General features: G+C 38.2%; 784 protein-coding genes, 20 tRNA genes, 11 pseudogenes and 1 riboswitch (2 of these 816 only partly in view). Of the genes and pseudogenes, 386 read left to right on the top strand and 429 right to left on the bottom strand.

The genetic code is table 11. From position 1 onward, the window contains the following. A protein-coding gene (locus IPO46_08385; GenBank protein QQS62149.1) for a rod shape-determining protein crosses the window boundary here: on the bottom strand, positions 1-954 show its 5' portion. It extends 72 nt beyond the left edge of the window; the window shows 954 of its 1,026 coding nt (coding positions 1-954); its start codon is at positions 952-954; the stop codon falls past the left edge of the window. A 168-nt stretch (positions 955-1,122) separates the two neighbouring features. Then, entirely contained in the window at positions 1,123-2,403 is a 1,281-nt protein-coding gene (gene purD, locus IPO46_08380; GenBank protein ID QQS62148.1) for a phosphoribosylamine--glycine ligase, read from the bottom strand. Positions 2,404-2,612: 209 nt separating this feature from the next. Between purD and IPO46_08375 the strand changes: the two genes are divergently transcribed. The 5 genes from IPO46_08375 to IPO46_08355 all read left to right on the top strand — a co-directional run bounded on the left by IPO46_08375 (position 2,613) and on the right by IPO46_08355 (position 10,803). After that, a complete protein-coding gene (locus tag IPO46_08375; GenBank protein QQS62147.1) occupies positions 2,613-4,388 on the top strand; it encodes a peptide MFS transporter in 1,776 nt (591 codons plus the stop codon). A 94-nt stretch (positions 4,389-4,482) separates the two neighbouring features. Next, positions 4,483-6,132, top strand: coding sequence for a peptide MFS transporter (locus IPO46_08370; protein QQS62146.1), 1,650 nt, complete (start codon positions 4,483-4,485; stop codon positions 6,130-6,132). A 90-nt stretch (positions 6,133-6,222) separates the two neighbouring features. Beyond that, on the top strand, positions 6,223-8,268 hold the full coding sequence (locus IPO46_08365; protein ID QQS62145.1) for an OPT/YSL family transporter: 2,046 nt from the start codon (positions 6,223-6,225) through the stop codon (positions 8,266-8,268). 32 nt (positions 8,269-8,300) lie between these two features. Next, positions 8,301-9,428 (top strand): formimidoylglutamase, encoded by a 1,128-nt coding sequence (locus IPO46_08360; GenBank protein QQS62144.1) that lies wholly within the window; start codon positions 8,301-8,303, stop codon positions 9,426-9,428. 64 nt (positions 9,429-9,492) lie between these two features. After that, complete coding sequence (locus tag IPO46_08355; GenBank protein ID QQS62143.1) at positions 9,493-10,803, top strand: D-alanyl-D-alanine carboxypeptidase; 1,311 nt, start codon at positions 9,493-9,495, stop codon at positions 10,801-10,803. On the opposite strand, the gene mutL is transcribed toward IPO46_08355, so the two are convergent. Continuing rightward, positions 10,800-12,614, bottom strand: a complete 1,815-nt coding sequence (gene mutL, locus IPO46_08350; GenBank protein QQS62142.1) for a DNA mismatch repair endonuclease MutL — start codon at positions 12,612-12,614, stop codon at positions 10,800-10,802. The two genes, IPO46_08355 and mutL, sit on opposite strands and share 4 nt — an antisense overlap. Before the next feature lie 259 nt (positions 12,615-12,873). On the opposite strand from mutL, the gene IPO46_08345 reads away from it, so the two are divergent. The 5 genes from IPO46_08345 to IPO46_08325 all read left to right on the top strand — a co-directional run bounded on the left by IPO46_08345 (position 12,874) and on the right by IPO46_08325 (position 17,591). After that, positions 12,874-15,801: a serine hydrolase gene (locus IPO46_08345; GenBank protein ID QQS62141.1), complete on the top strand. Its 2,928-nt coding sequence runs from the start codon at positions 12,874-12,876 to the stop codon at positions 15,799-15,801. An 8-nt stretch (positions 15,802-15,809) separates the two neighbouring features. Beyond that, positions 15,810-16,445 carry a trimeric intracellular cation channel family protein gene (locus IPO46_08340; GenBank protein QQS62140.1) on the top strand — a complete coding sequence of 212 codons (636 nt, stop codon included), beginning with the start codon at positions 15,810-15,812 and terminating at the stop codon, positions 16,443-16,445. A 37-nt stretch (positions 16,446-16,482) separates the two neighbouring features. Continuing rightward, complete coding sequence (locus IPO46_08335; GenBank protein QQS62139.1) at positions 16,483-16,995, top strand: gamma carbonic anhydrase family protein; 513 nt, start codon at positions 16,483-16,485, stop codon at positions 16,993-16,995. A 66-nt stretch (positions 16,996-17,061) separates the two neighbouring features. Then, entirely contained in the window at positions 17,062-17,256 is a 195-nt protein-coding gene (locus tag IPO46_08330) for a hypothetical protein (protein ID QQS62138.1), read from the top strand. A 47-nt stretch (positions 17,257-17,303) separates the two neighbouring features. Beyond that, positions 17,304-17,591: a hypothetical protein gene (locus IPO46_08325; GenBank protein QQS62137.1), complete on the top strand. Its 288-nt coding sequence runs from the start codon at positions 17,304-17,306 to the stop codon at positions 17,589-17,591. A 46-nt stretch (positions 17,592-17,637) separates the two neighbouring features. On the opposite strand, the gene rsgA is transcribed toward IPO46_08325, so the two are convergent. From rsgA to IPO46_08295, 6 genes are all read right to left on the bottom strand, one after another. Continuing rightward, the gene (gene rsgA, locus IPO46_08320) at positions 17,638-18,564 is read right to left on the bottom strand and encodes a ribosome small subunit-dependent GTPase A (protein QQS62136.1); all 927 of its coding nucleotides are present in this window, start codon (positions 18,562-18,564) and stop codon (positions 17,638-17,640) included. A gap of 44 nt (positions 18,565-18,608) precedes the next feature. Next, positions 18,609-19,613 carry a VWA domain-containing protein gene (locus tag IPO46_08315; protein ID QQS62135.1) on the bottom strand — a complete coding sequence of 335 codons (1,005 nt, stop codon included), beginning with the start codon at positions 19,611-19,613 and terminating at the stop codon, positions 18,609-18,611. Between the two features lie 2 nt (positions 19,614-19,615). Then, the gene (locus IPO46_08310) at positions 19,616-20,509 is read right to left on the bottom strand and encodes a hypothetical protein (GenBank protein QQS62134.1); all 894 of its coding nucleotides are present in this window, start codon (positions 20,507-20,509) and stop codon (positions 19,616-19,618) included. Positions 20,510-20,563: 54 nt separating this feature from the next. Further along, positions 20,564-21,433, bottom strand: a complete 870-nt coding sequence (locus IPO46_08305; GenBank protein QQS62133.1) for a DUF58 domain-containing protein — start codon at positions 21,431-21,433, stop codon at positions 20,564-20,566. Between the two features lie 6 nt (positions 21,434-21,439). Next, positions 21,440-22,441: a MoxR family ATPase gene (locus IPO46_08300; GenBank protein QQS62132.1), complete on the bottom strand. Its 1,002-nt coding sequence runs from the start codon at positions 22,439-22,441 to the stop codon at positions 21,440-21,442. A 194-nt stretch (positions 22,442-22,635) separates the two neighbouring features. Then, positions 22,636-24,318 carry an NAD+ synthase gene (locus IPO46_08295; protein QQS62131.1) on the bottom strand — a complete coding sequence of 561 codons (1,683 nt, stop codon included), beginning with the start codon at positions 24,316-24,318 and terminating at the stop codon, positions 22,636-22,638. 124 nt (positions 24,319-24,442) lie between these two features. On the opposite strand from IPO46_08295, the gene IPO46_08290 reads away from it, so the two are divergent. Next, on the top strand, positions 24,443-25,456 hold the full coding sequence (locus IPO46_08290; GenBank protein ID QQS62130.1) for a hypothetical protein: 1,014 nt from the start codon (positions 24,443-24,445) through the stop codon (positions 25,454-25,456). Between the two features lie 53 nt (positions 25,457-25,509). Here the strand turns inward: IPO46_08290 and IPO46_08285 are convergent, their stop codons facing one another. After that, positions 25,510-26,136 carry a response regulator transcription factor gene (locus tag IPO46_08285; protein QQS62129.1) on the bottom strand — a complete coding sequence of 209 codons (627 nt, stop codon included), beginning with the start codon at positions 26,134-26,136 and terminating at the stop codon, positions 25,510-25,512. Positions 26,137-26,266: 130 nt separating this feature from the next. Here IPO46_08285 and IPO46_08280 point away from each other — a divergent pair, with 130 nt between their 5' ends. After that, positions 26,267-27,706 carry a PAS domain-containing protein gene (locus tag IPO46_08280; GenBank protein ID QQS62128.1) on the top strand — a complete coding sequence of 480 codons (1,440 nt, stop codon included), beginning with the start codon at positions 26,267-26,269 and terminating at the stop codon, positions 27,704-27,706. A gap of 49 nt (positions 27,707-27,755) precedes the next feature. Further along, the gene (locus tag IPO46_08275; protein QQS62127.1) at positions 27,756-28,511 is read left to right on the top strand and encodes an FAD-dependent oxidoreductase; all 756 of its coding nucleotides are present in this window, start codon (positions 27,756-27,758) and stop codon (positions 28,509-28,511) included. A 6-nt stretch (positions 28,512-28,517) separates the two neighbouring features. On the opposite strand, the gene IPO46_08270 is transcribed toward IPO46_08275, so the two are convergent. The 3 genes from IPO46_08270 to IPO46_08260 form a co-directional block, all read right to left on the bottom strand. Beyond that, a complete protein-coding gene (locus IPO46_08270; GenBank protein QQS62126.1) occupies positions 28,518-29,699 on the bottom strand; it encodes a hypothetical protein in 1,182 nt (393 codons plus the stop codon). A 10-nt stretch (positions 29,700-29,709) separates the two neighbouring features. Beyond that, entirely contained in the window at positions 29,710-30,810 is a 1,101-nt protein-coding gene (locus IPO46_08265) for a hypothetical protein (GenBank protein ID QQS62125.1), read from the bottom strand. Positions 30,811-31,065: 255 nt separating this feature from the next. Next, positions 31,066-32,538 (bottom strand): glycine--tRNA ligase, encoded by a 1,473-nt coding sequence (locus IPO46_08260; GenBank protein ID QQS62124.1) that lies wholly within the window; start codon positions 32,536-32,538, stop codon positions 31,066-31,068. Between the two features lie 179 nt (positions 32,539-32,717). Between IPO46_08260 and IPO46_08255 the strand changes: the two genes are divergently transcribed. Beyond that, positions 32,718-33,755, top strand: coding sequence for a hypothetical protein (locus tag IPO46_08255; protein QQS62123.1), 1,038 nt, complete (start codon positions 32,718-32,720; stop codon positions 33,753-33,755). Continuing rightward, positions 33,721-36,120, top strand: coding sequence for a hypothetical protein (locus IPO46_08250; GenBank protein QQS62122.1), 2,400 nt, complete (start codon positions 33,721-33,723; stop codon positions 36,118-36,120). The genes IPO46_08255 and IPO46_08250 overlap by 35 nt, the downstream gene beginning before the upstream one ends. 136 nt (positions 36,121-36,256) lie before the next feature. On the opposite strand, the gene IPO46_08245 is transcribed toward IPO46_08250, so the two are convergent. Then, positions 36,257-39,601, bottom strand: a complete 3,345-nt coding sequence (locus IPO46_08245; GenBank protein QQS62121.1) for a vitamin B12-dependent ribonucleotide reductase — start codon at positions 39,599-39,601, stop codon at positions 36,257-36,259. A 347-nt stretch (positions 39,602-39,948) separates the two neighbouring features. On the opposite strand from IPO46_08245, the gene IPO46_08240 reads away from it, so the two are divergent. The 5 genes from IPO46_08240 (at position 39,949) to apaG (ending at position 42,498) form a co-directional block, all read left to right on the top strand. Beyond that, entirely contained in the window at positions 39,949-40,401 is a 453-nt protein-coding gene (locus IPO46_08240; GenBank protein QQS62120.1) for a D-tyrosyl-tRNA(Tyr) deacylase, read from the top strand. A gap of 131 nt (positions 40,402-40,532) precedes the next feature. Further along, complete coding sequence (locus IPO46_08235) at positions 40,533-40,859, top strand: nucleotide pyrophosphohydrolase (GenBank protein ID QQS62119.1); 327 nt, start codon at positions 40,533-40,535, stop codon at positions 40,857-40,859. 17 nt (positions 40,860-40,876) lie between these two features. Continuing rightward, the gene (gene nadC / locus IPO46_08230) at positions 40,877-41,728 is read left to right on the top strand and encodes a carboxylating nicotinate-nucleotide diphosphorylase (GenBank protein ID QQS62118.1); all 852 of its coding nucleotides are present in this window, start codon (positions 40,877-40,879) and stop codon (positions 41,726-41,728) included. 2 nt (positions 41,729-41,730) lie between these two features. Then, the gene (locus IPO46_08225) at positions 41,731-42,072 is read left to right on the top strand and encodes a translation initiation factor (protein QQS62117.1); all 342 of its coding nucleotides are present in this window, start codon (positions 41,731-41,733) and stop codon (positions 42,070-42,072) included. Positions 42,073-42,111: 39 nt separating this feature from the next. After that, a complete protein-coding gene (gene apaG / locus IPO46_08220; protein QQS62116.1) occupies positions 42,112-42,498 on the top strand; it encodes a Co2+/Mg2+ efflux protein ApaG in 387 nt (128 codons plus the stop codon). 8 nt (positions 42,499-42,506) lie between these two features. Here apaG and IPO46_08215 read toward each other — a convergent pair. The 5 genes from IPO46_08215 to IPO46_08195 all read right to left on the bottom strand — a co-directional run bounded on the left by IPO46_08215 (position 42,507) and on the right by IPO46_08195 (position 49,565). After that, positions 42,507-42,578: transfer RNA gene (locus IPO46_08215), tRNA-Arg, on the bottom strand. A gap of 58 nt (positions 42,579-42,636) precedes the next feature. Beyond that, on the bottom strand, positions 42,637-43,227 hold the full coding sequence (locus tag IPO46_08210) for a MarC family protein (protein QQS62115.1): 591 nt from the start codon (positions 43,225-43,227) through the stop codon (positions 42,637-42,639). A gap of 77 nt (positions 43,228-43,304) precedes the next feature. After that, positions 43,305-45,560, bottom strand: a complete 2,256-nt coding sequence (locus tag IPO46_08205) for a TonB-dependent receptor (GenBank protein QQS62114.1) — start codon at positions 45,558-45,560, stop codon at positions 43,305-43,307. Positions 45,561-45,741: 181 nt separating this feature from the next. Next, positions 45,742-47,688: a TonB-dependent receptor gene (locus tag IPO46_08200; GenBank protein QQS62113.1), complete on the bottom strand. Its 1,947-nt coding sequence runs from the start codon at positions 47,686-47,688 to the stop codon at positions 45,742-45,744. Positions 47,689-47,786: 98 nt separating this feature from the next. Further along, positions 47,787-47,982: riboswitch (cobalamin riboswitch) on the bottom strand. A gap of 26 nt (positions 47,983-48,008) precedes the next feature. Next, positions 48,009-49,565, bottom strand: a complete 1,557-nt coding sequence (locus IPO46_08195) for a PglZ domain-containing protein (protein QQS62112.1) — start codon at positions 49,563-49,565, stop codon at positions 48,009-48,011. A 118-nt stretch (positions 49,566-49,683) separates the two neighbouring features. Between IPO46_08195 and IPO46_08190 the strand changes: the two genes are divergently transcribed. The 5 genes from IPO46_08190 (at position 49,684) to IPO46_08170 (ending at position 55,058) form a co-directional block, all read left to right on the top strand. Further along, on the top strand, positions 49,684-50,868 hold the full coding sequence (locus tag IPO46_08190) for an HD domain-containing protein (protein QQS62111.1): 1,185 nt from the start codon (positions 49,684-49,686) through the stop codon (positions 50,866-50,868). A 25-nt stretch (positions 50,869-50,893) separates the two neighbouring features. Then, a complete protein-coding gene (lpxD, locus tag IPO46_08185; GenBank protein QQS62110.1) occupies positions 50,894-51,949 on the top strand; it encodes a UDP-3-O-(3-hydroxymyristoyl)glucosamine N-acyltransferase in 1,056 nt (351 codons plus the stop codon). Positions 51,950-52,070: 121 nt separating this feature from the next. Further along, complete coding sequence (locus IPO46_08180; GenBank protein ID QQS62109.1) at positions 52,071-53,477, top strand: bifunctional UDP-3-O-[3-hydroxymyristoyl] N-acetylglucosamine deacetylase/3-hydroxyacyl-ACP dehydratase; 1,407 nt, start codon at positions 52,071-52,073, stop codon at positions 53,475-53,477. A 116-nt stretch (positions 53,478-53,593) separates the two neighbouring features. Beyond that, on the top strand, positions 53,594-54,391 hold the full coding sequence (gene lpxA, locus IPO46_08175) for an acyl-ACP--UDP-N-acetylglucosamine O-acyltransferase (protein QQS62108.1): 798 nt from the start codon (positions 53,594-53,596) through the stop codon (positions 54,389-54,391). Beyond that, the gene (locus IPO46_08170) at positions 54,381-55,058 is read left to right on the top strand and encodes an ATP-binding cassette domain-containing protein (GenBank protein ID QQS62107.1); all 678 of its coding nucleotides are present in this window, start codon (positions 54,381-54,383) and stop codon (positions 55,056-55,058) included. Before lpxA ends, IPO46_08170 begins: the two co-directional genes overlap by 11 nt. A gap of 83 nt (positions 55,059-55,141) precedes the next feature. Here the strand turns inward: IPO46_08170 and IPO46_08165 are convergent, their stop codons facing one another. Together IPO46_08165 and tsaE are read right to left on the bottom strand one after the other, a co-directional pair. Next, positions 55,142-56,356, bottom strand: coding sequence for an alanine dehydrogenase (locus IPO46_08165; GenBank protein ID QQS62106.1), 1,215 nt, complete (start codon positions 56,354-56,356; stop codon positions 55,142-55,144). A gap of 102 nt (positions 56,357-56,458) precedes the next feature. After that, the gene (gene tsaE, locus IPO46_08160) at positions 56,459-56,872 is read right to left on the bottom strand and encodes a tRNA (adenosine(37)-N6)-threonylcarbamoyltransferase complex ATPase subunit type 1 TsaE (GenBank protein QQS62105.1); all 414 of its coding nucleotides are present in this window, start codon (positions 56,870-56,872) and stop codon (positions 56,459-56,461) included. Between the two features lie 62 nt (positions 56,873-56,934). Between tsaE and cadA the strand changes: the two genes are divergently transcribed. From cadA to IPO46_08145, 3 genes are all read left to right on the top strand, one after another. Next, the gene (gene cadA / locus IPO46_08155; protein QQS62104.1) at positions 56,935-59,073 is read left to right on the top strand and encodes a cadmium-translocating P-type ATPase; all 2,139 of its coding nucleotides are present in this window, start codon (positions 56,935-56,937) and stop codon (positions 59,071-59,073) included. A 233-nt stretch (positions 59,074-59,306) separates the two neighbouring features. Beyond that, entirely contained in the window at positions 59,307-61,127 is a 1,821-nt protein-coding gene (locus IPO46_08150; GenBank protein QQS62103.1) for a hypothetical protein, read from the top strand. Between the two features lie 30 nt (positions 61,128-61,157). Beyond that, the gene (locus IPO46_08145) at positions 61,158-62,066 is read left to right on the top strand and encodes a hypothetical protein (protein ID QQS62102.1); all 909 of its coding nucleotides are present in this window, start codon (positions 61,158-61,160) and stop codon (positions 62,064-62,066) included. A 94-nt stretch (positions 62,067-62,160) separates the two neighbouring features. Here the strand turns inward: IPO46_08145 and IPO46_08140 are convergent, their stop codons facing one another. Next, on the bottom strand, positions 62,161-62,394 hold the full coding sequence (locus tag IPO46_08140; protein QQS62101.1) for a hypothetical protein: 234 nt from the start codon (positions 62,392-62,394) through the stop codon (positions 62,161-62,163). Between the two features lie 224 nt (positions 62,395-62,618). On the opposite strand from IPO46_08140, the gene IPO46_08135 reads away from it, so the two are divergent. From IPO46_08135 to IPO46_08120, 4 genes are all read left to right on the top strand, one after another. After that, positions 62,619-63,038, top strand: a complete 420-nt coding sequence (locus tag IPO46_08135; protein ID QQS62100.1) for a hypothetical protein — start codon at positions 62,619-62,621, stop codon at positions 63,036-63,038. 26 nt (positions 63,039-63,064) lie between these two features. Beyond that, the gene (locus tag IPO46_08130; protein ID QQS62099.1) at positions 63,065-64,027 is read left to right on the top strand and encodes a hypothetical protein; all 963 of its coding nucleotides are present in this window, start codon (positions 63,065-63,067) and stop codon (positions 64,025-64,027) included. Positions 64,028-64,030: 3 nt separating this feature from the next. Beyond that, positions 64,031-64,603 (top strand): hypothetical protein, encoded by a 573-nt coding sequence (locus tag IPO46_08125; protein QQS62098.1) that lies wholly within the window; start codon positions 64,031-64,033, stop codon positions 64,601-64,603. A gap of 629 nt (positions 64,604-65,232) precedes the next feature. After that, entirely contained in the window at positions 65,233-67,152 is a 1,920-nt protein-coding gene (locus tag IPO46_08120) for a RecQ family ATP-dependent DNA helicase (protein QQS62097.1), read from the top strand. A gap of 269 nt (positions 67,153-67,421) precedes the next feature. Here IPO46_08120 and IPO46_08115 read toward each other — a convergent pair whose 3' ends face one another. Next, positions 67,422-68,966 (bottom strand): DUF853 family protein, encoded by a 1,545-nt coding sequence (locus tag IPO46_08115; GenBank protein ID QQS62096.1) that lies wholly within the window; start codon positions 68,964-68,966, stop codon positions 67,422-67,424. Positions 68,967-69,224: 258 nt separating this feature from the next. Here IPO46_08115 and IPO46_08110 point away from each other — a divergent pair, with 258 nt between their 5' ends. The 3 genes from IPO46_08110 to IPO46_08100 all read left to right on the top strand — a co-directional run bounded on the left by IPO46_08110 (position 69,225) and on the right by IPO46_08100 (position 75,387). After that, a complete protein-coding gene (locus IPO46_08110) occupies positions 69,225-70,532 on the top strand; it encodes an insulinase family protein (GenBank protein ID QQS62095.1) in 1,308 nt (435 codons plus the stop codon). A gap of 52 nt (positions 70,533-70,584) precedes the next feature. Next, a complete protein-coding gene (locus IPO46_08105; GenBank protein ID QQS62094.1) occupies positions 70,585-72,735 on the top strand; it encodes an insulinase family protein in 2,151 nt (716 codons plus the stop codon). A 189-nt stretch (positions 72,736-72,924) separates the two neighbouring features. After that, positions 72,925-75,387: a carbohydrate binding family 9 domain-containing protein gene (locus IPO46_08100; GenBank protein ID QQS62093.1), complete on the top strand. Its 2,463-nt coding sequence runs from the start codon at positions 72,925-72,927 to the stop codon at positions 75,385-75,387. Between the two features lie 2 nt (positions 75,388-75,389). On the opposite strand, the gene IPO46_08095 is transcribed toward IPO46_08100, so the two are convergent. From IPO46_08095 to IPO46_08075, 5 genes are all read right to left on the bottom strand, one after another. After that, positions 75,390-78,767: a methylmalonyl-CoA mutase family protein gene (locus tag IPO46_08095; GenBank protein ID QQS62092.1), complete on the bottom strand. Its 3,378-nt coding sequence runs from the start codon at positions 78,765-78,767 to the stop codon at positions 75,390-75,392. A gap of 69 nt (positions 78,768-78,836) precedes the next feature. Continuing rightward, entirely contained in the window at positions 78,837-79,655 is an 819-nt protein-coding gene (locus tag IPO46_08090; protein ID QQS62091.1) for a hypothetical protein, read from the bottom strand. 32 nt (positions 79,656-79,687) lie between these two features. Then, on the bottom strand, positions 79,688-80,446 hold the full coding sequence (gene rsmA, locus IPO46_08085; protein ID QQS62090.1) for a ribosomal RNA small subunit methyltransferase A: 759 nt from the start codon (positions 80,444-80,446) through the stop codon (positions 79,688-79,690). Positions 80,447-80,520: 74 nt separating this feature from the next. Then, on the bottom strand, positions 80,521-83,322 hold the full coding sequence (locus IPO46_08080; protein QQS62089.1) for a T9SS type A sorting domain-containing protein: 2,802 nt from the start codon (positions 83,320-83,322) through the stop codon (positions 80,521-80,523). A 53-nt stretch (positions 83,323-83,375) separates the two neighbouring features. Then, the gene (locus IPO46_08075) at positions 83,376-85,655 is read right to left on the bottom strand and encodes a T9SS type A sorting domain-containing protein (GenBank protein ID QQS62088.1); all 2,280 of its coding nucleotides are present in this window, start codon (positions 85,653-85,655) and stop codon (positions 83,376-83,378) included. Between the two features lie 551 nt (positions 85,656-86,206). Here IPO46_08075 and pdxA point away from each other — a divergent pair. Further along, positions 86,207-87,310: a 4-hydroxythreonine-4-phosphate dehydrogenase PdxA gene (pdxA, locus tag IPO46_08070; protein ID QQS62087.1), complete on the top strand. Its 1,104-nt coding sequence runs from the start codon at positions 86,207-86,209 to the stop codon at positions 87,308-87,310. A 2-nt stretch (positions 87,311-87,312) separates the two neighbouring features. Here the strand turns inward: pdxA and IPO46_08065 are convergent, their stop codons facing one another. The 5 genes from IPO46_08065 to IPO46_08045 form a co-directional block, all read right to left on the bottom strand. Next, positions 87,313-87,612, bottom strand: a complete 300-nt coding sequence (locus IPO46_08065) for a transcriptional regulator (GenBank protein ID QQS62086.1) — start codon at positions 87,610-87,612, stop codon at positions 87,313-87,315. After that, positions 87,605-88,270 (bottom strand): hypothetical protein, encoded by a 666-nt coding sequence (locus tag IPO46_08060; protein ID QQS62085.1) that lies wholly within the window; start codon positions 88,268-88,270, stop codon positions 87,605-87,607. Before IPO46_08060 ends, IPO46_08065 begins: the two co-directional genes overlap by 8 nt. 108 nt (positions 88,271-88,378) lie before the next feature. After that, entirely contained in the window at positions 88,379-89,029 is a 651-nt protein-coding gene (locus IPO46_08055; GenBank protein ID QQS62084.1) for a hypothetical protein, read from the bottom strand. Positions 89,030-89,047: 18 nt separating this feature from the next. Beyond that, positions 89,048-89,293 carry a 2TM domain-containing protein gene (locus IPO46_08050; protein QQS62083.1) on the bottom strand — a complete coding sequence of 82 codons (246 nt, stop codon included), beginning with the start codon at positions 89,291-89,293 and terminating at the stop codon, positions 89,048-89,050. A 63-nt stretch (positions 89,294-89,356) separates the two neighbouring features. Beyond that, on the bottom strand, positions 89,357-91,615 hold the full coding sequence (locus IPO46_08045) for a TonB-dependent receptor (GenBank protein QQS62082.1): 2,259 nt from the start codon (positions 91,613-91,615) through the stop codon (positions 89,357-89,359). Between the two features lie 569 nt (positions 91,616-92,184). On the opposite strand from IPO46_08045, the gene radA reads away from it, so the two are divergent. After that, complete coding sequence (radA, locus tag IPO46_08040; protein ID QQS62081.1) at positions 92,185-93,558, top strand: DNA repair protein RadA; 1,374 nt, start codon at positions 92,185-92,187, stop codon at positions 93,556-93,558. An 84-nt stretch (positions 93,559-93,642) separates the two neighbouring features. Here radA and IPO46_08035 read toward each other — a convergent pair. The 3 genes and pseudogenes from IPO46_08035 to IPO46_08025 form a co-directional block, all read right to left on the bottom strand. Beyond that, positions 93,643-94,862 (bottom strand): annotated as a pseudogene (locus IPO46_08035) (aspartate aminotransferase family protein). A gap of 84 nt (positions 94,863-94,946) precedes the next feature. Next, positions 94,947-96,560, bottom strand: coding sequence for an FMN-binding glutamate synthase family protein (locus IPO46_08030; GenBank protein ID QQS62080.1), 1,614 nt, complete (start codon positions 96,558-96,560; stop codon positions 94,947-94,949). Between the two features lie 9 nt (positions 96,561-96,569). Continuing rightward, positions 96,570-96,944: a GreA/GreB family elongation factor gene (locus IPO46_08025; protein ID QQS62079.1), complete on the bottom strand. Its 375-nt coding sequence runs from the start codon at positions 96,942-96,944 to the stop codon at positions 96,570-96,572. A 456-nt stretch (positions 96,945-97,400) separates the two neighbouring features. Between IPO46_08025 and mfd the strand changes: the two are divergent. Then, positions 97,401-100,831 (top strand): annotated as a pseudogene (mfd, locus tag IPO46_08020) (transcription-repair coupling factor). Between the two features lie 36 nt (positions 100,832-100,867). Here mfd and IPO46_08015 read toward each other — a convergent pair. Beyond that, positions 100,868-101,329 (bottom strand): C40 family peptidase, encoded by a 462-nt coding sequence (locus IPO46_08015; protein ID QQS64357.1) that lies wholly within the window; start codon positions 101,327-101,329, stop codon positions 100,868-100,870. A 302-nt stretch (positions 101,330-101,631) separates the two neighbouring features. Between IPO46_08015 and fumC the strand changes: the two are divergent. Then, positions 101,632-103,030 (top strand): annotated as a pseudogene (fumC, locus tag IPO46_08010) (class II fumarate hydratase). Between the two features lie 52 nt (positions 103,031-103,082). On the opposite strand, the gene IPO46_08005 reads toward fumC, so the two are convergent. From IPO46_08005 to IPO46_07975, 7 genes are all read right to left on the bottom strand, one after another. After that, positions 103,083-103,901: a hypothetical protein gene (locus tag IPO46_08005; GenBank protein QQS62078.1), complete on the bottom strand. Its 819-nt coding sequence runs from the start codon at positions 103,899-103,901 to the stop codon at positions 103,083-103,085. Then, positions 103,825-104,160 (bottom strand): hypothetical protein, encoded by a 336-nt coding sequence (locus tag IPO46_08000; GenBank protein ID QQS62077.1) that lies wholly within the window; start codon positions 104,158-104,160, stop codon positions 103,825-103,827. The genes IPO46_08005 and IPO46_08000 overlap by 77 nt, the downstream gene beginning before the upstream one ends. Positions 104,161-104,195: 35 nt before the next feature. Next, on the bottom strand, positions 104,196-104,894 hold the full coding sequence (locus IPO46_07995; protein ID QQS62076.1) for a lipoprotein signal peptidase: 699 nt from the start codon (positions 104,892-104,894) through the stop codon (positions 104,196-104,198). An 86-nt stretch (positions 104,895-104,980) separates the two neighbouring features. Beyond that, positions 104,981-107,473: a bifunctional UDP-N-acetylmuramoyl-tripeptide:D-alanyl-D-alanine ligase/alanine racemase gene (locus IPO46_07990; protein QQS64356.1), complete on the bottom strand. Its 2,493-nt coding sequence runs from the start codon at positions 107,471-107,473 to the stop codon at positions 104,981-104,983. Next, complete coding sequence (locus IPO46_07985; GenBank protein QQS62075.1) at positions 107,474-108,469, bottom strand: TerC/Alx family metal homeostasis membrane protein; 996 nt, start codon at positions 108,467-108,469, stop codon at positions 107,474-107,476. A 25-nt stretch (positions 108,470-108,494) separates the two neighbouring features. Next, positions 108,495-110,192, bottom strand: a complete 1,698-nt coding sequence (gldG, locus tag IPO46_07980) for a gliding motility-associated ABC transporter substrate-binding protein GldG (protein ID QQS62074.1) — start codon at positions 110,190-110,192, stop codon at positions 108,495-108,497. A 21-nt stretch (positions 110,193-110,213) separates the two neighbouring features. Beyond that, positions 110,214-110,936 (bottom strand): ABC transporter permease subunit, encoded by a 723-nt coding sequence (locus IPO46_07975; protein ID QQS62073.1) that lies wholly within the window; start codon positions 110,934-110,936, stop codon positions 110,214-110,216. A gap of 317 nt (positions 110,937-111,253) precedes the next feature. Between IPO46_07975 and IPO46_07970 the strand changes: the two genes are divergently transcribed. Together IPO46_07970 and IPO46_07965 are read left to right on the top strand one after the other, a co-directional pair. After that, entirely contained in the window at positions 111,254-112,726 is a 1,473-nt protein-coding gene (locus tag IPO46_07970; GenBank protein QQS62072.1) for a VWA domain-containing protein, read from the top strand. Positions 112,727-112,917: 191 nt separating this feature from the next. Continuing rightward, positions 112,918-114,900 (top strand): sulfatase-like hydrolase/transferase, encoded by a 1,983-nt coding sequence (locus tag IPO46_07965; GenBank protein ID QQS62071.1) that lies wholly within the window; start codon positions 112,918-112,920, stop codon positions 114,898-114,900. Between the two features lie 49 nt (positions 114,901-114,949). Here the strand turns inward: IPO46_07965 and IPO46_07960 are convergent, their stop codons facing one another. Genes IPO46_07960 through IPO46_07950 form a run of 3 tightly spaced genes read right to left on the bottom strand, consistent with a single transcriptional unit; the run spans position 114,950 to position 117,002 of the window. Then, the gene (locus tag IPO46_07960) at positions 114,950-115,309 is read right to left on the bottom strand and encodes an iron-sulfur cluster assembly accessory protein (GenBank protein ID QQS62070.1); all 360 of its coding nucleotides are present in this window, start codon (positions 115,307-115,309) and stop codon (positions 114,950-114,952) included. A 12-nt stretch (positions 115,310-115,321) separates the two neighbouring features. Next, positions 115,322-115,741, bottom strand: a complete 420-nt coding sequence (gene iscU / locus IPO46_07955; protein ID QQS62069.1) for a Fe-S cluster assembly scaffold IscU — start codon at positions 115,739-115,741, stop codon at positions 115,322-115,324. A gap of 46 nt (positions 115,742-115,787) precedes the next feature. Then, positions 115,788-117,002: an IscS subfamily cysteine desulfurase gene (locus tag IPO46_07950; GenBank protein QQS64355.1), complete on the bottom strand. Its 1,215-nt coding sequence runs from the start codon at positions 117,000-117,002 to the stop codon at positions 115,788-115,790. A gap of 125 nt (positions 117,003-117,127) precedes the next feature. Between IPO46_07950 and mce the strand changes: the two genes are divergently transcribed. Next, complete coding sequence (gene mce / locus IPO46_07945) at positions 117,128-117,529, top strand: methylmalonyl-CoA epimerase (GenBank protein QQS62068.1); 402 nt, start codon at positions 117,128-117,130, stop codon at positions 117,527-117,529. Between the two features lie 45 nt (positions 117,530-117,574). Here the strand turns inward: mce and IPO46_07940 are convergent, their stop codons facing one another. Further along, complete coding sequence (locus tag IPO46_07940) at positions 117,575-119,842, bottom strand: hypothetical protein (GenBank protein QQS62067.1); 2,268 nt, start codon at positions 119,840-119,842, stop codon at positions 117,575-117,577. Between the two features lie 213 nt (positions 119,843-120,055). Between IPO46_07940 and IPO46_07935 the strand changes: the two genes are divergently transcribed. After that, entirely contained in the window at positions 120,056-121,801 is a 1,746-nt protein-coding gene (locus IPO46_07935; GenBank protein ID QQS62066.1) for a PQQ-dependent sugar dehydrogenase, read from the top strand. Positions 121,802-121,805: 4 nt separating this feature from the next. Here IPO46_07935 and IPO46_07930 read toward each other — a convergent pair whose 3' ends face one another. Then, positions 121,806-122,444 (bottom strand): MBL fold metallo-hydrolase, encoded by a 639-nt coding sequence (locus tag IPO46_07930; protein ID QQS62065.1) that lies wholly within the window; start codon positions 122,442-122,444, stop codon positions 121,806-121,808. 71 nt (positions 122,445-122,515) lie between these two features. Here IPO46_07930 and IPO46_07925 point away from each other — a divergent pair, with 71 nt between their 5' ends. Continuing rightward, a complete protein-coding gene (locus IPO46_07925) occupies positions 122,516-125,989 on the top strand; it encodes a hypothetical protein (protein ID QQS64354.1) in 3,474 nt (1,157 codons plus the stop codon). Between the two features lie 19 nt (positions 125,990-126,008). Here the strand turns inward: IPO46_07925 and IPO46_07920 are convergent, their stop codons facing one another. The 10 genes from IPO46_07920 to IPO46_07875 form a co-directional block, all read right to left on the bottom strand. Continuing rightward, the gene (locus tag IPO46_07920; GenBank protein QQS62064.1) at positions 126,009-126,671 is read right to left on the bottom strand and encodes a DUF1361 domain-containing protein; all 663 of its coding nucleotides are present in this window, start codon (positions 126,669-126,671) and stop codon (positions 126,009-126,011) included. A 1-nt stretch (position 126,672) separates the two neighbouring features. Further along, positions 126,673-127,029 (bottom strand): diacylglycerol kinase family protein, encoded by a 357-nt coding sequence (locus IPO46_07915; protein QQS62063.1) that lies wholly within the window; start codon positions 127,027-127,029, stop codon positions 126,673-126,675. Then, positions 127,026-127,481, bottom strand: coding sequence for a hypothetical protein (locus IPO46_07910; GenBank protein QQS62062.1), 456 nt, complete (start codon positions 127,479-127,481; stop codon positions 127,026-127,028). The genes IPO46_07915 and IPO46_07910 overlap by 4 nt, the downstream gene beginning before the upstream one ends. A 78-nt stretch (positions 127,482-127,559) precedes the next feature. After that, the gene (locus IPO46_07905; GenBank protein ID QQS62061.1) at positions 127,560-127,859 is read right to left on the bottom strand and encodes a transcriptional regulator; all 300 of its coding nucleotides are present in this window, start codon (positions 127,857-127,859) and stop codon (positions 127,560-127,562) included. A 37-nt stretch (positions 127,860-127,896) separates the two neighbouring features. Then, positions 127,897-128,556 carry a hypothetical protein gene (locus IPO46_07900; protein ID QQS62060.1) on the bottom strand — a complete coding sequence of 220 codons (660 nt, stop codon included), beginning with the start codon at positions 128,554-128,556 and terminating at the stop codon, positions 127,897-127,899. Between the two features lie 147 nt (positions 128,557-128,703). Then, positions 128,704-129,639 carry a hypothetical protein gene (locus IPO46_07895; protein QQS62059.1) on the bottom strand — a complete coding sequence of 312 codons (936 nt, stop codon included), beginning with the start codon at positions 129,637-129,639 and terminating at the stop codon, positions 128,704-128,706. Positions 129,640-129,713: 74 nt separating this feature from the next. Next, positions 129,714-130,355: an endonuclease III gene (gene nth, locus IPO46_07890; protein QQS62058.1), complete on the bottom strand. Its 642-nt coding sequence runs from the start codon at positions 130,353-130,355 to the stop codon at positions 129,714-129,716. Positions 130,356-130,410: 55 nt separating this feature from the next. Then, positions 130,411-130,644, bottom strand: coding sequence for a hypothetical protein (locus IPO46_07885; protein QQS62057.1), 234 nt, complete (start codon positions 130,642-130,644; stop codon positions 130,411-130,413). Positions 130,645-130,745: 101 nt separating this feature from the next. Continuing rightward, a complete protein-coding gene (locus IPO46_07880) occupies positions 130,746-131,042 on the bottom strand; it encodes a septum formation initiator family protein (GenBank protein ID QQS62056.1) in 297 nt (98 codons plus the stop codon). 54 nt (positions 131,043-131,096) lie between these two features. Continuing rightward, on the bottom strand, positions 131,097-131,939 hold the full coding sequence (locus IPO46_07875; GenBank protein ID QQS62055.1) for a transketolase: 843 nt from the start codon (positions 131,937-131,939) through the stop codon (positions 131,097-131,099). 258 nt (positions 131,940-132,197) lie between these two features. Here IPO46_07875 and IPO46_07870 point away from each other — a divergent pair, with 258 nt between their 5' ends. From IPO46_07870 to IPO46_07755, 24 genes and pseudogenes are all read left to right on the top strand, one after another. Further along, positions 132,198-133,328 (top strand): undecaprenyl/decaprenyl-phosphate alpha-N-acetylglucosaminyl 1-phosphate transferase, encoded by a 1,131-nt coding sequence (locus IPO46_07870; GenBank protein ID QQS62054.1) that lies wholly within the window; start codon positions 132,198-132,200, stop codon positions 133,326-133,328. 83 nt (positions 133,329-133,411) lie between these two features. Continuing rightward, positions 133,412-133,978, top strand: a complete 567-nt coding sequence (frr, locus tag IPO46_07865; GenBank protein ID QQS62053.1) for a ribosome recycling factor — start codon at positions 133,412-133,414, stop codon at positions 133,976-133,978. Between the two features lie 103 nt (positions 133,979-134,081). Beyond that, positions 134,082-135,251, top strand: coding sequence for a hypothetical protein (locus tag IPO46_07860; GenBank protein QQS62052.1), 1,170 nt, complete (start codon positions 134,082-134,084; stop codon positions 135,249-135,251). 72 nt (positions 135,252-135,323) lie between these two features. Next, the gene (gene dnaX / locus IPO46_07855; protein ID QQS64353.1) at positions 135,324-137,093 is read left to right on the top strand and encodes a DNA polymerase III subunit gamma/tau; all 1,770 of its coding nucleotides are present in this window, start codon (positions 135,324-135,326) and stop codon (positions 137,091-137,093) included. A gap of 86 nt (positions 137,094-137,179) precedes the next feature. After that, positions 137,180-138,781: a pyruvate dehydrogenase complex dihydrolipoamide acetyltransferase gene (locus tag IPO46_07850; protein ID QQS62051.1), complete on the top strand. Its 1,602-nt coding sequence runs from the start codon at positions 137,180-137,182 to the stop codon at positions 138,779-138,781. 134 nt (positions 138,782-138,915) lie between these two features. Further along, positions 138,916-139,410, top strand: a pseudogene (locus tag IPO46_07845) (transcriptional regulator). Between the two features lie 17 nt (positions 139,411-139,427). Further along, on the top strand, positions 139,428-139,838 hold the full coding sequence (locus IPO46_07840; GenBank protein ID QQS62050.1) for a thiol-disulfide oxidoreductase DCC family protein: 411 nt from the start codon (positions 139,428-139,430) through the stop codon (positions 139,836-139,838). Then, on the top strand, positions 139,831-140,199 hold the full coding sequence (locus tag IPO46_07835; protein ID QQS62049.1) for a CoA-binding protein: 369 nt from the start codon (positions 139,831-139,833) through the stop codon (positions 140,197-140,199). Before IPO46_07840 ends, IPO46_07835 begins: the two co-directional genes overlap by 8 nt. Before the next feature lie 80 nt (positions 140,200-140,279). Continuing rightward, positions 140,280-140,726 carry a hypothetical protein gene (locus IPO46_07830; protein QQS62048.1) on the top strand — a complete coding sequence of 149 codons (447 nt, stop codon included), beginning with the start codon at positions 140,280-140,282 and terminating at the stop codon, positions 140,724-140,726. A 32-nt stretch (positions 140,727-140,758) separates the two neighbouring features. Then, the gene (locus tag IPO46_07825; GenBank protein ID QQS62047.1) at positions 140,759-142,327 is read left to right on the top strand and encodes a T9SS type A sorting domain-containing protein; all 1,569 of its coding nucleotides are present in this window, start codon (positions 140,759-140,761) and stop codon (positions 142,325-142,327) included. Between the two features lie 108 nt (positions 142,328-142,435). Further along, positions 142,436-143,227: a copper resistance protein NlpE N-terminal domain-containing protein gene (locus IPO46_07820; GenBank protein QQS62046.1), complete on the top strand. Its 792-nt coding sequence runs from the start codon at positions 142,436-142,438 to the stop codon at positions 143,225-143,227. A gap of 196 nt (positions 143,228-143,423) precedes the next feature. Continuing rightward, entirely contained in the window at positions 143,424-143,897 is a 474-nt protein-coding gene (locus tag IPO46_07815; protein ID QQS62045.1) for a ribonuclease H-like YkuK family protein, read from the top strand. Between the two features lie 32 nt (positions 143,898-143,929). Further along, positions 143,930-145,228, top strand: a complete 1,299-nt coding sequence (locus tag IPO46_07810) for an HlyC/CorC family transporter (protein QQS62044.1) — start codon at positions 143,930-143,932, stop codon at positions 145,226-145,228. 9 nt (positions 145,229-145,237) lie between these two features. Next, positions 145,238-146,314: a hypothetical protein gene (locus IPO46_07805; GenBank protein QQS62043.1), complete on the top strand. Its 1,077-nt coding sequence runs from the start codon at positions 145,238-145,240 to the stop codon at positions 146,312-146,314. Positions 146,315-146,366: 52 nt separating this feature from the next. After that, positions 146,367-146,711: a gliding motility protein GldC gene (gldC, locus tag IPO46_07800; GenBank protein ID QQS62042.1), complete on the top strand. Its 345-nt coding sequence runs from the start codon at positions 146,367-146,369 to the stop codon at positions 146,709-146,711. 45 nt (positions 146,712-146,756) lie between these two features. Then, positions 146,757-147,209: a GatB/YqeY domain-containing protein gene (locus IPO46_07795; GenBank protein ID QQS62041.1), complete on the top strand. Its 453-nt coding sequence runs from the start codon at positions 146,757-146,759 to the stop codon at positions 147,207-147,209. 12 nt (positions 147,210-147,221) lie between these two features. Continuing rightward, on the top strand, positions 147,222-147,749 hold the full coding sequence (locus IPO46_07790; GenBank protein QQS62040.1) for a CvpA family protein: 528 nt from the start codon (positions 147,222-147,224) through the stop codon (positions 147,747-147,749). 159 nt (positions 147,750-147,908) lie between these two features. After that, complete coding sequence (locus tag IPO46_07785; protein ID QQS62039.1) at positions 147,909-149,243, top strand: T9SS type A sorting domain-containing protein; 1,335 nt, start codon at positions 147,909-147,911, stop codon at positions 149,241-149,243. A gap of 269 nt (positions 149,244-149,512) precedes the next feature. Further along, positions 149,513-150,289, top strand: a complete 777-nt coding sequence (locus IPO46_07780) for an alpha/beta hydrolase (GenBank protein QQS62038.1) — start codon at positions 149,513-149,515, stop codon at positions 150,287-150,289. 78 nt (positions 150,290-150,367) lie between these two features. Continuing rightward, the gene (locus IPO46_07775) at positions 150,368-151,030 is read left to right on the top strand and encodes a CBS domain-containing protein (protein ID QQS62037.1); all 663 of its coding nucleotides are present in this window, start codon (positions 150,368-150,370) and stop codon (positions 151,028-151,030) included. A 15-nt stretch (positions 151,031-151,045) separates the two neighbouring features. Next, positions 151,046-152,476, top strand: a complete 1,431-nt coding sequence (locus tag IPO46_07770; protein QQS62036.1) for a hypothetical protein — start codon at positions 151,046-151,048, stop codon at positions 152,474-152,476. 16 nt (positions 152,477-152,492) lie between these two features. Next, complete coding sequence (locus IPO46_07765; protein ID QQS62035.1) at positions 152,493-153,371, top strand: NAD kinase; 879 nt, start codon at positions 152,493-152,495, stop codon at positions 153,369-153,371. 9 nt (positions 153,372-153,380) lie between these two features. Then, positions 153,381-154,355: a GHKL domain-containing protein gene (locus tag IPO46_07760; GenBank protein ID QQS62034.1), complete on the top strand. Its 975-nt coding sequence runs from the start codon at positions 153,381-153,383 to the stop codon at positions 154,353-154,355. A gap of 14 nt (positions 154,356-154,369) precedes the next feature. Next, positions 154,370-155,074: a response regulator transcription factor gene (locus IPO46_07755; protein QQS62033.1), complete on the top strand. Its 705-nt coding sequence runs from the start codon at positions 154,370-154,372 to the stop codon at positions 155,072-155,074. On the opposite strand, the gene IPO46_07750 is transcribed toward IPO46_07755, so the two are convergent. The 5 genes from IPO46_07750 to IPO46_07730 all read right to left on the bottom strand — a co-directional run bounded on the left by IPO46_07750 (position 155,064) and on the right by IPO46_07730 (position 160,199). Next, positions 155,064-156,986: a protein BatD gene (locus IPO46_07750; protein QQS62032.1), complete on the bottom strand. Its 1,923-nt coding sequence runs from the start codon at positions 156,984-156,986 to the stop codon at positions 155,064-155,066. The two genes, IPO46_07755 and IPO46_07750, sit on opposite strands and share 11 nt — an antisense overlap. A gap of 83 nt (positions 156,987-157,069) precedes the next feature. Further along, positions 157,070-157,765 (bottom strand): SDR family NAD(P)-dependent oxidoreductase, encoded by a 696-nt coding sequence (locus tag IPO46_07745; GenBank protein ID QQS62031.1) that lies wholly within the window; start codon positions 157,763-157,765, stop codon positions 157,070-157,072. Positions 157,766-157,779: 14 nt separating this feature from the next. Then, entirely contained in the window at positions 157,780-158,436 is a 657-nt protein-coding gene (locus IPO46_07740) for a phosphatidylserine decarboxylase family protein (GenBank protein QQS62030.1), read from the bottom strand. 54 nt (positions 158,437-158,490) lie between these two features. Beyond that, positions 158,491-159,201, bottom strand: coding sequence for a phosphatidate cytidylyltransferase (locus IPO46_07735; protein QQS62029.1), 711 nt, complete (start codon positions 159,199-159,201; stop codon positions 158,491-158,493). Between the two features lie 2 nt (positions 159,202-159,203). Further along, the gene (locus tag IPO46_07730) at positions 159,204-160,199 is read right to left on the bottom strand and encodes a CPBP family intramembrane metalloprotease (protein ID QQS62028.1); all 996 of its coding nucleotides are present in this window, start codon (positions 160,197-160,199) and stop codon (positions 159,204-159,206) included. An 84-nt stretch (positions 160,200-160,283) separates the two neighbouring features. Here IPO46_07730 and dusB point away from each other — a divergent pair, with 84 nt between their 5' ends. Both dusB and IPO46_07720 read left to right on the top strand, forming a co-directional pair. Next, positions 160,284-161,321 carry a tRNA dihydrouridine synthase DusB gene (gene dusB / locus IPO46_07725; protein QQS62027.1) on the top strand — a complete coding sequence of 346 codons (1,038 nt, stop codon included), beginning with the start codon at positions 160,284-160,286 and terminating at the stop codon, positions 161,319-161,321. A gap of 18 nt (positions 161,322-161,339) precedes the next feature. Further along, entirely contained in the window at positions 161,340-162,566 is a 1,227-nt protein-coding gene (locus IPO46_07720; GenBank protein QQS62026.1) for an S-adenosylmethionine:tRNA ribosyltransferase-isomerase, read from the top strand. A gap of 1 nt (position 162,567) precedes the next feature. Here IPO46_07720 and IPO46_07715 read toward each other — a convergent pair whose 3' ends face one another. After that, on the bottom strand, positions 162,568-163,131 hold the full coding sequence (locus IPO46_07715; protein ID QQS62025.1) for a L,D-transpeptidase: 564 nt from the start codon (positions 163,129-163,131) through the stop codon (positions 162,568-162,570). Between the two features lie 222 nt (positions 163,132-163,353). Between IPO46_07715 and IPO46_07710 the strand changes: the two genes are divergently transcribed. The 3 genes from IPO46_07710 to IPO46_07700 are packed head-to-tail and all read left to right on the top strand — an operon-like array spanning position 163,354 to position 167,927. Beyond that, positions 163,354-165,450, top strand: coding sequence for a ComEC/Rec2 family competence protein (locus IPO46_07710; GenBank protein ID QQS62024.1), 2,097 nt, complete (start codon positions 163,354-163,356; stop codon positions 165,448-165,450). A gap of 9 nt (positions 165,451-165,459) precedes the next feature. Next, complete coding sequence (purH, locus tag IPO46_07705) at positions 165,460-166,974, top strand: bifunctional phosphoribosylaminoimidazolecarboxamide formyltransferase/IMP cyclohydrolase (GenBank protein QQS62023.1); 1,515 nt, start codon at positions 165,460-165,462, stop codon at positions 166,972-166,974. Between the two features lie 8 nt (positions 166,975-166,982). Continuing rightward, positions 166,983-167,927 (top strand): EamA family transporter, encoded by a 945-nt coding sequence (locus IPO46_07700; protein QQS62022.1) that lies wholly within the window; start codon positions 166,983-166,985, stop codon positions 167,925-167,927. Here the strand turns inward: IPO46_07700 and IPO46_07695 are convergent. Beyond that, positions 167,899-169,191 carry a hypothetical protein gene (locus tag IPO46_07695; GenBank protein ID QQS62021.1) on the bottom strand — a complete coding sequence of 431 codons (1,293 nt, stop codon included), beginning with the start codon at positions 169,189-169,191 and terminating at the stop codon, positions 167,899-167,901. The genes IPO46_07700 and IPO46_07695 overlap by 29 nt on opposite strands. A 24-nt stretch (positions 169,192-169,215) precedes the next feature. Further along, positions 169,216-170,595, bottom strand: coding sequence for an iron-sulfur cluster-binding protein (locus IPO46_07690; GenBank protein ID QQS62020.1), 1,380 nt, complete (start codon positions 170,593-170,595; stop codon positions 169,216-169,218). 287 nt (positions 170,596-170,882) lie between these two features. Between IPO46_07690 and IPO46_07685 the strand changes: the two genes are divergently transcribed. Next, positions 170,883-171,152 carry a hypothetical protein gene (locus IPO46_07685; GenBank protein QQS62019.1) on the top strand — a complete coding sequence of 90 codons (270 nt, stop codon included), beginning with the start codon at positions 170,883-170,885 and terminating at the stop codon, positions 171,150-171,152. 84 nt (positions 171,153-171,236) lie between these two features. On the opposite strand, the gene IPO46_07680 is transcribed toward IPO46_07685, so the two are convergent. After that, positions 171,237-173,771, bottom strand: coding sequence for a zinc carboxypeptidase (locus IPO46_07680; protein QQS62018.1), 2,535 nt, complete (start codon positions 173,769-173,771; stop codon positions 171,237-171,239). Positions 173,772-173,891: 120 nt separating this feature from the next. Between IPO46_07680 and IPO46_07675 the strand changes: the two genes are divergently transcribed. Continuing rightward, on the top strand, positions 173,892-174,380 hold the full coding sequence (locus IPO46_07675) for a YcxB family protein (protein QQS62017.1): 489 nt from the start codon (positions 173,892-173,894) through the stop codon (positions 174,378-174,380). Positions 174,381-174,402: 22 nt separating this feature from the next. Here IPO46_07675 and IPO46_07670 read toward each other — a convergent pair whose 3' ends face one another. Next, positions 174,403-174,834 (bottom strand): GNAT family N-acetyltransferase, encoded by a 432-nt coding sequence (locus IPO46_07670; GenBank protein QQS64352.1) that lies wholly within the window; start codon positions 174,832-174,834, stop codon positions 174,403-174,405. 235 nt (positions 174,835-175,069) lie between these two features. Between IPO46_07670 and IPO46_07665 the strand changes: the two genes are divergently transcribed. The 5 genes from IPO46_07665 to ruvB all read left to right on the top strand — a co-directional run bounded on the left by IPO46_07665 (position 175,070) and on the right by ruvB (position 179,652). Then, entirely contained in the window at positions 175,070-175,306 is a 237-nt protein-coding gene (locus tag IPO46_07665) for an acyl carrier protein (GenBank protein ID QQS62016.1), read from the top strand. 30 nt (positions 175,307-175,336) lie between these two features. Further along, positions 175,337-176,590: a beta-ketoacyl-ACP synthase II gene (fabF, locus tag IPO46_07660; GenBank protein QQS62015.1), complete on the top strand. Its 1,254-nt coding sequence runs from the start codon at positions 175,337-175,339 to the stop codon at positions 176,588-176,590. Positions 176,591-176,641: 51 nt separating this feature from the next. Then, the gene (gene rnc, locus IPO46_07655) at positions 176,642-177,376 is read left to right on the top strand and encodes a ribonuclease III (GenBank protein QQS62014.1); all 735 of its coding nucleotides are present in this window, start codon (positions 176,642-176,644) and stop codon (positions 177,374-177,376) included. Positions 177,377-177,527: 151 nt separating this feature from the next. Further along, positions 177,528-178,556, top strand: a complete 1,029-nt coding sequence (locus IPO46_07650; GenBank protein QQS62013.1) for an NAD(P)-binding domain-containing protein — start codon at positions 177,528-177,530, stop codon at positions 178,554-178,556. Between the two features lie 61 nt (positions 178,557-178,617). Further along, entirely contained in the window at positions 178,618-179,652 is a 1,035-nt protein-coding gene (gene ruvB / locus IPO46_07645; protein ID QQS62012.1) for a Holliday junction branch migration DNA helicase RuvB, read from the top strand. 274 nt (positions 179,653-179,926) lie between these two features. On the opposite strand, the gene IPO46_07640 is transcribed toward ruvB, so the two are convergent. Both IPO46_07640 and IPO46_07635 read right to left on the bottom strand, forming a co-directional pair. Then, positions 179,927-181,240: a DNA mismatch repair protein MutS gene (locus tag IPO46_07640; protein QQS62011.1), complete on the bottom strand. Its 1,314-nt coding sequence runs from the start codon at positions 181,238-181,240 to the stop codon at positions 179,927-179,929. A 9-nt stretch (positions 181,241-181,249) separates the two neighbouring features. Next, on the bottom strand, positions 181,250-182,590 hold the full coding sequence (locus IPO46_07635; GenBank protein QQS62010.1) for a dihydroorotase: 1,341 nt from the start codon (positions 182,588-182,590) through the stop codon (positions 181,250-181,252). 44 nt (positions 182,591-182,634) lie between these two features. Here IPO46_07635 and IPO46_07630 point away from each other — a divergent pair, with 44 nt between their 5' ends. Next, positions 182,635-184,350 (top strand): hypothetical protein, encoded by a 1,716-nt coding sequence (locus IPO46_07630; protein ID QQS62009.1) that lies wholly within the window; start codon positions 182,635-182,637, stop codon positions 184,348-184,350. A 4-nt stretch (positions 184,351-184,354) separates the two neighbouring features. Here IPO46_07630 and IPO46_07625 read toward each other — a convergent pair whose 3' ends face one another. Beyond that, complete coding sequence (locus IPO46_07625) at positions 184,355-185,089, bottom strand: PorT family protein (protein ID QQS62008.1); 735 nt, start codon at positions 185,087-185,089, stop codon at positions 184,355-184,357. Further along, the gene (ubiE, locus tag IPO46_07620; protein QQS62007.1) at positions 185,062-185,805 is read right to left on the bottom strand and encodes a bifunctional demethylmenaquinone methyltransferase/2-methoxy-6-polyprenyl-1,4-benzoquinol methylase UbiE; all 744 of its coding nucleotides are present in this window, start codon (positions 185,803-185,805) and stop codon (positions 185,062-185,064) included. Before ubiE ends, IPO46_07625 begins: the two co-directional genes overlap by 28 nt. Positions 185,806-185,902: 97 nt before the next feature. Between ubiE and IPO46_07615 the strand changes: the two genes are divergently transcribed. Beyond that, positions 185,903-186,547 carry a YihA family ribosome biogenesis GTP-binding protein gene (locus tag IPO46_07615; protein ID QQS62006.1) on the top strand — a complete coding sequence of 215 codons (645 nt, stop codon included), beginning with the start codon at positions 185,903-185,905 and terminating at the stop codon, positions 186,545-186,547. Positions 186,548-186,554: 7 nt separating this feature from the next. Here IPO46_07615 and gmk read toward each other — a convergent pair whose 3' ends face one another. Both gmk and IPO46_07605 read right to left on the bottom strand, forming a co-directional pair. Further along, entirely contained in the window at positions 186,555-187,130 is a 576-nt protein-coding gene (gmk, locus tag IPO46_07610; protein QQS62005.1) for a guanylate kinase, read from the bottom strand. Positions 187,131-187,216: 86 nt separating this feature from the next. Continuing rightward, complete coding sequence (locus tag IPO46_07605; GenBank protein ID QQS62004.1) at positions 187,217-187,402, bottom strand: hypothetical protein; 186 nt, start codon at positions 187,400-187,402, stop codon at positions 187,217-187,219. 169 nt (positions 187,403-187,571) lie between these two features. Between IPO46_07605 and IPO46_07600 the strand changes: the two genes are divergently transcribed. Further along, positions 187,572-188,261: a noncanonical pyrimidine nucleotidase, YjjG family gene (locus tag IPO46_07600; GenBank protein QQS64351.1), complete on the top strand. Its 690-nt coding sequence runs from the start codon at positions 187,572-187,574 to the stop codon at positions 188,259-188,261. A gap of 5 nt (positions 188,262-188,266) precedes the next feature. Here IPO46_07600 and murA read toward each other — a convergent pair whose 3' ends face one another. Together murA and IPO46_07590 are read right to left on the bottom strand one after the other, a co-directional pair. After that, positions 188,267-189,574, bottom strand: coding sequence for a UDP-N-acetylglucosamine 1-carboxyvinyltransferase (gene murA, locus IPO46_07595; GenBank protein QQS62003.1), 1,308 nt, complete (start codon positions 189,572-189,574; stop codon positions 188,267-188,269). 123 nt (positions 189,575-189,697) lie between these two features. After that, positions 189,698-191,254 carry a hypothetical protein gene (locus tag IPO46_07590; GenBank protein ID QQS62002.1) on the bottom strand — a complete coding sequence of 519 codons (1,557 nt, stop codon included), beginning with the start codon at positions 191,252-191,254 and terminating at the stop codon, positions 189,698-189,700. A gap of 150 nt (positions 191,255-191,404) precedes the next feature. On the opposite strand from IPO46_07590, the gene eno reads away from it, so the two are divergent. Together eno and IPO46_07580 are read left to right on the top strand one after the other, a co-directional pair. Then, complete coding sequence (eno, locus tag IPO46_07585; protein ID QQS62001.1) at positions 191,405-192,694, top strand: phosphopyruvate hydratase; 1,290 nt, start codon at positions 191,405-191,407, stop codon at positions 192,692-192,694. A 109-nt stretch (positions 192,695-192,803) separates the two neighbouring features. Next, positions 192,804-195,902 carry a T9SS type A sorting domain-containing protein gene (locus IPO46_07580; GenBank protein QQS62000.1) on the top strand — a complete coding sequence of 1,033 codons (3,099 nt, stop codon included), beginning with the start codon at positions 192,804-192,806 and terminating at the stop codon, positions 195,900-195,902. A gap of 48 nt (positions 195,903-195,950) precedes the next feature. Here the strand turns inward: IPO46_07580 and IPO46_07575 are convergent, their stop codons facing one another. Then, positions 195,951-196,199: a hypothetical protein gene (locus IPO46_07575; GenBank protein QQS64428.1), complete on the bottom strand. Its 249-nt coding sequence runs from the start codon at positions 196,197-196,199 to the stop codon at positions 195,951-195,953. Continuing rightward, positions 196,189-198,420, bottom strand: coding sequence for a bifunctional (p)ppGpp synthetase/guanosine-3',5'-bis(diphosphate) 3'-pyrophosphohydrolase (locus IPO46_07570; GenBank protein ID QQS61999.1), 2,232 nt, complete (start codon positions 198,418-198,420; stop codon positions 196,189-196,191). Before IPO46_07570 ends, IPO46_07575 begins: the two co-directional genes overlap by 11 nt. 141 nt (positions 198,421-198,561) lie before the next feature. Here IPO46_07570 and IPO46_07565 point away from each other — a divergent pair. The 3 genes from IPO46_07565 (at position 198,562) to IPO46_07555 (ending at position 202,175) form a co-directional block, all read left to right on the top strand. Next, positions 198,562-198,643, top strand: a tRNA-Leu gene (locus IPO46_07565). A gap of 109 nt (positions 198,644-198,752) precedes the next feature. Further along, positions 198,753-200,120 carry a trigger factor gene (gene tig / locus IPO46_07560; protein QQS61998.1) on the top strand — a complete coding sequence of 456 codons (1,368 nt, stop codon included), beginning with the start codon at positions 198,753-198,755 and terminating at the stop codon, positions 200,118-200,120. Positions 200,121-200,798: 678 nt separating this feature from the next. Then, positions 200,799-202,175: an HAD-IB family phosphatase gene (locus tag IPO46_07555; GenBank protein ID QQS61997.1), complete on the top strand. Its 1,377-nt coding sequence runs from the start codon at positions 200,799-200,801 to the stop codon at positions 202,173-202,175. Positions 202,176-202,191: 16 nt separating this feature from the next. Here the strand turns inward: IPO46_07555 and kbl are convergent, their stop codons facing one another. Further along, positions 202,192-203,379: a glycine C-acetyltransferase gene (gene kbl / locus IPO46_07550; protein ID QQS61996.1), complete on the bottom strand. Its 1,188-nt coding sequence runs from the start codon at positions 203,377-203,379 to the stop codon at positions 202,192-202,194. Between the two features lie 159 nt (positions 203,380-203,538). Here kbl and IPO46_07545 point away from each other — a divergent pair, with 159 nt between their 5' ends. From IPO46_07545 to IPO46_07530, 4 genes are all read left to right on the top strand, one after another. Beyond that, positions 203,539-203,730: a hypothetical protein gene (locus tag IPO46_07545; protein QQS61995.1), complete on the top strand. Its 192-nt coding sequence runs from the start codon at positions 203,539-203,541 to the stop codon at positions 203,728-203,730. Positions 203,731-203,801: 71 nt separating this feature from the next. Next, entirely contained in the window at positions 203,802-204,284 is a 483-nt protein-coding gene (locus IPO46_07540; protein QQS61994.1) for an RNA polymerase sigma factor, read from the top strand. A 4-nt stretch (positions 204,285-204,288) separates the two neighbouring features. Next, positions 204,289-205,437, top strand: coding sequence for a hypothetical protein (locus IPO46_07535; protein QQS61993.1), 1,149 nt, complete (start codon positions 204,289-204,291; stop codon positions 205,435-205,437). A 34-nt stretch (positions 205,438-205,471) separates the two neighbouring features. After that, positions 205,472-206,347 (top strand): outer membrane beta-barrel protein, encoded by an 876-nt coding sequence (locus tag IPO46_07530; protein ID QQS61992.1) that lies wholly within the window; start codon positions 205,472-205,474, stop codon positions 206,345-206,347. A gap of 10 nt (positions 206,348-206,357) precedes the next feature. Here IPO46_07530 and carB read toward each other — a convergent pair whose 3' ends face one another. Next, positions 206,358-209,207: a carbamoyl-phosphate synthase large subunit gene (gene carB / locus IPO46_07525; protein ID QQS61991.1), complete on the bottom strand. Its 2,850-nt coding sequence runs from the start codon at positions 209,205-209,207 to the stop codon at positions 206,358-206,360. A gap of 178 nt (positions 209,208-209,385) precedes the next feature. Between carB and IPO46_07520 the strand changes: the two genes are divergently transcribed. Genes IPO46_07520 through IPO46_07510 form a run of 3 tightly spaced genes read left to right on the top strand, consistent with a single transcriptional unit; the run spans position 209,386 to position 211,901 of the window. After that, positions 209,386-211,107 (top strand): peptidoglycan DD-metalloendopeptidase family protein, encoded by a 1,722-nt coding sequence (locus IPO46_07520; GenBank protein QQS61990.1) that lies wholly within the window; start codon positions 209,386-209,388, stop codon positions 211,105-211,107. A gap of 2 nt (positions 211,108-211,109) precedes the next feature. Continuing rightward, positions 211,110-211,586, top strand: a complete 477-nt coding sequence (bcp, locus tag IPO46_07515) for a thioredoxin-dependent thiol peroxidase (protein QQS61989.1) — start codon at positions 211,110-211,112, stop codon at positions 211,584-211,586. An 18-nt stretch (positions 211,587-211,604) separates the two neighbouring features. Beyond that, the gene (locus IPO46_07510) at positions 211,605-211,901 is read left to right on the top strand and encodes a DUF4157 domain-containing protein (protein ID QQS64350.1); all 297 of its coding nucleotides are present in this window, start codon (positions 211,605-211,607) and stop codon (positions 211,899-211,901) included. 8 nt (positions 211,902-211,909) lie between these two features. On the opposite strand, the gene IPO46_07505 is transcribed toward IPO46_07510, so the two are convergent. After that, on the bottom strand, positions 211,910-212,668 hold the full coding sequence (locus IPO46_07505; protein ID QQS61988.1) for a biotin--[acetyl-CoA-carboxylase] ligase: 759 nt from the start codon (positions 212,666-212,668) through the stop codon (positions 211,910-211,912). Between the two features lie 109 nt (positions 212,669-212,777). Between IPO46_07505 and rsfS the strand changes: the two genes are divergently transcribed. The 7 genes from rsfS to IPO46_07470 all read left to right on the top strand — a co-directional run bounded on the left by rsfS (position 212,778) and on the right by IPO46_07470 (position 219,300). Then, positions 212,778-213,176, top strand: coding sequence for a ribosome silencing factor (gene rsfS / locus IPO46_07500; GenBank protein QQS61987.1), 399 nt, complete (start codon positions 212,778-212,780; stop codon positions 213,174-213,176). A gap of 37 nt (positions 213,177-213,213) precedes the next feature. Next, complete coding sequence (gene ftsH / locus IPO46_07495) at positions 213,214-215,322, top strand: ATP-dependent zinc metalloprotease FtsH (protein QQS61986.1); 2,109 nt, start codon at positions 213,214-213,216, stop codon at positions 215,320-215,322. Between the two features lie 14 nt (positions 215,323-215,336). Beyond that, positions 215,337-215,960, top strand: a complete 624-nt coding sequence (locus IPO46_07490) for an LUD domain-containing protein (GenBank protein ID QQS61985.1) — start codon at positions 215,337-215,339, stop codon at positions 215,958-215,960. Between the two features lie 45 nt (positions 215,961-216,005). Next, positions 216,006-216,434, top strand: a complete 429-nt coding sequence (locus IPO46_07485) for a gamma-glutamylcyclotransferase (GenBank protein QQS61984.1) — start codon at positions 216,006-216,008, stop codon at positions 216,432-216,434. 113 nt (positions 216,435-216,547) lie between these two features. After that, positions 216,548-217,297, top strand: a complete 750-nt coding sequence (locus IPO46_07480; GenBank protein ID QQS61983.1) for a UDP-2,3-diacylglucosamine diphosphatase — start codon at positions 216,548-216,550, stop codon at positions 217,295-217,297. An 8-nt stretch (positions 217,298-217,305) separates the two neighbouring features. Then, entirely contained in the window at positions 217,306-218,166 is an 861-nt protein-coding gene (locus IPO46_07475) for a hypothetical protein (protein QQS61982.1), read from the top strand. A gap of 3 nt (positions 218,167-218,169) precedes the next feature. Next, the gene (locus IPO46_07470; protein ID QQS61981.1) at positions 218,170-219,300 is read left to right on the top strand and encodes a mechanosensitive ion channel; all 1,131 of its coding nucleotides are present in this window, start codon (positions 218,170-218,172) and stop codon (positions 219,298-219,300) included. On the opposite strand, the gene IPO46_07465 is transcribed toward IPO46_07470, so the two are convergent. From IPO46_07465 to IPO46_07430, 8 genes are all read right to left on the bottom strand, one after another. Further along, positions 219,297-220,925 (bottom strand): sodium:solute symporter, encoded by a 1,629-nt coding sequence (locus IPO46_07465; protein QQS61980.1) that lies wholly within the window; start codon positions 220,923-220,925, stop codon positions 219,297-219,299. The genes IPO46_07470 and IPO46_07465 overlap by 4 nt on opposite strands. 39 nt (positions 220,926-220,964) lie before the next feature. Further along, the gene (locus IPO46_07460; GenBank protein ID QQS61979.1) at positions 220,965-223,448 is read right to left on the bottom strand and encodes a PIG-L family deacetylase; all 2,484 of its coding nucleotides are present in this window, start codon (positions 223,446-223,448) and stop codon (positions 220,965-220,967) included. Between the two features lie 152 nt (positions 223,449-223,600). Beyond that, complete coding sequence (locus tag IPO46_07455) at positions 223,601-224,764, bottom strand: cystathionine gamma-synthase (protein ID QQS61978.1); 1,164 nt, start codon at positions 224,762-224,764, stop codon at positions 223,601-223,603. 47 nt (positions 224,765-224,811) lie between these two features. After that, on the bottom strand, positions 224,812-226,677 hold the full coding sequence (gene asnB / locus IPO46_07450) for an asparagine synthase (glutamine-hydrolyzing) (GenBank protein ID QQS61977.1): 1,866 nt from the start codon (positions 226,675-226,677) through the stop codon (positions 224,812-224,814). A 55-nt stretch (positions 226,678-226,732) separates the two neighbouring features. Continuing rightward, on the bottom strand, positions 226,733-227,377 hold the full coding sequence (locus tag IPO46_07445) for a DUF2911 domain-containing protein (protein ID QQS61976.1): 645 nt from the start codon (positions 227,375-227,377) through the stop codon (positions 226,733-226,735). A gap of 53 nt (positions 227,378-227,430) precedes the next feature. Then, on the bottom strand, positions 227,431-228,027 hold the full coding sequence (locus IPO46_07440) for a DUF479 domain-containing protein (protein QQS64349.1): 597 nt from the start codon (positions 228,025-228,027) through the stop codon (positions 227,431-227,433). A gap of 24 nt (positions 228,028-228,051) precedes the next feature. Next, positions 228,052-228,987 carry an alpha/beta hydrolase gene (locus IPO46_07435; protein ID QQS61975.1) on the bottom strand — a complete coding sequence of 312 codons (936 nt, stop codon included), beginning with the start codon at positions 228,985-228,987 and terminating at the stop codon, positions 228,052-228,054. A gap of 32 nt (positions 228,988-229,019) precedes the next feature. Further along, positions 229,020-231,353 carry a UvrD-helicase domain-containing protein gene (locus IPO46_07430; GenBank protein ID QQS61974.1) on the bottom strand — a complete coding sequence of 778 codons (2,334 nt, stop codon included), beginning with the start codon at positions 231,351-231,353 and terminating at the stop codon, positions 229,020-229,022. A 90-nt stretch (positions 231,354-231,443) separates the two neighbouring features. On the opposite strand from IPO46_07430, the gene IPO46_07425 reads away from it, so the two are divergent. Both IPO46_07425 and IPO46_07420 read left to right on the top strand, forming a co-directional pair. Beyond that, on the top strand, positions 231,444-231,806 hold the full coding sequence (locus IPO46_07425) for a hypothetical protein (GenBank protein QQS61973.1): 363 nt from the start codon (positions 231,444-231,446) through the stop codon (positions 231,804-231,806). 43 nt (positions 231,807-231,849) lie between these two features. Beyond that, positions 231,850-233,070: a TCR/Tet family MFS transporter gene (locus IPO46_07420; GenBank protein QQS61972.1), complete on the top strand. Its 1,221-nt coding sequence runs from the start codon at positions 231,850-231,852 to the stop codon at positions 233,068-233,070. Between the two features lie 464 nt (positions 233,071-233,534). Here the strand turns inward: IPO46_07420 and IPO46_07415 are convergent, their stop codons facing one another. The 5 genes from IPO46_07415 to IPO46_07395 all read right to left on the bottom strand — a co-directional run bounded on the left by IPO46_07415 (position 233,535) and on the right by IPO46_07395 (position 239,186). Further along, positions 233,535-234,209, bottom strand: a complete 675-nt coding sequence (locus IPO46_07415; GenBank protein QQS61971.1) for a hypothetical protein — start codon at positions 234,207-234,209, stop codon at positions 233,535-233,537. Positions 234,210-234,213: 4 nt separating this feature from the next. Continuing rightward, positions 234,214-235,698 (bottom strand): RNA polymerase factor sigma-54, encoded by a 1,485-nt coding sequence (rpoN, locus tag IPO46_07410; protein ID QQS61970.1) that lies wholly within the window; start codon positions 235,696-235,698, stop codon positions 234,214-234,216. Positions 235,699-236,068: 370 nt separating this feature from the next. Then, on the bottom strand, positions 236,069-237,109 hold the full coding sequence (locus tag IPO46_07405) for an AI-2E family transporter (protein QQS61969.1): 1,041 nt from the start codon (positions 237,107-237,109) through the stop codon (positions 236,069-236,071). Positions 237,110-237,137: 28 nt separating this feature from the next. Continuing rightward, positions 237,138-238,166, bottom strand: coding sequence for an SPASM domain-containing protein (locus IPO46_07400; protein QQS64348.1), 1,029 nt, complete (start codon positions 238,164-238,166; stop codon positions 237,138-237,140). 129 nt (positions 238,167-238,295) lie between these two features. Beyond that, entirely contained in the window at positions 238,296-239,186 is an 891-nt protein-coding gene (locus tag IPO46_07395; protein QQS61968.1) for a lytic transglycosylase domain-containing protein, read from the bottom strand. A gap of 119 nt (positions 239,187-239,305) precedes the next feature. Between IPO46_07395 and IPO46_07390 the strand changes: the two genes are divergently transcribed. The 3 genes from IPO46_07390 to IPO46_07380 all read left to right on the top strand — a co-directional run bounded on the left by IPO46_07390 (position 239,306) and on the right by IPO46_07380 (position 242,667). Continuing rightward, positions 239,306-241,486, top strand: coding sequence for a M1 family metallopeptidase (locus IPO46_07390; protein ID QQS61967.1), 2,181 nt, complete (start codon positions 239,306-239,308; stop codon positions 241,484-241,486). 106 nt (positions 241,487-241,592) lie between these two features. After that, on the top strand, positions 241,593-242,366 hold the full coding sequence (locus IPO46_07385) for a glycoside hydrolase family 25 protein (GenBank protein ID QQS61966.1): 774 nt from the start codon (positions 241,593-241,595) through the stop codon (positions 242,364-242,366). Between the two features lie 82 nt (positions 242,367-242,448). Next, positions 242,449-242,667, top strand: coding sequence for a hypothetical protein (locus IPO46_07380; protein ID QQS61965.1), 219 nt, complete (start codon positions 242,449-242,451; stop codon positions 242,665-242,667). Between the two features lie 118 nt (positions 242,668-242,785). Here the strand turns inward: IPO46_07380 and IPO46_07375 are convergent, their stop codons facing one another. Further along, positions 242,786-243,058 (bottom strand): hypothetical protein, encoded by a 273-nt coding sequence (locus tag IPO46_07375; GenBank protein ID QQS61964.1) that lies wholly within the window; start codon positions 243,056-243,058, stop codon positions 242,786-242,788. 180 nt (positions 243,059-243,238) lie between these two features. On the opposite strand from IPO46_07375, the gene acs reads away from it, so the two are divergent. Next, positions 243,239-245,164: an acetate--CoA ligase gene (gene acs / locus IPO46_07370; GenBank protein ID QQS61963.1), complete on the top strand. Its 1,926-nt coding sequence runs from the start codon at positions 243,239-243,241 to the stop codon at positions 245,162-245,164. A gap of 789 nt (positions 245,165-245,953) precedes the next feature. Here the strand turns inward: acs and IPO46_07365 are convergent. After that, positions 245,954-246,520, bottom strand: coding sequence for a hypothetical protein (locus IPO46_07365; protein QQS61962.1), 567 nt, complete (start codon positions 246,518-246,520; stop codon positions 245,954-245,956). A 568-nt stretch (positions 246,521-247,088) separates the two neighbouring features. Between IPO46_07365 and IPO46_07360 the strand changes: the two genes are divergently transcribed. The 3 genes from IPO46_07360 (at position 247,089) to pbpC (ending at position 255,955) form a co-directional block, all read left to right on the top strand. Then, positions 247,089-252,773 (top strand): hypothetical protein, encoded by a 5,685-nt coding sequence (locus tag IPO46_07360; protein ID QQS61961.1) that lies wholly within the window; start codon positions 247,089-247,091, stop codon positions 252,771-252,773. Between the two features lie 221 nt (positions 252,774-252,994). Then, a complete protein-coding gene (gene tnpA / locus IPO46_07355; GenBank protein ID QQS61960.1) occupies positions 252,995-253,456 on the top strand; it encodes an IS200/IS605 family transposase in 462 nt (153 codons plus the stop codon). A 132-nt stretch (positions 253,457-253,588) separates the two neighbouring features. After that, the gene (pbpC, locus tag IPO46_07350; GenBank protein ID QQS64347.1) at positions 253,589-255,955 is read left to right on the top strand and encodes a penicillin-binding protein 1C; all 2,367 of its coding nucleotides are present in this window, start codon (positions 253,589-253,591) and stop codon (positions 255,953-255,955) included. A 351-nt stretch (positions 255,956-256,306) separates the two neighbouring features. Here the strand turns inward: pbpC and IPO46_07345 are convergent, their stop codons facing one another. After that, the gene (locus IPO46_07345; protein QQS61959.1) at positions 256,307-258,472 is read right to left on the bottom strand and encodes a S46 family peptidase; all 2,166 of its coding nucleotides are present in this window, start codon (positions 258,470-258,472) and stop codon (positions 256,307-256,309) included. A 190-nt stretch (positions 258,473-258,662) separates the two neighbouring features. Here IPO46_07345 and IPO46_07340 point away from each other — a divergent pair, with 190 nt between their 5' ends. The 7 genes from IPO46_07340 to recA all read left to right on the top strand — a co-directional run bounded on the left by IPO46_07340 (position 258,663) and on the right by recA (position 264,632). Further along, positions 258,663-260,105 (top strand): M48 family metalloprotease, encoded by a 1,443-nt coding sequence (locus IPO46_07340; GenBank protein QQS64346.1) that lies wholly within the window; start codon positions 258,663-258,665, stop codon positions 260,103-260,105. 100 nt (positions 260,106-260,205) lie between these two features. Further along, the gene (locus IPO46_07335) at positions 260,206-260,604 is read left to right on the top strand and encodes a hypothetical protein (protein QQS61958.1); all 399 of its coding nucleotides are present in this window, start codon (positions 260,206-260,208) and stop codon (positions 260,602-260,604) included. 28 nt (positions 260,605-260,632) lie between these two features. Further along, positions 260,633-261,253: a recombination protein RecR gene (gene recR / locus IPO46_07330; GenBank protein QQS61957.1), complete on the top strand. Its 621-nt coding sequence runs from the start codon at positions 260,633-260,635 to the stop codon at positions 261,251-261,253. 122 nt (positions 261,254-261,375) lie between these two features. Then, on the top strand, positions 261,376-261,750 hold the full coding sequence (locus tag IPO46_07325; GenBank protein ID QQS61956.1) for a hypothetical protein: 375 nt from the start codon (positions 261,376-261,378) through the stop codon (positions 261,748-261,750). An 83-nt stretch (positions 261,751-261,833) separates the two neighbouring features. Beyond that, entirely contained in the window at positions 261,834-262,010 is a 177-nt protein-coding gene (locus tag IPO46_07320) for a hypothetical protein (protein ID QQS61955.1), read from the top strand. A gap of 270 nt (positions 262,011-262,280) precedes the next feature. Then, on the top strand, positions 262,281-263,303 hold the full coding sequence (locus IPO46_07315) for a homocysteine S-methyltransferase family protein (protein QQS61954.1): 1,023 nt from the start codon (positions 262,281-262,283) through the stop codon (positions 263,301-263,303). A 327-nt stretch (positions 263,304-263,630) separates the two neighbouring features. Then, positions 263,631-264,632, top strand: a complete 1,002-nt coding sequence (recA, locus tag IPO46_07310; GenBank protein QQS61953.1) for a recombinase RecA — start codon at positions 263,631-263,633, stop codon at positions 264,630-264,632. A gap of 145 nt (positions 264,633-264,777) precedes the next feature. Here the strand turns inward: recA and IPO46_07305 are convergent, their stop codons facing one another. The 5 genes from IPO46_07305 to IPO46_07285 all read right to left on the bottom strand — a co-directional run bounded on the left by IPO46_07305 (position 264,778) and on the right by IPO46_07285 (position 269,497). Further along, positions 264,778-265,164 carry a hypothetical protein gene (locus tag IPO46_07305; GenBank protein QQS61952.1) on the bottom strand — a complete coding sequence of 129 codons (387 nt, stop codon included), beginning with the start codon at positions 265,162-265,164 and terminating at the stop codon, positions 264,778-264,780. Between the two features lie 5 nt (positions 265,165-265,169). Continuing rightward, positions 265,170-265,643: a hypothetical protein gene (locus tag IPO46_07300; GenBank protein QQS61951.1), complete on the bottom strand. Its 474-nt coding sequence runs from the start codon at positions 265,641-265,643 to the stop codon at positions 265,170-265,172. Next, the gene (locus IPO46_07295) at positions 265,643-265,978 is read right to left on the bottom strand and encodes a hypothetical protein (protein QQS61950.1); all 336 of its coding nucleotides are present in this window, start codon (positions 265,976-265,978) and stop codon (positions 265,643-265,645) included. Before IPO46_07295 ends, IPO46_07300 begins: the two co-directional genes overlap by 1 nt. Then, positions 265,978-266,532 carry an RNA polymerase sigma factor gene (locus tag IPO46_07290; protein QQS61949.1) on the bottom strand — a complete coding sequence of 185 codons (555 nt, stop codon included), beginning with the start codon at positions 266,530-266,532 and terminating at the stop codon, positions 265,978-265,980. The genes IPO46_07295 and IPO46_07290 overlap by 1 nt, the downstream gene beginning before the upstream one ends. Positions 266,533-266,632: 100 nt before the next feature. Then, entirely contained in the window at positions 266,633-269,497 is a 2,865-nt protein-coding gene (locus tag IPO46_07285) for a TonB-dependent receptor (protein ID QQS61948.1), read from the bottom strand. A 160-nt stretch (positions 269,498-269,657) separates the two neighbouring features. Between IPO46_07285 and IPO46_07280 the strand changes: the two genes are divergently transcribed. Continuing rightward, entirely contained in the window at positions 269,658-270,176 is a 519-nt protein-coding gene (locus IPO46_07280) for a DUF5606 domain-containing protein (GenBank protein QQS61947.1), read from the top strand. A 55-nt stretch (positions 270,177-270,231) separates the two neighbouring features. Continuing rightward, on the top strand, positions 270,232-271,962 hold the full coding sequence (locus tag IPO46_07275; GenBank protein ID QQS61946.1) for a M3 family oligoendopeptidase: 1,731 nt from the start codon (positions 270,232-270,234) through the stop codon (positions 271,960-271,962). On the opposite strand, the gene IPO46_07270 is transcribed toward IPO46_07275, so the two are convergent. After that, positions 271,959-272,816 (bottom strand): hypothetical protein, encoded by an 858-nt coding sequence (locus IPO46_07270; protein QQS61945.1) that lies wholly within the window; start codon positions 272,814-272,816, stop codon positions 271,959-271,961. The two genes, IPO46_07275 and IPO46_07270, sit on opposite strands and share 4 nt — an antisense overlap. 134 nt (positions 272,817-272,950) lie before the next feature. Between IPO46_07270 and IPO46_07265 the strand changes: the two genes are divergently transcribed. Then, positions 272,951-274,684: a hypothetical protein gene (locus IPO46_07265; GenBank protein QQS61944.1), complete on the top strand. Its 1,734-nt coding sequence runs from the start codon at positions 272,951-272,953 to the stop codon at positions 274,682-274,684. Positions 274,685-274,686: 2 nt separating this feature from the next. Further along, positions 274,687-275,451, top strand: a complete 765-nt coding sequence (locus tag IPO46_07260; protein ID QQS61943.1) for a hypothetical protein — start codon at positions 274,687-274,689, stop codon at positions 275,449-275,451. Positions 275,452-275,500: 49 nt separating this feature from the next. Here IPO46_07260 and IPO46_07255 read toward each other — a convergent pair whose 3' ends face one another. The 4 genes from IPO46_07255 to obgE form a co-directional block, all read right to left on the bottom strand. Continuing rightward, a complete protein-coding gene (locus tag IPO46_07255; GenBank protein QQS61942.1) occupies positions 275,501-276,094 on the bottom strand; it encodes a hypothetical protein in 594 nt (197 codons plus the stop codon). Positions 276,095-276,096: 2 nt separating this feature from the next. Further along, positions 276,097-277,080, bottom strand: coding sequence for a hypothetical protein (locus IPO46_07250; GenBank protein ID QQS61941.1), 984 nt, complete (start codon positions 277,078-277,080; stop codon positions 276,097-276,099). A gap of 75 nt (positions 277,081-277,155) precedes the next feature. Beyond that, complete coding sequence (locus tag IPO46_07245; protein ID QQS61940.1) at positions 277,156-278,205, bottom strand: ketoacyl-ACP synthase III; 1,050 nt, start codon at positions 278,203-278,205, stop codon at positions 277,156-277,158. 91 nt (positions 278,206-278,296) lie between these two features. After that, positions 278,297-279,298: a GTPase ObgE gene (gene obgE, locus IPO46_07240; GenBank protein QQS61939.1), complete on the bottom strand. Its 1,002-nt coding sequence runs from the start codon at positions 279,296-279,298 to the stop codon at positions 278,297-278,299. Positions 279,299-279,465: 167 nt separating this feature from the next. On the opposite strand from obgE, the gene IPO46_07235 reads away from it, so the two are divergent. Next, positions 279,466-279,714 (top strand): hypothetical protein, encoded by a 249-nt coding sequence (locus IPO46_07235; protein ID QQS64345.1) that lies wholly within the window; start codon positions 279,466-279,468, stop codon positions 279,712-279,714. A 39-nt stretch (positions 279,715-279,753) separates the two neighbouring features. On the opposite strand, the gene IPO46_07230 is transcribed toward IPO46_07235, so the two are convergent. From IPO46_07230 to IPO46_07165, 14 genes are all read right to left on the bottom strand, one after another. After that, on the bottom strand, positions 279,754-280,344 hold the full coding sequence (locus IPO46_07230) for a transferase hexapeptide repeat family protein (GenBank protein ID QQS61938.1): 591 nt from the start codon (positions 280,342-280,344) through the stop codon (positions 279,754-279,756). Continuing rightward, positions 280,341-280,721: a hydroxyphenylacetyl-CoA thioesterase PaaI gene (paaI, locus tag IPO46_07225; protein QQS64344.1), complete on the bottom strand. Its 381-nt coding sequence runs from the start codon at positions 280,719-280,721 to the stop codon at positions 280,341-280,343. Before paaI ends, IPO46_07230 begins: the two co-directional genes overlap by 4 nt. Positions 280,722-280,832: 111 nt before the next feature. Then, on the bottom strand, positions 280,833-280,985 hold the full coding sequence (locus tag IPO46_07220; protein QQS61937.1) for a four helix bundle protein: 153 nt from the start codon (positions 280,983-280,985) through the stop codon (positions 280,833-280,835). A 139-nt stretch (positions 280,986-281,124) separates the two neighbouring features. Continuing rightward, on the bottom strand, positions 281,125-281,901 hold the full coding sequence (locus IPO46_07215; GenBank protein ID QQS61936.1) for an enoyl-CoA hydratase/isomerase family protein: 777 nt from the start codon (positions 281,899-281,901) through the stop codon (positions 281,125-281,127). Positions 281,902-281,919: 18 nt separating this feature from the next. Continuing rightward, positions 281,920-282,564: an MgtC/SapB family protein gene (locus IPO46_07210; protein ID QQS61935.1), complete on the bottom strand. Its 645-nt coding sequence runs from the start codon at positions 282,562-282,564 to the stop codon at positions 281,920-281,922. Positions 282,565-282,667: 103 nt separating this feature from the next. Next, positions 282,668-283,180 (bottom strand): phenylacetate-CoA oxygenase subunit PaaJ, encoded by a 513-nt coding sequence (gene paaJ, locus IPO46_07205; GenBank protein QQS61934.1) that lies wholly within the window; start codon positions 283,178-283,180, stop codon positions 282,668-282,670. A gap of 12 nt (positions 283,181-283,192) precedes the next feature. Beyond that, on the bottom strand, positions 283,193-283,945 hold the full coding sequence (gene paaC, locus IPO46_07200; GenBank protein ID QQS64343.1) for a phenylacetate-CoA oxygenase subunit PaaC: 753 nt from the start codon (positions 283,943-283,945) through the stop codon (positions 283,193-283,195). A gap of 35 nt (positions 283,946-283,980) precedes the next feature. After that, entirely contained in the window at positions 283,981-284,346 is a 366-nt protein-coding gene (gene paaB, locus IPO46_07195; protein ID QQS61933.1) for a 1,2-phenylacetyl-CoA epoxidase subunit B, read from the bottom strand. Positions 284,347-284,374: 28 nt separating this feature from the next. Continuing rightward, positions 284,375-285,325, bottom strand: coding sequence for a 1,2-phenylacetyl-CoA epoxidase subunit A (paaA, locus tag IPO46_07190; GenBank protein QQS61932.1), 951 nt, complete (start codon positions 285,323-285,325; stop codon positions 284,375-284,377). Positions 285,326-285,681: 356 nt separating this feature from the next. After that, entirely contained in the window at positions 285,682-286,758 is a 1,077-nt protein-coding gene (locus IPO46_07185; GenBank protein QQS61931.1) for a 2Fe-2S iron-sulfur cluster binding domain-containing protein, read from the bottom strand. Positions 286,759-286,760: 2 nt separating this feature from the next. After that, positions 286,761-287,333, bottom strand: coding sequence for a TetR family transcriptional regulator (locus tag IPO46_07180; GenBank protein ID QQS61930.1), 573 nt, complete (start codon positions 287,331-287,333; stop codon positions 286,761-286,763). Positions 287,334-287,931: 598 nt separating this feature from the next. After that, positions 287,932-288,594: a DUF2461 domain-containing protein gene (locus IPO46_07175; protein ID QQS61929.1), complete on the bottom strand. Its 663-nt coding sequence runs from the start codon at positions 288,592-288,594 to the stop codon at positions 287,932-287,934. Between the two features lie 10 nt (positions 288,595-288,604). Further along, entirely contained in the window at positions 288,605-290,740 is a 2,136-nt protein-coding gene (gene ligA / locus IPO46_07170; GenBank protein ID QQS61928.1) for an NAD-dependent DNA ligase LigA, read from the bottom strand. Between the two features lie 59 nt (positions 290,741-290,799). Further along, positions 290,800-291,723 (bottom strand): bifunctional hydroxymethylpyrimidine kinase/phosphomethylpyrimidine kinase, encoded by a 924-nt coding sequence (locus IPO46_07165; GenBank protein ID QQS61927.1) that lies wholly within the window; start codon positions 291,721-291,723, stop codon positions 290,800-290,802. Between the two features lie 101 nt (positions 291,724-291,824). Between IPO46_07165 and IPO46_07160 the strand changes: the two genes are divergently transcribed. Then, positions 291,825-292,433, top strand: a complete 609-nt coding sequence (locus IPO46_07160) for a threonylcarbamoyl-AMP synthase (protein ID QQS61926.1) — start codon at positions 291,825-291,827, stop codon at positions 292,431-292,433. Positions 292,434-292,441: 8 nt separating this feature from the next. On the opposite strand, the gene IPO46_07155 is transcribed toward IPO46_07160, so the two are convergent. After that, positions 292,442-294,484 carry a dehydrogenase E1 component subunit alpha/beta gene (locus IPO46_07155; protein ID QQS61925.1) on the bottom strand — a complete coding sequence of 681 codons (2,043 nt, stop codon included), beginning with the start codon at positions 294,482-294,484 and terminating at the stop codon, positions 292,442-292,444. A 174-nt stretch (positions 294,485-294,658) separates the two neighbouring features. Here IPO46_07155 and IPO46_07150 point away from each other — a divergent pair, with 174 nt between their 5' ends. Continuing rightward, positions 294,659-295,090, top strand: a complete 432-nt coding sequence (locus IPO46_07150; GenBank protein ID QQS61924.1) for a 6-carboxytetrahydropterin synthase — start codon at positions 294,659-294,661, stop codon at positions 295,088-295,090. Positions 295,091-295,134: 44 nt separating this feature from the next. On the opposite strand, the gene IPO46_07145 is transcribed toward IPO46_07150, so the two are convergent. The 6 genes from IPO46_07145 to IPO46_07120 all read right to left on the bottom strand — a co-directional run bounded on the left by IPO46_07145 (position 295,135) and on the right by IPO46_07120 (position 300,467). Next, positions 295,135-296,496, bottom strand: a complete 1,362-nt coding sequence (locus tag IPO46_07145) for a cbb3-type cytochrome c oxidase subunit I (protein ID QQS61923.1) — start codon at positions 296,494-296,496, stop codon at positions 295,135-295,137. Then, positions 296,477-296,878, bottom strand: a complete 402-nt coding sequence (locus IPO46_07140; GenBank protein QQS61922.1) for a cytochrome c — start codon at positions 296,876-296,878, stop codon at positions 296,477-296,479. The genes IPO46_07145 and IPO46_07140 overlap by 20 nt, the downstream gene beginning before the upstream one ends. Positions 296,879-297,070: 192 nt before the next feature. Continuing rightward, complete coding sequence (locus tag IPO46_07135) at positions 297,071-297,427, bottom strand: hypothetical protein (protein ID QQS64342.1); 357 nt, start codon at positions 297,425-297,427, stop codon at positions 297,071-297,073. Between the two features lie 130 nt (positions 297,428-297,557). Continuing rightward, positions 297,558-297,905, bottom strand: a complete 348-nt coding sequence (locus IPO46_07130) for a phage holin family protein (protein QQS61921.1) — start codon at positions 297,903-297,905, stop codon at positions 297,558-297,560. Between the two features lie 34 nt (positions 297,906-297,939). Then, positions 297,940-299,220 (bottom strand): insulinase family protein, encoded by a 1,281-nt coding sequence (locus IPO46_07125; protein QQS61920.1) that lies wholly within the window; start codon positions 299,218-299,220, stop codon positions 297,940-297,942. Between the two features lie 5 nt (positions 299,221-299,225). Then, entirely contained in the window at positions 299,226-300,467 is a 1,242-nt protein-coding gene (locus tag IPO46_07120) for an insulinase family protein (GenBank protein QQS61919.1), read from the bottom strand. 367 nt (positions 300,468-300,834) lie between these two features. Between IPO46_07120 and IPO46_07115 the strand changes: the two genes are divergently transcribed. The 5 genes from IPO46_07115 (at position 300,835) to IPO46_07095 (ending at position 303,538) form a co-directional block, all read left to right on the top strand. Then, a complete protein-coding gene (locus IPO46_07115; GenBank protein ID QQS61918.1) occupies positions 300,835-301,311 on the top strand; it encodes a hypothetical protein in 477 nt (158 codons plus the stop codon). 227 nt (positions 301,312-301,538) lie between these two features. After that, on the top strand, positions 301,539-301,787 hold the full coding sequence (locus IPO46_07110; GenBank protein ID QQS61917.1) for a YtxH domain-containing protein: 249 nt from the start codon (positions 301,539-301,541) through the stop codon (positions 301,785-301,787). After that, positions 301,738-302,232 carry a hypothetical protein gene (locus tag IPO46_07105; GenBank protein ID QQS61916.1) on the top strand — a complete coding sequence of 165 codons (495 nt, stop codon included), beginning with the start codon at positions 301,738-301,740 and terminating at the stop codon, positions 302,230-302,232. Before IPO46_07110 ends, IPO46_07105 begins: the two co-directional genes overlap by 50 nt. Then, on the top strand, positions 302,210-302,671 hold the full coding sequence (locus tag IPO46_07100; protein ID QQS61915.1) for a hypothetical protein: 462 nt from the start codon (positions 302,210-302,212) through the stop codon (positions 302,669-302,671). The genes IPO46_07105 and IPO46_07100 overlap by 23 nt, the downstream gene beginning before the upstream one ends. Before the next feature lie 390 nt (positions 302,672-303,061). Then, positions 303,062-303,538, top strand: a complete 477-nt coding sequence (locus IPO46_07095; GenBank protein QQS61914.1) for a pyridoxamine 5'-phosphate oxidase family protein — start codon at positions 303,062-303,064, stop codon at positions 303,536-303,538. 57 nt (positions 303,539-303,595) lie between these two features. Here IPO46_07095 and IPO46_07090 read toward each other — a convergent pair whose 3' ends face one another. The 8 genes and pseudogenes from IPO46_07090 to IPO46_07055 form a co-directional block, all read right to left on the bottom strand. Next, positions 303,596-304,366, bottom strand: coding sequence for an enoyl-CoA hydratase/isomerase family protein (locus IPO46_07090; protein ID QQS61913.1), 771 nt, complete (start codon positions 304,364-304,366; stop codon positions 303,596-303,598). A gap of 31 nt (positions 304,367-304,397) precedes the next feature. Beyond that, a pseudogene (gene paaZ / locus IPO46_07085) lies at positions 304,398-306,477 on the bottom strand (phenylacetic acid degradation bifunctional protein PaaZ). A 115-nt stretch (positions 306,478-306,592) separates the two neighbouring features. Then, complete coding sequence (locus tag IPO46_07080) at positions 306,593-308,737, bottom strand: hypothetical protein (GenBank protein ID QQS61912.1); 2,145 nt, start codon at positions 308,735-308,737, stop codon at positions 306,593-306,595. 63 nt (positions 308,738-308,800) lie between these two features. Then, complete coding sequence (locus IPO46_07075; protein QQS61911.1) at positions 308,801-309,160, bottom strand: hypothetical protein; 360 nt, start codon at positions 309,158-309,160, stop codon at positions 308,801-308,803. A gap of 23 nt (positions 309,161-309,183) precedes the next feature. After that, positions 309,184-313,032 carry a tail fiber domain-containing protein gene (locus IPO46_07070; GenBank protein ID QQS61910.1) on the bottom strand — a complete coding sequence of 1,283 codons (3,849 nt, stop codon included), beginning with the start codon at positions 313,030-313,032 and terminating at the stop codon, positions 309,184-309,186. 283 nt (positions 313,033-313,315) lie between these two features. Continuing rightward, positions 313,316-322,492, bottom strand: a complete 9,177-nt coding sequence (locus IPO46_07065; GenBank protein ID QQS61909.1) for a right-handed parallel beta-helix repeat-containing protein — start codon at positions 322,490-322,492, stop codon at positions 313,316-313,318. Between the two features lie 419 nt (positions 322,493-322,911). Continuing rightward, entirely contained in the window at positions 322,912-323,559 is a 648-nt protein-coding gene (locus IPO46_07060; GenBank protein QQS61908.1) for a response regulator transcription factor, read from the bottom strand. 50 nt (positions 323,560-323,609) lie between these two features. Further along, positions 323,610-325,439 (bottom strand): hypothetical protein, encoded by a 1,830-nt coding sequence (locus IPO46_07055; protein ID QQS61907.1) that lies wholly within the window; start codon positions 325,437-325,439, stop codon positions 323,610-323,612. A gap of 180 nt (positions 325,440-325,619) precedes the next feature. On the opposite strand from IPO46_07055, the gene IPO46_07050 reads away from it, so the two are divergent. Further along, entirely contained in the window at positions 325,620-325,844 is a 225-nt protein-coding gene (locus IPO46_07050) for a hypothetical protein (GenBank protein QQS61906.1), read from the top strand. A 27-nt stretch (positions 325,845-325,871) separates the two neighbouring features. Further along, positions 325,872-326,519, top strand: coding sequence for a peptide deformylase (locus IPO46_07045; protein ID QQS61905.1), 648 nt, complete (start codon positions 325,872-325,874; stop codon positions 326,517-326,519). On the opposite strand, the gene IPO46_07040 is transcribed toward IPO46_07045, so the two are convergent. Both IPO46_07040 and IPO46_07035 read right to left on the bottom strand, forming a co-directional pair. Beyond that, complete coding sequence (locus IPO46_07040; protein ID QQS61904.1) at positions 326,516-326,962, bottom strand: DUF1569 domain-containing protein; 447 nt, start codon at positions 326,960-326,962, stop codon at positions 326,516-326,518. The genes IPO46_07045 and IPO46_07040 overlap by 4 nt on opposite strands. Before the next feature lie 44 nt (positions 326,963-327,006). After that, on the bottom strand, positions 327,007-327,582 hold the full coding sequence (locus IPO46_07035) for an adenylate kinase (protein ID QQS61903.1): 576 nt from the start codon (positions 327,580-327,582) through the stop codon (positions 327,007-327,009). A 233-nt stretch (positions 327,583-327,815) separates the two neighbouring features. Here IPO46_07035 and IPO46_07030 point away from each other — a divergent pair, with 233 nt between their 5' ends. The 3 genes from IPO46_07030 to IPO46_07020 all read left to right on the top strand — a co-directional run bounded on the left by IPO46_07030 (position 327,816) and on the right by IPO46_07020 (position 333,083). Further along, the gene (locus IPO46_07030; GenBank protein QQS61902.1) at positions 327,816-329,099 is read left to right on the top strand and encodes an aminotransferase class I/II-fold pyridoxal phosphate-dependent enzyme; all 1,284 of its coding nucleotides are present in this window, start codon (positions 327,816-327,818) and stop codon (positions 329,097-329,099) included. Positions 329,100-329,255: 156 nt separating this feature from the next. Continuing rightward, positions 329,256-330,890 (top strand): amidohydrolase, encoded by a 1,635-nt coding sequence (locus tag IPO46_07025; protein QQS64341.1) that lies wholly within the window; start codon positions 329,256-329,258, stop codon positions 330,888-330,890. An 84-nt stretch (positions 330,891-330,974) separates the two neighbouring features. Then, complete coding sequence (locus IPO46_07020; GenBank protein QQS61901.1) at positions 330,975-333,083, top strand: S9 family peptidase; 2,109 nt, start codon at positions 330,975-330,977, stop codon at positions 333,081-333,083. A 7-nt stretch (positions 333,084-333,090) separates the two neighbouring features. Here the strand turns inward: IPO46_07020 and IPO46_07015 are convergent, their stop codons facing one another. The 4 genes from IPO46_07015 to IPO46_07000 all read right to left on the bottom strand — a co-directional run bounded on the left by IPO46_07015 (position 333,091) and on the right by IPO46_07000 (position 335,523). Then, a complete protein-coding gene (locus tag IPO46_07015; protein QQS61900.1) occupies positions 333,091-333,741 on the bottom strand; it encodes a response regulator transcription factor in 651 nt (216 codons plus the stop codon). A 14-nt stretch (positions 333,742-333,755) separates the two neighbouring features. Then, positions 333,756-334,523: a sensor histidine kinase gene (locus IPO46_07010; GenBank protein QQS61899.1), complete on the bottom strand. Its 768-nt coding sequence runs from the start codon at positions 334,521-334,523 to the stop codon at positions 333,756-333,758. Continuing rightward, positions 334,513-334,851 carry a hypothetical protein gene (locus tag IPO46_07005; GenBank protein QQS61898.1) on the bottom strand — a complete coding sequence of 113 codons (339 nt, stop codon included), beginning with the start codon at positions 334,849-334,851 and terminating at the stop codon, positions 334,513-334,515. The genes IPO46_07010 and IPO46_07005 overlap by 11 nt, the downstream gene beginning before the upstream one ends. Before the next feature lie 315 nt (positions 334,852-335,166). After that, positions 335,167-335,523 carry a hypothetical protein gene (locus tag IPO46_07000; protein QQS61897.1) on the bottom strand — a complete coding sequence of 119 codons (357 nt, stop codon included), beginning with the start codon at positions 335,521-335,523 and terminating at the stop codon, positions 335,167-335,169. Between the two features lie 289 nt (positions 335,524-335,812). Here IPO46_07000 and rplM point away from each other — a divergent pair, with 289 nt between their 5' ends. From rplM to IPO46_06965, 7 genes are all read left to right on the top strand, one after another. Continuing rightward, positions 335,813-336,292 carry a 50S ribosomal protein L13 gene (rplM, locus tag IPO46_06995; protein QQS61896.1) on the top strand — a complete coding sequence of 160 codons (480 nt, stop codon included), beginning with the start codon at positions 335,813-335,815 and terminating at the stop codon, positions 336,290-336,292. A 10-nt stretch (positions 336,293-336,302) separates the two neighbouring features. Further along, positions 336,303-336,692, top strand: a complete 390-nt coding sequence (gene rpsI / locus IPO46_06990; protein ID QQS61895.1) for a 30S ribosomal protein S9 — start codon at positions 336,303-336,305, stop codon at positions 336,690-336,692. A 77-nt stretch (positions 336,693-336,769) separates the two neighbouring features. Further along, a complete protein-coding gene (rpsB, locus tag IPO46_06985; GenBank protein ID QQS61894.1) occupies positions 336,770-337,651 on the top strand; it encodes a 30S ribosomal protein S2 in 882 nt (293 codons plus the stop codon). 67 nt (positions 337,652-337,718) lie between these two features. Continuing rightward, complete coding sequence (locus IPO46_06980) at positions 337,719-338,543, top strand: elongation factor Ts (GenBank protein QQS64340.1); 825 nt, start codon at positions 337,719-337,721, stop codon at positions 338,541-338,543. Positions 338,544-338,915: 372 nt separating this feature from the next. Then, on the top strand, positions 338,916-341,912 hold the full coding sequence (locus IPO46_06975) for a hypothetical protein (GenBank protein QQS61893.1): 2,997 nt from the start codon (positions 338,916-338,918) through the stop codon (positions 341,910-341,912). A 75-nt stretch (positions 341,913-341,987) separates the two neighbouring features. After that, positions 341,988-342,665, top strand: a complete 678-nt coding sequence (locus IPO46_06970) for a response regulator transcription factor (GenBank protein ID QQS61892.1) — start codon at positions 341,988-341,990, stop codon at positions 342,663-342,665. Positions 342,666-342,755: 90 nt separating this feature from the next. Continuing rightward, positions 342,756-344,177, top strand: coding sequence for an Ig-like domain-containing protein (locus IPO46_06965; GenBank protein QQS61891.1), 1,422 nt, complete (start codon positions 342,756-342,758; stop codon positions 344,175-344,177). A gap of 11 nt (positions 344,178-344,188) precedes the next feature. Here the strand turns inward: IPO46_06965 and IPO46_06960 are convergent, their stop codons facing one another. The 6 genes and pseudogenes from IPO46_06960 to IPO46_06935 form a co-directional block, all read right to left on the bottom strand. Next, positions 344,189-344,881 (bottom strand): hypothetical protein, encoded by a 693-nt coding sequence (locus IPO46_06960; protein QQS61890.1) that lies wholly within the window; start codon positions 344,879-344,881, stop codon positions 344,189-344,191. A gap of 132 nt (positions 344,882-345,013) precedes the next feature. After that, on the bottom strand, positions 345,014-345,583 hold the full coding sequence (locus IPO46_06955; protein QQS61889.1) for a glycine zipper 2TM domain-containing protein: 570 nt from the start codon (positions 345,581-345,583) through the stop codon (positions 345,014-345,016). 134 nt (positions 345,584-345,717) lie between these two features. Beyond that, positions 345,718-345,912: a hypothetical protein gene (locus IPO46_06950; GenBank protein QQS61888.1), complete on the bottom strand. Its 195-nt coding sequence runs from the start codon at positions 345,910-345,912 to the stop codon at positions 345,718-345,720. Positions 345,913-346,037: 125 nt separating this feature from the next. Next, on the bottom strand, positions 346,038-346,679 hold the full coding sequence (pdxH, locus tag IPO46_06945) for a pyridoxamine 5'-phosphate oxidase (GenBank protein ID QQS61887.1): 642 nt from the start codon (positions 346,677-346,679) through the stop codon (positions 346,038-346,040). Positions 346,680-346,698: 19 nt separating this feature from the next. Then, the gene (locus tag IPO46_06940) at positions 346,699-348,615 is read right to left on the bottom strand and encodes a TlpA family protein disulfide reductase (protein ID QQS61886.1); all 1,917 of its coding nucleotides are present in this window, start codon (positions 348,613-348,615) and stop codon (positions 346,699-346,701) included. A 142-nt stretch (positions 348,616-348,757) separates the two neighbouring features. Then, a pseudogene (locus IPO46_06935) lies at positions 348,758-349,024 on the bottom strand (hypothetical protein). 251 nt (positions 349,025-349,275) lie between these two features. Here IPO46_06935 and typA point away from each other — a divergent pair. Continuing rightward, complete coding sequence (gene typA / locus IPO46_06930) at positions 349,276-351,099, top strand: translational GTPase TypA (protein ID QQS61885.1); 1,824 nt, start codon at positions 349,276-349,278, stop codon at positions 351,097-351,099. Between the two features lie 68 nt (positions 351,100-351,167). Here typA and IPO46_06925 read toward each other — a convergent pair whose 3' ends face one another. Beyond that, positions 351,168-351,701, bottom strand: coding sequence for a YceI family protein (locus IPO46_06925; GenBank protein QQS61884.1), 534 nt, complete (start codon positions 351,699-351,701; stop codon positions 351,168-351,170). 109 nt (positions 351,702-351,810) lie between these two features. Here IPO46_06925 and fabG point away from each other — a divergent pair, with 109 nt between their 5' ends. The 4 genes from fabG to IPO46_06905 all read left to right on the top strand — a co-directional run bounded on the left by fabG (position 351,811) and on the right by IPO46_06905 (position 358,866). Then, complete coding sequence (gene fabG / locus IPO46_06920) at positions 351,811-352,566, top strand: 3-oxoacyl-[acyl-carrier-protein] reductase (GenBank protein ID QQS61883.1); 756 nt, start codon at positions 351,811-351,813, stop codon at positions 352,564-352,566. Between the two features lie 128 nt (positions 352,567-352,694). Beyond that, positions 352,695-355,361: a methionine synthase gene (gene metH, locus IPO46_06915; GenBank protein QQS61882.1), complete on the top strand. Its 2,667-nt coding sequence runs from the start codon at positions 352,695-352,697 to the stop codon at positions 355,359-355,361. Positions 355,362-355,381: 20 nt separating this feature from the next. After that, a complete protein-coding gene (gene xth / locus IPO46_06910; GenBank protein ID QQS61881.1) occupies positions 355,382-356,149 on the top strand; it encodes an exodeoxyribonuclease III in 768 nt (255 codons plus the stop codon). Positions 356,150-356,259: 110 nt separating this feature from the next. Continuing rightward, on the top strand, positions 356,260-358,866 hold the full coding sequence (locus IPO46_06905) for a lamin tail domain-containing protein (GenBank protein ID QQS61880.1): 2,607 nt from the start codon (positions 356,260-356,262) through the stop codon (positions 358,864-358,866). Between the two features lie 5 nt (positions 358,867-358,871). On the opposite strand, the gene IPO46_06900 is transcribed toward IPO46_06905, so the two are convergent. From IPO46_06900 to IPO46_06875, 6 genes are read right to left on the bottom strand one after another with little or no spacing between them, the layout of a single operon-like run. Further along, positions 358,872-359,660 (bottom strand): amidohydrolase, encoded by a 789-nt coding sequence (locus tag IPO46_06900; protein QQS61879.1) that lies wholly within the window; start codon positions 359,658-359,660, stop codon positions 358,872-358,874. 10 nt (positions 359,661-359,670) lie between these two features. After that, positions 359,671-360,051 carry a hypothetical protein gene (locus IPO46_06895; GenBank protein ID QQS61878.1) on the bottom strand — a complete coding sequence of 127 codons (381 nt, stop codon included), beginning with the start codon at positions 360,049-360,051 and terminating at the stop codon, positions 359,671-359,673. Between the two features lie 23 nt (positions 360,052-360,074). Continuing rightward, positions 360,075-360,932 (bottom strand): SDR family oxidoreductase, encoded by an 858-nt coding sequence (locus IPO46_06890; protein ID QQS61877.1) that lies wholly within the window; start codon positions 360,930-360,932, stop codon positions 360,075-360,077. A 6-nt stretch (positions 360,933-360,938) separates the two neighbouring features. Then, positions 360,939-362,429 carry a hypothetical protein gene (locus IPO46_06885; protein QQS61876.1) on the bottom strand — a complete coding sequence of 497 codons (1,491 nt, stop codon included), beginning with the start codon at positions 362,427-362,429 and terminating at the stop codon, positions 360,939-360,941. Between the two features lie 45 nt (positions 362,430-362,474). Then, entirely contained in the window at positions 362,475-363,506 is a 1,032-nt protein-coding gene (thiL, locus tag IPO46_06880) for a thiamine-phosphate kinase (GenBank protein QQS61875.1), read from the bottom strand. After that, positions 363,507-364,301 (bottom strand): inositol monophosphatase, encoded by a 795-nt coding sequence (locus IPO46_06875; protein QQS61874.1) that lies wholly within the window; start codon positions 364,299-364,301, stop codon positions 363,507-363,509. Positions 364,302-364,385: 84 nt separating this feature from the next. Here IPO46_06875 and IPO46_06870 point away from each other — a divergent pair, with 84 nt between their 5' ends. Beyond that, a complete protein-coding gene (locus tag IPO46_06870) occupies positions 364,386-365,624 on the top strand; it encodes a glycosyltransferase family 2 protein (protein ID QQS61873.1) in 1,239 nt (412 codons plus the stop codon). On the opposite strand, the gene IPO46_06865 is transcribed toward IPO46_06870, so the two are convergent. After that, positions 365,621-366,745 (bottom strand): glycosyl transferase family 28, encoded by a 1,125-nt coding sequence (locus IPO46_06865; protein QQS61872.1) that lies wholly within the window; start codon positions 366,743-366,745, stop codon positions 365,621-365,623. The genes IPO46_06870 and IPO46_06865 overlap by 4 nt on opposite strands. Positions 366,746-367,013: 268 nt before the next feature. On the opposite strand from IPO46_06865, the gene IPO46_06860 reads away from it, so the two are divergent. The 5 genes from IPO46_06860 to IPO46_06840 all read left to right on the top strand — a co-directional run bounded on the left by IPO46_06860 (position 367,014) and on the right by IPO46_06840 (position 369,644). Beyond that, complete coding sequence (locus tag IPO46_06860; protein QQS61871.1) at positions 367,014-367,199, top strand: hypothetical protein; 186 nt, start codon at positions 367,014-367,016, stop codon at positions 367,197-367,199. Positions 367,200-367,286: 87 nt separating this feature from the next. Beyond that, the gene (locus IPO46_06855; GenBank protein ID QQS61870.1) at positions 367,287-367,988 is read left to right on the top strand and encodes a purine-nucleoside phosphorylase; all 702 of its coding nucleotides are present in this window, start codon (positions 367,287-367,289) and stop codon (positions 367,986-367,988) included. A 253-nt stretch (positions 367,989-368,241) separates the two neighbouring features. Further along, positions 368,242-368,586 (top strand): single-stranded DNA-binding protein, encoded by a 345-nt coding sequence (locus tag IPO46_06850; protein ID QQS61869.1) that lies wholly within the window; start codon positions 368,242-368,244, stop codon positions 368,584-368,586. Positions 368,587-368,971: 385 nt separating this feature from the next. Beyond that, entirely contained in the window at positions 368,972-369,403 is a 432-nt protein-coding gene (locus tag IPO46_06845) for a glycine zipper 2TM domain-containing protein (protein QQS64339.1), read from the top strand. Between the two features lie 31 nt (positions 369,404-369,434). After that, entirely contained in the window at positions 369,435-369,644 is a 210-nt protein-coding gene (locus IPO46_06840) for a hypothetical protein (GenBank protein QQS61868.1), read from the top strand. A 46-nt stretch (positions 369,645-369,690) separates the two neighbouring features. On the opposite strand, the gene IPO46_06835 is transcribed toward IPO46_06840, so the two are convergent. From IPO46_06835 to rlmD, 3 genes are all read right to left on the bottom strand, one after another. Continuing rightward, positions 369,691-370,623, bottom strand: coding sequence for a rhomboid family intramembrane serine protease (locus tag IPO46_06835; GenBank protein ID QQS61867.1), 933 nt, complete (start codon positions 370,621-370,623; stop codon positions 369,691-369,693). A 56-nt stretch (positions 370,624-370,679) separates the two neighbouring features. Continuing rightward, a complete protein-coding gene (locus IPO46_06830) occupies positions 370,680-371,243 on the bottom strand; it encodes a rhomboid family intramembrane serine protease (GenBank protein QQS64338.1) in 564 nt (187 codons plus the stop codon). A 62-nt stretch (positions 371,244-371,305) separates the two neighbouring features. After that, positions 371,306-372,730 carry a 23S rRNA (uracil(1939)-C(5))-methyltransferase RlmD gene (gene rlmD / locus IPO46_06825; protein QQS61866.1) on the bottom strand — a complete coding sequence of 475 codons (1,425 nt, stop codon included), beginning with the start codon at positions 372,728-372,730 and terminating at the stop codon, positions 371,306-371,308. A 153-nt stretch (positions 372,731-372,883) separates the two neighbouring features. Between rlmD and IPO46_06820 the strand changes: the two genes are divergently transcribed. Beyond that, the gene (locus IPO46_06820; protein QQS61865.1) at positions 372,884-374,311 is read left to right on the top strand and encodes a redoxin domain-containing protein; all 1,428 of its coding nucleotides are present in this window, start codon (positions 372,884-372,886) and stop codon (positions 374,309-374,311) included. A 61-nt stretch (positions 374,312-374,372) separates the two neighbouring features. Further along, positions 374,373-376,313, top strand: a complete 1,941-nt coding sequence (locus IPO46_06815; GenBank protein QQS61864.1) for a peptidylprolyl isomerase — start codon at positions 374,373-374,375, stop codon at positions 376,311-376,313. A gap of 45 nt (positions 376,314-376,358) precedes the next feature. Here IPO46_06815 and IPO46_06810 read toward each other — a convergent pair whose 3' ends face one another. The 5 genes from IPO46_06810 to IPO46_06790 form a co-directional block, all read right to left on the bottom strand. Continuing rightward, positions 376,359-376,772 carry an OsmC family protein gene (locus IPO46_06810; GenBank protein QQS61863.1) on the bottom strand — a complete coding sequence of 138 codons (414 nt, stop codon included), beginning with the start codon at positions 376,770-376,772 and terminating at the stop codon, positions 376,359-376,361. Between the two features lie 93 nt (positions 376,773-376,865). Further along, positions 376,866-377,495 carry an LPS export ABC transporter periplasmic protein LptC gene (gene lptC, locus IPO46_06805; GenBank protein QQS61862.1) on the bottom strand — a complete coding sequence of 210 codons (630 nt, stop codon included), beginning with the start codon at positions 377,493-377,495 and terminating at the stop codon, positions 376,866-376,868. Beyond that, positions 377,495-378,877, bottom strand: a complete 1,383-nt coding sequence (locus IPO46_06800; protein ID QQS61861.1) for a hypothetical protein — start codon at positions 378,875-378,877, stop codon at positions 377,495-377,497. Before IPO46_06800 ends, lptC begins: the two co-directional genes overlap by 1 nt. Next, complete coding sequence (locus tag IPO46_06795; GenBank protein QQS61860.1) at positions 378,840-379,583, bottom strand: type III pantothenate kinase; 744 nt, start codon at positions 379,581-379,583, stop codon at positions 378,840-378,842. Before IPO46_06795 ends, IPO46_06800 begins: the two co-directional genes overlap by 38 nt. Beyond that, a complete protein-coding gene (locus IPO46_06790; GenBank protein ID QQS64272.1) occupies positions 379,580-380,212 on the bottom strand; it encodes an LON peptidase substrate-binding domain-containing protein in 633 nt (210 codons plus the stop codon). The genes IPO46_06795 and IPO46_06790 overlap by 4 nt, the downstream gene beginning before the upstream one ends. A 90-nt stretch (positions 380,213-380,302) precedes the next feature. On the opposite strand from IPO46_06790, the gene IPO46_06785 reads away from it, so the two are divergent. The 6 genes from IPO46_06785 (at position 380,303) to meaB (ending at position 385,639) form a co-directional block, all read left to right on the top strand. Further along, positions 380,303-381,145: an alpha-1,2-fucosyltransferase gene (locus IPO46_06785; protein QQS64271.1), complete on the top strand. Its 843-nt coding sequence runs from the start codon at positions 380,303-380,305 to the stop codon at positions 381,143-381,145. Positions 381,146-381,218: 73 nt separating this feature from the next. Then, positions 381,219-381,839 (top strand): hypothetical protein, encoded by a 621-nt coding sequence (locus IPO46_06780; protein QQS64270.1) that lies wholly within the window; start codon positions 381,219-381,221, stop codon positions 381,837-381,839. Then, a complete protein-coding gene (locus IPO46_06775) occupies positions 381,826-382,872 on the top strand; it encodes a glycosyltransferase (GenBank protein ID QQS64269.1) in 1,047 nt (348 codons plus the stop codon). Before IPO46_06780 ends, IPO46_06775 begins: the two co-directional genes overlap by 14 nt. Beyond that, on the top strand, positions 382,841-383,674 hold the full coding sequence (locus IPO46_06770; protein ID QQS64268.1) for a glycosyltransferase: 834 nt from the start codon (positions 382,841-382,843) through the stop codon (positions 383,672-383,674). Before IPO46_06775 ends, IPO46_06770 begins: the two co-directional genes overlap by 32 nt. 6 nt (positions 383,675-383,680) lie before the next feature. After that, positions 383,681-384,661: a glycosyltransferase family 1 protein gene (locus tag IPO46_06765; GenBank protein ID QQS64267.1), complete on the top strand. Its 981-nt coding sequence runs from the start codon at positions 383,681-383,683 to the stop codon at positions 384,659-384,661. Between the two features lie 75 nt (positions 384,662-384,736). Next, positions 384,737-385,639 carry a methylmalonyl Co-A mutase-associated GTPase MeaB gene (meaB, locus tag IPO46_06760; GenBank protein ID QQS64266.1) on the top strand — a complete coding sequence of 301 codons (903 nt, stop codon included), beginning with the start codon at positions 384,737-384,739 and terminating at the stop codon, positions 385,637-385,639. Positions 385,640-385,643: 4 nt separating this feature from the next. On the opposite strand, the gene IPO46_06755 is transcribed toward meaB, so the two are convergent. Beyond that, complete coding sequence (locus IPO46_06755; GenBank protein ID QQS64265.1) at positions 385,644-385,868, bottom strand: hypothetical protein; 225 nt, start codon at positions 385,866-385,868, stop codon at positions 385,644-385,646. A 112-nt stretch (positions 385,869-385,980) separates the two neighbouring features. On the opposite strand from IPO46_06755, the gene asnS reads away from it, so the two are divergent. Continuing rightward, positions 385,981-387,423: an asparagine--tRNA ligase gene (gene asnS, locus IPO46_06750; protein QQS64264.1), complete on the top strand. Its 1,443-nt coding sequence runs from the start codon at positions 385,981-385,983 to the stop codon at positions 387,421-387,423. Positions 387,424-387,511: 88 nt separating this feature from the next. After that, complete coding sequence (corA, locus tag IPO46_06745) at positions 387,512-388,603, top strand: magnesium/cobalt transporter CorA (GenBank protein QQS64263.1); 1,092 nt, start codon at positions 387,512-387,514, stop codon at positions 388,601-388,603. Between the two features lie 9 nt (positions 388,604-388,612). On the opposite strand, the gene IPO46_06740 is transcribed toward corA, so the two are convergent. Together IPO46_06740 and IPO46_06735 are read right to left on the bottom strand one after the other, a co-directional pair. Further along, positions 388,613-389,131 (bottom strand): DUF2480 family protein, encoded by a 519-nt coding sequence (locus tag IPO46_06740; protein QQS64262.1) that lies wholly within the window; start codon positions 389,129-389,131, stop codon positions 388,613-388,615. A gap of 71 nt (positions 389,132-389,202) precedes the next feature. Next, positions 389,203-391,320, bottom strand: a complete 2,118-nt coding sequence (locus IPO46_06735; protein ID QQS64261.1) for a peptidylprolyl isomerase — start codon at positions 391,318-391,320, stop codon at positions 389,203-389,205. Between the two features lie 575 nt (positions 391,321-391,895). On the opposite strand from IPO46_06735, the gene nadA reads away from it, so the two are divergent. Both nadA and IPO46_06725 read left to right on the top strand, forming a co-directional pair. After that, positions 391,896-392,897: a quinolinate synthase NadA gene (gene nadA, locus IPO46_06730; GenBank protein ID QQS64260.1), complete on the top strand. Its 1,002-nt coding sequence runs from the start codon at positions 391,896-391,898 to the stop codon at positions 392,895-392,897. Positions 392,898-392,949: 52 nt separating this feature from the next. Continuing rightward, positions 392,950-394,200 carry a chromate transporter gene (locus tag IPO46_06725; protein QQS64259.1) on the top strand — a complete coding sequence of 417 codons (1,251 nt, stop codon included), beginning with the start codon at positions 392,950-392,952 and terminating at the stop codon, positions 394,198-394,200. Here IPO46_06725 and IPO46_06720 read toward each other — a convergent pair. Continuing rightward, on the bottom strand, positions 394,183-394,773 hold the full coding sequence (locus IPO46_06720; GenBank protein QQS64258.1) for a nicotinate-nucleotide adenylyltransferase: 591 nt from the start codon (positions 394,771-394,773) through the stop codon (positions 394,183-394,185). The two genes, IPO46_06725 and IPO46_06720, sit on opposite strands and share 18 nt — an antisense overlap. 30 nt (positions 394,774-394,803) lie before the next feature. Then, complete coding sequence (locus tag IPO46_06715; GenBank protein ID QQS64257.1) at positions 394,804-395,034, bottom strand: ferrous iron transport protein A; 231 nt, start codon at positions 395,032-395,034, stop codon at positions 394,804-394,806. 67 nt (positions 395,035-395,101) lie between these two features. Between IPO46_06715 and ybeY the strand changes: the two genes are divergently transcribed. The 4 genes from ybeY to IPO46_06695 all read left to right on the top strand — a co-directional run bounded on the left by ybeY (position 395,102) and on the right by IPO46_06695 (position 398,640). Then, the gene (gene ybeY / locus IPO46_06710; protein QQS64337.1) at positions 395,102-395,515 is read left to right on the top strand and encodes an rRNA maturation RNase YbeY; all 414 of its coding nucleotides are present in this window, start codon (positions 395,102-395,104) and stop codon (positions 395,513-395,515) included. A 144-nt stretch (positions 395,516-395,659) separates the two neighbouring features. Next, entirely contained in the window at positions 395,660-397,528 is a 1,869-nt protein-coding gene (gene mnmG / locus IPO46_06705) for a tRNA uridine-5-carboxymethylaminomethyl(34) synthesis enzyme MnmG (protein QQS64256.1), read from the top strand. A 47-nt stretch (positions 397,529-397,575) separates the two neighbouring features. Further along, on the top strand, positions 397,576-398,067 hold the full coding sequence (locus tag IPO46_06700) for a phosphoheptose isomerase (GenBank protein ID QQS64255.1): 492 nt from the start codon (positions 397,576-397,578) through the stop codon (positions 398,065-398,067). A 153-nt stretch (positions 398,068-398,220) separates the two neighbouring features. Continuing rightward, positions 398,221-398,640: a hypothetical protein gene (locus IPO46_06695; protein QQS64254.1), complete on the top strand. Its 420-nt coding sequence runs from the start codon at positions 398,221-398,223 to the stop codon at positions 398,638-398,640. A gap of 494 nt (positions 398,641-399,134) precedes the next feature. Here the strand turns inward: IPO46_06695 and IPO46_06690 are convergent, their stop codons facing one another. After that, the gene (locus tag IPO46_06690; protein QQS64253.1) at positions 399,135-399,302 is read right to left on the bottom strand and encodes a hypothetical protein; all 168 of its coding nucleotides are present in this window, start codon (positions 399,300-399,302) and stop codon (positions 399,135-399,137) included. Positions 399,303-399,479: 177 nt separating this feature from the next. Between IPO46_06690 and IPO46_06685 the strand changes: the two genes are divergently transcribed. The 5 genes from IPO46_06685 (at position 399,480) to IPO46_06665 (ending at position 403,666) form a co-directional block, all read left to right on the top strand. Next, positions 399,480-400,397: an amidinotransferase gene (locus IPO46_06685; GenBank protein ID QQS64252.1), complete on the top strand. Its 918-nt coding sequence runs from the start codon at positions 399,480-399,482 to the stop codon at positions 400,395-400,397. A gap of 66 nt (positions 400,398-400,463) precedes the next feature. Beyond that, entirely contained in the window at positions 400,464-400,796 is a 333-nt protein-coding gene (locus IPO46_06680) for a winged helix-turn-helix transcriptional regulator (protein ID QQS64251.1), read from the top strand. A gap of 19 nt (positions 400,797-400,815) precedes the next feature. Beyond that, positions 400,816-401,655, top strand: coding sequence for an arsenite methyltransferase (locus IPO46_06675; GenBank protein QQS64250.1), 840 nt, complete (start codon positions 400,816-400,818; stop codon positions 401,653-401,655). A 213-nt stretch (positions 401,656-401,868) separates the two neighbouring features. After that, complete coding sequence (locus tag IPO46_06670; GenBank protein ID QQS64336.1) at positions 401,869-402,456, top strand: DUF268 domain-containing protein; 588 nt, start codon at positions 401,869-401,871, stop codon at positions 402,454-402,456. Positions 402,457-402,526: 70 nt separating this feature from the next. Continuing rightward, complete coding sequence (locus IPO46_06665) at positions 402,527-403,666, top strand: endonuclease/exonuclease/phosphatase family protein (GenBank protein ID QQS64249.1); 1,140 nt, start codon at positions 402,527-402,529, stop codon at positions 403,664-403,666. On the opposite strand, the gene IPO46_06660 is transcribed toward IPO46_06665, so the two are convergent. The 4 genes and pseudogenes from IPO46_06660 to IPO46_06645 form a co-directional block, all read right to left on the bottom strand. Next, positions 403,667-404,704, bottom strand: a complete 1,038-nt coding sequence (locus IPO46_06660) for a 2-oxoacid:ferredoxin oxidoreductase subunit beta (GenBank protein QQS64248.1) — start codon at positions 404,702-404,704, stop codon at positions 403,667-403,669. It lies immediately after the preceding gene. A gap of 96 nt (positions 404,705-404,800) precedes the next feature. Continuing rightward, positions 404,801-405,072: pseudogene (locus IPO46_06655) on the bottom strand (carboxymuconolactone decarboxylase family protein). A 95-nt stretch (positions 405,073-405,167) separates the two neighbouring features. Continuing rightward, the gene (locus tag IPO46_06650) at positions 405,168-406,487 is read right to left on the bottom strand and encodes a hypothetical protein (GenBank protein QQS64247.1); all 1,320 of its coding nucleotides are present in this window, start codon (positions 406,485-406,487) and stop codon (positions 405,168-405,170) included. 13 nt (positions 406,488-406,500) lie between these two features. Further along, positions 406,501-407,130: a response regulator transcription factor gene (locus IPO46_06645; GenBank protein ID QQS64246.1), complete on the bottom strand. Its 630-nt coding sequence runs from the start codon at positions 407,128-407,130 to the stop codon at positions 406,501-406,503. A 170-nt stretch (positions 407,131-407,300) separates the two neighbouring features. On the opposite strand from IPO46_06645, the gene IPO46_06640 reads away from it, so the two are divergent. Continuing rightward, complete coding sequence (locus IPO46_06640; protein QQS64245.1) at positions 407,301-407,780, top strand: DUF4920 domain-containing protein; 480 nt, start codon at positions 407,301-407,303, stop codon at positions 407,778-407,780. Positions 407,781-407,857: 77 nt separating this feature from the next. Here the strand turns inward: IPO46_06640 and IPO46_06635 are convergent, their stop codons facing one another. From IPO46_06635 to lptB, 3 genes are all read right to left on the bottom strand, one after another. Beyond that, a complete protein-coding gene (locus IPO46_06635; protein QQS64244.1) occupies positions 407,858-408,532 on the bottom strand; it encodes a PorT family protein in 675 nt (224 codons plus the stop codon). A 117-nt stretch (positions 408,533-408,649) separates the two neighbouring features. Continuing rightward, a complete protein-coding gene (locus IPO46_06630; GenBank protein QQS64243.1) occupies positions 408,650-410,155 on the bottom strand; it encodes a GH3 auxin-responsive promoter family protein in 1,506 nt (501 codons plus the stop codon). A 68-nt stretch (positions 410,156-410,223) separates the two neighbouring features. Further along, positions 410,224-411,015 (bottom strand): LPS export ABC transporter ATP-binding protein, encoded by a 792-nt coding sequence (gene lptB, locus IPO46_06625; GenBank protein QQS64242.1) that lies wholly within the window; start codon positions 411,013-411,015, stop codon positions 410,224-410,226. 117 nt (positions 411,016-411,132) lie between these two features. Between lptB and metF the strand changes: the two genes are divergently transcribed. Then, positions 411,133-412,086, top strand: coding sequence for a methylenetetrahydrofolate reductase [NAD(P)H] (gene metF / locus IPO46_06620; GenBank protein ID QQS64241.1), 954 nt, complete (start codon positions 411,133-411,135; stop codon positions 412,084-412,086). Positions 412,087-412,097: 11 nt separating this feature from the next. Next, complete coding sequence (locus tag IPO46_06615; protein ID QQS64240.1) at positions 412,098-412,421, top strand: Rieske (2Fe-2S) protein; 324 nt, start codon at positions 412,098-412,100, stop codon at positions 412,419-412,421. Between the two features lie 3 nt (positions 412,422-412,424). Here IPO46_06615 and IPO46_06610 read toward each other — a convergent pair whose 3' ends face one another. Then, a complete protein-coding gene (locus tag IPO46_06610; GenBank protein ID QQS64239.1) occupies positions 412,425-414,191 on the bottom strand; it encodes a T9SS type A sorting domain-containing protein in 1,767 nt (588 codons plus the stop codon). Between the two features lie 181 nt (positions 414,192-414,372). Here IPO46_06610 and IPO46_06605 point away from each other — a divergent pair. After that, positions 414,373-414,446, top strand: a tRNA-Asn gene (locus IPO46_06605). Between the two features lie 124 nt (positions 414,447-414,570). Here the strand turns inward: IPO46_06605 and IPO46_06600 are convergent. The 7 genes and pseudogenes from IPO46_06600 to recQ form a co-directional block, all read right to left on the bottom strand. Then, positions 414,571-415,704, bottom strand: a pseudogene (locus IPO46_06600) (DUF5009 domain-containing protein). A gap of 145 nt (positions 415,705-415,849) precedes the next feature. Next, the gene (locus tag IPO46_06595) at positions 415,850-416,332 is read right to left on the bottom strand and encodes a YbjN domain-containing protein (protein QQS64238.1); all 483 of its coding nucleotides are present in this window, start codon (positions 416,330-416,332) and stop codon (positions 415,850-415,852) included. 324 nt (positions 416,333-416,656) lie between these two features. After that, positions 416,657-416,721 (bottom strand) — tRNA-Phe (locus IPO46_06590). Continuing rightward, complete coding sequence (locus IPO46_06585; GenBank protein ID QQS64237.1) at positions 416,695-416,982, bottom strand: GIY-YIG nuclease family protein; 288 nt, start codon at positions 416,980-416,982, stop codon at positions 416,695-416,697. The genes IPO46_06590 and IPO46_06585 overlap by 27 nt, the downstream gene beginning before the upstream one ends. A gap of 38 nt (positions 416,983-417,020) precedes the next feature. Continuing rightward, positions 417,021-417,093: transfer RNA gene (locus tag IPO46_06580), tRNA-Phe, on the bottom strand. Continuing rightward, entirely contained in the window at positions 417,084-417,338 is a 255-nt protein-coding gene (locus IPO46_06575) for a hypothetical protein (protein QQS64236.1), read from the bottom strand. Before IPO46_06575 ends, IPO46_06580 begins: the two co-directional genes overlap by 10 nt. A gap of 91 nt (positions 417,339-417,429) precedes the next feature. After that, positions 417,430-419,691: a DNA helicase RecQ gene (gene recQ / locus IPO46_06570; protein ID QQS64235.1), complete on the bottom strand. Its 2,262-nt coding sequence runs from the start codon at positions 419,689-419,691 to the stop codon at positions 417,430-417,432. Positions 419,692-419,949: 258 nt separating this feature from the next. Between recQ and IPO46_06565 the strand changes: the two genes are divergently transcribed. From IPO46_06565 to IPO46_06550, 4 genes are all read left to right on the top strand, one after another. Next, the gene (locus IPO46_06565) at positions 419,950-420,915 is read left to right on the top strand and encodes a KpsF/GutQ family sugar-phosphate isomerase (GenBank protein QQS64234.1); all 966 of its coding nucleotides are present in this window, start codon (positions 419,950-419,952) and stop codon (positions 420,913-420,915) included. A 14-nt stretch (positions 420,916-420,929) separates the two neighbouring features. Next, a complete protein-coding gene (locus IPO46_06560; protein QQS64233.1) occupies positions 420,930-422,012 on the top strand; it encodes a mannose-1-phosphate guanylyltransferase in 1,083 nt (360 codons plus the stop codon). Positions 422,013-422,069: 57 nt separating this feature from the next. Next, positions 422,070-422,453, top strand: a complete 384-nt coding sequence (locus tag IPO46_06555; protein QQS64232.1) for a rhodanese-like domain-containing protein — start codon at positions 422,070-422,072, stop codon at positions 422,451-422,453. 64 nt (positions 422,454-422,517) lie between these two features. Further along, positions 422,518-423,666 carry an aminotransferase class I/II-fold pyridoxal phosphate-dependent enzyme gene (locus IPO46_06550; protein ID QQS64231.1) on the top strand — a complete coding sequence of 383 codons (1,149 nt, stop codon included), beginning with the start codon at positions 422,518-422,520 and terminating at the stop codon, positions 423,664-423,666. Position 423,667: 1 nt separating this feature from the next. Here the strand turns inward: IPO46_06550 and feoB are convergent, their stop codons facing one another. Beyond that, positions 423,668-425,788, bottom strand: a complete 2,121-nt coding sequence (feoB, locus tag IPO46_06545) for a ferrous iron transport protein B (protein QQS64230.1) — start codon at positions 425,786-425,788, stop codon at positions 423,668-423,670. Between the two features lie 139 nt (positions 425,789-425,927). On the opposite strand from feoB, the gene IPO46_06540 reads away from it, so the two are divergent. The 3 genes from IPO46_06540 to IPO46_06530 all read left to right on the top strand — a co-directional run bounded on the left by IPO46_06540 (position 425,928) and on the right by IPO46_06530 (position 429,854). Further along, positions 425,928-427,565: a M20/M25/M40 family metallo-hydrolase gene (locus tag IPO46_06540; protein QQS64229.1), complete on the top strand. Its 1,638-nt coding sequence runs from the start codon at positions 425,928-425,930 to the stop codon at positions 427,563-427,565. A 23-nt stretch (positions 427,566-427,588) separates the two neighbouring features. Beyond that, positions 427,589-428,029 carry an IPExxxVDY family protein gene (locus IPO46_06535; protein ID QQS64228.1) on the top strand — a complete coding sequence of 147 codons (441 nt, stop codon included), beginning with the start codon at positions 427,589-427,591 and terminating at the stop codon, positions 428,027-428,029. Between the two features lie 151 nt (positions 428,030-428,180). Further along, positions 428,181-429,854: a sodium/sugar symporter gene (locus IPO46_06530; GenBank protein QQS64227.1), complete on the top strand. Its 1,674-nt coding sequence runs from the start codon at positions 428,181-428,183 to the stop codon at positions 429,852-429,854. 20 nt (positions 429,855-429,874) lie between these two features. Here the strand turns inward: IPO46_06530 and IPO46_06525 are convergent, their stop codons facing one another. The 5 genes from IPO46_06525 to IPO46_06505 all read right to left on the bottom strand — a co-directional run bounded on the left by IPO46_06525 (position 429,875) and on the right by IPO46_06505 (position 434,498). Next, complete coding sequence (locus IPO46_06525) at positions 429,875-431,137, bottom strand: hypothetical protein (protein ID QQS64226.1); 1,263 nt, start codon at positions 431,135-431,137, stop codon at positions 429,875-429,877. A gap of 124 nt (positions 431,138-431,261) precedes the next feature. Then, positions 431,262-432,887, bottom strand: a complete 1,626-nt coding sequence (gene rho / locus IPO46_06520) for a transcription termination factor Rho (GenBank protein QQS64225.1) — start codon at positions 432,885-432,887, stop codon at positions 431,262-431,264. Positions 432,888-433,419: 532 nt separating this feature from the next. Next, positions 433,420-433,533 carry a 30S ribosomal protein THX gene (locus tag IPO46_06515; GenBank protein ID QQS64335.1) on the bottom strand — a complete coding sequence of 38 codons (114 nt, stop codon included), beginning with the start codon at positions 433,531-433,533 and terminating at the stop codon, positions 433,420-433,422. A 91-nt stretch (positions 433,534-433,624) separates the two neighbouring features. After that, positions 433,625-433,894 (bottom strand): HU family DNA-binding protein, encoded by a 270-nt coding sequence (locus tag IPO46_06510; GenBank protein QQS64224.1) that lies wholly within the window; start codon positions 433,892-433,894, stop codon positions 433,625-433,627. A gap of 286 nt (positions 433,895-434,180) precedes the next feature. Continuing rightward, on the bottom strand, positions 434,181-434,498 hold the full coding sequence (locus tag IPO46_06505) for a DUF4286 family protein (GenBank protein ID QQS64223.1): 318 nt from the start codon (positions 434,496-434,498) through the stop codon (positions 434,181-434,183). A 92-nt stretch (positions 434,499-434,590) separates the two neighbouring features. Here IPO46_06505 and IPO46_06500 point away from each other — a divergent pair, with 92 nt between their 5' ends. Next, entirely contained in the window at positions 434,591-435,583 is a 993-nt protein-coding gene (locus tag IPO46_06500; protein ID QQS64222.1) for an aspartate-semialdehyde dehydrogenase, read from the top strand. Between the two features lie 395 nt (positions 435,584-435,978). On the opposite strand, the gene IPO46_06495 is transcribed toward IPO46_06500, so the two are convergent. Both IPO46_06495 and IPO46_06490 read right to left on the bottom strand, forming a co-directional pair. Further along, positions 435,979-436,149 carry a hypothetical protein gene (locus tag IPO46_06495; GenBank protein QQS64221.1) on the bottom strand — a complete coding sequence of 57 codons (171 nt, stop codon included), beginning with the start codon at positions 436,147-436,149 and terminating at the stop codon, positions 435,979-435,981. A 519-nt stretch (positions 436,150-436,668) separates the two neighbouring features. Then, the gene (locus IPO46_06490) at positions 436,669-437,427 is read right to left on the bottom strand and encodes a hypothetical protein (GenBank protein ID QQS64220.1); all 759 of its coding nucleotides are present in this window, start codon (positions 437,425-437,427) and stop codon (positions 436,669-436,671) included. A 165-nt stretch (positions 437,428-437,592) separates the two neighbouring features. Between IPO46_06490 and IPO46_06485 the strand changes: the two genes are divergently transcribed. Continuing rightward, the gene (locus IPO46_06485) at positions 437,593-437,898 is read left to right on the top strand and encodes a hypothetical protein (GenBank protein QQS64219.1); all 306 of its coding nucleotides are present in this window, start codon (positions 437,593-437,595) and stop codon (positions 437,896-437,898) included. 105 nt (positions 437,899-438,003) lie between these two features. Here the strand turns inward: IPO46_06485 and IPO46_06480 are convergent, their stop codons facing one another. Together IPO46_06480 and IPO46_06475 are read right to left on the bottom strand one after the other, a co-directional pair. After that, entirely contained in the window at positions 438,004-438,465 is a 462-nt protein-coding gene (locus IPO46_06480; GenBank protein QQS64218.1) for a hypothetical protein, read from the bottom strand. 341 nt (positions 438,466-438,806) lie between these two features. Then, complete coding sequence (locus IPO46_06475; protein ID QQS64432.1) at positions 438,807-439,520, bottom strand: hypothetical protein; 714 nt, start codon at positions 439,518-439,520, stop codon at positions 438,807-438,809. A 165-nt stretch (positions 439,521-439,685) separates the two neighbouring features. Here IPO46_06475 and IPO46_06470 point away from each other — a divergent pair, with 165 nt between their 5' ends. Then, positions 439,686-439,991: a hypothetical protein gene (locus IPO46_06470; protein ID QQS64217.1), complete on the top strand. Its 306-nt coding sequence runs from the start codon at positions 439,686-439,688 to the stop codon at positions 439,989-439,991. A 105-nt stretch (positions 439,992-440,096) separates the two neighbouring features. On the opposite strand, the gene IPO46_06465 is transcribed toward IPO46_06470, so the two are convergent. The 7 genes from IPO46_06465 to IPO46_06435 all read right to left on the bottom strand — a co-directional run bounded on the left by IPO46_06465 (position 440,097) and on the right by IPO46_06435 (position 446,282). Beyond that, positions 440,097-440,558, bottom strand: a complete 462-nt coding sequence (locus IPO46_06465; protein QQS64216.1) for a hypothetical protein — start codon at positions 440,556-440,558, stop codon at positions 440,097-440,099. A gap of 626 nt (positions 440,559-441,184) precedes the next feature. Next, positions 441,185-442,024: a hypothetical protein gene (locus tag IPO46_06460; GenBank protein QQS64215.1), complete on the bottom strand. Its 840-nt coding sequence runs from the start codon at positions 442,022-442,024 to the stop codon at positions 441,185-441,187. 275 nt (positions 442,025-442,299) lie between these two features. Beyond that, positions 442,300-442,755: a hypothetical protein gene (locus IPO46_06455; protein QQS64214.1), complete on the bottom strand. Its 456-nt coding sequence runs from the start codon at positions 442,753-442,755 to the stop codon at positions 442,300-442,302. A gap of 711 nt (positions 442,756-443,466) precedes the next feature. Further along, the gene (locus IPO46_06450) at positions 443,467-444,225 is read right to left on the bottom strand and encodes a hypothetical protein (protein ID QQS64213.1); all 759 of its coding nucleotides are present in this window, start codon (positions 444,223-444,225) and stop codon (positions 443,467-443,469) included. A 391-nt stretch (positions 444,226-444,616) separates the two neighbouring features. Further along, positions 444,617-444,955, bottom strand: coding sequence for a hypothetical protein (locus tag IPO46_06445; protein QQS64212.1), 339 nt, complete (start codon positions 444,953-444,955; stop codon positions 444,617-444,619). 166 nt (positions 444,956-445,121) lie between these two features. Next, positions 445,122-445,667, bottom strand: coding sequence for a redoxin family protein (locus IPO46_06440; protein QQS64211.1), 546 nt, complete (start codon positions 445,665-445,667; stop codon positions 445,122-445,124). Between the two features lie 90 nt (positions 445,668-445,757). Continuing rightward, entirely contained in the window at positions 445,758-446,282 is a 525-nt protein-coding gene (locus IPO46_06435) for a hypothetical protein (protein QQS64210.1), read from the bottom strand. Between the two features lie 359 nt (positions 446,283-446,641). On the opposite strand from IPO46_06435, the gene IPO46_06430 reads away from it, so the two are divergent. The 5 genes and pseudogenes from IPO46_06430 (at position 446,642) to IPO46_06410 (ending at position 450,451) form a co-directional block, all read left to right on the top strand. Further along, a complete protein-coding gene (locus tag IPO46_06430; GenBank protein ID QQS64209.1) occupies positions 446,642-446,995 on the top strand; it encodes a helix-turn-helix transcriptional regulator in 354 nt (117 codons plus the stop codon). A gap of 231 nt (positions 446,996-447,226) precedes the next feature. Continuing rightward, positions 447,227-448,722 (top strand): annotated as a pseudogene (locus IPO46_06425) (cysteine--tRNA ligase). Between the two features lie 45 nt (positions 448,723-448,767). Further along, entirely contained in the window at positions 448,768-449,181 is a 414-nt protein-coding gene (locus IPO46_06420) for a DUF2007 domain-containing protein (protein QQS64208.1), read from the top strand. A 47-nt stretch (positions 449,182-449,228) separates the two neighbouring features. Then, a complete protein-coding gene (gene kdsB / locus IPO46_06415) occupies positions 449,229-449,963 on the top strand; it encodes a 3-deoxy-manno-octulosonate cytidylyltransferase (GenBank protein QQS64207.1) in 735 nt (244 codons plus the stop codon). A 38-nt stretch (positions 449,964-450,001) separates the two neighbouring features. Then, complete coding sequence (locus IPO46_06410) at positions 450,002-450,451, top strand: DUF1569 domain-containing protein (GenBank protein ID QQS64206.1); 450 nt, start codon at positions 450,002-450,004, stop codon at positions 450,449-450,451. On the opposite strand, the gene uvrB is transcribed toward IPO46_06410, so the two are convergent. After that, a complete protein-coding gene (gene uvrB / locus IPO46_06405; GenBank protein QQS64205.1) occupies positions 450,448-452,490 on the bottom strand; it encodes an excinuclease ABC subunit UvrB in 2,043 nt (680 codons plus the stop codon). The genes IPO46_06410 and uvrB overlap by 4 nt on opposite strands. Before the next feature lie 17 nt (positions 452,491-452,507). Further along, positions 452,508-453,665 carry a hypothetical protein gene (locus tag IPO46_06400; protein ID QQS64204.1) on the bottom strand — a complete coding sequence of 386 codons (1,158 nt, stop codon included), beginning with the start codon at positions 453,663-453,665 and terminating at the stop codon, positions 452,508-452,510. Positions 453,666-454,100: 435 nt separating this feature from the next. On the opposite strand from IPO46_06400, the gene IPO46_06395 reads away from it, so the two are divergent. The 9 genes from IPO46_06395 (at position 454,101) to IPO46_06355 (ending at position 470,284) form a co-directional block, all read left to right on the top strand. Then, complete coding sequence (locus tag IPO46_06395) at positions 454,101-454,445, top strand: PadR family transcriptional regulator (protein ID QQS64203.1); 345 nt, start codon at positions 454,101-454,103, stop codon at positions 454,443-454,445. A gap of 79 nt (positions 454,446-454,524) precedes the next feature. After that, complete coding sequence (locus IPO46_06390) at positions 454,525-456,729, top strand: PspC domain-containing protein (protein QQS64202.1); 2,205 nt, start codon at positions 454,525-454,527, stop codon at positions 456,727-456,729. Between the two features lie 127 nt (positions 456,730-456,856). After that, on the top strand, positions 456,857-457,093 hold the full coding sequence (locus IPO46_06385; protein QQS64201.1) for a hypothetical protein: 237 nt from the start codon (positions 456,857-456,859) through the stop codon (positions 457,091-457,093). Between the two features lie 48 nt (positions 457,094-457,141). Then, positions 457,142-460,327 (top strand): ATP-dependent helicase, encoded by a 3,186-nt coding sequence (locus IPO46_06380; GenBank protein ID QQS64200.1) that lies wholly within the window; start codon positions 457,142-457,144, stop codon positions 460,325-460,327. A gap of 207 nt (positions 460,328-460,534) precedes the next feature. Further along, positions 460,535-461,488 carry a hypothetical protein gene (locus IPO46_06375; GenBank protein QQS64199.1) on the top strand — a complete coding sequence of 318 codons (954 nt, stop codon included), beginning with the start codon at positions 460,535-460,537 and terminating at the stop codon, positions 461,486-461,488. Next, positions 461,485-468,246 carry a hypothetical protein gene (locus IPO46_06370; protein QQS64198.1) on the top strand — a complete coding sequence of 2,254 codons (6,762 nt, stop codon included), beginning with the start codon at positions 461,485-461,487 and terminating at the stop codon, positions 468,244-468,246. The genes IPO46_06375 and IPO46_06370 overlap by 4 nt, the downstream gene beginning before the upstream one ends. Before the next feature lie 73 nt (positions 468,247-468,319). After that, on the top strand, positions 468,320-469,039 hold the full coding sequence (locus IPO46_06365) for a UMP kinase (GenBank protein QQS64334.1): 720 nt from the start codon (positions 468,320-468,322) through the stop codon (positions 469,037-469,039). A gap of 100 nt (positions 469,040-469,139) precedes the next feature. Then, positions 469,140-469,646, top strand: coding sequence for a hypothetical protein (locus tag IPO46_06360; protein QQS64197.1), 507 nt, complete (start codon positions 469,140-469,142; stop codon positions 469,644-469,646). A gap of 113 nt (positions 469,647-469,759) precedes the next feature. After that, entirely contained in the window at positions 469,760-470,284 is a 525-nt protein-coding gene (locus tag IPO46_06355) for a hypothetical protein (GenBank protein ID QQS64196.1), read from the top strand. A 57-nt stretch (positions 470,285-470,341) separates the two neighbouring features. On the opposite strand, the gene IPO46_06350 is transcribed toward IPO46_06355, so the two are convergent. Together IPO46_06350 and polA are read right to left on the bottom strand one after the other, a co-directional pair. Next, on the bottom strand, positions 470,342-471,160 hold the full coding sequence (locus IPO46_06350) for an NAD(P)-dependent oxidoreductase (GenBank protein QQS64195.1): 819 nt from the start codon (positions 471,158-471,160) through the stop codon (positions 470,342-470,344). A gap of 151 nt (positions 471,161-471,311) precedes the next feature. Continuing rightward, positions 471,312-474,131 carry a DNA polymerase I gene (gene polA / locus IPO46_06345; GenBank protein QQS64194.1) on the bottom strand — a complete coding sequence of 940 codons (2,820 nt, stop codon included), beginning with the start codon at positions 474,129-474,131 and terminating at the stop codon, positions 471,312-471,314. 448 nt (positions 474,132-474,579) lie between these two features. Between polA and IPO46_06340 the strand changes: the two genes are divergently transcribed. Beyond that, positions 474,580-477,975 carry a tandem-95 repeat protein gene (locus IPO46_06340; protein ID QQS64193.1) on the top strand — a complete coding sequence of 1,132 codons (3,396 nt, stop codon included), beginning with the start codon at positions 474,580-474,582 and terminating at the stop codon, positions 477,973-477,975. A gap of 71 nt (positions 477,976-478,046) precedes the next feature. On the opposite strand, the gene IPO46_06335 is transcribed toward IPO46_06340, so the two are convergent. Both IPO46_06335 and IPO46_06330 read right to left on the bottom strand, forming a co-directional pair. Continuing rightward, positions 478,047-478,778, bottom strand: coding sequence for an esterase (locus IPO46_06335; GenBank protein QQS64192.1), 732 nt, complete (start codon positions 478,776-478,778; stop codon positions 478,047-478,049). A 36-nt stretch (positions 478,779-478,814) separates the two neighbouring features. After that, positions 478,815-479,558 carry a ParA family protein gene (locus IPO46_06330; protein ID QQS64191.1) on the bottom strand — a complete coding sequence of 248 codons (744 nt, stop codon included), beginning with the start codon at positions 479,556-479,558 and terminating at the stop codon, positions 478,815-478,817. Between the two features lie 166 nt (positions 479,559-479,724). On the opposite strand from IPO46_06330, the gene IPO46_06325 reads away from it, so the two are divergent. Both IPO46_06325 and IPO46_06320 read left to right on the top strand, forming a co-directional pair. Next, positions 479,725-481,161 carry a phosphotransferase gene (locus tag IPO46_06325; GenBank protein QQS64190.1) on the top strand — a complete coding sequence of 479 codons (1,437 nt, stop codon included), beginning with the start codon at positions 479,725-479,727 and terminating at the stop codon, positions 481,159-481,161. A gap of 2 nt (positions 481,162-481,163) precedes the next feature. After that, positions 481,164-481,874 carry an NTP transferase domain-containing protein gene (locus IPO46_06320; GenBank protein QQS64189.1) on the top strand — a complete coding sequence of 237 codons (711 nt, stop codon included), beginning with the start codon at positions 481,164-481,166 and terminating at the stop codon, positions 481,872-481,874. Positions 481,875-481,889: 15 nt separating this feature from the next. Here the strand turns inward: IPO46_06320 and IPO46_06315 are convergent, their stop codons facing one another. The 7 genes from IPO46_06315 to IPO46_06285 form a co-directional block, all read right to left on the bottom strand. Then, complete coding sequence (locus IPO46_06315) at positions 481,890-483,218, bottom strand: efflux RND transporter periplasmic adaptor subunit (GenBank protein QQS64188.1); 1,329 nt, start codon at positions 483,216-483,218, stop codon at positions 481,890-481,892. 60 nt (positions 483,219-483,278) lie between these two features. Then, the gene (locus tag IPO46_06310) at positions 483,279-484,712 is read right to left on the bottom strand and encodes a TolC family protein (GenBank protein ID QQS64187.1); all 1,434 of its coding nucleotides are present in this window, start codon (positions 484,710-484,712) and stop codon (positions 483,279-483,281) included. A gap of 252 nt (positions 484,713-484,964) precedes the next feature. Then, positions 484,965-486,224, bottom strand: coding sequence for a DUF418 domain-containing protein (locus tag IPO46_06305; protein QQS64186.1), 1,260 nt, complete (start codon positions 486,222-486,224; stop codon positions 484,965-484,967). A gap of 94 nt (positions 486,225-486,318) precedes the next feature. Next, on the bottom strand, positions 486,319-487,578 hold the full coding sequence (locus IPO46_06300; GenBank protein QQS64185.1) for an alkaline phosphatase family protein: 1,260 nt from the start codon (positions 487,576-487,578) through the stop codon (positions 486,319-486,321). A 75-nt stretch (positions 487,579-487,653) separates the two neighbouring features. Further along, entirely contained in the window at positions 487,654-488,313 is a 660-nt protein-coding gene (locus tag IPO46_06295) for a hypothetical protein (protein ID QQS64184.1), read from the bottom strand. Between the two features lie 139 nt (positions 488,314-488,452). Then, positions 488,453-489,037: a phosphoribosylglycinamide formyltransferase gene (locus IPO46_06290; protein ID QQS64183.1), complete on the bottom strand. Its 585-nt coding sequence runs from the start codon at positions 489,035-489,037 to the stop codon at positions 488,453-488,455. Next, a complete protein-coding gene (locus IPO46_06285; GenBank protein QQS64182.1) occupies positions 489,030-489,386 on the bottom strand; it encodes a hypothetical protein in 357 nt (118 codons plus the stop codon). The genes IPO46_06290 and IPO46_06285 overlap by 8 nt, the downstream gene beginning before the upstream one ends. Positions 489,387-489,548: 162 nt before the next feature. Here IPO46_06285 and IPO46_06280 point away from each other — a divergent pair, with 162 nt between their 5' ends. From IPO46_06280 to IPO46_06215, 14 genes are all read left to right on the top strand, one after another. Further along, on the top strand, positions 489,549-490,835 hold the full coding sequence (locus IPO46_06280) for a c-type cytochrome (GenBank protein ID QQS64181.1): 1,287 nt from the start codon (positions 489,549-489,551) through the stop codon (positions 490,833-490,835). 46 nt (positions 490,836-490,881) lie between these two features. Beyond that, entirely contained in the window at positions 490,882-494,157 is a 3,276-nt protein-coding gene (locus IPO46_06275; GenBank protein QQS64180.1) for a TAT-variant-translocated molybdopterin oxidoreductase, read from the top strand. Positions 494,158-494,210: 53 nt separating this feature from the next. Beyond that, entirely contained in the window at positions 494,211-495,662 is a 1,452-nt protein-coding gene (gene nrfD / locus IPO46_06270) for a polysulfide reductase NrfD (GenBank protein QQS64179.1), read from the top strand. Positions 495,663-495,721: 59 nt separating this feature from the next. Further along, positions 495,722-496,309 (top strand): DUF3341 domain-containing protein, encoded by a 588-nt coding sequence (locus IPO46_06265; GenBank protein ID QQS64178.1) that lies wholly within the window; start codon positions 495,722-495,724, stop codon positions 496,307-496,309. Between the two features lie 47 nt (positions 496,310-496,356). Continuing rightward, a complete protein-coding gene (locus tag IPO46_06260) occupies positions 496,357-496,989 on the top strand; it encodes a cytochrome c (GenBank protein ID QQS64177.1) in 633 nt (210 codons plus the stop codon). Positions 496,990-497,009: 20 nt separating this feature from the next. Then, complete coding sequence (locus IPO46_06255) at positions 497,010-498,263, top strand: quinol:cytochrome C oxidoreductase (protein ID QQS64176.1); 1,254 nt, start codon at positions 497,010-497,012, stop codon at positions 498,261-498,263. A gap of 118 nt (positions 498,264-498,381) precedes the next feature. After that, positions 498,382-499,428 carry a cytochrome c oxidase subunit II gene (locus IPO46_06250; GenBank protein QQS64175.1) on the top strand — a complete coding sequence of 349 codons (1,047 nt, stop codon included), beginning with the start codon at positions 498,382-498,384 and terminating at the stop codon, positions 499,426-499,428. Positions 499,429-499,465: 37 nt separating this feature from the next. Beyond that, positions 499,466-501,268, top strand: coding sequence for a cbb3-type cytochrome c oxidase subunit I (locus tag IPO46_06245; GenBank protein ID QQS64174.1), 1,803 nt, complete (start codon positions 499,466-499,468; stop codon positions 501,266-501,268). A 92-nt stretch (positions 501,269-501,360) separates the two neighbouring features. Next, positions 501,361-502,275: a protoheme IX farnesyltransferase gene (cyoE, locus tag IPO46_06240; protein ID QQS64173.1), complete on the top strand. Its 915-nt coding sequence runs from the start codon at positions 501,361-501,363 to the stop codon at positions 502,273-502,275. A gap of 36 nt (positions 502,276-502,311) precedes the next feature. Further along, the gene (locus tag IPO46_06235) at positions 502,312-502,878 is read left to right on the top strand and encodes a heme-copper oxidase subunit III (protein ID QQS64172.1); all 567 of its coding nucleotides are present in this window, start codon (positions 502,312-502,314) and stop codon (positions 502,876-502,878) included. 65 nt (positions 502,879-502,943) lie between these two features. Then, entirely contained in the window at positions 502,944-503,708 is a 765-nt protein-coding gene (locus IPO46_06230; GenBank protein ID QQS64171.1) for a cytochrome c oxidase subunit 3, read from the top strand. A 107-nt stretch (positions 503,709-503,815) separates the two neighbouring features. Continuing rightward, complete coding sequence (locus IPO46_06225) at positions 503,816-504,181, top strand: cytochrome C oxidase subunit IV family protein (GenBank protein ID QQS64333.1); 366 nt, start codon at positions 503,816-503,818, stop codon at positions 504,179-504,181. A gap of 116 nt (positions 504,182-504,297) precedes the next feature. Beyond that, entirely contained in the window at positions 504,298-505,077 is a 780-nt protein-coding gene (locus IPO46_06220) for an SCO family protein (GenBank protein QQS64170.1), read from the top strand. A gap of 1 nt (position 505,078) precedes the next feature. Continuing rightward, the gene (locus IPO46_06215; GenBank protein ID QQS64169.1) at positions 505,079-505,660 is read left to right on the top strand and encodes a DUF420 domain-containing protein; all 582 of its coding nucleotides are present in this window, start codon (positions 505,079-505,081) and stop codon (positions 505,658-505,660) included. 307 nt (positions 505,661-505,967) lie between these two features. Here the strand turns inward: IPO46_06215 and IPO46_06210 are convergent, their stop codons facing one another. From IPO46_06210 to trmB, 4 genes are all read right to left on the bottom strand, one after another. Then, complete coding sequence (locus IPO46_06210) at positions 505,968-506,444, bottom strand: hypothetical protein (protein ID QQS64168.1); 477 nt, start codon at positions 506,442-506,444, stop codon at positions 505,968-505,970. Between the two features lie 236 nt (positions 506,445-506,680). Continuing rightward, positions 506,681-507,133, bottom strand: a complete 453-nt coding sequence (locus tag IPO46_06205) for a hypothetical protein (GenBank protein QQS64167.1) — start codon at positions 507,131-507,133, stop codon at positions 506,681-506,683. 124 nt (positions 507,134-507,257) lie between these two features. Continuing rightward, positions 507,258-507,632, bottom strand: coding sequence for an MGMT family protein (locus tag IPO46_06200; protein ID QQS64166.1), 375 nt, complete (start codon positions 507,630-507,632; stop codon positions 507,258-507,260). A gap of 14 nt (positions 507,633-507,646) precedes the next feature. Beyond that, entirely contained in the window at positions 507,647-508,357 is a 711-nt protein-coding gene (trmB, locus tag IPO46_06195) for a tRNA (guanosine(46)-N7)-methyltransferase TrmB (protein QQS64165.1), read from the bottom strand. Between the two features lie 471 nt (positions 508,358-508,828). On the opposite strand from trmB, the gene IPO46_06190 reads away from it, so the two are divergent. Further along, the gene (locus IPO46_06190) at positions 508,829-509,302 is read left to right on the top strand and encodes an Lrp/AsnC ligand binding domain-containing protein (GenBank protein QQS64164.1); all 474 of its coding nucleotides are present in this window, start codon (positions 508,829-508,831) and stop codon (positions 509,300-509,302) included. 8 nt (positions 509,303-509,310) lie between these two features. Here IPO46_06190 and IPO46_06185 read toward each other — a convergent pair whose 3' ends face one another. Continuing rightward, positions 509,311-510,411, bottom strand: a complete 1,101-nt coding sequence (locus IPO46_06185; protein ID QQS64163.1) for an ABC transporter permease — start codon at positions 510,409-510,411, stop codon at positions 509,311-509,313. Between the two features lie 87 nt (positions 510,412-510,498). On the opposite strand from IPO46_06185, the gene IPO46_06180 reads away from it, so the two are divergent. After that, positions 510,499-511,029: a hypothetical protein gene (locus IPO46_06180; protein ID QQS64162.1), complete on the top strand. Its 531-nt coding sequence runs from the start codon at positions 510,499-510,501 to the stop codon at positions 511,027-511,029. 17 nt (positions 511,030-511,046) lie between these two features. Here IPO46_06180 and IPO46_06175 read toward each other — a convergent pair whose 3' ends face one another. Next, positions 511,047-512,129 (bottom strand): glycosyltransferase, encoded by a 1,083-nt coding sequence (locus IPO46_06175; protein QQS64161.1) that lies wholly within the window; start codon positions 512,127-512,129, stop codon positions 511,047-511,049. A 198-nt stretch (positions 512,130-512,327) separates the two neighbouring features. On the opposite strand from IPO46_06175, the gene IPO46_06170 reads away from it, so the two are divergent. After that, positions 512,328-512,768: a winged helix-turn-helix transcriptional regulator gene (locus IPO46_06170; GenBank protein ID QQS64160.1), complete on the top strand. Its 441-nt coding sequence runs from the start codon at positions 512,328-512,330 to the stop codon at positions 512,766-512,768. 87 nt (positions 512,769-512,855) lie between these two features. Next, entirely contained in the window at positions 512,856-514,649 is a 1,794-nt protein-coding gene (locus IPO46_06165; GenBank protein ID QQS64159.1) for an acyl-CoA dehydrogenase family protein, read from the top strand. Between the two features lie 46 nt (positions 514,650-514,695). On the opposite strand, the gene IPO46_06160 is transcribed toward IPO46_06165, so the two are convergent. After that, positions 514,696-515,880, bottom strand: a complete 1,185-nt coding sequence (locus IPO46_06160; GenBank protein ID QQS64158.1) for an aspartyl protease family protein — start codon at positions 515,878-515,880, stop codon at positions 514,696-514,698. A gap of 92 nt (positions 515,881-515,972) precedes the next feature. Between IPO46_06160 and IPO46_06155 the strand changes: the two genes are divergently transcribed. Beyond that, positions 515,973-517,115, top strand: coding sequence for a CofH family radical SAM protein (locus IPO46_06155; GenBank protein ID QQS64332.1), 1,143 nt, complete (start codon positions 515,973-515,975; stop codon positions 517,113-517,115). 85 nt (positions 517,116-517,200) lie between these two features. Beyond that, positions 517,201-517,359, top strand: coding sequence for a hypothetical protein (locus IPO46_06150; protein ID QQS64157.1), 159 nt, complete (start codon positions 517,201-517,203; stop codon positions 517,357-517,359). Between the two features lie 275 nt (positions 517,360-517,634). Here the strand turns inward: IPO46_06150 and IPO46_06145 are convergent, their stop codons facing one another. The 3 genes from IPO46_06145 to gcvT all read right to left on the bottom strand — a co-directional run bounded on the left by IPO46_06145 (position 517,635) and on the right by gcvT (position 523,554). Further along, on the bottom strand, positions 517,635-521,420 hold the full coding sequence (locus tag IPO46_06145; GenBank protein ID QQS64156.1) for an SNF2 helicase associated domain-containing protein: 3,786 nt from the start codon (positions 521,418-521,420) through the stop codon (positions 517,635-517,637). Between the two features lie 300 nt (positions 521,421-521,720). Further along, positions 521,721-522,440, bottom strand: coding sequence for a 2-phosphosulfolactate phosphatase (locus IPO46_06140; protein ID QQS64155.1), 720 nt, complete (start codon positions 522,438-522,440; stop codon positions 521,721-521,723). A gap of 25 nt (positions 522,441-522,465) precedes the next feature. Next, positions 522,466-523,554 (bottom strand): glycine cleavage system aminomethyltransferase GcvT, encoded by a 1,089-nt coding sequence (gene gcvT / locus IPO46_06135; protein ID QQS64154.1) that lies wholly within the window; start codon positions 523,552-523,554, stop codon positions 522,466-522,468. Positions 523,555-523,835: 281 nt separating this feature from the next. On the opposite strand from gcvT, the gene IPO46_06130 reads away from it, so the two are divergent. From IPO46_06130 to hflX, 5 genes are all read left to right on the top strand, one after another. Further along, positions 523,836-524,300: a ribosome maturation factor gene (locus tag IPO46_06130; GenBank protein QQS64153.1), complete on the top strand. Its 465-nt coding sequence runs from the start codon at positions 523,836-523,838 to the stop codon at positions 524,298-524,300. A gap of 54 nt (positions 524,301-524,354) precedes the next feature. Next, on the top strand, positions 524,355-525,605 hold the full coding sequence (gene nusA, locus IPO46_06125; GenBank protein QQS64152.1) for a transcription termination/antitermination protein NusA: 1,251 nt from the start codon (positions 524,355-524,357) through the stop codon (positions 525,603-525,605). Between the two features lie 87 nt (positions 525,606-525,692). Further along, positions 525,693-528,446 carry a translation initiation factor IF-2 gene (gene infB, locus IPO46_06120; protein QQS64151.1) on the top strand — a complete coding sequence of 918 codons (2,754 nt, stop codon included), beginning with the start codon at positions 525,693-525,695 and terminating at the stop codon, positions 528,444-528,446. 120 nt (positions 528,447-528,566) lie between these two features. Further along, positions 528,567-529,934, top strand: coding sequence for a peptidylprolyl isomerase (locus IPO46_06115; GenBank protein ID QQS64150.1), 1,368 nt, complete (start codon positions 528,567-528,569; stop codon positions 529,932-529,934). A 76-nt stretch (positions 529,935-530,010) separates the two neighbouring features. Then, complete coding sequence (gene hflX, locus IPO46_06110) at positions 530,011-531,204, top strand: GTPase HflX (GenBank protein ID QQS64149.1); 1,194 nt, start codon at positions 530,011-530,013, stop codon at positions 531,202-531,204. Positions 531,205-532,202: 998 nt separating this feature from the next. On the opposite strand, the gene IPO46_06105 is transcribed toward hflX, so the two are convergent. Next, complete coding sequence (locus IPO46_06105) at positions 532,203-532,706, bottom strand: histidine phosphatase family protein (protein QQS64148.1); 504 nt, start codon at positions 532,704-532,706, stop codon at positions 532,203-532,205. 118 nt (positions 532,707-532,824) lie between these two features. On the opposite strand from IPO46_06105, the gene IPO46_06100 reads away from it, so the two are divergent. The 4 genes from IPO46_06100 to mtgA all read left to right on the top strand — a co-directional run bounded on the left by IPO46_06100 (position 532,825) and on the right by mtgA (position 537,287). Further along, the gene (locus IPO46_06100) at positions 532,825-534,084 is read left to right on the top strand and encodes a DNA/RNA non-specific endonuclease (GenBank protein ID QQS64147.1); all 1,260 of its coding nucleotides are present in this window, start codon (positions 532,825-532,827) and stop codon (positions 534,082-534,084) included. A gap of 95 nt (positions 534,085-534,179) precedes the next feature. Then, entirely contained in the window at positions 534,180-535,730 is a 1,551-nt protein-coding gene (locus IPO46_06095; protein QQS64146.1) for a GH3 auxin-responsive promoter family protein, read from the top strand. A 14-nt stretch (positions 535,731-535,744) separates the two neighbouring features. Then, positions 535,745-536,377 carry a LysE family transporter gene (locus IPO46_06090; protein ID QQS64145.1) on the top strand — a complete coding sequence of 211 codons (633 nt, stop codon included), beginning with the start codon at positions 535,745-535,747 and terminating at the stop codon, positions 536,375-536,377. A 73-nt stretch (positions 536,378-536,450) separates the two neighbouring features. Further along, the gene (gene mtgA, locus IPO46_06085; GenBank protein ID QQS64331.1) at positions 536,451-537,287 is read left to right on the top strand and encodes a monofunctional biosynthetic peptidoglycan transglycosylase; all 837 of its coding nucleotides are present in this window, start codon (positions 536,451-536,453) and stop codon (positions 537,285-537,287) included. A 1-nt stretch (position 537,288) separates the two neighbouring features. Here mtgA and IPO46_06080 read toward each other — a convergent pair whose 3' ends face one another. The 5 genes from IPO46_06080 to IPO46_06060 all read right to left on the bottom strand — a co-directional run bounded on the left by IPO46_06080 (position 537,289) and on the right by IPO46_06060 (position 541,324). Next, positions 537,289-537,822 carry an ATP-binding protein gene (locus tag IPO46_06080; GenBank protein QQS64144.1) on the bottom strand — a complete coding sequence of 178 codons (534 nt, stop codon included), beginning with the start codon at positions 537,820-537,822 and terminating at the stop codon, positions 537,289-537,291. Beyond that, positions 537,809-538,438 (bottom strand): nicotinamide mononucleotide transporter, encoded by a 630-nt coding sequence (locus tag IPO46_06075; protein ID QQS64143.1) that lies wholly within the window; start codon positions 538,436-538,438, stop codon positions 537,809-537,811. The genes IPO46_06080 and IPO46_06075 overlap by 14 nt, the downstream gene beginning before the upstream one ends. 936 nt (positions 538,439-539,374) lie before the next feature. After that, positions 539,375-539,839, bottom strand: a complete 465-nt coding sequence (locus tag IPO46_06070) for a hypothetical protein (protein QQS64142.1) — start codon at positions 539,837-539,839, stop codon at positions 539,375-539,377. Positions 539,840-539,869: 30 nt separating this feature from the next. Next, positions 539,870-540,460, bottom strand: coding sequence for a hypothetical protein (locus IPO46_06065; protein ID QQS64141.1), 591 nt, complete (start codon positions 540,458-540,460; stop codon positions 539,870-539,872). A gap of 81 nt (positions 540,461-540,541) precedes the next feature. Then, positions 540,542-541,324, bottom strand: coding sequence for a hypothetical protein (locus IPO46_06060; GenBank protein ID QQS64140.1), 783 nt, complete (start codon positions 541,322-541,324; stop codon positions 540,542-540,544). Positions 541,325-541,606: 282 nt separating this feature from the next. Between IPO46_06060 and IPO46_06055 the strand changes: the two genes are divergently transcribed. Beyond that, the gene (locus tag IPO46_06055) at positions 541,607-541,825 is read left to right on the top strand and encodes a helix-turn-helix transcriptional regulator (protein QQS64139.1); all 219 of its coding nucleotides are present in this window, start codon (positions 541,607-541,609) and stop codon (positions 541,823-541,825) included. A gap of 3 nt (positions 541,826-541,828) precedes the next feature. Here IPO46_06055 and IPO46_06050 read toward each other — a convergent pair whose 3' ends face one another. Continuing rightward, positions 541,829-542,428: a NifU family protein gene (locus IPO46_06050; protein ID QQS64138.1), complete on the bottom strand. Its 600-nt coding sequence runs from the start codon at positions 542,426-542,428 to the stop codon at positions 541,829-541,831. Positions 542,429-542,643: 215 nt separating this feature from the next. On the opposite strand from IPO46_06050, the gene IPO46_06045 reads away from it, so the two are divergent. The 4 genes from IPO46_06045 to IPO46_06030 all read left to right on the top strand — a co-directional run bounded on the left by IPO46_06045 (position 542,644) and on the right by IPO46_06030 (position 545,377). Then, complete coding sequence (locus IPO46_06045; GenBank protein ID QQS64137.1) at positions 542,644-543,618, top strand: deoxyhypusine synthase family protein; 975 nt, start codon at positions 542,644-542,646, stop codon at positions 543,616-543,618. Positions 543,619-543,679: 61 nt separating this feature from the next. Continuing rightward, on the top strand, positions 543,680-544,201 hold the full coding sequence (locus IPO46_06040) for a hypothetical protein (GenBank protein QQS64136.1): 522 nt from the start codon (positions 543,680-543,682) through the stop codon (positions 544,199-544,201). A gap of 71 nt (positions 544,202-544,272) precedes the next feature. Next, a complete protein-coding gene (locus IPO46_06035) occupies positions 544,273-545,046 on the top strand; it encodes a TIGR02757 family protein (protein QQS64135.1) in 774 nt (257 codons plus the stop codon). A 4-nt stretch (positions 545,047-545,050) separates the two neighbouring features. Next, a complete protein-coding gene (locus IPO46_06030) occupies positions 545,051-545,377 on the top strand; it encodes a hypothetical protein (GenBank protein ID QQS64134.1) in 327 nt (108 codons plus the stop codon). A gap of 6 nt (positions 545,378-545,383) precedes the next feature. Here the strand turns inward: IPO46_06030 and IPO46_06025 are convergent, their stop codons facing one another. Beyond that, entirely contained in the window at positions 545,384-546,055 is a 672-nt protein-coding gene (locus IPO46_06025) for a sterol desaturase family protein (protein ID QQS64133.1), read from the bottom strand. A gap of 103 nt (positions 546,056-546,158) precedes the next feature. Here IPO46_06025 and IPO46_06020 point away from each other — a divergent pair, with 103 nt between their 5' ends. Both IPO46_06020 and IPO46_06015 read left to right on the top strand, forming a co-directional pair. Beyond that, positions 546,159-547,172, top strand: coding sequence for a fumarylacetoacetate hydrolase family protein (locus tag IPO46_06020; GenBank protein QQS64132.1), 1,014 nt, complete (start codon positions 546,159-546,161; stop codon positions 547,170-547,172). Continuing rightward, positions 547,169-548,047: a flavin reductase family protein gene (locus IPO46_06015; protein QQS64131.1), complete on the top strand. Its 879-nt coding sequence runs from the start codon at positions 547,169-547,171 to the stop codon at positions 548,045-548,047. Before IPO46_06020 ends, IPO46_06015 begins: the two co-directional genes overlap by 4 nt. A 12-nt stretch (positions 548,048-548,059) precedes the next feature. Here IPO46_06015 and IPO46_06010 read toward each other — a convergent pair whose 3' ends face one another. Then, on the bottom strand, positions 548,060-548,767 hold the full coding sequence (locus IPO46_06010; GenBank protein QQS64130.1) for a DUF4197 domain-containing protein: 708 nt from the start codon (positions 548,765-548,767) through the stop codon (positions 548,060-548,062). Positions 548,768-548,928: 161 nt separating this feature from the next. Between IPO46_06010 and IPO46_06005 the strand changes: the two genes are divergently transcribed. Next, complete coding sequence (locus IPO46_06005) at positions 548,929-549,252, top strand: multidrug efflux SMR transporter (protein ID QQS64129.1); 324 nt, start codon at positions 548,929-548,931, stop codon at positions 549,250-549,252. Between the two features lie 78 nt (positions 549,253-549,330). Continuing rightward, on the top strand, positions 549,331-550,848 hold the full coding sequence (gene lysS, locus IPO46_06000; protein ID QQS64128.1) for a lysine--tRNA ligase: 1,518 nt from the start codon (positions 549,331-549,333) through the stop codon (positions 550,846-550,848). Positions 550,849-550,852: 4 nt separating this feature from the next. On the opposite strand, the gene IPO46_05995 is transcribed toward lysS, so the two are convergent. The 10 genes from IPO46_05995 to IPO46_05950 all read right to left on the bottom strand — a co-directional run bounded on the left by IPO46_05995 (position 550,853) and on the right by IPO46_05950 (position 560,286). Next, positions 550,853-552,694, bottom strand: coding sequence for a gliding motility-associated C-terminal domain-containing protein (locus IPO46_05995; GenBank protein QQS64127.1), 1,842 nt, complete (start codon positions 552,692-552,694; stop codon positions 550,853-550,855). Positions 552,695-552,747: 53 nt separating this feature from the next. Next, positions 552,748-553,065 (bottom strand): lycopene cyclase domain-containing protein, encoded by a 318-nt coding sequence (locus tag IPO46_05990; protein QQS64330.1) that lies wholly within the window; start codon positions 553,063-553,065, stop codon positions 552,748-552,750. Continuing rightward, positions 552,968-553,450, bottom strand: coding sequence for a lycopene cyclase domain-containing protein (locus IPO46_05985; GenBank protein QQS64126.1), 483 nt, complete (start codon positions 553,448-553,450; stop codon positions 552,968-552,970). The genes IPO46_05990 and IPO46_05985 overlap by 98 nt, the downstream gene beginning before the upstream one ends. Positions 553,451-553,452: 2 nt before the next feature. Continuing rightward, positions 553,453-553,920: a beta-carotene hydroxylase gene (locus IPO46_05980; GenBank protein QQS64125.1), complete on the bottom strand. Its 468-nt coding sequence runs from the start codon at positions 553,918-553,920 to the stop codon at positions 553,453-553,455. Next, positions 553,917-554,600, bottom strand: coding sequence for a carotenoid biosynthesis protein (locus IPO46_05975; GenBank protein ID QQS64124.1), 684 nt, complete (start codon positions 554,598-554,600; stop codon positions 553,917-553,919). Before IPO46_05975 ends, IPO46_05980 begins: the two co-directional genes overlap by 4 nt. Continuing rightward, on the bottom strand, positions 554,597-556,045 hold the full coding sequence (gene crtI / locus IPO46_05970; protein ID QQS64329.1) for a phytoene desaturase: 1,449 nt from the start codon (positions 556,043-556,045) through the stop codon (positions 554,597-554,599). The genes IPO46_05975 and crtI (IPO46_05970) overlap by 4 nt, the downstream gene beginning before the upstream one ends. Before the next feature lie 61 nt (positions 556,046-556,106). Continuing rightward, positions 556,107-556,943 carry a phytoene/squalene synthase family protein gene (locus IPO46_05965; GenBank protein QQS64328.1) on the bottom strand — a complete coding sequence of 279 codons (837 nt, stop codon included), beginning with the start codon at positions 556,941-556,943 and terminating at the stop codon, positions 556,107-556,109. Then, the gene (gene crtI / locus IPO46_05960; protein QQS64123.1) at positions 556,940-558,436 is read right to left on the bottom strand and encodes a phytoene desaturase; all 1,497 of its coding nucleotides are present in this window, start codon (positions 558,434-558,436) and stop codon (positions 556,940-556,942) included. Before crtI (IPO46_05960) ends, IPO46_05965 begins: the two co-directional genes overlap by 4 nt. Before the next feature lie 34 nt (positions 558,437-558,470). Continuing rightward, positions 558,471-559,130, bottom strand: a complete 660-nt coding sequence (locus IPO46_05955) for a sugar transferase (GenBank protein ID QQS64122.1) — start codon at positions 559,128-559,130, stop codon at positions 558,471-558,473. A 25-nt stretch (positions 559,131-559,155) separates the two neighbouring features. Continuing rightward, positions 559,156-560,286, bottom strand: coding sequence for a LegC family aminotransferase (locus IPO46_05950; protein ID QQS64121.1), 1,131 nt, complete (start codon positions 560,284-560,286; stop codon positions 559,156-559,158). A 94-nt stretch (positions 560,287-560,380) separates the two neighbouring features. Between IPO46_05950 and IPO46_05945 the strand changes: the two genes are divergently transcribed. Then, entirely contained in the window at positions 560,381-561,487 is a 1,107-nt protein-coding gene (locus IPO46_05945) for a glycosyltransferase family 4 protein (GenBank protein QQS64120.1), read from the top strand. A 3-nt stretch (positions 561,488-561,490) separates the two neighbouring features. On the opposite strand, the gene IPO46_05940 is transcribed toward IPO46_05945, so the two are convergent. The 4 genes from IPO46_05940 to IPO46_05925 all read right to left on the bottom strand — a co-directional run bounded on the left by IPO46_05940 (position 561,491) and on the right by IPO46_05925 (position 565,770). Then, entirely contained in the window at positions 561,491-562,462 is a 972-nt protein-coding gene (locus tag IPO46_05940) for an NAD(P)-dependent oxidoreductase (protein ID QQS64119.1), read from the bottom strand. Between the two features lie 60 nt (positions 562,463-562,522). Next, on the bottom strand, positions 562,523-563,125 hold the full coding sequence (locus IPO46_05935) for an acetyltransferase (protein ID QQS64118.1): 603 nt from the start codon (positions 563,123-563,125) through the stop codon (positions 562,523-562,525). 11 nt (positions 563,126-563,136) lie between these two features. Further along, on the bottom strand, positions 563,137-564,306 hold the full coding sequence (locus IPO46_05930; GenBank protein QQS64117.1) for a glycosyltransferase family 4 protein: 1,170 nt from the start codon (positions 564,304-564,306) through the stop codon (positions 563,137-563,139). Positions 564,307-564,378: 72 nt separating this feature from the next. After that, positions 564,379-565,770, bottom strand: coding sequence for a glycosyltransferase family 4 protein (locus tag IPO46_05925; GenBank protein QQS64116.1), 1,392 nt, complete (start codon positions 565,768-565,770; stop codon positions 564,379-564,381). 286 nt (positions 565,771-566,056) lie between these two features. Here IPO46_05925 and IPO46_05920 point away from each other — a divergent pair, with 286 nt between their 5' ends. After that, entirely contained in the window at positions 566,057-567,358 is a 1,302-nt protein-coding gene (locus IPO46_05920; protein ID QQS64115.1) for a hypothetical protein, read from the top strand. On the opposite strand, the gene IPO46_05915 is transcribed toward IPO46_05920, so the two are convergent. The 8 genes and pseudogenes from IPO46_05915 to rfbB form a co-directional block, all read right to left on the bottom strand. Further along, positions 567,359-568,558, bottom strand: a complete 1,200-nt coding sequence (locus IPO46_05915) for a glycosyltransferase (GenBank protein QQS64114.1) — start codon at positions 568,556-568,558, stop codon at positions 567,359-567,361. It lies immediately after the preceding gene. A 53-nt stretch (positions 568,559-568,611) separates the two neighbouring features. Next, entirely contained in the window at positions 568,612-569,535 is a 924-nt protein-coding gene (locus tag IPO46_05910; protein QQS64113.1) for a hypothetical protein, read from the bottom strand. Continuing rightward, entirely contained in the window at positions 569,535-570,830 is a 1,296-nt protein-coding gene (locus tag IPO46_05905) for an oligosaccharide flippase family protein (GenBank protein QQS64112.1), read from the bottom strand. The genes IPO46_05910 and IPO46_05905 overlap by 1 nt, the downstream gene beginning before the upstream one ends. Then, positions 570,827-572,749, bottom strand: a complete 1,923-nt coding sequence (asnB, locus tag IPO46_05900; GenBank protein QQS64111.1) for an asparagine synthase (glutamine-hydrolyzing) — start codon at positions 572,747-572,749, stop codon at positions 570,827-570,829. Before asnB (IPO46_05900) ends, IPO46_05905 begins: the two co-directional genes overlap by 4 nt. Before the next feature lie 2 nt (positions 572,750-572,751). After that, positions 572,752-573,837, bottom strand: coding sequence for a glycosyltransferase (locus tag IPO46_05895; protein ID QQS64110.1), 1,086 nt, complete (start codon positions 573,835-573,837; stop codon positions 572,752-572,754). A gap of 32 nt (positions 573,838-573,869) precedes the next feature. Then, positions 573,870-574,736, bottom strand: coding sequence for a glucose-1-phosphate thymidylyltransferase RfbA (rfbA, locus tag IPO46_05890; GenBank protein ID QQS64109.1), 867 nt, complete (start codon positions 574,734-574,736; stop codon positions 573,870-573,872). A 53-nt stretch (positions 574,737-574,789) separates the two neighbouring features. Continuing rightward, positions 574,790-575,174 (bottom strand): annotated as a pseudogene (locus IPO46_05885) (four helix bundle protein). 152 nt (positions 575,175-575,326) lie between these two features. Continuing rightward, the gene (gene rfbB / locus IPO46_05880) at positions 575,327-576,382 is read right to left on the bottom strand and encodes a dTDP-glucose 4,6-dehydratase (GenBank protein ID QQS64108.1); all 1,056 of its coding nucleotides are present in this window, start codon (positions 576,380-576,382) and stop codon (positions 575,327-575,329) included. 66 nt (positions 576,383-576,448) lie between these two features. Here rfbB and IPO46_05875 point away from each other — a divergent pair, with 66 nt between their 5' ends. Continuing rightward, entirely contained in the window at positions 576,449-577,789 is a 1,341-nt protein-coding gene (locus tag IPO46_05875) for a hypothetical protein (GenBank protein ID QQS64107.1), read from the top strand. On the opposite strand, the gene IPO46_05870 is transcribed toward IPO46_05875, so the two are convergent. From IPO46_05870 to IPO46_05840, 7 genes are all read right to left on the bottom strand, one after another. Further along, entirely contained in the window at positions 577,766-578,686 is a 921-nt protein-coding gene (locus IPO46_05870; protein QQS64106.1) for a glycosyltransferase family 1 protein, read from the bottom strand. The genes IPO46_05875 and IPO46_05870 overlap by 24 nt on opposite strands. 92 nt (positions 578,687-578,778) lie before the next feature. Continuing rightward, positions 578,779-579,876: a glycosyltransferase gene (locus IPO46_05865; protein ID QQS64105.1), complete on the bottom strand. Its 1,098-nt coding sequence runs from the start codon at positions 579,874-579,876 to the stop codon at positions 578,779-578,781. 8 nt (positions 579,877-579,884) lie between these two features. Then, entirely contained in the window at positions 579,885-581,087 is a 1,203-nt protein-coding gene (locus IPO46_05860; protein ID QQS64104.1) for a glycosyltransferase, read from the bottom strand. 51 nt (positions 581,088-581,138) lie between these two features. Further along, entirely contained in the window at positions 581,139-582,386 is a 1,248-nt protein-coding gene (locus IPO46_05855) for an O-antigen translocase (protein ID QQS64103.1), read from the bottom strand. After that, on the bottom strand, positions 582,383-583,501 hold the full coding sequence (locus IPO46_05850; protein ID QQS64102.1) for a DegT/DnrJ/EryC1/StrS family aminotransferase: 1,119 nt from the start codon (positions 583,499-583,501) through the stop codon (positions 582,383-582,385). The genes IPO46_05855 and IPO46_05850 overlap by 4 nt, the downstream gene beginning before the upstream one ends. Beyond that, entirely contained in the window at positions 583,498-583,974 is a 477-nt protein-coding gene (locus tag IPO46_05845) for an N-acetyltransferase (protein QQS64101.1), read from the bottom strand. The genes IPO46_05850 and IPO46_05845 overlap by 4 nt, the downstream gene beginning before the upstream one ends. Next, a complete protein-coding gene (locus tag IPO46_05840) occupies positions 583,971-584,369 on the bottom strand; it encodes an FdtA/QdtA family cupin domain-containing protein (GenBank protein ID QQS64100.1) in 399 nt (132 codons plus the stop codon). The genes IPO46_05845 and IPO46_05840 overlap by 4 nt, the downstream gene beginning before the upstream one ends. 148 nt (positions 584,370-584,517) lie before the next feature. Here IPO46_05840 and IPO46_05835 point away from each other — a divergent pair, with 148 nt between their 5' ends. Then, a complete protein-coding gene (locus IPO46_05835) occupies positions 584,518-585,840 on the top strand; it encodes a hypothetical protein (GenBank protein QQS64099.1) in 1,323 nt (440 codons plus the stop codon). Here IPO46_05835 and IPO46_05830 read toward each other — a convergent pair whose 3' ends face one another. Further along, positions 585,841-587,019, bottom strand: a complete 1,179-nt coding sequence (locus IPO46_05830) for a glycosyltransferase (protein ID QQS64098.1) — start codon at positions 587,017-587,019, stop codon at positions 585,841-585,843. It lies immediately after the preceding gene. A gap of 37 nt (positions 587,020-587,056) precedes the next feature. Next, positions 587,057-587,629, bottom strand: coding sequence for an N-acetyltransferase (locus IPO46_05825; GenBank protein ID QQS64097.1), 573 nt, complete (start codon positions 587,627-587,629; stop codon positions 587,057-587,059). Between the two features lie 74 nt (positions 587,630-587,703). Here IPO46_05825 and IPO46_05820 point away from each other — a divergent pair, with 74 nt between their 5' ends. Then, the gene (locus IPO46_05820; GenBank protein QQS64327.1) at positions 587,704-589,593 is read left to right on the top strand and encodes an ABC-F family ATP-binding cassette domain-containing protein; all 1,890 of its coding nucleotides are present in this window, start codon (positions 587,704-587,706) and stop codon (positions 589,591-589,593) included. A gap of 1 nt (position 589,594) precedes the next feature. Here IPO46_05820 and IPO46_05815 read toward each other — a convergent pair whose 3' ends face one another. Continuing rightward, entirely contained in the window at positions 589,595-590,542 is a 948-nt protein-coding gene (locus IPO46_05815; protein QQS64096.1) for an aldose 1-epimerase, read from the bottom strand. 12 nt (positions 590,543-590,554) lie between these two features. Next, positions 590,555-591,217: a DsbA family protein gene (locus tag IPO46_05810; protein QQS64095.1), complete on the bottom strand. Its 663-nt coding sequence runs from the start codon at positions 591,215-591,217 to the stop codon at positions 590,555-590,557. Positions 591,218-591,364: 147 nt separating this feature from the next. Here IPO46_05810 and IPO46_05805 point away from each other — a divergent pair, with 147 nt between their 5' ends. Next, entirely contained in the window at positions 591,365-592,282 is a 918-nt protein-coding gene (locus IPO46_05805; GenBank protein QQS64094.1) for an SMP-30/gluconolactonase/LRE family protein, read from the top strand. A gap of 32 nt (positions 592,283-592,314) precedes the next feature. Continuing rightward, positions 592,315-593,433 carry a family 20 glycosylhydrolase gene (locus IPO46_05800; protein ID QQS64093.1) on the top strand — a complete coding sequence of 373 codons (1,119 nt, stop codon included), beginning with the start codon at positions 592,315-592,317 and terminating at the stop codon, positions 593,431-593,433. Positions 593,434-593,469: 36 nt separating this feature from the next. On the opposite strand, the gene IPO46_05795 is transcribed toward IPO46_05800, so the two are convergent. After that, positions 593,470-593,541, bottom strand: a tRNA-Arg gene (locus IPO46_05795). Positions 593,542-593,775: 234 nt separating this feature from the next. Here IPO46_05795 and IPO46_05790 point away from each other — a divergent pair. Continuing rightward, positions 593,776-594,447 carry a tetratricopeptide repeat protein gene (locus tag IPO46_05790; protein ID QQS64092.1) on the top strand — a complete coding sequence of 224 codons (672 nt, stop codon included), beginning with the start codon at positions 593,776-593,778 and terminating at the stop codon, positions 594,445-594,447. Positions 594,448-594,454: 7 nt separating this feature from the next. Here IPO46_05790 and IPO46_05785 read toward each other — a convergent pair whose 3' ends face one another. Then, the gene (locus tag IPO46_05785) at positions 594,455-595,078 is read right to left on the bottom strand and encodes an HAD family phosphatase (protein ID QQS64091.1); all 624 of its coding nucleotides are present in this window, start codon (positions 595,076-595,078) and stop codon (positions 594,455-594,457) included. Between the two features lie 72 nt (positions 595,079-595,150). Between IPO46_05785 and IPO46_05780 the strand changes: the two genes are divergently transcribed. Then, positions 595,151-595,224: transfer RNA gene (locus tag IPO46_05780), tRNA-Ile, on the top strand. A 557-nt stretch (positions 595,225-595,781) separates the two neighbouring features. Here IPO46_05780 and IPO46_05775 read toward each other — a convergent pair. Together IPO46_05775 and IPO46_05770 are read right to left on the bottom strand one after the other, a co-directional pair. Beyond that, a complete protein-coding gene (locus IPO46_05775; protein QQS64090.1) occupies positions 595,782-596,408 on the bottom strand; it encodes a response regulator transcription factor in 627 nt (208 codons plus the stop codon). A gap of 79 nt (positions 596,409-596,487) precedes the next feature. After that, entirely contained in the window at positions 596,488-598,803 is a 2,316-nt protein-coding gene (locus IPO46_05770; protein ID QQS64089.1) for a GAF domain-containing protein, read from the bottom strand. A 172-nt stretch (positions 598,804-598,975) separates the two neighbouring features. Between IPO46_05770 and rpiB the strand changes: the two genes are divergently transcribed. Both rpiB and IPO46_05760 read left to right on the top strand, forming a co-directional pair. Beyond that, positions 598,976-599,425, top strand: a complete 450-nt coding sequence (rpiB, locus tag IPO46_05765; GenBank protein QQS64088.1) for a ribose 5-phosphate isomerase B — start codon at positions 598,976-598,978, stop codon at positions 599,423-599,425. 165 nt (positions 599,426-599,590) lie between these two features. Beyond that, complete coding sequence (locus IPO46_05760; protein QQS64087.1) at positions 599,591-601,174, top strand: M28 family peptidase; 1,584 nt, start codon at positions 599,591-599,593, stop codon at positions 601,172-601,174. A 61-nt stretch (positions 601,175-601,235) separates the two neighbouring features. Here IPO46_05760 and IPO46_05755 read toward each other — a convergent pair whose 3' ends face one another. The 3 genes from IPO46_05755 to dnaN form a co-directional block, all read right to left on the bottom strand. Next, positions 601,236-601,751, bottom strand: a complete 516-nt coding sequence (locus tag IPO46_05755; GenBank protein QQS64086.1) for a thioredoxin family protein — start codon at positions 601,749-601,751, stop codon at positions 601,236-601,238. Positions 601,752-601,753: 2 nt separating this feature from the next. Beyond that, positions 601,754-602,113: a MerR family transcriptional regulator gene (locus tag IPO46_05750; GenBank protein ID QQS64326.1), complete on the bottom strand. Its 360-nt coding sequence runs from the start codon at positions 602,111-602,113 to the stop codon at positions 601,754-601,756. Positions 602,114-602,438: 325 nt separating this feature from the next. Then, on the bottom strand, positions 602,439-603,554 hold the full coding sequence (gene dnaN / locus IPO46_05745; GenBank protein ID QQS64085.1) for a DNA polymerase III subunit beta: 1,116 nt from the start codon (positions 603,552-603,554) through the stop codon (positions 602,439-602,441). 166 nt (positions 603,555-603,720) lie between these two features. On the opposite strand from dnaN, the gene IPO46_05740 reads away from it, so the two are divergent. The 4 genes from IPO46_05740 to IPO46_05725 all read left to right on the top strand — a co-directional run bounded on the left by IPO46_05740 (position 603,721) and on the right by IPO46_05725 (position 605,742). Beyond that, positions 603,721-604,191 (top strand): RecX family transcriptional regulator, encoded by a 471-nt coding sequence (locus tag IPO46_05740; GenBank protein ID QQS64084.1) that lies wholly within the window; start codon positions 603,721-603,723, stop codon positions 604,189-604,191. 9 nt (positions 604,192-604,200) lie between these two features. Beyond that, positions 604,201-604,674 (top strand): GAF domain-containing protein, encoded by a 474-nt coding sequence (locus tag IPO46_05735; GenBank protein ID QQS64083.1) that lies wholly within the window; start codon positions 604,201-604,203, stop codon positions 604,672-604,674. A gap of 137 nt (positions 604,675-604,811) precedes the next feature. Beyond that, on the top strand, positions 604,812-605,516 hold the full coding sequence (locus IPO46_05730; GenBank protein QQS64082.1) for a redoxin family protein: 705 nt from the start codon (positions 604,812-604,814) through the stop codon (positions 605,514-605,516). Beyond that, positions 605,506-605,742 carry a hypothetical protein gene (locus tag IPO46_05725; GenBank protein ID QQS64081.1) on the top strand — a complete coding sequence of 79 codons (237 nt, stop codon included), beginning with the start codon at positions 605,506-605,508 and terminating at the stop codon, positions 605,740-605,742. Before IPO46_05730 ends, IPO46_05725 begins: the two co-directional genes overlap by 11 nt. A 136-nt stretch (positions 605,743-605,878) precedes the next feature. Here the strand turns inward: IPO46_05725 and IPO46_05720 are convergent, their stop codons facing one another. From IPO46_05720 to IPO46_05710, 3 genes are all read right to left on the bottom strand, one after another. Then, the gene (locus IPO46_05720; GenBank protein ID QQS64080.1) at positions 605,879-606,286 is read right to left on the bottom strand and encodes a hypothetical protein; all 408 of its coding nucleotides are present in this window, start codon (positions 606,284-606,286) and stop codon (positions 605,879-605,881) included. A gap of 143 nt (positions 606,287-606,429) precedes the next feature. Next, the gene (locus IPO46_05715; GenBank protein ID QQS64079.1) at positions 606,430-606,960 is read right to left on the bottom strand and encodes a hypothetical protein; all 531 of its coding nucleotides are present in this window, start codon (positions 606,958-606,960) and stop codon (positions 606,430-606,432) included. 36 nt (positions 606,961-606,996) lie between these two features. Further along, on the bottom strand, positions 606,997-607,686 hold the full coding sequence (locus IPO46_05710) for a hypothetical protein (GenBank protein QQS64078.1): 690 nt from the start codon (positions 607,684-607,686) through the stop codon (positions 606,997-606,999). A 444-nt stretch (positions 607,687-608,130) separates the two neighbouring features. On the opposite strand from IPO46_05710, the pseudogene IPO46_05705 reads away from it, so the two are divergent. After that, a pseudogene (locus IPO46_05705) lies at positions 608,131-609,196 on the top strand (IS3 family transposase). 132 nt (positions 609,197-609,328) lie between these two features. Here the strand turns inward: IPO46_05705 and IPO46_05700 are convergent. From IPO46_05700 to prfA, 8 genes are all read right to left on the bottom strand, one after another. Next, positions 609,329-609,733 (bottom strand): hypothetical protein, encoded by a 405-nt coding sequence (locus tag IPO46_05700; GenBank protein QQS64077.1) that lies wholly within the window; start codon positions 609,731-609,733, stop codon positions 609,329-609,331. A 25-nt stretch (positions 609,734-609,758) separates the two neighbouring features. Further along, positions 609,759-610,730: a hypothetical protein gene (locus IPO46_05695; protein QQS64076.1), complete on the bottom strand. Its 972-nt coding sequence runs from the start codon at positions 610,728-610,730 to the stop codon at positions 609,759-609,761. Beyond that, positions 610,694-611,404, bottom strand: coding sequence for a hypothetical protein (locus IPO46_05690; protein QQS64075.1), 711 nt, complete (start codon positions 611,402-611,404; stop codon positions 610,694-610,696). The genes IPO46_05695 and IPO46_05690 overlap by 37 nt, the downstream gene beginning before the upstream one ends. A gap of 134 nt (positions 611,405-611,538) precedes the next feature. Further along, positions 611,539-612,171 carry a DNA-3-methyladenine glycosylase 2 family protein gene (locus IPO46_05685; GenBank protein ID QQS64074.1) on the bottom strand — a complete coding sequence of 211 codons (633 nt, stop codon included), beginning with the start codon at positions 612,169-612,171 and terminating at the stop codon, positions 611,539-611,541. A gap of 31 nt (positions 612,172-612,202) precedes the next feature. Continuing rightward, positions 612,203-614,050: an amidophosphoribosyltransferase gene (locus tag IPO46_05680; protein ID QQS64073.1), complete on the bottom strand. Its 1,848-nt coding sequence runs from the start codon at positions 614,048-614,050 to the stop codon at positions 612,203-612,205. Positions 614,051-614,142: 92 nt separating this feature from the next. Further along, positions 614,143-614,889 (bottom strand): outer membrane beta-barrel protein, encoded by a 747-nt coding sequence (locus IPO46_05675; GenBank protein ID QQS64072.1) that lies wholly within the window; start codon positions 614,887-614,889, stop codon positions 614,143-614,145. A 160-nt stretch (positions 614,890-615,049) separates the two neighbouring features. Continuing rightward, positions 615,050-615,859: a twin-arginine translocase subunit TatC gene (tatC, locus tag IPO46_05670; protein ID QQS64325.1), complete on the bottom strand. Its 810-nt coding sequence runs from the start codon at positions 615,857-615,859 to the stop codon at positions 615,050-615,052. A 393-nt stretch (positions 615,860-616,252) separates the two neighbouring features. Then, positions 616,253-617,314: a peptide chain release factor 1 gene (gene prfA, locus IPO46_05665; GenBank protein QQS64071.1), complete on the bottom strand. Its 1,062-nt coding sequence runs from the start codon at positions 617,312-617,314 to the stop codon at positions 616,253-616,255. Between the two features lie 115 nt (positions 617,315-617,429). Between prfA and IPO46_05660 the strand changes: the two genes are divergently transcribed. After that, a complete protein-coding gene (locus tag IPO46_05660) occupies positions 617,430-618,563 on the top strand; it encodes an amidohydrolase family protein (GenBank protein ID QQS64070.1) in 1,134 nt (377 codons plus the stop codon). Positions 618,564-618,572: 9 nt separating this feature from the next. Here IPO46_05660 and IPO46_05655 read toward each other — a convergent pair whose 3' ends face one another. The 3 genes from IPO46_05655 to recO all read right to left on the bottom strand — a co-directional run bounded on the left by IPO46_05655 (position 618,573) and on the right by recO (position 620,303). Continuing rightward, entirely contained in the window at positions 618,573-618,722 is a 150-nt protein-coding gene (locus tag IPO46_05655) for a helix-turn-helix transcriptional regulator (protein QQS64069.1), read from the bottom strand. Positions 618,723-618,892: 170 nt separating this feature from the next. Beyond that, entirely contained in the window at positions 618,893-619,486 is a 594-nt protein-coding gene (locus tag IPO46_05650; GenBank protein ID QQS64068.1) for a DUF4126 domain-containing protein, read from the bottom strand. A gap of 76 nt (positions 619,487-619,562) precedes the next feature. Further along, positions 619,563-620,303 (bottom strand): DNA repair protein RecO, encoded by a 741-nt coding sequence (gene recO / locus IPO46_05645; GenBank protein QQS64067.1) that lies wholly within the window; start codon positions 620,301-620,303, stop codon positions 619,563-619,565. Positions 620,304-620,494: 191 nt separating this feature from the next. Here recO and IPO46_05640 point away from each other — a divergent pair, with 191 nt between their 5' ends. The 4 genes from IPO46_05640 (at position 620,495) to IPO46_05625 (ending at position 628,301) form a co-directional block, all read left to right on the top strand. Then, on the top strand, positions 620,495-622,813 hold the full coding sequence (locus IPO46_05640; protein ID QQS64066.1) for an MMPL family transporter: 2,319 nt from the start codon (positions 620,495-620,497) through the stop codon (positions 622,811-622,813). Between the two features lie 99 nt (positions 622,814-622,912). After that, on the top strand, positions 622,913-625,936 hold the full coding sequence (locus tag IPO46_05635; GenBank protein QQS64065.1) for a SusC/RagA family TonB-linked outer membrane protein: 3,024 nt from the start codon (positions 622,913-622,915) through the stop codon (positions 625,934-625,936). Positions 625,937-625,979: 43 nt separating this feature from the next. After that, positions 625,980-627,401 (top strand): RagB/SusD family nutrient uptake outer membrane protein, encoded by a 1,422-nt coding sequence (locus tag IPO46_05630; GenBank protein QQS64064.1) that lies wholly within the window; start codon positions 625,980-625,982, stop codon positions 627,399-627,401. A 15-nt stretch (positions 627,402-627,416) separates the two neighbouring features. Beyond that, complete coding sequence (locus IPO46_05625; protein QQS64063.1) at positions 627,417-628,301, top strand: hypothetical protein; 885 nt, start codon at positions 627,417-627,419, stop codon at positions 628,299-628,301. A gap of 63 nt (positions 628,302-628,364) precedes the next feature. Here the strand turns inward: IPO46_05625 and IPO46_05620 are convergent, their stop codons facing one another. The 4 genes from IPO46_05620 to alaS form a co-directional block, all read right to left on the bottom strand. Next, a complete protein-coding gene (locus IPO46_05620; GenBank protein QQS64062.1) occupies positions 628,365-629,519 on the bottom strand; it encodes an AhpC/TSA family protein in 1,155 nt (384 codons plus the stop codon). Between the two features lie 37 nt (positions 629,520-629,556). Further along, positions 629,557-630,993, bottom strand: coding sequence for an Asp-tRNA(Asn)/Glu-tRNA(Gln) amidotransferase subunit GatB (gene gatB, locus IPO46_05615; GenBank protein QQS64061.1), 1,437 nt, complete (start codon positions 630,991-630,993; stop codon positions 629,557-629,559). Between the two features lie 90 nt (positions 630,994-631,083). Next, positions 631,084-632,199: a PDZ domain-containing protein gene (locus IPO46_05610; protein ID QQS64060.1), complete on the bottom strand. Its 1,116-nt coding sequence runs from the start codon at positions 632,197-632,199 to the stop codon at positions 631,084-631,086. Positions 632,200-632,328: 129 nt separating this feature from the next. Next, on the bottom strand, positions 632,329-634,968 hold the full coding sequence (gene alaS / locus IPO46_05605; GenBank protein QQS64059.1) for an alanine--tRNA ligase: 2,640 nt from the start codon (positions 634,966-634,968) through the stop codon (positions 632,329-632,331). Between the two features lie 199 nt (positions 634,969-635,167). On the opposite strand from alaS, the gene IPO46_05600 reads away from it, so the two are divergent. Further along, positions 635,168-636,142: a M23 family metallopeptidase gene (locus tag IPO46_05600; protein QQS64058.1), complete on the top strand. Its 975-nt coding sequence runs from the start codon at positions 635,168-635,170 to the stop codon at positions 636,140-636,142. Positions 636,143-636,268: 126 nt separating this feature from the next. On the opposite strand, the gene IPO46_05595 is transcribed toward IPO46_05600, so the two are convergent. After that, positions 636,269-636,865: a ribonuclease HII gene (locus IPO46_05595; protein QQS64057.1), complete on the bottom strand. Its 597-nt coding sequence runs from the start codon at positions 636,863-636,865 to the stop codon at positions 636,269-636,271. Between the two features lie 54 nt (positions 636,866-636,919). On the opposite strand from IPO46_05595, the gene IPO46_05590 reads away from it, so the two are divergent. Next, complete coding sequence (locus IPO46_05590; protein QQS64056.1) at positions 636,920-637,987, top strand: COX15/CtaA family protein; 1,068 nt, start codon at positions 636,920-636,922, stop codon at positions 637,985-637,987. 131 nt (positions 637,988-638,118) lie between these two features. Continuing rightward, a complete protein-coding gene (locus IPO46_05585) occupies positions 638,119-640,335 on the top strand; it encodes a hypothetical protein (GenBank protein QQS64055.1) in 2,217 nt (738 codons plus the stop codon). A gap of 1 nt (position 640,336) precedes the next feature. On the opposite strand, the gene IPO46_05580 is transcribed toward IPO46_05585, so the two are convergent. From IPO46_05580 to IPO46_05565, 4 genes are all read right to left on the bottom strand, one after another. Further along, a complete protein-coding gene (locus IPO46_05580) occupies positions 640,337-641,233 on the bottom strand; it encodes a YegS/Rv2252/BmrU family lipid kinase (protein ID QQS64054.1) in 897 nt (298 codons plus the stop codon). Between the two features lie 92 nt (positions 641,234-641,325). Then, on the bottom strand, positions 641,326-641,943 hold the full coding sequence (locus IPO46_05575; GenBank protein ID QQS64053.1) for a hypothetical protein: 618 nt from the start codon (positions 641,941-641,943) through the stop codon (positions 641,326-641,328). Positions 641,944-642,012: 69 nt separating this feature from the next. After that, positions 642,013-642,426 carry a transcriptional repressor gene (locus IPO46_05570; GenBank protein ID QQS64052.1) on the bottom strand — a complete coding sequence of 138 codons (414 nt, stop codon included), beginning with the start codon at positions 642,424-642,426 and terminating at the stop codon, positions 642,013-642,015. 10 nt (positions 642,427-642,436) lie between these two features. Then, on the bottom strand, positions 642,437-643,162 hold the full coding sequence (locus IPO46_05565; GenBank protein QQS64051.1) for an SCO family protein: 726 nt from the start codon (positions 643,160-643,162) through the stop codon (positions 642,437-642,439). Positions 643,163-643,303: 141 nt separating this feature from the next. On the opposite strand from IPO46_05565, the gene IPO46_05560 reads away from it, so the two are divergent. The 6 genes from IPO46_05560 to IPO46_05535 all read left to right on the top strand — a co-directional run bounded on the left by IPO46_05560 (position 643,304) and on the right by IPO46_05535 (position 648,072). After that, entirely contained in the window at positions 643,304-643,702 is a 399-nt protein-coding gene (locus IPO46_05560; protein QQS64050.1) for a MerC domain-containing protein, read from the top strand. Between the two features lie 76 nt (positions 643,703-643,778). After that, positions 643,779-644,555 carry an MBL fold metallo-hydrolase gene (locus IPO46_05555; GenBank protein ID QQS64049.1) on the top strand — a complete coding sequence of 259 codons (777 nt, stop codon included), beginning with the start codon at positions 643,779-643,781 and terminating at the stop codon, positions 644,553-644,555. 70 nt (positions 644,556-644,625) lie between these two features. Beyond that, on the top strand, positions 644,626-645,540 hold the full coding sequence (locus IPO46_05550) for a helix-hairpin-helix domain-containing protein (protein QQS64048.1): 915 nt from the start codon (positions 644,626-644,628) through the stop codon (positions 645,538-645,540). Between the two features lie 59 nt (positions 645,541-645,599). Then, on the top strand, positions 645,600-646,739 hold the full coding sequence (locus tag IPO46_05545; GenBank protein QQS64047.1) for an acyl-CoA dehydrogenase family protein: 1,140 nt from the start codon (positions 645,600-645,602) through the stop codon (positions 646,737-646,739). A 150-nt stretch (positions 646,740-646,889) separates the two neighbouring features. Further along, positions 646,890-647,147, top strand: coding sequence for a GlsB/YeaQ/YmgE family stress response membrane protein (locus IPO46_05540; protein ID QQS64046.1), 258 nt, complete (start codon positions 646,890-646,892; stop codon positions 647,145-647,147). Positions 647,148-647,232: 85 nt separating this feature from the next. After that, a complete protein-coding gene (locus tag IPO46_05535) occupies positions 647,233-648,072 on the top strand; it encodes an N-acetylmuramoyl-L-alanine amidase (protein QQS64045.1) in 840 nt (279 codons plus the stop codon). A 14-nt stretch (positions 648,073-648,086) separates the two neighbouring features. Here IPO46_05535 and IPO46_05530 read toward each other — a convergent pair whose 3' ends face one another. The 5 genes from IPO46_05530 to arfB all read right to left on the bottom strand — a co-directional run bounded on the left by IPO46_05530 (position 648,087) and on the right by arfB (position 652,861). Then, positions 648,087-649,103, bottom strand: coding sequence for a metallophosphoesterase (locus tag IPO46_05530; protein ID QQS64044.1), 1,017 nt, complete (start codon positions 649,101-649,103; stop codon positions 648,087-648,089). 8 nt (positions 649,104-649,111) lie between these two features. Then, complete coding sequence (locus IPO46_05525; GenBank protein ID QQS64043.1) at positions 649,112-650,632, bottom strand: polysaccharide biosynthesis protein; 1,521 nt, start codon at positions 650,630-650,632, stop codon at positions 649,112-649,114. A gap of 84 nt (positions 650,633-650,716) precedes the next feature. Beyond that, a complete protein-coding gene (locus tag IPO46_05520; GenBank protein QQS64324.1) occupies positions 650,717-651,691 on the bottom strand; it encodes a cytochrome-c peroxidase in 975 nt (324 codons plus the stop codon). A gap of 80 nt (positions 651,692-651,771) precedes the next feature. Beyond that, on the bottom strand, positions 651,772-652,467 hold the full coding sequence (locus IPO46_05515; protein ID QQS64042.1) for a hypothetical protein: 696 nt from the start codon (positions 652,465-652,467) through the stop codon (positions 651,772-651,774). Further along, positions 652,460-652,861 (bottom strand): aminoacyl-tRNA hydrolase, encoded by a 402-nt coding sequence (gene arfB / locus IPO46_05510; GenBank protein ID QQS64041.1) that lies wholly within the window; start codon positions 652,859-652,861, stop codon positions 652,460-652,462. The genes IPO46_05515 and arfB overlap by 8 nt, the downstream gene beginning before the upstream one ends. A 114-nt stretch (positions 652,862-652,975) precedes the next feature. Between arfB and IPO46_05505 the strand changes: the two genes are divergently transcribed. After that, the gene (locus IPO46_05505) at positions 652,976-653,728 is read left to right on the top strand and encodes a geranylgeranylglyceryl/heptaprenylglyceryl phosphate synthase (GenBank protein QQS64040.1); all 753 of its coding nucleotides are present in this window, start codon (positions 652,976-652,978) and stop codon (positions 653,726-653,728) included. Positions 653,729-653,872: 144 nt separating this feature from the next. Here IPO46_05505 and IPO46_05500 read toward each other — a convergent pair whose 3' ends face one another. Next, positions 653,873-654,601, bottom strand: coding sequence for a response regulator (locus IPO46_05500; protein QQS64039.1), 729 nt, complete (start codon positions 654,599-654,601; stop codon positions 653,873-653,875). A gap of 20 nt (positions 654,602-654,621) precedes the next feature. Beyond that, positions 654,622-655,677: a histidine kinase gene (locus tag IPO46_05495; protein QQS64038.1), complete on the bottom strand. Its 1,056-nt coding sequence runs from the start codon at positions 655,675-655,677 to the stop codon at positions 654,622-654,624. Between the two features lie 190 nt (positions 655,678-655,867). Here IPO46_05495 and IPO46_05490 point away from each other — a divergent pair, with 190 nt between their 5' ends. Continuing rightward, a complete protein-coding gene (locus IPO46_05490) occupies positions 655,868-657,130 on the top strand; it encodes an OmpA family protein (protein QQS64037.1) in 1,263 nt (420 codons plus the stop codon). A gap of 51 nt (positions 657,131-657,181) precedes the next feature. On the opposite strand, the gene hemW is transcribed toward IPO46_05490, so the two are convergent. Further along, a complete protein-coding gene (gene hemW, locus IPO46_05485; protein QQS64036.1) occupies positions 657,182-658,312 on the bottom strand; it encodes a radical SAM family heme chaperone HemW in 1,131 nt (376 codons plus the stop codon). Between the two features lie 26 nt (positions 658,313-658,338). Between hemW and IPO46_05480 the strand changes: the two genes are divergently transcribed. From IPO46_05480 to gldN, 8 genes are all read left to right on the top strand, one after another. Further along, positions 658,339-660,141, top strand: a complete 1,803-nt coding sequence (locus IPO46_05480; protein ID QQS64035.1) for a BamA/TamA family outer membrane protein — start codon at positions 658,339-658,341, stop codon at positions 660,139-660,141. A gap of 37 nt (positions 660,142-660,178) precedes the next feature. Next, entirely contained in the window at positions 660,179-661,096 is a 918-nt protein-coding gene (locus IPO46_05475; GenBank protein QQS64034.1) for a DUF4271 domain-containing protein, read from the top strand. 24 nt (positions 661,097-661,120) lie between these two features. Next, on the top strand, positions 661,121-661,912 hold the full coding sequence (locus IPO46_05470; GenBank protein QQS64033.1) for a uroporphyrinogen-III synthase: 792 nt from the start codon (positions 661,121-661,123) through the stop codon (positions 661,910-661,912). 66 nt (positions 661,913-661,978) lie between these two features. Further along, positions 661,979-664,030 carry a thioredoxin domain-containing protein gene (locus IPO46_05465; protein ID QQS64032.1) on the top strand — a complete coding sequence of 684 codons (2,052 nt, stop codon included), beginning with the start codon at positions 661,979-661,981 and terminating at the stop codon, positions 664,028-664,030. A gap of 152 nt (positions 664,031-664,182) precedes the next feature. Then, positions 664,183-665,478, top strand: coding sequence for an SUMF1/EgtB/PvdO family nonheme iron enzyme (locus IPO46_05460; protein QQS64031.1), 1,296 nt, complete (start codon positions 664,183-664,185; stop codon positions 665,476-665,478). Between the two features lie 153 nt (positions 665,479-665,631). Beyond that, on the top strand, positions 665,632-666,396 hold the full coding sequence (gldL, locus tag IPO46_05455) for a gliding motility protein GldL (GenBank protein ID QQS64030.1): 765 nt from the start codon (positions 665,632-665,634) through the stop codon (positions 666,394-666,396). 49 nt (positions 666,397-666,445) lie between these two features. Beyond that, positions 666,446-667,963: a gliding motility protein GldM gene (gene gldM / locus IPO46_05450; GenBank protein ID QQS64029.1), complete on the top strand. Its 1,518-nt coding sequence runs from the start codon at positions 666,446-666,448 to the stop codon at positions 667,961-667,963. Between the two features lie 17 nt (positions 667,964-667,980). Then, positions 667,981-669,006: a gliding motility protein GldN gene (gene gldN / locus IPO46_05445; GenBank protein QQS64028.1), complete on the top strand. Its 1,026-nt coding sequence runs from the start codon at positions 667,981-667,983 to the stop codon at positions 669,004-669,006. Positions 669,007-669,196: 190 nt separating this feature from the next. On the opposite strand, the gene uvrC is transcribed toward gldN, so the two are convergent. From uvrC to IPO46_05420, 5 genes are all read right to left on the bottom strand, one after another. After that, on the bottom strand, positions 669,197-670,993 hold the full coding sequence (uvrC, locus tag IPO46_05440) for an excinuclease ABC subunit UvrC (protein ID QQS64027.1): 1,797 nt from the start codon (positions 670,991-670,993) through the stop codon (positions 669,197-669,199). Position 670,994: 1 nt separating this feature from the next. Further along, positions 670,995-671,609: a hypothetical protein gene (locus IPO46_05435; GenBank protein ID QQS64026.1), complete on the bottom strand. Its 615-nt coding sequence runs from the start codon at positions 671,607-671,609 to the stop codon at positions 670,995-670,997. A gap of 54 nt (positions 671,610-671,663) precedes the next feature. After that, positions 671,664-673,163 carry a hypothetical protein gene (locus IPO46_05430; GenBank protein ID QQS64025.1) on the bottom strand — a complete coding sequence of 500 codons (1,500 nt, stop codon included), beginning with the start codon at positions 673,161-673,163 and terminating at the stop codon, positions 671,664-671,666. Positions 673,164-673,200: 37 nt separating this feature from the next. Continuing rightward, positions 673,201-673,776 carry a sigma-70 family RNA polymerase sigma factor gene (locus tag IPO46_05425; GenBank protein ID QQS64024.1) on the bottom strand — a complete coding sequence of 192 codons (576 nt, stop codon included), beginning with the start codon at positions 673,774-673,776 and terminating at the stop codon, positions 673,201-673,203. 176 nt (positions 673,777-673,952) lie between these two features. Next, positions 673,953-675,467, bottom strand: coding sequence for a 2,3-bisphosphoglycerate-independent phosphoglycerate mutase (locus IPO46_05420; GenBank protein QQS64023.1), 1,515 nt, complete (start codon positions 675,465-675,467; stop codon positions 673,953-673,955). Positions 675,468-675,620: 153 nt separating this feature from the next. Here IPO46_05420 and IPO46_05415 point away from each other — a divergent pair, with 153 nt between their 5' ends. Next, a complete protein-coding gene (locus tag IPO46_05415) occupies positions 675,621-675,998 on the top strand; it encodes a DUF4783 domain-containing protein (protein ID QQS64022.1) in 378 nt (125 codons plus the stop codon). Between the two features lie 50 nt (positions 675,999-676,048). Here the strand turns inward: IPO46_05415 and IPO46_05410 are convergent, their stop codons facing one another. Together IPO46_05410 and rbfA are read right to left on the bottom strand one after the other, a co-directional pair. After that, the gene (locus IPO46_05410; GenBank protein ID QQS64021.1) at positions 676,049-677,269 is read right to left on the bottom strand and encodes an ABC transporter permease; all 1,221 of its coding nucleotides are present in this window, start codon (positions 677,267-677,269) and stop codon (positions 676,049-676,051) included. A gap of 19 nt (positions 677,270-677,288) precedes the next feature. Continuing rightward, positions 677,289-677,654, bottom strand: coding sequence for a 30S ribosome-binding factor RbfA (rbfA, locus tag IPO46_05405; protein QQS64323.1), 366 nt, complete (start codon positions 677,652-677,654; stop codon positions 677,289-677,291). A gap of 63 nt (positions 677,655-677,717) precedes the next feature. Here rbfA and IPO46_05400 point away from each other — a divergent pair, with 63 nt between their 5' ends. Next, positions 677,718-679,544 (top strand): ABC transporter ATP-binding protein, encoded by a 1,827-nt coding sequence (locus tag IPO46_05400; GenBank protein QQS64020.1) that lies wholly within the window; start codon positions 677,718-677,720, stop codon positions 679,542-679,544. Positions 679,545-679,597: 53 nt separating this feature from the next. Here the strand turns inward: IPO46_05400 and IPO46_05395 are convergent, their stop codons facing one another. Beyond that, positions 679,598-680,470: a TraR/DksA C4-type zinc finger protein gene (locus IPO46_05395; protein ID QQS64019.1), complete on the bottom strand. Its 873-nt coding sequence runs from the start codon at positions 680,468-680,470 to the stop codon at positions 679,598-679,600. A 6-nt stretch (positions 680,471-680,476) separates the two neighbouring features. Then, complete coding sequence (locus IPO46_05390) at positions 680,477-683,824, bottom strand: isoleucine--tRNA ligase (GenBank protein QQS64018.1); 3,348 nt, start codon at positions 683,822-683,824, stop codon at positions 680,477-680,479. 233 nt (positions 683,825-684,057) lie between these two features. Here IPO46_05390 and IPO46_05385 point away from each other — a divergent pair, with 233 nt between their 5' ends. After that, the gene (locus tag IPO46_05385) at positions 684,058-684,537 is read left to right on the top strand and encodes a hypothetical protein (protein ID QQS64017.1); all 480 of its coding nucleotides are present in this window, start codon (positions 684,058-684,060) and stop codon (positions 684,535-684,537) included. A gap of 127 nt (positions 684,538-684,664) precedes the next feature. Here IPO46_05385 and IPO46_05380 read toward each other — a convergent pair whose 3' ends face one another. Further along, positions 684,665-685,612 (bottom strand): helix-turn-helix transcriptional regulator, encoded by a 948-nt coding sequence (locus tag IPO46_05380; GenBank protein ID QQS64016.1) that lies wholly within the window; start codon positions 685,610-685,612, stop codon positions 684,665-684,667. Between the two features lie 236 nt (positions 685,613-685,848). Between IPO46_05380 and gyrB the strand changes: the two genes are divergently transcribed. From gyrB to IPO46_05360, 4 genes are all read left to right on the top strand, one after another. Next, entirely contained in the window at positions 685,849-687,849 is a 2,001-nt protein-coding gene (gene gyrB / locus IPO46_05375) for a DNA topoisomerase (ATP-hydrolyzing) subunit B (protein QQS64015.1), read from the top strand. A 105-nt stretch (positions 687,850-687,954) separates the two neighbouring features. Then, the gene (locus IPO46_05370) at positions 687,955-688,155 is read left to right on the top strand and encodes a hypothetical protein (GenBank protein QQS64014.1); all 201 of its coding nucleotides are present in this window, start codon (positions 687,955-687,957) and stop codon (positions 688,153-688,155) included. 81 nt (positions 688,156-688,236) lie between these two features. Beyond that, the gene (locus IPO46_05365; protein QQS64013.1) at positions 688,237-689,031 is read left to right on the top strand and encodes a patatin-like phospholipase family protein; all 795 of its coding nucleotides are present in this window, start codon (positions 688,237-688,239) and stop codon (positions 689,029-689,031) included. 89 nt (positions 689,032-689,120) lie between these two features. Further along, complete coding sequence (locus IPO46_05360) at positions 689,121-691,811, top strand: PKD domain-containing protein (GenBank protein QQS64012.1); 2,691 nt, start codon at positions 689,121-689,123, stop codon at positions 691,809-691,811. A 23-nt stretch (positions 691,812-691,834) separates the two neighbouring features. On the opposite strand, the gene IPO46_05355 is transcribed toward IPO46_05360, so the two are convergent. From IPO46_05355 to IPO46_05345, 3 genes are all read right to left on the bottom strand, one after another. Then, positions 691,835-691,921: transfer RNA gene (locus tag IPO46_05355), tRNA-Ser, on the bottom strand. A 52-nt stretch (positions 691,922-691,973) separates the two neighbouring features. Continuing rightward, on the bottom strand, positions 691,974-693,251 hold the full coding sequence (locus IPO46_05350; protein QQS64011.1) for a UDP-N-acetylmuramoyl-tripeptide--D-alanyl-D-alanine ligase: 1,278 nt from the start codon (positions 693,249-693,251) through the stop codon (positions 691,974-691,976). Between the two features lie 64 nt (positions 693,252-693,315). Beyond that, on the bottom strand, positions 693,316-694,887 hold the full coding sequence (locus tag IPO46_05345; GenBank protein QQS64010.1) for an SUMF1/EgtB/PvdO family nonheme iron enzyme: 1,572 nt from the start codon (positions 694,885-694,887) through the stop codon (positions 693,316-693,318). A gap of 391 nt (positions 694,888-695,278) precedes the next feature. Here IPO46_05345 and porV point away from each other — a divergent pair, with 391 nt between their 5' ends. The 5 genes from porV to IPO46_05320 all read left to right on the top strand — a co-directional run bounded on the left by porV (position 695,279) and on the right by IPO46_05320 (position 699,610). Next, entirely contained in the window at positions 695,279-696,418 is a 1,140-nt protein-coding gene (porV, locus tag IPO46_05340) for a type IX secretion system outer membrane channel protein PorV (GenBank protein ID QQS64009.1), read from the top strand. 86 nt (positions 696,419-696,504) lie between these two features. Beyond that, a complete protein-coding gene (locus tag IPO46_05335) occupies positions 696,505-696,987 on the top strand; it encodes a 2-C-methyl-D-erythritol 2,4-cyclodiphosphate synthase (GenBank protein ID QQS64008.1) in 483 nt (160 codons plus the stop codon). Next, positions 696,988-697,422: a dUTP diphosphatase gene (gene dut / locus IPO46_05330; GenBank protein ID QQS64007.1), complete on the top strand. Its 435-nt coding sequence runs from the start codon at positions 696,988-696,990 to the stop codon at positions 697,420-697,422. Beyond that, positions 697,376-698,245: a DUF4292 domain-containing protein gene (locus IPO46_05325; protein QQS64006.1), complete on the top strand. Its 870-nt coding sequence runs from the start codon at positions 697,376-697,378 to the stop codon at positions 698,243-698,245. The genes dut and IPO46_05325 overlap by 47 nt, the downstream gene beginning before the upstream one ends. 87 nt (positions 698,246-698,332) lie before the next feature. After that, a complete protein-coding gene (locus tag IPO46_05320; GenBank protein QQS64005.1) occupies positions 698,333-699,610 on the top strand; it encodes a peptidoglycan DD-metalloendopeptidase family protein in 1,278 nt (425 codons plus the stop codon). Here the strand turns inward: IPO46_05320 and bshA are convergent, their stop codons facing one another. After that, positions 699,611-700,729, bottom strand: a complete 1,119-nt coding sequence (gene bshA, locus IPO46_05315) for an N-acetyl-alpha-D-glucosaminyl L-malate synthase BshA (GenBank protein ID QQS64004.1) — start codon at positions 700,727-700,729, stop codon at positions 699,611-699,613. It lies immediately after the preceding gene. Between the two features lie 128 nt (positions 700,730-700,857). Here bshA and IPO46_05310 point away from each other — a divergent pair, with 128 nt between their 5' ends. Together IPO46_05310 and IPO46_05305 are read left to right on the top strand one after the other, a co-directional pair. Then, positions 700,858-702,234: a M20/M25/M40 family metallo-hydrolase gene (locus tag IPO46_05310; GenBank protein QQS64003.1), complete on the top strand. Its 1,377-nt coding sequence runs from the start codon at positions 700,858-700,860 to the stop codon at positions 702,232-702,234. Positions 702,235-702,418: 184 nt separating this feature from the next. Beyond that, complete coding sequence (locus IPO46_05305; protein ID QQS64322.1) at positions 702,419-702,787, top strand: hypothetical protein; 369 nt, start codon at positions 702,419-702,421, stop codon at positions 702,785-702,787. A gap of 1 nt (position 702,788) precedes the next feature. Here the strand turns inward: IPO46_05305 and IPO46_05300 are convergent, their stop codons facing one another. After that, positions 702,789-703,487 carry an SAM-dependent methyltransferase gene (locus IPO46_05300; GenBank protein QQS64002.1) on the bottom strand — a complete coding sequence of 233 codons (699 nt, stop codon included), beginning with the start codon at positions 703,485-703,487 and terminating at the stop codon, positions 702,789-702,791. Then, complete coding sequence (locus tag IPO46_05295; protein ID QQS64001.1) at positions 703,484-704,257, bottom strand: EI24 domain-containing protein; 774 nt, start codon at positions 704,255-704,257, stop codon at positions 703,484-703,486. The genes IPO46_05300 and IPO46_05295 overlap by 4 nt, the downstream gene beginning before the upstream one ends. 130 nt (positions 704,258-704,387) lie before the next feature. On the opposite strand from IPO46_05295, the gene IPO46_05290 reads away from it, so the two are divergent. Beyond that, positions 704,388-704,996, top strand: coding sequence for a DNA-3-methyladenine glycosylase (locus IPO46_05290; protein QQS64000.1), 609 nt, complete (start codon positions 704,388-704,390; stop codon positions 704,994-704,996). A gap of 3 nt (positions 704,997-704,999) precedes the next feature. Here the strand turns inward: IPO46_05290 and IPO46_05285 are convergent, their stop codons facing one another. Both IPO46_05285 and upp read right to left on the bottom strand, forming a co-directional pair. Next, complete coding sequence (locus tag IPO46_05285; protein ID QQS63999.1) at positions 705,000-706,019, bottom strand: PorP/SprF family type IX secretion system membrane protein; 1,020 nt, start codon at positions 706,017-706,019, stop codon at positions 705,000-705,002. Positions 706,020-706,128: 109 nt separating this feature from the next. Beyond that, positions 706,129-706,785: a uracil phosphoribosyltransferase gene (upp, locus tag IPO46_05280; protein ID QQS63998.1), complete on the bottom strand. Its 657-nt coding sequence runs from the start codon at positions 706,783-706,785 to the stop codon at positions 706,129-706,131. A gap of 104 nt (positions 706,786-706,889) precedes the next feature. Here upp and IPO46_05275 point away from each other — a divergent pair, with 104 nt between their 5' ends. Next, on the top strand, positions 706,890-707,306 hold the full coding sequence (locus IPO46_05275; GenBank protein ID QQS63997.1) for a hypothetical protein: 417 nt from the start codon (positions 706,890-706,892) through the stop codon (positions 707,304-707,306). Between the two features lie 126 nt (positions 707,307-707,432). On the opposite strand, the gene IPO46_05270 is transcribed toward IPO46_05275, so the two are convergent. From IPO46_05270 to IPO46_05165, 22 genes are all read right to left on the bottom strand, one after another. Then, complete coding sequence (locus IPO46_05270) at positions 707,433-707,873, bottom strand: carboxymuconolactone decarboxylase family protein (GenBank protein ID QQS63996.1); 441 nt, start codon at positions 707,871-707,873, stop codon at positions 707,433-707,435. A 35-nt stretch (positions 707,874-707,908) separates the two neighbouring features. After that, positions 707,909-710,686 (bottom strand): aconitate hydratase AcnA, encoded by a 2,778-nt coding sequence (gene acnA / locus IPO46_05265; GenBank protein ID QQS63995.1) that lies wholly within the window; start codon positions 710,684-710,686, stop codon positions 707,909-707,911. A 156-nt stretch (positions 710,687-710,842) separates the two neighbouring features. Further along, positions 710,843-711,532 carry an SDR family NAD(P)-dependent oxidoreductase gene (locus tag IPO46_05260; GenBank protein ID QQS63994.1) on the bottom strand — a complete coding sequence of 230 codons (690 nt, stop codon included), beginning with the start codon at positions 711,530-711,532 and terminating at the stop codon, positions 710,843-710,845. A 114-nt stretch (positions 711,533-711,646) separates the two neighbouring features. Beyond that, positions 711,647-712,078: an Rrf2 family transcriptional regulator gene (locus IPO46_05255; protein QQS63993.1), complete on the bottom strand. Its 432-nt coding sequence runs from the start codon at positions 712,076-712,078 to the stop codon at positions 711,647-711,649. A gap of 2 nt (positions 712,079-712,080) precedes the next feature. Beyond that, entirely contained in the window at positions 712,081-712,404 is a 324-nt protein-coding gene (locus tag IPO46_05250; GenBank protein ID QQS63992.1) for a metal-sulfur cluster assembly factor, read from the bottom strand. Next, positions 712,401-713,690 (bottom strand): cytochrome C oxidase subunit I, encoded by a 1,290-nt coding sequence (locus IPO46_05245; protein QQS63991.1) that lies wholly within the window; start codon positions 713,688-713,690, stop codon positions 712,401-712,403. The genes IPO46_05250 and IPO46_05245 overlap by 4 nt, the downstream gene beginning before the upstream one ends. A gap of 1 nt (position 713,691) precedes the next feature. Then, positions 713,692-714,501: a DUF2249 domain-containing protein gene (locus IPO46_05240; protein QQS63990.1), complete on the bottom strand. Its 810-nt coding sequence runs from the start codon at positions 714,499-714,501 to the stop codon at positions 713,692-713,694. Positions 714,502-714,524: 23 nt separating this feature from the next. Further along, entirely contained in the window at positions 714,525-715,025 is a 501-nt protein-coding gene (locus IPO46_05235; protein ID QQS63989.1) for a hemerythrin domain-containing protein, read from the bottom strand. A gap of 146 nt (positions 715,026-715,171) precedes the next feature. Beyond that, positions 715,172-716,125, bottom strand: a complete 954-nt coding sequence (ric, locus tag IPO46_05230; GenBank protein ID QQS63988.1) for an iron-sulfur cluster repair di-iron protein — start codon at positions 716,123-716,125, stop codon at positions 715,172-715,174. A gap of 252 nt (positions 716,126-716,377) precedes the next feature. Beyond that, the gene (locus IPO46_05225; protein QQS63987.1) at positions 716,378-716,878 is read right to left on the bottom strand and encodes a YeeE/YedE family protein; all 501 of its coding nucleotides are present in this window, start codon (positions 716,876-716,878) and stop codon (positions 716,378-716,380) included. An 11-nt stretch (positions 716,879-716,889) separates the two neighbouring features. Further along, positions 716,890-717,453 (bottom strand): YeeE/YedE family protein, encoded by a 564-nt coding sequence (locus IPO46_05220; protein ID QQS63986.1) that lies wholly within the window; start codon positions 717,451-717,453, stop codon positions 716,890-716,892. Positions 717,454-717,472: 19 nt separating this feature from the next. After that, positions 717,473-717,670, bottom strand: coding sequence for a hypothetical protein (locus IPO46_05215; protein QQS63985.1), 198 nt, complete (start codon positions 717,668-717,670; stop codon positions 717,473-717,475). Between the two features lie 39 nt (positions 717,671-717,709). Beyond that, entirely contained in the window at positions 717,710-717,943 is a 234-nt protein-coding gene (locus IPO46_05210; GenBank protein ID QQS63984.1) for a hypothetical protein, read from the bottom strand. Positions 717,944-717,945: 2 nt separating this feature from the next. Beyond that, positions 717,946-718,575, bottom strand: a complete 630-nt coding sequence (locus IPO46_05205; GenBank protein QQS63983.1) for a methyltransferase domain-containing protein — start codon at positions 718,573-718,575, stop codon at positions 717,946-717,948. Then, complete coding sequence (locus tag IPO46_05200; protein ID QQS63982.1) at positions 718,568-718,882, bottom strand: rhodanese-like domain-containing protein; 315 nt, start codon at positions 718,880-718,882, stop codon at positions 718,568-718,570. The genes IPO46_05205 and IPO46_05200 overlap by 8 nt, the downstream gene beginning before the upstream one ends. Positions 718,883-718,892: 10 nt before the next feature. Continuing rightward, positions 718,893-720,311 (bottom strand): MBL fold metallo-hydrolase, encoded by a 1,419-nt coding sequence (locus IPO46_05195; GenBank protein ID QQS63981.1) that lies wholly within the window; start codon positions 720,309-720,311, stop codon positions 718,893-718,895. Between the two features lie 50 nt (positions 720,312-720,361). After that, positions 720,362-720,811 carry an OsmC family protein gene (locus tag IPO46_05190; GenBank protein ID QQS63980.1) on the bottom strand — a complete coding sequence of 150 codons (450 nt, stop codon included), beginning with the start codon at positions 720,809-720,811 and terminating at the stop codon, positions 720,362-720,364. Positions 720,812-721,016: 205 nt separating this feature from the next. Next, positions 721,017-721,814 carry a sulfite exporter TauE/SafE family protein gene (locus IPO46_05185; protein QQS63979.1) on the bottom strand — a complete coding sequence of 266 codons (798 nt, stop codon included), beginning with the start codon at positions 721,812-721,814 and terminating at the stop codon, positions 721,017-721,019. Positions 721,815-721,876: 62 nt separating this feature from the next. Next, complete coding sequence (locus tag IPO46_05180) at positions 721,877-722,500, bottom strand: Crp/Fnr family transcriptional regulator (protein ID QQS63978.1); 624 nt, start codon at positions 722,498-722,500, stop codon at positions 721,877-721,879. Positions 722,501-722,790: 290 nt separating this feature from the next. Continuing rightward, complete coding sequence (locus IPO46_05175; GenBank protein QQS63977.1) at positions 722,791-724,038, bottom strand: cystathionine gamma-synthase family protein; 1,248 nt, start codon at positions 724,036-724,038, stop codon at positions 722,791-722,793. Positions 724,039-724,070: 32 nt separating this feature from the next. Next, entirely contained in the window at positions 724,071-724,712 is a 642-nt protein-coding gene (locus IPO46_05170) for a glycosyltransferase family 2 protein (protein ID QQS63976.1), read from the bottom strand. A gap of 138 nt (positions 724,713-724,850) precedes the next feature. Then, positions 724,851-726,224, bottom strand: a complete 1,374-nt coding sequence (locus tag IPO46_05165) for a tryptophanase (protein ID QQS63975.1) — start codon at positions 726,222-726,224, stop codon at positions 724,851-724,853. 368 nt (positions 726,225-726,592) lie between these two features. Here IPO46_05165 and IPO46_05160 point away from each other — a divergent pair, with 368 nt between their 5' ends. Then, positions 726,593-728,581 (top strand): PQQ-binding-like beta-propeller repeat protein, encoded by a 1,989-nt coding sequence (locus tag IPO46_05160; GenBank protein ID QQS63974.1) that lies wholly within the window; start codon positions 726,593-726,595, stop codon positions 728,579-728,581. Positions 728,582-728,646: 65 nt separating this feature from the next. Here IPO46_05160 and ade read toward each other — a convergent pair whose 3' ends face one another. Then, entirely contained in the window at positions 728,647-730,278 is a 1,632-nt protein-coding gene (gene ade, locus IPO46_05155; protein ID QQS63973.1) for an adenine deaminase, read from the bottom strand. 90 nt (positions 730,279-730,368) lie between these two features. Here ade and IPO46_05150 point away from each other — a divergent pair, with 90 nt between their 5' ends. Then, positions 730,369-731,079 (top strand): hypothetical protein, encoded by a 711-nt coding sequence (locus IPO46_05150; protein ID QQS63972.1) that lies wholly within the window; start codon positions 730,369-730,371, stop codon positions 731,077-731,079. Between the two features lie 5 nt (positions 731,080-731,084). On the opposite strand, the gene trmD is transcribed toward IPO46_05150, so the two are convergent. Both trmD and IPO46_05140 read right to left on the bottom strand, forming a co-directional pair. Beyond that, on the bottom strand, positions 731,085-731,765 hold the full coding sequence (gene trmD / locus IPO46_05145) for a tRNA (guanosine(37)-N1)-methyltransferase TrmD (protein ID QQS63971.1): 681 nt from the start codon (positions 731,763-731,765) through the stop codon (positions 731,085-731,087). 12 nt (positions 731,766-731,777) lie between these two features. Continuing rightward, positions 731,778-732,161, bottom strand: coding sequence for an RNA-binding S4 domain-containing protein (locus tag IPO46_05140; protein QQS63970.1), 384 nt, complete (start codon positions 732,159-732,161; stop codon positions 731,778-731,780). Between the two features lie 84 nt (positions 732,162-732,245). Between IPO46_05140 and IPO46_05135 the strand changes: the two genes are divergently transcribed. Continuing rightward, the gene (locus tag IPO46_05135; protein ID QQS63969.1) at positions 732,246-734,399 is read left to right on the top strand and encodes a DPP IV N-terminal domain-containing protein; all 2,154 of its coding nucleotides are present in this window, start codon (positions 732,246-732,248) and stop codon (positions 734,397-734,399) included. Between the two features lie 94 nt (positions 734,400-734,493). Here the strand turns inward: IPO46_05135 and IPO46_05130 are convergent, their stop codons facing one another. The 9 genes from IPO46_05130 to IPO46_05090 form a co-directional block, all read right to left on the bottom strand. Beyond that, positions 734,494-734,706: a hypothetical protein gene (locus IPO46_05130; GenBank protein QQS63968.1), complete on the bottom strand. Its 213-nt coding sequence runs from the start codon at positions 734,704-734,706 to the stop codon at positions 734,494-734,496. 103 nt (positions 734,707-734,809) lie between these two features. Next, positions 734,810-735,442: a YgjV family protein gene (locus IPO46_05125; protein QQS63967.1), complete on the bottom strand. Its 633-nt coding sequence runs from the start codon at positions 735,440-735,442 to the stop codon at positions 734,810-734,812. A 99-nt stretch (positions 735,443-735,541) separates the two neighbouring features. Continuing rightward, positions 735,542-736,018 carry a hypothetical protein gene (locus IPO46_05120; GenBank protein QQS63966.1) on the bottom strand — a complete coding sequence of 159 codons (477 nt, stop codon included), beginning with the start codon at positions 736,016-736,018 and terminating at the stop codon, positions 735,542-735,544. 125 nt (positions 736,019-736,143) lie between these two features. Continuing rightward, a complete protein-coding gene (locus IPO46_05115; GenBank protein ID QQS63965.1) occupies positions 736,144-738,747 on the bottom strand; it encodes a gliding motility-associated C-terminal domain-containing protein in 2,604 nt (867 codons plus the stop codon). 56 nt (positions 738,748-738,803) lie between these two features. Next, positions 738,804-739,598 (bottom strand): alpha/beta hydrolase, encoded by a 795-nt coding sequence (locus IPO46_05110; GenBank protein ID QQS63964.1) that lies wholly within the window; start codon positions 739,596-739,598, stop codon positions 738,804-738,806. Next, complete coding sequence (locus IPO46_05105; protein ID QQS63963.1) at positions 739,598-740,749, bottom strand: DUF4105 domain-containing protein; 1,152 nt, start codon at positions 740,747-740,749, stop codon at positions 739,598-739,600. Before IPO46_05105 ends, IPO46_05110 begins: the two co-directional genes overlap by 1 nt. Positions 740,750-740,837: 88 nt before the next feature. Continuing rightward, positions 740,838-742,295, bottom strand: coding sequence for an IMP dehydrogenase (gene guaB, locus IPO46_05100; protein QQS64321.1), 1,458 nt, complete (start codon positions 742,293-742,295; stop codon positions 740,838-740,840). A 66-nt stretch (positions 742,296-742,361) separates the two neighbouring features. After that, entirely contained in the window at positions 742,362-743,462 is a 1,101-nt protein-coding gene (gene dprA / locus IPO46_05095) for a DNA-protecting protein DprA (protein QQS63962.1), read from the bottom strand. 116 nt (positions 743,463-743,578) lie between these two features. Beyond that, positions 743,579-743,818, bottom strand: coding sequence for a helix-turn-helix transcriptional regulator (locus tag IPO46_05090; GenBank protein ID QQS63961.1), 240 nt, complete (start codon positions 743,816-743,818; stop codon positions 743,579-743,581). A gap of 155 nt (positions 743,819-743,973) precedes the next feature. On the opposite strand from IPO46_05090, the gene IPO46_05085 reads away from it, so the two are divergent. The 8 genes from IPO46_05085 (at position 743,974) to IPO46_05050 (ending at position 759,178) form a co-directional block, all read left to right on the top strand. Then, positions 743,974-745,641: a hypothetical protein gene (locus tag IPO46_05085; protein QQS63960.1), complete on the top strand. Its 1,668-nt coding sequence runs from the start codon at positions 743,974-743,976 to the stop codon at positions 745,639-745,641. Positions 745,642-745,660: 19 nt separating this feature from the next. Next, entirely contained in the window at positions 745,661-746,173 is a 513-nt protein-coding gene (locus tag IPO46_05080; protein ID QQS63959.1) for a hypothetical protein, read from the top strand. Between the two features lie 170 nt (positions 746,174-746,343). Continuing rightward, positions 746,344-747,087, top strand: a complete 744-nt coding sequence (locus IPO46_05075; protein QQS63958.1) for a hypothetical protein — start codon at positions 746,344-746,346, stop codon at positions 747,085-747,087. Between the two features lie 18 nt (positions 747,088-747,105). After that, positions 747,106-747,642, top strand: a complete 537-nt coding sequence (locus tag IPO46_05070) for a hypothetical protein (protein QQS63957.1) — start codon at positions 747,106-747,108, stop codon at positions 747,640-747,642. A gap of 360 nt (positions 747,643-748,002) precedes the next feature. Next, positions 748,003-752,220, top strand: a complete 4,218-nt coding sequence (locus IPO46_05065; protein ID QQS63956.1) for a M36 family metallopeptidase — start codon at positions 748,003-748,005, stop codon at positions 752,218-752,220. A 251-nt stretch (positions 752,221-752,471) separates the two neighbouring features. After that, positions 752,472-757,376, top strand: a complete 4,905-nt coding sequence (locus IPO46_05060) for a M36 family metallopeptidase (protein ID QQS63955.1) — start codon at positions 752,472-752,474, stop codon at positions 757,374-757,376. A gap of 74 nt (positions 757,377-757,450) precedes the next feature. Further along, a complete protein-coding gene (locus tag IPO46_05055; GenBank protein ID QQS63954.1) occupies positions 757,451-758,419 on the top strand; it encodes a c-type cytochrome in 969 nt (322 codons plus the stop codon). A gap of 60 nt (positions 758,420-758,479) precedes the next feature. Next, entirely contained in the window at positions 758,480-759,178 is a 699-nt protein-coding gene (locus tag IPO46_05050; protein ID QQS63953.1) for a response regulator transcription factor, read from the top strand. A 127-nt stretch (positions 759,179-759,305) separates the two neighbouring features. Here the strand turns inward: IPO46_05050 and IPO46_05045 are convergent, their stop codons facing one another. After that, complete coding sequence (locus IPO46_05045) at positions 759,306-759,581, bottom strand: helix-turn-helix transcriptional regulator (protein QQS63952.1); 276 nt, start codon at positions 759,579-759,581, stop codon at positions 759,306-759,308. A gap of 104 nt (positions 759,582-759,685) precedes the next feature. On the opposite strand from IPO46_05045, the gene IPO46_05040 reads away from it, so the two are divergent. The 6 genes from IPO46_05040 (at position 759,686) to IPO46_05015 (ending at position 764,923) form a co-directional block, all read left to right on the top strand. After that, a complete protein-coding gene (locus tag IPO46_05040) occupies positions 759,686-759,961 on the top strand; it encodes a hypothetical protein (protein QQS63951.1) in 276 nt (91 codons plus the stop codon). A gap of 168 nt (positions 759,962-760,129) precedes the next feature. Further along, positions 760,130-761,356, top strand: a complete 1,227-nt coding sequence (locus IPO46_05035) for a hypothetical protein (GenBank protein ID QQS63950.1) — start codon at positions 760,130-760,132, stop codon at positions 761,354-761,356. 58 nt (positions 761,357-761,414) lie between these two features. Continuing rightward, positions 761,415-761,972, top strand: coding sequence for a hypothetical protein (locus IPO46_05030; protein QQS63949.1), 558 nt, complete (start codon positions 761,415-761,417; stop codon positions 761,970-761,972). A gap of 487 nt (positions 761,973-762,459) precedes the next feature. Further along, complete coding sequence (locus IPO46_05025) at positions 762,460-762,732, top strand: DUF4242 domain-containing protein (GenBank protein ID QQS63948.1); 273 nt, start codon at positions 762,460-762,462, stop codon at positions 762,730-762,732. Positions 762,733-762,888: 156 nt separating this feature from the next. Beyond that, positions 762,889-763,920 carry an alpha/beta hydrolase gene (locus IPO46_05020; GenBank protein QQS63947.1) on the top strand — a complete coding sequence of 344 codons (1,032 nt, stop codon included), beginning with the start codon at positions 762,889-762,891 and terminating at the stop codon, positions 763,918-763,920. Positions 763,921-763,975: 55 nt separating this feature from the next. Next, positions 763,976-764,923 (top strand): alpha/beta hydrolase, encoded by a 948-nt coding sequence (locus tag IPO46_05015; protein QQS63946.1) that lies wholly within the window; start codon positions 763,976-763,978, stop codon positions 764,921-764,923. 25 nt (positions 764,924-764,948) lie between these two features. On the opposite strand, the gene IPO46_05010 is transcribed toward IPO46_05015, so the two are convergent. Further along, the gene (locus IPO46_05010; protein QQS63945.1) at positions 764,949-766,262 is read right to left on the bottom strand and encodes a HAMP domain-containing histidine kinase; all 1,314 of its coding nucleotides are present in this window, start codon (positions 766,260-766,262) and stop codon (positions 764,949-764,951) included. 171 nt (positions 766,263-766,433) lie between these two features. Between IPO46_05010 and IPO46_05005 the strand changes: the two genes are divergently transcribed. From IPO46_05005 to IPO46_04955, 11 genes are all read left to right on the top strand, one after another. Beyond that, positions 766,434-766,988, top strand: a complete 555-nt coding sequence (locus IPO46_05005; protein QQS64320.1) for a YqgE/AlgH family protein — start codon at positions 766,434-766,436, stop codon at positions 766,986-766,988. Between the two features lie 98 nt (positions 766,989-767,086). After that, positions 767,087-769,564, top strand: a complete 2,478-nt coding sequence (locus tag IPO46_05000; protein ID QQS63944.1) for a DNA translocase FtsK — start codon at positions 767,087-767,089, stop codon at positions 769,562-769,564. Positions 769,565-769,634: 70 nt separating this feature from the next. Then, entirely contained in the window at positions 769,635-770,219 is a 585-nt protein-coding gene (locus tag IPO46_04995; GenBank protein ID QQS63943.1) for an aminoacyl-tRNA hydrolase, read from the top strand. An 80-nt stretch (positions 770,220-770,299) separates the two neighbouring features. Next, the gene (locus IPO46_04990; protein QQS63942.1) at positions 770,300-770,911 is read left to right on the top strand and encodes a fumarylacetoacetate hydrolase family protein; all 612 of its coding nucleotides are present in this window, start codon (positions 770,300-770,302) and stop codon (positions 770,909-770,911) included. Positions 770,912-771,102: 191 nt separating this feature from the next. After that, the gene (locus tag IPO46_04985) at positions 771,103-771,795 is read left to right on the top strand and encodes an SMUG2 DNA glycosylase family protein (GenBank protein QQS63941.1); all 693 of its coding nucleotides are present in this window, start codon (positions 771,103-771,105) and stop codon (positions 771,793-771,795) included. Further along, positions 771,792-772,340: a DUF488 domain-containing protein gene (locus tag IPO46_04980; protein ID QQS63940.1), complete on the top strand. Its 549-nt coding sequence runs from the start codon at positions 771,792-771,794 to the stop codon at positions 772,338-772,340. The genes IPO46_04985 and IPO46_04980 overlap by 4 nt, the downstream gene beginning before the upstream one ends. A gap of 10 nt (positions 772,341-772,350) precedes the next feature. Then, a complete protein-coding gene (locus tag IPO46_04975) occupies positions 772,351-772,560 on the top strand; it encodes a DUF2945 domain-containing protein (GenBank protein QQS63939.1) in 210 nt (69 codons plus the stop codon). Between the two features lie 96 nt (positions 772,561-772,656). Then, the gene (locus tag IPO46_04970; protein QQS63938.1) at positions 772,657-772,890 is read left to right on the top strand and encodes a thioredoxin family protein; all 234 of its coding nucleotides are present in this window, start codon (positions 772,657-772,659) and stop codon (positions 772,888-772,890) included. A 64-nt stretch (positions 772,891-772,954) separates the two neighbouring features. After that, entirely contained in the window at positions 772,955-773,218 is a 264-nt protein-coding gene (locus IPO46_04965) for a DUF2024 family protein (protein QQS63937.1), read from the top strand. Between the two features lie 4 nt (positions 773,219-773,222). Further along, entirely contained in the window at positions 773,223-773,825 is a 603-nt protein-coding gene (locus IPO46_04960; protein ID QQS63936.1) for a winged helix-turn-helix transcriptional regulator, read from the top strand. Then, positions 773,822-774,544: a YggS family pyridoxal phosphate-dependent enzyme gene (locus tag IPO46_04955; GenBank protein ID QQS63935.1), complete on the top strand. Its 723-nt coding sequence runs from the start codon at positions 773,822-773,824 to the stop codon at positions 774,542-774,544. Before IPO46_04960 ends, IPO46_04955 begins: the two co-directional genes overlap by 4 nt. Before the next feature lie 6 nt (positions 774,545-774,550). Here the strand turns inward: IPO46_04955 and radC are convergent, their stop codons facing one another. Next, positions 774,551-775,252, bottom strand: a complete 702-nt coding sequence (gene radC, locus IPO46_04950) for a DNA repair protein RadC (protein QQS63934.1) — start codon at positions 775,250-775,252, stop codon at positions 774,551-774,553. A 74-nt stretch (positions 775,253-775,326) separates the two neighbouring features. Here radC and IPO46_04945 point away from each other — a divergent pair, with 74 nt between their 5' ends. The 4 genes from IPO46_04945 (at position 775,327) to IPO46_04930 (ending at position 779,776) form a co-directional block, all read left to right on the top strand. Further along, a complete protein-coding gene (locus IPO46_04945; GenBank protein ID QQS63933.1) occupies positions 775,327-776,280 on the top strand; it encodes a ribose-phosphate pyrophosphokinase in 954 nt (317 codons plus the stop codon). A gap of 103 nt (positions 776,281-776,383) precedes the next feature. Then, positions 776,384-777,022 carry a 50S ribosomal protein L25 gene (locus tag IPO46_04940; GenBank protein QQS63932.1) on the top strand — a complete coding sequence of 213 codons (639 nt, stop codon included), beginning with the start codon at positions 776,384-776,386 and terminating at the stop codon, positions 777,020-777,022. A gap of 121 nt (positions 777,023-777,143) precedes the next feature. Beyond that, on the top strand, positions 777,144-778,994 hold the full coding sequence (yidC, locus tag IPO46_04935) for a membrane protein insertase YidC (GenBank protein QQS63931.1): 1,851 nt from the start codon (positions 777,144-777,146) through the stop codon (positions 778,992-778,994). Between the two features lie 116 nt (positions 778,995-779,110). Beyond that, a complete protein-coding gene (locus tag IPO46_04930; GenBank protein ID QQS63930.1) occupies positions 779,111-779,776 on the top strand; it encodes a hypothetical protein in 666 nt (221 codons plus the stop codon). An 11-nt stretch (positions 779,777-779,787) separates the two neighbouring features. Here the strand turns inward: IPO46_04930 and IPO46_04925 are convergent, their stop codons facing one another. Together IPO46_04925 and IPO46_04920 are read right to left on the bottom strand one after the other, a co-directional pair. After that, complete coding sequence (locus IPO46_04925) at positions 779,788-781,047, bottom strand: NAD(P)/FAD-dependent oxidoreductase (GenBank protein ID QQS63929.1); 1,260 nt, start codon at positions 781,045-781,047, stop codon at positions 779,788-779,790. 244 nt (positions 781,048-781,291) lie between these two features. Further along, positions 781,292-783,889 (bottom strand): T9SS type A sorting domain-containing protein, encoded by a 2,598-nt coding sequence (locus IPO46_04920; GenBank protein ID QQS63928.1) that lies wholly within the window; start codon positions 783,887-783,889, stop codon positions 781,292-781,294. Positions 783,890-784,125: 236 nt separating this feature from the next. Between IPO46_04920 and IPO46_04915 the strand changes: the two genes are divergently transcribed. Continuing rightward, a complete protein-coding gene (locus IPO46_04915) occupies positions 784,126-785,703 on the top strand; it encodes a F0F1 ATP synthase subunit alpha (protein ID QQS63927.1) in 1,578 nt (525 codons plus the stop codon). A gap of 243 nt (positions 785,704-785,946) precedes the next feature. On the opposite strand, the gene IPO46_04910 is transcribed toward IPO46_04915, so the two are convergent. The 4 genes from IPO46_04910 to deoC form a co-directional block, all read right to left on the bottom strand. Then, a complete protein-coding gene (locus IPO46_04910; GenBank protein QQS63926.1) occupies positions 785,947-788,418 on the bottom strand; it encodes a helix-turn-helix domain-containing protein in 2,472 nt (823 codons plus the stop codon). A 256-nt stretch (positions 788,419-788,674) separates the two neighbouring features. Then, positions 788,675-789,559: an aldehyde dehydrogenase family protein gene (locus IPO46_04905; protein ID QQS63925.1), complete on the bottom strand. Its 885-nt coding sequence runs from the start codon at positions 789,557-789,559 to the stop codon at positions 788,675-788,677. A gap of 65 nt (positions 789,560-789,624) precedes the next feature. Next, positions 789,625-791,103 (bottom strand): aldehyde dehydrogenase family protein, encoded by a 1,479-nt coding sequence (locus IPO46_04900; GenBank protein QQS63924.1) that lies wholly within the window; start codon positions 791,101-791,103, stop codon positions 789,625-789,627. 64 nt (positions 791,104-791,167) lie between these two features. Next, positions 791,168-792,085 (bottom strand): deoxyribose-phosphate aldolase, encoded by a 918-nt coding sequence (gene deoC / locus IPO46_04895; GenBank protein ID QQS63923.1) that lies wholly within the window; start codon positions 792,083-792,085, stop codon positions 791,168-791,170. A 162-nt stretch (positions 792,086-792,247) separates the two neighbouring features. Between deoC and IPO46_04890 the strand changes: the two genes are divergently transcribed. Genes IPO46_04890 through IPO46_04880 form a run of 3 tightly spaced genes read left to right on the top strand, consistent with a single transcriptional unit; the run spans position 792,248 to position 794,072 of the window. Next, complete coding sequence (locus IPO46_04890; protein ID QQS63922.1) at positions 792,248-793,126, top strand: nucleoside phosphorylase; 879 nt, start codon at positions 792,248-792,250, stop codon at positions 793,124-793,126. A gap of 27 nt (positions 793,127-793,153) precedes the next feature. After that, the gene (locus IPO46_04885; GenBank protein QQS63921.1) at positions 793,154-793,681 is read left to right on the top strand and encodes a shikimate kinase; all 528 of its coding nucleotides are present in this window, start codon (positions 793,154-793,156) and stop codon (positions 793,679-793,681) included. Continuing rightward, positions 793,674-794,072: a DUF423 domain-containing protein gene (locus IPO46_04880; protein ID QQS63920.1), complete on the top strand. Its 399-nt coding sequence runs from the start codon at positions 793,674-793,676 to the stop codon at positions 794,070-794,072. The genes IPO46_04885 and IPO46_04880 overlap by 8 nt, the downstream gene beginning before the upstream one ends. Here the strand turns inward: IPO46_04880 and IPO46_04875 are convergent. The 6 genes from IPO46_04875 to IPO46_04850 form a co-directional block, all read right to left on the bottom strand. Further along, entirely contained in the window at positions 794,069-794,488 is a 420-nt protein-coding gene (locus tag IPO46_04875; GenBank protein ID QQS63919.1) for a sulfite exporter TauE/SafE family protein, read from the bottom strand. The genes IPO46_04880 and IPO46_04875 overlap by 4 nt on opposite strands. An 8-nt stretch (positions 794,489-794,496) precedes the next feature. Further along, positions 794,497-795,051 carry an inorganic diphosphatase gene (locus IPO46_04870; protein QQS63918.1) on the bottom strand — a complete coding sequence of 185 codons (555 nt, stop codon included), beginning with the start codon at positions 795,049-795,051 and terminating at the stop codon, positions 794,497-794,499. 6 nt (positions 795,052-795,057) lie between these two features. Next, positions 795,058-795,426 carry a fluoride efflux transporter CrcB gene (gene crcB, locus IPO46_04865; GenBank protein QQS63917.1) on the bottom strand — a complete coding sequence of 123 codons (369 nt, stop codon included), beginning with the start codon at positions 795,424-795,426 and terminating at the stop codon, positions 795,058-795,060. After that, the gene (locus IPO46_04860) at positions 795,426-795,839 is read right to left on the bottom strand and encodes a DUF4878 domain-containing protein (GenBank protein ID QQS63916.1); all 414 of its coding nucleotides are present in this window, start codon (positions 795,837-795,839) and stop codon (positions 795,426-795,428) included. Before IPO46_04860 ends, crcB begins: the two co-directional genes overlap by 1 nt. A gap of 128 nt (positions 795,840-795,967) precedes the next feature. Beyond that, the gene (locus IPO46_04855; GenBank protein QQS63915.1) at positions 795,968-796,957 is read right to left on the bottom strand and encodes a PhoH family protein; all 990 of its coding nucleotides are present in this window, start codon (positions 796,955-796,957) and stop codon (positions 795,968-795,970) included. Between the two features lie 209 nt (positions 796,958-797,166). Next, a complete protein-coding gene (locus IPO46_04850) occupies positions 797,167-799,668 on the bottom strand; it encodes a TonB-dependent receptor (GenBank protein ID QQS63914.1) in 2,502 nt (833 codons plus the stop codon). Positions 799,669-799,778: 110 nt separating this feature from the next. Here IPO46_04850 and IPO46_04845 point away from each other — a divergent pair, with 110 nt between their 5' ends. Then, the gene (locus IPO46_04845) at positions 799,779-800,450 is read left to right on the top strand and encodes an ABC transporter ATP-binding protein (GenBank protein QQS63913.1); all 672 of its coding nucleotides are present in this window, start codon (positions 799,779-799,781) and stop codon (positions 800,448-800,450) included. 16 nt (positions 800,451-800,466) lie between these two features. Here IPO46_04845 and IPO46_04840 read toward each other — a convergent pair whose 3' ends face one another. The 7 genes from IPO46_04840 to mutY form a co-directional block, all read right to left on the bottom strand. Then, the gene (locus IPO46_04840; GenBank protein ID QQS64319.1) at positions 800,467-802,494 is read right to left on the bottom strand and encodes a tungsten formylmethanofuran dehydrogenase; all 2,028 of its coding nucleotides are present in this window, start codon (positions 802,492-802,494) and stop codon (positions 800,467-800,469) included. A gap of 108 nt (positions 802,495-802,602) precedes the next feature. Beyond that, positions 802,603-803,325 (bottom strand): pyridoxine 5'-phosphate synthase, encoded by a 723-nt coding sequence (locus tag IPO46_04835; protein ID QQS63912.1) that lies wholly within the window; start codon positions 803,323-803,325, stop codon positions 802,603-802,605. A 15-nt stretch (positions 803,326-803,340) separates the two neighbouring features. Next, entirely contained in the window at positions 803,341-803,985 is a 645-nt protein-coding gene (locus tag IPO46_04830; protein ID QQS63911.1) for a TatD family hydrolase, read from the bottom strand. A gap of 51 nt (positions 803,986-804,036) precedes the next feature. After that, positions 804,037-804,699, bottom strand: coding sequence for a hypothetical protein (locus IPO46_04825; protein QQS63910.1), 663 nt, complete (start codon positions 804,697-804,699; stop codon positions 804,037-804,039). Between the two features lie 10 nt (positions 804,700-804,709). Further along, positions 804,710-806,062, bottom strand: a complete 1,353-nt coding sequence (gene gldE / locus IPO46_04820; protein QQS63909.1) for a gliding motility-associated protein GldE — start codon at positions 806,060-806,062, stop codon at positions 804,710-804,712. Between the two features lie 78 nt (positions 806,063-806,140). Beyond that, a complete protein-coding gene (ssb, locus tag IPO46_04815) occupies positions 806,141-806,560 on the bottom strand; it encodes a single-stranded DNA-binding protein (GenBank protein ID QQS63908.1) in 420 nt (139 codons plus the stop codon). Between the two features lie 112 nt (positions 806,561-806,672). Then, positions 806,673-807,746 (bottom strand): A/G-specific adenine glycosylase, encoded by a 1,074-nt coding sequence (gene mutY, locus IPO46_04810; GenBank protein ID QQS63907.1) that lies wholly within the window; start codon positions 807,744-807,746, stop codon positions 806,673-806,675. Between the two features lie 84 nt (positions 807,747-807,830). Between mutY and IPO46_04805 the strand changes: the two genes are divergently transcribed. The 3 genes from IPO46_04805 to IPO46_04795 all read left to right on the top strand — a co-directional run bounded on the left by IPO46_04805 (position 807,831) and on the right by IPO46_04795 (position 810,867). Continuing rightward, positions 807,831-808,154 carry an integration host factor subunit beta gene (locus tag IPO46_04805; protein ID QQS63906.1) on the top strand — a complete coding sequence of 108 codons (324 nt, stop codon included), beginning with the start codon at positions 807,831-807,833 and terminating at the stop codon, positions 808,152-808,154. A 30-nt stretch (positions 808,155-808,184) separates the two neighbouring features. Continuing rightward, positions 808,185-809,033: a tetratricopeptide repeat protein gene (locus IPO46_04800; protein ID QQS63905.1), complete on the top strand. Its 849-nt coding sequence runs from the start codon at positions 808,185-808,187 to the stop codon at positions 809,031-809,033. Between the two features lie 286 nt (positions 809,034-809,319). Continuing rightward, positions 809,320-810,867: an Rne/Rng family ribonuclease gene (locus tag IPO46_04795; GenBank protein QQS63904.1), complete on the top strand. Its 1,548-nt coding sequence runs from the start codon at positions 809,320-809,322 to the stop codon at positions 810,865-810,867. 15 nt (positions 810,868-810,882) lie between these two features. On the opposite strand, the gene yidD is transcribed toward IPO46_04795, so the two are convergent. The 3 genes from yidD to rpmH form a co-directional block, all read right to left on the bottom strand. Then, entirely contained in the window at positions 810,883-811,113 is a 231-nt protein-coding gene (gene yidD / locus IPO46_04790; GenBank protein QQS63903.1) for a membrane protein insertion efficiency factor YidD, read from the bottom strand. Beyond that, complete coding sequence (gene rnpA, locus IPO46_04785) at positions 811,100-811,498, bottom strand: ribonuclease P protein component (GenBank protein QQS63902.1); 399 nt, start codon at positions 811,496-811,498, stop codon at positions 811,100-811,102. Before rnpA ends, yidD begins: the two co-directional genes overlap by 14 nt. Positions 811,499-811,563: 65 nt before the next feature. After that, complete coding sequence (gene rpmH, locus IPO46_04780; protein QQS63901.1) at positions 811,564-811,731, bottom strand: 50S ribosomal protein L34; 168 nt, start codon at positions 811,729-811,731, stop codon at positions 811,564-811,566. A gap of 321 nt (positions 811,732-812,052) precedes the next feature. Here rpmH and IPO46_04775 point away from each other — a divergent pair, with 321 nt between their 5' ends. Further along, entirely contained in the window at positions 812,053-812,448 is a 396-nt protein-coding gene (locus tag IPO46_04775; protein QQS63900.1) for a DUF2541 family protein, read from the top strand. A 263-nt stretch (positions 812,449-812,711) separates the two neighbouring features. Here IPO46_04775 and murI read toward each other — a convergent pair whose 3' ends face one another. The 9 genes from murI to IPO46_04730 form a co-directional block, all read right to left on the bottom strand. Further along, entirely contained in the window at positions 812,712-813,539 is an 828-nt protein-coding gene (murI, locus tag IPO46_04770) for a glutamate racemase (protein ID QQS63899.1), read from the bottom strand. A 58-nt stretch (positions 813,540-813,597) separates the two neighbouring features. Continuing rightward, positions 813,598-814,122 carry an OmpH family outer membrane protein gene (locus IPO46_04765; GenBank protein ID QQS63898.1) on the bottom strand — a complete coding sequence of 175 codons (525 nt, stop codon included), beginning with the start codon at positions 814,120-814,122 and terminating at the stop codon, positions 813,598-813,600. A gap of 85 nt (positions 814,123-814,207) precedes the next feature. Continuing rightward, positions 814,208-814,720, bottom strand: a complete 513-nt coding sequence (locus tag IPO46_04760) for an OmpH family outer membrane protein (protein ID QQS63897.1) — start codon at positions 814,718-814,720, stop codon at positions 814,208-814,210. Between the two features lie 75 nt (positions 814,721-814,795). Further along, positions 814,796-817,507 (bottom strand): BamA/TamA family outer membrane protein, encoded by a 2,712-nt coding sequence (locus tag IPO46_04755; GenBank protein QQS63896.1) that lies wholly within the window; start codon positions 817,505-817,507, stop codon positions 814,796-814,798. An 86-nt stretch (positions 817,508-817,593) separates the two neighbouring features. Further along, positions 817,594-818,352 carry an isoprenyl transferase gene (locus IPO46_04750; GenBank protein QQS63895.1) on the bottom strand — a complete coding sequence of 253 codons (759 nt, stop codon included), beginning with the start codon at positions 818,350-818,352 and terminating at the stop codon, positions 817,594-817,596. Positions 818,353-818,623: 271 nt separating this feature from the next. Continuing rightward, positions 818,624-819,058: a hypothetical protein gene (locus tag IPO46_04745; protein ID QQS63894.1), complete on the bottom strand. Its 435-nt coding sequence runs from the start codon at positions 819,056-819,058 to the stop codon at positions 818,624-818,626. Between the two features lie 579 nt (positions 819,059-819,637). Next, positions 819,638-820,471, bottom strand: coding sequence for an outer membrane beta-barrel protein (locus IPO46_04740; protein QQS63893.1), 834 nt, complete (start codon positions 820,469-820,471; stop codon positions 819,638-819,640). Positions 820,472-820,591: 120 nt separating this feature from the next. Next, positions 820,592-821,077 (bottom strand): gliding motility lipoprotein GldH, encoded by a 486-nt coding sequence (locus tag IPO46_04735; GenBank protein QQS63892.1) that lies wholly within the window; start codon positions 821,075-821,077, stop codon positions 820,592-820,594. Positions 821,078-821,096: 19 nt separating this feature from the next. Further along, a complete protein-coding gene (locus IPO46_04730; GenBank protein ID QQS63891.1) occupies positions 821,097-821,972 on the bottom strand; it encodes a YicC family protein in 876 nt (291 codons plus the stop codon). Positions 821,973-822,521: 549 nt separating this feature from the next. Between IPO46_04730 and IPO46_04725 the strand changes: the two genes are divergently transcribed. Further along, on the top strand, positions 822,522-823,466 hold the full coding sequence (locus tag IPO46_04725) for a UDP-3-O-(3-hydroxymyristoyl)glucosamine N-acyltransferase (GenBank protein ID QQS63890.1): 945 nt from the start codon (positions 822,522-822,524) through the stop codon (positions 823,464-823,466). A 15-nt stretch (positions 823,467-823,481) separates the two neighbouring features. Here IPO46_04725 and IPO46_04720 read toward each other — a convergent pair whose 3' ends face one another. From IPO46_04720 to pheS, 5 genes are all read right to left on the bottom strand, one after another. Further along, positions 823,482-824,600: a carboxypeptidase-like regulatory domain-containing protein gene (locus IPO46_04720; protein ID QQS63889.1), complete on the bottom strand. Its 1,119-nt coding sequence runs from the start codon at positions 824,598-824,600 to the stop codon at positions 823,482-823,484. 46 nt (positions 824,601-824,646) lie between these two features. Continuing rightward, on the bottom strand, positions 824,647-825,645 hold the full coding sequence (locus IPO46_04715) for an NAD-dependent epimerase/dehydratase family protein (GenBank protein ID QQS63888.1): 999 nt from the start codon (positions 825,643-825,645) through the stop codon (positions 824,647-824,649). 158 nt (positions 825,646-825,803) lie between these two features. Beyond that, the gene (locus IPO46_04710; GenBank protein ID QQS63887.1) at positions 825,804-826,748 is read right to left on the bottom strand and encodes a hypothetical protein; all 945 of its coding nucleotides are present in this window, start codon (positions 826,746-826,748) and stop codon (positions 825,804-825,806) included. Between the two features lie 56 nt (positions 826,749-826,804). Further along, positions 826,805-827,650, bottom strand: coding sequence for a 3-hydroxybutyryl-CoA dehydrogenase (locus IPO46_04705; protein ID QQS63886.1), 846 nt, complete (start codon positions 827,648-827,650; stop codon positions 826,805-826,807). Between the two features lie 26 nt (positions 827,651-827,676). Continuing rightward, a complete protein-coding gene (gene pheS / locus IPO46_04700; GenBank protein QQS63885.1) occupies positions 827,677-828,705 on the bottom strand; it encodes a phenylalanine--tRNA ligase subunit alpha in 1,029 nt (342 codons plus the stop codon). A 94-nt stretch (positions 828,706-828,799) separates the two neighbouring features. Here pheS and IPO46_04695 point away from each other — a divergent pair, with 94 nt between their 5' ends. Continuing rightward, a complete protein-coding gene (locus IPO46_04695; GenBank protein ID QQS63884.1) occupies positions 828,800-829,567 on the top strand; it encodes a Bax inhibitor-1/YccA family protein in 768 nt (255 codons plus the stop codon). Between the two features lie 98 nt (positions 829,568-829,665). On the opposite strand, the gene IPO46_04690 is transcribed toward IPO46_04695, so the two are convergent. The 4 genes from IPO46_04690 to IPO46_04675 form a co-directional block, all read right to left on the bottom strand. After that, complete coding sequence (locus IPO46_04690) at positions 829,666-830,490, bottom strand: hypothetical protein (protein QQS63883.1); 825 nt, start codon at positions 830,488-830,490, stop codon at positions 829,666-829,668. A 97-nt stretch (positions 830,491-830,587) separates the two neighbouring features. After that, positions 830,588-831,253: a YggS family pyridoxal phosphate-dependent enzyme gene (locus IPO46_04685; protein QQS63882.1), complete on the bottom strand. Its 666-nt coding sequence runs from the start codon at positions 831,251-831,253 to the stop codon at positions 830,588-830,590. Positions 831,254-831,329: 76 nt separating this feature from the next. Further along, positions 831,330-832,673 carry a T9SS type A sorting domain-containing protein gene (locus tag IPO46_04680; protein QQS63881.1) on the bottom strand — a complete coding sequence of 448 codons (1,344 nt, stop codon included), beginning with the start codon at positions 832,671-832,673 and terminating at the stop codon, positions 831,330-831,332. 205 nt (positions 832,674-832,878) lie between these two features. Further along, positions 832,879-834,120: a T9SS type A sorting domain-containing protein gene (locus IPO46_04675; GenBank protein QQS63880.1), complete on the bottom strand. Its 1,242-nt coding sequence runs from the start codon at positions 834,118-834,120 to the stop codon at positions 832,879-832,881. A 337-nt stretch (positions 834,121-834,457) separates the two neighbouring features. Between IPO46_04675 and IPO46_04670 the strand changes: the two genes are divergently transcribed. After that, on the top strand, positions 834,458-835,648 hold the full coding sequence (locus IPO46_04670) for a hypothetical protein (GenBank protein ID QQS63879.1): 1,191 nt from the start codon (positions 834,458-834,460) through the stop codon (positions 835,646-835,648). 5 nt (positions 835,649-835,653) lie between these two features. On the opposite strand, the gene IPO46_04665 is transcribed toward IPO46_04670, so the two are convergent. Next, complete coding sequence (locus IPO46_04665) at positions 835,654-836,685, bottom strand: hypothetical protein (protein ID QQS63878.1); 1,032 nt, start codon at positions 836,683-836,685, stop codon at positions 835,654-835,656. Between the two features lie 235 nt (positions 836,686-836,920). Further along, positions 836,921-837,766: a GMP synthase gene (locus tag IPO46_04660; GenBank protein ID QQS63877.1), complete on the bottom strand. Its 846-nt coding sequence runs from the start codon at positions 837,764-837,766 to the stop codon at positions 836,921-836,923. Positions 837,767-837,909: 143 nt separating this feature from the next. Here IPO46_04660 and rimO point away from each other — a divergent pair, with 143 nt between their 5' ends. The 6 genes from rimO to IPO46_04630 all read left to right on the top strand — a co-directional run bounded on the left by rimO (position 837,910) and on the right by IPO46_04630 (position 843,373). Further along, complete coding sequence (gene rimO, locus IPO46_04655; protein QQS63876.1) at positions 837,910-839,217, top strand: 30S ribosomal protein S12 methylthiotransferase RimO; 1,308 nt, start codon at positions 837,910-837,912, stop codon at positions 839,215-839,217. A 57-nt stretch (positions 839,218-839,274) separates the two neighbouring features. Further along, the gene (locus IPO46_04650; protein QQS63875.1) at positions 839,275-839,751 is read left to right on the top strand and encodes a hypothetical protein; all 477 of its coding nucleotides are present in this window, start codon (positions 839,275-839,277) and stop codon (positions 839,749-839,751) included. 17 nt (positions 839,752-839,768) lie between these two features. Next, positions 839,769-841,370 (top strand): bacillithiol biosynthesis cysteine-adding enzyme BshC, encoded by a 1,602-nt coding sequence (gene bshC, locus IPO46_04645; GenBank protein QQS63874.1) that lies wholly within the window; start codon positions 839,769-839,771, stop codon positions 841,368-841,370. Next, complete coding sequence (ruvX, locus tag IPO46_04640; protein QQS63873.1) at positions 841,370-841,783, top strand: Holliday junction resolvase RuvX; 414 nt, start codon at positions 841,370-841,372, stop codon at positions 841,781-841,783. Before bshC ends, ruvX begins: the two co-directional genes overlap by 1 nt. 62 nt (positions 841,784-841,845) lie before the next feature. Then, positions 841,846-842,424 carry a peptide deformylase gene (def, locus tag IPO46_04635; protein ID QQS63872.1) on the top strand — a complete coding sequence of 193 codons (579 nt, stop codon included), beginning with the start codon at positions 841,846-841,848 and terminating at the stop codon, positions 842,422-842,424. A gap of 28 nt (positions 842,425-842,452) precedes the next feature. Next, positions 842,453-843,373: a hypothetical protein gene (locus tag IPO46_04630; GenBank protein ID QQS63871.1), complete on the top strand. Its 921-nt coding sequence runs from the start codon at positions 842,453-842,455 to the stop codon at positions 843,371-843,373. Between the two features lie 9 nt (positions 843,374-843,382). On the opposite strand, the gene IPO46_04625 is transcribed toward IPO46_04630, so the two are convergent. Continuing rightward, entirely contained in the window at positions 843,383-844,420 is a 1,038-nt protein-coding gene (locus tag IPO46_04625; GenBank protein QQS63870.1) for an RluA family pseudouridine synthase, read from the bottom strand. A gap of 43 nt (positions 844,421-844,463) precedes the next feature. Here IPO46_04625 and lipB point away from each other — a divergent pair, with 43 nt between their 5' ends. Continuing rightward, entirely contained in the window at positions 844,464-845,183 is a 720-nt protein-coding gene (lipB, locus tag IPO46_04620; protein QQS64318.1) for a lipoyl(octanoyl) transferase LipB, read from the top strand. A gap of 1 nt (position 845,184) precedes the next feature. Here the strand turns inward: lipB and IPO46_04615 are convergent, their stop codons facing one another. The 6 genes from IPO46_04615 to IPO46_04590 form a co-directional block, all read right to left on the bottom strand. Further along, a complete protein-coding gene (locus IPO46_04615) occupies positions 845,185-845,418 on the bottom strand; it encodes a helix-turn-helix transcriptional regulator (GenBank protein ID QQS63869.1) in 234 nt (77 codons plus the stop codon). Positions 845,419-845,681: 263 nt separating this feature from the next. After that, entirely contained in the window at positions 845,682-846,110 is a 429-nt protein-coding gene (locus IPO46_04610; protein QQS63868.1) for a hypothetical protein, read from the bottom strand. A 741-nt stretch (positions 846,111-846,851) separates the two neighbouring features. Beyond that, complete coding sequence (gene rocD / locus IPO46_04605) at positions 846,852-848,090, bottom strand: ornithine--oxo-acid transaminase (protein ID QQS63867.1); 1,239 nt, start codon at positions 848,088-848,090, stop codon at positions 846,852-846,854. A 156-nt stretch (positions 848,091-848,246) separates the two neighbouring features. Further along, on the bottom strand, positions 848,247-849,065 hold the full coding sequence (locus IPO46_04600) for a 4-(cytidine 5'-diphospho)-2-C-methyl-D-erythritol kinase (protein ID QQS63866.1): 819 nt from the start codon (positions 849,063-849,065) through the stop codon (positions 848,247-848,249). Between the two features lie 44 nt (positions 849,066-849,109). Continuing rightward, a complete protein-coding gene (locus tag IPO46_04595) occupies positions 849,110-849,706 on the bottom strand; it encodes a bifunctional nuclease family protein (protein QQS63865.1) in 597 nt (198 codons plus the stop codon). Positions 849,707-849,824: 118 nt separating this feature from the next. Then, positions 849,825-850,340, bottom strand: coding sequence for a metallophosphoesterase family protein (locus tag IPO46_04590; protein ID QQS63864.1), 516 nt, complete (start codon positions 850,338-850,340; stop codon positions 849,825-849,827). Between the two features lie 191 nt (positions 850,341-850,531). Between IPO46_04590 and IPO46_04585 the strand changes: the two genes are divergently transcribed. From IPO46_04585 to IPO46_04575, 3 genes are all read left to right on the top strand, one after another. Beyond that, on the top strand, positions 850,532-851,689 hold the full coding sequence (locus IPO46_04585) for a homogentisate 1,2-dioxygenase (GenBank protein QQS63863.1): 1,158 nt from the start codon (positions 850,532-850,534) through the stop codon (positions 851,687-851,689). 64 nt (positions 851,690-851,753) lie between these two features. Continuing rightward, on the top strand, positions 851,754-852,161 hold the full coding sequence (locus IPO46_04580) for a hypothetical protein (protein QQS63862.1): 408 nt from the start codon (positions 851,754-851,756) through the stop codon (positions 852,159-852,161). A 198-nt stretch (positions 852,162-852,359) separates the two neighbouring features. Further along, entirely contained in the window at positions 852,360-853,103 is a 744-nt protein-coding gene (locus tag IPO46_04575) for a DUF3575 domain-containing protein (protein QQS63861.1), read from the top strand. 652 nt (positions 853,104-853,755) lie between these two features. On the opposite strand, the gene IPO46_04570 is transcribed toward IPO46_04575, so the two are convergent. Beyond that, positions 853,756-853,828: transfer RNA gene (locus tag IPO46_04570), tRNA-Lys, on the bottom strand. 152 nt (positions 853,829-853,980) lie between these two features. Between IPO46_04570 and IPO46_04565 the strand changes: the two genes are divergently transcribed. From IPO46_04565 to IPO46_04545, 5 genes are all read left to right on the top strand, one after another. After that, positions 853,981-854,790, top strand: coding sequence for an SDR family oxidoreductase (locus IPO46_04565; GenBank protein ID QQS63860.1), 810 nt, complete (start codon positions 853,981-853,983; stop codon positions 854,788-854,790). Between the two features lie 15 nt (positions 854,791-854,805). Next, on the top strand, positions 854,806-855,639 hold the full coding sequence (locus tag IPO46_04560) for an SAM-dependent chlorinase/fluorinase (GenBank protein ID QQS63859.1): 834 nt from the start codon (positions 854,806-854,808) through the stop codon (positions 855,637-855,639). Between the two features lie 20 nt (positions 855,640-855,659). Next, positions 855,660-856,493 (top strand): DUF2911 domain-containing protein, encoded by an 834-nt coding sequence (locus IPO46_04555; protein ID QQS63858.1) that lies wholly within the window; start codon positions 855,660-855,662, stop codon positions 856,491-856,493. Positions 856,494-856,570: 77 nt separating this feature from the next. After that, positions 856,571-858,268, top strand: coding sequence for a gamma-glutamyltransferase (ggt, locus tag IPO46_04550; GenBank protein QQS63857.1), 1,698 nt, complete (start codon positions 856,571-856,573; stop codon positions 858,266-858,268). A 257-nt stretch (positions 858,269-858,525) separates the two neighbouring features. Beyond that, positions 858,526-863,199 (top strand): translocation/assembly module TamB domain-containing protein, encoded by a 4,674-nt coding sequence (locus IPO46_04545; protein ID QQS63856.1) that lies wholly within the window; start codon positions 858,526-858,528, stop codon positions 863,197-863,199. A gap of 117 nt (positions 863,200-863,316) precedes the next feature. Here the strand turns inward: IPO46_04545 and IPO46_04540 are convergent, their stop codons facing one another. After that, positions 863,317-864,528, bottom strand: a complete 1,212-nt coding sequence (locus tag IPO46_04540) for a bifunctional 3,4-dihydroxy-2-butanone-4-phosphate synthase/GTP cyclohydrolase II (GenBank protein QQS63855.1) — start codon at positions 864,526-864,528, stop codon at positions 863,317-863,319. 176 nt (positions 864,529-864,704) lie between these two features. Between IPO46_04540 and IPO46_04535 the strand changes: the two genes are divergently transcribed. Further along, entirely contained in the window at positions 864,705-868,031 is a 3,327-nt protein-coding gene (locus IPO46_04535; protein ID QQS63854.1) for a TonB-dependent receptor, read from the top strand. Between the two features lie 491 nt (positions 868,032-868,522). Here IPO46_04535 and IPO46_04530 read toward each other — a convergent pair whose 3' ends face one another. Continuing rightward, positions 868,523-869,785: a T9SS type A sorting domain-containing protein gene (locus tag IPO46_04530; protein QQS63853.1), complete on the bottom strand. Its 1,263-nt coding sequence runs from the start codon at positions 869,783-869,785 to the stop codon at positions 868,523-868,525. Positions 869,786-870,383: 598 nt separating this feature from the next. Between IPO46_04530 and gndA the strand changes: the two genes are divergently transcribed. The 3 genes from gndA to pgl are packed head-to-tail and all read left to right on the top strand — an operon-like array spanning position 870,384 to position 874,080. Next, positions 870,384-871,799 (top strand): NADP-dependent phosphogluconate dehydrogenase, encoded by a 1,416-nt coding sequence (gndA, locus tag IPO46_04525; GenBank protein QQS63852.1) that lies wholly within the window; start codon positions 870,384-870,386, stop codon positions 871,797-871,799. A 9-nt stretch (positions 871,800-871,808) separates the two neighbouring features. Next, positions 871,809-873,332: a glucose-6-phosphate dehydrogenase gene (zwf, locus tag IPO46_04520; GenBank protein ID QQS63851.1), complete on the top strand. Its 1,524-nt coding sequence runs from the start codon at positions 871,809-871,811 to the stop codon at positions 873,330-873,332. Next, on the top strand, positions 873,325-874,080 hold the full coding sequence (pgl, locus tag IPO46_04515) for a 6-phosphogluconolactonase (protein QQS63850.1): 756 nt from the start codon (positions 873,325-873,327) through the stop codon (positions 874,078-874,080). Before zwf ends, pgl begins: the two co-directional genes overlap by 8 nt. A gap of 28 nt (positions 874,081-874,108) precedes the next feature. On the opposite strand, the gene IPO46_04510 is transcribed toward pgl, so the two are convergent. From IPO46_04510 to cphA, 11 genes are all read right to left on the bottom strand, one after another. Further along, positions 874,109-875,854, bottom strand: coding sequence for a SusE domain-containing protein (locus IPO46_04510; GenBank protein QQS63849.1), 1,746 nt, complete (start codon positions 875,852-875,854; stop codon positions 874,109-874,111). A 24-nt stretch (positions 875,855-875,878) separates the two neighbouring features. Then, a complete protein-coding gene (locus IPO46_04505) occupies positions 875,879-876,727 on the bottom strand; it encodes a SusE domain-containing protein (protein ID QQS63848.1) in 849 nt (282 codons plus the stop codon). Positions 876,728-876,752: 25 nt separating this feature from the next. Then, a complete protein-coding gene (locus IPO46_04500) occupies positions 876,753-878,357 on the bottom strand; it encodes a RagB/SusD family nutrient uptake outer membrane protein (protein QQS63847.1) in 1,605 nt (534 codons plus the stop codon). A gap of 23 nt (positions 878,358-878,380) precedes the next feature. Further along, positions 878,381-881,314, bottom strand: a complete 2,934-nt coding sequence (locus tag IPO46_04495; GenBank protein QQS63846.1) for a SusC/RagA family TonB-linked outer membrane protein — start codon at positions 881,312-881,314, stop codon at positions 878,381-878,383. 258 nt (positions 881,315-881,572) lie between these two features. Beyond that, positions 881,573-882,310 carry an NUDIX domain-containing protein gene (locus tag IPO46_04490; GenBank protein ID QQS63845.1) on the bottom strand — a complete coding sequence of 246 codons (738 nt, stop codon included), beginning with the start codon at positions 882,308-882,310 and terminating at the stop codon, positions 881,573-881,575. Positions 882,311-882,321: 11 nt separating this feature from the next. Continuing rightward, entirely contained in the window at positions 882,322-886,899 is a 4,578-nt protein-coding gene (locus IPO46_04485; GenBank protein ID QQS63844.1) for a fibronectin type III domain-containing protein, read from the bottom strand. A 218-nt stretch (positions 886,900-887,117) separates the two neighbouring features. Beyond that, positions 887,118-888,962, bottom strand: a complete 1,845-nt coding sequence (locus IPO46_04480) for a cyclomaltodextrinase N-terminal domain-containing protein (GenBank protein ID QQS63843.1) — start codon at positions 888,960-888,962, stop codon at positions 887,118-887,120. A 21-nt stretch (positions 888,963-888,983) separates the two neighbouring features. Further along, a complete protein-coding gene (locus IPO46_04475) occupies positions 888,984-890,321 on the bottom strand; it encodes an MFS transporter (protein QQS63842.1) in 1,338 nt (445 codons plus the stop codon). A gap of 142 nt (positions 890,322-890,463) precedes the next feature. Beyond that, a tRNA-Gln gene (locus IPO46_04470) sits at positions 890,464-890,534 on the bottom strand. A gap of 47 nt (positions 890,535-890,581) precedes the next feature. After that, positions 890,582-890,652: transfer RNA gene (locus tag IPO46_04465), tRNA-Gln, on the bottom strand. Positions 890,653-890,767: 115 nt separating this feature from the next. Then, a complete protein-coding gene (gene cphA / locus IPO46_04460; protein QQS63841.1) occupies positions 890,768-893,395 on the bottom strand; it encodes a cyanophycin synthetase in 2,628 nt (875 codons plus the stop codon). Between the two features lie 240 nt (positions 893,396-893,635). Here cphA and IPO46_04455 point away from each other — a divergent pair, with 240 nt between their 5' ends. Further along, the gene (locus IPO46_04455) at positions 893,636-894,532 is read left to right on the top strand and encodes a cyanophycinase (protein QQS63840.1); all 897 of its coding nucleotides are present in this window, start codon (positions 893,636-893,638) and stop codon (positions 894,530-894,532) included. 13 nt (positions 894,533-894,545) lie between these two features. Here IPO46_04455 and IPO46_04450 read toward each other — a convergent pair whose 3' ends face one another. Continuing rightward, positions 894,546-895,826, bottom strand: a complete 1,281-nt coding sequence (locus IPO46_04450; protein ID QQS63839.1) for a tyrosine--tRNA ligase — start codon at positions 895,824-895,826, stop codon at positions 894,546-894,548. A 264-nt stretch (positions 895,827-896,090) separates the two neighbouring features. Here IPO46_04450 and IPO46_04445 point away from each other — a divergent pair, with 264 nt between their 5' ends. From IPO46_04445 to IPO46_04430, 4 genes are all read left to right on the top strand, one after another. Continuing rightward, positions 896,091-897,197, top strand: coding sequence for a PorV/PorQ family protein (locus IPO46_04445; GenBank protein QQS63838.1), 1,107 nt, complete (start codon positions 896,091-896,093; stop codon positions 897,195-897,197). 19 nt (positions 897,198-897,216) lie between these two features. Next, positions 897,217-902,292, top strand: coding sequence for a hypothetical protein (locus IPO46_04440; GenBank protein ID QQS63837.1), 5,076 nt, complete (start codon positions 897,217-897,219; stop codon positions 902,290-902,292). Between the two features lie 78 nt (positions 902,293-902,370). Continuing rightward, positions 902,371-904,230, top strand: a complete 1,860-nt coding sequence (gene hscA, locus IPO46_04435) for a Fe-S protein assembly chaperone HscA (protein QQS63836.1) — start codon at positions 902,371-902,373, stop codon at positions 904,228-904,230. A gap of 9 nt (positions 904,231-904,239) precedes the next feature. Then, complete coding sequence (locus IPO46_04430; protein QQS63835.1) at positions 904,240-905,280, top strand: acyltransferase; 1,041 nt, start codon at positions 904,240-904,242, stop codon at positions 905,278-905,280. Positions 905,281-905,283: 3 nt separating this feature from the next. Here the strand turns inward: IPO46_04430 and IPO46_04425 are convergent, their stop codons facing one another. The 3 genes from IPO46_04425 to IPO46_04415 are packed head-to-tail and all read right to left on the bottom strand — an operon-like array spanning position 905,284 to position 908,700. Next, entirely contained in the window at positions 905,284-906,570 is a 1,287-nt protein-coding gene (locus IPO46_04425) for a DUF2029 domain-containing protein (GenBank protein ID QQS63834.1), read from the bottom strand. After that, the gene (locus tag IPO46_04420; GenBank protein QQS63833.1) at positions 906,563-908,074 is read right to left on the bottom strand and encodes an NAD(P)/FAD-dependent oxidoreductase; all 1,512 of its coding nucleotides are present in this window, start codon (positions 908,072-908,074) and stop codon (positions 906,563-906,565) included. The genes IPO46_04425 and IPO46_04420 overlap by 8 nt, the downstream gene beginning before the upstream one ends. A gap of 38 nt (positions 908,075-908,112) precedes the next feature. Then, positions 908,113-908,700, bottom strand: a complete 588-nt coding sequence (locus tag IPO46_04415; protein ID QQS63832.1) for a riboflavin synthase — start codon at positions 908,698-908,700, stop codon at positions 908,113-908,115. Positions 908,701-908,804: 104 nt separating this feature from the next. Here IPO46_04415 and IPO46_04410 point away from each other — a divergent pair, with 104 nt between their 5' ends. The 18 genes from IPO46_04410 (at position 908,805) to IPO46_04325 (ending at position 917,820) form a co-directional block, all read left to right on the top strand. Then, positions 908,805-908,999, top strand: a complete 195-nt coding sequence (locus tag IPO46_04410; GenBank protein QQS63831.1) for a 30S ribosomal protein S21 — start codon at positions 908,805-908,807, stop codon at positions 908,997-908,999. A gap of 60 nt (positions 909,000-909,059) precedes the next feature. Next, a complete protein-coding gene (locus IPO46_04405) occupies positions 909,060-909,965 on the top strand; it encodes a tyrosine-type recombinase/integrase (protein QQS63830.1) in 906 nt (301 codons plus the stop codon). A gap of 143 nt (positions 909,966-910,108) precedes the next feature. Further along, positions 910,109-910,408 (top strand): ribosome-associated translation inhibitor RaiA, encoded by a 300-nt coding sequence (locus tag IPO46_04400; protein QQS63829.1) that lies wholly within the window; start codon positions 910,109-910,111, stop codon positions 910,406-910,408. A 240-nt stretch (positions 910,409-910,648) separates the two neighbouring features. Then, positions 910,649-910,721, top strand: a tRNA-Thr gene (locus IPO46_04395). A gap of 2 nt (positions 910,722-910,723) precedes the next feature. Next, positions 910,724-910,799, top strand: a tRNA-OTHER gene (locus IPO46_04390). 2 nt (positions 910,800-910,801) lie between these two features. Beyond that, positions 910,802-910,877, top strand: a tRNA-OTHER gene (locus IPO46_04385). 2 nt (positions 910,878-910,879) lie between these two features. Continuing rightward, a tRNA-OTHER gene (locus IPO46_04380) sits at positions 910,880-910,955 on the top strand. A gap of 2 nt (positions 910,956-910,957) precedes the next feature. After that, positions 910,958-911,033, top strand: a tRNA-OTHER gene (locus tag IPO46_04375). Positions 911,034-911,150: 117 nt separating this feature from the next. Then, positions 911,151-911,233: transfer RNA gene (locus IPO46_04370), tRNA-Tyr, on the top strand. A gap of 95 nt (positions 911,234-911,328) precedes the next feature. Beyond that, positions 911,329-911,401 (top strand) — tRNA-Gly (locus IPO46_04365). Positions 911,402-911,446: 45 nt separating this feature from the next. After that, positions 911,447-911,518: transfer RNA gene (locus IPO46_04360), tRNA-Thr, on the top strand. Between the two features lie 286 nt (positions 911,519-911,804). Continuing rightward, positions 911,805-912,992 (top strand): elongation factor Tu, encoded by a 1,188-nt coding sequence (gene tuf / locus IPO46_04355; protein QQS63828.1) that lies wholly within the window; start codon positions 911,805-911,807, stop codon positions 912,990-912,992. A 104-nt stretch (positions 912,993-913,096) separates the two neighbouring features. Next, positions 913,097-913,167: transfer RNA gene (locus IPO46_04350), tRNA-Trp, on the top strand. Positions 913,168-913,296: 129 nt separating this feature from the next. After that, the gene (secE, locus tag IPO46_04345; protein QQS63827.1) at positions 913,297-913,491 is read left to right on the top strand and encodes a preprotein translocase subunit SecE; all 195 of its coding nucleotides are present in this window, start codon (positions 913,297-913,299) and stop codon (positions 913,489-913,491) included. 1 nt (position 913,492) lies between these two features. Then, positions 913,493-914,077, top strand: coding sequence for a transcription termination/antitermination factor NusG (nusG, locus tag IPO46_04340; GenBank protein ID QQS63826.1), 585 nt, complete (start codon positions 913,493-913,495; stop codon positions 914,075-914,077). A 99-nt stretch (positions 914,078-914,176) separates the two neighbouring features. Continuing rightward, entirely contained in the window at positions 914,177-915,250 is a 1,074-nt protein-coding gene (locus IPO46_04335) for an Ldh family oxidoreductase (protein ID QQS63825.1), read from the top strand. 550 nt (positions 915,251-915,800) lie between these two features. Beyond that, positions 915,801-916,871, top strand: a complete 1,071-nt coding sequence (gene gmd / locus IPO46_04330) for a GDP-mannose 4,6-dehydratase (protein ID QQS63824.1) — start codon at positions 915,801-915,803, stop codon at positions 916,869-916,871. 4 nt (positions 916,872-916,875) lie between these two features. Next, entirely contained in the window at positions 916,876-917,820 is a 945-nt protein-coding gene (locus IPO46_04325) for a GDP-L-fucose synthase (GenBank protein ID QQS63823.1), read from the top strand. 52 nt (positions 917,821-917,872) lie between these two features. Here IPO46_04325 and queA read toward each other — a convergent pair whose 3' ends face one another. After that, the gene (gene queA / locus IPO46_04320; protein QQS63822.1) at positions 917,873-918,922 is read right to left on the bottom strand and encodes a tRNA preQ1(34) S-adenosylmethionine ribosyltransferase-isomerase QueA; all 1,050 of its coding nucleotides are present in this window, start codon (positions 918,920-918,922) and stop codon (positions 917,873-917,875) included. 246 nt (positions 918,923-919,168) lie between these two features. Between queA and IPO46_04315 the strand changes: the two genes are divergently transcribed. Then, a protein-coding gene (locus IPO46_04315) for a TraB/GumN family protein (GenBank protein QQS63821.1) crosses the window boundary here: on the top strand, positions 919,169-922,746 show its 5' portion. The gene runs 100 nt beyond the window's last position; 3,578 of the gene's 3,678 nt are visible here — the first part of the coding sequence; its start codon is at positions 919,169-919,171; its stop codon lies beyond the right edge, outside the window.

Raw genomic sequence — 922,746 nt, 5'->3', positions numbered from 1 at the left:
CGGATCGTCTGCCACGTGTACCGGTAATTTTATTTTTGCGGTAAGTCTTTTATCGAGCCCACGCAACAAAGCGCCACCTCCGGTAATATACAATCCACGGCGGTAAATATCGGCAGCCAGCTCCGGCGGTGTTGCTTCCAGCGCTTTTAAAATAGCTTCTTCAATTTTAAAAATACTTTTATCCAATGCTTCTGCAACTTCCTGATAGCTTACCATTACCTGTTTAGGGATACCGGTTACAAGGTCACGACCATTTACGGCTATATCTTCTGGTGGGTTATCTAAGTCTTTAAGTGCAGCGCCTACTTGTATTTTAATTTGCTCTGCCGTACGTTCGCCAATTAATAAACTATGATAGCGGCGCAGGGCTTCCATAATATCTGCAGTAAATTCATCGCCGGCTACACGTATGCTTTGGTCACAAACAATACCCGCCAAAGCAATTACAGTAATACCTGTTGTGCCTCCGCCAATGTCAATAATCATGTTTCCAATAGGTTCTTCCACATCAATACCAATACCCAAAGCAGCAGCCATAGGTTCATGTAAAAGGTATACTTCTTTTGCACCGGCTTGTTCTGCGCTATCTCTTACGGCACGTTTTTCCACTTCGGTAATACTGCTGGGTATGCAAATCATCATTCGCCAGCTTGGGGCAAATAATGGTTTTTTGGGATAAACCAGTTTTATCAATTCCCTAATCATCAATTCGGCAGCATTAAAGTCGGCAATTACGCCATCTCTTAGCGGCCTTACCGTACGGATGCTTTCATGGGTTTTTTCATGCATCATTAATGCTTTTTTACCCACAGCTAGTAAGTTTTTGGGGTTGTTACGGTCCAGGGCCACAATGGAAGGTTCATTTACAACCACTTCGTCATTATGGATGATGAGGGTATTGGCGGTTCCGAGATCTATGGCAATTTCCTGAGTGAAAAAATTAAATAATCCCATGGTATTGATTGAGCAAAATTCTTTATAATTTGATTTGGCGCAAAGTTGATGCAAAATATTGGATTAACAACGGTAAAAATGTTTTTTTTACACATTCTTTTAAAACCCTTTTAATATGCAAAAGCTCTACAAATCTCTCTGTTAAAAGCTAACGATAAAAAGTGAAAATTATTTGAACTCATAACCAATATCCTGCCTAAAAAACATTCCTTCAAAATTTACCTGCTCAAGCAGGTAATTTGAATGTTCCGCAGCATCGGCTATATTGCTGCCAAAAGAGGTAGCAGCTAATACCCTTCCGCCTCTTGTATATGTTTTGCCGTTTTTATCTTCTGTGCCTGCATGAAAAATGATACTGTCGTTTGCATAAATACTATTAAGGCCGGTAATGAGTTTGCCGGTTTCAAAATTGCCGGGGTAACCACCACTTGCGGCTACTACTGTTACTGCAGTCCTTTCATCGGTTTCAATAATAATTTTATCCAGTTTTTGCTGAGCGGTGGCCAGCAAAATAGTGAGCAGGTCATTTTTAAGCCTGGGAACCACTACTTCAGTTTCGGGGTCGCCCATTCGGCAGTTATATTCAATCATGTAAGGGTTACCATTACTGATCATAAGGCCAAGAAATACAAATCCTTTATAATCCAGTTTTTCTTTTTGCAACCCTGCAAGTGTAGGCTCAATAATTTGTTTAATTACTTTTTCTTTTAAAGAGGCATCAAACCCCGGAACAGGGCTTACCGCTCCCATGCCACCGGTATTTAAGCCGGTATCATTTTGCCCTACTCTTTTATAATCTTTTGCCTCGGGCAACAGTACAAAATTTTTACCATCGGTTAAAAAGAAAACACTCATTTCAATGCCCTGCAAAAATTCTTCAATCACTACAATTTTTCCGGCATCGCCAAATTTACTGCGGTGCAACATCAGGTCAAATTCGGCCAGGGCTTCCATATGGCTTTGGCAAATTACCACGCCTTTGCCTGCGGCAAGCCCATCAGCTTTTAAAACAATGGGCAAAGAATGCTGCTTTATATATTCCACGCCATCTTCATAATTTTCAGCAGAAAATTTCTTAAATGCTGCGGTAGGGATTTTATAGTCGTTCATAAAGCGCTTTGCAAATGCTTTACTACCCTCCAATTGGGCAGCATTTTTGGCAGGCCCAATGATGTACATATTTTTAAATTCCTGTTTAGACTGTAGGAAATCAACAATGCCATGTACCAGCGGATCTTCCGGGCCCACTACTACCAAATCTATTTTATGAATGGAGCAGGCCTGGGCTATTTTTTCAAAATCGGTAACCAAAACCGGAAGGTTGATACCGCATTGAGCAGTACCAGCATTGCCCGGTGCAATAAATAATGAAGTACAAAGCGGGCTTTGGGCAATCTTCCAGGCCAGGGTATGTTCTCGGCCACCGGCGCCAATAATCAGGATATTCATTTAGATGTTTTAGATATATAGTAGTAGTGCAATTTACTTAGAGATAATCTTTTGCTCTTTATTTTTTATTCAGAATACTAATTTAAATGGATGAGTGGCATAAGTTTACGCTATAAAATATATAAAGATTACTCTTAGTAACCATAAAATTCATTACTTTGAGCAGATAAATCAATTTAATAAACCTTAATGCATTTAAAAATATATTTATGGCAGATCAAGTAAAAACCGGCAAACATCCCAAGGCATTATATATACTTTTCCTAACAGAAATGTGGGAAAGATTTGCTTATTATTTAATGGTAGGTATTTTATTATTGTATATGACCGACTCTGTTACCGGTGGCAAGGGCTTTTCCGGAAGAGTGGGAGCTGATATTGTGGGCAGTTTTATAGCCCTTGTTTATTTAACGCCTTTTATAGGCGGGTTAATTGCCGACAGGGTTTTGGGCTATACTAAATCTATTTTCCTGGGTGGGTTTTTAATGGCTGCCGGTTATATTGGCCTTTCTTTTCCAGGAGATACGGCCATGTTTATTTCGCTGGGTTTAATAATTGTGGGTAACGGCTTTTTTAAACCCAATATTTCTACATTACTGGGTAATATTTATAATAGGGAAGATTTAAAACCATTAAAAGACAATGCCTATAATATATTTTACATGGGTATTAATATAGGCGCTTTTGTATGCAATTTTGTTGCCGCTTATTTAAGAAATAACTATGGCTGGGGATGGGCTTTTGCCGCTGCCGGTATAGGATTGTTAATTGGCCTTGTGGTATTAGCTTTAAATTTAAAACATGTTAAAGAAGGCGATGTAAAGAAACCGGTTGAAAAAGAAGATATGAGCCTGGGGCAAATTTTTGGCTATGTATTTTTACCAGCTATCATTGCCGCAATTATTGGTTGGTTTATTCCAAATATGATTTTTGGCACTACTATTATGGGAACAAAAGCAAATGATGCTTTTATTTTTGCCTGCCTGCCCATTATCGCATTTTATATTTCACTTTGGGCAAAAGCAACAGGGCAGGATAAAAAAGCTATTGGTTCATTGCTTTTTATTTTTGCCATTGCCATTGCCTTTTGGACCATTTACAACCAAAACTCTACAAGCCTTACGCTTTGGGCAGAAAAGCACACCAACCGGGTTTCCACTTCTGGAGAAGGGGGAACTTTAGCCAAAATGTTTCCCAGGCAAACGGTAAGCGATACTTTGAGGATGGTAACCAAGGTAAACGAGCATTTGGTAGAGGTAAAGGATGCATCCCCGGTTACCAAAATAGAAACCCTGGTTAGCTATAATAATGAAGCAAAGCGCTTTGATACCACGGTATATGGCATAACCGCCAATGGCAATACCATTGACACCGCCAGTAAACTAGTGAAAGTAATGGGCCCCGATCCTTATTTTAATAACGTTCCCAAAGACCAATGGCCCGGAGGTAAAAGCATTAAACTTACTAATACCGAATTATTTCAATCCATAAACCCTTTATTTATTGTATTACTTACTTTGTTTTTTGTGCCTTTCTTTGATTATTTAAGAAGAAGGGGAAAAGAGCCTACTACGGCTTCTAAATTTGCCATGGCCATGTTCCTTTCCGGGCTTTCGGCGCTGGTAATGGTTTTTGCAATTATGTCTGTTCCTTCTATTTACACCCACAAAACCTCTGCAGTTTGGCTTTGGGGAACCTACTTTGTGTTTACCATTAGTGAAATTTTCTTAAGCCCGATTGGGTTATCATTTGTATCAAAACTTGCCCCCGCAAGACTCACCGCTTTAATGATGGGCGGCTGGTTTTTATCTACTTCAATAGGTGGAAAAATTGCCGGGGTAATGACAGGGTTTTGGGACGACTTTACCGACAAGAAAATTTTTTTCCTCATTTTAGTAGTAGCCGCATTTATTGGAGGAATTTTAATATTTACAAGATTAAAATCTTTAAACCAGATTGTGAGGGACAGGACCGGTTCAGCATAAAAATAAAAAATACACTTTTTTAGTAAAAGGAGTTGCAGCAATGTGGTTCCTTTTTATTTTCCTTATCTTACTATGTAACTAAAATAGCATGATTATGTGGAAGAAACATCCTAAAGCATTACCTTTTTTATTTTTCTCCGAAATGTGGGAACGCTTCGGATATTACCTGATGATTGGTATTTTCACGCTCTATCTAAAGGATGCCACAGATGGTTTTAATATGGATGAAAAAGATGCTTCCAGTTTGTACGGCACTTTTATAGCACTTGTCTTTTTTACTCCGTTCTTAGGAGGTTTAATTGCTGACCGTTACCTCGGTTATCGGCGCTCTATTATTCTTGGTGGACTATTAATGGGCATCGGATATTGCACTATGGGTGTTCAAAGCGAAGCAATGTTATATTTATCTATGACTTTAGTAATTATTGGTAACGGATTTTTTAAACCCAATATCTCCACCTTACTGGGAAATGCTTATACCACACCTGAATATATTGACAAGAAAGACGAAGGCTACAATATCTTTTATATGGGTATCAACATTGGAGCATTTGTATGTAATTTTTTTGGCGCTGCTTTATACTCACTTATTGGATGGGGCGCTGCATTTGCAGCTGCCGGTGTGGGTATGTTTATTGGTGTAATTATTTTTATCATTGGCACAAAACATTATAAAAATTTTGACGTAAGAAAACCTCTTCAACCCGGCGATATGCCGCTTTGGCAAATTATGGCATTGGTCATTTTGCCCTCTATCATTTTTGGAGTGATTGGCTGGTTTTTAAAAGGTACTGGAGGATACATTTTTGATTCTAATTCTACCGATGCGTTCATTTTTGCTTGTATTCCGGTTTTAATATTTTATACTGTTTTACTGGTACGAAGCAATAAAGAAGAGCGTCCTTCTATGGCTGCACTTCTTTCCATTTTTGCAGTGGTAATTTTATTTTGGGCCATTTTTAAACAAAACGGTTCTGCACTTAATACCTGGGCGAGCAGATACACTGACAGAGAAGTAAGCAGTACTGCAGGTAACGCCTTGCAGGCTTTAAAACAAACGGATAAGTCTTCTTACACAACATATAAATTGGACAGTGTGGTAAAAATGGATCATCAATTCAGAAAAATAAGAGAAAATGGTAAGGAAATAAAAGAACTGGGATATCCATCATATTTTAAAAATGTTGCACCAGATAAACTACCACCCGAAGGTACATTTGTTAAAACCTGGTTACCCAGCCTTAGTCAATCCATCAATCCCTTTTGGGTTATTGCATTAACGCCATTAATTGTAGCATTTTTTACATGGTTGCGCAATAGAAACAAAGAGCCTTCCACTCCCACCAAGATTGCATTTGGTTTATTAATCTCTGCGTTGTCTGTATTAGTAATGGTAGCAGCAGTAAAAGCAGGAAATAATGGAGCAGAGAAAGTTAGTGTGTGGTGGCTTATTGGCAGTTACGGTGTGGTAACCATTGGTGAATTATTTTTAAGCCCGATGGGGCTGTCATTGGTGTCTAAGCTTAGTCCGGTACGCATCACTTCATTAATGATGGGTGGTTGGTTTCTCTCCACTTCCATTGGCAATAAATTAAGTGGTATATTGGCCAGCCAATGGGATAATTATGAAAATAAAGCAAATTATTTTTGGCTTAATTTTATTTTATTGAGTGCCGCTGCACTATTTCTTTTTCTGTTATTAAAATGGCTGAATAAGATTATGAAATCAAGAGGTGTGCATTAACCTTTTATCAAAAAAAAGTCTAAAAAGCCGTACCAGATTGAGGTACATTTTTTTTATTTACTTATCTTACGGCAATAAAACACTACTCTAATGTCTGAACAAAACAACTTCAAGCCTTTCGTATCTCCCCAAACTAATATGAAAGAGCTCACCCTAAAATCTATTTTAGTAGGTGGAATATTTGGAGTTATTTTCGGTGCCTCTACTGTTTACCTGGCATTAAAAGCCGGGCTTACTGTATCCGCATCTATTCCCATAGCCGTTATCTCTATTTTACTGGGTAAATTATTTTTAAAAACTACCATTCTGGAAAACAATATAATTCAAACCACCGGTTCGGCAGGTGAAAGTATTGCAGCAGGTGTAGTTTTTACCTTGCCCGGTTTTTTATTTTTAAGCAACCCTGACAGCGCCCAGTTTTTTAATTATATCACCATACTTACTCTTTCTATTTTTGGCGGGATATTAGGCACATTAATGATGATACCGCTAAGGCGATCATTAATCGTAAAAGAACATGAAACCTTACCCTATCCTGAAGGCACAGCATGCGCCAGTGTACTTAAGGCAGGAGAAAAGGGTGGCGACCTTGCAAAAACTGCGCTTTACGGGGTAGGATTTGCCTTTATTTATGCCATGTTGCAAAAGATTTTTCATGTAATTGCCGAAACACCTTCGTTTATGACAAGGCAAACGCAAAAGTTTTTTCCTTCAGCAAAACTGAGCTCAGAAATAACCCCAGAATATCTTGGCGTAGGTTATATAATTGGGCCAAAAATAGCAGGCGTATTAGTTGCCGGCGGCGTATTAAGCTGGTTTGTTTTTATTCCATTACTTGCATCCCTTGTACCGGGAGATATTATTGCAGCCCAATTGGTAAAACTGGGTTACCTGGCCGATGTTACAAAAGCCGGCGGACCTGGAGGATGGGATCCGGTAACACAAACTTTTGCTGATTATTCTACTGCAATATACAGGGCATACATCAGGGTTATTGGTGCAGGCGCTGTTGCAGCTGGCGGTTTTATTACCCTTATTAAAACCTTGCCTACCATTATTTCATCTTTCAAAGGCAGCCTTGGTTCATTAAAAAAAGGAGAAGCAGGAGAAAAAATTGAAATCCCAAGAACAGAAAGGGATCTATCTATGAAAATTGTAGGCATTGGAAGTCTTGCACTTATTTTATTAATGACCGTACTGCCACAGGTTCCGGGAGATAATATTGGCAGTAAATTATTACTCGGCATTCTGGTAATAATTTTTGGTGCATTTTTCGTAACCGTTTCTTCCAGGATTGTTGGCCTCATAGGTTCATCCAACAACCCAATAAGCGGTATGACCATTGCTACATTAATGGGAACCTGCCTGGTATTTATTGCCGTAGGCTGGACGGGCAGCCTGTACGAACCAATGGCATTGGTAGTAGGCGGAATGATTTGTATTGCCGCAGCCAATGCAGGCGCTACATCGCAAGATTTAAAAACAGGTTATATAGTTGGCGCCACGCCAAAATACCAGCAAATAGCCCTTTTTGTGGGCGCTATAGTATCCTCGGTTGCCATTGGCTTTACCGTAAAAATTTTAGATACTCCTACGCAGGAAATGCTGGCACAAAATATTCATCACGCCATTGGAACAGACACTTACCCTGCACCACAGGGTACTTTAATGGCTACTTTAATTAAAGGCATTTTATCTTTTAACCTGGACTGGCAATTTGTACTCGTAGGTGCTGCCATTGCTATTGTGGTAGAATTGTGTGGCATTAAAGCTTTGAGTTTTGCCATTGGTATTTATTTACCCTTAAGTACTACCCTACCCATTTTTATAGGCGGCGCCATAAGGGGAATAGCCAACTGGAGAAAGTCCAAAAAACACGATGCAAAAAGTGAAGAAGATGAAGACCTGGGTAAAGGAAATTTATTTGCTACCGGCCTTGTTGCAGGCGGTGCTGTAGCAGGTGTAATTGTAGCCATACTTTCGGTAAATGAAAATATTGCCAATACACTTAAAAACTGGAGCGCCGAACATGGTTTAACACAAATGTTGGGAAGTGAAACAGGATACTTCTTCCTTGGAGTTGCCTTTTTTGCTTTTATGGGATTTGTATTATACAAAATGGCCTTAAAGAAATAATACAGTTTACTTAGATTTGCAAAAAACGCCTCATGCAGGATTTACTGGACTTTTTAGAACCTATTCCCATACATGAAATTAATGCCGATGAAGGTTATTATGAAGGCCAATTGGCACGGCATGTAGCCATATACCAGCAGGAATTGCCTGATATTAATGATGCCTCTATTGTAATTATTGGCGCCAAAGAAACCCGTGGTGAAAGTATTTTGGGTGGCGCAGAAAGCGCAGCTAATGAAATAAGAAAAGAGCTGTACAAACTTCACTATTGGCATACCGATATTAAAATTTGCGATTTAGGTAATGTAAAAAATGGCGCAAATATTTCCGATAGTTATGCTGCGCTAAAAACCGTTATTGCCGCACTTATAGAACAAAAGAAAACCGTAGTAATTATTGGCGGCAGCCACGATGTAACCCTGGCACAATACAATGCATACCGGCATCTGAACCTGCAAATAGAAGCCACCTGCATAGATGCCAAAATAGATTTACAAAGTGAAACGCCCATACGCAGCGATAACTTTCTTATGGAAATGCTCACCGGCGACCCCAGTATGGTGAAACATTATAACCATCTCGGCTTTCAAAGCTACCTTGTTCATCCAAAGCTTTTGGAAACTATGGATAAACTCCGCTTTGATTGTTACCGCCTGGGAACCGTGTTGGAATTAATGGAAGAAATGGAACCGGTTTTACGCAACTCCCACTTAGTAAGCTTTGATATTTGCGCCATTAAAAATGCCGATGCGCCAGCCAACACCGATTTGCCCAATGGCTTTACCGGAGTTGAAGCCTGTATGCTTGCACGTTATGCCGGCATGAGCGATAAACTGCAGAGTTTTGGCATATATGGATACCGGCCCGAGCATGACCGCAATGCATTAACTGCTAAGCAGGTAGCCCAAATGCTCTGGTATTTTATTGATGGTAAAAACAAAAGCCTTAACGAAGCCGCTTATGGAGACAAACATAATTTTATTGAATTCCATACTGCATTTGCCGAAGTGGATACCATGTTTTTACAAAGCAAAAAAACCGGCCGATGGTGGATGCAAATGCCCAACAATAAATTAATTGCCTGCAGTTTTGCCGATTATAAAAAAGCCAGCCAAAACCAAATTCCAGAAAGGTGGTTAAGGGTGCAGGAAAGAAGTTGATATAGTGACGGTGACAATACTGCTTATGGCCTTAATTTAATTGCTTTAATTTTTTTGTTGAACTATGAACCGACTACTATTTATATCCTTCCTGATTTTGTGTTCCTGCTCGGTTCATAAAAAAATTAATGGGCAGCAATTATCGCAACTACTCAATGAAAGCGCAATTGCAACGGGCCATATAGGCATTTGCGTTTATGAACCGGCCACAGGAAAATATTTATATAATCATAATGCCAGTAAATATTTTATACCGGCAAGTAATGTAAAATTATTTACCCTTTATGCAGGATTAAAATACCTGGGAGACAGCTTGCCAGGGTTAAAAATTATTGAAGAAGCAAACCATATTATTATTGCAGCAACAGGCGACCCTACTTTATTGCATCCTTATTTTACCAGCCAGCCCATATTTAATTTTTTATCAAAAATATCAAAGCAGGTTATTGCTACAAAAACTTTATTTGCCACCACTGCTTATGGAAAAGGATGGTCGTGGGACGATTATAACGAAAGCTTCATGAACGAAAAATCGGCGCTGCCGGTATATGGCAATAATATAATTTTTGGCGGAACAAGTAATAAGCTAACCTTTTATCCCAATGCAGCAGAAAAATATATTACTTTTTCTTTTGACTCAACTACGGGAAACAGCGGGTATTTAAATGAGGTACAAAGAGATTATTTCCGCAACCGTTATACTTTTAAATTTAATGGATCAAAAAAAACCGAAAGGGTTATCCCATTTATAACTTCCGACAGCCTTGCCTATTTACTGCTTGAAGATACACTGCATAAAAAAATATATTACCCTAATGTTGCCGTAAACCCGGATGATAGTGCATTGGCCAAAACTCTTTTTTCCCGGCCGGTTGATTCTTTATATATCCCAATGATGTATGAAAGCGATAATTTTTTTGCTGAGCAAACTTTGCTAATGCTGAGCAATAAACTTTGGGGTGCCATGAATGAGGCAACAATAATAGACAGTATATTGTTTAAAGATTTAAAAGACATCCCACAAAAACCCAAATGGGTTGATGGCAGCGGCCTCAGCAGGTATAACCTGTTTACGCCGCAAGCATTTGTGTACCTACTCGGCAAAATGAAAAATGAATTTGGCCTTGAAAGAATGAAAACTATTTTACCCACGGGTGGCCAGGGAACCTTAAAGAATTATTATTTAATTGATTCAGGATATATTTTTGCCAAAACAGGCACGTTGAGCAATACCTGTTCAATAAGCGGTTATTTAATTACAAAAAAAAATAAATTACTTATTTTTTCAATTCTCAACAACAATTATATTTCTACTGCAACACCTGTTAAAAGGGCCGTAGAAAAATTTTTGCACAACTTAAGGCAAAACCATTAGCGGCCAAACATTTTGTTCAGCTCATCTTTTTTAAAGCTAAGGTAAGTGGGTCGGCCGCTGGCTGTAGCACCCGGGGTATTGCAGGCAAATAAATCAGATAGTAAAGAAGCCATTTCTTTGGCAGACAGGGCCACACCAGCTTTAATAGCATGTTGTATTGCCAGTGAACGCAACAATTTTTCCCTTTTGCTGAATTTTATTTCATTACTAAAATGCTTGAATTGTTCCAGTATTTTTTCTATTGCCAATGTTTCGTTGCCCGATAAAACATCTGCCGGAACACCCTGCACCACAAATGTATTGTTGCCAAAAGGCTCAAGGCGGTAACCGAGCAATAGTAAATCGGGCAGCAATTCTGTTAATAAAACGGCATCTGCTGCAGCTAAATTTATGGTTGCCGGAAAAAGACTTTGCTGTGTATGTATAGCTTTGCCATTTACGGCATTTGCATACCGGTCATACAAAACCCTTTCGTGTGCATTTTGCTGATGTATCAATAAATAGCCTTCATGGTTTTGCAGCACAATAAAAGTATGATGCAGTTGCAAGATATGGTCAAAATTATATTGTTTACGCATATCCTCAATACCCTGTAACATTGATATTGCTGCGTCTTTGGGCACTGCTAAAGGTTCATAAAAATCTTTCCAGTGTTTTAAATCACTTGTACTTTCAATAAAATTGGCCTGGTTTTTTTGTGTAAAGGTTTTATATAAAGAAGAAGCCGAAGCCGATGCTTTTTTTTCTTCAGTAAACGGTTTATTAACTGCATCAAGGCTTTGTATACCAGCATCCAATTCAAAATCTAAAGTAGGCGAAATACTAAACTGGGCCAATGCATGTTTTACGGCGCTTTGCACAAAGGCATATACTATTTTCTCATCTTCAAATTTAATTTCCTGCTTTGTTGGGTGCACATTAATATCAACCTGTGCCGGGTTCAGTTCAATAAACAACACATAAAGTGGAAAGCTATCTTTGGTAACCAGTGCGTCAAATGCATTCATTACGGCATGGTTGAGGTAAGCGCTTTTGATAAAGCGGTTATTCACAAAAAAATACTGGTCGCCACGGGTTTTTTTTGCTGTATCCGGTTTTCCCACAAAGCCAAGAATATTTAAGTAATCTGTTTTTTCATCAACGGCTACCAGCCTGGCATTATAATGGTTGCCTAAAAGTTGCACTACACGCTGTTTCAGCGAGCCTTTATCCAAGTGAAAAACTTGCTGACCGTTGGAGCTGAGCGAAAAAAATATTTCTGGGAAACTCATGGCCACTCTTGTAAATTCATCTACAATATGCCTTAGTTCTGCGGCATTGCTTTTAAGAAAATTCCTCCGGGCCGGAACATTAAAAAATAAATTTTTCATAGCAATGGAGGTTCCGTTTTCCATTGCCACGGGTTCTTGTTTTTTTACCATGCTGTTCTCCACTTCCAGGTAAATGCCGGCATCATCTTCTGCCCTTTTGGTTTTAATTTCTACCTGCGCCACTGCGGCAATACTTGCCAGCGCTTCTCCTCTAAAACCCATTGTTTTAATACAAAAAAGGTCGGAAATATTTTTAATTTTGGATGTGGCATGGCGTTCAAAAGCCATTCTTGCATCGGTTTCGCTCATGCCCTTGCCATTATCTATAACCTGTATCAGAGATTTTCCGGCATCATTAACCAAAAGCCTTATTTCGGTTGCGCCGGCATCCACTGCGTTTTCCAAAAGTTCTTTTACAGCACTTGCAGGGCGCTGAATTACCTCACCAGCGGCTATTTGGTTGGCAATATTATCGGGCAATAAATGAATAATATCCGGCAATGTTCTAAATTTAATCTGCAAATTTAACGTACTGCTATCTCATAAAAGCATCATAGCACCTATATTTTATACAGGTTAAATAAATAATGTTTTATAAAAATAATTTTTAGCTATACATGTGATGTGAAAAACTAATATTGATTTTTATCTTTTCTTAGCACAATAAAGAGCTTAATTTCCGACCTTTATCGCAACAGCAAGTTTAGTATTTATTATTATGAATAATATCAATAGCCTATCATTACACCTATATTATCCCATGAAAAAAATTATTTCTGTTTTTTCTTGTGTTTTTCTGTCTTCCTTTTCCCTTTTAGCACAAAACGATGCAAAAAACTGGGTAGATAGTGTTTATAAAAGCCTCAGCAAAGATGAGCGTATTGCACAATTAATGGTGGCACGCTTAAGCAGTATAGATGCCAAAACCAAAAAAGTAATTTTCTATGATACAAAGGTTGCAGCACTGGTTAAGCAATATAATATAGGCGGCATTTGCCTTTTTCAGGGCAGCCCGGAAAAACAGGCTACGATACTTAACTCGCTGCAGGCTATTGCAAAAACACCCATTTTAATGTGTATTGATGCAGAATGGGGCCTTGGCATGAGAATGACCGATAGCGTATTGCCCTTACCCAGGCAAATGATGCTGGGTGCAATGAAAGATGCAAGTATCGTTTATCAATATGGGGCTATAGTAGCCGAACAATGTAAACGAATGGGCATACAGGTGAACTATGCGCCGGTGATAGACATCAATAACAACCCACTAAACCCGGTAATCAACGACCGCAGTTTTGGGGAAGACAAATACAAAGTGGCCGATTTTGGCATTGCTTATATGAAAGGTATGCAGGATAATGCTGTACTTGCCTGCGCCAAGCATTTTCCCGGTCATGGAGATGTGAGTGTGGATTCCCATTACGACCTGCCGGTAATAAATAAATCATTTGCCCAATTGGATTCATTAGAACTCTATCCATTTAAAAAAATATTTGAAGCCGGCGTAGGAAGTGTAATGATTGCACATTTATATATCCCATCAATTGATACCGCAAAAAACCGGGCAACATCGCTTTCCAAAAAAAATATACAGGCACTTTTACGCAACCAGCTAAATTACCAGGGCCTCACTTTTACCGATGCATTGGAAATGCAGGGTGTAAAAAAATTCTTTCCTAATGAAGAAGCCTCCGTACAATCTATTATTGCAGGCAACGACATGCTTTGCCTGCCAGGCGATATTCCTTTAAGTATCCAAAAAATAAAAACGGCCATAAAGCAAAAGAAAATAAGCTGGGAACAAATTGAGCAACACTGCAAAAAAGTGTTGCTGGCAAAATACCAGCTTGGCTTAACCCAAAGCCCCATCATTAATACCCAAAACCTTACCGAAGACCTAAACAGCAAAATTGCCAACATGCGTAAAACTGTTGCCGAAAATGCAATTACGCTTTTGGCAAAACAAAACGATGCGTTTTTCCCATTGTCGGTTTCTACCCATAACAAAGCCGGTGATGTTGCCGTAGTAGCCATTGGCACAAGCAGGGCAAATGAATTTTGCAAACAATTAATAAGCGATTATAATGCCGGTGTATACTACTTTGATTTCAACAAAACAACAGGTGACGCCGATGCATTATTCAATACTTTAAAAAGCAAATACAAAAAAATTATTGTAGGTATTCACAATGTTTCCCGTTATCCCGGCTCCAATTTTGGCATTAGCAAGGCTGCTGCCCAATTGGTTAACCGGTTACAAAACGAAACGGAAAGCATCTTGTTTTTATTTGGCAATGCCTATGCAGCTAAAAATTTTTGCAATGCTAAAAACATGGTTATTTGTTACGAAGATGATGCCATTATACAAAACACAGCCGTAGAATTTTTGAAAGGCAATTTAGAATACAAGGGCGTTTTACCCGTAAGGGTTTGTGAAAAATTTAATTATGGTTTTGGTGAAACAACCCATACCTCGCTAAAGTTTTCTAAAGACCCGCTGGATCCCACGCCGGGATTTGATGCGGCAAAAATGGCGGCCATTGATTCCATTGCAAATGATGCCATTGCCCGTAAAGCCACGCCTGGCTGCATGGTAATGGTAGTTAAAAACGGTAAAATTTCTTATTGTAAATCATTTGGATTTTACGATTACAGCCAAACACAACAGGTAACACCGGAAACAGTTTACGACCTTGCTTCGGTAACAAAAATTGCCGCAACTACACTTGCCGTTATGAAACTTTTCGAAGAAGGAAAAATTGATTTAAAAAAAAACTTAAGTCATTACCTCAAATGGGTTAAAGGCAGCGATAAAGAATTTTTAAAAATAGATGACCTGCTTTTACACCAGGCCGGGCTTGTAGCTTTTATACCTTTTTATAAAGAAACACTGGATAACAACGGCAACCCCAATGCCTCTTTATACTTTAGTTCCTGGAGGGATACTTTTCCTCTTAAAGTTGCCGAACATCTTTATTTACGAAGGGACTGGCCCGATACTATGTTCAGCCGAATCCTTAAAAGCCCTTTAGGACCCTGGAGCAAATATGTTTATAGCGACAATGATTTTATTTTTTTGGGAAAAGTTATTGAAGCCATCACCTTAAAATCGCTGGAGCGGTATGTGGAAGAAGAATTTTACGAGCCTATGGAATTAAAAAAAATTGGTTTCAGGCCATTGCAACGAATGCCTTTTACAAAAATAGCACCAACGCAGGATGAGAAAATTTTCAGGAAACAATTGATACAAGGAACAGTACACGACCCCGGAGCAGCAATGTTTGGCGGCGTTTCGGGCCATGCCGGGTTATTCAGCGATGCCTTTGACCTTGCTGCAGTAATGCAAATGTTACTCAACGGAGGTACCTACAATGGGCTGCAGTATTTAAAAAAAGAAACCATAGATTTATTTACCAGCTATAATTCAAATTATAGCCGCCGGGGATTGGGTTTTGATAAACCCGATAAAGACAATGCAAAAAAACAATACCCTTACCCTTCCACATTTTCCTCGCCCCAAACCTTTGGCCATACGGGCTATACAGGCACCTGTGCATGGGTAGACCCGCAATACAACCTTATTTATATTTTTTTAAGCAACAGGGTAAACCCCAGCGAAAGTACTGTGCTTAACCGTATGAATGTAAGAGAAAAAATTTTCGATGCTATTTACAAAGCCATGCTTTAAATTTATAATTGGATAAGCTGCTTAATCCATTACATTTGGCTATGAGTTTTTTACAGGTAGTTATTTACATGGGTACTTTTATATTTGCTTTAACCGGCGCTTTTAAAGCAAGGGCATATCGCATGGATATATTTGGTGGGCTGGTAGTAGCTTTTGCTACGGCTTATGGCGGCGGAACAATCAGAGACCTGCTCATTGGCATTCAACCGGTAAACTGGATAAACGATAATATTGCACTTATATTGGTATTTGCCGGCACGGCCATTACCTTTTTGCTCAAAGAAAATGTAAACCGTTTCAGGCGCACCATTTTTTTTACCGATGCTGCCGGGCTGGGTTTATTTACCACTGCCGGTATTGAAGTAGCTTTACGCAATGGCCTCAATGATATTTATGCATTAATCATGGGTGTAATGACGGCAACTTTCGGTGGGCTTTTGGCCGATATTTTTTGCAATTCGGTTCCCAACCTGTTTAAAAAAGGAGAACTTTATGCAACTGCCTGCGCTATTGGCGGTGGTATTTACTTATTATTGAAAGAAACCCCAATTTCTACTAATGCCAATATTGCCGTATGCGTAATACTCATTATTGGCATAAGAATTTATTCAAAAAGAAAAAGGCTGATGTTGCCAGAAATTTAAACCTATTTACTTTTATTTTATATAACCCGATGCTACCATGGCAATAATACTTCCGGTAAATAATATAAGTCCAAGCCAGGGCAATGATTGTTTTTTTGCCCCCAATGCAACCATAGTTGGGGATGTAAAAATGGGCAACCAATGCAGCGTATGGTTTAATGCAGTAATCCGTGGAGATGTAAACAGCATCATTATAGGGAATAAAGTAAACGTACAGGATGGGGCCGTTATACACTGCACTTTTGAAAAAACAAAGACCATTATTGGAAATAATGTGAGCATTGGGCACAATGCAATAGTGCATGGATGCGTTATTGAAGATAACGTACTGGTAGGCATGGGTGCAATTCTTATGGATAATGCCCATATTGGTAGCAATTGTATTATAGCTGCAGGAGCGGTAGTACTGGAAAATACCAGGGTAGAAGCCGGAAGTATATATGCCGGAGTTCCGGCAAAAAAGATAAAAGACATTAGTGCCGAATTAATTAGTGGCGAAATTAACAGGATTGCCGATAATTACGTTAAATATAGCGGATGGTTTAAGTAGTAGCTGGGCTTTTATTTAACTTTTGATTTAAATTTAATAACTATATCTTTATTTCAGCATAGTAAAATGATAACAAAACACAACATAGTAAAATGGGTATTGATGGTAATGATCCTCAATATCTTCATTATTGTACTCAATAGTTGTTCCCTGCTGCGTAAAGATAAGTATGGCTGCCCCAACGATGCAAGGGGCATGACTGAAGACCAGATTAATGCCAAAGCAAATAAGAAAAAGTACAAAGGCGGCACTAAGTTGTAACCTTTTGATAACGAATAGATTTACAACCCTCTATAAAACCATTTTTTATGTGCTACAACCTAAAAACACCCAACGGCGGTACTGAAGCCGTAATAGACGACAATTGCGGAGTAAGTAAATTTTATGCAATTGCCCAAACCCTTGCCAACGATTTACAGGTAAGGTTTCTTAACCAGGTAGATGAAACCGAAAGCCTGAACTGGGATTTTAAATATAAGGATGAATTACTTACACTACACTTTAGCATGTTTAACGGGGTAAGCATAATACCCAGTGGTTATAATACCCATAATGTAATGGAAGTTGCCAATTTTCTTCAAAAAAGGGTTTATTAATTTCACTTAATGTTTTGCAATTTACTTCTTTTAGGGAGCTGGTATTTTATTTCCATTTACTTTCCGGTATAGTATCTCTAATGGATATATAGCTGATATATCTTTCCATACTTATAATGTCATTTTCAACTTCTGCTTTTACGGCACAGCCTGGCTCGTCTATATGCTGGCAATTATTAAAACGGCAATTATTTAATATCAGCCGCATTTCAGGGAAAAACTGAGAAAGCTCTTCCCTGCTTATATCCACAAGGCCCAGTTCTCTAATACCAGGTGTATCTATTATTTTTCCGCCTTGCGGCAAATCAAACATTTCTGCAAATGTGGTGGTGTGCATACCTTTTCCACTCCAGTTACTTACTTCTTTTGTTTTTTGGTTTTGTGTGGGAATTATTTCGTTTAAAAAAGATGATTTCCCTACCCCGGAATGACCAGAAAGCAATGTGGTTTTATCTTTTAAAATTGCTTTTATTTCCGCAATGCCCTTATTTTCTTTTATGCTCATTGCCATTACGGTATAACCTGCCGTCTCATAAATAGTTTTTATCTTTTCAAAATTGGTTTTCTCTTTTTCTTTATACAAATCGCTTTTATTAAAAACAATTACTACAGGTATGTGATAAGCTTCTGCCGAAACAAGGAAGCGGTCAATAAAACCCAAAGAAGTTTTGGGGTCTTTTAAGGTAGCAAACAAAACTGCTTTATCCAGGTTGGCAGCAATAATAATATGCTGATTTTTATTGTGCGGAGATACCCTGTTGATATAATTTTTCCTGGGTAATACCGATGTAATAACCAAGTTTTCTTCGCCGGCTTCATCATTAATTGTTACATTATCGCCTACAGCTATTGGGTTGGAAGAAGTGATGCCTTCCGTTTTAAGCTTTCCGGCCATTCTTGCAGAAAGCACCCTGCCCTGTTCATTTTTTAGCTGGTACCAATTGCCTGTAGATTTATAAACTAATGCCTGCATAGCTGCAAGATATGGAAACGGATATTTTAAAACAGAAAAAAACCTTAGGGGAATTTTCGCAGCAGCAGGTAGCGAAACACTATCTCAAGCATTAAAAAGAAAATTGCCGCAGCAACAAAGGGAAGAAATTTATTTTTAAAATGCACATTCTTTATTACTTCAACCTTGGTTTTTTCCAGCTTATCAATAGAAGTATATATTTCTGCAAGTGAATTATTATCGGTAGCCCTAAAATACCGGCCGCCGGTTTCTGTGGCAATTTGCTGCATGAGTGGTTCATCAATGGCTACTTTTTGCATTCTTGTACTTATGCTTCCATCGGGGTTGCGGTATGGCATTGGTGCTTCCCCAATTGTACCCACGCCAATGGTATATACTTTAATGGCAAAAGCTTTGGCAATTTCTTTTGCCGTTTGTGGGTCAATCAACCCGCCATTATTCTCACCATCGGTAAGCAGGATAATTACTTTTGATTTTGACTTACTGTTTCTTATCCTGTCTACACTTGTACTAAGGCCCGAGCCTATTGCCGTGCCATCTACCAGCAGGCCATTTCTAATATTTTTTATTGCCGCTATTACTACGTTATGATCGGTGGTGAGCGGGCATTGGGTAAAGCTTTCGCCGGCAAAAATCACTATGCCAATCCTATCTGTTGGCCTGCGGTTTACAAAATCTATAGCTACCGATTTTGCAGCTTCAAGCCGGTTGGGTGTAAGGTCCTGCGCCGTCATGCTGCCGCTTACGTCTATACACAGCACTACTTCAATTCCTTCGCCTTCAGTACGCTGTTCCACATTACGGGTTTGTGGCTTTGCCAAAGTAAAAATTATAGCGCTTAAAGCAAAAACCCTAAAAATAAAAGGCAAGTGCTTTGCCGCCGATTTCCAGGTTTTGAGCCCAGGTGCGGCGGTACTGGAAACCCGAATAGACGCAGCCGAAGAATTAAAATACCGAAAATGCCCATAAATTAAAAATGGCAAAATGGCAAACAATACAAAAAAATATGGTTGCCCAAACTCAATATTTTTAAAATAATCGAATAACAAAATTAAACCTGGCTTTTAGGGGTTTGATAAAATTGCTGCAGTGAACTTAAAATATTTTTCATTTGCTCCCATGTATTTTTACTTTCGGTTTGCAGCGGAATAAATTTTGCAAACTTTACCGCATCATTCTTCCTCAAAACTTCGGCAATTGCAGACAATGTATCTGCTCCAAGGTTTTTTTCTTTAAAGCACAGTAACAGTTCGCCTGTAGTTTTTGTCATCATGTTGCTTTGTTGCATACGGCTGTTATATTGCCTTAAAATATCCGAAAGGGACGCATGAAAAGGCTTTACCTCGTCTTTACTTCCTGAAAAATTTTTACTTAATTCTTCTAAAGCATCCATAGCCTCCCGGTATGCCGACTGTGGCGATCCAAACAAAGGCTTTTTCCTGCATTTTCTTTGCTTTATATACTGCCAGAGCAAATACAATAAAACCAAAAGGGTAAGAACCGTAGCTGCTATAATGAGCCAGCTATTTTCCACCACAAAAACATTTATAGGTGGTTTAATATCATAAATGCCTGTGGTATCTTCTGGCGAGTATCGCACATCAATCAGCACCGGATCTGTATTGAGAGTATAAACCGATGAACCTTTTTGTACCCTTACCGGAAAAGATGGTATGGACCATTTGCCGGAATCGAAACTGGTAAGTACAATTTTTTGCTGCACCAGGTAGTTTCCCATTTCCACAGAGTCGGATTTGGTTTTATTTACCAGATAAAAGTGAGGGATTGAATCGGGGATATTAAACAACACCTGGTAATCGGAACTGGGAAAAGTGAACTTAATGTTGTAATGGATTTTTTCCCCTATTAAAATATCTTTCCGGTCAACCGCAGTGCTCACTTTTTGTGCCAGGATACAAGGCGCTGAAAAAAACAGCAGTAGCAAAAAGCAACTTTGCAATATAAGCCTGGTCTTCTTACATATATTTCTACTCATCCTTTAATGTCGTTTCAGGAAAAATTTTTGCAATATTTTTACATATTCCTCATCTGTTCTCAGATGCAGTAGGTCGGCTCCGGCTTTTCTAAAAAAATTTTTGGTTATTTCACTTTGCTTCAAAAAATATTTTTGATAATTATGTCTTACCAGTGCACTGCCGCTGTCCATTAAAAATACTTCACCCGTTTCTGCATCTTCCATTTGTATAAGCCCGGCATCGGGCAGTTGCATATCCATTTTATCGTACACTTTTAAGCCTATTACATCATGCTTTTTACCGATAACTTTTAAATCATTGTCGTACCCGGTTGCCAAAAAATCGCTTAAAATAAAAGCAATGCTTTTTTGCCTTGCAATACCATTAAAATATCGAATCGCAACATCTAAATTGGTACCTTTTACCTGCGGCTCAATGGTGAGCAGTTCACGAACGATATACAAGGCATGGTCTCTGCCCTTTTTGGGAGGAATAATTTTTTCAATTCGGTTACTAAAAAAAATTACACCTACTTTATCGTTATTACTAATGGCGCTAAAGGTAAGTACCGCGGCAATTTCATTAATAAGGTCTTTTTTTCTTGCGCCTACGCTGCCAAATAAATTGCTGGTACTGGTGTCTACCAGCAGCATCATAGTGAGTTCCCTTTCTTCTTCAAATTCTTTGGTAAAAGTGTGGTTGAATCTTGCGCTCACATTCCAGTCTATAAAGCGTACATCGTCACCTGCCGTATATTCCCTTACTTCCCTAAAACTCATTCCCCTGCCTTTAAATGCAGAGTGGTACTCACCGGTAAAGAGGTGGGAGGCAAGGATCTTGCTTTTTATTTCGAGCTCCTTTACTTTTTTTAAGATATCCGCAGTTGTGAGCATTATTTTCTATGGAACATTTACAGCTTTCAATATTTCGTTGATTACATCTTCTACATTTACATTTTCGGCCTCAGCTTCATAAGTAAGCCCAATCCTATGCCTCAATACATCTTTACAAATGCTTCGAACATCTTCGGGAATTACATAGGCCCTTTTATTAAGGTAAGCATACGCTTTAGCTGCAATAGCCAGGTTGATGCTTGCCCTGGGGCTTCCTCCAAAACTAATGATGGGCTTTAGTTTGCCCAACTGGTATTCATTGGGAAAGCGGGTAGCAAATACAATATTTAAAATATAATCTTCTACCTTTTCATCAATATAAACAGACCGTACCAAGTCTTTTGCTGCTATAATTTCACTTGGGCTGGCTACAGCATTTATGGCTGCTGTGGTTGCGCCAATGGTATTTTGCCGGATAATAAGCAATTCTTCGGCTTTTGAAGGATAGCCTACAATTACTTTTAACATAAAGCGGTCAACCTGTGCTTCGGGCAAAGGATAAGTACCTTCCTGCTCAATGGGGTTTTGTGTAGCCAAAACCAAAAAAGGTTCGGGCATTTTATAACTGGTATCGCCAATGGTAGATTGCCTTTCCTGCATGGCTTCCAGTAAAGCGCTTTGCACTTTTGCAGGTGCACGGTTTATTTCATCGGCAAGTACAAAATTGGCAAAAATGGGCCCTTTGCGTACAACAAATTCATTTTTTCCCTGGTTATAAATCATGGTGCCAATTACATCGGCCGGCAATAAATCCGGCGTAAACTGTATGCGGCTAAAGTCGGCATGAATGGTTTGGCTCAGGGATTTTATGGCCAGTGTTTTGGCAAGGCCGGGAACCCCTTCCAGCAGCACATGGCCATTGCTCAGCAGCCCAATAAGTAACCTTTCTATCATCGTTTCCTGGCCTACTATTTTTTTGTTCAACTCATCGGTAATACGGGTAATAAACTGGGCCGAATAACTAATTTTTTCATTTAGTATTTTAATGTCTTCAGCGGTTTGTAGCATATTTAATCATTTAAATAAAAACTAATAAAAATTGGGTATTTGCCCAATGGGTTTACATTTAATTTTATAACGTAAAAGCTGCTTGCAAATTACGCAGCCATATAATCAAAAATACTGCCACTCATGATTTTACAACTAAAGAATGGTTAATATTTAGAGAAATAAAGGTAGCACTACATAAATATTAAAAAAAATCAGGCAAGATACTTTGCCACAATGGGCACCCTGCGGCCAATGCCAAATGATTTTGGAGAAATGCGTATGATGGGGCAAAACTGGTTTCTCTTATACTCATTTACATTTACCAGTTTTAAAACCCTGTCTACCATTGCTTCCTCAAAGCCCATAGTTTTAATTTCATCCGGGCCTTTGGAAAGTTCAATATACTGGTACAATATTTTATCAAGCAGTGCATAATCCGGCAGGCTATCGCTGTCTTTTTGCCCGGGCCTTAGTTCTGCACTTGGCGGCTTTGTTAATATATGAAGTGGAATAATTTCTTTTGTGTGGTTGATAAATTTTGCCAGTTCATAAATTTGCAACTTATAACAATCACCCAATACAGCCAGGCCACCGGCCATATCTCCATATAAAGTACCATAGCCTGTTGCCAGTTCACTTTTATTGGAAGTATTGAGTAATATGTAGCCAAATTTATTGGCAATTGCCATAAGCAGGTTTCCACGTGCCCGGCTTTGTATATTTTCTTCGGCAATACCAAAAGGCATACCTGCAAACAGCGGATCCAGCTCATTTAAAAAACTTTCGTAGATATTTTTTATGGGAATGATGTGGTATGGATTATTGAGGTTTTTACTTAACTGCTCGGCATCGCTTACAGAATGTGTTGTTGAAAATTGAGAAGGCATGAGCATTGCCGTAACGTTATCTTTCCCCAAAGCTTCGCAGGCAAGCGCTAAAACAACGGCGCTGTCTATACCGCCACTGCTCCCAAGAATGGCTTTTGTAAAACCCATTTTTGAAAAATAATCTTTTATACCCAGTACCAGCGCTTCATAAATTAGTGGTATGTTGAGCTTTTCGTTAAGTTGCATTGGGGTTAACTCCTGGCTGGGCAATTGCTCCTGTGTGGCTAAAATATTTGTACCAATGCTGCCATTATCGTTCAAAACAAAAGCTTGTAAATCTTCCTCAAAACGTTTTAGCCTGCCGCAAAGGTTGGCTTTATTGTCCATTACAAATGAGGCGCCATCAAATACAATTTCTGTTTGGCTGCCTACGGTATTGCAATAAAATACCGGTATTTTATAGCGCAGCACATTGGCTTTTACAATTGCCTCTCTGTCTTTATCATGTGTATAGTCAAATGGCGAAGCGGAGAGGTTTATCATTACATTGGGTTGCAATGGCGCCAGCTTATCCATTGGGCAAATGGTATAAAGCGGGTTGTTGCCCAGGTTCCAAATATCTTCACAAATGGTTACCGCAATTTTTTTCCCCTTAAATTCAAGTAATTCCCATTTTGAAGCGGGTTCAAAATATCGGTCTTCATCAAAAACATCGTAAGTAGGCAGGCAGGTTTTATAAAATACCTGTTTTATTTCTTTATCGGCCAAAAACCATGCAGCATTAAACAAATCTTTTCCCTGTACCGATGGGTTTATAGCAGGCGCACCAATTAAAACCCCAATGCCATCTGCATATTGCTTAATAGCATTAATTGCCGTGTTATTTTTATTGATAAAATCTTTAAAATACAAAAAATCCCTTGGCGGATAGCCGCATACACTTAGTTCACTAAATACGATTAAATCCCCACCGGAGTTTTTAGCATGCTCAACAGCCGCAATAATTTTTTGCGTATTGGCATCAATGTTTCCAATGTGATAGTTTTGCTGGGCTAAAAATATTTTCATTTTCCTTTCCGGTATTCTTTAACTGAATATTAATACCAAATTGCTGTATTTTTCGTTTGTTTGCCGCAGTTACTTTAGATTTGGGCTGCAAATGAAACCACAAAGTTACAGTAAATAAATACGGATGAGATATATAGTTATGATAATTGCCACAGGCATATTTTTGAGCAGTTGCAAAAACAATAACCTTGCACCTGATGTTTCAAAAATACCAGTAGTATTATCAACAGAGCGATATGAAAAAGATTTTTTTAGCCTGGACAGTGCAACTTTGCAGGAAGGCCTTAAAAAACTTACGGCAAAATACCCGGCTTTTCAAAACAATTTTATTTACACCATTTTAAATGTAGACCCACGGTGGCCTGCAGACTCTGCCTTAAACTACCTTAAAGGATTTATAGGCGCTTACAGGCCGGTTTTTGATTCTTCGCAAAAAGTATTTGCCGACTTTACCCCTTATGAAAAAGAAATAAAAAAAGCGCTCCAGTACCTTAAATATTATTTTCCGGACTACAAAGCACCAAAAAAAATTATCACTTATATAGGCCCGCTTGACGGCTTTGGGGATATTTTAGATGAAGAGCATTTTATTGTAGGCCTTCATCAGCATTTAGGCAAAAATTTTTCGCTGTATGGCACCGAATGGGTAAGCCAAACCTATCCGGCATATATCACGGAAAGGTTTACTCCGGAATACATTTCGGTAAATGCCATGAAAAATATTATTTCAGATTTATACCCGGAAAAACCGGAAGATAAAAGCCTGCTGCTGCAAATGGTAGAAAAAGGAAAAAGGCTATACCTGCTCCAAAAACTGCTACCTGAAACCCAGGAGTATAAACTTATTGGATATACTGTAAAACAATTGAAGGAATCCTATAGCCATGAAGCAGCAATTTGGAATTTATTTACCCAAAATAATTTTCTTCAAATTATTGACAACAACCTAATAAAAAATTATATTGGCGAAAGCCCCAAAACACAGGAGCTTGGAGAATCTGCACCAGGGAATATAGGTTCATTTGCCGGATGGCAAATAGTAAAAAAGTATATGGATAAATTTCCTGATACTAACCTTAAAGCGTTAATGGTAATGGATGCCGAAAAATTATTTAACGAAGCTAAATATAAACCTTAACCCACTTTATAATAAGTAATGCTTTAGGAGCGTTAGTGATGCCCTGGGAAAAATTAAAATCGGTAGCTTACGGCAAGGTCTTTTAATTGCAGCAGGTTTTTGATATTAAGTTTTTCAAAAATCCTGGCTTTATGGGTGCCTATTGTAGAAACTCTAAGGTGCAAGCTGTTTGCAATACTACTTAAGTTGTTCCCTTCGAGCAGTAAATTGGCAATTTCAAATTCCCTTGCAGAAAGGCGGTTGAAAATATTGTTTTCCTTTTGCTGGTTTTCGGTCATAGCTAAAGCTTCTGCCAAATCGCTGCTGATATACCTGCCGCTGTTGAGCACCCGGGTAATAGCAGTTTTTAATTCTTGCAAAGGCGCATCCTTACTGATAAACCCCTTGGCACCGGCTTTTAAAAAACGTTTGGCATAAACATTTTCCGGGCTCATAGAAAAAACCAGCACTTTAAGGTCGGGAAATTTAATTTTAAAATACTCCATAAGCCCCAGGGCATCGGTATTGGGCATTTGAATATCCAGCAAAACCAGGTCGTAAAAATTGTGTTTTAAGCTGGCCAGGGCGCTTTCGCCATCAAAAGCTTCTTCGGTTATGGAGGGTTGGTATAATTCTGCAAGCAGGCCTTTTATGCCCGATCTTACCACTACATGGTCGTCTATAATCAAAAACTTCTTCATTGTTTTCCATTTGAGGATTTGCTTCTACAGCCTGGATACAAAATTACAGAATAACTGCATTTATGCAAGAGTGAATTTACCTACAGTTAAGAAGTGTAAATAAAGTAAATTGTGCAGGTAATTTTACTGCATGAAAACAGCAAAAAAAATTAACATCGTTATTTCGGGCGGTACAACAGTCATTAAAAAACAAGTTCAGTCGTTTTTATTAAACTGCAGCCTCCCCATAAATGAAGCGGCATTGGCAGGGGCCATTACACACTTGCCTAGTAAAGAAATCAGCCGCCCCGATGTATTTATTTTGATTGTTGAAGCAATTAATAAAAAATCTTTAGAAAACCTAAACAGGTTCAGTAAAAAAGTAACTAAAGCAGCTATAATTGTAATTGCCGGAAAAATATCCTTTCCTCAGCATCAAAAACTCCTCAAAACCGGCATAACCGATAGTATTGAAACTAAATTGCTTAATGTCGCATTGCTGGAAAAAACTATTATTAACGTCCTTCGTATTAAAAGCCTAACCAACGAATTGCAGTTTAGTAATGAGCGTTACTATCTGGTAGGCCAGGCAACCAATGATATGGTTTGGGACTGGGATTTGCTGAACAACAAGGTATTTCGCAGCAAAGAGGCCTGGCAAAAAATTACCGGCAGCAAAACTTTAGGCGAGCATAACTTGCCCGATAGCTGGTGGAACAGGATACATCCGCAAGACAAAGAAAATGTAAAAAATATTATCCAAAATATATTACAAAATCCCGAAATAAAAAATTTTCATTTTGATTGCAAAGTATTAAGGGATGATGGAAGCCCAAGGCATATTTCAGAAAAAGGCTACGCCATGCGAAATGAAAAAGGGGAATTAATAAGGCTGGTAGGAACATCAAGAGATATTTCGGAATTACTTGAACTAGAGCAAAAACTTGAAGAGGAAAGAAAAATAAAACAAGACGACATCACCAATGCCGTTATTGCTGCCCAGGAAAGGGAAAGGGAAAACCTGGGCAAGGAGCTGCACGACAATATCAATCAAATATTGGCAACGGCAAAGCTATATATTGAGTATAGTATGCAAAACCCCGCAAAGCGAAAAGAATTTTTAAGCTCGGCAATGAAACTTATTTTATCTGCAGTGGAAGAAATAAGGATGCTCTCCAAGTCGTTGTTACCACCATCGTTGGGCGAAGTAGGATTAAAAATGGCTTTACAGGAATTAGTGGAAAATATAGCTATTGTAAACAAATTTCAAATAAAAGAAAATTATGTTTTCAACGACAGCAGCCTGAAAGATGAAGATTTAAAACTCACTATTTTTAGGATAGTACAGGAGCAGCTTACCAATATATTACGCTATGCAAAACCCAGGCATGTATTAATAGAAATTATCCAAAAGAAAAAATCACTGGTATTAATCATTACCGACGATGGTAAAGGTTTTGAAAAATCGAAAATTAAATATGGCTTAGGTTTTAAAAATATTGCCAGCAGGGTACAACTGCATAACGGGCAACTAAAAATTGATGCAACAAAGGGAAAAGGTTGTACCATTAAAGTAGATTTTGAATTGTAATTTTGCAATAGCATAAAAGCAGGAATAACCAAAACTTAAAAAAAATTACATGGCGCTTCTACCCTGGCAAAAAGCCAATATTGTACAAATAACACAACTTACCCATAATACCCGGAGTTTTATTTTTCAATTTTCCGGGCCGGGGCTTTTTGATTTTAAACCCGGCCAATTTGTAACCATAGATTTACCTATTGACGAAAAGCCCAATAAGCGCTGGCGCAGCTATTCCATTGCAAGCTGGCCAAATGGTAACAATAGCTTTGAATTATGTATTGTTTTAAATAAAGAAGGAAAAGGCACTCCTTATTTATTTGATGAAGTAAAAGAAGGCGCAGAACTTACTTTACGTGGGCCGGTTGGTGTGTTTACCCTACCCGAAAATATTGACAAAGATGTTTTTCTAATATGCACGGGAACCGGTATTGCGCCATTCCGTAGTATGGTTCACCATATTTTCAACCATAATATTCCGCATAAAAAAATTTACCTGGTGTTTGGATGCAGAAAATATGAAGATGCACTTTATGCAGATGAATTAAAAGCACTTGCAGAAAAGCATCCCAGCCTGCAGTTTCATTCTGTTTTCTCCAGGGAAAATGTGGAAGAAAATCTTGATTTTACTCACAAAGGATATGTACATAAAGTTTATGAATCCATCGTACAATCTAATAAAGCAAATAGTAACCAACTAATACCCGCTACATTTTACCTATGCGGTTGGAAGCAAATGGTAGATGAGGCCAAGCAACGCATAATGTCTTTAGGCTACGATAGAAAAAGCATTCACCAGGAATTGTATGGGTAATTTTTTTTAATTACAACCCGAAATACTTGCCTGTATAACCCCTGCACTATTGGGAGCCATGGTAACGCCAGGGCCAAAGGTAACACTTCCGCCTGCTACATAGTAGGCATTTGCTGCACCAGAATGCGTAATGCTATTGCTGGATGTACCCACCGAATTTTTAGCTGCATAAATTTTAACTAATGCTGAGCTGTTACTGGTTGCAGGCTGTACATAATTATCCTCTGAAACCCGCCAAAAAACAGGCCCATTTGGATTTAAAATTGTTGCATGCATCCTTGTACGCTGATTGGCGGTAATAGCAGTACTGGTAGTTGAAATACATGCCCAGGGTTGATAACTCATAATATTAATTGTAGAAGGATTATATTGCAGGGAACTGCAATTTTCTACAGCTGTACCCGAATAATTACAGGTTGAGGAACTGGTATTATTCTGCGAATTGGCGTAGTCTGCAGGCGTATCGCAACACAAATCGCCATCTGAAGCACAGTTGTAACAGGAGTTTGAAGAAGAGCGAGGAACTGTTTCCTCTCCATAATTATCCTCAAAAGTATGGTACAAGCCCAGGCAATGGCCCATCTCATGCCCAAAGATCGAATGCACAGTAGTGCTTTTAGCAGCCCAGCGTGCCACACTTAAAAAATTATTGGGGATAGTATAAGCATTTCCACTACTCCCGCTATTATTTAAAAAATTGTAGTGAATAAAAATTGTCATTGCCCCATCCACATCCAGGTTATTATCTCGTATATAATCAGGGTAAACCTGTTCCAAATTTGCAGAGGTATTAAAATTATTGAGATAGGTATCATTCACAAAATCTATCCCTGCAAGTTGAAAACAAATATTGTGCGGACTGTATTGCACATTCATTTCATTAAAATTTAGCATGGCCTCTTCCACAGTACAGCCTGGCAAAGTACCATCATCCTGCCTTACAATTCTTATAAACAATCGAACATAATAGGGCGATGAAAAATCATCGGTATACGATGAGTCGCCAAGCCTTGCAGCAAGTTGCTGCCTCAAAAATGCATCGGCATTGGGCAAATACTTGGGTTTGCTTTTGAGCTTCATTATGCAACCGGGGTTGTTCCGGGGCAAATATTCCTGGGCATTTGCACCAGCATAGCAAACAGCAAATAACACAATGGAGGCTAAATATTTTTTCCAGAAGCTTTTCATACAAACTGGTTTAATTTTTAATGGCATTTGTTTGTTCCAGTTTTTTTACCCTGTTTTCCAATTCCAAAATATATAGGGTAAGCTCTTCAATTTTTTCTATCATTCTTTTTTGCATATCGCCCACTTCAATGCCATTTTTTTCTACTTCTGCAGCAGGTGGTATATTGGGCAAATGTTTATTTGCATCAATAAATGAACGGAGCTGGTCAAAACTTTTTAAGTTATAATTATTGGCAAAAACATAATCGGGCCAGTTGCCACTTAATTGTACTTTTAATTCTTCGCTAATTATTTTTCCATCTACTGCCAACATATAACCTGCAGGTATACTTGCACCGGATGAAACGCCGATACCTACAGCTCCCTGTTCATTGCCGCATAAAATAAGGTTACCGGCACTATGTTGCAAAAAAAGATCGGATGCAGCGCCATTATTGCGGGCAAGTATTTCATTATTGTCCATTACCACGTTTGTTGAACTACCAAGGCCCAGCATAAGAAAACCATTGCTGGTATTGGGTAGGCCAGCATCTGTACCAAACGGAACATGGAGGCGGGCTTCCGGGTTTACAGTACCTACACCCATTCCATTACTGCTTACCGAAACAGCAATGCCGCTTTGAATTACTGCATAATTCTGCGTAGGGTTAAAACCAATGTATCCCATAGCAGTAGGTGATGTAATATTTTTATAAAACTGTATATAGCTCAAATTAGTAGTTCCACCATACATTTTAATTGCAGCCCCGCCGGTGGTAGAAGGGGATTCTATCCTAACATTACCCTTTACATCCATTGCATCCTCGGGCCATTTACCAATACCAAACCTTCCTACAGAATCCAGAGTTAGCCTCTTGGAACCATCGGTATAAAAAAACATGTTTCCGGTTGGTTGCTTGTTCCATAAATAAAGGTCATTTTGATAAGCGCCAATAAAAGAACCTGATGTTGTGTTTTCGGTAGTTGTATTATTTGAAAATTTTATATACCCATGTGTTGCATCATGTACAGATAATTTAAACTGGGGCGTGAGGGTTCCTATACCCACATTTTGAGCTCCTGCTTTAATAAAGAAAAAAAATATTGAAGCAGTAATAAATAATTTGTTCATCCTTTATGGTTTAAATATTAATAAATAGAATGTACAGCCCTAGACCCAAAAGACAGCTATGCCATAAATACAGATACAAATATTAAATAAAACCCAATGCCTGGCAATCCCAAAAAGGGTGAAAAATAATACTGGCTTTAATTAAATTAAATTTAATTAAATATTTTTATGATATAAGATAGCAGCGCCCCACAATAGTTTGTGATATAGAAAAGCCTCAAATGAAACCAATAATTCCTAGGAAACAGAAAAAAATCAGCCAATTTTATCCAGCACCATTTTCTTTACTTCGCCCATCGCAATTCTTTCCTGGCGCATATCATCCCTATAACGAATTGTAACGGTTCCATCTTCTTTTGTTTGATGGTCAATGGTAATACAAAATGGTGTGCCAATGGCATCCATGCGGCGATACCGTTTTCCAATGGCATCTTTTTCTTCATAAAAACACATGAAGCTGCTTTTGCATTCGTGCATCAGTTGCCGGGCTATTTCGGGCAAGCCGTCTTTTTTAATAAGGGGAAGAATAGCAAGCTTTGTTGGCGCAAGCTTTGCCGGTATACGCATTACCACACGGCTGTCTTCGGTTCCGTCGTCTTTGGTCCATTTTTCTTCTGCATAAGAAAGGCTGATAACGGTAAGGAACAAACGATCGAGCCCAACAGAAGTTTCTACTACATAAGGTGTATAGTTGCCAATGGCTTTATTTGTTGTGGGGTCAATATCGTTGTCAAAATATTGAATTTTCTTTTTACTGTATTTGGCATGTTGGCCCAGGTCAAAATCGGTGCGGCTATGTATGCCTTCAAGCTCTTTCCATCCAAAGGGGAATTCAAATTCAATATCTACGGCTGCGTCGGCATAATGCGCCAGTTTTACATGGTTGTGATAGCGCAGTTTTGCAGCAGGTATACCCATACTTTCGTGCCATTTTTTTCTTTCGGATTTCCAGTACTCATACCACTCCATTTGAGAGCCGGGGCGAATGAAAAATTGCATTTCCATTTGTTCAAATTCCCTCATACGAAAAATAAATTGCCTTGCAACAATTTCATTTCTAAAAGCTTTACCGGTTTGTGCTATGCCAAATGGGATTTTCATCCTGCCGGTTTTTTGTACGTTTAAAAAATTTACAAAAATACCCTGTGCAGTTTCGGGGCGCAGGTATACAATATTATCATCAGGGTTATCGCCGGCTACAGCGCCAAACTCTGTTTTAAACATGAGGTTAAATTGCCGCACATCTGTCCAGTTGCAGGTTTTGCTTATGCTGCATTTAATTTTATGTTCTTCAATAAGGTTTTTTAAGCCGGCAAAATCATCTTTTGCCAGCAAAGCATCCATCGCCGCCAAAATTTCTTCGGCTTTTTTCCCTTCTCCGCTTTCTTTAAGTTCATCGGCAAAATTTTCTATAAGATGGTCTACCCGGTACCTTTTTTTACTGTCTTTATTATCAATCATTGGGTCGCTAAAATTATCCACATGGCCGCTGGCTTTCCACACGGTAGGGTGCATAAAAATAGCCGCATCAATGCCTACAATATTTTCATGCATTTGCGTCATGCTTTTCCACCACTCGTCTCTTAAGTTTTTTTTGAGTTGGGCACCTAATTGCCCGTAATCGTAAACGGCGCTAAGGCCATCATATAAATCGCTGCTTTGAAAAATATAGCCATATTCTTTGCAGTGTGCAATCAGTTCCTGGAAATTATTTGCTTCGTTTGCCATAGTGCGCAAAGATAAGGTATGGCCCTTAAACCCCGGCAGCGTACCCAGTCGGCAGTCTTTAGCCCCGGCTGTGGACTGAAGATACACCTGCGGTTTAAACCCTTATTCCAAATCAAAATCAGTATCACCGCTGCAAAAACAATTTTGCAACTTTGTTGCCAGTATCTTTGACAAATACTATGCGTTGCTTAATTATTTTTATTGCTACTTCTCTCCTGTTATCTACCTGCAGTGACCAAAAAAAATTCGGCAAAATCATTGAGCCTGCATTCTACCATTGGAAATCGGTTTTCAACCCCACAGCATCAGATTTGGCTGCATTAAAAACAAATGGGAGCAATACCATTTACCTCCGTTTTTTTGATGTTGCCTGGGATGAAACTTATTTAAAACCCAGCCCTATTGCACAGGTAAGAATTGCGGATTCATATTTTATTAAATGCAATCAATTACAAATTATTCCTACTGTTTTTATTACCAATGAGTGTATCAAAAATATACAGACAGAACAATGTAATTCGCTGGCAGAAAATATCCTTAAACTAATAAATGAAATTGCCTTTGTTAATTCTATTGGCGCCATAAAGGAAATTCAAATTGACTGCGACTGGACGGCGTCTACCAAAGAAAAATACTTCTCATTGCTTACAAAATTACAGCAGATTGATACGCAACATTTATATTCAGCAACCATTCGTTTGTTCCAGGTAAAGTATGCGAAGGAGGCCGGTATACCACCCGTAAAAAAAGGGTTGCTCATGTGTTACAATATGAGTAATTTAAAAAAACTGGAAACTAAAAACTCCATTATTGACCCTGAAGAAATAAAAAAATATACCGGCAAACTTGATCAATATCCTTTAGCGCTTGATGTGGCTTTGCCTGTATTTGGCTGGTATGTACTGTTTAGAAAAAATACTTATGCAGGTTTAATTCAAAACCTTAATGATGATTCATTGAACCAATATGCAATGAAACTTGCACAGAACAGGTTTGCTATAAACAAAGATGTTGTGCTAAATAATACTGCATTTAAAAAAGGAGACCTATTGCGCTACGAAGGCAGCTCTTATACAGATATAATGGCCGCCGCATCTGTACTTAATCAAAAAATTAATACCGATAGCTTTAGGGTTGTCTTATTTCATTTGGATAGCCTAATTTTAAGTAAATATTCTGTTCATGAAATTAAAAATATTTTTCGCAGCCTTCATTAACCTTTTTTTTATTTCCTTTCCGCAAAACATTATTGGTTGCGGGCCCGATGCAGATCCTTACGATTATTACACAAGTTTTTTCAGCAATAACCTGGCGGAGGCAAAAGCTTATCAGCCTTTTTACTACACAGGCTATAATTTTTTGTACGCCGAACAGGAGCCTGTAAACACAACCGAAGTTTTAGCCAAAGAGTGGGCCGCCTATTGCGGCAAGCCTGTTACGGAAAAAGAAGCCTTGCTTTTTGTAACCGAATATAGCTTAGTAGATTTAAAAAACTTATATAACCATATTGAAAAAAAGCAAGCCCTTTTCGTAGCGGCACCTATAAAGGCTAACAGTATGACTCATTATTTCATACGCAGCAAAGATTTAGAAGGCCTGGGTTATGTACTGTATGCAAAGCAGGTAGAACCTTATGTGCTGGGCAGTAATAATAACTGGGAAGCCATAATAAGAGACAGTATTAAAATGGATAACCTCATGAAAAATGGGCGGCAGTTGTTCAATGCAGCCAAAACCCAATTCTTTAAATTAAAATATGGTTACCAGGTAACACGGCTGGCGCATTACAGCAATAATTATACTGCGGCAATAGTTACTTACGATGCAATGATTGCAGGCAATAAAACAAAATCGGTGCTGCAACCTATGAGCCTGGCTTTAAAAGCAGGCGCTTTATACAGAACAGGCAAATTAAAAGAAGCCGCATATTTATTCAGCAAGGCATTTAGCGAATCTGATGTAAAACGAATAAGTAATTACATAAGTTTTAATTGGGCGGTAACTGCTCAAAAATATAGGGAAGAATACCTTGCCCTATGTGCCAACAACAAAGAAAAAGCAGGCATGCTTGCCCTGTTTATGCTTGGCGACCCATCCTGGCAAACAGAAGCAATGCAAGAAGTTTTTCAACTGGCTCCCAATGCTGAAGTGCTGCAGGTATTGGCAATAAGGGAAATTAATAAATTGGAAGAAGCTTACTTAACACCAATGCTCCGGGAACAAAACGGCGGCAAAACATTTTTCTATAGCTGGAACGAAAGAAAAACAGATTCGGCTATGAATGCAAATAAGGCCGAGGCAAAAAAACTACAAGACTTATTACATAGCATTGCCATAAGCAACAAAGCCCCAAATGCAGCTTTATTTGAACTGGGCGCTGCATACACTGCTATGTTACAACGCAACTTTAAAGAAGCCAGGCAACTGCTTACTAATTCGAAACAAATGAACCTATCTGCAAAACTCAACGATCAATGGCAGTTAACCAATTTATTACTTACGGTAAACGAAGCAGAAAAAATTGATGCCGTATTTGAACAGCAAATCCTTTCCTCTGTACAATGGCTGGCTCAAAAAGCTTTGGCCGATAAACAAGATGGTGATGTATGGAACAGCCCACCTTCGCAATGGAAAACATTTTATCGCAATTTTATGAGTGAAATAATGGCAAAGCGTTACCGCCAGCAAAACGAAAGGCATAAAGAAGCCCTGGCAGTAGGCGCTGCGGAGTTTATTATGTATGGTGGCAAATCCAGTGAGTATAGCTCTATGGCAGCAGATTTTTTACACCATCAATCCTCCAGCAAAGATGTGGAAAATTTGTATGCATATATAAACAGCAAAACAAAAACAGCTTTTGCAGAATTTATTGTTGCCAACAATTCTTTAAAATTATCGGAAGTAATAGACTTTGCCGGAACTGCTTATTTAAGAGACAATAATTTTACACAAGCAATTGAATGGTTTGCAAAATCACCGGCTGCATCGGCAAATATTATTGAAAAAAATCCATTTATTGAACTCCTGTACGACCGTGAAGAAAGATTAACAACAGACAAAACTACTACCTCAAAGCTTGCTTTTGCAAAAGAAATGCTGCGCCTGCAGAGCCTTGCTAAAACTGATAAAGCAAATGCTGAAGACTATTTGTATAAAATGGCATTGGGCTTTTACAATACTACCTATTACGGCTATGCATGGGAGCTGGTAGAATATTACCGCAGCGGATCAGACGGCTATTACATCCCCAAAGATGCTACAACCTTTCAAAAAAATTATTACGGTTGTTTCACTGCCCATGATTATTTTAAAATGGCTATGGATGCCTCTTCTAAAAATGAGTTTAAAGCAAAATGCCTGTTTATGATAGCCAAATGTGTTCAAAAGCAATTACGTATGCCACAGTATGGCGACTTTGACTACAATAACTGGGATAAATATGAATCAGCCTCAAAGAATTACCAAAAAGATTTTATGAATAACAAGTACTTTCCGCAATTACATAAAGAATTTGGTACTACTCAATTTTATCAGGAGGTATTGAATACTTGCAGTTATTTGAGAGATTTTAAGATTAAATAATGGGGTTTAAAGTATCCCCAACTTTTTATTCTTTTGTACTAGCTATGTAATTTCAAAATTATTTTTTTGTACTTACACAAAAAACCTCCGGGTTTTTCGCCCAGAGGTTTTATTATTGAGAATGGTAAGTACTGATTTAACTGCAACCCAGGCTATTGCCGCAATTAAGGCATTTATAACAAGTGCCGCTTCTTACGGTAATATGCCCACAAACATTACAAGCCGGTGCATCTCCATGCATTTGTTTATTAGCATGGTTAACTGCGTACATATCATTTGCCGGTTTTACTGATGATGGTTTTAGGTTTGCTGCAGATGTATTTAAAACCCTTACTTCGCTTAATTCCGGCACTCTTTCTCCAATAGTGGGTGTATTGATATCCCAATCTTCGTTACCGGTATTTTGCACCTCCGGCTTATCCAGTACATGCACCAGGTCGGTACGGCCAAGATATTCATACGCCAGGGAGCGGAACATAAAATCAACAATTGAAGTAGTGGTTTTAATATTGGGGTGGTCTACCATGCCACAGGGTTCAAATCGTGTGAAAACAAATTTTTCTACATATTCTTCTAAAGGCACACCATATTGCAAGCCGATGGAAACGGCAATTGCAAAACAGTTTAACATGCTCCGCATGGTGGCGCCCTCTTTGGCCATATCAATAAAAATTTCTCCAAGCGTACCATCGCTATACTCACCTGTACGCAGGAAAAGTGTTTGTCCGCTAATTTTTGCTTTTTGATTAAAGCCACGGCGCTTTGCCGGGAGGCTCCTTCTTTCCACAATCATGGCCAGTTGGCGCTTTAATGCAGTATCTGCGCTGCTTTGCACCCTTTTGTTTACCTCATCCAGCACCTCGTCATTAGTAAGGTTTGCCATATTGATGATGGTAGACAGGCTTGCAGTAATACTTGCTGTTTCTTCATTTGGCGCAACAGCATCTTCTTTTTTCTTTTTATCGCTTTTATTGCTTAGGGGTTGGCTTAGTTTTGACCCATCCCTGTACAGAGCGCAAGCTTTTAACCCAAGCTCCCAACTCAACCTGTAGGCATTTGCAATTTCTTCAATATTGGCTTCGTTGGGTAAATTAATGGTTTTACTTATTGCACCGCTCAGGAAAGGTTGAGCAGCAGCCATCATTCGAATATGTCCGTGTGCATGAATATATCTTTCCCCTTTTGCTCCGCATTTATTAGCGCAGTCAAAAACAGACAGGTGTTCTTCTTTCAAATAAGGAGCGCCTTCAATCGTCATTGTTCCGCATATAAAAATATTTGCTTCTTCAATTTGATCATCGGTAAAGCCAAGTGCTTCTAAAAGGCTCCATTCAAAATTATTATATTGTTCTGGTGTAAAGCCCAGGCGTTGCAGGCAGTGTTCGCCTAAAGTAAATACATTAAATACAAATCCTATTTCAAAAGCGCTGCCCATTGCAGCATTGAGTTTTTCAATTTCAGCAGGTAAAAACCCTTTTTCTCCCAAAGAAATTTCATTAATATGCGGTGCGCCCTTGAGGGTTGCATGTCCTTTTGCATAGTTTACAATTTCCTCCAGTTCTGCTTCGCTGTATTTTAAATTACGCAATGCCTGCGGCACACTTTGATTAATTATTTTAAAATATCCGCCTCCGCTCAATTTTTTAAATTTCACCAGGGCAAAATCGGGCTCTACACCTGTGGTATCGCAATCCATTACCAATCCAATAGTACCGGTTGGGGCAATAACGGTTGTTTGCGCATTGCGGTATCCGTATTTTTCGCCTAACTGAACGGCGCTATCCCAGGCTTTTGTTGCAGCTTTTAGTAAATAATCGGGGCAATACTTTGCATCAATGCCTTGCGGCTTTATTTCCAGGCCTTCATAAGCATCCATGGCATCGTAAGCTGCGGCACGATGGTTACGCATTACACGAAGCATGTGCTCTTTATTCAATTGATATTTATCAAAACTGCCTAAAAATGCAGCCATTTCTGCAGATGTTGTATAAGAAACACCAGTCATAATAGCGGTAATGGAACCTGCTATAGCCCGGGCTTCATCGCTATCATAAGCAATACCACTTACCATGAGCATTGAACCAAGGTTGGCATATCCTAAACCCAGGGTTCTGTAATCGTAGGAGAGTTGTGCTACTTCTTTGGATGGGAACTGTGCCATCAATACAGATATTTCCAAAACAACAGTCCACAACCTGCAGGTATATTCAAAACCCTTTACATCAAATAAATTATTTTGTTCATCAAAAAACCTGCGCAGGTTTACACTAGCCAGGTTACAGGCTGTATTATCCAAAAACATGTATTCACTGCAAGGGTTGCTTGCACGAATAGGTCCGCCTTCAGGACAGGTATGCCATTCATTTATTGTGGTATCGTATTGAGTTCCCGGGTCGGCGCAGCGCCATGCGGCATAGTTAATTTGATCCCACAGTGCTTGTGCTTTCACCGTTTTCATGGTGCGGCCATCGCTACGGGCTTTTAATTCCCAATCTCCATTTTCATCCAAAGTTTTAAAAAAGTTATTAGGTACCCTTACAGAGTTGTTACTGTTTTGGCCACTTACTGTACGATAGGCTTCTCCTTCGTAATCGCTGGGATATCCGGCGGCAATTAATGCGGCCACTTTTTTTTCTTCTTCTACTTTCCAGTTTACAAAGTCAATAATTTCGGGATGGTCTAAATCCAGGCATACCATTTTTGCTGCACGCCTTGTGGTACCGCCGCTTTTAATAGCTCCGGCAGCACGATCGCCAATTTTTAAAAAACTCATTAATCCGCTGGAGGAACCGCCACCACTTAATTTTTCTCCTTCTCCTCTAATACTACTATAGTTGGTGCCCACGCCGCTGCCATATTTAAAAATTCTGGCTTCTCTCACCCAAAGGTCCATAATGCCTCCTTCGTTTACCAAATCATCATCTACACTTAATATAAAACAGGCATGTGGTTGGGGGCGTTCGTATGCCGATGTAGATCTTTGCAGTAAGTTAGATTTGGGATCTACAAAATAATGGCCTTGTGGTTTGCCGGCAATACCGTATACTTCATACAAGCCTGTATTAAACCATTGCGGACTGTTGGGAACGCAAGCCTGGTTTAATATGCTATATACAAGTTCATCATAAAAAATTTGTGCATCATTTTCTGTTGCAAAATAATTATAGCGTTCACCCCATGCCCTCCAGCAATGTGCCATGCGGTGTGCCACCTGTTTTATGCTGGTTTCCCTGCCTGTACTCCCATCGGGCTGAGGAACTCCGGCTTTGCGAAAATATTTTTGTGCTAAAATATCGGTAGCTATCTGGCTCCATTGCTTTGGCACTTCAACATTTTCCATAAGGAATACTATTTCACCCGAAGGATTTTTAATTGCCGATGTACGGTAATCGTATTCAAACATATTAAACGGGCTTACCGTATCATTGGTAAACTGGCGGGAAAACTGCAGTGGAGAGGCAGGTATTTTTTTAGCAGGCATGAACAATTATTTATAGTTAGTAAGTTATGATATTCCTCCCAAAACCAGTTCCAAAAAAAGTTCAGAGAGAAGACGAAAATATCTTTTGTAAACCAAGAAAACCATTTATAAATATCAACAGTTGTGGAAAAATGATGTGTAAAATTTCAAACCCCAACTGCCTATTGCATTTGAGGGGTTTTTCACTTTTTGTGGATAGAAATAATTTTTTTGTATGCCTTATTTTTGGTAGAAAGTATAAAAAATGGGGGAAATGTATTAAATGTCACTATATTCCTGAATAATATATTAGTTTTCTGGTAACTTTTTGCAAGTTCCCAAAAATCTACTCATCATTTATTACAATTATGAAAGCCGTAATTCAAAGGGTAAGTAACGCATCAGTTACCGTACAAAATATAAATATTGCTTCTATACAAAAAGGTCTTTTGGTTTTACTTGGTATTGAAAATGCCGACAACCAAAACGACATAGAATGGCTCAGCAGCAAAATTGTAAACCTTAGGATTTTTGATGATGAAAACCATATTCCCAATATTTCGGTAAAAGATATTGATGGAGCAATTTTATTAGTAAGCCAGTTTACCCTTCATGCCGGTACAAAAAAAGGCAACAGGCCATCGTACATAAAAGCCAGCAAACCCGACTTTGCCATACCACTGTATGAAAAAATGATAGCACAGTTACAGTCAGATTTAGGAAAAAAAATATTTACCGGCCAGTTTGGTGCAGATATGAAAGTAACCTTAGTAAACGACGGGCCTGTAACCATAATAATTGATTCACAAAACAAAGAATAACTAATACTGTAAAGGAAGTAGCACTACTGCCAGCATTTAAAATCCTAAAAACTCAGCCTGAAACTTAGCAGGGCAACAAGGCTATTTTATTGCTAATTTTGTAAATAATTGTAGCATATAAAATTTTATGCATGACCTTTCAGCAGGCACAACAGCAGGTGGACCAATGGATAAATACCGTTGGCGTAAGATACTTTAATGAGCTTACCAACCTGGGTATTTTAATGGAAGAAGTGGGCGAGCTATCCCGGCTAATAGTAAGAAAATACGGGGAACAATCATTTAAAGAAACTGATAAAGGAAAAGAACTTGCAGATGAAATGGCCGATGTACTTTGGGTACTCATTTGCCTTGCCAATCAAACCGGCGTGGATTTAACTGATGCCCTGGAAAAAAATTTTGACAAAAAAACGAGCAGGGACGCTAACCGCCATAAACAAAACGATAAGCTCCAATAATTACTTTATCATTAACCATGACATACGACGAACAACTTTACCTGCTCATTAAAAATGCCCTTGCCGAAGATATTGGCCCCGGAGATTACTCCACGCTTTCAACAATAGATGCAGCGGCACACGGAAAAGCAGTATTAAAAATAAAGCAAAACGGCATTTTAGCCGGTATGCAGGTAGCCGAAAAAATTTTTAATTTCCTGCAACCCAATATTATATTTACAGCATTTAAAAAAGATGGGGATAAGATGGAAGCCGGCGATACGGCGTTTGAAGTTGCTGCAAAAATTCATACCATTTTACAGGCAGAAAGGCTGGTATTAAATTGCATGCAACGCATGAGTGGCATTGCCACACTTACCCGTAAATACACCCAAAAATTAAACGGTTATAAAACCAGATTATTAGATACAAGGAAAACCACACCCAATTTCCGGTTGCTGGAAAAAGAAGCCGTAAATATTGGCGGTGGTTGTAACCACCGCTATGGCCTATACGATATGATAATGCTTAAGGATAACCATATTGATTTTTGCGGGGGAATAGAAAAAGCAATTAAAAAGGCATATGATTATGCGCAAACTAAAAAGCTGAATATTAAAATTGAAGTAGAAACCCGTTCAATTGCCGATGTACAACTTGTAATGCAAACCGGGAAAATTGACCGCATAATGTTGGATAATTTTACCCCTAAAAAAATTACCGAAGCTTTAAGAATTATTAATGGCAAATATGAAACCGAAGCCAGCGGCGGAATTAATTTATCTAACCTGGCATCCTATGCAGCTACTGGTGTAGATTTTATTTCAAGCGGCGCAATAATACACCAGGCAGTAAGCCTCGACCTTAGTTTAAAAGCAATGATTATTTAACCATGGCAAAAAAAATTAAAAGTTTTAACCATATTGTATATTCTACCGATCCACAATTCTCGCCTGATCAAATGAATGAACCGGAACTGGAAAACTTGTCCCCGGCAGAGCAATTAATAAAAGTAAGGCTCGAAACAAAGCACCGGGCAGGCAAAGCCGTAACACTCATAGAAAACTATACTGGCAGTACAAAAGAGAAAGAAGAACTGGGAAAAAAGCTCAAAACTTTTTGCGGCACAGGCGGCTCGGTAAAAGACGGGGAAATACTCATACAAGGAGACAACCGCAGCAAAGCATTGCAATGGTTGCATAAAAAAGGCTTTACAAAGGCCAGGATAATATAATAAGCTTGCCCAAAAAAATATTATTAATTAAATTTGGGTATGGTAAGTAAAATCTCAAATGGTATTACTATTACAGTTGAAACATACTATCAACCGGAGTACAGCAACCCGGTAAATGGAGATTTTATGTTTGCTTACCAGATAAAGATGGAAAACAACAATAATTTTCCTGTAAAAATATTAAGGCGACACTGGTATATATTTGACAGCAACGGAACAAAACGAGAAGTAGAAGGAGAAGGTGTAGTGGGTGTGAAACCTACCATTGAGCCCGGTGACCAGTATCAGTATGTAAGCGGCTGCAACCTACGCAGCGAAATGGGTAAAATGCATGGCAACTATTTGGTGGAGAATTTACACAAGCGCAATACTTTTTCGGTAGCCATACCTGCTTTTGAATTACAGGCTCCACTTAAGTTGAATTAAAAATTTTGTAGCCTCGCCTAGAATCGAACTAGGATCTGGAGCTTCGGAAACTCTTATACTATCCATTGTACTACGAGGCCATAAAGAACTTCTTTTTCATTATTTCATACCCGTATCTGTTGCTTCGTCAAAGTACATTTACAATAACCCTTTTGCGTTTACCGCAAACATTTTTACGGCTATGGCGAGCAATATTACGCCAAAAAATTTTCTCATCACCGAAAGCCCATTGGGACCCAGCGCCCTTTCAATCCATTTTAAAGAATGTAATACAAGAAATATGGCTATGCAATTTATCAATACGCCTATTAGAATATTTACATCGGCATAGTTGGCCTTTAACGACATAATGGTGGTGAGCGTTCCTGAGCCTGCAATTAACGGAAATGCAATGGGCACCACACTACCGCTTTTAGCATCTTTTTCCGGCTTAAAAAATTCCAGGCCCAATACCATTTCCAAGCCCAATATAAAAATTACAATGCTACCGGCCACTGCAAATGATTTTACATCAAGCCCCAAAAGGTTCAAAAACTGCTTGCCCAAAAAAAGAAATACAATCATTAAACTGCCGGATGCAATAGTAGCAAGGTTGGCCTTTATTTTGCCGCCCATTTTTTCCCTAAGTGATACTAAAATGGGTATTGACCCTAAAATATCTATTACCGCAAAAAGTGTAAACGTAATGGTTAATACCTCTTTATAAGAAAAATTACCAAATTGAAACATTAAATTTTTTTGCAAAGATAAACGGGAAATCACAAAGCTTCAAGAAATAAATACCATTCACCTATAAATACTAATGGCTATTCTAAGCCAATTTTCATTTTCAGGCCTGCATTGAGCATCCATGGAGCAGATGGATTAAAGTATCGCTTTGCGGCAGCGTTTAAATCGTTACCCAATCCATAAGGGTTGTTCATTGATTGATTGATGGCAAGAAAAAAATCGGTATCCGTATTCGCAATTGTAAATTTATATCCAAGTTTTGCAATCAACAAATTGTATGAAGGCGCAAAAACCGTATTGGCATCATTTAAAGGAATTTTTCCTGTATAAGAGTAAGTGCAATTAAAGTAAATATCATTTGAAAAAACAAAATCGGCATTTGCAGATAAACCATAGGGCGTTGTTCCTGTAATTTTATTGCCGTCGTATTTTGTTATGCCTTGCTGGTAATGGGCAAATCGGGCATGAATATAATTATAGTTTACATTGAGTAAAATACTTTTTATCCAACCGTTTACTTTTATTACCGGCTGATAATTCACAGTAGCTTCCATTCCTTTTTGGCGGGTAGAGCCGGCATTTAAATAAAAATCACCACCGGATGAATCCCTGCGGCCTACAATGGTATTTTTAAGCCGGAAATAATACCCCGACATATTTAACCATAATTGATTATTGATGAGTGTTGCTTTAAACCCAAGTTCATAATTAATGGATTTTTCTGCTTTTAATGCTTTATTAAAGCGGTCGTCGCCGGCGTGTAGTTCATCAATACTGGGAGTTGAGTACCCTTTGCTTACCGATGCATAAATACGCACTGGTTCCAAAATTTTCATTAAAGAAATACGGGGAACCCATTGTGGCGAAAAATTACTCCCTTCTTTTGCAATTGGGTTGCTGGTAATTCTTTTATAACCCAAATAAAAATGATTAAAACTAAGTCCGGCCAACAATTGCCAGTTACCTTTAAACAAATAGGTTGCCTGTGTAAATATGTTGGCCTGCCATGACTGGATGTAATCATGATACTTCAAATTTGCTTTATTACCTGCATAGTTATCAAATACCGATGCGCTAAAAAAACCTTTTTGGATTTCTGCGCCAAAAACCCCGTCAAAATTTTTCCAGGTTTTAATAAAAATGGTTCTTGCGCCTGTACCCCTATCGTATTTATCTTCATAATTACGAATGGTGGGGTTTGCAAAGTCGGTATAAGAAACATAAATTCCTGTTGTGTTTTTAATTAGCCTGCTTATTTGCCACTCATGAGAAAATGCAGCATAAACAGTCTTTAAGTTTATAGAAGCTTTTTGGGTTTCGGCGCCCTGAAAAATTCCGGCAGCGGGCCTTGCCTGCCGGGGATTTGCAGTAAGTTCAGCCTCAGTTAAACCTCCCGGTGTTTCATAAAATAAATGGCTGATAAAAACCAGGCTGTTTAACTTTCTATTATTGCTTAAGTGAAAACTGCCGGTAAACAAAGCAACATCTCTTTTCATGGCAGAATGGTTCCTGTATCCATTTGCCTGCTGGTGAGCAATAGAAAATGTTGTGGTATTTTTTTTAGAAAGAATCACTTGGGCATTGCCCGAAAAAGTTCCATAACTGCCTGCAGATGCTGCAACCGATATAGAATTATTTTCGGTTAAAGATGGTGCCCCGGATTTTAATAAAACCGCACCTCCTGTACCTGCGCCATACATGCTGCCGGAAGGCCCTTTAATAATTTCTATGGAAGAAATTACAGCAGGCGCAACAGCATTAAAATTGGTGCTACCGCTTGCATCGGTAAAAGGCAACCCATTCCAGTAAACTTTTACGTTTCTAACTCCAAAAGTTGACCTCAACAAATTTCCCCTTATACCCAGGCGGTAACTTCCCGGGCTGCGTTCATCCATTTTAACGCCGGGTATATTATTTACAGATTGTAAGAGGTTGCCTGTACCCAAACGGATTATTTGTACCTGATGAATATTGCCAATTGGTGCTGCAATATTATTATTGTTTGCATTTCTTTCAAATGCCTGTACAAAAGCTTCATCCAATATTGCAGGATCTATTTGCAAAATGATGCGTGCCGGTAAACTATCTTTTACCTGTATCTTTTGCGTTACATAACCTATATGGCTCAACTGGATAAAAAAGGGCTTTGTTGGGTATTGAAATGAAAATTCGCCTGCATTATTTGCAAGCAGCATTGTTTTCTCTATACCAATATTAATGGAAACAGCAGGAATGGCTTTACCTGATTCATCAACTACTTTTCCCTGGAAAAAATATTGGGCCATTGCCCCTGCATGCACGAAAACCCATAAAAAGGCCAATAGGTATTTCATAAATACTATATTACAACTCGTAAACGCTTTGTGTGCCGGAATATTTTAGCTGCGTTGAATATGATGCAATTTTGCGTCAATAATAAATTCAATTGTCCGGTTTCTTAAAACCCATCACAGGCCAGTTAAACCAATAACAATGCATTTACAAGGTATACAAAAAACCTTTGCTGCCGCACTATTACAAACTAAAACGTAAGCCTGCATATGCATTAAAGCCCAATGTATTAAAGCCTGCGGTTTCATTGTATTTGCTGGCTGTAATGTTTCTCAGGTCTGCAAATAACTTACATTTGCTTTTGCAAAAAGCATATTCTGCATACACATCCCAAAGGGCATAGCTGCTTAGGGTAACATTTATTGTTTGAAATGTAGTATTATCAAAATAAGCATCTTTTCTTTTGTCAAACCAGGCCAGGTTTGTACTTACAAATAAATTTTTGTTTATGGTAAACCCTGCATTAAAGCCTATGCTGCTTTTGGGCCTGCGCAACAAATTAAAATAGCTGGTATCTTTTCCATTTAGCTTTGTATATATTTTACCATTTACATAGCTATAAAAGGCTTTAAAAGAAATGTGTTTTGATGGTTTATACAGCAACTCCAATTCTACACCATGGTCTTTTTGTTTATCCTGGTTAATATATTGCGATGCATAAGTGGAAGGATTGGTATAGAAAAACATCATATCCTTAATATTCCGTGAAAAGCCGGTTAACCTCCCGGAAAAATTATTGTCTTTTGAAAAATATTGAATGCCAAATTCTGATGTTGTGGCGGTTTCGGGTTTTAAATCTTTATTGCCAAATTCTGAAAACAACTGGTAGAGCGAAGGTGTGCGGTAAGCAGTTGAAAGGTTGGCAAAAAGTTTTACTGAATTATTTATGAGGTAAGATGGATTGATATTAAATACATCATTGGAGCCATATTTTGAATGAAAGTTGAGCCGGTTGCCTACCTCCAGGTTAAACCCTTTTTTGGTATTAAGATTTAAAGCGCTGTAAAGCCCGGTTTGGTTTTGCCTTAGGCTGTCTGAACCATACTTGCTGTGAAAAGGCCATCCACTTATTGAAATAAACTCCTGGTCGGAATTTGATGAACGAAAATCCACTCCTACCGTTAATTTAAATAAATTGCTGAGCGCTGTGGTTAAATAAATATCTGCAAAATGTTCTTTGCCCTCATAACTTCCTTTGGCGTATTTATCAAAACCATTTTGGCTTTTTATGGAATCATCAATATAAACCCTTTTTATAGTGCTGTAACTATAAAGTATATTCAGGTTGGCTTTTGAAAATTTCCATTCGTTTTTGAATCCTAATTGAAGGTTTTTTTGCTTATAGGTATAATCCAGCTCATCAATAAATGCGCCCTGGTCTAAATCGCCATGTATATCAGAGTAACGCAAGTAGGGTTGCAGCCTGATGTTTTTGGTAGCCTGTATACCCAGAGAAAATCTTGTACTGTTTTGGGTATATCCATCTTTATCTGCTCCGGTATTTGTACTTGCTGCTTCGTTAATACCTTTTGTAGAAAAGTATGAATGAGCTGCAGTGTAATCAATTGCACCGCTTTTTCCCCCAGCTTCTATATTTGCTTTAAAAGAATTATTACTGCCATAACTTATCAACCCGTTCGCTTCAATTTTTTTGGCAAATGATTTTTTTGTGATTATGTTGATTACGCCGGCCAGTGCATCGCTGCCATATAGAGTTGACTGGCTCCCTTTTACGATTTCTATACGCTCTATTTGATCTGCCGATAAATTACGCAAATCAAAATTACTGCCTATTCCGCTGGCATCGTAAACCGGCACACCATCAATGGTAATAAGGGTATACTGAATAGCTGCGCCAAGTAAATAAATACTTTTATCTTTTCCAAAATTACTATTGGCCCCGCCGATATATACACCGGTTTGTTCCATTAATATCTGCGACAAATCTTTTCCGCCATTTTTTTCCAGTTGTTCTTTGGTAATAATGGTAACCACTTTACCGGTAAGTGATGTTTTGTTGGGGTACTTGTTTGCCGTAATAACTACTTCGTCAAGTGAAGCGCTGTCCTGCTGAGCATGTGTACTGTTACTAAAAACAATAGCAGCCAGCACAAAAAATGTTTTTCTCATTTTAAAAAGTTTTGTGTGACTACTTTCGTGTAAGAGAGAAAATAAAAGAATGCCCTACATTCTTAAATCCCCAAGCCTTTCACCCGAAAGCATAGATATATTTATAAACTTGATTAGGCAGGTCTTCTGGCTTGCTCCATTGTTTGTGGCCTTCCCGTTCCTAATATGGGAACAGTGGCGAAGTAACAAACAACCTGTTAAGAGCCTACAGCTACGGGGATAGCATCAGCATTTGACTGATTTCCCTTTTCATCTTCTCATTTATGAGTAAGAACCTATTCGGTTGCAAAAGTAAGTGTAATTATTTATGGCAAAAAAGATTATTTGCTGCTCATCCTTACCACGGGCACAATCATCTCTTCAAGGCTTATGCCACCATGCTGAAACGTGTTTTTGTAATAATGTACAAAATGGTTGTAATTATTCGGATAGCAGAGAAAAAGGTCGCCTTTTGCAAAAATAAAAGACGAGTTTACGGTAGGTACCGGGAGGCCTGCATCTTTTGGATTGCGAAAAGCAAGCACATCTTTTTCATCGTAATTAAGGTTGCGCCCATGTTTATAGCGCAGGTTGGCGGTGGTTTGCTTATCGCCAATAACTTTTACCGGGGTTTTTACCCTTGTGCTGCCGTGGTCGGTTGCAATAATCAGGTTTATATTTTTATCGGCAATTTTTTTAAGCGCCTGATGCAATGGGCTATGTTCAAACCAACTCATAGTAATGCTCCTGTAGCTGGTTTCATCGCCTGCAAGCTCTTTAAGCACTTCCATTTCTGTACGGGCATGGCTGAGCATATCTACAAAATTGTACACGATTACATTAAAATCGTTTTGCAACAGGTTATGCATGTTCTCCACCAATTTTTGCCCATCGTTGTTGTTGGTAATTTTGGTATACGAAAACTTTATGTCTCCTAAACGGTTTCGTTTCAACTGCTCTTTTAAAAATTCTTCTTCATGCAGGTTTTTTCCGCCTTCTTCATCATCGTTTTTCCATTGGTTGCTAAAGTTTTTTTCAATATCAATAGGCAACATGCCGGCAAAAATGGCATTTCGGGCATACTGTGTTGCTGTAGGCAAAATGGCATAAAAAGTATCTTCATCCAATATGCGGAAACTTTCTGCAAAAATATGCTGAATGGCTTTCCACTGGTCAAAGCGCAAATTATCTATTAATACAAAAAATAATGGGGTGCCTTTTTCAAGGTGTGGCAATACTTTATACTTTAAAAGCGAATTGCTCATTATGGGGCCATCAACACTTTTTGGCGCCACCCAGGATGCATAGTTTTTTGAAATAAACTTAAAAAATTCTGTATTGGCTTCCTGCTTCTGGGTTTGAAAAACTTCCTGTAGTTCGGGGCTGTCACTTTTTTTCATTTCCAGTTCCCAGTACACGAGTTTTTTGTATAGTTCCATCCACTCGTTGTAATCGGGGTTATTGTTGAGCGCAATAAACAGGTTCCTGAACTCCTGCTGGTAGGCCGTTGTAGTTTTTTCTGCAACCAGCCTTTTATTATCAATAAGTTTTTTTAGGCTCAACCAAACCTGGTTTGGGTTTACAGGCTTTATCAGATAGTCGCTTATTTGGCTGCCAATGGCTTCATCCATCAGATTTTCGGCTTCGTTTTTGGTAATGAGCACCACGGGCATTGTATTGTTTAGTTCTTTAATTTGCTGCAAGGTTTGCAGGCCGGTAATGCCCGGCATGGTTTCATCCAGCAAAACCACATCTACTATATTATCTTTTACATATTCTACTGCGTCAAAGCCATTTGTTTTTACGGCTACTTCATAGCCTTTATTTTCTAAAAACATTATTTGAGATGTAAGGCTCTCTATTTCATCATCTACCCAAAGTATTTTTGCTACACTCATGTTTACAATATTTCTTACAAAAAAAAATTAAGATAAAATTACGTTCCGGGCAAATTACTACATTAGCCATTAGCTTTGTGCCAATTTAATTACATTTAACAAAATAAATTGCAGCAGCATGGCCTTTCATAAAATAATAAACGACCCGGTTTATGGCTTTATCACAATTGATGACCTGCTCATTTCCGATATTATTGCCCATCCCTTTTACCAACGCTTGCGGCGCATCCATCAAATGGCCATGGCCCATTTGGTATATCCCGGAGCTGTTCATACTCGTTTGCACCATTCCCTCGGTGCATACCACCTTATGCGTAATGCCTTAATAGAACTGGTAAGCAAAGGCATTGAAATAACACCCGAGGAACAACAGGCTGCAAAAATTGCCATATTGCTTCATGATGTAGGCCATGGCCCTTTTTCCCATGCGCTGGAACAGGTACTTACCGAAAACCTTCATCACGAAGAAATTTCCATACTTATCATAAAAGAACTGAACAAACAGTTTGATGGCAAGCTGCAAATGGCAATAGATATTTTTACCAATACCTACCCCAAAAAATTTTTGTACCAGCTCATCAGCGGCCAATTGGATGTAGACAGGATGGATTACCTGAACAGGGATAGTTTTTTTACCGGTGTGTATGAAGGCGTAATTGGCTACGACCGAATTTTAAAAATGCTCAGCATTCATAACGGTGAGCTGATGGTGGAGGAAAAAGGTATTTATTCCATTGAAAAATTTTTGCTGGCACGCAGGCTCATGTACTGGCAGGTTTATTTACACAAAACCGTTTTAAGTGCCGAGCAAATGCTGCAACGCATTATTAAAAGGGCAAAACTCATTGGCGCAGGGTGCCAGCAGCCGCTTCAAAGTTTTATCAACGGCCCTTTGCAGGATATTACCCTGGAGCAGTTTTGCAGTATAGACGATACCGACGTGCTCATGGCCATTAAAAGCTGGCGTTACCACCCCGATAAAGTTTTGGCTTTACTTTGCAATGGCATCATAGACCGCAAGCTTTTTAAAGTACGATATTTTCCCTATCCGGTTGCGGAAACCGATATTGAGCAAAAGCGTAATGATGTTATGAATTCTTTGGGCATAACTGCAGAAGATGCAGCATGGCTTGTATTTACCGGAGTGGCCGTGAGCCGTACCTATAACTTTGAAAACGAGCGCATTTATATTTTATTTAAAGATGGAACCGTAAAAGATATCAGCGAGGTAGACAATGCCCTCATTAATGAAAACCTGCGGCCGGAAGTTAAAAAACATTATTTTTGTTATATTCGTTTTTAACTTAACAAAGTTTATTTACCATCCAATGCAATTCAGCGCAGCAGAAATAGCCCAAATTATAAATGGGAAACTAGAAGGTAATACCAATAGTACTGTTGCGTCATTTGGTAAAATTGAAGAAGCTAATGAAGGGCAATTGTCGTTTTTAGCCAATCCCAAATACGAAGATTTTTTATACACCACAAAAGCCTCTGTAGTAATCATCAATAATTCTCTGCACCTAAAGCAACCGGTGGCAGCCACACTTATTCGGGTGCCTGATGCATACAGCGCTTTTGCCCTGCTATTAGATAAAGCACAGCAAATGAAAACCAGCCAGCTTTCCGGCATTCAGGATCCTGTATTTATGCACCCAACCGCTAAAATTGGTGAGAATGTTTACCTGGGAGCTTTTGTTTTTATTGGCGAAAATGCCATTGTGGGCAATAATGTAAAAATTTTTCCCGGCTGTTTTATTGGCAATAATGTAAGTATTGACGTAAACAGTATTATACATGCCGGTGTAAAAATATATCATGATACAATCATCGGAAAAAATGTATCAATACATGCCGGAACAGTAATTGGCAGCGATGGATTTGGATATGCGCCGCAGGCAGATGGCAACCTCAAAAAGGTACCGCAAATAGGCAATGTAATTATTGAAGACCATGTGGAAATTGGCGCAAACACTACTATTGACCGGGCAACAATTGGCAGCACTTATATTAGAACCGGTGTAAAATTAGACAACCTTTTGCAAATAGCCCACAATGTAGAAATAGGCAGCAATAGTGTAATAGCTGCTCAAACCGGCATTAGCGGCAGCACCAAAATAGGTAAAAATGTAATGATTGGCGGGCAGGCCGGAATTGTTGGCCACATTCAAATTGCTGATGGAAGCAAAATAAATGCACAAAGCGGCGTAAGCAAATCTTTAAAAGAACCCAACAGCGCAGTTACCGGTTCGCCTGCATTTGATTATACCTCTGCTTTGCGCTGCCAGGCAGTTTTTAGAAACTTACCCGAAATAGAAAAAAGATTGATAGAACTGGAAGAACTGGTAAAAAAATTATCGGGTAAAGAAAACACTTCATCGTAAATTATTAACCAAAAGTTTATTGCTTCAACAATTGCTGGCAACCGCAATTTTTGGGGTTTTTCACCCCATTTTACCAATCTCTAAATTTTAAAATATCTTTGCCAAAACCTTAAGAAAAGGAATGGATAGAAATTTTAACGCAGATAAACAGCACACACTAGCCAAAAGCATCAGTATTTCCGGCACTGGTTTACATACCGGTATTAATGTAGATATGACGCTAAAGCCCGCCAATGCAGGTTTTGGCTTCCAGTTTCAACGCATGGATTTACCCGGCAAACCCGTAATTAAAGCCGATTGCGACCTGGTAACCGATACCAGCCGTGGAACTACTTTAGAGCAGGGCGATACCAAAGTAAGCACCGTAGAACACTTATTAGCAGCACTTGTTGGAATGGGTGTAGATAATTGCCTGGTAGAAATTAACGGCCCCGAAATTCCAATAATTGACGGAAGCAGCAAACCTTTTACCGATATTATTGAAGAAACTGGCGTTGCCGAGCAGGAAGCCGCAAAAATATGGTACAGTATTGATACCAATATTTCTTTTTACGACGATGCCAAAAGAGTGGAAATGACAGCGCTGCCTGCTACCAGTTATCATTTAACCACACTTATTGATTTTAACAGCCCGGTTTTAGGTACGCAACACGCCAGCCTTAAGTTAATGGAAGATTTTAAAACAGAAATTGCACCATGCCGCACTTTTTGTTTTTTGCATGAACTGGAAATGTTGCTGGAGAACAACCTCGTTAAAGGTGGCGATATAAATAATGCAATTGTAGTGGTGGATAAACCGGTAACCGACGAAGAAATGAACCGCCTGGCCAAAGCTTTTGGCAGAAAAAAAGTGGAAGTTAAAAGCGAAGGATATTTAAACAACCTTGAGTTGCGCTTTCCCAACGAACCGGCAAGGCACAAACTTTTAGATGTTGTTGGCGACCTTGCCCTTATTGGCGTTCCCATAAAAGCTCATATTATTGCCAACCGCCCCGGCCATAGTAGTAATGTAAAATTTGCCCAAAAAATAAAGCAGTACATCAAAAAAAACAGGCACACTAAAGATATACCAGTGTACGACCCAAGCCAGCAACCCATTTTTACGCTGGAGCAAATTGAAAATACATTACCACACCGATTCCCTTTTTTATTGGTTGATAAAATTATTCAATTAAGCGACACCCAAATTGTTGGTATAAAAAATGTAACCTTTAACGAATATTTTTTCCAGGGCCATTTTCCCGGCAACCCGGTAATGCCCGGCGTTCTTCAAATTGAAGCATTGGCACAAACTGGCGGTATTTTATGCATCAACAGTATGCCCGAAGGCCAATACGATACTTATTTTTTAAAAGTAGATAACTGTAAGTTTAAACAAAAAGTGGTGCCCGGCGATACTATGATGCTTAAAATGGAACTTATTGAACCCATACGCAGGGGAATTTGTGTAATGAGAGGCAGCGTATATGTAGGCAATAAAGTCTGTACAGAAGGAGAATTTACGGCTCAGCTTGTAAAAAGAAACTAACCGATTAAACTAAAATTTCATAAAAAAATCAGAAATTAATAAAAATTTAGATATTATTTTCAAAAAAATAGTTTTTTTGCGTTTTGAAAATCTCTGCAAACCAAGCTTTAGTATAAATGATACATCCACATACTTACATTCATCCCAATGCAAAGTTGGCCACAAATGTAAAAGTAGACCCTTTTAGTGTAATCCACTCCAATGTAGAAATAAGCGAAGGCACATGGATAGGCAGCAATGTTACCATTATGGAAGGCGCAAGGATTGGTAAAAATTGCCGCATTTTTCCCGGCGCTGTAATTTCTGCCATTCCGCAGGATTTAAAATACGAAGGTGAAACCACTACTGTAGAAATTGGTGACAACACTACTATCAGGGAATTTGTAACCATCAACCGGGGCAGTAAAGAAAAGTGGAAAACCAAGGTCGGCAGCAACTGCCTTATTATGGCTTATAGCCATATTGCACACGATTGTGAAGTAGGCGACTATTGCATCATGAGCAATAATACCCAAATGGCCGGCCATGTGGTAATGGGCGACCACTCAATACTTGCCGGCATGTGCGCCATACACCAGTTTGTAAAAATTGGGCAACATGCTTTTATAGCAGGAGGTTCATTGGTAAGTAAAGATGTGCCGCCCTATATTAAAGCAGGCCGCACCCCATTGAGTTATGCCGGTGTAAATTCTGTGGGCCTTAAGCGTCGTGGATTTACCGTAAACCGCATTAACCAAATACTGGATGTGTACCGCATAATTTATAATCGTGGCCTCAATACCACACAGGCGCTGCATTACATTGAAGAAGAATTGTCTGCAACTGATGAAAGGGATGAAATTGTAACTTTTATACAGGAAAGCGGCCGCGGTATTATTAAAAAATACGGTAAAGGCTCAATTGATGAAGAATAACCCCGGCTTTGCTACTACAGCGCCTCATTTAAAAATAAACCTGGTAAATACCGGTAAACGCTTCAACAGGGAATGGATTTTTAGAAAATTAAATTGTGTTTTTGAAACAGGTTCTTCCTATGCGATAACCGGCAATAACGGCTCGGGAAAAAGCACTTTGCTGCAAATAATTTCCAGCGCAATTTTACATAGCGAAGGAGAAGTTATTTATACCCAAAACGAAAATATTGTACCTGAAGAAAAAATACATTCACATTTTTCCCTTGCAGCGCCTTACCTGGAGCTGATAGAAGAAATGACGGCTTTGGAATTATTAAAATTCCATCAATCCTTTATACCACTTACTTTACCTGCCAATGAAATATTGCAAACCGTTGGCTTATCCTCATCTGCACAAAAACAAATACGCTACTACAGCAGTGGCATGAAACAAAGGTTAAAACTGGGCACTGCCTTTTTTAGCAACACAGCAGTTTTACTGCTCGATGAACCTACCAGCAACCTCGATGCAAATGGCATTTCACTGTATCATCAACTCATAGAAAAACACAGTGCCGGCAGAATGGTAATTATTAGCAGCAACGATAAAGCAGAATACGAATTTTGTAATACCGTATTAACAATGGAAAATTTTAAGGAGGGAGTTGTAGCTCCGTCTCAATTCTAAATTCTCCATACTTAGTACTGAGTTTTTAGTATTGAGTATTAAGACTGCTATAGAAGTTTTAATTGCATCGTTACAAAAGTAAATTACCTTCTGCTCGCTATCAATAAATTCAAATCGGTGAATTTTATGTCAAATTTTTCACTCAGATAAAAATTGGTAAGAGCGCCTTTAAACATATATATACCGCTGCGTATATTGAGCTGGTGCCAAATGAGGTTATCTACGCCGCCGGCCTCTGCTGTTTCCAGCAACAAACTCATAAGTACATTGCTAATGGCCTGAGAAGCAGTACGGGCAAAGCCACTGGGTATATTGGGTACACAGTAATGAATTACGTCGTATTTTCTAAACACCGGTTTTTTGTGCGTAGTAACCATGCTGGTTTCAAAGCAGCCGCCGTGGTCAATGCTCACATCTACAATTACACTACCGGGTCGCATATCGCTTACCATTTCTTCACTTACTACCATGGGTGTTTGCCCGCCATCGGCGCTCAATGCGCCTACGGCAACATCGCAGGTTTTTAATTGCTTGGCAAGTATTTTGGGTTCTATTACACTTGTCCAAAGCCTTACGCCTATATTATTTTGCATGCGCTTTAGGCGATAAATACTGTTATCAAAAACCTTTACACTAGCGCCCATAGCCAATGCCGTTCTGGCTGCATATTCCCCTACAATACCTGCACCAATAATAATTACTTTGGTTGGCGGTATGCCACTGATGCCTCCCAGCAAAACACCTTTGCCGTTATTGGCATTGCTAAGGTATTGCCCGGCAATAAGTATTACGGCGCTTCCGGCAATTTCGCTCATGCTGCGTACAATGGGGTTATGGCCGCTGCCGTCTTTTAGGTTTTCAAAACTTAGTGCAGTAATTTTTTTAGCCATCATTTTTTCAATGATGGATTTTTTCATTACCGACACGTGTATGGGGGAAATGATGTATTGATTTTGTTTCAGCAGCTCACATTCTTCTTCGCTCACCGGTGCGCTTTTTACAATTACATCGGCATTAAACACTTCTTTTTTATCGTACACAATTTTGGCGCCTGCATCACTATAGTTTTTATCGCTAAAATTTGCTCCATCGCCTGCCTTGGTTTCCATTACCACATCATGGCCATTGGCCACAATTACACCCACGGCTTCCGGCGAAAGGGCAATCCGGTTTTCGTTAAAGGAATCTTCCCTGGGGATGCCGATAAATAATTTCTCCTCTTTGGGTTTAACGTCAAGCATTTCTTCCAAAGTTTCGTAAGTAAGCGATGGAGATACAAATGGTTTTGAAGTGGCCATAGTATAATCTATAGTATGCTTGCCTGTGTGCAGCAATGTTGATACATTCTTTTACTTAAGGCAAGTATGTTAAGGCATGAATGGTTTGTTGAGACTTACAATTTACAATTTTATTTTGAGCTTTCGCTGATTATTTTCTAATGTTTCCAAATAGCAGTGCACCGTATTTTCGGGCAAAATGCCTGTGGCCCTTTGCGGCCATTCTACAAAGCATAAATTTCCACAGTACAGGCAATCTTCCACCCCTGCATTTATGGCTTCCTGCTCATTTTGCAACCGATATAAATCAATATGAAAAATAATTTCCCCCCAATGGGTTTTGTATTCATTTATTATGGAAAAAGTTGGGCTACCCATTGTGCCTGTTACGCCTTTTGCATGGCATACTGCCTGTATAAATGTGGTTTTGCCGGCACCCATTTGCCCATGAAAAGCAAATAGCTTTTGGCCTTTTGATATTTGTAAAAATTGTATTACCGCTTCCTCAATGTTTTCCAGCGAAAAAATTACATCCATGATGCAAAGATAAATACCGGTTTTAGAAAAAACTTAGGAATACTATTGGGTAATTTTGCAATATGGAAAAAATAGACTGGAAAGTTGACGGTATGACCTGCAGCAATTGCGCTTTAAGTGTAACCAAATACCTTAAAAACGAAGGGATGCAGGATGTAAAGGTGAACCCAATAAGCGGTGCGGTAAGTTTTACCAGCAATGAAACAGATGTGTTGCCCAAACTCAAAACAGGAATAAAATCGCTGGGCTATAAAGTGGTGAATGAAAGCGAAAATGAATCCCAGGGCCATCATCACAGCCACGAAAGCAACAGCTCTTTTTTAGGCAGCAGCAAGAAAAAATTTCTTTTTTGCCTGCCTTTTACACTTGTACTTATGCTGCACATGCTGGATAAATGGTGGCATATCCACTGGCTCATGAACCCCTGGATACAACTGGCACTATGCCTCCCGGTATTTATTACAGGCATGGTTGCTTTTGGAAAAAGCGCCTATAAAAGCGTTACTATTGGGGTGCCCAATATGGATGTACTCATTACCATTGGCGCCATTGCATCTTTTGTTTACAGCCTTACCGGCGCTATACTTAACCTGGGCCACGACTATTTGTTTTTTGAAACTACGGCATCCATTATTACGCTGGTTTTAATGGGAAACTATTTAGAAGAAACCACTATTCAATCTACACAAAAAGCAGTAAAATCCTTGGCCAAATCACAAAAAGTAATGGCCAATATGATAGCTTTTGACAGCGAGCATAAGGAGCAGGTTTTTCAGGTAGAAAACAGCGCATTAAGAACCGGCGACCTTGTACTCATAAAAGCAGGCGAGCAAGTACCTGCAGATTGTAAAATACTTTGGGGCGAAGGCACCGTAAACGAGGCCATACTTACCGGCGAAAGCCTGCCGGAAAGCAGGCAAAAAAAAGACCTGCTTATCGGCGGCAGCCTCCTGGAAACAGGAACCGTAAAAGCACAGGTAACTGCTTCGGGAAAAGATACGGTGATGGCCGGCATTGTAAGAATGATGGAAGATGCACAGGCCGAAAAACCTCCTATGCAAAAACTGGCCGATAAGATTAGCGCTGTTTTTGTACCACTCATTTTGGGCATAGCGGTTTTAACTTTTTTGGTAAACTTTTTTACTTTTGATAAAACCGCAGGCGTAGCACTTATGCGTTCCGTTGCGGTATTGGTAATATCCTGCCCCTGTGCAATGGGCCTGGCTACACCGGCTGCCATAGCGGTAGGTTTAGGAAGGGCAGCTAAAAACGGTATGCTTTTTAAAAATGCCTCGGCACTGGAAACTTTTAAAACCATTAAACAAATTGTATTTGATAAAACCGGCACATTAACCACCGGTAATTTTGTAATAGCCGGTTTTAAAAGCGAAGTTGATGATGGCCAATTTAAAACCTTGCTGTACGCATTGGAAAAATACTCCAACCACCCATTGGGAAAATCTATTGCAGCACAATGGAAAACCAACGAAGAAATAAAATGGAAAAGCGTTGAAGAAATAAAAGGGCTTGGCATTAAAGCCACCGATGCAGAAGGCAATATTTACCAGGCAGGCTCTTTTAATATTTTGCCCAAAAACTTTACCGATACAAACCATAATATTTTTGTAACAAAAAACGATGCATTTATTGGCTGGATTGACCTTGAAGATGAAATAAGGCCCGAAGCTGCAACAGTGATTAACTGGCTAAAACAAAAGCAGCTAAAAACCATTTTGCTTAGTGGCGACAGGAAGGAAAAATGCGAAGCGCTTGCACAAAAATTAGGTATTGAAGATGTGTATGCCGAATACAGCCCACAACAAAAATTAGATAAAATTGCTGCCTTAAATAAAGAAGCGCCAACGGCAATGGTAGGCGATGGCGTAAATGATGCACCGGCATTGGCAAAAGCTACTTTAGGTATATCATTGAGTGATGCTTCGCACTTAGCCATGCAAAGCGCCGATGTAATTTTAATGAATAGCGGATTAAAAAATCTGCCTTATGCATTGGGCCTGGGCAAGCAAACTTTTACCACCATTAAGCAAAACCTGTTTTGGGCATTTGCGTATAATATAGTAGCCATTCCTATTGCATTTTTTGGCCTGCTTACACCCACATTTGCCGCACTGGCAATGGGCTTTAGCGATGTAGTGCTTATTTTAAACTCGGTAAGGTTGTTTGTGAAAAAAGTAGTTTAAGATTTTTTAGTATAGGTATATTGTGCTACTGATATTTAGATGAAATCTTTAAAATATTAATAGTAGTTTCAGTATGTAGTTAAAAGTAAAATTTTATAAAATACCTAATTCCGGGTATTGCCTGGCAATAGCTTTTGCCTTTATATTTGTATAAATAAGTTTTTAACCTTAAACCTGCTGTTTTTTGAAAAGTAAATTAATTTCCCCCCCCCGCTCCGCTTTTTTTAGCCGTATTGGCAATTTTGTGCTTTCTTCAACTTAACTGCAAAAAAGAAGATTTTTACAAGGCCAAGCCTAATGTAGCAAATAAATTCTTTGCAGTACCTTCAGGAACAAATGCCTCTGTTGCAAGAGTAATGAATGAAATTAAAAAACGAAATGAACGCAAAGAATTTGTAAACAAATTTGCTACCCAAAACGGTTATCCTGTTTGGAATAAAGTATTAATGGGCACTTCCCAAAAGCAGTATGCCCATGCAAGCCTTGCAGGCAATAGCCTCGATGGCGTTACCGATACCACTATTTTAATACCCTTTGTAATGGAAGGCGAGTTTAGCGTAAAAGGTTTTATATGTGCAACGCTCAACGATAGCGTAAGCCTTAGCTATTCCCTTGCCAAAGATTATAAAGCTTACGAAGAAAAATTAGATAATTCAAAAACCGCATCTTCGGCATTTGCCATGCTGAGTATGGCATTAAATAAAATAGTGTTCAATGAAGAGTATTATAAAATAACCAACCCAAAAATTTTAAGTACCGATACGGCTCATATAGCAACGCAAAAAATTAAACTTAATGAAATAAATTTTTCAATTACAGATAGTGCAAATATGAGATACCTAATCTTATGTAGTTCATTTACACAAACGCAAGCGGTTTGCGGCACTCCGGGGGCTGCTGTATGTAGTGACGAAGATGGATGTGATGCAGGATCTTGCCCAACAAATTCATGCCATTTGGTTACAACCACAACAAATATTTGTACTGGTATAGATTATCCCGATATACTTGGCTCAACAGGAGGCGGCTCAACGGGTGAAGGCAGCGGAAGCAATGGCGGTGGGCCAATACCTTATGTTTACCCCTGCGAAACCACACAAAACAACCCAGCTCCTTTTACCGCAACCAATAATATAGAAGACCCCGGAGATTGCCCCGAACCTACAGAAGGTGATGGGTGGATACCGTGGGACGATAATACAGACTTTGATTTTTTTCTGGCAACTCTTACTCCTGCACAAAACGAATTTTGGGGTAATACTGCAAATGCTCAGTTTGTACAAATTTTTTCAAGCTATTTAACCGAACATAGCTTTTCAACTGAAGCTAAAGATTTTATCCGATGGGCAATTGATTTTCTCATTAACAACCCAAGTACAACTATAGAAGAATTTCAAAATTGGTTTATGAATCCTGCCATTGATAACACCATCGTACTTGAGGCCTTAAAGTATTTAGCAGAAACCAATTATACATTTCTTACCTACACAGTAGATAACTATCCTGGCAAAGATGATCTAATGCCATATGAGTGGTGGCAAGATGAAAACTGGATAAGAGATAACATTACAATTGATGATTTAAACCCCGATGAACAGCCAAATGCTACTGAAATAATGTTATTTTGTATCTTTAGGGCAGAAGCCGTTTTTCATATAAAAAATTCAACAAATGCTTTAAATACAGCTCAACAACTTGTGACAAACGGAACATTTACAAGAATTCACAATGGAAAAGGAGATGCATTTAGACATACATTTTGGAATGCATTAGATGCTTCTGATTTTGGAAAATCAATAACTTTGCTATTTACGAGTGCTCATGAAGTTGGCTCCACCAATAATTCACTTGAAATCCTAATGGATTTACACAACAATACTGCAGGTGCTCATCTTGGTCAAAATTACAGTATTACAACCTCAAGTAGCGTTATTCAAGCTTCAGTAATTAGTGCTATGCAGAATACAAGCAATATATCGTATTTATTCCCTTTGGCCGACCATGATGGAAATAACATTTTATCGAATACCGTAACTAAGTCAACTAATCAATAACGAATGATTTATTATAGTTTAAAGTTTGCGATGTCTTTTTTTGCCTTATGTGCTATAATCTCATGCAAAGCGCAAATAGAGGTTGAATTAAAGATAAACAATTTTTCGGCATATAAAATTGACTCAATTGTTTCGACCGATAAAGGGTTGAATAAAGTACTATTTCAACAAAATATTGAGCCCAATCAATCTACTACAATCAAACTTACTTTTGATAAATCCGAACTCTGGTATCAAGGGGCATTTAATATCACTGTTTACACCACTCACAGAATCTGGACAGGTAGTTGGGGCTTTCATGATATGGGGTATATTAATTCCTATGAAACTATTAATGTTTATGATAACGGACTTTCCTATGGGAAAGTCCGTTTGATAAAACCGGAAGAATTTACGGTGTTTCTCTACAATCAAGATAAGACAAGGAAAATTGATTCTATCGCATCATCAGTAAATATAAAAGAGGTAAAAGAGAATTCACCAAGGAGCAGAGAGATTATTTTTTATTTTGATAAGCTAAAGAGAAAACCGGAGTTTGCTGTTTGGATTTCTGGAAAGAAGTACCAACCCTATATAGAGTATGATTTTGAGGATTGGAATAACAACCGAGAATTTCTTTACTTCTATGATGGCCAATTCACCAGAAAATCACTCAACTCTGGCACACCGTTAGAATTTCGCATATCATTTATAAAACCAAAAGACTTAGAAATTTTAAAAATTGAAGATTCATGCCATTGTCTAACAGGTATTTATTCCTACCAAGGTGGGTTTACAAATCTCATTTTTGATTACGACCAATTCAGAAAAAAACCAATATTTGAAATAAAAACTAATGCAAAAAACTTTTTCTTTGATTTGAGTTCCATAAATTTTACATTTATCTATGATGGAAAAGTGAACTTCAAAATTCAGGAAATAGTGGAGTTAGAAAGGTGATAAAGCTAATGCCCAAACTGGCACAAGATATCCTCCTGTGGCGGATCACTTGTGAAATAAATTTAAAGCCAGTCTGTGACCGGTAGTATTAATTTCATGTATTTTTCGCCGCTGTTGGTATTGCGTGCAGGCAATGAAGCCCAGGTGAGCGACCAACAGTTAACCACTTAGGAAAAACTATTTTTGATATTCTTACCCATGCCTTTTTTTGTTGGTGATTTTGCAAATGCAAAATGCAACACGCAACACCAACAAAGACGGAAATTCTAAAAATACCTAATTCCGGGTATTGCCTGGCAATAGCTTTTGCCTTTATATTTGTGTACATAAGTTTTTAACCTTAAACCTGCTGTTTTATGAAAAGTAAATTAATTAATTCTCCTCCCACTTTTTTTAGCCGTATTGGCAATTTTGTGCTTTCTTCAACTTAACTGCAAAAAAGAAGATTTTTACAAGGCCAAGCCTAATGTAGCAAATAAATTCTTTGCAGTACCTTCAGGCACAAATGCCTCTGTTGCAAGAGTGATTAATGAAATTAAACGGCGTAATAATGTGAAAGAATTTATTTCAAAATTTGCCACAACTAATGGCTACCCTGTTTGGAATAAAGTATTGATGGGCACATCCCAAAAGCAGTATGCCCATGCAAGCCTTGCAGGCAATAGCCTCGATGGCGTTACCGATACCACTATTTTAATACCTTTTGTAATGGAAGGCGAGTTTAGCGTTAAAGGTTTTATATGTGCAACGCTCAACGATAGCGTAAGCCTTAGCTATTCACTTGCCAAAGATTATAAAGCTTACGAAGAAAAATTAGATAATTCAAAAACCGCATCTTCGGCATTTGCCATGCTGAGTATGGCATTAAATAAAATAGTGTTCAATGAAGAGTATTATAAAATAACCAACCCAAAAATTTTAAGTACCGATACGGCTCATATAGCAACGCAAAAATTAAACTTAATGAAATAAATTTTTCAATTACAGATAGTGCAAATATGAGATACCTAATCTTATGTAGTTCATTTACACAAACGCAAGCGGTTTGCGGCACTCCGGGGGCTGCAGTATGTAGTGACGAAGATGGATGTGATGCAGGATCTTGCCCAACAAATTCATGTCATTTGGTTACAACTACAACAAATATTTGTACTGGTATAGATTATCCCGATATACTTGGCTCAACAGGAGGCGGCTCAACGGGTGAAGGCGGCGGAAGCAATGGCGGTGGGCCAATACCTTATGTTTACCCCTGCGAAACCACACAAAACAACCCAGCTCCTTTTACAGCAACCAATAATATAGAAGACCCCGGAGATTGCCCTGTACCCGGCCCGGGTGATGGATGGTTGCCGTGGGAAGGAGAGGATGATTTTCCCGTTTTTAATGACAATGCTCCTCCTCCTTTTATTTGGACTTTTTCAAATGATGACGGCACAACGTTCACTGACCCTAATCCATTAGAGGGGCCTGACTTTTACTTTAATCCAGCAGATGATTATGAAACTCGTTATCCCCGATTTACAACACTGGTAAAAAACTTGAAGACATTTGTAAAAGAAAACCCAGAAGTATTGAATGCCTTACAGGCTTATTCTGGTTTTTCTAAGCAACAAATCCTTGAGCATCTTACATATGGCCAAGGCCCAACAATAAAGGTTGAAGAAATGGGGGGGCGGTTTGGGTATTATGATAAAAATAATGGAATTAATACTTTGCATGTCAGAGCTAGTTATGTTAGAGGTCTTGAACAATCGTATTTCGAAAGTACGAAAAAAGCAACAGCCTTTTTATTAGCTGTAACAATTCTCCATGAGTATATACATTTAGGAACTACCCACAATAACAAAAGTGAAGGTGTTTATGATTTTGGATATGGTTTTGAAATGGATGCTTTTAATGTAATTGTTGATGATCAGAATGCCGAAAATGTCGTAATTAAATATAGCAAATATTTTTAGTATATGAAATACCCATTAATTATAATTTTACTGTGCCTTTTGGTAGGGTGCCAATCTAAATCATCAGGTTTATTTTATGAAATTGTCAACAGTAATTTTATAAACTTTACTGATACCACGGCCTACCATTATGGTACATTTTTTCCTGCCCCAAAGGACACTCCTCGTTATACATCATCTTCTAAAGAAGAATTTAAAGTGCTAGTTGATACTTTTTTTATCAATAGTGACAAACCAGTAAGGTCATTAATCGTTGAACTTGGCAATAAGGGATTAACTGAATTTATTGATGTAGTAAAAAAACCACAAGATAACAAGCAGTACACAACTATTAATTTAGAAAAGGTAAGCAACACAGGAAGATATTCATTAACCGGGACAGCTAATGTTGATATAATTGATAATGATTTTGTAGGGGCTATAAGTTTTGGGAAACCTTATGTTTTAAAGAAAAAAGCAATAATTATTGCTTCCATTGCATCATCTCCAAAAGCGGGTAGGATGGTCGCTTTTTTATTGGAAAACAAACAGGATAATTGGATAATCCAAGACAAAATTGTATTAGAAAGGTGGTAGAAGATTAATATTTTATTAGAACCAAAGGAAGAATGAAGATAAAAAAACCTTCACATGGAAGGCTACGTATGCGTTCATGGCACACGAATGCTTTGGTGGAAAGTATCCTTACTTCTGTCTTCGTTTCGTGTGCCACGAACCGAGAAGTAAAACAACCCAACTCCATTTACCGCAACCAATAATATAGAAGACCCCGGAGATTGCCCCGAACCGGGAGAAGGCGATGGATGGATACCGTGGGACGATAATACAGACTTTGATTTTTTTATGGCAACTCACACTTCTTTTCTGTCCCATTTTACTATATAAAAGAAGTTTCATTTCATAGATGCGTAAAACTTTTGGTTTTACTAACCCCAATTCAATACCTGGGGAATACTTAAACACCAATAACCTACATTATGAATCAAATGATATAGGAATTACTGGCGCTAATTTTCTAACGCTATTAACTACCGAAACAGTAGAGAATTAGACGCCATAGCTGTTTCATTGTATCGTAAATACAATAATTTAAATTAACAGTCGTCGTTTGGCCAAAGGCGAGATGACAACAGAAAAATATTTACTTCATCCTATTGGCAAAAACTTCTTCCATGTATTGCCTTTCTTTCCTGTAATTTTAAACTGTGCAGGATATCCATTTCATATTAAAAAAATATTGGGGTTTTAGCAATTTCAGGCCCTTGCAGCAGGATATTATTGAAGCCGTATTGCAAAAAAACGATGTACTTGCGCTGATGCCTACAGGCGGCGGCAAGTCTATATGCTTTCAGGTGCCGGCAATGGCAATGGAAGGCATTTGCCTGGTAATAAGCCCGCTTATTGCCTTAATAAAAGACCAGGTAGAAACCCTGCAGCAAAAAGGCATTAATACCCTGGCCATTTACTCCGGTATGCATTTTACCGAAATAAAAAAAACGCTTCAAAATGCCGCTTATGGAAATTATAAATTTTTATACTTGTCGCCGGAAAGGCTGCAAACCCGGCTTTTTAAAGAGTTTTTACCTGCTATTAACCCTTCGCTAATTGTGGTGGATGAAGCGCATTGTATTTCTCAGTGGGGTTACGATTTCAGGCCTTCGTATTTACGCATTGCCGAAATAAAGGAAGAGCTGCCCAGTGTTCCCATTATTGCATTAACCGCATCTGCCACAGCAAAAGTGCAGCTTGATATTTGTGAAAAACTGCTCTTTTCAAAAAATTATAAAAAATTTCAGCAATCTTTTGAGCGGCCCAATTTAACGTACAGTGTTTTTAACCCCACATCCAAGCAAACCAAATTGCTGGAAATAATCAACAACACTTTGGGCAGTGCACTGGTATATTGCAAAAGCAGGAAACAAACACAGCAAATTGCCGAAATGCTGCAAATGCACAAACATTCGGCTGGCTTTTATCATGCTGGCCTAAGCAATAAAGAGCGCAATAAAAAGCAGGAGCAATGGATAAAAAACAAAATTCGCATTATGGTTTGCACCAATGCATTTGGCATGGGAATAGATAAACCCGATGTGAGGGTGGTGGTACATTTTGATGTGCCCGATTGCCTGGAAAATTATTACCAGGAAGCCGGAAGGGCCGGCAGGGACGGCAAGCGCTCTTATGCCGTGTTGCTTTATAATTACGGCGAAACAGATGCATTGCAACTTAAGGCCAAAATAAAATTTCCTGCGCCGGAAGAAGTTAAAAAAGTGTATACGGCATTAATGAATTACCTGCAGGTACCCGCTGGCTCTGGCGAAGGAATAAGTTATGCTTTTGACCTTGCAGATTTTTCTCAAAAATTTTCTCTGGATAAATTTTTAAGCGCCGGTGTAATTGAAATGCTTGGCAGGCAGGAGCTGCTTACCTACAATGAACCGGGCTTTAATTTTTCTACATTGGTTTTTACCTGCAGTAAAAAAGATTTGGAAGATTTTATAAAATTGCATCCCGGCTCCGATACCATTATCAAGGGCCTGCTCCGTTCTTATGAAGGTATTTTTGATTACCCGGCCACTATTTTCGAAAACGCACTTTCCCACTTTTTAAAAATGCCAAAGCAGGATGCTGAGAAGCATTTAAAAGCCCTGCATCATTATCAAATTGTAAATTATTCGGCACAGCCCGATAGGCAACAAATAACACTTTTACAAAACCGCATGTACCTTGATGATTTTAAAATAGACAGCCAGCGAACGGAAACCTTAAGGAAACATTATATGGAAAGGCTGGAATTTATGATTGCTTATATCCGTAATACAAAAGAATGCAGAAATAATTTTATCTCCGGCTACTTAGGCAGTATAGAAAAAATGCAGCCATGCGGTATTTGTGATAATTGCATTGATGCAAAAAGCAAAACCGGCCTTAACCATAAAAAATTTCGGCAAATATCCGGCAAAGTATTAGAAATTTTACTACAAAACCCAGCGCCTGTTAACAAGCTTTTAACCCTGCTTAAACCCAGCTCAGAGAAAGAAATTTGGCAGGTTATTGATTACATGATGGCTGAAGGACTAATAATAAAAGAAGCTGGAAATGAAATATTAGCGCTTAAACAATAGGCAGTACATAAAATAAAAAAGGGACCAAGATGGAAATCTAGTCCCGCTTTAAAATCCAATATCCTATGAAAAACCAAGGCAAATATATTAGCAGTTTTACAAAAAACCAAGCTTTTTTTACAGTTTTTGTAGAATATGTACTACAAATTTATCCACATTTTTACAAATTTCATCTATAAGCCTAATAATCAATAAGTTAACAGATAGAAATATTTAGATACTTATAAAAAAAAATTAAAACGTTTATTACCTGTAATATTAATGTGTTATTAAAAAAATAATCCTTTTCTTCTACGTTTTGTAGTTCCGCCCAAACCCAAAGAGCCCAATAATGAACGTACAATAGTATTTCCCGCAGTTCTCATCATACTTTTTACTACTGTATTGCTGGCCACTTTTTCCAGGGCTGAAGGTTCTTCTTTACCAGATTTTGTTTTTTCGGCAGGCGCATCTTCAGCAGCAATTTTCAATTTCTCAGTAAGTATTTCATAGGCGCTTTTGCTGTCGGTTTCGGCATTGTATTTTGCAATAAGTTTGCTTTTTGCATTTAGGGAAGAAATTTCGCTATCGGTTAAAATATCCATACGGCTTCTGGGGCTACAAAGCATTACGTGTACCAGCGGCGTGGGTATTCCTTTTTCATTAAGCAGGGTTATAAATGCTTCGCCAATGCCCAATTGAGTAATTAAATCTTCGGTTTTATAAAATTGAGTTTCGGGGTAATTATCTGCCGTTTGTTTTATGGTTTTTCTGTCTGCTGCAGTAAACGCCCTTAAAGCATGTTGCACTTTTAAACCAAGCTGGCCTAGTATGCTTGCCGGCACATCCATGGGGTTTTGGGTACAAAAGAAAATGCCAATGCCCTTACTGCGTATCAATTTAATAATGGTTTCCAATTGCTCCAGCAAAGCCTGGCTTGCTTCCTGAAAAATTAAATGCGCTTCATCAATAAACATTACCAGCTTGGGTTTATCCAAATCGCCTTCTTCGGGCATAGTTGCGTAAAGCTCGGCAAGCATTTGCAACATAAAAGTGCTGAACATTTTAGGCTTGTCCTGTATATCGGTTACCCTTAAAATATTAATCTCTCCCCGTCCGCTATCATCAATATGCAGGAGGTCTTCTACCTCAAAACTTTTTTCGCCAAAGAAAATATCAGCGCCCTGTTGTTGCAGTTCAATTACCTTTCTTAATATGGTTCCGGTAGAGGTAGTGGATATTTTTCCATATACTTTTTCAATTTCTGCCTTACCTTCTGCCCCTATATATTGCAATACTTTAATAAAATCTTTAAGGTCGAGCAATGGCATTTGGTTATCGTCGCAATATTTAAAAATAATAGCCACAAGGCCGCCCTGTGTATCATTAAGGCCAAGTATCTTGCTCAGTAGTACCGGGCCAAATTCGCTTACTGTAGCCCTGAGTTTTACGCCATCTTTGCCGGTAAGGGTGAGTAGTTCGGCAGTAAATTGGGCCGGCGTATAGGATAATTTAAGCTTTTGATAGCGTTCATTTATTTTATCGTTAGCTTCTCCTTTTGCTGCAATACCACTCAGGTCGCCTTTAATATCCATAAGCAAAACGGGAACACTGGCATCGCTCAAATATTCGCTGATTAACTGCAGGGTTTTTGTTTTACCCGTTCCGGTTGCGCCGGCAATTAAGCCATGCCTGTTCATAGTTTTAAATGGTAGGAATACCGCTGCTTCGCTTACCACTTCACCATTTAAAATACCAGCGCCAATTTGAGCGCTTTCGCCTTTAAAAGAATAGCCATTTTTAATAATTTCAATAAATTCTTCTTTTGTTGCCATACTTATAATATTATATTCGGAAAGATACGAAGCAGCAGGTATTTAAATAAAAGTTTATTCAACTTTTCACCGTTTAACACTACAAATTTTCCTTTAATCGAATATGACGGGAATATTAAAATTCACTGCCACGATTGTCCTACATTTGTAACCTTAATTTTTAATCATGAAATAAGCCATCCCTCTAGTTGTGAGATCATTTGAACAATGTTTAATGGCGAATTACGTGTGACAATTGAAAACAATAAAAATAAACACATGAAAAAAAATCTTTTTCTTTCTTTAATTTTATGTGCAGCATTGCCTGTTTTTGCTCAAAAAGTTGCCTTTACTGAGTATAATTTAAAAAACGGCTTGCATGTAGTGCTTCACCAGGATAAAACGGCCCCGGTAGTTGCTGTATCAGTAATGTACCATGTAGGCAGTAAAGATGAGCAACCCAACAGAACCGGATTTGCCCACTTTTTTGAACACCTTTTATTTGAAGGAAGTGAAAATATAAAGCGTGGTGAATTTATGAAAATTGTTAGCAGCAATGGCGGTCAAAACAATGCCAACACCACACAGGACCGCACTTTTTATTACGAAGTATTTCCCTCTAACCAATTGGCAACCGGTATATGGCTGGAAAGTGAAAGGATGCTTCACCCGGTAATTAATGAAATTGGCGTAAAAACCCAAAATGAAGTAGTAAAAGAAGAAAAAAGATTAAGCAATGATAACCGGCCTTATGGCAATATTATTAGTGATGCATTTGCAAACCTATTTACAAAGCACCCTTATAAATGGACACCTATTGGCAGTATGGCCGACCTTGATGCAGCAACTCTCTCCGAGTTTCAGGCCTTTAACAAGAAATATTATATACCCAACAATGCCGTATTGGTAATTGCCGGTGATATTGATATTGCCAAAACTGAAAAATGGGTAAAAGAATATTTTGAAGGGATACCTGCCGGTGAAAAAATTATAAAAACTAAAATAACCGAAGACCCGATTACCAAAGAAATAATTGATACTGCATACGACAACAATATCCAAATTCCGGCTATTCTTTGTGCATGGCGCACACCCGGAATGACGGATAAAGAATCTAAAGCGCTGGAAATGGTATCTGCTGTATTAAGCCAGGGCCAAAGCAGCCGACTCTATAAAAAAATGGTAGATACCAAAAAAAACTCCCTTGCTGCTGGCTCCTTTAATTACGCCTTAGAAGATTATGGCGCATATTTTACTTTTGCCATACCAAATAATAATACGCCTTTAGATACTTTGCTAAAAGACATTGATGAAGAAGTTGCAAAAGTGCAGGATTCATTAATTAGCGAAACCGAATATACCAAACTGCAAAATCAATTTGAAAATAGTTATGTAGGCGCCAACAGTAAAATGCTGGGTGTAGCCGAAAACCTGGCAAACGGATACACTTTTTTTCACAACACCAATCAAATTAATAGTGAACTGGATGAAATAAGAAAAATTACCAGGCAGGATTTACAAAATGTAGCCAAAAAATACCTGAACAAAAACCAGAGGCTGGTATTGTATTACCTACCCAAAAAGTAAAGCTGCTACTTTTAAATATTAATTTAACCAACAGAATTAAATATACATTGTAATGAAAAAAATTATTCCGCTTTTAATAGGTTTGTTTTGCTTGCAAATGGGAATTGCCCAGGTAAAAAAAACCACTACATCCAAAAAGAAAACAGTAAAGAAAGTACAACCCGTTTACAATCAGGGCACACCTGTAGACCGTAGTAAAAGGCCAAAGCCCGGGCCTGCGCCAGTTATTACACTTAAAGACCCGGTAATTTATAACTTACCCAATGGCATTACACTATTGGTGGTAGAAAACCATAAACTTCCCAAAGTAAGGGCCAGTTTTTTTGTTGACTACGGCCCGGTATTTGAAGGCGAAAAAGCCGGTACGCTTGATCTTGTAGGAAGCATGCTTGGCGAAGGCACTACCCAAATGCCCAAGGATAAATTTGATGAAGCTGTAGATATACTGGGTGCAGATGTAAACTTTTCTGCAAGTGGCGCATCTGCAAGTGCACTTACCCGGTATTTTGAAAAAGCTTTTAGTTTAATGGCAGAGGGTCTGCAACATCCTGCATTCACCCAGGAATCTTTTGACAAATTAAAATCAATGACCATTACCGGCTTAAAAACCGAAGAAAAAAGTACGCCGCAAATTGCATCCAGGGTTTATAAAGCGTTAAGCTATGGCAAGCAAACGGCACAGGGTGAATTTACTACTGAAGAATCGGTAAAAAATATTTCGCTGGATGATGTAAAAGTATCTTACAAAAATTTCATAACACCTTCCCGGTCTTATTTAACCTTTGTAGGCGACATTACAGCAGCTAATGCAAAAGCGCTTACCGAAAAATATTTGGGCAAATGGGATGGTAAAAAATTACCGGTTCCCACAGCGCCAAAAGCAGAAAACCCTGCAAAAACCGAAATAGATTTTATAAATATCCCTACAGCAGTACAGGCAGAAATAAGGGTGGGCAATATTGTAAACAATCCATTAAGCAACCCCGATTATCATGCCCTGTTATTAGCCAATTATATTTTGGGTGGCGGTGCAGAATCTAAATTATTTATGAACCTTAGGGAAAAACACGGGTTTACTTATGGCAGTTATTCCAGTGTAGGCAATGGCCGTTTCCCAGCTTTATTTACGGCAACAGCAGCCGTAAGAACAGAAAAAGTAGATAGCGCTTCATCAGAAATTTTTAAAGAAATACTTGCCATGAGAGATGGAAAAGTAACTGCCGAAAACCTGGCAAATGCCAAAGCGCTGTACAACGGTAGCTTTGCATTGGGCATGGAAGACCCTGCAAAAACTGCAACTTATGCAAGCAATATTCTTATTAACGGTTTAGAAAAAGATTTTTACCGTACATTTCTCCAAAAAATAAATGCCGTAACACTGGATGACATTAAAAGGGTTTCTGCAAAATATTTTAGTGAAAATAATTCAAGGATATTAATTGCTGGCAATGCAGATAAAATAATACCTGGTTTACTTAAGTATGGCTTCCCCATAAAAAAATACGATAGGTTTGCCAATCCTGTTGTGGAAGAAGTAAAAGAAGTAAAAGCTGACCCATCTGTAAAAACTACCGATAAAATTTCTGCTTTTGATATTGTTGATAGTTACCTCAAAGCTATTGGAGGTAAAGAAGAATTGAAAAAAATAAACAGCAGCTTAACCAATCTTTCGATGGATGTAATGGGGCGCAGTTTCGATGGTACAGAAAAAAAGATGTTACCCAATTCTACAGCTATGGAATTAAAAATGGGAACCATGACTATTTTTAAACAAGTATTTAACGGCACCAGCGGTTACCAGCAGCGAGGCCCGCAAAAGAAAGACCTCGATGAAGAAGAAACAAAAGAATTGAAAGATGAAAAAGGTATTTTTCCCCAACTCAGTTATTTGAGCAGCGATTATAAACTGGATTACCTTGGCTCCGGAAATTACAATAACGAAGCTACATATCGCTTAAAAGTGGTGATGCCCAGTGGCAAAACATCCATACAACAATATTCAATAAAATCGGGCCTGTTATTACAGGAAGAAGCAACCACTGCAGATGGTAAAGTAGAAACAACGGTGTATAACGATTACCGCAAAGCAGGTAACTTTACCGTACCCTTTGAATTAATCAAAAACCGTGATGAGCAAGAGGTTACCTTTAAGGTTACCGACATTAAATTTAACGAAGGCGTAAGCAGCCAGGATTTTCAATAATTAATTAAATAAATATTTTTCAACGGGTTGTAAAAATCAACCCGTTTTTTTATGTACCTCCATAGCCCAAAAAAGCAGTACTGTTAAGCGTTTCATAAAGCCTTAAAGAAATGATGAACGGCAAAAAAAAGAAAAAAACCAACGCTATCTTCGTAAAAGGATTTTAAGTATAGCCATTAAAAACAGTTTATGAATTTTAAAAAAATACTACTGTCTCTACAGTTGTTATTCTTTTCCACGGTTGCATTTACGCAAACAAAACCTCCCTTAGAGCTTCCTGCTTATAAAACTACAAAACCTATAAAAATTGACGGGCTTTTAAATGATGAAGCCTGGAAAGATGCGCCGGTAATGAAAGACATGACGGAGTTTCGCAGGAACCCAGGAGCAAAAGAAAGATTTGCTACCCGTACCATTGCCTATCTTATGTACAATGAAACAGGTATTTACTTTGGTACATACTGTTATGAAAATAGTAAAGATAGCATTGCAAAAGAACTTTCCGGAAGAGATGGATTTGGCACCAATGATTATGTAGGACTTACGCTTGACACTTATTACGACAAGCTCAATGGATTTGAATATTTTGTTACGCCACTCAATGAGCAATGGGATGCAAAAATGTCTCCGCCTTCACCCAATTCCGAATCAGAAGATTTTTCGTGGAATGCGGTTTGGGAAAGTAATGTAGCAATACATAATGACGGCTGGAGCTTAGAAATGTTTATTCCCTTTTCGGCCATTCGATTTGGCAATAAAGACGTTCAGGATTGGGGCTTAAATATTACCAGGAGGCGAAGAACAAGTGAGGAACAATATACCTGGAACCCAATTGACCCAAGGGTAAATGGTTTTCTCACACAAGAAGCAGTATGGAAAGGCCTAAGCATTGGTAAGCCGCCAATAAGGTTGCAATTTTCTCCCTATTTTTCTTCGTATATCAATCATTTTCCATCGCCTGATCCTGTGGTAAAAAGTTGGTCATCGTCTGTAAATGGCGGAATGGATGTAAAATTCGGCATTAACCAGGCATTTACATTAGACATGACGCTGATACCCGATTTTGGACAAGTACAAAGCGATAACCAGCAACTTAACCTTAGCCCATTTGAAATAAAATATGCTGAGAACAGGCCTTTTTTTACAGAAGGAACCGAATTATTCGGTAAAGGAAATTTGTTTTACTCCAGGCGTATTGGTGGATTTCCGGTAAATTATATTACAGTTCAAGATCAGTTACAGCCCAATGAGCATATTGTAAAAAACCCTGTAGAGACTAAATTAATCAATGCCACAAAAATTTCAGGCAGAACGCAGAAAGGGTTGGGTGTAGGTTTTTTTAATGCTCTATCCAATCCACAATATGCTATTGTAGAAGATGATAGCTACAGGCAACGTAAAATTGAAACCAATCCACTCACCAATTATAATATCCTTGTTCTTAATCAATCTTTAAAAAATAATTCAAGCATTAGTTTGATTAATACCAATGTATGGAGAAGCGGTAAAACCTATGACGCCAATGTAACAGCAGCGCTTTTTGATTTTAACGATAAGAAAAACCGTTGGAACTATGGCGGCGAAATTGCCAGCAGCAACATTTTTAATACCGGTCAAAACGAAAAAACCATAACAGGGTTTTCAAGCAAACTGTATTTTGGAAAATCAAGCGGGCGCTTTACGTTTATAATAAACCAGTCGCTTAGTAATGCTAAATATAACAGCAGGGATATGGGCTATTTCACTTTTAATAATTTTTTAGACCATAGTATGTACATGGGTTACAATTGGCTAAAACCCACAAACTGGTACAATAAGTTATTTTTAAATTTCAATTCTTTTTACTCCCGGCAACTTGATCCATCCAGGTACAGATCGGCAGCGGTGAATGTTAACGCAAACACACAATTGAAAAACTTATGGAATGCAGGGGCAATGGTAGGCTATGAACCGGAGTACAACGATTTTAATGAACCCAGGGTAGAGGGAAGGTTTTTCAGGGGATGGAAAAGCGCCTACGGTAACCTTTGGGTAGAATCCAACGATGCAAAAAAATATAAGGCTAATATAAATTTATTTTACTTAAACCGAAGTTTGTTTAATGGATTTATGTACGAGTTTGAGTTTTTCCATCGCTATAGGTTTAATGATAAATTTTCCATTGCTCATGAATTGGGCATAGAACCACAGGTTAATAATATAGGTTTTGCAAGTATAGATGGCAATGATATTATTTTTGGAAGAAGGGACAGGAACGAAATAGAAAATGTGTTGAATTTTAAATACAATTTCAATGCAAAATCGGGCATTAATACCCGGGTAAGGCATTACTGGAGCAAAGTAAATTATAAGCAATTTTATACCCTTCAAAATAACGGCTCTTTATTACCCAATTTTACATACGGCCAAAATGAAAATAAAAATGTAAACTTTTTTAATATTGATTTTGTGTACACCTGGCAGTTTGCCCCGGGCAGCTTCTTAAACCTGGTATGGAAAAATTCTATTATGGAATTCAGGGATGAAGTGGAGAAAAACTATTTTCACAATATTGGCAATACGCTTAAAGAAGACCAGAACAATAACCTTTCCTTAAAAATTATTTATTACCTGGATTACCTGGATTTAAAAAAGTGGAAAAAGAAAAAATAGCGCTACATATTTCTCCTGTACTGCCCACCTACACTGTATAATGCATTAGTAATTTGCCCAAGTGAACAGTATTTTACTGTTTCCATTAGTTCTTCAAACAGGTTGTCATTGTTTACAGCCACTTGTTGCAATCGCTTGAGCATTGCTGCACTTTCTCCAGAATGGCGTGCTTGAAATGCTTCCAGAGTTTTTATTTGAAATTCTTTTTCATCGGTGGTACTGCGTATTACCTCTTGTGGTAAAATAGTTGGTGAGCCTTGCTTGCTTAAAAAAGTATTTACACCCACTAAAGGATATTCGCCAGTGTGCTTTAGGGTTTCGTAATAAAGGCTTTCTTCCTGAATTTTATTACGTTGATACATGCGCTCCATAGCGCCCAATACTCCACCTCTGTCTGTAATGCGGTTGAACTCATGTAACACGGCCTGCTCTACCAGGTCGGTAAGTTCTTCTATTAAAAAAGAGCCCTGGTTGGGGTTTTCGTTTTTGGCGGTACCCAGCTCCCTGTTAATAATTAATTGAATGGCCATAGCCCTGCGCACACTTTCTTCCGTTGGTGTGGTAATAGCTTCATCGTAAGCATTGGTGTGGAGCGAATTACAATTATCGTAAATGGCATACAATGCCTGCAAGCAGGTGCGTATATCATTAAAATCTATTTCCTGAGCATGTAAAGAGCGGCCGCTGGTTTGAATATGGTATTTTAATTTTTGACTCCGGTTGTTTCCTTTATACTTATGCTTTAAGGCTTTGGCCCAAATACGGCGTGCCACACGACCTATTACGCTGTACTCGGGGTCCATACCATTGCTAAAGAAAAAAGAGAGGTTGGGAGCAAAATCATCAATATGCATACCACGGCTGAGGTAATACTCTACATAAGTAAAACCATTGGCCAATGTAAAGGCCAGTTGGGTTACCGGGTTGGCGCCAGCTTCTGCAATATGGTAACCACTAATGCTTACACTGTAAAAATTCTGCACTTTATGATCTATAAAATATTGCTGCACATCTCCCATTAATTTTAAAGCAAATTCTGTTGAAAATATACAGGTGTTTTGCGCCTGGTCTTCTTTTAAAATATCAGCTTGAACCGTACCTCTTACTGTACTAAGCGCTTTTGCTTTTATAAGTGTATACACTTCTTCGGGCAGTACATCTTTACCACTTAATCCCAGTAAACGTAATCCCAGGCCATTACTTTCGCCGGGCAGGCTTCCTTTTAGTTCTCCTTTTTCTGCAAATACCGGTTGCCCATCTGCCCCAAGGTATTTGGGCAAATTTTTTACTTTGTATTTTGACTCGATAATTTTATTGACCTCTTCTTTTAAATTGTTGTTAATAATATATTTCTCACAAAGCTGATCAATAGCGGCGTTCATAAAAAAGGCAAGTATTATAGGCGCAGGCCCATTAATGGTCATACTCACCGAAGTTTTGGCATCGCATAAATCAAAGCCACTGTATAATTTTTTGGCATCATCTACGGTGGCAATGCTTACCCCGCTATTGCCCACTTTGCCGTATATATCGGGGCGGTAAGCAGGATCTTCGCCATAAAGGGTAACGCTGTCGAATGCTGTGCTCAGGCGCTTTGCAGGCTGGCCAAGGCTTACATAGTGAAAGCGGCGGTTGGTTCTTTCGGGCCCGCCTTCGCCGGCAAACATACGGGTAGGGTCTTCGCCTTCTCTTTTTAAAGGAAAAACTCCTGCGGTAAAAGGAAATTCGCCGGGCACATTTTCCTGCAACTGCCATTTTAAAATATCGCCCCAGTCATTGTATTTGGGCAATAATACTTTAGGTAAAATTGTACCCGATAAACTTTTATACGTTAGTGGTTGTTTAATAATTTTATCCCTTACTTTAAACTCGTAATATTCTTTACTGTAGCGTTCTTTTGTTGCCTGCCAGCTATCAAGTAATTTTTTATTTTCAGTTGTTAATTTTTCTTCTAAAGTTTTCTTTAACTTTTCTAATTCGTCTTTTACTGTTGCAGAGAGCAATGCGCTTAAACTATCAATATGGTATAATTGCCTGGCCATAGCTGCCTGTTCATTTACCCATTTATCATAGCTGTCTATGGTTTCTGCAATTTCTGCCAGGTACCTTACCCTTTTAGGAGGTATGATGGTGGATTGGTTGCTCGTATCTTTATTATGTGCATGGTGCGCTACATGGCCTTTAAAAGTAACGCCGGTTTTTTCTTCCAACTTTTCCATGAGCCTTTCAAACAATTCGTTTACGCCAGCATCGTTAAACTGAGCAGCAATAGTGCCTACTACGGGCAATTCTTCATCTTTAGCGGTCCATAAGGCATGGCTGCGTTTATATTGCTTGCGAATATCATGCAAGGCATCAAAGGCGCCGGCTTTGTCAAACTTGTTTAGGCAAATTACATCGGCATAATCCAGCATATTTATTTTTTCCAGTTGCGATGGTGCGCCATACTCCGGCGTCATTACATACATGCTGATGTTGCAATAATCTAAAATAGAAGCATCACTTTGACCCACGCCGGCGCTTTCTAAAATAATAAAATCAAACTGAGCTGCACGGCAAATATCAATGGCTTCCTGTACATACTGGCTCAGCGCCACATCGCTTTCACGTGTTGCCAGAGAGCGCATATAAGCCCGTGGGGAGGAGATGGCATTCATGCGGATACGGTCGCCCAGCAAAGCGCCGCCGGTTTTCTTTTTACTGGGATCAACCGATATTACCGCAATTGTTTTATCGGTATAATTGTTTAAAAACCTGCGTACAATTTCATCGGTTACGGATGATTTGCCTGCACCGCCTGTGCCGGTAATGCCGAGTACCGGAATTTTTTTATTAAAATTATCCTGGTCTATTTTTATTCCGTTTTCTACATTAGTTATTTTACGGGCAATAGTTCTTACATCTTTTACTTCGCCCAAAGTCATAGGGCTTGTATAATTGCCGTTTCCATTAAGGCTAAAATCACATTCTTTTACCACATCTTCAATCATACCTTCCAGGCCCATTTTACGGCCATCGTCGGGGCTGTAAATACGGGTAATGCCATAGGCATGAAGCTCTTCAATTTCTGCAGGCAAAATGGTGCCGCCACCGCCGCCAAATATTTTTATATGCCCGCAACCGTTTTCATTGAGCAGGTCTTTCATGTATTTAAAAAACTCTACATGGCCGCCCTGGTAACTGGTAATGGCAATACCCTGCACATCTTCCTCTATGGCACATTCCACAATTTCTGCCACGCTCCTGTTGTGGCCGAGGTGAATTATTTCTGCGCCTTTACTTTGTAAAATGCGGCGCATAATGTTAATGGCGGCATCGTGGCCATCGAATAGAGAAGCGGCTGTAACAATGCGTACTTTATTTTTTGTAGAAAAACTCATAGATGTTAAAATATGGAATGAAGCAATCAAAGGCAGATAGCTGCTATTGGCAAATTTACAACTAATGGGTTATTTCTTTTGTTCGGGCTTTCTTTTGACCCAACTGGCTATGTCTGCTGCTACCCCAATAGATACATTGATGGTTCGGGCATCTACAAACTTACTGTTTAATAAAAATGCAGCTCCCAGTTGACCCTCCAGTTGCAGGTAGGGCAACTTTTTAAAATGATAATTTACCAGCAAAGCAGGCTCCCAAAATGATATCCATCCCTTTTCCAAATCTTTTAATTTATAAAGGTCCAGTTGTTGCTCGTTGTAATTAGTTTTAATATTACGATAATCTATAAAACTAATTTTTGAGGCAAATGCAATGGAAAATTGCTTTCTTAATTTAAATAATAATGCCGGCTGTATACTCAATTTAAAAATTGAGGCTTCATGAAAATACTTAGGGGAAACGCTGTTTCCGTTTACGTCGTAATCTTTAAACCGAAAATTACCGAGGCCTGTGCTACCCATCAAATAAAAAAAAGATTTTTGGCCGGCGTTCACTGGGGTAAAATATCCCAACGCCATTTCTGCTAAATTTCTTTTATATCGGATGAGTTCCGGCAAAGAATTACTGTTGTCTCTATTGCTATTTTGCTCGTTTCGGTAAAAAAAATTGAATTGGGTAATTACATGATTGCTTATGGCATAAGCTGAATGTACATCGAGCCCATTTGAAGTTGCTTTGCCAATTTCCACTATTTCATTATTGCTACCGGCGTTGGTTGAATATAAAATGGCCAGCCTGGAATCACCTTTTTGGGTAAGCGTTGCAACATTTTGCGCAGGCGGGCTGTACACATACCGTGGTGTGTAACAACTTAAAAATAATATTGACATTAAAAGAAAAAACGATATGGTAAAAATAAACTTCAAACTTTATGCATTCGAAAGCTAAGAGCAGCAAAGTCCTCGATACTTAACTGCTCTGCCCTTTTATCAAAAATATTTTCTTTTAAAACTTCGGCGCTAAATAAGCTTTTTACGCCGTTACGCAAAGTTTTACGCCTTTGGTTAAAGGCGGTTTTAACCAGGTTTTTATATGCTTTGGCCGATTTCATTTTCAGCACATCCTTCTTACGGGATAATTTAATTACGGCGCTCATAACTTTTGGCGGGGGATTAAATTTTTCCGGAGGCACATCGAACAAATAGTCAATTTTATAATAAGGCTGAATGAGTGCGCTGGTAACTCCGTATATTTTATTGCCCGGGTTTGCGGCAATTCTTTCGGCTACTTCTTTTTGAAACATTCCAATAATAAAAGGTACTTCATCCCTCCAGTCCAGCAATTTAAATAAAATTTCTGTAGATATATTGTAGGGAAAATTTCCAATTACTGCAAAGGAACCGGCAAAAGGCTTTTCAATCCCTAAAAAATCCTGCTGTATAATTTTTCCTTTTAATGCCGGGTAATTTTTTTCCAGGTAAGCTACTTTTTCCTCATCCAGCTCTACAGCTTTAAAATTCACAGATTGCAGGTGAATTAAATGCCTGGTAAGCGCACCGGCTCCGGGGCCTACTTCGAGCAAATTGGTAAACTGCTCTTGCTTTAAAGCATGGATGATATCTATTATTACGGATTCATCTTTTAAAAAATGTTGGCCCAGCGATTTTTTTAAGCGATACATTCTTGCAAATGTACTATAAAAAAAACCCCTGATAAACAGGGGCTTTTTTATAAAATTTTTATCAATAAATTTGTTTATTCTTTAATAAACTTCTGGTTACTCAGGGTTTCATTATTTTTATTGGAAACCTTTAATATATATATTCCTTGTGCAAGGCCTTTAAGGTTTAGCATCACTTCAATTGCACCTGGTGCAATAGTTGATTTTTGAACCAAAACTTTACGCCCTGCTCCATCTATAATAGAGAACGTAAGTTTTTCACTGGCAATTGTATTTTGAAACCTCACTTTCATGATGTCTACAACCGGGTTGGGATAAACATTAATGGCATAGAGAGCAAGGTTATTATTTATCCTTACGGTCCTGCTAAAAAGATAATTACCATTATGGTCAACCCTCCTTACCCTGTAATAATTATTTCCGGGTACGGGAGAATGATCGAGGTAGCGGAATGGCGCTGTAGTATTGGTTATCTGCCCAATTGAATTATAGGTAACACCACCATTTACAGATTTTTCAATTACAAAATGGTCAAAATCATCGTCAATAGCCGATTCCCAGTCGAGTTGAACCACTTTGCCAGGCAACATTTTTCCATCCAGGTTTATATAAGCAACAGCCAAAGGAGTAAGCACCGTAGATTTAAACAGCTTCACATTATCAATAAAAAAACCGTTGTCTCTTTCAAAAGCAAAAGCGCTTGCATCACTATCAGAGGTAAACACAAACCTGAACCTTACATTGGAGAAACCAATATAAGCACTGATATTATAGGTTTCTCTCGTCCATTCATTACGTATGCCAGTAAGCGCAGGCTGCCCGCCTAAAGTTCCGCCATTGGTTGTGTTATTTTCCATAACGGTTGTAGAGCCGCTTACTGCCGTCCAGGTAATTCCGTTAGTTGAAACCTGTAACTGCAATTTATCTCTAAAATTTTCGGACCTGTGCCAAATCCAAAAATTGATATAAGCTTCTGTTGCATCTGCAAGGTTAAAAAAGGTATTGCAGGTTACTGTTCTGGTTGAGCTTGTTGTATAATTTCCTAAAGGAGATTCGGTCATGGAATGTGTACCGCCAAAAGCAGACAGGGTAGTAAACCCCCAGTTGGCCGATCCTGAAGGAATTGCTGTCCAGTTTGTTGCAAAACTTCCTTCCATGTTCTCATTCAACATAGTAACCGGGGAATAAAATTTTATTACGGTATCATAAACTGCAATACCGCCTGCTTCTACCTTCCATACAAATTCAATTCTATGGCCTGCAGCAATTGATCCCGGCAAAGTATAATTAAAAGTTGCATCATAGGTATCAAAATAATTTGAAATGGTAGTGGTAATTGGCGGAGTTGAGGTAGTGATATTTAAAATAGGTATGAATGAAATAGTAACCTGGCCATTACCCAACCCTATTTTCCGAACCTGGCAGCTTAAGTTACCGGTAATATTGCCTGATGGTATTGCCATATCATCCAAATCCTGCACGTCATAATAAGCGCCTGCAGCATAAGCCAGTTGCAGGTTTTGAAAACAATTTTCTTTACAAAGTTGTATGATTTGGCTTACCGGTGCCCAAAAATTACCGCCACCTGCTTCACCTGTCATGCCATAAATTTTACCTTTTGAGCCAACACCAATATCGCCTAAAAGCAACCAGTCTTTAATACCACCGGCTACTTCATAGTTTACCGTTTCGGGGCTATTACCTGCACGGTGGCCATTATAATAACCCATCAAAGCCGGTATTGCTCTGTAATAAGCTGAATCTTCGTGGCTGTATGGAGCGTGTAAAGATGGTCTTCCATAAGGTAAAGAATAATATGGACCGTAACAGTGCTGATCTATAGAGTTTACAAAATTTCTTGAGTATACAAAATCTCTAATAGCCCTTGTTTCGGGCTCAGAAAATGCAGCTGTACCAAAATATGTATCACTGGTAGGATTGGTAGATCCGCAGGAAGAAGAAGCGCCGGCACAATTGGCAAAATCCACGCTATAATTCCTGTTTAGGTCAACCCCAATATTAGATGCACCACCGCCGGTATGCCTCCTGTTTTTACGCCATAAACCGCCGCCGGTTACAGGGTAGCCACTTGCGCCGCTATAATTATACATATAGCCTTGTGGGTTCACACAGGGAATTATAAAAATTTCCCTATTATCTACTAATTCTTTAATAATATTATCGGGGTTGCTGTAATTCTCTGCAAGGTATTGCATAAAGAAAATCATGCTTGTTCCACCTATAGCCTCTCTTGCATGTTGCATTCCTGTATATAATACTTCTGGTTCATTTTCGTCTACAGAAACATTATCGGAAATTTTTACTCCATAAATAGTTTGAGCTGGTGCTCCATCGGCAGCAACAGCTGTGGTGCCAATAGAATATACCGATACAAGATTGGGATAATTTGTGGCAAGTTGCTGCATTTTTGCCACCATATCGGCATAAGTAAAATAGCCCGGGTTGCTTGCAGAAGCGCCAAGTCTTAAAGTACCACCATTACCAAATAATGCAGGTGTTGCAATAATGTTGGCAATTCTCTCTGAGCCATCTCCCTGCAAAGGCGCCCTTCCTGTTGAAATTTCAGCAACAATATTCCTGTTTTCATCAATAGTGGCCTTAACTACATCATCCACTAAAAGCTCAAAAGGATAATGTGCATTTTTTAACGATTGTAGCTCTTCACTGTTTAATACCAGCAGCATAGCATTGCCTTCGTAATTGAAGTGGTCAATATTTAAATTATTGAAAGCAAACTTCCTGATTTCTTCTGAAGTTACAGGTAATTTAACCTTACTGTATTTTTCCTGTGCATGAGAAAGCATTGAAAATAAGCATGCACTAAAAAGCATCAGCCATTGTTTTTTACCGGTCATTGTATTGTTGGTTTTATATTAGGATTGAATTTTAAAACAGTTCTTTGTGTGTTTTATTTTACTACTATTAATGAGGTTTGCAGCACTTCATTGCTTAGTAGAATTTTAATATTATATACTCCGCTTTGCAAGCGCCCAACTCCTTCAAGGTTTACTGTGTTTATACCTTTTACTACTGCTGCTTTGTTCGTCATTACATACCTGCCGCTATAATCTATTAGGCTTATTTGCGCCATTCCTGCATTGGAAGCACCAAAACTTAGCTTTGCCATATCTTTTGCAGGATTGGGTGAAACCGTTATTGAATTTTTAGCTCCAAAATCTATTTTTTTGGTACCACTATAAAATATTTTACCATCTACTGCAATTGCCTTAACCCTAAAATAAGTAACCGGTACAAATGGATTTTCATCAACTGCTGTATATTGTGCAGCAACAGGGTTTAAGCTATTGGCCGGTTTTGCTGTAAGCATTTGCCAATAAAGCCCATCTTCACTTTTTTGCAATTCATAATGAGCAATACCTCTTTCTTCATTTATATACCACTCAATAGAAACTTTTTGTTGAGAAGTTTTTTGGACATTAAGCGTTATTTTTTTATTATCTAAAACCCTTACTACAAAAACCGGGTAATCTTCTATTTCGCCATTATCGGCATATCCATTAGGCGTAGTGGTAGAAAGCCCCTGGTCAGTAGTTGCAAACCTTAAGCGCATAAAAGTTGTATCATTAACTGGTACGGTAACATTAATACCGGGCCAGGTGAGCAAAATGGTTTGAATTCCAGGCGCACTACCAACCGTTACCGTTATTCCTTCTGTTGCTTCATATGTTCCACTACCATTGGCATCAATCCACGCTACAAGGGTAGCATTTCTGCCGGTTCTATTTAATACATCTGCATTTACCGAAAAAGTTGAAATGCCATTGGGAATTATTTGGATACCGGCGATAGCGTCTTCTTCGCCGCCATCACCGGTAGCATCTATAGAAACTTTCTTAGCCCACTCAATACCTACGGCAGTACCCAGCCTAATGCTGTCATTTCTTTCATGGGTTCCGGGGTCAAAAGCAGGCGGATCGTAAGAAGCTGGTGCATCTCCAAAATCGGTTTTTGGCTTAAAGGCTTCTGCGGCATCGCCCCAGCTACCAACCGGTAAATAATTATTATAACTCAAGTTACGGGTAAGAGGAACATTTACTGTGCCGTTATAATTATAAGGCACAATTGTGCCTGCACTAATAGTATTAGACGAACCGATATTATACACCCGGCCAAGATAATCTACACCAACCTGCCTGGGCACCAATGAACTTGGGCTATTATTAAAATGAACAGTGAGTCCGTTATTCATATCCTTATGATAAAAATCTTCATTACCTCCTGTCCTTCCATCAAAATCATATAATATACCATCGTAAATGCCAATATCACCCCAGTCGTGGATGTTAGATTGAGTTCCATAAACCTGGCTGGCATTGGGCAACGCTGCATAACTTGCATCAAAGTCTATTTTCCATATCATAGCTTCCCTGTCGGAAACAGATGTACCTGCTTCAATACCTAAATAGAGAGAACCATTAAAAAATGCTGCCGATCCAGATTCTACACCCTGGTCAAATAATGGGATATCCAAATTCCTTACATCATTTTCCACAATGCCAAGCGTATCCATATCATAATCATACCTTCTTAAAGTTCTTTGATTGGGATTTATAGTACCACCTGGGCCGGATAGGCTATAGGTATAATAAACCATATGGCGATATGGATCATAAGCCATGGAGTTAATATTATTATTTCCATTATCAAGAAATAAAAAGCGGGCAACACCATTGGCCACATTCACATAAAAAACAGAATCATCTTTTACTGTAAGCACATAAGCCGGCTGGCCGGTAAAAGGAGTTGAAACTGCATAATAATTACTGGGGAAGCTTCCGGTATAACAGGCAATTATATCCGAAAGCCAGAAAACACCATTTTCTGAACCTCCGGTACCACAACTGCTACTACAAGTTCCGCTATTAGTTACAGTAAGTGTAAAAGATGTTACCGGCCCTGCTATATCTACATTAATGGCTGCGTTGGTATTGTTATTGGCAACTGTTGTATTATTTGCCGAAGCTGTTGCCAAAACTGTACCAGCGCCTGCAATAGTTAATGTAGTTCCGGAAACCCTTATCATATTGGTGATAACAACAGGCACAACACCATTAAGTGCCGTAACGGCAACTCTCTGGTTCCTGTCTATATCATAAACTGAAAATTGAACATTTCTTACCGGCTGATCAAAGGTTACATTAATAACTCCATTACCTACAAACTCCACATCTGCGCCTGTACCATAAGAAATACCGGCGGCGGTATTGGTGGTATTATCCCCGGGATCCCTGGAGCCTGCATAATTATGCGTAATGGTTACTTTTTGAGTTCCAAAATAAACCTCTGCGTTTGGGATTGGGCCAATGTTACATAAGGTGTTGGTGCTACATAAGATCCTGTGTTGGGTATAAAGTCATGATAATCCCAATCTAACCTGTATTGATTATAACCACCAGGGCATTGTGCATTTAAGTCAACTGTTAAAGACAGTAAAACTAATGAAATGATAAAGTACCTTAATCGTGTAATTATTTTCATAATATTGGTTTTATAATAAGGTTAGGTAGCTTATTTAAAATAAATAAGTACAGGCATAGCAATACCCAACTATCATTAATAGTACAAATACGCATTAAACTGCTTATTATTGTATAAACGTCATAGATAATTTACTAAACACTTATTAATAGTAAGTTTACTTAGCATTTTTACCATCTAACAAAGAAAATACTAAGAATAAATACCTAATATGTAATTTTACAGTAAACAGCATGTATAATGATTAGTAATGAAAACAAACCTATAATTGGATTTACCTGCGGAGATATTAATGGCATTGGCCCCGAATTAATTATTAAAACATTAAGTGACAATAGGATTTTAGAATTTTGTACTCCGGTAATTTTTGCAAATAATAAAACTTTAAACTTTTATAGAAAAAGCCTGCTAGATACCCACTTTAATTTTTCTATAATTAAGGATGCAACCAGGATAAACCCCAGGCAGGTAAATGTATATCATTGCTGGGAAGAAGAAATAGCAATAACTCCAGGCCAAATAAATGAAACCGGTGGAAAATATGCAGCGCTAAGCCTTACTACGGCTGCAGAAGCGCTTAAAGGAGGAAAAATTAATGGCTTAATAACAGCACCCATCCATAAAAAAAACATTCAATCCCCGGCTTTTAATTTTACGGGCCATACGCCATATTTAAAAAACTTATTTGCTGCAAAAGATGTAGCCATGATGATGGTTGCCGAAAATATGAGGATAGCCTTACTTACCGAGCATGTGCCGGTAAAAGATATTGCCGCTAATATTTCTAAAGAAGCCATCATCAGTAAACTCAAGGTAATTAACGAATCGCTGAAAAAAGATTTTGGTATTACCAAACCTAAAATTGCGGTATTGGGCTTAAACCCACATGCAGGCGACGATGGGCTGGTAGGAAAAGAAGAAATAGAAATCATTAAACCGGCAGTTAAAGAGGCAAAACAAACCAAAGATATTTTTTGCTTTGGCCCATACAGCGCCGATGCATTTTTTGCCCGTGGCCAATATGAAAAATTTAATGCCGTACTGGCTTTGTACCACGACCAGGGCTTGATACCTTTTAAATCCCTTGCCGTTGGTGAAGGTGTGAATTTTACCGCAGGTCTATCTGCTGTTCGTACATCACCCGACCATGGCACTGCGTTTGATATTGCAGGCAAAGGCATTGCCGACGATGCATCCTTTAAAGCTGCGCTTTTTACCTGCCTCGAAATAATTTACAACCGTAACGAGCATAAACAGCAATATAAAAATCCTTTAAAGAAAATGAGCGCTGCTGTATTGAGAAATGCGGTAGATGAAAATATCCCTATAGATGAAAACGAATAAAATCAGCCCTCTTCTTTTTTAATGGCCATATAAGATTGCAGTGCATTTACATATTCTTCAAAGGCATTAATGCCCTTTGCCGTTATTTTACAAATGGTTTGAGGGTAATTATCTTTAAATTGCTTTACTACTTCAATATAACCTGCTTCTTTAAGCTTATTTAACTGTACACTTAAGTTTCCGGCAGTTGCATTTGTTTTATCTTTTATAAATGTAAACTCTGCTTCTTTAACACTTATTAATAAACTCATTACCGCAAGCCTAAGTTGTGAGTGCAATATGGGATCCAGTTCTTTAAACATTTAACGCCGCTTCTTTTTTTGCCAGCCTGTAAACTTTTTCCATTATTAAACCGGGGATAAACCAGGCCACAATTGCCGAAAATGCCGTAAGCAACAGATCAATTTTTACAGGCGTATATGCCGTAATAATTGCGCAAACCCAGCATATGATACCACCCCAAAGCATAGGCTTAAACCTGCATGCAGCGCCGGTTACAAAAGTAGGCAACCCATATAGGATTAGAAAAAAAGAACTGGTAAATTCACCAAACCTAAAAGCTGGTTTATGGCCAGCAAATACCGTATATTCATTAGCAACAGGTTCCCAGTTATAAAAAACCAGGTTGATGGAGTGTATCAACAAAAAAATACAAATGCCAAAAGCCATCCACAAAAAATCTATAAATCTGTCTTCATGTGCTTTTATTTTCTTTTCCCTGTTTACTTTCCTGGATATTAAAATTTGGGGTATAATTGCCAGCAGCGCCAGCAAAAAAATATCAAAGGGAAGCTTAAAATCATATTGGAGTTGCAAAAAACTCACTATTGAACATACTGCAATTACAATACCCCACATCATGGCGCCAATGCCGGTAGAATGGTATGATACCCTTGCTCTCGATATCATAGATCGTATGAGTTGGAAACCCTCTTCGTAGTTTAATTCTTTTTCTTCCATTTTAATGCGATTTTAAATAATGGGAACGCATATAATAACCGGGAATAATCCAGGTAAAAATTAATGCAGTACAAATCAATAATGCATGAAATTGACAATTAAAAAAAATTACTGGCAACTTTTTATTAACTGGCTGTTTACCTCTTTGCCCCAATTGGGATCAATTGCTGAAGCAGCAACAAAAGTTTCATATTTTTTTGCCGCTTCTGCTAAAATGGGTAATGCAGCGCTGCATCCACCACCAAATTGCTCTGGCGTATAGCGCAATCCCTGGCCAATTAAAAAATAAGGCCTTGGGTTTGTGGTATCCTGCATTTTGGCTTCTTCCAGGTATTGCTGGCTTATGGCGCCATATTCATTATAACGCACCATGGGGTTTACCAAAAAAATACTTGTAGCTATCATACTTTTTACACAGCTTATTTCAGAGTTTTTGGCATTCATGGCATCGGCTTTGTTTAGGTACTCCGTTGCCTTTGCGGCAATATCATCTACCAGGTCTTTGTTTTTTTCCAACTGCATATAGCCATAATTTACCTGGCAAAAGGCAGCATAGTAATAAGGCAGCCATTGTGTTTTTTCGGCTTCGCCAATGCGGTTAAAACTATTGGCCAAAGCTAGCATTGCCTCCGGGTTTTTAAAAGCAGAATCCAAACCCGCTAAATTTTTTTGCATGGCTGCTGTGTATTTATCATTTTGCTGCGCCAATGCCGGTATGGTAATGCTGCAAAGGATTAAGAAATATAAAATCTTTTTCATGTTGTGTAATTTTATTAATTATTGTTTGTTTTTTAATTTATTGTATTCGTTTTCTACCGAATTCATACGGGGAAAAATATAAGCACTTGCATAATGCATGGCCAGGCCAATACCCCAGCCCAGCGTTGTCCATATTGGCCAGGGAAAACCCGGAGCATGCACATTGTCTTTACTAAAGAACCATATAGCCCATAAAAATGCGTTTACCAGCACATAAGTAATTAAGTGTGTTTTAAAGCTTGCCCTTTTTTTGCAATTTCCCAAAGCTCTGGGTCTTTGCCTTCGGGGCTGTTGTTATACTGTGTCATAATTGTATTGTTTAAATTATTAAAGGTTTAAATTAATGGCATCTTCGGTTCTATCGGTTCCAAAACTTAAAAAATACCCGATAAAAACAAATCGTTTTGAAGGAGGTACAATGGCTTGTTTGTTACCGCTTATTGCCCCATACTCATAATTAAATACCTGTTTTTGGCCTAAAATATTATTGATGGATAATACCAATACGCCAAAAGTTTTGGCATCTTTTTTTCCAATATTAGGCAGGTAATTAAAGCTAAGGCTAAGGTTATTGTAATTAATAGTTTGCCCTTTATCGGCAACTATATATTTATTTTGAACCCCATCAAACACAATATTATAATATGGCCTGCCGGAAGCAAAACTGTAACTCATGTTAAAATTTGTTTTGAGCTTTGTTACAAATTTTTTCAACACAAATGAAGCAGAATGTTTTGCGGCAAAATTGGGCGTCATGCGGTTCGGAAAATTTAAAAAATCTCTTTGCGTATCTAAAAAAGAATAAGATATCCAGAAATCGGCATTTTTAATGGTTTTTTTATCTCTCAGGAAAATTTCTATCCCACGGGCATAGCCATTACCGTTGTTGCCGGTTACCTCTGGCTTTCCGTTATTGTTAAAGCCTGTTTTATAAAGATGGGCATAGTTCTTATAAAACAGTTCGGTTCTAAAAGTTCTTAAACTTGTCGTTTTTTGATACTGCAAAATATAATGGGTAGCTTTTGCATAGCCAACATTATTTGCTGCCGGCAAATATTCCGGTTCAGGCTTTTGATAAAAATCGCCGTAGGCAAATGAAATTTGATCTTTATGTTTTAATTTATAGGCAAAGGAAACCCTTGGTGCAATATTCCATTTCTCTATTAAAGCAGAATGCTCTGCCCTTAGCCCCAATTTTACGGCAAGGTTATTGGAAAGGTAAATGTCGGTTTCAGCAAAATTGGCCAGCAAATTATCTTGAACAGTGCCTTTGTATGTAGTGCCATCGTATTGCGTAAATACCGATTTTTCATTACTGTAAAAATAATCTGCGCCAAAACGAAAAGCGCTTAATCCGCCTAATTTTTTATCAACCACTACCCTTGCCTGTGTAAAAAATTGCCTGCTTATGATATCAAAATTTTTAAAAGCATAACCGGCCGGATTTTGAAATATTAATTTTTGATGGGCATCATTCTGCAATTGCTGGCCAAATTCTGTTTTGTTGGCATTAAAACTTAAGCTGGTAAAAAGTTTCCATCCATTGCTTAAATTTTGCCTCCAGTTGATGTTGTGGTAAGTATTGGGGTTTTTTAAGCTCAAAGCGTTTTTCAAACTTGCAGAATCTATATCGGCAACACGGTAACCCACTTTACCGGTACTGAAATAGCCATAATATTTAATGATGCCGTTTTTCTTTGTTTTAATCCTGAAATTTATATCGCCTTCGTGATAAACGGGGTTTTGAAAATAATCCTGCCTTTGTTTTATGATGGCAAAGGCTAAACCCAGGTGGGTGAAATTATACGAAAAGCCGTAGGACGATTTTTTATTTTTTGCCAGTTTTTGCAAGCCAGCACCTATACCAATAATATGTGCCGAAATGCTTGCTTCGGTTCTTTCGGGCATATCGTTACTTTCTAAAATTAGTGCAGATGAAAGCGCCTGCCCGTACAATGCCGAGTAGCCACCCGTACTAAAAACAGTTCCTTTAAATAAAAAGGGATTAAACCTTCCCCTCGATGCAATTCCAGGCGTACTGCTGTAAAAAAAATTATTTACCAGTGCGCCATCCATATAAATATTACTTTCTGTTGCCGTGCCGCCTCTCACAAAAAGGCCACCAGTTTCGCCTACCTGCTGTGTACCCGGCAGGGTTTTTAATGCGCCGGTAACATCGCCATCTGCCCCGGCGGTGGTAACAATATCTAAAGAGGTAAGTACAGTACCTTTCTTTTTATCACTTGCCTCAAAAGTTCCCGCTGAAATTACCACTGCTTCAAGGTCTGTTATTAATTTTTTTAATACTATATTATTTGAAAGGTCTTTATTGTCAATTTGCAAATTTACCATATATGAACCATAGCCTAAGCAGCTTGCTTCTAATAAAAATGACCCTTTTTCGGTGGTTTCAAAGCTATAATGGCCTAAAGAATCCGATGTAGATCCGTCATAAGTATCTTTTAAGCTAACACTTACACCAGAAATGGGCTTTCCCTTATGATCTTTTACGGTTCCATTTATCTTTACCTGCCCCATTGCCATTTGTATTAATATGATACCCAAAAAAACAAAAGAAAACCTCATTTTTAATTAATTTTACACAAACATAAAGTAGTTTATAAAATAAACCAAATTAAATTTTACCGCCACTTTTTAATCGCTGTAATAATCAGAAGCAAGATTGGGCAAAATTTTATCAACAAAATGATTATCAATTATTTACACTATTAAAACTCATAGATTATTACAAATTTTAATGCAGAAAAATTATCAACAATGGCAAAAATTATTTTTTTTGTCGGCTCAATTTGTAATTTAGCAATAGAATTTAATGGGTTAGTAAGTATAAAGGGTCATCAGTAATGTTGACCCTTTTACTTTTTAGTAACCCGGTTTTAAAATCAAAAACACACTTATAAAAATCACCTCTTCCAATAGTTTAAGAATGATTTTACCTTGAACTATTTTTCTTTTCCTCATTTTCGAATTCATTTACCAATTTTTCCAGGCTATTGTGTTCTTCTTTTTTTAAAAAAATTTAGATAAGCCCATTAATACAATTTCGGGTAAACTGATTTTGTGAAAGCAGTTATTTTAATAATGCGGTTCGCCAAATAAAAATAAGTATAAAGCGGTTTGGCTAACTTTACTTTATGAGTAAAACCAAGTCGGCTTTTTTTTGTCAGAATTGCGGGTATGAAAGTGCAAAATGGTTAGGCAAATGCCCGTCTTGTAACGAGTGGAATACTTTTGTAGAAGAAATCATCACAAAAACCGGAGCCAAAGATCCCAAAGACTTATGGAAAGATTACAATGGAAACAGCAACTCCAAAATTATATCACTAAGTAAAGTAAGCAGTGCCGAGGAAGAAAGGATAGTTACTACAGATACAGAGCTTAACCGTGTGCTGGGTGGCGGTATAGTACCCGGCAGTATTGTTTTAGTAGCCGGTGAGCCGGGCATTGGAAAAAGTACATTGTTTTTACAAAACGGGCTTCAACTCAATGCAATACGCACCCTTTACATCAGCGGAGAAGAAAGTGAGCAGCAAATAAAAATGCGTGCCGACAGGATTGGTATTGCCTCTGAAGAGTTTTATCTTTTGGTAGAAACCGATACCCAAAAAATTTTCCAGGAAATTAAAAAGCTAAAGCCGCAACTGGTTATTGTAGATTCCATACAAACGCTGCATTCACCCTTTGTAGAATCTTCGCCAGGGAGCATTAGCCAAATAAGAGAAACCGCAGCCGAGTTGCAGCGCTATGCCAAAGAAACCCAAACCCCGGTTTTTTTAATTGGGCATATTACCAAGGATGGAAATATAGCCGGCCCAAAAATTTTAGAGCACATGGTAGATACAGTTTTGCAGTTTGAAGGAGACCGGCACTATGCATACCGTATTTTAAGAACCTTAAAAAATCGCTTTGGCTCATCGTCGGAACTGGGTATTTACGAAATGACCAGCGCAGGTATGCGCCCCGTACAAAACCCCAGCGAAATTTTAATAACCCAAAAAGAAGAAGCTTTAAGCGGTATTGCCATAGCTGCAACTATTGAAGGCATAAGGCCATTATTAATAGAAACGCAGGCCCTGGTTACCCAAAGCGTTTATGGCACACCGCAGCGTACCGTAAGTGGTTTCGATTTAAGAAGGTTACAATTGCTCCTGGCAGTTTTGGAAAAAAGGGGTGGTTTTCATTTTGGCGTTAAAGATGTATTTGTAAATATTGCCGGTGGTATAAAGGCAGAAGACCCAAGTATTGACCTTGCCATTGTAAGCGCCTTGCTCAGCAGTTATGAAGATGTACCGCTGCCGCAAAATATTTGCTTTGCCGGCGAAGTAGGCTTAAGCGGCGAAATACGAGCCGTAAACCGTATAGAACAACGCATAGCAGAAGCAGAAAAACTGGGTTTTGAAAAAATAATTGTAAGCAGGTACAGTGCAAAAAATTTAAATAAGTTCCACCCGGGTATTGAAGTGCTGGCACTAGGCAAGGTGGAGGAGTTGTACCAATTGTTGTTTTAAAAAATTTTAACTATTAAAAGAGTAAATGCGTCTTAAAACGAAGGTAAATGATACCCTTAATTTTCTTAATCACTTAATGGTTTTTTAACAACTGAATACTTCAAGTAAGCGCTTACAAGCTACTTCAATTTCCTCCTCACTAATATTTAGTGGCGGCGCTATACGCAATGCTTCCGGAGCAAATAAAAACCAGTCGGTAAATATACCCTGGGCAATACAGGCGTCTATAATTTTCTTATTCTGTGCAAAATCTTCAAAGAACACTGCCATCATCAAACCCAGGCTATTTATTTTTTTAATTTTGGAATGCAGCAATAGTTTACGAAATAATTTTTCTTTTGCTGCAACTTTTGCAGGCAGGTTTTCTGCTATCAGCACTTTCATTGCCGCCATACCAGCAGCACAACTTACCGGGTGGCCGCCAAAGGTATTGATATGCCCCAGTACCGGATTGTGGGTTAAGCTATTCATTAAATTTTTATCGGCAATAAAAGCGCCCATTGGCATACCGCCACCCAAGGCTTTCCCTAATAGCAAAATATCGGGCACTATATTAAATTGTTCAAAAGCCCAAAGGCTGCCGTTACGGCCAAAGCCGCATTGTATTTCATCCAGCACCAATAAAGCGCCGGTTTCATTACATTTTTGACGTAGCCTATAAAGCCAATTATTCTTTGGAACAATTACACCGGCTTCTGCCTGTATGGTTTCGGCAAATACACATGCTGTTTGTGCTGTAATTTTTTCTACATCTTCTAAGTTGTTATACCGCAATTGTAAAATATCGGGCAGTAAAGGCCTGTAAGCCTGCTGCCAGTATTCGCTTCCCATAATACTTAAAGCACCTTGCGTACTACCGTGGTAAGAATTATTAAACGAAACTATTTGTGTGCGACCGGTTACCCTTTTGGCCAGCTTCATGGCGCCTTCTGTTGCTTCGGCGCCGCTTGCAGTAAAAAAAACCGAGTTGAGCGATGCAGGCAAATTTTCAGTAATTAATTTTGCATAATGCACCTGCGGACTTTCTATAAGTTCGCCATATACCATTATGTGCAAATATTAATCTGCCTGTTTTTTTTGGCTTCCACTACCTGTGGGTGACAGTGTCCAATATTGCAAACGCTTATTCCGCCAATGAGGTCAATATATTCTTTTCCCGCTGCATCCCACATTTTTGTTCCCTTAGCCTTTGTAATATGCAAGGCAAGCGGGGCTTCCGACGTTTGCCCTACATGCGCTAAAAATAAATTACGCAAACTGGCCTGGGTTATTGTTGTGTTTTTAAAGGATTCATCAGAAGACATATTGCAAAGGTAATTATGAAAGTAAAAAACGATAATGAACGTGTCAAAAAAAAACAAATATTATACTCAGTTCAATTGCTTTTCTTACTGGTGGCTCCAACTCCCAATATTGGGAAAGCCCCAGTAATCTGCATTTGCTACTTTAAAATCTTGCTTGTATCTATCCGGCACTACGGTTAAAAATGAGCCTGCAGCATATGAAGGAAATATTTCTTCATAAGTAGCCATAGATTGAAAAGAAACCCTGCGGTAAATATGGGATCGGGTAATATTTTCCTTACGTTCCAAACCGGAAGCGCCCAATAATTCCACCACACTTTTAATGGTATTCCTATGAAAATTGGCTACCCGCTGTTTTTTATCATCTACTACAAGCCCTACTGTGAGCTTAGTATCTTGTGTAGCCACGCCAACCGGGCATTTATTAGTATTGCAAAGCAAAGCCTGTATGCAGCCCACTGCCATCATCATTGCCCTTGCCGTATAGCATACATCGGCGCCCAGTGCCATGGCACGTATAATATGGAAGCCGGTGAGTATTTTTCCAGAAGCCAATATTCTAATATGCTGGCGAATAGATAAACCGGTGAGGATATTATGTACAAAATCCAATCCATCCAATAAAGGCGCTCCCACATAATTTGAAAATTCCTGTGGCGCTGCACCGGTTCCGCCTTCAGCACCATCCACCGTTATAAAATCTGGATAGCTATTTGCTTCCATCATGGCTTTACAAATGGCTATAAACTCACTTTTATGGCCAATACATAATTTAAAGCCTACCGGTTTTCCGCCGGAAAGCTGGCGGAGTTTGTTTATAAATTGAATGAGTTCTTTTGGCGTACTAAATGCCTTATGGTAAGGTGGGGATTCTACCAAAGTATGCGGCTTTATATGCCTGATGGCTGCAATTTCAGGAGAATTTTTTGATGCAGGTAAAATACCTCCATGGCCGGGTTTGGCGCCTTGAGAAATTTTTATTTCAATCATTTTTACCTGCGGCAATTGTGCTTTTTGCTGAAACAACTCGTCATCAAAATTTCCATCTTCGGTGCGGCAGCCAAAATATCCTGTACCTATTTGCCAAATAATATCGCCGCCATGTTTTAGGTGATGGTTACTAATGCCGCCTTCGCCGGTATTATGGGCAAAGCCGCCAATTTTTGCCCCGGCATTCATGGCCTCTACTGCATTTGCGCTTAATGCACCATAACTCATTGCAGCAATATTATAGATACTGCAAGAATAGGGTTGGCTGCATTCTTTATTGCCAATCATCACCCTGGGGTCTTGTTCTAATTTTTTAAAATCCTTTGGCGCCATAGAATGGCAAACCCACTCATAACCATCTGCATAAACATCCAGTTGGGTGCCAAAAGGCATGGTATCGTTTTCCTGTTTCGAGCGCTGGTAAATGGTTGAACGGTCTATCCTGTTTATTGGCCTTCCATCAATATCCGACTCAATAAAATATTGATATATCTTAGGGCGCAATTCTTCCATTAAAAAACGCAACCTTCCCAGCACCGGGTAAATACGCATTACCGAATGTTTTTTTTGAAACATATCGTAATATCCCAATAGGGTAAGCAAAAATATTATACCCAGCACCACATACCAGTTGGGTGAAAGATAAATAGCAAATAACAGGGTAACTACTATAAGTAATGTAGAAAGCAAAACAAAATTGCGTCTCATATAAGTCTATTAAGCATTTATAACGTTAAGGATTTTTAGGTTTTTTAAACCACCAGGCAACTGCCATTGTATGGTCATTCCTTTTTTAAATCCTAATAAAGCTACGCCTAAAGGTGAAAATACCGATAATTTTTGTTGCCTTACATCTGCTTCCTGTGGCAATGTGAGTTTTAGCGACCAGGCTTTTTTTGCCCCGGTATCTTCTACCACAAAGCTGGAGTTTAATTTGATGATATCCAAAGCCAGTTCATTATCGTCAACTTTATCGGCCCTTTCCAGTTCGGTAACTAATTTACCTATTTCTATGGTTTTAAAATCTGCCGGGCAGTTGGCAATTAATGTTTTTAGCACTTTGTAGTCTGTGTTGCTTATTATTGGTTTCATAATAAAAAATTTATGGACATTTATGCATGGATAGTTAAGTATAAATACTAAAGTACCAGGCAACAATACCAAGGTTAAAAAAAAATTTAATTGTAACGATTAACCCTCCGCTTCAAAAAAATAAAACTAAACGGAGGGCTTAACTGATGAAGGCTTTACTACTATTAATGAATGAACACAGCAAGCCGCAACAACTTTGAGTTGCAGTAACTATTGCAGGCTTATATAAATACTGTTTCATTATAAAATGGATACAAAGTTAACAAAAATTATCCATAATAATAAATGAAAAGTGAGTTTGTACTATATGGTAAAGAAAACCAATGCTAAAAAAGCAGGTTCAATAAAGATTATATCAAAAAGCGGTTTTCTCTTCCATAAATATTACAAAATGCGGTTTTATAAAATTAGTATATCGCTAAAATAGTTTTTTTCAACCCTTATCTTTGCAATTGCATGAACCTGGGTGTGTTGATGAATTTTTTTACTAGCGACCCCCGCTGTTTACAAATAGCGGAAAGTATTGTATTGCCCCATCCGCAACAGATACATCTTGCCGGAACTTATGGCAGTGTTTCCCAGTTTATTTTAGCTGCTGTTGCCGAAAGTTCAACAACCGCACAAAACCACCTCGTTATAGTAAAAGAAGCAGAAGATGCTGCTTACTTTCAAAACAGCCTGCAGAATATTACCGGTACGTTGGAAATTTTATATTTCCCCTCATCTTTCAAAAACAAAAAAAATTTTTCGCAGGTAAACAGCAGCCATATCATGTTGCGCACCGAAGCGCTTACTAAAATTGCATCAGGGGGAAATAAAAAAATATTAGTAACCCATGCAGATGCGCTTTTTGAAAAAGTAGTGCTTTCAAATACGCTTTTTGAAAATACGATTCATATTCAACAAGCAGAAGAACTGGATATTGATGCGCTGCTAGAAAAATGTGTTAATTATGGATTTGAAAAAACAGATTTTGTTTACGAACCAGGCCAATTTGCCATTAGAGGAGGCATTGTAGATATTTATTCTTTCGGTAATGAAAACCCTATCGTATTGAACTTTTTGGAAAGGAGGTAGATAGCATTCGCATTTTTAACCCCGAAACCCAGCTGAGCGAAAGAAAATTACTGCAGGTAAACATCATACCCAATATTGATACACAGTTTGAAGCCACGGAAAAAGTTTCGCTGCTTGAGTTTTTACCTTCTAATACTGTGTTGTGGATAGAAGACTGGGCTTATGTAAAAGAAAGGCTGGAGCAAATGGAAGAAGAAATGGATGTTTTCCTCCTGGGCAAAAGCCATGAACCGTTTGATCAAAATAATATTCCGGAAACTTTTGAAGTAAAGAAGGAACAACCTGCCTCTAAAGGCGATTTTATTTCGGCCAGGTTATTGGAGCAGCAGCTCATACAAAAACATATTATTGAGTTTGGAAAAAAAACTTCATTTAACGGTTCCGCTCAAAAAATACTTTTTAATACTGCGCCACAACCGGCTTTTAACCGCAATTTTTCCATGCTCATAAAAGACTTGCAGGAGCACGAAAAAAACCAATACAATATTTTTATTTTTGCCGACCAAGCCAGGCAGTTAGAAAGGTTGCACAGCATTTTCAGCGACCTGAAAGCCGAACTACAAATTACGCCCATACCCGTTTCTATACATGAAGGGTTTGTTGACCATGCCCTAAAACTGGTTTGCTATACCGACCACCAGATATTTCAGCGCTATCATAAATACAAAGTGAAACAGGCTTTTAACAAAAACAAAGCCCTCACTTTAAAAACATTAAGGAGTTGCAGCCGGGGGATTATATAACTCACATTGATCATGGCGTAGGCGTGTACAGCGGTTTGCAAAAAATTGATGCCAGCGGAAAACTACAAGAGGCCGTACGCATCCAGTATAAAGATGGCGACCTGCTTTATGTAAATATTTCATCCTTGCATAAAATAAGCAAGTACAGCGGCAAAGAAGGCAGCATTCCAAAAATGAATAAACTGGGAAGCGATGTATGGAACAAGCTTAAAGAAAAAACAAAAAAGCAGGTAAAAGATATTGCATCTGATCTTATTAAATTATATGCCGAGCGAAAAAAGCCAGGTGGGTTTTGCACACAGCCCCGATAACTACCTGCAAACAGAACTGGAAGCCAGCTTTATTTTTGAAGATACCCCCGACCAGGCAAAAGCCACCGAAGATGTAAAAAAAGATATGGAAAAAGAAGCGCCGATGGACAGGCTCATTTGCGGCGATGTGGGTTTTGGTAAAACAGAAATTGCCATCCGCTCGGCATTTAAAACCGTATGCGACAGCAGGCAGGCAGCCGTACTGGTGCCCACAACAATTTTGGCTTACCAGCATTACAAAACTTTTAGCGACAGGCTGGCCGATTTTCCGGCAACTGTTGATTTTATAAACCGCTTTAAATCATCCAAAGAAAAAAAAGAAACTCTTAAACAACTGGAAGAAGGTAAAATTGATATTATCATTGGCACACATGCTTTATTGGGTAAAGAAGTGAAGTTTAAAAATTTGGGGGTAATGATTATTGATGAAGAACAAAAATTTGGCGTTGCTGCAAAAGAAAAATTAAAACTATTACGCACTACGGTTGATTCCCTTACCCTCACTGCAACTCCTATTCCCAGAACATTGCAGTTTAGCCTTATGGGCGCAAGGGACTTAAGCATTATTAATACGCCACCACCCAATCGCCAGCCCATACAAACCGAAGTGATGGTTTTTAATGAAGACGTAATAAGGGATATTATTTATTATGAAACAGAAAGGGGCGGCCAGGTATTTTTTATTCATAACAGGGTAAAAGGGCTTGCAGAAATGAAAACACTTATACAAGGCCTTTGCCCCGATTTAAGTATTGCTTTTGCCCATGGGCAAATGAGCAACAACAGCGCATCAGGCAAAGAAATCAATACACTGGAAGATACCATACTGGATTTTATAGACCATAAATACGATGTGCTTATTTGTACAAATATTGTTGAAAGCGGCGTAGACATCCCCAATGTAAACACCATAATTATCAATAATGCTCACCAGTTTGGATTAAGTGATTTGCACCAGTTGCGTGGCCGGGTAGGCCGCAGTAATAAAAAAGCCTTTTGTTATTTGGTGGCGCCACCTATGAGTACGCTTACGCAGGACAGCCGCAAACGCTTAACAACCCTTGAGCAGTACAGTGATTTGGGAAGCGGTTTTCAAATTGCAATGAGAGACCTCGATATAAGGGGCGCTGGTAATTTATTGGGCGGTGAGCAAAGTGGTTTTATTACCGAAATTGGTTTTGAAATGTACCACAAAATACTCGATGAAGCCATTAAGGAATTAAAGCGAAAAGAATTCAGGGAAATTTTTAAAGAAGAAATTCAGCAGCAGGACAACTTTGTATCGGACTGTACCATAGATACCGATTTGGAAATATTGCTACCGGACTGTTATGTTGAAAGCATTACCGAAAGGCTAAGCCTTTACTCCAGGCTTGATAATTGTGAAACAGAAGAAGAACTAATGGCTTTTCATCATGAACTGAACGACCGCTTTGGGCCGGTTCCACCGCAGGCAGAAGATTTATTCACTACTGTACGCAGCCGTAAACTGGCCGTGGACATGGGTTTTGAAAAAATGCTTTTGAGAAACAATAACCTCAAATGTTTTTTTGTGGGCAACCCTGAAAGCCCTTATTTTCAAAGTGGTACTTTTAATGGCATATTGCATTTTTTACAAACCGGAACCAATAAAGCCCAATTAAAACAAGTAGGTAAAAACGGCATCCTCATAGTGAGTGATATCAACAACATGCAGGAGCTTTATAATTTTTTAAACAAAATGAGCAGGGCCGTTTCTGCCACATCAGCAGATTAACAGTATTGCTGCTGTATTTTATAAAACTTATTTTCTCTAAATGAGTACCCGGATTACTTTTACAAAATGAATTTTATAATAGCCCTCAAAATCACTTATTATCACACCAATATCATTTCCGCTAGCAGCATGGATAAATTTTAACTTCCTTTTATTTTCTGTAATAATACCCATATGGCCCACAATGCCTGATTTATTATTGGAACCGGTAAATAAAATAATATCGCCGGGCCTGGCATCTTTAAGGCTTATTTCCACACCCTCATAAGTATAATCCTTAGAAACCCTGGGTGGCTTTACTTTAAAATTTTTAAATACCAGATACACAAATCCCGAGCAATCTAAACCCCGGCCCGGATCTACCGAACCATATTTATACGGTGTGCCCAAAAAAGTTTTAGCATAACGTACCAGCTCATTGCGATCAATTTTCAAAGGTCTTAAAAACACCCTTGCTTTAGAAGATACTTTTGCCGGTTTAGCCGCAGGGCCATTAATAGTTGACTTTTTTAGTACTGTTACAACTTATCAAAAATAACCAAGCAAATAAAAAACATAGTATAAAGAATTTAACCTTCATAGTCGCAAAATTAAAAAGCCCATTTATAACATAAGAACGCCATTATTCTGATTAGTTTATATAAGCGTTGTTAAAAATGAAATGCACAATGCAAATTTAAAAAATCTTAAATTTATCAATTTGCCAACCCGGATAGCAATTTGCCTGCTGCCTCTATGGGAAATAGAACCATTTTTTTTCAGCGTATATTTGCAGCAGCAAAATAAAATTTTCAATTATTATGGAGTACAGGATAGAAAAAGATACCATGGGCGAGGTAAAAGTACCGGTAAAAGCCTATTATGGCGCACAAACTCAGCGCAGCATTGATAACTTTAAAATTGCACAGGACATCAATAAAATGCCACGGGAAATTATTAGGGCATTTGCCTATTTAAAACATGCGGCAGCAATAACCAATTGCGAAGCCGGTGTATTGCCCAAAAAAAAGGCTGACCTTATTGGAAAAGTGTGCAAAGAAATTTTAGACGAAAAGCTGAATGATTATTTTCCATTGGTTGTATGGCAAACGGGTAGTGGCACACAAAGCAACATGAATGTAAACGAAGTAATAGCCTACCGTGGACATGTACTTAACGGTGGCAAACTTACCGATAAAGAAAAATACCTCCACCCCAATGATGATGTAAATAAGAGCCAGAGCAGCAACGATACTTTTCCTACGGCAATGCATATTGCTGCCTATAAAGTTTTAATAGAAAATAGTATACCCGGAATTACCCGGCTACGCAACACTTTGCAAAAAAAAGGCAAGGGCTTTTAATAAAATTGTAAAAATAGGCCGTACCCATTTTATGGATGCAACACCGCTTACACTGGGCCAGGAGTTTAGCGGATATGTATCTCAGCTTGACCATGGATTAAGGGCAATAAAAAACGCATTGCCGCATTTAGGTGAGCTTGCCCTAGGCGGCACTGCAGTTGGCACTGGTATTAACACGCCGCCAAAATATGATGTAAATGTGGCAAAACATATTGCCAAACTCACCGGCCTGCCTTTTAAAACTGCAGAAAATAAATTTGAGGCATTGGCAGCCCATGATGCTATTGTGGAAGCCCATGGCGCTTTAAAAACCGTTGCCGTGAGTTTAATGAAAATTGCAAATGATATAAGGATATTAAGCAGCGGCCCACGCAGCGGCATTGGTGAAATTTTTATTCCGGATAATGAACCCGGCTCATCTATTATGCCCGGCAAAGTAAATCCAACGCAATGTGAAGCATTAACCATGATTGCAGCACAGGTAATGGGCAATGATGTGGCCATAAGCATCGGCGGAAGCAATGGCCATTTTGAACTCAACGTATTTAAACCAGTGATGATTTATAATTTTCTCCATAGCGCAAGATTAATTGGGGAGGGTTGTGTTTCTTTTAACGATAAATGTGCTGTTGGCATTGAACCTATTAAAGCCAATATTAAAAAGCATTTGGATAATTCGCTAATGCTGGTTACGGCTTTAAACCCCAAAATTGGCTATTACAAAGCTGCAGAAATTGCACAAAAAGCCCATAAAGAAGGAACTACCCTAAAACAAATGGCGTTAAAACTTGGCTATCTTACAGCAAAAGAATTTGATGAATGGGTTGTACCTGCAAAAATGGTAGGAAAAATATAAAATGATACCCAAAAAAAAGGCAGTTAAAATTAACTGCCTTTTTTTATTTCTATTAGTTAAAAGTTAAATCAAAAGTACAGGTGCTGCTGCCACCGGTTACCGAAAAAGTAAATGTACCTGCTGCTGCCGGTGTACCAATAGCCGTTAAAGTAACAGCCCTGGTTCCGGTTAGTGTAAAGTTTCCCGATGCCACAAAAGTTACCCCATTTACCGTATTGCTGGCAACAGTATATATTCCAGTTCCGGTTACAATGGCATCTACAGTTGCTGTATTGGTACCATTCATTGGCGTACCGGGTGTAAAAGTTCCGGCAGTTGAAAAATTGGCACAGGCACTTCCAGCACCAGCCATGGTAAATGTTGCATTTAAATTACCGCCCGAAGGTATAATAGTATATATAAAACTACATTTAGTAGAAAGGCTTAGTGTGGCTACATCTGCAGTTACTATTCCAGGTTGGGCGGGTGTGCCAAAACCACTTAAGGTAACCGTTTGAGGGCCTATTGCTGCAAAATATCCGCTACCGGTAAATATTACCCCGTTAACGCTTGGTACTGAAAGGCTATAAGTTCCTGGAGCCGTTACATTAACCATAAATGATAAGGTATTGGCTGCCGTAAGTGTAGTGCCTGCAACATAATTGCCATTTACGGTATATCCTGTACAATTTGCAGGGCTGCCATTGAGTTGAAATTCTGCTTCGGGAGTGGTTGCATCAATTGAATTAATACCAATTTTACAAATACTGCCGTTATATTTAATGGTCAATTCATTCAACTGGGCCAATGTGGGCCTACCGCCTCCTGTTAATCGAATTACCTGGTTGCCCGTTGCCTGAAAAACACCCACACCCCCTAAAATAAATCCCATTTACCGTATCAGATTTTACAACATAAGAACCTGCAGTAGTTACATTTACGGTTACATCTATATAGTTAGAAGTGTTTAAGGTTACGCCTACTTTATAAAGCCCGTTTACATTGCTGGGCAGGCAATCACCCGATCCTCCGGATTTTAAACTGCCACTTGATATGGAAGTTGCGCCACCTTCGTAACTGGTTTCTTTTTGACAGCTGGTATACAGGGTACCCACTAGGGCTAAAAAAAATATTGCTTTAAAAAATTTCATTGATTAAATTTTATGGCTAAGATATGTTTTTATGATTATAATACTTGTGTTTCATCGTTTACTACTGCAGTTGTTTCTACGGTTGAGCCTGTTTCTTTATGGTTTTGCTGCTTTAGGAAACGCTTTTGAAATAGCAATATTGTAATTACCCCAGTACTTATTGATGCATCTGCAATATTAAATATTGGCCTGAAAAATACAAAATCTTCTCCACCCCAAAACGGGAACCAATCGGGAAAATGACCGTTAATAACCGGGAAGTATAACATATCTACTACATTGCCATGTAAAAAACCAGCATAACCCTGTGCTGAAAACTGTGCAATTCCTTCATAACCAATATAGTGATTGAGTTGTGGATTGTACAACATGCCTTTGTCAAAAATAAGGCCATAAAAACAGGAGTCTATAAGGTTGCCTAATGCTCCGGCATAAATAAGCGCTGCACAAATGATAAACCCTTTGTTATAGTTTTTTTTAAGGATGCTGCCCAAATACCAGGTACCAAAAACCACGGCAATAATCCTAAACAATGTAAGGGCAATCTTTCCCCAGTTTCCGCCAAACTTCCAGCCATAGGCCATACCGGGATTTTCTACAAAATACAGTTGAAACCAATTGCCGGCCACATAACGGGTAGAATCGAGGGGAAAATTGGTTTTAATATAGATTTTAAATGTCTGGTCTATAATGAGGATAAGCGCAATAAGCAGAACTACATTAATCTTTTTCATAACAGGTGGCAAAGATAAGTGGATTGGATTTTATTGCCGTTGTAAAAGCTGTTAATTAGCTATCAAAAAAATTGCAGTAAAATTTATTATTCTTCATAATAAACCCTGCGTACCCGCTGAGAAACTCCACACAATATTTCATAAGGAATTGTACCCGCCCATTGAGCAATTTGTGACACGGGCAAATCCTCGCCAAATACAATTACGGTATCTTCTTCTTCGGCATTAATACCGGTAATATCCAGCATTAACATATCCATACAAACATTGCCAATTACCGGAGCCAGTTTTCCATTCACCAGCATTTTTCCGTTTCCATTTCCCAGCTGCCTAAAATAACCATCTGCATACCCAATACGCACTGTTGCAATTACAGAATCTTTATTTAAAACACCTGCCCTGTTATACCCAACAGTTTCCCCGGCCTTTGCATGATGTATTTGAGAAATGCTGGTTTTTAATGTGGTAACATTAAGCAATTGCTTTTGAAGTAGTGGATTGGCCTCAATACCATATAACCCAATACCCAGCCTCACCATATCTAATTGCATGGGTTTATACCTTACAATAGCAGCACTGTTGCCTAAATGTTTTAAAAAAGGATAAGTACAAGCCTGTGAAATTTCCGCAACCATTTCATTGTACGCATCAAACTGCTTAAAAGTAAATGCTTCCATTTGCAGGTTTTCGCTTGCCACTAAATGAGAAAAAACCGATTGGATATGAAACTGAGGCGTATTAAATATTTCATCTTTTAATTTTTCTATATCTTCTTTTTTAAACCCAAGGCGGTTCATGCCGGTATCCAGCTTTATATGCACTTTGTAAGATGCGATATGCTGCTGCTGCAAATAATTTTTAAAAGATTGAAATATTTTAAAGGAATAAATTTCAGGCTCCAGGTTATATTTTACAATATGGTCAAACCCGGCTTCTTCTGTATTCATTATCATAACAGGCAATACAATTCCTTCTTTTCTTAATTCCACACCTTCATCGGCATAAGCAACACCTAAATAATTTGTGCCAGCATGTTGCAGCAATGCCGCTACTTCATAGCTTCCGGCGCCATAGCCAAATGCCTTTACCATAGCCATCATTCTTACACCGGGCAATAACTGTTGTTTGTAAACATTATAATTATGCCTTAGTGCATTGAGGTTGATTTCCAAAACGGTTTCGTGCTGCTTTTGCTCCAGCGCCCTGCTTATTTTTTCAAACTGAAAAACCCTTGCACCTTTCAGTAATATAGTTTCATTGTGCAACTGCAATACAGGAAGGCTTGCAATAAATTCATCGGTAGAGGAATAAAATTTTTTGTTGATTATACCCGAAAAGGCTTTTGCATTTTTTTGTATTTGAGGCCCAATACCAATAAAGCGAAAAAGGTTTTTAGATAAAAGCAACCCGGCTATTTCCCGGTAAAGTGCAGTAGCTTCCCTGCCCGATTGCAACAGGTCGCTTAAAATTACCGTTCTGCGGTTATATTGTTCCTGCTGTTGCAAAAAATCAAGCGCAATACCAAAGGAATTAATATCTGCACTATAGCTATCGTTTATGATAGCGCAATTATTGATCCCCTGTTTTAGTTCCAGCCGCATTTCTACCGCACGAAGGGTTTTCATCCTTTCTTTAATAAAGCCCGGCGCTATTTTAAAATGCAGTAACACGCAAAAGCAGGTAATGGCATTATGTATAGATGCTTCATCTGTAAACGGAATAGTAAAACCCATTGGCTGATTTAGATAAACCATGCTTATGGTTGCAACCGTATTGTCGTGTTGTATATTTTTAACCCGAACCGAAGCCCTGCTGCTTTTTCCCCAGGTAAAGGTTTGCAAAGCTTTATTACCACCCGAAATAATTTTTTTTACAGCGCTGGAAACAACTTCTTCATCTTCGCAATAAATGAGCAGGCCGCAATTTTTAAAAAGCTTAATTTTTTCTTCTGCTTTTTGCTGCATGCTTTCAAACCCTTCGGCATGAGCTTCGCCAATAAAAGTAAAAATACCAAGGGTAGGCTGAATGATTTTTTCCAGTTTTTCCATTTCGCCAGGCAAAGAAATTCCGGCCTCAAAAATACCCAGTGTATTATGGCTGTTTATTTGCCATACACTCAATGGCACGCCTACCTGTGAGTTGTAACTTTTGGGGCTGCGTACAATATCATATTCTGGAGATAATACATGGTTCAACCATTCTTTTACAATGGTTTTTCCATTACTGCCTGTAATACCAATTACCGGAATATTAAACTGCAACCTGTGATAGCTTGCCAATTGCTGCAAAGCAGCCATTACATCTTCCACTATTAAAAAAAAGGCGCCTGTATAATTGGCTTCGGCAGCAAATGATTTGTTTACCACAAATGCCCGCACACCGTTTTGATACAGTTCTTCTATAAAAAACATACCGTTATTGGCTGCGCCGGATAAAGCAAAAAACAATGTTTTGTTGGGATATATCAATTTCCGGCTGTCGGTTAATAGCCGTGAAATTTCTACCGAAGGCAGTTGCCCTGCGGTTTCGGCATATATAATATTTGCAATTTTATGTAATGGATATGCCACCTGAACAATTTACAAATTTTTATTGGCATTATCTTCTTCAATACCCCTGCGCTTATGGTAAATAGAATATAAAATTGAAATTAAAATACAGGAAACAATCACTACAAGTGAAACCCAAACCGGCAGGTGCAGTTTTTCTTCATCAATACCGGCATATTTGAGCAAAGGCAATAGCATTTTTACACCTATAAACAGCAGCACTACACCAATACCCTGCTGCAAAAAATCAAATTTACCTGCTGCGCCACGCAACAGGAAAAACAAACTCCTGAGCCCCAGTACCGCAAAAATATTTGAAGAATAGATGAGCATTTTTTTGCTGGGATCGGGAATGATAGAAAAAACAGCCGGAATGGAATCTATGGCAAATACAATATCAATAAGCCCAAGCATAATTACTACAATAAAAAGTGATGTAAAATAAGTTTTACCCTGCCTGGTAATGGTAAGCCTGCCATTGGGTTCTTCATCTGTGGTGCGTAAAAATCTTTTTATTATCCGGTAGGCCCAGTTATCGGAAGGGTTAAACTCTTCTTCATCTGCCTTGCTAAACATTTTAACTCCCGTAAATACCAAAAACACACCAAATACAAACATTATCCATCCAAATCTTGCCACTAACTCGCTACCCAAGGCAATAAATACAATTCGAAAAACTATAGCCATTAATATACCCAACAACAATATCCTGGAATAGTTTTCGGGCTTTACCTTAAAATAAGTAAAGATGATAACGAAAACAAAAATGTTATCAATACTTAAAGACCACTCCAGTAAATAGGCCGATATATATTGTATAGCATCTTCCTGCCCGTTGCCACCAATATTTTCGTACCAAATAAATCCACAAAATGCAAAAGACAGCAATACCCAAAAAGCAGTTTGCAGCAATGCTTTCTCCAGGGAAATTTCTTTGTTTTTTTTACTCAGCAGGCCAAGGTCAAATAATAAGGCCAAAAAAATTACACAGGTAAAAACGATATAGGTAAGTTGGATTTTGTCCATAATTTAATCTTCGGTATTACATTTTTTATTGAGCATATCTTCTTTTTCGCAACCATCCAAAGAGCAAGGCAAACAAAACAACCATTAATACGGGAACTACAATATTAATGAGCTGCAGTTTAGATTTTTGCTGTTTTACTTTTTTAGTATCCAGCAGCCGTACAACATACTCTTTGGATTTTGCTTCCATTAAATTATTTTCATTTACCAGGTACTCCAGGCAATTTTCCAAAAAATTTCCATTGGCAAACGGTATGTCCCGCTGGGTACCATAAGTAAACGGGTTGGCGCCCATGGGCAATGGGTTGTTTTTAAATACAGAATTCAATACCATATCGCCATCGGCCACTACAATCATTTTGTTGCCCGAAACATTTTGTGGTAAAAACTGCAGGTTATATTTTGCCATGCTATCGCTCATTGCCTGCGATACCCTGTTGCGGTATAATGAAGTAAATTTGCCTTCGAGCAATACGGCTACAGGAATATGGGCTTTATTAAATTTTGCGTCTTCGGGTGCATTTACATTTTCTTTACCGCTGATTAATGCAGGTGTTGCAATAGTTCTTGAATGGGCAGACGAAGCCAGTAAAACTGTTTTGGTAATTCCTTCGGCAGCTACCGTATCTATTGAATTCACAAACCGGCCTGTTACAAATCCCAGGTTTTTGTTTATGGGATGGTTGTTATTGCCTTCAAACACCGGAAAATAATTCCACGGTAAATATTCAAACTGGCCGTTACCGTTTACATCAAAAGGCAAATAATCGCATTGCAGGTCCATAATCAAATCGGCATTTTGGCGAACACCATATTTAAAAAACAGGTCGTTCAGCTGCAGGTTCCTGTCATAAGCAACCACTTCATTTTTTATTTGGAGGCTATCCATTTCTGCATCGAGCCTGTCAATAAACCACAAAATTTTTCCCCCGTTCATTACATATTGGTCCAGCTTTAGCTTTTCTTCTTCAGTAAATGGCAGGGTAGGTTTTACCACAAGCAACACTGCAAATTCTTCGGGAATAAAGGGGTCGCTTGCCAGGTTACAAGCCTGCAAATTATAGTGGGCCTTTAAATAATTTTCCATTAAATCATAAATACGCATATCGTTGGGTTCTCCATTTCCCATGGCATAAGCCAGCATTGGCTTATGGGCCTGCGTAACTTTAGAAATGGCATTTATGATATTATATTCCAGCATTGCCTCTGCGCTACTCAGATCCTGAAAATATATTAACGGTGTTTTTCCCTGGTAAAGGGTTATGGGCAAAGATTTGTCTTTAAAATGAACCATGGCAAAAGGATACACAAACTGTTGCTGCTGCCCCTGCTCTACCTGCGATGTAAGGTTTATGGGGAACAAGCCTATGCCCGTAAGTGTATCGCCGTATTTTACATCGGTACCCGGCATGGTTTCGTTGGGAGAAATAAATGTGTATTGTATTTTATTGCCGGCCACTTCTTTAAATTCCATCAAAATATCATTGGTAGCTGCGCTGAGTTTCCTAAACCCACTGGGATAATTCCCTTTTAAAAAAACCTCTACGGTAACCGGATCTTTTAATTTTTGCAAAAGTTTTACCGTTGCATTGCTAAGGGTAAAGCGGTTTTCGTTGGTAAGGTCCATACGGGTATGCCAAACCGAAGCAGCCCAATTGATGCCAGCCAGTAAAATTAAAACTACCGGCAACCAAAGTTTACTATTAATGAGTTTTTTAATCATGAAGGGCGCTTAATGGTAGTTTTATTTATTCCGGATATTTTTTACAGTAATAAATAAAAAGAGAAAAATGATGCTGGCAAAATAAATAATATCCCTGCTATCCAACACGCCACGGCTGATGCTTTTATAATGAAAATCTATACCCAGCATTTCAATATAGTAATCGGCATTGCCGCTAAAAACTGGTAATTTGCTAATGCCGCCGAACCCAAAATATAAAATAAGGCAGGCAAAAACGCTAATTAAAAAAGCCACAACGGCATTGCCGGAATAACTGCTGCAACAAAGGCTTATGGCGGCAAAAACAGCGCCCAGCAAATACAGGCCTGTATAACTTCCCAATATTCCACCACTGTCAATATTGCCAGATGTACTCAGCGATTTTATGCTGACGATATAAATTAACGTAGGTACAATTACCATGAGTAATACTAGTAAAATGGAGATATATTTTCCCATTACAATTTGCCAGGTACTTAGTGGTTTTGTTTTTAAAATTTCAAAGGTTCCGGTCTTAAATTCTTCTGAAAAAAGTTTCATGCCAATGGCCGGCACAAGAAAAACCAAAACCCATGGAGCCAGTTCAAAAAGCTTATCGGCTGTGGCATAGCCGTAATCAAAAATATTACTGTCTTTAAGTACAAATAAAAAAATACCACAAATCAGTAAAAACAATATAATGGCAATATAGCCCGTAAGGCTGCTGAAAAACTGGTTAAAATCTTTTTTACAGAGGCTCCACATAGTTAAAAATTGCGTGCAATTTACTATTTAACAGGCGAACAAGGCTTTAATACAAACAAAAAAATACCCATGAAGCAGCAAAAAGATCAAATATTTTGTCAAAGTTACGTTAGCGGCCAACCGGCAGCAAACTATTTGAACATAGTTTACCAATGATTTAAAGGTTCAAATACCTGTTTGTTTACCCAAACCAACTGTGTCCCCCGTTATTTTTCGGGGGATTTTTTCATTTTCACCCGTTTGCTTTAACATTTTTTTGAGAACATGCATTTATGTAACCGGGGCTGTTTTGGCATCATGGTACAAAAATGACTGTTATGTATAAATCTATTATCATTGGCGCAGCCATAGCTATTATGGGATTTGCTGCCTTAAAAACAATTAATGAAAAAAAGCCCTCTGCCACTGCGCTGCAAACTAAGGCGCCGGTAATTACAGGCTGGTTAAATGATTCCCTTGTACCCATAATTCCCACAAATGTTAGTGGCTATAAAGGGTTAACCGTTACTAAAAAATCCAACCCCGTTAGTTTTAGTTCGGCATTGGATAATGATTATTACAGAACCGATACCATCAACCGCCATGCTTTTTTATATATTGATACCCATGTAGGTGAATTTATAAACGATAATGCCACAAAAGTTCCACTCAACCTCTCAATAGTTATAGACAGGAGCGGCTCCATGAGTGGCGATAAAATAAAATATGCAAAAAACGCAGCTTCCTATGTAATAGACCAGTTGCAAAGTAATGATTATGTAAGCCTAGTAATTTACGACCATGCAGTAGAACTATTACAGGCGCCGGTATTAGCAATAGATAAGGCTTCGCTTAAGAAAAAAATCAACAGTATTTTTCCCGGGGGAAGCACCAATCTTTGGGGCGGTACCGAAAAAGGATATGAACAGGTTAAAACCAATTATAAACAAAACTATATCAACAGGGTACTTTTACTGAGCGATGGCCTTGCCAATGCGGGCCTTACCGACCAAAAAGCCATTGCACTCAAAGTGCAGCAACACAAAGACAAAGACGGCATCACGCTATCTACTTTTGGCATTGGCCTTAACTACAACGAAACCCTCATGACCGATATGGCCGAAACAGGCGCAGGCAATTACTACTTTATTGAATCACCTGATAAGCTTGCCGGCATTTTTAGCAAAGAATTAAACGGATTAATGAATGTTGCTGCACAAAATACCGTGTTGAAAGTAAAAATTCCCCAGGGTGTTACTGTACAAAAAATTTACAATTCTAAGTACACGGTAAAGGGAGATGAATTACAATTTTTCCTCAGGGATCTTTTTGCCAACGATAGCAAAGGCATTATGCTCTATTGCAAAATAGATGACAATACTTATGCTAATTTAAAATTTATTTCTACGCTCCAGTTTACAAAAGCCGAAAACAAAGAAATGGTAACGCTGGAAAACGAGAACATACTTCACCCAATGCCTTCTTATGAAATTTACTCCAATACTTTTAATGAAAAAGTGATACAGCAGGCCATTCTCAACCAGGCAAATGAAAATATGGAAAAGGCACTTGCCGCAACAGACGAAGGCAATTACAATAAAGCCAGAATGATCACCAATAACAACAACAACTTTCTTAAATCAAATGCAAAGTATGTTTCCCAATCACCCGAATTAAAAAAGCTGGAAGCCGTAACCGTAAGCTATTCTACCCAAATGGCCGATGCGGAAACCATGAGCAATGAAGATAAAAACAGGATGCAAAAAGCCAGTAAAGAAAATAATTATAAAATACGCACAAAGAAACAATAATTGAATTTTGTACCATACATCCCTCCAAAACGGAGGGATTTTTTATATCAGCAATACAGCAAAAAAATGTGATCCCACTTTCTTTACCTTAAAATTCCTATTAGCAATAAGCGCCACCGGTTTGCCAGTGGCTTAAACCACTGAGTAACCATAATCTGTTATCTTTACCCATTACTAATTTAAATTCGGAAATGAATTTTTTCCTCATTTTAAAAAAGGGTATTTATTATTGGGTATTGTTGTACAGGATGTTTATTGTTTTGTTTATTTTCTTTATGTGCCGTATAGCTTTTTTTTTATTAAACCGCAATTTATTTACCGGCATTACTGCCGAACGATGGCTTACTATTAGTAAAGGCGGCCTTGTATTTGACATTGCAGCAATGTTTTATTTCAATAGCCTGTTTTTGATACTCAGCTTATTGCCTTTTCCTGCAAGGGTGAGCGGTGCTTCCCAAAAAATATTAAAATACATTTTTTTTACTTTCAATGGCATAGCCATTGCTTTAAACTGCATTGATTTTATTTATTACCGCTTTACTTTACGCAGAACTACAAGGAGTGTGTTTAGTGAATTTGCCAATGAAACCAATAAAACCGGCTTGTTTGAAAGTTTTATTATTGATTTTTGGTATGTGGTTGTAATTTTTATTGCCTTTATTTTTTTAATGGTTTGGCTATACAACCTAATAAAAATAAAACAAAGGGAAGCTTCATTAAATAAAGTTAGTTTTTACCTTACCTCTATAATTACATTTATCATTGGCGTTACTTTAGCAATTGGCGGCATAAGGGGTGATTTTAAATACAGCACAAGGCCCATTACCATTAGCAATGCCGGGGAATATGTAAAATCTCCCAACGAAATATACCTGGTGCTGAACACCCCATTTTGTATGGTGCGTACCTGGAATGTAAAAAAGCTGGAGGAATTACATTATTATTCCGACGCAGCAGTGGAGCAAATATTTTCTCCCATCCATATTCCACAAACGGATACCATACAAACCCTACTAAAAAAAAATATTGTAATTTTTATTTTAGAAAGTTTTGGCAAAGAAGCAATAGGCGGATATAATAAAGATTTGGATGGCGGCTCTTATAAAGGTTATACACCGTTTATTGATTCGCTAATGCAACACAGCCTGGTTTATGAAAATTCATTTGCCAATGGAAGAAAATCTATTGATGCCATTCCTTCCATTTTGGCTTCTATACCTAATGGCCATAACCCTTTTGTACTCACACCATATGCATCCGACAGCGTACAGGGGCTTCCTCAAATACTAAAAGAGGAAGGATACCATGCTTCCTTTTTTCATGGCGGGCCCAATGGTTCAATGGGCTTTAAAGCAATAGTAAATTTATTGGGTATTGAAAATTATTTTGGCAAAACAGAGTATAATAATGACGCCGATTTTGACGGCACCTGGGGAATTTGGGATGAACCTTTCTTTAAATTTTTTGCAAATAAATTAAGCAGTTTCAGGGAGCCTTTTTTCAGCGCCATATTTTCCGTATCCTCTCACCATCCTTTTAAAATACCGGAAAAATATACTGGGAAATTTAAAAAAGGGCCATTACCTGTACTGGAATGTATTGGATATACCGATTATGCTCTTCGGCAGTTTTTTGAAAAAACAAAAAAAACCAGTTGGTTTAAAAATACTCTTTTTGTAATTACGGCCGATCATGCTACCGTTTGTTATCACCCAGAATATTTAAATCCCTGGGGCGAAGTAGCCATACCCATTTTGTTTTATGCCCCCGGAGACAGCAGCATCGCCGGGGTAAAGCAGGCTGTGGTTTCTCAAATAGACATTATGCCTTCCATACTTTCTTACCTGCATTACAGCAAGCCCTATTTTGCATTTGGAGAAAGCGTTTTTGACAAAAACAGAAAAAATTTTTCTGTGACTTTTACCGGCAACTACCGCTGGATTGAAAATGATTATTTACTGCTGTTTGACGGGAAAAAATCAAGCGGGCTTTACCAGTATAAAACCGACCGGTTGTTTAATAATAACCTTGTTAGCAAAAATCCCGGGCAGGTAGCATCAATGGAAAAAACACTAAAGGCATATATACAGCAATACAATAACAGGCTTATTCAAAACCGGCTTACGCCGTTTAGTGACCTTAATTATAAAAAAAGCCAAACTAAAAATCCATAAAAAAAATCCTGCATGCTGTGCAGGATTTATAATAAAATGTATTTAAAAATTAAACGGCAAAACTCTCACCACATCCGCAGCTACGGCTGGCATTGGGGTTATTAAAATAAAAACCTTTGCCGTTTAAGCCATCGCTAAATTCCAGTTCGGTATTTACCAGGTAAAGAAAACTTTTTAAATCGGTAACAATCTTTATTCCTTTATCTTCAAAAACCTGGTCCATTGGTTTTACTTCCGTATCAAAATCGAGTTTATAACTAAGGCCACTGCAACCGCCACCCACAACGCCAACCCGCAAAAAATAATCGGGCTTACCGGCAACGCCGGCATCGTTCATCAGTTGCACCACTTTTGATTTTGCCTTATCGCTGATGTATATCCCGTTATCAGTTCCTAAATCCAATGCCATGGGTAAATGGTATTAATGTACAACGCTTTCTTCAAATTTAATGGCTTCCATGCCGTTTTTTATTCTGTAGTCATTAATGGCAGCTTTAATAGCATCTTCTGCCAAAACAGAGCAGTGGATTTTTACCGGCGGTAAAGCCAGTTCTTCCACAATTTCCATATTGTCTATTTTCAAGGCATCATCTACCGATTTGCCTTTGAGCCATTCTGTAGCCAGCGATGAAGAAGCAATGGCAGAACCGCAACCAAAGGTTTTAAATTTAGCATCGGTAATGGTGCCTGTTTTTTCATCTACCTGTATTTGCAAGCGCATAACGTCTCCACATTCAGGTGCACCTACAAGTCCCGTGCCTACATTTTTTGCGGCTTTATCCAGCGTGCCCACGTTTTTGGGATTCTGGTAGTGGTCAATAACTTTATCTGAGTATGCCATGATGTTATTATTTTAAATTTTGAAATTCTTGTACATTAATTAAATTTTAGTGTGCCGCCCATTCTATAGTGTTAAGGTCTATACCATCTTTATACATTTCCCAAAGTGGGCTCATTTCCCTGAGTTTTAAAACTGTTTCCGAAATGGCTTTTACCGTATAATCAATTTGATCTTCTGTGGTAAACCTTCCCAACCCAAAACGCAGCGAACTATGTGCCAAATCATCACCAAGACCCAGGGCTTTTAAAACATAGCTGGGTTCCAGCGAAGCTGAAGTACAAGCAGAACCTGAACTCAGCGCAATATTTTTATTAAAGCCCATCATTAATCCTTCGCCTTCTACATATTTAAACGATATGTTGGCCACATGCGGCAAGCGGTGTTCTCTGCTGCCGTTTACATAAGCCTCTTCCAGTTTCATCAATTCTGTTTCTAACTTATCTCTTAATTTAATGATGCGTTTTGTTTCTTCTTCCATTTCCAACTGGCAGAGTTCACAGGCTTTACCAAAACCCACAATTCCGGGTACATTTAAAGTGCCGCTACGCATTCCTCTTTCGTGGCCACCACCATCAATTTGCGCCGTTACTTTTACCCTTGGGTTTTTGCGGCGTACATATAAAGCGCCCACACCCTTGGGACCATACATTTTATGTGCAGAAAAAGACATGATGTCTATTCCGTCTTTTATTACATCTACAGGTATTTTACCCACTGCCTGTGTAGCATCTGTAAAGAAAAGAACGCCTTTCTTTTTGGCAATTGCACTTATTTCTTTTACCGGCTGTATTGTGCCAATTTCGTTATTGGCATACATGATAGCCACTAAAATTGTAGTAGGCTTAATGGCTGCTTCCAGTTCTTTTAAATCTATAAGGCCTTCGGCATTTACAGGTAAATAAGTAACTTCGCCTCCCAGTTTTTCAATATGCTTGCAGGTATCCAATACCGCTTTGTGCTCAGTAGTAGCCGTTATAATATGGTTGCCTTTAGAAGCATACATTTCAAATACGCCTTTAATGGCTAAGTTATCTGCCTCGGTTGCACCTGAGGTAAAAATTATTTCTTTAGGATCGGCGCCAATTAATTTGGATACCTGTCCCCTTGCATAATCAATGGCTTCTTCGGCTTCCCATCCAAAAGGGTGATTACGGCTTGCGGCATTTCCAAAATGCTCTAAAAAATAAGGAGTCATTGCTTCCAAAACCCGTGGGTCCATTGGGGTTGTTGCATTATTGTCTAAATAAATAGGTAGTTTCAACATTATACTGTTTGTTCTTTAAATATTATACAACAAAGTTACTAAAAAGCCCCTATTTTGCACATGAAGAACCAGGTACCGGGCTGCTATTTTACCAATATCGTAAACCGCTAATTTTTTATTATATGCTAAAAACAGAACATATAGGCATTGCAGTGAAGGATCTTTCTGCTTCTGTTTCTTTATTCGAAAAACTATTGCAAACAAGCTGTTATAAAACAGAAATAGTTGAAAGCGAAAAGGTAGCGACAGCTTTTTTGCAGGTGGGCGAAACAAAAATTGAACTTTTAGAAAGCCAAACCGAAGATGGAGTAATTGCAAAGTTTATTCAAAAAAAAGGCGAAGGTATACACCATATTGCCTTTGAAGTAGAGGATATTTATACCGAAATAGAAAGGTTAAAAAAAGAGGGATTTATTTTATTAAGTAATGAGCCTAAAAACGGGGCCGACAATAAACTGGTTTGTTTCCTGCATCCTAAAAATACCAATAGCGTTTTGATAGAAATTTGCCAGCAAAAAAAATAGAGGAAGCATTTTGCTTCCTCAACTCTCAATTTTTTTAAAAAAAAATTATTTTTTTACTACTTTAAACCTAAAGTTTTCATTGGGCATTTCTGCCGAAAGGATGTAAATTCCGGGTACAATACCTTCCAGGTTATCGAAATAAATTTGGTTTAACCCTTTTTTAAGATTGCTTAAATTTTCTTTCAGTTTTCTTCCTTTTTCATCAAAAAGGAATAAGCGTATTTGTACATCGGCTGGTACAATTGCATCCAGTTTTATTCGTGTTGAAAATGGGTTTTCCACCAGCTTTACTTTGGTTTGAAAAGATTTTCCCAACAGCACTGCATGGCTGTATTTAAATGTACGCACATCATTTCCAACCATTTTTAAACGATAATATTTATTGCCCGTAAAGGTTTCGGGGTCGGTAAAATTATAAGAAACTAAAGGCATATTTTTTGCCGGTAAAATACCTATACTTCGATAACTAATCCCATCCTCGCTGCTTTCTACTTCATAATGGGCCAGGTCTTCTTCTCCTTGTGTATTCCAGTTTAAAAAAGCATTGCCGTTATTATTCAAATTTCCCCTGAATTGTAAAAAATTACCTTTAAGCACAACGCCACAGGTTATAATTTGGAGCATGGTGGCGCTACCATCGGTATAGGCACAGCTTGCAGAGTTTAAATTGGCCGCAGTAGTGCCCACAATCACCCGGTAATACTTTCCGCTATCGGCATAAGTGGCAATAAATGGTGGCAAATTGGTGATGTATTGATAGTAACCTCCAACAAGTGTAGGAGTGCCCACGCCTGAAGTTCCAGGACCAAAAAGATTACTCCACACCGTACCACCAACATTACTTACCTGCCATTGATAATAAACATAAGAATTGTACATGTGGCGAATAGTGTCGGAAAGGGAAATAATATTTGTGGCTTCCCTGCATCCCAGATAAGTAGGCGTAATATTCATGCTAAGCCTAGGGCCGCAATGGGCCACTTTTATATCATCTATTGCCCAGTCGTTGCCACCACCTCCGGGAGAATTATTTCTAATTAAAAAGTTGGCCATGTTTTGTGCGCCACGGGTAAGAAAAGTAAAACCGAATTTTTTCCAGGGCTTAACCCTGTCGTACCTTATATCTCCTGTGGTATAACAAATAAATCCATCTATTTCAAAACTTAAGTTGGGCCTTACTCCGGAGGAGTCGTTTCCCGGAGCAGGTATAAAACCAACAGCACTGGATCCACGGCCATTACTATCACAACTGCACCTTGGGCACACATTTCTATACCAGGCGCTAAATTCATAATACGTATTAGGGCAAAGGTTATTTAAGGTTTCCTGGTAGGCAATATCAGTAATATAACTTGCATTTACCAACACAAAATAACCACCTCTCATACCTGGAGCTACCGGTGGGTTTCCCTGGGATTGGTTGCTGGCACCCGTATGGTCTCCTCCAATATCCCAAAGCCCAAAAACCCTTCGTGTTGCCGGCGATTCAGGCATGGGCGCATTTACATTTGTTGAACCATTTGCACTGCTATTATTTACAATTGCATAATAATAGTCATTGGGCTGGTTAGTAGAAACATTCTGTTTAATATAGGTAGTACCAAATAATACGGGTGCTAGCCTGTTTGCTGTAGTGCCGCTGGCAAATGTGCCTGCAGAATCTGATGCTGCACTCATATTAGAGCCAAACTCACAAGCATTAGAGGCCTGTATCAATTTTATTTTACTTACGGGGAAACTAACTACAGTTACCGAATTGGTTGGCGAAAGCATCCTATACCTTACCGATCCTATATTAAAAACAATACTATCCCCGTAGGGAGTCATAGGATTTATTCTTACCCGGTAACAAGCCACCATTATGCAATGGCTGCCATAAAAGCTCGGCCTGCTTGAATCGGATCGCAACCTTCCACCTCTAATGCCATTGGCATAAACGCCAAGGTTGATGGTAATATTTCCACCCAGGTTTTTTCCCCAGTCGGCATCCTGCACTTCGGTAAAAGGGCCTTTATATCTTATGCCTTCATTGGTGGTTACCCTCATAGAACCGATAATATAAGTTGTTTTTAACGGTACCTGGTCAAATACCTGCAAGCTGTCAATTATGGTTCTGCTGCCCTGCGTTTTTACCGCCACAGTAACCCTTATTTCAATGGTATCTCCTGGGTTAAAAGTACCGCCACCGTTGAGCTTGCTGATGTTTAAAAAGCTTTTACCCACATCAACCCGGCCACCCTGCGCCTTAAGGAACAAGGGCAAAAAAAATATACTTGCAAAAAGCAGTATACATTTGTGTAGAGTTTTTCGCATACTCATTTTTTTAGTTAACATTGAGATGGATTGATATGGACAGAAGAATAACTGTTTTAAAAACGTATTTGAACTGATTATATTTTATAATTTGAATAATATTGTTTGATCCAAATAATTTTAACAGGCCCTCCGGCGTTATTATAAAGAAATGTATATTTAAAGGCTTTCCCGGTAATTTTAATTCGTGTATTACCTAAGTAATTATACCTGATGAACCACCATATTTTGATTAAATACCGTTTATTTTTTATTGTAGTTTTTATCGTTTTTTACAAAAGCTCATTTTCACAGGGCGAGCAGTTTTCTGTTAAACAGGTTTTAAACCAAACGCCTGAAAATAGCGGCGACAGGTATTATCTCATGCACCCCTTTGCCATTGTATACGGGCCCGATGACTCTTTATGGATTAGTGAAAGGCGAGGGCGTGTTATGAAGGTTGACCCTGTAAGTGGAAAAAGAAGGATTATACTTGATATCAGAAATTTTGTAAAGTTTACTTCATCTGCAGGATCAATTAAACAGAATGGAATGATGGGCCTTACTTTGCACCCCAACTATCCATTAGTAGATTCGTTTTTTGTTGCTTATGCCTATAATTTTGGCGGAGGAACAAGGTGCAGGATTGTACGCTATAAAGTAAAAAACAATACTATTATCAACCCGGCTGGCAATGAAACCCTTATCATACAAGGTTTGCCGGCAGGTGATGACCACAGCACGGGAAGGCTGATTACAGGACCTGATAATAAACTTTATTATGCTGTAGGAGATTTAGGAGCCAATCAATTTGGTAACAGGTGCAATCCCATCCTTTCACAGGATGTACCCACAGCAGCCGAACTTACCGCACAAAATTATATGGCTTACCAGGGCAAAGTTTTAAGAATAAATTTAAATGGCAGCATCCCAACTGACAACCCAACTATTAAAGGCATTAAAAGCCATATTTATTCATTTGGGCACAGGAACCCCGTTGGATTAACCTTTGCAAAAGACGGTTTTCAACAAAATTATTTAGGTGCAAAATTATATGAAGCCGAAAACGGCCCTGCAACAGATGATGAAGTAAATGAAATTATTGCCGGTAAAAATTATGGCTGGCCATACTGGAGCGGCCTGCCCGATGATAAAATATATCAGTATAAAAACTGGTCATCGGCTGCCAATTGTAATGCATTGCCCTCTCCCGGCTCGGAGCCTGAATGTTCTACTCCGCCACCTGCTGCAATTGTAATGAATGAAACAGATACTATTTTGCCCAATTCACAAGTGCCTCTGCATACCTTTTTTACACCGGCAAGCACCACTATTCCCTGCACATGGCTGCAAAACCCTACGGTGGCCCCATCTGCAATAGCTTACTATGGCTTTGATTCAAAAATTCCAGGCTGGCAAAATTCTTTACTCATGACTACGCTAAAAGAAGGAACCGTTTTCCGGTTAAAATTGGGTGCAGATGGAAGTAGTTTTGTACAACTAAGCAATGGCGCAGATACAGCACGATATTTTAGAGAAGAAAACCGCTACAGGGATATTGCCATTGGCAGCGATGGGCTTACCTTTTATTTGCTTACAGATAGTATTGGCCGCACATCGGGCCCTACATCGGGCAATACAAACATTTTGCTTAACCATGGTTCCATTTTAGTTTATAAATATACCGGCGCAACACTTTCGTTGAACGACCCTACAACAGCAATATTAAATGTAAAAAAACTGGTTCGATTATATCCCAACCCCGCAACAGAATATATTAATGCAGAAGTAAAAAATAATACGGCAAAGCCGGTACACTATTATATTTATGATGTAGCCGGGAGAATAATATTAAAAGGAAAATCATTTAGGGATGTATCCCAAATAAATGTAAAAAACCTCAAAGGAGGAACTTATATCATCAAACTTTTTGATGGCCATGCACTGAATATAGGCGTACAAAAATTTATTGTTCACTAAACTATTAACATAAAAAAGGGTTTTCCCTTTTTTCTTCACCAATAGTGGTAACAGGGCCATGGCCGCTATAAACAATGGTTTCAGTGGGTAACACAAACAGGTTTTTCCTGATGCTGTTTACTAAGGTATCAAAATCCCCGCCAGGCAAATCGGTACGGCCAATACTGCGGTTAAATAATGCATCTCCGCTTATAACAAAGCCAGCTTCTTTATGGTAAAAACTTAAATGGCCCGGGCTGTGCCCGGGGGTAAATATTATTTGCAATTCAGCTTCTTCAAATAAAATTTTTCCCGTATCCGGCAAATATTCAATTGCTCCCATATAGTTGTCAAAAGGTAAATTGTACATCAGCCCGCTTGCAGGCGCTAAATCAAGCAACTGCTTTTCTTTGGCATTAATATGGAGTTTTAATCCATATTTTTCTGCAACATACTTATTACCAAAAACATGGTCTAAATGACAATGGGTATTAAGCAGCAGTTTACATTGCAAACCCGTCTTTTCTATAAATGAATCAAGTGTGTCCCGTTCTTCGGGGTAGTAACAACCGGGGTCTATAATGATACATTTGCCCTTTTCATTATACAGCAAATAAGTGTTTTCCTGGATAGGGTTAAAAACAAAGGCTTTTACTTTTAACATGAACTTTCAATAATTTGATTTTAATGAATAGATTGAATAGAGTAATTTTAATACTCAATAAGGTTATACGTATGGCAAAGGTCAGCAGAATATTTATTATTGTTAGCAGCATTTTTCTTTTACCTCTTTTAGCCAATGCGCAGGTAAATGCCGTAACATTTGGCAAAAACCGTGTACAATATAAAAAGTTTAAATGGCAGTTTTACCAAACCGATAATTTTAATGTTTATTTTAATGAAGGCGGGCAGGAACTGGCCAAATATGTAGCCCAGGCTGCAGAAGCAGAATTACCCCAAATTGAAACGGCAACGGAATATAGTTTACAACGCAGGGCAAATATTATTTTGTACAACAATTTTGCCGATATGCAGCAAAGCAATGTAGGCCTGGAAACCACTATACTTTCAACCGGTGGCGTTACCAGGCTTATCAATAATAAAATGCTGTTGTATTTTGATGCCAACCACGCCCACCTCAAAAAACAAATAAGGCAGGGCATTGCAGATATTATTACCAAAAACGTATTATTTGGCGACGACCTGGGTGAAGTAGCAGGCAACCAAACCCTCTTGGATTTACCCACTTGGCTTACAGATGGCTATGTTGCTTATATTGGCGAAAACTGGAGCAGCAACCTTGATGATGATTATAAAAGTGAAATATTAAGCGGCAATTATAAAAATTTTTCAGCATTGGCTTATAAAAGGCCCATGCTGGCCGGCCATGCTTTTTGGTATTATATTGAAGAAAAATATAAAAAAGAAAATGTTACCTATTTTCTTTACCTGGCCAGAACTTACAAAAACCTCAATAAAGCCTGCCTGCAAATCACCAAAAAGAAATTTAAAGAAGTACTTGCAGATATGATGGAGTACAGCGAAGAAAAATATTATAAAGATATTGCCCGACGTAAAGCCTATCCCAAAGGAAATTTTATAGATGGCTTCGATATTAGCCCGAGGCTTAATTATTACCGCTTTAATGTAAACCCAAACAAAAAAGACAACTCTTACGTAGTTACCCAGTTTAAAAAAGGGCAGGTAAGAGTAATTTTAAATTACGACTTTGAAAATAAAACTATTTTAAAATACGGCAACCGTACACTTGAAAATGAAATGAACCCCAACTATCCCTTAATGGCCTGGGATCCAAAGGGTACCCGTATTTCTGTGCTTTATACTACAGAAGGAAAACTCAACTTATTTGTTTATGATGTGGTAACTGGAATTAAAAACCCAAAGATTGACCTTACCAGCCAGTTTGACCAGGTACAGGATATTAAATACATGCAAAACAGCAATACGCTTTTGCTTTCGGCAGTAAAAAACGGGCATACTGATATTTACAGCCTGAATTTAACCAACGCAAAAGTTGCACAAATAACCAATGACATATATGATGATATTGACCCTACATTTATTGCTTTTCCCAATAAAACCGGAATTATTTTTAGCAGCAACAGGCCAGGCGCAGCTACAAAAGGAAGCGATACCTCATTACCCGGAAACAGCCGCTTCAATGTATTTTTGGTAACCGATTTTGGCGACAAACCCGAGCTCAACCAAATATCGCAACTTACCCATTTAAAATATGGTAATGCCCGCTACCCAATGCCATACAATACCAGCCATTTTACTTTTATAAGCGATGAAAATGGTATTGCCAATAGGTATGCAGGTTTTTTTACTACAACAAAAGCAGGGCTGGATACCTTAGTGCTTATTAATGATGAAATATTACGCAACCCTACCGAAGCAGAAGTGGATAGTGTATTAAGGGCATACAAAAAAACAGATATTGATTCTATTGCCGTTGTTTCTATTTCAGAAGATACGGCTTATACTTTCCCACTTTCCAACTATCCCAGTAATATTGCCGAAACAAGGGTAGCCGGAACCAATAACCAGGTAAGCGAAGTAACCCGGCAAAGCGATGCAAAAAATTTATACAAATTAAAAATTGATGAAGTTGCTTTAAATAAACGAAATATTTCGGCAAGGCCAACTCTTTATGCCGAAAAACTAATGAAAGAAAGTGAACTTACCCTTATTAATCCGGCTTTATCATTGCCTTCTCCGGCTTTAAATACAGAACCCACAAAAGACAGTACCACAAAAAAAGATGACGACCTTTTTCAGTCGGAATTCTCCATTGACAAAAATAAAACCGATAGCAATGCACAGCAACCAATAACACTAAACATTAATAAAGATGATTACAGCATACCTGCAGCAGATAATGTATTGGCAAAAGCAAAATTATTCCGCTACAAGCCATTGAAATTTGCCGCCGATTTTGGCTCTGCAGCTTTTAATACCGGCGTATTAATTAACCGCTACCAGCTTTATTCCGGTGGCTCCGGACCCATTATGCTCAACAGCGAAAGCGTACTCAATGGAATGATAAAACTGGGCACATCTGATTTGCTGGAAGATTTAAAAATTAATGGCGCTTTTAGAATAGGTACTAACTTAAAAGACAATGAATGGTATGTAAACTTTCAAAATTTAAGGCGTAGAATTGACTGGGGCATTTCTTATTACCGCAATGTGCAGGGCCTTAGCCTTACCGATCAATTCCAATCTGTATTTTACCCGGCCAAAAGTTTCACCAATCTATACCAGGCAAATATTGCTTATCCTTTTGACAATAATCGTAGTGTAAGGTTCAGTACCGGAATACGTGCCGACAAAATTGTAATGAAAGCCGTAGATGGGTTTAGTATTGATTACCCAGATGACCTTAAACTTTACTCTGTTTCAAAGCTGGAATATGTTTATGATAACAGTTTAAACCCGGCAATGAATATTTGGAACGGCTTAAGGTACAAAGCCTACGCAGAAATAAACCGTCAGGTAAATAAAAATAATTTTATAGATAAACCCATTGGGTTTAATGTAGGCTTTGATGCCCGGTATTATTACCCAATACATAACGATTTTATTTGGGCTGGCCGTGTTGCCGGCGATTTTAGCTGGGGCAAGCAAAAAATTATTTATTACCTCGGCGGGTCAGATGGCTGGCTGATGTTTGGCAACAATATTAAAAATGATGGCAGCTACCGTTACTTTAATGAATTGGTAAAGCCGGCAAATGATAATACTTATGCCTTTCAAAGCCTTGCCGTAAATATGCGTGGGTTTATTCAAAATATTGCCAATGGAAATAATGCTCTGGTAATCAACAGTGAGTTTAGGGTTCCGGTTCTTTCCACTTTCTTTGATAAAATTTCAAGCAATTCTTTTTTACGTAATTTTCAAATTACACAGTTTATAGATTTAGGTACCGCCTGGAACGGAAATTACAACAGCCTCAAGCGGCCCGAAATTGTGATAACAAGGGTAGACGGCAGCGGTAATCCATTGCCGGAATATGCCATAGTTAAAAAGAAAGCTGGCGGCATAGGCCCATTTGCCGGGGGATACGGTTTTGGGGCAAGAAGCATGCTGCTGGGTTATTTTGTAAAATTTGATGCCGGCTGGCCAATGGATGGCATTTTTAAAGGCAAGCCCAAACTTTATGTTTCGCTTGGATTAGATTTTTAATTAAAAAAATAAAACCGGGTTAGCGCCCGGTATTATTCATTTCAGAGATAGCCTTGGGCAGGTTGCTCATAAAAAAATACAAAACATAAAAAGTAAGGGTAAACAACAAGGTAATTCCCCATACCCTGTAATTTTCTACCGGGAACAAAATACACTCCATAATATTTACCGACAAGCCCAGTGGGTTGTGCACCACATCCCAACTGTTCCATCGTTCAAACCTGCCCAGGTAAACACCAAAAGACCCAAGAAATAGCAATAAAGTAATTTGAAACGAAACAATTTTTTGGGAGAAATAAGAAAGCAGGTAGCGCTCTGCCTTGCGTAAAGAAACAAAGCCCAGTACAATACCAATAAAAGAGGCTAAAAAAAGCAGTACTGCATCAAACCACCAGGGCACCATACTCTCCCTGTCAATATGCACTAAATCGGTAACTATATAAAGGGCATTGGGAAAAAACAATAACCATGTACCCAACAAAACAAATTGTTTCCATTTTTGCTTTTTCCGGTAAGCCATAAAAAACCTGCTGAGCACATAAGGTATCCAGGCAAGAAAAATATTCCATACCAGGAACAGGGAAGTAATGCTGCCGCTGTACAAAATTCTTGCAACTATTAATATCCCCACAAAAGTAAGTAAGCGCCAAAGCAATTGGTCGAATTTTGATAATAATTTCATTTTACAATAATTGACAGAGTTTAGGAAAAAAAATAATTCCGCCACAAATAGCAGCAGCAATGGCCGTAACCAACACAGCGCCTGCAGCCACATCTTTAATAATTTTTATTTTCGGGTGCGGGGCCGGGTGTACCACATCACAAAGTTTTTCAATGGCCGTATTTATCATTTCGGCAGTAAGTACCATGGCACAGCAAAGCAGTATTGCATACCATTCTCCATTTGTAACCTTAAGCCAAAAACCTAATGCAACTACAGCAATAATTGCAGCAATATGTATCCTTAAATTTTGCTGGCTTGTAATGCAATAAGCTATTCCCCGTATTGCATAAGAAAACGAATCCCTCAACTTTTTCATTCAATAATATTTTGATTAATCCTGTTTTTTAATTCCTGTGTTGGCTGGGATAATATTTCCACCCAGTTCCAATGACAAATGGCAACAGCTTTTCTTCCTCTATTAAAGGCTTTGCGAAAAGAAACCCAGTATTCGGGCATAGTAGCAAAACAATAAATAACGGTAGCCGCCACCGGAAATGAAAAATGTCCATTGCCCAGCATAAAGCATTGCAGCTGTCCTTCGCCCTCTTCAGAGGCATCATAATCCAGCAATATATGTTTCATATCGTGCCTTGCATAAAAGGTGAGCAACTGCAAATTTTTTGTATCCAAAAACTTTACCAGGTCTTTGCCCAGTGTACCGTCGGAAAAATTTTGCAGGTCTTTTGCAGCATAAGGGAACTTTTCGGGACTACGTACAAGCTTTAAAATGGGCAAGGCCATATGGTGGGTAAGAAATATTAAAAGCACCGCTCTTTGTTTAATCATAAATGCATACATAGTATTGCTCACTTTATTTTGAATTTCAAAAACAGGTAATCAAAAAAATTATTTGGTAAGCCTTATCATTTTTTCCAGTGCATCAAGGTGCAGGGCAAAAAGCTTCTCCCCACTTTTGGTAATGAAATAAGTTGTGTTGGTTTTTCGGCCAATAAACCCCTTTTGTACTTTTATTAATTTGTTTTCTTCCAAAGCTTTCAGGTGGCTGGCCAGGTTGCCATCGGTAATGCCCAATACTTCTTTCAATTCACTAAAGTTTATGCTATGGTTTACCATTAATGCACTCATAATGCCCAGCCTCACCCGGCTGTCAAACAACTTATTTAAATTACCTATCGGATTATTCATTCCATAAAATTCTCTTTTATCAATGGTGCAAAAAAAATTACTGCTCTCCTTTTTTTCTTTCGTACTTCCACCACATATAAAAGCCGTAAACAATATGCAATACACCAAAACCCATAGCCCAAAAATATAAGCCCGCTCCTACAAACCAGATATTAATAATACCTAGCAATACTTCTGCAAAACCCAGCCAGCGTATTTCGCCCAAAGTATATTTACTGGCATTAATAAGGCTTAGGCCATAAAAAATTAAACAGCCCGGTGCAATGAGGCCAAAGGTGCCGGCTTGAGAAAGTTTAAACAAAAAAATTCCACCGGCAATTAAAGGTATGCTCACATTGATCATTAACCGCCTTGCAGTGTGGCCCCAAATAGGCATACCCTGCTTTTTTGCTTTTAACCATGTAAAAATAAATGCACTGGATAAAGCAGCAGCCAAAGTTCCAACAGCTATCCAAAACAACCAGGTATACAAAACAATCCTATCGTCTTCGGCCATAGCCAATGCAATTGCGGCAGGTTTGTTTATTAAATAGTCCTTGTGCCCATATACATAATCATAGGACAGCCAGGCGCCAATTAATGCGCAAACTCCTGCACTTACGCCACTCCATCCACTTAAGCTTATAAACCTGCTACTTCGTTCCATTACCTGTTTAATATCTTGCAGCGTTGCCAATGACTTTTGTTGTTTATTCATAAAAAGCACTTTGAAATACAAAGTAAATAAAGCAAATTCATTTCGCCAAATATTTTATCTTAAAAAAAAGATATTGCCGGTTTGGAATTGGGTAAAAAAATAAAGCCGGTTAAAATTAACCGGCTCATAATATAAAATAAAATTTTATTAGCGTATCCTTTCCCTGCCCAGTATGAGGCTAAATTTAAGGTTAAAGCTAAAATAGGCATCTTTTTCTGATGGGCTTCCCCGCTTACCACCGGGAAGGGTTTTTCTTACAATTTGCCTGTCGCTAAAATCCAGGGCATCTCCCAATAAAGCAATGGGAAAATTATTTGCAGGATTGGTATAAGCAACCGGATCAATATACCGTGTACTCACATCATCCAAATAATCTGTTCCTAAAATACGGTACACAAATTCGCCTCTTACATTCAATAGTGGCGATAATTCATATTTTAACCCAAGGCCCACAGGAATATTCAATTGTTTTAACTTATATATTTTCCTGGATGGGTATTCTACAAATCCCTGGCCTTCGGTACGCAAAGGTTGCAGGTCTACCCACCTGCCATCATTACTCAGTGATTGAGGATTATATGAAAAGTAACCAACCCCGGCTAATACATAAGGTGAATATTGTGGTGGTGGTTCATCTTTAGATGGCCAGTTGATAAAAATAAACAATGGGTGAATTTCTGCTATGGCAGAAAATTCTGTTATACTGCTGCGGAAATTGGTGTTGCGATTAAACCTTTCCTTGGCAATATCGGTAATACCGGCAAGCACTTTATCATCTGCAGAAACCTTACCAAATGCTGCCTCGAGCCTAAGGCCAAGTGCATATTTATAAGTAGCGCTCAAAAAGAGGCCGCCGGATAAATGGGTTTTACCCATATTTAAATCTTTAATAAATTTTTTTCCAATCCCCTTTTTTCCGCCGATATCGGTAAGGCAGTTCATAGCGCCTAAAGATCCGCCAACTTCAAAAAACCAGGGATTATCATAATACTGATCATCATAAAAATAATACTGGGCACTGGCTTTTTGAGAACACAAAACCAGGCCTGCAAATACAACCACTGCTAAAAATCCCTTTTTCATTTTTGAAATTTGATTTAGGCGAATGCCGCTAAATATTATGTACAAATAAAACGAAAATTATTTAAATTATTTCATCATTTCAACTGTTTCTGAAAAAAAATACAGGCAGCTTGTAGGCCGCATTCGCTGCATTTTGGGCTACGGGCCGTACATATATAACGTCCATGCAATATGAGCCAATGATGGGCTTTGAAAATATACTCCTTTTGAAACCCGGCAATAAGCTGTTTTTCAACGGCATAAGGGGTTTTTGCACCGATGCTTAATCCAATGCGGTTGCTTACCCTAAATACATGGGTATCAACGGCCATATTGGGTTGCTCATCAATCACCGAAGTAATAACATTGGCCGTTTTTCGCCCAACTCCGGGAAGTTTAATCAACTCATCTACCTGCATAGGAATTTTGCCAGCAAATTCAGTTATCAGCATTTTTGCCATACCCACAAGGTGCTTTGCTTTATTATTGGGATAGGAAATACTTTTAATTAATGGAAATATATCTTCGGCAGCTGCAAGAGACATTGATTGAATATCCGGAAATTGGTCAAAAAGGGCTGCTGTTACCAGGTTCACACGCTTATCGGTACACTGGGCGCTTAATATTACCGATACTAGTAGTTGAAATGGATTGTTATAAATTAACTCCGTTTCCGCATTGGGCATGTGGGTTAAAAAATAGTTTGTTACAAATTGATAGCGTTGTTTTTTAGTCATAAAAAAAATCCCTCCGTAGTGCAGAGGGACAAATTTCTTTAATTAACCGCTAAAATCAGGCATGTTCTTCAACTGATTTTTCGGCATACTTAAGAATATTATCTAATACCTGCTGGCGTGGGCTGGGTACTTTAACCGAATCCAGCATTTCTTTTGAAACTGCCAGTTGATTAAACTCTTCCCTTAATGCCCAGTCTGTTTCCAAAGCAGTTTTAATTTCTACTGTTTTTTCTACAGATGTTTCCTTATACAGGTATTGTAATAAATCTTCACTTGTAAAGCGATTCATAGCCAAAATAAATTTTAAGAATGAAGTAATCAATCAATATCCAAAAGCATAAACGGTACAAAAAAACCTTTATTGCATAAATTACGGATTTTTTTTAAAATCTACCGGGATTTTACGATAAAAAGGTCTTCATTGTCTTTTTTCATCAAATACTTTTCCCTGGCATATTTTTCAATGGTTTCGGCGCTTGTTTGCAGGAGGTTAAGTTCGTTTTGGGTTTCGGTTATCTGCTGGGTAAGTTTTTGTTCACTTTCCTGTAAGTTATTGAGTTTCTGTATTCTGGAATATGATTGCTGCCAGTCTTTAGGATCAAAAAAGAACATCCAAACTACAAAAAAAACCAGGGCAATAAGATACTTATTTTTGAAAATCTTTAAAATACTAATAAATTTTTTCATGGATTAGTTGATAAGCTAATGGCAATTTAATCAATTTATAAATATTAACCCTAATTAATAATCACCAAGTGTTTCCGGCAATTGGGCAAGAGCAGTTTTTAATTGATCATCGCTGGGTGCTATGCCGTGCCATAAATGGGAGCCTTCCATAAAATCTACCCCTTTACCCATAATGGTACGCATTAAAATTACTACGGGTTTATTTTTCCCAAGTTGTGTTTTTGCATTTTTTATGCCTTCTAAAACTGATTCCATTTGGTTACCCTCCATTTCTAAAACAGTCCAGTTAAATGCTTTAAATTTAGCGCTAAGGCTTTGCAGTGCCATTACCTGCTCGGTAGTTCCGTCAATTTGCTGACCGTTTACATCAATAGTGGCTATAAGGTTGTCTACCTTTTTATGAGCAGCAAACATTATGGCTTCCCAGTTTTGGCCTTCGTCCAATTCTCCATCTCCATGCAGGGAAAAAACAATTGAAGGATCATTATTAATTTTTTTGGCCAAAGCAGCCCCTATGGCAACACTCATTCCCTGGCCCAAAGATCCGCTTGACATTCTCACGCCGGGCAGCTGTTCATGTGTGGTAGGATGGCCTTGGAGACGGCTGTTAATGCGCCTGAAGGTTTTGAGCTCCTGAACCGGAAAGTAGCCCCTGCGGGACAATACACTGTAAAAAAGGGGGGAAATATGCCCGTTACTTAAAAAAAATAAATCCTCCCCAATGCCATCCATTGCAAATTGGGTATTTAGTTTCATTTCATTAAAATAAAGGGCAACCAGAAAGTCGGCACAACCCAAAGAACCGCCAGGGTGGCCGCTTTGAACATCATGAACCATTCTTACAATATCCCTTCTTACCTGAGTTGCCGTATCTTTAAGTTGCTGTACTTTATCCATTTTTGATATTTACTATAATGGTTGCAAACCTACTTTAAAAATTGATACCCTAAAAAATTGAGCTATAAATAAAAGTTAGCGCATTATATAATAAGTACATATTGAGGCCGTTAATCTACTGTAAAAAGCTCTTTTTTTAAAAATCGGGGGAGTTTGGTTAAATTTTTGTACTACAAATTACGTAGAATTAAAAATTTTCCAATAAAAAATATTTAGATACTTTTGTCTGGCAACCCCGGCCAAAACTGAAATTTACGCATGGATAATATCTTACTAAGTGCGGCCCTAGCGTTTTTGATAACTTTCTTTGCCATTCCTGTAATCATACAGATTGCTAAATCAAAGAAACTTTTCGATGAACCCGATGAGCGCAAAGTACACAAAACGGTAATTCCCACCCTGGGAGGATTAGGAATTTTTGCAGGCTTTATTGTAGCCGTCCTTCTTGGCGTTCCCTCTACCAACAACCCTGAATTTCAATATTTTGTAGCGGCTGCCATTGTTATTTTCTTTTTAGGTATAAAGGACGATATCATGATTTTATCGGCCAGTAAAAAATTTATTGGGCAATTAATTGCTGCAGCCATTATTATTCATTTTGGCGGTATTCAAATTACCAATATGCACGGCTTTATGGGTATATACGGCCTGCCGCCGGTAGCCGGTATTGTTCTTTCGTTTTTTACCATTATTGTTATTACCAATTCTTTTAACCTTATTGATGGCGTAGATGGCCTTGCCGGAACCCTGGGCCTCATTACTACAATTGCTTTAGGCGCTTATTTTTTAGTAGTAGGGCAAACGGCCTATGCTGTGCTGGCTTTTTCACTCACCGGCAGTATTATAGGATTTTTAATTTATAATTTTTCGCCGGCTAAAATTTTTATGGGTGATACCGGCTCCCTGCTTTTGGGTTTAATTAACTCAATACTGGTAATTAAATTTATTAATTTGGCCGCTACACCCGGCTCCCACTTACCTATACAGGCATCACCGGCTGTGGGCTTTGCCATAATGATTATTCCTTTATTTGATACTTTAAGGGTTTTTGGGTTGCGTATATTAGACAGGCGCTCACCCTTTAGCCCCGACAGGAACCACATACACCATTACCTGCTCGACCTGGGCTTTTCTCATAAAAAAATTACATTCACCTGTGCCCTGGTTACCATTATTTTTATTGCCTTTGCATTTTATTTTAGAAATGCAGATACTACTTTAATGATAGGAACCATACTTGCCGTTTCTACAGGGCTTACCGCTTTAATTTATTACAGCCGGCGCAAGATCATCAGCAGGAAAACCTATATGCCGGTGGCAGGAGAAAAAGAAATTATCAAAAGTCACAAAATACTTACCCTCATATCGGACACGGTAGAAGTGGATTAATTTTCTCCATCCTTGCTTCTTTATGCTTCTCTTATGATAGTATTACATTTATTTCAATAGATTTGCAGCCAAATTTTTAGATTATGGCAGATGGCGTAAATGGTATTTTGGAAAATACACAATCTTTAATGAGTAAGGCTATTCAGCACCTTGAAGCAGAGCTGGTAAAAATAAGGGCAGGAAAAGCAAACCCAACAATGCTTGACGGCATTAATGCAGACTATTATGGTAATCCCACACCTATTAACCAGGTAGCCAATGTAACCGTACTGGATTCCCGTACTATTGCTGTTCAACCCTGGGAAAAAAATATGCTTGCAGTAATCGAAAAAGCCATAATTGCCGCAAACATTGGTATCAATCCGCAAAACGACGGCACATTCATCCGCCTTTTTTTACCACCGCTTACAGAAGAAAGGCGCAAAGAACTGGTAAAAAGATGCAATACCGAAGGCGAGCAGGCAAAAGTATCTATACGCAATATTCGCAGAGATGCTATTGAGCAAATAAAAAAATTACTCAAAGATGCAGTTGTTAGTGAAGATGCAAGCAAAGATGCAGAAAATGAAGTGCAATCCGGAACCGATAAGTTTATAAGCCTTGTTGAAAAACATCTTGCTGCAAAAGAAAAAGAGATTATGGCTGTTTAAAGGCAATTTAATACCACTTAAATATTCTTTTCTAAATAGTTTTATGGGCAATGCAAAAAAGGCATTGCCTTTTTGTTTAATTCTATATCAGTAATTTTGACTTATGCAACTCATTGCTATTACGCCACCAACCAGCAAATTATTTATTAATGTAGCAGTACAGCTTTACCAAAAAGATGCCAACTGGATAAGACCATTGGACAAAGACATTAATGATATTTTTGACGATAAAAAAAACAAAGCTTTTAGGTTTGGCTCTCTGCAACGCTGGGTTTTACAGGATAATTCGGGGAAATTACTTGGAAGGATAGCTGCATTTGTAAATTCAAAATATAAGAATAAGGGAGACGAAATGCCGGTAGGCGGAATGGGCTTTTTTGAATGTACCAACAATCAGGATGCGGCAAACCTGCTTTTGGATACTGCAAAAAAATGGCTACAAGATAAAGGAATGCAGGCAATGGATGGCCCTATTAATTTTGGAGAGCGTGATAAATGGTGGGGATTAGTAACCAGCGGGTTCCAGGAGCCGCTTTACTGCATGAATTACAACCCTCCTTACTACCGTATATTATTGGAAAATTACGGCTTTAAGGTTTTTTACAACCAGGTATGTTTTGGCATGCAACCCAAATCTACACTTTCTGAAAAAATATGGCAGCGCCACGCCGAATTTGCAGCTAACCCGGTTTTTTCATCGGCTTACGTTAAAAAAAATAATTTTAAAAAATTTGCTGCAGATTTTGCACATGTTTATAATGCCGCATGGGCCGGGCACGGCGGCCAAAAAGAAATATCAACAGAGCAGGTTTTGCTCATGTTCAAAAAAATGAAGCCAGTAATGGATGAAAAAATCCTTTGGTTTATTTATGAGAACAATACCGCTATTGGGTTATTTGTAAACCTACCCGACATCAACCAATGGTTTAAACATTTAGATGGGCAATTTGGGTTTATACAAAAATTAAAATTTTTATTCATCAAGGCCAGCAGGCCCAATAAAAAATTTGTAGGCCTTGTATTTGGTATCGTTCCGCAATGGCAGGGCAAAGGCGCTGATGCCTATTTAATCGGCGAAGCCTGCAAAGGGTATATCCATACAAAAAAAAGCCCCTACATTGATTTTGAAATGCAATGGATTGGGGATTTTAATCCCAAAATGCTCAATGTAGCCGGCAGTCTGGGAAATGTAGCAGAGAGCAGGCGACTGAGTACCTACAGGTATTTATTTGACAGGGAAAAAGCCTTTAAACCCCATCCCGTATTAATTTGATTTTTCTTTTACGGTTTTAGATTTTAGATTTGCCCAATGGCAATAATAAAACTTTTATTGCCGCATTTTAGGATGGATAAATTTATAGTATCAGCAAGAAAATACAGGCCGCAGAATTTTAGTACGGTTATTGGCCAATCGCATATAACCACTACTTTAAAAAATGCCATTGGCAACAACCAGCTTGCCCATGCATTTTTATTTTGCGGGCCAAGAGGAGTGGGTAAAACTACCTGTGCCCGTATACTTGCCAAAACCATTAACTGCCAAAAAAGAACTAAAGACGGGGAAGCCTGTAACACTTGCGTAAGCTGTGTTTCCTTTGATAATGGCAGCTCTTTAAACATCCATGAATTAGATGCTGCCAGCAATAATTCGGTTGATGATATACGCACCCTGGTAGAACAGGTGCGTTTTGCGCCACAGGCAGGCGATTACAAAGTGTATATAGTGGATGAAGTGCACATGCTCAGCGCCGCCGCATTTAATGCTTTTTTAAAAACCCTTGAAGAGCCGCCACCCTATGCCATTTTTATACTGGCCACAACAGAGAAACACAAAATATTACCTACGATCTTAAGCCGTTGCCAGATTTTTGATTTTAAAAGGATTACTATAAACGATACCGTAACCCACCTGCAGGATATATGCCAAAAAGAAGGGATTAATGCAGAAAAACCTGCCTTACATATAATTGCCCAAAAAAGCGAAGGAGCTTTGAGGGACTCCTTAAGCATCTTAGATAAAATTGTAAGCTTTTCAGGTGGGGAAGTAACGTATAACAGCGTTTTAGAACATCTGAATATTTTAGATGAGGATTATTTTTTTACGCTCCTTGGCTATATGCAACAGCAACAAATGGCCGAAGCCCTTTTATTATTTGACAGTATCAACAAAAAAGGGTTTGAAGGCGATTCTTTCCTGGATGGCTTTGCAGAGTTTATACGCAACCTGATGGTAAGTAAAGATAGCAAGGCAGCAGCCCTGCTCAATGTTGTTGATGATTTTAAAGAAAAATACATCTCTACTTCAAGCCAAATTAATGCAGGATGGTTTGTTGCGGCACTCAATATTATATCTGAAGCAGCATCTGGCTACAAGCTTTCCCGGAATAAAAAACTTTTTGTAGAACTGGTGCTCATTAAACTCTGCTACCTGCAACAAGCCATTGAAATAACCGTAAGCAGTACAGATACTATAAAAAAAAAAATAATTGACAAGCAATCAAGCCTTAGTTTCAGGAACCTGGTTCCCATAAAAATTAAGGATAACAGTACAGCAACTAATATTTCGCAAAGCCCTCCTGCGCCTTCATCTGCAACTTTAAAAATTAAAAAAACCGTTCAACCTGATGTTCTTCAGGAAAAAGAAAAAATTATACCCCCAACTATAAAGCCTGTTTCTACTTTAAAAGGAATAAGGGAAAAAATACAGGAGCAACATATTAAAAACAGCCGTTCCCCAATACCGTTGCAACAAGATACTTTAACTACTGCCTGGCAGCAATATATTTTAACCCTTGAAGAAAAAAAACAACATTCTTTAGTATCCAGTTTTAATTTGGCTAAACTAAGCATAGAAAATAACGATACATTTATTATAACGCTGCCCAACCGCCTGCACCAAAAGTTTATAGAATCCGAAAGGGAGCTGGTACTGGAACATCTTCAAAAAGTTTTTTATAACCGGGCATTAACTTACCGGTTTATTGTTTTAGAAGAAAAGGCAGAAAAGGAAAATACAGCAGTTGAACTCAGCCATAAGCAACAATTTCAACGGTTAAGTGAGCAATTTCCCAATATTAAGATATTAAAGGAAAAGCTAAAGCTGGAATTGGATTAGGATTTTAACGAAAAAATTCTATTGGCTGAAAATTGCCCCTTTTGCATTAATTTCGGGCCTCTTAATAGCAGAATTAATTATATTTTATGGCGGAAGTAATACGCATGCCTTTACTAAGTGATACCATGACCGAAGGAAAAATTGTGGCTTGGAACAAAAAAGTAGGGGATAAAGTAAAAAGCGACGATATATTGGCAGAAGTGGAAACCGATAAAGCCACTATGGAAGTAGTAGGTTATGCAGATGGCGTTTTATTGCATATTGGCGTTCCTGCAGGCCAGGCTGCGCAGGTAAACCAGGTAATTGCTATAGTGGGCAAGCAGGGAGAAGATATTAAATCTATTTTAGAAGAAAAACCTGCTCCATCAAAACAGGAAACAATAATAGCCACCCCAACAGAAAAAACAACGCTTACCACAAATGTATCTTTACCTGAAGGCGCAAAAGAAATATGCATGCCATTGCTAAGCGATACCATGACCGAAGGAAAATTAATAGCCTGGAATAAAAATGTAGGCGATAAAGTAAAAAGCGACGATGTATTGGCAGAGGTAGAAACCGATAAAGCCACAATGGAAGTAGTAGGCTATGAAGAAGGCACTTTACTTTACAAAGGTGTTGAAGCGGGCAATGCAGCTAAAGTAAATGAAGTAATTGCCATTGTAGGAAAAGCCGGTACCGACATTAACGCTTATGTTGCCTACTTAAAATCTGGAGCACAAGCAGCACCTGTGCATACCCAAATAAAAGAAGAAATTGCAACTGCCGCTCATATAGCAGCAGCTCCTGTTGCTACAACAACAAATCACAATGGCAGAATTTTAGCTTCCCCACTGGCCAAAAAATTGGCTTCCGAAAAAGGGATTGACCTTGCTGCCGTAAACGGAACCGGCGATGGCGGAAGAATCATAAAAAAAGATATTGACAGTTTTGTTCCCGGTGCTGCTCCTGCAGCTGCACTATCTTCCGCACCTTTAGTGGTGCCTCAATTTAATTCTGCAACCCAGGAAGGCTTTACAGATATACCCGTTTCTCAAATGAGAAAAACCATTGCCCGAAGGCTTGGAGAAAGTAAATTTAGCGCCCCTCATTTTTATTTAACCATGGAAATAAATATGGACAATGCTATAGCTGCCCGTATTTCCATGAATGAAGTAAGCCCTGTAAAAATTTCTTTTAACGATATGCTCATAAAAGCATCGGCATCTGCGCTACGCAAGCATACCGATGTAAACAGCAGTTGGATGGGGGATTTTATTCGCCAAAATCATCATATACATATTGGCTCGGCTGTGGCAATGCCCGATGGGTTAATTGTACCTGTTATCCGCTTTGCCGATCAAAAAAGCTTATCGCAAATTGCTGCAGAAGCTAAAATGCTTTATGGAAAAGCCAAAGACAAAAAACTTCAGCCCAACGAATTTAGCGGCAACACTTTTACTATTTCAAACCTTGGTATGATGGATATTGATGAGTTTACTGCCATCATCAATCCACCCGACAGCGCCATACTTGCTGTAGGAAGAATAAAAGAAGTAGTAGTTAAAAAAGCCGATGGTTTTGGCGTTACCAATATTATGAAAGTTACATTAAGCTGCGACCATAGAAGTGTAGATGGCTCTGTTGGCGCCGCTTTTCTTCAAACGCTCAAAGCTTATATGGAGCAACCGGTAACTCTGCTGGTGTAATCTATAAAGAGCCAACTCTTATCATTTTTTTTTCGGAGCAGGTAAAATATTGGGGACACTATTACCCGGAGAAAATACATTTCGATATTTTCAATTTTTTTTGAAATTTATGAACTTGTATTTAGTTTTGGTTTATGAAATTAACCGAAGCCAAAAAGCAATTCATCAATAACTGGGGAGCAATGGGGTATTAACCATACCATAGCCCAAATACATGCTTTACTATTGGTAAATGTTACGCCACTCAACCAGGATTCTATTATGGAACAACTCAACATATGCCGTGGTAATGTAAATATGAACATCAGGCAACTTATTGGCTGGGGATTAATAAACAGGGTGATTATACATGGAGAAAGATAAGAACACTTTAGCACAGAAAAAGATATTTGGAAAATGGCTGCACATATAATAAAAGAAAGAAAAAAAGGGAGCTGGATCCTATGCTAAAACTACTATCGCAACTGGAAAAAATTGATGGCGATACTAAAGATAAAGACACCAGGCAGTTTTTAGCAGTAATAAGCAATATGAAAAAATTAGGTACACAGGCAGGAACGATGCTGGATATAATGGTAAAGACAGAAGAAAATAAATTTACCGCTTCCTTAATGAAAATATTAAAATAATATTTTCAAACTAACTTATGGTAAGCAGTTCACCCATTATACTTTTTGACGGCATTTGCAACCTTTGCAACCGATCCGTACAATTTATTATTAAACACGACAAGGAGAAAGTTTACAGGTTTGCTGCTTTTCAAAGTAAAGCCGGGCAAAAACTTTTGCAACAATATAATCTTCCGCTAAAACAATACTCTTCGTTTTTACTTATTGAGAATAATAAGGCATACAGTCAATCTACTGCTGCATTAAAAGTGGCAAAAAATTTAAGCGGGCTGGTAAAGCTGGCTGTTGTTTTTAACATAGTACCAGCCGGCATCCGTAATATTGTGTATAACTTTGTTGCCAGAAACAGGTATCAATGGTTTGGCAAAAAAGAAAGTTGTATGGTACCTACGCAGGATTTAAAAGCAAGATTTTTAACCGATGACTAAATCAAAATATACTGTTGTGCTGGGCGCTTCTGGCAACCCTGAGCGATACAGCTTCCTTGCCGTTAATAAATTAAAAAAATTTGGCCATGCAGTTACGGCAATCGGACGAAGGCCAAACCAAATAAATGACAGCCCGATAATTACCGGTACGCCTCTATTATCTGATGTAGATACAGTAACCTTATATCTGAACCCTGCCAATCAAAAACCCTATTACGATTATATACTTTCCTTAAAACCCCATCGTATCATTTTTAATCCCGGTACAGAAAATCCTGAGCTGGAAGAACTTGCCCATAAAAAAGGCATAAAAACCTTAGAAGCCTGTACCCTGGTTTTATTGAGCACCGGTGCTTATTAATTTTAACCTTTCAGATAATAATCTAATCAATATTGCGTTTTAGATACGAGAATACCTAATTCTCCCTAAAACCAATATTTATGAAAAAGCCTGTATTTGCCTTACTGGTGCTGCTTTTATTTATTGTATCCACAAGTAAAGCACAATCAACCAAACCGGCAATTTTTGCCAACTATCCTTCCATCATTAATATAGATGAAAACGCCATCAGGATGGCTTTTCAAAACAATGCCGGCCAATCGGTTACAATTCCTCTCGGACAAAGTTTTAATTTTTCAGGCAAAGTTATCAGTAATGTTCAAAAATATGAAAACCTGCGTATCATCATTATTAAATCTACAACCTGGCAAAATACTTTATTGCAATTGGCTAAAACAACCAATGCCGATAATATAGTAACCTTTAGCGGAAGAATCATAAACCCTGGCGCTGCTGATGGGTTTGAAATAAAAAGAGAAAGCCTGGGTAGTTATAAATTGAAAAAAACACAAACAGATAAAATTTTTGAGCCTTGTAATATCCACTAAACACCATCTCCGAAAAACTCAATTCTGACACAATGAAAAACTTTACCTTAATAATATTTGCCCTTTGTGCAACCCTTGCCCATGCACAGGCGCCCAAATTAAGCAGTTGGTCAACTGCCCAGGCTACAATTTATATTGATTTTGACGGCCAAAGCGTACAATCTGCAGGCTGGCGTTACGGCGCATATTTTGAATGTGCGCCCAGTGGCTTAAATGCAACCCAAATTACCGAAGTGTATAACAGGGTGGCTGAGGATTTTCGCCCTTTCAATATAAATATTACCACCGATTCTACGGTTTTTTTAGCAGCGCCGGTAGGCAACCGCATTCGTATTATTGTTACTCCTACCAGCGACTGGTACACAGGAGTTGGAGGTGTTTCATATATCGGCTCATTTACCTGGGGAGACGACACGCCTGGTTTTGTTTTTACAGACAGGCTTTTGTATAACCCCAAATTTATTGCAGAATGTTGCAGCCACGAAAGCGGCCATACACTTGGCCTTGCTCACCAATCGGCGTATGACAATAATTGTAATTTAACGCAAACTTATAGCCTAGGCGCCGGTACAGGAGAAACTAGCTGGGCGCCGGTAATGGGCAACAGCTACTATAGCAATATGACCGGTTGGAACGATGGCCCTACGCCTTATGGCTGTACCAGTACGCAAGACAACCTTACCACCATTGTTTCTTTAAATGGGTTTGTATACAGAAACGATGACTATAATGAAGTGCTTGATGAAAATACTTTTAATGCAGGCACAAATAATTTTACCACCGAAGGAGTGATAAGCCATAATGTAGATAAAGATGCATTTCGTTTCACTATGGCGGCAAAAGCATTTTTTCACTTTGAAGCAAAACCATTTGGCCTCAATGAAAATAATACCGGCGCCAACCTGGATGTAATGGTAAAATTATACGATGCATCCAAAACTTTAATACAAACTTATAACCCGATGGATAAAATGAATGTATTATTTGATACCACATTAAATGCAGGCCAATACTATATTCTAATTTCCGGAACGGGGAATAGCAATGTAAGCGATTACGGCAGCCTTGGCTCTTATACCCTCACAGCAGTAAGAGGTGCATTGCCCATAAGAAGTATTGCGCTAAATGGAAAATCGGAAAACAATAAACACATTTTAAACTGGAACATTATTGCCGACGAACCCATTAAAATGCAAACATTGGAAGTATCAGAAGACGGTATAAATTTTACAACGCTTACTTTAACCAACTATAACAGCCGTAGTTTTTCTTATACACCCTGGAAGAGCAAAATACTTTATTACCGGTTGAATGTAGTTTCAGTAATAGACCAACAGGCGTATAGCAATGTAATAGCATTAAGGAAAACGGAAAAATTGCCATCGTTCCAGGTATCTACACTGGCACAAAACGATCTTTTAGTAAATGCACCGGAGAATTTTCAATACGCTTTATATGATGCCAATGGCCGTTTAATAATGAAAGGAAATGGCAAAAACGGCCTTAACCATATTAACCTGCAAGGAAAACCTTCAGGCATCTATGTCCTACAGCTCATCAGCAACAACCTAAAACAAACAGAAAGAATTTTAAGACAGTAAGGTAGATTCATGTGTAAGTTAGGGGCCGGTGTTAGGGACCGGCCTCTTTTTATTTTTATTAATCATACCTTTGTTGATTATTAAAAAATATTACTCATTTTTTTAACCATGAAAAGATACCCTGTCCTCAGCATATCCATTTTAGTTTTATCTGTCTTTTCTTTTATTTCCTGTTCGCCCAATAAATCCAGCCCAGAAGCAGTTACCCAAAAAGATTCAGGCATAGTTGCAAAAACCTTAAACATCAATTGGGGTTATTATAAAAGCATTACGCCCTGTGCAGATTGTGAAGGCATAGAAACCGTAATCAATCTTAAAAAAGACAACAGCTTTGAAGAGTGGAGCAAATACCTTGGCAAAAAAGATACGGTATTTTACAGATCGGGAAATATAGCAATTGCCGACAACACTACCATTCAATTGATTGAGGGAGCGGATACCACTTTATTTCATATATCTACAAGCGCCATAACCATGTTAGATAAAACAGGCGATAAAGTTACAGGCGCACTTGCCGATAAATATATTTTTAAACAAATCAGCAGCAACGGTATTACCAATAAATATTGGGTTTTAAAAGAATTAAACCGGCAACCAGTTACTGCACCAAACAAATCCCAGGCTGCTTACTTTATCCTCAATGAAGCCGATACTACCGTAAAAGGTTATGGTGGTTGCAATATTTTATTTGGAAAATATGAGCTAAATGAAGCTGCAAGCCGCATCCGTTTTTTAAATACCGCAGCTACACAAAGGGCTTGCATAGACGCCCATTACGAAACAGATTTTTTTAATGTATTAAATACGGCAGATAATTATAACCTTGTAGGCGATACTTTATTCTTAAATAAAGCAAGGATGGCCCCATTAGCAAGGTTTGAAGCCGCTTATTTGCAATAATTTTTTTTATTTTTATTGATTTTTTTTACCGGGCAAAAAATGCAGGGGAGGTTTTCTATTTCTAGCTTTTCTATGGCTTAATTGCAGGCGAAGCAAAAAAAAATTTTATCTACATATCCACAGTTTTGCCCAATGCTGAAGTATATTTTATTGGTTTCTTTAAATTAATAGGTAAATTTAAAAAACTGAATACACTATGCTCTGGAGAAAATTCAATGGTGACAACCTGAAATTACCCATTAAAGATGCCGTAGAAAACGCCATAAAAAGAGAAACTGCAAATGGCTTCAGGCTAAAAGTGTGTATTGGAACCGACAGCCAGGTAAAAAGCAGGGAAACCGAATTTGCCACTGTAATTGTTTTTTTGAGGGAAGGCCACGGTGGGTTTATGTTTATCCACAACGAAAAAACACTGCACCGGTACAGTATTAAAGAGCGCATGCTGGTAGAGGTTGCCAAAAGCATTGAAATTGCGTATGAACTGTGCAACTTGTTTACCGAATACAATGTTGATATGGAAGTTCATGCCGACATTAACACCAATCCGCACTTTAAAAGTAACGAAGCGCTAAGGGAAGCCATGGGTTACATACTGGGTATGGGATTTGCATTTAAAGCAAAACCCGAAGCATTTGCCAGCAGCAGTTGCGCTAACAAAGTGGTGAACTAAAGAAATGGAGGATTTTTAGCTATTTTTATTGTATGGATCCAATCGCACTTTTGGCAATTATTATCTCATTGCTGTTTATGGGCTTTTTATCGGGTATAGAAATTGCTTTTATTTCTGCCAATAAATTATCTATTGAACTCAATAAAAAACAAGGCACTTACAGTGGCAAACTATGGAGCAGGTATGCCGAAAGGCCGGCACATTTTATTACTACCATATTGGTTGCCATAAATGTACTTTTGGTAGTTTATGGATTACTTGTGGGTGATATGCTCTTCCCGGTATGGCAATGGATCGAACGCCACATTCCACAAAGCGCAACCGCCTACGTAAAATGGATTAAGCTTTTAGTGGAAACCATTTTATCTACCTCAATTTTTCTTATTGTAGAATTTGTGTTTAAAGCGTATTTCCGCACCAGGAACAACAGCGTAATCAGCAATGGCATCATTAGCTATATCACCAGTTTCATTTTTAATATTTTTTCCTCTGTAGCAACTTTATTTGTTCGCCTGTCTGAATGGATATTAAAAACCATACTGAATGTGCGCTTAAGAAAAAACCAGGAGCCTTTAAGCAAAACAGACCTTGAACAATTTATGGGCACCATGAAAATGGCCACCGCAGAAGAAAAAGAAGAAGAATCTGAATTCAATAAAGAACTTTTGGATAATGCTCTTTCTTTAAGCGATACCAAACTACGTAAATGTCTGGTGCCACGCAGGGAAATTATAGCCGCAGATTTACATGCACCTTTTGAAGAAATCAGGCAAATTTTTATTGCAAAAAGACTTAGCCGTTTAATAATTTTCGAGAATGATATTGACAATATAGTGGGGTACATTCACCACCTCGACTTGTTCAAACAGCCTGAATCTGTTCAAAAAATATTAATGCCCATTTCCATGGTGCCTGAAACCATGAGTGCAACCGACCTCATGAGCAAATTCAGTAAAGACCACCGGAGCATTGCCTGGGTGGTAGATGAATTTGGCGGCACAGCCGGCATTGTAACCATGGAAGACCTACTGGAAGAGATTTTTGGGGAAATAAAAGATGAGTATGATGATGTGGAAGAATTTGTAGACAAGCAAATTTCCGAGAATGAATATATTTTCAGTGGGCGCATTGAACTGGATTTTATAGATGAAAAATATGAGCTGGGGCTTACCGGAGAAGAAAAAGCCGAAACACTTTCAGGTTATATTATTGAACACAACGGCTTTATACCAAAAGAAAAACAAAGAGTAATAATTGGCAACTTTGAATTTGACATTTTGAGTGTAAGCAATACCCGTATAGAAACCGTAAAATTAAAAAGGCTTCGCTAATAATATATTATGACCATTGCGGCGCACATTCTTTCTTTTTACCCGCCCACAGCCCATCTTGCAGAATGCCTGGTGCGCATTGCTGAACAAAACCCCAATATAAAAATAGTTTTTTTTAGCAGCACAGGTTATAAAGAAAAGTTACCCGGCAACTGTATGGTACAAATTATTTCCCCTGCAATTAAAAGCAGCATACTGCTGCACTACTGGTACAATTATAAATTACCCGGCCTGCTAAAGGAAGCCAATGCAGACATTTTTATTTCTGAAAACGCAGTGCTTTCTTTTAAAACAGGCATCAAACAAATAATGCTGTTGCCCGAATGGTTTACCGACGATAAAATAAATTATGCTTCATTTAAAAATTACCGTAAAAGGTTTTTCAGGTATTTCCTCAAAAAAGCCGCTATGGTATTAACTGCCAACCCGGTATTAGAACAACAATTGAAAGTTCAATTTCCAAAAATTGAAAATATACAAACCACTTTTTTTGGCATCAACTCCTGCTACCATGCAATAAATGATATAGAACAACAAATCGTAAAAGAAAAGTACAGCAATGAAAAGGATTTTTTTGCCGCCAACGTATCCGCCGGGAACCAACAGGATATTATCCATTTGCTCAAAGCCTTCAGTATTTTTAAAAAATGGCATAAATCCGAAATGAAACTGGCACTGCTTTTACATCACTTAACAGGGCTAAATGCAATTCCCAATTTGCCTACTTACCGTTTTAAAGAAGATGTAATTATAATAAATGGGCCCGGCGACCTGGAGTGCTCGGCCATAGTTGCTTCGGCTTATGCATTTATTTACCTGCCCGAAAAAATTATAACAGGCAACTTTGGCCTTTATGCGCTCAAATGTGGCGTTCCGCTGCTAACCTATAAAAATAACAACACTTTTGCTGCATTTGGAGAAGCGGCAATATATGCTGCTAAAGGAGAAAGCGGATTGGCTGAGCAATTATCTGAACTCTATAAAAACGAATCCCTAAAAAATAATTTTACCCAAAAAGGTATAGAACATACCCAGCTGTATAACTGGAAAAATGCATCCTCAATACTATTTAAAGCCATACAGTAACCTGCCGGGTGCCTGAATTGCCTTAACTTTGCCGACTACAATTAATTTTTCTATGCAAAAATCTTCTATACAAATAGACATTCATTTAGATGATAAAAAATTACCCGAGCAAATCAATTGGTCGGCCAGTGAAACGGGTTCTGATAAACTGCAAAGGGCCAAAGCCATGTGCCTTGGCTTTTGGGACGGTACAGAAAAAAATACTTTTAAAATTGATTTGTGGACAAAAGACATGATGGTGGATGAAATGGGGGATTTTGTTTACCAGATGTTTTTTACCCTGGCAGAAACTTTTCAAAAAGCCACAGGGCAAAATGAATTAACCGAAGAAATAAAAAAATTTGCCGGGGATTTTGATAAAAAATTTAAAGCAACGCTTATGAAACCTGCCGGTTAAGAAAACATTTTTCAAACTAATTAAATACAGTAAAACCTTTACACTATGTCTTTAGAACAAAAAATTATGACAGAAATGAAAGATGCCATGAAATCAAAAAACGATGCTGTTTTACGTGGCCTTAGAGCAATAAAAGCAGAAATTATTAAAGCCAAAACAGAACCGGGAGCCGGTGGTGAAATAGATGAAGCAACGGAACAAAAATTTTTACAAAAAATGATGAAGCAACGTAAAGATAGCCTGGATATTTTTACCCGGCAAGGCCGCAACGACCTGGCCCAAAAAGAAAAAGAAGAGATGGAAGTGATAGAAAAATTTATGCCCAAACAATTAACGGAAGAAGAAATAAAAACCGCAGTTATAAATATTATTAGCCAAACCGGCGCAAGCACTGCTGCAGATATGGGTAAAGTAATGGGTGTAGCTTCCAAACAACTTTCCGGCAAAGCAGATGGCAAAACTATTTCGGGCATTGTAAAAGAGCTTTTATCACCTTAAAGAAGCAAAGGCATGTTTTTAGACCTTATTTTTTTTATGCTCCTGCTTACAGGAATCATTAAAGGGTACCGCAAAGGTTTAATCATTGCTTTATTTTCTATTATTTCATTTATTGCAGGAATTGCCGCAGCATTAAAATTTTCAGCAGTGGCATCAGAAAAATTAGCGGTACAGCTCCCCTCTTTAGGTAAATGGCTCCCTTTTTTTTCATTTATGCTTGTGTTTATTGTGGTAATTATTGCCATTAATATCGGGGCAAAAATGCTTCAAACAGTTGTAGAAACCTTAATGCTCGGCTGGCTAAACCGTATAGGCGGCATAGTTTTTTATGTATTGATATATTGTATCCTTTTTAGTGTTTTTTTGTTTTATGGCACACAAATGCACCTCATCAACCAATCGTACATAGAAAATTCACAATCTTATTCAAGGCTATATCCATTGGCGCCAATGATAATTGATGGTATAGGCGAAGTAATTCCCCTGTTCAAAGGGGCTTTTACCCAACTACAGAATTTTTTTCAAAAACAGGCCTTATAAGTTGCTTATAGTAAACTTTCTATCCCCCACCGAAATTGGTACTACTGTTCAACTTTATCCCTTTATTAATTTTTCTGAAATACCAATAACTACGAGCATTTCAGGACAATAAAACCAATATTTTCAAGTTATACTGGTTAACAAAAGCCAATATTTACTATGAAAAAACACTACACTTTATTGCTGGGATACCTTATGGCTTCTTTAGTAAGTATAGCCCAATCGTTTACGGCAAAGCCGGGTGTTACCACCTGCCCCGTAAGTAATGGTTATTATGAATACTTGCCACAAGGTTATAATAATAATCCAAGTGAAAAATTTCCCCTTATTGTATTTATTCCCGGAATTGGAGAGTTGGGAAATGGCACCACTAACTTAAGTACGGTATTGCGCCATGGCCCTGCAAACCTTATAAACGGTGGTACCTGGCCCACTTCATTTAACGTAGGTGGTCAGGATTTTAAATTTATAGTAATAACACCTCAATTTACAACCAACCCATGGTGTGGGCACATCAACACTATGCTTGACTATATAATTGAAAATTACAAAGTAGATATAGACCGCATTTACTTAAGTGGGTTTAGCCTGGGTGGCGGCGCTGTATGGGCATATGTGGGTGACAATGCAACTTATTCAAACAGGATTGCAGCAATTGTACCCGGTGCTGGTGCATGGTCGCCCAATGCCACATTTTGCCAAAATATGGCTGCAACAGACTTACCCGTACTGGCATTGCATAACAATTATGATAATGTAGTGCCAGTAAGCAATACCAATTATTTTGTGGACAATACCAACACCGTAAACGGTACACCTATAGCAGCGAAAATTATTTATTATGGTATTTCCGGCCACGACCTTACACATGGCTTTAGCCTGAACCTTAACCAGTATGGATATAGCGGATTTGCCGATCAAAACGTATATAACTGGATGCTGAAACACAAACGAAATAATGCTTCACCGCTTCCTGTAAACTTTACCGGATTTACCGCAAGTAAGCAAAGCAGCAGAACATTACTTAAATGGAGCACAGCAAATGAAATAAACAACCAGGGTTTTGAAATATTACGCAGCCAGGATGCATTTAACTGGCAATCGCTGGGCTTTGTTAACAGCTCTGGTACTAATTCCGGCAATTATAGCTACGTAGATGTACAGCCTTTTACCGGAAAAAATTATTATAAACTCAAGCAAGTTGATTTTGATGGCAAAGCAACTTTTACAGCAATTAAAATGATTGACTTCGGAAAGCACGGATATATCATACCGTTAAACCCGGCCAGGAACGAACTTACCCTCAATACCGATATTAATTTCTCCAATACAAAATTGAAAATTTACAATTTGCAGGGGCAGTTTATAAAAGTAAGCCTGCTCAATGGCTCCGGCCAGGTTTCTGCGGATGTGCATGAACTGCCGGCAGGCCTGTATGCAGGAGAAATAATGGAACAAGATAAAAAACAGGTTATTCGTTTTATAAAACAATAGTTAAACCCCCATTTCAATTAAAAGGCCTTCTGTAATGGAAGGCTTTTTTCATATAAATAAATGTTTAAATAAGCAGGCTAAAAAACTTACAGCAGGCTATTTTATTTTTATTTCACCCATCCTGAAAAAAGCGATAAGGGGTATAATATTTTATGCAGGAAACATAGAAATCACTAATTTACCCATGCAAAATAAAATTGAAGATGGGGTTTTGGGTTAATTAGAGTATTTTTAGCTTAAATTAAACCATATCTATTTATTATTGATTGATGATTTACGAAATAAAACAAGACGGGAAATTTAAGTATATAGAAGAAGGAAACGGAGAACCCTTGCTATTGCTACATGGCTTATTTGGCGCTTTAAGTAATTTTGCACACTTAATTGAATATTTTAATAAATCCTATAAAGTTGTGGTGCCTATGTTGCCGCTGCTCGATTTGGATTTGTTACATACATCGGTGGGAGGGCTGCAAAAATTTGTACATAAATTTATCGAAAACAGGAATTATACCTCAATCAACCTATTAGGCAACTCATTGGGCGGCCATGTAGCCCTGGTACATATATTAAAACACCCAGAAAGGATAAAATCATTAACCCTTACCGGCAGTTCAGGCCTTTTTGAAAGCGGTATGGGCGACACCTATCCCAAAAGAGGAGATAAAGAATACATCCGCAATAAAACAGCCCTTACCTTTTATGACCCGGCAATAGCTACAGATGAATTGGTAAACGAAGTTTTTGAAATAACGAATAACCGGTTAAAAGTAATTAAAATAATTGCCCTGGCTAAAAGCGCCATAAGAAACAATCTGGGAGAAGAACTCAACCAGATAAAACAACCTACCTGCCTTATTTGGGGAAATAACGATACCATTACACCCCCTTTTGTTGCCAAAGAGTTTAACCGCTTAATCCCCAATAGCGAATTGCATTTTATTGACAAATGCGGCCACGCACCAATGATGGAAGTTCCGGCAGAGTTTAATAAAATACTGGAAGGTTTCCTTACAAAATTAAAAACGCCTGCTGCAACGGTTTAACAAAAATTTTTGTCTGTTAAATAAGCAATTTGCTTTAAAACAATATCTAACTTGTAAAACTCGTTACAAACTAGCAATATGCTAACTATTGACCATATTAATAAAAATATACCCCAGCTACAGCTTACCGATACGGTTGGAAAGTCGTTACATTTAATCAACGATTACCGTGTAACCCACTTGCCGGTTGTATTGGAAAAAAAATTTCTTGGTCTTGTGAGCGAAGAGGACCTGCTGGATCAGGAAGACGAGCAACTCACACTAGATGGCCTTCAAAAATATTTTATTCAGGATGCCATTTTAAACGATATCCATTTTTTAAATGCCGTGGAGTTCAGCTTGAAACATGACAGTAGCCTTGTGCCTGTGGTGAACCAGCAAAGAGAATATTTTGGCGCCATTACCACAAGCGACCTTTTGAAAATAATGGGGAATTTTGCCGGTGCATATGAAATAGGCGGCATTATTGTTTTGCAAATGGAACGGCCGCAGTTTAGCATTTCAGAAATAAGCAGGCTGGTAGAAAACAACGATTGCCACATCCTTCACCTGAATACACAAACCGACCACAGCACCGGTATTTTTACCGTAACCCTGCATGTAAACCACCGGGAAATTGCCCCGTTGGTGGCTTCATTTGAACGGCATGAATATGATGTACTGTATAGCTATGGCAGTGAAAAATTTGAAAATGAAATTGACAGCAATTATAACCATCTAATGAAGTACCTTGATATTTAAAGCATCAGTTGCTGCATGAAATTTTTCTTACTCTTGTTTCTTGTTGGCTTTACACCAGCCGTTGTTGCCCAGGAAATAATTATGGCTCCGCAGGAAATATCCACCCAACCATCTACAGACAGCGCAAAACTAAAAGTGGGGAAAATTATTATTACCGGCAACAAAAAAACAAAATCATATATTATTGAACGAGAGATGAAATTTAAGGCAGGAGAATATACCTATGCCCCACATATTGCCATCAACCTTGAACTTTCACGGCAGCTGATTTATAATACCAACCTGTTTTCCGAAGTAATGGTTCAGCCAGTTTTTAAAGAAAATTCAACTATTGATATTTATGTTACTGTAAGAGAAAAATGGTACCTCTACCCTACCCCACAATTTCAACTGGTAGACAGGAACTTTAATGAATGGGCAAATATTTATAACTATAGCCTCAGCAGGGTTATTTACGGGCTACGTTTTGTACATTATAATTTTAGTGGCAGAAGGGACCAATTACGCTTTATATTACTGAATGGGTATGCCCGCAATTTTGCTGTGCAATATTCTGCACCATACAGTAACAGCAAGCTGGATGAAGGCTTTGGTTTTAGTGCAGGTTATACCCAAAACCGGGAAATTTCTTTCGGCACATCAGCAAATAATAAATTACTGCAATACAATAACCAAAATAAATTTGTAAGAAATACTTTTCAGGCCTACGGCTACTACAGTTCAAGAAAAGGATATTTTAGCCGTCATCGCTACCAGGCAGGTTATACCTATATGCAGGTTGCCGATTCCGTAGTAAAACATTACAATCCTTTTTATTTTAATGATGCTTCATTGCATCAAAACATTATTGATTTAAGTTACAATTACAGTTACCTCAATGTAAATAACATTAATTATCCCTTAACCGGAAAAACCTTTGGAGTAAATATTTTAAAAAGGGGATTGGGTATTAAAGAAGGAGTAAATTTATTTTCAATTGATGCAGCCTATAACCGTTACTTAAACATGAACAAAGGCTGGTACGGCAGTGTGGAACTTTGGAGCAGGATAAAATTACCCTTTAACCAGCCTTATATTAACCGGCGGGCATTGGGTTATGGCGATTTAAATTTGCGTGGGCTTGAATATTATGTGATAGACGGCTCAGTGGCCTCTATGGCAAAATTTACAGTAAGAAAAAAAATATTTGATTTTAAAATACCCTTTCCAATAAAAAACAAAATTGTTCCTTACATCCCTTTTTCTTTTTATGCCAAAGCATTTGGCGATGCAGGCTATGTGTACAGCCAGCAGGATGCACGTGCCATGCTCAACAATAAACTTTTATATACCGGCGGCGTAGGCCTTGATGTGATTACGCTTTATGATGTTACCGTAAGATTGGACTACTCCTTTAACCAGTTAGGCGAAAAGGGCTTATTTTTACATTTAACAGGAGGCTTCTAATGCACCGGTTACAAATATGAGAATAGCTATTTACAGCAGGGGTTTGGAAATTACCCAAAGGGAAGAAATTGGCCTTCTTTTGCAGGAACTTAAAAAGCAAAATGTAGAGCCTGTATTTTTCCAGGATTTTTTTAACCAGTTTTATTCTGCAATTGACATTAAAGGCAGTTACTCTACCTTTAACTCCAGCGCCGATATGGATGACAGTATAGACTGTATGATAAGCCTGGGCGGCGATGGCACTTTGCTGGACACTGTTACCTTTGTAAAAGATTCAGGCATACCGGTACTGGGCATTAATTATGGTAGGCTGGGCTTTTTGGCCAATATTGGCAAGGAAGAACTGCACTCTGCAATTGAGGCTTTGGTAAACCGGCAATTTGTAACCGATAAACGTACTTTGCTCCACCTTGATGCCAATATCCCGCTATTTGGCGATACCCCTTATGCGCTTAATGAATTTTCATTGCACAAAAAAGACACTTCACCCATGATTAAAATCCATACCTATTTAAATGGCGAACTTTTAAATACGTACTGGGCAGATGGCTTAATTGTGGCTACACCAACCGGTTCCACCGGGTATTCATTAAGTTGCAACGGGCCCATTGTTTTCCCCGATAGCGCAAGTTTTGTAATTACCGCCGTAGCGCCGCATAACCTGAATATAAGACCCATCATTATCCCCGACACCAACATTGTTTCCTTTGAAATTGAAGGCCGCACCGATGGCTTCCTTTGTACCCTTGACAGCCGCAAAGAAGCGGTACCCAAAGAAGTGCAAATTGCCATAAAAAAAGAAGAATTCGGCATCAATCTCATACGCCTTAATGAAAATAATTTTTTGCAAACCCTCCGTAACAAACTTTCGTGGGGGCTCGATAAAAGAAATTAATTTTTTGCAATGACAGCAAAACCCAAAAAAATTAAAAGCATTTACGTTATCTATTGGGTATTGCTTGCTTATATAATAGCAGCACTGGTATGGTGGTTTATTGCATTAATGCAACAAAACCAAATAATGGTTAACATACGTAAAGCCGAATTAATTAAAAGCGATTATAATTATGATTTAAAATTTAAGGCAATTGAAGAAGATAGAAAAAGAAAAGTAGCCCAGTATGTTGGGGAAGGCTCCATTTTTTTTTTACTGATAATTGCCGGCGCCGTATTTGTATTCAGGGCAATCAGGAGGCAACTGAAACATTCGCAACAGCAGCAAAGTTTTATGATGGCCATTACACATGAACTTAAAACGCCTATTGCCGTTGCCAAATTAAATTTAGAAACCCTGCTCAAGCATAAGCTTGATGAAAACCGGCAGCAGCGCCTGCTCCACAATACGCTCCAGGAGGCTAACAGGCTAAATGATTTAAGCAATAACCTCTTATTCTCCTCTCAAATAGAAGCCGGAGGATATATGTACCACCCGGAGGAAACGGATATAGCTGCTATTACCCAGAAACTGGTTCAGGAATATATGCAACGCTATCCCGAAAGGGAAATTCTGGCATCTGTTGAAGATAATACAATAGTAAATGGCGATGCCATACTGCTGCAAATAACCATCAACAACCTTTTGGAAAATGCCCTAAAATATTCTCCCAAAGATAAAAGTATATGCATCATGCTGGCCAAAAAAGGGCCAAATGCACTGTTTTCGATAACCGACAACGGGCAAGGCATCCCCAACAATGAAAAGCAAAATATTTTTAACCGACATTACCGCCTCGGCAATGAAGCTACCAAAAAAGCTAAAGGAACCGGGCTTGGCCTTTACCTGGTTAAAAATATCATTTTTACACACAAAGGAAAAATTGAAGTAACCGATAACCCGCAGGGCGGCAGTATCTTTGCCTTTTCTATTCCTTTGATATAATTTTATTGAATACCATGCAGGGCAAACCATATTCTATATTGCTTGTTGAAGATGAAGAAAATTTACAGGAAGCCTTAAAGCTTAACCTTGAGCTGGAAGGTTACTTAATAAGCAGCGCATACAACGGCGCTGAAGCTTTAAAAGCCGTACAGCAGGAGCATTTTGATTTAATTATTTTGGATATTATGCTCCCTGAAATTGACGGCATCAGCGTTTTAGAAAATATTAGACTCACTGGCAACCTTATTCCTGTACTGATACTTAGCGCAAAAAACAACAGCGCCGACCGTGTACTAGGTTTAAAAAAAGGCGCAGATGATTATCTCAACAAACCCTTTAACCTTGAAGAATTATTGCTGCGGGTACAAAACCTAATTAAAAAAAGCGAGCAAATTGCCATAAAAAAACCGCTGCCAGAAATTTATAGCTTTGGAAAAAACAAAATAGATTTTAAAGCCCTGGAAGCTTTTGGAAAAAATGCAAAAAAGTTAATGCTTACTAAAAAAGAAATAATGCTGCTGAAATTATTGATAGAGAACAAAGGCGAAGTGGTAACCCGGGAAAAAATATTACAGGCTGTTTGGGGATACAACGTATACCCTACAACCAGAACAATAGATAATTTTATCCTCAACTTTAGAAAATATTTTGAAGAGGATAGCCGCAACCCACGCTACTTTCATTCTGTAAGAGGTATTGGCTACCGGTTTACCGAATAATACCAGCACTGCTAAAGCCATTTAAATATTGTATAAATTGCTGGGTACGGCTGTACAATTCCTGCTTTCCTTCATGAGATGGCAATGGGGAATAAACCTGCTTGTCTATATCCTGTAGCAGGTTTTGTGCTTGAAGTATTACCTCGTTGTTAAAGCCCTTTTTATCCATTGTATACATTATTTTTTTACTGCTGATTTCTTCCCGGTGAATGGCTAGTTTTTCTGAAAGAAAGTTTTTAAACTCTTTATTGAGCGCTGTATAAAATTCGCTGGAATTACCTGTGTATAAAAAATTTTCTGTTTGCTTTAATGCATTTTGTACAAGAGATGCTTTTTGAATAAAAAGCCGGTGCAATTCTTCATCCTGCTTACGCTGTTGGGCTTGCTCTACCCTTTTAAAGGCTTCTATTTTCTCTTCACTTTTTTGTTCCTTTCTTAGCCAAAAAATTAATCCGCCAATAATAAATGCAGCAATAATAGTAACCACCAATGGCCTGTTTTGAAACAATTGGTTGAGCGGGCTTAATTTTTCTTTTGCTGTTGCATTGTTGCCGACAAAAATGCCTTTTGTGCTATTTCCTTTTGTAACTGAAATTGCAATGGGTTGTGTAGCAATTTTTTTATACGCAGCAGTATTGGGATCAAAATACGTAAAATGAATGGAAGGCAGGGTATAATTGCCTTCTTTTGCAATAGAAAATGGAATGTCAAAATATTTTGTGCCGCTCACGGGTACTGCCAATGTATTTAATTTATCGTTAAGTTTTACTTCATAAGCCTCTATACCCTTAGGCCATTTTACATCAGGCACAGTAATTAATTCCATATTTCCGCTTCCTGAAATTGCAATGAGTAATTTGCCCGGCACATCTGTAGCAATACTTTCTTTTTCAACAGCAGCGCTTATTTCAAACTCACCTACAGCTCCGTTAAAATCAGGTGGTTTATCTTTTTCAGGAAATGGTTTTACCTCTATTGCTACCGGCTTGCTGGAAAGGGTTATGTTTTCTGTAATAATATCATCGGGGTTTACACCTGCGCCGTTGTACATATTATAGATTACATCGGGATTGTTTATAGCTTCGGGCTTTAAAAACTGTACTTCATTAAAAAGAGTTGCAGGCTCCAGTTCAAATTTTCCGGATTGCAATGGATATAACTGTACTTTTCTAATGCTATAAACATTGTACTCCCTTCCTTCCCATTTTTTTCTCGCAAACCCATAATCGTCTGGCTGCTGCAAATCAATTACCGAAAACCCGTTGAAAGATGGGCTTTTATCTAACCGGCTGTTGCTTTTTAACCGGGTATATAAATTATAGGTTGCTACCAACGGCTCGCCAATATAGCAGGTTTGCTTGCTGGTTTCCAATACAAGCTGCATATTCCTGCTTATCTTTTTACTTACATCATCTCCCTTTTTTAAAATAAATTCGGTAAATTCTTCTTTTGCTGGTTTTTTGTTTTGAAAAGGATCGGCTTGTGTAAAAGGATAGTTTTGTTGTGCATTACTGCCAGGTGTAATACTCTTTAATACGGTTATTTGCTTTGATGTTGTTGCATAAGTTGCTCCATTTACTTTTACCTTGGCAATACCAATAGCCAGCCTTCCGGATACTTTAGGCTGAACGATATAACTTACGGCATAATATTTTTTTGCAGGCTGGTTATTTAATGAGCTCTCCCAAAACTCTTCATTGGGTCCGCTTACCAAATAAAAATTTTTAAAATCTGGTGGAGCAACCTTTTGAACGCCATTGCTGTTTTCAATTACCACTCGAAAAGTAGCATATTCATTTTGGTAAATTACAGCAGGAGAAACATTTGCCGATACTTTTACTTGCGCCTGTAAAAAAAAGGCATTGATAATTAAGTAGCCCGATAAAAATATTTTTGTAAATAAAAATTGCATGGTCAAAATGCAAATTTAGCCCAATACCTGTTGCAGGTTTTTTAAAATAAGGATAAATGATTGTAAGAAACTGTTAAAGGATATTATAAATCCCCAAGCTGCGGCCTTATTACCATATTTTCCACAACAGCCTGTGCAGATAATTTGGAAGCAGTATATATCATTTCGGCAATATCCGAAACTTCCATAATGCGGTTTTGGCTATTGTCAAAGCCTGTCCACGATTCCGTCATTACTGCACCAGGGTATACGGCCGTAACTTTTATTCCTTTTTCCCTTAGCTCATACCTCAGGTTTTCACTAAAGCCTTTTAAAGCATATTTACTGATGCTGTAGCTGCCGCCTTCGTTGTAAGGTTGCAGTGAAGCCACAGAACAAATATTAAAAATATGGCCCGAACGATTTTTAAACATAGCAGGCAATACGGCACGTGTTAAATGATAAGCGCTAAAGAGGTTGATATTTAACATGCGTTCCAACTGGCCATCGGCTTCGTTATGTACTTTTCCGGAAATAAAAAGGCCGGCATTATTTACCAAAATATCCGGCGTTCCCTGCTCCAAACAAAAATTAGCAAATTTCAGCACTTCTTCCGTTTGGGATAAATCGGCGGCAAAAATTTTGATGGAAGCGGCATTTTTCTGTTGCAGTTCGCTTGCTGCTAATTCCAGTAAATTAATATTACGGCTGCAAAGCAGCAAAGTATTGCCTGCTTTATTAAATTTTTCGGCAATTGCCTTTCCAATTCCACGGCTGCCACCGGTTATAACAATATTCATTTGTACAATTAAATTTAAAGTTCTGCAATTACCGAAACGCCGCCTTTAACGGTTTCATTTAACTTCACTTTAATCCTGGTATTTAAAGGCAACAATAAATCAACCCTGCTGCCAAATTTAATAAATCCCAATTCTTCATTTTGCTTTACCTTATCGCCTATATGCAAATAGTTAACAATGCGCTTTGCCACCGCCCCGGCAATTTGCTTTATCAATACTTCTGCATTATCTTTTTGAATCACTACACTATGCCTTTCATTTTCGGTAGATGATTTTGGGTTCCATGCCAGCAAATATTTTCCTTTATGATATTGGCTGTACACAACCTGGCCACTTAATGAGTTCCGGTTTACATGCACATTTGCAGGGCTCATAAAAATTGAAACCTGTAAGCGTTTTGTTTTAAAGTACTCATCATCATAGGTTTCTTCCATTACTACTACTTTGCCATCGCAGGGCGAAACAATAAGGTGCTCGCCATATACATATTCCCGGGAAGGTATTCGAAAAAAAGAAACAATAAACAACAGGAAACCCATTGAAATTATTAAAAACGCAATACAAAGCCACATTGAAGTGCTGCCAAAAAACCAAAACAGGGAGAGGTTTAGCAACACAACAATAAGTGTACAAAGTGCAATGGTTTTATATCCTTCGCCATGAATGGTCATTTTCTTTATTTTATTGATGAGCAAAGTTAAGTGAACAAATGTATTTGGCAACTACTAAACAACCAGTGCAATTAATTTAAGATACAACCATACTGCAGGTGTTGCTATTAGCAGTGAATCAAAGCGGTCTAAAAACCCACCGTGGCCGGGCATAAAACTGCCGCTGTCTTTTACATTGGCCATACGTTTTAATTTGCTTTCCAGCAAATCTCCAAGCGTGCCAAAAATGGCGCAAAGCATGGCAACAGTAACCCAGTGTTTTACCGCAAACATTTCTTTGGCTACAGGTAAAAACCGGGCAGCTATACCTATCAGCAGCACACATAAAACCATTCCGCCAATGGTGCCTTCCCAAGTTTTTTTGGGGGAAATTTTACTAAATGGCGTTTTGCCAATTAACGATCCCACAATGTAGGCCATAGTATCATTTATCCAAATAGAAAAAATTATGGCACAGGGAATTACTTTGTTAAAAAAAATTTGCTGTGTATGGTTTAGGGCAAAAAACCTTATTCCAGTTGCAAGGTCAACCAGCATTAAAATGGGTAAAGTGATATACAAAAATCCAAAAAAATAACAGGGATTACTTTTGTTGCCATAAATTTTTTTTACCAGTTTTATAAACTCATACCAGCAACCAAAATGTATTATGCAAAAAAGGGTGATAAAGAACCAGTAGTTCCACAACAAACCCAGCAACAATACTGCGGCAAAAACAATTGCCGAAATGGTTCTGGTTTTAAAAACTGCTTTATTGAGTGCCAAATTTATTCGCTTGTATTATTGGCCAATGATTGAAAAGGGCTTTTTTCGGCAATTAAAGCCTGCTCCCTTGCTGCAATACGCAACCTGTTTTCTGCAGAGAATATATCGTACAACTTAAACAAAAATATTATTGCCAAAAAAGCCAGCAAACCTGCCCACCACGCCACTTTAATATTTCCTGCATCTAAATTTACTTTACCTTTTGCCATATACTCGCTAAATAAAAAGGTAAGTGCAAGAGCATTGTTTAAAAAATGGGCAATAATATTTACCCAAATATTGCGGCTTTTATAAAACATCCAGCCCAGCACAAAACCCAAAATGGCACGGCTTAAAAATAAATAGATACTCATGTGAATGCAACTAAAAATAATAGAGGTAACTATAATTGCCGCCAATGGCGCCTTCCACCATTTTTCTAAAATATTTTGTAAAGCGCCCCTAAAAAGCAGCTCTTCAAACATAGCCGGAAAAAAGGCCAAAATAAAAATGGCAACAATAAAAGCTCCCCAGCTTTTTAAATTGCCCAAAAGTTTCACCTGCTCGGCATATTGGTCTTCCAGTTTTTTTGCCAAAGCATCCATTGCCGGCAATTTGGCAACAATGGCTTTGCTCAAATCTTCCAATGGGCCTGCAGCAATATTGGCCAAAAAAATAATGGCAAACCCAAGCGCTATTTGACGGAAGTTCACGTATTTATTAAAACCCAGCCAAAACGGGTTTCTGCCATTGGCAATAAGGCTCAATAATGCAGCAGGGATAAACATAAGGCAAAAAGTACCCAATACCTGCGAAAGCCTTACGGCACTTACATTATTAGGGTCGTTCATTACCTTCATGAGCGCACCACTATCCATCAAAGATGCTCCGGGAGGCAAAGCTTGTGCAAAAATTACCAGTTGCACTATAGCTGCCAATACAAAACCCAGGCCCAAAAACAAAAACAACATTCCCAACTGTCCTAAACCGGTAAATCCTTTGATACTTTTATACTCCATGGCTTTTTTGTAATTTTGCAGCACAAGATAACACAACAATTTTTTGCTGTTTTAAATAATTTTGATTCAACAAGTTACGCACTAATGCCCAAAATAGGCACTATCAATTTACCGGAATTTCCCCTTTTGCTTGCTCCTATGGAAGATGTAAGCGATCCGCCATTTCGTGCAGTTTGCAAAGCCAATGGCGCCGATGTAATGTTTAGTGAATTCATCAGCAGCGAAGGATTGATAAGGGATGCTATTACAAGCCGTAAAAAACTGGATTTTACCGAAGAAGAAAGGCCCTTTGCCATACAAATTTTTGGAGGTGATGAAGAGGCCATGGCCCTGAGCGCTAAAATTTGTGAAACCGTAAAACCAGATTTTGTTGACATTAATTTTGGCTGCCCTGTAAAAAAAGTGGTGAGCAAAGGAGCAGGTGCAGGCGTTTTAAAAGATATGGATTTAATGGTGCGCCTTACCGAAGCTGTGGTAAAAAGCACCAACCTTCCTGTAACGGTAAAAACAAGATTGGGCTGGGACGATAACACAAAAAATATTGAAGAAGTTGCCGAACGTATGCAGGACGCAGGGATACAAGCACTAACTATACATGGCCGCACCCGTTGCCAGTTGTACAAAGGCGAAGCAGACTGGGCACTGATTGCCAAAGTTAAAAACAACCCACGCATACAAATGCCCATTTTTGGAAATGGGGATATTGACAGCCCGCAAAAAGCTTTACAGTATAAAAATAAATATGACGTAGATGGCATAATGGTGGGTCGTGCCGCAATAGGTTACCCATGGATTTTTAGGGAAATAAAACATTACCTGGCTACCAGCGAAATATTACCTGCGCCCACCCTGCAGGAACGCATTGAGGTATGCCGCACCCATTTAAAAAAATCTGTTGAATGGAAAGGCCCCATTGTGGGCATAAATGAAATGCGCAGGCATTATACCAATTATTTAAAAGGCTTGCCCAATATTAAAGAGTTCAGGCAAAAATTAGTTACACTGCCGTCACCCGATGCAGTAAACGAAGTGCTGAATGATATTGGTGAATATTATAAAGGCTATGAGTTTGAGCGGCTGCCCATACAAATAGTGAATTACCATGAAAAATGTGCATTGTAGTAAATTAATATGCCTGCTATGCACCCATCATTCATTTCCATATCAGCATACACTTACGATTTACCCTCAGAGCGTATTGCACTGCATCCGCTGGAGCAAAGGGATGCTTCCAAACTCTTGATTTATAAAAATGGGATGATAACAGAAGACCGCTTTGGCCATATAACCAGCCATCTCCCCGATAAAAGCCTGGTAGTTTTTAATAACTCAAAAGTGATTAATGCACGGATGATTTTTGAAACAACCACCGGAAAAAAAATTGAAATATTTTGTTTAGAACCTTTTGGATTAATAAATGAATACAGCGCAGTAATGACAGCTACGGGCAGCTGCCAATGGATATGCCTTGTAGGTGCTGCTGCAAAATGGAAACAGGGAATATTACAAAAAAAAATAACAGTACAGCAAAATGAAATTGTATTGGAAGCAAGAATTATTGAAAAAACTGGCGATAGTTTTAAAATATTATTCAATTGGTCGCCTGGTCAATATTGCTTTGCCGATATTATTGAAGCTGCAGGAGTTGTACCCTTGCCGCCCTATATTAAACGGCATACAGAAATTGAAGACGTAAGCCGCTACCAAACTATTTATGCATTGCAGCAAGGTTCGGTTGCTGCGCCAACGGCTGGACTCCACTTTACTAATGATGTAGTAAAAAGTTTTGCGCAAAAAAAAATCCAGCAGGCATTTGTAACACTTCATGTAGGCGCTGGCACTTTTAAACCCGTAAAGTCGGCTACCTTGCAACAACATGATATGCATGCAGAATGGATGGACGTAAGTGTAGATACTATTGAAAAAATAAAATCCGCAAACGGTGCCATTACTGCTGTGGGCACTACATCTTTAAGAACCATTGAAACATTGTACTGGCTTGCTGTAAAAGCCTACCTTCAACCCAATTTAAAAACATTAGAACTTCGGCAATGGGAAGTTTATGAAGCGCCACTCAACAATGCAAACCTAAGCTGCACACAAGCTTTGGAACATTTACTTTTATGGCTTAAAAAGAACAATAAAACGAGTTTGTTTACGCAAACTCAATTGATAATAGCGCCAGGTTATCAATTTCGGGTTGCCCAAATATTCATTACCAATTTTCACCAGCCACAATCTACTTTACTTTTACTTGTAGCTGCTGCTGTAGGCAACAACTGGAAAAACCTTTACCAGTTTGCAATGGAAAATAATTTTCGATTCTTAAGTTATGGAGATGCCAACCTCATTTTTATAAATTCTTAAATTAAGGTTCAATAGTAACCGGCGTACCTACCGGTATATAACTGTACAGTTCTTCCATTTCGGTATATTTTACAGATACGCAACCATCGGTCCAGTTGTAATAATTATCTACGGTCCATTCTTCTTCTTTACGGGTGGAGTGTATGGCAATACCATTTCCTATTCTTGCCGTTTTGGGTATTTCACCATGCGCTTTTCTATCTTTAAATTTTTTGAAGCTTTCAGCCGTTGGATAATCCAGCAGCATTTGCGGACCCCATTTGGGGTTTATCCTTTTTTGAATAATTTTAAAATGCCCGTTTGGCGTACGCTTATCTCCTTCACGCATTTTATCGCCAAGATCTTTACTACCAAATACTATTGGGTAAGTAGCATACCAGCCTTCATCATCATATACTTTCAACTCATAATCGCTTTTATCAATAATAATATAATAATTCTTCCCTTCTTGCACGGGCCTGCTTTCTTTTACAAAAGAAAATATTTTTTTACCCGATGGTACAAAGGCAGTAATTGCCAAAAAGGCTGCAATGGATACGGGGAGGAAGAATATGCGGTTTTTCATTTTTTAAACAGATTTTTACTTTTATTAAATGTACACAGATGCATGCTTTAAGCTCAAAGTAAAAGTAAAATCAAGGTGAAAATAATAAATTAATGAGGCAAATTAAAGCCTTATTTGTAAAAAAATTCCCAAAATATTACCAGGGTTATTTAACCTCCTAATACCGTAATTTCTATATAGTTATAAAAAAGCAAAAATTCAAAACTTTTAGTAACTTAGGTTATGCAACCTACCCATAATCTTCCGCTGTGGAAACAAGCCCCATTTATACGGTTGCTATTTCCGCTTATTGCAGGCATCCTGCTGCAATGGTACCTGGGTTTTAGCCTGGGCTACATCATCATTTGCCTAATTTGTTTTTCCATAGCGCTGTCCTTTTATTACTTTTTACCGGTTTCCCTAAAGTATACTTTTCGTTTTTTACAGGGTTTGTTAATTTATTTTTTTATTGCATCTGCTGCCATGCTGCTCACCTGGCAAGCCGATAAAAGCAAACAAAAAAGCTGGTATGGCCATTCTTTAACCGACAGCAGCAAGCTCCTGTTAAAGATAAACGAGCCGCTTGTTCCCAAAAAAAATTCTTATAAAGCCGACGCCCTTGTAGAAGCGGTAATCAATAATGGCAAAATATTACCGGCAAGTGGAAAATTACTTTTATACTTTTCCCAAACTATTGACAGCAACCTGTATTACGGCGATAAAATTATTATTGATAAATCCCTCACCTGGATACGTAACTCCGGCAACCCCGGCGCTTTTAATTATGAAAGGTATACTTCGTTTCAGCAACTATTTCACACGGCGTTTATTTCGCCAGGAGAATATGTGAAAACCCATGAAAGCAATCAAAATTTTTTCTCCCGTTTTATCTATCAATCCCGTACTTATATTTTAAACAACATTCGGAAATATATTGGCGGCAATAAAAACGAACAAGGTATTGCCGAGGCCTTGCTCATAGGATATAAAGAAGACCTGGACAAAGATTTGGTACAGGCGTACAGCAATACCGGCGTGGTACATATTATTGCCATTTCTGGCCTGCACCTGGGTTTAATTTATGCCATATTACTCTGGATATTTACCAAAACCGGGCTAATGAAACGGTCTAAATTAATATCTGTTATCCTCATCCTTTCTTTTTTATGGTTGTTTTCTTTGCTTACCGGCGCATCGGCCTCCGTTTTGCGCAGCGCTGTTATGTTTACTTTTATCCTTAGCGGAAAATCATTTTTTAAGCAGGCAAATGGCTATAATGCATTGGCCGCTTCGGCATTTACTTTACTTTGCTGGAACCCTTACCTGCTTTGGGATGTAGGTTTTCAATTAAGTTACCTGGCTGTATTTGGAATTATGTGGCTGCAACAGCCCATTTATAAACTATGGTTTATAAAAAATAAATTACTGCAAAGCGCCTGGTCGTTAATGAGTGTAACGCTTGCAGCACAGGTTTTAACTTTCCCGGTGTGCATCTATTATTTTCACCAGTTTCCCACTTTGTTTTTGTTTACCAACTTTATTGCTGTGCCCATATCTACCATTATTCTTTATAGTGAAATACTGCTGATATTATTTGCGGCTGTTGAACCCGTAGCCATACTTTTGGGAAAAATAAGCCATTGGACAATTTATGCATTGAATGTGTTTATTCAAAAGTGCAACAGCTTTTCCTTTTCTGTTATTGATAAAATATATGCCAACCCTTACAGCACCTGGATATTGTATGCATTGGTAACGGCACTATGTTGCTGGCTTTTGTATAAAAATAAAACCTGGCTTAAACTATCTTTTTTGTTTTTGGGTATTTATGCCGGACTAATGATCTATGCAAGGATTGAAATAAACCGGCAACAAAAAATTATTATTTACAATGTGAGCAGGCAAAGCGCCATAGATTTTATTTATAAAGACCAGTATTTTTTTGTGGGCGACAGCATTTTACTGCAAGACGCCCTGCCCAAAAACTTTTACCTAAAGCCTGCCAGGGTTTCTATGTTATTAAACGAATCCACAGTACCGTTTGCAAACCTCAGCATCAAAAAAAACCTTTACAAATTTGGCAATAAAACACTTTTATTGGTTAATAGGGAATTTAGTGTTGATTCTGCTGCCCCCAAAATAAAAGTGGATATTTTATTATTTACCAAAAGCCCAAAACTTTCTGTAAAGGAGGTTACAAGCCGTATACAGCCCACAATAGTAGTTTTTGATGCATCAAACCCGTTGTGGAAAATTGCCAAATGGAGGAGCGAGTGCGAAAGTTTAACTTTGCACTGCCATTCGGTTCCCGAACAAGGCGCTTATGTATTCGGTTTCTAAGAAAAATTTATGCAAAAAAAAATCAACGCTGCGCTTATCTCCGTTTTTTATAAAGACGGGCTGGAAAATATTATACATGAACTCAACAATCAGGGCTCTATAATTTATAGCACCGGCGGCACACTGGAATTTATTGAAAAGTTGGGCGTTAAAGCAATTGCTGTAGAAAGCCTTACCGGCTTCCCGTCAATTTTGAGCGGCAGGGTAAAAACACTCCATCCTTTGGTATTTGGCGGAATTTTGGGCAAGAGAAATGATGCAAAGCATATTGCCGAAATGAAGCAGTACAATATCCCAGAAATTGATTTGGTAATTGTTGATCTTTATCCCTTTGAAGAAACGGTAAAAAGCACTACCGACGAAAATGCCATTATAGAAAAAATTGATGTTGGCGGGCCAAGCATGATAAGGGCTGCTGCCAAAAATTTTAATGACACCGTAGTGGTAGCTTCAAAAAATGATTACACTTTATTAGTAGAAATTTTATCATCGCAAAACGGAGCCACAAACCTTGAGCAAAGAAAACATTTTGCCGTAAAAGCTTTTGATGTATGCACTGCTTACGACAATGCCATCTCTTCTTATTTTAACGGCATTGCCATAGATACGCCTTTTAACAAAGAAAAAAAGATATTGCGCTATGGAGAAAATCCACATCAGCAGGCAGTTTTTTATGGTAATTTAAATGAACTTTTTTTGCAGTTGCATGGCAAAGAATTATCGTATAACAATTTGGCCGATGTAGATGCAGCCCTTGGCCTCATGGCAGAATTTGAAAACGGCAACGAAACTGTTTTTGCCATAATAAAACACAGCAATGTTTGCGGTATAGCGGCAAAAAAAACTACCAAAGAAAGCTGGGATGCAGCATTAGCTGGCGATCCGGAAAGTGCTTTTGGCGGCGTTTTAGTAACCAATGGCAGGCTGGATAAAGCCACAGCCGAAGCCATAAATGAAATATTTTTTGAAGTAATTATTGCGCCTTCTTTTGATGATGCAGCCTTAAAGGTATTACAATCAAAAAAGAACAGGATAATATTACAGTTGCTGGCAAAGCCACATGCAACAACACAAATGAAAACGGTATTGAACGGCTTGTTGATTCAAGATACGGATAAGGGCACCTATAGCGACTGGAAAGAAAGCGGTGGCCGCCAAACCACTGATGCAGAAAAAGAAGATTTAATTTTTGCCAATATTATTTGCAAGCATTTAAAAAGCAACGCAATTGCATTGGTAAAAAACAAGCAGCTTATTGGTAAGGGCTGCGGGCAAACCAGCCGCATAGATGCATTGAGGCATTCCATAGAAAAAGCCGGGCAATTTAAATTTGATTTAAACGAGGCTGCATTGGCCAGCGATGCATTTTTCCCTTTTGATGATTGTGTAAAAATTGCCCATACAGCGGGTATTACAGCATTTATACAACCCGGTGGATCTATAAGAGACGGCGACTCCATTACCTATTGCCAGCAAAATAACCTGGCAATGGTAATTACAGGCATGAGGCATTTTAAACATTAACATCAAAAATGCTCATTCAAAAAATTCGTAAAAGCTCCAAAGCCAAGGCATACCTTGCTTTGCTTACAACTAGCATTGTATGGGGAACTACCTGGGTTTTTAGCAAAGCCGCAGTAATGGAAATGCCGGCTTTGCAAATGGCTGCCATTCGCCAGCTTATTGCCGGTTTAGCCATGGTTTGTTTTTTTATTTTTTACAAGAAACTTCCTTTGCCTTCGGCCAGAGAATTCAGTTGGTTGTTTCTTATGTCCATATTATTATTTGTTATCGCAAATGGTTTTAGTACCTGGGGCGTAACTTTTATATCATCGGGATTGGGCGCATTAATTGGAACCCTTTATCCGCTAAGTGTTGTACTTATTGAAGCAGTTTTTTATAAACAAAAAAACATACCTCCACTTACCATATTTGGCCTGGTATTGGGCATTTTTGGCGTAGGTTTGGTACTGTATGAAAATGCATTTGTAAATGCAGACAAACATTATGGCTGGGGGTTGCTACTCTCTGTAATTGCCATGCTCAGCTGGAGTTTTGGAAGTGTTTTTTTAGCAAGAACCAAGCAAACGCTAAACCCTTATTATTCCCTTGGCTGGCAAATGCTCATCAGTTCTGTAATGCTCTATGCCATGTCTTTATTGTTTTCCCAACACATTTCTTTTAGTCAAATTTCCTTAAAAACATGGGGCATTATAGTTTACCTTGCTACATTTGGCTCTATTATTGCTTTTGTGGCTTTTTTATATACATTAAAAAAATTACCGCAGGCTATTGCTACTTTATATGCGTATATCAACCCCATTGTTGCCATGTTTATTGGTGCATGGCTATTGGGAGAAAACTTAAACAGGTATATACTCGGAGGTGCTTTTATTACCATACTGGGCGTATTCCTGGTAAACTATAGCATTAGAAAAGCAAGAAAAACTATTGTGCCGCATTCACCTGAGCAATAAACGATTTATACATTTTTGCCCACCCAGTAAATTCTTTTGCATTGCCCAAAAAATTATTGTGAAAAATAGTAATCAATTGGCCATTTACCTGCCGGCATTGCCGGTAATAATACAATAACTCTTCGGCAGCTTGCTCCACGGTAAATTTTTGTTCATAAAAACTATTGGCATCCATAAAGCAAAATGGATGTATTTTAAGTTGCGTTACCGTCTCAGTTTTTAAGTTATACCAATAAAATGCAGATGCAGTAGATGCTCTAAAACCATTGATGCTGCCACTACCCATACTGTAATCACCGGTAATGCCATTGCGCAAAAGCTGCTCGTATGTTTCAGGCAAATCCATTTTTATAAAATGTTGCCTTGATTTTGTAATGGTTTTGCCGGCAATTTTTTCCAATACCCTTTTCTCATTTTGAAGCATTTCTCCGTTTTCATTGGATGCCCAGGAAGGATGGATACCCAAGTCATATTGCGTAGCATGTTGGGCAATTAACTTTTGCAGGCTGGCGTTACCGGGTAGTATATTTTTATCATACACACTATTTTTTTCTGCAACTAAAAAAAAATATACCGGCATTAATTCAAATTGATGATTGATGGTATCCATTATTTCATAACTGTCAAATGGATCTTTGCTGAAGCCTGCCAAGACCGATAACCGCTCCAACGAAGGCCTTTTAAAAAACCCTCCTGCATTGCGGAGCAGCCCTTTATTTTTATAGGAAAATGCAATATCAATATCATAAGTAGGCAAAAATGAAAAACTGCCCATTGCGTATCTGAATGAAGGGAATTGCTGTTGTAGCACTGTAGCAAAATGATTGATCCAAATATCCACAAGCGGAACATTAAAAAATCCTTCTTTAAAAGCAAGTGAATTTTTACTGTTATATCTTCCGTAAAAATCTTTTTGATGCGGCAAATATTCTTCGTAGCGACTGATTAAATAAAATGATGCTGCAAAAATATCAAACCTATACCCAAGGCCCGATTTAAAAAATGCTTTTTGCCCTTCAAAGTCAAAACAAAATATTTTTTGATCTTCAATCCCTTTTTCAAAAAGCAGGCCGTGGGGCATTAGTTGCAGGCAATCTCCGGAAATAGTACGGTTACTGTAATTAATTTTTGGCCCATCGTGTTTTTCAAAACTTTCGGCATGTTGTGTAATACTGTAAGCACAATTTAAACGCTCTGCAAATATAAACTTGCAGATATACTGGAGCCGCACCGATATTTGATTTGAATAGATGAGCAATCCCATAACCAAAACCTGATAAAATAATATTTATGAATTTCCCCGTTTCTCTTTCCACATCTGGTTAAATGTTTTTTTGCTGAAGTGCAGGTTATCCCTGTGTTTGGCCCAGCCCTTAAACATACCATTTACCATTTTATTTTTTAAATCCCCGTTTCCCAGGTTCATCATTTTACGGCTAAGTGATGCCAGCTTCCAGGCCTTCCAAGCGTAGCGTTCGCTAAGATTGCTCAACCCGTTTTCAACAGCCTCCTTTCTGTTGTTTAACAATAGTTGATGAATGCCAATATTTACCGGGCATACTTCGGTACAATTGCCGCAAAGCGAAGAGGCATAACTCAAATGCTTGTATTCATCGAGGCCCTGTAAATGCGGCGTAATTACGCTGCCTATGGGCCCGCTATAAGTAGCGCCATAAGAGTGGCCGCCTATATTTTTATAAACCGGGCAGGCATTAAGGCAAGCGCCGCAGCGGATACAATATAAACTTTCTCGTTGCGCCGTATTTTTTAAAATTTCTGTACGGTTGTTGTCGAGTAAGATCACAAACATTTCTTCGGGCCCGTCAGTTTCGCCTGTTTGCCTTGGCCCGCAAATAATGTTGCTGTATACCGTAAGTTTTTGTCCGGTGCCAAATGTGCTAAGCAATGGCCAAAAAAGAGCAAGGTCGGTAATAGAAGGAATCATTTTTTCGATACCTACCAGTACAATATGTGTTTTTGGAAAAGCGCAGCTAAGCCTTGCATTGCCTTCATTTTCTGTAACGGCAATTGCGCCTATATCGCCAATAATAAAATTAGCTCCGGTAATACCTACTTCTGCTTCAATATATTTTTTGCGTAAAATATTTCGGGCCACAAGGGTGAGCTCCTGTGGTGTAAGTTTGGGATCGGTGCCCAGTTTATTGGCAAAAAGTTTTGCTACATCTTCCTTGCTTTTGTGCATAGCAGGTGTAACAATATGGTAAGGAGGTTCGCCATCCAATTGCTGTATGTATTCGCCCAAATCGGTTTCTATGCTTTCAATGCCGTTTTCTTCCAAAAATTTATTGAGATGAATTTCTTCGGTGGTCATGCTTTTGCTTTTTACCACCGTTTTGCAATTTTTTTCTTTGCAAATATTTACAATTGCATCCACTGCCTGCTGGCCATTTTCTGCCCATAAAACTTTTGCGCCACGGCTGCTTATTTGCTGTTCAAAATGCTCCAGGTATTTATCCAGGTTTTCAATTGCATCCCATTTCCTGAGCTTGGCTTTTTTCCGGGCCAATTCAGTATGGGCAAATTGCAGCTTACCCTGCAGTACTACGGCATTATACTTTCCTATATTATAATTAATGGTGCGCCGGTGCTCTAAGTCTGCCGATTTTATGGTGCTTTTTGCCAGGAATATTTTTGAAGCCTCAGACATGGGTTGTTTTTGTAAAGATAGCCTGTTTCACAGTTTAAAATATTTAATTGAGTAGCGCTAAAAAGAAAATACTTTAAACAATATTTATTCATCGACAGCAAAAATGACTGCATACAAAACTAAAAATGAAATTTAAGTCAGGAACTGCAATTTATTTTTAACATAGCTTATCGAAAACAATGGCAAAAATTTAATTTACCTTTACACTACAGATGATTGGATGATTACCTTTTATGATATTAGCATTCCAATTACATTTATACTCATCAATTTTAAAACGTTCTAAAATGAAACAAATATTTATTGTACTATGCGCTTTTATCCTTTTAAATTTTACAGCCTGTAAATCAAATGAAAATAAAAGCCCCGATCAGCCTGCTGCCGATACCATAGTAAATCTTAATCCAACACAGGTGCAACAGGATTCTGCCAAACTAAGCGATGACTCTGCTACCGTTAAAACCGCCGTAGGCGTAAAAATGGAAGAAGACAGCGCCATACAACAGGAAAAAAACGACGCTAAAAAATTAGAAGAAGATAAAAAGAAAGAAAAATAAGCCATAGTTTTTTTTGAGCATAACGCTTTTGTTTAATAATTAAACTCACTTGCCAGAGTTAAAATTTCCCTCAAAGGCTATAAATTACTGCCCCACCAAAAACACCGCATTACAAAACATAAGCTTCCCGTTTTCCCAAAAATTGCGAAACATAATATTATCGGCAATATAAACCACAGAACCTTTGCCCAAATTTTGTATGCCAAACAAAAGCCCGTCTTTAAGCAATGCTGCAAGTTTTGAACCTACATATCCGGCAAGCTGGTTATCTTTTTTTAATATCCCTACATTCCATCCACCTTCTTTTATAAAGTCATACACTTGTGCATCCATTTTTAAACTATAGTAGTTATTGGGGTATCCAAATGCCAACGGGTTGCTATTGTCTATCTCCACATTAAAAATAGCGCCCGGGGTAAATCCCGAAACGGCATCTCTTTCTCTTAAATTATATTTTTGTAATGCTGCATATACGTCTTTTGCCGCATTGCTTTCATTGGTATCTGTTTTGGGTTTTAAAGCGCTCCACTCCTGCTTTACAAGCTGGCTTACTGCCGCTTCCAGCGCCACTACTTTACCGCCATTCCTAATCCATTGTTCAAACAGTTTTGCATTTTCTTTATCGGCTAAAAATTCATAATACCCATTGGGCATTATCATTACATCAAAATCCTGATTTATGTTTTTAAAATCCTGTGTATTGATAAGTGTAACCGGGTAATTGAGTTCCTGTTCAAAGAAATACCAGGCTTCGCCTGCTGCATTGGAGCTTACGGAACTACCGGTAAGCAATGCAACTCTCGGCGCTTTTAGCTGGCGTACATGCGCACTGCCCATATCATAACCCTTATCTACCATGCCGGAAGCAATGGGATAAAGCTTTACCGTATATTTATTGCAAAGCTGCGAAACCATACTCCAAAAACCGTTGCCAAATTTTTCGTTTCCTTTTTGTAAAACAATTATAGAGCCGCTTCCAAACTTTTCATTGCCGGCTTCAAAAGCGGCATCTGACATACGCACTTTTACGCCCCTGGAAAGCAATTGTGCAAGTACCGTTGCCGAATATTTGCCTTCCCATTTAATTACACAGGCAAAAGCACTGGAAATATTATTCTTTTCAAATGCCTCATTATACCTGCCGCTCACTTTCATTTTTAACGTAGTTGCATAAGCCTGCAGGCCATAAGCATAAGGCATTGCCCAGGCCGTAATATCGTAGGTTACAGAATCGGTAAGTTTTGTATTGGGTTCAAAGAGGGCCTTTACCATTACCGCCCTGGGTTGTGCAGCGCTAATTACAATATCGCCTGGGGCAATGGTAAACACTTCTTCCTTTCTTGTTTCATAATTAAAGCCTTTTCCTGTGCCACTGCCAGTGCCGTATAGAATATTGTTTTTATCTAATAGCGCTAAAAGCGCTTTTACTTTTTGCCCGTCTGCTGCCTGGTTTTTTATAATGTATGTTTTATATAAGCCAACATTCCCATTGCTGGCATTGGCAAAATAATTTTTAAATTCTGTTATTAGTTTTGCCGCATTTTGTGAAGCTATTTCAATAGTACTTAGGCTTGTGGTATAATGATGTATTAAACGGTCGTATAAAGTAAGCGTATCCCCATCGCTGGTTAATACGCCAAGGCCTCCTTCTGGTCCGCCTGCCTGTTCATAAGTCATTCCTATGGAGCCGTTATAAATTGGGTAGGTATCGCCATAAGATGGATATAACAAATCAAAAACTTCTTTGGTAAAATACAGCCAGCCGTTTTTGTCAAAATACCGGGCATGATTTTTTCCAATCTGCACCTGAAAATCTCTTTGCCATTGCGTTATAGCTTCATGATAGGGCTGTGCAGCCGGGGCAAAATAATAATTATCGTTGATACCCTGCTCATGAAAATCTACATGTACCTGCGGCATCCAGTTGAGGTATTCTTTAACTCTTTGCCTGCTTTCGAGCTGTGTTTGCCATGCCCAATCCCTGTTTAAGTCAAAATTATAATGGTTGGTTCTTCCGCCGGGCCAGGGCTCATTATGTTCACGGGCAATTACATCAGGGTTATATTTTATACCTACAACGCTGTTGAACCAGTTTACATACCTGTCCCTTCCATCTGGGTTTAAGCAGGGATCAATTACTACAACCGTATTACCGAGCCATAGCTTTGTTTGTGAATTTTGGGGATTTACCAACTCATATAATGTAAGCATGGATGCCTCGGAAGAGGAAGCCTCATTGCCATGTACATTATAACTTAGCCATACAATTGGCGTAGGTTTTTCTATTGAAGCGGCGCCTGCTGCTGCAAGTTGTACATTATTTTTACGGATATTTTGGAGGTTTTCGATATTTTCTGCAGATGAAACAAAGGCCAGTAAAAGCGGTTTATGCTCATTGGTTGCTCCATAATATTGCAGTTTTACCTTTTGCGGGGCAAATTTTGCTACATGCTCAAAATAATTTACTACCTGTGCATGAGCCGTAAACCTGCTGCCGAGTTTGTAACCCAAAAATTGATCGGGAGATTGCAATTGGGCCATACTTACATAGCCACTCAAAACCAGGGATACCAATAAAAATGCATTTTTCAATTTGATGGAATTATTGATGAGTTGCATAAATTTTATATAAAAAAATATTTATGATATATAGTACATGTACAAAGTTAAATGTACATAAAATAAAAGGTATGCATTTTTCCTTTATCGGGGAAAACAATTAATTATATTGCAGCCACAATGACCTCAGCATTTTTTACCTACAATAAAGCAAAAGTAATACAGGCGCTGCGCTATCATTTCATCAGCCGCAAAGAAATAAAAGCCCTCATTATTATTGTAAATATTTTTGCCATTTTATCTGCAGCATTATTTTACCTAAAAAAAATTAATCCGATGGCATTTTTAATTAGCTCTGTATTGTGGTTTGCGCTCATGGTTTCATTTTGGTATTTAATGCCGGCAATAATTTATAACAGGGCAAAAACTTTTAAAGACCGTTTTAGGGTAAGCATGGGTACACAAGAGTTTTATATTGAAAACGCCAATGGCAGCCGCTCCTGGCCATGGACCGATTTCAGCACATGGATGGAAACGCCGCATTTTATTCACCTGTATTTTAACAGCCGATCTTTTTTTATTGTACCCAAAGAGGCATTTGAAGATGCGGAAATACATAATGTGAGGGTTCTGCTCAATGAAAAAATAAAAAATAAGAGCAGGGTGTAATTTTTTTCAAACCAAAGGAATATTAAAAAATTAATTTTTCCATTACGTGGTGGGGTATGTTGAGCTCCAAAAACTGGTCGCCTTTAATTTTATAGCCGCATTTTTCATAAAATCCCACAGAGGTATCTCGTGCATGCATCATTACTTTATTAAATCCTTTATCCCTGGAAATACTTTCCACAAAAGCAATAATAGAAGCGCCAATACCTTTGCCTTGCAAATTATTATTTACGGCCATTTGCCTTAGCTGAATAGTATTTTTATCTCTCTTTACCAACATGCAGCACCCCAGCATTATATCCTCATCAAAAGCGGCAATAAAAAGGTTTTCCCTTTCATTAGCCAGTTCGTCATCAGTAAAGGCAAGGCCAAGTGGTTCCCGCAAAATTGAATAGCGCATCTGTACCATTTGACGGTATTCATTACTGCCATGCTCTATTATTTTAAGACCCATGCGGTTATGGTTTTTTTTGGAAAAAAGCGCTTTTGGCCAATCCCAAATTACATATTTTTTCAACACAAACGCACATTTGGCAATTTTTACGAGTTTTACTGTTTATTTCCCCATTTAAAAGCTAAAAACTCAAAAAAAAGATTTCTATATTCGTTGTTTAGTATTTCTTTGTAATTAATTGCATTTAATACAAAAACTATATTTTTGCAACCAGTTTAAACTAAACCTTAATAACATGTCAGACATTGCAACAAGAGTAAAGAAAATTATTGTTGACAAATTAGGAGTGGATGAAGCAGAAGTTACAAATGAAGCTTCTTTCACCAACGATTTAGGTGCAGATAGCCTGGATACCGTAGAACTCATTATGGAATTTGAAAAAGAGTTCAACATTTCCATTCCGGATGAACAGGCCGAAACCATCACTACCGTGGGCCAGGCCGTTTCTTATTTAGAAGAAAACGCTAAGTAATTACATTCTTTAATTTACACAGGCAAACTGATGGCTTTAAAAAGAGTTGTTGTAACAGGGCTTGGCGCACTTACCCCACTGGGTAAAACCGTTCATGAATACTGGCAAGGGCTCCTGGACAGTGTGAGTGGTTGCGACTTCGTAAAGCAATTTGACATTGCTAAATTTAAAACCCGGTTTGCCTGTGAGGTTAAAGACTTTGACCCCACTCATTACCTCGACAAAAAAGAATCCCGGAAACTAGACAGGTATTGCCAGTTTGCTCTTATTGCCAGCGATGAAGCAGTAAAAGATGCCGGTATTACTGCCGAAAACTGCAACCCGGACAGGGTTGGGGTAATTTTTGCAAGTGGCATTGGCGGACTTATTACCTTTCAGGAAGAAGTTACCAACTATGCTGCCGGAGATGGTACACCCCGTTTCAATCCTTTTTTTATTCCCAAAATGATATTGGATATTGCTGCAGGGCAAATTTCCATACGGCATGGGTTTCGTGGGCCCAACTTTGCCGTAGTGAGCGCTTGTGCATCCAGTACCAATGCCGTAATTGATGCCTTTGATAATATACGCCTGGGTAAAGCCGATGTAATTGTAACCGGAGGTAGCGAAGCCGTAATAAGCGCTGCTGGCGTAGGTGGTTTTAATGCCATGAAAGCGCTTAGCGAAAGAAACGACGATCCCAAAACGGCAAGCCGCCCATTTGATAAAGACAGGGACGGTTTTGTAATGGGCGAAGGCGCAGGCGCACTTGTGCTGGAAAGCCTGGATCATGCACTGGCAAGAGGCGCAAAAATTTATTGCGAAATTGCCGGTGGCGGAGCCACAGGAGATGCCTACCATATTACTGCTCCACACCCAGATGGCCTCGGCGCCAACAATGTAATGAAGGCAGCGCTTAATGATGCCGGCATGAAGCCGGAAGAAATTGATTACATCAATGTACATGGCACTTCTACACCGCTTGGTGATATTGCAGAAACCAAGGCCATACTCAATGTATTTGGCAACCATTCGTACAGCCTCAATATCAGCAGTACAAAAAGTATGACGGGCCATTGCCTTGGCGCAGCAGGCGCATTAGAAGCACTGGCTTGTATTTTAGCCGTTACAAAAGATGTTGTTCCGCCTACCATCAATCATTTTACTGATGACCCGGAACTTGACCCCAAACTTAATTTTACTTTTAATACGGCACAAAAGCGTACGGTAAATGCCGCACTTAGCAATACCTTTGGGTTTGGAGGCCACAATGCAAGTATTATTATAAAAAAATACAAGGCTTAAAACTGTATTTCCTCTATTATTTACAAATACCCTAATTTCAGTGTTTGATTTATGCACGTAGATTCTACATTGCAATTTTTTAAATCGTTTTTTGATAAAGCGCCGGGCAACCAATCATTCAAAAAACAATTAAGTAATGTACTTGGTTTCACGCCAGGCGATATCAGCCTTTATAAAACAGCACTAAGCCACCGCTCCATCAGGGAAGGTGCAGACGAAAACAACGAACGCCTGGAATTTTTAGGCGATGCCGTTTTAAGTTCGGTAATTGCCCATTACCTGTTTAAAAAATACCCATACAAAGGCGAAGGTTTCCTTACCGAAATGAGGAGCAAAATGGTGAACCGGGCCAAGCTTAATGAAATAGCCCTTAAAATGGGTCTAAAAAAAATTACCTTTTACAATAAATTTGATAACGCCTTAAAAATTTCTCAAATTTTCGGCAATACACTTGAAGCATTAATAGGCGCTGTGTACCTGGACATTGGCTATAAAAAAACACAAACATGGGTAGAAAAGCAAATCATTTTGCCACACATGTTTATTGATGACCTGGAAGAAGTAGAAATAAATATTAAAAACAAACTCTACGGCTGGGCTAATAAAAACGGCAAAGCGCTGGAGTTTACTACGCTGGAAGAAAAATTTGAAAGCGGAAGGCGTATTTTCACTATTGGCGCAACGGTAGATGGAGCATTGGTTGCACAAGCAAAAGGATATAATAAAAAAGATGCCAGCCAGTTAGCAGCTCAGTTGGCAGTGGAAAAGCTGGGGCTGAGAGAATAGTTACGAGTTTAGCGTTAAGAATTAAGAGATATGAGATTTAAGTGTTGAATTATAAGCCCTCCAAAGCAAGTTAAACCTAAGAGCGAATAACCAACGCTTTAAACGACTTAAACCTTTTTAACGAATTAAACAACTTAAACAAAAAACAAGCATGTTGAAATTTGGCATATTAGGAAGCGGGAGCTGGGGAACGGCACTGGCAAAAATACTAACTGACAATGGCCAAACTATTTTTTGGTGGAACAGGAGCCAAACTGCAATTGAGCAATTTAAACAGCGGGGTCACAATCCCCAATATTTACAATCGGCAAGGTTTAATATACATCAACTGCAACTCACCACTAATGCTTCAGATGTTATTACAAACAGCGATGTAATTGTAATTGCCATTCCATCTTCATTTGCCATTGAAACTTTAAGCACTTTGCCCAAAAATATTTTTGAAGGCAAAAAAATAGTATCGGCCATAAAAGGTATTTTGCCGCAAAATAATTTACTGCTCAACGATTATTTGCAACAGGAATTTAATGTAGACCTGGAAAATTATTTTGCCGTAATGGGCCCATGCCATGCCGAAGAAGTTGCCAGGGAGCGGTTATCGTACCTTACTTTTTCCGGCACAGATACAAAAATGGCAACAGGCATTGCCGGCTATTTTAAAACCTCATATATAAACACGGTAATCAATAAAGATATTTATGGCGTTCAATACGCCGCAATTTTAAAAAATATTTATTCTGTGGGCTCCGGTATTGCACACGGGCTGGAGTACGGCGATAATTTTTTAAGCGTACTTATTGCCAACAGCGCCGATGAAATGGCAGGTTTCTTAAGAAAGGCAGGCATCATAAATGCCGAAGTAGGCTATTTAGAAACCCATGAAAATGTACGTACCAATTATGCCGCATCGGTTTACCTGGGAGATTTGCTGGTAACCTGCTATTCCCTGTTTAGCCGCAACCGTACTTTTGGCAATATGATTGGCAAAGGCTATACCGTACAATCGGCACAACTGGAAATGAATATGGTTGCCGAAGGCTATAATGCCAGTAAATGTATGCACCTTATTAATGAACGTATAGGCGCACCCATGGTTATAGCCCATACGGTTTATAATATTTTATGGAAGGGTTTAAACGCCGGAGAAGGTTTTAAACTGTTAGAAAAAAAATTGGTATAGCGCTACTTTTTTTCAAAAATTACTATAAATCCTGCTGCTGATTATTTTGTAATTTTACTTTATGCAAAATCCCAACCTCAATACTGAACTTACAAAAATGAGCGGCGCCGAAAAGGAGTTTGAAAATAACATTCGCCCTGCAGCTTTTGAGCAGTTCAGTGGGCAGGAGAAAATTATCAACAACATCAGCATTTTTATAAAAGCCTGTAAACAAAGGGGCGAAGCATTGGACCATATCCTTTTTCATGGCCCGCCGGGATTGGGTAAAACAACGCTGAGCCGCATTGTGGCCAACGAAATGGGTGTAAACATAAAAGAAACCAGCGGCCCGGTTATCGAAAAACCCGGCGACCTTGCCGGCCTGCTCACCAACCTTGAACCAAATGATGTATTGTTTATAGATGAAATACACCGGCTTAGTACCGTAGTAGAAGAATACCTCTATGCCGCAATGGAAGATTTTCGTATAGATATAATGATAGACAGCGGACCAAATGCACGCTCTGTACAATTAAACTTAAATCCGTTTACACTTATTGGCGCCACTACCAGAAGCGGGCTTTTAACCGCACCACTGCTCAGCAGGTTTGCTATTAAAAACAGGCTGGAGTATTACAATGCTTCTATTTTAAATGCCATATTGCAACGCAGTGCAGGTATTTTAAACACAAAAATTACCAGCGATGCTTCCGATGAAATTGCAAGGCGCAGCCGTGGCACGCCTCGTATAGCCAACGGCTTGCTGAGAAGGGTAAGAGATTTTGCACAGGTACTCAGCAACGGCATCATTGATTTAAAAATAACCGAACATGCCTTGCGTGCATTAAATGTAGATGAATACGGCCTTGATGAAATGGATAATAAAATACTCTCTACAATTATTGATAAATTTAAAGGCGGCCCGGTAGGTATTACCACAATTGCCACCGCTGTAGGTGAAGAAACCGGTACGCTGGAAGAAGTGTACGAGCCCTTTTTAATACAGGAAGGTTTTATTGTACGTACGGCACGTGGCCGGGAAGCCACCGAAAAAGCTTATAAACATTTGGGCAAGCAACCTGCCGGCAAAGGCTTACAAAGTGATATGTTTGATTAAGGGTAATACACAGTACATAGTATTGAGTACTTGGTATTGCGTATATAGTATTGAAGCCTTACCATTTTTGTAACCTTCAATAGCAACCATTCATTTAAGCATTTTAAAAAAGGGTACTGGTAAAACGGGCCCTTTATTTTTTGGGGACAGTAAAAAACCTAAAAGAAAATACTCATTTGAATTTGCAAATAAAATCAGATGCAAAATATACCCTTACAGCAAATGCAATTCCCCAGCCTAAATACTAAATACTTTGTACTAAATACTGAGGCCTTCACAAATCCTCCAGCATCTTCACCACGCCTTCGTTTTTTAAAATCAAATAGCCGAGCCTGTCGTTGCTTACGCCTGGTTTTAAGGTATAATTAAATTGCAACTGGCCTCCTGAAATTTGGGTTTCAAAATAATGAAAGCTGATGTTGGTATGGCCCTGCAGTTGCTGTGCAATTTCATACAGATGTGTAGAAAGGATAAATAAGGAGCCCTTTACTTTTAGCAGGCCTTCTATTACTGCCGTGCTGCATTTCATGGCGTCTTCTACATTGGTGCCCTTAAAAAGTTCATCAATCAATATGAGCCATTTTTTTCCATCGCTTACTTTTTGCAGGGTAGCTTTTACTCTTTGCACTTCGTTGTAAAAATAACTTTCGCCCTTAATAATATTATCGGCCATATTGATGTTGCTGAGCATGCCGTCAAAAACACTCAATCGTAAAAAAGCAGCAGGAACCGCCATACCTGCATGTGCCAAAAAAACGGCAATGCCCACCGCTTTTATAAAAGTGCTTTTACCGGCCATGTTGGCGCCGGTTAAAAATAAAAAATGGGCATCCCTATTCAGTTGTGTATCGTAGCCCACGGGTTGCTCCAATAATATATGATATAAACCACGGGCTTCAATTACCGGCGTTTCAGAGGCTACCAGCTCCGGAAAAACCAATTGAAATTTTTTAATGGCAATGGCCATGCCATGCCAGGCATCAAGCGTGGCGTGCATTTGCAGCAAGTTATGCATATTGGTTTTAAACCGGTAACGGATAAAATGGCCAAAGCGCAGCAGTGCGGTATGCGGCATTTCCTCAGTGGTTGCAAACCCGCTTGTATATGCTGCAGTATGCTGCAAAATATTTTGGCACCTGCTCAATACCTTTTGTAATGGAGCTGATGCTTCAGGTGAATGTAGTAATTCCTGCAATTGCCTCATTCCTTTAATAAAATCAAAACAATGCTTTGCAGAATATTTTATCAAAGAATAATCCTGGCCTGAAAAAACTTTATAGGTAAGTGCAGAAAGCTTATTGGGATAAGCTGGTATTTCATCAATAGTGGCATGAAAATACCGCTCTACCACCATAATGGTTCCGTTGCTTATGAGTTTTGTCCAGCCGCTTTCTTTTTCGCCAATTTGTTTTAATGTGAGTTGTATATCGGTAATAGCTGAAACGGATTTTAGTGGTGTGTACAGCATCTTTTTAAATTCATCTCTACCGCTGCTGGTTATGGCTTCATTGAGTTTTCCAAAAACAGAAAACTCTTCTTCGTTAGCAAAAACAGCAAGGTCATAAAGGGTGGTTTTATCCAGTTCCATTCTATATTTTTATCGGTTGAAGTATAGCCTTTCGCTTGTATAAGAGTTGTTTACAGTGCCATTTTCATAAACCAGGTTTCCGTTTACAAAAGTTTTTTCTACGGATGCAGGAAATTGAAAATTTTCAAACGGGCTCCATCCGCATTTATATAAAACAGATTGAGGCGAAACGGTAAATGGTTTATTTAAGTCAATCAACACCAGGTCGGCAAAATAACCTTCTCTTATAAAACCTCGTTCTTTTATTTGAAAACATTCAGCAACGGCATGGCTCATTTTGCGGACAATATTTTCCAGGCTTATTTTTCCCTGCTCATAATAATACAGCATTAAGGGCAATGCATGTTGTACCAGGGGCAGGCCGGCATGTGCATTTTCGTAAGGTGGTTCTTTTTCGCATAATAAATGTGGTGCATGGTCGGTGGCAATTACATCCAGGCAGTCGTCCAGCAATGCATGCCACAAAGCATTTTTATTTTGGGGCGCTTTTATAGCCGGGTTGCATTTTATTTTATAGCCCAGCCGTTCATAATCATCTGCCGTAAAATGCAAATGGTGCACGCATACTTCTGCGGTTATCCTTTTTTCTGCAAGCGGCATCATGTTGCCAAAAAGTTGCAGTTCTTTTTCGGTGCTTATATGCAATATATGCAGCCGGCTATTGTGTTTTTGGGCAAACTGTATTGCAATTAACGAAGATTCAAAACAGGCTTCGGCATTTCGTATAAGCGGATGATCGGATGGCTCCAGTTGTGGTTTTTGGGCTTTTAAAGCCTGGTAATTATGGCGAATTAAGCGCTCATCTTCGCAATGCGTTGCAATTAGTATTTCACACTCCGAAAAAATCTTATTGAGCGTATTGTGGTTATCCACCAGCATATCTCCGGTGCTGCTGCCCATAAATATTTTAATGCCGCAAATATCATTTTTATGTTTGTTTACCTGCAATGCTTCATCTGCATTATGGTTGCTCACACCCATAAAAAAAGAGTAGTTGGCAAGCGAAGTGGCTTTTGCAATGGCATATTTATCTTCCAGCAATTTTAAATTTAAAGCATTGGGTATGGTATTGGGCATTTCCATAAAACTGGTAATGCCGCCAGCAACTGCCGCCCTGCTTTCGGTATGGATTGTAGCTTTATGCGTAAGCCCCGGCTCACGAAAATGCACCTGGTCGTCAATGGCTCCCGGCATCAAATGTTTTCCAGCGCCATCAATTTCTATGCATTTTTCTTTTACAGAAATATTACTGTCAATTTTTTCTATTCGTTTATTGCCTATCAAAATATCTTTTTGCTCAATTTTTCCTTCATTCACTATAGAAATATCCTTAATAAGGTATTTTTGCATAACTTGAATTTATGAATACTTGTAAAACTAACCATTACTATAAGATGCAAATTATTAAAAGCTTATCCAAACTCCTTGTTTTTATTTTTCCTTTACCGGCATTTGCACAATCTACCTACCTGCCGCAGGATGCCAAGGAGAATATATTTATTGAAAGGCTGGAAATAAAGCAACAAAAAAATACCGACCTCAATTTTTCTACGCTTAAGCCTTTTAACCGAAAATTTATTGTGCAGGAAGCCGAGTTTTTAGACAGTGCAAGGATGGGCTACCGGGACCCTGCAACCAACCAGGATAAGTTTAAAGAATGGACCGACCTTAACCTAACGCCAATTGATGAATACAATTTAAATAGCTTGCTGATGAACAGTGCAGAGTGGGTTACCACACCCAAAGAAAATTTTGCAAGCAAGAAACCTTTTTTAAAATCACTTTATAAAACCAAGGCCAATTTTTTTGAAGTAAACAACCCCAATTTTTTTCTTGCCATTAACCCCATACTCAATGTTACACTGGCAAAAGAAAGGGATACCAGCAACCTAGTTTTTTTAAATTCCAGAGGCGTAACCATTCGTGGGCTGATTGCAAAAAAAGTGGGCTTTGCCGCAATGGTTGTAGATAACCAGGAGCGTGGGCCGGCAAACTTCAGGCAGTTTGAGCAGGAGTACAGGGCCGTACCCGGCGTGGGTTTTTACAAACCGTATAAAACTTCAAAAGGCTTTGATTATTTTGATGGCCGTGGATATTTTACTTTTAGCGCAGCAAAGTTCATCAACTTCCAGGCAGGCTACGATAAAAATTTTATTGGCAACGGCTACCGCAGCCTCTTTCTGAGTGACTTTGGCAACAGCTATCTTTTTGTAAAAATCAATACAAGGATTTGGAAAATAAATTATCAAAATTTATTTATGGAGCTCATGCCACAGTTTACCAAGCATGGCGATGAGTTGCTCGACCGTAAATATGCTGCCATGCACCACCTAAGCATGAACGTAAACCGCTGGCTCAACATTGGCCTTTTTGAAGGTGTAATTTTCGGCCGCAAAAATCGCTTTGATTTTCAATACCTCAACCCCATTATTTTCCTAAGGCATATTGAAGGCACAGTAGGCAGCCCCGATAATGCCTTGGCCGGTATTGACTTTAAAGCCAATGTAGCCCACCGCTTACAATTTTACGGGCAAATGATTATGGATGAATTCCGCATAAAAGAAATTAGGGACGATTCTAAAAACTGGGTAAACAAATTTGGCTTTCAGCTTGGCATGAAGTATGTTGATGCCTTTAATATTAAAAACCTCGACCTTCAATTTGAAACCAACAGGGTACGGCCATTTGTATATTCCCACTCCGATAGTGTTGCCAATTATACGCATTACAATCAGCCACTGGCACATCCTTTGGGAGCCAATTTCCAGGAGTTTATTGGTATTGCACGTTTTCAACCGGCGCCTAAATGGATGATTTATGCAAGGGCAATTTATTATTACAAAGGGCTGGACAGCCTGGGTACAAATTTTGGCGGCAATATTTTTAAGCCTTATGTAACTCGTAGTGGAACCGATTTTAGCATTGGTGGAGGAGAAAAAGTAAAATGCCTCAATGTCTATGCATCGGTAAGCTATGAGGCCAGGGAAAACTTTTTTATTGACTTAGGTTTAATGCTAAGGAAATACAAAGGCAACGGAATAGATTCTAACAACCCAATGGTTTCTGCCGGAATAAGATTGAATATTTGGAAGCGCAATTATGATTACTAAACAATTACTCTACCGTAAGGGAAAGTGAAACAGTACGGGCATTAATTTTATCAATAGTATTGGAAAACTTTAGCTGCGGATCCCGGCTATGCACATTATTTAAACCCCAGCCTACTTTAAGCTCCGGCGTTAATACAAATACAGGAAAGTAAATGTGAAAGCCAATGCCTGCTTCTATACCATAATCAAAACGCTTTAATTTAAAAAGCGATTCGGCATTTTTGGCGCCTGCATTTGCAGCCATATCATACTCAAATTTTACCCCACCCATCATGTACACTTTAAAATTTGCAATTCTGTCGCTGCTAAATTTTAATTGAACGGGAAAAGCCAGTGTAATACCCTGAACTTTTTTGGTCATGAGACTGTCTTCACCTTCTACGGAATTGGGGTGCTTGAGATGGTATTGAAAAGCCTTTTCGGTAAATACAAGGCTAAGCGGATAAGTGCGAATGTCGAAATGTTCGTTTAAATTAAAGTTTACCAGCCAGGCAAGGTTAATACCCGTACTGTTGAGGCTTTCAATTACATTAATACTATCCTGTGTTAAAAAAAGCGGGTGATGTCCAAAATTATAATGCGCCCTGTTTATACCGGCATTAATGCCAAAACGAATGGCCCGGTAATCATGGTCAGGCAGGTTAATTTCTGCTTCCTGGGCGTGAGAAAGGCCTGGCGCAAGGGCACAACTGATTATTAAAAAAACTACTGCTATTTTTCTCCGCAATAAATACTGCATATTCCTAAGGTCAAAGGTTTATGGCCTGTGTTGTTGTAACCAAGGCCATTTAAAATGTTTACAAAATTTTTTCCTTCCGGAAACTGTTGTATAGATTTATTCAAATAGCGGTATGCATGTGGGTTTTTAGAAAATATATTGCAAATAGCCGGAACTATGGTTTGCATATAAAAATTATATAGCGCCTTCATCAACCTGTTTTGCGGTTTGCTGAACTCCAGGATTACTAATTTTCCACCGGGTTTCAGCACTCTTAAAATTTCGGCCAGCCCTTTTTCAAGGTTTTGAAAATTTCTTACTCCAAAAGCTACGGTTACAGCGTCAAACGTATTATCATTAAAATTTATTGTTTCGCTGTCGCCCTTTAACAATTCTATTTTATCGGCCAGGCTAAGCTGTTTTACTTTTTCGTTGCCAATTTTCAACATGCCTTCGCTTATATCAATACCGGTTATTTTAGCCGGGTTAAGCAACCGCAATGCCGTAATTGCCATATCGCCGGTACCTGTTGCTACATCGAGCAGGTGGTTTAAAGGCCGGTTTTTGAGCTGAAGCAATGCTTTTTTTCGCCAGCCAACATCGGTACCTCCACTTAAAAACCGGTTTAAAAAATCGTACCTGCCGGCAATACCATCAAACATTTCTTTCACTTGTTCCTTTTTACTAAGTTCCGAGCCAGCAACAGGTACAACAGTATCGTGGGCAAATTTCACCATAAACCGTGCAAAGATAATGGTTTGAAATTGCCGCAATGCTTTAATAAGTTTACTTACACTTTAATAAAAGTTAAATTTGCAGTAATTATAAACAAACATGCATATTCAAAAAGCCACTTACCTCATTAGCAGCCCCTCGGTAGAAAAATGCCCTGCACCAGATAAACCTGAGTATGCATTTATTGGCCGCAGCAATGTAGGCAAGTCGTCGCTTATTAATACTTTATGCAATAATGCAAAGCTGGCCAAAACTTCGGCAAGCCCTGGAAAAACACAACTCATCAATCATTTTATTATTGAAAGTACAAGGCCGGAAAACGAGGCAGGTAATAAACTTATTGCCGAACAATGGTTTCTGGTGGATTTACCCGGTTATGGATTTGCCAAAACCAGCATTTCCAGCCGAAGGCGATGGGAGCAAATGATTGAAAACTATTTGCGCAAAAGAGAAAACCTTAGCCAGGTATTTGTATTAATTGACAGCCGCCACAGGCCACAAAAAATTGATCTGGAATTTATAGGCAACCTTTATAAATGGCAAATAGCTTTTAGCCTGGTGTTTACCAAAAGCGATAAAGAAAACCAGCGAACTGTAAGTAAAAATGTAAAAGATTTTTTGGAAGCATTAAAAGCGCAAATGCAATTTTTGCCCAGGCATTTTGTGAGCAGCGCCGTAAAAAAAACAGGAAGGGAAAAAATATTGGGTTTTATTGCAGAAACCAATGGAGAAGCAGGCATGTAAAAGTTGGTTATTGTGCCAAAAATTTTCTCACCACTTCCTCTGCATTTTTAAAAGCCTGATTTAAATTATCATTTACAATTACTGCATTAAAAGTGCCCTTAAATGAAATTTCATACGAAGCTTTGTTCACCCTTGCAGCCAGTGTATCCTCGGTTTCAGTTCCACGGCTCATTAACCTTTTTTTCAATTCTTCAATACTGGGAGGTTCAATAAAAATGCTGAAAGTATTTACCGGGTACTGGCTTTGAACATGCAAAGCGCCTTTTACATCTATATCCAAAATGGGCACCTGGCCATTATGCCAAATGCGCTCCAGCTCACTTTTAAGCGTGCCGTAATATTTGCCTTCATACACCATTTCCCATTCGGCAAAATCTTTGGCTTTTATTTTTTCTTTAAAATCTTCTTCGTTCATAAAATAATAATCCACGCCGCTTTTTTCGTAACTCCTGGGCCGCCTTGTAGCCGCCGAAATGGAAAAAGCCAACTGTGGAAATTTTTGCAGCAGGTGATGGGTAATAGAGGTTTTGCCTGCCCCTGAAGGCGCCGTAATTATTAAAATTTTATGAAACTGTTCTGCCATGTGCAAAGAAAAGAAAATTCAATCAAAAAGGTATAAAATAAAATGCCCCGGATTTTTTCCGGGGCAGTAAATAAATTTTTAAAGAATTAAAGCTTTACGGTCTTTTCTTCTTTATCGCCATGGCAACTTTTTTTGCAATCCTTTTTTTCTGCTTTGCTCATTTTGCTGCAGCAGGATTTACCTTTTGCGCATTTTTTCTTTTTACCTTTATCTGCAAGGGCAACACCCGTTACCATAAAAAAGGCTGCGGCTAATAAAAATACTTTTTTCATTTTTTAAAAATAATTTTTTGTATTGTACAATGCCCAAATATACCCAATCACCTGCAAAAAAGAAATGATTTTTGTTAAATTAATAAAAATAATTACCACTGGTTTTCGGCCTCAAAAACCAATGTGAATGGCGTTTACGCTAACTTTGCCTTCTTTTAATTCCAAAACATTGAAATACAGGCACCTTTTTTTTGATTTAGATCATACCTTATGGGATTTTGAAACCAATGCAAGGCTTACCATGGAGGAAGTTTATGAAACTTATGCGTTGGAAAAAGTTGCCGCTTTTCCCAATTTTCACCGCCAATACCTGGTACACAATGCTGCACTTTGGGAAAAATATGAAAAAGGCCTTATTGCCGCCGATGAACTCAAATGGAAAAGAATGTGGCGCACACTTTTGGATTTTAAAATAGCCGATGAACCCCTGGCAAGAAAACTGAGCGAAAGTTTTTTAGACATTTTACCAGGCCAGAAAAATGTTTTTCCGCACACTTTTGAAATATTAGCTTACCTGCAACAAAAAAATTACCAACTTCATTTAATCACCAATGGTTTTGAAAAAACCCAATGGCGAAAACTCAACAACAGCGGCCTCAATAAATATTTTACCAAAGTAATTACCTCCGAAGCAAGCAACAGCATAAAGCCCAATAAAGAAATTTTTGATTTTGCCTTGCAATCTGCAGGCGCTAATTATAAAGAAAGTATAATGATTGGCGATAATTTGGAAACCGATATTAAAGGCGCATTAAACGCAGGATTAGATGCCGTTTTTGTAAACCATGTTAATGCAGTGGTTACCTTTAACCCCACCTATACTGTAACTCATTTGCAGCAATTGGAAGAGATTTTTTAAAAACACTAACCCTTCCGCACAATATCCGCACCCAGTTTTTTCAGGCGCTCATCAATATTTTGGTAGCCACGGTCTATTTGTTCTATATTTTGAATAGTGCTTTTGCCTTGTGCACTAAGCGCTGCAATAAGCAAGGCCACGCCAGCCCTTATATCGGGGCTGCTCATGGTAATGCCACGAAGTTTTGTTTCTCTTTCCAGGCCTATTACCACAGCCCTGTGCGGATCGCATAATATAATTTGTGCGCCCATTTCTATCAATTTATCGGTAAAGAACAAGCGGCTTTCAAACATTTTTTGATGGATGAGTACACTACCTCTTGCCTGTATAGCAGTTACTAATACAATGCTCAGCAAATCGGGTGTAAAGCCCGGCCAGGGATGGTCGTAAATAGTAAGTACACCGCCATCAAGGTATTTTTGTATTTCATAAATTTCCTGAGCAGGCACATGAATATCATCGCCTTTAAAATGCATGGTAATGCCCAGTTGCCGGAATTTTTCGGGAATAATGCCCAGCTCTTTTACGCCGGCATTTTTAATGGTAATATCGCTTTGCGTCATTGCGGCAAGGCCAATAAAACTGCCCACTTCAATCATATCGGCTAGTAAAGTATGCTCGGTGCCCTTTAATTTTTCTACGCCATTTATAATGAGCATATTGCTGCCAATGCCTTCAATTTTAGCGCCCATGCGGCTGAGCATTTTGCAAAGTTGCTGCAGGTAGGGTTCACAGGCTGCGTTGTAAATTGTTGTGGCGCCTTCGGCCATTACCGCCGCCATAAGTATGTTTGCAGTTCCGGTTACGCTGGGTTCATCCAGCAACATATAAGTTCCTTTAAGCCCGGGAGTTTGTAAAGTAAAGTAACCTTCGCCTTCTTTATACGAAAAGTTTGCATTTAATTTTTCAAAACCAATAATATGAGTATCCAGCCTTCGACGGCCAATTTTATCGCCGCCGGGTTTTGGTAAAAATGCTTTTTTAAATCTTGCAAGCAGCGGCCCGGCAAGCATTACAGAGCCACGCAACCTTGAACTTTTTTTATGAAACTCTTTGCTGCTGAGGTATGCTACATTTACGTCATCAGCTTTAAAGCTGCAGGTATGCCGGTCTATACGGTTTATTTTTACCTGCATTTCTGCAAGTAATTCTATTTGAAGATTTACGTCAATTATATCGGGTATGTTTTTTATGATTACCTCTTCATCGGTAAGCAATACTGCGCTTATGATTTGCAAAGCTTCGTTTTTTGCGCCCTGCGGGGTAATTTCTCCCGACAGGGATTTTCCTCCTCTTACTTCAAATATTCCCATGAGATGTATTGTTGAACAAACATATTAATATTCCAGCACGAAATTAAGAAGCTTAGGTTTTAAAAAATAAAAAAGGCTTGCACAAAGTGCAAACCTTAAATATAAAATGGTAACTCCTGTTTTTTATTGAATATTGCCGCTGCCATCCAACCGGTACAACCACACATCGTCGCCGCCATGGTTTACGCCAAAAACATTTCCGTTGTTGGAGCTGTTGGTGTAACCTGTTAGTACAAATCCACCGTCGGAGGTTGGCCTTACATCATAGCTAACATCATCTCCCGAACCACCCAATAACTTATTCCAAAGCAGCGTGCCGGTACTGTTTATTTTTATCAACCAGGAATCTGTTGCGCCATGTGTGGCTTCGGTTACATCGCCAGAAGCAGATGATAATGATTGGCCGGCAATAACATAATCGGTTCCGGTTTGCACAACCGACCATGCAATATCATCATCGGTTCCGCCTTTTATTGAAGTCCAGGAAACGGTTCCGGTAGTGCTTAATTTAGCAATAAGATAATCGGAACCGCCATTGGATGAACCGGAAATATTTCCGCCGCCTGTAGAATTTGTTTCTCCTACAATGAGACTTCCATCAGAAACCGTAACGAGTGAATAAGCATACTCTTCTGCATTACCGCCTACAAGTCTGTTCCAGCTAAGGGTTCCGGCTGAAGTAAGTTTAAGTACCCAAAAATCTGAAAGGCCGTTTAAAACCCCACTTACATTTCCATTGGCGCTTGAAGTACTGTATCCGGCAACTACATAACCATTATCGCTGGTTACTTCTTTTATGCTAAAAGCCCTTTCTTCCCCATTTCCGCCCAGCAAGCGGTTGAAAGTAATAGTACTACCGGTTGAATTGAGTTTTACAATCCAAAAATCGGTTAAGCCATGATTGGTTTCGGTAACATTACCTGTGCCGGAAGATTCTGAGCTGCCAGCCACAACTATTGTTCCCCCTGCATTTTCATTTATAGAAGTAGGGATATCATCCTGGTCGCCACCCAGCAACCTGTTCCAAACTATATTTCCCGAAGCATCTAATTTTACTATCCAATAATCTGTTAAGCCTTTTGTAGCCTCAGTTACATCTCCATTAGCGCTGGAAGTAGAGCTAGCGCAAAAAACAAATCCACCATCGGCAGTAGGCCTCAGTTCGGCAAGTTGTTCGTCGCCAACACCGCCCAATACCCGGTTCCATAAAATATTAGCGCTAGCATCGAGCCTTATAACCCAGCAGTCGTAACCGCCATGGTTGCCCGGGGTTACATCCCCATTTGCAGAGGAGCTTGTGGTAGCGCCAATAATAAAACCACCATCGGCAAGCTGCTGAACAGAATAGCCTCTGTCTTCCTGGTTGCCACCAAGCAAAGATTTTGTTACAATACTTGAAGGGCCGCCGGTACACAGGTTTATCCATGCCGAGCCATTGTACATTTCCAGGCAGGATACACTGGTATTATAAATTAATAATCCCGCTGTTTTATTGGGCATTGCATTACGCTGAGCTGTAGAGAGCCTTGGCGGAAGCAACCCTTTATCTGTACTGGAAACGTCAAGTGCCGCAGAAATATCTGGGGAATTGGTTCCAACACCTACATTGTTTTGAGCAAGGGCAGTGTGCATTGTTGTAAGAAAAAAGGCACACAGAATAACATAACTAAATCTTTGCATAAAAAATGCGAATTAAATTTTTAATAAAACATTAAAATATTGGATTACTAAGTGGTTTGACAGGTATAAGGAGAAAAAATCAACAGATTGAATCGGACGTAAGGGCGAAAATAGTATTTTTGAATGGTAAATACAAGTAAAAATAAAAAAATGAGTTACATAGCATCAATTAATGCCCGCCAGATACTCGATAGCCGGGGCAACCCTACTGTAGAAGTAGATATTTTAACAGAAAATGAAAAATTAGGCCGTGCAGCCGTACCCAGCGGCGCCAGTACCGGCATTCATGAAGCCGTAGAACTAAGGGATAATAATAAAAAATATTATGGCGGTAAATCGGTATTAAAAGCCGTTAAAAATGTGAATACCATTATTGCAGATAACCTGCTTGGCTGGGATGTTGCCAACCAAACAGGAATAGATGCAGCATTACTAAAACTGGACGGTACCGAAAATAAAGCAAAACTGGGCGCTAATGCACTTTTAGCGGTAAGCCTTGCGGTAGCTAAAGCTGCTGCCCTGGAAGCCAACCTGCCACTTTACCGGTATATTGGTGGCACCAATGCCAAAGTTTTACCCATACCCATGATGAATATTTTAAATGGCGGCGCTCATGCAGATAATAAAATAGACTTCCAGGAATTTATGGTAATGCCAATTGGCGCTACCAGCTTTAGCGAAGGGCTGCAATGGGGCGTAGAAATTTTTCATGCTTTAAAAACGGTATTGAAAAAGAAAGGATACAGTACCAATGTGGGAGATGAAGGTGGCTTTGCCCCCAATATACAAAGCAATGAAGAAGCCATTGAAACCGTACTTACCGCCATACAGGCGGCTGGTTATAAAACAGGCACACAGGTAGCCATTGCCATGGATGCCGCCAATAGCGAATTGTGGAATGCAAAAGAAAAAAAATATATATATCATAAAAGCGATGGTAAAAAATTAAGCAGTGAGCAACTGGTAAAATTTTGGGAAGGATGGGTAAAAAAATACCCTATTATTTCTATTGAAGATGGTATGGCCGAAGACGACTGGAAAGGGTGGAAAATGCTTACCGATGCAGTAGGCAGCAAATGTCAACTGGTAGGAGATGATCTTTTTGTTACCAATGTAAAAAGGTTACAAAGAGGGATAGATGAAAAAATTTCCAACGCATTATTGGTGAAAGTAAACCAAATTGGCACCCTTACCGAAACCATTAATGCCGTGAGCCTTGCACAAAATAATGGATTTAACACCATTATGAGCCACCGCAGCGGCGAAACAGAAGACAGTACCATAGCGGATTTAGCCGTTGCCTTAAATTGTGGCCAAATAAAAACCGGATCGGCCAGCAGGAGTGACCGCATGGCAAAATACAATCAACTAATTCGTATTGAAGAAATATTGGGCGATAATGGTATTTACCCTTCGGGAAACATAAAATTTGGCAAATAAAGCCAGGTTTTACTTTTACTATTTTTACAATTATATTTACATTAATAAACCCCTGTACTGCACCCATTGCAGGATAGGGTTTTAATAAGCATAACCTAAAGTTACAAGCATGAAGAAAATTTACACCCTTTTTCTATTTGGTTTTATTGTATCTAATGTATTTTCCCAACAGGTTTTAAAATCGCCATTTGTAGCCGCAGCAGATAAATGTGGCTTTAGCGCCGAAATGGAAAAAAACCGTGTCCGTGGATTTAATGATGCGGCCTATGAAGCTGAAATGCAAAGGCTCATCAACGAATTTAAACAACTCAATAATTTTGGCCCACCTACAACCATTTTTTCTGTACCCATTATATTTCATGTAATTTATGATGGTAATACCGAAAGCACAATTGGCACAGGTGCAAATCTTACACAAGCAATAGTAACTGCACAAATACAGCAGTTAAATGCAGATTTTGCCAATCTTTCCGGTTCAGGTTATGGAAGCGCTACCGACTTAGGCGTTCGTTTTGTTGCGGCAAAAGTGGACCCAATGGGCAATTTACTTTGCGAGCCCGGTATTGTAAGAATAAACTGGAGGAGCCAGTCCGGCTGGCAGAACCCATCTGGGCTTAGCAGTATGAATGCAGTAATGACGCATTTTGATAATGTAGTAAAACCACAAAGCTATTGGGACCCTTACCGGTATGTAAATATTTGGCTGGCCGATTTTTCGGGCAGCGGATTATTGGGTTATGCAACATTTCCGGCAATGAGTACATTGCCAGGCCTTGGCAATAGTGAAACCGATCAAACAGCAGGCGTAGTAGTAATGAGTGGAAGCGTAGGCAGTTTATCTAATCCCGGCACGGCATCACCATACCAGTATGGCCGCACACTCACCCATGAACTGGGCCATTTTTTTGGCCTTCGCCATATTACAGGGGACGCAAATTGCGGCAATGATTATTGTACCGATACACCTCCGCAAAACGCATTAACCAGCGGCTGCCCTGCTCCCGGAACGGCAAATGGCTGTACTCCATCTGTACCAAAAATGTTTGAAAACTACATGGATTACAGTAATGATATTTGCCTCAATACTTTTACCTTAAATCAATCGGAGCGCTGCCAGGTAGTAATGCTCAACAGCCCACGCAGAAAAGAATTGCCTTCTTCCACTACGGGGGTTTCCCCAATGCTTAACCGCATTTTCTTTAAGCCGGGGCAAACAACCGTTTCCGAAACAGCAAGTGGCGCTTGCCCGAGATACAAAGAATATCCTATTACAGTAGGTGTAGAATCTACAGCAAATGGAAACGCAACACTTAGCCTTTCAAAAACAGGATCGGCAACCGAAATTACTGATTATACTATTACGCCTTCATCGGTAACCTATACCAATGGAGATGCAACCGATAAAGTATTTACGCTAAGGATTTATGACGATGCTATTATAGAAAGCGCCGAAACCATACAGTTAGCTTTTAATATTTCCGGCACAGGTGTGCAGCAATCAATAGCCTGCGGCTCTGCAAACCAATATACGATAACCATTACCGATGATGATTTTAATTATAGCATTAACAATACAATGCCAACCGTAACATTGCTTTCAGAAAATTTTGGCATCACTACCGGCAGCAACCAGGTACCAGCAGGATGGGTTACCAGCAATGCTGCTGGTACATCCACTACCAATAAATGGGTAGGCAATAATACCGGTGCAGGCACTTATGGATTTAGTGGCAACACTTTGCATATTTCCAATGGCAATTCCACTGCAGTAACAAATGGCACGGCTGCAATGGCCTATTCCAGTACTGCAACAGGTACTGATGCAAGGGCAGTTACCCCTTTACTGAATGCAGCCGGGCTAAAAGATATTTCCGTATCTCTTAAGCTGGTGAGTAATGGAGAAATAGACAGCGGCACTTTTTATGATTTTGGATTGGTTTATTATACACTCAACGGCACTAATTATTCTGTACTTACAGTATTGAATAACGATGTTTACCTGCAGGGAATAACCAGCTCAACTACTTTAAATATCAATTTACCTGCCGGAACAATTGGAACCAGTAATTTAAGGTTAATGTTCCGATGGATTTCGGATAATAGCGTTGCCAACCAACCGCCATTTGCAATAGATGATGTTGTTGTTACCGGAAAAAATGTAACAGTAGAAAGCCAGTTGAACCATGCAGCTACAGAAAATATTTTATCTACATCGGGCAGCAGTAATTTTTACAGCAGCAACGATGGCCAGGTAATTGCTAAATTGAGCAACCCATCTGTATCGCCTGGTTGCCTTACTGCAACTATTACACAGGCCGGCAACACAAATATTTCACTTAGCAGCACAGCAGCTACTTACCTCCGCAGCGAAAAAGTAGTAAATATTTCGCCTGCCATTGCCAATACAACCGCAAGCTATAATGTAACGCTATATTATACTACCGCCGAACTTGCCATATGGGGCGCAAATTTTGCAAACCTTAAATTAATGAAAGTTAAAAACGGCATAAACCTTGGCGGCCTCATCAACAGTGCCGATGCTGAAGTGGTAAATGCAGTAATAGACGATCAGCGGGCAACAAAAGGATATGCTTCTTTTAGCGGGGATTTTACCGGCGGCTTTTCTCAATTTTTGCTGGTTTATCAAACCTCCGTAGTGCCTGTTGCCATACTCAACTTTGATGCGTTGTCCAATAATAAAAATATTGTTCTTAACTGGAGCACTTCAATTGAAAACAATAACAAAGGTTTTTTTGTAGAAAGAAGCATAGACGGAAACCAATTTGAACCTATTTCATGGATCAATGGAAAAATGAACAGCAACATTATTTCCCACTATACTTACACCGATAATTATGTTGAGCCAGATGTTATCTATTATTATCGCCTAAGGCAAAAAGATATTGACAACAATGAAAAATTATCGGATGTACGCCAGGCAAAAATTAAAGGTAAGGGCAATATATTTATAAGCATTAGCCCCAATCCTGCAAGCGACGTAATTGCCGTTTTTGTAAGCGGTATGAATAGCAAGGCAAATATTAACCTGTTTGATGCAAAAGGAGCACTAGTGAAAACCTGGAAAAGCCAAAACCTGTCAACAGGCAGCGCAAGCCGCTTAAATATACACGGTATTGCCAATGGCGTTTATACTTTAAGCATTGCCAACGGCAAACAAACACTTACGGAAAAACTGATAATAAGGTAAGCGTAAATGAAAATATCTTAAAGGCAACCGAAATAAGGTTGCCTTTTTTTATTCCATAAAATCATCTTCCTTTTTTGCCGCCTGATCAAATAAATTATCTACAGCGCCAGCCATCATGGGAAATTTTTCTTTCACAAAATCTTTTACGGTTTCCAGCGCTTTTTCGGCCTGCGGCCCGGTAATTTGAGCATTGGCCATTATCCTGTCTATAAGTTCTTTCATAAAAAAATAAGCGTTTAGCGTTGTATCAAAATAATTTCTGAATTTAAAAGCAGTATCGTAAAAATTACTCTGCATCGTAGCGATCCACACTTTCTATGCCGGGTAGTGCATGTATCCTTTCCACCAGCAGGTCCAGCTCTTCTTTATCATGCACATAAATTTTCAGGTTGCCTTCAAAAATACCGTCGTTGGCTTCAATAGTCATGGCAGAAATATTAAATTTCATTTCGCCACTTATGAGGTTGGTAATTTTATGAATTACGCCTACATCATCAAGCCCTACAATTTTTAAACCAGTGAGGAAGGATATTTCTTTATTTTTTGCCCACTTGGTTTTAACCACCCTGTGGCCGTAATTGGCCATAAGCCTTGCTGCATTGGGGCAATTGGTACGGTGTATTTTCAGGCCTTCGCCGGTGCTTATAAAGCCAAACACATCATCGCCGGGAATGGGCTTGCAGCAATTGGCCAGGGAATAAACTATGCGGTCGCTGCTTTCGCCAAAAATAATAAGTTCGGTATCTTTTTTGGGGTTAATTTTATTGGGCTCGTACTCCGGCTTTTCTTCTTTAGGCGCAACCGGTTTTGGAGGTACCAGTTTATCGCCATGTATGGTAAAACTTTTGAGCTCTTTTAAATCAATTTTTTTTATGGCAATATCATACATTAAATCCAGCGAACTGTTTACTTTATAAAACATGCAAAGCTCATCAAAATTTTGTGCGTTCATTGCTGCGCCAATAGCTTCCAGCTTACGCTGTAAAAAAGCCTTGCCATCTTCGGCAATTTTTCTTTTTTCTTCTTTTAAAGAATCTTTAATTTTTGTTTTGGCTTTGCTGGTTACCACCAGGTTCAGCCATTCCGAGTTGGGCTTTTGCTTAGCGCTGGTAATAATTTCTATCTGGTCGCCACTGCGTAGTTTATAACTTATAGGCACCAGTTTATGGTTTACCTTTGCACCAATACAACGGCTGCCCACGGCAGTGTGTACGCTAAAGGCAAAGTCCAGTGCAGATGCACCAACGGGCAACATTTTTACATCGCCTTTGGGTGTATAAACATAAATTTCTTCGGTAAGAAAGGAGCTTTTAAAATCCTGCAAAAAATCGAAGGAGCTGTCTTCTTCATTGGATAGCGCTTCCCTTATTTGTCCAAACCATTTGTCGAAGCGGTTTTCGTCTGATGTGCCTTCTTTGTATTTCCAGTGTGCTGCCAGGCCTTTTTCGGCAATTTCGTTCATGCGTTTGGTGCGTATTTGCACTTCTACCCATTTTCCCTGCGGGCCCATTACGGTTGTATGTAAGGCTTCGTAACCATTGCTCTTGGGGTTGCTGAGCCAATCCCTAAGCCTTTCGGGGCTTGGGTTGTAGGCGTCGGTAATAACGCTGTACACTTTCCAGCACTCTTCTTTTTCTTTTTCTGGTGTGCTATCTACAATAATGCGTATGGCAAATAAATCATACACTTCTTCAAAGGCAACGCCTTTCTTTTTTATTTTGTTCCAAATGGAGTGTATGCTTTTGGGCCTGCCGTAGATTTCAAAATTTAAACCTGTTTTTTCCAGCTTGGCTTTTAAAGGGCGAATAAAATCGTTGATGTAGCGGGTGCGTTCTCTTTTGGTATCTTGTAATTTTTTGGCAATAAACCGAAAGCTGTCCGGCTCAAGATATTTCATGGCCAAATCTTCTAACTCGGTTTTAATATTGTACAAACCCATGCGATGAGCAAGCGGAGCGTATACGTAAATGGTTTCGGACGAAACTTTTAATTGCTTTTCGGTTTTCATGCTATCCAGAGTACGCATGTTGTGCAACCTGTCGGCAAGTTTTATTAAAATTACCCTTGGGTCATCGGTAAGCGTTAAAAGTATTTTTTTAAAATTTTCTGCCTGCTGGCTGCTGTTGGCATCCATAACAGTAGAAATTTTGGTGAGGCCATCTACAATTTTTGCAATTTCAATTCCAAATTCTCTTTTTACATCTTCCAGGGTAATATCGGTATCTTCTACGGTATCGTGCAATAAAGCGCAAATGGTACTGCGAATGCCCAGGCCAATTTCTTCCACACAAATTTTTGCCACGGCCAAGGGATGAAGAATGTAAGGCTCGCCGCTTTTACGCCTCATGGTTTTATGGGCTTCGGCAGCCATTTCAAAAGCCCGGCGCAGCAATACTTTATCGCCGGGTTTTAGCTTGGCTTTTAAAACCCGTAGCAATGCCTTGTACTCCCGGAGAATTTCTTTTTTTTCCTCTTCTTCGTTGAGGGTATAAGGCGCTATTTTGGCGGTAACTTCCATGATTCTTACGAATTTACTTTAAAAATATACTTGCTCAAAATCAAATTCAATATTAAAATACAGTGAAGCCATATTTTTCATCAAATTAACTCATTTTATTAGCGAATTATTGGCCGAAACCCCTAATTTTGCAGCCCATTTGCGGATGTGGCGAAATTGGCAGACGCACCAGACTTAGGATCTGGCGGAGCAATCCATGTAGGTTCGACCCCTATCATCCGCACATTTTTAAGAGTTGACAGGTTGCAAAGTTGATTTACAGAAACCGGAGAATCAACCAAAAACGGGTCAACTTTTTTTATTTTTTTTAAAATTTTAGAATTTTACAAGTTATGGCAACAGTAGTAAGAGAAAATTTGGGTTTGCTCAACGACAAACTTACCGTTAAAATAAGTAAGGATGATTATTTGCCTTCTTTTGAAAAAAAATTAAAGCAATATGGCAAAACGGCCAATATACCAGGCTTTAGAAAAGGCATGGTGCCGGCCGGCATGATTAAAAAAATGTATGGTACGGGAATTTTTACCGAAGAAGTAATCCGCAGCGCCGAAGCCGAATTACACAAATGGCTCACTGCTGAGCAGCCCGATATTTTTGCACAGCCCTTGCCATTGGTCAATAGTATTGATGCTTTTGATATGAACAACCCGGCCGATTATTCATTTGATTTTGAAATAGGGTTAAAACCGGCTTTTGAAATTGCCGATTTAAGCAAAGGAAAATTTACTAATTACAAAGTGGAAGCCACGGCCGATATGGTAGATGAAGAAGTAAACCGACTGCAAATTAAAGGCGGCAACATGACCGAGCCTGAAATTATTGATAATCCGGAAAATGTAATCAATATTTTATTTGCCGAATGTACCGAAGCAGGCGATGTAATAGAAGGCGGAATAAGCAAAGAAAATTCCGTGCTGCTCAAATATTTTTCTGCAGCATTGCAAAAAAGCCTGATGGGCAAAAAGAAAGAGGATAGCATTGTTTTTCAACTCAGCAAAGCCTTTGAAACCGATAAGCTGCACATGATGCTGCAGGATTTAGGTTTTGAAAAAAACGATACCCTTGCTGCAAAAAAATATTTTAAAGCAAGCATTGTAAAAATTGGCCTTGTAGAAAAACGGGAGTTGAACGAAGCGTTTTTTAACGAAATATACCCGGGCAAAATTTTAAAAACCGAAGCAGATTTTCGCAATACCATTAAAGAAGAAATACAGCAATACTGGAGCAACCAGGGCCGCACACAATTTTACGACCAGCTTTATCATTACCTGGTAGAGGAAACTACAATTGAGTTCCCTGCAAATTTTTTAAAGCGCTGGATGCAAACCAATAACGAGCAGCCCAAAACCGCAGAGCAGGCCGAAACAGAATGGCCCAACTTTAGCAACCAGTTAAAATGGACCTTAATAAGCGATAAACTTACGCAGGATAACAAACTGGAAGCAACACCCGAAGAAATTAAAGAAAGTATGAGGGAAGAAGTGATGCGCTATTTTGGCCAAATGAATATGAACAACGATATGGGCTGGCTCGACAGCTATATTGACCGTATGATGAAAGATGAAAAACAGGTAGAGGCCAGTTACCGCAGAATTACCAGCAACAAAGTTTTTGAATTGCTGGAATCTAAAATAAGCCCGGTAGAAAAAATAGTAAGCGCCGAAGAATTAACAGCAATACAGCACAACCACCAACACTAAAAAAAAATTTTCAAAAGAAAATGCCGGGATAGCCCGGAATTTTTTGGTTAATTTTCTTTGCCCAAATAAAACAAAAAACCTGTGTGTGGTTGTGTTTGACAAGTCAGCGGTATTCTCCCTCACGGCCTGCTATATTTGAGCTTTGTAAGTTAGGGCTGGGTTCGTTTAGTATTTCTTGTTTTTGACAGCTAGTAAAAATAATAGTCAGTGCAAATAATGCAATTGACCAGCAATTAAAATTTTGGGGTTTTGAAATTTTCATTTTATTCAATTTTAAAGTTATAAAATTCTTGTCACCTTTTGTGGAAGAACCCTGGCATTTCCACCAACTATACGCTTTACAGCCTGCATAGAACTGCAGCAGCGCTAAGTAATACTAATAGCCTCCCTTATTGCTTTTTCATAATACCCTAAGAAGTATATGGGAATCAATGAGGGCCTGATTAAATTTTTCATAGCAGTACTATTTAAAAGAAAAAATGTTTCGACCTTGTCGAAACAATTTTTTAAATAGCAAAATTTTTTTTCTGCAATTATAAAAATCCATTTCCCATAAATTTTGTATCTTAGATAGCCTGCCATTACCTGCTTTTACTTAATTTTTTTTGAAATACCCTTTTTTTGTTTTGAACCATTGTTTAACCGGCTACTTTTTTGTAGTGAAAAATTTTAATGATTATGGTATCAGTAATAATCCCCACATTAAATGAGCAGGAAACCATTGCTGCTGTAGTACAGTGTGCCTTTTTATGCGATAAGGTTACCGAAGTATTGGTAATAGATGATAAATCGGTGGACGATACAGTTGTGCTTGCCAAAAAAGCCGGCGCCAAAGTATTTGCCAGCAGCAGGCTGGGCAAGGGCGCATCTATGAGGGAAGGCATACTGCTGGCCAAAAATGAAATACTGCTGTTTATTGACGGCGATATACATCCCTATCCCAAAAACATGATGGAACTATTAATTGCACCCATCATTAACGATGAATGTGATTTTGTAAAATCGAGTTTTACCCGTAATGCCGGCAGGGTAACGGAGCTTGTTGCCAAACCTTTATTGAGTATTTTTTTTCCTGAGCTTACCGGCTTTGACCAGCCCTTAAGCGGAATGATTGCCGGCAAAAAATCTATTTTAAAAGACCTGCTCATACCCAACGATTATGGCGTAGATGTTTCCATACTTATTGATTTGTACAGCAAAGGTGCAAGGATAAAACAGGTAAATATAGGCCACCTCGAAAACCGGAGCCGCCCTTTGAACCAAATTGGCAAAATGAGCAAAGAGGTAAGCGCCGCCATTTTAAAAAAAGCCATAGACTATAAGCGCTCCTTAAACCTTGATGATTTAAGCGACTTTGGCCTTATTACCGAGCAACTGAGCTACTCCGTAAAAACAAGCATACAACACCTGCAAAAAATGCTCATTTTAGATATGGATGACACCCTTTTGCAGGGCAGGTTTATACACAAAGCCGCCGAACATTTTGGCTTTGATAAAGAGCTGTTGCAGTTAAGAAAAGAATTTGAAAACGATGGCATTGCCCTTACCAAGTCCATTGCCAAACTGCTCCAGGGCAAATCTTATAAAGAACTGATAGATATTGCCGACAGTATGGCGCTGGTAAACAATATTGAGCAGGTAGTAAAAGAGCTTAAGCAGCGGGGGTTTATTGTGGGCATCATTAGCGATAGTTATACTTTAATAACCGAACACATAAAATTAAAAATTGGCGCCGATTTTTCATTGGCCAATGAACTGCAAATGAGCAATGGCATTTGCAATGGCGAAATGCACCTGCCATCTTTTTTCTTTCGCAACGAAAAAAGTATTTGCAACCACAATTTTTGTAAAACCAATGCCATGCTTTCGGTTGCAGAAAAATACCATGTAGATTTAAAAAATATTGTTGCCGTGGGCGACAGCCGCAACGATTTATGTATGATCATAAAAAGCGGCCTCGGCGTTTCTTTTTGCACCAGGGATGAAGTATTGAGGGAGTTTGCCGATATCAATATTAATACCCCATCCATAGAATCGCTTTTGCAAATGGTCTAAAAAAAATTTATTGAAATTATTGTAACACGCCCAACTCTTTGCCCACTTTGGTAAAAGCTGCAATGGCTTTATCCAGGTGCTGCTGATTGTGTGCGGCGCTAAGCTGCACTCTTATGCGTGCCTGCCCTTTTGCCACCACCGGAAAAAAGAAACCAATTACATAAATCCCTTCTTCCAAAAGTTTAGCTGCAAAATTTTGTGCAAGCACTGCATCGTAAAGCATAATGGGCACAATGGGATGGTCGCCAGGTTTAATATCAAAACCGGCAGCGGTCATTTTGCTTCGAAAATATTTTGTGTTGCCTTCCAGCTTGTCTCTAAGCTCGGTAGTGCTGCTGAGCATATTTAAAACCGCAATGGAAGCGCCCACAATACTTGGCGCCACCGTATTGGAAAATAAATAAGGCCTGCTGCGCTGCCGCAGTATATCAATAATTTCTTTACGGCCCGATGTAAAGCCACCGCTTGCGCCACCAAGAGCCTTGCCCAATGTGCCGGTAATAATATCAATACGGTTCATTACGCCATGGTACTCATGCGTACCTCTTCCTGTTTTTCCCAAAAAACCGGAGGAGTGGCATTCATCAATCATTACAATGGCATCATACTTATCTGCCAGGTCGCAAATTTTATCCAATTGTGCAATGGTGCCATCCATGCTAAAGGAGCCATCGGTTACAATAATCCTGCTGCGCAGGCTGCTGCTCTCTTTTAACTTTGCTTCAAGGTCGGCCATATTATTATGTTCATAGCGGTAGCGCTGTGCCTTGCACAATCTTACGCCATCTATTATGGATGCATGGTTGAGTGCATCGCTTATAATGGCATCTTGCTCATTAAACAAAGGTTCAAAAACGCCGCCATTGGCATCAAAAGCCGCTGCATAAAGTATGCTATCTTCAGTACCTAAAAAAGATGAAATTTTTTGTTCCAGCTCTTTATGTATATCCTGCGTGCCGCAAATAAACCTTACGCTACTCAAACCATATCCCCGGTAATCAATATATTTTTTTGCGGCTTCTATTACTTTGGGATGAGCCGAAAGGCCCAAATAATTATTGGCACAAAAATTTAAAACAGTTTTTCCGTTTACCATAATTTCCGCACCCTGCTCGCTGGCAATAATGCGCTCGGTTTTAAATAAACCCGAAGATTTTATTTCATCAATTTCCGTGGCCAATCTTTCAACAAATTTTTGGTTCATACCGGTTGGTTTTTCCAAAATTAAGGAACATTAGCTTATTGAATTTTGAGTTTCACTTTTCTGAATCATCATATTTGCGTTTTATTTAACATTTCAGAAAAAGGCTGTAACCTTTTTACCTTTATATTCGTTATAGCTACAAAGCCAACTAACAACCCAATGGGTAAAAACAGCAAAATATTGTTTCTGCTCTTCTTTTTTGCCGTTATCTTTTTTTGGTACCAATCATCAAAAAGCGGCCCACAGGCTATTCCTGTGGAAAAAACACCTGTTCAAAACTGCAGCAGTAAATGCCTGCCCGATGCCGATCCACCATTGCATTTTATTACAAAAGGTATTTTTAAGTTGTAACTTTTAAGGTTTACCAATCGTATAACTATAAATACGTAGAACCTGGATTATTTTTACCGGCCAATTATTTTATGACAGAAAGGGAATATAACGAATGTGTAAACCAATATGCAGATAACCTGTACCGGTTTATCGTTAAAAACCTGCAACATGAAGAAGATGCAAGAGATATTGTTCAAACGGCATTTGAAAAACTTTGGGTAACCAGGCACCAGGTAATTACGAATAAAAGCAAAAGTTATTTATTTACGATTGCTTATAACCAGATGATTGACCATATTAGAAAAGTGAAAAGGATAAGCCATAAAGAAAGCTTTAATGAACAATCGCTGGGTACAAGCAGCCAGCAGCATATAAAAGATGCATTACAACATGCTTTAAACAAACTTACGGAGTTGCAAAGGAGCCTGGTAATGCTTAAAGATTATGAAGGATACAATTATGCAGAAATTGGGGAGATAATGAACCTAAATGAAAGCCAGGTAAAAGTGTACCTGCACCGGGCAAGGCTGCAACTGAGGAGCTATATTGTAAAAACAGAAAACATTATTTAACCAAATGGAAATTAACCGCAATAATTACGAAAGCTTTTTTTTGCTGTATGCCGATAATGAACTTTCGGATGCAGAAAAAACAGCCGTAGCAATATTTGTTGAAGAAAACGCCGATTTGAAAGAAGAGTTTTCTCAAATTTTACAACTGCAATTACCAGCAGCAAAATTTCATTTTGATAAATCAACACTGGTAAATGCAGAAGACTACATTTCGCCGCTGGAAGAAAAATTACTCTTGTATTTGGATAACGAAGCAGGCGACGATTTAAACCAGGAAATAACAAAGCTACTTGGTTTTGATAAAGAAATTGCTGCAAGCTTTGCTTTATTGAAAAAAACAAAATTAGCGGCAGGCGATGAATATGTATTTAATAACAAACCGGTTTTATACCGGCACAAAGCGGCAAAGGTATATTCCTTTAAATATTTACGCTGGGCTGCAGCAGCCATATTGCTGGGCATAGGTTTGTTTGCGGGTATAAAAATCAAAAATTCTGGCCGGCTATTTAACAAACAACTACAAAATGAGCTTGTACAAAATAACAACAACTCAGGCTCAAAAAACAATAATACAAAACCGCAAGCGAAGCAAAGTAATACACAGGTAATTTACAAAAAGGAAAATACTGCAATTACCGGCGATAATAACAGCAGTACAAAGCCAGAACCTGTAATAGAACAAAGCAGTTTCAATGTGAGTAACAATAAAATTTCAACTTCGGTAAACAACAGGGTTATTGCCAATAATACAAAGCAGGGAAAAATAAAACATCCGGATTTTATTCAACAACAAAAAATTACGCCAAGCAGCCAAAATAATAATGAACCTGCGTTAATTGCATTTAATAAGCCTGTTGAACCCAATATACAACCCGGTAAAAATGAAGGCACAATTGTAAACAGCAATGCCGCAAAAAATATTATTGATGAAAATATTACCCCTTTAAAAGAACAATTTGCCCAGGCGGCTATCTTTAAAGAAATACCCGAAGAAAACAACAATGATAAAATATTAATGATGGAAGAAAATGAAGTAAAGAGCAGTAAAGTAGGCGTTTTCTTTCGTAAACTAAAGCGCAATGTTGAGCGCAGAACCAACATTAAAACCGGCAAATCTTTTAAAATTGCCAATTTTGAAATAGCCGCTAATTAAATAAAAAACACCATACCAATTAAAAAATAAAACCATGAACCGTAAACTTTTATTTTCTACCCTATTTGCCTTTTTTTTCTTTACTGCATCGGCACAAACAGACAGCAGCGCATCAGTAAAACGGGACACCATAAGAGTGGGTAATATATTAATTATTAAAAGAGGGAAAAATTTTGATAACGACAGTGTAAATATTACGCTGGGAAGAAGGAGCCCATCATACCCATCGTATAACCGCACTACCACAAACTGGGGTGTAATTGATTTTGGTTTTTCAAATTTTACCGATAAAACAGATTACAGCAATACCGGGATTTTTTTGGTAAGCAGGCCCGGTAACCCTAAACTTGGCGCACCCGATTTTAAATTGCGTACAGGCAAAAGCATCAATATAAATATTTGGTTTTTTATGCAAACCCTGCATTTGGTAAAAAAGAATATGAATTTGAAATACGGTTTTGGCCTGGAGCTTAATAATTACCGTTATAAATCTGCCATCAGTTACCGTGAAGATGGCATTATACCTTACAGCGGCGGTATGCAAACCAATGCGCCTTTTATCTTCAGGGATTCAATTTCGTTTAGCAAAAACAAGCTTGCGGCAGATTACCTTACCATTCCAGTAATGATAAATTTTGCCAGCAATAAATACAGTATCAACAAAGGCGTAAGTGTTTCGTTTGGCGTAAGCGCAGGCTATTTGTACAGCCAGCGCAACAAACAAAAAAGTGATGAACGTGGAAAAAAGCGCAACAAAGGAGATTATGATATGGAGCGTTTTAAACTTAGCTATATTGGCGAATTGGGCCTAGGCCCGGTTAAGTTTTATGGTTCGTACAGCCCAAAATCAATGTATGAACACAGCCTGGATATGCGGCCTTATACCATTGGCATAAGGTTTAGTAATTAACTTACAATTTTTATTTACTTAAATGCATGCTTCTTTCCTTATACAATTGACGAAAGTAAGGATCCCTTAAATCTTTTATAAAGCGAATGGCTTCGCCGGTACTTTTCATTTCGGGGCCAAGCTCTTTATTTACGCCGGGAAATTTATTAAAAGAAAAAACCGGTTCTTTTATGGCAAAGCCTTTCAGGTTTTTGGTAAATGTAAAATCATTAAGCTTTGCAGCACCCAGCATTACTTTAGTAGCAATATTTAAATAAGGTATTTGATAGGCTTTGGCAATAAAAGGCGTGGTGCGGCTTGCCCTTGGGTTGGCTTCTATTACATATACCATTCCATCTTTTATGGCAAATTGAATATTGATTAATCCACAAATATTTAAGGCCCTTGCTATTTTTTCTGCATATTCTTCCATTGTATGTACTATTAATGGAGAGAGGTTGAATTGCGGCAATACTGCATTGCTATCGCCGCTATGGATGCCTGCCGGTTCTATGTGTTCCATAACACCCATTACATGAAAATTTTCCCCATCGAATATGGCATCAATTTCCGCTTCCTGGCAACGATCCAAAAAATGATCAATTAATATTTTATTTCCGGGCAAATGCTTCAATAAACTCAACACTCCTTTTTCCAATTCTTCATCATTCAATACAATCCGCATTCTTTGCCCGCCTAATACGTAACTGGGCCTTACCAAAACCGGGTAACCCACCTGGTGTGCAATTTCAATGGCTTCATCGGTATTAAAAGCCGTGCCGTATCTGGGGTAGGGAATGCCTAATTTTTTAAGCAAGTCGCTAAAGCGGCCACGGTCTTCGGCAATATCCATATTGTCAAAAGATGTTCCAATGATTTTTATGCCACGTTCATGCAAAATTTTTGCCAGCTTTAATGCGGTTTGTCCGCCAAGCTGAACAATTACGCCTTCGGGTTTTTCGTGTTCAACTATCTCCAGTATATGTTCTAAAAAAACGGGTTCAAAATAAAGTTTGTCGGCAATATCAAAATCGGTACTTACGGTTTCGGGGTTGCAGTTTACCATTATGGCTTCGTAGCCACACTCTTTTAAGGCCAGCAAACCATGTACGCAACAATAATCAAACTCAATGCCCTGACCAATACGATTGGGGCCGCTGCCCAATACAATAATTTTTTTCTTGTCGGAATTTATAGATTCGTTTGAAACCAGGGCAGTATTTTGCGATGAGCGCAAGCCGTTTTCAAAGCTGGAATAAAAATATGGAGTTTTGGCTTCAAACTCTGCGCTGCAGGTATCTACCATTTTAAAAACCCTGGTAAGCCCCATTCGTTTACGGCGTTCATATAATTGCAACGCATCTTCTTCCTTCATTATCCGCATTACCTGCTCATCACTAAAGCCGAGTTTTTTGGCTTTTATTAAAACTTCATCGGGCAGGGTTTTAAAATTATATTTTGCAATTTCTCTTTCGCAATCGCATATATCTTGTATTTGATAAATAAACCAGCGGTCAATTAAGGTGCTTTCGCAAATGCGTTTTACACTGGCGCCGGCCATCAGGGCATCTTTAATGCGAAAAATTCTGTCCCATTTTGGAATTTTAATATAATCAATCAGCTCTTCGCTATGCATTAAGCTTTTGCCGTAATAGCCCAATCCTACGGCTTCGTTTTCCAGGCTCTGACAGGCTTTTTGAATGGCTTCGGCAAAACTTCTTCCAATACCCATTACTTCACCTACACTTTTCATTTGCAGGCCAAGCGTATCATTGGCGCCTTTAAATTTATCAAAATTCCAGCGGGGGATTTTTACAATTACATAATCTAAAGCCGGTTCAAAATATGCGGATGTAAATTGGGTAATTTGGTTTTTTAGTTCATCGAGGTGGTAACCAATGGCCAGCTTTGCGGCAATTTTTGCAATTGGGTAACCGGTGGCTTTGCTTGCCAATGCACTGGAGCGGCTTACCCGTGGATTAATTTCTATAGCTATGATTTCTTCTGTTTGCGGGTTAAGGGCAAATTGAACATTGCACCCACCGGCAAAATTTCCCAGGTTCCGCATCATAGCAATAGCCGTATTTCTCATCAGTTGAAATGCGGTATCGCTAAGCGTCATAGCCGGCGCAACGGTAATACTGTCGCCGGTATGTACACCCATTGGGTCAAAATTTTCCACAGTGCAAATGATGCATACATTATCTGCAGCATCTCTCAGCAGTTCCAGTTCAAACTCCTTCCATCCCAGCACAGCCTGCTCTACCAGCACTTCGTGTATGGGTGATGCAGAAAGCCCGGTGTTTAATGCATCATCAAGCTCTTCTTTATCTTTTACAAAACCGCCGCCTGTGCCACCAAGGGTAAACGATGGCCTTATTACTAATGGAAACCCAATTTCCTGGGCAAATTCTTTACCTTCTAAAAATGAGTTGGCTGTTCTTGCTATTGCAACCGGTATCTCCATTTCTATCATCCACTGCCTGAATTTTTCCCGGTCTTCTGCTTTATCAATTGCCTTAATATCTACACCTATCAATTGTACATTATAGCGTTCCCAAATACCCAGTTCATCTGCTTCTTTACAAAGATTAAGCGCCGTTTGCCCACCCATTGTAGGTAAAACGGCATCTATTTTATTTTCTTCAAGAATTTGTTCGATGCTTTCAACGGTAAGCGGCAATAAATAAACTTTGTCGGCCATCATGGGATCGGTCATGATAGTGGCCGGGTTGCTGTTTATCAGTATCACTTTAATTCCTTCTTCTCTTAGGCTCCTTGCCGCCTGCGATCCGCTGTAATCAAACTCACAGGCCTGGCCAATAATAATAGGGCCGCTACCAATAATTAAAACCGATTGAATTGCGTTGTTTTTGGGCATTGAAAAACATATTTTGTGGCGTGCAAAGGTAAATTGTTTGCCCCAATTTTAATGGCTTTAATTGTTGCTATAAATTAAGTTAAATAAATAGCGCATTACTGTAAAAGATGAAAATTAATCGGCGATTAAACAGTAGTTTTGCAGTAATTTTTTTTAACCCGTTGAATAAACATTGCTCATGCGGTTTTTACTCCAAAAAAAATTTTTTGTTTTTTTAATTGTACTGCCCATTTGGGGTAATGCACAATTTTTTATCCAGCCATCATATCCGCAAGACTTTTTTCAATGGCCGGTTGGCGCCGTAAAAGCCATAGTAGCCAATTTTGGAGAGTTGCGCCCCAATCATTACCACATGGGCCTCGATTGCCGTACAGAGCAGGTGGTTAACAAACCTGTTTACGCTGCTGCAGACGGATATATTGCTAAAGTAAAAATTGAACCTTTTGGATTTGGACGTGCTATTTATATCAACCATCCCGGAGGATATACAACCCTGTATGCTCACCTCAATGATTTTTATGATCCTTTAGAAAAATATATAACACAAAAGCAATATGAACTTAAATGCTGGGCCGTTTTTTTAGATATTCCCCCAAATATTTTCACCGTTAAAAAGGGCCAGCAAATAGCATGGAGCGGTACTACAGGTGGTTCACAAGGGCCGCATTTGCATTTTGAAATAAGAGAAACTGGTACAGACAAAGTACTGAACCCGCTTTTATTTAATATGCCAATTACCGATAAAATTGCGCCGGATATTATTCGCCTTGCAGCTTACGACCGCAGCAAAAGCACTTATGAACAAAGCCCAGTATTATTCTCGCTAAAAAAAACTGGTAATACTTATTCCGTAGCTTCCGGGAACATTACGGTATATGCTGAAAAAACAAGTTTTGCCATTTCGGCTTTTGACCGCTACACCGGCTCTACAAACCACAATGGTATTTACCAGGCGGTAATGAGTGTTGACAATGTTCCGGTAAGCGGTTTTCAATTAAACCAAATTAGCTACGATGAAACCCGTTACCTGAATGCACACATAGATTACAAAACAAAAATTAATGGCGGCCCATACCTGCAGCACCTGAGCAGGCTGCCCGGCAACCCTGCACAGCATTATAAAACCGATGCAAGCAATGGCGTAGTAAGCCTTGAGCCCGGCCAAAGCAAAATAATAAAAATTGAAGTGTGGGATGCTAACAATAATAAATCGGAATTAATTTTTACCATAACCAGGAGCAACGCTATTAAAAACCCACAGGCTACAACCGCAGGCATTTTATTTAAACCCAATGAAATTAATATTTTCGAAAACGAAGCCGTAAAATTTTATATGCCCGAAAACGCCCTTTACGATTCGTTTTATTTTAAATACAGCAAAATAAACCCTTCGGTTGGCAAACCTATTTATCAATTACACAACCATTCTGTGCCGTTGCAAACAGCTTTTACCTTAAAAATTAAAGATGGCATTTTGTTTTTACCTACCGATAAAATGATAATGAAAAGGTTTTGGGGCGATAAAGAAGAATACAAAAAAGCCGTTGCGGCAACAGAAGAAGCAGAGCAAGGCTGGTACAAAGCCGGGTTTAAACAATTGGGAAACTTTCAATTAATAGCCGACAATGAGCCGCCAGAAATTACACCCATTGGCTTTAAAGACGGTATGAATGCAGCAAAGCTCAATCGCATTATTTTCAGGGTAAAAGACAATACTGAAGAAATTGCCAGCTTCACCGCTTTACTCGATGGCAATTGGCTGCGGTTTACCAATGATAAAGCCAAACTTTTTATTTACAATTTTGATGAGTATTGCCCGCCTGGAAAGCATGAATTAAAAATTACTGCCGAAGACCTTGCCGGAAATAAAACTGAAAAAACTTACCTTTTTACCCGATAATTATGGCAACACATTTAACCGTATACCAAAAAGCGCCGCAGTTTAAAGGCAAAGACCAAAACGGAAATACCGTTAACCTATCTGATTATAAAAATAAAAAACTGGCCTTATTTTTTTACCCGGAGGATGATACTCCAACCTGCACCATTGAGGCTTGTAACCTTAGGGACAATTATCATTTATTGAAAAAAAACGGCTTTGAAGTAGTAGGCATAAGCCCCAATGATGAAAAAAGCCACAAAAAATTTGAGACAAAATTTAATCTTCCCTTTACCTTAATTGCCGATACATCGCATAGCATAATAAACAAATATGGCGTTTGGGGACCTAAGCAATTATATGGCCGCAAATATGATGGTCTGCACCGCACCAGCTTCCTCATTGATGAAAAAGGAATCATACGCCACATCTTTCTAAAACCGAGGAATAAAGAACATGCACAGGAAATTATTAAAAAGTGGAACGAAATCAACAAGTAATTTTTGTTGTACCAACCGATAACATACCGCATTGTTACCCATTCTTTTTTAGCAAAACTTGCAGCCTTAAAGTTACGGAGCAGCCAGGTGGCTATTGTATTGGGTAAAACCATTCACCTTTACAATACCAGCAGAGAAGAATTTTTAAACAACCCAAAATGGCTCAACCATGAGCTATGCCATATACAACAATTTAAACAACATGGTTTTTTTACTTTTATTGCAAAATACTTTTGGGAATCGCTTAAGCATGGCTACTATAATAATAAATATGAAGTTGAAGCAAGAGCTGCAGAAGAATCAACCAAGTTTTAAACAAGCTTTCAGGTTTCTCTTTGCGGTCTTAAAACCCATTCCACTTCACCAAAAACAAACTCCTGCATTATATTCCCTGTTTCGGCCAATAAAATTCCCTGTTGAGTTACGGCAACAATTTTGGCATCAAAAACTATATTGCCTTTTTTGAGTTTTACCATTTTATTTTTTCGAAACAGCAAGTTATTATAATTTATAAGCAAATGATCAAAATTTGTACGGGTTAAGCTATCAATTTTTTGCCACAGTAATTCATACAGCTCTTTTGCCATCTCCAACAAATCATAATGCTTTTTGGTAATTTGGTAAAGGCTTATTGCATTAGGAATAGAAGCATCAAATTGCTGCTGGTTAACATTAATACCAATTCCTATCACACTATATTTCCATTCGGCGCCTTTTATGATATTTTCTATCAAAATTCCACCTGCCTTTCTGTCATTAATGTATAAGTCGTTGGGCCATTTAACAGCAACATTTGAGATGTTTTTTTTTTGTAAAAACTCGGCGCAGGCCAATGCCGTTGCTGCGGACAAAATGAATTGCTCCTGCAAAAGGAGCATATTGGGTTGAATGATGGTACTCAGGGCTATGCTTTTGTCCTTTTCGGCTAGCCAATTGCGGCCACGCTGCCCTTTTCCGGCAGTTTGTTGCCTTGCAAATACTGCCATTCCGTGTTTCGCCAATCCTTCATGAATTTGTACCATGGCATAGTTGTTGGTACTGTCCACAGTATCTAAAATGCGAAATAATTCAAAAGCTTGCATTTGGGATATTTCAGGTAAAAAAGAAATAGTAATTTTGGCGCAAACCGCAAGCTACTTATTTTTTTACGGGTTTTGCAGTTGTATTAATTTAAAACAAAATGAATAACATTTGAACAACCTCACCGCATTACAAAGCCGTAAGAAAAATATTGCCCGGTTGAACAGGAATAGTAAACTTTTTAAATCTATCCTTACTGCCATAAAAGATAAAAAAGCAGAAAATATCGTGAGCCTGGATTTGCGAAAAATACCTGAAGCAGTAGCCGATTTTTTTGTGATTTGCCAGGCAAGCAACGCCCCACAACTAAAAGCCATTGCCGATAATGTAGAAGCAGAAGCTAAAAAAAATTGTAACGAACTTGCCTTTAAGCACGAGGGCCGAAAAGCCCAGCAATGGATACTGATTGATTATATAAATATTGTAGTGCATGTAATGCTGCCCGAGCCCAGGAAATTTTACCAACTGGAAGAAATGTGGAGCGATGCGCCCATGATACAGCACGATTAAAGCCGAACTGTTTATTACCCTTTGAAACCCAAACTTAATGTCACAAAAAAGAGAGCAGCAGCAAAATAACAAACAAAAAATGTTACCTGAAAAACAAACAACACCCGGCGGAGATGAAGCCCAAAACAAAAAACCAAAATTCAATATTTACTGGATTTACGGTATAATTTTCCTTACGGTAATTACCTATAGCCTGATGCGCAATGTAAACAGCACAGGCGTAAAAACTTATCAGCAGGATTTTTTTGAAATGATGAAGCAGGGCGATGTGGACAAGATTATGGTAATCCGCAATAAAGATCTTGTGAGGATATCAGTAAAAAAAGACAGCCTTACCAAAAAAGCTGTCTGGTATGCCAAAACACTCAACACAACCGAAGATCCAAAGAAATATGAAATGGCTGCTAAAATAGAACAGCCCCAATTATATTTTTCTATTATTGATTCTAAAAGTTTTGTTACTGAACTATTGGATTTTTATAAGAGCAACCCCGGCCTGGCACAAGTAAAAAGCGATTCAGAAACCGAAGGTGAATTGATTGGTTCAATACTAAGTACTTTACTTCCCTTCTTTTTAATTGGTTTATTGTTTTTAGTAACCATGAGAAAGCTGGGTTCTGGAGGAAGCGGCGGACCGGGAGGCATTTTTAACATAGGCAAATCAAAAGCCACACTATTTGACAAAGGCACAAGGGTAAATATTAATTTTAGCGATGTGGCCGGCCTCGATGAAGCCAAAGTAGAAGTAATGGAAATTGTTGATTTTTTAAAAAATCCAAAAAAATATACAGCGCTCGGTGGTAAAATCCCCAAAGGTGCGTTGCTGGTTGGACCTCCGGGCACCGGTAAAACATTGCTGGCAAAAGCTGTTGCCGGCGAAGCACAGGTACCCTTCTTTAGCCTCAGTGGTAGCGACTTTGTGGAAATGTTTGTAGGTGTAGGCGCAAGCCGTGTACGTGACCTTTTTAAACAAGCCAGGGAAAAAGCGCCCTGCATTATTTTTATAGATGAAATAGATGCCATTGGCCGTGCCAGGGGAAAAAATGTAATGATGAGCAACGATGAAAGGGAAAACACCCTTAACCAATTGCTTGTAGAAATGGATGGCTTTGGTACCGACCTGGGAATTATTATACTTGCAGCAACCAACAGGCCCGATGTATTGGATACTGCATTGCTACGCCCCGGCAGGTTCGACAGGCAAATAACCATTGACCGACCCGACTTGGTTGGCAGGGAAGCTATTTTTAAAGTGCATCTTGCACCAATTAAAGTTTCGCAAACGCTGGACATTCATAAACTGGCCGAGCAAACACCGGGCTTTGCCGGAGCAGATATAGCCAACGTATGTAATGAAGCTGCATTAATTGCCGCAAGAAAAAATAAAGAAGCTGTAGATATGAGCGACTTTCAGGATGCTATAGACAGGGTAATTGGCGGACTGGAAAAAAAGAACAAACTCATATCCCCTGAAGAAAAAGAAATTATTGCTTATCATGAAGCTGGACATGCAATTTGCGGCTGGTTTCTGGAGCATGCTTACCCGCTTTTAAAAGTAACCATTGTACCAAGAGGTACGGCGGCTTTGGGCTATGCCCAATACACACCCAAGGAGCAATACCTTTACAATACCGATCAGCTTTTAGATCAAATTTGTATGACCCTTGGCGGCAGGGCAAGCGAAGAAATTTTCTTTGGAAAAATAAGCACCGGAGCGAGTAATGACTTGCAGCAAATTACTAAAATTGCTTACAGCATGGTTACCACTTACGGCATGAACGATAAGATAGGCAATATTAGCTTTTACGACCCCAACCAGGAAAACTATTTCACCAAACCCTATAGTGAAGAAACCGGCAAAATGATTGATGAAGAAGTGCGGAAACTTATTGACGGAGCTTACGAAAAAACTAAGGCACTGCTTACAGAAAAAAAATGGGCAGTAGAAAAATTAGCCAAAGAATTACTGGTAAAAGAAGTGTTGTTTAAAACAGATGTGGAAACCCTAATTGGCAAACGCCCATTTGAAGAAAAAAAGCTTTTGACCGATAATGAAAACGGGCAGGTACAACCTGAAGATTTAGTAGCGCCTGATGTATCGCAACAAACCATTCCCGAAGAACTCAATAACCCACCGGCTATTTAAAATTGCAATAATTTATGTCTGCAAGGGAAAATATTTTACAAAAAATTAAACAGGCGCTGGAAAAACCGGTGCCTGTTCCTTTTGACCGTACAATTGAAAGCGAAAAAGTATTTGTACAAGGCGCTGAAGATGATGCCGTACTCTTTGCCCAGGAATTTACAAAACTACAGGGCAGGTTTGCTTATTGCATTAATGAAAGCGAACTGTGCAACCACCTTGCAGCATTATTTGCAGAAAAGGGTTTCATCAATATTTATTGCTCCGATGAAAAATTGAGGCCATTATTATTGCAGGCTGGCATAAAGCCTTACCACAACCTGGAAAGTTGCGATTGCTCCGTAACCGGTTGCGAATACCTTGTGGCCAGAACTGGCAGTGTGGTATTAAGTGCAAAACAAACCGATGGCCGTACCGAAAGCGTATATGCACCCATACACATTTGCATTGCTTATAACCACCAGCTGGTATTTGATATTGAAGATGCCCTGGTATTTTTAAAAGAAAAATACAAAAACAACCTTCCCTCATTTATCTCTTTTGCTACCGGCCCAAGCCGTACCGCCGATATTGAAAAAACATTGGTAACCGGCGTACATGGTCCAAAAGAAGCGTATTGCTTTTTGGTGGAAGAAGGCTGAAATGTATTTGAGATTATTTAGTTTTTACTTTTTAAAAATATTTTTATGGATTCTCCTTCCTACCAACTTTTTGTTTACGGCTCGCTAAGAAGCGGCTTCAGAAACCCTGCATACGATTACCTCACCCGCTATTTTCACCTGGTAGGTGAAGCTGTAGTAAGGGGAAAATTATATGATAATGGCGCTTACCCTGTAGCCGTAGAAACTACAAGTGATGATTTTATTACCGGCGAATTGTATGTAATCAATAACATAGATGAGTTTTCCTGGGTGCTGGGCCAGTTGGATGATTATGAAGGTATCAATACCGAAGAGGGCGAAACGCCACTTTACCGTAGGCAGCTTGCCGATGTATTTGTAAAAGGGCAAGCCTCAAAAGCATGGGTATATTGGTACAATGGGAAGATAGAGGGCATGATGCATATCCCTATTGGTGATGTACTCCGTTACTTACAGGGAAAAAATAAACCCTGAATTTTGCAGCATTAAGTTCCCTTAAAAAAAATATTACCTTACAGGTAAATTTTAATGCAGACCTTTGCATTCCATAACAAAGGTTGATTAACCCAAAAATTACTAATTGCCGTTTGCAGCAGCAAAAAAATATATATTTTCTTTCCGATTTTCACCTTGGTGCACCAAATGCACAAAGTAGCCTTGAGCGGGAAAAACGCATTTGCCGTTTTTTAGACCGTATTAAAAATGATGCTTCAGTAATTTTTATTGTGGGTGATATGTTTGATTTTTGGTTTGAGTACAGCACTGTAGTGCCCAAAGGCTACGTGCGCCTGCTAGGTAAATTAGCAGAGTTAACCGATAGTGGAATAGCCATTCATTTTTTTGTTGGCAACCATGATATGTGGATGAAAAATTATTTTCAGCAGGAGCTGAATATACCTGTTTACTTTGAACCCAAAACCTTTGAGTTTAACTGCAAAAAGTTTTTTATTGCCCATGGCGATGGCCTTGGCCCTGGCGATAAAGGATATAAGTTTATTAAAAAAGTTTTCCGAAACCCCATTTGCAAATGGATGTTTGGCGTTTTACCACCCTATATTGGCATTGGGCTTGCCAATTATTTAAGCCGCAAAAGCCGTATTAAAACCGGCTCGGTAAATGAAACTTTTATGGGTGAAGAAAATGAATGGCTCATTATTTATGCTAAGGAAGTATTACAAAAACAATATTTTGATTTTTTTATTTTTGGTCACCGGCATTTACCTATTGATGTTGCTTTGCCGCAAAACAGCAGGTACATTAATTTGGGCGAATGGATAAAATATAACAGTTACGCAGTATTTAATGGTACAAATATTGAACTGCTTTACTTTAAATAACCAAGCCATTGAAACCAGTTTTGCTTTATAGTGTTTTTTCCCTTTTACTGCTCCAGCAATACTCCTGTGCCCAAAGCCAACCTATAACAGACAGCGGTAACAACAGTACACCCGAAATTATTCTCAACATCAACCAAGCTCCGGAAAAATTTATTGCAGGTAATTACAGCCTGCTTGAAGTAGATAACCTCAACTGTATTTACCTGCTTGGCGAATCTGGCCAGTTAAAAAAATTTAATCCCAATGGCGATTCTCTATCCGTTTTTAATGATGTAAAAAAATATGGCAGCCTCAATTTGATGGATGTAAGCAACCCTTTAAAGGTTTTGCTTTTTTATAAAAGCTATGCAACAATTGTTTCGTTAGATAAAATGCTTACGCTTAGAAACAGCATGAACTTAAGGAAACAGGGTATTTTTAGTGTAAACGCCATTGCCAATGCTTATGACAACAATATTTGGGTGTTTGATGAACAGGATTTTACCTTAAAAAAAATTAGTGAGCAGGGCAAGCTTTTGCAGCAAACCAACGACATGCGAATGTTCCCCGGTGCAACGCCGCAGGTAAGTTCCATTACCGACCATAATAACTTTGTTTACCTTTACGACAAAGCGCTTGGCTTTTTTGTTTTTGATTACTACGGAACTTACAAAAGCAATTTACCTTTTAAAAACTGGGCTAACATTAGTTTTTCGGGCAATAACCTTTACGGCTTTGAGAACAACCGGCTGCATGTGTATCGTACTCAACTGCAAAAAGAAGCAATTTACAAAATGCCGCAACAGTGGAAAGATTGCATCAGCATAAAAGCCATGAACGGTAAAATCTATATCTTAAAAAAAGAAGGACTGGAGATTTATAATTTATAACGCATGGATTTTTTAGACCATTATTTTCTTGATAATACCATAAAAAGCTACCTCGTAGTACTGGGTGTAATACTAGCCGTTTACCTGCTCAAAAAATTTGTTACGCAAAGTATTGCCAACATACTGTATTACCCGGTAAAATTAATTTGGAAAGAAATTGACCGCAAACAATTTATTTATCTTTTATTAAAACCACTCGGTTGGTTTATATTGATATGCGTTGCTCTTGCTACAATAAGCCGTTTGAATTATCCGCAATTTTTGGATTTTAAAATTTATAAATTTTCTTTCGACAAAATACTGGAGAAAATTGCTGTACTAATTTTTGTATTTAGTTTCATCCGGCTTTGCCTGTCTATTGTAGATTTTATCAGCCTCATCCTCACCCAAAAGGCCAGCAAAACCATTAGCCGCTCCGACGACCAGATGGTGATATTTTTTCGTAACTTTTTAAAAGCGTTTATTATTGTACTGGGCATTTTATTAGCGCTTAAAATTGGATTTAACCAGGATATAAGCTACCTGCTTACCAGCCTTAGTATTGTAGGCGCTGCCGTTGCATTATCGGCAAAGGAAAGCCTGGAAAACTTAATTGCTTCTTTTATCATTTTTTTAGACAAGCCTTTTTATGTGGGCGATATTGTAAAAGTAAATGCAGTAAGCGGCGTAGTAGAAACTATTGGCTTACGCAATACCAGGATTCGCACTACTGATAAATCACTGGTTACCGTACCCAATAAGCAAATGGTAGATAGCGTGGTGGATAATCTGAGCTTTCGCACCGGTAGAAGGGTAGAAATGAAGCTGGAAGTATCCGAAAATACCAGCGCCGATACTGCTAAATTGCTCACAGAAAAAATACAACAGCTTATTGTTTCCTTATACGCAAATGATATTACCAGCTCTTCGGTTTACATAACAGATTTTAGCAAAAACGGAATTGTGATTATGTTAGAATATTTTACACCCAACATCAGCATACAGGAGTTCAATACCATCAGGCAAAAAATAAATGCGGCCATCATTCAACTCATTAAAGAAGAAAAAATACAATTTGCTGCAGGCAGCAATAATATTACCATAGTTTCAGGCAATAGTGGCAGCGAGCCTTCAGGAAGCAAGTCAATTATTTAAGAAGGTTTCTTAGCTGCTGCAAGTACAAACTGAACCAGCAGACCAATTGCTATAACCAGCATTGCGCCAATTACATTCAGCCAAAGAAAAGAAACAATATCGGCATTGTAAATAAGGAGAATAATAATTTCTGAAACTATGGCTGAAATAAAAACCGCTTTTCCGCCGATATTTTTTAACCAAAACGCAACCAGGAAGATGCCTAAAATTACTCCATAAAATAAAGAGCCCAGTATGTTTACGGCTTCAATAAGGCTATTGCCAATATTATTGGCAAACATAGCAACGCCTATACAAAAAATCCCCCAGGCAAGTGTGTACCATTGAGACATGCGGTAGTCGTTTTCATCGCTGCTGCTTTTTACCATTTTTTTATGAAAATCCACAACAGTACAAGCAGCAAGTGAATTAATGGCAGCCGCTACACTTCCCCATCCCGAAAGAAATATTATAGCAAACAACAAGCCTATCAACCCTACGGGCAGGTTATCTTTTACAAAACGGAGAAAAATAAAATTAGTATCATTTGCCTCCTGGCCATTTAATGCCTGTTGCATTACCGTTTTATACTGGCTGCGCATTGCAGTGGCGCTATCTATATTTCCATTTTCAAAAGCTGCGTTATATTTTGCTTCAAGCGCTTTTAGTTCGCCTGCAAATGAGGTGTTTTCTGCCTGCAACTGTTTTGTTTCATCAAAATATACCGGTGCTTTATTAAATAAGTAAAAAGAAAAAACCAAAACACCCAGCATCAAAACCAAATACTGCATGGGTATTTTTACCAGCCCGTTTAACAGCAGGCCACGGCGGCTTTCTTTAACATTTTTTGCAGAAATATACCGGCCTACCTGGCTATGGTCGGTACCAAAATAACTCAGCGCCAAAAAGAAACCACCAATCAGCCCGCTCCAAATATTATATTTATCCTTCCAGTTGAAACCGTTTTCAGTAAAGCCCGTGGTAATAATATTCATTTTGCCATGAGCGGTTGCTTTATCAATTGCCGCTTTTAATCCTACACCCGCAGGCAGCATATTAATAATAATATAGCCAATAATAAATAAAGAAAGAAAAATGATGATCATTTGCAAACCCTGGGTATGGGCAACTGCTTTTGCGCCGCCACTCATGGTATAAATAATCAATACTCCACCCATAACTACATTGGTTAAATAAATATTCCAACCCATTAATGAACTTAGTACGAGTGATGGCGCATAAATGCTAATACCAGTGCTTAGTCCACGGCTTATTAAAAACAAAAAGGAGGTGAGCAGTCTTGTTCTTCCATCGAACCTTTTTTCTAAAAACTCATAAGGCGTAAAAACTTTTAGCTTATTAAATACCGATACAAAAAAAATACTAATCACAATCATTGCCAGCGGTAATCCATAATAATATTGTACAAAACGCAAGCCATCTGTATAGGCCTGGCCAGGGCCGGTTAAATAAGTAATGGCGCTTGCCTGTGTACCCATTATACCCAGCAATACCAGGTACCAGGGCGTATTATTATTATTGAGAAAATACCCATTAAGATTTTTGCTGGTATGGCTTTTATAAATACCATAAGCAATAAGCCCGGCTAAAACAACAATTAATATCGTCCAGTCAATGGCGCTCATTTCAATAAATAATCAAGTGTTTTTGTTTTACGAAAAAATTTATTTAACGGGCCTTGCCAGCAGGTTGGCCATAAGCCTAAAAGCCCCGGGCACACCTGCAGGCAATTGCCGGAAAAAAGAAAGCCCGCAATAGATAAGCCTTCCCTTGCCATAATCTGCCACAATAAGGCTGCCATTACTTTGTTTTTCTCCGGCATCGCTCATGCTGAAAATATGCTGAAAATTTTCCCCTGTTTTTTCCGCCTCGTAAGTGCTGCGTTCCTGTATCCAGTTGTCAAAATCTGCTTCCGAAATTTTATTGGGGTAATTAAGTAGCGCATGTTTGGGTTGCAAAAAATTTACTTTCGCATTTTCGTCGGTTACCCTTGTACGGCTTATTTCGAAATTGTAAGGAAATATTTTTGTAGTTACTTTTCCTATATTATTATTGGTATTGTACTGAACCAGCAGCACGCCACCGGTTTTTACATAATTCATTAATACCTCGTACACATTTTGCATCCATGCATTTACATTATAGGCCCGTATACCGGTAACTATTGCATCAAATTTTCGTAAATGCTCTGGGGTAATATCATTTTGCTGCAATAAAGTTACCGTGTAACCCAATTGCTCCAGCGCCTGCGGCACTTTATCGCCTGCTCCGGCAATATAGCCTATTGTTTTACCAGAGGTTTTTACATCCAGCTTTACAATTTTTACCTGGTCGTAATAGTGGTAAAAAATATCAGGGATATGGTCGTAAGCAATTTTTCTTAATGAATACATTTGATCCTCATAAAGAGAAGGGGCAGATAACTTCATACCCAAAGTAGCTGTGCTGTTATTACTGATTTTTTTTGGATATAGTGTAAAGTGAAAAGTTTTGCTTGCTCCTTTTGTAAAATCCAATACAGTATCTTCAAAATTTTCGGGTTGATTGTTTACAAAGGCAGAAAGCGTTATTTTTTCTTTTAAAGAAATATTGGGCTGAATGGTAATGGCAATTTTTTTGGGAATACTTTCATCATTACGAAGTAAAACCAGCGATGGTGATGCATTAATAAAAAATGGATAAACAAATTGGGCGGGCTGGTACAATTCTCCTTTTACAGGGTCGGTATGTTTGTACATTATTTTACGGTCAAAGGTCAATAATTCTCCATTCACCTGTATCTGGAACAAAGCCTTTAAATTATTGTTTTCTGCTTCGGGCAATCCAATTAATTGCTGGTTTTTAACCTGAAAGGCTTCTCCCTGCAGAGGGTATTCTATCCAGTATGGTTGCGATACCAGCGTTTCTTTCAAACCAAAAGCAGAAGATTGCTGAACATTGTTGGTATTTTTAGAAAGGTTTTCAAACCGGATAGTTTTTCCAAATATGCTTACTAGTGCGCTTTCCACGGGCAAGCCGTTTCTATTATTATACGTTACAGTAAAGCGCAGGCTATCACCAACAACATTGAGTTGGTTGGTAACAGTTGCTTCTAAAAAAAGTCCGCTTACGGCATCAATAAGCTTGTCAATTTCGGAAATTTTATATTGTACCAGGTTGTTGTTGCCTTGTATTTTATAAAGATTTTCTTTGAGGCTTACCAGGCCGGGAAGCGATAAATGAGGTTGCTGCGGATTGTATTCCCTTATTATTTTTTTTAAAGAATCGTTGTAGGGTTTATCCATTATTCTTGAAGCGGCTAAATCAATGCCTTCCATAATATCTATAGTAGGGTTATCGCCCTTTATGGGAAGAAAATATTCAAAAATTTCACCTCTTTGCAATGTAGAGCCCATGCCCTGGCTTTTGTGCTGGCTGCGGCTTTGAGCAGCCATTTCGCCGTAACTTTTTCCCAGCAATGGGTTGTACATTCCCACGTCGGTTTTAAATTGCCCCGGCCGGTTGCTGTTGCTTCCAGTCCAGTTGAATGAATTCCACAAAAGCCTTTTTGCTTGCCAGGGTTTAACGCCATATGAAAATTGATCGGGAAATTTTGTACTGTCTGCAGCAGCATCAAATGCTTCGCCGGCAAGTATTGCAGAAGCAGTATGATGGCCGTGGCCACCTTCGCCGGTTGTAGGAAAGCGAGCTATAATTACATCGGGTTGAAGTTTCCGTATAACCCACACCACATCGGCAAGTATTTTATCGTGTCCCCATTTTTCCAAAGTTTCTTCCGGGCTTTTGCTAAAGCCAAAATCGTATGCCCGGGTAAAATATTGTTCTGCACCATCAACCCTTCTAGCGGCAAGTAATTCCTGTGTGCGAATCAATCCTAACTCCACACCTTGTTCATCACCAATAAGGTTTTGGCCGCCATCGCCCCTTGTAACACTTAAATATGCAGTGCGTAATTTCCTTTCATTTTCCAGGTATGATAAAAGCCTTGTGTTTTCATCATCGGGATGTGCGGCAATATATAATACCGTTCCAAAAACTTCCAGCTTTTGCAATCGGTGAAAAATTTCAGACGATGGATAAGTTGGCGGGTTTTGTGCAAATAATGAATGGGCGCAACACACAAAACACAAAGTAAAAAATAGCTTCATGCAGTAAAATTTAGTGAAATGAAATATATCGCTGTTCTACCCCAAAAAAATGTTATAAACTAAATTTCATTATTGTAAAGTATTTTAAAATAACCGGCTTATTGCATAAAAAACAAAAATCATTTGCTAAATGATTTTTAAAGTTTGCCGTTTTAACCAATAGCGCTGTTGAGGTCGTCTATCAAATCATCAGCATCTTCAATACCTACACTCAGCCTTATTAAACCGTCGCTCAATCCGTTTTTAATGCGTTCTTCCCTGGGGATGCTGGCATGCGTCATACTTGCCGGATGGTTAATGAGGCTTTCTACCCCACCAAGGCTTTCGGCAAGTGAAAATATTTTTGTAGCGGATAGCACTTTTTTAGCAGCCTCTATGCTTTCATCTTTGAGTAAAAAACTTAACATTCCCCCAAAGCCATTCATTTGTTTTTTGGCAACATTGTAACCGGAATTATCTTCAAAACCCGGCCAATATACTTTACCTACTTTGGGGTGGTTGCTTAGCCAGTATGCAACCTTTTCGCCATTATTACAATGTTGCTTCATGCGTACATGTAGTGTTTTTATTCCCCTCAAAACCAGGAAGCAATCAAAAGGGCCGGGAACTGCTCCGCAGCTTTTTTGTATAAAATACAACTGTTCCCGTAAGCTATCGTTGTTCATTATTAATGCACCCTGAATTACATCGCTGTGCCCGCCAAGATATTTTGTAGAAGAATGCATCACAATATCTGCACCCTGGTTTAACGGGTTTTGCAGGTAAGGCGAAGCAAAAGTATTATCTACACAAAGCAAGGCTCCCGCAGGTTTTGTAAGGGAGGCAACGGCAGCTATATCAGTAATATTCATTAATGGATTGGTTGGTGTTTCAATCCATACCAATTTTGTTTTAGGCGTTAGTGCAGCTTTTATATTGGCAACATTTGTAGTATCTACATAAATAAATTTTATACCAAAGCGTTCAAACACTTTACTGAACAACCTGTAGGTACCGCCATACATATCATTTGCGGCTATCACTTCATCGCCTGGATTTAGTAATTTTATAACGGCATCGGTAGCTGCTACACCACTGCTGAAAGCCAGGCCATATTTTCCGTTTTCAATTATTGCCAAAGCATCTTCCAAAGCTTTACGGGTGGGGTTTTGGCTGCGGGCATATTCAAAACCTTTGTTTACACCCGGCGCCTCCTGCACATAAGTTGAGGTTTGAAAAATAGGCGTCATAATTGCTCCGGTGGAAGGATCGGGATCTGCTCCGGCATGAATAAGTTTAGTGGCAATTTTTTTTGAAGCAAGCGAATTTGCACCCATATTGTAAAGTTTTTTTATTGCGCAAATTTAAAGATTAAAGGATAGAATTAATAAAACATTTGTGCGGCACAGGCATATCGCCAATCGGTATTGTTGGCTTCAAATGCATCGAGGCTTTGCTGTTGCTTCTTTAATACAGCCGGACGCAGTATTTTTTCTGCAATAAGTATTTTCTTGGCATCAAAAAGATAGTTCCTGAATGCATCTGAGTTCATCCATTGCTTTTGAGGTGGCTCAAACCCAATTTTCTCTTTTCGCCATACAATAGAAGCGGGCAACTTATTGTTTAAAAGTTTTCGCAATGGCCATTTATTAAACCCGTTTTTAATTTTTTGCGATGAAGAAAGGGAAAAAATAAATTGTACCAGCTCGGCATTTAAAAAAGGCAACCTTACTTCCACACCATGTGCCATGCTGTTCCTGTCGGCATAGCGCAGCAGTTCTTCCAAACCCATTTGCATGCTGCTAAAATATAAAATATCATTTAACTTGGTGATAATGGGTTTATGGATACCATCCCATTCCCTGCCAATTACACATTGCATAAACCCGGGGTCAATATCATGATTAGAAACAATTTTATTGTACTCCCTTTTTTCCAAAGCAATGGCAACATGAGAGGGGAAAAATGCAGCGGCAATATTTTTTATTCCCCATTGAAGACCTTTATAATTTTTCTTTAACTCGTTTTTTTCTTTAAAGGCAAGCCGTATTTGGTAATTACACAGCAGCTCTTGAATATACCAATGCAGGTAACGATTGTAGCCTGCTAAAATCTCATCGGCACCTTGCCCGTCAAGCAACACTTTTACACCCTGGTTTTTAGCCAGTTCATACAGCTTGTATTGGGCAAAAATGCTGGAGGATGGAAAGGGCTCTTCCTGGTAATAAAATATGGTTTTAAGGTCAGCGGCCAGTTCATCGGCCCTGGGCGTAACATTATAATTTTGAAAAGAAAGGTTATCCGAAACTTCTTTGGCAAACAGGCTTTCATCTTTTTCAAAACCCGGAAATACAGCGGTAAAAGTTTTAAAATTTACCGGGCCTGTAATATTATGGATAATATTGTGCACATACCAGGCAATGGCGCTGCTATCAATACCGCCACTTAAACTGCTTCCCAAAGCCACATCGCTCCTGAGCCTGCGTTCAACAGAAGTTTTGAGTAACAGCTCCAGCCGGTGAAGCACTGCATCTTCGTGGAATTTTTGGGTAAACTGTTTATCAATATCCCAATATTGTTTTAAGTTCACCTGCATTGTTTGCAGAGGAATAAGTGCATAATGTGCCGGGGGCAAGGATAGTATCTCTTTATAAAATGTAGCTTGTTTGTTGGAAGGGTTTTGCACATTGCCCAAAGAAAGATAATTGAGCAGCATTTTTTTTTCGGGCGCCCTTTCAATACCCAAAGCCCAAAAGGCCTTCATTTCGCTGGCAAAATAAAATACGTTATTGCTGGAATGAAAGTAAAATGGCTTTTCTCCAAATCTGTCCCTGGCAATACACAAAGTTTGTTGCTTTTCATCCCAAAGGGCAAAGGCAAACATGCCGTCAAAATATTGAAGGCAGCGCTCCCGGTAGCAATCGTAAGCGGCTAAAATTACCTCGGTATCGCTTTGCGATTTAAAACTATAACCAGCTTTTTGAAGGTCTTTTTTTAATTCTTTATAATTATATATTTCGCCATTGTACACAATGCTGTACCGGTTCATATAATGCATGGGCTGCGCTGCTGCAGGCGAAAGGTCAATAATAGCCAGCCTGCGGTGGGCAAATCCTATATTTATTTTTTCATTTATCCAAATACCTTCGCCATCGGGGCCACGGTGCCTGAGTACATGAGCCATTTTTTGCAAAACAGTATTGCTGATTGCAGAATGATTGGGAGATAAAATACCAGCTATGCCACACATGGCGTAAAGTTAATTAACCATTTTGCAATAAAACATAATGCCGTAAAAAAGAAAACTAAGGTATTGAAAACTTTATGGGCAAAACTGCCTTTACGCTATCCCAGGCCATAAGCAGGTCTGCACCATAACCGGCTTGTTTAAAAAGCATTGTAAAATCTTCAATGGGCGGATTTTGAACGGTTACCGGGATTTCTGTTCTAAAAATATCTTTCGCTTCTTCAATATGCAAACCCCAGCTATGCAGTTGTGTATTAAATACTATGGTCCAATGGTCGCTGTAGGGAATGCAGTAAAGTACATACTCGCCCCTTGGAATATTTTTGCCTGCAATAAAAACGTTGGTGAAAAATTCAATTTCGGTTGCTTCATTTGCGCCAAGCCTCCAGGCCTTGCCATAAGGGCAGAGGCTTTTAGGGTTGTTGCTAAAAATTTCTCTCCCTTTTTTATGCGGACGGCTATAGATAACCCTTGCAATTAGGGGCAAGCTATCGGTGTTGGTCATTTTTAGCAAAGGATAATTGGCGGGATAATAAATCATATCCATCGGCGACAGATCTAAACTACTATAGGGATTTTTTTGAACCACCTGGGCAGAATCGGCCCTGGGGGAATTGCCAGAATTATTTGCTTTTTGTTTGCATGCGTTTAATGCAATCACAGCAATTAAACCCAGGGAAAAATTTTTAAGAAAAAGCCGCATAATTTTTAATCCATAAAAATTGAACAATAAAAATACTTTTCAAAGATAATCAATCAATATGCCAATAAATTGTATAGCAAATCAGCGGTATATTGCTTTAATTGGGGAAAAAACAGGTCATATTCTTTTTTGATTACCACTTTATTAGCTAAAAAAACCTGGTACGCTGTTTGGGTTTCTTTTATATACAACGCCCGTCTCCGGAGGCCTTCCATACTTTTTTGAATGCCTTCATCGTATTGGTAATGATAAAGCCAGTTTTGGCTTTTCATATACGGAAACATAGCAGCAAAGCGTGGCGCAAACCATTGCTGTTGCTTTTCCAGCAAATCAAAAGTATTTTGCGAAAACTGCATTAATGCTTCGGCAGAAGAAAATTCCTGCCTATCATTGGCCAGGAAATAATCATAAACCACATCGGTAAATGCGCCTGAATACAGGCGGTAATCCGGACGGAACAATTTTTTTACAGCAGCAGTTGCTTCATGCTTATCCGTAAAGTTATCAATTGCCCGGTGCAGCATTATCCCTTTTTGTATCGCTGCAGGAAAATTTTCTTTTGCTTTTCCCTTCACAAAATCGCTAATCATATTGCCGGTTAAAATGGCAGGATGATTAAAGGAAAGATATGCGTGGGCAAGATAGTTGATATAAATTTGTTTACCTGGTTTTACTTATTTTATAAAATCGGCTATAGCATTAACCAGCTCCGGCATTACCGGCAATTTTTCATCGGAGTAGGTTTGCATATTCTGGGTTCTGTCTTCCGGCGCTTTTTTTAAAATATGGTTCATACCGGCAATAATTATTAAGGAGGTTTGGGGATTGCATTCATGCAGTTTTTCGGCTTCTTCTGTTTTAACCTGTATATCGGTTGTTCCCTGAATAATTAACACAGGCAGGGTAAGTTTTTTAATTTCATTGCAGGGGTTATACTTCATCCAGGAAGCCATATAAGGCTGAACAGAAGGCCTGAGTACAGAAAAAAGATAAGGTGGAACGGAATCGAGTTTTTCACCCAACTTTAACCTTAAAAACAAAGAATCTACAATAGGTGCAAGCTTTGGCGCCTGCTGGGATATTTGCCAGGTTATAATATTTTCAATGGGTTGGGAGATGCCGGAAATTGAAATATAATTATCAATACTTATTTTTTGTGCTGCAACCATGGCAATTAATGAGCCTTCGCTATGCCCGGCTAAAGTTATTTTTTTAAATCGTTTATCTTTCTTCATCCAATCTGCCCAGCCTTCCAGGTCGTTAATATAATCATCAAAGCGCAGGTCTGCTTCCGACTTTGCTGCAAGGGCGCTAGCGGCAATTCCTCTTTTATCCATAAGCAGTGTGGCAATATTTTTTTTTGCCAGCGCTTCTGCAAGCAGCCGGTAACTGTTTGCTTTTATTCCCATTGGGTTGTTCCCGTTTCTGTCTGTAGGCCCGCTGCCCGGTTGAAGAATAACCAGGTTAAAATGTTTCCCATAATTGGGCAATACAAGGGTGCCTTTTAAATCCCCGGTAGGGGTAGATAAGGTAATTATTTCATCGGTAACTTGTGCCTGTACTGCAATAAAAAAAGTAAAAAGCAGAAGGGTTACAAAAAGTTTTTTCATTTCTAAATTATTAAAATCTACTGCCTGTAAAATCATTCTACAATTCTCAACTTAGCATAATTGAGCATTATTTTTTTCTCCCCGTTTTGTTCAAAATGAATGGTAGCAATGGGATTGTGTGAAGCTCCTTCCATAGTTACAATTTGGCCAAACCCAAATTTTTGGTGTTCAACCCTTTGGCCGGCCTGCAACAAAGCTGTATTACTTGCTTCAAAATTATTGCTGGGCACATGCTCTTTTATTGCCGGCCTTGGAGGAGGAGTTAGATAAGAGGGCTTCTTTTTTTCGGATGAATTTGAAGCAGAAAAATTATTATTTCCAAAGCCACGGTTCATGCGTTCAAAAGCCGTACCCTGCTGCCAGTTATTGCCATTATTACGGGCTGCCTGCCCTGCATAACTTCGCTCTATATATTCCTCCGGTATTTCTTCCAAAAACCTGCTGGAATCATTTTGCTGCAATTGCCCAAAGCGGTAACGGGCATTGGCATAACTTAAAACCAATTTGGCTTTTGCCCTGGTAATTGCAACATAAAACAACCTTCTTTCTTCTTCAAGTTCTTCACGTGTATTGATGCTCATGGCATTGGGAAACAATGTTTCTTCCAGGCCTGCCACAAATACCATAGTAAACTCCAGGCCTTTTGCAGCGTGTATGGTCATGAGCTTTACGGTATCTGCATTTTCATCCGAATCTGCATCTGCATCGGTAAGCAAAGAAATTTGTTGCAAATAAGTACCCAGGCCTTTATCCCCCACTTCTCCATCTTCTTCATTCAATGGCGTTTCTATAAACTCTTTTATGGAGTTGAGTAATTCCTGTACGTTTTCGTAACGGGCAAGGCCTTCGGTAGTTTTATCATTAAATAATTCTTTTACAATATTGCTGTGTTTGCCCACAAGTACTGCCAGGTCGTAGGCATTTTGTTTTGTTAACTCACTTTGAAACATTTTAATTGTGATAACAAAATTGTCAATGCTCTCCAGTGCACCGCTTTTAAAGCCAAACATTGCGGCATTGCATAGCACTTCCCACATGTGGATATTTTTTTCATTGGCATACAAAGCCACTTTTTCCATGCTGGTTTTTCCAATTCCCCTGGCGGGATAATTAATTATGCGTTTTAACGCTTCATCATCATTGGTATTAACAATAAAGCGCAAGTAGGCAAGTAAATCTTTTATTTCTTTTCTCTGGTAAAAACTTATACCGCCATAAATACGATAAGGAATGCCCATGCGGCGAAGCGCTTCTTCAAAACTCCGGCTTTGTGCATTGGTGCGGTAAAGTATGGCAAAATCTTTATTGGCCAAATGGTAACGCAGCCTTTGTTCCTGTATGGTATCGGCTACCATTTTTCCTTCCTCGTTATCGGTAAGTGTGCGTACCAGTTTTATTTTTTCGCCTTCGGCATTATCGGTAAATAAAACTTTTTCAATTTGCCCTTTATTATTACCGATTACCTGGTTGGCAATATGCAATATATTTTTTGTGCTGCGGTAGTTTTGTTCCAACTTTACTATTGCCACATCGTCATAATCTTTTTTAAACTGGAGGATGTTTTCTATAGTGGCGCCACGAAAACTATAAATACTTTGAGCATCATCGCCTACTACGCATACGTTTTCGTGCATTGCGCCCAGCAGTTTTATTATTTCATACTGTGCAGGGTTGGTATCCTGGTACTCATCAATTAAAATGTATTTAAATTTACGCTGGTATTTGCTTAATGCATCGGGGTAATTTTTGAGCAATTCATACATTTTTATGAGCAGGTCGTCAAAATCCATAGCGCCGTTTTTAAAACAACGGTTGGCGTAGGCTACAAAAATTTGTCCCAGCATGGGTCGGTTTGCCTTAGCGTCTTCCTGCTGCAAATGGTAATCATTGGCATAATCTGCGGGGCCTACCAATGCATTTTTTGCAGCGGAAATACGGCTATACACCGTATTGGGTTTATATTGCTTATCGTCTAAATTTAATTCATTAATAACGGTTTTAATAACGCTTTTTGCATCTTCGGTATCATAAATGGTAAAATTATTGGGGTACCCAATTTTAGGTGCTTCTGTTCTTAAAATTCTTGCAAATACACTATGAAAGGTACCAATATATAAATTCCTGGCTTCGGTATTTCCCAAAATATGTGCAATACGTTCTTTCATTTCGGCGGCTGCCTTATTGGTAAACGTAAGGGCAAGTATATTAAAGGCATCTACATTGTGTGCTGCCATAAGGTGTGTAATACGGGTAGTAAGCACTTTGGTTTTGCCGCTGCCTGCGCCGGCAATAATCATTAACGGGCCATCTTTATGAAGTACGGCTTTTTGCTGCATTTCATTGAGCCCCTGAAGATAATTAAGCATACAACAAAGTTAATTTAAAATAGATTTTTACAGGTAATTAATCTGCTCTTCATTTTTTTATTATCTTACATACCCAATTTTAACAGCAAAATGAAAAGGCAAGTCCCAGCATTAGTATTTTTTTTCATAGCTTATATACTGTTGCTCACCTCCTGTAACAAAGAAAAAGAAATTACCGATTTGCCTGGCGGCAACCTGCCTGCCAAATATATAGACATTAGGGACAGTACGTTTTCTCCGGCTTCGCTTACTACGGTTGCCGGCACAACAATAGTATTTGTGAACAATACTTCTGCTTCCCGAAAATTAGTATCCCACAACAGCGCATTTTTTGATTCGGTGATTGTAAACTCCGGAAAATTTTTTACTTTAAAAAAAGATATTGACGGCAATCTGGAGTTTCATTGTACAGAAAGGCCCGCAACTATTGGCTCTATAACATTTACTCCCTGATAATTGAAATACTAAATGCTCCCCTTAACAGATTCAACTTTATATGGCATCTAAAAAACAGGCTGCTATTGGTTTTATTTTTATTACCCTTTTAATTGACATTACCGGTATAGGTTTAATTATTCCGGTAATGCCAAAACTTTTGGAAGAGCTTACGGGTGAAGGTATAAGCCATGCTGCCAAGTATGGTGGCTGGTTAACGTTTACTTATGCCATAATGCAGTTTTTATTTGCTCCTATGCTGGGGGCCCTGAGTGATAAATTTGGCAGGAGGCCGGTATTGCTTTTTGCATTATTTGGCGCAGCGATAGATTATTTGTTTTTATCTTTTGCGCCAACGCTTTTTTGGTTATTTATTGGCCGTGCAATTAGTGGTATTACCGGCGCAAGTTTTACTACGGCCACTGCTTATATAGCAGATATAAGTAATGTAGAAACAAGAGCAAAAAATTTTGGGATAATTGGCGCTGCTTTTGGATTAGGCTTTATACTTGGGCCGGTAATTGGTGGTTTGCTGGGCTCTTTTGGGCCGAGGGTTCCTTTTATGGCGGCGGCAATCCTAAGTTTTTTAAACTGGCTTTACGGATATTTTATCCTGCCAGAATCTTTGCCAATAGAAAACAGGAGGCAATTTAATCCCAAATCCATGGTACCCGGAAAATCTTTACTTGAACTCAAAAGGCATCCCGAACTGGGCGGCCTAGTGGGTGCATTTGTATTAATATATCTTGCTGCACATGCCGTTCAAAGTAACTGGAGTTATTTTACCATAGAAAAATTTCACTGGTCGGAGAAAACCATTGGCATATCACTTGGTGTTGTGGGCTTATTGGTTGCATTGGTTCAAGGTGTACTTGTAAGGTTTACGCATCCAAAATTGGGCAGTGAAAAAAGCGTTTATATCGGGTTGTCTTTTTACAGCTTTGGATTATTTTTATTTGCTTTTGCCACACAGGGATGGATGATGTTTTTATTTTTAATTCCATATTGCATGGGTGGTATTGCCGGCCCTGCGCTGCAATCCATTATTGCATCAAAAGTACCCAATAATGAACAGGGCGAAATACAGGGGGCGCTTACCGGTATTATGAGCCTAACCTCAATTGTTGGACCACCATTAATGACCGGCTTATTTGCTTATTTTACCAAGCCATCAACTCCTTTTCATTTTTCAGGTGTATCATTTTTGCTTGGCGCATTACTGATGTTGGTTAGTGTGATTGTTACGTTTCGTACGTTGCATAAACCCCAGGCAGTATTATAATTAGTAGATTTACTTATTGCGTTTCCAATTTTTTCTTCTTTTTTGAAAGTAGTATTACGAAAAAAACATTGTAATAAAAAATATGTTTTCTATTGCGTTTTTATTCACAATATTTTTTACCAAAAAACGCTTAATATATACGGCAATAATTTGCCATGAAAAACCAGAAGAAGAAAACACCTTAACCTTACGAAATGCAACTATGCTTACCGGTTGTATTTCATACACATTAATCTATTCTTTTGTTGGTTTTATAAAATAATTTTTACAGTGGTATTTTTTACTGTACACCATATTTTTTTGTTAGGCATACAGGACACGAGGGCCCCGGTATTGGACGGGGCTTCCTCATTTTTTCTATACCCTGCTTAGCTATTATTACTGAGCAGCATTACAGCCCCGTGGTTAAAAAAATAATAAAAATAAATGAAAGGGTTTAGCAATTCATGCTCAGGAAGGAGATTTTATCCCATTAAAAAAATTGCTGCTACAAATTGCCCCATCATGCCCCAAAAAAAGCCACTGTAAATTTCTCCTGGAGAATGGCTACTTAGCAGCATTCTTGAAGTACCTACTATACCGCAAGCTAAAATTACCAAACACAAAAAACCGGTAATGAGCATTGTTTGAGAAAGAGTAATTACCAAAAACAGGCCCAGCCATCCACCCATGCCCAGCGCATGCATGCTTATTTTAAAATAAATATTGGCAATAAGCCCGGCATTAACCGATAAAAACATCCCAAAAATAAAAGTGGGTAAAATAAGCGGATACATTGTTTGGTTGCGAAACACAAGGTAGGCCCAAAAATAAAATATGCTGCAGGCAATATATGGGATGATGCGGTCTTTTTTACTATGCATGTAAATGGAACTGATAAAGCCCAGCGCCTTTAGAAGCAATACAGTAAGCAGTGGAAAAAAAACCAGGTTTACTGCACTTATAAGTAGGGTATAAATTTTCTCTTTACCGGAAAAGCCGGTAAAATAAGAAGGGTGTATGTACACTATAAAAGCAATGCAATAAAGAGGTACCAAAACCGGGTGAAATAAATAGGAAACTAAAATTGCCGGCCATTTAAATGCATTGCCAATTGTGTCGGATGAAGGTTGATGCTGTAAAGTGACATTGGGTTCCATTTCTTTAAATAATTTTTCTTAGCCTTGCTACGGGAATATTAAGTAGTTCCCTGTATTTTGCTACGGTTCGCCGTGCAATATTATATCCTTTTTCCTGAAGCAGTTCTGTTAATTTTTCATCACTGTAAGGGTGCTTCTTGCTTTCATCTTTAATAAGCTGGGTAAGTATTTTTTTAACTTCTCTTGTACTTACTTCTTCGCCACTTTCTGTTTGCAGGCTTTCGCTAAAGAAAAATTTTAAGCGATAAGTGCCAAATTCTGTTTGTACAAATTTACTATTGGCTACCCGGCTTACGGTGGAAATATCGAGGTGGGTACGTTCGGCAATATCCTTAAGGATCATGGGTTTTAACCTGGTTTCATCTCCGGATACAAAAAATTCATACTGGTATATCATAATTGCTTCCATTGTGTTAAGCAAAGTATTTTGCCGTTGCTTAATGGCATCAATAAACCATTTGGCCGAATCTATTTTTTGTTTAATGAACAACACTGCTTCTTTTTGCCGCTTATCTTTTTTACTTCCTTTATCATAATTTTTAAGCATTTCTCTGTAGCCTTCGCTAATCCTAAGGTCGGGGGCGTTTTTGCTGTTGAGCGAAAGCTCCAGCTTGCCACTATTATTAAGCACAAAAAAATCGGGGATAATGTAGTTGCTGTTTAAATTGCCCTGTGTTATAAGTCCGCCAGGCTTGGGGTTTAAACGGGTTATTTGCCCTATAACTTCACGCAGTTCTTCATCGGTAATGTTTAACACTTTTTGTATTTTCCCATAGTGCTTCTTTATAAACTCATCAAAATATTTTTCCAGCACTTTAATGGCAAGGCTAACCGGTTTTTCATGTGTGCCCGATAATTTTCGTTCTAACTGCAGCAGCAAGCACTCCTGCAGGCTACGGGCACCAACCCCTGGTGGGTCAAATTGTTGCAATTGAACCAGCAGGCCGGCTACTTCTTCCGCCGAAGTAATTATGTTTTGCCGAAACGCCAAATCATCAATAATGGCATTAATTTCCCTGCGAAGGTAGCCGTCTTCATCAAGGCTACCAATGAGTTGCTCTGCTACTTTGCGCTGATGGTCGCTCATTGTTAACATACCCAACTGTTGATGCATTAATTCCATAAAACTTACTTCAGTTTTATGGGGAATTACTATGGCTTCACCCTGGTCGGCATAATTGGTATCCCGTAATTTATAATCGGCCACTTCATCGTCACCTTCCTGAACATATTCACTGATATCAATATTTTCATAATCATTTTCGCTTCCATCCATTTCATAATCCTCTGGCTCATCTGTTGTATCATTATTTTCATATTCATCATTAAACGATTCTTCACTAAGTTCCAAAGCGGGGTTTTCTTCTATTTCTTCTTTAATGCGCTCATCCAATACTGCAGTAGGCACCTGCAGGAGTTTCATGAGCTGAATTTGCTGGGGAGATAATTTTTGAAGCAGCTTTTGCTGCAAACTTTGCTGTAGTGCCATGGTCTTCCTTTTTTAATAATATTGAAGCACATTTTGAGGGCTAATTCAATACTATTTTCTTCATTCTTTACCAAGATAATGCGATTATGACAATTTTTAGCATGATTTTTGTTATATTTATTTATATCTCCTCAACTTACGGAAAATCAATCTTTTGCTATAATTATTTTCATTATTAAAAATAAAATTGTCTGAAAAACTGGATTTATAAAAACAAAGTTGTATCTTAAAATGATGCGCTGTTTTCCAGATATGCAAATGTAAAAATTATATAACCTGAGTAAGTTGCTAGTATGATTTAAACCTTGCTCTATAACGGGCAAATATTTTGAGGAGAAGAAAAAAAATTATTTATTCAGGTTAAGAGCATTTAAGCATCGTTTGCAGCTTCGGTATCCGTGCTTTCGCTAAACTCGTTCATATAAATTTTTACCAGCACCAAAAAATAGCTGATAAGCAAAGGCCCAAAAATGAGGCCTATGAAACCAAATAAGCCAAGGCCTACTATTACCCCCAGTATGGTTACCAACGGGTGTACATCTCCCATACGCTTCATTAAACTTAGCCTTGCCAAATAATCTACATTACCAGTTATTAATAAGCTGTATATTAATAAGCCAGTTGCCGGCCAGGTAAGCCCTTTTGAGTAAAGAAATATTACCAATGGCAGCCAAATAATTGTAGTGCCCACAATAGGAAAAAATGCAAAAACACCGGTTACAAAACCCCACATTCCCCAATCTTCTACCCCAAAAATCCAATAGCCAATTGCAGAAGTAACACCCTGTATCAAAGAAATTATTGGGATGCCGAGTGCATTGGCTTTTATCATCGTTTTGGTTTCGCTGGAGAGTGCGCTTACATTATGTTTCTGCAAAGGGATCATCCTGCTGATGTATTTTTCCATGCTTCTGCCTTCAACTAATAAAAAATATAAAAGAAAAAACATCATCACTATATTGGTTACTATATTTGCAGTACTATTGAGCAACTTAGGGATTATGGTTGCTATTTTCCCGGCAAATTGCTTTGCTGTTTCTCCTGTTAAAATTTCATACCCTGTTTTTTCCTGCACTAAAGTGGAAATTTGCTGCACTATAGCAATAATTTTATCCTGCTTATGCAGTACTTCATTAATTTTTGGTGTAATAAGCGTAATGCTGAAATAAATGGGCAGGGAAATAATAATTAGGTACACCAGTATGAACAAAGTTGCCGTTAAGCCTTTTTTCCATTTTTTTAAATACACCAGTTTGTAATAAAGTGAGCGGCTAAGGATGTACAAAGTAATACCACCTAAAAAACCGGGAATAAAAGAGGAGAGCTGCGCTACCAGCAGTATGCCAATGGCAATAATTACCATTAACAACAGGGCTTGCCGCAAGCGCTGGTTAAACTCATGTTGGTTCATAAAAGTAAGGTAAACAAAAATTATTAAATTATTTCCAAACGCTTGTGCCTTCACTGCAATTGGCACAAATATCAATTTGTTTGCGGCCGGTCATCAGCTCTTTTCTAAACCGTCGGTAATTTTCGTTGTGCCATATTTCTTTAAAAGATTGATTACCGAGGTTGCCCAGTTTGTGCAGGGCATCTTTATCAAAGCAGCAGGGTACTACCAGCCCATCCCAGGTTATTACATTGGCATGCCAAAGCTTCCAGCAATGGTTGGCCATTTTATTTTTGGGCAAATAAGTGCCGTCTTCATTTTTTTTATACCTACTGTATTTATCGGTTTCGGGAATGAGTTGGTTGGGGTCTTGTTCATAATTATATACCTGTGCGGTTTTAAACCTCACCTGATCTACCCCAATTTCTTTTGCCAGTTTTTTAATTTCTTCTACCTGGTGTTCATTGGGCTTAACCACTAAAAACTGAAAAATGATAAATGGCGTTTTACTCCTGAGGCTTTTTTTCCATTTTACAATATTCCTTGCGCCTTCAAAAACTTTTTGCAGGTTACCGCCTACCCGGTATTGCTGGTACACTTCCTGTGTTGTACCATCTACGGAAATTATCAACCTGTCCAGCCCGCTTTCGATAGTTTTTTTTGCAATTGCATCGGTAAGGTAATGGGCATTGGTAGAGGTAGCGGTATAAATTTTTTTTGAAGCAGCATATTTCACCATTTCCAAAAAATCGGGGTTTAAATAAGGTTCGCCCTGAAAATAAAAAATCAGATAGAGCAGATCTTTGTGTATTTCATCAATGGTTTGGCTAAAAAAATCTTTTTTTAACATACCGGTAGGCCTTGTAAAAGCCCTTAACCCACTTGGGCACTCCGGGCAGCGCAGGTTGCAGCTTGTTGTAGGCTCAAATGAAACCGATAATGGATAACCCCATTGAACCGGTTTGCCGAACAAACGGCTTATATAAAAACTACTCAAAACTTTTATACCATTCCACAAGCGCCTGGGTGAAAGCTTTGCAGCCAAATTAACGGTATCCTGAAAATTGAATGCATTCATTGGCGCAAAGATATTAAAAGCCATTGCCAATATATTGAAGGAAAAAATGCCGGTAAATAAAATTCCGCCTTTCGATAAATAAAAAAAAGGCAGTACCAATTACTGCCCATTTTTAAATAATTATGTTCTCTATAATGAACCCGGCAGCGCCGACAATGATTGCAAAAGCACGGCATCCAACTCAATATCACGGGAATACTCATCAGTAAAAATTAATTCGTTTTTAATAAACTTATCGTAATTATTAAAAATTACATTCAAGGCAATAAAATTCATCACATACGATTTTGTTTCTGCCGGCAAATATTTTTTAATATCCCAAAAGCTGGGGTTTTCTTTTCCGGTTTTTTGCATAGCGTTTTTTACATTGCCTATACCATAATTGTAGCTTGCGGCTATCAGCAACCAGTCATTATCCAGGTTGCGGCTCCTGTCCTTCAGGTATTTTGCAGCCGCATTGGTGGACTTTATAAAATTAGACCTGTCGTCTATTGCTTTTTTGTGCGTAGAAGATTTAAATGGTTTTTTATTTTTATTATGTGCTTTTGAATGGGTAGTTTTTACAACCGTATGTACTCTTAAGCCATATTCTTTTGCCACATCATCCATAAACTGCCAGTAACCATAAGCACCGGCGCTGGATTTTGCATTGGCCTTAAAACAACTTTCCAACGCCATTAATACGGCGTATTCCTGCGGAACATCGTAGCGCTTTAATATTTTTTGAACTTTTGGGAAATAGTTTTTACTGCGGTTGTAGGTACGCACCAGGTATTCCCTTCGGTTCTTGCTAAATTTTTCTACATATTCCAAACTTTCTTCTTCATGGCCTTGTAAAATCTCAGGATATACTACATTTGCTTCCTTAATTAAAAAGGCGATATTTTTTGCCGGTATTTTTGAAGCAGCAATTAATTTTTGCGTAGTGTCTTTTAAGGCAGTATTGCCCAAAACAATATTGGCAGAAATGAATAAAGGGAATAAAAAAATAATAACCTTTGCAATAATACTGTTCTTCATAAGTTTTTATTTAGCAACAAGTTGATTTAAGCCACAATTAATCTAAAACGGTACCTGACCGGGGCTTATTGCCTGAAAAAAAAATTAATTAAGTAAAAACAGTATATAAATAATTGAAAATGAGATTACTAATTGCGATTATTTTATTGGTTGCCCCATTTTACCTTAAGGCGCAACAATTGGAGTGCAAAGCTAACTTATCTATCCCCGAAATGGAAAGAAATGCCCATGCAAAAATGTTTGCAAACGGGTTTATTAACAGGTCATTAGCATCTAATAATTTTGATGTAAAATATTACCGTGGCGAGTGGCAGGTAGACCCTGCAGTAAGATACATTAAAGGTAAGCTTACTATGTATTTTACTGTTTTATCAAACGGCAATGCTATTACCCTTGATCTTGTAACCGGGTTTTTAACAGTAGATAGTGTAAAACGAAATAACCAGCTTTTAACTTTTACGCATATAGACAGCGCTTTAAATATTAATTTTTCACCATCGTTAACTGTGGGAACGCTTGACTCGGTTTCGGTATATTACCAGGGTTCGCCTTCTTCAACAGGATTTGGTTCTTTTATAGATGATACCCATGCCGGCACGCCGGTTATATGGACGCTGAGCGAACCTTACGGCTCAGCCGACTGGTGGCCCTGCAAAAGTCAGCTTGGCGATAAAGCAGATTCTATTGATATTTATATTATCCACCCATCTGCTTACAAAGCTGCCTCAAATGGCATTCTACAATCAGAGATTGTAAATGGCAGCCAAACTACTACTCATTGGAAACATCGTTATCCTATTGCTTCATACCTGGTAGCATTTGCAGTAACCAACTATGTTGTCTTTAATAATTCCGTTATGCTGGGTTCTGTTTATTTACCCATGCAAACTTATTGCTATCCAGAAAGTTTATCCAGCTTCCAAACCAATACATTCAAAGTACTTGAAGCAATGGTATTATTTCATGACAAATTTGGCGAATACCCTTTTATACAGGAAAAATATGGCCATGTACAATTTGGCTGGGGTGGCGGTATGGAGCATCAAACTGCTACATTTCTTATTTCACCCGGCGAAAGCCTTATGGCACATGAACTTGGTCATCAATGGTTCGGCGATAAAGTTACTACAGGAAGTTGGGAAGATATTTGGCTCAATGAAGGTTTTGCTACTTATGCTGCCCAGTTGCATATGGAAACAAAATACCCGGCAACGGCAATTAGCAACCGTCAATCTGTATTAAATAATATTACATCGCTACCTAACGGTTCGGTAAAAGTAAATGATACCAATAATGTAAACCGTATTTTTAGCAGCAGGCTCAGCTACAATAAAGGCTCTTACCTGGTAAATATGATTCAGTTTATTTTAGGAGATAATCTTTTCTTTCAAACTATACAAACTTACCTTAACGACCCTGCCGTAAAATATGGCTTTGCAAGAACAAGCGATTTAAAAAGGGTATTGGAAACCGAAACCAGTATCAACTTTACCGACTTTTTCAATCAATGGTACACAGGTGAAGGCTATCCTTCCTACCATGTAGAGTGGGCGCCTGTTGGAGGCACCCATGTTTATTTTAAAATTTCGCAAACCACCTCCCACAGCAGTGTGCCTTTTTTTAAAATGCCCGTTCCGGTAAGGTTTAATAACAGTACGCAGGATACTACTTATATTGTATACAACGACAGCAACAACCAACTCTTTTCATTTCCCATAAACTTTAACCCTACTGCTGCACAGTTTGACCCTACGCTGAGAATTATAAGCCGGAACAATACTGTTGTACAAGTGGACCCCAGCACATTGCCCATATCGCAAATTAACTTAACGGGAAATGTACAAAACGAAACAGCGCTACTTCAATGGAATACCAATGCAGAGTTTAACAGTCAGGAATTTATTATAGAACGCAGTGCAGATGGCATAAACTTTAGCAGCAAAGGCACAATACCCGCAGCCGGAAATTCTACTGCTCCACGTCAATATAATTTTAACGATAGTAATGTACCTGCCGGTGATTATTATTACCGCATAAAGCAAACCCATACCAATGGCAGTGTACTGTACAGCAATGTAATTGTATTAACCATTGAAGCAAGCAAAACATTAAAAGCATATCCTACTTTAACTACTGGTGAACTTTTTGTTTTTGCTCCCGGTAAAATATTTCTTTACAATGCCGTAGGCCAATTGATTTCAACACTAATAAACGGCAGAAATGATATTGGATATTTACCTTCCGGAAGATATATCATCAAATCCCCGGGCTTAAAACCTGTTTCAATTATTAAACATTAAGCTACAACCGTAAGGTTTTAAATAAGTTAAATGCTTTAAAAAGCGATATGCATTTAATAAAATTGTGTAATCTATTTTGCACATTTGCACCTACTCCCATTCACAAATGGCAAAAAGAAAAAAGAAACCCAGGATAGGCAAAACTGTCTTAATTATACTTATTGTACTGGCATCTGTTGTTACCGCAATTTGGATGTTTAATAATTATTACTACAGGCCATCTTTTAAACATTATGCGGCATTTGGCATTGATTTGCCCGTTGCCTATGGTATTCATGGCGTAGATGTGAGCCATCACCAAAAAAATATATCCTGGAAGGAAGTAAAAAAAATGGAAATCAACGGCGTAAAAATCGGATTTGCATTTATTAAAGCAACAGAAGGTACCGATTTAATTGATGAACATTTTGGAAAAAACTGGGCCAAAGCACAAAACCAGAAAATTACTAAGGGCGCTTACCATTTTTTTAATGCCACAACCAACCCAGCCCGGCAGGCAAAAAATTTTTTGCAAAGGGTAAAATTACAACCTGGCGATTTACCGCCTGTTTTAGATATTGAGCAGGATAATGGCGTTGCTAAAATACTGATACAACAACGGGTAAAAGAGTGGCTGCAATTAGTGGAAAAAGAATATAATGTGCAACCCATTATTTATACAAATGTTGATTTTTATAACCGCTTTCTTTCCCCGCAATTTGATGGATACCCACTGTGGATTGCACATTATTTTGCCAATGGCAAACCCAGGATTGGTCGTAAATGGTCTTTTTGGCAGCATAGCGAAACCGGCCATGTAAACGGTATTGACGCTTTTGTTGACTTTAATGTATTTAATGGGGACAGTTCTGCCTTTAAAAAGTTATTGCTAAAAGAATAATTGCAAAAAAACAGGGCAAAGAAAAATCGTATCAATATAATTGGCCAAAGAATAATTATATTTGTAGTGTAACTTTTTTACTATGAACACAGAGCTGGACAGCAAAGATTTTTTTCTAAAAATTGCCAATAGCGTTGCTTTATTATTGCTTTGGATGATGCCCAATCTTTATTATGGCCTGTATAAAGGATACGCTTTTTTTGAAGGCAAAGCTGCAGTATCCAATATTGTTTATTACCTGATATCGGGCATTGGCTTTGCCCTGGTAATTTTCTTTTTTATAAAAAAATGGAAAAAATAAATAGGGTTTTACAGCTATGATCTGCTACAATACACCTGCCTTTTATTTTTTTAAAGAGCCCGGTAAAATGACCACTTGTAGAAAATAATTTTAATAATTTGCAGAAGCAATTTAGCAATTAGTGGGTTTCCTTTTCAAAATGCAACAATTCCCCATACAACTGCTGGCTTTCGTAGGTGAGTGCATCAAAATTAATGTGCAGCTCGGGCAAGAGGTCAATTAAGGTATTTATCCTTCCTTCGGTTTGAAAAAATTTGTTGAGTACCACTACTTTCTTAGCCTGCAAAATACAGTAGCCGCTTTGAAAATTTCCCCTTTCGTAGCGGATGATATAACCACTCTCTTCAATTATATTTTCTATTTTATCTAATGTAGCCTGGGTGTATTTCATGTATTATCTTCTCTTTACAACTGCAACTTGCAGTAAAGTACACAAAATTAAAAATTAGTTTTTCAACAATCGTTAATAAATTGCAGTAAATGCATTTTTCATTAAGAGAATTTAATAAATAAATAGCTTATTGTTGTTTAATAAGACGATTATACATTTAATCTTTCAACCATTATTGCCATGCCAAATTCTTTTCAAATTAAAACCAGGGCCGATTACGAAGCAGCGTATAAAAAAAGTATAGAGAATCCCGAATCTTTCTGGAACGATATAGCTAATACTTTTTTGTGGCGCAAGCCCTGGGCCAAAACCCTGGAGTGGAATTTTACGGAGCCCGATATAAAATGGTTTAGCGGCGGCAAACTTAATATTACCGAAAACTGTATAGACCGGCATTTGGAAAAAATGGGCGACAAACCTGCAATAATTTGGGAACCCAACAACCCGGAAGAAAGGGTGAGGGTAGTTACCTACAACCGGTTGCACAAAAGGGTTTGCCAGTTTGCGCAGGTATTACTCAATAATGGCGTAAAAAAAGGCGACAGGGTTTGTATTTACATGGGCATGGTTCCCGAACTGGCTTATGCCGTTTTAGGATGTGCAAGAATTGGCGCCATTCACTCCGTAATTTTTGGCGGTTTTAGCGCACAAAGTATTTCCGACAGGTTGCAGGATGCCAATGCCGAATTTATAATTACCTGCGATGGCGCTTACCGGGGAAATAAAGATATTCCATTAAAAAGTGTAATTGATGATGCATTAATTGGAAGCCGGCAGGTAAAAAAAGTAATTGTTTATACCCGAACAAGAACACCCATAAGCATGATAAAAGGCCGGGATGTATGGTGGGAAGATGAAATGGACCGTGCCGAAGAAATGCTGGAAGCCCACAATGGCCATTTACCCGCCGAAGAAATGGATGCAGAAGATCCACTATTTATCCTTTATACATCAGGCAGCACCGGAAAACCCAAAGGCGTAGTGCATACCAGCGGCGGCTACATGGTTTTTTCTGCTTACAGTTTTGTAAACGTATTTCAATACCAGCCCGGCGATATACATTTTTGCACGGCAGATATTGGCTGGATAACCGGCCATAGTTATATTGTGTATGGCCCTTTATGTGCCGGAGCTACATCGGTAATGTTTGAAGGTATTCCTACCTGGCCCAATGCTGGCAGGTTTTGGGAAATTATTGATAAACACAAAGTAAATATTTTATACACCGCACCCACAGCCATACGCAGCCTTATGGGTTTTGGCTTAGACCCTGTAAAAGGAAAAGATTTATCTACATTAAAAGTTTTAGGCACCGTAGGCGAACCTATTAACGAAGAAGCATGGCATTGGTACAACGAAAACATAGGGAAAAAGCGCTGCCCCATAGTAGATACCTGGTGGCAAACAGAAACCGGTTGCATTATGATAAGCAATATTGCCGGCGTTACCGATAGCAAACCCACTTACGCAACCCTTCCTTTGCCGGGCATACAACCCGTGCTGGTAGATGAAAACGGAGTGGAAATTACAGGCAATAATGTAAGCGGCAACCTTTGCATAAAAGCGCCATGGCCTTCTATTTTACGCACAACCTATGGCGACCATGAACGCTGCAGACTCAATTATTTTTCTACTTATCCCAATTATTATTTTACCGGCGATGGCGCCTTGAGGGACGAAAACGGGCTGTATAGGATTACCGGCCGGGTAGATGATGTACTCAACGTAAGCGGCCACCGCATTGGCACAGCCGAAGTAGAAAATGCCATTAATATGCACTCCGGCGTGGTAGAAAGCGCCGTAGTGGGTTACCCTCATAATATTAAAGGCCAGGGAATTTATGCCTTTGTTATTTACCAGTCTTCAACACATAATGATGAAAATTTAACCCGTGCCGATATTTTACAAACCGTATCCAGGGTAATTGGGCCCATTGCAAAACCAGATAAAATACAATTTGTAAGCGGGCTTCCCAAAACCAGGAGCGGTAAAATAATGCGGCGCATTTTGAGGAAAATTGCCGAAGGCGAAATTGCCAACCTTGGCGATACATCAACCCTGCTCGACCCAACAGTTGTAGATAGCATTAAAGACGGAAGGCTGTAAAATATGCTGATTTATAGGTTTTAGTTTTCATCTTACTCTTTTAGTAAACTGCATAAGGATATTTCTAATCCTTCGCACAACTTTAAAAGATACAATTCTTTTAGGATAACTTTTCTGACTTTGAAATGGGCATACCCAATGCTAATCATAAGGTTTAAAATTTTTATCAACGTATACGTTCATAAGTAAATATGTTGTTTACCTTGAGACAAAATTGAGTAGCAACCCTATTTAGTTTATAAACAAAGTGGCCCATTTGCCAGAAAAATTTTTCTATAAAAACCCAAAAAAATAACCATTTTTTAAGTTCCGTAAGACTATCCCTTTAATTTCGCTGGCTTTTCTTCTTACCATTTTCTTTAGCTGTTCCAAAGAAGAAAAATTTTTATTTCCAGTTCAAGTGGAATTCTTCATCAGAAGCTAATTATTCAAATGCAATAGTAAAGGATATACAAATAAGGGAATGATATAGTAATTAGTGATAACACTAATTACTATATTTATTTTGTAAGGAAGCAGAGATCAATATTAAATTAAACCGTATCCCCCAGTTACCCTATTCCATTTGGGAAGCCCTGTGATGGGCACATTTCTCCGCCATAGAAATAAAGTTACAAAACCCAGCCTGGCTTACGGCCAACAGGATATTGTATGTGTCTATTTTTTAAATAAAATTACAATGCTCAATGCGCATTAAAAAAAATATTGGCTTTGTATATAAGTATCTATTTTAGTAAAAAACTGAAGTATATACAATGCCAAAGGCCAGGCGGCGGCAAAATAAATATTCTAAGGGTTATTGCTGTTTTCCGTTGGAGGCTGGCTCTTAGTAGCTTCTGCAGGTTTATAATATTCTTTATCTTTTATTTTACCCAAATTTACCAGCAGTAAATATATAGCTGCAATAACAGAAAGATAAAAACCATAGCTCAAAACATCAAAAGCACCAGGGGTCATATCCTTTATGTTTTTTGACATTTCCTGAAAAAGGGCGCTCTCCTGGGCAGACATTTTGGGCACCTCCGGTTTCATTTTAAAATAAAGCCCTACGAGCCCTACAATAAGATATACAAACGGGACAAAATGAGCAGGCTTATAAAATTTACTAAACTTCATATTGCCCGTTATATTTTGGTACAATATAATAGCACCACTTAAGGGTACCAATAAAGCAAGTATCATAAATAAACGGTTTAAACCCGTAATAAAATAGGCCATTATGCCCGGCGAAAGCCCATTAGTAGTTAATGAAAAACCCGACATTGATATTGCAATGGCATTAACCCAGGGAAAAAAGTAAAATAATATTAATGCCGCAGCTGCAATATTTGTTCCTGTGTATTTAATGTTATTCATACTAAATATTTTTAACATACTGCAATATAAGAAAATATTTAAATAAATAATCTAAATTATATTATTTTATACAGCAAAATGTACCCTGAATTAGGGATGTTTTTTAAAATGATACGACAGTGAGAAATATAATTTTCTTTATTTGTTGTAATTATCAGTAAGTTCTTTACATTCCGATGCAAAAAGTAATAAAATATAAATTGATTGATTTAGGAATCTACCTTTAAATAAGTTGCAAATTTTCCTGGAATATAAAACCGGTAGCTATTTACAAATAACCTGAAATTGACAAAATGGAAAACAAAACTGATCAATTATTCCATTGCCCAATTGTACTATAACATCTTCTACCGGGGAAAACAGTTGAAGCTATTTAGTTTCTACTTTCAGCCCACTTGCCATCTAAAACGGCCAGTTCCGGTTTACTTTTTTGGGTATTAGGCTGTACTTACTTTCTTACTTTTGTTGGTAATCTTTTCCCCGGGGGCAATTCCTCCTATTAAGGAGACTTCTCTTTATTTAAAACAGGGCCTTTAACAAAAATTTATTTTACTAAATTTCTTGTATTATGAAAAATTGTACAACATTTATATCGTCAAAAACACAGCAAGGCCGGCCTGGTTTTGCTGAACAATTCAAATCAACTTTTACCATGCAAGCCCTTGCACCCAATTGCCCCAAAAAGCGCAGTACTAATTTATTGCGCCTGCTCTTTATTAGTTCACTAAGCCTGCTACTTTTTTCCTGCAAGCAAAAAGAAAAATGGATTGATGTGGACCCTGCCTTTAGCCACTATGTGGATGCATATACCACTGGCATTATTTCCAAAACATCTCCTATTCGTATACAGCTTGCCCATGCTGCAAATGCAACACATAGCATTGGTGAAGAAGTAAAAGAGCCGCTTATTAGCTTGTCCCCGGCCGTAAAAGGTAGAGCCGTTTGGCTCGATGCAACTACACTTGAATTTAAACCCGAAAAAAATTTGGAACCCAATAAACTTTATGAAGTAAATTTTAAACTGGGAAAAGTTACACAGGTAAGCGAAAGCAAACTTAAAGAATTTAAATTTTCAATAAAAACAGTTGAGCCTTCATTTGCTATAAGTGACCTTTCATTAAAAAGCACAGCTGCAAAAAATAAAATGTATTTATCCGGCCAACTGGAAACTGCAGATAGGGAAGACAACAAAGCCGTAGAACAATTGCTTAGCGCAATCCAAAACAATAAAGCATTAGCTGTAAAATGGCAGCACAACGATGCTTCAAAAATGCATTTATTTACTGTAGAAGGTATAGAAAGGAAGTCCACTACTGGCAATGTAAAAATAAACTGGAGCGGAAAAGCGCTTATGTCAAAAATAACCGGCGAAAAAGATATTGCTGTTCCTGCAAGTGGAGATTTTAAAGTATTGAATGTAGTGGCCATGAATGATGCACAGCAATACGCATCGGTACAGTTTAGCGACCCAATTGCCATTGGCCAGGATTTAAACGGCCTCATTTCCATAAGCAATAACAGCAACCTTTCCTATACCATTGATGGCAGCGAAGTAAAAGTGTATGCCAACGGCAACCTCGATGGAAATTATACCGTAAACATCAATAGCGGAATAAGAAATAGCTGGGGAAATATTTTGGATTTGGAATTTGCCTCCAATATTAACTTTGAAAATAAACTTCCTTCAGTAAAAATTTTTGGTAAAGGAAATATTTTGCCCAATGCAGGGAGGTTAGTACTGCCATTTGAAGCCATTAACCTCAGCGCTGTTGATATAAGCATCATTAAAGTTTATGAAAATAATGTACCTCGCTTTTTACAGGATAACACACTCGACGGAAACAACTCCCTCAGAAGGGTAGCAAGACCAGTAGTAGAAAAAACATTAAGGCTCGATAACGACAACAGCCTTGACCTCCATAAAAAACAGCGTTTTACGCTGGATATAGATAAATTTTTAAAAACAGAGCCTGGCGCAATTTACCGGGTTACCATTGGCTTCAGGCCGGAGTACAGCCTGTATTCCAAAGTAGATACTTCTCAAAAAAATAATAATGAAGACGAAGAATATTACGGCTATTACGATGACGAAAACAGTTCAGGAGTAGATGATGATAATGATTTTTGGAAGAGATACGACACTTACTATCCTTACGGCTACAATTGGGAAAGAAGGGATGACCCAAACAGTAAATCTTACTACAGCAAAGACCGCTGGGCCACTAGAAATATTTTAGCAAGCAATATTGGTTTAACGGCAAAACGGGGAAATGACAATCAACTGATGGTTGCAGTAAGCAGTATTTTAACCACAGAGCCATTAAGCGGAATTGATTTGGAAGTATTGGACTATCAGCAAACCATTATCAGCAAAGGCAAAAGCAGCAACGATGGTTTTGCCGGTATTGAAATAAAAAGAAAACCCTATTTACTTATTGCAAAAAAAGGAAATGAAAGAGGATACCTGAAATTAGATGATGGAAATTCTTTGGCTTTGAGCAGGTTTGATGTAGGTGGAGAAGAAGTAAAAAATGGGATCAAGGGTTTTATTTTTGGCGAACGGGGTGTGTGGCGGCCAGGAGATACTTTGTATCTCAACTGTATTATTGAAGATAAAACAGGCAAGCTCCCAAAAGACCATCCTGTAGAAATGAGTTTATACACACCACAAGGCCAGCTCTATAAACAGGCAGTACAAAGCAATGCAACAGGTGGCTTTTATCTTTTTAAAACATTTACAGAACCCTCATCGCCTACCGGCAACTGGCTGGCAAAGGTAAAATGTGGCGGCGCTGTTTTTGAAAAAAAAATAAAAATAGAAACCGTAATGCCTAACAGGCTAAAAATAAATGTTGACTTTGGTAAAGACCCATTGCTGGGCACAGGTGGAACAACATCGGGAAAGATAAATGCTAAATGGTTGTTTGGTGCAACGGCAAAAAATTTAAAAACAAAAATTGATGCCTCTTTAATTGCAAAACCTACCAGCTTTGCAAAATTTGCAGGTTATATATTTGATAACCCTGCTACGGATTACAGCACACAAACAAAAACAATTTTTGAAGGCACCTTAAATGAAGAAGGATATGCTACTTTAAACCCAAAATTTGAAACAGAAGAAACAGCTCCGGGAATGCTTACGGCCAACATGCTCATAAAAGTTTTTGAACCAGGTGGTGCTTTTAGTATTGACAATGTTGCAATTAATTACAGCCCCTATAACAGTTATGCAGGCATAAAAATGCCCCAGGGAGAAAAACCTTTTAATTATTTATTATCAGGAAAAACACATACAGCAGAGCTTGCTGATGTAGATGCCAGGGGAAATGCAGTTGCAGGAAATTCTTCTTTACAAGTACAGCTGTATCGCATACAATGGCGCTGGTGGTGGGATGATAACGGGGAAAACCTGAGCAACTTTACCCAAAACGAATACAATAAACTCATAAAAAGCGATACCGTTTCTTTATCAAACGGAAAAGGAAAATGGCAGTTTAAATCTTCGCCTGATGATTGGGGGCGCTATTTAATATTAGCCAAAGATTTAAAAAGTGGCCATATTACAGGCAGAGTTTTTTATATTGACCAGCCTAATTGGCAAAGCCGTGGAGGTAACGACGAAGACCAAACAGCAGCTACCATGCTTTCTTTTAACTGTAATAAAGAGAAGTATAACGTTGGTGATGAAGTGGTTTTAAATATTCCAGGCAGCAAAGGAGGCAAAATATTAGTAAGCCTCGAAAACGGTAGTAAAGTAATTAAAACATTTTGGCAGGAAACCAGCCAGGGGCAAACCTTAGTGAAGTTTAAAGCCGAACCCGAAATGGCGCCTAATATTTATGCCACTGTAAGCCTTTTGCAGCCTCATTCGCAAACGGTTAACGATCTTCCCATTCGTATGTATGGAAGCATCCCCATTTTTGTAGAAAATAAAAACAGCCTTTTACAACCGGTACTGGATATTGCTACAACCATTAGGCCGGAGCAGCTTGCAAACTTTACCGTAAGTGAAAAAAATGGTAATGAAATGAGTTACTGCGTAGCTATTGTTGATGAAGGACTGCTTGATTTAACCCGGTTTAAAACCCCAAACCCACACGATGCATTTTATGCTAGAGAAGCGCTGGGTGTAAAAAGTTTTGACATGTATGATTATGTAATAGGCGCATGGGGCGGTGGATTAGAAAGAATACTTACCATTGGTGGCGATGCAGATGCAGGACCTGTAAAACAAAAATCGGCCAACCGCTTTAAACCGGTGGTAGCTTATTTTGGCCCTTTTCATCTTGGCAAAGGCCAAAAACAAACTCAGCAATTTAAATTACCAGCATACATAGGCTCGGTAAGGGCAATGGTAATAGCAGCAAACAACGGCAGCTATGGCGCTACCGAAAAAAATATTACGGTAAAAAAGCCTTTGATGCTATTAGCTACTATGCCCAGAGTGCTTGGCCCGGGAGAAAGCATAAAATTGCCAGTTACTGTTTTTGCAATGGAAAATAATATTAAAAATGTAGCTATCTCTTTACAATCCAATCCTTATTTTGAAATAGCAGGCAGTAGTACTCAAAATATAAACTTTACACAACCGGGCGAACAAATGACCTTTTTTGATGTAAGGGTAAAAGAAAATACAGGCATAGGAAAAGTAAAAATATTGGCATCCAGCGGCAATGAAAAAGCAACTTATGAAGTAGAATTGAATATACGTAACGCCAATCCGTATATTACCAATGTAACGCCATACTCGCTTGAACCCGGTAAAGAATGGAATGCAACCGCATCGGCCATTGGCTCACCAAATACAAGTACCTCGGTATTGGAAATTTCCAGCATCCCATCAATGAACTTACAAAAAAGGTTGGAGTTTCTCATTCAATATCCGCATGGATGTATTGAGCAAACTACTTCGGCTATTTTTCCGCAACTGGTTTTAAACCAATTAACAGAACTCGACAATAATAAAAAAGCAAGCATTGAAAAAAACATTAAAGCAGGTATTGTAAAATTACAAAACTTTCAAAGGCCCGATGGTGGCTTTAGCTACTGGCCAGGGCTTTCGGAGAGCGATGCATGGGGCAGCAATTATGCCGGACATTTTTTATTAGAAGCCCAGGCCAACGGATATTTTGTAAGCGATTACATGCTACAGCAATGGAAAAATTTTCAAAAAGGAAAAGCAAACAGTTGGAGCGTTACCGGTGAAAATTATTATGGTTCAGATCTGGACCAGGCTTACCGTTTGTTTACCCTTGCTTTAGCCAAATCCCCCGAACTAGGCGCCATGAACCGTTTGAAAGAATTTAAATATTTATCTTCCGAAGCAAAATGGAGATTAGCTGCTGCCTACCAACTTTCCGGGCAGCAAAATATTGCCTTAAACCTCATCAGCAATTTACCTGTTTCATTTGATGTTAGGAATAAGCCCGGTTTCACTTTTGGCTCCGAATTAAGGGACCAGGCAATGGTACTCGAAACATTAACGCTACTTGGAAGAAGGCAACAGGCATCGCAAGTACTCAATACCGTTGCAGAAAAATTAGCACAGGAGAATTGGTACAGTACTCAAACCACCGCCTATTCTTTAATAGCTATTGCCAGGTATTGCGGCAAAAATCCTTCAGGAGCAAAAATTATAGCAAAAACCATTGTAAACGGAAAAGCCATAAATATAAACTCCAATGCATATATCCAACAAGTACCGGTAAATGTGCAAAATGGTAACAACAATATTTCAATAAGCAATGGCGGCAACAATACTTTATATATCCGCCTCATCACTCAGGGCCAGCCTTTAAGCGGTGACAGCTTAAAAATCAACAACAATCCATCGTTGCTTGGGATGAATATTAATTTTTTAAATCAAAATGGTACTGCACTTGAAGTTAATAAAATATTGCAGGGAACCGATTTTATTGCAAAGGTAACTATTACAAACCCCGGAAAGCGTGGCCATTATGAGAACATAGCGCTAAACCAGATATTCCCCAGCGGATGGGAAATACTCAATGCAAGAATGACAGGCGGAGAAGGAGAATTTAAATCTTCATATTTCACTTACCAGGATATAAGGGACGACAGGGTTTATACGTATTTTGATTTAAAAGAAGGAGAAGCGGTTACTTATTATGTGCAACTAAACGCCGCTTACCTGGGCAGGTATTTTATGCCGGGTACTTATGCGGCCGCCATGTATGATAATAATATTTCTGCAGGAGTGAATGGAAAATGGGTAGAAGTAGTGAACCAGTAAATGAAATTTTTAAGCTGCTTCATTTCTAAGCAGGGTATTTTTTTTGATACCGGCAGTAGCAATAGTATTCAACATCGTTGCGTCGCACTCTTGTACTATTGAATCTTTTTGAAGCAAAAAACAATCGTGTCCCGTAGGGACAATACATAGGTAGATAGATAAATAAAAACAACAATCGTGTCCCGTAGGGACATAACATGGGTAGAAAAAAAAACATCAATATGGCAAATACATACACGCAGATTCATTTGCAATTTATTTTTGCTGTTCAAAACAGGATGTCATTAATACAAAAAGAATGGCAAGACAGGCTATATCAATATATAACAGGCATTATACAAAAAAACAAACACAAAATGCTTATTGTTAACGGAATGCCCGACCATATGCATATTGTAATTGGCATGCGTCCAACACAGTCCATCTCCGATTTGCTTCAAGACATAAAGGGCAGTTCTTCAAAATGGATCAATGATAACAAATTGGTCAAAGGAAAATTTCAATGGCAGGAAGGGTATGCTGCATTTTCCTACAGCAAATCTGCATTACCAAAGTTAATTGAATATGTAAAAAACCAGGAAGAACATCACAGGAGAAAAAAATTTTCAGATGAATATAAAGAATTTTTAAAAGCCTTTGAAATTGAATATGACGAAAATTATATTTTTAAAGAAATTGAATAAGGAATCCATCGTCCCTACGGGACTCAATCTCATATTTATTGAATTACTAAAAATGTTTTGTACCTACGGCACAAAGCCCTTTAAATTAAAAGCCCTGTTTTGAAAAATTTCTTTCCCGTCATATTATTCAAAATAAATTCCCTCAAACCCAAAACCAAGATTATTTTACTGGTACTAGCAGCACTGTTGATATGGTTTTACTTTTCATTGCCCAAAACTTTGTTTAATACACCCACCTGCTATGTGCTGGAAGACAAAGACGCTGTACTTTTAAATGCAACCATTGCGAAAGACGGACAATGGCGGTTTCCTTTTAATGAAAAAGTCCCAAAAAAGTTTTCAGATTGCATAACAGAATTTGAAGACAAAAGGTTTTATTATCATCCCGGTGTGGATCCTATAGCATTTACAAGGGCATTTATTAAAAATATGCGCAATAAAGGCGTCCCCCAGGGCGGAAGTACAATAAGCATGCAGGTACTTCGCCTTGCACAAAAAAACAACAAACGTAATTTATGGAACAAGCTTAAGGAAAGTATACTTGCCGTAAGGCTGGAGTGCCGTTATTCCAAAAAATATATCCTTGCCTTATATGCATGTAATGCCCCATTTGGCGGCAATGTTGTAGGCCTAGATGCCGCAGCCTGGAGATACTTTGGTACAAGCCCCGAAAAGCTCAGCTGGGGGCAAATGGCAACATTAGCTGTTTTGCCCAATGCACCATCTTTAGTGCATCCCGGAAAAAACAGGGAAGTATTATTAAGAAAAAGAAATTATCTATTAGATAAATTACAGCAGGCGAATAAAATGAGTACAACCGATTGCGAACTGGCAAAATTAGAGCCATTACCCGGCGTGCCCTTGTCCCTGCCGCAAAATGCTACGCATTTGTTTCAGCGGTTTTTAAACGAAAACAAAAAAAGCATTACGCTTACAAAAGCTAAGACTACTATAAGCATTGCGCTTCAAAAAAACGTAGCTGCAATACTAAGGCAACAGCAGGCAATACTCAAAGGCAATGGCATTAATAATGCCTGTGCCCTGGTGCTTGATGTGGAAACAGGAAATGCACTGGCTTATGTAGGTAATATTTCTGAAAGATTAAACCCCGAAATGGAAAGTGATGTAGATGTAATTGCAGCGCCAAGAAGCCCGGGGAGTGCATTAAAACCTATACTGTATGCAGCCATGCTAAGCGAAGGTTTAATTTTACCCGGTACATTAGTGCCGGATGTGCCCATGCAAATTGGAAATTATGCACCCAAAAATTTCGACCTGGGCTATGATGGTGCCGTACCTGCTCACAACGCACTTGCACGCAGCCTAAACATACCGGCATTAAAAATGTTGCAGCAATATAAATACCAGCGATTTTATGAAGTACTAAAATCTTGCGGCATTACAACATTAAACAGGCCGGCAGGTAATTATGGCTTAAGCCTTGTGCTTGGAGGATGCGAAGTAACATTATGGGATCTTGCCGGAGTTTATGCTTCAATGGCAAGAACTTTAAATCATCAAACTTTAAATAAAGGCAAGATAAACAACAGTGATTTTCATGCACCAAATTATCTTCAAAAAAAATCGCCCAACAAAAGTATAGTTCAAAATGTAGCCTTAGATGCAACGTCTCTTTATTTTACCTTCCAGGCCATGAAAGAAGTAATGCGGCCAGGTGAAGAAGGGTTATGGCAGCAATTTTCATCCTCGCAAACCATAGCCTGGAAAACCGGAACCAGTTTCGGGTTTAGGGATGGATGGGCCGTTGGCGTTACCCCAAAATATGTAGTAGCGGTATGGTGTGGTAATGCCGATGGCGAAGGCCGACCCGATTTAATTGGCATCAAAACAGCAGCGCCGGTAATGTTTGATATTTTTCGCTTGCTGCCACATGGCGGTTGGTTCAAAAAACCGGTTTACAATTTTAGTTTTGTGCCTGTGTGCCGGCAAAGCGGCTTTAAAGCAAACCTCGATTGTAATGATGTAGATACGTTATTTGTTTCTGAAAATGGAAGTAAATCGCCTTTATGCCCTTATCATCGTATGGTAAATTTAGATGCTTCCGGACTCTACAGGGTTACCGCCGAGTGTGAAAGCCCATCTGCCATGCAACACAAAAGCTGGTTTGTGCTTACACCGGCAATGGAATATTATTATAAACAAAAAAATGCCGACTACATCCCTTTGCCTGCTTTTAAACCGGGTTGCGCTTTTAGCGATGCCGGAAAAACTATTGATATTATTTATCCATTACCCAACGCTAAAATTTATGTGCCGCTTGAAATAAACGGGCAAAGAGGAAAAACAATATTTTCTGCAACACACAGAAGGAGCAATGCGAAAATTTTTTGGAGCCTGGATGATGAGTTTATTGTTACGACTCAACTTTTTCACCAGGTTGCAATAAACCCACCTGTTGGCAAACATACTATTACGCTTGTAGATGAAAATGGTATAACTGTAACCCGGCAATTTGAAATTGTAGAAAAAGAAAAATAAAAAACTATTTAAAATACAAGTAGCTCCTCTTTATTAATTTAAACTGCAGGGATTGCACCTTAATTTATCACAAAAACTGGAAATTAGAGTATCAAGCTGGAGTTTATTATTTTGGCAAACAAAAATTGCTCCTGCTTTAGTTGTATTATTTTTATTAAGTAATTAATTTTTTGAGAGAAAAATCTAAACAACAATAATATTTCTTAAAAGTTTTGTTTGTACAGATGACACTATTATTCTTTAATGTTATATTGCTCCATTTTAAAAAAAAATTCCATAAAATCATTGTTACAAAAAAATCCGGTAGAAATATTTCACCGGATTTTTTTATAAATATTTAATCTATGTATTTTAGCGAACCAACTTCAGTTCGTTGATAATATTTTTGGCTCCTCCCAGTTTATCTATGCACCATAAAACATAGCGGATATCTACATTTATGGTACGATTAAGGTCTTTGTCAAATGCAATTTTGTGGCTTAATGCCTCGTAGTTGCCGTCAAAAGCAAGGCCAATAAGGTTGCCATAAGCATCCATTACCGGGCTGCCGCTGTTTCCTCCTGTAATATCGTTGGTAGTAATAAAACCAATTACAAGGTCGTTGCGTTTTTTGTCAATATACTGCCCAAAATCCTTATTTTTAAACAATTCAATTTCTTTTTTAGGCAGGTCAAATTCATAATCGCCGGGAATATATTTTTCCAAAACGCCACGGCTGGTTGTTACATAATCGTATTTCACCGCATCTCTTGGGCTATAGCTTTTTACATTGCCATAACTTACCCTCATGCTAAAATTTGCATCAGGGTACATTTTAGCAGCGGCTGTAGGGTTCATTTCCATAATGCCTTTCATATAGGCCTGCCCCAGTTCATTATTTTTACTTACAAACGCAGAATATAATGTGGAGTATTTACCTGTGTAATTTTTTACAAATGCCGATGCAAAACTAAATGCAGGATCGGCCTGTAAAACATTGGCATCGGGATTTGCAATAAAGGCATTCCATTTTACACTATCAAAAATCATAGTGTTGGCAAAAACGTATTTTGCCCATTTTTTATAAGTGGCATCATCGTCCAAAGGACCGTAACTGTTTTTAAGGCCTTCGTAAAACCCAACCGGGTGCTGGCTTTTATCAATTTCGTTATAAAACATTTGGGTTACAGCAGCCAGTATTTTTTCATCACTGGGTTTATCTTCATCTTCCAGCCAGGTGGTTCTCCTTGCATTAGCCGCTTCCGCAGCTTTCTTAATATCCTCAGGCAAAGCGCCGGTTTTTACAAGGGCCCTTTCGAGACCCATGAGAGAAGATGCCGCAAATGCTACCAGCGGCGAGCCGGCAATACCTTCATTTAAAAATTGGCGCAATTTGCTGTAAGGCTCCCATGCTGCATAATTTTTTGCATAATCACTGAATATATTTTCATACGCTGGTTTACCATTTGCCCATTTTTGAAAATTATTTTCATAAGCTTGCTTTTGCTCATAGGTGTGAAATTTTTTTAACTGCTTTGTTTCGCCATCAAAAAACTTCCAGTAATTAGCAATGCCTGCATAGCTGCTGGCCAATTTTAATTTTACTGCTGGGTCTTTAATCATTTGCTCATGCATATACTTTAAACGAATGGCCCTAAGCTCCACTAAAGTGGGGTTCTCAATTTCGTTTTTTAGTTTAATGCCATAGCTGGTTTCGTAACGGTTGGTACCTCCGGGATAACCGTATATCATGGCAAAGTCGCCATCTTTAACCCCTTTTAAACTTACCGGTAAAAAATATTTAGGCTTTAAGGGAACATTGTCTTTGCTGTATTCGGTAGGTTTCCCGTCTTTTGCAGTATATACACGAAAAATGGAAAAGTCGCCGGTATGGCGTGGCCATTCCCAATTATCTGTATCTCCGCCAAATTTACCCACACTTTCCGGTGGCGCACCCACCAGCCTTATATCCCTGTATGTTTTATATACATACATGATATACTGGTTGCCTTTAAACATGCTGTAAATTCTTGCTGAAATTCCATTTTCTTTATCGGCCAGCTTATCCGTTATGGCCTTCATTACATCATTAATTTTTTTGGAACGCTCTTCCCAGTTTAAGCCTTTTACCCCGGCTTCTACTTCTGTAGTTACATCTACAATTTTTTCCAAAAACTGAACCGTAAGTTCACTTTCGATTTCCTGGTCTTTATTGAATGCATAAAAGCCGTCACGCAAGTAATTATGCTCTACGCTACTTGCCCGGGCAATTGCATCGTAACCGCAATGGTGATTGGTAAAAATCAAACCCTGGTTACTTACAATTTCGCCTGTACATCCGCCGCCAAATATAATAATGGCATCTTTAATGGATGATTTGTTGATAGAATACAATTGATCTTTGGTAAGTTTAAGGCCTTTCTTTACCATATCAGCATATACTTGCTTGCCCAACAACATGGGCAACCACATGCCTTCATCAGCTTTTGCTTTAAAAATACTTGCTGTAAATACAAGTAATACTAAAATTTTCTTCATAGTCTTTATTTATGCGGCAAACCTATGTAATTTTCCTTTAGTATGATGTAAAAAATTAAGAGTGGTAATTCTCTTTCAAAATTAAACCCTGTAATTTGTAATTTCGTCATAAAATATAAATTAGATTAATACAACCGGGCATTATTGTTGCTTTATAAACTTTTTAAACAAATAAAAACAGATGAAATTTATTTTAAAATATAGTTTGCTTGCGCTAATCACTATAGTTTTTACCACCTGCTCCCGAAACCCGGTTTCCGGCAAAAAGGAGCTCACTTTAATGTCGGAATCGCAGGAGCTTGCAATGGGCCAGGAGGCCGATCCGCAAATACAGGCGGAGTTTGGCGTTTACCCCGATAGCAGCATTCAACATTATGTAAACAACCTTGGCCAAAAACTGGCAAAGGTTTCACACAGGGCAAATATCCCTTATACTTTTCGGGTAATAGATTCAGATGTAATCAATGCATTTGCGGTACCTGGTGGCTTTATTTATATAACCAGGGGAATTTTGGCCTATTTAAACGATGAGGCACAACTGGCAGGTGTAATAGGCCACGAAATTGGCCATATTGCGGCCCGCCATTCGGTAAAGCAACAAAGAAATGCCATGCTTGGCCAGTTGGGTATTATTGCCGGTGTTGTTATTAATCCCAATCTTGCAAGGTTTGCAGAAAGCGCTTCACAAGGGCTTGGCCTTTTGATGTTAAAATTTGGGAGAGATGACGAGAACCAATCGGATGTACTGGGCGCAGACTATAGCACAAAACTGGGTTATAACGCCCATTCCATGGGCAACTTTTTTACTACACTAAAAAGGTCAAGCGGTGAAACGGCAGGCCAGTTGCCTGAATTTTTAAGCACCCACCCCGACCCGGGAAACAGGAACACACATGTGCAGCAACTTGCAGATGAATACCAAAAGAAATACAATATTACCAACCCTGTTTTAAACAGGAATTCTTACCTGCAAAAAATTGATGGCATTGTATATGGTGAAGACCCTCGTGGCGGATATATGGATGATGGCGTTTTTTATCACCCCGAAATTAAATTTCAATTTACGCCGCCCACAGGATGGCAATACCATAACAGCCCTACAAGGGTTCAATATGCACCCAAAGATGGTTCTGCTTTATTTTACCTTGGCTCTGCCCAGGGAAATACTTTGCAGGAAGCCGCCAATGCTTTTATTCAAAACAATAAACTTACAGCCGAGCAAACAGCGCAGGTAACCATAAATGGGCTTCCTGCTTATGCAATTGTATTTAGCCAAATGCAGCAACAACAAGATGGCACATCGGCCCTTGCCTTAAGGGGCCTTTCATATGTTGTACAGTATAACAAATCTCTTTTTCAAATGGTAGGCGTTACTTCTCCAAATGCATTTAACCAGCTTGCACCTACTTTTGAAAAATCCATGAAAAGCTTTAAGCAGCTTTCCGATGCTTCTAAAATCAATAAAAAACCGGAAAGGGTGCGCATTAAAACCGTTAAAACCACAACCAGTTTTGAACAAGTCTTAAAATCATTTAATGTAGCAGCAGCAAGGTATAATGAACATGCTATTTTAAATGCTGTAGAATTAAATACCAGCATACCTTCCGGCACATTAATAAAAATAATTCAATAGTAACAGGCAAAATTAACAGCCAAAAAAATCCCGGGCCTGTACCGGGATTTTTTATATACCGAGGAAATTATAGATTTGCAAAAAAATATACCTGCAAAAATTGACAGCAACATTTTTATATACCGGAATTTTTTTAGGCGGCTTTTTAATGGCATGGTTTATACGCACCATGCAAATTATTAAAATCAAAAAAGAGCTCAGCAGCACAAAAGGCTACTTGGAAAGCGAAAAATTAAAAAAAGATACACTCAACAAAGAAAATCAATTGGTTTACCAGCAAAAAAAATTAACCGAAACGGAATTGCACTCGTTATCACAAGAAGCTACAGACTATAAAAATTTTATGGATGAAAGCCTTGTACTTTTACAAAAGGATAATGAAGAAACCGAAAAACTTTTAAAAGCAGGCCAGCCATTGATCCACGACCTTAAAATGAAGTTGATAGAAGCCAACAACACCATAGCCCGGTATAAAGCGCTGCTGGAACAAAAGAAATAAACAGGCTTACTTTTTACTACCTTGCATTATGTCTTTTTCATCTACACTTTTGGAAAATGCGGTAAACGAATTTGCCAAATTGCCCGGCATAGGAAAAAAAACGGCGCTGCGGCTTGCTTTGCATTTAATAAAACAACCCGAAGCCGAAGCAAAAATTTTTGGAGAAACTATTGTAAAAATGCGACAGGAAATAATGTTTTGTAAACGTTGCCACAATATTTCCGATAAAGAATTATGCACTATTTGCAATAACCCTATGCGGCAACAGCAGCATATATGTGTAGTAGAAACTATAAGAGATGTAATTGCCATTGAAAACACCCAGCAGTTTAATGGACTTTATCATGTGTTGGGGGGCATTATTTCTCCGTTGGATGGAATTGGGCCGCATCAACTTACCATTGACCCGCTGATAGAACGGCTGAGTAAAGAAAATACACAGGAGCTTATTTTTGCCTTAAACCCCAATATACAAGGCGATACTACCATTTATTATATTACCAAAAAACTCAACGGCTGTTCCGTAAAAATTACTACCATTGCCCGGGGCATAGCTTTTGGCGGTGAGCTGGAATATGCCGATGAAATAACTCTGGGCAAAAGCATCAGCAACCGCATTCCCGTGGTTCATTATGTAAATAACGAATAGCCATTCCCAGTTCAGCTATTATTTTTCCCGGTTCGGTAACCTTATTTTTTTGTGGCAAATAGCTACTACTATTTTTATTGTATGAAAAGCAATAAAAAAAAATAATTTGGCTTAGCCTTACTTTGCTCATTATTGCAGCAGTCGCTTTGGGTTTATATATGTACAACAAAGGCCCCATAAATGTAAAAAAGGCCAGGGCAATTCATGTAGCGGCAGCATTTTTATATACTGCATTTAAAAAAGATAGCATTGCTGCAAACAAAAAATATACTGGCAAAATAGTGCAGGTAAAAGGCATAGTAAAAGAGGTAAGTTTAAACCAGCAAAACGAGCAGGTTGTATTATTACGTACCGCTTCTGGCGATGCCAGCATTTATACCACTTTGGAAGAACTCAACGATTTAGTTAAAACCGGTAACCCTATAAACCTTAAAGGAATTTGCAGCGGAATTGGTGGGGCCGATGCCGACCTTGGCCTTAAAGCAGATGTGTATTAAAAATGAGAATGTTCATGGGCGAATTTCATCCCAACATTATATCGGGACAAGTTGTGGCAATGGAAAACAATAAAACTTAACAAATGAAAAAACTTTTGATATTAGCAACAGTTTTTACAGCTATTATAAGCTTTGGCACCACACCGGTTTTTGAAGACCTCAACGACGACTGGTTAATTGTAGAAAAAAACAGCACTTCAATAAAACTGAAAGACGATAACCCGGCACAGGACGACAAGCTGGAATTTACTAAGCTATAAAGTTGCTCATTCGTTTTAAAACTCCAATAGCTCTAAACAGTACAAGCCGTAACCATTTTGAATTACGGCTTTGTTATTTTATATTTGCAATCCATACAGGGAGCGGATTTGTTTATTGTTCATCCCCATCTTAAACTGAACTAATAAACTGGAGGCAATTAATATATTCTTACAGTTATTTTTCATTTTTATTGGTTGGGTAATTTCATTATGCTTTTTTTAATTGCAGTTAAAGAAACCTTCAAATACAATTAGCTTAAAACACTTATTATGTCAACCATTAAAGAAGAACTTAAAAAAAGAATACTCATTATAGATGGCGCCATGGGCACCATGATACAGCAGCATAAACTTACCGAAGGAGATTTTCGAGGAGAGCGGTTTAAAAATTGGCCCAAAGATGTAAAAGGCAATATTGATTTGTTGAGTATTACCCAGCCGGAAATTATTACCGGCATCCATAAAGAATATTTACAGGCCGGTGCAGATATTATTGAAACCAATACTTTTAGTTCTACTTCCATTGCACAGGCAGACTACGATATGCAATCACTGGCTTATGAACTCAACAAGCAAAGTGCTACATGCGCCAAAAAAGCCATTGAAGCCTATCAAAAAGAAACTGGTGATAGCACACCAAAATTTGTTGCCGGCGCCATTGGCCCACTCAATAAAACCTTATCATTATCTCCCGATGTAAATAACCCCGGTTACAGGGCTGTGAGCTTTGATGAAGTTGCTGATGCATATACAGAACAAATACATGGCCTTGCAGAGGGTGGGGTGGATGTGTTATTGATAGAAACCATTTTTGATACCCTCAATGCCAAAGCAGCCATTTTTGCTGCAAAAAATTATTTTCAAAAAAATAATATAGAACTCCCCATTATGATATCGGGAACTATAACCGATGCAAGCGGAAGAACCCTGAGTGGGCAAACCCTGGAGTCGTTTTATATTTCCATACAACATGCCAACCCATTAAGCGTAGGGCTCAACTGTGCCCTTGGAGCAAAAGAAATGAGGCCACATATTGAAGAACTCTCAGGCATAGCTTCCTGCTTTACATCTGCCTATCCCAACGCCGGCTTACCCAACTCAATGGGCGAATACGATGAACAGCCGCATGAAACAGCGCTCATTATTGAAGATTGGGCCAAAGAAGGGTTTTTAAATATTGTTGGCGGTTGCTGCGGAACTACCCCCAATCATATAAAAGCAATTGCCCAAAAAGCCCGAAACTATTCCCCAAGGCCACTGCCGGTAAATGCTGCTTCCCTTAGTTTAGCTTAAAAATTTACCCCATTTTGCCAAAAAATACCCCATTTTGGGTATTGTTGAAACAAAATATTAATGTTCTCTTTGTGCAACAAACAAAAAAGTTCATTTAATTTATTATATAGCCTTTTTCGGCTCTCATCTTTTTCTCATGCTTGAACACTCTTCCCGTTCCGGTTCCCCGGAGTGGGATTTTTTTTGCCCTGAATTTTGATAGCTAAAGTTTTTATCAAAATAAATACTAAATTTATTAGTGTTGATAAAATAAAACCCCTACATTTGTGGTTCAGGATAATTTTACAAGCTAAACGTATATACATCAATTTTTAAAAAACAGAAACAATGAGTAATGTAGAAAAACTAAAGGCGCTGAAACTTACAATGGATAAAATTGATAAAGATTTCGGCAAAGGATCGGTAATGATGATGAATGAAAAAGGCGTTACAGAGCAGGAAGCCATTTCCACCGGATCGCTTGGCCTGGATGTAGCGCTGGGTATTGGTGGCTTGCCCAAAGGGCGGGTAGTTGAAATTTACGGCCCGGAATCTTCGGGAAAAACTACTTTGGCTATACATGTAATTGCTGAAGCACAAAAAAAGGGCGGCATTTGTGCCTTTATTGATGCAGAGCATGCTTTTGACAGTGTATATGCACAAAAATTGGGGGTAGATATTGATAACTTGTTGATCTCTCAGCCCGATTATGGTGAGCAGGCGCTGGAAATTGCCGACAGGCTTATTTTATCTGGCGCATTAGATGTGGTAGTAATTGACTCTGTTGCAGCGCTGGTTCCCAAAGGTGAACTGGAAGGAGAAATGGGCGACAGTAAAATGGGTTTACAGGCAAGGCTTATGAGCCAGGCTTTGCGTAAACTTACTGCCACTATTTCAAAAACAAATAGCTGCTGCATATTCATAAACCAGCTAAGGGAAAAAATTGGTGTAATGTTTGGCAACCCCGAAACCACAACTGGTGGTAATGCACTTAAGTTTTATGCTTCTGTAAGGCTGGATATACGCAGGCAGGCTCAAATTAAAGATGGCGACGAAGTGGTGGGCAACCATGTAAAAGTGAAAGTGGTAAAAAACAAAGTAGCGCCTCCTTTTCGCCAGGCCGAATTTGATATTATTTATGGCGAAGGTATATCCAAAGTAGGCGAAATAGTAGATATGGGAGTAGAGTTGGGTATTGTTCAAAAAAGCGGTAGCTGGTTTAGCTATAATAGCGATAAACTGGGCCAGGGAAGAGATGCGGTTAAAAAGCTGCTTTCAGACAATCCTGAACTTATGAATGAACTGGAAGGAAAAATAAAGGATAAAATCAAAGAAATACAATCTCAATAGTTGATAGCTTTTTTTAAGTTGGTTTATTAAGTATACAACCGTCTTTTTCTAAGGATGGTTTTTTTTTAAACACTGATCATAACATAAAAAAGGTTGTTTATATAGTAAGTACCACATAAACAACCTTCAATAAAATTTTGCTGCTTTAGTTTGTTGCTGCTTCCTTTTTACGAAATTTTAACCCTGGCTCTACCGATTCATTCCACTTTTTCATTTGCTCCTCTGTAAAAATTTTGGAAAGTTCGGCATCTCTTTTAGCAATGAGTTCCTTTCTTTTAGCCATAAAAACTTCACGGTCAAAATTGCCATTAGCACGGGCTTCGTCATTGGCTTTTTGCTGTTCTTCAAAAAAACTCAGAAATACTACCTGGGTTTTTTTTACTTGCTCATCGTTAAGTTGCAATGGTGCAAGCTGGCCCATTATTTTAACTGCTTTTTCCTGAGGGCTCATTTTTTGCCTGTTGCCCTGGGCCCATACAGTATTAATGCTGAAGAGCACTATTAATGCGCCTAAAAAAAATTGCTTTTTCATATTATTTATCTTTTTTGTTTTTGTTCTTTTTTAAAAAATAATTTGCTTATGCCCGAATCAAACCTGGCTTTTTGTTCACCACTGCAAATATTGCGAATTTCTTTGAAATGTGCCAAAACCTTTTGGTCTACAATTTTTTGTTGCACTGCCGACCGGTTTACTACCACATTTATAGCGCTATCACTAAATCCTTTTTTACCCAAAAGTTCAAAATTTTGGTTGCCGCCGGTACGCATTGAATCAAAAAGCAGCTCCATAGATTGCTTATGAGTTTTGTACAGCGCATCATAAGTTGCCATTTGCGAAGCGCTTAAACCTATATCCTTTACCAGAAAATTCTTCATGCGCTCTTCTCTGTACTTTTTTTTACTATGGCTTTGTGGCTTTTGAAAAATAAGGATACTTAAAAGTGCAATATTGGAAAGTGCCAATACCACCACCAGTAGAATTAAAAATTTATTGTTCGTTTGTTTAAACATTATTGTGGAATATTTACGATTTCGTAATTGCTGGAAATATTGGCAATATATTCGTAAGCACTTTGCGTATCTGCCATATCATTAACGTTGGACTTTTTAATAAAAATCCCCAGCATATTCAGTAATAAAAACATTGCTACTATGGATACAGCAACTGCCGGCTTACTTATCCAATAGCCAATTTGTGACCATACAGTTTCCCTTGCCGGTGCTTTTGCCAGTGCGGCATTTACCCTGGTTAATAAATAAGGCGCCGGTTCCGCACGCTCCATGTTATCAATACTTTGCAGCGTTGATACTACTTTATGGTTAATATCATTGTTTTTAATGGACATTATTCATTGTTTTTCTGGTAATAGTTTTGCAAATATGTTTTTAAATTTTGTTTTGCCCTTGCCATTAGAGATTCTACAGCCAGCACACTCGTTTCCAACACTTCTGCTATTTCCATATAAGGCATGGCTTCGGTTTTGTGTAATAAAAAAACAATTTTTTGTTTTTCAGGCAATTTATCTATTGCGTTAAACAAAACGGCAGCTTCCTCTTTTTGCTCCAGTGCAACTCCGGGGTGGTAAAAACTTACGGGTTCTTCTGCTTCGGCTGTATTAAAAACCCTTTTGAATAAACCACCACGCCTCTGAGCTTTTTTTCGTTTTTCAAAATCCAGCGCTTTATTTATGGCAATCCTATATGCCCAGGTAGATAACTTTGCCTCTCCTTTATAGCCTGCCAGCGATTCGTGGATTTGTATAAACACCTCCTGAGTTACATCTTCTGCATCGGTTTCATTTTGTACAATTCCCAAAACGGTATTGTAAACCAAGCCCTGGAGTTGGTTTACAATTTCGGCAAAACCCGGAATATTGTTATCGTTGTTATCGGAAGTCAAAAAATTATTTTCAGTTTACATCAAAATTAAAAATAATCAATATGTCCGAAAACCCGCTATGCCTTCTAAATCTAAAACAATGAACTATATATTTTCAATTTTAAAACAGCCCACCTGCAGGCGATGGTCCATGTCCGCCACCATAAGGGGGCATTCCCATTGGCCTGCCATCACCACTGTCTTTGCTCTTTCCTTTACCAAAATTTTTAAGGTTGTAGGTAAACGTAAGCATAAAATACTGTTCCAGCACATTGTACCTGGCATCTTCAATATAGTTTGCCGATACGGTTCGGGTAATGCTTTGGTTTTGTTTAAGCAAATCAAATACGGTGAGTTTTAATTCGGCTGCATTATTTTTCAGGAATTTTTTTCCAATGCCGGCATTCCACAACCAAAAACTTTGGTTGAGCCCGGTTGATAACCCTGTGTACGATTGGTTGCTTACATCATTTTGTATAAACCAGCCTTTTTTATTCAATAAATTTAATTGTAAACCCATGGTTTGATTTACAAAATTATTTTTTGATGCAATTACTGCCGACTTTGTTGTGGCATTATTAAAATTAGCAGAATAGGAAACATTAAAATCCACATACTCACTTATATTACTTGCAATACTTACGCCTGCATTATAAGTGTAATTATTAGTTGTAACGGGAAGGTTATTGGTAAGGCTCGGCATTTTAGAATAACCGGCGCCTGTATTGATACTTAAATTAGATTTTATAAATTTTACCGGGAAGGTATAAGTAAACATGGTACGAATATTTTTGTACCCATCCAGGTTTACAGGTTTCACCAATTGGGATCCGGCTTTTAAAACAATATTATTATGCAGCGTACTATCTGCGTTTAAAAGGTAAGTTGCATTGCTTATGTAATCGCTTGTAGTTTGTGCAAAAAGGTTAGCAAAAAAACTTTTACCGCTCTTTGAATTGGCAAAGCTGTAGCGGGTAGAAATAAAATTAGTATATGCTTGCTTAAGCAATGAGTTGCCCATACTTACCCTTAAAGGGTCTGATAAATTCACCACATCCTGCAACTGAGTTACGCTGGGAAAATTTACCCTTGCCCTATAAAAAATCCATAGGTTATTGCTGCTGTTGAATTTTTTCCTGAACATTAACCTGGGCAACAGGTTAAAGAAAGATTGATCTACATTGGTTACTGTAGGGAAAATTCTATCGCTTTGCAAATTGCTGTTTTGAAAGTTTAAACCAAACATAAGCATATTATCCCTGTTTGGGTTATAGCGATAGCTGATGCCACCGTTTTGGGTGGTAACGGTATTATCGAATTTATTGGATAGCGATGTATCAAATGCTGTGTACTTCCCATTATCGAAATGAAAGGTTTGCTGATCGGCTTTATTTTTTTGAATAGATGGGTTGTATTCAAATTGCAACATACCGCTTTTGCCCAAAGGCTCGGTGTATGTTAAATTTCCTTCATAGTTAGTACCGTTAGTGAGGTTATCATAAAACTGGTTGGGTAAAGAATCGGTAACATTGCCCATATCATCAAAAAAGCGATAACGGCCGTCTAAAATATTTTCGCTACTGTTGCGGGTAAATGTAGTATTAAAGCCTACGGAAAGCGACCTCCTCCTGTTGGCAAAGGAATGGCGGAACATTACACGGTTACGGATATTGTACCCGCTGCTGCCACGGATTGTGTTGGCCATAGAAGTATTTAAGGAATCATTTGCCCCATAAAATGTTTGGCCATTGGAAATTCCATTGGCGTTGTTGGCTTGAAAACTTAAGCTGGGAATAATAAAAATGCTGTTGTTACTATCAATTTTGTACTCTGCTCTAAAGTTTATGCGGTGATTGGTATTATTGGTAAAAGATGTGCTGTTGCTATTATCCTTATACCATTTTCCAGATCTGTCTAAAATTTGGGCTTTAATATCCGACTCGGTATTTAGCTTGCTACTATTATAAAAATAGCTTCCGGAAAGGGTGAAATTTTTGCCCCATTTATCGTTATAGTTAATGCCAAAAGCATTGGTACGGCTAATGCCATTTTGCTGGCCTACTGTAAAATTATCAGAGCCGCCAAACATGCGGCCACCACCCCTTCCGCCGCCGCCGCCTGAGCCGGTTACACCCAGTAAATCCTGCGAACCAAAATTTTGCTGGTTAACATTATTAAGATTAGCTACAATAGAAACCCTTCTGTCTCCATTAAAAAAACTCACATTACCTCCTGCAGCATACCTTTCATCGGTTCCGTAACCTGCGTAAGCCCTGCCAAACTGCCCGTTTTTAATACCCGACTTTGTTACCACATTTATAGCTTTTACAGAGTTGCCATCATCCACGCCTGTAAGTTGTGCCTGATCGCTGAGCTTATCAAAAACCTGTATTTTATCCACCACTTCCGATGGCATGTTTTTTAGCGCTGCCGAGGCATCATCGCCAAAAAAATCTTTGCCATCAATGGTTACTTTTTTAACCGTTTCGCCCTGTGCGGTTACCGTTCCGTCTTTCGCTACTGTTATTCCGGGCATTTTTTTAATTAAATCTTCGGTTGTTGCATCCGGGTTTACTTTGTACTGACTTGCACTGTACTGGGTGGTATCTGCTTTGTTAACCACCGGGCTGCCTGTTGCTGTTACGGTAACACCGGCCAAATCTTTTCCTTTTTTATAAAGATTGAGCACCCCAAAGTTTTTATCCGTATTGGTAATAGTGGCAAAAACTGTATGAGCCTGGTGGCTTAAGGCATTAATACTCACAAAGAAACTGTCTGTAGCCAGGTTTTGAAAAATAAATTCTCCATCGGTAGTTGTTACCGTATTTGCAACAATAGAGGAGTCTTTTTGAAAATAAAGAGATACTGTTGCTCCCTGAACGGGCGATTTGTCGTCGGCATCAACTACCACTCCAGATAAGGAGTACTGTGCCATACCGCTAAAAGAAACTACACTTAAAAAAATGCTAAATAATAATTTAAACATAAAATTTGATAATAATTGTGAGTTTGACGCAGCATTTAAAAAAAACCGTCGGCCTCTATAGTGGCTTTCACATTTTATTAGCAAATAATAGCCCGATTCTTAAATACACCCCTTTTATTTGCATTTTTACAAGTAAATTGCAGCCTCAAATAATCAAATAATGGAATATAGGAAAATCGTATCTGTAACCGGGCTTAGCGGTTTATATGAACTGGTTTCTTCAAGGGGAGATGGCGGAGTTGTTCGCTCACTTGATGATAAAACCACAAAATTTGTGAGTAACCGCATCCATAGTTTTTCACAGCTTGAAGGAATTGAAATTTTTACCACCGATGAAAATGTAAATCTTGTAGAAATTTTTGATGCCTTTAAAGCAAGTAAAGAAGCGCTACCTGGTGCAGCGTACGACAATAAAGCTGTTAAAGCATATTTTGAAAAAGTTTATCCCAAGCTAGATTTTGAAAGGGTATATGTAAGCGACATGAAAAAAATGATTAAGTGGTATGAAATTTTAAATAAAGCTGGCGTAGAAATAAAGCGCAGTGAAGTTATTGGTCAGGATGGCCATGCCGAGCACCCTGAAAAAAATACCAATGCCACACATACGGCAGCAAACAAAACTTCAGCGCCTAAAAATGCACCCGCTAAAAAAATAAATGTTCCCCGTAAAATGGCTTAAGTAATTATATTTTTTTGTTTTACAAATTCATAGCCCCAAAAAGGGGTTTTCTTTTATGAACTACTCAGCAGACATTATAAAAAATAAGCGCCGGTTTTTACCCGAAGATTTTACACTGGGTACATGGGAAGATGTGGAACCCTATTTACAACAATTACTTAACGGGGATATAGAAAGTAAACATTTATTAGAAAACTGGCTGAAAGATTTAAGTGAGTTGGAAGCCGCTATTAGTGAAGATGCCTGCTGGAGGCAAATACGCATGACCTGCGATACCGAAAACCAGGCCCTGGAAGATGCCTACAATTTTTATTGCCTCGAAATTCAGCCAAAGATTGAACCTTTTGCCGATGCACTCAATAAAAAACTAATGGCTGCGCCTGCATTAAAGCAACTTGACCAGCAAAGATATTTTACTTACTTCCGCAACATCCGCAAAAACATTGAACTTTTTCGGGAAGAAAATATTCCGCTTCAGGCAGAAACATCGGTGCTGCAACAACAGTATGGCCAGGTTACCGGAGACATGACGGTAAACATCAATAACGAGGAATACACTTTACAGCAAGCCGCAAAATTTTTAGAATCGCCCAAAAGAGAAATCAGGGAAGCTGCCTACAGAAAAATACAGGAACGAAGGCTGCAAAGCAAGTCAGAATTAAATGAACTTTTCAATAAATTATTACAGTTACGCAACCAGCAGGCACTAAATGCTGGTTTTGCCAATTACCGGGATTACCGGTTTAAAGAATTGGGCCGCTTTGATTACACAAAAGAAGATTGTTTTAAATTTCATGAAGCCGTAAAGCAACATATCCTTCCCTTAATAAATAAAATTTATCAAAAAAAAGTAGCAAAACTTGGCCTGGAAAAATTACGACCCTGGGATTTAGATGCCGAGCCGGAAGGAACAGAACCCTTGCATCCTTTTAGTAACGGAAAAGAACTTTTGCAAAAAACCGTTATTTGTTTTAACAAACTGCATCCGTTTTTTGGGCAATGCTTATTAAAAATGGATGAAATGAAACATTTTGACTTGGACAGCCGTAAAGGAAAATCGCCAGGCGGATACAACTGCCCGCTTGCCGAAAGCGGGGCGCCTTTTATTTTTATGAATGCCGCCGGCCAAATGAACGATGTTACCACCATGCTGCATGAAGGCGGCCACGCTGTTCATTCTTTTCTTGCACATCCATTGGCATTAACCGGGTTTAAAGAATACCCCATGGAAATTGCCGAAGTGGCCAGCATGGCCATGGAGTTGATGAGTATGGATGACTGGGATAGTTTTTTTAGCAATGAAAACGAATTAAAGCGTGCAAAAATCCATCAGTTGGAAAGGGTAATTACCATTTTTCCCTGGATTGCAGTAATTGATAAGTTTCAGCATTGGTTATATGAGCGCCCGCAACATAGTATTGAAGAACGCAGCAAAGAATGGATAAATATCCTTAACGAATTTAAAGATGAAGTAACCGATTATAGTGGCCTGGAAGATTTTCGCAACAATGCCTGGCAGCGGCAACTCCATTTATTTGAAGTGCCTTTTTATTATATAGAATATGGTATTGCCCAGCTTGGCGCTATAGGCGTATGGATGCAGTTTAAACAAAACAGGCAGGCCGCAATTGAAAAATACTGCAATGCGCTTTCCCTGGGCGGAACACAAACTTTGCCCGATCTCTATAAATACGCAGGACTATCGTTTGATTTTTCCCCGGAAAAAATTAAAGTGCTGGTTGAATTTGTGCAACAGCAAATGGAAAACATCGAAGCAAATAATTAAATCTTTGCCTTTTTTTCCCTGTTTTTCAATCTATTGGTAACAATAGCAATAAATATGGGTATTAATATAGCGGTGATTATCCATTTACCCTCGTTTTTAAAAAACTGGCCGGTTTTATACATAAACCCTTCTTTACCATAAATAACCACGGGGATATTTCTTGCAGGGATATTTACCACTTCTCCATCTTTTTCAACAATATTGATAGATAGCTTCAATTCTTTTAACCCTGGTGTAAGCGGCGTGAGTTTCCATTGCCAGTAAACTTTAGAGCGCTTAGCATTTAAACTTTGCGTTTCGGAACCCTGGCCACCTATTAATTCAATATCAAAACCTTTATCGGAACTGCTGCTCATATCTATTAACCTTGCCTGCATTTTTGAACCAATTTCCATACTGGTATCAAACACAATTTTATCATCGGTGGCATTGGAGCTTTCCAGCGCATCTCTTTGTACTACTTCAAATTTTTGATTTTTTCCCAATACCAAAGTAGCTATATAGGCTTTATCTATAAGCATAGTATCATCGGCATGAAAACAGAGCAAATCTTTAAATTTTTTCTTTAGCATATTGGCCGGGAGCTTGGATACTTCTTTATTATGTACGGTAGAAATGCCGCTACTGTCCTGGTTGTTGTCTTTATAATTGTTCATTGAGCCCGGCGAAGTGTCGCCGATAATCCCAGACCTTATATTATCATCCTGTAAAATAAATTTACCCTTGGGCAATGGGGTTTCTTCAAAATTTACAAGGTTGGATGCAGGTATTTTAGCCTCGTTATTGCTGCTACATCCATAAAAAAGTATAGAAATACAGAAAAAGCAAAAAAAGCGTCTTTTTAACTGTATCATTTTAAAAAAATTAAATATTTTATTAGAATAAATTGGTTGCAAGCTATAAAAAACTATCCAAATGGATTATAATCCAAATAGGTAATTACCCATAGCTTTAACAAGTTTTTATATAAATTTTAAACTGTTTGCAAATGAAAAAGTATCTCCCTTTTATTTTATTAGGAGCCGGTTTACTTATGTCCTTCAATTCGTCAATTACCGGCTTGGTTTCACCTGCCTCTTTAGACATAAAAATATCAAAACCACCTGTAGTAATGCCGGCATTGTATAAAGTATATGCCAATGAAGATGCGCTTGAAGGCAAATACAGCCTTTTTAAAATGGTAATTACCAACAACAGCTCGGTGCCTGCAAAAAATGTAGAAGTTACGTATAAAATGAGTGGTTTTCTGGATTGGACAACGGCAAAAAAAATACCCTTAATACAACCCGGACAAACGGTGGTGGTAAATGCCTATCCAAAATTTGAGGATAAAATTGTTGAAAAAACAACCACTTCAAAAGAAACGGTGAATACGGTGGTTAAGGGTTCAAATGTTTCCGCAATAGAAAATGATTTTAGCATACCGGTAAAAGGCCGAAACGAATTTATGTACACTTTTTTACCAAGTGATGAAATTCGTACACCGGATGAATACTTTGATAATATGCAAACCGTAGCCTGCTATGTAACCCCGGAAGACCCGATTATTAAATATTTCACCCAGCAAATACAGGAGAAAGTTTTAAAAGGCGAAACAGCCTCAGTTACTAATTCCGAAAAGGAGAGTGTACGCTTTTTGCAAGGCATTTATTATGCAACGCTGGTAAGCCACATGGTGTATAGCGGCACTACAGGTGTACCGGTATCTTTAAGTGATGTAAATTCCATAGTACAAAGCATCAGGCTACCCAGGGAAGTAATATCGGGAAAAACAGGCTTATGTATAGAACTCTCCATTTTATATGCAAGCATAATGATGAGCGCAGGAATGGATCCAATAATTTATATGATCCCGGGCCATGCTTATCCCGGTTTTAAAGTTAACGGAAGCTACTATGCCATTGAAGCTACTGCAATTGGTGGAGAAGGGCTTGGCAATATTGGTACTCCTGATGCGGCATTACAACAAGGCATGAAACAGCTCGCTGAATTTTTTCAAAAAGCAAATGCCGGAGACCCAAGATATTTTGTAGTGGATGTGCGCAATGCCATTAAAAATGGCGCCCTGGCTATTGAATTAAAAGACGACCAGTTTTTAAGACAAAAAGTTGATGAAATTGCCAAGTCATTTACATCTGGTGCAATATCACAAACGCCACAGGTAAATAATGCAAATGCAGGCGGCGGTAACCAGGGCGGTGGCGGTGGTAATGATGGTGGTGGTAATGGTGGCGGTGGAAATGATGGAGGTGGAAATGGTGGTGGTGGTGGTGGAAATGGTGGCGGCTCTACTGTACCATCAGGTTATAAAGCCTATAATGGCGTGCTTAAATTTGCTTACCCCAGTTCATGGTCAGTAAAGGCCAAATCTGCACAAATACCCGAACTAAAAACAGTAATATATAGCAGGGATGGTATGGCAAATGCCGAAGTATATAGTTTCTCCGGAACCAATAGCCCCGAGGCTGCTTTAAATTACCTGAACCAATATGTTTCCAGCGCTTATGGAGGTGGGCTTCAATACCAAAAATCAGGATCAGCCGGGGGTTACCAGGTGTATAATGGCAATACCTCTATACCCAATGTGATTTCAATAAATTGGGTTGCAGCATTTAAACCACAGGGAAATAATAAATTAGCAGGTCTCATACTGGGAACCAATGCACAATCCGGCAACAAATATCAAAGTACAATTTCTAATATTTTAAACACGCTACAATAATTATGAAACAGTTTACCATAAAAATAAAAACAGCAATATTTTTTATTTTAGTGTTTTCACTTGGCTTTACTGTAAAAGTAATGGCGCAGGGCAAAAGCCCGGTTAAAACAACCATTGAAGTAGTATGCGATGATGTGGGCAACGGTGTACTTAGTGTAAGTTCAAAATATAATGCCCAGTGGTGGGACATGCTCAAGCAAATGGGAGCAACCGGCGCTTCGGTAATAAAAAATCAATTTAAAAAAGCTTTTCCAAAAAATGAATTGACAGATTTTGAAATTAAACTGGATGACCTTGAACGGACTGTTTCTGCTAAATTTAAGGTTTTAGGTATGGCAGAAATGAACAAAAAGGGAAAATGGTTTGCCGATTTATCTACCCCGGAAAATAAAGAAGCCAATATTACCAAGGTTTCCGACCAGCAATTTTTAATGATAGATGATCAAAGCGGACAAACCATGAAAATCATACTTCCCAAATCTGCTTCGGATGCCAAAATAGAAAAAGACAGTTTTGATAAAATGCTGCTTACGTACAACTCGCCTGTGCCATCCGGAACGTTCAGCAGCATTTTAAGGTATCTCGGCTTTATTTTAATTGCTGCCAGTTTATGGCTATTCTATAAAAACTTCACGGCTGCCAGGCTATCAGCCCCAAGAATTACCAGGCCGGCAACCCAGCAGCAAATATCTGATGTAAACCCCATTGATATTACGCATAATGTAAAGGAAGTACAAAAAAGGAGAAGTGATAACGATGCTTCCTGATTAAAAGGACAATAAATTTTTTTCAACTGCCATCCATTGGGTGGCATTTTTATTGTGCTTTCTTTTTAATAGCAGGTTTTATCCAACCACTGGTGAAACATGTTGAAAAAATATTGCTGGTTTTAGTTACATAAGCTGCAGCTTTTTGCAAAGATTCGGAAGCGCTTTTTAAGTTATTTACATTGTCTTCCATAGTAGAAGTAATTTCTGACAGTTTTGCAGCATTTATTTTAAGGTTATTGATGATGCTGGCATCTACCGCTCTGCACATTTCATTTTGTATTTGGTTAATATAATAAATGGCTTTTGATTTGGCATTTCTATCGGCAGCAGAAAGTAATTCATCCTGAGTATTGTTAAGGGCTATTTTTGCCTCTTCAAGCAGGGCAATACTTTTATAAGCCGAATCTATTTGCATTTGAATGGCTTTGGCCTTACTTTCTTCTGCGCTTTCACCATCTGCAGGCACATAACCCATGGCGCCATGGGCATTACCTGCTGAAGGTTTTACTTTATCATAATCTACGGCTGTATTGCCTTCATACTCTGCATTGATATCTTTTACAGTGCTGGTGCCTTTGTTTTCACATGCAGAAAACAATAACCCAATAACAAATATTTTAATAAAGCCATTTGGGCACATACTCAAAACATTTTATAGTATTTATTGTGGATGGTTTCAAAGTTGCTTATCACCAATTGCAATGAACTGTAACTATCATTTAAAATAGAAATGGCTTCAGGCAGGTTGCTGCGGCTAACATCATGGTCAAAACAAAATAAAAAAGCATCAAATGACAACAACAGGTCCTTCATGCATTTTTCCAAACGGGTTAATAAAAGGCCTGCTTCGTAATATTGAAACTGCATGTAGTTATATACCGGGATGTAGTTTCTATAATAGCTATAAGGGTTGTTGCCTGATGCCTTTTCGTATGCATTAATATTGCCTAAAAAATCTTTATAGTTTTCCCGCAAAAAAGAAGGCATAGCTACATAATCTGCTTTTAGCCTCGGAAGGTCTAAGTCAATAAAATTTTGACAAATAACTTTTACAATGGGAGTAGATGATGCTATGGCCTGCTGCAAATATTTTTTTTGCAGTGATTTAATTTTTGTGGTGCCTATTTCCTGTAAAATATTGCCAATTAAACCGCTTGCCCCAACCGAAACCGGGGTAAAAGAGTTGCTCACTTTGCCAGCAGTAAGAAAATATTTGGAAGTAAGTTTTTCAAAAGATAACTGCCAGCTGGATTTTTGGGCAATAAACCTTGATAAATAAGATTCGTTAACAAGGGCCAAAAGTAAATCTGCATAATCCCTTACAATATTATAGGCTTCTGTTATTGAATCAACAAGGTTCAAAAAAGCAATCCTGTTTTTAAAACTTTCGTCCAAATACTGTATTGCTTCATTTGCAGCACCTGTTGTAGATACAAGCCCGCTTAATTGTGCCTGCTCCGACTGTGCCTTTAAACTGTATAACCTAAAATACATATTCTCCGGCACAGCACTCACCCCTTTTAAAACTGTTGCATAATTTTCTGCAATGTTTACCTGGTTGGGTTTTATAACTGTGCAGGAAAACGACAGTGCAACCATTAAGCAAAAAATTAAAACCTTTGACATTTTGGTTGGTTTTAAACGTTAAAAGTATTGTTTTGCCTAATTTTTTATCTAATCCAAATGGATAAGTAAAATGGGTTACCACCTTACTAAAGCGCTTGCCCATGTAAAGCCGCTACCAAATGCCGCCATACAAAGCAAATCGCCTTTTTTTATCCTGCCTTGCTCCACAGCTTCACTCAGTGCAAGAGGAATGGAAGCTGCCGTAGTATTGCCGTATTTATCAATATTATTAAAAACCTTATCGTTACTTAAGCCCAGCTTTTGCTGCACAAACTGGGAAATACGCAAATTGGCCTGGTGTGGTATTAATAAATCAATATCGGAAGGTTTATACCCGTTTTTATCCAAAGCTTCCATAATTACTTCGGGAAATTTAACTACTGCTTTTTTAAAAACCGCCGGGCCATCCATATTTGGGAAATTTTGCGCTTTATCTATCATGTCATGGCTCATAAACATTTGGCCAACTTCTGCATCATCAAAATCTGCAAGGTTCTGTTCCAGCCAATAGTTTGCATGGGTTCCGGGGTTGAACATGGCCAGTATTTCTGCACTTTCGCCATCGCTGTGTAAATGTGTGCTTAATATGCCTTTTTCATTTTCTTGGGTAGGTTGTAAAACTATAGCTGCTGCGCCATCGCCAAAAATTACCGAAATATTCCGGCCTCTTGTACTAAAATCCAGTCCGAAAGAATGTTTTTCACTGCACACCAAAAGAATATTTTTATACATGCCGGTTTTTATAAACTGGTCGGCAACAGAAAGCGCATAAACAAAACCACTGCATTGGTTGCGTATATCTAAAGCGCCCACTTCTTTCATTTTTAAAGCCCTTTGCAGCAAAACGCCGCAGCCGGGAAAATAATAATCGGGGCTGAGTGTGGCAAAAATGATAAAGTCAACATCGCCGGCAGAAATACCTGCTTTATCAATGGCAATTTTAGCCGCTTCAACGCCCATTGTTGTGGTGGTTTCTCCAGTGCGGCTGGCATAGCGTCTTTCTTTAATACCGGTTCTTTCCTGTATCCATTCATCCGAAGTATCCATATACTTCAGCAACTGTTGATTGGTAATTATATTTTGGGGAACATAGTGGCCAATACCTGCTATTACAGTTTGTGGCATAAACAATCTTTTTAATTTACGTAGATATTTAACCAAATGTACTTTATTGCCCTCAAACAGGTTACCGCTTATTTCTATATCCTCCCAAAAATTAATCTTGCTTTTGGCTAAGTGTTTTCCAAAGCAAATCCTTTAATTCCATAATCCCTTTTTGGCTTATGGCTGAGAAAAAGATATGAGGGATATTTGCCGGAAGTTCATTTGATATGGCATCTCTAAGTTCGTCATCCAGCAAATCGGATTTACTGATGGCGATTATAAAATCTTTTTGCAGCATTTCCGGGTTATAGCGCTCCAGTTCGCTACGCAGTATTTCAAATTCTTTCTTATGGTCTTTACTATCTGCAGGTATTAAAAAAAGGAGGATAGAATTTCTTTCAATATGCCTTAAAAACCTGTGTCCAAGGCCTTTTCCTTCGGCAGCGCCTTCAATAATACCCGGCAAATCGGCTATACAAAAGCTTTTTCCATCCCGGTATTCTACCATACCCAACTGAGGGATGAGGGTTGTAAAAGCATAATCGGCTATTTTAGGTTTTGCAGCAGTAATCACCGAAAGCAAGGTGCTTTTACCTGCATTGGGAAAACCCACTAGTCCAACATCGGCCAAAACTTTTAACTCCAAAACCTTTATTCCTTCAACGCCGGGTTCACCTGGTTGTGCGTATTCAGGCGCCTGGTTGGTGGCAGTTTTAAAATTGCTGTTTCCCAATCCGCCACGGCCGCCCTTCATCCAAATTATTTCCTGGCCGTCGCTTAAAATTTCTGCTTCTAATTCGCCGGTATCGGCATCTCTTGCAATAGTGCCTAAAGGCACTTCTATAATAATATCTTTTCCGTTTCGGCCGGTGGAATTGTTGCCACTGCCGTTTTCGCCATTTTCGGCTAGTACATTTTTATAATAACGCAAATGGAGCAAGGTCCATAATTGGGTATTGCCTTTTAAAATTATATGGGCGCCCCTTCCACCATCGCCACCATCGGGCCCGCCTTTTGCAGTTAACTTGTTGCGTAAAAAATGACGGCTCCCTGCACCACCATGCCCGCTGCGGCAAAAAATTTTTATCTGGTCTACAAAATTTGATTTCTCCATTTTGGCAAAGGTCTGCTTTTAATAAATATATTTACTGATAATTTTTGATCATGAAAAATTTAATCTTCTTTGCCTTTATTATTTCCTCGGGATGTTGCCACTCTCAAAAAAACGTTGCCTCAACGGTAAATAAAGAAACAACAATACCGGCTTGTGTAACAAAGCTTATTCACCAATTTTCTTCCGAAGAAAAACAAAATCCGCCAAGAAAAATATTCAGCTATACATATAAAGAAAAAAAAGTTTATTACGTTACGGCTCCCTGTTGCGATAATTTTAATGATTTGTATGACGAAAATTGTAATTTACTGGGCCACCCCGATGGTGGATTTACCGGAAGGGGCGATGGAAATTTTCCCGACTTTAATGAAACCAAAACACATGAGCAATTGATTTGGGCTGACAAGAGAAAGTAGAGAAAAAAGACAAACGATAAGGGAGGAAATAGGCACCGGTTATTTTGATTCGTTCCATGGTTTATACTCCGGGAAACCCATTACTCTGCTGGCAGGTAATTCACTCAAAGGTTTGCATTCCTTTAAACTATCCCTTAAATCTTGTGGTAACTGCTGGTATAGTTTTGTTCCCCTTGTTTTCCAGTCAATCATTTCGTTGCTTACTTCCTTTATTTTTTTTGCAGGGTTGCCTACAATCAAACTTCTTGCTTCAAAATACTCATCCGCTTTAATAAAACTCAAAGCGCCCACAATACATTCCTCTCCCAGCACCACATTATCCATGATTACAGCGTTCATACCAATCAAACAATTTTTACCAATTGTTGCGCCATGTATTACAGCGCCATGGCCAATATGCGCCGCTTCTTTGAGCAACACGGTAACTCCGGGAAACATGTGAAGCGAACAATTTTCCTGAACATTACATCCATCTTCAATAATAATTTTACCCCAATCTCCACGCAAAGCAGCGCCTGGGCCTACATATACATTTTTGCCAATAATTACATTGCCCGTAACCACAGCCTGCGGATGAATAAATGAAGAAGGATGGATAACCGGCAAAATTCCTTTAAATGAGTAGATCATATAAGGGCTTTATTGGTTCTAAAACAAGTGCCTTTAAATAGTGCTACAATGTGCCCATTTTGGTTTTGGATAGTAATATGATAAAGCCCCGTACTTTTTCCATTGTGTATTTCTTTGGCTTCGGCCGTTAACATATCTCCTATATGAACGGGTTTTGTAAAATTAATAGCCGTATCTAAAGCAACCGATAATACATTGCGATTGTTGCAAGCAAAGGCAAAGCAACTATCGGCAAGGGAAAAAGCAATGCCGCCATGCACAATACCAAAGCCATTAATCATTTCATGGCGAACCAGCATTTTAATTTTGCTATACCCTTCTATAACCTCCAGCACTTCAATACCCAGCCATTGGCTGAATAAATCATGCTGCATCATGTGGGTTACTACTTGTTGTGGGGTTGAGTGAGTTGACAAATTTGATGAGTTGATTTAGTTGATAGATATAATAGTGATGATGAGGCAAGGCTAATGAATTAGTTTTTCCATTTAATGAATATAGCCATTCAACAATCGTTCAACTTCATTTATTGGGCTTCTAAAATATATGAGCCTTGCATTTGCAATATACTTACAATTGTTTGTATCAATTAACTGTTTAAGGGTTTCATTTAATGAGCCCCGGGCAATAATACCTTTCATTTGCCTGTATAGTTTTTACTAAAGCAACCGTTTTCATATATTAAATCCCCCCGGAATTCTTTCCAACCCTCCAACTCTTCAAAATTTTGAAAAGCCGTTTTAAAACTGATTAGTATTTCAAACCTTTTATCCATCAACACTACTCCCCTTTAAACACAGCAACCCTTTTTTCCAAAAATGCATTGATGCCTTCTTCATAATCTTTTGTAGCTGCTGCTTTTCGCTGAAATTTATCTTCGAGTTGCAACTGATCATAAAAATTATTTTGTAACGATTGGTTCAGCGCCTGTTTGGTATAAGCCAATCCCAGGGTGGGCATATTGGCAATTGTGGTTATTATTTTATCCGATTCTTCTTTAAAACTTTCATCACTAAAAAATTTATAAATCATACCTATTCGTTCCGCATCTTCTGCTTTAATTTTATCGCCCAGCATCATTAGGGCAGAAGCTTTTTGAAAACCAATGAGCCTGGGCAAAATAAATGTGCCGCCACTATCGGGTATTAATCCAATTTTGCTAAAAGCCTGTATAAAACTTGCAGATGCTGTTGCTACTACAATATCGCAAGCCAGGGCAATGTTTGCGCCAGCGCCGGCTGCAACGCCATTTACGCAGGCAATTACGGGTTTGTCCAGTTCCCGGATGCGGCATACAACCGGGTTATAATGTTCCGTAAGAATTTTATCTATTCCAATGGCGTTATCACCTACCAGTTCGCTAATATCCTGGCCGGAACAAAAAGCTTTTCCGCTGCCGCTAAGGGCAACGGCTTTGATGGTGGAATTTTTTCCACATTCATCCAGTACTCGCTGAAGTTCCAGCGCCATTTCCCGGTTAAATGCATTGAATTTATCGGGCCGGTTGAGGATAATATAGGCGGCATTGCCTTTAGTTTCAAAAAGAATAGAGGACATAAAAAAATTTATAATTATTTATACTTCAAAACCTGAAATAGAAATATGGTTTATTAAATATTCATCTACAAGTGTATAATTCCTGTCCGATGCACTTACACGGTAAAGATAAACTGCTTCGTTTCGGTCTTTAGATGCCTTCATACACCTGAAGCCAAATTTATTTTGTTCAAAAAAAGTTTCAATTTCTGTTCTAAAAGCCGGGCTAATATTAGAACTGTGGATGCGGTAATCTTTTACTTTGTGAAAACGTTCAAAATAACGCTGTACTGGTTCTAAAATAAATAATACAATTACCACAATTGCCGCTACCACAATGGTAAGCGGATAGTTATGGAAGCCAATTGCCATACCTAAAGCTGCCGTTACCCAAATTAAGGCTGCGGTAGTAATGCCATTTATAGAAATGCCTTCTTTAAAAATTACCCCGGCGCCTATAAAACCAATACCGGTTACAATGTTACTGGCAATCCTGTCTGCACTGCCGCTATCGGATTCTTTTGATAAAATGGTAAAAAGGCAGGAGCCCACACAAATTAAAATCATGGTCCTAAAACCGGCAGGTTTGCTCCTAAATTCCCTTTCAATACCAATAATGGCACCTATTACAAAGGCAAAAACTACCTGGCCAATTTCGGCAAGGTATAAAGTAATTAATTCCATAAACCCGTTAGAATTGTAATAATAAAGTTTTTTTGCAACAGCAAATTACAACAAACATGAATGTAATTTTAAGAATAGTAAAAGTAAACTTTTGCAGGCTTAGTTAGTGGCATTTAAAATAGTCAAAGGGTTCTTTACAGTGGAGGCATTGATACAGTGCTTTACATGCTGTGCTCCCAAATTCACTTATTCTTTGGGTATGATATGAGTTACAGCGTGGGCATTGTATGGCTTCGTTTGCTGCAAATAAATCCTGCTGGCAAACCTGTTGCTTTTGATTGGGTGGCGCTATGCCATAAGCTTTTAGTTTTTGTTTTCCGGCTTCGCTCATCCAATCGGTTGTCCATGCAGGAGAAAGGATACTTTTAATATCCACTTTTTTAATGCCTTCGCTCAAAAGTTCCATGCGGATTTGTGTTGCAATCATATCCATTGCAGGGCAACCAGAATAGGTAGGTGTAATGGAAACCTGCACGCCTGTATCATCGGCAATAACTTCTCTTACAATGCCCAAATCGAGAATGGTTAAAACAGGCACTTCGGGGTCAGTAATTCTTGCAAGTATTTGCCATATCCTATTTTCCAATTGTTTAATATCTATCGTTTGCTTTTGCACTAAAAATTTAGTTTACCATTCTGCCCCAGGATAGGTTCTTTGCAAATACTGCATTTCGGCCAGAATATATCCCAAATGCTCTGTATGAATTCCCTGCTTGCCACCGCTTTGCATAAGCATTTGCATATCGGGAACAGCAAGGGTTGCTTCGCTCAAAACAGCATGTATTTTTTGTTGCCATTTATCTTTTATTCCTTTCAAATCAATTTCATCTTCAAAATCTGCAGCAACAAACATTTCGCCGGTAAAAGGCCATAGGTAAGTTAAAGCATTTTTAATGCGTTGATTACTTTCTTCTGTTCCGTCACCAAGCCTTATTACCCACTCGCTGCTCCAGCGCAAAAGATAGTTGGTTTCTTTTAAAGATTTTTGGGCAATAGCTGCAATGCGATCGTATTTGCTGTGCTGCAATTGGGTGTATAATAATTGCGTATATGCACTAAAGAAAAATAACTTAAGGATGCTTTGTGCCCAATCTCCGTTTGGCAATTCGCATAGTAATAAGTTTTTAAATTCCCTTTCTGTTCTTAAATTGGCAAGGCTGTCTTCTGTTGCTTCAATTGGTTGCCTGGCTGATTGGTTTATTAGCGATGCTGCGTATTGATAAAAATTTCTTGCCTGGCCCAAGAGGTCAAGGGTAATATTGGTAATAGCAATATCCTGCTCCAATACTGGCCCGTGGCCGCACCATTCTGCATTGCGTTGTGCAAGGATTAGATTGGTATCGGCCATAAATAAAACATAATTCAATTTATTTTGGCTCATCATTAAAAATTATCAATTGAATAATTATCCATCAATTACATATGCTTTACTGCATCGGGTAAATTGTAAAAAGTAGGGTGCCGGTACACTTTATCTTCTGCAGGGTCAAAAAAACTTTCGGCTTCATCGGGGTTGCTGGCATGTATCTGTTTACTTTCAACCACCCAAATGCTGATACCTTCCTGCCTCCTGGTATAAACATCTCTTGCATTTTCAATTGCCATAGTTGCATCTGCGGCATGCAGACTGCCGGCGTGTTTATGGTCCAGCCCTTGTTTGCTGCGGATAAACACTTCCCAAAGCGGCCAGTTTGCAACATCGGGCTTTGTTTCGTAATTACTGCTGCCTGCTTTTTCTTCGGGAATATCGCCGTAGAAATATTTGTTTATTTTGAAACTCATGATTTTAAATAATTTTAAGTTCTATTACTTATGCTACCTGCTCCTTTACATTTGGGGTTGCTTTTTTTGAGGCATACGCCATTGCTGCTTCTCGCACCCATGCTCCGTTTTCGTGGGCCTTGCGCCTTGCATCCAGCCGTTGTTTATTGCATGGGCCGTTGCCTTTTACCACATTCCAAAATTCATCCCAGTTTATTTCGCCAAAATCGAAATGCTTTCTTTCTTCGTTCCATTTTAGTTCGGCATCGGGCAGTGTCATTCCTAATAGCTTCACCTGCTCCGCAATCATATCTACAAACTGCTGCCTAAGTTCATCGTTTGTTTTTCTTTTAATTTTCCATTTCATGCTTTGGTCGCTGTTGGTACTTTCGCTGTCTTTTGGGCCAAACATCATAAGGCTTGGCCACCACCAGCGGTTAATGGCATCCTGGCACATGGCTTTTTGCTCTGCTGTTCCTTTAGATAAAACCAAAAGGCTTTCAAAACCCTGGCGTTGGTGAAAACTTTCTTCTTTGCAAATACGTACCATACCTCTTGCATAAGGCCCGTAACTGGTGCGGCAAAGCATTACCTGGTTTAAAATTGCGGCGCCATCTACCAGCCAGCCTATTGCACCCATATCTGCCCAGGTAATTGTAGGGTAATTAAAAATAGAAGAATATTTTGCTTTGCCGCTATGTAAATCGTCAATCATTTGCGCCCTATCCATTCCCAGTGTTTCGGCAGCGCAATATAAATACAGGCCATGGCCTGCTTCATCCTGAACCTTGGCAATAAGTATGGCTTTGCGTTTTAAAGAAGGTGCCCGTGTTATCCAGTTTCCTTCAGGCAACATGCCTACAATTTCGCTATGTGCGTGCTGGCTTATTTGCCTAAGGTTGGTTTTACGGTATGCATCAGGCATCCAGTCTTTGGGTTCAATTTTTATTTCTTTGTCAATGCTGGACTGAAAATGTGCTTCTAAATTTTGTATACTCATTTGAATATTTTGGCCTACAAATGTAAACAATAACTAATGATTGTTAGTTTTTAAAAATTCCGATGAATCAATTTCTTTGTTGAATAATAGGCCTATATGAATTCGCATAAACATAATATTTTGATATTGCGCAGGGATGCTATTTTTTTAGAAAAAAATTGATTGCTAAATATTAATTTGTTTTAAACCATACCTTATATAATCGTTTATTAGCGGACAATTTCTCTACTGCTGTTCCCCAAAATAAATTTTAAAATTTGTTGACGGATCATACTTTTCGGGGCATGACTGATTATAAAATCTTAGTTCTTCTTCATACAAGCGATAAGGCCTGCCATAATGGTAGGCTTTATTTTTTATTTTACATCATAATCCACAACTACGTTTTCGGTAATGGGATGGCTTTGGCAGGTGAGGATAAATCCCTGTTCTACTTCATCGGGCTCCAATGCATAATTTACATCCATTTTTACGTTACCGCTTACCAGTTTTGCTTTACAGGTACTGCAAACGCCGCCTTTGCAAGCAAAGGGAAGATCTGCACCCTGGGCTAAAGCTGCTGCTAAAATACTTTTTCCTTTGGTGCTTAAATCAAATGAAAAACTTCGGCCATCTACCTTTACGGTAATATTGCTTTTGGGTTTTGTTTCATCTTGTATATTGGCATCAGGCAAAGTATTCAGGTTTTGTTTTTGCCCGGGTGTTGTAAACAGTTCAAAATGAAGTTTACTTCTCTCCAGCCTGTTTTTTTCTAAAAATTCAACGGTTGAAAAAATCATATCCTCGGGGCCGCAAATGTACACACTGTCAAATTTTGAAAAGTCAATCATGGGTTGCAGCTCTGCTAATTTTGCCGGGTTTATCCTGCCGTAATTTAATGGAACTTCGGTTTTTTCCCTGCTCAGGATATGTATCAAATTAAAACGGCCCATAAATTTATTTTTAAGCGATTCCAGCTCTTCAAAAAACATAATGGAACCCCGGCTTTTATTGCCGTATATCAATGTAAAAGAACTTTCGGGTTGTTGCTTGATGGTATGCTTTATTATTGAGAGTACAGGCGTAATACCGCTACCAGCCGCAATAGCCAGGTAATTACCAAAACCTTTTTTAAGGCGTGCATTAAATTTTCCTACCGGCGGCAGCACTTCCAGTACATCTCCAGCTTTTAACGTTTGTGCAAAAGTTGAAAACTTGCCGGCAAAAGCCAATTTTACTGCAACTTTAATTTCATTTTCATATGGCGCTGTGCATAAGGAATAAGACCGCCTTATTTCTTCCCCGTTAACCACTGCTTTTAAGGTAATATTTTGCCCTTCGGTATACAAAAATTCAGGCGCAATTTTTTCAGGAATTTCAAAAATTATAGAAACGCTTTCCGCTGTTTCCAGAATTACCTTCTTAATTTTTAATAGATGAAAATGTGCTGCCATTGTTACTGTATTAATCCAAATAATAAATGATTGATAATATTTTCTTCGATTTCTTTATTGCTCAAAATATTTTCTTTTCGCTTCCAGTACTCTATGCCACGAATGGTATAAAGGATGCTGAGCGCTGCAACTTTGGGATGAATAGTTTTAAATGCTTTTAATTTGACTCCTTCAGCAATAAGTTCTATCATAAAATTCTCATACGCCTGCCTTTGTAAAATAAACTGTTTCAAAAAAGGCCCTTTCAATTGCTTCCACTCATGGTTGGCAACAAAAACTTCATTAAAATCTGTTGTGATTTTTCGTATATGCAGTTTTATGAGTAGTTCCAGTTTTTGAGAAACGGTTTCTGAACTGTTCTTAACACGGTACCAATGGGCCGTAAAATCATCGCCTACGGCAAAACAAATACTTTGCAGCAGTTGAGCCTTTCCGGTAATATGGTTGTACAGGCTTGGTGCTTCCACGCCAAGTTCTGCAGCAATATGCTGCATACTAGTGGAGGTAAAGCCATTCTTTCTGAAAAGCATTGCCGCTTTTTTACTTTCCTTTTTGCCGGCTTTTATTTTTGCCATTTTTACCAGATCTGCTACAAAACTAATGGTAATTAGTTTTGCAGGTTCTAAATAAGCGCAAATTAAACCCCTCTTAAGGTACTAGTAAGCTATAAATTTAATAATTACTTTAAATTATTATGAAAATATTCACTATGATGGGCTATTTCCAGTTATTGTTAAAACTGCTATTCAAGCAGCACGGATGAAGCTTTAAGCATAGTGGCCTTGCCAACGGATATGAGTAATATAGATAGGTTATAGTAAAAAAGCGCCCTATTACTGGTATAGTCAATACAAAATTTACCTCAATGAATTTGCAAAAAAAGATACAAAAGAAAAATTGAGCAAAAAAAAGGCAAAAAAATTATTATAATAAAATATTTATTATAATTTTACAGTCACCCTCTATAAAACGATTATTTCCAATTCTATCTTATCTGAAGCCCTTCAAAAGAGCATACTTCTCTATTCCAAACTTCCAGTAAAAAATCACCCCAAAAGGCCAAAGATTTTTGTTTCGTTTTGTTTAATATAGTTATACTTTACCTCGTAAAGATTTTTTCTTGTGGTTTCAGAGGTAAGCAAGGCCGGTGATTTTTATCACTGGCCATTTTTTTTAATCCAGGGCTTTATTAATAAAATTTACGAGTGGTAATGCGGCGCCAAAAACATCGGCAACCTGTTTGGAGAAAGTTTTTTTTACAATATCGGCATCGCTTATTGTGCAGGTAACAATAAAACTTTTCAATTTTATCCATTCAATTGCGGGGTTATCGTCGTTATAGCCTTTTGGCGGACGGGAAAGCTTATTCTCTGTGACAAGGCCATTGAAAAAATGTTTTTTAAACTTTGCATTTTTCAGCAATAATTTAAACCCGGGCAAGTTGTAATCTATTTCCTGCCGTATTTTTGCCAGCACTTCGGGCAATGGTTGCCATATTCCCACACCAATAAAACTTTTTCCGGGTTCTATATGCAGGTAATATCCTGCTCCTTCGCCCTTTTTTCCATCTTTATTAAAATAAGCAGCAAGGTTATTTTTATAAGGCCGCTTATCGGCGCTAAATCTTACATCCCTGTTGATGCGAAAAACACAATTTTTATGTTGCAGGTTTTGCAAATTTGCATCAAACCTGGCAGCATTATCCAATACTTGCTGAACCAGGTTTATAAAATCTTCTTTTACTTTTTCATATTCCTGCCGATGGTTATCAAACCAGGGTTTATTGTTATTGGAACGTAATTGTTTTAAAAATCTTAGCGTTGACTGTTGCAACATATAAATAATTTTATTTGGCCTGAATCATTTGTAAAAAATCTTCTTCTGTTAAAATTTTTACCGAGCTTATTTTTTTTGCTTTCTCCAACTTGCTCCCTGCTTCGGCGCCTACTACCAGGTAATTTAATTTACTGCTTACACTGCCTAAAATTTTACCACCGTTTTTTTCTACCAGTTCTTCGGCTTCGGTACGTTTCATTTTTTCCAGTGTGCCGGTAAATAAAAAAGTTTGGCCTGTAAGGTTACCGCTTTTAGTTGCTTTTGCTGCACTCATATTTAAGCCCAACTCCTGAAGGGAATACAGCATTTTAATATTGTCTAAATTTTTAAAAAAATCGAAAATGCTGGATGCTACTTTTACCCCAATATCATCCAGCTGCTGCAATTTTTCCAAGCTATATGCACTTAAGTCAAAAATATTATTTACTGCCTGCGCCAGTGATTTGGCCGTAGTTTCGCCCACATACCGTATGCCCAAAGCATAAATAAACCTGTGCAAAGGTTGTTGCTTACTGTTTTCAATAGCGGTTTGCAGGTTTTCAATAGATTTTGTACCAAAGCCTTCCAGCGATTTTACTGCTTCAAAAGGAAATTGGTAAATATCAGAAACAGATTTTAATAAGCCAAGCTGATAAAACTTTCGGATGTTGGCATCTCCTAAACTACGAATATCCATTGCATTTTTGCCGGCAAAATGAATAATGCGTTCCACTACCTGTGCTTCGCAATTTATATTGGTGCAACGCCAAACGGCTTCATCCTGCGCTTTGTACAGTTGTTCTTTACATACTGGACATTTTTTGGGGAAAATTATTTTCTTTTCATTTCCGTCCCTTAGTTCGGGTAATGATTTTACAATTTGGGGAATTACATCGCCGCTTCTTTCAATAAGAATAGCGTCGCCAAGCATTAAGTTTTTTTCTTTAATATACTCTTCGTTATGAATGGATATGCTGCTTACCGTAACGCCTCCTACCTGCACCGGTTGTATTTTTGCTACCGGTGTTACGGCGCCTGTTCTCCCTACCTGGAAATCCACTAAAATTAATTTGCTTGTAGCCTGCCTTGCTTTAAATTTAAACGCAATTGCCCATCGGGGATGGTGCGACGTCATGCCCAGTTTCTCCTGTAAATTCAAATCGTTAACCTTTATCACCATTCCATCTATTTCATAAGGCAGGCTATCTCTTTTTTCTTCGTATGCCTGAATATGTTCCGTTACTGCATCAATTCCTTCCACAACTGTCATTTCAGCTTTTGGGCTGCGGAAGCCAAGGTTCCAAAGCATTTCCAGCATTGTGCTATGGGTTGCAGGTTTGCTATTTAAAGCCTTCTCCATTTTTTTACCGTTAAGGGTAAAGGGTAAATTATAAGCTGTAAAATAGCTAACGTGGTATAAAAAAGCCTCAAGGTTTCTTTTTCTTACTTCAGCCGTTTCCTTAATACGCAGGCTACCTGCGGCGGCATTTCTTGGGTTGGCCAGGGGCGGCAAGCCCTCTTCCATAAGCCCGTCGTTATATTTTTTAAAATTATTTTTATTCATCAAAACTTCGCCCCTTATTTCAATTTGAGCAATACCATAGTTGCTGAATAAAGCCGATAAGGGTAACGATTTTATTTGTCTGATATTGGGTGTAATATCATCTCCTGTTTCGCCATCTCCACGGGTAACGCCATGCATCAATAAATCGTTTTCATAAATAACAGAAATGCTTGCTCCGTCAAATTTTGGTTCCACACAATATTCAATACTGCTTAAGCCGCTTAATTCCCTGGCTTTCCTGTCCCAGTCCAAAAGGTCTTCTGCATTATAAGAATTTTCCAACGAAAGCATGGGAACAAGGTGTTGTCTTTTGGGGAAGTCTTTAATAAAAGCAACGCCAACCCTTTGCGTAGGAGAGTTCGGGGTAATAGAAGATGGATTATCTTTCTCGTAATTTTCGAGTAGTTTATAAAGAAGATCATACTCAGCATCGGCCAAATGCGGATTATTTAAAACATAATAGCGATATTCATGAAAACGTAATACATTGCGCAAGTTATCAATACCTGCCGCAATTTTTTCATTAATGGTTTTGCTGTCTATAAATGCAAGCCATTGCTGGGTTTGCTGCTGTAATATTTTTGATTCGCTTTGGTTGTACATTGCTTTAACTCCTTCTGCTCAAAGTTAATTATAAAGCAACTTATCTAAAATCTTTCTTATCAAATAAGGTCTATATCAAAATTTACCAATTGCACAAATTCATTGATACGGGCTGTAATATCATCTGCGGTAATTTCTTTTAATCTTTCCGGGCCAAATTTTTCTACACAAAAACTTGCCATAGCGCTACCTACTATAATGGCTGTTTTCATGCTGTCGAAACTGATGTCTTTTACTTTGGCTAAGTAACCGGTAAACCCCCCGGCAAAAGTATCACCGGCGCCGGTTGGGTCTATCACATCTTCCAACGGTAAAGCCGGTGCAAAAAACACGCTGTTTTGGTGAAACAACAATGCGCCATGCTCGCCTTTTTTGATAATAAGGTATTGCGGGCCCATTGCCATAATGGCTTTGGCCGCTTTTACTAAGGAAACTTCGCCGCTTAGTTGCCTGGCTTCCCCATCGTTCACCAATAATACATCTACTTTTTTTAATACTGTTTTTAAATCGTCCATGGCAATGTCCATCCAAAAGTTCATGGTGTCCATAACAATGAGGCGAGGTCTTTTTTTCAACTGGTTAATTACGCTTAACTGCAGTTTGGGCATCAGGTTACCCAATAATAAAAATTCTGAACCCTGGTAACTATCTGGTACTATAGGATTAAAGTCTTCTAATACATTCAGGTCGGTTATTAAAGTATCACGGGAGTTCATATCAATATGATATTTACCGCTCCAAAAAAAAGATTTTTTATCTTTTACCACTTCTACGCCTTCTGTTTGTACGCCCCGTTTTTGCAGGCTTTTCATTTCTTCTTCTGGAAAATCGTACCCTACAATGGATATTTGCTGCACCGGAGATACAAAGTTACTTGCTGCGTAGGCAACATAGGTTGCAGAGCCGCCAACTATTTTATCTACTTTTCCAAAAGGTGTTTCAATGGCATCAAAAGCCATAGTGCCCACAGTAATAAGTGACATATTGCTTAACGTATTAGTATAAAAATTAAAAAACGCTGCAAAAGTAGAGGATAAAATTTAAATTGCCTTGTGTTTTACTTATCCTCACCTCAATAGTTTTAATGTTATTAAGGATACACCCACAAAACCCCCAGCCCAGATTGATACAGCAGGTAGCCGATTGCCTGCTGAATGGCGGTGTGGTAATATACCCTACAGACAGTGTATATGGAATTGGCTGTACTATTTTTGAACACAAAGCCATTGAACGTATTGCCAAAATAAAAAATGCCGACCCTAAAAAACATTTAATGACCTTTTTGTGCAATGATTTGAGCCACCTGAGTGAATATACCAAAAGCATCAACACACCACTTTACCGAATGCTGAAATCTTATCTTCCGGGGCCATTTACTTTTATATTGCCTGCTAGTAAAGTGGTGCCCAGGTTTATTCAAAGCAAGCGGTCCACCATTGGGCTAAGAGTGCCCGATAATGAAATATGCCAGCAAATGCTGAAAACCATAGGCCACCCGGTTTTAAGCGCTTCGTTGCCCGGCGAAAGGGTAGAAGACTATACCGACCCGGAAATTATTAATGAGATTTTTGGTGACAAAGTAGATTATGTTATTGATGGTGGCATTGGCGGTATCAATCCTTCTACGGTGGTTGATTGTACCACAGATAACTGGCAGGTAATAAGGCAGGGTGAAGGGATTTTTGAGGTGTAAATTTTTGTTTAGTAACTCATGAGTTGTTCAATTTTTTGGCCAAGCCTTGAATAGGCCATAAAATTTTTCTCCAGGTCAAGGTTAAAAGGAATGGGGGTATCCAGGCTGGCACAACGCATAACCGGTGCATCCAGTTTATCAAAACAATGTTCGCTTATCCAAGCGGCTATTTCTCCGCCAATACCACCTGTTAAAGTATCTTCATGCAGCACCAGTATTTTACCCGTTCTGCTTACTGCTTGTTGCAAAGCATCGTAATCCAGTGGCAGCAAGCTGCGCAGGTCAACAATATCAACAGAAATTTTTTTGTTTTTTTCGGCATATTCTATTGCCCAGTGTACACCTGCACCATAAGTAATAATAGAAATATCTTGTCCTTCCTTTACATGTTTGGCTTTGCCAATTTCCACTTCATAATATTCTTCCGGCACCTGGCCACTAATGCTCCTGTATAATGCTTTATGTTCAAAAAATAGTACAGGATTGGGATCATTAATGGCTGCTATCAACAAGCCCTTTGCATCGTATGCGGTAGAAGGATACACAACTTTTAATCCCGGGCAATGTACAAACCATGCTTCATTACTTTGGCTGTGAAAAGGGCCAGCGCCCACGCCGCCGCCGGTGGGCATCCTGATTACTACATCGGCATTTTGGCTCCAGCGATAATGTATTTTTGCCAGGTTATTGATAATTTGGTTGAACCCAACGGTTACAAAATCGGCAAATTGCATTTCCATCATTGCTTTATACCCTTCAAGGCTTAAGCCCAATGCAGCGCCTACAATTGCACTTTCGCAAAGTGGTGTATTGCGTACCCTTTCTTTTCCAAATTCATTTACAAATCCTTCGGTAACTTTAAATGCGCCGCCATACTCTGCAATATCCTGCCCCATTAATATTAAATTATCATGCTGCTGCATACTTTGTTTTAGTCCTTCACTTATGGCTTCTATAAAACGTTTTTCCTGTGCTTTGGGTTGATGGTCGTTTTCTGAAAGCCTGAGTTTTGAAAATCGGCTACCGCCAGCCTGCTGACTTGCTGGAATATTATAAAAAACCGGGCCTTTTCTTTTGGCATAAACATCGTTTACTTCTTCTGTAGTATTGGGATGCAAAGCTGCGGCATTATAAGCAGCTTGTAATTCCCTTTCTATATACTCTTTGGCTTTTGTTTTAATATCGTTCACCTGCGGTTCCAATAAAATTTTTTCTTCAATAAGCCAGTTTTCATAGTTTTTTACCGGGTCTTTTTTTTCCCATAGTTCAAATAGTTCTTTGGGAACATATTTTACGCCGCTGGCTTCCTCGTGCCCACGCATCCGAAATGTAATACATTCAATTAAGTACGGTTTTTGATTTTTGATACAATACTCCCTTACGCCTTTAATAGTATCATAAACCGTAAGAATATTATTGCCGTCAATTTGTACGCCATCTATTCCATAACCGGCAGCTTTATCCACTAGATTTTTACACCGGTATTGCTCATTTACCGGTGTGCTTAAGCCATAGCCGTTATTTTCAATAATAAAAATTACCGGCAAATCCCATACTGCTGCTATATTTAGTGCTTCATGAAAATCCCCTTCGCTGGTACCGCCATCGCCGGTAAATGCCAAAGCAACTTTATTGGCTTTTTGTAATTTATAGGCAAGTGCAACACCATCTGCAATGGCAAGTTGCGGGCCAAGATGGCTTATCATTCCGCACACATGATGTTCTTTACTGCCAAAATGAAAGCTGCGTTCCCTGCCTTTGCTGTACCCGTCCTTATTGCCCTGCCATTGCATAAATAATTTAGATAAAGGCATGTTGCGGCCGGTAAAAACAGCCAGGTTCCTGTGCAAAGGCATTATCCACTCATCGGGCTGCAAAGCTGCCGTAGCGCCTGCTGCTATAGCTTCCTGGCCAATTCCGCTGAACCATTTACTTATTTTTCCCTGCCGGAGCAATACCAGCATTTTTTCTTCTATTAAACGGGGAAGAACCAGTTGCTTGTATAATTCTATGAGCTTTTCAGCCGATAAATCTTGTTTTAAAAACTGCATGTTGCAATTTCAGTTTTAATAATGAAATGAACAAGGAAAGATTTATTTGGCAGAAACCAAAACCTGGTTTTTAGCCAAAAAGCAAAAGATAAAATCAAAAAATTATATGTTTAAATTCCGTCTTTTAATCTTTAATTTTGCAGCTCAATTGAACCAATTTAAATTGGCCCATAAATGCTAAGTGTAACAAAAATATTCCGCTTTGAAATGGCCCATGCATTATATGGCTACGCCGGAAAATGCAAAAATATTCACGGGCACTCTTATGTATTACACGTTACCGTAACCAGCAGCGTCAACAAGCAGGGTTATTTGCCAGCACCCGGCCTTATTTTTGATTTTAAAGATTTGAAAAAAATTGTTGATGACCTCATACTCCAAAAGCTCGACCATCAACTGGTATTGTCAGGAACCTATTTAAATACAAACCCCGCTTTTATGGCTGCTGAAAATTTACTGATATGGGAAATGGAACCGTCTGTTGAAAATATTTTGCTCTTTATAAGGCAGCAGTTACAAATGCATTTTCCAGGGGAATTACAACTTTTAAAACTAAAACTTTTTGAAACAGCCGACTCCTATGCTGAATGGGGAAATGCTTTGTAAACAATTTTCTGTAACCGGGTTTTCATTAATTTTCTTAATAAATATTAAGTAGCAGCTTGTGGTGTTGCTTGCGGTTTCATTTTTACTAATGCAGATACCGCCACGAAAATAAATACCGATAAACTTAAAAACAATAAACTGCCCGCAATAAAAAAAATTATAAAAAAAGGTTTTAAGCTTGACATCATTGCAGAAAAGGGAACCGATGCTGGATGCATTTGCCAGTGGCCTTTTAAAAATCCGGCAATTACCAGCGCAAGCCAAAAGCTGAGCAAAGCGCCATTAGCTATCCAATAAACCAGGTTAAAGTTTTTTATTTTTTCAGGTGCAATTATTTTTTCTTTCCAAATAATATCGAAAATAAAAGCGAAAAGCAACATGGTATTGATACCAATAGTAGCTCCCATGGTATGGCCAACCGTAACATGCGTGCCATGCGTATAAATATTTACGGCAGGAATGGACATGGGAATGGCCAATGCCAGGGTGAGGAAAATCCAAATATCGGCTGCCATTAAAAATTTATACGGCAAATAATGAAAATGTTTTAATGCCGTACTTAAAGATGATTTCCAGAGATAGATAATACGGACAAACAATATAAGCTCTGTCATACTTACTACATACGCAATGTTTTTTATAAGGCTATGAGTAGGCAAAGTATAAATATGGTGGCCCCAGTTAAACATTAAATTAAACAGCCCTAAAAAATAAATAGCAAATGCCGTTTTAGAAAAGCCATATTCTTTAGTGCCTGAAATTTTATCCATTAAATAAATACCGCAGCCATAAATCAACATATTCCATGAGCCCACCATGGCGCCATAAGATTTCCATTGAACCGTTAATTCATAAACAACATTGTTCCTAAAAAAAGGAATAAGCCATAAATTAGATTCGAGGTAGGTAAATAAAAAAAAGCAAAAACCAGTTAGCCACATCCAGATATATACAGGCTGCTTTTTAAAAGTTTTAATTGACTTTACAAAGATGATCAGTAATAATACCCATACTATTGTAACGGGAATAGCTAATACAGGATTAAACTCCCAGTATTCCCTGCCGCCAAAAATGCCGTAAACATAAGAGCTTAAAATAATAATGGTAGAAAATAAAAAAATAACATATGCAAGCTTTAATATTTTCCATGAAAATAAACTGCCTGCTACATACTCTTTTACATACGTTAAAACACAACAGGCAGCACCAAAGATTATCCAAAAAACCACAGAAGAAACGTGCAGCGGCCTTACTCTTTCAAACGATAAGTAATTTTTCAAAAAACCGGGCGACAAGTATTGTAAAGCGCCAGTTAAGCCAAAAAACATACCCAAAAACAGCAGGCATAAAACAGTAATTAAAAAGTTGCGTAGTATAATATCTTGTTTATTGCTGAATGGTGCCATCGTAATTTATTTTAAACAAATGGGGGCTACTCTTACCTGAAGAGTCCACAACCTTAAGATAGGCCGCCAAATTGTTCATTTCATTTTCGGTTAATTGAAATTTAGGCATAACCTCAGTTCCCGATTTTAGGAATGCTTTAATATACCCTGATCCTCCTTTTGAATATACATTCGTTAAATCAGGGCCCAAATAGCCCCCCAGACCATATACCTGGTGACAGGAGTTACAGCCATATTGCTGCCATACCAGCTTGCCTTCCTGTGCAGGAGCGTTTATGCGAACATTTGTTTGGGAAAAATTAAAATAAATGCAAATGGTGTAAATAATAAAAGAGAAAATCAATAAAAAAGCTATGAGCTTTTTGGGCCTGTCCGTCATCATAAAAATACTTTTCTTCCCATTTAGTTTGGCAACTTAATATTTTAAACAGCAGTATCTGCCCTGTATTAGAACGGCTTTACAGATTCTTACTACCGCATAAATGCAAATATAGACATTTTTATCTTTTATTAATTTGTAGCGCCGGTTTTTAAAAAATCATCCAAATTTTATACATTACGCTACAATTGGAAATTAGTTATCCCGCTGGTTTTTATGGCTTTTTTTTACTAAGATCAAATAGCTTAAAATAGAAAACAAAATGGTAGCAGCTGTTCTAAAACTCATTGCATATACCGTTTTTGTTTCATACAATCCACCTCTATTAATATGTATAATCAGCTCGGAAAATACCAGCAGTAGTAAAGCAGAAGCCAGGAAAAGAAGATATGCTGCCCAACGTTGCTTTTTTAATATCCCGTAAGCAGCAATAAGATAAATAAAGCCGCAGATAAAATTTGCCCAAACGATATACAGTATATAATTACCTTCTCTTTCCCTCATATCAAATAAATCAAACAGCACAGAACCACCTGCAAAAACAGTAAGCATGCCCAGCAATGCAAGGCAAATAACGATTGCCCTTGTTTGATTTTTTCTCATTTTAAAAAAAAATTTATACAAACCCAAAAATGGACTTGTAGTTCAACATCGTCTTCAATTTACGGGTTAGAATTAAAAATTATTTTCGTGGGTTGTCAATAACAGAGTGCAGGAACGAAGTAATTAACGAAAGGCAAATACTGAAAAGCAGTGCCCACCAAAAGCCATCTACATGAAAGCCGGATATAAACTTTGCAGACAGCATTACCATAACGGCATTTATAACCAGTAAAAACAAACCCAGCGTAAGTATAGTTGCGGGCAAAGTGAGTATTATAAAAATAGGTTTTACCAGTACATTTAATATACCCAGCAAAAGGGCGAATAAAACAGCCGCCTTAAAACTATCCACATGTATGCCGGAAAGCAACTGAGGCAACAGGTAAGAAACGCCTGCGGTAATTAATAGTTTTATTAAAAAATTCATTTTTGTTGTGCTGGTAACTCAAAGGTACATTAACCTAATATACAACCAACTCATAAAATTGTTCGGGGCTTAAATATTTTTTTGAAAGTTCCATGAGTTCTTCGGCAGTGGTTTCCTTTATGGCTTTTACAGAATCATAAAAATAGGTTTCATCCAGTTGGTTGAGTATAATATTTTTCCATCTGCCCATTATTTGAAAAGGGCCATTGAGATCGCCAAGTATGGTACCCATCATATAATTTTTTACCAGCAACAATTCATCTTTACCTACGTGCTTTTGTGTGAGCGCCTTCATTTCCTTATACACTTCGCTAATGGTTGCTTCGCAAACATCTTTGCCTGCTTCGGTACTGATAAGCCACGCACTTTGCTGCAAATGGTTTTGTATATAACTGTAAATACCGTAAGTAAAGCCTTTATCTTCCCTGATATTACTCATTAACCTGGAGCCAAAAAAGCCACCGAACAGGCAATTAAGCAACATAACTTTTTTAAAGTCGGGGTGGTGCCTGTTGGGGAAAGGCTGTGCCAGCCTAATTGCTCCTTGCACCGATGTTTTATCGTTTTCTATACGGTATTTTTTTACTATTGAAGGTGTCGCCACTTTAGCAGGATAATGAAAGGTTGCGGGTTTTAAACTGAGCTTACCAAAATTGTTGTTGAGTAATTCAAATATCTTTTCCGGCAAATTTCCAGAAACAAAAAGTACAGCTTCCCCATTAAGATAATATTGATTGTAGAACAATTTTAGTTCTTCTACTGTTAATTGCTCTAAGGTATCTGGCCGGGTGTAAATACCATAAGGGTGGTTTTCTCCATAAACATAACTGTCAATTAACCTCCCGGCAACAAATTCGGCATTACGTAAATTCACTGTTAATTTTTGCAGTGAGTTCTGTTTAAACAATTCAAGCTCATTTTCCGGAAAAACCGAATCACTGATAAGCTCCTGCATAACCGGAAGCAAATGATGGAGGTATTTAGTAAGGGTATGAAGGCTAAGTGTGGCGGTTTCGTTATAACAATGCCTGCTACAAAAAGTGCCATAGTACTCAAAAGCCTCGTTTATTTGCAATGCTGTTTTTTGAGTCGTGCCGTTTTTGAGCATAAAATTAGTTGCTCCTGCAATACCGTTTTTATTTTCGAACCAGTTGCCTGCCGAAAAAACAATTTCAATTTGTATGATATCCTGTGGCCCTTCATTTATGGCATACACCTTTACGCCGTTATCCAGTACCAGGGTTTCGTAAGGTTTAAGATTTAAAGTAAAATTTACCGCTTCGGTAATTTTGGGTGCTGATTTCCTGTTCATCAAATATTTTAAATGGTTTTAGAAAGGTAATATAATGTGCTGCAGTTATTTTCATTAAAAATTTCTTTGCTTACCATTGCAATAGATGCTGTGGTTACTGCTTTATATTTATCCAATTCGGTATTTACCAGCGAAGCATCACCCAGTAATTCATAAATAGCAATGCTGGAAGCCCTGTTGGCAAGGCCAATATCTTCAAATACCATTGCGCTTTCTGTTTTGTTTTTCACTTTTTCCAATTCTGTCTCTGACACACCTTTCTCTAATAATTTCATTATTTCCTCATCAATAGCGGCTTCTGCAATTTTCATTTCCACTCCTTTTACCAGTTTTCCGTCTATAACCAAAAGGCCTGCATCGGTGCTGCCCAGGTGGTAGCAATTAATATTGCTGAAAAGCTTTTTATCTTTAACCAATGCATTAAACAACCTCGATGATGCGCCGCCACCCAAAACATCGGTAATTAAATCGGCTGTATAATATTTATCATCGAGCCTTGGGTATATATGCCAGCATTTATAAATTGCATCCAAAGGCACATCTGCCTTTACTTCCAGCTTTCTTGGGGCTGTTTGCGGAGGTTCTACAGGTAATTTCCGTTCATATTTTTCGCCGTTGGGAATCGGGCCAAACCATTTTTCTGCAAGCAGCTTTACCTGCACTACATCAACATTGCCTGCCACTACTAAAATGGCATTGGCCGGCGTATAAAATTTATGAAAAAATCCTTTTACGTCTTCAAGCGAAGCGTCTTCTACATGTTTTAATTCTTTTCCAATGGTCATCCAGCGATAGGGATGTGTACTGTAAGCCAGTTCCCTAAGTTTATGCCACACATCGCCATAAGGTTTATTGATATAGTTTTCTTTAAACTCTTCGCATACCACTTTTCTTTGTACCTCCAGGCTTTTTTTGCTGAAAGCAAGGCTTAGCATACGGTCGCTTTCCAGCCAAAAAGCAGTTTCAATATTTTCTGCCGGCAACTGGCAAAAATAATTGGTAAAATCATTTGTAGTGAAGGCATTATTTTCCCCGCCTGCCTGCTGCAAAGGCTCATCATAAACAGGGATGTTTATACTGCCTCCAAACATGAGGTGTTCAAATAAATGGGCAAATCCCGTTTTGTGTGGATTTTCATCTTTTGCGCCTACATCATATAACACATTAACAACAGCCATAGGCGTACTTTTATCGGTGTGCACCAAAAGGCGCAGGCCATTACTTAAAATAAACCGTTCAAAATTTATCATAAAAAGGGTCGTTATTCTGCAGCATACGTTAAAAATATTTATAACCTGAAAAATTTTTTCCAGAACCACAAAATTAATTAAGCTTTTACTATAAATTTTCAATTTGAGAAATTACATTTGTTGTATCAAAGATTTCTAATCATTCCCGCCCTAATGAAACCTATATAGTAGTTGCGTTTTATATTTAAAAAGCGTTATCTGCATAACCATTTACTATGCCTTACCAAAGTATTGAAAAATACTATTCTGCTCCTCATTAACCACTCCCAAATAAAACCCGCTTTTACGGAAGCAGGTAGCAAAACCGTATAGAAATGTTATTTACAGCATGGAAAAGGTATGGCTAAAATTGAAAAAAAATATTTGAATGAATAGTATCGGCATCAATACAAAAAGAGGTACAATTACAGCAACGGTATTAAAAGCAATGCATTACCGCAACAATATTTTCCGGGTGTGTTTTGAAAACGGATACGAAAATATTTTTTATACCAATGTGGAAAACGGTAAATGGATAGAAGAAGATTTGGGTTACACCCTGTTAGCTGAGCTGGTTGGTACGCAAATAAATAAATTATTACTTTACCCGGTTCATGTACCTAAAATACTTACCTGGCAATATAGCGTATTGAAGCCCAACTACAGGGTTTTTGGTTATTATGCTTACCACAAAGGCAATTGCCTTATGTTTGAAATATACAATAGAAATAATAAATACCTGTACACCCTGCAGGAAATAGAAAACGAGGAATGGCAAATATTACATTCCGGTACAAACACCATGCATAATATTAACCGGGAATTACTGGAGTTTATTACCTCTTCACTTTCTATACAGGATTAATGTGTAAACTTAACAGCTTAGTATCTTTTTCTTTGCCTTTATCTTACTTAAGGTTACTAATGCGTATTAATCTATATTCAATAAATTGGCTATAAGCAATGTTATGAATTGAATTTAAACGGTAAATAATACTTAAAATTCAATACATATACTGCAATTATGTCCACTTATTTGAATAATAAAGTTTTTGGCAGCATTTTAGCTGCATAATATTAAAATTTACAAACATGAAAACAAACAAACTACTGGCCGGGATACTATTGGGAGCAGCCGCCGGCGCTGTACTGGGTATTTTATTTGCCCCCGATAAAGGAAAAGAAACCAGGAAAAAATTAAAAAATAAAAGCAACGAACTGGGTGAAAAATTAAAACACCGTTTTGATGAAGTTGGCAACAAGATGCAGGATAAATACCAGGATATCCGTAATGAAGCTAATGATATCCTTACTAAGGCAAAAGAAAAAAGTATTCTTTAAGTTGCAGGCAAATTATTTGTTTCATAAAATAAACGAAAATCAATATTTAAATTTTGGCATGAGCAATAATAATTCAGCAAAAACCGATCCGCTTCACAACCTGGATGAACTGCTGGAAAAGGCAGAGGAATATACCGAAGAAAAAATTCAACTATTTAAGCTTAAAACTGCAAGGCAAACGGCCAATTTAGCTTCGGGGATAGCTTTTAACCTGCTTTTTTGGGGCATTGTTGCTATTGCATTACTGCTCATTAATATTGGAATTGCCATTTGGGTGGGCCAGTTGCTTAGCAGCAATTTTGCAGGCTTTTTAATTTTGTCTGCCGTTTATTTAATTGTTGCGCTTATTATTAAAGCCTTTAGAAAACCGGTGATAGAAAACTCGGTAAAAAACAACATTATTCAAAAAATTTTTAACGGTAATGGCAACCAGGAAAATCAATAATATTGAAGAATTAGAAAATGCCATTGCCGAATCTGAAATATTGGTGAAGCAAAAACATGCAGCGCTTAAAGAACAATTTTTCATTACAAAAGCAAGCTTAAAGCCGGCTAATATTGCCAAAAACACAGTGGGCAACCTGCTGGAACAATTTGTGGGCAATGGCAGCATAGGCAATATTTTGGTAAAAGCCTTAGGCGGAATTACCGCAGGTGCTGTAGCCGGTAAAATTATTTCACCCTCAAAACAAGGCCTGTCACTAACTGCTTTTGCAGCCAATGCGGCAAAAACCTGGGGCGCTGCGTTGCTCGCCAATAATGCCGACAAATTAATGGCTTACGGAACATCTATTATCCATAACCTTTTTGCCAAAAAAAAGAAAAATGAAGATGACGAACAACAAAATATACGTGCCAAAACAGAAGTGTTTAACAACAATTAGCAAAGCTATTTTTAAAATACGATTAGTTATTCCTTCCTTCGCTTTTTCTATTTCTTCCATTTTATTATTCCATAAAATGATAATTATTTAACATCGTTATCACTTACATTTCAATAATTTATAGATAGCTGTTAATAAGTTTTAAAAACCTTCCGGCTAATTATGAAATTCCAAAAACCTTTATTAGATTTACATTTGTAATCCAGTTCATCCTCCAAAAAGCCCTTCTTACTTAATACATCCGGCTTACCAGCTCCTAAACTCAGTATCCTCCACAAGTAGTTAAAAAAATTTCTACTCATCAAAAACCATTTGTACTGATATCCTTGACAAATACACATCCAGTGTATGAAAAGCTATAAAAATGCTTAACTATAAAACAAGAATATCATGCAATACCTCGACTCAAACCTTGAATTTTTAAAAGAAAGAATAAAGGAAATCAAAATTGCTTTATTCCGTTCTGAAAGTTATTCGGAATTACAATTGCCCAATAATGTGATCAGCACATTGCAAATGGATAACGATGGGAATATTTGGTTTTTTACATCCTGCGCCGGCGATTATGCCGATAATGTAGAGAAATCATTTTTTGCCAGCCTTGATTATTACAAAAAAGGTACCGACTGCCGCATAAGGGTAAGTGGCCGGGCTGTACTGGTAGATGATGAAGGCGAAAGTTTTTTAACCATGAGTAATTACAGCAAAGGAACAAAGGGAAGGCTTGTATTAGTAAAACTCAAAATTGCCCAGGCCGAATATTTTGAAAGTAAAAATGCTGCAAATCTCAAGTGGAGAGAAAAGATAAAAGACGTATTTAGCCATTTCTTTTTTGCGGAAACATACCGCATATACGATTTTAACTAAAAAGCATAATGCCTACGTTGGGGCCCTGCAAAATGCGGGGCTCTTTTTTCTCATACCTTATTTTGTCTTAAACTTTTCAATGGCTTCTTTGGTATAATTGCTCAATACCAGTCTACCACTTACAGCTGCCCGTTCATACAACAAGCTGTCCCAGTTTTCGGTGCCGGCCCAAAATATTTTTTTAAGCGCAGCCATTGCCTCTGCACTGCTTTGGGCCAGTGTATTTGCCAAAGCAGAAACAGCTTTATCCAGCACCTCGGAACTTTCATGAACTTCGGCAAATAGCCCGTGCTGCAATGCCCAATTACTATTGCGCCAATTTGTAGCATCAATAGAAAGTGAACTAAAAGCTGCAGCGCCAATTTTTCGCTCAACGGCAGGGCCTACCACAAAAGGTCCAATGCCAACTGCCAGTTCACTGAGTTTAATATCTGCAGACTGCAAAGCAATGGCATAATCCGCAGCCGCTGCAAGTCCAACGCCTCCACCCACGCATTTACCCTGTACACGGGCAATAATAAATTTTTGGCTATTGCGCATAGCATTAATCACATTTGCAAATCCGCTAAAAAATTCAAGCCCCTGCTTTTCATCTTGTATCGCTGTTAATTCATTAAAACTTGCTCCTGCGCAAAAAGCTTTTTCGCCACTGCTTTTCAAAACTATAACTTTAGTAGCTGCATCCAGCCCGGCTTTTTGTATGGCTGTGGCCAAAGCACTTAACATTTTTCCGGGAAGCGAGTTGCTTTGCGGATGATGGAATTCGATTGTGGTAATACTATTAACTGTTCCTGCTTTTACATAGCCCTCAATTATTTCTATACTCATTTAAAAAAATATTTATTATAAATGATGCAAATTATTGTTTTTCTTTTCTTTCCACCATCGTTAAAATCGTTGCTACTCCTGCAAGTTCATCGGTATCGTCAAATATTTCCACATACCATTTTACAATTCCCTTAGGAATATCCTGCCCACGCACAAAAGGCACATCGGGATTGGGTTCTTTAACTTCCTGCTCAATTTTTTCTTTGCAGGTAAAGCGAATAAAAATTGCGGATTCCGGGTAAACAGGTTTTGTAAAACGCAACTCATCAATACCATAATTAAGCAATACCGGGTTTTTTACAAAGCTTTGCACAAACAAACCAGCAGCAGCGCTCATAATAAAATAACCGTGAGCAACCTGCTGCTCAAACATGGTTCCGTTAAAATCGGTATCTTTTAAATGGGCATAAAACTGGTCGCCGCTTAATTGGGCAAAGCGGTCAATATCTTCAGAAGTTATGATGCGTTTTTCTGTTACTATTTGGTCGCCAATTTGCAGCTCATCAAAATATTTTGAAAAAGGATGCTTTTCGCCAACAACCCCCTTTTGCATTGGGTTGGTATACATTGGTAATTGCTGTAAGCATCGTTGGCGAACCTTGTATAGCAGTACGCTGCAAATAATGTTTAATGCCCCTTAAGCCACCCATTTCTTCTCCGCCACCTGCACGGCCAGGCCCGCCATGTACCAGCATGGGTAATGGTGAGCCATGCCCGGTACTTTCTTTTGCACAATCCTCATTGAGCACTAAAATTCGCCCATGAAATGTTGCTGCACCCAGTACATATTTTTTAGCCACTGATGCATTTGCTGTTACAATAGTGGAACACAAACTGCCTTTTCCTTTTTTGCTTAATTCAATTACCTCGTCTATATTTTTATAAGGCATTAGCGTGCTTACCGGCCCAAATGCCTCAATATTATGCGGCTCTTCTGATTGCAAGGGCTTTTCGTTGAGCAATAAAAGCGGGCTTAAAAAGGCGCCAAGTTCCGCATCGGCATCAATAAGCTGCACACTATCCAATGAACCATAAATAATTTGTGAGGATGCCAGTAATTTTTGCACCTGTGTTTTTACTTCGGTACGCTGCTCCTGGCCTGCTAAAGCGCCCATTCTCACTTTTTCATTTTGCGGGTTGCCTACAAAAGTCTTTTGTAATGCATCGGCTAATGCACGGGAAACATTTTCCAGTTTATTTTGCGGAACAAAAATTCTCCTTACAGCCGTACATTTTTGCCCTGCTTTTACGGTAATTTCTTTTCTTACTTCTTTAATAAAAATGTCCCATTCGGGCATGCCGGGTTGTATATCATCACCCAGCACCATGCAGTTCAGCGAATCTGCTTCCATATTAAACGGAACCGATTCTTTTAAAATAGCAGGATGTGATTTTAATTTTAAACCGGTGGCTGCAGAGCCGGTAAACGTAACAACATCCTGCGATGTTACATAGTCCAGCATATTGCCTGCGCTGCCGCAAAGCAGTTGTAGCGAACCTTCGGGCAATATTTTGCTGGCAATTATTTCCTTAACTACCACTTCGGTAAGATAGGATGTAACCGTTGCAGGCTTAACAATTGCCGGCATACCGGCCAATAAATTCACTGCAATTTTTTCCAGCATTCCCCACACGGGAAAATTGTAAGCATTTATATGTATAGCCACACCTTCTTTAGGAACCAGCAGGTGGTGGCCCATAAAAGTTTTTTCTTTACCCAGTGAAATGGGTTCGCCATCCAAACAAAAATTATCATCGGGCAACCGCCTCCTTAGCGAGGCATTGGCAAATAAATTACCAATTCCGCCTTCAATATCTATCCAGCTATCTGCACGTGTAGCGCCTGTTTTATAGCTTATGGTATAAAATTTTTCTTTTTGGTTTAATAAATGCAAAGCAAGCGACCTCAGCATCCTTCCCCTTTGCTGAAAAGTCAATTTTCTTAACGCCGGGTTGCCTTTTGAACGTGCATATTTTAGTGCGCTTTCAAAATCTATGCCTTGTGTGCCTGCAACATAAATGGGTTGCCCGGATATTGCATGATATAATTGTTGCCCGCTTCCTTCCCCTTCAACCCATTTTCCCAAAATATAGTTTTCTAATTTTTGCATAAATTCTTATTAAAGGGCAAAACTAAGCAAATTGACAGGAGCTATAGCAATACTGCAAATAAAAAACGGGCAACACGTGGATGCCCGGCTACAAAACAATTTTATTTATAAAAATTTACAGAATAGTAACAGGTATTATAGCAACCTGCTCATTGTTGTGTAACAGCAACCTCACCATATAATATCCTTGGGGCAAGCTTTTATCTAAAGGCATGCTGAAAGATTGCAATGCAGTATTTACTTCAATATTTGCCTGCTGCAGCATTTTACCATCTTCCTGTATTAATTGCAAAAGGTAAGGGCCGGGTTGTACATTATTAAAATAAATACCCAGCGTTTTGTTGGCAACCGGATTTGGATAAACGCTGATAGCGGAATGACTTTTTTCGGGCAACACTTTTACAATATTGCTGTAAGTTGTTTCTCCATTAAGGCCAATGGCTTTTATACGGTAGTAATTATTTAATGGCAAAGGCGCTGCATCAATTTGTAAATAATTACTGCTGTTGGTGGCTGTAGCTTCATATACTTTGGCAAAACCGGTTGATGAAGCGCTGCGCTCTACATCATATTTTTCAATATTCTCTTCATTTGCAATATGCCACTTTATGGTAATTGTGCTGTTTACATTTCTGGATGCAGTTACATTTACAAACCTTACTGGCACCACAACAGCTAGCTTAAACACTACCTTAAACCGATCTGCAGCTTTTGATGCAGGATTGCTGTTTATCGAAAAATTATAAAGAGAAGTATCTCCGGAAGTATTTAATGGCGCTTCTGTTTGCAAAAAATTATCCAGTAACCATGCCTGTACATTGCCAAAGAAATTTTCGGCATAAAATTTAAACCTATAGTTTTGATAGCGCAGTAGGTTCATATTATAATGAATGGTATCGTTATTGGATACTTCGGGCCTTGTATCAATAATGAGCTGGTGAGATTGCTTATCATTAATGCCAAAATTATCTGAGCCGTTGTTAATTTTATCAACATCCCGGCTATCGTAATCATTATTAAATTCGGCGCCAAAAACAGTTGCGTTTCCATCCAATATCATTTCTTCGCTTCCACCCACGGCGTAGGCAAGCATATTAAACTGGCTGCGGCCGGCAATATAATTATTAATAGAGCTATCTATGGAAAAACGGTTTACATTACTACTACCAGATGTTTTATCATTCTCTTCAAAATTTATTGCTCCCGGCGACCCTGTGTTCGTTACTAAAAATCCCTGGCCCGATTCTATCCTTGTATTGGAGCTGATATAACTTCCTCCAATGGGTGGCACAGGCGACCATGGTGTTGCTGAAGAGCTGCTGAAAGATACGTATGCACCAAGTGTATAAATTCCCGGTCGCTTAGGGTCCCAAAGTTGAAATTCATCATCAAGTGTACTATGGGTAAGAATTTGTTCAAAATTTATTGCACTTGCATAAGGGTTGCCGATAGATTTCCAAACACCTGCAGGCAAACTAACAGCAATGGGAGAAAAATTATGCACATTCAACGGGCCTTTGGTTCTTAACGTTGTGTTACCGGATTGTGTACCCGTAAGATTGGTGCGATCGCCCCTTACAAAAATATAATAAGCGCCATCTTTTACAGTTGCTATAGGTACAATGGTATTGGTTACCGGAATAAAATCGGTTCCCGTTGCATTTAAATATTTTAAAGAAGGCCCTCCAGGGCTTGCAAAATCCAGGCCTGGGCCAAGTGGTGCAGGCATGGTAACGGCTGTTCCAAAACCTATTGGGGCCAAACCGTTTTCCTGCCATGTTTCATAAATAGTTTGTGCTGTATTGGTAGGTACAGCAAGCAACTGCCATTTGCGTGGAGTATGAATATATCTCTCCACAATCACATTGCCGGTTATATTGGCGCTTGCCGGTATTACCGCTACATTTGCTGTAGCTGCGTTTACAGACCTTAATACAAATGCCCGGTTATTGGTATTGCCATCCGCATCAAATGTTGTAGAGCCTTCTGCTGCCAGTGTATTATATACCCTGCTGGTATCTGTATTTTCATTTCTTTTTAAACCTGCACCCTTGAATGTAAGATTAAAAAAATTAGTGGGCTGAGTTCCACTTAAGGAGATATTTGCAGGCCCGTCAAAATATACTGTGCTGCTATCGGGAATATAAATACCATTGTTCATTAATTCCCCATTATTAACCACCAGTGCAATGGTACCTTTTGCTACAAGCTGTATGCCTGCATCCATATTAACGGTTTGTGCCAAAAGTAAAATGGGCATTGCAAAAAAACTTAAAAAAACTAAAATGTATTTTATATACATAATTAGGATTGAAATTAATCTTTATGGTTTTGATAACTTTATGGATTCTGTAGCAGCTTTTGAATAATTTTTTCCAGTCGGCATATTCTTATTTCCTTCTATGAGCGGAGCTTCTGTTGCTAATTTTACTAATGCGGCCGATTTTATTACATCGGTTTTTTCTAAATCCGGAACTGCATTTTTTTGTACATTTTTTGGAACCGGAATGCCGGGATCAGACTTTAAGATTTTTCCCAAATCGGGCAACGGGTAAGGTGCCGGTTTAAATGGAACAAATTTTAACGGAATTTCTGATTGCGTTTTATCCTGTGCATTTGTTTTTGATGAACTTAACATTAAGCCCATAAAAAAGATGGCAACGGGTAGATAATAATTTTTCATACAAAAAATTTATTTACTGAATTTTAATGGTTGTTTTTTTTCTCAATTGCTTCAATTCTTTTAAGCAATTGATTTATAGTATTTTTTTGATCTTTCAGCTCCTGCTGTTGTTTATCTAAAATTGCCTCCTGCTCTTTAAAAGCATTGATATAGGCCATTATTATAGGTTGTATATCCAGGCTGAGGTAACCGTTTTCATTTTTTTTCACAGCTTCGGGAAATACCTTTTGTACTTCCTGTGCCGAAAAGCCATAAAACTCTTCGTTGGATGGCAGGTTGAGTTGATTATCTTTTTTATAATGATACTTTATGGAATTTAGTTTTAAAATTTCGGCCATGCCCTTGGTATAACTGCCGTGAATATCTTTTAATCTTTCATCGGAAGATATTGTCCAAAATGAAGATCCCGGCTTGCCTGCCGAGTTGGTTGATACCTCCAGTTGATATGAAGGAGCCGCAGTACCAATGCCAACACCTCCACTCAATCTAACAGACATTGCCACAACGCCCCCTCCAATAAAATTAAACTGGTCAATATTGTCCCTGTATTGCAATCCCCAGTTTTGGTAAGCCCTGCTGTGTGCAAATACCATACGATCGGGGTTGTTCGTACCCGTTCTAAACATATTTATCATGGTTTCTGTATTGGGAAATTGAACCGTTCCCACACTACCTACCGAAAAATTATTGGCAATAGAAAGGGTTGAATCCGGAACAATAGTACCAATACCAACCTTTGTAGAAGAAGTTGCCGCATTAATACCATTTATACTTCCTAAAACAATGCTATTACTTTGTCCTACATAAGCATTTGCTCCTATGGCTGCTGCATTTATAAGGTTATCGAATTGAGCATCTGTATTTGCGCCCAAAAAAACATTTCGAACTCCCGACACATTTGTAAATCCTGCCCTGCTGCCGATTCCGGTATTCAGGTTATTATTGGTATTCCATAAACTTCCTTCTCCCACGGCTGTATTGTCGTTTCCTGATTCTCTTTCACCCATTGCAAAATTTCCAATTGCTGTATTTCGGCTTCCTATAGTGTGATCTTTAAATGCCCAGGAACCCATTACTACATTGTTGCTGCCCAACACTAAGTTTGTTGAAGAACTGTCGCCCATACTTACATTGTATAGCCCGCCATTTAATTTACTCAAAGAAGAGTTTCCTATTGCCGTATTTGAACTGCCGTTTATATTGGCAAATAAAGCCCTGTTTCCAACGCCCACATTTAAACTGGATCGATTCCAAAATAAGGCGCTATCTCCAACAGCTACATTATAATTACCTACCCTGTTATCTACTAATGCACGGGTACCAATTGCAACATTGCCTTTGCCTGTGGTATTAAAATACATGGGGCCAAGGCCCACAGCCGTATTGCTTTTGCCACTGGTAAGAAAGGTAAGGGTATAAGCGCCAATACCTACATTTTCTATTCCCGATATAGAATCGTTTACGGTTGCGCCATAACCTGCATTAGCGCCTACAAAGGTGTTTTCATCAGCATAATTTTTATACCCGGCAAGGTAACCAACGGTAGTAGTATATTTAATATTAGCTGTATTTGTTGTTGTATTGAAGCCAGAAGCATAATATCCAATTGCCGTATTTCCTTCTCCGCCACGGCTTATCATAGCGCCACGGCCCACTGCAGTGTTCCACTTTGCCGAATCTGAAAATTCTATAGCACCTACACCTATTGCTGTATTTTCTTCTCCTTTAAATACTTTACGTAATGACCGCCAACCTACAGCTGTATTCAAAAAACCAGTAGTATCTTCTACCATAGATTCAAATCCTAATGCGGTGTTATAATTATCGTTTTGATGATTGCTTAAAGCATAAGAACCGAGGGCTGTATTGCCTACAGCCGTAAAGTTTTTGCTCAAGGCCCTAAAACCAATTGCGGTATTATTGTTTCCACGGTTTTGTTGCAGAGCCGAATCACCCACTCCTACATTTTGTGAAGGGGTTCCACCCGAAATAAAAGATGCGGGTGTAAATATACTCATGGCCATGTGACCAACTGCTACATTTTTGCTACCATAACCATTTCCGGATAAGGCTCCATACCCAATCATGGTATTTTCATCTCCTTCGTTAATATTATTGGAATTCCATGAATTTCCCCAACCTGCGTGTACACCTACCGCTGTATTAAAATCCCTGTTATTATAAAACAAAGCTTCATAACCCACTGCCGTTACACGGTCGGCAGTATCCTGTGCATATAAAGCATTTGAGCCCATTGCAGTATTAAAACTTCCAATTGTATTATTTCTTAAACTGGAAACTCCTACGCCAGCGTTTAGAATACCGCTTAAGTTTTTTTCCATGGAAACATTCCCAATTGCTGTATTCCAAATACCGGAAGTATCGGCACTTAATGCTTCTGAACCAAAGGCGCTATTGCCATAATACCTTCCTTTTCTAAAGCTATTATTCCCCACAGCTGTGTTATTGGTAAGCGTAGCCCAGGTTACGCCAGCTTCGTACATAGCTGCATTGCCAATTGCGGTATTGGCGCTACCTGTTTTTGCTGTAGCCAAAGTATAGCTCCCAAGTGCGGTATTGGCGCCGGTTGTAGTAATGCTGTCCATACTTAAATATCCAATTGCCGTATTAGGATAAGTGGAGCTTGTGCTGGATAAAGCCCTGCTGCCAATAGCTACATGCCGCCCGCCATACTGGCTGTTGGATAATGTTTTAAAACCGATGGCCACATTATCGCTGCCTACTGCATAAAGCATTGCCGAATCGCCAACGGCTACATTTCGTTTATAATTATCATTGCCCGGTACATCTCCATTAAAATATCCCATACCTTGTAAGGCCCTGTTGCCAACGGCTACATTTTTACTGCCGGTATTTGTATAATAACCCGATGCATAACCAATGTAAGTATTTTCAATACCCAGCAAAGGATCGGTTTGCAAATAGCTTGCTATTGTACCGCTACCATAACCATAAGCAACATTGTTAAACCTGTTATTATAAAACAAACTTTGAAAACCAACAGCCGTATTTCTCGATGAATCATTGTTGTATAATGCCTGTGTGCCTATGGCAATATTATTATAACCGCTATCATTAAGCCGCTGCGACCATAAGCCAATACTAATATTACCATCTCCTTTTTTGGCATTTTCAAATGCGCCTGCACCAATAGCTACATTAATAGCTCCCGTTTCGTTACTAAACATAGCATTATCTCCTATGGCAATATTTTGACCGCCAGTTGTAATACTTGGCATTGCATTATTACCTACTGCTACATTTACATGGCCGGTAATTGCTCCTTTTAGGCCTTTTAAGGCTCCGCTACCAAAAGCGGTATTCCCATTTCCGGTTGTATTGTTAAACAGTGCGCTATCGCCAAAAGCAGATAATAAAATGCCTGAAGCATTATTAAAACCCGAAGCTGCGCCAATAAAATAATTTTTTTTAGAAGTATTTAGCTGGCCCATCCAAAAATTATTTTGTCTTAGCATCAATGGTTTATTATCCAATGTGCCTAAAAAATTTATTGCAGTATCTGTACCGTTATTGCCTGTAGTAAGCCAACCGAGCTTGGCATCGGCATTTGCCAGCCACACCCAAAGTGTACCGTTAAAATAATGAAAGCCCGTACTATCGGGGCCAGATTGATAAACCAGCAAACCTGTAGCCGGCGCTACTATACCGTTTTTTTCGTCCTTGGTCATTCGTGGAATAAGCATGCCTTTGGCTGTACTGGTAATATCTAAAATTGCACTATTATCTGCTACTGCTCCTGTAGTATTTACAGCAAGCGACTGTGCAATAATATTTTGACTGGAAAATATTGTCGTGAAAAATAAAAAGGCAGTGAGTAATTTAAGTCTCATAAAATAATTTTAGGCAAAAGAAATAATTACCTTAAAGGAGAAGCCCAAAATTATTATTAATAAAAGTTTTACGCAATACCACAAATGGGGTAGTAATGCTGTTCCTATTTTGTAAATTAATTTTTTATTTACAGCACGGGAATCTTTCTTTTTTTTATTAATATTTTACTTAAATATCTATTGTTATAAAAAACTGATTTTATTTTAAAATTTCCGTTTGCAGTTTTTGTAACATGTGTTGTGGAATTATTTATAAAAAGATGATAACAAGCTACAATAACCATTATTCAACCGTTACCGGTATTTGATTTTCTTCGCCCGTTTCTGAAATTATCTTTAACACATAATAACCTGCTGCAACTGTTTTGCCCAACATCATTCCATACTCGTAAACCGGCGCCAGTATAGCAACTATTTGCTGCTGCACCAGTTTGCCATCGGCCTGTAAGAGCTGCAGGTTATAATTTCCAAGCGGCATATTAGTAAACCTTATATTTATTTTATTGTTTGTTACTGGGTTGGGATATACGCTCATGCCAGGTTTAATTTTTTCGGGCAATACTTTTACAATATTGCTGTAAATGGTTTCGCCATTAAGGCCGCTTGCTTTTATTCTATAATAATTTATCTGCATTAAAGGTTGCAAATCGTTGTATAAATAATAGCGATTACCATTTGCCGTAGTTGCACCAAGCACTGAAAAGTGAATACCATTGCTGCTTCTCTCTATACTGTAAGTAATAATATTGAGTTCATTTTCTACCTTCCATTTTACCGCTATACTTTTATCTGTATTTCTAGTAGCTGCTACATCTATAAATGTAACAGGAACCGTACCGATAGGTTTAAACACAATATAAAAACGGTTTGTTGCATAAGAGCCTGCAAGGGCAATTACGTTAAAATTATAAATTGAAGGCTGCTGAAGGTTTAAAGCTGATTCCGTTTGCAGGTAATTATCTACAATAAAAGGTTGTAGCGTGTTTGGTAAAATAAAGCCGCTAAAGTTTATGGTAAAAAAATAATTCCTTACCAATACTTTTTCCATACGCAAAAAGAAAGTATCGTTTACGGTAATTGGGGCATGTCTTTCCACGGCAAGTTTTTTTGATGCACGGTATAAATAAAGGTTTTCACCGGCGTTTAAAAATTTATCGGCATCATTGGCATCAAAATCGCTGCTAAAATCCGGGCTTATATCTGCTGCAGTACCATCGGCAAGTAATGTATCGGCATTATTGATTACAAACATATTGATGCGCATCCTTTGCCAATCATTGCTATTACTGATACGGGTAGGCGTAACCGGGCTTGAGCCATTACGGTAGGTTTTAGCTATTTCCGGAAAAGTTATAGCCGTTGCTAAAGTATCTTTAATAAAGAACGCCTGGCCACTTTGCACTTCATTAATTATTGAACCGCCTGCAGGGTAAATAGAAACGCCGCTACCTCCGGGAGTAATTTCAAAATCATTTCCATTAAATGTGAGCGTTTGGTAAGCGCCGATATTATGAGAGCCAGGTAAAGTAGGATCCCACAAATAAAATTTTGTTGCCGTAGTAATACTGCTTGTTGTTAATTGCAATTGCCTTAAATCAATTTCGGAGGCAAGCGGGTTACCTATACTATTAAAATCATTGGTTATTAATGGTACTGTTGGATTTACAAATATTTTACCTCTTGATCGCAGGGTAGTAGTACCATAAGGACCGCCTGCAATGGCGCTCCTGTCTCCTCTTACAAACAAATAAAATCCATGTGGGTTTTGAATCACTGTATCTTTTGTAGTTACATACTGCCAATTAAGAATGCTGGCGTCCCAATATTTTAATGAATAGCCGGGGCTGGTAAAATCTAAATTTGGCGGGCCTGGAGGTCCGGTAATATTAGTGCCAAATCCTGCGGTTGTATTAACTCCGGCATTTTGGCCTTCGGCCCAGGCAGCTTTTACGGTTTGTAAATTATCATCTGTAGGTACACTTAGGAGCTGCCATTTACGGGGCGTTTTTATAAATCGTTCCACTTCAAACCTGCCAGTTCCGCTATAGCTTATAGATGCCGTAGGCTGAATAATGGCCACACTTGCTGTAGAATCGGCATTGGAATTAAGCGTAATGGTAATGCCATTGTTTACATTAATATTACCGGCAGTAGGAATAAGAGCACCCGTAATTTCAAATGATTTATCTAACTGTACACCGCTGGTATTTTTTATTTCCAGCTTGTTCATTGCTGCAACTGTAGCGTTGGTTCCAGGAAAACTTTGCCCGGCTTCGCTACCCTCCATAACCCATAAGCCATCGTTGGTAATAGCGCTGCCGCTATTAGCATAAGTACCATTGATGTTTAAGGAACCTGCTCCTGTTATAGCAATTGCAGTATTATTATTCAACACTAAATTTTTTGTTTCGCCTGCGGCGGAAATTACCGGATTGTTGCTGGTAGCAGGAATGTCAGCATCAATTAAACTGGTTGGCACTATACCACCGCACCAGTTTATTTTATTGTGCCAATTTGTATTAATGCCTTTCCAGGTTGTGTATTTACCATCTGCATAAATATTAGTTTGCTGTTCATAAGCGCCCAGGTCCACATCATCATAAAAAATTCTTGGGTTAAGGTCTAAGTCGTTGGTTACTCCAGTAGGTATATCTGCATTGTTGCCTATATTAAGCGCCGGACTGCAAGGTTGTAAACGGTAATTTCCTAAAGAAGTTGGGGCATTGGCTTCCAGCTCAGGCGCAATAAAGAGAGGGTCTATAGTCAACACATTGGTTCCTGCATAACCTCCCTGTACAATACTATTGCTAATTATAGCTGTTGCCGCAGGGAGTATATTGGTACTGTTGCCCCATACAATACTATTTTTTATTGTAGGTGTGGTGCCAATATTGTTGTATATACCGCCGCCATTTGTAGTGGCTTTATTGGAGGCAATGGTACTATTAATAATAATGGGTGATGAGGATTGTGTATTAAACACTCCGCCGCCAAGGGCGCTTGCAGCATTACCTGAGATACTACAGTTTGTAATGGTGGGTGATGAGGATAATGAGTTATACACTCCTCCTCCGTTGTTTGAAACATTGCCAATAAAACTACTGTTGCGGATTGTGGGCAAAGAAGAAGAAAAATTCGACATTCCACCACCGGTTGAAATGGATGAATTTTCTACAAAAGCACAATTTTCAATTAGTGGAGAGGAATGATTATCATTCGTCAATCCACCTCCATTGGTTAAAGAGAAATTTGCATTAAAATTACAAAAATTTATGGTTGGTGAGGAATAACTACGGTTTCTAATTCCTCCGCCACTAAACCCAGCCAGGTTTCCTGTAAAACTACAATGGGTAATAAGCGGCAATGATGTGTAATTATAAATTCCGCCACCTTCGGTAGCATAGATCCATTTAAAACTACATTTTTTTATAACGGGTGATGAAAAATAATTATAAATGCCGCCACCCTGGCTGGCTGTGTTGCCAATGAAATTACAATTGGTAACTATCGGTGAAGAAGTGTTAATATGCATGCCTCCCCCAATGTTTTTAAAAATATTAAATGTATTTACTATAATCCCCGTAACGGCAGTGTTTGCCAAGCCTTTTGTAACTGTAAATCCATCCAGTTCTGCTGTGCCTACTGCACCTGCACTTATTATTACATGAAGGGCATTCTCCGCATTATTGGTAATTAAAAGTGTTGCTCCGGTTCCGGAAATCACATCATCATTATTAAAATCACCGCTTAAAATTGTTTCATTTGTTACAAAATCTCTATTGCTTGTATCTGTTTCGTTGCCAAAAAAGCCACCGTAAACTTTTACATTATTTACCAATACAAAAGCATTATCTCTATCGGTGAGTGTGGGGCAATCGGTAATATTATTGGTAGTAAAATCGGCACGCCAAATTGGTTTATAGATTCCTTTGGCAACCCATATTTCTTTTACATTGCTATTGAATTTTGCAATTTTAAATGCATCGCCCAGTTGGGTAATGGCTTTTGCCCAACTGCTGCCATCGCTTTCGTTATCTATATTGGCAGCATTTACATAAATAATACCCGATGCAGAAGGAGTAGCCAGTATTTTTTCATAAGCGCCCCTGTCAACTGTGGTATAGGCAATTCGGCTATTATTGTCTAAATCATTACCTGCAGGAGCTGCAGCGTTGGAGCCTGTATTAATAGCCGGGCTGCATTTTCTCAAGCGATAATTACCAATTGCATTTGGAGCAAGCGAAGCTGCAACAGGGTTTACAAAAAGTGGTGTGCCCGATGTGCCGGTTAAGTTATTACCTCCGTTCGTATATCTGCCAGTTGCCGACAATTCTTCAATATTAGAATAAGATACAGTTGGGCCATTGCCTAAAAATACAGTTGATATATTATCTACTGCTACGCCGTTTCTGTTGCCATAAATAATAGAATTATAAATTGTACCCGGTGAAAGCATTGAAAAAAACAAACCGCCGCCATCGTTACCGCTTCTGTTGCCTGAAAAACTGCTGTTGCGTATAATGGTTCCGGTAGTATTACTATAAAACCCACCACCGTAAGAGGCTGAAGTATTGCCTGAAGAAAGGCAATTATTTAAAGTAACATTTGTACTATTGCTTAAATAAATGCCGCCACCGCTTGTAGTAACAGTATTGCCGGAAAACCTGTTATTGATTATAATAGCATTGTTTGAAGTGCTTAAATAAATGCCGCCGCCATTGCCTGCATTATTCGATATTATTTTACAATTAGAAACCAATGGAATGGAAGCTTGTAAAACCAAGCCGCCGCCAATGCTCCTGCTTACTGTTTGCGCATTAATAGTTACATTGGCTGAACTATTGGCATTTCCTCCGGTTATAGTAAATCCATTTATTTCTGCATCGCCTACTGGTCCGGCGCTTACTACTACATGGTAGCAGTTATCAGTAGTTACCCCAGCTGTTCCTATATCACCACTCAAAATAGTTTCATTGCTAATATAATCTCTTTGGCTTATAGCAGTTTCATTACCGGCAAATCCACCAAATAATTTTACGCCGGTTCTTAGTAAAAAAGTTTTATCCCTGTTATTGGCAGGCAGGCAGGTTAATGCTGCATCTATCAAAGGATAATAGGTTCCTTTGGCAACCCATATTTCCTGAATAGCATTATTGGAAGCCGCTGCTTTGAGTGCGTCAGAAAGCTCAGGCACTGCATCGGCCCAACTGCTTCCATTACCCGATTTTGTTTTATCTACATACACGATACCACTTATATCCGGCGCAGCCAGTACGGCATTATCGCTTTCGTAAGCCCCAATATCAACCAGTAAATTTTGAATTCGGGCATTTCCAGGCAAATCTGTTATTTCGCCAGTTGCGTTGATATAAGTATTGTTGCCTCCATTTATTGCCGGGCTGCATTTTTGTACAGTATAAATGCCATTTGTAGTAGGTGCAGATGCTGCAGGTTCGGGTTGCGTAAAGAGTGGATTGGTGGTAGCGGTACCATCGCTGCCGGTAAAATCCGTAGTATTTTCGATAAAACAACGATAGGCATTGGCATTAATTCCAAATGCTGATGTTTCTAAATTATTAATGGTTGCTGCAGAAGTTCCGGAACGGTTGCCGTAAACGATACAATTATATAGTAAGGGTTGCTGCCCGATAGGGATGTTGATAAAATACATGCCGGCTCCATCGCCATTAGCCCAGTTAGCGGCAATACTACTATTAGTAATTACAATTTTAGAAGCGTCGTTATATATTCCTCCTCCATCACCGGTTGCCCTGTTACCCGTTAGCAAATTGTTGATTAACTTAATGTCGGATGCACTTCTGAGATAAATGGCTCCGCCATCTATGGCCTTACTACCCGATATCCTGCACCTTACAATGGATGCATTTGAATTATTTAAGTATAAACTACCACCGCCCGATGTAGCGGTATCTGACAAAAAATTACATTGCTTTATTAAGATTGCAGCAGATGATGACTCACTAAAAATTGATGCACCATTATATGCTTTATTACCACTAAAATTATTGGCTGTTATCTGTGGTTTAGATGCATTGCCATATATTGCACCACCATTACCTGTTGCTTTATTTTTTATAAATGTGCTTCCGGATATTTGTGGCATGGAAGTACTTCCGTATATTGAAATAGCGCCTCCATTAATAGTAGCAAGGTTATTTTCAAAGCTGCATGAATCAATTACAGGAGAACAGGAGTTATTGTGAATAGCGCCACCAAACCCAGCATTATTATTCACAAAATGACATTTAAAAATTGTGGTGTTAGAGCTGGTTGAATTTAAAATAGCAGCGCCGTACCTGCCTGCGGCAGTACTGTTTTGCATAAAAGTAGAATTATTAATCACCACATTTGTATTCGTTTCATTATAAATTGCACCACCTCCATTAGCGCTAACGGTATTAGCAATAAAACTGCAACTATCCACCTGAGTATTTGACCCGCTTTTGTTAAACAACCCACCCGCTTCATTAGATGCATAGTTATTGATAATAGTGCAATTTTTAATAAGCGGGGATGAAGAGCCGCAGTAAATGGCCCCACCATTATTAGCTTCTGTAGTTATGGAATTTACAGTATAGGGATGAGCGCTGTTTGCGTAGCCGCTGGTAATTGTAAACCCGTTTAACTCTGCGGTGCCCACCGGGCCGGCACTAATTACTACATGAAAGCTGTTATCTGTGTTGTTTCCTGCAATCCCAATATCGCCACTCAATATGGTAGTGTTTGCTGTAATATTTCGTTGATTCAATAAGGTTTCGGTACCAGTAAAACCACCATATATTTTTACATTATTTACCAGTACAAAGGCATTGTTTCTTTCATTATTATTAAGGCAGGAGTTGAAGTTTGTTACATCATACATTGGATAATAAGTTGACTGTGCAACCCAAATTTGTTGAATAGCAGTATTGGTTTGTGCTGCTTTTAAAGCATCTGCTAATTCTTTTACGGCATTGGCCCAGCTATTGCCATTGCCCGGTACAGAAATATTTTTATTTACATATACAATTCCTCCGGCTCCCGGTATTGCCAGGGTATTGCTTGTGGGGTATTCATAAGCACCTAAATCAACAGTTCCCAAAAAACGATTATTGCCATCCAAATCTGTAGTGGTACCCATAGGCACTAAAGCATTGCTGCCTGCATTAATAGCCGGGCTGCATTTGCTAAGCCTGTAATTGCCTGCGCTGGTTGTATCTGATATAAAAACGGGTGCTTCAAAAGAAGGATCCATGTTAAACACATTGGGGCCTGCATAGTTGCCATTAATAAAACAATATTGCGGATTAAAAGTACCAGGTCCAAAAACCGGGTACTGCATTGCATTGCTATGTATAATGGAATTATTAGCATTTGCAAAAGATCCACCATCACTAATATATATAGCACTGCACCCGGAAACACCTGCATTTCCGGCAATGGTACAATTATCAAAAGTGGCAGTAGCGTTCATCATTACATGAAAGATACCCTGATTATTACTGCCAATTCTATTACCCGATGCCAAACAATTTATAAACCTTGCAGGCACACCATGAATACAGGCCACTCCACCATTTCCATTAGAAATATTTGCTTTAAAATTGCAATTTTTTACTTCAACATTACCAGTTCCCGAGCCTTTTTCAAATTTTAAAGCAGCACCCAAATTCTGGGATTTATTATTTAAAAAAGTACAACTATCAATATTTAAAGTAGCCGCTAAATTATAAGTATGTATTCCTGAACCAAAGATGGCATAATTATCCCTGATGATACAATTTACAATTGCCGGCGAAGCAGTATTTAAATGAATGGCACCACCCTCTTCTGCTTTAATAGCAAACCCATTAATAAATTGAGGGCTAAATGGGACTGCATTACCTTTTGTTATTGTAAATCCATTTAACTCTGCCAAACCAACATTACCTGCACCAACAACCACATGAAAGCAGTTATCTGTGTTATTTCCAGCATCTCCAATATCACCACTCAATATGGTAGGGTTTGCAGTAATGTTACGCTGATTCAATAAGGTTTCGGTGCCGGCAAAACCACCATATATTTTTACATTATTAACTAATTCAAAAGTATTTTCTCTATCTGTGTTATTAATACAATTAATATTTGCTTTACTATACAATGGCATATACGTTCCTGCTGCCACCCATATTTGTGAAATGGCTGTATTGTATTTTGCAGCAACTAATGCATCGGCAAGTTCTTTTACGGCACTTGCCCAATTGCTGCCATTGCCGCTTATGGCAGTTGCTTTATTTACATATACAATACCTCCTGCGCCGGGTACAATACTACTGTTATATGGGGCAACTTGTATTTCATAGGCGCCCGCATCAACTCCACCATACATTACCCGGTTATTATAATCAAGGTCTTTAGTAAAACCAGCAGGTATTTCAAGCTGATCGCCAAAATTAAATGCCGGGCTGCAATTACTTAGCCGATAATCTCCCAATAAATTGGGGCTGTTTATTGCTGCAGGGATAACCGGGTTAATAAAGGCAGGATTGGAAGATATTAAATTAGATCCTGTAATGCCTGTTAATATTTCTAATATACTATTTTTCCCTTCTACGCCTAATGCCTGAAAATTGGGTTTATTATGATATACAATTGAATTAACCAACCGGAAATTTGAAGGAGCCGCTCCCGATGCAGTGATTGCGGCAAAGTCGGCATTATCATTTAAATTACCAGCTATGGTACAGTTTATGATATCTGCCTCTCCGTTACTTAAATGAATGGCAGAGCCGGCATAAGCAGTACGATTACCCGAAAGAACACAATTAAACAAAGAAATATTTGAGGAATGGCTGCAAATTGCTCCTCCGTTTACAAAACTCCTATTGCCCCTAAATACACAATTGGCAAGAGTAAGCTGCGTATTAGCAAAATATGCACCGGCGCCATTGCCTCCGGAAATTAAGCTTCCAGCCAAATTAATATCTGGCCCGTTTGAGAATGCTTCCTGTATGTAAAAGCCATCCAAAAGCCGGGGTTGCATACCAGGTAAACTAAGCAAAATATGGTAACAATTATCTGTAGTAAGTCCCACCGTGCCAATATCGGCGCTGAGTATTGTGGCATTGGCTGCATAATTACGCTGGCTAAGAAGGGTTTCGGTACCTGCAAAGCCACCATATACATTTACATTGGGCAATAGTACAAAAGTGTTATTTCTATCTATTGGGTTTATTGCACCAGTAACCGGGTGGTAAGTAGGTTTATAAGTTCCGGCAGCCACCCACACTTCTCCGCCTGCCGGGCTAATGTTTATCATTGCCTGCAGGTCGGCGCTGGCATTGGCCCAGCTACTGCCATCGGCAAAGCCAGTGGCTACGGGTTTTACATAGCGTACAGGCTGTGCAAACAATGTAAAAGAAAAAATGGTAAGAAAAACAATAAATACAATTGTTTTAAAAGGTAGAATCAAATTCATAACAGCAAGGTTTTATGTAAACCAATATTATTGCTGCCAAAATTATTTTATTGAGCAATACTGTACAATACCTCAACGGGTGATTTTGTCACTGCACAAGCTCCTCCAGATCTTGTACAATTTTATCTTAATGCCGGGGGAAAACATCTACCAAATTTTAAAAGATCATAATTAAACTTAAAGACATTACGAATTGGATTTGTTGCAACATTAAAAAATTTCCAGTGATCCTTAAATCACATGTTTTTTAGGTCTGTGACTGGAGTATTTATATCAATTACTATATTTTGTTCAGGCACTTTCAAGTAAACTATAATAATGAAGCAGAAAAGACAAATTTTTTTCATTGCAGTAAATTTGCCGCAAAATAGCTTTAGGAACAAATAACAACAATACCTCAACGGGTGATTTTGTAAAAGCTATACCAGGCCCTGTTGTATGGCTTTCATTACTGCTTCGGTACGATTGGCTACGTGGAGTTTTTTGTAGATATGCTTTACGTGTGTACGTACGGTTTCAAGGCTTATGAATAACGATTCTGCAATTGATCGTAAAGAGCGGCTTTCGATAAGGCGCTGTAAAATTTCTTTTTCCCTTTCGGTGAGGTTGAATTTTTCACTCTGGGGAGCCATCATCATTATATTTTTATTGGTAAAAAAACTCAATGTTTTACGGGCTACACCTGCATTCATAAATGAACCGCCGTTGTACACTTCGGTAATTGCTTCTAGGTATTTATGGGGTGGATCGGTTTTTAAAATATACCCACTGGCGCCAGCACAAAGTGCATGAAAAATTTTGCCAGTATCGTCAAACACAGTTTGGATGAGGACTTTAATGTTTTCAAATTTTTGAGTTATTAACCTTGTTAGTTCAATACCATCCAGGCCCGGCATTTCAATATCCATGAGTACTATATCTGGTTTGCTCCGCTGCAGTTGCTCTTCCCAAAATTTTCCATTGTCAAAAGCCCCTACACAATTATATTGATGCGTACCATTTAATATGGCTACCAGGGCATCCCGAATTAGTTTATTATCTTCAAAAATAGCAACATCTATTTGCATGATGTAAAGATGAAATAAAATCTACTTATAATCTATACCCCAATGAGTGATTATTTTAAAATTACCAGTTTAGTACCTGTCATTGGTGAACTTTCAAAAGTTAATTTTGCCTCTATTTCCTGTGCCCTTTGCTTCATATTTTTTAACCCGTTTCCAGGGTATTCCTTTCCGGTATCAAACCCTTTTCCATTGTCTGCAATGATAATTTGCAACACTCCCTCTTGCTGCCAGGCTTCAAAAATAAGCATTGAACCTTCGCTATACTTCACTGCATTGTTTATGGCTTCTTTGCAAAGCAGGTAAAGGTTTTTATGCGTTTTACTATCGTCTTCGCTCGTAATATTCTGGCCTACCGATATTTTTATATCCATATTTTTTGAAAAGGCCATTTTTCCGGCATATTCCACAAGGTGCTGTAAAACCTGCTCCAGTGTATTGCTATTGCTTTGCATAAGCCATACCTGGTCGTTAATACGTAAAATCATTTCCTCGGCAGATTGCTGAATGGTTTGCAAAGATTGGCTCAGGGCTTTACTGTTTCCGGCATCCAATTGGCTCCCGGCAAGGTGACTGTATAATTTTATGCCGCTCATGGTGCCACCAATATCATCATGCAGCTCCCTGCCAAGCCTTATCCTTTCATTGAGAATATTGCTTTCGGCCATTAATCTTTCCTGCATAATTTGTTCGCCTTTTTGCTGCAATTGTTTTTCAATACGCTTTACAAAAAACAATAAAGGAATAAGCGTTTGCGGAAAAAGGCTAAAAGAAACCATATAAGAATGAAAACGATAATCAAAAGGAATTGCGCCAGTTTCCTGTAATATGAGGATGTTCACTGCAATAAGTATAATGCCAAATAAAATAGCAATTAAAATAAATTCTTTTCGCTTTTGAACGAATACGGCCGCTAAGGCGAGAATAAAAATTACAACATAACCCACAATTTGCAGTAAGTAAAGTAACAGCAGCAGGATAGTGAATGTATGGATACTAAAATAATTAATAAGCATATTAAACCCCAATGCCGCTACAACAATATTGGCTACATTGAATAAACCTAAAAACCTATCGGTTTTTTTATGAGCCTGGGCCGTATTAAACAACAATCGGCTTAGCTGAAATAAACATACCGAAGCAAGTGAGCCTAAAAATACAGCAGCATTTTCTTCAAACAGGGGAAAGCTCCCCCAAATATATAATGAACCAAAGCCTGAAACTGCAATACTGTAAAATAATACTGCAAAGGAATAAGCTGCAAACCAAAACAACTCTTTAGAGGGAAATGAAAAATAAATACTTAGGGCCGTAATACTAATAATAAGCATAAACGACAGGCCAAAAATCATCCAGTTGTCCAGCCGCTCATTAATATTGTCATTCATCACATTGTAAAGCATAGGAGAAACCGTAATGCCAATTTGCCTCCTAAAAGATTTTAAATACAACCCCGTTTCTTCTCCGGCATTTAATACAACCTGCATAGATAGCAGTCTGTCGCCGGTACTACGTTGTTTAGGGCCGAGCAAAGAGCCTGTTTTTTGTGAAGAATCTATTACTCCATTTCTTACCAGATACATTTGGGTAACTCCGGCCTGTACGTTATTAAGCCAGAGTTTAAAAACCCTGCTTTTACAAGCATTGTTTTTAAGCTTACAATAAAACCATTGAGTATTGTTGGGCAACCAATACAACTTATCGCTGGCCAATGCCAGCCAGCTTTCTTTGAACTTATCAAAGGGCAAAAAATCATTTCCGGTACGTACATAACCCTGCTTACTTATATTAATAGACTGCAGGTTACTGTCTATTAATATAACAGGCTGCGCCATAGCACAGGCTCCAATGTGTAAGAGTATGGTTAAGATACATTTTCTCATTCAAACACATGAAGTTAGCTTTTCCCTGTTTGCCTGCAAATACCCCAAAGGGTGATATATTAGTTGGCCTTTTCAAAAAAACAGCAAAATGAAATAATGCCCGGGATATTTGTTTATAACCATGGGCTTCAATAATAACATACTAACGTAAATTTGATTTCATACATTTACAATTAAATAATGAAAATTCTTTTACTAATTATTGCTGCATTTTTATTAAGCTGTAAAGGCACAAAATTACCTACTGAAGATTGCGCAGGTGAAAAATTTAAAGATTGCGTTTGCAGTATGCAATACGACCCGGTTTGCGGATGTGATGGCAAAACCTATGGCAACGCCTGTGTTGCAAACTGCGAAGGCATAAAGTCTTATACAAAAGGCCTCTGCAAAAATGAAAATCTATAACCTTAATATTTGAGAAGCACAATAAAAATGATTAAACTTTTAATTGGAACGCTCACTATCCTTTGTTCGCTTAATTGTAAAGCCCAAAATTTTACAGTCGCCGAGCAAGCGCTCATTGTAAGCGGAGATACATCAAAACTATTGCGGCTTATTCCACTTGCCGAACCCGAAGGAAAAAAATATTTACGGAAAATATCGCTGGACATAACCTGCAATGACCCATTGTTGCCTTTGTTAAAAGAAAGAATGTATAAAGCTGTAACAGATTCCAATCATAAAGGTGTGGGTATTGCTGCACCGCAGGTGGGCATTAACAGAAACCTCATTTGGGTAAAGCGTTACGACAAACCCAGTATGCCCTTTGAGTTTTTTATTAACCCAAAAATTATCTGGCATTCAAAATTATTACGCAAAGGTTTTGAGGGCGATTTATCTTTTAAAGAAAACTGGGGCGATGTGGTACGCAGCCATTCCATACTCATTTCTTATACCGATATAAGTGGTGTACAGCATATTGAAATGCTGGAAGATTTTACAGCCGTAATTTTTCAACATGAAACCGATCACCTCTTTGGTATTTTATTAACCGACCGGATTGCGGAACAACAAAATAAAAAGTATACGCCTTATCAATCTTACAGAAATGGGGAATTATTGCAGGAAGAAAGCCCCTAATCCAAAAGCCCAAACTGCCGGTAATGGTGGCGCACATGTTTGCCATGAAGCAAAACCCAATCTTCAAAATTCAAAATGCCAAAAACCGGGTGCAGCGTAGCTTTACCGGTATTATTATCAAAATGAAGAAAAAATTTATTGATGCTGGTAACTAATTTTTCTTTTGCTTCATCAAGATTTTCGCAACGCAAAGGAAATGGTTTATCGCCAATTATTTCTACCGGGGCTTTTGTGTTGGGTCTAAATTCTTTATCACTATAAATAAATGCCCTGTATTGGGGCAAATGTTCCACTGGGGTAACCAGGGGTATCGTTATTTTTTCGTAGGAAATATCAAAAAAATCGGTAAGGTGCTCTACCATTTCCTGCGCATTCATTACGCCCCATTTACCCGTTGAGGATGCTGATAAACCTGGTAGCAGAAAAGCTGCATCATGCTTCAAAAATAAAATTTGTTGTTGGGTCATTTATCAGGGTACTAAGCTGTTCATATTTTCTTTTCTATTTCATAGCAAAGGTTTTTGAAAATTTCTTCTATTGAGCCCTCGCCTTTTACCATTACAACTTTATTAAACTGGCGGTAATAATCTGCAACAGCTTCGGTTTTTTTCCTGTATTCTTCTATGCGTGCCCTTATCACCTGTTCATTGGTATCATCGCTGCGGCCACTGGTTTGGCCACGCTTCAAAAGGCGTTTTACCAGTTCTTCCTCACTCACTTCCAAAGCAAGCATTACCGAAATAGGCGCATTTTTAAACTCCAGTAAATTATCCAATGCTTCTGCCTGAGCGCTGGTACGGGGAAACCCATCAAATAAAAAGCCGGTTGCATTTTTATTTTCGTCAATAACCGTACTTATCATTCCAATAACCACTTCATCGGGTACAAGTTGGCCTTTGTCCATAAACTTTTTGGCTTCAATGCCCAAAGCTGTTTGGCGGCTTATTTCCGACCGTAGTAAATCACCGGTACTCAGGTGCCTTAACTTATAAAGGGCCATTAATTTTTCGCTTTGTGTACCTTTTCCGCTGCCGGGTGGGCCAAATAATATTAAGTTGAACATATTCTATTGTAATAAAGCGGCTACTGATTTAGTGGCAGCACTATTTATAAAGTTAGTTTTTAGTACGGGCAATGTAATAATAATTTGTAAAAATTACACTTTAAATACAAAATTTTTGAAAACGAACAAATAAAACACCCTTTCTCTGAACAAAAACCCATTTTATCCCAGCCTTTGAAATAAAGTAGTGAAAACTTACATTTGCAATATTCTGTATTATTAAAAAAATATTTATGGCCTCTTTAAAACTCAGCTTACTGGCCGAAACATTAATTGCTTCTGAAATTGTTCAGCTTGGAGCAACCATTAAGCAAAAAATAAATGCAGGCGAAAAAATTTATAATTATACAATTGGCGACTTTGACTCCACACAATTTCCTATACCCAACGAACTGCAGGAAGCCATAATTGAAGCATACAATAAAGGATTTACTACCTATCCTGCCGCCGAGGGTGAAACTGAACTCCGTAACCAGGTAAGCCGTTTTATGGAAACACAGTTAGGAACAAAATATGCAACAAACGAAATTTTAATAGGCGCAGGTGGCAGGCCGTTAATTTACGCTACTTACAGGGCTATTGTAGATAAAGGCGATAAAGTAATTTATCCCGTACCCAGCTGGAACAATAACCATTATGTTCATTTTACCGAAGGCGAACATATATTAATTGAAGCCACACCGGAAAATAATTTTATGCCCACAGCCGAACAGCTTAGGCCATATATAAAAACCGCTTCTTTAATTGCACTTTGCTCCCCGCTAAACCCTACCGGAACAACTTTTAAAAAACAAGAACTTGAAGCAATTTGTGATTTAATTATTGAAGAAAACAAAACGAGGAGAGAAGATGAAAAGAAGCTGTATCTCATGTACGACCAAATTTACTGGACGCTTACTTTTGGTGGTGCCATACATTATAACCCCGTTTCTTTAAGGCCAGAAATGAAAGAGTTTACCATACTCATTGATGGCATAAGCAAATCATTTGCTGCAACCGGCGTAAGGGTTGGCTGGGCAATGGGCCCGGCTGCGGTAATGGCAAAAATGCGTTCTATTAATAGCCATGTTGGGGCATGGGCGCCAATGGCCGAGCAACATGCCGTTGCCGGATATTTTAAAAATGAAACTGCCGTAAAAAAATGGTTTATACATTTTAAAAATGAAATTGCATTTCGCCTGGATGCTATTTATGCCGGCATTAAAAAAATGGCTGAAAGCGGTTTGCCTATTGATGCCATTCCGCCACAGGCTGCTATTTATCTCACCATACAAATAAACCTTGTGGGCCGCCAAACGGCCAAAGGAATTCTTTTAAAAACACAGGAAGATGTAACAGCTTATATCCTCAATGAAGCAAGGCTGGCCATTGTTCCTTTTTATGCATTTGGCGCTTCAAAAAAAAGTATTTGGTACAGGCTTAGTGTAGGCTGCTGCAAAAAAGAAGAGATAAATGAAATGTTGCAAATGCTTAAAACAGCCCTGGAAAAAACCAGTAAAGTAGAAGCGCTTGCCTGATTTTTTACCCGTACTAATTATTTACCCTTTTGATTATTGCAGTATTTATTATGGCAATAAAAATTGCTTTTTCAATACAATTGCTTTTATTTCATACAACAACCATCCTGTTTTTAGTAAACAAAAAAAATACACATGAAACCTGTCCATCTTTTTTTGAAACCTTTTGTTTATATATTGGTTTCAATTTCATTGTTTACTTCCTGCAATAAAAAACAAAAGGTTTCCCTCGTTGTTCACCATGCGGTAATTTATACGGTTGATTCTGCTTTTACAATCGCAGAAGCTATGGCAATTGAAAATGGAAAAATTATAGCCACTGGCAGTAACGAAAATATACTAAAGGCATATTATGCCGCTGAAATACTGGATGCCAAAGGCAAGGCAATTTTTCCGGGACTTATTGATGCACATTGTCATTTTACAGGCTATGCTATGGATGGGTGGAAGTGCGATTTAACAGGAACAAAATCATGGGAAGATGTATTGGCAAAAATTTCTGATTACAGCAAAGCAGCACCAATGCTTTGGTTATACGGCCGTGGATGGGACCAAAATGACTGGCCGGAAAAAAAATTCCCTGATAACCATTTACTCGACAGCCTTTTTCCCTACAGGCCGGTATATTTAAAAAGAATTGATGGCCATGCAGTAATTGCCAATAGCGCTGCACTACAAATTGCAGGTATTACAGCAGCAACAAAAGTTGATGGCGGCAGCGTTGAATTACTCAAGGGTAAACCTACCGGTATACTTATTGATAATGCCATGCATTTAGTGGAAAATAAAATTCCTTTAATAAGTGATTCTTTGGCCAAAGCCTATTTTACAAAAATGCAAACCGCATGTTTTAAAAACGGCCTAACCAGCTTACATGATTGTGGCATAAGTGAGCATACCGTTCAGTTACTTGAAGAAGCGCAAAAAACCGGTGATTTAAAAATTAAAATTTTTGCATTGCTTACCGATTCTGTCCAATATTATGACAGCTGGATAAAAAAAGGAAGATATACCAATGGCAACCTAACCGTTGGCGGGTTTAAATTATATGCAGATGGCGCACTGGGCAGTAGGGGCGCATGTTTATTACAGGATTATTCTGATAAGCCAGGCTGGCGTGGGTTTTTATTGAGCAAACCCGAATGGTTTATGCAGGTTGCACAAAAACTTGCCACATCAAACCTGCAATTGTGCACTCATGCCATTGGCGACAGTGGCAACAGGCAAATATTAAAAATATACGCATCCGTTTTAAAAGAAAAAAATGATAAGCGCTGGCGCATAGAACATGCCCAGGTAATTAATGAAAACGATTTTCACTTTTTTGCAGATTATAAAATTATACCATCTGTACAGCCCACACATGCTACCAGCGATATGTACTGGACAAATGAAAGGCTGGGTGAAGAAAGGGAAAAAAATTCATATGCATATAAGCAACTGTTACAAACCAACGGATGGATGCCATTAGGCACCGATTTTCCTGTAGAAGATATAAGCCCTATAAAAACCTTTTTTGCAGCCGTAGTAAGAAAAGATGCAAAAGGTTTTCCCCAAAACGGCTTTCATTTTGAAAATGCACTTAGCCGCCAGGAAGCCATACGGGGCATGACCATTTGGGCGGCAAAAGCCGCTTTCCAGGAAAATGAAAAGGGCAGCCTGGAAAAAGGAAAAGCGGCAGATTTTATAATTTTAGATACTGATTTAATGCAATGCAACGAAAACAATATATTAAATACAAAAGTGAAGAACGTATATTTGAATGGCGCTAATGTTTGGGGTATAAATTAAGCACCATATCTATACATTGTATTAATTACATTAAGCGCACACGGTTATTTTTTCATTTAACTTTATTACACAAAATTTATTAAAATGAAAGTTTTTATATTACTTAGTTTATGTATCATCTCATTAGGAATTATGGCCCAAAAAATTCAATATCCTTCTACACAAAAAGTAAACCAGTCAGACAATTATTTTGGAACAATTATAGAAGACCCTTACCGGTGGCTGGAGGATGATACAGCAAAAAATACTGCTGCATGGGTAGTAGAAGAAAACAAGGTTACGCAAAGCTATTTCGAACAAATCCCTTTTCGTAATAAATTACACAAAAGGCTTTCCGAGCTTTGGAATTACCCAAAATATTCTGCACCCGAAAAAAATGGAGAATATTTTACATTTTATAAAAATAACGGGTTACAAAACCAGGCGCTGCTGTATGTGCAAAAAGGGATTAAGGGTAAGCCGGAAATACTTATAGACCCCAATAAACTTTCCATAGATGGTACAGTGGCTTTACAAGCTACAGCTTTTTCAAAAAAGCAACGCTATTTTGCTTATGCAGTTTCTGCATCAGGCAGTGATTGGCAGGAAATTAATATCCTGGATTTTAATACTAAAAAATTACTTTCCGATAAAATTGAATATGTAAAATTTACCGGAATGAGTTGGGTAGGCGATGATGGTTTTTATTACAGTGGCTACAGCAAACCCAAAGAAGAAAAAACAAAGTACAGCGCAAAAACAGAGTACCAGAAAGTATTTTACCATAAAGTAGGCACTACCCAGGAAGAAGACATGCTTATTTATGAAGATAAAGAGCATCCGTTGAGATATGTAGGCGCCGGCGTTACCGAAGATGAGCGCTTCCTTATTTTAAGCATTGCAGAAGGTACAGATGGCAGCGAAATAAAAATAAAAGATTTACAGGACAAATCGGCAACAGGTTTTATTACGCTTGTACAGGGCTTTTCAACCAATGCCGATGTGGTAGATAATATTGGCGATAAAATACTGCTAAAAACCAATAGTGCGGCCCCTAATTATAAGTTAGTTTTGGCCGATCCCAAAAACCCTTCGGAAGCTAACTGGAAAAGCATTATACCCGAAACAAAAGAGCCGCTTACCTTTGCCACAACCGGTGGAAACAAAATATTTGCCGGCTACCTTAAAGATGCAAATACCCTAGTAAACCAGCATGATCTTTCGGGCAAACTTGAGCACAGCATACAATTGCCCGGTGTAGGTACTGCCGTTGGCTTTGGATCAAAAAAAGAAGACAAGGAGTTTTACTACATATTTACTTCATTTACCTATCCGGCTACAATTTTTAAATATGATATAGCCTCCGGAAAATCTACCCTATACCGTAAGGCTGAGGTAAAATTCAACCCGGAAAATTTTGAAACCCGCCAGGTTTTTTACCCCAGTAAAGATGGTACAAAAGTGCCGATGTTTATCACTTATAAAAAAGGCTTAGTATTAAACGGCAGCAACCCTGCAATGCTTTATGCCTATGGTGGGTTTAATATAAATATAACCCCGGCATTTTCTGTTGCCAACATTCCGTTTATTGAAAACGGAGGTATTTACTGCGTAGCCAACCTGCGTGGCGGTGGTGAATATGGAGAAGAGTGGCATAAAGCAGGTATGCTACAAAACAAGCAAAATGTTTTTGATGATTTTATTGCTGCTGCTGAATATTTAATTAAAGAAAAATATACTTCATCTGCAAAGCTGGCAATTAAAGGAGGTAGCAACGGTGGGCTACTTGTAGGCGCCTGCTTAACGCAAAGGCCTGATTTATTCAAAGTGGCTATTCCTCAGGTGGGTGTTTTAGATATGCTCCGCTATCATAAATTTACCGTAGGCTGGGGCTGGGCTGTAGAATATGGCAGCAGCGACAAAATAAATCAGTTTGAATATTTAATAAAATACTCTCCTTTACACAATATAAAAAAAGGAACCTGTTACCCGGCTACTTTAATTACTACTGCCGATCATGACGATAGAGTGGTACCTGCTCACTCCTTTAAGTTTGCAGCAACTTTACAAGAAGCTCAGGGCTGCGAAAACCCTGTATTGATACGCATTGACAGCAAGGCCGGGCATGGGGCAGGAAAACCTACCTCAAAATCTATTGATGAAGCTGCCGATATTTGGAGCTTTGTGTTATATAATATGGGAGCAGGTTTTTAGCAAATACCTATATTTGAAAAATACCGCTTTTAATTGCATAAACAGCAAGGCCAACCCTGGTTTTAATATTTAATTTATTAAATAAGGCATCCCGGTAGCCGTCAACAGTACGTGGGCTCACTCCCATATTATCGGCAATTTCCCTATAGGTTAATTCGCTGCATGCATATTGTAAAAAATGGATTTCCTTGTCGGATAACTCATGGGCTTTTAGCATATTGCCGGCATCTTCATCGGGCTTTGCATAGGCATGTAATATTTTGCCCGATATTAATTCAGAATGATAAAATCCTTTGTTCAAAATAGCGTTAATGGCCAATTGAAGGTCCTGCGGATGTGAATCTTTTAAAATATATCCTGAAGCGCCATTCCTGAGCATACGCAAAATAGCGGTTTCATTATCATACATACTTAATGCAAGTATAGAAACCAACGGTTTGTTTTTTTTTAGCCAGGATGCTGTTTCATAGCCATCCATTTCGGGCATATTAATATCCAGTAAAACAATATCGGGCAATTCCAGTGTTTCGTTAATTTTTTGAATAAGGTCCATACCATTGTTGGCTTCAAATAAAACTTTATGGCCAAGGCTTAAAACCAGGCCGGCAAGCCCGTTGCGCAATAAGGTATGATCATCAACTAAAACAATGTTTGCCATTATACTATTTTCTATTAAAGAGCATAGTGAATATTTACCTGCGTTCCTTTACCCGGCGCCGAATTAATTTTTAAATCGGCGCCAATATGCGCCGCCCTCGATTTCATGTTTCTTAAACCCAGGCCGGCCTTTGAGGGTATCATTGCTTTTTCGGAAAACCCTTTTCCATCATCGGCTATTGTTACTAAAATTTCCGGTTCCTGATACTTAAATGTGGTTGCAATATTTTTTGCACTGGAATGCTTAATAGCATTTTGGATACATTCCTGAACAATACGGTATATCACCACTTCTGTTTGCCTTGGCAATGCAAATGTTTTCCCCAGGGAAATAAATTCTGCATTGATAAACCCTCCTTTTTGCAATATGCCAACCTCCCTTTTCACGGCTTCGTGCAAGCCTATATCCACAAACATTTCTCCATTTAGGCTTTTGCTTAAGGCCCTTAAATCTTCTATTGCCTTTGTAATAAGTTCTACGGTACTGCTAATTTTTTCCTTATCCTCATTTCCGGGGTATTCAATATATACTCTATTTAGGTTGAGCTTAGCAAGGCTTAGCACCTGGCCCACATTATCATGAATTTCCTGGCTTATATTGGTAAGCGTTTGCTCCTGCACTTCAATTAACGATTGCTGGTATTCGTTTTGCATTTTGAGTTTCTCTGCTTTGTTTTTTTGTTGCTTTTTAGAAAACAATGTAGTTAACAACAAAAGAAAAAACCCCAATACCAGCATGGTTACTACAATTCCAAATAAATAAAATTTAAAATCAAGCTGCATTCTTTTTCAATTGCCTGTGATGCATTATTAATGCTATAATATAAGAACCATACAAAACAACCATTAAATTATTATTAATCAATTTAAACATTTTTCCAAACTCATCTAATTTATTAGCTTTAATATAAGGAATTAAAAAAAAATAGCCCATTTCCCCAAGGCAAAACAACAGTAAGCCCGAGGCAATCCAAAAAAAGTAATTATGAAACAAAGGTACATCTGTTTCTTTGTTAAATAAATTTACCAGGTAAAAACACACTGCTAATGCTACACAAATATCACCCAGTAAAATGGAAATATTTGATCCTTTATAAGCAGATTGCGCCAATAGCCCGACAATATTTGCTAAATTGAAAAATATCAAAAAGATGCAACTGGCTTTTTTGCTAAAACTTTCTCCGTGCAAATAAATAAGAAATAAATAAAAAGAAAATTCAACAGGCACTGAAATTATATACACCCATTTTGTTTCTGCCCGCATATTATTATTAATCAAAATCAAACTAATAATTTCTATGCAGCAAATAAACATTAAAAAAAACACTAAATAATGCAGCTTTGTATGCCGGGTTTCTCTCCAATAATAAATAGCCGTTAACAAAGCTAAAAACTCTACAATTAAAAAAGTACTAAAATGCATTAACTAGGGTTGTTGGTTGCCATGGTTTAGCGGAGGAATATTTGTAGCGTCTATTGATGCGCCAGAAATACTCCTTTCTGTTGCTACAAGAGCAACACTCATTTTCTCCAAATCTTTTGCATCTTCAGGGAAACCATTTTCGGCCCTGCTTTTATACGCAGTAAAATAAACACGTAAGCCATCTACATTAGCGCCTTTTAAAATACTATTAAGGTTATCCCTCAATGCATCGTTAAGTTCAAACCAAACTGATTGGGTTTCGGGCTTATTAATGGCTGCACGCAATAATGGCTCTTTCTGGTTTAAATAGTTTTGGTGCAAATCCCTGAGTTGTGTAAGGGTAATTTCTTTTGTTGACATAAAATAAAAATTAAAAAATTAAAAAAATTAATATTAGATGCTTCACAGTAGGTTTAGGAAAAAAATGGCACGGCATAGAAGTAAAAAAACTACCTGCACAAATTGATCATTATAAAAATAGAACATTTTTTTATTAAAAACCAATAACTTATAAAAGTTCTTTAAAAAAATACTGGGTTTTTCTTTGTTGAAAAGCAAATTAACCCCTTACCTTTGCAGCCCGAAAATTTCGGACATTATTTCAACTACCGGCGGGGATAGCCCCGGTTGTAAGCTAAAAAACAATAATATGAGCAAATTACATTTCACCACCAAGCATGCAAACGCAGCTACCGTTATACGCAACTGGTATGTTGTAGATGGTACTAATCAAACTGTAGGCCGCATGTGCGCTAAAGTTGCTTCTGTTCTTCGAGGAAAAAACAAGGCTTCTTACACCCCACACGTAGACTGCGGGGATTTTGTTATTATTATAAATGCCGATAAAGTAAAATTTACTGGCAATAAAATAGATGACAAAGATTATTTAACCTATAGCGGTTACCCCGGCGGCCTTAAAGCCGAAACAGCAAAAGATCTATTAAAACGCCGGCCAGATGTACTCATAGAGCGTGCCGTAAAAGGGATGCTTCCTAAAAACAGGCTTGGGCGTAAACTGTTTAAAAAACTTTTTGTATATGCCGGAACCGAACATCCGCATGGCGCCCAACAACCCAAAGAACTTACATTTCCTAAATTAACGCCTGCCACTTCAGGTATAAAAAAATAATTCAAAATAAATGGAAAAGCAAAAAAACGCAGTAGGCCGTAGAAAAGAAGCCGTAACCAGGGTATTCTTAAGTAAAGGAGAAGGCTCTATTACTATTAACGGAAAAGATTACAAAACCTATTTTCCTTTGGTTTACCTGCAAAACCAGGTAGAAGCGCCCTTAAAAGCGACAGATGCAACTGGCAAATATTCGATTGTAATTAATGCAACAGGCGGCGGTGTAAAAGGCCAGGCAGAAGCGGCAAAACTGGGTATTGCCCGTGCGCTTATAGAATTAAGTGCCGATTACAGGCCTACTTTAAAAGCTGCAGGATTATTAAGGCGTGACCCTCGTTCTGTAGAACGTAAAAAACCGGGCCGCAAAAAAGCAAGAAGAAGTTACCAGTTCTCAAAACGTTAATACGTTTGGCAATTATCATTTGTTGTTTTATAGCAGCAAACCCCAAACAATTAAACACAAAAAAAGAAATCAATTAAATGGAAAATAATACATCCTTACAACAGCAACTTTTAGAAGCAGGCGTTCATTTTGGTCACTTAAAGAAAAAATGGAACCCTAAAATGTTACCCTACATTTTTGCAGAAAAAAAAGGTATCCATATTATAGACCTTAACAAAACTGTAGAAGGTTTGCAGGAAGCTGCTGCTGCAATGAAAGCCATTGCCCGTAGCGGTAAAAAGATCATGTTTGTTGCAACAAAAAAGCAAGCTAAAGAATTAGTAACAGAATGTGCCCAGCGGGTAAATATGCCTTATGTTACCGAACGCTGGCTTGGTGGTATGCTTACCAACTTCAACACCGTTCGTAAAAGTGTAAAGAAAATGCAAAGCATTGAAAAACTGCTTAACGACGGAAGCGCCGAAAGCCTAAACAAAAAAGAAAAACTTACCCTGAGCCGTGAAAAAGAAAAAATGGAAAAAGTATTGGGTGGTATTGCGCAAATAAGCCGTATACCTGCCGCTTTATTTTTGATAGATATTGGACACGAACATATTGCTTTGGCAGAAGCAAAAAAGCTTGGCATCAACACCTTTGGTATGGTAGATTCCAATTGCGATCCCAATAAAGTTGATTTTGCCATTCCGTCAAACGATGATGCAACAAAATCAATTGCCATTATTACCAATTACATTACTGCCGCAATTGCAGAAGGGTTGCAGGAGCGCCAAAGCAGCAAAGATGATGAAGAACAGCATGAAGTAGAAGAATCTGCAGCAGCAAGGGCATCCCGTTTTGAACAAAAAGATGCAGAAGGCGATGATAAAGGCAAACGCAGCCGTAGTAGTGGTGGAACCGGAGGAACTAAACGCCGTTTCCCCAGCGCAGGAGGTGGTGGCAGAAAGCCTGCAGCTAAGTAAGCTGGATTTAAATAAATTTTTAACCGTAAAATTAAATTCCCCCCGGGGGAATTATGGAGCAATAAAAATGAGTGTAACAATTACAGCAGCAGACATAAACAAACTTCGCCAGGCAACCGGCGCCGGAATGATGGACTGCCGCAAAGCATTAACAGAAGCAAATGGGGATTTTGAAGCAGCAATTGACTGGCTGCGTAAACAAGGGCAAAAAGTTGCAGCAAAACGAAGCGACAGGGAAGCAAAAGAAGGAGTGGTAATTGCACAAACTACAACCGACAACAAAACAGGATTTGTAGTATGTATCAGTTGCGAAACTGACTTTGTAAGTAAAAATGCGGAATTTGTGGCTTTTGCCCAAAGCATTGCTGATGCCGCAATATCCAACAATGTAAAATCTGCAGATGAACTAAACGCTGTAACTATAAATGGCGCAAAAGTTTCTGATCTTATCAATGATAAGCTTGCAGCAATTGGCGAAAAAATTGGCATCTCTAAATTTGAAAGAATTGAAGCCCCTTATGTAGCCAGCTATATACATGGAGCCAACCGCATGGGTGTGCTGGTAGGTTTAACCATGCAGGCAGAAGAAGCCGGTAAAGATGTAGCCATGCAAATAGCCGCAATGAACCCATTGGCTGTTGACGAAACTTCAATACCCACCGATGTGGTAGAAAGAGAAAAAAATATTGCAATTGAAGTGGTTAAAGCAGAAGGTAAACCTGCTGAAATGGCCGAAAAAATTGCCATGGGAAAACTCAATAAATTTTTTAAAGAAAATACATTACTTGCCCAGGCTTTTGTAAAGGATAACAATAAATCTGTTGCTGACTATTTAAAAAGCATCAACCCCAATTTAAAAGTTACCGAATTCAAAAGAGTGGCGTTGGGTTAAACCTTATTTTGCTAAAAGCGGAAACTTAAAGTTTCCGCTTTTTTTTGCTTAAAATTAAAATGCCGCAGTAAAAACTGCAGCATTTATAGTTAAAATTGCACACTTAAAAATTCACCCGAAAATAAAATCCCCGAAAAAAGCACCGAAGCAACCCCTAATGCCCGGCTACTTTATCCGGAGCGGGCATCCCGGTATAAAAAATTTAAATTCTGTTTTTATTACCCCCATTATAAAATAAAGACCTTTTGTTGTATGCATTAACTCTTTACAAAACAAACGAAAGGAAAATAAACTGCCAATAATCCATTTGGATAGTATTTACTGCTTTCATTATTAGTTTTTGTAAATTGAAAAAAATCTACGCACTTCAATATGCCGTTAAGGATAATATATAACCTTGCTTTTTTACTTTACTTTCCGCTTTTTACAGCAGCCCAGTTAGTAAAACGCTATAATACCTTTAGTTACAGTGTAAATAATGGCCTTTTGCAAAGTAGTATTTTGGATATGGCTTTTGATAAAAATAATTATTGCTGGATTGCTTTTCCCAATGGTATTCAAAAGTTTGATGGCAGCTCCTTTACAAATATCCCGGTTCAAAACGGGCTGCCCGATGATAAATTTGTAAGTTTTTTAAGGCTTAGTTCCGGTGATCTATTAATTAAACATGCCCAGGGTATTAGTTTGTACAATGTAGCCTCCAACTATTTTATACAAGTGGCAAAACTGAATAAAACACAAGCAAAAGGAACAGTTTTTTTAGGGGAATATAACCATGTGGTTTACTTATGGAATTACTATGATGAAATTGTAGGATTAGATGCTACCGGATCTTTTAAAGAAGTATCAAAAACGCCTCTCATTTTTCCTTCATCCATAATTAGGGATGACTACAAATACTTTAGCAATATTACCCAGGGTAAAATAATATTATGCCAGGGTAATTTTTTAATACTTTGGAATTTTACTCAACCCACTCATGCAACAAAGTCCATAATAATTGATGATGTACTACCGTCCAGCATATACTTAAATAGCAGCAACGAAGCCATTTTTTTTCTAAAAACCCAAAAGGGAATTTTATACAGCATCAATTTTACCAATGGAAAAACTTCTTCCCTTAAAAATTTAAGTACAATAACAGCCAAAAGAGACTTACGGTCTTTCATTCAATGTTGGGACAATAAACTTGTTTATGTTTTTGATAATAAAATTTATGAGTCGGATGCGAACTCCCTATACCCAAAATCTGAAATTTTAAATTTCCAGGGACAGCCCATTAGTACAAGTTCCGCTATATCCCGAATCAAAGTAGATAATTTTGGAAACCTTATCGCAAGCACTATTCAGGACGGTATTCGAAAAATTATTAAAAATAATTTTCCCATAAATATTTATAGTGATAGCCACGCCGAAAACAAGTTTGTTAACTGTGTACTCCCCGATAAGGTTAACAATAAAATTCTGGCCGGAATAAGGGGTGACGGATTAATAATATTTGACACTTTACAACAAGTAAAAAAGACGATAAAATTTTTTCCAAAAATTAAACATAATACCACACCTGTTGCCATAATTAAAAACCTCGTTGGCGACTATTTAATTTTTCTTTGGGGAGAAAAAATTGTTTGGAAACTTACTAAAAATTTAAGTCAATTATCGCCTATAACTATTTTTTGCTCCGATACTACTATTAACCCTGCCGTAAAGTATTACACCAAAACTGATTACCTGGATGACCATACCGCACTTATAGCCTCCCAAAACAATATTTATAAAATAAACCTTGTCCGCAATACCATTCATTGTTACACATTTACTAAAGACCACCCAATGAGCGCTTTGGTATACAACCAATATATTATTAGCCATGTAAACGATTCCCTCTTTTTCCTGGATACAGCATCCATAAAAATTGTAAAAAAAATATACTTCCCCAATACAGCCGGTGTACGCAGTTTTGTAAAAGGGCCAAATGCTGAAATATTTATGGGTACCAATAAAGGTGTTTTTAAAATAGACACTACAGGAAAAACGCTGCAGCATTGGGATAAAAAATGGGGATTGCCCGATGAATGTATTTATGCCATTGAGGTAGATAAGCTGGGCCAGCTTTGGTGCAGTACCAATAAAGGGATTATTAGAATAAGTAAAAATAACCTGGTTTTAAACCTTACCCGACAGGATGGGTTGCAGGAAAATGAATTTAATACCAATGTATCTGCTGTTGATAAGGATAGAGAAATGTTTTTTGGCGGGGTAAAAGGCATTAGCAGTTTTTATCCTCAAAATATTGTAGCTATAACTGAAAATATAAGTATCCTGCTTACAGATATTAAATCGAATGGCATTAATATTTTTGGAGATTCTGCAATTTGGAAAATAAAAAAAATTACTCTGCCTTATAATTTAAATTCCCTGTCATTTGATTTTATTGCCATTGGACCGCAAAACCCTGATCAATATTTTTATAATTACCGCATGAAAGGCTTTGATGGCTCGTGGATTCAATTACTCAACCAACAAGCCATACGTTACTTATTGCCCCCGGGCAAATATGTATTACAGGTGTCGGCATCAAGGTCTCTGGACAAAAACCCAATACCATTAAAAGAAATCTATATAGTTATTAATCCTCCCTTTTGGCAAACGTGGTGGTTTATTACTGGCATTATATTTCTTTCCCTGCTCATTACAATTGGTGGCGTTTATTTTTATCTAAGGTCTAAATTCAAGCATAAACTAAAAGCATTAGAAGAAGAACAAAAAATGCAGGTAGAAAGGGAACGCATATCCAGGAACCTGCATGACAGTGTAGGTGCTTACGCCAATGCAGTGTTATACAATACCCAACTTTTGGAGGAAGAAAAAGAAGAAAGCAAAAAAACATTGCTCATGACTGACCTGAAATATGCCTCAAAAGATATTATTACAGCATTAAGGGAAACCATTTGGGCTTTAAAAAAAGAAAAATATTCCGCAGAAGAATGCCTGATGAGGTTAAAAAATTTTATTCAGCCTTTTAACCGGTATTATCCCACTAAATCTTTTTTTATAAAAGGTAATGCTCCGGCAGGTTATTATTTGCATTATTCCAAAGCCTTAAACCTGGTACGCATTGTACAGGAAGCCCTATCCAACGCCATAAAGCATAGTAATGCTTCAAATCTCATTATTAACAGCTTTGAGGAAAATAATAAATGGGTAATTGAGGTAATAGATAATGGAAATGGCTTTGTTTATAATAAAGAATTTAACTCTGCCGGCTATGGATTGGAAAATATGAAGAAGCGCAGCCAGGAAGCAGGGTTTGAATTAGGTATTTTTTCTAATGATACCGGAACTACTATTCGTATAATAGTTGTATAGTACCTATTTGGATTAGCGCCTGTTTGCATTAGAAAAATGAAATTTGTATGAAAAACCACTTTTGCTTAAATACCAATGCACATTAATATTGCCATAATAGACGATAAGCTTAGTAACCGGAATATTATTCGTGATAAATTACTGCGCAACCCCAATTTTAAAATTACCCTTATAGCCGAAGACGGGAAGGATTTTTTAGAAAAAATGAAAGCTATTCCGGCAATAGATATTCCACAGGTGGCTTTAATGGATTTGGAAATGCCCAAAATGGATGGCGTAGATGCCATTGCTGCCGGCTCATCGTTTTACCCCAGTATTAAATTTGTTGTGCTCACCATTTTTGATGATGAAGAAAAAATATTTAAAGCCATTAAAGCCGGGGCTTATGGCTATCTTTTAAAAGATGAGAGTGCAGAAAATATTGCAGAAATGCTTTGGCAAATGCATGAAAACGGTGCGGGGCCAATTTCGCCCGGTATTGCACATAAAATTTTACAATTGGTTCAAAAAAATGAACTTACTATAAAAAAAGCCAAAGCAAATACAATCGAAAAAAATTTTTTCGATCTTTCGCAAAGAGAAATGGAGATACTTCAATTGCTGGTTCAAGGCTTATTTTATAAAGAAATTGGCCAAAAATTAAATATCAGCACCAATACCGCAAAAAAACACGTGGTTAATATTTATCAAAAGCTGCATGTAAATAGCCGGGCACAGGCACTTCACCTTGCCTATGAAAAAGGGCTGCTATAAGGTAAGTTTTAACAACTTTTAATAATATTTTCTGCAAACAATTGACAATTCGTTGCCTGCTATGCTCCTGTATTGTTATAAATTTGCGCCATGGTAAAATATTGCCTATCTGCAATACTGGCTTTGGCCTTTTATGGCTTGTTGGTTTTTATAAGTAGTGGCTGTGCCCAAATGGGCTACCCATCAGGAGGCCCCAAAGATTCTTTAGCTCCGGTATTGATTAAGGCAACCCCCGAAATAAATACCATAAACTTTAGCGGTAATAAAATTACCCTGTTGTTTAATGAATATATTGATATACAAAATATTCAGAACAACCTTTTGGTTTCTCCATTACCCCAAAAAAACCCAACCGTAAGCGGCAACTTAAAAACGCTGGTAATAAAACTGCGGGACACGTTAAAAGAAAATATAACCTACGCCCTGCAATTTGGTAATGCAATAAAAGATGTTAATGAAGGAAATATTTTAAAAAACTTCAGCTATGCTTTTTCTACCGGCAATTATATTGATTCCTTATCGCTTTCCGGAAAAGTAACCCTTGCCCAAACCGGCAAAACAGATAGTACCCTGCTTGTAATGCTTTATAAAAATATTACTGACAGCTCCGTTTATAAAGAGCGGCCCCTTTATATTGCCAAACTTGACGGTAAAGGATCATTCCAATTTCAAAATTTGCCGGAAGGTACTTTTTATGCCTTTGCCTTAAAAGACGAAGATGGTGGGAAAACCTACAATTCCGGCTCCGAATTATTTGCTTTTGCAAGTGCCCCGGTTCAAATAAACAATGCCACTGCTCCTCTTTTCCTAAATGCCTATGCACTTGAAAAACCAAAACAACAACCTTTAAGAACTACATCCGGCCACCCTGTAACTAACCGGCGTAACCAACCCGATAAAGAATTAAAGTTTACCAGCAACTTATCCAGCCCCTATAAACAGGATTTATTAAAAAATTTTGATTTGAAATTTTCTAACAAAATAAAAAATTTTGACAGCAGCAAAGTATCTCTCACCGACACCAATTATTTGCCTTTGCCCTTTTCTATTACTACAGACAGTACGCAAAGGATTTTTTCATTTAAAGTACCCTGGATTGCCAATAAAGATTATGTATTATTAATCCAGCAAGCGGCGTTTGAAGATAGTATAGGTTTAAAAATTACCAAAAACGATACGCTAAGATTTAAAACTTTTAGCAAAGAAGATTACGGTGCCATACAATTGAGGTTTCAAAACCTGGATTTAACAAAACACCCTGTTTTACAACTGGTGCAGGGAGAAGAAATTAAACTTTCGGCTGCAGTGGGCGGTAGTACATGGCAAAACAATATGATACTACCCGGAGATTATGAATTAAGGGTTTTGTACGATAACAACCAAAACGGAAAATGGGACCCGGGTGATTATAACACAAAACGTCAACCCGAAATTGCCGTTACCTTATCTCAAAAGTTAACGGTAAAAGCCAATTGGGATAATGAAAGAGATATAGATATGGTTGGTGAATAATTAAATTTCCATTAAGGGAATACCTGGAACCTAATGCTGTTTATAAACTTAGTTTGAAAGCCAGATTTTTGAGCACCCTGGTAACCTTTGCGGTCAAAAGATGTATAGTAAGTAAAATTGTCTGTTCCAATATTTTTAATTCTTCCCTTTATAGCTTTATCTTCAAAAGAAGGATAATAGCTTAGGCCGGTATTTCCAATAGTTTTAAATTTTCCTTTTAGCGCTTCATTATCAAAAGAACTGTAATAGGTGAAATTGTTGTTTCCTGCCCTTTGCATATTGCCAGAAAAGGAGTTATCGCTGTAACTTTCAAAATATACAAAATCGGTAGCGCCAATAGATTTTATCTTTCCACGAAGTTCATCTTTATCATAGGAGGCATAGTAAGTAATCATTGTTTGCCCTATATATTTTACTTTTCCTCTAAAGTTCACATCCTCGTTATCTGAATAATTTTCCACACGGCCCATATATGGATCCAGTTGTGGTGGAAACATCCAATGCAAATTTTGTCTTTGCAAATTTTCCATGCCATAGCCAACCAATTGCCCTTCTTTAGAAACATTAATCAACGCATTATCTATGGTTCTAAAACACAAAAGTATTTTATCGCCAGACCTATCCATACTTACTACTGAAAGGCTTTGGGCATAAATGGTGCCTGAAAAAATACAGGCAACCAAAATCAGTAAAGATTTTTTCATGAGCTCATAATTAGGATGTCTAATATACGGTTTTTTTTCAATGGAATTATAGTTTCAGCTTTAGGAAAATAAAAAAACCCGCCTTTGCACAGGCGGGAAATATTTAAATAGGGTTTACCTTTTAATAGGCTGTTAGTTTACCCGGCCGTCTTTTTTATCCTGCTTTCTGCCAAGCACATAACCACCAGCTGCACCAATTACGCCTCCAATTATGGCACCTTTACCATTTTTGCCAATTACCGCACCGGCAACAGCTCCGCCAACAGCACCAATTATTGCAGCTTTTGCCGCTTTACTTATACCCTTTTTTTCTTCTTTGGTATCAGCATCAGCTCCATCTAACTGGCCATTGGTATTTCCCGTTTCAACAGAGGCTGTGCCTCCTGACTGGGTAGAATCTTTTGTTTCTGGTGCACTAGGGTTTGTTGTAGCCGTGGGCTCGGATTCAAAAACGGGCTTAGGGGATTTAGGCGATTTTTGCGGCGCATTGCGGTAAATAATTGTTGTTTTTTCAATTATTCTTGGTGCTTGTGTCGCCTGCTTTTGCTCATTTAAATTCAATGCCGTATCGGTTAAACTGCTGTTTTGATAAGCAGTATTGGGCGATAGCAAAAGTGGGGTTTCCGTTTCATTTTTTTGTTGACTCTGTTTGCAAGCAGTAAATGCTGCTACTATGGATAAAGAAAGTAAAACTTTGTTCATGATCGTTAATTTAGTTATTTAGGAAATAGTTGATTCTTGTCTATAAAATTCAGACAAGAGAGATGCTTCAAGGTTTATTTTCAAAACCTTTTAGGTAGTTAATAAATTCTTAAAGAAAAGTGTTAGATAAAAGATTACTTGTTGTAATCTTTTTTTAATAGTTTATGCAGCAGAATAAATAAGGCAATTGCAAGCATAATAAACCCGCTTACAAATGAAAAAAGGAAAACCCACCAAACTTTAAAGAAAAAATCCAGCAGCATACCTGTTGCAACAATAGCAATTGATAAAACTGAAAGCAAAATTACAATACCGGGAACCTGTTGCATAGGGCGATACAGATTATTGATTATGAAAGGTTATTGCAAATATCTATTAGATTTTTCAAAAATAAAATAGTAATTTTACGAATGTTTTTATGAAAAAGTACTACAAAGTCCTTTATTTAATGGCATTACGGTGAAAGCCGGGAAATAGTCCACTTATTATCCTCCTTTAGTGAATATAATAGCCGGTCGTGTAAGCGGCCGGGCCTTCCCTGCCAAAATTCTAAACTATGGGGTTGTACGCAAAAGCCTCCCCAAAACTTTGGACGTTCAATAGTTTTTTCTTCAAAATTTTTTTCCATTTCTTTCACTTTGTTCTCCAGTATTTCCCTGGATGCAATTATTTCACTTTGGGCAGATACCCATGCGCCAATACGGCTTTCATAAGGCCTGCTGTTAAAATATGCATCACTATCTGCGTCGCTTATTTTTAGTGCAGTGCCTTCTATACGTACCTGCCGTTCCAGTTCTCGCCAAAAGAAAAGTAAAGATACTTTTGGGTTTTGGATTATTTGCAGTGATTTATGGCTTTGATAATTGGTAAAAAAAACAAAGCCGTCTTTATCAAATCCTTTTAGTAAAACAATCCTTGCATGTGGGGCGCCGTCTTCACCGGCTGTAGCCAGCGTCATGGCATTGGCTTCATCTACTTTATTATCAACTGCGTCTTTCCACCATAGCGAAAATTGATCTAATGGATTTTTTGCAACGCAGGATTCTGATAAAGTCTCTTTTTCATACACTTTTCTTAAATCTCCAATCGGTTTCATGGCAATATTATTTTCAATATTATTTTCCTGCAAGCTCAATCATTGTGGTAAGTTCTTCAACAAGCGCATCGTCATTTCCGTCAAAACCTACGGCTTTAAAACGAATATTGCCCTTGCCATCCACAATAAATTTTGTAGGGATGCCGCTTACTTTAAAATCCGATACTACATTATCTTCCGTATCAAGCAATACATGAAAATCATACCCTTTTTTGGTCATAAAATCTTTGGCATTTTGTAATTTGTTATCTACTTTTTCCCAGGTATCTACAAATAAAAATTTCACATTTGGGTTGCCTTTATATTTATCCTGGGCTTTTTTCATTCCTGGCATTGATGCAATACAAGGCCCGCACCATGTTGCCCAAAAATCCACTACTACTACTTTTCCTTTAAGGCTTGCCAGGCTTACGCTATTCCCTTCAAAATCTTTAAGGGCAAAAGCTGGTGCAGGTTCATTAATCATGCCTTTAGCAATTTCAGCCCTACGGGCAATTATTGCTTCTTCTTCCAGGTTTGTTAAATAAGCTGCATAGCCGGTATCGCTTCCTTTTTCTTTTACATATATATTTTTAAGAGCAGCTTTTGTTTTTGCAGATGCTTTACCACTTTTTACAAATCCTTCAATTAGCTTTTGGGCTTCTGAAGCTGGCAAGGCTTTTTCTGCCAGCAATGCATAGCGTTCATTGTATTCGGCATCGGCAAATTTATTATAGGTTGCAGCACTTTTTGCATAGGGTAACCCTTCTTTATACGTTTCATTTTGGTATAAAATAAATGCATAGGTATCGGCATACATGGCAAAGTTTCTTTTGCGCTGTTCTTCCCATTGCAGGCCGGTGAGCATAGCAGGCTTTTTTTCTGTTGGCGCTTTTACTTCATTTTCTGCCCAGCTTGTGGCTTCGTAGCTCATACGTTTTGCTTCCTGTATATTTTCTATTCCTTCTTCGGCCATATTCCAGCTTACATTATTAAACATAGACGCACGGCTGGCTGCCGTTAAATTTTTGGCATATTCAAAAAGGCCCTTCCAGTTTTTTTCCTGTACGTAAGCATTGGCTACTTGCTGCTGTAAAAATTCTTTAATAGATTCCTGGTTATCGGAACTGTTTTGTTTCAAAAATTCCTCTACCTGGGCTTTCTTTTCATCGGCCGGTTTTTTTGCCCTCAGGCTTAGCACCAATGCATTGGTTGCGTCTGCTTTTACCCAGTTTCCTTTAGGATAAGTGGTTTTCATAATGTTGCGGAAACTGTCTGCAACATTTTTTTCTTTAAACCTGTCGTACCATTGCGCAATAAGGGTATAATCTATTTCGCTAAGGTTGGGCTTAGCTGCAAATAATTGCAGCTCTTTTGTAATTAAGTGTTTAGCCTCTTTTTTCTTTGCACGGGATAAAAAGTTGAAATAGTTCCCTAAAAATTCAGGGTCGTATTTTAATTGAGGGTCCTTTGCAATACCTTCTTCCAGTACCATTAAAGCCACGCCGGTATTGGCTTCAATACCTAAAAAATAATCCGACATTCCACCGCCCCATAAATTTGCAGCAGCGCCATAATAGCCACTTACTGGTTCTTTTTTATTATTGTAAACCGGAACCACATATCCTTTATTGGCGTTTACATCTTTTTCTTCTCCTGCATAAAACACAAATGCAATAGCATTGGTTGTGCTATCGGTTTGTACCCAGCCTTTATAGTTAGAGCCATAGTGTTTTAAGGTTGGCTCCATTGCCTTTATTTCTTTGCCAATAAGATATACGGCAACTTTTATCGGTTCTTTTCTTATAAGCGAAGAAAGGGATTGGTTATAAACAAATTCAACACCCGAATTCTGACCGGGATAAACCGGGTTCAATTGCAATGCAGTAAAATTGGGTTGGGCCGGTAAAACGGCTACTGCTAAAATAGAAATGAACAGTAGAAATATTGTTTTCATAATTAATAGTTTTCTCAAAAATAAAAAAACTGCTCCATAAGAAGCAGAAAAAAAGATTAAACAGTATTTAATACTGTTATTGGGCGCTTAGTAGTATGGTATGCAGCGGTTTTGCCTCTTTTTGCAGGTTTCTCCTCCTTATAAGCCAGCTTAAAGTAAAAGTGGGTAAAATATCGGTAAAGGGTAGCGCTTCTTCCAAAAAGCTGAACATTCCCCCAAACACACCCATTTTACCACCAAAAAGTCGGTTATAAACTAAGCCGGATAGTGGCGCCCAAATCACATCAGAAAATTCCCCTATAAAAGGTATAGTAAAACTGGCCATACCAATTACATCCAGTACAATGCAAAGTATTAAGCTGGGTAAGGCACTCTGTCTGGGGTTTTTATGTGTACTTAATATTTTCATGGATTTTTATTTTGAACTATTAAATGACGATTATATATTTATTAAAATTCTGTTTTCCGGCTTAAAGTTTTGATAAAACTGCTTCATTCAAGTGTTTTTTATACCCTTTTAGCCTTTCTGAACTTTAAAATCAAGCTCTTAATTTATTCAAAAAAAGCTTCTTTAAGCGGCCAAAAAACAATACCTTTGCGCCCGCTTTGGGTTTAACGGCATCACGGTGCATCAAAATCTAAACCCTTAATTTAACTTAAATGAACATTCGCAACATTGCTATTATTGCCCACGTTGACCATGGCAAAACCACACTGGTTGATAAAATTTTACATGCTACAAAAGTGTTTAGAGAAAACCAGGCTACCGGTGAATTAATTATGGATAATAACGATCTTGAAAAAGAACGGGGAATTACCATTTTTAGCAAAAATGCTGCTGTAGAATACAACGGTACAAAAATAAATGTAATTGATACACCCGGGCACAGTGATTTTGGCGGCGAGGTAGAGCGAGTGCTTAAAATGGCCGATGGTGTAATTTTATTGGTAGATGCTTTTGAAGGCCCAATGCCGCAAACCAGGTTTGTACTGCAAAAAGCCCTGCAACTTAACTTAAAACCCATTGTAGTTATTAATAAAGTCGATAAGCCAAATTGTCGCCCCGATGAAGTGCATGATGCCGTTTTTGAATTGTTTTTTACGCTGGATGCCACAGAAGAACAATTGGATTTTCCTACTTTTTACGGCTCGGGTAAAAACGGTTGGTTTAATAACTCACTGGTTGAAATAGATAATATTACACCGCTATTAGATGGTGTTATTAAATATGTACCTGCTCCAAAAATAGAAGTAGGTACGCTTCAGTTACAAATCACTTCGCTTGATTACAGCTCCTTTTTGGGCCGAATTGCCGTAGGTAAAGTAACTCGGGGAGTTATTAAAGAAAACCAACCTATTTCACTAGTTAAAACAGATGGAACAATAAAAAAATCGAGGGTAAAAGAATTATACGTATTTGAAGGTATGGGCAAAAAGAAAGTTACCGAAGTTTTGCCTGGAGATATTTGTGCCGTGGTAGGCCTTGAAGATTTTAATATTGGCGATACAATAGCCGACTTTGAAAACCCCGAAGCATTACCTGTAATTAGTGTTGATGAACCCACCATGAACATGCTTTTTGGCATTAACAATTCTCCCTTTTTTGGTAATGCAGAAAAATCCGGCGGAAAATTTTTAACCAGCCGACATCTGCGTGACCGCTTAATAAAAGAAACAGAAAAAAATCTTGCACTAAGGGTAGAAGACAGTGAAAGAGGAGAAAGTTTTGTGGTTTATGGCCGTGGCATTTTGCACCTGGGTGTATTAATTGAAACCATGCGCCGTGAAGGTTATGAGCTTACCGTAGGACAGCCGCAGGTAATTGTAAAAGAAATTAATGGTGCCAAATGCGAGCCTTACGAAACCCTGGTGGTGGATGTACCGGTAGAATTTGCCAGCAAAGTAATTGACCTGGTAACCCGCCGTAAAGGCGAAATGCATGTAATGGATACCAAGGGTGAAATGCAGCACCTTGAATTTGAAATTCCATCCCGTGGATTAATAGGGTTAAGAACCCAAATGCTTACGGCAACAACAGGTGAGGCCGTTATGGCGCATCGCTTTATAGATTACAAACCCTGGAAAGGCCCAATACCCGGGCGCAATAATGGCGTATTGCTTGTAAAACAAGGCGGCACCAGTACAGGTTACTCTATAGACAAACTGCAGGACAGGGGAACCTTTTTTATTGATCCGGGAGAAGATGTTTACTCCGGCCAAATTGTAGCCGAGCATATAAAACCCGGCGACCTTGTGGTAAATGTGGTAGAAGGTAAAAAACTTACTAATATGCGTGCCAGCGGAAGCGATGCTGCCACCAATATTGCCCCCAAAACCCAATTGACACTGGAAGAATGCATGGAGTATATCCAACAGGATGAATGTATTGAAGTAACACCTGTATGCATCCGCATGAGAAAAGTTATTTTAGATGAGGAAGAAAGAAAAAAAGAAGCAAAAAAAATGAGCGCAGAGGCTGTTTAAATATATTAAAATAAAAAAACCACGGTATCAAACCCGTGGTTTTTTTATTTCTCAAACTTTATATTCTTTTATTGTGATTTTACAAATTGCAGGTCACCCATAAGCCTTACTTCATCGCTCACCAGCACAGCACCGGATTCAAGGGTTGCATTCCAGTTTAAGCCCCAGTCTTTACGGTTTAGTTTTCCGGTAAATGAAAAGCCGGCTTTTATATTTCCGTAAGGATCTTTTAAAATACCACCACATTCCACATCAAGAGTAATGGACTTTGTAATATTTTTTATAGTTAAGTTGCCGGCAAGGGTATAATTACCTGAACTCTTTTGCTCAAATTGTAACGCTTCAAAAACCATTTGCGGAAAACTAGCAGCATCAAAAAAATCGGCCGATTTTAAATGGGTATCCCTGTCGGCATTATTGGTAAAGATAGAACCCACATCTACAGAAGCGCTTACTTTAGCTTGGTTAAATTCATCTCCATTTGCTTCAATAGAAGCGATAAAATTTTTATATAAACCCTGCACATTGGCAATCATCATGTGCCTTATTTTAAAACTCAATTCGCTGTGCGCCGGGTCTAAGGTCCATTTTACTATTGACATATTTTTAAATTTTATAACACAAAATTCGCCCTTTATCCCGTGTTTATCATTGACATAGATCAAGAAACAACAGAAACAGCTATTTTTGTTGCCTATAAAACCAGGGTTTATGAAATTATTACAGGGAAAAACGGCAATTGTAACTGGCGCTGCAAGGGGCATTGGAGAAGCTATTGCCATTCTTTTTGCCGAAAATGGCGCCAATGTGGCTTTTTCGTATGTGAGTGATAGCAGCGCCGAAAAAGCAACGGCCCTTGAAACAAAGCTGAAAGGCTTAGGCATAAAAGCAAAAGCATATAAAAGTAATGCAGGCGATTTTACCCAGTGTGAAATTTTTGTAAACGATGTAATAAAAGAATTTGGCTCCGTAGATATTTGTGTAAATAATGCCGGTATTTCTAAAGATAATCTATTATTACGCATGAGCCTGGAGCAATGGAACGATGTAATACAAGTGAACCTGAACAGTGTTTTTAATATGACAAAGCAGGTAATAAAAGTAATGATGAAAGCAAAGTCGGGTTCCATTATTAATATGAGTTCGGTAATTGGCGAAATGGGTAATGCCGGCCAAAGCAGCTATGCAGCCAGCAAGGCAGGCATTATAGGGTTTACAAAAAGTGTGGCCAAAGAACTTGGCAGCCGAAACATACGCTGCAATGCTATTGCCCCGGGTTTTGTAGAAACCGACATGACGGCTTACTTAAAAGACGGCGAAGGCGCAGAAAAATACAAAGCAGGTATTCCCCTTGGCCGTTTTGCCTCCACAGAAGATATTGCCAATGTTTCCCTATTTCTTGCCAGTAATTTAAGCAGTTATATTACCGGCCAAACCATCAGCGTATGCGGCGGTTTAAATATTTAATTGTATAACCCGGCAAAAACCATCGTTTATTTTTTTATTTTCTATTTAAGGAACATAAAGCAATTCTGCTTTTAACGCACATAGTTTTGTATTAAATTTGTGCAGTATACTTTTTACATTCTTATTTAATGAATACAATACAGCCCTATTTACGCCTGTCTGGTTTAGAACCATTGATAGTACGACCCGAAACAAATTTTGTAAATGTTGGAGAACGAACAAATGTTACCGGTAGTAAAAAATTTGCCCGCCTCATAAGAGAAAATAAATTTGAAGAGGCGCTCACCGTTGCAAGGCAACAGGTGGAAAGCGGCGCCCAGGTACTGGATATTAATATGGATGATGCCTTGCTGGATGGTGTAAAAGCTATGCAAACATTTGTAAACCTATTGCAAAGCGAGCCCGATATTGCCAAAATACCCGTAATGCTTGACAGCAGCAAGTTTGAAATTATAGAATCCGGTTTAAAATGCATCCAGGGAAAGTGCATTGTAAATTCCATATCATTAAAAGAAGGTGAAGAAAAATTTATTGAGCAGGCAACCGTGTGCCACAATTTTGGCGCAGCCGTAATTGTAATGGCTTTTGATGAAACCGGCCAGGCAGATACGAGGCAACGAAAAGTAGAAATTTGTCATCGTGCCTATCAAATACTTACAGATATAGTAGGCTTTCCCCCGCAAGACATCATTTTCGATCCCAACATTTTTGCCATTGCCACCGGCATGGAAGAGCACAATAATTATGCGGTAGATTTTATTGAAGCCACAAAAGAAATAAAGCAATTGATGCCGCTTGCAAAAATTAGCGGTGGTGTAAGCAATGTTTCATTCTCCTTTCGTGGTAACGACCATGTAAGAGAAGCCATACATGCCGTTTTTTTGTATCATGCCATTAAGGCCGGTATGGATATGGGCATTGTAAACGCAGGCGCTTTAGTAGTATATGATGAAATAGAACCTGTTCTCAAAAACTTATGTGAAGACGTAATCCTCAACCGCAATAATAGCAATAATGAAGCCACCGAAAAATTAATTGCTTTTGCAGAAACCGTAAAATCAAAAGGCAAAGAAATTGTAAAAGATGAAAGTTGGCGAAAAGAACCGGTAGAAAAAAGGCTGGCACATTCGCTGGTAAATGGCATTACCGATTATATTGAAGAAGATACCGAAGAAGCCCGAAAAAAATTACCCAAGCCACTGGATGTAATTGAAGGCCCTTTAATGGATGGAATGAATATTGTTGGCGATTTATTTGGCGCCGGTAAAATGTTTTTACCGCAAGTGGTAAAAAGCGCCAGGGTAATGAAAAAATCCGTTGCGTATTTACATCCGTTTATAGAGGCAGAAAAACTAAGCGCAAGCAATGCGCCAACCGTACTATTGGCAACAGTAAAGGGCGATGTACACGATATTGGAAAAAATATAGTAGGTGTTGTACTGGGTTGCAACGGTTTTAATATTGTGGACCTGGGTGTAATGGTTCCTGCCGATAAAATTTTAGAAGAAGCCGTAAAATGCAGCGCTGCTATCATCGGCCTTTCGGGATTAATTACCCCTTCGCTGGATGAAATGATACATGTTGCCCACGAAATGAAGCGCAAGGGAATGGATTTACCATTACTTATTGGCGGCGCCACAACAAGCCGCACCCATACTGCCGTAAAAATTGCGCCCAAATACGATAACGGCGTGGTGCATGTATTGGATGCAAGCCGCAGCGTAACGGTAGTAAACAGCCTCTTAAACAAAGATCAAAAACAAAATTTTTTAAACAATATAGCTAAGGAATATGATGGCGTAAGAACACAATTTTTAAATAAACGTGCCGCAAAACCTTTAATCAGTTACCCCGATGCTTTGGCTAATAAAGAAAATTTTGACTGGGAAAATTTTATACCGGTAAAGCCAGCGGTAGATGGCGTAAAAGTGCTTAAAAGTTTTAACCTGGCAACTATTGCCCCTTATATTGACTGGGGCCCTTTTTTTATAGGATGGGAAATGCCCGGAAGGTTCCCGGCAATACTGGAAGATGAAAAATTTGGCACAGAAGCAAAAAAACTTTACCAGGATGCCCAAAAATTAGTAGAAAAAATTATAGCAGAAAAATGGTTTATTGCCGATGGTATTGTAGGCTACTGGCCGGCAAGCAGCAATAATAAAGATACTATTACGCTTACTGTAAATGGCAAAGTTGTAAAACTGGAGAGCCTTCGCCAGCAATTAAAAAAAGCCCCGGGCCAACCCAGTTTTTCTTTGGCTGACTTTGTAAAGCCCGAAAAATTTGGAACTGATTATATGGGCGCATTTGCCGTAGCCATACACGGCGCCAAACAGCATATTGAAAAATTTGCCAAAGAAAATGATGAATACAATAAAATAATGGTGCAAATACTGGCCGACAGGTTTGTAGAAGCTTTTGCAGAATGCCTGCACCAGTTAACCCGTAAAGAATTTTGGGGCTACGATAAACAGGAAACCCTCAGCAACTTCCAGTTAATCAAAGAAGAATATAAAGGCATAAGGCCAGCTCCAGGTTACCCGGCCTGCCCGGAACATACGGAAAAATACAAACTGTTTGAAATAATGGAAGTAACCAAAAATATTGGCATTGAACTTACGGAAAGCCTTGCTATGAGCCCTCCTGCAAGTGTTTGTGGATGGTATTTTGCGCATCCCGGAAGCCATTATTTTGGCGTTGGTAAAATTGATAAAGACCAGGCAGAAGATTATGCCCGCCGAAAAGAAATGAGTATAGAAGAAGCAGAAAAATGGTTAAACCCCGTTTTGGAATAACCTTACTAAATCATAATTACATGCGTATTATTTCTTACAATGTAAACGGTATACGTGCTGCCATTAAAAAAGGTTTTTTAGAATGGCTCAGCAGCAACCCGGCAGATGTAATTTGCCTCCAGGAAATTAAAGCCACTGCAGAAGATGTAGATACAAAATTATTTGAAAAAGCAGGATACTCCCACTATTGGTTCAGCGCACAAAAAAAAGGATATAGCGGAGTTGCCGTTTTAACTAAAATAAAACCCAATGCAGTAAAAACCGGCACTGGGCACCATTTAAGCGATAGCGAAGGAAGGGTGATTGAGCTGCAATTTGGCGATATTAAAATCATCAACGCATATTTTCCTTCGGGCACATCCGGCGATGAAAGGCAAAGCTATAAATACCAATGGCTTGATGAAATAATGGATTATCTTAAAAAAGAAAAAAAGAAAAACCCTAAAATTATCCTTTGTGGTGATTATAATATTGCCCATAATGAAATAGATATACACGACCCAAAAGGAAATAAAAACTCATCTGGTTTTTTGCCCGGAGAAAGGGAATGGTTTACCCGGTTTTTTGATGCCGGGTGGATAGATAGCTTTAGGGTTTTTCACCCGGAGCCGCACAGGTACAGCTGGTGGAGCCAGCGCTTCCCCAGCGTAAGGCTCAATAATAAAGGCTGGAGAATTGATTATATTAATGCAACTGATGCATTAAAAAACAATCTTCTAAATGCAGAAATTTATCCAGAAATAAAACACAGCGACCATTGCCCTGTGTACCTGGAAATAAAAATGTGACATTTTTTATATAATTGGCCCTTTCGTATTTTTACTTTCTTGATCTTTCTCCTTTCCATTAAACATATCAGTTCGTCAAATACCGTATCTTTAAAGATATAATATTGATTATGAGAAAGCTATTTTTGGCCTTTGCGGCCCTGTTTTTATTTGAAGCTGTAAAAGCCCAGTTTACCGAAAATTTTGCTGATGGAGATTTTACCGCAAACCCAGCCTGGGGCGGCAGCACTTCAGATTATATTGTAAATGCATCCTTTCAACTTCAAAGCAATAATACCACGGCCAATGCAGCTTTCTATTTAAGCACTGCCAGCACTTTGGCCACTACAGCACAATGGGATTTTGATGCCACACTGGCTTTCAACACTTCTTCGGCAAATTATGTGGATGTTTTCCTTATTGCTTCGGCTGCAGATGTAACGGCAAATACTACCAACGGCTATTTTGTACGCATGGGTGGCACCGATGATGAAATTTCACTGTTTAGGAAAGATGGCGCAACTGCTATTAAAATAATTGACGGCGTAAACGGAACCCTAAATACCAGCAACAATACCCTAAATATAAGGGTTAGCAGGGATGCATCCAATCAATGGAGCCTTAACAGGGATATTACGGGCACAGGAACTAATTTTTTTAATGAAGGTTTAGTTACCGATATTACCTATGCTGCTTCTTCATTTTTTGGTATCTACATTAAACAAAGCACTGCTTCTTTTTTTCAAAAACATTTTTTTGATAACATCATTGTTCAAACCTATGTGCCCGATACCAATCCTCCTGTAATAGTTTCTGCAACAGCAACTTCTCAAAGCACTGTTGATATATTATTTAACGAACCTGTAGATTTAGCAACAAGTGAAACCGCATCCAACTATGTTGTAAACAATAGCATTGGTATGCCTTTAACAGCGGTAAGAGATGTTGCAAATGCATCTTTGGTTCACATGAATTTTGCAGTCAATTTTCCCAGCAACCAAAATCATACGGTAACTATAAATGCCGTTACCGATTTAGCAGGCAATAGCATTACCAATGGAACATCCGTTTTCAGTTATTTTATTCCCAGCCCATATTCGGTGGTAATCGATGAACTTATGGCCGACCCTACACCGCTGGTTCAACTGCCCGATGCGGAATGGCTGGAACTAAAGAATACAACCGCTTTTGATATCAACCTTCAAAACTGGCGTGTAGGCAAACCCACAGGCATAAGCGGGCCCATGCCTAATTATATTTTAAAGGCCGATAGTTTTGTAGTAGTATGTACGGGCAGCGCTGTTGCCGCTTTAGCTGCATTTGGCCCTGTAATTTCTGTAACCAGTTTTCCGAGTTTAAATAATACAGGCGATAATTTATATTTAGTTTCACCGCAAGGCTATACCATACACAGCGTAAATTATACTGATGGCTGGTATCAAAATGCCTTAAAAAAAGATGGTGGCTGGAGCCTGGAAATGATAGATACACACAACCCCTGCTCCGGCATGAGCAACTGGATTGCAAGCAACGATGCAAACGGCGGAACGCCGGGAAAGAAAAATTCTACGGACGCCATAAACAGCGACATTACCAACCCAAAATTGCTAAGAGCCTACGCAGCAGATAGCGTACACGTTACCCTTGTTTTCAATGAGCCGGTTGACAGCATCAGCGCATCCCTTGCTTCTCAATACAGTATTAGCGATGGTATAGGAAACCCAATATTGGCAACTGCTTTAGCCCCGGTTTTTGACAGGGTAACTTTAACCTTGCTTAACCCATTGCTTCGAAATAAAATTTATACCGTAACCGTTACGGCTGTTACCGATTGCAGCGGCAACACAATTGGATCCCCAAATACAGCAAGGGTTGGCTTGTATGAGTCTACCGATAGTTTTGATGTGGTAGTAAACGAAATTTTATTTAATCCTCTTTCGGGTGGTAATGATTATGCAGAATTTTACAACCGCAGCAATAAAATATTAAATTTAAAAAATGCGTATATCGCTAATTTAAATACGGCCGGGCAAATAAGCAGTATTAAACAATTTTCTGCCGAAGATTACCTGTTTTTTCCGGGGGATTTTATTGTGGTTACCGAAAGCGCTGCATTGGTAATGAGGGATTATGTTGCCCAAAACCCAATAGCTTTTTTAGAAGTTTCTACTATGCCTTCTTTTAACGATGATGCAGGTAATGTAATTCTTTTAAACGAGCAGGGGAAAATAATTGACCAACTGAACTATTTAGACGACTGGCATTTTGCATTAATCAGCAATGAAGATGGCGTTGCTTTAGAAAGAATAGATTATAATGCAGCTACTCAAAACCAGCAAAACTGGCATAGCGCAGCAAGTAGCATAAATTATGGAACGCCTACCTATAAAAATTCTCAATATAAAGCAGATGCTGCTGTACAGGGCGAAATAACGGTAACGCCTGAAATTATAAGCCCCGATAATGACGGTATTGATGATTTTGCAACAATTAATTATAGTTTCTCCGAACCCGGTTATGTAGCTAACATTAGCATTTTTGATGCTAATGGCAGGCCGGTTCGTTATTTGCAGCGCAATGCATTAAATGGTTTAAAAGGTTATTACCGATGGGATGGGTTGGGAGAAAAACAACAAAAATTGGCTTCTGGTATTTATATTATTTATACCGAAGTGTTTAACCTGCAAGGTAAATCCAGGAAGTTTAAAAATATAATTGTAGTGGCCAGGAGAAAGTAAGGGTATTAAAAAATTTTAAATTCATCGCCATCTTTCCAAAAGGGAAATTTTTCCCTTGACTGCTGTAAATGTTCTTTTTCCAAACTAATGGTAAAAACATCTTCCTCATCTTTTAAATGGTAGAGTACTTCGCCCAATGGGTCAATTATCATGGTATTGCCGCTATGATAAATGCCATTACCATCATTGCCCACACGGTTTACGCCAATAGCGTAACATTGGTTTTCAATAGCTCTTGCACACAATAAAGTTTTCCAGGCATGGCTCCTCCTTTCGGGCCAGTTGGCAACATAAATCAATACATCATACTCAGGTTTATCCTCATTTTGCTGTTGCCTTGCCCACACAGGGAACCTTAAATCATAACAAACCTGCAGGTTAATGCGCCAGCCTTTTACCGAAGCTATTAATCTTTTGTTGCCGGCAGCAAAATATTTGTCTTCGCCAACAAAGGCAAAAAGATGGCGCTTGTCATAACTCGTAAATTGCCCATTGGGAAGCATCCATATTAGCCGGTTATAATATTTTCCTTCTTCTTCAATAATGAGGGAGCCGGTAAGGATAATTTTATTTTTAATTGCAGTTTCTTTCATCCATTCAACCGTATCGCCGTTCATGGGTTCTGCAAGTACAGCAGGGTTCATGCTAAAACCTGTAGAAAACATTTCGGGCAATATTACCAGTTCTGTTGGTTCTTCAATAGCGGCAATTTTTTCAGCAAACATTTCCAGGTTCGCTGCCTTGTTTTCCCAGGTTAAATTTGCCTGAATGGTTGAAATGCTGAGGCTTGGCATATTGTACTTTTTATTGCTCTTCTTTTCGTTTTACAATTAAGTACCAGTTGTTTTCTAATGAAAGATAGCCTAAATCGTAACAAAAGAAATAAGTATCGCCTTTTTTATTGGTATAAGTGTGGGTGTGGTATTTAAAACGGAAGCCTTTTGCAGAAAGTTTTTCAAGCGTGGTTTTAGTCGTTTCAGATGCGGCAGGCAGCAAGTCGTTTAATATCCTCCGGTTTTTTCCCAAAGCATTATTGATGTTACGCACAATATTTACATCGGCAGATTTTAAGCCATTGTTATAATTATTGCGGCAATAGTCATCACAAAATTTTTTATCTATTCTTCCTTTAAGCGGCTTGTTACAAGCCTGGCATAATTTGGGCGCTGTGGATTCGGATGACATAAAAGGTAAATTATACCTTGAAGTTAAAATATTTTTTTTAATGCAGCATGGAAAGAAGTAGGTATAAAATCCAGTTCAATAAAAGCTTTTTGGCAATTAAACCCGCTTAATAGTGGCCTTGGGGCTATTTCTCTAAATGTATCTTTTGTTACGGGATGTAATAATGAAGCGTCAATCTTAAGGAATTTTGCGGTTTCGCAGGCAATTTCATAGGGTGTAAACATTTCATTTCCGCTAATGTGAAAAATCCCTTTCGCTTTTCTCAATACCGCAGCTTCAACGGCTTTCAAAAGATCGTTCACAAAAGTGGGTGTACGTTTTTGGTCGTTCACCACATGAAAAATTTCACCTGCTATTAATTTTTTTTGTGTAAGTGTTACCAGGTTTTCCCTACCGTTCAAAGGTTTTCCATACACCAGTACTGTTCTTATAATACAACTATTAGCGTAGGCGAGCACTGCCTGTTCCCCAAGGTATTTTGTATAACCGTAATAATTCACCGGGTTGGGTTTATCTGTTTCTGTTAGCCAGGCTTTTGTTCCGTCAAATACAAAGTCGGTAGATAAATAAACAAAAGAAGCATTAATATCCGCAGCATAGTGAACCAGCAATTTTGTTGCAGAAGCATTGTTGAGCAGCGCCATTTCTTTATTGCTTTCACATTCATCGGGTTTTCCTTTGGCGCCACAATGTATTACTACAGATGGCTTTAGCCCATTCAATACATTTTTTATTTCTGTTTCATTTGTAAAATCCATTTTAATTGTATCGCATAGGCCATTTCGTGAAGTTGCAATTATGGTATGCCCATTTTGCAATAGTTGGTCTGCCAGTTGCCTGCCAATATACCCGTTTGCCCCGGTTATTAAAATTGGTTTCACTAAATATTATTGTTGTGGGTTTTCGCTCCTGATCATTTTAATTACCGCCTCCATTTTGTTATCAACTTTATGAATCAGGGCATCCAGGCTTGGGCCGCAATAAATATCCGGAATTACACCTGTTCCTTTTTGCGGCACTTTATCATGCTCAAATTGCAACAGCCTAAACAAAGGCAACCTCACCCTTATTTTTGTATTGGGCAAAACAATATCAGGGATAATTATCCCATTGTTGCCATACCATCCACCGCCTGTTTCTTCACCCACAAGGGTAACGCCTGGCTGGCCTTTCATTGCATTGCAAAACAGGGCAGATGCCGAAAACGTTGGGCCGTTTGTAAGGATATACACTTTGCCCTTAAAGTTATTTTTAGTTTTGGGTTTAAAAGTTTTTCTTTCTAAATGGCCCAAATGAAAGTAGCCATCTTTATATTTTTTTGTAATAAAAAACAATTCGATATTGGTTAATAACCCGTTTTTAATATGATTTGTATATGGCGCCATTGATTTTGCAACGCTGTATAATGAGTCGGCAACTTTAAATGGTTTACGGGAAACATAACGGGTAAGCATAGTAGATAAGCCCACACGTCCGCCACCATTGCTCCGTATATCAACTATTAAATTTGTAATGTTTTCTTGTTTTAATTTTTTAAAACTCCGCCTGTAAAATTTTCTAAGATGCCCTTTGGTAAAGCTGTTTATATTCATTACTGCTAAATTTGCTGTGCTGTCTATAGTAAAACTTCTGAACCTATTTTCTCTTTTTTCTTTGGGTAGTTTTAGTTTTTTAATCTTTGTTTTGGACATTTTCTTTTTTGTACTATCGGGCTTAGGCGGCTCCCATGCTGCAATTGTTACCTGCTTTTCCGTATGTAAAGAATCTAAATATGTAATTGAATATTGCCGGGAAAGGCCAAAAATATTTCTATGAAAGTAGGGGAAATTGGAGCTTATTCTTAAATAGTTAATATTGCTAGCATAGCCGTCTTCGGGTAAAAAATTAAACATCCTTTCTATTATGTACCGGTTGCGGATGCCATTTATTGATGTAATTAATGTTCCTCTTTTAAAAATAGAATCGTTTCTGGTTAAACTTCCCAAAACAACAATGGTATCTTTCCATGCTTTTATATATAAGGGAAATGAGGGAAGTTGCCTGTTTTTTACCCAATTGGCATAGCTGTTGCTTAGGCTTACGCTGGTATGGCCGCAGTGTATTTTTTGGGTTAGCGGCGCAAGTATATGCCAGGCAAACATGGGTTCGTTCATGCTATCGGGGATTACACGTTCATAAAAATCAAAATAATAATCCATGCTATCTTTTGACGTGTACCAGTAAAGCGATGGGTGTTTTGCCTCAAGGATATTTCTAAGCAGCCTGTAATCTTCCTTTAGGGCAGCAGCAGGATATTTTTTGGCCGGGGAATAATGGCTTGTGGCACAGGAATACCAAAATGGCAAAAGCAATATAAACAGGATATTCCGAAATTTCATTTTAATCACAAAATAAAAAAATATTTAGCACGAGACGGCCCTGTGCTACTTTGGTATAGCGTGGTTCCAGCCTTGTGCAATTAATTGATGCTTATTGCCGGCACGGGTAATTATTACGCTGCCTTCTTTTTCTTCTGTAATGAAGCCAATTACGCTAATTTCTTTATTGTCTTTTACTATCTCATAATCTGTTTGCGAAATAGTAAACAGCAGTTCATAATCTTCGCCACCGCTAAGTGCACAAGCCGTGGGATCCAATTGGAGCTTATAGGCAAATTGCTTTGCTTCTTCGTGAATAGGAAATTTATCTTCATACAATACACAACCCACCCTGCTTTGGTTGCAAATATGCAATATATCGCTGCTAAGGCCATCGCTAATATCCATCATAGCTGAAGGGGCAATTTCTTTTTCGGCAAAAAAAGCTATTATATCATTTCGGGCTTCGGGTTTTAGCAACCTTCCTACAATATAGGCCTGGTTTTCAAGGTCGGGCTGGGCGCCTGTTTCTTCAAAAATTTTCTTTTCCCTTTCCAAAAGGGTAAGCCCGAGAAAAGCGCCACCAAGTTCGCCACTTACACAAATAAGGTCGTTGGGTTTTGCCGTACTTCTTTTTATAAAATTTCCAGGGGCCACTTCGCCAATTGCTGTTACGCTTATAATTAGTCCTTTTTGCGAAGTGGAGGTATCGCCGCCAATTAAATCTACCTGGTATTTATCGCAGGCAGCATAAATGCCGGAATATAATTCATCAAGCGCCTCAAGACCAAAGCGGTTGCTGAATGCAATGCTTACAGTAACCTGCGACGGAGTAGCATTCATGGCATAAATATCACTCAGGTTTACCACGATACTTTTATAGCCCAAATGTTTTAGTGGCGTATAAGATAAATCAAAGTGGATGCCTTCAATCAATAAATCGGTTGATACAACAGTTTGCCGGCCAAAATTATCTATAACGGCAGCATCGTCGCCTACGCTTAATATGGTTGATGCATTTTTGGTTTCGTTATTTTGGGTAAGATGGTTAATTAAACCAAACTCACCAAGCGTTGATATTTCTGCTCTTTGGTCCATTTATAAAGATGATGCGTTTTTTACCTGGGCTCCATTTACTACTGCTTGTAGCTGCTCATGTATTTTACCATTGGTGGCAAGAATATGCGGTTGATAAGGCGAAAAGTCGTTTCCCTTAAAATCGGTAATTTTTCCTCCGGCTTCTTTTACGAGCAAAAAACCGGCGGCGCTGTCCCATGCTGCCAGTTTATGTTCATAAAACCCATCAAAGCGCCCTGCCGCAACCCAGCATAAATCAATGGCGGCGCTGCCAAGCCTTCTTACCGGTATACCGCACCTAATGAGTTTTTCAAAAATTTGCAATGGGCCGTTTGGGCTGTCAAGGTAAGTATAGGGAAACCCTGTAACCAGGCAGCTTTTAACCAACTCCTGTTTATTGCTTACTTGTATTTTTTTATCGTTAAGTGTGGCTCCTTTTTTTGTTTCTGCAAAGTACATTTCGTTTAAAATGGGTGCATAAACAGCGCCAAGCACCATTTTGCCATTGTGCTCCACGCCTATACTTACGCAACACAAAGGGATGCCGTTGGCAAAATTTACCGTTCCGTCAATGGGGTCAATAATCCATTTATACTCACTATTGGTAACAATTTCTCCGGTTTCTTCACTTAAAATAAAATGGTTGGGAAATTCCTTTTTAATAACGTCAAATATGGCTTTTTCCGAAGCATGGTCGGCTTCTGTTACCAGGTTGTTGATTCCTTCTTTGTTTGAAATAGTAAAGCTCCCATTATAGTATCGCCTTATTTCGTTAGCGCCGGCATTAACCGCATTTAAAAGCGTGGTTTTTAGCATGCCGCAAAGATAAAGAATACCGTTTGTCTTTATCTTGCAGATTAGTGCAGCTTTTTCTTTGTAAAACGCTTTAAAAACGATTAATTGCAGCAAAATGGCATTTTGCAGTTATCGGTAATCATCATAAACTATAATGTAAAATTTTTTCTGGAGCATTGCCTGCTTTCTTTACTTAAAGCAGCAAAGGAAATTGATTGTGAAATACTAGTAGTTGATAATGCATCTACCGATGGAAGCAAAGAATACTTAACAGATAAATTTCCGCAGGTACACTTTTACTGGCTTAGCAGTAACCTGGGGTTTGGCAAAGCCAACAACTATGCTTTTCAAAAAGCAAAGGCTGATTATATACTATTGCTCAATCCTGATACAATAATTGCCGAAGACAGCCTAATGCTATGCCTTGAATATTTTAAAACAAATGGCAATTGCGGCGCATTGGGCGTAAGGATGATTGACGGCAACGGTAGTTTCTTAAAAGAAAGCAAAAGGGGATTTCCAACATTGGCCCGTTCGTTTTTTAGGTTCTCGGGTTTATGCAATGTATTTCCTCATTCCAAAAAAATATCGGGATATTATTGTGGCCATTTACCACAAAATAAAAGCGGCAGGGTAGAAGTACTGTCTGGCGCCTTTTTGATGTTACAAAAAAAGACCATTGAAGCCATTAATGGCTTTGATGAAAATTTTTTTATGTATGGCGATGATATTGACCTTAGTTATAGGATCCATAATGCCGGAATGGAAAACCATTATTTTGCCGGAACAACCATTGTACATTTTAAAGGTGAAAGTACACAAAGGTTCTCCAAAAGCTATGTAAAACATTTTTACAATGCCATGCACATTTATGTAAACAAGCATTATCAGCAAAATAAAACCTCCAGGGCTTTTATGCATGTGTTTATTACCGCCTCACAATGCCTGGCCGGTTTTAAATTAAGCATCAAAAAGTTTTTATCAAAACGGGAACCTATTAAAAACCTAAATGCTGCAATAGTGAGTACACAGCCGGAGTTTAACCAAATGTTGCAGCTCATAAAATTTGCACTGCCACCGGTTACAGTTTGTGGCAGAATTGCCAATACCAGAAACGACACAGGCGCCAACATAGGAAGTTGGAAAAATATAAATACTGTGGTTGCTCAAAAAAAAATAACCCTTATTGCTTTTTGTGAAGGCAGCAATACGTTTAAAAATATAATAACCCAAATGCAGGAAACAAAGGTTAAGCAAGGGTTTTTGATTTATAGCGCCGGCAGCAACAGCATGGTGGGCAGTAACAACAAAAACAGCAACGGTAGGATAATTACCAGGTTTTAGTTTCCTTTAATTTTTCTATTTGCCCTTAGCCTTTCCACCAGGTTTTTTACTACTTGCTTTAAGTTTGTTTGTGGATCTCCTGCTGATTGAAAATTGAATTTTTTTGCTTTTTCTAATTGCACACTCAATGAAAAATCCTGCTGGCTGGCGGCTATAAACAATTTTTTATCCTGTAAAAATGCAGCAAGGTACTCTTGCTCGGTTTGCCCTGGAGTAGGCACCAATATTGCCTTTTGGCCCAAAACAATAAGATCCATAACAGAGGAATAGCCCGACCTGCAAATCACCATTTCTGCCTTTTGCATCATTTCATTAAACTGTGCCGATGGAAGATGGTTATACATTTTAAAATGATCGTTATCGGTATAGCTGGTTTTTATTTCGCTGGGGAGCCCACGAACAAATACAGATTTGAGGCCCGATTTTTTTATTTGTGGTGCCAGTATTTTTTCAAAAATGGTTCGCTGGGGTTCCGGCCCGGATAAAGCCACAAAAATATCCAGTTCCTTTTTACTCTTCTTTTTTTTGAGGCGGGATAATGGCCCAATATATTTTAAGGGTGTTTTTGGTGGATGAATGGGATGCGAAAGTTTTCCTGCAATTCCGTTTTCTTCATAATCGGGCACCCAACATTCGGTATAGCGGTTTATAAAGCTATAATGAACTTTTTGGCCCAGAATAGTTAAGGCAAAGTTAGGGCTGTGAAGGTTCAACTGGTGGGTTATATAAACACAGGGAACGGTTTTTGTCCATAAACCAAAACGGTTATCGGATATTACCGCATCAATGGCATTATTTTTTAAAAACCGTGTAAGCCAATGGTGCTCATAATTTATTGCTTTAATAATTTTTGGGGACTGCATTATAAGTTTTGAGAAAAATCCAGCTTTGGTTTTGCTGTAATTAATTTCATAGCCTTTTAGCGGAATAATTTCCACAGCAGGAAACTCATTTTTTAATACAACCTTAACAGCAGCTTCTGCAGCAATAATAACAGTTACCCCTAATTTTATTAATTCATGAATTACTGGTACACAACGTGTAGCGTGACCAAGGCCCCAATCTAATGGAGCAATAAGTATGGTGAGGGGGTTTTTAGCGCCTGCTGAAATTTTACTCATATCTTACAAAGGGCAATAAATATTCGTGAAAATAGTTTAATTTGTAACGTTATTTATATGAAAAATCCGCTAAAATTTATCTCATTGTTATTAATGGCCTTTGCTTTACTGGCTGCAGGCTGTTCCTCTGCTAAAAAAGGGCAGTGTGGTTGCCCCAATAAACAAGGCATGGTAGGTTATTAACAATCCGGTTTTCCGCTAGATCATGAACAAAGATAATCGAGATTTATTGGTATTGTTCAGAAATGAGTTTTTAACTAAGCGCTCAATGGAGCGTCAGGTTACGCAATTGCATAAATTGCTCTACTCTGCAGAATCCTTAGATAATTTTGTGAAATGTCATGAAATTATTGACCTCAATAAATATACAGTAATTCGTAAGCCTGCTGTCATCAGGGCTTTCGTAAGGTTGCCACCAACTAAAGCATTTGTTTTTTTATTTAATAAAAATTAGTACCTGCTTATTTTTACCTTTTAGGATTTTCATTTCTTTTAATAAATTACTCTCAATTATTTATCTTCATGCACTTAATAAAAATTTATGAGTGTACACATTAGCGCAGCAAAAGGAGAAATAGCCAAAACCGTTTTAATGCCCGGCGACCCATTAAGGGCAAAATATGTTGCCGATAATTTTTTAACTGAAGTAAAACTGGTAAGCCAAACCCGTAATGCTTTTTATTTTACGGGAAAGTTTGATGGCACACCGGTAACCATTGGCGCCAGCGGAATGGGTTGCCCGTCAATTGGCATCTATTCCTACGAACTTTATTCAGAGTATGAAGTGGATACTATAATACGCATAGGTACCTGTGGCGCTTATACAACAGAGTTGGATTTATTTGACCTGGTACTGGTAGATGCAGCCGCAAGCGAATCTACTTTTGCCAAATATGCCTGGGAAATTGAAGGGGATTTAATAAAGCACCAGGGCGATGCTTATAATAAAATAGTATACACAGCAAAAAAACTTGGCCTTGGTTTAAAAACCAGCAATATACACAGCAGCGATATTTTTTATCGTAAAAACCCGGGCACACCGGCAATTGCAAAAAAGCATAATTGCCTAGCCGTAGAAATGGAAGCCTTTTCCTTATTTGCCAATGCACTGCATTTGGGTAAATCTGCAGCAAGCTTACTTACGGTTTCTGATATTATACCAACGCATCGTTTTATTTCTGCCAATGAAAGGGAAAAGGCCTTAATTCCCATGATGAAACTGGCGCTGGAAGCGGTAAAATAGATGGGAAATACAATTGCCCCGTAGTTTTTATAAAAATTTTTCTCCCTAATAAAAAAAATATTGCACCCTTAAATGCTTTGATTGTAAAGCATTTACTCCTAATTAGCCCGACAACAAACGGTTGCAATCACTTACTTCCGTATATAAATACTTATTCTCCGGCTTAGTTTCTTTAGCCATTGCATCTTTGCCTTGTCAATCGAAAAACGGTTGGCTGAAATAAAAAAATTTTAAACATTTAAATTTTAAAGACATGTACGCATTAAAAAACAAAGTTCAATTGATTGGCAATTTAGGCAACGCACCGGACGTACGCAACACAGAAAATGGTAAAAAATTAGTGCGCTTCTCCATGGCAACCAATGAAGTTTACCGCAACGCAAAAGGCGAAAAGGTAACCGAAACACAATGGCATAATATTATCGCCTGGGGTAAAGTTGCTGAAATTGCTGAAAAATTCCTTTCTAAAGGCGCTGAAATATGCATTGAAGGAAAGCTGGTAAGCCGGGTTTATACCGATAAAGAAGGCAACAAAAAATACTTTACCGAAATCCAGGCCAATGAATTATTGATGCTCGGTAGCAAAGCAGTGGCTTAGATATTTAATTCTTTGCACAAAAAGGCAGGACTCGGTTCCTGCCTTTTTTTATTTTAGCAGTAAACAAAATATATAAAGAAATGCCAAAAAATTGCTTTACTGCACACATTTCTTATTCTATTACGTCTATTGCTATATGTTTGCAGACTGTTGTGTTTAATTATTTACTCCATAAAGGTATGGGTTAACAAAAAAACATAACATATAACAAACATTGGCAACATTTTTGCCTTTATTAACAAAAATCTAAACTTTAAAAATGAAAAAATTACTCACAGGAATTGCACTAGTAACCGTACTTGTAGCCTGCAAATCTCAAAAACAGGATGAAGCCAACCAAAATCTTATTTTAACCGATTCTGCAGCATTGAATGGCCAAAATGCAATGGCAGATACTGCAACCACAAGCACAAATACAGCTACAGCTCCTTCCAAAGCCGAACCCAAAGTAATTGAAAAAGTGATTATTAAAGAAAGAGTAGTACAGGCTCCAAGTCAACAAACAAACACAACTACACCTACAACTACTCCAGCAGCAACTACAGAAACGGTTTCAGGACAAACTGCCGGAACACAGGGTACAGGAACAACAACAGAAACAGCTCCAGCAACCACAGAACCAGAAAAAAAGAAAGGCATGAGCAACACGGCTAAAGGCGCCATTATTGGTGGCGTAGGTGGAGCAGTAGTGGGAGCCACTGTAGGTAAAAATGCAAAAGGCGCTATTATTGGCGGCGTGGTAGGTGCTGCCGCAGGTACAATTATTGGTAGAAGTAAAGACAAAAAGAAAGCTGCTGCTGATTCAACAAAAAACTAAATATTTTTTTTCACCTATAAAACAATTAGCCATGAACGGAAAAAAAGGATTAGGATTATTACTTGCAGGCATTGCTGCTTACGGCATTTACAAATACAACAAAATGAATGCAGCTGAGAAAAAGCAACTTAAAGATAAAGTGAAGGCAAAGGGCCAAAAAATTTATGAAGAGTATGTGCCGCAGGATGTAAAAGATTTACTGGCAAAAGCTAAGCCTGCAACAGCACAGGAAAATAATTAATTAATGCAAAACGTGGAATGCACAGCCTGCCTTTCGGCGGGCATTTTTATTTTATATCATCCGATTCCGAAGCCTTTTTTAAAATTTCTTTTTCTTCGTTACTCAGGTATTCATATCCTTTTTGGCTTATTTTATCCAGTATTTCATCAACCCTTTTTTGAGTAACATTTTGAACTTTAGAAAACGGCAAGCGGTTCCCGGCTTCGTAAAACACTTGCTTTTTAATTTTTGTTTGCTTGTCTTTTGGCGCAAACCATGTACCAGACTTTGTATAGACTTTTACCATCCATGCGGCGGCATCAATTCCTTTTCTTAATAAAAAAACATATACAAAGCCAGTAACTATTGCTCCGGTAATTGCTGCTACATGTAATCCACTACCCGAGGAGGCAACCGTAATGGCAATAAAAATCACAAACAAAATCCACAGCGATATTCCGCCATTTAAGTGTTGCATTATTTTAAAATTTGGAACCATAAAAGTTGCAACAGCTGCTATGGTAACTATGGGTAAGTTGGCGCCTAATAAAAGGGCCGGCGCCTTATTTGCTCCTGAGAAAAAATAAGCAGCAATAAGCCAGGTAATTCCGGCTACTATACCGCCGTAAATGTATACAGGTACTATTTTTACTTCTTCATACAATGATTGTAAAATCCTGCCAAAAACCCAAAGCCAAATTAAATTTACTATAAAACGTACTATGTCAACATCGCAAAACATATAGGTAAGCAGGGTCCACGGCTTTGACCAAAAATGAGATGAGTTGCCCGGCAAAGCCATCCATTGCAAAATATTATTTTCAAATAAAGATGGCGCATAATTGCTTACGGTAAAGCCTAATTTTAAAAATGCCAAAACCAAAAAAAAAGAAATATTAATAAAGAACAGGCTAAGCAAAGCATTGCCTTCTGGGCTAAAAATATTCCTGCTGACTGTAACCCTTTTTTTTAAATCGCTATACCTGTCTGACTCACCCATAACCGGTTGTTTTTTTAAAGATAAAAAAAAGAAAAAAATTGCCTGTTAAACTGCTATTAATAAAAGGTTTTCTTATTTGTTTTGTTCCAATAAATTACCAAAATAAAACCCATTATTAATCCGCCCAGGTGTGCAAAGTGGGCAATATTACTCCCCGTGGGGTTTACTCCACCAAATAAATCTATTGCCGCCATTATGGCAATGGCCCACTTGGCTTTAACCGGTACCGGAATAGGAAACATGATAAGCTGTGCATTGGGAAACAAATATGCAAAAGCTGCAAATAGCCCCATAATTGCGCCCGAAGCGCCTACTGCTGGTGCATTTGAAAATAAAAGCTGTGCAGCTGCAGCAGTAAAACCACAAGCCAAATAAAAAAACAGGAATTTTTTGGGTCCCCAAACTTTCTCCAACCATGTTCCAAAACTCCAAAGGGCAAACATATTAAACAGGATGTGTGCAAACCCTCCATGTGTGAACATATGCGTAACCAGTTGATAAGGTTTAAACTCACCGCTGTCCACCGGCCACAAAGCCAGTTTTCCGGTAACTGCCCCTTCTTTGCCATCAAATAATAACTGAATTAAAAACACTAGCACATTAATGATTACAAGGTTCATTACTACGGGGCTGTCTTTTAAAAATCGGTTTCCGGTACTATTGTATGCCATATCCTGTTTTATTAATTTTCTTTTAAGGTTAGTAGTGCAACGCTTTCAATATGGTGCGTATGAGGAAACATATCTACGGGTTGCAATTTTATTAATTTATATTTTTCAGATAATAATGCAATATCCCTTGCCTGGGTAGCCGTATTGCAGCTTATATATACAATCTTTGGCGCTTCTATTTCCAGCAATTTGTTTACCAGTTTTTCGTGCATCCCTGCCCTTGGTGGGTCGGTTAAGATTACATCGGGCCGTCCATGCGCTGCAAAAAACTCGTTGTTACAAATTTTAATTACATCTCCGGCAAAAAAGTTTATATGCCCTACATTATTAAGCTCTGCATTTTTTTTTGCATCTTCAATGGCTTCTTCAATTATTTCTACCCCAATAATTTTCTTTGCCTTATTGCTCATAAATATACCAATGCTTCCCGTGCCACAGTAAAGGTCGTAAACTGTTTCGATACCCGTTAAAGCAGCAAATCCCGCAGCAATAGTATATAATTTTTCGGCCTGTGCCGTATTGGTTTGAAAAAAAGATTTGGGGCCAATCATAAATTTATATGCACCGAGCTTTTCTATTACATAACCATTTCCAAAATACACAACCGGTTTAAGATCAAAAATACTATCGTTCCATTTAGTATTTACGGTATAAAGCAATGTACTGATATGCGGTACTTTTTCTAATAAATGATTGAGTAGGAGTTTTATAGGCTGGTCATCTTCATAATTTACGATAACATTCACCATTAATTCGCCTGTAGTGCAATACCTTATAATAATATTCCTGAGCCAGCCGGTATGCTCACGGATATCATAAAATTCAATTTGATGATAAAGCGCATAATCCCTTATTGTATTGCGAATACGGTTATTTACATCGTCCATCAAATGACATTCGTAAATATCAATGGTTTTATCAAAAATCCTGGGTACATGAAATCCCAACGCACCAGCTTTTTTTGTATCATTACCTGAGTTTAAATCAACAATATATTCTTTGTTGCTTGCCGTAAATTCTAGTTTATTGCGGTAGGCCTTTGTTTTTTCTGAGCCCGCAATAGGCAAAATCAAAAAATTTTCCTGCCGGCCAATTCGCTTAATATTTTGTTCTGCTTCCTGCTGCTTAAATTCCAATTGCTTTTGATAGGGTAACATTTGCCATTTGCATCCGCCACAAACCCCAAAATGCCTGCAAAAGGGCTCAATCCTGTCGCTGGAAAAATGGGTAATTTTAATTGGCCGGCCTTCGGCCCAGTCTTTTTTATTTTTTACTACCAAAATATCTGCCCTGTCCCCCGGAATAACAGATGAAACAAAAAGGATTTTCCCGGCTTCTTCATTCTCTTTTTTAAGCCTTGCTATTGCCCTTCCTTCGGCTGCATAGCCGGTTATGGGTACATCCTGCAGTATTTCTTTATTGCGTTTTTTCCTCACGGGGCAAAATTAAGCATCTGAAAGTGAATACTACAGTTATTAACAACTTTGCTTTTTCAATTGTTAAGGATATGTAATTTTATTAATACAGGCACCGGGACTTATGAAAAACGCTGTTAATTAAATATATTTGTTTCTACTTTTTACAACCTCATGAATAAAAAATTACGCTGCGCTACCTTTCTTTGCTTTATTTGTTTTAACAGTTGGGCCCAATATAAAATAAGTGTAACCTGCAATTATGATACGGGAATGGCTTACCTCACTTATCATTATGGCAAAAATTTGAATATTGAAGACTCGGGTAAAGTGAATAATAAAGGTGCCGTGGTTTTCCAGGGAAATACACCACTGCAACAGGGGATATATGCCCTGGTGTTGCCCGGCAAACGCTTTTCATTAGATTTTTTAGTAAGCGATGTACAAACTATTACCATAGATACAGATACTACAAAATTGCCAGAGGCAAAAATTACCGGCTCTAAAGACAATGAACTTTTTATAAACTATCAAAAATTTGTAAATGAAAAAGGGCGCCTGCTCATGGGTGAAAGGGAGGCATATATGCGTTCCAAAACCAAGGCAGACTCTGCTTTGCACGAAGCCAATTATATTAAACTCAATACAGAGATTAATAAATACAGGGAAGATATTATCCAAAACAACTCCAATTCTTTAATGGCTTCATTGTTTAATGCCATGAAAGAAGCACCCTATCCCACAAAAGTGCCTGTAACAAGGCAGGACACCCTTAATAATTATTATTTTTATAAACAACATTATTGGGATGGTATCACTTTTATGGATGACCGTATCATCCGTACGCCGTTCTTTTTGCCCAAGCTGGAGCGCTATTACCGGGAAGTAATGCAACAAGCGCCGGACTCCCTGATAAAAGATATAGATTACCGGCTTTTATATGCACGCAATGCTCCGGAAATGTATAAATTTTTGCTCAACTGGTATACTGATGAATATATTAACCCTAAGTACATGGGCCAGGATAAAGTATTTATTCACCTGTTTGAAAAATACCACAGCAAAGGCTTAACAGCATGGCTTACCGATAAGCAAATGGAAATTATTACCCGCCGTGCCTATATGCAAATGGCAAACCAATTGGGTGAACAAGCCGCCAACCTTGAGTTGCTCGATACCGCCGGAAAACCCAAACCACTCTACAACCTTTCCTCTGATTATACTGTGGTAATTTTTTGGGATCCCAACTGCGGCCATTGCAAAGAAGAAATACCCAGGCTCGATTCAATATACAGGGCATCGTGGAAAGCAAAAAAAGTAAAAATATATGCCGTGCTCTCAGAAAAAGAAGACCAAAAAAACAACTGGAAAAAATTTATCCGGGAACACGATATAACCGGCTGGACAAATGTTTACCAAAGTAAAAAGCAGGCCGATGAAGAATTGGCTTCCAACAGACCCAATTTTAGGCAGCTTTACGATGTAATTACTACGCCTACGCTCTACCTTCTCGATAAAGAAAAAAGGATTATTGGCAAAAAGCTTACCTTATTGCAAATGAACGACCTCCTGGAAACCAAACTTAAAACTGCGGTTCAATAACGCTATGTTGTTTTTTACGGAAATATTGCCGTTGTTAACCAGTATGAATAAAAAATAAAGAATGAAAAAGATTTTCCTTGTTCCTGTATTAATGCTAATTTCTTCAGCCGGCTTTTCTCAAAATATTTTTTCTTACGGCAACAATGCTGTTTCTAAACAGGAATTTTTAAAGGCTTTCAACAAAAACAAAGTTACCATTACCGATAAAGATAAAGCAGTAAGGGATTACCTGGAACTATATAGCAATTTTAAGTTAAAGGTAAAAGAAGCGCAGGATCTAAAGCTGGATACTCTGCCGCAAATAAAATACGATGTTGAAAATTTTCGCAACCAGGTAGCCGAATCGTACCTGAACGATAAAAAAAGCATGGATTTGCTGCAAACTGAAGCCTTTGAAAGAAGCAAGAGAGACTTACATGTGATTCACTTTTTTGCTCCTATAAATGCCGATTACGACAGCATTAAAGCCAAGGCCGCCATTGAAGAGGCGTATGCACAATTAAAAAAAGGAAACAGCAACTATACTGCACTGGCCAAAGAAATTACCGGAAAATTTTCGATGTTGCGCCAGGCCGATATGGGATACATTACGGTATTTAATATGCCTTATGAATACGAAAATATTATTTACACTTTAAAGCCGGGTGAATATTCAAAACCTTACCAGGCCAAAAACGGCTGGCATATTTTTAGGTTTATAGGCGACAGGCCAAGTACTGGAAAATGGCGTGTAGCGCAAATATTATTCTCTTTTCCGCCGGATGCCAACGATTACAGCAAGGCAGAGGTGGTAAAAAAAGCCGATTCTGTTTATGCATTATTACAAAACGGGATGAGCTTTGCCGAAGCGGCAAAAAATTTCAGCGACGACAGAAATACCTATTTAACCGAAGGTGAGTTGCCGGAATTTGGCGCCGGAAAATATTCGGATGCATTTTTTACACAGGTAATTGAATTAAAAAATGATGGGGCAATCAGTAAGCCTTTTGAAACCCCTTTTGGCATACATATTTTAAAACGGATTTCGCATAAACCGGCGGTAACCGATGTTGCTGATGAAGATTTTCAAACCGAAATTAAACACAAAATTTTGGTAGACAGCCGTGTAAATGCACCCAAAGAAAAGTTTATACAGGATGTAACCCTGCTTACGGGTTATAAAAAAAGCAAGCAGGTAAATTACGAAGATTTGTTGCGCTATGCCGATACGGTTATGAAATACCTGCCCAAAGAAAAAATGTACTCCCTTCCGGTAAGCAATAAAACCATCGGCACATTTAAAGATGGCTCTTCGGTAAAAGGGTACGATTGGCTTAACTATATTAAACAATACAAAACAGATTACCAGCAGTATAAAGGCGAAAGCAATGCTGAGCTTTTACGAAAATTTGCAGGGTATATCTCTTTAAATTTTTACAAAAAAAACCTGGAAAAATATAATGAAGACTTTGCTTTTCAGGTAAATGAATTTAAAGAAGGTAATATGCTTTTTGAAATTATGGAGAGAAAAATTTGGGGCAAAGCCACCAATGACAGTGCCGGCCTTTTAAAATATTATAATGAACATAAAGAAAAATATAAATGGGATAAAAGCGCCAATATATTAATTTTTAATACCACTACGGCATTAGATGCTCAGGATGCACTGGAAGATTTAAAAGCCGGCAAAAGCTGGCACACCGTAATTTCAGAAATGAGCGAAAGGCTGCAGGCAGACAGCGGCCGGTATAGCCTGGAGCAAATTAACAGCCCAGATAAAAATATTGTACCGCAAGCCAATACTTACAGCGATATTACTACTAATACAGATGGCACTGCCTTGTTTGTAAAATACCTTGAATTATTTCCGGCTGGGCAGCAAAGAAACTTTACCGATGCCCGTGGGCTTGTAATTAACGACTACCAGGACCTGCTGGAGCAACAGTGGATTACTGCACTTAAGAAAAAATACCCGGTAAAAGTAAATGAAGCAGTAGTAAAAGAAATTATCCGCCAACTTTAAATAAAAAAAGCCTGTTGAAATAACAGGCTTTTTTGTTTGAATACTTTAATAAGCCAATGTCGCTTCTGCAACAATATTGGTGTTATACAATTTAGAAATAGGGCAATTGGCTTTTGCATCAGCAACTGCTGCATCAAACTGATCTTTGGATATTCCAGTAACGGTTGCTTTAACCGTTAATTTAGACTCAGTAATTGCGCCGCTATCCAAAGTTATTTCGCAACGGGTATCAATATTATCTGCTGTAAAGCCCGCTGCATTTAACACAAAACTTAACTTCATGGAAAAGCAACCTGCATGTGCTGCTGCAACAAGTTCTTCGGGGTTGGTGCCAATGCCATTTTCAAAGCGGGAAGAATAGGAATATTGGCTGTTGTTGAGTACTGTACTTTGCGTACTTACCGTTCCTGTGCCTTCTTTTCCTGTGCCTTTCCAGTTGGCTGTTGAAAATCTCTTCATAGTTTTTATTTTTTAAAAGTGAATATTATAAAATGATAAAGGGCAGGAAAGTTACGCAACAATTTTTTATGGCTGCTTGCCAAATGTGGTTTTTTACATGGGAAACTTTGATGCAGGAACTTGCACCGTACCTACACTTTTTTTAATAAGCCAGCTTTTAAAATCCTGCCTGGCTTCCATACCAATACCATCAATTATTTGGGTTTGGGTGCGTATTCTTACGGCTTTTTCGGTATAAAATTCGGCGCCTGTGCGCTTCCTGTCCCAATATAGTTCATTACAAAAAAGGGTATCTTTCTTTTGCAGGTTTATAACCCTTACACTGTCTTTTAAAAAAACTATATTTTCGTTTTCTTTATACTTTCCGTATCGGGCGGTTAGCCGGCTTTCAATAATTCCGGCTTCGTTATAAAATGTTGTTTGCAGGGTTTGGGGAAACTCATAATAAGGAGTTGATTCCTGTATATGCAGCATTAATGGTGCTGTAAGTACTGCTTTAGTTTTTCCGCCCGTAGTGTAAATTATCTCAACATTTTTTGCTTCTTCAACTCCAATAGATTTTTTATTTAAACTTTGTATGGCTTTCTCATCATTCTCACATCCCGATAAAAAAATACAGCTAAAAATAGCTGCTGATAGTACAGTATATTTAAATTGAAATGTCAAAATATTTACCCTTAATAAAAACGAAAAATGATTATTAAGAAATATACACAAATTCATTAATCATATTTGCGCTTTTGGAACCAATGCTGGCCCATAGAAATGCCAAAGTTAAACCTTACGATGTTTTCCCGCATGCTTCGGCTACCCGTATTTCCCCTTGCATTAAATTCAATTCCGGTATTTAGCGTTACAAATTCCCCCAGCCTCAAGCGTTGAAAGCTGGTTAACGGAAACCCTGCTCCTACGCTAAACCCGTATTGGTTGCGGCTTTTATCATCCAGCTTTATATAATCTGGGCCAATATAAAACCCGGCACGGTATTTCACAAATTTCCAGTAGTTATTAGAAACGGTTGCTTCATTTGCCGCAAAATATTGTCCGCCTATTTTAAGTGTCCAGTTATTTTGGGTGGCAGCTTCTTTTTTTCCATACGATTTATAATCGCCCCAGCGGGAAATGGTAAAATCTGCACCCATCAACCAGTGTGGTTGGCTATAAATAAAGCCTAGGGTATAATTTGCCGGTACAATTATTTTTCCTGAAATTTCCGAAGCATAACTCACTGTGTCAATAGTATAGTTTCCGCCGGTAAAGTCGTAACCAATGGTTTCATCAATGCTGTCGAGGTTTGCCCTAAGATTTTGCTGCAGGTTGGCAAAGGCGCCTATTTGAAGATTGCCTTTTTTTGTAGGAACATGATATTGGGCGCCAATGGTTAAAAACACCCCGCCAAACCTGGTTTTTGCTGCGCTGTTAGAACTGTAATAATGTATGGTATCATTTAAAAACCTTAGTTTGGTACTGTAATCTTTAGAGCCAAAAGAATAACCTGTGCTAACTCCAAAACTAAAATTTTTAATTTTTACACCCGTGCTGATATTTGCCTGCGAAATACCGCCATTGCCTTCGTAAGTATATAAAGCCGTGTCAATATTGCTAATTCTCCTGTAATCTTCTATTTTGTAATTAATACGGGTTACGGGCCTAAGGCCAAAACTTAATCCCCATTGTATGCCTTTATCTTCCAGTTTTTTTCCGGCTATGGGTATTCCAAATTGTAAATAAGAAATATTGGTATTGTTTGAAGTATATTTTGCCGGAGAATTATTGCTTTTTAAAGTATGCTTATCTATTTCTCCGCCAATATCAAAAAGTACGTTTATGTACGAGTTATTGCTTAAAGAGCCCAGCGATGCCGGGTTATCAATATTTAAACTACTTATGGGTACCGCCTTTATTGAATTATCGAATGAATAAGCTGCAGAAATACCTCCCATTGCCCGGGTGGTAATATTGCCATTGGGCACCACATCGCCAATGCCATACCTGGAGTAAGGTGAGTTATCCTGTGCCTGGGAAAAATGCGTTACGAGTAAGGCAAAAATAAAACCGGTGATTCTGTTAAATATCGCAGTTGTTGTTGTATTGGCTAAGTGCATACAGTCCTTTAAATAAAAAATTTGGGTCGGCAAATATCTTGTTTTTCAACCGACTGGCAAAATGGGCTGTATTGCCCCCGGTTAAAACCACGTTAAAGTTCCTGTATTTATCTCTATACCTGTTAATGATACCATCTAATTCACTGGCCATTCCATGTAAAACCCCGCTTTGCAGGTTTGTCCTGGTATCGTAACCTATTAAGGGAAAGTTCCAGTCTTCTTCCACCAAAGGCAACATTGCCGTAAATTCATGCATTGCCTTAAAACGCATTTGCATACCCGGCGAAATTGCGCCTCCTAAAAACTCGTGCTGCTGGCTTATAAAATTGAAAGTAATGCAACTCCCAAGGCCAATAACCAAATTGTTTTTTTTAGGAAAAAAATGTACTGCTGCAGCTGCAATTGCCAGCCTGTCTGCACCTATAGTTTCGGGCTTACCCACGGGGGCAGTAAAATTTAATTTTGTAGCAACCGATAATTTATGAAAGTGTGTTTTTTCTTTTAATGTGTCTTCTATGCCGGGGTTATGGTTGATAACCGAGGATAAGATAGATTTTTGAGGTTTAAATTCCTGAAGCAGGGTTTCAATTTCCCCGCTTGTATCGGTGTACAAAATACGCTCTGCTATTATTTTCTTATTGCTGAAAACAGCCAGTTTTTTCCTGGAGTTGCCAAAGTCAAAGCAAAGTGTTATTTCTGTTTTCATTTGTTGCTGCCCAGGTTTTTAAAATGCCCGTTCATTTTTACACGGCCCTTTAGGGTATTCATTTCGGTAATAACCGGTTGCATTTTTTCCAAATGCCTTTTCAAAAATTCCTGCCTATGCAATTCGTGTTCCAGCTCCAGCAGGTGGTATTCGTCTTCCATATTTAACCCTGCATGGTGCGCTACATCATAGCTGCAAAGCTCTTCATCTGGTTTTTGAAAATCTTTATGGATATTAATTACCCGGTGCATTTGCCTTATTTTGCTTAAAATTTTTTTCATTAAAGAGGCGCTTCCCTGTGTAGTAAGTAATGGGTAGTTTACAATTGCGCCACTATATAATTTTTCGGGAACCTGCACTACTGTTTCTAAAATTCTAAAAATGCTTATTCCAAGGGTTTTAATATCCATTTTACCATCATCATACACTTTTGAAATTTCCAATACCTGCATCACGGTTCCCATTTCACCAATGCGGTTATTTATTATTGGTGGCAGGCCAAATGGTTTGTTTTTTTCGGTACACTCTTTTATTAATTGCTTATACCCTGGTTCAAATATATGCAGGTTCAGCTGTTCCCCTGGATAAGCAACAATGCCCAAAGGAAATATTGGAATAAAATTGGTCATTAAGCAAATGTAAGAAAGCCATCCGGCAATTTTTAAAATTTTGGATCTGTGCTTTCTGTTTATCTTTAACTTACTTATCAACCCTTTTTTATGGTGATTATGCATTTCTCCGGCGGCCTGGGGAACCAAATGTTTGAATACGCTTTGTACTGTACATTGCAGCAAGCCGGCGCCAATCCTAAAATTGATTTAAGCCATTATGGCAAACAAAAAACACACAACGGCTACGAGTTAGAAAGAATATTTAATATTAAAGCAAATTATAGCAATAAAACAGAACGCTTGTTCTTAAAAAATTATGGAAAATTAAAATCGAAACTTTGGGGAAAGCCTTATAAGGAAAGGCCAGGAGACCAATATATTTTTAACAATAACATACCGAAGTTTAAAAATGGTTTCCTGAAAGGCTATTGGCAATCAGAAAATTATTTTACCGGTACAGCAGAATTGGTAAAACAATCTTTTGCATTTCAACATCCAAATGATGAAAGAAATTTGGCGGCGCTGCAAAAAATAAATTCATTGCAATCGGTAAGCATCCATATTCGAAGAGGCGATTATTTAATTGATGGTAGAAATTGTGTATTGAACAGCGGCTATTGGCAAACGGCAATAGCATATATAAAGAAACAATTTCCACATGCCGTATTTTTTGTTTTTTCCGATGATATTCACTGGACAAAAGAAACCCTGCAAATTAACGGAGCAGAATTTGTGGACTGGAACAAAGCCGAAAACAGTTATTGGGATATGTTTTTAATGAGCAAGTGCAAACATAATATAATTGCGAACAGTTCATTTAGCTGGTGGGCTGCTTGGCTAAATAACAATAAAATAAAATTGGTTTTAACCCCACAAAACTGGATGCCTCACTTTTTCGGCACTAGGGACCTTATACCCAAAACCTGGATAAAAATAAAAAATGAATTTTAAGGATGCGCCAAATATAAAAAGATATTTTGCAGCCATTACCGGCAATGGTACTTTTGCTGTTTAATACTCAATTATGGCAGGATTCTTAGATTTTATTTTTGCTTCAAAAAAAGAACGCACTTTAAAAAAATGGGAAAAGGCCGGCCGGCCAGCGCCGCCTCCGCATTATATTAAACAACAGGCTATTGAAGAGTACCAGTCTACTACCGGTTGTACAATTCTTGTAGAAACCGGAACCTTTAAGGGAGATATGGTATTTGCCCAAAAAGATAATTTTGAACATATTTATTCAATTGAACTAAGTGAAAAACTTTTTGAAGAAGCCAAAAAAAGATTTGTAAACAATAAAAATGTAACCATACTGCAAGGTGATAGCGGCAAAGTGTTGCACACCTTAATTAAAGAAATAAAAAGCCCCGCTATTTTTTGGCTCGATGGCCACTACTCGGCAGGTGAAACGGCAAAAGGTGAAAAGGATTGCCCAATTTATGAAGAATTAAGCGCAATTTTTAGCGAACCAAACCCCGGGCATATTATTTTGATTGATGATGCCAGGTGTTTTATTGGCACCGGAGATTATCCAACAATTGAGGCAATAACTGCATTTATAAAACAAAAAGATCCAGCCTATAAAGTAACCGTAAAAGATGATTTAATACGCTACAGCTTACCTCGTCATCATGAAAATACTTGAACTTAATTTTTCCGGCGAATGGCGTGGTGGAGAGCGGCAAACCCTTTTGAATATGCAGGGGCTGCAAAAAATTAATCGGCAGGTTTTTCTTCTTTGCAGAAAAAATAGTTCGTTATATTTAAAAGCCAAGCAGGAAAATTTTACGGTATATGGTTTTAAAAATATTTTCCGGGTTATTGGGTTTTTAATTATCCAGGCCAGGCATTTTGATATCCTTCATGCTCAAACGGCACATATCCTCACCTACTGCGTAGTTACAAAGCCATTTCACCGTAAAAAAATTGTGTATACCCGAAGGGTAAATTTTCAGCAGTTCGGATTTTTTACAAAACTAAAATACCGGTTTACCAACAAAATAGTTGGCATAAGTACTGCGGCCCAGCAAACCCTTATTCGTTTTACGCAGCGAAAGGATGTAATGAAAATATCTGACATTGCTGTTAAAGAAACCGAATGGGAAAACCTTACTGAAGAAATTGCCAAACTAAACCCGGGTAATAAAAAAATAATTGGCATTGTTGCTGCACTTACTTATGAAAAACAGCCCTTCGTTTGCCTTAGTGCCATAAATCTTTTGCATCAAAAAAACAATAATTTTATTTGCCTGCATTTTGGCTCCGGTTCGTTATTCAAGGAAATGCAGGAGAAGATACTGGCAAACGGAATGGAGAAATATTATATTTTAGTGGGCTTTCAACAAAATGTATTATCCTGGTTTAAACATTTTGATGTTTTTTTAATGACCTCATTAAATGAAGGGCTTGGCAGCAGCATACTGGATGCGTATTTAAACAAGGTTCCGGTGGTATCCGGCACCAGCGGCGGATTGGCCGATATCGTTACTGCCGAAAAAGCAATGGTATGTACATCGGGTACATCAGAGGAGTATTGTGAAAAAACGGAAACTCTTTTATCCAGCCCTGAGCTTGCAGGTGGGCTTACTGCAAAGGCTTACAACTTTGTTGTTAAAAACCACAGCATGGCTTATATTACAAAGCAATATGATCAACTCTTTAAAGAGTTGCTCCAATAACCACAATATGCAGGCTTCGGTTATCATATCTTACTATAAAAATCTTGCTCAGCTTCAACTATTGCTCCGGGCCTTAAACATGCAATCGGCCTTAGGATGCTTCGAGGTAATTATATCTGAAGATGATGATGCGCCTCAAACCATTGCTTTTATGAATGAGCTAAAATACGGTTTGGGCTTTCCACTAATCCATGTTTCTCATCCCGACCAGGGTTTTAGAAAATGCAAAGCATTAAATAATGCTATCAGGGCGGCAAATGCCGAACTCCTGATTTTTTTTGACGGGGATTGTATCCCTCATAAAAAATGCGTACAGCAATACATAAAAGCGCAATCTCAGGGCGCCGTATTGTATGGCAGAAGGGTAATGTTAAGCGAAAATTTTTCTTCATTGCTCATAAAAACAAAAAACATAAAATTACCCAGCCTACTTAATCTTTTTAAATATCGTTGCCGCCGTATTGAAGACGGTATTTATTTTCCTGTTCCACGGTTTTTGCTCAAAAAAACAGAAGGTATTTTATTGGGCTGCAATATGGCCATCAATAAAAAAGAGTTACTTGCAATAAATGGTTTTGATGAAGATTATAACTTTTCCGGCGGCGGCGAAGATTCGGATATTGAATGGCGGCTAAAAAAGTTGCCGTATGTTTATTTTAAATCTATGCGGTTCCGGGCAATTGTATATCATATTAATCACCCCACAAGGTTCACTGTAGAGCAGGAAAAAAAGAACAATGCATTTATGTCGGCAAAAATAACCCTGGGAAAATTTTATTGTAAAAACGGGTTACAAAAATAAACATTCATGAAGTTGTTGTTCATTTGCAGCACACAATTTGATTACCTGCAGGATTTAACCTATTGCGGCCTGGTGGAGCTTTTGGGCAATCAAAATGTTTGCGATTATCCCTGGAACCCGAAGTATCATTTACCCATAAAAAATTATCCTAAAAACCTTGGTTATACCGGTTTTAGCCTGCCAAAATTTACTATAAAAAATTTTCAGGGCTATGATGCGGTAATTATAGGATCGGCTAAAAAAGAAGCGTTACTAAAATATGAATATTTAATCCCAAAAATTCAATCGCTTCCCGTAATTTTTATTGACGGCGGTGACAGGGAAGAAATAGGCGGAGATTTTTACCGCCTGGGCCTGGGTAAAGAATTTGAAAGCGTTTTCAAAAAACGCTACCCCGATTTAATTTTTAAAAGAGAATACCTTCCTTCCCTTCATGGCCATTTGCCGCATGTATTTCCGTTTCCGTTCAGCTTTCCTTTTACCCTTTCCCAAAAACCAGTACAAGAAAAAAAATACCAGGTTTCGTTTTGGGCACAGCAAAAACCATTAATAAGGGAACAAGCCATTAAATTACTTAAGGGCAAATATGATTGTGACCAAAATGGCACAACCCTAAACCAGGGCTTTAAAACCTATAAACGAAAAGGCTTGTTTTATTTGGAGGAAATTTCCCGTTGCAAAATTGTATTGAATTTTCGTGGCGGCGGATGGGATACCATGCGCTATTGGGAAACACCTGCCATGGAAACATTTATGATTAGCCAAAAACCAGAAATTTTGATCCCCAATAATTTTGAAGAAAACAAGCATGTGGCCTGGGTTTCAGAAAATCTAAGCAACCTTATAGATAAAATTGATTATTACCTCCTCAACGATGACGAACGTAACCGTATGGCAACAAATGCAAGAGAACATTTATTAAAATATCATTTAAATACACATAGGGCACAATTTCTACTCAGTAAAATAAAAACAATTATACCATAAAGTTTTAAAATCCTTCTTATTACTTTCATGCGTAAATTTGAACAATAAAATTTTGATGCTGTAATTTTTTACCAAATGTATGACTACAATATTTTTGATGGTAACGATGTTGTACAACATCAAAAAAAATTAAGCCGTGCCATTAGTTTAATTGAAAACCAATCCCCGGGATACGAGGAAATACTCAGTTCACTTCAGCCAAAAAATGTGCCCGTAATTGGCATTACCGGCCCGCCGGGAGCAGGCAAAAGCACACTTACCAATGCCTTGTTAAAAGAAATGGTTGACCAGCAAAAAGCAGTTGCGGTATTATGTGTAGATCCATCTTCTCCATTTAACCTTGGTTCCTTATTGGGCGACCGTATACGCATGGCAGATTGGTACAACCATCCTAATGTATTTATCCGTTCGCTGGCTTCAAGGGGTTCGTTGGGTGGCCTGCATCCGGCAATTATTGAAATTACCGAATTATTAAAGTCTTCTTTTTTTGATTACATAATTATTGAAACCATCGGCGTAGGGCAAAGTGAGGTGGAAATTGCAGGGCTGGCCGATATTACCCTTGTAGTATTGGTGCCCGAAGCTGGCGATGAAATACAAACCATGAAGGCAGGATTAATGGAAATTGCAGATTTGTTTGTTGTAAATAAATCTGACCGGCCAGATGCAGGTATGTTTGTAAAAAATCTTCTCCTTATGCTGGCTCCGGCGTTTGCCACAAAAAAGCACCTCATACCGGTTGTAAAAACGGTTGCAATTACCCATACAGGTATTGCTGATCTATTTAAAGCTATTGAAACATTGCTAAAAGCAGAAAAAAATAATGAAAGGAAATATTTTTTGCTTACCCAAAAAGCTTACCACTTAATTGAAAAAAAGAGGATGCAGGATGTTGACAAAACTATATTGAAAGAGAAAATAAAAGAGCAGTATAATAAGCCTGGTTTTAACTTATTTAATTTTATAAAAAATTATTGATAATTCAAATGGCATTATTTTGATGTGCCTTCCACCAGCGGTAGCCAATAAACCCAACAATACAATAAGGTACAGCCATTAAATAAAGTATGCCGGCATTCATGCCCTGTGCCGGTTTTTCGCCAAGCTGCTGAGCGGTTTTGGTACACATGGCACACTGTGCATTTACATTGGCGCCAAAGCATACAGCCAGTGAAAACAAAATTGAAAACACCCATGCTTTTTTCATAGGGCAAAGTTAATCTATTTCTCTTATTTAGCTGCCAATACCTGCGCTGCGGCAGGCCTCACCTATAGTTCTATTGCTATTGATTGTTATATTTGCAGCCCAAATATTAATTATGTTCAATACAAGAATAAAAATAAAAGCCTTGTTGCAAAATGAAAACGCAAGTTATCAGGCAACAGTTATGGGCTGGGTAAGGAGTTTTCGCAACAACCAGTTTATTGCCCTAAACGATGGCAGTACCAATAACAATTTACAGGTAGTGGCTACGCTGGGTAATTTTGATGATGCCCTACTCAAAAGAATAACAACAGGGGCTTGCATTAAAGCAACCGGTAATATAGTGGCCTCATTAGGAAAAGGTCAAAAAGTAGAAATGATGGCAGAAACCATTGAAATACTTGGCGACAGCGATGCGGAAAAATTTCCCCTGCAACCCAAAAAACACAGCCTTGAATTTTTAAGGGAAATTGCCCATTTGCGGTTTCGCACCAATACTTTTGGTGCTGTATTCAGGGTAAGAAATAGCCTGGCATTTGCCATCCATAAATTTTTTAACGAAAGGGGTTTTGTTTATTTGCACTCACCCATTATTACCGGAAGCGATGCGGAAGGTGCAGGTGAAATGTTCCAGGTAACTACGCTGCCTCTTGATGGTTCTGCTCCAAGAAACGATGATGGAAGTATTAATTTTAAAGAAGATTTTTTTGGCCGCAGCACCAACCTTACCGTTAGTGGCCAGTTAGAAGGCGAACTTGCTGCAATGGCTTTTAGCGATATTTATACATTTGGCCCAACTTTTAGGGCCGAAAACAGCAATACCACAAGGCACCTTGCCGAGTTTTGGATGATAGAGCCCGAAGTAGCTTTTAACGACCTGGAGGACAATATGAACCTTGCCGAGGATTTTATTAAATACATCATTCGCTATGCTATGGAACAGAATAAAGACGACCTTGAGTTTTTAGCACAGCGCCTTGCCGAAGAAGAAAAACAAAAACCACAGCAGGAAAGAAGTGAAATGGGCCTGTTGGAAAAACTGGAATTTGTAGTAAACAACAATTTTGAACGCCTTACTTACACCGAAGCCATTGACATTTTAAAAGAAAGCAACCACAATAAGAAAAAGAAATTTCAATACCCTGTAAATAATTGGGGTATTGATTTACAAAGCGAACACGAACGCTACCTGGTAGAAAAGCATTTTAAAAAACCAGTTATTTTAACCAACTACCCCAAAGAGATAAAAGCCTTTTACATGCGCCAGAACGATGATGGTAAAACCGTTGCGGCAATGGATATACTTGCCCCAGGAATTGGTGAAATAGTGGGCGGCTCCCAAAGGGAAGAACGCTTAGATTTATTGCTGAAGCGTATGGAAGAAATGCATATTCCGGTGCAGGAAATGGATTGGTTTTTAGATACAAGAAGGTTCGGCACCTGCCCTCATGCAGGCTTTGGGCTTGGCTTTGAGCGCATGGTACAGTTTGTAACCGGTATGACCAATATTAGGGATGTAATTCCTTTTCCCCGTTATCCAAAGAGTGCCGCATTTTAATTATTTGCTTTTAGCTAAATGAAATATCTTTAAACCCGTTTGCTTCCCTTATCCGGAAATTTAAATTTATTTTTTTTATAAAAAGCTTATGCCTTCAAAAAACTACCTGGAATATATTCTTAACCCTTTTGATTTATTGCGCAGCAAAAAAGTGCTGCACGTGAACCCTACAGTAATCCCCGAAAGGAAAATTAACGTTGGGTCAAAAATAATGGCCTATGAATATAGCCCGGATGGCCTGCAAACATTTCCCTTAAATAATGTAGAAGATTGTTACCCTTTTTTAAACAGCGCCTCCAATACCTGGATAAATGTAGATGGTATTAAAAAAGAAGATGTAGAAAACCTTTGTACGCATTACGGTATCCACCAGTTGATTATTGAAGATATTTTAAGTATGGGTCAGCGGCCCAAAACCGATGAAATCAATGGTCTTGTGTTTAGCCTGCTCAACATGCTCTATTACAACGAGGAGCTTAAGTCGGTAGAATCGGAGCAGGTAAGTATTATTTTGGGAAAGAATTTTGTAATTAGTTTCCAGGAAGATGCACATAGGGATGTATTTAATCCCGTAAGGGAAAAACTAAAAATTGCGGTAAGCAAAGTACGTAACAGCGGCTCCGATTTTTTGTTTTACAGCCTTGTTGATTTAATTGTAGATCATTACTTTTTGGTAATGGAAAAAATGGGCGAAAGAATTGAACTTTTAGAAGAAGATATTATTAGAAGGGCAGATAACCGCAGCCTGGCCCGTATTAACCACCATCGAAAGGAATTGATTTTATTAAAAAGGAATATTGCACCGGTAAGGGAAATGGTTAGTGGAATTTTACGCAGCGAAAGCGAATTGATACAGGAGCGAACCGAGAAATATTTTAAAGATGTCTACGATCATATTATTCAGGCCACAGACCTTGCCGAAAATTACCGGGATATGATGATGAACTTACAAGACCTTTATTTAAGTAATGTAAATTTAAAACTCAACGAAGTAATGAAGGTAATGGCAATTGTAACCTGCCTGCTTGCACCCGCTACAGTTATTGGCGGTATTTTTGGCATGAACTTCGATGAAATACCCTGGCTGCATACTTCCTACGGCTTTTTTCTTGCCGTATCTGTAATGCTGGTTATACCCATTATTATGATGGTAATTTTTAGAAAACGGGGCTGGTACTAAAGGGTAGTTTTACCTTTTTGCCATTGGCTTTTTAAAAACCGGCACCGTACTGCAAGGCTCACCATACATAATGCTTTTGGCTATTGGCCTCAGTTTTTGCGTTATTTCTACATAAGCAGCTTCAGGAATCGCCTTTTCACCACAACCTTTAATTACAATTCGTTGATCGGTATATTGGCATTCATCTATTGCCTTTATATTGGCCAGCAAAATCTTAAGCTCCGCATCCTTAATCTGGCCAAATAATACTTCTTTTACAACCGGTTTTAAAATACTTGCTACGAGCATATAAGCCCATACGGGAACAATAGCATCCGTTGTACAAGTAAGGGTAACTATTCTATTTTGATATGGAGAAATGTCTAATTGTTTTATGGCTTCCCTAAATTCTTTTTCTTTGAGTATTAAACCCATAAACAAGTATTCTTTCATGTCAAAAGCAATAATATCTTCTCCGGGTAAAAAATCTTCAAGGTTTATGGTTATAATCCCGCTTTCAGCTACTTTATTTACAAACACTTCTGCCATAGTGCAAATTTAAAATAAAAAACCGGCATGTTTTTAACGTGCCGGCTTTTATAGTTTCGTTTTAAGAAAAATTAAAAAATCTTGCTGCGTTCGTCTTTAATGGTAACCTGTTTTCTCAGGCTTTCGTACCAGTTGCCAATTTGCTGCCTCAATAAAGCCAGCTTGCTGCTTGCCTGAGTGGCCGGTATTGCAGCAGCTTTTGATTGAACCTGGTTTACTTTCATTACATATACAGCAGAAGTTCCTTCAATTGGCGGTGTTGGTTTTGCCATAAAATCTTTGTTAAAAGAAGCGCCAATTAACTTGGGCTCAATGCCCACGCCATTTATCATTTGGGTTGCCATGGAAATAGATGAGTCTGCACCTGCGGTTTGTATTTGTTTGCCGTAGGCTGCAGCCGTAGATTCCAGGGTAGGAGTTGCGCCTAATTTAGTTTTAATAATTGCCGCTTTCTTTTGGTTGCGTACAATGGCTTCTGCCCCGCTTCTTGCTATTGCTGCGTCTTGTGTACCTTCTTTAATAATTTCATCTACGGTTGCCACTACAAATGCATCGCCTATCCCAAAGGGTTCGCTTACGGTACCTACTTTATTTTCAAAAACCCATTTAATTAATGAACGGGCATCTTGCAGGGATCCGGCGCTATAATCATTTTCTTTAACTATTACCGGGTTTTGTATGAGTTGCAAACCATTTTTGGCTGCATACTCTTTTAAAGATTTGGCATCTTTTTCTGCAGAGGCTTTTGTTGCTGCAAGGCTTGCGTTATTAATTGTTATATCGCTTGCAGTAATTTCTTTTGCAAGATATGCCACTTTATAAGCTGGTTTAAAATCCTTTTGGCCCGTAACTTCTATTATATGGTAACCAAATTGTGTTTTTACTACATCTTTGCTGCCCACTGGTTTTGTAAATGTAAATTCATTAAACTCGGGTACCATCAGTCCATAACCAAAAAATCCAAGGTCACCGCCTTTTACTGCGCTTCCCGGATCAGCAGAATACTGTATAGCCAGCATTGAAAAATCAGCTCCAGCTTTTATTTGTGCCAGTAGGCTATCGGCAAGTTTTTTTGCAGTACTGTCTTCAATAGGCGTTTTGCCGTCTTTTCCCTGCAAAGAAATTAAAATATGCCTTGCCCTTACACTATCGGGCAGTTCTTTACTTCCCAAAACTTTTGCTGTTACATAATTTTTTCCATCTAAATAAGGGCCGTATACCGTTCCGGCGGGATATTTTAAAATAGTATCTATTTCCTTGCTTTGTGCTTTTGATTTAGGCAGGTATTCATCCAGAAAGGGAATGGCAGAAATATTCCTTGCAATAAAAGCCTTGGCATTTGAATCTGCCTGGAATAATGGTTTTAAATCATCAACCATTTTAAGGGTTCTTGCCGTATCTTCTCTACTGGGTAGTTGGCTAAAAGAGATATAAGATAATTTTCGGCCTGCTTCCTGCTTAAACATTTCTTTATTTTTGGCTACATAAGCCAATATATCGGCATCAGATATTTTTACCGTGCTGTCAGATACTTCGGAGTATGGAACCGCCACATAGTTAATGCTTGCAAAATTATTGGTTTCAGCAGAGTCTTTAGCCTGCATCCATCCGGGATAATAAGCGCTTGCTGAAAGAAGGCTGCTGTATTTTGATACAATATTATTCAATTTTGCCGGGTTTATTAATTGTGCGTTTACAGCATTTCTTCTTTCGCCAGTAAATTTTTTAATATTGGCCAGGGCTTCCTGTGCTTTTGCTAAATCCAGTTTACCAGTGGCCTGGTCTGCTAAGCCTTGTTGTAAAAAAGGATTTGAAGGATCGTTGCTAAGCAACAAAGCGCTTAATTCTTTACCTGTAAATTTAATACCCAGTTTTTCGGCTTCTCTATAAAAAATCTTTTCAGCAACCAGCAAATTCCAGGCCTGGTCTCTCACCTGGTAAATTTGTGCACCACTTGGCCGCTGGCCATTACGCTGTTCCTGCTGGTCTTCAATTTGTGATACCTGGCTGGTAAATTCTCCTACAGAAATTTTTTCTCCATCAACACTTCCAACATTGTTACTCATGCCGGCAAACAAACGGCTGCCTCCCTGCTGGGCATCCATTAATATAAATCCTATTAAACTTAATGCGATAACGATAATTACAATTGCCGCACCTTTGTCCCTGATTCCTTGAATAATCTGCATTTTACTGTTCTATTAGTTTTTTGGACGGCAAAAATAGTGCAAAAAAGCTTACACACATTTTAATTTTTAACTGTGGATAACCCTTATAATACTGTATGGGTAATGTTCTACTCACAAGTGCCGGTAAAAAAAACTTATTGTTGTTTTTAGTATCTTTTGTTTTTCCACCCTGCTCTGTTAAAATCTGCCTTTTTATGTGTATAACCACATCTTTTTCAAAAATTTTTTGTTTGGAATTTGATTATAAGTTGCCTTGCCCAACTCAAAGGCCAAAATTACTGTGGGCATCTTAGGTTTTATACATTTTTCATCCACATCAAAAAACTGTATTTATTAAAATTTCTTTCAACAGTCCTACTTATTAACTACTGTTGATAGCTTTTGGTTGGTTTACCTGTAAAACACAATTACAATATTTTATGCTTTTATTTTTATATGTGTATTATTGGTAAAATAGTAGTGGATAATTATTAAGTTTTAATTTTACAATTAATGGATTATAATTTTTTCAACAAATCCACAGCCCTAATAATAATAGATCTTTATTTAAATATTAATTATTAATAGTTATTACAATGGATATTAACATTGCAGAAACCCTTTTGGAAAAAAAAGGTTTTCTTGATATTGAGGTTGATCCTGCGCTTGATCTTTTTTTAGAAATTGAAAAACTAAAAAAAGAAAAAAATGCAATTATATTGGCCCATTATTACCAGGAGCCCGATATACAGGATGTAGCAGATTTTATTGGTGACAGCCTTGGGCTTGCACAAAAAGCCCAAAGTACAACGGCTGATATGATTGTTTTTGCCGGTGTTCATTTTATGGCAGAAACGGCAAAAATCCTTAATCCTTCAAAAAAAGTTGTTTTACCCGATCTTAAAGCCGGGTGTTCCTTAAGTGATTCTGCACCGCCTGCATTGTTTAAAGCCTTTAGGGATAAATACCCTGATCATATAGTAATTACTTATATTAATTGCAGTGCTGGTATGAAGGCCTTAAGTGATATTATTTGTACCAGCAGTAATGCCCAAAAAATAATTGAAAGCCTTCCTGCAAATCAAAAAATTATTTTTGCACCAGATAAAAACCTGGGAGCCTACATCAACAAAAAAACCGGGCGCAATATGGTTTTATGGAATGGCGCCTGCCTGGTGCACGAAATATTTAGTATGGAAAAAATAACTAAACTTAAATTGCACCATCCACAGGCAAAAGTTATTGCCCACCCTGAATGTGAAGAGCCAGTATTACAAATGGCTGATTATATTGGCAGCACTTCCGGATTATTGAAATACGTACAAAACAGCAACGATAAAATTTTTATTGTTGCAACCGAAGCCGGCATAATTTACCAAATGCAAAAAAAATGCCCTGGTAAAACATTTATACCTGCACCTCCGGAAAATACCTGCGCATGTAACGACTGCCCATACATGAAATTAAATACACTGGAAAAATTGTACCTCTGCATTAAATATGAAAAGCCAGAAATACTTATGGATGAAAAATTAAGGCAGGCTGCAAAAAAACCTATTGACAGGATGCTTGAAATAAGCGCCCGCTACGGCTTATAAAATTACTTGTATTGCAAAGGTTTTTGTATTTTACAACAATACATTTTCTCTATTGAAATTATTTCGTCATATACCTTTTTTAAAAGCAGTTTTGTTATACAGCGTTACGGCTTTTGGAGGTCCGCAGGGCCACCTGGGCATGATGCTAAAAAATTTTGTGAGTAAAAGGAAATATATTTCAGAAGAGGAACTGATGGAGTGTTTCTCTTTTTGCCAGCTTTTACCCGGAGCCAGTAGCACACAAACTATCACTTTAATTGGTTTTAAGCGGGGAGGTTTACCGCTTGCAATTATTACGCTATTCATTTGGATTTTACCTGCTTCTTTTTTAATGGGTCTTTTTTCATTTGTGGTTTCCGATAAAGTAAAAACATCAATTTCAGAAAGCCCTTTAAAGTTTCTGGGTGTAATGGCTATAGGTTTTTTAGTATTTGCCGCAGTTAAAATGTTTACGGTTTCGGTGCGTAGCCTTATTACACAAATTATAATGCTGGTAAGTATGCTGGCAACTTTTCTGTTTTTTCGCACACCCTGGATTTTTCCTTTGCTAATAGTTTCCGGTTGTATTGCAACAAACCTAAGCAGCAAACGAATTCCTGAAACAGGAAAAAGAGATCATAAAAAAATACGATGGCGAAATATTTGGCTTTTTGTATTTATTTTTCTGGTTGCAGGTATTGTTAGTGAAACGGCCCGTAAACAAAATTGGGAACACCGTAAAGCTTATAATTTATTCGAAAATTATTACCGCTTTGGCAGTATTGTTTTTGGTGGCGGTGATGTATTATTAGCTATGATGCTGGACCAATATGTGGAAAGGCCCGTAGCCCCTAAAATTTCAAAGAAAAATCCCAACGCCATAAAACTGGATAAAAATGAAATACTTACCGGATTTGGATTAGTAAGGGCTATTCCGGGGCCTGTTTTTTCTGTGGCAAGTTACACTGGTGGTTTATCGCTAAAAAGCCAGGGAAAAACCATGCAGGTATTAGGCTGTATTATTGGAATAATTGCCATTTTTCTGCCCAGCGCTTTATTGGTTTTGTTTTTTTACCCTGTATGGCAGTATTTAAAAAAATATGTAGTGGTGTACCGGTCGCTGGAAGGGATTTATGCAGTAATAACCGGCGTAATGTGGGCCGCATCTTTGTACCTGTTTAGAACATTACACCTTGATTCTTTAAATGCCTTTAGTTTGATTGGTTATGCGGTAATATTGGTAACCTTTTTATTATTGAAATTTACCAAAATTCCGGCGCCCGTTATAGTAATTACCTGTTTGGCTTTAGGCTTTGTTTTCTAAAGCCGAACGATAATAATTATTGCGTTCAATTTCTTCTTTTACTGCATCCGGAACAAGATAACGGATGGATAAACTTTTTTTTACTAAGCTGCGGATATAAGTAGAGGATATTTCAAGGAGCGGTGCTTCGAGTATGGTTAGATTTGCACCAAAATCCTGGGTAACTTCAAAGCCCGGACGCTTGTATATGATGATGGGATACCGGGAAACAAGCGTTTCATAATTTTTCCATTTATTAATATTTTGAAACGAATCACTACCCACAATAAGCGTAAATTTATAATCCGGATATTGCTGGGCTAAATAGGTAAGGCTGTTGATAGTGTATGATGGTTTAGGGAGTTTAAATTCGATATTACAGGCTTTTAAGTCGGTTTCTCCCTCAATAGCCGAGTTTACGAGGTGCAGGCGATGGTTTTCATTAAGCAGGCTTTGCGGGCTTTTAAATGGGTTTTGCGGCGATACTACAAACCAGAGTTTATTTAGCTGGCTATTTTGTAAAACGTATTTTGCAATAATTAAATGACCATTATGAATGGGATTAAAAGAACCAAAGAAAAGGCCAATATTCATTTTATATATTCATTTATAAAATAATATATATTATATTTCTTCTACTAGTATCTGATCTGCTTCATCTAATCTTAAACTAAGCCTGTAGCCAGCAACGGTTATAGAAATAGGATCTTTTAAAGGTGCAATTTGATCAACTGTTACCAGTTCCCCGGGTACACATCCCATTTCCATAAGTTTTAAATAGATTTCGTCTTTTTCAAAAGATTTAATAATCACTTGTTTACCAACCTTTATTTGAGAGAGCTTTTTTTCTTTCATATTTGTGTGCAAAACTACCCCATTCTTTATTTGTGTAATTTCGAATTAAGAAGAATTTAGCGTGAATATATATTTTCATTTTCAAAAGCAGGCAAAGTTAGAAGAGCGTAACAAATTAAAGGGATTTATACAATCTATTTTTAAAACAGAAAAAACGGCCTTTGCCTTATTAAATGTAATTTTTTGTGATGATGCGTATCTGCTTGGTATAAACCAGGCTTTTCTAAATCATCATTATTTTACCGATGTAATAAGTTTTAACCTTGCCGAAAACAAAATGCCGGTACAGGGGGAAATTTATATCAGCGTAGATAGGGTTTGTGAGAATGCAAAAGATTTAAAAGTTTCATTTAAGCAGGAGTTACACAGGGTAATATTTCATGGTATTCTCCATTTTTGCGGTTACAAGGACAAAACACCAGGGTTTCAAAAACAAATTAGGGCCAAAGAAGATTTCTATATCGATAAATATTTCTCCTAAAACCCTAGATGTTCCACAGGGAACCTTTTTTTATTTCATTAGATGTTCCACGAAGAACATTTCCTTTCAATCAATAGCAGGCAGCAATAAATATTTAGCAATAAAGTCATAAAAACCTGTTAGAAAAAAATACCTTTGCGCCCCATGTTTCCAGAGTATGATATTATTGTTGTTGGTGCCGGCCATGCCGGCTGCGAAGCTGCTGCTGCTGCTGCAAATATGGGCAGCAAAGTGCTGCTCATAACAATGAATATGCAAACCATTGCACAAATGAGTTGCAACCCTGCCATGGGTGGTATTGCAAAAGGACAAATATTACGAGAGGTTGACGCAATGGGCGGATATAGCGGTATTGTAAGCGATAGGAGTATGATTCAGTTTCGAATGCTCAACCGCAGCAAAGGCCCGGCCATGTGGAGCCCAAGGGTACAAAGCGACAGGATGCTTTTTTCTACTACATGGAGGGAAATGCTGGAAAATACACCAAACCTTGATTTTTACCAGGATATGGTAAGCGGGCTATTGGTAAAAGATGGTTACATAAACGGTGTAAAAACCGGCTTGGGTCACGAAATTAAGGGCAAGGCAGTAGTACTTACCAATGGTACTTTTTTAAATGGGGTTATCCATATCGGAGAAAAACAGTTTGGTGGTGGAAGGGTAGCAGAGAAGGCGGCAACCGGAATTACCGAGCAATTGGTAGATCTGGGTTTTGAAAGCGCAAGGCTAAAAACGGGCACTCCACCTAGAATTGACGGACGAAGCCTTGATTACTCTAAAATGGAGGAACAAAAAGGCGACGAGTTTATATCAGGTTTTAGTTTTTTGGAAGAAAATAAACTATTACCTAAAAGCCAAAAAAGTTGTTGGGTAACTTACACGAATACACAGGTACATGAAATTTTAAAAACCGGATTTAACAGCAGCCCCATGTTCCAGGGCCGTATTAAAGGATCGGGACCGAGGTATTGCCCCAGTATCGAAGATAAAATAAACCGCTTTGCTGAAAGAGAAAGGCACCAGCTTTTTGTAGAACCCGAAGGCTGGAATACGGTAGAAATTTATGTAAATGGCTTTTCTACTTCTTTGCCGGAACAGGTACAGCTTAAAGCGCTAATGCTTGTTCCCGGATTTGAAAATTGTAAAATGTTCAGACCAGGTTATGCTATAGAATACGATTACTTTCCGCCTACACAACTTAAAGCAAGCCTCGAAACAAAATTAATCAAAAACCTGTTTTTTGCCGGGCAAATAAATGGTACAACAGGTTATGAAGAAGCTGCCTGCCAGGGACTTATGGCCGGAATTAATGCTTATAATGCTACCCACAATGCAGAACCACTGGTTTTAAAAAGAAGCGAAGCCTATATTGGTGTTTTAATAGATGACCTCATAAATAAAGGTACCGATGAACCCTACCGCATGTTTACCAGCAGGGCAGAATATCGTACTCTTTTAAGGCAGGATAATGCCGACCTGAGGCTAACAAAAATAGGGTATAAACTTGGGCTTGCCAGCCAAAAAAGAGTAGATAAAGTTATAGAAAAAGAATCAAATATTAAAAATATATTAAATTTATTTAATTCAACAACGATTGAACCAACTGAAGCAGAAACCTATCTTCTTCAAATTGGCTCTTCAAAAATGGTTGTAAAGCAAAAATTAGCGCAATTGTTATTAAGGCCTTCTGTTTCAATTTTGGAAATGCTGCAGTTCATACCTTCTCTTTCAGAAATGTTTAAAAATTTCGACAGGGAAAGCCTGGAGCAGACAGAAATTCAAACCAAGTATGATACTTATTTGCAAAAAGAACAAGAACTGGTAAACAAAATGAGCATGCTCGAAAACCTGCAAATTCCTTCCAACTTCGACTATGAAAAGCTGGTATCTTTAAGTACCGAAGCTAAACAAAAATTTAAAAAAATACAACCTCAAACTCTGGGGCAGGCAAGCCGAATTTCCGGAGTAAATCCAAGCGATGTTCAAATACTAATGATTTATATGGGAAGATAATGATTTTATTTTATATATAATTGATTGCTAAAACTTAATAAGAAAAAATGGAAAAAATATCAAAATTTACAAAAATTGAGGATTTTTTAGTGAAAAATGGCTTAAAATGGGATAAAAAAGATGAAAACAGGCCTTGGGGCGGATTTTTTGTAATTGAAGAAAATGATGCCGAAAAGTTTATTTCTTTATTTTTTCCCCATTTAAAAAAACAAGATTTGATGATCTCCGGTAAGCTTAGTCCCAAAATATTATTGGTTGCTCCAAAAAAAAGACTCAGCTGGCAATACCATTATCGTAGGGCAGAGATTTGGAAACTTATTGAGGGTGAAGCCGGCGTTGTAACCAGCGATAATGACAATGAAAAAGATATCCGTTTTTTAAATATTGGGGATATTGTAGAACTAAAACAGGGTGAACGCCATCGCCTCATTGGCTTAAATAATTGGGGAGTTATAGCCGAAATTTGGCGCCATACCGATAAAGAAAACCCTAGCGATGAAGACGATATTGTAAGGCTCCAGGATGATTTTGGAAGGTGAAAAACCAATTTTGTTTTATTTTTTCACAAGCAATTTAATTGTAATTTTATTTTCACCCATTAATTTTTTTAAAAACTTTGTTTATATAAAGCTACTCGTAACAGCAAATATTTTTAAAAATAAACTTTATCCAAATATTAAAAATTAATACAAATGGGGTTTTTTATTATTTTATTAATTATTGTTGGTTTTTTTTACATGTTTTCGAAATCTACTTCGTATGGCCCCAAGGGTTTTATGGGAGGTTATTCCGAAACTCAGATGGGCAATGATATGTATGCCGTAAAATTTCAGGGAAATGGAAATACCAGGCCAGACAAATCAGTTGATTTTTGTATGCTTCGTTCTGCAGACCTTACCCTTGAAAAGGGTTATAAATTTTTCTCTATTGTGGAATCAAGAACTGGGAACCAAGGATATACGCCAAGCGGAACTTACGGCCCCATTTCCTCTCATCCCGCCAGCAATATGACCATAAAAATGCTGCATGAAAAAACAGCAAATGAAGCAGCGGCCTATGATGCAGCCGTAATTGCCCAATCTTACAGGGAAAAGTATAAAATAAATAAGTAGCACAAGTGGATACAAGGAATAATTAAAGAGTTTAATACAGTAATAGTAAAGTAACCCTGCAGCTAAAAGCGCCACTTTTGTAAAACATTAAATTAAGGCTTTTCAATACTTTAATCAAAATAGCCAGACCCGGTTGCATATCTGCAGTTTAAAATCACCTTCACTTAACCAGCGCCGGGAAATAGAATATAAAAATATTTGATAGCAATTTTGCAGAAAACAAAGTAGAATAGTAGAATATATTCGTACATCCGGAACCTTTTTTTATTACAATCCTGCAAACTGGAAAAGCAGAAAATAAAAAAAAATTTGTCATTAAAATACTTTCAATAGCATAAAAAGAATAGTATTGAAACCTTTTGGTATAGCAATTATTAGCTTAATGCTATTCATTACGTCCTGTTCAAATGCAGGTAAATCAAAAGAAGAAAAGCCAATGGCAGAACAGTCTGCTTCCGAAGAAATAATAAAAGGGCCAATGCCTTGTAATCCTTCTAGGCTGTAACGGCAGATGAAACGGATATTGGCGGCTGTACAGAAGAACAAATAAAAAAAGCGCTCACAAAAAGAAAACTAAAAGGACTCGATAGCAACCGCACATTACTTCCTCCAATGCCCTGGATTAATTTTGAAAATTTATCCAACGATGAAGCGCACGCCATCTTTACCTATTTAAAAAGTATTAAACTGGGTAAAAATATTGTTCCTGCTGTAGTTTCTCCCAACAAGATGTATAATGCATTAAGTAAAACGGTTACCAACTGCATTTTTCGTTGTTTTTTTTATATTTGCGAAGGCTGCTTTAATAAAAAAAAACACAAAACATCACTATTGCATTTATGCAGGCAACCAATAACATCTTACTCATTAGGCCATCAAACTTTGGCTTTAATAACGAAACAGCAATTTCTAACAGCTTTCAAAAGAAAGTAAACGGTAACGAAAGTGAATTGAAAAAATTGGTATTAGCAGAGTTTGATGCTTTTGCCTCGGTTTTAAAAACAAATGGCATAAATGTTTTTGTGTTTGAGGATACCAATTTTCCGGAAAAGCCAGACGCTGTTTTCCCTAATAACTGGATAAGTTTTCATGCAGATGGAACGGTAATTATTTACCCAATGCACGCCCACAACAGGCGCAAGGAACGCCGCCAGGATATTATTGAAGCAATAAAGAAAAATTTTAACATCACAAAACTTATAGATTTTTCAGGATACGAAAAACAAAACAAGTATTTGGAAGGTACTGGTAGTATTGTATTTGACCATAAAAATAAAATTGCCTACGCAAGTTTGTCCCCACGTACCGACAAAGGCCTTTTTTTAAAATTATGTGATCAATTGAGTTACAAAGGCATTTGTTTTTATTCATTTGACAAAAGTGGCAAAGAGATTTATCATAGTAATGTAATGATGTGTATTGGTGAAAACTTTGCTGTAATATGCCTGGCTGCAATTAATGATGAAAAAGAGAAAGAAATGGTTTTTAATAATCTTACCGCCTCGGGCCACCGGGTAATTGATATAAGCTTTCACCAAATGGAAAATTTTGCCGGCAATATGCTGGAACTAAAAGGCGGTACAAAGAAAAACATTTTAGCCCTGTCTCAAAGCGCCTTTAAATGCCTTGCAACAAGCCAAAAGCAGCAATTGGCCCAGAGTGTGGAACTGGTTCCGCTGGCAATACCTACCATAGAAACAATTGGCGGCGGCAGCGCAAGGTGTATGATTGCTGAAATATTTTTACCGGTACTTTAATACCGCCAGTGAATTTTTTTTGGGTTTTAATTATTTATCGTAATATTGCAATATTAAATTTAATAAATGGGCGCAACCAAAACAGAGCATTTTACAGAACGGCAAAATAATATTGCAATATTGGCCAAAGCATTGGGCCACCCGGCAAGGGTTGCCATTCTGGAATTTTTAATAAAATCAAATGCCTGTATTTGCGGGGATATTGTAAACGAATTGCCCCTGGCACAACCCACCGTTTCCCAACACTTAAGAGAACTCAAAAATGCAGGGTTGATTCAAGGCAATATCGAAGGCAATGCAATTTGCTACTGCGTTAATGAAAAAGCCATTGACGGGCTGCTTGGTTATTTTAGCAAAATTTCAAAAAAGCTCACAAAAAAGCATACCAATTGTTGTTAATTTAAAAAAAGTTTATTCCATGGAAAATCCTGAAAAAATTAAAAAATTGGTAAAGCAGAAATACAGTGAAATTGCTTTGCAAAACAAAGAAACCAACCAGGCATCCTGCTGTGGTTCCGGCAATTGCTCCACCGAAGTGTATAATATTATGAACGATGATTACAGCGGTCTGGATGGCTATAACCCCGATGCTGATTTGGGTTTAGGATGTGGCTTACCCACCCTGTTTGCAAAAATTAAAAAAGCTAATACCGTAATAGATTTAGGAAGCGGCGCCGGGAACGATTGCTTTATTGCCCGCAAAGAAGCTGGCAAAGATGGAAGGATAATAGGTATAGATTTTACAGCAGCGATGATTGAAAAGGCAAGGGAAAATGCCCAAAAACTAGGCTATGCCAATGTTGAATTCCGGCAGGGAGATATTGAAAACATACCGGTATCGGATGATGTTGCAGATGTAATTGTGAGTAATTGTGTATTAAACCTGGTGCCAGATAAAGACAAAGTGTTTAAGGAAATTTTTCGGGTGTTAAAGCAAGGCGGCCATTTTAGCATTTCCGATGTAGTTTTAGTAGGTAAGCTCCCAGCCTCAATACGCAGCAATGCCGAAATGTATGCCGGTTGCATTGCCGGCGCAATTCAAAAAGGGGAATACCTGGAACTTATCCGAAAAAATGGGTTTTTCAACATAAGCATCCAAAAAGAAAAAGCCATCAATATTCCTGCTGATATTTTAGAAAACTACCTTAGCGGTGAAGAGCTGCAAAGCTATCAAGCTGGTAAAACAGGAATATTTAGTATAACCGTATATGCAGAAAAGCCAAAAAATTGCGGTTGTGGCCCCGGCTGTTGTAATTAATTTATTTGTATTTTCATTAATATTTTTCCTGGATAAAATTCCGGGAAGCAAAAAATGAAAATTATTTTTAGAAATATTTTAAACTCCCTTAAAAACCCTGGCTGGTATTATAAAGACCTTAAGGAATTAAAAAAACAAAAAGGCGCCGATACTACATTTGAATTTGGCCGGAAGTTCCCAATTTTATCAGAAAAATTTGATGAAGGAGGAATAATGAAGGGCCATTATTTTCACCAGGATTTATACATTGCCCGCCTGATATTTGAAGCCAACCCACAAAAACATTTAGATATTGGCTCAAGAACCGATGGATTTATAGCTCATGTAGCGGCGTATAGAAATATTGAATTGGTTGATATCCGGCCCATAAAAAGCCTGGTGAAAAATATTTCCATTACCTGTGCCAATTTAATGGAGCTACCTGCCGGAATGGTTAATTATTGTGATTCTATTTCTTCTTTACATGCCATTGAACATTTTGGCCTTGGGCGCTATGGCGACCCGATTGATTATTTTGGTTATTTAAAAGCCCTGCAAAATATAGCTAAAATTGTAAAAACAGGCGGCACATTTTATTTTTCTGTACCTATTGGCCCGCAGCGTATTGAGTTTAACGCACACCGAGTTTTTTCCATAAAATATTTATTGGATGTACTTTCAGAAAACTTTAGCATAAAAGCCTTTTCTTATGTAAACGATGAGGGTGATTTTTTTGAAAATGTGGAACTCACAGAAAAAAATATCCTTTCAAACCTGGGTTGTACCTATGGCTGCGGCATTTTTACCTGTATAAAAAAGTAGCTGCAATTTTGCCGCCTGTTATAAAAGGTACAAATATTAACCTGTAAATATTTCAACCTACCTTTATATTATGGCTTTTAAATGGTTTAGAAAATATACCAAACGAAGTTTAGTTTTACTAAACCTGGTTGTGGCCATATTTTTTTTACTGGGTTGTTATACCGTATTTTTTAACGCACCGCAATTTTGGTTTTTGGGCGTTTTCAACTTAAGCGCTTTTTATTTATTACTGGTATTATTGTTCTTTATTTTGTTTTGGTTGTTTGCAAAAATCAAATATGCCCTTATTGGTATTATTGCCATTGCCATAGCCTGGAAGCCCATGCAACACCTGGTGCAACTAAGGCAGGCGCCAAATTTTGTTTTAAAAAAACATCCGGCTAATATAAGGATAATGAGCTGGAACATTGAACATTTTGCTATTTTAGAAAACAAAACCAATCCCGGAAAAAAAGAGCAAATGCTGCAACTTATCAGGCAATACAATCCCGATGTGCTTTGTATGCAGGAGGCCGTTGCAAGTGATAGTATTTCCGGCGCCATAAATTATTTGCCTGATATTATGAACCGGCTCAACATGGGGTATTATCATTACAGCTATAACCGAAAAATTGATTTTGACAGCAAGCACCATTTTGGCATTCTCGTTTTATCCAAATTTCCATTGGCAAGCAGGCACACCCTTAGCCATAAACCCAACGATTACAATTCTATTTTTCAATATGTAGATGTTATAAAAGAGCAGGATACATTCCGGGTTTTTAATATTCACCTGCAGTCGCTAAAATTTTCGGAATCCAACAGGGTTTATTTGGACAAGCCGGAATTTGAAACAAAGGAAGATGTAGACAATTCCAAAAGTATTATTGGCAAATACCGAACGGGATTTATAAAGAAATTTTATCAAAGCAACCGAATTAAAACAGCGATTAATGAAAGCAAATACCCGGTAATAGTTTGCGGGGATTTTAATGATGTACCCAACAGCTATGCTTACAGTACTATTGGCAAAGGGTTAAAAAATGCTTTTGCAGAAAAAGGTACTGGTATAGGAAGAACTTTTGTAAGCATTTCGCCCACCTTACGTATAGACAATATATTTGTTGATAAGCGATTTACCGTAGAGCAATATGTGCGGATAAAGCGTAACTTAAGCGACCATTATGCAATTTCTGCTGATTTGTTTTTTAATAAAACAGCAACGCCATAATTATTGAATAGTCCAGGTTTCCCTGCCTTTTAACAATTTATCCAAAGAACCTTTTCCTTTTTGAGAAATTGCGGTTTCAATTTGGCTTGTCATTGCTTCTTCATAACAAGGCCTTGCCGTTTCATAAAAAACACCAAAAGGCCTTGGCAGGTGGCCTTCTATCCTGGGGTCGTCAAACATACGCACCAGTATTTGCGCTTTGTAAAAATCTTTTTCATCATGTATCCAAAGATCATCAGTAGGTGCGCCATCCAATAAATTTTTCACAACAGGTTTCAGGCCATCTAATTTTATTCCTTTGTTGTTCTCTGCACCAAAAATAAGCGGTTTTCCCTGTTCCAGAAAAACGGTTTCTGCTGCTTTGCTGCTTTTTTCGGTGAAAACCTCAAAAGCGCCATCATTAAAAATATTACAGTTTTGATAAATTTCTAAAAACGAGGCACCGTGGTGTTCATTTGCCCTAAGCAACATGGCTTGCAGGTGTTTGGGGTCACGGTCCATAGTACGGGCCACAAAGCTGGCATCGGCACCCAGGGCCAGTGCCGCCGGGTTAAAAGGGTGGTCAATACTTCCCGAAGGGGTGCTTTTGGTAATTTTGTTTTCTTCTGAAGTGGGAGAATACTGCCCTTTTGTAAGGCCATAAATCTGGTTATTGAACAAGAGCAGGTTTACATTAAAATTCCTTCGGAGTAAATGTATGGTATGGTTTCCGCCAATACTCAGGCCATCGCCATCGCCGGTAACAATCCAAATGCTTAACTCCGGCCTTGAAGCTTTTAAGCCACTGGCAATTGCTGTAGCACGCCCATGGATGCTATGCATACCATAAGTATTCATATAATAAGGGAACCGGCTGCTGCAGCCAATACCCGAAACAATTACAATATTTTCTCTTGGAATGCCCAGCGTAGGCATTACTTTTTGCATTTGTGCTAAAATGGAATAATCCCCACAGCCGGGGCACCACCTTACTTCCTGGTCTGAAGAAAAATCTTTTGCGGTAAGGGCCGGGCTGGTTGCTGAAGTAGTGTTTGACATAATAATAGAATGCTTATTTCAAAGGTACAAAAAAGACAATGGCATTTCAAAACCCATTTTTTAAACTTTATACTTTAATAATTCCTCCCGAAATTCTTATGCTGGCAGGGTATGTGATATCACTTTTTTATCACCAACAATATTGGCTACGGCAAAAACCTCGTAAATTTCTTTGGTAAAGAGCACTTGGTTCCGGCATTTTTGCAGGGGGTAATTTATGCAATCTTCGCAGCGCAAAATCATGCTGGCTACAAGCCCAGGCATTTCTTTGGTTTTAACATCAGGCGCTCTTTCGGCATAGGGCATTGCTATCCAGGTTTCAAAGGCTTTTTAAAACTAAATTGTCTTTTACAAAATATGCCGTTCATTTGGCTGCGGTAATCATTAAAATCTTGTACAGCAACACTTATAGAATAAAATTAAGAGTTGAGAAAATCTGATTACAAGGTAAAAAAAATGTAAATTATAAAGGAAGGTCAATTTTTATGGTAGTGCCGTTTTGAGTAGAAAAACTGATTTGGCCCTGGATTTCATTTATTCTTTTCTGCATGTTTTTGAGGCCGTTGCCAAATTGGTTTTGGGTAATAATACCCGTGCCATTATCTTCAATAAACAGCATCAGGTGCCCTTCTTCCAAAAAAATCCTCACCATTACATAATCTGCGCCGGAATGTTTTAAAATGTTATGAAAAGCTTCTTTGGCAACAAGAAATAAATTTTTACGCTGTATACCGGTAAGGGAAATACCATTAAAAAGAGCTGGCGTGGTATTAAAATTGAATTTGATTTTGGTGTTTTCAAAAAAGAAAACGCCATGCTGTCGAATGTACTCAACAAAATTTTCAATGGTATCATTTTCTGTATTGAGGCTCCAAATAATGGTATGCATACTTTGGGCAATATCTTTTGCGGTGGTGGAAATTTTTTGGGCAAAAACGGATGTTTTGTTTTCAGCGGCATTTTCGGGTACGTTCAGCATCAGGTCGCTCATCATCCTTATGCTGCTTAACCCGCCACCCACATCATCATGCAGGTCGGCAATAATGCGCTCCCGTTCTAAAGTAATGGCTTTTTGCCTTTGTATTGCGGAGTTCATCAGGTGTTTTTCTACATCGGCAATTTTTCTCTGCAGGGCAATACTAAATAAAATAATGTCAACTAAAATAGAAACTTGTACTGGCAAATATGAGTAGTCGGTTTGAGCATATTTTTCGGTATAAACTTTTGAAAGGTAAATTGAGAGCATTAACGTATAAGTGCTTCCAATTAAAACAAATAAAGTACCCCAAATTACAAATTTAGAATACTTGATGCGGGTTCGAAAAAGGGCAACAACGATAATTATTTGTATGGGAAATAAAAGCAAGCTCAACAAATAATAAATGCTATCATAATTTATCCGGAATAAATTTCCTAAAAGGCACATAAATGCACATGCGCCGTAAAACCAAATTAAAATAATTAAAAAAGAATTGAGCTTTTGCGATGTTTTTTTGAGCCGTAAATAATACATTACAAAAAGGCTGTAAAATACGCTGCTCATAAATTGCAATGGGCGTTTGAATAAATCAAAGCGAAAAATTGTTTCAGTACGGTTGGCTTCTATGGTAAAAAAGAAATCGGGTAGGGCAATAAGATAATATAAAGCCAATACCAGGAGGTATAACCCGTAAAATAAAAATTCTTTTTTTTGTAGGATTATATACTGTATAAAGAAATACAGCATCATAAAAATATTGATGCCTTCAAAAAAGAGGATAAAATATTTATTAAATTCGAGCATTAAGGAAGCGAAGCTATCGTTTTAAATAAAGATTTACAGCTTCCACACGGGTATTAACATGCAACTTTTTATAAATATTCTGAACATGTTTTCTTACGGTTCCGCTACTGATGTTTAAAGCATCTGCAACTTCTTTTCCTATAAGCCCTTTGGCCAGGTTTTCTAAAACTTCTTTTTCCCTGTCGCTCAGCACTTCAATAGCCGGATTTTCATTTACTGATTGGGTAAAACTTGCCACAACTTTGCGGGCAATGGAACTGCTCATTGGGCTCCCACCGGCAAGCATTTCATCCAGCGCATCTAAAATTTTTTTTGGGCCCTCTGTTTTTAATATATATCCACTGGCCCCTGCTTTTAAGGAATCAAAAATTTTTTCATTGTCTTCATAAGCTGTGCACATTAAAAAAAGCATGGAAGGAAACATGTTTTTTAATGCATTTACACAGGTAATGCCACTATGCCCGGGAAGATTTATATCCATTAAAACCGCATCTGGGCCTATAGCCGGAATTTTTTGAAGCGCTTCTTCTGCATTTGCAAAGCTACCAGCAAGGCTATAGTTATTACTTGTATCAATCATAAGCCCCATTCCTTCTCTGAGGTCTTCCTTATCTTCTACAATACAAATAATTTTTTTCCCCATTCAATAGTTATAAAGACGTATAAAAGTACCGGAAAAGTTCTTTTAAATGAATACGCATATATGAGTACCAACGGGTTAAAATTTCATTAAAAAGATGATAATTAATATGATTATGATCAATAATCGGGAATTAATTTCAGCTATATTTGCAGTATATTTAATTTATTGATATGAAAAAAATATTTTTTGCTTTTATAATGCTTGTTTTTGGCCTGGCTCTAAAAGCACAACCACCAAAAGGAGATGCCAATTCCGGCGACACTTACGGTGAAAAGGTAAATGCCGAAAATGCTATATGGGTTTCAGAATTACCCACGCTTTTGGAAAATAAGGAAAATATAACGGTAACAATAAAAGGGAAGGTAACTGATGTATGCAGCAAAAAAGGTTGCTGGATAACATTAGAAACTGCCGATAAAACCAAGGTTTTTGTAAAAATGAAAGACTATGGTTTTTTTGTTCCAGTAGCTGCAATAGGTAAAACAGTGGCATTATCCGGCGATGCAAAAATAAAAAACACTTCAGTTGATGAACTAAAGCATTATGCCGAAGATGCCCAAAAAAGCAAAGAAGAAATTGATGCCATTACAGAACCTCAAAAAGAAATAAGGTTTACCGCATCTGGCATTACTGTACTTGCATCAAATTAATATTTAAGTAGTTTATTTTTAAAAGGCTGTTCTAATTAAAGAACAGCCTTTTTTTTGAACTAAACCTAAAAGCCGGCTTAAAAATTTACGCCGATACCTATTTTTACGCCCCTGTTGTATGCGTCAGCACTTTTATTTGCATCTGCTTTGCTAAGGCCATAATCGTAGGATGCGCTAAGGTTTACATTATCTATATTAAACCCAATGCCTGCGGTTATACCGGTATTCCATTTATTAAATTCACTGGTTACATCAGATTTTGTATTGAAAAGGTTTATGCCCAGCAGGCCGCCACTTGCTATAAAATCGGCACGCATGAGGTATGAAAATTGCGGGCCAGCAAAAATATTTACATTGCCCAGTTTGGCTTTTAACAATAAAGGCATATCAATAAATTGAGATTGCAGTTTTGCAGTAGCATTTGCGCCCAAAAATTCTGCACCTTTAATATTTAATTCTCCTTTTAACTCATAACCTTTTTGAGTGTAATACAAGCCGGGAGAAAATGACAGTTGCTTGCTTACGGGTATATCTGTGGAAGCGCCTGCATAAAACCCTGTTCGGCTTTTTGTGGTTACCATACCGTTGGTATATTCAATAACGTCTTTTAAGCTACCCACGGCATCGCCGCCCATATTGTAGCTGGCTACGCCGGCTTGTACGCCAAAGGTTATTTTATCGGTTTTTAATTTTTGAGAAAATCCCGTAAGGGCAAATAAAGAAAACAGGTAAAGTAAAATTTGTTTTTTCATAACATTGTTGAAACCGGATTTTTCAGCCGTTCAATAATGTAGAAATAAAAAAGGCAATAAAGATTAATAAGGACTTGTTAAATAGCTTTTGGATAAGGCCAAAGGGAAAGCAGGGCGCTATATAAATTTTAAAATTTCTTCCAGTACTTTTCTTTCATTACTCAGGCGGGGAACTTTATGCTGTCCTCCCATTTTGCCTTTACTATGGAGCCATTTATTAAAAATGCCTTTGGGCATAGGGTGTACAATAGGCAGGCGAAGCGCAATATTTTTTTGTCTTTTGGCTTCGTAGTCGCTATTTAAGTTCATTAAGGAATTATCAAGTTCAATAATAAATTGCTGCAGGTCTTGCGGCTCTTTTTCAAACTCAATTAACCACTCATGTGCGCCATTTCCGTTTTCTGTAAAATAAACCGGCGCTGCGGTATAGTCTTTAATTATTGCCTGTGTTTTGTCTGCAGCTATGGTAATTGCACGGTCGCTGTTGTCTACTATAAGTTCTTCTCCAAAAGCGTTAATATAATGTTTTAACCGGCCACTCACTTTTATTTTGTAAGGGTTAAGGCAGGTAAACTTAATAGTATCTCCTACAAGGTACCTCCAAAGCCCGCCCGAAGTGCTGATAACCGGGGCATAATTTTTATTGAGTTCCACTTCTTTTAATCCAATAGTAGAAGGCTTGGGTTTTCCATATTCTTCAATAGGCATAAACTCGAAAAATATGCCATGCTCGGTATATAAGGCCATGCCATCATCATCTGGTTTTTCCTGTGCTGCAAAAAACCCTTCACTTGCATTGTACACTTCCAGGTAATTGATAGGGGCGCCAATAATTTTTTCAAATTGTTCTTTATAGGGTAAAAAAGAAACGCCACCATGGATATAGAGTTCCAGGCTGGGCCAAACTTCTTTAATGTTTTTTTTATTTTTTATTTGTAAAATACGTTTTAATAAAATGAGCGTCCAGGTAGGAACACCTGCAATAGAAGTTACCACTTCATCAACGGTGGCATGGGCCAGTTTTTCAATTTTGGTTTCCCACTCATCTAAAAGTGCAATGCTTAACTCCGGGGTGCGTAACCATTGGCCCCAAAAGGGTGAGTTTTGAATAAGCACTGCACTAAGGTCACCATATTGAACCCGGTCGTTTACTTTACTAATCTGGTGGCTTCCTCCTACAACCAGGCCTTTTCCGGTAAGCAGGTCGCTTGACGGAAAATACTTGTAGTAATTACTTAAAACATCTTTATTGGCTTTATAGTGGTTGTATTGCAGGCTTTCATCACTTACGGGAATAAACTTACTTCTATCACAACTCGTGCCACTGGATTTTGCAAACCAATATACGGGCTCGTTCCACAAAATATTTTCTTCGCCCTGCATCATGCGCTCTATATAGGGCTTTAAATCTTCGTATTCGTGAATAGGAACAACCGCTTTAAACTCTTTTACATTAAATAATTTGTGAAAAGAATACTTTCTTCCAAACTCGGTATATTGGGCAGAAGTAACCAGGTGCTGCAACACTTCTCTTTGTGCTGCAACAGGATGGTTAATCCAATTATCAATCCGCCATTTTCTCAGCCTGGCTATGGATGATATTACAGGCGAAAGCAATTTCATGAAAAGCAAGATAAATAAAATATGGCAAAAACAGGCTGATTTGCTATGAAGCAATTTGCCTAAAAGGCTTATTTAGTGGAGCTTTCAGAAGGAGGGTTGTTTGCGGCAGTTGTAGCTTCTTCCATTAAATAATCTTTTCTGCGAAGTTCAAAATTTCTACCGAGGTATAACCTCCGTACCCGTTCATCATCGGCTAATTCTTCTGCAGTGCCATGCATAAAAATTTTTCCTTCAATCAATAAGTAGGCCCTGTCGCAAATAGAGAGCGTTTCGTTTACGTTGTGATCGGTAATGAGGATGCCGATATTTTTAAATTTTAATTTTGCTACGATGGTTTGAATATCTTCAACAGCAATGGGATCAACGCCTGCAAAGGGTTCGTCAAGCAAAATAAAACTTGGGTTTACGGCCAAAGCACGGGCTATTTCTGTTCTTCTTCTTTCTCCGCCGCTAAGGGTATCGCCATTGTTTTTTCTTACATGTTCCAGGTGAAATTCGCCCAGTAATTCTTCAAGCTTTAGTTTTTGTGCCTGCTTAGTAAGTTTTGTCATTTCCAATACAGCACTAATATTGTCTTCCACACTCAGCTTTCGGAAAACACTGGCTTCTTGCGGAAGATAGCCAATACCCATTTGCGCCCGTTTGTACATAGGCAGTGAGGTTATGTCTTCGTCATTTAAAAAAACCCTTCCTTCATCAGGTTTTATAAGGCCTACAACCTGGTAAAAAGAAGTGGTTTTTCCGGCACCATTAGGGCCTAAAAGCCCTACAATTTCCCCTTGGTTAACTTCAAATGAAACATCATTTACTACAGTACGGCTGCCATAGCGCTTAATTAAATGTTGGGTTTTTATTACCAAAGTAAAAATATTATTTGCTGCAAAAATAATTGGAATAGGCTTATTACCGTTATTATTTAACAACAGTTTGCCTTTCTAAGGCTATATTGTATGTTTGCAGGATATTTTTTACGTAATATGAAAGTTATAGACCACATCAACCAGGCAAAAGACACGTTAATTTCTTTTGAAATCCTTCCTCCATTAAAGGGAAAAGGCATCCAGTCATTATATAAACTAATGGATGAACTAATGGAGCATAAGCCATCTTTTATTAATGTTACCTATCATCGCAGCGAACACGTTTTTAAAAAAACGGCTACAGGCGATTTTAAAAAAGTAATAGTGAGAAAAAGGCCTGGTACCGAATCTATTTGTGCGGCTATAATGAACAGGTACAATGTAGATACGGTGCCTCATTTGATTTGTGGCGGATTTGATATTAACGAAACCGAAGACGCCCTCATCAACCTAAATTACCTGGGTATTGATAATGTGCTGGTATTACGTGGTGATGCGGCAAAAAATGAAACCAATTTTGAACCCGAACCCGGCGGCCATAAATATGCAATTGATTTACTAAGGCAGGTGGGTAATTTAAATGCAGGAGTATATCTCGAAGAAGATTTAAAGCATTCCATTAAAACAAAATTTTGCATTGGTGTTGCCGGTTATCCAGAAAAACATTTTGAAGCGCCCAATATGGAAACAGATTTGCAATACTTAAAACAAAAAGTAGATGCCGGAGCAGATTATATTGTTACCCAAATGTTTTTTGATAATACCAAATACTTTGCATTTGTAAAATCATGCAGGGATATGGGGATTAACGTACCTATTATACCTGGTTTAAAACCGGTGTATAGCGTAAAGCAACTTACGGTGCTGCCCAAAGTTTTTCATATTGATTTGCCTACGGAACTTTCCGGCGAAATGATAAAATGTAAATCAGATGAAGAAGTGGAAAAACTAGGAACCGAATGGTTGTATCACCAATCTGTTGAATTAAAAAAATCAGGGGTGCCCGTTTTACATTATTATACAATTGGCAAACCAGGCGTTGTTTGCGATGTAGTAAAAAGATTGCAATAATATTTACAAAAATGCCAGAAAAAAAATGGTACAAAATAGCGCCAAGCAAAGAAGAGTTATTTGAACCACCCAACGATAAGACCGAAGTTACTATTGAGGGGAAAACAATTTGTGTTATTTCAATAAACGAAACCCTTTATGCATGTGCAGCAAAATGCCCTCATGCAGGCGGAAGGCTAATGTATGGAAAAACTGACCTTGCTGGAAGTATAGTATGCCCTGTACACCATTACCGGTTTAATTTAAAAAACGGCTTTAATACCAGTGGTGAAGGTTATTTTTTAACCACCTGGCGTATTGCAGAAAAAGAGGACGGTATTTATATCCTGCTATAAAAATTACTGTACAATAATTTTATGAATTTCGTTTTGACTTCCATTAATAGTAAGTTTTAATAAATACAATCCTCCGGAAAGCTTGTTTACCGGTATATTAGTTTCGCTAGTATTTGCCCCAATAATTTTTGACCAAACCATTCTTCCAACGGCATCAAAAAGCCCTATTTCGATATGCGTAGTATTTCCGGATAAATTTAAATTCACTTTTACAAAATCCTTAGCGGGTATTGGGTAAATATGAGTAATTAAGTTTTCGGAATTACTGATTTTTTGAACCCGACTATAATTAAATCCACTATTTACCCTTAGTTCTTTAATGCGGTAGTAAGTAATGCCATGTTTAAAATAATAAGTATCGTTATAAGAATAGTTGGTTTCTCCTGTTACAAAATCAACTGAAGCAATTGATGAAAATTGAACACCATCTGAAGAGCGCTCTACCTCAAACTTTAGCATATCTATACTATTGGTTTCCCATACCAGTTTTGCAGAACCCTGGAGTTTAGTAACATAAAAATTAAAACCAATAGGCAAAGGACCACTATCAGGAAAACATAAACTTGCGGTATCCATTACTTGCCCAAAAAACCGGGCAATGCTGTCTGCCAATACCGTTGTGCTAGGTAAAAGGTCATGGGTTAATAATGTATTTCCATTGCCTGAGTAAGCCCATAAGCGGTGTGCAGCAGGATAGTTATTGGCATTTAAATAATTTTCAATTACACCTGATCCGTTTAAAACCGGCCAGTTGCTGTTGGGTGCCGGGTTGTAAAAGCCATTTAAAAAATTAAAAGGTTTACCCGTTCCAAAAGGTACTACAATATCAGCAGGCTGGTGGTACATCCAAATTGCCGGATTGTTGGTTTGGTTATTTATAAAACTAAGGCTGTCAACCGCCCCACACATGGCCGCAATACCTAATACTTTACTATCATAATTATTATTGATATATAAAACTCCTTTCATGGGCCCAAGGTCTGGCCGCTGGTAACAATTAGGGGCATCAAAATTAAAAGGAGTTGGGTTTTGGGTTATATAAGCGGCATCATCTTTACCCTGGGGTCCATTTACCTGCCATAGCAGGCAAGTACCAAATAATTCCCAAATGCATTTATTGGTCCAGCTGGGGTTTGTTGCCGGGGCTATGGCATTTGCGGCAGAAGGACGTTCAGAGGGTAAATCCATAAAAACTGTAGCCAGGCAGGTAATGGCTCCTGCGCTATGGCCCGAAATAAAAAACTTACAGGTACTGGAGCTATCTTGTAAATTACGGGCTTTAATAAATTGAATAATAGAACTTAGGTCTTGCCTTGCCCTGTAAACGGCCCTATACACCTCATCATTATCAGTTGCATAAAGCGAAGCATAATCTGCAAATGGGTTTATAAAACCACCGTTTAATACTTCGGGGTAGCCAGTGTTATAAGGGTAAAGGTGCACACCTTCTCTATAATCTGCTGTTACGGCTACATAGCCACGTTTGGCCAAGGCTTGAGCCATTTCATTCATTTGGCCCTGGTTTTGGTCGGCTGTAGAAACAAAGGCGCCACCGGGAACAAAAATCACAACCGGCCTTTTTGTATTGTTATCGGCAACTGGTTTGTAAATATTTACCCTTATTTCTACCGGCCGGTTACAATAATTATTTGCAGTGCCTACCAATACATTTGATTCTTCCCATATAGAATAATTATTGTTGTAATATGGGATTTGTCCAAAAGAAGCAAAGGAAAATACTAATCCTATTAGAAACCCGAAATATTTCATCTGTAATAATTTAGGTAAAAAATAATTAGGGCAGATAAGGTTTTCGGAAGGAATGGGATACCAAATTAATAAAAATTGGTAAGTAAATGATTAAAAGCAAAATAAGTTGGGTAAAATAGTTGCCTAAAATAGAAAAACGCTTATTTTTGCAGCCCTTAATAAAAAAGTATTAGGGTAAAATTCCTCCTTAGCTCAGTTGGTTAGAGCATCTGACTGTTAATCAGAGGGTCGCTGGTTCAAGTCCAGCAGGGGGAGCTTCAAGAGGCTGGTTTACACACCAGCCTTTTTTATTTTATGTACTATATCTACATTTAATACGCTTCTGGAACTCAAAAAGAAAATATTTAAAGTGTAACCGTTGGCCTATTTGTGTGTAAACTTAAACCCTGATATATATTTTTTTCTTGTCGAGCCATAAACCAATTACCCAGCAAAAGAGCATAAAGCTTAGGGCAAATAATAACGAGCCTATGTTACCGCCTGCATCGCTGAAAATATTTACATAAATCCACTGATAATAGGATACTCCACTTTTTGTTGATAAAAAATATAAAATAATTACCCCAGCTCACTTAACAAGTAAATGAATAAAGGGTTACGGCCAAATACTTCAAAGAAGTACCCCCATTTTTTTATGTTTAAAAAATCTATTACATAAATAAGGGATGCTAGTAAAATACAATCCAGCCCAATGGTCAATACAGAAAAAGAGCTGGTCCATAATTTTTTATTAATGGGGAAGTAAAAATTCAAGCAATAGGCTACAAAAACAAATATAAAACCGGCTAATAATAATTTTGCGAGCAACTCATAAGTATTTCCCTTTTTTTGAATAAAAATTCCTGCAATAAACCCGGCAATTACATTTACAATAGAGGGTAAGGTACTCAATAAACCTTCTGGATCAAATGCAATTCCTTCTCCATGATACAAATGCTTTTCTCCTACAAGCCATCGGTCTATAGCAGAGCCAACATTATCTGTGATACTTAATGGGTTGCCCGAAAGGGCAAAAGCATATAAAATAATCCAATAAACCAACAGAAAACTCATACCTATTAACGCTATCGTTTTGGGTTTAAAATAATAAATAAATAAAGCCGTAAATCCATAACACAGGGCAATGCGCTGCAGCACACCAAAAATCCTTAAGTCAGAAAAGGGGAAAAAAAAACAAGCCGCCCTCATGGTTATATTTTACAAATGGGAACCAGTTTAATAATAACCCCAGAAGGAAAATGATTATTGTTCGCTTAAATATTTTTAGTAAAACCAGTTTTTGGGAAAGCTTTTGCCATTTAGGAGTTACAAAACTTAAAGCATTGCCTACGGCAAATAAAAAGGATGGAAATACGAGATCGGTTGGGGTAAACCCATTCCATTGTGCATGGAGCAAAGGATAAAAAGTGGTAACATAGCTACCCGGGGTATTTACAATAATCATAAAACAAATGGTAAGCCCCCTGAAAACATCAAGCGCTGTAAACCTGTGAGAGGTAGTATTAGGTAACAATATGAAATATTAATTTAAATGCTGTATTTTGTTTTAACGTATTAATATTAATTCTTCTATTCTTTAAAGTACAAAAGAAAACAGCACCAGCCTTTACCTGCTGATGCTGCATTTAATAAGTTGCTTTTTTATATTGCAGCTCCTTTTATTTTATGAGCTTATCTGTGTCTTTATCTAATGACAGGCTTAATGCACTGCTAAACATTTTTATGGCATTAATAAAGGTGCGGTTGGTAAACCCACTTTCTATCCAAAAATCATATGCATAGTTAACGGTATTTTTCTCGGGGTTGTAATAACATTTCATTAAAATAATTTCCCTGTTCAGTTTATTCATTAACTGATATACTTTACTTGGTGTTGCCTCCGCTACCAAAGGATAGCTTATGTTCATATATAAAAATCTTTTTTTGGAATCAATATCAATATAAATTTCAAAGGTTTCTTTTACTTTAATATAAGTGTCTTTTGTTTCATCAACTTTTATTGCTGCATCATCACAAATATTTTTAAGCAGAGTACTGTTAACATCGTCTGCCAAAATTAATTTTTGTGCACTGGCGGATGCTATAAAAAAGAATAAAACAATTGCCAGTGATGTTCTTTTTAAAATAAATGCTGTGTTCATGATTTGGTGTATTTTTTTAATAAATGAAGCTTGTTATAAGCGGCGTCAGTGGAGCAATTTTGGTTTAAATAATTCAGCATAAAGGTATATATATCCCTTTTTAATTACATAATATTTTGAGAAGTTTTTTTTAGAATTTATTAAAATTTGCAAATCATTGTATGTACGCTTATATAGATTGGGTATAAGAAAACAGAAAATTAAAGATTATGTGGCATTTGAGTGTTGTTGGTAAAAAACGTATAAAACCTTATAAAACCCATTGGTATAAGCTGTGTAAGTAAAGCATTTATAATAAAAATCGCTTGAAATTGTGTGGTATTGTGGTGTGGGCCGGGATCGAACCGGCGACACAAGGATTTTCAGTCCTTTTCCGCCGCGGCGGATACCGCAGCATTATGAATAAAATTCTGTATAAAATTTTTTACTTGTTCCCTTCCCCGTCCAGTTTTTAAAAATTTTTCCCGAAGCATGGCATCTTTTTTAGTACTAAAATTTTCTGTTCTTATAAGTGTCCAAGGCCTGTAACGCAAAGTGAAGCCACGGGATTCACTTATATTATGTTCAAATAGCCGCCGCTGCACATCATTTGAAAATCCTGTATATGTTTTAGCCGCTTTAGTGGAATATAAAATATAGACATGCCACATAATAAAACGGCCTGCTACTTATGCAACAGGCCATATTGTGGTGTGGGCCGGGATCGAACCGGCGACACAAGGATTTTCAGTCCTTTGCTCTACCGACTGAGCTACCGCACCATTTCAATTTTCAGTTCTTTTCCGCCATTCGGCGGATACCGCACCATTTCAATTTTCAGTTCTTTTCCGCCATTCGGCGGATACCGCACCATTTCAATTTTCAGTTCTTTTCCGCCATTCGGCGGATACCGCAGTATTTCAATTTTCAGTTCTTTTCCGCCATTCGGCGGATACCGCAGTATTTCAATTTTCAGTTCTTTTCCGCCGAGGCGGATACCGCAGTATTTTCCCTTTCGGGGCAGCAAAAATAGGAGATTTCAACGAAAAATCAACGGGAGTAAGTTATTTATTTTATTGAAAAATTTCTTATCCTATATTTAGCAAAAGGGGTTTGTGCTAATTTCCAAATTCACACAAAAACTTTATACGCATTAGTTTTAACTGCTCCCAGTTAAAATTACTGTCTGCAAGTTCTTCTTGTGCTACTTGCAATGATGAGGTTTGGCAGTTTTTAAAATAATCAATTATTTCTTCTTGTTCGTACTCATCCACTATATCATCAATTGCATAATTTAAGTTGAGCTTTGTGCCGCTGGCAACAATGGTTTCCATTTCTTCCAAAAGCTGGTCTATTCTAAGGTCTTTTGTTTTGGCAATAGTTTCCAGGGGGATTTTTTTGTCAACATTTTGAATGATGAATATTTTGTGGTTATTCCTGTTTACCACACTTTTCATAACAAAATCATCGGGGCGGATTATATCATTGTCTTCTACATGCTTGGCAATTATATCAATAAATGGTTTACCATACCTGATAGCTTTTCCTTTGCTTACACCGCTTACTTTTTCCAGCTCGGGTACCGAGGTAGGATACATGGTAGCCATATCTTCTAAGGATGACTCTAAGAAAATTACAAAGGGTGGAAGGTTTTTTTCTTTGGCCACTTTTTTTCTTAGGTCTTTTAACATTTCAAGCAGTTGCTCGTCTGCTGCCGATCCTACTGCCGGAGTTGCTTCTGTTGCTTCATCATCGGCATTGGCATCTTCAAATAAATTATTGAGGGCCGTTTTAAACGAAGTGGGTTTTTTCATAAACGCCCTTCCTTTAGCCGTAATTTTTAATACACCATACTCCACAATATCTTTTGAAAGCAAATCTTCCAGCAGCATTTGCCGGATAAGGCTGTTCCAAAAATGTGTGTCTTTATCGTTGCCTGTGGCAAAAACCCCTAGGTTTTCATGACTGTACATTTGTACCTGGTTATTGGCTTTTCCCAAAAGGATGTTTAGTACATATTCAATAGGGAACCTTTCTTGCAGTGCATCAATGCATTTAAGTGCAATAAGTACTTCTGCTTTAGTTTCAATTTTTTCTTTTGGGTTTAAACAATTATCACAATGGCCGCAACTTTTTTTATCATCAAAGTCTTCACCAAAATAATAGAGCAGTGTTTTGCGGCGGCATACACTGCTTTCGGCATACGAAACTGTTTCGTAAATAAGTTGAGCTCCTACTTCTCTTTCGCTTAGTGGCTTGTCACGCATAAGGTGTTCCAGCTTGGCAACGTCTTTGTGGGAGTAATACAATACACATTTCCCTTCAAGTCCGTCCCGCCCTGCCCTTCCGGTTTCCTGGTAATAATTTTCAATTGATTTTGGAATGTTGTAATGAATTACAAAGCGAATATCAGGTTTATCTATTCCCATACCAAATGCAATGGTGGCCACAATTACCTGAACAGCTTCATTTAAAAACTGGTCTTGCCGGGTTGCCCTTAATTTGGCATCCAGGCCAGCATGGTAGGCTACTGCGCTTATACCGTTGGCATTGAGCATGGCGGCAAGTTCTTCGGTGGTTTTGCGGTTGAGCGTATAAATGATACCGCTTTTGTTTTTATGCGTTTTAATAAAACGCACTATGCTTTCATTAGTTTGGCGAACGTTTACTTTGGGCATTACTTCGTAATGCAGGTTGGGCCGGTTAAAAGAGGAAATAAAAATTTTGGGGTTGCGTAAGCCCAGGTTTTTAATAATATCGCTTTGCACCTTGGGTGTAGCGGTTGCGGTAAGTGCAATAATAGGCAGGTCTTCGCTTATGAGGTCAATCATTTCCTTAAGCCTGCGGTATTCGGGCCTAAAGTCGTGGCCCCATTCAGAAATACAATGGGCTTCATCAACGGCTACAAATGAAATATTTAATTCTTTAAAGAAAATAATATTTTCTTCTTTGGTGAGGGTTTCCGGCGCCACGTAAAGCATTTTTGTTTTGCCGCTGGCCAGGTCACTTTTTACAATTTTTTGCTGGCCTTTGTTTAAGGTGCTGTTTAAAAAATGTGCAATTTCATCTTTACTGCTGTAACTGCGTACCAGGTCTACCTGGTTTTTCATTAATGCAATAAGCGGAGAAACAATTATTGCCACTCCGGGGTTCATCATTGCCGGGAGTTGATAGCATAGGCTTTTACCACCGCCTGTGGGCATAATTACAAAGCTGTCCTGCTTGTTTAAAATACAGGAAATTATTTTTTCCTGGTTGCCTTTGAAGCTGTCAAAGCCAAAATAATCCTGGAGTTTGCCGCTTAGGATGCCTATGGGTTTTTCTGTGGGTATTTTTGTGCCCGACTTAACGGGTTTAGATGCTTTTTTTGTAGTTGCCATTTTTGTAAATCACCAGGTTCGATGCGATTGAAATAGAATAAAAAATTTTTTTAGGCCGGCAAAGTTAATTGATCAATGCAGTAAGTCAAAATAAGCGCTGCTTTTCATTACATCCAAAAAAAAATTAACGAAGCTTTATAAGCATTTAAGGTAAGCAATTAATATGAAAATTTACCAACCTTTTTTTTGTAGTTATTCACAAAGCCGGGTTAAAGGGAAGGTTTGCATATTCTAATTTTTAAGTAGGTTTGCTGCCTGATGAAATATGAACCTGTAATAACCAGTGCAAAACAAACAATTGCCCTTCAGGCTGAAGCAATTGCCGGGCTTGCAGCTTTTGTAAATGAAGATTTTTGTAAAGCGGTAGAAAGGCTTTCAAAACCAGGGGGAAGGCTCATTATAAGTGGTATAGGTAAAAGCGCACTTGTAGCTCAAAAAATTGTGGCTACAATGAACAGCACCGGAACACCGTCAATTTTTATGCATGCGGCAGATGCCATTCATGGCGATTTGGGGATGATACAACAGAGCGATAACGTAATGATTGTTAGCAAAAGCGGCGATAGCCCCGAAATAAAAATACTTGCACCCTTAATAAAAAATTTTGGTAATATCTTAATTGGTATGGTGGGCAATGTGCGGTCTTATCTTGCCACCCACAGCGATATTGTTTTAAATACAACAGTAAGCAAAGAGGCTTGCCCCAATAATCTTGCACCTACAACAAGCACTACGGCACAAATGGTAATGGGAGACGCTTTAGCGGTATGCCTTATGGAAGCCCGTGGGTTTAAGCCGGAAGATTTTGCTAAATACCATCCAGGTGGAGCATTAGGAAAAAAATTATTTTTAAGGGTTGCCGACCTGGCTAGATTGAATGAAAAACCGCTGGTTAAAGAATCTGCAACAGTTAAAGAGGTATTGGTAGAAATTACTGCAAAAAGGTTGGGTACAGCGGCGGTGGTTGATGTAAAAGGAAAAATTACCGGAATTATTACCGATGGAGATATACGAAGGATGCTGGAAAAACAAGATTCATTTATCAGCCTTACCGCAATAGATATAATGGGCAGCAATCCCAAAATTATTGAAGCAGGGGAATTGGCAATAAATGCTTTGGAAAAAATGCGGCAAAACAATATTTCACAACTTTTAGTAATTAATGAGGGCGTATATGCAGGCGTTATACATTTGCATGATTTAATAAGAGAAGGCATTATTTAAAGGAACATCTGTTTATGAATAAAAATAATTACGTAGCAATTATGGCTGGCGGTATCGGCAGCAGGTTTTGGCCCATGAGCCGTACCGATTACCCCAAGCAGTTTTTAGATATTTTAAATACCGGGCGAACGCTCATACAGGCTACATTTGACCGCTTTGAGCAATTTATTGATAGGGACAATATTTATATTGTAACCTCGGAACAATACCGGGAAATATGCATCAAACAATTGCCGCAATTAAACCCGGCAAATATCCTTTGTGAGCCTAGCAGAAAAAATACAGCAGCTTGTATTGCTTATATCTCTTATAAGCTTCGGCAATTAAACCCCGAAGCAAACCTTGTTTGTGCACCCGCCGATCATCTAATACTGGATACGGAAAAATTTATAAAAGTTGCACTAGATGCCCTGCACTTTACTTCTCAAATAAAAGCATTGGTTACTTTAGGTATTAAACCTTTAACTCCTAATACCGGCTACGGTTATATTCAATTTGAACCCATGGCTGTAGCCGATAATGTGTACCGGGTAAAAACATTTACAGAAAAACCCGACCAGGCACTGGCCAAAACCTTCGTAGCCAGCGGTGATTTTTTATGGAATGCCGGCATATTTGTATGGCAGGTAAAAAATATTGTTCAGGCTTTTGAACAATACCTCCCCGAAATGCATGAGGTTTTTGATGCAGAACGAGAACACTATAATACTAACGAAGAGCAGGATGCTATAAACAGGATTTATCCGCTGTGTATAAATATTTCTATTGACTATGGTATTATGGAAAAAGCCGACAATGTATATGTATTTCCTTCTTCATTTGGCTGGAGCGATTTGGGAACCTGGGCAAGCGCTTACGATACTTTTGATAAAGATTATTTAGGTAATGCCGTTGGTGGCAATAACGTAATTGTAATAGATGCCACCAATAATATGGTACATGCCGACAATAAAAAATTGCTGCTTTTACAAGGCCTCGATGAGTTTATAGTTGTAGACACAAAAGATGTATTGCTTATTTGCAAAAAAAATAAAGAGCAGGAAATAAAAGAATACGTTGCCGAAGTAAAAAGAAATAAAGGCGAAAAATTTTTGTAATTAATTTTTTAACCCGATTTGCCTTTGTGGGTTAAACGCAAACTAAAATTTATAATTATGGTAAACAAATCCGCAACAGATTTAGTTAAAGAAGCTAAACAAGGTATTGAAAACCTGTCTGCCGACCAGGTGAATGAAGAATTGCAAAAAAGCAATGTAACCCTAATAGACATTAGAGAAAGCGAAGAACTTAAACAAAATGGCCGAATAGCCGGCGCAGTGCATGCACCCCGTGGAATGCTGGAGTTTTATGCAGATGCATCTCTACCCTATCACAAACCGGAATTTGATAAAAGCAAAAGAATAATTTTACATTGTGCATCCGGAGGCCGCTCAGCATTGGCTGTTACCACACTAAAGCAAATGGGCTTTGAAAATGTTGCTCATTTAGATGGCGGCATCAAAGCCTGGAAAGAATCAGGAAGGGAAGTAGTGGAATAATGCAGAGTTGAGAACCTGAAATAGCTGCATCATTTTTTTTATCTTCTGCTAAATAGGGAAAAAATTGACACCTGTTTTAAAAAGTAAGTTGCCGCATGTAGGCACTACAATTTTTACTATTATGAGTAGCCTTGCGGTTGAACACAAGGCGATTAACCTTGGACAGGGTTTCCCCGATTTTGAAATGAATGAAGCTTTGATTGCATTGGTTAACAAAGCTATGAAAGATGGCCATAATCAATATGTGCACATGAACGGCCTTACAACACTAAGGGAACAAATAGCTGAAAAAATATTTGATCTTTACAACACAACAGTAAACGCAAGCGATGAAATTACCATTACTCCCGGAGGCACTTATGCAATTTATACAGCGCTTACCACTATTTTACAAAAAGGCGATGAAGTAATAATATTTGAACCGGCATACGATTGTTATATCCCTGCCATAGAGTTAAATGGCGCAAAAGCAGTACCTATACCACTTAGTTTTCCGGAATATACAATTAACTGGGATCTTGTAAAAGAAAAAATTAATCCCAATACCAGGGCAATTATTATTAACTCTCCACACAACCCATCCGGCAAACTTATTACCCAGCAGGATATTGAGATTCTAAAATCCATAGTTGCCGGTAATAATATTTTTATTATTAGCGATGAAGTATATGAACACCTGGTTTTTGATAATTTGCAGCACTATAGTTTGGCGAAATATCCAGAGTTGTACGAAAGAGCATTTATTTGTTTTTCATTTGGAAAAGTGTACCACTGCACGGGCTGGAAGCTGGGTTATTGCATTGCACCACCGGCCCTAATGAAAGAGTTTAGAAAAATTCATCAGTTTAACTGCTTTACCTGCAATAGCCCCATGCAGTATGGTATTGCAGCTTTTTTAAAGCAAAAAGATAAATACCTTGAGCTGGGAAAATTTTTACAGCAAAAAAGGGATTTTTTTATGCAGGCAATGTCGGCAACAAGGTTAAAGCCATTGGCATCACAGGGTAGTTATTTTCAATTGTACAGCTACGCCACTATTAGCAATGAACCTGAAAATGATTTTGCTGTAAAGCTTGTTAAAGAATATGGCGTAGCTTGTATTCCGGTATCTGCTTTTTGCTCTGTTCCGCAACAAAATAGAGTACTCCGTTTTTGCTTTGCCAAAAAAGAAGAAACGTTGCAGGCTGCGGCAAATTTGCTAAAAAATATTTGAGTTATTTAAATAATTGATAAACCAGCAGGCTAAAAAAATACGCCAGAGCAGTCATGTAAGTAAATTGTATAATGGGCCATTTCCAACTTTTAGTTTCCCTCTTTACAATAGCCAACGTACTCATGCATTGCATGGCCAGCACATAAAATACCATTAGGGATAGCGCTGTAGCCAGTGTGTACACTTTTGTTCCATCGCTTCTTTTAGCTATTGCCATTTTTTGCCGAAGCGTTAAACTGTTTTCCGAAGCATCATCGCCAACACTGTATAATGTGGCCATAGTTCCTACAAATACTTCCCTTGCGGCAAATGAGGTAATAAGGGCAATACCAATTTTCCAATCGTAACCCAGGGGTGTAATTGCAGGCTCAATTGCTTTGCCCAAAATTCCGGCATAAGAATTTTCTAATTGTGCAGTTTTGTAATGATGCTCCAGTTCATCTTTTTTATCGGGTTGTTGCGCAATTTGATTATCAAAAGAAGATTTTATTTCCTGCATTTTTTTGGGTGGGCCAAAACTGCTCAATACCCAAAGTATAAGGCTAATTACCATTATTACTTTACCGGCTTCTACCACAAATATTTTTGCCTTTTGAACCATGGTATTTACAATGTTCCTCCACCTTGGTTCCCTGTAAACCGGCAATTCCAAAATAAAAAAACTGCGTTCGGCAGACCGGATAAAAAATTTCATTACCCAGGAAACCAGCAATGCCATAACGGTTCCCAGCAAGTAAAGCGCCATCATTACCAATCCCTGCAAACTTAAAAACCCCAGGTAAAGTTTATTGGGTATTACCAGGGCAATTAAAATGGTATAAACCGGTAGCCTTGCGCTGCAACTCATAAGAGGTGTTACCATTATGGTTAGCAACCTTTCTTTTTTGTTTTCAATGCTCCTTGCACTCATAATAGCAGGAACGGCACAGGCTAAGCCGCTAATCATGGGCATTATACTTTTACCGTTTAATCCTGCTTTTCGCATGAGTTTATCGGTTAAGAAGCTGATTCGTGCCATATATCCGGAATCTTCAATAATGGTTACTAATCCAAAAAGAATCATAATTTGCGGTACAAAAATTAAAATACCACTTAAGCCGGCCACAAAACCATTTAAAAATAAATTGGTAAGCCAGCCTGCAGGTAAAATATTTCCCAGCCATCCGGTAACCTGTCCAAAACCCCATTCAATAGCGCTCATAGGATATTGGGCAAATGAAAAAATACTTTGAAAAAGCAAAAATAAAACCAGTAATAAAATTACATAACCCCAAAAACGGTGCAACAAAATATTGTCGAGCTTTTCGGAAAAAAGATATTTTTTTAATGGATCGCTTTCTACAACGGTTTGGTGCATTACCTGTTTTATTCGTCCATAACGAAGCATAATTTCTTCGGCCTGTGTTTTGGTAGGGTTAAATTTATTTTCTACTTCTATATTTTCAATAGCCTCCTGATCGGTATCAGAAAGTGAAAAGTTTTCGTGATTAATTAAATAATGAATGGCCCCGTAATTACTAATACCATTTACTACAGTTTTTACCCGGGCAACCGCAGTTTCGGCAAGCGTCGAGCTATCAATAAAATCCCTGGCAGGCAACTGGTAAATATTTTCATGCACAAGGGCAATGGCTTTTTTTAATTCAGCAATACCTTTGTTTTTCCTTGGGTTTACAGGTACTATGGGTACACCCAATTCTCTTTCGAGCCCATTAATGTCAATTTGTATATTGTTGCGTTTGGCAAGATCCATCATGCTTAAGGCAATTACTACGGGTATCTTTAAGTCTATAATTTGCGAACAAAACAATAAATTTCTTTTTAGGTTGCTTGCATCGGCAACCACCACAATTATATCTGGATTAATAGTGGCATCCTGCTGCATTAATACCTTATAACTTACCCATTCATCATTTCTTTTTGGGTAAAGGCTATAAGTGCCAGGTAAATCGGTAATGTGTGCCGATAGAGTAGAAGTAATAGAAGTATTTCCGGTTTTTTTATCAACCGTTACACCGGGAAAATTGCCTACTTTTTGATTTAGCCCGGTGAGGACATTAAAAAGTGATGATTTTCCACTATTGGGATTGCCTACAAGTACAATATGAATTTTGCTGGTCAAATGAAACCTAAAAGTTGGCGGCAAAAATAAGTGTTGTACACTATATTAATTTACGAAATAAGAAAGGGGAAATGCCTTTTTAGGAAATCTTATATTTGGAAAGGGTATTGCTGGCTATCTTTGGGCAAATAATTGAAACATGAAGAAAATATTAATAGTATTTACACTAATATATCAAACCTCTTTTGCACAAAACAAGAAAAGTAACGACCCAGTACTTAAAAGTATTAAAGCAAACGTAGAATACCTTGCAAGCGATAAACTGGAAGGCCGCAGAACTGGGACGGCAGGTGAAAAACTGGCCTATGACTACATTGAAAAGAAGTTTAAGCAAGCGGGCCTTAAAGCAGCCGGGGACAACGGAACGTTTATCCAGGCTTTTGAAGTAAATGATGGTAAAAAATTAACCAAAGACACAAAATTTTCTGTGAATGGTGTGCCGTTAAAATTGTATGAAGACTGGTTCCCGCTTTCTTTTTCAAAAACAGGAAGTTTTGTATATACTTTTTCCAAAACGGCAAAATATAAGGTAACCCTTTTGCAAGTGGACTTAGCCGCTGCAATGGAAGAAAGTAAAACCAATCCACATTTTAACCTGGATGATTATTTACAAACCGCAATTAAAGAGGCCGCAAAAGACGGAATTGAAGCAGTGGTTTTTTATAATTCTTCGGCAACCGAGGATGGCCTGCAATACGATGCCAAAGCAAAACTAGAGGTTGCCTCTGTGCCGGCGGTTTATGTAAAATACCCAGTATATAAAATTTTTTTTGAAGAGAATAATGAAGATAAAACTATAAAAATAGTTGTATCATCTGGGCTAAGCAAACGTACTGGCCACAACGTAATAGGGTATATAAATAACAATGCTGCATCCACCATAGTATTGGGTGCACATTACGACCATCTTGGATATGGAGAAGATAAAAACTCTTTATACACCGGCCATACACCCATGATTCATAATGGTGCAGATGATAATGCAAGCGGAACAGCAGCTTTAATTGAACTAGCCCAATGGGCCAATGATAAAAAAGTAGAGTATAAAAAACATAATTTTCTTTTTATTGCTTTTTCCGGGGAAGAGTTGGGCCTTTACGGTTCAAAATATTTTACTGAAAACCCAACAGTAGATTTAAAATCTATTAGTTACATGATTAATATGGATATGCTGGGTAGGTTAAACGATAGTACGCATAGTATTACCATTGGCGGCTATGGTACTTCACCAACCTGGGGAGAAATAATTAATGAACATGATAAGTTTTTTAAAATAAAGATAGACAGCAGCGGCAGCGGGCCAAGCGACCATACATCGTTTTACAGAAAAGATATACCGGTTTTGTTTTTCTTTACCGGCACCCATAGCGATTATCATAAACCCAGCGATGATGCCAACAAAATAAATTATAAAGGCATACGGTCCATTGTTACCTATATTCAATCAATAATTGCAACAACCGATAATAAAAATAAACTTGTTTTTACAAAAACCCGAGAAGCGAATATGGGGAAAAGCAGTTTTAAAGTAAGTATGGGCATAATGCCCGACTATACATTTAGCGGCAATGGTGTGCTGGTAGATGGCGTAAGCGAAAACAGACCTGCAGAAAAAGCCGGTGTAAAAACCGGCGACGTAATCATACAATTGGGCGAACATAATGTTTCTGACGTACAAACGTATATGCAGGCTTTGAATAAATTCAATAAAGGCCAATCTACCAAAGTAAAACTCCTGCGTGGAAAAGAGGAATTAACCTTAGACCTTACTTTTTAATTTGCAAAAAAAGTTACCGGCGCATGAAGCTGAAATTAAATAATGATGATGCAACAACCCATTTTTTTGAGCATGCCAGGCTTTTGGGGATTGTTGCACCGGTAAAAGATTATATTTTTAGTTGGCATGCCAACCAGCAATTGGGCATAAACCTACGGCTCAATAATTTGCTGGAAATTCAATTGCGTAAAAAAAACAGGGATTATTTTTTTTCTATTTTTGAATACCCTGTTTTTGTAAACAATACTTTTCATTACCTGTACAACAACCAGTACGATGGAGAATATTTGCTTCCCGAATTTAAGCACCTCGATTTTTTATGGCTGGTTAAAACCGAAGGACAAGATGTTGACGAAGGCGAATTTTCTATTTTGCAAAAAACGCTCAAAACTATTCCATTTGTACAACTGGTAACCGAAATGACAGGTGATAAAATTAAAAACCGGGAGCATTTAATTTTTTGATTTGCTTTATAGCGGTATTATATAAAAAAAAATTACCCTCAATTATCCTTTCTTTAATTTTTTTGCTTGGCTGACTTTACAATTCATAATACACTTAAATTTATGAGGTCAAAAAGCTGTTTGCCAAAATTGTAACTTCATTATTGCTATTATGAACACCCTTTCCACCAACGACTATATTGTATTTTTTATATATTTTTTTATGGTAGCTGGTTATGGTTTGTGGGTGTACCGTAAAAAGAAAAAAGAATCTGTTTCGGCATCGCATGACTATTTTTTAGCAGAAGGCTCACTTACCTGGTGGGCTATTGGGGCATCTTTAATTGCTTCTAATATTTCTGCTGAACAATTTATTGGCATGAGTGGAAGCGGATTTAAAATGGGTTTGGCTATTGCAACTTATGAATGGATGGCGGCTGCAACACTAATGGTGGTGGCCATATTTTTTATTCCGGTGTATTTAAAAAATAAAATTTACACCATGCCGCAATTCCTCAATAAGCGCTATAATAGTACGGTAGCAATGATAATGGCCGTATTCTGGCTCCTGCTTTATGTGCTGGTAAACCTTACTTCAATTTTATATTTAGGTGCATTGGCCATAAACAGTATTTCTGGAATTTCAACTTCAACCTGCATGTATTTGCTTGCAGCATTTGCTATTATTATTACGCTTGGCGGTATGAAGGTAATTGGCTATACCGACGTAATACAGGTATTGGTATTGGTTATTGGCGGTTTAATTACTACTTACCTTGCATTAAACCTGGTATCAGACGAATTTGGTACAACAGGCGTTATTAACGGTTTTAATATTCTTACCCATAAAGCCAACGATCATTTTCACATGGTGTTTGACAAAACCAACCCCAATTATATTGATTTGCCAGGCATATCGGTTTTAATAGGCGGCATGTGGATTGTAAATTTAAATTACTGGGGATGCAACCAGTATATTACGCAGCGGGCGCTTGGCGCCGATTTAAAAACGGCACGCAACGGAATTTTATTTGCCTCTTTCTTAAAACTTTTAATGCCTGTAATTGTTGTGTTGCCGGGTATTGCGGCCTATGTATTACATCAGCAAGGAAATTTTCAAACCGAGATGATGCAAAACGGAGAATTAAACCCTGACAGGGCATACCCTGTTTTACTCAATCTGCTTGGCCCAGGTTTAAAAGGCCTTGCTTTTGCAGCGCTTACTGCTGCCGTAGTTGCTTCTCTTGCTGGCAAAGCCAACAGCATAGCTACTATTTTTACCCTGGATATTTATAAAAAAAATATAAACCCCAATGCAGATGAAAAGAAGCAGGTATGGATTGGCCGGGTAACCATTATTGTGGCTATGGTACTTGCTGTAATTATTGCTCCATTTTTAGGCATTGATAAAAAAGGAGGTTTTCAATATATACAGGAATATACAGGCTTTGTGAGCCCGGGAATTTTTGCCATGTTTTTACTGGGCTTTTTCTGGAAAAAAACTACCAGTAATGCGGCCTTGTTTGCAACAATTGGGGGTTTTTTACTTTCGGTGTTTTTTAAATTTTTGCCCCAGTTTGTAAACCTGTCTTTTTTATATTCCATAAACTTTGCCGTGCCCAATGCAGAGGGCATTTATGAAATTCCGTTTATAGACAGGATGGCTATTGTTTTTTTATTGTGCGTTACAGGAATGGCGCTCATTAGTTTTTATGAAATTAAAAAAGGGATAAAACCACAGGGCCTGGAGATAGATAAAAAAATGTTTAAGATGCAACCGGCATTTTTAGTGGGCGCTTTAATAGTTTGCGGAATTCTTGCTGCTTTGTATATAAGGTTTTGGTAAATAAGATTTCCATTCACTGCTTATTTCTTTTCTCTCTTAAAAATTATTGCGGCATTTTTTTTCAGATCGCCGCTAAAGCGCACTTCATACATTTCTTTGCCGTCTCTTATCACTAATAAGCCGGTATTGGGAGGAATATGTCCAAGCGTTTCTGCATACATTACCAACTGCAGCGTATCCTGTTCTTTAGGGATATATATGGTTTTGTTAATGGCAGTAGTGCTTAAACCAGCTTTAGCAATAAATATTTGCCCGTTCATTACAACAGTTACTGTATCGCCATCTACCTCGCCATTGTCATATAACGAAAGCCTTAAACTGTCTGATGTAAACGAAACCGTTTGTTGAATTTCCAGCGCCCGTTCTTTAAGCTGAGCAGCAGCCTGGGTAGCCGGCGCAGTCAATGGTTTTGTTTCTTTTTTCTTTATTTGGGCTGATGGATTTTGCCCAATTGCAGAAGGTTCCTGCTTTGTAGTTTCGCTTAGCGCTATTTCCTTGTTTTCTTCAGGTAAAACAGGTTTTATTTTTTCAGTGTTGATTTTTATTTTCTTTGCTTTTAGCTGAGCAATTTCTTTTGTGGTTGTAGTTTGCTTTTCAATCAGTTCCTTTTTGCCTGTATTTTTTTCTATGCTTAAAACTTTTTCATTTGTTTCCATTTCTTCTGCAGGGTTGGGTGCATATACCGCTTCAATTTTCTTTTGATTAAATGCAAGGCTTTCCAATTCTTCTTTTTTCCTTAACTCTACTTTTGCTAAAAATTGTTGTTTTTCTTTTTCTTGTTTTACAAATATTAATTTGTTTTCCAGCTTTAATTCTGCCAAATGTGGCACAAGTGAGGAGTTCCAAAAATCATTTTTTCTTTGTAATTCAATATGGCCGGTGAGCGGCGCCCATTCTTTGGTGCGGTTGGTGGCAAAAGGCCCGGTGAGTTTCATAATGCTGTCTTCCACCGTTAATGTCAATACATTTAATTGTCGTATATGCTTTGCCGGCGCTACCGGGTAATTGTTGGAAATGAGTTTGTCGTCTTCAACTATTATTTTTCCATCTTTTCTTTTTATTTTAACCTCTTTTATTCCAAAATACTGGGTATCGTTTAATATAAACCAGGTATGGGAAAAGCCCGATAGCTTTCCTTTTTCTTCGCTGATACCAATTTCGTATTTGTAGTACATTTTTGTACTGTCGTTATAAAGCCTGCCTTTCCACAACCCGGTAATATCCTGTGCATGAAGTTTTGTACTAAAGAGAAGCAAAAAAAACAAAAAATATCTACCGGGCATTACTGTTGTTTTGAATAATTATCAACGAAAAAAATGGCGCTTTATTGGAAAGGGCAGGTATTTTTTATAAAATAAAAAACCGCTGGTAAACAGCGGCTATAAGCATTAATTTTTATCTGTAAATTTAATTGTTCATACTGGTTAAAAACTCTGCATTGTTTTTGGTGCCTTTCATGTTTTTCAGCAACATGGTTATGGCTTCTTCAGAGTTCATATCGGCAATATGCTTGCGCAATACCCACATACGCTGAAAAGTGTCTTTGTCCAGCAATAAATCGTCACGCCTTGTGCTGGAAGATACTATATCAATTGCCGGGTAAATCCTTCGGTTGCTCAACTTGCGGTCAAGTTGCAATTCCATGTTGCCGGTTCCTTTAAATTCTTCAAATATCACTTCGTCCATTTTGCTTCCGGTATCTACAAGCGCTGTTGCCAAAATAGTAAGCGAACCTCCGTTTTCAATTTTACGGGCTGCACCAAAAAATTGTTTAGGTTTTTGCATGGCATTTGCTTCTACACCGCCACTCAAAACTTTTCCACTACTTGGCGCAACAGTATTGTGGGCACGTGCCAATCGGGTAATAGAATCAAGTAAAATCACCACATCATGACCACACTCCACAAGGCGCTTGGCTTTTTGCAAAGCAATGGTAGAAACTTTTACATGCTTTTCTGCAGGCTCATCAAATGTGGATGCAATTACTTCTGCTTTTACACTTCGTTCCATATCGGTTACTTCTTCCGGCCTTTCATCAACCAGCACTACCATCAGGTAACATTCAGGGTGGTTTTCGGCAATGGCATTGGCCACTTCTTTCAGCAACATGGTTTTACCGGTTTTGGGCTGTGCCACAATAAGGCCACGCTGGCCCTTGCCTATTGGAGTAAATAAATCCATTATCCTGGTGCTGAAATTATCTGCCCTTGTAGTAAGTTCCAGCTTTTCAAACGGAAACAATGGCGTTAAATAATCAAAAGGCACACGGTCCCTAACTTCTTCCGGCGTTTTACCATTGATGGTTTCAACTTTTAAAAGGGCAAAATATTTTTCGCCTTCTTTTGGCGGACGCACGGAACCATCAACCGTATCGCCAGTTTTTAAACCAAATAATTTTATTTGCGACGGGGAAACATAAATATCATCAGGGCTGCTGAGGTAATTGTAATCGCTGCTGCGTAAAAACCCATATCCATCGGGCATCATTTCCAAAACACCTTCACCCAGTACAACGCCATCAAATTCTATATTAAAAACAGGAGGTTTTTGTTGTTTATATTCTTTGGGTTGTATCGGGGCTTCTTCTACATCTTCCTGTTGTGTATCTTCTGCCTGCAGCATTTGCGCAATGGCAGCGGGTACGGTTGTTTGTTCGCTGGAGATGGGTTGCAACTCTTCGTCTTCCGATAAGGGCAGCTCAGGCGCAAATTCTTTTTTTGGCTTTGCATTTTTCTTCTCAGTTATTTCTGTTTTTTTGCCTCTTTGCGGCAGTGCTTCTTTTTTAGAAGGCGCTTCCTGCATTACTTCTGCTTCTTCAATGCCATTGGATGTTGCCGTTTTTACGATGCGTTTGCGCTTTGGTTTTTCACCGTCGTTGTTTTTTTTCTCTGCTGTCATAATAGCTTGTTTGTCAAGAATTTTATAAATGAGGTCTTGCTTGCCGAGTTTTTTTGCATTGGTTATTTTAAGTGTTTCTGCAATATCAAGCAATTCAGGAACGAGGAAGTCGTTCAGTTGTAGTATGTCGTACATATAAAAATGAAACTGCGTTTTTCAAAAAATTCTAACGTTCTGATAAAGAAAAATGAAATGATAATTTTGTATGGGAACCGAATAAGCTTTGAAGTAGCTAATGATTAGGATATTCTTCGCAAGCCTTTTCCAATGCAATATTACTGCGTTTTTGGTTATTTCTACAATTTTTTTATAAAATTTGTAATTATTATAGGTAAAATACTGCGAAACCTTTTTTTATACCGATAAAAATATGCGGCCATTAATTGGCGTAAAATCCTGAATTGTAGGCCATTTGAACCTGCTTTATGGATTAAGGCTGTTGAAAAGCCCCAATATTAAATGAAGTTTTGGTTTTTATAGGTTGCCTATTGTCTTTTTAATCAAAGTTAAACGAGTAGTTATTTTTTGCGATTTTCAAAACCTGATTTCAATCATAAATAATTAAGGTTGATTTTTTTTGGCTGTCTGCAGTTTGTTTCATTAAGTAAAAGCAGCATAAAGTAAAAAGGCTGCACAATGGCAGCCAGGAAACCGGGTTTTGAAAAACTTAAGCTTTCTTTTTTGGAGTTGATTTTTTCTTAGGCGGTTTTGCTGCTCTTTTTTTACCAAAAGAACCTGCAAAAATTTTTCCTTTTTTTGTTTTGATATCACCACGTCCCATAAAATGAATGTTATTTTTTAAATGGATAATATGCAAGATAAAAAAAGCAAGACACCAATTGTATCTTGCTTTTCATTTCATCAGCAATCGGTTAGATTTTAGCTGATAGTTCTTTACCGGCTTTAAATTTTGCTACTTTTTTAGCTTTAATTTTAATTACAGCGCCTGTTTGCGGGTTGCGGCCATTACGGGCAGCCCTTTTGGATACTGAGAAGGTACCAAAACCAACCAGTGTAACTTTGTCGCCGGATTTTAATGTTTTTGTAACCGCTGCAACAAAAGAATCTAACGCTTCGTTAGCTTGTGTTTTTGTGATGCCTGCATCATCAGCAATTTTAGAGATCAATTCTGCTTTGTTCATAATAATTTTTTTGAAAAATTTATAGTGGGGCAAATATAGAGGGATTTTTAGTTCAATAAAACTTTTTTTGGCAACAATTTTATTTTTTTATAAAGCCAATAAATGAGTATTGACAGGCTTTCCGGAAGATTATCCTAATGGGGTAATTGATTTATTGTTGGGCGAGATACGCTAAAACCCTTTGCTGTAGCGGCTTTCATAAAAAAGCACTAAAAACCTTTGCCATAGCGGAATGCAAGAGAAGCGTGAATTTTTGCGTTTAAAGAAGCCGCTTTGTTTTGCACAATTAGTTCACAACTTTCATAAAAGTCCTAAAAGCTACAAATTTATCGCCCCATCTGTCGAATGATTTTTGCCGCAGCCCATTGGCAAATTGGGCAATGTAGCGTTCCTGGTTTTTTATACTATCGGTATAATATTGTATGGCATAAGTACAGCTTTCGCCGTCGTCCATTTCAAATAAATGTAACACAATGGCGTGTGAAAAGCAACCCGTAGCGGTTACTTCGGGTATGTGTTCTTTTTGTAGCCATTGCAGCCATTCATTACCAATGCCAGCAGCAACCTTTACGGTAACATTGTAAATAAAACTTTCTTTACCCATATTATTGGTACAAACTTAAATTAAAATTAAAGTGCTGCAAAGCATTTGTACAAGCAATGTTAGTATCTTAATTTTGCCCCAAATTAAGTAAAATGAAAGTTGCGGTAGTTGGCGCCACGGGCCTGGTAGGTTCAAAAATGTTGCAGATTTTAGCCGAGAGGAATTTCCCGGTTTCGGAACTTATTCCCGTGGCTTCTGAAAAATCTGTGGGAAAGCTTATTGTGTTTAATGGCAAGAATTGTAAAGTGGTAAGCATGGCAGATGCAATTGCTTTAAAGCCAAACGTTGCTTTGTTTTCTGCAGGTGGAAGTACATCGCTTGAATGGGCTCCAAAATTTGCCGAAGCAGGAATTACCGTTATAGACAACAGCAGCGCATGGCGCATGGATGCCACAAAAAAATTAGTGATACCCGAAGTAAATGCAGCAGCGCTTGAACCTACAGATAAAATTATTGCCAACCCCAATTGCAGTACCATACAAATGCTGCTGGTGCTAAACCCGCTGCATAAAAGGTATACCATAAAACGAGTGGTGGTAAGCACATATCAAAGCGTTACCGGCACCGGCGTAAAAGCAGTGGAGCAAATGATGAATGAGCGCAAGGGCATTACCGATGGCCCCATGGCTTATCATTACCCTATTGACCAAAACGCCATACCGCATATAGATGCATTTTTGGAAAACGGCTATACCAAGGAAGAAATGAAAATGGTGAACGAAACCAAAAAAATTATGGGTGACAACAGCATTGCCGTAACTGCAACCTGCGTACGCATACCTACACTGGGTGGCCACAGCGAAAGCGTGAATATTGAATTTGAAAAAGATTTTGATTTGCAGGAGTTAAAAAATTTGCTGGCTGCTTCACCGGGCTTAGTGGTTAAAGACGATGTGGCCAATGCCATTTACCCAATGCCGCTTACCGCAAATGAAAAAGACGATACTTTTGTAGGCCGCCTCCGGCGGGACGAAACCCGGCCCAATACGCTCAACTGCTGGATAGTGAGCGACAACCTGCGCAAGGGCGCCGCCACCAATGCGGTGCAGATAGCAGAGTATTTATTGGAAAAAAGGTTTATTTAGAAAAGAAACTCTTTACAGCTATTGGCCTCACAGCTTTGCCTGAAGGCAGCACACAAGACCAGCGGTGGCGTGAATTTTTGAATTCACTGGATACTGTTTAATCCCTTTATAAAAATCGGATCAATTTGTTATTAATTTTATATATACCGTATAAATGTAGTAGCTCATGCAAACTATACCGGCAAGATAAAAAGTTACTTTTTCAAACTTAGATGAATATTTCAGCTTTTTCAGTAAGCCAAAGGTTAAAATTTCGGGGTAAAATAACCAAATAATATTCAGCAAAGTTTTGAAAATGCCGAAACAACATAAAAGAGCCACAAGTATTCTAATCAGATTCATAAGTTTAGTATTATTATTAAATCAATAAAATTGAGAACGCAAACAATGCTAAACTACCACCATCCCATACAATCTCCAAATTCATACACTGCCCAAGCCGCTGCAAAAGCACTAAAATAAACGCCAAAGATTGTTTTAACAACGCCAAGAGCCGTTGCCATTGTTGCTCCCTGTATTGTAGATGCGAGTGTACCTATTCCCGTTACTGCACCAACGGCAGCCATTAGGCAAGAAAAGGCATCACCAGAACCTCTAAATATTACAAAGCCATTGACTGCTGATGGTGTTTTCCACTTACGCTTTTGGCAGCGTACAAGACAAGCGACGTTGTTAAAGAAAACCGACGAAAATCAGGATTTAATTTACGACAACTCCAAATTTACATTTTTCGTTCAACATACAACTTCATTGTTGGTACTGTAAACCTAACGAAGACTTGGTTGTTGACAGAAGCAAGTTTTTAAAATAGGTAGCTAAAATATATTAACTACCTATTTATTTCACATTGCTAGTTGTCATAATGTTTTTCCTTGAGTACTTTATGGAAAAAGTAACCTGTGGGAATGCCGGCTAATACAGGTGTTATTATTGTCAGGAGAGAATAGTCTTTGAAAACCAAAATATCTAATAGAATGCCTACAAGCACACCAATTGATATTGTGTATATCAAACTAACAAGTAGTGACTTTGCCATTGCCTTTTGAAAATGCTTTAAATCCATATTGTTGGGTTTATCTATTGAATTACCAGAGCCAGTCAGTTATATGATCAATTCCGAAACCTATGCAAACTCCTGTAATACAAGAACTAAAACCACCATATACTAAAGCGCCAGCTATTGAGCTAGCTACAGGCGGCGGTACACCTATTCCTGAAATTGCTCCACTAATTGCACCAGATGCATCGGCTTGTAATACTTTCTTCTCTGTGGGGCTAAGCTTGGTTTGATGTTTTGGTGAGCAAGGCATAGCAGAAAAATAATTATTCCACTCATCCATGTGCTTATCCCAATATTGGCTAGAATACTTTGCAACAACAATAGCAGAACCTACAATAATGGCATCATTATCGCTTTTTAGATTAGAAAGTGCATCATTCTGAAGGTTAGTGCAAAAGTTTGCAAAGCCAGCAAAATTTTTATCGTTCAATAATTCAATTTGATCTGCTAATTTTTTTAAATAACTATTAGCTTCCGCAGACAATTCTTTTTTGGGGTAAAGAGGCTGTTCGTCCCATTTATTAGCTGCATAGAAGTCAACGAAATCCCCTTCCCAATTTGCATATTTTGTAGCAAAAAATTCCCTTGCCCATTGATTCCAGATTTTATAACTCTTTTTATCACAAAGTGATAAATTATTATCCCTTGTCTTTGTAAACATAAAAGTCAAAAATTCATTATGGTTTTGTCCAAGTTGCTCAAGTTGTTTGTTTAAATTATCCCTTTGAGCAAAAGCACTTATGAATAGCCCCAATGTAAGGATAGTAAAAATAATCTTTTTCATAAACTTTTCCAAGAACCGCCGCTCCTTTGTGCGGGTGTTTAGTGGCTCCTGCTTTTTTAATTGTTAATAATACAATCTCTGCGGCCGCATTGAATTGATAAATCATAATTGCAGTCATCCACCCGAATTACACATTCAATTTGTGAATACGGTATTCTTTTTTGGGTGAATAAAATATTCGCAACTTTTTTGATTTTTAACTATATACAATTCAGCCGCTATGAGGCCAATAAAAAAAGCATAACTCCCGATGATGATTTTGTAACCCGTGTAGCAAATGAATTTGATGTAACGCCGGAATGGCTTACAACATACGGCGACCGAAATGTGTATTTTGAAAACGGAAGTATTGCAACCGGCGCCACCGGCATTGGCCAGGTAGAAAACTATTACAGCGTTCCTAAAGATTTTATGGATGCTTTTTTAAAGCAACAAAAAATGCTGGAGAAAATGTTTTTGAAATATATATAATTGTATTCTCTGCAAATATGCAGGGCGTAAAATGTGTGTGGCGTATCTGTGCCTAACATTAAGCAATGTGGCATTTATGCGCCAGTGAGAGTGAATAAAATATCTTTATTCCGTTATTTCCCTTATCATATTTTCGCAAGCCTCAAGCTTAAACTCACCCTCGTTTAAAAGTGTTTTGCCTAAATCACTATCTGCTTCTATTTTGTATTTATAAATTCCTGCTCTTAACTCATACCAGCATTCCTGCTTTTGCGCAATAACCTTCATGGTAAAAGGAAGGTTATCATATACATCTCCATTGCGCCTGTAAATACTTATGGCCAACACTTTGCTGCTGCTGTTTTTATAGCACAAATCGCTGCGCTGTTTTATGGCGCAACTATCGGCTGATGTGGCAGTATGAGAAGCTGCGGTAAGGTTTTGAGGGCTTGTATTTTGCCTGGGCGTTTTAATTACTTTTATTAATTCCAAAAGTGTTTTGCTGCCTTCTATGATTTTCTCGGTAGAAGATTGTGCCTTTGTGTAGAATGATGTAATTAAAAAAATTATAGATAAAATATGTTTCATTGTTACAATTTAATTTTTATGCCCTTTAGGCAAATGAATAAGTGTATAAAAATTAAAGGAATTTAAAAGGGCTTTCTAACATATTAGGGAATGAAAGAAAGCCCTTTCTAAAAGACACCGGCTTAAATTTTTAGGAAGATTTTTTTGTAATATTCAAAATCAGGCTTCTCAAAAGCACAACAAACATTAAAAGGCCAACCCCACTCAAAATGCCACGAATAAGATTTTGTTGTTGAATGGATAAAATCAATTGCCAAGATGACAATATAATAAACCCAATTATTAAAATAAAACCTATAAAGCCTCTCTGTTTCATAAAGCAAACGTACACTTTTATTTAATTAAAAACAAGAAGCAGCAGCGCCACTCATTGCACCTCCATAAAAACCTACGACAGTACCACTTACAGTTCCTATAACTGGCAAAGTTACTGTGCCGACAGCCGCACCCGCAAGTCCTCCCAATACAGCACCACCAATGGTTCCGAATGCGCATTTAACACCTTGCCAAAAACCTGTAGGACTGTAATATCCACTCGCCACTAGAGTTTGAGCAAAGTTGTAATGCACCATGGTTGTGGTTATATAGAGAGCTAAAAACTGCTTTTCTTCTGCCCTGATTGTTTTAGAACTTTTGAGAGTTGTAGAAACAGTGGTCATATAAGAATCCAAACCACTTAAGTCCTCGTTGTTATTTACATAAGAGTTAATACTAGCAAGAACTTTATTCCCTTCTGAAGAAAGGGCATTAGAACTTAGTGAGAGCGGTTGATGTCCTTTACTTAGAATGCCATTAAGAAAGTTCACAAAGTTGTCTTTAAAATCAGGGACATTTTTTAATGTATTGTTTTTATCGGCTTTAGCTACCAAAGTATTTACATCATTATACTTACCAGAGTTTATTAAAGTCCTGCCAGTTTCAACAGAATTGTTGTAAATATCTACATAAATTGCTGCATAGCCCCCACCTAACGCCCTTATGGAATTCGGAATAGTTTGTGCATAAGAATTTAATAACACAAAAGAAACGAGTAATCCTAAAATAATCTTTTTCATAAACTTTTCCAAGAGCCGCCGCTCCTTTGTGCGGGTGTTTAGTGGCTCCTGCTTTTTTAATTGTTAATAATACAATCTCTGCGGCCGCATTGGATTGATAAATCAAAATTGTAGTTATCCACCCGAATTACACATTCAATTTGTGAATACGGTATTCTTTTTTGGGTGAATAAAATATTCGCAACTTTTTTGATTTTTAACTATATACAATTCAGCCGCTATGAGGCCAATAAAAAAAGCATAACTCCCGATGATGATTTTGTAACCCGTGTAGCAAATGAATTTGATGTAACGCCGGAATGGCTTACAACATACGGCGACCGAAATGTGTATTTTGAAAACGGAAGTATTGCCACCGGCGCCACCGGCATTGGCCAGGTAGAAAACTATTACAGCGTTCCTAAAGATTTTATGGATGCTTTTTTAAAGCAACAAAAAATGCCGGAGAAAATGTTTTTGAAATATATATAATTGTATTCTCTGCAAATATGCAGGGCGTTAAATGTGTGTGGCGTATCTGTGCCTAACATTAAGCAATGTGGCATTTATGCGCCAGTGAGAGTGAATAAAATATCTTTATTCCGTTATTTCCCTTATCATGTTTTCACAAGCCTCAAGCTTAAACTCACCCTCACTTAAAAGTGTTTTACCTAAACCTTCATCTGCCTCTATTTTGTATTTGTAAATTCCTGCTCTTAACTCATACCAGCATTCCTGCTTTTGCGCAATAACCTTCATGGTAAAAGGAAGGTTATCATATACATCTCCATTGCGCCTGTAAATACTTATGGCCAACACTTTGCTGCTGCTGTTTTTATAGCACAAATCGCTGCGCTGTTTTATGGCGCAACTATCGGCTGATGTGGCAGTATGAGAAGCTGCGGTAAGGTTTTGAGGGCTTGTATTTTGCCTGGGCGTTTTAAAAACCTTTATTAGCTCTACAAGAGTTTTACCGCCTTCAACAATTTTTTCGGTGGCTGTTTGTGCTTTTGTGTAGAATGATAAGCACATAAAGAGAATGAATACTATATTTTTCATTGCTAAAAATTTATTTTAATAATTGAAATAGTTGTTTTAGAAAAGTAATTGGCAAGGTTTTATAAAAAGCCAACCGGGATGAACCCAATTGGCTTTTTATACAGGGTAAAAATAATTTGAGGTGCTTAACTCTATTGATTATAAAACAGTATATATAATATCCCTAACGATGTAAGGCTTGAAAAATAATAGCTTTGATAAGTAGATTTACATCAATCTTAAAACCGCCGATACTTTCAGTATTTTCTAATCCACGAAGCAATAGATAAATAAACGTACTGGAAAAATATGAGAGTAATTAACAGAAAAACAATTTTTTTCTTTATCGTTGAAAACTTTTTCTTCTATTGCCAAACTGTTTTTATCTATTATAAAAGAGTCATAGACTGCTGTTGGCCTCACTGCTTTGCTTAATGGCAGTACACAAAACCAGCAAAAGAACGAAAATACTTAGTTAGCGTTTCCTAATGAGCTTAATTGCCCCAGTAATTAAGATTGCAACGCAAAAAAGAACATTAATTTTTGCCTCCCAACGAGTGTAGCCTGGATTCAACCGCCATAGAAATATTAAGAAAGCTACAGCAAAAACCATGTTTCCAATTACTTTTTTCTGCATAATAAGGGGTTTATTGAGCATAGTAAAACGGGCTTTCGGATGCTATTATAAACGCCCCTATCAAACTTTCTTTTTCTATTTCATTTAATCGGCTTTCAGCAACAATATTAATAGAATAATTAATTAAATTTTCCATATCCGTCGGCGATGAGCAAACTTTATACTTATTAAAAAAAGCACTTAAAATTTCTTTTCCGTCAATTGTCATTAATTGTTTACTCATTAATTCATTCGCAAAATAGTTAAAGTCAAAGTTTCTTTGAGCATAAGAAAGGCCGAGATTTTTTACAAAAGTAAATGTTTCTTGCATTTTTTCATGCTCAATTACACGAATTTGGCTTTCGTCCAATAATGGACGATAATATGATTCTAATGGCAAACTATTAAAGAAGTTATTATGAATTACAGTGTTATGGTCTCTTCCCACAGGCCCCAAAAAACGATATTTTTCGGGTAGTGTTATCGTTAGTGAACCATAATGTATCTGGTTTGCCCCACGCCAATTTAACCCTTGATAAGCTAAATTAGAAGAGCCGGCAGCCGCAATTGTACCTGCAACTCCAGCAACAACAGCAACACCTGTACCACCAGTTGCTAATCCAACCGCCCCTGCAACAGCTACACTACCTTGCACGCCTCCGTAAAACCCACCAGCGTCAGCAACGACAACAGAGGCAACGTTTAATACAGTTTGCCACCATTTCCTCTCTGTTGTTCCTAATGTGCTCCCATTTCTACTTACATCAAAATTTTGAAGACCGGATACTATCTCTTGCTTACTTCCCTGTGCAAATGAATTGCTCCACACAAGACTAAAAATAATTGTTAATCCTAAAATAATCTTTTTCATAAACTTTTCCAAGAGCCGCCGCTCCTTTGTGCGGGTGTTTAGTGGCTCCTGCTTTTTTAATTGTTAATAATACAATCTCTGCGGCCGCATTGGATTGATAAATCAAAATTGTAGTTATCCACCCGAATTACACATTCAATTTGTGAATACGGTATTCTTTTTTGGGTGAATAATTATCCGGATAGTTTCTTGTCTTCACCAATCTATAATACCCCCTCCTCTTTTTTGGCAATAAGGAATTTTCTACTCCTTACAATATTTAGTCAGCCATTTTTTTACTCCGAAATTTCCCTTACCATGTTTTCACAGGCCTCAAGTTTAAATTCGCCTTCGCTTAAAATGGTTTTACCTGTTGTGGCATCCTGCTCTATTTTGTATTTATAAATGCCCGCTCTTAACTCGTACCAGCACTCCTGCTTTTGCGCAAGTACCTTCATGGTAAAAGGTAGGGTATCATATACATCGCCGTTGCGCTTATAAATACTTATGGTAAGCACTTTGCTACTGTTGTTTTTATAACACAGGTCGCTACGCTGTTTTAGGACACAACTATCGGCGGCATTATTATTTGCCGGGGTAAAATTTTGTGCAGTTAAGTTTTGCCTGGGCGTTTTAATTACTTTAATAAGTTCTACAAGGGTTTTGCTGCCTTCTACTATTTTATCTGCAGACGATTGGGATTTTGCGTAAAAAGAAAAGAACAAAAAAAGCAGGAATAATATATTTTTCATAGCTAAAAAAATACTTTAATAATTGAAATTGTTTTATAAAAGGGCAAAGCAAAATTTTAAAAAAATCCAACGAGTATGAACCCAGTTGGATTTTTATGAAGGATAAAGAAATATTTAGGAGGCCTGGTTCTTTAGGTTTCCATCTGGTACTTATGTGCCGCCTGGCTTATGCGATAATGGATATCTGTGCCTTCTTTTCTTCTATTGCCAACTGCTTTTATCTTCTATAAAAGAGTCATAGACTGCTGTTGGTCTTTCACTATTACTAAGCTGCACACTAAACCAAGAACGACATGAAAGAGAACCTATGAAAACCCGGATTTTTTTCATGTCATCTTCAATTTTAAAAATTTCATTCAACATGCGATTTCATTTTTGGTCCTGCACAACCAACGAATACTAAGTTGTTGGCAGAAGTAAGTTTTTAAAATTAGAAGCTAAAACATTTTAACTACTTATTTATTTCACAGTGCTAGTTATCATTATATTTATTTTTAAGTACCTTATGGATAAAATAACCAGTTGGAATACCAGCTATTACAGGAGTTATTAAAGTCATAGAGGAAAAATCTATGAAAACAAAAATATCTAATAGTATGAAAACAAGTACACCAATTGAAATTGTGAATATCAAAGAAACAAGTAGTGACTTTGCCATAGCCTTTTGAAAATGCTTTATATTCATATAATTGATTTACAATATCTTTTGATTTACCAGAGCCAGTCAGTAATATGATCAATTCCGAAGCCTATGCAAACTCCGGTAATACAGGAGCTAAATCCACCAGAGACTAAAGCGCCAGCAATTGAACCAGCAATAGGAGGTGGTACACCAATTCCCGAAATTGCTCCACTAATTGCACCAGATGCATCAGATTGTAATATTTTCTTCTCTGTGGGACTAAGCTTCGTTTGATACTTTGGTGAGCAAAGCATAACAGAATAATAGCTAACCCATTCATCCATATGGCTATCCCAATATTGGCTAGAATATTTTGCAATTACAATTGCGGCCCCTACAACAATCGCATCATTATCGCTTTTTAGTTTAGAAAGTGCTTCATTCTGAAGGTTAGAGCAAAAAATTACAAATCCAGCAATATTTTTATCGTTCAATAATTCAATTTGATCTGCTAATTTTTTTAAATAATCGTTAGCTTCTGCAGACAATTCTTTTTTAGGATAAAGTGGCTGTTCGTCCCATTTATTAGCAGCATAGAATTCTACAAAATCCCCATCCCATTTAGCATTTTTTGTAGCAAAAAATTCCTTTGCCCATTGATTCCAGATTTTATAACTCTTTTTATCACAAAGTGACAATTTAGTATCCTTTGTCTTTGTAAAAATGAAAGTCAAAAATTCATTATGGTTTTGACCAAGTTGCTCAAGCTGTTCATTTAAATTATCTCTTTGAGCAAAAGTACTTACGAATAGCCCAAGTGCAAGTAAAGTAAAAATAATCTTTTTCATAATTAATCCCAGGGGCCACCGCTCCTTTCGGCGGGTTTTTACTGGCTCATGCTTTTTTAACTTTTAATATATCACCCCTGCGGCCGCAATGGATGGATAGCGCAAAAATGAGTTTATCCACCCGAATTACACATTCAATTTGTGCATACGGTATTCTTTTTTGAGTGAATAATTATCCGGATAGTTTCTTGTCTTCACCAATCTATAATACCACCTCCACTTTTTTGGCAATAAGGAATTTTCTACTCCTTACAATATTTAGTCAGCCATTTTTTTACTCCGAAATTTCCCTTACCATGTTTTCACAGGCCTCAAGTTTAAACTCGCCTTCGCTTAAAATGGTTTTACCTGTTGTGGCATCCTGCTCTATTTTGTATTTATAAATGCCCGCTCATAACTCGTACCAGCACTCCTGCTTTTGCGCAAGTACCTTCATGGTAAAAGGTAGGGTATCATATACATCGCCGTTGCGCTTATAAATACTTATGGTAAGCACTTTGCTACTGTTGTTTTTATAACACAGGTCGCTACGCTGTTTTAGGACACAACTATCGGCGGCATTATTATTTGCCGGGGTAAAATTTTGTGCAGTTAAGTTTTGCCTGGGCGTTTTAATTACTTTAATAAGTTCTACAAGGGTTTTGCTGCCTTCTACTATTTGCTGGCCTGGTGATTGGCAAAATGATATTGTAGGAAAGGTTAACATACAGAGTATGAAAAACAGTTTCATTGATTAAAATTTTAATGAAAGAGAAAAGAAAAATTTGAGAAAAACACAAAGAGCCATTTAAAGTTTAGATACCTATATTTATATTGGATTAAAAAAGATTAATGAAATCAATTCATAAAGCATACAATATTTTTCTATAAGTTTCTTAGAAATGAAGGGCTTAAAGCTATAAGTTTTCTGAAATAACTTTTCTTAATTCAGCAGTATCAACCTGACCGGGAAAAAACTTAATAATTACTCCATTTTTTAATAAATAAGTATTGGGTACAGATTTTATGGCAATATAAGCATCGGATTTTTTGCCTTCCAGTGTATTGAGTATGGCATTTCTATATTGGCTGTTTTCCAGAGTAATATCTTTAAATGCAAATTTTTGAGTTTGTAAAAATTTTATTAATTGAGCAGAATCGTCGTCAATTGATAAAGACAGAAATTCAATGGGTTTGTTACTAAACTGCAATTTTAATGCATTTAAAGAGGGCATTTCTTCTATACAAGGAACGCACCATGTTGCCCATATATTAATACACAATAGCTTGTTTTGAGCATAATAATTTTTATAAAACAGGGAACCCTCCAGGCTGCTTTTTTGATTATATGAAAAATCTTTCTGATGGCCAATTCTTAAATTGCCTATTTGAAACCCAAACCTGGATAAAAAGATAATTACAAGTATTAAAAACGCTAAGCCATAAAGTAGTTTCTTTTTCATGCTTAATAAATTTAATAAAACCGCAGGTTTCTTTGCAAAATTAATTTACTAACATTAGTAAACCTGCGGTTTTATTATTAAAAATAAAAATTAATTTACTTTTTGAAACTGTAAATATATGGTGCCATCACTATTCACTTTGTATATTCCTTTTTTTAGGGTAAAGTTAATATTATCTTGAGACACAAGCGTGTCTTCATTTACTTCAAAATCTGCAGTACCGCTTGACTTAATTCTATTCATTTCCTCCAAAGAGAAATTGGGGTTTAATGCTATAGCTCCGACGGCGCCTTTAAGCAGTACAGGAGAAGGAATGATTATACAAAAATTTATTGTGTAACTATAGGTATTGCCAAATAATGAACCGTTAACTACTCTTTTTATACAAATTTTTATGGATGGTCTTTCTATAGGTAAAAATTCAATTGAATTATTATCAACTTCATAATCTCCTTTTGGCAAAAAAAGTGCAGTTTTTGTTTGGTCATCATATGAGCCTGCTAATAAAACATCCTCCGTAACATTTATTTTATGATCTTTAATTGGGACTCCGTTATTAAAAGTTGCAACCAACATATTTGCTTTTGACGGATCTGAGTTTTTATTTACATTCACAGTAACATAATTACAAGTTGTTTCGCTCCAAATTTCAAGTGAAAATGGCCCAATTCCACAACAAGATACGGTTACACATACTTTAAATGTTTAATCGTTTGCTGTTTGGCTCAATGCAGTTTTGTTAATTGTAGTAAGAAGAAAAGGAACCAGTATTGATATTATTACTTTTTTCATATTCTGTTTTTTATTAATGAAAATTATTTTTTATTTCACCCCTGCGGCCGCAATGGATGGATAGCGCAAAAATGAGTTTATCCACCCGAATTACACATTCAATTTGTGCATACGGTATTCTTTTTTGAGTGAATAAAATATTCGCTATTTTAGCTTTTTATATTATACTCAATCAATCCGCTATGAGCTTTGGTATCAAACTAAAAATGCTTCGCACACAGTACAAATTAGATCAGGATCAAATGGCAAAACGCCTTAGCGTTTCGCAGCCGGTATACAGCCGCTATGAGGCCAATAAAAAAAGGATAACACCCAGTGATGATTTTGTAAACCGGGTAGCCTGCGAATTTGATGTAACGCCGGATTGGCTTACGGCAGATGCCGACCAAAATGTGTTTTTTGAAACCGGAAGTATTGCTACAGGCGCAACCGGTATAGGCCAGGTTGAAAATTATTACAGTGTGCCTAAAGATTTTATGGATGCATTTTTAAAGCAACAAAAAATGCCGGAGAAAATGTTTACGAAATATATTTAACCGGCTACGCCCAGGTTCTTGTTTTCACGAACTTATGGTTTCGCCGCATCTTTTTTTCACCGCCGCCGGTGAATTTTTTTTCTTTCTTCTTTTCCTTTTGTTGCCGTTTAATAACTTTGTAATAATTGCCGTTTATTTGCAGCGCAATAAAGCCGGCCATAGGTATGCGGTACAAGTGAGTGACACAACAATGGCGGGCATGGCGCTAATGCAGGCAAACAAAAATAAAATATGAGTTTACAAATTTATAATTCTTACAGCAGGCAAAAAGAAGTGTTTACACCCATTACACCCGGGCATGTGGGCATGTATGTATGCGGCCCTACCGTAAGCGGCGAAAGCCATCTGGGCCATGCAAGGCCGTATATTACTTTTGATGTGCTGTATCGCTGGCTTACCCAAAAAGGGTATAAAGTACGCTATGTACGCAATATTACTGATGCGGGCCATTTTGAAGAACTGGGCCGTGATGCCGAAGATAAAGTAAGCAAAAAGCCCTGCTGGAAAAACTGGAACCCATGGAGCTGGTGCAAAAATATACCAACCTGTACCACTGGGCTATGTTGCAATTTAATTGCATTGAACCTACCATTGAACCTACGGCTACCGGCCATATTATTGAGCAAATAAGCATGATAAAAAAAATTATTGATGCCGGTTATGCTTATGAAATAAATGGGTCGGTATATTTTGATGTAAAAAAATATGCGGCAAAATTTCCTTATGGCAAGTTGAGCGGCCGGGTAATTGACGAGCTTTTGGAAACTACCAGAGAACTGGAAGGCCAGGAGGAAAAAAAGGATAAAGCTGATTTTGCTTTGTGGAAAAGTGCAGCGCCGGAGCATATTATGCGCTGGGCAAGCCCATGGGGCGAAGGTTACCCGGGCTGGCATATAGAGTGCTCGGCAATGGCTACAAAATATTTGGGCAGCAGATTTGATATACATGGCGGCGGTATGGATTTGCTTTTTCCGCACCACGAAAGTGAAATTGCCCAAAGCACTATTTGCAACCATGAAGCGCCAGTAAACTACTGGATGCACAATAACATGATAACTATTGAAGGCCGAAAAATGGGCAAGAGTTACAATAATGTTATTCAGCTCACCGAACTTTTTAGCGGAAACCACCACCTGCTATCGCAGGCTTTTCACCCAATGACGGTAAGGTTTTTTATTTTGCAAAGCCATTACCGCAGCACTTTGGATTTTAGTAACAATGCACTTGCAGCAAGTGAAAAAGCCTTAAAGCGCCTTTGGGAAGCTTATGATGCGCTTAAAGCTTTGGAGGTTGCTCAAACCGGTTCGGAAAATAATACCAGCAGTAATACCAATAATAAAATACTGAACCTGCTGGGGCAAATGGAAGGATTTATGGATGATGATTTTAGCACGGCAAAAGTAATTGCCAATTTTTTTGAGCTTGCGCCTATTATAAATTCACTAAAAAGCGGCAGCATAAGCATGGCGGAAATAAGCGCCACAACTTTGCAGGAAATGCAGGAAAAGTTTAAGTTTTATTTGGAAGATGTACTGGGTTTAAAAGCGGTTACTGCATCAAACGTAGAAATTTTTAACGGTGTAATGCAACTGCTGATGGATATAAGGAAAGGCGCAAAAGCCACAAAAGATTTTGTTACCTCCGATAGCATTCGCAATAAACTGGCAACGCTGGGCATTGAAATAAAAGATGAAAAAAATGGCGAAATAAGCTGGGTGATAAGCTAAAAAGCTCCATTTGACAAAACCCTTTTTTTTAAATATCTTTAGTACATGCAAACCGTAGTGTTAAAGACATTCGACGATTATTTTTCTGCAAATATTTTGCTTACCCGTTTGCAGCACGAAGGTATTCCCTGTTATTTATTTGATGAGCATACCGTAACGGTAAACCCGATATTTGGCGCAGTAATTGGCGGCATTAAACTGGTAGTAAGCAAAGGATATGAAGAAGCTGCGAAGCGCCTCATTAACCGGTTTGAAGAAGAGTATCAACAACAGGTGCTGTGCCCCAAATGTTTCCAGCATAAGTTTAACCTGGTTGCCAGGCAATCGCCGGAAAATATTTTTACGGCAATACTTACCTGGCTTTTTGGCAACTATGCCGTGGCTCAAAAAATTTACAAATGCCAAAACTGCGGTTACGAAACCGAAACACTTCCTTCTAAAGAATCTGTTTACAATTAGCTTGAATTGAAGCATAAATTTTTTTGAATAATTTTTTGCCAACAAAGATGAAAATAATTGCCATGATACCGGCACGATACGCTGCAACAAGGTTTCCGTTTAAATTAATGAAACAGCTGGGCACTAAAACTGTAATAAGGCACACCTATGACAATACAGTGGCCACGGGCTTGTTTGCGGAGGTATATGTAGTAACCGACAGCGAATTGATTTTTAATGAAATTGTAAAAAACGGCGGCAAAGCCATCATGAGCGTACAGCAACACGAAAGCGGCAGCGACAGGATTGCCGAAGCCGTAGAAAATATTGACGCAGATGTGGTATTGAACGTACAGGGCGACGAACCATTTGTAAAAAAAGAACCGGTAAATAATTTACTAAAAGTATTTGAAGATAAACAGGTGCAGGTAGCTTCAGTAATGAAAAAAATTACCAACCAAAGTTTACTGCACAACCCCAACTATGTAAAAGTGGTAACCGATAAAAATAAAAATGCCCTTTACTTTAGCCGCAGCCCAATACCCTATTTGAGGGACGAGAAATTAGCTGCTGATTATTATGAACACATTGGCGTATATGCCTTTCAAAAAAAAGCACTAATGCGCTTTGCCAAATGGCCTGCCAGCAAACTGGAGCAGTATGAAAAGCTGGAGCAACTGCGCTATTTAGAAAATGGCGTTGCTATAAGAATGGTAGAAACCAGCGAAGAAACTGTAAAAATAGATGTGCCGGAAGACCTGGCTGCGGCTGAAAAATATTTGCTAAATTTTAAAAATTTCTGACAGTTTAAGACTAATGTTTTAGAAGCAGTATTTTTTATATGGAAAATCTTTATCAAAAACAAACCTACGATTCGGTAATTGACCGGCTCAATAAACTCACGCCTTCATCACAAAGGTTGTGGGGCAAAATGGAGGTAGCACAAATGCTTGCTCACTGCAAAGAGGCTTTTAAAGTACCCTTGTCTAAAAAATCAATGAAACGCAGCCCCATGTTTTATCTTTTTGGATGGATGGTAAAATCGAAATTGTATAATGATGAACAATGGAAACAAGGATTGCCTACAGCGCCTAACTTCATCATAAAAGACCAGTGCAATTTTGAAGAAGAAAATGCCGGACTGCAGAAAATGATAATTGAATTTTATACACTTGGCCCACAGGGCAGCGGCTTATATCCTCATCCTTTTTTTGGAAAATTTTCATCTGAGCAATGGGGTAAAGCTATGTACAAACATTTAGACCATCATTTAAGGCAGTTTGGGGTTTAGTTTATTTTCATTTCCTCAAGCTTTTTTTGCAGGTGAAACATTTCATCCCTCAATCTTGCTGCTTCCATAAAGTCAAGGTCACGGGCAGCTTTTTCCATTGCTTTTTTGGTTTGGTTTATTGCCTTCTCCATTTTTGGAATAGTATTGTATTCTTCCTGCTCCTGTGCTGCAATGGTTACCTGGTCTTCATCTGGTTGCAATGCATAAGGGCGGCTTGGGTCGTAACCTTTTACATCGAGTACACTGCCCTGAGCCATTATTTGTTCTTTGGACTTGGAAACGGTTTGTGGCGTAATGTTGTGTTTAATATTATAGGCAATTTGTTTTTCACGCCTGCGGTTGGTTTCGTCAATTGTTTTTTGCATGCTTTGGGTAATGGAATCGGCATAAAAAATTACCAGGCCGTTTACATTGCGTGCGGCACGGCCTGCGGTTTGTGTAAGGCTCCTTTCATTTCTTAAAAAGCCTTCTTTATCAGCATCTAAAATAGCTACAAGAGAAACTTCCGGAAGATCCAATCCTTCTCTCAATAAGTTTACACCTACCAATACATCAATTATGCCCAGGCGGAGCTCACGTAAAATTTCCACTCTTTCTAAAGTATCTACTTCGCTGTGTATGTATTTGCTTTTTATATTGATGCGGTGAAGGTATTTATCCATTTCTTCGGCCATTCGTTTGGTAAGTGTGGTAACCAGCACACGGTCGCCTTTTTTAATGCGGTTGTCAATTTCATCCAGCAGGTCATCTACCTGGTTTATAGAAGGGCGAATTTCTATTGGCGGGTCCAGCAAGCCCGTTGGCCGCACCACTTGCTCTACAACAACACCGCCGGTTTTTTCCAGTTCATATTCCCCGGGTGTGGCCGATACAAATACAATTTGGTTGCTAAGGTTATCAAACTCATTAAAATTTTGCGGCCGGTTGTCTAATGCCGAGGGCAATCTAAAACCATATTCCACTAAAGTGAGTTTACGGCTTCTGTCTCCACTGTACATGCCACTTATTTGCGGTATAGTTTGGTGGCTTTCATCAATAATGGTGAGGTAATCTTTTGGAAAATAATCCAGCAGGCAAAAAGGCCTTGCACCGGGTTGCCGCCTGTCAAAAAATCGGCTGTAGTTTTCAATGCCATTGCAATAACCCAGTTCACGAATCATTTCCAGGTCGTAATTTACCCTTTCGCCAATACGCTGTGCTTCAATATATTTTCCAATACTTTTAAAATAGGTTTCCTGTGCAGCAAGTTCATCTTGTATTTCATGAATTACTTTGGTGAGCATATCTTTTGGCGCCAGGTATAAATTTGCAGGAAAAATGGCAGCATTTTCTACCGAAGAAATTCGTTTTCCTGTACTTAACTCTATTGTATCTATGCTTTCAATTTCGTCTCCAAAAAAACCAATGCGGTAACCAAAATCCACATAAGGCAAATTAACATCTACGGTATCTCCTTTTACCCTAAAGGAACCCCTTTCAAAATCGCCCTGGCTGCGATGGTACAAAGAATTTACCAGTGCATGTAAAAAACCCTGCCGGGAAATTACCTGGCCTTTTTTTATGCGTATGATCCCATTTTCATATTCCGTTGGGTTGCCCATACCATAAATACAACTTACGCTTGCCACAACAATAATATCCCTGCGGCCACTAAGTAATTGTGCGGTTGCCTGCAGCCGTAGTTTATCGAGCTCTTCATTAATGCTCAGGTCTTTTTCAATATATACATTGCTGGTAGGTATGTATGCTTCGGGTTGGTAATAATCGTAATAACTTACAAAATAGCCAACGGCATTATCAGGAAAAAACTGCCTGAACTCACCATAAAGTTGAGCAACCAGGGTTTTATTATGTGTAATTACCAGCGTAGGCTTTTGTACGTTGGCAATTACACTGGCCATAGTAAAAGTTTTTCCACTTCCGGTAACACCCAGCAGGGTTTGGTAAGTTTCTTCGTTTAAGATAGCTTCTGTAAGTTGTGCAATAGCCCCAGGCTGGTCGCCTGCAGGCTTATATGGAGCATTTAGTAAAAAGGGCATTCCCTAAGTTAGCAATTTTACCAATAAGCTGCTGTTCTAATTTCGCCAAGTACAGCAGGATATATTTTACGGTAGAGCTGGTCTAAAATATATTCTTTTTTGGGGTCGTTAAATTGCCGGCGATTAATAATTTCCCAATCTTTTGGTCCAAGCGCCCTGCTATCGCCGGTATAAGTACCCATTTCTTCATACCATTCATAAGTTTCATTAATAGTTCTGTAGCGTATCTTGTTGCCTGTGGCAATATCGGTAACTGCTACTTCCATGGTTGCCTTTGCAGTAAAGTTGCGGTAAGTAATATTTAAAGTGGCAAAAACAGTTTTAAATACCGGTTGGTTTAAAGAGTCTCTGCTTACTTCTACATAACGACTTATATTATAGGAACGGTAATTTGTATTGGGATAAGGCACATGCATTTTTCTTAAAGTAAGGTTTACTTCCCAATCGGGCATTAGCTGGTTTCTCCTTATTTCCCAATCGCCATAAAATTTAGCCGGGTAATTATTGCTGTATGATGTGTTGGATAAATCCCTGATGAGTTTTTGCTGAAAATATTCGTTGCTGTAATTATAATAGCTGCTTCCCCATCCACTCCTGTTAAAAAAAGAATTATCCCTTATTGGATTAATTACGGCAATAACGGTTGCATTTTCAAATGCTTCTTTCATTTTTTCTTTGGCATCTTTATATCCTGGCGTTATTTTATCTGCCTTTTCAAAATAATTATAGGCTTTTTTTAGTTCACCCCTGTTTTTGTTTTTCAGCAGAGTAATGGCAGCATTATAGTAGTGCAGGCTTGCGCTGTCTTTGGCTTCAAAAAGTTCTGCAGAAAAATTTTGTGGGTTTACCAGTGTAAAAGCTGCGGTTGAATTTATTATTCTATTATATGCCTTTTGTAATTGTTCGTATTCGCCAATAATATTATCCCATTGCGAAAAATTTTTGCCAGCGCCGGCCCGGGCTACATTTATATTGGCTAAATGGCTGGCCAAAATATCTTTATATAAAATGGGTATTGCCGATAACGCATCATCATTACCCGGATTTTTCTCCAGTTTTTTTATGGCTTCCTGTAAAGATTTGTCGGGGTTGCTTCTTTCCAAAAAACTTTTATTACTTCGGCATGAAGCAGCAGCAAGTATTACCAAAGCAGCAAAAGAAAAAAAATGTTTCATAAATAATTAAGCGCTGTTATTATCAGACAATGGGCAGCCTTTAGTGTAAAAGATACTATTTGGCAAATATCAATAATTTAACAAACGGAGAGCATAAAGGTTTTTTGTTATCCTCCGTTCATCTATTTATTTTACCATTTATCCTAAATATTAATTAAATAGGCAAAAAAAGCACTTTGTAATATACTAATTATAACTAAGTTAAGAAAAAATTAACTATAATACAACAAGCTACCTTAAAAAAGATAGTATTATGTTTTGCATAGTACCAAATAAAACTCTACTTTTGTGTTGTGATTGAAAGAAGGGAAAAAACTGAAGCTTCAGCAACTCCTAAAACCAATTACAAAGTATAGCCATGATAAAATTATTTTTTAAAACATTCCAATCAATTACTGCTGCAGCAGTAAATAGTTGAAAGAAAAATGTAAGACCATGAACATTGACAACACAGCGAGCCAGATGCGAAAAGGGGTTTTGGAGTTTTGCATTTTGTCTATAATAAAACAAGGAGAAGCTTACCCTTCGGATATTATCGGCAAGATGAAAGAAGCCAACCTCAATATTTTTGAAGGGACGCTTTACCCGCTACTTACCCGGTTAAAAAATGCAGAGTTGCTCACATACCGGTGGGAAGAAAGTACCAGCGGCCCACCAAGAAAATATTTTTCGCTTACGGAAAAAGGCGCAACATTTTACGGAGAGCTTGAAGCAACCTGGAACGAGTTGGCCAATGCCGTAGAAACACTCACCAAACAAAGTACAGAACCATCAACTTAAAATAAAGTATAGCCATGATTTTTTTAGTTGATGCACGCAAACAACTTCAACCGAAACAACAAAAACAAATTTTTTAAAAATGAAACAAGTAATCAATATCAACTTCCAGGGGCGAGTAGTTCCCATAGAGGTTTCAGCTTTTGATATACTAAAAATTTATACCGAAAGCCTCAACAGGCACTTTGCCAATGAACAGGGTAAAGAAGAAATTATTAACGACATTGAAAGCCGTATTGGGGAACTTTTTCAGGAAAAGTTAAAATACGGGGCTACCTGCATTACCGAAGAAGATGTAAACAGCATTATTAAAAACATGGGCCGCCCCGAAGATTTTGATGCCGCAGGAGACGACAGCCATACCGCAGGCAACAGCCAAAGCAGCCATACAAATGACCATTCAACTTTTGGCAGCACCCTTCATTCCAAAAAACTTTTCAGGGACGAAAACGATAAGGTTTTAGGTGGCGTGTGCAGCGGCCTGGGCAATTACTTTGGTATAGACTCCATAATTGTACGTATCATTTTTGTGATATTGCTTTTTTCCGTCATAGGATTTCTTGCCTATATTATTTTATGGGCTGTAGTACCCAGCTCTGCCGTAAACGAAATTGGCGCTTACCGCAAAAAATTATACCGGGACACCGATAATAAATTAATAGCCGGTGTATGCAGTGGGCTGGCAAAATACTTTGGCGTGCCGGTATGGATACCCAGGGTTTTATTTTTAATACCGTTTTTAAGCCTTGCATTTAAATGGGGCCATTGGGGCGGCTTTAGTTTCCCCGATTTTTTAAGCTTTAGCTTCAGCCCAGGTTCCTTCCTGGTATATATCATTCTTTGGCTGGTATTGCCCGAAGCAACAACTACCTCTGAAAAGCTGGAAATGAAAGGCGAAAAAGTAGATATGAATTCTATTAAAAATTCGGTAATGGAAGAAATGAAAGGCGTAAGGGAAAGAGCTGAAAAACTCAGCAAAGAAGCTGCCGGTATTGCCCGTGATAAATCAAAAACAATGGGTGCCGAATTTGGCAATGCGGTAAAGCGCAACAGAAACCCAATTGGTAATATTATTGCCGGCATTTTCAAAGTAATATTTTATATCATTTTTGGCAGTATCGCCATTGGCCTTGTGTTTGCATTATTTGGTCTGGCTATTGCCGCCATAGGTGTATTTCCCATAAAGGATTTTATTTTTAGCGGCGCTTTACAAAACACGCTTGCCTGGGGAACACTCATATTTTTTATAGCAGTACCCATTGTAGGTGTAATCACCTGGATCATACGCAGGTTAACACGTACCAAATCGGGCAATAAAAACCTTGCCTTTGGGTTTTCTATTTTATGGATAGTAGGTTGGGTGTGTTTTATAATGCTCCTGGCAAATGTGAGTAAAGATTTTCGCCGTACCAATAACCCTGTTGAACAATTTATTGCTCTTTCCAATCCGCATGTAAGCAAAATGGATATTACGGCAGACGACCCGGAGAAAACTTACTTTAGAACAAACTGGAGCCGCTTTGATTTATACGAGGCCCTGGACAGCGATACCGTTTTTGTAAGAAACGTAGTGTTCAAAATTGAAAAATCAGAATCCGACAGCTTTAGGGTGAGCATTATGCGCATTGCCCGTGGCCAAAACCGCAGCGCTGCCGATACTGCTGCAAGGGGCATTCAATACAATGTAGTTCAAAAAGATTCTATGCTGCTCATTGACAAAGGCATTGCCATTACCAAGCAAAATAAATTTCGCAACCAATATGTAATTGTAAGAATTTATGTTCCGGTAGGTAAGCAAATTAATATTGACAGGAGCGTAGGCCGCTGGAACGATGCCACAATAGGTTTTTATGATGAAGACGACTGGGATTTTGAAACCAAAAACACCCAGCACAACTGGAATTATAATACCACTTATGTAATGCAGCAGGATGGCCTTTATACCTTAGCCGGCGAAAAAGCCAGCGATTCCAATAATAAAAGCTGGAACGACGACGATGTGTACGACGGTAAAACCAAAGTACATATTGACGAAAACGGGATAAGGATTGAAACAGACAATGGAAAAAACTTCAGCATAGATAAAAAAGGAGTTGAAATTAATACGCTGGATTCCATTCAGCAGGAATTGAAAAAACAAAAGCAAAAAATTGAAGATTCTATAGATGTTTTAAAAGAAAAAAAGAAACAGGAAGCAGATAAACTCAAACAAAAAATTGCGGAAGAAAATACAGGTTCCACTGTAATTAATACTATTTTAATACCGGTTTACAACCCATTAATGTAAATCAAAAGCTGTTTCAATAGTTGAGTTGAAGTTGAAGCAAAAAAGTCTCGCCTCCGGGTGGGGCTTTTTCTGTAAAAACAAAAAATTTTTAACAGTAAACAAATACTAATAATCTTAATTTTGTAGCATGATCAGGATGATATTAACGCTGCTGCTCATTTATATAGTGTACAAATTTGTATTTGAATTTGTAATACCCATATTTAATACTACACGCCAAATGAGCAATAAGGTAAAAGAAATGACGGAAAAAATGCAGGAGCAGGAACGCAAAAGGCAAATGGAAGAGCAAAAAAATACCCACCAGGCCCAATCCGCAAACCCTTCGCCCGAAGACTATATTGAATACGAAGACATAAAGTAGATAATTTTTTTCTGCCCATCGCCTGCAGCTATTTTGTAACTTCGGCCAATGCATCATTACAAAGAAAAATTACAGGCACAGTTCCAAAAAATTTATAATGAACTAAATCCGCAGCAACGTATTGCCGTAGATACTATAGAAGGCCCGGTAATGGTAATTGCTGGGCCAGGTACCGGAAAAACACAAATACTTGCCGCCAGAATTGGTAAAATACTCCTGGAAACAGATGAGCTCCCGGAAAATATACTTTGCCTTACCTATACCGATGCTGGCGCTGTAGCCATGCGTAGCCGCTTACAAAAATTTATTGGCGCCGATGCCTATAAGGTACATATCCACACCTTTCACTCTTTTTGTAATGAAATAATACAAGACAACCTTTTTTTATTTGAAAAAAACAGCCTCGACCCCATAACTGAACTGGAGGCCATTCAACTTTTAGAAGCACTCATTGATGGTTTCCCTAAGGGCCATCCCTTAAAAAGGTACCGGGGCGATGTGTATTATGAAATCAACAACCTAAAAAATCTTTTTTCTGCCATGAAAAAAGAAGGCTGGACGGCAGCATTCATCACCCAAAAAACAAAAGAGTACTTAAATAAAATTGAACAGGACAAACTCAATAAAGATTTTATTTATCAAACAAGCCGAAAAGGGAAATTTGAAAAAGGGGATTTTAAACCCGATTATTATGATGAAGTAGAAAGGATGAAAAAACTGGTAGCAGCCGCAGGTGAATTTGAACACTACCAGCAAATGATGAATGATAAAAACCGCTACGATTTTGACGATATGATAAACTGGATAATTGAAGTGTTTGAAACCAATAACAATGTATTGCTCAATTACCAGGAAAAATACCATTACATACTAGTAGATGAATACCAGGATACCAGCAATACCCAAAACCGGCTGGTGCAACTGCTTATAGAATATTGGGATGTGCCCAATATTTTTGTTGTAGGAGACGACGATCAAAGTATTTTCCGTTTTCAGGGCGCCAATGTAGATAACATGAAAGGTATAGCCAGGCGTTATGCTGATGCACTTATAAAAGTAGTATTAACTACCAATTACCGCAGTACACAATCACTACTCAAAGTCTCCGGTTCGTTTATTGAGAATAACCAGGAGCGGCTCATTAACGATAGTGAACTGGGTAAGTTGAATAAAAGCCTGGTTTCGGGAAATAAAAAATTTGAACAACAACAACAGTACCTGCCACAAATAATTGCCTACAACTCCATGTTTGAAGAAATGCTGGGCATTACCCAAAAAATATTACAACTTGTAAATGAAGGAACCCCTCCGTCATCCATTGCCGTATTGTATAGAGAAAATAAATATGGAGAAGAGTTGGCAAAATTTTTAAGACTTAAAAATGTGCCGGTTTACAGCAAGCGAAGCATCAACCTCTTTGAAGATGCATTCATAAATAAAATTTTAAAAATCCTGCATTACCTTAATGCAGAGCAAGATGTTCCCTATGGCGGCGATGAACTGCTATTTGAAATAATGCATTACGATTTTTACCAAATACCCGCCATAGAAATTGCAAAGCTTACTGTAGAAGCCAATAATAAAAAATACGATGGCGAACAAACATCGTTGAGAAAATTACTTTACGACAAAAGCAATGCACCGGCAAAAGACTTATTTGATAAAGGACTGGACGAAGGGTTGAAAAACCTCAGCCATGTATTGGAAAAACTTATTGCAGCTGTACCCAATGTTTCGCTGCAGCAGCTTTTTTCCCATATTGTAAATGAGGCAGGCGTACTGCATTTTATTATGAACAGCCAGCAAAAAATTAGCTTGATGCAGCGCTTAACGGCATTGTTCGATTTTATTAAAACAGAAACAGCAAGCAACCCAATGCTTACACTAAGCGGCCTTATGAAAATTTTGTCGCTAATGAAAGAAGAGGAAATCCATTTATCCATGCCGCAACTTATTGGCCATAGCAACGGCGTAAATTTATTGACCCTTCATGGGAGCAAAGGCCTGGAGTTTGAACACGTATTTATAGCAGGCACAACAAAAGATGTTTGGGAAAAAAAAGTAAACAAGTCCAGGGCTTATAAACTCCCCGACAATATTTTTTCTTTTGTTGATGCGGAAGAAGACGGTTCGCCGGTAAATAAAAAAGAAGAAGAACTGCGCCGCTTGTTTTATGTAGGGATTACCAGGGCCGAAACACATTTGTATCTTTCTTATCCTTTATTTAAAAAGGATGGCAAAAACCTCGAACCATCCATGTTTATTGCAGAAATTATGGATAAGTACCCTGAAATAGAAACACAAAATATTTCTTTTACTGCAGAAGAAATTTTTGAATTCCAGGAGCTGCAATTTCTGGAGCAAATGCCGCAGATAGAACCCGCCGAAGAAGAGTTTATCAGCGCCCTGCTTGAAAAATTTTCTATGAATGTAACTGCACTAAACAATTATCTTAAGTGCCCGCTTCAATTTTACTATCAAAATCTTATACGCATACCATCGGGCAAAAATGAAGCCACAGAATTTGGCAGTGCAGTGCATTATGCACTGGAAAAATTGTTTAGAAATATGCAGGATGCAGGCAAAGAAGTATTTCCTCCTAAGGAGGAAATGCTTGCAAACTTTAGCTGGTATTTAAAAAAGCACCGGGAAAACTTTACAAAAGAGGCTTTTGACAGAAGGATGGAATATGGCAACGAAGTACTTACCAATTATTATAACAAATATATTAATACCTGGAATAAAGTGGTGGCTGTAGAACGCAACATACGTGCTGTAGTGGTAAACGGAATACCGCTAAAAGGAAAATTAGATAAACTGGAGTTTAACGGTAACCTGGTAAATGTGGTAGATTATAAAACGGGCGACATTGACAAAGCAACGCCAAAGTTAAAGGCCCCAAATGATAAAGACCCCAACGGCGGCGACTACTGGCGGCAGGCAGTTTTTTATAAAATACTTATAGATAACTACAAACTCAAAAACTGGCGTGTGGAAAGTACAGAATTTGATTTTATTGAGCCAGACAAGAACAAAGTGTATCACAAGCAAAAAATTGCAATTACGCCACAGGATGTAGAAACAGTTGAGCAACAGGTAACAGAAACCTGGCAGAAAATACAAAACCGGGAATTTTATACTGGCTGCGGCAAACCCGAATGTTACTGGTGCAATTTTGTAAAAGAAAATAAACTACAAAAGGCCCGGTACGAACACGAAGAACAGGAGGAATAATATTTATTAAAGTTAACACCCAATGAAATATTAGATATTCAGGATGATTTTACAGATAAGCAGGAGAAAGAATTTGCAGATGCGGCTAATAAAGGCGAGCAATTACAATACTTATTAAGCATTGCAAACCAGCCAATATCTGAAGAAAATAACAAAAAAACAGATGAATATGAACAACAATTAAAGTTATACAATGAACAACAAGGAGTGCCAGCAGTTGAAGGAACAATTACACAGCCTTTATCAACTAATGAGAGCCAACCCAAAGAACAAGGGGATAAAGGAGCAGTACAACAAGGTGTTGATGCGGTGGGACAGGGAAATGCAGAAAGAGAAGTTACCGTTTTAGATAGCGCAGAGGTAAATACAATTCTTAATGTTGCTAAAGACTTTGTAGGAGAAGAAGTTGAAGTAGATGGACGTATTGGATTGGTAAAGGTAGATGAAGGAGGAAAATATACCATAGAAAATGACAAGGAAATATTAGAAATAACGCCCGATACAAAAATTAAACCTATCTATAAGGACGTTGTAAAGGTTGAAAATAACAATGTAGAAATTAATAACGATAAATTTGAATTACTATCTATAAACAAAGATAATAATGGTAATGTAGTATCTGTAACACTTAAAAATGAAAAAGGGAGGGTTATTACTAAGCGGGACACTAATTTAGCAATAGATATAGCCGTTAAAAAAAATAATCAAGAATTTGATAAATCACAAGAAAATAAAGAAACCAAACCTACTATAAGTAAAGAACAAACAGAAAATAAATCATTAACTTCACAAAATGAAACAGATGCAGAACTCACAAAGCAATTACCTAACACCTTATCATCAACAGAGAAACAAGGAAGCCTTGCAGGGGGTGAAGCAAATGCAGCAGCAACCGCTATCACGGGAGCAATTCATAAAGCAGTCGAAGATGCTGGAACAACAGGCAAAAAATTACTACCAGACCAAATAAGGGAGAAAGAGGAATCCGAACTTAAAAAATATGCAGAAGATAATGGCATATTGATTGAAAATAATTTTGGAGAACCCGACCGTTTCGGAAACGAGCAAGATGTTTATGTTAATAAAGACGGAACTACCGTAACTAGCTATATAGCAGAAAGCATATTGGTGGAAATAGCGGTTATGTTGGATATTCAATGAGCAACCGGGCAGCACAAGCCTATGATGACGGTAAACTTACTTATTCTAAATTACCTACATGGGCTAAAAGAATGGTAGATGCAGGCATGGCTAAAACAGACGAATGGCATCACACATCTTCTTATGGAAACGAAACGCCATTTTACGAAGTGAAACAGTTTTTTGACCACCTAACTGATGCTGAAAAAGAAAAATTAGGGGTTGATGATTTTGAAAGTTTTAAAGATGTACCAAAAGACGTTATCAAAGAAATTGATGTAAAGTCAAAAGAAGCATTAAAAAAGAAAAATAATATTAAAGAAGTAAGAAAAGGGTATGTTGATGCAGCACAAAAAGAACTCAATGATTTTAATGCAAAATTCAAATCCTTTTCAAGAGTAAGCAAATCACCGGAACATGGTATAGTATCATCATATGAAATGAATGGGAAGTATGGCTGGTTTGAGGCCACAAGCAGGTATAACTTGCCGGAGTACCAGAGTGGCATTGATTATGAAACAGCAGCTAACCGCCAAAAGGCTGTTGAATTAGAATCCAAATTAAGTACCGCCAAGAATGAGCCGATTTATAAAATAGAGTTACAAAAAAGAGGATTTGATGAAAACGAAATAAATGAGTTAAAGAAAAGTGGGATAATTCATTCGGAAATAATGCCTGAAAGTTTTTATGCTAATGCTGAAAGGAATAAAGACATTATCAAAAAGCAAGTTAAGGAACTATCTGAATTGCCAAAGCCGGTGGCAGAATTTAACCCAAGATTTGGCAAATCAACTGAAAACTTTTTAACAGATGCAGAAAAGCAAGCAAGACAAAACCGGCATTATTCAATTTCAGAACAAGGCGAAAACTTTGGTAGTAGTTATGAAAGAAGATTAGCTCACGAAGATAACGACAATGAATACAGTAGAATAGCCGGTGAACGATACGATAAAGCCAAACAAGAATTTTTGAATAGTGATGAAGTACAAAAGCAAGAAGAGAAATTTAATGAGGATAAAGCAAAGGCGGCAGATATTACAGGTAATTTAAAACACCTATTTGGTATTGAAGATGGGCAACCATTATTTAAAGATGCAGAAGCCCAATACAGAATAGAAAGCGGCAAAAACATTATAGAGGCAATAAAGGACTTCACCAAGGCAGAAAACAAAGCAGAGGCGACAGTAGCATTAACCCATGAAATAATGCACCCAACAGTAGTAGCAATTATTGATGGAGCAAAAGAAGGCAATGAAGTAGGGCTGAAACATACCAAAACTATTGTTGATGAATTTAATAAAAAGGTAAGAGAAAATAATTCACAATTAAAACTTTCACAAGATGCAGAAGAAAACGATTACGCAAACAGCAAACTCACAGAAGAAGATAACATTGAGCAAGAGCCAAGTATCAAGGCTATTGAAGGCAAAGCAGAAAGCGATAGCAAAGCTGAACTCAATGAAGCAATAGAACAAGTTGATACCAAAATAAATGCAGCAACAGACGTAAAAGTCATTCTGCTAAAATTTATATCTACTGATGAAGCAAGATTTCAAAACAGGGATAGTCTAAATAAACAAGTTGTAAAAGATATTGCTGAAAACTGGAAGGATGCAGACCAAGACCCTATCCATATTTGGACAGACCCAAAAAACGGTAAAACTTATGTACTTAGTGGACATCATAGGTATTATGGGGCAAAAGAGGCGGGAAGAGAAACAGTAAAAACAGTTGACAGAACAAACGATTTTACAGAAGCCGAAGCAATAAAGTTTGCAAAAGAAGAAGCCAATGCCAACCGTTCAATGGAAACATCATTGGAAAGGGCAAAGGCTTTAAGGGAAAAAATAAAACGTGGGGATAGTAAAGATGAAATAAACAAATTCCTTGAAAGAGAAGGGAAGAATAAAACATATATTCAAAATATTGCTGCATTAAATCCAAAAGGTAAAACGATTCAAACCGTTGAGCAATTTGATAATGCCGGAGACAGACAAACACAAAAAGAAACAGAACAAAGAGCCGATTGGATAGGAGAAGCGAGAAGAACAATAAATGGACTTACTGATGCTCACGAAAATGAGATGTTTGATTTTTTATTTGATAAAGATGCTTCAAAAAGAGTAACAACCAAATCTGATTTTCTACAAAAAGTAAGGTCAGTAGTTAAGCCATTAGAACCAAGTGAACCATTAAACATTGCGAGATTTAAGCAAAAGACCACAGGCGAAGAAGCCTACGATGAAGCGGTAAATATTAAAAAAGCTGAAATTGCTGATAAGCAAGAAAAGATAAACACCCTTAATGACAGGTTTAGTAATCCACAAAACAAAGATTATATTTCTACTGATAGCAAGGATTATCAAGAATTAAGAAAAATAGCGAATGAAAAAATATCTCAATTTGAAAGCGAAAGAAAACAATTACAAAAGCAGTTAGAAGATATTTACAGAGACAAGGGCAAATATACAGGCGCAGCATCAAGTGGGACACTATTTAAGGATGATAGTGAAATACCATTTGATAAAGAAATAACAGAAGAAGATTTAATAAAATGGAACGATGATTTTAAAGCAGGTAAAACAAATGAGCAATATAGGGCGGTTCAAGAATTTATTGCAAAGGCATGGGAAGAATACAATACCAAAGGTGGCAAAGGTTTTAGCGAAGCCTTCCAAAAATTTTTAGACCAAATCACTGAGGCATTTAAGTCAGTTTACAAATCAATCACGGGCAAAAATTTAACCCCTGAATTGAATAAAATGTTTGATGAAATTTTAGGGAAGGAACAAGCTAAATCCATTCAAGAAACAATTGATAAAAAAGAAAATGTATCTTTAATCAATAAAATAAAAAATTATGCAGCCGAAGTTATTGCCAATAGAGAAAAAATATCAAGATTATCGGAACAAGCGGAACAAGGAAGGAAAGAAGGCGGTATCAGAAATGTTGAAGCGACCTTACTCCTTACAACAGGCGGAGAAAAATATGGACAAGTTAAGGGCAGAGAGGCTCAACAGCAAATAATAGAGAAGTATGCTAAAGAGGAAGGAATTTGGCATGACAATATAGACGTTGAACCAAAAATAGGTAAAACCCAAGAAGGACTTGGTATATTCAAGGATAGCGGAGTAGAAAACCAGGTATATATCCCTACCGAAAACCCGCATATAGTAAGAAAGGCGATGAAAACCACCGACCCTTTCAACAAAGACAATCCAAACGAAGTTTTATATCAATTAGATTCAAGAATTTCTGAACACAATGCAGGATTAGGCAGTAGTGTGCCGTATAAAGTTGTAGGCTTTGGGCGCATGTCAGATGGCAGCTTTGTAGTTATTACCGAGCAACCACATATACAGGATGCAAGATTAGCAACAAAGGCAGAAATTAAAAAGGAAATGCTTAATCGTGGGTATGAACAAGATGGGAAAGATAGTTTCGGAGATGAAAATCACTTCATTACTGATGTTAATCCCAAAAATGTACTGGTTGACAAAAATGGTAATCTACATTTCACTGATACCATTTACGATATATTATATGACGTTAATGAAGGAGATAGGGCGCAAATGCCGAAGTTTAATGCCACAACCGAAGCCAAAGGGGTAACCCCAGAGCAAACAGAAAGAGCAAACAGGATATTAGATTTTTTGAAACTAACCGTAGCGTATTTTAAAGGAGGAAAGAATATTATTACGGATGCTAAGGAGTATGCCAGAGCGGTATTGGAAATATTTGAGGCTAATAATTTGGAGGATATACGGCATAGCTTTATCAGCAATAAAAATGCTAATTTGTTTTCGGGGTCATTTAATGGAAAAACGCTTGCCGATAATTTCAATAAAGCAGTAGAAATGGATGGCAATGGCGAACCATCCGAAAGGATTAAATTTGCGACAGGTTGGTATAAGGCTGGGGATGGGAAATGGCGGTATGAAGTAACCGATAAAAATGCTAAACTTAAAGTATCATTACCAAATAAAGGCGAAACGATAGCGACAAAATTGGAAGATATTTTAGACCACCCAAGATTATTTGAAATATATCCGCAGTTAAAAAATACGGATGTAATTATCACTAACAACAATATAAACAGCGATTATGGCGGATTTTTCATCAGCGAGCATGGCAGTAATTCAACTCCTACCATCCATGTCAATACGAGAGGGGAAATTAATGCGACTGTATCTGAACTCATACATGAAGTTCAGCACAATGTACAGGCTATTAGTGGACTTACACCAGGAAATAACAATGAAGCCATCCTTGGCAGGCTTAAAGACGAGTTCAGAAGCGAACACGGAAGAAATCCTAACACAAATGAAGAACGCAAGCTATTCATTGAAGCGAATAGAGAATATCTCGGAACGTATGGAGAAATTGAAGCAAGGGCTTCACAGCACAATATACATATCACCGAAAACGAGAGGCTCTTTAATAGCACTATCGCAGGAACTATTAAAAGATTTGAAATAAAGCCAGAAGATGTTAGTTTTCCAAAACAAAAAATAGAAATTAATAAAGGGGGGAATGTGATTAATTTCCTCTCTACCTCACAAGGTGAAGTTTACGGCTTTGTTTCAGAGGGCAAGATGTACCTTGACCCTGCAAAACTTACCTCTGAATTAGTTACAGAGGAATTCACCCATATTCAGCAACAAGCGTTAAGATTAGCGGCAAAACAAGGCGATAAAAAAGCGCAGAAAATAGTAAGTGCCTGGGATAATGCTACCAATAGAGTTGCCGATGAATTTATAAAAGGGGTGCGAGGGAATAATATGAGTGAGTATGTTAGAGATTTATTGAATTTACTCGGTATTACAAAAGCGGAGATGGCTTCGGAAGTTTACCAAAAACAGCCAAACGAAAGTGCCGCAGCCTACAAAACAAGATTGCAGGATGAACTTTGGGCAAAGGCACAAAAGCCCGAATTTGCAAAACACCTTGAAAAACTGGCCAGTGAAAATAAGTTAACAGCTATTACAAGAAAGATTTACGAAGCATTAAAAGACTTTTACCGATATGTAATAAACCGGTTTACCAATGAAGATTTGAGTAAACTTTCCCTATTAGAACTTATTAAGAGAGCCAATAGAGAATTAACCAAAGGGAACTGGTTAAGTGTATTGGAGAAAGGGAAATCAATTGTAGAAGCAGGCAATAATATGCAAGCCCAAGCACAGCAAGGGCAGCCGTTGTTTATGGCAGTTGTAGGTGAGAAAGCCAATTTAAAACAAACTGTAAGGGATAACCTATATACGGCAAGACAGATGGAGGCTTCAAAGGTAGATTCAAATACCATTTACTTAGCCACAGGATGGGAACGTGGTAATGATGGCAAGTGGAACTATGAGATACCTGATATGCAGTTTAAGGATAATGAATTAATAGAAAAAGAAATAACTTTAGTATTAGAAAACAAAAAAGACCATTATGAAGCACAACTTTCGCAAATCGAGGGAGATAATCCCCTTACTGAAAGATACCCACAATTACGTGGTACAATCTTACAATTTGTTTACGAACCAGGAGTTTCCTTCAAAGGAGAGTACGATGCCAATGTTCAAAAAGTTGACGGCAGGATGGGAACAGTTATCAGCATCAACACAGCAAGACTTGACGAAGCAGTTAAACAGTATGGGTTGGATAAGGAAGGGGGTGGCGTTTATTCACAAAGACGACTTGCTGCACATAGTATATTAATCCACGAACTTCAACACGCAATACAGGATATAGAAGGATTTGCTAATGGTGGCAATGGGGCTATTGCTCGTAAAATAATCTTTGAGAAGGTTGAGAATGAAATAAAAAATTTAGCTGCATACAAAACGCTTCTGAACAAAGAGCAGGAATTACAATCACAAGGTAAGATGTTGGGCGACCCTGAATTTGAAAAATTACAGGATGATATAGCCTCGTTTAAAATCAAGTATGCCGCACAAATGACAAAAAGCGGTACACTAAAAGAAAGCGAATATGAAACCTATAAATCTCTTACTGGCGAAGTACAAGCCCGTAATGTTCAGGGCAGGTTAAAAATGACAGAGGCCCAAAGAAGGCAAACGGCAATTAGCGAAACAGAGGATGTATCGAGAAAAGACCAAATTATTTATTTTAGCAATGAGGGAACAGTTCAGAAAGTAAACGATATGATGGAGCCTAATTCTGAAATTCAATTGCAAGCCCAAGCCAAAAGTACGGTTACTTTAGAAAGGGTAAAGAAAGCATTTAACAGGCTTGTAAATAAAACGGAGTTAGTTAAAAATCCTAAAAAAGAAATTTTAAGGGTAAGTGGGTTAATGGTGGATTTAGGGTTTCCTGAAAAGCAAATTAATGCTGTTGCTCAAACTATTGGAGCAGATGCAGCAAATTTACCGGAAGCGGAAAGGAAAATAATAAGTGAAAAAGCAAAAAAAGAATTTGAGGAAGAAAAAACCAGTTCTTTTTTAGAAGTATTAGATACACTTTCTGCAAGAAATGTTGAGGGTAATCCCGATGCTATAATTGATGCAGCCGATTGGAAAAATACAGCATCTAATATTGGGGTAGATAATAAAAGGCTAAGTTCGCCCGATAACCCGGATACTTTAGTAAAAGACGACAGGGAATTAACGATTTTAATGTCTGGCGAAACTTTAAAAAAGGCAGGCATTGTATTTATTGATGATAATTCTTTGGATGCAGAAAACGACCAATTAAGGGTAAAATTTAAGTTAGACCAAAAAGCAAATGAACTTGAAAACATTTATTTTACCCTGGGTATTTGTAAAACGTAATTACCATTTTGCGAATAAGTTAGCCATTCCTTCATTAGCAATTTTGAAAACTTTATCTTCGTAAAAATTTTTTATAATGCTTCCAAGGTACAAGCGCATTCTCTTAAAACTTTCCGGCGAATCCCTCAGTAATAGTAATAGCAGTTTTGATCCGCTGGATCCAAAAATAATTGAGCAATATGCCAAAGACATTAAGCAGGTAACCGAAATGGGCGTGCAGGTAGCCATTGTAATAGGCGGCGGCAATATTTACCGGGGAATGAACGAAGCGGAAAGCGGAATTGAGCGTGCCCAAGGCGATTATATGGGTATGCTGGCCACGGTAATAAACGGCATGGCCCTTCAAAGCGGCCTTGAAAAAGCAGGCGTAAATACAAGGTTGCAAAGCGCCATTAAAATGGAGCAAATAGCCGAGCCTTACATACGCCGTCGTGCCATACGCCACCTGGAAAAAGGCCGTGTGGTAATTTTTGGCGCAGGCACTGGCAACCCTTATTTTACTACCGATACAGCAGGCTCTTTAAGAGCTATAGAAATTAAAGCCAATATAATTTTAAAAGGTACCCGGGTAGATGGTATTTACTCTGCCGACCCGGAAAAAGACCTCAAAGCCAAACGGTTTCAAAAAATAAGTTTTGAAGAATGCATCAGCAAAAACCTAAAGGTGATGGACATGACGGCCTTTACCCTTTGTATGGAAAACAAACTGCCTATAGTAGTATTTGATATGAATAAACCGGGTAACCTAATGAGCGTGGTTACCGGTGAAAAAGTTGGCACATTAGTGAGCTGACCAGTGTAAAACTATTTTAAAAAAACCTTTAAACAAAAAAAGGGAATTACCTCCGGCATATCTGCAAATTTCTAAAAGTGGTTGATAAACTTGTTCATTTATGCTCACAGAAAGGCAAATACAAATCTTAAAGTCGGAAAACGAATACCTGCTCATACAAATTGAAGATCTGAACCAGGCCATTGCCCAAAAAGAGCAGGAGCTGGAAACATTGAGGCAAACGGCAAAACAAGCTGCAGAGCTGCAAAGCCGTATAGATATTAACCTTCTGGAGTTTGAACAAATGCAGCGCAGCATTGGCCAGCGCCAGCAAAAAGCTGCCGGAGATAGTATAATGATTGAAGAGTTGGAAAAAGAACTGCTGGATACCATGAAAACCCTGCAAAAATACTCGTCATTAGCCGATGAAAATGAAAGCCTTAAAGCCAGTTTACAGGGCAGCGAAGAAGAGCTGGATATGGCTTCGGGCCTGTATAAAAAAGTAACCGACCTTAAAAAGGAAATATCCCTGCTCAAAAGCGAAATTGAAATTAAAGGCCTCGAAATAGAAAACCTTAAAGAAGATATTAAGGAGCTAAAAATAGATAAACCCAGGAACGGAGAATAACAACGCAACCGGAATGTTAAAATATGGGCTACGGTAAAAAAGTTTCTTTTTCTATTTCTTACTTTTCAAAACTTATCTTTTAATTTTATAGGGCAAACTAAAATCTTTAAATTATGGCAAAGTCTTCAAAAAAGGCTGCAAAAAAACCAGCCCCCAAACCTGCTAAGAAAAAAGCAGTAAAGAAAGCGGCTAAAAAAAACACTGCAAAAAAAATTATTAAGAAAAAAGCAGCACCCAAAAAAGCACCCAAAAAAGCAGCAAAAAAAGCTGTGGCAAAAAAAACCCAAAAAAAAGTTGCTAAGAAAAAAAGCAACACAAAAAGGCAGGTAAAAAAAGCAGCTAAGAAAGTGGTTAAAGAGGTTGCTCCAAAAAAAGCAGCCAGAAAGCCAGCTAAGAAAAAAGCAGCACCTAAAAAAGTAGCCAAAAAAGCTATGGCAAAAAAAGCCAATAAAAATGTTGCACCCAAAAAATTAGGAAAAAAACATTTGCCCAAAAAGCCTGTTGCTCCATCGTTTATTGAAGAAGCAGTAGTAATTACTCCTGTATTGGTAGAAGTAACAGAAATTGTGCAGGTAAGCAACGATGGGGATAGCGGAAGTTTTGGCGGGGAACAAACCAGCTTATTTTCAGAAGACTAATTACTGAATATACAACACAACAAATAAAATTGCCGGGGCAAATGCTTCCGGCAATATTTATATAAATAAATCGGGGTAAAGGGCAGATCCGGGTTTTACGGCATACTTATCCAATTGGGTAATGCCTTCTGCTTTTAAAACTTCTTCGTCTAAAAAAGTTTTACCCGTACATTCATTTGCGGGTTTTAACAAAATGTAAAAGGCTGCTTCTGCTACAATTTCGGGGGTACGGCTCATATTTATTAATTCATCGCCGCCTAAAAGATTTTTTACAGCAGCCGTTGCAATAGTGGTTTGCGGCCATAAAGTATTTGCGGCAATATTAAATTTTCTAAACTCTTCCGAAAAACCCATCGTAATCATGGTCATATTATATTTGCTGATGGTGTAAGCAATATGGTTGGCAAACCATTTTAAGTTCATATTTAACGGTGGACTTAAAGTAAGGATATGGGCATTGCTGCTTTTTTTTAAATAAGGCATACATGCTTTTGTTACAAAAAAAGTACCTCTTGCATTTACGCTTTGCATCAAGTCAAAGCGCTTGGGTTCCGTTTGTTCTGTAGGCGTAAGCGATATGGCCGAGGCATTATTGATTACGATATCAATTCCTCCAAAAGCAGCAATGGCTTTTTCTACAGAAATTTCAATTTGGCTTTCATCTCTAATATCACACTGTACAGCCAGGGCTTTGCCACCTGCATCTTCAATTTCTTTTGCTGCAGAAAATATAGTGCCACCGAGTTTTGGGTTTTCTGTGGTGGATTTTGCCGCCACTACAATATTGGCGCCTTCTTTTGCCAGGCGCAGCGCAATAGCTTTACCAATACCACGGGAGGCGCCGGTAATGAATACGGTTTTATTTTGAAATAACATGCAGTAGTTTTTTGCTAAGTTAAAGAATGGATGCGAATGAACGGCGGATTTATTAAAGCGATATTTTTTATTAGTTGTTTGAATAAAAACAATAAAAATATTTATCCTTTATAAAGCTTAATGATTATTACTTTATCACTGGTATAAAACATCAATGCGCCTCCAGCCAATTTTCACCAGCTCCTATTTCTGCATTGGCAGGCACATCATTGGGCAGGGCCATTGCCGTTTGCATACAATGGAGAATTACCGGTTTTACGGCATCCAGTTCAGTTTTGAGTACATCAAATACCAGTTCATCATGCACCTGCAGCAGCATTTTAGATTGAAATTTATTTTTATTAAATGCATCATCAATTTTTATCATAGCTAATTTTATCATATCGGCTGCTGTTCCTTGTATTGGGCTGTTAATGGCATTTCTTTCGGCAAAGCCACGTACGGTAAAGTTGGCGCTGTTAATGTCTTTCAGCCATCTCTTTCGACCCATTAAAGTTTGTACATACCCGTTTTCTTTGGCAAAATTAATGCTGCCATCCATGTATTTTTGAATGCCACTGAATTGCTTTTTATAATTGTCAATTATTTCTTTGGCCTCTGAACGGGAAACCCCAATATTTTCTGCTAGCCCAAAAGCGCTTTGGCCGTAAATAATACCAAAGTTTACGCTCTTGGCTTTATAGCGCATTTCTTTGGTAACGGCTTCTGGTTTTACGTTAAAAACTTTTGCTGCGGTGGCGGTATGTATATCTATACCTTCTTTAAATGCCTGGCACATATTTTTATCGCCACTTATTGCGGCAACAATGCGTAGTTCTATTTGTGAGTAATCTGCCGAAACTAAAACGTATTGATCGTTTCTGGGTATAAATGCTTTGCGAATTTCCCTTCCCCTTTCGGTGCGTATGGGAATATTTTGCAAATTTGGATTGTTGCTTGCCAGCCTCCCGGTAACAGCTACGGCTTGAGCATAACTGGTATGCACACGGCCACTTTTGGGGTTAATAAGTTGCGGTAATGCATCTACATAAGTGGATTTTAATTTACTGAGTTCACGAAAAGCAAGAATATCATCGCAAATTTTATGCTCATGCGAAAGTTTCAATAATATATCTTCGCCTGTTGCATATTGGCCTGTTTTTGTTTTTTTGGCTTTGGAGTCCAGTTGAAGTTTTTCAAAAAGCACTTCGCCCAATTGCTTGGGTGAGGCAAGGTTAAATCTTACGCCTGCCTGTTTATATACCGATTCTTCTGCTTTTTTGGCATCGGTTTCCAATTCTTTTGAATAATGGTTTAAAAAGGCTTCATCAATACGGATGCCTTCAAACTCCATATTGGTAAGCACTTTTACCAATGGGTTATCTACTTTGTAAAAAACATTTTCAACGCCGTATTGTTTTAGTTTTGGGACAAATACATTTTTAAGCTGCAGGGTGATGTCTGCATCTTCAACGGCATATTCTTTAATTTTTTCTAATTCCACATCTTTCATATTGCCCTGGTTTTTCCCTTTTTTACCAATGAGTTCTTCAATGGGTATAGGTTCATAACCGAGATATTTTGCGCTCAGCCAATCCATACTTCTTTTGCCATCGGGTTCTATTACATAATGCGCCAGCATGGTGTCAAATATTTCACCTTTTAATACAATGCCATACCATTTTAGCATCAACATATCGTATTTAATATTTTGGCCTATCCATAATTTTTTTTCATCGTCAAACAATGGCTTTAAAGTTTGGAAAATTTTATTTACGGCGGTATCATCATCGGGGCAGGGAACATACCAACCTTCTGTGGCTGTAATGCTAAAGCTTAGGCCCACCAGCTTTGCCTGGTTAGGGTCAATACCTGTGGTTTCGCTATCGAAACAAATTTCTTTGCAATTTATAACAGCATCAAGCACTTCTTTTGCTGTAGCAACGGTATAATTATGCTTTATGTTAGTAATATTTTTTCCGGCAAAATAAGTTTCATCACCTGTTTCTGCCGAAACCGAAATTATTTCATTTACTGCCGGAAGTATTGTTTCAACAGCGTTGCCAAACAAATCCAATTGAGCTGTTTCAGGAATATTGGGTACTGCTGTAGGTTTTATTTCTTCCCCCAATACCCGCTTTGCCATGGTTTTAAATTCAAGCTGTTCAAAAACCTCCAGTAATGTTTCCTTGTTTTTTTCTTTAATCTCAAATTGCCCTTCATCAAAATCTATAGGTACATTTAATAAAATTGTAGCCAGCTTTTTACTTATAATGGCATCTTCTTTACCGTTTTTTATTTTTTCGCCAACGGCGCCTTTAATATTAGCGGCATTATCTAACACATTTTCCAGTGTGTGAAATTCTTTGAGCAATTTAGCGGCTGTTTTTTCTCCAATACCTTTTATGCCGGGTATATTATCTACCGCATCACCCATTAAGCCTAGTATATCTATTACCTGGCCTACATTTTCAATATCCCATTTTTCACATACTTCCTTTGGGCCCAATATTTCAAAACTTCCGCCCTGGTAGCCAGGTTTATAAATTTTAATTTTTTCACTTACCAGTTGGCCATAATCTTTATCTGGTGTAACCATATACACTTCGTATCCTTTTTTTTCGGCCTTTTTGGCTAAAGCGCCAATTACATCATCGGCCTCATAACCATCAATTGCAATTACGGGAATATTAAACCCGCTGATTATTTTTTGAATATCGGGAACAGCCTCCCTGATGTCTTCGGGGGTTTCCTGCCGGTTGGCTTTATAATCGGCAAAATCGGTATGCCTTTCTGTAGCTGCTGCCGTATCAAAACACACAGCAATATGTGTAGGTTTTTGGTTGTTTAAAAGATCGAGTAAGGTATTGGTGAAACCAAATTGGGCATTGGTGTTTCGCCCTTTACTGGTAATGCGTGGGCTGCGGATTAATGCATAATATGCCCTGAAAATTAGGGCATACGCATCCAGTAAGAATAATTTTTTTTGCATGCATTAAAAGTATAACAAAACGGCATTTGCTCAACGATTAAAAGTTGTGCACAGTAATCCACATTTGTTTGGACGTTTGTGGAAAACTTATTTCAAAAATTAACTTTATGCTCAGCTTTAATATTTTGTGAAACCTAATATCTACGCTATTTTCGGGCAATTCCATATGTTTTGAAAAACTGTTATTTCTACTACATAAACTTACATGTAGAAACGACACATTAGCATTTCAAAAAAGTTGACATTTGCCATCGGTTTTTCATACAACTTTTAGTGTGTAAGACAGAGTGTAAAAGCATCGAGATCCAGGTACTTTAACGAAAAAAATCGTTCCATCAACCACATTTTAACTTGATTGTTTATTGCTTTGGCACGCTATAAGCAAGGAGGGAATTTTTGTATTTGTTTGAAATTTTTATAGTTAAACCCCAATCCAAAGAAATTATTCATGAAAAAAGTGTTCAGGCTTTCTGCTATTGTTTTTGTTTTATTTCACCTGTCGTTAAGAGTACAATCGCAGCAGAGTTTAATTAATGTAACCGGCTGGAATGCATATGTTCATTTGCCATCTTCCTATGCCAGTAACCCAACCAAGAATTATCCCACCATTATATTTTTTCCCGGCCTTGGAGAAGTGGGTACCAATGCAAATGCCGTAATATCAAACGGCCCGGGTGCATATATTGCCATGGGTTGGAACGGGAATGTAAACGTTGATGGCAATACGGTTGAGTTTATTGTAATTAGCCTTCAAACAGCTCAGTCCTATCCTGTAGAATCTACAATGAACGATAAGCTCCAAATTTTAAAAGGGCTTTATAGAATAGATTCCAATAAACTTTATCTCACCGGGCTTTCTCATGGAGGATGGTGCTCCTCTACTTTTGTAAGCGGAGATAATTATGGTGGGCCTTATACTTTCGCTTCGCAAATTGCTGCGGTAGTAACGGTGGAAGGGGTGCAGCCTGCGGATAACCAGCCTTATCCCAACATGATGGATAATTTTGCATGGAGCGGTGGCAGGTACCTGGGCTTTGAACAGGTAAATGATTTTAGGGATACAAGAACCGTTGTTGACCGAATGAACCTAACTGTACCCAATTCTGCCATTTACGTTAAAACAAATTTTGGCGGCGGCGGCCATTGCTGCTGGTCTTATTTCTATGGTGGGCAGGGAAGGCAGCCGGAAAACTTTACCCTTGATGGGATTTCTCAAAATATTTATCAGTGGATGGCGAGGCAAACAAAGGGAGCAACTCCACCGGCTGGCAACCAAGCACCTATTGCCAATGCCGGAAATGATATTACCCTACAACTTCCAGCCAATAGTACAACTTTAGTAGGAAGCGGAACTGATAACGACGGAAACATTGCTTCTTATTTATGGACAAAAATTTCCGGCCCTGCTGCAGGAACAATCACCAATCCCGCCTCTGCAACTACTACACTTACAGGTTTGGTGCAGGGAACCTACCAGCTTCAACTTAAAGTAACCGATAATATTGGCGCTGTATCTACCGATAATATGACGGTAACCGTACTTGCCGCCAATCAACCACCTGTTGCCCTTGCAGGAAACGATCAAACCCTTCAGTTGCCTGCAAACAGCACAACTTTAGTGGGAAGCGGAACTGATACCGATGGGACCATTGCTTCTTATTTATGGACAAAAATTTCCGGCCCTGCTGCAGGAACAATCACCAGTCCAGCTTATGCAACTACTACAATTACAGGGTTGGCGCAGGGAGTTTATCAATACCAATTAAAAGTAACTGATAATAAAGGGGCAACAGCTACAGATAATATTACCGTTACGGTAAATGCTGCCAACCAGGTTCCGGCGGCCAATGCAGGTAATGATATTTCCATTCAGTTACCGGTAAACAATATAACATTAGCCGGCAGCGGCTCAGATGCAGATGGAACAGTAGCATCATATTTATGGGCAAAAGTATCCGGGCCGGCAGCAGGCACAATTATCAGCCCAGGCTCTGCTATAACAACTGTTACCGGCTTATCTCAGGGAAATTACCAGTTTCAGTTAAAAGTAACCGATAATAATGGGGCAACTGCAACAGACAATATTATTGTAATTGTAAAAGCCGCTAATCAACCACCTTTGGCTGATGCAGGCAATAATATTATAATTACTTTACCAACAAACAATGTAGTTGTTTATGGGGTTGGTACCGATTTAGATGGAAGCGTAGCGTCTTATTTATGGACAAAAATATCTGGTCCATCAGGAGGAAATATTACCAGCCCAGGCTCCGGCACAACATCTATTACCGGCCTCACACAGGGAACTTACCAATACCAACTTAAAGTAACCGATAACCAGGGCGCATCAGCAACCGATGTAATGATTTTACAGGTAAATGGAACAATTTCCGCCAATCAGCCACCCGTAGCTATTGCCGGAAATGACATGACTGTTACTTTACCCACAAACCAGGTAAATGTTAACGGTTCCTCTTCTTATGACGCAGATGGATTTATTACTGCTTACAACTGGATAATGATTAGCGGGCCTGCCCAGGCGCAAATAACCAATGAATGGCTTGCACAAACTACTATTAGTTTTCCTGTTGTTGGCGTATATCTTATTCGCCTTGATGTTGGTGATAATAGCGGCGCTATTGGAAGAGATACTATTTCCGTAATTGTAAATCAAGCGGCAGCAGAAAGTAACACACCGCCAATAGCATTAGCCGGAAATGATATTATTCTTCAGCTACCGGCCAATACCACATTATTAAATGGAGCTAATTCTTATGATGCAGATGGAATAATTTCTTCTTATACCTGGACGCAGGTTGGGGGCACAGCACAGGGTGTTAACATTACGTCTCCAAGCAATAGTTCAACTTCTGTAAGTTTTACCAATGCAGGTACTTATACATTCCGGCTAAAAGTTACCGACAATACAGGCGTTTTTTCAACAGATGATATTATAGTTACTGTAATAGCCGAACCAACCGCATCGGATAAAATTATTAATGTAAACCTTACCAATGCAGTTTATAATTATAATAACCCGGAATGGAACAACTGGGCAATTTCAGAACAAATTAATTCGGGCAGCTCTGTTTTTAAATACAGCAATGGAACTCAAAGTAACATCAGAGCCACATTAAGTTACTCGGCAAGAATGGTAGATAACGGTTCGAGCTATGCTTCCGGGGCTACAATATGCCCATCGGATGTGCTGCGCTTTAATTCTTTATCTTCCATTAACAGGTATATTTTACTGTATGGCCTGGTGCCCGGCAAAACTTATGATATGAGCTTTTTTGCAAGCCGTGCAATTTTAGGAGGTAAAACAATAATTGTAATTGGAACAAGGAGAGATACTATTGTTACCGATTATAATACTACCGATTATGCTAAGTTTATAAATGTAACCTCAGATGCAAACGGTACTTTAAGGATTGGGCTTACCCAGGTAGGTACATGGCAATATATTGCAGGCTTTTCAATAAAAGAAAATTTATGGGATAGCAAAATTTCTTTGCTGGAAAATAATTTTGTAATTCAACCCAATACAGAAATTTCCAAAACCAGCAAAGGAGAAATTGCAGTGGATGCCGCCGAAAATGGCAATGTGGTTTTCCCTAATCCATTTAAAAACAAGCTTTCAATATTAATAGGCAAAGGCGTAAGCGGCAATTACAAAATTGTACTTAATGCTGCAACGGGAGCCGTTCTGTGGAGCAGGCAAGCCAATAAAACCACAGCAGCCATTACAGAAAATATTAATACGGCTAAATTACCTTCTGGTATTTACTTGTTGCAGGTAATTAATAATGGGGTTACCCAAACCTATAAAGTAATTAAAAATTAAGTTTAAACCAGGCATAAAAAAGAGCAATTTAGTATTGCTCTTTTTTTATGTAAAATAATTTCTTTATAATACTAAAACCTTGTTTCTAAATATTTAGGCAGCATTTCTCTCCAGGTGGGCCAGTCATGCTTCCATTCTGTTCCCCACACATCCAGTTCGTGGTTAATGCCTTTTGAGGCAAGCACACCCGAAAAATCACGGGAAGCCTGCGGATCTTCATAATCGCCGCTGCCAGTAAGAATATGAATATGGTGGCTATTGCGGATATTACTTAAGTACCAGTCGTCGGTAAGGTTGGGTACGTAATGAGCCGGGCTGTTGAAGTACACCTGGTCGTCATAAAAGTCTTTTGAATATTCCGTAAGGTTATAAACGCCACTCATGGCAATAACCCCATTAATAATATCGGGACGTTTTAAAAACAAGTTCATACTGTGCAATGCGCCAAATGATGCACCGCAGGTAATTATTGGTGTTTCATTTGAAGTATTGGTGCGTATGAAGGGAACCACTTCTTCAAAAATATACTGGTTAAACTGATTATGCCTAATGGCCTTATGCGCCCCTTCCATTTCGTTATTTAACCAGCTTTGCTTGTTAACGCTGTTTACAGAAAACACCCTAACTTTTCCTGCATTAATCAAAGGTGCTAATGAATCAATTAATTGAAACCTTTCGTACTCCAGGTAATCTGCTGCTGCTGTAGGAACGAGTAAAAGGGCAAATCCGTAATGGCCGTAACTTACTATGGGCATTTCTTCGCCCAATGCATTGCTGTACCAGCTAAATAATGATCTCGTCATATAAAATTTTTTAAAAATTTGGCCGCAAAGATAAGCTTATTCCAATACGCCTTCTTTAATTTCTGTCCAAAGTTCACGGTAACATTTTGAGGCATAGCTGCTGTTGGCAAATTCCATAATTGGCGCTTTATGCACCCCCATTTTTTCTACATCACTCAAGTAGGGAACATAGTTTTGAAAAAATCTTTTGTCCTTGTAAAGCTCTTCCATTATTTCGTTATGCATGTTCTTGCGCAAATCTACCATGGTAAAAAAGCAGGTTAATTTACCTATATCCAGGTCTTTTTCTTTAAAAAAATCTTTTACCATATTATAAGTTCTGATGCTTAAAGTTGTAGGAATTACAGGCATAAGCACAATATCTGCTGCATTAAAAATGTTTTCGCTTAATGCACTAAAGCCCGGAGGGCAATCAATAAACACAAAATCATACTCACCGTCGAGTTGTTTTAATACCGATTTAATGCGACTTTTGCTGCTCTTCATTTCTTCCAGCATAATATCAAAACTTTTGCTGCTGTTGTCGGCAGGTATTACATCCAGCAATTCAAAATCGCTGCTCATTATTGCCGATTCCAGGTGTGCATCTTTAGTAATCAATTTTTTTATTCCGGGATGTTGTTTGGGTTTTACTTTATAGTAAAATGAGGAAGAACCCTGCGGATCAATATCCCACAATAATGTTTTAAAGCCATCTGCAGCAGCGAGGTAAGAAAAATTTACACAGGATGCTGTTTTTCCTACACCGCCTTTAAGGTTGTATAATGCAATTGTTGTCATAAGCCAATCATTTTAAGAGTTAAGGTAGTTATTTTTTTACTGAATAATAAATGGATTTTTTAATTGCGAAATCAATAAGCAGCATGAATTATACCTTTGTATGCCTGGCTTCTCCTTCCTTAGCTCCCCGAAATGTTTTATTTTTACCCTTCACCGCACTTTATATATGCAACAGGTAGAAAATATTTTTAAGCAGTTCAGCAACAGCCCTATTACGGGTATTGATAAACTACCGCAGGCAGGTAGTGACAGGCAATATTACCGTATTAAAACTGAGGGCAACTGTTATATAGCCACTGTGGGAAAAAATATTAAGGAAAACAAAACCTTTATTTATTTTTCACGGGTATTTACAAAATTAAGGCTCACAACGCCACAGGTGTATGCCGTAAGCGAGGACCAATCAACCTATATTCAACAGGATTTTGGTACGCAAAGCTTGCTGGATGTAGTGGATGCAAAAGGATTAACCGATGAAGTATTTAAACTGTATCAAAAAAGTTTAAAGCAATTGGCAGCATTGCAGGTAAAGGCTCAAAAGGAAGTAGATTTTTCCCGTTGCCTTACCAATAGCGAGTTTGGCAAAGAAGCCATACTGGCCGATTTGCTGTATTTTAAATATTATTTCCTGGATACTTTAGCAAAGCCTTATGACAAGCAAAAACTGCTTAATGACTTTAATAAATTGAGTGATTTTTTAACAGGCTCTGCATATCAAACTTTTATGTTCCGGGATTTCCAGGGACGCAATATTATGATTGGCGCCAGCGATGAAGTAAATTTTATTGATTACCAGGGTGGCATGAAGGGAGCGCCGCAATATGATGCTGCCTCATTGCTATGGCAGGCAAGGGCAAACTTACCCGATGCCTGGAAAGAAAAATTGCTGATTGATTTTATTGGGTATTTTGAAAACGAAACAGGTGAAAAAGTAAATGCAGATTTATTTAAAAAACAATATTATGGTTTTGTGCTTATTCGTTTGTTGCAGGTGTTGGGCGCATACGGCTTCAGGGGATTATTTGAACGCAAAGCACATTTCTTAACCAGCATACCGCTTGCATTAAAAAATTTAAATGAATTTTTAAATAACCACAACCCCGGAATAGAATTACCCGAACTGGATAAACTGTTGCAAATTTGCACCAGCAACGAAATTATAGAGCAATTCACACCTTTTCAGGCAACAGCCGAAACCCCGTTGCTGGTTACCATCAACAGCTTTTCTTATAAAAAAGGCATCCCTTTGGATAGCTCCGAAAATGGCGGCGGATTTGTATTTGATATGCGGGGGATTTTAAACCCCGGCCGCTTTGATGAATATAAAACATTGAACGGCCTGGATAAACCGGTAAAGGATTTTTTGGAACAACAAACACAAATGCCTGTTTTTCTCAATAGCGTTTTTACCCTTATTGATATTTCCGTAACCGATTATATAAAAAGAGGCTTTGCCTCGCTTATAATAAATTTTGGTTGCACCGGCGGGCAGCACAGGAGCGTATATGCTGCTGAAGCGCTGGCAAGGCACTTAAAAAATAAGTTTAAAGTAAAAATGCAGGTAACACATACCAATAAAAAAAACTGGCTCACTAAAATGTAACCATGATCCATAAAGCAATGATTCTCGCTGCAGGTTTAGGCACAAGGCTAAAGCCCTGGACAGATAAGCATCCCAAGGCCTTGGCCCTGGTAAATGGCAAATCTTTGTTGCAGCGTAATATAGAATACCTGCAAGGCTTTGCAATAAATAAGGTAATTATAAATGTGCATCATTTTGCAGAACAAATTATAGATGCGGTAACGGAAAATAATGGCTGGGGCTCATCGGTTAGTTTTAGCGATGAAACCGATGCGGTACTGGAAACTGGGGGCGGTTTAAAAAGAGCTGCACATTATTTTGAAGGCGTTGAACATTTTATTTTAATGAACGCCGATATTTTGACCGATTTAAATATTGCTAAAATGTATGAACAACATTGCCAACAGCAGTCCTTGGCAACGCTGGCAGTTACCGAAAGAAAAACAAGCCGCTATCTTTTATTTAACGATAGCCATATGCTTTGCGGATGGAAAAATGATAATACCGGGCAGGTAAAAGGACTTAACGGAATTAAAAAAGCATTTAGCGGCATACAAATTATTGATACCAGCTTGTTGCCCATGATAACAGATGAGGGCAAATTTTCTATTATTGATATATACTTAAAGCTATGCGGCCAGCAAAAACTTATGGCTTACGACCATAGCAATGGGCTTCTACAGGATGTAGGAAAACCAGAAAGCATTTTAGCTGCAGAAAAAATATTTCTTTAAAATGGTAAAGCGGGATTATTTATTGTTTTTTATTTCAAACAATTCTTTTTTGTCTACCACTTTCACCTTGTCATTTTCTTTTAAGGTTTTGCTTACCACATCGTAAGGGCCGCTAATAACCGTTTGCCCTGCAGAAAGCCCTTTTTTAATTTCAATATAATTAATATCCTGTATGCCGGTTTTTACCAAAACTTTTTTTACCGTGTTTGCACTGTCTGTTACAAAAACCACAATATCAAGATCATCGTTTTCTGCGGTGGAATGTTTAGGTTTCAGGCTGTCGGGTTTTTCTCTTGTGGTAACGGCATTTATGGGTACGCTTACTATGTTTTCCCTCCTGCTGGTTTGTATATCGGCATTGGCGCTCATGCCCGGCCTGAATGGAAAACTGCCTTTTGCCAAAAGATCGGTATAGCTGGTTTTTAAAATGCGTATGTAAACCTTGTACTGTGTAACATCTGTACCGGAGCCTGCAAGAGAACTTGAAGAAGCTCCGTTGTTGCTACTGGCAATTTGGGTTACAATACCTTTAAATTTTCTATCACTATAAGCATCTACAAAAACAATGGCGCTATCGCCAAGTTTTACTTTTGGTATATCGTTTTCACCTACATCTACCTGTACTTCTATTTTATCCATATCGGCAATACGCAATATTTCTGTACCTACATTAAAGCTGTTGCCTGCAACTTTTTCTCCTGCTTTTACATTCAGCAAACTTACTACGCCATCCATAGGTGCGGTTATTATGGTACGGCCCAAATCGGTATTGGCACGTGCCAGGTTTTGCTTGGCGCTTTGTACACTTGCCTTGGTACCTTTAATGCCTGCAACTGCTGCATTATAATTGGCTAATGCAGTTTTATAATTGGCATCGGCAATATTAAATTCACTTTGGCTAATCACTTTTTCGTCATACAATTTTTTTTGCATGTCGTAGGTTTTTTTCGCCTGGTCCACCTGGGCTTTTAAACTTCCCAATGCCGCTTCGGAGTTGGCTACCTGTGCCTGGCTTTGCTCTACGCCACTAATGGCCTGGTTTTTTTGTATGGAATATGCATCTGCATAAATACGGGCAAGCAACTGGCCTTTTTTAACTGTGTCGCCTTCGGCAACGGTGAGTTCGGTAATTTCTCCGCTAATATCAGGGCTTACTTTTACTTCTACTTCCGGGTAAATTTTTCCCGAGGCATTTACCACTTCAATAATGGTACGGTTGGCTGTTTTTTCCGCCGAAACTTTTATGCCTTCGCTTTTTCCAAATAAACCCATTTTGGCCATTACCGCCAAAGCTGCCAATAATAATACACCGCCTATTAAAACCCATTTAACTGTTTTACTCATAATATATTTACTTTTCTGCTACGAATTAATAATTTTTAACTTCAAAATTACTTGTAAAAATTAAAGTTTTAAGCCAATGCCTTTATAAAATTCCAGCACTTTAATTTTAAATACATAATCAAAATGATTAAAACTATATTCCAGTTTTGCCTGTAATAAATTATTTTGCTGCGTAAGCAACTCCAATGTGCTTAGCATACCTACTTTAAACCGTTTTTGGGCAAAATCGTAGGCTTTTTCATTGCTCTCCACTGTTTTTTTGCTTGCATTAAATTTTTGTAATGCAACAAAAGCCGCATTGTAAGCCGCATAAATATCCTGTTTTAATTTTTGGTCGTCAATATCTTTTTGCAATTGCAGGCTTTGATAATTTAGTTTAGACCTTTCGTAATTGCTACGCAGGCTGCCGCCGTTAAAAATAGGCACGCTTAAACTTAAGCCAACACTTTGGCGGAAATTATCGGAAAGCTGGTGGGTATAATTTTGTTTTTTATACAAAGGAGTGTTCATCACATTGGGTGTATAAACCGTATAATCTGTACCACCTACATTTACGGTGCCAATGGGCAATGTGCCGTTAATGGTTGTATTAATTCCCGTAATAGTTTGGTATTTATTGTTGTAGCCGCTGCCCAATGTACCAAAAATGCTTAGAGAAGGATACATAGAACCCTTTGCAGAAGCGGTATTTTTTTCTGCAGCTTTTAATTTAAAGCTATTGTAGCGTTGCTGCGGCTGGTTGGCCAGTGCAGAGTTGTACACATCCAGCGGTTGCAGTTCGGCAAAAGTTTCTACAGGAATTTGTTCCACTGCGGGTGTTTCTACTTCAAAAGCAGTAGCAGCATCTATATTCATAAATGCTTTTAGGTTTAAAATACTTTGGCTTACAGTACCCGATGCATTAATAAAATTGGCGCTGTCCATTGCTACCTGTGCTTCTGCCTGAGATGCATTGAGTTCTGGCATAGCTCCCGCCTTTACCTGCTTGCGTATAGTTGTAAATTGCGATTGCGATTGCTGCAACTGTACCCTGGCAATTTGCAATTGCTCGTTGGCCAGTAATATTTGCAGGTAAGCATTTGCAGCGCTCAGGGCAATATCGTTTTTCAGTTTATCAGTTTGTGCCTGGGCCGCTTGCACTTCCCATTGGTTGGCGGCAATAGTATTACGCTTGCTGTAAAAATTAAAAATATCGGCGCTGCTTTGCAGTTGCATACCCGATGATAAATAGGTTTCTGTAATGCGGCTAAAAGTAACCGGGTTTTGGTTGCTTCCGCTATTGGCGCTAAAGCTGGTACTAAAGCTGGCATTGGGGTATTGAGATAATTTGCTTTGCTTAAAAATTAGTTCGGCATTTTTTGCCTGCAGGTTGCTCATGCGTATATTCAGGTTGTTGCGCATAGCATAATCTACAATGGTACGCAGGTTCCATTTTTGCTGGGCAAAAACAGCAGATGAAAAACAAACCAGGGTTAACAGAAATAACTTTTTCATAGGCAAATGTACCTTAACTGTTTAAATGGGAAAAATTGAAATTTATTTGCGGTACTTTATTAGAGTACAAAAGATATACGAATGCTGCATTTGGGGCTGTGGGCTGCTGTACATCTCTCGGTATTAGTTCCGGCTATACGCTGTAAGCTACACTGCGTTTGGCTTCCCGCTCCTATCCGGCAGCCGCCGTGCGGTAAAACTTTATTTGTCTTTTCTTACCCTGTTTAAATACCTGCTAAAAAATCAGCCTCACTAAAAACTTAATAGGTCATTTTTTGATTTAATCATTTTGAGTGGCTTTCCATAAGTTACCATGCGCCAAACCCATTCAAAAGGCCCATAATAAAAATACCAAAACCATATATTGCTATACAGCATTTGCAGCAGGTATATTCCAATGCCAATGGGAATATAAACCGAAGGCCCAATATTACCACCAAAGCCTAAACCTACCCCGTAGAAAACGAAAATCCCAATAAAAGTTTGGGCTAAGTAATTGGTTAACGCCATCCTGCCCATTGGTGCAAAAATGGTAAGCTTGCCCTGGCCTTTGTTTTTTACCCAAGTAAGGCAAATAATTGAGGTATAAGCCAGGCATAATGGCACTACACTCAATGCATAAAATAAAGAGTGCAGTAAACCCACAGGGCTGGGAATATGTTTTTGGAAAATTTCAAAATAAAAGCAGGCAAATGCTGATGGGAGACCAATGATAAAACCCCAAAAACGCAATTTTTTAAACAAAGAAATATATTCATCCAAATGCAGGTACATCATTTTTCTGCCTACATAAAATCCAAGTAAAAACATACCCAATACTTTTGGGATGCGGTTGCTGCCCAGTATGTAAGCGTACCGGTACAAATAGCCCGTAGCCTGCCAGTTTCTCCACTCCTGCCAGCCTGCATTATTTTCAAATAAATATTTGCCAAAATTATCAGCAGGTATTCCGTTTTTCTTATCAATTTTTTGGGCAATATTCTCAAGAGATAATCCGGGGTTGTAATGAAATAATATGTAGAAAATATCTAAAAGCATGGGTGAAAGTAAAAGCGCTCCTGCAAGAAAAATTATTTTTTTGTCAGATAGTTTTCTAAACAACGGCAGTGTAAAACCCAGTAGCGCATAAAGGCATAAAATATCGCCTTCCCAGAAAAAAAATAGGTGTATAATTCCAAACAAAAACAAAAAAAATAACCTGCGGTAAAATACTTTTAACGGGTTATTGCCCTTTTGTTCATTTTTTATTAAAATAATAGCAAACCCAATTCCAAATAATAAAGAAAACAAGCTGTAAAACTTTCCGTTTACCCATACGTTTTCGAGCATACCCACAATTTTATCGGCATGCCATGTAGGCAATGCTTCCCTTTGTACCTGGGTTATAAATCCCCACCCGGTAAATGCAAAAAGATTGTCCAACAATACACCGAGGAGTGCAAATCCCCTAAGGATATCTAAAATTGCTGAACGATCCGCCATATTAACCGGCCCAGGAAGTTGGGTATTCATTTTATAAATAGCATTAACTTGAAAATTAATAAATTATATTTATTAATTTAGGCTATTCGCTATTTTACGTATTGGCAATAAAAATATACTTATATTAATACAGTATTTCTTTGGCAATTTTAAAAGTACCATCAATGGGCTCATTAATATTTAAGCCAAGTATAGAGGTAATTACTGGATAAACATTTACATTTTCAAAAGAAGGTACGGTTAAGTTATTTTTAAATGCCGGCCCCCATGCGTAAAATATGGCATGCATATCTTTTACTAAATAAGGGTTGTATCCATGTGCACCGGGCGAAGGTTTTTTATTTCCGGCATAAAAAATTTTTGGCCAGTTGGGTATAAGTAATAAATCACCAATATGCTGTTGCCAGTCATCTTTTGTAGAAAAACGCAGTATTGCTGACATTTTATTTGGACGATAAACTGTAAAATCCTTTTGGGTAGCCTTTAATTGTTTGTAGGTTTTTTTTACATCTTTTTTATTCTTAGCGTAAAGCATCAGTAGTTCTGCCCCTCGGGGAATAATAAACTTTGAAGTGTCCACAACATCGGGCAATTTAATTGTGTTTTCCGTATCTATTTTTGTCATACCATGATCAGATACAAGAATAAAATTTACAGGCAAGCCAGTGCTTTTTACCACTTCATTTAACCTGCCAATTACAGAGTCAACCTGCTTTACCGCATCGGCTGTTTGCTTGGCATCGGGTCCATACTTGTGGCCTGCATGATCTACTTCGGGAAAATAAACGGTAATTAAGTGTGGCCTTTTTTCTGCAGGCAGTTGCAACCAATCTTTAATAATTTCAATCCGGCGTTTATTCGGTATATCTTCATTGTAAGAATAATAGTATGTAGGATAAATGCCTTTAATATTTGCTTCGGATCCTACCCAATAAAAGCTTGCACTTAGCATTTGTTGCTCTTCTGCCAATACCCAAATAGGCGTACCACCATACCAGCTTCCATCTTTTACAATGCGTTCTGTTTTCATGCCATAACTTTCCTTTTTCATGCGGTTGTAATAAAAATTACCTACCAGGCCATGGTGAGATGGATACAAGCCAGTAGCAATGGTATAATGATTGGGAAAAGTAAGTGAAGGATAAGACGGGATCATGGATGCAGCTTTTACTGCATTTATGCTGAGCGCTTTTATATTTACTGCATCAAATTTTTCTGCATAATCATACCGGAACCCATCTATGGAAATTAATACTACATAAGGTTTTTGTTGCTGAATAAAGCTGTTGGCTCTTCCGGCAATTATTTTTTGAGTGGTATCGGGCTGGGTAAATGCAAGCACATAGCTGCATAGAGTAAAAACAAAAAGTATTAATGGTTTCATTCCATAAAAATAAATTAAACTGCAGCAGGGTTAAATTTTTTTTTTGGTAATTAGTTTTGGAAACCAATAATAAACTTAATTTTTTTTCTGTACCCGGTAAATCTTTCTAAACTGGTAGCTGGCATCCAGCACATATTGGTTAAACTCAAGTACACTGCTTTGTGAAGTAAACTCAAAACCGGGCCGGTACTTTACTAAAAAACTGTCCAATGCAGGGGATTGTAAACGGGTGATGCGGCCCACAAATATTTTACTAAAACGGTAGTTAACGTATTTTTCTTCTTCTTCTTTTTCCAGCCGGTGTTGAAAGGCTTTTATCCTTTTGTTGCGCCTGAACCTAAAGGTATTGATGATTTCATTGGCATCAAAGCCAACCGTTCCGTCAACACCTGTACCGCTTACCAGGCCAGGTTTTTGAAAATTAAAAACGCTTGCATATTGTTGCCTGTTTTCAATAGAATCCTGCCTATGGGTTTTGGATTCCACCACTACTTCTTTTAGCAGGCTGTATTTAGATGAAACATAAATGTGTAGCGATACATTAAAATTATCGAAGTTGTTAATTGCGTTTACGGCAAATTTTTGTGTGGGCTTATTTTGGTACACAAAAAAAACAGAGTCCCCAGTCATCACGGTAATGCTGTACCTTCCCATAGAGTCTGTTAAGGCCATTTTTCCTCCCGTACTTATTACCCTTGCATTTTCTACAAAATTAATTTTACTCTTATCAAACACACGGCCGTAAAGTATTTGCTGGCATGTGGCAGGCTTTAAACAGGCAGTAAGAATTAATAAGAAAAAAAGGCGCAATGATTTGGGTTTTAGCTGTCAATAATAAACAGGATTTTTCAAAACAAAAGCAGCATCCATTTTTTTAACTGCAATTTTGCAAAATGAGTTTTTGAATTTCGGGGGCAAAATAAGTATGCTCTAGTTGCTGCACTTTTTTTGCAAGGCTATCCGCAGTATCGTTTTTGTCAACAGGGCATTTTGCCTGAAAAATTATTTTACCATGATCGTATAATTCATCTACAAAATGTATGCTGATGCCGCTTTCCGTATCGCCATTTGTTATTACGGCTTCGTGTACAAAATGCCCATACATTCCTTTGCCGCCATGCCCGGGCAAAAGCGCAGGATGTATATTGATGATGCGCTGCGGATAGGCAGCAATTAATTTTGAGGGGATTTTCCATAAAAACCCGGCCAATACAATCCAGCTTATTTTATATTTTTCTAAAACAGGCAGGTATGCATCAGCTTTAAAAAAATTTTCTCTATTTATTAATAAGGTATCTATATTATTCCTGGCTGCAATGGTTAATACCCCGGCAGCAGGTACATTACTGGCGATTAAAGAAATTTTTATTGCAGCGTTACCGCAAAAGTATTCAATAATCCGGGCGGCATTACTGCCTGCGCCACTGGCAAAAATGGCTATATTAACGGGCTCACCCATTTTTTTCTTTTCTTCCGCCTATCCGGTTAAAGATTTTTGAAATATATTTTTTAAAAAATGAAAACTGACCTAAAAATACACTCACCAGTAAAACACAGGGCGGCCAAAGAAGCGTAACTAATATTATATAGGCTATAACCCACCAAACCCCTTTTTCCATACCTGTTAATAATAAAATTTTACGACCCAGCCAGCCACATAAACTGCCTCCAATGGTAAATCCCAACAAAATGAGTATTAATCGCCATCCATTTACCTTCCATTTGTGTTGTAATTTTTTAAACATGCGCAAAAGTGCTTCATTTTTTTTAAAAAAAACCAGCCATTTAATACTTTCTTCCAATAGCATAAATACTTACATTTTCATGACAATTATAATATACAATAAATCACAATTCGCTGAAATACAGCCCTGATAAGGAAAATTTTTTTTAACAATGTTGATATATTATAACCCTACTACCTTATTTTTGCAACCGTATAAGGATTTTCCACACAAGACTTTAACTGTATGGGCCGACATAGAAAAATCATTCACAATATCTTAACAAGTATATTCTTTCTTGTTTGTTTTTTTAGTAGTAACTGGGCTTTTGCACAAAATGGTGAAGCTCTGTTTAAAGCCAACTGTGCCAGTTGCCATAAAGTAGATAAAGACTTTGCGGGGCCTGCATTAAAAGGCTGGAAAGACAGGGTTCCTGAAGGAAACTGGATTTACGATTGGATACATAATCCTGCTGCAATGATTGCAAAAGATCCTTTTGCAAAAGAGTTGTTTAACAAATGGAAGCCCACTACAATGACGGCTTTTCCTGCGCTTAAGAATGAAGAAATAGATGCCATTTTAAAATACGTTGATGATTTTGCGGTACCTACCGAAACCCCGGGTGGCGATACAATAGCCGGCGCTGCAAAGTCATCGGATAATTCCCTTCTTTATGGCATCCTTACTTTAATATTAGCCATTGTAGCGCTTGTATTATTTCAAATAAACCGTAAGCTGCGTGATTTTTCCGATAAAGAAATAGGGATAGAAAGGAGCAAGCCACTCCCGTTTTTTAGGAACAAGGCTTATATGATGACTTTAATACTGGCTTTATTTGCCGTAGCAGGATATTTTTTGGTGAATACTTATGTTGGCCTTGGCAGGCAAAAAGATTATCAACCCGAGCAACCCATTTTCTATTCGCATGAAGTACATGCCGGCATCAATCAAATAAGCTGCTTATATTGCCATGGAGGCGCACAAGATAGCAGACAGGCAGGAATACCCACCGTTAATGTTTGTATGAACTGCCACATGGCTGTATCTGAATATACCGGAAAGTTAGAGTTGAAGAGAGCGGATGGTACAGCAGTAAACGGAACAGATGAAATAAAAAAATTGTATGCTTATGCCGGCTGGAACCCCGATGTAAAAGCCTACAAACCTGATAACGACGGAGACGGTATACCCGATGGTGCAAAGCCAATAGAATGGGTAAAAGTGCATAACATGCCCGATCATGTTTATTTTAATCATAGTCAGCACGTAAAAGTAGGGAAGCAACAATGCCAAACCTGCCATGGCAATATCCAGGAAATGCCCGAAGTAAAGCAGTTTAGTGATTTAAGCATGGGTTGGTGTATAAATTGCCATAGGGAAACCAAGGTAGATTTCTTTAATAAAGAAACCGGAGAAGGCAATAAATTCTACAGTATTTATGAAAAGTTTCATAACGATATAAAGAACCATAAGATGGATAGCGTAACGGTAGAGTCAATAGGTGGAACCGAATGTCAAAAATGTCATTATTAATTAGTTAATCCGGATATACCGGATCATTTTAATGAATTATTAGAATATGAGTAATAAAAAGTACTGGCAAAGTTTTGGTGACTTTAATCATTCAGAATCGTTCAGTGAATCGGCAAAGCATGAGTTTAATGAAGACCTGCTGCCCATAGAAGAATTACAAAAAGAAAGCCTGCTGGAATCTAAAACCCCACGCAGGGATTTTTTGAAATATCTTGGCTTTAGCACCGCAGCAGCTGCCATTGCAAGTTGTAAAACCCCGGTTCGCCATACGGTACCTTTTCTAAACAGGCCCGAAACAATAATACCGGGTATTGCCAATTATTACGCAAGTACTTTTGTAAATAGTGGTACCGCAATAAGTGTTGTGGTGAAACAAAGAGAAGGACGGCCAATTAAAATTGAAGGAAATGAACTTTCTCCAATAACCAATGGTGGTACCTCTGCACAAGTGCAGGCAAGCGTTTTAGATCTTTATGATCCTACAAGGCTTCGCCACCCGCTTCAAAAATCAAATAACGAATATAAAGAAGTAACCAGTTTTGATGCAATGGACAAACTCATTGCCGGCAATATTGCTGCATTGGGAGGAAAGCCAATAGTATTACTTACGGCTACTATTAATTCTGTAACCACACTTGATCTTATTGCAAAATTCCTGGCAAAATATCCGGGAAGCAGGCATGTGCAATATGATGCAATAAGCTATAGTGGTATGCTAATGGCAAATGAAGCCTGTTATGGTAAAAAAGCAATCCCTTCTTATTTGTTTAACAAAGCAAAAACCATTGTAAGTTTGGGTGCAGACTTTTTGGGCACCTGGCTGAGCCCGGTGGAGTTTACGGCACAATATGCAGAAAACCGCCGTATCAAAAAAGAAAACCCTTCGCTTAGCAAGCATATACAGTTTGAAAGTAACCTAAGTTTAACCGGCAGCAATGCCGACGATCGGTACATGCATAAACCTTCTGAAACTGGGTCAATTGCTTTGGCTTTACTGGCAAAACTTGGCGGTGCAGTTACCTCACCGGCTATTAATGATGCTAAATTAGCTAAAGGTATTGAAGCTGCAGCCACAGCACTTAGTGCTGCAAAAGGAGAAGCATTAGTGGTTTGCGGAAGCAACGATGCCAATATACAGCTTGTTGTAAATGCCATAAATGAAGCGATTGGAGCAAATGGTACAACAATTAACTGGGCAGTAAACAACAATGTTGCCAAAGGGTTGGATTCTGAATTTGTAATGCTCACAAATGATATTGATAAAGGCGCTATTGGCGGCTTATTGGTATATGGTGTAAACCCTGTTTATTCTTATATTGACGGGAAAAAATTGGGTGATGCCATTGCAAAATTGTCCTTAAGTGTTTCCTATAGCAGTACGCTTGATGAAACTGCAGAAGTTTGTAAATATATTGTTCCTGCTCACCACTGGCTGGAAAGCTGGGGCGATGCGGAACCACATACCGGAAATTTCAGTTTAATTCAACCGGTAATAAACCCCTTGTTTAAAACCAGGCAATTTGAAGATTCTTTATTAGCGCTCACAGGTGCTGTAATAGCATCTGCTGCTTCAGGTACCGATAGTTTAAAGGTTGCTGTGGCGCCGGTTTCTGGTACGCAAGCAAATTATTCCGATTATTTTAAATCCTATTGGCTTGGAAAGGTTGGTGGAAACGATAATTGGGAAAAAGCATTGCAGGATGGCGTAATTACCCCGGCTGCTGTTTCTATTGGCGGCGCAATTTATAGTGCTGCAAAACTGGCGGAAGCAGTTTCAAAACTTTCTTCAGTTAAATCCGGAAAATATGAGGTAGTACTTTATCAAAAAATTTCTGTAGGTAACGGTAGCCAGGCCAACAATCCCTGGTTGCAGGAATTGCCTGACCCGGTTTCAAAAGTAACCTGGGACAACTACGCATTAATGTGCCCGTCATTGGCAAAAGAATTAACAGGCCTTGATGTGTTGAATAGCCAGAGAGATGCAGATAAATATGAAGTAACCCCGGAAAAACCCGTAGTGAAAGTTACGGTAAACGGACGCACAATGGAGTTACCAGTAATGATAATTCCAGGTATTGAAAAAAGTACGGTAGCCATAGCTTTGGGTTACGGAAGGCAAAGCCGGGCAGAAGGCGATGCAGTAAATTATGACCGCATTGGTCGTGCTGCTTATAAATCAGGTAAAAACGCATTTGTATTCACCGGTTTTGATGGGCAGAGCATACAATATGATGCAATAGCAACTGTAGAAAAATCTTCGGCATCTGCTTATCCACTGGCGCAAACACAGGTGCACGGCTTTACCGAAAACCGTCCGGTGATTTATGAAACAAGTTTAAAAGAATATATTAAAAATCCTGAATCGCTTTTAGAAGAAGCTGTTCATGAAAGATCAATATTGATTCCTGAAGGATACTCAGATTACGTAAAGGATGCTACAATTTATCCGTATTACGACAAGCCCGGCATAAAATGGGGAATGAGTATTGACCTCAATACCTGCACAGGATGTTCCGCTTGCGTTGTAGCCTGTACTGCAGAAAATAATGTGAGTGTAGTAGGTAAAATACAAGTACAGCGTGCCCATGAAATGCACTGGCTGCGTATTGACCGCTATTTTGCCGGCGATAAAGAAAACCCTGATGTGTTTTTTCAGCCTATGCTTTGTCAGCATTGCGATAATGCGCCTTGCGAAAATGTATGCCCGGTAGCAGCAACAAACCATAGCAGCGAAGGCCTTAATCAAATGACTTATAACCGTTGTATTGGCACAAGGTATTGTGCCAATAACTGCCCTTATAAAGTGCGCAGATTCAACTGGCTTGATTATAATGGAGCCGATAGTTTCCCTAATAACCAGGAGCCCCTCCGTGGAGCAGACCTTGATGAAGTGGTATTTGCAATGAACGATGATTTACCAAGAATGGTGTTGAACCCCGATGTTACAGTACGCAGCCGTGGGGTAATTGAAAAATGTTCTTTCTGTGTACAACGCTTACAGGAAAGTAAACTGGAAGCCAAAAAGCAGCAGGATTCATCACTGGTGCGTAATGTAAAAGTTGCGTGTGCACAAGCCTGCCCAAGCCATAGCATTACTTTTGGTAATGTAAACGACCCGGCAAGCGATATCAGCAAAGTAAGAACAGATGCAACCCGTACATTTTATGTAATGGAGCACCTGCACGTACTGCCCAATGTGAGTTACCTGGCCAAGGTAAGAAATACCGACAGGGAAGTTAGCTTTCCAGTACAAGATGAACACGCAGGATTAGCAGCTCATAAAGAAGGAGAAAAGAATAAAAGTACACCGGTACAGCACTAATATAAACAAGAGAAAAACAAAACCAGTAGTTTGTAGTTAATATAAATAAAACTATGTCATTACTCAAATACGAATCACAAACCAGGGAGCCACTTGTAGATGGCGATAAAAATTATCACCAGATAACCGAAGATATTATCGGCCCAATAGAAGCAAAACCCAGCGTACTTTGGTATATCGGATTTTATCTTAGTGTGGCCTTGCTCATATTTGGTGTATACAGTGTTTACCGGGATGTGGCGTATGGTATTGGCCAGTGGAACCTGAACAAAACCATTGGATGGGGTTGGGATATTACCAACTTTGTATGGTGGGTAGGTATTGGTCATGCTGGTACGCTTATTTCTGCAATACTTTTATTGTTCCGTCAGGGTTGGCGCACAGGCGTAAACCGTGCCGCAGAAGCCATGACAATTTTTGCCGTAATGTGTGCAGGTCAGTTCCCAATATGGCATATGGGCCGTGTGTGGATGGCGCCGTTTGTATTTCCTTACCCCAATACCCGTGGGCCACTTTGGGTAAACTTTAATTCTCCCCTTCTTTGGGACGTATTTGCCATATCTACTTATTTCACTGTATCCTTACTGTTTTGGTACTCCGGCTTAATTCCCGACCTGGCTACAGTAAGAGACCGGGCAAAAACTAAATTCCGTAAATTCTTTTATGGTATTGTTGCTTTTGGATGGACGGGTAGCACTAAACATTGGCAAAGGCACGAATCGCTTTCCTTGGTTTTAGCAGGCCTAAGTACACCGCTTGTACTCTCTGTGCATACAATAGTATCTTTTGACTTTGCAACTTCAATTGTACCAGGCTGGCATACTACAATTTTCCCACCTTATTTTGTTGCCGGTGCTATCTTTTCTGGCTTTGCTATGGTACAAACCTTATTAATTGTTGTACGCAAAGTAATGAACCTGCAGGATTATATTACCCTGGGCCATATTGAAGCAATGAATAAAGTAATTGTATTAACAGGCAGTATTGTAGGCTGTGCTTATTTAACTGAATTGTTTATTGCATGGTATGGACAAAACCCATACGAGTGGTGGGCGTTTAAAGAAAACAGGGTAAACATTAATTCACCATACGGCTGGAGTTACTGGCTTATGATGTTCTGTAACGTTGCATCTCCGCAGGTATTCTGGAGCCAAAAATTAAGAAGGAATATTACTTTCACCTTCTTCATGAGCATCATTGTAAATATTGGTATGTGGTACGAAAGATTTGTGATTATCGTTACCTCAGTTTACAGGGATTTTTTACCCAGCAGTTGGAGTACTTACTACTCACCATCTATTTGGGAAATTGGATTTTATTTGGGAACATTTGGATTGTTCTTTACCTGCTTTTTCCTTTTTGCAAAATACTTCCCGGTTATTGCCGTGGCAGAAATAAAATCTATTTTAAAAACCAGTGGCGAAAATTACAAAGTGAAAATGACCGATATGGAAAAATTAGATGCAGAGCGGTTTTATATTGAAAAAGTAGAACATGCACATTAAGAAGTTTGATGGTTACTGAATTGAAATAAATATAATTAGTAGAAATAAATTTTTAATAAATGGCAGGAGGAATTAAAAAATTTGTTGTGGGTTCTTTTTCTGATGAAAAAGTGCTTTTTCCCGCTGTAAAAAATGTTCGTAAAGCTGGATATAAAATACACGATGTATATACTCCATTCCCCGTTCATGGGCTGGACCATGCAATGGGAATAAGAGAAACAAGTATACACACTGCAGGTTTTATTTATGCCACTTTGGGTACACTTACAGCATTTGGATTTATTACCTGGATTTTAGTTTTGGACTGGCCCTTGAATTTTGGAGGTAAACCCCACTTTTCTTTGCCTGCTTGGATTCCCATTATTTTTGAATTAACAGTATTGTTTTCCGCAATTGGAATGGTGCTTACATTTTGTTATTTATGTACACTTGCTCCTTTTGTAAAGAAACATCATTTTAGTCTTGCTGCAACAGACGATACCTTTGTAATGGCAATTGAATGTACCGAGAAAACAAATGATGCAGATCTACAAAATTTTTTGAAAAGTGCAGGAGCTGAAAATATTAATGTGCAAGTAGCAGAAACCGGCTGGTGGATTGGTACCTATAACAAAGAGCAAAAATTATACAATACCGCCAACAGCTAAAATTATTATTCTTATTAAATATTACGTTTAAAGTACTTTATAAAAGAATGAAAAAAAATGTAACAGCAGCCGCAATAATTATTGCCTTTGGCGCTACTTTAATTAGTTGCGGCCCAAGGCGTTCACCAGGCATAGCCTATATGCCCGATATGGCATATAGTGTGGCTTACGATGCTTATGCAGTGCTGGATAGCAATAAATTTACTTCGGATAAACACAATAAAGGAAGTAAAATTTACTATAACAGCCTTCCTGTTACGGGCACGGTAAAAAGAGGTGATTTATTTATTTATACTTTACCACACGACAGTGCCGGATATGCTCAAAGCGCATCAGTTAAGAACCCTATAGATTCTGTTTCAAAATACGAAATGGCAGAGGCTGGAAGGTTGTATAATATCAATTGTGCAATTTGCCACGGTGCAAAAGGTAAAGGCGATGGGCCCATTGCAGAAAAAGTACCTGGTGTGGCTAATTTAACCAGCGATGTATATAAAGCCATGGCAGATGGCACCATGTATCATTCAGTTGAATATGGTAAGAACAATATGGGCAGCTACGCATCGCAACTTACACCCAGGGAAAGATGGCAGATTATTAAATATATACGCACTTTACAAGGTACAATAGCAGCGCCAGCAACCACAACGGCAGGCACTGACAGCACCACTAAACAATAAAAACAAAAACATTTTTTTAAATGAACCATCATTTCGAGTTACCGGGAACATATAAAAAATGGACACTAGGGCTACTGGTTGTAGGCCTTGCGGCATTGCTTTGGGGATTTATAATGTATCACCCTTTTGAACATGCAGGCCATGGTGAAAATATTAACAGCACCAGGTTTTGGGCCGTATTATTGCAAAACAGTGTTTATTGGTTGCTGGTGGTAAATACCTCAATGTTTTTTATTTGTATTACTACAATGGCCCATGGCGGTTGGCAGGTATCGCTACGTCGCATACCAGAAGCCATTTCCAGCCTTGTACCTATTTTAGGATTAATAACTTTGGTAATTTTAATAGCACTCATATTTGGAAACCGTACAGATATTTATCACTGGCTGGATAAAGAAGCTGTAAATAATGACAAAATCCTTTATGGAAAAAAAGGCTTCCTTAGTCCGGGGTTCTTCCTCATATTTTCAGTAATCTCTATTGGCCTTTGGGCGCTAATTGGTAAAAAAATGAGGAGCATGAGCCTGCAAACCGATAAAGAAGGTCACATGGATTATGAAACTGGAAAAAAATGGATTTGGAAAAATACTGTTTGGGCATCTTTATTTACCATTGTATTTACTCTAACTGTAGCCTCTACCATTCCCTGGCTGTGGTTAATGAGTGTTGATGCACACTGGTATAGCACCATGTATAGCTGGTACACATTTGCCAGTACATTTGTTTCGGGTCTTTCTTTAATTGCCATATTTGTTATTTATCTCAAAAACCAGGGGCAACTGGAGTATGTAAATGACGAACATTTACACGATTTAGGAAAATTCATGTTTGCCTTCTCCATCTTTTGGGCTTACCTGTGGTTTTCTCAATACATGTTGATATGGTATAGTAACCAACCAGAAGAAACCCGCTATTTTATTGACCGTATTGGCACTGCAGAAAAAGGCGGACCATACAGGGGGCTTTTCTTCCTAAACCTGATATTGAATTTCCTGCTTCCCTTATTATTAATGATGAAAAAATCGCCAAAGAGAAACTGGACGTCAATGATGTTCATGTCTATACTAATTGTATTTGGGCATTGGATAGATTTTTACCAAATGGTGATGCCCGGTGCATTACATGAACATGCACAAATGAATTTTTTTGAATTTGGTATTGCCGCATTATTTATAGGTATAATAATGTGGGGAGTAGGAAGATATATAAGTAAAAATTCTTTGTTAGCGGCAAACCATCCTTATTTAAAAGAAAGTATGATTCACCATACATAGTGGTAGCGGGCATTAGCATTGATTTGTTGTAACTTTGTACAAAAGAAAATATTAAAAAAAATAGTAGTGAAAATATAAAGCCCGGCAAAAAAATTAAAGAGGCATTAAAATTTATACAATGAAGGAGTTTTTTATAGTAGCCATTTCCATAATTATTTTTATCGTAATCTTCCAGGTTTCGAAAGCAAGCGAATATTTAAGTATTTTAAAAGGTGAGGAAACTTCACGCAAGCAAACGAATAAATTAAGCGCCTCTCTGCTCTTTGGTTTTTTGATACTTGGGCTCATTGGCGTTTGGTATTGCAATCATTTATACTATCCCAAAACGCTCTTTCCACAAGGTTCTGCTTCGGTAGAAGGAGAAACTATTGATAAAATGATGATGGTTACCATTATCATAACCGGAATTGTATTTTTTATAACACAAATCGTTCTTTTTTGGTTTTCTTACCGCTACCAGGAGAAAGAAAAAAGAACCGCTTTTTATTATCCGCACAATAGTACGCTTGAATTAATATGGACGACAGTGCCGGCTATTACGCTTACCATTTTGGTAGTATTTGGTTTACGGTTTTGGTTTAAAATAACTGGCGATCCGCCCAAAGATGCAATCGTAGTTGAAATTACTGGGCATCAATTTGGTTGGGATATACGTTACCCGGGAAAGGATAATGTGTTTGGCAAAAAGAATTTTAAGCTGTATAATAATCCATCGGGTAATACACTTGCCGTAGATTTTGAAGACCCGGCAAGCCACGATGATATCCGCTCTTCGGAAATGCACCTTCCTGTAGGTGTACCGGTAAAACTAGTAATCCATTCGCAGGATGTAATTCATAACGTAGGGCTCGCTCATTTTAGGATGAAAATGGATGCGGTTCCCGGAATTCCTACTACCTTATGGTTTACGCCAAAATACACTACTGCCGAAATGAAAGAAAGAACAGGCAACCCCAATTTTGTGTACGAAATCAGTTGCGATCAAATGTGCGGAAAAGGCCACTTTTCTATGCGTGGTGTAATTGTTGTGGAATCGGATATTAAATATAAAACCTGGCTTTCGCTACAGTCGCCCGAATACAAAACGATTTTTAAAAATATTACGGCAGACAGTACGGCAGCCCAGGCCGACACCATTAAAACCCCATTGGCAAAAGCTAATTAATAAAAATTTATTTCCTCATTAGGCAAATAATAAAGATATGAGCAGCATAGCAACATCAACCGATATTCATATACAGCATGGCCATGAGGCCCATTCCGGGCAGCACCACCATGAAACCTTCCTTACAAAATATATCTTTAGCCAGGATCATAAAATGATTGCTAAACAATATTTGGTAACCGGTATTGTATGGGCATTTATTGGCGGGCTTTTTTCCGTTATTTTTCGATTACAACTCGGCTTCCCCGAACAAACATTTCCCATACTAGAAAGTTTTTTAGGAAAATGGGCACCCGGAGGAAGGCTTGACCCCGAATTTTATTATGCACTGGTTACCATGCATGGTACTATTCTTATATTTTTTGTATTAACCGCAGGGCTAAGTGGAACCTTTGCTAACTTATTAATACCCCTTCAAATTGGCGCAAGGGATATGGCTTCTCCATTTCTTAACATGCTAAGCTACTGGATATTTTTCCTGGCATCTGTGGTAATGGTTTCTTCACTATTTGTACAAACCGGCCCGGCAAGTGGCGGGTGGACGGTTTATCCACCGCTTAGTGCACTGGGTGATGCTATGGACGGCAGTAAAATTGGGATGGATTTGTGGTTGATTAGTATGGCCCTTTTTATCATTTCTCAATTAATGGCAGGGTTAAATTATGTAACCACTATTTTAAATTTGCGTACCAAAGGTATGTCTATGACAAGGCTGCCGCTTACTATTTGGGCTTTATTATTTACCGCAATTTTGGGAATTTTAAGTTTCCCCGTTTTATTAAGCGCAGCAATATTGTTATTATTTGATCGCAACCTGGGAACCAGCTTTTTCCTGAGCGATATAGTAGTTGCTGGTAAAATACTTCCTAATGAAGGTGGAAGCGCTATTTTATACCAGCATCTTTTCTGGTTCCTTGGCCACCCCGAAGTGTATATTATTATCTTACCTTCCATGGGTATCGTTTCGGAAGTATTATCGGTAAACAGCCGAAAGCCGATTTTTGGATACCTGGCCATGGTGGGCTCATTGTTTGTAATTTGTATCTTATCTCTTTTGGTATGGGCGCACCATATGTTTGTAACAGGCCTTAATCCGTTCCTGGGCGGTATATTTGTATTGCTTACTCTATTAATTGCTGTACCTTCTGCCATTAAAGTGTTTAACTGGCTTACCACTTTGTGGCGGGGAAATATACGCTTTACTCCTGCCATGTTGTTTGCAATAGGCTTTGTTAGTATGTTTATAAGCGGCGGTTTAACGGGTATATTTCTCGGTAATGCCTCGTTAGATATTCATTTGCATGATACTTACTTTAATATTGCACACTTTCACATTGTAATGGGAGTATCTGCATTTTTTGGAATGTTTGCAGGGGTATATCACTGGTTCCCCAAATTTTTTGGCCGCCACATGAATCATCCAATGGCGTTTATCCATTTTTGGGTTACATTAATTGGCGCCTATCTCATTTTCTGGCCCATGCATTACGAAGGGTTTGCCGGTATGCCAAGGCGTTATTATGATTACTCCAGCTGGGAATCTTTTAAAATGTTTAACGGCTTAAATGAGTTTATAAGTGTAGTGGCTATTATTGTGTTTTTAGCGCAATTACTTTTTGTGTTAAATTTCTTTTACAGTATGTACAGGGGCCGCAGGGAAAAAACTACCAACCCATGGCATGCCACAACACTGGAATGGACAACCCCAATTAATCCCGGCCATGGAAACTGGCCCGGTGAAATTCCGGAAGTTCATCGCTGGCCTTATGATTATTCAAAAGATGGCAGGGAGTATATCCCGCAAACTGAGCCTATTGGCCCTAATGAAAGCCATCACTAATATTTTTTGTAAATGCCGGGTAGACGGAATTGCTAAAAAATAATAAAAAGTTGTACAATGCTTATTCATTCAATAGGCATTAATTGAGTGGAATGTTGAAAGAAAGTAAAACAGACGAACCCCAGGAGAAATTCAGTAAAGTGAAAGATTATTTTTTGTTAATCAAGTTCACATTGAGTTTCCTGGTGGTGTTCAGCTCAGTATTTTGTTACCTGCTGTCGCCCAATGTTGTTCGTTTTGATTTTATACAAGTTCTTTTATTTTTTGTTGCAGGCATGCTGGTTACAGGTGGCGCCAATGCAATAAACCAGGCCATGGAAAAAAAGACAGATGCAGTAATGAGGCGTACGGCTAAAAGACCTGTAGCTGCTGGCAGAATGTCGCAAACCGAGGCTTATGTTTTTGCCGGGATTACAGGAGCGCTGGGTGTGGGTATGCTTTGGTATTTTTTTAATTATCAAAGCGCTTTGCTGGGGCTGTTTAGCCTTTTTTTGTACGGGTTTATTTATACGCCATTAAAAACAGTAAGCTCAATTGCAGTTCTTGTAGGTGGGGTTCCCGGTGCATTGCCCTGTTTAATTGGATGGGTTGCGGGGTTTTCAGATGGCGGAAATAATACGTGGGCAGGAGGCTGGGTGTTATTTGCTATGCAGTTTATATGGCAGTTTCCCCATTTTTGGGCAATTGCATGGCTAGCGCATCAGGATTATACAAAAGCAGGTTTTAAACTTTTGCCCAGCGATAAAGGACCTACAAAGTTTACGGCCCTTCAAACCGTAATGTACAGTACACTAATGATACCTGTAGGCATTTTGCCTTATTATTATAATATTAGCGGGGCGGCAAGTATGTGGATTATTATTGGTTGTAATTTGTGGATGTTGTTTGTGAGTGTAATGCTTTATGTAAAAATGAACGCCGCAGCCGCAAGAAAAGTAATGTTCAGTTCTTATTTTTATTTGATGATTGTATTTTTGAGTTTATATGCAGATAAAGCCGGGACGTAGAAACAATGAAACAGTTTTTGAAAAAGAATTTATGATATGAGTATTGTGGCAATGGAACAACGAAATAAAATTCATCCGCATAAGTTTAATATGTGGATGGCTATAGGAAGTATAATGATGATGTTTGCCGGGTTTACCAGTGCATTTATCATAAAACGCAACCAGGCAGATTGGGTGAGTTTTGAATTACCCAATGCTTTTTGGATAAGTACCGTGGTAATTGTGTTGAGCAGCTTTACTATCTGGCTTGCATTACAGGCTTTTAATTCCAGGCAAATGAACCGTTACCGATTGCTTATGGCAGCAACATTTGTAATGGGTTTGCTCTTTATTGTTTTGCAAATAATAGGATTTAAAGAAATGTGGGCAAAAGGTCATACTTTAAGCGCTAATATTTCTTACCAGTTTTTGTATGTGATTATTGGTATTCATGCGGTACATGTTTTTGGAGGTGTTGTAGCCTTATTGCTAACGTTTATCAAAGCTTTGGGCAGCAAAGTAAAAAATTACAACAGGGTGCCGGTGCAATTAGTAAGCACATACTGGCATTTTGTAGATATACTTTGGATTTATTTATTGATTTTTCTATTAATGATAAAATAGAAAAATTGGCGATTATAAAATAAAAAGGAGAAAGAAGTTTTTCCAACTATATTAAAGAATAGAATATGTCAACATCAGCTATTCCGACAGGAACAAAATGGTGGAGCGGCGGTAGAAGCCCCTTCAATATTGGTTATGGTAAAGTAATGATGTGGTATTTCCTCATTAGCGATACCTTTACCTTTGGCGCTTTTCTTATTAGCTATGGAACCATAAGGTTTAGCGCCAACTACTGGCCCGACCCCAACCATATTTTTAATGCCTTCCCGGGCTTTGGCCACCAGGATCTTCCGCTTGCCTTTGTAAGTTTAATGACCTTTATTTTAATTGCCAGCTCGGTAACCATGGTATTGGCCGTTCATGAAGGCCGGCACATGAACCGCAAAGGGGTAGAAAAATATATGATTCTAACCATATTGGGTGGGCTGGCATTTTTAGGTTGCCAGGCTTGGGAATGGACACACTTAATAACCGGCGAACACAAAGTATTAGTAGATGGCGCTCTTCAAACAATTGGAACCACCGTTTCTCACAACCCATGGGGCCCGGCTGTACCGCATGACGTAGTTGCAAAACTTGCTGTTGAGGCCGGAGAGCATGTAAATACACTGGGACCAGTAGCATTTGGGGGTTATTTTTTTGGAATAACAGGCTTTCATGGATTCCACGTTTTTAGTGGTGTGGTAGTAAATATTATAATGCTTATTAAAACAAGGCTTGGCCATTTTGACCAGCGTGGCCATTACGAAATGATAGAAAAGGCCGGCCTATACTGGCACTTTGTAGATTTGGTTTGGGTATTTGTATTCCTTTGTTTTTACCTGATTTAATTAAAAATTAATATTTTTAAAAAGATATGTCAACACAACATCAATCCTTTTCAGAAGTAACCCTGCAGCCAGAGCACCATGGTAGTACACGCCGCATTTGGGTGGTTATGGGTATACTCTCTGTAATAACACTTATCGAACTCTTACTTGGCTTTGGCCTTGCCCGCCACTGGTATGGTGACCCGGTTGTAAATTATCATCTCATATTATTTGTAAAAGGGGTTATATGTATTTTGACGCTTTTAAAAGCTTACTACATTGTTTCGGTATTTATGCACCTGGGAGATGAAGTAAAAAATTTTATCACCACAATTATTATTCCTGTAATGTTATTCGTATGGTTTATTATTTCCTTTTTATGGGAAGGCGAAAGCTGGAAGAACATGAAAAATACCAATGCAGGTAGCAGGGAATATAAAACTGAGCAGCTGCAGCAGGCAACACCCGCTATACAGCAACACGAAAAACCATAGTTATATTAAATTCATTTTAGATAAGCCATTGCATTGCATAATGGCTTTTTTTTATGTAGAAAAGAAGCCAATTTAGTATGGTGCATTAATCATTTAATGCGAACTTTGCGCCAGATATGAATAAAACAGCACTCCTGGCATTAATTATTGCTTTACTCATTCCATTTATTGGCTTTTTACTAGTAAAAGATTTTAGTAAGAATGCCGTGAACATGCCCCGTCGCTATTTTTTTGATAGTGTGGCCGTAGTTGATAAAGCTGGGAAACGCACTACTGATACTATTTGGCACCAGGTAAAGGATATTTCGTTTACCAATCAAAACGACCAGCATGTATCACTCAGTGAAGCCAAAGGAAAAATTATTGTACTCAATTTTTTCTTTACCCGCTGCCCAACTATTTGCCCAGCGCTTACCTTAAACATGAAGCGGCTGCAACATTCCTTTGCCAAAAACGATTCCATTGTTCAATTCATTTCGGTTTCTGTAGATCCCGAAAGCGACAGCGTGCCGCAACTAAGGAATTTTGCCAATAAGTTTAATGCCAACCAGGACAACTGGTGGTTTGTAACCGGCAATAAAAAAGATATTTATGATTTTGCTTTTACCGAAATGAAAGCAAGTATTGCCGATACCAATGTGGACACAGCGTTTATCCATACCGAAAATTTTTTTTTGCTGGATAGCAGCAGGGTTATCCGTGGATGGTATAATGGATTTGATACGGTAAAGCTTGCACAACTGGCCAGGGATATTCCAATTTTGATGCTGGAAAAAGGGAAAAACAGCCCATCATTTTTCCGCAATTTTATCCCTATACTTCCCATAATAATTTTTGGAGTGGTAATAGGTATTGTTATTACTATTATTATAAGCAAACGTAAACCCAATAACTAAAATGCTGCAACCTGTTTTACAAAAAAACGATAAAAAGGCAAAATGGTTTATTGCCATTGTATCTATTGTGGTTTTTGTGGCCATTTTGTTTTTAAGTAAAACTACAGTAAAACTAAATCTGCCCTTTGACCCCAGGATTTTTGCCACTATAAATGCAATTATTAATGCAACAGTATCGGTATTATTAATTGCCGCTTTATGGGCTGTAAGGAGTAAAAATTATTTACTGCATAAAAAATTAATGCTTGCGGCTATATTGCTTTCGGTATTGTTTTTACTGAGTTATATTGCCCATCATTTACTTACGAATCCTACAAAATTTGGCGACCTTAACCATGATAATGTGATAGGTGAAGCAGAAAAACAAAGTGCAGGTTTTATAATGGTGGTTTATTACGGCCTGTTGTTAACGCACATCCCTTTGGCGGGTATTATACTTCCTTTAATTTTATTTACCGCTTACCGTGCCCTCACCTGCGAATATGAAAAACATAAAAAGCTGGCAAGAGTTACCTGGCCGGTTTGGTTTTATGTAGCCGTAAGCGGTGTGTTGGTTTATTTATTAATAGAACCATTTTATTAAAATTAGAAAGGCGACAAATTGCTTTGTCGCCATATCTCGTTTTATAGGTATAAGTTGTTGTTTTTTATTTCTTTTCACAAAGCTATTATGCCGGGTTATCTAAAACAACCGTTTTTTCACCCAATTTAAGGGGGGTGTTTTAACGGTATTGAAACTAAATTATTTAGTTTTTCAAGATAAATTAAGATGAAGTAAAGGGTTATCAAAACTATCCCAATAGAAGCTGAAGATTATATAGTACCTGGAATTACAGATAGTGTACAACCTGCTGCAATACTATAAAAGTAAACATCCGCATAACAAACAATTATTCTTCTTCCAGCAAAAATGAAGAGGCACTTTGTGTTCTCACACAATCTTTACAAGAGCATTTAGTACAAGTACCACCCATTAATAATATACATTCGGTAGTAGAACTGGAGCAGCACTTGCTGGTGCAAGATGCACCAGTAGTAGCTTTTAAAATTACAATATTGTTGCCTTCTATATTAATATTGGTTGAAGAAACATAGCCCTCACTTTTTGCCCTTAAAAAAGTAGAACCTTCGTAAATACCCAATTCCACGCTTTTAAAATAAGCATCAATACGGGCAAGTTTTTTTAGTTTGTTTTTCCAGGTTTCCAGGTAGGGTTTCATATCCACTGTAAATTTTGCAGAAGCAGGGTTATAACTGCCATCTGCATTTTTTTCAATTGTACCAATTACAATTTGCCCCTTTGCATCATTACAATGAATAGCAGAAAAAATACTTAAGCATAAAAGGGAAATAAATATAATTTTCATGATCATTAATTTGGTAGGGTTTAATAATTAAATTACCACATAAAGCTATATTGCCGGTTTATCTAAAACAACTGTTTTTTCACCCAATTTAAGGGGGTGTTTTAACGGTATTGAAACTAAAAAAGTTGCTTTACTAATATTGAATTTGGGAAAATGGTATTGCGGATACAAAAGAAAGGATGGCTCAATAAAAATTTTGGAACTTTAAATATCACAATTGTTTGTTTCAAAAATGCTTAATCTATTAATGATCTATTACTGACTGTTTTTGTACACTTCCCTTTATTGCTACATGGCCAGCAGGCAACACCACTAACTTTTGGTGTGCAACCAAATTGTTCGCTAGCGCAATCAGAAGTTGTACAAGAAATACCAGAGTATGCAAAAAGTTGATATTTTTCTTCAATAACTAAAAATGACGAAACATAACTACTCCCTTTGAAAACTAAAAAATATTGCTTGTCATTTGTTGTTTTAATACTTATGTCAGAAAACTTCGCATCAATGTTCGACATTTTTAATAATGTTGAGTTATATGTTGATAGCATTTTTGGTATATCAACAGTAAGTACTGTACTGTCATTTTCTAAACGGCCAACTAAAGTTCTTATTTGATTTTGGGCATCAACTGGATTGCACTGAATGATTGTAAAAATTAATAAAATTGAAAGAAAATTAAGGGACTTCATAAAAATAAAATTGAAGAGTTTAATAATTGAATTACCACACAAAGCTATATTGCCGGGTTATCTAAAACAACCGTTTTTTCACCCAATTTAAGGGGGTGTTTTAGCGGTATTGTATTAAGTAAAATTAGTAACCTAATTCCACATCGGGATCCCAAAAAATATTTTTAAAATCTACAACCTTATCGTTTTTTACGGTGATGCCATCTTTTTTTAAAAGCTCTTCCATTTTTGTGGGTGTTTCAAAATGAAATTTTCCGGTAAGCATCCCATTGCGGTTTACCACCCTTTGGGCAGGCGGTTTTGGCCTTGTGCTGTGTGAGGCATTCATTGCCCAGCCCACCATACGGGCAGAAAGTTTGGTGCCCAGGTACGCAGCAATAGCGCCGTAAGAGGTTACCCTTCCCCTGGGTATAAGCCTTACCACATCAAACACATCGGCAAAAAAACTATATTCTTTTGCCTGTTCTTTTTTTATTTTGTTTTGAACTTTTTTTTTCATAATCAAAAATAAATTCAGGTAACAATTGCATTATTTTCTGTTTGCTTTAATATCTCCTGTAGTTCATTATCTATGTGGGATATAGTTTTCGGTAGGCAAAATTGCAGGTAATGTATTTTTTTGCTTTGGGCAATATCAAGGCTTTCGTAAAATGTTTTTATGGCCAACTCCGGTGGGTGCTTAACGGCATAAACATTACCGGATTTTTTAAGTAGTTGTAAACCATATTTTTCAATTACCAGTAAAGTAAAGGTATAAAGTTGAGGCGAGTCGGTTTTTAAATGTATGCTTCCGCCTGGTTTTAATATTTTTTGGTAAAGCCTTAAAAAGCGTGGGTGTGTAAGTCTTTTTTTTGCTTTTGATGTACGGAGTTGTGGATCGGGAAAAGTAATCCAGATATTATCTACTTCCCCTGGTGAAAAATAATTATCGAGCATTTCAATTTGGGTGCGGAGAAATGCAGCATTTTGCAAATTATGCTGCAATGCTTTTTTGGCGCCAATGTACATTCGGTTGCCCTTTATATCTACACCTATAAAATTTTTATTGAGGTGTATAGCGGCGAGCCCTATTGTATATTCTCCTCTGCCGCAGGCAAGTTCTAATTCTATAGGGTTTTTATTTCCAAAAAAATTGTGCCAGTTGCCCTTAATATTTTCCGGGTATTCCAAAACATTTTTAAAAGTTTTTATTTGCCCAAACCTGAATAATTTTTTTTGTGCCATCTTAAATTCAAAGATAGCATACTTAAATAAATGCAATAACGGCGGCGCCTGTTTTGCAGTTGCATTACCCAAAATGAAAAAGCCTTTACCACATTATGAAGTAAAGGCTATTGAAAAAACCAGAAGCTGTAGGGGGAGGGTTCGAACCTCCACGAGGCAGTTAGCCTTTGAGCAAAAAAAGAAAAAGTCGCTAAACTTTTTCGAACTGGTGGTCGACCCCAGTCGTTATACCTGCAGATACAACGGCATTACTCAATGTTTATCCTGTTATCCTCACCCCCGAGACAAGGGGGCATGTCTGCCAAATAATTTCATCACCCCACAATGTTAAAGAACAATCAATTACTTTGATGGCACAAATGTAAAGAATTGTGCAATAACTTAAACGTATTTTAATGTTATTTTTATAAATATAGAAAATGTTCAAAAAAATTGATATTTTTGATAAAGTATTCAAAAATCAAATTTTTTATGGGCACAAAATTCAATCTTGACAAACTTGACCTGCAAATACTGGAAGCCATGATGCATGATGCGGAAATTTCTTATGCAGAATTGGGTAAAAAATTATTTGTAAGCGGTGGAACAATTCATGTACGTATTAAAAAGCTGGAAGAATTTAAAATTGTGAAAGGAAAAAGATTGAATGTGGACCTTCGGCAGTTGGGATACGATATTACGGCTTTCATTGGTGTGTATCTTGAAAAAAGTTCGATGTACGATGCGGTTGCCGAAGAGTTGAAAAAAATTCCGCAAATTGTACGCCTAAATTATACTACAGGCAATTACAGTATGTTTATTGAAGTGGTGTGTAAAGATATAAACCAATTGCGGCATGTATTGCATGATGAGCTGCAAAAAATAAAAGGTATAGAAAGAACCGAAACCTTGATTTCTCTTGAAGAAGGTTTTATACGCAATGTACCAGTAGCGCCGGTGGATTAAAAACAGGGTTATAATGATTTTACATCCATTGCATCACTTAATGCATTTCCCAAAAGATTAAATGCCAGTACCATCAGCATTATGGCAATACCTGGCGCCAGCGCAAGCATTGGGTTATTGGTAATTACAAAATTGTAATTTTCTTTTATCATTAATCCCCAGCTTGGGTGCGGTGGCTGAATGCCTAATCCTAAAAAACTCAGGCCTGCTTCTATAATAATGGCTGTTGCAAAATTGGCTGCAGCCATTACCATTAGCGGGCCCATAATATTGGGCAAAATGTGCTTTACAATTATTCGTGCATGTGAAAAACCCAGCACTTTTGCGGCCTGTACATACTCCATTTCTTTTAGCACCATTACTTGCCCACGCACCAGCCGGGCCACATTTACCCACATGGTTAAACCCACGGCGGTAAAAATTTGCCAAAAACCTTTTCCCATTGCAATGGTAATGGCAAACACTAATAGTAATGTGGGAATGCTCCAGGTTACATTTAAAAACCACATCAGCAGTTTATCAGTATGCCCACCAAAATAACCTGCTACAGCACCAAACAAAATACCAATGCCCAATGAAATAATTACCGCAATAAATCCCACGCCAAGGCTTACCCTTGTTCCTAAAATTATCCTGCTCAAAATATCCCTGCCGTAAGTATCGGTACCCAGCCGGTATTTTTTAGCAATAATATTGCTACTGATATTTTTATTTTTTTTAAGAATAGATGGTATAAAATATGATTGCATTATAGTAGTGTCTTCATCTACATATTTTTGAACAACTAAAGAATCGCCAGCAATTTGGTAGCTATTTATAGGAATTAACTGGTAGGATTGTTTTTTGCCAAAGAGCAATATATGAAAGGGGTTGTCAACTGCGCTGTTTCCATTGGGGATTTGTAAAAAAGTTTGCCGGTAGCCTGGTTTCTTTGCTTGTATTTCAACCGTTTGAAAATCGGCATTGGGGCTATTATCGGGTACTATCCAGTAAGCAAAAATGGCACAAAAAGTTGCAACAGCAATTACTATAAGAGCGGCAAGGGCCAGCTTGTTTTTTTTGAACCGTTGCCATATTTGCCCGCTGTAAGCGCCAGGTTTTTGAAGCATAAATTCTAAATTAATGAAATTTATTTACTTTATTTTTGCAAATCAAATTGGGCCTCGTAAAATTTGAAAACTTATAAATGCTTTACTATGTTTAATAAATTGCCATTTCTGTTTCTTTCCATCATATTAGTATTGATACTTTCTTCCTGCTCAAAATCATTATCGAACCAAACCCATAGCTGCTGGTACCTGGTAGAAAACGGGCATATTACCGGCAACCCCATTTGCAATAAAACCAGGGCGCAGATGTATGAAACCTACGGTGCACAATATTTTTTTGTAAATATTGACGAACCCAGGTTTTGCTGGAAATTAGAAAGCGGCTTAGATACCGAGTTCAGGAAAAATGTAACCCAATCAATGATTGACAGCATTTATACACCATTTGCTGTACAAAGTACAAAAATACAATGCAATAGCTTTTGCAAATGGAAGGTTTTTTACAAAAGTAAAAACAACGTAAATGGCGGCTACGGGCCGGAATATACAAGGGTTGAAACATTTATTGGACCTACAGCTATTGATACCTGTGCTTCACTTTCCCCGGGCCGGGTGGTAACCGTTCTAAATACTTTAGATACATTATATACAGCAACTTTTGTACAGGAAATGGATTAAATTTAATTGCTCAATTTTTACTTTACCATTCTGCCCTTCCATTTATAGCTGCCAAATTTTCCAAGCCAGCCGGCAATTGCTATATAAATAATATGCAAGGGCTGCAGCAAGGGAAATAGCCATAGTAATTTTTGCTTGTTGAAAAACAGGGCAACGGGAAAAAGGAAAATAAGTTCTGCAATTGTTTTTGTAACGATCATAAAAACCCATGCTGTTAAATATTTTGCATGGCCAGTGAGTAGCGTTACAATTGGATAAACCAATAGCAGCACATTAAACAAATAAACCAGCAACAAAGCCAAAAATATCCCTTTTTCGTTGTATTGATCTGCCTTGCTAGCCCAGCGGATGCGCTGCTGAAAAAATTCTTTTAAACTTTTTACCGGCGCTGTTTGCACCATCACCTCTTTGGATTTTAAATACTTAATTTCTCCAGGAAATTGTTTGGCTATTTTATGCATCAGCAGCATATCATCGCCGCTGGCAATAGCATTTATGCCATTAAAACCATTTACTGCATAAAAGGCTTTTTGAGTATACGCCAGGTTGGCGCCGTTACACATATGGTGTACCATAGTAGCGGTAATGCCCTGCATACCCATAAAATCGAGTGCCTGAAAAATTTCTATAAACCTGTTATTGTGGTTTATAGCTACCGGCATTACTATAAACTCCGGTTTGTGCTGCAGGTAAAATGCGGCAATGGTCTCCAGCCATTTTTCTGGAACGCTGCAATCGGCATCGGTGGTTACAATAAGTTCGCCGTTGCAATGGGCAATACCCGTTTCAATAGCTTTCTTTTTATAGGAGTTGATGTGTTGCGTGCCTACAACATTTTTAAGTTGTATGAGTTTTGCAAAAGCAAATTGCTGTACAATGGCTGCTGTGCGGTCAGTTGAAAAATCGTCCACTATTATTACTTCAAATTTTTCTGTTGCGATTGTTTGCTGCTGAATAGAAAGTAACAGTGGCCCAATATTTTTTTCTTCGTTTCGGGCGGGGATGATGATGGAAATTTTAGGGAAACTTGATAGTGCAATGCTGCTGTTAACTGGTTTGTAGCAGCTTGTTTTTTTAAAAACATTGGCATAAAAAAGCATCAACCCGCAATAAAGGAAAAATAGTAATACACTGAAAATGAATAGGATGAACATTTTTTGCTGTAAGATGCATTTAAGTACAAGTGAGTGACACAACAACTGTTGCATTATATTCAAATGCCTGCATCAAAATAACACAAAATTATTTTTTAAAAAATAAAATAAATATTATCTTTACAAAGTTGCATAAACAACTATATGCCAAACAACCAATTTAAAAAAGGCGAGCTCTATAGTTTTATTACCGGTAAAGCCAGTACGGCAATTAGCAGGAGGCTGCAAAAAAATTTTAAGCAGTCTGGTGTTGAGATTACGATAGAGCAGTGGAGCGTGTTGTATCATTTATGGAAAGCAGATGGAATGAGCCAGCAGCAACTTTGTGAAGCTACTTTTAAAGATAAGCCAAGTATGACCAGGCTGGTGGATAACCTGGAAAAAATAAACCTGGTAAAAAGAGTAGCCAGCAAAGACGACAGGAGGATCAACCTTATTTTTCTTACTGCCGATGCCCAAACCCTGCAGGAAAAATCTATGGATATTGCCAACCAAACGCTAAACGAAGCTTTGAAAGGGGTAACCAATGGCCAGGTGGAAATTGCTAAAGAAGTATTGCAGATGGTTTATGAAAACCTGAAATAGTAGAAAGTTGAAAGTTGAGTATTGCTCAATGAAAAGCAAGTTTTACAAATTAACCAGCAATTAAAAAAATATTTAAAAATAAAAAACATGAGTATTCCAACCATTGCCACTGCAACTCTTAAAGGAGGTGAATGGCTGATTAAAGAAAGCAAAGCCGCTGAAACTTTTACGCCGGAAGATTTTAATGAAGAACAACTGATGGTAAAAGATATGTGCCATCAATTTTTAAACAACGAAGTGTTGCCAATAGTTGACCGTATAGATAAAATGGAAGAAGGCCTTATGCCCTCTTTAATGGTTAAAGCTGGCGAACAAGGTTTGCTGGGAGCCTCTATACCAGAAGACCTTGGCGGACTGGGAAAAGATTTTATTACTTCAACATTGGTAAACGAAGGCCTTGGCGCAGGTTTTTCTTTTAGCGTAGCTGTTGCAGCACATACGGGTATTGGTACACTGCCCATTTTATATTTTGGAACAGAAGAGCAAAAGCAAAAATATATTCCCAAGCTGGCTACCGGTGAATGGAAAGGTGCTTACGGATTAACCGAGCCCAACAGCGGCAGCGATGCACTCGGTGCAAAAACCACCGCAACCTTGAGCAAGGACGGGAAATATTATTTATTAAATGGGCAAAAATGCTGGATAACCAATGGTGGTTTTGCAGATATTTATACCGTTTTTGCAAAGGTGGATGCTAATAAATTTTCCTGTTTTATTGTAGAAAGAAATTTTGAAGGCTTTACCCGTGGGCCGGAAGAACATAAAATGGGCATCAAAGGATCTTCTACCGTTCAATTGTATTTTCAGGATTGTAAAGTGCCGGTTGAAAATCTTTTGGGCGAAATTGGCCGGGGCCATATCATTGCATTTAATATTTTAAATATTGGCAGGTTAAAATTATGCTCCGCGGCATTAGGTGGTGCAAAAGCTTCGCTTACCACTTCGGTGGAATACGCCATAACGAGGGAGCAGTTTAAAACAGCCATTGCCAATTTTGGCGCCATAAAGCACAAGCTGGCCCAAATGGCCATTCGCATTTGGGTGAGTGAAAGCGCCTTGTACCGCACAAGCAAATGGATTGATGATAAAGAAACCGAACTTTTGGAAAGCGGCAAACCTTTTAACCAGGCATTACTTGGCGCAGCAGAAGAATATGCTATTGAATGTGCCATGCTAAAAGTAGATGGAAGTGAAGCGCTGGATTATGTGGTAGATGAAGGCGTGCAAATACATGGTGGTAATGGTTTTAGTGATGAGTATTTAATTAGTCGTGCTTATCGAGACAGCCGTATTAACCGCATTTATGAGGGCACAAACGAAATTAACCGCTTGCTTACCGTAGATATGATGCTCAAAAGGGCCATGAAAGGCCAACTGGATTTAATGGGCCCTGCAATGGCAGTATCGAAAGAATTGATGAGCATTCCAGATTTTGGTGCAGCAGAAGAGGGCTTGTATGCTGCGGAGAAAAAAGTAATTGCCAGTATGAAAAAAGCAATATTAATGACTGCCGGTGCTGCCGTTCAAAAACTGATGATGAACCTCCAAAACGAGCAGGAAATTTTAATGAATATTTCCGATATGGCCATCCAGACTTTTAATGCAGAAAGCGCTTTGCTTCGATTGCTGAAAATGTGCAGCATAAATGAAACCGCCGTTTCTTCAGTATATAACGATATGGTGAAATGCTATATAAACGACGCTGCCGATAATGTAAATAAGTTTGGAAAAGAAGCCATAAATGCTTTTGCCGATGGCGATGAACAACGTATGATGTTGCTGGGTTTAAAGCGGTTTACCAAAACAGCGCCTTTTAACAGCAAAGATGCCAGGCGAAGAATTGCGGATAAATTAATTGCCGAAGGTAAATATGCGTTTTAGTATATTCAATATATTTTGTAAAGGTTGCCTGTACAAGCGGCATTTTTTAATAAATGCGAATGGGGTTTAAAACCAATTCCCCAAGTTTGTCATTTCTTTTTATAAGTACTTTTATTTTTGCACCTACATTTTGCATGGCGGTTTTATAAGCCTGTAAATTACCCGTAAGGTTTGTATCAACACCTATCACTATATCATCAACTTTAAAACCCGCTTTATCTGCCGGAGATCCTTTTATTACATCCAGCACTATTATGTTGCCGTCAATATAATACATACTAAGCCCGGTGTAGGAATAATCAAAAGAATCATTAAAATGACTATTGGGCAATAAGTGCACTTCTCTTTGCTTATAATTAAAAATAAGGTTAAACCTTCGCAACAGGTCGTTGCCAATTAAGCCACCGCAAAATGGGTATTGGGTAACATTGTAAATATCATCGTAGAGATAAGTGGGCACCCGGTAAAAGCGGTAAGAGCCCAGTTTTACTTCTCTCACAACTGTAAGCCGCATTTGCAATTTCCCGGCAATGCCTTCGGCTTGCGCAATAAGAGGTTTTCTTTTTGTACGAAGTATGGCGCTGTCTTTTGCAAATTTTTCATTCATTAAAAAGCTAAGGCCTGCGCCGGTATCGAGGTAAAAATAATGGGTGAGTTTCCGGCTATCCTTTACCGTGGCCCTTTGAATGGGCAAAGAAGTGATGATAGGATGAAGGGTAGTGCCGCCATTGGGGTAATCCAATTTTCCCGGGGTAAACACTTCGATATGCAGGCTGTCGAAATTAATTTTTACCAAATACCTGTTAAAAAAACTATAGCCCAAAATGCCGTCAATTTTTTCACCATAAGTACTGGTTAAAATATCATAATCTACTACATGAAAATTAAGGTTGGAGATTTTTAAACCCGGAAAACAAAGGCTTTGGTTAAAAACATAATCAACCTTTTTTCTTCCGCCAATACCGGTTACAACAGTATCGGTTTGCTGTGTAGCAATACCAAATTCTTTACAGGTAGATGAATCCAAAGAAACGCCGCCGCCACCTGTATCTACAATAAAGTTCAGGCTGTCTGCAGCAAGCGGAAAATGTGCTTTTACCACTATTACACCTCCTGTATAGAGCCTGAAAGGAAATTTAGTAATATATTTTGCATCGGGAACCGATACTATTTCCTGGCCAAATAATACGGCAGGTAAAATAATCAATAACAGATGTATAATTAATTTCATAAATCTTCTCTTAAAAATAACAAAGAATGCTATTAATTTTGCTGATAAAATGAAGAACGGTAATAATGGGTTACCATCAATCAAAACATCAAATGAAATTAAATGAACTCTATAGGAAAGCCCTGGGATTTGAATGGCTGACTATTGAAGAAGGTGTTTTTTTATTTAAAAACGCTGCATTGGCCGAGTTGATGTATGTAGCCGATGAACTGCGTAAAATACAAGTACCCCATGGTAAAGTAACCTGGCAGATAGACCGCAATGTAAATACCACCAATGTATGTATAGCCAACTGTAAATTTTGTAATTTTTACAGGATACCCGGGCATAGCGAAGCTTATATAACCGACATTGATACTTATAAAAGAAAAATTGAAGAAACGATAAAATTTGGGGGCGACCAATTATTGTTGCAGGGCGGCCACCACCCAGGGCTTGGCCTATCATTTTATGTAAATCTCTTTAAAGAGCTAAAGAAAAATTATCCCGCCATAAAATTGCATGCATTAGGCCCGCCGGAAGTTGCCCACATTACCAAATTAGAAAAAAACCAGCCCGGCGAAAATTCAGTAACACATAAAGAAATTTTAACCGCATTAAAAAATGCAGGCCTGGACTCTTTGCCCGGCGCCGGTGCAGAAATTTTAACCGATCGTGTACGCAGGCTTATAAGCAAAGGAAAATGTGGTGCACAGGAATGGCTGGATATTATGCATCAGGCACACCTGTTAAACATTACTACATCAGCCACCATGATGTTTGGCCATGTAGAAACTATTGAAGAACGCTTTGAGCATTTAGCAAAAATAAGGGAAGTGCAAAGCCGAAAGCCCGAGGACGCAAAAGGTTTTCTTGCCTTTATTCCGTGGACGTTTCAGGATGTGGATACCTTGCTCGCAAAAATAAGGGGCGTTCATAATCTTACTACAACAGAAGAATACATCCGCATGTTGGCTTTATGCCGCATGATGCTGCCCAATATAAAAAACATACAGGCAAGCTGGTTAACGGTGGGTAAGCAGGTGGCACAAATGTGTTTAAATGCAGGGGCCAACGATTTTGGTAGTATTATGATAGAAGAAAATGTAGTAAGCGCTGCCGGTGCGCCACACCGTTTTACAAGCACAACTATACAGGAAGCTATAAAGCAAGCCGGCTTTGAGCCACAGCTTAGGAACCAGCAATATGAATGGCGGGAAATGCCTATTATGGAAGATCAGGTTATAGATTATTGATAATTCGTAGACCCGGGCTCACTCACTTTTTTATTCTTGCACAATATTTTGAATATAACCCCGTTATTGGTGTAAACCCTAATTTATGCCCATCGGAACCAGCATAAAAACCATTAACCCATTGGTTTTTGTATTCAAGCATTTTATGGGAAAACTTCGCCAGCAACCCGATGTTTACCCTATAAAGTATTATAAAAAGCAAAACCCACATAGGAAAAGCAAGCAACACCCAATGGTAAAATAACGATGCATAACCGGTTTTTACTTTTAAAAAAATTGAGCAAAAATACAATTGACAAACCCTTTACCATATAATAATTTTGTTTGTATAAAATCCAGTATTATGAAAAAAAATAGACCTTCAATGTTCACCCTTATTGCAAAGTCAATTGCGGAATCAATCAATAGTTTATTTTTTAGCTACGACAGGGACTTCCAGCGGCTTAAAAACTTTATTGCATCCTGATTGAGCAAAAAGAAAGTAAAAACCCCGGTTGATGCCGGGGTTTTTTAATAAGGTTAACTGAACAGGTATTCCACATCTGCCTTGGTGAGTGATTTTACAAAAGTAGAATCATCGGCAATAAGCTCTTTTGCCAGTGTCCTTTTTCGCTCCTGTAATTGCAGTATTTTATCTTCAATGGTATCTATACAAATCATGCGGTAAGCAAAAATATTTTTGGTTTGGCCAATGCGGTGTGTCCTGTCAATGGCCTGTTGTTCCACGGCAGGGTTCCACCAAGGGTCCACAATATAAACGTAATCTGCCGCCGTAAGGTTTAAACCGACACCACCTGCTTTTAAAGAAATTAAAAACACCCTACACTCTTCACTATTTTGAAAATTTTCTATGGCTCTCTCCCTTTCAGGCGGGGTTGTACTTCCGTCAAAATATTCAAACTTAATATTTTGTTCTTTTAGTTTTTCTTTAATTAAGGCAAGCATTCCCAGGAATTGAGAAAAAATAAGTGCTTTATGTTCGCCAATATTTTCGGTAATTTCCCTGGTTAATTCATCCAGTTTTATGGAGTGGTTGGGGTATTTGTCTTCTTCGTTTAAAATGGCCGGGCTATCGCATATTTGTCTCAGTTTCATAAGGCCCTGTAAAATGGTTAATTGAGATTTGTCAATGCCAACATCGTTGATAGAGCCTAAGATTTTATCCCGGTAACTATTGCGGTAGGCATCATAAATTTGTCGTTGCTCTTTTTCCATTTCGCAAAACAAGATGGTTTCCGTTTTTTCAGGAAGGTCTTTGGCCACCTGTTCTTTGGTACGACGCAATATAAAAGGATAAAGTAATTTACGCAGGTGATCTTTTTGAATAAGGTCGCTAAACTTATCAATAGGCGTAGCAAATTCATTGCGGAAAAACTCCATACTGCCCAGTAAACCTGGGTTAAGAAAATTCATTTGGGCAAATATGTCGAAGGTGTTATTTTGTAAAGGCGTACCGCTCATGCAAAGCCTGTTTTTGGCATTAAGTAATGAGGCTGCTTTGGTAACTTTTGAAGAAGGGTTTTTAATGGCCTGGCTTTCATCCAGAATAATATAATCAAAAGGTATTTTCATGAGCATTTGGATATCGCTTCGTAAGGTGCCGTAAGTAGTAACGATAATATTTTGCTGCATCAGTTCTTCATGCTTTCTGGTGCGCAGGTTGCCATGGTGAATTTGGCAGGAAAGGGATGGTGTAAATTTTAAAACTTCTTTTTGCCAGTTGTAAATTAATGTTGTGGGGCAAATAACCAGAGATTGCAAACCACCGGTTGTTTTTTTAAAATGGTCAATCATACTTAGCGCCTGAACGGTTTTGCCCAAGCCCATATCATCGGCCAATATACCACCCCAGCCTACATCGTTTAAATAATTCAGCCACTGAAAACCAGCGACCTGGTAAGGCCTTAAAATGCCGGCTACTTCTTGTGGTGGCGCTGTTTCAGGTATGTTTTTAAATTCTCTAAGGCGTTCATATTTTGCATCAAGCGTAAAGCTTATTTCTTCTTCATCCCTGCGCTCATAAAGGTCATCAATTACGCTGAGATGGTATTTAGATAAGCGCAGTTTATCGTTTTTGCCTTCACCCACTTTAAACAATAAGGCATATTTTTTCAACCACTCATCGGGCAAAATACCTAAAGTACCATCATCCAGCTGTACAAAGGATTGCTTGCCGGCTAAGGCTTTTTTAATATCAGCAATGCCTACTTTTTGTTCGCCAAATTCTATTTCTACTTTTGCATCAAACCAGTCCAATCCGCTGCTTACATGGATATGGGTATTGGGCCTTGCCGTATTAAAACGGAAATTTTTAAGCGCTTCAAAACCAAAAACCGGTACTTTCATTTCCTTCATGGCATCTATAAAAAGAAAAAACCAGTTGTTGCGCAATACATCGGCGCCCTTTAAAACCAGGCCGCCTGTATCCTCATGGTAACTAAATTGGGAATGCAGGTTTTGCAGTTTTTCTACAAATTCTTTTTCGGCTTCTTCGTTTCTTTTTATAACCAGTATTTTGTCGTTGTCAGGCAGTATTATTGTAGCTTTATCTGTTGGCCTTGTATCAAACCCTTTGTAGCTGAACACGGGTTGAAATACAAGATGGTCGCCTTTTTCCTGTAAAATTAATTTTACATCGGGGTTGCCGCTTTTTACTTCTTTTATGAGGGCCTTGTCAAATTCTACCTGGTATTCTTTGGTGAGCGGTAAAATATTTTTTTGTAATGTTTCTGTCCAGTTGTCTTTTTTTATTTTGGTAAAACCCTTCTCCAAAAATTTTTCGGCATGTAAAAGGTCTTCGGGCTTTGCCCAAATATATAAAACATCGTTGTATAAAAATAAAAACGGGTGGGTACATTCATTTTCTTCAAGTGATGCAACCTGTCCTTCGGGTTTTACTACGCAGTTAATTTCAAAATCGTTATTTTTTACAGCTACTTTAAAAACCGGGCTTAAAAATTGGTTGCTTACTTCCAGCTCTATAAGGTTTGCCGTTTTAAAGGCCTTTCCACTGGGTAAAAAGTAAATAAGCGGATCGGGAAGGCTAGTAATTTTTTTTAGTTTGGGTAAAAGGTATTCAGCAATTAATGACCTTGTTTCTTCTGGGAGTTTATCTCCTTCATTGTGGATGATATTTTCCCATATACCGCTAAATGGGGAGTTCCTGTTGAGGTATTTATTGATTTCTGTTTGTTGCAATTTGCGGATTTGCTGCAACGCATTCCTGTCGTCCTCAATTAAAGGCTCGCTATTGATAAATTTTCCTAAGTCGAGCCTTTCAATTTTATCAATAAATTTTTTATTGCCTCCGGTTTCATCGGTTTCGCCCATGATGGCATCTACAGAAAAAAACGGGTAAGCTTTTTCATTAAAATTAAAAACAATGCCCAGCCTTAAGTTTTTCTCTTCAGTAATTATTTCCTGCACGGGGTTTTCTTCAGGGGTAATAACCGTTTGCACAGGCTGAAATACGGGCCTGGGTTTTGGCGAAAATAAGTTTGAGGCTGGCGCTGCATTTACCCGTTTAATTGAAGGGTCAATTACTTTTAAAAATGGCTTTCCTTCTTTATAGGTAAATTCAAATTTTCCGGTGATATCGTCTTGTAAACTGTAACCGTAAGAGCGAAGCAAAATGTTTTTTTCTTTATCCCAGTTGCGGATGCTGTCAAAATAATATGGCCCGTCATTATTGAGCAATTGCAAGTACAGCATCACTTTGTGTTCGCAAAGTGGATGGTCTGTTTCTGCACAGTTGCAGGAGGTGTCAAAATTTTTTTCTTCATTTTTTTGGAGTATAACGGTAAAATTGCTGTCATGATATTGTATTTCGGCTTCTACCCTTTCATCAGCGGCATGTACAATATTGGCTTTGCCATGCCTCAGCATCCTTTCTGCTTCCTGCATTATATGGGTGGAGGAAAGCATCTTCAGCATTTTAATGTCAATAAATTTCATTTTTGCAACTGAGTGTTGCTGGTTGTATTGGATAGCGCTGCTGCTTAGCAGGTTTTTGTCAATCATATCCTGCATACGAAACAATGCAGCCGCTTCGTGCCGGCAAATATCCCCAATATTGTACGGGCAGGAGCAACGCAGGTTCATGTGTTTGGGGTCGGCAAATTTTTGAATATTTACTTTGTAAAACGTGCTGTAATTGTCGTCCTTTATCCTAAAAAAAATATTCCCGGTAAGTTCATCATGCTCTATCATTTCAACATAGCCGAGAGAATGGATTTTTTTTCCTCTCCTGACCACTTCATCTGAACCGTTGTTGTAAATATATTTTACGAGGTGTGGTAATGCCAATATAATAATCTTTTAATTTTCAAATGATGTTTTCATAACCCTTTACCTGTTTATGCATCGTTCCCAAAAGGGCAATTTGCAAAAGTAAAGGAAAATAGTTCAGGTTAAAAAGCATTGGCAGGTATTTGTGAAGAAATTGCTGTTAAAAAATGCAGCAAAATAGAAAAAAGAATTATTTAAAAGCTACTACGCAATTAAAATAAAAGATAACGGAGTCATTTATTTTAATTGTTCAATAAATTTCGTACTTTTATGGGTTTTGTGTTGAGGGAAGCATTTCGTTGCCGAAAGAAATTAACTTTATGCTGTTACCAATTTTCCTTCTATATAAACTGGCAGTACATTGGCAACATCTGTACTAAGGCAATAGCGTATATCCTTTTCAAGTCCAAAATTGGTAAGCCTGTGATAATGTGAAGCGTTGTGCTTTTTCATAAATTCATAAAGGCTCTTTTGTGCCAGTATATAAAGGTTGTGTGCAACATGGGAGGAGTCGCCTTCAATGTCAAAACTATCTTTCAGCCGGTTTATTACTGCACCGGCAAATAAGCTGTCTTCTATATTTACCCTGTCTTTCCATCCGGCACAGGCAAGGATAACATCTTCTCTTTTTTGGAGCAGATGTTCGCATACAGCCGATAAATTGGGAAATGACCCGGTTACAATTTCTCTTGCACTTTTATCAAGCGCCATGTGCAATAATTTGGTACCGTTGGTTGTAGTTAATACCAGCACTTTGTCTTTTATAAATTCAGGGTTGTATTCAAATGGGGAGTTTCCATACTCCAGCCCATCAGCAATTTTCCCATCTCTTTCCCCGGCTGTAATACCATCAATTTGTTTGCCAATCCTTATGCACTCTGCCACATTATCTACCGGTACAATAGCTTTAGCGCCATTAAATAAAGCGGTGGCAATAGTAGAAGTTGCCCTTAATACATCAATAATTACTACATTTCTTTTATTTACTTCTTCCAAATGAAGTAATGCCGGAGAAAGGCAGGTGATGATACTTGGCATATTTTTATTAGCGTAAAATTTTGTGCTATGCGCTAAAGGGCATTTTTACCAGCTTAGCTTTAGCAAGTGAATTGCGTATACTGATATAAACAGTTGTTTCTGGTGTGGCAAAAGGCGTTTTTACATATCCCATACCAATGGCCTTGCCCAGGCTGGGCGACTGTGTACCCGATGTAACCCTGCCGATGGTTTCGCCTTTGGCGTTTTTTATTTCATAGCCATGCCGGGCAATTCCCTTGTCAACCATTTCAAAACCTACCAACTTTTTATTAACGCCGTTGGCTTTTTGTTGTTCTAAAAGTTTGCGGCTGGTAAAATCTTTGGTAAACTTGGTAATCCATCCCAGCCCGGCTTCTAAAGGCGATGTTGTGTCGTCTATATCATTCCCATATAAGCAAAAGCCCATTTCCAGTCTTAAGGTATCTCTTGCACCAAGGCCAATGGGTTTTATACCGGCAGCTTTTCCGGCTTCAAAAATAGCATCCCAAATTTTTTCTGCTGCGCCATCTTTGTCTTCAAAATAAATTTCCAGTCCACCGGCACCTGTATACCCTGTTGCACTTATAAGAACATTTTCAACGCCAGCAAATTTTCCTTTTGTAAAAGTGTAATATTTAAGGTTTAATATATCCGTATCCGCCAGGGGCTGAAGTATTTTTGCTGCATTGGGGCCTTGTACAGCTAGCAGGCAGGTTTTGGCCGAAATATCATGCAGTTCTGCATTTTGAGTATTATGGCTGCTAATCCATTTCCAGTCTTTTTCAATATTGCCGGCATTTACTACAAGCATATACACTTGGTTTTCTTCAATACAATACAGCAGCAAATCATCAATAATACCAGCATCATTATTGGGCAAACAACTGTATTGCACTTTTCCGGCAGTAAGTTTTGAGGCATCGTTGCTGGTAACCCTTTGTATTAAGTCAAGTGCATTTTCGCCTTTTATTATAAACTCACCCATATGGCTTACATCAAATACGCCGGCATTATTTCTTACGGTTTGATGCTCTTCGTTAATGCCCGTATAAGAAATGGGCATATTAAAACCGGCAAATTCTGCCATTTTAGCTCCAAGAGCTATGTGTTTTTGGGTAAAAGGGGTATTTTTCATTTCCTTTTTTATTTGCCGCAAAAGTAAGTGATTTGCTTAATACCCATTGCTTAACCTCTTAGTAATATATTATATAAAGTAAAATTGTTTATATATCTATCAGCAGGTTTTGCAGTATGCTTATTTTATTATCAGGCAGGTAAGTTTTCCAGCTTATAATGAGCTGAAATAAAACCTGCCAACTTCTTTTTTGGCCAATCCATTTACAGATAGTATATTTGCACCCGGAAATAAAAGCAATCAGAAGGGAACGGAGTCGTTCCCTTCTCTATTTTAATACCATGAGTGAGAATACTACGCTGGCTGTAGTGAAAAAAATGCTGGAGCCCCTGCTTACAGGGGATATATTTTTGGTGGACATGCGCATTAAACCCACCAATAATATTAAAATTTACCTCGATGCAGATAATGGGCTGGGTATTGAAAAATGTATTAAAATAAACAGGGCACTCTATAAAAATATTGAAGAAACAGCATTGTTCCCCGATGGCAATTTTTCATTGGAAGTTTCCAGCCCGGGAATTGATGAGCCCCTGAAATTACACCGGCAATATGAAAAAAATAAAGGCCGCAATGTAGAAGTAGTGCTAAATGACGGCACCGTTTATGAAGCGGTACTTTCCGGGATATACGAAAATGGTATACAATTGATTATAACCGAAGGAAAAGGGAAAAAGGCAGTAACCAAACAATTGGATATAGCAATGGCAGATATTAAGCACACCAAAGTGAAAATAAAATTTTAAATCTTTAACTAAACCCCTCTGCCGGCGGGGAAAAATGTGAGGCTGGCAATGCTTATGGCAAGTATAAACTTAATTGAATCGTTCCAGGAGTTTAAAGAAGCGGAAAATATTGACCGCCCAACACTCATGAAAGTAATGGAAGATGTTTTTAAAACACTCATCCGCAAAAAATACGGAAGCGATGACAACTTTGACGTAATCGTAAACGACCAGAAAGGCGATCTGGAAATTTTTCGCAGGCGCACCATTGTTGACGATGATGACCTTTACAACACCCTAACCGAAATTGAATATAAAGATGCCATTAAAATTGAACCCGACTACCAGGTAGGCGAAGAGCTTTACGAAGAAGTAGATATTCAAAAAGAATTTGGCCGCAGGGCAATACTTGCCGGTAAGCAAACACTTGCTGCACGAATCAACGATTTGAAAAAGAACATACTCATAAAAAAGTATGAAGAAAGAGTAGGCGAAATTGTAAATGGCGAAGTGTACCAGGTATGGAAAAAAGAAGTACTCATTTTAGACGAAGACGGCAATGAAATGTTGTTGCCTAAGTCTGAGCAAATCCCATCGGACTATTTTAAAAAAGGGGAAACCATAAGGGCGGTAGTTAAAAAAGTAGAATTAAAAAATAACCAGGCTGTAATTATTTTAAGCCGCACCAGCCCATTATTTCTCGAAAAGCTTTTGGAAATTGAAGTACCCGAAATTTTTGATGGCCTAATTGTAGTTAAAAAAATTGTGAGAGAGCCAGGCGAAAGGGCAAAAGTAGCCGTAGAAAGCTACGACGACCGTATAGATCCCGTGGGCGCCTGCGTGGGAATGAAAGGCAGCCGCATACACGGTATAGTAAGAGAGTTGAAAAACGAAAATATAGATGTAATCAACTTTACCAATAACACCCAATTGTTAATTCAGCGGTCACTAACGCCTGCAAAAATTACCAATATGGAATTAAACCAGGAAAATAAAGTGGCAACGGTTTGGCTTAAGCCCGACCAGGTTTCATTGGCCATTGGCCGCAGGGGCGTAAATATTAAACTGGCTCAAGACCTCACCGATTATGAAATTAATGTGTTTAGGGATAATGAAGGAGAAGAAGATGATTATGATATTGACCTGGATGAATTTACAGATGAAATTGAAGAATGGGTAATTGACGAACTTAAAAGAGTAGGATGCGATACTGCAAGATCGGTATTGGACCTTACAGCAGAAGAATTAGAGCGCAGGACCGATTTGGAAAAAGAAACCATAAATGATGTACGCAAGGTTTTACAGGCAGAATTTGATAAAGAATAATTTTTAGCAATCCACAGCAGCCGGAGGTTCATACCATAGTTAAATTTACCGGTTGTTGCTTATTTGGTATGAACACAACAAAAAAGAATGGCAGAAGCAAACACTACACCCAGGTTAATGGCGGCGGCAAAGGAATTTAATATTGGGGCACACACCCTGATAGACTTCCTTGTATCTAAAAGCTTTAATTCAGATGATCTTAAACCCACTTCAAAGCTTACGGAAGAAATGTACCGTGTGCTACAAGTAGAGTTTCAACAGGATAAAGCAGCCAAACAAAAATCCGATCAAATAGACCTTCCCAAAGGCCCTGAGGCAAAAAAGAAAAAAGACGAAGAAGACCTCTCTATAAAAAAGAAAGAAGAAAAGGCCAAAAAAGCAGCCGAACCGACACCAGAAGAACCCAAGCCACAGCCCAAAGAAGAGAAAAAAGAAATTGCTAAAATTGAAGCGCCGGAAATTGAACAGCCAAAGGTTATTGACAAAATAGATTTAAGCGCTATAGAATCTTCTACAAGACCTAAAAAAGCAAAAGCCACACCAGCTAAAAAAGAAGAACCGGTAAAAGAAGAAGAACCCGAAAAGAAAAAAAAGAAAACAAAAGAAGAAGCCCCCAAAGCAGAACCGGTAGCAACCCCGGCCCCTGCACCAGCGCCAGAAGTACCGCCAGCCCCACCTGTAATTGAAAACATACAGGCACAAAAAATTTCAGGCCCAAAAATTATGGGCAAAATTGAATTGCCAAAAGAAAGCGATACCCGGCCACGCAAAGAAGAAGATAAAAAACGCAAACGCATCCCCATACAAAAGAAACCCGGCCAGAGCCCGGCACCAACACAGGGAGGAAATAATTACAGAGGTGGTGGCGGAGGCGGCAGGCCACAAGGCGGCGGAGGAGGAAGGCAGCACCGCAACGAACCCAAAAGGGAAGACAAAATAATTGACGAAAAAGAAATACAAGAAAAGCTCAGGCAAACCCAGGCAAAACTTGCAGGATCATCCGGAAGGGGAAAAAGCTTAAAAGCAAAATACCGTAAAGCCAAGCGTGAAGAGATGGCAGAAAACGCTTCTGAAGGCGTAGTAGAAGGAAATAAATTACAGGTAACAGAATTTGTTTCAGTAAGTGAGTTGGCAAATTTAATGGACGTAAGTTTTGCAGATGTAATTAGCAAATGTATGGGCCTTGGTATAATGGTTTCCATTAACCAAAGGCTTGAAGCAGACGTAATAGAGTTGGTTGCAGGGGAATTTGGCTTTGAGGTAGAATTTATTGGGGTTGATGATGCCGCCGAAATGGATGAAGAAGAAGTAATAGATAATCCCGAAGACCTTAAATCAAGGTCGCCGATTGTAACCATTATGGGCCACGTTGACCATGGTAAAACTTCTTTGCTTGATTATATCCGAAAAGCCAATGTAATTTCTGGCGAAGCAGGAGGTATTACCCAGCATATAGGAGCCTACGAAGTAACCACAAAAGATGGCAGAAATATTACGTTTTTGGATACGCCGGGCCACGAAGCCTTTACCGCTATGCGTGCCCGTGGCGCAAAAGTTACCGATATAGCCGTAATTGTTGTAGCTGCCGATGATGCAGTAATGCCACAAACCAAAGAAGCTATTTCTCATGCACAGGCAGCATCGGTACCCATGATTTTTGCAATAAATAAAGTAGATAAAGAAGGAGCCAATCCCGAAAAAATAAAAGAACAACTGGCTGGTATGAACATACTGGTAGAAAGCTGGGGCGGTAAATACCAAAGCCAGGAAATAAGCGCCAAAAAAGGGCAGAACATTGACCTGCTCCTCGAAAAAATATTATTGGAAACAGATTTGCTCGAACTAAAAGCCAATCCCGACCGTCCGGCAAACGGAACAGTAATTGAAGCCTCTTTAGATAAAGGGCGTGGCTATGTAGCCACAATACTGGTTCAAAACGGAACTCTGAAACAAGGAGACATGATTGTAAGCGGCCAATACTTTGGTAAAGTAAAAGCCATGTACAACGAGCGCCAGCAACGCAGCGATGCCGCTCCACCTTCTTCGCCTGCATTAATTTTAGGGTTAAATGGTGCACCACAGGCAGGGGAAACTTTTAAAGTTTTTCATGATGAAGCCGAAGCCAGGGAAATGGCGTATAAACGGGGACAAATTTTGAGGGAACAAGGTATGCGTGCCAAAAAACATATTACCCTCGATGAAATTGGCCGCAGGCTTGCGCTTGGAAACTTTAAAGAATTAAACATCATTATTAAAGGCGATGTGGATGGCTCTGTGGAAGCGTTGAGCGATTCATTACAAAAACTCAGTACAGAAGAAATTGTGGTTCGTGTAATCCATAAAGCTGTAGGTGCTATTACAGAAAGCGATGTAACGCTTGCCAATGCATCCGATGCAATTATTATTGGCTTTAATGTAAGGCCTTCTATACAGGCAGCAAAACTTGCCGAAGCAGAAAGCATTGAAATTAAAATGTATTCCATTATCTATAATGCCATCGAAGAATTAAGGAGTGCAATGGAAGGTATGCTTGAACCATCTGTAGAAGAAAAAATACTGGGTAATGTGGAAATAAGGGAAACCTATAAGTTCGATAAAGCCACAGTAGCCGGATGTTTTGTATTAGACGGCAAAATTGCCCGCAATAACAGGATAAGGCTCATAAGAGACGGCATTGTAATTTTTACCGGCGAACTGGCCAGCTTAAAAAGGTTTAAAGACGATGCAAAAGAAGTTACATCAAGCATGGAGTGTGGCCTGGTAATTAAAAATTATAACGATATTAAAATGGGGGATATAGTAGAAGCATTTGAAGAAATTGAAGTGAAACGTACTTTATAATGCAGTGTTTTTATTGAGAAAGTACCTGCTACGGTTAAATGGATGTTAAATGGAACCTTAAACTAAGTAAGGGCACACATCCCGGCTTATTTTTGAAAGATTTATCAAAAGGCATATTGAATGAAATTTAGATTACTACTTACTGGTTGTTTAATTTGTAGCGTTTTATTGTCGCTTGCACAACCGCAGCAAAAAGTACTTGCAGATAAAATTGTAGCCGTTGTTGGAGACAAAATAATTTTAAAAAGCGATATTGACAATAGCCTTGCCGATATGATGCGGCAAGGTGTGGAACTTCCACCCAATGCAAAATGCCTCACCCTGGAGCAAATGATGGGCGTAAAAGCGCTGGTATTACAGGCCGAAAAAGATTCATTGCCGGTATCAGATGAAGAAGTGGAAACCGATATTGAAAACCGCATCCGTTATTTCATTAATGCTTACGGCAGTAAAGACGAACTGGAAAGAGTTGCCGGCAAATCAGTTTACCAGCTTAAAGAAGATATGCGTGGACCTATAAAAGATCAAAAAATGGCAACCACAATGAGAGATAAAGTGGTGAGTGGAATTAAAATAACGCCTAATGAAGTAAAAGCCTATTTTGATAAAATACCAGCCGACAGCCTTGCTTACTACGAGGCCGAAGTAGAAATTGGACAAATTATTATGTATCCAAAAGCCAGCAGAGACGCAGAAGAATATGCCCTATCTCAATTGGTGGATATTAAAAACCAAATTGAAGGCGGCAAGGATTTTCGCAGCATGGCCATGTTGTATTCCGATGATCCCTCTGCCAAACAAAACGGTGGCCAGTTTGAAGTAAACCGCACCCAAAAAGATTTTGACCCCATTTGGATGGCCAAAGCCTTTGCTTTGAAAGAAGGACAAATTTCATCGCCATTTAAAACCAGGTTTGGCTACCATATTGTACAAATGCTAAGCCGTGCAGGCGATGATGCCATATTAAAGCATATTTTAAAAACGCCGCAGGTAACACAAATAGAAATCAATGAAGGCCTGTCCAAAATGGATTCGGTAAGAGCAAACCTTATCTCCGGCACCATTGATTTTGGCACAGCCGTAGATAAATACAGCGATGATGAAATGAGCAAATTTACCGGTGGAATGATACAGGGCCCCAATGGCACTTTTCTTACCATTGATCAGTTGGATAAAAGCATGATACCCATTTATCAAAAACTAAAAGTTGGGGAATATTCGCAACCTACTGAATTTACCGATGAACGTGGAAAAAAAGGCATACGCATTGTTTATTTAAAAACACAAACCCAACCCCACCGGGAAAACCTAAAAGACGACTACAGCAAAATTGCCAGCAGGGCATTGGAAGAAAAAAAAGACCAGGCAATTGAAGACTGGTTCCGCAAAAAAATTACCGGTTACTATATTAAAATAGATGATGAATATAAAAATTGCGACGGAATGAAAAAGTGGCTGGAAAACTCATCTCAATTAAAATTAAAATAGTGGAATTTATTTTATAAAAGCGTTCCGGCTTAAGCGGGGCGCTTTTTTTATTGAACCTTGTTCAAATTATTATGGAGTGATTGAAAAAAAGAAAATATTATCTAAACCGGAAAATGCAATACTGGTAGGCCTTGTGCAAAAAGAGCAACAGGAGGCCCAGGTAAAAGAATATATGGATGAGCTGGCTTTTTTAGCAGAAACTGCCGGTGCTATAGAGCAAAAGAGATTTATCCAAAAATTACAACATCCCGATACACGAACATTTGTAGGAAAAGGTAAGCTGGAAGAAATTAAAAATTATATACAGCTTAAGGGCAATATTGGCCTGGTAATTTTTGATGATGAACTTACCGGCTCACAAATTCAAAATATTGAAAAAGAACTGGGTGTAAAAACCATAGACCGCAGCGATTTGATCCTTGACATTTTTGCCACTCGTGCCAAAACTGCACAGGCAAAAACCCAGGTGGAGCTAGCGCAATACCAATATTTACTCCCACGGTTAAAAGGCATGTGGAAACACCTCGAAAGGCAAGGCGGCGGCGTAGGCACAAGAGGCCCCGGGGAAACTGAAATTGAAACAGACCGCAGGCTGGTAAAAGATAAAATAAGTTTATTGCGCAAGCGGCTTTCAGAAATAGATAAGCAGGCTTTTACTCAACGAAAAGACCGTGGCGAATTTATAAGGGTTGCATTGGTAGGCTATACCAATGTGGGAAAATCTACTTTAATGACGCTGCTTAGCAAATCGGAAGTATTTGCAGAAAATAAATTATTTGCTACGCTGGATACCACCACAAGAAAGCTGGTATTTGAGCAAACCCCTTTTCTACTGAGCGATACAGTAGGTTTCATTCGCAAGCTTCCGCACCACCTTGTAGAAAGTTTTAAAAGCACACTGGACGAAGTGAGGGAAGCCGATATATTATTGCATATTGTAGACATCAGCCATCCACAATACGAAGACCAGTACCGCATTGTAAACGAAACCTTAGGGGAACTCAACAGCCTGGAAAAACCCACCATTACCATTTTTAATAAAATGGACCAATACGAACTGCAAACCTTTGATGAATGGCTTGAAGATGAAGTAAAACAAAATATTATTACAGATTTAAAACAAAACTGGAAACAAATAACCGGAGGCAACTGCATATTTATTTCTGCCACACAGCGCACCAATATTGAAGAACTCCGCAAAGCAATTATTTACAAAGTACGGGAGCTGTACAGGATAAGATACCCTTATAAAGCAGAGTTTTTTTATTAAAATATTCTATCAGCTGTTTTTATAATTTTTTCAAAAAACTTCAATGTTCAATAATATTCCTTAAAGTAACTTTCTGTTTTGGAATGTTTTTATTATCTGCTATAAGCTTTTCGCAGATGGCATTTTCCGGAGCGGTGATTGACGCCCTAAGTAAAGAAAAATAGCTTATGCAACTATTGGATTTTTAGAACAAAACAATGGTACAAGCGCCAATGAACAAGGGAATTTTACAATAAAAAAGTAATATATATACCGATACTTTACTCATTATGTATATAGGATATGAACCCCTAAAAATCGCACTTCACGAAATAAAATCAGCAAACAGCTTTTTGTTAAAGAGAAAGCAGGTGCTATTAAATGGTACCGTAGTAAAAAATATATTCATAGTACGCAATAAAATTCATTTAAACATTGCAGCAATAATTATTACGCATCTACTGGACACTATACCCAGGTTGCCCAACTTTTTACTTCCCCAAAAGAAAATGGTATGTTAACCTGAATAGGAATTTGCAAAGAACCTAACAATTCAATATTCATGTTAAGGATTTATAGTGTTGATTCTTCTACCGGAAAATCTGGCGAAGACTTATGTGATTCAATCATTGAAATAAAATCGTCGAAAAAAAATTACGCTGAAATCTCGAACACTATAAAATTTTTATTCCAGGAAAAGCGTTTTTTGTTGCAATTGAGTGGATAACCTTACCCTACATTATAAGCCATGAAAGGGGTAAAAATACTGCATTTCAAAACTACAGTCCAGCTATTTCTTTTAGTAATGATACATCAAAGTATCTCAGAGAAAGTGTATTTGGCAATTACAATAATAGCGGTAAATGGTACTTTTTTAAGCAGATGATTAAAAATATGCGGATGAATATTTTTGCCATCGTAAAATATTAAAAAGAATGCAAATTAAAAAACTACATCAAAAAATGTGGATACAGGTAGTAAAAAGTCATACAAAATATATGGCGTTTTGAAAATACAGTTTATAAATTTTGCATATTTTTCGGATAATCAAAAACCAGTAATTGTTTTTCTGCCGCTTCAAATTTTGCCCAGGTTTTTGTATTAATGGCAACACTCATTACGCCACAGGTAGGCATATTGTCAACCGAAAACTGGGGAACAAGGTCATTAATAAATTGTGTAATGCCCGGGTTATGGGCAAAAAGAGCAATATGGTCAATGGCATTGTTTAATTCTTCCACAATATCATAAAACACAATACGGTGAGCGTTGTAAAGTTTTTTTACACTTACAATATTTGCGATATCAAAATTATATACATCGCAAAAAGCTTTGCATGTTTGCATGGCCCTTAATGCCGGGCTGCATACAAATAAGTTGATGGGAATATTTCTTCCGGCTATCCTTTGTGCCATTACTGTTGCATCAATTAATCCCTTTTCATTTAAGGGCCGGTCAAAATCGTTTTGGCCAATGGATGCCGGTGCGCTTTTTGCATGCCTTACCAGGGTCAAAGTTTTCATATACTAAAGTTCCTATTTGCTGCTTAATTTTTCAAACTATTTTATAAACAATTTAAAAAAGGCAAAAGATTTTTTAATGGGTAAAACAACGCAATTAAATTCATTAACTTCACTACTTATGAAAAATACAAAAAAGTTTGGTTTGGCCTTTTTAATGCTGTTATTGCCGGCGTTATTATTTGCCCAATCTATTGCAGATGAAATAATTAGTACGCAAAAGCAACTGGCAAAAATTGACAGCCAAAGGCAAATACTACTCGCTAACCTTGAAGATTTTAAACTCCAAAAAATCCGTTTAGACCTGGTAAAAATAGGGCTTCCTCAATTGGGGCCCGGTGAAGTACAAGTAAATCATTCGGCATATATCCTCGGCTTTGACCCAAAATATAAAACGGCACGCTGGGTAGCCCATATCATTTTGCCCGATGTAATTACGGGTGTGGTTTTTCGTACCAACGATTTTAGGGAAGACAGCAGTATTGCAACCGGATCTGCTGTGGAAGCAGATTATTTTTTAAAAGAAACACAGGCCGACAGCACAGTTAAATACGATGGCTTTGGTTACGACCGTGGCCACCTTGCACCTTCTGCAGATTTCAGATGGAGTAAAAGAGCGCTTTCTGAATCGTACCTGTACAGCAACCTGAGCCCGCAGCTGGCAGAATTTAACCGGGGCAGTTGGGGCGATCTTGAAGATGCCATCCGGGGATATGTTTTCCGCAACCCGGGAACACAATTGTATATAGTTACCGGCCCTCTTTTAAACGAAACCCTTCCCAAAATTGAAAGAGGGAAAAATAAACTCAGCATACCCCAAAAATTTTGGAAAGTAGCGTTGGATCTAAAGCATAAAAAGGCAATAGGTTTTATTATGCCCAATACCGTAATAACCTCACCCATAAAAAGTTTTGCGGTAACCATAAACGAAATTGAAAAACAAACTGGCCTAAACTTTTTTGCTCATCTGACAGAAGCAGAGCAGGAAGAATTAGAAAGCCAGCTTAATACCAGCATCTGGCTGCCCGAAGCAAATAATGCAGATGCCGAACCATTGAACCAGGAAAAGCTCCCACCCGGTTATTTTAATACAATGGTAGCTAAAGAATGGACAAACCGCCGAGATGAAATTACCGTTTGCGGTACAGTAGTGGGCGCAAGGGTAAGTAAAAAAGGAAATATTTTACTCAATTTAGACAAGCAATTCCCCAACCAGGTGTTTACGGTTTTTATAAAAAAAGAAAATATTGTGAACTTTAATTATAAACCCGAAGCATTGCTTAAGGGAAAAATTATTTGTGCAAAAGGTAAAGTAATAGACCAAAGCGGTGTGGTTACTATGTATATCGAAAACGAAAATGCTATAAGGATACAGGACTAGCCATTCGGCCATAATAATATTTATTCACTTTCAGTAGATTTTAAGAAAGTTTCCTCAAATCCATTATTTAACTTTGTTTACAACAAAAATATTCAATGGCCATATTCGACATAAAACTACCTGCATCAATTGCCCGGGCATTAAATATACCGGTAAGCGATGTGCGGCGACAGCAGATAAAAGTGCTGAAAAAACTTCTGCGTAAAGCAAGGTTTACGGAGTTTGGCCAAAAATTTCTTTTTGACGAAATTTTATTGGCCCGCCATCCCGGAAAAAAATTTCAACAGCAGGTACCTACCTACGATTATTCAAAAATTTACAAAGAATGGTGGTATAAAACTTTGGATGGCATACCGGATGTATGCTGGCCGGGAGTAATAAAATATTTTGCCCTAAGCAGCGGCACCAGCGAAGCATCCAGTAAATATATCCCCATTACCAAAGACCTGGTAAGGAGCAATACCATCACCAGTATAAAACAATTAATATCGCTTACCCGATACGAGGATGTGCCCAAAAGCGCTATTGGCAAAGGCTGGCTCATGCTTGGCGGCAGTACGCAATTGCAAAAAGGCCCCACTTATTATGCCGGCGATTTAAGCGGCATACAGCAAAAAAATATTCCTTTTTGGTTTATGGGGCTGGGATTGTATAAACCCGGAAAAAAAATTGCCCAAGAAAGGGATTGGTCCAAAAAACTGGATGAAGTAGTGGAAAATGCACCCAACTGGGATATTGGTTTTATTGTAGGCGTGCCGGCATGGCTGCAGCTTTGTGTAGAAAAAATTATTGAGCGATACAAGTTAAAAAACATCCACGAAATGTGGCCCAATCTTTCATTTTATGTTCACGGTGGCGTAGCATTAGAACCCTATAAAAAAGGCTTTGAAAAATTATTGGGCAAACCCATAACCTATATTGAAACCTATTTGGCAAGCGAAGGTTTTTTAGCCTATCAAAATAAACAAGGCGCCAAAGGCATGCACCTTGCATTGAACAACAATATTTTTTTTGAATTTGTACCCTTTGATGATAAAAATTTTGATGCAGATGGTAACATGGTAGACAAGCCTGAAGCCTTTATGTTGCATGAAATTGAGGAAAATAAAGAGTATGCCATTTTAATTACCACCAATGCAGGCGCATGGCGCTATGCCATAGGAGATACCATAAAACTTATTGATAAAGAAAAAAGTCAAATCATTATTACCGGCCGAACAAAGCATTTTTTAAGCCTTGTAGGCGAGCACCTGAGCGTTGATAATATGAATAAGGCAATAGAAATGGTTTCGGGGCAAATGAATATATTTATACCAGAGTTTACGGTTGCAGGTGTGCCTTATGGCAATTTCTTTGCGCATGAATGGTATTTGGCATCAGATGATAAAGCAGATGAAAAAGCGCTTGCAGAAAAAATTGATGCAAACTTAAAGCAGCTCAACGATGACTATGAAGTAGAGCGCAATCATGCTTTAAAAAATATTTCGGTAAAGTTGTTGCCGGAAAAAGCATTTATGGACTTTATGAAAGCCCGGGGAAAAATTGGCGGCCAGCATAAATTTCCAAGAGTGCTTAAGGGAAAAATATTGATTGAATGGCAACAGTTTGTTGCGGCATACGAACCTTTACAACCGATTACTCGGTAACTTAAATAAATTGGATGACGGAGGCAATTATATCAGGTATTTTATTGGGCATTGCACTGGTGTTTACCGTTGGGCCGGTATTATTTGCCATTCTTAAACTGCGGATCAATTACGGTATTTTCAGCGCAATTTATTTTGTAGCCGGCGTTTGGCTCAGTGATATATTGTTAATTATTACCGCCAATCTTTTCAGTGGCCTGCTGAGCGACCTCATTGAATATAAAACGGTAATTGGCATTTTTGGCGGCTCCTTTTTAATTGCATTGGGCGTTTATTACCTTTTTTATAAAAAATATAAATCAAAAGCAGAGCTTGACCAGGGTGTTAAAATTGGTAAAGCAACACATGTGGGCCTTTTTATTACCGGCTTTTTTATCAATAGCCTCAACCCCGGCGTAATTGCCCTGTGGTTTGCCACCACTACAAAAACCCTGGGTAATTCTGTTGAAGAAAGGTCTGCCACTTTTATCTCCTGCCTCATTGTAGTAATGAGCGCCGACTTGCTCAAAATAAAAATTTCAGGCAAGCTGAGAAATAACCTGAACGATAAAAACATCCGGCGTTTAAACCGTATTGCCGGTATCCTTTACATGGTATTTGGTCTTGCTTTAATTATTGGCGTTTTATATACCCGCAATAAATACTAATTTTTTTTTGATGAATAAGCAGCAACTCCTGCAGGTATGGAAAAAAACAGAAAAAATTTTCTTTTGGGTTTTTATGGCCCATGTTTTATTTTTTATTTGGTTTATTGTTCAAAAAATTTCGGTGCAAGGCTTTGTGGTGCAAAATTTAAAAGCAAAGGTTTTGTGGGTATGCACAGGCATAGCTGCATTGAGTTTATTTTATTATTTCATACTCAGAAAAATTAGCGCAATACATAAAATTGCTGTTTTACTAAGAGATATTTTTTTCATTGGCTATATCAGTTCCTTTATATACTTGTTAATGGGTTTTGTAATTAATCCGCCGGTAACCCTTACGCAGTTGGGGAGTTTAATAAGTTTTAACGGGCTAAGCCGTGATTATATTTCGTACCATAATATGGGCCCCAATATAAAGCTTGCGGTTATAGCAGCCGAAGACCAGCTTTTTACCGACCATGATGGTTTTGATCTTATCGCCATAAAAAAAGCAGTAAAGTATAACCAAAAACATCCCAATAAAATTAGGGGTGCAAGTACCATAAGCCAGCAAGCGGCAAAAAATATTTTCCTCTTCCAGGGCGGTGGTTTTTTTCGCAAAGGCCTGGAAGTATATTTTACGGCAACTATTGAAGCCTTGTGGCCCAAAAAAACAATTTTGGCACGTTACCTTAATATTGCCGAAATGGGCCGTGGCATTTTTGGCGTTCAGGCAGCAGCAAAAAAATATTTTAATAAAGATGCCATTAACTTAACACGGCAGGAAGCCGCAATGATTGCAGCCTGCCTTCCCAACCCCAAAAAATATACAGTAAAGCCTTTAAGTAATTATGTAAAATACAGGTCGGCAGCCATTTTACGGCAAATGAACAACCTTGCCGGCGACCCCGACATTGCAGCGCTGGTACAATAATTTAGTGCAGTAATTTTTGTGTTGCATAAATGGCTTGTTGCAGCCTTTCATCATTTTGCCCGCTAATAGTAACCCAGGGAACATGCTGGTTTACAAGCAAATCTTTATAATAACGAAAAAGTTTTTCCCTGGTTTTTAAATCGGGGTATTCCCTAAGCTCATCTTTTACCCAGGGCAGGTCAGTATTACAAAGCAGGTAGAGATCGTATTTTCTATGAGCAATTTGTGTGAGTATTTTGCTGTTACATTTATTAAAAACATATTCGCTCCATACTTTTATTACTTGCAAATCGGTATCAATAAAAAGCGGTGAGCCTGCGTTTGTATTTTTTAAAGCAGTTTCTTCTTCTGCAATTTGGCCTTCGGCAATGGCATCCAAATTTTCATAAACATATTTTGTGCCGTGTTTCTTTAAGTATTCCCTTGCATATTCCCTTGCCCAAACGCTTTTGAAATGCCTTGCCAGGCCTTCGCAAAGGGAACTTTTGCCGGTACTTTCCGGCCCAATGGCTACTATTTTTTTAATGTGCTGCATATTTTTTTGCTGCTTTTTTCCATTCCGTATAACCCATCCAGGCCAAAATTAAAAATAATACATACATTAGTGTGAATAGGATAAAGCCTTTGTAAAAATTAAGCGGAATGGCTACTATATTAGAAAAAATCCATGCCAGCCAGTTTTCTACTTTGCGCTTTGCCATCCACCACATGGCGGTAATAGCGCTTGAAGATACCAGCGAATCCAATACCGGTGTATTACTGTCGGTAATGCTAATAAGTAAATAATAAATAGCCACCCAACTCAATAAAAAGAAACCAATGCCCAACCATAGCTCTTTTTTATGGCACCAGCTTATGGGATAAACCAGGCTGCCTGTTTCTTTTATTTGCACCCAGTTGTACCAGCCGTAAACGCTCATGATAAAATAATACAGGTTTAAAATAGCATCGGCATAAAGCGGCGGTTTTGCCAAAAAATAATATACATAAGCTGCCAGCAACACGCCAATAATGCCTGTTGGATACACGAGTACATTATTTTTTTTTGCATACCAAACGCTTGCAATTTGGGTAAGGGTACTTATCCACTCCTGCCAGCGGGTTTCCTTAATGTTCAATAAAAATGTTTGTACCATTTCGCCAAAACTCATGCCGTGAAATTAGGGATTAATTGCGTTGTAAAACCAATAATAAAACAGGAGACCTTCACTAATTAGGGGTTTAACGGTAAAAAAATTCGGCCGCTGTTTTCGCTGGCTGAAATAAATATACTATTGTTACTTTACGGATTGATATTTATAAGAACTTCATTTTCATACTGGTCAAAATAGCGCTATTGTAAAAATATTTTCTTTTTTAAATAAGCTTAAATTCCAGTTCCCCGAACGATCTCTGTAATTTGGTAAAACTTGAAATTCCTTTACAAAAATATCCAAACTTACATTGGAAGGATAGTAAATGCTAATTCTTGATGCCACGCCCAATTTGTGGCCCCATACCCTTGTAACTTCATAGCCTATTTGAAGATGGAGTAAAAGAGAATCAATAGGTTTACCATAGTATGAAGATAAATTTAAAGATTGTAACTGTTGAATGGTAATTGTTGGAGTATCTGCATTGAATTTTAATTCAACTGGGGTACAGTTTGGTCGTGCATTACACAAGTAAGGAAAAAAACAAAATAGCAAAAGTATAAGTATTTTTACTTTTAGGTTAGTTAAGGTTTATAAAGTTAGTTTTCCCTGGATTATTTGAAATATAAATACCAATGCCGCAGTTTGCAGATTGTCCAAGTATTGAAATTAATGCCGATTCAAATGCTTTTTGCCAATTGGTAAAATATAAGGGGCGTGCATATGCGCTGCCCATTTGTTTTTGAAATAAATCTGCTTGTTGAGCCTTTCTATAATATTGAGTAAAAAAAGCATCTGCTTTTGCTTTGTTTTCTAAAACAATTGCGTATCTCACATTTCTATTGTAGCGGAGCCGTTGATATATTTCCGGGCACCTACGGGCAAGTAATTGGTTTGAGAGATTGCTTCTTTTGAGAGCACAACTACAATGATGACACTTATTATCTTTTTTAACTACTGCCTGGTTAATATAAAATGCCTTGGCATTGTAAAGCCATAAGGCCTGTTGTTACGTACCCCCTGAATATAGGTAAGGTCAACCGAAATAGTTGTTGGATTAATCTTCTTTAAAATAATATATCTTTCATTATTTAAAGTTAAGTCTTTTATATGTCCATCATTTCTGACCATATTTGATTCAGTTCCAAAAATTAAAATCGTAAATTTATTTTGAGAATAGTCAGAATTTATAAATGGTATAGAATTTTCTAACAATGAGCCGTTTTTAATATATTTATGAAATCCAAGAAGAACAGGGGTTGAAATACCTCCTACATTCATTTCACCAACTTTAAAATAAAATTCTATTGTATCGACTCCATTTATGTATTTCCAGTATCCAGTGGGTATGTAATTGGTTTGGGAGATTGTTTCTTTTGAAATTAGAAGTGATATTATAATGTATATTATTTTTTTCATTTTATTTATAATTTAAACTAATTAAAAATATTAAGGGCAAGGAATTGCTGTTACATTATTGCCATTATTGGTAAGAGCTATTGGTGTCCAGATTCGAAAATCGGCACTACCCCGAAATAGTTTTAGGCCAGCATTTTGAATGAGTTTTAAAAATCGCTTTTCTGTTTCTGAAACTGAAATCGGTAAAAATTCTTGGCTAAGCTTTGCACCAAAATATGCCGCCGAAATAGTTGACTCATCTTTAAAAAGAATGTTAGCCCAACTTGTAAACTGGTTTATATCATCCACCATTAATATATACTGTGCTCCGGAATCTGCCACAACCCCAATCATAAATTTTTTGTAATCTGCCTGGTAAAAATCATTGTTTCTTACTATTTGTTCTGCAAGTATATTCAAATCACCGGCGCTAAATATTAAGCCCGAAGAATCCTCATCGGCAAAATGGTTATGGAACCATCCCCGGCAACCAACAAATTTGTTTTCAGTATCGGGATAAACAGCAAATTCATTTTCTACACCTTCAGCCAGATAGACTGGGTTTGTGGGGGAAATTGTTTCTAACAGGTTGTTAAATATATAAAGATGCTCCTGCCTTGTTGGTACCTGGGCTTTTAACAATTGCCATATTGCGTTAAAGTCCTGGCCTTCTTTATATTTATTTAGGGTATCACAGGGATTGTAGTATAGCGGCTCATCTGGCTATTCAACTTGCGGTATTGGTATCACCGGGGGCGTCCCGGTTTCTTCGCATCCGGGCAATGGCGCCTCTTTGCCTTGTAAAATGGGGCAGGGAAAAGGGTCCGGGTAAGTTGTATTTCCCCCTGTTCCTTCTCCGCCACCCACTGGCGTATATGTTGTTCCTTCGTTCCAGTTGCCCATTTCTTCACCTCCGCCAAAAGTTAATACTGTGCAATCTGTTACCCAGCAACAATTGGGGATTGCGCAGGTGCAGGTTGACAAATCTCCATCAGTACAGCTACAACCGCTCTGTGCCGGTTGGGTAATGCAAATTTCAACCGAAGCAACTTTTCCTGCTGCAATCATATTTGAATCTCCATTCAATTTAATTATTCTTTGGCCTGGCTTTGTTCCATACTGGCTTTGAAATAGTAAGGTATCTGTAACCCAAAACTTTGTATAGCCAAAAATTTTAAAGTTTAACCAGGCTATTTGCAACGCTGCTTTATCGGCATTTAGGGTATCAAGCTGTAAAGTTTCCCTACTATAATAAATATAATGTTTTCCCTTTATTAACTCAATTTTTTCAGGGTTGCTGGTATAAGATACAATAAATGAGCTTACAAAATTTGAGTTCTCCTCAATGATTGGTATAATGAAAAGAGAATCTCCGGCAGTAAAAGAATTTTCCTTATTTGTTAAATTGTAATCTTTATTGGGCAGTATATATTTATTCCATGCAGGGCAACCATTTTTTTTAATAAAATCTTTTATAAACCCGGTGGAATCATTTAGCTTTTTCATTTTTGCTACCATCTTTATATTGTATTGAGGCCATTCGGAGGAACATCAAAAAACTTTTGAGCATAGTTTATATGATCAGGTGTTTCCTTGTTTTGTGAAAAATCAAATTTTTTAAAGGAGAAAAAAATTGAAATAATTAATAAGATAAAGCAGGATACGCTATTGATTAGTAGCGATGTTTTTTTGCTATCATATTTGGCAGGTTGAAGCAGGATAAATAAGATGTTGCTTCAAAAGTTATCACTTTTTTGATAAATAATTTAACCCAGTTTCAGCTTCTAAATGGAAGCCAGGTATAAAAAGGAACTAAAAAAATTTGGGGAAAAGTTACGCAGGTTACGTAAACAATATAATTATTCTCAATTAGACCTGGAAATAAGGTCGGGAATAGACAGGACGGATATTAGCAAAATTGAAAATGGTTTAAAAAATATAGAACTCAGAACCATTATAAAACTAGCCAACAGGTTAAATATAAAAACAGAGGAATTTTTTAAGTAAGCCTTACTCTGCTTCTGCCACCACTTCTTTTACTTCGGGTATCATGCGTTTCATCATGCCTTCAATACCGGCTTTTAAAGTAATGGTGCTGCTGGGGCAACCGCTGCAGCTTCCTTGCATGGTAAGGTTTACCACGCCATTTTCGTAGCTTTTAAATTGTATGGCGCCGCCATCCATTTCCACGGCTGGTTTTACATAGTTTTCCAGCAATTCTTTAATGCGTTTTACCACATCATCGTCATCTGCTGCAGGCATATTGCCCGAAGGCTGTTTCAAGGCTTCTACTTCTTCTTCGTTCACCACAGGTTTTCCTTCTTCTAAATATTCTTTTAAAAACTGGCGAATGGTGGGCACTATATCCTGCCAGTCTTCTGTTTCGGCAGTTTTGGTAAGTGTTATAAAATTGCTGGCAATAAAAACAGATTTAATAAAAGGGAAACTAAAAAGCTGCTGTGCCAGGGGCGAAGGCTTTGCGGTAGATTCATCAGCAAAATCTATACTTTTTCCCGGGTACAATAATTTGTTGGCAACAAATTTCATGGTTTCGGGGTTAGGGGTCATTTCGGTATAAATGCTAATTACCGGGTTGCCTGTTTTTATCATAACGCAAATTTTAAAGTGCAAATTTACCCATAATTCCTAACTTTTTTTAATATCCGGTTACTAAGCAAATGGGAAAACTGTATTATTTTCTGAAATCGAAAATAAGCTATAGTATACATTATCATCTGTTGAAATGTAATAGGCAAACCAGCTATTCAATCCCTCATAAATAAGGTATTGCCCTTATCTTTGTGCTTTAAATTTATTGGATAATTATGATAAAAGGACCCGTATCAAAATTTATTGAACATCATTACCGCCATTTTAATGCAGCCGCTTTAATGGATGCTGCAAAAGGCTACGAAACCCACCTTAACGAAGGTGGAAAAATGATGGTAACCCTTGCCGGGGCCATGAGCACAGGTGAGCTTGGCCTTAGCCTTGCCGAAATGATAAGGCAGGATAAAGTGCAAATTATAAGTTGCACCGGCGCCAACCTCGAAGAAGATGTAATGAACCTTGTGGCCCACAGCCATTATAAAAGAGTGCCCAATTACCGGGACCTTACGCCGCAGCAGGAATGGGATTTGCTGGAAAACCATTTTAACCGGGTAACCGATACCTGCATACCGGAAGAAGAAGCATTTCGCCGCCTGCAAAAACATTTGCAAGCTGCATGGAAAGATGCAGAAGCAAAAGGCGAACGCTATTTTCCGCATGAATTTTTGTATAAAGTGGTTTTGAGTGGGGTATTAAAACAGTATTACGAAATAGATCCCAAAGACAGTTGGATAGTTGCCGCAGCCGAAAAAAATATCCCTATTGTGTGCCCGGGATGGGAAGACAGTACTACCGGAAATATTTTTGCATCCTACGTAATTAAAGGAGAGTTGCAGGCAAATACGGTGAAGAGTGGAATTGAATACATGGTGTGGCTGGCAGATTGGTACAGGCAAAACAGCAGTGGAAAAGGCGTGGGATTTTTTCAAATTGGCGGCGGTATTGCCGGCGATTTTCCTATTTGCGTAGTACCCATGATGTACCAGGATTTGGAATGGCATGATGTTCCCTTTTGGAGTTATTTTTGCCAGATAAGCGATAGCACAACATCTTACGGTTCTTACAGCGGTGCAGTGCCCAATGAAAAAATTACCTGGGGAAAATTAGACATTAATACGCCAAAATTTATTGTAGAAAGCGATGCAACAATTGTTGCTCCATTAATTTTTGCATGGATATTAGGATGGTAAATAGTTTTGCTTGCCATTGGAATGAATTATATTTACATAAGGTAACCAAAAACACTTTTCAATGAATGTAGAAGAATTATATCTTGAGTCGGAGGCAGATATAAAGAACAGTCTTTTTGCCGAAGCCTACCATAAATGCGAATCTATTTTATACGAAGATCCCAAACATGCACCGGCACACAATTCCATGGGCTGGCTGCTCAAAACGCAGTTTGATGATTACGACAGGGCCGAAAACCATTTTTTAACCGCTATGCGTAGCGATCCTCTTTATCCGCATCCTTATTTTCATTACAGCACTTTTTTAACCGACCTTGAAAGATTTGACGACCTGGAAAAACATTTAACCAAATGTCTTACTGTGGTAACGCTGGAAAAATCATGGATTTTTGGCAAATGGGCCATAATGGAAGAACTAAGGCTCAACTTTGAAGCCGCAATTATTAATTATGAAAAAGCTATACTGGCTTCTTTAATAGACGATAAAATAAAAGGCTACCAGGAAGATATAGGACGGTGCAAATTAAAACTGGGCATCATTAAGCAAAGTAAAATTAAAAACCCGCTGGAATTAAAAAAATAAATGAAACTTTAGCAACACCTTGTTATAGCGCCAATACGGCGCTTTTTATTTGAGCATTAACTAATATAAGAATGGAACAGGAACAATTAATAGCTTTCCTCAATAAAAAATCGAAAGAGTACAACAAGGAGTTTTTTATAGAGAACGACCCAATTTCGGTACCGCACCGGTTTAAAAAAATGCAGGATGTAGAAATAGCCGGTTTTTTTGCTGCAATATTTTCCTGGGGAAACAGAAAAACCATTATCAAAAAATCCCTGGAGCTTATGCAGCATATGGAATTTGTGCCGCATGATTTTTGTAAAAACCACTCAGATAATGATTTAAAAAAATTGCTGGGGTTTAAACACCGTACCTTTAATGCCACAGACCTGTTGTATTTTTTATCTTTCTTAAAAATGCATTATACTAAGCATTCTTCCCTGGAAACTGCTTTTGTACAATGGATGAATAAAAGTGATACCGATACCGAAAATGGTTTAAATGGTTTTTACAATTATTTTTTTTCGCTTGATGATGTACCCAAAAGAACGCTGAAGCACATTGCAGCGCCTCACAAAAATTCTGCCTGCAAAAGATTGAACATGTATTTGCGCTGGATGGTGAGAAAAGACAAAAATGGTGTGGATTTTGGACTATGGAATAATATAAAACCCGGGCAACTCATTATTCCGCTGGATGTGCATGTAGCAAAAGTTGCCAGGGCTTTGCAACTGGTACAACGCAGGCAAAACGACTGGAAAACGGCTACTGAACTTACCGCAACACTCAGGCTGCTTGATGCCAAAGACCCGGTGAAATATGATTTTGCTTTATTTGGATTGGGTGTTTTGGAAAAATTTTAAACTCATGAAAAGTCATCCACAACTCGTTCTTGTTATAAAAAAAGACTGGGACATAAACCTTGATGATAACCTTTCGTTAGAAGAATTGCATCATAGGCTTGCAGGTTATATCAACCAATTAATGGTAAATGATTTTAGCAGGCTTTTAAATTTACTGTACCGCATAGATGTAAATGAAGAAAAACTAAAAACAAGCCTCAAAGAATTTTATGATAAAGATGCCGCAGATGTTATTGCAACATTGGTAATTGAAAGGCAATTGCAAAAAATTTTACTCAGGGAGCAATATAAGGCAAAAGGTAGCGGTACACCCGGCGAAGAAAGATTTTGAATTTATTTAAAACATTAATTCTTTTACTTTTTCCTTATCTTCTTTTTCTTTTTTTAGGTTAAAAGTAGTGCCAAATACATTGTCCCATAAAGTGGAACTTACCCCAAAACCATTTTCTTCATTTTTATAATGGTGCAGGTGATGGTTGCGCCAAAGGCGTTTCATCCACTTAAAAGGCGGACTCCAGGCATGTATGGCATAGTGCATAGAACCGTAAATTAAGTACCCAAACATAAAGCCGGGAAAAAAAGTAAAAGCAAAAAATTTAATATCTGCGAGGATGCCCAAATAATAAAAAATAAAAAATAATACCGAAGCAATAATTATACTGGGAACAGGCGGCATAAAAAGCCGTTCTTTATCCCGTGGATATTCATGATGGTTGCCATGTATAATGTAAACAACCTTTTTTACTTTTTTGTTTTCACTTGCAAAGTGAAAAATCCAGCGGTGCATTATATATTCAAAAAAACTCCAAAAAAAAATGCCCGATAAAAAAATAGCGCAAATACGCAATACTGAAAGTTGAAATTGGGTAAGGCTGAAAAAAAGCATGTAGGCAATAATAGGGAGATATATACCCCAAATTACGAGCGGGTGAGTTTTTGTGAGGTATTCCAGGTACTGGTTTTGAAACAATTTCGCCTGGCCTTTGTTATGTATTTTTTCAAATTTCATACAATTTTGTCCGTTATTCAAAGATACAAAATGTTCAAATTATATCTGGTGAAAGAAGAGTTAATAAACCGTTGTGCTTACTTTTGCGTTAAATTAAAAAACAATGCAATTAGTAAGTTATTTAAATGAAGGAAGGGACCAACTGGCGCTTTTGGTAGATAATATGCTTTACGATATGGACAGGCTGCATGGCGATTTGCCGGGTAGCATGGGAATGTTTTTAAATTACTGGGAAGATGTTGCCCCGCTGGCAACAGTTATTGAACAAAAAATTCGGAACGATAAATTTAAAAATGATATTGCCATTTCAATTGACGAAGTTGAAATACTGGCTCCGGTACCGCACCCTACAAGTTGCAGGGACGGTTATGCATTTCGCCAGCATGTAGCTGCTGCAAGGCGAAACAGGAAAGTGGATATGATTGCAGAATTTGATCAATATCCCATATTTTATTTTACCAATCATAATAGTATACAAGGCCCGGGAAATATTTATTGCATGCCCGACCATTTTGAAAAACTGGATTTTGAACTGGAAGCTGCAATTGTAATTAATAAACCCGGAAGAAATATTAAAGCCGCCGATGCCGATGCGTATATTGCCGGCCTGATGATTATGAACGATATGAGTGCAAGGCGCTTGCAAATGGAAGAAATGCTTTTAAACCTTGGCCCTGCAAAAGGAAAAGATTTTTCTACGGCAATAGGCCCAAAACTTGTAACACTGGATGAACTGCAGCAATTTGAAGTTGCCTGTAAAGAAGGCCATACTGGCAAAGCCTGGAATTTAGCTATGAAATGCAGTGTAAACAAAATACAAGTAAGCGCTGGCAACCTGGCCGATATGGATTGGACGTTTGCAGAAATTATTGAAAGAGTTTCTTACGGAGTTACTATAATGCCCGGCGATATTATAGGCAGCGGTACGGTAGGCACGGGTTGTTTTTTGGAGTTGAATGGTACCGGCAAATTTAATAACCCAAACTATGAAGAACAATGGCTTAAAGAAAATGATGTGGTTGAACTGGAAATTGATGCACTCGGCAAGCTTAGCAATACCATGGTAAAAGAAGAAAATGAATTTAGCCTTTTGGCCATAAAGAAAAATCTAAAATGATCTTGCATTTAAAAGATATAAAGCCCGCCGAAGCACAAAACTACCTGCAACATGCCATTGCCCCTAGGCCCATTTGTTTTGCTTCTACAATAGATAAAGCAGGCAAAGTAAACCTTAGCCCTTTTAGTTTTTTTAATTTATTTTCTTCTAATCCGCCCATTGTAATTTTTTCGCCGGCCAGGAGGGTGAGGAACAATACTACCAAGCATACCTTGCAAAATGCAGAAGAAACAAAGGAAGTGGTGATCAATATTGTGGACTTTGATATGGTGCAGCAAACATCGCTGGCAAGTTGCGAATATCCCAAAGAAATTAATGAGTTTATAAAAGCCGGGTTTACTACAGAAAAAGCAACACTTGTGGCGCCGCCAATGGTAAAAGAAAGCAAGGTTAAAATGGAGTGCAGGGTTTTGGAAATTAAACCATTGGGTACAGAAGGCGGAGCAGGTAATTTAATTATTTGCGAAGTACTGGTAATGCATATTGATGATGCAATTTTAGATGAGAACGGAAAAATTGACCAACGCAAATTACATCATGTAGCAAGGCTTGGCGGAGATTGGTATTGCAAAGTAGATGAACAAAACCTGTTTAAAGTGCCAAAGCCCAATACACAATTGGGTATTGGCTTTGATAGCTTACCCGAAAATATACGCAACAGTAAAATATTAACCGGCAACCACCTGGGGCAATTGGCCAATGTGCATGAATTGCCGGTAGTGGATCCTTCATATGATGATGATAAATTAAAAAACATCATTCAATATTTTTCTATAAACCCAGTGGAAATGGATAAGGAACTGCATCATTATGCCGCTACATTAATTGCTGAAGGAAAAGTGCAGGAAGCTTGGCAGGTGCTATTGGCAGATTAATGAAATGATAACTCACCACTTCGCCCCAAACACTTTTTTGAGCAAATCGGTTGTTCTGGCAACAAAGTTGTTGCGGATGTTTACTTCTTCTTTACCTATCAAATCAAAAAGCGCATTGGTAGCTTTGTTGGTTACATAACCGGTAAGGTCGGGGTTGAGTTTTTTAAAGGTGACAGGTAAGTCATTGTAGGTTTTTATTACATCGCCATAGTATTTTGTAGCATCGGTTTTATTGAGCGAAGCCTGAATGATAGGCGTAAATGCTGCAACCAGTTTATCCGTAGTTTTTACCCTGAAAAAATGTGTGGCGCTGGTATCGCCATTTTTTATCAGCCCTATTGCATCCTGTAAAGTCATGCTTTTTATGGCATCTGCAAAAATGGGTTTTGCTGTTCCCACGGCTTCTTCTGCTCCACGGTTTATAGAGAGTATGGCTTTATCCACCAGGCTGTTCATGCCCAGTGAACGTAAAGTATTTTCAATTTTTTTTGCTTCGGGCGGCATGAGTATTTTATATACCGCATCTTTAAAAAAACCATCCACATTGTTTAATTGTAAAACAGATTTTACCAAACCCTGTGCAAGTGCTTCTTTAATACCCTGGCCTGCTTCAGCTTCGGTTACCGGGCCGCCCATGCTGCCTGCAACCTGCTGCAATGTTTCACAACTACTTAAGGCCATTGTGCCGCAAAGGATAAGTATGGATAGTATTTTTTTCATGCAAATTATTTTAATATCAGTTTTTGCAAATTAGGGTTTATATGATTAAGACGATATTTTTCTTTTGAAGTTTAGCTCATTTTACCTTAATTATTTCTTAAAGAGTAGTATTATAATGGGTTAAATTTACGAATGTGTATTTTTGGTTTAATTTTTTTTGCATGAACTGGATAATATTAGTAATTGCCGGCTTGTTTGAAACAGGCTTTGCATTTTGCCTGGGCAAAGCCAAAGAAACTACCGGTAACGAATCGGTTTTATGGTATTTGGGCTTTTTTATAGCATTAGTAATAAGTATGGTATTACTGGTAAAGGCAACACAAACTTTACCCATTGGTACTGCTTATGCGGTGTGGACGGGAATTGGTGCCGTGGGAACTGCCTTTTTGGGAATTTTGGTATTTAAAGAACCAGCAACATTTGCCAGGATATTTTTTATTACTACGCTAATAGTGTCCATTGTGGGCTTAAAAGCAATTTCGTAATATACGAACCATTATATAATTGGGCTTGAGTTGGCAGCCTGATGCACTTCAATTACCTTTGCAGCCGAATTTTTATATATGAATACACAGCATTTATCTGAACAGGAGATTGTGAGAAGGGAAAAATTGGCAGAACTTACCCAGTTGGGTATTGATGCTTTTCCTGCACCACTTTACCCGGTTACCCATCATTCTGCAGCAATTAAAAAACTTTGGGCAGCGGATAATTCAACACCTGTAGACGTGGTAATTGCCGGCCGCTTAATGAGCGTAAGGGATATGGGCAAAGCCAATTTTTTTGTGCTTCAGGATGCAGAAGGAAAAATTCAATGCTATATAAAGCAGGATGATATTTGCCCGGCAGAAGATAAAACCCTGTACCAAACCGTTTGGAAAAAACTGATGGATATTGGTGATATTATTGGAGTGAAGGGTTATGTTTTTACAACTAAAACCGGTGAAACATCGGTGCATGTAAAAGAGTTTACCTTGTTGAGCAAAGCCTTAAGGCCCTTACCCATAGTTAAAGAAAAAGAAGGGGAAACTTTTGATGAAGTTACCGACCCCGAGTTTCGTTACCGCCAGCGCTATGCCGATTTGGTTATTAACCCTGGCGTAAAAGAAACATTTATCAAGCGTACACAAATGGTAAATGCCATCCGCAATTTTTTAAACGAAAGAGGAGCTTTGGAAGTAGATACGCCAGTATTGCAAACGATTCCCGGAGGTGCAGCTGCAAGGCCGTTTATTACACATCACAACGCTTTGGATATGCCTATGTACCTGCGTATTGCCAACGAGCTTTACCTCAAACGCCTTATTGTTGGCGGCTTTGACTGGGTGTATGAATTTAGCCGCAATTTTCGTAACGAAGGTATGGACCGTACCCATAACCCGGAATTTACCATCCTGGAATTTTATGTAGCGTATAAAGATTATGAATGGATGATGGATACTACCGAGCAATTGCTTGAAGCTACGGCTATGGCTACTAATGGATCTGCCGAGGTTACTATTGACGACAAACAAATAAGTTTTAAAGCGCCGTATAAGCGCATAAGTATGTATGATGCCATTAAGGAGCATACCGGATTTGATATAGGCACAATGGATGAAGCTGGTATAAGGGAAGTGTGCAAAAAATTAAATATCCATGCCGATGTAAAATGGGGAAAGGGCAAACTAATAGATGAAATTTTTGGCGAAAAATGCGAACAACATTTTATACAACCTACTTTTATTACTGATTACCCGGTAGAAATGAGCCCACTTACTAAAAAACACAGAAGCAAAGCAGGGCTGGTAGAGCGGTTTGAAATTATTATCAACGGTAAAGAAATTGCCAATGCCTACAGTGAGCTGAACGACCCTGTTGAACAAAGGGAGCGCTTTGAAGAGCAGGCAAAATTGATGGAACGTGGTGATGACGAAGCCATGTTTATTGATTATGATTTTTTACGGGCTTTGGAATACGGTATGCCGCCTACTAGTGGAATTGGATTTGGAGTAGATAGGTTGTGTATGCTGCTTACCGGAAAATCATCTATACAGGATGTATTGTTTTTCCCCATGATGCGGCCCGAAAAAACTGATTGATTTTTTAACGAATAATGGTTATCATTCCTTTTCTGAATTCTTTTTTGTTGTTAAACAAAAATTCGCTCCTCCATACAAAGCTGCTGCTATTGGTCTTTGCGCCTTTTACAGTGCCGTTCCATTTTTCAAATGGGTTGTTGCTGTAAAAAACATTATTGCCATAACGGTCATAAATGTACAATGAATATTTTTGCAGAGCCGAAAGGTTGCCCAATGGCCCGAATGTATCATTGGTGCCATCTTCGTCGGGTGTAAATGCCGATGGAAAATAAATCCCACTGCAATCAACGGTTATATATACGGTATCGCTGCCACGGCACCCATCGGCATCGGTAACAGTTACAAAATACCTGCCAGCGTTGTTGATGGTTAATGTAGGATTAGCGCTTCCGTTTTGCCATAAGTATTGAGAAAAATTTCCGGGGTTTAGTAGTACATTTTGCCCGGGGCAAATGCGCCTGTCTTCACCAAGGTTTACAGCTATTGTTTTATCAATATTAATTATAGTAAAAGGCCCGTTGCTGATAGTGCAGCCATTGGCATCTGATATGGTTACAGTATAGTTGCCAACCTGTAAGTTTTGTGGCGAGCCTGCTGTGCTTCCGTTGCTCCATAAATATTGGTATGGCGCTGTGCCGCCACTTATGGTTGTAGCAATACTTCCATTTGCATTACCACAGAAAGCATTTTTTACAATGGCATTGAGTAACATGGGAGTTGATGGGTTTAGTACAATGTTTTTTGAAACCGTACATGCATTTGTAGCATTAACGGTAACCGTATAAGACCCGGCGCCTAAATTTGAAATGCTTTGACTGGTTTGTGGTGGCGCTGTATTCCAAGAGTAGGAATAAGCGCTGCTGCCAATACCTGAAGCTGTTATTGTAGCGTTGGCAATATTGCTGCAGGCGCCGGGCCATGCGCTGCTCATATTTACATCTATTACAACAACATCTATGATAGCCACTGTTGGCGCACCAGAAGCATAAGAAGCATTAAGCGTTACCGTATATTGCCCTGGTGCACTAAAAATATGCGAAGGAGATGCTATTGCAGAAGTGTTATTTGCAGCAGCGGCATCTCCAAAATTCCAGGCGTAATTAGTTATACATGTTGCGCTTGCCGTAAACTGCATTTCGTTTGAGCTTGTACAAATTTTAGAAAGCGTGTTGGTATTTGCAGGCGCTTCGCCTATTACAATATCATCAATTCCCACACCATCAAAGCCATTACAAACCGTACCTGCACCAAATAAAAAACGGAATATTACGGAACTTTGCCCGGCTAAAAATGTTAAGCTATGTGATGCGGTAAGCCAACTTCCGCTTCCGCCACTGCTGGAGCAACTAACGGATGTTGAACCAGACCATCCTGCCGTGTTGTTCAAAAACCTTACAGAAGTTTCATTATACCAATTGCTTGCGGTGCAACTATTGGAACTGCCAGAGCCCACTATTTGCCAGCTGCTTCCGCCATTTGTACTGTATTGTAATTGCAAGCCATCGAAAGTGCGCTCAGTTTCCCAAAAAATTTTAAAAGAAATTTGCGGGTATTGTAAACTTGTAAAATTAAAACAAGGGCTTTGCAACCATGCGTTTTCACCATTATTGTAAGCACTGCCATTAATGCCACCGGTTACCCAGCATTTTGTTCCGCCACCGGCAGCATTTATTAAGGGTTTGTTGGGGGTGCCCCATGCCCAGTCCGAAGCCATACCTCCACTAACCCATCCGCCATTGTTTGCTTCAAAGCCTTCTATGTATGGAAATGCAGATATTGGAGTGGTGCATTGGCTGTATGCCTTTGCCGCAATACATAACAAAAATATTGTAACCAGGTATTTCATTAAGGCAGTAGCCTTTTAGTGAACAGCAAATTTCGTTTAATAAATTGGATTTTTCAGTAATTAGGAAGCCTGTTTTTGTTACGGAATTTTTCAAACAACAGGATATTGAGTAAAACCAGCAACATTCCGTAAAATATATCTTCAAAGGGAATGGTATAAATTTTTATTCCTATAATTTCGGCCTGGTTATATTCCACTACCGGCAAATAAGTAAGCATGCCATTAACTGCCATAAAAGGGAGTAATATAATTAAATACGAAATACAAAATGCTTTAGTATGCAGGTATTGTTTCCAATGGCTTAAAGATGTTGCCAGCCAAAGGGCGATTCCATAAAATAAAAAAGAAAAAAAAACTATAACTTTTATTATAAAAAAATAATGATGTAATGATAAGTATTACGGCCATGGTTTTTAGAAAAATTTTCCAATTGTTGCTGTCATTCATTTTGGGAAAGTAACACCTGATACATTCATAAACAAAAACACAGCAGTATGGCACAACAAAAAAGAACAATACTTCTTCAATAGGAAGGTTAATGATTTTTAATCCACTAATATATTTTTCATTGAAGTGCCAAATATTAAGGTGCGTAAAAATAATATCCCAAATGATATATAATACTGCAGGGATAATAAGTGCAGGAATCAGGTATTTCCATTTTTTATAAAAAGTTACTTTTTTATCAAAACTCAATAAAAGTGGCCCGGCAACAGATGCGGCAAGAATTATAAAATATGTATAATGTGGGTTCAATATCAGGATAAGGGTTGAGGCTGTTTTTTTACCCGGTATTTTTTTGCCACCCAAAGCAGCCCAAAGCTTTCGCCATGGAATCTGCCTAAATGCTTATGGTGCATTTTATGGGCAAGCCGGATAGATTTTATATAGCGGTTTTTGCTACGGCTAAACCATTTAAACCGCTGGTGGATAATTACATCATGAATAAAAAAATACGCAAGGCCGTAAAGTGCAATGCCAAAGCCAATGGCAGCCAGAACATAGTTTTTATTTTGTAAACCCAGCATAATACTTAACCAGCTTGGAACAGCAAAAATTAAAAAAAAGCTGTCGTTTTTTTCAAAAAAACCCGGTTGCGGATGGTGATGGTCTTTATGGAGCCGCCAAAGCAAGCCATGCATTATATATTTATGGGTAAGCCAGGTTACGCCTTCCATTAAAAGAAAACTTATCAATACAATCAGTATGAAAAAAAGTGAGTTCATAAAAAAGTGCGCAAGATGAGAAAAAACATCAATTGTATTAAAAGCAAATGTACGGCGAATTTATTATGCTTGTCAATAGCCAAAAATTGAAAAATTGCCGTAAGCAAAAAGCTGATCAAAAACCAACAGGTATAGTTGTAGATTGGTATGTTTCCATTGTGCCATTCCCAAAAACCCAGTTTTACGGCGGCAGGCTCCATAAAAAAATCAAATACAACGGCAAGCAGGGAAGCGTCAAAAATGAGGGAAAAATTGCGCATCCATTTTTTAACAGGAGCGTTGGCCATTCCCAATCGGCCTATAAGTTTTCTATAAATAGTATGGGCAGCAATACTGTTGCAATAGATAATGATAAACCAGTTTAGGCCAATAATTAAGGGAACTTCTTTAAATTTTTTTCCCAGCGTATGCCCATAAGTATAATTGCCAAATAATATACCTGTAGAAGTACCTGCATATTCTAAGGCAAAGCCAATAACTGTACAGGCAATAAAAAAAAGGATAAAATGCAAGCTTATTTTTTGTTGGGTATAAAAAAGCAAGGCGCTCATGAGCAGTAAATGATAGGGCGTAAGAGATGCAAACAGTTTTTTATCGCAAAACAAAATGCCAGCAAGCCCTATAGCATGAAATAAAATGGCAATGGCTGTGGCAACTTTATGCCGGGTAAATGTTTTCAATGATGCTTGTGTTTTCGAAAATCTGCTTCCATTATTTCGGTGGTTATTTTTGCACTTTTAAGGCAAAGCGGTATGCCGCCGCCGGGATGCACTGTGCCCCCGCAGCAATATAACCCTTTTGCAAAACTGGAAAAATTTGGGTGGCGCAAAAATGCCGAAAAAATGCTGTTGGAACTTGCTCCGTACAGTGAACCCATAAAACTTCCGGTATTTTTTTCAATCGTTATGGGGTCGCAAATTGTTTCGGTTTCAATTAAAGGCGCAATATCTTCCCCAAGCATGGCGTTAATTTTTTGTATTATGTTTTTCCTGCTGGTATTGGTTATTTGCTCCCAGTTTTGCCCGGTATTGGATGGCGCATTAATCATTACAAACCAATTTTCTTTACCTGCAGGTGCATGGGTGCAGTCTTTTTTTGCAGTAATATTGATGTATACTGTTGGGTCGTTGCTGATATTTTTTAACCTAAAAAGCTGGTTAAACTCATTAAAATAATCTTTTGCAAATAAAATATTATGTACATCCAATTGTGGAAACTGTTTCCCCATTCCCCAGTAAAAAACCAATGCACTGCTGCTGCGTTCGGGTTTTAAAACCTTTTGACTTTTTACATCGTTTCTTAACAACTGCTTATAAGTAATATAAATATCGGCGTTGCTTATTACTGTATGGGCAAAATAGTTTTGGTTATTTACTACCACGCCTTCTACTTTTCCTTCGGCATGTATAATGCGTTGCACAGGGCTGTTAAAGTGAAAGTGGACACCAGTTTTTTTTGCCAGGGCAAATAATGCATCAGTAATTTTTTGCATTCCTCCAGCAGGGTAATACACGCCTGCGTTAAACTCCAGGTGTGGAATAAGGCTAAGCATACCCGGCGCTTTATAAGGGTTGCTGCCATTATACGTTGCATAGCGGTTAAAAATTTGCTGTACTTCGGGGCTTTTTAATTTTTGCCTGTTATACCTGCTGAGTGTTTTAAAAATATAGGAAACCCGGGTAATTTTTATAACAGAAAAAATATTTTTATTGAGCCATGTGCTTCTTTTGTGCAATGACTTGTTTAAAAAAATGCCTCCTGCATTGTTGTAAAGTTGTGCAGCATTTTTAAGGTATTGTTTTACGGGTATTGCATCTTCTCCGGAAAATTGCTGCAATTCCGGGTAAAATCCTTCTGCATTGGAGTAAGCAGTAAACTGCTTATTGTTTTCAAAAAAATACTTGCAGGTAATGGGTAGTTTTTCATATTGCAGGTAAGCAGAGCAACTTTCCCCGGCCAGTTGAAACAACTCTTCTATATTGCCTGGCTCTGTAAAAAGTGAAGGGCCAGTATCAAAAAAGAAACCATCTTTTACAAAAGAAGCTATTTTACCACCATAACTTTCGTTTTTTTCATACACCGTTACCTCGTGCCCGTTAATGGCAAGCCTTATTGCTGCGGCCATTCCGGCTATGCCGCTCCCAATAACAATAATTTTTTTTGGTTGCACGGTTAACTCCTGGATATTATAATAAATTAAATTGCTTTTTCAAACCTGCACTTACCACAATTAATGCTTTGGAATAATTGGGTATACGGATACGGCTTTGGAGTAGTTTTTCAGGGTTAGATTTTTTTATTTTTTTGAACAATGACATATAATAATGATATGCAACATACACCCCAAACCTTGCTTTTACCGGCAACAGTAAAATACCATGGTAAGCATGGCTAAAGTCTGCTGTAATTTCATCTTCCACTTTTAGTTTTTCTTCACGGGTAAAATTTTGAAAATCCACACCCGGGAAATACATCCTGTTTAAATTTTTATAATCATTTTGTACATCCCTTAAAAAATTTACTTTTTGAAAAGCGGCGCCAAGAGATTGAGCAGCATTTTTTAATTGCAAAAATTTTTCCATGTTGCCTTCGCAAAAAACCGATAAGCACATAAGTCCTACCACTTCTGCACTGCCGTAAATATATTGCCGGTATGCGTCATGGTTATATTTTGATGCGGTAAGATCTTGTTCCATACTATTAAAAAAGGCATCAATAAGTTGGGTTTCTATACAGTATTTAATTACGGTGTTTTGAAAACTGTTTAAAACCGGGTTTAAGCTAATGCCATCTTTTAGGGCTTTATAAGTTGCTGATTTAAATTCCTGTAATAGCTCCTGTTTATTGAAATGATGAAAGGTATCTACAATTTCATCTGCAAAGCGAACAAAGCCATAAATGCTGTAGACAGGGATGCGTAAATCTTTATGCAATAATTTGATGGCACGGCTAAAGGATGTACTGTAATGCTCCGCCGTTATTTTGCTGCACTCGTTACAAACCTCATCATATAAATTTATCATTGCCATGTATCTCCAAAATCTTTTATAATTTGTTTTGCCACAACTTTCCCGCTGATGATACAGGGTGGAACCCCGGGCCCGGGAACAGTTAATTGCCCTGCAAAATACAAGTTTTTCACTTTATTGCTTTTTATAGAAGGTTTTAAAATTGCCGTTTGCCTGAGGGTGTTGGCAAGACCATAAGCATTTCCCTTAAAAGCATGGTAGTCATTTGCAAAATCTGTAACGGAATATGACTGGTAAAAAATAATATCATTTTTAATGCTATTTCCGGTGAGCTGCTCAAAGCGGGATAATATTTTGTTGAAATACCGCTTCCGTAATGCCTCATCATCCCCGGATAAACCGGCGGCAACTGGCACAAGAAAAAGCAGGTTTTCGCAACCCTTCGGCGCAACAGAGCTATCGGTTACCGAAGGAATGGATACATAAAACAAAGGGTTATGGGGCCAAGAAGGAGCAGCATAAATTTCATTGCCATGTTTTTCAAAGTCGGTATCAAAAAAAAGGCTGTGATGTACAACATGCTTTAATTTTTTATTGATGCCCACAAAATAAAGGAGGCAGGAGGGTGCAAGGGTTCTTTTGTTCCAGTATGCATTGCTGTAATTCCTGTTTTTATCCCCCAAAAGTTCCGTATCAATATGGTGATAGTCTGCACTGCCAATGATAGTATCGGCTTTAAATATTTTCGTATGGTTGTTGCAAACCGTTATTAATTCCGGCATTTCATTTTTTAAAGGAGCATTTATTTTTTTTACTTCGGTATTAAAATAAAATTGTACACCCATATCTTTCGCCAGCTTGTACATAGCGTTTACAACCTGGTACATGCCGCCTTGTGGGTACCAGGTGCCTAATTTAATATCGGCATAGTTCATAAGGCTGTAAAGGGCCGGAGTATTTTTGGGTAACGCACCCAGGAACAAAACAGGGAATTCCAGTAAGCTGCGCAAGTAAGGATGAGTAAAATATTTTGCAATATGCTTTTTAATATGGGTAAACACATCCAGTTTAAATATGCCTTTAATTACCTGCGCATCTGCAAATTCCAGCAAAGAAAGCCCAGGCTTATGCACCAGGTTGTGTATGCCTGTAAAATATTTGTATTCGGCTTCTTTTAAAAATTTGTCAAGATTGGCTGCGGCTCCTTTTTCAATAGATTCAAATAATTGCTGTAGTTGCTCATAACCGGCAGGGATGTTAAAATTCTCTTCACTAAAATAAACTTTATAAGATGGGTCTAATCTTATTAATTGATAATAGTCGCATACTTTTTTTCCAAAATGATTAAAGTATTGCTCAAATACTTCGGGCATCCAGTACCAGCTTGGGCCCATATCAAAAGTAAATCCATTACGCTCTAATTTCCTGGCACGGCCACCAGGTATAAGGTGTTTTTCCAGTACGGTAACTGCCCAGCCGTTTTTAGCAAGATAGGTGGCAGCAGAAAGGCCCGAAAAACCAGCGCCAATTACAATAGCTTTTTTCACGGTTTAAAATTACGTTTTTAAAAAACGGGGGGCATTAAAAATTTCTAACCGGGAGGTCTTTAAAAAGGGTATGTGCCATTTGGTTTTTAGGAAATACTATAGACCAGGCAGTGAGAAAAATAATTTTTATGTCTGTTGACATTGAGGCTTTTCCCAGGTACCACATTTCCAGCTTTTCTTTATAGGGATACACAACTTCTGCATACATTTTTTTTGGGTCGGTAGATTGGGAGATTATCCTTTCCTCATCCCGGAAAATAATGGAGCCTATTCCGGTCATTCCTGGTTTGGAGGTATAAATTTTTTCTTTTACGGCTTCGCTGTATAAATTAAAACTTACCGGCATTAATGGCCGTGGCCCCACAATACTCATATCGCCATTAAGAACATTAAATATTTGAGGCAGCTCATTTATTTTGGTGATGCGTAAAAATTTTCCAAAAGGCAAAACCCTGGGATCGTTGCGAAGCGTTATTTCACCCGTGCCCATATTGGGGCTGTTTTTGAGCATAGTGGCAAACTTCCAAATATCAAATTCTTTATTTTTATACCCTACCCGTTTTTGAAAATAAAAAACTGCATGTTCGCCGGAAATCCATAAAATTATCATTACAGGAATGAGGATGGGAGACAGGAGGATGAGGGCAATACCAGCAATTAAAATATCCAATATCCGTTTAAAAATTTTATACATAAGCTGCTAGGGTGCAATATAATACTTAATAGGCTTCTTTTATTTTATCGGCTACTGCTTTTAAATCTGCCTGGGTAATATTGGTGCTGCAAGGTATGCTTAGGCAATGGGTATAAATAAAATCAGACCGATCGGTTTTGTGATAATAAATTTCATCTTTAAACATCCTGAGCTGGTTCATAGGAACCCAAAAAGGGCGGCTTTGCATTTTGGCATCGTTTAATAATTTTAAAACTTGCCTTTGTTTGGTTGTTTTAATGGTAGGCAACCACCAATTGGGGTTTACATCATCGTTTACCTGCTGCCAGCTTATGTCTGCAATACTGTTTAATTCATTTTTATAAAAGGCAATAATTTCTTTTTTGCGTTTTAAAAAGCCGGGCAGTTGTTCCATTTGCGCTACACCCATTGCTGCGGCTACATTTACAAGCCGGTAATTATAACCTATTTCATCATGTATGTATTCAAAAGGGTCGCTTTTGGCTTGTGTGGTAAGGTGCTTTGCTTTTTTGGCAAAAGCTTCATTATGGGTAACAATCATTCCGCCGCCACCGGTAGTAATAATTTTATTGCCATTATAACTAAAGGTTCCCATTATGCCAAAGCTGCCTGCATGTTTGCCTTTATAATAAGATCCCAGCGCTTCGGTACTATCTTCCAATACAACCAGGTTGTGTTTTTTTGCTAAAGCCATAAGCCTGTCCATATCGCAAATATTGCCCAGCACATGTACCGGCATTATTACGGGTATCCTTCTGCCATTTTTTTTATAAAAACATTCGCCGTTCTTTTGTTCGGTTTCATTTTCCAAAAACTCCTGCAGCAGGTTAAGGTCCATTTGCCAGTTAAATTCATCGGCATCTATAAGAATTAAACCTGCGCCGGTATATTTAATGGAATTGCAGGTAGCAATAAAAGTAATATTGGGTGCAATCACATAATCGCTGGCAGTAACGCCAAGCATTACCAGGCAGGTATGAAGGGCCGTAGTGCCGCTACTTGTAGCTACGGCATATTGGGTGCCTGCAAATTCGGCACTGAGTTTTTCAAATTTATCTACGTAAGCGCCTACGCTGCTTACCCATCCGGTTTCTATACATTCCGACACATATTTTAATTCATTTCCGCCCATATTGGGCCCACTGAGCAATAACATAAAGAATATTCTTTTTTACAGGTGCAAATGTAGATAAAATCTCATCAGGCTTCAAAGCCATTTTGGGCTAATTTGTTACTTTGCAGGTTCTTGTATGACAAATTTCAAAACCAGCCCCATCAAAATCCTTTTCATTGTGCCTTATCCACTATCTACGGCACCTTCTCAGCGCTTTAGGATAGAGCAATATTTTTCTTTGCTTAAAAGGGAAAGGATACAATACAAACTTGCCCCATTTGTAAATTCAGGTACATATACACTTTTATATAAAAAGGGCATATCGGCAAAAAAAATTTTTGGAATTTTAATGGGTTTTTTGCGAAGGTTAAAATTGGTATTTTTTGAAAGCAAAAACTATGAGGTAATTTTTATTCACAGGGAGGCTTCCCCGCTTGGCCCTCCGGTTTTTGAATGGATATTGGCAAAACTGCTTAAAAGAAAATTTATTTATGACTATGATGACGCCATTTGGGAGCCTTCAATTAGTGCAGCAAACCGGGCGGCTTTTTTTGCCAAAGCATTTTGGAAGATAAAATATATCTGCAAATGGGCTTTTATTAATAGCGCCGGAAATAATTTTTTAGAAAACTATGCAAAACAATCCGGTGCAAGGCAATCTTTGTTTTTACCCACTGTAGTTGATGCAGTAAACAGGTATGTGCCGGCAAAAGCTAAAAATAATAATATTCCCCCTGTGATTGGATGGACGGGCTCCCATTCTACCATTATGTACCTGCAATCCTGCATAGAAATTTTGAAAGAATTAAAACAATTGCATGAGTTTGCATTAGTTGTAATTTCTGATAAAAAACCGGAGTTGGATATTGATTTTGTTTTTGTTCCCTGGAATACCCAGACGGAAATTGAAAGCCTGCAGCATTTTGATATTGGCATAATGCCCCTGGTAAAAGACAGGTGGAGCGAAGGAAAATGCGGCTTTAAAATTATTCAATACATGGCCACAGGCATACCGGCTGTAGCCAGCCCAACCGGCGCCAATACCAGCATTATTGATAATGGAATTAATGGGTTTATTTGTAATTCAAAAGAAGAATGGATTAGAAGTTTATCCATGCTATTAAATGATAAGGCCAAAAGAGAAGAAATGGGCTTTCTGGCCCGAAACAAAATTGAAGTGCACTACAGCCTTCAAAGCAGGGAAGGGGCTTTTTTACAAATGCTAAAAGATGCAAGGTGGTAAAAATTATATATTCCTGAACTTTTGCGAAAAAGAATCGGTTACCACGCCGGTTTTTAATAAAGTATAAATTTCTTTTACACCGTCGGGCACTTTTTTAGTAATGCTATAGCCCAGCTGGCTTTTTATTTTATCGAAGTTCACCCGGTAATCCCTGGGGTCTTCATTCATATCTACATAATTTACTTTTACATTGGGCACTACTTTGCAAACTTCTTCAATTATCATCCCTTTGTTGTAATTTTCATCTGTGCTGCCCACATTAAACACTTCTGATTTTACTTTTGCATTATCAGTTTCTAAAACTACAATTACGGCACGGGCCAAATCTTCTACATGGCAATAGGGCCGCCAAAATTGTGCGCCCCAAATTTCCTGCTCGCCATTAATGGTTGCATTACGGGTAAATTCATTTACTGTGAGGTCGAAACGGATGCGTGGCGAAAAACCATAAACGGTGCTAAAGCGGAGTGAGGTTGCGCACATTTTGCTGTTTTTGCGCTCTTCTAAAATATACTTTTCAAATTTTACTTTAAGCTCTGCATATAAAGATACGGGCCTTAGTTCGGAGGTTTCGGTAACAAAAGAATCGGGGTCGGGCATTTTGCCGTAATTGCTGCATGTGCTGGCAAATACAAATTTTTTAATGCCAGCTTTTTCTGCTGCTTCAAAAAGTGCTACACTGCCGTTCCAGTTGGTTTCATGTGCTTCATCACTATATTTTTTGCAGGCAGGGTCGCCAACAATTGCCGCAAGGTGTGCAACGGCATCAATATCTTTCAATGCTGTTTCCACATCTTTTGTATTGCGGATATCGCCTTTAATAAATTCAAAATTGGGATTGAGCATTACTTCATACAAGGCATCGCCACCAAATTTTAAACTATCAAGTGCACGAACTTTATAGCCTTTTTCCAGGAGCTGACGAACGAGTACAGAACCAATATACCCTGCGCCGCCGGTAACCAATACTTTCATAGTGTTGTTGTAAAATTTTTGCAAATATATGCCTTAAAAAGGGCTTTTTAAAAAGCGATTTTATTGGGCAGGCACACCTTTTACCTGGCAGTTATCGGCAACATTTTTTACCACCACAGCGCCGGCACCTATTATACAATTTGCGCCTATTACAATGCCTTGCTTTATTACGGCGCCTGCACCAAGAAAGCTGCATTCGCCCACTTTTACATTGCCGCAAAGGATAGCTCCTGGCCCAATATGTGCATATTTGCCTATTTCACATTCGTGTTCAATGATGCAACCCGTATTGCAAATTGCGCCTGCTTCAATAATAGCTAATGGATTAATAATTACTCCGGCACTTACCATTATGCCTGGATTTTTTATAAAAGCATCTGCAGCAATTACTGCAGTGGGATGAATGATATTGGAAGAAGGATAGCCGGTAATTAATTTTTTCGTTACTTTTTTTCGAATATTATTATCGCCAATTGCTACAAAATAGCCGACTTTTTTTATTGCTGCTTTTGCAGCATCACTTTCTTCGGAACCATACCAGGTGAGGTTAAAAGGGTTTTGGGTTTTCTCTTCACTATCGCAATATCCTGAAACGGCAATGCCGGCAGCCTGGGCAATGCCATAGGCAACGTATGCATGGCCGCTATATCCTACAAGTATCATGCACTTTGGTTTTAAAGGTTGTTTTCTTTAATGAGTTTTTTATACTGCAAGTTCATTTGAGCCCAAAATTTTTCCCTATTATATTCCGTAGAAACTGTGTGGTAAAGGCTTTCGCTCATTTTCATCATTTCCTCTTTGTTTTGTAATGCCCATGCCAGTTTTTCCTGCATATCGGCTTCATTGTAGGTATCAAAAAGAAGCCCTGTTTCTTTGTGTTTTACAATATCTATATTGCCGCCAATATTACTGCAAATTATCGGCAGCTTCATAGCTCCGGCTTCCAGCAGCACATTTGGGAAGCCTTCCCTGTAAGACGGAAACACAAAAAAATCGGCAAGCGACATATAATATTCTACCCTGCCCGACCAGTAAATATGGATGATGGAATTGTTGTGTGTAATTTCTTTTTCAATTGCAGGCGAAAGTGGATCGAGTTGTTTTTCAAACTGGCCTACTAGCACCAGCTTGAGTGAAGGATCTTTTTTTAATAACTGGTTGAACGTATTTACCAACTCGGAAATACCTTTGTCTTTTACAATACGGCCAACAAAAAGCAGGTACTTACAGTTTTTATCGTAAGCAATGTTTTTCTTTATTTCTTCTAATGCATTATTGCGTAGCAGTGTTTTGTTAAATTTGGCAAGGTCGATACCATTGGAAGACCCCTTGCCAATTACCTCCAGTTTTTCACTTTTGGTGAAATTGTTTTCTAAAATAAATGATTTTAGTGATTCACTATTTGGCCACACATTTGTGGCACAGGAATAAGTAAAACGTTCTATAAATTTTAGCAGTTTCAGTTTTGCGCCAGTGGCAACCATTAGCGGCATACCTGCAACGGTATGAATCCTTATTGGAACCCTGGCCATTTTTGCTGCCATCATTCCCAGTAAGCCTGCCTTTGGAGTTTCACTATGAACAATTTCAGGCTTTTCTCTTGTAAATAGTTTTACCAGCTTGTAAAGGCATATTAAATCACCAAAAGGAGTTATGCTCCTGGTCATAGGAACCACTACATGTGGGCAAATTTCATTTTTAAGCAGGGTGCTTAACTCTTTTTCATCGGCGCTGGCCATTATTACATAAAAACCATTTTCATGCATATAAGAGCACTGGCCTTTAAGAGGATAAGCAAGCGCCATTGGTACCGTGGTAATTCTAATAAGTTTTGCCTTTTGCAAATAAAGTATGAGTTGATTAAGACAGCAAAACTACGGAAAACTAACGCTGAAAATCATTATTTTATGGCTGTATCACTCGCTGGAAAGCTGATTTTCCATATTATACCCCGGGTGTAAAAGCTGGCTGGCAAGCTGCCTGCACCGTTCAATAAATGGGTGATTTTTTTGTGGAGTAGCTACTGTTACCGTTTTTTTATAGGCTTGAAGCAGTGTATATTGTTGCAATATTTTTTGCCAGATGGCTGTATGCTGGTAATCGGAAAAAATAATTTTTTGTAAATCAGCAGCCATTTCGATCATTTGCTTTTTTTGAGTAAGGGAATATTCAATTGCTTCTATAAGTTCGGTAACATTACCGGTATTAAAAAGCAGCCCGGTTTTTTTATTTTGAACAATATCTACATTGCCTGCAATTTTGCTGCAAATTACCGGGAGCTTCATAGCTGCAGCCTGGAGCAACACATTAGGGAAGCCTTCCCTGTGCGATGGAAAGACAAAAGCATCGGCAAGGTGCATAAAATACTCCACATCATTTGTCCAGGATATATGGATTACCGCCGGGTTTTTTGTTATGGCAGAAATGGTATCCTGGGGCAAAGGGTCCAATGTATTTTCAAACTCCCCTGCAAGTATGAGCCTGAGGTGAGGATACATGGGTTGCAACTGTGCAAAAGCTTCAATTAACTCTACAATACCTTTATCTTTTACCAACCTGCCCATAAATAACAGGTAAGTATTTTGCTTTGAAAATTTTATTTGCAATTCCGTAGTGGCAATTTTATTGAGCATAAGCCCTGAAGTATTAAACCTGTTTAAATTAATGCCATTGCTGGAGCCTTTACCAATAATATCCAGTTTTGAAGGATTGGCCAGCTTATGTGCAACTATGTATTCTTTTAACGAAGCGCTGTTTGGCCATACATTACTTGCCGCCATGTAGGTAATTTTTTCAATGCATTTAAGCAGTTTAAATTTTGCCCCATTTTCAACCATCATTGGCAATCCTGCTACCGTATGGATACGGGTTTTTACACCACAAATTTTTGCTGCAAGCATGCCGAGCAAGCCGGCTTTTGGTGTATGGGTATGTACAATATTGGGCTTTTCTTTACGAAATAATTTTACCAGTTGATATAAGCATTTAAGGTCTTGTAAGGGTGTAATTTTTCTGGTAAAGGGTACAATTTTATGCCGGCATTTTTCATGGGCAATTACATCGGCAAGTTCTTTTCCATTTGCACTTACCATCAATACATCATACCCATTCTCTTTCATAAATTTCATTTGCCCCGGCAAAAGATATTTTAAGGCCATAGGAACGGTGGTAATGCGAATTAATTTTTTGGGATTTAATTTTACTACAGGTACAGGCTCAGTTTTTTTAAAGGCAACACGGAGCTTATTAAAAACGGGCTCTTGAAGCGGCTCACTATTTATAGAATTGAAGGTAATAATGGATTGCATGGCAGTTCATTAGAATGTTAGAAATACTTATTGGACAGTATAAAAACGTAGAAATGAGCCTATTATTGCGTTTTTTTTGAATAAAATGGGCTATTTTTCATTTTTAAATGCTACAACAAAAGAACCGGCCATCCGTAAACTAACTATTTCACAACCATGTAGTTTTGTAGTATGACGGATTTAAATTGAATAGAATAAATTCGCTTTTTTAATATTTAAAGTAAAAAGGAAGATGGGGTTATTAGATTTTTTCATGTTCTTATTAATTACTTTAGTTTTATTTCTGTTGTGTAAACAGCTAAGCAAAACCTGCAAGCCCGAACACCGTAAAATAATTATAATTGCCTTTTGGGCAAGGGTATTTAGCAGCCTTTGTTATAGTTTATTTGGTTTAATTGCCCGTGGCGATACGGTGGACCTTTATTTTCCCGAAGCGTATAATTTTTATAAATTAATAATAAGCAATCCTTCAAACCTCTATCTTCTTTTTCAGCCGGCACATGAGTTTGATGAAAACCTGTTGTATTTTAACCACAACCTGGGATATTTAACCACAGAAAATAATTACATGGTGGTGCGTTTTGCCTCTATAATTTGTTTTTTCACTTTTGGCAGGCTTATGGCAACCAATCTTATATTTGGGATGCTGGCTTTTACTGGAGCATGGAAGCTTTTTATTTTTTTTGAAGAGCAGTTTCCAAAATTGAGAAAACAACTGGCAATTTCCATTCTTTTTTTGCCTACGTTTTTATTTTGGAGTTCGGGTATATTAAAAGATACGCTTTGTGTGGGCGCTTTAGGATGGTTTACTTACTCGCTGTATCATTTGTTTTATGCTAAAAGAAAGCTACTCTTAAATTTTCTTATTGTATTGTTTTCTGCCTGGTTGCTATATATCCTTAAAATTTACATTTTGCTTTCTTTTTTACCAGCCATTGGTATTTACCTGGTTTTGCTCAATGTGGGGTTGGTAAAAAATACTTTGGCAAGGGTTTTTGTGGTGCTTTTGTTTTTCTTTCTGGGATTAGTGGGCTTTGTTCAGCTATCCGATACCATGGAAAAAGGGATTGGCAATTTTGCAAAAGAAGGTATTGAAGAACGTATTGTTGATTTGCAGGATAGTTATAAGGTGCAGCAAAACCGTGGCGGGGAAGGTTCGTATTTTACCTTGGGCGTTACATACGACGGAAGTATGGTGAGCCTGCTTAAAACAGCTCCTGCAGCCATTAATGCCACACTGTTCCGGCCATATATTTGGGAGTCAAAAAAAATCTCTACAATACTTTCATCTATTGAAAGCTTAATCCTGATGTTATTTACAATTTCAGTATTGCTGCGTTGTGGAATAAGGCCATTTTTTGGAGCCATTTTTAGAAAATCAGCCGTACTTTTCTGTTTTATTTTTTCTATTTCATTTGCCCTTTTTGTGGGCGCTTCCACCCTTAATTTTGGCACATTGGTAAGGTATAAAATACCCTGTATGCCGTTTTATGTAATTATGCTTTTTCTAATATTATATTATAACGATAAGCTGATTAAGAAAGGGAAAAAAGCAGTGGTAAAAAAAGCAGAAATGATAACAGCTTAATTATTCCTCCAGTATTGCTGTATATAAGGCTGTATATTTTTGTATGGCTTTAGGTAATGCATAATATTTTTCCGCTTCGGTTCTTATGGCTGCTTTATTAAAATTATTTTCCCCGGCCAATTGGTCAATCAGTTTCATAAATGATTCATTGGTAAAATCTTTGAGTACAAAGCCTGTGGCGGTGTTACGTATTATTTCTTCCAGGTCGCCTACAGCATTATTGGTAATTACAGGAATGCCCATGGCCATTATTTCGGCATGCTTGGTGGGTGAAGAGGAAAGTTTTGAAAATGCCTGTTTAATAAAAAAGAAAGAATAGTTGCTTATGGCAAGCCATTGCGGTACTTCGGCCCTTTTGGCGTTTACGGTAATTACTTTATCTGTGGATAGCCCATATTGGGCAGCTACTGCTAAAATTTGTTCGTGCCTGTGAGGGGAAATAAAAAGGAATTTTGCCAGCGGAAATTTTTCGGCAACGAGTTTACAAAATCTTATCATTTCTTCGGTTAAATAATAGCCGCCAATAGAGCCCAGGTAACTAAAAACAATTTCATTGGCTTGGATACCCAGCCCTTTTTTTAATTCGGCAATTGATGCTGTACCGTATTTTTGTGGATCAAATAATTGCATATCTACACTGCATGGAATAACCTGCAAAGGGGTTTTGCTATTGTAATAAGGCAATTTTTTTATGATGCGTTCTGCAGCATGTGTAAGGCAGTTGATGCCGTCGCAATATTGTATTTCTTGTTTTTCTTTTTGTTTAAAGTAGCGGTAAATAATATTGTAGACAGGATTTTTTAAATTCCACATTTTGCCGTCTATACGGCCATCGGCATAAAATTCTCTTATGTCGTGCAAAAACTTAATACCGAATTTTTTTTTGAGCCAAAGGCCTATTAATGCAGGCATACCGCTCCGGGTATGTACCATGTGTACCTGATGTTGCCTATGGAGATTTGCAGCGGCTTTTTTCAATTTAAAATTATCATATAAAGTAGAAAAAACCGCCGGCTTGTTATGGTAAGTCAAGGGAACCCAGGTAATGTTATACCCTTTAAGTGATTGTTCTATTATTTGTTTATTTTTTTCGTAAGCAACTTTTTTTTCGAGGCTTAAAATATAAAAATGATATGGCCCGCTACGGCTAATGCCTTGCAAGTAGGGAATTACCTGGCTTTGTCCTAGTGGATCCGTCATGCCGTCATGAGATATAAATAGTATATTTTTATCGGGTTTCAAAAATGTTGTGTTTATCTTCTGAATAAAAACCTAAGTTTATGTTTTAGGTAAAAAATAGCCCTAAACCTGAACGAATGTATTTTATATGTGTTGTGCTTAATAATCTCTTCATTATTTTCTAATGGTATAGGATATACAGGCAAATCTTCTGCAAAAAACTCATTGTTGCCAACCTGTCCGCTTACATCACAGTTGGTACCGCTGCCGTCAAAACCAAAATTAGCCGTAAGCGATTTTGCAGGATGCAGGCAAAGGCCATTGTTTAAAAAAACAGAGGTATGCCAAAGTGTGTTCCAGCTTTGAAATTTTTTATGGGCAATAGAATGAAGGCTCCAGTAATTTTCAAATGTGCCGTTGATATTGAGTTTTTTTAAATTGCCTTTTTGCCTGGCCAGTTTCATTAAAAGCAGCGGATCGGGATTAAATTTGCTCCAGGCCCTTTTCCATGTAGCCCAACCCCAGCAGGTAGTATGGTTAAAAAAGAAAGTACTTTCTTTAAGCGCTACATTTTCAAATTGAGGTTTGCTGAACCCGCTTATATGCATCACCCGCCCTTCATTTGCATAAACACCAAGTGCATCATTCATGTATTTTAAAAAACCCGGAAAAACCTGTACGTCATCTTCCAGCACAATTACCGTTTCATTTGTTTTTAAAACTTCATTTATACCATCAACAATGGAGTGAAATAATCCTTTATTCCCGGGCGCTTCCACAATTTTTATTTCTTTGCACCATTGTTTTTCCCTTACTACATTCTTTACCGCTTTATTGTTTTCAATTGCTTCAGAGTTTGCATTAGGTTTTGGGCCGTCTATAAAAATATACAAAGAAGTTTTGTCGCTAAGCCTGCTTTGCATCAGCGCTTCTAGCGTTCGCCTTGTATGGCTGGGGCGGTTATATCCAAAAAATGCAACAGGAGCCAGTGTATTCATTATTTCGAAATTACGGTAGTGTTGATTTTCTCTTTTTGCCTGATAAAACTATTTAAAAAAATAAAAATAAGTACGGTAAAAAATACTGTGCTTAAGAATGTACTCCACACATCTCCCCAAATACCAAAATATTTTACCATAATAAACCTTGTTGTAAAAGACAAGAGTAAGGACAAAACAGTAAGGTATAACATTTTCCTGTTCCACTTACTGTAAATGAGCACCTGAAAATAAAAATTATTAATTGACCAGAGGTAAGAAGCTGCTGCGCCAACAAAAAAATAACCAATGCCTTTTATATAAAGTTTGTTGATAAAAAAATAATAAAGAAAAAGTACTGTAATTATGCAACCCAATGTAATAATGCTTACCAGTTTTATAAAACGCAAAAGGTGCGGTTTAAATACGGTATAAGAAATGCCTTCTTCTTTAAATGCTTTGTAAAGCTGCGGCTGTGTGTAGTAGGATGCGCCGTATGAAAAGCCGCCAACCATGGCGCCAAAAATAGTGGCAATGGCATATATGCCAATTTCAGCTTCATCTATTTTAAAAAACGCCAAAAATGCTTTGTTGCTGAGGCCAAGCATAAAAACACAAAGCTGAAATAAAATAATGGGAACACTAAATTTGATCTCTTCTGAAATGTGTTTTAATTTAAAATCAAACCTGAGGTATTGTTTTTTCCATAAGTAAAACATGCTTACGAAATTAATGGTTACTGCGGCAATAATAATTCCTCCTATACGGCCGTACCAGCCTTTATATAAAAATACTACTAATAGTACAGATGCGCCATACTCCAGTATTGTTTTGCAAATATTGATAATGGAAAAAAACCTTACCTCATTTTTGTTTCTTAGTATGGTTAAAAACATGTCGTTAAACAGGGTAAGGTATATGAGCAAGGGGATAATAAACAACAACATGCCGTTAATATGCAGCTTATTGTTGAAATAATCTTTAAAGAGGAGTAAAAAACCAATTACCAAAACCATCATGACCAGTGCTATAATAATATTTTGAGTAAACGATTTTTTGAAACTTTCTTCGTCTTTGGCAAAAAAATCCCTGGAGGAAGATTGTACCAAACCCAGGGTGATGAAGGGTGTAAGCAAAATAAGGTTGCTGGAAAAAATACTCAACATGCCATTGTCTGCCGGTGTTAAGTACTTTGGGTTGGTAAATAATGGCAGCAATAAAAACGATACGCCACGGGAAAAAAAGAGTACAAATACGTAAGTGGCAACTGTGCGGTAAGTGGTGTTTTTATATATGCTAATTAAACGTTCTTTCATGAGCCTGCCGGGTTTTTATTCATCCAGGTATCGTACCACATTTGAAACATAAGCAGGTACCAAATTTTTTCGGCTCTTTCTGTTTTGCCCTTATAAAACGAGTTGCGAATTTTTTGAATTTCATTGTTGTTGAACAAGCCCTGCTTTTCAATAAACGAATCGCTTAAATAAAAATCTACAATGGCTTTTAATTCATTTTGCAGCCAGGAGGCAATGGGTATACCAAAGCCCATTTTTGGCCGGTCTAATAAATTTTGTGGAATATATTTATGTACTATTTGCCGCAATAAATATTTTTTTATGCCTTTGTTGTATTTTAAATCAATGGGCAATTGCGCTGCCCATTCAATAATCCGGTGATCGAGAAAAGGCTCCCTACCTTCGAGGCTTGCACTCATGGTTGCCCGGTCAACTTTTTGTAAAATATCGTCGGGCAAATAGGTTTCGTAATCAATGGCCATTATATACGGCAGCGGCGAATTATATTCTTTTGTCAATTCCTTACTATCAAAAGCCGTATCTAATTTTTGAATATTACTTTTAAATAAATTTTTTATGGCAGCATCATCCATTTGCTTGGTAAGGCTCATGAGCAAATTTTCTGCAGAAGCATTTTTAAAAAGGTTTTTTACTTTTTCGTACCTGCTGGTAAATAAATATTTTTTATTAAAGTAAGGGATGCTGTTTGCCGGTATTTTATCCATTACTGCGGCTGCGGCATTTCTTACCGGCTGCGGCATGAGCCTGAGTTTATTGCCCAGCTTTGTAATATAATCATACCGGTTGTAACCTGCAAAAACCTCGTCTCCTGCATCGGCAGATAAGGCTACGGTAACCTGCTGCCGGGCAATCCTGCTCACCAGTGTTGTGGGTATAGCGCTGCTATCGGCAAACGGTTCATCATAGTAATAAGGAAGCTTGGGTACAATTTCCAAAGCTTCGGCAGCAGTGCAATAATACTCCGTATGCTGTGTGCCTAGGTGGGCAGAAATTTCTTTTGCATAAGGGGCTTCATTAAGCCCGGCATCGGGTACGCCAATGGTAAAAGTTTTAATTTTTTCGGTATTGTTTGCCTGTAATAAAGCGGTAACACAACTGCTGTCGTAGCCTCCACTTAAAAAAACACCCACGGGCACATCGCTTACCATGCGGTACTGACATGCACTAAGCAATAATTTTTCTGTTTCCTCTATGGCTTCGGGCAGGCTTATATTGAGCGTAGGTTTATTGTAAGCATTGTACACGCTCCAATATTGCTCAATTTTTATTTCTTTTTTGGATACGGTAAAGTGAAAAAAATGGCCGGGCTTTAATTTATAAGTATCTGTAAAAATACAATGAGGCGCAGGCACATAGCCAAATTGCATATATGCGCCTGCTGCATCAATATTGATATTTTTTTTAAAATTTGGGTGTTGCATTAATGCCTTTAGTTCCGAGCCAAAAAGAAACAAATCATCGTTCCAGTAATAAAAAAAAGGTTTTACACCTGCCCTGTCTCTAGCTGCAAAAATTTCTTGCTTTGCTTCGTCATAAATAACAAAGGCAAACATGCCAATAAATTTTTGTAGGCAGGCTTGCTGCCATTCTGCATAGGCATGGAGTATCACTTCGGTATCGCTATGGCTTACAAACTGGTGGCCTTTGGCAATAAGTTCGTCTTTTAGTTCACGGTAATTATAAATTTCACCATTAAAAGTGATATGAAATTGCCCAAAATGCTGCGGCTGGCTGCCAGCATTGCTTAGGTCAATAATGCTAAGCCTGCGATGGCCAAGGCCAACTGAGGCGTACGGAGTTTGGTAAAATGCATATCCCTCCCCATCGGGTCCACGCAGTTGCATGGAGCGGTTCATTTTTTCTAATTGCTCCTTTGTAGTGAGTTTTTTAAAATCTGCAAATCCTGAAATTCCGCACATAATTAATTATTGGTTTCGGTTAGCGCACTGGTATAAGCTATTCTAAGTGCTGCCATGTGATGGGCTAAGGTAAAATTATCCATAACCCTTTTCCAAACGCCTTCGGCCATTTTTTGTTGTTTATTTTTATCGGCAGCAATAGATTTTAATTTTTGTACAAAATCATTGGGGTTGTTTAAATCAAAATAGATAACTTCTTCGCCTCCCTGTTCCTTGAAAGAAACGATGTTGCTGAGCATTATAGGCATTTTAAGCGCCATTGCTTCCAGCACTGCTACAGAAAAGCCTTCGTATAAGGAACTCATAGTAAATAAATCATACAGCGGTATTATATCCTGTATATTGCTGGCGGCCCCTTTCAGCACTACCGGTAAATTTTCCTTTTCTATTTGTTGTTTTAAATCTTCATACTGGTCGCCCATTCCGTAAATATGTAACTCAAAGTTATCATGCTTTAGCATACGGAAGGCATCTAAAAGATAAGTATGGTTTTTTTGGATGGTGGGCCTGCCAACGGTTATGAGTGTAAATTTTTCTGCTGAAGTAGCGGTTTTAAATACTTCTTTTCGTTTTGCAAAAACCCGGGGATCTACAAAGGAATATGCTTCAATTTTTTTGTGTGGATGGAGTTTAAAAAATTCAAAATATTCGTTTACCACACCTATAGAGTCGCCCATGATAATGGATGGCCGAAAACGATAGCTGAATTTTTCCAGCCATTGCATTAATTTTTTTTTATACTCTATAGATTGTGAAACATAAGTATGTATAGTAGTTACCAAAGGTATATGTGCCGGTGTGGCAAACCTTGCCAAAATAGTGGCCCAATATAAATGGGAATGCACAAGAGAAATATTGTTTTGCTTCAATATTTTTCTAAAGCGAAAAAAATAAAATGGAGTAATCAGGTAATGTTTAATATTGAGGCAAATGAGCTTATGTGGATGAAATTGCGGGAATGCATTGCCTTTAAACAAAGTAATTACAATATTATTAAACTCTGTTAATTCATTTACTTCAGCAACTAAAATAGTTTCTGCGCCTCCTTTGCCGAGGTTTTGGATGATATGGGCAATGTTTTTCTTCAACGGATATTTGAATGCTCAAAGTTATTTGGAAATTATTGTTTCTCTATAATATTGAGCAAATACTGGCCGTAACCGCTTTTAATTAAGCCCTGAGCCAGCGAATTAAGCTGGTCTAAATTAATAAATCCCATACGCCAGGCAATTTCTTCGGGGCAACCAATTTTTAAGCCCTGCCTTTTTTCAATTACCCTTACGTATTCACTGGCATCGCTAAGGGAGTCAAAGGTGCCGGTATCGAGCCATGCAAAGCCACGGTCTAAAACGGCAACTTGCAGCTTTTTTTGTTCCAGGTAAATTTTGTTTAGATCGGTAATTTCGTATTCGCCCCTTGGGCCGGGCTTTAATTCTTTGGCTATTTTCACAACGGAGTTATCGTAAAAATATAGGCCGGGCACGGCAAAATTACTTTTTGGTTTTAGCGGTTTTTCTTCAAGGCTTACTGCAGCAAGGTTTTCATCAAACTCTACTACACCATATCTTTCAGGGTCGCTCACGGGGTAGGCAAATATGGTAGGCTGGCCCGAGTTTGCAGCCTGCTGCAACAGCTTACTAAAACCGCTGCCGTAAAAAATATTATCGCCCAGCACCAATGCTACTTTATCGTTGCCAATAAATTTTTCACCTATTACAAACGCCTGTGCAAGGCCGTTGGGTACTTCCTGCTTTGCATATTCAATATTGCAGCCCCATTTTTTTCCATCGCCGAGAAGGCGCATAAATTGCTGCTGGTCTTCTGGCGTGGTTATTATTAATATATCTTTTATACCTGCCAGCATTAATGTGCTGAGCGGATAGTAAATCATGGGCTTGTCGTAAATAGGCATGAGTTGCTTGCTTATTCCCATCGTTATTGGGTAGAGTCTTGTGCCTGAGCCGCCTGCTAGTATTATTCCTTTCATTATGTTTAGGTTTGCTTAGATAGGGTAAAGGTAGTTTAGAAGGTTTAGAGGTTTTAGGTTTGTTTAGGGTTTTGTTTGATTATTGATTGTTGTGATTTTCTTAATCTTGCAATTAAAAATGTTTGTATTTCCACTTGCTCCCTTACTTCTATATATTGTTCATTTGATAAATATCCTAAATCTTTTGCTATAATCAAGTTATTTAATAATTCTATTGCGCTGCTGTAAGAAATGGTACTAAAATACGAATGGACTTTATAAGTTTTTCGGGAAGTTCCTTTGCTACATTTAATGCAATAGTAATGGTTGACTTCCTCATTTGTGATACGAGGCCGAATATTTCTTCTCCGGGGAATTTTTGGGTGTTTTTATAGGTACACACTGCTAATTTTTTACATGCTGCCAGCATTCCAACTTTTCAAATGAGTACGTTTTCATGTAATGGGTTTTGATGAATGATTAATTAGTTTAGTAAGGTTTAGATATCCAATTTTACGAAATATTTCTTAATTCACTAAACCAAATATTATTAACTTCAACACATCTTAACTCCTCAATCCATCACAACTAACTTCAACCATTATCAACCGCTAAATCATCTTCCCATATTGTTCCTGGTAATAGCTGGCATAATTTCCGCTTACTACATTGCTCAGCCATTTTTTATTGTTTAAATACCAGTCAATTGTTTTTGAAAGGCCTTCTTCAAATTGCAGGGAGGGTTCCCAGCCGAGTTCTGTTTTAAGTTTTGTGGCATCTATGGCATAGCGCATATCGTGGCCTGCACGGTCTTTTACAAAGCTTATGAGCTTTTCGGAGGTGCCGGGTTTACGGTTGAGCTTGCTGTCCATTTGCCGGCATAGCTCCTTTATTAAATCAATATTTTTCCACTCGTTGTGGCCACCTATGTTATAGGTTTCACCAATTTTACCGTTGTGAAAAATAACGTCTATTGCACTAACGTGGTCTTCTACATAGAGCCAGTCCCGTATATTTTCGCCTTTGCCATAAACAGGCAGCTGCTTGTTGTTTATAATGTTATTGATGCTGAGCGGTATGAGTTTTTCGGGAAAGTGAAAGGGGCCGTAGTTGTTGCTACAATTGGAAATTTTTACCGGCAAGCCATAAGTGTGGTAAAAAGCCCTTACCAAATGGTCGCTGGATGCTTTAGAGGCAGAGTATGGGCTGCGTGGGTCGTAAGGCGTGGTTTCGTAAAAAAAGCCGATTTCGCCAAGTGAGCCATACACTTCATCGGTAGAAATATGGTAAAATATTTTGTCCGTTAGATTATCTTTCCAGGCTTCCCTTGCGGCCAGCAATAAATTTGCCGTACCCATTACATTGGTTTTTACAAATGCCAGCGGATCGGTAATAGACCTGTCTACATGGCTTTCGGCCGCACAATGCAGCACAGCAGTAAATTGATGGCTGGCAAAAAGCTGCTTTACCATTTCGCCATCGGTAATATCGCCTTTTACAAAATGGTAGTTGGGCGCCTGTTCAATATCTTTTAAGTTGGCCAGGTTGCCGGCATAAGTGAGGGCATCGAGGTTTACTATTTTGTACTGTGGGTATTTGTTTACAAATAACCGGGTAAGGTGTGAGCCAATAAAACCGGCGCCACCTGTAATTAAAATGGTATGCATAATTTTAGGGCGTAAATTTACAAAAATATAAATAAGGAAAATTAATCCTTTAATTAAAAAATTAATTTGAAGCAGGTAATAACTTATTGGGATTTTGCTTTATTGCCTGTTTACCTGCTTATTATTAGTAAATGTATGCAGTATTACCGGTTGAAGGTATTGCATCTTTCTAAAGAAATGGCTACCTATTTTACCTGGGCTTTTAGGGTAAAAATGCTTTTTGCCGTGATATTTGTTTTGCTTACCCAGTATTTTTTTGGCAAGGGAGATACAATAATGTATTATGAAGAAGGTGTACAACTCAATAAGTACATAACCGAAAACCCAGCCAATCTAAAATATCTTTTTGCTCCTGCAGAAGACTACTGGAATTATAAAATGAGCAAGGGTAATTATGAACACGAAGGATATATTGAGCATGAAGCCAATTTTATGCCTATGCGGATAGTGGCTTTTTTTAGTTTTTTTACTTTTAGAAATTTCACCATTACCACATTATTTTTTAGTATACTGTCTTTTTTGGGATTGTGGAAATTGTTTGAAGCGTTTGCCCCACTTTATCCCAATATAAAAAGAAATCTTGCATTGGCCTGCTTATTTATACCCAGTGTAGTATTTTGGAGCAGCGCTATTTTAAAAGATACTTTGTGTATTATGTGTATTGGATTTTTGATACATGGCATTTTTTATTTAATGTTTAAAAAGTTTTCAGCTAAGGAGTTTGGCTATTTAGTATTGTTTGGTACGTTATTGCTTATTACCAAATATTACATAGCACTGGCTTTGCTGCCGGCAATATTTATACTATGGATATTAAAAATAAGAGCCAGTATTACCAATATGTTGATAAAGCAAATTCTGATTCCTTTAGTACTTGTATTAATAGTGATACTGGTATATGCTTTTACCCTGCAGTTGGAGAGTAAAATGGAGGAAATGACAACGGATGTAATAAGTGAAACCATTGCAGAAAAAAGAAAAAATTTTGAAGGAGTTCAAGACCGGGGTGAGGGAAGGTCTTTCTTTGAATTGGGAGAAGTAGACCTTAGTTTAAAAGGCCTGCTAAAAATTTCACCCAAAGTTATAAATGCAGTTTTTTTTAGGCCGTATTTTTGGGAGTCCTCAAGCCCCATAATGTTTTTGAGTGCTTTTGAAAGCACAATTTTCATGTTGTTTTTTTTATATACCCTTTTCAGGGCCGGTCCGGTTGGGTTTTTTATTGCTTTGTTTAAAGACAAAGTGCTATTGTTTTGCCTGGTATTTTGCCTGGCTTTTGGGTTTATTGTGGGTATTACCACTCCAAATTTTGGGTCGCTGGTAAGATACAAGATACCCTGTATCCCGTTTTTTTGTATATTATTGATAGGGATTAATGCACATGCCTTATTTAAGAAGGCCGGCAATTAAAATGGGAAGCCCGCTTTTTTCAATAACAGAATTCCATTCAAAACTTTGCATTTTTGGATTTTTATATTCAAAGGATTCAATATTTTCCAAGGTAAAATTAGAAAAATCATCTTTTAAAAAAAGAAAAGAAGCCTGGTTGTCCGATTCAAACTTTTCAATCCATTCGTATCTATTAGTAATGATATTTAAATTGCAACTACAATAATCTAAAACTTTTGTAGAGGTTTGAATATTATATGGATGTATGTTGGGTACATAATTTATTGCGAATTTACATTTAGCCAACTCCTTGGGCACCTCATCATAATTTAACATGCCGGTAAAGTGTATGTTTGTACAATTGCCAAATTTATTTTTTAGATGCGGGGTTGGTTCCCCAATTAATAATATAGTTTTGTTTTTAAGCCGTTCTTTAAAATACACCAGCATGTCTTCAAGTTGCCTTAATTGATGCATATTGCCCAGGTAGCAAAAATCATATTGTTTTTGCTGCGGCAGGTTTATTGCGTTTAAAAAAGAGTTGCCAACACCCATATCCCTAATGCAGGAAGCAACATTATCGTTAAAGGCAAAGGTGTTTTTAACAGCTTCATTTAAAAATACCCTAAACTGTGGTTTGCGGGAAATAAGTTTTTTTATTATGTTCTTTAATCTCGAAAGTGGAGGTGTTGAAAGTGAACCATACTCATGTATTTTGATTACACCTTTTTTGTAAGGAACCCTGTCTATACCCATGAAATGCCATTCTACATCATAACGCATACCCGAAAGTTCACGGGTGTTTTTTACCGTCTGCACTTCGTAACCATGCCGGGAAAAATATTCCATATAGGCCTTTAATTCCGGCAGGTAAGGGTTAAAGGGCTTTATAAATACAATTTTTTTAGGCTGAGGCATAGCTTATAAAAATTACCAAAATAATGCAGGCTGTAATAAACAGGCAATTAATATTTATTTGTTAATTACTTTAGATATTTTCAAAAACCGTTTTATTTTGACGTTTCGTTGTTGTTGGTTAATAATTCAAATAATTGCTCATATTGTTCGATCACTATCGAAATTCCATAGCGACTGATAATTTTTTCTTTTATTTTCAAAGGGTTAAAGTTAATGGATTGCGCCGTAATGATGGCATTGGCAAATATTTTTTCATCATCTTCATTTACCAAAATACCGGTAACACCATCTTCTATTACTTCTTCACCAACGCCAGGGGCTTTAAAAGCTATTACCGGCTTGCCTTGTGCACCAGCTTCCAGTACAATATTTGGAAATCCTTCATTATATGACCCTGATAAAACAAAATTACATCCGGAAATATACTGTGCCGTATTTTTTACCAGCCCGGCAAATATAATTTTTTGTGTAATACCAAATTTTTCTGTAGCCTTATTCAGTTCATTTAATTGTGGGCCATCGCCTAAAATAACCAGTTGCCAGTTGCCGGGCAAATATTTCATTGCTTTTAAAATGCGTAAAAAACCCTTTTCGGGCACCAGCCTGCCAATTAAGAGTAATTTAAGTTCAGCATTTGTATTAAAATGCTCAGCTTCTACTGCATTGAGTACTTCAACAGGGTTGGGTATTACCTGTAATATTTTCGACTGTATTTTAAAGTTTCTACAAAGGTCGTTTTTCATTTGAGCCGACTGGCAAATGATGGCATTGGCATTATTGTAGAGTTTTTTTACCAGCCAATTATAAAGGTTGCCCAGCTTTGTATTGTTATTATTGCCGGAAAGCACCGAGGTTTCTCTGCATACCAGTTGATATTTATTGACAAAACAAAATTTTTTAAAAAATGTATTTAGGATATTCAGGTCCTGCCCATTTGAAAAAACAATATCGGGCTTTTCCCTTTTAATGAGCCGATAGATGGCCCAAGCTGCAACTTTTACCTGTTTTTTTTTCAGGTCAATAAAATTTAGCTGTGCAATATCCTGGGTATAAAAATTATTTTCTCCATTAACCGCTACCAGTAAAATTTTAAAACGCCGGTTGCAGAGGTTGTTGCAAATTAGGGTAATAACCTTTGAAGCACCGCCGTAAAACAGGTTGGGCACAAGAAAGATTATTTTTTTTTGCATGGTAATAATTAATGTTTTGTGGAAATTTGTAGAATATTGTCAATAACCTGCCTGTACTGATTAATATTGATATTAATATTAAAAACGGCAGCCCTTTCAATTGCTTTTATTTCAAATGAAGAACGAAGCGTTTTGTCGGTGTAAGCCTTCATCATGCCTTCAGCTAATGCTTTTGAATTATTTACTGCAGTTAATATTCCAAAGTCTGCAACTTCAATGCCTTCCTTTACCTGTTGGGATGGAAGAGATGAAGGAGCCAGTAATTCCCGTGGACCCGACAGGCAATCTGTAGAAACAATCGTTTTGCTACAGGCCAACGCTTCCAGTAAAACATTGGGAAACCCTTCTGTATATGAGCTTAATACCAGGCAATTGGCATTAGAAATAAACTTGTAAGGATTTTGCTGAAACCCACAAAAAATTACATGATCATTAATGCCAAGTTTATGTGCAAGCATTTTTTGGGTATTTTCCAAAGCTCCACTCCCCACAAAAATTAATTTTGCATTTATTAATGGTTGAATTATAGAGAATGACTGGAGTAAAAGTCCAAAATTTTTTTCGGCCCTGAAATTTCCAATAGCAATAAAATAGAAAGCTCCTGCATCTGAAAAACAGTCAGGTTTTGGCTCCCTGCTCATTTGCTGAATAGCGGCAATATCTACGGGGTTATAAATAACTTCTATTGGCGTAGTAATTGCAAAGTTATTTTGTAAATCTTCTTTTGAAATGATGGAATTGCTGATTATAATATTGGCTCTTTGATAGGCAAAATGAATTAATTTTTTTGTAATAAATCTATATGAATAACTACTGCTGGTAATATAATTTAACATTTGGCTTTGATAGGATCGTTCACACATGATTATTTTACCTTTAAATCCCCAACAACTTTTCATAAATGCAGTTACATATGATGGCCTGTTTAAAAAACTAATAACTAATTCTATTTCAGTTGCTTTACAGTATTTGCTTAATTTACGGGCAATTAATGGCAGCCTAAGCAACATCAATGAATTACCCGTTGAGGGGTTTTCCTTTAAATCAACTAAAACAATATCTTCAGAAACGGGGAAAGCTATTTCTTTATGAAACAGGGCAAGGTGTATTTCATAATCATCTTTTAGGTGGTTAACCATCATAGAAACTACCCTTTCGGCACCGCCGAACCTAAGTGTATTGATAAAAAATAATACTTTTTTCTTCCTCATTTATTATTCTAAGTTAAATAATAAGTTGTCAATACCTCAAAACAACTACAGTTATACTTTATAAAAATATTTTTTGAGCAGCCACCACATTAATATCCAATAAAGGCCATAGTTTAGCGCAAATGCATAGGTTGCACCAATTACACCATATTGGCCAATAAACCACCGGGATAAAAATATTAAAGTAACGGAAAATAAAATTTCTGTTATGATATACTCTTTTGTTAAAGCTTTTGCCAGCATTAAGTAGGCCAAAAGCCAACTACCTATTTTAAACACATCTCCAAGTAACTGAAATGTAAAATAAGATTTTGCCGGTAAAAAATCTTTTGAAAAAAGAATATGAATTATTGGTTCTTTCAATATCCAAATTGCAAAAGCCATAGCTATTACAATGGGTAAAATAATTTTATAGCCTTTAAAAATCTCTAGCCTCAACTCTGGTTTATTGTCAATTTCAGAAAGCCTGGGTAAATAATACACAGCGAGTATTGAAGTGATAAATGCCAGGTAATAATCGGATACTTTTGTAATGGCCTGCCAATATCCTGCATCGGTAAAAGAAAACCGGGTAATAATAATTTCTCTTATTTGAATTTGCGTTAATGGTAGTACTATGCCGCTTACTGCTGCCATTAATGAAAACTTAAATAATTTACTTGCTGTTTCTTTATGATATTTTATACCTGAGATGCTGAAAGATACCCCTGCTTTTTTTGCAATAAATAAATTAATGAGTAATACTACCAATGCCTGTACTGATGAAGAAATTAGGGCACCGCTAATGCCAAAATAAAAAGTGAAAACAAGCATAAACAATACGCCAATTATTGAGCTGCTAACATTAACTGCAGTGAGCCATTTTATTTTTTTTAAACCATTTAATATTGCTGGAAACAGCAAGTTAAAAGCAAAGGCAATGGTACAAATTCCATAAGCTATGTACACTTTAGAATAAGAAGTATCTTTAAAAGACATTTTAGAAAAATAACCTGACAGAAGCAGGCTGATAACAGTAATAAATAATGAACAACAAATCATAATAAGCAAGGCTGTTCCTATTACCTCTTCCTGTTTGCCGTTTTGCCTTCGAAACTCTGAGAGGTATTTGATGATGCCAATAGAAATTGCGCCTGTTGCCAGCATATTCAATATGGCCACAGTATTTTGAAACTGGCCAAGATAGGCAATACCTTCGGGCCCAATTTTTACAGCCACAACTTTAACAATTAAAAAACCACTTATAAAAGTTGCAAATGCAGAAATCGAAGTATAAAGACTGGTTTTTTTTAAATTCACGGTTTATATGCATTTATAACCTTGCAAACTGTATCGTATTCTTTAAGTTCAATAACCGGGCTGATGGGTAACGAAATTACTTGCTGGTGAATTTTTTCGCTTATGGGTAAGGAAGCCATGGACAGTTCAATATATGCTCTTTGCTTATGTGGAGGTATAGGATAATGAATAACCGTTTGAACCCCTTTTTCTGTAAGATATTTCTGAAAATTATTTCTATTTTCAACGCTCACTACAAATAAATGCCATACATGGTCAAATAATTGTACAATGTTTGTTGAAGATTTAAAGGGAAGAGTAATGAGTGGGTTATTGATATTTTCATGATAATATTGCGCTACCATTCTTCTGTGTTGATTATCGGCATCAAGAAAAGGTAATTTTGTAGAAAGTAATGCAGCTTGCAATTCGTCAAGGCGGCTATTAAACCCACAATATAAATTTTCATACTTTTTGAATGAGCCGTAGTTGCGTAATGCTTTTATGGTATCGGCTAACTTATCGTTGTTGGTTGTAACAGCGCCTCCGTCTCCCAGTGCACCCAGGTTTTTGCCCGGGTAAAAACTAAAACCTGCTGCATCTCCCAGGCCGCCGCATTTTTTTTTATTATAAACAGCCCCATGCGATTGGGCACAATCTTCTATTACCTTTAACCCGTAATTTTTTGCAATATTATTTATGGAGTCCATTGCACAAACCCTGCCATATAAATGTACAGGAAGTATAGCTTTTGTTTTAGGCGTAATTTTATCTTTAATATTTTCAGCATCTATTAAGTAAGTATTAATATCCGGTTCTATTAATACCGGTCTTAAACCTGCACGGGTAATAGCTAATATACTGGCAATATAAGTATTTGAAGGCACTAATACTTCGTCACCACATTTCATTTCACCCATTTCCTTATAGGCTTCAAGTATAAGTATTAATGCATCTAATCCATTGGCTACACCAATACAATGTTTTACATTACAATAAGCAGCAAAATCTTTTTCAAACTGTTCAACCCTGTTTCCTAAAATAAACCAACCGGAATGTAGTACTTGATTAAAGGCTTCGGTAAGCAGGTCTTTATGCCTTTCATTAATTTGTTTAATATTTAAAAAAGGGATCATTTTTTATTTGGTCGTATAATTTTTTTTATAACTCTGGCAGGGTTGCCATAAACTACCGTAAAATCATCTACATTTTTGGTAACTACGCTGCCGGCTCCTATCATAGCATATTTACCTACTTCTACACCGCCTAAAATAGTGGCATTTGCACCAATTGATGCACCTTTTCGAATTATTGTTGATTGAAACTTATCGGGATATTCTTTGGAACGGGGATATTTATCGTTTACAAAAGTTACGTTGGGCCCAATAAACACATCATCTTCTATTCTTATGCCATCCCAAATAAAAACCCCGGCTTTAACGGTTACCCTGTTCCCAATTACTACATCGTTCTCAATAAAAGTATGACAATTAATATTGCAATCTTCCCCAATTTCTGCATTGGATAGGATAATGGCAAATTGCCAAACAATAGTGCCCTTTCCTATTTTTTTGGATTGAACATCTGCCAACTTATGAATACTACTCATGATATTTTTTTGAATTCATTATAATCCCTTATATAGTCAGACTCGTTGTAAACAGAGTTGGCAATACACATTTGTACAGAATTGTGGGAGTAATGCATTTCGTGCCAGCAATATTTGGGTAAAAAAATACCGATATTTGGCGTTTCTAGTATAAATCGCTCTTTTTGGCCTCCCGGCATTTCAGTATGTACAATAATTTTGCCGGAAACGGCTACCAGTATCTGCTCCAGCTCATAATGTGCGTGGCCACCACGGTTGATGCTTTCGGGAGTATAGTAAGTCCAGTAAATACGTTCCACATTAAATGGCAGATTGTCATTTTCTGCAACAGATATATAGCCAATCATGGTATTACCAATCCTGGGAAACTGTATTAAATAAGGTTGTTGGTACATAAATTTTAAAACTGGATATTCGGCTTTTTTAGAATATGCAAAACTAAGAAAACTATTGGTGCAAAAGGGAACAAATATAGTTAACAGATGCAGGGCTTTTTTAGTTTTGCTTTGTTATAGCAACGGTATTGTATAAATTTGAGCTAATATGAAGGAAAATATTTTAACCAGTTGGGATTTTCTTCTTTTATTTTTTTATTTTATTGTCTTTTCTTTTGCACTCAGAAAGTTCATTTTTAGGAAAGCAACAATAGGAGAAAAAAAACTCCTGTTGATTTTCTTTTTTACTAAAGTGGTTTATATATCGCTTCAAACCTATTTGGTAGCATATGTTTGGCGAATGACAGATAGTATGTATATTTTTGAGGAATCGAAGAATATGGTAGGCCTGGCACAAAAAAATTTTTCTAATATAGATTTGATTTTTAAAAGCGCCCTAAATTATAAGGAAGTGCTTTGGTCTGAAAGCGGACTTAGTATTCAGCCAGGAAGTGATATGGAGAGAAATTTTTTTCTGGTAAGAGTTGCGTCTGTCATTTATCCACTTGCATTTGGCCGGTATTTACTTATTTGTTTTGGGTTTTGTGTAATTTCTACTATTGGTGTTTTTAAGCTGTACCAGGTAATGACAAAAGTGTATCATTCGCCAAAGTATAAAAAAGCAATTGCTTTTTGCCTCTTATTTATTCCCACGGCAACTTTTTATACATCTCCCATTTATAAAGAAACATTGGTGTATGCCTTTATGGGATTTTTGGCTGTAAACATTTATAATATTTATACCAATAAAAAGAAAGGAATTAATATTCTTCTGCTGTTAATGGTTACACTTTTTATACTTCTGGTAAAGCCTTATACTATTTATGCCCTTTCATTTGCTTTGGGAATGTCTGTATTAATTTATTATTTAGCAAAATTGCAAAACGATCATATATTTAAAAAATTCCTGGGCTTCCTAATTATTACAGGCGTTATGCTCTTTGTTCTTTATTTAGTAAACTCCTACGATGATTTTATTTTGGATTTTGTTGATACCTCTAATTTTTACCAGGAGTTGTATAATGCCGGCGAGGCAGGCTCTTCATTTGAAATTGGCCAGATTGAAACCTCTTTTGCCGGCTTAATTAAGAAAGCGCCATTAGCATTTTATACTACATATTTCCGGCCGCATATTTGGGAAGCAGGAAATGCTTTTTTACTCTTTAATGCCATAGAGTCATTTATGGTATTAGCGCTTGTTATTTTTACTTTCATTAAGAGATTGAGAAGCATCAACCAGTTTTTTAAAGAAAGTATCCTTGCAAAAGTAATCTTGTACTATTGTATTTTGATGGGAATATTAATTGGGCTTACAACATTTAACTTTGGAACAATTGTGCGGTATAAGGCTACGGCAATGCCTTTGTTCTGTATGATGTGGTTTTTAATTTTATTACATAGCGGCCCAAAAAAAAGGAAAAATGCTGAATAATTATTTATGTCTGAATTCTTTTTGTATAAAATATTTTACCTGAATTTTTGTGAGTAAGAATAATAAATTACTAAACCATGAAATTTTAATTGAAGAATTTTTGCCTCTTGCAAAGTGTTCAATAAATTTTTTCCCTACTTTTTCAATGGAGTAAAAAGCAGCTTTCTCTATTGACTTTCTCCTTTCTTTTTTATAATCATCATCGGACAGGTGCAATAATTTTTCTATTGCATTTGAATAGTTGAATAGCGGCAGGTTTTCACCCGGCTCTCCTACAATATTTTCGGGCAAGTTGCCTAAGAGGCCATAAGTATGTTCTACGTCGTCTACAATTGCTACCAATGAGGGTAGCCCAATACCCGATGCTTCGCCAACTGTGGTTCCCATCCCAATGAAACAATAACTGTCTTTAATAATGTCATTTATTTTTGTATATGGAACACTACCATATAAAGTAATGTAATTTTGCAGGCTTAATTCCTCAATCATTTTTTTCAGTTGTCCAAAATTTTCACCTTCACCTACAATATGGTAATTCATATCTTTATATCCCCTTTCTTTTAAATTGGCTATTGCTTTTATTACGCCAAAGGGATAAGGTTTAAAATCGGTAATTCGGCCAACACTTGAAAATTTATATTTAATATAATTGCTGCTAAGCTCCTGGCCTTCAATATTCATTGGAAGTGGAATAATGGGAGATTTTTTGAGGCTTAAGTTATAATATTGGCTATGTGATTTATGACAAACTTCATCCATGAAAATTATATTTTCTGCAGGCAGCAGGTTAAATACTTTTTTATTCAGGTGTTCTTTGTAATTGGGTAAAAATTTTGTAGGCACAAATGATTGCCTGGGGTGATAAATACCCAAAAATACTTTTGCAGCAGTATAAAAAAGGCGTTGTATTTGTAGGCCAATAATAGCGTCGTCGCTGGTGAGGCAATAAATAACATCAAAGCTTAAAGATTGATATTTTTTTGCATGCGTTCTTACGTTCCATTCATTTACTTCAATAAGTTTTTTCGGCTCAGGCAAGTTTAATAATAATGATGATTTTTTATATTTTGTGAGATAACAATTATGGCCATTGTTGTTGAAATAATTATATAACCTTAAAGCAAGGGTTACCGTTCCATGAATATCCGAGCCAATTTTTTTTACAATTAGTATATTCATGGCTTATAAGATAACTTCCTTAATTATAGTTTTGCATTCAGGAAATTTTTTTTGCCTTGCCATTTTCTAGTAAATATTTTTCATTTTTTTCTTTACAAAATGCCATTCCATTTAAATCAAAATTAAGTTTAAAGCCAGCGGCGCTTACCCAGCCCATTTGCCTTGCCGGGTTGCCTGCCATTAAAGCGTAAGCAGGCACATCTTTGGTTACTACGGCTCCTGCGCCAATAAACGCATATTCGCCAATGGTATAGCCGCATACAATGGTGGCATTTGCCCCAATGCTTGCCCCTTTTTTAATGAGCGTTTTTTTATACTCATGCTTGCGTACAATGGCGCTGCGTGGGTTTATTACATTGGTGAGCACTACCGATGGCCCAAGAAAAACATCATCTTCACAAATTACCCCTTCGTAAATACTTACATTATTTTGCACTTTTACATTATTGCCCAATACCACATTGGACGATACTACCACATTTTGGCCCAGGTTACAATTTTTGCCAATGCGGCTCCCGCTCATGATATGCGAAAAATGCCAAATTTTTGTGCCTTCGCCTATTTCGCAATGATCATCTACAAAAGATGATGGATGAACATAATAACTCATACTATAATTTAAAACGCAAAGATATTGAAACTCTGCACCATGCAAATCAGTTCCCGGCAACCTATCTTTGCCAAATGCATTATGCTTCGGTTGAAAACCTTACTAAGTCCTACGGCGTAAGGGTACTTTTTAAAAATATTAGCTTAAATATTGAAGAAGGCGATAAAATTGCCCTGGTGGCCCGCAATGGAAGCGGCAAAAGCACTTTAATGAAAATTATTGCCAGCCTCGATACTGCCGACGATGGAACCGTATGGGTAAATAAAGAAATTCAAACGGTGATGTTGCAACAGGATAATGATTTTGACCCTCAAAAAACCATTTGGGACAATATCCTTCGGCTGGATAATAATGTGGTAAAAGCCGTAAAAGAGTACGAAGAATTTTTAGAAAACGGAATTGATGATACCAACAAACTTAGCAGCTTAATGAACCGGCTCGAAGAACTGGATGCCTGGAATTTTGAAGCCAGCCTCAAGCAGGTTTTGGGCAAGCTCAACCTGCATCATTTAAATGAAAAAACCGGCAACCTGAGTGGAGGCCAAAAAAAAAGAGTGGCGCTTGCTCAGGCGCTTATTGAAACACAAATTTATGCCGGCCGCTGTTTGTTGCTGCTGGATGAGCCTACCAACCACCTGGATGTGGACATGATTGAGTGGCTTGAAGATTATTTAAATGCCGCAAAAGTAACCCTGCTGCTGGTTACCCACGACCGATATTTTTTAGATGCCGTTTGCAACGAAATTGTAGAAATAGACGATGAAAAAGTTTTTGTATATAAAGGCAGCTACGATTATTTTTTAGCGCAAAAAGCTCACCGCTTCAGTGTGCAGCAAAGTGAGCTGCAAAAAGATAAAAATATTTTTCGTAAAGAGCTGGAGTGGATGCGCAAGCAACCCAAGGCCCGTACCACAAAAAGTAAAAGCCGCCAGGATGCTTTTGCCGATTTGGAAGAAAAAGTAGGCAGGCAAAAAGAAGTGGCCGAACTTTCTTTACAAGTAAAAATGACAAGGCTTGGCGGCAAAGTGCTGGAAATGAAAAAGCTCTATAAAAGCTTTGGCAATAATGTACTCGTAAAAGGCTTTGATTACACTTTTAAAAAGGGTGAACGCATTGGTATTGTGGGTAAAAACGGTGTGGGAAAAAGTACTTTTTTAAAAATCGCCTTGCAGCAAATAGAACCCGATAGCGGCAAAGTAAACCATGGAGAAACCGTTGTGTTTGGCAATTTTAACCAGGAGGGACTGCAATACAAAGAAGATAAAAGGGCTATAGAATATGTAAAAACTTTTGCCGAATTTTTTCCGCTGGCCGATGGTTCCAAAATAAGCGCCTCACAGTTTATGGAAAAATTTGGCTTTAGCGCCGAGCAGCAATACACGCCTTTAAGTAAGCTGAGTGGAGGCGAAAAACGAAGGTTGCATTTGCTGAGTATATTATTTAACAACCCCAATTTTTTGGTGCTGGATGAGCCTACCAACGACCTGGATTTACAAACCCTGCGTACCCTGGAAGAATTTTTACTGGATTTTCCGGGTTGTATTTTAATTGTAAGCCACGACAGGTATTTTATGGATCGCATGGTGGAACACCTTTTTGTATTTGAGGGCAACGGTGTTATTACCGATTTCCCCGGCAACTACAGCCAATACAGGGAAAAGTTAAACCAAAAGAAAAATAATACAGTCAGGGAAGATGATAAACCTGTTGCCAATCCTACTGAATTGAAACCCGGTTCAAATGCCGGAGCAATAAAAAAGCTTTCCTTTAAAGAAAAATTTGAATTTGACAACCTTGAAAAAGAAATTGCAAAACTGCAGAATGAAAAAATGCTCCTGGATGAAAAAATTACCCAACACTTGGCTTATGATGAATTGCAAGCTACGGCTGCAAGGCTCGGTATTGTAATGGAATTGATAGATGAAAAAGAAATGCGCTGGCTCGAATTGAACGAACGGACATAAATTATACATTCACTATATACTCTGTAATAAATTTTTTGGATTTGTTTTTGTCCAAAACCACCAAACCCATTTTGTTGTTGAATGCATCAGGAGCTGAGCTAAGGTTTTCAATAGCTATACTTTGCCGCTGTGGTGGCGTATATATTTGCAAATAAGGGTAAGCACTATGGGGCTTAATTTTCAGGGTAATCCCATTTTCAACATTCGTTAATTGCAAGGCTGTTTTTGCTCCTTTTTTTACTATGAAGCAATTGTCAAAAACCGTTTCGCCAATTGGAGTAGGTTTTTCAAACTGTTTAAAACTTTCTGTTTTGCCGGTGGGTAAAAGTTCATTGTCAAAAACTAATTTGCCCGAAACATACATTTGCATTGCTAAGTCATTAATGCATCCACCCAGCGTAAAATATGGATGCCATCCATCGCTTACCGGAATTTTTGATTTTCCTTTATTGCTGATGGTTGTTGTAATAATGAGCCGGTTGTTTTTTTTGAGCGTATATTTCAAATCGCAATTAAAGGGAAATGGATAGCCATTATCATCGGCACGGTATTTATAACGCAACAAAACCCATGCGCTATTTTTAAGTTTTTTTGTTTTTACTATGGAAAAAATTTTACGGTAAATTAAGCCATGTAATGCATGTTTGTCAAGGTAAAACCCATTTACTTTATACTCATTTTTTTTAAAAAAATATGTTCCATTCTTTAGCCTGCAAACAAATGGCGAAAGTTTTGCACTCCTGAAACCTTTGAATTCGCAATTTTCATTAAAGTCATCCTGGTTTTTATAACCTTCAATAATATTTATTGTATTGTCATTATTAAGTATAGTAAACGCATTGAGTAAGGCGCCGCATTCGGGCAATATTTCTGCACTGCATTTTCCCTTTTTATCTGTAAGGATAATTTTAGAAAAACCGGTTTCCATTTTTTGTGTTACTGTAAACATGAGTAGCTCAATTTAAGCATTTCCTTTAACTTTTATTTCTTCTAATACCGATGCAATGCGTTGGTTTAGCATTTCAAACCCGGTATAACCTTTGGCTAAAAGATAAAAATGTGTTTCGCCGGCCTGCAAAAGCAATTGCGGATAGCCGGTAACTTTTAATTGCTTGCAAAGCGTAAAATCGTATTTGGCTTTTTCTTTAAAATCTTCCGATGATAATTGACCATAAAAAGTAGTGGCATCAATAGCGTATTTTTCCAGCAGATGACGGTAGGCTTCATTATCGGTAAGGTCTCGCCCTTCCTTAAATAGTGCTTTTTGTAAATCGGCAATAAATTCAATTTGCCTTTCGGGATATATTTCTTTAAAAATACTGAGGGCTATTGCAGCTTTTTCCGAGTGGGGAAACCAATCGCTTTCATCCGGGTGAAAAATATGCCAAAGATAATCTTCGCCAAATTTAATGCCGGTAAGGGTTTCTATGTTTTTATAAGCGCCTTGTATATAAGTTGCCGTTGCTTTTAAAGGAACAGGCTGCTCGGGTAAAATCATGCCGCCGCTAAGTACTTCAATATGCCATAGGTCTTTATATTGTTCATTTATTTTTTGCATTACCGGGCTAAATCCATAGCACCAGCCACACCAGGCATCGTAGCAGTAAATTAAAACAGGTTGCATAAAGCAAAGTTACGGCAGGGAAAATAGATGTGGGTATTGTTTTCCTAAAGCCCAATAATTTTGTGTCTGTAAAAGCAATCATTTCCATTTTTTTTAAATGATTTTAGTGGTAAATGCTTAAATTGGTCAAAAATTATTTTATTCAGTATGGTTTATTTTTCAACGGGTAAGCATCTTGTTTTTTTGTGGTTACTATTTTTTTCTATTGAAGGATTTAGCCAGGAAGGAATTAATTTATTTGAATCGAAAGTGCTCACTGTACCCAGTAGTTTTACAATTGGTGTTGAGGGCCCTGCAGTTGATAAAAATGGAAATTTATATGCTGTAAATTTTCAACGGCAGGGAACTATTGGTATAGTTACTCCCAACGGCAATGCTAATGTGTTTATAGAATTGCCCAAAGGCAGTATAGGCAATGGAATCCGCATTAGCAACCAGGGCGATATGTATGTAGCAGATTATACGGGGCATAATATTTTAAAAATTGAAATGCAAAGTAAAAAAATTTCAGTTTTTGCTCATGACAGCTTAATGATACAACCTAATGATATAGCTATTACAAAATACAATACATTTTTTGCCAGTAACCCCAATTGGAAAGATGGAACAGGTTCGGTATGGTATGCCAATAAAAAGGGTAAAATAGTAATGAGAGAAACCAACATGGGTACTACTAACGGAATTGAAGTAAGCCCCGATAACAATAAATTATATGTAAATGAATCATTGCAACGCAAAGTATGGCAGTATAAAATAAATAGAAAAGGTAAGCTGAAAAATAAGAAACTACTAATAGAATTTACGGATTATGGTATGGACGGTATGCGTTGTGATGTAAATGGAAATTTGTATATAGCCCGATATGGTAAAGGCACGGTAGCCATTGTTTCGCCGGCTGGAAAATTTATTAAAGAAGTACGGCTAATCGGTAAAAATCCCACCAATATAGCATTTGGTGGTGCCGATGGAAAAACGGTTTATGTTACCATGCAGGACAGGGGCAATATTGAATATTTCATAACTGATACAGCAGGCAATGAATGGAATCAAATTCAAAAACAATAGTATCAATTTTATTAAAAAAAATGAATATTTTTATGAAAAGTTATTTAAAACAACTTTCACTAATTCTCACAATTTTACAATTCAATGCATTTTGCAGTAGTGCACAGCAAAATATTGACTCGCTATTTCCTACCCGTGGGTTATGTATAGCCGCACCTTTGACAAATGGGGTGGATGCTTTTGTAAAATTTATTGATACTGAACTTGCACCACGAAAACTAAATACGCTGATTTTGAGGGTTGACTGGAATTATCAATTTACCAGTCATCCGGAGCTGAGTGATAGTATTGCCCTTTCAAAGGCAGATGTAAAAAAACTAGTAGCAGTTTGTAAGAAAAACAATATTCGCTTAATACCTCAAATAAATTTATTAGGTCATCAAAGCTGGGCAGGTACATTGTATAGTTTGTTAAAAAAATATCCGCAATTTGATGAAACACCACATGTAAAAATGCCCGAAAAACATGTATGGCCCAATGCGGATGGATTGTATTGTAAAAGCTATTGCCCGCAACACCCCGATTTACACAAAATTGTGTTTGCATTGGTAAATGAAATTTGCGATGTATTTGAAGCCAATGCTTTTCATGCCGGAATGGACGAAGTGTTTTATTTGGGAGATGACAAATGCCCCCGCTGCCAGGGAGTAGATAAGGCAGAACTATTTGCCAATGAAGTTCGTAAACAAAGGGATAACCTTGCTCAAAATGGCAGGCAGCTTTGGATATGGGGCGACAGGCTTATTGATGGCAAAACCACTGGCTATGGAATGTGGGAGGGCAGCTATAATTATACTTATAGGGCCATTCATATTATTCCAAAAGACATAATGATTTGTGATTGGCATTATGAAAGAGCAGATAAATCGGCTGTTTATTTTGCAATGAATGGGTTGAATGTTGTAACCAGCCCTTGGCGAAACCCTGAGCTTGCAGTAAAACAAGTTAATGATATGCTTGGTTTTAGAAAAGATGCCACACCGCAAATGAAAAACAGGTATGCCGGAATGGTACATACTGTATGGAGCGATGCAGCAAGTTTTATAAGAGAATGTGATATGATAAAGAACGGTAAAAAGGTTACCGGCTTTAGCCAATGGGTAAGCTTTGATAAAATGTTTGGAAGAATGAAGGAGTTAGCAGAATTATAAAAAAATCCCCGGTATTTTTCCGGGGATTTTAAAAAGTAGTCCCGACAGGAATCGAACCTATATCAAAAGTTTAGGAAACTTCTATTCTATCCATTGAACTACGGGACCAAAAGAACTTACTCCATTGAATGCTGACGAAGCTTTGCTTGTCAGCATCCCGACATGCGTTGCATCGTCGGGACTACGGGACCAAAAGAACTTACTCCCGATATGCAATGCTCTATAAGGATTTTGGCACCAAAAACCCAAAACGGAGCGCAAAAATAAACAGTTTCAGCCATTTGACATACTAATTCTTAAATCTAAGTGGTTGGCTTATATTTGCAGCCCAATTTTGAATATATGAAGTGGTTGAATTTTATTATTAAATACCGCCCCTGGCTGGGCATTTTATTTTTGTCAAGTGCAGTAATTGTAAATATACAAGCAGGGTTTTGGCCATCGTTTATATTGTACCTTATAGGCGTAGTATTGCTTGCCGGACATTTTTTATTTGGCCCCATGCGACTTATTCAGGAGTATATTGAAAGCGGCGACCTTGAAGGTGCAAAAAAAATTATTGCTTCTATAAAATTCCCAGGCTTATTGATAAAGCCGGTACGTTCGGTTTATTATACCATTAAGGGCAACCTCGATATGGCTGATCAAAATTTTGACAGCGCCGAACAAAATTTGAAGAAAAGCCAGAATTTAATGGGTGGCGGAGGGTTATTATCGGGTCAGTTAAAACAGGCAGAAGGCGCCAATAAATTACAACTGGGGATGCTGGCAATGCAAAAAGGCAATATGAAAGAAGCCGAATCTTATATAAGGCAGGCCATTAGGGTGGGCTTACCCGATAGTGAAAATAACGCCGCAGCATATCTGCAGCTTTGCAGTATTATGATGAACAAGAGGGAATTTAGGGCGGCTAAACAATATTTTGCCAAAGCAAAATCGTATAAACCCACAACGCCGCAAATTGTAGATCAAATAAAGCAGGTAGAAAAATATATTGCCCGTATGCCAGGCTAGCCAAGCGTTACAGTAGTTTATAATTAATATTTTCTATCAAATCGCCGGCAGGCAAAAAATGCGTTTTAATTCCTAAATTTTTTGCCGCTTCAATATTTACGGGTGTATCATCAATAAATAAGGTTTCGGAAGCCTTAATTTTTGCATCGTTTAATACAAATTCAAAAATATCGGCATTTGGTTTTCTCAACCCAATATGCTGAGAAAAATATGCTTTGGTAAAAAAATCATTTAAGGTTTTATGCCCGGTTTGTTCTTTTAAAATTTTATTAAAAGCAGCGTAGTGAATGGCATTGGTATTGCTCAGCAGGTAAAGGTTGTAGTTTTCTTTTAATGTATAGAGAAAGTTAAGGCTTTTTGGCCTGAAATCAAGTAACATAGCATTCCAGGCATTGGCCAGTTCGTTTTCTGTAAATGGTTTACCGGCCACGTTGCTAAGGGTATAAAAAAATTCTTCGGTACTTACCGAGCCGGTTTCCAGTGCAGCAAACAGTTCATTGGCAGCATGTTGGTTATACATGTGGTGAAAATCAGCAAATCCCAGGTTAATAAATGCCTGCTCTGTTTTATTTATATCAATATTCAGCAATACACCACCGAGGTCGAATATAATATTTTTTAAATTGGACATTAATTTTTAAAATTCGTTTCGGCAAATATCCGAATTTGCTTAGTTTTGCAACCTTGTTATTTAAAAATAACAGGGCCTATAGCTCAGTTGGTTAGAGCACCTGACTCATAATCAGGTGGTCCCTGGTTCGAGCCCAGGTGGGCCCACAGAGAAAGGTTTTAAACGTAAAAGTTTGAAACCTTTTTTATTGCTGCAAATATTTTTTTCAACTATTTATAAGAAAAGGGACTTAGCGCATCCCGACAGATACTCGTCGGGATGGTACCTGGTTGGAGCCCAGGTGGGCCCACAGAGAAAGGTTTTAAACGTAAAAGTTTGAAACCTTTTTTATTGCTGCAAATATTTTTTTCAACTATTTATAAGAAAAGGGACTTAGCGCATCCCGACAGATACTCGTCGGGATGGTACCTGGTTGGAGCCCAGGTGGGCCCACAGAGAAAGGTTTTAAACGTAAAAGTTTGAAACCTTTTTTATTGCTGCAAATATTTTTTTCAACTATTTATAAGAAAAGGGACTTAGCGCATCCCGACAGATACTCGTCGGGATGGTACCTGGTTGGAGCCCAGGTGGGCCCACAGAGAAAGGTTTTAAACGTAAAAGTTTGAAACCTTTTTTATTGCTGCAAATATTTTTTTCAACTATTTATAAGAAAAGGGAAAAATGAGGTTTGAATGTAAAAAGTTGAAGTTTTTTTGGATAAAAACTATATCAACTTTTCATTTAAGGCTTTTGAAACTGCTTCTGTTGCAGAATGAACCTGGAGTTTTTCGTAAATACGTTTAATATAAGTGCGGATGGTTTCAAAGGAAAGATTTATTTCAGCTGCTATCATTTTATAACTGCTGCCCTTGCATAAATGTTCCAAAATTTCCTGCTCCCTATTTGTGAATTTATAATCGTTGGCTTTGTTTTGCTGCATTGATTGAACAATCATTTTGGCAATGCTGGGGCTCATAGGTGCGCCTCCTTCAAGCGCCTCCTGAATAGCAGGAATAAGTTTATCCGATACATGCTTCTTGAGCAGGTAACCGGTAGCCCCGGCGCAAATAGCATCAAATACATTTTTATTATCGTCAAAAACGGTAAGCATAATTATAATCACAGAAGTATTAAAAGCCCTTATTTTTTTTACAGCCTCAATACCCGTCATCCCCGGCATATCAATATCCATTAATAAAATATCTGGGTTATTGTCTTTTACATGTTTACTTGCTTCTAGACAATTTCCAAATACGCCGCTTACTTCAAAACCATTATTGATGAGGATGAGTTCTTCCAGGCTTTTGCGTAAAGCTTCATTATCTTCAAATATGGAAATTTTTTTGGTCATAAGCAACTGCTAAGATAAAGGTATCACCTCATTGATGTATACCATATTTTGGGATATGGCCTCAATAAATTTTCAATAGTTAAACCGGGCAACTCAATTCAAGCGTGGTGCCATTGCCGGGCAGGGAGCTTATTTTTAGATTGGCATTTATATGCTTTGCCCTATCGGCCATATTTTTTAAGCCATTTCCCATTCTTACTTCCTGTTGGTCAAATCCTTTTCCGTTATCGCTAATGGTCATTTTAAAATACTGGTTAAAAAAGGAAAATTCAACCCTTAAAGTGTTGCCCTTACTATATTTAACGGTATTGTTAATGGTTTCTTTAAAAATGAGGAATATATTTTTTCGTTTATCGGCAGCCAGTTTTATTCCTTCTAAATTTTCGGGTATTTGAAATATTAGGTTGATTTGCTGAGGCTCACAAAGTTCCGATGAAAATTGTTTCATCCTGATAAGTATATTTTCAAAATTATCGTAGCGTGGGTTTAGCGACCACACGATATCGCTCATGCTATCCATAGTTTTCCTTGCCTGTAAGCGTATTTTTTCCAACTGCTCTTTCATTTTGCCCGGGTCGTCTTTTATCAGTGCAATACGGCTGTTGATATCTATACTGGATAAGGACGAACCGATATCATCATGCAAATCGCTGGCTATATTTTTTCTAAGGCTTTCTTCAATAAAATAACGGGTAATTTTTTTAGAGCAGATATCGGCAATTTTTTGTAAAATGCTTAAATGCCTTTTTGTATAAAACCTTTTTTTGCTGTGCTCGGAATCTATTACGCCCAAAAGCTTTCCTTCTAAAACAATGGGCACACATATTTCTGATTGCCGGGCTACATCATCCACAATATACCGGGGATCTTTTCCCGTAAATGGTATTATTTCCGCCTTCATATTTTGGCCCACAGAACCTACAATTCCCCTGCCTAAAGGTATTTCAATGGCCTGGAGAATAGAGTGGCCTGAAGGGTTTTTGTGCCCAAAAGCCGATTTTTGCACCAGCATTTTTCGGGCTTCATCATAACTGTAAACTACGCAATCTTCAAAATTAAGCCTGGAAATACAGTTTTTTGAAATATCCCAAAATACATCTTCTACCGTATTTTGATTATACAAAGATGTGGCAAAGTAATTGAGTATTTTTTCTTCATTAATTTTTCTTTTATAAGACCGTAGCCATACTAAAGAACTGGTTAAGGCCAATAGTAAGAAAATAGAAAAGTACCACCATTTAAGTTGCTTGTTTTTTTCCTGGAGTAAATTTATTTGTACTTCTTTTTTCTCTGCTTCATACCGTTCTTTTATTTCGTTGGTTTTTACCATTTGGTCGGCCAGAGCAAGGCTGTCTTTTAGTTGGCTGCTTATTTGTAAAAAAGCAAATGCTTTTTGCCAGTTGCCGCTTTCCTGGTAAAGCGATGCCAGTTCAGCGCCTGCATCAAGCTTGTAGTTGGAAAGGTTCAGGCTATCGTTGGTGTGGTAAGCTTGCAATAAAAAATTTTCTGCCTCTTTATATTTTTTTACTTTACGAAGCGTTTTGCCCAGCAATATTGCCTCAAAAGCTGCATCTCCAATATTGCCCAGTTTTTTAAAAAGTGCATAGGCTTTGTTGTAATGAACTAAAGAGGTTTCGTATTCTTTTTTGCTAAAATAGGCATTGGCAAGGTTTTCGTGTGCATAAGCTGCCTGGTATTCCCCTATGTTTTGCTCCTTTATTATTTGTAGTATACGAAGGCCAAGGGCAATACTGCTATCGGGCAAGTTTATGGAATTGTATAAAACACTCAGGCTCGATGCCGTAGATGCATAGCGGGAATAGTCTTTTTTTTCCAGGAAGCCCTGCATGGCCGTGTTAAAATTTTCGGCCGCCTTATTATAGTCGCCTGTTTCCCGGTAAACTATACCATACAGGCGCTTAATAAGATTTTGGATTTTTAAGGTTTTTTGTACCAATGCTTCGCTTTCATTCCTGATAATATATGTAGCCAGGGAATCGCTTTCCATCAATTTTTCTAAAGTTTCTGCAAATCGGCTTTGCTTAATATACACTTCGGAAAGATTTATGTCAACAGAAATTAAATTGTAGTTGTCTTTTAAAGATTTAAAAAGGGAATGAGAATTTTTAAGAAAGTAAATTGCAGTATCAAAATTTCCTTTAAATTGCCAAGCCCAGCCTATGCTGTTGTAGGCTTCGGCCATAGCAGATTTATCTTTAATTTTTGCCGCTTCTGCTAAAGCTTCCTTTGCCAGCAATAGTGCCGAATCTGAATTTTTTGGTGATAACGCAAATGCATATCTTGCTTTTTTGGTAATACTGCTATCGGTTTGGGCAAAATTATTACTAAAAAATATTAAGCATATTGTAATTAATATAAACCGGTAACAAACCATAAATTGAATAAAGTTGTGTTTTGTAACAAGTTAAAAAAAATATTGAAAATCAAGGAGATATTTCCTGTAAATTTTTTAGATAGCCTATTTATTACAAAATAAATAAATTGGTTTTTTAGTACAATTGTGTTCAGAAGATTAGCTGTAACTTTAGGGTATAAAATCACCTTTCATGTATGCGTTTAATTTAAAGAAACCTATTGCAATTGGTGCAGACCATGCAGGGTTTGATTGTAAAGAAGACCTGGTGTCTTTTATTGAAGCCAAAGGCTTGAAGTATAAAGATTTTGGAACCTTTAGCAGAGATTCGGTTGACTATCCCGATTTTGCACATCCCGTAGCCAGTGCCGTGGAGACTGGAGAATATGCATTTGGTATTTTATTATGCGGAAGCGCAAATGGCGTGGCTATTACAGCAAATAAACACCAGGGCATAAGAGCAGCAATTTGCTGGGGCGAAGAATTGGCTGAACTTGCCCGTAAACATAATAACGCAAATATTATTTGCATACCTGCCAGGTTTATTACCGATGGCGAAGCAGAAAAAATGCTCGATACTTTTATGAATACCGAGTTTGATGGCGGCCGTCATGAACGAAGGGTAGAAAAAATTTCCTGCTGATACAAAGCTTTACCGTTTATAAAATATAACGGCTTCTGCAAAAAATAATCCTTTATTTTTATTTTATAATTAGCACACAGAAAATGAGCCATAAAAAAAGTGGATGCCAACCGAATATGTTTATGAACAAATTACATGTGGCTATAAAATAATCAATAAGAATACATGAAAAAGTTGATTATATTTCCCATATGCTTTTGTGCAATTTTTGTTTTTGCCCAAAAAAATAACCCCCAAAAATTTGCGGCTACCATTACCGTAAACGACCTCCACAAACACCTGGCAATTATTGCCGGAGATGAAATGGAAGGCCGGGAAACAGGCACTCCCGGGCAGCGCAAGGCAGCGGCTTATATCCGGAATTTTTTTAAAAAAGCAGGCTTAGCCTTTCCCCCAAATTTTAATGGTTACGAACAGTTTTATCCTTTGCTTACTGATACACTCTTAAGTTCCATATTAAAAATCAATAATAGCGAACTGAGATATGGAACCGATTTTATAACCCCGGTTTCCCGGAATACAAATGGAAAAATAAGTGCCGATCAAATTGTATTTGTAGGTTATGGTATTGATGATGAAAACTATTCTGACTATGGCAACTTTGATGCAAAAGGAAAAATAGTAGCCTTTGTACTTGGCGAGCCAAGAGATACTACAGGTAATTTTATAATTAGTGGAAATAAAAAAACTTCAAAATGGACTTATCCCGGACTGGCTAAAAAACTGGTGGTAGCAGCCGATAAAGGAGCCGTTGGCGCATTGGTTATAAGCCCAATAAACAGTGCTGGCTTTACTGACAGGAATATTGTAGAAAGCAAGAAGAAAAAACCCTATTTTCCATCTGGAAATAGTAGCAATATCCCGGTTGCTGAAATTAGCCATAATACTGCAAAACTTATTTTCCCGGCAGGTGCCGAACATTTTATTGCCAAAGGCAAACGGAGTGAAGCATTTGGAATTACCGACAGGTTGGCTACACAAAGTGTTGCCGAATTTTCAGTAAGTAAAATGCAGGATACTATTTGGGCCAGTAATGTTTTAGGCGTAGTGGAAGGATCGGATAAAAAGGATGAATACGTTTTTGTAACGGCACATTACGACCATCTGGGTAAGCATGACGGCAAAATATATTATGGAGCCGATGACGATGGAAGCGGTACAGTAGCCGTATTGGAAATGGCCGAAGCATTTGCCAAAGCCAAAGCAGCAGGAAAAGGGCCAAGGCGAACAATAGTGTTTATGACGGTGAGTGGCGAGGAAAAAGGCCTTTGGGGTAGCGAATACTATAGCGAAAACGCTGTTTATCCCTTAGATAAAACCAGTGTAGACTTAAATATTGATATGATTGGCCGCATAGATACCGAAAGAATGAAGGCCGATACTTTAAATTATATTTATGTAGTGGGCCACGATAAAATAAGCAGTGAACTACCCTTAATAAATGAAGCAATAAATAATAAATATACCGGGCTTACCCTTGACTATAAATTTGACGACCCCAATGACCCCGAACGCATTTATTTTCGCAGCGACCATTATAATTTTGCCCGCAAAGGCGTGCCTGTATTATTTTTTTATGATGGCATGCTTCAATCAGACTATCATAAACCTACAGATACTGTAGATAAAATTTACTGGAAGCTATTGGAAAAAAGAACAAGAATGATTTTTTTAACCGCATGGGAAATGGCTAACAGAGAAAATATGCTCAAAAGAGATAAGCCAATTCCAACCTCAACAAGGTATTGAGCCTTTGGAAAATTAATATAATGTGCGGAGAAAAATTATTTGCTTCAATAAAAAACAATACTTATTGCAGTAACCCGGCAAGTTCTTTATCCCATTGGCCGGTTTTCCCGTATTCTACCACACGGCCCACTTCTTTGCCCTCTTTCATTACAATAATGGTGGGCACATTAATTATGTTAAAGGCAGCAGTAAGGTTGCCCAAAGATTTTTTTTCACGGCTTACGCCAATAAAACTTATATCCTTGTCTGTAATGCCACTTTGCTCCTGGAGTTTAAAAAATTTGGGTAAAATAAATTGGGTGTCTTCGCACCAGGTGCCGCCAAATAGTACAAACTGGTATTTGCCTTTTGCCGCTTCCATTGCATTGAGCACATTGGGCGTAGCGTTATAGCCATTATGGCTGTTGTTGTACCATTTAAAATCTTTATCGTTGTTAATTAAAATGTATTTACTGATTAATCCATTGAGTATAATAGTGCCTTTATGGGTGCTGTCTTCGTAAGATGTATAAGGGCTTTGTGCATAACTTGCATTACAAAGCAATAAAAGGGAAGCAAAAAAAATAAACAATCTCATATTTATAAATTGGCTTTGAGTTCGTTTAAAAAAGATTTGAGTTTTTGGAGGCTTTCAATTACGGCATAGTTTTCTTCTGCCTGTTTATTTTTTTTAATAAAATCTTTTGCACCGTCAATAGTAAATTTTTTTTGCCGCAAAAGGTGGTGTATCATTTTCAGGTACTTGATGTCTTCGGGCCTGAAAAGCCTGTCGCCTTTACCGTTTTTCCTGGGCTTGAGTATGTCAAATTCTTTTTCCCAATAGCGCAACAGCGATACATTTACTTTAAACATTTCGGCAACGGAGCCGATATTGTAATATTGTTTGCTAAAAAGCACTGCATCTTCAGGTACTACCACCAAATCTGCCGTTATGGCCATGTCGCTTAATTTCATACGGCCACGGGATGCCTTTTTTTTAACGGTAGTTTTTGTAATGCTTATCGGTTTATTTAAAGCCGGAATTTCCCTGATGCTGGTATCCGGCTTTTCTTCTTCTGCTTTAATTAAAAGTGTGTTTGCTTCCGGCTTCGGAGCTTCTGTAAAATCAAATGCAATTTGTGTAAGTGGCTTTTTCACTTTGTAAAACTAAGCTATTGTTAGCTGTAATCAATTGTGGCGCCCATATTTACAGGCAGCTTCAATTATTATTAACAAATAAGCATGGGCCTTATTTTAATTTTTTTTGAGATAAAAAACTTAAGGCTTAATTGTTCAGCATTAAAGGCATTACGAGCATCAGCAATTTTTCGCCCTCGGCTTCTTCCACTGGTTTAATTATGCCTGCTTTAGTAGCGGTACTCAACTCCATATTTATTTCATCGCTATCGGCGCCGCTGAGCATTTCAATTAAAAACTTTGCATTAAAGGCAATTTGCAGGTCTTCGCCATCGTACTGGCAGGCCATGCGCTCGTTGCCTTCAAAACTAAAATCCACATCCTGTGAGGATAATTGCAGTTCGCTGCCGGTAATGCTTAATGCAACCTGGTTGGTACTTTTATTGCTGAAAACACTTACACGGCGCAAAGCATTTTGAAAAGCGCTGCGGTTTACCGTCATTTTATACGGGTTATCTGAAGGGATCACCACTTTGTAATCGGGAAAACGGGCATCAATAAGCCGGCACACAAGCTCTGTGCCGCCATGCTTTACAAATAAATGGTTACTGTTGTAAGAAATGGTTAATTCATCTTCATTATCGGGCAGTGAACTTTTTAAAAGGTTCAAAGGTTTTTTAGGCACAATAAAAGAACTTTTCTCGGGGCAGCTTACATTGCTGTAAACGAGTTTTACCAGGCGGTGTGCATCTGTGGCCACAAAACTGATGCTTTTTTTATCCAATTCAAAAAATACGCCTGTCATTGCCGGCCTTAAATCGTCTGTGCTTACGGCAAAAATAGATTTATTGATTGCATTGAGCAATTGCGCCGATGTCATACTAAAGCTGCTGGATTCATCTGCCGCAGGCTCTTTGGGGAAATTATCGGGGTTTTCGCCCATCACTTTATACTTACCATTGTCGCTGGTAATTTCTACGGCAAAATTTTTGTCAATATTAAAAGTAAGCGGCTGATCGGCCAGGTTTTTTAATGAGTCCAGCAAAATTTTTGCAGGAATGCATACTTTACCGCTGTCTTTGGCTTCTATATCCAAATGCACTTTCATCACCGTTTCCAGGTCGGTTGCCGTTACGGAAAGTTTGTTTTTTTCAATTTCAAATAAAAAATCTTCCAAAATGGGTAACACCGTATTGGCGTTAATTACGCCACTTATTTGTTGCAATTGCCTGAGTAAATACGAAGACGATACAATAAACTTCATAAACCTTTTTTAATTATGCGCCAAAGATAAAAGATTGCCAGTAAAGCAATACAAATAATTTATTTTTAGGGTAGGTTCAAAACTAAGCAGTTGCAGCCGTTTTTTTATTGTAAAACTTTAATAATTTCCCACAAAATTTACTGGCTTTTGCACAGTAAATTTGCTCATGCGTACACTCAATATAGGAAAAGATAAGGCATGGCAAAAAATTAAGCATTATTGTGCTTACCAGGAGCGCAGCCATAAAGAAGTAAAAGAAAAGTTGTTCAGTTTCGGGTTGTATAAAACCGAAGTGGAAACGCTTATTGTACAACTCATAGAAGAAAATTATCTCAACGAAGAAAGGTTTGCCATTGCTTATGCCGGCGGAAAATTTCGCATCAAACTATGGGGAAGGCAAAAGATTAAATATGCGCTAAAGCAAAAACAGGTAAGTGACTATTGTATCAAAAAAGCATTAATGGCAATAGATAACGATGAATACCTTAACGCTAGTAAAAAGCTTGCAGCAGAAAAGCTGGCAACATTAAAAACAGAAAAAAATCTGCTGAATAAAAAAAAGAAGTTGCAGCAATATTTATTGCAAAAAGGGTTTGAACCATCATTAATTTTCGAAACGCTGAATGAAATCATTTAATTTTTTACAATGGCCGAAGATTTAAAAATTATTGCGGGAACAAAAGAAGAAATGTACAGCGCCCTGCTGCCGCAGGTAAAAGCTTTGCTGTATGGAGAAACCGATTTAATTGCCAATATGGCCAATATGGTTGCGGCGTTAAAAGAGCAGTTTGGCTGGCTTTGGGTAGGTTTTTATTTGGTAAATGGAGCGGAACTGGTGCTGGGCCCGTTCCAGGGGCCGGTGGCCTGCACCCGCATTAAAATGGGCCGTGGCGTATGCGGTGCTGCCTGGCAAAATAAAGCTACATTAATAGTTCCCGATGTAGAAAAATTCCCCGGTCATATTGCCTGCAGCAGCTTATCCCAATCGGAGATTGTGGTGGCCGTTTTTAAAAACAATCAAGTGGTTGCCGTGCTGGATGCAGACAGCGCTACACTAAATAGCTTTGACGAAACCGATAAAAAATTTTTAGAAGAAATGGTAGGGTTGCTGGGTTTTTAAGCGGTTGAAAAATTAGTTTTCCTGGCAGAGAGAGGATGCAAGCGCCAAATTTAAATGCTTCACAGTAATGAAGGATTTTAATGGCTTTTAATCAATAATTTTTATTTTAATATTGAATTGAATTGCATACAACACCGTTGGCCAATAGTATTATTTTGTTCTCCCTTGAAGTTTTTGTATTTCTAATTGGTGATTTTCCAGGAAGAATAGCAATGAGTATTATTGCTATGTCTTTGTCATACATAATGGGTTATATGTGGCTGAAATGGAGAATTTCCTTAAAAATTGCCAGCTGTTTAATATTGATGATTTTTTATTTTAGCTCAGTTTTTTATTTTATGCCTCAAATTATTAACCGGAATTTGTTTTTCAAGCATAACAATTTAAAGAATAATTCAGCGCTTAACTATTTTAATAATGTTGAGCTTAAGGATACTTTAGGCAATACATACCAGGATGTTTTTAAAAAGAATAAAGTTTACCTGATTGAGTTTTATTTTAGAAATTGCTGGCCATGCGTCATCAAAGAAGATGCTCTGGAAAAGCTGCGTGAAGAGATACCCGATTCTTCCTTTCAAATTATTTATATCCAAAATGGGAAGATTGATGATTTTGAATCATATTTGGAGACCTGCAGGGAAAAGAAAAATTCAACAATACGGTACTATGACAATAACGGGATTTTGAGTTCAAACCTGAAATTAAAAGGATATCCTTTTGGAATGGTTATTGACAAGGCAGGGAAAATCAGGCAAACTGAAAATGGGTTTGGACCAGAAGTTGCGGATTTATTTTTAGACAAGGAAATCCCTTTGATTAAAGTTCTTTTAAATGAAAATTAATTTCATTTTATTATTTCTTGTTTTGCTACTTGCTTCCTGCAAAAATTCACGTGTAACCAGGCAACCGGAAATAAGGCTTAGTAGCGAAGTAATAAACCTGGGTACAGTAAATGCCTTTCCTATATCAGAATCTTCTTTCCAATTGTTGGTAACTGCATCAAGGTACTGGCTTTTTGTATTTAAAAAAATATCGGCTTGTGTTTTATTGGATATGCTAATTGCATAATTGTTGCCATTATGAGCAGTTACAAAACTGCCTTCAAAATGATTTTGAATTGCATGTTGTTCTATTGAAGCCTTCCAATTTTTTAAATGAACTATATACCGAAAATATTGAAAAATAAAACTGGATAACTCTATTTCTATTGAATACTAGCCTCATTAATTAGCGTAGTTGCATATTTATAAATTAAAATTCTGCCAATTTTTTCTTTTTTTAACAACGAAAATGGCCATGCATTTTCGGGATTTAAATAATTGGGGCTAAATGCTGTAATATACTGGGGTTCATAAATATTAATATAAATCCATAAAAATGGGGTTTGATTATACTCAATTATTAATCCGGCACCACGGTAGATAGGTTCGGTACTGCTAACAAAAATTGAATCTGAATGTGGAATATAAGCCAATAATGTATCAATAGGTTTATTTAAAAAGAAATTGAGATCCAGGCTAATTAATTGCTGTTCCAATGGAGGTTGTTGTGCAATTAAACTATAGTTATTTAGAAAAAAAGAAAAAATAAAAATGCTAAAATATTTTTTCATTATTAAGGGTTTAATTTTATAAATGAATTTTTATATGGTTGAGTAGATTTATAAATTCCGATACCACATAAAGAAGTTGCATTTACATAGTTTTGCGTATCTCGTACAAATGGAATTACATACACTTCGTTTCCGCTGCATACTTACAACTTTGTAAGCACTAAATTTCTGGGCATTGAGAAAACTCCGTTTAAGCCTTCCGGACCGGTATACAAACCTCGTGGCTGTTTTAAAACCCAAGTAGCCTGAGTGTTAGAATTTGGTAGGAGAGTTAGAAAAAGTTCGAAACCTTTGTGCAATACTAAGTCCCAAAACGCATAAAAATATGCTTTGTTTGATGAAGTAGAGTACACTGTGCCTAACAAAGTAGTTTTTGCATCCAGAGCAGCATCATTAAAGTCAAGATTAACATCTCTTCCTAAATATTGATAAGATGACTGCTGGAGTACCCCATTTTTTACGTAACGATGCCAACCAACAAGAACTTCCGAGTGCTTATTTGTAAATTGAAGAATATATACTTGCTTTTGCAGCGTTATTTCCACAGTATCAGCTCCGCTTGTCCAGCGCCATACGCCTACAAATTTATCCAGTTGGGGGTTGGTTGTAATTGTTTGAGTAAATGAGCTCTTAGTAAGGAAGAAACTAAATATAATAATTATGATTGGTTTCATTTTAGTAAAATTAATAATTTTATAAAGGATGTTATGTTAATTACAGGGGTTGGTTACTAACTGCCCTGTGGAAGACACTTTTATGGGTGTAAAACTGTTCATTTCTTTATTTTCACGAAATAATTTAAGCCCTGCGCCATTTAAAGGTGGGGCCTGTAATGCGCTTAAAAATGTCTTTTCATCTTCTGCAATTGAATTTCCTTGTTCTCCATAATGATAATTTCTATAAAGATGAATTTTGAAAAAATCGAAATGCGCCTGACTATTAAACCAGGACTGTGCAAAAGATATAAAAGCAGTCGGGTCATCTATCATTAAAATGTATGATGTTGAATCTGTAACTACTGTATATGAAAAATTAGACAGGTTGTTTATTTTGCCGATACTCCAATAGTAAGCCAGCTTGTAAATATCTTCTGCGCTAAAATTATGCAGCCGGTCCGGGCTGTTATAATGATTATGTGCCACTCCATCTGAAGAATTATTTAAAACTACATTTACCGCAAGCGCATCAACTTCATTTTGCCCTGAAAAATAAGTTTCTGAATAATTTGCTGGGCTTAGTGTATTTACTTGAGAATAGCCAATTTCATAATTATTTATCGTAGAATCTCGCAATTTGTGAAGCAATATAGGAAATGCCGTAGTTTTCAACAAAGAGTCTACTACATTACATGGATTATTGGGGTCAAATGAAGACGGTTCATCCTGCCACGGTATCGGCACCCAGCCCGGCCCACCTGTTGGGGGTGGGCAATTGCCGGGATCTACTGTTGGAATATTTGCGAAGGCAGGAAATTCATTGATTGTCCAGCTTGGTACAAATGCTCGTTTGAAAATATGTTGTTGAAGTTAAGAACTAAAGCTGAACATTGAACGAGCCCGAACCACTGCTGATGCCTGCACACAGCTGATGTTACATCGTTCAGCCCTGCTTTTGCAAATACTTTTGTTGGCTGTAGTAAAGTTGTAAAAAATGGGCTGATAATAATTAATCAGCCCATTTTGAATTCTGTTTATAAAAACAATTAAATTTTATTCTCTTATTTGAATATCCTTAATTATACCTGTTGAATAAAACGATAAAGCATCTGAATTCCATCTGTAAGCGTCCCCAATCTTCGGCAGTTTGAAATTAGAGAATAATCTTTAATTTTAAAATTGTCAATTATGAAAAGAACAAGATTTACCGAAAGCCAGATAGTGGCTTCAATTAAGAAACAGGAAAGCGGCATACCTGCCAAGGATGTTTGCCGTGAGTTGGGTATTAGCGATGCTACCTTTTACAACTGGAAAGCCAAATATGGCGGCATGGAAACCAGTGATGTAAAGCGCATAAAAGAAATGGAAGCGGAGTTATCGCAGTACAAAAAAATAGTAGCGGAGCTCACTTTCGAGAACCGGGCAATGAAAGGTTTTATCGAAAAAAGTTATAACGCCTGCTGACAAAAGAGAAGCTGTGTTTCAACTAATAGAAGAAGCACATTGTAGTGTTAGCAAGGCTTGCAAAATCGTGAAGCTACCACGGAGCAGTTTTCAATATACAGCTAAAACAAAAGATGATTCTCAGATAGAGGATGCCCTTGAAGGACTTGTGAAGAAGCATCCGGTTATTGGCTTTTGGCAAAGCTTTTATCGACTGCGCAACCGTGGCTATGGTTGGAATCATAAGCGAGTGAGGCGTGTATATAGGAAAATGAATTTAAACATCAGGCGCAAGCCCAAAAAACGTTTACCGGAAAGGATAAAGCAACCCTTAACACTACCCACAAGTTTTAACCAAATGTGGAGCATAGACTTTATGAATGATAGTTTACAGGATGGCCGAAAAATACGCCTGTTTAATGTATTGGAAGATTTTAACAGGGAATCTCTGGCAATAGAAACTGACACTTCATTGCCTACTCTAAGAGTAATAAGGGTGCTGGAGCGATTGGTACAAGAGCGGGGTTGCCCTGCCAATATCAGGATGGATAACGGTCCTGAATTTATCAGTCATAAATTAGAAGAATGGTGCAGTAAGCGACACATTACACTTCAGTTTATACAACCAGGTCGCCCAATGCAGAATGCTTTTATTGAAAGAAAAAACGGGAGCATACGCCGTGAATTATTAAACGCATATATATTTACAACAATGAGAGAAGTAAGGGAACATTGTGAGAAATGGAGGCAGGATTACAACACAGAGAGGCCGCACAAATCCTTACAATATCAATCGCCTCTGATGTTTGCTGAAAAATGGTGCCAATGTTCAAAATATGCACAAAAGCTTTATCCACAAACGGCGAACGGAAATCCTTTTCAAATTGAAGAGAGCCGGTTAGTGGATAAAGTATTAAAAAAACAAAAAGCTGAACAGAAAACTCTAATTTTGGATTGACCGAAAAAAGGGGACGCTTACACATCGCCATTTGTTATCATTGGTTTGCTGAATGATATTAGATTGGTTTGTATTTAAAAAAGGTTGCCAATAGATTACTAAATATGGATAAGTAAGATATAATTCGTCTACATTCAGGGGAAAGTAAAAAGAAAAATCAGTAGACGTTTCTTTTGTTTTATCGTATGGCAAACTTGCAAATGGGAAAAAAGATTTTATTTGAATCTGTAAACTATTCGCAAGTGTTGAAAAAGGATGACCGATATAATTAGCCTTATTGGTAACAATAGTTTGTAAATATGCCAATGTATCTGTAACAGGTACAGTCTGTGAATTGGCATTCTTAAAAATGCTGATATATAAAATTGGTATTAATATTATTTTTTTCATTTTGTAATAGTTTAAAGTTAAATAATTATAAGCAATCTTGTACATACTGCTTTTTCTTGGGTTTGTTGTGATTTGCTATGATAGTATTTACAACTATAGGTTTAAAGTTGCCATTGGTATCTTTTTTATTGAGTGTAACACCTGCATTAAATTGCTTAAGTACCGTTGCCATAGCCATTTCATAAGCATAATTTGTTTTTGTACTATCCCCATTTTTAAAATATTTTTCTGCCTCTTTAAACGCTTTTCCAATATTGGATGTTTCATTCCATTTTGCACCATCCAGAAAAATGCTTTTAGTATTTGTGAACAGGTTTGCTAATGAATCGTTGGTAACAGTAATGGCATATTGGCTGCCATCTGCCGCTGCAACAAAAGCTCCCTGGAAATTTGAGTTTGATAAATTATCCTCTAAAAGTTCATAGATGTCTTTTGCAGATTGTGCAGAATATCCATCTTTATTATGAGTGTGCAGCCATGTAATTGGCCGTTTAGTATTAGGATTGTAGATGTACTCAATAAGAATTGAAGAATCAGTGCCTGTTTGTACGTCACCGCAGCTATATCCGGTAACACTGGTATCAGTAGGGTTAAATGGGTTTATTATAATATTCTGATAAATGGCAAATCCTTTTTCCTTGGTTTCTGTAGACAAATTGGGAATAGTGTTCAAAACAGAGTCAGCTTTACTTGCATTAAAAAGCGTGTCCATTTTTTTAGCTGCATTTTGTGCTATTTCACAAGGCGTTTGAGGCTCATCCTGCCAGGGTATCCACCCATCGCCTTCTCCCGGTTCGGGGCAATCCCCGGGGTCTTCTATATTATTGGTTGCGGTAAAAGGAGCTGGGTTGTTTTGTGTGCCTTCGCAGGGGTAAACATAAGGTATTGGCCCACCGCCATTGCTTCCGCCGCCTTCACCCGTTGAGCCGCCTCCTGTTGAGCCAAGTATATCGGGATAATCTATACCAGTACAAATATTTGTTGTAGTTGTAACCAAATGGCATGAATTTGTTGGGCAAGATCCTGCATCACATCCATCTTCGTCACTACATACAGCAGCCCCGGAGTGCCGCAAACCGCTTGCGTTTGTGTAAATGAACTACATAAGATTAGGTATCTCATATTTGCACTATCTGTAATTGAAAAATTTATTTCATTAAGTTTAATTTTTTGCGTTGCTATATGAGCCGTATCGGTACTTAAAATTTTTGGGTTGGTTATTTTATAATACTCTTCATTGAACACTATTTTATTTAATGCCATACTCAGCATGGCAAATGCCGAAGATGCGGTTTTTGAATTATCTAATTTTTCTTCGTAAGCTTTATAATCTTTGGCAAGGGAGTAGCTAAGGCTTACGCTATCGTTGAGCGTTGCACGTATAAAACCTTTTACGCTAAATTCGCCTTCCATTACAAAGGGTATTAAAATAGTGGTATCGGTAACGCCATCGAGGCTATTGCCTGCAAGGCTTGCATGGGCATACTGCTTTTGGGATGTGCCCATTAATACTTTGTTCCAAACAGGATAACCGTTTTGGATAGCAAATTTGGTTACAAATTCTTTGCGTTCATTTCGTTTTTTAATTTCATTCATTACTCTTATTACCTGTGCATTTGTGCCAGGAGGTATTGTAAAGAATTTTTTGGGTTGTATTAGGCGTATTGCCAATTAAAGTTAAATCAACTTTATTGCAGGCGTAAATAATAATCGTTAAAAGCAGGATTATGCAGGCTTTTTGGATGGGAGTAAAATTAAAAAAATATTTTTCAACTAACTTACGCTAAAGTTGCAGGCCCCGGTATTTACTTCTTCTTTTCCGCTTTCTTTTTGGGAAGGTGCGTGTTATCCTTCCAATCCCATAAATAGCGGCAGGCATAAGTGCGGTAGGGCCGCCATTTTTCAGCAATGGAAAGCATTTGCTCCTGCAGGGTTTTTTTATTGCCGGCATCCAGCTTGTAAAGCCTTGTCATGGCTTGCTGTATGCCCAGGTCGCCGGTAGAAAATACGTCTTCCCTGCCCAGGGTAAACATCAGTTGCATTTCTGCCGTCCATTGGCCAATGCCTTTTATTTGGGTAATAAATGTTATAAATTCTTCATCGCTCATTTTGTGCAGCTTTGCATCGGTAATTTTATTTTCATAAAAAAAGCGGCAAACATTATGCACATAATTTGTTTTGGCATTAGAGAGGCCAATGCTGCGTAAAGTATCAAATGGTAGGGCAAGTATTTGATGGATACCGGGTTTTTGGGTATTAAACAAAGCTAAAAAGCGTTTATAAATTACTTCGGCTACTTTGGTGCTTAACTGCTGGCTTATAATGGAGCCGCATAAATGCAGGTGTATATTTTTTTTACGCATGAGTGTATACTCCGGCTGGGCATCTACTAGTTTTTTGAGTTTTTTATCTTTGCTTAAATGGATGCGGTGCGCCATAAATACTTTACCTGTATTTGAATTTTTTTATTTAATAACCTCTTACATTTTTGCCTTCCATATAATTCATAAAGGCTTTATTGCAAACCTTGTTGCCGCCGGCCGTAGGGTAATTGCCGGTAAAATACCAGTCGCCTGTATTGTGAGGGCAGCTCTCATGCAGGGTTTCGATGGTTTGATAAATTACCTGTACGGGAATTTTTATGTCTTCGGGTGTAATAAGTGTTGCAATTTTACCGGCAATTTCTTCGGCAGTAAAAGGCTGGTAAATTTTGCGTACTACATTTTCGGTATGCAATTTATTGTTGCGCTGCATTTCCCGGCATTCTTCCAGTAAATTGGTGAGCAGGGTTTCCATTTTTCTTTCTTTAAGTAAGGCAATAGCGGCACGAAAAGCCACAAAGTCGCCCATTTTGCTCATATCAATTCCATAGCAATCGGGGTAGCGTATTTGCGGTGCAGAAGAAACAATAATAATTTTTTCGGGGCCAAGCCTGCTCAGCATCCTGATAATACTTTGCTTCAGTGTGGTTCCTCTTACGATACTATCATCTATAATTACCAGGGTATCGGTATTTCTTTTTACGGTTCCGTAAGCAATATCATACACATGCTGCACCATTTCGTCCCGGCTGCTGTCCTGCGTAATAAAAGTGCGGAGTTTTACATCTTTAATGGCAATCTTTTCAATCCTCACCCTGCGGTTGATCATTTCGGTGAGTTTTTCCTCGTCAAAATCTTTGCCCCAGCTAAGGATGCGTTCTGTTTTTATTTTATTGAGATAATCCTCTGCTCCTTTTATTAAGCCGTAAAAAGCTGTTTCGGCGGTATTGGGTATAAAAGAAAAAATAGTGTTTTTAAGGTCGTAGTTAATAGCTTTTAATACAATTGAGCTTAGGTTGTAGCCCAGGGCATTTCTTTCTTTGTAAATACTCTCATCGTTGCCACGGCTAAAATAAATGCGTTCAAAACTGCAGGCTTTTCTTTCTAATGCGGGTACAATTTGCTCCACTGTGCAACGCCCATCTGCTTTTACTATTAATGCACAGCCGGGCATAAGTTCCAGCACATCATTTTCTGCAACATTAAATGCTGTTCTTATGGCAACCCTTTCGCTTGCGGCTACCACAATTTCATCATTGATATAATAATAAGATGGCCTAATGCCGTGCGCATCCCTCATTACAAAGCAATCGCCGTTGCCTACAAGCCCGCCTACATGAAAACCGCCGTCAAACATAGAAACGGCTTTTTTTAATACTGCGCTAATATTTATATTCCCTGGATTGTCTTCATCGGCTTTTACTAAAAAATGATGAATCACTTCCATCATTGCTGCCAGGTCGCTTTGTTTTTGAAAATCGCCGGGCATTATATTGAGCAAATCAAAAAGTTCTTCGGTATTTACCAGGTTAAAATTTCCGGCAAGGGTAAGGTTTCTTGCAGGTATGGTGTTTTTTTTAATAAAAGGATGGCAATAGTTTACATCATTTTTTCCTTGCGTGCCATAGCGCAGGTGGCCCAGGAGCAATTCTCCCATTGCAGGTATATGGCCTTTTAAAAGCCCGGGATAATTTTTTATATCGGGCTGGTAGGATTCTACTTCTTCTATTTCGTTGGCTATTTGCCCAAAAACCTGGGCAATGGATTGTGAAGCATTGCTGCGCAGGCGGTACATGAAAGGATAACCTGGCTCGGTATTTAATTTTACGGCAGCAATTCCTGCGCCATCCTGGCCACGGTTGTGTTGCTTTTCCATAAGCAGGTACAGCTTATTGAGGCCATACAATGCCGTTTTATATTTTTGCTGGTAAAAGCTAAAAGGCTTTCGGAGCCGAATGAGCGCCAGGCCACATTCGTGTTTTATTGCATCACTCATAAGGGAAAAACCCGGTTTTTCAACAATGAGCCGCAAATTTAAGAAACTAAAGCAGCATTAAGTTTCGATGAACGGTAAAATACGGTTTTATTTTATAAGCCACTTAGGCACAGGCCTATTTGAAAAGGTTTTACCGGGTGGGCAACACCATCTTTAAACAAATTGCCCAAGGCAAAGGAACTAAACAAAGAAAAATTTCCATAGCCTACTCTTGCCGTTGCTGAAAGCCTTGTGGTATTAAAGAATGATTTGGAGCCCATTTTTTGAGTGAATTCATTAATGGTTCCCCCATTGGAGCCTAACAGGTTTTTGCCCTTTGTGTGGGCATTTATCATGGTGCCTACTTTAGCGCCAAGGGCAACTTTCCATGCTTTGGACGGCGTTTCGGGGTTGGAGGTAAATCGGAATTCTATAGGGATTTCAAGGTATGCGGTAGTAAGTTTATATTTTTTAAAATGATTGGTACTGTCGGTTGCTTTAAATGGCATGGTAGGCGTTGTGGCTGTAATACCTACTTCCATATTTTTAAAATAAATATTTGATGTGCTAATACCTGCTCCAAAAGCAAAACTGTATTGTGGGTTGCTTTTAAAGGGCTTATTAAGCATTACGTAAAGGTTGGCGCTGCGGTTAAAACCTTTAATATGGCTGCTAATACTATCCGGAACCCCGGGCCAAAAATTTGCCGCAATCTGAAACATAATATGGTCGCCGGAACGGTCGGTAAGGTTATATACTTTTTTTTGCTTTGGCGCTTTTGCAGTTTCTTGTGCAAATGCGGTAAAAAGGGCAGTAAAAGCCAAAACGAACAGGGATAATTTTCTCATAATCTGCTTCATGTGGCGCAAAAATATAGGCCAGCTCGGTTAAGGAAAGGTTAAATGAGGGTGCAAGTTAAGGAGATGATTGCATGTAGCAAGTGTTTTGCCTTTTTTCTGTTGCAGATTAATATAGCCCGGGTTATTTTTTTAGAAAGTGAAAAATGGATTTATTCAAAAACTATTCCCATTGCTTTTCTTCTAATTTTCTTTTTTTATCTACCCTTGCGGCAATAAGTACGCTTAATTCGTACAATAATAAAAGCGGTAAGGCCACAATTACCTGGCTGGTCCAATCCGGCGAAGGCGTAATAATGGCTGCCAGAAGCAGGATGACTACCAGGGCGTATTTGCGGTATTTTTTTAAAAAACCAGCATTTATTAAACCAATTTTTGCTAGTACATAGGCCAATACCGGCAGCTCAAATGCAAGCCCGCAACCCAATAAAAGGTTGGTAAGCGATTCAATATAATCATCAAGTGTAGGCCGGTAAACGTAAATACTGGTAGTGCCCAATTTAAAATTGGCTAAAAAATTAAAAGTAAAGGGAGCCAGTAAATAATAGCCAAAAGCCACGCCGGTAAAGAAACATAAAGAAACCCAAAAAATGCTTCCCCTGGCATACTTTACCTCTTTGCTGGATAAGGCAGGCTTTACAAAACGCCAAAGCTCCCAAAACAAATAAGGAAAAGCCAGCACTATGCCGCCAACCATGGCAATATTAATAGCCGACATAAACGGGCCGCTTACCGTAGTTCCCTGCAGGGTAAGGTTTATGGGCGGCATACAAAGTGTATCTCCCAGGCCCAATTTATAGCCTAAATTGCAAAATAACTTGTAGGTAATAAAGCCCTGGCGTGCAGGTGCAGTAATAATATTATCAAAAACCCAGTCTGTAAAAATAAAAATAACTATGGCACCCGCAAGCCAAACCAACAAGGACCGAACAATATGCCAGCGCAATTCTTCAAGGTGATCAATAAAGCTCATTTCTGTTTGAGCGCCTGTACCTATACCTTTTATTTTTTTAAAAAATGCAGTTCTCTCTTTTTGTTGCGTAGCCAATTATGTTGAATTTTAAACGGTAAAGTTAATGGGTTTGTGGCTTGGCATATAATGCCTTCTCATTATTATATATAGATGTATTATTTTTTGCCAATGCCAAAAAAGCAAAACCTCCTGTAGAAACAGGAGGTTGTTTACCAAAACTAACTGCTTATGAGAAAATTTCTAATTAACTTGTTCTATATATAAGACGGCAAACAAAGTGCCAAAGATTAAAGGCAAAATGTTAAATAACTGCTAACAAAAAAAGCATAAAATTTCTACTTCATTAATTTTCAATAACTAACAATAAAAAAATATATAAATACAAAAACCAGGTTATTGCGTAGTGAGTTTTTCGGCATTTTCGGCAAATTGCAGGGCCTCAATAAATTCCTGTAAATCTCCATTAAGTACTGCATCGAGGTTATAAGAGGTAAGGCCAATGCGGTGGTCGGTTACCCTGCCCTGTGGAAAATTATAAGTGCGAATTTTTGCGCTACGGTCGCCGGTGCTTACGAGGCTTTTTCTGCGTTTGGAAATCTCTTCTTCCTGCTTGCGTACCTGCTCATCGTAAAGTTTGGTACGGAGCATATCCATTGCTTTTCCTCTGTTGGCAAGTTGGGTGCGCTCCGTTTGGCATACTACGGTTACACCACTTGGTATATGGGTAAGAAATACCTTGGTTTCTACTTTGTTTACATTTTGCCCACCTGCACCGCCGCTTCGGGCAGTTTCCATTTTTACATCGCTATCTTTCAATTCAAAATCCACTTCTTCGGCTTCGGGCATTACGGCTACGGTAGCTGCGCTGGTATGCACCCTGCCTGAGGCTTCGGTATCGGGCACACGCTGCACACGGTGTACGCCGCTTTCAAATTTTAATATGCCGTAAACATCATCACCGGTTACTTCAAGCTGTACTTCTTTAAAACCGCCTACAGTGCCTTCGCTTTCGCTGAGTAATGCGGTTTTCCAGCCACGCTTTTCGCAATATTTTAAATACATACGAAACAGGTTGCCGGCAAAAAGCGAGGCTTCATCACCACCGGTTCCGGCCCTTATTTCCAGTATGGCATTTTTTTCATCGTAAGGGTCTTTGGGTATTAAAAGATTGCGGAGCTGGCGCTCCTGCTCTTCCTTTTTTTCTTCCAAAGCAGGCAGTTCCATCTTGGCCATTTCCCTCATTTCTTCATCATCGGCGTTGAGCACTTCTTTATTAAAGGCTATATCATCCAGCAGTTTTACATAGGCATCACGGGCCTGCACAATTTTTTCCAGGCTGCGGTATTCCTTACTTATTGAAACAAATTTTTTTGTATCGGCAACCACAGCAGGGTTGGTGAGCGCCACACCCAAATCGGTAAATTTTGCTTTTATGGCATCTAATCTATCTATCATAAATCTTTTTATAGTTAAAAAACACAACTGGTTTTAGTAAAACCTGCAACCTAACTTTGTAAACAGTAAAGGCTGCTAAAACGGCAGCAAATTTACATTATCTTAAGTTAGCATCTTGAATCAAAAATTTAGCGCTGCAAATATTTTTACCGGCTATAAACTGCTTGGCCCGGGCCATGTATTAATAACCCATGCAGATGGAACCATTTTGGAAATAGCCAAAATTGAAAATGCCGGGGATGATATTCAATATTTTGAAGGCATACTTTGCCCCGGCTTTGTAAATGCCCATTGCCATATTGAACTGAGCCATTTGAAAGGAAAAATACCTGAAAAAACAGGCCTGGTAGAATTTGTGCAACAGGTAATGAAACTACGGCATGTTACTGAGGAAGAAAAAGCAGCAGCCATGCAAAAAGCGGATGCAAAAATGTACGAAAGCGGCATTGTAGCCGTTGGCGATATTTGTAATACTGCCGATAGTATAACTTTAAAAAACAAGAGTAAAATACGCTGGCATAATTTTATAGAGGTTTCGGGCTTTGTAGATTCTACGGCCAAAAAAAGGTTGGCAGAAATGCAGGAATTGCTCAGGCAATTTGCTGTAAAAAATTCTTCTGTTTGTCCTCATGCACCCTATTCGGTTTCAAAAAATTTATTTGCCTTAATAAATATCCATACAAAAGGCCAGGTAATTTCCATACACAACCAGGAAACAAAGGCAGAAAACGAGTTTTACCAATTCAAATCGGGCAATTTTATAAATCTGTATAAAAGCCTGGGAATTGATATTGGCGGTTTTGAACCTACAGGAAAAACCAGTTTGCAAAGCTGGCTGCCCTTTTTTACTCAAGGCCAAAATATTATTGCAGTGCATAATAATTTTATTAATAATGAAGATGTGCTTTTTGCAAAATATCAAAATAACAAGCTGCATTTTTGCCTTTGTGCCAATGCCAATAGGTATATAGAAAATGTGCTGCCACCGGTGAATTTGCTCATAAAAAATAATTGCAGCATAGTTATCGGCACCGATAGCCTTGCCAGTAACTATGCGTTGAGTATGATGGACGAAATAAATATTTTGCAAAAGCATTTCCCTCAAATTAACCTTGAAACCCTGCTGCAATGGGCCACCATTAATGGCGCCAAAGCGCTGGGTATGGATGACGAATTGGGTAGTTTTGAAAAAGGGAAAAAACCTGGAGTAGTGATTGTTGAAGGAAAACAGAGTAAACGGGTTTTGTAATTTCAGGGATCATTCAAAAAAGCTGGAAATTGGAATAGCTAATGCTGTTGCAATGGTACTTAAATAAGAAACAGAAAAGTTAACTTTCCCAAGTTCAATGCGGTTAATTTGAGAAAAATCAGCATAATCGCACTCAAAAGCAAGGTCTTCCTGCGACATATTTTTCTCTAAACGAAGTTGACGGATGCGGAGTACCACTTAGCACCTACAGTAAACGGAGTGATACCTAAGCCTATTTACATTCATTTTAAATGGAGTGAAATAATGGTAAAAAGACAAAACAAAAGTTCTAAAATATTTTAATTGAGTATCAAAATCGAAAATCAATTTTAAGCGCACTCATTCTTCTTCTTACTGCCAAAGTACCGCCACAATTTTTTTACCACAAATACCAATAGAATAATTACCGCAATGGCAATTACCACTGGTATTACAAATGCCAGTATGGAAAGGGTTGCAGCAGCGCCGTTTTCGCCGGTGGTTACAATAGGGTTTGCCGTGCCGGCCGTACCTGCGCTTGAGCCCAGCCGCAGCATTCCCATTGCGGTATGTATTAAGCCGGCTGCGCCACCACCAGCAATAAGGCCAAGGCCCCATTTAAGCGGCGTTGCCATTTCATCGCTCATATACGAAGTGCTGATGAGCGTACCTGCACCAACGGCAAGTGGAAGGGCAATTTTATCTAAAAGATTGTCTAAAAAAGGCACATAATACGCAACAATTTCTGCTACAGTTGCAGAGGAGAGTATGGCAAAAGCCGTCCAGCTCCCCATCCAGGAAAAACTATCGCTAAAATGGTACCAACCCATCAGCGAAGTCACATTGCCAATAAGCATGGGTAAAAAAATGCGAAAGCCCGTTGCGGCGGCAATGCCAAGCCCCACGCACACCGATAAAAGTATTGAGGTAATTTGACTATCCAATTTTGTTGCATATTTACATTAAAATTAGACGATTTGTGAGAATAACCAGTACAGTTTTTTTTGTTAAAATATAATTTTAGTTGCTTAAAACTTCTTCAAGCACGGCAAGGGTTTTCATTTGCCCAAAATTATGATGCTGCAATTGATAGTATTCCAGGTATTTTGCAAGCAGGTGTTTGCGTTTTTGCTTATTGAGTTGCAGGCTATCAAGTTCGGCAGGCTGCATGGTTTTTAATAATTCCGAGGTAATCTTTACATCTTCACCTGCTAAAAAATGCGGATGGTTGGGTAGAACTGAGGTAAAGCAACCTTCCTGCAGGTCAATAAAGCTATTTGCTTCCCCTGAACCTTCTTCATTTATTTTAAAACCAAAAAAATACGATAAGTGTAAGGTAAAAAATAAAGGAAAATTTGCAGTTACAGTTGCTGACGCCTCATCTAAATGCATTAATGCGTCTTCACAAAAATTAAAAAGGGCAGGGTTATTTTCGGGTTGTTTTAAGGTTTTGTACAGCAGTTCAACCATAAATAATGCCACGCTGTATTTAATTACACTACTCAAAATATTTTGGTATAAATGTGCAAACCCATATTCCTTGATGCGATGCATTTTTTTTAATTCGTTGTGGTAAACCTCCATACCCAATATTGCAGATGGCTGAAAACAGGCAGCGTTATTGGTTTTTTTATTGGAAGCCCTTACGCCGTTAACCAAATAAGTTTGTATGCCAAATAATTCAGTAAATGCAGTTACTACCAGGCTGGCTTCGCCATATTTTATGCTGCGTAAAATTATTGCTTTTGTTTTGTGCGTCATTACTGGTGATTTTATAATAGAAAGATTTATGGAAGTTTAGAGGAGGATGGGAAAGCTTAGAAACAACCGGTAGGCCCAGGTGAATTTCTTGTGTTATATACTTTGCGCTAAGCCCTATAAACCTTCTAAAAATACCACATAAATAAACTTTCTTTGCAAAATAAAATTTTCATTAACTACAATATAAATACATGTGGCGTAAACTGGCAAATTTTGTTCTTAGGTATAAACTGGTGCTATTGGTTTGTTTATTTATGGCTACTGTACTCATGGGTTATTTTGCAAGTAAGGTAAAGCTTAGTTACGAATTTGCTAAAGCTATTCCTATAGATAACCCTATTTACAAAGATTATCTTTCTTTTAAAGAAAAATTTGGCGACGACGGAAACCTGCTTGTGGTAGGTGTACAAAGCAATAAAATTTTTGAATTGCCTGTGTTTCAACAATACCGTTTGCTACATCAAAAACTAAAAAATGTTGCCGATGTAGAAGATGTAATGAGCGTGCCATTTGCCGTAAACCTTTATAAAGATTCCCTCGGTGAAAAACTGGTTTCCCAAAAAATATTTGCGGATAGCCTTGCAAGCCAGCAAGCCCTTGATAGTGCCAAAGCAGTATTTCTCAATCTTCCATTTTATCAATCATTATTATACAATCCGCAAACGAATGCCTACTTAATAGGTGTGCGGATAAACCATGATTCATTAAACTCCCCAAAGCGTACATTTATTATTGCACAAATCAATAAAGCGGTTCAGGAGTTTCAAAACAACACAAAAATTGAAACCCATGTAAGCGGCCTGCCCTTAATAAGAACGGTTGTTGCAGACCGCATCCAAAAAGAAATGCAGTTTTTCCTGCTGGCTTCTTTGTTGCTGAGTGTGGTAATCTTGTTTTTGTTTTTTCGCTCTTTTGGTAATACGCTATTATCAATGCTGGTGGTAGTTTCCGGTGTTATTTGCACGGTAGGAATAATGTATTTATTAGGCTATAAAATTTCTTTGCTTACGGCTTTGGCGCCGCCGCTTGTTGTAGTAATTGGCATCCCCAATTGTATTTATTTTATTAATAAATACCATACGGCTTTTTTGCAAAGCGGCGATAAAACATCTGCCTTAATAGAAATGGTAAGCAAAATGGGTGTGGTAACCTTGTTTTGTAATATTACGGCAGCCATTGGCTTTGCCGTTTTTGCATTTACGCAGAGCAGCCTGCTTAAAGAGTTTGGCGTAGTGGCCGGGCTGAGTATTATGCTCATTTTTGTGATTTCATTTATTTTATTGCCGGCTGTTTTGAGTTACCTGCCTGCGCCTAAGCCAAAGCAATTAAAATACCTGGACAACCGCTGGGTTACCGGTTTTTTGTGTAAAATTGAAAATTGGGTATTGCACCATAAAAAAATAATTTATGCAGTAACCGTTTTTCTTATACTGTTTTCGGCAGCGGGTATGCTGCGGTTAAAATCGGAGGCGTATATAGTAGATGACCTGCCTAAAACAGATAAAATTTATACCGATCTTAAATTTTTTGAAAAGAACTTTAAAGGAGTAATGCCTTTGGATATTGTAATAACTACCCATAAACCAAGGGGAATTAGTGGCATGAAGGCTTTGAGGGTTTTTGAAAAAGTAGATTCTTTGGCACAGTTTATAAAAGTACAGCCTGGTATGAGCAGGCCTTTAGGCATTACCGAAGCTTTAAAATTTGCCAAGCAGGCGTTTTATGAAGGCGATTCAGCATACTATATGTTGCCTAATAATTTTGATGGCGCTTTTGTAGCTGATTACCTCAGGGCAAAAAACGATGGCAACCAAAATGCAAAAGATAACCTGTCAAAGATCATGCGCTCTTTTTTAGATTCTTCAAAGCAATCTACAAGGCTAAGCATTGGCATGGCTGATGTAGGTACAAGGGCGTTGCCCAAGATCCTGGATACCATTAATCAAAAGGCAAATAAATTATTTGACAGCACTTATACCATAAAACTTACCGGCACCAGTATTACATTTTTAGAAGGCAGTAAGTTTATTATAAATGGGTTAAAAGAAAGTATTTTTTGGGCATTTTTATTAATAGCTGTGGCTATGCTGTATTTATTTAAATCCTTTCGTATTTTATATTGTTCACTCATACCTAATTTAATTCCTTTGCTCATTACTGCTGGTATTATGGGCTGGGCAGGTGTAAGTTTTAAGCCCAGTACAGTGCTTGTTTTTAGTGTGGCCCTGGGTATTGCGGTAGATATAACCATCAGGTTTTTAGTGAATTACAAACAGGAGCTACCCCACAACAATAAAAATGCAATAGAAACCGTTTCTAAAACAATTCAGCAAACCGGCTTAAGCATTATATATACTTCTCTTGTTTTAATTGCCGGTTTTGTAATTTTTTGTGCCAGCAGTTTTGGTGGAACTTTTGCCCTCGGCTGGCTTACTTCGCTTACCTTATTGATTGCAACAATCACTAACCTGGTTTTACTGCCGGTGCTGCTGGTAGCTAAAAAGAAATGATTTTTAAAGCAGCAAAACCAAAAACTAATTGTCTCTTAAAGAAAGGTAAAAGAAAAAAAAGCTTTATTTTGCAATAATTAATTACAAGAAGAAACTATCATGAAGAAAATCTTACTACTGTTATGTGTATTGCTGTGTATATCCATAACCATGCAAGCACAGGAAAAAACCATTACCGGTAAAGTAACCGACGATAAAGGCAACCCATTAAACGGCGCTTCTGTTGTAGTAAAAGGTTCTACTGCCGGCACCTCTACAAATGCAGACGGAACTTTTACACTAAAGGTTCCTGCAAATGCAAAACAAATTGAAATATCATCGGTAGGTAAAGAAACCCGTACCATTGCAATTGATAAGGCAACAAATTTTGATGTTGCTTTAAATATTGCCGATCAGTCTTTAACCGAAGTAATAATTGTGGGCTATCAAAAAGTAGCTAAAAGAGATATTCCGGGAAGTGTAGTAAATGTTGGCGGTAAAGAAGTAGCCCAAAAACCTATTGGCTCATTCACCCAATTGCTTCAAGGTAAATCTACAGGCGTACAGGTAACCGGCCAAAGCGGCCGCCCCGGCTCAAATGGCTATATAAGAATAAGAGGTACGGGCTCAATTAATGCAACCAACGAGCCATTGATATTATTAGATGGCACGCCTATTAGCAGTGTAGCGTACAGTATGCTCAACCCAAATGATATTGATGAAGTATCCATATTAAAAGATGCATCATCACAAGCGATATATGGTTCAAGGGCAGCCAACGGCGTAATATTAATAACCACAAAAAAAGGGCGTGGAAAATTAGAAGTACGTTATTCCTTTCAAAACGGTTACGTAAATGCACAGGATTTAAAGAATTTGCGGTTTATGACAGGCAGGGAAAAACTTCAGTACGAGTTTGAAGCAGGGTTTACCAACCAATACCTCGATTCTATGATTAGCAACCGGGTTGCCAGCGGGGCTTTTACCGCAGGCTCCAACCTGTTTAATTTAAGCGAGCAAAACCGCACCGGGCTTTGGGATTTGCTCGAAAACCGCAGTGTAGGTGATTGGAGCCAGTACCTTTTGCAAAAAAATGCCAATGTGCAAACGCATGAAATTGCCGTATCTGGCTCATCCGATAAATTCCGGTACTATTTTTCATTAAATAAAAGCGATAACGATGGTATTATGTACGGTTCTTACTGGAACAAAAAAGGAGGTAGGATAAATGTGGAATACAATGCCAGCGAATCGTTTAAAATGGGTTCAAATATTGGCGTTACTTACAGCCAGGAAAATAATATACGCAACCTGTATAATACCCAAAATGCTTATGCTGCATTATTTATTTTTAATAACTACGAGCCTTTATATCAAAGCAATGGAAAATACAATACAACACATACCGGTTATTCACCCATAGAAGGTACAGATCATAACCCAAGTGTGCTGAACAGGCTCTCTACTTTTGCCAGCGTTTTTGGAGATGTAATGATTGTAAAAGACCTTAATTTCAGGAGCCAGTTGGGTATTAACTATAATACTTTGGCCCAGGAAAATTATTTACAACCCAACTCCAACCTTGCCGCAATTTTAGGATATAACCAAAAAACCGATGCAGGCAACTCAGATTTTACTTATGTGTTTTCAAATACACTAGGATGGAAAAAAACCATTGCTGCCAACCATAACCTTTCTTTATTAACCGGTATGGAATTTACCAAAAATAAATTTCACAGCTATACATTAGCTTCCCGTGGTATGCCTACTTCTACCGTAACAACGCAGGATAACGCCGGTTCGCCACAAACAGCTTCTACCAGCAGGGCCGACTGGGCAATATTAAGTTATATAGCCGCTGCCAATTATAATTACCAGGGAAAATATTTTTTAAACCTTAGCGGCAGGAGGGATGGCTCATCACGCTTTGGCGCCAATCAGCGCTTTGCCAACTTTTGGGCAATTGGAGTACAATGGGATCTATTGAAAGAAAAATTTATAAAGGCTGGTTTCCTTTCTCAATTGAGGCTTAGGGCATCTATGGGTACTACGGGTACCGTACCTACTGGCTTGTATGATAACCTGGGTACATATGCACTTACAGCAAAATACAATAATGCACCAGCTGCTGTTCCGGCACGCCTTCCCAATGCTGACCTTACCTGGGAAGAAAATAAAAAGAAAGATATTGGAATAGATTTCGGCTTTTTCCAAAACAGGCTTACCGGTAGTATTGACCTTTACAATCGTAAAACAAATGGGTTACTATATCCTAAAAACGTATCTTATACCACAGGCTTTTCAGGCTACCAAAGTAACATAGGTAATATTACCAATAAAGGTTTTGAGATCATGTTAAGTGGCGATATATTAAAGTATAATGGAGGCAAACTCAATATTTTCGGCTCATACTCACATAACGATAATAAAATAACCAACCTTTACGACGATGACGTGCCGCAAACCTTATCAAGGTTTAAAATTGGTGAACCTGTCTATACCTACTTTATGGTTCGTTGGGCAGGTGTTAATCCTTCCACAGGAAGAAATATGTATTACACCAAAGATGGCCAGCTTACAGAAAACTATTCAACGAGTGATGCAGTATTGTTAAGCGGTAAAACGCCGCAGGTTAAATATTATGGAAGCTTTGGCCTGCAGGCTACTTATAAAGGCTTTGAATTAAGCACACAATTTTATTATTCCGGTGGTAACTACATTATGAATTATGTATATTCTATTGGCGCAAGCGAAGGAGAAAGCGTTTCAGATCAGCAATATTCCGAAGCCATCAATTATTGGAAAAAACCAGGAGATATTGTTCGTTATGCCAACTTAAACGATGCTACACAGCGCATCACTTACGATTCGGATAAGTATTTGCAAAAAGGAGATTATGTTTCTTTGAGAGATGTTACGCTCTCTTATACCACACCTTCCATTAAGGTAACCAATAAGTTTAATATTAAATCATTAAGGTTTTATGTTCAGGGAACCAACCTTGCAATATGGACTAAATTTAAAGGCTTACCCGAAGTAGGAGAAGCCAATAACGAAAGTGGCCTGGTTTCACCCGGTTTATACAACCTGTTTGCACAACCTCAGTTGCGGGCAATCACAACCGGTATTGATATCAGGTTTTAAAAACCCAAAATCTTAAAAACTAATCGAACTTAATTTAATAGAAATGAAAAAATTAATGATCATCTTTTGTGGGGTTGCACTGCTGGCATCTTGCAAAAAAGACCAACTGGAGTTGTACCCTTATAACCAGATAGAAACCTCACAGGCTTTTAATACCGAAGCCGATGTTACCCTGGCTTTAAACGGCCTTTACAGCGGCTTAAGGGGAATGTACGCAGGCGATGTTGCCAATATAATGGGCGATGTACTTGCCGATAATATAATCATCAACCAGCAGGGCCGTTTAACCTTAAAAACATTTGGTCAATGGCTTTATACCGGCGAAAGCACTTACAGTTCATTTTTTAACAACGGCTATTCCGTAGTACGCAGGGCAAATGCTATTTTGGAAAATATAGACAATTTTGCTGCCGGAACATTTAAAGACAATATCAAGGGCGAAGCGCTTGCAGCAAGGGCAATGATTTATTTTGACATGGCCAGGATTTTTGCCAAAACCTATACCAATGCTGCCGCTACCGATAGTGTGTTGCCGTATGTAATCGCTACCGATCCTACGATACTTCCTGCAAAGGAACCGGTAACTGTTTTTTACGATAAACTAGTTGCCGATTTAGAAGCCGCTAAAATTTTAGTTAGCACTTCTACTACAACCAATACAAAGTTTACCAAAAGAGCGGTATCGGGTTTGCTTTCAAAAATTTATTTATACAGGGGCGAATGGCAAAAATGTGTTACGGCTTCAAATGATGCATTGGGCAGTGCAACTGAAGTTACTTCCCTGGCCAACTTTATTAAAATTTGGCAGGATAATTCCGAAGATGGTGTTTTCTTTAAAATAAAAAATACGAAAACAGATAACTTAAACAGCCAGGGTGTGAATTACTATCAAACCGTGGGCGGACAAAGAAAATCGGAGTATGTAGTGGAATATAATTTAAATCAGTTATTTACTATTGACGATATCAGGGCTTCTGCCTATATTGAATCCAGCGCTTATAATGGGGTGCTTTATAACCATATAATAAAATACAATGGCAGAACAAATGGCGACCCTGCAGGTGTTGTAGATTACAAAGCAATACGTGGCGCAGAAGTTTTACTCAACAGGGCTGAAGCCTATTTTAAATTAAATAATGAAACATCTGCACTTGCCGATTTAAATACATTAAAATCCAACCGATATTTTTCATATACCCCGGTAACACTTTCCGGCACAGCGCTTATCAATGAAATTTACCTGGAGCACAGGCTTGAAATGGCATTTGAAGGAGACCGTTTTTTTGATTTAAAAAGAAGAAATATCCCCGTGCAAAGAGATGGTAGTTTTGGAGAAAGAGCAGATGGTACCGGAACGCCTTATGTAACGCTTACAATTCCTTTGGGCAGTAAACTTTACCAACTTCCTTACCCTGTAGATGAAATAAACTATAATACTAATTTTACACAAAACCCGGGTTATTAAATTTTATATATCAATATGAATACTTCAAATATTTTTAAACTCAGTTTGGCTACTTTAGCTTTCGGCCTTTTATTTACAAGCTGTAAAAAAGAAGCTTATATAAATACAGCCAACCAGGATGCGGCATTGTTTACAAAAACAAGCGATAATTACTTTGTAGAAAATGTAACCGGCGACTCTTACACAGGAACCATAGGTGTAAGCAGGGCGGTAACCACCGATACCAAAATTGAATTTACCGTAAGCTCCCCCACAGGTGCAGTAGAAGGTGTGGAATATACCATTCCTGAAAAATTTGTAATTATACCAGCCGGCCAGGTATTGGATAGTTTTAAAATTTTTGGTGATTATGCAGCGCTAAACGGCGGTACACATCAGTTGATTTTAAGGTTTAAGCCCGAAGTGAAATCTTTTGTAGATGCAGATTCCTGTGTAATTAACTTAATGCCAAGTTGCGATGAAGCCAACCCGTTAATAAGCATCCTGCAGGGCGATTATAACAATACCAACGAAACTTTAGGAACCAGTGCTTACGGGCCATATACAACTTCTATATCTTCTACATCACCTGCAGGGCCTACTTCGGCAACCGCAGTAGTGGAAAATATTTTTGATAGCGGTTGGGGCCCAATTTCATTTACCTTAGATTGGACAGACCCCAACAACCGTACAACTACAGTTATTGCGCAAAATGCCATTCCCGGCAGCGATGCCGGAAGCTTAAACGCTGCCTATGCCGGCTTGCCCGTAGCGGTAAGGCCTTATGCAACAAGCGGCCCGGGAACTTACTCTGCCTGCGCACAGGAACTTACATTAAATATGCAGTTAGGCGTTGGTGATGGTGCAGGTGGTGTGCTGGGATATTTTGGAATTCTTTACCAGGTAAAAATGAAACGCTGATAATTAGTTCATTTTAGCGCTATAAAAAAGCCGCCAATTGGCGACTCTACTTTTGTGCAAAAATTATTTTAATGTTTTCTCCAGTAAAGAAAATAATTCACTTCCTCTTAATTCCGTAGCAATTATTTTTCCTGATGGATCCAGCAATACATTATAAGGAATGCCATCGAACCCATAAAGGCCTACGGTGGCATTTCCCCAGCCTTTTAAATCACTCACCTGTTTCCAGGCAAGGTTATCAGTTTTTATTGCTTTAAGCCATTTGTCTTTGCTTTCATCAAGCGACACACCCAGTATGGTAAAATTTTTGTTTTTAAATTTATGGTAAGCAGCAACTACATTGGGGTTTTCTGCCCTGCATGGGCCACACCAGCTTGCCCAAAAATCTACCAGTACATATTTGCCTTTAAATGAACTAAGTGATACTGCCGTTCCGTTTTCGTCATTCATAGTAAAATCTGGCGCCTGATCACCAATTGCCGGGATGCCGGGTTTTGAATTGGGTTGTTGCTGGCCACTGCTTTGGGCATTTAATGCAGTATTGTACATGGTTACCACTTCTGTAACTCCTTTGTGGTTTGGAAAACGCTTGCCAAGGTTGGGTACAATAACTTTTAATACAGTAGGATCAGCGCTTTGGCTATACCCAAGTGCAAACATTCCTAAAACAGGATTGCTTACCGTATCCATATACCTTGTAATATAATTGCTGAACGACTGGCGCTGCAATAATAAATCGGTATTTAACTGGCTGAGCAAACTATCGTTGCCGCCTTTGTTGCTTAGCTCATTAATTTGATTAATTGAAGCTTCCATTTGTTTCCCTTTCTTATCCACTTCTTTCAATAATGTTTTTAAGCCTACATTGGCAGGTGTTTCAAATTTAGGGCCGTCAATACTTACATCTTTAATGTCGGCCGTAAAATTAATTAGCCCTTTATCGTTGATAAATAAAAAACCGTTGGGCAGGTTCTCCAGTTTTAGGCGAAATAAACCTTCTTCTGTTGCATGGCCTTTTAAGCTAAAGGCGCCGTTTTTAACCATAGCAGAATCGAGTACTGTAGGGGTTTTATCTCCAAAATACAATTGTTCCAAAATAATTTTTTGATCGGAGATGTTTTTTATTTGCCCTTTAACGGTAAAAGTATTTGCATCATTTTTATTGTTGCAGGATACTAAGCCCAAAAATAAAATAGCAATGCCAAAATATTTATTCATGATGTAGCGATAGCGCCTGGTTGAAACAGGCTGGTTATTAATTAAGTTTTTCTAATAAAATTTTATTTACGGCATTCATATCTGCCTTGCCCTTGCTGAGTTTTTTTACCTCGCCTGCAAAAAGGCCAATTAATCCTTTTTTGCCGGATTGGTATTCTTTTACTTTTTCAGGCATTTTGTTGATTACTTCATTCACCCATTCTTCTGTTGTGGCTTCATCTTTTACCTGTAATAAATTAAGCGCTGTTGCTGCTTCTGTTGCAGATTTTAAAGGATGGTTTATTAAGTGTTGTAATATTTTTCCTGAAGCATTACCAAAGTTTAGTGTGCCGTTTTCTACCATTTCAATAAGCGCCGCAATTGTAGAAAAGGAAACCGGGAATTTACTTAAACTCATATTATGTTCATTACAATAAGATTTTATGGGGCCAATCACCCAATTGGAAGCCGCTTTAATTGCGTTAGTATGTTCAAGTAAAGTTTCAAAAAAACAGGCATCTTCTTTATCGGCGCAAATAGTACCTGCTGTATTGGGAGAAAGTTCATATTTGCCGGTATATTTTTTATACAAAACTTCGGGCAATACAGGCATTGCCGATTTAATTTTTTGTAAAAATTCGTTACTTATAAAAATGGGTGGTAAATCAGGTTCGGGAAAATAGCGGTAGTCTTCGGCTTCTTCTTTTGAACGTAGCGCAAATGTAGTTCCTGTGCCGGCATCAAAGCTCCGGGTTTGCTGCATAATTTTTTCGCCCTTTTCGGTAATTTCTATAAGCCGGTTTATTTCATAATCAATGGCCAGCTTTACATTGCGTATGCTGTTGAGGTTTTTAACTTCTACCCTTGTACCCAATGTGGTTGCAGCTTTTAAGCGTATAGAAATATTGGCATCGCAGCGCATGCTGCCTTCTTCCATATTCCCGTTGCATACATTAAGCCACCTTAGAAGCCTGCGCAGGTTAGTTAAATAAGTATAAGCATCTTCGGCGCTATGCAGGCAGGGCTCTGTTACAATTTCCAAAAGTGGTATGCCGGCACGGTTTAAATCTATGCAGGTAAAATTATCATCAAGGTCGTGTATACTTTTTCCGGCATCTTCTTCAATATGTATGCGGTTTAATAAAACTTTTTTGTTTTCGCCAATAGGTAAATATCCTCCCCGGCAAATAGGCGCCGTATGCTGGCTCACCTGGTAGGCTTTGGGCAAATCGGGATAAAAATAATTTTTTCGGGCAAAATAATTATGCTGCACAATGTTGCAATGCATTGCCAATCCTAATTTAACGGCAAGCTCCGTTACGGCTTTGTTCATTACCGGCAAAGTGCCCGGGTGCGCAAGGGAAACCGGGCTTACTTGTGTGTTGGGGTCTGCGCCAAATGCCGTACTGTCGCCACAAAATAATTTACTTTGGGTAAGCAATTGTGCATGTACTTCAAGGCCAATAACTGCCTCGTATTTATGGTTTTTTTCCACGGCGGCAAAGATACAAATTGCTACAGCATAAAAGGAAAGCGCCACGGTATAATCAATGGCGCTTTATTATTTTAACTTTTGAATTAACGGTTATAACTCTGCAGTTTTTAATTTTTTGGGGATTTTAATGGTAAAGTTCATTGCGTTGCCATTGCGTACTGCTTTTATGCTGTAAGAGGGTTTTTGTTCGGTGCTGCGAAGCTGATCTCTTGCTTCATCGGTATTGGTTACTTTGGCTCCATTGATTTCGGTAATAATATCATCTTTTTTTAAACCTGCAGATGCTGCTAATGAATTTTCTTCCACATCTATAACTTTTACAGCATTTGATTCTTCGGTATCCTGTATTTTAAGCCCCAGTTTTTGGCGATTGAAAAAATCAAAATCTTCCCAATTTCCATATTCGTCAAAAAATTTCTCTTTGTTAAAGTCTTCTGCGCCCCAGTTTTTTGGACCTTTATATCCTGGAACAGTGATTATCCTGTTACGAGGCCCATCGTTAAAGGAAAAAGATTTTGTAAAACTGGGAATCTTTTCTCCCAGGGTTACTTTGGCATACTTTTGCCTGCCATTACGCAGGTAGCTTATTTTTACTTCGTCTTTAGGGTTAAGTTTATTTATAGCAACGGCAAGGTTGTTGCCGGTGTTTATTTTTTCTTCGCCAAGTTTTGTTATAATATCATCTTTTTGCAGGCCGGCTTTTTCTGCAGGGCTGTTTTTTTCTACTGAGCTGATTTTTGCACCTTCATTTGCATTTTCAAAAGCTACACCTAAAAATGCTGTGGAACGGCCGTAGCCCATTACCTCCTTTACTCTGTCGTCATCCATTTCAAATGTGCCGTTTAGCTGAATATCAAAATCCCTCATGATATCATCAATATTTTTTTCAAGTTTTTTTCCTATTACAATCCTGCGGTTGTTGATAGAAATTTCATCATCGTTAAATTCTACTAATGGCTTGCCGTTTACCATCACTTTTTTATTATCAAAAGATAAAATAATGGTTTTGTCTTTATCGCCTTTTTTGCGAATGATGATTTCCTGCGTTTCCGATTTTTGGCCGGGTGGTGGCGGTGGAGGAGGAGGAGGTGGCGGCGCAACCGGCGGCGGCGGTGGAGGTGGTGGGTTATCGTTTTGCGCCATTGCTTTTTGGCTGCAAAAGGCAAAAAACCAGGTAATAATCCCTAAGGCAATAATTCTTTTCATGGCATAATTAATTTATGTACTAATAATTTCGTACATCAAATCTAAGGGTAAAAATTCATTTACGAAACATTTCGGATAAAAAATTTTTCCTTTAACAATATTTTGGGAAATATGCAAAAGAACTACTTGTTATAAAAGCGTTTTTACTTTAGCTATAACCGTATTCAGTTGCGAAACATCCTGCCCGCCGGCAGTTGCCAGGTTTTTTTGGCCACCGCCGCCGCCTTGTATTAATGGGCTTACCGTTTCTTTAATTATTTTTCCGGCATCTAGGTTTTTGGCTGCTACAACGGTATCGCTTATGCCAATGGCAACATGGGCTTTGCCGCCAATATTGGCGCATAATACCACAAGGTAATTGTGTAAATGATTTTTCAGGTCGAAGCATAATTTTTTCAGTGCATCGGTATGGGGCACTTCTACAATATCTCCTATAAATGTAACCTGGTTGATGATTTCATCTTTTTGAAGCAGTTCATTCCTTATTGCCACCAATTGCCGGGCTTCAAGGCTTTCGATACGTTTTTTTAATTCAACATTTTCTGTTTGCAGCAATTCTACGGCTTTAGGAACATCTTTGGGGTTTTTTAATAATGCATGTATAAGTTTGTTATCTTCAAATGCAAGACGAATGAAATTTTCTGCTGCATGTCCGCAAACTGCTTCAATACGGCGTACACCTGCAGCAATAGCGCTTTCGCTTTTAATTTTAAACAGGCCTATTTGCCCGGTGCTGCCTACATGGCAACCGCCACATAGTTCTACAGAATAATTGGGGTCAATAATTACCACACGTACCATATCGCCATACTTTTCACCAAATAATGCCATTGCACCCAATGCAAGCGCATTGTTTTTGGGCATAGATTTTATTACTACCGGAATATTTTCCCTTATTTTTTCATTCACCTGTTTTTCAACTTTTGCTATTTCTTCGTCGGTCATTTTTGTAAAATGAGAAAAGTCGAAGCGCAGGTGTTCATTGTTAACTAAACTGCCTTTTTGGGCAACATGCATACCCAATATTTTTCGTAAAGCTGCATGCATTAAATGTGTGGCGCTATGATGAACCGTTATGGCTTTTCGGTTAGATGCATTTACGATTGCTTGAACTGCTCCATTTAAATTTGCCGGAATTTCTTCTGCAAAGTGAATAATAAGGTCATTTTCTTTTTTGGTATCTACAATCTCAATTTCCGCATCGGAAAATATGAGTTTGCCGGTATCGCCAACCTGACCGCCGCTTTCGGCATAAAAAGGTGTTTGTGCCAGTACTAGCTGGTACAACTCTTTGCCTTTTCCTATTACTTTTCGGTAACGCAATACTTCGGTGGCCGTTTCTAATGTATCATATCCTGCAAATCCCAGGCTGTTTGCATCGTTGAGTATTTGCCAGTCGCTGCTGTCTAAAGTTGTGGCGGCACGGCTGCGGTTTTTTTGCTGCTGCATTTGGGCTTCAAAGCCTGCTTCATCAACCGTTAAATTATTTTCGCCTGCAATTAAACGGGTAAGGTCTATCGGAAAACCAAAAGTATCCAGTAATTCAAAAGCATCTCCGCCACTGATGATACTATTTTTTTGTGCAGCCATTATTGCATCAATTCTTTTAAGGCCTTTATCCAGCGTTCTTAAAAAAGCTTCTTCTTCTTCTTTAATTACTTTAGCAACAAATTCCTGTTGTTGCCATAATTCTGGAAACACATCTTTAAACTGCTGGGCAATTACCGTTACCAACTGATGCAGCAAAGGTTGTTTATACGCTAAATAAGTATAATAATACCTTACGGCCCTTCTTAAAATACGGCGTATTACATAACCTGCGCCGGAGTTGGAGGGAAGCTGGCCATCTGCAATGGTAAAACTTATGGCTCGTATATGGTCGGCAAGTACACGAAAGGCAATAGAAGGTTTATCATTTTGGCCCTGATAATTTTTGCCAACTATTTTGCCAATGGCAATTATCGTTCCGCTAAAAATATCCGTATCGTAATTGCTTTGCTTGCCTTGCAGCACTCTTACGAGCCTTTCAAAACCCATTCCGGTATCTACATGTTTGGCGGGGAGCAACTCCAGGCCGCCGTCTTTTTTGCGGTTAAATTGAATAAATACATTGTTCCAAATTTCAATCACCTGCGGATGATCGTTGTTTACCAAAGTTTTTCCATCGGTTTTTTTGCGTTCTTCATCGCTGCGGCAGTCCACATGTATTTCAGTGCATGGGCCGCATGGGCCCGTGTCGCCCATTTCCCAAAAATTATCTTTTTTATTGCCTAATAAAATGCGGTCTTCAGCAATTACTTTTTTCCATTCATTATATGCTTCTTCATCTTTGGGTAGGCCTTCTTTTTCATCACCTTCAAAAATGCTCACATAAAGCCTGTCTTTATCCAGCTTGTACACTTCGGTTAATAATTCCCAACTCCAGGCAATGGCTTCTTTTTTAAAATATCCGGCTGTTGGGTTTTTGGGGTCGCCAAAACTCCAGTTGCCCAGCATTTCAAACATAGTATGGTGGTAGGTATCTACGCCCACTTCTTCCAGGTCGTTATGTTTTCCGCTTACCCTTAAGCATTTTTGTGTATCGGCAATACGAGCTGAAGGCGCTGTTTTATTTCCTAAAAAATAATCTTTAAACTGGTTCATGCCGGCATTGGTAAATAATAAAGTAGGATCGTTTTTTACCACAATTGGTGCAGAAGGAACAATAATATGTTGCTTTGATTTAAAGAAATCTAAAAACGCCTGCCTAATTTCTGCTGCCGTATTCATGTATTGAATAATTTATATATGGGGTTGATTTATATTTTTTTGGTGGTTATATTTGTATTTCCTGCATTTGGGCAATACCAATAGGGTGGCAAATATTGTTATTTCCTGTTGCTGAAGAAATTGGCCACATTTCAATTTTTTTTTTGAATTGCAAATGTAATGATTAAGGCAGTATAGCCCCTGATGCAACCAGTGTTTTATGAAAAAAATCAAATACTTCTATAATACACATACGCTGCGTTACGAAAAGTTTGTAACGCCGTTTCGTGTAAGGCTGCTCCGCCTTTTTGGTTTTTTAAGTGCACTGGCCGTAAGTTCCCTTATTATTATTTATCTCTATAACCGTTTTTTTCCCAAACCCGGCGATTTGGAAAGCAGGAGGAAATATGCAGCCTTAAAAGAAAACTTTGATTTACTGCAGGGAAAAATTAAAACCATAGAAAATGACCTGGGTGCATTGGAAAAAAGAGACAATGAAGTTTACCGCTCTATTTTTGAAGCCAATCCATTGCCCGATAGCGCCAGGGCAAAATTAATTGAAAAGCAAAAAGAGTTTGATAAAGTAAGCAGTATAGATGAGGGTATACTGGGGAAAGATATTGCCGCACAACTAAATAATTTAAATGCCCGAATTGCTTTTCAGCAAAAAAGTTATAACGAAATTGAAAAGCTCATTAAAAACCAGGATGAAAAAATGGCGAGCATGCCTGCAATTCAGCCGGTGAGCAATAAGCAGCTTAACCGGGTGGCCAGCGGCTTTGGCTTGCGTATAGACCCTGTATATGGTACACCCAAAATGCATAAAGGTCTTGATTTTAGCGCACCGCAAGGCACACCTATTTATGCAACAGGAGATGGCGTAATAAAGCTTGCCGGCTCAAGCGAAGGCGGTTATGGTAACCATGTAATTATTAATCATGGATATGGTTACGAAACCCTTTATGGCCACATGGTAAGGGTAAAAGCCCGTACCGGGCAAAAAGTGAAAAGGGGTGAAGTAATTGGCTGGGTAGGAAGTACCGGAAAAAGTACCGGCCCGCATTGCCATTACGAAGTGCATATTAACAACCAGGCGGTAGACCCTGTTTACTTTTTTTACAACGATCTTAATGCCGAAGAATACGACCGCTTGCTGAAAATTGCATCAACCGGCAGTGCAAGAAGTTTTGATTAATATAAAAAGCAACCCCAGGTATTGAGATTGCCTTTATTAACAACAATGAACAACTATTTTTATTTAAATAATTATTGCAGCCATTATTTAAGACTTAGCGCTGAGAAAATAGTTTAAAGCATGTTCTTAAAACATTTCTGGTTGCAGCGGTGAAATATTGTAGCTTTTGCGGTGGTATTTACACAATCCAATTTCTTTTATGGCATTGCGGTGTTCTGCGGTTCCATAGCCTTTATTTTGGTTCCAGCCATATTGTGGGAATTCCTCATGCAGCTTTTGCATTAACTCATCCCGGTAGGTTTTAGCCAAAATGCTTGCTGCGGCAATTGATGCATAAGTGGCATCTCCTTTTACAATGCATTGATGAGGGATTTTTTTATAAGGTTTAAACCGGTTACCATCTATGAGCAAAAACCCGGGTTGTATTTTAAGTTTATCCAGTGCCAAATGCATTGCTTTAAAAGATGCCTGCAGGATATTAATTTTATCTATTTCAATATTGCAAATACTGGCAACTGCATAGCTAATGCTTTCTTTTTCAATTATAGGCCTTAGTTCCATCCGCTGGCGGTGCGATAACTTTTTACTGTCGTTTAACAAAGGATGAAAAAAGTTTTGCGGCAGTATTACTGCAGCAGCAAATACCGGCCCGGCATAGCATCCCCTTCCAGCTTCATCAATACCGGCTTCTAATATCCCACGCTGTAAAAATGGTTGTAACATGTAGTAACAATACAAATATCTTTAAAAAATTTTTGCCTCCGTAACTTTGCCTTTATGAATTACCCGCTACAGGAAAAAAATAACAGGCAGGTAGCCCATTGGCTTTTGCTGGGAGTTGCTATGATAGTAATACAGATTTTGCTTGGCGGTATTACAAGGCTTACAGAATCGGGGCTTTCTATTACGGAGTGGAAACCCATAACTGGAACTTTACCGCCATTAAATGATGCCGCCTGGGTAGCTGAGTTTGATAAATATAAAAATACCGATCAGTTTAAATATGTTCACAGCAGTTTTTCGCTCAGCCAGTTTAAATTTATTTTTTTTTGGGAGTGGTTCCACCGGGTTTGGGCAAGGTTAATGGGCATGGTGTTTATTGCCGGGTTTGTATATTTTATTGTAAAGAAGAAATTCAGCCGGCCAATGATAAGCCCAATGATTGTTTTATTTTTATTGGGCGCATTGCAGGGTGCAATAGGCTGGTTAATGGTTAAAAGCGGCCTGGTGCCAGAAAAATTTTATGTGGGCCATGTAGAGCTTACCACCCATTTTTTAGCGGCAGTAATTTTGCTGGTATATACACTTTGGTTTGCCTTAGGCCTCTTGCCCAATTTCAAACAAAAACTTTTAAATGCACCTATTAAAAACTTGCTGGTTGTAATTGCAGTATTGCTTTTGATTCAATTAATTTATGGTGGTTTTATGGCGGGCTTAAGAGCTGGGCAAACTGCAACTACCTGGCCCTCTATCAACCATGCCATGCTTCCACCGGGAATGATGGAGATGCAGCCGGCACCCTCCAATTTTTTTAATAACCCCTTATTGGTTCATTTTATTCATAGGGGATTAGCGTACCTGCTTTTTATTTTGGCAATTGTTTTCTTTTTTGTTTCTAAAAACTTAACGGTAAATACCCTTTTTGCAAAATACAGGCTGGCTTTTATCGTTTTAGTGATGTGCCAGGTGTTGTTAGGTATTGTTACGGTTTTAAATGCTGCAAATCTCAAGGTGCTGGTTGTGCTGGGTGTGTTGCATCAATTTGTGGCTATTTTAGTGGTAATGGCACTAACAACGCTGCTTTTTTTAGTTACCCAAAAAAAAACAACTGCGGCTCCCGTATAATTTTGATAATTATTTTTGCCATGAAATGGGCTATACAAAAATTGATACCAACAGAAAATGTCTGCTGGCAGGATCTATCCCGGCAAGTTGCCGGGGCAAGTTGTGCCAAAGAGTATATATAAAATGAACACATGAACACCTGGTTTAAAAATTTTTATACTTTTTTCCCGGTTCAGTTATTTATACTGCACTTTAGGAAGTACCAGGTATTATTGCTGTTTTGGTATGTACTGTTCAGCTGCATTAATAGTAGTTTTTTAAAATCTTATGGTGCTGATGCCTTGTTTTTTGCGCCTGAATATTTAAATAATGTGGGCATACTGGGTGCTTTTATTGTAGGTATTGCACTCGGTGTGTTTTTTATGAGCTGGCATATTACTACTTTTATTTTGCATAGCCGAAGGTTTAAATTTTTAGCTACTACCACCAACCCTTTTTTAAAATACTGCCTTAATAATAGCATACTTCCAGGCCTTTTTTTAATTTTTTATTTTATAAAACTTTATAAGTATGATGATTACAGGGAGCTGATGGCTTTTAATGAAATTATGCTGCTCATGATAGGTATTTTAGCAGGAGGTGCCACATTGGTACTACTTTCATTTGTATATTTTTTTGGCGCAGATAAAACTATTTCCAAAAGGGTTGCAGCAATTGTGAGCAATCCCGACCAGTTTAAAAAAATTTTTTTGGGAAAAAAGTTGGGGATGGATTTTTTTGCATTGCCCGTAAATTACTACATCACCGGAAGGCTGAAACTAAAAAAAACCCGGAGCGTAAGCCATTACAGAGATGATTTTATAGAAAGTATTTTTAAACGTCATCACCTGGCAGCTATTGTAAGTATTTTACTGGCCTTTCTTTTTTTAATACTGGTTGGTTTCTTTTTAGACAAGCCATTTTTTGAAATGCCTGCAGCAGCCAGTGTATTTATTTTCTTTTCGTTAATGATTGCTTTAATTGGGGCGCTGGCTTATTTTTTACAAAGTTGGAGTCTTCCTGCGGCAATTTTATTGCTGTTGTTTTTTAATTTTCTTTTTGAAAAAGGATATTTAGATCCACGAAATAAAGCCTATGGGTTGGAATACCCGAATAACGATTTAAGACCAAAATATGATCCTGGCTCTTTAAATGCAATTTGTTCTGCAGATATTTTGCAAAAAGATAAAGAGCAGATGATCTCTGTGTTGAATAAATGGAAGACCCGACAGGACTCGGCAAAGCCTTTAATGATATTTATTAATGTGAGTGGTGGTGGGTTGCGGAGCAGCGCTTTTACAATGCATGCTATGCAAAAATTGGATAGTATGCTGCATGGAAAGCTCATGAAAAAAACCTTTTTGATAAGCGGCGCCAGTGGGGGCATGTTGGCTGCAACATACTACCGGGAGCTTTACCGTCGTAAAATTCATGGGGCTTCTATTCATTTATCCAGCCCACAATACCTCAATAACATCACGGGGGATTTACTAAACTCAGTTTTTAGTTCTATGATGGCAAGGGACCTTATGGCATCTTCTTTAAAATTTTCTGTAGGGAATAATAAATATATCAAAGACCGTGGCTATGCCTTTGAAAAAAAACTATCGGAAAATACAAACGATATCTTAAATGTGCAATTGAAGAATATCCAAAAGGATGAAGCAGATGCCACCGTGCCACTACTGTTATTTAATGCCGTGGTTAAAGGCGATGGAAAAAAAATGATTTTAAGTACACTGCCTATGAGTTTTATGATGAAGCCAGTTGCATTGCAAAAGGATACGTCCATAAGCCCGGATGCTGTTGACTTTGCGGCCCTTTTTAAAAACCAGCAACCCATGAATCTCCGCCTGCTTTCTGCTTTAAGGATGAATGCAACTTTTCCTTACGTATTGCCCAATGTATGGTTGCCCACAAACCCGGTTATTGATGTAATGGATGCCGGTCTAAGGGATAATTTTGGTCAGGAAGCCACTTTGCGTTTCCTGGATAATTTTAAAAACTGGGTTGAAGAAAATACTTCGGGTGTATTGATCATACAAATAAGAGACAGAAATACCAGCAACTGGATGCCACCATTTGAACCCCGTACAGCAACCGATGTACTGGTTTCCCCGGCAACAATGCTGCAAAATAATTGGTTTAGGATGCAGGATTATTACCAGGACACTGATTTTGCCTATTTTAAAAATTCATTCGGCACAATGCTTAAAAAAGTTATGGTAATGTATATCCCTCAAAAACCCGATAAAAAAGTAGCCTTAAATTTTCATTTAACCGCAAGAGAAAAAAGGGATATTATTGAATCTTTTGACTCGCCCAATACCTTACATGCTGTAAAAGAAATTATTGAACTGCTTAATTAAATTATGGTTGCAACAACTTAAAGGCATTTTCTTTTATTTTTATTTCAAAATAATTAGTTGTTTCTGCAGGTTCCCCATCTATATGCAAAGGCGCTAAAGCTGGGTTCTCAATTTGCAGTTCCTTTACCTGGTAGTAATGTACTTTTTGCCTGCTATTTTGTTTTTGGATATGCGGCATTACTTTACCAAAAATAATTTGCTTAAAAAGGGCATATAAAATACTCAATTTATAATCCTTTTTAACAATCACTACATCCAGCAAACCATCAGCAATACTGGCTTTTGGAGCAATAGTAACATTATTGCCAAATTGGTTGCTATTGGCGACGCTTATAAAAAAAGCGGGGGTTTCTATTTTTTCTCCATTAATATGTATAATGAACGGGTAGGAGGATACTGAAAAAAAATTCTTTATTGTTTGTTCTATATATGTAGCTAACCCACGGGTTGACTGCGAAGCAAAATCATGGGCTACCTGAGCATCAAAGCCCAGCCCGCAAAGCATGCAGCTAAAGTGCCGGTTTATATAAAACCCATCAATATAAGATGCCTTGCCCCTATAAATAATATCAAGCGCCTTACCAATACCGGTTGCAATGCCTGCTGCACGGGCAAGCCCGTTTCCGGAACCCATGGGTAAAATTCCAATATGGACAGGTATACCCTGTAATGCGGCTGCTACCTGGTTAATACTGCCATCACCGCCACAAACTATTACATCGGTAATATTTTCTGTATGTATTTTTTCAATTAGAAAGCTATAGTTGCCGGATGCTTGTGTAGGTAAAATTTCAAATGGCAAACCGGCCTTTTTCGTTTTTCTAATAACCTGCTTTTGTAAAGCCTCTTTACTTTTTGTGCCCGCAACAGGATTGATGAGAAAAATAAGCTTTCGCATTTTGCAATATTATGCTTTATCCTGAAGCTTAAAAAAACCGCATAATATTATGCGGTTTTTTTTAATACAATCCCATGCTTGTAATTGTAATTTTATTGGGTAAAACCTTTAATTAAATCCAGTAAACCACCGCCATTTCGGGCTTGCTGCTGTTGTGCGCCCTGAGCAAGCTGGCCAATTACTTCCAGTATGCCTGGTGATTGTTGCTGCTGCTGGCCGTTACCAACTCCGGTAAACTGGTTGATAAGGTTTGTAATATTAAATTGTGGATTTTGCTGTGCAACCTGTTCTGTTTGGCCGCCAGTAATGGATTTCAACAGGTTTTCTATGGAAAAAGCGCTATTGCCGCTGTCGTTAATATTACCAATAAGGGAGCTTATAACCCCGGGAATCAATGAATTGGCAATACTGCTTGCCTGGGCATTTCCAATATTCATTTTATTCATGAGTTTTCCGGCAAAATGTCCAATCATCATAGAAACAATAGGGTTGGAAAGTAGGCTGCTTTTGCCTTGCTGCTGGTTATTGCCGCTAAGTAATGAAATAAGGCTTTGGATACCGCCCCCTGCAACTATATTCCTAAGGCCCGAGGCTACGGTATTTGTAGCTTCGGCTACTACTTCAGTTTGTTGGTCTGGAGCAATTTCGGTACTGTTTGATGCTGATTCCCCGGCAACATTTTTTACCAGGTTAAATAATTCTTCTAACATTTTATGTTTGGTTTATTTTAAAAAAGTATGTGTTTTTTAAAGACGAAAATTTCGAACAATAGTTTCAGATTATATGCAATTTTTACAAAGTCCGGTTACAATCATTGCTGCCTGTATGGGCCGAAAGCCAACTGGGAGTTTTACCGCAGGTACGGTTACTTCATCGAGGCAAACGGTTGCTTCACATTGGTTACAAACAAAATGTACATGGTTATCGTGGTGATGGCCTTTTTCACAGTTGTGTTTACAAAGGGCGTATAAAATAGAATTATCTGTAGTAGGAACCTGGTGAATAATACCCTTTTCCACAAAAGTTTGTAAGGTACGGTAAACAGTTACCCTGTCCACTGCCAGGCCGGTTTTTTTTTCAATATCCGCATGGGCCAGCGCACCATCACTATTATAAAATAGTTCCAGTATTTTCATGCGGCCATCTGTAATGCTTAGACTGTTTCTTTTTAAAATGTCTGGAATATTGTTCATGTTGTGTAAATTATCCAGGGTTATTGCCAAAGCCATCCATAAAGCGCTTTGTAGTAACTTTTTCTTTCAATAAATTTTTTATATCTCCAATAAGTTTTTCAATTTCCCGGTTTTCCAGGCCATCGTAAATACCACGTACCCGGTTATTTTTATCTACCAGGGCAAAAAACTGGGAATGTAAAAACTGGTCGCCAATATGTTGAGTGCTATCCGGTTTATCGTTATCAATTATGTAACCTTGCCTTGCCAGTTTATACAACAAGATTTTATCGCCGGTTAAAAAATACCAATTGGTATTTGTAAATTTTTCAAGGCTGTCAGTATGTATAATTTTATAACTGCCGTTTGGATTTTGGGTTAAAGCGCCGGCAAGCATTTTGGCTTCATATTTTTTTAAAACGGGTATGCTATCGGTTTCGGGCATGCAGGTGTGTGAAGCTATTAAAAAACCCGGTTCGTTTTTGTAAGCTTCATAAACCCTTCGAAGGTTTAGGTTCATTTTGGGGCAAATGCCTTTGCATGTGGTAAAGAAATATTCTGCAACATACACTTTACCATCCACAATGCTTTTGGTAAAAGCTTTTCCATTTTGATCTTTAAAACTAAACTCGGGTATAGTGGCATTAATTACTTTTAATTTAGACTTTGAAAAATCATAATCCCAAAACACAAAAGCCAAAAACAGGGTAAAGAGTAAGGCAAAAAACCCTATATAGATGATAAATTTTTTCTTCACAACAATTTCAATTAGGTTACCTGTAAAATTAAAGCACTAGTGGCGTAAGTAGAAAAAAACACTTTTCGGCGGCTTTATAACAAGGCAAAGGTAAATAAATTTTTTGCAATATTGTTGCAAATATTATAATTTTGCTGCAGGATGAATCATAAAATTAATTGGGATGGTTTAGGGGTAACCACATCGTTAATATGTGCCATACATTGTGCAGTATTGCCTTTGTTATTTACCAGCCTGCCATTATTTGGGGGAGATATTATTCATAACGATTATTTTGAATGGAGCATGATTGCACTGGCTTTTATGATTGGTGTATATTCTTTAAGCCATGGATTTTTAAAACAGCACCGCCAATTTTTTCCCCTGGTAATTTTTTGTTTGGGGTTTAGCCTGCTGTTGGCTAAAGAAATATTTATTGAATTTGAGCTGATCTTTTTGTTTCCTGCAATTGCGTTAATTATTGCAGCGCATTTTTTTAATTACAGGCTTTGTAAAAAAAGCAGGTGTACCGTACCGGGCCATCAGCAGCATTTGCATTAACGGCAATACTTTTTATTTGCTATCTTCGTTGTGCTTTTTTTTGACAGAATAAAAGGGCTTTAACAGCCTGTGATTTATGCATTATCCCCCACTTACCATTACTTTTTTGGGCACCGGTACCAGCAGTGGCGTACCCATGATAGCCTGCAACTGTGCGGTTTGCAGCTCAGCCGATAAAAAAGACAACCGTTTGCGCAGCAGTATAATGGTGCAAAGTAGCAATACAACCCTTGTTGTGGATACCACACCCGATTTTCGTTTCCAGATGTTACGCAGTAAGGTAAAAAAACTGGATGCAGTTATTTTTACGCATCCGCATAAAGATCATACTGCCGGGCTTGATGATGTAAAAGCCTTTAATTATTTTGGCAATGCTGCAGTACAGGTATATGCCAATGAGCTTACCCAAAAAGCATTAAAAAATGAATTTTATTATGTATTTACAAAAGAGAAATATCCCGGAATACCGGAAATTGAATTAAATACTATTGACGAAGAAATATTTGTAGTAGGTGACATTCCCATAATTCCTATAAAAGTATGGCACCTGCACATGCCGGTACTGGGTTTTAGGTTTGGTAATTTTACCTATATTACAGATGCCAACCGAATTGAAGTAGTAGAAAAAGAAAAAATAAGGGGCAGCGAAATACTGGTATTAAATGCACTTCGGCATAAAGAGCATGTTTCTCATTTTACCTTAAGCCAGGCTATTGCCCTTGCAGATGAATTGCAAATACCTCAATGCTATTTTACACATATTAGCCACCAATTGGGTAACCATACCGATGTAAGCGCCACATTGCCCCCAAACCGTAACCTGGCCTATGACCTATTACAGTTGAAATGCTAAAAAATGCCTAATTCCGGGTATTGTCTCAAATTTCTTTTGGGGATAATTTTATAGCTTAAAAAGTGTTATCATGTTTTTAAGCGTAAAAAAATACTTTGAGTTTACAGCAAAAGAAAGATCGGGGATTTTAGTGCTGCTTGGCTTTGTATTTTTATTCTCATTAATTCCTTTTGCATATCCACTTATTGCCGGTAATGCCGTAATTGACAACAACCGCTTCAATAGGGAACTGAAATGGCTTGCCACTGAAAAAAATTATAATCAACCCCGCCAAAATAATACTACACCAAAAAGTGAGTATAAAAAAGAAAGCAGTACAGCAGCAACACTTTTTTACTTTGACCCAAATACACTAAATGCCGAAGGCTGGATGAAACTCGGTATTAAAGAAAAAACAGCATTAACCATTCAAAAATATATATCAAAAGGGGGCAAATTCAGGAAGCCCGAAGACATTGAAAAAATTTGGGGATTAAATCCCTTAGATGTGGAACGCCTTATACCTTATGTGCGTATTTCCATTGCAGAAAAGGCTACTAATTTTAAAGTTGCTGCATACCCCAATAAATATGAGAAAAAAGAGTTACAAAAAGTAGATATCAACCTTGCGGATACCAGCATATTTATAGCTTTGCCGGGCATTGGGCCGGGTTTTGCAAAGCGTATCGTAAACTTCAGAACCAGGCTCGGCGGCTTTTATGCAGTAGAACAAGTAGGCGAAACTTATGGACTACCCGATAGCACATTTCAAATAGTAAGGCCCTACCTTATCGTAAAATCCGGAAATATTAAAAAAATTAATATCAACACTGCAAATTTGGAAGAACTAAAAACCCATCCCTATATACGTTATAACCTGGCCAATGTAATTGTAAATTTTCGTAACCAACATGGCAACTTTGCTACAGTGGAAGACATCAAAAAAATTATGATCCTCTCTGATGAAGCATATGATAAGTTGCAGCCCTATTTAGCGGTAAATTAAACGGCTTTGCAGCTATACCTTAAATACTTTATTTTTGCTGCTCAACACTTAATTGCAAGATGAATTTTTCTCAAAGCGAGCTTACATCACAGGTTGCTGCCAGTGCCCGTGAATTTGCAAATCAACATATTAAACCGTATTTAATGAAATGGGATGAATCCCAGGAATTTCCCATGCAGGTATTTAAAGAAATGGGTAAAATGGGATTTATGGGTGTATTGGTTCCTGAAGAATATAGCGGTGCTGGCCTGGGATATTTTGAATACAGTGCCGTAATACAGGAAGTTGCCAAGGTATGTGGAAGCGTGGGCCTTTCGCTGGCTGCACACAATTCTCTTTGTACCGGCCATATACTCAGCTTTGGCAATGAAGTGCAAAAGAAAAAATATTTAAACAAACTGGCTACCTGCGAATGGCTTGGTGCATGGGGCCTTACCGAACCCAATACCGGAAGCGATGCAGGAAATATGAAAACCACTGCAATAAAACAGGGAGATAATTGGGTACTAAATGGCACTAAAAATTTTATTACGCATGGTATAAGCGGCGATATAGCTGTTGTTATTTGTCGCACTGGTGAGCCCAGGGCTAAAGATAACAGTACCGCATTTATTATAGAAAGGGGAATTGCAGGCTTTAGTGGCGGAAAAAAAGAAGATAAGTTGGGAATGCGTGCCAGCGAAACTGCTGAAATGATATTTGACAACTGTATCATATCGGATGCAAACAGGCTGGGTGAAGTTGGCGCCGGTTTTAAACAAGCCATGAAAGTATTGGATGGCGGACGCATTTCTATTGCAGCGCTTGCCCTGGGTATTGCAAAAGGTGCTTATGAAGCAGCTATAAAATATTCAAAAGAGCGCCAGCAATTTGATAAACCAATTGCTCAGTACCAGGCCATTTCATTTAAGCTGGCCGATATGGCAACAAAAATAGAATGTGCAGAACTGCTCATTAACCAGGCATGTAACCTTAAAATGAAAAGCCTGCCCATGACAAAAGAAGCAGCAATGGCAAAATATTATGCCAGCGAAATTTCTGTAGAAGTAAGTACCGATGCGGTGCAAATTTTTGGCGGCTATGGCTATATAAAAGATTTTCCTGTAGAAAAATTTTACCGGGACAGTAAGCTTTGTACCATTGGCGAAGGCACAAGTGAAGTGCAAAAAATGGTAATAAGCAGGGAAATTATGCATTGAGGTTATTAAGCATTTTCCACCAAAAATTTAATGGTGCTTAAAATGAGATTTATTGTGTGATGCAGGTTAAATTTTTTTTGCTAAATTTATCATTGGCTTTAATTTATTTTTGCCAGTTCTTTAATCTTTTAACACTTAAAACATTTTATTATGGGAATTATTTCATGGGTTGTATTTGGTTTAATAGCCGGAGCAATTGCCAAGCTTTTACACAAGGGCGAAGATCCCGGTGGTTGGATAGTTACTATTTTAATTGGTATTGCCGGCGCTTTTGTGGGTGGCTTTTTAACCAAAACCCTCTTTGGATGGGATAGCCAGGGTTGGTCTTTTAAAAGCCTTATTAGTGCTGTGGGCGGTGCTTTTATTTTACTGGTATTATACAGGCTTATTACTAAAAAACGCTCCTGATTTTTTTAATAAATTTTTTAATAGCCTTCCTTGCGAAGGCTTTTTTATTTTTAAAACCTGTATTGCGTTTCTTTAACTTTGAAAAATGTTTAAAACACATTTGCATAAATATTTGTTTGGTTGTTTTTTTGTAGCAATACTTGCTTCGTGCGCCACAAGCAACCCATATTCCAAAACCAATAAAATTTCTGAAGAGCGCAACAAAGATTTGGTGCGCCAAATCTCCGGCCATGCTGCAGATACCGTAAAGGCCGATTCAATAAAAAAACCTGTAAGCCTGGCTTTTACCACCAATTTTAATTTACGTAAACCCAACTATGTAATTATTCACCATACGGCACAAAACAGTTGCGAAAAAACGGTGCAAACTTTTACCGCCGACAGTACAGAAGTAAGTGCACACTACGTAATTTGTAAAGACGGTACGCTCCACCACATGCTCAATGATTATTTAAGGGCCTGGCATGCCGGCGCATCAAAATGGGGAAACAATACCGATATGAACTCTGTTTCCATAGGTATTGAATTAGACAATTCCGGCGTAGATACATTTACTATTGCTCAGCTAAATGTATTGGAAGCGTTGTTGATCAAATTAAAAATGGAGTATAATATTCCAGCTGCAAATTTTATTGGTCATGCCGATGTTGCGCCTACCCGTAAAACTGATCCAAACGTATATTTTCCCTGGAAATATTTTGCCGAAAGAGGTTTTGGACTTTGGTATGATGATACAGCAAATATAAAACTACCACAGGGTTTCAATCCTGTTTTGGCATTAAAGATTATTGGCTACGATGTAAAAAATACAGATGCTGCCATTGAAGCTTTTCGCAGGCATTTTTTAGCAAAAGAAACAAAAGGCACATTATCAAACGGTGAAAAAAAAGTTTTGTATGCACTTATGCAAAAGTGTTTGCAATAAGTAATATTTTGTTTTCAGGTATTTAAATCATGCATGAGCTCATCCAGTTTTTTTTCTTCAAGCACCAATCTCATAGGTTCGGTTTCTTCATTGGTCCATTTTATGAGCCGTATATAACCGCCAGAAATTTCTATGCCTGTAATATCGCCATCATTAAAGCAACAGCAACCTGTGTTAAAATACGATGCTTTTAAATCCTGGCCTTTGTCTTTTAGCTCAATGGTATTGCCAGGGTGGGAGTAATATTTCCCTGATGCAAATACCGGTTTATGAGTATGGCCGGTAATTAATATTAAATTTCTTCGGTGGCTGCTCCAGTCATACATTAAATGGTTGTGCTTGTTCCTAAGGGTAAAATCGGTGCTTGGTGCATTTATATTGATGCGTAAATACCTTTGGAGCGGCATCCAGATATGTGCCACAACCCAGGCGCTAAAGGCATTGCCGCTGCTCATTTTATCGCCCTGGTGGCCATGCGTTAACAGGATGGAAATGGTATTTGTTGTATTGATTACTTTGAGCAGTATACCTTCATGAACTACAAAAGGTTTGGGAAATTTTTTGTTTAAAAATAAATTTACATCCAATGGGCTTTTCCATAAAATATCATGGTTGCCAAAAGCTTTAAAGTACCTGCCGGGATGAAACTGCGCTTCTGCTGCAAAACTATTTTCATTGTGTTTTAAAACTTCGGTAATATTAAATTTCCAAAGCTCTTCGCTGTCGCCCAGGTTAATAAAAGTGTACTGCTGCCGATTATAAAAATTTAATGCGGCTATATAGTTTTTTTCACATGCCGCAAAATCGTCGGCCCAGCTGCGGTTTCCTTTATGCTGGTCGCTAAAAACGATGAACTTATCTATGCTACTGTCAATATTTAAAATGGCCAGCCTCTTTTTGAATCTGTTTCCCTTGCTGTTATATAAATTGCTTAATGCTTTAAATACCGATTTTTGTTTTGGGGCTTTTGACAGGTAATCCAGTATCCATAAAATAGGCTTTTTTAAGATAAATTGTAAAAATTTGCGCATAATGTTGTTTATGCTTTTTGTTTGTAAAACCTGCCAACAACGGGTAGTTTTACCAGGTCTTTGGCCTCGGTAAAACCAATAAGCCTTGTAAATACTGCCAATAATAATATACCAGCAATTATTGAAAACAGCAATGAACCGGGAACCCAAAGAGTAACCATCCAATGAATTAAATAAAGCGCAACGGCTGTAAATATGTATAACGATAGTTTTTTTACAGAGTAAGGGACAGGGTAGAATTTTTGGCCAAGTTTATAACTTATTACCATCATTAAAAAATAACAACAAAAAGTTGCAATAGCAGCACCTGCGTAATGCAAATGCGGTATAAGGGTTACATTTAATAAAATGGTAATTATGGCACCCGCAATAGTGATATAAGCGCCATAAATATTTTTGTTTGTAAGCTTATACCAAATACTTAGGTTGTAATAAATACCCAAAAAAATATTTCCCAAAGCCAGCAAGGGCACTACCTGCAAGCCTTCTGCCCATCGTGGATTGGCAAAATGCACAAAAATCCATTTAAAAACATCCAGGAACAAGCCAATTAACAAAAACATAAAGCAACAGGCAATTACAAAAAACTTCATCACCCTTGCATAAGTCTGCTGTGCATTTTTGCTTTCGCTATGTTTAAAGAAAAAAGGCTCGGCAGCCATTCTAAAAGCCTGTATCATTATGGTAATAAGCAATGCCAGCCTGAAAATATTGGCAAAAACACCCAGTTCATGATCGGCCTGATCTATGGGTAAATCCACTACATGCCGGTAAATAAGGCGGCTCAGCACATCATTCACCATACCGCCCAGGCCCACAATTACCAATGGGTAGCTGTACTTCATTACTTCTTTCCAAATGGCTTTGTCAAATACCAATTTTATTTGAAGCAGTTCTTTTGATAAGAGCAAAAGTGTAAAAAGGCTGCCGCAAATATTGCCCAGTAAATAATAACCCAGCCCAATATCTTTATTGTAAAAATAGTTTATAAAACTATCAGGATTAGCTTCAATAATTTTAGGCGCTATACCCAGAAAAAAAATTACCATAGATAAATTAACCACAATTCCGGCTACCCTTGCTAAGGCATACCATCTGGGCCTTTCTTCCTGCCTAAGTTTTGCAAAAGGAAGCGTATTTAAATTGTCAATTGAAATAATGACAATCATCCATACAACATATTCTGGGTGCCTTTGTAAATCGGCTGCCGAAGTGAGGCTATCCCTAAAAAGCAATAAAAGAATACTAAAAAGTATGGTGCTTGTAAAAAGAGAAATGGAAAGTGTGCCGTATAGCTTTTGTTTATCGAGTGTTTGAGAAAAACGAAAATAAGCTGTTTCCATTCCATAAGCATACAGCACATTTAAAAAAGGAATGATGGTGTAGGTTTGAACCAAATCGGCGGTTTTGCCCGGCATATCTATAAAAAAAGGTAATGCCATATTCATAATATACCCCAAAAACCTGCTGGCAATTGTGGGTACGCCGTACCATAAAGTTTGCCCTGCCAGTTTCTTAATTCCGCTCAAGAGGTGATATTATTTAGGTGCAATTTATTCTTTTTCTCCATTTAATAACTTGTTCAATTTTTGAAATGTCCTTTTACAACCTGGTTAATGCCTGAAAATAATATTTTCTTCAGGTGCATATTTTTTGTTTTTGGTAAATGAAGTATCAGTAAGGGTAAATAAAAACGCCAGCAACTCTGCTTTGTTTCTATCACTAAGCCTGATGGGTGTTTTTAGTACAGGGTCCAGTTGCGGCAGGCTGCTGTCAATTGTGGTATAATGGTTAATTACTTTGGTAATATAGCCAATACTTCCATCGTGCATGTAAGGCGGCGTAAGTTGTATATTACGCAAGCTTGGCACTTTAAATTGCAGGGAATCGCTGCTTAGCCCGGTAATTCTTTTTCTGCCCACATCACCCTGTTTGTTTAAACCCGATCCGTTATTGCTGAATTTATCGTTTGTAAAAAGTGGTTCGCTGTGGCAGATGGAACAATTGGTTTTAAAAATTTCGTAGCCATTTTGTTCATAAACATTAAATTTTTCTTTGCCATTTTTAACCCGGTCATATTTACTGTTTGCACTTATAAGGCTGCCTGTAAATTGAGCTAAGGCTTTAAGTAACCTTTGTGAGCTAATGGCCGTATCGCCAAATGCTGATTTAAATAATTGGGGATAAGGTAGATTGGTCCTCAATTTTAGCAATACATTTTCCAGCGTTTCACCCATTTCATTACTATCGGTAATTGGGCCAAGCGACTGCACTTCTAAATGGTTTACGCCACCATCCCAATGATAAGATGTTTTCCAAGCAAGGTTAAAAAGTCCGGGGGCATTCCTGTTGGTAAACCGGTTATTGATACCATGGCTAAAGTTGTGTTCAAATGTGCTGAAGGCTGCAAAATACTGGTGGCAGCTTGCACAACTGGTAATACTATCTTTACTAAGCAGGCCATCATAAAAAAGTTTTTTCCCCAGCAAAAAGCCTTCCTGGGTAAGTGTGTTTCTTGCAAAAATTTCGGTAGGTGGTTTGGGCCAGCCTTTCGGGGTTTCAAATGCAACGGGAGTTGGCTTATGCATAAAACCAGCACCCGAAATAAGTATGAGTGAAATAAAAAAAATGCCTGCTAAAAAAGTATTTTTTTTCAAAACAAATAATTCTATTGTGGCAAAATGCTGAACAAAGCGCTAAAATTATCGGCAACAATTTTAGCATTTTTACCGGGGGAAGTAATAACCGGTAATTCAGCAATTTTAAAAGCCGAGCTACTTTTCCAAAAATTGTCTAAATTAAATTGTATATAAATATCCTGTGTTTTTTTGGGTAACGAGTAAGGCAGTTGTATTTTTCTCATTGTTTTATTTTCACCGGCGTATCCGCCAATATGGTACTCAATATTTTTTATGTTGGTTGATGAAAATGCAGAGTATCCTTCCAGCTTAAAATTAATATATCCGGTGTTCCAGGTCCAAAACATGCCGTTGAGCGGATCCAGTACCCCACTTTGTGCGCCACTGCAATTGTAAATACTATCCACGCCCAGTTGAAAATGCAGTATCCCTTTTGCATTGAGTGGAAGTTGTAAAATAACACTGTCTGCAGCAAAGGCATCAATTAGATATATGCCTGCATCCACCTTGCTGCCTATACTAAAATTACTTAAATAGTATTTTAATTTGCTTACAGAATATGTTTCTCCAAAAGCATTTTGGTAAATACTGTCTGGTTGAACGGGCTTGCCATTGGCAATAGGTACAAAATGAATGACGGTTTTTTTGTCAATAATTTCCTGGCTTTGCACAGGGCAACAAAAGGCAAAAAGCAAAACAATATATAGGGTAGCATATTTATTCATGGGCTGAAACTTTTTGCCGATGCAGTTTTTGTAACGCATTTTTTCTTTTGGTTTCCATGCGCTTTTCTTTTGCTTCCTTTGTGGGTTTTGTGGCTTTTCTTTTTTTGGGTACAATCAATGCCTTTTGAACGAGCTCATTTATTTTTTTAACAACTAAAGTTTTATTGCCGGCCTGTGTTCGGTCACTCTGGCTTTTTACAAAAAGAAAACCTTCGGCATTAATATGGGAATTAAGTTTTTCTGTAAGCCTGTTTTTTTCATCATTAGAAAACAACATGGAATTTTTTAAATGCCAAAACCCGGTAACCATGGTTTCTACTTTATTTACATTTTGGCCACCTTTGCCGCCACTTCGGGCAGTTTTAAAAATTATTTCAGCTTTTATGGAACGCATACAGCCAAAATTACCTATTATTAAATGTAATTTCAATTGAAATGGCTTATTTGGGGCGTTAATATTTTCTTAAGTACAAAAAATAAAGCATTTTTGCAATAGTACAACAATTGTATGCAAAGCATTTATACATCATTAACAGAAAAAAAGCATAACGGTAAAAAACAATTTGCCGTTCTCATAGATCCCGACAAGGTAAATGCCGGCAGCGTAAGCCGCCTGGTAAAAATTGCCGTGGAAGCAGGAGTGGATTATTTTTTTGTTGGCGGAAGCCTGGTTATTTCTAATTTTATGGATACTTGTGTACAAATGATTAAAAAGGAGTGTAAGGTACCGGTTGTTTTATTTCCGGGAAGCCCAGGCCAGGTAAGTAAATATGCCGATGCATTATTGTATTTATCGCTTATAAGTGGACGCAACCCTGAACTACTTATTGGCCAGCATGTAGTGAGTGCACCTGCAGTGAGGCAAAGCGGCCTCGAGGTTATACCTACCGGTTATATGGTTATAGATGGCGGTGCTCCCACAACGGTTTCGTATATCAGCAATGCTGCACCCTTGCCTTCTGATAAAAATGATATTGCAATTTGTACTGCAATGGCCGGTGAAATGCTGGGCATGAAGTTGATTTATATGGATGCCGGCAGTGGCGCCAAAAGGCCTATTGCTGAAAGTATGATTGCAGATGTTGCTGAAAATATTAATGTTCCTCTCATTATTGGCGGCGGAATTAAAGACCCGGAAAAAGCCTACCTCAATTGCAAATCCGGAGCCGACCTAATTGTAGTGGGCAATGCCTTTGAAAAAGACACTTCTTTAATTAAAGAAATTGCTTCGGCAATTCATAGCATTCCGGTAAAAGTATAAATTCCAATTATTTTTTCGAAGAGTTATTGCCACATTTTTATTACGATGAAGCTCATAAGTTTTATCGTTGTTTTTATTTTTTTCGGCACATGAATATTGCCGATTGATAAACCTATTTTTCGGCACATAAGAATTAAAATCAATCTAAAGGCTCATCATTTCTTTAAATTTTACAGCTTGCCTGCGGCTTACTTCAATTTTATCGCCTCCTTTTAAATCGAGCAATAGCCCGCCATTAAAGAAGGGTTCTACCTTATCAATCATGCGGAGGTTAATAATGTGTTTCCTGTTTGCTCTAAAAAATATCTTGTCATCGAGCCGGTCTTCCAGTGCATTTAGAGATTTTAAGATTAAAGGTTTATTGGTGCCAAAATATACTTTTGCATAATTGCCAACACTTTCAAAAAAACGTACATCAGATAATTTTACAAACCAGCACCGTTCACCGTCTTTTACAAAAACCTGGTCGCTTTCGCTCAAAATACCACGGCCGGAAGCATTTATAGCAGCCAGCTCTTTTTCTTCTGCTTGTTTGAGTTTTTGCAATGCATCGGCAAGCCTTTTGGGTTCCACCGGTTTCATAAGGTAATCCAGGGCATTTACTTCAAATGCTTTTAATGCAAACTCATCGTATGCTGTGGTAAATATTACATGTGGCGCCCTGTCTACTTCCATAAGCATATCAAACCCGGTTTTGCCCGGCATTTGAATGTCCAGGAAAACCAAATCTGGGTTGAGTTCATCAATTTTTTCAATACCTTCTTTGGCATTGGCAGCTTCTCCAATGATTTCTACTTCGGAAAAATCGGCCAATAATTTTTTTAATTCGTTCCTGGCTAATCGTTCATCATCAATAATTACCGCTTTAAACATAATGGGTTAATTAAATTTCATTATAAAATTTCTGTAATAGGAATAATGATTTTCGATTGTACAGTATTATCTTTCATATCATGAATTTCAAAATTGGCCTTTCCCTGGTAAAGTAAATTCAGCCTGTCTTGTGTGCTCTTTATTCCAAAACCAGTTTCGCTTTTGTCAATTTTAGATTGGTATATGCCAGAGTTGATAACCAGTAATTCATGATGGTTGTTGACAAATACAGATCGTACAGTTATAAATCCGCCATGCTCCTGTTTATTGATACCGTGTTTAATAGCATTTTCCACAAGGGTTTGCAGCATCATTGGCGGAACGGGTTGATTGAGCGTATCGGAGTCAATATCAAAATTTACTTTTAACCGTTCTTCAAAGCGCATTTGTTCCAGGGCAAGATAATCTTTTACAATATCCAGTTCCTGCTGTAAGGGTACGGTTTCCATTTGTTCGGCACGCATACTGCTCCTTAAAATATTGCTCAGTTCGGTTATTGCCCTTCTTGCCCTTTCGGGGTTTTCATCTACTAAGGCACGGATACTGTTAAGGGCATTAAAAATAAAATGAGGGTTAATATGAGATTTTATGGTTTTTAGTTCCAGCGATTTTACCATGGCTTCTAATCGTAAAGTATCCAGCTCCTGTTTTCGGTTTGTTTCAATATAATGATATAGATAATAAATGAGGTTCCAAATACCTATTAACCAAAGTGAATTAAAGCTGCTTAAAAAAATGCGTTTTGCTGTAGAATATTTCTGGAGCCTTTCAGGGTTCACTCCGGCTATATAATCAACTGCTTCAGATATGCCGCCAAACAATATAGAAAATATAAGCGTAAGTATAATAAAATAATAAAGCTGGGAACTTACCGGCTTTTTTAATACACTATAGTAATGTATAAAATACCGCATCATGTGTGTTATAAAAATACCCAGTAAGCAGCTAATAAGCAGGCTGATGGTATAATTACTGTCAATTTTACCCGATGTATAAACAAAAAAAAGGCTTATTGCCATCATCGTTCCCCAACCAAGGATTTGACATAACCAGTATTTAGAAATATACTTAAACATTTGCCGTAAAATTACGAATCATACCGGGTAAATAAAGCCAGGAATGGTATTAATGGTAAATGAGGTATGTAAAAGGTAAATATAACAGTTAAAAAATTTTGATTAAAATTAGGCAGACTGGCATACTTTTACTACCCCTAAATATTAATTTAGAACCCTTTCTATTTTTTAACAATTAAAACTAAAAACAATGAATTTAATTGAAGTTGCCAAAAGCCTGTTTACAAATGAATTGGTAAGCAAGGCTAGTGCATCGCTTGGCGAAAGCGAATCTGGTATTACAAAAGCGCTTAGCGCTTTAGTGCCATCTGTACTTTCTTCTGTAATCAACAAATCTTCAACCTCAGATGGAGCCAATACCGTAGCCCAAATGGCTAATGAACAATATAACAGCGGTATTTTGGATAATATTGGTTCTTTGCTCTCCGGTGGTGGCAGTGGTGTTTCGGGCCTACTTAGTGGGTTATTTGGAAACAAAACGGATTTACTCGGTAATTTAATTTCCAAATTTTCGGGTGTAAAATCTTCTACTTCATCGTCTTTGTTTTCTCTTGTAGCCCCGGCATTGTTATCGTTAATTGGTAAGCATGCAGCCGGAAATAATTTAAATGCCAGCAGCCTTGCTTCATATTTAGGTGGGCAAAAAAATGCTGTAGAATCTGCCTTACCAGGTGGTTTTAGCCTTAGCAGTATTTTAGGTGGAGATGCAAGCCATGCAGCCGCCGAAGTTGGCAGTGCAGCAAAAGCATTTCACAACGAGCCGGTAGAAAACAAAAGTGGTATGGGTTGGTTATTGCCCATTTTATTATTAGCAGCTATTGGCGCCGCTTCGCTTTATATTTCTTCAAAAGGTTGTAAAAAAACCCCTGTGGCTACAGAAACGCATACAGATAGTACCATGCATAAGGATACGGCAAGTACAATTGCCCCCATTGTTAATGCTCCTGTAGGAACGCTGGACAGCCTGGGTAATTTTATTTATAATATAGGCAGCATGGTAAACTTCGATTTGCCCGGCGGCGTAAAATTAACAGTAGGAGAAAACAGTACAGAGGCTAAATTGATCCGCTTTTTACAAAGCAGCGATGCAGTGGATACCGCAAAAGGTAACTGGTTCGATTTTACCAATGTACGCTTTAAAACAAACAGCTCGGATATTACCGAAGAATCTATACTACAGTTAAAAAATTTTGTAACTATTGCCAAATCATTTCCCAATGCAAAGTTTAAAATTGGTGGGTATACGGATAATACCGGTGACGAAGCTAAAAATGTTACTTTAAGCAAAAACCGTGCTGCTGCTGTATTGGCCAGGGTAAAGGCAATGGGCGCTCCTGTTTCGAGTCTTACCGGCTCCGATGGCTATGGCGCTCAATTTCCTGTAGGAGATAATGCAACTGCCGAAGGTAAAGCACAAAATCGAAGGGTTTCTGTAAATGTAAAAGCTAAATAATTTTTTAAGGAAAAATGTATTTCAGGAGCTGCTCATTGGGCAGCTCTTTTTTTAAAAAAACAAATCCGCAGCAATGCCATCTGCCAAAAACTTTCCTTCATCTTGTAATACAAGGCGCTGGTTGTAAAAAATCATTTTTTTCTGGGCAATAAATTTTTGAGCATTTTGAAGTAATTTTTCAGCATTATTTTTTCCAAATTTTTTGGAAAAATTTTCCAGGCCCAATCCTTCGCTTGTTCTAAGGCTTATTAAAATGGCTTCGTTCATTTGCTGTTCCATAGTTAATATTTCTTCTTCAAAAGGTATATTGTTTTTTCTGATGCTTTGCAGGTATAGAGTGTTGTTGGCAATATTCCACCTCCGTTTATTTTTTCCATTAAAGCTATGTGCCGCAGGCCCAAAACCCCAATAGGGTTTGCCCTGCCAGTAACTGCTATTGTGCCTGCTGCGGAAACCGTGCCTGCAAAAATTACTTATTTCATATTGCTCATACCCGTTTTCTTTCATAAGTATGCAAATGGTTTCAAATGCATTGGCCTGTTCATCTGTATTTACCGGCGGGTATTTTTTCTTTTCAATTAAATGATGCAATGCGGTTTTGGGCTCTACCGTAAGTGCGTAGCAGGATATATGCGGAACTTTATATTGAAACAAAATCTCCAGATTTTTTGGGAATAGTTTATTGCCTTGTGTTGCCGACCCATAAATAAGATCAGCAGAATAGTTAGTAAAACCTGCATCGTTAATTTCTGCTAAACATTTTATGGATTCCGAAGCATTGTGTGCCCGGTTCATCCATTTAAGTTCTTCCTCATCAAAGGATTGTATACCCACACTGAGCCTGTTGATGCCTGCATTTTTCCAATATATTAATGTTTCTGCAGTAATATCATCCGGGTTGGCTTCAAGGGTAATTTCGGGATTTGCGGTTATAGTAAATTTTTTTTCGATGCAAAGCAGTAATTGTATAATAGAGGATGTAGATAATATGCTAGGAGTTCCGCCGCCAAAATATATGGTTTCAATAGTTTGGGAATGGTCAATAAATTCATTGGGTAATAAAATTTCTGTGGCAATACCATTTACCATCTCCGCTGCGTTAGTATACAGGGTAGAAAAATGAAAATTACAATAAGTGCATGCTTGCTTGCAAAATGGGATATGAATATAAATACCCGCCAAAGATTGTAGATTTACGTTTTGAAAGAATGATAAATAATAAAAAACTGCTTTTGCAGGTTTTGTTGCTGCTTTTTTGTTTCCCTGTTTTCGGCCAGAAAAACCAGGGCCTTTATATATTACAGTTTCATAATGCAGGCAAAGATACTTTGTTTAATGAAGCTATAGAGGGCCTGCAAAACTATTTTCTTTCAGAGTCGGATGCCATAATTTATATTGCTAAAATACCTTCTTTACTTGCCGCAAAAGGTTACCCTTCAGCTTCGGTTGACAGTACCTGGAATGCTGACAGCGCATCAACCGGCATCATGCTATATACAGGCCAAAAGTTTAAATGGGTGAACCTTGCACCGGTAAATATTGAGCCCAATGCCCTTGAAGCTGCAGGCTACAACCAGCAATGGTTTTTGGGTAATCGGTTTAATATTGATCAATTGCAAAGCCTCCGTGAAAAATTGTTAAGCTTCTATGATAATAATGGCCATCCCTTTGCTTCGGTATTTATGGATAGCATACAGTTGGGTGATAATACCATGCAGGCGCTTTTAAAAGCAGATAAAGGCATCCTTTATCATGTTGATAGTTTACGTAATTTGGGGAAATTAAAAATTAGTAAAAAATTTTTGCAAAATTTCCTGCTCATTTCCAATGGCAGTATATACAGTAAAGCAAAACTTGCGCAGGTAGATAAACGGCTCATGGAATTACCTTATCTCATTGTTTCGCAACCTTCATCTGTTTCTATGCTCGGCTCGGGTTCTATACTTAATTTATTTTTAGAGCCCCGGCGCAGCAACCAGGTAGATGTACTTATTGGATTATTGCCTGCTACCGGGCAAACTGGCAAAATGCAGGTTACTGCTGATGTAAACCTCAACCTCAAAAACCAGCTATTATTTGGTGAAACCTTTTTATTAAAATGGCAGCAGTTGCAACCCAAATCCCCCAGGTTAAACCTGGGCTTCGATCAGCCCTTTCTGTTTAATTCCCCATTTGGCCTAAATTTCCTCTTTGATTTATATAAAAGAGATTCCAACTTTATACAGGTGAGCGCCCAACTGGGCACCAGTTATTTTTTGGGTTTAAACCAAACCGGTAAACTTTTTGTACAATGGCAAAATAACAGCCTGCTGGAAGGAGCCATTGATACCAATTTAATAAAGGCAGAAAAAAAATTACCACCCAATATTGATGTGCGTTCGGTAAATGCAGGATTAAGTTATGAGTGGCAGCACCTTAATTATAAATTTAATCCCCGTAAAGGAAATGAAATAAATATTACCTCGGCAATAGGAATTAAGAATATCAGGAAAAGCAATGAAATCCTTAGCATTAAAGACCCTGCCTATCATTATGCCGGGCTATATGATTCTATAAAACTGCGTAGTTACCAAATAAGGATCAAGGCAGACCTGGCACATTTTTTCCCCATGGGCAAATCGGCAACACTTAAAGCAGGGCTTAAAACCGGCTTGTATAGCAGCCCATCGCTTTTTCGTAATGAGCTTTTTTTGCTGGGTGGTTATAAACTCATGCGTGGCTTTAACGAAGAAAGTATTTATGCAAGCTGGTACAACGTTTTCACAGCAGAATACCGCTACCTTACCGGCTTAAATTCTTACTTGTATATTTTTGCCGACCAGGGTTTTGTGAAAAACAAATACCAACTTCAAAACAATAATACCCGTTTTACCGGGGTTGGCCTGGGTATGAGTTACGAAACAAAAGCTGGGTTACTTAATGTGAGTTTTGCAATTGGTAATAGAAGCGACCAAAAGTTTAATCTCCGCTCTGCTTCAAAAATACACTTTGGCTATATCAATTATTTTTAAAAACATGCCGTTACTTTTGCCAATAATTTTCCAGTTAATGAAGCCTTTCTGTTTTTTGATAATGCTTTTTTGGTGTTTAACCATACATGCACAGGTAATGGATAGCAGCCAACGTAATATTGCCGATAGCCTTGCACCAAAAGTTGATTCCTCTAAGGGATTACTGGATTCGGTACATTATATTGGTATAGATTCAGCAAAAAAAGTAAAGGATACCTTACAAACTTTAACGGTAGTTAATAAATTAACAAAGAAAAAAAATCCACAGCTTGAGCTTCCACAGTACCTAAGAAAATGGCAAAACACCGATGCTGTTTTTTATTTAATTGCCGCCCTGCTTTTAATATTCGGTATTTTGAAAACGGCCTTTTCAAAATATACCTCTATCATGTTCAGTGTGTTTTTTAATACTTCATTGCGACAAAGCCAGCTCATAGATCAATTGCAGCAAAATAAACTGGCTTCCCTGCTTTTTAATATTTTCTTTTTATTTGTTACCGGCTTTTATTTTGCATTGTTGTTTGAATATATTGGCTGGGCAGGTAGCGGGCAACTATGGATTTTTTTTATAAGCAGTACAGGAATATTGGCTTTAGTGTACTTGGTAAAATTTTTGGTGCTCTCTTTTGCAGGGTGGATCACTGGATACGAAGAAGAAGCCGGCATTTATATTTTTAATATTTTTCTTATCAATAAAATTTGGGGCATTAGCCTCTTACCTTTTGTGGTAATAATGGCTTTTGCAGAAAAAAAAATTACCGCCATTGCCCTACTTGTTTCATTAATTGTAATTGGCCTTTTGCTGCTCATGCGTTTTGTTCGCTCGTATGGCTTGCTGCAACACCGCTTGAGTTTTAAATTGTTTCATTTTTTATTATACGTGTTTTCCCTGGAGGTGCTTCCGGTAATGCTTATTTATAAATCAATTGTGATTTTTTTAAAAGTAAATTCATAACTTTGCTTACCATTTTAAGGAAAAATGCCTAAACAACCGGAAACCTTGCTCCATTTGCCTGCTAAAATGATTAAACGCATATTAATTACCCAGCCGAAACCTGAAGGCTCCAAGTCTCCCTATTTTGATCTTGCGCTAAAATATAATTTAACCCTTGATTTTTTTCCCTTTATTGTTGTTGAAGGTATCCCGGCAAGAGATTTTCGAAAACAAAAAATTGACTTCTCGGCTTTTACCGCTGTTATCTTCACCAGCAGAAATGCCATTGATCATTTTTTTCGCATTTGTGAAGAAATGAAAATATCGGTTTCGCAGGATACTAAATATTTTTGCATAACCGAAGCCGTGGCCTTATACCTGCAAAAATTTATTTTGTACAGGAAACGTAAAGTTTTTTACGGCGCAGATGGTACCAATAAAAGTTTGTTTGACGTAATCAATAAACATAAGGATAATGAAAAATTTATTTATCCCTGTTCCGAAACTTTTGATAGCGAAATAACCAATCTGCTCAAAGCCAACCATTGCGAATATGCCACTCCGGTTTTATATAAAATTATCAGCAATGATGTAAAGGATGTGGTAAAGCGCAATTATGATGTAATTTGTTTTTTTACACCCGGCGGTGTGAGAAGCCTCATGGAAAATTTTCCTTCGTTCAAGCAAAACGGTACTAAAATAGGCGCTTTTGGCGCCAATACTTTTAAAGCTGCCGAAGATGCCGGACTGGTACTGGAAATTAAAGCCCCTTTGCCGCAAACTCCAAGTATGATCAGCGCTTTGGAAAAATACTTACTTTCAAAGCCCAAAAAATAATTTTCTTAGTCTTTTCTTTCCATGCAACCCCATCAGGTTGCATTTTTATTTTTAGTAATTTTAGTAATGCCAAATAAATTAATAAATGAAAGCAGCCCTTACCTGTTGCAACATGCACACAATCCAGTGGACTGGTACCCTTGGGGAAACGAAGCATTGGCATTAGCCAAAAAAGAAGATAAGCCCATTTTAGTCAGTATTGGATACTCTGCCTGCCATTGGTGCCATGTAATGGAAAATGAAAGTTTTGAAGATGCAGCAGTTGCAGCCATTATGAACAAAAATTTTATTTGTATAAAAATTGACAGAGAAGAAAGACCCGATTTGGACCATTTTTATATGGATGCCGTACAGGCAATTTCCGGTAGCGGAGGCTGGCCACTCAATGTTTTTCTTACTCCGGGTGCCCGGCCTTTTTATGGGGGCACTTATTTTCCGCCGCAAAAATTATATAACCGCAGCTCCTGGACCGATGTATTAAATGCAATTACAGATATCTGGAATAACAAAAAGCATGAAGCCACGGCACAAGCCGATAATTTGGTAAGTCATATCCAAAATTCAAATATCAGCGGTGCCATTCAAAATTTAGTGCCCACAAAACACAACGAAATTTTTTCTGAAAAAATCTGCTTGCTTATTGCCGAAAATTTATTGAAAAATAGTGATGCAGAATGGGGAGGATTTGGACAACCACCAAAATTTTTACAAATGTTTTCCTTACAGTTTTTGCTGGAGCATGCCTGTTTTTTTAAGGATGAAAAATCAATTGCACATGTAAACTTTTCTCTGGAAAAAATGTTGAAGGGCGGTATTTACGACCAGTTAGGTGGAGGTATTGCAAGGTACAGTACCGATGCACAATGGCTCGTTCCGCACTTTGAAAAAATGTTGTACGATAATGCATTATTGCTACAAAACCTGGCCGATATTTATCTTTCTACCAAAAATAATTCATACCTGTATTATATACGGCATATGGATACATTTTTAGAAACTACATTAAAAAATCCACAGGGTGGCTATTATACGGCATTGGATGCAGATAGTGAAGGCATTGAAGGGCAATTTTATGTTTGGAACAAAAAGGAAATTGAACGATTGCTAAAAGAGGATGCCCCACTTTATTGTAGCTATTTCAACATTTCAAATAAAGGGAACTGGGAAGGGAAAAATATTTTACACGTTTCCCAACCCATGAGTGCATTTGCCGGATCAGTAGGTCTGTCTACCCAAACCCTTTTTGAAAAAATCGAAAAATGCAATACTATTCTTTTAAGTAATAGAAACAAAAGAATAAAACCGGGCACCGATGATAAAATTATTTTAAGCTATAATGCTTTACTGGTTACGGCTTATTGCAAAGCATTTGCCGCAACACAGCAAGATGAAATTAAAGTGAAGGCAATTGAATTGTTTCAATTTTTAGAAACTGCTTTTAAAGGCAAAAACGGGGGCTTATTGCATACCAGCAAAAATGGCATTTCAAAATTTTTGGCTTTTTTGGATGATTATGCATATTTTATTAAAGCCTGCATCAGCCTGCAGGAAATAACAGGTGATGAGCAATATCTGCACCAGGCACATTTTTACCTTAAATATGTAATAGAGAACTATTCAGATGAACAAAATCTTTTTTTCTACTTTACGGGAAAATTGCAACAGGACATACTGGTGAGAAAAACAGAAGTTTATGATAGCGTAATGCCTTCTTCCAATGCGGTAATGGCAGAAAACCTAATCTACCTGTCCATAGTTTTTAATATTCCAGCCTACAAAGAAAGAGCAGTAAATATGATTAGCTCCCTGCATAAAGTTATAAAAGATTATCCTGCTTCGTTTGCATACTGGGCAGTACAATTACAACGGCTTGCTATTGGATTAAATGAGGTAGCCATTGTCGGAGAAAGTTATTTAAATATATTAAAAAAAATTCTATACTATTTTGTTCCTAATAAAGTACTCCAGGGAGGTAAAGCCGGGGATTTACCTTTACTGAGTAATAAACCCGTAAACAAAAACGATACATATATATATGTTTGCCGAAACTATAGTTGTGAAAGGCCGGTTAAATCTGTTGCCGACGCTTTGAAATTGCTAAAATTTAATAAAGGATGATTGGAATTTCACAATATTTAAATAATTTCGGCGTTTCAAAAAGGATAGGTGTAATGTGTTCAGTAAAAAAAATCCCCAAAATAGGTTTTGGCTGGGATTTGGAATCGAAATAATCCATTACATTTGCTTTTACCCTCAAAGTTTAAAAAACAATGAACAATCGCTTAATCTACGCATTGGCAGTAGTGACTGTAGCAGCATCTGTTAGCAGTTGTAAAATGCTCAGCGGAAAAAAGAAATCGGGATCACTGCCCAATGATGGCCAGTTGCATGGTGTTGCCCCAGGAAGTAGATGGAGTTTAACGAAACCTCCCGGCATGGTTTATATTCCCCCAGGAACTTTCCATATGGGCCCAAGTGATGAAGATGTAAACTACGCCTACACAGCAAGAAACAAGCAGGTTTCTATCAGCGGCTTTTGGATGGATGCCACTGAAATTACCAATAATGAATACCGCCAGTTTACCAACTGGGTAAGGGATTCCATTGGTGCTAAACTTATGGGCTTTGTTAAACAAGGTTCCGATGGTAACGAATATATAGACTGGACAAAAGCAAAAACCATCAAGTGGGGCGATAAAGCTACAATTGAAAAAATTGAAGCCATAATTGTAACACCCGAAAACAGGATTTTTGGCAAAAAAGAATTAGATGCCAATAAAATTGTTTACCAATCGGAAGTGTTTAATTTTAAAGCAGCAGCCCAAAACAGGGACGCAACCGTGCCCCGTTCTGCATTCATCGTAAAACAACAAATACCTGTTTATCCCGATTCACTTTGCTGGATAAGGGACTTTGCCTACTCTTACAACGAGCCAATGGCAAAAAAATATTTTAACCACCCGGCTTATGGCAATTACCCTGTAGTTGGTGTAAACTGGAAACAAGCTACGGCCTTCTGCGAATGGAGGACAAATTTCCTCAACTCCTTTTTGGAAAGTAAAAAGAGAACTGCAGAATCAGATTTTCGTCTTCCTACAGAAGCACAATGGGAATATGCAGCACGTGGCGGACGTTCACAAGCTCCTTACCCCTGGGGCGGACCATACCTGAGGAATAAAAAAGGATGTTTACTGGCCAACTTTAAACCCGGCCGTGGTAATTATCCCGAAGATGGCGGATTATACACCGTAAGGGCAGATGCATACTGGCCCAATGATTTCGGATTGTATAATATGGCTGGTAACGTTGCAGAATGGACTTCTTCACTTTATTACGAAGGAAGTTATAACTTCCAGCACGATATGAACCCGGATGTACGATATACCGCAAAAGATTCTGACCCTCCACGTATGAAACGTAAAGTAATTCGTGGCGGTAGCTGGAAAGATGTGGGTTACTTCCTGCAAACTGGTACCCGTGCTTATGAATACCAGGACACTGCAAAATCGTATATCGGATTCAGGTGTGTAATTGACCTTCCTCCTTCCCAATCAAAACGCAAGTAAGAAAAATCTTTCTTCTATAGAGTACAATTTTAAAGAAACATAATTTTATTGATAACCCATTTTAGTAAAATGAAATGGGTTATTATTACCCCAAACTAAAGAGTTTATATTTTAATTTCTAAACAATTCCCGTAAAAATTTAAATCAAAACAAATGTCAGTTAAAATTCCTTCAAACATTAGCAAATGGATGGACGTTGCAGTATCGGTTGCCGCTGCAGCAGTAATTTTTGGTGCGCTTCAAAAAATTCTGCATACTCCCATTGCAGACCTTTGGCTAAAAATTGGCCTTTATACCGAGTGTGGCGTTTTCTTGTTATATGGTATTTTGTATATGATATACTCGCCAGTGAAGGAAGAATACGAAGGAAATGTGCATAAAGCCGTATCCGTAGGTAACCCGGCTTTAAATAATTTAGATAAAATGCTGCAGGATGCAGAAATTACCCCAACGAACCTAAAAAAATTGAGCGAAGGCTTTCAAAAACTGGGCACTACCGTTAACGGTATTTCCGATGTGAGCGATGTAGTAAAATCTACAGGCGACTTTAGCTCCAAAACAAAAGAAGCTACTGCGGCAATAGGAACAATGGCTACAGCATTTAACAATAGCGCCAATACCATGGCTTCGTTCAATAATGCCTCAGAAAGTGCAAGGGGTTTTCATGAACAAGTGCAGGTATTAACCAAAAACCTGGGTTCATTAAATACTATTTATGAACTGGAATTAAAAGAAAGCAATAACCACCTTAAAGCATTAAACAGCTTCTATGGTAGAATGGCAGAAGCAAGCCAGGCCATGATGAGCAGCGTAGATGATGCCAACAAAGCAAAAGACCAAATCAGCGCTTTAGCCGGCAACCTAACCAAGCTCAATTCAGTTTATGGAAATATGCTGAATGCAATGCAAGGCCGCTAATCATTTTAAATGTCCAAACAATATTCATAAAATATAATTCTTATAAAACATGGCTTTACCTAAAGAGCCCAGGCAAAAGATGATCAACCTGATGTATTTGGTGCTTACAGCGCTACTTGCATTAAACGTATCATCCGAAATTCTCAACGCTTTTAAAGTGGTGGATAAAAGCCTGGGTGTATCTAACGCTAGCATCACTCAGTCAAATGATGTGTTGTATAAATCTCTCCTAAGCAAAGTAAACGACCCTACAACTGCCGAAAAAGCAAAACTCTGGAACGAAAAAGCTGAATTGGCAAAAAAGCTATCTGCAGAAATGGATACGTATATTAATCAATTGAAAGCAGATTTAAAGAAAGAAGCAGACTTAAAACTGGTAGATGGTGCTGAACAATATAAGGAAGACGACCTTGAAGCAGCAACCCGTTTATTTGGTAGTGGCCCCGGCGGAAGCAATAAGGGCCCGGAACTGGAAAAGAAATTAAAAGAATATAAAGCGGCAATGCTCAACATTGACCCTTCGATTAAAACTGAATTTGAAAAAAACTTCCCGGTGGATACCTCGCCGCAGGTTGGGCAGGATGGTAAAGCCAAGGGGTTTACCGAAGCCTTTTTTCACATGACGCCAACAGTGGCAGCGCTTACCTTGCTCAGCAAATTTCAAAACAATGTAAAAAACTCTGAGCATGAAATTGTATCCTACTGCCATAATAAAGTAGGTGAAGTAAAAGTAAGGTTCGATAAAACGGGTGTGTTGCTTGGCCAAAGTTCTAATTATGTAATGCCCGGCCAGGAAGTAACCATTACCGCAGGAATTGGCGCTTACAGCTCTGGTGCTGCTCCTCAAATAACAATTGGTGGCGCATCTGTACCTACTGTAGATGGACAGGGTATCTATAAATTCCAGGCCTCCGGCCAGGGAATTAGAAAAGTACCGGTAACCATACGCTATAAAGACCAGGATGGTAACGAAAAAGTAGAAACCAAAGAAGTAGAATATACCATTGGCACCCCCGGCGGAGCAGCCGTAATGCTGGACAAAATGAACGTGTTTTATATTGGCGTAGACAACCCGGTTACCATTGGTTCGCCTACAGGCTGGGATAAAACAAACGTAACCATGAGCGGCGGTGCAATAAGCGGCAGTGGATCAAACAGAACGGTAAAGGTATCCCAGCTTGGTAAAGCAAGCATAACCGTTACTGCCGATGGCAAACCTTCCACTTTTGAATTTAGGGTAAAAAGAATTCCTGATCCTATTTTTAAAATTGGTACCGGTAAGGCCCGTGTTCCTGCTATTGAATTTAAAAACCAGGATTTTTGCCGTGCAGAACTGGAAAATTTTGATTTTGACCTGAAGTTTAATATCGTTAGTGCCAATGTATATTTTTCCGGCGCTAATTTTCCGAGTGTTCAACAGGGGTCTATTACGAATAACAACCTTATCTCAATTAAAGCACAAATGGCAAGGTGCGGCCCGGGTTCTTCAATAACATTTGTAAACATTAAAGTTCAGGGTCCGGATGGTGTACGGTCTATTGATGAAAGATCAATAACCCTTTATTAATATTTTAATAAAATACTATGAAAAAGCAATTATGGAAAATTTTGTTGTTTGCTGTAATTTTTGGCGGTATTGCCGATACGGCATTTGCCCAGCAAAAGAAAAAGAAAGGGCCTAAAAAACGTAGCTCTACCAAGCGTACAACAAAAACAAAAACAAAGGCAAAAATTCAGCCCACAACGGCAACAATTGATACCGTGGCTGTGGTGCAGGCGCCTGTAGAAATAGATACACTTCCTATTAAAAAAGTGGCAAAATCCCTTCGCCCTGATGAGGCTGTAGAAACCTCAGAACTTAGGGATCGTACGCCTTTGCCTTATGAACACCTGCGTGCCGACGATGCCGTTTATCGCCATAAGATATGGAGAGAAATTGATTCGAGGGAAAAAATAAACCTGCCTTTCCGCTATTCTATGGATGAAGATAACGGCAACCAGCGTTTTATTTCCATATTGCTACAGGCTATACAAGATAGCGCCGTAACTGTTTTCAATAGTATGGATGACAGGTTTACCACACCAATGACCGTTTCTGAAGTGGCAAAAGTAGTTGCCGGTCCAGAAGTAGAGGTTCCTCAGTATAACGAAAACGGTGAACTAATTGGCACCAAGAAAATGCGTAATGAAATTAACCTCGATTCTATCTATAAGTTCCGCATAAAAGAAGAAGTGATTTTCGATAAAGAAAGCTCACGCCTTTTTTGGAGGATTTTAGGAATTGCACCGGTTAAAAGGGTAATTACCCCGCAAGGATTGGATATTGGTGAGTCGGAACTTTTTTGGGTTTACTACCCCGATATGAGATCAATATTTGCCAAGTACGAAGTATATAACGGTAAAAACTATGGTGCAAGAATGAGCTGGGAAGAGCTTTTTGAAAGCCGTATGTTTTATGGCCGTATTATTAAAACTACGTTGGATAATCCCTACAACCTGAATATTGCCAATTATAAAGGTTTTGAAACCAACCCAATTCTTCAATTGCTCGAAGGCGAAAACATTAAAGAAAAGGTATTTAACTACGAGCAGGATCTCTGGAGTTATTAATATTAATAAATATATAATTACTAAAACTCCCCGTTTTCGGGGATTTTTTATTTTTTGCAGGTAAAATATTCATAAAATACCTAAAATTGGGTATTGTTTGGTATGCCATTCCCCTATACTTTTACATCGGTTTTTCATAGGATATTGGATTTTAAAAACGGGCTGGATTTCTATCCTGGCCCTTTTTTTTTTAACTATTTTCTTTAATTAATGCAGCTTTTGCAGCGCCGGTTATTTTCTTCAACTCTTCCAGCGAAGCTGCTTTTATTTTTTTTACAGATTTAAAGTGTTTCAATAACGCATCAATGGTTTGCTTGCCTATGCCTTTAATACCATCCAGCTCATTATTAAAAGCGCCCTTACTTCTTTTGTTGCGATGAAAGCTTATACCAAACCTGTGTACCTCATCTCTTATTCTCCTTACCAGTTTAAGGCTTTCGCTATCCCAGGGTAAATGCACGGGTTCATTATCAGCAATAAAAAAAATTTCCTCTTGTTTTTTTGCCAGGCCCACTAAAGTCATTTTACCGGTTAAACCCAATTCCATTATGCTTTGCCATGCTGCGCTTAACTGGCCTTTGCCACCGTCTATAATCACCAGTTGAGGAAGTTCCTGTTGCTCTGCCAATAATCTTTTATAACGCCTGTGAACCACTTCTGCCATTGAGGCAAAATCGTTAATGCCTTTTACCGATTTTATATTGTAATGCCGGTAATCGTTTTTACTTGGTAAGCCATTTTTAAAACACACCATTGCGGCAACCGGGTAACTACCCTGAAAATTGGAGTTATCAAAACATTCAATATGCAGCGGTAATGCAGGTAAGGAAAGGTTTTGCTGCAGTTCTTTTAAATACCCCAGGGAATCATTTGGAGTAGGCGCTATGAGTTGCAATGCTTTTTTTGCTTTATAATCCTGTATATAAAACTGTGTGTTTTTTAAAGATAAATCAAGCAACTTTTTTTTATTGCCTGCTTTTGGTGTGGTAATCTTTATTCCTTCTTCCGGATACGCTAAATTAAAAGGTAGTATAAGTTCTTTGGCTTCGCTTTCAAAAGTTTTTCTTAGGCTGGCAATTGCTAAAGGTAAAATTTCCTGCGGCGTTTCTTCCAGCTTTTTTTGCAGGGTAATGGTTTTGGTTTGAATAATTGTACCATTGTTTACGGCAAGGTAATTTATAAAAACCGTGTTTTCTTCTTCCATAATGCTAAATACATCCACGGTTCCGGTACGGGTATTTACAACGGTAGAGGAAGATTGATAATTCTTAAGGTCGTTAATTTTACTTTGATAATAAGCGGCTTTTTCATAAGCTAAATTATTGCTGTGTTGCTTTACCTGTTCTTTTAAATAATGAAAAACCGGTTGAAGGTTTCCTTTTAGTAAATGGCTCAGTTGGGCAATACCTTCGGCATAATCTTCGGCGCTTTGCAGGCCTTCGCAAGGGCCTTTGCAATTGCCCAGGTGGTACTCCAGGCATACTTTAAACTTGCCGGCCTTAATATTTTTTTCGTTTAAATTGAGCTTGCAGTTACGTAGCGGTATATTTTGTTTAATTAATTCCAGCAACTCCCTTACTTTACTTACCGAAGTATAGGGCCCAAAATAAGTGGAGCCATCGGCAATTTTTTTACGGGTAAAAAAAACCCTGGGGAAGGGTTCTTTTTTAACCACTATAAAAGGGTAAGTTTTATCGTCTTTGAGGTTGATGTTAAAAATGGGCTGGTATTCTTTTATGAGGGAGTTTTCCAGCAAAAAAGCATCCTGTTCATTGTTTACAATAGTAAATTCAATTTTGTGTATGCGGCGAACCAGCTCTATGGTTTTATAACTTGTTTTGTTTTTAACAAAATAGCTACTCACTCTTTTTCTTAAATTTTTGGCCTTGCCTACATACATTAATTTACCATTGACATCAAAATATTTATAGATGCCCGGCGCCGTTGGTATGCTCCCTGATATTTTAGAATATTCTACAGGTTTCATCCTAATTAAAGTTCCAGGTAATGGTAGTTTCTTTTTCTATTGCGCTGCTGCCATCGGGCTTGTTGAGAATACTTACAATTTTTGCAGAGCTGTTATTGCGCCAGGTTAATTGCAATAGGCGTTTTCCTCCATCTTTATTTTTTATTAAATATACTTTGCTTACCGTTGATTTTTCAGGGTCAATATATACATCCCAATGCTTAAATGCTATACTATCTGGCAAAGCAACTATTGGGTCGTAGGTAAAGGTGAAGGCATTAATGGTTTGATCAAGGAAAGAATTTTGAGAAAAAAGCGCCTTCATATTTACGGTATCAATTTCTGGCGTTAAAAATTCGCTTAAGCTTTCTTCCAACTGGGCTGTTTTAAGCCATGATGAATCTGTTTTGGCGCCTTGCTTTACTACTTGCAACGGATTTATATTCCCCGATTTGATGGAGGCAATTTGCCCTTTAAGGTAGGCCGTTACGGGAAAGTAGTTACTGTCTTTTTTTGCTGGTTTTATAGTGGCAGTAGTTGAATCTGCTGTTACAGAAATTATTTTTGGCGCTTGTTGTTGCAAACAGGATACCAATAAGATGCAGGTTGATGCAACTGGTAAATTCCAATATTTCATAAAACTTTTTTGCAAAATTAAGCACAAAGCTTTGCCGATAGCTGCTTAAAAGAATTAAAAATTTGTAGTAAAGCCGATTTTAATACCCACATTGTACCTTTTTTCGGAGTAGAGGTAACGGTTGATGTAGCTGGAAAACAACTGGTACCTTACCTGCGGGCCCACAATTACCGATGCACCATTAGCAGTTGTATAACTTAAATAGGTTTCAACAGCCGTATTTACATTTAATTTACGCAATAAAGATGAGTACTCAGCATAATACCTTTTATCGGCAGAAATGGCATAAGCATTGCCACCTGTAATTAAAGTAGGTTGTATGGTTGCGCCAGTGTACCATTTAAGTTTTTTGTTACCGGCTACTTTATATTCGGCGCCAATGGGTACAGATAACTGGAGGGATTTATTATTGATTCTGCTTAGTGCATAAGGGTTGCTGTAATTGTTTTTATACATAGTAGTAACCGGCACTTCATCAATTTGTCCATTGTCGGTTTTTAACAATAACGTAGTTTGTGTAGTGTGGGATAGCTGCTCTGCAAAAGATAAATAGTTGCTGAAATTAAACTGCAAGCCAGCTTTTATTCTAATATTTTTTGAAAGGCTGTAAAGAAGCATGGAGCCTACTTCAAGGTTTACGGCAGAAGCCTGGCTGATGTAATCTTTAATATCCCGGTTAAAGCTATTGTTGTTAACCGTAATTGAAGAATTGCTTGGCTGTAAATTGTTTTTTGCTTCAAAAGTCCTGAACCCAACAGATGGAGTTATATAAAAAGAAAGTAACGACCTGGATTTCCATCTTTTTTGTGCAGGCTTATTATAAAAAGCATAGTTTTCCACCCATTTACGGTCTTCTTCTTTTTGCAAAGCGTATGTTTTTTCTGCCAAAGGTTTTTTTACATTTTGCTGCAAGGGTAAATTGGCCAAGCTTGTTTGCTGGGTTTCAATATTTGCTGAGACAAAATTATTGCCGATGATTTCGTTATCTTCTTCAGCAGTTTCGGCAGATTGTGCCCGTGTATTTGTTGTAGCGCCTGTTTCTTTTAATAATACTATAGTCTGGGTATTTCTTTCTGCCATAGGGGCAAGTATGGCTCCTGTTTCTAATTGCTGTGGAATTTCAACAAGTAGGGTTGCAGTTGCATTTCCGGATGTTGCAAATACGTTGCCTTGCTGTTGTTGTGGCAATTGATCTTTAATGGTAACCCTATTTTCAGTAATAGGGTTTTGGGAAATGTAGAAAATGTTTTTTTGATTATTTATTGCTGCAATTAACGGGCTGCTATTATGGTCTTTAGTGTTTTTGTGTTGAGGACGCAATAGTGTTGCCGATTTTTTTTGTGTATCCCTGTTTATAGAATTATTGTTGGAAATGCCTAAGAATAAAACGGCAGAAACCAGTAATAAAGTAATTGCCAGCGAAGGCCATTTTTTGGACGGATGGAGGTCGTTATAAATTCCATACCAAACCTTCCTTGAGGGAAACATCTGAAAGCTTTCTACACTCTCTCTTAGGAACTGTTCAAAATCTTCGTTATAAAATTTCTTTTCCATCTTCACATTAAGCGTTATAACCGGTAATGCAAAAGCACTATTGCACGGCTCTAAGTGCTTTTAATTTTATGGTATTTTTATGAATGATATTTTTCTTCACCAGCATATCTTCCAGCATTATCCTGGCACGGGTGTACTGGCTGCGGCTGGTACTTTCTTCTATATCTAATATTTCACCTATTTCTTTATGAGAAAACCCTTCTAGTGCATATAAATTCAACACTGTTTTATACCCCAGTGGTAAAGCCCTGATACATTCCACAACTTGTTTTGCCTGGATAATAGAAGGAATAAAATCATCTTTACCCATTAATCCGTTTGCATGGATTATATCCACGCTTTCGTTAAATTTTTTGTTCTTTTTAAGGATATTGATGCAGGTGTGTACCACAATGCGGCGTATCCATCCCTCCAGCGAACCCTCGCCCCTAAACTGCTGTATTTGCATAAATACTTTTATAAAACCTTCCTGGAGCATGTCTTCTGCATCTTCCCGGTTTTTGGCAAAGCGGTAACATACTCCCAGCATTTTAGGACTGAAGCGGTGATAAAGCGCTTCCTGTGCCGCAGCATTGTTGGCAATGCATCCTGAAAGCATTTGCTCTATGGTCATAAATTTTTTTGGATTGCTACACCCTAAAGTTAGACATAAATACCATACGATATGCTGCATGGTACTATTTCAATTAAACGATACAGAAACGAATATTAAAGATTGATAAAAAGAAAAATATAGATAATAATATTATTTATTATTAAATTTATAACTCTAGCAGGAAAGCTAATTTATTATTTTACTAAAACATTTCCTGTCATTGCTGCAGGTACAGGAATATCCATCATGGTTAAAATGCTTGGGGCAATATCGCCTAATTTACCTGGCTGAACGTTTCCTTTCCAGTTTTTATCTATTACAAAAAGAGGCACTAAGTTTAATGTATGTGCGGTATTGGGTGAGCCATCTTCATTAATGGCAAAATCGGCATTGCCATGGTCGGCCGTAAGAAAAATACAATAATCTTTTTCTAAAGCAGCTTTTACAACCTGTGCTACACAATGGTCCACTGTTTCCACCGCTTTAATAATGGCAGGCCATACACCGGTATGCCCCACCATATCTGCATTGGCAAAGTTGAGGCAAATAAAATCGGGTGGATTATTGTTGATTTCTTTTAACACGGCTTCTGTTACTTCCGGCGCACTCATTTGTGGTTGTAAATCGTATGTTGCCACTTTGGGCGATGGTATCATTATTCTTTTTTCTCCTTCAAAAGGTACTTCCCTTCCGCCACTAAAGAAAAAACTTACATGCGGATATTTTTCTGTTTCGGCAATTCTTAATTGTGTTTTACCGGCTGCGGATAATACTTCTCCCAGCGTTTGCTTTAAATCATCGTTTTGAAAAACGGTATTAACATTTTTAAAAGTATGGTCGTAAACCGTCATGGTAGTATACTGGAGCGGCAAAGTTTTCATTTGGTACTCCGGCATATCTTTTTGTGTGAGCACTTGTGTAATTTCCCGGCAACGGTCGGTACGAAAATTAAAACATATTACGGCATCATGGGCTTCAATTTTACCATTGCAGGCGGTATTTATAATGGGCATTATAAACTCATCGGTAACATTGCTTTGGTAAGAAGCCAGTATGCTTTCTAAAATATTATTGCTTGCAGCACCGGTACCGTTTACCAAAGCTTCATAAGCAATTTTTATGCGCTCCCATCTTTTATCCCTGTCCATGGCAAAATATCTTCCGGTTACCGAAGCAATTTTTCCTGTTGTTTTATTTAAATGATTTTGTAAATCGCCTATAAATCCCATCCCGCTTTTTGGATCGGTATCCCTGCCATCAGTAAATGCATGCACAAACACATTTTGTAATTTTTTTTGTGCACATACCGATACTATGGCTTTTAAGTGATGGATATGGGAATGCACACCGCCATCGCTTAAAAGGCCCAGCAGGTGGAGTTTTCTATTGTTTTGTTGTGCATAGTTTATTGCTGCTAAAATTTGAGGATTATTTTGGAGTTCACCGGTTTTTATTGCCTGGTTTACCCTTTCCAACTCCTGGTAAACAATGCGGCCGGCGCCAAGGTTTAAATGCCCTACTTCGCTATTGCCCATTTGGCCATCGGGCAGCCCTACTGCCTGGCCACAGGCAACAAGTGTATTATTGGGATATTGATTATATAAAGAATCAACAAATGGCACTTTTGCATGTTGAATAGCATCGCTTTTTTTAATTTTTCCAAGTCCCCAGCCATCCATAATAATTAAAATTATTTTCTTGTCGTTCATTTAAAACAGTTTATATAACACTTAAAATAGTTTACAAAACTATTGATTTGCATCCAATATCATAAGCATATTTCCGTTATCAATAATATAACTTTTAGTTATGGGCTATTTGGCACGCTTTTAGCCTTTTTTAAACAACGGAAATTAAAACATATGAAACGCTCATTATTTATTTCTGTCCTTTTTTTGATGCTTACTGCATTTACAGTTTCCACAAGTTTGCTGGATGTGGTACGTTCTATAAATAATGGTGATGCAGCATCGGTAGCAAAATATTTTGATAATAGTGTAGAAATGGTTTTGCCTGGGAAATCCAGTACTTACAGTAAAAGCCAGGCAGAAATGATTTTAAAAGACTTTTTTTACAGCAACCCGGTGGTCTCATTTAAGGTGTTGCACCAGGGTGAAAAAGGGGGCTCGGAATATTGCATTGGCACACTGGAAACGAAAAATGCAAAGTTCAGGACAACTTTTTTTATGAAGAATAAAGGCGACAAACAATGGTTGCAGGAAATCAGGTTCGAGAATTAATACAGCCTCACAGTTAACAAAAAATATTTTCCCGGCAAAGCCGGTTTTTTTTATTTAAGGGCTATCGGTTGCTTTGATGCTTTTACCGAAGGATACCATGCTGCTATTAGCGCAATGAATAAGGCTGTAGCTGCCACTAGCAGAAAATCAGCAGCCAGGAGTTTTACCGGGAAGTAATCTATTAAAAAAGAACCGCCCTGCAGTTTAATAATATGAAATTTTATTTGCAGCAGGCAAATAACCGTTGCCAAAAATATGCCAATGCCTGCGCCAATAATTCCCAATAAAATGCCTTCGCTTAAAAAAATTTTTTGTATAAAAGCCCTGGTACTGCCCAGGCTTCGCAATATGCTGATGTCTTTTTTCTTTTCCAAAACCAGCATGGTAATAGCGCTAATCATATTAAAGGCGGCAATAACCAATATTAAAGTAAGTACGGCAAATATGGCCCATTTTTCCAGGCGCATGCTGTTGTACAACCCGGTGTTTTGCTCGTAACGGGTTTGCACTAAGAAACTATTGCCCAAAATATTTTGCAATTTTCCTTTTGCTTCATTTTCCTTTGTTCCCGTTTTTAATTTTATTTCAATGGCCGAAAATTCATCGGCCTTAAAATTCATTTGCTGCTTTACAAAATCAATATTGGTAAGGGCATAGTTATTATCAAATTCCTGTTGTATGGCAAAAACGCCTTTTGCCTTTGCATTGCCTTCGCTTATAGATGCCAAAGGGTCGTTGCCTTTAATATATTTTTTGGGGAGGATAACCGTAACGGTTGAAGCAGCAAAAACAGAGTCCACCACAATATTGGCGGCATTTTGTACCCCATAGCCCACTATGAGGCCTGGGTTATCTGCTGTGCCAATAGAAAAAATTCCAGAACTTAATTTTTGCGGTACACCACTTATTTTTTTATAGTTGCTGTCAACGCCTTTAATAATAACGGGTGTTTTGGCTTCTTCATTTTGCAGTAGTGCCTTGTCTTCGGCAATAAGAGAAAAATTGTAAACAAAAGCAAGGTCTTTTATTGCCTTTATTTTATTGGCAGGCAATAAAAATGTTTTCCCTTTTTGGGGCACTATTTTTACATCACTGTAAAAAGTGGAGTAAAGCGATTTTACCAATCCTTCAAACCCATTGAAAACACTTAACACCAGCACCTGGCAACATGTGGCAAAAGCTATTACGCCAGTGGTTACCCATGCAATAATATTTATGGCATTGGCAGATTTTTTAGCCCTAAAATATCTCCAGGCAAATTTAAAATACATGTGCAGGCGTTAATATATTTTACTCCTTGCCATCTTGTTTCTTGATTTCTTTAAACAGCTTCTCCATTTTTTCCACATATTCCAGAGTATCATCCCAAAAGAAATTCAACTGCGGCATACTTCTTAGCTGGTGGCGCACCCTTGCAGAAAGTTCTTTTTTAATTTCCCACGCCCTGTCTTTTATAGTTTGTAGTGCATTTTCGGGGTTTTCAATTTTATAAAAACTCAGGTACACACGTGCATCAAAAAGGTCGGGGGTAATTTTTACCGATGCAATAGAAACCATTCCACCGTTTAACATAGAAAGGCTAAGGCGTTGAAAAATATCGTTTAGCTCTTTTTCCAATACGGCAGCAACCTGCTTTTGTCTTTTTCCCTCTATCATATTCATTTGTGTTAATCTTTGTAAAATTAGTTACTTTGCCGTTTATATACAGATTTTGTAAAGATGAAGAAATATTCCAGGATTTTTGGGTATTTAAAACCTTACAAGGGTAAAATAGTATTGTATTTTCTTTTTATACTGTTGAGTATAATTTTTTCAATTGTTTCCATAGGTATGTTAATGCCTTTTTTACAATTGATTTTTACCAATCCCGATCCGCAATGTGTTGCCTGCAGCCCACTTTCTAAAGGCAGTTCAAACGCAGCCATACAGTTTATAAATAATTGGCTCATGCAATCCATTGCCAGTAAAGGAAAGCTTTCTACACTGGGTATTATTTGTGTGTTAATGATGTTGTTTATTATTTTAAAAAATCTTTTTTTATACCTTTCGTTTTATATTTTAAACCCGTTAAAGAACAGGGTAGTAAATGATATGAGGGAAGATATTTATAACCGTGTGCTTGCCTTGCCTATTGGGTTTTTTACGGAAAAAAGAAAAGGGGATATTATCAGCAGGTTTTCTACCGATTTATCAGAAGTGGAAGTTTCTATTGTAGGCACGGTAGAAGGGTGGATAAGGGAGCCGCTTACTATTATTTTTACCCTGGCTACATTGTTTTTTATAAGCGCACAACTTACTTTGTTTTTATTATTGTTGATTCCCGTTATGGGTTTTGTAATTGGCCGAATTTCAAAAACCCTCAAGCACCAGTCAGGTGTGCTTGCCATAAAATATGGGGAAGTAATGAGCACCATTGATGAAACCATTGGTGGCTTAAGGGTAATTAAGGCTTTTAATGCAGAAAAATTATTGCGGCAAAAGTTTAACCAGCAAAATAATGAGTTGCTGGCCAGCAGGAACTTTATTTCACAGAGAAGAGACCTGGCTTCTCCTTTAAGTGAAGTACTTGGTATTGCTTTGTTTTGCGCCATTTTGGGGTATGGCGGTTACCTGGTGCTTGGCGAACAAATAGATTTGGATGGCGCAGCTTTTTTAGGTTACCTCGGGCTTTTTTATATGATTATAAACCCCGCAAAATCGCTCTCTACTTTATTTACCAATATGCGTAAAGGAGCAGCTGCCGCAGACCGAATTGAAGAAATAATGAACGCACCAATTGTTGTTGATGATAACCTTAATGGACTGGTTATGGAAGATTTTAAACATCAGATTGAGTTTAAAAATGTTGGGTTTAAATACGAAGATGTAAACATCCTGCAAAATATAAACCTTACTATTAAAAAAGGGCAAACCATTGCATTGGTGGGCAGTAGCGGCGCCGGTAAATCTACCCTTGCCGATCTTATTCCCCGGTTTCATGATGTAAGCAGTGGTAAAATACTTATTGATGGCGTTAATATAAAAGATTATTCGTTGCAATCGTTACGAAATTTTATAAGCATTGTTACACAGGAGCCCATTCTTTTTAATAGCAGCATTGCCGAAAATATTGCTTTGGGAATGAAAGGCGCTACGCCGGAACAAATTGAGAAAGCGGCAGCTATTGCTAATGCCCACGAATTTATTTTGAGAAAAGAAAAAGGTTACCAGGAAAATATTGGTGACCGTGGTATGAAGTTAAGTGGCGGCGAAAGGCAACGCTTAACGATTGCAAGGGCGGTACTAAAAAACCCACCCATTTTAATTTTAGATGAAGCCACTTCATCTTTGGATACTGAAAGCGAAAGGTTGGTGCAGGATGCAATAAATAATTTAATGAGCCACCGTACTTCTATTGTTATTGCCCATAGGTTAAGTACAATACGCCATGCCGATGAAATAATTGTATTGCAAAAGGGCGTTATTGCCGAACGGGGCACCCATGAAGCATTAATTGCTGGCAACGGAGTGTATAAAAAGCTGGTGGATATGCAGGAGGTAAAATAAAAATAGGGAACCGCATTTGGCAATTCCCCATCAATTTATAAAAATCAGGTTGGTTATTTTACTTGTCCCATTTTGGCTTCAATACTTAGCGTTGCATGAGGCACTGCTCTAAGCCTTGCTTTGTCTATAAGCTTGCCTGTAATTCTGCAAATTCCGTAAGTTTTATTTTCAATACGCATTAATGCTTTTTCCAGGTGGTCAATAAAAGTTATTTGACGGCTTGCCATTTGGCTTAGTTGTTCCCTTTCCATGCTTAGGCTTCCGTCTTCCATGGTCATGTAGCGGTTGTCGGTTTCGTCTCCGCCCATATCATCTTTACGGGTAATAAGGCCTTGTAGATAGTTTAATTCTTTTTTGGCGGCTTCCAGTTTACGTTGTATCAAATCCCTGAATTCAGAAAGGTCTGTATCGCTATAGCGAACAATAGGTGCACCTAAATCAAATCCTTTAGCTGGGTCTAAAATAGACTTTGTAAAATCGGGCTGGTATTTCCTCGACGATTTAGTATTTATTTTAGGTAATACCACGGGTTTAGGTGGCAATACTTTAATATCCTTTGGATTTTTTGCTACTGCTTTTGGCGAAATGTGTGGCTTGGGTGGTTTTGCCGCCACTACGGTATGTTTTGGCGATTTTTCCACAACTTTAGCTACCGGTTTTTTAACCTCGGGCTTAATTGTTTTTTTTGCAGGGGCAATGCTAACTACTTTTTTAGCTACGGGTTTCACAGCAGCTTTTACTTGTTTTGGGGCAATGGTTTTCTTAGCTACCGGTTTAGCTACTTTTTTTACAGGAGCTTTAACGGTTACTTTTTTAGCAACTGGTTTAGCTGCTTTTTTAGCCGGAGCTTTAGCGGCTACTTTTTTAGCAACCGGATTTGCTACTTTCTTTGCTACCTTTTTAGCTGCAGGTTTTTTTGTTGCCATAAGCTTCTATTTTTTTGAAATGTTCACATTTAAAAGAATATCATTCACTTCTATTTGAGTGCCATTGGAAATTGTGGGTACAAAGTCCAGTGTATCTGCTAAAATTTCGCCGCAAATATAGTCTTTAAATTCCATTAGGGAGTGCTGCATTGTCTCATTTTGAGATACCTGTACTTTTATTCTGTCGGTTAAGCTAAAGTTACTGTCTTTTCTTAGGTTTTGAATGCGGTTTACAAATTCTCTGGCTTCTCCTTCTTTTTTCAAAACATCTGATATGTTAATATCTAAAGCTACTGTTAATGAGCCTTTTGTAGCAATTTTGTACCCTGGAATAGCATTAGTAGTTATTTCCAGGTCCTCTTCTGAAATTATTATAGCTTCTTCGCCGGCTTTTACTGCTTCTGTATTAAGTACCATTGTACCTGACTGAACTTTTTCAATTTCCGTATTACTAAAATTGGCAATTTCATCGGCTGCCCATTTCATTTTAGATCCAAGTTTTTTACCCAGGGTTTTAAAATTGGCCTTTGCCTTTTTTTGTATAAAGTTATTTCCGGCTTCAAGTATGTCAATAGCCCGGATATTGGTTTCAGTTTTAATGATATTTGCTACCAGGCCAATATTTTTTGCCATTGCTGCATCCATTGCAGAAATAAATGCCTTTTGAAGGGGTTGCCTTACTTTGATATTTTCTTTTTTGCGGAGCGATAAAATTAATGAGGAAGCATCCTGGGCAAGTTGCATCCTTTTTTCCAGCAGGGGCTGTATTACATTTTCATTTACTACAGGAAAAAGGGTATGGTGTACCGATTGCTCATGGTGCATATGGGTTACTTCGTTTAAGTTGTTAAACATCCAATCGGCAAAGAAAGGCGCTACCGGAGCTATAAGTCTGCTTAATGTTTCCAGGCATTCGTAAAGGGTTTGGTAGGCGCAAATTTTATCTAGCTCATATTCGCCTTTCCAAAACCGCCTGCGGCAAAGCCTTACGTACCAGTTGCTCAACAGGCTGTCAGTAAATTCTTCAATTGCCCTGCCGGCTTGCGTTGGCTCATAAGCATCAAAATTTTCTGAAACGGTTTTTATTAGGCTGTTTAGGCACGATAAAATCCATTGGTCAATTTCCGGCCTTTCATTTACAGGGATATATTTTTCTGTGAAGTTAAAACCATCTACATTGGCATATAAGGCAAAAAACTGGTAGGTGTTGTAAAGTGTACCAAAAAATTTGCGTTGCACTTCTTTTATGCCTTCTTCATCAAACTTTAAACTGTCCCATGGCGAAGCATTGGTAATGAGGTACCATCTTGCTGCATCGGCTCCGTATTTATCAATAATGGCAAATGGGTCAACCACATTGCCCAGGCGTTTACTCATTTTGTTGCCGTTTTTATCCAATACAAGCCCATTGCTCACCACAGTTTTGTAAGCAACGCTATCAAAGAGCAATGCGCCTAATACATGCAAAGTATAAAACCAACCCCTTGTTTGGTCAACCCCTTCGGCTATAAAATCTGCAGGAAAATTTAGCTGAAAAATTTCTTTGTTTTCAAAGGGGTAATGCCATTGTGCATAAGGCATGGCGCCACTGTCGAACCATACGTCTACCAGGTCGGGTACACGTTTCATGGGTGTGCCTGTATCACTTACCAGTATAATATCATCCACATAAGGTTTGTGTAAATCTAAAATACCATCGTGTAAATATTGCGTGTTGATATGGTTGCCCAGCTTTGCCGAGGCTTTTTGTATTTCGCTTTTTAATTCTTCTACGCTGCCAATACATTTTTCTTCGTTTCCTTCTTCCGTTCTCCAAATAGGTAATGGCGTGCCCCAGAAACGGCTACGGCTCAGGTTCCAGTCTACTATATTTTCCAGCCAGTTACCAAAGCGGCCCGTGCCGGTGCTTGCAGGTTTCCAGTTGATGGTATTGTTCAATTCTATCATCCTTTCTTTGGCGGCCGTGGTTTTAATAAACCATGCATCCAGCGGATAATAAATTACGGGTTTATCGGTTCGCCAGCAATGCGGATAATTATGTTCGTATTTTTCAACTTTAAAAGCCCGGTTTTCTTTTTTAAGTTTTACGCTAATGTCTATATTCACATCAATATAGCCCGGTTCATTTTTATAATCTTTTACATAGCGGCTGCTAAATTCACCCACGCCATCAATAAATTTTCCTTCTTTGTCTACAAGGGTTAAAATACCGAGGTTGTTTTTTTGGCCAACCTTAAAATCATCGGCGCCAAATGCAGGCGCTGTATGTACAATGCCTGTACCATCTTCGGTGGTAACAAAATCTCCCAATAACACCCTGAAGGGTTGTGCACCCGGGGTTATTTCCTGTATTTTTTCCAGGCTGTTTGCTTCAAATGGGAGGAGTTGTTCATATAGAGTACCGTCTAAATTTTTTCCTTTTAATTCTTTTAAAATTTTCCAGGGAATAATTTTGTCGGTTTCTTTAAATGCATTGAAATCACCGTTTTCTGCTTCTGCTTTAAAATATTTTGGCAGCAATGCTTTAGCCAATATTACATTAATGGGCAAAAAAGTATACGGGTTAAATGTTTGTACCAGCACATAATCAATCTTTGGCCCTACAGTTAATCCAAGGTTTGAAGGAAGCGTCCATGGCGTTGTGGTCCATGCCATGAAATAAATATCGCCATTAACATTTTCAATATTCAATTTTCTACTATCAGCTACTTTAAACATTACCGTTGCGCTGGTATCCTTTACATCTTTATAGGTTCCGGGCTGGTTAAGTTCGTGTGAGCTAAGCCCGGTGCCAGCAGCAGGCGAATAGGGTTGAATGCTTACGCTTTGGTATAAATACCCTTTTTTGTAAAGCTCTTTTAAACACCACCAAAGGGTTTCAATGTAATTATTTTCAAAAGTGATATACGGATTTTTAAGGTCAACCCAATAGCCCATTTTTTGGGTAATATCGTCCCACTTGTCTTTATATTTTAAAACCTCTTTTCGGCAGGTGTTGTTGTAATCGGCTATTGAAATTTTTTTGCCAATATCTTCTTTGGTTATGCCCAATAATTTTTCTACACCCAATTCTACGGGCAGGCCATGCGTATCCCAGCCACCTTTACGGGTTACCTGGAAATTTTGCATGGTTTTGTAGCGGCAAACCAGGTCTTTTAACGTTCGGGAAATAATATGGTGAATGCCGGGCATTCCATTAGCGCTGGGTGGGCCTTCATAAAAAACAAAGGCAGGCCTGTTTTCCCTAAGCTCAATACTTTTTGTAAAAGCCGCATTTTCGTTCCACTTCGTAAGTTGTTCCGAGCCTATTTTTGGCAAATTAAGCTGTTGATATTCTTTGTACCTGGCTGGCATGTATGGTTGCTGTTAAATTCAATAAAATAAGGCTGCAAAGGTACTGTTTTTCGGCTTTTACCGCTAATTGTTAAAATGCTTTAAGAAGGGCTTTAACAAATTTTAATCTTGTAGGTTACAAATCATTATGGCCATTTTTCTATTTTTTACCCAATTTTCCACAAATATAACAGTTGGCATAATATTGGCATTTTATTGTAGTAAATAGATTTATTAATTAAAACTAAAGTTGAATGAAAAACCTGGTACTTATTATTGCAAGCCTGCTTACACTTAGTACAGCCGTTGCACAAACAAAAAAATCCAAGCCAATAAAGAAAAAAGCGGCTGTTGTTAAAGTGGTATCACCACCCTCAAAAGTAGATGCAGCCTTTGACGCAAGATTTGCCTCTTTAGGAGAGGTAACCGATAAAAAGTGGAATAAAAATTTATTGGGTAATTATATTGTTTCATACAAAAACCCGGAGGCGTTGAAACAAACTGTGGAATATAAAGAAGACGGTAGTTTTGTAAAATCGGCAATCAACTTTGAACTTACCAATATCCCGGAAGTTGTAAAATCAACTATTGAATTAAAATTTAATGGCGCCGAAATTAAAGAAGTGAAAAAAATGGAAGTAGGGGAACTGAACCCATACTTTAATGTAAAAATTAATGCCGAAGGAAAAGAAAAACAGGTATTGATTGCAGAAGACGGCACTTTAACAGAATAATATTATTTTATTGAAATACACATTTTTTGCTGGTTTAGGGTTTTATTAGGGTAAAACGGGGGTAGTCTTACTCCCGTTCTCATTTTAATAAAAACGGGTTGAACAGGAAAGAGCCTATCATAAAAAATTAATTTTTTGAAAGCAACAATTCGCAGGGCTTTAAACCGGTATGCTTTTTAAACGCCGTGCTAAAATGAGAGATAGATGAATAACCCAGCAGCATAGACACTTCCGTAACGCTAAGGCCTTTATCGTACAGCAAATATTTAGCGTGTTCCATTCTTTGGCCCTGGTAAAAATCAAAAATGGTTGTGCCAAAAATTTCTTTAAAACCTTTTTTGAGGTAACATTCATTTATAGCCACTTTGCGGCTTAGCGCCTTAATAGTAATGGGTTCGCCAATATGCTGCAATAAAATTTCACGGGCCTTTATTATTTTTTCACGGTCTGCTTCATTGGCTAAAAACTTGCAATTAAACCCGGTTTCTTCTTTATCTCCCAAAATACAATCCATGCTGTATAAAAGCAAAATTTGTGTTTGGGCATTTATAAAAATATTAGCCAACGTATCGGTGTAGGTATGGTTTAATAGCGCTTCTATTACCAGCCGTGTTTTACCGCAAAGAGGTACCGTTTTGCTAAATGAGGTATTGTGCTTAAAAGCCAAAACATTATCGCTTAAGCTTTGTGGATCATTATTGGCTTTAGTAAACTGTTGTAAATAAACAGGTGAAAAACTAAAGCTTAATACATCAATGCTATCCGTTTTTTCCACACAATTTTTACTGCCGTTCAACTGGCAAAAATCACACTCAGTTTGCTTTTTATGGCAGTAAATATTTCCACTAATGCAAAACTTGAGTTCTATAGAATTGGCTTCGGGATTGGTTTTCTCGAAATTATAGCTCAGCATCCCCACATCTTCAACCGACCACTGGGGGTTTTTCTTATACCGGTGAATTGAGTAAGTTACCGAACCGGGTATTATCCTTTCAATTGTTTGCAACTTTTCAACCTCATTAAGCATCAGGGGATACTTGTTGGCAAGCGTTAATATGTCAGAATGAATATTCATTGAAAAATTTCGATGCAAATATAGGAAGAAATTTCTATTTTACATAAACCAATATTACGGTAGGCAGAACAAAGTAATAAGTGCAATTATCTCATGGATTTCAATAAAAAAGTTAGTCACAATTTTGTTTTAGCTTGGTGATAATTAACGTTTATTGAAGCAGTAAAACGGCTGATTTACTGTATATTTGCAGGAATGTAACCTACGATAGTTTACGAGCAATTTCATCCCAAATTATGAGTACAGAAACAGCAGAGATGTCTACATCAACAAAACCCAAATCTACCCCATCAAAAAGCAATTACGGAGCCGATAGTATACAGGTTTTAGAAGGCCTTGAAGCGGTAAGAAAAAGGCCGGCTATGTATATTGGCGATATCAGCGTTAAGGGTCTCCACCACCTGGTATATGAAGTGGTAGATAATTCTATTGATGAAGCCCTGGCTGGTTATTGTAAAAATATCTCAGTAACAATTCATGAAGATAATTCCATTTCCGTTCAGGATGATGGCCGTGGGATACCAACTGGTATCAACAGCAAAGAAAAAAAATCGGCATTGGAACTGGTAATGACAGTGCTGCATGCCGGTGGAAAGTTTGATAAAGATACTTATAAGGTTTCCGGCGGGTTACATGGTGTAGGTGTAAGTTGTGTAAATGCTTTGAGTTCAAAACTGCATGTAACGGTACAAAGAGAAGGGAAAGTTTTTGAGCAGGAATACCACACCGGTATCCCTCAATACGAAGTGAGGGAAATTGGCAACAGTGATAATACCGGCACCCTGGTTCGTTTTTGGCCCGACACCAGTATTTTTATTGTTTCGGAATACAATAAAGATATTTTAGAAGGAAGGCTGAGGGAATTGTCTTACTTAAACAAGCAAATTACAATAACCATTAGTGATTTGCGTGAAGTAGATGAAGAAGGTAAATCTTACAGCAAAACTTTTTTTAGCGATGGCGGCATAAGCGAATTTGTAACCATCATTGATAAAAATGCCAACCGCATATCATTGATACCTACCGTAATTTATTGTAATGGCCTCGATGCTTCAAGCAATGTAACGGTAGAAGTTGCTATGCAATATAATGCAGGTTACCAGGAGCATATTTTCAGCTATGTAAATAATATTAATACCATTGAAGGCGGAACGCATGTTGCGGGCTTTCGCAGGAGCATTACCCGTGTTTTTAAAAATTACGGAGATAAGCAGGGCATGTTTGATAAAGCCAAAGTAAACATTGAAGGAGATGATTTTAGAGAAGGTATTACGGCCGTAATATCAGTAAAAGTGCCAGAGCCTCAGTTTGAGGGACAAACCAAAACAAAGTTGGGCAACAGCGATGTAATGGGTGTTGTAGATACTACCCTTAGCCGTGTATTGGAAGCCTACCTTGAAGAAAATCCAAGAGACGCAAAAACCATCATACAAAAAGTAATACTTGCAGCCCAGGCAAGGGCTGCTGCAAAGAGAGCAAGGGAAATGGTGCAGCGCAAAAGCGTGCTTACCGGCGGCGGTTTACCAGGAAAGCTGGCAGATTGCTCCGAAAAAGACCCCGGAAAATGTGAACTGTTTTTAGTAGAAGGAGATTCCGCAGGCGGAACCGCAAAGCAGGGAAGAGACAGGAGTTACCAGGCCATACTTCCATTAAGGGGTAAAATCCTTAACGTAGAAAAAGCCATGGAACATAAAATTTACGATAATGAAGAAATTAGAAATATGTTTACGGCATTAGGCGTAAAAATAGGAACGCCGGAAGATGCAAAAGCGCTTGATTTGTCAAAGCTCCGCTATCATAAACTTATTATTATGACCGATGCGGATGTGGATGGCAGCCATATTGCAACCTTAATCCTCACTTTTGTTTTTCGATATATGAAGGCATTGGTGGAACAAGGCTATGTTTACATTGCACAGCCGCCACTATATTTAGTAAAAAAAGGAAAAGAGCAGGAATATGCCTGGAACGATGAAGAGCGTAAAAGCCTGGTAAAGCAGTTGGGCCAGGGCAAAGATGATAGTGTAAATATACAGCGCTATAAAGGCCTTGGAGAAATGAACGCCGAGCAACTTTGGGAAACCACTATGAACCCGGCTACCAGAACTTTAAAACAGGTAACACTGGAAAGTGCGGCCGAAGCCGATAGGGTTTTCAGCATGTTAATGGGCGATGAAGTGCCCCCAAGGCGTGAATTTATAGAAACCCATGCCAAATATGCCAAAATAGATGCGTAATCAACACAATGTGAACAGCTTTTGAGTATTTATTTTGGGGGGGAAAAATATTTTTTTTAGTTTGTGGCCGTTAACCCCAAATTGTAATTAAAAATCTGAAATACCATGTCTAAAATGTTAACAGCTTATTGCATGAAAACAAAGGAAAAAAATGTACCCATGCAAGATGCCGTAATAACCAAAACATCCCGTGGCGGTTATATGGCCCAGGGCCATGATGGAAAAGGAAACAAAATGACAACGATGCTTGCCGAAGCCCGGGCATTAGAAGCCATTAAAGATGGTGTAGCAAAAAAAGGCTGGTAAGTACTAAACTATTTTTATTTGAAAGGAGGCTGTTTCAATTTTAGGAGCAGCCTCTTTTACTATGGGAATAATTGAAGTAAAATGCAAATAGAATATAACAACTGTGGCCTTGTACTATCCGGCGGCGGCGCCAGGGGCATTGCCCATATTGGCGTTATTAAAGCTATGGAAGAATTTAATATCCATGCGTCGCATGTGAGTGGTACCAGTATGGGCGCTATAGTAGGCTCTTTTTATGCAGCTGGTTTATCTACAGGCGCCATGGTAGATTTTTTTAAAAAGGTAAACCTTTTTTCTTATAAGAACTATGCAAGAAAAATGCCCGGCTTTATTAACCCACTTGTTTTTCATAAATACCTTGAGCATTGCTTCGAAATAGATAATTTTTCATGCCTTAAAAGCAAATTATATTTAGCCACAACCAACCTGCTTACCGGAAAAGGAGAAATAATTACCCAGGGCCAACTCATAAAAGCCATAATGGCATCAGCCGCTTTTCCCGGCATTTTTGCCCCGGTAGAATTCAATAACCAACTTTATACCGACGGGGGAATTACCAATAATTATCCCATAGGTATCCTAAAACCCAAATGCGATTTTATTATTGGCTCTTATGTAAGCCCTTTAAAAACCGTTACCAAAAAAGAATTGAAAACCACTATGAGTGTGGTAAACCGTGTTTTTCATGTATTAATGTACAACCTCGAAGAACCCTATTTTAATGATGCCAATATTTTTATTATGCCCGAAGGGTTGAGTAATGTTCAACTCTTTAACCTGAAGCAGGTTGATGCCATAATGGAAGCGGGCTATATTGCAGCAACCACATCAATTAAAAAATATATTCAGCAAAAACAAATTTCAAAGAGCAATTGATTATTCTTATTGAATGTTATCTAATACATAGGTTTATTCGTATTTTTAAAAATCGCCTTTCTTAAAATTCTGCAAAAGCATCAGATGTTATGAGAAACCTTGTTATAAGCTTCCTGTTGAGTTTATGTTGTGCATTTAACTTAACCGCCCAATATACCGTAAACGGAAATGCACAACAGGTAAATTGCCGCTGTTATACCTTAACCAGTGCAGCGGCTACACAAAGCGGATCTGTATGGAATAATAACAGGATAGACCTTAGTAACTCATTTGATTTTGTTTTTGATGTTTACCTCGGTAATATGAATAGCCCCGGTGCAGATGGAATGGCATTTGTAATGCAGCCCATTAGTTCCAGCGTAGGCTCTTCGGGCAGTGGCCTTGGTTTTCAGGGTATTGTACCCTCTATTGGTATTACTTTAGATACCTATCAAAACTCCAGCTCCGATAATGATCCTTCTTATGATCATATAGCAATTCAACGCAACGGCGACCTTAACCATTCCAGCGCCAATAACCTGGCTGGCCCGGTTCAGGCATCAGCAACCAATGTAAATATTGAAGATGGTGCAAACCATACCCTTAGGATTTCCTGGGATGCTGTTACCAAAACAATAAGCGCTTATTTCGATAATGTATTAAGGGTAAGTGTGGTAAACGATTTAGTAAACACTTCATTTGGAGGCAACCCACTGGTGTTTTGGGGGTTTACGGGTTCTACAGGAGCAGAGTATAATTTACAAAGCTTTTGTACAACCCTCACTCCATCCTGGAATTTTTTACCCACACAAACAAAATGTGTAAATGAGCCGGTTCAATTTTTTGATAATACAGTTTCATTTACCACTATTGCAAAAATTTTCTGGGATTTTGGTGATGGCTCCAATATAGATTCCATTAATACAAACCCCATTCATATTTACACTGCCCCGGGAAATTATACTGTTACCCAAAAAGTAAAAGCTGCTGATGGTTGTGAGGAAACTAATACACAACATATAGTAATTGGCAGCAAGCCGGTACCCGATTTTTCTTTTAACGATAGTTGCACATTTAATAATATCCAATTTACCGGCGCTTATGCTAATGCATTTGGTAATGTAAATAGCTGGTATTGGAATTTAGATAATGCAGGCCCGGCCGCTACCATACAAAACCCAACGACCATTTATAATACCAGTGGAATAAAACAAATTAAGCTGGTTATTAAAACCGATTTGGGTTGCAGCTCAGATACTTTAATAAAACCGATAAAAATTTATAGCCGGCCACAGGTAGATTTTACTTTTACCGATTCTGTTTGCCTGGGCACTGCCACTCAATTTACAGGCATCATTACCTCTGCTGATCCGGTATTGTACTGGAATTATTCTGTTGATGAAGGCGGAATACCTGTTTTAAGCGGTACTAATGCATCTTATACTTTTACTATTCCCGGGGCACACCAGGTATTGTTTTTTGCATCCACTATTGGAAATACAGGTTGCAGCGGCTCCATTCAAAAAATGGTTTTTGTGGTAGATAAACCAAGGGCCGCTTTAAAGCAATTTGCAGGTTGCCAGTCTGCAACAGTACAACTTTTCGACTCATCGTATACAACTGATGGCCTGGTAATAAGCAACTGGTGGTGGGATTTAGGGAATGGGCAGTTTTCTTCCCTTCAAAACCCGGGAACATTGTACAATACAGCCGGAATAAAAAATATAAAGCTTGTAGTTTGGAACAATAAAGGATGCCAAAGTGATACTTTGTACTCAACAATTAATATTGCCGCCTTACCTGTTGCAGGTTTTATCACTGGCAGTTCATCTTGCAGCAATACCAATATAAGCTTTACCGATACTTCTATTGTTGCAGGTGGAACAGTTGTAGCCTGGAGTTGGATGCAAAACAGTGGGGTTTTCAGTACCGCACAAAATCCTACCGCTTCTTTTCCTCAGGGTACAAATACAATTGAACTGGTTGTAACTAGTAATGCAAATTGCATTTCATTGCCTGCCACCGGAACTTTTGTAGTAAAAACCATCCCTCAAATCAGTATGCAATTTAAAGATACCTGTAAGTGGAGCCCGGCATATTTTACCGCAGCAGAATCAGGAACCAATATTGGTATTACAGAATGGTATTGGAATTTTGGCGATGGCAGTGCCTTAGCAACCGGTAACCCTATGCTGCATACTTATACGGCTAATGGAGCTTATCCTGTAAAATTGTATGCTATGAGTACAGAAGGATGTAAAACTGCAACAGTACAACGTAATATTAATATTTATGGAACTGATGCTTTTGCCGGAAACGACACTATTGCTGCTCCCAGCCAGCCCATACGGCTGCAGGCTAGTGGTGGGTTGAGTTATGAATGGAGCCCTTCGTCGGGCTTGAGTAATACTAATATTGCCAATCCTGTTGCTATAAATACAATTGATAAAATATATTATTTAAGGGCATTTACACCAAGCGGCTGCGAAAGCAGAGATACAATAAATATCAAAATTTACAAAGGCCCGGATATTTATATGCCCAATGCATTTACACCAAATGAAGATGGCAGAAACGATATTTTAAGAGGGAAACTCATTGGGTTGAAATCTTTTGATTACTTCGTTATTTATAACCGGTATGGCCAATTGATTTTTAGCACTACCAACCCCGATGAAGGATGGAACGGCAGGTATAAATTTTTAGACCAGCCTGCAGGTGCCTATATATGGATGGCTTCAGGAACAACTTTTACCGGTAAAAAAATAATGAAAAAAGGAACGGTGCTGTTATTGCGGTAAATCCAAATAAATAAGAAAAAGAGCGGAGACGAAGGGATTCGAACCCTTGATACAGTTTCCCGTATACACACTTTCCAGGCGTGCTCCTTCAACCACTCGGACACGTCTCCATGACAACTTTAATGGGTTGCAAATGTACAAGCTATTATGCGTTTTAAAAAATCAATCCAACAGTTTTTCCATTTGCATACTCCGGGAGCCTTTAATTAAAACCAGGCAATTTGTAAAAAGTTGTTTTTGATACCATTCGGCAGTTTCTTCGGCATTAGTGAAATGAAAAAAATGGGCAGGAAAATTCTTGAAACCATTTCCGGTTAAAGCTACGGCCTTCCATGTATATTTTTTAATGAGCTCTATTATTTTATCGTGTTCCTCATCTGCTGCATGGCCAAGCTCCATCATGCTGCCAATTATTAATACTTTATTACCGGTTAAGCCGGCAAAATTTTCTATAGCGAGAGACATGCTGCTGGGATTGGCATTATAGGCATCTAAAATTATTTTGTTTCCATTTTTTTCTATAAGCTGCGACCGGCTGTTTGATGGCGCATAATTTTCTATAGCGGTTTTTATTTTTTTATCGGGCACATCAAAAGTTTTGCCTATGCAAATAGCTGCCAATACATTGGGCAGGTTATAGCTGCCTACTAATTGTGTTTGTATCAATTCTTCTGAAATGCCTTTTGTAATTTTTAATTGTAAAAGTGAAGTATTGTTGTTTAATGCTATTGCTGTATAATCTGCATCTGCTGCACCATAAGTAATAATGTGTTTAATGCCCTTACTCATGTTATCTAAGTAACCGGTTTGGGTTAAAATAAATGCTGTGCCATTGTTTGCTTTTAAATAATCAAATAATTCACCCTTTGCTTTTTTAATATTTTCTACACTGCCAAACCCTTCAAGGTGTGCTTTGCCGCAATTGGTAATAAGCCCATGGGTGGGCATAGCATATTGGCAATAACTTTCAATTTCATACAGGTGGTTGGCGCCCATTTCTATAACGGCAATTGCTGCATCTTTTTTAATTTTTAGTAGGGTAAGTGGTACGCCAATATGGTTATTGAGGTTACCTTGTGTTGTATAACAGCAATAGGTAGAAGACAGCACTGCGGAAACCAATTCTTTGCTGGTGGTTTTACCATTGGAACCGGTAATGGCAATAAACGGTATGGAAAAACTTTGCCTGTGTTTTTTTGCTAATAATTGTAAAGTTTCGAGTGCGTTATCAACCAAAATTATCCTTTCATCTTTAATGCCGGTATCTTCATCGGCAATGCAGTAGGATGCGCCTTTTTCTAAAGCCTGCTGAACAAACCGGTTGCCATTAAAATTTGGCCCTTTTAAGGCAAAAAAAATACAATCCCTGGAAATTTTTCGGGTATCGGTTTCTATTTGTGGGTGCTGCAGGTAAATACTGTATAGCTCATCTATTTGCATAAATCAAAAATAATAAGTTAGCAGCAATAAAAAACCCCCGAAATTTTCGGGGGTTTTAATTATATTATTTTTTCTTTTTCTTGTTTTGTTTCCTCTTTCCAAAGAGGTTACCATCTTTAAATCCTTGGCCTTCAGGCGGGCCAAGATAGGTTTGGGCACAACGGAAACCTACGGTACTTGCTCCCTGGTCTTCTTCCATAAACCTGCGGCTTCCGGGAGATAACCAATAGGGTCTGTCGTTCCAGCTGCCACCTTTTATTACCCTTGATTTATCGCTAATTAAAGAAGATACACCATAGCCATAAAAAACCTGGCTTGCAGAGTCGCCATCCATGTAGTTGATTACATTATTGCGTTGATAGTTCGATCTGTTTTTAACTTCTTCATCAGAAATATCCACTTTTTTCAAGCGGCCCATGCTATCTCTTTCAAATTCGCCTGAGCTGTTTTTGTAGTATTTCTGAAATTTATTTCCACGGAAGTAGTTAAAATCCTGTGCATCTAAAGAGGTCATTGGCCTGTAAACGTCACCCACCCATTCGTTTACATTCCCACTCATATTATAAAGGCCAAAAGCATTGGGGTAAAAAGTTTTTACAGGGCCAGGAATGGCAGCACGGTCGTTCAAACCACCTGCAATACCCATGTTATCGCCACTACCACGTTTAAAGTTTGCCAGAAACCTTCCCTGCCAGCTTCCATGGCGAGTATCCCTCATGCCATTGGGGTTTTTGCTCCAGGAATATATTTGTTGGTTACTGATCAACTCTTCACCACTTTTTCCTTCTTTTTTACGTGGTGCAGGGTTTTGGTCTAATATACCATAAGCAGCATATTCCCATTCTGCTTCTGTAGGCAGGCGGTATCCCATATTAAGTACACCATCTTCCATTTTTACTGTAGTACGGGGTTTCCCGTTTATATCTTTTAAATCAGATTTTTTGGGTTTGCCACGGCCCTGGATCATTTCTGGATTCATTAAATAGGTCTCAGTATTAAAAGAACCATCGGCGCCACCACCTTTCATTTCACGCTTAACGGCATCTTTTTTCAAATAGCCTTTTTGCATGAGTTTAAGTTCGTTCACACGGTCTGTTCTCCAAATACAAAAATCATAAGCCTGGCGCCAGGAAACACCAACTACCGGGTAAAAGTTATAAGAAGGATAGCGGAAATAATACTCCACGAATGGTTCATTATAAGCCAATTCTTCTCTCCACACCAAAGTGTCTGGAAGAGCTTTGTTCATTATGCTGGTATCTGCGCTAAAAGTATTTTCAAGCCAATATAGGTATTCACGGTAGTGAACATTGGCTACTTCGGTTTCATCAATAAAAAATGATGGTACGGTAACCCTGCGGGGAACATTGTTCCAGTCACCCATTACATCATCTTCTTTAGCACCCATTACAAAGGTACCGCCTTGTACAAATACAAGCCCGGGCCCGGCTTTGGGATACTTTACTTTGGCAACATGAAAATTGCCCATGTTTTTGTCGTCGTAACTCCAGCCGGTTACGCTGGATTTAGATTTCTTTTTGCCAAACAGGCCACCGTTTTTACAGGAGGTAAGTGTTAGGGCAGATACTGTGATTACAAGGAGGCTTTTGCCAAAAATTGATTTTTGCATGTGCATTCGTTTTGCAAATGATTTAACGAAAGGTTTTCTCGATTATTGTGTGTAAAAATTTGGGGTTATAAGAACTGCGAATATAATTACTTTACTTCAAATGCAATTAGTTAAATTCAGGAATAACATTTTTTTTAATGCTTTCATTTTTTTTCTAATATCTTTTGCTTCTTAAAAATTTCCGGAGTTATAATAATTTGGTCAATAATTCGTTTCGGGGTTACCGGAAATATTTTTTTTTGGTAAAATAGAACCCTTTATATTTGATGCCTAAAACATTAACATAATTTTGTTTTTTTCTGCTAATAAGTAAAAAGCCCTATTTTTACAGAAATTAGCTTATTTAAAAATTTGAATTTATAGATCAATTTCTACCTAACCAAGACAAAAAAAACGAATGAAACAATCAACATTGAAACTAACTGCCTTAGCGATGTTACTTGGCGGAGTTATGAGCGCCAATGCACAAACTGCCGATCCGATAAATGTAGTAACCACTGCTGTTCCTTTCCTTAGGATTTCTCCCGATGCTCGTGCTGGTGGTATGGGTGATGCTGGTATTGCCACAGCGCCTGATGCCAATGCCTCTTTTTGGAATCTGGGAAAAACCGTATTTGCCAAAAACACTTCCAGCGTAGCGTTAACTTATACTCCATGGCTTAAAGATTTGGGCCTTAACGATGTATATTTAGCTACAATGGGTGGGTATTACAAATTAGACGACCAACAGGCAATTTCGCTTGGCTTACGTTATTTTAGCCTGGGTAGCATTCAGTTTACTGATGCATCTGGTACACCTTTAAACTCAGGAAGGCCACGGGAATTTTCTATTGACCTTGGCTATTCCAGGAAGTTGAGCGCAAAATCTGGTGTAGGTATTGCTTTACGCTATATCAGTTCAGACCTTGCTAATGGCGCTTCAAGTGGTGGAACTACTTATAAAAAAGGAAGTTCAGTAGCTGGTGACCTGCATTATTTTCATAATGGTGCCAAAGCAAATGGTGCCGGTTTTAACTGGGGCGTAACCTTAAGCAACCTTGGCGCTAAAATTTCTTATACCAACGATGCTAATCAAAAAGATTATATCCCTGCAAACTTTGGATTGGGCGGAGCTTATACAAAAGTGTTTGACCAAGACAATAAATTGACTTTTGCATTAGATATAAATAAACTATTGGTTCCCACTCCAGCTGATATTTCAGATTCTGCTGGACTGGCCGATTACCGTAGCAAAGGTGTTGTAGGTAGCTGGTTCAGCTCATTTGGAGATGCTCCGGGTGGATTTAGTGAAGAGCTGAAAGAACTTTCTTATTCTCTGGGTGCAGAATATACTTATAAAGACCAATTTAGCTTTAGAGCTGGTTATTTTTACGAAAACCCTACAAAAGGAAACCGTAAATATTTCTCTGTAGGTGCTGGTTTAAATTACAATGTATTTGGTTTGAACTTTGCTTACCTGTTGCCTTCTGGTTCAGGAACAAACCGCAACCCGCTTTCCAATACATTGCGTTTCAGCCTTGTATTTAACGTAAAATAAATTCAAACTTATTTATTAAAATAGCGTTCCGCTCCAGGAGCGCTATTTTTTTATATTTACGTGCAGTTTATCAGCATTTTTGCAATATGAGTTACCGTATAGGTTTTGGCATAGATTTTCACCGGCTGCAGCAAGGGCCCAAGCTTTTTATTGGTGGTGTGGAAATACCTCACAGTAAAGGAGCAGTAGGCCATAGCGATGCAGATGTATTGCTTCACGCCATTTGCGATGCAATGCTCGGGGCATTGGCTTTAGGTGATATTGGAGTTCATTTTCCCAATACAGATGAAAAATATAAGGATATAGACAGTAAGCTTTTATTAATTGAAGTTTATCAACTGGTAAAGCAAAAAGGTTACCGTGTGGTAAATATTGACAGTTCTGTTTGCCTTGAAGCACCCAAAATTATGCCTTATGCACCCATGATGAGGCAATCTATTGCTTTTTTGCTGGAAATTACGGAAGAAGATGTTTCCATAAAAGCAACCACTACGGAAAAAATGGGTTTTGCAGGCAGGGAAGAAGGCCTGTTTGCATTTGCCAATGTGTTGATACAAAAATTGCAATAGATGGTTCAAATTAAAATGATCAACCGCTCAGGCAACGAATTGCCGGCATATGAAACAGCTGGCGCAGCCGGTATGGACGTAAGGGCAAATCTGCCGGGGCCTGAATCTTTGAAACCCATGGAAAGAAAATTAATTCCTACAGGTTTATTTGTGGAAATACCGGCAGGTTACGAAATACAGGTAAGGCCAAGAAGCGGGCTGGCTTATAAAAACGGTATTACCTGTTTAAACAGCCCGGGAACAATTGACAGCGATTACCGGGGAGAAATAAAAGTGATCCTCATTAATCTCAGCAACGAAATACAGGTCATACATAACAACGACCGTATTGCACAAATGGTGCTGGCCAAAGTAGAAACCGCATTACTATTGCAGGCAACAGTGTTAAATGAATCGGAAAGGGGCGCCGGCGGCTTTGGGCATACCGGAAAATAATTTTAATAAGGTGTACAAGTATTTATTACATATTGCTTTCATTGCAGCCGTATTTGCATCATGCAAAACGGTAAAAAAAATAAATACCGCCATAGCACCCAAAGACAGCGCCTTAATATCATCGCAGTTACACATTGCCGACTCTACCGAATTTGCAGCAGAAGTGAAGCAAAATTTAAGTAACCATTTTATTACCGCACAAACATTTTCTGCTAAAATAAAAGTAGAAGTAACCGATGCGCAGGGCAAGCAACCCGATGTAACCGCAGTAGTAAGAATGATAAAAGACAGCGCTATTTGGATGTCTCTAACGGCTACATTTTTAAATTTTGAATTTTACCGTGTATTGATAACAAAAGATTCGGTGACATTGCTCAATAAAAGGGAAAAGGAAGTGCAATACCGTTCCTTAAATTATTTGCAGGAAATTACTTCGGTACCGTTTAGTTTAAATACCCTTCAGGATTTTTTCCTGGGCAATCCCATTTTTTTTGATAGTACAAATGTTGCACTTAAAAAAATCCCCAACTTTATTCTGGTATCTTCAATATTGGGTGATTTTAAAAACCTGCTTACCCTCTCTGCTGAAAATAATTTATTACTGCATTGTAAATTAGATGATGTGGATGTTTTCAGGAGCAGAACGGCTGATATTACTTACGATAATTACAATATGGTTGATGGCAAATTGTTTTCTTTTATAAGGCAAATGCTGGTAGCGGAGCAAAATAAACTTAATTTAAAAATGGAGTATAAGCAGGTGGAGTTTAACAAAGATTTATCGGTGGCACTAAAAATACCCAGGAACTATTCCATAAAATAATCCTTATTTTTATTTAGATAAACATTTAATGAAGGAACTTTTTTTATTCCTTTCATTTTATATTTGCGCAATCCTTAAATTTCCAACATGCCTAAAATCGTTTCCTTTCTTGTTTTTTTTGTATTTACGCATACGGCCGTTTTTTCCCAAACCCGGGAAGAATTGGAAAAACAGCGTGTAGAACTAAAGAAAGAAATTGAACAAACGGAAAAACTCTTACACGACAATAAGACCAAAACAAAGGAAAACTTATTACAGTGGAATTTAATTAATAATAAAGTAAACCTTCAAAACAGGGTAGTAGATAATATCAACAAAGACCTTAGACTGCTCGATAATAATATTTATACCATTCAAAAAGATGTTAATAAGTACAACCGATTGCTGGATACCTTAAAGCAAGAGTATGCCAAGAGCATGGTTTATGCTTATAAAAACCGGAGCAACTACGATTTCCTGAATTTTATTTTTGCTGCCGATAATTTTAATGATGCCATAAAGCGCATCAGTTATTTAAAAAGTTACCGCAGCTACCGGGAAATGCAGGGCCAAAATATATTGCGTACACAGGAGCTACGTAAAAAAAAGGTAGAAGAAATTAGCGGGGTTAAAGTAAAAAAGAAATCTACCCTTGTTGTACAAAACAAAGAAGTAGCAAACCTGGAAACCCAAAAGAAAGAGCAGGACAGGATATTAAATGAGTTAAAGAAAAAGGGTGGGGAATTAAGCAAGCAAATGACGGCAAAGCAGAGGCAAATGAAAAAAGTATCCAATGCAATAGCCGCAGCAATTAAAAAAGCACAGGATGATGCTCGAAAGGAAGCTATTGCCAGGGCTAAAGCCATTGAGAAAAAAAATAAAGAAACGCCAACACCCAATGTGCCCAAAACAAAACCTGATATAACCAAAAAAGTAGATAGCAGGGAAAGCGTTTTGCTCAACTCGGAAAATATAGAATTAAATGCAAGCTTTGAAAGAAACAGGGGCTCATTACCCTGGCCGGTAGATAATGGATATGTGCTGATGCATTACGGCAATAATAAATTGCCCAGCGGCGGTGATATGGTGATAACCTGTACCTCAATAGCTTCCACTGTAGGCACACCGGTAAAAGTAATTTTTGACGGCGAAGTGCTGTCTGTAAACTTAAATGATGAGCAACCTTTTGTAGTAATACAACACGGGAAATATTTTACCACTTATACCAACCTTAATGGAATAAATGTATCTAAAGGCCAGAGTGTAAAACGTGGGCAGGTAATAGGAAGAGTGGCAACAAATTATGATGGAGATGGCTCAATGGATTTTTATATGAGTACCGAAACGGGTTTTGTTGACCCGGAAAGATGGTTAAGAAGAAAATAATTAAACCAGCTTATTGTAAAGGGCTTCATACTGAGGTACAATATTTTGGATGCTAAAATGCTTTGCCTGCTCCAAAGCATTTTTCTTAAAAGTTTTAAATAAAGCCTCATTTTCCAAAATTTTAATGGCATTACTCGCCATATCTTCCGTATCGCCAATATTGCTCATATACCCACAATACCCGTTTTGGATAATTTCCGGCAGGCCGCCGGCATTGGTACTTATCACCGGCACTTCTGCAGCCATTGCTTCCAGTGCAGATAAGCCAAAGCTTTCATATTCGCTGGTAAGCAGGAACAAATCGGCAATAGGTAAAATATCTTCCATTTGCTCCTGCTTGCCTAAAAATTTTATTTCGGCACTATATGCACATTTACGAGTCATAGATTCTATCTCGGGCCTTTCCGGGCCGTCTCCCAGCATTAAAAGTTTTGATGGAAGAACTTTGTTGATGGATAAAAATGTTTTTACCACATCCTCCACACGTTTTACTTTTCTAAAATTGGATGCATGCACAATAATTTTTTCTTTATTGGGTGCAATGAGTTTTTTAAATGCATCAACTGGTTTGCGGTGAAACCGCTCTATATCTACAAAGTTGTAGATTACTTCAATATCTTTTTGGGTATTAAAATTTTTATAAGTTTCATTTTTTAAGTTTTGCGATACTGCAGTAACCGCATCGCTGGCTTCTATTGAAAATGCCACTACGGGGCTAAGGGTTTTATCCCTGCCCACAAGGGTAATATCGGTTCCATGTAAAGTGGTTATTACCGGTATTTTTTTCCGCTGCCTTGCAAGAATTTGCTTTGCCAGGTAAGCTGCTGATGCATGGGGAATGGCATAATGAACATGCAATAAATCTACCTGGTGGTTATTCACTACATCAACCATTGCGCTGGTAAGTGCAGTTTCATAAGGCGGAAAATCAAAAAGCGGGTAGGTAGGTACCCTTACTTCATGATAAAAAATATTGGTATGGAAACCGCTTAACCTTACTGGCTGCTGGTATGTAATAAAGTGGATGTTGTGCCCTTCATCTGCAAGCGCTTTACCAAGTTCTGTAGCCAATACACCGCTTCCGCCAAAAGTTGGGTAGCAAACAATGGCAATATTCATATATGGGTTTTATAAGGCAAGTTAGCAATTATATAAAAGAAAATGATTGCGAATACAGTAAAAATCATAAGGAAAATGGGTACAATAGAAGGGGTAAGCAATAAGGGTTTTTATGTAAGTTTGTTGGTATGAAGAAAAAATATTTTTCGATTTATTTATTGTTTTTGTTTAGTGCATTTTATGCCAATGCCCAAAATGCCGATTCCATAATGATCCGCAAAATTGCCGATGAAATTTTAATGCACAGCAAAGCATACGAAAACCTGGAGTTTCTTTGTAAAAAAATAGGGTCAAGACTAAGCGGATCGGTAAATGCATCAAAGGCAATTAACGCTACTGTAGCCATGTTAAAAGCTGCAGGTGCAGATACAGTTTATTTGCAACCCTGTATGGTTCCACATTGGGTTAGGGGCGCCAAAGAAGTTGCGTATGCTATTTTGCCCGGTAATAAAAAGTATCCTTTAAGCGTATGTGCTATTGGCAATACCATAGCCACAAAACCAGGTGCTGTTTCGGCAGAAGTGGTAGAAGTAAAAAGCATGGAAGCCTTGCATGAATTGGGTAATACGGTTAAAGGAAAAATAGTATTTTTTAATTTTAAAATGAATCCGCTTTATTTGGAAACATTCCGGGCTTATGGCGAAGCCGGTAATGGCCGCAGGATAGGGCCGGCACAAGCGGCAAAATATGGAGCTGTTGCTGCAATTGTGCGCTCCCTTGCCAGTAACATAGACGACTATCCGCATACCGGTACCACACAGTATAACGATTCTTTTCCCAAAATTGCGGCTATTGCTATTAGTACAAAAGATGCAGAATGGCTAAGCAATGCAATAATAAATAACAAAAGGCTGAAAGTATTTTTCAAAACCAGCTGTAAAATGCTGCCCGATGTACAATCTTATAATGTAGTTGGGGAAATAACCGGTACCAGTAAACCCTGGGAAATAATTACCGTTGGCGGCCACCTGGATAGTTGGGACTTAGGAGAAGGTGCACAGGATGATGGTGCAGGTTGCGTACAATCCATAGAAATAATAAGGGCATTTAAACAAATGAGCATTAAGCCAAAGCGTACGATTAGGGTAGTTTTATTTATGAATGAAGAAAATGGGCTACGTGGCGGGATTGCTTATGCAAAACATGCGGAAAAGTATAAAGAACTTATTGTATTTGCCCTGGAAAGCGATGCCGGTGGGTATACACCAAGGGGTTTTTTTACTAATGCAAAAGCAGAAGTAAGAAGAAAAATTGAAAGTTGGTTGCCCTTATTTAAAAATTACGGGGTTTATTATTTAATAGATGGCCAGGGTGGCGCCGATATTGGCCCTTTGGAACCCATGGGTACCGTACTTGCTGGTTTAGCGCCAGACAGCCAACGATATTTTGATTTGCACCATGCTGCCAATGATGTGTTTGAAGCAGTAAGCAAGAGAGAGCTGGATCTTGGTGCTGTAAATATGGCAGCCTTTGTATGGCTGGTGAGTGAATATGGGTTTTTTTAAAAAAAATATTTTCCATTTTTTTATTATGGATGAAGTTGCATAATTCATATGTAGGTATTATGGGAATGAATTTATTAATATTTTTGCCTTGCAAACAATAAAACCTTAATTAATGACAGATATAAGTTCTGCTCCCAAAGTAGAAAAGGTACAGCCCACCAAACCCGGGGCATTTAAGAGATTTATGAGATGGTTTTTCTTTTCATTATTTGTATTTCTTGCAGCATTTATTTACTGGAAATATTATTATCCATTTACGGATGACGGCGTAAAATCGGGATATTTAAATTATACAGTAAGAAAAGGGCAAATTTTTAAAACCTATGAGGGCAAGCTCATACAGGAAGGGATTAAAACCCGTTCTGGAATGGGCATACAATCAAATGAATTTGAATTTTCGGTAAAAGACAAAAAAATATTTGATGTATTAAAACTCAACAGTGGAAAAATTTTTGATTTACATTATAAAGAATATAACGGGGCGCTTCCCTGGCGGGGCAACAGCAGGTATATTGTAGATAGTATTATTTCTATGCGTAGCCCGGATAAATAAACTACTGCCACTGCAATAAAAAAATTACGGGTTGTTTATTCAATTGTGGCATTTCTTTTTTCCATTGGGCTATGCTTTTTGTTTTCACCCATTCCTGCGGTGAGGTAAGATTTGCCGCAATGCATAAGCGGCTAAAGGGTTTGCAATTATTTAAAAAAGCATCTAATAACTGCTGGTTGCGGTAAGGGGTTTCAATAAATATTTTAGTGCTGTTATTTTTTTGGGAATCCAATGTCAATTCCTTTATTTTTTTTGCCCTTTTTTCGTTGTCAACCGGCAGGTAGCCATAAAATTCAAAATGCTGCCCATTTAGCCCGCTGGCCATTAAAGCCAGTAAAATTGCATTTGGGCCCACAAGCGGCTTAATGATACAATTCATTTCCTGTGCAATACATACCAGTAGTTGCCCGGGATCGGCTACTCCCGGGCAACCGGCTTCACTTATGATAGCAATATTTTTATTTTCTTTTATTTTTTGCCGAAAATTAACGGTTTCCATTTCCTCACGGTTGTGAATTGTAAACCATTCAAACTGGTCAATAACAATTTCTTTTTTTATTTTTTTTAAAAACCTCCTTGCTGTACGTTCATTTTCGGCAAAAATTACCTGGCACCCTTCAATGGCATTAATTACATAAAGCGGTATGGTTTCAATGGCATCCTCTGCCAGTAAAGAAGGGATTAAATATACAATGCTCATCCAATAATTATTTTTTCATTTCGGGCTTTATGCAGGCTTAGCGTGGCAGCTATTACTGCATAACTTGGCGCTAAAAGCCAGCCAATTACCGGCAGCAGGTGCATCAAATAAAAAACCAAACCATTACCTATGGCAAGGCCTTTATGCCTTCCTATAAATTGGATACTTTGTGAAGCGCTAAGGTTATTGCGCTCACTGCTGTAATCGAGCATACTGAAGCCTAAGTAGTAAAATTCCACTAAAAGCCCAACAACCGGTGTTACCCAGCCAAATAAAGGAATTAAAGAAAGTAAAAAAAGGCTAATCATATACAGCGATTGCCAAAGAATATTCCTTATGGCAATTTTAATAGCCCTCCACGCATCTTTCATCAGTTTTGATAAGCTAAAGGGAAAGTCTTTCCCGGTGAGGATGGCGTCGGTTTTTTCACTTAGGTAAGAAAATAAAGGGGAACCAATAATGAGAAAAATAAATTTAAACAACGAAAAATAAAACATTAACGTTACCATCCAAATGATGATTTGGCAAATGATTACCAAAAAATTCATCCAGCCGTTTTTTAAATTTTCCAGCCATTCTTTAATTCCTGTTTTATTTAAGAGAAGTTGCGTGGCCTCAGTACTGGTAACCCAAAACAGCCATATACCGGCAATAAACATAATTGTATAAAGAAATCCCGGTATGAGAATCCACTTCCACAACCTGTGCCTGGAAATAAACCGGTGCGCTTCCCGGTAAGACTGTATGGCAATTACAATTTCCTTGAGCATTTACCTGCGGCTTTCTTGATTTGTATAAAACGTAAAGTATTTTTATCTTTAATAAAATACTAATGTGCTCAAAGATATTAAATTAAGGGTTTAGTTATCGCTGTGCCCATTTTGTAAAAAATAGATCACTATGCAGCTTTTGCCCATAAAATATTTTGAAAGTACCAAAGTGCTGCAAATTGCCGAAGAACTATTGGGAACAATTATAGTTACTCATATTAATAATGAAGTAACCAGTGGAATAATTGTTGAAACGGAAGCTTATGCAGGAGTTACCGACAAGGCGTCTCATGCTTATAAAGGTAGAAGAACGCCGCGTAACGAAACCATGTATGCCAGGGGCGGAACTGTTTATGTGTATATCTGCTATGGAATACATGATATGCTGAATATTGTAACCAATAAAGAAAATACTCCCGATGCAATACTAATAAGGGCGATAGAACCCATTGAAGGAATGGAAATAATGCAGCAACGAACCGGAAAATTTTTTACAGATACTACCATAACCCGTGGCCCCGGTAATGTGGCAAAGGCATTGGGCATAAGAAAACTACATGATGGAATAAATTTGCAAAATGGCGCAATAAAAATTTACCGCAACAATACAGTACAACATTTTGCCTCTTTAACAGGTAAGGGCAATAGAATTGGCATGGAAACTGCAGGAGAAGCCGCAAAGTTACCTTACCGTTTTTTTGTAAAAGACAATAAATATGTGAGCAGGCCCAATAAATAAAAATTAAAACCTGGGGCAGGGGATACCGGTATAACCGGGTTCTCTTTTAATAAAGATTACAGAAAACTCCGAACCGCCCCGGCTGCTGGTAGCCGCTTTTAAACCGCTGGTATTAATATCGTAGCTTGCACCAATTCTAAGGCTGCCAAATTCCAGGCCTACATAAGGGATGATGGCATCCTTAAACCTTACCCAAGATCCTACATATACATTTACAGGGTTTTCTGAGCCTGGAGATGGATTGAGGCCAACAGCAGCACCTACAAGTGTTTCGCTGGCTTTGTTTTGTATTTGATGAATTACAGAACCACTTAATGAAACCACATCAGAAAGCGGAAGGGTGCCACCGCCATGCAAGGTTACACGGCCTGTTAAATACCAGCTTTTATCTAAAAAACTTACTTTGGGCCTGTTAATATGATACATGGAAACGCCGAGGTAGTAATTATTTTCACCATCGGTAGAGCCAGAAAATAAAATACCGGCATTTACATCAATATAATTCCTGTTTTTACCGTTTAATGCAATATTAATTACATCAGGCGAAGTGCCCGGCTGAAAACCGTTTTGTGTAAGTTCGTCTTCAAAAGTGAGTTTGGTAACATCAATACCCAGGCTGCTGTATGTACCTTGAAAACCAGCGCCGATGGTATTGTAACCATCATCATCCAATGCCTTGTGATATGAAAGTGAGAGGGAGCCGTAATTTAATTTAAGGGTATTATTTGCGCTTTGGTCGCTAACGCCGGAAATCCCTACTCCAAAAACATCTCCTTCGGGGATACGGCTTTTTAAAATAGCCATATCAAAAGATGCGCTTGTAGTAACATAGGCCTTGGGTATTGAAGGCCATTGGTCTCTATGATTAGCCGCTAACCTCCAGGTGCCTGAAAATTTACCTGTAAAAGCAGGGTTTAATGTTAAAGGCGAAGAAAAAAACTGGCTAAAATGTGGGTCTTGTGCCTGAAGAGCAACGGACAGGAACAATAAAATTATAGCAGAAACGAATTTTCTCATTATCACTAAAGTTCAGAAAATTAAAGATAGCAAAATGCAGTTAAATGCTGCAATAATTAGTACATTTTTATATGAAGTGTAATTTGGGCGCCAGAATTTAACAGTTAAATATGAATTAATTCTGCAATTTAACTCCATAAGCTAAATCGCCGGCATCACCAAGGCCGGGAACGATATAACCTTTTGCCGTTAATTCATCATCAATATCGCCACACCAAATAATGGCTTTTGGCTCGTTTCTCAATACATATTCGATGCCCACTGTACAGGCAATACCACATACAATATGCAGTTCTTTTATTTCACCTTCTTCTTTTAAGTACTGAATGGATTTTACCAACGATGCACCGGTAGCCAGCATTGGATCGCTAATGATAACTACCCTGCCAGCCAGTTCTGGACAGCTCATATATTCCAGGTTTATTTCAAAACTGCCGTCGGCATTGTGTTTGCGGTAAGCGCTTAAAAATGCATTGTCTGCCTTGTCAAAATAATTAAGCAAGCCATTGTGCATAGCAAGGCCAGCTCTTAAAATAGTTGCCAAAACGGGTTGTTGCTTCAGCACCTTACATTCTGAAGTACCCATGGGTGTGTTGACATCTTTGGTTTCCCATTCCAGTTGCTTGCTTATTTCATAACCAATTACTTCGGCAATACGTTCCAAATTTCTGCGAAAGCGCATCCTGTCAGGCTGCACTTCCACATCCCTGAGTTCACTTACCCAGTTGCTGATTAAAGAGTGTTCGGTACTTAAATTGTTTACCTGCTGCATTTATTTTACACATTTGGATGAAAAATAAATTTAACATCCTATTTATGGCAAATCTATACAAAATAAGGAGATATGTTTATTTTTATACGATAAAATTCAGGGAAATGAAATATACAGCAGCAGTAATTTTTGCTTTTTCAATTTTTATTAATGCCTGTAATAATAATGGCAGCAATAATGTAAAAGGGAAGGATGCTTATGAAACAACCAAGGAAACCTTAGAGCAGGTAGAACAGAATAACCCGGTCCGTTTCCTGAAAATTTGGGTAAAAGATAAAAAAAACCTTATTGGCCAAACTGTTGTTCAAGGCACAGTTAGCAACAATGCCAAAGTGGTTACTTATAAAGATATTAACCTTAAGCTTTCTTATTTTAGTAAAACGGGTACTATGGTGCAGCAGGACCGAACTGTTATTTATGACAGTGTGGCGCCGGGGAAAAGCATAAAATTTAAAACTAAAGAATTTGCAGCAAAAGGAGCAGATAGTGTAGGTGTAGAAATAATTGGCGCTAAATATTAAGCATACCAAACCGTGTTTAGCCGGGATTTTATTTTTCTATTAAGAGATAAACCAGTAAACATTAAAAAGAATAATAATTAAATTCAATAGGAAATAATGTTCAAAAGCGCCTCTACTTAGTGCCAGTTACGCACTGTAAATTTGTTTTGTGGAAACTGCAATCCTGTTCCATGCATTTATAATTACGATGAGCATTATGATTTGTGCAGTTATTTTTTCACCAAATAATTCAACGGTTTTATTATAGGTGCTATCGTTTACTCCGGTTTCAGAAATTTTTGTAACCTCATCTGTTAGTTTTAATAAAGTTCTTTCTTCCTCAGTAAATAGATGCGACTCATACCAAACTGCCATTGCAAAAATCCTTCTTGCGCTCTCACCCATTTTTAATGCATCCTGGGTATGCATATCCAGGCAATAGGCACAACCATTTATTTGCGAAGCCCTGATTTTTATTAATTCTTTATATAATGGGTTAAGGGTACAGGTTTTGCCATAGTTTTCTAAAACCAGCATTGCTTCAAAAGCTGTAGGGTCAGCTTCCTTAATTGCTTTTCTAATATTCATCCGGAGTAATATTTTTAGTTTTAAAAAGAAACCTGCTATTTATATTTTATTAAATATTCCCTTAGTACATACTGCAGTATCCCCTGGTTTTTATAGTATTCTATTTCTATTGCAGAATCCAGCCTGGCTTCTACAGTAAAATTAGTTTCTTTGCCCAAAGGGTGGATTGCTTTTACATTGAGCATTTTATGGGGTCTTAAATTTTCGGCTAACCCACTGATGGTAAAGGTTTCGGTTCCGTCTAATTCCAATGAAGTTGCGTTTTGGCCATTAACAAATACTAAAGGGGCAACACCCATTCCTACTAAGTTGCTTCTGTGGATGCGTTCAAAACTTTCGGCAATAACGGCTTTTACGCCTAATAAAAATGTACCTTTTGCTGCCCAGTCTCTTGAAGAGCCGGAGCCATATTCTTTGCCAGCCAAAATAATTAAAGGCGTATTAGTTTTTTGGTATTCCATTGCGGTATCATAAACAGTTTTTACTTCATTAGTTGGAAAATACCTGCTGAAGCCGCCTTCTATATCGGTAATTTTATTTTTAATGCGCACATTGGCAAATGAGCCACGCATCATTACTTCATGGTTTCCCCTTCTTGAGCCGTAGGAATTAAAATCTTCTTTGGCTATTCCATTTGCTTTTAGGTAAACACCAGCTGCAGAATCTTCTTTAAATGAACCGGCAGGAGAAATATGATCGGTAGTAACCGAATCGCCTAAATACAATAATACCCTTGCCTGGCTTATTTCCGAAACCTTTTGAGGTGTTGCAGCAAGGTTTTCGAAAAATGGCGCTTCTTTAATATAAGTAGAATTTTTATTCCACTCAAAATCCTGGTCTAAATTTACCTGGAGGTTTTTCCAGTCATCAGACCCATCAAAAATTACATCATATACTTCTTTAAAATCTCCCTGCTTCATACATTCGTTAATAGTTTTTTGAATTTCTTCTCTGGACGGCCAAATATCTTTTAGGAAAACCGGTTGTCCGTTAGGGTCGTAATCAATAGGGTCGTTTATTAAGTCAATATCTACACGGCCCGTTAATGCATAGGCTACTACCAGCATAGGCGACATTAAGAAATTCATTTTTACCTGTGGGTGTACCCTTGCTTCAAAATTGCGGTTGCCGGATAACACAGATGCAACAACCAAATCTCCTTTATCAACAGCCGTAGCAATTGCAGGTGGCAAAGGGCCCGAGTTTCCGATGCAGGAAGTGCATCCATAACCTACGGTATGAAAGCGCAAGGCTTCCAAATCTGTTGATAAGCCTGATCGCTCTAAATATTTTGTTACTACTTTTGAGCCCGGTGCAAGCGATGTTTTTACCCAGGATTTTGTGCGCAGGCCTTTTTCTACGGCATTTCTTGCCAGTAAACCTGCACCCACCATTACCGCAGGGTTTGAAGTATTGGTGCAACTGGTAATAGCGGCAATTACAATACTGCCATCGCTAATTACAAATTCTTTATTTTTTTGCTTGATGCGTACCGAAAACAAAGAATCTTCTGGAATAACTTCTGCAAGGCTTTCGCCACTAATGGGAACTTTGCCAAAGGTAAATTCTGTTCCAGAACCACCTTCCATAAGCCAGGCCGATTCTTTTCTTTGTGTTTGGTGTTGATAATTCCTTTTATGTTCTTCTTTTAAAATTTCAGTAAATTTTTGGGCAAGGTCTTTTACAAAAATTTTATCCTGCGGACGTTTGGGCCCAGAAACCGTGGGTTCCAAAGTAGCAAGGTTCAATTCAACAACGGATGAGTATTGTATTTTTTCATTGCCGGTTCTCCACAATAAATTTTCTTTACAGTAGGCTTCTACAATGGCAATTTGTTCTTCACTCCGGTTGGTTGCTTTCATATATTCCAATGTGCGCCCATCTATAGGAAAGTAAGTAACGGTGCAACCAAACTCAGGGGACATATTGCTGATGGTAGCACGGTCGGTAACCGTTAAATGATTTAAGCCTTCTCCAAATACTTCAACAAATTTTCCTACAACGCCCTTATCTCTCAGAAGCCGGGTGATAGAAAGTACCATATCTGTAGCGGTGCATTGATCGGGAATTTTTCCGGAAAGTTTTAATCCTACAACTTCCGGGCAGGAAAAAAATATCGGTTGGCCCAGCATCGCTGCTTCTGCTTCAATACCGCCAACGCCCCATGCAATTACCCCAATTCCATTTACCATTGGTGTGTGAGAATCGGTGCCTACCAAAGTATCGGGAAACAGCCAACCATCCCTACTGGTAATACCCTGTGCTAAATATTCCAGGTTTACCTGGTGGCAAATGCCCATGCCAGGAGGTACTACGGTAAAATTAGATAACCCTTTTTGTGCCCATTTTAATAATTCATAACGTTCTTTATTGCGTTCAAATTCCAGCTCCACATTTTTATCATAAGAATAATCGGTGCCGTAATAATCTACCTGTACCGAATGGTCTATTACTAAATCAACCGGAATAGCCGGGTTTATTTTTTGCCCATCTTTGCCATGTCTTATAAATTCGGCACGCAACGAAGCCATATCCACTACTGCCGGAACGCCGGTAAAATCCTGCATTAAAATTCTGGCTGGTTTAAATGGGATGTCTTTATCGGGTGGTTGCGGTACCCAATTTAATAAAGTATCAACGTGTTCATCTGTTATACTGAAGCCATCATAATTCCTTAATTCATTTTCTAAAAGTATGCGAATACAGAATGGCAGGTGTTCAATATTTTGTGATAAATTTTTAATTGAACTGAAGTGGTATTTTTTATTTTCTATTGAAATTTCCTGTTTTGATTTTGCCTTTGAATATACCATGAAGTTGAAATTTTAAGCTACTTTTTTAAAAAGTATAATGAAAAAATATGGCAGGATTAATGATGCCGGAAATTAGTTATAAAATTACGAATTATATTGTTGCAGCCGGTTAAAATTTACGAATTATAAATTACCCTTTTAGGAAAAAAATACGGCTTAAGAATGCTGATAAATTTTTATAATAGGCTCCCTGATAGCAGCAGCGGTTTCTGATGCATAAAAATAAATAATACTGGCAATTTGCATGGGGCTTATCCAGGTTGTAAAATCTGCATTGGGCATTTCTTTCCTGTTTTGAGCGGTATCTATAATGCCCGGAACAACTACTGCACTTACTACATTTTTTCCTTTTGCTTCTATATTCATCAGCTCTGATAAACGGAACAGGAGTGATTTTGATAATGCATAAGCGGTAACTCCTTTGGCATGGGCAAAATTACTGCCGGCTCTTGAGCCAATAAAAAAAAGGCGGCCTGTATTTTGATGTATCATTTGCAAAAAAACCGGGCGGGCAATATGGTAAGCGGTTTCAAAATTTAACTGGTATTGTTTAAAAATAGCTGAAGATGAAGTTTCGCCAATATCGCCCATTGCAAATCCACCGGCTGTTAAAACCGCTACATCAATTTTTTCATATTTCTTAATAATCAATAAAATAGCTTCGTTGCATTTCTCTTCCTGCAGCAAGTCTAATTCCCATTCTTCATAATCAGTATTTGAAAAAACCGGCTGCAATGTTTTATGGTGAACAATTCCTATAACAAAATATCCTTCCTTAATAAATTTTTCGGCAACAGATTTGCCCAGGTTGCCATTGGCGCCGGTTATTACTGCAATTTTTTTCAAGGAGATTAAATTGAAAAATGTAAAATAAATGTAGGTAAATGTATCAATTTTTCCGCTTAATAAAAATGATGATTATTTTGAAAAATCACCAATGAAAGCCCCTGGTGTTACCGATTAGCCTGTAAGATATGCGAAGCCTTCATTTACATTAAGGTATAAATCAATAATTTTTTTCTCTTCGCACATTTTTTTAAATAATTCCCTCACAGGTTTAAAATCAGTGTGAAAAGGGCATGGATGTGACTCAGAACATTTTGCAAGACCTAAACCACATTGTTTAAAAATTTCCTGCCCGTCTATGGCTTCTACAATTTTAATAATGGGTTGGTTGGTTTGTTTTTCGGTAATGTAAAACCCACCATTGGGGCCTTTGGAACTAAAAATGATTTTATATTTCACCAGTTTTTGTAAAATTTTTCCAATCGTGTGTTCGTTTTCATTAATGTGGCTTGCTATATCTTTTATACTGAATTTTTCCCCGGTTTCATATTTTGATCCAAGGAAAATCACTGATTTTATTGCTGCTTTACAACTTAAACTTAACATAATTATCTTCCTAAAAATTCACGGCCTTCATCCGAAACCATATTTACATTCCAATGGGGTTCAAAAATAAGGTTTACCTCAATTTGGTAACTGGCAAAAGATTGCTGAAGCGAATGTGTTACATCGCTGGTAATAGATTCGCCCATGGGGCAAAATTCTGTAGTAAGCGTCATGGTACAAATTATTTTTTGTGTATCTTCTTCAAATTGCAATTCGTAAACCAATCCTAAATCAACCACATTCAATCCAATTTCGGGATCGTAAACATTATAAAGGCCCGATAGGGCAATATTGCATTTTATTTCATTATTGGTGGTTACACTCATTTTAGTTGTGCTTTATGGGTAAAAATTTTTATTACATTCCAGTTGTACAAAATTGCTGTGATCAACAATAACAGTGCTCCGGGTTTTAATAGGATAGATTGGGGAAACAAAAGCCCGCAAATGAAAATAATAAAACCCAGCAAGTAGGCTATACACATTATTTTAAAAACAGTATTACTGAACATATCTTTTGGGCTGGGTGTTTTTCCCTGCCCTGATCGCTTGCGATATACTTTGTTCCAAACAATAAACGGCAGGGTTTTAAATGTCATTCCTAAAATTATGGCCGTTATCCATCCAAAAAAAATGATAAAGCCGTACGCTACCATAAAGGCATTGTTTTCTGCCTTCCTGTTAATAAAAATAAGGAGTATAATAAAGAGTAAAATTAAAGGCAATGCCATCATTATGGCAGATAATAGAGACAACCTTACCTGTTCATCAACTTGTTTCCTAATCCGTTGTTTGTATGCTGCAATACAATAATAAATAAATAGTAAAATTGCTGCAAAAAGCATTACATCGGGAATAAGAGAATAAGAAATAGGCAAAAAATAAAAGATAAGGATAAACAATAGCAACGAAAGGTTTACTAACCAAAATATTAACCACAATATACCTGGGTTTGAAAATTTTGAAATAAGAAATAATGGAATTAACCGGGAAGCTACACCAATTACCAAAAGCAGGAACCATCCAATAATTCCGATATGTACATGTAGTGGAAGATAATGTACCGAATTATGCCGCATAAAAGTAAACGTAAAATTGTACACAAGCGCCAGGCCCAGGGCCACAGTAATAAATAACCACAAAACGGAAGTAAATACAAATACAGCGTGTACATTTTCGTTTTTACTTTTTGAAATGCTTATACCAATATTAATGAGATAAGCCAATAGGGCAAGTACCACAAACCTGCCGCCCCATTTTGCAGGAGCTCCCATATTAAATTCATAAAACCCGTAACAAAGGAGCGGTATACCAATTGCTGCCAGTACAAATGAAGTGTATGCTAATTTATTGCTGTATAATTTTCCTTCAATTAATACAGGTACCAGCTGGTGGCTTGCCCCAAGTATAACCATAGTGCCCCAGCCCAGCGCCATTATATGGGTGATGGCCAATAAGTGCGGCTGAAAATAATGCTTTAAAAATGCATCGGTAGAAAAAAATAAAAGTGCCGTAGCTGCAAAAAAAGAAAAGGCTGCATATAAATAAAAAGGTAATACTACTTTGTAAGATGTAGTACTCAGCAATGGGGATCCTGGTTTTGAAGCTATCATCTTACTCTTTAAAAATCAATAAATGTACATCAGCATCGCTTATTTCATTTATTCGGTATTCAAAATTCCGGTCTTTTAGTTCGGGCAATAAAAATACGGGGATGCGTTTATGGTAAACAAATAAGGCTTTATCTTTGGGAAGTTGTTCTAGTTCTTCTAAAATTGTCATCATGGGCAAGGGCATTTCCATTTCACGAACATCAATGCTCACCAGCTTATCCTTATAATATTCCAGTTTGCTTTGCCAGTCTTCGGTATTGGAAGTTTTTTCAGGTTCTGAAAATCCTGTATTGTCTTTTTTAAAAAAATAGGTGTTTATCACGGTGTCGCTAACGGTTTCTACATAAGCATTAAAGCCTTGCCTGGTTAGTATAGGAATTAAAGGAGCGGGCTCAAAACTATTTATCAATTTTAAAATACCTCCCTGCGGTAATTGCTTAACGGCATTTATAATGAGGTTAAACGGATCTTTGCCATTTTGAATTACCGGCCTTACATCTAGTTGAGTGATGTTTTCTTTTTTTACATTTTTTAAAAATTCCGGCAATGGTTGTTGTATATTCCCATCTTTTTGTTCTTCATTTCGGTCAGCTTCAAAACCCAATTGCTGTAGTGTATTAAAAAAATCAGTTACACTCACATCGCCTACTTTACTGGCCATGGCTATGGAGGTTCGGGAAGCCATAAGTTTTCTTAAAATTGGGTTCCGCAACTTGTTGAACTTTGGAGAAAGGCTGATGATTGCCTCCAAAGCTCCGGGGTGGCTTTTAAGTAATGTTGAAATTTTTGTATCAATATTTATTTTTACCATTTACTGTGTGGAAATTTCCGGCTTTAATTTTTAGTTTCCCAAAAATGATCATCCCAATCATTATCTACCTGCTTGTTATCAATATGATTTACCTGGTACTCCAGTAAATTTTTTTCAGGCACTACTTCCTGGATATGGCTAAACAAAGTACGTTCTTCAAAGCGGATATGGTTATCCAGCATTTCCGAAAAACGGGTCAATAGCGGATAGCTGTTTTTCTCGTTCTTTATCATTTCAATAAGAGAATATATTTTTTCATGTTCCTGCATTGCCTGAATTCGCAATGGGCTGGCTTCGGGCAGGTGAACAAACAAAATTTTTTCTTCGTTGCTAAAATGCTGTTTAAGGTCTTGTTCATAAAAACAAAGCACATAATTACTAATCCGTTCCGGAGAAATACTTTTCTTAATGCCTTGTTTTATTTTCCATACGAGCAACAGGCCAAAATGATGCTCACGGGAAAACTGTGCAATGGTTTCGTGCCTTTTAATAGGTTTTGTATTGTTTTCGTTGGAACTGTTCATTACGTGTATTTTATTATTGGTTTTTTATTAGCCGATTAGTAACAGGCAGTAATCGTTACTGATATTTAATTAAGGATGAACTATTGTAAGCAGGGGAAAATAATTTCCCCTACTTACGGTTTTTTTAGTATTTAGCAATTATTAGTTTAATTCTTTTCCATTTCTAGTGCCTTGGGAAAAAGGATATTATTTTCCAGGTGTATGTGGATGTGTAAGTCTTCTTCGAGTTCTTCCAGCATACGGAACAATAAACTGTAACTTGCACAGCCATCTTCGGGCAAGCTATAGTTATTGCTAAGAGTACGAATTTGCTCCATGGCATTCCCGGTATGCTCATGTTCCATTTCCATCATGCTTATTGGGCCTTGCACAGAGCCCAATGCATTGTATTGCGGAGCTACCGCTGTTTTATTTTTTGAGGCAACAATTTCTTTAATGTAAGGGAAAAGTATTTGTTCTTCTTTAACCATGTGTGCACTCATTTCTGCACTTACTTCTTCTACCAACTGGTAAATTTCTAAAAGTTCAGGATGGTTATCGCCATGTACTCTTGCAACTTTAGCTGCATAGCCTCGTATTTCAGGCAGTTGTTTTTTGGTATAACTGTGGTGGGTATTTACAATATAGTCTGCTAAAAAATCTAGGGCCCAGTCATTGTAGGGTAAGGGCCTGGTAGAAACAACCTGGTCGGCTTTTTGTAATTCCTGTTCTATTACTGCATAATCCAATCCCTTATCTGCACAAGCTTCTTTTACTGTTTTTTTGCCGCCGCAGCAAAAGTCAATTCCATATTTTTTAAAAATTTGTGCTTTATGCATGTCTTTGGCAACAATTTCGCCAAGGGTTTCATTATTCTCCCCGGAAATGCGTTTGGCAATTTTTATTTTCCACCATTCTGGTCCGGTTTCCAAATAATCCCATGTAAAAATATTACCTCTTTGACCCAATAATTGATAGTACAATGGTTTTGGGTCATGGTCGTTGTGGATGATTAAACTTTCTCCTTCGTTTAATTCATCAAATCGGGAAAAAATTGTGGGGTGTTTCATCCTTGGCTCAAGCAAGGTAACATTGAGTATATTTTCTGCTGTTGTTTCCATTGAAAATTCAATTTTTAGATGTAATTAATATTGCAAAGATAGGAACAACTTTAATAAAAGTATAAAAATACTTTTATTGTTTTTTGAAAACTATAATTATATGAAAATCAAAGATTTAAAAACTATATATTATTGGAAAAATTGAGAAAGAACCTGGATATATAATCCAATGGTAAATTCCTTTAATTTTAAAACTGTAAGTGTACCCGGTAAAAAATTTACAGGATAATTTTTGTAGAGGCTGCAAAAATTTTAGTGCGGAAGTTTATCCCTGAAAAATCCGTAAACCCAGGTACCGGCAATAGCGCTTAAAAGGGTAACTAAAATTACCGATACACCGGTTCCAATTTGGGCAAACAATGGACCGGGACATGCGCCGGTAATTGCCCAGCCCAGCCCAAAGAGCAGGCCACCGTATATTTGCCCTTTGTTAAAATCTTTTTTATGGAGTTCTATTTTTTCGCCATAAATAGTTTTTACATTAAACCTTTTTATGAGCCAAATAGAAACCATACCTACTAAAATGGCGCTACCAATAATTCCGTACATATGAAAAGATTGCATGCGAAACATTTCCTGAATGCGGAACCAACTTATGATTTCTGCTTTTACCAATACAATACCAAAAAGAATACCTGTAACCAGGTATTTAATATGGTGGTACCATTTATGCACTAACCTGCTTTCGTTTACACATATTGCATCTAATGAACGAACTTCAAAATCGGTATTAGTTTCTATTGTTTTTTGCATTGTTTAACCGTTTAAAGTAAAAGGATAAATGGTAAAATAAAATTGGCCATTATAAAACCACCCACCATAAAACAAACCGTGGCTATTAATGATGGTAATTGCAGGTTTGATATACCCATTATGGCATGGCCGCTTGTGCAACCACCTGCATAGCGTGTACCAAAGCCTACCAAAAAACCACCTGCAACCAGCATTACCAAGCCTTTTACTGAGAATAAAGATTGCCAATTCATAATTTCCGAAGGAACAAGGTTGTTGAAATTTGTTATGCCATATTCTGAAAGTTCGGTAGCTAATTTTTGATTTATGATTATGGGATGGGGATTGGCTAAAAATTGCATGGCAATAATACCACCCAGTAAAATGCCTAAAACAAAGATAAGGTTCCAAATTTCTTTTTTCCAGTTGTAGGAAAAAAAAGGGATTTTTACCGGCATACAGGATGCGCAAATATGGCGAAATGAGGAACTGATGCCGAAAGTTTTATTACCCAGGATGAGTAATACCGGTACAGTTAGCCCAATTAAAGGCCCGGCCACATACCAAGGCCAGGGTTGTTGTAAAAACTCTAACATTTTTTTGTGCCTAATTTTATTAAGCAGATTTTTTTTGCTGGAAGATTGAGAATAAAATACCGCCCATAACTGCACCGTATAAAGTACTGTTGTACGGATTGGAAGTAATGGCACAGGTTCCTGAGTTGCACCCTACAAATTTCCAGTATAAAAAACCGGCAAAAGCACCTAAAGGGATACCAATGGCCAGCAGCATATTTTTTTTAATAAAATTCATTTTTGATTAATTTTTATTCTTCAATTAGTACAGCATTTTTTATTTTATTTCTTCAAAATTAACATTGCCAGTATTATTTGTGAATTTTTGCACAGGGGTTTTACAGGTGCCGGCACCGCAACAACCCATATTGAGTAATGGCATTAATGTAAACAAAGCGCCAATAACAATAAATATCCACTCATTTATTTGTATGCCTTGAATGAGTATAAAAATTCCGGCGGCTAACCGCATCAGGCGCATAAGATTCCAGTTGCTTAAATATTGTTTCATTTCTATTTTTTAATCATTTGAATAAATACTTCTGAACCTGCTCTTGGAGCAATGCTGTTGTAACATTCTTCCATTTTGGCAATTGTAAAGTGTGGTTCAAAAACTGGTTTATATTCGCATGGGCAACCACCAAATGGCGGGCCTTGCTTTTCAAAAGTTTTATCAAACAAGAGGCCGGCTATTTTGCCATTTTGGTTCAAAAGTGCTGCGGCTTTTGCAGCATATTCATTTCTTCTCAGCGGTGGTATGGCACAAAAAAAAGTTTGTTCTATCATTAAATCATATTTGCCCTGGTGTAGAAAAAAGTCTTCACAGAAAACCTTTACCTGCTGGTTGCCGGTAAATTTATTTTGTAAAATTTCAACTGCTTTGGGTGCAATATCAATGAGGGTAATATTGGTAAATCCATTGGTCAAAAGGTATCCTGCTTCATAAGCATTACCACAACCGGGAATTAAAATGGCTGCATCTTTATTTTTATACTGAGCCATATATTCCGTAATGGCCGGTGATGCATGGCCTGTATCCCATCCGGTAGTTTTATTTTGCCATTGGGCATCCCAGTATTCCCTGTCTAGTGGGTTATCGCATTGCGTTACGCAACATTGTAACTCTTTTTCCTGGTTATTCATTAATTACCTGTTTTACTTTTTGCCAGCTTCCGCCGTTAACTACATTTTTAAAGCCGGATTGTTCCAGCATGGTTTTAGCCATGCTACTGCGGCTCCCGCTCCTGCAAAATAGCACAATATTTTTTTTATTTTTAAACCTGGTAATTTGTGCCTGCATTTTTTCTAAAGGGATATTTACTGCGCCATTAACCGAACCTGAAGAAAATTCAATTTCAGATCGGACATCTACTAAAAAAGCGCCTTCTTTAATTACCGTTTTGAGGTTACCGTTTTGTTTATTACCAAATATTGCCGAAAAAATTCCCATAATATTTTTTTTATTTATTAATGCATGATGCATTGCTGCATACAATTGTTTTTCCTTTAGCCGCCTGCCATTCCTTCATTCCTCCTGCATAATTTTTTATATTTTTAAAACCATTGCATTTTAGCAAAGAATAAGCAATAGAAGAGCGGTCGCCTGCCTGGCAATGAATAATCACTTGCTTGTTTCTGTTGATTTTATCGAGGTTTTCCAATAGTGTTCCCAGGAAAACATGATCGGCATTTTCAATATGTGCAGCATTATATTCGGTAAGCCCACGAACATCAATAATTTGTATATTATCTTTATTGAGGCTGGTTTTAAATTCATCAATGTTTATTATTTCTGCTTTTTGTAATTCAATGCCCATATCGTGCAGGTTGGAAATATAGCCGTACACATTATCTAATCCAATACGCATCAGTTTACGGGTTAAATCTTCCAGTTGGGCTTCATCGGCTATGAGTACAAATTGTTCCTGGTAATTCAATATCCAGCCAGCCCAGGTAGCAAAAGAGTTATTGCCTTGTATATTGATGCTTCCGGGAATATGGCCATTGGCAAAATCAACTTTACTCCGGGTATCAATAATTTTTAAACCCTTTTTATAGGCGGATAAAAATTCTTCTTTTGTTAATTTGGAATGCCTCGGCACTTCTACCAGTAGCCTGCGCTTTACTTTGTTGAGGTGTTTCATCATGGCAAAATATTTTGGCGGCTCTGGCTGGTCGGTCAGGAGTGTATCTATAAAGGCCTTTTCTTTATTGGCAAATTGAAATGCCCAGTTGCGTATTTTTTCATAGCCAACTGTAGAGCTGTGAACAGCCCCCAAAGCTTTGCCACAAGCAGATCCGGCGCCATGGGCAGACCATACCTGTACAAATTCGGGAAGAGATAAAAATTTATCAAGGGAATGGTACATTTGTTTAGCACCCAATTCTTTTGTTCCTTTAATGCCTGCAGCTTTCTCCAATAAATCGGGGCGGCCAATATCACCAACAAAAACAAAATCTCCGGTAAAAACCATTACAGGTTCATTGCTTGCAGGGTGATCGGTTAGTACAAAAGAAATACTTTCTGGGGTATGGCCCGGTGTATGCATTACATTTAAAGAAAGATTGCCTACTTTAATGTTGTCGCCATCTTTTAAACCCACATGGTCAAATTCATATTGCCAATCAGGCCCGCCCTCGTTAGATAAATACATTTTAGCACCGGTTACAGCAGCCAGTTCCCTTGAGCCACAAAGAAAGTCGGCATGAATATGTGTTTCGGTAATATGTGTAATAGTTAAATTATTTTGCCTGGCAATTTCCAAATAAGTATCAATATCTCTTTTGGCATCAATTACAATAGCTTCTCCTGTGGCCTGGCAGCCAATAAAATAACTGCCTTGCGCCAAACTTTTATCGTAAACGTGTTGAAAAAACATAAGAAAAATTATTTTTATTTCAAGAGCAAAGTTCCGTTAAATCTTTTACATTAAAGTTGTTCCAATTCCATAATCTGAGGGGTAAGTTTGATTTCTGTTTTCATGGAATTGGTTACCAGGCAGCCTGTTTTGGCCTTTTCCAAAACTTTCATGGCTTTCTCTTTATCAGCTTCTGGATTGCTTAGCTTAACCTGTGGAAACATTTCTGCTTCGGTGATGAGGTATTTGCCTTCTGTCATTTCCAATTTAGCAATGGTTTTACAACTAAAGCTTTCTACTTCTACTTTAAAATTTTGGGCTATTGCCAAAAAAGTAGCCATGTAGCAACTATTTATAGCGGCCACAAATAAATGCTCCGGCGACCAAATACCCGGTACGCCATTTGGAAATTCTGGTGGTGTGGCACACTCAATAGTTTTATTTAAAACGGGTGATGATAAAGTGCCAATTCTGGCTTCTTTCCAATCTATATTAACTTCGTAAAAGTGGGTTTGTGACATAATACTGTATTTAATTTTAATAAATAAATTGATGCAGCAAAGGTCTGTTATTTTATTTCCCTGAAAGGTTACTTTAGTTACATTGGTACAGATATTTCTTATTTTGATACCTGTTTTATGGATATTTTACCAATTTATGACATTTTTGTCTTTCATTGGAAAGATAAAGAACAACCTGATTTTGAAAGGGCCTGTGTTTCCCAAATTAGCTGTACACGGTTTCCTTAACAAGGATGTAAAAACCCATTAGAAGTACAAACCAGCCAAAAGCCGGTTTTAATTTTTTACCATCAATTATTGTAGATAAATAACTGCCGATCAATATGCCGGTTATAGCAATTGCCGTAACGCTTAAAAGTAAAGGCCAGTGGATAAGGCTATGCGAAAGAGAGAATAGAAACCCCAATAAGGAATTTATAGAAATGATGAATAAAGATGTACCTACGGCAGTTTTCATGTGAAGATTTAAAAAATTAACCAGAACCGGAATAATTAAAAAACCTCCGCCTGCACCTATTAAACCTGTAATTACCCCTACAAATATGCCATGAGTGAAAACGATAGGGTAGTTAAAATTTTTCTTTTTCTGTTCTTCATATTCTGTTGCTTTTCTTTTTTTAATCATGCTATATGATGCAAAAATCATTAGTACGGCAAATAGCGCCATTAAAAAAATCCTTTTTGTAAAAATGAAATAGCCAATATGCATTAGTTCCTGTGGTATTGCAGGTAATATATACGTCCTGGTAAAGAAAACAGACACTACGGAAGGGATACCAAAAGCAAATGCAGTTTTTAAGTTCAGCAGATTTTTTTTATAATAAGTAATCGAGCCTACTATACTTGTTGCACCCACCACAAAAAGGGAGTAGGAAGTAGCCAGTACCGCATCTACACAAAATAAATACACCATTACCGGAACGGTAAGTATGCTTCCCCCACCGCCAATGAGGCCTAAAGAAAGCCCTATAAAAATTGAGGCTATATAACCGGCTATTTCCATAATTGTTTTTCTAATGAACCTGCAAAATTGCCAATGTTGGACTTAATAATAAGCAACATTGGTTACACAAGGGTTATTTTGTTCCTGCTAAGTTGCAGCACCCCGTTTTCTTCCAGGTTTTTTAATAGCCTCGATACTACAACCCTTGCAGTACCTAGTTTGTTGGCTAATTGTTCGTGGGTAATTAAAATAGTTTTGGATTGGTTCATTTCAGCAATTTTTTGGAGCAATAAAAGTAAGCGCTCATCTACTTTTTTAAAAGCTATGGCATTTATTGCTTCCAATAGTTCTTCAAAGCGATTATGGTACAGGCGAAAAATATAATCCAGCCATTGTGGGTGTTCCTTAATGAACAAAGCAACTTTTTCTACGGGTAAAAAAAGTATTTCGGCGTCTTCTTCCACCTCTGCTCTTACTTTGCTGGTTTCGTTGTGCAAGCCACCTAAAAAAGACATAATGCAACTTTCTCCTGCTTTAATGTAGTACAAAAGTATCTCTTTCCCGTCTTCATCGGTACGCATTACTTTTATAATACCCCTGGTAATTATGGGTATGGCACGAATTGCGGAATTTTCGTTGAGGATTACGCTTCCGGCCTTATAATTTTTTTGAAGGCTGTTGGCATAAAGTTTTTCCACCAGTTCCGGGGACGACTTAAATTCTTCTACCTGTTGCAAATTTTCCATTATGCGAAGTTAGAAATTTTTGTGCAGGTGGTTATTTTTGGCTAAGGAAAGCATTAAGCCTTCTTTTTTATGTATTTAAAAAATAACTTTATTGAAATCCCGTAAATTAAGCCAGCAAGCATCCAATAAATAAATTCTTTTGCGATAATTGTAAAGGAAAATGGCTGCTTTGTAACATATCTGTAGATTAATCCCATAGCGACAAACATAAATGCTCCCCAGGATTAGCCGGTTAAATACCATCGCATATTACCATAAGATGAGGGGAAGGCATTTTATTTAATTTTCATTTATTTGTCAAGCGCCTGTTTAATGTCTTTAATAATATCTTCATAATGTTCCACGCCAATAGAAAGCCTTATCATTTTATCGGTAATGGAAAGCTCTGCTTTTAGTGTTTCATCTACATCTACATGTGTCATAGAAGCCGGGTGTTCGGCAAGGCTTTCGGTACTACCCAGGCTTACGGCAAGCTTTATAAGTTTTAAGGAATTTAAAAATTTAAACGCTTCTTTTTCCCCGCCTTTTATATCAAAAGAAATCATGCCGCCGTTGGTAAGGCATTGTTTATTGCGAATATGAAATTGTTCTCCATTTTTTTGGGTGAGGTTTCCTAAGAAATATACTTTTTCTACAGTGTGGTGCTGGTTTAAAAATTCTGCAACTTTAGTTGCATTATAAACCTGTTTATCCATTCTAAGTTTTAAGGTTTCCAGGCTACGAAGCAGAAGCCATCCTGTATTTGGGCTGGCCATATTGCCCAAAAAGGTTCTTAAAACTTTTATTCGTGAAATTAATACTTTGTTGCCCAGGCAGGCGCCGGCAATTACATCGCTGTGGCCGCCAATATATTTTGTGGCGGAGTATAAAACTAAATCTGCGCCATGCTTTAATGGGTGTTGCCATATTGGCCCCATGTACGTATTGTCTACCGCTAAATAAATTTCTCTTTGGGAAGTTGAAAAATATTTTGCAATTTCTTTACTGACTTCAATATCTATTAAATCATTTGTGGGGTTTGCTGGTGTTTCAATATAGATTAGTGATAGTTTTTGGGCAAGCCCGGTTTTGTTTACAATTTCAATAATTTCTTCTTTGGTTTGCCCCACTTTAAATTCGACAACAATAATTCCAAATTTTGTAAGTATTTTTTTTATAAAATGATCGCTTCCCCCATAAAGCGGGCTGCTAATGAGCAATAAATCGCCGGGTTTTAAAAATTCTAAGAGCACAGTGGTAATAGCCGACATACCACTTTCAAAAACGGCGCAATCTTCAGCTTCGTCCCAAAGTGTTAATCGGTTTTCCAGTATTTCCAAATCGGGATTGTTGATACGACTATAAATGAGGCCCATTTCTTCGCCTTCATTTTTTTGCCTGCGGCCATAAGCCACTTCAAAAAATGCTTTGCCCGCTTCTGCACTTTTAAAAACAAATGTGGAAGTTTGAAATATCGGGCATTTAACAGCGCCTTCTGATAGCTCCGGTTTATAGCCATAAGACATCATCAGGCTTTCCGGATTAATTTTTTTGTTCATTTCCTTTTATAATTTAATGATGAATATTTATTTTAAATATTATTACAAATACTGTCTGCAGTATCCCGGTAATAAATATATCCCGGAAGATCAACTTTTTTTAAACAATATTTTTTTTCTGCCCTTTCCCAAAATTCACTGTCTTCGCTGTAAAAAATATTTCTGTCGAATCCATTTAGAGATACAAAAACTTCTTTTTTGCCAAAAAAGGTTGGGCCGATGATACAAAGGGATAAATGTATTTTCCTGGACAAATCGTTTTTGTCCTTAACATATCTGTCGCCAATTATGCTGGCGCCGCCTTCAATAAGATCAACCCTGGGATTATTTGCCATATACTTTACCCTTTTTTCCAAATAATCGGGTTGGTATTCATCATCACTGTCCAAAAAAGCAATATATTTTCCTGCGGAAGCTGCAATACCCACATTTTTTGAAAGAGATAGCTTGCGGTTGCTATGTTTTATATAACGGATGTTTTCATGGTGTTTCATATAATGGTTTACTATTTCAAAACTATTATCATTGCTGCCGTCATCTACTACAATTAGTTCGCAATCTTTAAATATTTGGTTTATAAATGAAGGAATGCTGCGCTGTAGTAAGCCCGACCGGTTGTAAGTAGCCATTATTACCGAAACCAATGGGTTGGCGGAGCTATATAAGTCAAGCATTGGTACATTGCCAGCATGGTTTGGTTTACATGAAGTGCAATTTTTTTATTTGCGTTTTGCAACTCAATTTATTCTAATTTATAACAAAACGAAAGTGTACCAAAGTTACAAAAGCTTTTGTAAAAGACTCTTGTACCCTTATTTTATCGGCTCAAAATGTGCTGTGAAATGCCTTAAAAATGGCGGTTCGTAGGTAATTTTAAATCCTTTGTTCCTGTTTTTTATTTCCAGTATATCGTCAAAAATATCCAGTACATAATCTATATGGCTTTGGGTGTACACACGCCTGGGTATTGCCATGCGTACCAGTTCATTTATTGCAGGCACCAATTTGCCCTGTTTGTTGTATTTACCAAACATAACGCTGCCCACTTCTACACATCGAATGCCCCCTTTAAGATACAGGTCAATTACCAATGCCTGGCCGGGATACTCCACCACCGGAACATTGGCATATAATTTTTTGGCATCTATATAAACGGCATGCCCGCCAATGGGCCACACAACAGGAACTCCTTTTTCTCTTAATTTTTCGCCTAAATAAGCCGTGCTGCGGATGCGGTAATGCAAATAATCTTTATCAAACACTTCGTTTAACCCAATAGCAAGGGCTTCCATGTCCCTTCCCGATAAGCCACCATAAGTTGTAAAACCTTCCGATATAATGAGCAGGTTTTTACATTTTACCGAAAGCGCTTCATCTTTTAAGGTAAGCAGGCCACCTATATTTACCATGCCGTCTTTTTTTGCACTCATTATAAATGCGTCGCCAAGGTTCAGCATTTCCTGTGCAATTTGCTTATAGGTTTTTTCGGTAAAGCCATCTTCCCTGTGCTTTATGTAATAACTGTTTTCGGCAATGCGGCAACCATCTATTACCATAAGTAAGCCGTGTTTGTCGCAAATTTTTCTTACAGCTTTCATATTTTGCATACTTACTGGCTGGCCACCGGAAGAATTATTGGTAACTGTAATTATTACTGCTGCAATTGTACCTGTTCCATACTGGGTAATTAGTTTTTCTAATTTTTCAAGGTCAATATTTCCTTTAAAAGCAGCATACGATTCTACATCATTGGCTTCTTTGCAAACAATATCAATGGCCTCAGAGCCTACATATTCTATATTGGCACGTGTGGTATCAAAATGGGTGTTGGAAATAAAAATTTTTCCTTTTCCACCCAGGATGCTGTACAAGATCCTTTCGGCTGCACGGCCCTGGTGCGTGGGCAATACATATTGCATACCGGTTAGTTCCTGTACTACGGCTTGTAAATGTTCCCAACTCCTTGCACCGGCATAGCTTTCATCGCCCATCATTATGCCGGCCCATTGGCGGTCGCTCATGGCGCCGGTTCCGCTATCGGTTAATAAATCAATAAACACATCATCGGAGCGCAAGAGGAAAGGATTATAACCGGCTTTTTCCAATGCGGCTTGCCTGTATGCTTCGGTAGTAATGCGTAAAGGCTCTACCATCTTTATTTTAAATGGCTCGGTTAGTGTCCTCATTTTCTGGCTCATATGCTAAATATATTACGGTGGGATTTTAAAATTGGCGGCAAAGATACCTTAATTTTAAAAAAGACTCTTGTGTCTTAAATTTAGGTGTAAAACTATTTTTTTTTACCATAGCCCATTTGGTTTTTCCAAAACTCAATTTTTGGCTCTATTTAAAGATATAAATCCTGGTGGCTGCCTATGGGCCGAACAGCCCATTTTATGGTTTTGGGTAAAACAGTATTGCTATTTCTTGTTAAAGTATAAAATTTTTCATATTCTTTGTGCGTTAACTCACTCCTGTATATTTTATCTAAAGGTATTTTTCTTATACAACACAAAAATTTAAGATTGCAATTTGTTTTCAAAACTAAAAATTTATGAAAAAAACATTTTTATTTTTCATTAGCCTTGCTGCCGGCTTAAGCTTGTTTGCACAAAAAAATGCAGACTGGACAAAAGAATTCCCATCAAAAATAAACTGGTACCGTATTACCGATGCAGGTACAGTAATGGTAGCAACCAAAGATGCTTTATATGGTATTTCTCCCAATGGTGAAGAAGCGTGGAAGGCAGACGATATTGAGAATATTAAGGAAGAAAACCTGGATGTGCATGACGGAACGCCCTACGTAACACTGGTAAAAGCAAAACTAATTAAAAGCAATAACAAAGTGGTGGATGTGGTGAGCGGTAAAACCATTCTCAACACCGAAGACCTGGGTTTTCATAATGTACTAAAAAGACTTTACCTGCCTCAAAGCAACCAAATGCTTTTTTACGGCGGAAACAAAAATGGCAAATTAATACTGGTACTTGCCGACCTGGGAACAGGCAGTAAAGTTTGGGAGCAGGAGAAGGTATTTGAAAAAAAATCGGAGCAGCTGGTTTCAAAAGCCAGGGAAGTAAATGGCGGCATATTAATTGCTACCGATAAAAATATTTACAACCTAAATAAAACTACCGGCGAAGTTTTATATTCAATTGACATGAAAAGTGATTTGCCGGTGCAAAAGCAAGTGAAAAAATCGGGTTTTGGTGGGTTTGGAAAAGCATTTGGCGGAAGCGGCGCATCTGAAATGCAAACTATGACTTCGGCCGACTTTTTCCAGGGAGCAGACAAATCAAAATTTTATTTTTGGAACCAGGATTATATCACACAGTTTGATGCAGCCACAGGCAATGAAACCTGGACAAGGTTTAAACTGCCTTCTCCCATAGCTTACATTTTGCAAGACAGCCGTGGGATGATAATTGCCACAGCCGAAAAAAGGCAGGAAGATATTGCCAAAGCCAATTCAGGCGGTGGCGGGCTTATTGGAAAAATCAAGAAAAGCAATGCTGCCGGTAAAAACAGGGCAACTTTAATCCTGTTGGATCCTGCAACAGGAAATACAAAATGGAACAGTGAAGATGTAGATTTAAAAGGCGATATACTTGCTTATAAACTTGCCGGAAATAAGTTAATACTTGGTACAGAGTTAGACAAAGGAGATAATTTTATAAGTATTGTTGACCTTGATGCCGGAAAATCCATAACCAAAAAACCCATCAGTATTAAAGGCGATGTTACCGATTTGCAATTGGTACCGCAGGGCCTTTATTTCCGAACAACAGAACAAATTAATATTCTCGATATGGAAACAGGCGATAAAACCTGGAAAAAAGGGTTTAAAGTAAAAAACTGCCTGGGATATAATGTGGATGAAAACACTGGCTATGTTTATGGAAATGGGAAAGTGTATAAAGTAGATTTTAAAACCGGAGATATGGACGAATGGCTGCAAAGTTTAAATTTTAACCGGGACGAAGAGCCCAATACTATGGGAATTTATGATAATAAAATTTTTATTTCCAGCGATCAAAATGCAAGCTTATATGATAGTGATGCAAAATTGGTTTACCATACTTACGTTCCGGCTCCTGGCAGAACAATGGGCGGAAAGCTACTATCGGGCCTTGGAGGCGCAACCAGTATGATGATTGGCGCAGCAGGCGCAGCTCAAAGCGCTCAACTCAGTTATGCAAAAGGTTACTACGGCAGTACCGATCCCGGCCTTGATGCCAATATAAAAGCCAGTAACAATTTGGCTACTGCAGGTTTTTCATCGGGCATTGCCGGGTTTAAAAGTATTTCACGCAGGTTTAATGCTACGGCACAGGCCAATGGCTTTGTAGCCATGCTTACTGCATTTGGCAGCAACCAGGGTAAAGATGCAGGCATTACCATTGTAAACAAAGAAAACGGAAAACGAATTGCAGATATGTTGCTGGGAGATAAAAAAGACCCGGATTATAAAATGGATGAACTGGGAAGGGTAATTTATTACCGCAGCGGAGGCAACACACTGGAAGGGTTTAAATTTTAGTACTGCTTATTCTATAAAAAAACCGCAGCATTTTGAGTGCGGTTTTTTTTATTTTGGTGTTGCGACTATTGTATAAATTCAAACTTGTCGCCATCAAATAAACCTTTGTCACTTAATTTTAAATGTGGAATTACTAATAATGCCATAAAGGAAAGCGTCATAAACGGTGCGGTAAGAGTGCTGCCTAAAACTTCTTTTGTAAATTTATCTATGGCTGTATAATCAGCCGCAACCTTATAGCCATCTTCATTACTCATAAGCCCGGCAACAGGCAATGGCAATACAAGATTTGTATTATTGTATACGGCGCTTACGCCACCTTTATGCTGTATTACCAGGTTAATGGCTTTGCAAATACTTTCGTCGTCAACACCCGCTGCAACAATATTATGGCTGTCGTGTGCAACCGTTGAAGCCAAAGCGCCAAGTTTTATGCCGGTATTTTTAATAAAAGCCACAGCTGCCGGGGCTTCATTATAGCGGTTGATTACTACTATTTTTAAAATATCGTTTTGTACATCGCTTACTAATTTACCGTTTTCAATAAGTGGTTTTAGCATTAATTTTTCAGTAATTAATTGGCCATCTAATGCAACAATTACCGCAATTTCGGTTTGGCCGGTTTCATTTATGGCAATATCGCTTGTTGTTTTTGGGCTACAGTTAAACTGGTTAATTACAGGTGGTGCAAAAGTTTTTATTAATGAATTTCCGTTTTCTGCAACTTTATTACCATCAATATAAGTTTGCAATACTTTAAAATCAATGAGGCTGTTTACTACAATAAAATCTGCGCTATCGCCTTGTCTCAATAATCCGCATCGCATATTGTAATGTAATACAGGATTGATGCATGCAACTTGCAATACTTTAAATACATCTATACCTTTCGCAACTGCACGGGCACATAATTGGTTAATATGGCCAAGCTCCAGGCTATCTGGGTGTTTATCGTCGCTGCAAAACATCATGTTTTCATAGTGATCCTGCACCAAAGGTATGAGCGCTTCAAAATTTTTTGCAGCGCTGCCTTCCCTTATTAATATTTTCATGCCATACTGCAATTTATCCAATGCTTCTTCAGCAGTAAAACATTCATGGTCGGTACTTATGCCTGCTTCAATATATTTTTTGGCATTTTCTCCCCTTAACCCTGGGGCATGGCCATCAACAGGTTTATTTCTTTCTTTGGCCATATCAATTTTTTTCATCACTTCCTCATCTCCAAATAATACCCCTGGAAAATTCATCATTTCGCTGAGGTAATTTATTTCCGGCATGTCTAAAAGTATTTTCACATCACTTGCATCGAGTTTTGCCCCGGCAGTTTCAAAAACGGTTGCAGGTACACAGCTTGGCGCCCCAAAATGAAATTTAAAGGGAACGGTTTTGCCGTTTTCAATCATAAATTTTACGCCATCCATACCGCATACGTTGGCAATTTCATGCGGATCGCTAATGGTGCCGGTGGTACCATGCAGTACTGCAAGTTTTGCAAATTCCGAAGGAACCAACATACTGCTTTCCACATGCACATGGCTGTCAATAAATCCCGGTAATATATAAGGCTCATTGGGTTGTAACGGGCCGGTAATGCCTATTTGTAGGATTTTTCCATTGGCAAATGAAACGTTGCCGTACTTAATTGTTTTATTAAAAATGTTAACAATGTTGCCTTTTATGTTACCGCTGGACATATTTTTATTTTATTGGGTTACAAATTAACTATTAAACTTTATAAGATTGATATTTTTAATTATCTTTCGCATAGATAAAATGTTGCATAAATGAAAATAATAAAATTAGTATTTGCTGCTGTTCTACTAGCCCTTACTATGCCAGTAAGCGCCCAAAACTTAGATGATGTTTTAGATAATTATATTAATGTACTGGGCGGAAAAGAAAAATTAGATTCCCTTACTACTGTAAAAATGACCGGCAAACTGGAAGCCCAGGGTTATGAAATACCACTATCCATTACCTGTGTACACGATAGTGGGTATAGGTTTGATATGGAAATTATGGGAATGGAAAATTACCAGGTGGCCAATAAAACAGAAGGCTGGATATTTATGCCGGTACAACAAATGAAAGAGCCAGAAAAAATGGATGATGGGCAATTCAGGAGCCTTCAAACCAATTTTAATTTGCATGGCGGCGAATTTGTAAATTATAAAAAGAATAAGGATATAAGGGTAGAAGTAGATGGCTCGGACATGGTAAATGGGGAGCCTGTGCATAAGTTAAAAGTAACCGATAAGGCAGGTGATATCAATTACTATTATATTGATATGAAATCGGGCAGGTTGGTAAAAACCATGAAAAAAGTATGGTTCAACGGGCAATCTTTATATGCAGAATCCACTTACTCGGATTTTAGAAAAACTGCAGATGGTTTTTGGTTTCCTTTTTCTATACAAACATCAAATGGCACCATAGTATTTGATAAAATTGAAACCAATATTGATGTGCCGGACAGCCTGTTTCAAAAGCAATAATAAATTTAAAGCTTATCTAAAAGATCGGGCCTTAAATTTTGGGTACGTTGCATGGATTGATTGTGCCTCCATTCATCTATAAGTTTATGGTTGCCGCTTAGCAACACTTCTGGTACTTTCCAGTTCCTGAAAACTTCTGGCCTTGTATAAACTGGCGGTGCCAGTAAATTATCCTGGAAGGAATCGCTTAATGCAGAACTTTCGTCGTTCAACACACCCGGAATTAGCCTTACGATAGCATCCGTTAGTACGGCAGCAGCTAGCTCACCGCCACTTAATACATAGTTGCCAATAGAAATTTCTTTGGTTATAAAATGATCCCGCACACGATGGTCTATACCTTTATAGTGGCCACAAATGAGCAATAAATTTTTTTTGAGCGATAAGCTATTTGCCATTTGCTGGTTAAAAATCTCTCCATCTGGGGTAAGAAAAATTATTTCATCATATTGGGTTTTTTGTTGCAGTGCCTCAATGGCATTTACTAATGGCTCGGCCATAAGCACCATGCCAGCGCCGCCGCCAAAGGGGTAATCATCTACCTGTGCACGGGCATAGCTCGTATAATTTCGAAGGTTGATAATATTAATGTTTAATAATTCCTTTTCGGTAGCCCTTTTAAGTATGGAATGAGAAAAAGGTCCATCCAATAGTCCTGGTACAACGGTTATAATATCTATCTGCATTGATAAATTTGTTTATTGGTTAAAGAAATTATCCCTGTCTCTTTTTTGTTTTTTTGTTGGCTTACCGGTTTTACTCATTCTTTTACCGGTGTAAAATGATGCTGGTGCAAATTCTGTTTTATATATTTCTTCTGCTGGCGTAAGGTCAATATAATACTTTATGGCTTCTGTAAAGGCAACCCTGTTGCTCAAAAGGCCGGTTACTTTTATGCGCCATTTTTTTTCTGCAGTTTTTACTTCATATTCATCATTTTCTATTATCTGCTTTGAAGCTTTTGCAGAAGAGCCATTAAAATAAACCTTCCCTTTTGTACAGGCTTCTGTGGCAAGGCTCCTGGTTTTAAAAAGCCTAATGGCCCAAAGATATTTGTCCAGCCGCAACTTTTCTGTATTCATTTTGCAAAATTATCATTTCTTTTTACAGCAACGGTAATAGCAGGTAAGAGCATTTTGCTATCTTTAAAACTTAAATTAAGAAATATGCGTTTTAAGAAAATCTTTTTAGTGGTTACCTGTATCGCCATAATGTATAGTGTAAAGGCACAAGAAATTAACTGGTCGCCCGATGGAGCCGGTTTTGTCCGTTTTAAAGAAGGAAATATCATTAAGGTAGATCCCAGAACAGATGCAGAAACCGTTTTGATAAAAAGTGAGCTATTGATACCCGCAGGTAAAACCGCTGCATTGCGCCCACAAAGTTTTGAATACAGCGCCGATAAATCAAAAGTTTTGCTATTTACCCATACAGTAAAAGTATGGCGCTACCGCACCCGTGGAGACTACTGGGTTTTGAGTGGCAATAAACTTACCCAATTGGGTAAAGGGCTGGGCTTGCAATCTTTAATGTTTGCTAAATTTTCACCGGATGGAAAAACCGTAGCTTATGTAAGCGATCATAATATTTTTATAGAAGATATAGCCACTGGTATAATTAAAAAAATGACAATGGATGGTACAAGGAAACTCATAAACGGAACTTTTGACTGGGCTTACGAAGAAGAATTTTTTTGCCGGGATGGCTTTCGCTGGAGCCCCGATGGCAAGCATATTGCTTTTTGGCAGGTAGATGCAACTAAAATAAAAGATTATTACATGCTCAATACTACCGACTCTAATTATTCCAAACCCATACCTGTTGAATATCCAAAAGTAGGAGAGTTGCCAAGCGCTGTAAAAATTGGCGTTTTTTCTGTAAATGGCGGTGCAATAAAATGGATGATGTTTGAAGGAGATGCACAGCAACACTATATTCCACGTATGGAATGGGCGGGTAATAACAACCTTGTGGTGCAAAGAATGGACCGCAAACAACAGGAAAGCAAATTGATTGATTGCAAAATTAGTGATGGCAGTTGCAGCACATTTTGGGCAGAAAACGATGATGCCTGGGTAGATTTAAATACGGATAAACCGGTGGGTTGGAACTGGATAAACCAGGGACAGGATTTTTTATGGGTGAGCGAAAAAGACGGCTGGAGACATATTTACAAAATAAGCAGGGATGGAAAAAATACAACGTTACTTACCAATGGCAATTATGATATTGGTGAGCTAAAAGCAGTGGATGAAAAAAATAATTATTTATATTTTACCGCATCGCCCAATAATGCAACGCAATTGTATTTATACCGCACCCGTATCAATAATTCCAAACAGGATGCAGAACTGGTAAGCAATGCATCATTAAAAGGCACACACAATTATCAAATTTCACCGGGTGCATCTATTGCCATGCATAGTTTTAGCAACCACAATACGCCACCGGTGAGCGAATGGATAAGCCTGCCTGATAATAAACCATTAAACCCGGCAAAATCCATTGCAAAAAGCCTGCAAACTGATCCCGCTGTTAACGTTGAATACCTGCAGGTAACTACCGAAGACAATATTATTCTTGATGCTTGGATCAATAAACCTGCAAATTTTGACCCTGCTAAAAAATATCCTGTTGTGTTTTATGTATATGGCGAGCCAGCAACTACAACTACACAAGATAGCTACGGCTCACACAGTAACTTTTTATATGGCAATATGAATGAAGATGGCTATATACAGGTAGGTATTGATAACCGGGGAACACCAGCTTTAAAAGGAGCGCAATGGCGTAAATCTATTTACCATAAAATTGGTGATATCAATATTAGGGACATGGCCATGGGAGCAAAAAAAATACTGGAAAAACCTTATATGGATACCAGCAGGGTTGCCGTGTGGGGATGGAGTGGCGGCGGCTCATCTACGCTACACCTGATGTTCAGGTATCCTGAAATTTTTAAAACCGGCGTTGCCATTGCAGCAGTTTCCAACCAATTGTTTTACGACAATATTTACCAGGAACGATATATGGGTATACCACAGGAGAACAGGGAAGACTTTATTAAGGGGTCACCGATTACTTATGTACAGGGATTAAAAGGACACTTGTTGTATATACATGGCACTGGCGATGACAATGTACATTACAGCAATGCAGAGGTTTTATTGAATGAATTAATAAAGTACAATAAACAGTTTGAGTTTATGGCCTATCCAAACCGTACGCATAATATAAGCGAAGGCCCGGGAACCCAAAGACATTTGGGTACTTTATATACCAATTTTATTAAAAAATATTGCCCGCCGGGAGCAAGGTAACTCTGTATTATCCTTTTCAAATAAATATTAATAATTAGCATCCTGTATCCTAAAAAATTACAGGATGTTTTTATTTTAAAAAGCTATATACGATTTATGCTTCGGGTAAAACGGGGCCAAAATGCAGTTTTTTCCCTTCCACTTCCTTTTCAGGAAATAAAATATCCAAAGCGGTTTCATAACCTTCTTCGGCAATTTGAGTGAGTTTTTTATGGGTATTGGCATTACGGAGCAATTCGGCAATGGCTACGCCTGCAACAAATGCTGCTAATCCCACTACTATCATTTTTTGGCTTTTTTTATTCATAATCCACAATTTTTTTTTGGCAAAAAAAATATAATGCAAAAATAGTGCTCAAAAAGGGCTAAATGAAGTTTATAAGGATTTAAATCAAAATTTAACTATTAATTCATATTGCTTTTACCCAAAAAGTTTCGTTGCCTGCCTGCTCCGGCAAAAACCCCATTTTTTTTAAAAAATATAAATGATTTTTATTAGTCACCTGCCGGTACACTATGCGTTTTATGCCTTTTGATAGCAGGAATTCTTTTTCCCGTTGAAAAATAAATTTTCCTACTTTATAGTCCCGGTATTTTTCCAGGGTATAATTGATGTTTACTTCGGCATCGCCTTTTTCGGTAAGCTTTGCGCTAAATACATTGGCTATCACCAAATCCCTAAGTACGGCAAAGTTTAGGTTTTGAAGGAGCATATTTTTTTGAAAAGATGGAAAATACCCGGCAATATCCTGCTGGTAATATTGAAAAAAACGGTCAATCATTTTTTCTTCGCCTTTAAATTCTATTAAATCAAAAAACTCTTTCTTTTTTAAAAGTTTACGCAGGTAATAAATGTTGATGCAAAACAAAGTGCCATTGGTTATTAATACCGGTATGGCGTTTAAAATAATGGCATAAATAATAAAACAGGTACAGCCGCTGGCAGAAAAAATGCGAAAAAACAACTCGGTTTTTGCCAAAAGCCCAATAATAAGGCAAAGCGAAGCCAGGTAACCGATATATGGTGCAATTTGCTGGAGCATTACTGTTTAATTTATTGCGGCAAAGATAGTGGAGGAGATAGTTGCCGGGCATAAAAAAAATCCGTAATTGCAGTTTGAATAAATATTTTTTACCTTGGGCTATTTCACCTTTTTTAATAAGAGTACATAACCACAAAGCAACTTTTTCTTTTTGTTTACCTGCACAGGTTTTATCATGTGGTACTCACTAAAGCGTGGGATGTAGTCATAGTTGATAATATTGCCATCCACATCGCCCCACTGGTTCTTTTTATACACTACCTGGCGTTCATTCCAGTCGTACATACGTACTTCGTATAATTTTGAAGTTATATCGCCAATAAAAACAAAATGATAAAGGTTGCCTTCGTTTAATGGAACAATTACCGGCATTTCGTACTCACTTTCCATGGATACTGATGCTTCTTTTAACACCACAAACCCCATTTTGGTAAATTCTTTTTTTATACTATCGGCCTGCCCCATAATAAATTCATTGGAGCAGGGTTTTTGCTTTATTACATTATTTTGCCCAAAAGCATTGCTGCAACAGTATAAAATGAAAAAGGAGAAAATTACTGGTAAGCGGTTTTTCATCGGTTAATTGGCGTTAGACAAGTACAATAATAATACCTGCTTTTTGCATTTCAAAGGAAAAGCCGATGTATATTATAAATGAGTGACTATTATAATGTTATAAGCCAGAAAAACAAGTCTTTTATTTACCTTATTAAAACTACTGTTCCCTTTTTATCAATCTGGTTGCCCATATAGTCAATGGCGCTTACCTGCCAAACATAGGTACCAAGAGGCTGATCGGAACTATTATATTTTCCATCCCAACCAAGGCCTATTTGAGATGTGGTGAACATCAATTGCCCCCATCGGTTGTACACTGTAAAATAATTGAGGGTTTTAATGCCCAGGGCAATGGGTTTAAAATTATCGTTTCGGCCGTCGTTGGTAGGGGTAAAAGCGTTGGGTATATAAATACCAGCCGGTACACGGTATAAATGCACTTTTATGGTATCGGTATCAAAACATCCTGCAGGGTTGCTCACTTTTACAACATATTCAATATTGTTCTGCGGCAGCGAAACGGGGTCTTGTACGTTTGCATTACTCAACCAAGTAGCAGGCGCCCATTGAAACAAGGTGCTGCCCGTGGCAAATAACTGCAAGGGTTGATTTAATACAATTGACGTATCTCTAGGGCCGGCATCGGCATCAATTACGGCCACATTTACAAAAACCGTATCAAAAGACGCTTTAGGGCATCCTAAAGAATCATTTACTTTTACTACATAGCGCATATCTTCCTGCGGATTGGCAATAGGGTTTGCTATAAAAGGATTATTTAAATACAGGTTGGGCGTCCATTCATAAATACTTCCACCGCTTGCATGTAAAAAAACAGGGGAGCCTGCACATACCGTTGTATCTCTCCCGGCAAAGGCTTCAGGATAAGGTATTCGGGTAACGGTAATATCATCATTTGCCATGCATTTTCCAATTGATGCCGTTACATGGTATGTTGTTACAGGATCTACAGGGTGTGCAACAGGGCTTTGAGCATTTGCAGCGCTTAAAGTTGTGGCAGGCGACCATTGAAAATATAAACCGTTGCCGCTGGTATTTAACCTCAGGCTGTCGTTGCCGCAGGTAGAGGTATCGGGCATTACCGATAAGGTTACATGATCCACCACATTTACATAAATCGTATCTGTTGCCACGCAGCCGGTATTATCGGTAAAGGTTGCTATATAAAAAGTATCGGTATTGGGGCTTACCAGCGGGTTAAGGATTGTGGTATTGCTAATCATATAATTGGGCGACCATACAATACCGCCGGGAACATTGGCAGATGCATTTAACCTTAAGGTATCAATATTGCAAATTAAAGTATCGCTGGTAAGTTTAAGTTCTGGCTTTTCTATAATGGTAATTACTTCTTTTACGGTATCTATACAACCTTTGTTGCTTGCTACAATTAAAGTGGAGTTATAAGTGCCGGGAACAGAATAAATAAATTGAGGATTGCGGATATTGCTCGTATCGCTTTGGGTGCCGGTAACGCCAAAATCCCAGTGCCAGTAATTTACCTGGCCGTAAACAGCAACCGTTGAGTCAGAAAACTGTACGGCTTTGTTGATGCACTTGGGTGAATTTTGATTTATGCCGGCAAAAAAACCAGGATAAACTTTGGCATAAGTAGAGGAAGAGTCTGCACAATCGGTGCCCATATTTACATACAATTTTACAAGGTATGTTCCAGTATCGGCATAGGTGTGGGTTGGCGCTTCCAGGCTTGAGGTAAAGCCATCCCCAAATTCCCAGAGAAAGGTTTGGTTGAGTGGCGAAGAAACCAAATTGCTGAAAGAATAGGTATAAGAATCACACATGGGTATGGATTTTGGCAGGCTTACGTATGCAAAATCGCATGGCGCTACGCTTATAATAAAATCTTTACGGTGCGATGCAATATACTGGCCGTTTCGGTAAGTATTAATACAAACCGAAACCACATACTTACCTTCTCCGGGAGCAATGCCGGAAATAATACCGGTATTTGGATCAATATGTGCTAAAGGTCCTAAAGGTTGTGTTCCTGAATATCCGTTAGTATAAGGTATACTACCGTAAGGTGGCGGGGCTGGAGTAGTAAATCCAGCATCTCCGGCAAGGCCTCCATTAAATGCATTACAAATTGAATAAACTAAGGAATCGCCATCGGGATCAGTTGCACTAAAATCCAATGTAAAAGGCCGGTTATAGCACACAACTGAAATACCACGAGAAAACTGCGGACTGTTATCCTGCAAATTTGTACCTAATGTATTGTTTCCGGGTATTTGGCCAATATAAGTGGCACCCATTAAATCTGTGGTGTTGGAAATATTTTCAATTCTGCAACAGGTTTGATAAGTAATGGTATATCCATTGTTATTATTTGGAAGTGTAATCGTAAAAGGATAAAAGCCCCCGGAGTAAGATAAATTGGGCACATTTTGAATGCAATTGGGGAGCGCATTTAATGATAATGCCTGTACAGTACTTAATGCTATGTTCCAATATCCACCGGTAGAATTTCCTGGTATCATAGCATTATTATCATTACTAAAAACACCGATAGATACAGTGGGAGGCATTACAGAACAGTTTACACATAAATTATCTCTGAAAAGTATTAGAGTAACTACATAAGTACGGGTAGATGGTGTGCTGCTAACAAATTCATAAACAACTTCGCCACCTGTAATATGTCTTGCAAATACAGGCTGTATAAAACTAATAAAAATTAAGCAAATAAGTAAACCTCTTTTCATTGATAACAATAAGACTGTAAAATAACCAAATAAGCTGTACAATAACGAAAGAATGCTTAGCAGCTTTCTAAAAAATCTGCCAAAATTTTATTGGTTTTTCCTGTTTCTTCCAGCATGCCCATGTGTGCAGTATTTTGTAAAATATGGATAAAGCTCTTTTCCGGTAAATGAGTTTGCTGCATTATAACGCTGAAAGGCACAACTTTATCGTGCACACCAATAATAAAAAGTATGGGAACAGTAGCATTTTTTAAAACCTGCAGCCTGTCGGGCCGGTTAATCATAGCATTATAATATTGCACAAGGGCTTCTTGTTTAAAATGCACCGCCTGTTCAATTAAATTATTCATATCTTTTTCAGAAACCCCGGCATCCATAAATAAACCGGGTATAATGGTTTTTAAAAAAGGCTGCGAGCCGTATTGCTGTATAAATTCTATTGCTTTTTTACGGGTGGCAATTTTTTCAGTGTCATCGGCAGTGGCTGTGCTGTTAAATAAACCAAATGCCGTTAAGCATTCAGCATATTTTTCGGCAAATGCCATTGTAATATATCCACCCATACTGTGGCCAATGAGTATAATTTTTTCAATTTTTTCCTGTTGCAATATTGCATTTAATATGTCGGCATAATCCTGCATTTGTACATTTTCTTTTTGCCAAAAAGCAGATTTGCCGCTTCCCGGAAGATCTGGTGTGATGATTAAATAATTATTTTTTAATGCATCTGCCTGTTTTTGCCAAATGCTGCTGTTTTCGCCAAATCCATGCAATAACATTAAGGGCTTTCCCTGTCCGTAAATGCGGTATGAAATGTTGCAGTTTTGATATAAAAAATTCTTTAGGGTCATTATTTGCTTTTAAAAATAAGATACGACCTTACCATAAGTAAAATAACAAAAGGCAGTAAGGCTATGTTGAGTTGCTGTGGTAAAAAAAACCAACTCAGTACCAATAAAGTATAAACGAAAGATGTAAATAAAAAGTAGCTTTTGCCTTTTTTATTTTTTCCGGTATAAAATGCCGCAACGCAATTAAAAGGTATTGCCCAAAGCATGTTGTAATTATCCTTTGTCATAAAATGATCGGTTCCCCACCACATAAAAATAAACAGGCAACCCAATAGGCCGGTAATAAAAAATAAAATCCCATCAAGCCATTTTAGCAGTACCTGCATGGTTTTATTTTTTGAGAAAGATGCCAAAAGCCATAAAAATGCAATTAACAAAAAAAAGATTATTGGCCTGAACCATTTTATTTTTGAATGGTAATTTACGGCTGTATATAAATTTTGTTTGACATTTACATAGTTAAAATTTTTTGTGCTGTCTAATGCTATCATTAGGTTATCGGGTAAAAATTGTTGCTCTGCTGCTGTCATTTTTACATCCATCCTGCTGCCCAGCAATAGGTCTATGCCGAGTTTGCTCCAGTAATTTTGGGTAGCATCTAAATAATAATGTATGGCATTGCGGAAAGTAAAATCCAGCGGCATTACCGGTGGTAATTGCGGGGCAGGCTTTTTTAATTTTACCAAAATATCCCTTAAGCGTGTGGTGCAGTTGTCCCTTACAAAATCATATTTGTACCAGCGTTTTTCTTCTTTAATATTTTCGGCCAAAAAATGTTTTATGGCCAATGCTTCCGGTTGAGCTATATCCAGCACTTGTTCTGTAACGCTCCTGTTTTCGGCATGGTAACTGTACAAAAAATCTTCGGGCCTTTCTATGCTCAATGCATAAAACAGTTTTCCCCTCACAAATTTTGAGTAAAAAGCGGGGTCGTCAAAGTCAAAAGTGCCGTAATTGTAAATAATATCCGTAACGGCATTGCTGTCAATTACCCTTAAAGCGCTATGGCCAAAGCTGGCATACAATTCTTCACCCGGGCTGCAGGTGAGTAAAGAAATGCGGATACGGGTGCTGTTCTGCGCAAATAATTTTTGCTGCCTGTTAAAACAAACAGCAAAACAAAGGTTGACTAAAAGGAAAATTTTTTTCATGACGCCTTTGCAAAAATATCCATTTATGCACTAAAACAATTTTTGCAGGCTATGCAGTGCGTTAACTCGTAAATAAAACAGAAAGAGATTACCTGCTGTAGTTAGGCGCTTCTTTGGTAATTTCAATATCGTGTGCATGGCTTTCTCTTATACCTGCATTGGTAATTTTTACAAAACTTGCTTTTTGAAGTTCTTTAATATTGGAAGCGCCGCAATAACCCATGCCCGCCCTAAGGCCGCCGGTAAACTGGTGCGTTACTTCTTTTAAAAAACCTTTATACGCAACCCGGCCTTCAATACCTTCGGGCACAAATTTTTTGGAATCATCTGTTGTGTCCTGAAAATAGCGGTCGCTGCTGCCCTGTGCCATAGCGCCCAATGAACCCATGCCACGGTATTGTTTAAATTTTCGGCCTTCGTAAATAATGGTTTCGCCGGGGCTTTCTTCGGTGCCTGCAAAAACATTACCCATCATTACGGCGCTGGCACCTGCTGCTAAGGCTTTTACCATATCGCCGGTATATCTAATGCCGCCATCGCTTATGATGCCTATATTTTTATTTTTTAATGCCATTGCTGCATTCATTACTGCTGTAATTTGCGGCACGCCAGTACCGGCAACAATACGGGTGGTACAAATAGAACCTGGGCCAATGCCCACTTTTACAGCATCTGCGCCTGCATCGGCTAAGGCAAGTGCGCCTTCTTTGGTGGCTACATTACCGGCAATTATGGCCAGGGTTTTAAATTGTTTGCGGGCAAGTTTTAAAGTATCAATTACGCCTTTGGTGTGGCCGTGGGCACTATCCAGGCATACTACATCTACACCTGCATTATTTAAAGCGTCAATTCTTAGAAGGGAATCTTTTGTAATGCCTACGCCAGCGCCTACAAGCAGCCTGCCAAAACAATCTTTTACAGCGTAAGGGTTACTGTGCAGTTTTAATATATCGCTAAAGGTAATTAAGCCAATGAGTTTACCTTTTTTATCTACCACCGGAAGTTTTTCTACCTTGTTTTTTTTGAATAATAGTTGTGCTTTTTTTAAATCGGTTCCTTCTGGCGCTGTTATTAAATTTTCGCTGGTCATTACGGCGCTTACTTTTTCTTTGAGGTTGGTTTCAAAGCGCAGGTCTCGGTTGGTAAGTATGCCTATAAGTTTGTGCGCCTTATCTATTATGGGAATGCCGCCAATTTTATTGTCACGCATTAATTTTAATGCTTCGCCAATGGTAGCATCTGCTGTTAAGGTAATGGGGTCGAGAATAAGGCCGTTTTCGCTTCTTTTTACTTTTTTTACCTGGCTGGCCTGGCCTTCAATGGTCATGTTTTTATGTAAAATACCGAGGCCGCCTTCCCGTGCAAGGGCAATAGCAAGCTGGGCTTCTGTAACCGTATCCATTGCGGCGCTAAGCAACGGTATATTCAGGGTAATATGCCGGGTAAGTTTTGTGGAAATGTCCACATCTTTGGGTAAAACCTGTGAGTAAGCGGGTGTGAGCAATACATCGTCAAAGGTAAGCCCCTGGGTTAATTTTTGTTCAATAAATTGCTGGGAAGAATATTTTATTGTAGCCATGTGCAAAGGTAGAGAAAAAAATCATTCGGCCTTTTATATAAGCTGGTACATTTTTCCCGGCAGTGATTTTACAATACCTTCCATTTCGAGCATGAGCAAGGCCTGTGCGGCGGCGCTGCTGCTCAGGCCACTTTTTAAATAGAGTTCGTCAATAAAAAGTTTATCGTTTTGCTTTAGTAATTCTACAATAATTTTTTCATTGGGCTGTAATTCTATAAATAATTCCCTTTGTTGTTTTTGGATAATGGGTTTTGGCGTTCCCCAGTTCATCATTTTAAGGAGGTCATCAGCCTCGGTTAGCAGCATGGCTTTATTGGTTTTAATTAAAAAATTACAGCCTTCGCTTTTGGTATCGGTGCTTTTTCCCGGCAATGCAAATACATCTTTATTATAACTGTTGGCCAGCTCGGCAGTAATAAGTGAGCCACCTTTTTTGCCGCTTTCCACTACTATTAATGCATCGCAAATGCCGGCAACAATGCGGTTACGTTTGGGAAAATTTTGTTTATCGGGTTTAGTGCCGCTGCAAAAATCGGTGAGCAGGCCGCCCTGTTCGGTCATTTGCTTTGCCAGGTTTTTGTTTTCGCCGGGATAAATCCTGTCCAGCCCATGAGCCAATACGGCAACAGTAGACAAGCTATTTTTTAATGCGTTTTTATGCGCAAGGGTATCAATACCAAATGCCAGGCCGCTGATGACGAGGATGTCCGAATTTTTAAGATTTTCTAAAAAGCTTTCGCAAAAATGTTTGCCGTAATCGCTGTTGCTGCGGGTGCCCACAATAGAAATTATTTTTGTGGTATTGAGGTCGGCATTGCCTTTGTAAAAGAGCAACGGAGGGCTGTCGTAGCAATTGAGCAGGCGCTTTGGGTAACTGGGATGGTTAATAAAAAGCGGTACAATTTTGTATTTTTCAATAAAAGCAATTTCAGTTTCGCAATCGCTAAATTGCTGAAACTGCTTGATGTTTTTTGCCCTTATGGTACCCATACCTTCCAGTTTTTCCAGTTGCTGTTTGGGCGCTTTAAAAATGGCTTCTGCCGATCCATACAGCTGCACCAGGTTTTTGGCATGTACATCGCCTACTTGTGGCACACGGGTAAGGGCAATTTGGTATAATAAATCGTTGTACATAAAGCAGGCTGGCAATATTACAAATTTTTGGTAATTGGGCAATTGCAAATTGGGCAGTAAAATATTGAGAATTTTATACCAAAATTGAAATTATTATTAACGCCGGGTAAAATAAATTAGGGTAGCAGGTCTTTTGGGGTTACGCCTAATGCTTCAGCAACCCGAAAAAGGTAAGAGATAGAAAAATTTACCTGGCCCAGTTCCATCCTTGCCAATTGAGAATAGTCCATATCGCTTGAATTGGCCAAATATTCTATGGAAATATTTTTCTTTTGCCGTATTTCCCTTATCCTGGATCCGACTAATAGTAATGCTGCTTTATTGATATAATACGTCTTTTTTGGCTTTCGCTTCACTCCTCAAAGGGAAGAAATAGCGGTAGCTGCCGCAATGGAGAATATTCTATATTTATTTTAAAATATGGAAAATTCTCCATATTTTTATTTACGCTAGCGTAGTTGAGAAAAAGTAAGCTGCCATAAATTTATTAATTACCCTTTAAACCGGTTTTATGAGAACTAAGAAGCGCCATCAAAATTCCATACAGGTTTTGTTTTTCCTTTTACTTTCTGTATTAGTTTTAACGTATTCCTGTAAAAAAATGGATTATATTGATGTGGCTAAGGTTAATATAACAGAAAGGTTTTTTGAACTCCCTAAAAATGCCGATCCCATTTTAAAACGCATTGTGGAAGATTTAAAACAAAAAAACAGCCTGCATCCTTTTGTAGAGCAGTTTGTAAAAAATGAAGGTTTGCCGGTATGGAAATACGCAAAAATTACCATTAAAAGAAACCATACCGATAATGTTAGCAATACCGAAGGTACAGACACCCTGGTTTCTGTACCCATAGTACCCGATGGAGATGCTTATGTAAAAGACGTACTTAAAGTAAAAATAAATACCGAAGTGTTGTACAAATTATTTATGGGTGAGCAATATGCATCCAATGGATTTGATAAAGACCCCAACCGTACCGCACCCAATGCAGAGGATATTGTAAAACAAATTATGGCATTTGAAAAAGAAATGTATTATAGCTCCGACAGCACGGTAATTTATCATATAAAAGACAACCGGCTTTTTGATAACTGGCCGGCAGATACTACAAAGCCACAGGATTTTTATATATCCCTAAAATTTACTCCTGATATTTGCTCTCTGAGTATTATTTATATTAGTGGCTGGACTATTGGAGGATATGTAGAAGGTGGATGCCCACCAGGCAGTAACACAGGTGATCCAGGTTGTGGTAATTGGGTGCCCATTTATTCAACAATAATATTTTACTCATCATGCTATGAAGACGATGGCAGCGGAGGCGGCTGGAGTACGACGATACCTGATTCGCCGGAAAGCCCAGGCGGCGGAGAAGGCACTACTACACCCGACAGTACTACCAACCCACCCAATACCCTGCCCGACGAATGTGGCGAAGACCGTAACTGGGTAGTTTATGTAATAGATACCAATACCGGTGAGTGGAAAAACCCCTGTACACAAGAAGAGCCGCCGATTGAATGGCCAGATGAGCCAGGTGAATATAACCTCAACAACCCTTGTGATGTAATTGATTCTCTTATGACAACAAATAATTACCCACTTTATTACTCTACATTAAGGGATAGCGTTTCTGCAAATTATGAAAAAGGATATTTGTTCTGGAATCCTTTCTCGAATTCTACAAATTATATTGAAGTTAATGGCGAAGCTGATAGTTTAAGTATAAACATGTACCCTGCAACAGCAATTGACGGAGCTGTACATAACCACAATAACGACCCAAGAAGATTATCAATTTTTTCATTTGACGATTTTTATAGCTTATATGATTGGTTTATAAGTGGAAAAATTAAGGATACTAAAACATTTACTTTTGGAATGGTAAGTGATAGTACTGCCTATACTATGATGATTACCGACTCAACGGGATTTGTAAATTTTGGAAACAAGTATTTAAATGATGAAAAAGGAGTTCAATTGTTTAAAAGTGTATTTTATATTGCTTTTGGGATTACACCTAATAACCTTGCTTCAGAAAATGAAAAACGGTTTTTAAAAGCTCTGCAGATTTTTAATCCAGGTATAAGCTTTTTTAAAGCTAACAATACATTAACAAATTTCGAAAGAGTAAAATTAAACCCAGATGGAGATACAGTGCCTTATCCTTGTAATTAATTCACTAAAATAATAAACAATGAGAAAGATATTTATTGTTGTTTTACATGTTGTAGGTTTTGTAGAAATGAAAGCCCAAATTACCCCCTATTCTGGCGCTCATATACAATACAATGAGTTAAATAAATTTGTTGGTACATGGCAATGGACAAGTGGAGCAGATACTTTAGTTATAAAGTTATATAAACAAGAAATTTATATGAAGCCTCCAGCAAATTTCTTCTTTGAAGAAATAGTAGGATGGCATAAGTATGTTAAAAATGGGATAATTCAGGAAACTTTTCTTCAATATGCAGGTCTTCCATTTGATATCGGTCATGCAACAATTTTAGGTGGCCCTAAAAGCGAAAACGAATTATATGGAAGTTTTCAGGATATTACAAAAAATAAGCTTTGTGATTTATACCTTATTATGATTAATAATAACCAAACTGAATTAAAATGGCAATTAAGAAATTCAATGGGTATAAAGCCACAAGGTTACCAATGGTCGTTTTCTTTGCCTATTGATTTGACATTAATAAGACAATAAAAGAAATAAATACATTACGGCCTTTATTAACTTCTATCAAAATTTGTAAAAATGAGGGTTGAAGTAATGCCCTCGATGAACCAGGCGGCGGAGAAGGCACTACTACACCCGACAGTACTACCAACCCACCCAATACCCTGCCCGGTGAATGTGGCGAAGACCGTAACTGGGTGGTTTATGTAATAGATACCAATACCGGTGAGTGGAAAAACCCCTGTACGCAAGAAGAGCCGCCGATTGAATGGCCGGATGAGCCAGGGGAGAACCAAACACCTGAACCCTGTGATTCATTTATTTTATCATTAAATCAAAATACTAATTTTGTTAACTATTTAAAATCTATAAATACTCAGCAAATTTTAACCCAACCTTTTGAATCGGGCTATGCAGTTTCTTTTCCTAATAACTACCAGCTTAAACAGGGCGGTTATAATGATCCTAATATAAACTGGGAAAACCTAAATAATGTGGGCGCCATTTTGCATTGCCATTACTCTGGATTAGCGGGAATTTTTACACCAGATGATATAATTTTTATGGCTAAAATATTTATGGGCAATTATACGCAGGATAGCGCTAATTTGTTTTTTGCGCTTACAACTCCTACCGGAAACCCCCTTATAATGAAAGTAAAAAACCCTGCTGCATTTAGAGCATTTGCACAAAGCATTGTGGGTGATGGTAATGGCAATGACGATTGGGATGAAGAAAAAATAGACGATTTTAATGATGATTATTATGATATGTTAAGAAGCACCAACCAGGAAACAAACATGATTGCCTTTTTAAATATGCTAAAAGACAAAAATGCCGAAAATGCCATTAGCCTTTACCAAAGCGATGAAAATTGTACTAACTGGAACCCTGCTACCCTAAGCCTTTTTGGAAGTCTTTTAACAGACCCTTGTCAATAACGATTTAAAAACAAAAAAATGAAAACAAAAACATACTTTTTTATTATATTTTTAGCAGCCGCATCTGCTACTGCTTATGCACAGCATCCGCTTAAATATGACACTTGTAATACCCTGCAGCAATACGAGGGAGAGTGGATGAATGTATCCGGTGCCGATACCATACGCATTTATTTAAAACCGGTAAGAACTTATTCTCAAAGATATAATACAATAAGAGATTTACTTTGGGGATGGGTAGAATATAAGCAAGGCAATAATATAGTAATGAGCAATTATGCCAACCGGTTTCTCCCAACTTCGGACAGTTGGAGTTATATGAATAGTATTACAAATTTTAGCCTCTCTAAATATATCTGTAATTCACAAAAACTCGATGGCCTTTTTTCAGACTTAAATCATCATCGAGGATTAATAAATTGGGTAGTAGAGGTAACATTAAGCGCAAATGATATAACCATGGATGTATGGCAGCAACGAACACCTTATTATAATTTTAATTTAGGGGATACAGCAATAACGCTACCACAGAGATTTACGCTTATAAAGCAATAAGTTGCCATTTCTCCGCCACAGGTATAAAGCATTAAAGCCTGCCGCCTGGCTTTTGACCAATGAGGTTTGCAAACTTCAATTTATTAGTAAAATTGTAAAAGGCATTACTGATGTAAAACCAACGGATTTGTATTTAAATTTTAATTTTAGAAAAAACCGGGTTAGGTATACCATTGCTGGCCAAAGGCTAATCTGTGGCTAAACACCGTTTTATCCATGTATTTATCGCCCCAAACTCAAACTTAAAAAAACTTTTTAAACCTTTACGGCGCCTTACCAAATACCAAATGAATACATTAAATTTGCTGCCCAAAAACAGGTGGGTAATTACATTACAAAACCGGCACCAATTTAATGTTTATGAAAAAATTTTTAAGCTCCGTAATCCTCATGCAGGTTATTGCTATCGCATCGGCCCAGCAGATCAATAAAACAATTGCTTTGGCCATGGTGGAAAGAAACCAGCAACTCATTTCTCCTTTTGCCGAAAACCTGCTCGGCAGCTTTGTTTCCTCTGCTTATCATGATGCAGGTTCAAATACCGATAAAGTGTATCTATTGCAGCAATATAAAAACCTGCCGGTGTACAACCAGGTGCTGGCGCTTGCTTTTAAAAACGGCAAACTCGTTTCACAGGCCGGGCATTTTTTGGAAAGTGTCCAAAAAAAATCCGCAAATATTTCAGCAATACCGGTATTTAGCGCTTCCGATGCCGTAAGAACAGCTTTGGAAGATAAAAACCTTACTACTGCTCTTCCCATTTTTTCCATTTCATCAACGGATACAAAAAAATTATTTGGCAAACTGGGCATTGCCACAGAAGATATTACCGCAGAATTAATGTGGGTGCCGGTAAATGAAGGCAAGGAAGTAAAATTGGCCTGGCAGGTTTACCTGGTGCCAGCCACATCAGCAGATTACTGGATGATAAGGGTAGATGCCAATACCAATAAAAAAATTGCAGAAAGTAATTTTACCGTTTACTGCTCATGGGATGCTTATGATACCAACCATACACATCATGAAGCAGAACATTTATTTTATGAAAATATTGAAACTCCCAAAAGTTTCTTTAACTGGCAAAGTAATTCGCCTTCGCTGGTAAATACTGCCAATTACCGGGTAATACCTTTTCCGGCAGAAAGCCCTATCCATCCCGGAGGTGCGCCTACAGTAGTTTCCAACCCCTGGAATCTGGCCGGTGGAAATGCGGTAACCCTCGGATGGCACAGCAACGGAACAACAGATTATACCAGTAGCCGTGGAAATAATGTGTGGGCAAAAGAAGACAGGGATGGTAATAATAATACCACTGGCGCATCTGCTGTTTCCACCACATCTCCCGATCCACTCAACTTTGATTTTGTGCCCAATTTTACTATCACTCCCATCCAGGTTTCGCCGGTTCAAAACCAGCAGTTTAATATTACCAACCTTTTTTACTGGAACAATATTATACATGATTTGACTTACAATTACGGATTTACTGAAGTTGCCGGAAATTTTCAAAGCAATAACCTCGGCCGTGGTGGATTAGGTAACGATGCTGTAAATGCCGATGCACAAGATGGCGGCGGAACCAACAATGCTAATTTTTCCACTCCATCAGATGGAAGCAGCGGAAGGATGCAAATGTATTTATGGAGCGGCAGCCCTCAAAAAGATGGTGATGTAGATAACGGCGTAGTACTTCATGAATTTACCCATGGCATCAGTAACAGGCTTACCGGCGGACCTGCATTAAGCGGATGTTTACAAAATACCGAACAAATGGGTGAAGGCTGGGGCGATTACTTTTGCATTATGGCCACACAGGATTGGGCAAACTCCACACTCAACGACGGTGCAACTAAACCAAGGGCAATTGGAAACTATGTTTCCGGGCAAGGCGTAAATGGTGGCGGTATCAGGCAATACAAGTATTGCACCAATATGAGCACTAACCCACTTACTTACACCAATGTATCCACAGCAGCCATTCCTCATGGAATAGGAGCCGTTTGGTGCACTATTTTGTGGGATATGACCTGGAATATTATTCAGCAAACCGGTGTAATAAATCCCAATATATTTGATGCAAATGCACCCGGTGGAAATTCCATTGCTTTAAAACTAGTTATGGAAGGCATGAAGCTGCAACCCTGCAGCCCGGGATTTGTAGATGGCCGGGATGCAATTTTAGCAGCCGATCAAATTTTATATAACGGCGCTTACCATTGCGCCATATTACAGGCTTTTGCAAGAAGGGGCGTAGGTACCGATGCCAGCCAGGGCTCCAGCGACAGCCGCAGCGACCAAATTGTAGGTTTCTCAACGGTGGAAAGCAAATTATTGGTTACCCAAAATGTTACCCAGCAGGAAGAAAATGCAGAAGTAGTATATACCAATAAAGTTACTGCAGGCTCATGTGGCAATATTGTAAACTACCTGCTTACCGATACGCTACCTTCAAATGTAACTTATGTTTCCGGCGGCACTTATAATTCCGTTTCAAGGGTGGTAAGCTTCCCGGTAAATATTACTTCGGGCAATTCCCAACTCTATTCTTTTACCGTAAGGATAAACAACGGAACTTATTTTCCTCCGGTAAATTTATTTGAAGACAATGTTCCTAACAGCAGCATTTCATCTGGCTGGCAGGCTACTTCTACCACCTCTACAAATTGGGTAAGTGATAATGCCATAAGCTACAGCCCGCCTTATGCCTATTTTTCCGGTAACCCCGATGTAACATCTGATGAAAGACTTTTAACAACTGCAGATATTGCTCTTGGCGCCACTCCTCCAAACTTGTCTTTTTGGAACTGGTTTGTTTCGGAAAGTTCTTACGATGGCGGTGTTGTGGAAATAAGTACAAATGGAGGAACTTCCTGGAGCGATATAGGTGCAAGTAATTTTATTACCGGTGGCTATACCGGCATAATGGATGGTAGTACCTTGCTTTCCGGAAGGCCTGCCTTTACCGGTAACAGCTATGGCTTTAAAAAATCTGTTGTAAACCTTGGGCCTTATGCCAATCAAAATGTAAGATTCCGTTTTAGATTTACCACCGATGAAGGCACAAATTTAATTGGCTGGCGTATAGATGATATTGCCGTTAAAAAAACAGCGGTGGTTGAAATTACCTCAAATTTATATAATGCCGGAAACAAAAAAGTGAATGTGAGCGATACCTTCACCTTAATATTACCTGCGCCTACAAGTTGCACACCGCTCACCATCGTTAACCAGCCATCAAGCGTTACAGGTTGCGTAAATAATAGTGTGGCACTATCGGCAAATATTTCCGGCACCAACCCCGCTTATCAATGGCAGGTAAGTACTACAGGCTGCGCCGGAACGTTTACCAATATTGCCGGGGCAACTTCTGCAATCCTAAATTTAAACAACCTTAGCTTAGCTCAAAATAACGAAGTGTACAGGGTAGTTGCACAAAACTCCTGCCCATCTAATATTACTTCGGCTTGTATTACTTTACTGGTAAATGAAGCGGCAGGTATTACATCACAACCTGTTGATATAGCCCTTTGCGAAGGCCAATCTGCAACTTTTACAACTGCTGCATCCACTTCAACTGTTAATTATCAATGGCAGTTAAGCGCTGATGGGGGAGCAAGCTGGACCAATATTGCATCTGCCACAAATCCCTCACTCGTACTTAATAATATTACTGCTGCAATGAATGGCAATCAATACCAGGCTTTGATTACCGATAATTGTACCAACCTTTCAACCAATGCAGCTACATTAACCGTTAACCAACCTGTATCAATAAATATACAACCTGCGCCTGCATCTGCCTGTCGTGGAGAAAATAAGCAGTTTACTGTGGATGCACAAGGTTTGTCAATTACCTATCAATGGCAAATGAGCGCCAATAATGGCACAACCTGGAGCAATATAACTGACGATGCCGTGTATTCCGGTACATTAACCAATACTTTATCGGTAACCGGTACCCAACTTTCCATGAACGGAAATTTATTCAGGGCAGTGGTAACCGGCGATCCTTGCGGTTCTGTAAATTCCGATGAAGTATCATTAACGGTAAACCCCGATCCGGTGGTTACCCTTAATGCAACCAATAGCGCTATCAATCCTTCTTTGCAATCTGTAGTTACTGCTTTGGTTTCCCCATCTGGCAATTATGCATATGCCTGGTTAAATAATAATACGCTGGTTTCAGGTGCAAATGGATCAAGTTATTCCGCAACCGTTGATAACCTCGGAAGCATTAGGGCAATTGCCTTAAATCAAACAACAGGATGTACCGATACTTCGGATATACTTGGGCTTGGAGCCTTGCAGTCTACGGTACTATTTATTTATCCCAATCCCAGTAATGGCATTTTCCAGGTAAGATATTTTAAAGATCCTTCTTCGGCTGCCGAAACCCGGATTTTGAAAATTTTCGACAGTAAAGGCGCAAAAGTATTTTTACAACAATTCAGCATTACCGAACCCTATCAAAAAATGCTGGTAGATATTTCCAGATATTCTTCCGGCGTGTACCTGGTAGAGTTAATTGGAAAAGATGGAAAACGCCTGGCGGTGGGTAAAGTATCAAAACATAATTAGTATTTTGAATATCAGCTTTTTAGTAGTTCATTTTCAAATCATTTCAATTATTATTAAAAAGGCAAAAGGCATCAAATACCTTTTGCCTTTTGTTTTATAAGAAAATCAATAAATTTTCCTCAATAAAAAAATAGCAGAGCAGATATTCGCTTAATTTAGCAACTCCGGAATAGCCCGGCAATTAAGGTTTGTACACATTTTATTTAACCAATTCATTATTTACTTTAAGCTCACTTAATAAACTTCGGTTCATGAAAAAAACTCTACTCCTATTTTTAAGCAGCCTCCTTTTTTTATTTTCAAATGGCCAAAAAATTAATGAGGCTACGGCCTTAAAACTGGTAACAGAAAAGGCAAAAGAAATTGGCATCAGCAGGCAGCAAATCAGCAATTCATTTGTAAGCGATGCGTATTTCAATACAATATCGGGCACGCAAATGGTTTACCTGCAACAAGGCTATAAAAATACACCGCTATATAATAGCTTAAAAGTATTGGCATTTAAAAATAATGAGTTGGTTTCTTCAGCCGGAGAATATATTGCCGGCTTAGAAAAATTGGTTACTCCAAAATCGGGCCTGGCTACTTTATTGCCGGCCAATGCGGTATTGAAGGCATTTGCTGATATTAAGTTGTCAGCACCAAAAATTGGATTTTCTCAAACTAAACTAAATGGAAGAAAATACAATTTTGGAATTTTGGAAGGAGTAAATGAAGAGGTGCTTGTGGAACGCTTGTGGGTGCCTGTTTTTAACAATAAAGGAAATGTTGAAGCGGTAAAGTTAGCATGGGTTGTTCAGGTGGTGCCAGTAAAAAGTGCAGATTGGTGGATGATACAGGTTGATGCCCAAAACGGAAAAATAATTGGCAAAAATAACCTTACTATTTACGAAGGTCAACATAATTTCAACGAGGATATTATAAACGTAGAAAAGATTGAAAAACCGGAAAAGGACTTTTTTAGTATTACAGCATTACAGAAAAATACATCCAACAATCCTTCATTAGTAAATACCGTAAACTACCTGGTAATTCCCTATCCGGCAGAAAGCCCAATACATAACGGCGGCACACCGGCTGTGCGCACTAATCCATGGACCAATGCAACCGGTAATGCCACATCATTAGGCTGGCATAATAACGGATCAACAGATTATACCATTTCAAGAGGTAATAATGTTTGGGCAACTGAAGACAGGGCCGGTACCAATGGGTCAACTATTATTACACCTAATGGTATTCCGGCAACTTCCACCACCAGCCCCGATCCTTTAAACTTTCAGTTTGCGCCAAACTTTAGCCTTGATCCTACAAGCCCCAACTATCAGCAATTTGCCATTACCAATTTATTTTACTGGAATAATATTATACATGATATTACCTATCAATACGGTTTTACGGAACCTGCCGGAAACTTTCAGGCCAATAACCAGGGCAGGGGCGGCGCCCAAAACGATTATGTAATTGCAATAGCACAAAGCAGCACGGGTACCAATAATGCCAATTTTGCCACACCTGCCGATGGCTCAAGGCCACGTATGCGTATGTATCTTTTTGATGGCCCGGCAAATGTGCATGTAAATGCACCAGGTAGTATTGCCGGTGATTATGCTGCTGTAGAAGGCAATTTTAGTACTGCAAACCAATTGCTGAATGTAGGCCCGGTTACGGCGGGTGTAGTGTATTATGATGATGCGGCAGGCACAGCCCATGAAGCATGTAACGGCGCCCCCGTAAATTCCATTACTGGAAAAATAGTTTTAATAAACCGTGGCAATTGCAACTTTACCGTAAAAATATTAAACGCCCAAAATGCCCAGGCCGCTGGAGTAATAATGATAAATAATGTTCCCGATGCTCCAATAATTATGGGCGGTACAGATAACACAATTACTATACCGGCAGTAATGGTATCACAGGCAACCGGCGCTTTATTAATTGCCCAATTGGGCAATGGGTTAAATGCTACACTAAGCCGCAAAAGGGTGGATGGCGATTTGGATAATGGCATTGTATCCCACGAATTTTTTCATGGCGTAAGTAACAGGCTCACCGGTGGCCCGGCTCAATCGGGTTGCCTGGCTAATGCAGAGCAGGGCGGAGAAGGCTGGAGCGATTATTTTGCTTTAATGGTTACTACCAACTGGGCTACAGCATCTTTAACCGATGGCAGCATACCAAGGCCAATTGCTAATTACGCTGTAAGCTTGCCTACTACCGGCTCCGGTATACGCAATTATCCTTACTCAACCGATATAGCGGTAAACCCACTTACTTATGCTAATATGGGTGTAAACCCTATTGGCACAGAATCGCATAATATTGGAGAAATATGGTGTGCTGCTTTATGGGAAATGACCTGGGGAATAATTCAGCAAACAGGAAATATTAACTCTAACCTTTTTGATGCAAGCTCTACCGCCGGAAATAGCGTTGCACTAAAATTAGTAATTGAAGGTATGAAATTGCAACCCTGCGTTCCCGGATTTATAGATGCAAGAAATGCCATTATTAAAGCCGACAGCCTTATTTACAATGGCGCATATAAATGTGCCATTTGGACGGCATTTGCAAAAAGAGGAATGGGTTATGGAGCCATACAGGGAAGTTCCAACAGCGCTACAGACCATGTGGCTTCTTCAGCGCTTCCTCCTGCGGCTTCTATAAGCACTCAACCTGCAGATGCCAGTACCTGCGAAGGAAGCAATGTGAACTTTTCAATTGCAACTACAGGATTAGTGAGCAATTATCAATGGCAGGTGAGTACAGATGGAGGCACTACATGGAACAATGTTTCCCCTGTAGTAAATGCAGCAACTCTTACACTTAATAGTGTTACACTTGCAATGAATAATAATAAGTACAGGGTAATAGTAAATGGTGGATGCCCCAATAATCCTGTTACTTCATCTGTGGTAACTTTAACGGTATCTTCATCAAACCTAAGTGTGGTTACACAACCTTCCAGTACATCTGCCTGTGTTGGCGGCACGGCAAGTTTTACGGTAGCCGCAAACTCTGGCTCTGTAACTTATAACTGGCAGGTAAGTACCGATGCTGGTGCAACCTGGAACAGCCTTTCACCCACTGTAACTACAGCTACGCTTACATTAACTAATGTAACGGCTGCAATGAACAATTATCAATATCGTGCCGTTATTTCTTCATCTGGCGGAAGTTGCGGTAGCTCAAGTATCAATACCAATGCCGCTATGCTTACGGTTGGCGCTAATTCGGTTTCGGTAACTACACAGCCGGTAAATGCAGCTGCATGTACTGGCAATAATGCCAGCTTTAATATAACGGCAAGCGGAACTTCGCTTACTTACAACTGGCAGGTAAGTACAGATGGCGGAACAACATGGAGCAACCTTTCGCCTGCAGTAACTACGGCAACATTAACCCTCAATAATGTAACTGCTGCTATGAACAATTATCAATACCAGGTAATTGTTACCGGCAGCGGCTCATGTGGCAATAGTGTTACATCTGCTACGGCAACATTATCGGTTACCGGCCCGGCATCTATAAGCGCCCAACCTGCCAATGCAACCATTTGCGAAGGCGGTAGTAATAACTTTTGTGTAACCGGCCAGGGAGCCGGCCTCAGCTATCAATGGCAATTAAGCACAACAGGGTGCGGCGGAACTTTTACAGATATTGCAGGGGCAACATCAGGTTGCTTTAATGTTACCAATGCTACACTTGGTATGAACAACTATGCGTACAGGGTGATAGTAACCGGTGCATGCGCACCCTCAGTTACCAGCGTATGTGTGGTTTTAACGGTAAACAGCGCACCGGTATTTACATCTCAGCCCAATGCCGTTACCACTTGTGCAGGCACAGATGCAACTTTTAGCGTTACTGCAAACGGAACAAATATTGCTTATAACTGGCAGGCAAGCACCGATGGCGGCGCAACCTGGAATAATTTATCACCCGCAGTTACAACAGCTACACTTATGCTAAGTAATGTTGCGGCTGCAATGAACAATAACCAATACCGTGTACAAATGACAGGCTCGGGTACATGCACTACTCCGGTAATTTCTAACGCCGTTACTTTAGCAGTAAATGCAGCGCCATCTGTTACAGCATCACCAACAGATGCAAATGTTTGCGATGGCGCCGATGTGAGCTTTACCGGAACAGCAACGGGCAATGGTTTATCTTACCAATGGCAACAAAGTACTACCGGTTGCGGCGGAACATTTACAGATATTGCCGGTGCAACTTCTTTAAATTATAATATTACCGGCGTTACGGCTGCCCTTGAAGGATATGCCTACAGGCTGGTGATTAGCGGCACTTGTTCACCTGCTGCCATTAGCACCTGTGCTAAGTTGCATGTAATTGTTCCGGCAAATATTACGGCCCATCCTGCCGACGCAGCAGTATGCGAAACAGGAGACGCAAGCTTTACTGTTGCCGCAAGCGGAGATGGCATCATTTACCAATGGCAGGTAAGCGCCGATGGCGGAACTACTTTTGCAGATATTGCCGGTGAAACCGGAACATCTTTAACCGTATCTTCTGCTACAATTGCGCAACATCAAAACAAATACAGGGCAGTAGTTTCCAATTGCAGCAGCAATAGTACAATATCAAATGCGGCAACCCTTACCGTAAATGCAAATCCTGTAATTAACATTTCACTTCTTCCAAATGCCAGTTCACCAGCTTCTATTGAGGTAACAAGTATTGCACCTGCAGGTACTTACAGCTATGTATGGTATAGCAATACACAGGTAATACCGGGGCAAACAGGCCCGGTAATCCCACTTGCTTCCAATCCCGGCATTTCCGGAGATATAAATGTTGTTGCTACCAATAGCGTTAACGGTTGTACATCATCATCTAATCTACTTACGGTTCAAAGAGGAAAATCGGATGTGCTGGTGGTTTACACTAATCCCAATAATGGCAATTTTGATGTAATGTATAACGAAACCAATTTTGTTTCGGGCAAAAGATATATAAATGTTTATGATGCAAAAGGCGCTAAGGTATTCAGTAAAGTTTATGATATAACCTTACCGTACCAAAGAATGAAAATTAATATGGGAGCTGCGGCAAACGGTGTGTATTCATTGGAGTTACTTAAAAAAGACAATTCCCGCCTGGGCGCCGTCAAAATTTTTGTGCATCATTAATTCTTAAAAATTAATTTCTTTAATAGGTACAATCCATACAGGATGTACCTTTTTTTGTTTTGTATATTTAGCGTATGAAGCGGATGTTTTTTGTATTGATTTTAGTAACGATGGTTGCAGTAAGTAGTTTTATAACCGGCGGTTTAAAACCTTCGCAAAAACAAAAAGCTGCACTGGGCAAACAATTATTTTTCGAAAAAATTTTATCAAAAGATTCCAGCATCAGTTGCGCCAGTTGCCATAATCCGCAATTTGCATTTGCCGATACAGTTGCCTTTAGCCTGGGTATAAACGGAAAGCTTACCAGCCGCAATACGCCATCAGTACTCAACATGAAAAACAGGCCATACTATTTTTGGGATGGCCGTGCAGTTTCATTACAGCAGCAGGCATTAATACCTTTAGAAAACCCCAATGAAATGGATATGCCCGTTGAAGAAGCTGTTCGGCGATTGAATAAATCAGCAGTTTACCGAAAACTTTTTTATAAAGTTTTTCGGCAAAAACCCAATAAAAAAAACCTTGCCGAAGCTATTGCAGCATTTGAAAAAACTTTAGAAACCGTAAACAGCCCTTTTGACGACTGGAGCAATAATATGGGCACACTTACCGTACAGGAAGAAAGAGGAAGGCAATTATTTATTGGCAATAAAGCCAAATGCTTCAGTTGCCATAGTATGGAAGATTTTACCGACGATGAATTTAGAAACATCGGAATGTTTAATGGTAAAGAATTTAACGATTCCGGCAGGTATCTGATTACAAAAAAGGGTGCAGATATCGGTAAATTTAAAACCCCAGGTTTAAGAAATGTAGCGGTTACAGCACCTTACATGCACAATGGCAGGTTTAAAACCCTTAACCAGGTACTTTCTTTTTACAATAATCCGCAAATGTTTGTAGAAGACCCGGAAAATATAGATTCCCTTTTGCGCAAGCCGCTCCATCTTTCGGCACAGGAAGAAAAAGACATTATTGCTTTCTTACATTCCCTCACCGATAAAACTTATATCCGAAACAAAAAGGCATTAACAAAAAATTAGGCATTATCTTAGCAGTATAAAGTCCGATTTTATTTTATTTGTATAAATAACGCTTAAAACATGGAAACAGTTAAACCCAAAATTTTACTTTGCGAAGACGATACCAACCTGGGAATGGTATTAAAAAATTACCTGGAGCTAAACGATTATGATGTAACGCTGGAAAGGGATGGCCGCCTTGGGCTTGCCGCTTTTCAAAGGGAAAAATTTGATATTTGCCTGCTGGATGTAATGATGCCCAATATGGATGGCTTTACGGTAGCCGAAGAAATAAGGGATATTAACCCCGATGTTCCGCTGTTTTTCCTGAGCGCCAAAACCATGAAGGACGATATAATACAAGGGTACAAACTCGGCGCCGATGATTATATCACCAAGCCTTTTGACAGCGATGTACTGTTGCACAAAATAAAAGCCATTTTAAAACGCAACGAAGAAATACATAAAGAAGAAGCCAACGCAGAGTTCGACCTCGGCAACTACCATTTTAACCCACGCCTGAGGGAGCTAAGTGTAAACGGCAAAACACAAACCCTTTCACCCAAAGAAAACGAATTGCTGAAAATGCTTGCCGAATACAAAAACGATTTGTTGCCCCGGGAAGCAGCTCTTAAAAAAATATGGGGCAGCGATACCTACTTTAACGGCCGCAGCATGGATGTTTATATTGCCAAGCTTCGCAAGTATTTAAAAGAAGACAGCAAAATTGAAATTGTAAACATACACGGCAACGGCTTTAGGCTGGTGGTACAGGAGTAAGCGCTGGTTAACATAATTTAGTTCATAAAATACCTCTTATGAGGTATTTTTTTTTGAAATAATTTAGCGTTTGCTACTACCGAAACTAACCGATTGAATAAGTAAAAGCAGATAAGTAAATGCTAATTTATTTTACCTGTATATCCAATAAAGCCGGAAGGGGAATTTCTAAAGCCTCCGAAATTTTTTTTAAAGTGCAGATACTAACATTCAACTGGCCTCTTTCTATTCTTCCAACCTGCTCTGCATAATTATCCATAAGTACACCCAAATCAAGCTGCGTTAAACCCTTTTGTGTACGCAGTTGTTTAATACGAAGCCCGAGTAATTTTAAAAATGGTTTATCCTTTACATTTTGCACAAGCAAGGTTGGCAAATGTGGGCAATTTAGAATATAGAACATAAATATTCTATATTCTAAATTGCCCTATTTTCACTTAATGAAATATTGAAATGGTGGTAAAGTAAGCTGCCATAAATTTATTAATTACCCTTTAAACCGATTTTATGAGAGCAATATTTAATTGTGTAGTATTAAATAAGTATTTCGTTAAGGTTCTGTGCGCAATATTGGCCTTATCAATTATTATTATCTCATGCCAAAAGGAAGATTTTGTTAATGGGAGCAGGCATTTGCCACATGAAAACCTTACTGCTAAATTTTTTAATCATTTACACCCTTTGCGCCAACAGGTTTTACGGGTATATAACGAGCTTGAAAGGCAAAATAACCTTACCGGCTTTATTGAAAAATTTGCTAAAGCCGAAGGAATGGCTGCTTAGGATAAAGCAACAGTTTCTTTAAGTACTGTAAATACAGTACCAGATGTCTATCAAAATAATTTTATTGAAAATAACCAGGATACTGTAGTATTTATTCCATTGGTATTAGAACACGACAACAAAGTTAACTCCTATATTAAGGCGGTATTAAATAATGGTGTTCTGTTAATGCTTGGCAGAAGCGGAGATTATGAAAAGTATCCTTTTACTACAGTTGCAGAGGATTCTATGAGTGCAGAAAAATATGCACTTTTACTGATGATAATGACTAAGCATGTATTTGAAATCAAAGATTTTAAAATTACAGACCCCAGGTTATTTCCAAACCTTATAATACCAGCTGATAAACCACAAAGTTTTAGAATGATAAAAATATTAAGCACTACAGATGAAAATTCGAAGTTTGAGATTATTTGTACTTATACATATTTTTTACATTGTGTTAATACCGAGCCATGTGGGGCAGGATACTGTGATGGATGCCCTGCTTGTGTAACCTGGATAGTAAATGATTGTGATATAGAAGATACAGACCCTTTTCCAGGGTTCCCAACAGGTACTGGCACCGGTAGTTCTGGCGGAAGCGGGGGAACGCCCATTTACGATTCAACCGGAGGCTGTAATAAAGCTACAAATATTATAATTGAGGGCATACCTCCCTGCGACACTTCATCTAATGGTGGAGGGTGGGAATCTGTACCCTGGGGTGACGAGAATGAGCCGCCACCAAACCCTTGCGATTCTTTCATACACTATCTTCAAAACAATGTTAATTTTTCAACTAACTTTAAATCTCTATTACAACCGTCAGTTTTGAATAATAATGTAGAAGTTGGTTTTAAGATTAATTTATTAAATAATCAATTTGAATACATAACTGGAGTTACTCCAGCAACTGCAGGTGTTGCAGGTGAAATAGATTTAGGATCAGCTACGCCGCTTTCCGGAACTATTCATGCGCATACCCAAAATACAGCAACCATGTTTTCGCCAACTGATGTGATAAATCAAATGGCAAAATTATTTCTGGAAAATAAGGCACAGGACCCTGCTAATCTGTTTGCAGCTATTGCCACCAACAACGGCCCTTACCTTATTAAAATAACAGATACGGCAAGTTTTAGGAAAATGGCAAATAAAATTTATTCATCCACCGACTCATCTGTAGCAAAAAAATTTAAAGATGAAAATGTAGAAAAATTTAATTGGCTAACAGATTCCATTGCAAATGAGTTAGGGTTTTTAAAAATGCTTGAAAAATTTAAAAAAGGAGGAGGTCTTAGTTTTTATAAAGGCAATACAGATTGCAACAAGTGGAGCGCCCTTAGCTATAGTGCAACTTTGCCGCAAAGTGGCCCACCAGTTTATTCAATAGAGAAGAAAAATTGTTTTTAAAGTAGCTATAAAATTTAATTTTTATTAGAAGAAATAAATAAACATAAAAAGAGAAGACATGAAATCACTATTTTTGATATTAATAATATTAGTAACAGTACCAAAAGTAAAGGCACAAGTAAACCAGGCCCAATTCGATACTTGCAATTACTATCACCAATTTGAGGGAGAATGGAAGTATATAAATGGTATTGATACTATACGTTTTTATTTTAAGATTCTAAGGAAATATTTTAGCCCCTATGAAATAAATGAGATTGCTGAATTTGCAGATAGATTAATTGGCTGGCATGAATACAAGCAAGGGAGTAATATTATAGAAAGCAATTACCAATATAGAAATTTACCCTTAGTAAGCAGCGAATGGTATGAGCCTCCATTATTTTATTCTTTTAGTTTATCTTATTGGCGGCAATTTGGTGGTTGCAACATAAATTCAAGGAAACTTTCGGGAACTTTTATTGATATTAGCAGGCAGGCACAGGAGTGCCAGTCAATAATAGAAATAAACCCAGCAATAACAGAAATGCATTTTGTACACTGGCCACACGCTCCCTGTAAAGTACAACCCTGTGGCATCACACTTCCGGCTGAGATGACCCTTATAAAGCAGTAAAGAAAGTTCTGCCTCTGATGGCCTTCCCTTATTTATAAAACCATACATCAACCACAGCAGCCGCTGCCGCCCCTAAATTGTCGGGTCGGTAACAACAGTATTTTAAGTATTTCAAACATTTACATTTATTTGTACAATTTTTGTTTAAAACTTGAAATGTTCCTAACCGAATAGTTTTATCTTTTGGTACTATTTTTAAAAAAAATTTCTTGTAGGGGTTTGTAACACCCAATTTTCGGAGACTTGTGATAAGACCTGTGGCGGAGGCTAATCTTATTTATACAGGGCTTCAATTGCAAGCTTCTAAAACAGTAATATTCATCTGATTAACATAAAGTTATTGAAGCGTACCTCTTTTGGGGTATTTTTTTTTAAATTTATAACCGGTAATTTTGGGCGGAATAGGGATGTATTAATTTTTTTTGCTTCTTTTGAAACTTCGGGAAATTACTAAAAGGCCACATTGTAAAATTTAAAATTTACGGATATGCCAAAATATGTAATTGAAAGAGAAATTCCCGATGCCGGCAAATTATCTGCCGATCAATTAAAATCTATTTCGCAAACCTCCTGTGCGGTTTTGAGTAAAATGGGTGCGCAAATCCAGTGGATACACAGCTATGTAACCGGCGATAAAATTTATTGTGTATACATAGCGCCCAATGAAGAAATGGTAAGGCAACATGCCAGCCTGGGTGGCTTTCCGGCAAATAAAGTATCGGAAGTTGCCGTAACCATTGACCCAACTACTGCTGAATAATACAGTTGTTTGCCTGGTAAATTAAATTGATGCAGCCGATGCATATCGGCACTAATAAATTTATAACTAAGATGATTACTTCTAATATGCCCTTTGGTATAAATTACCGTTAAACTTTTCTTAATTAGCATAGTCTATACCTGAAACTATTTCCTGATGTTTCAAAAAATTGCCGGGTTTATTTTAATTGTAATTGGCCTGATAAGCTGCAAAAAAAATGATACAGATAATACACAAATTACTCCTCCTTCTTTAAACTTAACGGCAGCTACACAGCCCTTTATGCTCACAACCGGAGCTGTTTTTTATTGCAATGTGCGTTATAATGCATATCCCGAAAATGTATTTGATATTTTTATGCCAGCTTCTGCAAAACCTACTTGTTTAATAGTTCAAATTCATGGCGGTGGTTTTAAATCGGGTGATAAAGCAGATAATTATTATTCTGCAGGTTTTCAAACAGAAGTAAACAGTTACCTCAGCGATAGCATTGCATTTGCTACACTCAATTATCGTTTATTGCTCGATTCAAATGAACAGGAAGGTGTACTAAAACCTTTAAATGATTGTAAACGGGCGCTGCAATTTATAAGATACTATTGTAAAGATTTTAATATTGATAAAGTAAAAGTTGCTGTAAAGGGAGGCTCGGCAGGTGCCGGCACCAGTTTATGGATTGGCTTAAGCGATGATATGGCAGACCCTAATTCTTCGGATCCCGTATTAAAAGAATCTACAAGGGTTAAAGCTATTGTTGGCAATAACACACAATCTACTTACGATTTATTAACCTGGCCTACCGATGTTTTTGCAGAATACCAGGATGATGGGCTGGACGCAGATTCCATACTTACCATTTCAACAATGGAAACATTCCTGCAATTTTACGGAATAAGCGATACCAGTGAATTAAACACACCAAATATGATTGCGTATAGGGCAAAAGTTAATATGCTCAATTTTATTACTCCGGACGATCCGGATATTTATTTGGCAAGCGTTGGCATCTCTTATTCTTTTCCTGCAAACAAGGGCAATTTAATACACCATCCTTTACATGCCAAAGCAGTGTATAATAAAGCTACACTTGTTAGCGTTCCTTGTAAAGCTTATATACCCGAAATGGCATTTGACAATACAAACGGAGAAGATGCCCATGAATTTTTAGTAAGAAAATTAAAAGAGTAAACATACCTAAAACACAAAGTATTAAACTTAACCGTTCAATAATTTTGAAAACCAAATGAAAAAAAAATCTTTTATTTTATTTTTTATTGCCTTATTTTTTTTTAGCTGCAAAAAAGAAGATACTACACAACCGCAAGCACCACATGGTTTGTACGATAGCATGCTGTACATGAAAACCAATATTCAAATACAGGAAGTAGCCTATACCACAAGACCCAACTTTCACAACTTGCAATACACATCAGAAGTTACAAAACAAACTGAAATTTCGCAAAACAACCTTACACCCAAAATGGATATTTATTTGCCACCCAATGCCAGCGCCACAAAAAGGCAACCGTTATTGGTAATGATTCATGGTGGCGGATATTCTTCCGGCGATAAAAACGCCTGGCAAAATGAAGCTTACACCTATTCAAGAGCCGGATATATTTGCGCTTCATTAAACTACCGGCTTACTCAAAACGGCGGCAACCAGGATTCGCTTTTAAGGCTATATGCTATACAATGCGCTTTAGAAGATATTCAAAATGCAATTCGTTTTTTAAAGAAAAATGCCAATACATATTTTATAGATACAAGCAGGGTTGTGGTTTTTGGTGGCTCGGCCGGCGGTGCCTTATCTTTATTAAATGCTATTGAGTTTGATGCTGCAATTGGTACAAATGACCATCCCGGTTTTAGCAGTAGAACAAATGGATCTATAGCAACAGGAGCCACATTAATTAATGACGACCCTGCTTCCCAACAGGGAACCCTGCATTACGATTCTTTTGATTCGCCGGTATTAATGTTTCATGCAAAAGAAAACGATTCATCAACAGGCGCTACATGGAGCGGCAGTGCCGTGCCTACACAACAGGCAATTAATAATTCTGGAAATTCATGCACTTTAGTTGCACAGCCAAATATGACGCATACAGTGGTTTTAGAATTAGCTGGCGATTACTGGCAATACCTAAGGCCATTTTTATGGGAAAAATTGAGGCTGGACGAGTTGTAAAATTATGGATAAAGGAAAATAGTAATTACACAAGCGGTACGGTTACAATAAAGCTGCTGCCTTTTCCCAATACACTTTCTGCTTTTATATTTCCTTTATGTGCTTCTACCATGGTTTTTACATAACTAAGGCCAAGGCCAAAGCCTTTTACATTGTGTACATTGCCGGTATGTGCACGGTAAAATTTTTCAAAAATATGGCTCAGCGTTTCCTTGTTCATGCCAATGCCATTGTCATCAATTTTAATAATAATTTCTTTATTGTTACTGCTGCTTTCCACAGTTACTACCGGCTTGTCCCTGGAGTATTTTACGGCATTATCCAGCAGGCTGTTGATGAGGTTGGTAAAATGTACTTCATCGGCCATAATATTATCTTTTGCCGCATTGAGGCGTACCTGAAGTTCACCGCCTTTTTCCTGTATGGGAAGGCTAATGTTATTGATGGCTGCATTAATAAGTGTATGTGCCGAAAGTTTTTTAAGGTTTAAATTTACTTCCTGCTTATCCAGTAGCGCTGCCTGTAAAATGGTTTCTACCTGCTTGTTCATGCGCTTGTTTTCTTCTTTAATAATGCTGGTAAAGTAATTGGATTTTTCTTTGTCCACCGCTACTTTTTCATTACGCAAAGCATCTACAGCAAGCGAAATGGTAGCAAGCGGTGTTTTAAACTCATGCGTCATGTTGTTAATAAAATCATTTTTAATTTCGCTTAGTTTCTTTTGGCGCAACAAGGTCCTTATGGTAAGAAAAAATGCTGCCGCAATAATAATGGTAAACAATATGGCGCCTATAATAAAAAAAACCAGTTCTTTTAAAATAATAGACCGCTCATGGGGCACTATAACCACCAAAAATTCTTCAGCTGTAATGTTTTCCATGCTGCTGCCGCTGGAACCCTGCAGGGGTATGCTGTATAATTTATTGTTGAGTGTATCGGAATAATATTTAAAAAAATGTTCGCTTTCTACCTGGTCGCCCGACAAAGAGTTTTCCGTAACGGCAAATTCAAATGGTACATCTGCAAGCATGTTTTTATTGAATGCAGTGCGGATAATATCCCTCATTTCATTTTTGGTAAACCGTTGCAATACCGATAGCCGGGTAAAATCCATCATCAGTTTTTCCTGCCCCAGCGTAATAGGTTTTCTCAAATAAGGTAATGGGTTGGCTTCTTCTACCATACGGGAAGCCGCTTCACCCGTAGCTTTAATAATATTTTCAAAGAGCTGCTGCTCTTTAATTTCTTTGGCGCTTTTTAACCATAAAAATTGAAAAAATATTATCCCCAGCAGGCTAATCGTAATCAAAAAAGTAATAATGGGGAAAATTTTTCGCATAGCTTAAAGCATAATTTTCAGTAGGCAAATGTACAATTCTGAGAGGGTTTAATAAAAACCATCTTTGTGTTTTGGGTAAATGTTAACTAATGAAATTTTGGTAGTGCAACATGGGTGTTTTTTTAGCAATAATGTTTTGCTCATTTTCGTATAATGTTTTACATTAGGGGCATGATAGCGCCTCAGCCGGGAACCTTACTTATTGCAGACCCTTTTTTAAAAGATCCCAATTTTTTACGTACCGTTGTGCTTATATGCAGGCACAGCAAAGATGAAGGCAGTTTTGGGTTTACCCTTAACCGCTTGTACGACCTTACCCTTGGAGAAGTGATACCCGAAATGGAAGGTTTTGAAAATCCCATATTTATTGGAGGGCCTGTACAAATGGATTCCCTGCATTTTATCCATCAATACCCTGAATATTTTAACGACTGCGAAAAAATAGATCATAATATTTTCTGGGGAGGAGATTTTGAAAAACTGAAATTACTCATGAAGGATAAGGTAATTGATGAACAAAAAATTAAATTTTTTATTGGGTACAGCGGCTGGGCTACCGGCCAGCTTGAATTGGAAATAGAAGAAAAATCATGGCTTTCCGTAAAGGGAACAGGCAATATAGTATTTAACACAGCTTTAGGCGATATTTGGAAAGCCAGCCTGGTACAACTTGGCGGAAATTATGAAAAGCTGGTACATTATCCCACCGATCCTCAATTAAATTAAAGGATTTAATTACCTCCCATACATGCTCACTCCATCCCGTGTTTTAAAATATTCTATTGTAGGTGTTGCTGCATGGGATTTATTTATCTTTGCAGTTCATGGCCAGTAAAGTAAAATCAATTAAAAAAAATAGTAAAGCCGCTGAATCACTTAAGCAGGATAAAGAAGAAACCCTGGAAGTAAAAAAGCTGCTTAAAGATGAACGCACCCATAAAATAACCGGCAGTGTATTAATACTTGTTGCATTGCTTTTTTTTATTGCGTTTACCTCTTATTTATTTACCTGGGATGAAGACCAGGATAAAGTATTTAATGAAGGGTATAAACTCCTGCTGGGCAGCGAAAGCAAAATCCATAATTTAATGGGCTCTTTCGGCGCTTATATCTCTCATTTTTTTATTTATAAAGGCTTTGGTATTGCTTCTTATCTGTTGTGCAGTTTCTTTTTTGTAACCGGCGTAAACCTCATTACTGGAAAAAAAGTGTTTTCAATTTGGCGAAATCTTAAATATATCATTATAGGGCTACCTTTATTGAGCATTACCGCATCGGTACTTGCCGGAAAAAGCAATTTTGCATTTGGTGGCGCTGCCGGAGACCTGTGCAGAAATTATTTATACAATACCATGGGCCGGGTAGGTACCTATCTGTTAATAGGCATTTCGTTTTTTGCATATATCATCTGGCGGTTTAACCCATCGTTTAATTTTAATAAAAAAGCAACTACAGGAGTAGATGCTGAAGCACGTGAAAATGAGGTAATAGATGAAGATGATGGGCCGGAAGAAACTGTATCCCACAATGGCAATACATTAAAAAAGGGGGCCGCAATTGTTGCAGTTCCCAATTTGCAACCCGACTTTAAGCACCAGATAGAATTGATAGAAAAAGATGGCTTCCCCGATGCAGGGAATACGGAAAGGGTAGATTTGCCCATTGAACCCGAAAAAAGTTTAACGGTAGAAAAATTACCGCCTCCAGTTCCCGCTTCGGGCCTTGAACTGGAAATTAAAACAGCAGACAAAATAGCAGATGAAGAGCCTGCTAAAACAGAAAAAGTAAAAGAAATAAAACCTTACGATCCTATACTGGATTTAAGGGACTATAAATACCCTTCACTCGATCTGCTGGACAACCATGGCAGCGAAAAAATTGTACAGGACCCGGCAGAGTTGGAAAACAACAAAAACCAAATTATCAATACGCTCAAAAATTACGACATCAGCATACAGCGTATTTCTGCAACAGTAGGGCCTACCGTTACTTTATATGAAATTATTCCTGCAGCAGGTATCCGTATTTCAAAAATTAAAAACCTGGAAGATGATATTGCACTCAGCCTTTCGGCATTAGGCATCCGCATTATTGCACCCATTCCCGGTAAAGGCACCATAGGTATTGAAGTACCCAATGCAAGAAAAACCGTGGTAAGTATCAAAACATTATTGAGCTCCGAAAAATTTCAGAAAAATAATTTCTCCTTACCAATAGCCATTGGTAAAAAAATTGATAACGAAAATTTTATCGTTGACCTGGCGAGTATGCCGCATTTACTTATGGCGGGTGCTACCGGCCAGGGAAAATCCGTAGGGTTAAATGCAATATTGGTTTCTTTATTGTATAAAAAACACCCTTCTCAACTTAAGTTTGTATTGGTTGACCCCAAAAAAGTGGAGTTAAGTATTTATAAAACTATTGAAAACCATTTTTTGGCCAAACTACCAGGGGAGGAAGATGCCATTATTACCGATACCAAAAAAGTTGTACATACCCTTAATGCACTTTGTATAGAAATGGAAAACCGGTACGACTTACTGAAAGAAGCCGGCTGCCGAAACATAAAAGAATACAACGAAAAATTTGCACAACGTAAGCTCAACCCCGAAAAAGGCCATCAATACCTGCCCTTTATTGTATTGGTTGTGGATGAGTTTGCCGACCTTATAATGACGGCAGGAAAAGAAATTGAAATGCCCATTACTCGGTTGGCACAATTGGCCAGGGCCATTGGTATACACCTTATTATAGCTACCCAAAGGCCATCTGTAAATATTATTACGGGCACCATTAAAGCAAACTTTCCTGCCCGTATTGCCTTTAAAGTGAGCAGTAAAATAGATAGCCGCACCATTTTAGATATTGGTGGAGCCGAGCAACTTATTGGAAAAGGAGATATGCTGATAAGTTACAACGGAGAATTGGTTCGCTTGCAATGTGCTTTTGTAGATACCCCGGAAGTAGATAAAATTGCTGACTTTATTGGCGATCAGCGGGGTTATCCACAAGCCTTCCTGCTGCCAGAATATGTAGATGAAAAAGAAATGGAAGGAAAAGATTTTGATGCAAGCGATAAAGACCCATTGTTTGAAGATGCAGCAAGGTTACTGGTTTCCAGCCAATCGGGTAGCACATCTTTGCTGCAACGCCGCATGAAACTTGGGTACAACAGGGCCGGAAGGCTTATGGATCAGCTGGAAGCGGCAGGAATTGTAGGCCCCAACCAGGGCAGCAAGGTAAGGGATGTATTAATTAAAACAGATGCAGACCTGCAGCAGCACCTCAGCCAGTTCATATAATTTTCCCATAAAAAAATTTAAGGAGATAAATTTTCGGTTGTCTCCTAATTCTATTATTCAATAAAAAAGAATGGCAAAATTTTTAATTGCAGGCTTGGGAAATGCAGGTAACGAATATGCCCATACACGCCATAATATTGGTTTTGATGTAGCCAATTATTTTGTAACAAAACATGGCGGCCAGTTTAAAACAGACAGGCTGGCTTATGTATCGGAAGTAAAATATAAAGGAAAAATATTTATCGTTATTTGCCCTACCACATTCATGAACCTTAGCGGTAAAGCGTTTAAATACTGGATGGATAAAGAAAAAATACCATTAGAAAATACTTTAACCATTGTGGATGAACTTTCTCTTCCTTTAGAAAAAATAAGGCTGAGGGCAAGTGGAAGTTCAGGCGGCCACAATGGATTAAAAGATATTGAAACCATATTGGGAACAGTAAATTACCCTAAACTCCGCTTTGGAATTGGTAATAATTACCCCAAAGGGATGCAGGCCGATTTTGTACTCGGCAAATGGCGGCCAGATGAACTTCCCCTGGTAAAGTATAAAATTGAAAAATGTGTTGAAATCATTGAAAGTTTTGCCTCAATTGGCATTGAGCGCAGCATGACCAATGTAAATAACCTCGTATTTGAACTCCCAAAATAAACTTTAACGGCATTATCTTTTGTAGGTGTTTTTTGCTATTTTCGTACCCCTAAGACCCGAACCATTAAAACAACCTGTAAATGAAAATAATTTGTATAGGAAGAAACTATGCAGAACATGCAAAAGAATTGGGAAACGAAATTCCGGATGAGCCGGTTATTTTCATGAAACCCAAAAGCGCTTTACTGCAGCCGCATACCCCATTCTATTATCCCGAGTTTACCAATGAACTTAATTACGAGTGTGAACTGGTGCTTAGGGTTTGCAAAAACGGGAAGTATATCAATGAACGCAATGCATCTAATTATTATAACGGTATTACCGTAGGTATAGATTTTACCGCAAGAGACCTGCAAAATATAGCCAAAGAAAAAGGGCTGCCCTGGGAAAAAGCAAAAGCTTTTGATAATTCCGCAGCTATAGGAAAATTTCTTGACCTTACACCCGACCAGAAAAAAGCCAACTTTACATTTAAACTTTTGGTAAATAATCAGGAGATGCAAAGGGGCAACAGCGCCGATATGGTTTTTAAATTCGACAACCTGGTTGCACAAATTTCAAATTATTTTTCACTCAATATTGGCGATATTATTTTTACTGGTACGCCTGCAGGTGTTGGCGAATGTGTTGTTGGCGATGAACTGGAAGCCTTTTTGGGCAACCAAAGCCTGCTCAAGCTGGATATTAAGTAACCTCTTTCTTTATTCTTTCATTAAATATGAGTGCAGGTAAATTTTAATACTAAAGCGTAAATTTTTTTCTTCTATTGCTGCTTCAGCTTTTTATAAATTAACGGTTAAGATTTGTATTTTATAAATAGATGCTTATTTTATCCATTGGTTATTTTGTAACTTCATGAAAAAGTCTTCATTTTTTTCAATTTATGAAAACCTTTGCCAATAAAGTAATTACATTTAATAACAACTTACAGTTTATAGGCAAATTGCCCACAGGTTTTAGGGTTTTGAACCCATATTTGGATAATGCAGAAACCATGCAGGTAATGCAGCAGTTTTATCAAAAATATTATAACGATAACAGTAAAAGGAAATTTATTGTAGGTATTAACCCTAGCCGCCATGGCGCCGGCGTTACAGGCGTGCCTTTTACCGATACAAAAAGGCTGGAAGCAGTTTGTGGCATTAAAATGCAATCTGCTTATACGCATGAAGTATCATCGGTATTTATGTACAATATGATAAAAGCTTACGGAGGGCCACGGCTTTTCTATAAACAATTTTATATCAATTCACCATTTCCCCTTGCCATTATCCGAAAAGACAATAATGGTAAATGGCTCAATGCAAATTATTATGACAACCCTTTGTTGTACAACTCGGTAAAAGATTTTATGATCCACTCTTTAAAAAAACATATCGGCATAGGTCTCGATGTTTTGGAGGTTTTTATACTGGGTAAAAAAAATGCAAGTTTTATCAGGGCGCTCAACAAAGAAGCAAAGTTATTTGATACAATGACTGTTTTGGAACACCCCAGGTTTATTCAACAGTATAAATTGAAAGAACAACAGTATTATATTGATAAGTATATTTTGGCTTTCAATAACGAAAAATGAAAAGTGCTGCTAAAAATACCATCTATACTATTGGCCATTCAACCCATAGTAACGGGGTATTTATTGAAATGTTGCAATCATTTAAAATTGAGTTAGTGGCAGATATACGCCATTATCCCGGCTCACGTAAGTTTCCGCAATTTAATATAGAAAATTTGCAGGCTTCACTTGCAAATGTACACATTGGTAATTTACATTTTCCCGGCCTTGGCGGAAGGCGAAAGGTTGACAAAAATTCAAAGAACATCCTCTGGCATAACGCATCTTTTAGAGCATATGCAGATTATATGGAAACGGCCCCTTTTGAAATTGCTATTGAAGAATTAGAAAAAATAGCAGCAAAGCAGGTAACGGCCATTATGTGCTCAGAAGCGGTTTGGTGGCGATGCCACCGTTCCATGGTTTCCGATTACTTAAAAGCAAAAGGCTGGAAAGTTTTGCATATTATGGGTAAAGGAAAAGCAGAAGAACATCCTTTTACCTCACCAGCACGAATAGTGGGAAGCAGGGTAGTTTATTTTGAAAATAATTTATTTGACCAATAATATTTGCAGCTTGAAAAATAATTTTTTCGTAGGCGACAAAGTTTGCTGGAATTCAGAAGCCGGCAGGGCATCGGGAACCATTATTAAAATTCATACCCAAAATTTTATGTTTAAAGGCTACACCCATCATGCCACAATAGAGGAACCACAATATGAAATTAAAAGCCTAAAAACCAGCCATATTGCCGCTCATAAGGAAACCGCACTCACCAAATGCTGATGAACAACAAAAGGGAAAAATATTTTTTCATATTGTTAGTAAACCTAACTATATTTGAACTGGCAATATTGCCCACCATCTCAAAATATTTTTCTTATGGAAAAGTCAGTTTTTTACCATGCAGGCTGCCCGGTTTGCTTAAGCGCCGAGCAGGAAATTGTTCCGTTAATAGGTAACGAAAATGTAGAAGTTGTGCATTTAGGTGAACAAAGGAACCGTATTGCCGAGGCAGAAGCCAAAGGGGTAAAATCTGTTCCGGCATTACTTACACCCACCGGAAACATTCTCCATTTAAACTTTGGCGCTTCTTTGGCCGACGTTAAAGGCTAAAAATTATTTTCTCCTTGCAATGTAGGCCAAGCCTATGTTGCAAGGGATTTTAAAAAATTATTTTATGAAAGTAGCAGTATGGGATACTTATGTAACCAAAAAAGACGGCACAATAATGCACTTTGACATTATTGCACCTGAAACAATTAAAGATGAGGATGTTATTTACGGTTTTGGTAAGGAATACCTTAAACAAAAAAGCCAGGAAGGTCAGCTTTTAACGGCAAGAGAATGCCGTTTTTGCCATATAGAATCCTTAAAGCCGCATTGGGAAACAGCCATTACATCAATGGGATACTTTATCTTTGAAATGGAAAATTGTAATTAAAAAAATGATATCGGCATTTAATGTAAACCGGCAAAACAACAAAATAGACGGAAAAATTGTTGTGGCCTTAGAGCGCATTGCTGAGGCCTTCAGGGTTTTACTTTGGAACGAGAGCAAAGAAAACAGCTTAAGCCCTATTCAAATACAAATTTTAATTTTCATTTTTTTTCATGCAAATGATAAATGTACGGTAAGCTACCTGGCAAAAGAATTTAACCTGAGTAAACCCACCATTAGCGAAAGTATAAAATTGATGGAACAAAAAGGGTTTATTAAAAAAATAGCCGATGCTGCAGATTGCCGCAGTTATAGTATTGCATTAACTGCCGCAGGTAAACTTACCGCCGAAAAATCTTCAAACTTTGCATTTGCTATTGAAAAACCTTTGGGTTCGCTTACAGGCGAAAAAAAGGAAATTATCCTCTCTGCTTTGCTCGATTTAATTTATGACTTAAACCAAAAAGGCATTATTACGGTTCAGCGCATGTGCTTTACCTGCAGCAATTACCAAAAAAAGAACGGTAAGCATTTTTGCAATTTGTTGCAATCTGTTTTATCAGCCAATGAACTTAGGGTAGATTGTGCCGAGCATGAACCCGTGTTATGAGTGAAATACCTTACAACCTTGCAGCCATACATAAGCGTATGGAACTTGCATGCAAAAATGCCAATAGAGATACTGCAGTTGTAAAGCTGCTTTTAGCCACAAAAACCATATCTGCAGAAAAAATTAAAATTGCACTTGGGGCAGGCGAAACTTTAATTGGAGAAAATAAAGTACAGGAGCTAAAAGAAAAGTTTGATGAGCTAAAAGAAAATTCGCACCAAACACATTTTATTGGTCATTTACAATCCAATAAGATTAAAGAAGTTTTAAAATTTGCAGATTGCATTCAAACGGTTGACAGGCTATCCTTAGCCGAAAAGCTTCAACAACGCCTTGAGTTTGAAAATAAAACAATAGATATTTTTCTGCAGGTAAATACTTCTTTTGAAAAAAGCAAATTTGGTATGGAGCCTCAAAATGCCCTGCAGCTTGCCTTGCAAGTAAGCCACTTAAACCGGTTAAAAATAAAAGGGCTCATGACTATTGGTTTGTTTTCTGCTGAAGAACAAAAAGTGCGAAAATGTTTTCAACTGCTAAAGAAAATCCAACGGCAGTTACTTCAAAACCAAATCAATGCAGAAGAACTCTCTATGGGAATGAGCGGAGACCTTGAAATAGCCATCGAAGAAGGATCTACTATTATAAGGGTAGGCACAGCAATTTTTGGCAAGCGCCCACACCCCGATAGTTATTACTGGAACGAAAAAATTAGCCATTAATCATTATCAAAGCTTTCCTTCATCGGCAAAACTGTAATAGCCTTCTTCGCTTACAATTATATGGTCCAATAATTTGATGTCGAAATATAGGGCTGCCGATTTAATTTTTTGGGTAAGTAAATCATCCTGCTGGCTGGGTTGTAAATTACCAGATGGGTGGTTATGGCAAATGATTAAAGAAGAAGCGCCTGCATCCAATGCTTTTTTTAAAATTATTCTGGGGTCGGCAACAGTGCCGGAAATGCCACCTTTGCTGATTATTTCGTAACTGATTATTTTATGGGAGCGGTTGAGGAACAAGGCTACAAATACCTCGTAGTTAAAATCTTTAAGGATGGTTTTAAGGTATACTGCAATTTCTTTGCTGTTATTAATTTTTATGCGTTGCAATATTTCTTCGCTATGCCTGCGCCTGCCAAGTTCCAGGGCTGCTGCAATAGTAATAGCTTTGGCATTGCCAATACCTTTCACTTTTTGAAAATCATGGATTGAAAGTTTACCCAGTTCATTAAGGTTGTTAGCGCCTAAAAGCAAAATTTCTTTGGCCAGGTCAAGGGCAGACCGGGTTTTACTGCCATTATTTATTAAAATAGCCAAAAGTTCTGAATTACTTAATGAAGAAGCCCCTTTAAGCAACATTTTTTCCCTTGGGCGGTCATCTGAAGCCCAGGTTTTAATTGAACCCTGCGATTGTGAAAATTTTTCCATAATAAAAACGGATATTAATATGAACTAACTGTATTTTCGCAAAACCATTCACCCCGGCATAATTTTACATCTACATGGAATCTAACGCTAAAATTTTTTCAGGAACCGGATCTCAATACCTTGCCGAAAAAATTGCCAGAAAATTCGGAGAACCTTTAGGTAAAGTAAATATACAACGATTTAGTGATGGTGAAATTGGCGTGGAATTTCTGGAAAGCATACGTGGCCGTTTTGTTTTTTTAATACAAAGTACTTTTGCACCCGCTGATAATTTAATGGAACTATTGCTCATGATTGATGCCGCAAAAAGGGCATCGGCCTATAAAGTAATTGCCGTAATTCCTTATTACGGTTTTGCCCGGCAGGATAGAAAAGATAAACCCAGGGTTGCAATTGGCGCCAAGCTTGTTGCCAATATGATAATGGCTGCCGGTGCAGACAGGGTAGTAACCATGGATCTACATGCCGCACAAATACAAGGTTATTTCGATATACCAGTGGATCACCTGGAGTCTTCCGCTATTTTTATACCTTATATTGAAAGTCTTTTTTTACCCAATCTTACATTTGCCGCACCCGATGTAGGCAGTGCTAATAGGATTAGGGAAGTAGCTTCGTTTTTTGAAACCGATATGGTTATTTGCGATAAACACCGCAAGCGTGCAAATGAAATTGCAAGCATGGTGGTAATAGGTGATGTAAACGACAGGGATATTGTGTTGATTGACGATATATGCGATACAGGCGGCACACTTGCCAAAAGCGCCCTGCTGATGAAAGAAAAAGGCGCAAGGAGTGTAAGGGCTTTTTGTACGCATCCTGTTTTAAGCGGCAAAGCTTATGAAACCATAAACAACAGCGTTTTGGAAGAACTGGTGGTGTGTGATACCATTCCTCTAAAAACAGAGACAGAAAAAATAAAAGTACTATCTACAGATGAACTTTTTGCCGTAGCTCTTAGAAACGCCTATGAAAATAAGAGCATCAACAGCTTATTTATCCGCAATAGGCTAAGAAAATCTATATAAATCAATGAGTTATATAAATGGAAGAAAAATTAATATTTACAAAATGGCGGTTCATCCGCCATTTTTAATTACTTTTGCGCCTCAAATTTTTAAACAATAAATAATGAAATCAATTACAATTGAAGGACTACTGAGGACCGAAAGCGGAAAAAAAGCCACCCGCCAACTTCGCTCTCAGCAAATGGTGCCCGCTGTAATTTACGGTGGTAAAGCTGAAGTTAATTTTGCTGCGCCGGCATCAGCATTTAAAAACATTGTATATACATCTGAATTTTTACTTGCAGAAGTAAATGTAAACGGTACTATTTACAAATGCATTTTAAAAGATTTACAATTTGATAAAGTAACAGATGCACTGGCACATGTTGACTTTTTGGAACTGGTAGAGGATAAAAAAGTTATTGCATCGCTGCCTTTAAAATATATAGGCACACCCGAAGGTGTAAAAGCCGGTGGTAAGCTGGTTACTAAAATGAAAAGCGTAAAAGTAAAAACATTCCCAAAATATCTTAAAGAGCATATTGAAGTAGATATTAATGCACTTGAGTTAAACGGCAACCTTAGGGTAGAAGATATTGTTGCAGAAAATATGGAAATCATGAACTCACCAAGGATTCCTATTGCATCAGTAACCATGACTCGCCAGCTGAAACAAGAAGAAGCGGCTACAACTACTACTGCTCCTAAAGCAGATGCTGCAGCTGCAGCATCTGCTGCAAAAGCGCCGGCAGCCAAAAAATAAATTTGATGTAAATTTTTTTATATAATGCCCTATTTAAGGGCATTTTTTCTTTTATTAACGGTGAGCGGGAGCCAAACATACTTACCTTTGCACACGCTAAACAATATTGTATAAAATGGGAATGGACAGAAATACGATAATCGGTTTTTTACTTATAGGCGCTATGCTCATTACCATGTTTGTGGTAAACAGCCGAAGCCGGTTAAAATATGAGGGCGAACAAAAACGCATTCAGGATTCTATTGCAGCGCTGCAACCCAGGCCGGATACTGCAAAAGCACGGCTGGATTCAATAAAGGTAGATTCTATTAAAACTATAAAAGTTCAGCAAAGCATTGGCAGCACAACAGCAACGGCTCAATCTGTAACTGTAGAAAATGAAGTAATGAAAATCAGCTTTACTTCAAAAGGGGCGCAGCCGCAAATGGTTACCCTCAAAAAATTTCAACGTTTCGATGGCTCACCAGTGGTAATACAAAAAGGTAATTTTAATAAGTTTACCTATAAAGTTGCCGGTGGCAATAACCTTACTATGGAATCGGCCGATATTATTTTTAATACGCAGCCCGTTGTAAAAAATAACGATGGAAGCCAATCTGTTTCCTTTACAACCGGAGATAGCAGCGGCCACCGCAAAATTACGCACCGCTTTACGCTAAAGCCCAATGATTATATGGTAGATTTTGATATTGCCATTAATGGTGCTTCTTCCTTAATAGGGCAAAATAAACTTAGCCTGCTTTGGCAAACCCAGGCAGACCAAATTGAAAAGGACCATGCTTATGAGCAGGCGCAAACCGAAATATGTTTTTTAGAAAATAAGGAATACGATTTTGAAAGAGCTGCATCTGGCGGAAGAAAAGTATTGGGCGCCCAGGTAAATTGGATAGCGCAAAAACAACAATTTTTTATTGCAGCATTATCTGCACCAAATAATTTTTCGGGCGCCGAAATAAATTGGGCTGCAAGTGCAGACACCAACTCCTTTATTGCCCAAACAACAGTAAATACACATATTTCCCTTAAGCCCGGCGAAAATCTAAACATTCCTTTGCACTTTTATTATGGCCCAAGCGACTATAACATCCTTAAAAAGTATGGCAACCAAATGCAAAATATTGTGCCTTATGGCAGCGGTGTTTTTGCATTTGTAAAGTATATCAACAGGCATGTGCTGTTACCGGTATTCAACTACCTTAAAGATAATATTGCCAGCATGGGTATGGTAATTTTATTGCTTACTTTGTTTATACGCCTTATTACATCGCCTATACTTTACAAAAGTTACTTAAGTGGGGCAAAAATGAAAGTGCTGAAGCCCGAAGTTGATCAACTTAAAGAAAAGCTCACCGATCCTAAAACCGGAAAATACGACCAGCAGGCTTTTGGTATGGAGCAAATGAAACTTTGGCGAAGCGCCGGCGTAAACCCTCTGGGTGGATGCATACCGGCCTTATTGCAAATCCCCATATTTATGTCGTTGTATTATTTCTTTCAAAGTAATATTGACTTAAGGGGAAAACATTTTTTATGGGCCGAAGACCTTGCAGCTTACGATTCTATTTTAAAACTACCTTTTTCTATTCCGTTTTACGGAGACCATGTAAGTTTATTTACCATTACCGCTACGGTAACCAGCATGTTGATTTCTATTTACAGTATGAGCCAAATGCAGGACAACAGCAACCCGGTAATGAAATATATGCCCTACATTTTCCCTATAATGTTATTGGGTGTATTTAACCGCTTGCCTTCGGCGCTTACCTGGTATTACACTATTTCAAATACGATTACACTCATCCTGCAAATTGTAATTCAGAAATATATTATAAACCACGACAAAATACTGGCACAGCTAAATGAGAACAAAAAGAAGCCGCAAAAGCAGTCGAAATTGCAGGAAAGAATACAAGCCATGCAGGATGCCCAGAAGAAGATTAAGGATATGAAAGAAAAAACGGCTAAAAAGTAAGTATTTAGTTAAAGTTTTATTAAACTGCACCCCTTGATGGGTGCAGTTTTTTTTGTTTGCAGTCTTATATTTTGAATGGTACTTTTAATCATTATCTTAGTACCAGCAACTCAACAATGAAAAAAATTATACATACCTATTTTGTGGTAATATTTGCCCTGCTTTTCTCTAATGTCGTATTTGCACAAAAGCAGGTTACCGAAGGTAAAATAGAATATACCATAAGTATTTCTTCTGCAAAAAGCAATGCTGCACTCGATAAGTTTAATGGGGCAACCCTGAACCTTTTTGTAAAGCCCGGCCTTAGCCGCACCGAAATGCAAAGCTCCCTTGGTACAGAATCTACGGTGTATAATAATAATTTGGGCAAAGGTTTTATTTTGAAAGAGTACAGCGGCCAAAAGCTTATGATCACCATGAGCAAAAATAATTGGTTGCAAAAAAACCAATGGAATAGTAACCTTAATTTTTCTATAGATAATAACACGGTTGAACTTAACGGATATACCTGCAAAAAAGCTACGGCAACAACTACAGATGGGAAAATATTTACCGTTTACTTTACGCCTTCTGTAACTATTGCCAATAGCAATTACAACAATGCCTTTAATCTTCCCGGCTTGCCCGTGCAATACGAAATACAATCGGGCAACCTTACTTTTAAATACAGCCTGGTAAAAGTTACCGAGCAAAAGCTAGATGCTTCCTTGTTTGAAGAGCCTAAAAGTGGTTACAGGGTTATGACTTACGATGAAGGCCAGCAAATGAAACAAGGCAATTAAATCCTCATTTTTTAATAGTATTTTTTAAAAATCAACCGCAGGTTTTGATCACGGGTAAAATACGCATACAACCAGTTAAGAAAAATAAAGAAACGGTTTTTTACGCCTAAAATCAACATTAGGTGAAGGCTCATCCAAATCATCCAGGCCAATAAACCACCTAAATGTAATTTTGGTTTGGGTATATCCACTACGGCAAGGTTGCGGCCTACAGTTGCCATAGAACCTTTATTATGGTAAGTAAATTCTGTAATTTTTTTATTTAATTTTCTACTGTTTAAATATATAAAATTTTTAGCCAGCAAATCTGCCTGTTGCATGGCTACCGGCGCCACCTGCGGATGCCCTTTTGGGTAAGCGGGCTCTTCCATATAGGCAACATCTCCTATGGAATAAATATTTTTTGTGCCCTCCACTTTACATTGCAGGTTTACTTTAATGCGGTTTCCCCTTACAATAAGCGATGCATCAATTCCTGTGGGGATATTACCTTTAATGCCTGCTGCCCAAATAACCATTGATGATTCTATGCTGCTGCCATCTGCTAAAAAAACCGTTTTGCCGTTATAATCCTGCATCATTGCATTGGTTTTTACCTTTACACCCAGCCTTTCAAGATAATTTTTAGACTGCAGGCTGCTTTTTTCACTCATGGCGGCGAGTGTTTTGAGGCCGCCTTCCAAAAGATAAATATTCATAGCTTCAAAATCCAGCTCAGGATAATCTTTGGGTAATACATATTTTTTCATTTCGGCAATGGCGCCGCTTAGCTCAACACCGGTAGGCCCTGCGCCTACCACCACAATATTCAGGAGCCTTTGCCTGTGCAGCACATCCGCTTCCATTAATGCAGCTTCAAAGTTTTTTAAAATATGGTTGCGTATTTCCATAGCTTCTACGGTGCTTTTCATGGGCCAGGCAAATTTTTCAAAATTGCTGTTGCCAAAAAAGTTGGTATCTGCACCTGTGGCTATTACCAGTTGATCGTATGCAAAATTTCCCTCGGAGGTTACAACCGTATTATCAGCAGCATTTATTTGAGAAAGTTCAGCAAGGCGAACGCTTACATTTTTACTGTTATGAAAAACTTTACGCAACGGAAATGAAATATCGCTGCCATTAAGCGCTGCCGTAGCTACCTGGTAAAATAAAGGTTGAAACTGGTGGTGGTTAAACCGGTCTATCAATACTACTTCAATACCGGGTTTATTATTGAGTTTTCGGGCAAGCCTTAGGCCGCCAAAGCCGGCGCCAACGATAACTATTTTCATTTTTTGCCGATTTTAAAGCAAAGCTACTACCCATTTTCAATGTTTTTTGAAAATTTAGGAAATATAATTTACTAAATGCGAAGTTTTGAACGGGGCGATATTAAAGTTTTTGAAAACTATAAAGTTCTTTTCTGGAAACATTGTCTAAGAATCTATTTACAGACTACTTAAACAGGTTGCCTAAATATACACTTACTTTTTTTGTAATAAATTTGCTTTTGGTTGCTGTAACTTTCCCTACCTACTACTTTATCATCAGCTTCATTCTTTCTGTTGTTTTTTCATTGCCAACTTTTAAGGTATAAACGCCGGCAGCTAACTTATTTAATCCATTGAGTTGGATGCTTTGCATCCCTGTTTCCAGGGTTTCTAACTGGCGTTTTACTAATTTACCTGCTGCATTGTATAATTCAAATTGATAAACGCTACGATTTTTTACCTGTAGCGAAATATTTATAAAATCTTTTGCAGGATTGGGGGAAACAGAGAAGCTGTTGCTTTCTCTTTGCAGCAGCAGTATATTGGAAAAACTAATACTGCCGTTTTGATCTGCAATTTTTAGACGATAATGTTTTTTAGCATCGGTTGTAAAATCATTATATTTTCCGTGTAAATCTGTAGTGCCATTGATAATGGGTTGTTCATAAATATCATAAAACAAAAACCCATCAACAGAAGATTGCAGAACAATTGATTTTTCTGTGGAAGTAATTTGTAATGACCATATCAACTCATTAAAACTATTTTTTGCAATGCCGGAAAATTGGGTAAGCCTTACTGGCAAAGCCGTGCCATTGAGCAAAATATTAAAGTTGGCTTTAGTATTATTTTTGCCATCTACAAAAAGCAGGTAATTTGTACCTGTAAGCAACCCTGTAAATGTTGCCAACGCTCCATTGCCTGTAAAAGTACGGCAGGCAACCGGAGCAGGAAAAGCCTGGCCGGCCGGGCAGGAGCTTACCTGGTATAGCGCTAATTCAACACCTGCAGAGGCACAACCACTTTGGCTTGCAGGCGATGTAACATAATCACTCACTACCATATCAATGGTAGTGCCTGTGCCGGTAAGCAGGGCAAAATAGGCATTATTGGTAATGCCTAAACCTGTACCTGCACAATTGATAGCAGTAAATTGCGGATCGCCATTTTTATTGCTTGTTGCATGTACCAGGTCAAAATTTATCATAGTATTATTGGGTGTGGTAACCGAAGGAAAAACAGGGCATTCGTCTTTTGCTTCGTTAATGGGTGTAAGTGGCAACATTTCTATGCCTGAAGTACAAGCACCATAGCTTAACCCTTTTGGATTAATACAATATTGCGAACCAATAAATGCTGACCAATCCGGCGATTTACGAGCCGTACCGGCTAAAATAGCAAAGTTCATTACTTTAGTAGGGTTATAAGTGGCATAAGAAGAACCCTGGTAGCTGTCATTAATATGGGCAAGGTTTAAGGCATGACCCAACTCATGAAGAATTACGGCTTCCATATCGGTAATACCACTTGCAGGGTAACATGGCCCGGATTCAAATGTAGTACTGCCCAATGAAACAAGATTGTTTCTTAATACAATTTCAAATTCCGGCTTACGAAAGGCAAACGAAGCACCACAGTTTGAAGAATAAGAATAACAAACCCCTAATATTCCTGCTGCTAAAGGTGGATACCCGGTATTTGTATTATCAAACATGGCCACATTTAATCCATCTCCTGTTACAGCCTGTACGGTTGTGGTTCCGCCTTCAATAAAATTTAAACCGCTTACTTCTCTCCAGGTATTTAAAGCCCTTTGAAAAGTTGCTTTTGTTGGTGATGCATCCAGGTCAACTCCATTACCTGCGGTATTGGTACTATATACAATGCTGTAACCACCCAGGCCATTATCATCCATTAAATTGGTTTGTTTAATAGCGCCGGAGGATGATGCAGAAAGTACAGCATAATTTACATTGAGTGAAGTGGGAGAAGTAACCGAAGTGCCTGAAGCATCTCGCACTTGGAAAAAACCTGTGCCTGCACGGCTGGGTACACGAACCTGTATTTGCGTATTGGTCCAGGATACTACAAGTGGATCATTATAGGCAACAGTAAAAACTGTGCCACCGGTTCCATTATTGGCATCGTCAAAAAGTATTGCAGCAGATCCACTGTTTGGCCCAAAATCGGTACCATTAATAGTGAGCAGGTTTTGGGCAGGGTTTTCTGTAGCGCCTGATACTACATTTGCAGGCGAAAATGAAGTGATGCCTAAAACATTAGTTTGTTGCACTACAGGCCAGGCACTAATACTAAAACCGGGATTTTTATTTTCATAAGTTCTTCCTGTTGCCTGCTCAAGTATGGGATATAGGTTGGTTACAATATTTTTATAACTTACAAATGGTGCATCGGCAATTTTACTTACCAGGTCATACCTTATAAAACCCTGTGCACTGCTGTAAATATCATAAAGCAACTCATTGGTTTGGGGGTTTCTTAGGTTAATACTGTTTGGGAAACAAAAGAAAATGCCTGTTTCGCCCAATTGCAGGCTGGCAAGGTCGCTGGCTTCAATGGCTTCATTACCTACCGAGCCGCCAACGGTTAATATATCTATATATTGGGCCTGTATGCTGCCTTTAAAAACTTTGGATAATTTTACTTTATTACTGGTAAAAATACCGGTGTGTGCCGGGTTCCAAAAAGAAGATTGCGATTCTACTAAGGCTTCAACAATTAAAGAAGAGTTTTGCACTTTTTCCTGCAGGGAAACAGGATAAATTGCCTGAGAATTGCTGCTGAAGGGCAAGGCTAAAATTCCGCTTATAAGGCATAAAAGGCCAGTTGTAAGGTTTTTCATAAAGTCAAAAATTTGGTTTTTTACATTGGGAAAAATAAAATTATATTTTTTTTGTATAAATACAAAATTATGTTCTCAAAATTAAGCAGATAAATAAGGGAAATTTTTTGCCGGTACAGGTTCAAGGCTTACCTTTGCGGCCTAAAAATTGATGATCATTGCCGGGAATGCCGAAGTGAGTGACACAACGATGTTGACCACGGGTATTGAGCCGGTAAACAAATAAATAAAATTGTATGGTAGAAATTAAACCAGATGAAATTTCGGCGATACTTCGCCAGCAGTTGAGCAATTTTAATGCTTCGGCAAATCTTGAAGAAATTGGCACTGTATTACAGGTGGGTGATGGTATTGCCCGTGTATATGGCCTCAACAATGTTCGGTCGGGAGAGCTGGTAGAATTTGAAAACGGCGTAAAAGCCATTGCGCTAAACCTGGAAGAAGATAATGTGGGTGTGGTATTGATGGGTGAAAGCACGGAAATTAAAGAAGGCGATAAAGTAAAACGTACCGGCCAAATTGCCTCTATTAAAGTTGGCGATGGTATGGCAGGCCGTGTAATTAATACATTGGGCCAGCCAATAGATGGTAAAGGCCCGCTCAAAGGCGAGTTATATGAAATGCCTTTGGAAAGAAAAGCTCCTGGTGTAATTTTTCGTGAGCCGGTAAAAGAACCTTTGCAAACTGGTATTAAAGCCATAGATGCCATGATACCAATTGGGCGTGGACAACGTGAGCTTATAATTGGCGACCGCCAAACCGGTAAAACCGCAATTGCCATTGATACCATCATTAACCAAAAAGAGTTTTATGATGCCGGCCAGCCGGTTTATTGTATATATGTAGGTATTGGGCAAAAAGCATCTACCATTGCTGGTATTATGAAAACGCTGGAAGAGAACGGCGCTATGGCTTATTCAACAATTGTTGCTGCATCTGCCAGCGACCCTGCTCCATTACAGTTCTACGCACCATTTGCAGGCGCTGCCATTGGGGAATTTTTTCGTGATACCGGCCGCCCTGCATTAATTATTTATGATGATTTATCAAAGCAGGCCGTGGCTTACCGTGAGGTTTCTTTGCTGCTCCGCCGCCCGCCGGGCCGTGAGGCATACCCTGGTGATGTATTTTATTTGCATAGCCGCTTATTAGAAAGGGCTGCCAAAGTAATTTCAAAAGATGAAATTGCAAAGCAAATGAACGACCTGCCGGAATCCATTAAACATTTGGTAAAAGGTGGTGGTTCTTTAACTGCATTGCCCATTATTGAAACACAGGCGGGTGATGTATCTGCCTATATTCCCACCAATGTAATTTCTATTACCGACGGGCAAATATTTTTGGAAGGTAACCTGTTTAACTCAGGTATAAGGCCGGCTATTAACGTAGGTATCAGCGTGAGCCGTGTGGGGGGAAATGCGCAAATAAAATCTATGAAAAAAGTTGCCGGTACCCTTAAGCTTGACCAGGCGCTTTACCGTGAGCTGGAAGCATTTTCTAAATTTGGCGGCGACCTTGATGCGGCTACCAAAAATGTAATAGATAAAGGTGCAAGAAACGTGGAAGTGTTGAAGCAGGCGCAATACAGCCCATTTGCTGTAGAAAAACAAGTAGCAATTATTTACTTAGGTACACAGGGATTATTGAAAGATGTGGCGGTGAAAAACGTAAAAGCATTTGAAGACCACTTTTTGATGGAAATGGAAAATAAATACCCCGAAGTGTTGGCCGAGTTTAAAAAAGGCAACCTGCCCGAAGATGGGCTTAAAAAAGTTGCAGAGCTGGCAAAAGGTTTAGCGCCCCAGTATAAATAAACATTTTAATTATAAAGTAAACAAAGCCCCTTTTTTTGGGCTTTGTTGTATTTAAGTGAAGCAGAGCATCTGTCAACTTTATTTATGGATCATTGGATATCGTTCAGATAAAGATATAAAACGGCAGCTGCTCTTATTCTGAATAGATGCAATGGGAGGGCACAGTAAACTTTTAATATTCTTATTGATGAATTGTAAAAACTGGAGGTAGAAGATATTTAGTTGAGGAGTCCAACCAATTTTTTAGTTGCTTTCTTTTGCCGCCATCACCATCTTTATTTGGCCATAACTATATTGCCGTAATTGTGTTTTTATTTCTGCAAGTGCGGCAGCAGGGTTTTTTTGTACCTGCGCTTTAATATCCCGGTAGGTTTGCACATCTAATATATCCAGAATGGCAATACTGCCTGATTGTATATAATACGCTAAGTGCGATTCAATAGTTGATGTGCTTAAATTTCGAAGTGTTGCAATTTCCTGAATTGTTTTACCTTGCTGGTATAAGTCGAAGGTTAAAAGTTTGGTATCGTTCTTAGTAGCTTTGGGTGTTTTTTTCTTTTTAGTACCGCCAATTAAATGCATTTGTGTTTCAATGGCAAAAAAATTGCAATAATCCCTAATTGTTTCTAAAAAAGGGTTTCCGTACTGGCTAATTTTTTTGGTACCAAAGCCTTTAATTTTTTCAAGATCTTTTTCTGTAAAAGGGAAATAGGTAGCCATGAGCTCCAATGATTCGGTACTGCATATCATAAATAGGGCTATTCCTGCATCTTCTGCCATTTGGCTGCGTAAATTTCTTAATTGATTCAATAAATTAAGGTCTGCCATGCCCGATAATTTTTCGGTAGCTGCTGCATAAATAGAAACAGGAAACGGAACAGCTTTATACGATGCTTTGTGTTTTTGAAAATAATTAAGGTCAAATGTTTGCGTGCAAGCAGTAAGCAAAAACATTTTGTTGCAAATGGCTTCGTACAATTTGCCGGCCCGGCTATTAAAGTCAAGCGCAACCTGCCGGTTATCGGTAGAAGCTTTAATGGTTCTTAAATGTTCTTTTAAATTTTCTAATTCGTTTATAAACCATTTTGATGCAGTGGTTAACCTTTTTGTAACAGCTTCATTTTGTTTGGGCGGCATTTCGCCAAAAAGCTTTTGTAATTCTGCACTAAATGTATTGCCATGCTTTTTATAAATTTCAGCTTGCATTACATTGTGTGCGGCCCACTCAATTGATTTTTTTCCAAAGCTTGGTTGCTGAATGATAAAATCTGATAATTTTTTGGAATGGTAGGCCATATCCGAAAAATTCATGAGCGCTAAAATAATTTCCTGCTGAAAGTTGCAGGTAGCTTGCGCTAATGATTTTCTTAACTCATCGCTTGCTGATTGTTGCTGGCAATAAGCCACAATACGATCATCGCTTCGCAGGCTTTTATGGGCAATAGCAGATTGTAAATAAATGCCTTCTAAAGTTCTGCAGCGGCTTAACGCCACATACACCTGGCCAGGTGCAAATGCCCTTTGCGCATCAATAATTACCTGGTTGAAGGTAAGGCCCTGGCTTTTGTGAATGGTTATGGCCCAGGCCAGCCGAAGCGGGTATTGTGTAAAACTGCCCGCTACTTCTTCCTCAATTTTACTCTTTTTTTCATCTACGGTATATTTTACATTTCGCCAGGTTTCTTTTTGTACTTCAATTTCTTTTTCTCCATCTGCATCTTTACAGTTAACCACTATTTTATCTTCTTCCAGGTTGCTAATGGTTCCAATTTTTCCGTTATAATAACCTTTCTCGGTATTATTTTTTAAAAACATTACCTGGGTTCCTTTTTTTAACCGCAAATATTCTTCTGTAGGAAAAATGCGTTCGGAGAAATCTCCATCAACATTTGCCCGGTACACAAATTCTTTATCCTTTATTAACCCCAATGCACTATTATTTAATTGATCGGCCGTGGCATTATGCGTAGTAAGGGTAATTACTCCTTCATTTGCAGGCCTTTTATTTAAGCGTTCGTGCAACAGGTTGTAGCCCTCTTCGTCCATATCGTTATTGCGTACCTGGTTTAAGATCTGTATAAAGTGGCTGTCGTGCTGCCGATATACTTTTTTTAATTCTATATAAACGGGCGGTTGCTCTGCCATTACTTTGCTGCTAAAGAAAAAAGGGTTTTCATAATAATTTTTCAGTAATATCCATTCCTCATCTTTTACTACGGGTGGCAACTGGTATAAATCGCCAATATATAAAACCTGCACCCCACCAAAAGGTTGCCTGCGGCGGCTGCGTACATGGCGCAATACATTGTCCATGGCATCCAGTACATCAGCCCTTACCATACTTATTTCATCTATAATAAGCAGCTCCAATTGCTGTAATACCTCCCGGCGTTTTTGGCTTAAGCGCATGCTGGCCATTAAATTGTGCGGTTCATTTGTTGCCAATGTGTGCTGCTCAAAAGCGCCCTGTGGCAGGTATGGAGTAAAGGGTAATTGAAAAAATGAATGAATGGTTGCACCACCGGCATTTATAGCTGCCACACCAGTAGGCGCAACTACCGCACAGTTTTTTACACTATGCTTTATAATATGTTTTAAAAAAGTAGTTTTACCGGTTCCTGCTTTGCCCGTTAAAAATACCGGTTGGTTGCTGTTATTTATAAATCCCTCGGCAAGTTCAAGTAAATCGTTATGTGTAGTTGTTGGTATATCCATAAAGCGTAATAAAATTACAAAATCAATGTCGGTTTCCAAGTATAAAAAAAGAGGCCGCATTTAAGTAGCCCCTTTTGCAACTTTTTATTTAAACAATAGCTTTACCAAGCATAAGCAATTCATTTGCCTGTACTTTGTTATCGTGTTTTTTGTTGTCTTCTTTATCGGTATAAGTGCAACTGGTTAACTTGCATCATCCTGAAAAAGTTGACACTTATTATGAATATAACCTGTTCCCCAAAAAAATTATTTAAATTTAATACCCTGCTTTTGCGCCACCAATATTTTCAATGGGGTGCCAGGTGGTTTTTATTTCCTGGGCATCGTTTATGAGGTAAGGGTTTTGTGCTGTTTCAAGAAGCCAGTTGTAATTGTTCCATAGCAAAACCCTTTTTAAATTGAGCGTGGCTTTTTGTTGTATTTTAAGGATTGCCTCTTTATCATTTTCACAAAATACAATGGCATTTACATCCATGTGGTCGCTAAACCAGCTTAGCAATTCGCCGGGCTTTCCGGTGAGTATGTTTATTGTACCACCGGGCACATCGCTTGTGCCCAGCACTTCGGCAAATGTTACGGCACATAATGGTTTACTTGCCGATGCAAGTACCACACAGGTGTTGCCGCCGGCAATTATTGGGGCAATTACACTTACCAGCCCTATGAGCGAATTGTTTTGTGGGGCAATTATACTTACAACACCAGTAGGTTCCGGCGCACTAAAATTAAAGTGTGAAGAGGCAACTGGGTTTACCGTACTATAAAGCTGTTGAAATTTATCGCACCATCCGGCGTAATAAATGAGCCGTTCAATACTCAGTGAAACTTCTTTCTCTGCCTGCTCTTTTGTACTGTCCTGTTTCATCAACTCGTCAATAAACTGAGCCTTTCTGCCTTCGAGCATTTCGGCAATGCGGTATAATACCTGGCTTCTGTTAAATGCTGCACGGCTTCCCCAATCATTAAATGCAGAACGGGCCGCAATTACAGCATCCCTGAAATCTTTGCGTGAACTAAGGCATACATTGGCCAGCTTATCGCCTTTTTTATTTTCAGCAATATAATACCTGCCCGATTCGGTACGGGGAAATTTACCAGCAATAAATATTTTGTATGTTTTTAAAACTTCGAGACGGGGCATAGTTTAATTTTTTTTTTATTAGCACATAAGGGTTTCATTCTTTTCTCCTAAAAGCCATTCTTTCTCTATACAATCCTCACATACGCACTCAACCCATGCAATCCTCCTTCTCTTCCATAGCCACTTTCTTTATAACCTCCAAAGGGAGAACTGGGATCAAATTTGTTGAACGTATTTGCCCACACAACACCTGCTCTAAGTTTTGTGGTTAGGTTGAAAATTTTAGAACCCTTATCCGTCCACACCCCGGCGCTTAATCCATAAGGCGTGTTATTGGCTTTATCAATTACTTCATCATCGGTGCGGAAACTTTGAATGGCCAGAACGGGGCCAAAAATTTCTTCCTGCGCTATGCGGTTGCTTTGTGCCACATTGGTAAAAATGGTTGGCCTGCACCAAAACCCTTTTGAAGGTAATGCAACGCTGCTTTGATGCATAGCGGCTCCTTCTTTTTGCCCAATTTTGAGATAGTTATTGATGATGTTCAACTGCTCTTTTGAGTTGATGGCACCAATGTCGGTATTTTTATCCAGTGGGTCGCCCACAATTAAAGTTTCAAGCCTGTCTTTTAATTTTTGTACAACGGTTTTGTAAACAGATTCCTGTACATAAAGGCGGCTACCAGCGCAGCATACATGTCCCTGGTTAAAAAATATTCCATTAATTACCCCTTCTACTGCCTGGTTAATTGCAGCATCTTCAAAAATAATATTGGCGGCTTTTCCGCCTAATTCAAGCGTGGCTTTTTTAGGTGTGCCGGCAATAGCATTTTGAATTATTTTTCCTACATTGGTGGAACCGGTAAATGCAATTTTATCTACACCCGGATGGTTTACCAACGCAGCGCCGGTTGCTCCTGCACCGGTTAAAATATTTACAACCCCGGGAGGCAAATCGGCTTCCTGAATAATTTCTGCAAGTTTTAATGCAGTAAGCGGTGTGCTTTCTGCAGGTTTTAATACCACGGTATTTCCTGTTGCCAGTGCTGGTGCAATTTTCCATGCTGCCATTAATAAAGGAAAATTCCAGGGAATAATTTGCCCAGCTACACCCAAAGGACTTGCCTTTCGGTTGGGGAATGCATATTCTAATTTATCGGCCCAGCCTGCGTAATAAAAAAAATGGTTTGCAGCAGTGGGTACATCAAAATCTCTGCTTTCCCTTATGGGTTTGCCGCCATCGAGCGATTCTATTATGGCCAGTTCCCTTGCCCTTTCCTGCACCATACGGGCAATGCGATAAATATATTTTGCACGCTCCGAACCTTTCATATTTTTCCAATATTTATCATAAGCGGTACGGGCAGCTTTTACGGCTTTGACAACATCTGCTGCATTGCCATCGGCTACTTCGCTCAGTTTTTCTTCTGTTGCTGGGTTTATAGTGCTAAAGTATTTTTTGCTTTGTGGTTTTTCAAATTTTCCATTTATAAAATGATCATATCGGGCATTTATTTTTGCAGCGCTCCTGCTTTCGGGTGCCGGTGCAAATTTTCTTGCACTGTCAAACTTTAATTTTATGGTATTGTTTTTTGTTTTGGCCATTATAAATGGTTTAAATCGTTTATAGGTTTAAGTCGTTTGATATCGTTTAAGAAAGTTGGCGACGTTAATCAATACTAAAGTAATTGGCGCTTTGATAAACGCCGGTTTTTTCTTTCATAATTTGCATCAGTACATCATTGGCCAGGCTGCTTGCCCCAAAGCGAAACCATTGGTTATTCATCCATTCTTCTCCTAAAATTTCGTTGAGCAATACCAGGTAATGCAATGCCAGCTTAGATTTAGAAATTCCGCCCGCAGGTTTCATGGCTATGCGTTTACCGGTTTTATAATAAAAGTCACGAATGGCTTCCAGCATCACCAGGGTTACGGGCAAAGTAGCTGCAGGTGAAATTTTTCCGGTTGAGGTTTTAATAAAATCGGCGCCTGCATACATGGCAATATCGCTAGCCCTGCGTACTTTATCATAGGTTACCAGTTCGCCGGTTTCTAAAATTACTTTAAGCCTTGCTTCGCCACAAGCTTCTTTAACGGCGGCTATTTCATCAAAAACAAAATTGTATTCTCCCTGTAAAAATTTACCACGGCTTATCACCATATCTATTTCATCGGCACCTTCATTTACGGCAAATTTGGTATCTCTTATTTTTACATCTCCCGGCGCCTGCCCGCTGGGAAAAGCCGTTGCAACAGCAGCCACTTTTACTCCTGAACCTTCTACCGCTTTTTTTGCAATGCGTACCATTGATGGATAAACACAAACAGCAGCAACTGTTGGCAAGCCTTCATAAATATCATGTAAATGCTTTGCTTTGTAACACATTTGCTGCACTTTTCCATCGGTATCCTTGCCTTCCAATGTGGTAAGGTCAATCATATTTAAGGTAAGCAGCAGCCCGTTAAGCTTGGTTTCTTTTTTAATACTGCGCTTGGTAACCCGGCTTACCCTTTCTTCCACACCTACCTGGTCAATATGGGGCGATAAGCTAAAATCGGGCAAATTGGTCAATTGTTTTTCTGCCATAGAAATAAATGTAATAAGCCAAATTTAAAGAAACTCGCTTATAATTTAGAATATTCTTTATTTTTAAGGAACAGCAATAAATATTTTTGATTTATTGCTTTCAAAACCTGGTGCCTGGTTGATTCTTTTTTTTGATTTGTACCTTACCATAATAATTTATATATGAACAAAATTCCCGAATCGGAACTGATATTGGACAAGCGTGGCGCCATTTATCACCTGGGCGTAAGGCCGGATGAACTGGCCGATACAGTGATTGTTGTAGGCGACCCCGACCGTGTGCCCATTGTAAGTAAATACTTTGATACAATTGAACACCGGCTGCAACACCGGGAATTTATTACACATACCGGACACTTAGGAACAAAGCGCATTACAGTAACGAGCGCCGGAATTGGCCCGGATAATATAGATATTGTAATGAATGAACTGGATGCACTGGTGAATATAGATTTTACAAACAGGACCATAAAACCGCAATTACGTTCTTTAAGTATTTTTCGCTTTGGCACCTGCGGTTCTTTACAGGCCCATATTCCTGTAGATAGTTTTGTAGCCGGAAGCCATGGGCTGGGCTTTGACAATGTAATGCATTATTATAACGAACAATGTACAAAAGAAGAAACCCAAATGATTGATGCGTTTATTGCCCACACAGGCCTTAAAGGAAATGTTACGCCTTATATTTTTACAGGAAGCAATGAATTGCTGCAACATTTTTCTAAAGGCTTTTACCAGGGTATTACCGTAGGTTGCCCCGGTTTTTATGGCCCGCAAGGCAGGGTTTTAAGGCTTGGTCTTGCTTATCCGGGATTAATTGAAAAATTAACCGATTTTCGGTTTGAAAATACTTTCATTTCTAATTTTGAAATGGAAACCTCGGCAATTTATGGTCTGGGTAGGGCGCTAAGGCACAGGTGCCTGAGCTTAAATGTAATTGTGGCCAACAGGGTTTTAAAACAATTTTCAAAAGATGGCGCAGCTGCTGTAGAAAACCTGATTAAGGCATCGCTGGAGGTTATAGCTGCACATAATTTATAACAAGCTACAAGCTATGAAAAAATTAAAATGAAAAAAAAGATTTACATCATTGGTTTTATGGGTACAGGCAAATCTTATTGGGGAAAAGTATGGGCAAAAAAACACCAAATGCCTTTTATGGATTTGGATTCCCTGATAGAGGAAAAGGAAAATGGAAAAGTACTCGACATTTTTGAACAAAAAGGGGAGGAGTTTTTCCGTGAGGTTGAGGCCGATTGCCTGCGTTCTACATTACCTTTTGATAACAGCATTATTGCCTGCGGCGGCGGAGCGCCCTGTTCCCATAATAGTATGGAATGGATGAACGAAAACGGGCTAACCATACTGCTTGAAGCAACGCCTGCCGAAGTTTTTGAAAATATTAAAAAAGAAACCCGTTCCCGGCCTTTGTTAAAAGATAAAAACGAAGGAGAAATTATTTTCTTTATTGAAAAACTGATGAACGAAAGGAAAAGTTTTTATGACCAGGCACAAATAAAAATGCCAGTTAAAAACCTCACAGCGAAAAGCCTGGATATTATTTTACAACCCAATTTAGATACACATCATGCATAAAGGGATAATTAAAACAGCGGCTCTTTTGGGTGCGGTAAGCGTTGCCCTTGGTGCATTTGGGGCGCATGGCTTAAAAAAAATGCTGGATCTGCAGGGGTTAGCCGTATTTGAAACTGCAGTGCGATACCAGTTTTACCATGTATTTTCATTGCTGGCCGTGGGTATTTTATATAAAGAGTTTGCTACTCAGGTTTTATTAAATGCAGCCAGGTTTTTTATTATGGGCATCATATTATTTTGCGGCTCATTATATCTTGTAACTTTTTTTAAGGCACAGCAAATCGAAGGTTTAAATTGGGTGGGCGCTATTACCCCTTTTGGTGGCGTTGCATTTATTATTGGCTGGGTAATGATTTTTTTTTCATTACTGGCACCGGGGAAAAAAAATTAAACTGGTTTTTCTGTAACACTGTTTATTTTTACCGAAGCAGTTTTTTGCTTATCGAAAAAAAACATTTTAATACTGATGAGCAGCAATAAAACGGCAAAAACTTTTTTAACCGTTTCCTGCGGAAGTGCTAATGCAATTTTACTGCCCAGGTAGCCGCCAACTACAAAACTGCAGGCTACAATGCCAACAGTTTTCATGTCAATGTACCCTTGTTTATAAAATTGTATTACCGCCAAAATACCTACGGGCAATAATAATATACCCAGTGAGGTTCCCTGTGCTTTGAGTTGCGAAAAACCTAAAAAGAACACCAGTGCAGGAACAATAATTATGCCGCCGCCAATACCTACAATTCCACTTAGCATTCCGGCAACAATGCCAATACAAAACAGGATGAGTATGGTTTGTGTATCCATGGTATTTATTATTTGGGAGAACCGGAAAATTTATTTTTGTATAAAGTTATTGCTTCTTCAATAATGGTAAAGGCAATTTCCCTGCTTTGAAAATTATCAATATTTACCACTTTGTTTTCCAAAACTTTATATTGTTCAAAATAGTTTTTTAAAACGGCAAAAAAATGCTGGGGAATACTGTCAATATCTTTAATGTGGTTTACCGATGGGTCTTTTGAAGCAACGGCAATAATCTTGTCGTCTTTTTCGCCGCTGTCAATCATTTGCATATTGCCAATAACCGTTGCTTCTACAAGGCAAAGCGGTTGAATGGGCTCGCTGCACATCACCAAAATGTCCAATGGGTCGCCATCGTGGCCAAGCGTTTGTGGAATAAAACCATAGTTTACCGGGTAATGAAATGAAGAATAAATAATACGGTCTAACTTAAGCAGACCTGTTTGCTTGTCAATTTCATGCTTGCATTTACTGCCTTGCGAAATTTCAATAAGTGCATTTACCTCTTGTGGTTGCTTATTGCCATAATGTGCCCCATGCCAGGGATGTAATACATATTGGTTCATTTTTTTTTATTTTACCTGTAATAATTTATAACCCAGCCAGCACGCCAGCAGCCCTCCGGCAAGGCTCGATAATGAATAAAGTATAGCGGTCAATATTTTTCCTGATTGCAGGAGCTGGATATTTTCCAGGCTAAAGGTAGAGAATGTGGTATATCCGCCGCAAATACCAGTAACCAAAAATAGCAGTGTAGTTTCTGCTACGGCATTTTGTTTTAAACTTAGCGCATACAATATGCCAATAATAAAACTTCCTGTAATATTGATGATGAGCGTATTTGCCGAAAAAATATTTTTGGAGAAGATGAAATAAATTAAAAACCTTGCTATGGATCCCAGTGCCCCGCCAGCACCTACTATAAGCAAATTTTTAAGCATTAATTTAATGGGGTGTTTTCGGAAGTAATGTATTTAAAGTCAATTTTCCACTCATTATGGTACCAAACCACTTTTATTTCCATGGGCTTCTTCATATAATCGTTGCTGTAATTGATTATTGTAGTAGAGTCGTTAGCATCCTGGTATTTATTAATGGTGTACGAAGCTTTTTTGTAATGTATTTTTTTGTCCTGTGATAACCGGTCATAATAAGTTTTATATGAGCTGAACATTTGTACATTTTGCGAATCTTTCAGAAGCAAATTTTCCGCATCTTTAAAATCCCCGTCAAGACTGGCTCTTATAAAAGCCCTTCCGGCATCCAGGGCAGTTTCGGGTTTTTGCATTTCTTTTTGTTTACATTGGGTAAATGAAAAAGAAAGGGTACAAGCAATAAAAATATTTTTTATCATGTTTTTTTAAATAATAATTAAAGGTAAATATCTTTTACATAGGGTAAATAAAAAAGCGGCTAAAAAGCCGCCTTAATTTGTTAGTGTTTAGGTGAGTCATTGGGTGTAGCCTGAAATCGTTTTAGGTATTACTGTTTGGTTTCTCTTTCTTGTTTTTTTTCATTTGCTTCATCAAATTGGTTATACGCCCTGATGATGCGCTTTACGAGGCGGTGCCTTACTACATCTTCTTCATTGAGTTCAATATGGGCAATACCGTCTATATTTTTTAAAATTTTTGAGGCTTTAAACAAACCGCTGTATTGGTTTTTAGGCAAATCAATTTGTGAAGGATCGCCGGTAATAATGGCTTTTGCATTTGGTCCAATACGGGTTAGGAACATTTTAATTTGAAGGTCGTTGGTGTTTTGGGCTTCATCCAAAATTATAAAGGCATTGTCCAGCGTACGGCCACGCATGTAGGCAAGCGGCGCAATTTCAATGGTACGTGTACTCATGTAATAGCCCAATTTATCTGCAGGTATCATATCATCCAGGGCATCATATAAAGGCCGTAGGTATGGGTCAATTTTTTCTTTAAGGTCGCCGGGTAAAAAACCAAGGCTTTCGCCGGCTTCTACGGCAGGCCTTGTGAGGATAATTTTTTTAACCTGTTTATTTTTTAATGCCCTTACTGCCAGGGCAACGGCGGTATATGTTTTACCGGTACCTGCAGGACCAATGGCAAATACAATATCATTTTTATCGCAGGCTTCTACCATCATTTTTTGGTTTGATGTCCTTGCCCTTACTGTTTTTCCATTTGGCCCAAATACAAGCACATCATTAATGTTACGGTCCATAAAATTATCAATGGCCCGTTCATCATCACCTCCGAGTATTTGCTCAAAATAATTTTCGCTCATGTGCCCGTTTCTTTGGAGATACTGAATGAGTAAATCAATTTTTTCTCTGGCTTGCTCAATTTGTTCCGGTGAGCCGCTAAGCTTTATTTGCGTTCCCCGGCTAAGAATTTTCAATAACGGAAATTTTTTCTTAAGGATATCGAGTTTGCCATTGTTAACGCCAAAAAATTCAATGGGGTTAACAGTTTCAAGGTTAATGATCGTTTCTGTCAAAGTTGCTCAATTTTACCTGCATGCATTTAGCGAAGTTGCAGCGGCAGGGTGGGTTAATTAAAATTGTGTAAGGTGTTTTTAATTATTGCTCGTTTCAAATTTATGATTTGAAATTTTAGAATAACTAAATAATTTATTAACATCCGTTATAATAACGTGGAAAAGTTACGGGTTATTGCAAAAAAAGTGTATTAATGAAAAGATAAAAATCAAAACTTAACCAGCAATTTAAGATTTAACAATCTTGGTGTGAGCCTGTTGGGCATGGCATAGGTGCTGTTGGAAAAATCTTTTATTAATTGATAAGAAATAGTATTCGCCCTGTCTATTAAATTAAATACTTCAAGGCTGGCCCATATATTTTCAAACCCACGAAATGGGCTATGGCTGCGCCTCAAATTTTTTTCGCTGAGTAATAATGCGCTAAAGCCAATGTCAATACGCATATAGGGTTCAATAATTAACCCATTTCGGTAACGTACGCTTCCTGGTATATTGTAACTCATATTGCTGCCATACAATAAATTTAGGTGCACCCTGAAATTTTTATTGGTGGTTAAATAATCTTCAAGATATAAGCCTGCGGTTATGAGCCTGTCTGTAGGCCTGCGTAGCCAGCCCACATTATTTTTAACACTGTCGGTTATTACCTGGTCTTCGGTTTTTGGGCCAATGGTTTCGCCGGCAGCATTTTTATATTCATAATAATAATCGTTGTCAATATCTTCCTGGCTTCTCATAAAACCAATACTCAGCCAGCTTTCGGCATCCTGTACCAATTCTCCAAACAAGCGGAACTCAATGCCGGTTGCATAAGCTTTTGCATTATTGTTTCCTGCATAGCGAATTTTTACATTGTCCACATCATACACATCCACATCTTTCATTTGCTTATAATAAGCTTCTGCCGTTATACGGAAAGGCCTTGATGCAATACCTTTAAAATTATAATCCCAGCCGGCAACTAACTGTATGCTTTTTTGTGATTGTACATTTGTATTTAAGGTGCCATCATATTTCCTGAGCTCCCTGTAAAATGGCGGCTGATTATAAACGCCTGCAGCAAGTTTAAACACCATGTCTTTTTTCCAGCCGGGTTTTAAGCTTAGCTGCATACGTGGGCTTATTAAATTTTCTTTGTTCAGGTTATTGAAGTTAAACCTTATTCCCGCCTGCAAACTGATGTCGGCATTTTTTAATTGAAAATGCATATTATCCTGCACATAACCATTAAAGCGGTTAATATTTAGGTTTGCACTACTGTTCCAGTTGCTGAACAAGGTCATTATTCCCGGGGTATAAGGCAGGGAATAACCTGCAGAATCCCTGAACTGCCATTGCTTTAATACATCATTAATTTTAGATTGTTCATAACTGAATCCCCATTGAAAAAAATGGTTATCTATATCCCAGCTTCCCTTATGCGAAAAATTCCAAAGTTCAATATTCAATTTGTTGCGGGCATAATCCTGATAATAGCCCGAGCCTAATGGGTTAACAATTTGCCCGAAAGAGTTGCTGGCTTTATCAAAATCTCTTTCGCCAAAAAGATAGGCGCCGGCAATGTCAAAATTTTCATTTTCATCATCTTTAAAACGGCTGGCCATCCATTTTAATTTAATTGCTTTATTTGGGTTTTGAATAATAGAAATGCCCAAAAGGGAAGAAGTGTATTTATCTTTTTCCTGCCCTTCAAAAAACACATCGAGGCCAATATTGGATGTGTAAAATGGAGAAAATACAGATGCGGTTTTTTGAACAGATTCGGGGTAAAAAGTAAACCTTGATGATGAGAAAATGCCCAAAACTTCTGCCTGCCATCTTTCAGTAAATTTATAGGTTACCAATGCCTGTGCATCGGATGCAGAAGGGATATAAGCGCCCTGTGTAGGCTGGTTGCTTAATAAACTTTGGTTGCTTTTGTTGCGAACACCGGCCAGGTAAGAAAATTTTTTGTTTGCAGATGAACCCTCGGTATAAGCGCCCTGCTCCAGCAGACTTACATAAACACTGCCTGCAAATTTTGCCGGTTTTTTATAGTGAATATCCAGTACACTGCTCATTTTATCGCCATATTTTGCCTGGAAACCGCCTGTATAAAAAGATACATTTCTTGCCAGAGAAGGATTGATAAGGCTTAAGCCTTCTTGTTGCCCGCTACTTACCAGGTATGGGCGGTACACTTCAAAATCGTTGATGTATACCAGGTTTTCATCGTAGCTACCGCCACGTACATTATATTGCGAAGTAAGTTCATTGTTGCTGCCTACCAGCGTTTTTATCAAGGCTTCTACTCCTCCTGTTGTGCTGGGAAGTGTTAAGGCATTTCTTGGGTTTATTTTTATTAGCCCGGCTTCGGTGCGCTGGCGTTCATCTTTTACGGTTACTTCATCAAGCAACTTACCGCTCTTTAATAGTTTAATAGTTATGGTTTCATTTTCCCCAGGGCTCAAAAAGAAATTTTTTTGTACCGATATATAACTGGTATGGCTGAAAACGAGGGCAAATGTTTTTGCGGATGGCACACTAATGGTAAATGACCCATCTTCTTTTGCGGGTACACCTTTGGTTTTTCCCAATATCAATACCGATACATTGCTGATACCATTTTCGTTTTCATCAATAATACGGCCGCTTATCGTAGCATTTTTGTTTTGGGCAAAAAGAAAAAATGTTTGGAATAAAAAAGCACAAACCGTAAGCAGTCTCATTGGATGAAGATAAACATTATTTATAAAATTTTTTCAACCTCCAAAGGGTAAAAATAAGGGCTGTTTTTATACTGCTGCAAATATTGCTTTTTTATTATTATTTTCGGTGGGTGTTAACGGCAAAAAATATAGAAAAATTTTACGGTAGCCTTCATGTGCTTAAGGGTGCAAGTATCCAGGTAAATAAAGGCGAAATTGTGTGTATTGTTGGTTCTTCGGGTGCAGGTAAAAGTACTTTGCTTCATATTTTAGGCACTTTGGATACCCCTGATAAAGGTGAAATTACTTTAGCCGGTAACCGTACGGATAAATTATCGGGTAATGCACTTTCTGCATATCGCAACCGGCATATAGGTTTTATTTTCCAGTTTCATCACCTGTTGCCGGAGTTTACAGCTTTGGAAAATGTGTGCATCCCTGCCTGGATTTGCGGTGCCAATAAAAAAGATACGATTGAAAGGGCAACACAGCTTTTAACCCATTTGGGGTTGCAGGACAGGCTAAAGAACAAGCCCAATGAATTGAGTGGCGGGGAACAGCAACGGGTAGCAGTATGCCGTGCATTAATTAACAAGCCCGATATTATTATGGCCGATGAACCCACCGGCAACCTGGATAGCGCAAATGCCCGTGAATTGCATCATTTATTTATTAAACTGAGCAGGGAATACCAGCAAACCTTTTTAATTGTAACCCACAACGAAGATTTAGCTAAAATGAGCGACAGGATCGTACACATGAAAGACGGTAAAATATCGGATAATAATTTTGAACTAACCTAACCTAAATATTAAGGCTTCAGTATTTCAACAAATCTTTTATTTTTTCAGTTACCTTTTCTGCATTGGGAAGCATGGCATTTTCTAAAATCAAATTCATGGGTACAGCAGGCAGGTTTAAAGCGCCTAATACCTCAACCGGTGCATCTAATTGTTGAAAACATGCTTTGGAAACCCTGCCTGCAAGCGCTTCGGCAAAAGAATTATTTTGTTGTTCTTCGGTAAGTATAAGGCATTTGCCATGTTTTTTTACCCGGGTAAATACCAGCTCTTCATCCAAAGGAAAAAGGGTACGCAAATCAATAACTTCAATAGATTGATTGAAATTTTTAGCTGCTACCCTGGCCCAAAAAACACCCATGCCATATGTAATGATACAACAGCTTTCGCCATTTGCTATTTTTTCTTCGGCGGCAGTTAACGCAATATTGGCTTTGCCCAATGGCACGATGTAATCACGGGAAGGTTCTATTTGCATGGCTTCCTCTGTGCCGGCAACTTTGCTCCAATACAGGCCTTTATGCTCAAGCATTACAACCGGGTTTGGGTCGTAAAATGCAGCCTTTAATAAACCTTTCATATCGGCTGCATTGCTGGGGTAAACCACTTTAATTCCTTTAAAAGTAAGCAATGTACTTTCTACACTACCACTGTGATAAGGCCCACCGCCGCCGTAAGCGCCAATAGGCACCCTTATTAAAGTTTGAACCGGAAATTTGCCGCAACTCAAATAACAACTTTTTGAAATTTCGGTAACCAGTTGGTTGAGGCCGGGATAAATATAATCGGCAAACTGCACTTCTACAATGGGCTTTAACCCCACAGCACTCATACCCACAGTGGAACCAATGATATATGCTTCCTGTATAGCAGTATTAAAAACACGGTTATCTCCAAATTGTTCGGCAAGCGTTGCTGCTTCTCTAAATACGCCGCCAAGCCTCCTGCCTACATCCTGCCCATAAAGCAGCGCTTCAGGATGATCTTCCATTATTTCCCTTATAGCAAACAACGCAGCATCTACCATTACAATTTTTTTATTGGCTGCCGGTGAGCGTTCCCCTTTTTCTTCTATAATTGCTGTTTCGGCAAAAATATGTTCTGAAACTGTTGCCGCATCCGGTTCGGGTGAAGCAACTGTTTTTTCAAATGCTTCTTGTACAGATAATTTGGTTCCTTCTTCAATTTTCTCTAACTCTTCGGCATTAATGCCCGATTGAAGCAATTGGTTTTTTAATTTTTCTACAGGGTCGTTGGCAAAATGTTTTTGCAAATCTTCATTGCTGCGATAGGTTTCTTTTCTCACACCGCTGGTATGGTGGCCCAGTAAGGGAACTTTTGCATGCACAAGCCAGGGCTTCCTGTTTTTTCTTACCGCTGCAATGGTTTGCTGCATTACATTAAAGCTCTCTTCAAAATTACTGCCATCTACAGTTACCCTTTCTATTCCTTTAAATCCTTCAATAAATTCAAATGCTGTTGTTGTTCTTGCTTCCGAGCCGGTAACGCTAATTCCCCAATCATTGTCCTGTACCAAATAAATTATGGGCAACTGGTGCAATGCAGCAAATTGAAAAGCTTCACTTACTTCTCCTTCGGTAACAGAGGCATCGCCCAGCGAACAAATAACTACTGGCATTTCTCCTCCCGGTCCTTTTTTTAATAATGTATTATTTGTTTGGGCTAAAAATTTTAATCCCTGTGCAATGCCTGTTGTAGGTATAGCCTGCATACCGGTTGCGCTGCTTTGGTGGATGATGGTTGGCTTGTCTTCTTTTTTATAATTGGGATGGTTGTAATATTCCCTGCCTCCAGTAAAAATATCGTTGCCTTTAGCCAGCAACTGTAGCATTAAAGTAAACGGTTCAAAACCCAGGCCAAGCATTAAGCTTTCATCCCGGTAATAAGGGCTTACATAATCGCAAGGCAATAAATGAAATGCTGTAGCAAGCTGAATGGCTTCGTGGCCACGGCTAGTGCTGTGTACATATTTGCATATTTGCCTGTTGGCTTCATAAGTTTCTGCCATTGCTTTGGCCGTGCACATTAATGTATAAGCACGAAGTAGAGTATCATTTATCAAGCCAAGGTAATTTTAGTTGGGCAAATTTAACCTGTTTTATGTAAGGAAACTTGAAACCATTTTTTATTTACTTTAACTTTTTATAAGCCGTTTATAAAGCTGAACGGTATTTTCTAGACCCAGGTAAATGGCATCGCATATTAATGCATGGCCAATGGAAACCTCCAATAAACCAGGAATATTTTTTGAAAAGTATTTTAGGTTTTGTAAATCCAAATCATGGCCTGCATTTATGCCCAGCCCGAGTTCGTTGGCTTTTTTTGCAGCGGCAATATAGGGAGCAATGGCAGCTTCTTTTTTGCCTGATGCATATCCTTTGGCATAAGCTTCTGTATATAGTTCTATGCGGTCGGTGCCGGTTTTGGCGGCTGCGGTTACCATTTCCACATTTGGGTCAACAAAAACAGAAACCCTTATACCAGCATTTTTAAAAACGGGGATTATTTCTTGTAAATAGTGCTGCTGTTCAATTGTGTTCCAGCCGTGGTTACTGGTGAGTTGCCCGGTAGCATCTGGTACCAGTGTAACCTGTGTAGGTTTGCTGGCCAAAACCAAGTCTATAAATTTCTGTTCAGTTGGATTGCCTTCAATATTAAACTCGGTAGAAATTATTGGTTTAAGAGCAACAACATCGGCGTATCGGATATGCCTTTCATCGGGTCGTGGATGTACGGTGATGCCATCGGCGCCAAATCTCTGGATATCAGTTGCTGCTTTAATAAGATCTGGGTTATTGTGTCCTCGGCTGTTGCGCAGGGTAGCTAATTTGTTTATGTTTATAGAGAGCTTTGTCATTTTTCAAAATATTTTTTATGGAACAGGAATTTTGAAAACTTTTTTAAAGTTTAATTCTAATTGCAAAATTATTTCGTTTAGGGCCAATGCTTTTATTTCGGCGGCCAGTTGATAAAGCTCTTCCACCGGCACTGCCGCATCATCAGAAAAGAAAAAAATACGGTTAAGGGGCGTTTGTAAAAATACTTCCTGCGTTTTTGTATTTCTTAAATTTTTATTAAATGACAACCAATAACCGGCGGCCAATAATTTTTCAGCCATGGGCCAGGCCGTGTTGCTGGTATAAAAAATAACCGTTTGGGTATTTTGATTTTCCCTGATTAAAAGTATAAGTTCATCTGATGCCAGATCTGCATTTACCAGCAAAGGCTTTTTAAATTTATTGGCTAGTTTCACCTGGGCGCTGAATGCCTGCTGCTGTAGCTGCCAGTTTACTACACAGTTTTTATTTAATCCGCAACCACTAATGGCCAGGGCAAGGTTGCTGGAAAGCGCAGCTTCTAATAAAGTAAAATGTGTGGGCCATACTTCGGTAATATTTTCAGGTAACAGGCCGGCAGAATAATAAGTTTTTGGTAAGGCATCAAAAAAGTTGTGCCGGTGTTGTATAGCAAATGTGTTACCGTTTATTTTTTGATTGCTATGGATATTAATAATCACAATGCTGAATTTTTGCCCTTTGCCATAAAAAATAAAAAAGCCATAGCTACATTATTTTATCTCTTTCCAGCGAAAGGTATTTATAAGATGTTCCATATCTTTTTGCAAAAATTCCTGAACCGGTTTTAAAGAATCTGCATTGGGTGTGCTGCTAAAATACAATGCACCTCTAATGAAATTTTTTACTGAATCCGTCAAAAAAAACTGTTTGGCCGTAGCCGCATTGCCCCCTACTTTAAAAAATACTCCGGTTACCCCATTTTTGGTTAAAAATAAACTATCGGTAATAGAAGATGCAACTACCTCATTTTTGCTGGTGAGGGTAAAAGCATCATTTACCAGCTTATCGAATTGGTTTGTACCAAGCGAATCTTTATATTTTCCTTCGCCTATTGGTATTTTATAAAGTGCTTTGCCGCCAATTTGTTTATAACTTAAAAATATCCTGGCGTTAAAAACAGGAAAATCAATGTTGCGCCAAAAAGGGTTTTCGGGGTTGCTGTCAAAGTATGCGGTGTCCTGTACAATTTTGCTGTAAACTGGGTACTCAAAGCTATAAGGCAAAGCAGGATCGTCGAATAATTGATATTGGTGCTGTGGTAAATCTATTTTATAATACCCTCTTTTTTTTGATGTATAGGTTTCATTGCATGCTTGTAAGTACAGTGTCCAAAAAATGACAAATAGTAGAAGGGTAAAGTTGTTTTTTTTCATAGCTATTATCTTATTCTACTTCTTTTTTACGAATGGTAATTTGAACTTTATCGATCCTGTTTTTGCTGATTGAAAGCGGGATAAAGGTAAAATCACCTGCAGTGAATTTTTGGTTAACTGCTGGAAATTCCCCGGCAATTTCCAGCACCAGCCCGGCTACCGAATCGCTGTCGCCCCTAATTGTATCAAAAGTATCGGGTGCAAGTCCCATGGATTTGCAGGCATCATTAATCATCTTTCTACCTTCAAAAATGTAATTAAAGTCATCAATTTTTTTATTTATACTTTCAATATCGTCAAACTCATCATTAATATCGCCAATAATTTCTTCCATAATATCTTCAAGCGTTACAATGCCCGAAGTGCCACCAAATTCATCTACCACTATAGCAAAATGCACCCTTTTGCTGCGAAATTCCTGCAGCAGGTCTTCAATAAATTTTTGCTCATGTACAAAATAGGGTGTACGCATTAAATCCTGCCATACAAAATCCTGCGGTTCATTTAAGTGTGGTAGCAAATCTTTAGTATGGATCATGCCGGATATTTCATCCAAATTATTTTTATATACCGGCAGGCGGGAATAATGTAATTCTTCCACTTTCAATTTTACTTCTTCAAAACTGCAGCTATAAGAAATGCCGCTTACATCCATTCGGGTACGCATTATTTGTTTTACCGAGGTATTGCCAAATTTGTAAATGCCTTTTAATATTTGTTTTTCTTTACTAGTGGCTTCATGTTCTGGCAGCAGGTCAATGGCATAATCAATATTGGTTTCATCCATTTTGGCATCCGATTCAGGGGACATTTTTTTTTCTATCCTATCATTCAACCTTACCAGTTTTTTACTCAAGCCATAAAAAAGGCTATTGAAAATTTCAATGATTAAGGAGGATGTGCTGGCAAACCATACTTTGTGGTGCGATGCCCAAACTTTAGGGATCACTTCTGCAAAAAGCACAATAAACAGGGTAACTAAAAATAACTTGCTTGTAAAAACCAGCCATCCGGGCCATTGGTAACCGCCTCTATCGTTTACAGGCAGCCAGTTGTCTACCAGCATATTGGCAATTAAAATAAAAGCAATATTTACCAGGGCATTGGAAATGAGCATACCTGCCAGCAGGGTTTTAGGCTGCTCCAAAAGGTTTACAATACGGCGATAGGAAGGTTGTTGACGGGTTTTTAAAATATTAATATCTTTATTGGTAAGGGAAAAAAAAGCTATTTCGCTTCCTGCGGTAATAAATGATAGAAAAAGCAACAGCACTGCAGCAAAGATGAGTACAGTTACCGCAGCTGTATTTAAAGCCAGGAAATAAATTTGGGGGAAAGCTATAACTGCCGAATGATAATCCAAATCAACTTTTTTTGGTAAATAATAATACTTTAATAAAGCAGGTTTTTAATGTTGCGTATAGGTTTACGATTCACAATATTAAAATGGGAGCCTTTCATCATTGCCTTCGATAGCCGGAGGAGGCAACTCTTCACCATGAGTTGCATCATGTACATCTCCGCCATCACTTCTTTTATCCAGCATTATCAGGTTGTCGCCAACTATTTCGGTAGCAAATTTTTTGTTGCCTTCTTTATCTTCCCAGCTACGGGTTTTTAAGCGCCCTTCTATATATACCAGGCTGCCCCTGTGCAAATATTTTTGTGCCAGATCTGCAAGCCCACGCCATAACACCACGGTATGCCATTCTGTTTGTGATATTAATTTGCCACTCCTGTCTTTATATGTTTCTGTTGTTGCCAAAGAAAATTTTGCCACGGCAATATTGCCTTCCAGGATTTGTATATCCGGGTCTTTTCCTAAATTGCCTATTAACATTACCCTGTTTACCCCTCTCATAATTTATTTTTTTTATTGCGTATCTTTTTCCAGAAATATTGAACTTAAAGATACGGCATATTTATAATAATTATTATCGGCCCTGGCTGCAATTGCTTAAATTTTAACCGCTTTACAGCTTTTTTATAGTATTAAGGTACTTATTTATAAAACCGGTAAATGCTTTGTTTTTAATATCTTCTTTAAGTACCCACTTATAACCTTCGGGTGAAATTTTTTTAGTAAGTATTATATGCATAAACCTGCCCGAAATTTGCTGATGGGTTAAGCGCTGCGAAATTTCTTTAGATAAATGTAACAAGCTGAAATTTTCCTCCGTAAATTTTTTTATTTGTTTATGGGCTAAAAACTGTTTTTTAGAGAGATTATCGGAAGTTTCAATTAATATAAATTCATATAAATTTTGCCAAATATCCTTTGCATCCCTTTTTCGTATAAGCCAACTATTTTTATATTCTGCAAGCAGGTAATGCATCCATCTTTTTTTAATAGTAATTTTCTTTTCTTTTTTTGGCAGTAAACTAGTTTGGTTGTGCTTAAAAGCAAAGCAATTGGCTTGTAAGATACACTCATTACAAAGTGGTTGCCGGGGTTTGCAAATAGTTGCGCCAAAATCCATCATGGCCTGGTTGAATTTACCCGGCTGCTTTTTATCGAGTAATTCATTTGCCAGAGTTGCAATTGTTTTTTTCCCTTTGGTGCTATCAATAGCAATGGTAATCCCAAAACAGCGGGCTAAAATCCTGTTTACATTTCCATCAACCACCGCATAAGGTTGGTTATAGGCAAACGAAACAATGGCAGCAGCCGTATAGGTACCCACTCCTTTTAGTGCAAGTACATCATTATATTTTTGAGGAAACATGCCGCCGTTTTCAGTAATTATCCTTGCAGTAGCCAGTAAATTTTTGCAGCGAGAATAATAACCGAGGCCTTCCCAAAGTTTGTAAACTTCTTCATCTTTGGCCTTTGCCAAATGCATTACTGTAGGGTATTTGGTTACAAAGCGGTTGTAATAGGCCAAGCCTTGCAGCACCCTTGTTTGTTGCAGTATTATTTCGCTTAACCATATTTTATAGGGGTCTTTTTCCCCTTTCCAGGGCATTGGCCGCTTGTTGTGCTTTTTATGCCACTCCACAATTTTTTGGCTGAAATATTGTTTATTCGGTTTATTATTGACAAGCATATTCACAGGAAATCAACTGATAATCAAGTTATTTTTTGTTTTTATAGTAAATTTTCTTAATTTCAATACTCCAAATTTAGTTTTATGCGAAAAGCAGATCTCATTGGCAAAATTTCTGAGAAAACCGGTATTCCCAAAGTGGATGTACTGGTTACATTAGAAACCATGTTTAAAGAAGTGAAAGCCACCCTCGCTAATGGTGAAAACCTTTACATACGTGGGTTTGGCAGTTTCATCATTAAAAAGAGAGCTGCTAAAATAGGAAGAAATATCAAAAAAAATATTGCAGTGTCCATTCCCGAACACTTTATTCCTGCTTTTAAACCGGCAAAGGAATTTGTGCAGGAAGTTAAAACTTCTCCTAATATTAAAGAAGCTCCACCTGTAAAAGAAGAAGGCGAGGATTAAAGCTTAACTTTGCCAAAATTTAATTTTTTAGTGAAAAAACAAGTTTTAGTAGCTGCGGTTGCTATGGCATTAGTGGCTTTTTTATTTATTGCAGGCAAAACAAGTATCGGCAAAAAGAATACGGATACAGGAGCAAAAAAAGCAAAACAAACATTTAACATTCAATTAGTTATTAAAGATTTAGCCGCCAAATTAGATCCTCAAAAAATTGAATATCTCGCCAAATTGGAAAATAGTGTAAAGCGGGGAGATGTAAAAACACAGCAAATTGAAGCTTTTGAACAATTGGCCAATTTTTGGAAAGACAGCGTTTCGGCTTTTGAACCCTATGCATTTTATATTTCCGAAGCTGCCCAGTTGGATAATTCAGAAAAAAAGCTCACCTTTGCTGCCCAATTATTTTTAGGGCGCCTAAGGCAGGAGCACGATACAGAAAAGTTGGGATGGCAAACACAACAGGCAATTCTACTGTTTAATAAGGCGTTACAACTTAATCCTGCAAATGCAGATTTAAAAATTGGTTTAGGAAGCGCTTATGTATTTGGCAGCCAGTCTGGCGATGCTCAACAAACCATGCAGGGCATACAGCAGTTGCTGAGCGTAGTGAGGGAAGACAGTAACAATATGAAAGCTCAATTTGTACTGGGTGTGGGAAGTGCGGTTTCGGGCCAATACAATAAAGCCATTGAACGGTTTACAAAAGTGGTAACTGCTGAACCCACTAACGTAGAAGCCATTGCCTTTTTAGCAGATACCTATGCTGCAACAGGTAATAAAAATGAAGCGGTTAAATGGTATAATGTAAGTAAAAAACTGGTTAATAACAGTTCTTACAGCAAAGAGGTAGATAAGCGCATAGAATTGCTGAATACCCGGTAAAAGTTTAAAGTATAAATGAACTAACATAATTAAAATTATTTTTTAACTGATTTAAAAGAATTGACATGCCTTGCGGTAAAAAAAGAAAACGTCATAAGATTGCTACTCATAAACGTAAAAAGCGTTTGAGAAAAAATCGTCATAAGAAAAGGTAATTTACCTTTACCCGGTTTCCGGCTCTGTCTTCCGGAAATTACTTACGTGTACATACCAGCTATGTTATTATTCATAGTTGTATGTTGTGCCTGTTTGCTTTTTGGTGATGTTAATTCACAAAAAATTTTCGTTGACCAAGGAACTTATTATTAATACCGCTCCCCAGGGCGTTGAAATTGCCCTGCTGGAGGATAAAAAGCTGGTAGAGTTGCATACCGAAAAAGCGGATGCCAACTTTGCCGTGGGTGATTTATATCTAGGTAAAGTAAAAAAACTTATTCCCGGGCTTAATGCTGCATTTATTGATGTAGGCTTTGAAAAAGATGCCTTTCTCCATTATACCGACCTGAGCCCTTATGTTAGGTCTATTCTCAAATTTACCCATCAGGCTATAAACGATAAATCCGAAAAAGGTTTTGACTTTTCGGAATTTAAAGTAGAACCGGAAATTATTAAAACCGGTAAAATTACCGAAGTACTTAATGGTAAGCCCAATATACTGGTGCAAATTTTAAAAGAACCAATAGCTGCAAAAGGCCCAAGGTTAAGTTGCGAACTGAGCCTGCCAGGAAGATTTGTAGTAGTAACGCCATTTAATGATATTGTGGCCGTAAGCAGAAAAATACATAGCTCCGATGAGCGCAAAAGGCTGCAAAAAATTATTGAAGCCATTAAGCCCAAAAACCTGGGTGTAATTGTTCGTACTGCTGCCGAAGGCAAACATACCGCCGAATTACACGAAGATTTGCTGGCGCTTGTAGATACCTGGAAGTCTATTCAGCAAAACCTTAAGGCTGCAGTACCTCCTGCAAAAATTTTGAAAGAGCAAGGCAAAACCACCAGTATTTTGCGTGACCTTTTAAACGAAGATTTTAACCGCATTGTAGTAAATGATAAAGGTATTTTTACCGATACTAAAGCCTACATACAAAAAATTGCACCACATAAAGCCGATATTGTTTCTTACTTTAATAACGAATCTCCCATATTCGACAATTTTGGTATTACCAAGCAGGTAAAAGCCGCATTTGGCAAAACCGTAAACCTGCCAAGCGGCGCTTATATTATAATTGAGCATACCGAAGCCCTGCATGTAATAGATGTAAACAGCGGTTATAAAAGCGTAAGCAATAACCAGGAGCAAAATGCGCTGGAAACAAACCTAGAGGCTGCTGAAGAAATTGCACGGCAAATGAGGCTGCGTGACCTTGGCGGAATTATTATTGTGGACTTTATAGACATGAAGCTGCCCGATAATAAAAAGAAACTGGCCGATGCCATGGACCAGTTTATGAAAGTAGACAGGGCAAAACATGCCGTATTGCCCATTACCAAGTTTGGATTGATGCAAATTACCAGGCAGCGCATGAAGCCCGAAATGAACATTAACACCAGTGAAGTATGCCCAAGCTGCGATGGTACCGGTAAAATTTCCAGCACACTCATACTGGAAGATGAAATTTTTAAAAACCTCAATTACCTCATAATGCAGCGCCACAAAGGATTAACCGTAGTGGTGCACCCAATTATTTATACTTATCTCACTGCCGGTTTCCCCAGCCGCAGGTTAAAATGGAGCTGGCGCTTTAAACAAAAAATAAAAATTAAAGCCAACTCTGCCAACCAGCTTACCGAGTTTAAGTTTTTTGATGATAGTGACGAAGAAATAAAATTGTAAGCCAAAAATTTTCCATTAAGGAACAGGATCGTAGCCATGGCTTCCCCAGGGATGGCATTTACTTACCCTTTTAATGGTAAGCCAAAAGCCTTTAACTGGCCCGTATTTTTTTAGCGCTTCAATGCCATATTGCGAGCAGGTAGGCGTAAAGCGGCACTTGGGCCCAAGCCAGGGAGAAATAATCCACTGATATAATTTTATAATGGCTATAAAAGGCGCTATGAGTATGGCTTTAAGCAGGGTCACCTATATATTTTTTTAGTTTGCTGATACTGATAATGGTTTTTTCTGCGAGGGTACTATAATCCGGTATTTCATTACCCACATACACAATAAAAACATAAAGGGTTTTATTGTGGGCAACGGTTTGCTCCTGCAATTGATTTTTATGTAACCTCCAGGCTTCCCTCATTTTTCTTTTAATTTTATTGCGGTCTACAGCTTTTTTAAAATGCCTCGTTGGCACAGCAATGCCGGCCTGCAATACCGGTTCTTTTGCATCTCCTGCATGCCAGTGAATTTTTAAAGGAAAAGCCATAAATGATTTTCCTTTTTGAAAAACCTGCTCAATTAGCTTGCGGCTTTTCAATTTATTTACCTTGCGGTAAAAATATCTTGGAGTTGTAACCATAAAATTAAAGCCCCTGCAAAAATACAGGGGCTGGTATTATTTTCATTCAACAAGGGAATGATGCTTTATTTTTTGGAACCATGCTCACTGCTTACGGTGAGTTTATGGCGGCCTTTTGCCCTGCGGCTTGCCAATACTTTACGGCCATTGGCGGTTTGCATACGCTTGCGAAAACCATGTACGGTTTTACGGCGGCGTTTATGGGGTTGGTAGGTTCTTTTTTTACCCGGCATGTTGTTTAAATTTTCCTTTTACAAAATATTGTTGCATTTCTCAAAACAGGGCACCATCCCCGTTTTTTGTGAAAGGACGGCAAAGGTAGGGGAAAATGGCTAATTTTTCGAAATTTTGGGCAATAAATAAGCTTTTAAAATACTGCAATTGCCGGGTTTTGGCAGATTTATTAACCATTTTATGGGCTATTGTTCTTAAAAACAAGTAGGGCAAACTAAAAATGTTCCCTTTTTGAATAAAAATCCATCCAGTGTTTTAAACCTCTTCAACCTCAATAAGTCAAAAAACCAAACATTTATTTTTTAAAGAAATCAAGTATTATGAAATCAAAATTTTCAATTTTAGTATGCAGCCTGCTCTTGGGCATTGCTGCGGTATCTATGTCGTTTAATGCAAACGGATGGAGAAATTTAGGCAGCAAAACCGTTAATTATCGCTTAGATAAAGATGTGCTTGATGTGCAACTGAGGGACGGTACTTTTCAACAATTAAAATTTTTGGTACGTGCTGGCGCCTTAAATATGCATAAAGTAATTGTGCATTTTGAAAATGGAGGCCAGCAGGAAATTGAGTTGCGCCAAAATTTTGGCCCCAGGAGTTCCAGCCGGGTAATTGATCTTAAAGGCAATAACCGAATTATTGAAAAAATTACTTTTTGGTACGATACGGTGAACTCATCCAACAGGAAAGCAAAGCTTACCGTATTGGGCAGGTAATAAAACAATTTTCCCTATTGAAAATGAACAGGCTTAAGTAAAAACCCAGGAAAATTTGGATAGATATTGAATTGCACGGGGGCAAAATGCTGTAGCAAGTGCTGCAGCATTTTTATTTTGCTTATTTTCCGGATAAGGAAAAACAAAATTTCAATAAAATAGAAAAGGGCCATGAAAACCCTAAGACCTGGTTTTTGTATAAAATAGCCCTTGTACCTGATGTGCCATTTAGCAAGTTTATTGAATGGGAGTAAAATTATTTGTTACAGCTTTAAATCTGTATGCTTTGCCGCTACCGGCTGCCCGTAAAACAGGGTTGCATGGCTGTCAAAATCTTTAACATCGCCGGTGGTATAAAATTCAAGTTGCTGTTTTTTGCTGCATTGTTGCTCTATTTGCTGCTGGCGTTGCAGATAATTTAGCAAACTTTCGGCTACAATTTTTCCCTGTGAAATGAGTTGTACATTTTTGGGTGTATATTTTAAAATTTGCCCTGCTATTAAAGGATAATGTGTACAGGCCAGTAAAATGGTATCTATTTGATCATCTTTATGCAAAAGGTTTTTTACATTTTTTTCAATGATGTTTTCTGCTTCCGGGCTATGCTGCTCATTGTTTTCTATAATAGGTACCCATAGCGGGCAGGCTTCCTGGGTAACAGATAATTGCGGAAATTTTTTTTGAATTTCTAATATATATGAGCTAGATTCTACCGTGCCTGTGGTACCCATTACACCCACATGGCCGGTTTGAGAAAAGTTGCCAATAACTTCTGCCGTAGGTCTTATTACTCCCAGCACCCTTTTTTGCGACGCAATTTTTGGCAAATCGTTTTGCTGAATTGTTCTTAAAGCTTTGGCCGATGCCGTATTACAGGCCAAAATAACCAGTGGGCAGCCTTTTGCAAAAAACCATTTTACGGCTTCCAGTGTGTATTCATAAACTGTGGCATAACTTTTATTTCCGTAAGGTGCTCGGCTATTGTCGCCCAGGTACAAATAATCGTATTGGGGAAGCAGCGCCGTAATTTCTTTTAATACGGTAAGGCCGCCGTATCCGCTGTCAAAAACAGCAATGGGTTGCTTGTTCATTTGCCAAAAATAACAAAGCTCCCGTAAAAGGAGCTTTGTAAAAAACTATTGTAAATTATTAATTTTTCTTTACCGGTACAGATGCCGTTATTCCCAGTTTTTTCTTAACCAAAGGTAATAAATCATCGCCGGGAGGCGCAATTAATAAAGAGCCTTGTGCATTATCAAATACATAGCCATAGCCGTTTTCTTTTGCTACAGCTTTTATGGCATCCAATGCTTTGTTGCGGATAGGCACAATTTTCTTTTGTGCTTCGGCCTGGTAAAGCTCCTGTGCTTCGTTTTGCCAGCCTTGCACACGCTGGTAAAGTTTAATGAGCTCGTTTCTTTTAATTTCTTTTATAGATGGGGAAAAGGAGGTAGAATCTTTTACAAAAAGGCTGTCTTTTGTATTCAGGTCGTTCATTAAATCCTGGCCCTGTTTGCCCAGATCGGTTTGAAATTGTTTTAATTCTGCATCTGCTTTTGCAGCTTCGGGCATATCGCCCATGAGTTCATCACTATTGATATAACCAATTTTGCTTTGCGCCGAAGCCGAATAAGTTCCTAAAATAATTGCCGCAGCTACGAGTAATTTTTTCATTTTTCTTTTCCTGTTTAGTTATTTATTTAGATTTTAAAAACCGGGCAGGTTTAATTTAATGCCCTTTAAATGCTGTAATTTTTTGTTATTTAATCCCCAAATTTTTCAGTACATCTTCGCTCTTGTCCAATTTTGGGTCGGCAAAGATAACGGTTATTCCTTCACTCTTATCCAATATAAAATCATATTGTTTATCGGTGGCCAGTTTTTGAACGGCATTGTACACCCTGTCCTGTATTGGTTTTACCAATTCCTGTCTTTTTTTAAAAAGGTCGCCGTCAAAGCCAAAGCGTTTGCGCTGTAAATCCCTGAGTTCCTTTTCTTTATTAAAAAGCTCGTCTTCTCTTTTCTTTTTGAGGTTATCGGGCAGCATTACCTGTTCGGCATCAAAATCTTTAAACATTTTATCTAAAGCAGCTTGTTTTTGGTCAAGTTCCTGCTGCCAAAGGGCGCTAAACTGGTCGAGCCGGGTTTGTGCTTCTTTATACTCTGGTATTTTATCTAAGATGTATTTAGAATCAATTACGGCATATCGCTGTGCATGGGCCGAAAAGGCAAATAAACAAATGATGCTTAAAAACGCTGCAATCTTTTTCATTTTTATTCTTTTTTAATTACTACTGTTTGACGTGTTCTTTTAGAAAATTTTTCTAAATTTTTTGCCAATAAATTTTTACTCAGGTTCCTGGCCAAGCATAAAGGTAAATTTAGCTGCTCCTTTTAAACCGCTTGATTGGTTATACCTGTCAAAGCCCACACCATAATCGAAGCCCAGCAAGCCAAACATTGGTAAAAAGAACCTTAAACCTACACCTGCCGACCTGCGCAGCTTAAACGGATTGTAATCTTTAAACTTGTACCAGCCGTTTGCTGCTTCAAAAAAGGCAAGGCCATAAATGGTACTGCTGGCGCTTGTGGTAAATGGATAGCGAAGTTCAACCGTATATTTATTAAAAATGGTAAAATATTCCGATGGCGTAATATCCTCAGGGTTTACTCTTGGGTCGGAATTGCTGTAAATAGGATAGCCACGGTGGGCAATAATATCGTACCCTAAAAATGCCTGAGTATTACTTAAGCCTGCATCGCCTACCTGGAAGCGTTCAAATGGCGCTATTTCCAAATCGGGGTTATACCTGCCAATGAAGCCGTACTTGGCAGCTGTTTTTAAAACAAATTGTTTATTTCTATCTTCTCCACGGGCTTTGCCAATGGGCACATACCATTCTCCGGAAAAACGCCATTTATGAAATTCGGGGAATTTGTATGGGTTTTGTGTTTTAATACCTATTAAAGAATAAGGTAGCGTAAACTGCCCGCTCAATAAAAAGTTGGAGCCGCTGGTAGGAAAAAACGGGTTGGGCCCGGCTGAATTTCTAAGTAAAGATAGTTTTAAGCTAATATTGGTGCTTGTGCCATCTTCAAGCGTTTGCTTGGTTTTAGGATCGGTAAATAAAGGATAATTCCTAAGCTTGTATTGCTGAAAATTTAAAGCATATACCAGGGTAAAAAAGTCATCGGGCCATTGCAATTGCTTGCCTAAGGAAACTCCAAAGCCTAAAGTTTTTACATAAGATGTATCGCCGCAATTGCGGCAATAATTACCAAACTGATCGTAAGTACGGGCAAATTTTGTATTGTAATAACTTACCGAAAAAGAGTTGCGCTTTTTGCCGCCGAGCCAGGGTTCAGTAAAGCTAAAGCTATAGCTGCGGTAAGCCCGGCCGTTGGATTGTACTCTTAGGCTAAGTTTTTGTCCGTCACCTGCCGGCAATGGATCCCAACTTGATTTTTTAGTAATATTCTTAATTGAAAAATTATTAAAGGTTACACCCAGTGTTCCGGTTAAACCAATACCGCCGCCAAAGCCAGCAGAAAGTTCGAGCTGATCGGCAGATTTTTCTTCTACCTGCCAGTTTATATCCACGGTACCTGCATCGGCATTGGGTACAATTTGCGGTACGATTTTTTCGGGGTCTAAAAAGCCTAATTGAGAAAGCTCTCTTTGTGTACGGATAATATCATCACGCCTGTATTTATTTCCCGGTATGGTTCTTAGTTCACGCAAAATTACATAGTCCTTGGTTTTGTTGTTTCCCGAAACGGTAATGCGGTCGTAAGTTGCCTGTGGGCCTTCCCTAAGGCGTATTTCATAATCAATAGTATCGTTGTAAACAGAAATTTCCACAGGGTCGGCCTGAAAAAACAGATAGCCATCATCCTGGTACAGGCTGCCAATGTCGCCACCTTCCATTGAGAGTTCTTTACCTACTCTTTTATTCAAGGTTTCCAGGTTGTAAGGGTCGCCTTTTTTTATGGCAAGCAGCATATTTAATACCGAATCAGAATACTTCGTATTCCCTTTCCAGGTAATGTTGCCAAAATAATATTTATGGCCTTCCTCAAGTTTTATATGTATATCCAGGTTGCCTTTTTGGTTATTGATAATGGTATCGGCAAGTATATTGGCATCCCGATATCCTTGTGCATTATAATAAGCAATGAGTTTTTCTTTATCGTCGCTGTATTTATTTTCATTAAATTTTCCTCCGCCAAGTTTTAAGCGGATGTAGGGATCAATATATTCTTTGGTACGGGTTGGCCTAAGGTAGGCCATTTCTTTAAAATATTGTTTTATGGTGAGCGGCTTATTTACTGCGCCGTATGGGCTGGTAACTTTATCGGGAAAAAGGGTGAAGCGCATCATTTCCTTAGTGCCCTTCATTTGTTTTTTTAGTTTGCCTTCGGCTATGTTTTCGTTGCCCGCAAAATTGAGTGAGTTGATTTTTACTTTTTTGCCTTTGTTGATATAGAAATTGAGCAACACGGCATTACTGATGCCGGTTATTTCCTGCTCCTGCATTTTTACCGTCATGTTGCGGTAGCCTTTTTCGTAATAATGTTTTTCTATTACTTCAAGGGCGCTCAGTTTCATATTTTCGGTGAGCACACGGTCTTTGGCAAGGCCGAGTTTTGGTTCCAGATCGTCTCGTTCACCCTTTTTAATACCTATTAAATTTATCTGTAATAGCCTCGGCCTTTCGGTAAGTTCAATTTCTATATAAAGGTTGCTGCCTTCCAGCCTGGTGAGGTTGATGTACACATTGGAAACCAGGTTTTGTTTCCATAATTTTTCAATAGCTTTTGAAAAAGCGTCGGTACCGGGAACTTTAATTTTATCGCCAATGGCAAGCCCGCTGATAGAAATAATCAAATTGGGATCAAATGCCTTAGTACCTACAACATCTATACCGGAAAGGGTATATTCCCGTGGGTACTTTTGGTGAAATATCTGGCTTAATTCCGTACTGTCATTTTGCGCAAAACCAACTGCGCTGGTAAGGATTAAAAACAATAAAAATACGTTCTGGTAAATCCGGTGCATTAAATTTTTTTTACAGCGGGCAAATTAAGCCCAATAATGAAAACGTTTTGTTAAATGAAAAAGATTAATTTCCCCTCTAAACTGCATTATACCTGGTTTTGGTTGTTTTTTACCTGTTCACCCGTTTTGCCAAACCTGCGTTCCCTGGCCTGGTAGTTTATAATGGCCTCGTAGAGGTTTTCTTTTCTAAAATCGGGCCATAGGGTTGGGGAAAAATAAAGTTCGGCATAAGCCAGTTGATATAATAAAAAATTGCTAATTCTATATTCGCCGCTGGTTCGTATCATGAGTTCGGGGTCGGGAAAATTTTTAGTAGAAAGATATTGCTGCAAAACATCCTGGTCAATCTGCCCCGGCATTAAACGCCCTTCTTTTATTTCAACGGCAATACTTTTTACGGCCTCAATAATTTCCCATCGGCTACTGTAACTTAATGCCATTATTAAATTAAGGCCGCTGTTGTTGCTGGTTTCCTGCAATGCTTCACTCAATTCTTTTTGTGCATGGGCAGGCAACATTTTTATATCCCCAATTACGTTTAACCTTATGTTGTTTTTATTGAGTGTGGGTACTTCTTTACGAATGGTATCTACCAAAAGCGACATAAGGCCGCTTACCTCATCCTGTGGCCTGTCCCAGTTTTCGGTACTAAAGGCATAAAGAGTTAAATACCCGATACCTATTTCAGCTGCGCCTTCTACTACATTCCTTACGCTTTCTACGCCATGAAAATGCCCAAAAAGACGATCTTCGCCTTTTTCTTTTGCCCAGCGGCCATTGCCATCCATAATTATGGCAATATGGCGTGGTAAACGTTGTGTATCAACTTTTTGTAAAAGAGACATATAGCGGTATGCACCCTTTAAAAAGGGAGGGCGCAAAAGTACAGAAAAATGGCCATAGAAGGCCGAAAAACTAAGGGTGTGTTGTGTAATTTTTAAAATAGAGGTTGGTAAACCCCATTGGCAGAAAGAAAGACTGGGGCTTTGTTGGTTTATGCCTGCGGCGGCAGTACATAAAAATGCTTTTGGAAAATTTTGCCGGTTAATGCTGTTGCCGGAATAAAGTGCTTCATATATTTAGTTTATAGCCCTTAAATCTTTGTTATTTATAACGTCATTGTTGCTTAAATTCCATTTTCTCAGCATCAGCGTTAAAGTAAATGTATAGCTTATCACGTTGTATTTCGTATGTCGAGGCTGCATGTATTGCACCCCAAAATTTGCAACCCCAATTTGATTCGCCAATTTTTGTTCCGCCAAAATGTAATATTTTCATTTTGTTGTACTGTAACAACTCGTATGCTCTGCCAACAGTATTTGTAACGGTGTGTCCATTCATATTTCCCATAATTCCATTGTCAGAAATCTCGATGATGATTGATCGGGAAATATTTACTGGTTCGGATTCACTTGTCCCATGCGTAAGGTTGTAATATTTAATCAATTTCCAGTTTCTGTTTAAAGAGCTGGTGGTAGGAGTTGTGTTGTCTTTGTTGCAGGCAGCCAATGTAAATAACAGTAATAAGATGTAGTTTATTTTACATTTCACTGTTTTGCAATAAAAAACTTCTGTTTAATAATTATTACTCTGCTATTTACTCCATTTCGTATTGCAGCTCGGTCTGCTTTAAAATTACAGCTAACACATATAAATACGATTCTTTTTAAAGTTAATAATAAAATTTTTTAATAAAAATCTATACTTTATTATGTTGAATTTTATAGTAATGCCCGTTGGCTGAAAACCCGGTGGGCTTGCAACTATCTTTCTTTTTCCTTTTTCAAGGGAAAAACTATCTTTCTGTACGTTTAATTGCCCGAAATATTCTTGTATATCAGCTATATTTTTTACCTGTAAACTATCCTGGCAAAATGCCTGCTGAGTGGTTATTAAAAACAAAATGAAAAGAGCGCTGCTTAAAATTTTCTTTAGCATCTTCATATAATTTACGAGGTGTCTTTTTGTGCTTCTAACAAAGTTCCTAAAATTTAGTATAGTCGAAAACTTGTTTTCGGCTATACATTTTAATACTAAGCGACAGCAGCAGTTTAGCTTTAAGGTTTTGGGAACAGCAAAATTAAAAGGCCGGGAAAAACCGGCCTTTTAATTTTATATTCAATATTGATGTTAATTAGCACCTGGGCAGCGGTAACTGCTCAGGTTGAATGAAATACCTACTTCGGCAATTATGTAAGAATCTTTTTGCTTGCTCCATCCACGCTGCTGGCCTTCAAGAAACTGGCCGTTATCAATTTCGTGCCTGCGGTCCTGCAGTTTTGCAGCATTGGAGCCCGCCGAAAATTTATCAATCCCAATAAATGTTGAGCTTACATCATCCAAATAATCGGTGCCGGTAAAGCGGTGGGCAACTTCAAAAGTGAAATTAAACTTTTGGTTGATGTTGTATTTTAAACCCACACCAAATGGGATGCAAAAGCTCATGCTGCCGTATTCTTTACGGCCCTTGTAGCCAAGGTTTTGGCCTTCTGTACCTAAAGGGCGCAAAAATATTTTTTCTCCCCTTATGTAGGAGTAAGGATCAAAACTAAATAAGCCAACGCCTAAGGTTACATAAGGTGTAAAAGCATGGTTCCAATCGCCTGGAACAAATTTAAAAAAGTTAAAATCGCCTTGAATGGCTACTTCCCACACATTACTATTGAAACTTAAGTTGCGGAGCTTTTGATAAGTGTTTTTGCTGTAGGTATCGCTATAGCCCAATTGTGCATAGCGTGCTGCAATTCTTGCACCAATATAATTTCCAAACTGCTTGCGGTAAAAAATACCAAATGAAGGTTTTGGCCTGTTTAACCCTGCCTTTGTATTTAGGTCGCCAAAATAATGGCCTGCACCAAGGGTTACGCCAAACTCACCTTTTTGTACATATTCAAATCCACTTTGGGCATTTACATTTAATGCAAAAGCTGTTGCAATTACTGCAAAAAAAAGTTTCAACTTCACTTTAGTATATTTTATTAATCTGTTGAAAAACCTGCTACATACAGGCTGTAACCTGCAAAATACAGAAATGTTTTAATTAAAATTCAAATACAACCCTTATTATACGCTTTTAAAAAAAAATTATTGTATGGCTTTTTGCACCCTTAACCCGGCGCTCATTACCTGCTCTAAGGGATTGTCTCTCATTATTTGGGCAATAGAATAGTGGTAGGTACCTGCTTTTATAAATTTCCGGGGCCTGTTTACCAGTAATTTTCTTACTTCCCATATATCATTTAGCCCTGTACCTTCCCAGCCGCCGGCATCTGAACCAAGGGTTAATTCTACTTTTTGAAAATACATGCTGTCTGCCGGGCCTTGCAAGCCAATGTTGAGCCAGATATTATTGTATTTGTATGCATCAGTATGCCTCAGTACAATATAGATATTATAAGCGCAGAGGGTGTCAATAATGTCAAAACTGCCTTTTGCAGTAAAATTATAATCCCATTTATAATTTGGAATTGGGTTATTTTTTTCAAAAAAATTAAGTTCATTATGTTTACATGCACCCAATACCAATGAAATGGCTAACAGCAATATTAAACAAGCCTTTGTATTTTTCATAAGCATAATGTGCAATAAATTATAAAACGTTTAAAACCTGCTCCTTGGCTTTTTCCAGTTCGTCTTTCATCATTACTACGCATTTTTGAATATCTGCATCATAGGCCTTGGAGCCGGTTGTGTTAATTTCCCGGCCAATTTCCTGCAATACAAAAGATAGTTTTTTGCCTTTTCCTTCTTCTTTGCCCTGGAGTATTTCTTTAAAATATTCGCAATGTTGCCTTAGGCGTATTTGTTCTTCATGCAGATCTATTTTTTCGATGTAATAAATGAGTTCCTGCTCCATACGGTTGTAGTCAATTTTTTCTGCGCCTACGTGTTCTTCCAGGAGCTGTTTAATTTCTTCTTGTATACGTATTTTTCTCCTGGGTTCAAGCTGTAATATTTTTTCTTCCTGTAGTTTTATGTTTTCTATTCTTTTCAGGAGGTCATTTTCCAGGGTTGCACCTTCTTCGTGGCGGTGCTTGTTTAAATCGGCTATGGCTTTATTTAAAACGGTATTAAATTCTAAAAATTCATCCTGGCTGAGCATTTCTGTAGATGGCGATACCACTTCGGGCAGGCGCAGCAGGGCCGAAAGCACATCTTTGGTTTCAATATTAAGTTCTTTACCCAGCGTTTCAATTTGGGTATAATAAGATTTGATAAGATCGGTATTGATTACTACGGGTTTTAAACTGCCATTTTGTTTTATGGTAATAAGGCAATCAATGGTGCCTCGCAATAATTGCTCCTGTATATTATTTCTTATTTCAAATTCAAAACTTTTGAGTAGAGCAGGCAATTTCAACTGCATCTCCAGTTGCTTTCCATTAAGCGCTTTTATTTCTACCAGGTAGGTTTTCTCGCCAATAGTTTGTTCTGCCCTTCCATAGCCCGTCATTGATTTTAACATAAAGTGATATTTATGCTGTGCAAGTTAATTGATTTTCATTTTGTATCGGATTATTAATGATGAGCCTTATTGCACTTTACGGGTAAATAAAAATAAATAAAAAAGCCCGGCTTTAAAACCAGGCTTCACTATATAGGTGGGTTAGTAAGTACCGGGACAAAAAATCCCATACACAATATTAAAAATATTTTTTGCTATCAAAAAAAAAAATGCACCTTATTTTATTAACAATTTTAATGGGCAGATGTGGAAAATGTGAAAGATTAATGCGGATGAAATCAAAATATAAGGCCTGGTAAATTTGCTACCCTGTAATTTTTATAAAAATTATTTCGCTGAAACTATTGTGGATACTACTTTTTAGGGCAATTGTTATTTTTTTAACTCATGCTTATGTTTATATTACTGTGTAGAAATCCCGGTTTTTATTTTTGTATTTTTTGCCGCTTAAGCGCTAAAAAATATTTTTTCTTTTTTTTAAGGTTTTGGGCATTTCGGCCATTATTTGGGTAAAACCAAGGTTGCTTACCTTTGGACAAATTTATTTGTATGCAATTTCCTTCCCCCGTTTCCCTGCAATGGGTTGCTTCATTTATTCAAGCAAAACTTGTAGGTAATACTTCCTGCAATGTAACCGGCATTAACGAATTGCATAAAGTGGAACCCGGCGACCTGGTGTTTGTAGACCACCCAAAGTATTACGAAAAATGCATTAACAGCGCTGCTAATTTTATTATCATTAATAAGGAAACTGCGGTTCCCGAAGGCAAGGCTTTGCTCATTGTTGACAGCCCGTTTGAAGCATATTGTAAAATTGTAAATCATTTCAGACCATTTAAACCTGCCGATAAAATGATAAGCGATGATGCGGTAATTGGCGAAGGCTCATCAATATCACCCGGCGTTTTTATTGGTGAAAACGTAAGCATCGGTAAAAACTGTATTGTATTTCCGCAGGTTACTATTTTGGCGCACACGGTTATTGGCAATAATGTAATTATACAACCGGGTACGGTTGTTGGCAGCGATGCTTTTTATTACAACACTAAAAAAGACCGGGAGCATTGGTATAAAAAAATGCCCAGTTGCGGTAGGGTAATTATTGGAGACGATGTGGAAATTGGCGCTTGCTGCACCATTGACCGTGGTGTAAGCCACGATACCGTAATTGGAAGCGGTACCAAAATGGATAATCACATTCATGTGGGCCACGATAGTGTAATTGGGAAAAATTGCCTTATAGCAGCACATGTTGCCATTGCGGGTGTTGTAGATATTAAAGATGGCGTTACACTTTGGGGGCAGGTGGGTGTAAATAAAACCCTAACCATTGGTGAAAATGCAGTAATATTTGCTCAAAGTGGTGTGGGTTCTTCCATACCTGGTAATAAAATTTACTTTGGGTCGCCGGTAGAAGAAGCTTCAGTTAAAAAAAGGGAACTGGTATGGATAAAACGCATACCTGAGATTTGGGATAAAATGAAAAACGGGTAACACTAAACAAAAAAATTAATAAGCTGCTGCCGAATAATCATAAGGCAACTGATCGGCAACTTTGCTCCAACTCCAGTAGGCGCTCACCGATAAATCGTTTTGGTCGTAGTAATAACCATTTTGTTCAATTACAATTGTTTCGTTGGGAACAAAACATAAAACCGAAAACTCAAATTCCCTGGGTTCGCCGGGAAAAGCGGCGCTGTATTTTTCCGAAGGTTTTTCTTTGGTAAAAATTACGGCAACATTGGGCTGGTTGGGATAAATTTCTACTGTATTAAGGCTGTCGTCTTTTGCATAATGAAGCGCTGTGTAAGGGTTTGCCAGTTTTAATGCAGAGTCGTTACTATTGGCTTTTACGATAAACTGTATTTCAAAACCTTCATCCTGTAAAGTTTTATAAAAAATACTCCGCATAAAATGCAGGCTTGAGCCAAGGTATGCTTTTTTTCTTGTTTCCTTCCATTGGTTATACTGGCTATCGCTTTCGGCCATCATTTCTTTAAACAAGGGGTTGCCGGTATACAGGCTTGTTTCGGTATTGTATTGATGGGTAAAAGAATCTAAGCTGTATTGAATGGAATAGCCCAGGGCCTGGTTTTCAATTTTCAAAGGTTCAGCAGCCAATACTTTTAACCGGTTTCTTTTTTTAGAGAAATAAAACTTCAATACTTCGGGGTTTTTTAAAGTGCAATTGCTGCTGTTTTCCGATTTGCCAATAAACTCTTCAAGAAAAAAGCTGCCATATTTTTGCCAGCCATCTTTTACTTCGGATGATGCAACCACGGCCACTTCGGTAAGCTCTTTCTCTTTTAACTTTAATTCAAAGTTTTGTTTTTCTGAGGCATCATTACTGCTTATGCGTTTAGAGGCAGTGCTATAACCGGTAAATGTTACTACAAGATCATAACCGCCGTTGGGTAAATAAAGCTTAAAATTTCCGTCGGCGTTGGTAGCTGTGCCCAGCGTAGTATTGTCCGCAAAAACAGATGCTCCCTGTAATGGCAAACCGGTTTCACCGGCAATAACTTTGCCGGTAATAACCAACTGCGCCTGTGATGCAAAGGGTATAGAAAATAAAAAAGTAATTATGGTTGTTCTAAACATGCGAAATGGGTTGGTTTTACTTTGCAATAATAGTTTTTAGCTTGTTAAGGATTGCAAAATATTTGCCAAAATCCTATACGGGGCCTTTTATATTTTTATTTGTTGCATAGAGTTTCAACAATTCATCACAGGTATATTTTACCGTTTCTTCCAATGACCTGTATTGGAAGTCGGGTAAAAAATTTTGTAGTTTGCTGTTATCAAAATTTGCTTTTGCCATTGCAGTGGCAGCGGTTTCTTTCGTTACCAGGGCTTCTTTTCCGGTAATAGTGGCTTTTATTGATTCAATAAAGGCAACAAGGTTTGCCAAAAAAGGCGTTACTTTTTTTGATGGTCTTTTTTTATGGAAAGTATCGGCAATGAGGTTAAATACTGCCTGGTAACTTTCGTTGTGGCCGCTTAAAATAAATCGTTCTGCAGCAATACTGCTTTTCATTAAGGCTATCATGGCGCCGGCAACATCTCTTACATCTGCAAAGCCTGTAGTGCCAGTGCTGTACCAGGGAAATTGATTGTATACCGACTTAAAAATAGCCGTAGAACCTTTATTCCAGTTTCCAGGGCCAATAATAATGGTTGGGTTTACAATAACAGCATTGAGCCCTTCTTCCATTCCCCGCCATACTTCAAGCTCGCCCAGGTATTTTGAATGGCCATATTTGCTATTGCTTGTAGCCGGGCTCCAGTTCATGGTTTCATTAATGGTTTCGTTTTCCCGTATTCTTCCCAGGGCAGCAACCGAGCTTACATGAACCAATTTTTTAACAGCCGCTGCCAAAGCAGTATTTACCAAATTTGCCGTTCCTTCCACATTAATTTTAAATAATTTGTGTGTATCTTTTTTATTGAAAGACACCAGGCCTGCACAATGATAAACTTCATCTACATTTTGAAGGGCATCCTGCAAGCCTGCAACATCAAGTATGCTGCATTGTATTTGATGGAAATGCGGTGTTTCTGTAATCGGTATTTTTGATTGGTTATATATTGCTTTAACGGTTTCTCCATTTTTTAATAAAGTATCAATAAGCGTTTTGCCTACCAAACCAGCGCCTCCTGTAACTAAAACCATTTTATGCAGTATTAAGCAAATAAATAAGAAAAAATAAATTCGGCCAAAAAGCAAAAGTGGAAATTATTTATGCCGAAGGTAAATACAAATACCGATAGTACTATCCGGCTTTCGGACAAATACTTTAATGTAGTTTTTGCTTTTTAAAAGCAACCACACTATTTAGGCTTTTCGTTGTACTGCGATTTTATTAAAAATTTAAGCGCCGCTTTTTTGCCGTATTTTAAATCTATAATTTTTCTTATAGCCCTTCTTTTATTTATTGCATTGCCGTAATACGATTTGCAAATTTGGTACCCTATAAAATATCCTAGGTCTGCCACTCCGCCTGGTGCCTCATTACCGTTATAAAGCCAGTTTTTAAAATCCTGGTCGTTCATTTCTTTTTTAAAAGCGAACCAAAGTTGTTTTTCGTGTAAGTTGCCATAATCCATATAAGAAGAAGAAACAGGTTTGTAAATTTGTTCTGCTATAAAATCACAGGCGCCTTCTTTAATACTTTGTTCCAGCAAGTTTCCACTATTGCCATTCTGTTGCTGTGTATGGCTAATTTCATGGGCAACCATTGCCGTTACGGATCCTTTTGTTGTAAATACTTTTTGCAGCCATGGGTTTAATTCGCTTGAATTGGTTTCTTTATCTGCACAGGCTATTTCGGCGCCAATTAAAATATTTCTCCTGCTTACAGTGCCCCCGGAATTTAAAACACCAATGGTAAAGTAAATTTTTACGGGTTTATAATAACGGTATATTTTTTTTAACCTTGCTAATAAGGCTCCAATATCGCCGAAGTGATTTTTTATTTGTAAGGTATTTTTCCTTACCGACTCCCAAAATTTGGGATAATTCATAATATTATGTAAATGAATTTTGGCCGAGTGCCTGCGTAATTTCATAAAATCTTTAAGGCCATCACTGGCTTTGTTAAGATATAAAGCCTGTATAAAAAATATTTGCTTTGCCGTATCCGTAGTTGACTTTACACTATCGTAAGCTATCCAAAAATTATCAATATCTGATGTGTATATTTCATCTGTATTTTGCGCAAATGTATTATTGGTAACTAGTGAAGTAAAAAAGAAGAAAAGTAAATTTTTCAGCATAAGGTAAAGAAAAAAATTGGGTGATTAGTTACGCTATTTGCTTTGCCCGGCAGTACTTATTTATAAGTGTAAAATCCTTTTCCTGTTTTTCTGCCCAGTTCATTATTTTTCACTTTTTCCAGTTGAAGTGGTGAAGGCGTAAATCTGGGTGCATGGTTAAAGGCTTCAAATAAAGATTGGGAAACAGCAAGGTTGATATCTAACCCAATTAAATCCATCAGTTTAAATGGCCCCATTTTAAAACCGGCATTTTCAAGCGCTTCATCTGCCTGCTCTATAGTTGTATTGCCTGTTTGTACCAGGTGCATGGCTTCCAGGTAATAATGCCTGGCCACACGGTTTACAATAAAGCCCGGTGCATCTTTACAAAGTACAGGAATTTTATTGATGAATTTGCAAAATTGTAAAAGCTGTAAGGCTGTATTATCAGAGGTGTTGTGTGCTTTTACTACTTCCACCAATTTCATTATATGTGCCGGGTTAAAAAAATGTAAGCCGGCAATTCTTTCGGGGTGTGGTATGGCATTTTGTATAGAGGCAATGGAAAGAGAAGATGTATTGCTGGCTAATATGGTATGCTGGCCGTTAACTAAAGCCAGTTGTTGAAATAAAGCAATCTTTACTTCCAGTTTTTCTACTATTGCTTCAATTATCAATTGTGTTTTACAGTCGCTTACAAATTGGGTAAAACTAATCCTGTTCCATGCGGCTTCCTTTTGTTCAACGCTTATTTTTTGTTTTTCAACAAGGGTTTGCAGGTTTCTTATAATCGTATTTTTGGCTTTATCCAGTACTTCAATATTAATATCGCAAAGTATTACAGGCAATTGCTTAATTGCAGCTGCGAGGGCAATACTGCTGCCCATGGTACCGGCGCCAACAACAGAAACAGATTGGATCATAAGTAAAATTATAGGCTACAATATATTTAAACCGCAGTAATAAACTGGTCGAGAAACCTTGCATCGTTTTCACTAAAAAGCCTGAGGTCTTTTACCTGGTATTTAAGCATGGTAATTCTTTCAATACCCATACCAAAAGCAAATCCGGTGTATTTGTTGCTGTCAATATTGCAATTTTCCAGTACCTTGGGGTTTACCATGCCGCAACCTAAAATTTCTACCCAGCCCGTTTTTTTACACACATTGCACCCGGCGCCTTTACACAGCAGGCAACTAATATCCATTTCTGCACTTGGTTCTGTAAAAGGAAAATAAGATGGGCGGAAACGTATTTTAAAATCGTTTCCAAACATTTCCTGAACAAAAAAGTAAAGCGTTTGTTTCAGGTCGGCAAAAGATACATTTTCGGCAATATACAAGCCTTCTACCTGGTTAAAAAAGCAATGTGCCCTTGCGCTAATGGTTTCATTACGGTACACTCTTCCCGGGCAAATAATCCGTAAAGGGAAAATACCTTTTTCCATTTCCCTTATTTGTACACTACTGGTATGTGTACGCAGTAGCCATGCAGGGCTTTCGTTAATGTAAAAGGTATCCTGCATATCCCTTGCCGGGTGGTTTTGTGGCATATTTAATGCGCTAAAGTTATGCCAGTCGTCTTCTATTTCCGGCCCTTCGGCAATAGCAAAACCCAGCCTTTGAAAAATGGTAAGAATTTTATTTTGAACAATGCTAATAGGGTGCCGTGTTCCCTGTGGCAATGGGCTGCCGGGAAGGCTAAGGTCAATATTGCTTGCAGCTTTTTCTTCCTGGCCAATAGCATTTTTAAATGCCTCAAATTTTTCTTCAATAAAAATTTTAAAATCATTTAAAGCCTGCCCTGCTTCCCTTTTGTTTTCAGGCGTCACAGTTTTCATTTCACCCATTACATTTTTCACTAATCCTTTTGTACCAAGGTATTTGATCCTAAAGGCCTCTAGCGCATCTTTTGTAGCTACATTTTCAGCGTTAATCTCATTTTTATAGGCGGCTAATTTATTAAGCAGTTCTTGCATAGGGCAAAGGTAAAGAAATGATGCTTTAACTATAATTTTTACTAATTTTAGGAATAAGGTTTTATTTTTACAGTATAATTTTAAATTATCAGATATGAGTCTTTTTAAATCGGGTAACCCCACCCTGCAGGAAAACAAGTTTACCAGCACTGTATTGGATGGCATTGTGCTTAACGAAAATGCCATGACGGTAAAGGGTACTTTACAAAAATTTGGATTTTTATGTTTGATGGTAATTGGAACCTCGGTGTATTCATGGCGGGAATTTTCCGAAGGCGGTAATGCAATGCCACTAATTATTGGAGGGGCAATTGCCGGGTTTGTTATTGCTATGGTTATTACTTTTAAAAAAACATGGGCTCCTTACCTTGCACCGTTGTATGCACTTTGCCAGGGCTTGTTCCTTGGCGCTATTTCTGCCATGTATAATTTTGCATTTGCAGAAACGGCACCCAATATTGTAATTAATGCAGTAGGCTTAACTTTTGCCGTGGCCATTGCCATGTATTTGCTTTATAGTTTTAAAATAATTAAGGCCACGCAAAAATTTAAGTCGGTAATTATTGCAGCTACGGCAGGCATTGCAATTTTCTATTTAATCACCATTGTGTTGCATATGTTTGGCGTTCAAAGCCTTCCTTTTTTGCACCAGGGCACGCCAATAGGTATAGGTTTTTCTTTACTGGTAACAGCTATTGCAGCGCTTAACCTTATTTTGGATTTTGATATGATAGAGCAGGGATCTGCAATGGGAGCACCAAAATTTATGGAATGGTACGGCGCTTTTGGATTAATGGTAACTATAGTATGGCTTTACCTTGAAATACTCCGCCTGCTGAGTAAACTAAGCAGCAGGAATTAATTTCTTAAAATAAATAGATAATAGCCGGGATGATATTGAGAATATCCCGGCATTTTTTTTGCCCAAAAATCTGTAGGCAGTAAAGGGAATTTATAAAATTACTGGTAGTTAAAATTAAATTGCACCACTACGGTAGATTCTTCCGGAGATTTATCAAATTGCATATTACGCAGGTAATTGCTTATCGCAGTTGCATACTCCTGGTTCCGGCTTGTGCTACCTTTTGCAAAGCCCATAAAACTTCCTGTACCAGCAGGAGAAACTTTTATAGAGGCCATAATACTGGCTTTTGGCAGGTTGCCGGTAAAAGAATAATAGCGGATTATTTTACGGTTGCCGCTAATAATTTTGGGGCCGCCTTTTTTTCCACCCGGCGTGTTACCATAAGAATCTTTATCGCCGCCAGGGTCGCCTGCATCGCCTTTTCCATTAGGGTTATTTCCCTGATAGCGGTAGCCATTATCTTCGGTGGCATTATTGCCTTTACCATTGCCCGGGCCATTATAGGTAATTTTGGGTTTTTGGGGTTTTGGTGCAGGTGTGGGAGATGGAGTTGTATTTGCTTTGGCTTTTACTGTTGCTTTATTTGTTTTCGTAACAGGCGCTGCATCGGGTTCTGCATTATCTTCAGGTTGTACTTTTTCTTCTTTCTGTTGTTGTGGCGCTGCTGCTTGTTGCGAGGCTACGGGTTCATCAGGTGTGGGTTTCATTTCGCCTTTAATAAGTGGTTGCTTTTCGCCAAAACCCTCTTCATTATTACCCAGGTTTATTTCAATTAAATCCTGTACAATGGGTATTGAAGGCGGGACATTTTTCCATTTAATGATAAAAAAAAGCAATAGTAAACCTGCGCAAACTATAATGGTATAGATTAAAGCTTTACGGTTTTTTTCAGATTCAAATGCTTTGTCAATAGCGTTCATAACATAAAAATATCCTTTTTGTATTATATAGATGCAAGAAGTGTGGCAAATACATATATCCGTTCTAAAATTTTAACAGCTTTATAATTTTCAAACTTTAAGATTTTCTTTGGCCAAAGAGCAGGCTGCCAATCCTTACCATATTGCTCCCTTCTTCAATGGCCATTTCATAATCGGCGGTCATTCCCATGCTAAGGGTATTAAAAGATGGAAATATTTTTTTGAATTGATGAAACATACCCGCCAATGCCCGGAACTCGCCCCTGATTTTTGCTGTATCATCGGTTAAGGAAGCCATGCCCATTAAACCGCAAATGATAATATTGGAATACAGGGATGGGTTATCAATAATTTTATGGAGCAATACTTTTGCTTCTGCAGGAGAAAAACCAAATTTCGTTTCTTCTTCTGCAATATGCACCTGTAAAAGGCAATTGATTTTTCTATTGTGTTTTAAGGCTTGTTTGTTAATTTCTGTCAATAATTTTTCACTGTCAACACCTTGTATGAGGTAAATAAAAGGCGCAATATATTTTACTTTGTTGCTTTGCAGGTGGCCAATAAAATGCCAGCGGATATCTGCGGGTAATTGTTGCTGTTTTTCCAGGAGCTCCTGCACGTAATTTTCCCCAAAATCTTTTTGACTATTTTGATAAAGCAGTATGATACTTTCTTTGGGCTGCAACTTTGAAACCGCTACCAGTTGAACATTTTTATTGATGAACCCATTTATTACCGATTGATATTGCGCTACATTTACCATGGCTGCAAATTAATAATTTTAAAATAAAAAGCCTTTGCCGCAATATGGCAAAGGCTTTGAATAAAAAGAAGAAATATTATTCTTTAATAAACTTAATTTTTTCCGGGATATTATTGACGATGATTTCTGCTACATAACTTCCCTTGGGTAATTGGGCTACAGGTATTGTGGCCACACCGCTGGCATTGAGCTTTGTTTGCAAGGCCAGTTGGCCGGAAGCGGTATAAATTCTAAAGGGAACATTTTTAAAATCCAATTCAGAAGCTATTTTAATTTCATTTACTACGGGGTTGGGATAAAATAGAAATCTGCTGTTTCTTGAAAAATCAAGAAATTTTATTTCGCTGTTGGTAAAGGAACCGTTAATATCCACCTGTTTAAGTCGGTAATAATTTATTTTGTGGAGCGGGGCAATATCGGTAAAAGAATAATTTCCTGCTGTGGCTCCGGCGCTGTTTACAAATCCAATTGCTGTCCAGTTGCTGGCATTGGCGCTACGTTGTATTTCAAATCCCTGGCTGTTTAACTCATTAGCCGTTTGCCATTGCAACAGGCTTTTATTTTGCTGCTTTGTAGCATTAAAGCCCAAAAGCTGTACAGGAACCACATTTGTACTGCGCTTAAAGTTGAGCATCCATTCGTAAATATTTTTTCCCGGAAAATTGTATTGGCCGTTATTATTTAAATTTAAATCAAAAGCCTGCGATACATAATGGGCATTGCTGTTATAAATAATTTTTTGGGCACGTGGTGTTGGGGGCGTAGCGGCATTATTTGTATTATCAACAAAAAAGTGAGTCCAGGAAGAGGAAACAATATTATCACCACTGTTGTGAAAAGCCAGGATAGGTAAATTTAGTGCAGCCATATTTTGGCAAATGGCAAGGCTGGGTTGCCATGCACCTGCTGTAGGTACTATAGCGGCTATGCGGCTACCATAACTTAAGTTTTCGCCTGCGTATGCCCAACATGTACCGCCACCCATACTAAAGCCCGATAGGTAAATTCTGTTTACATCCACTTTATAATGAGATACGATGTAATCAATAAAAGTATTTACATGGCCAATCCATGGGTTGTTGGTAAACTGTGGTGCAATTACAATAAACTTAAAACTTTGTCCATTTACATTAAACGAAGCTGGGAATTGACCGTTATTAATTTGAAAAGGTGTTCCGCTAATAAGCACTTTGTTTAAATCGCTACTGCCATTGCCCAGTTCACCCATGCCATGTATATAAATAAGCAAAGGAAATTTTTCGTTGGCATTATTATAATAGCCCTGCGGCAGGTATTCATAATATCCATTGGATATAGGGCAGGTTGTTACATTAGGCTTTGCAGAAAAGCTTTGGGCTCCTGCATTTAAGTAAATAATTACAAATAAAATATTTAAAAGGAATAGGCGAAAGGGTTTCATACAATAAAAAATTGGTTTTCGTTTAGAAATATTGGTTTGCCAGCTAAGGAGCTAAGGAAAAATGAGTGTTTACAGGGGTTGGGAATGGGCCGCAAAGTAATTACAAATAATTTATTTTTCTACAGGTAAATGCCTGTTGTGAATAAAAAAATAAATTTTGCCGCTATTTTTTCAAGGCCTTTTGATTGTCATTCAGTGATACAAATTAGTTTAATACAAATTTTCTTTTTTCAATAATACCATTGTTGCTAACCTGTAAATAATACAAACCTTTTGCCAGGCTGGGCAATGTAATTTGAATCAATCCGGTTCCGTTTATCTTTTGTTTTGCAACCAACTGCCCTGTAGTATTATAAATATTTGCATTGGCATTTTTTAGTTGGTAATCTGTGCTGATTTGAAGTGTATTTGTTGTAATAGTATTCGGTGTTAATTCTAAATACCCTTTTTTGGAAAAATCAATAAACTGTATGCGGCTATAGCTTTGCGATGCCTGGTTGTCAATAATTTTTAACCTGTAATAATTTTTACCTGTTAATAATGCGCCATCAGTAAAATGATAATTTCCAAAATTACCATTGGCCTGAACAAAGCCAATGGTTTGCCAGCTTGTACCATTTGAGCTGCGCTGGATTTCATACCCATTGATATTTACTTCGTTTTCCGTTTGCCAGTTGAGTAAGGCATAATTATTTTGTTTTAATGCATTAAAAGAAAGAATGTTTACCGGCACTACATTGTAATTTCTGTTATAATGCAGCATCCATTCCCAAACATTTTTTCCGGGAAAATTGTATTGGTTGTTATTATTGAAATTAAGCGACCAGCCTTCGGTAAGGTCGTGCCCGGTAATTTGAATGAGTGCCACTTTTGCCAAAGGGTTTGGGGGAACCGGAGCCGAATTAATATAATTAACCCAGTTAACGCTCCATTGGGTGGGCACAGAAGGATCGGGGTTGTCGTGTATAGCTAAAACTGGCAAATTGGCCGAGGCAATGGTATTGGCCATATTACTGTTGGGCGAGTATGCGCCTGCCCCGGGAACCATAGCAGCAATACGGTCGGCATAAGTGCTACCACTTCCGCCATAGCTCCAGCAAAGTGAGCCGCCCATGCTGTAACCGGAAATATAAATGCGGTTGATATCCACTTTATAATGGCTCACCATATAGTCCAGCATGGTATTAAATACCGAAGCGCCAGGCTGGTTGGTAAACTGTGGGGTAATTACAATAGGTTTATATGTTTGGCCATTAACAGTAAAGGAACCCGGCCAGGTGCCTGCATTAATTAAACTTGCAGGACCATGCATTAACAACCTCACCAAATCTGATGCAGTGCCATTGCCACATTCCGCAGCGCCGGGAACAAAAATAATCATAGGGAATTTTTGATTTGGGTTATTCCAATATCCTTCAGGAAGGTATTCGTAATAACCGTTGCTCATAGAGCAGGTAGTAACATTCGTTTTCGGGGTGTGGGTTTGGGCTTTTAAACCTAATGAACAGATTAACAACGGGCAAAATAATACTAGTAAAAACTTGAACATACTCTTAAATAACTTTTGAGAAGATTACTCCTCCCTGGTTTAGCGATATTGTGCTTTAAAGCAGTTGACTTTGCCTTTATTGCAAATTAAATGCCATAACATGCAAAGTAGATTAAATGTTAAAAACTTATAAATATGGCCAATAAAACTGTATATTAGTTTTCACTGAAGAAGATATGTATTAATTTTAATTATTGTATTAATAACCTATTTCTAAAAATGCTATCTTTTGGCCATGAAACATCTGCTGGCAACCTCCATCTTTCTTTTTTTAGTTGGGCATGCTATTGCTCAAAACAGCCAGAATGGGCTTTCTGGAATATGGAAAGGCTATATTAAAAGCACCGAAAGGAAAATTCCTTATGAACTGGTAATCTCAAGTAACGATGGTGTTTTTAGTGGTTACTCTTATACCACTTTTGGTGTAAAATCAAATATAGTAACCATGAAAAAAGTACTGCTTAATATAGAGGGCAGCAGGATAATTGTTTATGATGATTCACTATTATATAATACTATTCAAAAAGATTTGCCGAGGCAAATTGTTCAGGTAAATACACTGGAGTTAAACGGCGACTTGCTTACCGGTAGTTTTGTTACCCAGCCGCCACCCGGATTTAAAACGGCAAAGGGAAATGTTTACCTGGAAAAGCAAAGCGATAAGGAAGAAACCAGGCTCGTGGCCAAATTAGAAGAGATGGAACTTACAGATTCCATTTCTTTTTTACAAAAACCCGTAATTACAGCAAAGGCCATAGATAATATGGAAATTGTAAAAACGGAAACGCCACAAATAGATTCGGCTTCTGTTGCAACTATTGATCCAGGTATTGCCAAAATAAAATCTAAGGAAATTCAATTAAATAAAACGGAGGAAAAATCGCCGTTAGTAAATTCAAAACCTGCAGCAATTGTGGTTGTAAAACAACCTATAGCAAAGCCAAAGCCTGCAAACCCACCAGTAGCAGCGGCTAAACCAAAGCCTGCAATAATTGCCGAGGTAAAACAACCGGCAGCCCCACCGGCGCATAAACCAATTGCAAAGCACAACACTACAGGGCCCAAAGTAGATCTTTCTAAAAGAAAAATTGAAACAATAGATGAACTGGTAATAGAATCTGACAGCCTGCAGATATCCTTGTATGATAATGGAGAAGTGGATGGAGATACCGTAAGTATTATACTTAACGGCCAGGCCATTGTTTCCCGGCAGGGTTTATCTGCAAGCGCTTTTCGTAAAACTATTTACATTACTCCAGAGCTCGGCGACTCCATACAATTGGTGATGTATGCCGAAAACCTGGGTTCGTTACCACCCAACTCCGGCTTGTTGATAGTAGATTATGATAACCGCAGAAAAGAAATACGCTTTTCCGGCGACCTGAGCAAGAATGCCGCCATTACCCTGAAGCGGAAGAAAAAATAATTTATTTAAAATGCCCTTTGGGTCAATCCCAGTTCGGTTTCATCAAATGGTTCCAAAATAATGGTTTGAATAAACATGATGCGTTGTTCTTTAATGGCATCATCGCAATTTATGATGTTGGCATTACCAAATACATCATCGTAGCAATTGATACAACCTAAAATAATATTTTCTTTTTCAAAATTTATTTTGCCTTCTCCATTGCCAAATACAAGGCCCGTGTATGCCGATTTTCCTCCGCCAAAATTAAAATCGGCTTCATTAAGCAGGCGTAACTGGTAAATAGACATGCCTGCCTGCAAACCGCTTTTTGATCGCCAAAGGTTTTGGCCAATGGTTTTATCCTGTGTGGTATTGCCAGATTTAAGGTCGCCGCCAATGAACAGCTTTTGCAACTGGCAATTATTTTCTTCATCGCCCCAAATAAAAATGGCCTGCCTTGCCGTATGCGGAAACAATACCGAACATTTGCTTATTTCGTTATCCTGGAAATAATAAAAATCTTTTTGTACATTTTTCTCCCCAAAATAATAGCTCAACATTTCGTGGGAGTTAAATTTCATAAGGTCTTCAGCAAATTGGATATCGTTGCTGCCGGGCAGGGCATACTTTCTTAGCAAAAAAGAATATTGCTTTGCCGAATCAATAAGTTTTGAAGTGATATAAATACTGAAATTATTTTTTTGTAAAAAAATATTTTCATTCCCCGTTATTTTTTTTTGAGTGTTGCCTTTAAAACCTTCTTTACCGAGTTTACCCAGCATATCTGCAAATTCTTTTTCTGCAAATGTTTTATAGGAAAAGCAAAGGTTTTTTTCGCCGGTAAAGAGGGTAATTTCCCTGGGGAGTTTATCTATTGATTTTTTACCGGGCTTGTATGTAAAATTCATTTCTCCATTTACTTCAGCTGGGGCCGGGTAAAAATTTTTCTTTTTGGCCCATTCGGTAAATTTTTCAATGGTTTGGCTGGAAGCTTTAATAATATCAAAAGCAACATTTTGCTGGGCATTGGCGCAATAATGTAACAGCAGTGCCAAAAAACATATTGTAAAATGTCTTTTCAAAACATCCGGTTTTAGGTGTGAGCAAAAATTAGCCGGTATTTTGGCAGAATACCTAATTAAAACTGGTTAAAATGGGGAAGCTTTTCGGGTAAGAAGATGGATCAAACGGTATGGAAACCGGTTGGTACAAAGTTAAAATACAGGGTTTACAAATGCAAGTAAATCGCAAAAAATATTGTAGCGTTATAAAAGTTAAATTATCAAGCTGTTAAAGTTCCACTGGCTGAAATTTACAAACGGCTTCATTTAAAAAATTGGGCAATATATGTGCATAAGTGTACATAATTTTATCGGGATCGTTGAGTTGTTCAATCATGCTCTTCCACTTTTCTTCACCATAATTTTCAGTTACCGTTTTTTTTCTTTCGGGTGTTTTTAAATGCAGGCTCATACCAATGGCATCAGCTTCGGGGTGAAATTGAGTGCCAATCATATTTTCGTTAAACCGTAATGCCATCATTGCCCTTTCATAAGGTACATGCGGCCGGGCTTTTTCTATAGCTAAAATGGTAGCGCCCATTTGTTTTATTTTATTGTGATTGGGTTGAATGACCTGGTAATCCCGGCTGTCAACGGCATAAAAAGGGTCTTTTAACCCTGCAAATACCTGCTCATCTTCTGCACCCGGAAGATAATGTATCGGGAAAACACCAAAGGCCGTACTTTTTCTTTTGGTTACCTGGCCAATATGGTAATGCCTGCATACCAATTGAAAAGAATGGCAAATGAAAAAAACTTTTTTCTTTACAACATTTGCTTCATTGTAATTGAATTCTTCCACCGCTTTTAACCAGCCAAAATATTTTTTTTCCCAATTACTACCTTCACTTTCAAGTGGGCTCCCAGGCCCGCCGCTGCTGATGTAAATATCAAAATCGAGGCCCGGCACTTCATGTTTCAGGCGTACATCAAATTCAGCTTTCTCTAAATTTAAATGATGGCTATCTGCAAATTGGTTTAGAATTTCCCTGATACATCTCATTCCCTGGTTCTCCGCACCTTCATACAGGTCCAAAATAGCTACTCTTAAAGTACTGGGTTCAGTGCAATTCATATAAGGCGCAAAATTAACTAATATTTTACTTTATTTTTTAATGTTTTGGCAATTTTCTTCTAAGAAAATGGTGGATAAACCTAAACAATGCTTCTTCAATATAAAAAGGCTTGCTATTATTTATAATATCTTTGCCGGCAATTATGAAATCGGGCCGTTTAAAAAAAGATAAAGTAAATATTATTACACTGGGTTGCAGTAAGAATATGGTTGACAGTGAAGTGCTGAGCGGCCAGCTTCGTGCCAATGATATAAATACTATTCATGAAAATAGCAAGATGGATCATAATATTGTTATCATAAACACCTGCGGATTTATTGACAAGGCAAAAGAAGAAAGCATCAATACCATTCTTGAAAATGTAGCCTTAAAGAAAAAAGGAAAACTGGATAAGGTATATGTTGCAGGTTGCCTAAGCGAAAGGTATAAAAATAACCTGGAGGCTGAAATCCCAGAAGTAGATGCTTTTTTTGGCACCATGGAACTGCCTTTAATCCTTCAGCAATTTAATGCAGATTATAAAGTAGAATTATTGGGCGAAAGGATGCTGGCTACGCCCAAGCATTATGCCTACTTAAAAATAAGCGAAGGATGCAACAGAACATGTAGTTTTTGTGCTATTCCCCTCATGCGTGGCGGGCATGTAAGCAGGTCCATAGAAAGCCTGGTAAGTGAAGCAAAGCGGCTGGTGCAAAATGGCGTTAAAGAAATAATGCTTATTGCACAGGAGCTTACTTATTATGGCCTGGATATTTATAAACAAAGAGAATTACCAAAATTACTCCATGCACTAGCCGATATTGAAGGCCTGGAATGGATAAGGTTGCATTATGCATACCCAAGCAAATTTCCCCTGGAAATTATAGAAACAATGAAGGAGCGGCAAAATATTTGCAATTACCTCGATATTCCATTGCAACATGCCAGCAATAAAATGCTCAATGCCATGAAACGGCAGATTACCCGTGAAGAAATGGAAGATTTGATTGCTGAAATACGTAGCCGCATCCCTGATATTTGCCTGCGTACAACTTTAATTGCCGGCTTTCCCGGCGAAACGAGAGATGATGTGGAAGAACTCAAAACTTTTTTAACGAAAATGCGATTCGACAGGGTAGGCATTTTTACCTATAGCCACGAAGAAGATACCGGAGCTTATGGCTTAAACGATAATGTACCTCAGGCAGAAAAAGAAGAAAGGGCACAGGAAATAATGGAACTTCAGCAGGAAATTTCCCTGGAAAAAAATATGGAAAAAATCGGAAAAGAATTTAAAGTGCTAATTGATAAAAAAGAGGCGGGCCGGTATATTGGGCGTACCGAATTCGACAGCGTTGAAGTAGATAATGAAGTAATTATCAGCAGCAGTAAAAAATTACCCATTGGCGAATTTGTTAAAGTACGGGTAACAAAAGCATTTGATTACGACCTGGAGGCAGAAGTAATTTAAAATCTGTTTTTTATTAATAAAAATGGTTATTTTTAATAAACATTAAATTGTTGTAAAATGAAAAAATTAATACTCTTATTTCTTTTAGCGGCCAATGTAAATTCATTTGCACAGGATAATACAGCTTTTGTGGGCAAATGGCAGGTAGTGTTTTTAAAAGATAACAATACCTATATAGATATTGAGAAAGACTCTTTTTCTCTAAAAGGCCAAATGCAGGGTGATACACAAGAGAAAGATACCGATGCCAATGCTACAGTAAACGATGAGGTAAAATCGTTTTTAAAAGAAACAATTAACGGCATGAAATATACCTTTAATAAAGATTTTACCTCTTCATATACCATGGGCCCCGAAGGAGAAGTGAAAGGCACTTACAAAGTAAACGATGGAAACGCTACTGTAGAATTAAAAGAAGGAACCAGCGACCAGGTTTCCACAATGAAATACCGCTTTTTTGATAACAAGCTGGAACTTACGCCTTCAGTAGGAAACCAGGATCCTACTATCATCATCCTGAAAAAAATAAAATAAAACCGGGAAGCCTGCTGATGAATTTTACGGCCTCTGCAATATCATATAAGCAAACAAAAGCGTTTTCAAAACTTGCAATTGATTATATAGAAGGTGCCGATGCATTAGAACCGTTTTTTACTTTTGCCCCTAATTTGGATGGTATTAAAAATGCTATTAGCCAGCGTAAAAAATTTACCGTAAACAGGCAAGTTCTGGTAACACAACTGCAAAAGCAATATAACGCAAAAAAGCAGGGCTTAAAAACAACAGCCAATATTGAGCTGCTTCTTAATGAAAATACCTTTACAGTTACTACGGCCCATCAACCCAACATTTTTACCGGCCATTTATATTTTGTTTATAAAATTATACATGCCATAAAACTGGCAGATGATTTAAAAAAGCAATTCCCCAAAAATAATTTTGTACCGGTTTTTTTTATGGGTAGCGAAGATGCAGACCTGGAAGAATTGGGCACAATAAATGTGCATGGAAAAATATATAAGTGGGATACTGCCCAAAAAGGAGCTGTGGGCAGGATGCAGGTTGATGAAGAATTTATTGCACTAATTAATGAACTGGATGCCCAGCTTGGTGTAGAAGAGCATGGAGAAGAAATATTAAATAAAGTTAGGCAGGCTTATGCTAAAGGAAAAAATATTGAGCAATCAACTTTTGATCTTGTACATGATTTGTTTGCTGATTACGGCCTGGTTGTATTTCTGCCGGATAACCCTGTATTTAAAAAGGAACTTACGCCTGTAATTAAAAAAGAACTCAGCGAACAATTTTCTCAAAAAGCAATGCAACAGGCGCTTGTAGCACTTTCGGGTTTATATAAAATGCAGGTTGCAGGAAGGCAGGTGAATTTATTTTACCTATTAGATGGCTTAAGAGAAAGGCTGGAAAGAAAAGGAGATGGATTTATTGTACATGGAACAGACCTGCGCTTTACCCAACAAGAAATTTTACAGGAGTTAAAAAATCACCCCGAAAGGTTTAGCCCAAATGTAATTTTGCGCCCTGTTTTCCAGGAAATGCTTTTGCCCAATATTATTTTTATTGGCGGCGGGGCCGAAATTGCTTATTGGCTGGAATTAAAAAATGTTTTTGCAGAAGCAGGTGTTTTTTTCCCGGTTCTTATGTTGCGCAACTCTTTTACGGTTATTCCCAAAAAGATTGCAGAAAAAATTCAATCGCTGGGGTTAAATGAAGCATCTCTTTTTGAAACCGGCAATAAGCTCAAAGATTATTATGTAAAAAAGGAAACAAAATACCAGCTTTCATTATCCGATGAAAAACTTGCACTTATAAAAATATATCACAACATTAGGGAAAGTGCTACAAAAGTAAACCCAACTTTTTCCAGGCATGTATGGGCGCTGCAGCAAAAGTCAAAACAAAAACTGGATGAACTCGAAAAAAAAATGTTGCGCTCGGAAAAATTAAAGTTTGATGCCGGGCTAAGGCAAATCAGCAAAATTAAAGACCGCTTGTTTCCCGGAGATAAATTACAGGAGCGGGTAGATAACCTGCTGCCTTATTATGCCTTATACGGCAAAGGTTTTTTGGATGTACTCTACACCCATTCCGGCGCATGGCAACAGCAATATTGTATTTTAACAGAAACCGAATAATGGCAAGGATTTTGGCAATTGATTATGGTAAAAAACGTACCGGCATTGCTGTTACAGATCCTTTGCAAATAATTGCTTCCGGCCTTACCACTATTGCTTCCAATGATCTTATCTCTTTCTTAAAAAAATATTTAGTGGCCGAAGCGGTGGAATTAATGGTAATAGGCATGCCCGTAAATTTAGATGATACGGATACACATGCCACTCCGCTGGTAAAAGCAGTTATTAAAAAATTAAAACTGGAGTTTCCCAATATACCCATAACAGAAGTAGACGAAAGGTTTACCTCAAAAATGGCTAAAGATGCCATGCTGCAAATGGGCTTAAAGAAAAAACAAAGGAGAGATAAAAAAATTGTAGATGAAATTGCGGCTGCAATTATGTTGCAGGAATATTTGAATACCAATATATAGCGATTGTTAAAGCAGGCAGTCTTTCATTTTGCCTGCTTATCTTTGCAAAAATTTTTTGAATAATGATACTTCCCATAGTGGCTTATGGTTCGCCGGTTTTGAGGAATATAAGCCGTGATATTGATATAGATTATCCTCAATTAACTACTTTAATTGAAGATATGTGGGAAACCATGTACCGAAGTAATGGCGTGGGCCTTGCCGCTCCTCAAATTAACCGGCAAATACGGTTGTTTGTGATTGATACTATTCAAATATTTGCCAACGATGAAGATGGCGAAACAAAATCTTATCCCGATGCACCGGGTTTTAAAGGGGTTTTTATAAATGCGAATATTGATGAAGTAAATGGTAAAAACTGGAGCTATAACGAGGGTTGCCTCAGCATCCCAAAAATAAGGGAAGACATTGAAAGAAAAGATACCGTTACCCTTACTTTTTTAGATGAAAATTTTCAACAGCAAACCCGTTCTTTTAACGGCATTACAGGCAGGGTAATATTGCATGAGTACGACCATATTGAAGGTAAATTATTTATTGATTACTTAAAACCTTTAAAAAGAACTTTAATCAGGCGAAAGCTGGATGACATCAGCAAAGGAAAAATTAAAGTGGATTACCGTATGCTGTTTCCCAAATAATTAAGCATCCGGCTTTTTTTATATTAAAATGAAAAATTTTGCTGCCGCTATTTTATGCATCCTGTATTTTTCGGTAAATGCACAGGAGCCCGATACCAGCATGGTGGGTAAAAAAATTATTACCCTTAGTGAAGTGGTGGTAAACAATAAATTAAATGTACCGGCATTTATCGAAAAGGTGAAAAATGATAGTAGTTTTTATAAAGCTTTTCGCAACCTGCGCATTATTGGTTTTACAGCACTTAATGATATAAGGATGCTGGATAAAAATGGCAACCTGAAGGCATCCCTCAAAAGCCGCACCAGGCAATACCGCAAGCATAATTGCCGTTTTATGCAAACCCTGGATGAAGCGGTAACCGGCGATTTTTACGATAACAACCTTAACTACAATTATTATACGGCGCAAATGTATGCTTCTCTTTTTTTTACTAAAGATTCCATATGTGGTGAAAATAATATTGTAGCCGGCTTTGCATTTAATGCCAAAGAAAAAAGCGGGATGGAAAAAAATAAGGAACAATTGAAAATGTTGTTTTTTAACCCGGGCAAACGCATTAGCGGCCTGCCTTTTATGAGCAATAAAACCGCTATTTACGACGATGATATTGCCAGCAGGTATGATATGCGTATTGATTTAGAAGAATACAACAATACCTCTTGCTATGTATTTATCCAAAAAGTGAAACCGGGCTATGAGGGAAAAGTAGTGTTGGATGAAATGATTACCTGGTTTAATGATTCCACAATGGAGGTGGTGGCAAGAAAATATGCCCTGAGTTACAGCGCAATGGTTTATAAGTTTAAAGTAAATATGGAAGTGCAAATGACAACTTTCAACGGCCTTACTGTTCCTTCGTTGATCCGCTATGTTGGCGATTGGAAAGCTATTACAAAAAAAAGGGAAAGAGGCGTGTTTACTGCTACTTTATTTGATTTCAAAAAATAAAAGGAAACTTTATTTTTTTGATATACTGTATTGCCGCCATTTTTCAATTAGCTTTTCCATATCGGCTGGTAATTCACTGGTAAAAAGCATTGGTTCATTTGTAATTGGGTGCACAAAACCCAGTTCTTTTGCATGTAATGCATGGCGTGGGCAAAGGGCAAAACTATTATCTACAAACTGCTTGTATTTGCTGTAAATGGTTCCCTTTACAATCCTGTCTCCACCATAAAAATCATCATTAAAAACCGGGTGGCCAATATGCTGCATGTGCACACGTATCTGGTGTGTGCGGCCGGTTTCCAGCCTGCATTCTACGGTGCTTACATAATTAAAATTTTCCAAAACTTTATAATGCGTAATGGCATCTTTGCCGTGTTCGCCTTCTGGGTAAACCGTAAATAATTTTCTAAACCGCTGGTGCCTGCCCACATGGCCGGTAATGGTTCCTTCCTGCACATCAAAATTTCCCCACACCAATGCAATATACCTGCGGTGTACCGTGTGGTTAAAAAACTGTTTGGCAAGCTGTGTCATTACCAATTGTTTTTTGGCCATAACTATGAGGCCGCTGGTATTTTTATCTATGCGGTGTACCAGGCCAAAACGAGGCAGTTCTGTTTCATCAATTTTGGGGTTATTTATTTTTAAATGATGCGCCATAGCATTTACCAAAGTGCCATGAGGGTTGCCACTTCCCGGGTGCGCCACCATGCCTGCGGCTTTATTGACTACCACTAAATGTTCATCTTCAAATACAATGTTGAGCGGTATTTCCTGCGGAATAATTTCATTAAGTTCCGGGTTTCGGTTTTCCCAAACTATTAAATTATCGCCGGGTTTTAATTTGTAATTGCTCTTAATAATTTTTTCATTTACATATACATGCCCTTCTTCTATGGCCTGCTGAATTTTATTGCGGGTGGCGCCTTCTATGCGCTGCATTAAAAATTTATCAATGCGTAAAGGTTCCTGGCCCTTATCAATAATAAGGCTTAAGCGAATGTGTTTTTCGTTGGTTTCTTCACCGGCTATTGTTTCTGTAGGCATAATAAAAGCGCTTAACTTTGCAAATTAAATCATTTTTAACAGCATAATGCAGCAGGTAAGCTTTAAAGATTTGGGTGTAATGGAATATAAAAAGGCCTGGGATTACCAGGAAGCATTACTGCAGGAGAATGTGGCCATTAAATCTGAAGCAAGAAAAAATACACCCGGCGCTGATGTAAAGGGACTGCCTACAAAAAATCATTTATTGTTTTGCGAACATCCGCCGGTTTATACACTGGGTAAAAGCGGCAATATTGCCCATGTATTGTTAACGCAGGAGCAATTAGAACAAAAGCAAATTTCATTTTTTCATACCAATCGTGGCGGCGATATTACCTTTCACGGGCCGCAGCAGGTAGTGGGCTATCCCATTTTAGACTTGGAAAAATTTACCACCGATATTGGTTTATACCTGCGTAATTTGGAAGAAGTAATTATTAAAACTATTGCAGAATACGGTATAACAGGTGAAAGAAGCAAGGGCGAAACCGGCGTATGGATACAGCCCGGAGTACACGGCAGGGAACGAAAAATTTGCGCCATTGGTGTGCGTTGCAGCCGCTGGGTTACCATGCACGGCTTTGCCCTGAATGTAAATACCGATTTAAATTATTTTAATTATATAATACCCTGCGGCATACAAAATAAGCAGGTTACTTCCCTGCAAAATGAACTGGGTAAGCCATTAGATTTTGAAGAACTAAAACAAAAGCTCCGCAATAATTTTGAAAAGATTTTTGGTGTGGTATTGGTAGATTACTAATTTAAACTTCATCAAATTTAAAAAGCACCCACGGCTCTATGTTTAATGCTTTTGCAATAGCAAACACCTGCGAAATACTGGTATTAATTATTCCCCTTTCAATTCTGCTTACCTGTGAGTATTCTATTTCTGCATCGTAGGCAAGGTTTTCTTGCGAAATATTCTTAGCAATACGAATTTGCCTCACCCTTTTTCCAAAGCGCTTAATCCCAACCTCATTTCTTAAATATTTCACCTGGGCAAAGTGCCTTATTAAAAGAGAAAAAAATTAGAGCAAATTTGTGACCTTAAGAGAACAATAGAATATGACATTTTTTTAAGCATCATAGATCAAAAATTATGGATTATATGACTGCGCAATGGCGATCCAGCAATAGCTAAACGATTAATTTATCCCAACTCAAGCTAAAAATCTTCCGAACAGTTGTGGTCGGGAGAACAGGCGAGGGCGTCTCAAAGTAGAAGTATGGCTACTTACGACGCCAAAAATACTAATTTTTAATCTTCGTTGTAAGAATTGATAAGGGTTTTTCCATTATATACCCTAATAGAATATATTTTTTCTTTCCGCATTAATGCTATTTCCCACCTTTGATTAGGAGGTATTTTATCGGGGTTAGTTGGATCAATATGACTGAACTCTATTACACGAACAAAAATAAAGATATTGTTATTATAACTTATTAGTAATTTACCTGCCATATCATCTCTGGAGCCACCTAAAATTTTTAACGAATGAAAATTCTGGGGAATATGAGTTATGAATGTATCTATAGGCTTGTCCTTAAATTGTGCAAGGTTCAAATTCGTCAGAAAATTAATTAGGGTAACTTGCTGGAAAGAACTATCAATTTTAAAAATTTGCAAGGAATTTGCAGAAATAGTAATTGTGCAGGTTATTATCAAATGAATCAATACTCGTTTCATAATTAATTGAGTCTAAACCCTATAGTTGCAAATAAAAACAATTATATAGGATAACCGTTTTCTGTTTTATATAACGCGTTATCTATCCAAGTTAAATTTTTTCAACCATTTGCTGCTGTTCATTACGACAAAAACAAGGAAACATCAACATCTTTTTCGTTCTATTTCCCTTTAACCATAGATGATATGTATTTGGCCTATCCTAAACTTGAAATTTATTGGCAGGCAACCTTAAATATAAACCAATCTAGTTTACTTTATAGTCAAAACAACGGAGGAGGATGGGATACTGTGGTATATAATTTTTATAAAAATGCAATTATCGCAGATATTAATGTGCGAGAATAGAATTGTTTATTTTAGTTTAAAATTGTATTGTAGGTTAGGTCAAATTATCCTTGCGGATTTTTTAACTAAACGCCATGTAACAAAAAAAAATATTATACTTATTATCGAATTACTTCAATTGATTTTGTACTTATTGCTCTTTCGCAGGTTTTATAGATTATTTCAACTCAATTTTGATTTTATTTGCTGTGGCTATTTTATTTGTGGGCCTTTTTATCTTACGAATCAAATATCTGAAAAAATACCTTTCTAAGTTGTAAAGAGAAAAAGAGCAAGTTATTTTTCTTAAGGGTTAAACTTTAATTTTCTGTAAGCCAGGTTATTGCTGTTAATCCTTGGCGTTATTTGGTTATCATTTTTTTAATAATAAAAACAAATTTTATAATTCCGCAATTAATATTTTAATTCCTCCAAACTCCGTTCAATTATTTTCACACATTCGTTTACCTGTTCTTCAGTTATAAGTAACGGTGGTGTGAGCCTTATTTTATCGCCATGCGTTGGTTTGGCAAGTAAGCCGTTTTCTTTTAAAACCAGGCAAAGCTCCCAGGCTGCATTGTTGTTGGTATGTTCTATTTCTATGGCGCTCATTAATCCCCTTCCTCTCACTTCTCTTAAAAACGGGGAGTTGATTTTTTTTAACTCCGTTCTAAAAACTTTTCCCATTGCTTCGGAGTTTGCGGCCATTTTTTCTTCTTTTAAAACGGTAAGCGCCGCCATAGCTACGGCACAGGCCAGCGGGTTACCGCCATACGTGCTGCCGTGTTCGCCGGGTTTTATGGTAAGCATTATTTCGTCATCTGCCAGTACGGCGCTCACCGGTAAAGTGCCGCCGCTTAATGCTTTTCCCAGTATTAAAATATCGGGCCTCACTTTTTCATGGTCGCAGGCAAGCAGGCGGCCGGTACGGCTTAAGCCGGTTTGTATTTCATCGGCAACCATTAATACATTATACTTATTGCAAAGCTGCCTTATGCCGGTATAATACCCATCGTTGGGGATTATTACACCTGCTTCTCCCTGTATGGGCTCAAATAAAAAAGCACAAACATTTTTATCCTGAAATGCATTTTCCAAAGCAGTTAAATCTTTGTAGGCAATGCTTTCGTAACCGGGTAAAAAAGGCCCGTAATGATTTGTGGCAGTAGGGTCGTTACTAAAAGAAATTACGCCTAATGTACGGCCATGAAAATTATTATTGCACACCACAATTTTTGCCTTGTTTTCTTCAATACCTTTTACCTCGTAAGCCCATTTGCGGCAGAGTTTCAGCGCAGTTTCCACGGCTTCTACGCCGCTGTTCATGGGCAATACTTTTTGGTAACCAAAATACCCGGTAATAAATGCTTCATACGCTCCCAGCAGGTTATTGTAATAAGCACGGGAAGTAAGCGTAAGTTTTTGCGCCTGCTCAATTAGCGCTTCAATAATTTTGGGATGGCAATGACCCTGGTTTACGGCAGAGTAGCCGCTTAAAAAATCGTAGTAACGCTTATTGTCAACATCCCATACAAATACGCCTTTACCTTTTGCAAGCACCACGGGCAAAGGATGGTAATTGTGTGCGCCAAATTTTTCTTCGAGGTTTAAATAATATTGTGTATTTGCCGAAGCCTGTATTATAGAGGGCATAAAAATTAATTTTATAAAAATGTAGAAATAGAAAATGCAGCTTCCATATGTAAGGAAGCAAAACCTACCTTAACTTCGATGGTTGAGCAGGTCTAAATTGCCTGCAAGGAAAGTTGATATTGTAAGGAGTATTTTGATGCTGTCAAAGATACAGGGTTAAACCCATTTATAAAAATAGGTTTCCGGAAATTTTATTTCTTTTTGTTCATGAAATATCCCAAAAACACTGCTGCCGCTGCCACTCATAGCTGCATATACGGCGCCTTGTTCAAAAAGCGCCTCTTTAATATTTTTTATTTGCGGATGGGCAGCAAATACTGGTTTTTCAAAATCATTTTCCAGGCGGTTTTTCCATTCGGTAACGGGCATTTTAATAATGGATGCAATAGTTTCTCTTTGTTGTGGCTGCAATTCAATTTTGCTAAAAGCCCATGCCGTATTTACAATAATGCCTGGGTTTACCATTAATATTTTATAAGAATCTAAATTTATTTCAATAGGTAAAAGTTCTTCGCCGCGGCCATGGGCAAGCGATGGGTTGTTTACTAAAAAAAATGGGCAATCGCTCCCAAGCTTTAAGGCATATTGCTGTAATTTATTTTTTGGGATTTGCAGGTTGAATTTTTCATTGAGCAACTGAAGCGTAAATGCAGCATTTGCAGAACCGCCTCCCAGCCCGGCGCCCAAAGGAATGTTTTTATGCAGGTGTAATTTAATGGGTGGAATAGGTGAAAAATCATTTTTAATTAAGTGAAAGGCTTTAAGGCAAAGGTTATTTTCCAAATCTCCGGGAACCCTTATGCCAGAAGCGCTCCATAATACTTCAGGCGCAGGTGTATTGTAATTTTCAACAATTTCAACAGCATCTTTAAGGTTTACGGGATAAAAAACGGTTTCCAGGTTATGGTATCCATCTGCCCGCCTGGATAGAACATGCAAACCAAGGTTAATTTTTGCGTTGGGAAAGGCAATCAAAACTTTTGAAATTTATAGAATAACGTGAAAGTAAAAAACCTAAATTAATTTTTCTCCCTGCTTTTAATTTCATCCCTTATGGCAATGGCCCTTATATAATCTTCGTGTTCTAATACATCTTTTAATAATTTATTCAGCTCTTCAAGGTTCAAGTCTTTTAGGTTTTCCTTGCCGGTGGGATCTTCCTGTACTGTTGCACCTACGGCTTCAATGCCCTCTTTTTTACCTTCATCTTCCAGTAAGCCGCCGGCTTTTTCTAAAATATCTTCATAAGTATAAATAGGGCATCCAAAGCGCACGGCAAGCGCAAGTGCATCGGATGTGCGGCTGTCAATTTCTATGGTATCATTTTGAGAGCTGCAAACTAGTTTTGAAAAGAAAATCCCTTCCTGCAAATCATTAATCACAATTTCGTGGAGTTCTACATCAAATGCCATCATAAAATTTTTCATTAAATCATGCGTAAGCGGCCTGCCGGGGTTCATACGCTCTAATGCAACAGCAATTGCCTGTGCCTCAAACCCACCAATTACAATCGGCAGTTTTCTAAGGCCGTTAAGTTCTCCCAGTACTACTGCATATGAGTGCGTTTGGGTAATACTGTGGCTTAGTGCAACTATTTCCAGTTCTATTTTTTTCATATTGCCCAACAGCCCATTCGGGACTGTTTAATTTAACAAATATAAAACATTTATTCTTTTAGGTTTTACATTATGCAAACTTATCAATTTGATTTTATTTAAAAGATTTTTCCTGCTGCTAAAGCCTGCCTTCAACTTGTCGGCCTCTTAATCCAAGTTCAATTACTTCGCAATTTTTAATATTTTCCTCATCAATAGTAAACCGGGTAAGGGTACTCACTTTATGCCAGCCCTGGTTGCCAGCAGCGCCGGGATTGATGTGCAGGCATTGCAAAGCCTCATCGTACATAATTTTTAAAATATGCGAATGGCCGCAGATGAATAATTGCGGACGGTGTAACTGCAACTCTTTTTTGGTTTCCATATTATATTTTGGCGGATAGCCGCCAATATGCCGCATGAGCACTTTTACTTTTTCGCAGGTAAAAACAAGTTGCTCCGGAAAATCTTTTCTTATGCTGGCGCCATCAATATTTCCATATACGCCTTTTAAAGGTTTAAATTGCTGCAATACAGCAGCAACCGCTTCGCCAAAATCGCCTGCATGCCATATTTCATCACATGTTGCAAAATGTTCAAATATGGTTTTATCCAAAAAGCCGTGTGTGTCTGATAGTAAACCGATTGTTTTCAAAAATGATTAAATTTGGGGTAAAGTTAAAAATACGTTTTTTGCATTATGCCATTTCATAGAAATTTTATTTATATTATTGATAAAAGAAGCTGGAAGTACTACTTTCTGGTTCTGTCGCTTTGCAAAGGTTTTTGATTTTTTTTTGACTTTTTTCCAAAAACAAATTTTTCTTTTTATAAAAAATTAAACCAATGCCACATTATCACCAGTTAGGTAAAATACCCCACAAGCGCCATACGCAATTTCGCAAACCCGATGGCGGTTTGTACAGCGAACAATTATTTTCTACAGAGGGATTTAGTAATGACTATGCCCTTTTATACCATTGCCATCCGCCTACGCAAATTATTAAAACAGAGCCGCAGGTAGACATCTCCCCAAAAATTGCCGAAGAAAAAATGCTGAAACACCGCTGCCTGGAAGGGTTTCAAATAAAGCCTGCAAATGATTACCTGGAGAGCCGTATACCCGTACTGGTAAATAACGATTGCCATATTGTGCTGGCTGCGCCAAAGCAGGGAACCGGAAAATATTTTTATAAAAATGCCGATGCTGATGAAATGATTTTTGTGCATGAAGGCAGTGGCGTGGTAAAAACGCAATATGGGCAACTACCATTTAGCTATGGCGATTATATCGTATTGCCAAGAGGTACCATTTATCAAATTGAATTTAAAGAGGAAGCCAACCGGCTTTTTATTGTGGAATCATTTAAGCCGATACGCTATCCCAAAAGGTATATGAGCCATTACGGGCAATTGATGGAACACTCGCCCTATTGTGAACGAGACATCCGTGCACCACAGGATTTACAAACCTTTGACGAAAAAGGCGATTTTCTTATTCGTGCAAAAAAGCAGGGGATACTTTATGGCCTGCATTATGGAACGCATCCATTTGATGTAATAGGGTGGGATGGATGTTGCTATCCGTTTATATTTTCCATACACGATTTTGAACCCATTACAGGGCGTGTACACCTGCCACCACCCACTCACCAAACTTTTGAAACAGATGCTTTTGTGGTTTGTTCCTTTGTGCCACGCCTTTACGATTACCATCCACAGGCCATTCCAGCGCCTTATAACCATAGCAATATTGACAGTGATGAGGTACTTTATTATGTAGATGGAAATTTTATGAGCCGTAAAAATGTAACCAGGGGAATGATAACGCTGCACCCGGCGGGCATTCCGCATGGGCCGCATCCCGGCGCTGTTGAAAAAAGCATCGGCGCAAAAGAAACCCGGGAGCTGGCCGTAATGGTAGATACCTTTAGGCCTTTAATGCTTACCGAACAGGCACTGGCAATTGAAAACGATAAATATATTATGAGTTGGGCCGAATAATTTTTTAACCGTTAAAAAAATGATTTATATTCATACTCAATTTTATAAATTTTAAACCGATGTTATGCTTAAATTTAATGAACTTAGAGAAGGCAATTATGTTTTTGCCGAAAATGATGGCGACAGCCGCCGTGGGGAAATTACAGAACTAAATACCGATGAAAAGCAAGTATGTGTGGACAATGGCGTGCAGAATTTTTGGTATGAAACCAATCAGCTTGCCCCGGTTGCTATAACAGAAGTAGAGCTCAATGGGTTTAAGTTTAATAAAGAAAAAATGGAAGACGGCTCTATAAAGTACTCTAAAGGCGCATTTAGGATGATGATACCCAAAGATGGGGATTTTTCGGCTTTTGAATTATGGTACAAAGATGAAAAAAGGCATGTTCCCTACAATATGCCGGTTCACATTTTACAAAATCATTTTTATGAAATGACCAAAATGTATTTAAACGACGAAGTTTTTGGATAAAAAGTATTTTTATTGATTTAATTACTATGAATTGCCAGGGTTTTCCCCGGCAGTTTAATTTTAATTTTAAAAAGCAATGAAGAAGGCGATATTGCCTTACACCAATCATTTTATTTAAATACTACTTTTCTCACATTTACATTAATTAAGTACATCCTTAGTTTTGAAAATAATTCTAAACCGAAAAGTCATTGTGCCATGTCAAATAATAAATTATTCTTTTTTGCCCTATTTGGACTTTTGGTAAGCACCCAAATTTTTGCACAGGAAAAAGAAAATAAAAGCAAAGAGCTAAATAATATTGTAAAAATAAACCTAGGCTCCATTGCCGTAAAAAATATAGCCTTGCAATATGAAAGGGCCGTTGGGAAAAAAATATCTGTTGCAATGGGAGTAAGGTTTCAGCCTTATGGTACAATCCCTTTTAAATCGGTAATTGAAGACCAGGTGGACGAACCGGATGTAAAAGTGGGCGATATGAAATTGGGCAACATCGCCATTAGCCCGGAGTTTCGCTATTATTTTGGCAAAAAGGCATTGAGGGGTTTTTATGTTGCTCCTTATGTACGGTACGCCAATTTTAAAACGCAGACCCCAATAAATTACACATCGGGCACCGATACCAAAACAGCCTTTTTTAAAGGCAATATCAGTTCCATTAGCGGAGGTATTTTATTTGGCAGCCAATTTAAGCTTTCCAAAAACTTTGTGCTCGACTGGTGGATATTGGGAGGGCATTTTGGCAGCTCCAACGGAAATTTAAAATTTACAGCAGCGCTTTCGCCATCAGACCAGGCCGATTTAAAAAGTACTTTAGATGATTTGGATTTGCCATTATTTAAAATAAAGTATGAGATTAATGACAAAGGTGGAACCATCAGCAGCAAGGGAGCTTGGGCTGGGTTCAGGGGTTTTGGGTTAAACCTTGGGTACAGATTTTAGTAATCATATTTTGCGTTACTTATTTTGTGCTTTGTTTCTTGTAACACACGAAACAAGGCATAGTTATTTTTCATTATTTTAAAATAAGAATGTACCTACTTCCCATAAAACAAAAAAGGAGCTAATTTTAGTGAACTCCTTTTTGTGATCCCACTGTCCCGATAACAATCGGGAGAACCCAGGGCCGGAAACCCAAATTGAAAAACAGGAAACAAATGAGTTATAGCTAACAGAATATTTATTTTTTTTCAACAATAGAATTTTCCTATTGCTTTAAAACAAAAAAGGAGCTCATTTTAGTGAACTCCTTTTTGTGATCCCACTGTCCCGATAACAATCGGGAGAACCCAGGGCCGGAAACCCAAATTGAAAAACAGGAAACAAATGAGTTATAGCTAACAGAATATTTATTTTTTTTCAACAATAGAATTTTCCTATTGCTTTAAAACAAAAAAGGAGCTCATTTTAGTGAACTCCTTTTTGTGATCCCACTGTCCCGATAACAATAGGGAGAACCCAGGGCCGGAAACCCAAATTGAAAAACAGGAAACAAATGAGTTACAGCTAACAGAATATTTATTTTTTTTCAACAATAGAATTTTCCTATTGCTTTAAAACAAAAAAGGAGCTCATTTTAGTGAACTCCTTTTTGTGATCCCGCTGGGACTCGAACCCAGGGCCCTAACATTAAAAGTGTTATGCTCTACCAACTGAGCTACGGAATCTTACCCCTTTTTTCAAAAGGAGTGCAAAAATAAGGGAATATTGGTTTGCTGCAAAAAAGTTTTGACTGTATATTTTTAATAAATAGAAGATTTTATACTTAATTGTTTTTCAGCAGCAAATTATCTCAGTAATTTTGCTTTAACGTATTAATATGAGCAATTTTTTTGAAAATAAGGTTGTAGCCGTTACTGGTGGTAGCGATGGTATTGGAAAAGCCCTTGTAGAAAAGTTGCTGGTTTTAGGAGCAAAAGTTGCCACCTGTGCCCGTAACCAGGATAAACTTTACGATTTGCAACTGAGCCATTCCACCATGCCTTTGCATTGCGTAGTTGCAGATGTAAGTGATTATAATAGTTGTGCCTTATTTATTAATAGTACCATTAAGCAATTTGGCGGTATAGATATTTTGATTAATAATGCCGGCGTTTCCATGCGTTCTTTATTAAAAGATGCAGAGCTGGAAGTGTTTAAAAAAGTAATGGATATCAATTATTTTGGTTCGGTTTATTGCACCAAACTTGCCTTGCCTTCAATTTTGGAAAGACAGGGAACCATAGTTGCCGTTTCATCTATTGCCGGCTACAGGGGTTTGCCTGGCCGAAGCGGTTACAGTGCAAGCAAATTTGCATTAAACGGGTGGATGGAAGCCATACGTACCGAGCTAATGGACGATAATGTAAATGTAATGTGGGTATGCCCGGGTTTTATTCGCAGTAATATTAGAAAAGCCGCTTTAAACAATAAAGGTGAACAGCAAGGCGAAAGCCCATTGGATGAAGCTTCGCTCATGAGCGCCGAAGAGTGTGCCTCTCATATTTTAAAAGCCATTGAAGAAAGAAAACGCACTCTGGTGTTAACATTCAGGGGCAAACAAACCGTATTGATCAACAAGCTGTTTCCATCCTGGGCAGATAAGCTCACCAGAAATTTCTTTTTTAAGGATGGCAAACTCGTAAAATAATTTTTTTACCATTTCATGGCAATAGTAACTTTTACCAGCGACGTAGGAACGGGGGATTTTGTTACCGCCGCAGTAAAAGGGCAACTCTTACACGCAAATCCTTCATTTACTATTATTGATATTACGCACAACCTTTCGCCCTTTAACTTTTTTCGCACTGCTTATGTTTGCAAAAATGCTATCAAAAACTTTCCACCGGGTAGCTTTCACCTTATACTGGTAAATGTATTTGATGAAAAACCCCACCATTTATTGCTGGCACAACATAATGACCAATATATAGGCTGTGCCGATAATGGCCTGCTTACTATGGTACTCGAAGAGTTGCCCCAGAAAGTAGTAGCTTTACCGCTTCAAAAAAACAGGCAAAAGAATATTATTTATTGTGCCGAGGTTTTGGCTACGGCATTTAATGATCTTGCAAATGGGAAGCAAATGGAAGATATAGGGAATGCCGGGGTTTCGATAAGCGTAAAAAATCCGCTAAAGCCAACTTTGGGGCCTAATTGGATAGAAGGCCAGATAATATTTATTGATAACTTTGAAAACGTAGTGGTAAATATTACAAAAGAAGAGTTTGAAGAGCAAAGAAAAGACCGGGGTTTTAAAATAGTATTTAGGAGAGATGATGAAATAGATAAAATTAGTGAAACTTACGCCGATGTACAGCAGGGCGAAAAGCTGGCTTTGTTTAATGCGGCAGGATATTTGGAGATAGCCATTAATAAAGGAAATGCAGCAGGGTTATTGGGGTTGCAGGGTTTTTCCGAAAGGCAGCACCAATCTATACAATCACAGGATTTTAAAAAACTTTTTATATACCAAACCGTAAAAATATTTTTTCAATAAACCGTTTAAAATCTAATGCAATGAAAAAAATAATTTATTCAGCAGCTTTAATTATTGCTGCATCAACGGCAACAGCACAGGTTAAAATGCCGGCGCCTTCACCCACTCAAAAAATTGTACAGGATTTCGGGCTTTCCAGTATCGAATTATCCTACAGCAGGCCAATTACCAAAGGAAGAAAAATATTTGGCGAGCTGGTACCTTACGATAAACTTTGGCGCACAGGCGCAAATGCTGCTACTACCATAAGGTTCAACGATCCGGTTGAAATAAAAGGTAAAAAAATTGATTCCGGCACTTATGTCCTTTATACCATTCCACATATAGATTCCTGGGAAATTATCTTGAATAAAGGAGTTAAAAACTGGGGTATTGATGGCTATAAAGAGTCCGAAGATGTAGCAAGGTTTTCGGTACAACCTACCCACATAAAACCATTGGTAGAAAGCTTTACCATTCAATTTACTGATATAAAAGCCTTAGGCGCCAACCTGGAAATACTATGGGAAAACACTGCAATAAGCTTACCAATTTCTGCTTATGGTATAGTAGAGCGAATTAAAGCTCAATTGGATGAGGCTTTTAAAGGGGAAAAGAAACCCAACTGGCAGGCGGCGCAATTTTATAATGAGTACGATAATAACCCTAAAAAAGCGCTGCAATATGTAAGTGAAGCAGTAAAAGACAACCCCAAAGCATTTTGGGTTTGGATTTATAAAGCAAAAATTGAACTTGCCCTGGGCAATAAAAGCACAGCTTTGGAAAGCTCCAATACCTCCCTCAAGCTGGCTAAAGAAGCAGGCAACGATGATTATGTAAAAATGAACGAAGACCTTCAGAAAAAATTAAAATAATTGTTTAAAACCCTGTTGCAGGCATTTGCCATTTTATTTGCAACAGGGTTTTTTATATTCTTATGTATTGTGTTTTAATGAAAATAAAAATGCGAATAAGTATATTACTGTTTCTTTTTGTAGTTGTTTCCGAAAATTTATTTTCCCAGCTAAACCCATTTTATTATTCACAGCAAAAGGTTATTGCTGTACACAAAGCGGCCGTAGTAAGCGCACATCCATTAGCCAGCAATGCAGGTATACAAATATTAAAAGCAGGCGGCAATGCTGTAGATGCAGCCATTGCAACACAACTTGCACTTGCAGTTGTATATCCCGGCGCAGGCAATATTGGCGGCGGTGGTTTTATGGTGGCCCGGCTGGCAAGCGGGCAAAATATTGCATTGGATTTCAGGGAAACAGCGCCGGGCAATGCATTTAAAAATATGTATCTCGATAGTGCAGGAAATGCACTTCAGTTACTCAGTAAAAACGGGCATTTGGCCAATGCCGTTCCGGGAACGATTGCCGGGTTATTTGCCTCGCTTAAATATGCCAAACTACCCTTTAAAAAATTAATTGCCCCTGCCATTAATCTTGCCGAAAAAGGCTTTGCCATAACAGATGCAGAAGCAGTCTCACTTAATGTATCCAAAGAAGATTTTTTATTGTACAATAAGTTTATTCCTGCATTTGTGAAAAAAACACCCTGGAAGGCCGGTGATATTCTTGTACAAAAAGAACTTGCACAAACATTAAGACGCATCAGCAAATTTGGCGCTGCCGGTTTTTACAGCGGGCTTACAGCAAAACTAATTGTAGAAGATGCAGCAAAAAATGGCGGGATTATTTCTTACGAAGATTTAAAAAATTATACGGCAAAAGAAAGAAAGCCCATTACATTTTCCTATAAAAGTTATGAAATTATCAGTATGCCGTTACCGAGCAGTGGCGGTATTTTACTCAGGCAAATGCTGGGCATGGTGGCAAACAGGAACCTGACTGCCTTGCAATTTCAAACTGCAGAAAGTGTACAGCTTATGGTAGAAGCAGAGCGCAGGGCTTTTGCCGACAGAGCAGAATTTATGGGAGATGAAGATTTCGTAAAAGTTCCAATAGCTACACTCATGAGCGATAAATACCTGCAGCAAAGAATGGCAGATTTTCTGCCTGGAAAAGCAGGAAGCAGTAAAGCCATAGGAGCAGGAGTAATTAAAGAACATGACGAAACAACCCATTTAAGCGTTGTAGATGCCCAGGGCAATGCTGTGTCAGTTACTACAACACTTAATGGAAGATATGGCAGCAGGGTAGTGGTAAAAGGTGCCGGGTTTATAATGAATAACGAAATGGATGACTTTAGCATAAAAGAAGGCGAACCAAATATGTATGGCGCTGTGGGCAATAAAGCCAATGCCATTGCCGCAAATAAACGCATGCTCAGCAGTATGACGCCAACCATTGTACTAAAAAATAAAAAATTATTTATGGTTGTAGGAACACCCGGGGGAACTACAATCCCAACCAGCGTTTTTCAAACTATAATCAATGTTATAGATTTTGGGATGGATGCAGAAGATGCGGTGAACAGGCCAAAATTTCACCATCAATGGCTCCCGGATACCATAATGATAGAAGATGATTTTAATAAAACCACTGCATTAAAATTAAAAAACATGGGCTACAACCTTGTAAACATTGGTAAAATTGGCCGTACAGAACTCATTTTATTAAAAGATGGTACAATACATGCAGTAGCAGATAAGCGTGGGGACGACGATGCAAGGGGTTTTTAATAAATTGATAAAATTGTAATCCCGTTTTCCATATACATGGTTATTAAGTATTTTTACCTTTTTACATTCAACCACTGCAAAAAGCTATTACTATATTAAAATGGATTGCATATTCGCTGGCATTCTTGCTGGCATTTGCTTTTCTTTCCCTTAAAATCAAACCTTCCGTTCATCCTGTTATTTTTTATTTTCTATTAACCGGTTTAACGGTAGCCTGGTGGTTTGTTTTTAAAAAAATAAAACATAAAATTGGCTTTTTGCTTTTCATTGTTTTGCTCTTTACTTCTTTGTGGGGCATTATTCAATCCTCTTCGGTACAAACCTGGCTGGTAAATAAAATTGGCGCCAGCTTATCCCAAAAATTAAATACTAAATTAAGCATCCAAAAAGTAGATATAAAGTTCTTAAACCAACTGGTATTAAAAGGAGTATTGGTAGAAGACAGGAAAAAAGATACTTTACTTTTTGCAGATGAGCTCAAGGCCAATGTTACCGATTGGTTTATTTTTAAAAATAAGGTAGAAGTTAAAAATGTGCAATTGTGTGATGCAGTAATTAACCTAAACCGTAGCGACAGCATTTGGAATTACCAGTTTTTAGTTGACTTTTTCAGCACCGGCAAAAGTAAAAAAACCGATAAGAAAGACCTGGCCATTGATGTTGACGAAATACATCTCTGTAATATCCGCATTTATAAAACAGATAAATGGGTTGGGCAGGATATGCTTTTGTCTGTTAAAAAAATGGATTTAATTTTTGATACTTTTGATTTATCTCAAAAAAAGATTTCCTTTAATAGTTTGGTTATTGATGAGCCATATTTTACCCAAAAAAGCTATACAGGCAACAGGCCCGCTTACCTGAAAAAACCTGCAGGCCATGCAGTAAGCAGCAACCCCAATACATTACAATGGAATGCCGCAGGCTGGCAGGTTGCCGGTAAAGGCATTAAACTTATTAATGGTGTTTATGCAAACGAAAAGCTCAACAATAAATTACCTAATACTTATTTCGACGGGAGCCACATGGTTTTTTCAGCTATAAATGCAACACTCGAAAATTTTTCTTTTCTAAAAGATACCCTTAGTGCGCAAATAAATTTACAAACCAATGAGCGGGGCGGGTTACAGGTTAAAAAACTTAAAGCCTATTTTAAATTTACTCCAGACATAATGGAGTTTAGTAACCTCGATTTGCAAACCAATAAAAGCAGGCTGGGAAATTATTATGCAATGCATTTTAACAGCTTTGGAAAAGATATGGGCAATTTTATTGAAAAAGTTACCCTGGAGCTGCACCTCAAATCAAGTGAAGTAAACTCAGATGATATTGCAGTTTTTGCGCCAGCGTTAAAAAACTGGAAAAAGATTTTTCAAATTTCCGGAGATGCCAAAGGAACGATACAGGATTTTAAAGCCAAGAATTTGCTGGTATCCACGGGCAACAGTTCATTCAACGGAAATTTGTCTATGGCAGGATTGCCAGACCTTAATTCTACTTTTATTGACCTTAAAGCCACAGAACTTCAAACAAACCACAATGATTTAAGTTTAATAATTCCCGGCATAAAGAACAGCAAAGTTGCTTTTCACAAACTGGGAAAAATAAAATACACGGGAACCTTTACCGGTTTTCCTAAAGATTTTGTTGCTTATGGTACTTTTCAAACCTCTTTGGGTGATTTCACATCCGACCTTAACATGAAACTGCAAAACGGGAAAGACCCTGTATTTTCCGGCAGATTATTTTCCGGTGGATTTAATATTGGCGCTTTACTCAATAACCTTAAACTGGGAATGGTTGCTCTAAATGCCAATGTTTACGGAAGCGGTTTTTCGGCAGATAAATTAAAAGTAAATGTAGATGGAAAAGTAAGCAGGATAGATTTTAGTAATTACGCTTACAGGAACATAACAATGAAGGGCAATTTTAATAAAAAAGCTTTTTCTGGTTTTTTCTCCATTGATGATCCCAATATAAAAATTTCAGAACTATATGGCAAGGTTGACTTGTCCAATAAAAATACCGTACTTAATGCTGATGCAATAGTGGACAATATCAACCTAAAAAATATCGGCCTGTCAAAAGACAACCTGAGATTGTCGGGGGCATTTAACCTTAATTTTACCGGCAATACCATTGATAATTTTCTCGGTAGCGCCAGCATTCATCATGCAAGTCTATATAAAGACAGTATAAAACTTTCCTTTGATTCGCTCAGCATTGTATCGCAAGTGGAAAACAACAGCAAAGTTTTAAAAATTGGCTCCAATTTATTGCAGGCAACTATTGCAGGCAAATTTAAAATTATGGAATTGCCCAATGCCTTCACTTTCTTTTTAGCAAAATATTACCCGGCATATTTTAAAGCCCCTAAAAAAGTAAGTGAGCAAAATTTTGATTTTAGTATCCAAACAAAAGAAATTGACGATTATGTACAACTGTTCAATAAAAAACTCAAAGGCTTTAGTTATGCAGATATAAAAGGTAATGTACACCTCAATAAATATGAACTAAACCTTGATGCCGATATACCTTCTTTTTCTTACGCAGGCAAAGAATTTACTAATACCCAATTTTCCGGCCGTGGAAACAGGGATTCGCTCAAAGCCGTATTGCTTGTTGATAATATTAAACTGAACGATAGTATGCAATTCCCAAAATCCAGGGTTTATATCACCGCAAGCAATAATGTTTCTGAAATACATTTATTTACTTCAGCCAATAAAACACTGGATCTTGCAGAACTCAATGCAACGGTTACCCACCGGGAAGATGGCTTAGAAATACAGTTTGCCCAAAGCTCTTTTGTAATGAATGGCAATAAGTGGCTGCTGGAAAAAGATGGAAAAATTTCTTTGCTTCCGGGAAAAGTTACCGCCAATAAAGTAAAATTTGTACACGATAACCAGCATATTATCCTTTCTACTGAATTAAATCCTGTAACCAACGAATCTGATTTGGTGGCCGATTTAAAGCAAATTGCCATAGAAGATTTTTTGCCCATTGTTTTCACCAAACCGGAACTAAAAGGAAACCTCACCGGAAAGGCCATTATTAAAAACCCGTTTAACAAGCCGGTTTTAGAATTTAAAGGCAATGCAGATAGCTTTTACCTGGATAAAAAATATGTAGGCGATGTACAGTTAAATACCCATGCCAATACTTCAACGGGCAAAATAGAGTTTCATGTAAAATCCGATGGTACACAAAATGCATTTGAGATAAATGGCAATTACAATACAAAAGATACTACCGGCACAGCAATGGATATAGTGCTTGCAGCAAACCGGCTGAACCTTAATTTACTTGAACCTTATTTAAAAACCGTATTTAGTGAGTTTAACGGCATTGCTACAGGCAACATAAGGCTATATGGCGCAAAAGATAAAATTTATATAGTGGGCCCTGCAAACATAAGCAAGGGTAGCGCCGTTGTTGCATTTACCAAATGCAAATATTTATTTGATCAGCAAAAAATTAACTTTCAAAAAAACCTTATCGAAATAAACAGCCTGCTACTCAAAGATACTCTGGGCAATTCAGGTATTGTTAGCGGAAAAATTCACCATCATTTCTTTAAAGATTTTGACTTTGAAAATGTACGGATGGAAACATCAAAAATGCTGCTGCTCAATACCACTAAAAAGGACAATAACCAGTTTTACGGCACTGTTATTGGCAACGCATTGGTAACGCTTGAAGGGCCATTAACCGACATGGTAATGAATATAAGCGGCCAGCCCAGTGTTTTCGACTCCAGCCATATTTACCTGCCCACAACCGATACAAAAGAAAGCAACAATATAGACTATATAGATTTTATAAAGTTTGGTAGCGAAATGGATATCAATAAAAAAGGTTCCCAAACTTCAAACCTTACCGTGAATTTAAATTTGGTTGCCAACCCTGCCTGTAAAATTGATGTAATACTGGATGAAGAAACCGGCGATATTATTAAAGGAGAAGGAAACGGCAGGCTCAACATAAGGGTAGGCACTATGGAACCCTTAACCATACGTGGCCGCTACGAATTAACCAAGGGAGAATACACTTTTAATTTTCAAACCATAGTAAACAGGCCGTTTACTTTAAGGCGGGGAACCATATCCTGGAATGGAGACCCTTATGCCGCTATTATTGATATAGATGCCGAGTACCTGGCCAAAAATGTGGATGTAAGCAGCCTTTCCTCAGGTACATCTGCCAGGGTAAAAGAAGATATTATCATCCTTTCTCACCTTTCCGGTATTTTAAGTAAGCCCGATATAAGTTTTGAATTTGAGCTTCCCGAACGCAGCGCCTTACGCAATGATTATATTGTAATTCAAAAACTGGCCGACTTTACCAATGATGCAAACACCATGAACAAACAGGTGGCCAGCCTGCTTTTATTTGGCGCATTTATTAATGAAGAGCAAAATTTTTTTTCGCAGCAAAATACTTTGGGCATAGCCACCAGCACTATTGGGGGATTGTTAAGCGGATGGCTTACCAATACCTTTAGTAAAGAACTGGAACGGGCAACCAATGGAATAGTTTCCACATGGGTTGATATAAACCCAACGCTTGACTTTCAAAGTACAAAAAACCAATTGCAGGCCAACATCAGGGGCGGGTTTAAATTTACACCCGGTAAAAGATGGGTTGTGTATTTGGGCGGTAATTTAGACTACAATAACCCTTATTTTGCCAACAGGAAAGGCTTGTTTACACCCGATATTTCCGTAGAGTTGTTGCTGAGAGACGATGGCTCGCTGCGTTTGGTTGGCTTTAATAAAACCGGCGTGGATTTTACCTCGGGCCAGCGCAACAGAACAGGTATACAACTTAGTTACCGAAAAGACGTAGATAAATTCAGCGACCTTTTCAAAAGCAGCAAAAAATTAAAAGAAGAAGAAGCCAGAAAAGTAAAAGAAAGAACAAATTAAGTTTCTGCCTTGTTTCGTGCCGCCTATTTCCAAAGAGCGCTTCACTAACTCTTAGAAAAGCTTATTTTCTTAAGGGAAGACAACAGATAGCTTAAAAGCAAAGCATCATCAATAAAACTAACGCAAGCCGTTCTTTAAAATCTCATGGCCAAGCTTGTCCCTTTTTGTGGAAAGGTATTTTTTATTATGTTGGTTAGGTTCCATTTCTATGGCAACAGTCTCCACAACTTCAAGCCCGTAACCAAGTAAGCCAGCTCTTTTTTTAGGATTATTACTCATCAACTTCATTTTACTTACTCCTAAATATCGCAGTATTTGAGCGCCCACGCCATAATCTCTTTCATCCATTTGAAAACCCAGCTCCAGGTTGGCTTCTACGGTATCTAATCCTTCTTCCTGGAGTTTATAGGCCTTTAATTTATTTAATAGTCCTATGCCACGGCCTTCCTGGTTCATGTATAATATCAGGCCTTTGCCTGCTTTTTCAATTTGCATCATGGCATGTTGCAATTGCTCGCCACAATCGCAACGCATAGAGCCCAGCATATCTCCGGTTACGCAACTGCTATGTACCCTTATTAAAATGGGTTCGTCTTTTTCCCATTCCCCTTTTTTTAAGGCAAGGTGTATGTCGCCAGTATTTATTTGTTTAAAAGCAATTAATTTAAAATGGCCATATTGCGTAGGCATATCTACCCTTACTTCTTCTTCTATCAGCGATTCGGTTTTTAGCCTGTACTCAATCAAATCTTTTATGGAAATAATTTTTAGTTGCTGTTTTTGGGCAATTTCCAATAGTTGCGGCAGGCGTGCCATTGTGCCATCTTCATTCATTATTTCTACCAATACCCCGGCAGGTTTAAAGCCTGCAAGCCGGGCAATATCAATTGTGGCTTCGGTATGGCCTGCCCTTCTTAAAACTCCGCCTTTTTTAGCCCTTAATGGAAAAATATGCCCGGGGCGGCCAAGGTCTTCGGGTTTTGTTTCGTTATTTACCAGCGCCAATATGGTTTTGCTGCGGTCGCTTGCAGAAATACCCGTAGTGCAACCATTGCCCAATAAATCAACACTTACAGTAAATGCGGTTTCGTGCAATGAGGTATTGTTGTTTACCATAGGTTGCAGGTTCAGCTCTTCGCATCTTTCTTCGGTAATTGGGGCACATATTAAGCCACGGCCATTTTTACTCATAAAGTTAATTACTTCGGGAGTGGCGTGTTCTGCAGCACAAATAAAATCTCCTTCGTTTTCACGGTCTTCATCATCCACTACTATCACCAGTTTACCGACTTTAATATCGGTAAGCGCATCCTCAATTTTGTGTAGCATCTATAAATATTTTTGCAAAGTTAGCTACATTTTGCCAGCTATTTTTTTCTCTCTGTTATGGTGCGTTATCAATGATTTAATTGCAATAATTTATTTTAATTTATTATGATTTATTACTATTTATCTGTTGATTGTGTTAATTAATTTGTTTTCTTTGCTTAATAAAATTTTTTGCTATGCTTAGGAGATTAAACTTATTATTACTTTTTTGTTTTTTGGTATTTTTTACGGTGAAAGCTCAGGTTACTACCAGTGGTATTACAGGTACCATAAAAGGCGAAAAAGGTGCAGTGTTGGCCGGCACTACCATAAAGGCTACTCACACACCCACAGGTTCTGTTTATTCCAGTACAACCAATAGTAGTGGCGTTTATTCCATACAGGGAATGAGGATAGGCGGACCCTATGTAATTGAAATAACCAATGTGGGTTATCCCAATAAGGTATTAAACGATGTTTATCTTGTTTTGGGTGAATCTTATATTGCCAATGAACAATTATCTTCATCTGCTACCGAACTTTCTGAAGTTGTTGTAGCGGCAACAGGAAGAACAACCCGTTTGAACCGTTTTAAAACCGGGGCTTCAACAAATGTGTCGGTTCAGCAAATTTCCACCATGCCTGCGTTGAGCAGGAGCATTTCAGATTTTACAAAGCTTACGCCACAGTCAAATGGAAACTCTTTTGCAGGCAGGGATGGCCGTTACAATAATGTACAAATTGACGGCGCCAATTTTAATAACGGCTTTGGTTTAAGTGACGATCCTTTACCTGGTGGTGGTGGTGTATCCATTGATGCAATTGAAGAAATACAGGTAAATATTGCTCCCTACGATGTACGCCAGGGCGGCTTTACCGGTGCAGGCATCAATGCTGTTACCCGTAGTGGTACCAATACATTAAGTGGTTCTGCTTATTACTTTTTTTCTAACGAGGGTTTAATAGGCCGTAAAGTAAAAGGCGAATACTTAACAGGTTTGCAGGAAAGCTCTACAAAAACCTATGGTTTTCGCCTGGGTGGACCAATTATTAAAAACAAATTGTTTTTCTTCCTAAATGCAGAAAAAATTACCATGACGGGCCCTGCAGCCGGCGCTACCAATTATTGGGTAGCCTCTGAAGATGGCGTTGCAGACCCCGATAAAAATATTACTCGTGTAAAAAAGAGCGACCTTGAAGCGGTGAAACAACACCTTATTGATAAATGGGGTTATGACCCCGGAAGATATGAAAATTACACTAACAGTCAATCTGAGGTAAAGTTATTATTGGCTCGCATTGACTGGAACATCAGCAATAACCACAGGCTTGCCATTAGGTTTAATTCTACTAAAAGCGATAAACCTTCACTCGTAAATGCCAACTCTGGCCCTAATCCACGCACTAATTTCAACTCCTATCCTAGGGTGGGCCAAAACTCTATGGCTTTTGAAAGCACAATGTACAGCACTGTTAACTCAGTAAAATCTTTTACGCTTGAGCTCAACAGTAAATTCTCCAATAAAATTTCTAATCAGTTTCTGGTAACCTACAGTAAAATTAATACCGATCGAAAGGCCAATAGCCCCGAGTTTCCATTTGTAGATATTGGCGATGGTGTAGGAACTGGTTCTTCCAGTTTTTATCAAAATTATATGTCATTTGGCTATGAATTGTTTAGCTATAACAATAGCGTAATAAACGATAACCTGAATATTTTTAACAACGTTTCTCTTACCAAAGGCAAACATAATTTTGTATTTGGCGGAAGTTTTGAAATGCAAAAATTTGGAAACAGCTACCAGCGAGAAGGTACTTCATACTACCGCTATGCAAGTGTTGCCGATTTTTTAACAACCGGAACCCCGGGTGAAGTAGCTCCAATTCAATTTGGCTTAACCTATGTATATCCCGGAATGGATCCTTATGCAAAAGCTACTTACTTTCTACCAGCATTATATGCCCAGGATAATATTTCCGTTACCGACCGCTTTAATGTTACCCTTGGTGTACGGGCAGAGCTGCCTACATTTAAAGATGACTTAATAGCAAACCCTGGAATTGATTCATTGGATTTATTAAACCAGGATGGTAAAGTAACGCAATATGGTTCTGCTGTATGGCCCAAAAAAAGGGTGATACTTTCTCCACGAGTGGGTTTCCGCTGGGATGTATATGGAAACAGGAGCCTGATGATACGTGGTGGAACGGGCATATTTGCCGGCCGTGTACCATTTGTATGGCTTACCAACCAACCTACCAATACCGGCGTTATTCAAAACCTTATTGAACCCGGAAGTTACAGCGCTTCTGCATCATGGATTGGCGATATACGTTTTAATCCCGACAGGCTTTACTGGCTGAACAATACACCGGCCAGCGCTCAAAATGTATTTATCCAATCTCCTAAAAGTGGCGCTCCTGGAACTGTAGCTTTGGTTGACCCTAATTTTAAAATGCCTAAAGTTTTTAGAACAAGTATTGGCTTCGATCAAAAATTAGGCAACTCTCCGTTTACTTTAACTGCTGATTTATTGTACTCAAAAGATCTGCAGTCTGTTTATCAGTTTGGCGCCAACAGAAAAGAAGCTACTGCAAAAATGTACGATGGCAGGGATTATTATGCCAACTCTGCAGCTTACCAGTATAACAATAAAATTGGCGGAAACTCGGCAAGTATTTTATCAAATACCAGCAAAGGATACTCCTTTAACTTTACCGTAGGTGTTTCAATGGCACAAAAGAAAGGCTTCTATGGTTCCTTATTCTTTAGCCACACTACGGCACAATCTACTACCGATAACTTAGGCTCTAATGCAAGTTCTGCCTGGGGCGCTACTCCCATTATCAATAACCCCAATGATATATTCCTGGCATCTGCAATTGATGCCTTACCCAGCAGAATTGTGGGTACGCTTTCTTACACTAAAGAATATTTAAAACACCTGGCAACAACAGTTACCTTATATTATGATGGCTCTACTGCAGGAAGGTACTCATATACCTACAACGGGGATGTGAATGGAGATGCCATTGCTGCCGATCTTTTATATATTCCAAATGATGCCAGCGAAGTAAATTTTGTAACAGCAAACGGCTTTACGCCTCAGCAGCAGGTAGATGCATTTAATACACTTATTAAAAACAGCAAATATCTTTCCAGCCATAAAGGAAAAATAGCTGGCAGAAATGCAGCCGTAATGCCCTGGAACAGCCGCTTTGATTTAAAATTTATACAGGATGTTTTTGTTAATGCTGGAAAAACAAAAAATACCTTACAGTTTACCGCAACCATTATTAACTTTTCTAATTTTCTTAATTCAGACTGGGGAATACGTCAACAGCTAATTAATAATGCCAATACACCATTATCTGTTGTAACAAAGGGTATTAACCCTACATTTAAAATGAATACCACAAGTATTAATGGCCAAACTGTATTGCCCACAAGTATGTACAGGGATGTTACCACTTTTGGTACCACCTGGAGTGTGCAGTTAGGGGTGCGCTACCTGTTTAACTAAGTTAAAAATAATCCATAATTATTTGGCCGCCTTTTTAGGCGGCCTTTTTTTATGTATACAAAAATTACTTAATCTCTTTTACAAAAGAAATAAAAAGTACAGGTACAAAACCAACTCCTACTTGGCGATAACGTTCGATTAAAAAAAACTATTTTATCCCGGGGATAATGATTTATGCTTATTGCCGGTACTATACTAAGTACAAAAAATTTCTGTGAGGCAATTCATATTAAAATATTTTTAAGAAAACTTAGTATGGTCTTTTATGGTATAAATAGTAACGCATTTTATATTTTTCACTATATTTCTTTTAAAATTGTTTTTATATGTTCAAAGTGCCATACCGCATAATGCAAGTTTAATAAAAGTATTATTTTTAAAGGCACTATTTAAGCATTTGACATTTTATTGCAAAATACTTTCAAAAGAATGAGGTATTAAAAAAGGCTGCAACCTGCAGCCTTTTTTATAATTTATTGAAGGAAACTTAATTATTGTTTAATCAATTTACCGTTGAAGATTACTTCGTTGTTGCTTCCTTTAATAGTCATAATGTACATTCCCCTTCCTGCATTTGCAGCTTTGGTAAATGTCATACGAGAACTTCCGCTGGCAACTTTACATTTTTCTACTGCTACTTGTTTGCCGGCCATATCATAAAGCGCTATTTCTACAGGCATGCTGTTTTTGCTTAGAAAATCAATATTGATATGGTTAATAAAAGGGTTGTTGATTACTGTAGCGCTTGTTCCGTTTATGGAAACCTTTACGCTGGCAATTCTCGATAAGGTTGATCGGTTGTCTAAATCATATTGCCTTACCTGGTAAATATTGTTGCCTACTACAGGGCTCCTGTCGTAAAAATTATAAGTTTGTACAAACTGGCTGTTTCCATGGCTTTCTATCCTTCCAATCACTGTCCAGTTTACAGCATCTGTACTTTTTTCAATATTAAAGTATTTATTATTTAATTCAAAGGCTGTTTTCCATTGTACTAAAATGCCTGTACTTTTTTGAGCAGCAGTAATATCCAAAAAGTTCACAGGTAATGGTCCGCCATCGGGGCAATAGTACAATCCAAAATCATCCACAGCAAAATCGTTGCCACATCCACCACCGGTTGCATCAGAGAGCCTTATGCGAATATTGTTGGTTACTACATTTGGAGGCAGGATAAAAGTGCCGCCTTGTTGTATCCATACAGGATTGTTGCTGGTAGGAACCTGGCTGCCAATATTGGGTGAATTTTGTAAAGCTATCCAATTGCCATTGCCATCCTGGTACTCTGCATTTAAATTAACTGCCGCAAACAATGGATTGCCAAAACATGCATAAGGTACATTTGCATTAATAATATAAAATCTGAAATAATAAGCACCACTTGAGAAAGGATTTTGATTGGTTATCGTGTGAATAAAAAAATCACCTAAATCGCCATTTATAACCAACATCCTTCCATCGGTATTGCCGGTATGATCGGGTGAGTTATGCCATTCAATTTTTTGTTGAAGATTACTGGCAACCCTGTAAGATCCTTCGGCAAACAGCGGACCGGTTGGCTCATAAGTAAATGTTGCATCGGGATGACTTGTAGTATCATTTCCTGTACCAAAATCCTCCGCCCATAAGGTTACGGAATTGGTGCAGGGTTGTGTTTGCGCAATGGCAAAGCTGTTCATGAAGGCGATGGCAGCAAGCAGCATCAAACTCCTTGATAGAATGGAGCCAAGGCCATGTGTAAATTTCTTTTTCATACAAAACTTTTTGATTTTGAGGTAATTTAAATCGGCTGACAAAAGAAATAGGATGCTAAAGGGAATGGCCTTCAGTATAAGAAATTGGCTTGAGGTTAGTAAAGTTTCTTAGGAAAATTAGATATTGTAGTTATCTGTTTACGGTAGCGGATTACGAACTGTAAAACTACAGCATAGTTTCAAAAAATGCAAGAAAATGCTTTTTTTTCTTTTGAACAATATAATTTATTTATATATAAATAAACCATTTGGTTATATTTCAGCTTACTTTTTTCAAACCGAGTTTTTGGGCAAAGCCCAATTTGGAAATTGTAAAAGGAATACTTAAAACTTGAATTTTGAAGTTTTTGTTACTTAGAGAGGTTGCTAAAAAATGTTTAATAATACAAAAAATCATCATTTATTTGCTAAAACTATCTCTCTTTGGCAGCATTTTAAATTGAATACCTGTAAAGCGGATACAAAATTCCCTTATTTAATTTTTAGTGAAAAAGGAATCGAAAATTATTGAATATGCCGTAATTGTTAAGCTAATTTTTTTTCAAATTTTATTGTAGGCTCTCACCGATCTTTGTAAAAGGAATAACTGATAAATACAATGGAAAAATTTACTTTTGGAATTATTGGTTTAGGTACCATGGGCAGCAACCTGTTACAAAACATCAGGGAACACGGCTTTAGCGTAGTAGGTTATGATAAAGATCCGCAAAAAGCCAATGCGTTAAATAAAGCAATCCATTCAGAAAAGGATATTGCCTTTAGCGAATTGAAGCAATTTATTGAAAGGCTGGAAACTCCAAGGAATATTATTTTACTGGTGCCTGCAGGAAAAATTGTGGATTTTGTTTTGCAGGATTTAAAAACCTACTGGGGCGAAAACGATGTAATTGTAGATTGCGGCAACTCACATTTTACAGATACACAACGCAGGCTGGATGAGCTGGCAAATTCCAAAGTGCATTTTATGGGAATGGGTATTTCGGGTGGCGAAGCCGGTGCACGCTATGGTGCAAGCATAATGCCAGGTGGCGATATTGAAGCGCATAGCCGTATTGCGCCCATGCTGGAAGCAGTTTGTGCAAAAGTTAATGGCGAGCCTTGTACGGCCTATATGGGAAACGGAGCCGCTGGCCATTATGTAAAAATGGTGCACAACGGCATTGAATATTCTATTATGCAATTATTAAGTGAAAGCTATCATTTAATGAAAAGCTATGCCCAAATGAGTAATGAAGAAATGCAACAGGTATATGCCCAATGGAGTAAGGGAAGGCTGCATTCTTTTTTAATGGAAATTTCTGCTGCTGTTTTTTTGCAACCCGATGATGCCGGTAGCGGTTTATTGATAGATAAAATTTTGGATACCGCAGGCCAAAAAGGAACCGGTGCATGGACGAGCCAGGATGCGGCAAATGTTGCTGCTGCAATCCCTGCAATTGATGTAGCCGTTGCACAACGCATTATTTCATCGTATAAAAGCGAAAGAGAAAAATTAGCGCAAATATTTCCGGCAAAACTTTCGCAAAAGCCAAATGAAAAACAGGTGTTTTTAGCGCAGCTTGAACAGGCGCTTTACAGCAGTTATATCCTTTCTTATGCACAGGGTTTAAATATGCTGGCAAATGCATCTGCTTATTATAAATTTGATATACCCATTGCAGCCGTTGCATCAATATGGCGTGGCGGTTGTATTATTAGGGCAGCTTTGCTGGAAAAAATTACTGTAGCATATCAAAGCAACACTTCTTTGCAAAACCTGATGAATGACGGTTTCTTTTCAAAAGAGTTAGATAGTTGCAGGGAAGGCTTTCAGCAGTTGGTTTCATCTGCAATACTTGCTGCTGTTCCCGTTCCGGGATTTTGTGCATCGCTTAATTATTTCCTCAGCTACAATAGCGCATGGCTACCGGCAAATTTAATACAGGCACAGCGGGATTTTTTTGGGGCGCATACTTACCAGCGTATCGATAAAGAAGGCATTTTTCATACCAACTGGAACCAAACAATAAGATAATATCTATATATGAACAACATAAGTAATAATACGCCTGCCGTAATTTATATTTTTGGAGGCACCGGCGATTTAAGCCGGCGAAAACTCATTCCGGCTTTATATAATTTGTATTTAGGTGGCTGGCTACACGAAAATTTTTCTATAGTATGCATTGGTACTTCTATTGCCAATAGAGAAACCCTGGTTAAAAATTTAAAAAGTGGCGTTGATGAATTTTCCCGTAGCGGCAAAACCAAAAAAGCAAAATGGGAAGGGTTTGAAAAAAAGATAGAACTACTCAAAGGCGATTTTACCCAAAAAAAGCTTTATAGTAACCTCAAAAAAATTAAGTGTTCTTTTGAAAAAAAACAAGCTCCTGCAAACCGTATTTTTTACCTGGCTGTCCCCCCAAAATTTATTGGAGTAATAGCTGAAAACCTGGGCGAAGCTGGTTTTGCAACAGACAGGTTACACAACCGAATTGTTGTTGAAAAACCATTTGGTACTGACCTTAAATCAGCACAGCAACTCAATAAGCAATTGCAGGTAATTTTTAAAGAAAACCAAATTTACCGTATTGACCATTACCTGGGTAAAGAAACCGTACAAAATATTTTGGCCTTCCGCTTTGCCAATGCCCTTTTTGAACCAATATGGAACAGGAATTTTATTGACTCGGTACAAATTACCGTTGCCGAAAAAATAGGAGTGGAACAAAGAGGTGGTTACTATGAAACCAGCGGTGCTTTAAAGGATATGATTCAAAATCATGTGATGCAACTGCTTTGCTTAATTGCAATGGAACCGCCGGTAAGTTTTGCTGCCGACGAGGTGCGCAATAAAAAAGCCGATGTTTTAAGGGCAATTTTACCTTTAAAGAAAGATGAAATCCATAATGTAGCTGTAAGGGGACAATATGGCCCGGGGTGGATAGAAGGCGAAAAAGTAAAAGGCTACCGGCAGGAAGCCAATGTAGCGCCCGATTCTGTAACCGAAACTTTTGCCGCCATTAAATTTCAAATAGAAAACTGGCGCTGGAATGGTGTGCCTTTTTATGTGCGCAGCGGAAAAAGGATGGATCAGTCTATCAGTTGCATCACCATTGAGTTTAAGCCAGTGCCGCACCAATCTTTTCCAAGCGAAGCCAATGAAAACTGGCGCAGTAATTTATTAGTAATCAATATACAACCCGATATGGGAATAAAATTGCGGATGCAGGCCAAGCGCCCCGGTCCGCAAATGTTACTTTCGCCGGTAGACATGATTTTTAGTTATAAAGAAAGTTATGAAGGCACAACTCCTGAAGCCTATGAAACTTTGCTGCAGGATGTAATAGAAGGTGATGCAACTTTGTTTATGCGTGCCGACCAGGTAGAGGCTGCATGGGAACTGGTACAGCCGGTTTTGGAAAACTGGAAAGCAAACCCATCGGTAAACTTCCCTAATTATGCAGCAGGCAGTTTTGGACCCGAAGGAGCAGAATCTTTAATTGCCAAAGACGGCAACCAGTGGATCACCATGTCTATAAATAATTCAAATCAAAAAGATGATTAATGTTTTTGATAGTGCAAAAATATTGTGCCAAAGTGCAATGGAAATTTTTATTGGGCTGGCAAAAAAAAATATTGCACAAAAAGGAAGTTTTGCCGTAGCGCTTTCCGGCGGAAGCACCCCAAACCTGATGTATGATTTACTGGCGCAAAAAGAAAATACCAAAAGAATCAATTGGGAAAAACTATTTATTTTTTGGGGCGATGAACGCTACATAAGTTACAACAGTAAAGACAATAATGCCTTTCAGGCTAAAAGCCATTTATTGGATTTGGTACCAATTCCACAAAATAATATTTTTCGTATCCCCGTTTCAGGTGATTATAGAAATGATGCTTTGCATTATGAAGAAGGCATCAAAAAATTTTTCAATGCAAACCTGCCGCATTTTGATTTAATATTTTTAGGTTTGGGTGAAGAAGGCCATACGGCTTCCATTTTTCCCGGCTCGGAATTGCTGCAGGAGAATGATGCTTTGGTAAAAGATGTGTATGTAACTACAAAGAAAATGCAACGCATCAGTTTTACGCCAATGTTAATTAATGCAGCTAAAGAAATTGTATTTATAGTTGCAGGAAAATCAAAATCGGCTGCAGTAAAAGAAGTACTGGAAGGTAAGTTTCAGCCTGAAATTTTTCCTGCTCAAATTATTAAACCGGTTGAAGGAAGTATCACCTGGCTGTTAGATAAGGATGCAGCTTCGCAACTCTCACAACAAAAAAAACATAAAAAAAACGCTTCTATTATTTAGAAGCGTTTTTAAATAAAGTAATTTTCTTTTAGTTATTAATGGAAACTGTTTGGCTATACTCGTCAAGTACAATTGTGTAAGTACCTGCAAGGGCTGGTGTTTTAAAGTTACCGCCACCGGTCCATTGTATTGCCCTGGGTGTATTGGTAGAAGTAGCGCCACCGCTTGCATCTTCATAATCAAATGCGCCCCAATCGGGTCCTGAAAGGAATTTAATATCCTTATTGGCATCTAATTGTGTGGTAATAGTCCACACGCCATTTCCCGAGTAGATCATTTGAGGGCTGGCACCGGGGTTCCAGGCAGGTACACCTGTAATGCCATCACCTACCAAACGCATTTCAGCAGCAGCCGATATTTCGTATTTTAATTGTAATTTATTATCTCCGTTCCAAATGCAACGGGTACGGGGAGAAGCATTAGCCACAATATTGGCTCCATTACCATCATTGTCTAAGTTTTCTGTACCTGAAGAACCCCACCAGCGGGCTTTATCCGGGCCGCTATTGTCCCAGGCCGGGCCATCATGAAATTTAAATTCATCGCTACCGCTACTATTGGCAATAATTAAAAATTTATCTCTGCCTACTATACCACCATAATTTGGTGCAGAAGGATCCCAACCTTGCATTCCGCCAACAACACCAACTTGTTTTTGTTGAACCCAGGCCATATTATTTTCAATGTCAATGGTAAGCCTGTAAATACCTGCGGTAGTAACCTGGAAGTTACCGCCTGAGTTGTAGCCGGTATTAAAACCCGTACCGTTTGCACCATTATTTCCATAAGCAGAACCCCAGTCGCCAGGGGTTTTGGCAAATTTAAATTCGGTACCTGCATCCAATTTAATGTAGGAATAAAATATTTTATTAAACCTGTCAGGTTTTGCATCATTAATCATTTCCAATGGGTTGTTAATATCCCAGCCCTGCATGCCGCCAACAAGGTACATTTTTTGAATAGGCAGGTAAGTGGTAATATTTACTGTTACAAAAGGAGAATAAGAAATAGCGCCATGATCTGTGGTTGATTTAACCCTGAATTCAACATCACCCGAAGAGTTTGCAGCAATACCCGTATTTAAAGCAAAGCTATTCATATCTGCCTGGTTAAAGGAAATAGTATTCATACTTAAGCCTACGGGAACTGTTTGTGCACTTGCAAAATTATTTCCGGCTGCATCATATTGCAGGTCGTAGGTAACCGTGCCGGAGTAGGTTTGAAAAGCACTTGTCCAGTTAAAAGTATTGGAGTGATCATTGGCAGTGGCCAATGTACCTGTAACCGAAGTATTTTCTGTTGTTAAAATAGAAGGGTGGTCAAAACTTGCAACGGTAAAACCTACAGTATTGGAAGTACGTTGCTCATTATTATTGCCATAAGATGAAACTACCCTTGCTTCAAGCGAAACGGTAGCACCTAATGCATAACCATAGTTGAGCAGGATATTATTCATTTCTCCGCCGGTGTATGAAGCGCCAAGTGCGCCCATAACGGTTTTAGTTGTTGGGTTGGCAAAATTTTTGCCTGCAGAGTCTATTTGAATAATAAACTTATAATTAGCTGTATCTGTTGCATATTTTGGCGATGTCCAGGTAAAATTCAGGACGTTGCTGCTCGTATCTGCCAGTGTAGGCGTAGCCGAGGCAGGCGCTACGGAAAGTGTAATATCATTACCCAGGTTATAATAGGGCAAATCATCCACTTTTTCACAAGCTGCCAATCCTAAAATGGCAACCGCAGCAAGAGAAAAGAATTTTAAAAATTTTTTCATTTTATGAAAGTTTATGTGTGCTTATTATTGTGGTGTTAATTTGTATTTACCGGTTTGAAAGTTTACTTCAACTTTATATAAGCCCGGGCCGGGAGATGGAAATTGCGGATCGGCATCCATTTTTTCAAAATTACCCGAAAGCGCCAGGTTAGGTGCCAGAGCATGGTACTGGGTTCCCCACACGCCTTGCTGCTGAATTAATTTATAACCTCCGGTTGCATTAAAATTAAGTACTGCTTCATAATGCAAAATATCAATACGGGTAAATTTTTGGTTTACATCGTAAGGAGAAGGTAATGGGTTGCTCCAGCCCGATGCAAAGGCATCGCCAACTGCCCATAATTCACCATCATCATAGTTATTGGCGGCGGTGCCGGGTGGCTCTACCACAAAGTCGAGATAAGGAGTTACTTTAAGTAAAAAGCTATTGGAATAAAGCGGGGCTGCTCCATTAACCAGGGTAGTTTTAACACGCATTTCTACATTGTGTTCTACGCCAGACATTAATTCCATCCTGGATAAAATGGTATTGAGTTCTTTGTGGGTAAGGATTACGCTAAGGTCGTTGGCAAAGGTAGATTCCTGTAGAAAGGAACTTGAAAAATTGCTTCCTTCGGTATCTACCTGCAATACATAATTTACATCCTGCGAACTTACGCCGGTGTTAAACATGTAATTGGGGTTGGTCCACGTAAGTGTTATAACCGGGTCTGCTGCATTGTCTTTTAATAGTACAAGCGGGCCGGCGGTGCTGGCGGTAAATATGGGGTTGGTTCCGCCTTCTAAAATAATTTCGTTTTCTTCTTTCTTACAAGATACCAAAAGCAAGGCAAGTGCTGAAAGAATGAAAAGACTTGAAATAATTTTTTTCATTTTTTAATAATTTGAAAATTAATAATCAGTATCCTGTATTTTGATGAAGATTAGGATTTGAGTTTAAGTTGGCAGAGGGAATGGCAAAAATGTTGTACTTGCTGTTTACGGCAGTACCATTGGCAACGCCGCCTTTCCAGGGCCATAAATAAGTACCTGTTGTTAAAAGGTTATAACGTACAAGGTCTGTCCTGCGGTGGCCTTCCCAATATAATTCTCTTGCCCTTTCATCTAAAATAAATTGCAAGGTAAGTTCAGGAGAAGTAATGGTGTTTGCTGCTGCCCTTGTTCTAAGGTCGTTAATATATCCTAAGGCAGTATTTATATCGCCACCGGAACCGCCTCTCAAAACAGCTTCTGCATAAATAAGGTATATTTCCGGTAAACGAATAATAGGGAAATCAATATCAGAAAACTCAGAGTTTGGATCCCTTACTGCGCCGCCATCTGCCCTAATGTTCCTGTATTTGTTTACATGGAGCCCATTGGAGAAATTGGCAATATCATCAATATCTGCCTGGCTTAAAGTTGCGTTATAAGCGCTGGTTTGAAACATGGCTCTTTTATCGGTATTGCCCGTAAGATCGGGCCAAATGCTTGCAAAAGCTTTTGTTGCTCTGTAGCCAAACCAGCCATTATTTGCGCCAAATTCTAAATAATCTCCACCGGATGCTCCATGTATAAAAAAGGTAGTGTTTCCATAAGCTTTTCCCGTAAGCCCATCGCATGGAGCTACAAAAATAAATTCATCCTTGCTTGTCCTGTCGTTATCGGCCATAAACAGTTCCCTGTAATTGCTATGCAACATATAACCAGCGCTTATTACTTTTTGTGCGTAGGTAATAGCTTCAGTATATTTTGTGCTACCGCTATAAACTCCGGCATTTAGGTAAAGCCTTGCCAGCAAGGCCCAGGCAGCAGCCTTATCTACACGGCCGTATTGAGCTGATTTTGCCGCAGGTAGTTCTGCATCGCAAATCAGTAATTCAGATTCTATATAAGAGTATAAATCTGCTCTTGAAATTTCTCTGGGATAAAATTCACCCACGCCATCCTCTTCGGTTAAAAAAGTAGATTTGCCAAAAATATCCAGCATTACCCAATAATTAAATGCTCTTAAAAACCTTGCTTCGCCTCTAAGGTTTTTTACTTCATCGGCAGCAGCGCCGGTAATGCCCCTTGCAGACAGTTTTTCATCGGCAGATTCTCTGATGAATTCATTGGCCAAAGAAATATTGTAAATAGGGCGTGCATACATCCCTTTTAAAAAAGGATCGGCACTGGTCCATTTTAAATCATGAAAATCATGAATGGTTTGGTCGTTCCAGGCAACTACAGCTTCATCTGTAGGCAATTCTTCGCAATTAAAAAATCCACGGATAAATGCAATTTGCGAGCCTTCATTAAGTCCGCCTGCAATATCGGGATCGCCAGCTGGGCCTGCATTACCAGTAGTAGATAAGGTTTGGTATATTTTTCCTAATACAGATTTATACCCATCCGGGCTGGAATATACCTGGTCGGCAGAGAGGCCATTTTTGGGATAAATATCCAGCTTATTAGAGCAGGCATTTAAGAAAAGCCCTGCAATAATGGTGAATGCAATTTTTTGAAATATTTTATTTTTCATTTGAAATGATTTTTAAAATTAAATTAGAAATCTAAATTGGCTCCTAAACTAAAAATGCGTGGGCGGGGATAAATATTATTATCTACGCCTGAACTGCTGGCATTTTCCGGGTCGGCACCGGTATATTTTGTAATTACAAATACATTCTGTATGCTGGCATTCACTCTTAGGTTGGTTTTATTATTGATTACTTTACCAAGATTATAACCAAGGTTAATATTATCTAATTTGAAAAAACTTGCATTTTCTATATAATAATTAGAAAGGTACCTGTTGTTGGAAAAATGGGTTTCATTATAATTTACCGATGCATTGCCAATATACAAAACCGGGTTTAGTATATTTCTTAAAACCCCATTTTCTGAGTTAAAATTGTTGTACAAATAATTGCCCAGCATACCGTGCCCGGCAATGCTAAGCGTAAAATCTTTTATAGTAACACCAGTGCTGATACCAAACATATAATCCGGGGCAGGTTTTTTGAAATAATTCCTGTCGCCGGTTTCTGTTACTACGCCATCCCTGTCTATATCATCATACAATCCTTCAATGGGTTTGCCATCCTGGCCATACACCTGTGTATAAGGGAGGAAGGTATAAGGAGCGTAACCTACGGCTAATACACCAATATTATTTCCAGTACCGCCACTGATGCCAGAGGTTAATATACCTTTATAGCCAGAACCTTGATGCTGGTTGAGTTTGGTAATTTCTGTTTTGTTATATGAAATATTAAAGCCAAAATCCCAGATGAGCTTTTGAGTTTTAACCGGCACAGTATTTATGGTAAATTCAACACCTTTATTTTCGAGGTTACCAACGTTTTTCAAAATGGTAATATCAAAGTTTGCGCCGGGGGCTACATCAATATAACTTAATAAATCTTTTGTTTTCTTTTGATATACATCTATAGAACCGGTAACCCTGTTTTGGATAAAACCAAAATCAAGGCCTAAATTGCTTGTTTCGGTGGTTTCCCATTTTAAATCGGAGTTAAAGGCAGTAGGCCTGTAGTTATTGTAATATTGGCCACCAAATTCAAACTGGGCGCTGTTTTGGCCCTGGTAATAAATAGGCAGGTAGTAGTTTAAAGCAATACCATCCTGCTGGCCCGTGGTACCCCAGCTTGCCCTTAATTTTAGGTCGGTTAAAACAGAGGTATTTTTAAAGAATTCATCTTTTAATTTCCAGGCCAAAGCAACGGCAGGGAAATAACCTACTCTTTTATCTTTTGCAAATTTTGAACTGGCATCTCTTCTTATTGATGCGGTAATTAAATATTTATCGGCCAAAGTAAGGTTCATTCTTCCCAGGTACGAGTCAATGGCAAAACCATTTTTATCATCAGGATAAAGTGGTGCTGCTTCTCCGGTATTTAATGTGCCGTTTTGGAAATAGGTGGGGAAATTATCCCAGGATGTAAAAAACTCCTGGTAACCATGGCCTACCAGCACATCAATTTTATTGCCTGCTGAAAATTCTTTTTCATAAAATAATTGTACATCGGCAAGTTTGCTGGTTTTGGTTTGGTTATATTTTGTAAGGCGGCCTTTGTTGCTAAAGCTTAAAACGGAAACTACCGAAGTAGAATCAACAATATCTTTTCCTTCACCATGTGACCTGTCCATACCAATATTAGCCAAAAAATGTAAATCGGGAAAGAAGTGGAATTTATAATCTACCTGTATATTTCCTATAAAACGGTTTACGGTAGATCTGTTGTTCCTTAATTCCAGCAGGCCAAGTGGGTTACGTGGCGCTAAACCAAGAGGCGATCCACCCAGTTCCCACTCCCAAAAGCCACCATATTTTTTTACGCCGGAATTTACGGGTTTTGTTGGGTCAAAGGTAATGGCGGTTCCAATAGCGCCTTCATCGGCAAAACGGTTTTTGGTATTGGCCAGTTTTGCATTAATGTTTAGGCTAAGGTGGTTATCCAAAAATTTAGGGGATAAGTTAATAGCAGTTGTTAACCTTTTGAAATTATTGGTTTTTAAAACACCATCCTGTGTTAAATAACCAAGTGATAACCGGTAAGGCAATTCAAAATCTTTTGCCATCCTTTGTTTACCGGCAACACTAATGTTATTGTCAAAGCCTAAGGCAGATTGATATATCTGGTCCTGCCAGTCGGTATTGGCGCTTCCCAATAATGGGATGTAGGTGTTGTTGCCCGAACTGTTTACAATATTTCTTACTTCATCAGCAGATAAAACCTTTGCTTTATTAGCAACACTACCCATTGAAATTTTAGTATTGAAATTAAATACCGGTTTACGGCTTGTACCTTTTTTAGTGCTGATAATTACTACGCCATTTGTTGCCCTTGCACCGTACAGTGCAGTTGCAGAAGCATCCTTAAGCACACTCATGCTCTCAATATCATTTGGGTTAATGGTATTGAGAAGATTTGCCGAACCTGCAATGCCGTTGCCTTCTACCGGCACGCCATCAATAACAATCAATGGGTCGTTGCTGGCAAATAGGGAAGCGCCGCCACGTATCCTTAATTTACTTCCGCCACCTGCCGAACCTCCGCCGGTAGTTACTTCCAGGCCGGCAACTTTACCCTGTAGCAATTGTTCGCTAGAGGCAATGTTTCCTTTTTGAAAGTCTTTGGAAGATACTGCAGTAACAGAGCCGGTAAGGTCTGTTTTTTTACGGGTGCCGTAGGCAACCACTACAATGTCTTCAAGTTTTTGTGCCGCTTCGCTCAGCACTACATTTGCTGCATTGGAAGCTACAACCTGCTGCATGTTATAGCCAACAGATGTGAAGACAAGTACTGCATTTAAAGATGATACTTTGATACTGTATTCACCGGAACTGTTTGTTTGGGTCCTGGTGTCTGTACCTTTTATGGTAACGGTAGCGCCTACTACGGGCAATCCGTTACTGGAGTTGGTTACTTTGCCGGTAACAACGGTTTGTGCAAATACTGTTACTGAGATACTCATAAACAGCAGGCAAGCAGAGACAATTTTGGAAATTGCTTGGTTACATTTTTTCATAATGCAAACGTTATCGATTTAGAATTGAAAAAAACAATGCGTAAATTATACACAAATAGTATGTGTACATTTTACACGAAGGTATATTTTTTATAATAATTTTAACTTTTTTAACGAATTATTTTTTGCCGCTGTTTTTAACATTATCTGGCCCAAATAACCTTTCTTATACGGCTGTTTATCATTAACTTACGCTGCATGTCATTAAAAATCTATTCCTACCCATACTTTTTTTCTCTTTTCGTATTTTTTATAATTAAACTGGTAAAGTTTACCTGGGCGGTGTGGCACATCTCTTTCCATTTCGTTCATATCGGTAAGTAAATCCATCGAAAAGAATTTTTTACGAAAGTTTCTTCTGTCTAGTTTGGTATCTAAGATGGCTTCATAAAGGTTTTGCAATTCTCTAAGTGAAAATTTTTTGGGCAAAAGGCTAAAACCCAGCGGGTGTTCCTGTATGCGTTTTTGTAAACGCCTATAGCAGGTTTCAAAAATTTGCTGGTGGTCAAAAGCCAGGTTGGTTACCGATTTTACATCATGCCAGTGCAGTTCGTTATCTAAAATATTAAGTTTATGGTGTTCAATATTTATTAAAGAATAATAAGCAATGGTTACCACCCGGCCTGCAGGGTGTCTTTTTACTTCGCCAAAAGTATGCACCTGTTCCAGGAAAACATCGTCCATTCCTGTACGCTGGCGCAACACCCGGTATGCGGCTGTATCCAGTTCTTCTGTGGGTTTTATAAGGTCGCCCAAAAGGCTCCATTGTTCTTTATATTTTTTTAAATCGCTCCTTATTAATAAAACCTTTAGTGTATTCTCACTAAAACCAAAAATAGCCAGGTCAATAGAAAGGGCAATTTTATTTATTTTTTCAACCTCTCCTTGCTCTGTTTGAAGGCTCTTGGCAATGGCTATTTGCTTTTGTTCTTCTGCTGTCATTTTAATATTGCTTATGGTACTTTAACAAAGAGTATACTGTTGTGCTTTTTGTTTTGTGTTAGTTTTAAATAATAAGCGCCAGAAGCAAGGTTGTCCAACTGGTTTGTGATGGTAAAGCTATATTGCCCTGCGGTACGGTTTGCTTGTTCTAATTTTTTTACTACCTGTCCCACAGAGTTTACAACAGCAATTTCTACTTTGCCATTTTCCGATACGCTATAATCTATAATGGCATTACTGCCCATTACCGGGTTGGGAGAAATTTTAATACCAATGCCATTTTTAATATTGGTAATTTGGTTATTTCTTGATGAAGTGCCGAACTGGGAAGCAGCATAGTTCCCGCTATTGGTATTATCGCAATTGGCGCTTACCCTCCAATCGTAAGTTTTTCCCATAAGTAAATTAGAAATATCTAATGTTGTAATGGTTATTGCCGATGCTGCGGTAACCCAGCTACTGCTTGTTGATTCTTTATATTGTACATAGTAAAAACTTCCTGTACTGCCTGTCCATGAAAGGGTAGCAGATGTAGCGGTTATATTGGTTACTGTTAAACCAGATGGAGAAGCAGGCGTTGCATTAATCGTAACTGTAATAGTTGCCCTTGGGCTTTCGCCACAATTATTAAACTGGCTTACAAAATACATAGTAACGCCTGCAGTAGTTGTTGATGGAGTAGGAGCTGTGAAAGAACCTGTGCCACCTGTAGGAACCAAATACCAGAGCAGGCTGTTTCCGTTTGCCGTTAATGGGGTAGCCGTTGCATTTTGACAATAGGTAATTTCTGCTGTAACAGCCGGTGCTGCTGGTGCTGCATTGATGGTTACCGTTATCATTGCTCTTGGGCTTTCACAACCATTTGCAGTTTGTGAAACATAGTAATTAGTGTTTCCCAAATTTGCAGTAGAAGGTGTTGGCGCTGTAGCGCTTCCTGTACCACCCGTTGCATTTGCATACCAAAGTAAATTAGAGCCTGTTGCTATTAAAGGTGTTGCCGTTGCATTTTGGCAATAGCTAATAGTACTTGTTACGTTTGGCGCAGATGGTGCAGCATTTACGGAAACTGTAATCATTGCCCTCGGGCTTTCACATCCGTTTACCGTTTGTGAAACATAATAGTTTGTTGAACCTGCTGTATTGGTTAAAGGAGTAGGTGGCGTAGCGCTACTCTGGCCACCCGATGCCGAAGTGTACCATAATAAATTGGAGCCGGTTGCAGTAAGCACTGTTGCAGCAACATTTTGACAATAGCTATAATTAGCTGTTACAGCAGGCGCAGATGGGATGGCATTAGTAACTACAACAATTTCTGTTCTTGGGCTTTCGCCGCAACTTTGGGTTTGGCTTACATAATAACTAACAGACCCTACTGTTGCTGTTGATGGTATAGGTGCAGTGCTACTGCCTGTTCCACCCGTTGCATTTGCATACCAAAGTAAATTAGAGCCTGTTGCTATTAAAGGTGTTGCCGTTGCATTTTGGCAATAATTTATCGGGCTTGTTGCTGTTGGGGCAGTAGGTGTAGCTGTAACGTTTACTGTAATTGCCGTTCTTGGGCTTTCGCAGCCATTTGCAGTTTGCGATACATAATAAATTGTGCTGCCAACAGATGTTGTAGCAGGAGTAGGTGCAGTTGAAGTACCTGTGCCACCGGTTGCAGTTGTAAACCAAAGTAAATTTGAACCAGTTGCATTTAATGCTGTTGCAGCATCTCCAAGGCAATAATTTATTGTAGTGGTAGCTGTAGGTGCAGAAGGTAAACCCGAAACGGTTACCACAATTTCTGTTCTTGGGCCTTCACACCCGCCTACTGTCTGGCTTACATAATATGAAGTGTTGCCTACATTTGCGGTAGAGGGCGCAGGAGCTGTAGAAGAACCTGTGCCGCCTGTTGCCGTTGTGTACCAAAGTAAGCCAGAACCTGAAGCAGTTAATACATTTGCATTTGCCCCCTGGCAATAAACAACTGGTGTAGTAGCCGATGGCGCTGCTGTGGTACAATTGGATTGATTTACGTACACCCTGTATTCTCCTGGCTGAAGATTGATGGTTTGAGCGGCACCTGTAGCGCTATAAGTTGCCTGGGTAAAATAATTGGTCCATGTGCCGGCAGAGGGAAAAGTAACCGTAATATTTTGTGCCGTTACATCAAAGTTGGCCATGGCTACTACCGATAAATCAGGGTGGTTGATGATTAAGAATTTGAGCAGGGTGCTTCCCAGGTTCCCACTGATGGCATTACTCAAAAAGGCATTGGGCTTTGCTTTTCTCAAAGCATTTAAGCCCGATACAACAGTAAATATTTTTTTTCTTGCTGCATCGCTATAATAATTCCATAATGGAGGCTTGGGCGCTAATTTGCAATTATCTGTGCCATAAGGTTGTGGAACGGTGCCGTCTTCACACATAAAAATAGATTTATCGTAACCCAGCTCCCCAAACTCCCAAAGCATTTTTGGCCCTGGAATTAAAAGTAAAAATGGCATCATGGCTTCCGTTCTGGATAAAGCAATTTGTAAATTCTTTACATTATGTGCTGCATTGGTTGAATTGCCAAAGGTTAAATTTTTATACATGATGCGTTCTTCATCATGGCTTTCGGCATATGTAACCAAATGTAATTTCGACCAGCCTGCCCTGTTTAAGGCAAATGCCCTGTTGATATCTGAATTGGAAGCAAAGCCCATGGTATTTTGATTATACTGGTCGGTCATTTTTCCCCAAAGCAGCATGCCAATATTAGATAATGCCGCTTCTTCATCGTCGTTACCTAAGTGTTCCAATATGCAGTAGGAGCCATTGCTCACTGCCTGTGTGCTGTCGTAATACCTGTTCCAAATAGCCACCCTGCTTGGGTCGTAAGTATTCCAGCTGCCTACATTTGTAGATACATGTTGTGTAAACCCTTTGGATAAATCCCAGCGGAAGCCATCCAGTTTATATTCGGTGAGCCAATGCCGTATATAGCGTGATACAAAATATTTAGTTGCTTCCGACTCATGGTTAAAATCATTAAATACACTAAAGGGATGTGTTGAGGTAACATTAAAAAACGGACTATTGGCAGCAGGTGTATTGTTGGCGCTGTTCCACCATAGCTGTACAAGCGGGCATAAACCTGTTGCATGGTTGAGTACGGCATCCATAATTACGGCCATGCCCTTGCTATGTGCCGAATCAATAAATCGTTTTAAATTATTTTTTGTACCATAGGCTTTATCGGGTGCAAAAAAGAAATCGGGATTATAACCCCAACTGCTGTTGCCGTCAAACTCGTTAAAAGGCATTACTTCAATGGCATTAACTCCCAGCCTTTGTAAATAATTAAGTGTATCGGTAAGTGTTTGCCAGTTTCCGCTGGCTAAAAAATCCCTCAGCAGGAGTTCATAAACAACAATGCTTTTTTTATCGGGCCTTGAATAACTGCTGTTCGACCAGGTATATTGCGGCGCAGCCGTTTGAAATGTACCTACCACTCCGCTGGTTAATCCCGTGGGATAAGCAGGCATATTGGGGAAGGTATTAGCAGAAATGTACTGGTCGTTCCAGGGATCAAGTATGAGCTCTGAGTATGGATCGGCAATGGTAATAGTGCCATCTACAACATATTGAAATTTATAAATAGTGCCTGAAGTAAGCCCCGTAAGTGTAATAAAAAATCTGTTGCCATCTGGTGTTTTTTTCATTTGATAGGTACAGGACGATTGCCAGTTGGAAAAATCCCCAATTACTACAGCCGAGGTTTTCCCCGGCGCAAAAAGCACCAAGGTAACGGAGGTATTGCCGGGCAAATAATTAATGCCATCCTGAACACCAGCAGGCAGGTTTTCCACTACTGTTGATGGTGGAATGTAAAAGCTGAATGAATCTTTTGCGGTATTGGGGCCATTGGTTCCTGTTAAAATTACTTTTTGGTCGCAACTGGTACTGAGTGTTGGCGAAGCGGAAATTGTACTTAATCCATTTGCAGTGCCAATATTATTTCCATTAAGCGTTAAGGATAGGTTTGCATTTTGTGAGCTTACACCTGTAATGCCAATTTGCTGGCCAATACCGGCGGTTATGGGTTCAAGCCAGGGAATAAAACGGGGTTCAAAAGGAGGTAAGTTCATCCTTACTGCAAATTCACCTGCTCCATATACCGGTACATACATATCGCTGCCATCGGAGTTTACCTGCTTTAAACTGCCTGTTGCGTTTCTAAAAATGGTAGCTACTTTTAAAATAGTTTCACCGGCAGGCACGCCAAAAAACGCCCTGATATTGGTAATAGTATAGGAATATTTATTATTGCCTAATGGCGTAGCTTTTGCGGCAGCAGTTGTAGAGCCCCAGCTAAAAGGAACATATTGCCATGCACCAGCAACCGGGTTTACACTGGTTATTACTCCAATATGAACATATACATTATTGGAGTTTCCGCCTTCATAATTAAGTAAACCCTGGCTGCCTTTGTTGCAATCAACCGTAATGGTAATAGAAGAATTATCTGCTGCAAATTCTGGCGCCCATGTTAAAAGACGCTGCTGGGCAGTGGCAGAGAGAACAATAAAAGAAGCCAATAGTAAGATGGCAAATTTTTTCATATGCAAGTAAATTTTAAAATCTTTTTAGTAGGTTGACCAATGGTAAAATTGGTAATCCAAAAATTCAAAAAATAACCCGTATTGCCTCATGGATTTATCCCATAAAAAAACAGGCAATCATTAATGTGTAAATTTAACACATTATTTTAAAATAAGCCACTGCCTGAAAGATTTTTTTTCTTTAAGAAACAGGCGGTGCTTATTGGCCTTTTAAACGGTTATTTTGTTAATTCCAGTACCTGCATCGTCATGGCAGGTATATTAAATTTACCGGTATAAACTTCCCCGCTTATTATTTCCCGGCCTTGTTTAAAGCCCGAGGTTTGTTCGGGGTAATTATTAAAATCAATGGGTTTTTCTTTTTCTGATGTATTCATGACGCACATTACGGTAGCCGATGCATCATAACGAAAATATACATAAAGCCCATCCACTGGCAGGTATTGCATTAATTTACCGGTTTGCAGGGCAGTAGATTGCTTGCGGTATCGGGTAATTTGCCTCATTTGATTAAAAAGACTGTTTTCTTTAAATGTTCTTCCCGTTGCCGAAAATTTATTTATGTTATCTGTTTTCCAGCCACCTGGGAAATCCTGTCGTACATGACCGTCATTAGGAGAAGTAAAACCGGTTAATAAAATTTCATTTCCATAATACATTTGTGGGATACCCCGATAGGTCATTAACCAGTTGAAGGCCATTTTATACTTTGCAGTATCTTCATTTAATACAGAGTAAAACCTTGCCAGGTCATGGTTATCAAGAAAAATTACCTGCCGCATAGGGTCTTTATACATAAAATCGTATGCTGTGGTAGTGTATAATTTATTTACGCCTTCTGTCCATCCAAATTTTTCCAAAAGCGCAGGTTGTATGCCATAAAAAAGCAATTGAAAATCTGTAGTTGCCTGCAGGTTGCTTTTAAAAGGAATATTGAAATTATTTTCGCAAAAATAAGCCTGGTTGGGAACGCCATGTACCCAGGTTTCACCAAATAAAGTAATTTTTGGATACTCGGTATATAAAGCCTTGTTGCAACGGTTCATAAACTCTAAATCGTTATAGGCGTAAGTATCAATGCGCCATCCGTCTATGCCAAATTCTTCAACACACCAAATGGCATTTTGAATTAAAAATTTTTCCACAAAAAGGTTGTGCTGGTTCCAGTCGGGCATTTCCTTTACAAACCATCCATCACTCATAATTTTCTTTTCGTTTTCGGATGCATAAGGGTTAAATAAGAGCTGATCTTTATAATTGGTTTGCGTAAAAGTGGGCCATCGGTTAAACCAACTACTATCGGGTTGGTCCTGGAAAAGAAAATGCCATAAACCGGTATGGTTGTAAATGGCGTCCTGTATTATTTTCATTCCTTTTGCATGGCAGGCATCAACAAGGTTTTTATAAGCCTGGTAGCCACCCAGCCTTGTGTCTACTTTATAGTGATCGGTAATGGCATAGCCATGTTCGGTGCGGTGGGGCATGTCGTTTTCCAAAACAGGGTTGAGCCAAATTGCGGTTACGCCAAAATCATTTAAATAATCCAGATGGTTTTGTATGCCTTTTAAATCGCCGCCATGCCTGTTGAAAACGGTATCCCTGTTGAGCGATTGGTCTTTCATGCCAATGATGCGGTCGTTGGTTTCGTCTCCATTACTAAACCTGTCGGGCATAATAAGGTACAACACATCTTTGGCCGTTACTCCCTGTGCATACTGTGTGCTATTTCCCTGGCGCTTATTGTCTAAAGGCCAAAATATAGATTGGGTTTTTCCATCTTGCGTAAAATTAATTTTTACTTCACCTACTTTTGCGTTTGCAGCAATAGAAAGGTCAATGGCAATGTATTTTTGGTTTTCAAATTTTGATATTTTTTTAATGGTAACCCCAGGATGTACAATGGCTACTTTACTGTTGCTGATATTATAATCTGCATGAACCAATACCTGCACATTATTCCACTTCATACCCACCCACCAGTTGGTAGGGTAAAGGTTGATTACCTGGGCAAATACGGTAGAAACAATAAAAAAGAAAATGATAAAGGCAATATTTTTTTTCATGTTAAATGAAATTTATCCTGTTCATGTATTTGTTTCGCTTTTTGATTCTTTAATGATCAGCAAACAAATAATTGCAGCTATAATCATTAAGCCACCGCCTACCTGTACGGCAAGCACCCTGTCGTTATTCAATACCGTTCTCATTAACCACCCAAAGCCAAGCGAAGCAATAATTTCGGGCAGTACAATAAAGAAATTAAAAATACCCATATAAATTCCTACTTTATCCCTTGGCAATACGCCACTGAGCATGGCATAAGGCATACTTAAAATGCTTGCCCAGGCAATGCCCACGCCGGTCATGCAACCGTAAAGCATATATTTATTTTCTACCCATCCTACGCTTATAAGGCCAATAGCCCCAGCCAAAAGGCAAATGGCATGGGTAAGTTTTCGGCCCAGCTTATCGGCAATAAAAGGTAAAACCAATGCAAATAAAAAAGTTACCACGCTATAATAGGATAAAGTGAGGCTGCCAAAATCGGCGCCTTCGGCATAAACTTTATCGCTGGCATTTGTACCACCAAAAATATTTACTGCCACTGCAGTGGTGTAATAAAACCACATTAAAAACAATCCCGGCCAGGTAAAAAATTGTACCAGCGCTATGGCTTTCATTTTTGGCGGCATATTGGTTAATGCATGAAGAATTTCTCTTGCGCCGCCACCAAAACCTTTATTGGATTCTTTTACTTTGTCTTTATAACCTAAGTCAGCCGGAGGATATTCTTTGCTAGTAAATACTGTGTATAAAACCGCTGCAAGGAAAAAGAAAGCGCCGAGGTAAAAAGAAAATTTTACATTTTCCGGTATGCCACCGGCCACAGCTGTATTTTCTTTGCCAAAAATATTATTCATAATCCAGGGTAAAGCCGAGGCGATGCTTCCTCCAAGCCCAATCATAAAACTTTGCATAATAAATCCACGGTTTACCTGGCTATCGGGCAGTTTATCGGTTACAAATGCCCTGAAGGGTTCCATAGTTACGTTGCCAAATACATCCAATACCCAAAGCAGGCCTGCTGCCATCCATAATACACTGCTGTGTGGCATAAAAATTAATGCAATAGAACTTATAATAGCGCCAATTAAAAAATAAGGCCTCCTGCGGCCCCATCTTGGATGCCAGGTATGGTCACTTAAATATCCTATAATGGGCTGAACGAGTAAGCCGGTAAGTGGCGCTGCTAAAAACAGTAAAGGCACATCATCGGGGTTGGCGCCCAGGTTTTCGTAAATGCGGCCCATATTGGCTCTTTGTAAATCCCATCCAAACTGGATGCCAAAAAAGCCCACACTCATGTTTATGATTTGTACCAGCGAAAGTTTGGGTTTAAATCCGGTAGAAGCAGTGTTCATGCAAACGAAAATTAAAAATTGAAATCGTGTAAAATTTACACAATGCTAAAAGTAATTAAAAACAGGAAATGAAGGAGGGAAAAAAATAAAAAAAATGGGCAAAAAATATCCCGGCCATTTTTTGCCGGGAGTTAAGTATTTGTTGGGGTGCTAGGATTCGAACCCAGACAAACAGAATCAGAATCTGTGGTGCTACCGTTACACTACACCCCAGTATGTATGATGATGTCTTGTAATATTGAAAATTTAAGGGTTTTTTGTTGGGTTACTAGGATTCGAACCTAGACAAACAGAATCAAAATCTGTTGTGCTACCATTACACCATAACCCAGTTTTACTATTACCCTTTTAATTGAGGTGAACCCAATCCAAACATGGTTTTTTGGTTTGGGGCTGCAAAAATAAGGGTTTTACTTTTTATTATTAGCAAAAATCGGTTAAGAGTTTTAACCCTCCAAAACCTTTTCTTCCCTTGTTTTTAATTCTTTTATTTTATCTAATGCGCCGGCAACCACATCACACATTATTACATAAAGCGCTCCTTGTTGATAATTTTCATAAATGTATTCCAGGGCCTGGTTTTCATCGGCAATGGTCATGGTAGGTATTATCGCATTTTCTTCTTCAATACCCTGTTTGAGCAGTCCGATTATTTCATCGGCAGTGCGACCTCTTAAATTTTTATCACATCGGATGATGATTTCATCAAAATTTTTTGCGCTGATGCTTCCCAGTTCCTTAATGTCTTCATCACGCCTGTCGCCGGTACCACTTATTACCCCAATTTTTTTGTGATAGTCTAATTTATTAACAAAATCGCAAAGCAGGTTTAAACCATGTGGGTTATGGGCAAAATCGGCCAGTATGGTAAAATTTTTAAAATTAAAGAAGTTTAACCTTCCCGGCGTAAGTGTGGATGAAGGTAAAAAAGAGCTTAATGCCGAGCGAATATCTTCAATACTAATATCCCTGTACAGATATGCAGCCATTATAGCAGGCAGGCAATTATTTATATTATGGATAGCCTTGCCTTCAAAGGTTACCGGTATGTCTTTTACATGCATTACCCTTATCTTCCAGGTGCCTTTTAAAATACTAATGTATCCATTTTCAAAAACAGTAGATAAACCGCCTTTTTTACTATGCTGTTTTATTCTTGCGTTGTTTTCATCCATACTAAAAAGGGCAATATTGCAGTTGAGGCTTTTTCTCATTTCATATACAAGGTCATCGTCTGCATTTAAAACTGCATAGCCATGCGGAAATACCGTTTCGGGAACCACGGCTTTAACCTTGGCCATTTGCTCCAGGGTGTTAATGCCGCCCAGGCCCATGTGGTCCGATGCTACATTGGTAACAATGGCTACATCGCAGTTTTGAAATGCCAGCCCATTTTTTAAAATCCCGCCTCGGGCACATTCCAAAATGGCAAAATCTACCGTAGGGTCTTTAAGCACAAAAGTAGAGCTCACCGGCCCGGTACAATCCCCACGCATCATCAGTTGGTTTTGAATATACACACCATCACTTGTTGTATAGCCTACTTTTTTACCGGCAATTTTTGCAATATGCGCTGTAATTCTTGTAGTAGTTGTTTTACCATTGGTGCCGGTAACGGCAATTATGGGAATGCGGCCACTGCTGCCTTTGGGGAAAAGCATATCAACAACGGGCTCTGCAACATTGCGGGGTAAACCTTCGGCTGGTTCAATATGCATCCTAAAACCCGGTGCAGCGTTCACTTCCAAAATGGCGCCACCATTTTCCGAAACTGGTGTTTTGAGATCGGTGGCCATTATATCAATACCACAAATATCCAGGCCTATAATTTTTGCAATGCGCTCACACATAAAAATGTTGGCAGGGTGCACTTCGTCGGTTACATCGGTAGAGGTTCCGCCGGTACTTAAATTTGCCGTAGGTTTTAGTAATACCAGTTCTTTTTTGGCAGGTATGGTATCTAAAGTATAGCCTTTATCGTCCAGCATTTTTTGGGTAAACTGGTCAATGGTAATTTGGGTTAAAACTTTTTCATGGCCATATCCACGGCGAGGGTCTTTATTGGTTTCATCTATGAGTTGCTGAATGCTGCTTTTTCCATTACCGGTTACTGCAGCAGGTGTACGTAATGCCGCACAAATAAATTTGTAGTTGATTACTAAAATTCTAAAATCGAAGCCCGTAATAAAGCGTTCTACAATAACACTACGGCTGAAATACCTGGCAGCAGCAAATGCTGTTAATGCTTGTTCCCAGGTGTTAATATTGGTGGTATTTCCTTTGCCATGGTTGCCATCAATGGGTTTTATAACCAGTGGATAACCGTACCGGGTTACGGCATCTTTTAAGCCTTCCTCGGTGCGGATAACAACGCCACGTGGAACCGGAATTTCGGCAGCTTCCAGTAGGGCTTTTGTTTCTTCTTTATCGCAGGCAATATCTACGGCAATATTACCGGTAGTGCTGGCAATGGTTGCCCTTATGCGTTTTTGGTGTACACCATAACCAAGTTGCACCAGGGAATGTTTATTTAATCTTATAAATGGAATTCCTCTTTTACCTGCTTCTTCTACAATACAACCTGTACTTGGCCCAAGCCGGGTATCTTCCCTTATTTCCCTTAGTCTTTGTATATCGTCTGTTAAGTCATAAGGTTTATCATCAATTAAGGCTTCGGCAATTCTTACAGCGGCTTTAGCTGCATAAACGCCTGCATCTTCTTCCAGGTAACTAAAGCATACATAGTATTCGCCTTCAATGCCTGTTCCTCTGGTGCGGCCAAAACCTGTGTCCATACCGGCCAAAGTTTGAATTTCCAATGCAATATGTTCTATAACATGGCCCATCCAGGTACCTTCTATAACCCGGTTAAAAAAACCACCGGGTTCGCCTTCACTGCATCGGTGCTCGTATAAAGAAGGCATTAATTGTTCCATCCTTTCTTTAAAACCCTGGATAAGATTAGTAGGTTTTTGCTCCAAATCTTCCAGGTCGAGTTTCATTTGTATTAGCTTGGAACGGCGAACGCTCCAGAAATTTGGCCCCCGCATCACTTTTATTTCTACAATTTTCATTAAAATTTTTTTGGTATTTTTTAAAGCAGGAAGTTAAGAAAAAGTTTTTTATAATTGTTGAGGCAGTTTTGCAGGGAACAACAAATAACCAGTTAACCGGGAAAAATAAATTTGCTTATATCATAAAATGCTGGGTAGGTATTATAATATTTTATACAGCAATTAACACACGTTAATAACTCTTAAAGTTTATTACGATACGTTTTACATTATTTTTGCGTTAACCCAAAAAAAGTATTAATGATAGCTCCAAAAGGGAAATTAGTTGCTATAGGTGGTGCCGAAGATAAAGGCACCGATTTGGAAAAAGGCGAAATACACCGGGATAATCTCAATTTTTTTGAACTGGGTATACTCCGGCGAATTGTAGAAGAAGCTGGCGGCACCGGTGCCCGAATAGAGGTAATTACCACTGCCAGTACCATACCTGTTGAAGTAGGCAAAAACTACCTCAATGCATTTGGAAAAATTGGGTGCACCAATATTGGCATCATGGATATACGCTCCCGAAAAGATACAGTAAATAAAAGCTACCTGGAACGGATACGTAATAGTAATGCCGTAATGTTTAGTGGCGGCAACCAGCTAAGGCTTAGCGTAACCGATGGCGGCACAGAGTTTTTAACTATTTTAAAAGAAAGGTACCGTAAAGAAGAAGGCTTTATTATTGCAGGCACTTCTGCCGGAGCCATGGCCATGAGCAATACCATGATTTATGAAGGCAGCGCAGATAAGGCGCATTTAAAAGGAACAGTAAAAATTACTACCGGCCTGGGTTTTGTAAACAACGCCATTTTTGATTCTCATTTTGAAAAAAGAGGAAGGTTTGGAAGGCTGGCCCAAGCCGTAGTGTGCAACCCCGGCTGCATTGGTGTGGGCCTGGGCGAAGATACCGGTATGATTATTTCCGAAGGCAATAAAATGGAAGCCATAGGCAGTGGTTGTGTAATTGTAATTGATGGTTACGATATTGGCTACAGCAATATTGCCGATATACCCGACGGCAACCCATTTTGTATCGAAAACCTAAAAGTACATTTCCTGGAAAGAGGTAATGGCTATAACCTTGCAGAACGTAAATTTATTCCCGAAGTGAGCAAAGGTGCTGTGCGGAAAAAACAGGTAGAGGTAGAATAATTTTTAAATATAGCTAAACGGTTTTTACGAGGTAATAATTTTTTTTTCCTTTTTGAATTAAAAGGTATTGGTTGTGCAGCAACCATTTGTTATCTATCTGCTCCTGTACATCGGTAATTTTTTTCCTGTTGATGCTTAGTCCTCCATTTTGCAGCATTTTCCTGGCTTCGCCCCTGCTGCTAAAAATTTCCGTATCGGCTACAAGGCTTATTACATCTACACCTGCGGTAATTTTATTTTTGTCAATTTCTTTTTTTATAATTCCTTCCAGGTTGTTCAAATCATCAATACCCATGTCTTCTGCAGCGGCATTTTGAGCGGCAAAAAGTTTAGCCGTAGTGTCAATGGCTTTTTGGTATTCATCTGCGCCATGTACAAATAAAGTAATTTCTTTGGCCAGTGTTTTTTGCAATAACCTTTCGCCGGGGTTGATGTTGTGCTTTTCTATTATTCCTTCAATGGTTTTTTTATCCAGGAAAGTAAAAATTTTAATCCATGTTGCTGCATCGGCATCGCTGGCATTTACCCAAAACTGGTAAAACTGGTAAGGGCTAGTTTTTTCAGCATCAAGCCAAATATTGCCGGCTTCCGATTTTCCAAATTTGCTGCCATCGGCTTTTGTAATTAGCGGAGAGGTAAAGCCAAAAGCTTCACCACCGCTTTTTCTTCTTATTAGTTCTGTACCGGTAACTATATTTCCCCATTGGTCGCTGCCGCCCATTTGCAGCCTGCAGTTTTTATGGTTATACAGCCAATAATAATCATAGCCTTGTATAAGTTGATAAGTAAATTCGGTAAAAGAAATACCGCTATCACCTTCAATCCTTTTCTTTACACTGTCTTTGGCCATCATATAATTTACGGTAATATGCTTGCCTACATCTCTTATAAAATCAAGGAAGCCAATGGGTTTAAACCAATCATAGTTATTAACTATTTCGGCGGCATTGGGTAAGGATCTTTCAAAATTGAGAAATTTTTCTAATTGCTTTTGTATGCCTGCAAGGTTTTTTTGAAGTACATCTTCGCTTAATAAATTTCTTTCGGCGCTTTTACCGCTTGGGTCGCCTACCATACCTGTAGCGCCACCAACAAGTGCAAGTGGTTTGTGCCCTGCTTTTTGTAAATGCACTAATAATAATATTTGTACCATGCCGCCAATATGCAGGCTTTCGGCTGTTGGGTCAAATCCAATATAAGCCGTGGTCATCCCTTTGTTTAACTGTTCTTCGGTTCCGGGCATTATATCCTGCAACATACCCCGCCATTTAAGTTCTTCTATTAATTTATTCATGTTACTATTTAAAATGGATTGCAAAAATGAGTAGTTTTTTGCAAATGCCGGAAGTTAATTTGGCTTATCTTGCTTTAGAAACCTAAGCAGCAAAAGCAAAACTTTAATCATCTATTTTTAATATTTATGCCTTAAGGCAGATAAAAACATTAGATTTACCATTTATTCATATTATGAAAAAATATAATGCACAATTTTATTAGTAAAACTACGTTTAAATAAATGCGTTATTATCCAAACTTGTAACTTACCAACCAAGAAAACATGAAAAAAAGCCTTGCTGCTTTCTTCCTTATTGGCCTTTTACTGCCTGGTAAAAGCTATAGTCAGTTCAGAAAGTATTCCAACGAATTTTTAAATATTGGCGCAGGGGCACGTGGCCTGGCAATGGGCAATGCCCAGGTAGCCAGTGTAAATGATGCTTCTGCAGGATACTGGAACCCGGCAGGCCTTACCGGCGTAAAAGATGTCCCCAACATTGCTTTAATGCATGCCGAATATTTTTCCGGAATTGCAAAATATGAATATGCTTCGCTGGCCATTCCGGTACAGGACAATAAACGAACGCTGGGTTTTTCTTTACTGCGTTTTGCCGTAGATGATATTCCCAATACTTTGTTTTTGGTAGAGCCCGATGGCAGCATCAATTACAATAATGTTCAGGCATTTTCATCGGCAGATTATGCTTTTCTTTTTTCATTTGCCCAAAAGATTAAAGATGAAGATGATAAAAAAATAAGCGTAGGCGCCAATGCCAAAGTTATTTATAGAAAAGTAGGTCATTTTGCCAGCGCCTGGGGATTTGGCCTAGATGCAGGAATTCAAATTCAAAGAAAAAAATGGAGGCTTGGTTTAATGGCCAGGGATATTACCACCACATTTAATGCCTGGAGTTTTAAATTTACCGAGCAGGAAAAGGAAGTACTTTATTTAACTAAAAATGATATTCCCATAAAATCCACCGAACTCACTGCGCCGAGGCTGGTATTGGGCGGCGCTTATAATTTCTCCATTAGCGATAAAATTAAATTACTGGCCGAGGCAAATGTTGACCTTACATTTGACGGTAAAAGAAATACAATACTCAGCAGTAACCCGGTAAGTATTGATCCGCATTTGGGATTGGAAGCATCTATAAATGATGTGTTTTTTATTAGGGGCGGTATTACCAACTTTCAAAAAGCACTGGCAGATGAAGATACTTTAAACCAAAAGAAAGTATGGATTTATCAACCCAGCGCCGGTGCAGGTTTTAAAATTAAAAATGTATCGGTTGATTATGCTTTTACCAATTTAGCCAATCAGCAAAACCCATTATACACCCATATTGTTTCGCTGAGGATTAACCTTACCAAAAAACATGAAGATTAACTTATAATATCCTGAAATAATGAAAAAAATATTTTTAGCCCTTTTATTAATATTGAGCCTTGATGTAGCTGCACAATGGAATAATAGCTGGATTGATTATTCAAAAACCTATTATAAGTTTCAGCTGGCTGCCGATACCTTAACCCGAATTCCACAATCGGTACTTGCCGGTTTAGGGCTTGATGCCGTTAATGCAGATCATTTTCAATTGTGGAGAAACGGGCAGCAGGTAAGGTTATATACTTCTGTTTCCGGCGCAGCTTTGCCCGGTGGCGGCTTTATAGAATTTTGGGGAGAAAAAAACGATGGTAAACCCGATAAGATATTATACCGCAACCCCGATTTTCAACTTGCAGATAAATACAGCCTCATTTATGATACGGCTTCTTATTTTTTAACCGTAAACCCAGCAGGAAATAACCTGCGGTTTACCGATGAAGCAAATGGAACACCGGCAAATCCCACACCAGATGCTTTTTTTATGAGAAAAATTGTGGTGAATTTCCGCAACAACCTCAATCGTGGATGGGCACATGATGCAGGTGAATATGTTTATTCAGCATCTTTCGATCCGGGTGAAGGATGGACAAGCTCCAATATCACTTCTGCAGGATCGCTTGCCCAATCGCTCACTAATTTAAACCAATATATTGCAGGGCCGCCAAACAGCTTAACCGTGTGGGCAAATATTGCCGGTAATGCACCCAATATCCGCAATGTGAGGGTTAGGTTAAATGCAAACGTAATTACTGAAGTTCCCATAGCTGGATTTAACTATAAAAAAATTGAGATGCCCGATTTACCCTTGTCTCTTTTGGGAACCAATCCTACAGCAACCCTGTTTGTACAAAACCTTTTTGCTACAACTACTGACAGGATTGTGGTAGGCTCAATGGGTATTACTTACCCGGCTACCTACAACTTTAATGCTGCTAAAAACTTTTATTTTGAATTGCCTGCAGCAGGTGCTGGCAATCATTTACAAATATCAAATTTTACCTACGGCAGCATTCCGCCTGTGCTTTACGATCTCACCTTGGGTAAAAGATATGTAGGCGATATTACTTCGGTTCCCGGAAAAATTCGTTTTGCATTACCAGCTTCTGCAGAACCGGTTAGAAAGTTTATTTTGGTGAGCCAGGATGCCAATAATATTTATAACGTGAACCAGGCAAATACACGAAATTTTGTAAATTATAATAATATTGATCAGCAGGGCGATTACGCAATTATTTCCAGCAGCCTTTTGTTTAACGATGGTAGCGGAAATAATTATGTAGAACAATACCGTGCTTACCGGGCTTCTGCAAACGGCGGCGGCTTTAATTCAAAAATTTATGATATTAATGAAATTACCGACCAGTTTGGTTATGGTATCAAAAACCATCCCGATGGCCTGAGAAATTTTATTTTATATAGTGAACAGCAATTTCAAATTAAGCCACAATATATTTTTATCATTGGCCGTGGCGTTTCTTATTACGATTATCGTTCTCAAAATTTAGACAGTGACCCCAGGCTCCCACTCATAGACCTTGTGCCTACTTTTGGATGGCCTGCTTCAGATATCCTGCTTACCTGCCCTCCGGGAACCACGGCGCCTGTTGTGCCCATTGGGCGCTTAGCCGCCATTAACGGTGGCGAGGTACATACTTACCTGCAAAAAATGGAAGAGTATGAAACAGCGCAACGATTACCATCCTGTTATATTAATGATAAAGCCTGGATGAAAAACGTGTTGCATGTTGTTGGGGGTAAAGACAGCTCCGAAAACAATTTGTTCTCACAGTATATGTATAATTACGAAGTTATTGTTGAAGACACACTTTTTGGTGGTCATGTAGAAACATTTACTAAAACCAGCAGCAGTGTAATACAGGAAGCCAATAGCTTGCGTATTTTGGAATTGTTTGACCAGGGCCTGAGCTATATTGGATATTTTGGACACTCATCTGCAACTACTTTTGAATTTAATTTAAGTACGCCGGAAAATTACCACAACCCCGGAAAATACCCTTTCTTTCATGCAAGCGGTTGTAATGCCGGTAACTTTTATACATTCGATCCTTTACGTTTGTCTGGCGCTAATTTTACTTTATCAGAAAAATATGTATTAACACCCGAAAGGGGAAGCATTGCCTTTTTGGCTGATACCCATTTTGGCGTGCCGCCATTTCTTGATTTTTATAACAGGGCTTTTTACCGTAATTTTTCTAAAAACATGTATGGAATCAGCGTAGGTAAGCAGTTGGATAATGTTATCAACGGCCTCTATTCCCCGGGCAACGATTTTTTAACCCGTGTACACCTTGAAGAAATATCATTGCATGGCGACCCTGCACTTAAAATAAATAATTTCAACAAACCCGATTATGTAGTGGAAGACAGCCTCATCAAAACCAAGCCAGCAATTATTTCTGTTGCAGATGTAAGTTTTGAAATAGATGTAAAAATGATGAATATCGGCAGGGCAACCGGCGATTCCATAAGGGTAAGTGTAAAAAGAAAATTACCCTCCGGTACCATTCAAAATTTGTACGACAGCCTGGTTCCGGGTACCCGTTATTTGGATTCTTTAAAATTTCCCATCATTATTGCACCTACTACCGATAAAGGGTTAAACCAGGTTATAGTATCGCTTGATTATACGGGAAGGGTAGATGAACTTTGCGAAACAAACAATACAGTAACCAAAGATTTTTACATTTTTGAAGATGAGTTAAGACCAACATCCCCTTACAACTATTCCATCGTTAACCAGCAAAATATTACTTATGTGGCCAATACAGCAAACCCTTTAGGCCAAATGAGGGACTATGTAATGGAAATTGATACTACGGAATTATTTAATTCTGCCTTCAAAAAAACATATAATGCAAGTGGTAGCGGTGGTATTGTGGAGTTTAACCCATCCAACATAACATTTATTGATAGTACAGTTTATTATTGGAGAGTGGCAACTGTACCTACCGGTTCCGGCAATTATATTTGGAACAGTTTTTCTTTTACATACCTGCAAAACAGCAGCCCGGGTTTTAACCAGGCACATTATTTTCAAAAATTAAAAAGCGCATATAGCAATATTTATTTAAATGATGCCAGGAAACTGGAGTTTGACTTTAATAATACCGAGTTGAATATTTCTACCGGTAACTATCCGCCCAATACCGATCCGTTTACCTTTATAACAATGGGTGTATACCCGGTAAGCGACTGGGGAAATAGTTTTAATACTTTGCAGTTGGTTGTGTTGGATGGTATAACCGGCACGGTAAGGAAAAACGCTTTGCAAAATGGCACAGGCTTGTACGAAAGCTCAGCTCCGGCGCCAAGGTTTAACCAGTTTCAGTTTCCTTTTAACAGCGCAACCGATCGTAGAAAAGTGGTGAGGTTTATTAATGCCATGCCGGCAAATTCCATCATCATAATGTACAACCTTTTGCTAAATAGTACTGTTACCAACCAGTTTGCCCCGGTATGGGCAACAGATGCTACTACATTTGGGTCAACGGATTCATCGTTGTATCACGTGTTGAAAAATTATGGCTTTTCCATGCTCGATCAGTTTACATCCAACAAGCCATTTATTTTTAAATTTACCAAAAATAGCCCGGCAGCTACCTATCAGCAAATTGGCTTATCGGCTACGCAAATTATTACGGCTACCTTGCCATTAACTATTACCAGGGTAAACGGATTGATAACTTCACCTGTATTTGGACCGGCAAATGAATGGAAATATTTTCACTGGGGAGGTGCACCAAAAGAATCGCCTACCAAAGATTCTATCCGATATAAAATTATCGGTATCACCAATTCAGGAAACGAAACAGTAATCATGAACCTCGATAGTTCCAGCAAGCATGTAGATATTTCGTCAATAGATGCAAACCAGTATCCTTATGTGAAACTGCAAATGGAACAATACGACAGCTTAAAAGGTACGCCTTATGAACTGGATTACTGGAGGCTAAATTATTTGCCTGTACCGGAAGGAGCTGTGGCAACTAATTTATTTTTCAATATGACCGATAGCGTTACTCAGGGCGAACAGGTTCCTTTTGAAGTGGCTTTTAAAAACATTAGCCAGGTGGCTTTTTCCGATAGCATTAAAGTAGATTTAAAAGTTATAGATGAGGCCAATGGAACACATATTATTTCGGTTCCCAAATTAAAACCACTGCAACCCAACGATACGGCAATTATAAGGGCCTTAATTGACACCCGGACGCTTAGCGGAATTAATACAGTTGCATTGGATGTGAACCCCAACCAGGACCAGCCCGAACAATTGCATTATAATAATGTATTGTATGCCGATTTATTGGTAAGTGCAGATAAATTTAATCCTTTACTGGATGTAACTTTTGATGCGGTGCATATTCTTAACCGGGATATTGTTTCCAGCAAGCCAAATGTACTTATAAAATTAAAAGACGAAAGCCGTTTTCTTGCATTGCAGGATACTTCCTTAATTAAATTGCAGGTAAGGTACCCCGATCAAACCCTGCATAACTACAATTTTGGCGATACCATGCAATTTATCCCGGCCGATTTGTCCTCCGGCGAAAATACGGCCAGCATTGAGTTCAGGCCATATTTCCCCGATGATGGTGAATACGAATTGATGGTTTCCGGCAAAGATGTAAATGGTAACCAGGCAGGCTATTTAAACTACAGGGTATTGTTTAATGTAATCAACAAGCCCATGATTTCAAACCTGCTCAACTATCCCAATCCGTTTACCACTTCTACGGCATTTGTATTTACAATTACCGGAAGCCAGGTGCCGCAAAACCTGCGCATCCAAATCTTAACCATTACTGGTAAAGTAGTAAAGGAAATTACCAAAGATGAGTTAGGCTCTGTTCATGTAGGAAATAACATTACCGATTACAAATGGGACGGTACCGATATGTATGGCCAAAAACTGGCCAATGGCGTGTACCTCTACAGGGTAATTACCAACCTCAATGGAAAAAAATTAGATAAGTATGGCGGAACCAACAGTAATGGAGATGTTATTAGCGAAGGCGTAAACAGTACCGATAAATATTTTAATAAAGGATACGGCAAAATGTATTTGCTGCGTTAAATTTCTTAATTCGAAAAACGAAAAGGCTGCTCCATTACCGGGCAGCCTTTTTTAGTTTTACTTTTGCAAAAAATAATCATGGCAAAAATTCCTATAAATATTGCAACCGGCAGCCTGCAGCAAGAAGAAATAATTGTGGGTATTGATTTAGGCACTACCAACAGCCTGGTATCCATCATTCACCCCGAAAGCAAAAAAGCCGTTGCTTTAAAAGAGCACGATGGCAGTTCACTGGTGCCAAGCGTTATTTATTTTGACGAAATAGGAAATGTTACTGTAGGCGAAGCAGCACTTCAGTATTTAATTACAGCGCCGCAGCAAACTATTTTTTCGGCAAAGCGATTAATGGGCAAAAGTTATAACGATTTAAAAAACAAATCGGGTTTTTATAGTTATAAAATAATAGATGATAATACCGAAAACCTGGTGAAAGTGCAGGTTGCCGAAAAATTTTATTCCCCTATAGAACTCTCTTCTTTTATTTTAAAAGAATTAAAGCAAAGGGCCGAGCATATTTTAAAAACGCCGGTAACCAGGGCGGTAATTACCGTGCCTGCTTATTTTAACGATGCCCAGAGAAACGGTACAAGGGATGCCGGGAAGCTTGCCGGCCTCGATGTACTAAGGATTATTAACGAACCAACAGCAGCAAGCCTTGCATATGGTATTGGTTTAAATAAAGAAGAAGAAAAAGTTATTGCTGTATATGATTTGGGCGGCGGCACATTTGATGTATCAATATTGCGTATTGCCGATGGCGTATTTGATGTACTGAGCACAAATGGCAATACTTACCTCGGAGGCGATGATATGGATATGGCCATTGTTGAATTTTGGAAACAAAAAAACATTTTTAAGGGCAACCCTAAAGCACAGGGCAATACTACCAGCCAGCAACTACGCTTAAAAGCACAGGAAGCAAAAAAACATTTATCAAAGGCAAATAATTTTACTGCTGCATTTCAAAACCTCAATTTATCTATTACCAAAAATGAGTTTGAAGCATTAATTCAACCATTAATTGACAAAACCATTACATCTTGCAGCAATGCATTAAAAGATGCAGGTATCGTTAAAGAAAATATTGATGCTGTGGTAATGGTAGGCGGTGCCACAAGGGTACCGATGGTAAAAAAATCGGTAAGTGATTTTTTTGGCAAAGCAGTGAACGACAGCCTAAATCCCGATGAAGTGGTTTCTCTTGGCGCAGCAATACAGGCCGATATTTTGGCGGGAAACAACCAGGATATTTTGTTGCTGGATATTACACCGCTTAGCCTGGGCATTGAAACTGCAGGCGGATTAATGGATGTATTGATTCCCCGAAATTCAAAAACCCCCTCCAAAGCATCGAGGCAATATACAACGCAAATTGACGGGCAAAGCAATATGCGCATCAGCGTTTACCAGGGAGAAAGAGACCTGGTGCAGGACAACCGAAAGCTTGCAGAATTTAATTTAAAAGGAATACCCGGAATGCCCGCCGGCCTTGCAAAAGTGGAAATTAGTTTTACCATTAATGCCGATGGTATTTTAAATGTTGCCGCAAAAGAACTGCGTAGCCAGGTGGAGCAATTTGTAGAAATAAAGCCGCAGTATGGCATTACCGATGCCGAAGTAGAAAAAATGCTCCTCGATTCCATTACCCATGCTAAAGAAGATATTGCCAACCGGGCGCTTGCAGAAGCCAAAACAGAGGGCGAGCAACTATTGCAAACCACCGAAAGGTTTTTACAAAAAAATATTGCCCAGCTTACGGCGCTTGAATTAAAAAATACAGCAGCAGCCATGCAGGCGCTACAGCTATCACTTTCCTTAAACGATAAAAATCTGGTACATACAAAAATTGAAGAACTGAACAATATAAGCAGGCCCTATGCAGAGCGCATAATGGACAATGCCATATCTTCGGCAATGAAAGGAAAATCAATTGCCTAAATTCACTACATGAATTTATATATCGAAAGAGGCACCAATAATTTTGACTTTTTAAGGGTATTAGCGGCATTGCTCATTGCCTTTTCTCATAGTTATGCATTGCTAAACCGGTACGATGTTGAGCCATTTATGCTCGCCACTCATCACAGGTACGATGGCTCTTTTATAGCATTGGGGATTTTTTTTGCCATCAGCGGTTTTCTCATTACTAAAAGTGTGGTTCATTCCGGTTCTTTATTACAATATGCCTGGAAAAGGTTTTTAAGAATACAACCTTTGTTGATTGTAGTTTGCTTATTATCTATCTTTATTATTGGCCCATTATTTAGCAATTTAAATACGGCCAGTTATTTTAGCAACGCAACAACCTACACTTATTTGCGCAATATTTTTCCGGCAACGGGCATCCAGTTTGGCTTGCCCGGAGTTTTTGAACACAACTTAAAAGAAAACGGTGTTAACGGCTCATTGTGGACGCTGATTATTGAAGAACGGCTTTATGTTTTTACGGCCATCGTTTTTTGGCTGCATCGTAAATTTAAAAAAACGTATATAGCGCTTATTGTTTTTTACAACCTGCTCTATGTTTGGAACAATCATGTTGTATATTTTTCTTCATCTAATTTTTTAAACGGCCAATCGGCCTATTATGCTTTGCTGTTCCTCAATGCAGGCTTGCTTTACCTTTCCGGCTACGATTTTAAAAATAAATCCACGGGCCTTTCTTTATTCATGGCCTGCCTGCTGCTTGGCGCTGCGCTTATTTTTCCAGCAATAGGCTATTTTCAACTATGGTTTATCCCCTTGGCGGTTATCTTATTTTCGTATAGAAAATTGCCCACAAACAAAGCCGGTAAATGGGGCGATTTTACTTATGGTATTTATATATTTTCCTTCCCGGTACAGCAAATGCTAATAGCTTTTACCCAGGGAAATTTAAAACCCCTGCAACTATTTGCTTATACCGTTGCCATTTGCCTTCCCCTGGCTATTTTAAGCTGGCACTTGCTGGAAAAAAAGATGCTGACGCTAAAAGGGAAAATAAATTAGTTTTTAAACTGGATACAGTGGCTTTTTATTACAACAGCTTTTAAAAATAATTGCCAATAGTAAAAATTCCCCGGCCTGCATATATTTTGAAAATGCAATAGGGAAATTATGGAAAAGCATAAAGCAAAAAATTAATAGTAATAATTGCAGCCGGCTTACTACTGTATTGAGCGTAAGCAACAATAAGGGAAACAACCACTGGATACCATTGTACCCAGCCCTTACCGATGGCGAAAATATTTCGGCTAAAATATACAGGCCAAAGGCAAATAGAAATAGGTGGGGCGCTTCAGGCTTTATTTTTTGATGTGCTTTAATAAAAAAATAGGAAAGCAAAACAATAAGAATCAGAAAAATACCATAAAGCAGTTCAATGCATGGATTTACCCCGATAAAATTGAAAAAATCCACAGCGGTTCCCAGCACATAAACATTAAACCCTTTTACTTTTGTTAAATTATACATGCCTTCAATTACCTGCGGATAACTAAAATTGTTTGCGGTAAGTTGCAACGGTATTTTATCGAAATACATTTGTTTATACTTATCCATTGCATCAAAATATTGCCACCAATATTTTTGCATAGGCAATACCAATAGTAAAAATCCTAAGGCAAGCCCGCCCATCCATCCTTTTAGCCAATCCCATTCTTTTGCCAGTAAAAAAGGCACAATAATAATACCTGCAAATGGCCTAAAAAAAATAAACAAGGCCGCTAAGAGACCACTTATTACCTGGTACTTTTTTTCTTTTTTTTGGTATAAGTAATACAAAAATGAAAAAGAAAAGCAATAGCCTAAATACATTTGTCCACGCTCAATTTCAGCAAGAAAAATATCGCTGCAAAGCAACCCTGCAATTACCAGGGCTACAGGGTAAAAGTTTTTAGTTTTTGCCGTTTTAGCCAGCAGTACAATACTTGCAACTGCAAAGCCTGTTTCCAATAAAGCCCAAAGCCACCTTACATATTTATAAGGCAAATTATAAATTGGATAAAGCGAAGCCATTGCCGCAGGCGTTACTATATTTCCATTGGCCAATTCGCCCTGCTTGTTTCCCGGGGCAAGGTAGCGTTCATTGTCTCCTGGCTTCCAAAAATAAAAATAGGGAGATTGATTTGTGCCCAGTAGCCTTGTGCCGGTAACCCTTGTACGTAAATCGCAGCCGCCGTAATCTTTTACATAGTGATAGGCTTTGGTAAGTGTAACAACAATAAAGGCAAGAAGGATAACCGAAATGAAGATGCGGTATTTTTTATTTTTAGGCCAAATAATGATTGGGTTATCCATTGTATTCCTCTCCGGTATTTATTTCCCAAATAGCTGCTTTATTTATTTTGCCGGATTGTATTTGCTCTGCAGCCTCCATTGCGGTAAGCATGGAGTGGTCAGTATTGTTATAGCGGTGCATACCGTTTCGGCCAATTAAAAATAAATTATTAATTTCATTTAAATAGTTGCGTACTTCATCTATTTTATGGTAAGTGCCAAAATATGCAGGGTAGGCTTTCTCCGTACGTATCACCACATGGTCGGTAATTTCATTTTCAGCAACAAGCCCAATTTTTTGCAGTTCTTTTTTGGCTATGGAAAAAATTTGGTTGTCGGCCAGGTTCCAGAAACTATCGTTAATGCTACAAAAATATTCCAGGCCAATCCAGGTTTTTTGCGGATCCTGCACCATGCCCGGGCTCCAGTTATTAAAAATTTGCAACCGGCCGAGTTTTACGCCTTTGTCCTGTATATAAATCCAGTTGTCTTTTATATTGCCTGCTTTTAATTTATTTACCAGTACGCCAATAGTAATAAAATCCCGGTATAGCAAGCCATGGGCAATAGATGCAATAGTTGCAGGCACCTGCCCGGCTGGCATTGCAGCCACCAGTTCTTTTATTGGCATGGTAGAAATAAAATAATCACCCAAATATGTTTTTTTTTCCACGGACGAAGCTGTGCTTACCGATTTCAATAAATTATTTTCTGTAAGCACTTCTGTAACCTCCTGGTTAAAGTAAATTTCACCGCCTTTTTCTAGTATTTTTTTGGCAACGGTTTGCCACATTTGCCCGGGGCCATATTTTGGGTAAAGAAATTTTTCTATCAGTGAAGTTTGTACATTCTTTTGTACTTTGAAAGCATGCTTCAGCACTTCTTTTATGGATAAACCTTTAATGCGCTGGTGGCCCCATTCTGCCGGTATGCTGCTGCAGGGCACGCCCCAAACTTTTTCGGTGTATTCTTTAAAAAATGTTTCGTAAAGTTCTGCACCAAAACGGTTTTTAATAAAATCTTCCAAACTGTTTTCAGGCTTTACCGGTTTTATGGAGGAATAGAAATAAGAACTTACTATTTTAAAAAATTTTCCAATGCCCAGTTTTGCAATTGTGTTGAACGATAATTTTAAAGGGTAATCAAAAAACTTACCGAGGTAATAAATGCGTGAAAGCCTGTTGCGTACCAGCATTATGTTTTCAGTGTTGGTGCCAGTTGCCAGATTTGCATGTTCCAGTGTAAAATGTTTGTGCTGGTAACTCAAATCAATATTACTGCCTGCATTTTTTTCCAGGGGCAATTGTTTCAGCCACCAATTATTCACCCTTTCCGATTTTGAAAAAAACCTGTGGCCGCCAATATCCATGCGGTTACCTTTATAATTTACGGTTTTTGATAAGCCGCCAATATCTTCGCTTTTTTCTAAAATGATTGGTTTAATTCCAGCGGTTTCTAATAACTCATAGGCTGCTGTAAGCCCGGCCGGTCCGGCGCCAATTATTATAGCAGTTTTTTGCGGCATTTAGTAAATTTAAAAACTGCAATATACAGTACCCGTATTTAAGAAAGGAATTGCAACCTGCTTACATACTTTCCAATCATATCAAATTCAATATTCACAGGCGAGCTTATGGTTAGCTGTTGGATATTAGTATGGTTAAAAGTAAAGGGAACTATGGCTACAGTAAATGTGTTGGTGCCAATATTAAAAATGGTGAGGCTAATACCGTTGAGGCAAATAGAACCTTTTTCAATAATTAAAGCTGCAAATTTTTTATCTATCTCAAAACTCAGTTCTACGCTTCCCTCTTTTTGAACAATGTGGCTACAAATGGCTACGGTATCTACATGGCCCTGCACAATATGGCCGTCAATCCTGCCATTCATTTGCAGGCACCTTTCTAAGTTAATATGCTCATTAATTTGCCAACTGCCTAAATTTGTTTTGAGCAAGGTTTCTTCAATTGCAGTTACCTGGTGGGTATTGCCTTTTACTCTTTCAACAGTAAGGCATACGCCGTTATGGCTCAGGCTTTGGTCGGGTTTTAAGGCCGATGAAATCTGCGATTCAATGGTAATTTCCAGGTTTGACCCTTTTTTTACCTTATTTATAATTTTTCCTGTTGTTTCTATTATTCCTGTAAACATGCCTCAAATTTCGCCAACAAAATGTATTTATTGCAATAAAATGTATATATTTGCGCCCCGGTTTGCAATTAAACCGTTATTTTTCACCAAAAGGAGGTATTTAAATGCTTATTATTGATTCAAAAGATTGCGAAAACATTGACAAGGCGCTCAAAAAGTACAAAAAGAAATTTGAAAAAAGCCGTACTTTAATGCAACTGCGTGAACGTCAGGCTTTTATGAAGCCATCAGTAAGGCGTCGTACTCAGGTGCTCAAAGCAATTTACAAGCAGCAAATGGCATCTGGTAAACTCGATTAATTGTAGTTTTAAAATTAATAACTATATTGAAACCGGTAACTTTAGGTACCGGTTTTTTTTATGACCTTACAGGCGCATCCACATATTCAGGCATTTTTAGATTACCTCAAATTTCAAAAGCGTTTTAGCCAAAATACTTTAATTGCTTACGAAAACGATCTGCAAAGTTTTTTTAGTTATTTAACCCTGCAATATGGTGAAATAGCTATGGCAGATATAAAGCCGCCTTTTATAAGGAGTTGGCTTGCGAAGCTAAAATCGGCCGAAGATTGCAGCGCCAAAACCATCAATAGAAAAATTTCAAGCCTCAGGTCATTTTTTAAATTTCATTTAAAACAAGCTGTAATTACCGCAAACCCCATGGCTTCTATTGTGGGCCCAAAAATTCCCAAAAAATTGCCGGCTTTTATTAAAGAAAACGATTTGGAAACACTGTTCCGGCACGTTGAATTTCCCGACAACTGGACAGGGCGTACTGAAAAATTAGTTTTGACTCTGTTGTATCATACGGGTATGCGTAAGTCAGAGCTAATCAATTTAAAAGACCATCATATAGACAAAAGCAGGAATGCCATAAAAGTTTTGGGAAAGGGAAACAAAGAAAGAATAATACCATTAAGCCCGGCGCTTACCGATACGCTGCAAGACTATGTGAAAAGCAAAAGTTTATACATTAATTACCCTGTGGACGATACACTTTTTGTTACGACAAAGGGAAAAAAACTGTGCCCGAGGCAGTTGTATTCCATTGCCAAACACTACCTTTCTTTAATAACCACTATTGATAAAAAAAGCCCACATATTTTAAGGCATAGTTTTGCCACCCATTTAATGAATAGCGGGGCAGACCTCAATGCCGTAAAGGAGTTGCTGGGCCATAGTAGCCTGGCTTCTACCCAGGTATATACGCATAATACCATAGAAAAGTTAAAAGATGTTTTTAAAAAAGCACACCCCAAAGCCTGAGTTTTTTCTTAAAATTTTTTATTTTGAATAATGCGGTTAAAATCTTATTTTTAATTTACACAGCAAACAAAGAAATGAAGCATTTGCCTATGATGTGATTTTTACCTTAATTTTTTTTGATTAACATTTAAAATTTGAGCGTCATGAACGTAAACATTCAAACAGTGCATTTTGATGCAGATGCAAAACTTACATCGCATATCCAAAAAAAAGTGGAGAAATTAACCCATTTTCACGACAGGATTACCAAGGTGGATATTTACCTGAAGCTTGATAATGTGGTGCATAACATAAAAGATAAAATAGCCGAAATTAAAGTAACGATTCCCCGTTATGAGTTTTTTGTAAAACAAACTTCAAAATCTTTTGAAGAAAGTTTTGATATTGCTTTGGAAACTGTAATTAGTCAAATAAAACGCAAAAAAGAAAGGCAGGCCGCCTGATTCAGGCCCACTAAAATATATTTTTCTCCCCAAAAAGCCCCCACATTAATTGTGGGGTTTTTTTATAAGTGGCCTTTATAAAAAAGGGTTGAAAAAATCTTTTACCAAAGTTTTTGTATTAATCATTTTCACTTACCTTTGCTTTCCCAAAAAATAGGGGTAACTCGGTGTGCCCTTTTATAACCGGGAAAGTTCTTTAAATATTACTGCCGAAGAATTTTGAGATAGGTCAAGAAACAAGCCGAAATAGCTCAGTTGGTAGAGCAACTGATTTGTAATCAGTAGGTCGCTGGTTCGACTCCAGTTTTCGGCTCAGGAGAAAAAGCTCAGAGATAAAGCATCCCGACAGTAAGTGTCGGGAAGGTCGCTGGTTCGACTCCAGTTTTCGGCTCAGGAGAAAAAGCTCAGAGATAAAGCATCCCGACAGTAAGTGTCGGGAAGGTCGCTGGTTCGACTCCAGTTTTCGGCTCAGGAGAAAAAGCTCAGAGATAAAGCATCCCGACAGTAAGTGTCGGGAAGGTCGCTGGTTCGACTCCAGTTTTCGGCTCAGGAGAAAAAGCTCAGAGATAAAGCATCCCGACAGTAAGTGTCGGGAAGGTCGCTGGTTCGACTCCAGTTTTCGGCTCAGGAGAAAAAGCTCAGAGATAAAGCATCCCGACAGTAAGTGTCGGGAAGGTCGCTGGTTCGACTCCAGGTATAGGCTAAAAAGTTCAAACAGCAAGCGTTTGACTGATAAAAACAAGGGCAGATGGCCGAGTGGTTAAAGGCGACAGACTGTAAATCTGTTCACGCAAGTGTACGTAGGTTCGAACCCTACTCTGCCCACAGTTCTTTGATTATTTTGAATTTTAAATGATAAATTTTAAATGAAGTACCTAAATCATTTAAAATTTTAAATGCAATATTTAAAATAGTTATTAGCGGAAGTAGCTCATTTGGTAGAGCGGTAGCCTTCCAAGCTTCAGGTGGCCGGTTCGAGCCCGGTCTTCCGCTCAGTAGAAAGTTCTTTTAGTATCGAAAAAAGGTTTTGCTCTGCAAGCCGTGGTAGCTCAGGGGTAGAGCACTTCCTTGGTAAGGAAGAGGTCGTGAGTTCAATTCTCATCTACGGCTCAATAGATTTTTTGAAGAATTGTAGGTTATAGAATTGAAAAGCTATCATAATCTTACAGTAAATGCCGGGTATGGTGGGGTGAGTTCTCCCGATAGATAAGGGGCTTAGCTACGGTTCTTTTATTTTAGTAAGGGCAGCTCTATGCTGATTAGGGAAAATAAGGTACAAGGGTGCGACGCAACGGCTGCTGATTGCAGCTAAGAAGCTGGACACAAAAAAATAATAGCCAAAGGTTTACAGGCTTAAAATGCAAACCAATTACAAAATAAAATTAAAATTTATACAATGGCAAAAGAGTCTTTCAAAAGGGATAAACCCCACCTTAACGTTGGTACTATTGGTCACGTAGATCATGGTAAAACAACTTTAACCGCCGCCATAACCGATGTTTTGTCAAAAAAAGGTTTGGCGGAAAAGAAAAATTATGATGATATTGATGGCGCTCCCGAAGAAAAAGAAAGGGGTATTACTATCAATACCGCACACGTAGAATACCAAACGGTAAACAGGCACTATGCACACGTAGATTGCCCGGGCCACGCCGACTATGTAAAAAATATGATTACTGGTGCCGCTCAAATGGACGGAGCTATTCTTGTAGTGGCTTCTACTGACGGCCCTATGCCACAAACAAAGGAACACATTCTTCTGGCTCGCCAGGTAGGTGTACCCCGTATTGTGGTGTTCATGAACAAAGTGGATCTTGTTGATGATCCTGAATTATTAGAACTGGTAGAAATGGAAATTCGTGAACTATTAACTTCTTACGGATTTGATGGTGATAACACACCGATTATAAAAGGCTCTGCAACCGGCGCATTAGCAGGTGAAGAAAAATGGGTTAAAGCTATTGATGAATTAATGGATGCAGTTGATACTTACATTCCCTTGCCGCCACGCCTGGTTGACCAACCATTTCTGATGAGTGTTGAGGATGTTTTCTCTATCACTGGCCGTGGTACCGTTGCCACTGGTCGTATTGAAAGGGGTCGTGTAAAAGTGGGTGAATCTTTGGAAATTGTAGGTTTAATGGAAAAACCATTAACCACCACTTGTACTGGTGTGGAAATGTTTAAAAAATTACTGGACGAAGGTGAAGCCGGCGATAACGCAGGTTTACTACTCCGTGGTATTGAAAAGAACCAAATCCGCCGTGGAATGGTACTTTGCAAACCGGGTTCTATTACTCCACATACCGAATTTAAAGGTGAGGTTTATGTATTGAGTAAAGAAGAAGGTGGCCGCCATACTCCGTTCTTTAACAAGTATCGTCCACAGTTCTATTTCCGTACAACAGACGTTACGGGAGAAGTAACCTTACCAGAAGGAACAGAAATGGTGATGCCTGGCGATAATACCAACCTGTCGGTTAAACTTATTCAACCAATTGCAATGGAAAAAGGTTTAAAATTTGCGATTCGTGAAGGTGGCCGTACAGTAGGTGCAGGTCAGGTTACCGATATTATTAAATAGTATTGAGTACTAAGTATTTAATACAAAGAATAAAGAGTATTTATATCTTTACAAAGTACTTAGGTTTTTCATCTAAGTACTTTGTACTTTATATTTAATACAATACGGGCATGGTGCAACGGTAGCATACGGGTCTCCAAAACCTTTGATCTGGGTTCGAATCCTAGTGCCCGTGCAAACAAACGGTTTATTTTGCTTTATTGAATATGTACCCAGAATTTTAATACTTGTAATTTTACAACTGCATTATCATTTACAGGCACATTATTAAACCTTTGAACTGTTGAAATTTAAACAATAAGAAATGTCAAAATTGGTAAACTACGTAAGGGATTCTTATTACGAACTTACTGAAAAAGTAAGCTGGCCTAAATGGGAAAATTTGCAGCAAAGCACCATGATTGTGCTGGGCGCCACTATTTTTATTACAGCTATAGTTGCACTTATGGACTTTGTGGCCAATAGCGCAATGAAATTTATTTACTCATTATTTGCATAAGATGGAAACAGTAGTTATACCGGAAAAAGAAACCCGATGGTACGTGTTGCGGGTGGTAAGTGGTAAAGAGCGCAAGGTTAAAGAATACCTCGATAAAGATATTGTTCGTCATGGTTGGGATAAAGTGGTGAAGCAGGTGTTTTTACCGGTTGAAAAAGTATATAAGGTACTCAACGGAAAAAAAGTAATGCGTGAACGGAACTTTTATCCCGGTTATTTAATGATAGAAGTATTGGAAGGTAAGCTTTCTGATGATGTTATTCAGCACGTGAGCAACGTAAGCAATGTGATGCATTTTTTAACCGATGGTAAAGGATCAAAAGGTAATATTATTTCGCTGCGTAAGGCAGAGGTTAATAAAATGCTGGGTAAGGTTGACGAAATGAGTGATGTAGGCGGCGTTACTATGAGCGAACCTTTTATTATTGGCGAAACTATTAAAATTATTGATGGCCCATTCAACGACTTTAACGGCGTAATTGAAGAAGTAAGCGATGAAAAGAAAAAATTAAAAGTACAGGTAAAAATATTTGGCCGTGCCACACCTGTAGAACTGAGTTATATGCAGGTTGAAAAAATAAGCTAAACCCGAAATAATATTTATCACAAAAACTGTTTCTCCTGAAACAGTTTTTTTATTTTATGCAGTCCGCAAATCCATAAATCTTTTTCCGACCTTTGGCCGATGCGTAATTTTTCTTACACTGAATTATTTGAGTTTTCCTGTAAAATATTTTTGGCCATTGGCTGCAGCAAGCAAAATGCAGCACAGGCAGCAACGGTTTTACTGAGCGCCGACTTAAGGGGAATTGACAGCCATGGCATAGCCAGGCTAAGTGGATATGTAAGGTTGTGTGAAGTAAATAGGATTAATGCCAATCCCAATATTAAAATTTTACATGAAACCGCATCCACAGCCGTTGTAGATGGCGATGCCGGACTGGGCCTTATTGTTGCACCAATTGCCATGCAAATTGCAATGGAAAAAGCCAACAAAGTAGGAACAGGATGGGTGAGTGTGCAAAACAGCAACCATTTTGGTATTGCAGGTTACCATGCAATGCTGGCGCTTCCACAAGAAATGATCGGTATTGCTATGACAAATGCTTCGGCACTTGTGGCACCAACTTATAGCAGGGAAAGATTATTGGGCACAAACCCTATTGCCGTAGCAGTACCTGCAGGAAGTGAACCGCCTTTTGTAGCCGATTTTGCTACTACAACTGCTGCAAACGGCAAATTAGAAATATTACAAAGGTTGAATAAACCAGCACCTGAAGGATGGGTGCAAACCAAAGACGGGAGCAGCAGCACCAATGCAGGTGAATTAAAAAATGGTGGCGCTTTGTTGCCCCTTGGCGGCGATAAGGAACATGGCAGCCATAAAGGATATATGCTTGGAAGTATTGTAGATTTTTTTTCGGGCATCCTTAGCGGGGCAAATTTTGGCCCCTGGGTTCCGCCATTTCCTGCTTACTTACCCATGCCTGAAAATATGCCCGGAAAAGGTATTGGCCATTTTCTTGGAGCTATGCGTATTGATGCATTCCGCCCGGCAGAAGACTTTAAGATGGATATGGACAGTTGGATAAAAAGGGTTAAGAAAGCCAAAACCATTAAAGGAAAAGAAAGGATTGTGATACCCGGTGAGCCTGAAGCCGAAATGGAAAAATATAGGAAAATAAACGGATTTAATTTAGATGCACAGGTAATAGCAGACCTGGCGCAACTTGCAGCAAAATTTTCAATACCATTTTAAGCAATATTATTTTGCTGAAATAGGTGGTTTTTTTATATGCAATACAATAAAACCAATATGCAGTGCGTTATATACTTGGTTTTTCATAGGATATTGGATTAAAACGGGCTACGATTTCTATCATGGCCCCTTTTTTATTTATTTACTTCTTAGGTTATTTACTCTCATTTTTATTTTTGTTTAACATTTTTTAAGAAAACCATTTAGAATAGTAGCTCGTCTATAGAATGGTTTTTCATAGGATATTGGATTTAAAACGGGCTGCGATTTCTATCATAGCCCCTTTTTTTTGCCCCTGGTTAAATGTTTCGTTTTTTCCTATGCAACTTTCCCTAATTTTTTTGCGTCTATTTAATGGTTTTCATAAGGATATTGGATTTTTTACGGGCTGTGATTTCTATCATGGCCCTTTTTCTTTTTAATTACAATTGAGTTTTACCTGTGAAATTGATGACTGGGTTTGCCAGAAATTCTCTCATAATATAGCTGTATCTTGCAAGCCATAATTTTTTAAGAGAATAATAAAAGGGTATAAAAATTTTTACAATTAATGAAAACTGCATTAATTACCGGAATTACCGGGCAGGATGGTGCTTACCTTGCCGAATTGTTACTTTCAAAAGGCTACATTGTTCATGGTTTAAAAAGACGGTCGAGCCTCATCAATACCAATAGGATAGATCACCTGTACCAGGATCCGCATGAAAAACATGTAAGGTTTACCCTGCATTATGGAGATATGACGGATAGCACCAACCTCATACGCATTGTACAGGAAACCCAACCCGATGAAATTTATAACCTGGCTGCTATGAGCCATGTAAAAGTGAGCTTTGAAACTCCGGAATATACCGCAAATGCAGATGGAATTGGAACTTTAAGGTTATTAGAAGCAATAAGGATATTGGGTATGGAAAAGAAAACCAGGATTTACCAGGCTTCCACTTCGGAATTATATGGCATGGTTCAGGAAATACCCCAAAGAGAAACCACTCCTTTTTATCCACGAAGCCCTTATGCAGTAGCTAAACTATATGCTTACTGGATAATGGTAAACTACAGGGAAGCTTATAATATGTATGCCTGCAATGGGATACTTTTTAACCATGAAAGCCCTTTAAGAGGCGAAACGTTTGTAACCCGCAAAATTACCAGGGCAGTTGCTGCCATTGCTTTGCAAAAACAAACCTGCCTGTACCTGGGTAACCTGGATGCAAAACGGGATTGGGGCCATGCAAAAGATTATGTAGAAGCCATGTGGATGATGCTACAGCAAGATAAACCCGAAGATTTTGTAATTGCCACTGGAATTACAACAACCGTAAGGGACTTTGTATCAATGGCATTTGCCGAAGCAGGAATTGAAATAACATTTATAAATTCCGGGGTTGAAGAAAAGGGTGTGGTGAAGAAATGCCATAACATCAATTGTTCAATTAAAGAAGGTACTGTAATAGTAGCTATAGATCCTGCATATTTTCGGCCAACAGAAGTAGAAATTTTAATTGGGGACTCTTCAAAAGCAAAACAAAAACTTGGCTGGTTGCCAAAATATAACCTTGCCTCATTAATTAAAGAAATGGTGGCTGCAGATATTCATCTTTTAAAAAATTGCAATTAAGAGCATGAACAAAACTGATAAAATTTATATAGCAGGTCATAGCGGCCTGGTAGGATCGGCAATAGTAAGGGCATTAGAAAATGAGGGCTTTCAAAACCTTATTTATAAAAGATCAAAAGAACTTGATTTGCGTAACCAGCAACAGGTAAATGATTTTTTTGCTCAGGAAAAACCACAATATGTTTTTTTAAGTGCCGGTAAAGTAGGCGGTATTGTTGCCAATAATACTTATAGGGCAGATTTTTTATACGATAATATAATGATTGCAGCCAATGTAATGCATGCAGCTTTTGAAAATAAAGTTACCAAATTGCAATATCTGGGTAGTTCATGCATTTATCCTAAAATGGCTCCACAACCTATTAAAGAAGATAGCATGCTTACCGGGCCATTGGAAATTACCAATGAACCCTATGCACTGGCAAAAATTGCCGGTATAAAACTGGCACAGGCTTATAAAGACCAATATGCTGCAAATTTTATTAGCCTTATGCCCACCAATATGTATGGCTTAAACGATAATTACCACCCTCAAAACAGCCATGTATTACCTGCATTAATAAGGCGTTTTCATGAAGCAAAAATTGCGGATGCACCAGAGGTGATCATTTGGGGAACCGGTTCTCCCTTAAGGGAATTTTTATTTGCCGATGACCTTGCTGAAGCCTGCTTGTTTTTAATGGATCATTATAATGGAAGAGAAATTATAAATGTAGGCAGTGGTGAAGAAATAAGTATAAAAGCCCTCGCCGGGTTAATTAAAAAAATTATTGGCTTTAAAGGGAGTTTAGTATTTGATACCGCCAGGCCGGATGGCACACCACGAAAATTAATGGATGTAACCAAAATTCAGGCAATGGGCTGTAAGCATAAAGTAAATTTAGAAGAAGGCATTGCTATAGCGTACAAAGATTTTTTACAGCATCATGCTTCAATAATTACCCAATAAAAAAAACCGGCTTAAACACGGGTTTATAAAAAGAGTATTGTTTTTTATGCCTTTAAATAATAAGCATAGAATCCCCATAGCTGAAGAAACGGTATTTTTCTTTAATTGCTTTTTTATACGCTTCCATCATTAGCTCATAACCCGCAAAGGCACATGCCATAATAAGCAGGCTGGTTTTAGGCAAATGAAAATTGGTAACCAGTGAATCGGCTATATTAAAATTGTATGGCGGATGAATAAAATGATTGGTCCAGCCTTCAGAAGCTTTTAATAATTTTTGAGCGGTGTAGGATGTTTCCATGGCACGCATGGTAGTGGTACCAATGGAGCAAATACGTTGGCTGCTTTCTTTGGCTTTATTTACAATGGTGCAGGCCATTTCGTCAATCTTGTAATATTCGGCATCCATTTTATGTTTGCTCAAATCTTCTACTTCAATAGGCCTAAAAGTGCCCAGGCCCGTATGCAGGGTAACTTCGGCAAAGCGTATGCCCTGTATTTCCAGCCGTTTAATAAGCTCTTTGCTAAAATGGAGCCCGGCGGTAGGTGCAGCTACAGCGCCTTCGTATTTGGCATATACGGTTTGATAGCGTTCTTTATCTTCTTCTTCGGGTTTGCGTTTTATATATTTGGGTAATGGCGTTTCCCCCATAAACTCAAGCATTTGTTTAAACTCATCATCGGTGCCATCCCATAAAAACCTAATGGTTCTTCCTCGGCTGGTAGTATTATCAATTACTTCGGCTACCAGTTCATCATTTTCGCCAAAATAAAGTTTATTGCCTACACGTATTTTTCTTGCAGGGTCCACAATCACATCCCAAAGTTTATTGGGCTTGTTGAGTTCCCTTAAAAGAAAAACTTCAATTTTTGCACCGGTTTTTTCTTTACGTCCGTACATTCGGGCCGGGAAAACCTTGGTATTGTTTACTACAAACACATCTTTATCATCAAAATATTCCATAATATCCCTGAACTGGCGGTGCTCAATCTGGCCGGTATGCCGATGGATAACCATCATACGGCTTTCTTCTCTTTTTTTTGCAGGGTGCTGGGCAATAAGGTTTAGTGGAAGGTCGAACTTAAACTGAGATAATTTCATGCAATAAATAAAATTTTAAGATTTATTACATGCCGGGCTGTATTAAATTTACAGAAGATGTATCCCTTGCTGGTTAAAGGGCATTTATCATGTTACGGCATGATTTTAAGCGGGCAAAGGTAATGAATTTTTATAAAAATCAACTTTTTTATCTAATTCCTTTTAAAATTTTACTATTTTTCAATTTATTACTGCCCTTATAATATTATGCTTAACTATCTATAAACCCAACCATTGCTCTTTGCTATGCTGTACAAACGAACTTTGCGTATTAAGTATTTTTTTATAATTATACTCACCCCAATTTTTTCTTATGGACAGGTTGCACCTAACCGGCCCGTATACAATAGCCTGCTATGGGAAATTACCGGCAACGGATTAACAAAGCCTTCTTACCTTTTTGGCACCATGCATGTAAGCAGTAAAATGGCCTTTCACCTGGGAGATTCTTTTTATTTTGCCTTAAAACAGGCAGACGCAGTTGCCCTCGAACTAAACCCTGAGTTATGGCAACCACAAATGGCAAGGCTTGCCGAGCTCAATAACAATTATTTGGATTATATAAAACAGGGTGGTAACCAGTTTTTAAATGAAAAATCTTTTCAAATTAAAAAATTTGATGACCGGTTAAAATTTGCGCTTAGCTCAGAACCGCCGGCTATCAACAACCTACTCTACAGATCGTACAAAGAAAGGGAAGACTTTGAGGAAGATACCTTTTTGGATTTATATATTTACCAGGCCGGCAGAAAGCTGGGCAAATTGCCTGCAGGAGTGGAAGATTTTTTTGAATCGCAAAAAATTGTATTGGAAGCTTATGCTGATATGGCCAAAGAAAAAAATAAGGAAGCAGTTAACACCGATGAAAGCTCTGTAAGTGAACTCATGGAAAAAATGCAGGATGCTTATAGGAACGGTGATTTAAACCTGCTGGATTCCATTGAAAAAAAACTGGAGCCTTCAAAAGCATTTAAAGAAAAATTTTTATACAAAAGAAATATTTTACAGGCAGTCGCCATTGATAGTATTATAAAAATAACCTCTTTATTTGCCGGTATTGGAGCAGCCCATTTGCCAGGCGAAAGAGGCGTTATAGAACTGCTGCGCCAAAAAGGGTATACCGTAAGGCCAATTCCTATGAGCAAAAGAGATGCAGTACAAAAAGATGAAATTGAAAAAAGAAAAGTAAAAGTAAATTTTGGTACCCATTTTGCAGATGACAGTATGTACCGTGTTGACGCTCCGGGTAATTTATATTTATTACAATCACCTTATTCTATTTTTAAACGCTGGCAATTTGCCGATATGAGCAATGGGTCGTATTACATGGTAACCCGGGTAAAAACCAATGGAATTTTTTTGAAAATGGACTCACCCGGAATTTTAAAAGTGATTGACAGCCTGCTTTATGAAAATATTCCGGGAAAAATTTTATCTAAGAAAAGTATCGTGAAAAATAGTTATCCCGGCTATGATATTATTAACAAAACAAGGCGTGGGGATATGCAGCGTTACCAGGTATTTGCTATAGCTACCGAAGTAATTATTTTTAAAATGAGCGGAAAAAATGATTATGTGGCAGGCGAGGAAGGAAATCGTTTTTTTTCGTCCATACAGTTAAGGCAAAGGTCAGTGTTTTCCCAAAGGTTTTATCCAAAGCAGGGCGGCTTTAGTATTCACCTGCCACAGGAACCTACACAATACTTTGACAATACCGAGCAAAATAGGTGGGAGTACGAAGCAAAAGATACGGCAAATGGTGATGCTTACCTGGTTATGAAAAAGAGCCTCTATAATTTTGATTTTATTGAAGAGGATAGCTTTGAGCTTAAAATGCCGGAAGAATCTTTCAGGTCTCCTGATTTTTTTGGAGAGCAAATCAGCCGCCGCTATGGATGGGTTCAGCAGTTCCCGGCATTATTTGTAAGGGAAAAATTAAAAGAAGGCGATGTGGTAAATGCCGTTTTTATTGTAAAAGCCCCACATTATTATGTATTGGCAAAACGCACATCAAACTTAGCTGACAGCTCTTTTGCATTTATCAATTCTTTTAAATGGGAACCTTATCAATACCAGCAATCTGTAGAATTAATAGACAATTTTTATTTTATTAAAATGCTATCGCAGGTAAAACCCAATTTAGATAAGGGCATGAGAGAGATTATTGAAAATATAAACAAAGCAACTGCAGAAATGGGCAGTAGCCAGGGTTATTATTCTTACTGGCCTGCTAAAAAAAATATCTTATTAAAAAGCGACAGTACGGGTGAGGCTGTCTCTATCACTATTCAGGAATTCCCAGCTTATTATTATTTAAATAACCTTGATAAATTTTGGCAATACCAATGGGAAGAAGATATGCAGGGCGATGATATGTATCTCGGCATTAAACAACCATTGCGTACCCCCAATTTTGGGAAAGGTTATTATTATACTTTAAGGGACACAGGCTCGGCAAAAACTATTGAACGCATGGTATTACTGGATGGAAAATTTAAATATTCCCTTTATGGCGTAAGTGACACCTTAACAGGTTTAACGGGCCTTACTAAAACTGTTTTTGAAAGTTTTACTTTTTTTAACCCCGATAGCAACCGTATTTACCAAGACAAGGTACCTGCGTTTTTTAACGATTTATACAGTACAGACAGTGCCATTCACAAAAAAGCTTTAAGCGCCCTTACCTCGGTTAATTTTAAATATAAAGACTTGCCATTTATGTATAATGCCATTTCCGGTATGAATAGTTCTATTAAAGATTATTTTGAAATTAAACAGGGACTAATTACAGAAATGGGATTTGTTAATGATACCATCCCCGATGAAATCCCTTTGTTTTTGAAATCTATTTACGAACAAACTGCAGATACATCTTTGTTTCAAAACGCAGTAGTTAAAGCTTTGGCAAGGATACCATCAGCTTTGTCTTATAGTATCCTTAAAAAAATATTGTTGCAGGACCCTCCGGTATTTGAAAACGAAAGAGATTACAGCTATCTTTTTGATTCTTTGGGGGATTCTCTTGAACTTGCCAAACCACTTTTTCCGGAATTGCTTGCATTAACTACGTTACAGGATTATAAAGAACCCGTAATTAATCTTTTGGTGGCACTGGTAGATAGTGGCCTGCTAAAAAAACGAGTTTATAAAAACTATTTTCCATCCATTTATATTGATGCCAAAACTTCATTAAAAAAGCAATTGAATAAAGATGAGCGGAAAATGCAGGATGAAAAAAAGCAGGAAGAAACCTATAATGAAGATGAAATACGTTATGATTATGCATCGGGTTTTAATACGGAGTTAATTGATTATGCCATTTTACTTATGCCTTATTTTGATAAGGAGAAAAATGTGCAACATTTTTTTAAAAAATTATTGCAAAGCAGGAGCGAGGATATACAAATGGAAGCGGCTTTGCTAATGATAAAGAACCATAAAAAAGTAGCCGATAGTATTTTATTGCAACTGGCTTCTAAAGACAAATTCAGGGCCGGGTTGTACAACAGGCTGGCTTTATTGGGCTGGCTGGATTATTTTCCTCAAACTTATTTAAACCAGGAAATGATTGCCCGTAGTTTTATGGTTGCAAAAAGTACGGCAAACAAATTAGATTCTGTTGTGTTTCTATCTAAGCAACCCTGCACTTTCAGGAACAAAAGCGGCATGGTTTATTTTTACAAATACCGTGTAAATAAATCCGGTGATTGGAAAATTGGCCTTAGTGGCATCCAGCCGATAAATGAAAACGAAATAGATAATTATAACTGGCTTACCCAGCTTACCGGAAAAACATTAAAGGAAAATGAACTAGTGGAAAAGCA

The organism is Chitinophagaceae bacterium (assembly GCA_016699815.1).
In the GTDB taxonomy this organism is placed as follows: domain Bacteria; phylum Bacteroidota; class Bacteroidia; order Chitinophagales; family Chitinophagaceae; genus Ferruginibacter.
The sequence above is the reverse complement of the archived record's forward strand: the minus strand, read 5'-3'. Positions and strand labels throughout refer to the sequence as shown.

Coding starts and splice junctions, on each gene's coding strand:
- IPO46_07055 (QQS61907.1), bottom strand. CDS start 325,439: ATGAGAAAATGTATCTTAACCATACTCTTACACATTGGAGCCTGTGCT.
- dnaN (QQS64085.1), bottom strand. CDS start 603,554: ATGAAGTTTATTGTATCGTCTTCGTATTTACTCAGGCAATTGCAACAA.
- IPO46_05025 (QQS63948.1), top strand. CDS start 762,460: ATGCCAAAATATGTAATTGAAAGAGAAATTCCCGATGCCGGCAAATTA.
- IPO46_06775 (QQS64269.1), top strand. CDS start 381,826: ATGAAAATACTTGAACTTAATTTTTCCGGCGAATGGCGTGGTGGAGAG.
- IPO46_07755 (QQS62033.1), top strand. CDS start 154,370: ATGCAGGGCAAACCATATTCTATATTGCTTGTTGAAGATGAAGAAAAT.
- IPO46_07220 (QQS61937.1), bottom strand. CDS start 280,985: ATGAAAGGTATTATTGCCCGGGGCTCATTAAATGAAACCCTTAAACAG.
- IPO46_06515 (QQS64335.1), bottom strand. CDS start 433,533: ATGGGACGTGGTGATATCAAAACAAAAAAAGGAAAAATTTTTGCAGGT.
- IPO46_07175 (QQS61929.1), bottom strand. CDS start 288,594: ATGTTGCAACAGTCAACGCTAAGATTTTTAAAACAATTACGTTCCAAT.
- IPO46_04920 (QQS63928.1), bottom strand. CDS start 783,889: ATGAAAAACCTTACAACTGGCCTTTTATGCCTTATAAGCGGAATTTTA.
- bshC (QQS63874.1), top strand. CDS start 839,769: ATGAATTTTACGGCCTCTGCAATATCATATAAGCAAACAAAAGCGTTT.
- IPO46_07135 (QQS64342.1), bottom strand. CDS start 297,427: ATGCTTACTGTTTTTGCAGGTGGTTCTGTGCTGTTTGATTTATTTGAT.
- gldL (QQS64030.1), top strand. CDS start 665,632: ATGTCAGTTAAAATTCCTTCAAACATTAGCAAATGGATGGACGTTGCA.
- IPO46_05760 (QQS64087.1), top strand. CDS start 599,591: ATGAAAAAGTTGATTATATTTCCCATATGCTTTTGTGCAATTTTTGTT.
- IPO46_07930 (QQS62065.1), bottom strand. CDS start 122,444: ATGTTAAAAGTAAAAGCCTTTGTTTTTAACCCTATCCAGGAAAACACT.
- IPO46_04585 (QQS63863.1), top strand. CDS start 850,532: ATGCCACATTATCACCAGTTAGGTAAAATACCCCACAAGCGCCATACG.
- pgl (QQS63850.1), top strand. CDS start 873,325: ATGATTAATGTTTTTGATAGTGCAAAAATATTGTGCCAAAGTGCAATG.
- IPO46_05435 (QQS64026.1), bottom strand. CDS start 671,609: ATGAAATATTGGAATTTACCAGTTGCATCAACCTGCATCTTATTGGTA.
- IPO46_07625 (QQS62008.1), bottom strand. CDS start 185,089: ATGCAGTATTTATTGCGGAGAAAAATAGCAGTAGTTTTTTTAATAATC.
- IPO46_07360 (QQS61961.1), top strand. CDS start 247,089: ATGAAAAATTGTACAACATTTATATCGTCAAAAACACAGCAAGGCCGG.
- IPO46_04495 (QQS63846.1), bottom strand. CDS start 881,314: ATGAGTATCTCAGTAACAGTATTTGCACAAACCGTTGTTACCGGCAAA.
- IPO46_06965 (QQS61891.1), top strand. CDS start 342,756: ATGGTAAAATATTGCCTATCTGCAATACTGGCTTTGGCCTTTTATGGC.
- IPO46_05600 (QQS64058.1), top strand. CDS start 635,168: ATGAAAAAAATCAAATACTTCTATAATACACATACGCTGCGTTACGAA.
- IPO46_07185 (QQS61931.1), bottom strand. CDS start 286,758: ATGGCAGCACATTTTCATCTATTAAAAATTAAGAAGGTAATTCTGGAA.
- rpsI (QQS61895.1), top strand. CDS start 336,303: ATGGAAAAGCAAAAAAACGCAGTAGGCCGTAGAAAAGAAGCCGTAACC.
- IPO46_05535 (QQS64045.1), top strand. CDS start 647,233: ATGTTTAAAACACATTTGCATAAATATTTGTTTGGTTGTTTTTTTGTA.
- IPO46_05060 (QQS63955.1), top strand. CDS start 752,472: ATGAAAAAAACTCTACTCCTATTTTTAAGCAGCCTCCTTTTTTTATTT.
- IPO46_05245 (QQS63991.1), bottom strand. CDS start 713,690: ATGATAGCTTCAAAACCAGGATCCCCATTGCTGAGTACTACATCTTAC.
- zwf (QQS63851.1), top strand. CDS start 871,809: ATGAACAACATAAGTAATAATACGCCTGCCGTAATTTATATTTTTGGA.
- dnaX (QQS64353.1), top strand. CDS start 135,324: ATGGATAAATTTATAGTATCAGCAAGAAAATACAGGCCGCAGAATTTT.
- IPO46_06685 (QQS64252.1), top strand. CDS start 399,480: ATGCAGGCAACCAATAACATCTTACTCATTAGGCCATCAAACTTTGGC.
- IPO46_05035 (QQS63950.1), top strand. CDS start 760,130: ATGCTTGGCAGAAGCGGAGATTATGAAAAGTATCCTTTTACTACAGTT.
- IPO46_07345 (QQS61959.1), bottom strand. CDS start 258,472: ATGAAGAAAATTTTAGTATTACTTGTATTTACAGCAAGTATTTTTAAA.
- IPO46_06975 (QQS61893.1), top strand. CDS start 338,916: ATGCCGTTAAGGATAATATATAACCTTGCTTTTTTACTTTACTTTCCG.
- dusB (QQS62027.1), top strand. CDS start 160,284: ATGCCCAAAATAGGCACTATCAATTTACCGGAATTTCCCCTTTTGCTT.
- crcB (QQS63917.1), bottom strand. CDS start 795,426: ATGCTTAAAAATTTGCTTATAGTAGGTGCTGGCGGGGCACTGGGATCC.
- IPO46_08005 (QQS62078.1), bottom strand. CDS start 103,901: ATGGGATTTATTTTAGGGGGTGTGGGTGTTTTTCAGGCAACGGGCAAC.
- IPO46_05940 (QQS64119.1), bottom strand. CDS start 562,462: ATGAAAGTATTGGTTACCGGCGGCGCAGGGTATATTGGTTCTGTACTC.
- paaB (QQS61933.1), bottom strand. CDS start 284,346: ATGAGTTTCAAAATAAACAAATATTTCTACGGCGATATTCCCGAAGAA.
- IPO46_06525 (QQS64226.1), bottom strand. CDS start 431,137: ATGCCCGGTAGATATTTTTTGTTTTTTTTGCTTCTCTTTAGTACAAAA.
- trmD (QQS63971.1), bottom strand. CDS start 731,765: ATGCAGATAGATATTATAACCGTTGTACCAGGACTATTGGATGGACCT.
- cadA (QQS62104.1), top strand. CDS start 56,935: ATGGAAAAAATAGACTGGAAAGTTGACGGTATGACCTGCAGCAATTGC.
- IPO46_04955 (QQS63935.1), top strand. CDS start 773,822: ATGAGTGAAATACCTTACAACCTTGCAGCCATACATAAGCGTATGGAA.
- IPO46_05350 (QQS64011.1), bottom strand. CDS start 693,251: ATGCAAATAGATGAGCTATACAGTATTTACCTGCAGCACCCACAAATA.
- IPO46_04405 (QQS63830.1), top strand. CDS start 909,060: ATGACCTTACAGGCGCATCCACATATTCAGGCATTTTTAGATTACCTC.
- IPO46_05190 (QQS63980.1), bottom strand. CDS start 720,811: ATGTCACAAACCCACTTTTACGAAGTTAATATAGATTGGAAAGAAGCC.
- IPO46_06855 (QQS61870.1), top strand. CDS start 367,287: ATGAGTGTACACATTAGCGCAGCAAAAGGAGAAATAGCCAAAACCGTT.
- IPO46_08375 (QQS62147.1), top strand. CDS start 2,613: ATGGCAGATCAAGTAAAAACCGGCAAACATCCCAAGGCATTATATATA.
- IPO46_07535 (QQS61993.1), top strand. CDS start 204,289: ATGGAAATTAACCGCAATAATTACGAAAGCTTTTTTTTGCTGTATGCC.
- IPO46_07995 (QQS62076.1), bottom strand. CDS start 104,894: ATGAAAAAGATTAATGTAGTTCTGCTTATTGCGCTTATCCTCATTATA.
- lpxD (QQS62110.1), top strand. CDS start 50,894: ATGCAATTCAGCGCAGCAGAAATAGCCCAAATTATAAATGGGAAACTA.
- meaB (QQS64266.1), top strand. CDS start 384,737: ATGTATGACTACAATATTTTTGATGGTAACGATGTTGTACAACATCAA.
- IPO46_07545 (QQS61995.1), top strand. CDS start 203,539: ATGGGTAAAAACAGCAAAATATTGTTTCTGCTCTTCTTTTTTGCCGTT.
- IPO46_06180 (QQS64162.1), top strand. CDS start 510,499: ATGTTTAATAAATTGCCATTTCTGTTTCTTTCCATCATATTAGTATTG.
- IPO46_08110 (QQS62095.1), top strand. CDS start 69,225: ATGAAAAAAAATCTTTTTCTTTCTTTAATTTTATGTGCAGCATTGCCT.
- IPO46_05655 (QQS64069.1), bottom strand. CDS start 618,722: ATGTCGCAGGAAGACCTTGCTTTTGAGTGCGATTATGCTGATTTTTCT.
- IPO46_07095 (QQS61914.1), top strand. CDS start 303,062: ATGCAATACCTCGACTCAAACCTTGAATTTTTAAAAGAAAGAATAAAG.
- IPO46_06695 (QQS64254.1), top strand. CDS start 398,221: ATGGGGTTTTTTATTATTTTATTAATTATTGTTGGTTTTTTTTACATG.
- IPO46_07430 (QQS61974.1), bottom strand. CDS start 231,353: ATGCTTAATTATCTTCAGGGGCTCAATGAAATGCAGCAAAAAGCCGTA.
- IPO46_08245 (QQS62121.1), bottom strand. CDS start 39,601: ATGCCTGCTAAAAAAATACCTGCCTCTCCACTGCAGTTTTCCCGCCAG.
- IPO46_08165 (QQS62106.1), bottom strand. CDS start 56,356: ATGGCCACTTCAAAACCATTTGTATCTCCATCGCTTACTTACGAAACT.
- queA (QQS63822.1), bottom strand. CDS start 918,922: ATGAAATTATCTCAGTTTAAGTTCGACCTTCCACTAAACCTTATTGCC.
- kbl (QQS61996.1), bottom strand. CDS start 203,379: ATGAACCAAAAATTTGTTGAAAGATTGGCCACGGAAATTGATGAAATA.
- IPO46_07835 (QQS62049.1), top strand. CDS start 139,831: ATGACTAAATCAAAATATACTGTTGTGCTGGGCGCTTCTGGCAACCCT.
- IPO46_05305 (QQS64322.1), top strand. CDS start 702,419: ATGAGATGGTTTTTCTTTTCATTATTTGTATTTCTTGCAGCATTTATT.
- alaS (QQS64059.1), bottom strand. CDS start 634,968: ATGAATACGGCAGCAGAAATTAGGCAGGCGTTTTTAGATTTCTTTAAA.
- IPO46_06380 (QQS64200.1), top strand. CDS start 457,142: ATGCATCATTACAAAGAAAAATTACAGGCACAGTTCCAAAAAATTTAT.
- IPO46_07985 (QQS62075.1), bottom strand. CDS start 108,469: ATGGACAAAATCCAACTTACCTATATCGTTTTTACCTGTGTAATTTTT.
- IPO46_08125 (QQS62098.1), top strand. CDS start 64,031: ATGAAATACCCATTAATTATAATTTTACTGTGCCTTTTGGTAGGGTGC.
- mutY (QQS63907.1), bottom strand. CDS start 807,746: ATGCTTGTCAATAATAAACCGAATAAACAATATTTCAGCCAAAAAATT.
- IPO46_06260 (QQS64177.1), top strand. CDS start 496,357: ATGAAAAAAAATGTAACAGCAGCCGCAATAATTATTGCCTTTGGCGCT.
- IPO46_07505 (QQS61988.1), bottom strand. CDS start 212,668: ATGCAAGCTTTTGAATTATTTCGCATTTTAGATACTGTGGACAGTACC.
- IPO46_05755 (QQS64086.1), bottom strand. CDS start 601,751: ATGAGATTGTTTATTTTTTTTGCTTCCCTTTTATTGCTTTGTAATGCA.
- gmk (QQS62005.1), bottom strand. CDS start 187,130: ATGGCAGAACAGTTTCATAAAATTTTAATAATTACGGCGCCTTCAGGG.
- IPO46_07640 (QQS62011.1), bottom strand. CDS start 181,240: ATGGAACTGGATAAAACCACCCTTTATGACCTTGCTGTTTTTGCTAAC.
- IPO46_06355 (QQS64196.1), top strand. CDS start 469,760: ATGGCAAAGTCTTCAAAAAAGGCTGCAAAAAAACCAGCCCCCAAACCT.
- IPO46_06210 (QQS64168.1), bottom strand. CDS start 506,444: ATGAAAATTATATTTATTTCCCTTTTATGCTTAAGTATTTTTTCTGCT.
- IPO46_05610 (QQS64060.1), bottom strand. CDS start 632,199: ATGAAAAGAATTATTGCCTTAGGGATTATTACCTGGTTTTTTGCCTTT.
- IPO46_07435 (QQS61975.1), bottom strand. CDS start 228,987: ATGAAAAAACTTTTTGTAACCCTTCTGCTTTTTACTTTTTTTATTGCA.
- IPO46_05040 (QQS63951.1), top strand. CDS start 759,686: ATGAGAGCAATATTTAATTGTGTAGTATTAAATAAGTATTTCGTTAAG.
- IPO46_08250 (QQS62122.1), top strand. CDS start 33,721: ATGAAATTAAAAATATTTTTCGCAGCCTTCATTAACCTTTTTTTTATT.
- IPO46_05055 (QQS63954.1), top strand. CDS start 757,451: ATGAAGCGGATGTTTTTTGTATTGATTTTAGTAACGATGGTTGCAGTA.
- IPO46_07790 (QQS62040.1), top strand. CDS start 147,222: ATGTTTTTAGACCTTATTTTTTTTATGCTCCTGCTTACAGGAATCATT.
- rsmA (QQS62090.1), bottom strand. CDS start 80,446: ATGTATCGCTTAAAAAAATCGCTGGGCCAACATTTTTTAAAAGATGAA.
- IPO46_06335 (QQS64192.1), bottom strand. CDS start 478,778: ATGACGAGATCATTATTTAGCTGGTACAGCAATGCATTGGGCGAAGAA.
- IPO46_05910 (QQS64113.1), bottom strand. CDS start 569,535: ATGAATACACTGGCTCCTGTTGCATTTTTTGGATATAACCGCCCCAGC.
- uvrB (QQS64205.1), bottom strand. CDS start 452,490: ATGCCCTTTTTACTAAATGCTCCATATAAGCCTGCAGGCGACCAGCCT.
- IPO46_07260 (QQS61943.1), top strand. CDS start 274,687: ATGAAACAGTTTACCATAAAAATAAAAACAGCAATATTTTTTATTTTA.
- IPO46_05300 (QQS64002.1), bottom strand. CDS start 703,487: ATGAGCATTGTATATTTAATCCCTTCTTTACTGGCAGAGGATGCCATT.
- IPO46_08370 (QQS62146.1), top strand. CDS start 4,483: ATGTGGAAGAAACATCCTAAAGCATTACCTTTTTTATTTTTCTCCGAA.
- IPO46_07715 (QQS62025.1), bottom strand. CDS start 163,131: ATGAAAAACCGCATATTCTTCCTCCCCGTATCCATTGCAGCCTTTTTG.
- IPO46_06030 (QQS64134.1), top strand. CDS start 545,051: ATGAAAAGTCATCCACAACTCGTTCTTGTTATAAAAAAAGACTGGGAC.
- IPO46_04930 (QQS63930.1), top strand. CDS start 779,111: ATGAAAAAAATTATACATACCTATTTTGTGGTAATATTTGCCCTGCTT.
- IPO46_05480 (QQS64035.1), top strand. CDS start 658,339: ATGATAAATAATAAAAAACTGCTTTTGCAGGTTTTGTTGCTGCTTTTT.
- IPO46_08180 (QQS62109.1), top strand. CDS start 52,071: ATGGATAGAAATTTTAACGCAGATAAACAGCACACACTAGCCAAAAGC.
- IPO46_08260 (QQS62124.1), bottom strand. CDS start 32,538: ATGGCAAACGAAGCAAATAATTTCCAGGAACTGATTGCACACTGCAAA.
- IPO46_07870 (QQS62054.1), top strand. CDS start 132,198: ATGGATAATATCTTACTAAGTGCGGCCCTAGCGTTTTTGATAACTTTC.
- IPO46_04805 (QQS63906.1), top strand. CDS start 807,831: ATGCGAAAAGCAGATCTCATTGGCAAAATTTCTGAGAAAACCGGTATT.
- IPO46_07045 (QQS61905.1), top strand. CDS start 325,872: ATGATTAAACTTTTAATTGGAACGCTCACTATCCTTTGTTCGCTTAAT.
- IPO46_07875 (QQS62055.1), bottom strand. CDS start 131,939: ATGGATAAAGTACAGCAACTTAAAGATACGGCAACTCAGGTAAGAAGG.
- IPO46_05065 (QQS63956.1), top strand. CDS start 748,003: ATGAAAAAATTTTTAAGCTCCGTAATCCTCATGCAGGTTATTGCTATC.
- hscA (QQS63836.1), top strand. CDS start 902,371: ATGGCAAAAATTCCTATAAATATTGCAACCGGCAGCCTGCAGCAAGAA.
- carB (QQS61991.1), bottom strand. CDS start 209,207: ATGCCCAAAAACAACGCAATTCAATCGGTTTTAATTATTGGTAGCGGC.
- IPO46_08045 (QQS62082.1), bottom strand. CDS start 91,615: ATGAGGTTTTCTTTTGTTTTTTTGGGTATCATATTAATACAAATGGCA.
- asnB (QQS64111.1), bottom strand. CDS start 572,749: ATGTGCGGAATTTCAGGATTTGCAGATTTTAAAAAACTCACTACAAAG.
- IPO46_05980 (QQS64125.1), bottom strand. CDS start 553,920: ATGAACTCACTTTTTTTCATACTGATTGTATTGATAAGTTTTCTTTTA.
- IPO46_07070 (QQS61910.1), bottom strand. CDS start 313,032: ATGAGACTTAAATTACTCACTGCCTTTTTATTTTTCACGACAATATTT.
- IPO46_06370 (QQS64198.1), top strand. CDS start 461,485: ATGAGCAACCGGGCAGCACAAGCCTATGATGACGGTAAACTTACTTAT.
- IPO46_08360 (QQS62144.1), top strand. CDS start 8,301: ATGCAGGATTTACTGGACTTTTTAGAACCTATTCCCATACATGAAATT.
- IPO46_05790 (QQS64092.1), top strand. CDS start 593,776: ATGAAGTGGTTGAATTTTATTATTAAATACCGCCCCTGGCTGGGCATT.
- IPO46_06350 (QQS64195.1), bottom strand. CDS start 471,160: ATGTTATTTCAAAATAAAACCGTATTCATTACCGGCGCCTCCCGTGGT.
- IPO46_05555 (QQS64049.1), top strand. CDS start 643,779: ATGCATTATCCCCCACTTACCATTACTTTTTTGGGCACCGGTACCAGC.
- IPO46_05110 (QQS63964.1), bottom strand. CDS start 739,598: ATGACCCTAAAGAATTTTTTATATCAAAACTGCAACATTTCATACCGC.
- IPO46_07400 (QQS64348.1), bottom strand. CDS start 238,166: ATGAATGCATTCAATTTTCAGGATACCGTTAATTTGGCTGCAAAGCTT.
- apaG (QQS62116.1), top strand. CDS start 42,112: ATGGTAAGTAAAATCTCAAATGGTATTACTATTACAGTTGAAACATAC.
- IPO46_06190 (QQS64164.1), top strand. CDS start 508,829: ATGGGCACAAAATTCAATCTTGACAAACTTGACCTGCAAATACTGGAA.
- rnpA (QQS63902.1), bottom strand. CDS start 811,498: ATGGTTACAACTCCAAGATATTTTTACCGCAAGGTAAATAAATTGAAA.
- IPO46_07405 (QQS61969.1), bottom strand. CDS start 237,109: ATGAACCAACATGAGTTTAACCAGCGCTTGCGGCAAGCCCTGTTGTTA.
- IPO46_06860 (QQS61871.1), top strand. CDS start 367,014: ATGGAGCGTCAGGTTACGCAATTGCATAAATTGCTCTACTCTGCAGAA.
- mnmG (QQS64256.1), top strand. CDS start 395,660: ATGTTTCCAGAGTATGATATTATTGTTGTTGGTGCCGGCCATGCCGGC.
- bcp (QQS61989.1), top strand. CDS start 211,110: ATGGCAACACATTTAACCGTATACCAAAAAGCGCCGCAGTTTAAAGGC.
- gldN (QQS64028.1), top strand. CDS start 667,981: ATGAAAAAGCAATTATGGAAAATTTTGTTGTTTGCTGTAATTTTTGGC.
- IPO46_05995 (QQS64127.1), bottom strand. CDS start 552,694: ATGAAATACCTGGTTACAATATTTTTGTTATGTATTGCGGCAAAGGCA.
- IPO46_06255 (QQS64176.1), top strand. CDS start 497,010: ATGAACCATCATTTCGAGTTACCGGGAACATATAAAAAATGGACACTA.
- IPO46_06140 (QQS64155.1), bottom strand. CDS start 522,440: ATGCCAAGTATCATCACCTGCCTTTCTCCGGCATTACTTCATTTGGAA.
- IPO46_07780 (QQS62038.1), top strand. CDS start 149,513: ATGATTTACGAAATAAAACAAGACGGGAAATTTAAGTATATAGAAGAA.
- IPO46_08365 (QQS62145.1), top strand. CDS start 6,223: ATGTCTGAACAAAACAACTTCAAGCCTTTCGTATCTCCCCAAACTAAT.
- polA (QQS64194.1), bottom strand. CDS start 474,131: ATGCAAAAAAAATTATTCTTACTGGATGCGTATGCCCTAATTTTCAGG.
- IPO46_05520 (QQS64324.1), bottom strand. CDS start 651,691: ATGCATAAGCCAACTCCCGTTGCATTTGAAACCCCGAAAGGCTGGCCC.
- IPO46_06960 (QQS61890.1), bottom strand. CDS start 344,881: ATGAAAAAATCTTTACTGATTTTGGTTGCCTGTATTTTTTCAGGCACC.
- IPO46_04535 (QQS63854.1), top strand. CDS start 864,705: ATGCTTAGGAGATTAAACTTATTATTACTTTTTTGTTTTTTGGTATTT.
- IPO46_04680 (QQS63881.1), bottom strand. CDS start 832,673: ATGAAACCCTTTCGCCTATTCCTTTTAAATATTTTATTTGTAATTATT.
- IPO46_06970 (QQS61892.1), top strand. CDS start 341,988: ATGCACATTAATATTGCCATAATAGACGATAAGCTTAGTAACCGGAAT.
- IPO46_07965 (QQS62071.1), top strand. CDS start 112,918: ATGAATTTTTTCCTCATTTTAAAAAAGGGTATTTATTATTGGGTATTG.
- IPO46_07160 (QQS61926.1), top strand. CDS start 291,825: ATGTTATTAAGGATACACCCACAAAACCCCCAGCCCAGATTGATACAG.
- IPO46_04905 (QQS63925.1), bottom strand. CDS start 789,559: ATGCCCCGTCTCGAAGTTTTAAAAACATACAAAATATTTATTGCTGGT.
- IPO46_05150 (QQS63972.1), top strand. CDS start 730,369: ATGAAAATAATAAAATTAGTATTTGCTGCTGTTCTACTAGCCCTTACT.
- rimO (QQS63876.1), top strand. CDS start 837,910: ATGAAATCGGGCCGTTTAAAAAAAGATAAAGTAAATATTATTACACTG.
- IPO46_07615 (QQS62006.1), top strand. CDS start 185,903: ATGCATATTCAAAAAGCCACTTACCTCATTAGCAGCCCCTCGGTAGAA.
- IPO46_05235 (QQS63989.1), bottom strand. CDS start 715,025: ATGAACAGTTCCAACGAAAACAATACAAAACCTATTAAAAGGCACGAA.
- IPO46_06045 (QQS64137.1), top strand. CDS start 542,644: ATGATAAAAGGACCCGTATCAAAATTTATTGAACATCATTACCGCCAT.
- IPO46_06925 (QQS61884.1), bottom strand. CDS start 351,701: ATGTCAATAGTAAAATGGACCTTAGACCCGGCGCACAGCGAATTGAGT.
- IPO46_04885 (QQS63921.1), top strand. CDS start 793,154: ATGAAAAAAAAGATTTACATCATTGGTTTTATGGGTACAGGCAAATCT.
- IPO46_07920 (QQS62064.1), bottom strand. CDS start 126,671: ATGAAATTATTATCAAAATTCGACCAATTGCTTTGGCGCTTACTTACT.
- IPO46_06615 (QQS64240.1), top strand. CDS start 412,098: ATGCCAGAAAAAAAATGGTACAAAATAGCGCCAAGCAAAGAAGAGTTA.
- IPO46_06475 (QQS64432.1), bottom strand. CDS start 439,520: ATGAAAAAGATTATTTTAGGATTACTCGTTTCTTTTGTGTTATTAAAT.
- IPO46_05595 (QQS64057.1), bottom strand. CDS start 636,865: ATGTTACAACCATTTTTACAGCGTGGGATATTAGAAGCCGGTATTGAT.
- IPO46_08080 (QQS62089.1), bottom strand. CDS start 83,322: ATGACCGGTAAAAAACAATGGCTGATGCTTTTTAGTGCATGCTTATTT.
- IPO46_07305 (QQS61952.1), bottom strand. CDS start 265,164: ATGAAAAAGCAATTTTTTTTAGGCGCATTAATAGTGCTCTTCAGCATT.
- IPO46_06325 (QQS64190.1), top strand. CDS start 479,725: ATGCAACAGGTAGAAAATATTTTTAAGCAGTTCAGCAACAGCCCTATT.
- IPO46_05130 (QQS63968.1), bottom strand. CDS start 734,706: ATGAATAAAAAAAGCCAAAAAATGATAGTAGTGGGATTAGCAGCATTT.
- IPO46_06635 (QQS64244.1), bottom strand. CDS start 408,532: ATGAAAAAACAAATTTTACTTTACCTGTTTTCTTTATTTGCCCTTACG.
- IPO46_06640 (QQS64245.1), top strand. CDS start 407,301: ATGAAAAAAATATTTTTTGCTTTTATAATGCTTGTTTTTGGCCTGGCT.
- recR (QQS61957.1), top strand. CDS start 260,633: ATGTCTTTTTCATCTACACTTTTGGAAAATGCGGTAAACGAATTTGCC.
- IPO46_06250 (QQS64175.1), top strand. CDS start 498,382: ATGAAGGAGTTTTTTATAGTAGCCATTTCCATAATTATTTTTATCGTA.
- IPO46_05740 (QQS64084.1), top strand. CDS start 603,721: ATGCGTACACTCAATATAGGAAAAGATAAGGCATGGCAAAAAATTAAG.
- IPO46_08060 (QQS62085.1), bottom strand. CDS start 88,270: ATGGAAGAAAAAGAATTAAACTACGAAGAGGGTTTCCAACTCATACGA.
- nth (QQS62058.1), bottom strand. CDS start 130,355: ATGACTAAAAAACAACGCTATCAATTTGTAACAAACTATTTTTTAACC.
- IPO46_08115 (QQS62096.1), bottom strand. CDS start 68,966: ATGGCAACAAAAGAAGAATTTATTGAAATTATTAAAAATGGCTATTCT.
- mce (QQS62068.1), top strand. CDS start 117,128: ATGCTAAAAACAGAACATATAGGCATTGCAGTGAAGGATCTTTCTGCT.
- IPO46_06465 (QQS64216.1), bottom strand. CDS start 440,558: ATGAAAAATATAGTATTCATTCTCTTTATGTGCTTATCATTCTACACA.
- IPO46_06560 (QQS64233.1), top strand. CDS start 420,930: ATGAATAAAAATAATTACGTAGCAATTATGGCTGGCGGTATCGGCAGC.
- IPO46_07165 (QQS61927.1), bottom strand. CDS start 291,723: ATGTCACTTATTACTGTGGGCACTATGGCTTTTGATGCCATTGAAACA.
- IPO46_07915 (QQS62063.1), bottom strand. CDS start 127,029: ATGAAAAAGTTGAGGGATTCGTTTTCTTATGCAATACGGGGAATAGCT.
- IPO46_05675 (QQS64072.1), bottom strand. CDS start 614,889: ATGAAGCAGATTATGAGAAAATTATCCCTGTTCGTTTTGGCTTTTACT.
- IPO46_04970 (QQS63938.1), top strand. CDS start 772,657: ATGGAAAAGTCAGTTTTTTACCATGCAGGCTGCCCGGTTTGCTTAAGC.
- IPO46_05835 (QQS64099.1), top strand. CDS start 584,518: ATGAAGGAAAATATTTTAACCAGTTGGGATTTTCTTCTTTTATTTTTT.
- IPO46_07740 (QQS62030.1), bottom strand. CDS start 158,436: ATGACCATTCATGGCGAAGGATATAAAACCATTGCACTTTGTACACTT.
- IPO46_04450 (QQS63839.1), bottom strand. CDS start 895,826: ATGAATAAATTAATAGAAGAACTTAAATGGCGGGGTATGTTGCAGGAT.
- IPO46_07860 (QQS62052.1), top strand. CDS start 134,082: ATGCAACTCATTGCTATTACGCCACCAACCAGCAAATTATTTATTAAT.
- xth (QQS61881.1), top strand. CDS start 355,382: ATGCGTATTATTTCTTACAATGTAAACGGTATACGTGCTGCCATTAAA.
- IPO46_05725 (QQS64081.1), top strand. CDS start 605,506: ATGAAAATTAATTTCATTTTATTATTTCTTGTTTTGCTACTTGCTTCC.
- IPO46_06185 (QQS64163.1), bottom strand. CDS start 510,411: ATGCTTCAAAAACCTGGCGCTTACAGCGGGCAAATATGGCAACGGTTC.
- cphA (QQS63841.1), bottom strand. CDS start 893,395: ATGAAAATTGTAGAAATAAAAGTGATGCGGGGGCCAAATTTCTGGAGC.
- IPO46_05860 (QQS64104.1), bottom strand. CDS start 581,087: ATGAGGAAGAAAAAAGTATTATTTTTTATCAATACACTTAGGTTCGGC.
- dprA (QQS63962.1), bottom strand. CDS start 743,462: ATGTACAACGATTTATTATACCAAATTGCCCTTACCCGTGTGCCACAA.
- IPO46_05915 (QQS64114.1), bottom strand. CDS start 568,558: ATGACGGATCCACTAGGACAAAGCCAGGTAATTCCCTACTTGCAAGGC.
- IPO46_04485 (QQS63844.1), bottom strand. CDS start 886,899: ATGAAAAAATTTGCCATCTTACTATTGGCTTCTTTTATTGTTCTCTCT.
- IPO46_08290 (QQS62130.1), top strand. CDS start 24,443: ATGAGATATATAGTTATGATAATTGCCACAGGCATATTTTTGAGCAGT.
- IPO46_06810 (QQS61863.1), bottom strand. CDS start 376,772: ATGAAGAGATTTTCAACAGCCAACTGGAAAGGCACAGGAAAAGAAGGC.
- IPO46_07825 (QQS62047.1), top strand. CDS start 140,759: ATGAAAAACTTTACCTTAATAATATTTGCCCTTTGTGCAACCCTTGCC.
- IPO46_06675 (QQS64250.1), top strand. CDS start 400,816: ATGGAAAATCCTGAAAAAATTAAAAAATTGGTAAAGCAGAAATACAGT.
- IPO46_06835 (QQS61867.1), bottom strand. CDS start 370,623: ATGGGTGAGTCAGACAGGTATAGCGATTTAAAAAAAAGGGTTACAGTC.
- IPO46_05575 (QQS64053.1), bottom strand. CDS start 641,943: ATGTTAGAAGAATTATTTAACCTGGTAAAAAATGTTGCCGGGGAATCA.
- IPO46_05955 (QQS64122.1), bottom strand. CDS start 559,130: ATGTATAAAATTTTTAAACGGATATTGGATATTTTAATTGCTGGTATT.
- radC (QQS63934.1), bottom strand. CDS start 775,252: ATGGAAAAATTTTCACAATCGCAGGGTTCAATTAAAACCTGGGCTTCA.
- IPO46_07210 (QQS61935.1), bottom strand. CDS start 282,564: ATGGAATTAATTACTTTATACCTTGCCGAAATTGGCCAGGTAGTTTTT.
- IPO46_04610 (QQS63868.1), bottom strand. CDS start 846,110: ATGAAACGAGTATTGATTCATTTGATAATAACCTGCACAATTACTATT.
- IPO46_05215 (QQS63985.1), bottom strand. CDS start 717,670: ATGAATTTTATTAAAAAAAATATGCTGCTGGCCATTGGTATCCCTTTA.
- IPO46_07490 (QQS61985.1), top strand. CDS start 215,337: ATGTCTGCAAGGGAAAATATTTTACAAAAAATTAAACAGGCGCTGGAA.
- IPO46_05735 (QQS64083.1), top strand. CDS start 604,201: ATGGCCGAAGATTTAAAAATTATTGCGGGAACAAAAGAAGAAATGTAC.
- IPO46_05415 (QQS64022.1), top strand. CDS start 675,621: ATGAAACGCTCATTATTTATTTCTGTCCTTTTTTTGATGCTTACTGCA.
- IPO46_05570 (QQS64052.1), bottom strand. CDS start 642,426: ATGAACAATATTCCAGACATTTTAAAAAGAAACAGTCTAAGCATTACA.
- IPO46_05470 (QQS64033.1), top strand. CDS start 661,121: ATGCCTAAACAACCGGAAACCTTGCTCCATTTGCCTGCTAAAATGATT.
- IPO46_04750 (QQS63895.1), bottom strand. CDS start 818,352: ATGTCTCTTTTACAAAAAGTTGATACACAACGTTTACCACGCCATATT.
- IPO46_04575 (QQS63861.1), top strand. CDS start 852,360: ATGTCAAATAATAAATTATTCTTTTTTGCCCTATTTGGACTTTTGGTA.
- IPO46_06795 (QQS61860.1), bottom strand. CDS start 379,583: ATGAAAACAGAAATAACACTTTGCTTTGACTTTGGCAACTCCAGGAAA.
- IPO46_07285 (QQS61948.1), bottom strand. CDS start 269,497: ATGTTTAAATTATTATTTAGCATTTTTTTAAGTGTAGTTTCTTTTAGC.
- IPO46_04870 (QQS63918.1), bottom strand. CDS start 795,051: ATGAACCAATATGTATTACATCCCTGGCATGGGGCACATTATGGCAAT.
- IPO46_06215 (QQS64169.1), top strand. CDS start 505,079: ATGCTGCAACCTGTTTTACAAAAAAACGATAAAAAGGCAAAATGGTTT.
- IPO46_07020 (QQS61901.1), top strand. CDS start 330,975: ATGAAAGTTTTTATATTACTTAGTTTATGTATCATCTCATTAGGAATT.
- IPO46_06105 (QQS64148.1), bottom strand. CDS start 532,706: ATGAAAACTTTGACCCTGGTAAGGCATGCAAAAAGCGCACCGGCATCC.
- IPO46_08000 (QQS62077.1), bottom strand. CDS start 104,160: ATGAAATTTTTTAAAGCAATATTTTTTTTAGCCCTAGTGGGTACCCTG.
- IPO46_06650 (QQS64247.1), bottom strand. CDS start 406,487: ATGCTCGAATTTAATAAATATTTTATCCTCTTTTTTGAAGGCATCAAT.
- IPO46_07665 (QQS62016.1), top strand. CDS start 175,070: ATGTCAGACATTGCAACAAGAGTAAAGAAAATTATTGTTGACAAATTA.
- IPO46_07035 (QQS61903.1), bottom strand. CDS start 327,582: ATGTTCAACTTAATATTATTTGGCCCACCCGGCAGCGGAAAAGGTACA.
- IPO46_05390 (QQS64018.1), bottom strand. CDS start 683,824: ATGCCAGCCAGGTACAAAGAATATCAACAGCTTAATTTGCCAAAAATA.
- IPO46_08025 (QQS62079.1), bottom strand. CDS start 96,944: ATGAAACCAATAATAAGCAACACAGACTACAAAGTGCTAAAAACATTA.
- IPO46_04710 (QQS63887.1), bottom strand. CDS start 826,748: ATGCTGAAAAATTTACTTTTCTTCTTTTTTACTTCACTAGTTACCAAT.
- IPO46_05905 (QQS64112.1), bottom strand. CDS start 570,830: ATGAAAGAACGTTTAATTAGCATATATAAAAACACCACTTACCGCACA.
- IPO46_06680 (QQS64251.1), top strand. CDS start 400,464: ATGGGCGCAACCAAAACAGAGCATTTTACAGAACGGCAAAATAATATT.
- IPO46_05845 (QQS64101.1), bottom strand. CDS start 583,974: ATGAGTAGTATTCATAAGTTGGCAGATGTTCAATCCAAAAAAATAGGA.
- IPO46_05400 (QQS64020.1), top strand. CDS start 677,718: ATGAAGAAATATTCCAGGATTTTTGGGTATTTAAAACCTTACAAGGGT.
- IPO46_05420 (QQS64023.1), bottom strand. CDS start 675,467: ATGAACGACAAGAAAATAATTTTAATTATTATGGATGGCTGGGGACTT.
- IPO46_05640 (QQS64066.1), top strand. CDS start 620,495: ATGTGGCGTAAACTGGCAAATTTTGTTCTTAGGTATAAACTGGTGCTA.
- ubiE (QQS62007.1), bottom strand. CDS start 185,805: ATGGTGAAATTTGCCCACGATACTGTTGTACCTGTTGCTGGCTCGGAA.
- IPO46_06895 (QQS61878.1), bottom strand. CDS start 360,051: ATGTCATCCGAATCCACAGCGCCCAAATTATGCCAGGCTTGTAACAAG.
- IPO46_04565 (QQS63860.1), top strand. CDS start 853,981: ATGAGCAATTTTTTTGAAAATAAGGTTGTAGCCGTTACTGGTGGTAGC.
- IPO46_04670 (QQS63879.1), top strand. CDS start 834,458: ATGAAACATCTGCTGGCAACCTCCATCTTTCTTTTTTTAGTTGGGCAT.
- IPO46_04475 (QQS63842.1), bottom strand. CDS start 890,321: ATGAACACTGCTTCTACCGGATTTAAACCCAAACTTTCGCTGGTACAA.
- IPO46_07895 (QQS62059.1), bottom strand. CDS start 129,639: ATGAAAAAGGGATTTTTAGCAGTGGTTGTATTTGCAGGCCTGGTTTTG.
- upp (QQS63998.1), bottom strand. CDS start 706,785: ATGCAGCAGGTAAACAATTTAAGTACCGAACACTCTTTAATCAGCAAC.
- gldM (QQS64029.1), top strand. CDS start 666,446: ATGGCTTTACCTAAAGAGCCCAGGCAAAAGATGATCAACCTGATGTAT.
- metF (QQS64241.1), top strand. CDS start 411,133: ATGAAAGTTATAGACCACATCAACCAGGCAAAAGACACGTTAATTTCT.
- obgE (QQS61939.1), bottom strand. CDS start 279,298: ATGGAGAAATCAAATTTTGTAGACCAGATAAAAATTTTTTGCCGCAGC.
- IPO46_06420 (QQS64208.1), top strand. CDS start 448,768: ATGCAAACCGTAGTGTTAAAGACATTCGACGATTATTTTTCTGCAAAT.
- trmB (QQS64165.1), bottom strand. CDS start 508,357: ATGGCACAAAAAAAATTATTCAGGTTTGGGCAAATAAAAACTTTTAAA.
- IPO46_04440 (QQS63837.1), top strand. CDS start 897,217: ATGAAAAAAATATTTTTAGCCCTTTTATTAATATTGAGCCTTGATGTA.
- IPO46_05250 (QQS63992.1), bottom strand. CDS start 712,404: ATGAGTGTAACCACCAATAATGAAATAAAATGCAATATTGCCCTATCG.
- IPO46_05720 (QQS64080.1), bottom strand. CDS start 606,286: ATGAAAAAATATTTTAGCATTTTTATTTTTTCTTTTTTTCTAAATAAC.
- IPO46_06595 (QQS64238.1), bottom strand. CDS start 416,332: ATGAACACAGCATTTATTTTAAAAAGAACATCACTGGCAATTGTTTTA.
- IPO46_04850 (QQS63914.1), bottom strand. CDS start 799,668: ATGAGACTGCTTACGGTTTGTGCTTTTTTATTCCAAACATTTTTTCTT.
- IPO46_08200 (QQS62113.1), bottom strand. CDS start 47,688: ATGAGAAAAACATTTTTTGTGCTGGCTGCTATTGTTTTTAGTAACAGT.
- IPO46_08270 (QQS62126.1), bottom strand. CDS start 29,699: ATGAAAAGCTTCTGGAAAAAATATTTAGCCTCCATTGTGTTATTTGCT.
- IPO46_05550 (QQS64048.1), top strand. CDS start 644,626: ATGTTTTTAAGCGTAAAAAAATACTTTGAGTTTACAGCAAAAGAAAGA.
- IPO46_08100 (QQS62093.1), top strand. CDS start 72,925: ATGAATTTTAAAAAAATACTACTGTCTCTACAGTTGTTATTCTTTTCC.
- IPO46_06040 (QQS64136.1), top strand. CDS start 543,680: ATGAATGTAGAAGAATTATATCTTGAGTCGGAGGCAGATATAAAGAAC.
- IPO46_05775 (QQS64090.1), bottom strand. CDS start 596,408: ATGACCAAAAAAATTTCCATATTTGAAGATAATGAAGCTTTACGCAAA.
- IPO46_07140 (QQS61922.1), bottom strand. CDS start 296,878: ATGATGACGGACAGGCCCAAAAAGCTCATAGCTTTTTTATTGATTTTC.
- IPO46_05175 (QQS63977.1), bottom strand. CDS start 724,038: ATGAACAAAAAAATTAATCCGGAAAGCCTGATGATGTCTTATGGCTAT.
- IPO46_07970 (QQS62072.1), top strand. CDS start 111,254: ATGTATAAATCTATTATCATTGGCGCAGCCATAGCTATTATGGGATTT.
- IPO46_05335 (QQS64008.1), top strand. CDS start 696,505: ATGAGTTACCGTATAGGTTTTGGCATAGATTTTCACCGGCTGCAGCAA.
- IPO46_07775 (QQS62037.1), top strand. CDS start 150,368: ATGCTAACTATTGACCATATTAATAAAAATATACCCCAGCTACAGCTT.
- IPO46_07720 (QQS62026.1), top strand. CDS start 161,340: ATGCACCCATCATTCATTTCCATATCAGCATACACTTACGATTTACCC.
- IPO46_07905 (QQS62061.1), bottom strand. CDS start 127,859: ATGAATAATCCGATAGGTAATTTAAATAAGTTGTTTGACAGCCGGGTG.
- IPO46_06095 (QQS64146.1), top strand. CDS start 534,180: ATGGCCATATTCGACATAAAACTACCTGCATCAATTGCCCGGGCATTA.
- IPO46_06400 (QQS64204.1), bottom strand. CDS start 453,665: ATGAAACATTTTTTTTCTTTTGCTGCTTTGGTAATACTTGCTGCTGCT.
- IPO46_05805 (QQS64094.1), top strand. CDS start 591,365: ATGGTTTATTTTTCAACGGGTAAGCATCTTGTTTTTTTGTGGTTACTA.
- rpsB (QQS61894.1), top strand. CDS start 336,770: ATGGAAAATAATACATCCTTACAACAGCAACTTTTAGAAGCAGGCGTT.
- IPO46_06715 (QQS64257.1), bottom strand. CDS start 395,034: ATGAAAGAAAAAAAGCTCTCTCAAATAAAGGTTGGTAAACAAGTGATT.
- IPO46_08345 (QQS62141.1), top strand. CDS start 12,874: ATGAAAAAAATTATTTCTGTTTTTTCTTGTGTTTTTCTGTCTTCCTTT.
- IPO46_04540 (QQS63855.1), bottom strand. CDS start 864,528: ATGCTACACAAAATTGAGGATGCGCTTACCGATATTAAAGTCGGTAAA.
- IPO46_05410 (QQS64021.1), bottom strand. CDS start 677,269: ATGTATTTTAAATTTGCCTGGAGATATTTTAGGGCTAAAAAATCTGCC.
- tnpA (QQS61960.1), top strand. CDS start 252,995: ATGGCAAATACATACACGCAGATTCATTTGCAATTTATTTTTGCTGTT.
- IPO46_06645 (QQS64246.1), bottom strand. CDS start 407,130: ATGGGGAAAAAAATTATTTGTATTGTAGAAGATAAGGAAGACCTCAGA.
- IPO46_05700 (QQS64077.1), bottom strand. CDS start 609,733: ATGAAAAAAATAATATTAATACCAATTTTATATATCAGCATTTTTAAG.
- pdxH (QQS61887.1), bottom strand. CDS start 346,679: ATGAAACCGATTGGAGATTTAAGAAAAGTGTATGAAAAAGAGACTTTA.
- porV (QQS64009.1), top strand. CDS start 695,279: ATGAAACAATCAACATTGAAACTAACTGCCTTAGCGATGTTACTTGGC.
- IPO46_06155 (QQS64332.1), top strand. CDS start 515,973: ATGAAATTAAATGAACTCTATAGGAAAGCCCTGGGATTTGAATGGCTG.
- paaC (QQS64343.1), bottom strand. CDS start 283,945: ATGAGCCAAAATAAATTGAATTATGTTTTATTTATGGCCGATACCAAT.
- IPO46_05685 (QQS64074.1), bottom strand. CDS start 612,171: ATGGCGCACCGCATCCATTTAAGCAAAGATAAAAAACTCAAAAAACTA.
- IPO46_06980 (QQS64340.1), top strand. CDS start 337,719: ATGAGTGTAACAATTACAGCAGCAGACATAAACAAACTTCGCCAGGCA.
- IPO46_06220 (QQS64170.1), top strand. CDS start 504,298: ATGAATAAAACAGCACTCCTGGCATTAATTATTGCTTTACTCATTCCA.
- IPO46_04835 (QQS63912.1), bottom strand. CDS start 803,325: ATGACAAAGCTCTCTATAAACATAAACAAATTAGCTACCCTGCGCAAC.
- IPO46_05165 (QQS63975.1), bottom strand. CDS start 726,224: ATGAGGACACTAACCGAGCCATTTAAAATAAAGATGGTAGAGCCTTTA.
- IPO46_05370 (QQS64014.1), top strand. CDS start 687,955: ATGTCTAAAATGTTAACAGCTTATTGCATGAAAACAAAGGAAAAAAAT.
- IPO46_06340 (QQS64193.1), top strand. CDS start 474,580: ATGAAAAAAGTGTTCAGGCTTTCTGCTATTGTTTTTGTTTTATTTCAC.
- IPO46_06300 (QQS64185.1), bottom strand. CDS start 487,578: ATGAAACCATTAATACTTTTTGTTTTTACTCTATGCAGCTATGTGCTT.
- IPO46_08055 (QQS62084.1), bottom strand. CDS start 89,029: ATGAAAAAGATTTTATATTTCTTAATCCTTTGCAGCATTACCATACCG.
- IPO46_05310 (QQS64003.1), top strand. CDS start 700,858: ATGAAGAAAAAATATTTTTCGATTTATTTATTGTTTTTGTTTAGTGCA.
- gcvT (QQS64154.1), bottom strand. CDS start 523,554: ATGAAAAATACCCCTTTTACCCAAAAACACATAGCTCTTGGAGCTAAA.
- IPO46_07630 (QQS62009.1), top strand. CDS start 182,635: ATGCAAATTATTAAAAGCTTATCCAAACTCCTTGTTTTTATTTTTCCT.
- IPO46_06025 (QQS64133.1), bottom strand. CDS start 546,055: ATGAAATTTGAAAAAATACATAACAAAGGCCAGGCGAAATTGTTTCAA.
- IPO46_04530 (QQS63853.1), bottom strand. CDS start 869,785: ATGAAAAAGAAATTTACACATGGCCTTGGCTCCATTCTATCAAGGAGT.
- IPO46_07590 (QQS62002.1), bottom strand. CDS start 191,254: ATGCAAAGATTTAGTTATGTTATTCTGTGTGCCTTTTTTCTTACAACA.
- IPO46_06310 (QQS64187.1), bottom strand. CDS start 484,712: ATGAAAAAGTTATTTCTGTTAACCCTGGTTTGTTTTTCATCTGCTGTT.
- fabG (QQS61883.1), top strand. CDS start 351,811: ATGAAATTATTACAGGGAAAAACGGCAATTGTAACTGGCGCTGCAAGG.
- IPO46_06900 (QQS61879.1), bottom strand. CDS start 359,660: ATGCCAAGCCTCAGCATTTCAACCATTCAGGCAAATTTAACCTGGGAA.
- IPO46_04715 (QQS63888.1), bottom strand. CDS start 825,645: ATGGTTTTAGTTACAGGAGGCGCTGGTTTGGTAGGCAAAACGCTTATT.
- IPO46_07685 (QQS62019.1), top strand. CDS start 170,883: ATGAAACAAATATTTATTGTACTATGCGCTTTTATCCTTTTAAATTTT.
- IPO46_07365 (QQS61962.1), bottom strand. CDS start 246,520: ATGAATAACATTAAATACACAGGAACAAATATTGCAGCTGCGGCATTA.
- asnS (QQS64264.1), top strand. CDS start 385,981: ATGTTCAATACAAGAATAAAAATAAAAGCCTTGTTGCAAAATGAAAAC.
- IPO46_06740 (QQS64262.1), bottom strand. CDS start 389,131: ATGGCAGAAGTGTTTGTAAATAAAGTAGCTGAAAGCGGGATTATAACC.
- IPO46_07520 (QQS61990.1), top strand. CDS start 209,386: ATGCGGTTTTTACTCCAAAAAAAATTTTTTGTTTTTTTAATTGTACTG.
- IPO46_07770 (QQS62036.1), top strand. CDS start 151,046: ATGAAATTTTTCTTACTCTTGTTTCTTGTTGGCTTTACACCAGCCGTT.
- rfbB (QQS64108.1), bottom strand. CDS start 576,382: ATGCATACCATTTTAATTACAGGTGGCGCCGGTTTTATTGGCTCACAC.
- IPO46_06265 (QQS64178.1), top strand. CDS start 495,722: ATGGCAGGAGGAATTAAAAAATTTGTTGTGGGTTCTTTTTCTGATGAA.
- gmd (QQS63824.1), top strand. CDS start 915,801: ATGAAAACTGCATTAATTACCGGAATTACCGGGCAGGATGGTGCTTAC.
- IPO46_06555 (QQS64232.1), top strand. CDS start 422,070: ATGGTAAACAAATCCGCAACAGATTTAGTTAAAGAAGCTAAACAAGGT.
- IPO46_06290 (QQS64183.1), bottom strand. CDS start 489,037: ATGGGTGAGCCCGTTAATATAGCCATTTTTGCCAGTGGCGCAGGCAGT.
- IPO46_04760 (QQS63897.1), bottom strand. CDS start 814,720: ATGAAAAAGATTGCAGCGTTTTTAAGCATCATTTGTTTATTTGCCTTT.
- IPO46_06660 (QQS64248.1), bottom strand. CDS start 404,704: ATGTCAAACACTACTTCAGCAACCAGCCCGGCCCTTACCGCAAAAGAT.
- rpoN (QQS61970.1), bottom strand. CDS start 235,698: ATGGCACTACAGCAAAGTTTGCAGCAAAAGCTGCTTCAAAAATTATCT.
- IPO46_06315 (QQS64188.1), bottom strand. CDS start 483,218: ATGAGTAAAACAGTTAAATGGGTTTTAATAGGCGGTGTATTATTATTG.
- IPO46_07485 (QQS61984.1), top strand. CDS start 216,006: ATGGATTCTCCTTCCTACCAACTTTTTGTTTACGGCTCGCTAAGAAGC.
- gldG (QQS62074.1), bottom strand. CDS start 110,192: ATGATTAAAAAACTCATTAATAGTAAACTTTGGTTGCCGGTAGTTTTA.
- IPO46_05545 (QQS64047.1), top strand. CDS start 645,600: ATGAATTTTTCTCAAAGCGAGCTTACATCACAGGTTGCTGCCAGTGCC.
- IPO46_06050 (QQS64138.1), bottom strand. CDS start 542,428: ATGATAAAAACAGGCAACCCGGTAATTAGCATTTATACCGAAATGACC.
- IPO46_05475 (QQS64034.1), top strand. CDS start 660,179: ATGAAGCCTTTCTGTTTTTTGATAATGCTTTTTTGGTGTTTAACCATA.
- corA (QQS64263.1), top strand. CDS start 387,512: ATGCCTTCAAAAAACTACCTGGAATATATTCTTAACCCTTTTGATTTA.
- IPO46_06865 (QQS61872.1), bottom strand. CDS start 366,745: ATGAGTAAAATTTCAGCAGGCGCTAAAAACCCCCTCACCATACTTATT.
- IPO46_05140 (QQS63970.1), bottom strand. CDS start 732,161: ATGAATACAGAAAAGTTGCGGCTGGACAAATATCTTTGGGCCATTAGG.
- IPO46_07420 (QQS61972.1), top strand. CDS start 231,850: ATGGCATCTAAAAAACAGGCTGCTATTGGTTTTATTTTTATTACCCTT.
- murA (QQS62003.1), bottom strand. CDS start 189,574: ATGGGAATATTTGAAGTAAGAGGAGGAAAATCCCTGTCGGGAGAAATT.
- IPO46_05255 (QQS63993.1), bottom strand. CDS start 712,078: ATGTTAAGTTTAAGTTGTAAAGCAGCAATAAAATCAGTGATTTTCCTT.
- IPO46_06280 (QQS64181.1), top strand. CDS start 489,549: ATGGGCCGACATAGAAAAATCATTCACAATATCTTAACAAGTATATTC.
- IPO46_08330 (QQS62138.1), top strand. CDS start 17,062: ATGATAACAAAACACAACATAGTAAAATGGGTATTGATGGTAATGATC.
- IPO46_06905 (QQS61880.1), top strand. CDS start 356,260: ATGAGAAAGCTATTTTTGGCCTTTGCGGCCCTGTTTTTATTTGAAGCT.
- rfbA (QQS64109.1), bottom strand. CDS start 574,736: ATGAAAGGAATAATACTAGCAGGCGGCTCAGGCACAAGACTCTACCCA.
- IPO46_07880 (QQS62056.1), bottom strand. CDS start 131,042: ATGAAAAAATTTATTAGTATTTTAAAGATTTTCAAAAATAAGTATCTT.
- IPO46_06175 (QQS64161.1), bottom strand. CDS start 512,129: ATGCTTTTTTATGCCAATGTTTTTAAAAAAACAAGCTGCTACAAACCA.
- IPO46_06875 (QQS61874.1), bottom strand. CDS start 364,301: ATGCTAAAAACCACGCTTTTAAATGCGGTTAATGCCGGCGCTAACGAA.
- IPO46_05005 (QQS64320.1), top strand. CDS start 766,434: ATGATAGCGCCTCAGCCGGGAACCTTACTTATTGCAGACCCTTTTTTA.
- IPO46_07060 (QQS61908.1), bottom strand. CDS start 323,559: ATGCAAATAGATGTTGCTATTTTTGAAGATAATAAACTAATTCGGGAT.
- rbfA (QQS64323.1), bottom strand. CDS start 677,654: ATGATAGAGGGAAAAAGACAAAAGCAGGTTGCTGCCGTATTGGAAAAA.
- IPO46_07690 (QQS62020.1), bottom strand. CDS start 170,595: ATGTCTGAGGCTTCAAAAATATTCCTGGCAAAAAGCACCATAAAATCG.
- IPO46_06785 (QQS64271.1), top strand. CDS start 380,303: ATGGTGATTATGCATTTCTCCGGCGGCCTGGGGAACCAAATGTTTGAA.
- IPO46_06165 (QQS64159.1), top strand. CDS start 512,856: ATGAGTATTCCAACCATTGCCACTGCAACTCTTAAAGGAGGTGAATGG.
- IPO46_06035 (QQS64135.1), top strand. CDS start 544,273: ATGGAACAGGAACAATTAATAGCTTTCCTCAATAAAAAATCGAAAGAG.
- IPO46_07010 (QQS61899.1), bottom strand. CDS start 334,523: ATGCAGCTTGATTTTAAATTTTATTTATTTGGAATTGTAGTAACCATG.
- IPO46_06455 (QQS64214.1), bottom strand. CDS start 442,755: ATGAAAAATATATTATTCCTGCTTTTTTTGTTCTTTTCTTTTTACGCA.
- IPO46_05050 (QQS63953.1), top strand. CDS start 758,480: ATGGAAACAGTTAAACCCAAAATTTTACTTTGCGAAGACGATACCAAC.
- IPO46_07570 (QQS61999.1), bottom strand. CDS start 198,420: ATGGAAGTTACCGCCAAAATAGCGCCTTATACCCTCAACGAAGAAGAG.
- IPO46_05225 (QQS63987.1), bottom strand. CDS start 716,878: ATGCAAAAAACAATAGAAACTAATACCGATTTTGAAGTTCGTTCATTA.
- IPO46_06955 (QQS61889.1), bottom strand. CDS start 345,583: ATGAACAAAGTTTTACTTTCTTTATCCATAGTAGCAGCATTTACTGCT.
- IPO46_07975 (QQS62073.1), bottom strand. CDS start 110,936: ATGTGGAGCCTCTGTAAAAAAGATTTTAACCAGTTTTTCAGCAGCCTT.
- IPO46_06510 (QQS64224.1), bottom strand. CDS start 433,894: ATGAACAAAGCAGAATTGATCTCTAAAATTGCTGATGATGCAGGCATC.
- IPO46_06430 (QQS64209.1), top strand. CDS start 446,642: ATGAGCTTTGGTATCAAACTAAAAATGCTTCGCACACAGTACAAATTA.
- IPO46_05620 (QQS64062.1), bottom strand. CDS start 629,519: ATGAATAAATATTTTGGCATTGCTATTTTATTTTTGGGCTTAGTATCC.
- IPO46_06170 (QQS64160.1), top strand. CDS start 512,328: ATGCCAAACAACCAATTTAAAAAAGGCGAGCTCTATAGTTTTATTACC.
- IPO46_07925 (QQS64354.1), top strand. CDS start 122,516: ATGGCAAAGGTCAGCAGAATATTTATTATTGTTAGCAGCATTTTTCTT.
- IPO46_04445 (QQS63838.1), top strand. CDS start 896,091: ATGAAAAAAAGCCTTGCTGCTTTCTTCCTTATTGGCCTTTTACTGCCT.
- ruvB (QQS62012.1), top strand. CDS start 178,618: ATGCAAAATCCCAACCTCAATACTGAACTTACAAAAATGAGCGGCGCC.
- IPO46_05325 (QQS64006.1), top strand. CDS start 697,376: ATGAATCGGAAAGGGGCGCCGGCGGCTTTGGGCATACCGGAAAATAAT.
- IPO46_04415 (QQS63832.1), bottom strand. CDS start 908,700: ATGTTTACAGGAATAATAGAAACAACAGGAAAAATTATAAATAAGGTA.
- IPO46_07425 (QQS61973.1), top strand. CDS start 231,444: ATGAAAAGGCAAGTCCCAGCATTAGTATTTTTTTTCATAGCTTATATA.
- IPO46_06780 (QQS64270.1), top strand. CDS start 381,219: ATGGCAGGATTCTTAGATTTTATTTTTGCTTCAAAAAAAGAACGCACT.
- IPO46_08225 (QQS62117.1), top strand. CDS start 41,731: ATGGCAAAAAAAATTAAAAGTTTTAACCATATTGTATATTCTACCGAT.
- IPO46_05010 (QQS63945.1), bottom strand. CDS start 766,262: ATGCGAAAAATTTTCCCCATTATTACTTTTTTGATTACGATTAGCCTG.
- IPO46_06690 (QQS64253.1), bottom strand. CDS start 399,302: ATGGCGTGCGCTTCATCGTTGGATAAATTTTCAAAATTAATCCAGGGC.
- IPO46_07145 (QQS61923.1), bottom strand. CDS start 296,496: ATGGCACCATTCAGCAATAAACAAGATATTATACTACGCAACTTTTTA.
- IPO46_04985 (QQS63941.1), top strand. CDS start 771,103: ATGAAAACCTTTGCCAATAAAGTAATTACATTTAATAACAACTTACAG.
- IPO46_07650 (QQS62013.1), top strand. CDS start 177,528: ATGTTGAAATTTGGCATATTAGGAAGCGGGAGCTGGGGAACGGCACTG.
- IPO46_05290 (QQS64000.1), top strand. CDS start 704,388: ATGCAGCTTTTGCCCATAAAATATTTTGAAAGTACCAAAGTGCTGCAA.
- IPO46_04995 (QQS63943.1), top strand. CDS start 769,635: ATGGCAAAATTTTTAATTGCAGGCTTGGGAAATGCAGGTAACGAATAT.
- IPO46_06395 (QQS64203.1), top strand. CDS start 454,101: ATGAACATTGACAACACAGCGAGCCAGATGCGAAAAGGGGTTTTGGAG.
- IPO46_06235 (QQS64172.1), top strand. CDS start 502,312: ATGAGTATTGTGGCAATGGAACAACGAAATAAAATTCATCCGCATAAG.
- rsgA (QQS62136.1), bottom strand. CDS start 18,564: ATGCAGGCATTAGTTTATAAATCTACAGGCAATTGGTACCAGCTAAAA.
- IPO46_06670 (QQS64336.1), top strand. CDS start 401,869: ATGAAGGGCCATTATTTTCACCAGGATTTATACATTGCCCGCCTGATA.
- radA (QQS62081.1), top strand. CDS start 92,185: ATGAGTAAAACCAAGTCGGCTTTTTTTTGTCAGAATTGCGGGTATGAA.
- secE (QQS63827.1), top strand. CDS start 913,297: ATGTCAAAATTGGTAAACTACGTAAGGGATTCTTATTACGAACTTACT.
- yidC (QQS63931.1), top strand. CDS start 777,144: ATGGACAGAAATACGATAATCGGTTTTTTACTTATAGGCGCTATGCTC.
- recA (QQS61953.1), top strand. CDS start 263,631: ATGAGTAATGTAGAAAAACTAAAGGCGCTGAAACTTACAATGGATAAA.
- recO (QQS64067.1), bottom strand. CDS start 620,303: ATGACGCACAAAACAAAAGCAATAATTTTACGCAGCATAAAATATGGC.
- IPO46_08275 (QQS62127.1), top strand. CDS start 27,756: ATGGCGCTTCTACCCTGGCAAAAAGCCAATATTGTACAAATAACACAA.
- IPO46_04660 (QQS63877.1), bottom strand. CDS start 837,766: ATGAATTGCACTGAACCCAGTACTTTAAGAGTAGCTATTTTGGACCTG.
- IPO46_06200 (QQS64166.1), bottom strand. CDS start 507,632: ATGAAAAAAAAAGTTCAAAACAAAATAAAAAAAGAACAGGCAAAAGAA.
- IPO46_06820 (QQS61865.1), top strand. CDS start 372,884: ATGAATAAAAAATTACGCTGCGCTACCTTTCTTTGCTTTATTTGTTTT.
- IPO46_05085 (QQS63960.1), top strand. CDS start 743,974: ATGAGAACTAAGAAGCGCCATCAAAATTCCATACAGGTTTTGTTTTTC.
- rpmH (QQS63901.1), bottom strand. CDS start 811,731: ATGCCGGGTAAAAAAAGAACCTACCAACCCCATAAACGCCGCCGTAAA.
- rocD (QQS63867.1), bottom strand. CDS start 848,090: ATGCCCTCTATAATACAGGCTTCGGCAAATACACAATATTATTTAAAC.
- acs (QQS61963.1), top strand. CDS start 243,239: ATGCCAAATTCTTTTCAAATTAAAACCAGGGCCGATTACGAAGCAGCG.
- IPO46_07765 (QQS62035.1), top strand. CDS start 152,493: ATGAGAATAGCTATTTACAGCAGGGGTTTGGAAATTACCCAAAGGGAA.
- IPO46_04910 (QQS63926.1), bottom strand. CDS start 788,418: ATGGATATACCAACAACTACACATAACGATTTACTTGAACTTGCCGAG.
- IPO46_06275 (QQS64180.1), top strand. CDS start 490,882: ATGAGTAATAAAAAGTACTGGCAAAGTTTTGGTGACTTTAATCATTCA.
- IPO46_04925 (QQS63929.1), bottom strand. CDS start 781,047: ATGAAAATAGTTATCGTTGGCGCCGGCTTTGGCGGCCTAAGGCTTGCC.
- IPO46_05585 (QQS64055.1), top strand. CDS start 638,119: ATGAACACCTGGTTTAAAAATTTTTATACTTTTTTCCCGGTTCAGTTA.
- IPO46_06800 (QQS61861.1), bottom strand. CDS start 378,877: ATGCACTTAGCCAATACAACAACAACTGCGATATTTAACAGAATCACC.
- IPO46_04860 (QQS63916.1), bottom strand. CDS start 795,839: ATGATAAAAAATATTTTTATTGCTTGTACCCTTTCTTTTTCATTTACC.
- tsaE (QQS62105.1), bottom strand. CDS start 56,872: ATGGATGTAATTTTTTCGCTGGAAAACATTGAGGAAGCGGTAATACAA.
- IPO46_07395 (QQS61968.1), bottom strand. CDS start 239,186: ATGAAGAACAGTATTATTGCAAAGGTTATTATTTTTTTATTCCCTTTA.
- IPO46_07760 (QQS62034.1), top strand. CDS start 153,381: ATGACAGCAAAACCCAAAAAAATTAAAAGCATTTACGTTATCTATTGG.
- IPO46_07375 (QQS61964.1), bottom strand. CDS start 243,058: ATGAAATACACCCAGGCTACATTAGATAAAATAGAAAATATAATTGAA.
- IPO46_05935 (QQS64118.1), bottom strand. CDS start 563,125: ATGATACTTGTAGGATATAGCGGCCATGCATACGTTGCCTATGGCATT.
- deoC (QQS63923.1), bottom strand. CDS start 792,085: ATGGCAGAAAAACAATTGACCAATTTGCCCGATTTTAGCTTATCGCCC.
- IPO46_05625 (QQS64063.1), top strand. CDS start 627,417: ATGAATACTTCAAATATTTTTAAACTCAGTTTGGCTACTTTAGCTTTC.
- IPO46_06535 (QQS64228.1), top strand. CDS start 427,589: ATGAAGCTGAAATTAAATAATGATGATGCAACAACCCATTTTTTTGAG.
- IPO46_08190 (QQS62111.1), top strand. CDS start 49,684: ATGGCCTTTCATAAAATAATAAACGACCCGGTTTATGGCTTTATCACA.
- IPO46_05950 (QQS64121.1), bottom strand. CDS start 560,286: ATGTTATTGCTCAGTGGGCCCAATATGGGCGGAAATGAATTAAAATAT.
- IPO46_05240 (QQS63990.1), bottom strand. CDS start 714,501: ATGGTAAAAATAAATATTGATACAAAAATTTCAACATTACTTAAAAGC.
- IPO46_05825 (QQS64097.1), bottom strand. CDS start 587,629: ATGAGTTATTATGTTCATCCATCATCTTTTGTAGATGATCATTGCGAA.
- IPO46_06850 (QQS61869.1), top strand. CDS start 368,242: ATGTACGCATTAAAAAACAAAGTTCAATTGATTGGCAATTTAGGCAAC.
- IPO46_05560 (QQS64050.1), top strand. CDS start 643,304: ATGAATCATAAAATTAATTGGGATGGTTTAGGGGTAACCACATCGTTA.
- IPO46_06505 (QQS64223.1), bottom strand. CDS start 434,498: ATGGGTAAAGAAAGTTTTATTTACAATGTTACCGTAAAGGTTGCTGCT.
- crtI (QQS64329.1), bottom strand. CDS start 556,045: ATGGCCGCAGCAATAAGGCTTGCCATTAACGGGCACGAGGTAACGGTG.
- IPO46_05870 (QQS64106.1), bottom strand. CDS start 578,686: ATGCCTCAGCCTAAAAAAATTGTATTTATAAAGCCCTTTAACCCTTAC.
- bshA (QQS64004.1), bottom strand. CDS start 700,729: ATGAATATTGCCATTGTTTGCTACCCAACTTTTGGCGGAAGCGGTGTA.
- cyoE (QQS64173.1), top strand. CDS start 501,361: ATGTTGAAAGAAAGTAAAACAGACGAACCCCAGGAGAAATTCAGTAAA.
- IPO46_04685 (QQS63882.1), bottom strand. CDS start 831,253: ATGGTAAATGTAGCGCAATATCAATCGGTAATAAATGGGTTCATCAAT.
- acnA (QQS63995.1), bottom strand. CDS start 710,686: ATGGTATATTCAAAGGCAAAATCAAAACAGGAAATTTCAATAGAAAAT.
- IPO46_06565 (QQS64234.1), top strand. CDS start 419,950: ATGAAATATGAACCTGTAATAACCAGTGCAAAACAAACAATTGCCCTT.
- IPO46_06115 (QQS64150.1), top strand. CDS start 528,567: ATGAAATTTAGATTACTACTTACTGGTTGTTTAATTTGTAGCGTTTTA.
- IPO46_06075 (QQS64143.1), bottom strand. CDS start 538,438: ATGAGTTTTGGCGAAATGGTACAAACATTTTTATTGAACATTAAGGAA.
- typA (QQS61885.1), top strand. CDS start 349,276: ATGAACATTCGCAACATTGCTATTATTGCCCACGTTGACCATGGCAAA.
- IPO46_04455 (QQS63840.1), top strand. CDS start 893,636: ATGATAGCTCCAAAAGGGAAATTAGTTGCTATAGGTGGTGCCGAAGAT.
- IPO46_05180 (QQS63978.1), bottom strand. CDS start 722,500: ATGGAAAATTTGCAACAGGTAGAAGAATTTAAGTCGTCCCCGGAACTG.
- ligA (QQS61928.1), bottom strand. CDS start 290,740: ATGTACAACCAAAGCGAATCAAAAATATTACAGCAGCAAACCCAGCAA.
- IPO46_04875 (QQS63919.1), bottom strand. CDS start 794,488: ATGGATACACAAACCATACTCATCCTGTTTTGTATTGGCATTGTTGCC.
- IPO46_05850 (QQS64102.1), bottom strand. CDS start 583,501: ATGATCCCTTTTTTAAATATTAAACAAATTAATGAAAGGCATAAAGAC.
- IPO46_07245 (QQS61940.1), bottom strand. CDS start 278,205: ATGCCACAAACTGTAATAGCAGGTATTGGCCACTATGTTCCCCAAAAT.
- IPO46_07635 (QQS62010.1), bottom strand. CDS start 182,590: ATGCAAAAATACCTTATTAAGGATATTTCTATAGTGAATGAAGGAAAA.
- IPO46_08105 (QQS62094.1), top strand. CDS start 70,585: ATGAAAAAAATTATTCCGCTTTTAATAGGTTTGTTTTGCTTGCAAATG.
- IPO46_04960 (QQS63936.1), top strand. CDS start 773,223: ATGATATCGGCATTTAATGTAAACCGGCAAAACAACAAAATAGACGGA.
- IPO46_07830 (QQS62048.1), top strand. CDS start 140,280: ATGAAAAAGCCTGTATTTGCCTTACTGGTGCTGCTTTTATTTATTGTA.
- IPO46_04915 (QQS63927.1), top strand. CDS start 784,126: ATGGTAGAAATTAAACCAGATGAAATTTCGGCGATACTTCGCCAGCAG.
- asnB (QQS61977.1), bottom strand. CDS start 226,677: ATGTGTGGCATAGCTGGTATTTTATCTCCCAATCATTCTGCAATCAGC.
- IPO46_05115 (QQS63965.1), bottom strand. CDS start 738,747: ATGAAAAGAGGTTTACTTATTTGCTTAATTTTTATTAGTTTTATACAG.
- IPO46_04945 (QQS63933.1), top strand. CDS start 775,327: ATGGAATCTAACGCTAAAATTTTTTCAGGAACCGGATCTCAATACCTT.
- IPO46_07580 (QQS62000.1), top strand. CDS start 192,804: ATGAAGAAAATTTACACCCTTTTTCTATTTGGTTTTATTGTATCTAAT.
- IPO46_06950 (QQS61888.1), bottom strand. CDS start 345,912: ATGCAACAGGTTCCCGGTATTGTAATTTTGCTTTCAGTTTTATCAATT.
- IPO46_07295 (QQS61950.1), bottom strand. CDS start 265,978: ATGTCCATTAAAAACAATGATATTAACCATAAAGTAGTATCAACGCTG.
- IPO46_05320 (QQS64005.1), top strand. CDS start 698,333: ATGCCTAAAATCGTTTCCTTTCTTGTTTTTTTTGTATTTACGCATACG.
- IPO46_07050 (QQS61906.1), top strand. CDS start 325,620: ATGAAAATTCTTTTACTAATTATTGCTGCATTTTTATTAAGCTGTAAA.
- IPO46_07080 (QQS61912.1), bottom strand. CDS start 308,737: ATGCCCATTTTACTTTTGGCACAAACCGTTAATATGGATGCAGGCATA.
- IPO46_07100 (QQS61915.1), top strand. CDS start 302,210: ATGGCAACCAGGAAAATCAATAATATTGAAGAATTAGAAAATGCCATT.
- IPO46_06015 (QQS64131.1), top strand. CDS start 547,169: ATGATCTTGCATTTAAAAGATATAAAGCCCGCCGAAGCACAAAACTAC.
- IPO46_07180 (QQS61930.1), bottom strand. CDS start 287,333: ATGGCAAAAATAAAAGCCGGCAAAAAGGAAAGTAAAAAAGCGGCAATG.
- IPO46_05220 (QQS63986.1), bottom strand. CDS start 717,453: ATGTTAGAGTTTTTACAACAACCCTGGCCTTGGTATGTGGCCGGGCCT.
- purH (QQS62023.1), top strand. CDS start 165,460: ATGCAAAAAAAAATCAACGCTGCGCTTATCTCCGTTTTTTATAAAGAC.
- IPO46_07555 (QQS61997.1), top strand. CDS start 200,799: ATGGTATCAGTAATAATCCCCACATTAAATGAGCAGGAAACCATTGCT.
- IPO46_04555 (QQS63858.1), top strand. CDS start 855,660: ATGAAAAAAATAATTTATTCAGCAGCTTTAATTATTGCTGCATCAACG.
- IPO46_04675 (QQS63880.1), bottom strand. CDS start 834,120: ATGAGCAACGGTTATTACGAATACCTTCCTGAAGGATATTGGAATAAC.
- recQ (QQS64235.1), bottom strand. CDS start 419,691: ATGGCAACTACAAAAAAAGCATCTAAACCCGTTAAGTCGGGCACAAAA.
- IPO46_04980 (QQS63940.1), top strand. CDS start 771,792: ATGAAAAGTGCTGCTAAAAATACCATCTATACTATTGGCCATTCAACC.
- nusA (QQS64152.1), top strand. CDS start 524,355: ATGGCAAGTATAAACTTAATTGAATCGTTCCAGGAGTTTAAAGAAGCG.
- IPO46_07415 (QQS61971.1), bottom strand. CDS start 234,209: ATGGAACCCAATGTCACTTTACAGCATCAACCTTCATCCGACACAATT.
- IPO46_06245 (QQS64174.1), top strand. CDS start 499,466: ATGAGCAGCATAGCAACATCAACCGATATTCATATACAGCATGGCCAT.
- IPO46_07540 (QQS61994.1), top strand. CDS start 203,802: ATGACAGAAAGGGAATATAACGAATGTGTAAACCAATATGCAGATAAC.
- nadA (QQS64260.1), top strand. CDS start 391,896: ATGGATATTAACATTGCAGAAACCCTTTTGGAAAAAAAAGGTTTTCTT.
- nusG (QQS63826.1), top strand. CDS start 913,493: ATGGAAACAGTAGTTATACCGGAAAAAGAAACCCGATGGTACGTGTTG.
- IPO46_08235 (QQS62119.1), top strand. CDS start 40,533: ATGACCTTTCAGCAGGCACAACAGCAGGTGGACCAATGGATAAATACC.
- IPO46_05275 (QQS63997.1), top strand. CDS start 706,890: ATGAAATATACAGCAGCAGTAATTTTTGCTTTTTCAATTTTTATTAAT.
- nadC (QQS62118.1), top strand. CDS start 40,877: ATGACATACGACGAACAACTTTACCTGCTCATTAAAAATGCCCTTGCC.
- IPO46_06100 (QQS64147.1), top strand. CDS start 532,825: ATGAAAAATACAAAAAAGTTTGGTTTGGCCTTTTTAATGCTGTTATTG.
- IPO46_05785 (QQS64091.1), bottom strand. CDS start 595,078: ATGTCCAATTTAAAAAATATTATATTCGACCTCGGTGGTGTATTGCTG.
- IPO46_08285 (QQS62129.1), bottom strand. CDS start 26,136: ATGAAGAAGTTTTTGATTATAGACGACCATGTAGTGGTAAGATCGGGC.
- IPO46_05635 (QQS64065.1), top strand. CDS start 622,913: ATGAAGAAAATCTTACTACTGTTATGTGTATTGCTGTGTATATCCATA.
- IPO46_04400 (QQS63829.1), top strand. CDS start 910,109: ATGAACGTAAACATTCAAACAGTGCATTTTGATGCAGATGCAAAACTT.
- IPO46_07960 (QQS62070.1), bottom strand. CDS start 115,309: ATGGCATTGGATTTAGGAACTGATAACGGGATATACATCAGCGATAAG.
- IPO46_07935 (QQS62066.1), top strand. CDS start 120,056: ATGAACCACCATATTTTGATTAAATACCGTTTATTTTTTATTGTAGTT.
- IPO46_07275 (QQS61946.1), top strand. CDS start 270,232: ATGAACTACTCAGCAGACATTATAAAAAATAAGCGCCGGTTTTTACCC.
- IPO46_04900 (QQS63924.1), bottom strand. CDS start 791,103: ATGGCCAAAACAAAAAACAATACCATAAAATTAAAGTTTGACAGTGCA.
- IPO46_06410 (QQS64206.1), top strand. CDS start 450,002: ATGGAAAATCTTTATCAAAAACAAACCTACGATTCGGTAATTGACCGG.
- IPO46_05505 (QQS64040.1), top strand. CDS start 652,976: ATGCAAAGCATTTATACATCATTAACAGAAAAAAAGCATAACGGTAAA.
- IPO46_05120 (QQS63966.1), bottom strand. CDS start 736,018: ATGAAAAACCGCTTACCAGTAATTTTCTCCTTTTTCATTTTATACTGT.
- IPO46_07445 (QQS61976.1), bottom strand. CDS start 227,377: ATGCGGCTTTTTCTTAAAAATTTTTCCCTGGGTTTAATTGCTGTGATT.
- IPO46_06665 (QQS64249.1), top strand. CDS start 402,527: ATGGCTTTTAAATGGTTTAGAAAATATACCAAACGAAGTTTAGTTTTA.
- IPO46_04625 (QQS63870.1), bottom strand. CDS start 844,420: ATGCCTACAGAAACAATAGCCGGTGAAGAAACCAACGAAAAACACATT.
- IPO46_07885 (QQS62057.1), bottom strand. CDS start 130,644: ATGAATCGCTTTACAAGTGAAGATTTATTACAATACCTGTATAAGGAA.
- IPO46_08300 (QQS62132.1), bottom strand. CDS start 22,441: ATGCTACAAACCGCTGAAGACATTAAAATACTAAATGAAAAAATTAGT.
- IPO46_07110 (QQS61917.1), top strand. CDS start 301,539: ATGAAAACAAACAAACTACTGGCCGGGATACTATTGGGAGCAGCCGCC.
- IPO46_05295 (QQS64001.1), bottom strand. CDS start 704,257: ATGCTCAAGGAAATTGTAATTGCCATACAGTCTTACCGGGAAGCGCAC.
- IPO46_06285 (QQS64182.1), bottom strand. CDS start 489,386: ATGCTATTGGAAGAAAGTATTAAATGGCTGGTTTTTTTTAAAAAAAAT.
- IPO46_04775 (QQS63900.1), top strand. CDS start 812,053: ATGAAATCAAAATTTTCAATTTTAGTATGCAGCCTGCTCTTGGGCATT.
- IPO46_07820 (QQS62046.1), top strand. CDS start 142,436: ATGAAAAGATACCCTGTCCTCAGCATATCCATTTTAGTTTTATCTGTC.
- IPO46_06490 (QQS64220.1), bottom strand. CDS start 437,427: ATGAAAAAGATTATTTTTACTATCCTTACATTGGGGCTATTCATAAGT.
- IPO46_08325 (QQS62137.1), top strand. CDS start 17,304: ATGTGCTACAACCTAAAAACACCCAACGGCGGTACTGAAGCCGTAATA.
- IPO46_04890 (QQS63922.1), top strand. CDS start 792,248: ATGAACAAAATTCCCGAATCGGAACTGATATTGGACAAGCGTGGCGCC.
- IPO46_05865 (QQS64105.1), bottom strand. CDS start 579,876: ATGCAAAAAAAAATAATCTTTCTTGTGCCCAACCTGTTTTACGGCGGT.
- IPO46_07105 (QQS61916.1), top strand. CDS start 301,738: ATGAAGCTAATGATATCCTTACTAAGGCAAAAGAAAAAAGTATTCTTT.
- IPO46_06540 (QQS64229.1), top strand. CDS start 425,928: ATGAAGAAAATATTAATAGTATTTACACTAATATATCAAACCTCTTTT.
- IPO46_08295 (QQS62131.1), bottom strand. CDS start 24,318: ATGAAAATATTTTTAGCCCAGCAAAACTATCACATTGGAAACATTGAT.
- IPO46_05530 (QQS64044.1), bottom strand. CDS start 649,103: ATGCGCAAATTTTTACAATTTATCTTAAAAAAGCCTATTTTATGGATA.
- IPO46_06205 (QQS64167.1), bottom strand. CDS start 507,133: ATGAAGTCCCTTAATTTTCTTTCAATTTTATTAATTTTTACAATCATT.
- IPO46_06090 (QQS64145.1), top strand. CDS start 535,745: ATGACGGAGGCAATTATATCAGGTATTTTATTGGGCATTGCACTGGTG.
- ftsH (QQS61986.1), top strand. CDS start 213,214: ATGTCACAAAAAAGAGAGCAGCAGCAAAATAACAAACAAAAAATGTTA.
- tig (QQS61998.1), top strand. CDS start 198,753: ATGGCAACAGTAGTAAGAGAAAATTTGGGTTTGCTCAACGACAAACTT.
- IPO46_07470 (QQS61981.1), top strand. CDS start 218,170: ATGGATTTTTTAGACCATTATTTTCTTGATAATACCATAAAAAGCTAC.
- IPO46_04965 (QQS63937.1), top strand. CDS start 772,955: ATGAAAGTAGCAGTATGGGATACTTATGTAACCAAAAAAGACGGCACA.
- gldC (QQS62042.1), top strand. CDS start 146,367: ATGCAAAAATCTTCTATACAAATAGACATTCATTTAGATGATAAAAAA.
- IPO46_05830 (QQS64098.1), bottom strand. CDS start 587,019: ATGAATATACTAATTGTAAAAAAAATTGGCTCGGATATTCATGGAACG.
- IPO46_06755 (QQS64265.1), bottom strand. CDS start 385,868: ATGAAAAAAGCATGGGTGTTTTCAATTTTGTTTTCACTGGCTGTATGC.
- IPO46_05945 (QQS64120.1), top strand. CDS start 560,381: ATGACAAATTTCAAAACCAGCCCCATCAAAATCCTTTTCATTGTGCCT.
- IPO46_04650 (QQS63875.1), top strand. CDS start 839,275: ATGAAAAAATTAATACTCTTATTTCTTTTAGCGGCCAATGTAAATTCA.
- IPO46_06305 (QQS64186.1), bottom strand. CDS start 486,224: ATGAATACCCAACTTCCTGGGCCGGTTAATATGGCGGATCGTTCAGCA.
- IPO46_05080 (QQS63959.1), top strand. CDS start 745,661: ATGAGAAAGATATTTATTGTTGTTTTACATGTTGTAGGTTTTGTAGAA.
- ssb (QQS63908.1), bottom strand. CDS start 806,560: ATGAGAGGGGTAAACAGGGTAATGTTAATAGGCAATTTAGGAAAAGAC.
- IPO46_05210 (QQS63984.1), bottom strand. CDS start 717,943: ATGAAACAATATTTAAGCAACTGGAATCTTATGCGCCTGATGCGGTTA.
- IPO46_07675 (QQS62017.1), top strand. CDS start 173,892: ATGACCTCAGCATTTTTTACCTACAATAAAGCAAAAGTAATACAGGCG.
- metH (QQS61882.1), top strand. CDS start 352,695: ATGAATACAATACAGCCCTATTTACGCCTGTCTGGTTTAGAACCATTG.
- eno (QQS62001.1), top strand. CDS start 191,405: ATGAGTTACATAGCATCAATTAATGCCCGCCAGATACTCGATAGCCGG.
- IPO46_07280 (QQS61947.1), top strand. CDS start 269,658: ATGGAATATAGGAAAATCGTATCTGTAACCGGGCTTAGCGGTTTATAT.
- IPO46_05015 (QQS63946.1), top strand. CDS start 763,976: ATGAAAAAAAAATCTTTTATTTTATTTTTTATTGCCTTATTTTTTTTT.
- IPO46_05680 (QQS64073.1), bottom strand. CDS start 614,050: ATGAGTGATGCAATAAAACACGAATGTGGCCTGGCGCTCATTCGGCTC.
- IPO46_04725 (QQS63890.1), top strand. CDS start 822,522: ATGCAATTTCCTTCCCCCGTTTCCCTGCAATGGGTTGCTTCATTTATT.
- ruvX (QQS63873.1), top strand. CDS start 841,370: ATGGCAAGGATTTTGGCAATTGATTATGGTAAAAAACGTACCGGCATT.
- pdxA (QQS62087.1), top strand. CDS start 86,207: ATGATTAGTAATGAAAACAAACCTATAATTGGATTTACCTGCGGAGAT.
- IPO46_05590 (QQS64056.1), top strand. CDS start 636,920: ATGAATTACCCGCTACAGGAAAAAAATAACAGGCAGGTAGCCCATTGG.
- IPO46_05135 (QQS63969.1), top strand. CDS start 732,246: ATGCGTTTTAAGAAAATCTTTTTAGTGGTTACCTGTATCGCCATAATG.
- IPO46_06940 (QQS61886.1), bottom strand. CDS start 348,615: ATGAAAACAATATTTCTACTGTTCATTTCTATTTTAGCAGTAGCCGTT.
- IPO46_07850 (QQS62051.1), top strand. CDS start 137,180: ATGGCGGAAGTAATACGCATGCCTTTACTAAGTGATACCATGACCGAA.
- rho (QQS64225.1), bottom strand. CDS start 432,887: ATGTACGACATACTACAACTGAACGACTTCCTCGTTCCTGAATTGCTT.
- IPO46_07300 (QQS61951.1), bottom strand. CDS start 265,643: ATGTTTAAACAAACGAACAATAAATTTTTAATTCTACTGGTGGTGGTA.
- fabF (QQS62015.1), top strand. CDS start 175,337: ATGGCTTTAAAAAGAGTTGTTGTAACAGGGCTTGGCGCACTTACCCCA.
- IPO46_08280 (QQS62128.1), top strand. CDS start 26,267: ATGAAAACAGCAAAAAAAATTAACATCGTTATTTCGGGCGGTACAACA.
- IPO46_07940 (QQS62067.1), bottom strand. CDS start 119,842: ATGCGAAAAACTCTACACAAATGTATACTGCTTTTTGCAAGTATATTT.
- IPO46_07815 (QQS62045.1), top strand. CDS start 143,424: ATGCTCTGGAGAAAATTCAATGGTGACAACCTGAAATTACCCATTAAA.
- IPO46_07150 (QQS61924.1), top strand. CDS start 294,659: ATGCTAAGTGTAACAAAAATATTCCGCTTTGAAATGGCCCATGCATTA.
- IPO46_06005 (QQS64129.1), top strand. CDS start 548,929: ATGAACTGGATAATATTAGTAATTGCCGGCTTGTTTGAAACAGGCTTT.
- IPO46_07840 (QQS62050.1), top strand. CDS start 139,428: ATGGTAAGCAGTTCACCCATTATACTTTTTGACGGCATTTGCAACCTT.
- IPO46_05200 (QQS63982.1), bottom strand. CDS start 718,882: ATGGGAATTTTTTCGGCAATATTTGGTAATAAACAAAACGGTAACCTC.
- IPO46_05715 (QQS64079.1), bottom strand. CDS start 606,960: ATGAAACCAATCATAATTATTATATTTAGTTTCTTCCTTACTAAGAGC.
- IPO46_06830 (QQS64338.1), bottom strand. CDS start 371,243: ATGAACCTTGTAATCATTAATGTGCTAGTGTTTTTAATTCAGTTATTA.
- IPO46_04990 (QQS63942.1), top strand. CDS start 770,300: ATGAAAATAATTTGTATAGGAAGAAACTATGCAGAACATGCAAAAGAA.
- IPO46_05465 (QQS64032.1), top strand. CDS start 661,979: ATGCCAAATAAATTAATAAATGAAAGCAGCCCTTACCTGTTGCAACAT.
- IPO46_06450 (QQS64213.1), bottom strand. CDS start 444,225: ATGAAAAAGATTATTTTTACTTTACTTGCACTTGGGCTATTCGTAAGT.
- IPO46_05425 (QQS64024.1), bottom strand. CDS start 673,776: ATGACCATAGAGCAAATGCTTTCAGGATGCATTGCCAACAATGCTGCG.
- prfA (QQS64071.1), bottom strand. CDS start 617,314: ATGATAGATAGATTAGATGCCATAAAAGCAAAATTTACCGATTTGGGT.
- iscU (QQS62069.1), bottom strand. CDS start 115,741: ATGGCATACTCAGATAAAGTTATTGACCACTACCAGAATCCCAAAAAC.
- IPO46_06500 (QQS64222.1), top strand. CDS start 434,591: ATGAAAGTTGCGGTAGTTGGCGCCACGGGCCTGGTAGGTTCAAAAATG.
- murI (QQS63899.1), bottom strand. CDS start 813,539: ATGAACAAGCAACCCATTGCTGTTTTTGACAGCGGATACGGCGGCCTT.
- IPO46_07250 (QQS61941.1), bottom strand. CDS start 277,080: ATGTCAAAGGTTTTAATTTTTTGCTTAATGGTTGCACTGTCGTTTTCC.
- IPO46_06720 (QQS64258.1), bottom strand. CDS start 394,773: ATGAATATTGGCCTTTTCTTTGGTTCTTTTAATCCCATTCATAATGGT.
- paaA (QQS61932.1), bottom strand. CDS start 285,325: ATGAGTATACAAAATTTAGAAGCACATTTTCAGTCCAGCATTGACAAA.
- IPO46_07785 (QQS62039.1), top strand. CDS start 147,909: ATGAAAAAACACTACACTTTATTGCTGGGATACCTTATGGCTTCTTTA.
- IPO46_06585 (QQS64237.1), bottom strand. CDS start 416,982: ATGTGGCATGTCTATATTTTATATTCCACTAAAGCGGCTAAAACATAT.
- IPO46_04880 (QQS63920.1), top strand. CDS start 793,674: ATGCATAAAGGGATAATTAAAACAGCGGCTCTTTTGGGTGCGGTAAGC.
- IPO46_08065 (QQS62086.1), bottom strand. CDS start 87,612: ATGTTTAAAGAACTGGATCCCATATTGCACTCACAACTTAGGCTTGCG.
- IPO46_04755 (QQS63896.1), bottom strand. CDS start 817,507: ATGCACCGGATTTACCAGAACGTATTTTTATTGTTTTTAATCCTTACC.
- IPO46_07670 (QQS64352.1), bottom strand. CDS start 174,834: ATGGGTCTTAAAATAATAGAGCATGGCAGTAATGAATACCGTCAAATG.
- IPO46_05385 (QQS64017.1), top strand. CDS start 684,058: ATGAAAAACCTGGTACTTATTATTGCAAGCCTGCTTACACTTAGTACA.
- IPO46_07465 (QQS61980.1), bottom strand. CDS start 220,925: ATGAGCGCCATTGACTGGACGATATTAATTGTTGTTTTAGCCGGGCTT.
- tuf (QQS63828.1), top strand. CDS start 911,805: ATGGCAAAAGAGTCTTTCAAAAGGGATAAACCCCACCTTAACGTTGGT.
- IPO46_04940 (QQS63932.1), top strand. CDS start 776,384: ATGAAATCAATTACAATTGAAGGACTACTGAGGACCGAAAGCGGAAAA.
- IPO46_05515 (QQS64042.1), bottom strand. CDS start 652,467: ATGAATAAATATGCTACCCTATATATTGTTTTGCTTTTTGCCTTTTGT.
- IPO46_06790 (QQS64272.1), bottom strand. CDS start 380,212: ATGACCAATTTTATTCCAATATTTCCTTTGGGCATTGTTGCTTATCCA.
- kdsB (QQS64207.1), top strand. CDS start 449,229: ATGAAAATAATTGCCATGATACCGGCACGATACGCTGCAACAAGGTTT.
- IPO46_06080 (QQS64144.1), bottom strand. CDS start 537,822: ATGCAGCACATTAAAAAAATAGTAGCCATTGGGCCGGAAAGTACCGGC.
- IPO46_08255 (QQS62123.1), top strand. CDS start 32,718: ATGCGTTGCTTAATTATTTTTATTGCTACTTCTCTCCTGTTATCTACC.
- IPO46_07750 (QQS62032.1), bottom strand. CDS start 156,986: ATGCAATTTTTATTTACAAAAATATTTTTATCGGGCTACTTAATTATC.
- IPO46_07530 (QQS61992.1), top strand. CDS start 205,472: ATGAACCGTAAACTTTTATTTTCTACCCTATTTGCCTTTTTTTTCTTT.
- IPO46_05045 (QQS63952.1), bottom strand. CDS start 759,581: ATGTTCTATATTCTAAATTGCCCACATTTGCCAACCTTGCTTGTGCAA.
- IPO46_04825 (QQS63910.1), bottom strand. CDS start 804,699: ATGAAAAAAAACAACTTTACCCTTCTACTATTTGTCATTTTTTGGACA.
- IPO46_04430 (QQS63835.1), top strand. CDS start 904,240: ATGAATTTATATATCGAAAGAGGCACCAATAATTTTGACTTTTTAAGG.
- IPO46_07320 (QQS61955.1), top strand. CDS start 261,834: ATGAAAAAACTTTTGATATTAGCAACAGTTTTTACAGCTATTATAAGC.
- IPO46_07230 (QQS61938.1), bottom strand. CDS start 280,344: ATGATCTACTCATTTAAAGGAATTTTGCCGGTTATCCATCCTTCTTCA.
- IPO46_05580 (QQS64054.1), bottom strand. CDS start 641,233: ATGCGAAAGCTTATTTTTCTCATCAATCCTGTTGCGGGCACAAAAAGT.
- IPO46_08195 (QQS62112.1), bottom strand. CDS start 49,565: ATGAGTGTAGCAAAAATACTTTGGGTAGATGATGAAATAGAGAGCCTT.
- IPO46_05365 (QQS64013.1), top strand. CDS start 688,237: ATGCAAATAGAATATAACAACTGTGGCCTTGTACTATCCGGCGGCGGC.
- IPO46_05170 (QQS63976.1), bottom strand. CDS start 724,712: ATGCTTGACTTATATAGCTCCGCCAACCCATTGGTTTCGGTAATAATG.
- IPO46_05750 (QQS64326.1), bottom strand. CDS start 602,113: ATGGCCATAACGGCAGATTTGGTGGTAGTACCTGAAGATGCAGTGCTT.
- IPO46_07265 (QQS61944.1), top strand. CDS start 272,951: ATGAAAAAGTATCTCCCTTTTATTTTATTAGGAGCCGGTTTACTTATG.
- ric (QQS63988.1), bottom strand. CDS start 716,125: ATGGAAACAACAGCAGAAAATATACTCAATGTTACCTTGCTTGAGCCA.
- IPO46_07810 (QQS62044.1), top strand. CDS start 143,930: ATGGATCCAATCGCACTTTTGGCAATTATTATCTCATTGCTGTTTATG.
- IPO46_04705 (QQS63886.1), bottom strand. CDS start 827,650: ATGATCCAATCTGTTTCTGTTGTTGGCGCCGGTACCATGGGCAGCAGT.
- IPO46_04410 (QQS63831.1), top strand. CDS start 908,805: ATGCTTATTATTGATTCAAAAGATTGCGAAAACATTGACAAGGCGCTC.
- IPO46_05360 (QQS64012.1), top strand. CDS start 689,121: ATGAGAAACCTTGTTATAAGCTTCCTGTTGAGTTTATGTTGTGCATTT.
- IPO46_04510 (QQS63849.1), bottom strand. CDS start 875,854: ATGAAAAAATTTTTAAAATTCTTTTCTCTTGCTGCGGTTGCCATTTTA.
- IPO46_05395 (QQS64019.1), bottom strand. CDS start 680,470: ATGGCAACAAAAAAACCTGCAGCTAAAAAGGTAGCAAAGAAAGTAGCA.
- pheS (QQS63885.1), bottom strand. CDS start 828,705: ATGCAAGAACTGCTTAATAAATTAGCCGCCTATAAAAATGAGATTAAC.
- IPO46_06480 (QQS64218.1), bottom strand. CDS start 438,465: ATGAAACATATTTTATCTATAATTTTTTTAATTACATCATTCTACACA.
- IPO46_05030 (QQS63949.1), top strand. CDS start 761,415: ATGAAATCACTATTTTTGATATTAATAATATTAGTAACAGTACCAAAA.
- lpxA (QQS62108.1), top strand. CDS start 53,594: ATGATACATCCACATACTTACATTCATCCCAATGCAAAGTTGGCCACA.
- IPO46_08305 (QQS62133.1), bottom strand. CDS start 21,433: ATGCTCACAACTGCGGATATCTTAAAAAAAGTAAAGGAGCTCGAAATA.
- IPO46_06130 (QQS64153.1), top strand. CDS start 523,836: ATGAGTGAGAATACTACGCTGGCTGTAGTGAAAAAAATGCTGGAGCCC.
- IPO46_07130 (QQS61921.1), bottom strand. CDS start 297,905: ATGAATTTTTTAATAAAACTATTAATTACCGCAGGCGTTTCTTACCTG.
- IPO46_06530 (QQS64227.1), top strand. CDS start 428,181: ATGAACACCCTTTCCACCAACGACTATATTGTATTTTTTATATATTTT.
- IPO46_05160 (QQS63974.1), top strand. CDS start 726,593: ATGAAAAAAACATTTTTATTTTTCATTAGCCTTGCTGCCGGCTTAAGC.
- IPO46_07215 (QQS61936.1), bottom strand. CDS start 281,901: ATGTCCTCTATTCTTTTTGAAACTAAAGGCAATGCCGCCTATATTATC.
- IPO46_05000 (QQS63944.1), top strand. CDS start 767,087: ATGGCCAGTAAAGTAAAATCAATTAAAAAAAATAGTAAAGCCGCTGAA.
- IPO46_04480 (QQS63843.1), bottom strand. CDS start 888,962: ATGAAAAAAAATATTGCCTTTATCATTTTCTTTTTTATTGTTTCTACC.
- IPO46_05460 (QQS64031.1), top strand. CDS start 664,183: ATGAACAATCGCTTAATCTACGCATTGGCAGTAGTGACTGTAGCAGCA.
- IPO46_08355 (QQS62143.1), top strand. CDS start 9,493: ATGAACCGACTACTATTTATATCCTTCCTGATTTTGTGTTCCTGCTCG.
- IPO46_05195 (QQS63981.1), bottom strand. CDS start 720,311: ATGTTTTTTCAACACGTTTACGATAAAAGTTTGGCGCAAGGCAGTTAT.
- ggt (QQS63857.1), top strand. CDS start 856,571: ATGAAAATAAAAATGCGAATAAGTATATTACTGTTTCTTTTTGTAGTT.
- IPO46_07460 (QQS61979.1), bottom strand. CDS start 223,448: ATGAAGCTATTTTTTACTTTGTGTTTTGTGTGTTGCGCCCATTCATTA.
- IPO46_06765 (QQS64267.1), top strand. CDS start 383,681: ATGAAGTTGTTGTTCATTTGCAGCACACAATTTGATTACCTGCAGGAT.
- IPO46_07115 (QQS61918.1), top strand. CDS start 300,835: ATGAATAGTATCGGCATCAATACAAAAAGAGGTACAATTACAGCAACG.
- rnc (QQS62014.1), top strand. CDS start 176,642: ATGCACGTAGATTCTACATTGCAATTTTTTAAATCGTTTTTTGATAAA.
- IPO46_04730 (QQS63891.1), bottom strand. CDS start 821,972: ATGTTAAAATCAATGACGGGCTATGGAAGGGCAGAACAAACTATTGGC.
- IPO46_04595 (QQS63865.1), bottom strand. CDS start 849,706: ATGAAAAAAATAGAACTGGAAATAGTTGCACTAAGCCACAGTATTACC.
- mtgA (QQS64331.1), top strand. CDS start 536,451: ATGGCCCATGTTTTATTTTTTATTTGGTTTATTGTTCAAAAAATTTCG.
- IPO46_06845 (QQS64339.1), top strand. CDS start 368,972: ATGGCAGATACTGCAACCACAAGCACAAATACAGCTACAGCTCCTTCC.
- rplM (QQS61896.1), top strand. CDS start 335,813: ATGAGCAAATTACATTTCACCACCAAGCATGCAAACGCAGCTACCGTT.
- IPO46_06160 (QQS64158.1), bottom strand. CDS start 515,880: ATGAAATTAATTATACATCTGTTATTGATTATTTTACCTGCCGTATTA.
- IPO46_07575 (QQS64428.1), bottom strand. CDS start 196,199: ATGCAGAGTAATTTTTACGATACTGCTTTTAAATTCAGAAATTATTTT.
- IPO46_04735 (QQS63892.1), bottom strand. CDS start 821,077: ATGAAAAATACAAAGGCTTGTTTAATATTGCTGTTAGCCATTTCATTG.
- def (QQS63872.1), top strand. CDS start 841,846: ATGATACTTCCCATAGTGGCTTATGGTTCGCCGGTTTTGAGGAATATA.
- IPO46_05020 (QQS63947.1), top strand. CDS start 762,889: ATGTTTCAAAAAATTGCCGGGTTTATTTTAATTGTAATTGGCCTGATA.
- IPO46_08335 (QQS62139.1), top strand. CDS start 16,483: ATGGCAATAATACTTCCGGTAAATAATATAAGTCCAAGCCAGGGCAAT.
- IPO46_08205 (QQS62114.1), bottom strand. CDS start 45,560: ATGAAATACCTATTGGCCTTTTTATGGGTTTTCGTGCATGCAGGGGCA.
- IPO46_05770 (QQS64089.1), bottom strand. CDS start 598,803: ATGGTTTGTTACCGGTTTATATTAATTACAATATGCTTAATATTTTTT.
- IPO46_05840 (QQS64100.1), bottom strand. CDS start 584,369: ATGTACCAACAACCTTATTTAATACAGTTTCCCAGGATTGGTAATACC.
- IPO46_06055 (QQS64139.1), top strand. CDS start 541,607: ATGGAAGCCAGGTATAAAAAGGAACTAAAAAAATTTGGGGAAAAGTTA.
- IPO46_06060 (QQS64140.1), bottom strand. CDS start 541,324: ATGAAAAAGCTAAATGATTCCACCGGGTTTATAAAAGATTTTATTAAA.
- IPO46_07700 (QQS62022.1), top strand. CDS start 166,983: ATGCTCATTCAAAAAATTCGTAAAAGCTCCAAAGCCAAGGCATACCTT.
- nrfD (QQS64179.1), top strand. CDS start 494,211: ATGTCATTACTCAAATACGAATCACAAACCAGGGAGCCACTTGTAGAT.
- IPO46_07730 (QQS62028.1), bottom strand. CDS start 160,199: ATGGAGTATAAAAGTATCAAAGGATTTACCGGTTTAGGACAGTTGGGA.
- IPO46_07075 (QQS61911.1), bottom strand. CDS start 309,160: ATGAAAAATTATTATCTACCCGTTGCCATCTTTTTTATGGGCTTAATG.
- IPO46_08090 (QQS62091.1), bottom strand. CDS start 79,655: ATGTCAATATTATTTTTAAGTTGTTACACACCACGGTATGTGTACAGC.
- infB (QQS64151.1), top strand. CDS start 525,693: ATGGCAGAAGCAAACACTACACCCAGGTTAATGGCGGCGGCAAAGGAA.
- IPO46_07695 (QQS62021.1), bottom strand. CDS start 169,191: ATGGGATTGCTCATCTATTCAAATCAAATATCGGTGCGGCTCCAGTAT.
- IPO46_07390 (QQS61967.1), top strand. CDS start 239,306: ATGAGATTACTAATTGCGATTATTTTATTGGTTGCCCCATTTTACCTT.
- IPO46_04335 (QQS63825.1), top strand. CDS start 914,177: ATGCGTAATTTTTCTTACACTGAATTATTTGAGTTTTCCTGTAAAATA.
- IPO46_07015 (QQS61900.1), bottom strand. CDS start 333,741: ATGGCAAACATTGTTTTAGTTGATGATCATACCTTATTGCGCAACGGG.
- IPO46_07455 (QQS61978.1), bottom strand. CDS start 224,764: ATGGGTGCAAATTCGCTTGCTTCAAAAAAAATTGCCACTAAACTTATT.
- IPO46_07065 (QQS61909.1), bottom strand. CDS start 322,492: ATGAATTTGATTCTACCTTTTAAAACAATTGTATTTATTGTTTTTCTT.
- IPO46_04765 (QQS63898.1), bottom strand. CDS start 814,122: ATGAAAAAATTACTCGTAGCTGCGGCAATTATTTTAGGAACTTATTCG.
- IPO46_08095 (QQS62092.1), bottom strand. CDS start 78,767: ATGAGTTTTTCTACAAAAAATAAAGTACGCATTGTTACAGCCGCTTCT.
- IPO46_05490 (QQS64037.1), top strand. CDS start 655,868: ATGAATTTAATTGAAGTTGCCAAAAGCCTGTTTACAAATGAATTGGTA.
- IPO46_05500 (QQS64039.1), bottom strand. CDS start 654,601: ATGTTTAAAGCGGTAATTATTGATGATGAACGATTAGCCAGGAACGAA.
- IPO46_05105 (QQS63963.1), bottom strand. CDS start 740,749: ATGAAAAAAATTTTCCTTTTAGTCAACCTTTGTTTTGCTGTTTGTTTT.
- IPO46_08030 (QQS62080.1), bottom strand. CDS start 96,560: ATGAGACGCAATTTTGTTTTGCTTTCTACATTACTTATAGTAGTTACC.
- frr (QQS62053.1), top strand. CDS start 133,412: ATGGCAGATGGCGTAAATGGTATTTTGGAAAATACACAATCTTTAATG.
- IPO46_08130 (QQS62099.1), top strand. CDS start 63,065: ATGAGATACCTAATCTTATGTAGTTCATTTACACAAACGCAAGCGGTT.
- IPO46_07605 (QQS62004.1), bottom strand. CDS start 187,402: ATGAAAAAAGTATTTTTATTAGCCGCAGCCTTTTTTATGGTAACGGGT.
- IPO46_06840 (QQS61868.1), top strand. CDS start 369,435: ATGAACGGAAAAAAAGGATTAGGATTATTACTTGCAGGCATTGCTGCT.
- IPO46_08240 (QQS62120.1), top strand. CDS start 39,949: ATGAAAGCCGTAATTCAAAGGGTAAGTAACGCATCAGTTACCGTACAA.
- IPO46_06010 (QQS64130.1), bottom strand. CDS start 548,767: ATGAAAAAAATACTATCCATACTTATCCTTTGCGGCACAATGGCCTTA.
- IPO46_04325 (QQS63823.1), top strand. CDS start 916,876: ATGAACAAAACTGATAAAATTTATATAGCAGGTCATAGCGGCCTGGTA.
- IPO46_05125 (QQS63967.1), bottom strand. CDS start 735,442: ATGCTCCAGCAAATTGCACCATATATCGGTTACCTGGCTTCGCTTTGC.
- IPO46_04425 (QQS63834.1), bottom strand. CDS start 906,570: ATGGATAACCCAATCATTATTTGGCCTAAAAATAAAAAATACCGCATC.
- IPO46_06070 (QQS64142.1), bottom strand. CDS start 539,839: ATGAAAAAAATAATATACATTATAATATCACTTCTAATTTCAAAAGAA.
- IPO46_05205 (QQS63983.1), bottom strand. CDS start 718,575: ATGAATAACCAGGAAAAAGAGTTACAATGTTGCGTAACGCAATGCGAT.
- paaI (QQS64344.1), bottom strand. CDS start 280,721: ATGATGCAGCATGATTTATTCAGCCAATGGCTGGGTATTGAAGTGCTG.
- IPO46_06360 (QQS64197.1), top strand. CDS start 469,140: ATGCTCACAGAAAGGCAAATACAAATCTTAAAGTCGGAAAACGAATAC.
- IPO46_04690 (QQS63883.1), bottom strand. CDS start 830,490: ATGAACGCTATTGACAAAGCATTTGAATCTGAAAAAAACCGTAAAGCT.
- IPO46_05185 (QQS63979.1), bottom strand. CDS start 721,814: ATGGAAATAGCCGGTTATATAGCCTCAATTTTTATAGGGCTTTCTTTA.
- IPO46_04420 (QQS63833.1), bottom strand. CDS start 908,074: ATGCCGCAAAAAACTGCTATAATAATTGGCGCCGGACCGGCCGGGCTT.
- IPO46_06630 (QQS64243.1), bottom strand. CDS start 410,155: ATGAAATTGCTTTCGCCTGTAATATCATCCATAGCCAGGCTGAGAAAA.
- IPO46_07255 (QQS61942.1), bottom strand. CDS start 276,094: ATGTGCCCAAATGGCTTTATTAAAATATTTGTTATTGGGTTATTGTTT.
- IPO46_05965 (QQS64328.1), bottom strand. CDS start 556,943: ATGATAAATTTATATGATGAGGTTTGTAACGAGTGCAGCAAAATAACG.
- thiL (QQS61875.1), bottom strand. CDS start 363,506: ATGGACCAAAGAGCAGAAATATCAACGCTTGGTGAGTTTGGTTTAATT.
- IPO46_07315 (QQS61954.1), top strand. CDS start 262,281: ATGTCAACCATTAAAGAAGAACTTAAAAAAAGAATACTCATTATAGAT.
- IPO46_08140 (QQS62101.1), bottom strand. CDS start 62,394: ATGTACACAAATATAAAGGCAAAAGCTATTGCCAGGCAATACCCGGAA.
- IPO46_06330 (QQS64191.1), bottom strand. CDS start 479,558: ATGACAACAATTGCATTATACAACCTTAAAGGCGGTGTAGGAAAAACA.
- IPO46_06230 (QQS64171.1), top strand. CDS start 502,944: ATGTCAACATCAGCTATTCCGACAGGAACAAAATGGTGGAGCGGCGGT.
- IPO46_08170 (QQS62107.1), top strand. CDS start 54,381: ATGAAGAATAACCCCGGCTTTGCTACTACAGCGCCTCATTTAAAAATA.
- IPO46_05800 (QQS64093.1), top strand. CDS start 592,315: ATGAAAAGTTATTTAAAACAACTTTCACTAATTCTCACAATTTTACAA.
- IPO46_06610 (QQS64239.1), bottom strand. CDS start 414,191: ATGAAATATTTCGGGTTTCTAATAGGATTAGTATTTTCCTTTGCTTCT.
- IPO46_07795 (QQS62041.1), top strand. CDS start 146,757: ATGTCTTTAGAACAAAAAATTATGACAGAAATGAAAGATGCCATGAAA.
- ade (QQS63973.1), bottom strand. CDS start 730,278: ATGTCCAGCGGTAACATAAAAGGCAACATTGTTAACATTTTTAATAAA.
- IPO46_04490 (QQS63845.1), bottom strand. CDS start 882,310: ATGACAGCAGAAGAACAAAAGCAAATAGCCATTGCCAAGAGCCTTCAA.
- IPO46_05495 (QQS64038.1), bottom strand. CDS start 655,677: ATGTTTAAGTATATTTCTAAATACTGGTTATGTCAAATCCTTGGTTGG.
- IPO46_06815 (QQS61864.1), top strand. CDS start 374,373: ATGAAAAAGATTTTCCTTGTTCCTGTATTAATGCTAATTTCTTCAGCC.
- tatC (QQS64325.1), bottom strand. CDS start 615,859: ATGAGCTTTATTGATCACCTTGAAGAATTGCGCTGGCATATTGTTCGG.
- IPO46_06460 (QQS64215.1), bottom strand. CDS start 442,024: ATGAAAAAGATTATTTTAGGATTAACAATTATTTTTAGTCTTGTGTGG.
- IPO46_06495 (QQS64221.1), bottom strand. CDS start 436,149: ATGGCTGCCGTTGGTGCAGTAACGGGAATAGGTACACTCGCATCTACA.
- IPO46_06390 (QQS64202.1), top strand. CDS start 454,525: ATGAAACAAGTAATCAATATCAACTTCCAGGGGCGAGTAGTTCCCATA.
- IPO46_07805 (QQS62043.1), top strand. CDS start 145,238: ATGACCATTGCGGCGCACATTCTTTCTTTTTACCCGCCCACAGCCCAT.
- IPO46_06770 (QQS64268.1), top strand. CDS start 382,841: ATGATCAACTCTTTAAAGAGTTGCTCCAATAACCACAATATGCAGGCT.
- IPO46_04840 (QQS64319.1), bottom strand. CDS start 802,494: ATGTGCACGGCCAAAGCAATGGCAGAAACTTATGAAGCCAACAGGCAA.
- IPO46_05380 (QQS64016.1), bottom strand. CDS start 685,612: ATGAATATTCATTCTGACATATTAACGCTTGCCAACAAGTATCCCCTG.
- IPO46_07030 (QQS61902.1), top strand. CDS start 327,816: ATGGCCTCTTTAAAACTCAGCTTACTGGCCGAAACATTAATTGCTTCT.
- IPO46_07270 (QQS61945.1), bottom strand. CDS start 272,816: ATGATACAGTTAAAAAGACGCTTTTTTTGCTTTTTCTGTATTTCTATA.
- dut (QQS64007.1), top strand. CDS start 696,988: ATGGTTCAAATTAAAATGATCAACCGCTCAGGCAACGAATTGCCGGCA.
- IPO46_05820 (QQS64327.1), top strand. CDS start 587,704: ATGCATTATGCTTCGGTTGAAAACCTTACTAAGTCCTACGGCGTAAGG.
- IPO46_06225 (QQS64333.1), top strand. CDS start 503,816: ATGGGTATACTCTCTGTAATAACACTTATCGAACTCTTACTTGGCTTT.
- IPO46_06320 (QQS64189.1), top strand. CDS start 481,164: ATGATCCATAAAGCAATGATTCTCGCTGCAGGTTTAGGCACAAGGCTA.
- IPO46_07900 (QQS62060.1), bottom strand. CDS start 128,556: ATGAATAAACAACAAAAGTCATTGGCAACGCTGCAAGATATTAAACAG.
- IPO46_06385 (QQS64201.1), top strand. CDS start 456,857: ATGATCAGGATGATATTAACGCTGCTGCTCATTTATATAGTGTACAAA.
- IPO46_06735 (QQS64261.1), bottom strand. CDS start 391,320: ATGCAGATTATTCAAGGAATCAGGGACAAAGGTGCGGCAATTGTAATT.
- gyrB (QQS64015.1), top strand. CDS start 685,849: ATGAGTACAGAAACAGCAGAGATGTCTACATCAACAAAACCCAAATCT.
- IPO46_04695 (QQS63884.1), top strand. CDS start 828,800: ATGAGTCTTTTTAAATCGGGTAACCCCACCCTGCAGGAAAACAAGTTT.
- IPO46_06020 (QQS64132.1), top strand. CDS start 546,159: ATGCAATTAGTAAGTTATTTAAATGAAGGAAGGGACCAACTGGCGCTT.
- IPO46_07155 (QQS61925.1), bottom strand. CDS start 294,484: ATGCAGTTTTTAAAACAAGATTTATCGGCTGAAAAGCTCATAGAATTA.
- IPO46_04630 (QQS63871.1), top strand. CDS start 842,453: ATGAAAAATTTTGCTGCCGCTATTTTATGCATCCTGTATTTTTCGGTA.
- IPO46_07090 (QQS61913.1), bottom strand. CDS start 304,366: ATGAGTATAGAAATAATTGAGGGCTATGTAAAAGCAGGAACAGTTAAT.
- purD (QQS62148.1), bottom strand. CDS start 2,403: ATGAATATCCTGATTATTGGCGCCGGTGGCCGAGAACATACCCTGGCC.
- lysS (QQS64128.1), top strand. CDS start 549,331: ATGAATACACAGCATTTATCTGAACAGGAGATTGTGAGAAGGGAAAAA.
- IPO46_07385 (QQS61966.1), top strand. CDS start 241,593: ATGGCAAAAAGAAAAAAGAAACCCAGGATAGGCAAAACTGTCTTAATT.
- IPO46_07000 (QQS61897.1), bottom strand. CDS start 335,523: ATGTCAACAAAAGAAATTACCCTTACACAACTCAGGGATTTGCACCAA.
- IPO46_06700 (QQS64255.1), top strand. CDS start 397,576: ATGGAAAAAATATCAAAATTTACAAAAATTGAGGATTTTTTAGTGAAA.
- IPO46_04505 (QQS63848.1), bottom strand. CDS start 876,727: ATGAAAAAAATTATTTCAAGTCTTTTCATTCTTTCAGCACTTGCCTTG.
- IPO46_05630 (QQS64064.1), top strand. CDS start 625,980: ATGAAAAAATTAATGATCATCTTTTGTGGGGTTGCACTGCTGGCATCT.
- IPO46_05345 (QQS64010.1), bottom strand. CDS start 694,887: ATGCACATGCAAAAATCAATTTTTGGCAAAAGCCTCCTTGTAATCACA.
- IPO46_07710 (QQS62024.1), top strand. CDS start 163,354: ATGCAACCTACCCATAATCTTCCGCTGTGGAAACAAGCCCCATTTATA.
- IPO46_07680 (QQS62018.1), bottom strand. CDS start 173,771: ATGCAACTCATCAATAATTCCATCAAATTGAAAAATGCATTTTTATTG.
- gndA (QQS63852.1), top strand. CDS start 870,384: ATGGAAAAATTTACTTTTGGAATTATTGGTTTAGGTACCATGGGCAGC.
- IPO46_05810 (QQS64095.1), bottom strand. CDS start 591,217: ATGCAACCTGTTTTAATTTACTGCTACGATGCCTGGTGTGGCTGGTGC.
- rpiB (QQS64088.1), top strand. CDS start 598,976: ATGTATGCGTTTAATTTAAAGAAACCTATTGCAATTGGTGCAGACCAT.
- IPO46_06150 (QQS64157.1), top strand. CDS start 517,201: ATGCCCATCGGAACCAGCATAAAAACCATTAACCCATTGGTTTTTGTA.
- IPO46_05925 (QQS64116.1), bottom strand. CDS start 565,770: ATGCAATCCATTATTACCTTCAATTCTATAAATAGTGAGCCGCTTCAA.
- IPO46_07380 (QQS61965.1), top strand. CDS start 242,449: ATGAACACAGAGCTGGACAGCAAAGATTTTTTTCTAAAAATTGCCAAT.
- IPO46_04580 (QQS63862.1), top strand. CDS start 851,754: ATGCTTAAATTTAATGAACTTAGAGAAGGCAATTATGTTTTTGCCGAA.
- IPO46_08145 (QQS62102.1), top strand. CDS start 61,158: ATGTCTTTTTTTGCCTTATGTGCTATAATCTCATGCAAAGCGCAAATA.
- uvrC (QQS64027.1), bottom strand. CDS start 670,993: ATGAAACCTGTAGAATATTCTAAAATATCAGGGAGCATACCAACGGCG.
- IPO46_08210 (QQS62115.1), bottom strand. CDS start 43,227: ATGTTTCAATTTGGTAATTTTTCTTATAAAGAGGTATTAACCATTACG.
- IPO46_06885 (QQS61876.1), bottom strand. CDS start 362,429: ATGAAATTTCGGAATATCCTGTTTATATTGCTTTTGCCATTTTGGTAT.
- IPO46_05430 (QQS64025.1), bottom strand. CDS start 673,163: ATGGAAAAGAAATTTTATAACGAAGATTTTGAACAGTTCCTAAGAGAG.
- IPO46_07745 (QQS62031.1), bottom strand. CDS start 157,765: ATGAATATTGTTATAACCGGTGGCAGCCGTGGAATTGGAAAGGCAATT.
- IPO46_05270 (QQS63996.1), bottom strand. CDS start 707,873: ATGAATATTAGAAAAGCAATTAAGGAAGCTGACCCTACAGCTTTTGAA.
- IPO46_04560 (QQS63859.1), top strand. CDS start 854,806: ATGGCAATAGTAACTTTTACCAGCGACGTAGGAACGGGGGATTTTGTT.
- IPO46_05540 (QQS64046.1), top strand. CDS start 646,890: ATGGGAATTATTTCATGGGTTGTATTTGGTTTAATAGCCGGAGCAATT.
- IPO46_04500 (QQS63847.1), bottom strand. CDS start 878,357: ATGAAAAATAAAATATTTCAAAAAATTGCATTCACCATTATTGCAGGG.
- IPO46_06440 (QQS64211.1), bottom strand. CDS start 445,667: ATGAAAAAGAAACTACTTTATGGCTTAGCGTTTTTAATACTTGTAATT.
- IPO46_05070 (QQS63957.1), top strand. CDS start 747,106: ATGAAAACAAAAACATACTTTTTTATTATATTTTTAGCAGCCGCATCT.
- lptC (QQS61862.1), bottom strand. CDS start 377,495: ATGAATTTGTGTATATTTCTTAATAATCATTTTTCGTTTTTATTAAGG.
- IPO46_05815 (QQS64096.1), bottom strand. CDS start 590,542: ATGTTTACAGTAACACAAAAAATGGAAACCGGTTTTTCTAAAATTATC.
- IPO46_08265 (QQS62125.1), bottom strand. CDS start 30,810: ATGAACAAATTATTTATTACTGCTTCAATATTTTTTTTCTTTATTAAA.
- arfB (QQS64041.1), bottom strand. CDS start 652,861: ATGCGTTCCATAAAAGCTGAAATAATTTTTAAAACTGCCCGAAGTGGC.
- IPO46_07120 (QQS61919.1), bottom strand. CDS start 300,467: ATGATAAATTTTGAACGGTTTATTTTAAGTAATGGCCTGCGCCTTTTG.
- IPO46_06445 (QQS64212.1), bottom strand. CDS start 444,955: ATGAAACTGTTTTTCATACTCTGTATGTTAACCTTTCCTACAATATCA.